The organism is Variovorax sp. GW821-FHT09D07, from assembly GCF_059416345.1.
Genome location: NZ_JBWKOY010000002.1, coordinates 335404 through 1093410, shown reverse-complemented (window position 1 = coordinate 1093410; position 758007 = coordinate 335404). Strand labels below are relative to the sequence as shown.

698 protein-coding genes, 4 tRNA genes, 1 other RNA gene and 4 pseudogenes (1 of these 707 only partly in view) are annotated in these 758007 nt (G+C 68.2%); 387 read left to right on the top strand and 320 right to left on the bottom strand.

The genetic code is table 11. The annotated features are described in order from the left end of the window. Window positions 1-99: 99 nt before the first annotated feature. A complete protein-coding gene (locus AC07OX_RS11395; RefSeq protein ID WP_492732408.1) occupies window positions 100-849 on the bottom strand; it encodes a sulfite exporter TauE/SafE family protein in 750 nt (249 codons plus the stop codon). Window positions 850-889: 40 nt separating this feature from the next. After that, complete coding sequence (locus AC07OX_RS11390) at window positions 890-2140, bottom strand: MFS transporter (RefSeq protein WP_495262856.1); 1251 nt, start codon at window positions 2138-2140, stop codon at window positions 890-892. 89 nt (window positions 2141-2229) lie between these two features. Here AC07OX_RS11390 and AC07OX_RS11385 point away from each other — a divergent pair, with 89 nt between their 5' ends. The 7 genes from AC07OX_RS11385 (at window position 2230) to AC07OX_RS11355 (ending at window position 8777) form a co-directional block, all read left to right on the top strand. Further along, window positions 2230-3123, top strand: coding sequence for an AraC family transcriptional regulator (locus tag AC07OX_RS11385; RefSeq protein ID WP_235926665.1), 894 nt, complete (start codon window positions 2230-2232; stop codon window positions 3121-3123). Window positions 3124-3188: 65 nt separating this feature from the next. After that, window positions 3189-3875: a phosphatase PAP2 family protein gene (locus AC07OX_RS11380; protein ID WP_070059576.1), complete on the top strand. Its 687-nt coding sequence runs from the start codon at window positions 3189-3191 to the stop codon at window positions 3873-3875. 165 nt (window positions 3876-4040) lie between these two features. Then, a complete protein-coding gene (locus tag AC07OX_RS11375; protein ID WP_062472943.1) occupies window positions 4041-4283 on the top strand; it encodes an acyl carrier protein in 243 nt (80 codons plus the stop codon). Further along, window positions 4280-5497 (top strand): beta-ketoacyl-[acyl-carrier-protein] synthase family protein, encoded by a 1218-nt coding sequence (locus AC07OX_RS11370; protein ID WP_495262855.1) that lies wholly within the window; start codon window positions 4280-4282, stop codon window positions 5495-5497. The genes AC07OX_RS11375 and AC07OX_RS11370 overlap by 4 nt, the downstream gene beginning before the upstream one ends. 122 nt (window positions 5498-5619) lie before the next feature. Then, window positions 5620-6069 carry a DUF2501 domain-containing protein gene (locus tag AC07OX_RS11365; RefSeq protein WP_495262854.1) on the top strand — a complete coding sequence of 150 codons (450 nt, stop codon included), beginning with the start codon at window positions 5620-5622 and terminating at the stop codon, window positions 6067-6069. A 61-nt stretch (window positions 6070-6130) separates the two neighbouring features. Continuing rightward, on the top strand, window positions 6131-7861 hold the full coding sequence (locus tag AC07OX_RS11360) for a SulP family inorganic anion transporter (protein ID WP_495262853.1): 1731 nt from the start codon (window positions 6131-6133) through the stop codon (window positions 7859-7861). A 31-nt stretch (window positions 7862-7892) separates the two neighbouring features. Next, window positions 7893-8777: a LysR family transcriptional regulator gene (locus AC07OX_RS11355; RefSeq protein ID WP_070059579.1), complete on the top strand. Its 885-nt coding sequence runs from the start codon at window positions 7893-7895 to the stop codon at window positions 8775-8777. Window positions 8778-8779: 2 nt separating this feature from the next. On the opposite strand, the gene AC07OX_RS11350 is transcribed toward AC07OX_RS11355, so the two are convergent. Continuing rightward, window positions 8780-9193, bottom strand: coding sequence for a GFA family protein (locus AC07OX_RS11350; protein ID WP_495262852.1), 414 nt, complete (start codon window positions 9191-9193; stop codon window positions 8780-8782). A gap of 134 nt (window positions 9194-9327) precedes the next feature. Here AC07OX_RS11350 and AC07OX_RS11345 point away from each other — a divergent pair, with 134 nt between their 5' ends. Further along, window positions 9328-9834 carry a GNAT family N-acetyltransferase gene (locus tag AC07OX_RS11345; protein ID WP_495262851.1) on the top strand — a complete coding sequence of 169 codons (507 nt, stop codon included), beginning with the start codon at window positions 9328-9330 and terminating at the stop codon, window positions 9832-9834. On the opposite strand, the gene AC07OX_RS11340 is transcribed toward AC07OX_RS11345, so the two are convergent. Next, a complete protein-coding gene (locus tag AC07OX_RS11340) occupies window positions 9818-10399 on the bottom strand; it encodes a DUF3299 domain-containing protein (RefSeq protein WP_307586138.1) in 582 nt (193 codons plus the stop codon). The two genes, AC07OX_RS11345 and AC07OX_RS11340, sit on opposite strands and share 17 nt — an antisense overlap. Window positions 10400-10535: 136 nt before the next feature. Here AC07OX_RS11340 and AC07OX_RS11335 point away from each other — a divergent pair, with 136 nt between their 5' ends. Continuing rightward, window positions 10536-11063, top strand: coding sequence for a DUF2306 domain-containing protein (locus AC07OX_RS11335; protein ID WP_493192840.1), 528 nt, complete (start codon window positions 10536-10538; stop codon window positions 11061-11063). On the opposite strand, the gene arfB is transcribed toward AC07OX_RS11335, so the two are convergent. The 4 genes from arfB to AC07OX_RS11315 are packed head-to-tail and all read right to left on the bottom strand — an operon-like array spanning window position 11032 to window position 14128. Then, window positions 11032-11439: an alternative ribosome rescue aminoacyl-tRNA hydrolase ArfB gene (arfB, locus tag AC07OX_RS11330; protein ID WP_062472954.1), complete on the bottom strand. Its 408-nt coding sequence runs from the start codon at window positions 11437-11439 to the stop codon at window positions 11032-11034. The genes AC07OX_RS11335 and arfB overlap by 32 nt on opposite strands. Before the next feature lie 16 nt (window positions 11440-11455). Continuing rightward, window positions 11456-12640 (bottom strand): acetyl-CoA C-acyltransferase family protein, encoded by a 1185-nt coding sequence (locus AC07OX_RS11325; RefSeq protein WP_495262850.1) that lies wholly within the window; start codon window positions 12638-12640, stop codon window positions 11456-11458. A 43-nt stretch (window positions 12641-12683) separates the two neighbouring features. Continuing rightward, on the bottom strand, window positions 12684-13475 hold the full coding sequence (locus tag AC07OX_RS11320) for an enoyl-CoA hydratase/isomerase family protein (protein ID WP_495262849.1): 792 nt from the start codon (window positions 13473-13475) through the stop codon (window positions 12684-12686). Next, entirely contained in the window at window positions 13472-14128 is a 657-nt protein-coding gene (locus tag AC07OX_RS11315; protein WP_390345086.1) for a TetR/AcrR family transcriptional regulator, read from the bottom strand. The genes AC07OX_RS11320 and AC07OX_RS11315 overlap by 4 nt, the downstream gene beginning before the upstream one ends. Before the next feature lie 168 nt (window positions 14129-14296). On the opposite strand from AC07OX_RS11315, the gene AC07OX_RS11310 reads away from it, so the two are divergent. The 6 genes from AC07OX_RS11310 to AC07OX_RS11285 are packed head-to-tail and all read left to right on the top strand — an operon-like array spanning window position 14297 to window position 20932. Continuing rightward, window positions 14297-15136: an ABC transporter ATP-binding protein gene (locus AC07OX_RS11310; RefSeq protein WP_487849221.1), complete on the top strand. Its 840-nt coding sequence runs from the start codon at window positions 14297-14299 to the stop codon at window positions 15134-15136. Then, window positions 15136-16014: a branched-chain amino acid ABC transporter permease gene (locus AC07OX_RS11305; protein WP_062472963.1), complete on the top strand. Its 879-nt coding sequence runs from the start codon at window positions 15136-15138 to the stop codon at window positions 16012-16014. Before AC07OX_RS11310 ends, AC07OX_RS11305 begins: the two co-directional genes overlap by 1 nt. A gap of 2 nt (window positions 16015-16016) precedes the next feature. Continuing rightward, window positions 16017-17054 carry a branched-chain amino acid ABC transporter permease gene (locus AC07OX_RS11300; RefSeq protein ID WP_354347122.1) on the top strand — a complete coding sequence of 346 codons (1038 nt, stop codon included), beginning with the start codon at window positions 16017-16019 and terminating at the stop codon, window positions 17052-17054. Between the two features lie 15 nt (window positions 17055-17069). Continuing rightward, complete coding sequence (locus AC07OX_RS11295) at window positions 17070-18257, top strand: ABC transporter substrate-binding protein (RefSeq protein ID WP_062472967.1); 1188 nt, start codon at window positions 17070-17072, stop codon at window positions 18255-18257. Window positions 18258-18269: 12 nt separating this feature from the next. Further along, a complete protein-coding gene (locus AC07OX_RS11290) occupies window positions 18270-19103 on the top strand; it encodes an ABC transporter ATP-binding protein (RefSeq protein ID WP_495262848.1) in 834 nt (277 codons plus the stop codon). Between the two features lie 11 nt (window positions 19104-19114). Next, on the top strand, window positions 19115-20932 hold the full coding sequence (locus AC07OX_RS11285) for an AMP-dependent synthetase/ligase (RefSeq protein WP_495262847.1): 1818 nt from the start codon (window positions 19115-19117) through the stop codon (window positions 20930-20932). Between the two features lie 16 nt (window positions 20933-20948). Here the strand turns inward: AC07OX_RS11285 and AC07OX_RS11280 are convergent, their stop codons facing one another. Both AC07OX_RS11280 and clpB read right to left on the bottom strand, forming a co-directional pair. Beyond that, the gene (locus tag AC07OX_RS11280) at window positions 20949-21278 is read right to left on the bottom strand and encodes a hypothetical protein (protein ID WP_223301262.1); all 330 of its coding nucleotides are present in this window, start codon (window positions 21276-21278) and stop codon (window positions 20949-20951) included. Between the two features lie 9 nt (window positions 21279-21287). After that, window positions 21288-23909, bottom strand: a complete 2622-nt coding sequence (gene clpB / locus AC07OX_RS11275) for an ATP-dependent chaperone ClpB (protein WP_139706121.1) — start codon at window positions 23907-23909, stop codon at window positions 21288-21290. A gap of 144 nt (window positions 23910-24053) precedes the next feature. Here clpB and AC07OX_RS11270 point away from each other — a divergent pair, with 144 nt between their 5' ends. Together AC07OX_RS11270 and AC07OX_RS11265 are read left to right on the top strand one after the other, a co-directional pair. After that, complete coding sequence (locus tag AC07OX_RS11270) at window positions 24054-25046, top strand: Bug family tripartite tricarboxylate transporter substrate binding protein (protein ID WP_495262846.1); 993 nt, start codon at window positions 24054-24056, stop codon at window positions 25044-25046. A 106-nt stretch (window positions 25047-25152) separates the two neighbouring features. Continuing rightward, a complete protein-coding gene (locus tag AC07OX_RS11265) occupies window positions 25153-25989 on the top strand; it encodes an acid phosphatase (protein WP_495262845.1) in 837 nt (278 codons plus the stop codon). 16 nt (window positions 25990-26005) lie between these two features. On the opposite strand, the gene AC07OX_RS11260 is transcribed toward AC07OX_RS11265, so the two are convergent. Then, window positions 26006-26491 (bottom strand): molybdenum cofactor biosynthesis protein MoaE, encoded by a 486-nt coding sequence (locus AC07OX_RS11260; RefSeq protein WP_447743081.1) that lies wholly within the window; start codon window positions 26489-26491, stop codon window positions 26006-26008. Between the two features lie 36 nt (window positions 26492-26527). Between AC07OX_RS11260 and AC07OX_RS11255 the strand changes: the two genes are divergently transcribed. Then, a complete protein-coding gene (locus AC07OX_RS11255) occupies window positions 26528-27553 on the top strand; it encodes a hypothetical protein (protein ID WP_495262844.1) in 1026 nt (341 codons plus the stop codon). Between the two features lie 238 nt (window positions 27554-27791). Continuing rightward, window positions 27792-28691 carry a 4-hydroxy-tetrahydrodipicolinate synthase gene (gene dapA, locus AC07OX_RS11250; protein ID WP_495262843.1) on the top strand — a complete coding sequence of 300 codons (900 nt, stop codon included), beginning with the start codon at window positions 27792-27794 and terminating at the stop codon, window positions 28689-28691. Here the strand turns inward: dapA and AC07OX_RS11245 are convergent. The 7 genes from AC07OX_RS11245 to AC07OX_RS11215 are packed head-to-tail and all read right to left on the bottom strand — an operon-like array spanning window position 28678 to window position 35797. Then, window positions 28678-28929, bottom strand: a complete 252-nt coding sequence (locus AC07OX_RS11245) for a MoaD/ThiS family protein (protein WP_492685186.1) — start codon at window positions 28927-28929, stop codon at window positions 28678-28680. The genes dapA and AC07OX_RS11245 overlap by 14 nt on opposite strands. Window positions 28930-28937: 8 nt before the next feature. After that, window positions 28938-30227: a molybdopterin molybdotransferase MoeA gene (locus tag AC07OX_RS11240; protein ID WP_495262842.1), complete on the bottom strand. Its 1290-nt coding sequence runs from the start codon at window positions 30225-30227 to the stop codon at window positions 28938-28940. After that, window positions 30220-30765, bottom strand: coding sequence for a molybdopterin-guanine dinucleotide biosynthesis protein B (gene mobB, locus AC07OX_RS11235; RefSeq protein WP_495262841.1), 546 nt, complete (start codon window positions 30763-30765; stop codon window positions 30220-30222). Before mobB ends, AC07OX_RS11240 begins: the two co-directional genes overlap by 8 nt. A 16-nt stretch (window positions 30766-30781) precedes the next feature. Further along, window positions 30782-32197: a threonine synthase gene (gene thrC, locus AC07OX_RS11230; protein WP_495262840.1), complete on the bottom strand. Its 1416-nt coding sequence runs from the start codon at window positions 32195-32197 to the stop codon at window positions 30782-30784. After that, a complete protein-coding gene (locus AC07OX_RS11225; RefSeq protein WP_095744704.1) occupies window positions 32194-33516 on the bottom strand; it encodes a homoserine dehydrogenase in 1323 nt (440 codons plus the stop codon). Before AC07OX_RS11225 ends, thrC begins: the two co-directional genes overlap by 4 nt. Before the next feature lie 14 nt (window positions 33517-33530). Further along, complete coding sequence (locus tag AC07OX_RS11220) at window positions 33531-34568, bottom strand: DUF1176 domain-containing protein (protein WP_159277544.1); 1038 nt, start codon at window positions 34566-34568, stop codon at window positions 33531-33533. After that, window positions 34565-35797, bottom strand: a complete 1233-nt coding sequence (locus AC07OX_RS11215) for a pyridoxal phosphate-dependent aminotransferase (RefSeq protein ID WP_070059597.1) — start codon at window positions 35795-35797, stop codon at window positions 34565-34567. The genes AC07OX_RS11220 and AC07OX_RS11215 overlap by 4 nt, the downstream gene beginning before the upstream one ends. A gap of 100 nt (window positions 35798-35897) precedes the next feature. On the opposite strand from AC07OX_RS11215, the gene AC07OX_RS11210 reads away from it, so the two are divergent. The 8 genes from AC07OX_RS11210 (at window position 35898) to AC07OX_RS11175 (ending at window position 41626) form a co-directional block, all read left to right on the top strand. Next, window positions 35898-36281: an Mth938-like domain-containing protein gene (locus tag AC07OX_RS11210; RefSeq protein WP_062472996.1), complete on the top strand. Its 384-nt coding sequence runs from the start codon at window positions 35898-35900 to the stop codon at window positions 36279-36281. A 144-nt stretch (window positions 36282-36425) separates the two neighbouring features. Continuing rightward, window positions 36426-36902: a peroxiredoxin gene (locus AC07OX_RS11205; RefSeq protein ID WP_062472998.1), complete on the top strand. Its 477-nt coding sequence runs from the start codon at window positions 36426-36428 to the stop codon at window positions 36900-36902. 217 nt (window positions 36903-37119) lie between these two features. Then, the gene (locus AC07OX_RS11200; RefSeq protein WP_495262839.1) at window positions 37120-38922 is read left to right on the top strand and encodes a PhoH family protein; all 1803 of its coding nucleotides are present in this window, start codon (window positions 37120-37122) and stop codon (window positions 38920-38922) included. A 155-nt stretch (window positions 38923-39077) separates the two neighbouring features. Further along, entirely contained in the window at window positions 39078-39452 is a 375-nt protein-coding gene (locus AC07OX_RS11195; protein WP_062473002.1) for a VOC family protein, read from the top strand. A gap of 6 nt (window positions 39453-39458) precedes the next feature. Further along, a complete protein-coding gene (locus AC07OX_RS11190; RefSeq protein ID WP_495262838.1) occupies window positions 39459-39908 on the top strand; it encodes an EVE domain-containing protein in 450 nt (149 codons plus the stop codon). Between the two features lie 43 nt (window positions 39909-39951). Further along, window positions 39952-40401: a GyrI-like domain-containing protein gene (locus AC07OX_RS11185; protein WP_495262837.1), complete on the top strand. Its 450-nt coding sequence runs from the start codon at window positions 39952-39954 to the stop codon at window positions 40399-40401. Then, the gene (locus AC07OX_RS11180; RefSeq protein ID WP_139706141.1) at window positions 40398-40877 is read left to right on the top strand and encodes an MGMT family protein; all 480 of its coding nucleotides are present in this window, start codon (window positions 40398-40400) and stop codon (window positions 40875-40877) included. Before AC07OX_RS11185 ends, AC07OX_RS11180 begins: the two co-directional genes overlap by 4 nt. Next, window positions 40877-41626 carry a helix-turn-helix transcriptional regulator gene (locus tag AC07OX_RS11175; RefSeq protein ID WP_447743055.1) on the top strand — a complete coding sequence of 250 codons (750 nt, stop codon included), beginning with the start codon at window positions 40877-40879 and terminating at the stop codon, window positions 41624-41626. Before AC07OX_RS11180 ends, AC07OX_RS11175 begins: the two co-directional genes overlap by 1 nt. 20 nt (window positions 41627-41646) lie before the next feature. On the opposite strand, the gene dnaB is transcribed toward AC07OX_RS11175, so the two are convergent. The 7 genes from dnaB to ppsA all read right to left on the bottom strand — a co-directional run bounded on the left by dnaB (window position 41647) and on the right by ppsA (window position 47875). Continuing rightward, complete coding sequence (dnaB, locus tag AC07OX_RS11170) at window positions 41647-43053, bottom strand: replicative DNA helicase (protein ID WP_062473012.1); 1407 nt, start codon at window positions 43051-43053, stop codon at window positions 41647-41649. Window positions 43054-43225: 172 nt separating this feature from the next. Beyond that, window positions 43226-43678 carry a 50S ribosomal protein L9 gene (gene rplI, locus AC07OX_RS11165; RefSeq protein WP_056583114.1) on the bottom strand — a complete coding sequence of 151 codons (453 nt, stop codon included), beginning with the start codon at window positions 43676-43678 and terminating at the stop codon, window positions 43226-43228. 15 nt (window positions 43679-43693) lie between these two features. Further along, the gene (gene rpsR / locus AC07OX_RS11160) at window positions 43694-43975 is read right to left on the bottom strand and encodes a 30S ribosomal protein S18 (protein ID WP_007830781.1); all 282 of its coding nucleotides are present in this window, start codon (window positions 43973-43975) and stop codon (window positions 43694-43696) included. A 21-nt stretch (window positions 43976-43996) separates the two neighbouring features. Beyond that, window positions 43997-44311, bottom strand: a complete 315-nt coding sequence (priB, locus tag AC07OX_RS11155; RefSeq protein ID WP_062473014.1) for a primosomal replication protein N — start codon at window positions 44309-44311, stop codon at window positions 43997-43999. 4 nt (window positions 44312-44315) lie between these two features. Then, a complete protein-coding gene (rpsF, locus tag AC07OX_RS11150; RefSeq protein ID WP_062473016.1) occupies window positions 44316-44690 on the bottom strand; it encodes a 30S ribosomal protein S6 in 375 nt (124 codons plus the stop codon). Window positions 44691-44806: 116 nt separating this feature from the next. Beyond that, complete coding sequence (locus AC07OX_RS11145; RefSeq protein WP_495262836.1) at window positions 44807-45265, bottom strand: hypothetical protein; 459 nt, start codon at window positions 45263-45265, stop codon at window positions 44807-44809. A gap of 213 nt (window positions 45266-45478) precedes the next feature. Further along, window positions 45479-47875 (bottom strand): phosphoenolpyruvate synthase, encoded by a 2397-nt coding sequence (gene ppsA / locus AC07OX_RS11140; protein ID WP_139706146.1) that lies wholly within the window; start codon window positions 47873-47875, stop codon window positions 45479-45481. Between the two features lie 193 nt (window positions 47876-48068). Between ppsA and ppsR the strand changes: the two genes are divergently transcribed. After that, entirely contained in the window at window positions 48069-48890 is an 822-nt protein-coding gene (ppsR, locus tag AC07OX_RS11135; RefSeq protein WP_062473023.1) for a posphoenolpyruvate synthetase regulatory kinase/phosphorylase PpsR, read from the top strand. A 41-nt stretch (window positions 48891-48931) separates the two neighbouring features. Here ppsR and AC07OX_RS11130 read toward each other — a convergent pair whose 3' ends face one another. The 8 genes from AC07OX_RS11130 to ahpC form a co-directional block, all read right to left on the bottom strand. Then, window positions 48932-49729 carry a heme ABC transporter ATP-binding protein gene (locus AC07OX_RS11130; protein ID WP_495262835.1) on the bottom strand — a complete coding sequence of 266 codons (798 nt, stop codon included), beginning with the start codon at window positions 49727-49729 and terminating at the stop codon, window positions 48932-48934. Next, window positions 49726-50763: a FecCD family ABC transporter permease gene (locus tag AC07OX_RS11125; protein WP_495262834.1), complete on the bottom strand. Its 1038-nt coding sequence runs from the start codon at window positions 50761-50763 to the stop codon at window positions 49726-49728. Before AC07OX_RS11125 ends, AC07OX_RS11130 begins: the two co-directional genes overlap by 4 nt. Then, window positions 50760-51668, bottom strand: a complete 909-nt coding sequence (locus AC07OX_RS11120; RefSeq protein ID WP_495262833.1) for a heme/hemin ABC transporter substrate-binding protein — start codon at window positions 51666-51668, stop codon at window positions 50760-50762. The genes AC07OX_RS11125 and AC07OX_RS11120 overlap by 4 nt, the downstream gene beginning before the upstream one ends. 31 nt (window positions 51669-51699) lie before the next feature. After that, window positions 51700-52086 carry a VOC family protein gene (locus AC07OX_RS11115; RefSeq protein ID WP_495262832.1) on the bottom strand — a complete coding sequence of 129 codons (387 nt, stop codon included), beginning with the start codon at window positions 52084-52086 and terminating at the stop codon, window positions 51700-51702. Continuing rightward, window positions 52083-53165: a hemin-degrading factor gene (locus tag AC07OX_RS11110; RefSeq protein WP_495262831.1), complete on the bottom strand. Its 1083-nt coding sequence runs from the start codon at window positions 53163-53165 to the stop codon at window positions 52083-52085. The genes AC07OX_RS11115 and AC07OX_RS11110 overlap by 4 nt, the downstream gene beginning before the upstream one ends. Window positions 53166-53202: 37 nt before the next feature. Beyond that, complete coding sequence (locus tag AC07OX_RS11105; RefSeq protein WP_495262830.1) at window positions 53203-55419, bottom strand: TonB-dependent hemoglobin/transferrin/lactoferrin family receptor; 2217 nt, start codon at window positions 55417-55419, stop codon at window positions 53203-53205. A 159-nt stretch (window positions 55420-55578) separates the two neighbouring features. Then, window positions 55579-57135 (bottom strand): alkyl hydroperoxide reductase subunit F, encoded by a 1557-nt coding sequence (gene ahpF / locus AC07OX_RS11100; protein WP_095950792.1) that lies wholly within the window; start codon window positions 57133-57135, stop codon window positions 55579-55581. An 88-nt stretch (window positions 57136-57223) separates the two neighbouring features. Then, complete coding sequence (gene ahpC, locus AC07OX_RS11095) at window positions 57224-57787, bottom strand: alkyl hydroperoxide reductase subunit C (RefSeq protein ID WP_062473036.1); 564 nt, start codon at window positions 57785-57787, stop codon at window positions 57224-57226. A gap of 259 nt (window positions 57788-58046) precedes the next feature. On the opposite strand from ahpC, the gene bfr reads away from it, so the two are divergent. From bfr to AC07OX_RS11065, 6 genes are all read left to right on the top strand, one after another. Continuing rightward, window positions 58047-58523 carry a bacterioferritin gene (gene bfr / locus AC07OX_RS11090; RefSeq protein WP_062473038.1) on the top strand — a complete coding sequence of 159 codons (477 nt, stop codon included), beginning with the start codon at window positions 58047-58049 and terminating at the stop codon, window positions 58521-58523. A gap of 131 nt (window positions 58524-58654) precedes the next feature. Continuing rightward, window positions 58655-59302, top strand: a complete 648-nt coding sequence (locus tag AC07OX_RS11085; RefSeq protein ID WP_495262829.1) for a PepSY-associated TM helix domain-containing protein — start codon at window positions 58655-58657, stop codon at window positions 59300-59302. 98 nt (window positions 59303-59400) lie between these two features. Continuing rightward, window positions 59401-59901 carry a DUF2271 domain-containing protein gene (locus AC07OX_RS11080; protein WP_174543631.1) on the top strand — a complete coding sequence of 167 codons (501 nt, stop codon included), beginning with the start codon at window positions 59401-59403 and terminating at the stop codon, window positions 59899-59901. A 47-nt stretch (window positions 59902-59948) separates the two neighbouring features. Then, window positions 59949-60758: a DUF4198 domain-containing protein gene (locus tag AC07OX_RS11075; protein WP_495262828.1), complete on the top strand. Its 810-nt coding sequence runs from the start codon at window positions 59949-59951 to the stop codon at window positions 60756-60758. A gap of 14 nt (window positions 60759-60772) precedes the next feature. Continuing rightward, the gene (locus tag AC07OX_RS11070) at window positions 60773-61783 is read left to right on the top strand and encodes an FAD:protein FMN transferase (protein ID WP_495262827.1); all 1011 of its coding nucleotides are present in this window, start codon (window positions 60773-60775) and stop codon (window positions 61781-61783) included. Then, window positions 61780-63144 carry a sulfite reductase subunit alpha gene (locus tag AC07OX_RS11065; protein WP_495262826.1) on the top strand — a complete coding sequence of 455 codons (1365 nt, stop codon included), beginning with the start codon at window positions 61780-61782 and terminating at the stop codon, window positions 63142-63144. Before AC07OX_RS11070 ends, AC07OX_RS11065 begins: the two co-directional genes overlap by 4 nt. 18 nt (window positions 63145-63162) lie before the next feature. On the opposite strand, the gene AC07OX_RS11060 is transcribed toward AC07OX_RS11065, so the two are convergent. Further along, the gene (locus AC07OX_RS11060) at window positions 63163-63384 is read right to left on the bottom strand and encodes a hypothetical protein (RefSeq protein WP_159272569.1); all 222 of its coding nucleotides are present in this window, start codon (window positions 63382-63384) and stop codon (window positions 63163-63165) included. Here AC07OX_RS11060 and AC07OX_RS11055 point away from each other — a divergent pair. The 7 genes from AC07OX_RS11055 (at window position 63383) to hemP (ending at window position 69205) form a co-directional block, all read left to right on the top strand. Beyond that, a complete protein-coding gene (locus AC07OX_RS11055; RefSeq protein WP_495262825.1) occupies window positions 63383-65764 on the top strand; it encodes a catecholate siderophore receptor Fiu in 2382 nt (793 codons plus the stop codon). The two genes, AC07OX_RS11060 and AC07OX_RS11055, sit on opposite strands and share 2 nt — an antisense overlap. A 103-nt stretch (window positions 65765-65867) precedes the next feature. After that, window positions 65868-66548, top strand: coding sequence for a Fe2+-dependent dioxygenase (locus AC07OX_RS11050; RefSeq protein ID WP_390345148.1), 681 nt, complete (start codon window positions 65868-65870; stop codon window positions 66546-66548). A 111-nt stretch (window positions 66549-66659) separates the two neighbouring features. After that, window positions 66660-66932: a (2Fe-2S)-binding protein gene (locus AC07OX_RS11045; RefSeq protein ID WP_062473051.1), complete on the top strand. Its 273-nt coding sequence runs from the start codon at window positions 66660-66662 to the stop codon at window positions 66930-66932. Between the two features lie 104 nt (window positions 66933-67036). Beyond that, complete coding sequence (locus AC07OX_RS11040; protein ID WP_070059744.1) at window positions 67037-67726, top strand: energy transducer TonB; 690 nt, start codon at window positions 67037-67039, stop codon at window positions 67724-67726. 22 nt (window positions 67727-67748) lie between these two features. After that, entirely contained in the window at window positions 67749-68465 is a 717-nt protein-coding gene (locus tag AC07OX_RS11035; RefSeq protein ID WP_062479023.1) for a MotA/TolQ/ExbB proton channel family protein, read from the top strand. A gap of 8 nt (window positions 68466-68473) precedes the next feature. Beyond that, window positions 68474-68887 carry an ExbD/TolR family protein gene (locus AC07OX_RS11030; protein WP_062479026.1) on the top strand — a complete coding sequence of 138 codons (414 nt, stop codon included), beginning with the start codon at window positions 68474-68476 and terminating at the stop codon, window positions 68885-68887. 105 nt (window positions 68888-68992) lie between these two features. Further along, window positions 68993-69205, top strand: coding sequence for a hemin uptake protein HemP (gene hemP / locus AC07OX_RS11025; RefSeq protein ID WP_062479029.1), 213 nt, complete (start codon window positions 68993-68995; stop codon window positions 69203-69205). A gap of 183 nt (window positions 69206-69388) precedes the next feature. On the opposite strand, the gene AC07OX_RS11020 is transcribed toward hemP, so the two are convergent. Then, the gene (locus tag AC07OX_RS11020; RefSeq protein WP_056583078.1) at window positions 69389-69796 is read right to left on the bottom strand and encodes a GlcG/HbpS family heme-binding protein; all 408 of its coding nucleotides are present in this window, start codon (window positions 69794-69796) and stop codon (window positions 69389-69391) included. A 171-nt stretch (window positions 69797-69967) separates the two neighbouring features. Between AC07OX_RS11020 and AC07OX_RS11015 the strand changes: the two genes are divergently transcribed. Beyond that, window positions 69968-70669 carry a Bax inhibitor-1/YccA family protein gene (locus tag AC07OX_RS11015; RefSeq protein ID WP_062479032.1) on the top strand — a complete coding sequence of 234 codons (702 nt, stop codon included), beginning with the start codon at window positions 69968-69970 and terminating at the stop codon, window positions 70667-70669. Window positions 70670-70715: 46 nt separating this feature from the next. Here AC07OX_RS11015 and rlmD read toward each other — a convergent pair whose 3' ends face one another. The 5 genes from rlmD to surE form a co-directional block, all read right to left on the bottom strand. Beyond that, on the bottom strand, window positions 70716-72152 hold the full coding sequence (rlmD, locus tag AC07OX_RS11010) for a 23S rRNA (uracil(1939)-C(5))-methyltransferase RlmD (protein ID WP_495262824.1): 1437 nt from the start codon (window positions 72150-72152) through the stop codon (window positions 70716-70718). A 67-nt stretch (window positions 72153-72219) separates the two neighbouring features. Beyond that, window positions 72220-73293, bottom strand: a complete 1074-nt coding sequence (locus AC07OX_RS11005) for a sigma-70 family RNA polymerase sigma factor (protein ID WP_095950962.1) — start codon at window positions 73291-73293, stop codon at window positions 72220-72222. Window positions 73294-73297: 4 nt separating this feature from the next. Next, window positions 73298-74209, bottom strand: a complete 912-nt coding sequence (locus tag AC07OX_RS11000; RefSeq protein ID WP_062479036.1) for a peptidoglycan DD-metalloendopeptidase family protein — start codon at window positions 74207-74209, stop codon at window positions 73298-73300. An 11-nt stretch (window positions 74210-74220) separates the two neighbouring features. Continuing rightward, the gene (locus AC07OX_RS10995) at window positions 74221-74997 is read right to left on the bottom strand and encodes a protein-L-isoaspartate(D-aspartate) O-methyltransferase (RefSeq protein WP_062479039.1); all 777 of its coding nucleotides are present in this window, start codon (window positions 74995-74997) and stop codon (window positions 74221-74223) included. A 4-nt stretch (window positions 74998-75001) separates the two neighbouring features. Next, window positions 75002-75760, bottom strand: coding sequence for a 5'/3'-nucleotidase SurE (gene surE / locus AC07OX_RS10990; RefSeq protein WP_070059620.1), 759 nt, complete (start codon window positions 75758-75760; stop codon window positions 75002-75004). Between the two features lie 128 nt (window positions 75761-75888). Between surE and AC07OX_RS10985 the strand changes: the two genes are divergently transcribed. Continuing rightward, complete coding sequence (locus AC07OX_RS10985) at window positions 75889-76875, top strand: NADPH:quinone oxidoreductase family protein (protein WP_095744683.1); 987 nt, start codon at window positions 75889-75891, stop codon at window positions 76873-76875. Window positions 76876-76972: 97 nt separating this feature from the next. On the opposite strand, the gene AC07OX_RS10980 is transcribed toward AC07OX_RS10985, so the two are convergent. Together AC07OX_RS10980 and AC07OX_RS10975 are read right to left on the bottom strand one after the other, a co-directional pair. Beyond that, entirely contained in the window at window positions 76973-77320 is a 348-nt protein-coding gene (locus AC07OX_RS10980; RefSeq protein ID WP_056583066.1) for an H-NS histone family protein, read from the bottom strand. A 285-nt stretch (window positions 77321-77605) separates the two neighbouring features. After that, window positions 77606-77681 (bottom strand) — tRNA-His (locus AC07OX_RS10975). Between the two features lie 277 nt (window positions 77682-77958). Here AC07OX_RS10975 and AC07OX_RS10970 point away from each other — a divergent pair. Together AC07OX_RS10970 and AC07OX_RS10965 are read left to right on the top strand one after the other, a co-directional pair. Next, window positions 77959-78207, top strand: coding sequence for a GlsB/YeaQ/YmgE family stress response membrane protein (locus AC07OX_RS10970; RefSeq protein WP_062479046.1), 249 nt, complete (start codon window positions 77959-77961; stop codon window positions 78205-78207). 96 nt (window positions 78208-78303) lie between these two features. Next, window positions 78304-78636 carry a hypothetical protein gene (locus AC07OX_RS10965; protein ID WP_095744681.1) on the top strand — a complete coding sequence of 111 codons (333 nt, stop codon included), beginning with the start codon at window positions 78304-78306 and terminating at the stop codon, window positions 78634-78636. A 6-nt stretch (window positions 78637-78642) separates the two neighbouring features. On the opposite strand, the gene AC07OX_RS10960 is transcribed toward AC07OX_RS10965, so the two are convergent. The 6 genes from AC07OX_RS10960 to AC07OX_RS10935 form a co-directional block, all read right to left on the bottom strand. Further along, complete coding sequence (locus AC07OX_RS10960; RefSeq protein ID WP_495262823.1) at window positions 78643-79317, bottom strand: histidine phosphatase family protein; 675 nt, start codon at window positions 79315-79317, stop codon at window positions 78643-78645. Between the two features lie 110 nt (window positions 79318-79427). Next, a complete protein-coding gene (locus tag AC07OX_RS10955) occupies window positions 79428-81347 on the bottom strand; it encodes a SurA N-terminal domain-containing protein (protein WP_495262822.1) in 1920 nt (639 codons plus the stop codon). A gap of 76 nt (window positions 81348-81423) precedes the next feature. Next, a tRNA-Val gene (locus AC07OX_RS10950) sits at window positions 81424-81499 on the bottom strand. A 29-nt stretch (window positions 81500-81528) separates the two neighbouring features. Next, window positions 81529-81801 (bottom strand): HU family DNA-binding protein, encoded by a 273-nt coding sequence (locus tag AC07OX_RS10945; protein ID WP_007830705.1) that lies wholly within the window; start codon window positions 81799-81801, stop codon window positions 81529-81531. Window positions 81802-82010: 209 nt separating this feature from the next. Further along, the gene (locus AC07OX_RS10940; protein ID WP_495262821.1) at window positions 82011-83096 is read right to left on the bottom strand and encodes a tartrate dehydrogenase; all 1086 of its coding nucleotides are present in this window, start codon (window positions 83094-83096) and stop codon (window positions 82011-82013) included. Then, on the bottom strand, window positions 83093-84004 hold the full coding sequence (locus AC07OX_RS10935) for an alpha/beta fold hydrolase (RefSeq protein ID WP_495262820.1): 912 nt from the start codon (window positions 84002-84004) through the stop codon (window positions 83093-83095). The genes AC07OX_RS10940 and AC07OX_RS10935 overlap by 4 nt, the downstream gene beginning before the upstream one ends. A gap of 70 nt (window positions 84005-84074) precedes the next feature. On the opposite strand from AC07OX_RS10935, the gene AC07OX_RS10930 reads away from it, so the two are divergent. Further along, window positions 84075-85037 carry a LysR substrate-binding domain-containing protein gene (locus tag AC07OX_RS10930; RefSeq protein ID WP_495263326.1) on the top strand — a complete coding sequence of 321 codons (963 nt, stop codon included), beginning with the start codon at window positions 84075-84077 and terminating at the stop codon, window positions 85035-85037. Between the two features lie 12 nt (window positions 85038-85049). On the opposite strand, the gene AC07OX_RS10925 is transcribed toward AC07OX_RS10930, so the two are convergent. From AC07OX_RS10925 to uvrC, 3 genes are read right to left on the bottom strand one after another with little or no spacing between them, the layout of a single operon-like run. Further along, window positions 85050-85937, bottom strand: a complete 888-nt coding sequence (locus tag AC07OX_RS10925) for a DMT family transporter (RefSeq protein ID WP_495262818.1) — start codon at window positions 85935-85937, stop codon at window positions 85050-85052. After that, window positions 85934-86500: a CDP-diacylglycerol--glycerol-3-phosphate 3-phosphatidyltransferase gene (pgsA, locus tag AC07OX_RS10920; protein WP_062479069.1), complete on the bottom strand. Its 567-nt coding sequence runs from the start codon at window positions 86498-86500 to the stop codon at window positions 85934-85936. Before pgsA ends, AC07OX_RS10925 begins: the two co-directional genes overlap by 4 nt. Window positions 86501-86557: 57 nt before the next feature. Continuing rightward, window positions 86558-88531: an excinuclease ABC subunit UvrC gene (uvrC, locus tag AC07OX_RS10915; protein WP_159272581.1), complete on the bottom strand. Its 1974-nt coding sequence runs from the start codon at window positions 88529-88531 to the stop codon at window positions 86558-86560. 146 nt (window positions 88532-88677) lie between these two features. On the opposite strand from uvrC, the gene ggt (AC07OX_RS10910) reads away from it, so the two are divergent. After that, on the top strand, window positions 88678-90726 hold the full coding sequence (ggt, locus tag AC07OX_RS10910) for a gamma-glutamyltransferase (protein WP_495262817.1): 2049 nt from the start codon (window positions 88678-88680) through the stop codon (window positions 90724-90726). A gap of 61 nt (window positions 90727-90787) precedes the next feature. Here the strand turns inward: ggt (AC07OX_RS10910) and AC07OX_RS10905 are convergent, their stop codons facing one another. Beyond that, a complete protein-coding gene (locus AC07OX_RS10905) occupies window positions 90788-92236 on the bottom strand; it encodes a M20/M25/M40 family metallo-hydrolase (RefSeq protein WP_095744620.1) in 1449 nt (482 codons plus the stop codon). Window positions 92237-92339: 103 nt separating this feature from the next. Here AC07OX_RS10905 and earP point away from each other — a divergent pair, with 103 nt between their 5' ends. From earP to AC07OX_RS10890, 3 genes are all read left to right on the top strand, one after another. Further along, window positions 92340-93425 (top strand): elongation factor P maturation arginine rhamnosyltransferase EarP, encoded by a 1086-nt coding sequence (earP, locus tag AC07OX_RS10900; RefSeq protein WP_495262816.1) that lies wholly within the window; start codon window positions 92340-92342, stop codon window positions 93423-93425. A 153-nt stretch (window positions 93426-93578) separates the two neighbouring features. Continuing rightward, complete coding sequence (efp, locus tag AC07OX_RS10895) at window positions 93579-94133, top strand: elongation factor P (RefSeq protein ID WP_062479082.1); 555 nt, start codon at window positions 93579-93581, stop codon at window positions 94131-94133. 122 nt (window positions 94134-94255) lie between these two features. Continuing rightward, the gene (locus tag AC07OX_RS10890) at window positions 94256-95119 is read left to right on the top strand and encodes an LOG family protein (RefSeq protein WP_070059745.1); all 864 of its coding nucleotides are present in this window, start codon (window positions 94256-94258) and stop codon (window positions 95117-95119) included. Between the two features lie 9 nt (window positions 95120-95128). Here the strand turns inward: AC07OX_RS10890 and AC07OX_RS10885 are convergent, their stop codons facing one another. From AC07OX_RS10885 to pncB, 8 genes are all read right to left on the bottom strand, one after another. Then, on the bottom strand, window positions 95129-95779 hold the full coding sequence (locus tag AC07OX_RS10885) for a TetR/AcrR family transcriptional regulator (RefSeq protein ID WP_495262815.1): 651 nt from the start codon (window positions 95777-95779) through the stop codon (window positions 95129-95131). A 2-nt stretch (window positions 95780-95781) separates the two neighbouring features. Beyond that, window positions 95782-96240, bottom strand: a complete 459-nt coding sequence (locus AC07OX_RS10880; protein WP_095950973.1) for a hypothetical protein — start codon at window positions 96238-96240, stop codon at window positions 95782-95784. A gap of 82 nt (window positions 96241-96322) precedes the next feature. Continuing rightward, on the bottom strand, window positions 96323-97861 hold the full coding sequence (locus AC07OX_RS10875; RefSeq protein WP_495262814.1) for an MFS transporter: 1539 nt from the start codon (window positions 97859-97861) through the stop codon (window positions 96323-96325). 109 nt (window positions 97862-97970) lie between these two features. After that, window positions 97971-99134, bottom strand: a complete 1164-nt coding sequence (locus AC07OX_RS10870) for an MFS transporter (protein ID WP_070059634.1) — start codon at window positions 99132-99134, stop codon at window positions 97971-97973. Next, a complete protein-coding gene (locus tag AC07OX_RS10865; protein ID WP_307694688.1) occupies window positions 99131-100501 on the bottom strand; it encodes a DNA recombination protein RmuC in 1371 nt (456 codons plus the stop codon). The genes AC07OX_RS10870 and AC07OX_RS10865 overlap by 4 nt, the downstream gene beginning before the upstream one ends. A gap of 42 nt (window positions 100502-100543) precedes the next feature. Further along, window positions 100544-101536, bottom strand: coding sequence for a 2-hydroxyacid dehydrogenase (locus tag AC07OX_RS10860; RefSeq protein WP_495262813.1), 993 nt, complete (start codon window positions 101534-101536; stop codon window positions 100544-100546). 34 nt (window positions 101537-101570) lie between these two features. Then, window positions 101571-102983 carry a sodium:proton antiporter gene (locus AC07OX_RS10855; protein WP_495262812.1) on the bottom strand — a complete coding sequence of 471 codons (1413 nt, stop codon included), beginning with the start codon at window positions 102981-102983 and terminating at the stop codon, window positions 101571-101573. Between the two features lie 36 nt (window positions 102984-103019). Continuing rightward, window positions 103020-104240: a nicotinate phosphoribosyltransferase gene (gene pncB, locus AC07OX_RS10850; RefSeq protein WP_070059637.1), complete on the bottom strand. Its 1221-nt coding sequence runs from the start codon at window positions 104238-104240 to the stop codon at window positions 103020-103022. 185 nt (window positions 104241-104425) lie between these two features. On the opposite strand from pncB, the gene AC07OX_RS10845 reads away from it, so the two are divergent. Both AC07OX_RS10845 and AC07OX_RS10840 read left to right on the top strand, forming a co-directional pair. Further along, window positions 104426-104659 carry a CsbD family protein gene (locus tag AC07OX_RS10845; RefSeq protein ID WP_095950977.1) on the top strand — a complete coding sequence of 78 codons (234 nt, stop codon included), beginning with the start codon at window positions 104426-104428 and terminating at the stop codon, window positions 104657-104659. Between the two features lie 72 nt (window positions 104660-104731). Next, window positions 104732-105142 carry a hypothetical protein gene (locus AC07OX_RS10840; RefSeq protein ID WP_495262811.1) on the top strand — a complete coding sequence of 137 codons (411 nt, stop codon included), beginning with the start codon at window positions 104732-104734 and terminating at the stop codon, window positions 105140-105142. 61 nt (window positions 105143-105203) lie between these two features. Here AC07OX_RS10840 and AC07OX_RS10835 read toward each other — a convergent pair whose 3' ends face one another. Together AC07OX_RS10835 and AC07OX_RS10830 are read right to left on the bottom strand one after the other, a co-directional pair. Beyond that, window positions 105204-105665, bottom strand: coding sequence for an acyl-CoA thioesterase (locus AC07OX_RS10835; RefSeq protein ID WP_495262810.1), 462 nt, complete (start codon window positions 105663-105665; stop codon window positions 105204-105206). Next, on the bottom strand, window positions 105662-106588 hold the full coding sequence (locus AC07OX_RS10830) for a histone deacetylase family protein (RefSeq protein ID WP_495262809.1): 927 nt from the start codon (window positions 106586-106588) through the stop codon (window positions 105662-105664). The genes AC07OX_RS10835 and AC07OX_RS10830 overlap by 4 nt, the downstream gene beginning before the upstream one ends. A gap of 184 nt (window positions 106589-106772) precedes the next feature. Here AC07OX_RS10830 and AC07OX_RS10825 point away from each other — a divergent pair, with 184 nt between their 5' ends. Beyond that, the gene (locus AC07OX_RS10825; RefSeq protein ID WP_492732543.1) at window positions 106773-107324 is read left to right on the top strand and encodes a phasin family protein; all 552 of its coding nucleotides are present in this window, start codon (window positions 106773-106775) and stop codon (window positions 107322-107324) included. Between the two features lie 128 nt (window positions 107325-107452). Beyond that, window positions 107453-108211, top strand: a complete 759-nt coding sequence (locus tag AC07OX_RS10820) for a 3-hydroxyacyl-CoA dehydrogenase (protein ID WP_095950672.1) — start codon at window positions 107453-107455, stop codon at window positions 108209-108211. On the opposite strand, the gene AC07OX_RS10815 is transcribed toward AC07OX_RS10820, so the two are convergent. Then, the gene (locus AC07OX_RS10815) at window positions 108159-109106 is read right to left on the bottom strand and encodes a YihY/virulence factor BrkB family protein (RefSeq protein WP_062470568.1); all 948 of its coding nucleotides are present in this window, start codon (window positions 109104-109106) and stop codon (window positions 108159-108161) included. The two genes, AC07OX_RS10820 and AC07OX_RS10815, sit on opposite strands and share 53 nt — an antisense overlap. Before the next feature lie 74 nt (window positions 109107-109180). On the opposite strand from AC07OX_RS10815, the gene dnaG reads away from it, so the two are divergent. Beyond that, a complete protein-coding gene (gene dnaG / locus AC07OX_RS10810; protein ID WP_495262808.1) occupies window positions 109181-111208 on the top strand; it encodes a DNA primase in 2028 nt (675 codons plus the stop codon). A gap of 181 nt (window positions 111209-111389) precedes the next feature. On the opposite strand, the gene AC07OX_RS10805 is transcribed toward dnaG, so the two are convergent. Further along, complete coding sequence (locus tag AC07OX_RS10805; protein WP_254668038.1) at window positions 111390-111671, bottom strand: hypothetical protein; 282 nt, start codon at window positions 111669-111671, stop codon at window positions 111390-111392. Here AC07OX_RS10805 and rpoD point away from each other — a divergent pair. From rpoD to AC07OX_RS10790, 3 genes are all read left to right on the top strand, one after another. After that, window positions 111664-113868, top strand: coding sequence for an RNA polymerase sigma factor RpoD (gene rpoD / locus AC07OX_RS10800; protein WP_254668039.1), 2205 nt, complete (start codon window positions 111664-111666; stop codon window positions 113866-113868). The genes AC07OX_RS10805 and rpoD overlap by 8 nt on opposite strands. Window positions 113869-113972: 104 nt before the next feature. After that, the gene (locus tag AC07OX_RS10795; protein WP_062470580.1) at window positions 113973-115211 is read left to right on the top strand and encodes a multidrug effflux MFS transporter; all 1239 of its coding nucleotides are present in this window, start codon (window positions 113973-113975) and stop codon (window positions 115209-115211) included. 12 nt (window positions 115212-115223) lie between these two features. Beyond that, window positions 115224-116351, top strand: coding sequence for an HPP family protein (locus AC07OX_RS10790; RefSeq protein ID WP_495262807.1), 1128 nt, complete (start codon window positions 115224-115226; stop codon window positions 116349-116351). Between the two features lie 48 nt (window positions 116352-116399). Here AC07OX_RS10790 and AC07OX_RS10785 read toward each other — a convergent pair whose 3' ends face one another. The 3 genes from AC07OX_RS10785 to AC07OX_RS10775 are packed head-to-tail and all read right to left on the bottom strand — an operon-like array spanning window position 116400 to window position 119581. Continuing rightward, window positions 116400-117398 carry a Bug family tripartite tricarboxylate transporter substrate binding protein gene (locus tag AC07OX_RS10785; RefSeq protein ID WP_095950667.1) on the bottom strand — a complete coding sequence of 333 codons (999 nt, stop codon included), beginning with the start codon at window positions 117396-117398 and terminating at the stop codon, window positions 116400-116402. Between the two features lie 39 nt (window positions 117399-117437). Continuing rightward, entirely contained in the window at window positions 117438-118637 is a 1200-nt protein-coding gene (locus tag AC07OX_RS10780) for a CaiB/BaiF CoA transferase family protein (RefSeq protein ID WP_159272594.1), read from the bottom strand. Further along, window positions 118634-119581 carry a hydroxymethylglutaryl-CoA lyase gene (locus tag AC07OX_RS10775; protein ID WP_369632156.1) on the bottom strand — a complete coding sequence of 316 codons (948 nt, stop codon included), beginning with the start codon at window positions 119579-119581 and terminating at the stop codon, window positions 118634-118636. The genes AC07OX_RS10780 and AC07OX_RS10775 overlap by 4 nt, the downstream gene beginning before the upstream one ends. Before the next feature lie 104 nt (window positions 119582-119685). Between AC07OX_RS10775 and AC07OX_RS10770 the strand changes: the two genes are divergently transcribed. From AC07OX_RS10770 to AC07OX_RS10750, 5 genes and pseudogenes are all read left to right on the top strand, one after another. Continuing rightward, window positions 119686-120603: a LysR family transcriptional regulator gene (locus tag AC07OX_RS10770; RefSeq protein WP_495262806.1), complete on the top strand. Its 918-nt coding sequence runs from the start codon at window positions 119686-119688 to the stop codon at window positions 120601-120603. A gap of 120 nt (window positions 120604-120723) precedes the next feature. Then, window positions 120724-121617: pseudogene (locus AC07OX_RS10765) on the top strand (MBL fold metallo-hydrolase); the annotation flags it as partial. Beyond that, window positions 121611-122336, top strand: coding sequence for a DsbA family protein (locus AC07OX_RS10760; protein WP_495262805.1), 726 nt, complete (start codon window positions 121611-121613; stop codon window positions 122334-122336). The pseudogene AC07OX_RS10765 and the gene AC07OX_RS10760, both read left to right, overlap by 7 nt. A gap of 130 nt (window positions 122337-122466) precedes the next feature. Then, complete coding sequence (locus tag AC07OX_RS10755; protein WP_495262804.1) at window positions 122467-123795, top strand: sigma-70 family RNA polymerase sigma factor; 1329 nt, start codon at window positions 122467-122469, stop codon at window positions 123793-123795. A 148-nt stretch (window positions 123796-123943) separates the two neighbouring features. Then, entirely contained in the window at window positions 123944-126316 is a 2373-nt protein-coding gene (locus AC07OX_RS10750) for a TonB-dependent siderophore receptor (protein ID WP_495262803.1), read from the top strand. A gap of 9 nt (window positions 126317-126325) precedes the next feature. Here the strand turns inward: AC07OX_RS10750 and AC07OX_RS10745 are convergent, their stop codons facing one another. The 10 genes from AC07OX_RS10745 to AC07OX_RS10700 form a co-directional block, all read right to left on the bottom strand. Beyond that, entirely contained in the window at window positions 126326-126625 is a 300-nt protein-coding gene (locus tag AC07OX_RS10745) for a putative quinol monooxygenase (protein ID WP_070059654.1), read from the bottom strand. Window positions 126626-126743: 118 nt separating this feature from the next. Then, entirely contained in the window at window positions 126744-128447 is a 1704-nt protein-coding gene (locus tag AC07OX_RS10740) for a tannase/feruloyl esterase family alpha/beta hydrolase (RefSeq protein WP_495262802.1), read from the bottom strand. A gap of 32 nt (window positions 128448-128479) precedes the next feature. Continuing rightward, window positions 128480-129187 (bottom strand): ABC transporter ATP-binding protein, encoded by a 708-nt coding sequence (locus AC07OX_RS10735; protein ID WP_495262801.1) that lies wholly within the window; start codon window positions 129185-129187, stop codon window positions 128480-128482. Beyond that, the gene (locus AC07OX_RS10730; RefSeq protein WP_062470612.1) at window positions 129180-129944 is read right to left on the bottom strand and encodes an ABC transporter ATP-binding protein; all 765 of its coding nucleotides are present in this window, start codon (window positions 129942-129944) and stop codon (window positions 129180-129182) included. Before AC07OX_RS10730 ends, AC07OX_RS10735 begins: the two co-directional genes overlap by 8 nt. Next, window positions 129941-130927 carry a branched-chain amino acid ABC transporter permease gene (locus tag AC07OX_RS10725; RefSeq protein WP_062470615.1) on the bottom strand — a complete coding sequence of 329 codons (987 nt, stop codon included), beginning with the start codon at window positions 130925-130927 and terminating at the stop codon, window positions 129941-129943. The genes AC07OX_RS10730 and AC07OX_RS10725 overlap by 4 nt, the downstream gene beginning before the upstream one ends. 1 nt (window position 130928) lies before the next feature. Further along, window positions 130929-131801, bottom strand: a complete 873-nt coding sequence (locus AC07OX_RS10720) for a branched-chain amino acid ABC transporter permease (protein ID WP_056582994.1) — start codon at window positions 131799-131801, stop codon at window positions 130929-130931. Window positions 131802-132128: 327 nt separating this feature from the next. Beyond that, a complete protein-coding gene (locus AC07OX_RS10715) occupies window positions 132129-133313 on the bottom strand; it encodes an ABC transporter substrate-binding protein (protein ID WP_070059658.1) in 1185 nt (394 codons plus the stop codon). 155 nt (window positions 133314-133468) lie between these two features. Next, window positions 133469-134458 (bottom strand): PDR/VanB family oxidoreductase, encoded by a 990-nt coding sequence (locus AC07OX_RS10710; protein WP_307694247.1) that lies wholly within the window; start codon window positions 134456-134458, stop codon window positions 133469-133471. A 43-nt stretch (window positions 134459-134501) separates the two neighbouring features. Beyond that, entirely contained in the window at window positions 134502-135275 is a 774-nt protein-coding gene (locus AC07OX_RS10705; protein ID WP_062470623.1) for a GntR family transcriptional regulator, read from the bottom strand. Further along, on the bottom strand, window positions 135275-136384 hold the full coding sequence (locus tag AC07OX_RS10700; protein WP_495262800.1) for an aromatic ring-hydroxylating dioxygenase subunit alpha: 1110 nt from the start codon (window positions 136382-136384) through the stop codon (window positions 135275-135277). Before AC07OX_RS10700 ends, AC07OX_RS10705 begins: the two co-directional genes overlap by 1 nt. A 145-nt stretch (window positions 136385-136529) precedes the next feature. Between AC07OX_RS10700 and AC07OX_RS10695 the strand changes: the two genes are divergently transcribed. The 4 genes from AC07OX_RS10695 (at window position 136530) to AC07OX_RS10680 (ending at window position 142054) form a co-directional block, all read left to right on the top strand. Then, on the top strand, window positions 136530-137651 hold the full coding sequence (locus AC07OX_RS10695) for a 5-methyltetrahydropteroyltriglutamate--homocysteine S-methyltransferase (RefSeq protein ID WP_062470629.1): 1122 nt from the start codon (window positions 136530-136532) through the stop codon (window positions 137649-137651). Between the two features lie 27 nt (window positions 137652-137678). Next, window positions 137679-138347 (top strand): glutathione S-transferase family protein, encoded by a 669-nt coding sequence (locus AC07OX_RS10690; protein ID WP_495262799.1) that lies wholly within the window; start codon window positions 137679-137681, stop codon window positions 138345-138347. A gap of 25 nt (window positions 138348-138372) precedes the next feature. Further along, a complete protein-coding gene (locus AC07OX_RS10685; protein WP_095744593.1) occupies window positions 138373-139752 on the top strand; it encodes a phospholipase D-like domain-containing protein in 1380 nt (459 codons plus the stop codon). A 538-nt stretch (window positions 139753-140290) separates the two neighbouring features. Next, window positions 140291-142054: an Ig-like domain-containing protein gene (locus tag AC07OX_RS10680; RefSeq protein ID WP_495262798.1), complete on the top strand. Its 1764-nt coding sequence runs from the start codon at window positions 140291-140293 to the stop codon at window positions 142052-142054. A gap of 8 nt (window positions 142055-142062) precedes the next feature. Here the strand turns inward: AC07OX_RS10680 and AC07OX_RS10675 are convergent, their stop codons facing one another. Then, the gene (locus AC07OX_RS10675; protein ID WP_495262797.1) at window positions 142063-143121 is read right to left on the bottom strand and encodes an ROK family protein; all 1059 of its coding nucleotides are present in this window, start codon (window positions 143119-143121) and stop codon (window positions 142063-142065) included. A 110-nt stretch (window positions 143122-143231) separates the two neighbouring features. Here AC07OX_RS10675 and AC07OX_RS10670 point away from each other — a divergent pair, with 110 nt between their 5' ends. Further along, window positions 143232-144773: a glycine betaine ABC transporter substrate-binding protein gene (locus AC07OX_RS10670; RefSeq protein WP_495262796.1), complete on the top strand. Its 1542-nt coding sequence runs from the start codon at window positions 143232-143234 to the stop codon at window positions 144771-144773. Between the two features lie 210 nt (window positions 144774-144983). On the opposite strand, the gene AC07OX_RS10665 is transcribed toward AC07OX_RS10670, so the two are convergent. The 8 genes from AC07OX_RS10665 to AC07OX_RS10630 form a co-directional block, all read right to left on the bottom strand. Beyond that, entirely contained in the window at window positions 144984-146420 is a 1437-nt protein-coding gene (locus tag AC07OX_RS10665; RefSeq protein WP_495262795.1) for an aldehyde dehydrogenase family protein, read from the bottom strand. 53 nt (window positions 146421-146473) lie between these two features. Further along, entirely contained in the window at window positions 146474-147571 is a 1098-nt protein-coding gene (locus AC07OX_RS10660) for an SMP-30/gluconolactonase/LRE family protein (RefSeq protein WP_495262794.1), read from the bottom strand. Between the two features lie 49 nt (window positions 147572-147620). Next, window positions 147621-148982 (bottom strand): glucarate dehydratase, encoded by a 1362-nt coding sequence (gene gudD / locus AC07OX_RS10655; protein WP_159272609.1) that lies wholly within the window; start codon window positions 148980-148982, stop codon window positions 147621-147623. Between the two features lie 16 nt (window positions 148983-148998). Beyond that, window positions 148999-149988, bottom strand: coding sequence for a Bug family tripartite tricarboxylate transporter substrate binding protein (locus AC07OX_RS10650; RefSeq protein ID WP_493192899.1), 990 nt, complete (start codon window positions 149986-149988; stop codon window positions 148999-149001). A 14-nt stretch (window positions 149989-150002) separates the two neighbouring features. Beyond that, window positions 150003-150461: a nuclear transport factor 2 family protein gene (locus tag AC07OX_RS10645; protein WP_495262793.1), complete on the bottom strand. Its 459-nt coding sequence runs from the start codon at window positions 150459-150461 to the stop codon at window positions 150003-150005. A 54-nt stretch (window positions 150462-150515) separates the two neighbouring features. Next, the gene (gene kdgD, locus AC07OX_RS10640; protein WP_062470656.1) at window positions 150516-151427 is read right to left on the bottom strand and encodes a 5-dehydro-4-deoxyglucarate dehydratase; all 912 of its coding nucleotides are present in this window, start codon (window positions 151425-151427) and stop codon (window positions 150516-150518) included. A 60-nt stretch (window positions 151428-151487) separates the two neighbouring features. Continuing rightward, a complete protein-coding gene (locus tag AC07OX_RS10635) occupies window positions 151488-152477 on the bottom strand; it encodes a Bug family tripartite tricarboxylate transporter substrate binding protein (RefSeq protein ID WP_062470659.1) in 990 nt (329 codons plus the stop codon). A 123-nt stretch (window positions 152478-152600) separates the two neighbouring features. After that, entirely contained in the window at window positions 152601-153461 is an 861-nt protein-coding gene (locus AC07OX_RS10630) for a FadR/GntR family transcriptional regulator (protein WP_495262792.1), read from the bottom strand. 108 nt (window positions 153462-153569) lie between these two features. On the opposite strand from AC07OX_RS10630, the gene AC07OX_RS10625 reads away from it, so the two are divergent. The 18 genes and pseudogenes from AC07OX_RS10625 to AC07OX_RS10540 all read left to right on the top strand — a co-directional run bounded on the left by AC07OX_RS10625 (window position 153570) and on the right by AC07OX_RS10540 (window position 174511). After that, on the top strand, window positions 153570-154394 hold the full coding sequence (locus AC07OX_RS10625) for an NAD-dependent epimerase/dehydratase family protein (protein WP_495262791.1): 825 nt from the start codon (window positions 153570-153572) through the stop codon (window positions 154392-154394). 14 nt (window positions 154395-154408) lie between these two features. Further along, window positions 154409-155299: an SMP-30/gluconolactonase/LRE family protein gene (locus AC07OX_RS10620; RefSeq protein ID WP_495262790.1), complete on the top strand. Its 891-nt coding sequence runs from the start codon at window positions 154409-154411 to the stop codon at window positions 155297-155299. A gap of 50 nt (window positions 155300-155349) precedes the next feature. After that, window positions 155350-156327: a TRAP transporter substrate-binding protein gene (locus AC07OX_RS10615; protein WP_070059672.1), complete on the top strand. Its 978-nt coding sequence runs from the start codon at window positions 155350-155352 to the stop codon at window positions 156325-156327. A 96-nt stretch (window positions 156328-156423) separates the two neighbouring features. After that, window positions 156424-156912 carry a TRAP transporter small permease gene (locus tag AC07OX_RS10610; RefSeq protein WP_062470671.1) on the top strand — a complete coding sequence of 163 codons (489 nt, stop codon included), beginning with the start codon at window positions 156424-156426 and terminating at the stop codon, window positions 156910-156912. Between the two features lie 8 nt (window positions 156913-156920). Next, complete coding sequence (locus AC07OX_RS10605) at window positions 156921-158216, top strand: TRAP transporter large permease (protein WP_070059673.1); 1296 nt, start codon at window positions 156921-156923, stop codon at window positions 158214-158216. Window positions 158217-158238: 22 nt separating this feature from the next. Further along, window positions 158239-159810: a galactarate dehydratase gene (gene garD / locus AC07OX_RS10600; RefSeq protein WP_495262789.1), complete on the top strand. Its 1572-nt coding sequence runs from the start codon at window positions 158239-158241 to the stop codon at window positions 159808-159810. 26 nt (window positions 159811-159836) lie between these two features. After that, entirely contained in the window at window positions 159837-160598 is a 762-nt protein-coding gene (locus AC07OX_RS10595) for an SDR family NAD(P)-dependent oxidoreductase (RefSeq protein ID WP_495262788.1), read from the top strand. Between the two features lie 53 nt (window positions 160599-160651). After that, window positions 160652-161632, top strand: a complete 981-nt coding sequence (locus AC07OX_RS10590; RefSeq protein ID WP_307694262.1) for a tripartite tricarboxylate transporter substrate binding protein — start codon at window positions 160652-160654, stop codon at window positions 161630-161632. 26 nt (window positions 161633-161658) lie between these two features. Beyond that, the gene (locus tag AC07OX_RS10585) at window positions 161659-162651 is read left to right on the top strand and encodes a Bug family tripartite tricarboxylate transporter substrate binding protein (RefSeq protein WP_495262787.1); all 993 of its coding nucleotides are present in this window, start codon (window positions 161659-161661) and stop codon (window positions 162649-162651) included. A 342-nt stretch (window positions 162652-162993) separates the two neighbouring features. Then, on the top strand, window positions 162994-163839 hold the full coding sequence (gene asd / locus AC07OX_RS10580) for an archaetidylserine decarboxylase (protein WP_139706451.1): 846 nt from the start codon (window positions 162994-162996) through the stop codon (window positions 163837-163839). Window positions 163840-164028: 189 nt separating this feature from the next. Further along, window positions 164029-164331: pseudogene (locus AC07OX_RS10575) on the top strand (winged helix-turn-helix transcriptional regulator); the annotation flags it as partial. Window positions 164332-164544: 213 nt separating this feature from the next. Then, window positions 164545-164895 carry an FKBP-type peptidyl-prolyl cis-trans isomerase gene (locus tag AC07OX_RS10570; protein ID WP_019655816.1) on the top strand — a complete coding sequence of 117 codons (351 nt, stop codon included), beginning with the start codon at window positions 164545-164547 and terminating at the stop codon, window positions 164893-164895. 224 nt (window positions 164896-165119) lie between these two features. Beyond that, entirely contained in the window at window positions 165120-165692 is a 573-nt protein-coding gene (gene grpE / locus AC07OX_RS10565) for a nucleotide exchange factor GrpE (RefSeq protein WP_082817966.1), read from the top strand. A 114-nt stretch (window positions 165693-165806) separates the two neighbouring features. Further along, on the top strand, window positions 165807-167747 hold the full coding sequence (gene dnaK, locus AC07OX_RS10560; protein WP_495262786.1) for a molecular chaperone DnaK: 1941 nt from the start codon (window positions 165807-165809) through the stop codon (window positions 167745-167747). Window positions 167748-167850: 103 nt separating this feature from the next. After that, window positions 167851-168987: a molecular chaperone DnaJ gene (gene dnaJ / locus AC07OX_RS10555; protein ID WP_062470698.1), complete on the top strand. Its 1137-nt coding sequence runs from the start codon at window positions 167851-167853 to the stop codon at window positions 168985-168987. A gap of 656 nt (window positions 168988-169643) precedes the next feature. Next, window positions 169644-171566, top strand: a complete 1923-nt coding sequence (locus AC07OX_RS10550) for a PrkA family serine protein kinase (protein WP_062470701.1) — start codon at window positions 169644-169646, stop codon at window positions 171564-171566. A gap of 81 nt (window positions 171567-171647) precedes the next feature. Continuing rightward, entirely contained in the window at window positions 171648-172940 is a 1293-nt protein-coding gene (locus AC07OX_RS10545; RefSeq protein WP_139706458.1) for a YeaH/YhbH family protein, read from the top strand. Then, a complete protein-coding gene (locus AC07OX_RS10540) occupies window positions 172937-174511 on the top strand; it encodes a SpoVR family protein (protein ID WP_223301264.1) in 1575 nt (524 codons plus the stop codon). The genes AC07OX_RS10545 and AC07OX_RS10540 overlap by 4 nt, the downstream gene beginning before the upstream one ends. Window positions 174512-174688: 177 nt before the next feature. On the opposite strand, the gene aroQ is transcribed toward AC07OX_RS10540, so the two are convergent. Beyond that, on the bottom strand, window positions 174689-175129 hold the full coding sequence (gene aroQ, locus AC07OX_RS10535) for a type II 3-dehydroquinate dehydratase (RefSeq protein WP_062470706.1): 441 nt from the start codon (window positions 175127-175129) through the stop codon (window positions 174689-174691). Between the two features lie 46 nt (window positions 175130-175175). After that, complete coding sequence (locus AC07OX_RS10530; protein WP_487849292.1) at window positions 175176-176171, bottom strand: LysR family transcriptional regulator; 996 nt, start codon at window positions 176169-176171, stop codon at window positions 175176-175178. 170 nt (window positions 176172-176341) lie between these two features. On the opposite strand from AC07OX_RS10530, the gene AC07OX_RS10525 reads away from it, so the two are divergent. Genes AC07OX_RS10525 through AC07OX_RS10480 form a run of 10 tightly spaced genes read left to right on the top strand, consistent with a single transcriptional unit; the run spans window position 176342 to window position 183486 of the window. Continuing rightward, on the top strand, window positions 176342-177025 hold the full coding sequence (locus tag AC07OX_RS10525; protein ID WP_487849293.1) for a Rieske 2Fe-2S domain-containing protein: 684 nt from the start codon (window positions 176342-176344) through the stop codon (window positions 177023-177025). 19 nt (window positions 177026-177044) lie between these two features. Further along, window positions 177045-177890, top strand: coding sequence for an aromatic ring-hydroxylating dioxygenase subunit alpha (locus AC07OX_RS10520; RefSeq protein WP_495262785.1), 846 nt, complete (start codon window positions 177045-177047; stop codon window positions 177888-177890). Further along, window positions 177887-178537: a glutathione S-transferase family protein gene (locus AC07OX_RS10515; RefSeq protein WP_487849295.1), complete on the top strand. Its 651-nt coding sequence runs from the start codon at window positions 177887-177889 to the stop codon at window positions 178535-178537. Before AC07OX_RS10520 ends, AC07OX_RS10515 begins: the two co-directional genes overlap by 4 nt. A gap of 52 nt (window positions 178538-178589) precedes the next feature. Next, window positions 178590-179696 (top strand): S-(hydroxymethyl)glutathione dehydrogenase/class III alcohol dehydrogenase, encoded by a 1107-nt coding sequence (locus AC07OX_RS10510; protein WP_070059685.1) that lies wholly within the window; start codon window positions 178590-178592, stop codon window positions 179694-179696. 19 nt (window positions 179697-179715) lie between these two features. After that, a complete protein-coding gene (locus AC07OX_RS10505) occupies window positions 179716-180645 on the top strand; it encodes an alpha/beta fold hydrolase (RefSeq protein ID WP_495262784.1) in 930 nt (309 codons plus the stop codon). Beyond that, complete coding sequence (gene fghA / locus AC07OX_RS10500; protein WP_495262783.1) at window positions 180642-181520, top strand: S-formylglutathione hydrolase; 879 nt, start codon at window positions 180642-180644, stop codon at window positions 181518-181520. The genes AC07OX_RS10505 and fghA overlap by 4 nt, the downstream gene beginning before the upstream one ends. A 46-nt stretch (window positions 181521-181566) precedes the next feature. Continuing rightward, window positions 181567-182061, top strand: a complete 495-nt coding sequence (locus tag AC07OX_RS10495) for a GNAT family N-acetyltransferase (protein ID WP_255221040.1) — start codon at window positions 181567-181569, stop codon at window positions 182059-182061. Between the two features lie 26 nt (window positions 182062-182087). Further along, window positions 182088-182483: a VOC family protein gene (locus tag AC07OX_RS10490; protein WP_495262782.1), complete on the top strand. Its 396-nt coding sequence runs from the start codon at window positions 182088-182090 to the stop codon at window positions 182481-182483. Further along, a complete protein-coding gene (locus AC07OX_RS10485; protein WP_495262781.1) occupies window positions 182480-182866 on the top strand; it encodes a TfoX/Sxy family protein in 387 nt (128 codons plus the stop codon). The genes AC07OX_RS10490 and AC07OX_RS10485 overlap by 4 nt, the downstream gene beginning before the upstream one ends. Further along, entirely contained in the window at window positions 182863-183486 is a 624-nt protein-coding gene (locus AC07OX_RS10480) for a 3'-5' exonuclease (RefSeq protein ID WP_489057505.1), read from the top strand. Before AC07OX_RS10485 ends, AC07OX_RS10480 begins: the two co-directional genes overlap by 4 nt. 10 nt (window positions 183487-183496) lie before the next feature. Here the strand turns inward: AC07OX_RS10480 and AC07OX_RS10475 are convergent, their stop codons facing one another. Further along, on the bottom strand, window positions 183497-184225 hold the full coding sequence (locus AC07OX_RS10475) for an alpha/beta fold hydrolase (protein WP_495262780.1): 729 nt from the start codon (window positions 184223-184225) through the stop codon (window positions 183497-183499). Window positions 184226-184393: 168 nt separating this feature from the next. On the opposite strand from AC07OX_RS10475, the gene AC07OX_RS10470 reads away from it, so the two are divergent. From AC07OX_RS10470 to AC07OX_RS10450, 5 genes are all read left to right on the top strand, one after another. Beyond that, window positions 184394-184711 (top strand): ArsR/SmtB family transcription factor, encoded by a 318-nt coding sequence (locus tag AC07OX_RS10470; protein ID WP_159277621.1) that lies wholly within the window; start codon window positions 184394-184396, stop codon window positions 184709-184711. Between the two features lie 303 nt (window positions 184712-185014). Continuing rightward, window positions 185015-186301 (top strand): arsenic transporter, encoded by a 1287-nt coding sequence (locus AC07OX_RS10465; RefSeq protein ID WP_495260411.1) that lies wholly within the window; start codon window positions 185015-185017, stop codon window positions 186299-186301. A 30-nt stretch (window positions 186302-186331) separates the two neighbouring features. After that, window positions 186332-186763, top strand: coding sequence for an arsenate reductase (glutaredoxin) (gene arsC / locus AC07OX_RS10460; protein ID WP_495260412.1), 432 nt, complete (start codon window positions 186332-186334; stop codon window positions 186761-186763). Continuing rightward, window positions 186747-187466 (top strand): arsenical resistance protein ArsH, encoded by a 720-nt coding sequence (gene arsH / locus AC07OX_RS10455; RefSeq protein WP_307637953.1) that lies wholly within the window; start codon window positions 186747-186749, stop codon window positions 187464-187466. Before arsC ends, arsH begins: the two co-directional genes overlap by 17 nt. A gap of 148 nt (window positions 187467-187614) precedes the next feature. Further along, window positions 187615-188640, top strand: coding sequence for an AraC family transcriptional regulator (locus tag AC07OX_RS10450; protein WP_495260413.1), 1026 nt, complete (start codon window positions 187615-187617; stop codon window positions 188638-188640). Between the two features lie 7 nt (window positions 188641-188647). Here the strand turns inward: AC07OX_RS10450 and AC07OX_RS10445 are convergent, their stop codons facing one another. Then, window positions 188648-189844, bottom strand: a complete 1197-nt coding sequence (locus AC07OX_RS10445) for an ABC transporter substrate-binding protein (RefSeq protein ID WP_495260414.1) — start codon at window positions 189842-189844, stop codon at window positions 188648-188650. Between the two features lie 186 nt (window positions 189845-190030). Here AC07OX_RS10445 and AC07OX_RS10440 point away from each other — a divergent pair, with 186 nt between their 5' ends. From AC07OX_RS10440 to AC07OX_RS10415, 6 genes are read left to right on the top strand one after another with little or no spacing between them, the layout of a single operon-like run. Beyond that, on the top strand, window positions 190031-191293 hold the full coding sequence (locus tag AC07OX_RS10440; RefSeq protein WP_495260415.1) for a dienelactone hydrolase family protein: 1263 nt from the start codon (window positions 190031-190033) through the stop codon (window positions 191291-191293). Then, window positions 191290-192255, top strand: a complete 966-nt coding sequence (locus tag AC07OX_RS10435) for a PDR/VanB family oxidoreductase (RefSeq protein ID WP_495260416.1) — start codon at window positions 191290-191292, stop codon at window positions 192253-192255. Before AC07OX_RS10440 ends, AC07OX_RS10435 begins: the two co-directional genes overlap by 4 nt. Before the next feature lie 23 nt (window positions 192256-192278). Beyond that, entirely contained in the window at window positions 192279-193646 is a 1368-nt protein-coding gene (locus AC07OX_RS10430) for an aromatic ring-hydroxylating dioxygenase subunit alpha (protein ID WP_495260417.1), read from the top strand. After that, a complete protein-coding gene (locus AC07OX_RS10425; protein ID WP_369644073.1) occupies window positions 193643-194131 on the top strand; it encodes an aromatic-ring-hydroxylating dioxygenase subunit beta in 489 nt (162 codons plus the stop codon). The genes AC07OX_RS10430 and AC07OX_RS10425 overlap by 4 nt, the downstream gene beginning before the upstream one ends. After that, window positions 194128-194721: a cysteine hydrolase family protein gene (locus tag AC07OX_RS10420; protein ID WP_495260418.1), complete on the top strand. Its 594-nt coding sequence runs from the start codon at window positions 194128-194130 to the stop codon at window positions 194719-194721. Before AC07OX_RS10425 ends, AC07OX_RS10420 begins: the two co-directional genes overlap by 4 nt. After that, entirely contained in the window at window positions 194718-195503 is a 786-nt protein-coding gene (locus AC07OX_RS10415) for an SDR family oxidoreductase (protein ID WP_495260419.1), read from the top strand. Before AC07OX_RS10420 ends, AC07OX_RS10415 begins: the two co-directional genes overlap by 4 nt. A gap of 7 nt (window positions 195504-195510) precedes the next feature. Here AC07OX_RS10415 and AC07OX_RS10410 read toward each other — a convergent pair whose 3' ends face one another. Further along, a complete protein-coding gene (locus AC07OX_RS10410; RefSeq protein ID WP_487863378.1) occupies window positions 195511-196509 on the bottom strand; it encodes an AraC-like ligand-binding domain-containing protein in 999 nt (332 codons plus the stop codon). A 128-nt stretch (window positions 196510-196637) separates the two neighbouring features. On the opposite strand from AC07OX_RS10410, the gene gnd reads away from it, so the two are divergent. Further along, window positions 196638-198059, top strand: coding sequence for a decarboxylating NADP(+)-dependent phosphogluconate dehydrogenase (gene gnd / locus AC07OX_RS10405; RefSeq protein WP_495260420.1), 1422 nt, complete (start codon window positions 196638-196640; stop codon window positions 198057-198059). A gap of 143 nt (window positions 198060-198202) precedes the next feature. Here the strand turns inward: gnd and AC07OX_RS10400 are convergent, their stop codons facing one another. Both AC07OX_RS10400 and AC07OX_RS10395 read right to left on the bottom strand, forming a co-directional pair. Then, window positions 198203-198712: a gluconokinase gene (locus tag AC07OX_RS10400; RefSeq protein WP_495260421.1), complete on the bottom strand. Its 510-nt coding sequence runs from the start codon at window positions 198710-198712 to the stop codon at window positions 198203-198205. A gap of 113 nt (window positions 198713-198825) precedes the next feature. Next, complete coding sequence (locus tag AC07OX_RS10395) at window positions 198826-199656, bottom strand: helix-turn-helix transcriptional regulator (RefSeq protein WP_495260422.1); 831 nt, start codon at window positions 199654-199656, stop codon at window positions 198826-198828. A gap of 286 nt (window positions 199657-199942) precedes the next feature. Between AC07OX_RS10395 and AC07OX_RS10390 the strand changes: the two genes are divergently transcribed. Next, a complete protein-coding gene (locus AC07OX_RS10390) occupies window positions 199943-205048 on the top strand; it encodes a DUF5801 repeats-in-toxin domain-containing protein (RefSeq protein ID WP_495260423.1) in 5106 nt (1701 codons plus the stop codon). Between the two features lie 92 nt (window positions 205049-205140). Here AC07OX_RS10390 and AC07OX_RS10385 read toward each other — a convergent pair whose 3' ends face one another. Further along, a complete protein-coding gene (locus AC07OX_RS10385) occupies window positions 205141-206235 on the bottom strand; it encodes a PA0069 family radical SAM protein (RefSeq protein ID WP_495260424.1) in 1095 nt (364 codons plus the stop codon). Between the two features lie 134 nt (window positions 206236-206369). Between AC07OX_RS10385 and AC07OX_RS10380 the strand changes: the two genes are divergently transcribed. The 6 genes from AC07OX_RS10380 to AC07OX_RS10355 all read left to right on the top strand — a co-directional run bounded on the left by AC07OX_RS10380 (window position 206370) and on the right by AC07OX_RS10355 (window position 210507). Continuing rightward, a complete protein-coding gene (locus AC07OX_RS10380) occupies window positions 206370-206972 on the top strand; it encodes a GbsR/MarR family transcriptional regulator (protein ID WP_159277636.1) in 603 nt (200 codons plus the stop codon). A 69-nt stretch (window positions 206973-207041) separates the two neighbouring features. Then, window positions 207042-207473: a thiol-disulfide oxidoreductase DCC family protein gene (locus AC07OX_RS10375; protein WP_495260425.1), complete on the top strand. Its 432-nt coding sequence runs from the start codon at window positions 207042-207044 to the stop codon at window positions 207471-207473. Window positions 207474-207524: 51 nt separating this feature from the next. After that, a complete protein-coding gene (locus AC07OX_RS10370; protein WP_495260426.1) occupies window positions 207525-208466 on the top strand; it encodes an SAM-dependent methyltransferase in 942 nt (313 codons plus the stop codon). A 31-nt stretch (window positions 208467-208497) separates the two neighbouring features. Beyond that, window positions 208498-209538 (top strand): SRPBCC family protein, encoded by a 1041-nt coding sequence (locus AC07OX_RS10365; RefSeq protein WP_495260427.1) that lies wholly within the window; start codon window positions 208498-208500, stop codon window positions 209536-209538. Then, window positions 209535-210152, top strand: a complete 618-nt coding sequence (locus tag AC07OX_RS10360; RefSeq protein ID WP_495260428.1) for a DUF4166 domain-containing protein — start codon at window positions 209535-209537, stop codon at window positions 210150-210152. Before AC07OX_RS10365 ends, AC07OX_RS10360 begins: the two co-directional genes overlap by 4 nt. 7 nt (window positions 210153-210159) lie before the next feature. Next, window positions 210160-210507: a DOPA 4,5-dioxygenase family protein gene (locus tag AC07OX_RS10355; protein ID WP_495260429.1), complete on the top strand. Its 348-nt coding sequence runs from the start codon at window positions 210160-210162 to the stop codon at window positions 210505-210507. Here AC07OX_RS10355 and AC07OX_RS10350 read toward each other — a convergent pair. The 3 genes from AC07OX_RS10350 to AC07OX_RS10340 all read right to left on the bottom strand — a co-directional run bounded on the left by AC07OX_RS10350 (window position 210504) and on the right by AC07OX_RS10340 (window position 213571). Continuing rightward, window positions 210504-211136 carry a phosphoribosyltransferase gene (locus AC07OX_RS10350; protein ID WP_495260430.1) on the bottom strand — a complete coding sequence of 211 codons (633 nt, stop codon included), beginning with the start codon at window positions 211134-211136 and terminating at the stop codon, window positions 210504-210506. The genes AC07OX_RS10355 and AC07OX_RS10350 overlap by 4 nt on opposite strands. A gap of 83 nt (window positions 211137-211219) precedes the next feature. Continuing rightward, complete coding sequence (locus AC07OX_RS10345) at window positions 211220-212554, bottom strand: Rieske 2Fe-2S domain-containing protein (RefSeq protein ID WP_495260431.1); 1335 nt, start codon at window positions 212552-212554, stop codon at window positions 211220-211222. Window positions 212555-212587: 33 nt separating this feature from the next. Next, the gene (locus AC07OX_RS10340) at window positions 212588-213571 is read right to left on the bottom strand and encodes a Bug family tripartite tricarboxylate transporter substrate binding protein (protein ID WP_495260432.1); all 984 of its coding nucleotides are present in this window, start codon (window positions 213569-213571) and stop codon (window positions 212588-212590) included. 115 nt (window positions 213572-213686) lie between these two features. Here AC07OX_RS10340 and AC07OX_RS10335 point away from each other — a divergent pair, with 115 nt between their 5' ends. Continuing rightward, window positions 213687-214514, top strand: coding sequence for a helix-turn-helix domain-containing protein (locus AC07OX_RS10335; RefSeq protein WP_495260433.1), 828 nt, complete (start codon window positions 213687-213689; stop codon window positions 214512-214514). 10 nt (window positions 214515-214524) lie between these two features. On the opposite strand, the gene AC07OX_RS10330 is transcribed toward AC07OX_RS10335, so the two are convergent. Continuing rightward, entirely contained in the window at window positions 214525-215181 is a 657-nt protein-coding gene (locus AC07OX_RS10330; RefSeq protein ID WP_062476661.1) for a glutathione S-transferase, read from the bottom strand. An 80-nt stretch (window positions 215182-215261) separates the two neighbouring features. Between AC07OX_RS10330 and AC07OX_RS10325 the strand changes: the two genes are divergently transcribed. Continuing rightward, window positions 215262-216482, top strand: a complete 1221-nt coding sequence (locus AC07OX_RS10325) for a polyhydroxyalkanoate depolymerase (protein ID WP_495260434.1) — start codon at window positions 215262-215264, stop codon at window positions 216480-216482. A gap of 406 nt (window positions 216483-216888) precedes the next feature. Beyond that, window positions 216889-217587, top strand: coding sequence for an N-acetyltransferase (locus AC07OX_RS10320; protein WP_495260435.1), 699 nt, complete (start codon window positions 216889-216891; stop codon window positions 217585-217587). Here AC07OX_RS10320 and AC07OX_RS10315 read toward each other — a convergent pair. Continuing rightward, on the bottom strand, window positions 217584-218486 hold the full coding sequence (locus AC07OX_RS10315) for a LysR family transcriptional regulator (protein WP_495260436.1): 903 nt from the start codon (window positions 218484-218486) through the stop codon (window positions 217584-217586). The two genes, AC07OX_RS10320 and AC07OX_RS10315, sit on opposite strands and share 4 nt — an antisense overlap. Window positions 218487-218571: 85 nt before the next feature. On the opposite strand from AC07OX_RS10315, the gene AC07OX_RS10310 reads away from it, so the two are divergent. Together AC07OX_RS10310 and AC07OX_RS10305 are read left to right on the top strand one after the other, a co-directional pair. After that, a complete protein-coding gene (locus AC07OX_RS10310) occupies window positions 218572-219696 on the top strand; it encodes an adenosine deaminase family protein (protein WP_495260437.1) in 1125 nt (374 codons plus the stop codon). Next, entirely contained in the window at window positions 219693-220676 is a 984-nt protein-coding gene (locus tag AC07OX_RS10305; protein WP_495260438.1) for a Bug family tripartite tricarboxylate transporter substrate binding protein, read from the top strand. The genes AC07OX_RS10310 and AC07OX_RS10305 overlap by 4 nt, the downstream gene beginning before the upstream one ends. A gap of 144 nt (window positions 220677-220820) precedes the next feature. On the opposite strand, the gene AC07OX_RS10300 is transcribed toward AC07OX_RS10305, so the two are convergent. Further along, on the bottom strand, window positions 220821-221279 hold the full coding sequence (locus AC07OX_RS10300) for a CBS domain-containing protein (RefSeq protein WP_062476634.1): 459 nt from the start codon (window positions 221277-221279) through the stop codon (window positions 220821-220823). A 148-nt stretch (window positions 221280-221427) separates the two neighbouring features. Between AC07OX_RS10300 and AC07OX_RS10295 the strand changes: the two genes are divergently transcribed. Both AC07OX_RS10295 and AC07OX_RS10290 read left to right on the top strand, forming a co-directional pair. Continuing rightward, window positions 221428-222738: an O-acetylhomoserine aminocarboxypropyltransferase gene (locus AC07OX_RS10295; protein ID WP_062476631.1), complete on the top strand. Its 1311-nt coding sequence runs from the start codon at window positions 221428-221430 to the stop codon at window positions 222736-222738. A gap of 1 nt (window position 222739) precedes the next feature. Beyond that, entirely contained in the window at window positions 222740-223546 is an 807-nt protein-coding gene (locus AC07OX_RS10290) for an alpha/beta fold hydrolase (protein ID WP_495260439.1), read from the top strand. A 24-nt stretch (window positions 223547-223570) separates the two neighbouring features. Here AC07OX_RS10290 and AC07OX_RS10285 read toward each other — a convergent pair whose 3' ends face one another. Then, entirely contained in the window at window positions 223571-224236 is a 666-nt protein-coding gene (locus tag AC07OX_RS10285) for an NAD-dependent epimerase/dehydratase family protein (RefSeq protein ID WP_369632093.1), read from the bottom strand. Window positions 224237-224257: 21 nt separating this feature from the next. Continuing rightward, window positions 224258-224641 (bottom strand): thioredoxin family protein, encoded by a 384-nt coding sequence (locus AC07OX_RS10280; RefSeq protein WP_139705773.1) that lies wholly within the window; start codon window positions 224639-224641, stop codon window positions 224258-224260. A gap of 98 nt (window positions 224642-224739) precedes the next feature. Between AC07OX_RS10280 and AC07OX_RS10275 the strand changes: the two genes are divergently transcribed. Then, entirely contained in the window at window positions 224740-225090 is a 351-nt protein-coding gene (locus tag AC07OX_RS10275; RefSeq protein ID WP_062476696.1) for an Mpo1-like protein, read from the top strand. A 22-nt stretch (window positions 225091-225112) separates the two neighbouring features. Here AC07OX_RS10275 and AC07OX_RS10270 read toward each other — a convergent pair whose 3' ends face one another. Beyond that, window positions 225113-226324: a YihY family inner membrane protein gene (locus AC07OX_RS10270; RefSeq protein WP_390345335.1), complete on the bottom strand. Its 1212-nt coding sequence runs from the start codon at window positions 226322-226324 to the stop codon at window positions 225113-225115. Between the two features lie 66 nt (window positions 226325-226390). Between AC07OX_RS10270 and AC07OX_RS10265 the strand changes: the two genes are divergently transcribed. Next, window positions 226391-226807, top strand: coding sequence for a DUF2069 domain-containing protein (locus tag AC07OX_RS10265; protein WP_062476618.1), 417 nt, complete (start codon window positions 226391-226393; stop codon window positions 226805-226807). Then, a complete protein-coding gene (locus AC07OX_RS10260; RefSeq protein WP_495260440.1) occupies window positions 226804-228231 on the top strand; it encodes an FAD-binding oxidoreductase in 1428 nt (475 codons plus the stop codon). The genes AC07OX_RS10265 and AC07OX_RS10260 overlap by 4 nt, the downstream gene beginning before the upstream one ends. 39 nt (window positions 228232-228270) lie before the next feature. Here the strand turns inward: AC07OX_RS10260 and AC07OX_RS10255 are convergent, their stop codons facing one another. Beyond that, window positions 228271-228801, bottom strand: coding sequence for a 2,4'-dihydroxyacetophenone dioxygenase family protein (locus tag AC07OX_RS10255; protein ID WP_495260441.1), 531 nt, complete (start codon window positions 228799-228801; stop codon window positions 228271-228273). 226 nt (window positions 228802-229027) lie between these two features. On the opposite strand from AC07OX_RS10255, the gene AC07OX_RS10250 reads away from it, so the two are divergent. Then, the gene (locus AC07OX_RS10250) at window positions 229028-229966 is read left to right on the top strand and encodes a helix-turn-helix domain-containing protein (protein ID WP_495260884.1); all 939 of its coding nucleotides are present in this window, start codon (window positions 229028-229030) and stop codon (window positions 229964-229966) included. Here AC07OX_RS10250 and AC07OX_RS10245 read toward each other — a convergent pair. From AC07OX_RS10245 to nthA, 3 genes are read right to left on the bottom strand one after another with little or no spacing between them, the layout of a single operon-like run. Next, window positions 229963-230340 carry a nitrile hydratase accessory protein gene (locus AC07OX_RS10245; RefSeq protein ID WP_495260442.1) on the bottom strand — a complete coding sequence of 126 codons (378 nt, stop codon included), beginning with the start codon at window positions 230338-230340 and terminating at the stop codon, window positions 229963-229965. The two genes, AC07OX_RS10250 and AC07OX_RS10245, sit on opposite strands and share 4 nt — an antisense overlap. After that, complete coding sequence (nthB, locus tag AC07OX_RS10240) at window positions 230337-231002, bottom strand: nitrile hydratase subunit beta (RefSeq protein ID WP_495260443.1); 666 nt, start codon at window positions 231000-231002, stop codon at window positions 230337-230339. Before nthB ends, AC07OX_RS10245 begins: the two co-directional genes overlap by 4 nt. Continuing rightward, window positions 230999-231637 carry a nitrile hydratase subunit alpha gene (gene nthA / locus AC07OX_RS10235; RefSeq protein WP_495260444.1) on the bottom strand — a complete coding sequence of 213 codons (639 nt, stop codon included), beginning with the start codon at window positions 231635-231637 and terminating at the stop codon, window positions 230999-231001. The genes nthB and nthA overlap by 4 nt, the downstream gene beginning before the upstream one ends. A gap of 36 nt (window positions 231638-231673) precedes the next feature. On the opposite strand from nthA, the gene AC07OX_RS10230 reads away from it, so the two are divergent. The 3 genes from AC07OX_RS10230 to AC07OX_RS10220 are packed head-to-tail and all read left to right on the top strand — an operon-like array spanning window position 231674 to window position 234161. Continuing rightward, window positions 231674-232513 (top strand): thymidylate synthase, encoded by an 840-nt coding sequence (locus AC07OX_RS10230; RefSeq protein WP_070059729.1) that lies wholly within the window; start codon window positions 231674-231676, stop codon window positions 232511-232513. A gap of 5 nt (window positions 232514-232518) precedes the next feature. Then, window positions 232519-233037 (top strand): dihydrofolate reductase, encoded by a 519-nt coding sequence (locus tag AC07OX_RS10225; RefSeq protein ID WP_095951073.1) that lies wholly within the window; start codon window positions 232519-232521, stop codon window positions 233035-233037. Continuing rightward, window positions 233034-234161: a phosphatidate phosphatase App1 family protein gene (locus AC07OX_RS10220; RefSeq protein WP_495260445.1), complete on the top strand. Its 1128-nt coding sequence runs from the start codon at window positions 233034-233036 to the stop codon at window positions 234159-234161. Before AC07OX_RS10225 ends, AC07OX_RS10220 begins: the two co-directional genes overlap by 4 nt. 16 nt (window positions 234162-234177) lie before the next feature. Here AC07OX_RS10220 and AC07OX_RS10215 read toward each other — a convergent pair whose 3' ends face one another. Continuing rightward, window positions 234178-235419, bottom strand: coding sequence for an NADH:flavin oxidoreductase/NADH oxidase family protein (locus AC07OX_RS10215; protein WP_495260446.1), 1242 nt, complete (start codon window positions 235417-235419; stop codon window positions 234178-234180). A gap of 69 nt (window positions 235420-235488) precedes the next feature. Between AC07OX_RS10215 and AC07OX_RS10210 the strand changes: the two genes are divergently transcribed. Next, the gene (locus AC07OX_RS10210) at window positions 235489-235983 is read left to right on the top strand and encodes a MerR family transcriptional regulator (RefSeq protein WP_495260447.1); all 495 of its coding nucleotides are present in this window, start codon (window positions 235489-235491) and stop codon (window positions 235981-235983) included. Window positions 235984-236038: 55 nt separating this feature from the next. Continuing rightward, window positions 236039-236278 (top strand): hypothetical protein, encoded by a 240-nt coding sequence (locus AC07OX_RS10205; RefSeq protein ID WP_095951069.1) that lies wholly within the window; start codon window positions 236039-236041, stop codon window positions 236276-236278. Window positions 236279-236291: 13 nt separating this feature from the next. Here the strand turns inward: AC07OX_RS10205 and gdhA are convergent, their stop codons facing one another. Further along, window positions 236292-237635, bottom strand: a complete 1344-nt coding sequence (gene gdhA / locus AC07OX_RS10200) for an NADP-specific glutamate dehydrogenase (protein ID WP_095744520.1) — start codon at window positions 237633-237635, stop codon at window positions 236292-236294. Window positions 237636-237869: 234 nt separating this feature from the next. Here gdhA and AC07OX_RS10195 point away from each other — a divergent pair, with 234 nt between their 5' ends. After that, complete coding sequence (locus AC07OX_RS10195) at window positions 237870-238361, top strand: hypothetical protein (RefSeq protein WP_495260448.1); 492 nt, start codon at window positions 237870-237872, stop codon at window positions 238359-238361. Window positions 238362-238417: 56 nt separating this feature from the next. Here the strand turns inward: AC07OX_RS10195 and AC07OX_RS10190 are convergent, their stop codons facing one another. After that, window positions 238418-239437, bottom strand: a complete 1020-nt coding sequence (locus tag AC07OX_RS10190) for a TRAP transporter substrate-binding protein (RefSeq protein WP_495260449.1) — start codon at window positions 239435-239437, stop codon at window positions 238418-238420. Between the two features lie 47 nt (window positions 239438-239484). Further along, window positions 239485-240267 carry an IclR family transcriptional regulator gene (locus AC07OX_RS10185; RefSeq protein WP_062476577.1) on the bottom strand — a complete coding sequence of 261 codons (783 nt, stop codon included), beginning with the start codon at window positions 240265-240267 and terminating at the stop codon, window positions 239485-239487. A 196-nt stretch (window positions 240268-240463) separates the two neighbouring features. On the opposite strand from AC07OX_RS10185, the gene AC07OX_RS10180 reads away from it, so the two are divergent. Genes AC07OX_RS10180 through AC07OX_RS10160 form a run of 5 tightly spaced genes read left to right on the top strand, consistent with a single transcriptional unit; the run spans window position 240464 to window position 245188 of the window. After that, a complete protein-coding gene (locus tag AC07OX_RS10180; protein WP_495260885.1) occupies window positions 240464-241447 on the top strand; it encodes a TRAP transporter substrate-binding protein in 984 nt (327 codons plus the stop codon). Window positions 241448-241475: 28 nt separating this feature from the next. Next, window positions 241476-241937 (top strand): type II 3-dehydroquinate dehydratase, encoded by a 462-nt coding sequence (locus tag AC07OX_RS10175; RefSeq protein ID WP_062476570.1) that lies wholly within the window; start codon window positions 241476-241478, stop codon window positions 241935-241937. Further along, window positions 241934-242500 (top strand): TRAP transporter small permease, encoded by a 567-nt coding sequence (locus tag AC07OX_RS10170; protein ID WP_062476567.1) that lies wholly within the window; start codon window positions 241934-241936, stop codon window positions 242498-242500. The genes AC07OX_RS10175 and AC07OX_RS10170 overlap by 4 nt, the downstream gene beginning before the upstream one ends. Next, window positions 242497-243777 carry a TRAP transporter large permease gene (locus tag AC07OX_RS10165; RefSeq protein ID WP_062476564.1) on the top strand — a complete coding sequence of 427 codons (1281 nt, stop codon included), beginning with the start codon at window positions 242497-242499 and terminating at the stop codon, window positions 243775-243777. Before AC07OX_RS10170 ends, AC07OX_RS10165 begins: the two co-directional genes overlap by 4 nt. Before the next feature lie 4 nt (window positions 243778-243781). Then, on the top strand, window positions 243782-245188 hold the full coding sequence (locus AC07OX_RS10160) for an ELWxxDGT repeat protein (protein WP_495260450.1): 1407 nt from the start codon (window positions 243782-243784) through the stop codon (window positions 245186-245188). On the opposite strand, the gene AC07OX_RS10155 is transcribed toward AC07OX_RS10160, so the two are convergent. The 9 genes from AC07OX_RS10155 to AC07OX_RS10115 all read right to left on the bottom strand — a co-directional run bounded on the left by AC07OX_RS10155 (window position 245169) and on the right by AC07OX_RS10115 (window position 253921). Beyond that, window positions 245169-246101 (bottom strand): alpha/beta fold hydrolase, encoded by a 933-nt coding sequence (locus tag AC07OX_RS10155; protein WP_495260451.1) that lies wholly within the window; start codon window positions 246099-246101, stop codon window positions 245169-245171. The two genes, AC07OX_RS10160 and AC07OX_RS10155, sit on opposite strands and share 20 nt — an antisense overlap. Window positions 246102-246113: 12 nt before the next feature. Continuing rightward, window positions 246114-247292, bottom strand: a complete 1179-nt coding sequence (gene pqqE, locus AC07OX_RS10150; protein WP_495260452.1) for a pyrroloquinoline quinone biosynthesis protein PqqE — start codon at window positions 247290-247292, stop codon at window positions 246114-246116. Continuing rightward, window positions 247270-247539: a pyrroloquinoline quinone biosynthesis peptide chaperone PqqD gene (gene pqqD, locus AC07OX_RS10145; protein ID WP_070059765.1), complete on the bottom strand. Its 270-nt coding sequence runs from the start codon at window positions 247537-247539 to the stop codon at window positions 247270-247272. The genes pqqE and pqqD overlap by 23 nt, the downstream gene beginning before the upstream one ends. Further along, window positions 247536-248282: a pyrroloquinoline-quinone synthase PqqC gene (gene pqqC, locus AC07OX_RS10140; protein WP_495260453.1), complete on the bottom strand. Its 747-nt coding sequence runs from the start codon at window positions 248280-248282 to the stop codon at window positions 247536-247538. Before pqqC ends, pqqD begins: the two co-directional genes overlap by 4 nt. A gap of 7 nt (window positions 248283-248289) precedes the next feature. Then, window positions 248290-249210: a pyrroloquinoline quinone biosynthesis protein PqqB gene (pqqB, locus tag AC07OX_RS10135; RefSeq protein WP_495260454.1), complete on the bottom strand. Its 921-nt coding sequence runs from the start codon at window positions 249208-249210 to the stop codon at window positions 248290-248292. A 57-nt stretch (window positions 249211-249267) separates the two neighbouring features. Next, window positions 249268-249342, bottom strand: coding sequence for a pyrroloquinoline quinone precursor peptide PqqA (pqqA, locus tag AC07OX_RS10130; protein WP_013539171.1), 75 nt, complete (start codon window positions 249340-249342; stop codon window positions 249268-249270). A 36-nt stretch (window positions 249343-249378) separates the two neighbouring features. Beyond that, the gene (locus tag AC07OX_RS10125; protein WP_159277666.1) at window positions 249379-251604 is read right to left on the bottom strand and encodes an outer membrane protein assembly factor BamB family protein; all 2226 of its coding nucleotides are present in this window, start codon (window positions 251602-251604) and stop codon (window positions 249379-249381) included. 89 nt (window positions 251605-251693) lie between these two features. After that, entirely contained in the window at window positions 251694-252758 is a 1065-nt protein-coding gene (locus AC07OX_RS10120) for a ThuA domain-containing protein (RefSeq protein WP_495260455.1), read from the bottom strand. A 155-nt stretch (window positions 252759-252913) separates the two neighbouring features. Further along, complete coding sequence (locus AC07OX_RS10115) at window positions 252914-253921, bottom strand: TRAP transporter substrate-binding protein (protein ID WP_495260456.1); 1008 nt, start codon at window positions 253919-253921, stop codon at window positions 252914-252916. 141 nt (window positions 253922-254062) lie between these two features. Between AC07OX_RS10115 and AC07OX_RS10110 the strand changes: the two genes are divergently transcribed. After that, the gene (locus AC07OX_RS10110) at window positions 254063-254845 is read left to right on the top strand and encodes an IclR family transcriptional regulator (protein WP_495260457.1); all 783 of its coding nucleotides are present in this window, start codon (window positions 254063-254065) and stop codon (window positions 254843-254845) included. 15 nt (window positions 254846-254860) lie between these two features. Here the strand turns inward: AC07OX_RS10110 and AC07OX_RS10105 are convergent, their stop codons facing one another. From AC07OX_RS10105 to AC07OX_RS10010, 20 genes are all read right to left on the bottom strand, one after another. Further along, the gene (locus tag AC07OX_RS10105; RefSeq protein ID WP_495260458.1) at window positions 254861-261604 is read right to left on the bottom strand and encodes a prealbumin-like fold domain-containing protein; all 6744 of its coding nucleotides are present in this window, start codon (window positions 261602-261604) and stop codon (window positions 254861-254863) included. A 473-nt stretch (window positions 261605-262077) separates the two neighbouring features. Then, window positions 262078-269628 carry an OmpA family protein gene (locus AC07OX_RS10100; RefSeq protein WP_495260459.1) on the bottom strand — a complete coding sequence of 2517 codons (7551 nt, stop codon included), beginning with the start codon at window positions 269626-269628 and terminating at the stop codon, window positions 262078-262080. A gap of 231 nt (window positions 269629-269859) precedes the next feature. Continuing rightward, window positions 269860-272853, bottom strand: coding sequence for a hypothetical protein (locus AC07OX_RS10095; RefSeq protein WP_495260460.1), 2994 nt, complete (start codon window positions 272851-272853; stop codon window positions 269860-269862). A 180-nt stretch (window positions 272854-273033) separates the two neighbouring features. Beyond that, window positions 273034-273624: a DUF11 domain-containing protein gene (locus AC07OX_RS10090; protein ID WP_159275150.1), complete on the bottom strand. Its 591-nt coding sequence runs from the start codon at window positions 273622-273624 to the stop codon at window positions 273034-273036. Between the two features lie 908 nt (window positions 273625-274532). After that, the gene (locus AC07OX_RS10085; RefSeq protein ID WP_095744502.1) at window positions 274533-275387 is read right to left on the bottom strand and encodes a response regulator transcription factor; all 855 of its coding nucleotides are present in this window, start codon (window positions 275385-275387) and stop codon (window positions 274533-274535) included. A gap of 98 nt (window positions 275388-275485) precedes the next feature. Then, on the bottom strand, window positions 275486-275716 hold the full coding sequence (locus AC07OX_RS10080) for a hypothetical protein (RefSeq protein ID WP_354347860.1): 231 nt from the start codon (window positions 275714-275716) through the stop codon (window positions 275486-275488). Between the two features lie 73 nt (window positions 275717-275789). Continuing rightward, window positions 275790-276653: an intradiol ring-cleavage dioxygenase gene (locus tag AC07OX_RS10075; protein WP_495260461.1), complete on the bottom strand. Its 864-nt coding sequence runs from the start codon at window positions 276651-276653 to the stop codon at window positions 275790-275792. Continuing rightward, window positions 276637-277674, bottom strand: a complete 1038-nt coding sequence (locus AC07OX_RS10070; protein WP_139703653.1) for a branched-chain amino acid ABC transporter permease — start codon at window positions 277672-277674, stop codon at window positions 276637-276639. Before AC07OX_RS10070 ends, AC07OX_RS10075 begins: the two co-directional genes overlap by 17 nt. A 5-nt stretch (window positions 277675-277679) precedes the next feature. Beyond that, window positions 277680-278654, bottom strand: a complete 975-nt coding sequence (locus AC07OX_RS10065) for a Bug family tripartite tricarboxylate transporter substrate binding protein (RefSeq protein ID WP_159275145.1) — start codon at window positions 278652-278654, stop codon at window positions 277680-277682. A 37-nt stretch (window positions 278655-278691) separates the two neighbouring features. Then, window positions 278692-280287, bottom strand: a complete 1596-nt coding sequence (locus AC07OX_RS10060) for a sulfatase-like hydrolase/transferase (protein ID WP_495260462.1) — start codon at window positions 280285-280287, stop codon at window positions 278692-278694. An 11-nt stretch (window positions 280288-280298) separates the two neighbouring features. Next, a complete protein-coding gene (locus tag AC07OX_RS10055; RefSeq protein WP_495260463.1) occupies window positions 280299-281159 on the bottom strand; it encodes a branched-chain amino acid ABC transporter permease in 861 nt (286 codons plus the stop codon). Then, on the bottom strand, window positions 281152-281868 hold the full coding sequence (locus AC07OX_RS10050) for an ABC transporter ATP-binding protein (RefSeq protein WP_495260464.1): 717 nt from the start codon (window positions 281866-281868) through the stop codon (window positions 281152-281154). Before AC07OX_RS10050 ends, AC07OX_RS10055 begins: the two co-directional genes overlap by 8 nt. Continuing rightward, window positions 281865-282584, bottom strand: coding sequence for an ABC transporter ATP-binding protein (locus AC07OX_RS10045; protein ID WP_495260465.1), 720 nt, complete (start codon window positions 282582-282584; stop codon window positions 281865-281867). The genes AC07OX_RS10050 and AC07OX_RS10045 overlap by 4 nt, the downstream gene beginning before the upstream one ends. A 12-nt stretch (window positions 282585-282596) precedes the next feature. After that, window positions 282597-283850, bottom strand: a complete 1254-nt coding sequence (locus tag AC07OX_RS10040) for an ABC transporter substrate-binding protein (protein WP_095744495.1) — start codon at window positions 283848-283850, stop codon at window positions 282597-282599. A 49-nt stretch (window positions 283851-283899) separates the two neighbouring features. Further along, window positions 283900-284967, bottom strand: a complete 1068-nt coding sequence (locus tag AC07OX_RS10035) for a maleylacetate reductase (RefSeq protein WP_495260466.1) — start codon at window positions 284965-284967, stop codon at window positions 283900-283902. A 22-nt stretch (window positions 284968-284989) separates the two neighbouring features. Further along, complete coding sequence (locus tag AC07OX_RS10030; RefSeq protein WP_495260467.1) at window positions 284990-285964, bottom strand: tripartite tricarboxylate transporter substrate binding protein; 975 nt, start codon at window positions 285962-285964, stop codon at window positions 284990-284992. Between the two features lie 39 nt (window positions 285965-286003). Further along, complete coding sequence (locus AC07OX_RS10025) at window positions 286004-287467, bottom strand: aldehyde dehydrogenase family protein (protein ID WP_495260886.1); 1464 nt, start codon at window positions 287465-287467, stop codon at window positions 286004-286006. Window positions 287468-287562: 95 nt separating this feature from the next. Beyond that, on the bottom strand, window positions 287563-288570 hold the full coding sequence (locus AC07OX_RS10020) for a hydroxyquinol 1,2-dioxygenase (protein ID WP_070059783.1): 1008 nt from the start codon (window positions 288568-288570) through the stop codon (window positions 287563-287565). 22 nt (window positions 288571-288592) lie between these two features. Continuing rightward, window positions 288593-289102 carry a cupin domain-containing protein gene (locus tag AC07OX_RS10015; protein ID WP_495260468.1) on the bottom strand — a complete coding sequence of 170 codons (510 nt, stop codon included), beginning with the start codon at window positions 289100-289102 and terminating at the stop codon, window positions 288593-288595. Between the two features lie 157 nt (window positions 289103-289259). After that, window positions 289260-290210, bottom strand: a complete 951-nt coding sequence (locus AC07OX_RS10010) for a LysR family transcriptional regulator (protein ID WP_062479604.1) — start codon at window positions 290208-290210, stop codon at window positions 289260-289262. Window positions 290211-290414: 204 nt separating this feature from the next. Here AC07OX_RS10010 and AC07OX_RS10005 point away from each other — a divergent pair, with 204 nt between their 5' ends. The 3 genes from AC07OX_RS10005 to AC07OX_RS09995 are packed head-to-tail and all read left to right on the top strand — an operon-like array spanning window position 290415 to window position 291095. Next, window positions 290415-290576, top strand: a complete 162-nt coding sequence (locus AC07OX_RS10005; protein WP_169805078.1) for a hypothetical protein — start codon at window positions 290415-290417, stop codon at window positions 290574-290576. A 9-nt stretch (window positions 290577-290585) separates the two neighbouring features. Next, window positions 290586-290831: a hypothetical protein gene (locus AC07OX_RS10000; protein ID WP_062479607.1), complete on the top strand. Its 246-nt coding sequence runs from the start codon at window positions 290586-290588 to the stop codon at window positions 290829-290831. Between the two features lie 12 nt (window positions 290832-290843). Continuing rightward, window positions 290844-291095 (top strand): hypothetical protein, encoded by a 252-nt coding sequence (locus AC07OX_RS09995; protein WP_062479609.1) that lies wholly within the window; start codon window positions 290844-290846, stop codon window positions 291093-291095. 12 nt (window positions 291096-291107) lie between these two features. On the opposite strand, the gene AC07OX_RS09990 is transcribed toward AC07OX_RS09995, so the two are convergent. The 3 genes from AC07OX_RS09990 to AC07OX_RS09980 are packed head-to-tail and all read right to left on the bottom strand — an operon-like array spanning window position 291108 to window position 294735. After that, window positions 291108-292871: a cytochrome c biogenesis protein DipZ gene (locus AC07OX_RS09990; RefSeq protein WP_495260469.1), complete on the bottom strand. Its 1764-nt coding sequence runs from the start codon at window positions 292869-292871 to the stop codon at window positions 291108-291110. Window positions 292872-292898: 27 nt separating this feature from the next. Next, complete coding sequence (locus tag AC07OX_RS09985; protein ID WP_495260470.1) at window positions 292899-294263, bottom strand: ATP-binding protein; 1365 nt, start codon at window positions 294261-294263, stop codon at window positions 292899-292901. A 52-nt stretch (window positions 294264-294315) separates the two neighbouring features. Continuing rightward, window positions 294316-294735, bottom strand: a complete 420-nt coding sequence (locus AC07OX_RS09980) for an organic hydroperoxide resistance protein (RefSeq protein WP_495260471.1) — start codon at window positions 294733-294735, stop codon at window positions 294316-294318. Between the two features lie 193 nt (window positions 294736-294928). On the opposite strand from AC07OX_RS09980, the gene AC07OX_RS09975 reads away from it, so the two are divergent. Together AC07OX_RS09975 and AC07OX_RS09970 are read left to right on the top strand one after the other, a co-directional pair. After that, entirely contained in the window at window positions 294929-295669 is a 741-nt protein-coding gene (locus tag AC07OX_RS09975; RefSeq protein WP_062470956.1) for a response regulator, read from the top strand. 369 nt (window positions 295670-296038) lie between these two features. Further along, window positions 296039-297061 (top strand): alpha/beta fold hydrolase, encoded by a 1023-nt coding sequence (locus tag AC07OX_RS09970; protein ID WP_495260472.1) that lies wholly within the window; start codon window positions 296039-296041, stop codon window positions 297059-297061. A 15-nt stretch (window positions 297062-297076) separates the two neighbouring features. On the opposite strand, the gene AC07OX_RS09965 is transcribed toward AC07OX_RS09970, so the two are convergent. Continuing rightward, window positions 297077-297988, bottom strand: coding sequence for a formate dehydrogenase accessory sulfurtransferase FdhD (locus AC07OX_RS09965; RefSeq protein ID WP_495260473.1), 912 nt, complete (start codon window positions 297986-297988; stop codon window positions 297077-297079). 82 nt (window positions 297989-298070) lie between these two features. Between AC07OX_RS09965 and AC07OX_RS09960 the strand changes: the two genes are divergently transcribed. The 17 genes and pseudogenes from AC07OX_RS09960 to AC07OX_RS09880 all read left to right on the top strand — a co-directional run bounded on the left by AC07OX_RS09960 (window position 298071) and on the right by AC07OX_RS09880 (window position 315106). Continuing rightward, window positions 298071-298661, top strand: a complete 591-nt coding sequence (locus AC07OX_RS09960) for a DUF3305 domain-containing protein (RefSeq protein ID WP_159275132.1) — start codon at window positions 298071-298073, stop codon at window positions 298659-298661. After that, window positions 298654-299277: a DUF3306 domain-containing protein gene (locus AC07OX_RS09955; RefSeq protein ID WP_495260474.1), complete on the top strand. Its 624-nt coding sequence runs from the start codon at window positions 298654-298656 to the stop codon at window positions 299275-299277. The genes AC07OX_RS09960 and AC07OX_RS09955 overlap by 8 nt, the downstream gene beginning before the upstream one ends. Beyond that, window positions 299237-301315 (top strand): 4Fe-4S dicluster domain-containing protein, encoded by a 2079-nt coding sequence (locus tag AC07OX_RS09950; protein WP_495260887.1) that lies wholly within the window; start codon window positions 299237-299239, stop codon window positions 301313-301315. Before AC07OX_RS09955 ends, AC07OX_RS09950 begins: the two co-directional genes overlap by 41 nt. Then, complete coding sequence (locus tag AC07OX_RS09945; RefSeq protein ID WP_495260475.1) at window positions 301312-301929, top strand: TorD/DmsD family molecular chaperone; 618 nt, start codon at window positions 301312-301314, stop codon at window positions 301927-301929. The genes AC07OX_RS09950 and AC07OX_RS09945 overlap by 4 nt, the downstream gene beginning before the upstream one ends. 119 nt (window positions 301930-302048) lie before the next feature. Then, window positions 302049-302273: a formate dehydrogenase gene (locus AC07OX_RS09940; protein ID WP_070059792.1), complete on the top strand. Its 225-nt coding sequence runs from the start codon at window positions 302049-302051 to the stop codon at window positions 302271-302273. 9 nt (window positions 302274-302282) lie between these two features. Continuing rightward, complete coding sequence (locus AC07OX_RS09935) at window positions 302283-305258, top strand: formate dehydrogenase subunit alpha (protein WP_495260476.1); 2976 nt, start codon at window positions 302283-302285, stop codon at window positions 305256-305258. A gap of 9 nt (window positions 305259-305267) precedes the next feature. Continuing rightward, window positions 305268-305888, top strand: coding sequence for a formate dehydrogenase FDH3 subunit beta (gene fdh3B, locus AC07OX_RS09930; RefSeq protein WP_062470938.1), 621 nt, complete (start codon window positions 305268-305270; stop codon window positions 305886-305888). Continuing rightward, window positions 305885-306136 (top strand): hypothetical protein, encoded by a 252-nt coding sequence (locus AC07OX_RS09925; RefSeq protein ID WP_082817975.1) that lies wholly within the window; start codon window positions 305885-305887, stop codon window positions 306134-306136. Before fdh3B ends, AC07OX_RS09925 begins: the two co-directional genes overlap by 4 nt. A 12-nt stretch (window positions 306137-306148) precedes the next feature. Next, a complete protein-coding gene (locus tag AC07OX_RS09920) occupies window positions 306149-307405 on the top strand; it encodes a formate dehydrogenase subunit gamma (RefSeq protein ID WP_495260477.1) in 1257 nt (418 codons plus the stop codon). Further along, window positions 307402-307791: a hypothetical protein gene (locus AC07OX_RS09915; protein WP_487850021.1), complete on the top strand. Its 390-nt coding sequence runs from the start codon at window positions 307402-307404 to the stop codon at window positions 307789-307791. The genes AC07OX_RS09920 and AC07OX_RS09915 overlap by 4 nt, the downstream gene beginning before the upstream one ends. Before the next feature lie 151 nt (window positions 307792-307942). Beyond that, a complete protein-coding gene (locus tag AC07OX_RS09910) occupies window positions 307943-309196 on the top strand; it encodes a molybdopterin molybdotransferase MoeA (protein WP_495260478.1) in 1254 nt (417 codons plus the stop codon). Continuing rightward, window positions 309193-311112, top strand: a complete 1920-nt coding sequence (locus AC07OX_RS09905) for a molybdopterin biosynthesis protein (RefSeq protein ID WP_495260479.1) — start codon at window positions 309193-309195, stop codon at window positions 311110-311112. Before AC07OX_RS09910 ends, AC07OX_RS09905 begins: the two co-directional genes overlap by 4 nt. Window positions 311113-311160: 48 nt before the next feature. Continuing rightward, window positions 311161-311991: an ABC transporter substrate-binding protein gene (locus tag AC07OX_RS09900; RefSeq protein WP_495260888.1), complete on the top strand. Its 831-nt coding sequence runs from the start codon at window positions 311161-311163 to the stop codon at window positions 311989-311991. A 76-nt stretch (window positions 311992-312067) separates the two neighbouring features. Then, window positions 312068-312745 (top strand): annotated as a pseudogene (locus tag AC07OX_RS09895) (ABC transporter permease); the annotation flags it as partial. A gap of 51 nt (window positions 312746-312796) precedes the next feature. After that, window positions 312797-313561 carry an ATP-binding cassette domain-containing protein gene (locus AC07OX_RS09890; RefSeq protein WP_495263327.1) on the top strand — a complete coding sequence of 255 codons (765 nt, stop codon included), beginning with the start codon at window positions 312797-312799 and terminating at the stop codon, window positions 313559-313561. 223 nt (window positions 313562-313784) lie between these two features. After that, complete coding sequence (gene xth / locus AC07OX_RS09885) at window positions 313785-314570, top strand: exodeoxyribonuclease III (protein ID WP_492694937.1); 786 nt, start codon at window positions 313785-313787, stop codon at window positions 314568-314570. A gap of 5 nt (window positions 314571-314575) precedes the next feature. After that, window positions 314576-315106: a hypothetical protein gene (locus AC07OX_RS09880; RefSeq protein ID WP_495260480.1), complete on the top strand. Its 531-nt coding sequence runs from the start codon at window positions 314576-314578 to the stop codon at window positions 315104-315106. A 27-nt stretch (window positions 315107-315133) separates the two neighbouring features. Here AC07OX_RS09880 and ntrC read toward each other — a convergent pair whose 3' ends face one another. The 12 genes from ntrC to AC07OX_RS09820 form a co-directional block, all read right to left on the bottom strand. After that, window positions 315134-316654, bottom strand: coding sequence for a nitrogen regulation protein NR(I) (gene ntrC / locus AC07OX_RS09875; protein ID WP_354347834.1), 1521 nt, complete (start codon window positions 316652-316654; stop codon window positions 315134-315136). A 26-nt stretch (window positions 316655-316680) separates the two neighbouring features. Beyond that, window positions 316681-317760, bottom strand: a complete 1080-nt coding sequence (gene glnL, locus AC07OX_RS09870; RefSeq protein ID WP_062470910.1) for a nitrogen regulation protein NR(II) — start codon at window positions 317758-317760, stop codon at window positions 316681-316683. Window positions 317761-317774: 14 nt separating this feature from the next. Continuing rightward, window positions 317775-318302, bottom strand: coding sequence for a hypothetical protein (locus AC07OX_RS09865; RefSeq protein WP_062470907.1), 528 nt, complete (start codon window positions 318300-318302; stop codon window positions 317775-317777). Window positions 318303-318535: 233 nt separating this feature from the next. Beyond that, window positions 318536-319951, bottom strand: coding sequence for a type I glutamate--ammonia ligase (gene glnA, locus AC07OX_RS09860; protein ID WP_062470904.1), 1416 nt, complete (start codon window positions 319949-319951; stop codon window positions 318536-318538). 147 nt (window positions 319952-320098) lie between these two features. Further along, a complete protein-coding gene (locus tag AC07OX_RS09855) occupies window positions 320099-320899 on the bottom strand; it encodes a competence/damage-inducible protein A (protein WP_167394999.1) in 801 nt (266 codons plus the stop codon). Then, complete coding sequence (locus AC07OX_RS09850; protein ID WP_139703609.1) at window positions 320896-321798, bottom strand: EI24 domain-containing protein; 903 nt, start codon at window positions 321796-321798, stop codon at window positions 320896-320898. Before AC07OX_RS09850 ends, AC07OX_RS09855 begins: the two co-directional genes overlap by 4 nt. Before the next feature lie 56 nt (window positions 321799-321854). After that, window positions 321855-322829, bottom strand: coding sequence for a sterol desaturase family protein (locus tag AC07OX_RS09845; protein WP_492685042.1), 975 nt, complete (start codon window positions 322827-322829; stop codon window positions 321855-321857). A 16-nt stretch (window positions 322830-322845) separates the two neighbouring features. Next, a complete protein-coding gene (locus AC07OX_RS09840; RefSeq protein ID WP_495260481.1) occupies window positions 322846-323676 on the bottom strand; it encodes a polysaccharide deacetylase family protein in 831 nt (276 codons plus the stop codon). Next, on the bottom strand, window positions 323660-324673 hold the full coding sequence (locus AC07OX_RS09835; RefSeq protein WP_062470897.1) for a YncE family protein: 1014 nt from the start codon (window positions 324671-324673) through the stop codon (window positions 323660-323662). The genes AC07OX_RS09840 and AC07OX_RS09835 overlap by 17 nt, the downstream gene beginning before the upstream one ends. Before the next feature lie 105 nt (window positions 324674-324778). Beyond that, window positions 324779-325519, bottom strand: a complete 741-nt coding sequence (locus AC07OX_RS09830; protein WP_495260482.1) for a pseudouridine synthase — start codon at window positions 325517-325519, stop codon at window positions 324779-324781. 61 nt (window positions 325520-325580) lie between these two features. Beyond that, a complete protein-coding gene (gene ggt / locus AC07OX_RS09825; protein ID WP_307694365.1) occupies window positions 325581-327317 on the bottom strand; it encodes a gamma-glutamyltransferase in 1737 nt (578 codons plus the stop codon). Window positions 327318-327378: 61 nt separating this feature from the next. After that, entirely contained in the window at window positions 327379-328974 is a 1596-nt protein-coding gene (locus AC07OX_RS09820; protein ID WP_495260483.1) for a methyltransferase regulatory domain-containing protein, read from the bottom strand. A 145-nt stretch (window positions 328975-329119) separates the two neighbouring features. Between AC07OX_RS09820 and AC07OX_RS09815 the strand changes: the two genes are divergently transcribed. Continuing rightward, the gene (locus AC07OX_RS09815) at window positions 329120-329326 is read left to right on the top strand and encodes a hypothetical protein (protein ID WP_062470893.1); all 207 of its coding nucleotides are present in this window, start codon (window positions 329120-329122) and stop codon (window positions 329324-329326) included. Window positions 329327-329488: 162 nt separating this feature from the next. Here AC07OX_RS09815 and AC07OX_RS09810 read toward each other — a convergent pair whose 3' ends face one another. Further along, window positions 329489-329851, bottom strand: coding sequence for a hypothetical protein (locus AC07OX_RS09810; RefSeq protein WP_495260484.1), 363 nt, complete (start codon window positions 329849-329851; stop codon window positions 329489-329491). 140 nt (window positions 329852-329991) lie between these two features. Further along, window positions 329992-330549, bottom strand: a complete 558-nt coding sequence (locus AC07OX_RS09805) for an ureidoglycolate lyase (RefSeq protein ID WP_495260890.1) — start codon at window positions 330547-330549, stop codon at window positions 329992-329994. 185 nt (window positions 330550-330734) lie between these two features. On the opposite strand from AC07OX_RS09805, the gene AC07OX_RS09800 reads away from it, so the two are divergent. Further along, window positions 330735-332060 (top strand): MFS transporter, encoded by a 1326-nt coding sequence (locus AC07OX_RS09800; protein WP_495260485.1) that lies wholly within the window; start codon window positions 330735-330737, stop codon window positions 332058-332060. 74 nt (window positions 332061-332134) lie between these two features. After that, entirely contained in the window at window positions 332135-332851 is a 717-nt protein-coding gene (locus tag AC07OX_RS09795; protein ID WP_495260486.1) for a FadR/GntR family transcriptional regulator, read from the top strand. A 4-nt stretch (window positions 332852-332855) separates the two neighbouring features. Here AC07OX_RS09795 and AC07OX_RS09790 read toward each other — a convergent pair whose 3' ends face one another. Both AC07OX_RS09790 and AC07OX_RS09785 read right to left on the bottom strand, forming a co-directional pair. Further along, window positions 332856-333173 (bottom strand): antibiotic biosynthesis monooxygenase family protein, encoded by a 318-nt coding sequence (locus AC07OX_RS09790; protein WP_492694916.1) that lies wholly within the window; start codon window positions 333171-333173, stop codon window positions 332856-332858. Further along, window positions 333170-334123, bottom strand: coding sequence for an alpha/beta fold hydrolase (locus AC07OX_RS09785; protein ID WP_495260487.1), 954 nt, complete (start codon window positions 334121-334123; stop codon window positions 333170-333172). Before AC07OX_RS09785 ends, AC07OX_RS09790 begins: the two co-directional genes overlap by 4 nt. Window positions 334124-334477: 354 nt before the next feature. On the opposite strand from AC07OX_RS09785, the gene AC07OX_RS09780 reads away from it, so the two are divergent. The 22 genes and pseudogenes from AC07OX_RS09780 to AC07OX_RS09675 all read left to right on the top strand — a co-directional run bounded on the left by AC07OX_RS09780 (window position 334478) and on the right by AC07OX_RS09675 (window position 372143). Then, window positions 334478-335311, top strand: coding sequence for a DUF6502 family protein (locus AC07OX_RS09780; RefSeq protein WP_095950009.1), 834 nt, complete (start codon window positions 334478-334480; stop codon window positions 335309-335311). Continuing rightward, window positions 335308-336654, top strand: coding sequence for a DUF5666 domain-containing protein (locus tag AC07OX_RS09775; protein ID WP_495260488.1), 1347 nt, complete (start codon window positions 335308-335310; stop codon window positions 336652-336654). Before AC07OX_RS09780 ends, AC07OX_RS09775 begins: the two co-directional genes overlap by 4 nt. Window positions 336655-337032: 378 nt before the next feature. Continuing rightward, entirely contained in the window at window positions 337033-337503 is a 471-nt protein-coding gene (locus tag AC07OX_RS09770) for a hypothetical protein (RefSeq protein ID WP_062470870.1), read from the top strand. A gap of 377 nt (window positions 337504-337880) precedes the next feature. Next, window positions 337881-339563, top strand: coding sequence for a sensor histidine kinase (locus AC07OX_RS09765; protein WP_487850006.1), 1683 nt, complete (start codon window positions 337881-337883; stop codon window positions 339561-339563). A gap of 37 nt (window positions 339564-339600) precedes the next feature. Then, window positions 339601-340287: a response regulator gene (locus tag AC07OX_RS09760; RefSeq protein WP_095950012.1), complete on the top strand. Its 687-nt coding sequence runs from the start codon at window positions 339601-339603 to the stop codon at window positions 340285-340287. A gap of 858 nt (window positions 340288-341145) precedes the next feature. Continuing rightward, a complete protein-coding gene (locus tag AC07OX_RS09755; RefSeq protein WP_095744458.1) occupies window positions 341146-341919 on the top strand; it encodes a LuxR C-terminal-related transcriptional regulator in 774 nt (257 codons plus the stop codon). Window positions 341920-341933: 14 nt separating this feature from the next. After that, entirely contained in the window at window positions 341934-342386 is a 453-nt protein-coding gene (locus tag AC07OX_RS09750) for a hypothetical protein (RefSeq protein ID WP_495260489.1), read from the top strand. Window positions 342387-342882: 496 nt separating this feature from the next. After that, complete coding sequence (locus AC07OX_RS09745; RefSeq protein WP_495260490.1) at window positions 342883-353877, top strand: peroxidase family protein; 10995 nt, start codon at window positions 342883-342885, stop codon at window positions 353875-353877. A gap of 41 nt (window positions 353878-353918) precedes the next feature. Next, entirely contained in the window at window positions 353919-354188 is a 270-nt protein-coding gene (locus tag AC07OX_RS09740; RefSeq protein WP_495260491.1) for a hypothetical protein, read from the top strand. 31 nt (window positions 354189-354219) lie between these two features. Then, window positions 354220-355902, top strand: coding sequence for a type I secretion system permease/ATPase (locus AC07OX_RS09735; RefSeq protein ID WP_495260492.1), 1683 nt, complete (start codon window positions 354220-354222; stop codon window positions 355900-355902). A gap of 36 nt (window positions 355903-355938) precedes the next feature. Further along, complete coding sequence (locus tag AC07OX_RS09730) at window positions 355939-357276, top strand: HlyD family type I secretion periplasmic adaptor subunit (RefSeq protein WP_070059823.1); 1338 nt, start codon at window positions 355939-355941, stop codon at window positions 357274-357276. Window positions 357277-357310: 34 nt separating this feature from the next. Further along, window positions 357311-359095, top strand: a complete 1785-nt coding sequence (locus AC07OX_RS09725; protein ID WP_369644154.1) for a multicopper oxidase domain-containing protein — start codon at window positions 357311-357313, stop codon at window positions 359093-359095. Window positions 359096-359124: 29 nt separating this feature from the next. Further along, entirely contained in the window at window positions 359125-359778 is a 654-nt protein-coding gene (locus AC07OX_RS09720; RefSeq protein ID WP_495260493.1) for an SCO family protein, read from the top strand. A gap of 86 nt (window positions 359779-359864) precedes the next feature. Then, window positions 359865-361226, top strand: a complete 1362-nt coding sequence (locus AC07OX_RS09715) for a TolC family outer membrane protein (protein WP_495260494.1) — start codon at window positions 359865-359867, stop codon at window positions 361224-361226. 78 nt (window positions 361227-361304) lie between these two features. Beyond that, window positions 361305-361961: a winged helix-turn-helix domain-containing protein gene (locus AC07OX_RS09710; RefSeq protein ID WP_495260495.1), complete on the top strand. Its 657-nt coding sequence runs from the start codon at window positions 361305-361307 to the stop codon at window positions 361959-361961. 177 nt (window positions 361962-362138) lie between these two features. Then, window positions 362139-364889 carry an FAD-dependent oxidoreductase gene (locus AC07OX_RS09705; protein ID WP_495263325.1) on the top strand — a complete coding sequence of 917 codons (2751 nt, stop codon included), beginning with the start codon at window positions 362139-362141 and terminating at the stop codon, window positions 364887-364889. A 9-nt stretch (window positions 364890-364898) separates the two neighbouring features. Next, a pseudogene (locus AC07OX_RS09700) lies at window positions 364899-365063 on the top strand (acyl-CoA dehydrogenase family protein); the annotation flags it as partial. 245 nt (window positions 365064-365308) lie between these two features. Then, a complete protein-coding gene (locus AC07OX_RS09695) occupies window positions 365309-366292 on the top strand; it encodes a Bug family tripartite tricarboxylate transporter substrate binding protein (RefSeq protein ID WP_495260497.1) in 984 nt (327 codons plus the stop codon). Between the two features lie 55 nt (window positions 366293-366347). After that, complete coding sequence (locus AC07OX_RS09690) at window positions 366348-368708, top strand: arylsulfatase (protein ID WP_495260498.1); 2361 nt, start codon at window positions 366348-366350, stop codon at window positions 368706-368708. Beyond that, window positions 368705-370036: a DUF1254 domain-containing protein gene (locus tag AC07OX_RS09685; RefSeq protein ID WP_495260499.1), complete on the top strand. Its 1332-nt coding sequence runs from the start codon at window positions 368705-368707 to the stop codon at window positions 370034-370036. Before AC07OX_RS09690 ends, AC07OX_RS09685 begins: the two co-directional genes overlap by 4 nt. A 43-nt stretch (window positions 370037-370079) precedes the next feature. After that, window positions 370080-371075, top strand: coding sequence for a Bug family tripartite tricarboxylate transporter substrate binding protein (locus tag AC07OX_RS09680; RefSeq protein WP_495260500.1), 996 nt, complete (start codon window positions 370080-370082; stop codon window positions 371073-371075). A gap of 21 nt (window positions 371076-371096) precedes the next feature. After that, the gene (locus AC07OX_RS09675) at window positions 371097-372143 is read left to right on the top strand and encodes an AraC family transcriptional regulator (protein ID WP_495260501.1); all 1047 of its coding nucleotides are present in this window, start codon (window positions 371097-371099) and stop codon (window positions 372141-372143) included. 9 nt (window positions 372144-372152) lie between these two features. On the opposite strand, the gene AC07OX_RS09670 is transcribed toward AC07OX_RS09675, so the two are convergent. After that, window positions 372153-372881: a Crp/Fnr family transcriptional regulator gene (locus AC07OX_RS09670; RefSeq protein WP_082817968.1), complete on the bottom strand. Its 729-nt coding sequence runs from the start codon at window positions 372879-372881 to the stop codon at window positions 372153-372155. Between the two features lie 423 nt (window positions 372882-373304). Here AC07OX_RS09670 and AC07OX_RS09665 point away from each other — a divergent pair, with 423 nt between their 5' ends. The 4 genes from AC07OX_RS09665 to AC07OX_RS09650 all read left to right on the top strand — a co-directional run bounded on the left by AC07OX_RS09665 (window position 373305) and on the right by AC07OX_RS09650 (window position 377414). Then, complete coding sequence (locus tag AC07OX_RS09665) at window positions 373305-374633, top strand: porin (RefSeq protein WP_495260502.1); 1329 nt, start codon at window positions 373305-373307, stop codon at window positions 374631-374633. 22 nt (window positions 374634-374655) lie between these two features. Continuing rightward, entirely contained in the window at window positions 374656-375504 is an 849-nt protein-coding gene (locus tag AC07OX_RS09660; RefSeq protein WP_495260503.1) for an acid phosphatase, read from the top strand. 118 nt (window positions 375505-375622) lie between these two features. Continuing rightward, window positions 375623-376306, top strand: a complete 684-nt coding sequence (locus tag AC07OX_RS09655) for a hypothetical protein (protein WP_492685022.1) — start codon at window positions 375623-375625, stop codon at window positions 376304-376306. Window positions 376307-376391: 85 nt separating this feature from the next. Then, window positions 376392-377414, top strand: a complete 1023-nt coding sequence (locus AC07OX_RS09650; protein WP_070059833.1) for a Bug family tripartite tricarboxylate transporter substrate binding protein — start codon at window positions 376392-376394, stop codon at window positions 377412-377414. A 21-nt stretch (window positions 377415-377435) separates the two neighbouring features. Here AC07OX_RS09650 and AC07OX_RS09645 read toward each other — a convergent pair whose 3' ends face one another. Next, complete coding sequence (locus AC07OX_RS09645) at window positions 377436-378311, bottom strand: LysR family transcriptional regulator (RefSeq protein WP_370869953.1); 876 nt, start codon at window positions 378309-378311, stop codon at window positions 377436-377438. Between the two features lie 217 nt (window positions 378312-378528). Here AC07OX_RS09645 and AC07OX_RS09640 point away from each other — a divergent pair, with 217 nt between their 5' ends. Further along, on the top strand, window positions 378529-379545 hold the full coding sequence (locus tag AC07OX_RS09640) for a Bug family tripartite tricarboxylate transporter substrate binding protein (RefSeq protein ID WP_495260504.1): 1017 nt from the start codon (window positions 378529-378531) through the stop codon (window positions 379543-379545). A 21-nt stretch (window positions 379546-379566) separates the two neighbouring features. Continuing rightward, window positions 379567-381114, top strand: coding sequence for an amidase (locus tag AC07OX_RS09635; protein WP_495260505.1), 1548 nt, complete (start codon window positions 379567-379569; stop codon window positions 381112-381114). A gap of 13 nt (window positions 381115-381127) precedes the next feature. On the opposite strand, the gene AC07OX_RS09630 is transcribed toward AC07OX_RS09635, so the two are convergent. Beyond that, entirely contained in the window at window positions 381128-382474 is a 1347-nt protein-coding gene (locus AC07OX_RS09630) for an aminotransferase-like domain-containing protein (protein WP_495260506.1), read from the bottom strand. Between the two features lie 127 nt (window positions 382475-382601). Here AC07OX_RS09630 and AC07OX_RS09625 point away from each other — a divergent pair, with 127 nt between their 5' ends. The 3 genes from AC07OX_RS09625 (at window position 382602) to AC07OX_RS09615 (ending at window position 385035) form a co-directional block, all read left to right on the top strand. Continuing rightward, window positions 382602-383231: a LysE family translocator gene (locus tag AC07OX_RS09625; protein WP_495260507.1), complete on the top strand. Its 630-nt coding sequence runs from the start codon at window positions 382602-382604 to the stop codon at window positions 383229-383231. A 31-nt stretch (window positions 383232-383262) separates the two neighbouring features. Then, entirely contained in the window at window positions 383263-384111 is an 849-nt protein-coding gene (locus tag AC07OX_RS09620; RefSeq protein ID WP_095744431.1) for a PhzF family phenazine biosynthesis protein, read from the top strand. 291 nt (window positions 384112-384402) lie between these two features. Further along, complete coding sequence (locus AC07OX_RS09615; protein WP_062470962.1) at window positions 384403-385035, top strand: TetR family transcriptional regulator C-terminal domain-containing protein; 633 nt, start codon at window positions 384403-384405, stop codon at window positions 385033-385035. 18 nt (window positions 385036-385053) lie between these two features. On the opposite strand, the gene AC07OX_RS09610 is transcribed toward AC07OX_RS09615, so the two are convergent. After that, window positions 385054-385992 (bottom strand): LysR family transcriptional regulator, encoded by a 939-nt coding sequence (locus AC07OX_RS09610; RefSeq protein WP_495260508.1) that lies wholly within the window; start codon window positions 385990-385992, stop codon window positions 385054-385056. Window positions 385993-386103: 111 nt separating this feature from the next. Here AC07OX_RS09610 and AC07OX_RS09605 point away from each other — a divergent pair, with 111 nt between their 5' ends. From AC07OX_RS09605 to AC07OX_RS09575, 7 genes are all read left to right on the top strand, one after another. Beyond that, window positions 386104-387321 carry an MFS transporter gene (locus tag AC07OX_RS09605; protein WP_495260509.1) on the top strand — a complete coding sequence of 406 codons (1218 nt, stop codon included), beginning with the start codon at window positions 386104-386106 and terminating at the stop codon, window positions 387319-387321. A 178-nt stretch (window positions 387322-387499) separates the two neighbouring features. Next, window positions 387500-388768, top strand: coding sequence for an amidohydrolase family protein (locus AC07OX_RS09600; protein ID WP_495260510.1), 1269 nt, complete (start codon window positions 387500-387502; stop codon window positions 388766-388768). A gap of 18 nt (window positions 388769-388786) precedes the next feature. Beyond that, window positions 388787-389650: a creatininase family protein gene (locus tag AC07OX_RS09595; RefSeq protein WP_495260511.1), complete on the top strand. Its 864-nt coding sequence runs from the start codon at window positions 388787-388789 to the stop codon at window positions 389648-389650. A gap of 61 nt (window positions 389651-389711) precedes the next feature. Continuing rightward, entirely contained in the window at window positions 389712-390698 is a 987-nt protein-coding gene (locus AC07OX_RS09590; RefSeq protein ID WP_062468632.1) for an ABC transporter substrate-binding protein, read from the top strand. A 19-nt stretch (window positions 390699-390717) separates the two neighbouring features. Then, window positions 390718-391551, top strand: a complete 834-nt coding sequence (locus tag AC07OX_RS09585) for an ABC transporter ATP-binding protein (RefSeq protein WP_495260512.1) — start codon at window positions 390718-390720, stop codon at window positions 391549-391551. Further along, on the top strand, window positions 391548-392366 hold the full coding sequence (locus AC07OX_RS09580; protein WP_495260513.1) for an ABC transporter permease: 819 nt from the start codon (window positions 391548-391550) through the stop codon (window positions 392364-392366). Before AC07OX_RS09585 ends, AC07OX_RS09580 begins: the two co-directional genes overlap by 4 nt. Before the next feature lie 8 nt (window positions 392367-392374). Further along, entirely contained in the window at window positions 392375-393745 is a 1371-nt protein-coding gene (locus AC07OX_RS09575; protein ID WP_495260514.1) for an FAD-binding oxidoreductase, read from the top strand. Between the two features lie 22 nt (window positions 393746-393767). Here AC07OX_RS09575 and AC07OX_RS09570 read toward each other — a convergent pair whose 3' ends face one another. After that, window positions 393768-394694 carry a LysR family transcriptional regulator gene (locus tag AC07OX_RS09570; protein ID WP_495260515.1) on the bottom strand — a complete coding sequence of 309 codons (927 nt, stop codon included), beginning with the start codon at window positions 394692-394694 and terminating at the stop codon, window positions 393768-393770. A gap of 82 nt (window positions 394695-394776) precedes the next feature. On the opposite strand from AC07OX_RS09570, the gene AC07OX_RS09565 reads away from it, so the two are divergent. Together AC07OX_RS09565 and AC07OX_RS09560 are read left to right on the top strand one after the other, a co-directional pair. Further along, window positions 394777-396096 (top strand): arylsulfatase, encoded by a 1320-nt coding sequence (locus AC07OX_RS09565; protein WP_495260516.1) that lies wholly within the window; start codon window positions 394777-394779, stop codon window positions 396094-396096. Between the two features lie 58 nt (window positions 396097-396154). After that, window positions 396155-397129: a Bug family tripartite tricarboxylate transporter substrate binding protein gene (locus AC07OX_RS09560; RefSeq protein ID WP_495260517.1), complete on the top strand. Its 975-nt coding sequence runs from the start codon at window positions 396155-396157 to the stop codon at window positions 397127-397129. 148 nt (window positions 397130-397277) lie between these two features. Here AC07OX_RS09560 and ssrA read toward each other — a convergent pair. The 4 genes from ssrA to ompA all read right to left on the bottom strand — a co-directional run bounded on the left by ssrA (window position 397278) and on the right by ompA (window position 399857). Next, window positions 397278-397662, bottom strand: a transfer-messenger RNA (tmRNA) gene (gene ssrA, locus AC07OX_RS09555). A gap of 12 nt (window positions 397663-397674) precedes the next feature. Next, window positions 397675-398352 (bottom strand): HAD family hydrolase, encoded by a 678-nt coding sequence (locus tag AC07OX_RS09550; RefSeq protein ID WP_495260518.1) that lies wholly within the window; start codon window positions 398350-398352, stop codon window positions 397675-397677. After that, on the bottom strand, window positions 398349-399077 hold the full coding sequence (gene ubiG, locus AC07OX_RS09545) for a bifunctional 2-polyprenyl-6-hydroxyphenol methylase/3-demethylubiquinol 3-O-methyltransferase UbiG (protein WP_070064006.1): 729 nt from the start codon (window positions 399075-399077) through the stop codon (window positions 398349-398351). Before ubiG ends, AC07OX_RS09550 begins: the two co-directional genes overlap by 4 nt. Before the next feature lie 129 nt (window positions 399078-399206). Further along, the gene (gene ompA, locus AC07OX_RS09540; RefSeq protein ID WP_495260519.1) at window positions 399207-399857 is read right to left on the bottom strand and encodes an outer membrane protein OmpA; all 651 of its coding nucleotides are present in this window, start codon (window positions 399855-399857) and stop codon (window positions 399207-399209) included. Window positions 399858-400081: 224 nt separating this feature from the next. Here ompA and gyrA point away from each other — a divergent pair, with 224 nt between their 5' ends. From gyrA to mnhG, 21 genes are all read left to right on the top strand, one after another. Next, window positions 400082-402727 carry a DNA gyrase subunit A gene (gyrA, locus tag AC07OX_RS09535; RefSeq protein WP_062468652.1) on the top strand — a complete coding sequence of 882 codons (2646 nt, stop codon included), beginning with the start codon at window positions 400082-400084 and terminating at the stop codon, window positions 402725-402727. Beyond that, window positions 402724-403311, top strand: coding sequence for a DUF2059 domain-containing protein (locus tag AC07OX_RS09530; RefSeq protein ID WP_235926701.1), 588 nt, complete (start codon window positions 402724-402726; stop codon window positions 403309-403311). Before gyrA ends, AC07OX_RS09530 begins: the two co-directional genes overlap by 4 nt. Window positions 403312-403317: 6 nt before the next feature. Further along, window positions 403318-404448 (top strand): 3-phosphoserine/phosphohydroxythreonine transaminase, encoded by a 1131-nt coding sequence (gene serC, locus AC07OX_RS09525; RefSeq protein WP_495260520.1) that lies wholly within the window; start codon window positions 403318-403320, stop codon window positions 404446-404448. Between the two features lie 24 nt (window positions 404449-404472). Beyond that, window positions 404473-405594, top strand: a complete 1122-nt coding sequence (gene pheA, locus AC07OX_RS09520) for a prephenate dehydratase (RefSeq protein WP_062468655.1) — start codon at window positions 404473-404475, stop codon at window positions 405592-405594. 18 nt (window positions 405595-405612) lie between these two features. Further along, entirely contained in the window at window positions 405613-406506 is an 894-nt protein-coding gene (locus tag AC07OX_RS09515) for a prephenate dehydrogenase (protein ID WP_070064003.1), read from the top strand. 1 nt (window position 406507) lies between these two features. Then, on the top strand, window positions 406508-408526 hold the full coding sequence (locus tag AC07OX_RS09510; protein ID WP_495260521.1) for a bifunctional 3-phosphoshikimate 1-carboxyvinyltransferase/cytidylate kinase: 2019 nt from the start codon (window positions 406508-406510) through the stop codon (window positions 408524-408526). A gap of 232 nt (window positions 408527-408758) precedes the next feature. After that, on the top strand, window positions 408759-410447 hold the full coding sequence (gene rpsA, locus AC07OX_RS09505) for a 30S ribosomal protein S1 (protein WP_062468664.1): 1689 nt from the start codon (window positions 408759-408761) through the stop codon (window positions 410445-410447). 80 nt (window positions 410448-410527) lie between these two features. Beyond that, a complete protein-coding gene (locus AC07OX_RS09500; protein ID WP_056582668.1) occupies window positions 410528-410854 on the top strand; it encodes an integration host factor subunit beta in 327 nt (108 codons plus the stop codon). Between the two features lie 57 nt (window positions 410855-410911). Further along, window positions 410912-411247 carry a LapA family protein gene (locus AC07OX_RS09495; RefSeq protein ID WP_495260522.1) on the top strand — a complete coding sequence of 112 codons (336 nt, stop codon included), beginning with the start codon at window positions 410912-410914 and terminating at the stop codon, window positions 411245-411247. Next, the gene (gene lapB / locus AC07OX_RS09490) at window positions 411237-412424 is read left to right on the top strand and encodes a lipopolysaccharide assembly protein LapB (protein ID WP_495260523.1); all 1188 of its coding nucleotides are present in this window, start codon (window positions 411237-411239) and stop codon (window positions 412422-412424) included. Before AC07OX_RS09495 ends, lapB begins: the two co-directional genes overlap by 11 nt. A 137-nt stretch (window positions 412425-412561) precedes the next feature. Next, window positions 412562-412894: a ComEA family DNA-binding protein gene (locus AC07OX_RS09485; RefSeq protein WP_062468671.1), complete on the top strand. Its 333-nt coding sequence runs from the start codon at window positions 412562-412564 to the stop codon at window positions 412892-412894. Between the two features lie 162 nt (window positions 412895-413056). Beyond that, complete coding sequence (locus AC07OX_RS09480) at window positions 413057-414025, top strand: TRAP transporter substrate-binding protein (protein ID WP_062468673.1); 969 nt, start codon at window positions 413057-413059, stop codon at window positions 414023-414025. 3 nt (window positions 414026-414028) lie between these two features. Next, a complete protein-coding gene (locus AC07OX_RS09475) occupies window positions 414029-414562 on the top strand; it encodes a TRAP transporter small permease (protein ID WP_095744336.1) in 534 nt (177 codons plus the stop codon). Between the two features lie 22 nt (window positions 414563-414584). Then, the gene (locus AC07OX_RS09470) at window positions 414585-415898 is read left to right on the top strand and encodes a TRAP transporter large permease (protein ID WP_495260524.1); all 1314 of its coding nucleotides are present in this window, start codon (window positions 414585-414587) and stop codon (window positions 415896-415898) included. 25 nt (window positions 415899-415923) lie between these two features. Beyond that, window positions 415924-416310 carry a fluoride efflux transporter CrcB gene (crcB, locus tag AC07OX_RS09465; RefSeq protein ID WP_062468679.1) on the top strand — a complete coding sequence of 129 codons (387 nt, stop codon included), beginning with the start codon at window positions 415924-415926 and terminating at the stop codon, window positions 416308-416310. Window positions 416311-416387: 77 nt separating this feature from the next. Further along, on the top strand, window positions 416388-419354 hold the full coding sequence (locus AC07OX_RS09460; protein ID WP_495260525.1) for a monovalent cation/H+ antiporter subunit A: 2967 nt from the start codon (window positions 416388-416390) through the stop codon (window positions 419352-419354). Then, entirely contained in the window at window positions 419354-419704 is a 351-nt protein-coding gene (locus AC07OX_RS09455) for a Na+/H+ antiporter subunit C (RefSeq protein WP_056582686.1), read from the top strand. Before AC07OX_RS09460 ends, AC07OX_RS09455 begins: the two co-directional genes overlap by 1 nt. Next, window positions 419701-421407, top strand: coding sequence for a monovalent cation/H+ antiporter subunit D (locus AC07OX_RS09450; RefSeq protein ID WP_159277842.1), 1707 nt, complete (start codon window positions 419701-419703; stop codon window positions 421405-421407). The genes AC07OX_RS09455 and AC07OX_RS09450 overlap by 4 nt, the downstream gene beginning before the upstream one ends. Further along, the gene (locus tag AC07OX_RS09445) at window positions 421404-421895 is read left to right on the top strand and encodes a Na+/H+ antiporter subunit E (protein WP_062468688.1); all 492 of its coding nucleotides are present in this window, start codon (window positions 421404-421406) and stop codon (window positions 421893-421895) included. Before AC07OX_RS09450 ends, AC07OX_RS09445 begins: the two co-directional genes overlap by 4 nt. After that, on the top strand, window positions 421892-422170 hold the full coding sequence (locus AC07OX_RS09440) for a K+/H+ antiporter subunit F (RefSeq protein WP_062468691.1): 279 nt from the start codon (window positions 421892-421894) through the stop codon (window positions 422168-422170). Before AC07OX_RS09445 ends, AC07OX_RS09440 begins: the two co-directional genes overlap by 4 nt. After that, on the top strand, window positions 422167-422517 hold the full coding sequence (gene mnhG / locus AC07OX_RS09435; RefSeq protein WP_062468694.1) for a monovalent cation/H(+) antiporter subunit G: 351 nt from the start codon (window positions 422167-422169) through the stop codon (window positions 422515-422517). The genes AC07OX_RS09440 and mnhG overlap by 4 nt, the downstream gene beginning before the upstream one ends. 24 nt (window positions 422518-422541) lie before the next feature. Here the strand turns inward: mnhG and AC07OX_RS09430 are convergent, their stop codons facing one another. Beyond that, entirely contained in the window at window positions 422542-423537 is a 996-nt protein-coding gene (locus tag AC07OX_RS09430) for an ABC transporter substrate-binding protein (protein ID WP_495260526.1), read from the bottom strand. A gap of 120 nt (window positions 423538-423657) precedes the next feature. On the opposite strand from AC07OX_RS09430, the gene AC07OX_RS09425 reads away from it, so the two are divergent. The 6 genes from AC07OX_RS09425 (at window position 423658) to AC07OX_RS09400 (ending at window position 428980) form a co-directional block, all read left to right on the top strand. Continuing rightward, window positions 423658-424329 carry a TetR family transcriptional regulator gene (locus AC07OX_RS09425; RefSeq protein ID WP_095946876.1) on the top strand — a complete coding sequence of 224 codons (672 nt, stop codon included), beginning with the start codon at window positions 423658-423660 and terminating at the stop codon, window positions 424327-424329. 83 nt (window positions 424330-424412) lie between these two features. After that, window positions 424413-425225: an ABC transporter permease gene (locus AC07OX_RS09420; RefSeq protein ID WP_095946875.1), complete on the top strand. Its 813-nt coding sequence runs from the start codon at window positions 424413-424415 to the stop codon at window positions 425223-425225. Continuing rightward, window positions 425222-426271: an NAD-dependent epimerase/dehydratase family protein gene (locus AC07OX_RS09415; RefSeq protein ID WP_495260527.1), complete on the top strand. Its 1050-nt coding sequence runs from the start codon at window positions 425222-425224 to the stop codon at window positions 426269-426271. Before AC07OX_RS09420 ends, AC07OX_RS09415 begins: the two co-directional genes overlap by 4 nt. Window positions 426272-426275: 4 nt before the next feature. After that, on the top strand, window positions 426276-427112 hold the full coding sequence (locus AC07OX_RS09410; RefSeq protein ID WP_495260528.1) for a GNAT family N-acetyltransferase: 837 nt from the start codon (window positions 426276-426278) through the stop codon (window positions 427110-427112). Between the two features lie 12 nt (window positions 427113-427124). Next, window positions 427125-428192 carry a dihydrodipicolinate synthase family protein gene (locus tag AC07OX_RS09405; RefSeq protein ID WP_495260529.1) on the top strand — a complete coding sequence of 356 codons (1068 nt, stop codon included), beginning with the start codon at window positions 427125-427127 and terminating at the stop codon, window positions 428190-428192. Beyond that, complete coding sequence (locus AC07OX_RS09400; protein WP_495260530.1) at window positions 428189-428980, top strand: ABC transporter ATP-binding protein; 792 nt, start codon at window positions 428189-428191, stop codon at window positions 428978-428980. Before AC07OX_RS09405 ends, AC07OX_RS09400 begins: the two co-directional genes overlap by 4 nt. Before the next feature lie 25 nt (window positions 428981-429005). Here the strand turns inward: AC07OX_RS09400 and AC07OX_RS09395 are convergent, their stop codons facing one another. From AC07OX_RS09395 to AC07OX_RS09365, 7 genes are all read right to left on the bottom strand, one after another. Further along, window positions 429006-430028 carry an XdhC family protein gene (locus AC07OX_RS09395; protein WP_495260531.1) on the bottom strand — a complete coding sequence of 341 codons (1023 nt, stop codon included), beginning with the start codon at window positions 430026-430028 and terminating at the stop codon, window positions 429006-429008. A gap of 16 nt (window positions 430029-430044) precedes the next feature. Then, a complete protein-coding gene (locus AC07OX_RS09390) occupies window positions 430045-430698 on the bottom strand; it encodes an SRPBCC family protein (protein ID WP_369644191.1) in 654 nt (217 codons plus the stop codon). A gap of 34 nt (window positions 430699-430732) precedes the next feature. Continuing rightward, the gene (locus tag AC07OX_RS09385; RefSeq protein WP_495260532.1) at window positions 430733-431947 is read right to left on the bottom strand and encodes a vWA domain-containing protein; all 1215 of its coding nucleotides are present in this window, start codon (window positions 431945-431947) and stop codon (window positions 430733-430735) included. 19 nt (window positions 431948-431966) lie between these two features. Then, a complete protein-coding gene (locus tag AC07OX_RS09380) occupies window positions 431967-432869 on the bottom strand; it encodes an AAA family ATPase (protein ID WP_495260533.1) in 903 nt (300 codons plus the stop codon). Window positions 432870-432933: 64 nt separating this feature from the next. After that, a complete protein-coding gene (locus AC07OX_RS09375) occupies window positions 432934-433725 on the bottom strand; it encodes an FAD binding domain-containing protein (protein WP_495260534.1) in 792 nt (263 codons plus the stop codon). A gap of 34 nt (window positions 433726-433759) precedes the next feature. Then, a complete protein-coding gene (locus AC07OX_RS09370; RefSeq protein ID WP_307584892.1) occupies window positions 433760-436144 on the bottom strand; it encodes a xanthine dehydrogenase family protein molybdopterin-binding subunit in 2385 nt (794 codons plus the stop codon). 10 nt (window positions 436145-436154) lie between these two features. Next, window positions 436155-436661 (bottom strand): (2Fe-2S)-binding protein, encoded by a 507-nt coding sequence (locus AC07OX_RS09365; RefSeq protein ID WP_062468730.1) that lies wholly within the window; start codon window positions 436659-436661, stop codon window positions 436155-436157. Between the two features lie 187 nt (window positions 436662-436848). On the opposite strand from AC07OX_RS09365, the gene AC07OX_RS09360 reads away from it, so the two are divergent. After that, window positions 436849-437988 (top strand): helix-turn-helix domain-containing protein, encoded by a 1140-nt coding sequence (locus AC07OX_RS09360; protein WP_495260891.1) that lies wholly within the window; start codon window positions 436849-436851, stop codon window positions 437986-437988. 10 nt (window positions 437989-437998) lie between these two features. Here the strand turns inward: AC07OX_RS09360 and AC07OX_RS09355 are convergent, their stop codons facing one another. From AC07OX_RS09355 to AC07OX_RS09315, 9 genes are all read right to left on the bottom strand, one after another. Further along, a complete protein-coding gene (locus AC07OX_RS09355; protein WP_495260535.1) occupies window positions 437999-438376 on the bottom strand; it encodes a nuclear transport factor 2 family protein in 378 nt (125 codons plus the stop codon). 91 nt (window positions 438377-438467) lie between these two features. Continuing rightward, a complete protein-coding gene (locus AC07OX_RS09350; RefSeq protein WP_495260536.1) occupies window positions 438468-439961 on the bottom strand; it encodes a M81 family metallopeptidase in 1494 nt (497 codons plus the stop codon). Beyond that, on the bottom strand, window positions 439958-441094 hold the full coding sequence (locus tag AC07OX_RS09345) for an ABC transporter substrate-binding protein (RefSeq protein ID WP_495260537.1): 1137 nt from the start codon (window positions 441092-441094) through the stop codon (window positions 439958-439960). The genes AC07OX_RS09350 and AC07OX_RS09345 overlap by 4 nt, the downstream gene beginning before the upstream one ends. Further along, window positions 441091-442371, bottom strand: a complete 1281-nt coding sequence (locus tag AC07OX_RS09340; protein ID WP_493194074.1) for a Zn-dependent hydrolase — start codon at window positions 442369-442371, stop codon at window positions 441091-441093. Before AC07OX_RS09340 ends, AC07OX_RS09345 begins: the two co-directional genes overlap by 4 nt. 27 nt (window positions 442372-442398) lie before the next feature. Continuing rightward, on the bottom strand, window positions 442399-443106 hold the full coding sequence (locus tag AC07OX_RS09335; protein ID WP_070063982.1) for an ABC transporter ATP-binding protein: 708 nt from the start codon (window positions 443104-443106) through the stop codon (window positions 442399-442401). Continuing rightward, entirely contained in the window at window positions 443103-443870 is a 768-nt protein-coding gene (locus tag AC07OX_RS09330) for an ABC transporter ATP-binding protein (protein ID WP_495260538.1), read from the bottom strand. The genes AC07OX_RS09335 and AC07OX_RS09330 overlap by 4 nt, the downstream gene beginning before the upstream one ends. Continuing rightward, complete coding sequence (locus AC07OX_RS09325; RefSeq protein ID WP_062468748.1) at window positions 443867-444826, bottom strand: branched-chain amino acid ABC transporter permease; 960 nt, start codon at window positions 444824-444826, stop codon at window positions 443867-443869. The genes AC07OX_RS09330 and AC07OX_RS09325 overlap by 4 nt, the downstream gene beginning before the upstream one ends. A gap of 8 nt (window positions 444827-444834) precedes the next feature. Next, the gene (locus tag AC07OX_RS09320) at window positions 444835-445695 is read right to left on the bottom strand and encodes a branched-chain amino acid ABC transporter permease (RefSeq protein ID WP_095744319.1); all 861 of its coding nucleotides are present in this window, start codon (window positions 445693-445695) and stop codon (window positions 444835-444837) included. 88 nt (window positions 445696-445783) lie between these two features. Continuing rightward, complete coding sequence (locus AC07OX_RS09315; protein ID WP_307584874.1) at window positions 445784-446989, bottom strand: ABC transporter substrate-binding protein; 1206 nt, start codon at window positions 446987-446989, stop codon at window positions 445784-445786. A gap of 214 nt (window positions 446990-447203) precedes the next feature. On the opposite strand from AC07OX_RS09315, the gene AC07OX_RS09310 reads away from it, so the two are divergent. Beyond that, window positions 447204-447968 carry a FadR/GntR family transcriptional regulator gene (locus AC07OX_RS09310; RefSeq protein ID WP_062468755.1) on the top strand — a complete coding sequence of 255 codons (765 nt, stop codon included), beginning with the start codon at window positions 447204-447206 and terminating at the stop codon, window positions 447966-447968. Between the two features lie 12 nt (window positions 447969-447980). On the opposite strand, the gene AC07OX_RS09305 is transcribed toward AC07OX_RS09310, so the two are convergent. Then, a complete protein-coding gene (locus AC07OX_RS09305; protein ID WP_495260539.1) occupies window positions 447981-448439 on the bottom strand; it encodes a GNAT family N-acetyltransferase in 459 nt (152 codons plus the stop codon). Between the two features lie 20 nt (window positions 448440-448459). Then, complete coding sequence (locus AC07OX_RS09300) at window positions 448460-449440, bottom strand: LysR family transcriptional regulator (RefSeq protein WP_062468761.1); 981 nt, start codon at window positions 449438-449440, stop codon at window positions 448460-448462. 106 nt (window positions 449441-449546) lie between these two features. Here AC07OX_RS09300 and aptA point away from each other — a divergent pair, with 106 nt between their 5' ends. After that, window positions 449547-450902 carry an omega-aminotransferase AptA gene (gene aptA, locus AC07OX_RS09295; protein ID WP_095744314.1) on the top strand — a complete coding sequence of 452 codons (1356 nt, stop codon included), beginning with the start codon at window positions 449547-449549 and terminating at the stop codon, window positions 450900-450902. A gap of 22 nt (window positions 450903-450924) precedes the next feature. Next, window positions 450925-452442: a CoA-acylating methylmalonate-semialdehyde dehydrogenase gene (locus AC07OX_RS09290; protein ID WP_495260540.1), complete on the top strand. Its 1518-nt coding sequence runs from the start codon at window positions 450925-450927 to the stop codon at window positions 452440-452442. An 18-nt stretch (window positions 452443-452460) separates the two neighbouring features. Here the strand turns inward: AC07OX_RS09290 and AC07OX_RS09285 are convergent, their stop codons facing one another. Genes AC07OX_RS09285 through AC07OX_RS09265 form a run of 5 tightly spaced genes read right to left on the bottom strand, consistent with a single transcriptional unit; the run spans window position 452461 to window position 457874 of the window. Further along, complete coding sequence (locus AC07OX_RS09285; protein WP_495260541.1) at window positions 452461-453849, bottom strand: FAD-dependent oxidoreductase; 1389 nt, start codon at window positions 453847-453849, stop codon at window positions 452461-452463. 9 nt (window positions 453850-453858) lie between these two features. After that, window positions 453859-454431, bottom strand: a complete 573-nt coding sequence (locus tag AC07OX_RS09280; RefSeq protein WP_495260542.1) for a phosphonate degradation HD-domain oxygenase — start codon at window positions 454429-454431, stop codon at window positions 453859-453861. Window positions 454432-454433: 2 nt separating this feature from the next. Then, window positions 454434-455882 carry a phosphonoacetaldehyde dehydrogenase gene (gene phnY / locus AC07OX_RS09275; RefSeq protein WP_495260543.1) on the bottom strand — a complete coding sequence of 483 codons (1449 nt, stop codon included), beginning with the start codon at window positions 455880-455882 and terminating at the stop codon, window positions 454434-454436. A gap of 17 nt (window positions 455883-455899) precedes the next feature. Next, on the bottom strand, window positions 455900-457126 hold the full coding sequence (gene phnA / locus AC07OX_RS09270; RefSeq protein WP_307694431.1) for a phosphonoacetate hydrolase: 1227 nt from the start codon (window positions 457124-457126) through the stop codon (window positions 455900-455902). 1 nt (window position 457127) lies between these two features. After that, window positions 457128-457874 carry a phosphonate utilization associated transcriptional regulator gene (locus AC07OX_RS09265; protein ID WP_495260544.1) on the bottom strand — a complete coding sequence of 249 codons (747 nt, stop codon included), beginning with the start codon at window positions 457872-457874 and terminating at the stop codon, window positions 457128-457130. Window positions 457875-458034: 160 nt separating this feature from the next. Here AC07OX_RS09265 and AC07OX_RS09260 point away from each other — a divergent pair, with 160 nt between their 5' ends. The 5 genes from AC07OX_RS09260 to AC07OX_RS09240 all read left to right on the top strand — a co-directional run bounded on the left by AC07OX_RS09260 (window position 458035) and on the right by AC07OX_RS09240 (window position 464715). Continuing rightward, window positions 458035-459072, top strand: a complete 1038-nt coding sequence (locus AC07OX_RS09260) for a putative 2-aminoethylphosphonate ABC transporter substrate-binding protein (protein WP_495260545.1) — start codon at window positions 458035-458037, stop codon at window positions 459070-459072. A gap of 77 nt (window positions 459073-459149) precedes the next feature. Further along, window positions 459150-460292 carry a putative 2-aminoethylphosphonate ABC transporter ATP-binding protein gene (locus AC07OX_RS09255; protein WP_070061828.1) on the top strand — a complete coding sequence of 381 codons (1143 nt, stop codon included), beginning with the start codon at window positions 459150-459152 and terminating at the stop codon, window positions 460290-460292. Next, window positions 460289-462013: a putative 2-aminoethylphosphonate ABC transporter permease subunit gene (locus AC07OX_RS09250; protein ID WP_495260546.1), complete on the top strand. Its 1725-nt coding sequence runs from the start codon at window positions 460289-460291 to the stop codon at window positions 462011-462013. Before AC07OX_RS09255 ends, AC07OX_RS09250 begins: the two co-directional genes overlap by 4 nt. Window positions 462014-462064: 51 nt before the next feature. Continuing rightward, window positions 462065-463195: a 2-aminoethylphosphonate--pyruvate transaminase gene (locus tag AC07OX_RS09245; RefSeq protein WP_495260547.1), complete on the top strand. Its 1131-nt coding sequence runs from the start codon at window positions 462065-462067 to the stop codon at window positions 463193-463195. Between the two features lie 77 nt (window positions 463196-463272). Beyond that, window positions 463273-464715 (top strand): MFS transporter, encoded by a 1443-nt coding sequence (locus AC07OX_RS09240; protein ID WP_495260548.1) that lies wholly within the window; start codon window positions 463273-463275, stop codon window positions 464713-464715. Window positions 464716-464721: 6 nt separating this feature from the next. Here the strand turns inward: AC07OX_RS09240 and AC07OX_RS09235 are convergent, their stop codons facing one another. After that, complete coding sequence (locus AC07OX_RS09235) at window positions 464722-466014, bottom strand: SUMF1/EgtB/PvdO family nonheme iron enzyme (RefSeq protein ID WP_070061824.1); 1293 nt, start codon at window positions 466012-466014, stop codon at window positions 464722-464724. Between the two features lie 167 nt (window positions 466015-466181). Between AC07OX_RS09235 and AC07OX_RS09230 the strand changes: the two genes are divergently transcribed. From AC07OX_RS09230 to AC07OX_RS09220, 3 genes are all read left to right on the top strand, one after another. Continuing rightward, window positions 466182-466721, top strand: a complete 540-nt coding sequence (locus AC07OX_RS09230; RefSeq protein ID WP_495260549.1) for a TRAP transporter small permease subunit — start codon at window positions 466182-466184, stop codon at window positions 466719-466721. 64 nt (window positions 466722-466785) lie between these two features. Further along, complete coding sequence (locus AC07OX_RS09225; RefSeq protein WP_070061822.1) at window positions 466786-468324, top strand: TRAP transporter large permease; 1539 nt, start codon at window positions 466786-466788, stop codon at window positions 468322-468324. Beyond that, window positions 468321-468836, top strand: coding sequence for a hypothetical protein (locus AC07OX_RS09220; protein ID WP_495260550.1), 516 nt, complete (start codon window positions 468321-468323; stop codon window positions 468834-468836). Before AC07OX_RS09225 ends, AC07OX_RS09220 begins: the two co-directional genes overlap by 4 nt. 74 nt (window positions 468837-468910) lie before the next feature. Here AC07OX_RS09220 and AC07OX_RS09215 read toward each other — a convergent pair whose 3' ends face one another. From AC07OX_RS09215 to xseB, 4 genes are all read right to left on the bottom strand, one after another. Further along, a complete protein-coding gene (locus tag AC07OX_RS09215) occupies window positions 468911-469990 on the bottom strand; it encodes a TRAP transporter substrate-binding protein (RefSeq protein ID WP_062468808.1) in 1080 nt (359 codons plus the stop codon). A 130-nt stretch (window positions 469991-470120) separates the two neighbouring features. Then, window positions 470121-471965, bottom strand: a complete 1845-nt coding sequence (dxs, locus tag AC07OX_RS09210; protein ID WP_159277877.1) for a 1-deoxy-D-xylulose-5-phosphate synthase — start codon at window positions 471963-471965, stop codon at window positions 470121-470123. Between the two features lie 22 nt (window positions 471966-471987). After that, window positions 471988-472926, bottom strand: a complete 939-nt coding sequence (locus tag AC07OX_RS09205; RefSeq protein WP_495260551.1) for a polyprenyl synthetase family protein — start codon at window positions 472924-472926, stop codon at window positions 471988-471990. Beyond that, a complete protein-coding gene (xseB, locus tag AC07OX_RS09200; protein ID WP_062468817.1) occupies window positions 472923-473189 on the bottom strand; it encodes an exodeoxyribonuclease VII small subunit in 267 nt (88 codons plus the stop codon). Before xseB ends, AC07OX_RS09205 begins: the two co-directional genes overlap by 4 nt. A gap of 272 nt (window positions 473190-473461) precedes the next feature. Between xseB and AC07OX_RS09195 the strand changes: the two genes are divergently transcribed. The 8 genes from AC07OX_RS09195 to AC07OX_RS09160 all read left to right on the top strand — a co-directional run bounded on the left by AC07OX_RS09195 (window position 473462) and on the right by AC07OX_RS09160 (window position 482008). Further along, window positions 473462-474607, top strand: a complete 1146-nt coding sequence (locus AC07OX_RS09195; RefSeq protein WP_070061819.1) for an aromatic ring-hydroxylating oxygenase subunit alpha — start codon at window positions 473462-473464, stop codon at window positions 474605-474607. 57 nt (window positions 474608-474664) lie between these two features. Further along, entirely contained in the window at window positions 474665-475597 is a 933-nt protein-coding gene (locus tag AC07OX_RS09190) for a DMT family transporter (RefSeq protein ID WP_062468822.1), read from the top strand. A 53-nt stretch (window positions 475598-475650) separates the two neighbouring features. Continuing rightward, a complete protein-coding gene (locus tag AC07OX_RS09185) occupies window positions 475651-476559 on the top strand; it encodes a sulfurtransferase (protein WP_062468825.1) in 909 nt (302 codons plus the stop codon). Further along, window positions 476556-477146 (top strand): DUF2796 domain-containing protein, encoded by a 591-nt coding sequence (locus AC07OX_RS09180; protein WP_495260552.1) that lies wholly within the window; start codon window positions 476556-476558, stop codon window positions 477144-477146. Before AC07OX_RS09185 ends, AC07OX_RS09180 begins: the two co-directional genes overlap by 4 nt. Before the next feature lie 4 nt (window positions 477147-477150). Continuing rightward, window positions 477151-477897: an ABC transporter ATP-binding protein gene (locus AC07OX_RS09175; RefSeq protein ID WP_095946849.1), complete on the top strand. Its 747-nt coding sequence runs from the start codon at window positions 477151-477153 to the stop codon at window positions 477895-477897. Beyond that, window positions 477894-479156, top strand: a complete 1263-nt coding sequence (locus AC07OX_RS09170; RefSeq protein WP_495260553.1) for an ABC transporter permease — start codon at window positions 477894-477896, stop codon at window positions 479154-479156. Before AC07OX_RS09175 ends, AC07OX_RS09170 begins: the two co-directional genes overlap by 4 nt. A 2-nt stretch (window positions 479157-479158) precedes the next feature. After that, complete coding sequence (locus tag AC07OX_RS09165; protein WP_495260554.1) at window positions 479159-479785, top strand: DUF3299 domain-containing protein; 627 nt, start codon at window positions 479159-479161, stop codon at window positions 479783-479785. A gap of 198 nt (window positions 479786-479983) precedes the next feature. After that, the gene (locus AC07OX_RS09160; protein WP_495260555.1) at window positions 479984-482008 is read left to right on the top strand and encodes a DUF3300 domain-containing protein; all 2025 of its coding nucleotides are present in this window, start codon (window positions 479984-479986) and stop codon (window positions 482006-482008) included. A gap of 40 nt (window positions 482009-482048) precedes the next feature. On the opposite strand, the gene AC07OX_RS09155 is transcribed toward AC07OX_RS09160, so the two are convergent. After that, complete coding sequence (locus tag AC07OX_RS09155) at window positions 482049-483320, bottom strand: M20/M25/M40 family metallo-hydrolase (protein WP_062468836.1); 1272 nt, start codon at window positions 483318-483320, stop codon at window positions 482049-482051. 136 nt (window positions 483321-483456) lie between these two features. On the opposite strand from AC07OX_RS09155, the gene AC07OX_RS09150 reads away from it, so the two are divergent. Further along, a complete protein-coding gene (locus AC07OX_RS09150) occupies window positions 483457-484095 on the top strand; it encodes a class I SAM-dependent methyltransferase (protein WP_495260556.1) in 639 nt (212 codons plus the stop codon). 176 nt (window positions 484096-484271) lie between these two features. Continuing rightward, the gene (locus AC07OX_RS09145; protein WP_495260557.1) at window positions 484272-485924 is read left to right on the top strand and encodes an ankyrin repeat domain-containing protein; all 1653 of its coding nucleotides are present in this window, start codon (window positions 484272-484274) and stop codon (window positions 485922-485924) included. 20 nt (window positions 485925-485944) lie between these two features. On the opposite strand, the gene AC07OX_RS09140 is transcribed toward AC07OX_RS09145, so the two are convergent. Continuing rightward, window positions 485945-486772 carry a sulfite exporter TauE/SafE family protein gene (locus AC07OX_RS09140; protein WP_495260892.1) on the bottom strand — a complete coding sequence of 276 codons (828 nt, stop codon included), beginning with the start codon at window positions 486770-486772 and terminating at the stop codon, window positions 485945-485947. A gap of 102 nt (window positions 486773-486874) precedes the next feature. Between AC07OX_RS09140 and AC07OX_RS09135 the strand changes: the two genes are divergently transcribed. The 9 genes from AC07OX_RS09135 to AC07OX_RS09095 all read left to right on the top strand — a co-directional run bounded on the left by AC07OX_RS09135 (window position 486875) and on the right by AC07OX_RS09095 (window position 493106). After that, window positions 486875-487639, top strand: a complete 765-nt coding sequence (locus AC07OX_RS09135; RefSeq protein ID WP_495260558.1) for an AraC family transcriptional regulator — start codon at window positions 486875-486877, stop codon at window positions 487637-487639. Window positions 487640-487714: 75 nt separating this feature from the next. Further along, window positions 487715-488155 (top strand): surface-adhesin E family protein, encoded by a 441-nt coding sequence (locus AC07OX_RS09130; RefSeq protein WP_495260559.1) that lies wholly within the window; start codon window positions 487715-487717, stop codon window positions 488153-488155. Between the two features lie 170 nt (window positions 488156-488325). Further along, window positions 488326-489699 carry a chromate efflux transporter gene (chrA, locus tag AC07OX_RS09125; protein ID WP_495260560.1) on the top strand — a complete coding sequence of 458 codons (1374 nt, stop codon included), beginning with the start codon at window positions 488326-488328 and terminating at the stop codon, window positions 489697-489699. Between the two features lie 10 nt (window positions 489700-489709). Then, window positions 489710-490636, top strand: coding sequence for a Fe-Mn family superoxide dismutase (locus tag AC07OX_RS09120; RefSeq protein ID WP_495260561.1), 927 nt, complete (start codon window positions 489710-489712; stop codon window positions 490634-490636). Further along, on the top strand, window positions 490633-491091 hold the full coding sequence (locus AC07OX_RS09115; protein WP_495260562.1) for a chromate resistance protein ChrB domain-containing protein: 459 nt from the start codon (window positions 490633-490635) through the stop codon (window positions 491089-491091). The genes AC07OX_RS09120 and AC07OX_RS09115 overlap by 4 nt, the downstream gene beginning before the upstream one ends. A 132-nt stretch (window positions 491092-491223) precedes the next feature. Next, entirely contained in the window at window positions 491224-491520 is a 297-nt protein-coding gene (locus tag AC07OX_RS09110) for a hypothetical protein (protein WP_495260563.1), read from the top strand. Window positions 491521-491568: 48 nt separating this feature from the next. Then, on the top strand, window positions 491569-491931 hold the full coding sequence (locus AC07OX_RS09105) for a DUF2845 domain-containing protein (protein WP_495260564.1): 363 nt from the start codon (window positions 491569-491571) through the stop codon (window positions 491929-491931). A 205-nt stretch (window positions 491932-492136) separates the two neighbouring features. Next, the gene (locus AC07OX_RS09100) at window positions 492137-492952 is read left to right on the top strand and encodes a class I SAM-dependent methyltransferase (protein ID WP_495260565.1); all 816 of its coding nucleotides are present in this window, start codon (window positions 492137-492139) and stop codon (window positions 492950-492952) included. A 19-nt stretch (window positions 492953-492971) separates the two neighbouring features. Beyond that, complete coding sequence (locus AC07OX_RS09095; protein ID WP_495260566.1) at window positions 492972-493106, top strand: hypothetical protein; 135 nt, start codon at window positions 492972-492974, stop codon at window positions 493104-493106. 282 nt (window positions 493107-493388) lie between these two features. Here AC07OX_RS09095 and AC07OX_RS09090 read toward each other — a convergent pair whose 3' ends face one another. After that, window positions 493389-496958: a class I SAM-dependent DNA methyltransferase gene (locus AC07OX_RS09090; protein ID WP_495260567.1), complete on the bottom strand. Its 3570-nt coding sequence runs from the start codon at window positions 496956-496958 to the stop codon at window positions 493389-493391. Window positions 496959-497580: 622 nt separating this feature from the next. Here AC07OX_RS09090 and AC07OX_RS09085 point away from each other — a divergent pair. After that, window positions 497581-497727, top strand: coding sequence for a hypothetical protein (locus AC07OX_RS09085; RefSeq protein ID WP_495260568.1), 147 nt, complete (start codon window positions 497581-497583; stop codon window positions 497725-497727). Window positions 497728-497809: 82 nt separating this feature from the next. On the opposite strand, the gene AC07OX_RS09080 is transcribed toward AC07OX_RS09085, so the two are convergent. Beyond that, entirely contained in the window at window positions 497810-498160 is a 351-nt protein-coding gene (locus AC07OX_RS09080; protein WP_495260569.1) for a DUF2200 domain-containing protein, read from the bottom strand. 43 nt (window positions 498161-498203) lie between these two features. After that, complete coding sequence (locus AC07OX_RS09075) at window positions 498204-498917, bottom strand: helix-turn-helix domain-containing protein (RefSeq protein WP_070061802.1); 714 nt, start codon at window positions 498915-498917, stop codon at window positions 498204-498206. 204 nt (window positions 498918-499121) lie between these two features. Between AC07OX_RS09075 and AC07OX_RS09070 the strand changes: the two genes are divergently transcribed. The 14 genes from AC07OX_RS09070 (at window position 499122) to AC07OX_RS09005 (ending at window position 516331) form a co-directional block, all read left to right on the top strand. Then, the gene (locus AC07OX_RS09070; protein ID WP_495260570.1) at window positions 499122-500276 is read left to right on the top strand and encodes an NAD(P)/FAD-dependent oxidoreductase; all 1155 of its coding nucleotides are present in this window, start codon (window positions 499122-499124) and stop codon (window positions 500274-500276) included. A 42-nt stretch (window positions 500277-500318) separates the two neighbouring features. Continuing rightward, complete coding sequence (locus AC07OX_RS09065) at window positions 500319-501770, top strand: M81 family metallopeptidase (protein WP_095946834.1); 1452 nt, start codon at window positions 500319-500321, stop codon at window positions 501768-501770. Between the two features lie 49 nt (window positions 501771-501819). Beyond that, window positions 501820-503397, top strand: a complete 1578-nt coding sequence (locus tag AC07OX_RS09060) for an ABC transporter substrate-binding protein (RefSeq protein ID WP_495260571.1) — start codon at window positions 501820-501822, stop codon at window positions 503395-503397. Window positions 503398-503413: 16 nt separating this feature from the next. Further along, the gene (locus AC07OX_RS09055) at window positions 503414-504349 is read left to right on the top strand and encodes an ABC transporter permease (protein WP_056574393.1); all 936 of its coding nucleotides are present in this window, start codon (window positions 503414-503416) and stop codon (window positions 504347-504349) included. Window positions 504350-504374: 25 nt separating this feature from the next. Next, window positions 504375-505292: an ABC transporter permease gene (locus AC07OX_RS09050; protein ID WP_307694459.1), complete on the top strand. Its 918-nt coding sequence runs from the start codon at window positions 504375-504377 to the stop codon at window positions 505290-505292. Window positions 505293-505305: 13 nt separating this feature from the next. Continuing rightward, a complete protein-coding gene (locus tag AC07OX_RS09045) occupies window positions 505306-506340 on the top strand; it encodes an ABC transporter ATP-binding protein (protein WP_495260572.1) in 1035 nt (344 codons plus the stop codon). After that, a complete protein-coding gene (locus AC07OX_RS09040; protein ID WP_495260573.1) occupies window positions 506337-507341 on the top strand; it encodes an ABC transporter ATP-binding protein in 1005 nt (334 codons plus the stop codon). The genes AC07OX_RS09045 and AC07OX_RS09040 overlap by 4 nt, the downstream gene beginning before the upstream one ends. A 14-nt stretch (window positions 507342-507355) precedes the next feature. Next, the gene (locus AC07OX_RS09035) at window positions 507356-508813 is read left to right on the top strand and encodes an N-acyl-D-amino-acid deacylase family protein (protein WP_062468888.1); all 1458 of its coding nucleotides are present in this window, start codon (window positions 507356-507358) and stop codon (window positions 508811-508813) included. Between the two features lie 234 nt (window positions 508814-509047). Next, complete coding sequence (locus AC07OX_RS09030) at window positions 509048-509587, top strand: MarR family winged helix-turn-helix transcriptional regulator (RefSeq protein WP_495260574.1); 540 nt, start codon at window positions 509048-509050, stop codon at window positions 509585-509587. A gap of 6 nt (window positions 509588-509593) precedes the next feature. Next, entirely contained in the window at window positions 509594-511192 is a 1599-nt protein-coding gene (locus tag AC07OX_RS09025; RefSeq protein WP_495260575.1) for an ABC transporter substrate-binding protein, read from the top strand. A gap of 142 nt (window positions 511193-511334) precedes the next feature. Continuing rightward, on the top strand, window positions 511335-512276 hold the full coding sequence (locus AC07OX_RS09020) for an ABC transporter permease (protein WP_062468895.1): 942 nt from the start codon (window positions 511335-511337) through the stop codon (window positions 512274-512276). A 21-nt stretch (window positions 512277-512297) separates the two neighbouring features. Beyond that, on the top strand, window positions 512298-513248 hold the full coding sequence (locus tag AC07OX_RS09015; RefSeq protein WP_070061793.1) for an ABC transporter permease: 951 nt from the start codon (window positions 512298-512300) through the stop codon (window positions 513246-513248). 2 nt (window positions 513249-513250) lie between these two features. Beyond that, entirely contained in the window at window positions 513251-514882 is a 1632-nt protein-coding gene (locus tag AC07OX_RS09010; protein WP_495260576.1) for a dipeptide ABC transporter ATP-binding protein, read from the top strand. 63 nt (window positions 514883-514945) lie between these two features. Continuing rightward, window positions 514946-516331: an amidase gene (locus AC07OX_RS09005; protein WP_495260577.1), complete on the top strand. Its 1386-nt coding sequence runs from the start codon at window positions 514946-514948 to the stop codon at window positions 516329-516331. Between the two features lie 19 nt (window positions 516332-516350). Here the strand turns inward: AC07OX_RS09005 and AC07OX_RS09000 are convergent, their stop codons facing one another. From AC07OX_RS09000 to AC07OX_RS08980, 5 genes are all read right to left on the bottom strand, one after another. Further along, window positions 516351-516569: a hypothetical protein gene (locus tag AC07OX_RS09000; RefSeq protein ID WP_062468907.1), complete on the bottom strand. Its 219-nt coding sequence runs from the start codon at window positions 516567-516569 to the stop codon at window positions 516351-516353. Between the two features lie 131 nt (window positions 516570-516700). Continuing rightward, entirely contained in the window at window positions 516701-517606 is a 906-nt protein-coding gene (locus AC07OX_RS08995; RefSeq protein WP_495260578.1) for a ZIP family metal transporter, read from the bottom strand. Between the two features lie 112 nt (window positions 517607-517718). After that, complete coding sequence (locus tag AC07OX_RS08990; RefSeq protein ID WP_495260579.1) at window positions 517719-518618, bottom strand: dienelactone hydrolase family protein; 900 nt, start codon at window positions 518616-518618, stop codon at window positions 517719-517721. A gap of 127 nt (window positions 518619-518745) precedes the next feature. Next, complete coding sequence (locus AC07OX_RS08985; RefSeq protein WP_307584776.1) at window positions 518746-519486, bottom strand: aspartate/glutamate racemase family protein; 741 nt, start codon at window positions 519484-519486, stop codon at window positions 518746-518748. A 20-nt stretch (window positions 519487-519506) separates the two neighbouring features. Beyond that, on the bottom strand, window positions 519507-520397 hold the full coding sequence (locus tag AC07OX_RS08980) for a transporter substrate-binding domain-containing protein (protein WP_062468917.1): 891 nt from the start codon (window positions 520395-520397) through the stop codon (window positions 519507-519509). 201 nt (window positions 520398-520598) lie between these two features. On the opposite strand from AC07OX_RS08980, the gene AC07OX_RS08975 reads away from it, so the two are divergent. Next, a complete protein-coding gene (locus AC07OX_RS08975; protein WP_495260580.1) occupies window positions 520599-521825 on the top strand; it encodes a D-amino acid dehydrogenase in 1227 nt (408 codons plus the stop codon). On the opposite strand, the gene AC07OX_RS08970 is transcribed toward AC07OX_RS08975, so the two are convergent. The 6 genes from AC07OX_RS08970 to polA form a co-directional block, all read right to left on the bottom strand. Next, the gene (locus AC07OX_RS08970; RefSeq protein WP_495260581.1) at window positions 521758-523332 is read right to left on the bottom strand and encodes a PepSY domain-containing protein; all 1575 of its coding nucleotides are present in this window, start codon (window positions 523330-523332) and stop codon (window positions 521758-521760) included. The genes AC07OX_RS08975 and AC07OX_RS08970 overlap by 68 nt on opposite strands. Before the next feature lie 17 nt (window positions 523333-523349). After that, the gene (locus tag AC07OX_RS08965; RefSeq protein ID WP_495260582.1) at window positions 523350-525515 is read right to left on the bottom strand and encodes a TonB-dependent receptor; all 2166 of its coding nucleotides are present in this window, start codon (window positions 525513-525515) and stop codon (window positions 523350-523352) included. A 118-nt stretch (window positions 525516-525633) separates the two neighbouring features. Further along, window positions 525634-525993 (bottom strand): hypothetical protein, encoded by a 360-nt coding sequence (locus tag AC07OX_RS08960; protein ID WP_495260583.1) that lies wholly within the window; start codon window positions 525991-525993, stop codon window positions 525634-525636. A 41-nt stretch (window positions 525994-526034) separates the two neighbouring features. Further along, a complete protein-coding gene (locus AC07OX_RS08955; RefSeq protein ID WP_062468929.1) occupies window positions 526035-526937 on the bottom strand; it encodes a LysR family transcriptional regulator in 903 nt (300 codons plus the stop codon). A gap of 22 nt (window positions 526938-526959) precedes the next feature. Further along, window positions 526960-528246, bottom strand: a complete 1287-nt coding sequence (locus AC07OX_RS08950) for a M20/M25/M40 family metallo-hydrolase (RefSeq protein WP_095744265.1) — start codon at window positions 528244-528246, stop codon at window positions 526960-526962. Window positions 528247-528298: 52 nt separating this feature from the next. Next, on the bottom strand, window positions 528299-531115 hold the full coding sequence (gene polA, locus AC07OX_RS08945) for a DNA polymerase I (protein ID WP_495260584.1): 2817 nt from the start codon (window positions 531113-531115) through the stop codon (window positions 528299-528301). A 97-nt stretch (window positions 531116-531212) separates the two neighbouring features. On the opposite strand from polA, the gene AC07OX_RS08940 reads away from it, so the two are divergent. From AC07OX_RS08940 to AC07OX_RS08930, 3 genes are all read left to right on the top strand, one after another. Beyond that, on the top strand, window positions 531213-531587 hold the full coding sequence (locus AC07OX_RS08940; RefSeq protein ID WP_062468938.1) for a hypothetical protein: 375 nt from the start codon (window positions 531213-531215) through the stop codon (window positions 531585-531587). A gap of 73 nt (window positions 531588-531660) precedes the next feature. Continuing rightward, window positions 531661-532710: a homoserine kinase gene (locus AC07OX_RS08935; protein WP_495260585.1), complete on the top strand. Its 1050-nt coding sequence runs from the start codon at window positions 531661-531663 to the stop codon at window positions 532708-532710. Between the two features lie 171 nt (window positions 532711-532881). Continuing rightward, window positions 532882-533712, top strand: coding sequence for a BPSS1780 family membrane protein (locus AC07OX_RS08930; RefSeq protein ID WP_062468943.1), 831 nt, complete (start codon window positions 532882-532884; stop codon window positions 533710-533712). Window positions 533713-533758: 46 nt separating this feature from the next. On the opposite strand, the gene AC07OX_RS08925 is transcribed toward AC07OX_RS08930, so the two are convergent. Next, window positions 533759-536218 carry a UvrD-helicase domain-containing protein gene (locus tag AC07OX_RS08925; RefSeq protein WP_495260586.1) on the bottom strand — a complete coding sequence of 820 codons (2460 nt, stop codon included), beginning with the start codon at window positions 536216-536218 and terminating at the stop codon, window positions 533759-533761. 199 nt (window positions 536219-536417) lie between these two features. Between AC07OX_RS08925 and AC07OX_RS08920 the strand changes: the two genes are divergently transcribed. Both AC07OX_RS08920 and AC07OX_RS08915 read left to right on the top strand, forming a co-directional pair. Continuing rightward, the gene (locus AC07OX_RS08920) at window positions 536418-537071 is read left to right on the top strand and encodes an OmpW/AlkL family protein (RefSeq protein WP_495260587.1); all 654 of its coding nucleotides are present in this window, start codon (window positions 536418-536420) and stop codon (window positions 537069-537071) included. A gap of 220 nt (window positions 537072-537291) precedes the next feature. After that, on the top strand, window positions 537292-538269 hold the full coding sequence (locus tag AC07OX_RS08915; RefSeq protein ID WP_095744259.1) for a GMP reductase: 978 nt from the start codon (window positions 537292-537294) through the stop codon (window positions 538267-538269). Between the two features lie 35 nt (window positions 538270-538304). On the opposite strand, the gene AC07OX_RS08910 is transcribed toward AC07OX_RS08915, so the two are convergent. Continuing rightward, window positions 538305-539171: an alpha/beta hydrolase gene (locus AC07OX_RS08910; protein WP_495260588.1), complete on the bottom strand. Its 867-nt coding sequence runs from the start codon at window positions 539169-539171 to the stop codon at window positions 538305-538307. A gap of 88 nt (window positions 539172-539259) precedes the next feature. On the opposite strand from AC07OX_RS08910, the gene AC07OX_RS08905 reads away from it, so the two are divergent. Then, window positions 539260-539335 (top strand) — tRNA-Ala (locus tag AC07OX_RS08905). Window positions 539336-539410: 75 nt separating this feature from the next. Here AC07OX_RS08905 and AC07OX_RS08900 read toward each other — a convergent pair. Beyond that, window positions 539411-540118 carry an SDR family NAD(P)-dependent oxidoreductase gene (locus AC07OX_RS08900; protein WP_095946812.1) on the bottom strand — a complete coding sequence of 236 codons (708 nt, stop codon included), beginning with the start codon at window positions 540116-540118 and terminating at the stop codon, window positions 539411-539413. A gap of 150 nt (window positions 540119-540268) precedes the next feature. Between AC07OX_RS08900 and AC07OX_RS08895 the strand changes: the two genes are divergently transcribed. Next, window positions 540269-540344: transfer RNA gene (locus tag AC07OX_RS08895), tRNA-Lys, on the top strand. A 124-nt stretch (window positions 540345-540468) separates the two neighbouring features. Next, window positions 540469-540753, top strand: a complete 285-nt coding sequence (locus AC07OX_RS08890; protein WP_062468955.1) for a hypothetical protein — start codon at window positions 540469-540471, stop codon at window positions 540751-540753. A gap of 5 nt (window positions 540754-540758) precedes the next feature. On the opposite strand, the gene AC07OX_RS08885 is transcribed toward AC07OX_RS08890, so the two are convergent. Continuing rightward, the gene (locus tag AC07OX_RS08885; protein WP_495260589.1) at window positions 540759-541760 is read right to left on the bottom strand and encodes an alpha/beta hydrolase; all 1002 of its coding nucleotides are present in this window, start codon (window positions 541758-541760) and stop codon (window positions 540759-540761) included. 90 nt (window positions 541761-541850) lie between these two features. Between AC07OX_RS08885 and AC07OX_RS08880 the strand changes: the two genes are divergently transcribed. After that, on the top strand, window positions 541851-542903 hold the full coding sequence (locus AC07OX_RS08880; RefSeq protein WP_495260590.1) for a DUF2272 domain-containing protein: 1053 nt from the start codon (window positions 541851-541853) through the stop codon (window positions 542901-542903). 39 nt (window positions 542904-542942) lie between these two features. Here AC07OX_RS08880 and AC07OX_RS08875 read toward each other — a convergent pair whose 3' ends face one another. From AC07OX_RS08875 to AC07OX_RS08860, 4 genes are all read right to left on the bottom strand, one after another. Further along, window positions 542943-543197 carry a DUF3297 family protein gene (locus AC07OX_RS08875; RefSeq protein ID WP_062468964.1) on the bottom strand — a complete coding sequence of 85 codons (255 nt, stop codon included), beginning with the start codon at window positions 543195-543197 and terminating at the stop codon, window positions 542943-542945. A 65-nt stretch (window positions 543198-543262) separates the two neighbouring features. Next, complete coding sequence (locus AC07OX_RS08870) at window positions 543263-543727, bottom strand: ribonuclease HI family protein (RefSeq protein WP_495260591.1); 465 nt, start codon at window positions 543725-543727, stop codon at window positions 543263-543265. A 37-nt stretch (window positions 543728-543764) separates the two neighbouring features. Beyond that, a complete protein-coding gene (locus AC07OX_RS08865) occupies window positions 543765-544235 on the bottom strand; it encodes a DUF4124 domain-containing protein (RefSeq protein ID WP_495260592.1) in 471 nt (156 codons plus the stop codon). A 106-nt stretch (window positions 544236-544341) separates the two neighbouring features. Beyond that, complete coding sequence (locus AC07OX_RS08860; RefSeq protein WP_139701919.1) at window positions 544342-545310, bottom strand: LysR family transcriptional regulator; 969 nt, start codon at window positions 545308-545310, stop codon at window positions 544342-544344. Window positions 545311-545418: 108 nt separating this feature from the next. Here AC07OX_RS08860 and AC07OX_RS08855 point away from each other — a divergent pair, with 108 nt between their 5' ends. The 5 genes from AC07OX_RS08855 to AC07OX_RS08835 all read left to right on the top strand — a co-directional run bounded on the left by AC07OX_RS08855 (window position 545419) and on the right by AC07OX_RS08835 (window position 550162). Beyond that, window positions 545419-546495, top strand: coding sequence for an aromatic ring-hydroxylating dioxygenase subunit alpha (locus tag AC07OX_RS08855; protein ID WP_495260593.1), 1077 nt, complete (start codon window positions 545419-545421; stop codon window positions 546493-546495). 3 nt (window positions 546496-546498) lie between these two features. After that, window positions 546499-547449 (top strand): PDR/VanB family oxidoreductase, encoded by a 951-nt coding sequence (locus tag AC07OX_RS08850; RefSeq protein ID WP_495260594.1) that lies wholly within the window; start codon window positions 546499-546501, stop codon window positions 547447-547449. A 47-nt stretch (window positions 547450-547496) separates the two neighbouring features. Next, window positions 547497-548468 carry a Bug family tripartite tricarboxylate transporter substrate binding protein gene (locus AC07OX_RS08845; protein WP_495260595.1) on the top strand — a complete coding sequence of 324 codons (972 nt, stop codon included), beginning with the start codon at window positions 547497-547499 and terminating at the stop codon, window positions 548466-548468. Between the two features lie 180 nt (window positions 548469-548648). Further along, window positions 548649-549599, top strand: coding sequence for a hypothetical protein (locus AC07OX_RS08840; protein ID WP_495260596.1), 951 nt, complete (start codon window positions 548649-548651; stop codon window positions 549597-549599). A gap of 74 nt (window positions 549600-549673) precedes the next feature. Next, a complete protein-coding gene (locus AC07OX_RS08835) occupies window positions 549674-550162 on the top strand; it encodes a GFA family protein (RefSeq protein ID WP_495260597.1) in 489 nt (162 codons plus the stop codon). A gap of 378 nt (window positions 550163-550540) precedes the next feature. Here the strand turns inward: AC07OX_RS08835 and AC07OX_RS08830 are convergent, their stop codons facing one another. The 8 genes from AC07OX_RS08830 to AC07OX_RS08795 form a co-directional block, all read right to left on the bottom strand. Continuing rightward, on the bottom strand, window positions 550541-550960 hold the full coding sequence (locus AC07OX_RS08830; RefSeq protein ID WP_495260598.1) for a hypothetical protein: 420 nt from the start codon (window positions 550958-550960) through the stop codon (window positions 550541-550543). Between the two features lie 42 nt (window positions 550961-551002). Then, window positions 551003-551896, bottom strand: coding sequence for a DMT family transporter (locus AC07OX_RS08825; protein WP_159274541.1), 894 nt, complete (start codon window positions 551894-551896; stop codon window positions 551003-551005). A gap of 111 nt (window positions 551897-552007) precedes the next feature. Next, window positions 552008-553168, bottom strand: coding sequence for an ABC transporter substrate-binding protein (locus tag AC07OX_RS08820; RefSeq protein WP_495260599.1), 1161 nt, complete (start codon window positions 553166-553168; stop codon window positions 552008-552010). A 57-nt stretch (window positions 553169-553225) separates the two neighbouring features. Continuing rightward, window positions 553226-553762, bottom strand: coding sequence for an HD domain-containing protein (locus tag AC07OX_RS08815; protein WP_495260600.1), 537 nt, complete (start codon window positions 553760-553762; stop codon window positions 553226-553228). Between the two features lie 69 nt (window positions 553763-553831). Next, a complete protein-coding gene (locus AC07OX_RS08810; protein ID WP_495260601.1) occupies window positions 553832-554410 on the bottom strand; it encodes a dihydrofolate reductase family protein in 579 nt (192 codons plus the stop codon). 31 nt (window positions 554411-554441) lie between these two features. After that, on the bottom strand, window positions 554442-554816 hold the full coding sequence (locus AC07OX_RS08805) for a tetratricopeptide repeat protein (protein WP_495260602.1): 375 nt from the start codon (window positions 554814-554816) through the stop codon (window positions 554442-554444). 61 nt (window positions 554817-554877) lie between these two features. Then, window positions 554878-555672: an ornithine carbamoyltransferase gene (locus AC07OX_RS08800; RefSeq protein ID WP_495260603.1), complete on the bottom strand. Its 795-nt coding sequence runs from the start codon at window positions 555670-555672 to the stop codon at window positions 554878-554880. Between the two features lie 140 nt (window positions 555673-555812). Next, window positions 555813-556091, bottom strand: a complete 279-nt coding sequence (locus AC07OX_RS08795) for a hypothetical protein (RefSeq protein ID WP_495260604.1) — start codon at window positions 556089-556091, stop codon at window positions 555813-555815. Window positions 556092-556291: 200 nt separating this feature from the next. Here AC07OX_RS08795 and AC07OX_RS08790 point away from each other — a divergent pair, with 200 nt between their 5' ends. Next, window positions 556292-556579 carry a helix-turn-helix domain-containing protein gene (locus tag AC07OX_RS08790; protein ID WP_495260605.1) on the top strand — a complete coding sequence of 96 codons (288 nt, stop codon included), beginning with the start codon at window positions 556292-556294 and terminating at the stop codon, window positions 556577-556579. A gap of 4 nt (window positions 556580-556583) precedes the next feature. Here AC07OX_RS08790 and AC07OX_RS08785 read toward each other — a convergent pair whose 3' ends face one another. Next, window positions 556584-556856, bottom strand: coding sequence for a hypothetical protein (locus AC07OX_RS08785; RefSeq protein WP_493194179.1), 273 nt, complete (start codon window positions 556854-556856; stop codon window positions 556584-556586). A 354-nt stretch (window positions 556857-557210) separates the two neighbouring features. Here AC07OX_RS08785 and AC07OX_RS08780 point away from each other — a divergent pair, with 354 nt between their 5' ends. Next, a complete protein-coding gene (locus tag AC07OX_RS08780) occupies window positions 557211-558209 on the top strand; it encodes a LysR family transcriptional regulator (protein ID WP_495260606.1) in 999 nt (332 codons plus the stop codon). 4 nt (window positions 558210-558213) lie between these two features. Then, a complete protein-coding gene (locus AC07OX_RS08775) occupies window positions 558214-558678 on the top strand; it encodes a GNAT family N-acetyltransferase (protein ID WP_495260607.1) in 465 nt (154 codons plus the stop codon). Here AC07OX_RS08775 and AC07OX_RS08770 read toward each other — a convergent pair whose 3' ends face one another. After that, entirely contained in the window at window positions 558679-559023 is a 345-nt protein-coding gene (locus tag AC07OX_RS08770; RefSeq protein ID WP_495260608.1) for a hypothetical protein, read from the bottom strand. A gap of 76 nt (window positions 559024-559099) precedes the next feature. Continuing rightward, window positions 559100-559585 carry a DUF2165 family protein gene (locus AC07OX_RS08765; RefSeq protein ID WP_495260609.1) on the bottom strand — a complete coding sequence of 162 codons (486 nt, stop codon included), beginning with the start codon at window positions 559583-559585 and terminating at the stop codon, window positions 559100-559102. 99 nt (window positions 559586-559684) lie between these two features. Between AC07OX_RS08765 and AC07OX_RS08760 the strand changes: the two genes are divergently transcribed. Then, on the top strand, window positions 559685-560038 hold the full coding sequence (locus tag AC07OX_RS08760) for a hypothetical protein (RefSeq protein ID WP_492694499.1): 354 nt from the start codon (window positions 559685-559687) through the stop codon (window positions 560036-560038). Between the two features lie 6 nt (window positions 560039-560044). Here the strand turns inward: AC07OX_RS08760 and AC07OX_RS08755 are convergent, their stop codons facing one another. The 6 genes from AC07OX_RS08755 to AC07OX_RS08730 all read right to left on the bottom strand — a co-directional run bounded on the left by AC07OX_RS08755 (window position 560045) and on the right by AC07OX_RS08730 (window position 565822). Continuing rightward, window positions 560045-560680, bottom strand: a complete 636-nt coding sequence (locus AC07OX_RS08755; RefSeq protein WP_495260610.1) for an FABP family protein — start codon at window positions 560678-560680, stop codon at window positions 560045-560047. Window positions 560681-560758: 78 nt separating this feature from the next. Beyond that, a complete protein-coding gene (locus AC07OX_RS08750) occupies window positions 560759-561184 on the bottom strand; it encodes a hypothetical protein (RefSeq protein ID WP_095946794.1) in 426 nt (141 codons plus the stop codon). 18 nt (window positions 561185-561202) lie between these two features. Beyond that, a complete protein-coding gene (locus AC07OX_RS08745) occupies window positions 561203-562531 on the bottom strand; it encodes an adenylosuccinate synthetase (protein ID WP_495260611.1) in 1329 nt (442 codons plus the stop codon). Between the two features lie 10 nt (window positions 562532-562541). After that, window positions 562542-563513: a VWA domain-containing protein gene (locus tag AC07OX_RS08740; protein WP_495260612.1), complete on the bottom strand. Its 972-nt coding sequence runs from the start codon at window positions 563511-563513 to the stop codon at window positions 562542-562544. A gap of 40 nt (window positions 563514-563553) precedes the next feature. Beyond that, a complete protein-coding gene (locus AC07OX_RS08735; RefSeq protein WP_495260613.1) occupies window positions 563554-564495 on the bottom strand; it encodes a protein kinase family protein in 942 nt (313 codons plus the stop codon). Between the two features lie 16 nt (window positions 564496-564511). Beyond that, on the bottom strand, window positions 564512-565822 hold the full coding sequence (locus AC07OX_RS08730; protein ID WP_495260614.1) for a hemolysin family protein: 1311 nt from the start codon (window positions 565820-565822) through the stop codon (window positions 564512-564514). Window positions 565823-565845: 23 nt separating this feature from the next. On the opposite strand from AC07OX_RS08730, the gene AC07OX_RS08725 reads away from it, so the two are divergent. Next, window positions 565846-566697, top strand: a complete 852-nt coding sequence (locus tag AC07OX_RS08725) for a symmetrical bis(5'-nucleosyl)-tetraphosphatase (RefSeq protein ID WP_495260615.1) — start codon at window positions 565846-565848, stop codon at window positions 566695-566697. A gap of 13 nt (window positions 566698-566710) precedes the next feature. On the opposite strand, the gene AC07OX_RS08720 is transcribed toward AC07OX_RS08725, so the two are convergent. After that, window positions 566711-568264 carry a M20/M25/M40 family metallo-hydrolase gene (locus tag AC07OX_RS08720; protein WP_495260616.1) on the bottom strand — a complete coding sequence of 518 codons (1554 nt, stop codon included), beginning with the start codon at window positions 568262-568264 and terminating at the stop codon, window positions 566711-566713. Window positions 568265-568392: 128 nt separating this feature from the next. Between AC07OX_RS08720 and AC07OX_RS08715 the strand changes: the two genes are divergently transcribed. Beyond that, a complete protein-coding gene (locus AC07OX_RS08715; RefSeq protein WP_495260617.1) occupies window positions 568393-569337 on the top strand; it encodes a LysR family transcriptional regulator in 945 nt (314 codons plus the stop codon). 2 nt (window positions 569338-569339) lie between these two features. Here the strand turns inward: AC07OX_RS08715 and AC07OX_RS08710 are convergent, their stop codons facing one another. Beyond that, entirely contained in the window at window positions 569340-569855 is a 516-nt protein-coding gene (locus AC07OX_RS08710; RefSeq protein ID WP_495260618.1) for a response regulator transcription factor, read from the bottom strand. A gap of 235 nt (window positions 569856-570090) precedes the next feature. Between AC07OX_RS08710 and AC07OX_RS08705 the strand changes: the two genes are divergently transcribed. Beyond that, entirely contained in the window at window positions 570091-571128 is a 1038-nt protein-coding gene (locus tag AC07OX_RS08705) for a helix-turn-helix domain-containing protein (RefSeq protein WP_495260619.1), read from the top strand. Here the strand turns inward: AC07OX_RS08705 and AC07OX_RS08700 are convergent. The 8 genes from AC07OX_RS08700 to AC07OX_RS08665 are packed head-to-tail and all read right to left on the bottom strand — an operon-like array spanning window position 571125 to window position 579115. Beyond that, a complete protein-coding gene (locus AC07OX_RS08700) occupies window positions 571125-572087 on the bottom strand; it encodes an ABC transporter substrate-binding protein (protein WP_495260620.1) in 963 nt (320 codons plus the stop codon). The genes AC07OX_RS08705 and AC07OX_RS08700 overlap by 4 nt on opposite strands. Window positions 572088-572121: 34 nt before the next feature. Next, on the bottom strand, window positions 572122-573264 hold the full coding sequence (locus AC07OX_RS08695; RefSeq protein ID WP_495260621.1) for a c-type cytochrome: 1143 nt from the start codon (window positions 573262-573264) through the stop codon (window positions 572122-572124). A gap of 1 nt (window position 573265) precedes the next feature. Beyond that, the gene (locus AC07OX_RS08690) at window positions 573266-574054 is read right to left on the bottom strand and encodes an ABC transporter ATP-binding protein (RefSeq protein ID WP_159274519.1); all 789 of its coding nucleotides are present in this window, start codon (window positions 574052-574054) and stop codon (window positions 573266-573268) included. Further along, window positions 574048-575115 (bottom strand): ABC transporter permease, encoded by a 1068-nt coding sequence (locus tag AC07OX_RS08685; protein ID WP_495260622.1) that lies wholly within the window; start codon window positions 575113-575115, stop codon window positions 574048-574050. Before AC07OX_RS08685 ends, AC07OX_RS08690 begins: the two co-directional genes overlap by 7 nt. Beyond that, window positions 575112-576113: an ABC transporter substrate-binding protein gene (locus AC07OX_RS08680; protein WP_070061730.1), complete on the bottom strand. Its 1002-nt coding sequence runs from the start codon at window positions 576111-576113 to the stop codon at window positions 575112-575114. The genes AC07OX_RS08685 and AC07OX_RS08680 overlap by 4 nt, the downstream gene beginning before the upstream one ends. Window positions 576114-576145: 32 nt before the next feature. Next, window positions 576146-576970: a class II aldolase/adducin family protein gene (locus AC07OX_RS08675; protein WP_495260623.1), complete on the bottom strand. Its 825-nt coding sequence runs from the start codon at window positions 576968-576970 to the stop codon at window positions 576146-576148. Window positions 576971-576973: 3 nt separating this feature from the next. Continuing rightward, complete coding sequence (locus AC07OX_RS08670) at window positions 576974-578083, bottom strand: LLM class flavin-dependent oxidoreductase (protein WP_062482534.1); 1110 nt, start codon at window positions 578081-578083, stop codon at window positions 576974-576976. 33 nt (window positions 578084-578116) lie between these two features. Continuing rightward, window positions 578117-579115, bottom strand: coding sequence for an ABC transporter substrate-binding protein (locus AC07OX_RS08665; RefSeq protein ID WP_369644273.1), 999 nt, complete (start codon window positions 579113-579115; stop codon window positions 578117-578119). A 147-nt stretch (window positions 579116-579262) separates the two neighbouring features. Here AC07OX_RS08665 and AC07OX_RS08660 point away from each other — a divergent pair, with 147 nt between their 5' ends. The 4 genes from AC07OX_RS08660 to AC07OX_RS08645 are packed head-to-tail and all read left to right on the top strand — an operon-like array spanning window position 579263 to window position 583693. Continuing rightward, entirely contained in the window at window positions 579263-580495 is a 1233-nt protein-coding gene (locus tag AC07OX_RS08660; RefSeq protein WP_495260624.1) for an acyl-CoA dehydrogenase family protein, read from the top strand. Then, entirely contained in the window at window positions 580492-581463 is a 972-nt protein-coding gene (locus AC07OX_RS08655; protein ID WP_495260625.1) for an ABC transporter substrate-binding protein, read from the top strand. Before AC07OX_RS08660 ends, AC07OX_RS08655 begins: the two co-directional genes overlap by 4 nt. Next, window positions 581460-582059, top strand: a complete 600-nt coding sequence (locus AC07OX_RS08650; RefSeq protein ID WP_495260626.1) for a cysteine dioxygenase family protein — start codon at window positions 581460-581462, stop codon at window positions 582057-582059. The genes AC07OX_RS08655 and AC07OX_RS08650 overlap by 4 nt, the downstream gene beginning before the upstream one ends. Beyond that, the gene (locus tag AC07OX_RS08645; protein WP_495260627.1) at window positions 582056-583693 is read left to right on the top strand and encodes a rhodanese-related sulfurtransferase; all 1638 of its coding nucleotides are present in this window, start codon (window positions 582056-582058) and stop codon (window positions 583691-583693) included. The genes AC07OX_RS08650 and AC07OX_RS08645 overlap by 4 nt, the downstream gene beginning before the upstream one ends. Before the next feature lie 70 nt (window positions 583694-583763). On the opposite strand, the gene AC07OX_RS08640 is transcribed toward AC07OX_RS08645, so the two are convergent. The 7 genes from AC07OX_RS08640 to AC07OX_RS08610 form a co-directional block, all read right to left on the bottom strand. Then, on the bottom strand, window positions 583764-585233 hold the full coding sequence (locus AC07OX_RS08640) for a DEAD/DEAH box helicase (protein ID WP_062477554.1): 1470 nt from the start codon (window positions 585231-585233) through the stop codon (window positions 583764-583766). A gap of 130 nt (window positions 585234-585363) precedes the next feature. Beyond that, window positions 585364-586260 (bottom strand): KPN_02809 family neutral zinc metallopeptidase, encoded by an 897-nt coding sequence (gene ypfJ / locus AC07OX_RS08635; RefSeq protein WP_495260628.1) that lies wholly within the window; start codon window positions 586258-586260, stop codon window positions 585364-585366. Window positions 586261-586372: 112 nt separating this feature from the next. Further along, entirely contained in the window at window positions 586373-586939 is a 567-nt protein-coding gene (dcd, locus tag AC07OX_RS08630; RefSeq protein WP_062477547.1) for a dCTP deaminase, read from the bottom strand. An 85-nt stretch (window positions 586940-587024) separates the two neighbouring features. Further along, on the bottom strand, window positions 587025-588311 hold the full coding sequence (guaD, locus tag AC07OX_RS08625; RefSeq protein ID WP_492734426.1) for a guanine deaminase: 1287 nt from the start codon (window positions 588309-588311) through the stop codon (window positions 587025-587027). Between the two features lie 102 nt (window positions 588312-588413). Then, window positions 588414-589529, bottom strand: coding sequence for a BMP family ABC transporter substrate-binding protein (locus AC07OX_RS08620; protein WP_495260629.1), 1116 nt, complete (start codon window positions 589527-589529; stop codon window positions 588414-588416). A 247-nt stretch (window positions 589530-589776) separates the two neighbouring features. Then, complete coding sequence (locus AC07OX_RS08615; protein WP_495260630.1) at window positions 589777-590136, bottom strand: hypothetical protein; 360 nt, start codon at window positions 590134-590136, stop codon at window positions 589777-589779. Continuing rightward, window positions 590111-590614 carry a hypothetical protein gene (locus AC07OX_RS08610; RefSeq protein ID WP_495260631.1) on the bottom strand — a complete coding sequence of 168 codons (504 nt, stop codon included), beginning with the start codon at window positions 590612-590614 and terminating at the stop codon, window positions 590111-590113. Before AC07OX_RS08610 ends, AC07OX_RS08615 begins: the two co-directional genes overlap by 26 nt. A 104-nt stretch (window positions 590615-590718) precedes the next feature. Between AC07OX_RS08610 and AC07OX_RS08605 the strand changes: the two genes are divergently transcribed. Then, window positions 590719-590859 carry a hypothetical protein gene (locus AC07OX_RS08605; protein ID WP_495260632.1) on the top strand — a complete coding sequence of 47 codons (141 nt, stop codon included), beginning with the start codon at window positions 590719-590721 and terminating at the stop codon, window positions 590857-590859. A 1-nt stretch (window position 590860) separates the two neighbouring features. On the opposite strand, the gene AC07OX_RS08600 is transcribed toward AC07OX_RS08605, so the two are convergent. From AC07OX_RS08600 to AC07OX_RS08590, 3 genes are all read right to left on the bottom strand, one after another. Beyond that, window positions 590861-593407, bottom strand: coding sequence for a penicillin acylase family protein (locus AC07OX_RS08600; protein WP_495260633.1), 2547 nt, complete (start codon window positions 593405-593407; stop codon window positions 590861-590863). Between the two features lie 119 nt (window positions 593408-593526). Further along, window positions 593527-594336 carry a helix-turn-helix domain-containing protein gene (locus tag AC07OX_RS08595; protein ID WP_495260634.1) on the bottom strand — a complete coding sequence of 270 codons (810 nt, stop codon included), beginning with the start codon at window positions 594334-594336 and terminating at the stop codon, window positions 593527-593529. Window positions 594337-594424: 88 nt separating this feature from the next. Next, on the bottom strand, window positions 594425-595378 hold the full coding sequence (locus AC07OX_RS08590; RefSeq protein WP_495260635.1) for a LysR substrate-binding domain-containing protein: 954 nt from the start codon (window positions 595376-595378) through the stop codon (window positions 594425-594427). Window positions 595379-595484: 106 nt separating this feature from the next. On the opposite strand from AC07OX_RS08590, the gene AC07OX_RS08585 reads away from it, so the two are divergent. Then, window positions 595485-596798, top strand: a complete 1314-nt coding sequence (locus tag AC07OX_RS08585; protein ID WP_495260636.1) for an MFS transporter — start codon at window positions 595485-595487, stop codon at window positions 596796-596798. On the opposite strand, the gene AC07OX_RS08580 is transcribed toward AC07OX_RS08585, so the two are convergent. Continuing rightward, entirely contained in the window at window positions 596759-597826 is a 1068-nt protein-coding gene (locus AC07OX_RS08580) for an adenosine deaminase (RefSeq protein WP_495260637.1), read from the bottom strand. The two genes, AC07OX_RS08585 and AC07OX_RS08580, sit on opposite strands and share 40 nt — an antisense overlap. A 233-nt stretch (window positions 597827-598059) precedes the next feature. Between AC07OX_RS08580 and fabA the strand changes: the two genes are divergently transcribed. From fabA to AC07OX_RS08565, 3 genes are all read left to right on the top strand, one after another. Further along, a complete protein-coding gene (gene fabA / locus AC07OX_RS08575; protein ID WP_056574156.1) occupies window positions 598060-598575 on the top strand; it encodes a 3-hydroxyacyl-[acyl-carrier-protein] dehydratase FabA in 516 nt (171 codons plus the stop codon). A 10-nt stretch (window positions 598576-598585) separates the two neighbouring features. Further along, the gene (gene fabB / locus AC07OX_RS08570; RefSeq protein ID WP_495260638.1) at window positions 598586-599806 is read left to right on the top strand and encodes a beta-ketoacyl-ACP synthase I; all 1221 of its coding nucleotides are present in this window, start codon (window positions 598586-598588) and stop codon (window positions 599804-599806) included. A 104-nt stretch (window positions 599807-599910) separates the two neighbouring features. After that, window positions 599911-600306, top strand: a complete 396-nt coding sequence (locus AC07OX_RS08565) for a nuclear transport factor 2 family protein (RefSeq protein WP_492729063.1) — start codon at window positions 599911-599913, stop codon at window positions 600304-600306. Between the two features lie 6 nt (window positions 600307-600312). Here AC07OX_RS08565 and AC07OX_RS08560 read toward each other — a convergent pair whose 3' ends face one another. The 11 genes from AC07OX_RS08560 to AC07OX_RS08510 all read right to left on the bottom strand — a co-directional run bounded on the left by AC07OX_RS08560 (window position 600313) and on the right by AC07OX_RS08510 (window position 614515). Further along, window positions 600313-600690 carry a hypothetical protein gene (locus tag AC07OX_RS08560; protein WP_495260639.1) on the bottom strand — a complete coding sequence of 126 codons (378 nt, stop codon included), beginning with the start codon at window positions 600688-600690 and terminating at the stop codon, window positions 600313-600315. Between the two features lie 84 nt (window positions 600691-600774). After that, window positions 600775-601944, bottom strand: coding sequence for a BMP family ABC transporter substrate-binding protein (locus tag AC07OX_RS08555; RefSeq protein ID WP_495260640.1), 1170 nt, complete (start codon window positions 601942-601944; stop codon window positions 600775-600777). A 52-nt stretch (window positions 601945-601996) separates the two neighbouring features. Beyond that, window positions 601997-602917 (bottom strand): ABC transporter permease, encoded by a 921-nt coding sequence (locus AC07OX_RS08550; protein WP_062477512.1) that lies wholly within the window; start codon window positions 602915-602917, stop codon window positions 601997-601999. Window positions 602918-602920: 3 nt separating this feature from the next. Beyond that, window positions 602921-604093 carry an ABC transporter permease gene (locus AC07OX_RS08545; RefSeq protein WP_095744202.1) on the bottom strand — a complete coding sequence of 391 codons (1173 nt, stop codon included), beginning with the start codon at window positions 604091-604093 and terminating at the stop codon, window positions 602921-602923. Continuing rightward, window positions 604080-605627: an ABC transporter ATP-binding protein gene (locus AC07OX_RS08540; protein ID WP_095744201.1), complete on the bottom strand. Its 1548-nt coding sequence runs from the start codon at window positions 605625-605627 to the stop codon at window positions 604080-604082. The genes AC07OX_RS08545 and AC07OX_RS08540 overlap by 14 nt, the downstream gene beginning before the upstream one ends. A 99-nt stretch (window positions 605628-605726) precedes the next feature. After that, the gene (locus AC07OX_RS08535; RefSeq protein WP_062477503.1) at window positions 605727-607124 is read right to left on the bottom strand and encodes an NCS2 family permease; all 1398 of its coding nucleotides are present in this window, start codon (window positions 607122-607124) and stop codon (window positions 605727-605729) included. A gap of 76 nt (window positions 607125-607200) precedes the next feature. Beyond that, the gene (locus tag AC07OX_RS08530) at window positions 607201-608196 is read right to left on the bottom strand and encodes a LysR family transcriptional regulator (protein WP_062477499.1); all 996 of its coding nucleotides are present in this window, start codon (window positions 608194-608196) and stop codon (window positions 607201-607203) included. A gap of 94 nt (window positions 608197-608290) precedes the next feature. Then, window positions 608291-610750: a xanthine dehydrogenase molybdopterin binding subunit gene (gene xdhB / locus AC07OX_RS08525; RefSeq protein WP_495260641.1), complete on the bottom strand. Its 2460-nt coding sequence runs from the start codon at window positions 610748-610750 to the stop codon at window positions 608291-608293. Between the two features lie 2 nt (window positions 610751-610752). Next, window positions 610753-612366 (bottom strand): xanthine dehydrogenase small subunit, encoded by a 1614-nt coding sequence (xdhA, locus tag AC07OX_RS08520; protein ID WP_495260642.1) that lies wholly within the window; start codon window positions 612364-612366, stop codon window positions 610753-610755. 175 nt (window positions 612367-612541) lie between these two features. Further along, window positions 612542-613321 (bottom strand): TSUP family transporter, encoded by a 780-nt coding sequence (locus tag AC07OX_RS08515; RefSeq protein WP_495260643.1) that lies wholly within the window; start codon window positions 613319-613321, stop codon window positions 612542-612544. A 279-nt stretch (window positions 613322-613600) separates the two neighbouring features. Further along, a complete protein-coding gene (locus AC07OX_RS08510) occupies window positions 613601-614515 on the bottom strand; it encodes a LysR family transcriptional regulator (protein WP_447742044.1) in 915 nt (304 codons plus the stop codon). A gap of 87 nt (window positions 614516-614602) precedes the next feature. Between AC07OX_RS08510 and AC07OX_RS08505 the strand changes: the two genes are divergently transcribed. From AC07OX_RS08505 to AC07OX_RS08490, 4 genes are read left to right on the top strand one after another with little or no spacing between them, the layout of a single operon-like run. Then, complete coding sequence (locus tag AC07OX_RS08505) at window positions 614603-616762, top strand: thiamine pyrophosphate-dependent enzyme (protein WP_489061935.1); 2160 nt, start codon at window positions 614603-614605, stop codon at window positions 616760-616762. 17 nt (window positions 616763-616779) lie between these two features. Next, window positions 616780-618402, top strand: coding sequence for an indolepyruvate oxidoreductase subunit beta family protein (locus tag AC07OX_RS08500; RefSeq protein WP_495260644.1), 1623 nt, complete (start codon window positions 616780-616782; stop codon window positions 618400-618402). A gap of 14 nt (window positions 618403-618416) precedes the next feature. Then, window positions 618417-619406, top strand: a complete 990-nt coding sequence (locus AC07OX_RS08495) for a Bug family tripartite tricarboxylate transporter substrate binding protein (protein ID WP_495260645.1) — start codon at window positions 618417-618419, stop codon at window positions 619404-619406. A 20-nt stretch (window positions 619407-619426) separates the two neighbouring features. Continuing rightward, the gene (locus AC07OX_RS08490; protein WP_495260646.1) at window positions 619427-619873 is read left to right on the top strand and encodes an acyl-CoA thioesterase; all 447 of its coding nucleotides are present in this window, start codon (window positions 619427-619429) and stop codon (window positions 619871-619873) included. A gap of 18 nt (window positions 619874-619891) precedes the next feature. On the opposite strand, the gene AC07OX_RS08485 is transcribed toward AC07OX_RS08490, so the two are convergent. Next, window positions 619892-620368: a low molecular weight protein-tyrosine-phosphatase gene (locus AC07OX_RS08485; RefSeq protein ID WP_495260647.1), complete on the bottom strand. Its 477-nt coding sequence runs from the start codon at window positions 620366-620368 to the stop codon at window positions 619892-619894. Window positions 620369-620567: 199 nt separating this feature from the next. On the opposite strand from AC07OX_RS08485, the gene AC07OX_RS08480 reads away from it, so the two are divergent. The 5 genes from AC07OX_RS08480 (at window position 620568) to AC07OX_RS08460 (ending at window position 625911) form a co-directional block, all read left to right on the top strand. Continuing rightward, window positions 620568-620846 carry a hypothetical protein gene (locus tag AC07OX_RS08480; protein WP_240531349.1) on the top strand — a complete coding sequence of 93 codons (279 nt, stop codon included), beginning with the start codon at window positions 620568-620570 and terminating at the stop codon, window positions 620844-620846. Between the two features lie 289 nt (window positions 620847-621135). Beyond that, complete coding sequence (locus tag AC07OX_RS08475) at window positions 621136-621351, top strand: hypothetical protein (RefSeq protein ID WP_495260648.1); 216 nt, start codon at window positions 621136-621138, stop codon at window positions 621349-621351. Window positions 621352-621572: 221 nt separating this feature from the next. Beyond that, window positions 621573-622316 carry a PA4824 family protein gene (locus AC07OX_RS08470; protein ID WP_495260649.1) on the top strand — a complete coding sequence of 248 codons (744 nt, stop codon included), beginning with the start codon at window positions 621573-621575 and terminating at the stop codon, window positions 622314-622316. 24 nt (window positions 622317-622340) lie between these two features. Beyond that, a complete protein-coding gene (gene mgtA / locus AC07OX_RS08465) occupies window positions 622341-625106 on the top strand; it encodes a magnesium-translocating P-type ATPase (RefSeq protein ID WP_495260650.1) in 2766 nt (921 codons plus the stop codon). Window positions 625107-625194: 88 nt separating this feature from the next. Further along, window positions 625195-625911: an MgtC/SapB family protein gene (locus AC07OX_RS08460; RefSeq protein WP_062480849.1), complete on the top strand. Its 717-nt coding sequence runs from the start codon at window positions 625195-625197 to the stop codon at window positions 625909-625911. On the opposite strand, the gene AC07OX_RS08455 is transcribed toward AC07OX_RS08460, so the two are convergent. From AC07OX_RS08455 to xdhC, 4 genes are all read right to left on the bottom strand, one after another. Then, a complete protein-coding gene (locus AC07OX_RS08455) occupies window positions 625912-627354 on the bottom strand; it encodes an NAD-dependent succinate-semialdehyde dehydrogenase (protein WP_095946746.1) in 1443 nt (480 codons plus the stop codon). A 175-nt stretch (window positions 627355-627529) separates the two neighbouring features. Continuing rightward, the gene (locus AC07OX_RS08450; protein ID WP_495260651.1) at window positions 627530-628870 is read right to left on the bottom strand and encodes a glycerate kinase type-2 family protein; all 1341 of its coding nucleotides are present in this window, start codon (window positions 628868-628870) and stop codon (window positions 627530-627532) included. 69 nt (window positions 628871-628939) lie between these two features. After that, window positions 628940-630151: a urate hydroxylase PuuD gene (locus AC07OX_RS08445; protein WP_495260652.1), complete on the bottom strand. Its 1212-nt coding sequence runs from the start codon at window positions 630149-630151 to the stop codon at window positions 628940-628942. A 215-nt stretch (window positions 630152-630366) separates the two neighbouring features. Beyond that, window positions 630367-631173 carry a xanthine dehydrogenase accessory protein XdhC gene (gene xdhC / locus AC07OX_RS08440; RefSeq protein WP_495260653.1) on the bottom strand — a complete coding sequence of 269 codons (807 nt, stop codon included), beginning with the start codon at window positions 631171-631173 and terminating at the stop codon, window positions 630367-630369. A 53-nt stretch (window positions 631174-631226) separates the two neighbouring features. Between xdhC and AC07OX_RS08435 the strand changes: the two genes are divergently transcribed. Beyond that, complete coding sequence (locus AC07OX_RS08435; protein ID WP_095946742.1) at window positions 631227-631730, top strand: hypothetical protein; 504 nt, start codon at window positions 631227-631229, stop codon at window positions 631728-631730. 2 nt (window positions 631731-631732) lie between these two features. Here AC07OX_RS08435 and uraH read toward each other — a convergent pair whose 3' ends face one another. Then, window positions 631733-632083, bottom strand: a complete 351-nt coding sequence (uraH, locus tag AC07OX_RS08430) for a hydroxyisourate hydrolase (RefSeq protein ID WP_070061690.1) — start codon at window positions 632081-632083, stop codon at window positions 631733-631735. A 95-nt stretch (window positions 632084-632178) separates the two neighbouring features. Here uraH and AC07OX_RS08425 point away from each other — a divergent pair, with 95 nt between their 5' ends. From AC07OX_RS08425 to AC07OX_RS08385, 9 genes are all read left to right on the top strand, one after another. Further along, window positions 632179-632853 (top strand): GntR family transcriptional regulator, encoded by a 675-nt coding sequence (locus tag AC07OX_RS08425; protein ID WP_056574067.1) that lies wholly within the window; start codon window positions 632179-632181, stop codon window positions 632851-632853. An 8-nt stretch (window positions 632854-632861) separates the two neighbouring features. Continuing rightward, the gene (gene puuE / locus AC07OX_RS08420; RefSeq protein WP_062480836.1) at window positions 632862-633824 is read left to right on the top strand and encodes an allantoinase PuuE; all 963 of its coding nucleotides are present in this window, start codon (window positions 632862-632864) and stop codon (window positions 633822-633824) included. Then, window positions 633821-635608 (top strand): 2-oxo-4-hydroxy-4-carboxy-5-ureidoimidazoline decarboxylase, encoded by a 1788-nt coding sequence (uraD, locus tag AC07OX_RS08415; protein WP_307637283.1) that lies wholly within the window; start codon window positions 633821-633823, stop codon window positions 635606-635608. Before puuE ends, uraD begins: the two co-directional genes overlap by 4 nt. A 23-nt stretch (window positions 635609-635631) precedes the next feature. After that, window positions 635632-636858 (top strand): M20 family metallopeptidase, encoded by a 1227-nt coding sequence (locus AC07OX_RS08410; protein ID WP_095744180.1) that lies wholly within the window; start codon window positions 635632-635634, stop codon window positions 636856-636858. Between the two features lie 185 nt (window positions 636859-637043). Beyond that, window positions 637044-638738 (top strand): CehA/McbA family metallohydrolase domain-containing protein, encoded by a 1695-nt coding sequence (locus AC07OX_RS08405; RefSeq protein ID WP_495260654.1) that lies wholly within the window; start codon window positions 637044-637046, stop codon window positions 638736-638738. Between the two features lie 221 nt (window positions 638739-638959). Continuing rightward, window positions 638960-640453 (top strand): NCS1 family nucleobase:cation symporter-1, encoded by a 1494-nt coding sequence (locus AC07OX_RS08400; RefSeq protein ID WP_495260655.1) that lies wholly within the window; start codon window positions 638960-638962, stop codon window positions 640451-640453. Between the two features lie 27 nt (window positions 640454-640480). Further along, window positions 640481-641218, top strand: a complete 738-nt coding sequence (locus tag AC07OX_RS08395) for an aspartate/glutamate racemase family protein (protein ID WP_495260656.1) — start codon at window positions 640481-640483, stop codon at window positions 641216-641218. Between the two features lie 14 nt (window positions 641219-641232). Continuing rightward, a complete protein-coding gene (locus tag AC07OX_RS08390; protein WP_495260657.1) occupies window positions 641233-641991 on the top strand; it encodes a GntR family transcriptional regulator in 759 nt (252 codons plus the stop codon). 222 nt (window positions 641992-642213) lie between these two features. Then, complete coding sequence (locus AC07OX_RS08385; RefSeq protein ID WP_062479381.1) at window positions 642214-643704, top strand: nucleobase:cation symporter-2 family protein; 1491 nt, start codon at window positions 642214-642216, stop codon at window positions 643702-643704. Between the two features lie 23 nt (window positions 643705-643727). Here the strand turns inward: AC07OX_RS08385 and AC07OX_RS08380 are convergent, their stop codons facing one another. Further along, complete coding sequence (locus AC07OX_RS08380; RefSeq protein ID WP_495260658.1) at window positions 643728-644585, bottom strand: aldo/keto reductase; 858 nt, start codon at window positions 644583-644585, stop codon at window positions 643728-643730. Between the two features lie 273 nt (window positions 644586-644858). On the opposite strand from AC07OX_RS08380, the gene AC07OX_RS08375 reads away from it, so the two are divergent. The 14 genes from AC07OX_RS08375 to AC07OX_RS08310 all read left to right on the top strand — a co-directional run bounded on the left by AC07OX_RS08375 (window position 644859) and on the right by AC07OX_RS08310 (window position 657762). Further along, entirely contained in the window at window positions 644859-645950 is a 1092-nt protein-coding gene (locus AC07OX_RS08375) for a tartrate dehydrogenase (protein ID WP_070061680.1), read from the top strand. Between the two features lie 197 nt (window positions 645951-646147). Beyond that, on the top strand, window positions 646148-647098 hold the full coding sequence (locus tag AC07OX_RS08370) for an ABC transporter permease (RefSeq protein WP_307584571.1): 951 nt from the start codon (window positions 646148-646150) through the stop codon (window positions 647096-647098). Then, entirely contained in the window at window positions 647095-647979 is an 885-nt protein-coding gene (locus AC07OX_RS08365; protein WP_495260659.1) for an ABC transporter permease, read from the top strand. The genes AC07OX_RS08370 and AC07OX_RS08365 overlap by 4 nt, the downstream gene beginning before the upstream one ends. 6 nt (window positions 647980-647985) lie before the next feature. Then, window positions 647986-648978 carry an ABC transporter ATP-binding protein gene (locus AC07OX_RS08360; protein WP_495260660.1) on the top strand — a complete coding sequence of 331 codons (993 nt, stop codon included), beginning with the start codon at window positions 647986-647988 and terminating at the stop codon, window positions 648976-648978. Between the two features lie 8 nt (window positions 648979-648986). Further along, window positions 648987-649802 (top strand): ATP-binding cassette domain-containing protein, encoded by an 816-nt coding sequence (locus AC07OX_RS08355; RefSeq protein ID WP_495260661.1) that lies wholly within the window; start codon window positions 648987-648989, stop codon window positions 649800-649802. A 52-nt stretch (window positions 649803-649854) separates the two neighbouring features. After that, the gene (locus AC07OX_RS08350; protein WP_495260662.1) at window positions 649855-651348 is read left to right on the top strand and encodes an ABC transporter substrate-binding protein; all 1494 of its coding nucleotides are present in this window, start codon (window positions 649855-649857) and stop codon (window positions 651346-651348) included. Between the two features lie 7 nt (window positions 651349-651355). Then, complete coding sequence (locus AC07OX_RS08345; protein WP_495260663.1) at window positions 651356-652756, top strand: amidase; 1401 nt, start codon at window positions 651356-651358, stop codon at window positions 652754-652756. 25 nt (window positions 652757-652781) lie between these two features. After that, entirely contained in the window at window positions 652782-654230 is a 1449-nt protein-coding gene (locus AC07OX_RS08340) for an aldehyde dehydrogenase family protein (protein ID WP_495260664.1), read from the top strand. 4 nt (window positions 654231-654234) lie between these two features. Next, window positions 654235-655131 carry an NAD(P)-dependent oxidoreductase gene (locus AC07OX_RS08335; protein ID WP_495260665.1) on the top strand — a complete coding sequence of 299 codons (897 nt, stop codon included), beginning with the start codon at window positions 654235-654237 and terminating at the stop codon, window positions 655129-655131. Window positions 655132-655580: 449 nt separating this feature from the next. Next, window positions 655581-656156: a uracil-DNA glycosylase gene (locus tag AC07OX_RS08330; protein ID WP_495260666.1), complete on the top strand. Its 576-nt coding sequence runs from the start codon at window positions 655581-655583 to the stop codon at window positions 656154-656156. 170 nt (window positions 656157-656326) lie between these two features. Continuing rightward, window positions 656327-656782: a hypothetical protein gene (locus AC07OX_RS08325; protein ID WP_495260667.1), complete on the top strand. Its 456-nt coding sequence runs from the start codon at window positions 656327-656329 to the stop codon at window positions 656780-656782. A 50-nt stretch (window positions 656783-656832) separates the two neighbouring features. Continuing rightward, complete coding sequence (locus AC07OX_RS08320; protein WP_492685972.1) at window positions 656833-657144, top strand: DUF8220 family protein; 312 nt, start codon at window positions 656833-656835, stop codon at window positions 657142-657144. A 92-nt stretch (window positions 657145-657236) separates the two neighbouring features. Next, window positions 657237-657422 carry a hypothetical protein gene (locus AC07OX_RS08315; RefSeq protein ID WP_492685971.1) on the top strand — a complete coding sequence of 62 codons (186 nt, stop codon included), beginning with the start codon at window positions 657237-657239 and terminating at the stop codon, window positions 657420-657422. A 127-nt stretch (window positions 657423-657549) separates the two neighbouring features. Then, window positions 657550-657762 (top strand): hypothetical protein, encoded by a 213-nt coding sequence (locus AC07OX_RS08310; protein ID WP_492685970.1) that lies wholly within the window; start codon window positions 657550-657552, stop codon window positions 657760-657762. Between the two features lie 352 nt (window positions 657763-658114). On the opposite strand, the gene pyrF is transcribed toward AC07OX_RS08310, so the two are convergent. The 3 genes from pyrF to AC07OX_RS08295 are packed head-to-tail and all read right to left on the bottom strand — an operon-like array spanning window position 658115 to window position 659773. Further along, window positions 658115-658825, bottom strand: a complete 711-nt coding sequence (pyrF, locus tag AC07OX_RS08305) for an orotidine-5'-phosphate decarboxylase (protein WP_495260668.1) — start codon at window positions 658823-658825, stop codon at window positions 658115-658117. 41 nt (window positions 658826-658866) lie between these two features. Further along, window positions 658867-659193, bottom strand: coding sequence for an EthD family reductase (locus AC07OX_RS08300; RefSeq protein WP_495260669.1), 327 nt, complete (start codon window positions 659191-659193; stop codon window positions 658867-658869). Window positions 659194-659230: 37 nt separating this feature from the next. Next, entirely contained in the window at window positions 659231-659773 is a 543-nt protein-coding gene (locus AC07OX_RS08295) for a carboxymuconolactone decarboxylase family protein (protein ID WP_495260670.1), read from the bottom strand. Between the two features lie 58 nt (window positions 659774-659831). On the opposite strand from AC07OX_RS08295, the gene AC07OX_RS08290 reads away from it, so the two are divergent. The 3 genes from AC07OX_RS08290 to AC07OX_RS08280 all read left to right on the top strand — a co-directional run bounded on the left by AC07OX_RS08290 (window position 659832) and on the right by AC07OX_RS08280 (window position 663016). Then, on the top strand, window positions 659832-660155 hold the full coding sequence (locus AC07OX_RS08290) for a winged helix-turn-helix transcriptional regulator (RefSeq protein ID WP_070061672.1): 324 nt from the start codon (window positions 659832-659834) through the stop codon (window positions 660153-660155). 140 nt (window positions 660156-660295) lie between these two features. Beyond that, window positions 660296-660742, top strand: a complete 447-nt coding sequence (locus AC07OX_RS08285) for a hypothetical protein (RefSeq protein WP_369631845.1) — start codon at window positions 660296-660298, stop codon at window positions 660740-660742. Between the two features lie 126 nt (window positions 660743-660868). Further along, window positions 660869-663016: a tripartite tricarboxylate transporter substrate-binding protein gene (locus tag AC07OX_RS08280; protein WP_495260671.1), complete on the top strand. Its 2148-nt coding sequence runs from the start codon at window positions 660869-660871 to the stop codon at window positions 663014-663016. A gap of 27 nt (window positions 663017-663043) precedes the next feature. Here the strand turns inward: AC07OX_RS08280 and AC07OX_RS08275 are convergent, their stop codons facing one another. The 4 genes from AC07OX_RS08275 to AC07OX_RS08260 all read right to left on the bottom strand — a co-directional run bounded on the left by AC07OX_RS08275 (window position 663044) and on the right by AC07OX_RS08260 (window position 672002). After that, window positions 663044-663439, bottom strand: coding sequence for a hypothetical protein (locus AC07OX_RS08275; protein WP_062479336.1), 396 nt, complete (start codon window positions 663437-663439; stop codon window positions 663044-663046). A gap of 458 nt (window positions 663440-663897) precedes the next feature. Continuing rightward, a complete protein-coding gene (locus tag AC07OX_RS08270) occupies window positions 663898-669525 on the bottom strand; it encodes an alkaline phosphatase D family protein (protein WP_495260672.1) in 5628 nt (1875 codons plus the stop codon). Between the two features lie 30 nt (window positions 669526-669555). Beyond that, entirely contained in the window at window positions 669556-671316 is a 1761-nt protein-coding gene (locus AC07OX_RS08265) for a hybrid sensor histidine kinase/response regulator (RefSeq protein ID WP_495260673.1), read from the bottom strand. A 2-nt stretch (window positions 671317-671318) separates the two neighbouring features. Beyond that, window positions 671319-672002: a response regulator gene (locus AC07OX_RS08260; RefSeq protein ID WP_159277998.1), complete on the bottom strand. Its 684-nt coding sequence runs from the start codon at window positions 672000-672002 to the stop codon at window positions 671319-671321. A gap of 208 nt (window positions 672003-672210) precedes the next feature. On the opposite strand from AC07OX_RS08260, the gene AC07OX_RS08255 reads away from it, so the two are divergent. Both AC07OX_RS08255 and AC07OX_RS08250 read left to right on the top strand, forming a co-directional pair. Beyond that, on the top strand, window positions 672211-673923 hold the full coding sequence (locus AC07OX_RS08255) for a phospholipase D-like domain-containing protein (RefSeq protein WP_495260674.1): 1713 nt from the start codon (window positions 672211-672213) through the stop codon (window positions 673921-673923). A gap of 168 nt (window positions 673924-674091) precedes the next feature. Beyond that, the gene (locus AC07OX_RS08250) at window positions 674092-674472 is read left to right on the top strand and encodes a cupin domain-containing protein (protein WP_495260675.1); all 381 of its coding nucleotides are present in this window, start codon (window positions 674092-674094) and stop codon (window positions 674470-674472) included. A 129-nt stretch (window positions 674473-674601) separates the two neighbouring features. Here AC07OX_RS08250 and AC07OX_RS08245 read toward each other — a convergent pair whose 3' ends face one another. Further along, on the bottom strand, window positions 674602-674835 hold the full coding sequence (locus AC07OX_RS08245) for an ATP-binding protein (RefSeq protein ID WP_082818010.1): 234 nt from the start codon (window positions 674833-674835) through the stop codon (window positions 674602-674604). 614 nt (window positions 674836-675449) lie between these two features. Here AC07OX_RS08245 and AC07OX_RS08240 point away from each other — a divergent pair. The 8 genes from AC07OX_RS08240 (at window position 675450) to AC07OX_RS08205 (ending at window position 680892) form a co-directional block, all read left to right on the top strand. Then, the gene (locus tag AC07OX_RS08240; protein WP_495260677.1) at window positions 675450-676391 is read left to right on the top strand and encodes a serine hydrolase domain-containing protein; all 942 of its coding nucleotides are present in this window, start codon (window positions 675450-675452) and stop codon (window positions 676389-676391) included. Between the two features lie 31 nt (window positions 676392-676422). Then, entirely contained in the window at window positions 676423-677370 is a 948-nt protein-coding gene (locus tag AC07OX_RS08235; RefSeq protein ID WP_495260678.1) for a hypothetical protein, read from the top strand. A 270-nt stretch (window positions 677371-677640) separates the two neighbouring features. Then, complete coding sequence (locus AC07OX_RS08230; protein ID WP_157754977.1) at window positions 677641-678243, top strand: hypothetical protein; 603 nt, start codon at window positions 677641-677643, stop codon at window positions 678241-678243. 124 nt (window positions 678244-678367) lie between these two features. Then, the gene (locus AC07OX_RS08225) at window positions 678368-678862 is read left to right on the top strand and encodes a hypothetical protein (RefSeq protein ID WP_495260679.1); all 495 of its coding nucleotides are present in this window, start codon (window positions 678368-678370) and stop codon (window positions 678860-678862) included. Window positions 678863-678962: 100 nt separating this feature from the next. Then, window positions 678963-679304 carry an SMI1/KNR4 family protein gene (locus AC07OX_RS08220; protein ID WP_495260680.1) on the top strand — a complete coding sequence of 114 codons (342 nt, stop codon included), beginning with the start codon at window positions 678963-678965 and terminating at the stop codon, window positions 679302-679304. Between the two features lie 32 nt (window positions 679305-679336). Further along, window positions 679337-679612, top strand: coding sequence for a hypothetical protein (locus AC07OX_RS08215; protein WP_495260681.1), 276 nt, complete (start codon window positions 679337-679339; stop codon window positions 679610-679612). Between the two features lie 119 nt (window positions 679613-679731). Next, complete coding sequence (locus AC07OX_RS08210) at window positions 679732-680133, top strand: hypothetical protein (RefSeq protein WP_495260682.1); 402 nt, start codon at window positions 679732-679734, stop codon at window positions 680131-680133. Between the two features lie 150 nt (window positions 680134-680283). Continuing rightward, entirely contained in the window at window positions 680284-680892 is a 609-nt protein-coding gene (locus tag AC07OX_RS08205; RefSeq protein WP_495260683.1) for a hypothetical protein, read from the top strand. 178 nt (window positions 680893-681070) lie between these two features. On the opposite strand, the gene AC07OX_RS08200 is transcribed toward AC07OX_RS08205, so the two are convergent. The 3 genes from AC07OX_RS08200 to AC07OX_RS08190 all read right to left on the bottom strand — a co-directional run bounded on the left by AC07OX_RS08200 (window position 681071) and on the right by AC07OX_RS08190 (window position 684583). Then, a complete protein-coding gene (locus AC07OX_RS08200; RefSeq protein WP_495260684.1) occupies window positions 681071-682843 on the bottom strand; it encodes a glycosyltransferase in 1773 nt (590 codons plus the stop codon). Between the two features lie 111 nt (window positions 682844-682954). Next, a complete protein-coding gene (locus tag AC07OX_RS08195; protein WP_495260685.1) occupies window positions 682955-683233 on the bottom strand; it encodes a hypothetical protein in 279 nt (92 codons plus the stop codon). Between the two features lie 462 nt (window positions 683234-683695). Beyond that, a complete protein-coding gene (locus AC07OX_RS08190) occupies window positions 683696-684583 on the bottom strand; it encodes a LysR family transcriptional regulator (RefSeq protein ID WP_062472076.1) in 888 nt (295 codons plus the stop codon). 263 nt (window positions 684584-684846) lie between these two features. Here AC07OX_RS08190 and AC07OX_RS08185 point away from each other — a divergent pair, with 263 nt between their 5' ends. Further along, window positions 684847-688392 carry an indolepyruvate ferredoxin oxidoreductase family protein gene (locus tag AC07OX_RS08185; RefSeq protein WP_495260686.1) on the top strand — a complete coding sequence of 1182 codons (3546 nt, stop codon included), beginning with the start codon at window positions 684847-684849 and terminating at the stop codon, window positions 688390-688392. 16 nt (window positions 688393-688408) lie between these two features. On the opposite strand, the gene AC07OX_RS08180 is transcribed toward AC07OX_RS08185, so the two are convergent. Continuing rightward, entirely contained in the window at window positions 688409-689878 is a 1470-nt protein-coding gene (locus AC07OX_RS08180; protein WP_495260687.1) for an HD domain-containing phosphohydrolase, read from the bottom strand. A gap of 151 nt (window positions 689879-690029) precedes the next feature. On the opposite strand from AC07OX_RS08180, the gene AC07OX_RS08175 reads away from it, so the two are divergent. Next, the gene (locus AC07OX_RS08175) at window positions 690030-690644 is read left to right on the top strand and encodes a DUF308 domain-containing protein (protein WP_495260688.1); all 615 of its coding nucleotides are present in this window, start codon (window positions 690030-690032) and stop codon (window positions 690642-690644) included. Here the strand turns inward: AC07OX_RS08175 and AC07OX_RS08170 are convergent. Further along, window positions 690613-691587: a metallophosphoesterase family protein gene (locus tag AC07OX_RS08170; protein WP_495260689.1), complete on the bottom strand. Its 975-nt coding sequence runs from the start codon at window positions 691585-691587 to the stop codon at window positions 690613-690615. The two genes, AC07OX_RS08175 and AC07OX_RS08170, sit on opposite strands and share 32 nt — an antisense overlap. Window positions 691588-691684: 97 nt before the next feature. After that, window positions 691685-693475, bottom strand: coding sequence for a SulP family inorganic anion transporter (locus tag AC07OX_RS08165; protein WP_495260690.1), 1791 nt, complete (start codon window positions 693473-693475; stop codon window positions 691685-691687). A 207-nt stretch (window positions 693476-693682) separates the two neighbouring features. Between AC07OX_RS08165 and AC07OX_RS08160 the strand changes: the two genes are divergently transcribed. From AC07OX_RS08160 to AC07OX_RS08125, 8 genes are all read left to right on the top strand, one after another. After that, window positions 693683-694924: a 3-methyl-2-oxobutanoate dehydrogenase (2-methylpropanoyl-transferring) subunit alpha gene (locus AC07OX_RS08160; protein ID WP_495260691.1), complete on the top strand. Its 1242-nt coding sequence runs from the start codon at window positions 693683-693685 to the stop codon at window positions 694922-694924. A gap of 5 nt (window positions 694925-694929) precedes the next feature. Beyond that, window positions 694930-695943 (top strand): alpha-ketoacid dehydrogenase subunit beta, encoded by a 1014-nt coding sequence (locus tag AC07OX_RS08155; protein WP_062472230.1) that lies wholly within the window; start codon window positions 694930-694932, stop codon window positions 695941-695943. Next, the gene (locus tag AC07OX_RS08150) at window positions 695944-697155 is read left to right on the top strand and encodes a dihydrolipoamide acetyltransferase family protein (protein ID WP_495260692.1); all 1212 of its coding nucleotides are present in this window, start codon (window positions 695944-695946) and stop codon (window positions 697153-697155) included. A gap of 172 nt (window positions 697156-697327) precedes the next feature. Further along, window positions 697328-698659, top strand: coding sequence for a C4-dicarboxylate transporter DctA (locus AC07OX_RS08145; protein ID WP_062472092.1), 1332 nt, complete (start codon window positions 697328-697330; stop codon window positions 698657-698659). A 5-nt stretch (window positions 698660-698664) separates the two neighbouring features. Further along, a complete protein-coding gene (locus AC07OX_RS08140) occupies window positions 698665-699372 on the top strand; it encodes a GntR family transcriptional regulator (RefSeq protein WP_062472095.1) in 708 nt (235 codons plus the stop codon). Window positions 699373-699533: 161 nt separating this feature from the next. Further along, window positions 699534-700643 carry an AI-2E family transporter gene (locus tag AC07OX_RS08135; protein WP_487850372.1) on the top strand — a complete coding sequence of 370 codons (1110 nt, stop codon included), beginning with the start codon at window positions 699534-699536 and terminating at the stop codon, window positions 700641-700643. A gap of 145 nt (window positions 700644-700788) precedes the next feature. After that, window positions 700789-701226, top strand: a complete 438-nt coding sequence (locus tag AC07OX_RS08130) for a DUF2141 domain-containing protein (protein ID WP_070061637.1) — start codon at window positions 700789-700791, stop codon at window positions 701224-701226. A gap of 12 nt (window positions 701227-701238) precedes the next feature. Then, window positions 701239-702744, top strand: a complete 1506-nt coding sequence (locus AC07OX_RS08125; RefSeq protein ID WP_495260693.1) for a carotenoid oxygenase family protein — start codon at window positions 701239-701241, stop codon at window positions 702742-702744. A 52-nt stretch (window positions 702745-702796) separates the two neighbouring features. On the opposite strand, the gene AC07OX_RS08120 is transcribed toward AC07OX_RS08125, so the two are convergent. Next, a complete protein-coding gene (locus AC07OX_RS08120) occupies window positions 702797-703870 on the bottom strand; it encodes an aromatic ring-hydroxylating dioxygenase subunit alpha (RefSeq protein WP_495260694.1) in 1074 nt (357 codons plus the stop codon). A gap of 350 nt (window positions 703871-704220) precedes the next feature. Here AC07OX_RS08120 and AC07OX_RS08115 point away from each other — a divergent pair, with 350 nt between their 5' ends. From AC07OX_RS08115 to AC07OX_RS08105, 3 genes are read left to right on the top strand one after another with little or no spacing between them, the layout of a single operon-like run. Beyond that, the gene (locus AC07OX_RS08115) at window positions 704221-705249 is read left to right on the top strand and encodes an ABC transporter substrate-binding protein (protein ID WP_369631821.1); all 1029 of its coding nucleotides are present in this window, start codon (window positions 704221-704223) and stop codon (window positions 705247-705249) included. Next, window positions 705246-705773 (top strand): nucleoside deaminase, encoded by a 528-nt coding sequence (locus AC07OX_RS08110; protein WP_095744142.1) that lies wholly within the window; start codon window positions 705246-705248, stop codon window positions 705771-705773. Before AC07OX_RS08115 ends, AC07OX_RS08110 begins: the two co-directional genes overlap by 4 nt. Before the next feature lie 9 nt (window positions 705774-705782). Continuing rightward, entirely contained in the window at window positions 705783-706613 is an 831-nt protein-coding gene (locus AC07OX_RS08105; protein WP_495260695.1) for an urease accessory protein UreD, read from the top strand. A gap of 20 nt (window positions 706614-706633) precedes the next feature. On the opposite strand, the gene AC07OX_RS08100 is transcribed toward AC07OX_RS08105, so the two are convergent. The 3 genes from AC07OX_RS08100 to AC07OX_RS08090 all read right to left on the bottom strand — a co-directional run bounded on the left by AC07OX_RS08100 (window position 706634) and on the right by AC07OX_RS08090 (window position 708758). Continuing rightward, window positions 706634-707098 carry a hypothetical protein gene (locus AC07OX_RS08100; protein ID WP_495260696.1) on the bottom strand — a complete coding sequence of 155 codons (465 nt, stop codon included), beginning with the start codon at window positions 707096-707098 and terminating at the stop codon, window positions 706634-706636. Window positions 707099-707180: 82 nt separating this feature from the next. Continuing rightward, window positions 707181-707600, bottom strand: a complete 420-nt coding sequence (locus AC07OX_RS08095; RefSeq protein WP_492728966.1) for a sel1 repeat family protein — start codon at window positions 707598-707600, stop codon at window positions 707181-707183. Between the two features lie 105 nt (window positions 707601-707705). After that, a complete protein-coding gene (locus tag AC07OX_RS08090; protein WP_495260697.1) occupies window positions 707706-708758 on the bottom strand; it encodes a YeiH family protein in 1053 nt (350 codons plus the stop codon). 70 nt (window positions 708759-708828) lie between these two features. Between AC07OX_RS08090 and AC07OX_RS08085 the strand changes: the two genes are divergently transcribed. Beyond that, on the top strand, window positions 708829-709713 hold the full coding sequence (locus AC07OX_RS08085) for a LysR substrate-binding domain-containing protein (RefSeq protein ID WP_070061628.1): 885 nt from the start codon (window positions 708829-708831) through the stop codon (window positions 709711-709713). A gap of 53 nt (window positions 709714-709766) precedes the next feature. Here AC07OX_RS08085 and AC07OX_RS08080 read toward each other — a convergent pair whose 3' ends face one another. Both AC07OX_RS08080 and AC07OX_RS08075 read right to left on the bottom strand, forming a co-directional pair. Continuing rightward, complete coding sequence (locus tag AC07OX_RS08080; protein WP_062472123.1) at window positions 709767-709973, bottom strand: YbdD/YjiX family protein; 207 nt, start codon at window positions 709971-709973, stop codon at window positions 709767-709769. Window positions 709974-709990: 17 nt separating this feature from the next. Next, window positions 709991-712063: a carbon starvation CstA family protein gene (locus AC07OX_RS08075; RefSeq protein WP_095744137.1), complete on the bottom strand. Its 2073-nt coding sequence runs from the start codon at window positions 712061-712063 to the stop codon at window positions 709991-709993. 219 nt (window positions 712064-712282) lie between these two features. Here AC07OX_RS08075 and AC07OX_RS08070 point away from each other — a divergent pair, with 219 nt between their 5' ends. From AC07OX_RS08070 to AC07OX_RS08030, 9 genes are all read left to right on the top strand, one after another. Next, window positions 712283-712714, top strand: coding sequence for a type IV pilin protein (locus tag AC07OX_RS08070; RefSeq protein ID WP_495260698.1), 432 nt, complete (start codon window positions 712283-712285; stop codon window positions 712712-712714). Next, window positions 712705-713172 (top strand): GspH/FimT family pseudopilin, encoded by a 468-nt coding sequence (locus AC07OX_RS08065; protein WP_495260699.1) that lies wholly within the window; start codon window positions 712705-712707, stop codon window positions 713170-713172. The genes AC07OX_RS08070 and AC07OX_RS08065 overlap by 10 nt, the downstream gene beginning before the upstream one ends. Continuing rightward, window positions 713173-713790, top strand: coding sequence for a type IV pilus modification protein PilV (gene pilV, locus AC07OX_RS08060; RefSeq protein WP_495260700.1), 618 nt, complete (start codon window positions 713173-713175; stop codon window positions 713788-713790). A gap of 11 nt (window positions 713791-713801) precedes the next feature. Continuing rightward, the gene (locus AC07OX_RS08055) at window positions 713802-714857 is read left to right on the top strand and encodes a PilW family protein (protein WP_495260701.1); all 1056 of its coding nucleotides are present in this window, start codon (window positions 713802-713804) and stop codon (window positions 714855-714857) included. After that, a complete protein-coding gene (locus AC07OX_RS08050; protein WP_492685937.1) occupies window positions 714854-715405 on the top strand; it encodes a pilus assembly PilX family protein in 552 nt (183 codons plus the stop codon). The genes AC07OX_RS08055 and AC07OX_RS08050 overlap by 4 nt, the downstream gene beginning before the upstream one ends. Next, window positions 715399-718728 (top strand): pilus assembly protein, encoded by a 3330-nt coding sequence (locus tag AC07OX_RS08045; protein WP_495260702.1) that lies wholly within the window; start codon window positions 715399-715401, stop codon window positions 718726-718728. Before AC07OX_RS08050 ends, AC07OX_RS08045 begins: the two co-directional genes overlap by 7 nt. Before the next feature lie 238 nt (window positions 718729-718966). After that, window positions 718967-719815 carry a DUF6502 family protein gene (locus AC07OX_RS08040; RefSeq protein ID WP_492741964.1) on the top strand — a complete coding sequence of 283 codons (849 nt, stop codon included), beginning with the start codon at window positions 718967-718969 and terminating at the stop codon, window positions 719813-719815. Further along, entirely contained in the window at window positions 719812-721182 is a 1371-nt protein-coding gene (locus AC07OX_RS08035) for a DUF5666 domain-containing protein (protein WP_495260703.1), read from the top strand. Before AC07OX_RS08040 ends, AC07OX_RS08035 begins: the two co-directional genes overlap by 4 nt. A 106-nt stretch (window positions 721183-721288) precedes the next feature. Then, window positions 721289-722578 (top strand): FAD-dependent oxidoreductase, encoded by a 1290-nt coding sequence (locus AC07OX_RS08030; RefSeq protein ID WP_495260704.1) that lies wholly within the window; start codon window positions 721289-721291, stop codon window positions 722576-722578. Between the two features lie 22 nt (window positions 722579-722600). Here AC07OX_RS08030 and AC07OX_RS08025 read toward each other — a convergent pair whose 3' ends face one another. Together AC07OX_RS08025 and AC07OX_RS08020 are read right to left on the bottom strand one after the other, a co-directional pair. Next, window positions 722601-723158, bottom strand: a complete 558-nt coding sequence (locus tag AC07OX_RS08025; RefSeq protein ID WP_495260705.1) for a C40 family peptidase — start codon at window positions 723156-723158, stop codon at window positions 722601-722603. A gap of 108 nt (window positions 723159-723266) precedes the next feature. Continuing rightward, window positions 723267-723914 (bottom strand): DUF938 domain-containing protein, encoded by a 648-nt coding sequence (locus AC07OX_RS08020; RefSeq protein ID WP_495260706.1) that lies wholly within the window; start codon window positions 723912-723914, stop codon window positions 723267-723269. Window positions 723915-724067: 153 nt separating this feature from the next. Here AC07OX_RS08020 and AC07OX_RS08015 point away from each other — a divergent pair, with 153 nt between their 5' ends. Continuing rightward, entirely contained in the window at window positions 724068-725417 is a 1350-nt protein-coding gene (locus AC07OX_RS08015) for an ImmA/IrrE family metallo-endopeptidase (RefSeq protein WP_495260707.1), read from the top strand. A gap of 788 nt (window positions 725418-726205) precedes the next feature. Here AC07OX_RS08015 and AC07OX_RS08010 read toward each other — a convergent pair. From AC07OX_RS08010 to AC07OX_RS07965, 10 genes are all read right to left on the bottom strand, one after another. Further along, the gene (locus AC07OX_RS08010) at window positions 726206-726883 is read right to left on the bottom strand and encodes a response regulator transcription factor (protein WP_495260708.1); all 678 of its coding nucleotides are present in this window, start codon (window positions 726881-726883) and stop codon (window positions 726206-726208) included. A gap of 5 nt (window positions 726884-726888) precedes the next feature. Continuing rightward, complete coding sequence (locus AC07OX_RS08005) at window positions 726889-728253, bottom strand: cache domain-containing protein (protein WP_495260709.1); 1365 nt, start codon at window positions 728251-728253, stop codon at window positions 726889-726891. Window positions 728254-728287: 34 nt separating this feature from the next. Continuing rightward, the gene (locus AC07OX_RS08000) at window positions 728288-729226 is read right to left on the bottom strand and encodes a VTT domain-containing protein (protein ID WP_307637233.1); all 939 of its coding nucleotides are present in this window, start codon (window positions 729224-729226) and stop codon (window positions 728288-728290) included. 147 nt (window positions 729227-729373) lie between these two features. Next, complete coding sequence (locus tag AC07OX_RS07995; RefSeq protein ID WP_095946666.1) at window positions 729374-730384, bottom strand: aldo/keto reductase; 1011 nt, start codon at window positions 730382-730384, stop codon at window positions 729374-729376. Window positions 730385-730473: 89 nt separating this feature from the next. After that, window positions 730474-732024: an alkaline phosphatase D family protein gene (locus AC07OX_RS07990; RefSeq protein WP_495260710.1), complete on the bottom strand. Its 1551-nt coding sequence runs from the start codon at window positions 732022-732024 to the stop codon at window positions 730474-730476. A 36-nt stretch (window positions 732025-732060) separates the two neighbouring features. Beyond that, complete coding sequence (locus AC07OX_RS07985; RefSeq protein WP_495260711.1) at window positions 732061-733317, bottom strand: MFS transporter; 1257 nt, start codon at window positions 733315-733317, stop codon at window positions 732061-732063. 116 nt (window positions 733318-733433) lie between these two features. After that, the gene (locus tag AC07OX_RS07980) at window positions 733434-734201 is read right to left on the bottom strand and encodes an enoyl-CoA hydratase/isomerase family protein (protein WP_495260712.1); all 768 of its coding nucleotides are present in this window, start codon (window positions 734199-734201) and stop codon (window positions 733434-733436) included. Continuing rightward, on the bottom strand, window positions 734198-735163 hold the full coding sequence (locus AC07OX_RS07975; RefSeq protein ID WP_070061604.1) for a Bug family tripartite tricarboxylate transporter substrate binding protein: 966 nt from the start codon (window positions 735161-735163) through the stop codon (window positions 734198-734200). The genes AC07OX_RS07980 and AC07OX_RS07975 overlap by 4 nt, the downstream gene beginning before the upstream one ends. 46 nt (window positions 735164-735209) lie before the next feature. Continuing rightward, entirely contained in the window at window positions 735210-736373 is a 1164-nt protein-coding gene (locus AC07OX_RS07970) for a CaiB/BaiF CoA transferase family protein (protein WP_495260713.1), read from the bottom strand. 2 nt (window positions 736374-736375) lie between these two features. Beyond that, the gene (locus AC07OX_RS07965; protein WP_495260714.1) at window positions 736376-737161 is read right to left on the bottom strand and encodes an enoyl-CoA hydratase-related protein; all 786 of its coding nucleotides are present in this window, start codon (window positions 737159-737161) and stop codon (window positions 736376-736378) included. Window positions 737162-737259: 98 nt separating this feature from the next. Here AC07OX_RS07965 and AC07OX_RS07960 point away from each other — a divergent pair, with 98 nt between their 5' ends. Further along, the gene (locus AC07OX_RS07960; protein WP_495260715.1) at window positions 737260-738072 is read left to right on the top strand and encodes an IclR family transcriptional regulator; all 813 of its coding nucleotides are present in this window, start codon (window positions 737260-737262) and stop codon (window positions 738070-738072) included. A 4-nt stretch (window positions 738073-738076) separates the two neighbouring features. Here AC07OX_RS07960 and urtE read toward each other — a convergent pair whose 3' ends face one another. From urtE to ppk2, 9 genes are all read right to left on the bottom strand, one after another. After that, on the bottom strand, window positions 738077-738769 hold the full coding sequence (gene urtE, locus AC07OX_RS07955) for an urea ABC transporter ATP-binding subunit UrtE (protein WP_495260716.1): 693 nt from the start codon (window positions 738767-738769) through the stop codon (window positions 738077-738079). A 263-nt stretch (window positions 738770-739032) separates the two neighbouring features. Continuing rightward, complete coding sequence (gene urtD, locus AC07OX_RS07950) at window positions 739033-739911, bottom strand: urea ABC transporter ATP-binding protein UrtD (protein ID WP_489059498.1); 879 nt, start codon at window positions 739909-739911, stop codon at window positions 739033-739035. Further along, on the bottom strand, window positions 739908-741131 hold the full coding sequence (gene urtC, locus AC07OX_RS07945; protein WP_495260717.1) for an urea ABC transporter permease subunit UrtC: 1224 nt from the start codon (window positions 741129-741131) through the stop codon (window positions 739908-739910). Before urtC ends, urtD begins: the two co-directional genes overlap by 4 nt. Further along, the gene (urtB, locus tag AC07OX_RS07940; protein ID WP_495260718.1) at window positions 741128-742675 is read right to left on the bottom strand and encodes an urea ABC transporter permease subunit UrtB; all 1548 of its coding nucleotides are present in this window, start codon (window positions 742673-742675) and stop codon (window positions 741128-741130) included. The genes urtC and urtB overlap by 4 nt, the downstream gene beginning before the upstream one ends. A gap of 184 nt (window positions 742676-742859) precedes the next feature. Continuing rightward, entirely contained in the window at window positions 742860-744128 is a 1269-nt protein-coding gene (urtA, locus tag AC07OX_RS07935; RefSeq protein ID WP_013543023.1) for an urea ABC transporter substrate-binding protein, read from the bottom strand. Window positions 744129-744245: 117 nt separating this feature from the next. Continuing rightward, window positions 744246-744569: a nucleotide pyrophosphohydrolase gene (locus tag AC07OX_RS07930; protein WP_492741750.1), complete on the bottom strand. Its 324-nt coding sequence runs from the start codon at window positions 744567-744569 to the stop codon at window positions 744246-744248. Window positions 744570-744613: 44 nt separating this feature from the next. After that, a complete protein-coding gene (locus AC07OX_RS07925; protein ID WP_495260719.1) occupies window positions 744614-746050 on the bottom strand; it encodes an MFS transporter in 1437 nt (478 codons plus the stop codon). A gap of 71 nt (window positions 746051-746121) precedes the next feature. Then, window positions 746122-747156, bottom strand: a complete 1035-nt coding sequence (locus AC07OX_RS07920) for an extracellular catalytic domain type 1 short-chain-length polyhydroxyalkanoate depolymerase (protein ID WP_495260720.1) — start codon at window positions 747154-747156, stop codon at window positions 746122-746124. A gap of 49 nt (window positions 747157-747205) precedes the next feature. Beyond that, complete coding sequence (gene ppk2, locus AC07OX_RS07915; protein ID WP_174254434.1) at window positions 747206-748132, bottom strand: polyphosphate kinase 2; 927 nt, start codon at window positions 748130-748132, stop codon at window positions 747206-747208. Between the two features lie 194 nt (window positions 748133-748326). On the opposite strand from ppk2, the gene AC07OX_RS07910 reads away from it, so the two are divergent. After that, complete coding sequence (locus AC07OX_RS07910; RefSeq protein ID WP_070061594.1) at window positions 748327-749361, top strand: transporter; 1035 nt, start codon at window positions 748327-748329, stop codon at window positions 749359-749361. 13 nt (window positions 749362-749374) lie between these two features. On the opposite strand, the gene AC07OX_RS07905 is transcribed toward AC07OX_RS07910, so the two are convergent. Continuing rightward, window positions 749375-750316, bottom strand: coding sequence for a LysR family transcriptional regulator (locus tag AC07OX_RS07905; protein WP_159278049.1), 942 nt, complete (start codon window positions 750314-750316; stop codon window positions 749375-749377). Window positions 750317-750423: 107 nt separating this feature from the next. Between AC07OX_RS07905 and AC07OX_RS07900 the strand changes: the two genes are divergently transcribed. The 8 genes from AC07OX_RS07900 to AC07OX_RS07865 all read left to right on the top strand — a co-directional run. Continuing rightward, the gene (locus AC07OX_RS07900) at window positions 750424-751410 is read left to right on the top strand and encodes a Bug family tripartite tricarboxylate transporter substrate binding protein (protein WP_495260721.1); all 987 of its coding nucleotides are present in this window, start codon (window positions 750424-750426) and stop codon (window positions 751408-751410) included. Between the two features lie 9 nt (window positions 751411-751419). Then, window positions 751420-752994 carry a GMC family oxidoreductase gene (locus AC07OX_RS07895; RefSeq protein ID WP_495260722.1) on the top strand — a complete coding sequence of 525 codons (1575 nt, stop codon included), beginning with the start codon at window positions 751420-751422 and terminating at the stop codon, window positions 752992-752994. A 120-nt stretch (window positions 752995-753114) separates the two neighbouring features. Beyond that, window positions 753115-753972 carry a 3',5'-nucleoside bisphosphate phosphatase gene (locus AC07OX_RS07890; RefSeq protein ID WP_495260723.1) on the top strand — a complete coding sequence of 286 codons (858 nt, stop codon included), beginning with the start codon at window positions 753115-753117 and terminating at the stop codon, window positions 753970-753972. Beyond that, window positions 753969-754946 (top strand): DMT family transporter, encoded by a 978-nt coding sequence (locus AC07OX_RS07885; protein ID WP_495260724.1) that lies wholly within the window; start codon window positions 753969-753971, stop codon window positions 754944-754946. Before AC07OX_RS07890 ends, AC07OX_RS07885 begins: the two co-directional genes overlap by 4 nt. Before the next feature lie 16 nt (window positions 754947-754962). Next, window positions 754963-755598, top strand: coding sequence for an L-threonylcarbamoyladenylate synthase (locus tag AC07OX_RS07880; RefSeq protein WP_062482128.1), 636 nt, complete (start codon window positions 754963-754965; stop codon window positions 755596-755598). Between the two features lie 43 nt (window positions 755599-755641). Further along, a complete protein-coding gene (locus AC07OX_RS07875) occupies window positions 755642-756313 on the top strand; it encodes a site-2 protease family protein (RefSeq protein ID WP_062482125.1) in 672 nt (223 codons plus the stop codon). Window positions 756314-756331: 18 nt separating this feature from the next. After that, window positions 756332-757663 carry a tryptophan--tRNA ligase gene (locus AC07OX_RS07870; protein WP_095744105.1) on the top strand — a complete coding sequence of 444 codons (1332 nt, stop codon included), beginning with the start codon at window positions 756332-756334 and terminating at the stop codon, window positions 757661-757663. Between the two features lie 76 nt (window positions 757664-757739). Beyond that, window positions 757740-758007, top strand: partial view of a LuxR C-terminal-related transcriptional regulator gene (locus AC07OX_RS07865; protein ID WP_495260725.1) — the beginning only. It continues 335 nt past the right edge of the window; the window shows 268 of its 603 coding nt (coding positions 1-268); its start codon is at window positions 757740-757742; its stop codon lies beyond the right edge, outside the window.

Below are 758007 nucleotides of genomic sequence, written 5' to 3'. Positions count from 1 at the left end.
CGCCTTTTCTTTGCTTACTTTCTTTTGGCGAAGCAAAAGAAAGTGAGTCCGCCGCCGGGCGGAACTCCCGGCCCCGGAAAGCAAACCCACGCGCCAAGTTCAACGAGCCAGCAAGGCAGGCAAAGCCGAAGCCAACATAGCAACCCCAGACAACGTCAACAAGCTCAACACGATCTTGCGAAACGCCGCTTCACTGATCCCGATATACAACCGAGCCCCCAACAACACCGGCACCGCAACAGCCGCAGCAACGAGCACCAGCAACGGCACAACTGAACGCCCAATGCTCCCGCTAGCCACATGCACCGCAAATGCCACAGCCAACATCGAGAGATTGAAGTTCTGGATCACAGCACGTTGCGTGTCGCGCTGAAAGCCGCGCAGCGTGCACCACAACGTGGGCACGACACCCGAGAAGCCCCCGATGCCCGCCATCACACCGCCGATGGCACCCGCCACGCCGTCCGCTGCGCGACCGCCAAAAGTGATCTTCGGCAAGTGCTGCGACATCAGCATGGCCGGGCACCACAGCACCAGCAGCGTGCCCAGGCACACCTTGAACAGCACGATGTCCAGGTGCGGCAACAGCCACACACCGAAGGGCACGCCGACCAGCCCACCAAGCACGAAGGGCCAGAGGATGCGTTTGTCGAAAGTCCGCCGCACCGTGAGCGCCGCAATCACCTGCCCCGTGAGGGCGCCGAACAGCGCGAGCACGGCAGCCAGTTGCGGCTCCAGCGTCCAGGCCCACACGGACATCGCGACCATGCCAAAGGCAAAGCCCGACAGGCCCTGCACGAACCCCGCCAGCACAGCGCCGACGATCACATAGACATACAAGGCTTGCATGCGGCCGATGATAGGGGCCGCTGCTTCGCCCTCCGGGGGCTCAGGCCGACGCAGGCACCAGCGCCGTGCGCCGCACGCGCCGCACATTGAAGGCGCTGGCGATCAGCACGCCCTGCACCAGCGCCAGTCCGACGATCACGCTCGTGTACTGACCGGCGTCCATCAGGCGGCCGAACACCAGCGGTGCCACGGCCTGGCCGATGTCCAGCCCCGCATACACCACGCCGTAGACGCGCCCCGTGGCGTTGGGCGGCGTCGACTTCTTCACCAGCAGGTCGCGCGACGGCCCGGCAACGCCCGAGACGAAACCCATCGCGCCGAACAGCACCGGCACCATCACCGGCGGAAACTGCGCAAAGGCCAGCACCAATGCCAGCGCCGCCGCCACGCCGAAGCCCGCGCCCACGATGCGCTCGCAGCGCGAGGGGTCGGAGGCCAGGAAGCCGCCCACCACCATGCCGGCCGCGCTCGCCACCATGTAGACCGTGAGGCACACCGCCACCAGCGCCACCGGCACCGCGTGCAGGTGGCCGGCCGCCACGGGCGCGAAGGTCTGCACCACGCTGATCACGGCGGCATAGAAAAAGAAGAAGCCGAAGCACATCCACACGGCCGGGATGCGCAAAAAGTCGAACTCGCCGCCGACCGGCGTGGGCTCGCCGTGCCCCGTGGCCTTGTGCACGGCCGCTGCGTCGAGCGCCAGCACGCCGCGGTAGATCCACAGGATCAGCAGCACCACGATGGCCACCACACTCGCCGAGGCCAGCGCCACGCGCCACGAGAAGGCGATGGCGATCGGCACCACGAAGGCCGGTGCCAGCGCCCAGCCCAGGCTACCGGTGATGCCGTGCACGCTGTAGGCATGGCCCAGCCGCGTGGGCGCGACCTTGCGGTTGAACAGCGTGTAGTCGACCGGGTGGAACACGCCGTTGCCGATGCCGCCGACCACCGCGCAGGCCAGCAGCATCCAGTAGCTCTGCGCCATGGCATAGCCGAAGGCCGCGAGCCCCAGCGCGCCCAGCCCGACGAACAGCACCGGGCGCGGGCCCAGCTTGTCGACGATGAAGCCCGAGGCCGCCTGCACGATGCACGAGACCACGAAGAACACCGTGAGCACCGCGCCCAGCTCGGTGTAGCTCACGTTGAACGCGTCCTTCAGCCAGGGAAACAGCGGCGCCAGGATCAGCTGGCTGAAATGGCTCACCGCATGCGCCAGGCCGACCAGCCCGATCAGTTGGGCGTCAGTGCGCAAAGTGGTGGCGGGAACGGCTGTCGAGGAAGTGGATGACATGGATTGCTACAAAAAACCGGTGCGGGCACCGATGCTATGCGGCACCGACGCGGCAGAATGGCGATACAGCGACAACATTTGTCGAAACCATGCCAAGCGCCGTTCCCCCTCACGCTCCGCCCGCTCCCGAGCCAGCCACTCCCGCCAAGGCGCGCGGCACGCCCACCGCGCCGACCAACAGCGTGGGCCCGCTCACGCCGCACCTGTACGCCCCCGACGCGGTGCGCCCGCTGCGCGCTAAGGAACACTTCCTGAGCGCCGACACGCTGGTCGAGCTGCACGAGCACCCGTGGCCGCAGCTCACGTTCTCGACGCGCGGCGTGATCCGTCTGAGCACACAGGATGGCAGCTACATCGTGCCGCCGTCGCGCGCGCTGTGGGTGCCGGCCAACATGCCGCACAGCATCACGCTGATCGAAGACGCCGAGCTGCGCACCGTCTACCTGCACGCCTGGATCGCACCCACCTGGGAGAAGTGCGAGGTGCTCGAGATCAGCCCGCTGCTGCGCGCCCTCATGCTCGCGCTCGACACCACGCCCGACGGCCTGCCCCCGGCCGACCCGCACGCGCCGCAGCGCGAACGCATGATCGCGCCACTGCTGGTCGACGAGGTCGAGCGCGCCACGCAGATCCGCATCGACGTGCCGCTGCCCTCCGACAAGCGCCTGCGCCAGCTGTGCGAGACGCTGCTGCGCAACCCGGCCGACCGCGCCACGCTGGCCGAGCGCGCCGCCGCCATCGGCGCCAGCGAGCGCACGGTGGCGCGGCTGTTCCGCGACCAGCTCGGCATGAGCTGGCAGCAATGGCGCCAGCAGGCCGTGATGGCGCACGCGCTCCCGCTGCTGGCACGCGGCATGGCCGTGAGCCAGGTGGCGTCGGCCAGCGGCTACGCCACCGACAGCGCCTTCTGCGCCATGTTCAAGGCGGCCACGGGGCGCTCGCCCACCTCGTTCCAGCACCGCAAGCGACCGGCCACCCTTTGATGCCGCAGGGCATGGACGGAGCACGCCATGGTGCTCTGGCAAGATCGGCGACCGACACCGACACCATGCACTCACCGATCCCCCTGCACATCGCGGCCGAGGCCAGGCCTGCAACGTGGACCGCCGACATCTGGCTGCGCATCCGCCGCCATTTCCTGCTGAAGGCGGTCGGCACCACGGCCTTCACCTGGCTGTTCTTCATCGGCTACTTCCACCTGCTGCGCAACCCGGCCTTCCCGGTCACGGTGATGCCCCTGACGGCGCTGGACCACCTGATTCCGTTCCAGCCCTACACGCTCGGCGCCTACCTGTCGCTGTGGGTGTACGTGGGCTTTGCGCCGGGGCTGCAGCTCACCTTTCGCGAGCTGGTGGTCTACGGGCTGTGGATCGGCGCGCTGTGCCTGAGCGGCCTGGGGCTCTTCTACTTCTGGCCGACGCAGATCCCGCCGCTGAACATCGACGTCTCGGGCTACCCCGGCTTCGCGATGCTGCAGGGCGTGGACGCGGCGGGCAACGCCTGCCCGTCGATGCACGTGGCGGTCGCCATCTTCACCGCCGTGCGCCTGGCCGACGTGCTGCGCGCGGCGCGCACGCCGTGGCTGTTGCAGGCGATCAACTGGGCCTGGTTTGCAGCCATTGCCTATTCCACGCTGGCGGTCAAGCAGCATGTGGTGCTCGACGCGGTGGCCGGCGCGCTGCTCGGGCTGGCCTTTGCGCTGCCCTCGTTGCGCTGGCGCCCCGGCCCCCGTTGATCCGGGGCCGCCCCGAGGATTTCCCTAAGGTCGAAGCGGATATCATCAATCACCATTGATCATCAACACAGGCCGAACGAGGAAGGGATCGACCCCGTGGCCCGCCACCCGCAAGGGACAGGCAGCCCATCGATCAACGGCGGCACAAGACGACAGGCATCGCAGATGAGTTCGCTGAAGGAATTGCAGGACCTGATCCACGAGAAGTACGGCATCGAACCGTCCAAGCTCGACCCCCACGCCTCGATGCGTGAAACCGGCGGACTCGATTCGCTGGCCCTGGCCGAATTCCTGTTCGCCATCGAAGACCATTTCGGCATCACCATGCCCGACGACGACGCGAGCATCGACACCCTGGCCGAGCTCGCGCAGCTGGTCGACAAGGTCCGGGCCGCCAAGACAGCGTGAGCACGCACGAAGTCGCCGTCACCGGGCTGGGCGTCATGGCGCCGCATGGCGACGCGCCCGACGCGCTGTTCGATGCGCTCTTGCAGGGCCGCTCGGCCATCGCACCGGTCTTTCCCGAACTCCCCAAACCCGCCGCCGCCGCCACGGTCGCCTTCGACGAGACGCGCTGGTTCACCAAGCTGCAGCTCGCGGGCGTCGACCGCGTGAGCCAGCTGGCCGTGGCCGCCGCCGACCTCGCCCTGCGCGATGCGGGGCTGACCCTGAGCGATGCCGGCATCGATGCCGAGCGCGTCGGCGTCTACGCCGGCTGCGGCATGGGCGGCGCCGCCGCGCTCGAGGCCGCCTACCGCGGCAACGGGCGCGTCTCGCCGCTCACCATTCCCGCCTTCATGCCCAACGCGCCGGCCGCCCATGTGGCGATGCGCAACGGCGTGCTGGGCCCGGTGCTCACCTACTCGGTCGCCTGCGCCTCGTCGTCAGTGGCGATCGCCGAGGCCGCCAAGGCGGTGCAGCGCGGCGAGGTCGACATCGCCATCGCGGGCGGCAGCGAAGCACTGATCGTCCCGGGCGTGGTGCTGGCCTGGCAGGCCATGCAGACGCTGGCCGGCTTCCAGCCCGGCGAAGCGGCCGGCGCGGTGCGCCCCTTTGCCACCGACCGCAGCGGCTTCGCACTGGGCGAAGGCTCGGCCTTCCTCGTTCTCGAATCGGCCGAGCGCGCCCGCGCGCGCGGCGCCCGCCGCTATGCCACGCTGGCCGGCTGGGGCCTGAGCAGCGACGCCACCCATCTCACCAAGCCCGATGCACCGGGCCAGGCCCGTGCCCTGCGCGCCGCGCTGCGCCAGGCCGGCCTGCAGCCACGCGACGTGGGCTACTGCAATGCCCACGGCACGGCCACGCGCATCGGCGACGTGGTCGAGCGCAACGCGCTGGCCGAGGTCTGGGGCGCCGACTTCGACGCCCTGCGCGTCAGCTCGACCAAGGCGCTGCATGGCCACATGCTGGGCGCGGCCGGGGCCATCGAGGCGCTCATCACCGTGCTGGCGCTGCACCGGCGCGAGCTGCCGCCCAACGCGAACTGTCGCGACATCGACCCCGACTGCCGGATGAACCTCGTCGCCCCCGGCGACAGCGCCGCACCCGCACTCGACGCCGCCATCAGCAACTCCTTCGCCTTCGGCGGCACGAACTCCGTGCTGCTGTTCCGCCGGGGCTGAACTGCGTGCTCTTGCGGGCCGTGCGCACCCCGTGGCGCTGTGCCCCGCGCGATAGAGACATTCCGGGCTCTCCGGTATGCTGGTGGGCGCTTCTCCCCCCATGTCCGTCCAAGGAGGCCACCATGCACGTTCGCTCCACATTCGTCGCCCTTGCCCTGCTCGCCGCAGGCGCTTCGGTGCAGGCCAACAACCTGCTCGACCAGCTGAAAGAACAGGCCGGCGCGGCGGTCAACTCGCAAGGCAGCAGCAGCGGTGGCGGCTCGGCGCTCAGCAACCTCAGCCTCGGCGGCTTCAAGATGCCCGCCATCGGCTCCAGCACCATCGGCAGCGCCGCCGGCGTGCTCGAGTACTGCGTCAAGAACAACTACCTCGGCGGCGATGCCGCCTCCGTCAAGGACAAGCTGCTCGCCAAGATCACCGGCCAGAAGAAACAGGAAAACGACTTCGCGAGCGGCGCCAAGGGCCTGCTCAAGGGCGGCGACGGCAAGTCGCTCAACCTCAAGGGGCTGTCGTCGAAGGTCAAGGAAAAGGCCTGCGACTACGTCCTGAAAAACGCGACCTCACTGATCTAGGCTCTTTCTCTCTCTCCCGCTCTCCGCGCGCGGCGTGCCCGCCGTGCGCGCGCCCCGCTTCATGAATCCGGCTTCTCCCTCCTCTTCCCCCGCACCGTCCCTTCGCCAGCGCCTCGCACGCTGGGTTCCCTGCCTCGGCTGGCCCCGACCTTCCGCCGCGCTGCTGCGCAACGAGGCCATGGCCGGCATCACCGTCGCGCTGATGGTGCTGCCGCAGGGCGTGGCCTATGCGGCGCTGGCCGGCATGCCGCTGGTCACGGGCGTGTATGCGGCGCTGTTCCCGGCGCTCATCGCCGTGATGTTCAGCTCGTCGCAGCGGCTGTCGGTGGGGCCGACCGCGCTCACCAGCCTGCTGGTGGGCGCGTCGCTCGCGCCGCTGGCGGTGGCGGGCAGCGACGAATGGGTGGCGATGGCGGTGTGGCTCACGCTGATGTCGGGCGCGATCCAGATCGTGCTCGGCGCGGGGCGCTTCGGCTGGCTGCTGCGGCTGGTCAACTCGCCGGTGCTGATCGGCTTCACGCAGGGTGCGGCGGTGCTGATCGCGATCTCGCAACTGCCCGCGCTGCTGGGCTTCACGGGCCGCACCATTCCGCAGGTGCTGCAGGGCGGTCCGCTGCCCGACCTCACGGCCATCGCCTTCGGCCTGGGCAGCATCGCCGTGCTGTGGCTGGGCAAGCGCTGGGTGCCGCGCTTCCCGACCACGATGGCGCTGGTGGCCGGCGCCGCGGCCATCAGCTGGAGCATCAACTACGCGCTGCGCGGCGGCGCCGTGGTGGGCGCCCTGCCCTCGGGCCTGCCCTCGTTCTACTGGCCCGGGCTGCTGCCGGCGCACACCTTCAGCGCGCTGGTGCTGCCCGCGCTGATGATCACGCTGGTGAGTTTTCTCGAAACCGCGTCGAGCGCCAAGGTCGACAACGGCCGCGCCGGCACGCTGTGGAACGAAAACCAGGACCTGATCGGCCAGGGCCTGGCCAAGCTGGCCTCGGGCTTCACGGGGTCGTTCCCCACCAGTTCGTCGTTCTCGCGCTCGGCCATCACGCTCTACGCGGGCGCGCAGACCGGCTGGGCGACGCTGTTCAGCGTGGCGGTGGTGGCCGGTGCGCTGCTGTGGCTCATGCCGCTGCTGTACCACGTGCCGCAGGCGGTGCTGGCGGCGGTGGTGGTCACGGCCATCCTCGGGCTGGTGAAGCCGTCGAGCTTCACGGCGCTGTGGCGCATCTCGAAGCTGGAGGCCGGCATCGCCTTCGGCACCTTCATGCTCACCATCGCCACCGCGCCGAGCATCTACTGGGGCGTGCTGGGCGGCCTGCTCGCCAGCCTGGCGCACTACATGTACCGCCACCTGCACCCGCGCATCATCGAAGTGGGCTTGCACCCCGACGGCAGCCTGCGCGACCGCCACCTCTGGAAGCTGCCGCCGCTCGCGCCGCAGCTGTATGCGGTGCGCATGGACGCCGAACTCGACTTCGCCTCCGCCTCCACGCTGGAGCGCGCGCTCACGGTCGCGCTGGCCGAGCGCCCCGACCTGACCGACGTGTGCCTGTTCGCGCAGCCCATCAACCGCATCGACATCACCGGCGCCGAGGTGTTCGGCTCGATCCGCCGGATGATGGAATCCAAGGGCGTGCGCCTGCACCTGAGCGGCATGAAGCTGCCGGCCATGCAGGTGCTGGAACGCGCGGGCCTGCTCGCACCGGGGCCGATGCTCTTCAGCTACCGCACCGACGCCGAGGCGCTGGCCGCGCTGATGCCGCGCATCGACATGCCCGAAGAGGCCGAAGCGGCGGCCTGACCGCGCGCGCCTCTTCCCCCACACGGGCGCCATGAAAACCACCATCGAAGAACTGGTCGCCTTCCGCGCCGTGGTGGACACCGGCTCGATCACCGCCGCGGCCGACCAGCTGGGCCAGACGGTGTCAGGCATCAGCCGCGCATTGAGCCGGCTCGAACAGAAGCTCGGCACCACGCTGATGCGCCGCACCACGCGGCGGCTCGAACTCACCGAGGAAGGCGCCGCCTTCCTGCAGCGCACGCGCGCCATCCTCGACGCGATCGACGATGCCGAGGAGCACATGGCCGCGCGCCGCCAGCAGCCGGCCGGCCGCCTGCGCGTGAACGCGGCCTCGCCCTTCATGCTGCACGCCATCGTGCCGCTGGTGCCGGAGTTCCGCCGGCTCTATCCGCAGATCAGCCTGGAGCTCGACACCGACGACCTGCCCATCGACCTGCTGGAGCGACGCACCGACGTGGCGATCCGCATCGGCCCGCTGCGCGATTCCACGCTGCATGCGCGCCCGCTCGGCACGCACCGGCTGCGCGTGCTCGCGAGCCCCGCCTACCTCGAGGCCCACGGCAAGCCGCGCAAGGTGGACGAGCTGGCCGGCCACGCGCTGCTGGGCTTCACGCAGCCCGAGTCGCTCAACCGCTGGCCGCTGCGCGGCGTGCACGGCGACGAATGGACCATCGCGCCCACCGTGGTCGCGTCCAGCGGCGAAACGCTGCGCCAACTGGCGCTGGCCGGCGTGGGCATCGTCTGCCTGTCGGACTTCATGACCGCCGCCGACCGCGCCAGCGGCGCGCTGGTGCAGGTGCTGCCCAAGGACACGGTCGACGTGCGCCAGCCCGTCAACGCCGTGTACTACCGCAACACGCAGCTGTCGGCGCGCATCACTTCGTTCCTCGATTTCCTGTCGCAGCGCATGGGCTGAGCTCAGCCCGGCGGCATTCGCTCGAACCTCGGCAGCGCCGGGTCGAGGAAGTCCCAGGCGTGCCCGCGCACCGCGTACGTGACCGCCTGTGGACGGTAGCGCCCCGGGTCGTCCAGGCTCGCGGCGTGCACGGTGAAGACACCGGGCATCGCGGCGAAGGTCATGTACACGGGCGAGCCGCAGGTCGGGCAGAACGCGCGCGTCTTGACGTTGCCGCTGTCGCCCTTGAGGCTCCACAGCGTGGCCGCGCCGGTCTGCTTCACCTCGGCGCCCGCGAAGCTGAGGTACGAGCCGTGGCCCGTGCCGCTCTTGTGCTGGCAGTCCAGGCACTGGCAGTCGTTCTGGAACACGGGTTCCCCTGAAATCTCGTAGCGGATGGCGCCGCATGCGCAACCGCCGGTGTAGGCCGGGTTCATGGTTCTTGTCCTTTTCGAAGTGGTGAAGGGCAATCTAGCCGCGCGAGGCTTGGAGCGGGGAGTAACAAGATCGTCGTGAATCCGGGACGCGCCAGAATCCGGCAGTCACGAAGACGCATCCCCAAGGAAATGCCATGCATGTCGATCTGGTGTCCGAAGCCCAACACGATTCGCTCATCGAGCTGCTGGCCGAACTGCACGCCTTCTACAACGAAGGCGCGCGCGTGCCGCGCGAGCTGGTGCGCGAACACCTGCTGGGCAATCTCCTGGCACCCGGCTCGCCGCACCAGCTCGTGGTGGCATCGACAGATGCGCACACCGTGGTCGGGCTGGCCGCGATCACCTGGGTCTTCTCGCTGGTCGACTTCGCACCGGAGCAACGCAGGCACTGCCAGCTCAAGGAGCTCTACGTGAAGTCGGGCCACCGCAGCGCCGGGGCGGGCCGCGCCCTCATGGCATGGGTGGCCGCGCAAGCCATCGCCAAGGGATGCCACCGCATCGACTGGCCCGTGAAGGCGACGAATGCGCGCGGCATCGCGTTCTATGAAGGGCTCGGCGCGTTCCAGGTGGCCGAGCGGCTGAGCTACCGGCTGCTGCAGCCGGCCCTGGGCGAGTTGGCAGCCTTCACGGCCCCTGCGTGACCGCCACCCGCTCCACCGCCGCCGACGCGATCTCGTAGCCGCTCACGCCCATGTCGGCCGACGCGTAGCGCGCCGCCTTCAGCGTGCCGCTCACGCGCACCGTGTCCATGGCGTGCAGCCCCTTCACGGGCGCGGGCGCGATCACGTGGACGATCTGGTTGGCGGGCGGCGGCGGGGTGTGGATGCAGGCGCCGAAGTACGGCACCAGCAGGAACTCGCGGATGCCGTCTTGCGTGGCATCGAGCGGCACGACGAAACCCGACAGCTTCGCGGGCTTGCCGTCGAGCGCGACGTTGACCGGCGCGTTGTCCCAGACGGCGCGCATCTCGTCGAGCATCTGGATCGCGCGCGGGTCGTTGTCGCGCAGCGCCTCGAGGCTGATGTTGCGGTAGCGCTGGGTCGGGTCCCACTCCTTGGGCACCAGCGCGTCCCAGGCCATCTCCTGCGCGGCCGGCGCGCCGGCCGTGCCCTGCCCCTGGGCCGCATCCGGGCTGCAGGCGGACAGCAGGCTGCCCGCGACCGCCATCAGCAGCACCATTCCCGTGCGACGAACAAAAACACTCATGGCCCCGATTGTGCTTGCCGAAGGTGACACGGCGCTCGGGGCGGGCCGGAAGACCCGTCCTGAAACGAATGGGCACACATGGCAAAAAGGCGGGCGCCGCGCCAGAATGCCGCACCACGACCACGAGGAGATCCGCATGGCACCCACAGGATGGCTTGGATTGACGTCACTCGGCACGGTTCACACCGCGATCAGCCTGATCGCCGTGTTCGCAGGCATCTGGGCCCTGCTGCGCTACAAGGAAATCACGCTGCGCACCGGCCTGGGCCAGGTCTTCGTCTGGACCACGGTGCTGACCTGCCTCACGGGCTTCGGCATCTTCCAGCACGGCGGCTTCGGCAAGCCCCATGCGCTGGGCATCATCACTTTGGTGGCGCTGGCCGTCGGCGCGCTGGCGGGGTACGGGCGGCTTGGGGCGAAGTCGCGCTACATCGAGGCGGTCGCCTATTCGGCGAGCTTTCTCTTCCACTGGATTCCGGCCTTCACCGAGACGCTGACACGCTTTCCGCTGGGCGCGCCGCTGCTGCCGACCGCCGAGGCGCCCGAACTGAAGGCGATCACCGCGGTGCTCGGCGCGCTGTACGTGGTCGGCGTGACGCTGCAGATCAAGCGGCTGCGCGGCGACAAGCCCGTCAGTCCTGCACCCGCCCGCGCAGGCTCTTGATCTGCGAGCGCTGGCTCTTGCCTTCGAGCCGGCGCTGCTTCGAACCGTAGGTGGGCTTGGTGGCGCGCCGCACGCGCGGCGGCGTGGCCACGCTGTCGATCACCGCCTGCAGCCGCGCGAGCGCGTCGGCGCGGTTCATCTCCTGCGTGCGGTGCTGCTGCGCCTTGAGCACGAACACGCCTTCCTGCGTGATGCGGCTGTCGCGCAAGGCGAGCAGCCGCTCCTTCACGTCCGCGGGCAGCGAGCTGGCATGGATGTCGTAGCGCAGGTGCACCGCGCTCGACACCTTGTTGACGTTCTGCCCGCCCGCCCCCTGCGCACGGATGGCGCTGATCTCGACCTCGTCGGGATCGATCAGGAGTGGGGGGCGGAGCATGCCCGCGAGTGTGCCCTCAAACGCGCTCGAACACGGCGGCAATGCCTTGCCCGCCGCCGATGCACATCGTGACGAGTGCATAGCGGCCACCCGTGCGGTGCAGCTCGGCGATGGCCTTCGTCGTGATGATCGCGCCGGTCGCGCCCACCGGGTGGCCCAGCGAAATGCCCGAGCCGTTCGGGTTCACCTTGGCGGGGTCGAAGCCCAGCTCCTTGATGACGGCGCAAGCCTGCGCCGCGAACGCTTCGTTCGACTCGATCACGTCGAAGTCGCCGACCTTCAGGCCCGTGCGCTCCAGCACCTTGCGCGTGGCCGGCACCGGGCCGATGCCCATGTACGCCGGCTCGACGCCCGCGTGCGCGTAACCCACGAGGCGCGCCAGCGGCTTCAGGCCCAGCGCCTTCACGCGGCCACCTTCGGCCAGCACCAAGGCGGCGGCGCCGTCGTTGATGCCCGAGGCGTTGCCGGCGGTCACGAGGCCGTCCTTCTTGAAGGCGGGCTTCATCTTCGACAGCGTATCGACGGTGGTGTCGGCGCGCACGTGCTCGTCGGTGTCGAACAGCACGACGCCCTTGCGCGTCTTCACCTCGACCGGAACGATCTGCTCCTTGAAGCGGCCCGCGGCAATGGCGGCGGCGGCGCGCTGCTGGCTGGTCACGGCCAGTTCGTCCATCTGCTCGCGCGTGATGCCGTAGCGCGCGGCGACGTTCTCGGCCGTGATGCCCATGTGGATCTTCTCCCACGGGTCGTGCAGGATGCCCAGCATGTAGTCGACCAGCACCGCGTCGCCCATGCGCGCGCCATAGCGGGCCGAGGTGTCGAAGTACGGGCCGCGGCTCATCGATTCGGAGCCGCCGCCGATGGCGATGTCGCAGTCGCCCAGCGCAATGGCCTGCGCCGCCGACACGATGGCCTGCAGGCCCGAGCCGCACAGGCGGTTCACGTTGAAGGCCGGCGTCTCGATCGGGCAGCCCGCGTCGATGGCGGCCACGCGGCTCAGGTAGGCGTCCTTCACGTCGGTGGGGATCACGTTGCCCATGACCACATGGCCGATGGCGTCGGCGGCCACGCCGCTGCGCTCGATGGCGGCCTTGACGGCGGTGGTGGCCAGTTGCGTGTTGGGCACGTCCTTGAGCGCACCGCCGAAGGTGCCGATGGCGGTGCGGGCGGTGCCGACCACGAAGATGTCGCGTTGGGTCATGGGATGGATCTCCTGGATTGAAAAAACGAAAACAGCGAATTCTTCAGCGGCCCGTGAAGGCCGCGGGCTTCTTGCCGAAAAAGGCATCGAGGCCGATGCGGAAATCGGCGGTGGCCGCGCACGACTGGAACGCGGTCGACTCGGCATCGAGCTGGCTCGCCAGGTCGCGGTCGAGCGAGCCGCGCATCAGCCGGCGCAGGTGGCCCAGCGCCACGGTCGGGCCCTTGGCCAGCCGCTGCGCGAAGGCCATGGCCTCGGCTTCGAGTTCGGCCGCGGACACTACGCGGTTGATGAGGCCCATGCGTTCGGCGGCGGCGGTGTCGTAGGTGTCGCCGAGCATCGCGATCTCCAGCGCGCGGCGCATGCCGACCAGGCGCGGCAGCGCCCACGAGGCGCCGACGTCGCAGCTGGTGCCGACGTTCACGTAGGCCAGGTTGAAGCGCGTGCCCTCGGCCGCGAGCACGAAGTCGGCCTGCAGCATCAGGCTCAGCCCTGCGCCGGCCGCCACGCCGTGCACCTGCGCGACCAGCGGCGCGTCCATGGCGTCGAGCACGGTCAGCGCTTCATGCAGCGGGCCGATGAGGTCGGCCGCGCCCTGCTTCGGGTCGGCACTCAGCACGCCGAGGTCGCCGCCGGCCATGAAGCCCTTGCCTGCGCCGCTCAGCAGCACGGCGCGCACGCTCTTGTCGGCAGCCAGGGTGCGCGCGGCGGCGAGGAAGGCGGTGGCCATCGGCACGTCGATGGCGTTGAGCGCGGCCGGCCGGTTGAAGCGCAGCGTGGCCACCGCGCCTTCGCGGCCCACCAGCAGGGGCGAAGAAGAAGTCTCTGAAGTCATGGGTTCGCTTTCGTCGGGGCGCGCTGCAGCACGCCGTTGAGCAGCAGCTCGATGCCCTGGTCGGCGATCTGGTCGGGCGTGAGGTCGCCGTCGGGGCGGTACCAGCGGCCGATCCAGCTCAGCGCGCCGGCCAGCATGAAGGCCGCCATCTTCGGGTCGCAGGGCGCGAGCGCGCCTTCGGCCACGCCCTCCTCGATGAGGCGGCGGAAATGCCCGTCGATGCCGGCCTTGAGGCGGCGCAGTTCCTTCTTGAGCGGATCGGGCAGCGGGTCTTCGCCGATGCGGATCACGCACATGCCGAAGTCCTGCGTGACCACGCCCGAGTAGATGCGCATGCAGGCCTTGAGCTGGTCGATGGCGCTGCCGCCCGCGGCGCGCACCTCGCCGATGCCGGACTGCATGAGGTCCAGCGCCATCTTCACGCACTCCAGCAGGATCTGGTCCTTGTTCTCGATGTAGTAGTACAGCGTGGGCTTGCTCACGTTGAGCCGCTCGGCAATGTCGTCGAGCGAGGTCGCGTGGAAGCCGCGTTCGTTGAAGAGCTGGGCGGCCGTGCGCAACACGGCCATGCGCTTGACCTCGCGCTGCTGCGCACGGCGGTCGGCAGGCGCCCACGGGGAGGCTGAAGCAGGAACGGCGGTGGAACGGGGCATGGGGTTTGTGCGGGCGGGGAAAGTCCCGATGCCGCGAACTGCGGCGAACACGGACATTACCGGCCAGTAGGAATTTTACGGGCCAGTAGCATTTCGCTGCTGGACACAAACCCTGACCTTGCGGCGCGCCCCTTAGCCATGCCTGACGAGACTCGACGGGATACCTCCATGTCCGCACCTTCCGCCACGGCCCCGGTGCTGCAGGCCGAGGCGTTGACGCTGGCATTCGGCGGCGTGAAGGCGCTCACCAACGTCGGCTTCAGCGTCGCGCCCGGCTCCATCACCGCGGTGATCGGGCCCAACGGCGCGGGCAAGACCTCGCTGTTCAACACCATCTCGGGCTTCTACAAGCCTTCGCAGGGCCGCGTGCTGTTCGAGGGCGCGGACATCACCCGCCTGCCCGCCCCCAAGCGCGCCGCACTCGGCCTGGCGCGCAGCTTCCAGAACATCGCGCTGTTCCGCGGCATGACCGTGCTCGACAACATCAAGCTCGGCCGCCATACCCACCTGAAGACCAACGTGTTCGACGCCCTCTTCTACCTGGGCCGCGCGCGCCGCGAAGAGGCCGAGCTGCGCCGCGACGTGGAAGAACGCATCATCGACTTCCTCGAGATCGACCACATCCGCCACGCCTCGGTGGCCGCCCTGCCCTACGGCCTGCAGAAGCGCGTGGAAATGGCGCGTGCGCTGGCCATGCAGCCCAAGGTGCTGATGCTCGACGAGCCCGTGGCCGGCATGAACCGCGAGGAGACCGAAGACATGGCGCGCTTCATCCTCGATGTGCGGCGCGAGTGGGGCATCACGGTGCTGATGGTGGAGCACGACATGGGCATGGTGATGGACCTGTCGGACCACGTCGTGGTGCTCAACTTCGGCCAGGTCATCGCGCAAGGCACGCCGGCGCAGGTGCAGGCCGACCCGGAAGTGATCCGCGCCTACCTCGGCGCGGGCGATGTCGGCGAGCTGCGTCGCCGGCTGCGCGGCGAAGCTGCCGTGGGAGCCGTCTGATGGATTGGGCCTACCTCTTCGAGATCGCGCTCACCGGCATTGCCGGCGGCGGCCTGTATGCGCTCGCGGCGCTGGCTTTCGTGCTGGTCTACAAGGCGACGCGCGTGGTCAACATCGCCATCGGCGAGATGCTGATGGTCGGCGCCTACCTGTTCTTCACCTTTGCGGCGAGCTTCTCGCTGCCGATCTGGATGGCGGTGCTGGGCTCGGTGATCGGCACCGGCCTGCTGGGCGCGGTGATCGAGCGCACCATGATCCGCCCGCTGCTGGGCGAGCCGCCGATCTCGGTGTTCATGGTGACGGTGGGGCTGGCGTCGATCCTCGTCGGGCTGGTCGAGATCATCTGGACCGCCGACCAACGCCGCCTGCCCGAGTTCCTGCCCAACACGCCCGTGATGATCGGCGAGGCCTTCCTGGCGCCGAAGATCGCCTACGGCGCGCTCATCGCGGTGGTGCTGATCGGGCTCGTGCTGCTGCTGTTCCGCTTCTGGCGCGGCGGCGTCGCGCTGCGGGCCACGGCTTCGGACCAGGCCGCTGCGTACTCGATGGGCATCCACGTGCCGCGCGTGTTCTCGCTGGCCTGGGTGGCCTCGGCCATGATCGCGGCGGTGGCCGGCATCATCGTCGGCGCCATCGGCGGCATCTCGTCGTCGATGGGCGTGTTCGGGTTGTCGGTGCTGGTGGTGGTGATCGTCGGCGGGCTCGACAGCGTGCTGGGTGCGCTGGTCGGCGGCGTGCTCATCGGGCTGATCGAAGCGCTCGCGGGCTCCTACCTCGGTGGCGAATACAAGCTGCTCGCCACCTTCATCGTGCTGGTGTTCGTGCTGATGGTGCGGCCGTACGGGCTCTTCGGCACGCACGAGATCGAGAGGCTCTAGCCATGCGCATCGGCACCCTCAAGCAAAGCTACACCGCCGACGCGGCGCTGTTCGACTCGCGCACGCAGAAGGTGTGGCTCGCGATCGGCGCGGCGCTGCTCGTGCTGTTTCCCTTCATGGCCAGCGACTACTGGCTGTACCTCGCGTGCCTCGTCGCCATCAACGTGGCGAGCGCCACGGGCCTGAACATTCTCACGGGCTACACGGGCCTCGTGAGCCTCGGGCAAGCCGCGTTCATGGGGCTGGGCGCCTACACCGTCGCGATCATGCAGACGCGGCTGGGCACGCCCTTCCTGCTGAACATCCTTGCGGGCGGCGTGGTCGCGATGCTCGGCGGGCTCGTCGTCGGCATCCCGTCGCTGCGCGTGAAGGGCCTGTACCTGGCGATCGCGACCATCGCCGCGTCATTCATCACGCACTTCCTGTTCGCCAACCTCAAGCTCACGGGCGGCACCACCGGCATCTCGCTGCCGCCCGCGCAGCTCTTCGGACTGCCGCTGGACACCTCATTTCGCCTGTACTGGGTGATCGTGCCGGTGATGGTGCTCATGGTGCTCGGCGCGGCCAACCTGTTTCGCACGCGCGTGGGGCGCGCCTTCATCGCCATCCGCGACCGTGACATCTCGGCCGAGGTGCTGGGCATTCCGCTGCTGCGCTACAAGCTGCTGTCGTTCGGGCTGTCGTCGTTCTACGCCGGCGTGGCGGGTGGCCTGTGGGCCTACTTCTTCCGCGTGGTCACGCCCGAGAGCTTTCCGCTCCTGATGTCGATCTTCTTCCTGGCGGCCATCATCGTCGGCGGCATGGGCACCATCCTGGGCGGCATCTTCGGCGCCGTGTTCATGACCATGGTGCCCGAGCTGCTCAAGCTGGTGGTCGACCTGCTGCCCGGCGGCGTCGAGATGACCGTGTTCCTCTCGCCGGTGCGCACCGTCGTCTTCGGCCTGCTCATCGTCGGATTTCTGGTGTTCGAGCCGCACGGGCTCGCAGAAGTGTGGCGGCGCCTGCGCCGCTTTTTCCATCTATGGCCGTTTCGTAACTAGAACCAGGAGACACACATGCCCAAGACAACGAAGAAGCTTTCCCCCCAGCGCCGCGCCCTGCTGATCGCCGCGGGCCTGGCCGCCACCGTGCCGTTCGCGGCGAATGCGCAAGGCAACGAGGACATCGTCATCGGCGGCTCGATCCCCATGACCGGCGTGTTCGCCTTCGCGGGCGTGGGCATCAATGCCGGCATTGCCGACTACGTGAAGATGGTCAACGACGCGGGCGGCATCAAGGGCCGCAAGCTGCGCTACGTGCCGGAAGACACGGGCTACAAGGTCGACGTCTCGGTGGCGGCCTTCAAGAAGATCACGAGCCAGAACAAGGTCAACCTCTACTACGGCGACTCCACCGGTTTCTCCAAGACCATCAACCCCGAGCTGGACCGCGGCGGCCAGATCTTGATGGCGGGCGCCTCGTTCGCGACCGAGCTGAACGACCCGGCCAAGTACCCGAACCAGTTCCTGGTCGGCCCCGACTACACCGAGCAGATCGGCATCCTGCTGCGCCACATCGCCAAGGAAAAGCCGGGCGCGAAGGTGGCCTTCGTGTACTCCGACTCCGAGTTCGGCCGCGACCCGATCGAGGCCAGCGAAGCCGCCGCGAAGAAGCTGGGCCTCAGCGTGCCCGTAAAGCTCATGACGCCCGCGGGCAGCGTCGACGTGTCGACCGAGGTCATCAAGCTGCGCCGCGCCGCGCCCGACTACACGATCTTCCACGGCTACATCCTGGCGCCCATTCCCGAGTTCGTGCAGCAGGGCAAGCAGATGGGCATGACCAGCAAGTGGATGGGCACCTTCTGGACCATGGACAGCTCCACCGTCATGAAGATGGGCGAAGGCGGCGACGGCTTCATGGGCGTGATGCCCTACCGCTACTACTACGACACCTCGGCCAAGGCGCCGATGCTCGACAAGATCCGCGCGCTGCGCCCCGAGTACCAGAGCACGGCCTACACGCAGGGCTTCCTCACGGCGATGCTGTTCACCGAGGCCGCCAAGCGCACGCTCGACGCCGGCAAGCCGCTGGACGGCAAGAACCTGAAGGCCGCGCTCAACACCATCAAGGACTTCGACACCGGCGGGATCATCGGCACGCCGATCACCATCAAGGGCAATTCGATTCCCGTGGGCCGCGTCTACAAGGCCGACATGAAGGCGCAGAAGATGGTGCCGGCGTCGGACTGGATCGCACTGAACTGACAGATCGACACGATGGACGCGCGCGCGGCACCGACTGACCTCGTCTTGGAGGTCAACAACATCGAGGTGGTCTACAACAAGGTCGTGCAGGTGCTGCGCGGCCTGTCGCTGGCCGTGCCGCGCGGACAGATCGTGGCGCTGCTGGGCAGCAACGGCGCGGGCAAGTCGACCACGCTGAAGGCGGTGTCGGGCCTGCTCGCGCTGGAAGACGGCGAGGTCGAGGCCGGGCGCATCGTGTTCGACGGCGCACCGACCGAGCGGCTCGCGCCGCAGCAGCTGGTGCGGCGCGGCCTGAGCCACGTGATGGAAGGTCGGCGCGTGTTCGAGGACCTCACGGTCGAAGAGAACCTGGTCGCCGCGACCTACGCGCTGACGGGCCGCACGGGCGTTGCGCCGGCATCGCGCAACTTCGATGACGTCTATGCCTACTTCCCTCGCCTGCACGAGCGCCGCAAGGGCCTCGCGGGCTATCTTTCGGGCGGCGAGCAGCAGATGCTCGCCATCGGGCGCGCGCTGGTGGCGCAGCCCCAGCTGATCCTGCTCGACGAGCCCTCGCTGGGCCTGTCGCCCAAGCTGGTCGAGGACATCTTCACGATCATCGCGCGCATCAACGCCGAGCGCGGCACCTCGATGCTGCTGGTGGAACAGAACGCCAGCGTGGCACTGGCCATCGCCCACACGGGCTACATCATGGAAAGCGGCAAGGTCGTGATCGACGGCAGTGCCGAGCGCCTCGCGGCCGACCCCGACGTGCGCGAGTTCTACCTGGGCGTGGGCGGCAGCGGCGAATCGCGCAGCTTCCGCGAGCTGAAGCACTACAAGCGCCGCAAGCGCTGGCTGTCATGACGACCCCGACGATGAACCCGCTCCCTTCGCTCACGCTGCCGCAGATGCTGCGCGAGCAGGCACGCCTGCAGCCGCAGCGCATCGCGATCCGCCAGAAGGACTTCGGCATCTGGCATCCGCTGGACTGGGCCGGCTACCTGCTGCGCGCCAGCCGCTTCGGCCTGGGCCTGCATGCGATGGGCCTCGCGCCCGGCGGGCACCTGGGCGTGATCTCGGAGAACCGCGTCGAGTGGCTGCTCGCGCAGATGGGCGCGGGGCTCATCGGCGCCGTGACCGTGGGCGTGTACCCCACCAGCCCGAGCAACGAGGTGGCCTACGTGGTCGGCCATGCGGACATCGAGGTGATCGTCTGCGAGGACCAGGAGCAGACCGACAAGGTGCTCGACGCCCTCGACCAGTTGCCGCGCCTGCGCAAGATCGTCGTGATCGAGACCAAGGGCCTCGCGAGCTACCCGCCCGAGGTGCGCGAGCGCATCGCGACCTTTGCCGAAGTGGAGCAGGCCGGCGCCGAGGTGCTGGCACGCGACGGCACCGCGCTCATCGACGCCGCGCTGCAACGCCAGACGCTGGCCGACATCGGTTTGATGATCTACACCTCGGGCTCCACCGGCAAGCCCAAGGGCGCGATGATTTCGTACCGCAACATCCGCGGCGTCGTGCCCGGCATCGTCGATCGGCTCGGGCTCGACGGCGGCACCACGCACCTGTCGTACCTGCCGCTGTGCCACGTGGCCGAGCAGATGCTCACGGCCTTCGTGCCGCTGTACCTGGGCTCGCAGGTCAACTTCGGCGAATCGATCCGCACCGTGCAGGAAGACCTGCGCGAGGTGGCGCCCACCATGTTCCTCGGCGTGCCGCGCATCTGGGAAAAGCTGCACGCGGGCATCAGCATCAAGATGCAGGAAACCGGGCGGCTGCAGCGCGCGCTGTTCCGCAAGGCCATCGAGGCCTGCGCGCCGCTGGCCGAGAAGCCACGCAGCGCCTGGACGCTGGCCGAGCGCGGCCGCTTCGCCCTCGCCTACTGGACCGTGCTGCGCGCGCTGCAGAACTTCATCGGCCTGCGCCGCGCGCGCATCGCGCTCACGGGCGCGGCGCCGATCCCGGCGGACGTGGTGCGCTTCTTTCGCACGCTGGGCGTGCCGCTGGTCGAGGTGTACGGGTTGACCGAATCGACCGGCATGGTCTCGGGCCACCGCGCCGACGCCGTGACCATCGGCACCGTCGGCCCGCCCACGCTGGGCACCGAGCACCGCGTGGGTGAAGCCGGCGAGCTGCTGGTGCGTGGCGACATGGTGTTCGAGGGCTACCACAAGAACCCCGAGGCCACGGCCTCATCGATCCGCGACGGCTGGCTGCACACGGGCGACGTGGTGCGCGAGGAAGCCGGTGGGCAACTGCGCATCGTCGACCGGCTGAAGGACATCATGATCACCGCCGGCGGCAAGAACCTCACGCCCTCGGAGATCGAGAACACCATGAAGGGCAGCCCCTTCATCAAGGAATGCATCGTGGTGGCGGACGGCCGCAAGTTCGTGGGCGCGCTGCTGCAGATCGACTACGAGACCGTCGGCAAATGGGCCGAGGCGCAGCGCCTGCCCTTCACGCATTTCCGCTCGCTGGTGGAAGAACCCAAGGTGCGCGCGCTGATCGAGGCCGAAGTGGCGCGCGGCAATGGGAAGCTGGCGCAGGTGTCGCAGATCAGACGTTTTCATCTGCTCACCAAAGAGTTGGACCATGACGACGGTGAAGTCACCGCGACCATGAAGGTGCGGCGCTCCAGCATCTACAAGGCCTACGCCAACGAGATCGAGGCGCTGTACAGCGCCTGATCGGGAAGCAAGAGGCTCAGTCGCCGCGCACGGGACGGGCCCGCACGTCGGTCACATCGTCGGCCGGACCCAGCACGACCGGGCTGCGCACCGACTCGCCGCGCGCACGGGCGCTGACCACGTCGGCCGCCGTGGGCTCGGCCGGTTGCTGTGCCGCATGGCGAAATCGGTCGAAGCCTGAGCGCGGGTTGAAACGCATGACCCAGGGCGTCACGGGCTTGCCCGTGAGGCGCCCCCAGGCGTAGCGCACACCCCAGACCGCCGCCAGCAGCAGGGCCGCCACGGCCAGGCTGGCCGCGAAGACCAGCCCCAGGAGCAGAAGAATGACGCGAAGAATGAAGTTCATCATCCGACTTTAGGCCGATGCAGCCGCCGTTGGTTCCCCGCCCTTGCGGAACGAGAACTGGCCCGGCGACTGGATCGGGTCGGTTTCGACTTCGATCGTGTCCTTCGGCCCGAAGCTGCCGTCCAGCAACAGCTTCGAGAGCGGGTTCTCGATGCGCTGCTGGATCGCACGCTTGAGCGGACGCGCACCGAACACCGGGTCGAAGCCGACCTTGGCGATCTCGGCCAGCGCCGCAGGCGACACCTGCAGGCCCAGGTCCATCTTCGCCAGGCGCGCCTGCAGCACCTTGAGCTGGATCGCGGCGATCGATTCGATGTTCTTCGCGTCGAGCGCGTGGAACACGACGGTCTCGTCGATGCGGTTCAGGAACTCGGGGCGGAAGTAGTTCTTCAGCTCGTCCCACACCGCCTCTTTGATCTCTTCGCTCGGCTGGCCCACCATCGACTGGATGATCGGCGAACCGATGTTGCTGGTCATCACGATCACGGTGTTCTTGAAGTCCACGGTGCGGCCCTGGCCGTCCGTGAGGCGACCGTCGTCGAGCACCTGCAGCAGCACGTTGAACACGTCGGGGTGGGCCTTCTCGACCTCGTCGAGCAGCACCACGCTGTAGGGCTTGCGGCGCACGGCTTCCGTGAGGTAGCCGCCCTCTTCATAGCCCACGTAGCCCGGCGGCGCGCCGATGAGGCGGGCGACCGAATGCTTCTCCATGAACTCGCTCATGTCGATGCGGATCAGGTGGTCTTCGCTGTCGAACAGGAAGCCCGCGAGCGCCTTGCACAGTTCGGTCTTGCCCACGCCCGTGGGGCCGAGGAACAGGAACGAACCCGTGGGGCGGTTCGGATCGCTCAGGCCCGAGCGCGAGCGACGGATCGCGTTGGCGACCGCACCGATGGCCTCGTCCTGGCCGACCACGCGCTCGTGCAGCTTGTCTTCCATGACGAGCAGCTTGTCGCGCTCGCCCTGCATGAGCTTGGCGACCGGGATGCCGGTGGCGCGCGCCACGACCTCGGCGATTTCTTCCGAACCGACCTGCGTGCGCAGCAGCGTGGGCGCGCTGGACTTGCCCTTGCTCGCCTCGCTCTCTTCGGCTTCCTTCAGGCGCTTCTCGAGCGCCGGCAGTTGGCCGTATTGCAGCTCGGCGACCTTGTTGAAGTCGCCCTTGCGCTTCCACTCCTCGATCTGGAACTTGATCTTGTCGATGTCTTCGCGCACGTGCGCGCTGCCCTGGGCCTGGGCCTTCTCGGCCTGCCAGATCTCGTCATAGTCGGCGATCTCTTTTTGCAGCTTGGTGATCTCGTCCTCGATGAGGCCGAAGCGCTTCTGCGAGGCTTCGTCCTTTTCGCGGCGCACGGCTTCGCGCTCGATCTGCAGCTGGATCAGGCGGCGGTCCAGGCGGTCCATGACCTCGGGCTTGGAGTCCATCTCGATCTTGATCTTGGCCGCGGCCTCGTCGATCAGGTCGATGGCCTTGTCGGGCAGGAAGCGGTCGGTGATGTAGCGATCACTCAGTTCGGCCGCGGCCACGATGGCCGGGTCGGTGATCTGCACGCCGTGGTGCACTTCGTACTTCTCCTGCAGGCCGCGCAGGATGGCGATGGTGGCCTCGACGCTGGGCTCGCCCACGATGATCTTCTGGAAGCGGCGCTCCAGCGCGGCGTCCTTCTCGATGTACTTGCGGTATTCGTCCAGCGTGGTGGCGCCCACGCAGTGCAGCTCGCCGCGCGCGAGCGCGGGCTTGAGCATGTTGCCCGCGTCCATGGCGCCTTCGGCCTTGCCGGCGCCGACCATGGTGTGCAGCTCGTCGATGAAGACGATGGTCTGGCCTTCGTCCTTCGCGAGTTCATTGAGCACGGTCTTCAGGCGCTCTTCGAATTCGCCGCGGAACTTGGCACCGGCCAGCAGCGCGGCCATGTCGAGCGACAGCACGCGTTTGCCCTTGAGCGACTCGGGCACTTCGCCCGCGACGATGCGCTGGGCCAGGCCTTCGACGATGGCGGTCTTGCCCACGCCGGGTTCGCCGATGAGCACGGGGTTGTTCTTGGTGCGGCGTTGCAGCACCTGGATGGCGCGGCGGATTTCCTCGTCGCGGCCGATGACCGGGTCGAGCTTGCCCAGGCGGGCGCGCTCGGTGAGGTCCAGGCAGTATTTCTTGAGGGCTTCGCGCTGGCCTTCGGCGTCGGCGCTGTTCACGCCCTGCCCGCCGCGCACGGCCTCGATGGCGGCCTCGAGCGACTTGCGGCTCAGGCCGTTGTCCTTGGCGATCTTGCCGATGTCGGCCTTGCTGTCGGCCACGGCGAGCAGAAAGAGTTCGCCCGCGATGAACTGGTCATTGCGCTTGATGGCTTCCTTCTCGGTCGCCTGTAGCAGCTTGCCCAGCTCGGGGCCGACCTGCACGATGTCGTGGCCCTGCACCTGGGGCAGTTTCTTGATGGCGCCTTCGGCGGCCTGCAGCAACCCGGGCACGTTGACGCCGGCACGCTCCAGCAGGGCGCGCGGGCCGTCGTCCTGGCGCAGCATCGCGACCAGCAGGTGGGCCGGTTCGATGTAGGCGTTGTCGCTGCCAAGGGCGAGCGACTGGGCGTCGCTCAGTGCTTCCTGAAATTTGGTGGTGAGTTTGTCTTGTCGCATGGTGGTATTCCTGCATCCAAAATAGGGCTGTTCGGGCACGATTCAAGGTTGCGAATCGGATTTGCACCCTGGGCACGGGTATTGCACCGGGCCCCGCACCGTCCCGCCGTAGGCATTTCTCTCTTTCTTCGAATGGAGTCGATCATGGTTTTTTCAATGCAGCGCGTCCAACCGATGCGCCGCGCGTTCAGCGTGGGTCTCCTGGCTGCGGCCATGGGCATGGCCGGCCTGGCGCAGGCCCAGAGCGGCACGCCGGTGCGCCTGCTGGTGGGCTTTCCCGCCGGCGCGGGCACCGACGCCATTGCGCGCACCCTGGGCGAAAAGCTCAAGGACGTGCTGGGCGTGCCCGTGGTGGTCGAGAACCGCGCGGGCGCGGGCGGCCAGATCGCGGCGCAGGCGCTGAAGGCCGCACCGGCCGACGGCCACACGCTGTTCCTGTCGCATGACCACTCCATCTCGATCCTGCCGCAGGTGGTGAAGAACCCGGGCTTCAACCCTGCGACCGACTTCGTGCCCGTGGCCGGCTTTGCCACCTTCGCCAACGTGCTGGCGGTGTCGGGCGGCACGCCGGCCAAGAGCATCGACGAGTACGTGAAGTGGATCCGCACGCAAAAGGGCGGCAAGGAGACCATCGGCGTGCCGGCGCCGGCGTCGATCCCCGAGTTCCTGGTGAAGATGATCTCGGACAAGTACAAGATCGACGTGCAGCCCGCGCCCTACCGCGGCAGCGCGCCCATGACGGCCGACATGCTGGGCAACCAGATCACGGCGGGCATCGCCTCGGTGCCAGACTTCATCGAGAACCACCGCGCGGGCAAGGTGCGCATCGTGGCCTCCATCGGCGCCAAGCGCCAGGCCCTGCTGCCGAACGTGCCGACCTTCACCGAGCTGGGCTTTGCGAACCTGGAAGACCTGCCCTACTACGGCATCTTCGCGCCGGTGGGCACGCCGCAGGCCGTCATCGACAAGTACGGCGACGCGCTGCAGAAGGTGCTGGCCATGCCCGACGTGAAGCAGAAGCTCACCACCATGGGCCTGACGGTCGGCTACGAGCCCCAGGGCCAGTTCGCGGGCCGCGTGCGCACCTACACGCAGACCTGGGAAAAGATCATCCAGGCGAGCGGCTTCAAGCCCTGAGCTGCACGGCCTGGCACGGTCGTCACATGAGTGATCTTCCGGCCCGGCGAGGCCCCTCTACGATGGGCCCTCGCCTTCCAACAACAAAGCCGGAGACACATCCCTCATGCGATTCACGACCCTCGCCGCCTCGCTGGCGGCCGCGCTGCTGCTCGGCGCCTGCGGCAGCACCGCGCCCGTTTCCCCCGCCGAAGTCGGCGAATTGCGCCCGGGTTCGGGCTACCTCAAGGGCTACCTGCCCGCCGCCGAGCTGCCCGACAGCCTCGCCCTGCTGCCCGCGCCCCCGGCCGAGGGCTCGGCCACGCTGGCGGCCGACGGCGCCACCTTCCGCGCGCTCACGGCCCTGCAGGACACGCCGCGCGGCGCACTCGCGGTACAGGACGCCAACCTCAAGTTCCCGAAGGCCGCCGAGGTGTTCTCGTGCGCGCTGGGCATGCCCATTTCCGAGCAAGCCACGCCGAACCTGAACATGCTGCTGCGCCGCACGCTCGCCGACGCCGGTACGGCCACCTACAAGGCCAAGAACACCTACAACCGCACGCGCCCCTTCGTGGCCTTCAAGACCGGCAGCTGCACGCCCGCCGAAGAAGCCTTTCTGGCCAAGGACGGCTCCTACCCCTCGGGCCACGCAGCCCTGGGCTGGGCCTGGGCGCTGGTGCTGACGGAACTCGCGCCCGAGCGCGCCGATGCGCTGCTGCAGCGCGGCCGGGCCTTCTCGCAGAGCCGCGCGATCTGCGGCGTGCATTGGCAAAGCGACATCGAGAACGGTCGGCTGGTCGGCGCGGCGACGGTGGCCAGGCTGCACACGAACCCGGTGTTCCAGGCGCAGATGGCGGGTGCCCGCTCGGAGATTGCGAAGGCCCGAGCAGCGGGTGCGGTGCCCGCTCAGGACTGCAGTGCGGAAGCCAAAGCACTGGCGGCCTCGGCGCTGATCGCGCCCTGAGTCTCGACCGCGCCGCTCAGGTGGCGCTGTTCGAGGCCGCGATGCCCCAGCGCGCCAGCGCCTCGTCGTCGGTCACGCGGGCATCGACCCAGCGCGCACCCTCGGGCGTCTGCTCCTTCTTCCAGAACGGGGCCTGCGTCTTCAGGTAGTCCATCAGGAACTCGCAGGCCTGGAAGCTCTGGCCGCGGTGGGCGGACACCACCGCCACCATCATGATCTGGTCCAGCGGCTGCAGCAGCCCCACGCGGTGGATCACGCGCGCGCCGAGGATGTCGAAGCGCTTGTGGGCCTCGTCGATCATGGCCTCGATAGCCTTCTCGGTCATGCCGGGGTAATGCTCCAGCTCCATCGAGGCGATGGTGCTGCCGTCGTTGCGGTCTCTGACCGTGCCGATGAAGCTGCAGACAGCGCCGACGCGCGCGTCGGCCGCGCGCAGGGCGGCGATCTCGGCACCGGCGTCGAAGTCGGCCGTCTGGATGGAAACGCGAGGGAGCGAGGACATGCCCAAATTGTGGCACTGCCGCCCTACACTGCGCCGATGCCGGCCCCCACGTCGCAGCCCCTGACACCCGACGATGTCGAGATGCTGCGTCGCGTCGACCTTGCCGCGCGCACCCCGGCCGTCGGCCTGACGGTGCTCGCCGTGCTGCTGGCGGGTTGCGCCCTCGTCTTCGTGGTGATCGGGCGGCTTCCCGGCGCCCCGCCGGGCCTGGCCCTGGCAATGAACGCGGCGGCACTGGTCACCTTGCTGCTGGGCGTGTGGCTGTTCACCCATCGGACGCGGATCGACCGGCGCCGGGCCCAGGCCACCCGCGAGGCCCTGGCGAAGAACAGCAAGTTCACCGTGGCCGGCACCGTGGACCACGTGGCCGCCCTGCCCGGCGGCGCGCTGCGCTACACGGTCGACGGCCAGTTCCACATCGACGTCGTGCCGGTGCTGGGCCTGGACGCACCTCGCAGCCACGCCACGGGCCGACCGCTGACGGCCGTGCGGCACCTGGCGCAGGCGCCCGTCGAGATCGAATGCGTGGCGCGCGACAACGCCGTGTATCTGCTGCTGCGCACGCGTTATCCGATGGCGCGCCAGGCTACGCGCACCGAGCGGCCGGCCACCTCGCGCGACCGTCGGCGCGCCGGGCGCTCGGACCGCCGCTTCATGGGCGTCGTGCTGGCGGGCGGCGCGGCCCTGGCGATCGGGACGGCGTGGGCCGACGGTTTTCGCCCGGGCTTCGGCCTGTTCATGGCGGGGTACGCAGCTGCCATCTGCGCGCTGGTGTTCGCGGTCGGCGTGCTGCCGCAGCTGCTGCGCGCACGCCGGTTCACGCACCTGCACACGGTGAGCGGGCCGGTCACCGAAATCCTCACGGCCCAGGTGCCGCAGGGCAAGCACACGGCCGAGGTGCGCTGGTTCCGGGTCGACGGCCAGCTGTTCGGCGCACTCGACCTCAAGACCGACGTGCAGCTGGGCAACCAGGTCACCGTCGAGTTCCTGGGCAATGCCCGCGCCGCCGATGGCGGCCGTGTCGTGAGCCTGCAACGCAGCGCCACCGCACCGCCGGCCTAGGCGCGACAATGCAGCCCATGCCTTCGCGCCGCACGCCCACCCGCCTCTCGCCTTCGTTCGAAGGTCAGGCACGCGCGCGCCAGGGCAACAAAGCCAAAAAACCAAAGCTCGTCTGACCGGAGCCGAGGTTCCGTCGTCGGATGAGCGACGGAACCTGCCAAGGCTTTGGCCCCTCTTGGGTTGCGCGCGCATCGGACGGTGGTTCTTTCCATCGGTCGATTCCTGAAAGGAAGCCTGCGTGCCACATCAACAACCAACCGCCGACACCGCGACCGATTTCTCGGGCCTGTGGGTCGCCCTCGTCACCCCGTTCCGCGACGGCGCGGTCGACCACTCCGCCCTGGCGGCGCTCGTGCGCCGGCTCGCCGACGACGGCGTGACCGGCTTCGTGCCCTGCGGCTCGACCGGCGAGGCCGCCGCGCTCGACGAGGCCGAACAGCTCGCTGTGCTCGACACCGTGCTCACCGCTGCCGGTGGCCTGCCGGTCGTGATGGGCGTGTCGGGCTACCACCTGGGCAAGGCCACGGCGTGGGCGCGCAAGCTCTCGGAACGCCCGTTGGCGGGCCTGCTGGTGGCCGCGCCGCACTACATCCGCCCGTCGCAGGCCGGCGTGCTCGAGTGGTTCCACGCCATCGCCGATGCCAGCGCGGTGCCCGTGCTGGTCTACGACATCCCCTACCGCACGGGCGTGACCATCGCGCGCGAGACGATGCTGGCGCTGGCAGAGCACCCGCGCATCCGCGGCATCAAGGACTGCGGCGGCGACATGGCCAAGACACGCGCCGTGATCGCCGACGGCCGGCTGCAGGTGCTCACGGGCGAAGACCACCAGATCTTCGCCACCATGGCCGAAGGCGGCGTGGGCGCCATCGCGGCCAGCGGCCATGTGCAGACGAAGCGCCTCGTGCGGCTGGTGCGCCTGCTGGCCGAGAACCGGCTGGCCGAGGCGCGCGCCGAATGGCAGCCGCTGCAACCGCTGCTGGAGATGCTGTTTGCCGAACCCAACCCGGGCCCGCTGAAGGCCTTGCTGGCGCATGCGGGCGAACTGCGTGATGAGCTGCGCTCGCCGATGACCCGCGCGTCGGACGGCCTGCGCGAGCGCCTCGTGGCGCTGGACGCGCGGCTCAGCCGCCCGTGACGGGCGGGAAGAACGCGACTTCGCAGTCGTCGCTCAGCGCGGCGGCTTCGTCGCTCATGGCCTGGTCGAGCGCCATGCGCACGGCCTTGCCGCGTGCGAGCGCGCTGGCGTAGGCCCCGCCGCGGGCGATGAGTTCGTCGCGCAGGGACGCGAGCGTGCCGGCCTGCGTGTCGACGGTTTCGCCGCTGTTGGACAGTGCCTCGCGCACTGAGGCGAAATAACGGATGCGGACCTTCATGGGGAGATTCAGCCGAGCAGCGATGCGAGGGGAATGAAGTTCACGGTGTCGCCGGCCTGGATGGTCCGGCCCGCCGGGTTGTCGACCAGCCCGTCACCCCAGACCATCGAGGTGAGCACGCCCGAACTCTGGTTGGCGAACAGGTCGAGCCCGCCCGCCGCGTTGCGCCGCACGCGCAAGAACTCGCGGCGCTTGTCGGCGCGCGGCCAGTCGAAATCGGCGCGCAGCGGCACGGCCGCGGGCGCCACGCGCGTGGCCCCCTGCAGCGCGAGCAGGAAGGGCCGCACCAGCATCAGGAAGGTCAGGAAGCTCGACACCGGGTTGCCGGGCAGCCCCGTGACATGGCAGGCGCCCTGCCCGTTCCTGCGCGCGATCGAGCCGTAGGCAAAGGGCTTGCCGGGCTTCATCGACAGCGACCACAGCTGCAGCTCGCCCAGCGATTGCAGCGCGGCGCGGATGTGGTCTTCTTCGCCGACCGAGACGCCGCCGGTGGTGATGATCAGGTCGTTCGCCTCGGCCGCCTCGCGCAGCGCGGCGATGGTGGCTTCGCGGTTGTCGGGCACGATGCCCAGGTCGTTCACCTCGCAGCCCAGGCGGCGCAGCAGCGCGCGCATGAAGAAGCGGTTCGAGTTGTAGATCGCGCCGGGCTTCATCGCGTCGGGCGCGACCTCGCCGGGCATCACCAGCTCGTCGCCGGTGGAGAGCATGGCCACGCGCGGCTTGCGCGCGACCTGCAGCTTGTCGAAGCCGACGCTGGCGGCCAGGCCGAGCGCGGCGGGCGTGAGGCGTTCGCCGCGCTGGAGGACCACGTCGCCCGAGGCCACGTCCTCGCCTGCGCGGCGCACCCACTGGCCGGCCACGGGCGCGATGGCGATGCGCACGGCACCCAGGCCACCTTCCTGCGGCGTGGCGGTCGTGTCTTCCTGCATGACGACCGCGTCGGCGCCTTCGGGGATCTGCGCCCCCGTGAAGATGCGCGCCGCCGTGCCGGCCGCAAGCGGCGTGCCGACGGTGCCGGCGGGAATGCGCTGCGTCACGGCCAGCTCGCTGCCAGGCGTGGCGCAATCGGCCGCGCGCACGGCGTAGCCGTCCATCGCGCTGTTGTCGCGCGGCGGCACGGTGAGGCCCGAGACGAGGTCCTGCGCCAGCACGCGCCCGTCGGCATCGAAGGTGCCGACGCTTTCGGCCGGCAGCAGCGGCCGGGCCTTGGCGAGCAGCACCGCGATCGCTTCATCGAGCGGCATCAACGGCGGGCGCGAGGACGAGGCGGCGAAGGGAACGGGAGAGGAATCAGCCATGGTGTCCGGGGTTGTAGTCGAAGCGCTCGCCGCTGTCGATCAACCACGTGGCAATGGCCTCGGCGTCGTTGAGGTCGAGCACCGGGCGCGCCGTGGCCTCGGGCAGGCCGGCCGGCGCATCGGTGGCGATGGCGGTGACAAAGGGGTCGTCGATGTAGAGCGCGGGGCGCGGCGCCTCGCCGTCGCCGCTCGGGCGCCAGACCTCGATCTTGAGCACGTCGCTGTGACGGAAGCCCTCGATCAGCGCCCAGTCGACCGCCGGATGCAGCTCGGCGAGCAGCTGGTGCACCGTGAGCTCGACCGGCACCTCGAACTCGCGCATCAGCGCGAGCCGCTGGTCGGACGCGACGACCACCTCGAAGGCCCCGGCCTGCCGATGGCGCCAGGTGTCCTTGCCGACGTGGTCGATGTCGAAGCGGTGGTGCGCATGCTTGACCACCGACACGCGCAGCCCGCGCTGCTTCAGCACGGGAATCAGGCGCTCCACCAGCGTGGTCTTGCCTGCGCCGGAATACCCGGCGAAGCCGACGACCTTCATGCCGCGGACGCCCCGGTCAGTCGCAGTGCTGGGCGATGTAGGCCTTGACGGCCTCGGCATCGGCCGGCAGCTGGACCACGCGCTTGGGCAAGGCTTCGATGCCTTCGAACTTCTTCGGGCGCGCGGGCTCCTCGCCCAGCGCCTCGACCACCGTGGCCGCGAACTTGATCGGCAGCGCGGTCTCGAGCACCACCATCGGCACGCCCGGCGTGAGCTGCTCGCGCGCGGCCTTGAGGCCGTCGGCGGTGTGCGGATCGATCAGCGTGGCGAAGCGCTTCTCGGTGTCGCGGATCATCGCGAGCCGGTCGGCGTGCGTGCTGCGGCCGCTGCGAAAGCCGAAGCGCTCGGCAGCCTGCTTGAACGCCGGATCGGCGCTCAGGTCGAAGCTGCCCGTCAGGCCCAGGTCGTCCACGAACAGCTGGCGCAGGCGGTCTGCATCGCGGCCGACCAGGTCGAACACGAAGCGCTCGAAGTTGCTGGCCTTGCTGATGTCCATCGACGGGCTGGAGGTTTCGTGCGTATCGACCGCCGCGCGCACGCGGTACACACCGGTGCGGAAGAACTCGTCGAGCACGTCGTTCTCGTTGGTGGCGACCACCAGCGTCTGGATCGGCAGGCCCATCATGCGCGCCACATGGCCCGCGCAGACGTTGCCGAAGTTGCCCGAGGGCACCGTGAAGCTCACCGGCTTGTCGTTGCTCGCGGTGGCCTGGAAGTAGCCCGCGAAGTAGTAGACGACCTGCGCCAGCAGGCGCGCCCAGTTGATCGAGTTGACCGTGCCGATGCGGTACTTGCGCTTGAAGGCCAGGTCGTTCGACACGGCCTTGACGATGTCCTGGCAGTCGTCGAACACGCCGGTGATGGCGATGTTGTGGATGTTGGCGTCCTGCAGGCTGAACATCTGCGCCTGCTGGAACGGGCTCATGCGCCCGTCTGGCGAGGTCATGAACACGCGCACGCCCTTCTTGCCGCGCATGGCGTACTCGGCCGCGCTGCCGGTGTCGCCGCTGGTGGCGCCCAGGATGTTGAGCTCGGCGCCGCGGCGGGCCAGTTCGTACTCGAACAGGTTGCCCAAGAGCTGCATCGCCATGTCCTTGAAGGCCAGCGTGGGGCCATTGGACAGGGCTTCGAGGTACACGCCATCTTCAAGCTCGCGCAGCGGCACGATCTCGTCGGTGCCGAACACCTCGGCCGTGTAGGTCTTCGCGCAGATCGCCTTCAGGTCGGCCGCGGGAATGTCGTCGATGTACAGCGAGAGGATTTCGAAGGCCAGCTCGTTGTACGGCAGCGTGCGCCACGCCGCGAGCGTGGCGGTGTCGACCTGCGGGTACGTCTCGGGCAGGTACAGGCCGCCATCGGGCGCCAGGCCTTCGAGGAGGATTTCGCAGAAGCGCTTGCGGTCGGCGTGGCCGCGGGTGCTCAGGTAGTTCACTTCAACTCTTCCTTGCGGATGCGCACGATGGGCTCGAGCACGGTCGGCAGTGCCTGCAGCTCGGCCATGACGTCGTTGACGGTGCCTTCGCGCGCGTCGTGCGTGAGGATGATGAGGTCGGTCTGCGTCGAGCCTTCGCCGCCCACTTCATCGGCTTCGCGCTGCAGCACGGCGTCGATGCTGATGCCGGCGGTGGCCAGCAGGCCCGTCACCTTGGCAAGCACGCCGGCCTGGTCGGCCACGCGCAGGCGCAGGTAGTAGCTGGTGACGACTTCCGACATCGGCAGCACCTTCAGGTCGCTCATGGCGTCGGGGTGGAAGGCCAGGTGCGGCACGCGGTGTGCGGCGTCGGCGGTGTGCAGGCGGGTGATGTCGACGAGGTCGGCGATCACGGCGCTGGCGGTCGGCTCGCTGCCGGCGCCCTTGCCGTAGTACAGCGTGGTGCCCACGGCGTCGCCGTGCACGACCACGGCGTTCATGGCGCCTTCGACGTTCGCCAGCAGGCGCTTGGACGGCACCAGCGACGGGTGCACGCGCAGCTCGATGCCCTGGGCAGTGCGCTTGGTCACGCCCAGCAGCTTGATGCGGTAGCCGAGCTGCTCGGCGTACTTGATGTCTTGTGCAGCGAGCTTGGTGATGCCTTCGACGTGGGCCTTGTCGAACTGCACGGGAATGCCGAAGGCGATGGCGCTCATCAGCGTGACCTTGTGCGCGGCGTCGACGCCTTCGATGTCGAAGGTGGGGTCGGCTTCGGCGTAGCCCAGGCGCTGGGCTTCCTTCAGCACGGTGGCGAAGTCCAGGCCCTTGTCGCGCATCTCGGACAGGATGAAGTTGGTGGTGCCGTTGATGATGCCGGCCAGCCACTGGATGCTGTTGGCCGTGAGGCCTTCGCGCAGCGCCTTGATGATCGGGATGCCGCCGGCCACCGCGGCCTCGAAGGCCACCATCACGCCCTTGGCATGCGCGGCCGCGAAGATTTCGGTGCCGTGCACGGCGAGCAGCGCCTTGTTGGCCGTGACCACGTGCTTGCCGGCCGCGATGGCTTCGAGCACCAGCTGCTTGGCGATGCCGTAGCCGCCGATGAGTTCGATGACGATGTCGATGTCGGGGTTGGCGATGACTTCGCGCGCATCGGCGACCACCTTCACGCCTTCGCCGGCCACTTCGCGGGCGCGGGCGGTGTCGAGGTCGGCCACCATGGTGATCTCGATGCCGCGGCCGGCGCGGCGCTTGATTTCTTCCTGGTTGCGCTGGAGCACCTTGAAGGTGCCGCTGCCGACCGTGCCTGCGCCGAGCAGGCCTACTTGGATGGATTTCATGGGAGGGGTCGCGTTCATGGTTTGGATGAGGTAAGAGACGGTGCTGCGGCGTCCACAAGGCGGCTGACGTAGCGCGGCAGGCTCCAGGCGCCACCCGCGAAACCGCGGCACATGCCGTCGCCGTTCGCACCGGTGCGCACGAAGGTCGTGCCGTTGAAGTGCCAGGTTTCGCTCGACCAGCAGTCGCCGATGCCGCGCCCCTTCATGGAAGAGGTGACGCTGGCGTCCTTGTCGTCGAACTCGCCGCTCGCCTCGAGCGACACGGGCGCATAGGGCGGCTTGTCGTTGGCGGTCCAGAGCAGCGTGGTGTAGTTGTACGCGCCCACGCCGCAGCCCAGCGCCAGGAGCACCTTGCGGTCGCTCAGGCGGTGAACCTCCACCGACTTGGCGTTGACCTGGTCCTGGTTGTTGCACCGCTCGCGCGCGTCTTTCAGGTCGAGCGACGGAAAGATGCGCGCGGCCAGCGCGTCGTCGCCAAGCCGCGCCTTCGGCGGCTTGACCACATGGACGACGGGCATGGGCACCGGCGGCAGCACGGAAGATTCGGGCTTGGCGCCCTTGCGCACCAGCGCACCCGGGGTGCCGACGCGGCCTTGCGTTTCGTCCATTTTCAGCAGCACGGCGTTGAGGCCGGCGAGCGACAGCGTCCACTTCTTGCCACCGTTGGCCGTGACGGTGGCGTCGTCGCTCTTGAGCAGTTCGGGCAGCACGGCGCGGATCTGGCCCTGGTCGAAGCTGGCGGTTCCCGCGTCGAGGCCGGACAAGGCGGCCTTGCCGACCTTGAAGCGCAGCGGCCCCTTGGCACTGCCGTCATCGCCGATCTGCAGCTGGATGTCGAGGGCCGTGTTCGGCCCGGCCGCGCGGGTGATCAGCATCGACACCTGCTGGTGCTCCCCGCCGTCCGCCTGGTAGCCGGCGGCGCGGCAGGTCAGCGTGTTGTCGCAGACCAGTTCCCAGTCGTTGTGCGAGAACGAAATGGGCTCTTTCTTCCCGGCCGCGCCGACAGACAGTGCGCCCAGCAACAGCGCGACAGCGACGCAGGCGGATTTCATGGTCCCGTCTTGCGACGCAACCGGTACTGCTCCAGGAACTTGGCGATGCGGTTGATGGCCTCGCGCAAGTCGTCTTCGTGGGGCAGGAACACGATGCGGAAGTGGTCCGGCGTGGCCCAGTTGAAGCCGGTGCCCTGCACCAGCATCACGCGGGTTTCCTTCAGCAGCTCGAGGAAGAACTGGCGGTCGTCCGCGATCGGATAGACCGCGGGGTCGAGCTTGGGAAACATGTAGAGCGCGGCGCTGGGCTTGACGCAGCTCACGCCCGGGATGGCGGTGATCAGCTCGTAGGCCAGGTCGCGCTGGCGGCGCAGGCGCCCGCCTTCGCACACGAGGTCGTTGATGCTCTGGTAGCCGCCGAGCGCCGTCTGGATGGCCCACTGGCCCGGCACGTTGGCGCACAGGCGCATGTTCGAGAGCATGTTCAGGCCCTCGATGTAGTCGCGTGCGCTGCGCTTGTCGCCCGACACCACGAGCCAGCCGGCGCGGTAGCCGCACGAGCGGTAGCTCTTGGAGAGCGAGTTGAAGGTCAGCGTGAGCACGTCGGTCGACAGGCTGGCGATGGCCGTGTGCTTGACGCCGTCGTACAGCACCTTGTCGTAGACCTCGTCGGCGAAGATCACGAGGCCGTGCTCGCGGGCGATCTCGACAAGGCTCTTGAGCAGGTCGTCGGAATAGAGCGCGCCGGTCGGGTTGTTCGGGTTGATGACCACGATGCCCTTGGTGCGCGGCGTGATCTTGGCGCGGATGTCGGCCAGGTTCGGCATCCAGCCGTTGTCCTCGTCGCACAGGTAGTGCACCGGCGTGCCGCCCGACAGGCTCGTGGAGGCGGTCCACAGCGGGTAGTCGGGGGCCGGCAGCAGCAGCTCGTCGCCGTCGTTGAGCAGCGCGTTGGTGGACATGGCGATCAGCTCGCTGGCGCCGTTGCCCAGGTAGATGTCGTCGAGCGTGACGCCCGCGATGCCCTGCTTCTGGGTCTCGTGCATCACGGCCTTGCGCGCCGCGAAAACGCCCTTGCTGTCCGAGTAGCCCGCCGAGGTCGGCAGGTTGCGGATCATGTCCTGCTGGATCTCCTCAGGCGCATCGAAGCCGAACACGGCCAGGTTGCCGATGTTGAGCTTGATGATCTTCTGGCCTTCTTCCTCCATCTGCTTGGCGGCGTCCATGATGGGGCCGCGGATGTCATAGAGGACGTTGGCCAGCTTGGCCGATTTCTTGAGCTGCTTCAAAGGGGCCCTCCCGGGCGGGTTTACTCGAAGGTCAAAGGCCCCTGCGGGCCTCGTGTCACTAGGGAAAACCTATAATTTGACCACAGTTCCCAGTGCCCCGATGAAGCTCCAGCCCGACAAATCCGACGTTCAGACCCTCACCGCACACGGCCCCGGCTGGGTCGCGATCAACAACGAAAAGGTGGAGGGCAGCGTCGTCGTGGGTTCGCGTGGCGAACGCTTTGCCTGGGATTGCACGCGTTTCGACCAGCTGGGCCCCGAACAATTCGCGCAATTGGCGTCGTTGGGCGCCGAATTGGTCATTTTCGGCAGCGGCAACCGCATCCGATTTCCCCAACCCGCATGGCTGCAGCCCCTGATGGCGCAACGCACCGGCGTGGAGACCATGGACACCCCGGCGGCCTGCCGCACCTACAACATCCTGGCCGGCGAAGGCCGGCACGTCATCGCCGCCCTGCTCGTCGAGAGCCCGGCGGGTGGCTGAGAGAGGGGTTTTCGAGGTAAAATACCGGGTTGCGAACCGGCCAGCTACCCCAAGTTAGCAACGACCAATCCTCCGTTCATCGAGCAAGCCCGAAAAAGGCCGAGAGGGCTCGGAGAACGGAATCTAACGGAGAAAACAAGTTTCATGGCGATCGTTGTCAACAAACCCATTCCTGAATTCGACGCCAACGCCACGGGCGGCATCAAGGTTTCGAACACCTCGCACCTCGGCCACGTCATGGTCATGTATTTTTACCCGAAAGATAACACTCCGGGTTGCACGACCGAAGCGATGCAGTTCCGCGACCACTACAAAGACTTCGAAAAAGCCGGTGCCACGGTCTTCGGCGTGTCGCGCGACAACATGAAGTCGCACGACGAATTCAAGGCCAAGCTCGAACTCCCCTTCGAACTGATTGCCGACACCGAAGAAAAAATGTGCCACATGTTCGGCGTGGTCAAGAACAAGATCATGTACGGCAAGAAGGTCAAGGGCATCGAGCGCAGCACTTTCCTGATCGGCGCCGACGGCATCCTGAAGGCCGAATGGCGTGGGCTCAAGGTTCCGGGCCATGTCGAAGACGTCCTCAAGGCCGTCAAGGCACTCAAGAAGGCCGCCTGATCGCGCCGCAAGGCACCGGGCGTGCGCTTTTGCATCAAGTCGTGGGAATTGCCCCACGCAGTGTGCAAAGAGCCTCTGGTGCGTCTTTTGCGGTGTGCATAATGGCCTCATGCCGTTGAGCTCCACGACCGCATCCTCCGAACGAAGCCGCCTGGGTCTACAGGCGGCTTTTTCGTTTTCCGGCCCTCCTCTTTCTTCCTTGCGAGCGACCTGACCCATGCCATTGCCTCCCGCCCCCACGAAACGCGCCGCATTGCTCTCGCCGGATGCCATCGACGCACCCGCCCGTCCCTCGCACAGAAACTCGCGCCGTTCCGGCGATTCGCGCGACGACGCCCCCGCCAAGAGCGGACCGCAGCCGTTGGAGCTGTTCGACAACCTCGGCACGGAAGGCGGCGGCGATGCGCCGGCCGCGCGCCCGGCACGTCGCTCGAAAACCAAGGCTGCACCCGCCCCGGCGCCCACGTCGGCACCGGTGAGCGCCCCGCAGCAGCAACAACCCGCGATGGTGCAGGTCGAGACGCGCGTGCCCACGCCTGCCCCGGCAGCCGCCCCGCCCGTCGCGGCGCCCCAGCAGGCCCCTGCACGCCCCAAGCGCAAGTCCACCGGCCCCGCCAAGCTGTTCGTGCTCGACACGAACGTGCTGCTGCACGACCCGATGTGCCTGTTCCGCTTTGAGGAGCACGACATCTTCCTGCCGATGATCGTGCTGGAAGAGCTCGACGGCCACAAGAAGGGCACGACCGAAGTCGCGCGCAACGGCCGCCAGACCAGCCGCACGCTCGACGCGCTGGCCGCCGCGCAGGACGCCGACATCGACAAGGGCCTGAAGCTGGACACCACCGGCCACCGTGAAGCCGGCGGGCGCCTCTTCTTCCAGACCGCCCCGCTCGACTACTCGCTGCCGATCAGCCTGCCCCAGGGCAAGGCCGACAACCAGATCCTGGGCGTCGTGCACGCACTGCGCGACGAGTACGCCAAGGACCGCCCGGGCAAGCCGAAGCAGGAAGTGGTGCTGGTGTCCAAGGACATCAACATGCGCGTCAAGGCGCGCGCGCTGGGCCTGGCGGCCGACGACTACCAGAACGACAAGACGCTGGAAGACGGCGACCTGCTCTACGCTGGCTCGCTCGCCCTCCCGCCCGACTTCTGGACCCGCCAGAGCAAGACGGTCGAAAGCTGGCAAAGCGGCAGCAACACCTTCTACCGGATCAGCGGCCCGCTGGTGCCCAACCTGTACATCAACCAGTTCGTCTTCTTCGAGGCGCCCGGCGAGCCGAGCATGTACGCGCGTGTCACCGAGATCCGCGACAAGACCGCGGTGCTCAAGACGCTCAAGGACTACAGCTCGGGCAAGAACGCGGTGTGGGGCGTGAACACGCGCAACCGCGAGCAGAACTTCGCGATGAACCTGCTGATGGACCCCGAGATCGACTTCGTCACGCTGACCGGCACGGCCGGCACCGGCAAAACGCTCATGGCACTGGCCTCCGGCCTCACGCAGGTGCTCGACGACCGCCGCTACACCGAGATCATCATGACCCGCGCCACGGTGAGCGTCGGTGAAGACATCGGCTTCCTGCCCGGCACCGAGGAAGAAAAGATGGGCCCCTGGATGGGCGCACTCGACGACAACCTCGAGTTCCTGGCCAAGGGCGACGGCGGCGGTGCCGGCGAGTGGGGCCGCGCGGCCACCAACGAGCTGATCCGCAGCCGCATCAAGGTCAAGAGCATGAACTTCATGCGCGGCCGGACCTTCCTGAACAAGTACGTGATCATCGACGAGGCGCAAAACCTCACGCCCAAGCAGATGAAGACGCTGATCACCCGCGCCGGCCCCGGCACGAAGATCATCTGCATGGGCAACCTCGCGCAGATCGACACGCCCTACCTCACCGAAGGCTCCTCGGGCCTGACCTTCGCGGTCGACAAGTTCAAGGGCTGGCCGCACGGCGGGCACATCACACTGGCGCGCGGCGAACGCTCGCGCCTGGCCGACTTCGCAAGCGACGTGCTCTAGATTCATCGGCTCCGGCCGACACAAGCCCGCGCATGCTCCCGGAGCATCGCGGGCTTTTTTTCGTCCGTCATGACAGGCTACTGACAAGACGTTGTCAGGAGGCGGCTCGCACCATCCAGGCTCCTTCCAACGCAACGAACGAAAGAGAGCACTTCATGACCACCCATGCCATCACCTGGTTCGAGATTCCGGTCGCCAACCTGGACCGCGCCCAGGCCTTCTACGAAACCGTGCTCGCGCGCAAGCTGCGCCGCGAAGACTTCGGCGGCAACCCCCTGGCCGTGTTTCCCTACGATGACCCCGCCACCGGCGGCGCGCTGAAGCCCGGCGCCAACACCAGTGCGCAGGCGGGCAGCGGCATCCGCGTGTACCTCGACTGCATGCCCAGCATCGATGCCGTGCTCTCGCGCGTCGAAGCGGCCGGCGGGCAGATCGTGGCCCCCAAGTCGGCGCTGCCGCCGGGCATGGGCTTCATCGCCCACCTGCGCGACACCGAAGGCAACGAAGTCGGCCTGCACGCCCCCGCCTGAGACACCATGGCACAACGCAACTGGATTGCGGTCGCCAGTGCCGAGCACGCCCGGCGCGGCCGGGACCACCGGCCGCTCGGGTTCATGCAGGTGGGCCACGGCAAGCTCGCGCCGCTCAAGCGCGTGGCGGCAGGCGACCGCGTGGCCTACTACGCACCGGCCACGGTGTTCGGCGGCACGGACAAGCTGCAAAGCTTCGTGGCGCTGGGCATCGTGCAGCCGGGCGATCCCTACGAGTTCGACATGGGCAACGGCTTCGTCCCGTGGCGTCGCGACGTGGCCTACGTCGCCGCGCACGAGGCGCGCATCGCCCCGCTGATCGAACGCCTCGCCTTCATCGAAACCCCGAAGCAATGGGGCTACAAGTTCCGCTTCGGCCTGTTCGACATCACCGACATCGACATGAAACTGATCGCGCAGACGATGAAGGCCGAACCGAAAGCGCTCCTGTTTTGAGCGCTTTCGCCCTCCTCATCCGCCACTTCCGGAGAAAAAACGCATGGACCCCATCCGCCAACACCACGACGCCTTCCGCGTCTCCGGCCTCACGGTACGCACCACCAACCGCGAAGAGATCGACCCCGCCACCGCACGCATCGGCGCGCTGTGGAACCGCTTCTTCGGCGAACAGACCTACGAGTCGACGCCGCACCGCACCAGCGACACGCGCATCTTCAGCGTCTACTCCGCCTACGAATCGGACGCGCACGGCGCCTTCGACATGACGGCCGGCGTCGCCGTCTCGGATGGCGCCAACAGCGTCGCCATCGAAGCCGGCGACTACCTCGTGTTCGCCGGCCGCGGCGAGATGCCGCAGATGGTGATCGCCACCTGGCAGCGCATCTGGCAGTATTTCGAGGCGCACCCGGAAATCGTGCGCCGCTACTGCAGCGATTTCGAAGCCTACGAGGGGCCGGACGCAGTGGCGATCCACATCGGAGTCTCATGAGCACACGCAAGGGCTGGCGCGACAGGCTGGCCGGCTACCCGAACCTGCCGAACGTGAAGGCCATTCCCCCGGCCATGCGCGCGCGGCACGGCGAGGGCACCATCGCCACGCCCTCGCCGGCCGAGGTCGAGGAGGCCATGCGTGGCGTGCCCGAAGGCCGGCTCGCGACCGTGCTCGGCATCGGCGAAGACATCGCGGCGCGCCACCAGGCCACCATCGGCTGCACCGTGACCACGGCCATCTTCGCCCACATGGTGGCCCACGCCACCGAGGAAGCCATGACGACGGGCGCCGGTCGCGCGCCGGGCACGCCGTACTGGCGCACGCTCAAGATCGGCGGCGAGCTCAACCCGAAGTACCCGGGCGGCATCGAGGCCCAGATGTCGCGGCTCGAGGCCGAAGGCCACACGGTGGTCCAGCGCGGCAAGCGCTACTTTGTCGAGGACTTCGCCAGGAAGCTCGTCGGAACGCGTTGATGCGCCGCGCCGACCGTCTCTTCCAGCTCGTGCAGCTCATCCGCGGCCGCCGGCTCACCACGGCCGCCTTCCTGGCACAGCGCCTGGAGGTGTCCGAGCGCACGGTGTACCGCGATGTCGCCGACCTGCAGCACCAGGGCGTGCCGATCGAGGGCGAAGCCGGCGTCGGCTACCGCCTCGGCGCGGGCTTCGAGCTGCCGCCGCTGATGTTCACGCAGGACGAGGCATCGGCGCTCGTGGCCGCCGCGCGCATGACCCAGAGCTGGGTCGACCCGGCGATGGCGCGCAACATCGAGACGGGCCTGGGCAAGATCCTGTCGGTGCTGCCGCCGGCGGCGCGCGTCTCGGCGGAGGCGCTGGCGCTCTATGCACCCGCGCTCGGCCTCGACGACGCCCTGCGCACCCGGCTGCAGACGCTGCGCGAGGCCGTGCAGGCGCACCAGAAGCTGCGGCTGCACTACCGCGACGTCTCGGGCGACGCCAGCGAGCGCACCGTGCGGCCGCTGGGCTGCTTCTATTGGGGCAAGGTCTGGACGCTCTCGACGTGGTGCGAGCTGCGCAACGATTTCCGCGGTTTCCGGGTCGACCGCATGGAGGCCGTGGAGGTGCTCACGACACGCTTCCAGGACGAACCCGGCAAGACGCTCGCCGACCTGCTGCGGCAGGTGAAGGCCGAGGCACAGCGCCACAAGGTGTGGGAGCAGAAACCGCCGGCCTCGACGTCCGAGCCCGGCAGCGACGCCAGCTGACGACCTGCCGCGCGGGCCGGTCAGTACTCGTCGTTGTTGCTGTAGCCGACGAGGTTTTCGAACTTGGTGATCGGCTTCAGGAAGGCCAGCTTCACCGTGCCGGTCGGGCCGTTCCGGTGCTTGCTGATGATCACCTCGGCCACGCCCGGCTCCTTCGACTCCTTGTTGTAGTAGTCGTCGCGGTAGATGAACATGATGATGTCCGCGTCCTGCTCGATGGCGCCGGATTCGCGCAAGTCGCTCATCATGGGGCGCTTGTCGGTACGGGCTTCCACGCCGCGGCTGAGCTGCGACAGCGCGATCACCGGGCACTTCAGTTCCTTGGCCAGCATCTTCAGGCCGCGCGAGATTTCGCCCACGGCCGTGGCGCGGTTCTCGTCGCCCGAGCTGCTGGTGGACATGAGCTGCAGGTAGTCGACCACGATCAGGCCGAGGCGCCCGTACTGGCGCGCCAGCCGGCGCGCATTGGCGCGTAGCTCGCTGGACGAGAGACCCGGCGTTTCGTCGATGTGCAGCGACACCGTGCGCAGCTTCTCGATCGCCTCGGTCAGGCGCGGCCACTCTTCGTCGCTGAGCTTGCCAGTGCGCAGGTGGCCCTGGTCGATGCGGCCGATGGAGCCCACGATACGCACCGCCAGCTGGGCGGCGCCCATTTCCATCGAGAACACCGCCACCGGCAGCCCCTCTTCGAGCGCCACGTGTTCGGCGATGTTGATCGCCAGCGAGGTCTTGCCCATCGAGGGACGCGCGGCCAGCACGATCATGTCGCCCGGCTGCAGGCCCGAGGTCATCTTGTCGAAGTCGTTGAAGCCGGTGCGCACGCCCGTGATGTCGTTCGGGTTCTCGGCCATCTCGGTCACGCGGTCGAGCAGCTCGACCACCAGGGAATCCATGCTCTGGAAGCCCTGCTTCATCCGCGTGCCTTCTTCGCCGATGTTGAAGATCTTCTGCTCGGCTTCGTCCAGGATCTTGTCGACAGGCTTGCCCTGCGGATTGAAGGCGTTGGTCGCGATCTCGTCGGCGGCGGTCACGAGCTTGCGCAGGATGGAGCGCTCGCGCACGATCTCGGCGTAGCGCCGGATGTTGCTCGCACTCGGCACGTACTGCGCAAGCGAGTTCAGGTAGACCAGTCCGCCGATGTCGTCGGCCTTGCCGAGGTTCTGCAGCTGCTCGAAGACCGTGATCACGTCGGCCGGCTTGCTGGCATTGATCAGTCCGCCGATGGCTGCGTAGATCAGCTTGTGCTCGTGGCGGTAGAAGTCGCCGTCGACCAGCAGGTCGCCCATGCGGTCCCAGGCGCCGTTGTCCAGCAGCAAGCCCCCCAGCACGCTGGATTCGGCCTCGATGGAATGAGGCGGAATGCGCAATTGCGCGATCTGGCGGTCGGCCGACGAATCATTGTCGGCATAGGAGAAAACGGCGGACATGGACTTCCCTTGCAACCCTGCATGCTAAGCCGCGCAGGGCGCGGCGTGTGTGGACAAGGTTGTTAATAAACAGTGAACTTCCGGTGCGGCGAGGTGGACAACTCGCGCGCAGAAAAGAAAAAGCCGCCCGAAGGCGGCTTTCTTGCGTCAGCGCACCGGGCGCTGCGAACGATCAGGCGGTTTCGCCGTAGACCGTGACGGTGATCTCGACGACCACGTCGGTGTGCAGCGAGACGCTCACGGTGTTGTCGCCAACAACCTTGATCGGGCCGTTGGGCAGACGCACTTGCGACTTGGCAACCTTGTAGCCTTGCTTGTTCAGCTCTTCGGCGATGTCGCCGTTGGTGACCGAACCGAACAGACGGCCGTCCACGCCAGCCTTTTGGGTCAGCTTGACGGTCGAGCCGGCGAGCTTCTCGCCCTGGGCTTGCGACTCGGCCAGCTTGGCGGCCGCAGCCTTTTCGAGTTCGACGCGCTTGGCTTCGAATTCGGCCTTGTTGGCAGCGGTGGCGCGACGGGCGCGGCCCGAGGGAATCAGGAAGTTGCGTGCGTAGCCGTCCTTGACCTTGACGATGTCGCCCAGGCCGCCGACGTTCAGAACCTTGTCCAGAAGAATGATTTGCATGGTGTGTGCTCCTTCTTAGACGCGGTGCTGGTCGCTGTACGGCACCATGGCCAGGAAGCGCGCGCGCTTGATGGCGGTGTTCAGCTGACGCTGGTAGATCGCGCGCGTGCCGGTCAGGCGTGCGGGGATGATCTTGCCGTTTTCGCTGATGAAGTCACGCAGCGTGTCGATGTCCTTGTAGTCGATTTCTTCGACGCCAGCGACGGTGAAACGGCAGAAGCGCTTGCGCTTGAACAGCAGCGACTGGGTGTTGCGCTTCGGGCGCTTGTCTTTGTTGAATTTCTTGAACGTGGCCATTGGGGGACCTCTTGTCGAAAATTAATCTTGCTGAAAATCCTGGATGTGCAGGACCGGATGCTTGCCGTTGCCCGGTGTCGCGAGAAACCCCTGGAATCGCCAGAGACTTCCCATCGACTGCGCTGCGAGCCGCTCGGCGATGGCGCCGAACGCAACGGCCTTGAGGGCCGTCTTCACCTGCCGGGGCTTTCCCGCCTCCTGAAGTGTCGACTCATGGTCGAGCTTCAGATCGAGGGCGGGCAGGCCGGCTGGCGTGTATCGCAGGGTTCCGAGTTCGGCGACAGAGGCGGTCAGCAGAAGCTGGTTGACCCCGGTCGCCGCAGCGGCAGCCGTCACGCCATCAGTTGTTGTTGGCGGCGTATTCGGCCTGCTGGGCCTTGCGGGCCTCTTCGCGCTCGACCGTCTTCATCATCGACGAAGGACCGGTGTCGGCCTTCTTCTTCTGAACGGTCAGGTGACGCAGCACGGCATCGTTGAACTTGAACGCGTGTTCCAGTTCACCCATCACGGCTTGTTCAGCTTCGATGTTGACGCACAGGTAGTGGGCCTTGTTGAGCTTGTTGATCTGGTAGGCCAGCTGACGGCGGCCCCAGTCTTCAACGCGGTGGACCTTGCCGCCGCCGGCCGTGATCAGGCCCTTGTAACGCTCCAGCATGGCCGGAACTTGTTCGCTCTGATCCGGGTGGATGAGCAAGATGATTTCGTAGTGACGCATGGCACTCCTTGTGGATTCTTCCGTAGAAGAGGAAAAGCCACCCGCAGCGTCGGGCGCGGTATGGCAAGGCAAAGCCGGCGATTATAGCCCTGTGTTGCGCAACCCGGCAAGGCACCTCAGTCGTTGAGGGCCTTGTCGAGGGCGGCGGCCTTCTCCGGGCCGACGGCGGCGCGGATCTTGGGCGCCAGTGCCAGGAGGTCTTCGTAGCTGGTCGTGCCTTCGACCTGGAGGTTGAGCCGGAAGCCCATCAGGCCCAGGCTGCCGGTCAGCTGGGTGGCGATGGGGTATGCGTCCTTGTAGCGCTGCTGGCGGCTGCGACCGGAAGACGCAGCCGGCGGCGGGGCTGCCGAAACTGCAGGTGCCACGGCTGGCGGCTGGCCGGCCAGAGGCGCCAGCAGGCCCAGCGCGACCATCTGATCGACCTCCTCGCGCCCGATGCCCAGGCCTGAGCCCAGCACGTCGTCGATCGAGCGCTTGCCGTCGAACTGGATGAAGGCCGAGCGCTGGCGCGGCGTCAACGGCACCGAGCGGTCCTTGAGGACCTGCTGTCCGGCTTCCGTCTTGACAAGAATCATGGGGGTCTCCGGCGAAGTGCTGACACAGGCCCTGACGGGCCCGCATCACCTCAGGCAGGCAGCCGGATTGCGCCGCCTGCGAATGTCACGAGTCTGACACCGGAAACGCACTTTGTTTCATTTGCACAGGCGGGCACGGGGGAATCCCCCATGGGGATTTCCGCCATTCGCCGCGTGGCATCACGTGGCGGTGCATGCCCGCCGCGCGCTGGCTCAGCCTCTTTGGGCCAGTTGCTGCCAGGTGTCGATCACGCTGTCCGGGTTCAGCGAGATCGATTCGATGCCCTGCTCCGCCAGCCACAGCGCGAAGTCCGGGTGGTCGCTGGGGCCCTGGCCGCAGATGCCGACGTACTTGCCTTCGGCCTTGCAGGCCTTGATGACGCGGCTCAGCAGCGCCTTGATGGCCGGGTCGCGCTCGTCGAAGTCGGCCGCCAGCAACTCCAGGCCGGAGTCGCGGTCCAGGCCCAGCGTGAGCTGGGTCAGGTCGTTCGAACCGATCGAGAAGCCGTCAAAGAACTTCAGGAACTCTTCCGGCAGCACCGCATTGCTCGGCACTTCACACATCATGATCAGCTTGAGCGCGTTCTCGCCGCGCTTGAGGCCATGCTCGCCCAGCAGCGTGGTCACGCGCTCGGCCTGGCCCAGCGTGCGCACGAAGGGCACCATGATCTGCACGTTGGTCAGGCCCATGTCGTTGCGCACGCGCTTGAGCGCCTCGCATTCCATGGCAAAGGCCTCGCCGAAGTCGGCGCTCAGGTAACGCGCCGCGCCGCGGAAGCCCAGCATCGGGTTTTCTTCTTCGGGCTCGTAGCGGCTGCCGCCGATCAGCTTGCGGTACTCGTTCGACTTGAAGTCCGAGAGGCGCACGATGACGGGCTTGGGCCAGAACGCGGCGGCGATGGTCGCGACGCCTTCGGTGACCTTGTCAACGTAGAACGCGCGCGGCGAGGCATGGCCACGGGCCACCGACTCGACGGCCTTCTTCAGGTCGTTGTCGACGTTCGGGTAGTCGAGGATCGCCTTCGGGTGCACGCCGATGTTGTTGTTGATGATGAACTCGAGGCGGGCCAGGCCCACGCCGTGGTTCGGCAGCTGCGCGAAATCGAAGGCAAGCTGTGGGTTGCCCACGTTCATCATGATCTTCAGATCGATTTCGGGCATCACGCCGCGCTGCACCTCGGTCACTTCGGTCTCGAGCAGGCCGTCGTAGATGAAGCCGGTGTCGCCCTCGGCGCAGCTCACGGTGACGAGCGTGCCGTCCTTGAGCAGGTCGGTGGCGTCGCCGCAGCCGACCACGGCCGGAATGCCGAGTTCGCGCGCGATGATGGCCGCGTGGCAGGTGCGACCGCCACGGTTGGTGACGATGGCGGCGGCGCGCTTCATCACCGGTTCCCAGTTGGGGTCGGTCATGTCGGTGACGAGCACGTCGCCGGCCTGCACCTGGTCCATCTCGCTGATGTTGTGCACGATGCGCACGGCACCGGTGCCGATCTTCTGGCCGATGGCACGGCCTTCGGCCAGCACGGCGCCCTTGCCCAGCAGCTTGTAGCGCTGCTCGGCCTTGCCCTGCTGCTGGCTCTTCACCGTTTCGGGACGTGCCTGCAGGATGTAGAGGTGGCCGTCGGTGCCGTCCTTGCCCCACTCGATGTCCATCGGGCGGCCGTAGTGCTCTTCGATCACCAGCGCGTAACGGGCCAGTTGCTCGACGTCGGCGTCGCTCAGCGAGTAGCGGTTGCGCTGCTCGGCCTTGACGTCGGTGGTCTTGACCAGCTTGCCGCTCGCCTTCTTCTCTTCGGGCGTGGCGAACTCCATCTGGATCAGCTTGGAGCCGAGGTTGCGGCGGATGACGGCCTTCTTGCCGGCCTTGAGGGTCGGCTTGTGGACGTAGAACTCGTCGGGATTCACCGAGCCCTGCACCACCGTCTCACCCAGGCCGTAGCTGGAGGTGATGAACACGACCTGGTCGAAGCCCGACTCGGTGTCGATGGTGAACATCACGCCGGCGGCGCCGAGGTCGGAGCGCACCATGCGCTGCACGCCGGCCGACAGCGCGACCACGTCGTGCTCGAAGCCCTTGTGCACGCGGTAGCTGATGGCGCGGTCGTTGTACAGGGAGGCGAACACCTCCTTCATCTTGTGCAGCACGTCGTCGATGCCGACCACGTTCAGGAAGGTTTCCTGCTGACCGGCGAACGAAGCGTCGGGCAGGTCTTCGGCGGTGGCCGAGGAGCGCACGGCGAACGAGGCGGCGGGGTTGCCGGCGCTCAGCGTGGCAAAGGCCTCGCCGATGGCTTTCTGCAGATCGGCCGGGAACGGCTGGGCCTCGACCATGGCACGGATTTCGGCGCCGGCCGTGGCCAGGGCGCGCACGTCTTCGGTGTCCAGCGCGGCCAAGCGCTTGCTGATCTTGTCGGCCAGGCCGTCGTGCGCCAGGAACTGGCGGAACGCGTGGGCCGTGGTCGCAAAACCGGTCGGCACGCGCACGCCCTGTGGCAGCTGCGAGATCATTTCGCCGAGGCTGGCGTTCTTGCCGCCAACCGACTCGACGTCGGTCATCCTCAGGTTTTCAAATGGCACGACCAGTGCGGTCGCCTCGAAAAGTGCAGACATGGGGAAGCTCCAGAAGTTGAAACCGGCGCTGCATGCAGACGGCGCAGCACGATCGTTGTCGTTGCTTTGGGTGCGGTCGCGGTGTGCATGGAAAGAATTCGAGGGGGTGGGGAAAGCGGATTCCCGATAATGGCCCGGATTGTAGGCGTGGCAGGTCGCGCGCGCCGCAGGACTCCGCCGCAAAAGCAACACCATGCATACACGCACCGTTTTCTTCGTCTCCGACGGCACCGGCATCACCGCCGAAACCTTCGGCAATGCCGTTCTGGCCCAGTTCGAGATGAAGCCGCGCCACGTGCGGCTGCCGTTCACCGACACGGTCGACAAGGCGCACCAGGCGGTGCGGCAGATCAACCACACGGCCGAAGTCGAGGGCGTTCGGCCCATCGTGTTCACCACGCTGGCCAACATGGACGTGCTGGGCGTGATCGAAACCGGCTGCAAGGGCATGCTGCTCGACATGTTCGGCACCTTCGTGCGGCCCCTCGAAATCGAGCTGGCCATGAAGTCGAACCACCGCATCGGCCGCTTCAGCGACGTCAGCAAGAGCAAGGCCTACAACGACCGCATCGCGGCCATCGACTTCAGCCTGCAGCACGACGACGGCCAGAGCCACCGAGACCTGGAAGGCGCCGATGTGATCCTGGTCGGCGTGAGCCGCAGCGGCAAGACGCCCACCTCGCTCTATCTGGCGATGCAGCACGGCCTGAAGGCGGCCAATTACCCGCTGATTCCCGAAGATTTCGACCGCCGCCAGCTCCCGCCCGCGCTGAGCCCGCACCGCAAGAAGATCTTCGGCCTGACGATCCAGCCCGAGCGGCTGAGCGAGATCCGCAACGAGCGCCGGCCCAACTCGCGCTACGCCAGCCTGGAGAACTGCCGCCACGAAATCAGCGAGGCCGAGGCCATGATGCGGCGCGCCGGCATCCGCTGGCTCTCGACGACCACCAAGTCGATCGAGGAAATCGCGACGACGATCCTGCAGGAGCTGCGGCCGGAGCGGTTGGTCTACTGATCTGCTAGCTTTTCAGTAGCAAGCACCGCCCGCCCGACGGACTATCCGAACAGATACTGCGTGACGCCGTCCGCGCCGGTCACCGGCTGGCAGGGCATGCGCCACACGGCCTCGATCAGCGCGGGCTGCAGCACGTCGGCGGTCGCCCCCTGGCGCAGGCCGCCGGGCGCCCCCAGCACCACGACCTCATCGGCATAGCGCCGCGCCAGATTCAGGTCGTGCAGCACGGCCACCACGCCCACGCCCCGCGCCGCCCAGGCGCGCAGCAGGCGCATCGCCGAATGCTGGTGCGCAAGGTCGAGCGCGGCGGTCGGCTCGTCGAGCAGCAGCCAACGGCTCGTGCCGTCGGGGCGTGGATGCCAGAGCTGGGCCAGCGCCCGCGCCAGGTGAACCCGCGCCTTCTCGCCGCCTGAGAGTGTGTTGAGAATGCGCGGCGCCAGCGCCGTGACGTCGGTCAGGGCCATCGCCTCGGCCATGATCGCATCCTCGTCGCGGGTCGGCGCGCGGCGGTGCGGGTAGCGGCCGAGCGCGACGATGTCCTGCGCCGTGAAGTCGAAGGCGACCGCGCTTTCCTGCGGCATCAGGGCCCGGCGCAATGCCAGCACGGGCATGCCGTGGCCTGACAGCGGCCGGCCGTCGAGCATCGCCCTGCCCTGCGTCGGCTCGCGCTGGCCGGCCAGCACCGACAGCAGCGTCGACTTGCCCGCGCCGTTCGGGCCGAGGATCGCGGTCACGCGGCCCGGCGCCAGTTCGACCGACGCATTCGCCAGCAAGGTCTTGGCGCCGATGCGCACCTCGACACTGGCACACGCCAGCGCCCCGTGTCCCCCCGCCGTCATACGCGCCCCCTGAAATGCCGCAGCATCAAAAGGAACATCGGCACGCCGATGAAAGCCGTGAGCACGCCCAGCGGCAGCTCGGCCGGCGCCATCACGGTGCGCGCCACCGTGTCGGCCGCGAGCACCAGCGCCGCGCCCAGCAGCGCCGAGGCCGGCAGCACGATGCGGTGGTCGGGCCCGGCCACCATGCGCACCCAATGCGGCGCGATCAGGCCGATGAAACCGATGATCCCGGTCGTGGCCGTCACCGCGCCCACCGCCACCGCGGTGATGACCACGGCGCGCCGCTTGGTGCGCTCCACATCCACACCCAGCAGCGCCGCCTGCGCCTCGCCGAGCGCGATGGCGTTCAGGGGCGAAGCGAGCGACGCCGCAGCCCAGCACGAGAGCAACACCGCCGCCCCCACCAGGATGACCGCGCTCCAGCGCGCCCCGCCCAGGCTGCCCAGCAGCCAGAACTGCAGGCTGCGCAGCTGCTCGTCGGTCGCCATCACGCTCAGCAGGCCGAGGCCGGCGCCGGCCAGCGCATTGATCGCGATGCCCGCCAGCAGCATCAACGCCATGCGCGTGCCGCCTTCGCTACGCGACAGGCCGTAGATCAGCAAGGTCACGACGAAGCCGCCGCCGAAGGCCATGAGCACCAGCGTCCAGCTGCCGAGCGTGCGCGGCAGCACCGGCCACAGCCAGGCGCCCAGCACGATGGTGATGCCGGCCGCCAGCGCCGCGCCGCTGCTGATGCCGATCAGCCCCGGGTCGGCCAGCGGATTGCGGAACAGCCCCTGCATCAGCGTGCCCGCCATGCCGAGCCCCGCGCCCGCCGCCACGCCGAGAACGAGGCGTGGCAAGCGGATGTTGAGGAACACGAGGTGTTCGGGCGACTGGCTGCTCGCGCCCTGCCCCAGCGAGGTCAGCACGTTCCACAGCTGCGAAAGACTGATGGCGTAGGCGCCCGACACGGCGCCCATAGCGAAGGCTGCGGCGAGCAGCACCGCGCTGCCGCCCAGCACGGCACGCGCCCCCAAGCGCTGGCTCATGCGAGCGCGGCCCGGAACTTGTCGTGCAGTTCACCGATGGCGGCCGGCAGGCGCGGGCCGAAGCCCAGCAGCAGCAAGGCGTCCTGCGTGATCAGCGCACGCTTCTTGTACGCCGGCGTGAGCGCCAGCTCAGGCCGCTGCCAGAAGCGCTCGATGCCGCCGTGCGCCTCGATGCTCTGCGTGCTCGTGAGGATGATGTCGGGCGCCGCACTGGCCATGGCCTCGGCCGTCATCGGCCGGTAGCCGTTGAAACCGCTCAGTGCATTCACGCCACCCGCGAAGCCGATCACCGCGTGCGCCGCGGTCTTCTCGCCGGACACCTGCGGGCTCGCACTGTGCGACAGCACGAACAGCACCTTCGGCTTGCGGCCCTTCACGCCGCCGATGCGCTGCAGGACCTGCGCCCATTCGGCATCGAGCCGGCCTTGCAACTCGCGCGCCTGTGCCTCCTTGGCGGCAGCGCGACCCACGGCCTGCACCTTGCGCTGCACCTCGCCCCAGCTGTGGTCGGCTTCGATGATCTCGACCTTCACGCCGGCCGTGCGAATCTGGTCGAGCACGACGGTCGGACCCGACTCGTTGGTGGCGATGATCGCGTCGGGCTTCAGCGAGAGCAGCCCTTCGGCCGACAACTGACGCATGTAGCCCACCTTGGGCGTGGCACGCGCCGCAGCGGGAAACAGGCTGGTCGTGTCGGTGCCGACCAGCTGGCCTTCGGCGCCGAGCGCATAGACCACCTCGGTGATCGCGCCGCTGACCGTGACCAGCCGCGGCAGGCGCTTGCTGTCCTGCGCGAACGCGGGCCACGCGCCCGCGCCGAGCGCTGCAGCAGACAGCAGGCGCAGCGCATCACGACGACGCGGCACGGAAGAAGAAAGAAAAGAGAGATCTCGTTGTTCAGTCATGGGGTCACGGACAGCGAAAGAAGGACGCGCGTCAGCCGCGCCGGGGAATGTTGTGTGCGATGCGCCAGAGCACGCCGGTCGGGTCGGTCAATGTGAAATCGACCATGCCCCACGGGCGTTCGGCAGGCGGTGTGGTCTGCACGGCGTAGCGTTCGGTCAGCCGCTGCGCCTGCACGCGGTCCCACCAGGCCAGCGCGTCATCGACGAGCAGATGCATCATGAAATTCTCTGCATGGGTCTGGACGTAGAAGTCCTGCAGCAGGAAGCTGCTCTCGCCACAGGAGAAGTAAGCAATGCCATCCTCGTTCGAGGCCAGCGTGAAGCCCAGGTCCTGGTAGAAGGCGATGGAGAGCGCGAAGTCCTTCGCCGGCACGAAGGCCTTGATCTCGACCACCCCCGGAAAGGTGTCGGCACTCATCGCGCTGGCGCTTCCGAGGTAGCCAGGCGCGAGAGCTTGGCCACGATCTGGCGCCACTCCGCGCGCTCGGGCACGCCGGGCTTGCGCGCGCCGAAGAACATCGCCATCAGTTCGCCCTCGCCATCGAAAGCCTCCACCGAAGTCACGATGCCGTCGCTGGTCGGCTTCTGGACGATCCACACGCTCGCGATGCGGTCTTCGCGCAGGTGCAGGTTGAAGCCGGGATCGAGCACGTTGAGCCACTGCATGCCATGCATCTCCATCGGCTCGATGCGCACGACCGGCCCCGAGTGGATCTGGATGCAGCCGGGGCTGCCGACGAACACCATGATCGGCGTGCCGTCGAACGAAGCCTCGACCAGCAGCTCGCGCACCGCGCCCGTTTCGGCCCGCTGCGTGAACTCGCCTTCGGTGAGGCGAAAGCTCTGCTGGCGCTCCACGTCGAACTTGTTGAGCAGGCCGAAGAATTCGTGCGTGTCCTGCATGCCGCGCCAGGCGTCGGCCAGCGCGACCGCATCGATGGCGCTGTCGTCGCGCGGCGCCGCCTTCTTCTCGGCGGGCACGAACTGCACCGGCGCATCGGGCGCGGTGTAGGTGTCGATGACCGACTGAAAGGCATCGCGATCCGTCGCGTCGCGCACGAAGATCTTGTGCACCGCCACGCCCTGCGGGTTGAAGAACTGCAGGCTCAGCGACGGCGGCACGCCGGCATTGGCCGCGGCCTCGCTGACCGCGAAGCCCGCATGCCAGCGGCTGAAGAACAGGCGCAGGTCGATGACCTCGCCCAGCGCGAGCCCCATCGCGTCGCTGCCGGACACCTTCTCGTAGACGCCGGTCTTCTCGTGCACCGTGGTCTCGTTGCGGGTGAGCGCCAGCACGGGGCCACACAGCTCCAAGGCTTGCAGCAGCTCGACCCACGGGCCCTTCAGCCGCGTGGCGCGCAGCGCCTTGTCGTGCGCGCCGGTGTGCGCCGCAATGGCAGCGCCTTCGCTCAGGCCCATGGCCGCGGCCGCGTCCTTGTGGCGCATGCCCTTGGCGCGCAGTTCGGCAAAACGGGTGCGGATGTCTTCGGCATTCATCGGGTGTCCTTTGTTTGGAGAGAAGTGGCGGCGCGCGTCAGAAGTCCGCCACGAGCGAGACGTTGAAGCTGCGGCCCGGCTGGGTGTAGGCGTCGCGGATGGCCGAGGTGGTCGTCACGCCGCGCACATCGCTCCACATCCAGTAGCGCTTGTTGGTGAGGTTGGTCACCGACGCGTTCAGGCGCAGGTCCTTGCGGATGCGCCACTGCGCGCTGATGTCCAGCGTGGTGGCCGCCGGCGTGCGGAACTGCAGGCCCGTGGTCACTTCGCTGCGATCGACGTCTTCCGACTCCTTGGCGCCATGATGAACCGCATCGAGGCGCACGCTCCAGGCCGGCGCCTGGTACTTGAGTCCGGCGCTGAACTTCTGCGGATCGATCGAGTTGAGCGGCCGGTTGTTGGTGCGGTCGCGGCCCTGCGTGCGGCCGTAGGCGAAGGGCACGGAGAAGCCGTTGCCGTTCTCGGTGAAATCGAGCTCGCCCTTGATCTCGAAGCCGCTGATGCGCGCGCGCCCGACGTTGACGGTCTGGTAGATCAGCGGGTCGATGCGCGGAATGCCCCGCCCGCCCACGAGCTTGTCGTTCTCGATGAGGTCCTTGTAGTCGCCGGTGAAGGCGGCCACGTCGAAGCTCAGGAGGCCGGTGCGCCCGCGCACGCCCAGCTCGATGTTCTGGCTCTTCTCGGGCTTGAGGTTGGGGTTCGGGATCGTCTTGTAGCCCGAAATCACGTTCTCGAAGAAGTTATTCACCTGGAACGCGTTGGGCGCCTTGAAACCCGAGGCGTAGTTGCCGTACACGCTGAACTGCGGCGTGGCGCGGAACAGCACGCCCAGCTTGGGCGACACGGCCGAGCCCGACAGCGACACGGCCTGCGCGTTGAAGCCCGCCTGCTTCGCATCGAGCGAGAAGCGGTCGAAGCGGATGCCGGGCGTGATGCTCCAGCGGTCGTGGATGAACTCGTCCTGCACGTAGAAGGCGGTCGAGGTTTCGCGCGTGTCGGGAAAGCGCTTGAGCGGGTAGCTCTCGCCGGCCGGCGGCACGAGGCCGGTCTGCAGGTTCTCGACGTTGGTGCGCGTGTAGTCCAGGCCGTAGGTGATCTTCTGGGCCCAGTTGCCCATGCGGATCGTCTTGTCGGCCTGCAGGCCGAACTGCCAGGTGTTCTCGTCGTAGGTGACGTCGCGCGTGCGGTCGGCCGCGGTGAAGCGGTCTTCGTAGATGTACTCGCGCGAGCCGGCCTTCTGGTAGCTCACGACAGCGAGCAGGTTGTCGGCCACCACGCTGTTCAGGCGCAATCGGCCTTCGTAGGTCAGGCGGTCGCGGTCGAGGTCGGTCTTGGCATTGAGGCCGATCACCGAGGTGGATGCATACGGCGGCTTGGCCACGCCCGACAGCAGGTTGTAGCGGCTGCTCTTCTCGACGTGCTCGAAGGTGAAGGCGTGGCGCTGGTCGGCGTTGGGCGTGAGGATGGCCTTGGCCAGCAGCGAGCGGGTCTGGTCGCGCTGCGGGTTGGGCGTGGTGCGGTCGAGGTTGGGCACGTTGAGCGAGCCCCGGTTCTCGAGTTCGCTGGCGCGCCCGAGGTTGGCGGACACGAGCCATTCGAGCACGTCGCTCGCCTTGCCCGCCAGCGTGACGCCGCCGCGCACGCCGTTGTCTTCGCCGCTGTAACCGATGTTCGCACTGCCGCCGAAGGTCTTGCCCTCGCGCAGGAAGGACGAGGGCTCGCGGGTGATGAAGTTGACCAGCCCGGCCAGGCCGTCCGAGCCGTACAGCGCCGAGGCCGGGCCCTTGATGATCTCGATGCGCTCGACGAGGCTGATGTCGAAGTAGTCACGCCCGAAAGCATTGGCGCTGAACACGTAGCTGCGCGGCGTGCGGATGCCGTCGGTCAGCAGCAGCACGCGGTTGCCGTCCAGGCCGCGGATGTTGAAGCCCGCGTTGCTGTCGCGGCCGGTGTTGCCCTGCGCCAACCCGAAGCGCGCCGGCGAACGCTTGACCGACACGTTGGGCAGGTCGCGCACGGCATCGCGGATGTCGTGGATCTGCTTGCTCTCGATGTCCTGGCGGTTGATGACCTCGATGCTCAGCGGCAGGTCGTCCCTGGCCTGCTCCGAGCGCGATCCGCTCACCACCACTTCGCCGAGCGCCGCGAGCTGCTGGGACCACGCAGGCGCGGCGGCCATGCCGAAGGCAGAGGCGATCAGCCAGGGCAGCAGCGCGGGTCGATGGGAAGACGGTCGAGGGAAATGAGCGGCCACGAAAAAGGTCCAGAAAACAGTTGAAGAACTGCTTGCTGGACCTTGAGGCGCAGAGTCTGCGCGAGTGACCTGGCTGGCAATGAGGGGCTGCGGTGTGCCCGTGTTTTTATTTTATGAGAATAATTCTCATCTTCACAACTTCAGGCACTTAAGACTTACTCACGCAGGGGCCGTCGTGCGGATCAGGTGGTCGAACGCACCGAGCGCCGCCTTCGCGCCGTCGCCGGCCGCGATGATGATCTGCTTGAACGGCACCGTGGTGACGTCACCCGCCGCGAACACGCCGGGCACCGAGGTCTGGCCGCGCGCGTCGACAACAATCTCGCCGTGCTTCGTCAGCTCGACCGTGCCCTTGAGCCAGTCGGTGTTGGGCACCAGGCCGATCTGGATGAACACGCCTTCGAGCTCGACCTTCTTCAGCTCGCCCGATGCGCGGTCCTTGTAGACCAGCCCGTTGACCTTCTGGTCGCCGGTGATCTCGGTGGTCTGCGCGTTGGTGAAGATGTCGACGTTCTTCAGGCTCTTGAGCTTGCGCTGCAGCACGGCGTCGGCGCGCAGTTGCGTGTCGAACTCGATCAGCGTCACGTGGCCGACGATGCCGGCCAGGTCGATGGCCGCCTCGACGCCCGAGTTGCCGCCGCCGATCACCGCCACGCGCTTGCCCTTGAACAGCGGGCCGTCGCAGTGCGGGCAGTAGGCCACGCCCTTGTTCTTGAACTCGTGCTCGCCCGGCACGTTGATGTTGCGCCAGCGGGCACCGGTCGAAATGATGACGGTCTTGCTCTTGAGCGACGCGCCGCTTTCGAGCTGCACCTCGATGAGGTCCTTGCCCGGCACCAGTGCCTTGGCGCGCTGCAGGTTCATGATGTCGACGTCGTAGTCGCGCACATGCTCTTCGAGTGCGTGGGCGAACTTCGGTCCTTCAGTTTCCTTGATCGAGATGAAGTTCTCGATGCCCAGCGTGTCGAGCACCTGGCCGCCGAAGCGCTCCGAGGCGACGCCCGTGCGGATGCCCTTGCGTGCGGCGTACACCGCGGCAGCGGCACCGGCGGGGCCACCGCCGACGATCAGCACGTCGAAGGCGTCCTTGGCGGCGATCTTCGCGGCTTCGCGCTCGACGCCGCTGGTGTCGATCTTGGCGAGGATTTCTTCCAGGCTCATGCGGCCCTGGCCGAACTCGGTGCCGTTCAGGAACACGGTCGGCACGGCCATGATCTGGCGTTCCTTCACTTCGTCCTGGAAGGTGCCGCCCTCGATCATCGTGGTGCGGATGCGCGGGTTCTGGATGGCCATCAGGTTCAGCGCCTGGACCACGTCGGGGCAGTTGTGGCAGGTGAGCGAGACGTAGATCTCGAACTCGAAATCGCCGTCGAGCGCCTTGATCTGATCGAGCACGGCCTGCTCGACCTTCGGGGGGTAGCCGCCGATCTGCAGCAGCGCAAGGATCAGCGACGTGAATTCATGACCCATCGGCAGGCCGGCAAAGCGCGGGCCGTGGTTTTCGCTCGGGCGGTTGACCGAGAACGAGGGCTTGCGGTGGCTGTCGTCGCGGCTTTCGGTCAGCGTGACCAGCGGCGAGACTTCGGCAACGTCCTTCAGCAGCGACAGCATTTCGCCCGAAGCCTTGCTGTCGTCGAGCGAGGCAACGATCTCGATCGGCTGCGTGGCGCGTTCGAGGTAACTCTTCAATTGGGCTTTGGTGCTGGCGTCAAGCATGGCGGACTCTCTTTCGATAACTGAAAACTATCAACTGGGGACAAAAAAGCCCGGGGCTTCGTGAGCGCCCGGGCTTTGCGCGGGGCGCTTAGATCTTGCCGACGAGGTCGAACGACGGAGCGATGGTCTTGTCGCCGTCATTCCACTTGGCCGGGCAGACTTCGTTCGGGTGCTCGGCGGTGTAGACCGCGGCCTTGAGCTTGCGCAGGGTTTCCTTCACGTCGCGGGCGATTTCGTTGGAGTGCACTTCGGCGGTCTTGATGATGCCGTCGGGGTTGATCACGAAGGTGCCGCGCAGTGCCAGGCCTTCTTCGGGGATGTGCACGCCGAACGCGTTGGTCAGCGTGTGGGTCGGGTCGCCCACCAGGGGGAACTTGGCCTTGCCGACGGCCGGCGACGTGTCGTGCCAGACCTTGTGCGAGAAGTGCGTGTCGGTGGTCACGATGTAGACCTCGGCACCCAGCTTCTGGAACTCAGGGTAGTGGTCGGCCGCGTCTTCGACTTCGGTCGGGCAGTTGAAGGTGAAGGCCGCCGGCATGAAGATCAGCACAGACCACTTGCCCTTGAGCGTCTCGTCGGACACATCGATGAACTTGCCGTTGAGGTAAGCCTGGGTCTTGAAAGGTTGGACTGCGGTGTTGATCAGGGACATGTGATTCCTTGGATGCTGCGGTTGGAAAAATAAGCGTGAGCCATGAGTATAACTACCAATATATCATTTTTGATAGATATCAACTATTGAAAGTATTGGAACCCGCTATGTTTGCCATCGCCTCGCGCGTCGCCTTGCGCCAGGTCAATACGAACGTGTATCACCATCACACGCATGCAGACCGGCGCAGCATGGGTTTGCTTGCAAGCGTGTGTTCGCCCCTCCGACAATCACCGCTTTCAGAACAAGGAAAATAATCATGAAGGGCGACCCCAAAGTCATCGAACACCTGCAGGCGCAGCTCAAGAACGAGCTGACGGCGATCAACCAGTACTTCCTCCACTACCGCATGCTCAAGCACTGGGGCCTGGACAAGCTGGCGAAGAAGGAATACGAGGAATCCATCGGCGAGATGAAGCACGCCGACAAGCTCATGGACCGCATCTTCATGCTCGACGGCCTGCCCAACCTGCAGGACCTGGGCAAGCTGAACATCGGCGAAGACGTGCCCGAGTTGCTGCGCTGCGACCTCGGCGCCGAAACCGGCGCGCAAGCGACCATCAAGGATGGCATCGCGCATTGCGAATCGGTGCGCGACTATGTCTCGCGCGACCTGCTGCAGGAGATCCTGGACGACACCGAAGAGCACATCGACTTCCTCGAGACGCAGATCGACCTGATCGACCGCGTCGGCCTGCAGAACTACCTGCAGTTGCAAGTGGGCGAGCTCGAGTAAGCACAACGCAACGCTGCCACGGCATTGCAAACAAACGGGGCTTCGGCCCCGTTTTTTATTGCTCTTTACTTAACTTCATAGCCACTGAATAGCAGTCATTCTCATTCGCGCGACTACAATTCGCGCTTTCGATGACTGCCCCCGCCCGTTCCGACAACCGCCGCCGCGCCTATTGGCTCAAGACCCTCCACGAGTGGCATTGGGTCAGTTCCGCCATCTGTCTCGTCGGGATGATCCTGTTCAGCGTCACGGGCTTCACGCTCAACCACGCGGGCCAGATCGAGGCCAAGCCGGTCGTCACCACGCGCAACGGCACGGTCGACGACGCGCTGCGCGCCCGCCTCGAACAGCAGCTGCCGGCCGCCAAGGCCCAGCAGGGCAAGGCGCCGCTGCCCGCCGAACTGCAAGCCTGGCTGCGCAAGCAATGGGACATCGACACCGCCGGCCGCGAGGCCGAGTGGTCCGACGACGAAATCTACCTCTCGCTCCCCCGCCCCGGCGGCGACGCCTGGCTGCGCCTGAGCCTGCCCGAGGGCGAGGTCGAATACGAGCGCACCGACCGCGGCTGGCTCTCCTACTTCAACGACCTGCACAAGGGCCGCAACACCGGCACCGCCTGGAGCTGGTTCATCGACATCTTCGCGGCCGCCACGCTGGTCTTCTCGGTCACCGGGCTGTTCATTCTCAAGATGCATGCGGGCAACCGCCCCTTCACCTGGCCCATGGTGGGCATGGGGCTGGTGGTGCCGGTGCTGCTCGCGTTGCTGTTCATTCACTGACCGGTCCGATCGACGGATCGGCCCGTGCGTCGTCTTTGCTGATTCAGGAAGAAAGAGGTTTTCCCGTGCACCTTCGCTACTCGCTCGCACCGATCGCCATGTCGGCGCTGTTCGCGGCCCCGGCCATTGCCGCCGGCCTGTCGGTCAACATCGAGATTCCCCGGCTCAACGTGTCGGAGTACCACCGCCCCTACGTGGCGACCTGGATCGAACGCGCCGACAGCACGATGGCCGGCACGCTGGCCGTCTGGTACGACGTGCGCACCAAGACCAACAACCCCGAGGGCGAAGGCACCAAGTGGCTCAAGGACATGCGCCAGTGGTGGCGCCGCGGCGGCCGTGAACTGGCGGTGCCGGTCGATGGCGTCACCGGCGCCTCCAAGCCCGCGGGCAAGCACCAGCTGAGCTTCACCGAAGGCTCGGGCGCCATGCCCAAGCTCGCTCCCGGCGCCTACAAGCTGGTGGTGGAAGCCGCCCGTGAAGTCGGCGGCCGCGAGGTCGTGACCATCCCGTTCCAGTGGCCCCCCACCGCCGCCGCGCAACCGGTCGCAGCCGGCAAGGAAGAGCTCGGCGAAATCAAGCTCGAACTCAAGCCCTGAACGCCGCCGCCACCCACTCCGCCCACCCGCTCATTCCAAGGACCACCATGACCCGCTTCACCCTGCGCGCCGCCGGCCTCGCCCTCGCCCTTTCGGCCGTTGCTTCCGTGACCCAGGCGCACAACGCTTGGCTGCTGCCCTCGACCACCGTGCTGTCGAAGGCCGACACCGTGAGCGTCGACGCCGCCGTGTCGAACGACCTGTTCGTTGCCAACCATGCGCCGCTGCGCCTGGACGGCCTGCAGATCACCGCCCCCGACGGCAGCTCGGTCAAGCCGGAATCCGAAGCCAAGCTCAAGCTGCGCAACGTGTTCGACGTGAGCGTCGCGCAGCCGGGCACCTACCGCATCGCGGTGGTCAACAACGGCGCGTTCGCCGCCTGGAAGGACAAGGCCACGGGCCAGAACAAGCGCGCCCGCGGCACGGCCGAAACCATCGGCAAGGAAATCCCGGCCGACGCGCAGGACGTGACCATCACCCAGTCGGCCGGCCGCATCGAGACCTTCGTGACCGTCGGCAAGCCCTCGGCGCTCAAGCCCATCGGCCAGGGCCTGGAACTGATCTCGGCCGGCAGCCCGACCGACCTGGCCAAGGGCGAGAAGGCCACCTTCACGCTGCACCTGGACGGCAAGCCCGCCAAGGACCTCGAAGTGACCGTGACCGCCGGCAACACCCAGTACCGCGACAAGCTCGACGAACTCAAGCTCAAGACCGACGACAAGGGCCAGTTCAGCGTGACCTGGCCGGCCGCCGGCATGTACTGGCTCGACGCCAGCACCAAGGACAGCAAGACCACCGTGCCGCAAGCCAAGGAACGCCGCCTGAGCTACGCGGCCACCTTGGAAGTGATGCCCTGACCCTGCGTTTTTCCTTGGGCCTTTCCTTCAGCACCTGGCGCGCGGGCGGCTACGCCAACGCGGCCGTCCCCCGTCCCGCCGATCCCGCCAGCCTCCAGCAGCTCGGCGGGCAGACGATGGGCACGACCTGGTCGCTGCGCTTCGACAACCCGCGGATGCTGCCGCTCGCGCAAGTGCGCGAGGCGGTCGAGGCCGCGCTCGCGCGTGTGATCGCGCAAATGAGCCACTGGGAGCCAGGCTCCCTCATCAGCCGCTTCAACACCGCACCCGCCGGTTCGCGCCATGCGCTGCCGGCGGAGTTCGCACAGGTGATGCAGTGCGCCCTCGCGTGGGCGCAGGCCAGCGGCGGCGCGATCGATCCGACGGTCGGTGCCTTGGTGGCGCGCTGGGGCTTCGGACCTGCGGCGGCGCAGGACAACGCCCTGCCGTCGCCCGACGCGCTGGCCGCGATCAATTCGAACGTCGGCTGGCAACGGCTGACCTTCGATGAGGCCAACCGCACGCTGCTGCAACCCGGCGGCGTGCAGCTCGACCTGTCGGGCATCGCCAAGGGCTTCGCGGTCGACCACGGCGTCGACGCGCTGCGCGCGCTCGGTTTCACCGACCTGCTGTTCGAAATCGGCGGCGAGTTGCGCGGCATCGGCCGGCGGCCCGGCGGCGCGCCGTGGCAGGTGCAGGTCGACGCCGAGCTGCCGACCCCGCAACGCATCGCCCTGGCCGACATGGCCGTGGCCACCTCGGGCGACCGCTGGCATCGGCGCGCCATCGAAGGCCGCAGCTGGTCGCACACCATCGATCCGCGTGACGGCGAGCCCGTAGCGCATGCACTGGCCAGCGTCACGGTGCTGCATCCGCAGTGCATGCAGGCGGATGCGCTCGCCACCGTGCTGACCGTGCTCGGCCCCGTCGAGGGCCTGGCCTTCGCACAGCAGCGCGACATCGCGGCCCTGTTCATCTCTCGCGCCGACGACGGATCGATCTCCGAGCGCCCCACGCGCGCCTGGCAGGCGCAGGCGGGCGCATGACCGAGACCCTGTGGCGAGCGCTGGGGGCCAGCGCGACGGTCGCGGCCTATGCCGCGCTGTGCCTGGGCATCTATGCACGCCAGCGGCGGCTGCACGCCACGGCCGCACGCGAAGCCGCGGCCCTGTCGGCCGGTGACGGCGCGCAGACCTCGCCCACCCTCGTGCTGTTCGCCAGCCAGACCGGCCAGGCGGAAACCATCGCGTGGCAGACCGCGCGGCGGCTGCGCGCAGCCGGCACGGCAGTGCGCGTGATGGCCCTCAACGCCCTCGACAGCGCCACGTTGGCCTCGGCCCGACGCGCCCTCTTCGTGGCCAGCACCTACGGCGAAGGCGATGCGCCCGACGGCGCCAGCGTGTTCGCCGAGCGCGTGATGGGCGCGCCGCTCACACTGCCATCGCTGCGCTACGCCGTGCTGGCGCTGGGAGACCGCCAGTACACCCACTTCTGCGGCTTCGGCCGCGCGCTCGATGCGTGGCTCCACACGGCCGGCGCCGTGCGCGACTTCGATCCCATCGAGGTCGACAACAGCGATCCCGCCGCGCTCGCCGATTGGCACGCCCGCTGGGGCGATGCGCCGGAGGGCGGCGACGACGCCCCGGCGAGCTTTGCGCCCTGGAAGCTCACGCGGCGCGAACTGCTCAACGCCGGCAGCACGGGCGGCCCGGTCTTCCATCTCGGCCTCACGCCGCAAGCCGGAGCACTGCCACACTGGGCTTCGGGCGACCTGGTGCAGGTCGCCGTCGCAAGCGATCCGGCGCGGCCACGCGACTACTCGATCGCCTCCCTGCCCGCCGACGGCGAACTGCAACTGCTCGTGCGGCAGGAGCAGCACCCCGACGGCTCGATGGGCGCCGCGTCGGGCCTGCTCACCTCGACGCTTTCGGTCGGCGACTCCGTCGCGCTGCGCCTGCGGCCGCACCGCGGCTTCCGGCTCGAGGGCAACGAGAACCGTCCGCTGATCCTGATCGGCAACGGCACCGGACTGGCCGGCCTGCGCGCTCACCTGCGCGCACGCGCCGCCGCTGGCCGAAAAGACAACTGGCTGGTGTTCGGCGAGCGCCAGTCCGCCCACGACTTCCTCTGCCGCGAAGAAATCGAAGCCTGGCAGGCCGACGGCACGCTCGCGCGGCTCGACATGGTGTTCTCGCGCGACCAGGCCGAGCGCTTCTACGTGCAGCACCGCCTGCTGCAGATGGCCGACACGCTGCAAGCCTGGCTGCGCGATGGCGCCGCCGTCTATGTCTGCGGCAGCCTCCAGGGCATGGCATCGGGCGTCGACGCGGCGCTGCGGCAGATCGCCGGCGACGACCTCTGGGCCGAGCTGTCGGCCAGCGGACGCTACCGCCGCGACGTCTATTGAACGGCCCGCGCGGCCTCGTCAGTTGCGCGCCGGCAACGGAGCGAGCGAAACTTTCTGGTTAAAAGCGGCCAGTTGAGCACCTTGGTATTGAGAAGCAATATCATTTGCATCGATTTGCAAAAACCCTTCGCAAATCAGCTCACCCAGCCAGTCTTGCCGCCCTTTTTCTCCCCGAGAGTGCGCCGCCCGGACCCAGCCAGTCGAGCTCTGCCCGCCCGCCCTTTCTGGAGAAAACAACATGGCCTATATCAAGAGCCGCAAACACGCCGTCGCACGCGCCGTTCCTCACCTTTCGGGTGCCGCCGCAGCCACGCTGCTGGCCATCGCAGCCCCCGCCGCCTTTGCCCAGACCGGGCGGGCCCTGCCTGAAGTCCGCGTGCAGGATTCGAGCGCCGCCGACTACAAGACCGACACCTCGGCCAACCCGAAGTTCACGGCCCCGCTGGTGAACACGCCGCAGACGATCCAGGTGATCAAGGAACAGATCATTCGCGAGCAGGGCGCGACCACGCTCACCGAAGCGCTGCGCAATACCGCCGGCGTCGGCACCTTCTTCCTGGGCGAGAACGGCAACACGAACACCGGCGACGCCGTGTTCATGCGCGGCTTCGACAGCTCCAGCAGCATCTTCGTGGACGGCATCCGCGACCTGGGCTCGGTCTCGCGCGACATGTTCAACATCGAGCAGGTCGAAGTCGTGAAGGGCCCGTCGGGCACCGACGTGGGCCGCACCTCGCCCACCGGCTACATCAACCTCGTCACCAAGAAGCCGAAGCTCGAAGACAGCTTCCTCGGCTCGCTCGGCTTCGGCAGCGCCGACTACAAGCGCGGCAGCATCGACTGGAACAAGTCGCTCAGCAGCGCCAATGGCATCGGCGCCGCCTTCCGCCTGAATGCGGCGATGGAAGACTCGGGCGTGCCCGGCCGCGACTTCGTCAAGAACAAGCGCACGGCCATTGCACCGTCGATCGCACTCGGCCTGAATTCGCCCACACGCTTCTACTTCGACTACCTGCACGTCGACCAGGACAACGTGCCTGACGGCGGCGTGCCGACCATCGGCCTGCCCAGCTATTCGAACCCCGATCCGGTCGCCCTCGGTGCACGTCGCCGCAGCTTCCTGAACTACGCGGCACCGGTCGATCCGAAGAACTTCTACGGCACCGCGTACGACTTCAACAAGGTGACAGCCGACATGTTCACCGCGCGCGTGGAGCACGACTTCACGCCCGACATCACGCTGCGCAACACGACCCGCTACGGCAAGACCAAGCAGGACTACATGCTGACGGCGTTCATGCTCGGCGGCCTGGGCACCAACGGCAACCCGCCGCCCTCGGGCAACACCGCGTTCCTCAGTACGCCGATCCCGGGCCTGCCGTCCACCTGGACGACCACGCGCAACCTGCCGACCAACAAGAACCAGGAAAACACGATCTTCGTCAACCAGACGAACGTGACCGCCAAGTTCAACACCGGCAGCCTGAGCCACTCGCTCAGCGCGGGCGTCGAGCTGATCCGTGAAGAGCAGTCGAGCCTGGGCTACTTCAGCCCCGGCGCCACGTTCAACGGCAAGGTCGTGCAGAACGGCGCATGGCCGGTGGCCAACCTGTACGCGCCGAACCCGTACGTGAACGGCTACAACCGCATGCTCAGCGGCGCCGACAGCAAGGGCGTGACCAACACGGTCGGCCTGTACGCCTTCGACACCATCAAGCTCAACGAGCAATGGCAGATCACCGGCGGCCTGCGCTTCGACCACTACAGCACCTCGTTCCAGAGCGCGACGCTGTCGACCGCAACGACCAACCCCGGCCTGCCGGTCGGCACGCTGGTGCCCTCGTCGCTCAAGCTCTCCGACAACCTGTTCACCGGCAAGATCGGCGTGGTCTACAAGCCCGCGAAGAACGGCAGCATCTACGCGGCCTACGGCACTTCGGCCCAGCCCCCGGGCGGCGCGAACTTCTCGCTGTCGGCCGCTGGCACAGGCAGCAGCGCGGCGCGCACCGACTTCCTGCCGCAAAAGGCCAAGACCTTCGAAGTGGGCACGAAGTGGGACGTGCTGGACGACAAGCTGTCGCTGACCGGCGCGATCTACCGCACCGACGTGAGCAACGAAGTCGTGCAAGACCCGACCAACACCGCGCTGTACTACCAGAGCGGCAAGAAGCGCGTGCAGGGCATCGAGCTGGGCGTGGCGGGCACCATCACCGAACGCTGGGGCATGAGCGCCGGCTTCACGACGATGGACACCAAGGTGCAAAGCGGCCCCAACGTCACCGCCGACGGCACCAACGTGCTGACCTACACCCCGAAGAACTCCTTCACGGCCTGGACCACCTACCAGTTCCCGTTCGGCCTGACGGTCGGCGGCGGCGCGCGCTACAACGGCAAGCTGCACCGCGGCACCGACGGCGCGGTGGGCACGCCGGCGTACATCGACTCCTACTGGGTGTTCGATGCCATGGCGTCGTACCGCATCAACAAGAACGTCGACATCCAGCTGAACATCGCCAATGTGTTCGACAAGCAGTACGCGGCTGCCATCAACAAGAGCGGCTACCGCTACACGCCGGGCATCCCTCGCTCGGCCAAGATCACCGCGAACTTCGCGTTCTGATCCCGACGACCGCGTCGCCTCCGTGCCGGCCCCTGCGGCAGGCGCGGTGCGACACTCGAGCCCCGGCCTGCGCCGGGGCTTTTTTCTTGTGGAGTTCACCGAAATGATGCTGCATGTGCCCGACGTGCTGAGCCCGGACCAGGTGCGCGAGATGCGCGCCGCACTCGATGCCACCCACTGGGTCGACGGCCGCGAAACCGTGGGAGACCAAGGCGCGCAGGTGAAGCGCAATCGCCAGTTGCCGGAGTCTTCGCCCGTCTCGCGCGAACTCGGCGCGACCATCCTGGCGGCGCTGTCGCGCCACGCGCTGTTCTTCTCAGCGGCGCTGCCCGCGCGTTTCGTGCCGCCGCTGTTCAACCGCTACGAGGGCGGCGAGCATTACGGCGTGCATGTCGACGGCTCGGTGCGCGCGGTGCCGGGCAGCAGCCAGCAGCTGCGCACCGACCTGTCGTGCACCCTCTTCCTGAGCGATCCGGAGGATTACGACGGCGGCGAGCTGGAAGTGATCGACACCTACGGCTCGCACGAGGTCAAGCTGCCGGCCGGCGACCTGATCCTTTACCCGGCGAGCAGCCTGCACCGCGTGCACCCGGTCACGCGCGGGGCGCGGGTGTGCTCGTTTTTCTGGCTGCAGAGCATGGTGCGCAGCGACGCCCAGCGCGGCATGCTGTTCGAACTCGACCAGACGGTCCAGAAACTGCGCGCCCGCCTGGGCGAATGCGAGGAAACCGTGGCGCTCACCGGCCACTATCACAACCTGCTGCGCCTCTGGGCCGAGGTGTAACACCGGCTTGCAAAGTCCGGCCGCATGTCAGTCATAGTGATTGCAAATGCGATGGATTCTTATTTATAATGAGTCACATCCAACAGCCAGCCAACTGCCGCTTTCACCGCCATGATCGTTTGCGTCTGCCGCCGAGTCTCTGACCGTGAAATCGCACGTCATGTGCGCGCGGGCATGACTTTCGACGAAGTCCAGTTCGAACTCGGCGTGGCCACCCAGTGTGGTCAGTGTGAAGGTTGTGCCCGCGACATCGTGGCGCAGTGCAGTGTCTCTCACCCGGTCGCCGCCCTGAACTGCGAATCGGCGCCGAGAGCGATCCAGCTTGCCAACTCCATCAAGGAAAGCAAAGCATGGAACTCGTCTCGGCTCTCGGCGGCAGCCTGATCCTCGTCGCCGGCTCTGTCTGGTGGATTTTTCGCAAGTAGCGTCTCTGTAGCGGTTTTGCTGCAATCGGGGCACGATTTGTAGTGCCCGCATTCGAATGGTTGATCGTGTCTGACCGCTTTGCCCCCCCTCCCTCCTTTCTTGGCCTGTCGCGCACTGTCGTCATTGCCGGCGGCGTGATCCTGTTCCACGGTGCCGCGCTGTGGGCGCTGCAAAGCGGCCTGCTGCGCAGGGCCGCCGAAGTGGTGATTCCCGTCGAGATCCTGAGCCAGTTCGTCGAACCGCCGAAACCCAAGGCCGATCCGCCGCCCCCACCGCCTCCGCCGCCGCAACCCAAGGTGAGCAAGGCGCCGCCGCCGCCGCGCCCGCAGGCCATCCGCGAACCCAAGCCGACGCCCGCGCCGAACGCGACCTCGGGCACCACCGAGCCGCCGCCCCCGCCTGCGCCACCGGCACCGCCCGCGCCGCCAGCCCCTCCCGCACCGCCGCCGTCGCCCCCGGCGCCGCCCGCCGTGCAGCTGCCGTCGAGCAATGCCGACTACCTGCAGAACCCGAAGGCGGTCTACCCCGCCATGAGCAAGCGGCTCGGCGAGCAGGGCAAGGTGATCGTGCGCGTGCTCGTGGGCGCCGACGGCCTGCCCAAGAGCGCCGAGGTCAAGAAGTCCAGCGGCTTCGACCGCCTCGACGAGGCCGCCGTCGAATACATCATGAAATGCCGGTTCGTGCCCGGCAAGGTCAACGGCGTGGTGCAGGCCATGTCTTACGACGCCCCCGTCAACTACGTCCTGAACTAATTTTTCTCTGGAGCAACTTCGTATGGATTCCCAATTTGGCTTGATGAACGTCTGGAATCAGGGCGACTTCGTCACCAAGGCTGTCGCGGTTCTGTTGATCGGCATGTCCCTCGCATCGTGGATCGTGATCATCGTGAAGGCGCTCGACGTCATCAAATACAAGCGCCTGGCCAAGCACTCGCAGGACTTCTGGCACAGCGAAGACTTCGCCACCGCCCTGAACAAACTGGGCACCGACGACAGCAACCCGTTCCGCGCCCTGGCGCTTGAGGGCCGCGAAGCCGCTGCCCACCACCGCAACACCAAGGCGCACCTGCATGACGCGCTCGACGTGAGCGACTGGATCACGCGCGCCCTGCGCAACGGCATCGACGCCTTCACCGCTCGCCTGCAGACCGGCTTGGCCATCCTCGCTTCGGTGGGTTCGACGGCGCCGTTCATCGGCCTGTTCGGCACGGTCTGGGGCATCTACCACGCGCTGATGAGCATCGGCTCGGCCGGCCAGGCGACCATCGACAAGGTGGCCGGCCCGATCGGCGAAGCACTGATCATGACGGCCCTGGGCCTGGCGGTCGCCATCCCCGCCGTGCTGGGCTACAACGCCCTGGTGCGCGGCAACAAGTTCGTGCTGACCAAGCTCAACAGCTTCGCCCACGACCTGCACGCCTACTTCGTGACCGGCGCCCGCGTGCAAAGCGGCAGCGGCGAAGCCGTCGTGGTTCCGCTCAAGAAGGGCTGAGCAGCATCATGGCTTTCGGAACGCAAGACGAACCCGATGAGGTGATGAACGAGATCAACATGACGCCGCTGGTCGACGTCATGCTGGTGTTGCTGATCATCTTCATCATCACCGTGCCGGTCATGAAGCACGCGGTCAACATCGACCTGCCCCGCGCCAGCAGCGAACCCGAGCAGCCCAAGCCGCAGAACATCCTGTTCAGCGTCACGGCCGACGGCGCCTACTACTGGAACGAACAGAAGATCGACGACAGCGAGCTGCCGAACCGCCTGGCCGCCGAAGCGGCCAAGGAACCGCAGCCCGAGCTGCACATCCGCGGCGACAAGGCCGTGCGCTACGAGCGCGTGGCCAAGGCCATGGCCGAGGCCCGCGAAGCCGGCGTGCGCAAGATCGGCTTCATCACCGAGCCCGACACGAAGTGATCTGAACGGGTGAATGACGGATCGAAAAAAAGTTGATCGCGACGATTGACTTTATATTGAGAATCATTATCATTCACTCATCGCTTCCATAAAAGGGAACTCCAGATGCCAGCCACCCCGAATGCCTTTTCTGTCCTGAACCACCCTTCGCTCGACCAATCGGGTGGCGGTCATGCATCGATCCAGGCAGCGCGTCCGGCGCCGATGGTCGAAAGCACGGAGCTTCTGAAGGGAAGCAAGACCGTGGGCATCATGCACAACGGCTCGCTCTACCGGCTTCAGGCCACCAAACTCGGCAAGCTGATCCTGACCAAGTAGGTCGTTCAGCCCGCCCCTCGCGCAAGTTTCATCGTGGGGCGACTCGAGGAGATTCATCTCCGAAGGGTCGTTTTTTGCTAGCCAACGGTTCGCCGACTAGCCAAGCTTTTTTTCACGCTGAAGCCCTGAAAAAGAAAACGCCGACCATCAGGTCGGCGTTTTGCTTTGGGCGAATGAAAAGGCTTACAGGCCGAGCGCGGCGATGCCGGCCTTGGCGATCTGAGCATCTTCGTTCGACTTCACGCCGCTCACGCCCACGGCGCCGATGACGTGGCCGTCCTTCACGATCGGCACGCCGCCTTCGAGCAGGCCTTCCACCAGGGGCGCCGTCAGGAACGCGGTGCGGCCGCCGTTGATGATGTCTTCATAGACCTTGCTCTCGCGGCGGCCCATGGCGGCGGTGTGCGCCTTGGCCGGAGCGATGTGCGAGGACAGCGCGGCGGCGCCATCCAGGCGCTGCAGCCAGAGCAGGTTGCCGGCGTCGTCGGAGATGGCGATGGTCACGGCCCAGTTGTTCTTCAGGGCCTCGGCTTCCGCTGCAGCGGCGATGGCCTTGACGTCGGCGAGTTCGAGGAATGATTTGGTCTTCATGGATAAGCTCAGGTTGCGTCGAAACCCGACAGCATAACGGCGGGGCGCCGCAGCGTCCCGCGGGGGCTTAAGAACAACGGGCATACGGTCTTTGCAAGGCCCCCTCTTGCAGCCCCCTAGAATGCGCCCAACTGCGTGTCATTGCATGCAGCAACCTCAGGAGCTTCGGCCATGAACGACCGTGTGACCACCCTCGACACTTCCACCGGCTACGGCCAGACACTGCCGCAGGCCGAACGCCAGCGCGTGCTGCGCAATACCTACTGGCTGCTGGCGCTGAGCCTGCTGCCCACCGTGCTGGGCGCCTGGATCGGCGTGAGCACCGGCATCACCCGCTCGCTCACCGGCGGACTCGGCCTGATCGTCTTCCTCGGCGGCGCATTCGGCTTCATGTTCGCGATCGAGAAGACCAAGAACTCTGCCGCCGGCGTGCCGGTGCTGCTGGGCTTCACCTTCTTCATGGGCCTGATGCTGTCGCGCCTGCTCGCGATGGTGCTGGGCTTCAAGAACGGCCCCGAACTGATCATGACGGCCTTCGGCGGCACCGCCGGCGTGTTCTTCGTGATGGCCTCGCTGGCCACGGTCATCAAGCGCGACCTGTCGGGCATGGGCAAGTTCCTGTTCGTCGGCGCGCTGGTGCTGATGCTCGGCGCGGTCATCAACGTCTTCGTGGGCTCGAGCACCGGCATGCTGGTGATCTCGGTGGCAGCCATCGGCATCTTCTCGGCCTACATGCTCTATGACCTGAAGCAGATCATGGACGGCGGCGAAACCAACTACATCAGCGCCACGCTGGCCCTGTACCTGGACATGTTCAACGTGTTCCAGAGCCTGCTGGCCCTGCTGGGCATCTTCGGCGGCGAGCGCGACTGAGCGGCTTGCTCCGACCCCAAGAAAAAAGGCCCCGAAGGGCCTTTTTTCATTCCAGCTCGAAGACCGCGATCGACTCGACGTGCGCGGTGTGCGGGAACATGTTCACCACGCCCGCGAAGGTGCAGCGGTAGCCCGCCTGGTGCACCAGCAGGCCGGCGTCGCGCGCCAGCGTCGACGGGTTGCAGCTCACGTACACGATGCGCTTGGGCGGCGTCCAGCCACCGGTGCGCAATTCAGGCTGCTGGTGCAGGTCGGCCATGGCCTTGGCCAGCGCGAAGGCACCTTCGCGCGGTGGGTCGACCAGCCACTTGTCGGCACTGCCGTCGGCCACCAGCATCTCGGGCGTCATGTCGAACAGGTTGCGCGCCACGAACCGGGTGGCCGACAGCGCACGCCGCTCGGGCGTTGCAGGCTGGTTTCTCTGGAAGTTGTCGGTGGCGCGTGCCACCAGCGTGTCGCTGCCCTCGATGCCGAGCACCTCGCGCGCCTGGCTCGCCAGCGGCAGCGTGAAGTTGCCCAGGCCGCAGAACCAGTCGATCACGCGCTCGTCGGGCTGCACATCGAGCAGGCGCAGCGCCTTGCCGACCAGCGCGCGGTTGATGTGCGGGTTGACCTGGGTGAAATCGGTGGGCTTGAACGGCATCGTCACGCCGAACGCGGGCAGGCGGTAGGCCAGTGGCGTGCCGCCCTCTTCCAGCAGCTTCACGGTGTCCGGGCCCTTGGCCTGCAGCCACCATTGAACGCCTTCGTTCTCGGCCGCGAACGCCTTGAGCCGCCCGATGTCGGCGCCCGACAGCGGCTCCAGGTGCCGCAGCACCAGGGCGATGGTGCCCAGCGCGGTCGAATCCGGCGCGTCGCCGCAGGCCAGCTCGATCTGCGGGCAGGTCTCGCGCGCGTCCATGGAGCCGATCAGCGCACGCAGCGGCATCAGCATGGCGCTGACCTGCTTGGGCAGCACGGGACAGACCTGCATGTCGGCCAGGTAACGGCTCTTGCGCTCGTGGAAGCCGATCAGCACCGTGCCTTTCTTGACCACGTGGCGCACCGACAGGCGCGCGCGGTAGCGGTAGTGCCAGGCCGGGCCTTCGAGCGGGCGCAGCAGGTTCTCGGGCTTGACCTTGCCCAGGTGCCAGAGGTTGTCTTCGAGCGCACGCTGCTTCACGGCCACCTGGGCGGCGGCGTCGAGGTGCTGCATCTTGCAGCCGCCGCACGCGCCCGTGTGCAGGCCGAAGTGCGGGCAGCCGGGGCGCACGCGCTGCGAGGACTCGCGGCGGATCTGCGTGACCGTGCCCTGCTCCCAGTTGTTCTTGCGGCGGTGGACGTTGAACTGCACTTCCTCGAAGGGCAATGCGCCTTCGATGAACACGACCATGCCGTCGGACTTGTGGGAGACGCCTTGCGCGTCCAGGTCGAGCGACTCGACCTGAAGCCATTCATCGGCGGGGTTCGCGGGGACTTTCTTTTCTTCGATGGATTCCGTCATCCCCCGATTGTCTCAGCGTGGCCGGGGTGGTCCCGGCGCGACGGGTTACCTTCTTTTCTTCACACCGCTAGAACAGCGCGTCGCGGCCGACGCCGGAGCGCGCCAGCTGCTTGCGCATCTTGGCCAGGGCCTCGTTCTGGATCTGCCGCACGCGCTCACGTGTCAGGCCCAGCCGCACGCTCAGCACCTCGAGCGTCTCGGGCTCCCGGTCGTGCAGGCCGTAGCGGCCTTCGAGCACCTCGCGCTCCCGCGCGTTGAGGGCCTGCACCCACTGGTCGAGCAGGCGTTCCACCTCGTGCGTGTGCGTCACGCCAGCAGGGTTGCCCTGCTCGTCGTCGGAGGCCACGGTGTCGGCCAGCGTGAAGCCTTCTTCGCCGCGCGCGTCGCCCGCATCGAGCGAACGTGGCGCCTCGGCCAGCGCCAGCAGGTCGGCCACCGCCTGCACCTCGCGACCGAGCAGCGCGGCCACGTCCTCGACGCGCACGCCATCCGGCCGGCTCGCGAGGAACTCCGCATCGCCCTCGAGCGTGCGGCGTGCCCGCAGAACCTGCTGCAGTTCGCGCACGACATGCACCGGCAGGCGGATCGCCCGCGACTGCGTGATGACGGCGCGCTCGACCGACTGGCGGATCCACCAGGTCGCATACGTGGAGAAGCGAAACCCGCGCTCAGGCTCGAACTTGGTGATGGCATGCATCAGCCCGAGGTTGCCTTCCTCGATGAGGTCGGACAGCGGCATGCCGCGCCCCAGGTAGTTCTTGGCGATGTTGACCACGAGCCGCAGGTTGTGCTCGATCATCGATTGCCGCGCCGCGAAGTCGCCGGCGCGTGCGGCGCAGGCGGTGGTGTATTCCTCGGCGGGAGTGAAGAGCCCGGTGCGCCGGACCTGGCGCAGGTAGATGGTCAGGGCATCGGCGCCCTCGCCGCCCATGACCTCAGCGGTGGTGCCGTGGGGCGGGGCCGATGCTGCTGAGGGAATCGACGGATCCGCTGTGGGATCGTCGGGAAGAGAGTCCGTGCTCAGCGGCTCGTCGCCGCTGTCCTGATGACCATTGCGGCCACCGTTGCTTCGAGGTGAAGGGCTGCCCTGCCCCGCCAGCCCACGCACGGGCAGTGTGCGAAGAGGGCGGGAGGCAGCCATGGCATCACCGGTTGGGCAGGTAACGCGACGGGTCGACGGGCTTGCCCTGGCGGCGGATCTCGAAATGCAGCTTCACGCGATCGGCGTCGCTGTTGCCCATCTCGGCGATCTTCTGGCCCTTCTGAACCGACTGGTCTTCCTTCACGAGCAGCGTCTGGTTGTGCGCATACGCCGTGAGGTAGGTGTTGTTGTGCTTCAGGATGATCAGGTTGCCGTAGCCGCGCAGGCCGGCACCGGCGTAGACCACACGGCCGTCGGCCGCGGCCAGCACGGGGTCGCCGGCCTTGCCGCTGATGTCGTAGCCCTTGTTCTTGGCTTCGTCGAAACCGGCGATCAGCGAACCGCTGGCAGGCCAGATCCAGCCCAGGTCGTCGTCACCCGAACTGCTCGGGCCCGAAGGCGAGGCCGTGACAGGCGGCTTGGTGGTGCCGCTCGCGCCGCTGGCCGGCACGGCCGGCGTGACGGACGCCTGCGGGGCCACCGGCTTGGTCGTCGCCTCGGTGGCCGCGGCAGGCGCAGAGGTGGACGGTGCCGTGGCAACCGCCGTGCTCCCACCGGTCGGCGGAATCACGCGCAACACCTGGCCGACTTCGATCAGGTCGGGGTTGTCGAGGTTGTTCCAGCGCACGATGTCCTGCCAGCGCTGGCCCGTTTCGCTGCCGATGCGACGGATGGAGTCACCGGGGCGCACGGCGTAGTAGCCGGGCTTGCCGTAGTTCTCGATACCGGGGAGCGGTTTGCCGGACGCGTCGGTCGTGATGGGAGGACCGCCGGGCGTCGTTGCCCCGGGTGCGCGCGTCATGGTGCCCCGGTCTTCGACCGGTGCGGGACCGCGCGGTGCGGAGCAGCCCGCGATCACGAGCACAACAGCCAACGTGATGCCTGCGAACAAACTCCGATTGCCAAAACCCTGCATTTGTTATTCCTTCAAGCGATGCCCGATTTTAGGGGGACAAAGTGAACCGCCTCAAGAATGCGCCGCTCGAGCCCACGGGGGGTCTTGTCGATCACGACGAGGGCCTGTCCACCAGTGGCGGAATGGGTCGGCGCGACGATGCGCCCGCCCACCGCGAGCTGCGCGATCCAGGCCTCGGGCACGGCCTCGCCGCCTGCCGCGGCGATGATGCCCGCGTACGGCGCGCCCTTCGCGTAGCCGATCATGCCGTCGCCCAACATCAGGTGGACGGTGGCCAGGCGGAAGTGCCGCAGATTGGTGCGCGCGCGCTCGTGCAGTCCGCGCAGGCGTTCGATGCTGTAGACCTCGGTCGCCACTTCGTTCAGCACCGCGGCCTGGTAGCCGCAGCCGGTGCCGATCTCGAGCACGCGGCCCAGCCGCTCCTGCGGCTTGCCGACCAGCGCCGGCGCACCCAGCAGCAGCTCGATCATGCGGGCCACCACATTGGGCTTGGAAATGGTCTGCCCCAGCCCGATCGGCAGGCTGGTGTCTTCGTACGCCTGGTTGACCAGCGCGCTGTCGACGAAGCGATGCCGCTCGACGGTGCCCATGGCGCGCAGCACGCGCGCGTCGGTGATGCCCTGCGCCGCGAGCTTTTGCACCATGCGCGCCCGCACGGCGTCGGACGCCATTGAGGGCGTGGACGGGACCATCGGCTTGACCGGCACGGCGGGCATGCGCCCGCGCGTGGCGGCCGAGGCGGTGGGGGTCAGTCGAACCGGGAAACTGGGCCGCGGAGGGGTCGCCATGTCGTCAATTGCCGAGACGGGCGACCGTCTCGCGCCATTGGCCCAGGTTGGCATGGTCGGTCAGGTCGATCTGCAAGGGCGTCAGCGCGATGTGGCCAGCCGCAGTCGCGTGGAAGTCGGTGCCCTCCCCGCTGTCCTTGGCGCTGCCTGCACCGGCGATCCAGTACATGGTTTCGCCGCGCGGACTGTCCTGCGTGATCACCTTTTCGGCGGCGTGGCGACGGCCGAGCCGGCACACCTTGACCGGCTTCAGTTCCTCGAACGGACGGTTCGGCACGTTCACGTTGAGCAGGAAGGCGGGGCCACCGAGCATCTTCTCGCGCTCGATCTGCTGCACCAGCCGGCGCGCCACCTGAGCCGCCGCATCCACGTGCGCCCAGCCTTTTTCGATCTGCGAGAAGGCGATGGCCGGAATGCCGAACAGGTAGGCCTCCATCGCAGCACCCACGGTGCCCGAATAGATGGTGTCGTCGCCCATGTTGGCGCCGTTGTTGATGCCCGAGACCACCAGGTCGGGCCGGTAGTCGAGCAGGCCCTTGAGCGCGATGTGCACGCAATCGGCCGGCGTGCCCGTCACGTAGCGGAAACCGTTGTGCGCCTTGTGCACGTACAGTGGCGCGGCCAGCGTGAGTGCGTTCGACTTGGCGCTGTTGTTGTGCTCGGGTGCCACCACCTCGACGTCGGCGATGTCCTTGAGTGCGTCGTGCAACGCGACGATGCCCGGCGCCTGAAAGCCATCGTCATTGGAAATAAGTATCTTCATGGTGCTTCTGGGTGCAGCGGATTGTAGGTGCGGGGTGCGTCGCAGCAGGGACAACGCCGCACCACAGCGCCGCCTATCATCGCCCCGAATTCATTGCCCACACGACTCATTCGAAGGAGACCCCGAGCATGCACGCATGGCTTTGCGAAAACCCCACCGGCGTCGACGCGCTGACCTGGAAAGAACTGCCCACTCCCACGCCGGGCCCGGGCCAGGTGCTGATCGAGATCAAGGCGGCCAGCCTGAATTTTCCCGACCTGCTGATCGTGCAGAACAAGTACCAGATGAAGCCGCCGCTGCCCTTCGTTCCCGGATCGGAATATGCGGGCGTGATCCAGGCGGTGGGCGAAGGCGTCACGCACCTCAAGGTCGGGCAGAACGTGGCCTGCCTGTCGGGCACGGGCGGCTTCGGCACCCACACGCTGGCACCCGCCGCGCTGTGCATGCCGCTGCCCGAAGGCTTTGGCCATGTCGACGCGGCCGCTTTCATCATGATCTACGCCACCTCGTGGCACGCACTGATGGACCGCGCGCAACTCAAGGCGGGCGAAACCGTGCTGGTGCTCGGCGCGGCCGGCGGCGTGGGCACCGCAGCCATCCAGATCGCCAAGGCGGCGGGCGCCAAGGTGATCGCCGCGGCATCGACCGACGAAAAGTGCGAACTGTGCCGCTCGATCGGCGCCGACGCGACGATCAATTACACGACGCACGCACTGCCCAATGGTTTCCGCGATGCCATCAAAGCCGCGACCGACGGCAAAGGCCCGGATGTCATTTACGACCCCGTGGGCGGCGATTTCGCAGAACCCGCATTCCGCTCGATTGGCTGGCGCGGTCGCTATTTGGTGGTCGGTTTTGCATCGGGCCCGATCCCGTCGCTGCCATTGAATCTGACGCTGCTCAAAGGCGCGTCGCTCGTGGGCGTGTTCTGGGGCGATTTCGCGAAGCGCGAACCCAAGGCCAATGCGCAGATGATGGCCGAATTGGCCCAGTGGTACGGCCAGGGAAAAATCAAGCCGGTGATCGACAGCACGATGCCGATGGCCGAATTGAAGGCCGCCTATGCGCACATGGGATCGCGCGGTGTCAAGGGAAAACTGGTGATGGTGAACTGATCGAACGCGCGCGCATCGCCGTGCGCGCCATCCAATAAAAAAGCCCGCCGAAGCGGGCTTTTTTATTGGGCGAATGCTCAACTGATTCTGCAGGCAATCACTTGATCTCGTAATCGGAGAGCGACTTGCCAGCTGCCAGGGCTTCCGTGACCCAGCGCGGCTTGCGGCCACGGCCACCGGACCAGGTTTCGCCCGTCGGGCCGCGGTATTTGGCGGCGGCCTTGGCGGCTGCAGGACCTGCGCTGCGCTTGGTTGCAGCAGCACGGCCACCACCCAGCTTCAGATCGGAAGCGGTCAAACCGTATTCCGCAATCTTCCTGCGCACTTCTTCGATCACGCCGGCCCGTTCCTGGTTACGCAGGTCTTCGGCCTGCTTGCGCAATTGCGCAATCTGCTCGTCGTGCTTCTGGATCTGGGAATTGATATCGGCGAGTGACGAAGCCATTGTTGGACTCCTGTTGTGAATTGAAAACGGCTGAATTCTAATTCAAACCACTTTTGCCACAAGCGCCTTTTCAGCAGAAAAATGCAGGCGCATTGGCGGAATGCAACAACCCGCAACACATGCGCACCATTTTGGGTACTTTCAAAATCGCGGGTAGCGGGGAAAGAATGCGGCGTGCAACCTGGCGCTTGAAGCGACGGCGAAGCCAGAAATGACAACGCCGGGCAAGCCCGGCGTTGGAATCCCTTGGGTGCTATTGAGAAATAGCGCTGGGACTGAATTTTTTGGGGTGGCTGATGGGACTCGAACCCACGACGACCAGAATCACAATCTGGGACTCTACCAACTGAGCTACAGCCACCGTAGAGCCTCTGATTGTAGCGTTAAAAATCGCGGCTTTCGCTTCCGCGATCATCAAAGACGCCGAAATGCCACACCGACATGCAACCCAGCGCCTTCGGAGGCCGTCCGCGATGGCCTGCCGCCACACATGCGCCCTGCCCCATGGGCATAACTTCGCAGTCGCCCATTCGATGTGGCTGGACGACGCTGAGCCGCGAATGGCTCCGCTATCATGAATGCGAGCGGCCCGACCGGGCCCGGCTTTCGCCACTTCACTTCATCAAAGGAACTTCTTCATGAGCATCGTCTGGACTATCCTGATCGGGTTCGTCGTGGGTCTCGTGGCGCGGGCCGTCAAGCCGGGCAACGATTCCGCCGGCTTCATCGTGACCACGCTGATCGGCATTGCAGGTTCGCTGGGCGTGACCTACCTCGGCCAGGCAATGGGCTGGTACACCGCCGGCCAGGGCGCCGGCTTCATCGCCTCCGTGCTGGGCGCGATCGTGCTGCTGATTCTCTACGGCCTCATCAAGCGCAAGAGCTGATGCCCCTGACGCCGTGCCGCGCAACGCGGCCGGCGGTTCTTCCGGCTGCCTGAGCCCCCCCACTTCTTCAGCCAGCCTCGCGAGGCCTTCACGCCGATGCCCCGCAAACCACGCGCCCGTCATCACGTCTATGTGGTCGAACTCGACGACCGCGTCTGGAACAACGGCCGCTTCCGGCGCGCCAACCCCGACTACCAGCTCGGCAAGCCCTTCGTCTATGTCGGCATGACCGGCCTGGACCCCGACATCCGTTTCGACAAGCACAAGGCCGGCATCCAGGCCAATCGCTTCGTGCAGGAATTCGGCCTGCGACTGTTGCCCGCGCTCTACGAACGCTACAACCCGATGCCGTACGACGATGCGCGGCTGATGGAGGTCGACCTGGGCATCGCCCTGCGCCGCGCCGGCTACGGCGTCTGGCAGGCCTGACGCGGTTCAGGAGTAGGTGACCCAGTCCGCATACGCCGGGCCGTCGAGGTGCGGCAAGGTGTTGTAGGTCACGAGCATGTGCCGCTTCGGCGTGAAGGCGAACTCGGTCACCGAGCTGTTGCGGATGCGCAGGTTGAGTTCGATGGTCGTCTCGGCGCTCGTGCCCAGCACATGGCCGACCGCGGTGCTGATCGGCCCGCCGCTCGACACCACCAGCACCTTTGCGCCGTGGTGTCGTTCGCGCACATGGTCGAGCGCCGTGGTCACACCGGCCAGGAAGTCGACATAGCTCGGCATGCCGACTGGCGCGGTGCGCCCCTGCATCCATGCGCCGAGCCCGTCGCGCAGCAGACGGAAGTGATGGCGGTACATCTCGGGCGAGTCGGGCTTTTCGAGCTTGCCCTCGTGCACCGTGGCAATGACAGCCTCGCTGTCGTATTCGTTGAGCCCCGGCCAGGGCAGCACGTCGTCGCGCGACAGCCCCAATCCTTGGGCGATGCCCTCCCAGGTCTGCTTGTGGCGCTTCAGCGTGCCGGTGATGACGGCATCGAAACGCATGCCGCGTTCGCGCCAGTATTCGCCCAGGCGCACGGCCTGCCGGTGGCCGAGTTCGCTCAGGTTGTCATAGTCGGCAGCACCGAAACTGGCCTGCCCGTGGCGCACGAGGTAAAGGGTTCCCATGCGCCGGATTCTGGCAAGAAGCGCGACACGCGCTTGTCCCTCGTGCGACCAAAAAAAAAGCCCGGGTCGTCGAACCCGGGCTTGTTGCGAGCAGCGGTTGCCCGTCTGTCTCAGCGCGCCGCCGCAGCGGTCGGCAGCGTGTCGGCCGGCTTCGGCACGAGGATCTCCACCTTGAAGCGTTGCTTCAGCAGCTCGTAGTACGCAGCGGCTTCGGCAGCAGTCACCGACTGGGCGATCTGCATGCTTTCCTGTTGCGCCTGTTCGGCCGTCGGTGGCGTGCGCGGCACGACCTTGGTCACGCGGACCACGGCGTAGCCTTGCGTGCCCAGATCCACACCGAGCAGCGCGGGCAGCTTGGCGCCGTCGGCACGCAGTGCGGCGTCGATCACCGGTGCGGGCTGCGACTGCGCGTCGATGCGCGACACCGTGACCGGCGCGCCGAAGGTGGCTCCGTCGGCCTTCACCTTCCAGGCGGCGAGCTTGGCTTCGCCCTCGGCCTTGGCGAGTGCAGCGGCACGCTCGGTGATGAGCTGTGCGCGGATCTTGTCCTTCACCTCGGCCAGCGGAATCGGATGTGCGGCCGTGTACTGCGTCACGCGGCCCGATGCGAGCTGGTTCGGACCGACTTCGATGGCTTCGGTGTTCTGCTTGCGCTCCAGCGCGTCGGAGGCATACAGCGCCTGCAGGAAGTTGCGGCTCGCAAGCGGGCCGGTGGCGCCCGGCGCGGGTGTGCGCGGCACGTTGGTCGCGGTCTGGATCGTGAGCTTGAGCTTCTCGGCGGCCGGCTTGAGGCTCTCGGGCTGCTGGTACACGGTGTCCGTGAAGATTTCCGCAGCCTTCGCGAATTCCTGCGTGGCCTGTTGCGCGCGCACTTCGCTCTCGATGGTGGCGCGCACCTTCTCGAAAGGCGGCACCACGGCCGGCTTGATGTCGGTCAGCTGGATGATGTGGTAGCCGAACTCGGTCTCGACGAGGTCGCTGATGTCGCCCTTCTTGAGCGCGAACATCGCGTCTTCGAACGGCTTGACCATCGCGCCGCGCGTGACGAAGTCGAGGTCGCCGCCCTTCTCGGCCGAGCCGGGATCCTGCGAGTTCTTGCGCGCCACGTCGGCGAAGGTGTTCGGCGCCTTCTTCACGTCGGCCAGCAGCTGCTCGGCCTTGGCCTTCGCCTTGGCGCGGTCGCCGCTGGACATGCTGGCCGGCGCGGTGATCAGGATGTGGCTTGCACGGCGCTCTTCCTTGGTACCGAAGCGCGCGGTGTTCTGTTCGTAGTAGGTCTTGAGGTCGGATTCGTTCGCGACGATGTTCTTCTTCGCGGCTTCGAGGTCGAGCACGAGGTACTCGATGCTGGCCTGCTCGGGCGCCTGGAACTGCGACGTGTGGTCCTTGTAATAGGCCTCGATGTCGGCATCGCTGACCGTCACCTTCGACGCGAAGCCTTCGGGAGCGAAACGCGCCACCTGGATTTCACGGCGGTCGTAGAACGCATTGACGGTGGCCGCGGTCAGTGCCGCCGGCGCGAAGCTCGTGCCCGTCACGCCCAGCAGCACCTGCTGCGAGGCCATGTCGGCGCGCACCGAAGCTTCGTACTGCTCGGGCGTGCGGCCGGTGGCGCGCAGGAAGGCTTCGCGGTCGAACTTGCCGTCGGCCGTGCGGAACGCGGCCAGGCCGGCGTCCTGCGCGAACATGCGCGAGAGGCGGTCTTCAGACACCGACACGTTGGACTTGACCGCCGCGGCCGCCAGCACGCGATCGCGCACCATGCGTTCCAGCGTGGCGTAGCGCAGCGCGTCGGAGTCGAGCAGCGTCGGATCGACGTTGGGCGACTGCTGGCGGATGCGGTCGGTCTCGACGCGGTGCTGCTGGTCCCACTCGGGCTTGGTGATGTCGTGACCCTGGATGCGGGCCACCTTCTCGTCGCCGCCCATGCCCTGGTAGCGCTCGACACCAAAGAAGACGAACGAGGGAATGATCAGCAAGAACAAGAAAATCATCACGACTTTGTTGTACTTGCGGAAGGTATCAAACATGCTTGAACACTCTTTTTCGACGGGCGCCGGACGGCAATAAAAAAGGCGAACCGGTGTTCGCCTTTGCATCGGGTGGTGGTGGGTGCTGAGGGGCTCGAACCCCCGACCTACGCCTTGTAAGGGCGCCGCTCTACCAACTGAGCTAAGCACCCCACCTGGAATACTCTCCGAGTCTACAGCCTCAGTTCAGCGCGTCTTTGAGCGCCTTGCCGGGACGGAACTTCGGGATCTTGGCTGCCTTGATTTTAATCGCGTCGCCGGTGCGGGGATTCCGGCCGGTGCGGGCTGCGCGCTTGCCGACTGCGAAAGTGCCGAAACCGACGAGCGACACGGAGCCGCCCTTCTTGAGCGTGGTACGAATGGCGCCAATGGTGGATTCGAGCGCACGGGTCGCTGCGGCTTTGGAAATATCGGCGTTCTTTGCGATGTGCTCAATCAGTTCGGTCTTGTTCACAAGGGCCCCTTGTCGAAAAAAAGTTGGTCGGCTTTCGTCAGCTGCGACCTGGCCGCGACGGGTGCGACTCAAGAACATGGCAGGCCTGACGCCTCGGCAGCGCACTGCCAGCGAGGATTACAACCACTGGTCTGCGGGGTGTCAATAAGACACAACGCACTGCAGCCCAGCGGAGCGCGCGATTTTAGGGGCGTTTCGCGACGTACTTTTCAAAGGGCCTCGGCAATTGCCTTTCCGAGGTCGGCGGTGCCCGCCCGACCGCCGATGTCCGGCGTGCGCGGTGCGCCGCTTTGGGGCGCGAGCACCTTCTCGATGGTCGCCAGGATCGCGTCGTGCGCGTCCTTGTGGCCGAGGAACTCCAGCATCATCGCGCCGCACCAGATCTGGCCGATCGGGTTGGCGATGCCCCGGCCGGCGATGTCCGGCGCCGAGCCGTGCACCGGCTCGAACAGCGAGGGCGTGGTGCGCTCGGGGTTGAGGTTGGCGCTGGGCGCGATGCCGATGGTGCCGGTGCAGGCCGGGCCGAGGTCGGACAGGATGTCGCCGAACAGGTTGCTCGCCACCACCACGTCGAAGAAGTCGGGCCGCTGCACGAAGTGCGCCGTGAGGATGTCGATGTGGAACTTGTCCAGCGTGATGCCCGGGTAGCCCTTGGCCATTTCCACCACGCGCTCGTCCCAGTACGGCATGGTGATCGAGATGCCGTTCGACTTGGTGGCGCTGGTCAGGTGCTTCTTCGGCCGCGATTGCGCGAGCTCGAAGGCGAACTTCAGCACGCGGTCGACGCCCACGCGCGACATCACGGTTTCCTGCACCACGATCTCACGCGGCGTGCCCTGGTACATGCGCCCGCCGATGCTCGAATACTCGCCCTCGGTGTTCTCGCGCACGATGTACATGTCGATCTCGCCGGGCGCGCGCGGCGAGCCGTCGCGGCGCACCACTGGCGCGATGATGCCGGGCATCAGGCGTGCGGGGCGCAGGTTGATGTACTGGTCGAACTCGCGGCGGAACATGAGCAGCGAGCCCCACAGCGACACGTGGTCGGGAATCTTCTCGGGCCAGCCGACCGCGCCGAAGAAGATGGCGTCGTGGCCGCCGATCTGGTCCTTCCAGTTGTCGGGCAGCATCTGGCCGTGCTTCTCGTAATAGTCCCAGCTCGAGAAGTCGAAGTGGTCGAACTTCAGGTCGATGCCGAATTTGCGCGCCGCCGCATCGAGCACGCGCAGCCCCTCGGGCATGACTTCCTTGCCGATGCCGTCGCCGGCGATGACTGCGATTCTGTGGGTGCTCATGGGTGGGCTCCTGGGTGTTCGGGGGAAACGAAAAAATTCAGCGCCTCGGCCAGCAAGGCATCGGGGGCTTCTTCCGGGATGTAGTGGCCGCAGGGCAGCGCGTGGCCCGACACGTCGTCGGCACGCTCGCGCCACAGCGAGAGCACATCGAACGCGCGCCCCACCGCTCCATGTTCGCCCCACAGCACGCGCAGCGGCTGCGCGAGGCGGCGGCCGGCGGCGATGTCGGCGCGGTCGTGCACGAGGTCGATGGTGGCGGAGGCGCGGTAGTCCTCGCAGATGGATTCGGCGGTGCCCGGGATGGCGATGCAACGCTCGTACTCGGCCAGCACCTCGGGTGCGAACGGCGCGAGCCCGGCGTGCCGCCCACCCATCACGCTGCGGATGTAACGCACCGGGTCGGAGGCGATCAGCGCCTCGGGCAACGGCGGCGGCTGGATCAGGAAGAACCAGTGCCAGTAGGCCTTGGCAAACGCTTCGGAGGTGCCTTCGTACATCGCCAGCGTCGGCGCGATGTCGAGCAGCAGCATGCGCTCGACCGCGCCGGGATGGTCGGTCGCGAGCCGGTGCGCCACGCGCGCGCCGCGGTCGTGCGCGAGCACGGCGAAGCGATCGAAGCCATGGTGATGCATGGCGGCCAGCGCGTCGTGCGCCATCTCCCGCTTGCTGTAGACCGCGTGTTCGGCGTCGACCGCCGGTCGGCCCGAGTCGCCGTAACCGCGCAGGTCCACCGCCACCACCGTGAAGCGCTCGGCCAGCGCGGGCGCCACGCGGTGCCAGATCGCATGCGTCTGCGGATGGCCGTGCAACAGCAGCAAGGGAGCGCCCTGCCCGCCGATGCGACCGTGGATGCGCACGCCATCGCGGGCGATGTCGAAGCGGGGGAAGTCGAGGAAAGAGGCCGTCACGCCGCGATTGTGCGTTGCACCTCGACGGCCATCAAGCAACAATCAGCCAATTCATACTTTCCACTTTGGCATGAATCCCCACGCGATGGAACGCGGCGATCTCGAACTGGTGCTGGCCATCCGCGACCAGGGCAGCCTGGCCGGGGCCGCCGCCACGCTCGACGTGGTGCCCTCGGTCATCACCAAGCGGCTCGGCACGCTGGAGGCCCGGCTCGGGCAGCGGCTGTTCGACCGCACGACGCGGCGGCTCAGCGTCACGGCCGAGGGCGAGGCCGTGTGCCTGCATGCGCGCACGCTGCTCGAAGGCTTCGCGGCGCTCGAAAGCGAACTCGGCGAACGGCAGAACGCGCTGATCGGCACGGTCCGCCTCGCGGCCACCTTCGGCTTTGGCCGGCACTGGCTCGGCCCGGCACTCGCGGACTTCCAGGCGCAGCACCCCGGCCTGCAGGTCGAGCTGCTGCTGACCGAGCAACTGCCCGACCTCGGCGCCGAAGGCTACGACGGCGCGGTCTGGCTGTGGGCGGTGCAGCAGCACCGCGCCGCCGACTGGACCACGCGCCGCATCGCGCGCAACCAGCGTGTGCTGGCCGCCTCGCCCGACTACCTGGCCCGCCGCGGCACGCCGGCCACGGTGGAAGCACTGGCCACGCACGACTGCCTGATCGCGCGCGAGAACGGCGACGCCGCGCAGTCGCGCCAGTTCGCGCTCTGGACGCTGTGCCACGCGCGCGACAGCAGCACGGCGCGCGTGCGGGTGCAGGGTCCGCTCACGAGCAATTCAGGAGAAATGGTGCGCGACTGGTGTCTCGCGGGCCATGGCGTCATGCTGCGCAGCCTCTGGGACATCGCGCCGCAGCTCGCAAGCGGCGAGCTGGTGCGCGTGCTGCCGCAGTACGGCATGCCCGATGCCGACATCCACTGGGTCGCGCCCTGGCGGCCGAAGACGCCGCGGCGCGTGCGCCTGCTGGTCGATCACCTCGTCGAGCAGTTCCGTTCGGAGCCCTGGAAGCCGACCAAGCCGGTCGGGCGCTGAAGGCAGAGTCGGTCAGCGCTCCGCGCGCACCACGAGGCTCACGCCGACGGCCGTCAGGCCGATGCCCAGCACCGTGGTCCAGGTGATCGGTTCGGCGAACAGCAGCCAGGCCATCAGCGCCGTGCATGGCGGCACGAGGTACAGCAGGCTGGTGACGGCGGTGGCCGTGCCGCGCTGGATCAGCATATAGAGCAGCGAGCTGCCGCCCAGCGACAGCGCCAGCACCGACCAGGCCATCGCGCCGATCGAATGCGTGTTCCATTCGATGGCCTGCGCCTCGAGCGCGGCGAAAGGCAGGGTCACGAGCAGCGCGGCGGCCATCTGCACCGCGCTGGCGCTGCGCACGTCGCAAGGCGCGACGAAGCGCTTCTGGTACAGCGTGCCCGCCGTGATCGACAGCAGCGCCATCACGGCCAGCCCCATCGTCAGCGCGTTGACCTCGGTGCCCTGCCCCAGTTTGCGCGACACCACCAAGACCAGCCCGGCGAAACCCAGGGCCAGCCCAGTCCACTGCCGTCCCGAAATGCGCCCACCGTTGAAAGAAAGCCAGACAGCCGTGAGCACCGGCTGGATGCCGACCAGCAGCGCCACCAGCCCCGCGCCCATGCCCGCATGCACCGCCGCCCAGACGCCACCCAGGTAGCCGGCCTGCATCAGCACGCCCGTGACCGCCAAATGCCCCCATTGCGCGCGCTTCGCCGGCCACGCCACGCGCGCGAGCACGACCCACACGCCGAAGCAGGCGAGCGACAGCGCATAGCGCACGGCGAGGAACTTGAGGGGCGGCGCATAGGGCATGCCATAGCGCGCAACGATGAAACCCGTGCTCCAGATCAGCACGAAGACCGCCGGCATCGCCCGCAGCCAGCCTGCGTTGCGGACCGAGACGGCCGTGGTCATTTGGAGTGGGCCCGGATCTCGGGAATGGCCTTTTGCAGGTAATAGACCATCGACCAGACAGTGAGCACCGCCGAGATCCAGATCAGCCACTGGCCCCACAGGCCGGTGTCGATCACCTTGAAGAGGTGCCCGTCATAGAGCAGGAAGGGAATCGCGACCATCTGCACGGTCGTCTTGACCTTGCCGATCATGTGGACCGCCACGCTCTTGCCGGCTCCGATGCGCGCCATCCATTCGCGCAGCGCCGAGATGGCGATCTCGCGGCCGATGATGATGAGCGCCACGAACACGTCGGCGCGCTGCAGATGCACCAGCACCAGCAGCGCGGCGCAGACGAGAAACTTGTCGGCCACCGGATCGAGAAAGGCGCCGAAGGAAGAGGTCTGGTTGAGCTTGCGCGCCAGGTAGCCGTCGAGCCAGTCGGTGGCGGCGAACACGATGAACATGACCGTGGCGATCAGGTTGCGCGTCGGTTCGCTGATCGGCAGGTAGAAAACGCCGACGATCAACGGAATCGCGACGATGCGCGTCCAGGTCATGATGGTCGGTAGGGTCCAGAACATGCGGGCGATTGTGTCATGCACGCGTGAAGCGCCGGAAGGACGGGGGCAATCCCGGCTTCAACGCAGCGCGCGATAGATTTCCTCGGCCAGTTCGGTGGCGATGCCCTCGACCGAGGCGAGGTCTTCGACGCTCGCCGCCGCCACGCCGCGGATGCCGCCGAAACGCTGCAGCAGGCGCGCCCGGCGCTTCGGGCCGATGCCCGGAATGTCTTCGAGCTGGCTGCCGCCCACGCGCACCTTGGCGCGCTTGGCCCGCATGCCGGTGATGGCGAAGCGGTGCGCCTCGTCGCGGATCTGGGCCACGAGCATCAGGGCGGCCGAATCCTTGCCGAGGTAGACCTTCTCGCGGCCATCGGCAAACACCAGTTCTTCGAGCCCGACCTTGCGGCCCTCGCCCTTCTCGACGCCGACGATCAGCGACAGCGGCAGGCCCAATTCGCTGAACACCTCGCGCGCCATCGACACCTGGCCCTTGCCGCCGTCGACCAGCACCAGGTCGGGCATGCGCGCGGCCGGCGTCCGGGGCGGCGGCGCCTCGACGCCCTCGGCCCCTTCGCTTTCCGCGTCGCCCGGGGCCAGGGCCTCGGTCTCGGCCGCCATCGCCTCGGCCAGCTTGCCGTAGCGGCGGTGCAGCACCTGGCGCATGGCGGCGTAGTCGTCGCCGGGCGTGATGCCGTCGATGTTGTAGCGTCGGTACTCGCGGTTCTGCATCGTGTGGTGCGCGAACACCACGCACGAGGCCTGCGTGGCCTCGCCCGCCGTGTGCGAGATGTCGAAGCACTCGACGCGGAAGTTCTCCAGGTCGTCCGATGCCAGCTCGAGCGCGTCGGCCAGCGCACGGGTGCGCGCCTGCTGCGAGCCTTCTTCGGCCAGCAGCCGCGCCAGCTGCAGGCCGGCGTTCGTCTCGGCCATCTCGAGCCAGTGGCGGCGCTGTTCGTGCGGCTGGAACACGGCCGTGACGCGCGCGCCGGCCTGCTGCGAAATGGCCTCGATGAGCGCGCGGCTCACCTGCCGGCCCAGCACCAGCGTGGCGGGCACCGGCACGTCGATGTAGTGCTGGGCGATGAAGGCCTCGAGCACCTGCACCTCGATCGGGTCGGCAACCACCGGGTCGGCGCCCTCTTCGGCGTCGAGCTCACCGTGGTGGATCTGCGCCGCGTCGTCCACGTGCACCGGAAAGTACGCGCGGTCGCCCAGGTGGCGCCCGCCGCGCACCATCGCGAGGTTGACGCAGGCCTTGCCGCCCTGCACCTTGACCGCGAGGATGTCGACGTCCTTGTCGGACACCACCTCGATCGACTGCTGGTGCAGCACGCGCGAGATCGCCGACATCTGGTTGCGCAGCTCGGCCGCCTGCTCGAACTCGAGCTTCTCGGCGTGCGCCGTCATGCGCTGTTCGAGCGTGGACAGCACGCCCTGCGTGTCGCCGAGCAGGAAGGCCTCGGCGCTGGCCACGTCCTGCGCGTACGCCTCAGGCGAAATGAGGCCCACGCAGGGGCCGCTGCAGCGCTTGATCTGGTACAGCAGGCAGGGCCGCGTGCGGTTGGCGTACACCGTGTCCTCGCAGGTGCGCAGGCGGAACACCTTCTGCAGCAGCTGGATCGATTCCTTCACCGCCCACGCGCTCGGGTACGGCCCGAAGTAGCGGTGCTTCTTGTCGACCGCGCCGCGGTAGTAGGCCAGCCGCGGAAACCCGTGCGAGGCGATCTTCAGGTAGGGATAGCTCTTGTCGTCGCGAAACAGGATGTTGTAGCGCGGCTTGAGCGTCTTGATCAGGTTGTTCTCGAGCAGCAGCGCCTCGGCCTCGGAGCGCACCACGGTGGTCTCCATGCGCACGATCTTCGAGATCATGTGGCCGATGCGGGTGCCCCCGTGGCTCTTCTGGAAGTAGTTGGCGACCCGCTTCTTGAGGTTGCGCGCCTTGCCCACATACAGCACGGCGCCGGCCGCGTCGAAATAGCGGTAGACGCCCGGCAACTGCGGCAGGGCCGCGACTTCGCTGAGCAATTGATCGGAATGCACGTCGGACATGACGGCTATTGTGGCGCGCGGCGCGGGCCCTTGCGGCGTCCCCGGCACGAACGCGACACGCACGGGAATGAAATGTGCTCATCATGGACGCGGGCGCGAGGAGCGCCCGTTGTCCTTCGAATAACACCACTCGGGAAGCACTCTCCATGAACAAGAATTCCACGCGCGCGTGGTGGGCCCTGACGCCCCTCGCGCTCTCCCTGGCCGTGGCCGGCTGCGGTGGCAACAGCAACAACAACGCGCAGAACAACGCCGCACTGGTCGCGGCCATCGCCGCGATCAACGCGGCCAACCAGCCCACGCCCACGGCCCCGCCCGCCGCCGACAACGGCTGCCAGATTCCGAGCAGCGGCACCTCCGTGGTCGTCGGCTCGGGCGACCCGGGCGATCCGGCCGCGCCGGAGCCGGCGTCGGGCTACGTGCCCGGCCACAAGCTGGTGTACGCCAAGAACTACATGGTGGTCGCGAACCACCCGCTGGCCACGCGGGCCGGCTGCGACGTGCTGAAAGCCGGCGGCAGCGCGGTCGATGCGGCGGTGGCGGTGCAGGCCGTGCTCGGCCTGGTCGAGCCGCAATCGAGCGGGCTCGGTGGCGGCGCCTTCATGCTCCATTACGACGCGGCGACGAAGAAGGTGCAGGCGTACGACGGGCGCGAGACGGCGCCTGCGGCTGCCACCGAGAACTACCTGCGCTATGTGGACGATGCCACCGACACCAGCGCGCCCGTGCCCAGCGCCCGCTGGAGCGGCCGTTCCATCGGTACGCCCGGTGCCGTACGCATGCTCGACATCGCTTATCAAGACCACGGCAAACTGCCCTGGAAAGACCTGTTCGGCTACGGCATCACGCTCGCGTCCGACGGCTTCCTGATCGGCGGACGCATGGCGACCGCCATCGCGGGCTCCGCGACACACCTGAAGCGCGACGCCGACGCCACGGCCTACTTCTTCAACGCCGACGGCACGCCGAAGGCGCTGGGCACCAGGCTCACGAACCCGGCCTACGCCAAGACGCTGAACGCCATCGCCACGCAAGGCGCCAACGTCTTCTACGCAGGCGACATCGCCAAGGGCATCGTCGACAAGATCGGGGTCAGCGCCGCCGTCGATGGCTCGGCCATCACGCCCGGCAAGACCACGCTGGCCGACCTGGCCAGCTACAAGGCCAAGCGCCGCGACCCGGTCTGCGGCACCTACCGCGATTACTACGTGTGCGGCATGTCGCCGCCGTCCTCGGGCGGCATTGCGGTGATGCAGACGCTCGGCATCCTCGAGACCTTCAATCTCGGCCTGCATAAGCCGACCGCCATCGACCTCGAAGGCGGCAAGCCGAGCGTGATGGGCGTGCACCTGGTGAGTGAGGCCGAACGCCTGGCGTACGCCGACCGCGAAAAGTACGTGGCCGACACCGACTTCGTCCCGCTGCCGTACGGCTCGATCGATTCCCTGATCAATAAGCCCTACCTGCAGGGCCGTGCCAGCCTCATCAGTCTGGCGAAGAGCATGGGCACCGCCCAGCCCGGCGATCTTGGCGACGTTCCGCTCGGCATCGACAAGACCGAAGAGCACGGCACCACGCATTTCACCATCGTCGACAAGCAGGGCAACGTGGTCGTGATGACCACCACGGTGGAAGGCGGCATGGGGTCGGCCCACATGACGCAGGGCTTCCTGCTGAACAATCAGCTGACCGATTTCTCGGACGAGCCGTACGGCAAGCCCACACAGACCTACAAGGTTGCCAACCGCGTCGCTCCGGGCAAGCGTCCGCGCAGCTCGATGGCGCCAACGCTGGTGTTCAAAAAGAACGCCGACGGCAGCATGGGTGAGTTCGTGATGGGCACCGGCTCGCCCGGCGGCAGCAACATCATCCAGTACGTGGTGAAGACGCTGGTCGGCGCGCTCGACTGGGGGCTGGATGCGCAACAAGCCACGTCGCTGGTCGACTTCGGGGCGCCCAACTCCGTGACCACCAACGTCGGCGGCGAGCACCCGAATGTCGACGAGACCAACTCGGGCCTCGACGACCCACTGGTCGCCGGACTGATCGGGCTGGGTCACAAGGTGTCGGTGACACCGCAGTCCAGCGGCGTGAGCACCATCATCCGCACGAACGTCGGCGGCAAGCCCGCGCTGACCGGCGGCGCAGACCCGCGCCGCGAAGGCATCGTGCTGGGCGACACCTTCACGCCCTGAACGACAAGGGGGCTGGCGCCGCCTTCGCTGCGCCAGCCCCCTTGCCCGATCACCTGTTTACTTACTTCGCGACTTCCGACACCAGCCGGTACAGGAACTCTCGCCCGTCGTACAGGCGCTGGATCTCGATGCGCTCGTCCAGCCCGTGCGCACGCGCATCGGCCGGCTCGAGGAACATGCCGGTCACGCCGTACATCGGGATGCCGGCGTTGCGCAGGAAGCGGCTGTCGGTGGCGCCGGTGCTCATGGCGGGCACCACGGGCACGCCGGGCCACATCTGCTGCGTGAGCGTCTCGACCGTCTTCACGAGGTCACCGTTGAGCGGCGAGGCCGGGCTGCGCAGCGGCTTGCCCATGTTGCGCACCACGATCTTGTCGTTGCCCACGGCCTGGGTCAGCAGGCGCTCGACTTCTTCAGGGTCATCGTGCGGCAGGATGCGGCAGTTGACCGTGGCCTTGGCCGATTGCGGCAGCGCGTTCTCGGCATGGCCGGCCTGCACCATCGTCGCCACGCAGGTGGTGCGCAGCTGCGCGTTGTAGGCCGGGTTGGCCGTCATGCGCTCGAGCACGCCGGCGTCGGGGTTGCCGCTGCCGATGGCGCGCATGTCGTCGGCCAGCTGGCCGGTGGCGAAGGGGGCGCTGCGCGCGAAGTAGGTCTTGGTGACGTCCGCGAGCTTGATCGGGAAGGCGTAGTTGCCCAGGCGCTCCAGGCCGGCCGAGAGCGCGTAGATCGGGTTGGTCTTGGTGGGCACCGAGCTGTGGCCGCCCACGTCGCGCGCCTCGAGCATGTAGGTGGTGTACATCTTCTCGGCCACCTGCATGCGGTGCAAGTTCGGCTTGCCGCCGCGCAGCTCGCCGCCGCCGCCCTCGTTGATGCCGAACTCGGCCTGCAGCAGCTCGGGCTTGTTGTTGATGAGCCAGAAGGCGCCGTTGCTCAGCGCGTCGCCGCGCTCCTCGTCGGCGGTGAGCGCCAGGATGATGTCGCGCTTGGGCTTGAAGCCTTCCTGCTTGAGCTGCCCGAGCACGGAGACCAGCGCCGCGGCCATGGCCTTGTCGTCGATGGCGCCGCGCGCCGTGAAGTAGCCGCCGGTTTCCTGCAGCTTGAAGGGGTCGGTCTTCCAGTCTTCGCGGCGGGCCTCGACCACGTCGATGTGGGCCAGCAGCAGCAGCGGCTTCTTGCTGCCGTCGCCCTTGAAGCGCAGCACCAGGTTCCCCTTCTTCGGGAAGGGCTCGAAGATCTGGATGTCGCCGGGCGCGAAGCCCGCGTCGACCAGCCGCTTTTCCATGGCCCGCGCCGCGACCGTGTTGTCGCCCACCGAGTGTGTGGTGTTGATCTCGATCAGTTCCTTGTAGATCTCGCGAAAGCGCTGCTGCTGCGCGGTGAGCGGCGCGGTCTGGGCCTGGGCGCCGGCGATGCCGGCCAGGGCCAGCGAGAGCGCGAGCACGCCGCGTTTGGCGCTGCTCAAGGGCGAAGAAGAAAACGACGAACGGCGGCGGGTCTGCATCCTCATGGTCTGGCTCTCTCCGATGGTTGTTGTGGCGAGGGCAGCATAGCAAGCGGGCCACGTTTTCGCCCGCGCCTGAGCGACCGCGAAGACAGGCACACTCGCGGCCATGGGCACGCGCATGCAATGGGACATCTTCTGCAAGGTCATCGACAACCACGGCGACCTGGGCGTCTGCTGGCGCCTGGCCTGCCAGCTGGCGGCGGCGGGCGAGCGCGCGCGGCTGTGGGTCGACGACCCGACGGCACTGCACTGGATGGCACCGGCCGGTTGCGACGGCGTGCAGGTGATCGACTGGTCCGACGCCGAAGCCGTGCGCCGCGCCATCGCCGACCCGGCGCCCGAGGTGCTGGTCGAGGCTTTCGGTTGCGACCCGGAGCCGGAACTCATCGCGCGTTTCGCGCAGGCCCCGGGCCCTGCGCAGGCCTGGATCAACCTCGAGTACCTGTCGGCCGAGCCCTATGTCGAGAAACTCCACCGGCTGCCCTCGCCCGTGTTCAAGGGCCCGGGGGCCGGGCTGACGAAACGTTTCTTCTACCCGGGCTTCACGCCCGCGACCGGCGGCCTGCTGCGCGAGCCCGACCTGATGGCGCGCCAGGCGCGCTTCGACCGGGCGCGCTGGCTGGAGGCGCAGCAGATTCCCTGGCAGGAAGGCGAGCGCCTGGTGTCGCTCTTCTGCTACGAGCCGCCCGCGTTGGCCGCCCTGCTCGCCAGGCTGGCCGCCGACCCGGTGCCCACGCGGCTGCTGGTCACCGCAGGCCGGGCCGCGCATGCGGTGCAGGCGTGCATGTCAGATCGCCCGTTGGACGTTCAAAGTTCGCTATCAATTTCATACCTCCTCTACCTCAGCCAGGCGGATTTCGACCACCTGCTGTGGGCCTGCGACCTCAACTTCGTGCGCGGCGAAGACTCGCTGGTGCGCGCCCTCTGGGCCGGCGCACCGCTGGTCTGGCAGATCTACCCGCAGGACGACGACGCGCACCACGTCAAGCTCAACGCCTGGCTCGACTGGCTCGGCGCCCCCCCGGAGCTGCGGCTTTTTCACCACGCCTGGAACGGCTTCGGCGACGCCCCCCTGCCCGCGCCCGGCCCGCTGGACGCCTGGCGCGAAACCGCCCGCGCGGCGCGCGGCAGGCTGCTCGCGCAGGACGATCTGCTGGCCCAGTTGCGGCAGCTGGTCGCCGGAAAAAGCTAAAATAGTGGGCTTTGCGGAATTCAGCCCTGCCCGCCACGGTCGGGGACGCCTTTCGCCAAACCTGCCGCGGGACATGTACGGCGGGGCCAGATACGACGGCATGCAGCGCCGAGGGCCCCGCGCACCGAGCGGCCAACATCCAGAGAACCTGATATGAAAATCGCTCAAGAAATCCGCGCCGGCAACGTCATCATGCACGGCAAGGACCCGATGGTCGTCCTCAAGACCGAATACAGCCGCGGCGGCCGCAACAGCGCCACCGTGCGCATGAAGATGAAGAGCCTGATCGCCAACTTCAACACCGAAGTGGTCTTCAAGGCCGACGACAAGATCGACCAGATCGTGCTGGACAAGAAGGAGTGCACCTACTCCTACTTCGCCGACCCGATGTACGTCTGCATGGACGCCGAGTACAACCAGTACGAAGTCGAAGCCGAGAACATGGGCGACGCCCTGAACTACCTCGAAGACGGCATGGCCGTCGAAGTGGTGTTCTACGACGGCAAGGCCATCTCGGTCGAACTGCCGACCAGCGTCGAGCGCGAAATCACCTGGACCGAGCCGGCCGTCAAGGGCGACACCTCGGGCAAGGTCATGAAGCCCGCCAAGATCGCCACCGGCTTCGAAGTCGGCGTGCCGCTGTTCGTGTCGCAAGGCGACAAGATCGAAATCGACACCCGCACCGGCGAATACCGCAAGCGCGTCTGAGCGCGTCTGCACCCGGCTGACCACCACCACGACGAAGGCTCCGCAAGGAGCCTTTTTCGTTGGCGGGCACGCGGGTTGCATCGGCGCACAATGCCAAGCCAATTCCGTTCGACGACCGTTTCATGAACAACACGCACAACATTCACGACAAGCGCCTGGCCGATGCCTGGGCCACGCTGCAGTCCCATTCCGACCGGGGCCTGCCCCTCGATCCCGATCCCTCGCGCCTGGCCTTCGCCGACCCCGAGTTCCTGCTGCGCCGCGAAACGCGCGGCATCCGCATGCAGCTCGAGCTGATGAAGCCCGACCTCGAGCAGCGCGCCCATGGCATCGAGAACACGGTGGTGGTCTTCGGCAGCGCGCGCTTCCGCAGCGAAGACGAAGCCGCCGCGCTGGTCGCGCAGGCCGAGGCGGCCGGCGACACGGCCCTGGCCGAGCGCTGGCGCCGGCTCTCGCGCAACTCGCACTACTACGAGAAGGCGCGCACCTTCGGCAAGCTGGTCGCGCAGTACAGCGAGAAGAAGGAGCCGCAGGACAAGCTCTTCGTGTGCACCGGCGGCGGCCCCGGCATCATGCAGGCGGCCAACCGCGGCGCGCACGAAGCCGGCGGCCTCTCGGTCGGCCTGGCCATCGCGCTGCCGATGGAAGAAGAAGCCAACCCCTACGTCACGCCGGCGCTGAGCTTCAAGTTCCACTACTTCGCGATCCGCAAGATGCATTTCATGATGCGTGCGAAGGCGCTGGTGGCGTTCCCGGGCGGCTTCGGCACGCTCGACGAGCTGTTCGAGGTGATCACGCTGGTGCAGACCAAGAAGTCGAAGCCGGTGCCGATCGTGCTCTTCGGCTCGGACTACTGGAAGAAGCTGATCGACTTCGACTTCCTGGTCGACGAAGGCGTGATCTCGCCCGGCGACGTGAAGCTCTTCGAATACGTCGACGCGCCGGAAGACGCGTGGGACGCCATCAAGCGCTTTTACAAACTCTGACCGCCCCGGTCAGGCGTCGTCGCTGTCGTCGGGCCGCAGGGCCTGCTCGAAGAAGCGCGTGAGCGCGCGGGCGCGGCGGCGGCGGTCGGCCACGGGGTTCGCGTGTGGCCCCATGGCCACGGCATCGTCGGCCACGCCGTGCAGCGCATTGAAGAGGATCACGGCCGTCAGCGTTGCGTCCTCGACTTCCCACACGCCCGCGGCGTCGCCCTGCTTCAGCAGGGTGACCAGCTGCGTGATGACGACGTTGTCGTTGCGCATGCGGCGGTCCTCGGGCCGGTACTCGTGGAACACCACGTCGTGCAGCGCGACGTTGTCCAGGTAGGTCTCCAGCCCCGCTTCCACCCAGGCCTTGAGCCGCGCGCGGTACTTGCCCGGCGCGTGGCGGTCCATCGCCTCCTGCAGGCGGGCGCAGAAGGTGTCGACGAAGCGTTGCTGCAGCGCGCCGAGCAGCGCCTCCTTCGACGGAAAGTACAGGTAGAAGGTGCCCTTGGCCACCTGCGCGCCGGCGGCGATGTCGTCGATGCTGGTGGCGGCAATGCCCTTGGCGATGAACAGCTGCTCGGCGGCGTCCATCAGCGCGACGGCGCGGGTCTGCGGCGCCTTGGTGCGACGGCGCGCAGCGGTGGCGGGAGCGTCGTCGGGGCTGCTGCTTGTCATGGTCAAGAACCGGCCATGGCACCGGCGCGTGCCGTGTCGATGGCGGCGTGCACGGCCGCGGCATCGAGACGCAGGCCGCGCGGGGCCAGCACGCGCTCGCGCAGCCAGGCCAGGGCCTCGTCGGTGCGGGCGAAGGTGCTCGCGGGAATGCCGAAGAGTTTTTCGACGTTCATCTTGCTGATCTTCTCGAACTGGTCGGCGGGCACCACGCTCGCCATGCCCATCATATGGCGGCGGATGTCGGCGCCGCGCGCCTGCAGCCACTGCTTCGCACTCTGGGCGCTGCCCTCGGGATGCACCAGCGCGTCGGCGTCCGCGAACACGCGCAGCGAGACAAAGGGCTCGCCGCGGTCGAGCCAGCGGTTCCAGTCCTCGGTGAAGGCCTGCAGGCTTTCCAGCGTCTGCAGGCCTGCGGACACGCTGATGACCAGCGGCCATTGACTGAGTTCGTGACGGATCATGAAAGACTCCTTGTAGACAACCGGAAGGCGCCGGGCACTGCGGCGCAGGAAGGGAATGCGGACGGCGGGCATGGCGAACGGCTCAGGCGCGCGTGGGGGCTGCAAGCGCGGCGGCCCGCGGCCTGACGCGCAGCAGCAGCCCCGCCGCCACCAGGCCGGCCACGCCGGCACAGGCCATCGCGGCGTGGAAGCCGCCCGCGAGCGCATCGCTCAGGAGCCGCTGCGCCATGCCGGCGTCGAGCGCGGCCAGCGCGCCGAGGTCGTGGCGGGACACCGCCGCCACCGCCGCCTGCGATGCATCGGGCACGCCGGCACGCGCAAGCGATTCGGCCATCAGCGCGGTGGCGCGCGTGCGCATCAGCGTGCCGAGCAGCGCGATGCCGATCAGCATGCCGCCCTGGCGCAGCGCGTTCATGGTGGCCGAGGCCATGCCCGAGCGCTGCGCGGGCACCGAGGCCATCACCGCCGTGCTCGTGGCCGGCACGGCCAGGCCCGCGCCCGCCCCCAGCGCCACGAAGAGCAGCGCCAGCGGCAGGTAGGGCGTGTCGGCCGAGAACAGCGTCAGCAGCAGCATCGCCACGCCGATCAGCCCGTAGCCCGCGACCATCAGCGTGTGCACCTCGAAGCGGCGCGCCAGCCGGCCGAACTGCGAGGCCACGAGGCCCGTCGCCACGAACTGCGGCACCAGCCGCCAGCCGGTCTCGCTGGCCGACCAGCCCTGCACCTGCTGCAGGAACAGCGAGAAGAAGAACAGGCTGGCGTAGGTCGAGAAGCCCAGCACGAACGAAGCGAAGTTGGTGACCGAAAAGCGCGCGTCGCGGAACAGCGCGAGCGGCAGCAGCGGCCGCTGCACGCGCGCCTCCACCGCCAGGAACAGCGCCAGCCCGACACCCGCCGCGACGAGCGCGACCACCGCGTGGCGCGAGCCCCAGCCGTGTTCGCCCGCGGCGATGAGCCCGTAGGTCAGCGCGCCCAGCCAGAGCACGCTGAGCACCTGCCCCGCCGGGTCGAGCGCCGCATGCTCGGGGTGCGAGGACTCGCGCAGGCCCCACATCCCGAGCGCCACGGTCAGCACGCCGATCGGCAGGTTGATGAGGAAGATGCTCTGCCAGCCCGCGTGGTCCACCAGCAGCCCGCCGAGCATCGGCCCGAGGATCAGCGACAGCGCCGTGAACGACGACCAACCGCCAATCACCCGTGCGCGGCTGGCCGGCTCGGGAAAGGCGTGCGCCAGCAGCGACAGCGCGCCCGGGATCATCAGCGCGCCAGCCACGCCCTGCACCGCGCGACCCGCGAGCAGCATGGGCAGGCCCGACGCCATCGCGCACATCGCCGAGCCCACGGTGAAGACCACCACGCCGGCCAGCCAGGCGCGCTTGCGGCCGTAACGGTCGCCGATCGGGCCGGCCGACAGCATGAAGGCCGACAGGCACAGCGCATAGATGTCGATCACCCACTGCAGCCCGGCCAGGTCGGTGGCGAGCGCGCGCTGCAGCGTGGGCAGCGCCACGTTGACGATGCTCACGTCGAGCGTGGCGATGAAGCTGCCGAGGTAGACCGCCGCCACCAGGGCCAGGCGGCGGCGCGGGTCGGTCGCGGCCGACGGGGAATGGGAGTCCATGGACGCCTTCGGGTCAGGAAGAAAGAAGGCGCCGATACTGACTTCGAGTCAGTATTTTGTCAATCAAATGAGAATTACTGTCATTTGCAACGTGGAATTCAAACCGCCGTCACAGCTTCAATCCCCAGGTCGCCTTGGCGCCCAGCGCCAGCACGCCGCCCACCACCCAGAACACGCCGGCAATGCCGATCAGCGCACCGAGCGAGCCGAACAGCATCGGCATCGCGACGCTCGATGCGTTGATGGTCATGAGCCGCAGCCCCAGCGCCTCGCCGTGCCGGGCATGCGGCGTGATCTGGTGCAGCATGCTCATCACCATCGGCTGCACCGCGCCGAGCGCGAAGCCCAGCACCACGGAGCAGATGCCCATGGTCCACGGTGAATTCAGCAGCGGGTAGATGGCGAACACGGCCGCCGTGACGACGGTCGAGCTCAGGATCACGCTGCGCTCCGACGCACGCGACGCGATCAGCGGCAGCACGATGCGGATGACTGCCGCGGCGATCGCGAAGGCGCCGAGGATGGAGCCGATCACCGAGGCGCTGATGCCCCGGTCGTGGCCCAGCACCGGCAGCACGAAGGCGTGCACGTCCCAGCTCGACGACTGCAGCCAGTTCACGAACAGCAGGCGGCGGAACATCGGCTCGCGCAGCAGGTCCCAGGCCCGCGTGGGCGCGGCGCCCGGCACCGGCGCCACCCGCGGCGGCTCGTGCGCGCCGCGCGCCAGCAGCCAGCACAGCAACGGCAAAAAGGCCATCACGGCGAAGCAGATGCGAAAGGCCAGCAGGTCGGCCGGCGCACGGCCGGCGTGGTCGATCAGCATCCCGGCCAGGAAAGGCCCGACGAAGTTCGCCGCCGCCGGCGCGATGGCGAGCCAGCTGAACACGCGCTTGAGCTGCGTCGGGTCGGTGGCCGAGCGCCCCACGTGCCGCTGCAGCGCGATGACGGTCGCGCCGGTGGCGCCGCCGGTCAGCAGCGCGGCGATGCACATGACGGGGAACACCGGAAAAATCAGCGCCAGCCCTGCCCCGCCCGAGGCCGCGATCACCGACAGCCACAGCGGACGCTTGAGCCCGTGCCGGTCGGCGAAGCGCCCGGCCGGCAATGCAAGAAACACCTGGGTCAGCGCGAACAGCGCGATCAGCAGGCCGACGGCCGCTGCGCTGTAGCCTTGCTGCAGTGCGAGCAGCGGTGTGGCGAGCCGCATGCCCGCCATCGTGGCGTGCAAACAGACCTGCGCCACGATGACGCGCAGCAGTTCAGAACCTTTCACGGGGTGTCGTCGGCCTCGCTGTCAGTGTCGGCCGTGGGCGGCAGCAGCGCCTGCGACTGCGCCTCGGGCAAGGCCTCGACCTTGCGCAGCGCCAGGCGCATCTGCTTGGCACGCGTGTCGGCCTTGTCGATGGTGTCGGAGGCCTTGGCCACCTGTTCCTTGATGCGCGCCACCCATTCGCCGTAGCGCTCGAACTCGGTCTTGACCGCGCCCAGCACCTTCCAGACCTCGGAGGCCTGGCGCTCCAGCGCCAGCGTGCGAAAGCCCATGTGCAGGCTGTTGAGCATGGCGAGCAAGGTGGTCGGGCCGGCCAGCGTCACGCGGTGCTGGCGCTGGATCGCGTCCATCAGGCCGGGGCGGCGCAACACCTCGGCGTAGAGGCTTTCGACCGGCAGGAACAGGATCGCGAAATCGGTGGTGTGCGGCGCCGCCAGGTAGTTCTCGGCGATCGACTTGGCCTCGACGCGGATGCGCGTCTCGAGCGCCTTGGCCGCGGCCTCGGCGCCGGCGGCATCGGCGCGCTCGTGGGCGTCGATGAGGCGTTCGTAGTCGTCGCGCGGGAACTTGGCGTCGATCGGCAGCCACACCGGCGCGCCGTCGTCGCCGCGCCCCGGAAAGCGGATCGCGAAGTCGACGCGCTGGCCGCTGCGCGGCTTGGTCTCGACCTGGCGCGCGTACTGCTCGGGCGTGAGCACCTGCTCGAGCAGCGCCTCCAGCTGCACCTCGCCGAACACGCCGCGCGTCTTCACGTTGGTCAGCACGCGCTGCAGGCTGCCGACGCCGACGGCCAGCGTCTGCATCTCGCCCAGGCCCTTGTGCACCTGCTCGAGCCGGTCGGCCACCTGCTTGAAGCTTTCGCCCAGGCGCGCCTCGAGCGTGCTCTGCAGTTTCTCGTCGACGGTCTTGCGCATCTCGTCGAGCTTGGCGGTGTTGCTCTGCTGCAGCTGGGCCAGCTGGGTTTCCATGGTCGTGCGCACCTCGGAAAGGCGGCGCGCGTTCGATTCGCTCAGCCCCTGCAGCTGGGTGTTCAGCGTGTCGGCCAAGGTCTTCTGCAGCGACGCGAGCTGCAGCGCGAAGGCGTCGAGCTGGGCGTTCTGCGTGCGCGTCGCCTCGGCGCCCTGCTGCACCAGCGACTGCTGGAAGGTGGCGAAGGCCTGCGCAGTTTCCTGGCGTGCGCCGCGCGAGCCTTCGCCGATCTCGTGGCGCAGCTCGCGCTCGGTGCGTTCGTTGGCGCGGCCCATGGCGGCGAGCACGCCCAGCATTTCGCTGTGGTCGGGTGGGGGTGGCCGGCGGGCCAGCAGCCAGATGACCAGCACCAGCTGCACCACGGCGAATGCGGCCAGTGCGAGAAGAATCAGATCCGTCAGTTCCAAGGTGGGGGCGTGTCGCGCTCGCGGTCAGGTTTCAGGTTACTTCGTGGCCGCTGGCACCGGCGTGACCGGCGTCAGAGGCCCCTTGCCGGTGCCCCAGGCGATGAGGTTGTCGGCCGCCAGGTCGGCCATGGCGCGGCGCGTGGGCACGGTGGCGCTGGCGATGTGCGGCGTGAGCACCACGTTGGGCACGGTGAGCAGGTCGGGGTGGACCTTGGGCTCGCCCTCGAACACGTCGAGGCCGGCGGCGGCGATGCGCTTTTCGCGCAGCGCCACGGCCAGTGCCGCGTCGTCGACGATGCCGCCGCGCGCGATGTTGACCAGCGTGGCGGTCGGCTTCATGAGCGCGATCTCGGCCGCGCCGATGGTGTGGTGCGAGGCCGGCGAGTACGGCACGACCAGCACGACGTGGTCGGCGGTCTTGAGCAGCTCTTCCTTGCCGACGTAGCGGGCCTTGCATTCGGTCTCGAGCGCGGCATCGAGGCGCGAGCGGTTGTGATAGATCACGTTCATGCCGAAGCCGTGCGCGCCGCGCCGGGCAATGCCCTGCCCGATGCGGCCCATGCCGATGATGCCCAGCGTCGAGCCGTGGATGTCGGAGCCGGCGAACATGTCGTAGCTCCACTTCTCCCACTTGCCCGCGCGCAGGAAGTGTTCGCTCTCGGTGATGCGGCGCGCTGTGGCCATGAGCAGTGCGAAGCCGAAGTCGGCCGTGGTTTCGGTCAGCACGTCGGGCGCGTTGGTGCCCAGCACGCCGCGCGCGGCCATGGCGTCGACGTCGAAGTTGTTGTAGCCCACGGCCATGTTGGCGCAGATCTTCAGCTCGGGGCAGGCGTCGAGCACCGCGGCATCGATGCGCTCGCTGCCGGTGGTGAAGGCGCCCTGCTTGCCTTGCAGCTTCGCGATCAGCTGGTCCTTGCTCCAGGTCTCGTCGGCCTGGTTCGACTCGACCTCGAAATGCTGCGCGAGGCGCGCGAGGGTCTCGGGGAACACCGCGCGCGCGACCAGGATCTTGGGCTTGCTGCTGCTCATGGAACGTGTCTCTTTCTTTGAAGGGCTGGAAGGATCAACGGAAGAAGATGAAGGTGCACAGGACGAACAGCGGGACCAGGATCGCCCCCGACCACGCCATGTAGCCGAAGAAGCTGGGCATGCGCACGCCGCGGCTTTCGGCGATGGCCTTGACCATCAGGTTCGGCGCGTTGCCGATGTAGGTGTTGGCGCCCATGAACACGGCGCCCGCCGAGATGGCGGCCAGCGTGCTGGCATAGGTGGTCATGAGCGCCGCCGGGTCGCCGCCCGCCGTGTTGAAGAACACGAGGTAGGTCGGCGCGTTGTCCAGGAACGAGCTCAGGATGCCGGTGGCCCAGAAGTACATGGCCGGGTCGGGTTGGCCGTCGGCGCGCGTCACGGCCGCCACGATGGCGCCGAACGGGCCCTGCGTGCCGGCCTTGAGCATGGCGATCACCGGGATGATGGTCAGGAAGATGCCGGCGAAGAGCTTGGCCACCTCGGCCATCGGACCCCACTCGAACTGGTTGCCGGCGTGCACCTTGGGCGCCGTGAGCTTGTACGAGACGACGGCGATCAGCGCCAGCCCCACGTCGCGCACCAGGCCCGGCAGGCCGACCTCGGTGCCGAACACGTCGAACACCACGGGCGATTTCCAGAAGCCGCTCAGCAGCACCAGCGCGACGATGCCGCCCAGCAGCCAGAAGTTGGCCGCGCCGTCGAAGCCCAGGCGCGGGGTGTCGGGCGTCGGGTCGACGGGCAGCACGCCGTCCTTGCGGTAGAAGTGGCGGTCGATGGCATAGAACAGCGCCAGCAGCACGGCCAGGATGAAGATCGTCTCGGGCAGGATGTGCTGCGCGGTCCAGAAGAAGCCCACACCCTTGAGGAAGCCGAGGAACAGCGGCGGGTCGCCCAGCGGCGTGAGCGAGCCGCCCGCGTTCGACACGATGAAGATGAAGAACACGATCACGTGCACCTTGCGCTGCCGGTTGTCGTTGGCCCGGATCAGCGGCCGGATCAGCAGCATCGAGGCGCCCGTGGTCCCCATGAAGCTCGCGAGCACCGCGCCGATGGCCAGGATCGCCGTGTTGAGCCCCGGCGTGCCGTGCAGGTTGCCGCGGATGTGGATGCCCCCCGCCACGGTGAACAGCGCCGTGAGCAGGATGATGAACGGGATGTACTCGGCCACCAGCGCATGCACGAGCTGCACGCCCGCCAGCCCCGCGCCGTAGGTCGCGGCAAAGGGCAGCAGGAAGGCCAGCGCCCAGGCGGCGGAAATCTTGCCGTAGTGGTGGTGCCAGAACGCGGGCGTGGCCAGCGGCAAGAGCGCGATGGACAGCAGGATGCCGGCGAACGGCACGCCCCACAGCGGCGAGAGCGCGGCACCGTCGAAATCGGCGGCGAAGGCCAGGGCGGGAAAGAGCATCGGCAGCGCCGCGGCTGCCGTCAGTCGGATCGTTTTCTTCATGGGGGCTGTACCGTACCAGACAGGTCAGTACAGCCTTCAAACGGGGGGTTGTTCGATCTCGAACACCTGGCGCAGGTAGGCCAGGTATTTCTCGTCCTCGCACATGTTCTTGGACGGCGTGTCCGACAGCTTGGCCACCGGCTGGTCGTTGCACTGGATCATCTTGATGACGATCTGCAGCGGCTCGTAGCCCAGGTCGTTGGTGAGGTTGGTGCCGATGCCGAAGGCCAGCAGGCAACGGCCGCGGAACTGCTGGTACAGCTCGATGGTGCGCGGCACCGTGAGGCCGTCGCTGAAGATCAGCGTCTTGGTGAGCGGATCGACCCGGTTCGCGTGGTAGTGCGCCAGCATGCGCTCGCCCCACTGGAACGGGTCGCCGCTGTCGTGGCGGGCGCCGTCGAAGAGCTTGCAGAAGTACAGGTCGAAGTCGCGCAGGAAGGCGCTCATGCCGTACACGTCGGACAGCGCGATGCCCAGGTCGCCGCGGTATTCGCGGGCCCAGCTCTCGAAGCCGAAGATCTGGCTGTCGCGCAGCCGCGGACCCAGCGCCTGGCAGGCCTGCAGGTACTCGTGCGCCATGGTGCCCAGCGGGATGAGCCCGAGCTTCATGGCGTACAGCACGTTGCTGGTGCCCGCCAGTTGCGGCAGCCGCTCGCCCGCGGGCGACTTGGCCGGCGGCGAGGCCACGGCGCCGAGCCGCTGGGTCAGCGTGCGCAGCACTTCCTCGTGCCAGTCCTTCGAGAAGCGGCGGCGCGTGCCGTAGTCGGCGATCTTGAGGTCGCCCAGGCCGGCCTCCTGCAGCTGGCTGATCTTGAGGTCGAGGCGGCGGCGGCCTTCCTCGAAATCGGGGTTCTTCTGCGTGTTGCGAAAGTAGACCTCGTTCACGATGGCCAGCACCGGGATCTCGAACAGGATGGTGTGCAGCCACGGCCCCTTGATGCGGATCTCGAGTTCGCCCGAGGGCTGGGGAATGACGTTGATGTACTTCTCGTTGAGCCTGAACAGGCCCAGGAAGTCGACGAAGTCGCTCTTGATGAAGCGCATCGAGCGCAGGTAGGCGAGCTCGGCGTCGCGGAACTGCAGCGAGCACAGGCTGCGGATCTCGTCGCGAATCTGTCCCGCGAACTGCGCGAGGTTGACGCCCGGGTTGCGGCACTTGAAGCGGTACTCGACCCGCGCCCCCGGAAAGTGGTGCAGGACCACCTGCATCATCGTGAACTTGTAGAGGTCGGTGTCGAGCAGGCTGTGAATGATCATGGTGCGGTGCGCGGTGTCTCGGGTCTCTGTCGTCGGCGTCCGTTCCATTATCACGGCCTGCGTCGGCCTGTGCCTACGAGGGCCGGCCTGCACGTCCTACCGGCAGGGGGAATCACTCACGCGACATTGGTTTCACGGCGGCGGCATGTTCCGCCGGGTCATCACTCTTTCTCAAGGAGATTCGCATGAACAAGGACACCATCGAAGGCAACTGGAAGCAGCTCAAGGGCAAGATCAAGGAGCAGTGGGGCAAGCTGACCGACGACGACTTCGACGTCATCGCCGGCAAGCGCGACCAGCTGCTGGGCCGCATCCAGGAACGCCACGGCATCAGCCGCGACGAGGCCGAGAAGCAGGTCAAGGACTGGGAATCTCGCGACGGCCGCTCGCCGGACGCACTCTGGTTCGAGAAGAACTGAGAAAGAAGCAAGCGCCCTGCGCCCTTCCCTTCTCTTCTCTTTCCCTGTCATTCACCGCAAAGGACACACACCATGAAAAAACAACACCTCGTCATGCTCGCCCTCGCCTCCACCTTCTTCGTCGCCGGCCAGGCCGGCGCGATGACCAAGGACGAATACAAGGTCGCCAAGGAAAAGGTCGAGGCCGACTACAAGGTCGCCAAGGCCCAGTGCGACATGATGAAGGACAACGCCAAGGACGTCTGCCAGAAGGAAGCCAAGGGCAAGGAAGAAGTGGCCAAGGCCGAGCTGGAGCAGCAGTACCAGCCGAGCGACAGCCATGCCCGCAAGGTGGCCGAAGAAAAGGTGAAGGCTGCCTATGAAGTCGCGAAGGAAAAGTGCGACGACCAGAATGGCGCGGCCAAGGACGCTTGCGTGAAGCAGGCCAAGGCTGATGAAGCCCAGGGCAAGGCCGACATCAAGGCCATGAAGAAGACGATGTAAGCGGGGCTGCGGCCCCTCTCACGGACGGCGCCTACGGGCGCCGTTTTTCATGGGCGAGCGCTCAGGTGCGCAGCGAATCGACCACCTGCTGCAGCGCCTCGGGCAACGGCACCGGCCTCTGCGTCGCGCGGTCGACGTACACATGCACGAAGTGCCCCTGCGCCGCGGCGGTGTCGGAACCCTCGGCGAACAGCGCGATCTCGTAGCGCACGCTCGAGCGGCCCGCCTGCGCCACGCGGATGCCGGCCTCCACCGTCTGCGGGAAGGCCACCGGCGCGAAGTAGTTGCACTGCGTCTCGACCACGAAGCCGATGGTCTGGCCGCCGTGGATGTCGAGCGCGCCGCGCTCGATGAGCAACGCGTTCACCGCGGTGTCGAACCAGCTGTAGTAGACGACGTTGTTGACGTGGCCGTATATGTCGTTGTCGGCCCAGCGCGTCGGGATGCTGCGAAACGCCCGGTAGGCGCTGCGGGTATGGGGCGTGGGCTTGGGGGTTGGTGCGGGTGTGGTGGGGGCGCTCATCGCGCGGCATTTTGCCAGCGGCGCCAGTAATCGAGCGCCAACCGGAAGGTGCCCAGCTGCACCTGCACCGTCTCGGCAATGTCGCTGGCGTAGCCGCCGGCCATCGCGAAGGCCGTGGGGATGCGGCGCTGCCAGGTCCAGTCGAAAACGCGGCGGTCGCGCGCCTCCAGCCCGTCGAAGCTCAGCTTGAGGCGACCGAGCCGGTCGCGCTCGAAGGGGTCGGCGCCGGCCAGGTAGATCACGAGGCCGGGTGAGAAGCGGCGGTCGAGCTCGTCGAGCGCGTGCTCCAGCGCCGCCAGGTAGTCGGTGTCGCCGCAGCCGTCGGGCAGCTCCACGTCGAGGTCGCTCGCCTCCTTGCGGAACGGGAAGTTCTTCTGGCCGTGCACCGACAGCGTGAACACGCTCGGGTCACCCTGGAAGATGCGGGCGGTGCCGTTGCCCTGGTGCACGTCGAGGTCGATCATGGCCACCCTGAGCAGCCGGCCGGCGCGGGCCTGTTCGACCTGCATCAGCCGGGCCGCCACCGCCGCGTCGTTGAAGACGCAGAAGCCGCTGCCCTTGTCGGCATAGGCGTGGTGCGTGCCGCCCGCCATGTTGGCCGCCACGCCGCCCGCGAAGGCAGCGCGGCAGGCGGCGATGGTGGCGCCGGTGGAGCGGCGCGAGCGCTCGACCATCGCCTCGCTCCACGGAAAGCCGATCTCGCGCATGACCTGCGGGCTCACGCGGCCTTCGCTGACGGCGGCGATCCATTCGGGGGTGTGGGCCAGCGCCAACTCGTCATCGGTGGCGCGCGGGGCCGGGTCCATCTCGACGGCCGGCAGCTGCTCCTGCAGGCGATCGCGCAGCATCGCGTAGCGCGACATGGGAAAGCGGTGGCCCGGCGGCAGGGGCAGGACGAACTGCCCGGAATAGAAAGCACGCATGGCCGCATTCTGGCCGCGCAGGCCGGATTTAGAAGGCCGCTTCTAAATTGCTGCAGAGCAGCAAAAACCACTTGATCGCTGCGTTCAGCTGCCTATACTTCAGGCCATGCTGCACCGCAACATGAACGACGAGGCGCAGCGCAACGTGAATCGACCACCCCATCATCCTTTCTGGAGATTTCAAATGGCCCTGACCGCTGACCAAATCCTCGCCGCTCAAAAAGCAAACCTCGAAACCCTGTTCGGCCTGACCACCAAGGCTTTCGAAGGCGTTGAAAAGCTGGTCGAACTGAACGTGACCGCTTCCAAGGCCGCCCTGACCGAAGCACAGAGCACCGCTCAAGCTGCCCTGAACGTCAAGGACGCCCAAGAGCTGCTGACGCTGCAAGCCAGCCTGTTCCAGCCCCTGGCCGAAAAGACCGCTGCCTACAGCCGTCACCTGTACGACATCGCCCAAGGCACCAGCGCCGAATTCTCGAAGGCTTTCGAAGCCAAGGCCGCTGAAGCCCAGCAAGCCTTCGTCGGCCTCGTCGACAGCGCTTCGAAGAACGCCCCCGCCGGTTCGGAAACCGCCGTCGCCGTGCTCAAGAGCGCCGTGGCCGCCGCCAACAACGCTTTCGAATCGGTCCAGAAGGCCGTCAAGCAAGCGTCGGACGTCGCCGAAGCCAACTTCAACGCCGTGTCGACCCAAGCCGTCGCCGCTGCCAAGACGGCCACCGCTTCGCGCAAGCGCTAAGCACCGACCACCACCAGTTGTCTCCTTGGGTCCTCACGGATCCAATTCAGGGCCTCGTCTCACGACGAGGCCTTTTTTTGTCCGGCGGCCGTCTTCGATAATGCGGGTCTCATTTCAGGAGACTCTCAATGCAGATCGACGGCAAAGTTTTTATCGTGACCGGTGGCGCTTCGGGCCTCGGCGAAGGCACGGCGCGCATGCTGGCCGCCAACGGCGCCAAGGTGGTGATCGCCGACATGCAGGCTGACAAGGGCGAAGCCGTCGCCCGCGAGATCGGTGGCGTGTTCGTCAAGTGCGACGTGAGCCAGGAAGCCGACGGCCAAGCCGTGGTGGCTGCCGCCGTCAAGCTCGGCAAGCTGATGGGCCTCGTCAACTGCGCCGGCATCGCACCGGCCGAGAAGACCGTGGGCAAGAACGGCCCGCACGCACTGGCCGTGTTCAGCAAGACCGTCACGGTCAACCTGATCGGCAGCTTCAACATGATCCGCCTGGCGGCCGACGCCATGGGCAAGAACGAGCCCGAAGCCACCGGCGAACGCGGCGTGCTGATCTCGACCGCCTCGGTCGCGGCCTACGACGGCCAGATCGGTCAGGCCGCCTACAGCGCCTCGAAGGGCGGCGTGGTCGGCATGACCCTGCCCATCGCCCGCGACCTCGCGCGCAGCGGCATCCGCAACATGACCATCGCCCCCGGCATCTTCGGCACGCCCATGCTGTTCGGCATGCCGCAGGAAGTGCAGGACGCGCTGGCCGCCAGCGTGCCCTTCCCCTCGCGCCTGGGCACGCCCGAGGACTACGCCAAGCTGGCCAAGCACATCATCGAGAACGACATGCTCAACGGCGAGGTGATTCGTCTGGACGGAGCGATTCGATTGGCCCCTCGCTGATCTCGGACGCTGGCGGCTTCGTGCTGCCGGTGCGGTCCAGGCGCTCGTAGTTCGCGATCACCTGGGCCCCGAGCAGCACCAGCATGGCGGCGATTTCCAGGCTCAGCAGCACCACGATCGCCGTGGTGAGCGAGCCGTAGACGATGTTCACCTGCGACAGCGTCGAGAAATACCAGATCAGCACGCGCCGCGTGGCCTCCCACAGCAGCGCGGCGGTCACGCCGCCCAGCAGCGCATGCCGCAGCGACATGCGCCCCGCCGGCATCACGAGGTAGAGCGAGGTCAGCATGAAGATCTCGCCGCCCAGCCCCAGCAGGTACAGCAGCAGGCCCGAAATGCCCGACAGCGACCAGCTGCGCCCCAGCAGGTCGACGCTTTCCTGCCCGACCAGCTGCAGCGCCCCCGACACCAGGGTGACCAGCAACAGCCCCGCGCACAGGCTCAGGATGTAGAGGTACGGCATCGCCACCGACACGAGAAAGTGGCGTTTGTGATCGTCCTTGCGGTGGTGAAAGATCACCGCCATCGCGCTTTCGAGCACGCTGAACGCCAGCGAACTGAAGAAGATCATCGTCACCAGCAGCACCGGCCCGAGCACCGAGCGGTGGTCCAGGAAACTCGACAGCTCGGCCACGATCGCTTTCGACTGCCCCGGCAGCAGCCATTCGAGGTAGCGCCCGATGGTGCGCAGCAGCTCGGCCTGGTCGATCACGTGCGACAGCGCCATCACGCTCACGATCAAGAGCGGCACGATCGACAGCAGCGCGTAGTACGCCACCGCCCCCGCCAGCAGCAGGCCCTGGTTGGCGCGAAAGTCCTTGAGCGCGCCCCAGACGAAGCGCAGCGGATGGCGCAGCAGCGGCGCGGCGTGTTGCAAAGGCAGTGGCGTCTTCATGCGTGATGTGGATTTGCGGCGGGGTTCAGTATGCCGCCCGTGCGCTTGCGTATGATTTGCCGCTCCCCGCAGCCATGACCATCCCCGCTTCATTCATCCAGGAACTCATCGCGCGCGCCGATGTGGTCGAAATCGTCGGCCGCTACGTCCAGCTCAAGAAGGCCGGCGCCAATTTCATGGGGCTGTGCCCCTTCCACGGCGAGAAGTCGCCCTCGTTCTCGGTCAGCCCGACCAAGCAGTTCTATCACTGCTTCGGTTGCGGCGTGCACGGCAACGCCATCGGCTTCCTCATGGAACATGCGGGCATGGGCTTCGTCGAGGCCGTGCACGACCTGGCCGGCCAGTACGGCCTGGTCGTGCCCGAGGACGACGTCTCGCCCGCCGAACGCGCCCGCGCCGCCAGCCAGCGCCAGAAGCAGGCCACGCTGACCGACGTGCTCGAGAAAGCCGGCGACGCCTACCGCAAGGCGCTGCGCCAGGCGCCCGGCGCCATCGACTACCTCAAGGGCCGCGGCGTGTCGGGCGAGATCGCCAAGCAGTTCGGCATCGGCTATGCGCCGGCCGGCTGGCGCGCGCTGGCCAGCGTGTTTCCCGACTACGACGACCCGCTGCTCGCCGAGAGCGGGCTGGTGATCGTCAACAACGAGGAAGGCAAGCTCAGCGACGAGGAAGCCAAGCGCTACGACCGTTTCCGCGACCGCGTGATGTTCCCGATCCGCAACGTCAAGGGCGAGTGCATCGGCTTCGGCGGGCGCGTGCTCGGCGACGAAAAACCCAAGTACCTGAACTCGCCCGAGACGCCCGTCTTCAGCAAGGGCCGCGAGCTCTACGGCCTGTACGAGGCGCGCGCCGCCTTCCGCGACCGCGGCTACGCGCTCGTCACCGAGGGCTACATGGACGTGGTGGCGCTGGCCCAGCTCGGCTTTCCGAACGCGGTGGCCACGCTGGGCACGGCCTGCACCACCGAGCATGTGCAAAAGCTCTTTCGCTTCACCGAATCGGTGGTGTTCAGCTTCGACGGCGACGCCGCCGGTCGCCGCGCCGCGCGCAAGGCACTCGACGGCGCCCTGCCCTACGCCACCGACACGCGCAGCATCAAGTTCCTGTTCCTGCCGGCCGAGCACGACCCCGACAGCTACATCCGCGCGCACGGCGCCGAGGCCTTCGCCGGCTTCGTGGCCGAGGCCACGCCGCTGTCGCGCTTCATGCTCGAAGCCGCGCGCGAAGGCTGCGACCTGAGCTCCGCCGAGGGCCGCGCCCACATGACGAGCAACGTGCGCCCGCTCTGGAGCGCCATGCCCGACGGCGCGCTCAAGCGACAGCTGCTCAGCGAGATCGCCGCGCTGGTCCAGCTCGACGCCGCCGCGCTGTCCGACCTGTGGGCCACAGCCGCGCCCGGCCCGCGCAAGGGCGCCGGCGCACCATCCCAGGCGCCGCAGCGCCACAGCGAACCCGACAGCTACGGCAACGACCCCGGCGACTACTACCCGGACATGCCGCCGACGCAGGACTACGAGCCGCCGCGCTACGAAAACGAGAGCAAACCCAAGTTCCAGCCGCGCAAGTTCACCAAGGGCAAGCGCTGGGGCGGCAAGTTCGAGGAACCCATCGAGCCGCTGCGCGGCCGCGGCAAGCCGCCGAGCCGGCCCGACGTGGCGGTGCGGCTGGTGCTGTCGAACATGGCGCAATGGGAGGCGCTGTCGCACGAGCTGCACGTGATGCTGTGCGACCTGCCGGGCGAGCACGGCGCCCTCTTCACCTGGCTGGACAGCCAGCTGCACGAGCACGGCGTGCAACCCTGGGCGGCGCTGCGCGAAGGCCTGCGCGGGCTCGATTTCGCGCCGCTGGCCGAGCGCCTCATGAGCGTTTCCGAGGCCGGGCCGGTGCCCGAGGGCGAGGAAGAACAGCACCTGGCCGAGGCCGCCAAGGAGCTGGGGAGCGTGCTCGACTTCATGCTCGACGACCGGCTCAAGGCCCAGCAGAGCGAGGCCATCGCTTCGGTTGGAAAAGACCCGAAAGCCCTGGAACGCTACAAGGCACTGGAAGCCCGCCGGCTCGAATTGCGTGACCGCATTCGCGCGTCGGGGACAGATACTGCTTGAAATTTGCGCAACAGGCTATAATGTAGGGCTTCGCAACTGGCGAAATTAGGCAAGAGCGACAGCAGCACCTCCGGGCCGACCCCTAGCGCAACGCACTCCAACGGTAAATTCCGGCGGAAAGGGTCAATAACCGCAAGGACTGCACACCAAATGTTCGCCCGACATCTTGCCTGGTGAGGAATTAATTCCTCGTTTCCCAATTGTTTTGTCCGTGCCTGTGCACGGGCATGGTGGTGCTGTCCGCGTGGCAGCGCGCCTGTGATCCCGCTTGTCTTTTCTTGTCGTAACGAGGTCGTATGCCCAGTTCAAAGAAGCCTGCTCCTTCACTTGCCAAAAGCGTCAAAAGCGTTGCCACCAAGCCCGCAGCAGAGAAACCGCTGAAAGCCGGTGCCAAACCGGCAACCAAGACGGCTGCCGCCGCGTCCAAAACGGCAGCCGCAACGAAAGTGAAAACCGTGCCCACGAAATCGACCTCTCTCGACGACCCCAAAAAAGCCGCGGCCACTGCCACGGCTGCCCCCGCCGCCAAGAAAGTTGGCCGTCCGCCCAAGGCCGCCGGCGCTGCAGCCGCGCCCGCCACCGGCGCCAAGCGCGGGCGCAAGCCCAAGGCCGCCAAGGAAGCCGGCGAGAGCGACATCGACCTGTCGGACATCGAGGAAGACCTGGCCGGTGACGAGCCCGCGGCCGTCGCGACCACCGAAGAGAAGGTCAAGCCGCTGCGCATGAAGATCAGCAAGGCGAAGGAACGCGCCTTGATGAAGGAGTTCGGCCTCGACGAGACCGTGCTCTCCGAAGAAGACCTGGCCAAGCGCCGCTCGCGCCTGAAGACCCTGATCACGCTGGGCAAGACCCGCGGCTACCTCACGCACGGCGAAATCTCCGACCACCTGCCCGACAAGCTGGTCGACGCCGAGACCATGGAAGTCGTGGTCACCATGCTCAACGACATGGGCGTGGCGGTGTACGAGCAGACGCCCGACGCCGAAACCCTGCTGCTGAACAACACCGCGCCCACCGCCACCACGGTGGAAGAAGCCGAGGAAGAAGCCGAAGCGGCCCTGTCCACGGTGGACAGCGAATTCGGCCGCACCACCGACCCGGTCCGCATGTACATGCGCGAAATGGGCACGGTCGAGCTGCTGACGCGCGAAGGCGAAATCGAAATCGCCAAGCGCATCGAAGGCGGCCTGATGGCCATGATGGAAGCCATTTCGGCCTCCCCCGCCACCATCGCCGCGATCCTCGAAATGGCCGCGACCATCCGTGAAGGCAAGGTCGTCATCTCGACCATCGTGGACGGCTTCTCGAACCCGAACGAGGCCGACGACTACGTGGCCGAAGAAGACTTCGACGAATTCGACGAAGAAGACGACGACGACGGCAAGGGCGGCTCCAAGGCCCTGACCAAGAAGCTCGAAGAACTCAAGAACGAAGCCCTCTCGCGCTTCGACCGCATCGCCGAGATGTTCGAGAAGATCCACAAGATCTACGAGAAGGAAGGCTACGGCACGCCCGCGTACACCAAGGCCCAGCAGGCCGTGTCCGACGAGCTGATGACCATCCGCTTCACGGCCAAGACCATCGAGAAGCTGTGCGACCTGGTGCGCACGCAGGTGGACGACGTGCGCAAGAAGGAACGCGAACTGCGCCGCATCATCGTGGACAAGTGCGGCTTCCCGCAGGACGAGTTCATCCGCGACTTCAGCGGCTTCGACAAGAACGGCAACCGCATCGCCTCCAACCTGCTGAACCTCAAGTGGGTCGAGAAGCAGGCCGCCGCCGGCAAGCCCTGGAGCGCCGTGCTCGCGCGCAACATCCCGCCGGTGCAGGAACTGCAGCAAAAGCTCACCGACATCCAGTCGCGCGTGGTGGTGCCGCTGACCGAGCTCAAGGACATCAACAAGCGCATGAACGAGGGCGAATCGTCCTCGCGCGATGCCAAGAAGGAAATGATCGAGGCCAACCTGCGCCTCGTGATCTCCATCGCCAAGAAGTACACCAACCGCGGCCTGCAGTTCCTGGACCTGATCCAGGAAGGCAACATCGGCCTGATGAAGGCGGTCGACAAGTTCGAATACCGCCGCGGCTACAAGTTCTCGACCTACGCCACGTGGTGGATCCGCCAGGCCATCACCCGCTCGATCGCCGACCAGGCGCGCACCATCCGCATCCCGGTGCACATGATCGAGACGATCAACAAGATGAACCGCATCTCGCGCCAGCACTTGCAGGAGTTCGGCTTCGAGCCCGACGCCGGCATCCTGGCCGCCAAGATGGAGATCCCGGAAGACAAGATCCGCAAGATCATGAAGATCGCGAAGGAGCCGATCTCGATGGAAACCCCCATCGGCGACGACGACGATTCGCACCTGGGCGACTTCATCGAGGACAGCAGCAACACGGCGCCCATCGAGGCCGCCATGCAAGCTGGCCTGCGCGACGTGGTCAAGGACATCCTCGACTCCCTCACGCCGCGCGAAGCCAAGGTGCTGCGCATGCGCTTCGGCATTGAAATGTCGACCGACCACACGCTGGAAGAAGTCGGCAAGCAGTTCGACGTGACCCGCGAACGCATCCGCCAGATCGAAGCCAAGGCACTGCGCAAGCTGAAGCACCCGTCGCGTTCCGACAAGCTGCGCAGCTTCATCGACACCCTGTAATCCAGGTTCGCTGAAGCCCAAGCGCCCGCCTTGCCCCTCACCCGGGCGGCGGGCGTTCTCGTTTTTCCACCGACACACTACAAGTACAACGGAGCCGCCTTTCCATGAATCCCGACGCAGACAAACTCTGGCAGGCCCCGCGCTGGGCGCTTGCCGTGCTGCTCGCCGTGCTGGGCATGCTCGGGCCCTTCTCCATCGACACCTATATCCCGGCTTTCTCGGGCATCGCGAAATCGATCGGCGCGACGCCGGCCGAGATGCAGCAGACGCTGTCGGCCTACCTGTTCGGCTTCGCCTTCATGAACCTGTTCCACGGCGCGCTGTCGGACAGCTTCGGCCGCCGGCCCGTGGTGCTGTGGGGGCTGGCCGTGTTCACGCTGGCCTCGCTGGGCTGCGCGCTGTCGCAGAACATCACGCAGCTGGTGCTGTTCCGCGGCCTGCAGGGCCTGTCGACCGGCGCCGGCATCGTGGTGTCGCGCGCCGTGATCCGCGACATGTTCCCGCCGGCCGAGGCGCAGCGGGTGATGAGCCAGGTCACGATCTACTTCGGCGTGGCGCCGGCCATCGCGCCCATCGTGGGCGGCTTCCTGTTCGTGCACGCGGGCTGGCACTCGATCTTCTGGTTCCTCGTGGCCGTGGGCGTGGTGCTGTTCGTGGCCAACTACAAGCTGCTGCCCGAGACGCTGCACAAGGACCACCGCCAGCCCTTCCAGGTGCGCCACCTGATGCGCGGCTACCGCGACCTGTGCTCCGACCCGCGCTTTCTCTTGCTGGCCTTCGCGAGCGGCGTGCCCTTCAACGGCATGTTTCTCTACGTGCTGGCCGCGCCGGCTTTCCTGGGCGACCACCTGGCGCTGCAGCCGCAGCAGTTCTTCTGGTTCTTCCTGCTGACCATCGGCGGCATCATGCTCGGCGCGCGCGCCAGCGGCCGCATGGCCGGCAAGGTGGCGCCCAAGCGGCAGATCCGTGACGGCTTCCTGATCATGATGGTCACCTCGGTGGTCAACGTGGTGGCCAACATCTTCTTCCAGGCGCATGTGGCCTGGGCCGTGTGGCCGCTGGCGGTGTTCGCCTTCGGCTGGGCGCTGATGGTGCCGGTGGTCACGCTGCTGGTGCTCGACCTGCACCCCGAGCGCCGCGGCATGGCCTCGTCGCTGCAGGCCGTGATCGGCTCCACCGCCAACGGCGTCGTGGCCGGAGCGGTGGCACCGCTGGTGATGCACTCCACGCTGGCACTGGCCCTCACCTCCGCGCTGATGCTCACGATCGGGCTGGTCGCCTGGGTCTGGCTGCACCACCGTTGGCCCGACATCGGGCGTCGGGTGGCGCACGAAGAAGCCTGAGGGGGACGGGGGATGCGATTCGCCGCACTGTGGACTTATCTGCGCGCCTGGCTCCCGGGCCCTTCCAACGTCAACGCGCGCGAGCGCCTGCGCGCCGTGGGCGGCGCAGGCCTCGGGCTGCTGATCACCGGCCTGCTGTGCCGCTGGCTGGCCGTGCCGCTGGAGCATGCGGTGTGGCTGGTCGCGCCGATGGGCGCCACCGCCGTGCTGGTGTTCGCCGTGCCCGCCAGTCCGCTGGCGCAGCCCTGGTCGGTGATCGGCGGCAACACGCTGTCGACGCTGGTGGGCATCGCCTGCGCCAGCTGGATTCCCGACACCGCCGTGGCCGCCGCCGTGGCCGTGGCGCTGGCCATCGGCCTCATGTTCTTCACGCGCTGCCTGCACCCGCCCGGCGGCGCGGCGGCGCTGCTCGCGGTGCTCACGCACACCACCGACTTCTCGGCGGCGCTGTTCCCGGTGCTCGTGAACTCGCTGCTGCTGGTGCTGGCCGGCGTGGCCTACAACACGCTCACGGGGCGGCGCTATCCGCACGTGCAGGTGGCGCGCCCGCCCTCGCCCGATGCGCGCTTCAGCCAGGCCGACATCGACGCCGTGCTGTCGCGCTACAACCAGGTGCTCGACATCAGCCGCGACGACCTCGAGTCGCTCATCCAGCAGACCGAGCTCGAGTCGTACAAGCGCCGCCTGGGCACGCTGCACTGCGCCGACATCATGTCGCGCACGCCGATCTCGGTAGAGTTCGGCACGCCGCTGCAGGAAGCCTGGACGCTGATGCACCAGCACCGCATCAAGGCATTGCCGGTGACCGACCGCACGCGCCGCGTGGTCGGCATCGTCACGCAGGCCGACTTCTTCCGCCAGCTCGACCTGCAGCACCACGACGGCATCGCCGGCCGGCTGCGCGACCTGATCCGCGCCACGCGCACGGTGATGTCGAACAAGCCCGAGGTGGTCGGCCAGATCATGACGCGCCAGGTGCGCGTGGCCAGCGCCGACCGGCCGGTGGTCGAGCTGGTGCCGCTGTTCTCCGAAGGCGGCCACCACCACATTCCGATCATCGATGAAGAGAAGCGGCTGACGGGGATGATCACGCAGTCGGATTTCGTGCGGGCGCTGTACCGCGCGGTGAGCCCGGCGTAGGGCCCGCACGTCGCCCTCCCCCTCTCCCGAAGGGGAAGGCCCAAGGCGTCACTCCAGCACCACGTTCGCCTTCTTCACCAGCGCCGCATAGCGCGCGGCCTCGCTGCGGAAGTAGCTCGCCGCCTGCTCGGGCGACGTGGGCTTGACGATGTTGCCCTGCTTGTCCATCGCCTCGCGCACCTCGGGCGCGGCGAAGGCGGCCACGATGGCCTCGTGCACGCGCTTCACGTCGGCCGGCTGCATCTTCGGCGGGCCGATCACCGCGAACCAGCCTTCGACCGCGTAGTTCGGCAGCCCCTGCTCCGCGATCGTCGCAATCTCGGGCGCGGCCGGCGAACGCGCCGGGCCGCACAGGCCGATGGCGCGCAGCGCGCCGCTCTTCAGATGCGGCTGCACCGCCGGCAGCGCGACCACGCCCATCTCGACCTGCCCCGCGATCATGTCGGTCACCATCGGCCCCGTGCCCTTGTACGGAATGTGCCGCGCCTTCACGCCGGCCTCGTCCATAAACATCTCGCCCGCGAGGTGGATGATGGTGCCGTTGCCCGACGAGGCGTAGTTGTAGCCCTCGGGTTTCGCGCGCAGCAGCGCCACCAGCTCCTTCACGTTCTTCGCCGGCAGCTTCGGGTTCACGGCCAGCACCAGCGGCGTGGCGCCCACCACGCTGATGGGCGTGATGTCGGCGATGGCGTCGAAAGGCATCTTCTTGAACACGCTCGGGTTGATCACGTGGTTGTTCGACACCATGCCGAGCGTGAACCCGTCGGGCGGGGCCTTGATCACGGCCGAGGTGCCGGTGATGCCGCCGGCGCCCGGCAGGTTCTCGATCACCACCGGCTGGCCCAGCGCCTTGCCGAGCGCGACCGAGGCGGCGCGCGCAATGGCGTCCACGCCCGAGCCCGCGCTGATCGGCAGGATGAAGCGCACGGGCTTGTCGCCGCCCTGCGCGAACACCGGGCGGGCGGCCGACAGCACGACCGCCGACGCCCCCAGGCCGAGCAACGCACGACGGTTGAATGAAGAAGAGGAAAACGGAATCGGGCTCATGGGTCTTGTCTCTCTTTGTCTTTGTCGGTGCTTGAAGGATCAGGCCACGGCCGCTTCGGCATGCAGCGCCTCGACCTGTTCGTGCGCGTAGCCCAGCTCGGCCAGCAGCGCGCGCGTGTGCTCGCCCAGCGTCGGCGGATGCAGGCGCACGCCCAGCCGCTCGCCGCCGAGCGTGATCGGGAACAGCGTGGTCTGCGCCATCTCGCCGGCCCGCTCGCCGTCGGGCAGGCGGATGTCGGCGAGGCCGCCGGTGGCCTGCAGGTGCGGATCGGCATACAGGTCTTCGGGCCGCGTGATCGGTGCGAACGGCAAGCCCCGCGCCTCGAAGATCGCCGACAGCTCGGCGGCCGAACGGTCGGCCAGACGCGTGCGCAACGCGGCCAGCAAGGTCGGGCGCAGGCGCACGCGGTCGTTGTTGGTCTGCAGCGTGGCGTCGGCCTTCAGGTCGTCGAAGCCCAGCGCATCGCAGAAGGTCTTCCACTGCGCGTCGCTCACGGCCGCCAGGAAGATCTGCTCGCCGTCCTTCACGGTGAACACGTCGTACAGCGCCCAGGCCGAGATGCGCTCGGGCATCGGCGCGGCCGCCTGCCCCGTGATCGCGTACTGCAGCATGTGCTGGCCGACCAGGAACACGTTGTTCTCGAACAGCGCCGACTGCACCTCCTGCCCCCGGCCGGTTTCGGCGCGCTGCATCAGCGCGGCGATGGCGCCGATGGCGCCGAACATGCCGCCCATGATGTCGTTCACGCTCGTGCCCGCGCGCAGCGGATCGCCGGGGCGCCCGGTCATGTACGCGAGCCCGCCCATCATCTGCACCACCTCGTCGAGCGCGGTGCGGTGCTCGTAGGGGCCGGGCAGGAAGCCCGTGTGGTTCACGTACACGAGGCGCGGATTGAGCTTGCCCAGCGCGGCATAGCCCAGGCCGTACTTGTCCATCGTGCCGGGGCGGAAGTTCTGCGCCACCACGTCGGCCGTGGCGCACAGGCGCAGCGCGGCCTCGAGCCCCTGCGGATGGCGCAGGTCGAGCGCGATGCTCTTCTTGTTGCGGTTGAACATCGGGAAGAAGCCCGCACCCGCGCCCAGCAGGTGCCGCGTGCGGTCGCCGTCGATGGGCTCGACCTTGATAACCTCGGCGCCCAGGTCGGCCAGCACCATGCCGCAGGTCGGCCCCATGACCATGTGCGTGAACTCGACCACGCGGATGCCCGCGAGCGGCAGGCGTTTGGCTTCGGTGCTCATGCGGCGACGCCTTCCGCCGGTGCAAAGGTCTTCGGAAAGCCCGCGCGCCACACCGTGCCCTGCAGCGTCTCGCCATCGAGCCAGCCGGCCACGCGCTTCCTCAGATCGAGCAGCTTCGACAGATCGACACCCGTCTGCACGCCCATGCTCTCGAGCATGAAGACGAGGTCTTCGGTGTCGACATTGCCGCTCGCGCCCGGCGCATGCGGACAGCCGCCGATGCCGGCCAGGCAGGCGTCGAAGCGCGTGATGCCGACCTCCAGCGCGGCGTAGACATTGGCCAGGCCCAGCCCGCGCGTGTCGTGGAAATGCCCGCACCACAGGCGGTCGCCCGCGATGCGCAGTGCGCGCTCGAACAGGCTGCGCACCATGGCCGGATCAGCGTAGCCCACCGTGTCGGCCAGGCTCACGCGGTCGGCGCCGGCATCGAGCAGCGCCTGCATCAGGCGCAGCACCTCGTCGGGGTCGACATGGCCCTGCAGCGTGCAACCGAAGGCCGTGCCCACGCCCCCGTCGATCAGCGTCTTCGAGCCCGCCGCGTCGCGCGCCGCACGGATGCGGCCGACCTCGGCCACCACCTCGTCGGGCGTCTTGCGCAGGTTGGCCAGGCTGTGCGCGTGGCTGGCCGACAGCGGCACCATCATCAGGTCGGCCTCGCCCGCGATGGCGCGCTCGGCGCCCTTCAGGTTGGGCACCAGCACCGAGGCAAAGAGCCCCGGCAGCGTCTTCGCAAAAGCCAGCAGCTCGGCCGTGTCGGCCAGCTGCGGCAGCAGGTGCGCCGGCACGAACGAGCCGACCTCGATCTCGCGCTGGCCGGCCGCGTGCGCGTCGCGGATCCATTCGAGCTTGCGTGCCGTGGGCAGCACGCGGGCGATGCTTTGCAGGCCATCGCGCAGGCCCACTTCGCGGACGACCGCGCGCGGCGGCAGGAAGGCGTGAATCAAGAGGGTGTCTCCGTCGTGAGGAACTGAATGACGCCGATCGTAGAAGTTCTGATTCGATCCTGAAGGTATATTTTGGAAGCCGTTTGCTTCCCGATTGGAACTTCATGAGAGACCTCGACCTGACCACCCTGCGCCTGTTCGTCGCCGTCTGCGACAGCCGCAGCATCGCGCGCGCGGGCGAGCAGGCGAACATCGTCGGCTCGGCGATCAGCAAGCGCCTGGCCCAGCTCGAAGACACGGTCGGCACGCCGCTGCTGCTGCGCAAGCGCCGCGGCGTGGTGCCCACGCCGGCCGGCGAAACGCTGCTCGAACACGCGCGCGCCATGCTCGGCAGCGCCACCCGCATCGAGCGCGACATGGCCGCCTACGCGGGCGGCGCGCGCGGGCACGTGCGCATCCTGGCCTCGGCCTCGGTCATGGCCGAATCGCTGGCCGAGGACGTGGCGGGCTTCCTGCAAGACCCGGCGCACCGCAACATCCGCGTCGACATGGAAGAGCGCGTGAGCCCCGAGATCGTGCGCGGCATCCGCGAGGGCATCGCGTCCATCGGCCTGTGCTGGGACGCGGCCGACCTCGACGGGCTGGAGCGGCGCGACTACCGCTCCGACCACCTGGCCATCGTGGCCCACCCGTCGCACCCCGTGGCCCGCCATGACGCGGTGCGCTTCGAGCAGGTGCTCGACCACGAATTCGTCGGCATGCCCGCGCTCAGCGCCGTGCAGCTGATGCTCGCGCGCGAGGCGGCCGTGGCCGGCAAGCCGCTCGTGTACCGCGTGCTGGTGTCCAACTTCGACGCCGCGCTGCGCGTGGTGCGCGCCGGGCTGGCCATCAGCGTCGTGCCGGCGGAGGTCGCCCGGCCCTTCACCGAGGCCTTCGGGCTGCGGTTGATGCCGCTCACGGACGACTGGGCGCGTCGGCGTTTCGCGATCTGTTTTCGCAGTGAGGCGACGCTGTCGCCCTCGGCGCAACTGCTGGTCGCGCACCTCGAGCGGTGCGCCACGGACCGTTCCGAAGACACCTGATTCATCCGATAACAGAAACGATCCATTGTGCTGGCGGTGGTTTTTGTTTCGTTTCGCGCAACCTAACATTCGGTCTGTTCACGCTGTCACCCTCAACCTCATCGACCGAAAGACACCGCCATGTTCCGCAGAACCCTCGTTGCCGCCGCCGCCCTGTCCGCCGCCTTCGCCCTCGCGCCGCTCGCCGCCCAGGCCGCCCAGCCGCTCAAGATCGACGTCTACAACCCCGGCACGAAGTCGATGTTCCCCGTGTCGTCGGTGTTGGTCGCCGGCGCCACCGACGCCGTGCTGGTCGACGCCCAGTTCCAGCGCAACGACGCGCAGGCGCTGGTGCAGAAGATCAAGGACAGCGGCAAGAAGCTGACCACGGTCTACATCAGCCACAGCGACCCCGACTACTACTTCGGCCTCGACGTGATCCGCGCCGCGTTCCCCGACGCCAAGATCGTCGCCACGCCGCAGACCGTGGCCGCCATCCAGGCCTCCAAGGACGGCAAGCTCGCGCACTGGGGCCCGATCCTCAAGGACAACGCGCCCCAGGCGCTGGTCGTGCCCGAGCCGCTGGCCGGCAACAGCCTCGTGCTCGAAGGCAAGAAGATCCAGGTCGTCGGCCTGGACGGCCCCTCGCCCGCGCGCACCTTCGCGTGGATTCCCTCGCTGAAGGCGGTGGTCGGTGGCATTCCGGTGTCGGCCAACATCCACGTCTGGGTGGCCGACACGCAGACGGTGCAGTCGCGCCGCGACTGGCTCAAGACCCTCGACCGCATCGCCGCGCTGCACCCCAAGACCGTGGTGCCCGGCCACTACCTGCCGAACGGCGACGGCTCGGCGCCCTACACCGTGGCTTCGGTGAAGTTCACGCGCGATTACCTCAAGGCCTTCGAGACCGAAGCCGCCAAGGCCAAGGACTCGGCCGCACTGATCGCCGCCATGAAGCAGCGCTATCCGAAGCTCGAAGACGCCTCGTCGCTCGAACTGGGCGCCAAGGTCATCAAGGGAGAAATGAAGTGGCCGCAATAACCGACAACAACGGCGATACCGCCACCCTGCACTGCATCTTCGATCCGCTGTGCGGCTGGTGCTACGCCGCCGCGCCGCTGGTCGAGGCCGCGCGCACCGTGCCGGGCCTGCGCGTCGAGCTGCACGCCGGCGGCATGATGACCGGCGCCAACCGCCGTCCCATCACGCCGCAATGGCGCGACTACGTGATCCCGCACGACAGGCGCATCGCCGAACTCACGGGCCAGCCGTTCGGCGAGGCCTACTTCGAAGGCCTGCTGCGCGACACCGGCGCGGTGATGGACTCCGAACCGCCGATCACCGCCATCCTCGCCGCCGAATCGCTGCGCGCGGGCGGCGGGCTGGACATGGCGCACCGCGTGCAGCAAGCGCACTACGTCGAAGGCCGGCGCATCGCAGAGGCTGGCGTGCTCGCCGAACTGGCGGCCGAGCTCGGCTTCGATGCCGAAGCCTTCGCTGCGGCCTTCGCGCAGCACACAGGCGACGCCACCGCGCGCCACATCGCCGCGAGTCGCGACCTGCTGCAGCGCGCGGGGGGCCAGGGCTTTCCGACCTTCGTGCTGGCGCAGGCCGACGGCAGCGCGGGGCGCATCGACATCGGGCCGTGGCTGGGGCGTGCCGACGACTGGAAGGCGCAGCTCGCCACCTTCGTCGCACCGGCGCCTTCTGCAGCTGCGCCGGAAGCCTGCGGCCCCGACGGCTGCGCGATCTAGCCGCATCGCCGGTCCGGGCCGGCGATGGCCCCGTTCACCACAGAACGGGGCCGATTCGGGTATGCCGCCATCAAATGAGAACTATTCTCGACAATAATTCTCCTGCGATTCGCGCGCCACACCCCAGCCCATGTCCGCCCAACTCTCCTCCAGCCCGCTGCTGAAAGCCTTCCAGGACAGCTACCAGGAACTGGTGCGCTTCATCGCGCGCCGCACCGGCAGCCCGCACGAGGCACGGGAGCTGGCGCATGACACGTGGGTCCGGCTGGCCAAACGTGCGCAAGCGCGGGACGACACCCCCGCCGACCCCGCCCCGCCCGAGGCCGCCGTGCGCGCCTATGTCTACACCGTGGCCGAGAACCTCGCCATCGACCACCTGCGCCGCCGCCAGCGCAGCGCGGAGCGCTTCACCCCCGTCCCCGTCGACCTCGACACCGGGCTGACGACGGGACACGACCACCACAGCACACGGGACGTGGCCGATGGCGTCGCCCACCGGCAGGCACTCGACGCGGTGGATGCCGCGTTGCGGGCCCTGCCGCCGCGCAGCCGCGACATCTTCCTGGCCGACCGGCTCGACGGCGCCTGCCATGCCGAACTGGCGCGCCGCCACGGCGTGTCGATCAAGACCGTGGAGCGCGAGGTGATGCGGGCGCTCGACAGCGTCGAGGCCGCGCTGCACCGCTGGCGCGGCGACGTGGCGCCGGCGCGCACCGGGCGGCGCCGCGCGCTGTCGGCCCTGCTCGGCGTGGGCGACCTCAGCGTCGGCAGCGCCGCGCTCTGGCAGGCCTGGCGCCAGTGGATGCCCGGCTACAGCGCCACCCTGGCGACCGCCATCGGACGCATCCAGGCGCAGGCGCTGCCCGACGGCAGCCGTCTCACGCTCGACGCCGCAAGCCGCGCCGAGGTCCAGTACTTCGCCACGCGCCGTACCGTGCGGCTGCTGGCCGGCAGCGCCTTCTTCGACGTGGCGCGCGACGAGGCGCGCCCCTTCATCGTCAGCGCGCTGGGCCACGAGATCACGGTGCTGGGCACGCGCTTCGAGGTCGCGCTGCAGGACGGCGGCGTGCGCGTCGCGGTGGAATCGGGCCAGGTGCGGGTGCGCAGCGCAAGCGGCGACGCGCGCGTGCTCGGCGCGGGCGACCGCGCCTTCATCGACACGGCGCTGCAGCTGTCCGCCGCCCAACCGGCCGCGAACGCCGCCGTGGCCCCGTGGCGCGACGGCTGGCTCGACTTTCATCACCAGCCGCTCGGCGAGGTGGTGGAGCGCCTGGCGCGCTACAGCCCGCGCCCCCTGCGCGTGGCGCCGGAGGCCGCGCAACTCTCGGTGTTCGGGCGCGTGCGCATTGCCGAAGCGGGCACCTGGCTGCGCCTGCTGCCCAACAGCCTGCCGGTGCGGGTGCGCGAAGACGACGGGGCGGAACGCGCCCTGGTCATCGAACGCAGCCCGATCTCCTGACGCCGGCATCCGCCCACTTGCCTTGTCTTTCTTGCGATCTGCATGAGGGATTGCGCTCGCTCGGTCGTATCAGTCCATGGAGCCCGGAACAACCGCCCCGCGGATGTCCCGGAATTTTCATGACCCCGACCTGAACCGAGAGAACCGCATGCCCTCCCGCCACCTTCTTCTCCACGCCGGCCGGCGCCACCTGATCGCGGCGGCCGTGCTGTGCCTGGTCGCTCAAGCCAGCCAGACCGCCTGGGCTCAGAGCGCGACACCGCCCGCCGCCGGCGCAGCCATCGCCTTCTCAATCCCCGCCCAGCCGCTGGACCAGGCGCTGAACCAGCTCGCGCGCCAGGCCGGCGTGCAGCTGCTGGCGGCGCCGGGCCTGCTGCAGGGCCTGCAGGGCCGCCCGGTGCAGGCCAGCCTCAGCGTGCAGGCCGCTGCCGCGCAACTGCTCCAGGGCAGCGGGCTGGCCGGCCGCGTAGCGGGCAGCACGCTGGTGATCGAGAAAGCGCCAAGTGCCGCCGGCGCCACCCTGCCGGCCGTGACCGTGAGCGCCACGGCCGAACTCGAAACCAGCCTGGGCCCGGTGCCGGGCTATGTCGCCCGGCGCAGCCAGAGCGCCACCAAGACCGACACGCCGATCCTCGAAGTGCCGCAGTCGATCTCCGTCATCGGCCGCGAAGAACTCGAAGCGCGCGGCGTGCAGACCGTGATGGAAGCCGTGCGCTACGCACCGGGCGTGGTCGCCGGCAACTGGGGCTACGACGCACGCGGCATCGACTGGCTGCTGCTGCGCGGCTTCGACGCCACCGCAGGCAACGCCATGTACCGCGACGGCCTGCTGCTGCCCGCCTACTCGCTGACCGAGCCCTACGGCGTCGAGCGCGTCGAGGTGCTGCGCGGCCCGTCGTCGGTGATGTTCGGGCTGGGCGATGCGGGCGGCATCGTCAACCGCGTCAGCAAGATGCCGAGCAGCACGCCCACGCGCGAGATCGAAGTGCAGTACGGCAGCTTCCAGCGCAAGCAGCTGGCCGTGGACCTGGGCGGCGCCCTGAGCGACACGCTGAGCTACCGCCTCGTGGGCGTCGAGCTGGACAGCAACAGCCAGCAGCGCTATCCCAACGGCGCCCCCGCCGAAGTGAAGCGCAGCTACCTCGCGCCTTCGCTGCGCTGGCAGCCGTCGGCCGCCACCTCGTTCACCCTGCTCGGCGAATTCCTGAAGAGCGATGCCAGCGACGACACCTTCAACGTGACCGACGCGAAGGGGCGCGACACCGGGCTCATCCAGGGCGAACCGAACTACAGCCGGATCAAGCAGCAGCAATCGTCGCTCGGCTACCTGTTCGAACACCACATCAACGACGACTGGACGGTGCGCCAGAACACGCGCTACTTCAGCTTCGACACCGACAAGCACCACGTGGTCGTCAACCTCGCACCCGACGGCTACACGTTGCGGCGCACCGCGCGCTTCGCCCCCGAATGGGTCAACCAATGGACCGCCGACACGCAGCTGCAGGGCCGCGTGCGCACCGGCGACGTCGAGCACACGCTGCTGTTCGGCGTCGACTGGTCGCGCGTCCGGTACACGGCCAAGCAGTTCTCCGGGCCGGCGCCGAGCCTGGATCTGCGCGTTCCCGTCAACGGCCTGCCGGTGGCGGAACCGTTCCGGCCCGACAGCAACTTCACGCAGACCACCGAGCAGCTCGGCGTGTACGCACAGGACCAGATCAAGTTCGGCCCCCACTGGCTACTCACGCTCGGCGGCCGGCAGGACCACGTCAAGTCCGCCACCTACGATCGGCTGAAGGGCGAGCGCACGACTCAGACCGACGACAAGTTCAGCGGCCGTGCGGCCCTGAGCTACCTCGTCGGCAACGGCTGGGCACCGTACCTCAGCTACGCCGAATCCTTCATGCCGACCAGCGGCGTCGACCTGAACAGCACGCCGTTCCGACCGAGCCGTGGCAAGCAGGTGGAGGCCGGCGTCAAGTTCCAGCCCGAGGGCACGCGCGCGCTGTTCACCGCGGCCGTGTTCGACCTGCGCAAATCCAACGTGGTGACCTACGACCAGAACACCTTCGAGGCGCGCCAGATCGGCCGCATCCGCTCGCGCGGGCTCGAACTCGAAGCCAAGGCCGAGCTGGCACGCGACCTGAACCTCACGGCCTCCTACACCTGGCTCGACACCCAGGTGCGCGAGAGCGCCAACGAGACCGAGCGCGGCAAGACACCGATCCAGGTGCCCCGCAACACGGCCTCGCTCTGGCTCGACTACACGATGGGCAACGGCTTCGGCTTCGGCGGCGGCGTGCGCTACATCGGCAAGCGCTGGAACGACGTGGGCAACACCTCGTCCGAAGGCGGCGTCGCGCTGCTCGACGCGACGGTGCACTACAAGCGCGGGCCCTGGCGCTTCGCCTTGAGCGCCACGAACCTGGCCAACCGCCAGTACGCCGCATCGCGCGCGTACAGCAAGTACTACCCCGGCAGCGAACGCGCGGTGGTCGCGAGCGCGAAGTACCAGTTCTGAGGCCGGCGCCTAGGCGACCTTCTCCAGGAACACCAGCCGGATCGGCGCGTCCAGCAGCGCGTCGAACCGCTTTTCGAAGGCCTGGAAATACGGCGTGGCGAAGTGCGCATCCAACGCGGCCTGGTCCTGGAACGACTCGCGCATGTAGAAGCTGCCGGGCTCGTCGCGCAGTTCGAACAAGGTGTAGTCGAGGCAGCCAGGCTCTTGCCGCGTGGGCGCCACCAGCGCGCTCAAGGCGTCGCGCAGCGCCTCGCGCTGGCCGGTCTTGGCCTTCAGGACGGCGATGCTGATGAGGGGCGTGGTGCTCATGGGTCGTTGTGAAGTTCGGATGCCTGCAGTCTGCGGCGACCCTCGCACATGAAAAAGCCCCCTCGCCCCGAAACTCCTTCAATCGCCCCTTGAAGATCGCGACCGCTTCAAGCGCGCGCTACCGGCTGCACTGGAAGCTCGCCGCCTGCGACGCATCGCCATTCACATAGCGCGGCCACAACGGCCACTCGCACAGCGGACGCGCACGCGTGGTCTTGAACGGCGGCTGCACCTCCTGTTCAAGCAGCTGCAGCCCGGCCGGTGCACGCCCGCGCTCGACCCAGTCGGCCAGCGCGCCGAGCATGTCGACGTTGGCCGGTGCGCCGCTGCCCACATGGTCGACACCGGGCGCGGTGTACAGGCGCATGAAGCGGTCCACGTTCTCGCGGCCCATGCGTGCCACCACCGACTCGTAATAGCGGATGCCCGCGAACGGGCTCTGCGCGTAGTCGGCCATGTGCTCCAGCATCAGCAGCTTGCCGCCGCGCGCATGGAAGGCGCTCAGGTCGGGGTTGGTCGAATCCATCAGCTGCGACACGGTGGCGATGCGCGCGGCGAAGTCTTCGGCGCGGTAGTTGCGCACGTCGAGCGACGGATTGCGCGCGTAGAAATACTGCAGCGCCCCGCTACCGTAGAACCACGCGATGCCGTTGCTCGGCTGCGGCGGCACGGTCGGCGCGGCGGTGCCGGTCCACCAGGCGTTCCAGCCGCCCATCGACGCAAAGGCCGGCGTGCCTTCGCCGCCGATGCCCCAGCCCGGGTACTCGGTGACGCCATGCGCCAGCGGCACGGGCGAGCGCCACGGCGAGCGCAGCGTGCGCACCGCCTGCACCTGCGCGTCGTTGAGGCAGTTGTCGCCGCTCGTGCCCGATGCGCAGCGCAAGGTGGCCGGGTCGAAGCGCTGCAGGCAGGCCACCGGGTCCGACACGATGCGGTCGGCCACGCCGTCCGTCGCGTCGCACGACGCGAGCACCGCGTTGTGCACCAGCTGCACCTGCGCGGGCCGCAGCCAGCCTTCGCCGAAGGTGGCGATGCCGTTGCGCGTGCCCGCATGCTGCAGCCCGGTCCAGTTGATCACCGGCACGCGGCTGAAGATGCCGTCGAAGTCCTGCGGATAGCGCTGCGCCATCGTGAGCGCTTCGCGCCCGCCTTCGGAGCTGCCCATGAAGTAGAGCTTCTGCGGCGCCTGACCGTAGGCGCGCTGCGTCAACGCCACCGCCACGTCGCGCACCTTCTTGTACGAGGCATGCGCGAAGTTCACGAGCGCCTCGTCGTTGAGCGCAAAGGCCTGCGGCGGCTGGCCCTGCACGTTCTGGTGGCCCGAGTCGGTGCCGTAGGTCACGTAGCCCTGCGCCAGCGGCGTGGGCAGGTCGAAGCGCGCGGCAGGCACCAGCGCCAGGCCGGTGATCAGCGTGCCGTTGAAGCCCCCGCCGCCGTACTGCACGCTGCGCCCGTTCCACGCAAGCGGCAGGTTGACCTGGAACAGGATCGGCGGCGCGCTCGCGTCGAGCGGTGCGATGCGCCCGAGCACCTTGCAGTACGCAGGCATCGCCGGCGTGATGCGCGACGCAGGGCTGGGGCCGCGCTCGGCCACGGCCAGTGCAGACGCCGGCACGAGCGCCGCCGAGTCGATCGTCGCCGCGCCGCTGGGCAGGCCGATGGCGCTGGCCGCCACCGGCGCGGTGAGCGCCGCGCAGGCCTGGGCCGGATCGGCGCCGAGGCCGAGGCGCGTGGGGCCGTTCGGGGCCGTGCCGCATGCGGCGAGCAAGGCGGCGGTCGCCAGCATGGCGCCCCCGCAAAACACTGTCTTCGGGGTCGCCATCTGTCTGTCTCCTTGGTTGTTCGCTGTGGCGGCTACCGCGCCACGCCCAGCAGCCGGTCGAGTACTTCCGGCTGCGCACGCAACGCCGCAGCCGTGTCGGTGTGCACGATGGTCCCGTGGTCGAGCACCACGGCCTGGTCGGAGATCGCGAGGATCGCCTGCGGGTGCTGCTCCACGATGATCGCGGCCAGCCCTTCGCCCTGCGTGATGCGGCGGATGGCGCGCAGCAGCTCTTCCACGATGATCGGCGCCAGGCCTTCGAGCGGCTCGTCGAGCAGCAGCAGCTTCGGGTTGAGCACCAGCGCGCGGCCCACGGCCAGCATCTGCTGCTCGCCGCCCGAGAGCTGCGTGCCGAGGTTGGTCTTGCGCTCGGCCAGGCGCGGGAACATCTCGTAGACGCGCTGCGGGTTCCACTGGCCGGGCCGCTCCACCGCCGTCAGGTTCTCGTGCACCGTGAGCGACTTGAAGATGTTGCGCTCCTGCGGCACCCAGCCGATGCCGGCCGCCGCGCGCTGGTGCGGCTGCAGCTTGTGCAGCGCCGCCTGCCCACCGAGCGCGATGGTGCCGCCGTGCTGGCGCGTGGCGCCGGCCAGCGTGTTGATGAGCGTGGTCTTGCCGGTGCCGTTGCGGCCCAGCAGCGCGAGCGTCTGGCCCTCGCCGAGCGTGAAGGCCACGTCGTGCAGCACCACGGCCTCGCCGTAGCCGGCGCTCAGGTTCTCGATGCGCAGCAGTTCAGACATGGGCATGTTCTCCGTGGCCCAGGTAGACCTCTTTGACCTTCGGGTCGTTGGCGATCGTCTCGGGGTCGCCCTCGGTCAGCAGCGCGCCGTTGACCAGCACGGTCATGCGGTCGGCGAAGCTGAACACCAGGTCCATGTCGTGCTCGATGAGCAGCACCGACACGTCGGCCGGCAGCGCGGCCACGGTCTGCAGCAGCTCTTCACGCTCGCCGGCAGGCACGCCCGCCACGGGCTCGTCGAGCAGCAGCACGCGTGGCTCGCAGGCCAGCGCAATGGCGATCTCCAGCAGGCGGCGCTTGCCGTAAGCCATGAATTTCGTCTGCTGCTGCGCGACGTCGGCGAGGTGGAACTGCTCCAGCAGTTGCCCGGCCCGCTCGGCGATGCGCTTGTCTGCACCCAGCGGGCGCCACCATTGCGCGCCGATGCCCTTGTGCTGCGACACCACGAGCGCCAGCGTTTCCAGCGGCGTCATCGAGTCGAAGAGCTGGTTGATCTGGAAGGTGCGCACCAGCCCGCGCGCCACGCGCTTGTGCGGCGCGAGCGTGGTGATGTCTTCGCCGAGCAGCGAGATGCGGCCTTCGGTCGGCGTGAGCACGCCGGTCAGCAGGTTGATCAGCGTGGTCTTGCCCGCGCCGTTCGGGCCGATGAGCGCATGGCGCGCGCCGCGCTTCAGTTCCATCGTGACGTTGTTCGTGGCGGTGATGCCGCCGAAGCGCATCACGAGGCCTTGCGTCGAGAGCACGGTGTCGGTGGTCATGCCGCACCGCCCTTCTTCTTTGCAGCGCCGAACCAGGTCCACGGCTTGAGCAGGCGGTCGCGCCCCACGAGCACCAGCAGCACGAGGATGAGGCCGATCCAGAACATCCAGTACTGCGGCGTCACCGACGACAGCCAGGTCTGCAGCAGCTTGAAGACGATGGCGCCGGCCACGCCGCCGTACAGCCAGCCCACGCCGCCGATGACCAGCATCAGCAGCACGTCGGCCGAGCGGTCGAAGGCCAGCACGTCGAGCGAAGCGAAGCCGGTGGTCTGCGCCAGCAGCGCGCCCGCGGCGCCCGCGATGCCGGCGGCCACGGTGTAGACCACGGCGAGCCGCGACACCACGGGAATGCCGATGGCCATGGCGCGCAGCCGGTTGTCGCGGATGGCCTTGAGCGTGGCACCGAAGGGCGAATGCACGATGCGGCGCATCACGAGGAACAGCACGAGCATCACGGCCAGCGAGTACCAGGCGGCCGTGCGGCCATACAGGTCGAATTCGAAGAGGCCGAGCACCGGCCCCATGACCACGCCCTGCAGGCCGTCGGCGCCGCCGGTGAGCCAGTCGAGCTTGTTGGCCAGTTCGAGCAGCAGCAGCGCGGTGCCCAGTGTGACCATGAGCCGCGTGAGGTCGCTGCCGCGCAGGATGGTCACGCTGGCCACGAGGCCGAGCACGGCCGACAGCACGGTGGCGAACACGAGGCCGACGGTCGGGTCGGGCATGACGAGCTTGGCGAACAGCGCGGCGGCGTATGCGCCGAAGCCGAAGAAGGCCGCGTGCCCGAGCGACACGATGCCGGTGTAGCCGAGGATGAGATCGAGCGACATCGCGAACAGCGCGACGATGGCGATCTCGTTGACCAGCAGCGAGTGCGAGGGCATGGCCAGCGGCAGCGCGAAGGCCACGGCCCAGACCACGAACTCCCAGGGGCGCCAGCGCGCGGTGCGCAGCAGGGCCGATTCATAGGCAGGCGCGCTCATGTCAGCGGCCCCCCTTGCGCGTGAACAGCCCTTGCGGCCGCCACATGAGGATCAGGATCATGAGCAGGTAGACGGTGAACGCGCCCATCTTCGGAATGAAGTACTTGCCGGCCACGTCGGCAATGCCGAGCAGCAGCGCGGCGGCGAGCGGCCCGGTGATCGACGAGGTGCCGCCGACCGAGACGACGATGAGGAAATAGATCATGTACTTGAGCGGAAACGTCGGGTCGAGCCCGAGGATTTCCGCGCCCAGCGCACCGCCCAGCCCGGCCAGGCCCGAGCCCACGGCGAAGGTCAGCAGGAACACGATGTTGACGTTGATGCCCAGGCCGGCGGCCACGCGCGGGTCGTCGACGGCGGCGCGCAGGCGGCTGCCGAAGCGCGTCTTCGAGAGGATGAGCTGCAGCACCACGGTGAGCACCGCACACACGGCGATGATGAAGATGCGGTAATGGCCCATGCCCAGCAGGAATGCGCCGTCGCCGAATTCGCTGCGCCCGCGCAGCCACTCGGGCAGTTGCAGGTTCTGCTGCGACGAGCCGACGAAGTAGTCGACGGCCGCGACGGCCATGAACGCCAGGCCAATGGAGAACAGCACCTGGTCCAGGTGCGGCTTGCCGTACATCGGCCGGTAGAGCGTGCGCTCCAGCAGCGCGCCGGCCAGCGCGACGACGATGAACGCGAGCGGCAGGCAGGCCAGGAACGGCACGCCGAACTTCTGCATCGCGAACACGGTGAGGTAGCCGCCCGCCATGGCGAAGGCGCCGTGCGCGAGGTTGATGAAGTTCATCAGCCCGAGCGTCACGGCCAGCCCCACGGCGAGGACGAAGAGCAGCATGCCGTAGGCGATGCCGTCGAAAAGAATGGTCAGCATGTCGGTTGTCTGGGTCTGGTGCGGTCGTTCAGGATGCTGCTATTCGGGGTGCGTGCACAGGCCACCGGGTACTTCCCTCCGCGAATGTCCCCCGGCCTTCGCCCTCCTCCTTGATTTCGCTGCGGGAAGCACCCTGTGCCCTGAGCACAAGGCACGCTGTCGGTTCGCAGCCGATCAGCCAGTGCTCTGAACACGCTCACGTCGATGGGGTGCCTTGCGCAGCGAAATCAAGGAGGAGGCCGAAGGCCGGGGGACATTCGCGGAGCAAGGCACCCCGTCGACGGGAGCGACGCCCTGAACGGCGGCGCTCCCACCGGCGAAGCGAAATTACTTGGCTTTACCCGGGTCCTTCACACCCTTCAACACGTCGAACTCGATGTTGTAGAGCTGCCCGTCCTTCTTTTCAACCTTGCGCAGGTACACGTCCTGCACGATGTCGCGCGTCTGCGCATCGATCAGCACCTGGCCGCGCGGGCTTTCGAAGACCTGGCCCTTCATCGCCGCCAGCAGCGCTTCGCCGCCGCCCTGGCCCTTGGTGGTCTTGAGCGCTTCGTAGATCACGCGCATGCCGTCATAGCCGCCCACGGCCATGAAGTTGGGGCGCATCTTGGGGTTGGCTTTCTGGAAGGCCTCGACGAACTTCTTGTTCAGCGCCGAGGGGTGCGCGGCCGAGTAGTGGTGCGAGGTGACCACGCCCAGCGCGCCGTCGCCCATGTCGTTCAGTTGATCGTCATCCGTCACGTCGCCGGTGGCGATCATCTTGATGCCGGCCTTGTCCATGCCGCGCTCCAGGAACTGCTTCATCACCGCCGCGCCCGCGCCCGAGGGCACGAAGACGAACAGCGCGTCGGGCTTGGCGTCGCGCACCTTCTGCAGGAACGGCGCGAAGTCGGGGTTGCGCAGCGGCACGCGCAGCTTCTCGAGCACTTTGCCGCCGTTGAGTTGGAAGCGGTCGCTGAAGAACTTCTCGGCGTCGTTGCCCGGGCCGTAGTCGGTGACCAGCGTGACCACCGACTTCACGCCGTTCTTGGGCGCCCAGTCGCCCATCACCACCGACACCTGCGGCAGCGTGAAGCTGCTGCGCACGATGTAGGGCGAGGCCTCGGTGATGCTCGAGGTGGCGGCGGCCATCACGACCTGCGGCGTCTTCGACTGCGTGGCCAGCGGCGCGGCGGCCAGCGCGGCCGGCGTGATGCCGAAGCCGGCGATCACGTTGACCTTGTCGTTGACGATGAGCTCCTGCGCCAGGCGCTTGGTCACGTCGGGCAGGCCGGTGTCGTCCTTCACGATCAGCTCGACCTTCTTGCCGGCCACGGTGTCGCCGTTCTGTGCCATGTACAGGCGCGCGGCGGCCTCGATCTGGCGGCCGGTGGAGGCCGACTGCCCCGTCATCGGCAGGATCAGGCCGATCTTGAACTTGTTGTCCTGGGCGCTGGCCACAGGCAGCGACAGCGCGGTGGCGAGCGCAATCGCCGAAAGGCCGGCGGTCTGGATGAGATGGCGTCTTTGCATGGAATTTTTCCTTTGAGGGACGGAACGCGAAACCGGGCGTATTTTGAACAATTCGCAACAATTGACGGAGCAGGCAACCACCTACCCACCCGCCGCACGGGTCTTTGTTGCGCGATCAGTCGAATGGTTGCGCGATGATCGCGCAACCGATGTTTTCAACGGTCCGGGCGGTACGCGGAATCGAGCGTGAGCGTACCCACGGCGCGTGACACGCAGGCGCAGATGCGCGTGGTCGCCTGCTTCTCGTGCGGGCTCAGGAACACGTCGCGATGATCGACCTCGCCGTCCACGGCCAGCACGTCCATGGCGCACAGGCCGCACTCGCCGCGCTTGCAGTCCGACAGGGTCTGCACGCCGGCCGCATCGAGCGCGTCGAGCAGGGTGCAGTCGGCCGGCACGGTGATCGACAGGTCGTGGCGAGGAATGCGCACGGTGAAGGCCTGCGTGGCGAGGCGGCCGCTGCTGCCGAAGGTTTCGAAGCGCAGGTCGGCGAGCGGCCGGCCGGCCGCGGCCCAGGCGCGCTTGACGGCCTCGAGCATCGGCACCGGGCCGCAGGTGTAGAGCTGGCCGCCGGGTGGCAGCGCGGCGATGGCGGCGTCGAAGTCGATGGGCGCGGCGCCTTCGTGCGCCTGCACGCCGGCCTCGCCCAGCGCGTCGCGCAGGGTGTCGAGGTAGCCGAACTCGCCCGCGTGGCGCGCGCCGTACAGCATGGCCACCGGCACGCCGCGGCGTTGCGCCAGCGCGCCCAGGCGCTGTGCCATCAGCACGAGCGGCGTGATGCCGATGCCGCCGGCCACCAGCAGGTAGCCGGGCGCCGCGAGGTCGAGCGGAAAGTGGTTCTGCGGCGCGCTCACCTGCAGCCGGTCGCCCTCGGCCAGCCGCCACATCGCGCGCGAGCCGCCCCGGCCGTCGTCCAGCCGCTTGACGGCGATGCGCCAGCAGCTGCCGTCGCCCTCGCCCACCAGCGAGTACGAGCGCGTCTGCACGCGGCCCTGCTCGGTCATCACCTGCACCTGCAGGTGGGCGCCGGGCTCATGCGCGGCGACGAAGTCGGTGTCGGGGCGCAGCGTGAACTCGCGCACGGTGGGCGTGACGTCGCGCAGCGCCACCACCTGCGCCTGCATCCATTGAAGATCGCTTTTCATCGGGGAACACCAGCAGGGAAAGAGAAGAAAAAGAAGTCGTCGATCAGCCGCGACGGCGGATCAGTTGCACGCCCGGCAGCGGACGCTGTTCGGCGCTCGGCGTGCCATGCAGCGCCTCGCGCAGGTTGCGCCGCGCGATGCGGCTGTGCTCGCGCATCAGCGCCTCGGCGCGCGAACCCTCGCCGGACTCGATGGCATCGAGCACCTGCAGGTGCTGGTCCTGCGCGATCACGAGCATGTCGCGCGCGGCCGGCGAATTGGCCTGCACGATGACGAAGCCCGAGGGCGAGGCGAACGGCAGGTTGACCACGCGCTCGAGCTGCTGCGCGATGACGGGGCTGCCCGCCATCTCGCACAGCAGCGCGTGGAATTTTTCGTTGTGCGTCACGTAGCGCGAGAAGGCCGCGTCGTCGAGCGCGGGCTCGCGCAGCAGCTCGTCGATGCGCGTGAGGCAGGCGCGCGCTTCGCGCAGCACCACGGGCGCCGCGCCGCGCTCGGCCGCCAGCCGCGCCACGAGGCCTTCGAGCGTGCCGCGCAGCTCGATGGCATCGGCCACGTCGCGTTCGGAAAAGGTGCGCACCGCATAGCCGCCGTTGGGCAGCGCTTCGAGCAGGCCTTCCTGTTCGAGCCGCATCAACGCGCTGCGCACCGGTGTGCGCGACACGCCGAGCTGTTCGGAAATGGCGACCTCGGCAATGCGCGCGCCGCCGGGCAGCTCGCCCGCCAGGATCATTTCGCGCAGCCGCAGCTGCGCCTTCACGGCCTGCGAGCTGCCGCTGTCGCCGGGCTCGGCGGGAGAGACGGTGGCGACCTTCATCACGCGGCCTGGCTCTCTGGAGCGGGACGGATCGGGATCGCGGCGCGCGCGGGCCGTTCCTTCTCGATCATGCGGTCGATGAGGCGGCGCGCCCACATCGAGCCGGCGTCGATGTTGAGGTTGTAGAACTGGTGGTCGGGGTGCTCGTCGATGGCTTTCTGCTGTGCCTCGAGCACGATCTCGTCCTCGCGGAAGATGCCCGAGACGCCTTCGCGCAGCTCGTGCGTGAGGCGCTGCTCGCCCAGGCAGTAGTTGCGCGAGAAGGCCCAGAAGTACAGGCAGGTCTTGTCGGTCTCGGGCGTGATGGTGTTGAGCACGTAGCCGTTGACGCCCTTGCTGCGGTCGCCGGGGTTGTCGTTCGACGGCACCGCGCCGCTGCCCGCCTCGGCCACGCCGACGTCGATGTTCACGGTGCACGGGCCTTCGAAACGAATGATCTGCCAGCGGTCGACCTTGCCCGTGTAGCCGCGCGCGTGGCGGATCTGGTTGCCCCAGAACGGCGGCGCGTCGATGTTCTCCATCCAGCGCGTGACGGTGGCCGAGCGGTCGCCGTGCGTGGCCACGAAGGGCGCCTCGGCCACCTCGCGGTTGCCGATGGACGAGCCGTGCACGAAGGTCTCGTGCGTGAGGTCCATGAGGTTGTCGACCACGAGGCGGTAGTCGCAGTTGACGCGGATCATCTTGCCGTCGCCGGCCCAGGCCGGGTCGTCGTTCCAGTGCATGTCGGGCACCAGCGCCGGGTCGGCCTTGGCCGGGTCGCCGGGCCAGATCCACACGAAGCGGTGCTTCTCGACCACCGGAAAGCTGCGCACGCAGGCCGAGGGGTTGAGCGTTTCCTGGCTCGGCATGTGGGTGCAGCGGCCCTGGCTGTTGTAGACCAGGCCGTGGTAGCCACAGACCAGCTCGTCGCCCTCGAGGCGGCCCAGCGACAGCGGCATCAGCCGGTGCCAGCAGGCGTCTTCGAGCGCGGCCACCTGGCCATCGGTGCGACGGAACAGCACCACTTTCTGGTTGCAGATGGTGCGTGGCAGCAGCGCGTGACGCACTTCGACGTCATAGGCGGCGGCATACCAGGCGTTGAGCGGAAAGGCGGTCGTGGGCGTCTTCATGAATACGCAATGTATACAGAACAGCGAAGAATTCCATCATGAAACCTCTTATTCAAGGGTAAACACTGACGTCTACGTATACAAACAGGCTTTTCTCGAAGGCGATAGGATTCCGCTCGTTCACAGTCACGACGGAGTTCATTCCATGTCCCAGCATGCCGCCCTGCCCGCCCGCTACGACCACGTGGGCAGCTTCCTGCGCCCGCAGTACCTGCTCGAAGCCCGCGAGCAGAAAGCCAAGGGCCAGATCACGCCCGAGCAACTGCGCGAGGTCGAAGACAAGGCCATCACCGAGATCGTCCGCTTCCAGGAAGACATCGGCCTCAAGAGCATCACCGACGGCGAGTTCCGCCGCACCTACTTCCACATCGACTTCCTCGACCAGCTCGGCGGCGTGAAGACCGACATTCCGGTCACCATCCGCCGCCCCGACGGCACCGAGGAACTGGCACCGCCCGCAATGCGCGTGATCGACAAGGTGCGCCACGTGAAGGACATCCAGCTCGCCGACTTCCAGTACCTCAAGAGCCAGGTGTCGGCCGGCCGCACGCCGAAGGTGACCATCCCCTCGCCGACCATGCTGCACTTCCGCGGCGGCCGCGCGGGCATCAGCAAGGACGCGTACCCCGAGCTCGACCCGGTGTTCTACGACGACGTGGCCAAGGCCTATGGCGACGAGCTGCGCTCGCTGGCCGCCGCCGGCTGCACCTACGTGCAGATGGACGACACCAACCTCGCCTACCTGTGCGACGAGCACATGCGCGAAGCCGCCCGCAAGCGCGGGGACGACCCGAACGAACTGCCGCACCGCTATGCAGCATTCATCAACAAGGTGGTGGCACAGAAGCCGCCGGGCATGCTGCTGGCCATGCACCTGTGCCGCGGCAACTTCAAGAGCACGCACGCCGCGGCCGGCAACTACGAGCCGGTGGCCGAGGCGCTGCTCAAGGAGATGGACCTCGACGCCTACTTCATGGAGTACGACGACGCCCGCTCGGGCGACTTCAAGCCGCTGCGCTACCTGCCCAAGGGCAAGACGGTGGTGCTCGGCCTCGTGACCACCAAGTTCGGCGAGATGGAAGACAAGGACGAACTCAAGCGCCGCATCGAGGACGCCAGCAAGTACGCCTCGCTCGACCAGCTCGCGCTGTCGCCGCAGTGCGGCTTCTCCAGCACGGTGCATGGCAACAACATCGCCGTCGAAGCACAGCGCAACAAGCTGCGCCTTGTCGTCGAAACGGCGCAGGAAGTCTGGGGCTCGACCTGACGCGCGGTTTCTGTTGAAGTCGGGGGCATGACGACGACGCAGATTTACTCCGGCCCCCTCAGCATGTTCGGCGCAAAGGTGCAGATCGCCGCGTACGAAAAAGGCATCACTTTCGAGCTCATCATGGTGCCGTTCACGAAGGACGATACCTACGAGCCCAAGCACCCCGAGGTGCTGCGCGTGAACCCGGTGAAGCAGCAGGTGCCGGTGCTGGTCGACGACGAGGTGGCGCTGTTCGACTCGACGCAGATCTTCGAGTACCTCGAAGACCGCTATCCGCAGCCGGCGCTGTGGCCCGAAGGCATTGCCGACCGGGCCCGCGCGCGGCAGCTGGAGCAGAAGTCGGACGAGGTGTTCTTCCCCAACGTCATCAAGCTCTTCGGCTTGCAGGACGCCATGCAGAGCGCGCCGGCCGTGGCCGCATGCGCCGGCTGCGCGCGCTTCTACGAAGAGATGGAGGGCCTGCTCGCCACGCGCGAATACCTGGCCGGCCCTTACTCCTTCGCCGACATCGCCTTCTACATGGCGCATGTGTTCGCCGACCGCAAAGGCGCCGGCATGACCGAGGGCACGCCGCGCCTCGTGGCCTGGCGCGAGCGCGTGGGCGCGCGGCCCGCGGTACGCGCGGTGGTCGCTCCGATGATGCGGTTCCTGGCTTCGCAAGGGCGCGGCGTGCCGGCCTTCCTGCAGCGCTGAGCGGGCACCGAGGCATCACCCGCCCATGCCGGACACCCTCTTCGACTGGCTGCCCTCCCCTTCGCAGCATTTTCTTGTCGTCACTTTCGCGTTGCTGGTCTATGTGCTGACCACGCGCACGCGCCGCGAGCAGCGCGCCCCCACCACCGCCATCGCGTGGGTCATGGGGCTGGTGCTCATGCCGTACGTGATCCTTCCGATGTACCTGCTGTTCGGCCAGCGCAAGCTGCGCCCGGCCGGCGCGCCCCGGCCGCCGCGTTCGCTGCCGCCGGGCCACTGGGCGGCCGACCTGATCGAGAGCTTCGGCCTGGCGCCGCCCGGGCGCTGCGCGATCCGCATGCACGCCGACGGCGAGGCCGCGCGCGAGGCGCTGTTCGAGGTGATCGACGGCGCGCGCCAGCGCCTGGACGTGTGCACCTTCATCATCGGCGACGACGCGCTCGGCCATGCCGTGCTGGCGCGGCTCGCGCAGCGCGCGCGCGAGGGCGTCAAGGTGCGCGTGCTGCTCGACGGCTTCGGCGCGCTCTCGCTGCCGCGCCATCACTTCGACCGGCTGCGCGCGGCCGGCGGCGAGGTGGCGGTGTTCCGCCCCTTCTTCAGCCTGCGCCGCATCGGGCCGCGCAACCTGCGCAACCACCGCAAGCTCACCATCGCCGACGACCGCTGGCTGTGGTCGGGCGGGCGCAACCTGGCGGGCGAGTACTTCTCCGGCAACGACAAGCACCCCGAAGCCTGGCACGACCTGTCCTTCGACCTGCAGGGCAGCGTGGCCGCCGCCGCCGCGCGCCAGTTCGACCACGACTGGAGCTCGGTGCGCGGGCGCAAGGCACGCGCAATCACCGCCGCCGACGTGCCCGCGGGCCCCGGCTGCGCGATGGCCCAGTTCCTGCCGAGCGGCCCCGACCAGACCGAGGACACGGCGCACGCGCTGCTCATCGACGCCTGCTTTCGCGCCGAGCACCGCATCCTCGCGATCACGCCCTACTTCGTGCCCGGCGACGGCCTGCGCGACGCGCTGCGCCTCGCCGCGCGGCGCGGCGTGCAGGTGACCATCGCGATGCCCGCGCAGTCGAACCACCGGCTGGCCGACTTCGTGCGCGCACGCGCCATGCGCGACCTGGCGCGCGCCGGCGTGAGCTTTCGCATGCTGCCCTTCATGGCCCACGCCAAGGCCGTGGTGGTCGACGACGAACTGGCGATGTGCGGCTCGATCAACCTCGACCTGCGCAGCCTGCTGCTGAACCACGAGGCGGCGGTGGTGTTCTACGGCCACGACGACATCGAATGGCTGGCCGAATGGATCGAGACCACCGCCTCGGCCGGCGAGCCCTACCGCGCGCGGCGCCCGGGGCTGCTGCGCGACGTGGCCGAAGGGCTGCTGCTGACCGTCGCCTTCCAGCTGTAGGCGAGCGGCGCATCGCCCAAGATGCACGAATGCAACACAATTGCAACCAATTGAACATTCACACTAGAATCGCCACCGGTTCCGGTGGATGACCGTTCTTCCGGAGCCCCCTGCATCGCGGGGCAGCCCGCTCCGGCCCGGCCTCATGGGGCCCACCGAAGCGCCATTCGTACCGCCGTTGTCGTGAGAAAGTGCCCAAATAACAGGCACCACTACAGCGACGCAAGCCCCCTTCCTACTAGCCCAGAAATTAAGATAAAGGTTCACTGATTGTTGCCACATCGTGTGGAGGAATGAGCGGTCCGCCCGCCCTCCGCGCTGAATGAGCAACCAGTAGTCCCCCGCACTTCAGAAGCACCGGCGCCCGTCAGGGCGTATCGCCTTCGGCGACCTCGATGCGATGCAGGAGCGTGACCGGCAAAGGCGGTCGCCGCGGGGTTTGAGCGCTGGGCGCCGGGCGACACCTTCGCACGGCCCCAAGCGATCCCCTTTGTTGTCGATCACTGCCGGATTCCCCTGAGCACGGGGAGAAAAATCGATGCCTTTCATTGATTCGCTGCTGGCGCTCGCGCGCCGGCTGGGCGCAGCCTTGCCTGTCGTTTTGGCCCTGCTGCTGCCGTTGTCCGCCGCCCCGACCTGGGCAGCCATGAACGAAGTCGGCCGCGCCACGCCGAGCGTGCACCGCCTGCGCTTCTTCATCGACCCGCAACTGGCGGCCGACATCGGCGCGCCCGAAGCCGGCCGCCGGCTCGCGCAGTACGTGGCCGACCTCAACACCGTGTTCCAGCGCGAGACGGTGCGCAGCTTCACCTTCGACCCCGCGAAAGACCTGCAGATCGTCGCGCCCGGCGCGGCGCCGCCCTGCGGCTTCAACGGCGTGGCCGGCGGCGAGATCGTGCTGTGCGTCGGCCCCTCGAAGCGCGGCTACAGCCACGGCGGCCTGACCACCAGCACCACCTTCCCGCCCACCGGCGTGACCTGGAACCTGAACTGGACCGCCGTCCACGACCCGCTGCGCCTGTCGCGCGCCATCACGCCGGCCGCGCCCGAATCCACCGAGAAGGACTACCTCGGCCGCCAGCTCAAGACCCTGCTGCACGAGCTGGAGCACGTGTTCGGCGCCGGCTCGGGCGAGTACTACAACGCCATCGCTGTCGCCGACACCACCGAGACCGCGCCCGCCAGCGACCTGGCCCTGGTGAAGCACACCGACCGCTACTGGTGGCCGCGCCAGCACTGGCGCCTCGACCCGCTGCTGGGCACCGTGTTCGAGCAGCGCTACGACCCGGCCGCCAACCGCGTCGCCACGCTCGGCCTGATCCGCTTCACCGAAGGCACCAAGGCACAGATCAACACCGACTGGCGCGACTGGCCCAAGCTCGGCAGCTCGAAGTTCATGGCCACGACCACCGCCACGCAGGTGCGCGTGACCGAGCGCGAGAGCGGCGCCGCGCTGGCCGGCGCACCGGTGTCGGTGTGGCGCGACCCGGGCGCCGGCAAGCCGCTGGAGCCGATCGCGCAGGGCACGACCAACGCCGAAGGCCGCTTCGTCTTCGACTGGCGCTGCGGCTTCAGCTGCTTCGCCGTCGGCAAGACCACGTTGCTCGTGAAGGCCCAGGCCCCGGGCCGCGCACCGGGCGCGACCTGGTTCACCATCTTCGACGCCTTCGAGCAGAAGGCGGTGCAGGGGCAGGCGGCCTTCACCATCGATCTGCCGCTGGGCGTGCCCGACAGCCAGAAGCCGGTCGTGTCCCTGGCCGCGCCCGCGATGGCGACCGTGGGCCAGCCCGTGGCGCTGGCGCCCGTGGCGGTCGACAACGTCGGCGTGTTCGGCGTGAAGGTGATCGGCACCGACAGCCTGCCGATCTGCACCTTCACCGCCCAGCCCTACACCTGCCACTGGACGCCGACCGCGCCGGGCGTGCAGATCGTCCGCGTGATCGCCATCGATGCCGCGGGCAATGCCGAGGTCGCGTCGGCGCAGGTGATCGTGCGCGCGCCCGCCGACGCCACGGCGCCGACCGTGACGCTGAACGTGCCGTCCATGGCGGCGTCGGCCGCCGGCCTGCCGGTGCGGCTGTCGGCCAGCGCGACCGACGACACCGGCGTGGCCGAGCTGGCCTTCATCGTCGACGGCAAGACCGTCTGCGCGCTGCGCGCCGCGCCCTACGCCTGCAGCTGGACGCCCGCGCGCGCCGGCCTGGCGAACATCGAGCTGCGCGCCACCGATGCGGCGGGCAACGTCGCCACCACCTCGACCACCGCGCGCGTCGGCGCGGAACTGCGGCCCGAGGATCTGTAAGACCGAACTCAACGCCGGTTCGTGAAGCTGGCGTTGCCCAGCCCGGTGCCGATGGTCAGCACGCCCCAGTGGCGCACGTCGCGCATGAAGGGCAGCTCGCTCAGGCCCTGCACCACCGCGTCGTTGTGCATGAGCACCAGCGTCGCGCCCGAGCCGATGATCGGCAGGCGCCGCCACAGCGCGGCCGGCAGGTGGAAGGCCCGGCTCTCCCAGTCGCCCGGCAGGTTCTGCGCGCCGCGCGCGATCGAGCCGTCGGAACGGATCAGCCCCGGGCAGCCGATGCCGATGAAGGGCGCGAGCCGGATCTTGCGGCGCTCGGCGTAGATCACCATGTCCTCGAGCATGTCGGCGATGCGCTCGACCATGTGGCTGCGGTTCGGGCCGTCGTCGGCGTGGCGCCACTTCTCGCGCTTGACCACTTTCGCGCGCGAGAAGTCGGCCGCCTTGCGGTGGCGCGTCTTCACGATGCCGCAGCGCACATTGGTGCCGCCGATGTCCACGGCCAGGATGGCGTCGTGCCCCTTCAGCAGTGGCGGCGGCGTCAGGTGCGCCCAGCCGATCAGCCCGCCGTCGTCCACGTTGTGCGACAGCCGGCCCAGCTGCACGTGCACGCCCAGGTCTTCGAGCATCGCGCCCGCCTCCAGGATCGCGCGCTCGCCCACGTCGCTCTCGGGAAAGCCGCCGCCGACCACGATGCGCTGCACCTTGCGCCACGAGGGCTGGCGCACGAAGCGCTGGACCACGAAGGCCAGTTCTTCCGCGAACTCCTCGATGGCGCCATGCATCACGTCGCCGGCGGCCGTGGCGGTCTTTCCCTGCAGCGCGCGGTCGAGCTGCTTCTTGCTCAGGTCGCGCGAATGGGCCGCGCCCAGCGGGTCGCGGCCGGTCTTGCGGCGCCGCTTGCGCCAGCGCTCGAGCAGTTCGCGAAACGCCGTCTGGCTGGCCTGGTCGCCGACGAAGCCGTCCTTGTCGCGCAGCTGCAGGCTGTAGCCGTCCACGCGCAGGCCGGGCAGCTCGCGCAGGCCGTGGATGTCGGGACCGGGGGGCGCGTGCCTGGTTTTTTTCATGACGGCCACTATGGGCCGCTGCGCGCCCGTGGCGCATCGGCTTCGCGCACCACGGCGTGTAGGAGACGGACGGGTACGGCTGGCGCGGCGATGCCGATACACTGATCCGGATGCACCTGCCTCGCCGCTTCTGGCTCGCCGCCCTGTGGCTTTTCGCGATGCTCTGGCTGGCCGCCGCCGCCCCCCGCGCGCAGGCCGCCGACGAGACGCTGCGCGTCGGCTCCAAGCGCTTCACCGAGTCGTACATCCTGGCCGAGGTGCTGGCGCAGACCGCCGCGCCGCACACCGCGTCGCCGCCCGTCGTGCGGCAGGGGCTGGGCAACACGGCCATCGTGTACGAGGCGCTGCGCTCGGGCGCCATCGACCTGTACGCCGAATACACCGGCACCATCGCACTCGAGATCCTCAAGGGCTCGCCCGCCGACACGCGCGAGGCGATGAACGCCGCGCTCGCGCCGCTCGGGCTGGGCGTGGCGATTCCGCTGGGCTTCAACGACGGCTACGCGCTGGCCGTGCGCGCCGCCGATGCCGACAAGCTCGGGCTGCGCACGCTGAGCGACCTGGCCCGGCACCCCGAGCTGCGCATCGGGCTGTCGAACGAATTCATCGGCCGCGCCGACGGCTGGAAAGGTTTGGCCGCGCGCTACGGTTTCACGCAGACGCCGACCGGGCTCGACCACGGCCTGGCCTACGAGGCGATGACGGCCAAGCAGATCGACGCCATCGACATCTACACCACCGACGCCAAGATCGACCACCTCGGCCTGCGCGTGCTCGTGGACGACAAGCAGTACTTTCCGCGCTACGACGCGGTGGTGCTCTACAAGCTCGACCTGCCTGCGCGGCTGCCGAAGGCCTGGGCCGCATTGCAGGCGCTCGAAGGCAAGATCGACGAGCACGCGATGATCGCGATGAACGCACGCGCCGAACTGCAGGGCGTGCGCTTCGACACCATCGCGCGCGACTTCCTCGCCGGCGCCACCAAAGACGGCAAGACCCCGCCGAGCGCCGCGCGCGGCTTCACGGCCAAGCTCTTCGGCCCCGACCTCTGGCCGCTGGCGCGCCAGCACCTGCTGCTGGTGGCGGTGTCGGTCGGCGTGGCCATCCTCATCGGCGTGCCGCTCGCGATCCTCGTGTTTCCGCACCTACGGCTGCGTGCCGTGGTGCTGGGCTTCGCGAGCGTGATGCAGACCGTGCCGTCGCTGGCGCTGCTCGCGGTGCTGATCTCGCTGCTCGGCGCCATCGGCGCCCTGCCCGCGCTCATCGCGCTCACGCTGTATTCGCTGCTGCCGATCATGCGCAACACCGTGACCGGGCTGGCCGAAGTGCCGAACGGGCTTCGACTGGCCGGCACCGCGCTGGGCATGACGCCGCCGCAGAGCCTTCAGTTGGTGCTGCTGCCTCTCGCTTTGCCCACGCTGCTGGCGGGCGTTCGCACCGCGACAGCCATTGCCATCGGCACGGCCACCATCGCGGCTTTCATCGGCGCGGGCGGCTTCGGTGAGCGCATCGTGACAGGACTCGCGCTCAACGATCGCGAGCTGTTGATGGCGGGAGCGCTGCCGGCTGCGGCCATGGCGCTGATCAGCGAAGGCATCTTCGAGCTGATCGAATTTCTGATGCGTCGCAGCCGCAGGGCGCCATTGGCCTGAGCTGTTCAGGGCGACACTCCCGCCGACGCGGTACCTTGCTCCGCGAATGTCCCCCGGCCTTCGGCCTCCTCCTTGATTTCGCTGCGCAAGGCACCGCATCGGCGTGAGCGTGTTCAGTGCGGTCGTTGATGGGCTGCGCACGCGCCCCGAACCAAGCGGACATAAAAAAGCCCCCAAACAGGGGGCCCTCCAACGAGACAAGAAGAAGCGTCAGGCCAACGTGTAAGCCGTCTTCACCGTCGTGAAGAACTCCTGCGCGTACTTGCCCTGCTCACGCGGCCCATAGCTCGACCCTTTGCGTCCACCGAACGGCACGTGATAGTCCACCCCCGCCGTCGGCAGGTTCACCATCACCATGCCCGCCTGGCTGTGGCGCTTGAAGTGCGTCGCGTACTTCAGCGAGGTCGTCGCGATGCCGGCCGACAAACCGAACTCCGTGTCGTTCGCCGTCGCCAGTGCCTCTTCGTAGTTCTTCACGCGGATCACGCTCGCCACCGGCCCGAACACCTCCTCGCGGTTGATGCGCATGTTCGCAGCGGACTCGCTGAACAGCGCCGGCGACATGTAGTAGCCGTCCGTCTCCAGCTTCAGCAGTTCACCGCCGGCCGCCAGCGTGGCGCCTTCGCCCTTGCCGATGGCGACGTATTCCATGTCCTGGTCGAGCTGCGACTTCGACGAGACCGGGCCCACGTCGGTGCCCTGCGCGAGCGCGTCGCCGACCTTGATCTTTGCCATGCGCGTCTTCATCGCCTCGATGAACTTCGGGTAGATGCCTTCGGTCACGATGAGGCGGCTCGACGCCGTGCAGCGCTGGCCGGTCGAGTAGAAGGCGCTCTGCACGCTGAGCTCCACGGCCTGCGCGAGGTCGGCGTCGTCGAGCACCACCTGCGGGTTCTTGCCGCCCATTTCGAGCTGCACCTTCTTGTGGTTGGTGACGCACTGGATCGCGATGTTGCGGCCCACGCCCACCGAGCCCGTGAAGCTGATCGCGTGGATGCCGGGGTGGTTGACCAGCGCATCGCCGATCACGCTGCCGCGCCCCATCACGAGGTTGAACACGCCGGCCGGAATGCCCGAGCGGCTGATGATCTCAGCCAGCGCCCACGCGCAGCCCGGCACGAGGTCGGCGGGCTTGAGCACCACGCAGTTGCCGAAAGCCAATGCGGGCGCGATCTTCCAGGCAGGAATCGCGATGGGAAAGTTCCACGGCGTGATGAGCCCGACCACGCCGACCGGCTCGCGCGTGATCTCCACGCCGATGTTCGGACGCACTGACGGCAGCACCTCGCCCGACAGGCGCAGGCACTCACCCGCGAAGAACTTGAAGATCTGCCCCGCGCGCGTGGCCTCGCCGATGCCTTCGGCCTTGGTCTTGCCCTCTTCGCGCGCCAGCAGCGTGCCGAGCTCTTCCCTGCGCGCGAGGATCTCGGTGCCGATCTTGTCGAGCGAGTCGGAGCGCGCCTGGATGCTGCCCGTCGCCCAGGCGGGGAAGGCGGCGGTGGCGGCGGCCACGGCAGCGTCGACCTGGCCCTTGTCGCCCTGCGTGTACTGGCCCAGCACGTCGGCCAGGTTGCTGGGGTTGATGTTGGGGCTGTAGCTTTGGCCAGCCAGCCATTCGCCATTGATGAGGTTGTTGAATTCAGTCATCGTCGATGTCCTTGTGTGCGTGTTGCGGTGAGGAGGCTGGAAAAGTCCCAAGGCTAGGTGGCGCCTTCGGACTCCACGTAGAGGGCGTACAGCGAATGGCTGGCCGCCATGTAGAGGCGATTGTTCTTGGGGCCGCCGAAGGTGAGGTTGGCACAGCGTTCGGGCAAGCGGATGAAACCGATGGGCTTGCCTTGCGCGTTGAAGATCTTGACGCCATCGAGGTCTTCGGACTTCGCCTGCGGCTGATAGACCTTCATGCCGTTGCCGGCATCGACGGGTTCGGGAGCGACGGCGCCGTTCCAGCCCCAGCCCATCCAGAGATTGCCGTCGCGGTCGACGCGAAAGCCATCGAGCGCCGCAGCGCCCGTGCCATCGATGAGCTTCGCCTTGTTCGACACACTGCCATCGGCCGCCACGTCATAACTCCAGAGGCTGCGGTTGGGCGTGCCCTTCCATTCGACGACGTAGAGCTTCTTCTCGTCCGGCGAGAAGGCCAGGCCGTTGGGATTCACGAGGTCGGTGATCACCGCCGAGAGCTGGCCGTCGGGCGTGAGGCGGTACACGTTGGTCGTCGCCTGCTCGGGCGCGGCCTTCTCGCCTTCCCACGTGCCCGAGATGCCGAAGAGCGGGTCGGTGAACCACACGGTGTCGTCCGACTTCACCACCACGTCGTTCGGCGAATTCAGCCGCTTGCCCTGGTAGCGGTCGGCCAGCACGGTCATGCGCCCGTCGGCCTCGGTGCGCACCACGCGCCGCGTCACCGAGTGCTCGCAGCTGATGAGGCGGCCCTGCCGGTCGCGCGTGTTGCCGTTGCAGTAGCCGGCGTTCGCCTTGTGGACCTTGAACTCGCCGGTCTTCTCCTCGTAGCGCATCAGCCTGTTGTTCGGGATGTCGCTGCACACGAGGTAGCCCTCGCGCGGCAGGTACACCGGGCCCTCGGCCCAGCGCATGCCGGTGCCGACCTGCTCGAGCGTGCTGCTGTAGATGCGGTACTTCGCAAAGCTGGGGTCGAGGATCAGCACCGACGGATCGGGATACCGCTGCTGCGGCTTGTAGGGAAACGACTGGGCGCCCGCGGCGGCGGCCACGGCGCCGAGTGCCGAGCCGGCAGCCGCTTGCAGCAGGCGACGGCGATCCATGTGCTTGTTCATTCAGTCTCCTTGGATGTTTCAGCCGTCAGCGCACGAAGGCACCGGGCGCTCAGCGGACCATGCAGGGGCGCTTGTTGTCGAAGGTCCAGTTCGGAATGAGGAACTGCATCGCCTGCGCATCGTTGCGCGCGCCCAGGCCATGCTTCAGGTACAGCTGGTGCGCCTTCTCGACCTCGGCCATGTCGAGCTCGATGCCCAGGCCGCCGCGCGTGGGCACCTGCACGAGGCCGCCTTCGATCTGCAGCGGTGCCTTCGTGAGGCGCTGGCCGTCCTGCCAGATCCAGTGCGTGTCGATGGCCGTGACCTTGCCGGGCGCCGCCGCCGCCACGTGCGTGAACATCGCGAGCGACACGTCGAAGTGGTTGTTCGAATGCGAGCCCCAGGTCAGGCCCCAGGCCTGGCACAGCTGCGCCACGCGCACCGAGCCCTGCATGGTCCAGAAGTGCGGGTCGGCCAGCGGGATGTCGACCGACTGCAGCGACAGGCTGTGCACCATCTCGCGCCAGTCGGTGGCGACCATGTTGGTGGCGGTGGGCAGGCCGGTGGCGCGGCGGAACTCGGCCATCACTTCGCGGCCCGAGAACACGCCCTCGGCGCCGCATGGGTCTTCGGCATAGGCCATCACGCCGTGCAGGTCGCGGCACAGGCGGATGGCGTCGGCCAGCAGCCAGCCGCCGTTGGGGTCGAGCGTGACGCGCGCCTGCGGAAAGCGTGCGTGCAGCGCGCGGATCGCCTCGACCTCTTCCTCGCCGCGCAGCACGCCGCCCTTGAGCTTGAAGTCGGTGAAACCGTAGCGCGCGTGCGTGGCCTCGGCCAGGCGCACGATGGCCTCAGGGGTCATGGCCTCTTCGTGGCGCAGGCGGAACCAGTCGTTGTCGGCGCCGGGGTCGGTCTCGTACGGCAGGTCGGTCTTGGTGCGGTCGCCCACGTAGAAGAGGTAGCCGAGCATCTGCACCGCATCGCGCTGCTGGCCTTCGCCGAGCAGCGCGGCCACGGGCACGCCCAGGTGCTGGCCCAGCAGGTCGAGCAGCGCGGCTTCGGCGGCGGTCACGGCGTGGATGGTCACGCGCAGGTCGAAGGTCTGCAGGCCGCGCCCGCCGCTGTCGCGTGCGGCGAAGGCGCTGCGCATGCGGTTGAGCACGGCGTTGTGGTTGCCGATGGGCTGGCCCACGATGAGGTCGCGCGCGTCTTCGAGCGTCTGGCGGATCTTCTCGCCGCCCGGCACCTCGCCCACGCCGGTGTGGCCGGCGCTGTCGGTGAGGATCAGCAGGTTGCGCGTGAAGAACGGGCCGTGCGCGCCGCTGAGGTTCATCAGCATGCTGTCGTGGCCCGCGACGGGCACGACGCGCATGGCGGTGACGACGGGCGCGCCCGACACGACGGAGGAAGCAGCGGATTCAGGAGAGGTCATCTTCGGGCTCGGTGGCTCAGTCTGCGGTGATGTGGCGGGTGTCGATCAATGTCTTCCATCGCGCCCACTCGCGCAACTGGAAGGCGGTGAAGTCCTCGGGCGTGCTGGCGACGATTTCCAGGCCCTGGTCGAGCATGCGCTTCTTCGTCTCGGGGTCCTGCATGGCGGCGATGACCGCGTCGCTCAGCTTCTTCTTCGTGGCGGGCGGCAGGCCCTTGGGTGCGGCCATGCCCTGCCACGAATAGACCTCGGCGCCCTTCACGCCGGCCTCGGCGAGCGTGGGCACGTCGGGCAGCACGGGCGAGCGCTTGTCGCCGGTGACGGCCAGCGCGCGCAGCTTGCCGGCGCGGATGTGCGGCAGCACGGCGTTCACGTTCTGGAACGAGAAGTCGACCTGGTTGCCCAGCAGGTCGTTCACCGCCGGCGCGCCGCCCTTGTAGGGCACGTGCACGCCTTCGGTCTTCGATTGCTGCCAGAAGAGTTCAGCCGACAGGTGATCGGACGAGCCGTTGCCCGAGCTCGCGAACGAGACCTTGCCGGGCGTCTTGCGCAACAGCGCGAGCACGTCGGCCACGCTGCGCTCGGGCCGCGCGACATTCGCCACGAGCACGTTGGGCGCCTGCACGGGCACGCTGATGTAGTCGAAGTCCTTGGTGGCGTCGTAGGGCACGCTCTTTTGCAGGTGCGGCGTGACGACGAAGGCGCCGAGCGACGACACCAGCAGCGTGTAGCCGTCGGGCAGTGCGCGCCGCACGAAGCCGGTGCCGATGGTGCCGGTGGCACCGGGCCGGTTGTCGACGACGAAGCTGCCGCCGAGCTTGCCCTGCAGTTGCTGCGCCAATGCGCGCGCCACCATGTCGGTGGAGCCACCGGCGGGGAACGGCACGATGATCGTCACGGGCTTCTGCTGCGGCCATGCATCGGCCTGGGCCGAAGCGTGCAGCGGCGTCAGCAGCGCGGTGGCGGCGAGCGCGAAGCCCGTCGCCAGGAATTGCGTTCTCTTCATGCGCGGTGGTCCGATCAGGAAGGAAGGCGCACAGCCTGGCGCGCGAGCAGCTTCCACTCGCCGCCCTGCTTCTGCCAGACGCCAAGGATCTTCAGCGCGACCTTGCCGGGCTTGCCCGAGTCGTTGGTGTCGGCCGTGAGCGTGTGGCGCACGATGGCGGTGTTTCCGTCGACCACCTTGATGGTCTGGTCGGTGATCGCGATGGTCACGAAGTCCGACTTGCGGTCGAGCAGGTCGGCGATGAAGCTGGCCTGCGTGTCGACCTTGCCGCCCGAATGGCCGTAGCTCAGGTCGTCGGCCACCAGCGCGCGCAGCGCGGCCGGCGTCGGGTCGACCATGGCGACGCGCAGCCGCTCGGCGGCCGCGGCCACTGCCGGTTCGGCCGATGCGCCGCTGTTGCTGCCTCCGCTGGCGGCGCAGCCCGCGAACACGGCGGTCGCTGCGGCGGCGAGCAAAAATTTCCTGATGAGCATGTCGTTGTCTCCTGTTGTTCTGTGGTGCTGGCGACTACTGCGATCAGCGCTGGCTTACTGCGGGCCGAGCGTGTCGATGAGCGCCTTCAGTGCGTCCATCTCGTCGGGCTTCAGGTCGGTCAGCGGCGCGCGCACGGGGCCGGCGTCGTGGCCGACGAGCTTGGCGCCCGCCTTCACGATGCTCACGGCGTAGCCGGGCACGCGGTTGCGCAGCTCCAGGTAAGGCATGAAGAAGTTCTTCAGCAGGCGGTGCTGCGTGGCCATGTCGTCGTTGGCGACCGCGTGATAGAAGTCCATCGCCGTCTTCGGAATGAAGTTGAAGACCGCCGACGAGTACACGGGCGTGCCCATCGCCTTGTAGGCGGCGGCATACACCTCGGCCGTCGGCAGGCCGCCCAGGTAGGCAAAGCGATCGCCCATCTTCTGGAAGATCGCGACCATCGCTTCGATGTCGCCCACGCCGTCCTTGAAGCCGACGAGGTTCGGGTTGCGCTCGGCCAGGCGGGCCAGCGTGTCGGGCTTGAGGCGGCTCGAGGCGCGGTTGTAGACGATCACGCCGAACTTCACGCTCTTGCACACGGCCTCGACGTGCGCGGCCAGGCCTTCCTGGCCGGCTTCGGTGAGGTAGTGCGGCAGCAGCAGGATGCCGTGCGCGCCGGCCTTCTCTGCGGCTTGTGCGCATTGGATGGCGAAGCGCGTCGGGCCACCGGCACCGGCAATGATCGGCACCACGCCGCGGCAGGTGTCGACCGCCGTCTGGATGATGCCGGGGTACTCGTCACCGGTCAGCGAGAAGAACTCGCCCGTGCCGCCCGCGGCGAACAGCGCGCTCGCGCCGTAGGGCGCCAGCCATTCGAGGCGCTCGATGTAGCCCTTCTTGTTGAAGTCGCCGTTGCTGTCGAAGTCGGTCAGCGGGAACGAGAGCAGGCCGGAGCCCATGATGGTCTTGAGTTCTTGCGGGTTCATCGGAAGTCGTCCAGTGAAAAAGAGAAATGAGGAAAAGAAGAGAGAAGAAGAAGGGGCCGCTCAGTCGAGCTTGAGATTGGCCTGCTGGATCACTTGCGCCCAGCGCGCGCGCTCCTTGGCGAAGAACTGGTCCTGCTCGGGCGCGGTCATGGTCACGACCTCGGCGCCCTGCCCCGCAAGGCGCGCCCGGATGTCGGGCGTGCGGATGATGCGGACCAGTTCCTTGTTGAGCCGGGCGATCACCGCGTCAGGGGTGCCGCGCGCCGCGACCACGCCCTGCCATGTGCCCGACTCGTAGCCGGGGACGCCCTGCTCCGCGATGGTCGGCACGCTGCCGATCAGCGGCATGCGCGTCGATTTCGACACGGCGATGAGCTTGAGCTTGCCGCTTTGCACATGCGGGTAGGTGGCCAGCATGCCGTTCATGAGCACCTGCGTCTGGCCGGCGACGGTGTCGAGCACGGCCTGCACGCCGCCCTTGTAGGGCACGTACTCCCACTTGGCGCCGCTCTTGCGCTGCAGCTCGACGCCGGCCAGGTGCGCGGTGCTGCCGCTGGCGGTGACGGCGAAGTTGAGGTCGCTCTTCTTCGACAGCTCGACCAGTTCCTTCAGCGTGTTGGCCTGCACCGACGGGTGCACCACCAGCAGGTGCGGCGAGTAGGCCAGCATGGCCACGCTGCGCAGGTCCTTCGACGGATCGAACGGCAGCTTGGGGTACAGCGACGGGCTGATGGCCAGCGCGCCGAGGTCGCACAGCATGAGCGTGTGGCCGTCGGCCGGCGCCTTGGCCAGCATGTCGGCGCCGAGGTTGCCGTTGGCGCCCGCACGGTTCTCGATGACCACGGGCTGGCCCAGCGCTTCGGACAGCGGCTGGCCGATGGCGCGCGCAATGATGTCCGACGAGCCGCCCGGCGGGTACGGCACGATGAGACGAATGGGCTTGGAAGGCCAGGTGCCGCCCGCCCCTTGCGCAAACGCGTGCAAGGGCAGGCTGGCGGCCAGTGTGGTGGCGAGGGCGGCGCCGAGCGCGCCGCGTCGGTTGACGGTCATGGGGGCTGTCTCCTGAAGTTCGATGCAGGCATGCGGGGCCGCGATGGCGCTGCATGTTATCAGTCATCGTACAACTAGAAAATCAGCTTGTCCAGACTTGAGCCCCGAAAACCCGGGGAGAACTCAGCGCGAAGGGGTGTTGTCGGACGAGGCGGCGCCGTGGCCGGCCGCCTCCGCCCTGGCTTTCTGTTGTTGCGCGGCTTCCTGCGCCATGCGCAGCCGCTCGCGGCTGTTGGTCAGGTGGATGCGCATCGCGGCGCGTGCCGACTCCGGGTCGCGGCGCGCGATGGCCGCGTAGATTTCCTCGTGCTCGCGGTTCACGCGGCTCAGGTAGCTGCCGTCCTGCACGCGGATCGCGCTGATGCGCGTGCGCGGGATGATCGTCGTGCCCAGGTGCCGCATGATGTCGGCGAAGTAGGGGTTGCCGGTCGACTGCGCAATCTCCAGGTGGAAGGCGAAATCGGGCGCCACGGTATCGCCGCCCACCTTGACGTTCTGCTCGAACGCGTCGAGCGCCTGGCGCATCGCGACCAGCTGCTCGTCGGTGCGCCGGCTCGCGGCCAGCCCGGCGGATTCGGTCTCCAGGCTGATGCGCAGCTCGAGCACGGCGAGCACGTCGACCGAGGTCGCGATCTCGCCGGGATCGAGGCGGAACACGCCGCCCATGCCACCCGGGCGCGGCTGCAGCACGAAGGTGCCCACGCCGTGCAGCGTCTCGACCAGCCCGCCCGCCTGCAGCTTGGACAGCGCCTCGCGCACCACGGTGCGGCTCACGCCGTAGGCCTGCATGATGGCCGACTCGGTCGGCAGCTTGTCGCCGGGGCGCAGCGACTGGCTGCGGATCTTCTCGCCCAGGTCTTCCACCAGCCCGTTCGCCAGGCCGCGCGCGCGCTGGCGCGGCCGCCCCACGAAAGCGGCGTTGCCCGCCGGGTTGTCAGCGGTCGTTGTCTGAACTTCGGGATTACCCGCAGTCGTTGAGGCCATGACGACGATCATAATCCCCTCATAGTTGTACGACAACAGATAACTTATCACCTAAAAAAGGTGACGACGTTGTCCACCTCCTCCGCTTCCCCTCACACATCCGAAGACATGTCGACGCCTGAAGCCCCCTCCCCCCAGCTTGGCCGCCTGCTGCTGACCGGCGCCGCCGGCGGCCTGGGCCGCGTGCTGCGCGAACGGCTCGCGCCTTTTGCGAACGTGATCCGCCTCTCCGACATCGCCGACATCGCGCCGGCCACGGGCGCGCATGAAGAAGTCGTGCCCTGCGACCTGTCCGACAAGGCCGCGGTCGATGCGCTGGTCGCCGGCTGCGACGCCATCGCCCATTTCGGCGGCGTGTCGGTCGAGCGCCCGTTTGAAGAAGTGCTCGAAGCCAACATCAAGGGCGTGTTCAACCTGTACGAAGCCGCGCGCCGCCACGGCGTGAAGCGCGTGGTGTTCGCCAGCTCGAACCACGTCATCGGCTTCTACAAGCAGGACGAGCACATCGACGCGCACGCCGCGCGCCGGCCCGACGGCTACTACGGCCTCTCGAAGTCCTTCGGCGAGGACATGGCGCAGTTCTACTTCGACCGCTGGGGCATCGAGACGGTGAGCATCCGCATCGGCTCGTCGTTCCCCGAGCCGCTCAACCGCCGCATGATGAGCACCTGGCTCAGCTACCGCGACCTCACGACGCTGATCGAGAAGTCGCTCTTCACGCCCGACGTGAAGCACACGGTGGTCTACGGCATGTCGGCCAACCGCGACCTGTGGTGGGACAACGCCGCCGCCGCGCACCTGGGCTTCGTGCCACAGGACAGCTCCGAGGTGTTCCGCGACAAGGTCGAGGCGCAGCCGCCGGTGGCGCCCACCGACCCGAACGCCATCTACCAGGGCGGCGCCTTCACCGCGCAAGGCCCGTTCGGCGACTGACCGCGCTGCACACCATGCAAGCCGAACTCGTTCTCGACGCGCGCAACGGCACGGGCGAAAGCCCGGTGTGGCTGGCCGCGCAGCAGGCGCTGTACTGGGTCGACATTCCCGCGCGCACACTCAACCGCTGGCACGCCAGCGAAGGCCATGCGCAGTGGCACGCCGACGAAATGATCGCCTGCATCGCACCGCGCGCCGACCGGCCCGGCGAATGGATCGCCGGCATGGAAAGCGGCCTGTTCGCACTGCGCGAGCGCACCGACGGCACGCTCGCGGCCACGCCGCTCGCCCCGGTGGCGCACGCCGCGCCGGGCATGCGCTTCAACGACGGCCGCTGCGACCGGCAAGGCCGCTTCTGGGCCGGCACGATGCTGCTCGACATGGCCGCCGGCGCACGCGTCGGCCGCCTGTACAGCTACGGCGCCGGCGACGAGAGCGCAGCCCTGAAGCTGGACGACCTGATCGTGCCCAACGGCCTGGCCTTCAGCCCCGACGGCCGCACGATGTACCTGTCGGACTCGCACCCGAGCGTGCAGGCCGTCTGGGCCTTCGACTACGACACCGACACCGGCACGCCGAGCAACCGGCGCCTGTTCGTCGACATGAATCCCCTGCCCGGCCGCCCCGACGGCGCGGCGATGGACGTCGACGGCTGCTACTGGATCTGCGGCAACGACGCCGGCCTGGTGCACCGCTTCACGCCCGACGGCCGGCTCGACCGCTCGCTCGCCGTGCCGGTGAAGAAGCCCGCCATGTGCGCCTTCGGCGGCGCGAACCTCGACACGCTGTTCGTCACCTCGATCCGCCCCGGCGGCATCGACCTGTCGGACCAGCCGCTGGCCGGCGGCGTGTTCGCGCTGCGCCCCGGCGTGGCGGGCGTGCCCGAGCCGGCCTTCGGCGGCTGACCCCTTTCTTTTTCCTTTCATTCACGACAACCACCAAGAGGACGAGACAAATGAAGCTCTACAAGACACTCATCGCACTTGCTGCCGGCGCGGCGGCCGCGTTGACCACGCTGGCCGCAGGCGCCACCGAGTTCCGCTCGGCCGACATCCACCCCGACGACTACCCCACCGTGACCGCCGTGAAGTTCATGAGCGAACGGCTCAAGGCGCTGTCCGGGGGCAAGCACAGCATCAAGGTCTTCAACAACAGCGCGCTCGGCAACGAGAAGGACACGATCGAGCAGACCAAGATCGGCGCGCTGCAGATGGTGCGCGTAAACATCGCGCCCATGAACAACATCTGCCCCGAGACGCAGGTGCCGACCATGCCCTTCCTGTTCCGTTCGGTGGAACACCTGCACAAAGTGCTCGACGGCCCGGTCGGCGAAGAAATCCTGAAGTCGTGCGAGAAGCAGGGCTTCGTGGGCCTGGCCTACTACGACAGCGGCGCGCGCTCGATGTTCACGGCCAAGAAGCCGGTGCGCAACTTCGCCGACATGAAGGGCCTGAAGGTGCGCGTGCAGCAGTCCGACCTGTGGGTGTCGATGCTCGAGGCCATGGGCGCCAACGCCACGCCGATGCCGATGGGCGAGGTCTACACGGGCCTGAAGACCGGCCTCATCGACGCCGCCGAAAACAACTACCCCACCTACGAAAGCGCGCGCGCCTTCGAGGTCGCCAAGTACTACAGCAAGACCGAGCACTCGATGGCGCCCGAGATGCTGCTGTTCTCCAAGCGCGCGTGGGACAAGCTCTCCGCCGAGGAGCAGGGCTGGCTGCGCCAGGCCGCCAAGGAATCGGTGCCCTACATGCGCAAGCAGTGGCAGGAGCGTGAAGTGAAGTCGCTGGCCACGGTGAAGGCTGGCGGCGCCGAGATCATCGACGTCGACAAGGCCCCGTTCCAGGCCGCGATGAAGCCGGTGTACGACAAGTTCATCACGGACGCGAAGCTCAAGGACCTCGTGAAGCGCGTCCAGGACACGAAGTAAACAGGGCTCGCCCCCAGGCTTCGCGCACTTCGTGACCCTGCGCCCCTGCCGGGGGCCACGAAGGGGCGGAGCCTCTCCATTTTTCGCGCTGGAAATATGTACACCAAACTTTGCCGCACGCTCGCCCGTGCCTGCATGTGGTTGGGCATCCTCGGTCTCGTCGCGGTGATCTGCGCCGTGAGCTGGCAGGTGTTCGGCCGCTACGTGCTCAACAACACCCCCACCTGGGCCGAGAGCCTCGCGCTGCTGCTGGTGCTCTACGTGACCATGCTGGGCGTGGCCGTGGGCGTGCGCGACGCGGGCCACATCGGACTCGAATCGTTCCTCGTGCTCGCGCCCGACTGGCTGCGCCTGAAGATGGAATACCTCATCCACGCGCTGATCCTGCTGTTCGGCCTGGCCATGGCCTGGAACTGCGCCTCGCTTGCCGAATCGGTGTGGGACTACCGCCTGCCCACGCTGTGGATTTCCGAAGGCTGGAAGTACGTGCCCGCCGCCGTGTCGGGCGTCCTCATCGTGATGTTCTCGATCGAACACATCATCGCGCTCGCTCAAGGCCGCGAAGTCGAACCCGCCTGGGGCTGAACCTCATCATGACGACCCCTCTTCTCATTCTCTGCCTCTCGTTCACGCTGTTCCTGCTGCTCGGCGTGCCGGTGGCGTTCTCGATCGGGCTGTCGGCCCTGGCCACGCTGCTGTACGAAGGCCTGCCGCTCGCGGTGGGCTTCCAGCAGATGACCTCGGGCATGGGCATCTTCTCGTTCCTGGCCATTCCCTTCTTCATCTTCGCCGGCGAGCTCATGCTCTACGGCGGCATCGCGGACCGCATCGTCAACTTCGCGCGCAACCTCGTGGGCCACGTGCGCGGCGGCCTGGGCATGTCGAACGTGGTGGCCTGCACCTTGTTCGGCGGCGTCTCGGGCTCGCCCGTGGCGGACGTCTCGGCCATGGGCGCCGTGATGATCCCAATGATGAAGAAGGAGGGCTACCACGCCGACTACGCGGTCAACGTGACGACCCACGCGGCACTGGTCGGCGCGCTGATGCCCACCAGCCACAACCTCATCATTTACTCGCTCGCAGCGGGCGGCAAGGTGTCGATCGCGGCGCTGATTTTGGCTGCGCTGCTGCCGGCGGCCGTGCTCACGCTGAGCAACCTCGCGGCCGCCTACCTCGTGGCCGTGAAGCGCGGCTACCCGGCCGGCAGCTTCCCGGGCTGGGCCATCGTGGCGCGTTCGTTCGCGGCAGCGTTGCCAGGCCTGTTCATCGTGGTGCTGATCCTCGGCGGCATTTTGTCGGGCATCTTCACGGCGACCGAATCGGCGGCGGTGGCAGTGCTCTATGCGCTGGCGCTCACGATCTTCGTGTACCGCACGCTGAAGTGGGAGCACTTCATCAAGGCCGCCTCGAAGGCCGTGCGCACCACGGGCGTGATCCTGCTGCTCATCGGCATCTCGAGCACCTTCGGCTACCTCATCAGCCTGTACGGCGTGGCCGAGCTCACGGGCCAGATGCTGTCGCAGGTGACGACCACGCCGTGGATGATCTTCCTGCTCATCAACATCATCCTGTTCGTGCTGGGCACCTTCCTGGACATGGCCGCGACCATCCTGCTGTGCACGCCGATCTTCCTGCCCATTGCACAGCAGTACGGCATGACCTCGGTGCAGTTCGGCGTGGTGATGCTCATCAACTGCGCGCTCGGCCTGAACACGCCGCCGGTGGGCACCACGCAGTTCGTCGGCTGTGCCATCGGCGGGGTGTCGGTGGGCACGGTGATGCGCACGATCTGGCCCTTCTACGGCGCACTGATCTTCGCGCTCGGGGTGGTCACCTTCGTGCCGGCGTTTTCCACCTGGCTGCCCAGCCTGTTCATGGTGGTGAAGTAAAGAAAAGAGAAAGGGCCTCCCGATGGCCGATGCGAACACCCGACCACCGCTGTACATCCGCATCCACGCGGCCGACAACGTGGCCATCGTCGCGAACGACGGTGGCCTCAAGGCCGGCACGGCCTTCGACAACGGCCTGGTGCTGGTCGACACCGTGCCCCAGGGCCACAAGGTGGCGCTCGTCGACCTGGCCGAGGGCGACGCCATCCGCCGCTACAACGTGGTGATCGGCTACACGCTCAAGGCGCTGCCGCGCGGCAGCTGGGTGCACGAGCGCGTGATGCGCATGCCGGTCGCACCCGAACTCGACGGCCTGCCCATCGCCACGGTCAAGCCCCCTGCCCTGCCACCGCTCGACGGCTACACCTTCGAGGGCTACCGCAACGCCGACGGCTCGGTGGGCACGCGCAACATCCTCGCGATCACGCAGACCGTGCAGTGCGTGGCCGGCGTGACCGAGTTCGCCGTGGCGCGCATCAAGGCCGAGCTGCTGCCGAAGTACCCTCATGTGGACGACGTGGTGGCGCTCGAACACAGCTACGGCTGCGGTGTCGCCATCGACGCGCCCGACGCCGTCGTGCCGATTCGCACCCTGCGCAACATCAGCCTCAACCCGAACTTCGGCGGCGAGGTGATGGTCGTGAGCCTGGGCTGCGAGAAGCTGCAGCCCGAGCGGCTGCTGCCGCCCGGCACCATTCCCATCGCCGACCAGCGCGGCGCGCCCGCCGACGACCTCGACGTGGTCTGCCTGCAGGACGACGCGCACGTCGGCTTCATGTCGATGATCGATTCGGTGATGCGCCAGGCCGACACGCACCTCGCGCGCCTCAACAAACGCCGGCGCGAGACCGTGCCCGCGAGCGAACTGGTCGTGGGCGTGCAGTGCGGCGGCAGCGACGCCTTCTCGGGCGTCACCGCCAACCCGGCCGTGGGCTTTTGCACCGACCTGCTGGTGCGCGCGGGCGCCACCGTGATGTTCTCGGAAGTCACCGAGGTGCGCGACGGCATCGACCAGCTCACCTCGCGCGCGTCCACGCCCGAGGTGGCCGACGCCATGATCCGCGAGATGGCCTGGTACGACGCCTACCTGCACCAGGGCCGCGTCGACCGCAGCGCCAACACCACGCCGGGCAACAAGAAGGGCGGGCTGTCGAACATCGTCGAGAAAGCGATGGGCTCGATCGTCAAGTCGGGCTCGGCGCCGATCACCGGCGTGCTCGCGCCCGGCGAGAAGGCGAAGCAGAAGGGCCTGATCTACGCCGCCACGCCGGCCAGCGATTTCATCTGCGGCACGCTGCAGCTGGCGGCCGGCATGAACCTGCACGTGTTCACCACCGGCCGCGGCACGCCCTACGGCCTGGCCGAGGTGCCGGTGATCAAGGTCGCCACGCGCAGCGACCTGGCGCGCCGCTGGCACGACCTGATGGACGTGAACGCGGGCCGCATCGCCGACGGCGAGGCCAGCATCGAGGACATCGGCTGGGAGATGTTCCGCCTGATGCTCGAGGTGGCCAGCGGCCGCAAGAAGACCTGGGCCGAGCACTGGAAGCTGCACAACGCGCTGGTGCTGTTCAACCCGGCACCGGTCACCTGATCGACTCACCCTCACGGAGCACAGCCATGGAAGACCTCAAGGACAAGACCGCCCTCGTCACCGGCGCCAGCACCGGCATCGGCGCCGCGGTGGCCATCGCGTTCGCCGCGCGCGGCATGCGCGTGGCCGTGCACTACAACAGCTCGGCCGAGGCGGCGACCCGCGTGGTCGGCACCATCCGCGCCGCCGGCGGCACGGCCTTCGCGCTGCAGGCCGACGTGCGCGACACGGCCGCGATCCGCGCCTGCGTGCAGGAAACCACGGCGCAGTTCGGCCGCATCGACGTGCTGGTGAACAACGCCGGCAGCCTGGTCAAGCGTATGCCCATCGCCGAGTTCGACGATGCGCTGTTCGACGAGGTGATGCACATCAACGCGCGCTCGGTGCTGGCCTTCTGCCGCGAGACGGTGCCGCAGATGCGCAAGCAAGGCAGCGGCGCCATCATCAACGTGACCTCGGTGGCCGCGCGCACCGGCGGCGGGCCCGGCGCCTACCTGTATGCGGGCGCCAAGGGCTTCGTGAGCACCGCGACACACGGCCTGGCCAGAGAACTCGTGGGCGACCGCATCCGCGTGAACGCGGTCGCGCCGGGCGTGATCCAGACGCCGTTCCAGGACCGCTTCTCGACGCCCGCGATGCTCGAGACCTTCAGGACCGGCATCCCGATGGGGCGCCTGGGCACGGCCGACGAATGCGTAGGCGCGTTCCTCTACCTCGCCTCCGAGCAGCTCTCGGGCTACGTGACCGGGCAGGTGCTCGAAGTGAACGGCGGGCAGTACATGCCCTGACGCACTCCCCCGCCTTCTCGGCACAACAGATCAACAACGGAGACAGAGACACCATGCAAAGAAGCCAGTTCGTCCGCGGCCTTGCCGCCCTTTCGGCCACCGCCGCCCTCTCGCTCGGCCTGGCCGCGCCCGCCGCGGCGCAAGCCAACGACTTCCCGAACCGCACCATCGAGCTGCTCGTGCCCTACCAGCCCGGCGGCGGCACCGACGGGCTGGCGCGCGCGTTTTCGGAAGCGAGCCGCAAGCACATCTCGCAGAGCATCGTGATCGTCAACCGCCCCGGCGCGGGTGGCGCCATCGGCTGGACCGAGGTGATCAACGCCAAGCCCGACGGCTACAAGCTCGCCGTGCTCACCGTGGAGCTGCTCACGCTGCCGCACCTGGGCCTGGCCAAGTTCAACTACGACGACTTCCAGCCCATTGCGCAGCTCAACGCCGACCCGGCTGCAATCACCGTGAAGGCCGATGCGCCGTGGAACACGATCGAAGAATTCCTCGCCGCCGCGAAGAAGTCGCCCGAGGGCATCCGCGTGGGCAACTCGGGCAACGGCTCGATCTGGCACCTGGCCGCCGCCGCGCTCGAAGACAAGACCGGCACCAAGTTCGGCCACATCCCGTTCCAGGGCGCCGCGCCCGCCGTGCTGGCGCTGCTGGGCGGCCACATCGAGGCCGTGGCCGTGAGCCCCGCCGAAGTCACGACGCACGTGCAGGGCGGCAAGCTCAAGGTGCTGATGGTGATGGCCGACAAGCGCGTGAAGGGCTTCGAGAAAATCCCGACCGCCAAGGAGCGCGGCATCGACCTGTCGATCGGCACGTGGCGCGGCCTCGGCGCGCCGAAGAACACGCCACCCGAAGTGATGGCCAAGCTGCGCGAGATCACCGCCAAGACCGCCGCCGAGCCACTCATGCACGAGGTGATGGACAAGCAGAACCTGGGCTACGTCTACACCGACGGCGCGGTGTTCAAGGAAACGCTGGCCAAGGACAACGCCTACTTCAAGGCGCTGATCACCAAGCTGAACATCAAGCCGTGAACGCGACACGACAAGGAGACACGGCCATGCAACGTCGCACACTGATCCAGTCCGCCCTCGCCGCCTCGCTGGCGGCAGCCCTGCCCGCCTTCGCGCAGGGCGGCAACACCTGGCCCACGGGCAAGGCCATCACCTACCTCGTGCCCTTTCCCGCGGGCGGCACCACCGACGTGCTGGGCCGGCTCATCGGCCAGAAGCTCGGCACCGTGTTGGGCACGAGCGTGATCATCGACAACAAGGGCGGCGCCGGCGGCAGCGTGGGTTCGGAGATCGGCGCGCGCGCCGCGCCCGACGGCTTCACGCTGGTGGGCGGCACGATCAGCTCGCACGCCATCAACGTGAGCCTGTACCCCAAGCTGGGCTACGACCCGCAGAAGTCGTTCGCGCCCGTGACGCTGATCGGCACCAACCCCGTGGTGCTGGTGGTGAACCAGGCCAGCCCCTACAAGACGCTGAAGGACGTGATCGCCGCGAGCAAGGCCAAGGCCGGCGGCCTCTCGTCGGCCTCGGCGGGCACCGGCACCTCGCAGCACCTGGCGCTGGAACTGCTGGGCTACAAGTCGGGCGTGAAGTTCACGCACATCCCGTACAAGGGCAGCGGCCCGGCGATCCAGGACGTGATCGGTGGGCAGGTCGACATGATGTTCGACACCACCGTGGTGGCCGGCCCGCACATCCAGAGCGGCAAGCTGCGCGCCATCGCCGTCACCTCGGCCAAGCGCCTGGCCTCGATGCCCGACGTGCCGACGGTCGCCGAATCGGGCATCGAGGGGCTCAAGGACTTCGAGGTGGTGTCATGGCAGGCGATCTTCGTGCCCGCGGGCACACCGGCCCCTGTCGTCGACCGCCTGCACACCGAGATCCGCAAGATCCTCGCAACGCCCGAGATGCAGGACAAGCTCAAGGGCTTCGGCATGGAGCCCGCCGACCTCACGACCGCGCAGATCGCCGCCTTCCAGAAGACGGAAGTGGAGAAGTGGGCGCAGGTGATCAAGGCCGCAGGCATCAAGGCCGACTGACCCGCCCCCCCCGAATCCGACTGCATCTACACCCCGACAAGCGCCCGGTGGGCGGTGCGGTGCGGGCGGCCCCTCTGTGCCGCCGAGGCGCGCAGCGTTTCGCGGATCAGGGCTCGCAGCTGTTTGAGCGAAGCGAGTTCTGCGAGACCCCGCGAAACGCGAGCACCGCAGGGCAGCCGCGAAGCGGCCGGCACAGTGGGGCCGCCCGCGCCGCGCCGCCCGCCGGGCGCGCACTCACACAGGCAAAGGACAAGCAAGGAACCAAGGGAAGCTTCCTACGTCCCCAAGGAGAAGCGCTTTATAGAATGCCCGTCCGATTCCGCATTCCAGGCCTTCCACAACGTGTCCGATCGCTCCGCAGTTCTGCCCCAATACCTGTTCCCCAAGCAGGCCCTGACCAATTTCGCCGGCTGGGTCGCAGGCAAGGAACGAGGCGCGGTCACCACCTGGATCATTCGCCGCTTCGTTGCCAAGTACAACGTCGACATGGGCGAGGCGCTCGAGTCCGACATCCATCACTACAAGAGCTTCAACCAGTTCTTCACGCGCGCCCTCAAGCCCGGCATGCGCCCCCTCGCACAGGCCGACCTCGTCTGCCCCGTGGACGGCGCCATCAGCCAGTTCGGTGCCATCGAGGGCGACCAGATCTTCCAGGCCAAGGGCCACAACTACACGACCACCGCGCTGGTCGGCGGCGACGCGGCGCTGGCCGCCAAGTTCGCGCACGGCAGCTTCGCCACGCTGTACCTGAGCCCCAAGGACTACCACCGCATCCACATGCCCTGCGACGGGCGGCTGGTGCGCATGATCCATGTGCCCGGCGACCTCTTCTCGGTCAACCCGACCACCGCGCGCGGCGTGCCCGGCCTGTTCGCGCGCAACGAGCGCGTGGTGTGCGTCTTCGAATCGGCCAACGGCCCCTTCGTGCTCGTGCTCGTGGGCGCCACCATCGTCGGCAGCATGGCCACCGTGTGGCACGGCGTGGTCAACCCGCCGCGCGTGGGCGAGCTGCGCGAGTGGCACTACAACGACCAGCAGATCGACATCAAGAAGGGCGACGAGATGGGCCGGTTCTTGCTGGGCTCGACCGTCGTCATGCTGTTTCCGGCGCCCGCGCTGGCCTTCAACCCGGACTGGTCGCCCACCCGCGCGATCCGCCTGGGCGAAGCCATGGCCAACTACGTCTGATTTGTGAAGCTTTGTCTCGAAACCCGCATGCTGCATGCCTGTACAGCTATAAAACCAGTAGCATCCTGATCCTTCGCGCTATAGTCGTCGGCCAGCCAGACGGTCCATGACGACCAATCACAAACAAGAGTGCGCCGCCCCGGCCTGCCCCCGGCCGACGGTCCGCCCAGCTTCGAGGAGATGATGTCGATGAGTACCAAGGAAAACGCAGCCATCAGCCAGTTGCTCGCCCTGCTCGAAGCCCGCTATGCGCTGCGTGTGCTGTGGGCCCTGCGCGACGGCCATGCCCAGACCTTCCGGCTGCTGCAGGACAGCGTCGGCGGCATCACTCCCAACACCCTCAACACCCGCATCAAGGAGCTGCGCGAAGCCGGCGTCGTGAGCCACGGCAGCGACGGCTACTGCCTCACGCTCAGCGGGCAGGACCTGCTCAAGCGCCTGTCCGACCTGCAGGCCTTCGCCGCCAAATGGCAGCTCGGGCAGAGCAAGAAGGCCGCGGGGCCGGCCGCCGCCCAGCCCGCATCGGCCGATGCCTCCGCGCCCGTGGCGCCTGCGGCGCCGGTGCCTTCCGCCCCCGACGCAGCACCTCCCGCAGCCACGCCGCCCGGCTCCGACAGCCAGGGCTGAAGCGGGGTCCTCGCGGGCCTCGGTAAACTCCGCGCCTCCGATTCCTCTCCCATTTCATCGACGCAAGGAGCGTTTCCCATGCCCACCACCCCCTCCGGCCTGCAATACGAAGACACCGAAGTCGGCACCGGCGCCGAAGCCAAGGCCGGCCACCACGTGCACGTGCACTACACGGGCTGGCTCTACAACGACGGCGTGCAAGGCGCCAAGTTCGACTCCAGCCGCGACCGCAACGACCCCTTCGCGTTCTCGCTGGGCGCCGGCCAGGTCATCAAGGGCTGGGACGAAGGCGTCGCCGGCATGAAGATCGGTGGCAAGCGCACGCTGATCATCCCCGCCTCGCTGGGCTACGGTGCCCGCGGCGCCGGCGGCGTGATCCCCCCGAACGCCACCCTGAAGTTCGACGTCGAGCTCCTCGACGCGCATTAAGGGCTCGCCCCCAGGCTGCGCGGCACTTCGTGTCCGCTTCGCCAACCCCCTACCGGGGGCGACACCTGCGGCCCGGCGAAGCCGGTTCCGCGGTGTCTCTCGCGAAAGCCACTTCGCACCCCTCTTGCGGCCGCTTTGGCCGCATTTTTACGCTTGAAAAGCCCTAGAGCAGCCCCAAGTGGCTGGCTGTGTTTGTTTTCCGGCGCACGCCGGTTCTTTGAAAAATGTCTGACCCGCAACAATCCGCACAGAATTCTCAAATGCTGCAAGGCGAGCCCAGTCCCGAAGAACTGGAGGCCGCGCAAGCCGCCAACGAAGCCGAGGCGCTCGACGCCCTGGCCGTGGCGCAAGGCGAACTGGCTGCCCTTCAGACCAAGAATGCCGAGCTGGCCGACCAGTACCTGCGCGCCCAGGCCGACGTGCAGAACGCCCGCCGCCGCGCCGACGACGAGATCACCAAGGCCCGCAAGTTCGCGGTCGAAGCCTTTGCCGAGAGCCTGCTGCCGGTGACCGACAGCCTCGAAGCCGGCCTGGCCGTCAAGGACGCCACGCCCGAGCAGATCCGCGAAGGCGCCGAAGCCACGCTGCGCCAGCTCAAGAGCGCGCTCGAACGCAACAAGGTGATCGAAGTGGCCCCCGCTGCCGGCGACAAGTTCGACCCGCACCTGCACCAGGCCATCTCGATGGTGCCCGCCGACCAGGACGCCAACACCGTGGTCGGCCTGCTGCAAAAGGGCTACACGATCAACGAGCGCGTGCTGCGCCCGGCGCTGGTCACCGTGGCCGCCCCGAAGTAAATCGGCACTGCCCCACAAGATTCCCACAGGAAATCCCCGCGTCGTCCCTTGAATCGCACCGGGTTATCCACAAGTTCATAACAACATATTTTTCCGAATTTCAGGAGTAAGAACATGGCAAAGATCATCGGCATCGACCTCGGCACCACCAACTCGTGCGTGTCGATCATGGAAGGCAACACCACGCGTGTGATCGAGAACTCGGAAGGTGCGCGCACCACGCCGTCGATCGTCGCGTACCAGGAAGACGGTGAAGTCTTGGTCGGCGCCTCAGCCAAGCGCCAGGCCGTCACCAACCCCAAGAACACGCTGTACGCGATCAAGCGCCTGATCGGCCGCAAGTTCGAGGAAAAGGAAGTCCAGAAGGACATCGACCTGATGCCCTACACCATCGCCAAGGCCGACAACGGCGACGCATGGGTGGAAGTGCGCGGCAAGAAGATGGCCCCGCAGCAGGTCAGCGCCGACATCCTGCGCAAGATGAAGAAGACCGCCGAAGACTACCTCGGCGAAGCCGTGACCGAAGCCGTGATCACGGTGCCGGCCTACTTCAACGACGCACAGCGCCAGGCCACGAAAGACGCCGGCCGCATCGCGGGCCTGGACGTCAAGCGCATCATCAACGAACCCACCGCTGCAGCCCTGGCCTTCGGCCTGGACAAGCAGGACAAGGCCGACCGCAAGATCGCCGTGTATGACCTGGGCGGCGGTACCTTCGACGTGTCGATCATCGAGATCGCGGACGTCGACGGCGAGAAGCAGTTCGAAGTGCTGTCGACCAACGGCGACACCTTCCTGGGCGGCGAAGACTTCGACCAGCGCATCATCGACTACATCATCGGCGAGTTCAAAAAGGAACAGGGCGTCGACCTGAGCAAGGACGTGCTGGCCCTGCAGCGCCTGAAGGAAGCCGCTGAAAAGGCCAAGATCGAGCTGTCGAACAGCGCGCAGACCGACATCAACCTGCCGTACATCACGGCCGATGCCACCGGTCCGAAGCACCTGAACATCAAGCTCACCCGCGCCAAGCTGGAAAGCCTGGTCGACGAGCTGGTCGAGCGCACCATCGCGCCCTGCCGCCTGGCCATCAAGGACGCCGGCATCAGCGTGAGCGACATCAACGACGTGATCCTGGTCGGCGGCATGACCCGCATGCCCAAGGTGCAGGAAAAGGTGAAGGCCTTCTTCGGCAAGGAACCGCGCAAGGACGTGAACCCCGACGAAGCCGTGGCTGTCGGCGCCGCCATCCAGGGCCAGGTGCTCTCGGGCGACCGCAAGGACGTGCTGCTGCTGGACGTGACCCCGCTGTCGCTGGGCATCGAGACCATGGGTGGCGTGATGACCAAGATGATCACGAAGAACACCACGATCCCGACGAAGTTCGCACAGACCTTCTCGACCGCCGAGGACAACCAGCCGGCCGTGACCATCAAGGTGTTCCAGGGCGAGCGCGAGATCGCCTCGGGCAACAAGCTGCTGGGCGAGTTCAACCTGGAAGGCATTCCGCCGGCATCGCGCGGCACGCCGCAGATCGAGGTGAGCTTCGACATCGACGCCAACGGCATCCTGCACGTGGGTGCCAAGGACAAGGGCACCGGCAAGGAAAACAAGATCACCATCAAGGCGAACTCGGGCTTGAGCGAAGACGAGATCCAGAAGATGGTCAAGGACGCCGAGCTCAACGCCGACGAAGACAAGAAGAAGCTCGAGATCGTGCAGGCGCGCAACCAGGGCGAAGCCATGGTGCACAGCGTGAAGAAGTCGCTCGGCGAGCATGGCGCCAGCCTCGAAGCCGCCGAGAAGGACGCGATCGAAGCCGCGATCAAGGACGTCGAAGAAGCCCTCAAGGGTGAAGACAAGGCCGTGATCGAGGAAAAGACCAACACGCTGATGACCGCGAGCCAGAAGCTCGGCGAAAAGATGTATGCCGAATCGCAGGCCGCCGCGGCCAGCGCCTCGGCCGCCAGCGGCCCGGCAGGCGCGGAAGCTGCGGCGCATGCCCAGGCTGACGACAACGTGGTCGACGCCGAAGTCAAGGAAGTGAAGAAGGGCTGATCCCCTGCCCTTCTAACAAGGCTGGAACACCTGAACAGGTGCTCCAGCCTTTCTCGCTTCCAGTTCCCCGACGAGTTCCCGCCGCCCGACCGAATCTGCTGCCATGGCCACCAAACGCGACTACTACGAAACCCTCGGCGTTCCCAAGAACGCGAGCGAGGAAGAAATCAAGAAGGCTTATCGCAAGCTTGCGATGAAGCACCACCCCGACCGCAACCACGGCGACACCAGCAAGGACGCCGAGGCCAAGTTCAAGGAGGTGAAGGAAGCGTACGAAATGCTGTCGGACGGCCAGAAGCGCGCGGCCTACGACCAGTACGGCCATGCCGGCGTCGACCCCAACATGCGCGGCGGCCCCGGCGCGGAAGGCTTCGGCGGTTTCGCGGAGGCCTTCGGCGACATCTTCGGCGACGTGTTCGGCGGCGGCCGCGGCCGCACCAGTGGCGGGCGCCAGGTGTTCCGCGGCAGCGACCTGAGCTACGCGATGGAAGTCACGCTCGAGGAAGCCGCCGACGGCAAGGACGCACAGATCCGCATCCCGAGCTGGGACGACTGCGGCACCTGCCACGGCTCCGGCGCCAAGCCCGGCACCAAGCCCATCACCTGCACCACCTGCCACGGCGCGGGCGCCGTGCAGATGCGCCAGGGCTTCTTCAGCGTGCAGCAGACCTGCCCGACCTGCCACGGCAGCGGCAAGATCGTTCCCGAGCCCTGCACCGTGTGCCACGGCCAGGGCAAGATCAAGAACAACAAGACGCTGGAAGTGAAGATTCCGGCCGGCATCGACGACGGCATGCGCATCCGCAGCACCGGCAACGGCGAGCCCGGCACCAACGGCGGGCCGCCCGGCGACCTGTACATCGAGATCCGCCTCAAGAAGCACGACCTGTTCGAGCGCGACGGCGACGACCTGCACTGCGTGGTGCCCGTGAGCGTCACCACCGCGGCGCTGGGCGGCGAGATCAACGTGCCGACGCTCAAGGGCGCGGCCGCCATCGACATTCCCGACGGCACCCAGAGCGGCAAGCAGTTCCGCCTGCGTGGCAAGGGCATCAAGGGCGTGCGTTCGAGCTACCCGGGCGACCTGTACTGCCACGTGCGCGTGGAAACGCCCGTGAAGCTCACCGAGCACCAGCGCAAGCTGCTCAAGGAACTCGACGAATCGCTCAAGAAGGGTGGCGAGAAGCACAGCCCGACCGACAAGGGCTGGTTCGACAAGGCCAAGGAATTCTTCAGCTGACGATGATGCTGACGCGCTGACGGCCTTCGTCAGCGCCGGGCCGACACCCTGTCGGCCCGAAGCGTGCCCTCTTTCGGCCGCTGCCGCCCTGTGGCGGCGCGCCAGGCACGCGAACGGTGCTCCCCGCACCGTTGCGGAACGCCGCCGACCGGCGCCCGCGTTGTCTTCCCACGTTGCCATGCGCCAGCCACTCGCCACAGGAGTGGCGCGGGGATTGCTTTAATGTTTTTTTGGATATGCAATAAACCAAACGACAGGTCGCGCGTTATTGCTGAAAGGCATCGGCTTTATTGAACCCGGGTTCAATTAGGAAAGGTGTTCGCCACAGAATTTCAATGAGGACGATAGCCATTCGGCATAGTCATTTCATCCGGGGACAATTACGCGAGCGCGAGCTTTTCAATTTAACAGAAACACGAATAGAAGTTCCTTGTTTTCCGAGGAACTTTACTCGGCAGAGGGGTTCAGAATAAATAAAACATTTGCCCGGTTCATTCTTTGCTTTATGCTGATTGAACCGATTGTGTAGATAGTGTGTAAGGGAGTTTTCCACGGCATACGGCCATGGGCGGGGCCCCTCTTCCAAGAGGAGCGACGCAGTCTCTGGCTGTAGGCATCGGGGTCAAAAGCCCCGCCGACCTGAAGGAGGCGCGACCATGGACGTGATCAGCAACTTTGCAGCCCGCTACGAACGCACCCGCGAGGAAGTTCTCTCGCTGCAGGAATATCTGGATATCTGCAAACGCGATCCGACGGCATATGCAACGGCCTCCGAACGAATGCTCCAGGCCATTGGCGAGCCGGAACTGGTAGATACCCGCAATGACCCCCGTCTTTCGCGGATCTTCGCGAACAAGGTCATCAAGATCTATCCGGCGTTCAAGGAGTTCTATGGCATGGAAGATGCCATCGAGCAGGTGGTGTCCTATTTCCGCCACGCCGCGCAGGGCCTGGAAGAAAAGAAGCAAATCCTTTACCTGCTGGGGCCCGTCGGCGGCGGCAAGAGCTCGATCGCGGAGCGCCTGAAGCAGCTCATGGAGCACGTGCCCTTCTATGCGATCCACGGCTCCCCGGTGAACGAATCGCCCCTCGGGCTCTTCGACACCCTCGAAGACGGCGAGATCCTCGAAAAAGAGTACGGCATCCCCGTGCGCTACCTGAACCGCATCCTGTCGCCCTGGGCCGTGAAGCGGCTCGAGGAGTACGGCGGCGACATTCGCCAGTTCAAGGTGGTCAAGCGCTACCCCTCGGTGCTGCGCCAGATCGCGGTCGCCAAGACCGAGCCGGGCGACGAGAACAACCAGGACATCTCTTCCCTGGTCGGCAAGGTCGACATCCGCAAGCTCGAAACCTACGCCCAGGACGACCCCGACGCGTACGCCTACTCCGGCGGCCTGTGCCTGGCGAACCAGGGCCTGCTCGAGTTCGTGGAAATGTTCAAGGCGCCCATCAAGGTGCTGCACCCGCTGCTCACGGCCACGCAGGAAAGCAACTTCAAGGGCACCGAAGGCTTCGGCGCCATTCCCTTCGACGGCATCGTGCTGGCCCACAGCAACGAGAGCGAGTGGAAGGCGTTCCGCAACAACAAGAACAACGAGGCTTTCCTCGACCGGATCTACATCGTCAAGGTGCCGTACTGCCTGCGCGCCTCCGAAGAGATCAAGATCTACGAGAAGCTGGTGCGCAACTCCTCGCTGGCCAAGGCCCCGTGCGCGCCCGGCACCTTGCGCATGATGGCGCAGCTGTCTGTGCTCACGCGCCTGAAGGAGCCCGAGAACTCCAGCACCTTCAGCAAGATGCAGGTGTACGACGGCGAGAACCTCAAGGACACCGACCCCAAGGCCAAGTCGATCCAGGAGTACCGCGACTACGCGGGCGTCGACGAAGGCATGAGCGGCGTCTCCACGCGCTTCGCCTTCAAGATCATCTCCAAGGTGTTCAACTTCGACAGCACCGAGGTGGCCGCCAACCCGGTGCACCTGATGTATGTGCTCGAGCAGCAGATCGAGCGCGAGCAGTTTCCGCCGGAAACCGAGCAGAAGTACATCAGCTACATCAAGGAGCTGCTGGCACCGCGCTATGCCGAGTTCATCGGCAAGGAAATCCAGACCGCCTACCTGGAAAGCTACAGCGAGTACGGCCAGAACATCTTCGACCGCTACGTGACCTACGCCGACTACTGGATTCAAGACCAGGAGTTCCGCGACGTGGACACCGGCGAAGTGTTCGACCGGGCCTCGCTCAACGGCGAGCTCGAGAAGATCGAGCGGCCCGCCGGCATCGGCAACCCGAAGGACTTCCGCAACGAGATCGTCAACTTCGTGCTGCGTGCGCGGGCTGGCAACGCGGGGCGCAACCCGGCGTGGACCAGCTACGAGAAGCTGCGCGCGGTGATCGAGAAGAAGATGTTCTCCAACACCGAAGAGCTGCTGCCGGTGATCAGTTTCAATACCAAGAGCAGCGCCGACGAACAGAAGAAGCACGAGGACTTCGTGACCCGCATGGTCGAGAAGGGCTACACCGCCAAGCAGGTCCGGCTTCTGTGCGAGTGGTACCTGCGGGTGCGCAAGAGTTCATAGCGGACAGCGGGAACAACGGGCGCGTGCGCAGGACCTAACCAGCGCACCACCCACCGTTTTGCAAGGAGCTTTGAAAACATCGTGGCCATCCTGCAGCAGATCATCGATCGCCGGCTCTCGGGCAAGAACAAGTCCATCGGCAACCGCGAGCGCTTCCTTCGGCGCTACAAGGGCCAGATCCAGGAGGCGGTGCGGCGCGCGGTCAGCGGGCGCAACATCCGCGAGCTGGAGCAAGGCGAAGACGTGACCCTGCCGCGCCACGATGTCTCCGAGCCGGTGTTCGGCCATGCGCGCGGCGGCGACCGCGAGTACGTGCACCCCGGCAACCAGGAATACCTCAAGGGCGACCGCATCGCGCGCCCCGAGGGCCAGGGCGGCGGTGGCTCGGGCAGCGGCGAGGCCAGCGACAGCGGCGAAGGCGAGGACGACTTCGTCTTCCGCCTCACGCGCGAGGAGTTCATGCGCGTCTTCTTCGACGACCTCGCGCTGCCCCACCTCGTGCGCACCCAGATCGCCGAAGTGCCCGAGTGGAAGAGCCACCGCGCCGGCTTCACCAGCGACGGCTCGCCCAACAACCTGCACGTGGTGCGCTCCATGCGCGGCGCGCTGGCGCGGCGCATTGCGCTGGGCGGCGAACCGCGCAAGGAGCTCAAGCGCCTGGAGGCGCACCTTCTGGTCCTGAAAGCGCATCCACAGGTCGAGACCGCACTGATCCAGAAGGAAATCCGCGAGACCGAGGACCTCATCGCCGAGCTGCGCCGCACCATGCGGCACGTGCCCTACATCGACCCGATCGACCTGCGCTACCGCAACCGCGTGAAGACGCCCGTGCCCAGCGCCAAGGCCGTGATGTTCTGCCTCATGGACGTGTCGGGCTCGATGGACGAGGCGCGCAAGGACATGGCCAAGCGCTTCTTCATGCTGCTGTACCTGTTTCTCACGCGGCACTACGAGCGCATCGACCTCGTGTTCCTGCGCCACCACACGCAGGCGCAGGAAGTGACCGAAGAAGAGTTCTTCCACGCCACCGAGACCGGCGGCACGGTGGTGTCGAGCGCGCTGGTGCTCATGGACGAGATCGTCAAGGCCCGCTACGCCAGCGGCGAATGGAACGTGTACGGGGCCCAGGCCAGCGACGGCGACAACTGGCACCAGGACAGCGGCCGCTGCCGCGAACTGCTGGTCGACAACATCCTGCCCGTGGTGCGCTACTACGCCTACGTGCAGGTGGCCGAGACCGAGCAGAACCTGTGGCAGGAATACCAGCAGCTCGAAGGCGTGGCGCCCAACTTCGCCATGCGCAAGGTATCGGACGCGCAGGACATCTACCCGGTGTTCCGCGACCTGTTCAAGAAGGAAGGGGTGCCCACATGATCACCACCGAACGCCCTCCCGGGGCCCCTGTCCTGCCGCGCAGCACCGACTTGCCCACCTCCCGCCTCGAGCGCCTGCCCAGCCCGTCCGACTGGACCTTCGAGCTCATCGAGACGTACCACACCGAGATCGCCAAGACGGCGAGGAGCTTCGGCCTGGACACCTACCCGAACCAGCTCGAGGTGATCACGGCCGAGCAGATGATGGACGCCTACGCCAGCGTGGGCATGCCCATGATCTACAGGCACTGGTCGTACGGCAAGCAGTTCATTTCCACCGAGAAGAACTACAAGCGCGGCCACATGGGGCTGGCCTACGAGATCGTCATCAACTCCGATCCGTGCATTGCCTACCTCATGGAAGAAAACACCATGGCCATGCAGGCCCTGGTGATCGCGCACGCGGCCTACGGCCACAACAGCTTCTTCAAGGGCAACTACCTGTTCCGCATGTGGACCGACGCGTCGTCGATCATCGACTACCTCGTCTATGCGCGGCACTACATCGCCGAGTGCGAGGAACGCCACGGCCTCGACGCGGTAGAAGACCTGCTCGACTCCTGCCACGCGCTCATGAACTACGGCGTCGACCGCTACCGCCGTCCGCAGAAGCGTTCGCTGGCGCAAGAGAGCGCGCAGCGCACCGACCGCGAGCGCCACATGCAGCAGCAGGTGAACGACCTGTGGCGCACGCTGCCGCGCAAGAGCGAACAGGCCGCCGAGTCCGAAGCCGCGCGCCGCTTTCCGCCCGAGCCGCAGGAGAACCTGCTCTATTTCATCGAGAAGAACGCCGCCCTGCTCGAGCCGTGGCAGCGCGAGGTGGTGCGCATCGTGCGCAAGATCGCGCAGTACTTCTACCCGCAGCGCCAAACCCAGGTCATGAACGAAGGCTGGGCCACCTTCTGGCACTACACGCTGCTCAACACCATGTACGACCGCGGCCAGCTGGACGACGGCTTTATGATGGAATGGCTCAGCTCGCACACCAGCGTGGTGTTCCAGCCACCCGTGGGCCACCGCGCCTACAGCGGCATCAACCCCTATGCGCTGGGCTTCAAGATGTTCACCGACCTGCGCCGCGTCTGCGAAAAGCCGACCGACGAAGACCGCCGCTGGTTCCCCGACTTCGCGGGCACCGACTGGGTCAAGACGCTCGACTACGCGATGCGCAACTTCAAGGACGAGAGCTTCGTCGGCCAGTTCCTCAGCCCGAAGACGATGCGCGATTTCCGCCTGTTCTCGATCCGCGACTACCAGAGCGAATCGGAACTCGAGGTGTCGGCCATCCACGACGACAGCGGCTACCAGGCGCTGCGCGAGTCGCTGTCACGCCAGTACGACATCGGCAACCGCGAGCCCGACATCCAGGTCTGGAGCGTGGCCACGCGCGGCGACCGCTCGCTCACGCTGCGCCATACGCAGCGCAACAACCTGCCGCTGAACGACAACGCCGAAGAGGTGCTGAAGCACGTCGCAAGGCTCTGGGGCTTCGACGTGCACCTGGAAAGCGTCGACAGCGCAGGCCGGGTCAGCCGCAGCTGGAAAGCTGCCGCACCCAAGCAGACCTACTGAGACGCTGCGATACAAAGAGAGCGGCTGCTGATCAGCAGCCGTTCACCCCAGCAGAGCGTGCCCTCGTGCGCAGGGCACCGGGTGCTTCCCGCAGCGAAATCAAGGAGGAGCCGAAGGCGGGGGACATTCGCGGAGGGAAGTACCCGGTGTCCTGCGCACGCGCCCCCAAAAGCAACCTCAAGGAACCAGCGCAGCAATCGCCAGCGTGTAGCCCTTCACCCCCAGCCCCACGATGATCCCGCGCGCCGCAGGCGAGATGTACGAGTGGTGGCGGAACTCCTCACGCGCATGCACGTTCGAGATGTGCAGCTCGATCAGCGGCACGCTCGCGCCCTTGATGGCGTCGTGCAGCGCGATCGACGTGTGGGTGTAGGCGCCCGGGTTCATCACCACGCCCAGCATGTTGCCGGCGGCCACTTCGCGGCCCGCCTCCTGGACCCAGTCGATCAGCACGCCTTCGTGATTCGACTGGCGGCATTCGATCTCCACGCCGAGTTTCGCGCCCGTTTCCTTGCACAGGCGTTCGACGTCGGCGAGCGTGTCGCGGCCGTACTGTTCGGGCTCGCGCGTGCCGAGCAGGTTGAGGTTGGGGCCGTTGAGGACGAGGATTTTCTTCATGATGGATCGGTGAAGGAAGCAACCGGATACCGGCAGATGGCCAAGATTATGGGCGCGCCGCCGACCGCGCCCGCCGTGCAGGTGACGACGCCGCCGTCGACCCCACGTAGTGGTTGTACGACCCGATGTCCGCCACGCAGCGCGCCATCAAGTCGACGAACGCGCGCAGCTTCTGCCCCATGTAGCGCTGCCGCTGGTAGGCGCAGTACAGCCGCCGCGCCTCCGGCGGCCACTGCGGCAGCACCGGCACCAGCACGCCCTGCGCCACCTCGGGCCCGGCGAAGAACACCGGCAGCGGCGCAATGCCCAGGCCGTCGATGCAGAAGGTCTTCATCACCCAGTGGTCGTTGGTCTCGAAGGCCGGCTCCGTGCGCACCACATGGCGCCCCGAGGCCTGCTGCGACACCAGCCGCAGCGGCGACGGCGGCCCCGACGGCTCACGCATCGCGATCATCCGGTGCTGCGCCAGCGCCTCGGGCGTGTGCGGCGTGCAGTGCCGCGCCAGGTACTGCGGGCTGGCGTACAGGCCGTAGGCCAGCCGGCCCAGCAGCTTGGCGACCAGGTCCGGCAGGTCGGGCGGCGCCGAGCCCACATAGCAGTCGACCTCGCCGATCCGCGGGGCCTGCGCGCCGTTCGCCACGTCGAGCTGGCAGCGCACGTTCGGGTGCGATTCGAGAAAGATCCGCACCACATGGCAGACGAAGGAGGTGCTGAACTGCGTGTCCGACAGCAGCGTGAGCCGCCCCGACACCCCGCCCGTGAGCTCCTGCACCTCGGTGCGTGCCGTTTCCAGCCGGCCGCTCACCTCGCCGAGCAGCCCCTCGCAGCGTGCGAAGAACGCACGCCCGGCCTCCGTGGGCGCAATGCGGCGCGAGCTGCGCAGCAACAGCTGGGCGCCCAGCAGTTCCTCCAGCCGCGTGAGCTGCCGGCTCAGCGTTGCCTTCGACACGCCCGACAGGCTCTCGGCCTTGGTGAGGCTGCCGCTCTTCATCACGAGCACGAAGGCCTCGACCAGTGCGAGATCGATGCGCCCGGCCGTCATGGGCACCACCGCCGCGCGGGCCGTCGTTGCAGGAATGAAAAGGAGCGTCTTGGCATGGGGCTTTCATCGGTGCGGCGGACACGCTACGGTAGGCGGCACCGCCGACAAGGGCATGGCCGATGCTATGCCGATTCGCGGCGCCCTTTCCCGCTGCCCCACGATCAAGACCCATGAATCCTTCCGCCGCATCACAGGCTTGGCACCCCGTCGCCCCCTCCGCCGAGGTGCGCGCCGGCGCCAACATCGTCGCCGGCTTTGCGCAAGGCCAGGAGCTCGCGCTGTGGCGCGCGGCCGATGGCTCGCCGCAGGCCTGGGAGAACCGCTGTCCGCACCGCAGCGTGCGCTTCACGCTCGGCCAGGTGACCGGCGGCGACCGCCTGGCCTGCGCCTACCACGGCTGGCAGTACGAGGCCGGCAGCGGCGCCTGCGTGCGCATCCCGGCGCACCCGGCCATGCCCGCGCCGCGCAACGTCTGCGCGAAGGTGTTCACCACGGCGGATGCCGCGGGCATGCTGTGGGTGCGCCTCGCGGCCGACGGCGCAGAGGCGCCGCCCGAACTGGCCGACGCCGTTCCCGCCGGCTGGCACCTCGCCCGCACGCTGACGCTGCGCGTGGCTGCGTCCGAGGTGCGCGCTGCGCTGGCGCCGCATGGCTTCGCATCGACGGGAACGCCCGATGCATGGCAAGGCACGCTGGGCGAGTCGCCCGTCGCCGCCCTGCTGCTCGACGCCCAACCGCAGCTGAGCTTCCTGCACCTGTGGACCGACGCTGCCCCCGGCTCCGACGCGATGGTCCGTGTGCACCGCGCGGCGCGCCAGCTGCGCGGCGACATCGAAGCCGCTGCATCGCCCTGAACAAGAAGAAAGAAGCAACATGCCCTTCGTCACCGACGATCCCAACATGCTCGACGACTGGCTCGTCGTCGGCCCCGCCAGCGGCTTGCCGCGCACGGCGCGGCTGCTCGGCGAAACCCTGCACCTGCACACCGACGCCGACGGCACACCGCACGCCCGGCTCGGCGCCGACACGCTGACCGTGCAGTCGCGCTACGGCTTCCTCTGGGTCTGCCCCAGCGGCCGCCCGGCGCGCCCGCTGTTCGCCTTCCCCGAATACGACGAACCCGGCCGCCGCATCGTCGATTGCGGCGGGCTCGGCGTGGCCGTGTCGGGCCTGCGCGTGATCGAGAACTTCCTGGACATGGCGCACTTTCCCTTCGTGCACCCCGACTACCTCGGCAAGGTGCCGCACACCGAAGTGGCGAAGTACAACGTCGAGGTCGACGCCGCCACCGACGAGATCTGGGCCACCGACTGCCGCTTCTGGCAACCGCGCGCCTCCGCCGCCCATGACACGGGCAGCGAGGTGTTCTACAAGTACCGCGTGATGCAGCCCTTCTCGGCCATGCTCTACAAGTCGAGCCACCGGCCCGACAGGCTCGACGCCATCGGCCTCTTCCTGCAGCCGGTGGACGACGAGCACGTCATCGCCCACACGCTGCTGGCCTACTTCGACGACGTGTCGAGCGACGCCGAGCTCATCGCCTTCCAGCACACCATCTTCGGGCAGGACAAGCCGATCCTGGAGAACCACGCCTTCAAGCGCATGCCGCTCGAAGGCCGCGCCGAGACGCCCACGCGCGGCGACACCACCTCCGTCACCTACCGCCGCTGGCTGCGCGAGCGCGGCATGCGCTTCGGCACCGCGAGGGCCGCCGCATGACCGTCAAACTCTACGACTACCCGCTCTCGGGCAACTGCTTCAAGGTGCGGCAGATGCTGCTGTGGCTCGGCGTGGACCACGCGAGCGTGCCGGTCGATTTCCATCCGGGGCGCGAGCACAAGTCCGCCATGTTCCTTGCCACCATCAACCCGCTCGGCCAGCTCCCGGTGATCGACGACGAAGGCTTCATGCTGCGCGACGCGCAGGCCATCCTCGTCTACCTCGCGAGCCGCTACGACGATGCGCAGTGCCGCTGGTACCCCGCCGACCCGAAGCTGCGCGGCCAGGTCGCGATGTGGCTCGCCATGGCCGACGAGATCACGCGCACCGCCTCGGCCGCCCGGCTGCACGACGCGCTGGGCTACACGCACCTGGACATCGGGGCCTGCCGGCGCGGTGCGCGCGCGGCCTTCCGTGTGCTCGACGACCATCTGGCCGAGCAGCACGCCGCCACCGGCCTGCGCTGGCTCGTGGCGGCGCCCGAGCCGACCATTGCCGACCTCGCCTGCTTCCCGTACGTGGCGCTGGCGGGTGAAGGCGGCATCTCGCTCGACGAGTTTCCCGCGCTGCGCCGCTGGGTCTGGGACTTTCGTCACCTGCCGGGCTTTGTGGGCATGTCGGGTATCTTCCCGGCTGGCCCCGCCTGAAGGCTCGCCTGAGTATCCTTGTCCCCTTCCGCTCTCTGAAGAACCGAATCCCATGAAAACCAAAGCCGCCGTCGCCTGGCAAGCAGGCCAACCCCTGACCATCGAAACCGTGGACCTCCAAGGTCCGAAATTCGGTGAAGTGCTGGTCGAGATCAAGGCCACCGGCATCTGCCACACCGACTACTACACGCTCTCGGGCGCCGACCCCGAAGGCATCTTCCCCGCCATCCTGGGCCATGAAGGCGCGGGCATCGTGGTCGACGTCGGCCCCGGCGTCACCACCCTGAAAAAGGGCGACCACGTCATTCCGCTGTACACGCCCGAATGCCGCCAGTGCAAGTTCTGCCTGAGCCGCAAGACCAACCTGTGCCAGCTGATCCGCGGCACGCAGGGCAAGGGCCTCATGCCCGACGCCACCAGCCGCTTCAGCCTCGACGGCAAGCCCATCTTCCACTACATGGGCACGAGCACCTTCAGCAACTACACGGTCGCACCCGAGATCTCGCTGGCCAAGATCCGCGAGGACGCGCCCTTCGACAAGGTCTGCTACATCGGCTGCGGCGTCACCACCGGCATCGGCGCGGTGATCTTCACGGCCAAGGTCGAAGCCGGCGCCAACGTCGTGGTGTTCGGCCTGGGCGGCATCGGCCTGAACGTGATCCAGGGCGCCAAGATGGTGGGCGCCGACAAGATCATCGGCGTCGACCTGAACCCCGAGCGCGAGGCCATGGCCCGCCAGTTCGGCATGACCCACTTCATCAACCCCAAGACCACCGAGAACGTGGTCGACGCCATCGTGCAGCTGACCGACGGCGGCGCCGACTACAGCTTCGAGTGCATCGGCAACACGCAGGTGATGCGCCAGGCGCTCGAATGCACGCACAAGGGCTGGGGCCGCAGCATCATCATCGGCGTGGCCGAGGCCGGCGCCGAGATCAGCACGCGCCCGTTCCAGCTGGTCACGGGCCGCAAGTGGGAAGGCTCGGCCTTCGGCGGCGCGCGCGGGCGCACCGACGTGCCGAAGATCGTCGACTGGTACATGGAAGGCAAGATCAACATCGACGACCTGATCACGCACACCATGCCACTCGAAGACATCAACAAGGGCTTCGACCTCATGAAGCGCGGCGAATCGATCCGCGGCGTGGTCCTGTACTGAGCCCGAGGAGGCGCCCGCCATGAACCGCATGGAACCCCTGCGCAAGATAGAAGCGGGCGTCCTCGAGATCGCCTATTACGAGGCCGGCCCGGCCGATGGCCCGCCCGTGCTGCTGATGCACGGCTTTCCATACGACATTCACACTTACGCCGAAGTCGCGCCGATGCTGGCCGCGCAAGGCTGCCGCGTGATCGTGCCGTACATGCGCGGCTACGGCGCCACGCGCTTCCTGAGCGAGGCCACGCCGCGCTCGGGCGAACAGGCGGCCTTCGGCGCCGACCTGCTCGCGCTGCTCGACGCGCTGAAGATCGAGCGTGCCGTGCTCGCCGGCTACGACTGGGGCGGCCGCGCCGCCTGCGTCGTGGCGGCGCTGTGGCCCGAACGCTGCGCGGGGCTGGTCTCGCTCAACAGCTACAACATCCAGAACATCGCCAAGGCGATGGAGCCGGACACGGCCGCCAACGAGCACAGCCTCTGGTACCAGTACTACTTCCACAGCGAACGCGGCCGCGCCGGTCTTGCGAAGGACCGCAAGGCCCTCACGAAGCTGCTGTGGCAGTTGTGGTCGCCGACCTGGCGCTTCGACGACGCCACCTTCGATCGCAGCGCCGCCGCCTTCGACCACCCCGACTTCGTGGACGTGGTGATCCATTCGTACCGCCACCGCTTCGGCCTCGTGCCCGGCGACCCGGCCTGTGCCGACATCGAACGCCGCCTTGCCGCGCAGCCGACGATCACCGTGCCCGCCATCACCTTCGACGGCATCGACGACGGCGTGCGACCGCCCGCCGATGCCTCGGCCCATGCGCACCGCTTCAGCGGACCGCGTTCGCACCGCCTCGTGCCCGGCGCAGGCCACAACCTGCCGCAGGAAGCACCGCGCACCTTCGCCGACGCCGTGCTTGAACTCGTGCCCGCGCTGCGCGACCAGACGACTTCTTCTTCATGACCGACACCGCCCCCACCCTTCTTTCCGAACACCACGCCTTCGGCGGCGTGCAGCGCTTCGTCGAGCACCGCTCGCACGAGATCGGCCTGCCGATGCGCTTCTCGGTCTACCTGCCGCCGCAGGCCGCGCACACGCGCGTGCCCGCCCTGCTCTACCTTGCGGGCCTGACCTGCAACGAAGAGACCTTCGCGGTGAAGGCCGGCGCACAGCGCATGGCCGCGAGCCTGGGCGTTGCGCTCATCGCGCCCGACACCAGCCCGCGCGGCGCCGAACCCGAAAGCCTGCCGGGCGCGAAAGACAGCTGGGACTTCGGCATCGGTGCCGGCTTCTACCTCGACGCCACCGCCGAGCCCTGGGCCACGCACTGGCGCATGGAAAGCTGGATCGTCCACGAGCTGCTGCCGCTGGTGGCCCGCCACTTTCCGGTTGACGGCGAGCGCATCGGCATCTTCGGCCACTCGATGGGCGGCCACGGCGCGCTCACGTTGGCGCTGCGGCATCCCGGGCGCTTCAAGTCGCTCTCGGCCTTCGCGCCGATCTGCGCGCCCACCCAGTGCCCGTGGGGCCAGAAGGCCTTCGCCGGCTACCTGGGCGAGCCCGGCGACGACCGCGCGCAGTGGCTCGCGCACGACGCCAGCGCGCTGATGCAATCGCAGACCGTGGCGCCCTATCCGCAGGGCATCCTCATCGACCAGGGCCTGGCCGACAAATTCCTGGCCGAGCAGCTGCACCCCGAAGTCTTCGAGGCCGCCTGCTTCGCCGCCGGCCAGCCGCTCACGCTGCGCCGCCACGCGGGCTACGACCACGGCTACTACTTCATCCAGAGCTTCATGGCCGACCACATCGCGCACCATGCGCAGACGCTGAACGCCTGACTACAAAGGGGTGCGGTTCGCACCCGGCGTGGCTATCATGGTCCGCATGTCCGCCGCCCAGATTCCTGCCTTCCAGTTGCGCTCGCGCGATGGCGGCGCCGAGGAGAACATGGTGCTCGCGGGCATCTGGCGCCGCGCCTGGGTGTCGGCCAACCGCAGCGCCGTCCACGTCGAGCCCATCGGCCACTGGCTGCGGCGCGTGCAGACCGAATTCATCCCGCCCGCCGACGTGGTGCTGGCCGAGCGCGACGGCCAGGTGCTGGCCTTCATGGTGCTGCTCACGGCGCGCGAGTACGTGGCCCAGCTGTTCGTCGAGCCGCACCTGCGCAGCCAGGGCCTGGGCAAGGCGCTGCTCGACGAGGCCTGCGTGCGCATGCCGCACGGCTGGCGGCTGCACGTGGCCGTCACCAACACCGAGGCGCAGCGCTTCTACGAACGCTACGGCCTCGTGCGCGGCGTGGTCGACCGCCACCCCGGCAGCGGGCGCGAACGCATCGCCTACCATTGGTCGCCCAGCCGCGCGCCCTGGCGCACGGGCTGACACCCTCCGCACTTCCTTCCTGCCCCATGCGCATCCGCATCGATCACATCGCCCTCTGGACCACCGACCTCGAATGCTGCAAGCGCTTCTACGTCGACTACTTCGGCGCCACCGCCGGCGCCGGCTACGTCAACCCGGCCAAGGGCTTCGCCTCGTGCTTCCTGAGCCTGGGCGATGGCGCGCGCATCGAGGCCATGACCACGAGCACCCTCTCGCCCGTGGTCGCCGAGGCCGGCGCGCAGCGCATGGGCTGGACGCACCTGGCGATCTCGGTCGGCTCCGACGCCGAGGTCGATGCGCTCACGCAGCGGCTGAAGGCCGACGGCTATCCATTGCTCGACGGCCCGCGCCGCACCGGCGACGGCTACTACGAGAGCGTGGTGCTCGACCCGGACGGCAACCGCATCGAGATCACGTCATGAGCGTCTTTGTTCAAAGCCTGCACGAGACCTTCGAACGCCTCGGCCGCATCGAGACCCGCCGCATGTTCGGCGGCCACGGCGTGTGGCACGAGGGCCGCATGATCGCGCTCGTCGCCAAGGACACGCTGTACCTCAAGTCCGATGCCGGCAGCGCCGCGCACTTCGACGCACTCCACCTGCCGCCCTTCACCTACGTGCGCGAAGGCAAGGAAATGCCGATGTCGTACCGCCTGGCGCCGGCCGACCTGTTCGAAGACCGCGAGGAAGCCGCGCGCTGGGGCCGCCTGGCCTACGAAGCCGCGCTGCGCTCGGGCCAGCCGCCGAAGCCGAAGAAACCCAAACCCAAGACAACCCCCAAGGCCGCGAAAGCGAAGACCCGGTGAACGACCAGAACAACAACCACGGCCACCGGCTCCCCCCGCTTCCCGAGCGCGAACAGATCGCGCTGCTCGACCCCTTCGACAGCCTCGACCTGAAAGACATCGTGGTCGTCAGCTCGCTCGCCGAAGCCGAGCGCGCCGCCGACGAATTGCTCGACGCCGGCGTGGCGGGCTTCGACACCGAGTCGCGCCCCACCTTCGCGAAGAACGAAGTGTCGACCGGCCCGCACGTCGTGCAGTTCGCCACGCGCGACACGGCCTGGCTGTTCCAGCTGCACCGCGACGAATGCAACCCCGTGGTCGCGGGCCTGCTCGCGTCCACCGAACTGCGCAAGGTCGGCTTCGGCCTTTCGAGCGACCTGTCGCTGATTCGCCTGCGGCTGGCGATTGCGCCACAGGCCGTGTTCGACATCGACGACGAGTTCCGCCGGCGCGGCTACCGCCGCTCGGTGGGCGTGAAGACGGCGGTGGCGCTGATGTTCAACCGCCGCTTCGCCAAGTCGCGCAAGGCGACCACGTCGAACTGGGCGCACAAGCAGCTCACCGAGTCGCAGATCCGCTACGCGGCCAACGACGCCTATGCGTCGCTGCGCGTGTTCGACGCGCTCTTTCCGAACGACTGAACCTCCGCCCTCAGTCGCGCCCCGCTTCGAGAATCGCCTGCGCCAGCCGCTGCGGGTTCGAGAAGAACATCTCGTGACTGCCCGGGCACTCCACGAGCCGGAACAACCCCAGCCGCTCCGACAGTCGCGGATGCCACGGCAGGCTGTGCGGCAGCGCCGTGTCCTGCTGGCAGTTGACGTAAGACTTGCCCAGCACCAGCGCCGCCAGCGGCTGCTTCAGCTGGATCTTGTCGGTGAAGGTGCGGTACGGGTGCGGGTTGAGCTTGTCGTAGGCGGACTGCGCCAGCGCGAGGTCGGCGTCGTTGATGAAGGCCTCGCGCCAGATCTCGAAGGGCAGCATCACCGCGTTGTGGTTGGCCGCAGCCACCGCGTCGAACATGGTCACGTAATGCGGCGGCACCATGTCGTTGAGCGCTTCGCCGTGGAGCGGCACGAAGGCGTTGATGTAGACCAGCCGCCGCAGCCGCGCCGCGATGCGGTCGGCCACGCCCGAGATCACCATGCCGCCGTAGCTGTGGCCCACGAGCCGCACCTGCGTGAGGTCCTTGCCCTCGATGAAGCGGACCACCGAGGCGATGGCGTCGGCCAGGCCGGTGCCCGCGCGGTCGTCGCCGGGGTTGTTGCCTGCCACGGTGGGGCAATGCACGGTGTGGCCGGCCGCGCGCAGGCCGTCGGCCACGGCCTCCATTTCAGCGCCGGTGTGCCAGGCGCCGTGAACCAGAACATAGGTATCGGACATGAGTGTCTCCTTCGTTGGATGCGTCATTGGGGAATGGACCGAGGGCGACTGTAGAAAAAGCGCTGCATCGCGGATGGCCGTTGCCTGCCAGGGCGATGGCCGATTCGTGCCACCGGTCTTTCTGTGCCGTGGGTTGCCTCAATTCAATAATTCAAAGATACTTGAATAATGGAAGAAAACGATGTGGTCCGCGCCTTGGGCGCACTCGCGCAACCCGTGCGCCTGCGGGTGTTCCGCGCCTTGGTGGTGGCGGGGCCCGACGGGCTGACGCCGGGTGCGCTGACCGAAGCGCTGGCAGTACCGGCGACGGGGCTGTCCTTTCACCTCAAGGAGCTGGTGAACGCGAGCCTGGTCTCGCAGGAGCGCCAGGGGCGCAACCTCATCTACCGCGCGTCGTTCGAGCGGATGAACGGCCTGCTCGGCTACCTCACCGAGAACTGCTGCCAGGGGGAAGCCTGCCTTCCCGCGACCACCTGCGACTGCTGACCATGAAAGCTTGTGCTGTTGCACGCAGCGTGCGTGCGCTCTGGCGTGCTCCCGCCGACGGGGCACCTTGCTCCGCGAATGTCCTCCGGCCTGCGGCCTCCCCCTTGATTTCGCTGCGCAAGGCACCCCATCGACGTGAGCATGGGGCAGTGCAGTCGTTGATCGGCGAACACCAACAGCGCGTCCCCGTGCGCAGGACACTGGGTGCTTCCCGCAGCGAAATCAAGGAGGAGGCCGCAGGCCGGGGGACATTCGCGGAGGGAAGTACCCGGTGGCCTGTGCACACGCCCTGAACAGAAGAACATGATCCCCGCCCTTCTCATCTTCATCTTCACGCTCGTGCTGGTCATCTGGCAACCACGCGGCCTGGGCATCGGCTGGAGCGCCTCTCTGGGCGCCGTCATCGCCCTGCTCTTCGGCGTGGTGCAGCTCACCGACATCCCCGTCGTCTGGGCCATCGTCTGGAACGCCACCGCGACCTTCATCGCGGTCATCCTCATCAGCCTGCTGCTCGACGAAGCCGGCTTCTTCGAGTGGGCCGCGCTGCACGTGGCGCGCTGGGGACGCGGCAACGGCCGGCGGCTGTTCGCCTTCATCGTGCTGCTGGGCGCCGCGGTCTCGGCCCTCTTTGCCAACGACGGCGCGGCGCTGATCCTCACGCCCATCGTGATGGCGATGCTCGTGGCGCTCGGCTTCACGCCGGCCACCACCCTGGCCTTCGTCATGGCGGCGGGTTTCATCGCCGACACGGCCAGCCTGCCGCTGATCGTGTCGAACCTCGTGAACATCGTGTCGGCCGATTTCTTCGGCATCGGCTTCAACGCGTACGCCTCGGTGATGGTGCCGGTCAACGTCGCGGCCGTGCTCGCGAGCCTGGGCGTGCTGCTGTGGTGCTTCCGGCGCGACATTCCCGCGCACTACGACATGGCCCGCCTCAAGAATCCCGCCGATGCGATCCGCGACCGCGACACCTTCCGCGCCGGCTGGGTGGTGCTCGCGCTGCTGCTCGTGGGCTTCTTCGGCCTGGAGCCGCTGGGCGTGCCGGTGAGCGCCGTGGCCGCCTTCGGCGCGGTGATCCTGCTCGCGGTGGCGGCGCGCGGCCCGGTGATCGGCACGCGCCAGGTGTTGCGCGGCGCGCCCTGGCAGATCGTCGTCTTCTCGCTGGGCATGTACCTCGTGGTCTACGGGCTGCGCAACGCGGGGCTCACCGGCCAGATCGCCACGCTGCTGAACCTGTTCGCGCAAGGCGGCGTCTGGGGCGCGGCCATGGGCACCGGCTTTCTCGCGGCGGTGCTCTCCTCGGTCATGAACAACATGCCGACCGTGCTGGTCGGCGCGCTGTCGATCGAGGCCTCGGGCGCGGTGGGCCTCGTGAAAGAGGCCATGGTCTATGCCAACGTGATCGGCTGCGACCTCGGCCCGAAGATCACGCCCATCGGCAGCCTCGCCACGCTGCTGTGGCTGCACGTGCTCTCGAAGAAGGGCATGACCATCACCTGGGGCCACTACTTCCGCATCGGCATCGTGCTGACCCTGCCCGTGCTGGCCGCGACGCTCGCCGCGCTGGCGCTGCGGCTCAGCCTGGGCTGACCCATTTTTTCTTCTCTCAACGAGCTTGCCATGAGCGACATCACGATCTATCACAACCCCGCCTGCGGCACCTCGCGCAACGTGCTCGCGCTGATCCGCAACACGGGCGACGAGCCCACCGTCATCGAGTACCTGAAGACCCCGCCCGACCGCGCCATGCTCACGCAGCTGATCGCGGCGATGGGCGTGCCCGTGCGCGAGGTGCTGCGCCAGAAGGGCACGCCGTACGACGAGCTGGGCCTGGGCGATCCCAAGTGGAACGACGACCAGCTCATCGACTTCATGCTGCAGCACCCGATCCTCATCAACCGCCCCATCGTCGTCACGCCGCTCGGCACGCGCCTGTGCCGGCCTTCGGAGGCCGTACTCCACATCCTGCCGAAGCCGCAGCAAGGCGCGTTCGCCAAGGAAGACGGCGAAGCCGTGATCGACGCGAAAGGCCAGCGTGTCGCCAAGCCCTGATCTGCCACACGTCGACGCCGATGCGTTCCATGTTCCCCGCCTGCAGGAGCTTCTGCCCGCCGAACGCGCCACGCATGCACCACGCATCCTGCTGCTGTACGGATCGCTGCGCGAGCGCTCCTACAGCCGCCTGCTGACCGAAGAGGCCGCGCGCCTGCTGCGCGCGATGGGCGCCGAGCCCCGCATCTACGACCCGCGCGGCCTGCCGCTGCCCGACGGCGAACCCGAAGACCATCCGAAGGTGCAGGAGCTGCGCGATCTCGCGCAGTGGGCCGAGGGCATGGTGTGGACCTCGCCCGAACGCCACGGCGCGATGACCGGGATCATGAAGGCGCAGATCGACTGGATTCCGCTGGCCGTCGGCTCGGTGCGGCCCACGCAGGGCAAGACGCTCGCGGTGATGGAAGTGTCGGGCGGCTCGCAGTCGTTCAACGCGGTGAACCAGCTGCGCGTGCTGGGCCGGTGGATGCGCATGATCACCATCCCCAACCAGTCGTCGGTGGCCAAGGCCTTTCTCGAGTTCGACGACGCGGGCCGCATGAAGCCCTCGCCCTACTACGAGCGCGTGGTCGACGTGATGGAAGAGCTGGTGAAGTTCACGCTGCTCACGCGCGACTGCGCGGACCACCTGGTCGATCGCTACAGCGAGCGGCGCGAGAGCGCGGAGGCCCTGTCCAAGCGGGTCAACCTGCGCAGCATTTAGACACAGGGCCGGCAAGCTTCTTGCAACGGGGACGCCCGTTGCCCGGGCAACTCCCATGGCGGCGCGCGGCGCACCCACGTAGATTCCAGCGTAGAAAAAAGCGTCCGTTTCCGTCGCTTTCCCCCACTTTGGCCCCGCAGGAGTGTCCATGGACGCATGGTCGAGTCAGCAACTGTCCCCGCTGTACAGGCGCGAGGTCTTCCGCTCGCGCGAGGCCGAAGAGACAGACGCGCGCGTGGCGCGCGAACTGAAGCCGCACCGCAGCGCGTGGGGCGCGGGCGATGTCGATGCCATCTTCTGCCGCGCCGAGATGAGCGCACTGTCGCTGTGCATCCTGCGCTACGGCTGCGACGTCGACATCGAGCCCGACGCGCTCGGCAACTTCGTGCTGGTGCAGATGCCGCTGCGCGGCCGCGCCGACATCCACACCGGCGGACAGACGCTGCAGATCCACCCCGGCCAGGGCGCCATCATTTCCGCCCACAAGCCGGTGCGCCTGCGCTGGCATGCCGACTGCGAACAGCTGATGCTGAAGATCGAGCTCAGCCGCCTGCAGGAGGTCGCGCGCCATGCCTTCGCGCTGCGCGGCAGTGACACCGTGGGCGAGATCGATTTCGACATGCCCCTGCGCCTGGACGACGCGGCGGGCACGCAGTGGTGCCGCATGGTGGCAAGCCTGGCTTCGCTGCTGCCGCCCACGGAGTTCGAGCGTCACGACCCGCGTTGGCTCGCGCACTGCGAAGACAACCTCATGCTCTACCTGCTGTGCCACCGGCCGAACTCGGTGCTGCAGCGGCATGCCGACGCGCAGCGCGGCACCGAGGAAACCAGCCTGCGGCAACTGCGCCGGGCCGAAGAATTCATGCGCGAGCGGCTCGACTCGCTGCTCTCGCTCGAAGACGTGGCACAGGCCGCGGGCGTCACGCGCCGCGGGCTCGCCCTGCTCTTCAAGCGCCACCGCGACCTGTCGCCCGGCGAGGTGCTGCGCAACATGCGGCTCGATGCCGCGCACGCACTGCTGACACGGCACGACGGCGCCAGCGTCACCGAGGTGGCGCTGAACTGCGGCTTCTCGCACCTGAGCCGCTTTGCCGCCTGCTACCGCGAGCGCTTCGGGCAACTGCCGCGCGACACCTCGCGCGACCCCGCGCGGCTGCCCGCCGCGCGGCACTGACAACGCCTCAGGACTTCATCGCGCACTGCACAGCGGTGCGGTCCTGGTAGCGCTCCAGCACGGTGCCGATCACCTTGTTGGCGATGCGCCCACTGCCGTCCTTGGCGACCACGCGCAGGTAGTAGTTCTGGATCGGGAAGTTGTTCGGCCCGTAGCGGAAATCGCCGCGCACCGACTTGTAGTTGGCCGCCTTGATCGCCTTGAGCAGCGCGGGCTTGTCGGCCACCTTGCCGCCGACGTCGCGCACGGCCGCATCCATCGCCATGAGCACGTCGTAGGCCTGGCCGGCATAGAACGACGGGTTGCGCCCGTTGTTCTGCTGGCGGAACGCGGCCACGAAGCGCTGGTTGGCCGGGTTGTCGAGGTCGAACGACCAGTGCGCGGTGTTGAAGAGGCCGAGCATCGGCTCGCCGACGGCAGGGATCATGTCCTCGTCGGCCGAGAAGGCGGTGGAGATCAGCGCCACGTCTTTCGACAGCCCCGCGCCGACGAACTGCTTGATGAAGCTCACGCCCATCGCGCCGGGCAGGAAGAAGTACAGCGCATCGGGCTTCGAGGCGCGGATCTGCGCCAGCTCGGCCGAGTAGTCGAGCTGCCCGAGCTTGGTGTACAGCTCGTCGCCCACGGCGCCCTTGAAGGTGTGCTTGAAGCCGTTGATGGCGTCCTTGCCGCCGGGGTAGCTGGGCGCGATCATCGCGACCTTCTTGAAGCCCTTGTCGCTCGCGAACTTGCCGGCCGACTCGTAGTACGCGTCGTTCGGGTACGAGGCGCCGAAGAAGTACGGGTTGCAGCGCGCGCCCGAATAGTCGCTCGGGCCGGTGTTGCTCGACAGGTAGGGCACCTTGGCAGCGAAGAGCGACGGGCCGACGGCCAACGCGACCGACGAGCCGACGGGCCCGGTGAACAGGTCGATCTTGTCGCGCAGCAGCATGCGCTCGACCACCTGGCGCGCCATCTCGGGGTTGCCTGCCGTGTCAGCCTCGACGAACTCCACCGGCACGCCGCCGAGCTTGCCGCCCAGCTGCTTCATGGCCACGGCGAAGCCGGCCTTGGCCTCGGCGCCGCCGACGGCGAAGGGGCCGGACAGGTCCATCGCCAGACCGACCTTCACGGTCTGCGCGGTCTGCGCCTGCGCGGGTAAAGCCAGCGCGCCCACCAGGACGGTGAGCGCGCACAAGACGGATCGGGGCGTGGCCTGCGACATGAAAGGTCTCCTCGGGGTGAGTTCGTTGAACGTGGGGGGCAGCAAATGCAGGGCGCAGTCTCTGTGCCGCGGCGGCGCCCCGCTATCCGTTTCGTGCGACCGAAACCGCTGCACGAAATGGACAGACAACGCCCCGATGCGCTCCACAGAATCGCCGCCGACCCCACCACTTCGAGAGACGAACCGATGAGCGACACCATCGACATCCCGGCCGGCGACGGCACCCAGACCTTTCGCGGCTACCTGGCCTTGCCGGCCTCGGGGCGCGGCCCCGGCATCGTGCTGTGCCAGGAGATCTTCGGCGTCAATGCCTACGTGCGCGAGGTGGCCGACCTCTATGCGCAGGAAGGCTACGTGGTGCTCGCGCCCGACCTGTTCTGGCGCATGGAGCCCGGCGTCGATCTGGGCTACTCGCCCGAAGACTGGCAGCGCGCCTTCGGCTTCTTCCAGAAGTTCGACATCGACGCCGGCGTGGCCGACGTCACGGCGAGCGTGAAGGCGCTGCGCGCGCACCCGGCCTGCACCGGCAAGGTCGGCGCGCTGGGCTTCTGCCTCGGCGGCAAGCTGGCCTACCTGGCCGCCGCGCACTCGGGCGTGGACGCGGCCGTGGGCTACTACGGCGTGGGCATCGAAGGCGCGCTCGACCTCGTGCCGCAAATCAAATGCCCGATCGCCCTGCACTTTGCGGAGCTCGACCAGTTCTGCCCGCCCGAGGCCCGCGCCCAGGTGCTCAAAGCCTTCGCCGGCAAGCCCGAGGCGCAGATGTACGTGTACCCCGGCGTCGACCATGCGTTTGCGCGCACCGGCGGCGACCATTTCGACAAGCCCTCCACGCTCATGGCGCACCAGCGCTCGATGGCGCTGTTCAAGGACGCGATCGGCCCGGTGTACGACCTCTCGGCCCTGTGGGACAAGCACTGCGAGTACGAGTTCGCCACGCGCGACGTGGTCGCCACCATGGCCACGATGGTGAGCGAGCCCTACGTGAACCACATCCCGACCATGACCGGCGGCGTGGGCGCCAAGGAGCTGTCGCGCTTCTACAAGCACCACTTCATTCCGAGCACGCCGCCCGACACGCGGCTCACGCCCATCTCGCGCACCGTGGGCGCCACGCAGATCGTGGACGAGATGCTGTTCAGCTTCACCCACACGGTCGAGATCGACTGGCTGCTCCCGGGCATCGCGCCCACCGGCAAGCCGGTGGAGATTCCGCTCGTGGCCATCGTGAAGTTCCGCGGCGACAAGCTGTACCACGAGCACATCTACTGGGACCAGGCCAGCGTGCTGGTGCAGATCGGCCTGCTCGATCCGAAGGGCCTGCCGGTGGCCGGCGCCGAGACGGCGCGCAAGCTGGTCGACGAAAAACAGCCGTCGAACACGCTGATGCCGCGCTGGGAAAAATCGACCGGCCTCACCATCGCCGATCCGGCGCTGCCCCTGGGATGAGCCACACCGCCGACATGCTGGCGCTGGTCGTGGACGCGGTCACGCCGCTCACGCCGGCCATCAAGGCCTTCGTGCTGCGCTCTGCGAACGGCGAGCCCCTGCCGCCGTTCACGCCGGGTGCGCACCTGGGCGTGCAGGTGGTGCAGGCCAACGGCCACCCGGGTCAGCGTGCCTACTCGCTCGCCAAGCCGCACGACGGCTCCGACCGCTGCGAGATCGCGGTGCTGTGCGAGCCCCAGGGCGCGGGCGGCTCGGCCTGGATGCACGCGCTGCAACCGGGCACCGCGCTGGCCGCGCACGCACCGCGCAACGACTTCGCCTTGCACGCGGGCAGCGCGCCGCCGCTGCTCATTGCCGGCGGCATCGGCATCACGCCGCTGCTGTGCATGGCGCGCTCGCTCGCGGTCGAAGCGCGCCCCTTCGAGTTCGTCTACGCCACGCGCAGCGAAGAAGCCACGGCCTACCTGCACGAGGTTCGCGCGCTCGGTGGCACCGTGGTGCACGACGGCGGCGACCCGGCACGCGGCCTCGACCTGCGCGCGCTGCTGGCCGCGCCCGTGCCCGGTCGCCACCTGCATGTGTGCGGCCCGCGCGGCATGGTGCAGGCCGTGGTCGACACCGCCCGCGCACTCGGCTGGCCCGACGACCACGTGCACTTCGAACTCTTCGCCGGCGCCATCGAGCAGGCAGGCGACGCGCCCTTCGAGGTGCGCACGCTGCGCTCGGGCAAGACGCTGACCGTGGCGCCCGACCAGAGCCTGCTCGACGTGCTCATCGCCGCCGGCCTGGACCCGCTGTACGACTGCCGCCAGGGCGACTGCGGCGTGTGCGTGGTGGACGTGGTCGATGGCGTGCCCGACCACCGCGACCACAACCTCAGTCCGCGCGAGAAGGCGGACGGCAAGACCTTGTGCACCTGCGTGTCGCGCGCCAAGACGCCGCACCTGGTGCTCGACATCTGATGACGTTTCAGGAGACCCACCCGATGAATTCCGTGATCCCCATCATCCCCATGGCGGCGACAAACCCGATCGACATCCAGTCGCTCGTGCAGCCCGACCGCGTGCACAAGCGCGTCTACACCGACCCCGCCATCTTCGAGCTGGAAATGGACCGCGTGTTCGGCCAGGCCTGGATCTACATCGGCCACGAAAGCCAGGTGCCCAAGCCCGGCGACTACTTCACCACCCGCCTGGGCCGCGAGCCCGTGGTGATGGTGCGGCACACCGACGGCCAGGTGCACGTGATGTTCAACCGCTGCCCGCACAAGGGCGCCAAGCTCGTGCCCGACGGCAGCGGCAGCGCCGGCAAGTTCCTGCGCTGCCTGTACCACGGCTGGACCTTCAAGTGCGACGGCAGCCTGCTGTCGGTGCCGCTGCGCAGCGGCTACGAATGCACCGCGCTCGACCTGAAAGACCCGCAGTACGGCGTGCGCAAGGTGGCGCGCGTGGCCACGCACCGCGGCTTCGTGTTCGCCAGCCTGTCGGAAGACGGGCCCGAGCTGAAGGAGTTCCTGGGCGGCGTGGCCACGTCGCTCGACAACTTCTGCGACCGCGCCCCCGAAGGCGAAGTGGAAGTGGCCGGTGGCGTTCAGCGTGTGATCCAGCGCAACAACTGGAAGATCTTCTTCGAGAACCTGCACGACACCATCCACGCCGTGGCCACGCACGAGTCGTCGTGGCGCGCGGCCAAGGAAGAGCACGAGGCCATGCCCGCCGGCACGCCCAAGCCCTTCGAGGTGGTGATCGTCGACGGCAACGGCGAGCCGCTGGAGTTCTGGGAGAAGCTGGAGCTCAAGGGCTACGACCACGGCCACGGCTTCATGGAAGGCATCTTCGTGCCGCCCACCGACCCGGTGAGCCTGGCCTACGTGGCCTCGCTCGAAGCCGCGAAGGGCGCCGAAGAGGCCGACGCGATCCTGCGCGTGAACCGGCACAACACCATCGTGTACCCGAGCTGCTCGCCGCACACCTCCTTCCAGCAGATCCGCGTGATCCGACCGCTGTCGGTGGACCGCACGCTGGTCGAGATCTTCAGCTTCCGGCTCAAGGGTGCGCCGGAGGCCACCTTCCAGCGCACGCTCAAGTACACCAACATCGTCAACTCGCCCTCGTCGAACGTGATGCCCGACGACCTGGAAGCCTACAACCGCGTGCAGGAAGGCCTGGGCTCGGACGGCGGCGACTGGGTCAGCATGCACCGCGCCGCCGGGCGCGACCAGCCGCTGCCGGGCGGGCGCGCGTCCAACGGCAACAGCGAGATGCCCTCGCGCAACATGTTCGCGGCGTGGGCCGGGTACATGGGCGTCGACACGGGTGCAAAGACGAACGAACACACCGGGAGCGCCGAATGAACTTCCGCGACTGGAACGAACAGCAGGACCTCGCGCAGTTCCTGCACCACGAGGCCCGCCTGCTCGACGAGCACCGCTGGGACGAATGGCAGAAGCTCTTCACGCCCGACGGCCTGTACTGGGTGCCGCTGGTGCACGGCCAGGCCGACCACCTGAACCACGCCTCGCTGTTCTGCGAAGACGCCCTGCTGCGCTCGATGCGCGCGCGGCGGCTCGAGCAAGCCCGCGCCTACTCGCAGCAGCCGCCCACGCGCACCGTGCACGTGCTGGGCAACATCGCGCTCGAGTCTCGGGACGACGATGCGGGCTGCACCGTGCGCTCGACCTTCCTGCTGCTGGAGTGGCGCAAGACCGAACAGCGCACCTTCGGCGGCAGCGTGCTGCACACGCTGCGCCGCGCCGACGACGGCTGGCGCATCCAGACCAAGCGCGTCGACCTCGTCAACTGCGACGCGCCCCACGAAGCCCTGCAGGTGTTCCTGTGAAGGCCGCGCTGCTGGCGATGCACTACCAGAACGACGTGCTGCACGTCGACGGCAAGGTGCGCGTGGGCGTGGCCGCCGGCGACCCGGCGCGCCCACGCCTCATCGCCTCGGCCGCGCGGCTCATCGCCGGGGCGCGCGCGAACGGCGTGCCGGTGATCTTCGTGCGCATCGCCTTCGCGCCGGACTACGCAGACTGCCTGCGCAACTGCACGCTGTTCCGCCGCGTGGCCGAGAGCGGCGCGGTGCAGGAAGGCAGCTGGGGCGCGGGCTTCTACGACGAGCTCGCGCCGCGGCCGGGCGAGGCCGTCGTCACCCACAAGCGCAACAACCCCTTCTGGGCCAGCGGGCTCGAAGAGGCGGTGCGCGCCACCGGCGCCAGCCGCCTCTATGTGGCCGGGATCGCGACCAACCACGTCGTCGAGCACGGCGCGCGCCATGCGAGCGACCTGGGCTACGACGTGGCGGTGGTCGCCGACGCCTGTAGCACCGCGCAGGCGCACCTGCAGGCGGCCAGCCTCGAAACCCTGGCGATGCTCGCGGACGTGGTGCGCGTGGACGATGCCGTCGCGCAGATGGGAGGCCGCGCATGACCCCGCTGCAAGGCAAGGTCGCGATCGTGACCGGCGCCGCCGCGCTGCTGGGCAGCGCCATCGTGCGCGCCTTCGTGCAGGCCGGTGCGCGCGTGGTGGCGGTCGACATCGACACGGCGCGCGGCGCCGCACTGGCGGCCGATGTGGGCGCGGGCTGCCGTTTCGTCGCCTGCGACATCGCCTCGGACGACGCGCTCGATGCGCTCGTGGCCGGCACGCTGCGCACCGAAGGCCGCATCGACTTTCTCATCAACAACGCCGTGGTCTACGGCGATGCAGGCTTGGATGCCGCGCGCGCCGACTGGCTGGGCGCGCTGAACGTCAACCTCGTCTCCGGCGCGATGCTCGTGCAAAAGACCGCCGACGCGCTGGCCGCACACGGCGGCGCCATCGTGAACATGGGCAGCGTCGGCGGCAAGTTCGGCGCGGCGGGCCGGGCGCTGTACCCGGCGGCCAAGGCCGCCATCCTGCAGCTCACGCGCAACCAGGCCGCCACGCTGGCGCCGCGGGGCGTGCGGGTGAACTCGGTGTCGCCGGGCTGGACCTGGTCGGACGCGCTGTCGCGCATGACGGACGGCGACCGCGCACGCGCCGACCGCGTCGGCGCGCCGATGCACCCGCTGGGCCGCGTGGGCGACGGCGACGACGTGGCACAGGTGGTGCTGTTCCTGTGCTCGGACGCAGCGCGCTTCGTCACCGGCGCGGACATCCCGGTCGACGGCGGCTTCTCGATGCTGGGGCCCGACCAGGGCCGCTCGGCGCGCGACTGGTTCGGGGCGTAGCCGCCGTTCAGCCGCGCGACTGCCGCAGCGCGCCCGGCGTGCCGCCCAGGTGGCGGCGGCACAGGCGCACGAAATGCGAGGCGTCGGCCAGCCCGACGCGCAGGCCGATCTGCGCCACGCTCAGGCGGTCGAAGCGCGCATCGGCCAGCATGCGCTGTGCCACCTGCATGCGGCAGGCGGCCAGTGCGTTGGCGAAGGTGGTGGCGCTGTGCCCTGCCCCGCCGCCTTCGGCCAGGCAGCGGTGCAGGCTGCGCTCCGAGATGCCGAGCCCCTGCGCCACGGCCGCGGCCGTGAGGCCCGGCTCGGCATGGCGCTCGCGCGTGGCATCGAGCACGCGCTGGCGCAAGGCGGCGCGGCCGCACGGGTCGGGCATGGCCGCGCCGCCGGTCGGGCCAAGCGCCAGGGCCAGCAGACCGCCGAGCTGGTCGGCCAGCAGCGCCGCCGGCAGCGGCGGCCGCAGGGCCACCTCGGGCGACAGCGCCTGCGCGAAGCCGCTGAGCGCCGCGCCCCAGCCGCTGTGGCCGTCGATGCGGCGCGCCACGTGGTCGCCGGCGTCGGGCAGCCACGACTCGACCCACGCCGTCGGCAGCTCGATCGACACCGTGTCGGCCGACTGCTGCAGGTGGAAGGCGTAGCAGCGCCGCGAATCGACCAGCACCGCGTCGCCGGGCAGCAGGCGCGCCGAGCGCTCTTCCTGCACCGCGACCCAGGGCGAGTCGGCCTTGCACAGCAGGTAGTAGAAGTTGTGGCGGCTGTGGGCGATGGCGCGGCGCGTGCGGTACACGTCCTGCGCGCTGCCGCGCACCCGGTTCACGTGCAGCGGCCCGAGCGGCGCGGATTCGAGCGAAGCGCCGAAGCGGCCGGCCAGCGGGCTGGTCACGTCCATCTCGAGAAAGCCTTCGCAGACCGCGCCGATCCAGTAGTCCAGCCGCTGCGGCGGCGGCACGGTGTCGGTCGACCAGGTGTGGATCGCAGCAGGGGCTGCGGGCATGGCGGCGGAAGTCATCCCGCCAACATAGCCAGCCCGGGCCCGTTTGCCAAGCGGGTATAGACGCCCTCCGACGCCGCGGCGCGCGGGTGCCCGGCACAATGGCCCGCTTCATCCACCGCACACGCACGAAGGGCCCGGCACACATGAGCAAGCAAAGCGATTTCGGATTGATCGGCCTGGCCGTGATGGGACAGAACCTGGTGCTGAACGTGGAAAGCCGCGGCTTCCAGGTCAGCGTCTACAACCGCACCGAGGCCACCACCGAGGCCTTCCTCGCCGCCAACCCCGACAAGCAGCTGGTGGGCGCGAAGACGCTCGAGGAGTTCGTCCAGAGCCTGGCCAAGCCCCGCAAGATCCAGATCATGGTGAAGGCCGGTGCGCCGGTCGACCAGGTGATCGAGCAGCTCATTCCGCTGCTCGACAAAGATGACATCGTCATCGACGGCGGCAACAGCCTGTACACCGACACGGAACGGCGCGACGCCTACCTTGGAGCCAAGGGCCTGCGCTTCATCGGCGCGGGCGTGTCGGGCGGCGAGGAAGGCGCGCGCAAGGGGCCGTCGATCATGCCGGGCGGCCCGGCGTCGACCTGGGAGGTGATGAAGCCGATCTTCGAGAGCATCGCGGCCAAGGTGGACGGCGAGCCCTGCGTGATCCACATCGGCCCGGGCGGCGCGGGGCACTACGTGAAGATGGTGCACAACGGCATCGAGTACGGCGACATGCAGCTGATCTGCGAGGCCTACAGCCTGTTCAAGGCGGCCGGCTTCACGACCGACGAGATGGCCGCGATCTTCAACGAATGGAACGAGGGCGAGCTGCAGAGCTACCTGATCCAGATCACCGCCAAGGCGCTCGAACAGAAAGACCCCGAAACCGGCCAGCCGGTGGTCGACCTCATCCTGGACAAGGCCGGCCAGAAAGGCACGGGCCAGTGGACGCTGCTGAACGCGGCCGAGAACGCGGTGGTCATCAGCACCATCAACGCCGCCGTCGAGGCGCGCGTGCTGTCGTCGCAGAAGAAGCAGCGCGTGGCGGCCAGCCAGCTGCTGCAGGGGCCGAAGATCGCACTGTCGCTGGAAAAAAAGGCGTTGGTGGCCAAGGTGCACGACGCGCTCTACGCCTCGAAGGTCATCAGCTACACGCAGGGCTTCGACCTGATCCAGACCATGGGCGAGAAGAAAGGCTGGCCGCTCGACCTGGGTGGCATCGCCTCGATCTGGCGCGGCGGCTGCATCATCCGCGCGCGCTTTTTGAACCGCATCACCGACGCCTTCCGCCGCGACCCGGCGCTGGGCAACCTGATGCTCGATCCGTTCTTTCAAAACCTGCTGAACCGCACGCAGCAGAACTGGCGCGAGGTGGTGGCGCTGGCCGTGAGCAACGGCATTCCGGTGCCGGCCTTCAGCGCCTCGCTGGCCTACTACGACAGCTACCGCACGGCGCGCCTGAGCGCGAACCTGCTGCAGGCGCAGCGCGATTTCTTCGGGGCCCATACGTACGAGCGGATCGACAAACCCGAAGGCCAGTTCTTCCACACCGACTGGCCCGAAGTCATCGAATAAATAAATTGGGCTCGCCCCCAGGCTTCGCGCACTTCGTGTCGCTTCGCCAACCCCCTACCGGGGGCAACACCAGCGGCCCGGCAAAGCCGGTTCCGCGGTGTTTCTGGTGAATGCCCGCTCGCCGCCTCTTCAGGTGATGCGACTCAGCCGGCGTCGGCCAGCCAGTCGCGCACCACGCCGACCGACTGCGCCAGCGGCGCCGTCGCATCCACCGCCAGCACGCCGGCCTCGCCCACCGGCGATTCGAGCGTGGCGAACTGGTTGGCCACGAGGCTGGCCGGGAACATGTGCAAGCCAGCGCCCGCGCGCGCGGCCACGCGGCGCTCGGCCTCGGCGCGGTCGATCTGCATGAACACGAAGCGCAGGCCCGGCGCGGCGGCGCGCAACTGGTCGCGGTAGCTGCGCTTGAGCGCGGAGCAGGTCATCACGGCGCCCTGCGGCGCGTCGGCCAGGGCGCGGCCCAGCGTGGCCAGCCAGCCGGCGCGGTCGGCGTCGGTGAGCGCGATGCCGCGGCTCATCTTGTCAACGTTGGCGGGCGGATGGTGGTCGTCGCCCTCGATCAGCGGCAGCCCGAGCGCCGTGGCCAGCGCCGCGCCCACGCTGGACTTGCCGCAGCCCGAAACCCCCATCACCACGAGCCAGACCCTGTTCATGCGCACCCTTGACCTTTGTTGAAGCGGACAGGCACGTGCCGGAGCCGGCACGCGCGGTCACGAATCTACCGCGTCGGCGCCCGGGTGGGCGCAAAGCCGGTGCCTGCCACGGATCAGGCCAAGTGCCAGCGCCGGCTGTGCGGCCCCTGCTTCGCGAACACGTGCGCGAGGTGCTTCTTGACCGTGTTGACACTGATGCCGAGCCGCTCGGCGATCTGCTTGTTGGTCATGTCCCGGTGCATGAGCGACAGCACCTCGTCTTCTCGTGCAGTCAGCCGGAGGGCCGGCGTGGTGCCGCCGGACGCCGACCGCCCGCCGCTGGCCTTCGCGCGCAGCACGCACAGGTACAGCGCCTGCACCACCGGCCCCGGAAAGCCCAGGGTACCCGCCAGCACGGCGTCCAGCGATTGCGCAAGCTGCTCGGCGCTCGCGGCCCACTCGACGCTGCCGCGCGCCTGGCTGCGGAGCGCGGCATCCAGGCCCTGCGGGGACGGCGCCTCCCAGCCGAGGAGCCAGTCGGTGGCGGGAAAGCGGCGGCGCAGACCGTCCAGGCTGGAGACGCTCTCCGGCGCCATCAGCGCGATGTCCACCAGCAGCAGGCGAGGCGCCTGCTGCCGGCAGCGGGCTTCCAGCTCGAAGAGGCTGTTCACCTGCACGCACGCGACCTCGTACATCCGCCCGGCCCGCTGCCGCGAGGCCAGCAGGCCTTGCCCGAACCGCGGTGATGCACGGCTGGGGCCGGTGGCGACAAGCACCGGCACGCGGAGATCGGCCGCAGGGCAAGGGAGGTCGGGGAACGCCGGCTGAAATGCCAACAGCGCAGCTGGCGCGGCTGGTGCGGAGGGCGTGAATGGCGACAGGGGACGCAAGCCCTGCATGAACGGCAGCGGGTCTGCGTTCCACGCAGGTTCCAGCCCAGCAGACGGCAGTGGGACTTGTTCCATGGTTTCCCTCCGAGGTGCCTATTGGGAGGCAGCCGGAGCTTAATGATAAAGATCACAAATTTGCACCAACAGGTCTGCCGACCTCGCAAGGTATCAAAGGGTAAGGGCGCGCGATCGGCGCGGCACATCACCCAGTGGGTGACAACTTTTATCCTATGGACAGGGCGCAGCCCGGCGGTTCAGCATCCCTTTCTGCTGATATGTGAACGTGGTTGATCGCCAGTGCATGCAGGTCAATCGGGAGCACTGATTCCAGTCGGCGCATCTTTTCAACCAAGGAGTTCCCATGGCTGCGCTCAACCTGACGGCCGGCTCGACCGTCACCCTGGATGAATCCGCCAATTTGCAGAACCTTGCCGCTACTCCCGCTGCTGCCGGCGACAGTAACGACAATGACATCTCCGCAAGTTCGCTGCCCACCGCCTTCAGCACCCGCCTGGCGGCCCAAGGCGTCGGCACCGCCATCAACGCGGCGCTGAGTGGCTACAACGGGAGCAACACCGGCACCAACGCCTTCACGTTCAGCGTGACGGGCACGGTCACCGACATGTCCTTCACGGACGCGAACGGCGCGCCGCTCAATGGCCTGGACAGCGGCCTCAATACGGCCGACGGCGAAGACATCTTCCTGTACACCGACGCGACCAACAACAACGTCGTCTACGGAAAGACCGCCCTCAATGTCGTCGTGTTCGCCGCCTACCTGGAAGAGACGGGCAGCCCGGTGAACGGCGCCAAGATCTGGACCGTCCAGTACGAAGCGATGTCGAACCCCGACGCGGCCAACGCCGACGATCCGATCGACCTGACGGACAAGGTCTTCGTCAGCGTCAGCCAGGACACGGAGTTCAACCTCGCCGACGCGCCCTCCGGCCAGAACCTGTTCCTGATGTTCACGACCGGCAGTCCGACCATCGTCGATGGCCGGATCTCCAACGTGTCGATCATCGCGACCGGCAAGGACCCGGCCAACCAGTCCGGGGCCAATCCCAACAGCACCGCCGACGACATCAACATCTCGACCGGCGACACGATCAACACCAGCAAGGCGGGCGGGCCGACCACGTTCGGCACCAACAGCCAGATGATCACCGAGCAGGAAGGCATCCGCTTCACGTTCGTGACGGGCGCCCGGGCGGACGTCACCATTCCGAACCAGGACCAGAACGAGGCCGACCTGGAGTCGAACATCGACTTCACCGGCATGTTCGGCGCGAGGACCGCCGACTTCGACGTGGTGCAGCTGCAAAGCGGCAAGAGTGCCCAGGTCAAGATCTCGGCCTTCAGCACGGCGGCGGAGTCCGGCAACAGTTTCATCGACGGCTATGCAGGCGACGCGACGGTGGCGATCACCAGCGTGCGCGTGCTCAATTCCGTCACCGGGGCCGTGCTCGAAACCTTCTCGGCCGGTGCCGAAGGCGGACTGAGTTCGAGCCTTGCCATCAGCATCACCGGCGGCGTCGCGACCATCACCGGCGTCGTGGCCGGCCAATCGATCGAGTACACGACGTCGGCGGACCACAACCGCGTGCTCATCGAGAACGGGGCGGCCCTCAATGCCTCGGGCAACACGCACGCGGACTTCGACATCGGCGGCTTCCGGCTGCTGAGGTCGTCCACCGCCACGGCGCAGATCGGCTCGCAGATGATCTTCGAGGACGACGGCCCGAGCATCGCGGTGGCCGATACGGCGCCCCCTGACGCATTGACGGTGGACGAGAGTGCCCTGGCCACCAACGCATCGGCCAGCTTCGCCGACAACTTCTCCAGCACGCCGAGCTACGGTGCGGACGGCGCAGGCACGGTCACCAGCGCCTACGCGCTGAGCCTGAAGACCAGCGGCGCGGACTCCGGGCTGGACGACGTGGCCACCGGCAACAGCGTGTTCCTGTTCCTCAATGCTTCGGGCGTCGTCGAGGGACGCCAGGGCACGGACGCCGCGGCGGCCGCCACGGGCGACATCGTCTTCACGGTGAGCGTCAACGCCGCCGGCACGGTCACGCTCGACCAGGTACGTGCCGTCGTGCACCCGAACGCCGCCAACCCGGACGATTCGAAGACGCTGGCCGCGGCCGACCTGATCGTGCTGACGCGCACCGACACCATCACCGACAGGGACGGCGACCCGAACACGGGTTCGGACTTCCTCAACATCGGCCAGGCCCTGAACTTCGAGGACGACGGCCCGAGCATCGCGGTCGCCGACACGGCGCCGCCCGACGCATTGACGGTGGACGAGACCGCCCTGGCCACCAACGCATCGGCCAGCTTCGCCGACAACTTCTCCAGCACGCCGACCTATGGCGCGGACGGCGCAGGCACGACCAGCAGCGCCTACGCGCTCAGCGTCAAGAGCGCGGGCGTTGCCTCGGGCCTCGTCGACACCCTGACGAATCAGAGCGTGGTGCTGACCGTCAACGCCGGCGTGGTCGAAGGGCGTACCGCCATCAGCGGCGCACTGGTCTTCACCGTCAGCGTGGACGCTGCGGGCCTCGTCACGCTCGACCAGCTGCGTGCCGTCGTGCATCCGGACACCACCAACCCGGACGACTCGAAGACGCTGGCCGCGGCCGACCTGGTCGTGCTGACACGCACCGACACCATCACCGACAAGGACGGTGACCAGAACACGGGCTCGGACTTCCTCAACATCGGCCAGGCCCTGAACTTCGAGGACGATGGCCCGAGCATCGTGGTCACCGACACGGCGCCGCCCGACACGTTGACGGTGGACGAAACCGCCCTGGCCACCAACGCGTCGGCCAGCTTCGCCGACAACTTCTCCAGCACGCCGACCTATGGCGCGGACGGCGCAGGCACGACCAGCAGCGCCTACGCGCTCAGCGTCAAGAGCGCGGGCGTTGCCTCGGGCCTCGTCGACACCCTGACGAATCAGAGCGTGGTGCTGACCGTCAACGCCGGCGTGGTCGAAGGGCGTACCGCCATCAGCGGCGCACTGGTCTTCACCGTCAGCGTGGACGCTGCGGGCCTCGTCACGCTCGACCAGCTGCGCGCCGTCGTGCACCCGGACGCCACCAACCCGGACGATTCGAAGACGCTCGCCGCAGCCGACTTGATCGTGCTGACGCGCACCGACACCGTCACCGACAAGGACGGCGACCAGAACACCGGCGCGGACTTCCTGAACATCGGCCAGGCCTTGAACTTCGAGGATGACGGGCCGAGCATCACGGTGGCCGACACGGCGGCCGCCGATCCACTGACGGTGGACGAAACCATCCTGGCCACCAACGCGTCGGCCAGCTTCGCCGACAACTTCACCAGCACGCCGACCTACGGCGCGGACGGCGCAGGCACGGTCACCAGCGCCTACGCGCTGAGCGTCAAGAGCGCGGGCGTCGCCTCGGGCCTGGTCGACACGCTCAGCAACCAGAGCGTGGTGTTGACCCTCACCGCCGGCGGCGTGGTCGAAGGGCGCACGGCCGGCAGCGGATTGCTGGTCTTCACCGTCAGCGTGAACGCCGCGGGCCTCGTCACGCTCGACCAGCAGCGCGCCGTCGTGCATCCGGACGCCACCAACCCGGACGATTCGAAGACGCTTTCTGCGGCCGACCTGGTCGTGCTGACCCGCACCGACACCATCACCGACAAGGACGGCGACCAGAACACGGGCTCGGACTTCCTCAACATCGGCCAGGCCCTGAACTTCGAGGACGACGGCCCGACCATCCTGGCCCGCACCGACCTCATCTACGCGAACACCAGCAACCCGTCGCCCGGTGGCACCGGCACCTTCGACTACGAGATCGGCGCCGACGCGCGGTCGAGCTACAGCGTCTCCAACTCCGACTTTTCAGCGATCACGCTGACCGGCACGGTGGGCAATGCGGCGATCACCAGCCCGACGGTGACCTGGTCTGCCGAGACGGCGACGGGCGCCTCCTTCGCCGTGAGTTTCAGCTACAAGCCGGACCCGGGCTCGGCCACCACCACCAACGCGACCGGCACGCTGAGCTTCGACAAGGTGAACGGCACCTACTCGCTCACGCTGAATGCGCCCATCGCGGGCTTCAACACCGTCTCGACCGGCCAGGCGCTGGGCTTCACCGGCTACACGGTGGGCACATCGACGGTCGACCAGACGCAGCCCGACGTGTCGGTGGCCCAGTTGAGCAGCAACTTCTTCGTGCAGTTCACCGGCTACAGCGAGCCGGGCGGCGGCACCGGTGCCAACAACATCCAGGCGATCGCTCCGGCAGCCCCATTGGGCACGGCCAACGGAACCGCCTTCGTGAACGGCGAGCTGTTCAAGCAGGCAGGGACGTGGGTGAGTGTGTCCAACCTGGCCAACGGCGTGGCGGGCGACACCATCCAGCAGGGCGAGGTGCTGGACCTCGACTTCTTCGCCGCGAACCCGTTCGGCTTCACGACTGCGACGCCGACCACGCAGGCCGCCGGCATGTTCCTCAAGTTCGACGGCATCGGCAGCGAGGACCTGGTGCTCGTGCTCAAGCTGGTGGACCCGGACGACGGCAGCCGCACGACGAAGGCCATCATCATCGACAACGCCGACATCATCAAATCCGGCGGCACCATTCCGGCCCCATACAGCATCTCGCTGGACAACAACGACGGCGCGGTCATCATCGAGTCGAACGACTTCAACACCGGCACCGAGAACTACGTCATCGAAGGGGCACAGCTGCTGGTGTCGACTGAAGGCGTGACGGGCACGGCCATCAACCTCAATGCGCTGACCGGGGCCGGCGGCAACAGCACCACGCTGCAGGAATTCTCGGGAACACCCGGCACGGCCAACCCCGAAGCGGCCACGTCCGACAACGACGTCATCAAGATCTCGGACATCGGCTTCGTCACCCTCAACAGCGGCCAGCTCGACGCCAACCTGCAGTTCTCGCTGGCGGTCAAGGACGCCGACGGCGACGCCACCGCGACGCAGGTGCTGGACGTCGGCATCGTCGGCGGCACCGCCTTCACCGGCGGTGCGGACAACGAAGCGATCCAGGGCAGCGCGGGCAACGACACGCTCAACGGCGGCGGCGGCAACGACACGCTGACCGGCGGACTGGGCAAGGACACGCTCATCGGGGGCGATGGCAACGATATCTACGACTTCAATGCCGTGGCCGAGAGTGCGGCCGGTGCGAACCGGGACGTGGTCTCCGGATTCATGAGCGGTGCGGACACGCTCGACCTGTCGGGCATCGACGCCATTTCGGGCAACGCGAACGCGGACGATGCCTTCAGCTACCTCGGCGATGCAGCGTTCACCAACGTGGCCGGACAGCTGAGGTTCGATGTCGCCACCCAGACGCTGCAGGCCGATATCGACGGCAACGGCACCGCCGACTTCGAGGTGCAACTGGCGGGTGTCGTGGCGCCGCCACCGCTGGACGACTTCTTCATGTAGGCCCAGGCATTGCGTGGAAGCGAGGGCGGCCCTACCGACCGCCCTCGTCAGCCGCAGCGGTCCGGGCCGGGGCGCGTCAGCGTTGCTCGCACTCAGAACAGGCTGCCCTGCCCTTGCGCGCCGGGCGGGCGGAACGCGCTGGTGTCCAGCGCGATCCGCTCGCGGTTGAAGCCCAGCCGGTGCGTCGCCTTCTGGAAGCGCTGGTGGATCAGGTCGGCCCACAGGCCGGCGCCCTTCATGCGCGTGGCGAAGTCGGCGTCGTAGTCCTTGCCGCCGCGCATCTCGTGGATGCGCGCCATCACGCGATCGGCGCGCTGTGGGTAGTGCAGCTCGAGCCATTCCTTGAAGAGCGGCGCCACCTCCCACGGCAGCCGCACCACCGTGTAGAAGGCGCTGCGCGCGCCGGCCTCCCAGGCGGCTTCGAGCACCTGCTCCATGTCTTCGGTGATGAACGGAATCTGCGGCGCCACGCTCACGCCCACCGGCACGCCGGCCTCGGCCAGGGTGCGGATGGTGCGCAGCCGCCGGTGCGGTGCGGCAGCGCGCGGCTCGAGCTTGCGCGCCAGTTCGCCGTCGAGCGTGGTGATCGTGACGTACACGGCCGCGAGCCGGTCGGCGGCCATGGGCGCGATCAGGTCGAGGTCGCGCTCGACCGCGCTCGACTTGGTGACCAGCGCGAATGGATGCCGCACCTCGCTCAGCAGCTCGATCACGCCGCGCGTGAGCCGCAGCTCGCGCTCGATCGGCTGGTAGCAGTCGGTGGCGGTGCCGATCGCAAGGTTGCTGGGGCGGTAGCCCTTGCGCCCGAGTTCGGCGCGCAGCACCTCGACGAGGTTGCGCTTGGCGATGAGCTTGGTCTCGAAGTCGAGGCCGGGCGACAGGTTCAGGTAGCTGTGCGTGGGCCGCGCAAAGCAGTAGATGCAGCCGTGCTCGCAGCCGCGGTACGGGTTGAGCGAGCGATCGAAGGGGATGTCGGGCGACTCGTTGCTGCTGAGCACCGACTTCACGTCCTCGAAGCGCACCTCGGTGGCCAGCGGCAGCAGCCCGGCGGCCTCGGCTTCGCCGTCTTCCAGCGTGCCCCAGCCGTCGTCGAAGGCGTCGCGTTCGTCTTTGGAGAACCGGTGCGCGAGCCGCGTGGCCGCGCCTCGGCCCTTGATGATGTGGATGGGAACCTGGGCGGCGGGCATGGCGAGTCCTTGGGAGGAAACAGGAAACAAGTCGAATAACTGTTTATTCATACAGTATTTCACTTTTGATCTCGACATGCACAGTTTTTTATTTCTGTCTTGACAGAAATTCAGGAATTCCTAAACTCGACGCCATGGAACTCACCGACATTCAACGCAAGTTCGTCCTGCACTGGGGCGAGATGGGCTCCATGTGGGGCGTGAACCGCACGGTCTCGCAGATCCACGCCCTGCTCTTCGCGCACGGCAAGCCGATGCACGCCGAAGAGCTGTCGGAAACGCTGGGCGTGGCCCGCTCCAACGTCAGCAACAGCCTGAAGGAACTGCAGGCCTGGAACCTCGTGCGCGTCACCCACACGCTGGGCGACCGGCGCGACTACTTCGAGACCAGCGTCGACGTGTGGGAGCTGTTTCGCACCGTGGTGCGCGAGCGCAAGGAGCGCGAGTTCGACCCCACCATCCGCGTGCTGCGCGAGATCGTTTCCAGCCCCGATTTCCAGAAGGAGCCGCCCGATGCGCAGGATCGCATCCGCTCCACCATGGACCTCATGACCAAGCTCGCCACCTGGGCCGACGAAATGCTGCGGCTGTCGCCCGGCACGCTCGACAAGGTGCTCACGCTCGGCGCCAGCGTGCAGAAGTTCGTGCGCGGCGACAGCCCACCGCCACCCGCCCCTCCTGGCGCGGGCAAGGGCGACGACCCCGACGCGCACCACGCCAGCCTGCCCATGATCTGAGAAAGGCCGCGGCCTTTTTTTTGCCTTTTTATTTCTGTTTTGACTGAAATATCGAGAACCAAGAGCACCATGACCCGCTTCGCCCCCGCCACCTACCCGCTCACGGTCTATTTCGACGCCACCTGCCCGCTGTGCACGGCCGAGATGGGCGCCATGCAGGCGCGCGACAGCGCAAAGCGACTGCGCCTGGTCGACTGCTCGCCCATCGGTTTCGCAAACGGCCCGGCGCCGCGCGAGGCGCTGATGCGTTCGCTGCACGCGGTCGATGCCGCAGGCCAACTGCGCGTGGGCGTGGATGCGATCCGCGCCTGCCGCGCCGCGGTGGGCCTGCCGGCCGGCGGCGCGGTGCTCGACCTGCCGGTGGTCGGCCGGCTGGCCGATCGCGCCTACGCGGTGCTGGCCCGCAACCGCTACCGGCTGCCGCGCTGGCTGGTCCTGCGGCTCGCGGGGCACGGTGCGATCGCGCCAGCGACATGCGCCGACGACCACTGCAAGCTCTAGAAAAAACCCACGCTGTCACACCCCACCCGCCCACGTCCGAAGGAGTTTTCGATGCCCGACGTCTTCCAGCCCGACTTCCGCCTGCCCGGCACCGCGCGGCCCGCGCCGCCTGCCGTCGAAGGCCACGTGAGCCGTGAGGACACGCAGGACTATTTCACCGAGGTCGCCGACGACTACCGCGCCTGGAGCCCCAGCTACAACATGCACTTCGGCTTCTGGCGCCTGGGCCTGAACCCGCTGCGGCGCGAGGGCATGCTGATCGAGATGAACCGCACCGTCGGCCGAGCACTGCAACTCGACACCGCCACCCATGCCCCGCGCTGCGTGCTCGACCTGGGCTGCGGCGCCGGCGCCACCTCGCGCACGCTGGTCGGCGACGACCCCGCGCTGCATGCGGTCACGGTGACCAACGTGCCGGTGCAGAACGGCATCGCCGCGCGGCTCGACGCCCGGGCCGGCGTGGCCGACCGCGTCGCGCACGTCGAGGCCGACTACACCCGCACCGGCCTGCCCGCCGCCCAGGCCGACGGCGCCTGGGCGCTCGAAAGCGCCTGCTACGCCGAGGGCACCGCCAAGGCCGACTTCGTGCGCGAGGCCGCGCGGCTGCTCAAGCCCGGCGCGCGGCTGGTGGTGGTCGACGGCTTCCTGCTGCGCCGCCGGCCGGGCCGCCTCGCGGGCTGGCTGCACCGCCTGTGGGCCGACAGCTGGGCCGTGCCCACGCTGGCTGTGCGCGACGACTTCACGGCCGCGCTGCGCGCGCACGGCTTCGAGGACATCGCGTTCACCTCGCTGCGCTGGCGCGTGGCACCGAGCGCGCTGCACATCCCCGTGCTGGCCACCCGCTTCACGCTGGCCGAACTCTGGAAGGCGCGCGGCAGGCTCAGCCCCTGGCGCCGCAAGCACATCGTGGCCAGCTACTGCGCGCTCGCGCTGGGCATGTTCTGGCGCGACTTCGACTACGCCATGGTGACGGCCCGGCGCAGCGCCAGCTGAGACTGCACAAAAAAGAGGAGAAGAGATTTCCATGCGCACCGAGCCCGAAGAAAGCAAACTCGCCGACCTGCCGGCCAACGACGACGTGCCGGCCCCCAAGCCCGTGCGCGGCATGCCCTTCGGCTGGTTCTGGCCCATGTTCGCCGGCGCGGCGCTGGCGCTAGTGCTGCGCCTCGTCTTCAGCGGCGGCCCCGGCGAGCCCTTCTCGGCCATGCTGGGCTCCTTCGTCTACTTCGCGCCCGCGGCGTGCGGCGCGGTCACGGTGTACCTGGCCGAGCGCATCGAGCGGCGCAGCTGGGGCTACTACCTCTGGGCGCCGTGGGTGGCCACCGCGCTGTTCGTGGGCGGCACGCTGATGGTGTTCATCGAAGGCATCATCTGCGCCGCCTTCATCGTGCCGCTGTTCGCGGTGATGGGCAGCGTCGGCGGGCTGGCCATGGGCATCGTGTGCCGCATCACCAACTGGCCCAGGCCCGCGCTGTACAGCGTCGCCCTGGTGCCGCTGCTGCTCGGCGGCATCGAGCCGCAATGGCCCAACCCCGACCAGTTCTCGAACACCTCGCGCACGCTCTTCATCGCGGCGCCGGCCGAGCGTGTGTGGCACGAGCTCAACGCCGCGCGCGACATCCGCCCCAGCGAAGTCGGCGACGCGTGGGCCTACCGCGTCGGCGTGCCGATGCCGGTGTCGGGCGTGACCGTCGACACGCCCGAGGGCCGCGTGCGCCAGGTGCAGTGGCAGAAGAACGTGCACTTCGAAGAGGTCGTCACCGAGTGGCAGCCCGATCGCCTGCTGAAGTGGCGCTTCCGCTTCACGCCCGACTCCTTTCCCGCCGGCGCGCTCGACGACCACGTGATGATCGGCGGCCAGTATTTCGACCTGCGCGACGCCACCTACACCCTGACCCCGCGCGACGGCGGCACCGAGCTGCGCGTCGCGGTGTCGTGGCGGCTGAGCACGCGCTTCAACTGGTATGCGGACCCGGTCATGCAGTTCCTGCTTGGCGACGCCTCCGAGAACATCCTGCGCTTCTACAAGGCGCGCAGCGAAGCCACCCAGGCGGTGGCGGGATGAGCGCGCCACCCGTCTTCCAGCAGGCGCTCGGCCCTGCGTGGGACCGGCTCGGCGACGTGATCCGCCGCCACTACACGATGGCGCCGTTCTCCGACGACTACGTCTGCGTGCGCGGCACGATGAGCGAGGTCTGGCACGCCCCGTGGGCCGCGCTGCTGATGCCCTTCGGCCGGCTGTTCGGCGCGCTCGTTCCCCACCAGGGTACCCAGGTGCCGATCGAGGTGCACTACCGCTGCCACCCCGAGAACGCCCACCTCTACTGGGACCGCGTCTTCCACTTCCCGGGCAGGCCGCCTTTTCATTTCCGTTCGCACATGGAACATGACGCGGCGCAAGGCAGCGAGGTGATCGAATACGTGCGCTTCGGCATCGGCATGCGCCTGGCGGTGAGCGCGGAAGACGGTGCGCTCGTGTTCCGCGACCGGGGCTACATCTGGCGCCTCGCGGGGCTGCGCATTCCGCTGCCGCTGGGCCTTTTTCTCGGCACCGCCTACGTCGAGGAGCGGCCCGACCCGTCCGACCCCGACCACTTCACGATGAAGATGCTGCTGCGCCACCGCTGGTTCGGCGACGTGTTTCGCTACAGCGGACGCTTCCGCCTCGGTTCACAATGAGCCCACCATGCCGCGCCGCCCTGAAAACCTCTACGCCCAGTACCACGCTCACATCTACTTCGCCCCCGCCACGCTGGCGCAGGCGCGCGAGCTCAGCGAGCGCGCCGGCCGTGAGCTGATGGTGGTGGTGGGCCGGGTGCACGAACGCCTGGTCGGCCCGCACCCGCACTGGAGCTGCCAGCTGGCCTTCGACGCCGCCGAGTTCGACGAAGTCATCGGCTGGCTCGAAGCCAACCGCAACGGCCTGGACGTGTTCGTGCACGGCGTGACCGGCGACGACTTCGCGGACCACACGGCGCATGCGATGTGGCTGGGCGAAGAGAGCGCGCTCGATCTGCGGATGTTCCGGCGCTAGGCCTGCGCCAGCAGGGCGCAGACCTCCTCATCTGTCGTCTGCGAGAAGTCCTCATACCAGGCGCCGACCGCGCGAAACACCGTCGGGCATCGCACGCACAGCACGTCGTCGGCTTCGCGCTGCAAGGCCTCGCAGGCCTCGGGCGACGCCACGGGCACGGCGGCGATGACGGTGCCGGCGCCCTGTCGCCGCAGTCCGCGAACCGCAGCACGCATGGTGGCTCCGGTGGCAAGTCCGTCGTCGATCACGAGCACCGTGCGGCCTTGCACCTCGCACGCCGGGCGATCACCGCGATAGACCTGCGTGCGGCGCGCCAACTCGGCGAGTTCAGCACGGACCACGGCATCGATCTCCGAAGGACGCAGGTCCAGCGTGCGCACCAGGTGTTCGTCGATCTCGGGCACGCCGTCGCCCGCGAGCGCGCCGAAGGCGTACTCGGGTTGTTCGGGCAGGCCCAGCTTGCGTACCACCAGCACGTCGAGCGGCAAGCGCAGCGCGCGGGCCACCTCGAAGGCCACCGGCACGCCGCCGCGCGGCAGCGCCAGCACCACGGCGTCCGCAAAACCACCGCGCCGCTGCAACAAGGCAGCGAGCTGGCGGCCGGCCTGTGCGCGATCACGAAACTTCACGGCGTGTGCTCCCGACACGGGATGTTCACACGCGGTTCGCGTCGAGGCGAGCCCCGGCGCAAAGACCCGGATCGCGGCGTGCGTTACGCAGCCTCTTGCGTTTCCGCCTCGGCGTCCGATGTGCCGCCGTGGACCTTGAAGAACTGCGCCCCTTCGACCTTCTGCCCGATGGCCTGCTCATACGCCGCGCGCACATCGTCGGGCTGCCCGGCCTGCCCGAAGAAGTCCTTCAGGTACGGTCCCAGCAGCGGATGCGCAGCCAGTTCCTCGCGCGGCAGGCCGTGCAGCATCTCGTCGCGGCAGGCCGAGGGCAGGAACACGTCGCGGTTCTTCTCGGGGTCGCGGATCAGGCCCTTGGGCTCGTGCGACGGGTCGGACTGCATCGACTCGAGTTCTTCGAAGAAACGCCGGCGCATCATCACGATGCCCTTGTCGCTCTGGCCCAGCTTCTCGCGCGTGCGGTCGGTGACGGTGCCCTGCCCGACCCAGACCACGAAGTCCTGGTTGGCGACGTGGCTGGTGATCCAGCGGCCCGTGGCCGGGTCCTTGATGGGGCCATACCACGAGGGAATGCGTTCCTGCACATAGGGCTCCTGCTCGGTGGGCACGCGGCTGAGCACCCACAGCACGCTCAGCGTGTGGTGGTCGTCGATGGGCACGCGCCATTCGAAGTGGTGGCCCAGGAAGAAGCCGTTGGGCCACAGCGTGACACGGCCGGTGGTCCACATCACGTTGTCTTCGCGCTCACCGCCACGCAGGCGCTTGTAGACGAAGCCGTGCTCGAACTCCTCGAAGGCCAGCTTCAGGTGCGTGGGCACGTAGGGGCCTTCGTCGCCCTGCAGGCGCGTGGTCCAGTTGTTGTGCGTCCACTCGAAGTGCACGGGGTCGATGGAGTTCTCCTGGCACTGGAACCAGTTGCAGGGAATCTCGGCGAACACGGCCTGCGCGAAACCGTTCTTGCAATTGAAGAGTTCCCAGCCGGGCAGCAGCGGCGCGGGCTGCGGGCCCATGTAGGCCCACAGCAGGCCGGCCTTTTCCTGCACGGGGTAGGCCTTGATCTTCGTGTTCTTGCGCATGCGCGCGTCGGGGTCCAGCGTTTCTTCAAAGGGCTGGTGGATGCACTGGCCGCTCGTGTCGTACTGCCAGCCGTGGTAGCTGCAGCGCAGGCCGCACTTCTCCACGTAGCCGTACGACATGTCGGCATTGCGGTGCGGGCAGCGGCGGTCGACGAGGCCGTAGTTGCCGCTCAGGTCCTTGTAGAGCACGAGGTCCTCGCCGAGGATGCGCAGCGGCTTCACGGCCTTGTCGTCGAACTCGCTGGCGCCGGCGATCGGGTGCCAGTAGCGGCGCAGGTAATCGCCCATGGGCTTGCCCGGCCCCACTTCGGTCAGCAGGCGGTTCTTTTCTTCGCTCAACATACATCGTCTCCTTGTCTGCGGGTGTCTGTGTCGTCAGTCGGCGCGGATGCCGAACTCGCGCACCAGCTTGCCGAAGCGCTGGTCGTCGTCGGCGATCTGGCGGGCCAGCACGGCCGGCTCGCCGCCCACGGGCTCGATGCCGAGCGCGGCCATGCGGGCCTGCACGTCGGGCATCTTCAAAATCTCGTTGACGTGGCGGTTGAGCGTCTGCACCACCTCGGCCGGCATCGCCTTCGGGCCGAGCAGGCCCATCCAGGCGCTCACGTCCATGTCGCGGTAGCCCAGCTCCAGGAAGGTGGGCACGTTGGGCATGAGCTTCGTGCGCTGGCGCTCGGCCACGGCCAGCGGCACCAGCTTGCCGGCGGCGATGTGGCCCGCCACCGCGCCGGGCGTGATCCAGCCCACGCTCACGTGGCCGCCCAGCGTGTCGTTGACCACCGGCGCCACGCCGCGGTACGGCGCGTGTGCAATGGCCACGCCGGCGTCCTTGTTGAAGAGCTCGCCCGCAATGTGCATCGGCGAGCCCGCGCCCGGCGTGCCGTAGGTGAAGGCCTTGCCGGCCTTGGCGCCGGCCACGAGCTGCGCCACGGTCTGGATGCCGCTCGTGGGCGCCGTGACCATCAGCACCGGGATGTTGCCAGTCTTGACGATGGGGGTGAAGTCTTTCACCACGTCGTGCGCCACGCCGGGGCCGGCCTTGAGCACGTGTTGCGCGATGGGGAAGGTGCTGGGCGTGAAGAGCAGCGTGTAGCCGTCGGCCGGCGCCTTCGCGACCCAGGCGTTGCCGATCATGCCGCTCGCGCCGGGGCGGTTGTCGACCAGCACCGGCTGGCCCAGGCGCTGCGCGAGCTTCTCGGCGTAGGTGCGCGCGATGGCGTCGGTGTCGCCGCCGGCCGGGTAGGCGACGACGAGGGTGACCGGCTTCGCGGGCCACGATTGCGCCAGCGCCGCTGTCGCGGCGCACAGCAAAAGAATGGCTCCTGCAGCGGCACAGACCATGTTTCGTTGGTGGAACATCTTGCGTTTTCCTTCTTGGTGGGACGACGTGGGGGTGTCGTCGGACTGTAGGAATGGCGCCGCGCGGCCAGAAGATATAGTTTCACTGAGTGAACCTTTTTTCTTCGGAGGCGGCATGTCGGACACCACCGGCGCGCACAGCGTGAAGTCGATCGACGCCCTGCGCCGCGGGCTCGACGTGATGCTGGCGATCCAGCGTTCGTCGGCCGTCACGCTGCAGGAGCTGCACCGGCAGACCGGCCTGTCGAAGGCCACGCTGCTGCGCATCCTGAAGACGCTGCAGCAGGCCGGCTGGGTGGAGCGCAACGAGCTGGAGAAGCGCTACGTGCCCACCTCGGCCACTGGCCAGTCAGGGGCTGCTGCAGCGTGGCGCACGCGGCTCACGGCCCTGGCGGCGTCGCCGCGCGCCACGCTGCAGCGGCTGGTGCCGTGGCCGATCGACCTGGGCGTGCGCGACGGCACGGCGATGCTCATCCTCGACACCGACCGGCCGCGCAACGGCCTGGCGGTGAACTACCGCGCGCTGGGCTTTCGTCCGCCGATGCTGCTGTCGTCGCTCGGGCGTTGCTACCTCGCGTTCTGCCCCGAAGACGAGCGGCGCGAAATCGTTGCCGCACTGGCGCGCTCACCCAACGACTTCGACCGCGGCGCGCGGCGCCCCGACAGCATTCGCCGCATGGTGGCGCATGCGCGCGACCAGGGCTACGCGGCGCGCGACCCCACGTCCACCAGCCTCGATTCGCCCGACCGCTTCGGCGCGGTGTCGGTGCCGGTGCGGCTGGGCGAGCAGGTGGTGGGTTGCCTCAGCTGCGCGTGGCTGCCGTCGGTGAAGAGCGAGCGCGAGATCGTGTCAGCGCACCTGGGCGACCTGCAACAGGCCGCGCAAAGCATCGAACGCCGGCTGCGGCAGGACGGCCTCGGCCTGCCGCCCGCGAGCGCCTGAAGAAGCAGCGTCAGAACTCCGCGTCGAGTTCGTCGATCTCGTCGGGCTCCTGCAGCGCGGCGGCCACCCATTCCTTCATGGCGGGCAGCTCCATCACGCGCTTGCAGTACGCGGCGCACACGCTGTCGAGCGCCACGTCGTAGCTCAGGAAGCGCGTGACCACGGGCGCATACATCGCGTCGGCCATGCCGGGCTGCTTGCCGAAGAGGAACGGGCCGCCGTAGGCCTTCAGGCACTCGCGCCAGATGGCGACGATGCGGTCGATGTCGCCCTGCGCGCGCGACCACACCTTGAAGTTCTTGAAGCGGGCCTTGATGTTCATCGGCAGCGCGCCGCGCATCGAGGCGAAGCCCGAGTGCATCTCGCCGCAGATGGCGCGGCAGTGCGCACGCGCCGCGGCGTCGGCGGGCAGCAGGCCGGCCTTGGGCTTGATCTCGTTCAGGTACTCGCCGATGGCCAGCGTGTCCCACACCTTGATGCCGCCATGCTGCAGCGAAGGCACCAGCATCGACGACGACAGCAGCAGCATCTCGGCCTTCATGGCCGGGTCGTCGGGCGGAATGACCTTCTCGCTGAAGTCCAGCCCCGCGAGCCTGCACATCAGCCAGCCGCGCAGCGCCCAGGCGCCGTAGTTCTTGCTGCTGATCGTGAGAACGGGTTTGGCCATCGCGACACTCCTTGGACGATGCGGGCTGTGTGCAAGCGCCGTGCCACACGGTTGGCCCGCAACTTGCCTGCAGCGGGGGCATGCTGTACCGCGCTTACCAGAACCAGGCCGACCTGCTCTCGCCATGGCGGCTCACCGCGCAGTACCTGGGCCGCGCCCTCTGGCAGGACGGCACCGAACGCACCGCGCTGCGGCGCATGGCCGCGCGCTGCGAGGTCTTCTCGCGCATGCGGCTCACCCACACGCGGCCGGCCTACGGCATCGACAGCGTGGTGGTCGACGGCGCCGAGGTGCCCGTGCACGAAGAGGCCGCGCTGGTCTCGCCTTTCGGGACGCTGTTGCACTTTCGCAAGGCACACACCGAAGCGGTGCACCCGCGCGTGCTGCTGGTCGCACCACTGTCGGGCCATTTCGCGACCTTGCTGCGCGAAACCGTGCGCACGCTGCTGCGCGACCACGACGTGTACCTGACCGACTGGCACAACGCGCGCGACGTGCCGCTGTGGCAGGGCCGCTTCGGGCTGGACGACTACACGCTGCAGCTGATGCGCTTCGTCGAGGCCGTGGGCCCGGGCGCGCACATGGTGGCCGTGTGCCAGCCCTGCGTGGCCGCGCTGGCCGCGACCGCGCTCATGGCGGAAGACGACCACCCGGCCACGCCGCGCAGCCTCACGCTGATGGCGGGGCCGGTCGATTGCCGCATCAACCCGACCGGCGTGAACGTGCTCGCGACCAGCAAGCCCATCGAGTGGTTCCGCCGCAACCTCATCAGCCACGTGCCGTGGCCGCATGCAGGCGCGATGCGGCGCGTGTACCCGGGCTTCCTGCAGCTCACGGCCTTCATGAGCATGAACCCCGAGCGCCACAAGAAGCAGTTCGAGGACATGGAGCGCCTGCTGGTCGAGGGCGAACTCGAGAAGGCCCGCACCATCGCCGACTTCTACGACGAGTACCTGGCGGTGAACGACCTGCCGGCCGAGTTCTACCTGGAGACCGTCGAGCGCGTGTTCCAGACCTATGACCTGCCGCGCGGCGTGCTCACCGTGGCCGGGCGCACCGTGAACCCCGCGGCGATCCGGCGCACCGCGCTGCTCACGGTGGAAGGCGAGCGCGACGACATCTGCGCGGTCGGCCAGACCGTGGCCGCGCAAGACCTGTGCAGCGGCATCCGCCCGTACCTCAAGACGCACCACCTGCAGGCCGGCGTGGGGCACTACGGCGTGTTCAGCGGCAGCAAATGGAACACGCAGATCTACCCGCGCGTGCGCGAGACGATCCACGCGGCCGACGAACTGCACTGAGCGCAACCCGCGTTCAATCTGGCAGAGACCGCGGGGGCTTTGGTTGCCCGAACACCCCCGGCTTCCTACAATCGACCCTATGAACGTCATGGTTTTCATCCCCGGTTTCGATCGCGCGGCGGCCTCTGCGGCCCCGGGCGACGCGCGCGTGCGCGCACCCGCGGCGATGACGGCGAGGTCGCAGCAGACCCTCGCACATCCCTGAGCCCGGCGGTCAGCCTCCTTTTCTCTTCAGCGCACATCGACCGTCGGGCACCCGCCCCGCGCGGTCGCGCGTCCTGGCTTTGATCCGCCCGGGCGACGCACCACTTCCCCCAGCGTCCGACCTTCTTCCCGCCTCCGGCCCCGTGTCGCGCGGAAGGACCTCGCCCGCTTCGCCGTCGTGTTTCGTCGTGAGGATTTCCCCGTGGTGGCTCTTGCCTGCTCCCCTTCCGTCTCTTTTTCGCCTTCGCCTACCCTGCCGCCCTGGCCCGCCTGGCTGTCGTTCGACGCGCTGCGCCGCCGCCTGCTGCGGCCGGCCGAGCTGCGCATCGACGTCGATCCGAAGAAGGGCCGCCCGAGCGAGCCGCTGACGCCCGTGTACGAGCGCATGCGCGCCATGGGCGAGCGCGTGCAGGACCTGCCCGCGCTGCGCCTGGACGACCCCGACCTGCGCGCGCGCTTTCGCGAGGCCGACGGCGAGACCTACGTGTACATCGAGGACGTGCGCCACCAGCGGCTGGTCGGCTACACCGTGTTCAACCGCCTCATCGAACTCGACCGCCGCGCCGACCGCCACATCCGCGCGCCGCATTCGCAGTACGACCCCGCCTACCAGCGGCGCGGGCTGGCCACGGCCGTGTACCGCTGGGCACTGGGCAGCGGCATGTGCCTGATGAGCGGCGCGCGCCAGTCGCCGGGCGCGCACGCGCTGTGGCTGCGCCTGGGGCGCGACTACACGACGGGCTTTGTCGACCTGCGCGAGAAACGGCTGAGCTACCTGGGCGACGAAGTGGATGGCGATACGCTGTCGCAGCTGCACACGCGCATGTTCATGCTCGGCGAAGGCTGGACGCTGGAGCGTTTCGGTAGCGAAACGCGCATGGCAATGCTCGAAGCCGCCTAAGCCTGCGGCAATCGCTCGCGCAGGAACCCGATGAGCTCCTGCGCCGCCACGTTGCGCATCGGCCCCGGCAGGTAGGCCAGCACCACGCGCCGCTCGATGCGCGGCGCCGACAGCGGCACCACGGCCAGCTCGGGGTCGCGCAGCGACGAGGTGTACAGCTGCGGCATCAGCCCCAGCGCCTGCCCGCTGCGCACCAATGCATAGAGCGTTTCGGAATAGCTCACGCGGTACGGCTGCGAGCCCTGCGCGAACTGTGCGCGCGCCGGGTCGCCCAGCGCCGGCATGCTGCCGCTTTCGAACAGCACGAGGCGCTCGCTGCCGATGGCCTCCCAGCGCGCCTCGCCGGCCGCCGCCAGCGCGTGGTCGCTGCGCACCACGAGCACCAGCGGGTCACGGAACAGGTCGATGCAGGCCAAGCCACCCGGCGGCTCGGTGATCGCGGCCACGGCCATGTCGAGCTGGCCGCTGCGCAGCTCGGCCAGCAGCACCGTGGAGGGCGCGTCGCGCCAGGCCAGTTCCACCTCGCCGCGCTGCTGCAGGAAGCCGGCCGCCGCCGCCGCGACGCGCGCGCTGGCCGAGGGAATCACGCCCACGCGCACGTAGGCCCGGCCGCGCTGCACCGTGCTTTCGATGTCGCGCAGCGCCACCTCGAAGGTGTGAACCAGGAAATCGGTGCGCGCCAGCACCTCGGCGCCGACGGGCGTGAGTTCGAGCCGGTGGGTGGAGCGGGTCAGCAGCTCGGCGCCGAGCAGCTTTTCCATCTGCTTGATCGCGTTGCTCAGCGCGGGCTGCGTGATGGCGAGCCGGCGCGCCGCGCGGCCGAAGTGCCCTTCCTCGACCAGCACCGAGAAACACTGCAGCTGGCGCAGCGTGAGCGCACGCAGGGGCAAGGCGGCCATGGGCATCCTGGTTATCGATTCAATGAATCAAATTATAGAAATTCAAAATTTTCCTTATGAGCACGCACTGCCTAGACTGCGCCGCATGACCCTTGCCGCGCCTGCGCCCGCCGCCGCTCCTTTCACGCTCGAAGCGATGCTGCGCGCCATTCCCAAGGTGGAACTGCACTGCCACCTTTTCGGCACCGTGCGCCACGACACCTTCCGCCAGCTCAATCAGCGCGCCGGCGCGCCGCTGGCCGACGCGGAAATCGACGGCTTCTACACGCGCGGCGAAAAGCCCGTGGGCGTGCTGCGCGTGCTGCGCGCACTCGACGCCCAGCTGGTGCGCAGCGCCGACGACCTGTACCAGCTCACGCTCGAATACCTGCAGGACGCGGCCTCGCACCAGGTGCGCTACGCCGAGTTCTTCTGGAACCCGACCGGCACGGTGCACGGCTCGGGCATTGCGTACCCGCTCGCGCAGGGCGCCATCGTCCGCGCGATCCACGATGCGCAGCAGGCCTTCGGCATCACCGGCCGGCTCATTGCCGCCATCGACCGCGAGGCCAGCGCCGAGGCGGCCGTGGAGATGGTCGAGTGGGTCCAGGCCCACCGCTGCGACGAGGTGATCGGCATCGGCATCGACTACCGCGAGAACGACCGGCCGCCCGAGCTCTTCGCCCGCGCGTACGCCGAGGCGAAGAAGGCCGGCCTCAAGACCACCGCGCACGCCGGCGAGTTCGGCATGCCCTGGACCAACGTGCGCACCGCGCTCGAGCTGCTGCAGGTCGACCGCATCGACCACGGCTACACGGTGGTCGACCAGCCCGACTTCGCGCGCCAGTGCGCCGAGCGCGGCGTGATCTTCACCGTGGTGCCGACCAACTCCTACTACCTGCGCACGCTGCCGCCCGAGCGCTGGGCGCAGGACCACCCGATCCGCCGCATGCCCGGCCTGGGCCTGCGCATCCACCCGAACACCGACGACCCGACGCTGCACCAGGTCACGCCCACGGGCGCCTGGCTGATGATGGTGCGCGACTTCGGCTTCGGCCTGGACGACCTGCGCGGCTTCATGCACAACGGCCTGGACGGCGCGTGGATCGACGACACGCAGCGCCGCCAGTGGCGCGCCGAATGGAGCGCCGACTTCGACGCGCTGCGCGCCCGCCTGCCCTCCGAACCCACGCCTTCCGCCACCCCCCTTCCCCGGATGACCCTGCCATGACCATGAACCGCCGCCTGATCCTCGCTGCCGCCGCACTCTGCGCCGCCCTGCCCACGGGCGCCCTCGCCCAGCCAGCCTGGCCTGCTGCCAAGCCCCTCACGCTGATCGTGCCCTTCACGGCCGGCGGCAGCGTGGACGTCAACGCCCGCCTCGTGGCGCAGCGCCTGGGCGAGCGGCTCAAGCAGTCGGTCGTGATCGAGAACGTGAGCGGCGCGGGCGGCGCCATCGGCGTGGCCAAGGCCGTGAGCGCGGCGCCCGACGGCTACACGCTGGTGGTCGGTCCCGACAGCGCCATCGCCATCGGCCGGCTGGTCAACCCCTCGGCCTTCCGCTTCGATCCGCTGAAAGACCTGGCGCCCGTCGGCCTGCTCAACACCGCGCCGATGGTGCTGGTGGCGCGCCCCGGCCTGGACGTGCGCAGCTACGCCGACTTCGTGAAGCTCGCCAAGGCCCAGCCCGGCCACTACAACTACGCCACCTCGGGCGTGGGCACCGTGCTGCAGCTGGCGATGGAACTGCTCAAGGAACGCAGCGGCATCTTCGTGACCCACGTGCCCTACCGCGGCGGTGCGCAGATCGCCACCGACGTGATCGGCGACCAGGTCGACCTCGCGATGCTGGTGAGCACCAGCGCCATCCCGCACGTGAACGGCAAGCGCCTGAAGGCCCTGGGCATCACCGGCAGCCAGCGCCTGCCGGCGCTCGCGCAGGTGCCCACCTTCAACGAGATGCCCGGCCTCAAGGGCTACGACATGGTGAGCTGGACCGGCATCTTCGCGCCCGCGAAGACGCCGCCGGCCGTGGTGGCGCGGCTCAACCAGGAACTGAATGCGGTGCTGCAGGAGGAAGGCGTGCGCGCCAAGCTGGCGGAGCAAGGCGCATTGCCGGGCAGCGGAACGCCGGAGGCGTTCGGGAAGTTCGTGCAGTCGGAGTACGCACGCAACAAGAAGATCGTCGAAACCGCCAACATCAAAGAGTAAAAAGCTCGCCCCCAGGCTGCGCGCACTTCGTGTCGCTTCGCCAACCCCCTACCGGGGGCAACACCTGAGGCCCGGCAAAGCCGGTTCCTCGGTGTTCGCTTGAAGGGGCCGACGGCGAGTCGGTCAGTGGCTGGCTGAAAAGGCTCAGCCGGCCTTTTCGTTGCTCTCGTCTTCCGGCCAGTCGCGGATGTAGGCCTTGAGCATCTTGTTCTCGAAGTTCTGCGCGTCGACCACGGCCTTGGCCACGTCGTAGAAGCTGATCACGCCCATGAGCATGCGCTTGTCCATCACGGGCATGTAGCGCGCGTGGCGCTCCAGCATGATGCGGCGGATTTCGTCGAGGTCGGTTTCGAGCGTGCAGGTGACGGGCGCGTCGTCCATGGCCTTGCGCACCAGCGTGGTCCCGACCTGGCCGCCGTTGTTGACGACGGCCACGATCACTTCACGGAACGTGAGCATGCCGACCAGGTCGCCGTGCTCCATGACCACCAGCGAACCGATGTCCTTGTCCGCCATGGTCTTGGCGGCTTCCGCCAGCGGGTCGTCGGGCGTGGTGGTGAAGAGCGTGTTGCCCTTGACGCGAAGAATGTCGCTGACTTTCATGGTGGTGCTCCTCTCGGGGATTCGTCGTTCTCGGCGTCGTGCCGATTTGAATATAGCCCACAATCGACGCCGACCCGAACGCCCCTGTCGCCTGTGCAAGCATTGCCGGCGTCACGGGGCATTGCGAAGAGACAACAGAAAGGCCTTCATGCCCGGTTATTCCGACCCCGGTTTCGACACCCTCGCGCTGCACGCCGGCGCCGCCCCCGACCCCACCACCGGCGCGCGGGCCGTTCCCATCCACCTGACGACCTCCTTCGTCTTCGAATCCAGCGACCACGCGGCCGCGCTGTTCAACCTGGAACGCGCCGGCCACGTCTACTCGCGCATCAGCAACCCGACCAACGCGGTGCTGGAGCAGCGCGTGTCGGCGCTCGAAGGCGGCATCGGCGCCATCGCCACGGCCAGCGGCCAGGCGGCGCTGCACCTTTCGGTGGCCACGCTGATGGGCGCGGGCTCGCACATCGTCGCGAGCACCGCGCTGTACGGCGGCTCGCAGAACCTGCTGCATTACACGATGCGCCGCTTCGGCATCGAGACCACCTTCGTGAAGCCCGGCGATCTCGACGCCTGGCGCGCCGCGGTACGCCCCGAGACCAAGCTCTTCTTCGGCGAGACCGTGGGCAACCCGGGCCTGGACGTGCTCGACATCCCCGCCGTGAGCGACATCGCCCACGAAGCCGGCGTGCCGCTGCTGGTCGACTCCACGCTCACCTCGCCCTACCTCATCAAGCCCTTCGACTGGGGCGCCGACCTGGTCTACCACTCGGCCACCAAGTTCCTCTCGGGCCACGGCACCGTCATTGGCGGCGTGGTGGTCGACGGCGGCAGCTTCGACTGGGAGAAGTCGGGCAAGTTCGCCGAGCTCACGCAGGCCTACGACGGCTTCCACAACATGGTGTTCAGCGAGGAAAGCACCGTCGGCGCCTTCCTGCTGCGCGCGCGCCGCGAAGGCCTGCGCGACTTCGGCGCCTCGATGAGCCCGCACACGGCGTGGCTGATCCTGCAGGGCATCGAGACGCTGCCGCTGCGCATGGAGCGCCACATCGACAACACGCAGAAGGTGGTCGAGTTCCTGGCCAGCCATCCGTTCGTGTCGCGCGTGGGACATCCGCTGATCGAGTCGCACCCGAGCCATGCGCTCGCGCAGAAGCTGCTGCGCCACGGTGCGCGCGGTGCCGGCGCGGTGTTCAGCTTCGACATCAAGGGCAGCCGCGCGCAGGGCAAGGCCTTCATCGAGGCGCTCAAGCTGTTCAGCCACCTGGCCAACGTGGGCGACTGCCGCAGCCTGGTGATCCACCCGGCCAGCACCACGCACTTCCGCATGACCGACGAGGCGCTGGCGGGCGCGGGCATTTCGCAGGGCACGATCCGCCTGTCGATCGGCCTGGAAGACCCGGCCGACCTGATCGACGACCTCAAGCGCGCGCTGAAGGCCGCGGAAAAGGCGGGTGCCTGAGATGAACTACACCGTCAACGGCCACGACACCTACTGCTACACCGCAGGCAAGCCCTTCGATGCGGCCAAGCCCACGGTGGTGTTCATCCACGGCGTGCTCAACGACCACAGCGTGTGGATTCTGCAAAGCCGCTGGTTCGCCAACCACGGCTGGAACGTGCTGGCGGTCGACCTGCCGGGCCACTGCAAGAGCGCCGGCGCGCCGCCGGCCAGCGTGGAAGAGGCGGCGCAGTTCGTCATCGCGCTGCTCGACGCGGCGGGCGTGCAGAAGGCCGCGCTGGTCGGCCACAGCTTCGGCTCGCTGATCGCGCTCGAAACCACGGCGCGCGCGCCGGAGCGCATCACGCAGCTCGCGATGGTCGGCACGGCCTACCCGATGGTGGTGTCGCCCGCGTTGCTCGAAAGCTCGGTGAGCGATCCGCAGCGCGCCATCGCGATGGTCAACACCTTCTCGCACTCGCTGCTGGCACCGCCGCCCTCGTCGCTCGGCCCGGGCACGTGGCTGTACGGCAGCTCGCGCGCGCTGATGCGCCGCGTGCTCGCGAGCAACCGCGAGGCCAATGTGTTCCACATCGGCTTCAAGGCCTGCAACGACTACGCCAACGGCGAAGCCGCGATGGAGAAGGTGCAGTGCCCCGTGCTGTTCCTCCTGGGCGACGCCGACCAGATGACGCCGCCGCGCGCCACCAAGGCGCTGGTGGGCAAGGCGCGCAACGCCAAGGTGGTGACGGTGCATGCCGGCCACGCGCTGATGAGCGAGGCGCCGGACGAGGTGCTGTTCGCGCTGCGCGACTTCGTCGCGGGCTGAAAACTGCGAAGAGCGCCGGGCGGCCTAGCTGCCCAGCGCGTTGATGTCCGCCGGATCGAGCAGCACCTTGCGTGCCCCCCGGCGCGCCACCGCGAGCATCGCGCGGCCCACCTTCTCGGTGGTGGTCACGCGGTCGGGCCACCAGCGGTGGGCCAGCCCGAGCACGGGCTTGAGCACCACGATCGCGGCGTCGTACAGCGGCGTCTTCGAGCGCACGCCGTGCAGCGGCTGGATCATCCCGGGCCGGAACATGTAGGACGCGCGAAACGGCAGGCGCATCAGCGCGTTCTCGGTCGCGCCCTTCACGCGCGCCCACATGCGTTCGCCGCGCTCGCTGCTGTCGGTGCCCGCGCCCGTCACGTAGGTGAAGGTCATGCCCGGGTTGAGCCGCGCCAGCACGGTGGCGGCTGCGATCGTCAGGTCGTAGGTGATGCGCTTGTACTCGGGCTCCTTCATGCCGACCGACGACACGCCCAGGCAGAAGAAGCAGGCATCGAAGCCCGTCAGCTGCGACTCGATGGCGCGGTAGTCGAACATGTCGGTGTGCACCAGGTCCTGCAGCTTGGGATGCTGCTGCCCGGTGGCGCTGCGTCCCACGGCCACCACGCGTTCCACGTCGGGCGCCAGCAGGCACTCGCGCAGCACGCCCTGCCCCACCATGCCGGTGGCGCCAAAGATCAGGATGTTCATGGGAAGGAAGCTCCGAAGAGGTCAGACCGCGAAGGCCGCGGGCTTTTTCTCGAGCACGGCCAGCAGCAGGTCGACGTCGAGGCTGGAAGGCTGCGGCGGCTGCAGCGCGCCGAGCAGCCGCGACAGCGTTTCGATGTGCGGCAGCAGCGGACCGAGAAAGCGCGTGCCGTCGGCGCCGGCCACCAGCAAGGTCGGGAAGGTCTCGACGTCGAAGGCGTCGGCGATCTCGGCGTGGTCCTCGATGTCGACCCAGGCGAAGCGGAACTGCGGGTGCGCCTTTGCCAACTCGACCAGCAGCGGCCGGTAGTCGCGGCAGGTGCCGCACCATTCGGCGCACAGGCAGACGACCCACAGCGCGTTGGCATCGGCGGAAGAATCGACGGGGACGACGGGAACAGCGCTCAAGGTGGATACGGCGAAGGTGGGATGGCGAACCCGGGTGGTGCGGCCGCGGGGTCGTGGCTATTATCAACAAAGCCCCTGCGGGGCGCAGGAGACCCACGATGAACACCTCCACCCCTGCCGCACCGGACACGCCGGCCACGGTCGATCCGCGCCGCTTCACCAGCTTTGCCGAGTTCTATCCCTTCTACCTGACCGAGCACGCCAACGTCACCTGCCGGCGGCTGCATTTCGCGGGCTCGACGATTTCGCTGCTGTGCCTCGTGGCCCTGGTGGTCACGCTCAATCCGTGGTGGCTGCTGGCCGGGCTGGTGGCGGGCTACGGCTTCGCCTGGGTCGGGCACTTCGGTTTCGAGAAGAACAAGCCCGCCTCGTTCAAGCGTCCGCTGTACTCCTTCATGGGCGACTGGACGATGTACCGGGACATCTGGGCCGGCCGGGTCAAGATCTGACGCCCCCAACGCCAGGGCGCTCCTAGATCAATAGCACGTCGCCTAGCCGCAGCGTACGCAGCGGGCCCTTCTGCCACAGGTCTTCCAGCGGCTCGGCGCGCGGCATCAGCAGCTCGCGCAGCAGCGGCTCGATGGGCGTCGACGGGTCGGCCAGCAGCACGTAGCGCGGGTCCTGGTTGGCGGGCTCCTCGGCCAGCGGCGCGATCCAGTCGAGCCGCACCAGCGTGTCGATCACCGGCACCAGCTGCAGCCCGTCGACCCGCATGCGCGTCAACAGTTCGCTCGCGCCCATGCCCTTGGCCGGCGTGGCCTGCGCGCGCGCCAGGTGCTGCAGCACTTCCATCGCGAGCTGCATCGGCCAGCCCGCCGCGCCGCCCCGGCGCGCCACGCCCGTCAGCAGGCTCGGCAGGTAGGCCGCGATGACGGCGCCCAGCAGCACGATCACCCAGGCCACGTAGATCCACACCAGCAGGATCGGGAAGGTGGCGAAGGCGCCGTACAGCACCGAGTAGGTCGGCACCAGGCTCAGGTAGTAGCCCAGCACGCGCTTGGCGATCTCGATGGCGGCCGCCACGAAGAGGCCGCCGGCCCAGGCATGCGACCAGCGCACCGTGGTGTTCGGCACGTAGTGGTACAGCCCGGCCATGCCGGCCGCGAGCAGCAGGAACTCCAGGGTGTCGAAGGCCAGCTTGACGATGCCTCCGCCCACCACGTCGCGCGAAGCGGCGAACACGTACGAGGTGGTCGACAGGCTCACCGCGAGGATCAGCGGCCCCAGCGTGATGGTGGCCCAGTAGATCAGCACCCGCTGCGCGAGCGGCCGCGGCGTTCGCACGCGCCAGATGTTGTTGAGCGTCTTGTCGATGGTGAGGATCAGCGCGATGGCGGTGATCAGCAGCACCACCAGGCCCGCGATGCCCAGCCCGCTGGCCTTGCTCGCGAACTGGTTCAGGTAGCCCAGCACCTGGCGCGCGATGTTGTCGGGAATCAGGCTCTCGATCAGCCAGCGCTGCAGGCGGCCCTGCATGGTGGCGAACATCGGGAACACGGTGAAGAGGGCAAGCGCCACCGTGAAGAACGGCACCATGGCGATGGTCGTGGTGAAGGTCAGGCTGCTGGCCGTGAGGCCGAGGCGGTCTTCGCGAAAACGCTCCCCCAAGACCGCTGCGGTGTTGCGCCAAGGAAAGCGCGAAAGATCCCTCCAAAGCTGCCTGCGATTCATGGCCGGTATCATGCCATCCGCTCTTTCCCGAGACGCGCCACACCCGGTGCGCCTCCCCCTCTCTCTTTCGCCGCCACCGTGTCCGACACCCCACTCCCGCCCTCTTCCGTCCGCGCCACCCGATGGGCCGCCGTGGGCAGCCTCGTCGGCCTGATCGTGCTGGGCCTGGCCTGGGAGCTGTGGCTGGCGCCGCTGCGCCCGGGCGGCTCGCTGCTCGCGCTCAAGGTGCTGCCGCTGGTCATTCCGCTCGCGGGGCTCTACAAGAACCGCATGTACACCTACCGCTGGGTCAGCCTGATGATCTGGCTCTACTTCACCGAAGGCGTGGTGCGCGCCTGGAGCGACACCAACGGCGTGGGGCAGGTCCTCGCGCTCGTCGAGGTGCTGCTGTGCCTCGTGCTCTTCGCGGCCTGCGCGTGGCATGTGCGCCTTCGCCTGCGCCACGCCAAGGCCGCCGCTGCTGCTGCCCGTCCCCTGGAGGCTTCCGCCCAATGACCACCTCTTCTTCCCTCATCGACCAACTGCGCGCCATCGTCGGCGCCACGCACGTGCTGACCGAGGGCGACCTCGCGGCCTACGAGCAGGACTGGCGCAAGCGCGCGCGCGGCAAGTCGCTCGCCGTGGTGCGCCCGGCCAATGCGCAGCAGGTGGCCGACGTGGTCAAGGCCTGCGCCGCGGCCGGCACGGCCGTCATTCCGCAGGGCGGCAACACCGGCCTGGCGGTCGGCTCCATTCCCGACGACAGCGGCACGCAGGTGGTGCTGAGCCTGCAGCGACTGAACGCCATCCGCAACATCGACGCCGCCAACCTCACGATGACCGTCGAGGCGGGCTGCATCCTGCAGACGCTGCAGGAGACGGCCGAGAAGGCCGGCTACCTGTTCCCGCTGAGCCTCGCGGCCGAGGGCAGCTGCACCATCGGCGGCAACCTGGCGACCAACGCGGGCGGCACGCAGGTCGTGCGCTACGGCAACACGCGCGACCTGTGCCTGGGCCTGGAAGTGGTCACGCCGCAGGGCGAGATCTGGGAAGGCACGAGCGGCCTGCGCAAGGACAACACGGGCTACGACCTGCGCGACCTGATCGTCGGCAGCGAAGGCACGCTGGGCGTCATCACCGCCGCGACCATGAAGCTGTACCCGCTGCCCGCCGCGCAGCTCACGGCCTGGGCGGCCGTGCCTTCGCTCGACCATGCGGTCACGCTGCTGGGCCTGGCGCACAAGCACCTGGGCTCGGGCCTCACGGGCTTCGAGGTGATGGGCAAGTTCGCGCTGAGCCTGGTCGACAAGCACATGCCGCAGCTGCGCGTGCCCTTCATCAATGACGAGGCCGTGCCGTATTGCGTGCTGCTCGAGAACTCCGACAGCGAGTCCGAGGACCACGCCCGCGCGCGCTTCGAGGCGCTGCTCGAAACCGCCTTCGAAGACGGCTGCGTGAGCGACGCGGTGGTGGCCGAGAACCTCACGCAGGCGCACCAGCTCTGGCACATCCGCGAGAGCATTCCGCTCGCGCAGGCCGAAGAGGGGCTGAACATCAAGCACGACATCTCGATCCCCGTGTCGCGCATTCCCGCCTTCGTGGAAGCCACCGACGCCCTGCTGAAACGCGAGATCGCCGGCGTGCGGCTGGTGAACTTCGGCCACCTGGGCGACGGCAACCTGCACTACAACGTGCAGGCGCCCGAGAACATCGACACCAAGGCGTTTTTGAAGAACGAGGAAGAGCGCATCAACACGCTGGTCTACGACGCGGTCGAGCAGTTCGGCGGCTCGTTCTCGGCCGAGCATGGCGTGGGCTCGCTCAAGGTCGACAAGCTCGAGAAGCACAAGTCGCCGGTGGCGCTGGAGATGATGCGGGCGATCAAGCGCGGGCTCGATCCGAAGAACATCCTGAATCCGGGGCGCGTGATCCGGGTCTAGCCGTACGCATCGAACCACGGCCATCCGATCGACCTCGTCTTACCTGAACAGCGTATCGACGTAGGCGGCGCCAAGCCCCACCTTCTGGTAATGCGCCCGGGCCAACTCGATGTAGTCGTGCACGTCAAAGTGCCCGACCGACTCGCCTTTCTCGTCCAGCCAGATGAGGGGGCCCTTCACGATGAAGAAGACCTTCATCGGTTCTGGATGGTGATGCGCCACCAGCGTGTGACTCTCGCCGGGCGTCTCGTAGACGAAGTCGCCAGCCTCGGCAGTCCATTCGTGCTCCAGGTAGCCCCACTTGCCAGACAGGGTGAAGGCGAACACCTCGTGCGGATGGTAGTGGCGATTGATCAGCCCTGGACCGTCGGCGCGCAGAACGTCGGCCCATTTGTTCTCACTGGGAGAGATCCACAAGGGACGCGATGAAACTGTCTCACTGATGGGGATGTAGTAGCGGCTGTCGTCGGTGGCCGCATTGGCGATATGCACCTCAGGCTTGGCGTCGGGCTTGAAAACGTTCGCGATCGGCGCGATGTTCCGCCAAAACTCCTCGGGGAGGGAATGCATCGTTGTCTCCGTTTGTGATGTGATGCTGGCAGTCTAGAAAGGCCGGCCAAGGCACGTTATCTCCGGATGGACGACTTCCTTCCTCCATTTGGACATTCGGTCTGGTGTATACCCGACCGTCGTCCGTGCCCACCGTGCGTAGCATCAGCGCCTTCAGACGAACGAGACCCCAGCGATGAGTTGCGCGCCCATCACAGTACCCCAATGCAGAGTTTCTACCGACTTGGTGCCGCCGCATGAGCGGATCGGTTTCTGGGAAGCCTACAACGCGTCCGAGCTGATCGGACTGCGGTGCACCAGCTATGCCGGCGAGGGCCTGGAGGCGACGGAGCGGAACTTCGATCTGGGATCGTTGCGGGTGGCCGACGTGGCCGGCAACGAGCACGTCATCGAAAGAACCCCCGCATTGTTGCGGCGCCATCCGAAGAACTCCGTCTTCGTTGCGATGGTGGTCGAGGGCGAGGTGTTTTTTTACCAGAAGGGACGCTGCATCACGGCGCAGCCCGGCGATGTGCTCGTGTACCGGACATCCGATCCTTACCTGTGCGGTTTTTCTCGCAGGACCCAACAGTTCCTGGTTGACCTGCCGACGGCGCTGCTGCTGGACGAAGACAGATCGATTCTGCCGACGGGGCCGACCAAGATCGATTTCGGGCAAGGCGGTCGGAGCCTTCGCGCTGAATTGGATCGAACGCTGCACAACTTCATCGAACGGCCGCTTGCCTGTGATGCTGTCAAAGCAGCCGAACGGGTCAGCGCGCTATGTCGGGCGCTTCTCGCGCTGCCTTGCGAGGCGCGCAGAGCCCGCGCTTCGTCCGAGGTCGCGCGTCTGTGTGCCGAAACCTACATCGCGGAACATCTTGCCGAGGCTGGACTCGATACGGCGGCCGTTGCCAGACACGTCTGCCTGTCGCCGCGCCATTTGAACCGCCTGTTTGCAAGCAAAGGCTGCACCGTGACCGGATGGATCTGGCAGTGCCGCCTCGAGATGGCTCAGCGAATACTGGCCGACCCGGCGCGGCAACGTCTCACAGTGGGCGACGTCGCATTCCAATGCGGATTTGCCTCACCAGCGCACTTCGCCAGCGCCTTCAAGGCGCGCTTCGGCCAGCCCCCTTCGCAACACCGCCGGGCCATGGTCGATAGCTTGGCGCTTCACATCTAGCCTGGAAAATCCTCGCCGCGCAGCTCGATCGGCTGCCCATGCGGCGTGCGCTCCGCCGCGTGGTCCCAAGCGTGGCGGTAGCGGGCCAGCTCGTCGCCGGAACTCGCGCCCTTGCGGGCCACGAGGCCTTCGAGCGCGGCAAGCCAGTGGCGGTAGTAGGTGTCGCCCGTGTCCGGGTCGCCCGCGGCCTGCGCGGCCGTGATCTGGGTGGCCAGCGCCTCGGCCCACTCGACCCAGCTGAACAGCCCGCGCTCGTGCAGCGCGAGCGTCATCGCGAAGGCCTGCGCCTCCCACGGTTCCCTGAACACCGGCCCGTCGGCGTCGCGCGGCATGCCCGGGGCGAGTGCGAGCGCCGGCATGTCGTTCGCCTTCATGCCGCGGGCTCCAGGTAGCGTTCCCACGCATCGACCGATACCGCGAGGTTCTGGCGCGGCGTGCCCTCGCCCCACAGCTCGGCCTCGTCGAAGACCACGGTGTAGAGCCACTGCGGCTGCTCTCCCAGGCCCTGCGCATTCGCATCGGCGAACACGTGCGCGCCGTGGATGTGCTCGATCGTGCCGCGCTTGCCCTGCACATAGGCCGGCAGGCGCGTGTGGTGGTCGACGCGCCCGAGGTGCATGCGCACGGCCTGCCCGACCGCAAAGCGCGCGGGCGCCGATGCGGGGCGCTCGGTGCCGGAGCCCCTGGCGAGCACGGCGGGCACGTTCGCGGCCTGCAGCACGCGGGCGACCGGTGCGGCCGGATGGTGCATCTGCCCGGATTCGATCTCGTCCGCGAAGACCTGGCCACGCTGCAGCATCAGCTGCTCCAGCGCGCCGAGCCAGATCTGGTAGTAGCTCAGGTCGCGGTAGTCAGGCAGCGTCTCACGCGCGGCGCGGCTGGTGTCGATGTTCCAGGAGCCGGTGGCACCCATGGCCAGCGTGAGCGCCAGCGCGCGCGGCTCCCAGGCGCCATGGAACAGCTCGCCTTCGGGCTCGGGCGTGACGGGGCCGAAGCCGGGTTGTCCGCCGAGGTCGGCATGCGTCGTGTAGGTCATGTCGTGCTCCTTGCCGACGGCGCCTCGACCACGCGCGTGCCGATCATCGAATCGCGCGAGACCCGCGCGGCGAGTTCGTCTTCGCTCCAGCTCTCGGTGCCCGCCGGGCGCTGCGGGATCACGAGGTAGCGCACCTCGGCGGTCGAGTCCCAGACGCGGATGCGCGTGGTCTCGGCCAAGGTGGTGCCGAAATCGGCCAGCACGCCGCGCGGATCTTTCACGGCGCGCGAGCGGTAGGGCGCGCTCTTGTACCAGGTGGGCGGCAGGCCGAGCACGGGCCAGGGGTAGCAGCTGCACAGGGTGCAGACGACCATGTGGTGCTGGTCGTCGGTGTTGGCCACGGCCACCATGTGCTCGCCCTGGCGGCCCGTATAGCCCAGCGAGGCGATGGCCGCCGTGGCATCGGCCATCAGCCATTCATGGAACTTGCGATCGACCCAGGCCCGCGCCACCACCCGCGCGCCGTTGCGCGGGCCGATGCGGGTCTGGTAGGTGTCGATCAGCGCGTCGAGCGCGGCGGGGTCGATGTAGCCTTTTTGCGTGAGCACGCTTTCGAGGGCGCGCACCCGCAGGTCCATCTCGCCGAGTTCGCTGTGGTCGTGGGAATGGTCGTGGGAGTGGTCATGGCCGGTCATCGGCCGATGCTAGCGCCGCCCCGTAAAATTCCCAACATGACCCTCCCTGCCCGCCCCGTCCGCTCCCAGTACGAAGATTTCATGCGCCACGTCGACACGCACGGCGTGTTCAAGAGCGACCGCACGGGCACGGGCACCAAGAGCGTGTTCGGCCACCAGATGCGCTTCGACCTGAACGAGGGCTTTCCGCTGGTGACCACGAAGAAGGTGCACCTGAAGTCCATCATCCAGGAACTGCTGTGGTTCCTGACCGGCTCCAGCAACAACAACTGGCTCAAGGAACGCGGCGTCACCATCTGGGACGAATGGGCGCGCGAAGACGGCGACCTGGGCCCGGTGTACGGCGTGCAGTGGCGCAGCTGGCCCACGCCCGACGGCGGCCACATCGACCAGATTTCCGACGTCATCAAGACGCTGAAGACCAACCCCGACTCGCGCCGCATCATCGTGAGCGCCTGGAACGTGGCCGAGCTGTCGAAGATGGCGCTCATGCCCTGCCATGCCTTCTTCCAGTTCTACGTGGCGCCGCCGCAGGCCGAAGGCGAGCGCGGCAAGCTCAGCTGCCAGCTCTACCAGCGCAGCGCCGACATCTTCCTGGGCGTGCCCTTCAACATCGCAAGCTATGCGCTGCTCACGCACATGGTGGCGCAGCAGTGCGACCTCGACGTGGGCGATTTCATCTGGACCGGCGGCGACTGCCACATCTACAGCAACCACGCCGAGCAGGTGAAGCTGCAGCTCAGCCGCACGCCCTTCCCCTACCCCACGCTGAACATCAAGCGCAAGCCCGACTCGATCTTCGACTACCAGTACGAAGACTTCGAAGTGCTGGACTACAAGCACGGCGACCCGATCAAGGCGCCGGTGGCGGTGTGAACGCGATGAGCGCCGCCACGCCCCGCATCAACCTGATCTTCGCGCGCGCCGCCAACGGCGTGATCGGCGTGAACAACACCATTCCCTGGCACCTGCCGGAGGACATGGCGCACTTCAAGCAGCAGACCGCGGGCGCGCCCGTGGTGATGGGCCGCAAGACCTGGGATTCGCTGCCCCCGCGCTTTCGTCCGCTGCCGGGCCGCCGGAACATCGTGGTCACCAGGCAAACCGACTGGCAGGCCGAAGGCGCGCAAGCGGTCGGCAGCCTGCCCGATGCGCTGTCGCTGTGCACGCCGTCGGACTCGCCCGAAGTCTGGGTGATCGGCGGCGCACAGATCTACGCCGAAGCCGAGCCGCTGGCCCAGCGCGCCGTGGTCACCGAGATCGCGCGCGACTACGAAGGCGACGCGCACGCCCCCGTGCTCGACGCCGCCGTGTGGCGCGAGACGCAGCGCGAGTCGCACGTCTCGGCCAAGGACGGCCTGCCCTTCAGCTTCGTGACCTACGAACGCGTCACTGCATGACGATCAAGCACCGCACGCCCGGCACTTCGCCGATGCTGTCGCGGCGCACGATGCTGGCCGGTGCCGCCCTGCTCGCCGGCCTCGCGCCGCTGCAGGCCCTGCATGCTGCCGGGCCGCTGGAGTCGGACGAAGAGGCGCTGTTCATGCCCGGCACCGCGCGCCCCACGGCCGATGGCCGGCTCGAGGTCGACGTGCATGCCTGGGTGTTCGAGCGCGAGCACCGCTGGGGCCTGGACGCCGCGCTCGCGCGCTACCTCGGCATGAACCTGAAGAAGCTCACGCCGGCCGCGCGGCTGCGCTTCAGCCAGCGCACGGCGCTGTTCCATGCCGAGTCGGAAGAAGACAAGGTGATCGACGTCGTCTTCGACGGCTCGGCCACGCGCCTCACGATGCCGCCCACGGGCGCCGACGGCCGCAGCAACCTGCGCGCGGTCGTCGAGGCCTCGCACATCCCGGCGTCGCAGGAGTGGCTGCCCTTCCATGGCGTGACCGGTCCGGGCGAGCTGCTGCCGCGCTTTCGCGGCCGTGCGCAGATCGTGCCGGCGCAGGGCGTGTCGGTCATCTCGGACATCGACGACACCATCAAGCGCACGCAGGTGCGCGACCGGCGCGAGATGCTGCTGAACACCTTCGCGCGCCGCTTCGAGGCCGCGCCGGGCATGGCGGCGCACTACCGCGCGCTGGCGCAGGCGCCCGGCACGCGCTTTCACTACCTCTCGGGCAGCCCGATCCAGCTGTACCCCGCGCTCACCGATTTCATTCGCGACGCCGACTTTCCCGCCGGCAGCATGCACCTGCGCGAAAGCACGACATGGCGCACGCTGATCCCCAGCGCCGAAGACTCGCGCGCGCACAAACTCGGCGTGATCGAGCGGCTGCTGGCCGAATTTCCGCAGCGCCGCTTCCTGCTCGTGGGCGATTCGGGCGAGGCCGATCCCGAGATCTATGCGCAGGTGTTTCGTGCGCATCCGCAGCGCATCGACGGCATCGTGATCCGCGACGTGACCGACGAGAACCGGCTGTCCGATCGCTACCGCGCCACCTTCGAAGGCATCGAGCCCGTGGTCTGGCACCTGCTGCGGCCCGACACCACCGCCTGGCCCATTCAACCGGCCAATCGATAGCGGCACCGACGACGGTTCACACCGCGCGCGCGCCCAGCCAGCGCCGATAGCGCTTCGTCAGCCGCTTCGTGCGCAGCTGGTCGAGCACCAGGGTCAGGAACGGCGAATGCGCAGGCGCGCTGTTGCGGCCCGGGCGCAGCGTGCGCAGCCGGCGCTTCACCAGCGCCATGCGCGCCAGCGCGGCCATGACCTGGTCCTTCCAGTCGACCTGCGGGCTCTGCGCCGCCGCGTCTTCGCCCGCGCGCCAGCGTGCGGGCAGGTCGGGCGCCACGGCCAGCGCGGTGGCCATGCCCACCACGGCGACGCCTTCTCCCAGCACCCGTTCGGCGACAGCGCGGCGCACGATGCCGCCCGTGGTCATGACCGGCATGCGCGCCTCGGCGGCCAGCTCCCGGGCGAACTCCAGGAAGTAGGCCTCGCGCGCCAGCGTGCGGCCGTCGGCGGTGCGGCCCTGCATCGCCGGGCTCTCGTAGCTGCCGCCCGACAGTTCGACCAGGTCCACGGCCTCGTCGTTGAGCCAGCGGATGACCTGCTTCGCATCGTTCTCCGAGAAGCCGCCGCGCTGGAAGTCGGCGGAGTTGAGCTTCACGGCCACGGCGAAGCCGCGCGCCACGCGGGCCCGCACGGCACGCACCACGTCGAGCAGAAAGCGCGCGCGGTTCTCCAGGCTGCCGCCCCAGGCATCGGTGCGCTGGTTGGTCAGCGGCGACAAAAACTGCGAGAGCAGGTAGCCGTGCGCCGCATGGACCTGCACGCCGGTGAAGCCCGCGCGCTCGGCGGCCTGCGCCGTGGCGGCGAAGCGGTCGACGGTCTCGGCGATCTCCGCCTCGCTCATGGCCTTGGGCTGCACGAAAAGCTTGCTGTGCTTGCCCAGATCGAGCGCCACCGACGACGGCGCCCAGGCCGTGCCGCCCATGCTGATCTGCACCTGTCGGCCCGGATGGTTGATCTGCATCCACACCTGCGCGCCGCCGCTGCGCGCGGCCGCGGCCCATTCGCTGAAGCGCTCCAGCGGCGTGCCGGCTTCGAGCACGACGCCGCCCGGGCCGGTGAGCGCGCGGCCGTCGATCATCACGTTGCCCGTGAGGATCAGGCCCGCCCCGCCCTGCGCCCAGACGCGGTAGAGGTCGTGCAGCGCCGCGCCCGGCAACTGCCCGGCATCGGCCATGTTTTCCTCCATGGCGGCCTTGGCCAGGCGGTTGGGCAGGACGCTCCCGTTGGGCAGGGTCAGCGGCAGGAAAAGCGGCGAGGAGTTCACGATGAGGACCGGGGGGTGGAGTGGAAAAACCCGATGCTAAGATTCAAGCCAACTTGAAGGTCAAGCGATATGAAGATCGGTGAATTGGCAGACAAGACCGGCATGGCGCCCTCGGCCATCCGCTTCTACGAGCAAAGCGGCCTGCTGCCCGCGCCCGAGCGCGGCGCCAATGGGTACCGCGTCTACACCGAGGCCGCGCTCAAACGGCTGCAGCTGATCCAGATCGCGCAGAACCTCGGCTTCTCGCTGGACAGCCTGCGCAGCGCCTTCGCGGGCTGCGAGGTCTTTTCGGGGGACGACCTGCTCGAGCGGCTCGACGGCCGCGTGCGCGAAATCGACCAGCTCATGGCCGGCCTGCGCGCGCAGCGGCGCGACCTGACCGACCTGCGCGCCACCTTGCGCCAGACCTGGGCCGCTGGCGAATGCATGGACCCCGCCACGCTGGCCGAAAGCATGGCTACGACCAGAAACAAAGTGGCACGTCCCTCGCGCCCGCAGAAAGAACTGGAAACTTCGGTACACGCCTCGAAAGGCATGCGCGGCGCAGGGTTTAGACAGCGCTAATTGTTTGTGCGCACAATGTCCGAACCGCCCTCCCCTCAACACAAGGAGACGACCCATGTCCATGGAATTTCTTCGGACCCTCGCCGAGCAGAAATTGCCATACGTCCTCCACACGCCCGCAGACATCGACAGGCTGCGCGTGCTGCGTGCCGCCGACCTCGTGACTGCCTTCATTCCGCCGTCGGAGCACGCGCCCGACGAGCGCGCGATCCATCAGCTGGCCCAGGTGGAATCGATCACCGCGAAGGGCCGCCTGGCCCTGAACAAGGCGACCTCTTCGTTCATCGAACTCTGACGAACCCGAATCGTCAGACCACGCCCTGCGCCAGCATCGCATCGGCCACGCGCACGAAGCCGGCGATGTTCGCGCCATCCACGTAGCTCACGCTGCCGTCGGCGCGCGAACCGTAGTGCAGGCACGACTCGTGGATGCCCTGCATGATCTGCAGCAGGCGCGCATCGACCTCGTCGCGCGTCCATGACAGGCGCGCTGCGTTCTGGCTCATCTCCAGGCCCGACGTGGCCACACCGCCCGCGTTGCTGGCCTTGCCCGGCGCGTACAGCACGCCGTGGCCTTCGAGCACCTTCACGGCCTCCATGGTCGAGGGCATGTTGGCGCCTTCGGCCACGCACACCACGCCGTTCTTCACCAGCGTGCGCGCGTCTTCCTCGTTGAGCTCGTTCTGCGTGGCGCTGGGCAGTGCCACGTCGACCGGCACATGCCACGGCGTGGCGCCGGCCACGAAGCGGGTGCCGGTGCGCTCGGCGTAGTCGCTCACGCGGCCGTAGAGGTGGTTCTTCACGTCCATCAGCACGGCCAGCTTCTCGGGCGTGAAGCCTTCCTCGTCGACGACGGTGCCGCTCGAATCGGACACCGTGACCACCTTGGCGCCCAGCGCCATGGCCTTCTCGATGGTGTATTGCGCCACGTTGCCCGCGCCCGAGACGCTCACGCGCAGGCCGTCGAAGCTGCGGCCCTTGCGCTTGAGCATTTCCTGCGCGAAGTAGACGTTGCCGTAGCCGGTGGCTTCAGGGCGGATCAGCGAGCCGCCGAAGCTCAGGCCCTTGCCGGTGAACACGCAGTCGGCGCGGTTGGTGAGCTTCTTGACCATGCCGGCCATGAAGCCGACCTCGCGCCCGCCCACGCCCACGTCGCCGGCCGGCACGTCCGTGTCGGAGCCCACGTGGCGGAACAGCTCGGTCACCAGGGCCTGGCAGAAGCGCATCACCTCGCCCTGGCTCTTGCCCTTGGGGTCGAAGTCGGCGCCGCCCTTGCCGCCGCCCATGGGCAGCGTGGTCAGCGCGTTCTTGAAGGTCTGCTCGAAAGCCAGGAACTTGAGGATCGACAGGTTCACCGAGGGGTGGAAGCGCATGCCGCCCTTGTAGGGGCCGATGGCCAGGCTGTGCTGGATGCGGAAACCGCGGTTGACCTGCACCTCGCCGTGATCGTCCACCCAGGACACGCGGAACATGATCACGCGCTCGGGCTCCACCAGCCGCTCCAGCAGGCTGTGGCTCGTGTACTTGGGGTGCTTCTCGATGTAGGGCCACAGGCTCTCCATCACTTCGGTCACGGCCTGCAGGTACTCGGGCTGTCCGGGGTTGCGTTGTGCGACGTGTGCGAGGAACCCCCCGACGGATGCGTGCTTCATTCCAATCAATCCTCTGTTTTCCAAAACGGTGCATAACCTTATGCGAATCCTGCATTTTGCCGGATCGGAGAACCAGATTGAGGCGCAAAGCCCTAACAAGGTGCGTTGTTTGGAGCGCGTAGCGTGGCAAGGCCCCAACTTGGAACATCGCCGAGGGCGCACCACGGCGCCCGGAAAAGCGGTCAGAATCCCGCCCCGCGCGCCTTCCCGCACGGCCCGTCTCGGAATTCAAAGATGCAGATCAGCTACCGCTTCCAGTTCTCGCAGGCGCATGTGCTCACCGGCTTCCTGCGCAACCTGCAGCAGGTCTGGTGGGTCCGGTTCAAGTGGCCGTTGGCGCTGCTGTTCGCCCTGGCCCTGGCCGTGTGTGTCTACGAAGGGCTTCCCGTCCTGGCGGCCGTTTTCGCGGTCGGCATCGCGCTGCTGCTGAGCGCGCCGGCCATCGCCCGGCTGGCCCTCCATCGCTTCAGGCAAAGCCCCTTCTACAACGACGAGATCGACTTCTCGCTGTCGGAAAGCGGCTCCCACGCACGGGGCCGCCACAGCGAGGTGCGCCACGGCTGGGAGGCCTACACCAAGGCCCGCCGCTTCAAGGACGGCCTGCTGCTGTGCCACGGCCCGGACGCCTTCCACTGGCTGCCCGATGCGGCCGCGGCCGATCCGGCGGCCATTGCAGCGGCGCAGCAGCTCGCACGCGCGCGCATCCGGGACTACCGCGAGCTCTGACCGGGAAGCGGGGACGATGAAGGCAAGGCGCCCCGGATCAAGGGCACGCCCGCCTGCTACTTGCGCGCCTTCTCGATCTCGGCCATCAGTTCCTTGACGGTGGCCTCGCCGACCGAGGCCGTGTACTTGTCGATCACCGGCTTCACCTTGGCGCGCAGCTTCGCCATCTCTTCGGGCGGCAGTTCGGAGACCGTCATGCCGGCCTTCTTGAGCGCATCGAGCGCGCTGTCGGCGGCGCCGCGCGAGGCCTGGCGCTGGAACGTGGTCGCCTCCGCGGCGGCCTCGTTGACGATCTTCTTTTCGTCGGCACTCATGCCGTCCCAGGTCTTGCGGCTGATCAGCAGCGCCTGCGGGTTGTAGATGTGGCGGGTCTGGGTGATGTACTTCTGCACTTCCGCGAACTTGGACGACAGGATGGTCGTGTTCGGGTTCTCCTGGCCGTCGACCGCCTTCTGGTCGAGCGCGGGGTACAGCTCGGGGAACGGCAGCGGCGTGGCGTTGGCGCCCAGCGCGCTGAACATGTCGATGTAGATCGGCGACTGGATCACGCGGATCTTCAGCCCCGCGATGTCATCGGCCTTGACGATCGGGCGCTTGCTGTTCGTCAGGTTGCGAAAGCCCAGGTCCCAGTAGCCCAGGCCGTGCAGCGCCTTGTCCTCCAGCTTGGCCATCAGCTTCTGGCCGAAGGGGCCGTCGGTGACGACGTCGGCTTCCTTGCCGCTGTTGAAGAGGAACGGGAAGTCGTAGGCCGCGAACTCCTTCACCTGCGCCGACAGGATGCCGGCGTTGAGCACGGTCATCTCCACCGTGCCGCCCTGCAGTGCCGACACGGTCTGCAGGTCGCCGCCCAGCGTGCCGCCGGGGAACAGCTTCACGGTGATCTTGCCGCCCGACTTCGCGGCCACGAGGTCGGCGAACTTCTGCGCGCCCTGCGCCTGCGGATGGCCGGCCTGGTTCTGGAACGCGAACTTGATGGTGCGCTCCTTGAGCTGCGCGAACGCGCCGGGGGCGGCGAACGCGAGGGTCGCCGCCACGGCGGCCAGCAGCAAGGTGCGCTTCGAATGCTTCGTCTTCATGGTGATGTCTCCTTCTCTTTTCTGGGGGGTGGTGAAACCGGCAGGGCCTACGCCCTCTTCTTGAACAACGCCGAGGCCCCGCTGGCGCGAGCCACCTCCTCGGCGGCCTGACACAGCGCCGGTCCCAGCGCCTCCATCCGCTGCGGCGTGAGCCGCACCGACGGGCCCGCGATGGTGACGACCCCGATCGCCGTGCCGTCAGCGCCGAACACGGGCGCGGCCATGGCGGTCATCGCGGGGGCGAACACTTCGTTGATCATGCTGAAGCCGCGTTGGCGCGCCGCCTTCACGAAAGCCATCACGGCCTTGAGCGACGTGGGGGCCTTGGGACCGTAGTCCTCGGGCTTGCCCAGCCCCTTCTTGGCGACGAGCGCCATCGCGTCGTCCTCGCCCATGGTGGACAGCCACGCATGCCCGGCGGCGCTGCACGAGAGCGCGACCGACAAGCCCATGTCGGGGTCGTAGCGCAGGCCATGCGTGGCGCCTTGGGCCTTCGCGACAAAGGTCAGGTCTTCGCCGTCGACCACCGCCAGGCGCACGAGCTCGCCCGAGGTCGAGGCCAGCTGGTCGAGCAGCGGCTGCGCGATGTCGACGATGCCCGAGCGGCTGAGGAACGACAGGCTGATCGAGACCAGCTTGATGGTCAGCACGTAGTGGCCGTCGCGTGCCTCCTGCCGCACGTAGCCGCAGCGGATGAGCTCCGCGAGCAATCGGTGCGATGCACTCAATGGAATCTGCAATTCGCTGGCCAACGCCGACAGCGCGCACCCCTCGGGATGCTCCGCCAGATGTTCCAGCACCTTGAAGCTGCGTTCCAGTATTCCGCTCATTTCGTCCTCCAGATGTCGTCTCGTCAACGCGGGCGATGCGGCCCGCCACTCAGGGTCCGCCAGCGTAGCAGAACTCGGGGAAGGGATTTCCATTATGGAAATTCTTTCCAACAAAAATACGATCGCCTCCGTCCGGCATTTTTTCCTTCCCTCTTTCTTCCTTCCCGCCCGAGGACCCTTCGTGAAACTTCTTCGTATGCTTGCCGTGGCCGGCCTGTGCGCCGGCCTCACCGCCCCGTCGTGGGCGCAGCAGGAGCGCGTGATCCGCTTCGGCCACCTGAACAACGCCGACCATCCCGTGAGCTTCGGCGTCAAGCGCTTTGCCGAACTGCTGTCGGCCAAGAGCGGCGGCAAGATGAAGGTCCAGGAGTTCCCCGCCTCCCAGCTGGGCAACGAGATGCAGCAGCAGTCGGCCCTGCAGGGCGGCGTGCAGCAGATGTCGGCACCGGCCACCACGTCCCTCGCAGGCATCGTCAAGGAGTTCGGCCTCGTCGACTTCCCCTTCTCGGTGAACAACTTCGCACAGGCGGATGCGCTGCTCGACGGGCCGTTGGGTCAGGCTCTGATCGCCAAGCTCCCCGAGAAGGGCCTTGTCGCCCTGGGCTACTGGGACCTGGGCTTTCGCAACGTGACGAACAGCAAGCGCCCCATCGCCAAGCCTGAAGACCTCGAAGGTCTGAAGATCCGCGTGATCCCCAACCCTGTGTTCCTCGAGACCTTCAAGGCCTTCAAGGCCAACCCCGTGCCGATGCCTTTCGCCGAGCTGTACGGTGCGCTCGAAGCCAAGGCGGTCGACGGGCAAGAGAACCCGTATGCGGTGATCCTGTCGAACAAGTTCTACGAAGTGCAGAAGTTCGTCAGCGCCACCAACCACGTGTACGCCGCCAACATCGTGCTGGTGAGCAAGAAGTTCTGGGACTCGCTCACGCCCGCCGAGCAGAAGATGATGAACGACGCGGCCAACGAGGCACGCGGCTACCAGCGCCAGGTGAGCCGCGCTGCCGCGCAGAAGGCCGTGGGCGACCTGCAGGCCAAGGGCGCGCAGTTCAACGAACTCAGTGCTCCCGAACAGAAGCGCATGCGCGACATCGCCAAGCCCGTCGTCGACAAGTTCGCCGCCCAGTACGACCCCGCCATCGTCAAGCTCTACAACGACGAGCTCGTGCGCATCCGCAAGTAAGCCAGCCCGTCCCTCACCGAAGCTCCCCATGAAGATCCTCGTTCTCCACGGCCCCAACCTCAACCTGTTCGGTCGCCGCGAACCGCACATCTACGGCAAGACCACGCTCGCCGAGATCAACGCGCAGCTGCAGGCCCTCGCCGGCGAACTCGGCGTGACGCTGGACACCATCCAGTCGAACCACGAAGGCGACCTGATCGACTTCCTGCACACCCACATCGACGATGCGCAGGGCGCGCTGGTGAACCCCGCCGGCCTCACGCAGCACGGCGTGCCGCTGCACGACGCGATCAAGGCCATGCCGTTCCCGACCATCGAGGTCCACATGTCCAACATCGCCGCGCGCGAGGCATGGCGCGCGCATTCGATCATCTCGCCGGCGGTGAAGGGCACGGTCCAGGGCCTGGGCCCGCTGTCTTACCTGGCGGCGTTGCGCGCGCTGGTCGACATGCAGCGCCAGGCGCAAGCGCAAGCACAGGCCTCCGCATGACCCGCTGGCTCGACCGGTGCTGCACCGGCATCGAGGCGCTGATCGCGGCCGCGCTCGCGGTCATGGTCGTGCTCGTGTTCGGCAACGTGGTGCTGCGCTACGGTTTCAACTCGGGCATCACCGTGTCCGAGGAAATCTCGCGCTGGCTCTTCATCTGGATGACCTTCCTGGGCGCCGTGGTGGCGCTGAAGGAGCACGGCCACCTGGGTGTGGACATGGTGGTGCAGAAGCTGCCCCCCATCGGCAAGAAGATCTGCCTGGCCGTCGGCCATGCAGTCATGCTCTACATCGTCTGGCTGCTGCTGCAAGGCAGCATCGCGCAGGCGCGCATCAACTGGGACGTGACGGCGCCCGTCACCGGTGCGTCGATGGCCATCGTCTACGCCGCGGGCATCGTGTTCTCGGTGCTGGCCGGGCTCATCCTGGCACTCGACCTGCTGCGCCTGCTCACGGGCCGCATCGCCGACCATGAACTGGTGATGGTGCAGGAGTCGGAAGAAGCGGTGCAGCTGCAGCAGATCCTGGGTTCGCAAGACGCCAAGGAACCGGGGGCACGGCCATGACCATCGCTGTTTTCGTCGGCTCGCTGCTGCTCGCCATGGCGATGGGCATTCCCATCGCCTTCTCGCTGCTGGCCAGCGGCGTGGCGCTGATGTGGCACCTCGACCTGTTCGACGCGCAGATCCTCACGCAGAACGTGATCGGCGGCGCCGACAGCTTTCCGCTGCTGGCCGTGCCCTTCTTCATGCTCGCGGGCGAGATCATGAACGTGGGCGGGCTGTCCAAGCGCATCGTCGACTTCGCGCTCGCGCTGGTCGGCCACGTGAAGGGCGGCCTGGGCTACGTGACTATCATGGCCGGCTGCCTGCTGTCGGCGCTCTCGGGATCGGCCGTGGCCGACGCCGCCGCGCTCACCGCGCTGCTGCTGCCGATGATGGTGCGCGCGGGCCACGACAAGCCGCGCGCGGCCGGCCTCATTGCGGCCACCGGCGTGATCGGCCCCGTGATTCCGCCGAGCATCGGCCTGGTGATCTTCGGCGTGGCGGCCAACGTGTCGATCTCCAAGCTGTTTCTCGCGGCCATCGTGCCCGGGCTGCTGATCGGCGGCGCGCTGTGGATCACCTGGGCCTGGCTGGTGCGGCGCGAAAAGATCGTGCCGCCGCCGCGCAAGTCGTCGGCCGAGATTGCCGCCGCCTTCCGCAACGCGCTGTGGGCGCTGATGCTGCCGGTGATCATCCTCGTGGGCCTGCGCATGGGCGTGTTCACGCCCACCGAGGCCGCGGTGGTGGCCGCCGTGTACGCGCTGTTCGTGTCGACGGTGGTGTACCGCGAGATCACCTGGAAGGACCTGTACGCCATCTTCGTGAGCGCGGCCAAGACCAGCGCCATCGTGATGTTCCTGATCGCCGCGGCGATGGTGAGCGCCTGGCTCATCACGGTGGCCGACCTGCCCTCGAAGATCGTGGGCATGCTGCAGCCGTTCATGGGCAACCAGATGCTGCTCATGATCGCGATCATGGTGCTCGTGATGGTGGTGGGTACGGCGATGGACATGACGCCCACCATCCTCATCCTCACGCCGGTGCTCATGCCCGTGGTGAAGGCGGCCGGCATCGACCCCGTGTACTTCGGCGTGCTGTTCATCATCAACAACTCGATCGGCCTCGTCACGCCGCCGGTGGGCACGGTGCTCAACGTGGTAGCCGGCGTCGGCAAGATCTCGATGGACGACGTCACGCGCGGCGTGGTGCCGTTCATGCTGGCCGAGTTCGCGATCCTGTTCGTGATGGTGGCATTTCCGCAGCTGGTGATCGTGCCGGCGCGGTGGTTCGGGGGCTGAGCCGATGCGCGCCGTTTTCCTCACCGCGCTCGCCCTTCTCACCGCCCTGCCCGCCGCTGCACAAGACCCCGAACGCGAAGTGCTGCCCGAGCAGCGCCAGCGGCTGGCCTTCATCGCGCCCTCCGGCCTCGCGCCGCTGGGCAGCGGCAAGATGGTCTTCAGCGCCTTCCATGTCACGACGGGCCAGGAGCTGTGGGTCACCGACGGCAGCGACGCCGGCACCACCCTGTTGAAAGACATCCGGCCGGGCTTCCGGGGGTCGTTCCCTGCGGGGCAGGTCGCGTTCAAGGGCCACGTGTACACCACGGCCACCGACGGCGCGAGCGGGCTCGAACTGTGGCGCACCGACGGCACCGCCGCCGGCACGACGCAAGTGATCGACCTGCGCCCCGGCGAAGAAGGCGCGATGCCCAACGAGCTGACCGTGTTCCGCGACGCGCTCTACTTCGTGGCCGACGACGGCCAGACCGGCTTCCAGGTGTGGAAGACCACGGGCGATGCGAAGGGCACCACGCGCGTGTCCGCCGTCGACGCCGGGCCGCGCGCCCTCACCCGCCAGCTCACCGTGGCCGGCCCGCGCCTGTTCTTCACCGCGACCACGCGCACGCACGGCCACGAACTCTGGGTGACCGACGGCACGCCCGAGCACACGCGCCTGGTGAAGGACATCCGCCCGGGCATCGAGGACGCGGGCATCCAGAACCTCACGGCCGTGGGCAACGACATTTACTTCACCGCGCACGACGGCGAACACGGCGCCGAGCTGTGGAAGAGCGACGGCACCGCACACGGCACGCAGCTGGTGAAAGACCTGCGCCCGGGCGCCGCGCCCTCGCGGCCGACGCACCTGGCGGTGCTGGGCCGCACGCTGTACTTCTCGGCCGACGACGGCGTGCACGGCATCGAGCTGTGGAAGACCGACGGCACCGCGAAGGGCACGACGCTGGTGAAGGACATCCGCCCCGGCCCGGGCGGCTCCATGTCGAGCGCGATCGCCGTGATGGGCGGCAAGCTCTACTTCGCCGCGACCGATGGCGTGTCGGGCGCGGAGCTGTGGCGCAGCGACGGCACGGCGGCGGGCACGGTGCGGGTGAAGGACATCGCACCGGGCGCGGAGAACGGCTCACCGGCACGCTTCGCCGTCATCGGGGCGCGCCTGTGGTTCGCGGCGAACGGCGGCGGTGGCCGGGGCGTCGAGCCGTGGATCAGCGACGGCACGCCCGCCGGCACGCGCGCTGTGGCCGACCTGGCCGCGGGCGAACGTCACGCGATGCCGCTGGGCTTTCGCGCGCTCGGCGACGCCGTGCTCTTCGTGGCCGACGACGGCCATGGCAACGACCGCCTGTGGTCCTATCGCAAGGACGGCAAGGTGACATTGATCGGCGATCCGCTCAAGGAGCGGCTGCGCTGACACCGAAGGCCTGCGTGGCCGCGTAGTCGCGCAAGGCCTGCTGCATGGCCGCGGCAATGGCGGGGTGCGTCGGGTCGTGGCCTGCGCCCTGCGCCCACTGCAGCGGCGCACCCAACACCTGCGCCAGTGCCTGCGCGCCCTCGGGCGGACACAGCGCGTCCTGCGTGCCATGCACGATCAACGTGGGCACGGCAGGCAACGCGGCGCAGCGCTGCAACAACGAGGGCGCATCGAGCCAGCAGCCGTGCCGCAGATAGTGGCTCTGCACGCGGTAGCGCGCCACGAGCCGCGGCAGCATCGCTTCGTCGATCGGCGACGCTGTGCTTCCGGTGGCGAGGCGCTGCTCCCAGTCGAACCAGTGGCGCGTCAGCTCGCACTGTTGCTCCCAGGTGCCGTGCGCGAAGACCTCGGCGATCGGCACCGTCACCGGGCATCTCCGGCGCCCGGCCTCGTCCCACAGTGCGCGCCATGCGGGGCCGTCGTGCTGCAGGGCCCCGGCGAAGAGCGCGTGGATGTCGCCCGGGCGCGCGAGGAACACGTTGCGCAGCAGCAGGCCCGCCACAGCCTCCGGTGCATCGAGCGCATGCATCAGCGCCAGCGTGGCGCCCCACGAGCCGCCCACCACCAGCCATCGATCGATGCGCAGGTGCGCGCGCAGCAGACGCAGATCGGCCAGCAGATCGGCGAGCGTGTTGTGCTCAATCGATCCTGTGGGGGTGCTGAGGCCCGAGCCGCGCTGGTCGGGGCAGACGATGCGGTAATGCGCCGGATCAAAGTCCCGGCGCAACAGCGGCGAGCTGCCCGAGCCTGGCCCGCCATGCAGCACCACCACGGGCAGGCCCGCCGGATTGCCGTGCTCCTCGACGTGCATCACATGCCCGCCGTCCAGAGGCAGGCGATGGGTGATCGTCATTGGCGCGTGTTCTCAGCTCAGCGCGTTCGCGTCGGTGCGAAAGACGAGGTCACCCGCACGCCGCGCGCCCGGCACGAAGCGGATCGGCGTGCCATGGTCGCGCGGATCACCCGCCGCCTTGACCATCGCCTCCACCTCCTCATGCCGCGGACTCTTCGGACACACCGGGTCCGTGGCCGCCGCGTCGCCGGTCAGCAGGAAGGCCTGGCAGCGACAGCCGCCATGGTCCTTCTCCTTGTCGTCGCAGCTCTGGCAGGTGCTGCTCATCCAGCCCGTGCCACGGTAGGCGCCGAAGGCCGGGCTCTCCTGCCAGATGCTGCGGATGCTGTGCTCGCGCACATTGGGAAAGTCGAGCCCGGGCAGCATGCGCGCGCTATGGCACGGCAGCGCCACGCCGTCGGGTGCGACCACGAGGAACACGCTGCCCCACCCCGCCATGCAGGGCTTGGGCTTGCCTTCTGCGTAGTCGGGCACCACCCAGAGGATCTTCATGCGGCCGTCCAGGCGCGGGCGGTGGGTTTCTACCACCGCTTCGGCCGTGGCCAGCATGTCGCGCGAGGGCATCAACATCTCGCGGTTGCGCCAGGCCCAGCCGTAGTACTGCACGTTCGCGAGTTCGAGAAAGTCGGCTTCCATCGCCTCGGCCATCTCGATGATCCGGCCCACGTGCGGCAGGTTGTAGCGGTGCATCACGCAGTTCAGCACCATCGGGTAGCCGAGGTCCTTGATGGTGCGGGCCACGCGCTGCTTGAGGTCGAAGGTCTTCGTGGAGCTGAGGAAATCGTTGAGCTCGCGGCTCGAGTCCTGGAACGACAGCTGGATGTGGTCCAGCCCTGCCCGCTTCAACGTCTCGGCGCGCTGCGGCGTGAGGCCCACGCCCGAGGTGATCAGGTTGGTATAGAAGCCGAGCTCGTGCGCCGCCGCGACCAGCTCCGGCAGGTCGTCGCGCAGCAGTGGCTCGCCGCCCGAGAAACCCAGCTGCACCGCACCCATCGCGCGCGCCTCGCGGAACACGCGAATCCATTCGGCCGTGTCCAGCTCCTCGCGGTAGCGCGTGTAGTCGACCGGGTTGGAGCAGAAGGCGCAGTGCAGCGGGCAGCGGTACGTCAGCTCGGCCAGCAGCCACAGCGGCGGCTTGGCGACCGCGCGGGGTGCGCGGGCTTGCACCTCAGCGGATCCAGTGGCGTCCATGGGCCTGCTCCAGGAATTCGAGCACGTCGGCATGCAGGTCGCTCTCGCCGAAGGTGCGCTCCAGGTCCGCCACGAGTGCGGCCACCGAGGTCTTGCCGTCGCAACGCTGGAGGATCTCGGCCGCCGGCCCGTTGAGCTTGATCATGCCCTCGGGGAACAGCAGCACGTGGCACTGCTGCGCCTCTTCCCACTGCATGCGGTAGATCGAGGTGAGCGCCGGCTGGGCATCGTCGGTCCATGCGGTCATGGCTGCTGTTCTTTCGGAAGGTCGTCGGGATAGGCCTTCTCGATCGCGTCGAGCATGGCCCAGAGGATGTCGAGCTTGAAGCCCAGGATGTGCAGCGCGCGCTGCTGCCGCTCGCGCGTGGTGCACCACTGCATCGCCACTTCGAGGCCGTGCTCGACGTCGCGGTCGGCCAGTGGAATGCGGCTGCGAAAGTAGTCCAGGCCCGAGGTGTCGATCCACGGGTAGTGCGTGGGCCAGCCCGCGAGCCGGTCCTTGTGGATGCGCGGCGCGAACATCTCGGTGAGCGATGAAATCACCGCCTCCTGCCACGGCGCCGTGCGCGCGAAGTTGACGTAGGCATCGACCGCGAAGCGCACGCCGGGCACGACGAGCGCGTGCGACTCGAGCACCTCGCGCGCCAGGCCGGTGGCGATGCCCAGGCGGGTCCAGATCTCGATGCCGCCCGCGTTGGCGCCTTCATGGTCGCCGTGCCCGTCGTGGTCAAGCATGCGCACCACCCAGCGCCGGCGCGTGGCGCGGTCGTCGCAGTTGGACAGAACGGCGGCGTCCTTCACCGGGATGCGGCACTGGTAGTAGAAGCGGTTCGCCACCCAGCCGCGCACCTGGAAGGGCTGCAGCTCGCCCGCGTTGAGCCGGCGATTGAACGGGTGGTGGCTGTGGTAGCGCGACTCCATGGCGCGCAACCTCGCTTCGAACTCCTGCGGGGACCATGGGTCTTGTGTCTCTTGCCGTTGCTGTTGCATCACGTGTTCAGATCTCCAGGGCCATGCCGTCGAACGCGACCTCGATGCCGCGGCGCACGAGCTGCGCGCGCTCCGGGCCGTCTTCGTCCAGGATGGGGTTGCTGTTGTTGATGTGGATGAGCACCTTGCGCCGCGCCGCGCAGGCGTCGAGCGCCTGCAGCATGCCGGGGCCGTGCGGCCCGTCGCATTGCGGCAGGTGCCCCATGTCGGCTGCGTGCTTCTTGCCCAGGCCGGCCGCGACCATTTCGTCCTCGGTCCAGAAGGTGCCGTCGACGAGCACGCAGTCGCAGGCGTCGAGGCTGCGGCGCTCGGCCTCGCCGACCTGCGCCAGGCCCGGCGCGTAGAGCACGCGCTTGCCGGTGGTGGGGTCTTCGATGAGCACCGCGGCGTTCTCGCTGCGCGCCTCGGTCTGGCGGCGCGGCGAATACGGCGGCGCCTTGCCGGGCACCGGCACGGCCTGCAGCCGCAGCCCGGCGATGTCGTGCCAGGCACCGCCGCCGGGCTCGAGCGACAACGGGTGCCAGGTCACGCCGCAGTAGCTGTCGAGCGTGCGCAACAGCGGCAGGCTGCCGCTCAGGTCGTCATGGGCCTCGGGCGTGCAGTACAGCTGCAGCCGCTGCCCTTCGCGCAGGCTCAGCAGGCCTGCGACGTGGTCGATTTGAGAGTCCATCAGCACCACCGCCTCGATCGGCGAATGGCGCAGGCCGTGGCGCGGCCACAGGGCCGGCGAGGCGCGCAATTGCGCACCGAGGTCGGGGGAGGCATTCAGCAGAATCCAGCGTTCACCATCGGCCGACACGGCGATCGAACTCTGCGTGCGGGGCGTGGCCCGCACCTGCCCGCTTCGCTGGCCGGCGCACAGGCGGCAATTGCAATTCCATTGAGGGAAGCCACCGCCCGCTCCCGAACCCAGCACCAGAATCTTCATGGGGGCCCAACAAAAAACACGGCACCGGCGCAAGGCCGGTGCCGTGGGTCTGCGCGCTCAGCGAGCGGAGATGTACATCGTGATTTCGAAACCGAAACGCATTTCTTCAAACTCAGGCTTGCACCATTTCATCGCATTGCTCCTTCAGTGGTTGGGGTTGAGGACATATCAATAGACGACGATCTTTCCCGTCGGGCGCGGGCTATGGCAGTCGTTGTAAAAGTATTCGCCCGGCGTGTCAAAGGTGTGGGTCTGCGACTGGCCCGGGGTCAGCCTGAAATTGAACCGCCCTTCGAAGAACTGCGTGGCGCAGTGGGTGTTGGCGTTGGCTGCGGGGTTGGTGAAGGTCACGGCGGTGTTGACGGGCACGCGCATGAAGGTCGGCGTCATGGCATTGACGGCCGTCGATTCGGTCGCGCCCGGCTCGTTCGCCGCCGTCTGCACGCGCGCCAGGAACACGGTGTTCGGCGTCGGCAGTGCCGCGCCCTCCACCGCCGCGCCCGACACGGGCCGACGTACCACGGGCGGTGTCGGCGTGGCGGCCGCGGTCACCGCGCCGCCGACCTTGAAGGCCCACAGCCGGTCGCCGCGCGGGGCCGAGTCGCCGTACGGAATGCTGGTGCCGCCCGAGAACACCGCGATGTACTGCTCGCCGTCGATCTCGTAGGAGACCGGGCTCGCGCTGATCGCCGCGCCGGTCTGGAAGCGCCACAGCTCGGTGCCGTCCTGCGCGTCGAGCGCCAGCAGGTTGCCGTCGGGCTGCCCGATGAACAGCAGGTCGGAGGCCGTGCTCAGGATGCCGTTGCCGTGCGCCACCGAGTACGGCAGCGGCTTCTTCCACTTGACGAGGTTGGTGCTCGGGTCGACCGCCACGACCGCGCCGGTCATGTAGGTGCCCGGCGGGCGCAGGCCGTTGCTCGACTCGCTGAGCGAGTGCGCCGCCGACACGTAGCCCATGCCCGTGTAGACCAGGCCCGTGCGCTGGCTGAAGGACTGGTGGTTCCAGTTGGCACCGCCGCCATGACCCGGAATGGACAGGATCGGCACGTCCCAGTGCGCGTCGTACAGGCAGCCCTTCGTGTAGTTGGGCACCGCGCGGTTGGGGTCGCCTGGAATGGCCGTGCCCAGCGGCTGGTCGACGATGCAGGTCTCGGTCCAGGCGCCCTGGCGCGGCAGGGGCTGCGTGGGCCAACTGGCCTGGCGGGCGTCCTGCTTCACGGGCACTTCGTCGATGCCCAGCGGCGCGCTGCCGTCCTTGCGATCGAGGATGTAGTACATGCCCGTCTTGCTGCCGTAGATGACGACCTTGCGGTCCTTGCCGTCGATCTTCACATCGGCGAGCACGGGCGACATCACGTTGTCCATGTCCCAGATGTCGTGGTGCACCGACTGGAAGTGCCACTTGTATTCGCCGCTCTTCAGGTCGAGCGCGACGATGGAATTGGCGAACAGGTTCTGGCCCGGGCGCGAGGAGCCGTCTTGCGACGAGCCGCCGCGCACGTTGCCGAAGGTCCAGTACACCAGGCCCAGCTCGGGATCGACCGCGGGATGGATCCACGGCGTGGCGCCGGTGCGTGCCGTGTCGGGGGCGCCGCCCCAGGTGTCGTAGCCCAGCTCGCCCGCGCGGGGCACGCCCCAGAAGGTGGTCAGCACCTTGCCGGTGAGTGCGTCGGCCGAGAACGCGGCGCCGCGGTTGCCGTCGTTGGTGCCCAGGTACAGGCGCTTGTCGTGGTAGACCAGCGCGACCTTCTGCAGCGCGCCCTTGTAGTCGGGATCGGTGCTGCTGGTCGGGTACTGCTTGATCCACTCGACAGCGCCGGTGTCGGTACGCAGTGCCACGAGGCGGTTGCCGGTGGCCACGGTGAACACCAGGCCCAGGTCTTTGGCGACGGCCACGCCGCGGCGGGTGATGCTGCCGTAGGGCGTGGTCCACTTCCACTTCGTCACACCGGTCTTGCCGTCCACCGCGACCACGTTGCCCAGTGCGGACTCGATGTAGAGCACGCCGTCGACGACGACGGTGGTGCTCTGGTTGTTGCCGGTGGTCATGCCGCCTTCGATCTGGTTGACCCAGGCGCCGCCCAGTTGCGTGACCAGGCCCTTGTTGATCTTGCGCAGGCTCGAATAGTTCTGGTTGCCCAGATTGCCGCCAACCTTCGGAAAGTCCTTGTCGCCGGCGGTGCAGCAGTCCGACAGGTCGGCCGCGGGTGCGGCGGCGGCCGGTGGCGATGCGGGCGGCGGTGTGCCGGCAGACGGCGACGGCGCAGGGGCCGGCACGACGGGCAGCACGGGCGTGCCGCCACCGCCGCTGGAGCCGCCGCAGGCGGTGATCAGCAACGGCGATGCAAGCACGCCGCACGAGATCAGCAGCGTGACCAATGATTTTTTCTTCATGGATGTCTCTACTCGGTGAACGTTGGAACAGGGATGTTCGAAACGACCGGTGGCGCGCACGGCGCCGCACCGGCCCCGGGAGGTCGTGGTTATTCAGTGGTGCAGAAAGGTGTCAGCCCCATCGCCGACTTCACGCCTTGCACGACGAGCTTCTGGAACTCGATCGCGCCCACGCCCGACAGGTCGGCGGTGAACGAGTGCGCGTTGTGCCCGAGGGTCGTGAGCCATGCGCGACCGCCGTCGTAGTACTGGCACCAGGCGACCGGATGGAAGTCGGCGTGACCGGGATGCGGCGCGGAGGTGAGCGGCTTCAGCGTCGAGGTGTCGACCTTGGCCAGGAACTTCACCTTCGTCGGGAAGGGCATCAGGTTGTACCACTCGTCCTGGAAGGAGAAGCGCTTGGGCACGTCCTTCGTCGAAGGGTCGTCCGAGACGATCTCGACGTCGCCCGCGCGGTTCGGTCCGTGGTTGTAGAAGTTCGCGTTGCCCAGCAGGCCTTCGTAGTAGGGCCAGTTGTATTCCGCGCCGAAGGCGTTGTGCAGGCCGACGAAGCCGCCGCCGCGGCGCATGTAGTTGCGCAGTGCGGTGCGGGCGGCATCCTGGCTGGTGCTCACGGCGCCGTTCCACAAGGTGTCGCGGTTCGAGCTCGCGAAGATGATCGCCTTGTAGTTGTTGATGCGGCTGCCCAGCACGGCCACGTCCTCGGTCCAGTCGACCGTGATGCCCTCGGCGGACAGCATGCGCACGAGGCCTGCCTGCATCACGTTGTCGGTGTTCATCGTCGGGTTCAGGCCGGCCGCCATCGGCGTGCCGAGCACGGCATGGCGCGGGCCGGCGGTGCGCGAGTAGATCAGCACGCGGTCGGGCGTGCTGGCGAAGGCGCCCCAGTCGTTGTAGCACTTGGGGTTGGTGCCGCGGCAGACGTTGTAGTACTCGTCGAAGCTGTCGTCGACCTCGGCCACCGGTTCGGTGGGCGTGGCCGGCACCTCGTCGGTCGGTGCGGGCGGCGGCGCCGATGCAGCAGGCGCAGGCGCCACGGGCAGGAACGGCAAGGCCGCGCCGCCGCCGCCGTCGCCTCCACCGCAGGCAGTCAATGCCAGCGCGAGCGCGGCGGCCGATGCAAGTCCGAAGGGAATGGATCTGGGATGTGTCAACGGAGTCTCCTCTTGGTGGTCAATGGCGGAATCGGACGGGCGCACGCGCCCAGCACGTGTCGCTGCGCCGCGGGTGGCGGCAGGCGCAGACGTGGGAGTGACGGAAATTGCCGGCGGGAACGAAGAAAGAACTCGTCGTCCGCCGTGGGGGCGCGCTACTTGCGGATGCGTGCGAGCTCGTCGTTGTAGAGCTTGACGATGGCGGGGTCGTACTGTGCGGCGAACTTGTCGACGACGGGCTTGGCGATGTCGCGCATGCGCTTCTGTTCGGCGGCGCCGAGTTCGTTGAACTGCGCGCCCTTGGCCTGCAGGTCGCCCACGGCCTTCTGCGCGGCGGCGCGACTCACTTGCCGCTGATAGCCGCGCGCCTCGTTGGCCGCGTCGTTCATCATCTTCTGCTCGGCCGGCGTGAGCGAGTCCCAGAACTTCTTGCTCACCAGCACGATGTTGGCGGCGTACACATGGTTGGTGGCGCTGACGAACTTCTGCACTTCGTAGAACTTGTTCGACAGGATCACCGCATACGGGTTCTCCTGCCCATCGACCGCCTTGGCTTCGAGCGCACCGTACAGCTCGGCGAAAGGCATCGGCACGGGGTTGGCCTTGAAGGCCTTGAAGGTTTCGAGAAACACAGGGTTGGGGATCACGCGGATCTTCAGACCTTCGAGGTCTTCAGGCTTGGCGATGGGGCGCTTGCTGTTCGTCACGTTGCGAAAGCCCAGGTCCCAGTAGCCCAGGGCGACAAGGCCCTTCTCGGGGAGCTTGGCGATGAGCGCCTGGCCCAACGGGCCGTCGAGCAGTGCATCGGCCTGCGCGAAGTTGTTCACCGAGAAGGGAAAGTCGACGAGGCCGAACTCCTTCACGATGCCTGCAAGAGACGTGGTGGCCGGTGCCGACATCTGCTGCACGCCGCCCTGTAGCGCCGACTGCTGCTGCATCTCGTTGCCCAGCTGCGAGGCGGGGAACTCCTGCACCTTCATCTTGCCGCCGCTCTTGGCCGAGAGAAGCTCGGCAAAGCGCTTGACGCCGAAGCTCACGGGATGGTCGGCGTTGTTCAGGTGGCCGAAGCGGATCACGCGCTCCTGCTGCGCTTGCGCAACAGCAGGAACGACCAGGGCGAGGGCGAGGCCGGCGGTGGCCAGCGAGCGGTAAAGCGTTCTCAAAGTTGTTCTCCAGCTTGCGATGTGAGCGATCCATGCCGGGGCGCCAAGAAGCGCCTCCGACCCCAGACGGCGCGATCTTATCGATTTAGTGGAAAATCTTTCTACTAGTGAAAACACTTGGCAAAATGCTAGAGTCGTCTCATGACAGCCATACTCGAACGCAGCTTCAAGGTGCTCGAACACCTCTCCGGCCACCCCGAGGGCCGCGCGCTTTCCGCGTTGTCTGCCGAGCTGGAAATGCCCTTGAGCGCCACCCATCGCCTGCTGAGTGAACTGGTGCGCTGCGGCTATGTGCGGCAAGACCAGAGCCATGGCGACTACATGCTGACCATCAAGCTGGTGTCGCTGGGCCTGAGCTTTTTGAGCAACAGCGGCATCGTCGACGTGGCACAGCCGCTGCTCGACCGGCTCGCGGTCGCGTCGGGCGAGCTGGTGCGGCTGGCGGTGGTCGACGGCGACGAGCTCACCTTCGTCGCGAAGGCGCAAGGCGCCACGCGCGGGCTGCGTTACGACCCGGACATGGGCCTGTCGGTGAACCTCTCGTGCAGCTCCGCAGGCCACGCGTGGCTCTCGACCATGACGGACGAACAGGCGCTGCAGCTCGTCGCGAAGCAGGGCTTCGGCCAGCCGGAAGACTTCGGCCCGAAAGCACCGACCACCGTGAAGGCGCTGCTGGTGTTCCTGCGCGCCACGCGCAAGCGCGGTTTCTCGATGATCAACGAGGTGTTCGCCCCCGCGATGACCGCCATGGCCGCGCCGGTGCGCGGTGCGCACGGCGGCGTGATCGGCGTCATCACCATCGCGGGGCCGCTGGTGCGGCTCACGGAAGAACGCATGCTCGCGCTGGGCCCGCAGCTGCTGGCCGCGGCGGACGACGTGGCGCGGGCCAGCGGCGCGTCCGCGCTGTTCAAGCGCCGGGCCTGAAGGCCCTGCAGGTCTTCAGTCCACCTTCACCTGGAACAGCACGAAGCCCGTGCCGCCCGGCTCGACCGTGCCCGTGAAGCGCCAGTCGATCGCGCCCGTGCCCCCGGCGGGCTGAGCCGTGGTGCAGGCCACGGCACCCGCAGGCGGCGCGTTCGCCGGCGTGGTCTTGACGCAGCCCGTGAGCGATGCCGGCGTGGTGCCCGTGGTCGCGCTCACGAAGGTGGTGTAGCCCGGCGTCATGTCGTTCACGACCATGCTGCGGATCGGCGCGTCGCCGTTGTTCGTGTAGGTGATGCGGTACTCGAGCGTCTCGCCCGACTTGGCCTGGTTGTTGACGCCGAAGGTGCCGCTTTGCGTGATGTTGCGCACTTCCTTCTTCAGCTCCAGCGCCACGCCCGACACCGTCGTGAGGTCGTCCAGCGTGAAGCTGCCGCTGAGCGACGGGCTCGCGTTGGTGTAGGTGAAGTCGGCGCGGATCGTCGCCTTGTTGTTCGAGCCCAGCGGGGCCGTGGCGGGAATGAACTCCTGCACGATCACGCAGACCTTGCCCGCGAAAGCCACGGGCGTGGCCGCCGCGCTCGGCGGGTACAGCTGCGCCGCGCCGGGCTGCAGGCTGCCGGTGCAACCCACATCCGCGAAGACCTTCGTCGTCCAGCCGGTGATGGCCGGCGTGGCCGTCTCGCTCGCCACGCTGAAGCGCACCTGCCCTGCCGTGCCGGCCGTGAAGGTGTGGGCGTAGGTTACGGTGCTGCCCGGCAGGCCTGTCTTGGCGCCGTCGGTCGCGAAGGCGCTGTTGTCGACGTCGCCGAAGTTCAGGTTGGCATGGCCCGTGCCGTTCCAGCTGAAGGCGATGCGGTCGGGCGTGCCGGTGCGCGTGTAGGTGTAGGTGCCACCGGCCGCGGCCACCGCCGAGCCCGAGGGCAGCGCGACGTTGCCCACCGAGGCGCCGGTCGACACGCGCGTGCCGGGGTTGGTTTCTTCCACGCACATCGCCGAGCCCGTGGCCGTGCCGGCCGGCACGCTCAGGCTGTAGGCACCCGATGCGTCCGTGAGCGCGCTCGCGTACACGGCGGCGCCGCAGTTGGTCAGCCGCACGCTCACGCCCGACAACGGGCCCTCGCCGCCGTTGACGAGGCCGTCGTTGGCCGTGCCGCCACCCACGCCGTTGTCCAGGAACACGCGGCCGCTCACGATGGCTGCGAGCGTGTTGGTGAAGGTACAGACCACGGCCGTGCCGTTCGTCAGCCCGGCCGCCGGCAGCGTGACGGTGCCCGCCACCACGTCGACCGCCGCCGTCGCCCCGCCCGCCAGGCCCGTGCAGGTCGCGCCCGAGAACGCGAAGCCGCCGGGCATCGAGGCCGCGACTTCGGTCAGCACCGTCTGGGTATTGGCCGTGGTCAGCGTCTTGATGGTGCCGACCACCGTCGAGCCCGACACCGAGACGTTGATGCTGTCCGAGCCGAAGCCGTTGGTGCCGCTGAACGCGAAGGTGCCCGTGCCGCCCAGCGCCTGCTTGCGGATCTGCACCGTCGGCAGGCGGTTGTTGCTGTAGGTGCAGACGATGGCCTTGCCGGCGTCGCCCGCGCCGATCACCAGCGTGTTGCTGGCCTGGCCGTTGGTGCCGCTCAGGGCGTTGGCCGTGGCGCCGCCGTCGGCGGTACACGACAGCACGGTCGTGTAGTTGGCCAGCGTGCCGGTGGGCATCGTTTCCGCCGGGAGGGTGATCGTGTTGCCCACGGCCGCCACGACCGCCGCACCGCTGTTGCCGGCCGTGGGTGCGGTCGCGGTGAACGCGGCCGTGTTGTTGGTCGCGCCCGTGGTCGCGCCGATGCTGGCGACGTTGCCCGTTTCGCTGTTCGCGCCCCAGGCCTTGCGCACCTGCAGGGTGACCGTCTTCTTCGCGTTGGTGTAGGTACAGACGATGGCCTTGCCGGCGTCGGCCGCGGCAATCGCCAGCGTGTTGCTCGCCTGGCCGTTGGTGCCGCTCAGCGGGTTGGTCGTCGCACCGCCGTCGGCGGTACACGCGAGCACGGTGCTGTAGTTCGCGAGCGAGCCGGTGGTCATCGTCTCGGCCGGCAGCGTGAGCGTGCCGCCGACGACCATCGACACCGCCGCGCCGCTGTTGCCGGCGGTGGGCGCGGTCGCGGTGAACGCCGCCGTGTTGCTGCTGCCGCCCGAGGTCGCGCCGATGCTGGCCACGTCGCCGTTCGTGCTGTCCGCGCTCCAGGCCTTGCGCAGCTGCACGGTGACGGTCTTGGGCGTGTTGGTGTAGGTACAGACGATGGCCTTGCCGGAGTCGCCCGCGCCGACCAGCAGCGTGTTGCTGTTCTGCCCGTTGGTGCCGCTGAGCGCGTTGGCCGTGGCACCGCCGCCGGCCGTACAGGCCAGCACCGTGGTGTAGTTGGCGAGCGTGCCCGGCGCCATCGTCTCGGCCGGCAGCGTGATCGTGTTGCCGGCCTGCACGGTCACGGCCGTGCCGCTGTTGGCGCCCGTGGGCGCCGTCGCCGTGAAGGCCGTGGTGTTGCTCGATCCGCCCGCGCTCGCGCCGATGCTCGCCACGTTGCCGGCGATGCTGTTCGCACCCCAGGCCTTGGCGATCTGCAGCGTGGCCGTCTTCGGCGTGTTGGTATAGGTACAGACGATGGCCTTGCCCGCGTCGCCCGCGCCGACCACCAGCGTGTTGCTGGCCTGGCCGTTGGTGCCGCTCAGCGTGTTGGCCGTGGCGCCGGCGTCGGCGGTACACGACAGCACGGTGGTGTAGTTCGCCAGCGTGCCCGTGGTCATCGTCTCGGCCGGGAAGGTGAGCGTGTCGCCCGCGGCCACCGACACCGCGGTGCCGCTGGTGCCCGCCGTCGGCGCCGTCGCCGTGAACGCGGCGGTGTTGTTCGCGCCGCCGGTGGTCGCGCCGATGCTCGCCACGTTGCCCGTGGTGCTGCCGGCGCTCCAGGCCTTGGACAGTTGCAGCGTCGCGGTCCTGCGCGTGTTGGTGTAGGCGCAGTTCACCGCGCTGTCCGACGGCATGGTGAAGGTGCGGCTCAGGCCGCTGCCGCTCACCGTCACCGCGCTGCCGTCCGACACCTTGGTACAGGCCAGCGTGGTGGTGTAGTTGGCGGCGTTGCCGGTGGTGAAGGCCTCGGCCAGCGTCACGGTGGCGCCGCTGGCCGCGGTGGCCGTGGCGTTGGTGGTGGTGGCCGGCGCGGTGGACGTGCCGGCGGTCGCGCCCGTCACCTCGGCGGCGCTGCCGCTGACCGTCAGGTTGACCTTGTCGCCGGCGATGGCGCCGCTCCAGCTCTTGGACAGCGTCACCGCCGCCGTCTTGCGCGTGTTGGCGTAGGTACAGACGATGGCCGTGTCGGCCGCGCCCACCGTCAGCGTGTTGCCCGACAGCCCGCTGGTGCCGGTGCAGCTCAGCGCGCTGGTGTAGTTGGCGGCGCTGCCGGTGGTGAAGCTCTCGGCCAGCGTGATGACGCTGCCCACGGGCACGGCCTGCGCAGCGCCGGTGTCGGTCTCGGCCGCCGTGTTGGCCACCGAGGCCAGCGTGGTCAGGCCCGTGCCGGTGACGCTCACCGCATCGTTGACGATCGCGCCCGACCAGGTCTTGGCCAGCGTGACGGTCGCCGTCTTGGCGGTGTTGGTGATCTCGCAAATGATCGGCAGGCCCGCATCGGCGTTGCCCAGGGTCAGCAGGTTGCCGCTGAGCGAGCCGCCGCCGGTGCAGCTCCAGGCACTGGCGGTGTACGAGCCGGCGTTGGTGCCGAACGGCGTCTCCGACAGGGTCACGGTGTCGCCCACCGCCACGCGCTGCGCGCCGCCGGTGTCGGTCTCGTTGGGCGTGTTGGCCGTGGCCTGCAGGTTGAAGGCGTAGCCGATGTTGTGGTTCGGGTGCACCGTGCCCGAGGCGGTCAGCGTGAAGGCGTCGTTGACGAGCGCGTTGACCCACTTCTTGCGCAGCTGCACCGTCGGCGCCTTGGCGTTGGTGACGGTACAGACGATGTTCGAGCCCGCCACCGTCGCAGCTGCGTTCAGCGTGAACTGGTTCGTGTTCTGCGCAGTGCCGCGCGTCACCGTGCCGCCGCTGCCCATGCCGGTGCAGCTGACGTCGGTGATCACGTAGTCGGGCACGCCCGCGGCCGGCGTGTAGGTTTCGGTGAAGGTGGTCGCCGTGCCCGTCGCGGTCAGCGTCTGCAGCGGCCCGTTGACGGCCGTGCCGGCCACGGTGGTGGTGATGGTGTGCGCGGCCACGCCGTTGGTGCCCGTGAAGTCGAAGCCGGCCACGCCGCCGAGCGAACGCTTGGCGAGGGTCAGGGTCGCGGGCTTGCCGGTGTTGGTGTAGGTACAGACGATGGCCTTGCCCGCGTCGGTCGCACCGATCAGCAGCGTGTTGCTGTTCTGCCCGTTGGTGCCACTCAGCGCGTTGGCCGTGGCGCCGCCCCCTGCCGTACACGACAGCACCGTGTTGTAGCTCGCGAGCGAGCCCGTGGGCATCGTCTCGGCCGGCAGCGTGATGGTGTTGCCCGCCACCACGTTCACCGTGCTGCTGTTGCCCACCGTGGGCGCGGTCGCCGTGAACGCCGTGGTGTTGCTCGCGCCGCCCGTGCTCGCGCCGATGCTCGCCACGTTGCCGCTGATGGCGCCGGTGCCCCAGGACTTGGCGATCTGCAGCGTGGCCGTCTTCGGCGTGTTGGTGTAGGTACACAGGATCGCCTTGCCCGCATCGGCCGGGCCGATCAGCAAGGTGTTGGTGACCTGCCCGTTGGTGCCGCTCAGCGTGTTGGCCGTGGCGCCGCCGCCGGCCGTACAGGCCAGCACCGTGTTGTAGTTCGCCAGCGTCCCCGTCGGCATCGTTTCCGCGGGGAAGGTGATGGTGTTGCCGGCGACCACGGTCACGGCCGCGCCGCTGTTGGCACCCGTCGGCGCCGTCGCCGTGAAGGCGGCGGTGTTGTTCGCGCCGCCCGTGCTCGCGCCCAGGCTCGCCACGTTGCCGCTGATGCTGTTCGCGCCCCATGCCTTGGCGATCTGCAGCGTGGCCGTCTTCGGCGTGTTGGTGTAGGTACAGACGATGGCCTTGCCCGCGTCGCCCGCGCCGACCACCAGCGTGTTGCTGTTCTGTCCGTTGGTGCCACTGAGCGCATTGGCCGTGGCACCGCCGCCGGCCGTACACGCCAGCACCGTGTTGTAGTTCGCCAGCGTGCCCGGCGACATCGTCTCGGCCGGCAGCGTGATCGTGTTGCCCGTGGCGACGGTCACGGCGGCGCCGCTGTTCGCGCCCGCGGGGGCCGTGGCCGTGAAGGCCGTGGTGTTGTTGGTGCCGCCCGTGGAGGCGGGAATGCTCGCCACGTTGCCCGTGAGGCTGTTGGCGCCCCACGACTTGACCAGCTGCAGCGTGGAAGTCTTCGGCGTGTTGGTGTAGGTACAGACGATGGCCTTGCCCGCGTCGCCCGCGCCGATCGTCAGCGTGTTGGTCGCCTGGCCGTTGGTGCCGCTCAGGCTGTTGGCCGTCGCGCCGCCACCGGCGGTACACGACAGCACGGTCGTGTAGTTCGGCAGCACGCCGCCGTTCATGGTTTCCGCGGGGAAGGTGATCGTGTTGCCGGCCGCGACGGTCACGGTCGCGCTGGTGTTGGCCGTCGGTGCCGTCGACGAGAACGCCGCGGTGTTCGCCGCGCCGCCCGTGGTGGCGCCGATGTTCGCCACGTTGCCCGTCACGCTGATGGGGTTCCACGACTTGGCCAGCTGCAGGGTCGCGGTCTTGCGCGTGTTGGTGTAGGTACAGACGATGGCCTTGCCGATGTCGCCGAGAGCGATGGTCAGCGTGTTCGGCACCTGTCCGTTGGTACCGCTGAGCGTGCTGGCCATGGCGCCGCCATTCGCGGTACACGACAGCACGGTGTTGTAGTTCGCCAGCGTGCCGGTGGTCAGCGTTTCGGCGGGCAGCGTGATGACGTTGCCAATGCCCACACCCACGGGCGTGCCGCTGTCGCCGGCCGTCGGTGCCGTCGCGTTGAAGGTCGCGGTGTTGCTGGCGGCGCCGAAGATGCCGGTGCCACCCGTGGTGGCCACGATGAGGGCCACGTCGCCAGTGTTGCTGCCGGCCGACCAGGCCTTGGCAAGCTGGAGCGTGACCACGTTGAACTGGATGACAACGAAGCCGTTGCCGCCGGTCGTGCCGGCAACCCCCGTGGAGACGGTAACGGCGTTCGCCCCGCCCCTGCCGATGCTGCTCTGGTAGTGAGGGCTGCCGCCTGGGTTGGGCGCCGCAACGCTCCCTGAGAAGTTTCCGTTGGGCCCCGCAGCGAGCACGCCACCGGTGACTGCCCCCGAAGCGAAGTAGCCCGAACCACCACCGCCTGGTCCGTTGTAGGAACAGGTGGACGTGATCGGATTCGGCGTGCTGCTGCACTGCGCCATCCCGCCACCGCCGCCGTACCAGCCACCGCCACCGCCGCCACCACCTTCGTACTGAACGGAAATGCCGCCAACGGCCGAGCAACCGTTGCCTCCTTGCAAGGCACTGCCAGCCGAGCCGCCAACGCAGGTGCTCGCGACGCTGCCGGAGGTCGGTGTGCCGATCGCTCCGCCAGCGGACTGCGTACCGCCCTGCCCGCCAGTGCCGCTGGAAGACCCACCATTCGTGCCGCCACCACCGCCGGGAACAGGCGTGCCGTTGTCGGTCCAGTAGGCGCTGCCGCCACCGCCGCCTGCGATGAGCCTTGCGTCCGATGTAGAAAACTGGCCGTCGTTGACCCACAGCGCGCTCATGCCCCCGCCCGAGGAGCCGCCAGCGCCCACGCCGACATTGGACCCCTTCCCACCACCCACACCACCTCTGCCATAGGGTCCGACCGTATCCTCACTCCGCCCCCCTTGCCCCACAGTCACCGCCAAGAGGTTGCCGGGCGTGACCGTCACGGTCCCGTCGGCATAGCCGCCAGCGCCACCGCCGCTTGAAAAGCCACCTGCCGCTATGGAGCCACCGCCACCGGCGCCCCACATCGTGGCACGCACCGAGGTCACACCGGCAGGCACCGTGAAGTTTTGCTTCCCCCCCGAATAGGTGAAGGTCACGCAGCTGTTGTAGCCCGACTGCGGCGTGCACGTGCCGACTGCCGCCTGCGCACCCGGCATGGCAATGAGCCACAAGGCCGTCGCGGCAAGCACGCCCTTCAACACCCCGCCGAGCCGCGCCATCCCGCCCGCTTCGTTTCTCGTTCTGCTTTGCATCATGGTCTCGTTCAGCGGGTTTCTTGCGCGGCCGCGGCGATCACGACCCAGCGGCTCTTGGCGCTGCTGTCATCGCCCGCGACAGGCTGCGTGTCTTCTTTGGTGTCGGTGCGCAGGCGCAGCACGTCCACGCCGCGCCCGATCAGGTAGCTGCGCACCGCGTTGGTCCGCTGCGCGACCAGCTGCATGCGGTCGTCGGCGCTGCCTTGCTGCGCGTCCGTGTGGCTGATGTGGATCACCACCTGCGCCTCGGTCGCCTTGATCTGCGCGGCCAGCGTGTTCAGCGTGTCGTGCGCCTGCGGCTTGATGAAGGACTTGGCGGGCTCGAACAGCGCCTCGGCCTGCAGCACCGTGCGCATCGGCAGCGGCGCCACGTCCGGCGCATCCGCAGCCACCTTCTCTGCCTTGGCAGCCTTGGCCACGTTCGTCTCCCCGGTCGAAGCAAACCCCAGATGCGTCTCGTCGAACTTGAAGCGCAACCGCACGTACGCGCCCTTGCTCGTGTACTCGTTGGCCGTCAGGTCGCGGTCGCTCAGGCCCACGAAGTTGTAGCCCGCCGACACCCACATGTTCTTCTGCACCTGGTAGCCCACCTCGACGCCGAAGGTCTTCTGCAGCGCGCCGCCCTTGCCGTACAGCAGGCCGGCCTGCACGCCGAAGTCCCAGTCCTGGTTGATGTCCTGCGTGTAGCGCGCCTGCACCAGGTGCGCCCAGTACTTGCTGGCCAGCGTGCCGTCGTCGGCGCGGCTGAGCTTGAAGGCGTAGCGCGCCATCACCGCCTTGCCCGGCTCGGGGTTGTAGTTGACGTGCGCCGAGACAATGTCTGCGCTGGTCTTGCCCGGCAGGCTGGCGCCGTTGTCGGCGCCGAAGACGCTGCTGCCCTGCAGCGCGCCGGCCGCATTGCCCGCGCCCACCACGCGCTCCGAACGGCGCTCGTAGCGCGCCAGCGCGTTCCAGGTGTCGTCGTCCACCGGCCGGTAGGCAATGCCGATCTGGTGGCGCTGCAGGTGGCGCTCGTTGCCCGCGTTGGCGCCCTGGCCTTCGCTGTCGCTCACGATGCTGCGCGCCAGCAGGCTCCAGGACGGATCGAGCTTGAAGCCGAAGCCGGCGCTGAACAGGCGCGTATTGGCGTCGTCGCCGCGGCGCGCTTCGTACACGCCGCTGGCCTTGATCCGGTCGGTGATGTATTCGATGCCGCTGGTGATCGCGGTCGATTCGCCCAGCCCACCGGCATAACCCGTGCCGGTGTTCTTGCTGTTGCTGTAGCCGCTCATGTCGCGCGTGTGCTCGATGCCCCCGGTCACGCGGATCTGCTCGTTGACCTTGAAGGTGTTGCGCACCCCGATGGCCGCCTGCACGCCGCGCCCTTCGGCGCCGTCGGCGATGCGGTACTCGTTGTACACGCGACCGCCTTCCATGTAGTTGCTCTCGATGCCGACGATGCCGGTGTTGTTGCGCTGCGTGCTGTCCAGCTCGTAGGGGCCGTTGAGCGTGGAGATCAGCTCGTAGCGGCCGTACACGCGCGTCTTGTCGGTGATGGCGTAGTTGCCGCCCACGGCCAGCACGTGGCGCTTGCCGTCCTTCAGGTCCTGCTCGCCTTCCACGAACACCTGCGCGCCGGCCACGCCGGGCACCTCGGTCGACAGGCGCCCGCGCACGGTCGTCTGGCTTTGCGTGTCCACGCCGGCTGCAGCGGCGGCCGCGCCCAGCGTGGTCACGCTGTTGGCGCCGATGCTGCTGCCCATCTGGCCGTTGTAGGTGGAGATCTGGCCGTAGTCGAAGCCCGAGCTGGAGCCCAGCGCGTTGTTGCTCTGGCCGTGGCGCAGGCCCACCTCGGCGACGGTCTTGTCGCTGAGCTTCTTCTGCACGCTCACCGTGGCGCCCTTGCGCTCGTCGACCTGGGTTGCGTCCTTGCTGTAGAGCACCTCGCCGCGCACGGCCAGGGTCGGGTCGACGCGGTACTCGGCGCGCGCCGAGGCTTCGGTGTGGCCGGCCGAGAAGCTCGCGCCGGGGTTGTCGAAGCCCTTGCTGGTCTTGGCCGCCAGTGCCACCACGGCCAGCTTCTCGTCCTGGTAGCGCGCTTCCACGCGCGCGCCGTGGCCGTTGCCCTTGTCGTCGGAGTCGGTCTTGACCAGCTCGGCCGCCACGCTGGTGTTCTGGCCGATGCGCGCCACGCCCGTGAGCGCCTGCAGGTTGCGCTTGTTCTGCGGGTTCTGGTCGGTGGAAGCCACCACGCCCAGCTGCAGGTTCTCGCTGACCTTGACCTGCACGTCGGTGCCGGCCACGGTGAACTTGGGGCCGCCGCTGTCCACTTCGTAGGTGACGCGGATCGACTGCGGGTTCAGGTTCGCGTCGATGGAAGCGATGGCATGCGTGAACAGGATGCGGCGCGTGAGCGGCTCCACCGTGTAGTCCACGAAGCGCGCCACGGCCGTGCGCTGCAGCACGATGTTGGGCTGGTTGCGGTCGCGCACCACGATCTCGATCTGTTCGCTGTTGTCCACGAACTCGCCGTTGCTGGCGCTCAGGTAGTACGGGCCCGAGGTGCCCAGCGCGCGGAACTCCTCCACCTGCTGGGTCTGGGCGGTGCGCGAGACATAGCTGGTGGCGCGCACGTTCTCGTCCTCGTACACGTGCTTCAGGCCCGTGAGCGAACGGTTGCTCTGGCTGAGGTTGCGCACCTCGGTGCTGCTGGCGGTGGTGAAGTCGCCGTACAGCAGGTAGGAGCGGTTCTTGTCGATGCGCACGTAGAGCTTCTGCGTGCTCTGGGCGTCGAAGCCCTTGACCGCGGAGTCGCCGTAGATCGGATAGAACTCGTCGGGACGGATGTCGCGGAACAGGCGGTCCTTGCGCGTCTTGTCGGAGTCGTAGGCGGCCGTGAGCAGGTACTCGCCCTTGACGGTGCCCTTGAAGAAGAAGGCGGCGCGCCCGCTGGCGCGGCTGTTGGTGCCCTCGTCCTTCAGGCCCGAGAGTTCCGCCTCGAAGGCGGCGCCGGCGGGCATCGCGCCGATGGGCAGCTTGCCGCGCTTGGTGAAGTCGAGCACGCCTTCGACGATGCCCACGCCGATCATGGGGCGCATCTCGGGCAGCAGCGCCAGGCGCACTTCCTTGACGAAGGTGCCGGCGCTCACGCGCAGGCGCGCATCGCCCGGCTCGCCCGGGGGCATCAGCTGGAACTCTGCAGCGCCGCCGTCCATGAAGACCTGCGTGCCGGGTTCGGTCGGGTTCAGGTCTTCGGCCAGCCAGCGGCCACGGTCGGTCTCCAGCGTGAGCTGCGTGCGGGCGGTGACGGGCACGCCGGCCGCGTCGATCAGGCGCACCTTGACGACCACGGGCGTGCGCAGGTCGGCGCGCGCCACCTCGGGCAGGTCGACCTCGATGGCGCCGAGCTTGTCGGGGGCGACGACGGTGATCTCGTCGGCGCTGCCGCGCACGTTGCCGAAGCCGTCCACGGCTTCGAGCTTGAGGGTGTTGGTGCCGGGGCGCAGGGCCACGCCGATGTATTCCCAGGCGGCGATGTTCTTCGATGCCAGCTGGGTCTTCTTGCCGACGCGGCGTTCCTCCAGCGCGGCGCCGTTCACGCTCAGGCGCAACGAGGCGCCGGCCGTGCCCTTGACGCGCACGTTGATCGACTGGCCGGCGACGGTGTCGCGGTCCTTCAGGCCGATGAAGGCCAGGGTGTTGTTCTCGAGTTGGGGCAGCAGGGTCTCGAGTTCGATGGGACTCGGAACGGCCTGGGGCAGCAGCGGGTTGGCGCGCGGCTCGAGCATCGCGCCGCCGGTGCCGATGGGGCGCATGGCCTGCGCGCCGACGCCGGTGGCCGAACCGCTGGTGGTCGAGGACGGCAGGCCCGAGGTGGGCACGCCGTTCAGCGGCGAGAACAGGCTACCGGTCGGGATCGCGGGCTGCACGCCCAGCGTGCCGCCCATGCTGCCGCCACCGCCGCCGACGAAGCTGCTGGCGTTGGCCGGTGCCACGGGCAGCGCGATCAGCGGCGCCGAGGTGGGCTGCACGGCGCCGGTGCTGCCGCTGGCCAGTGCCTGGCCGGTGGCCGGCAGGCCGCGCACGTCGCCCACGGGCACGACCTTGCCTTCGGGGTCCAGGCGCAGACGCACCTGCGCTTCGGCCTCGGTGTCGGGGCGCGCGGCGATGGCGGCGCGGCGTGCGGCCACGTCGGCAATGACGCTCTTCTCGTCGCAGTTCGTGATGATGAAGTTGGCCTTGTGGAACTCGCCCTTCTTCAGGTCGACGAAGCGGCTCTCGGGGGTGCCCGAGTTGCGGTTGTCGAGCACTTCGAGCTTGGCGCCCAGCGGCAGCGTGGTCTGGTCCAGGCGCAGCACGTGCGTGACGGGCTTGAGGCCGTACAGGCTCCACTTGCCTTCGATGTCGGTGACGACGTGAGTGCCGTCTTCCATGTACAGGCGCACGCCGGGCACGCCGATCTCGTCGGCGCCCTCTTGCCTGCCGTCGCGTTGACCGTCTCGCTTGCAATCGAGGTACACCTTGCCGAAGGCGAAGGCGTCGTCGGAGAACACGCCGCCCGTCACGCGCACGGTCCAGTTCGCCAGGTTCGACTGGATGGGGCCCGAGGTGGCGCGCGCGCGGTTGATGGCGTCGCCGTTGGTGGGCGCGCCCACGCCGATGCGCACGCGGTAGCGCACCATGGCCGACTGGTCGGGGGCCACCACTAGCGTGGGGTAGTGGAAGATCAGGCCCGGGCCGGCGCCGCCGGCCGGGTTGGGCACGACCTGGCCGTTCAGGCGCACGCTGTTGGCCACGTACGCGAAGCCCGGGGGCAGCGTGTCGTTGAAGGTGACGCCGGTGACGGGGAAGCCGGTCTTGTTGGTGACGGTGAGCGCGTAGTCGATGAAGTCGCCGAACTCGACCTGGCGCTTGCTGCCGTCCTTGCGCAGCACCAGGCCCAGGATGTTGCCCGGATCGAGCGGGATGTGGTTGTGCACGGCGTCGCACGGCGTGCCGTCGGGCTTGGCGCCGGCCTGCACCTGGAAGTAGTAGCTGGTCGGGTCCGCATCCTTCGGGGGCACGGCGCTGGGCACGACGGCGCCGCAACTCGTGAACGAGCCACCGGTCACGGGGATGAGCTGCGAGGGGTACACGTAGCCGCTGCCTGCCGGCGGCGTGACCGAGAGTGCGTACGTGCACAGGCCCGTCACGGGCGGCGTCTGCAGGTAGAACTGGTAGGCGCCATCGGCGCCGGTGGTCATGGAGACGCTGCCGTTGGGGTTGAGCGTGTAGGTGCCTGAGTCGGCGCCGTAGATCTCGGCCGCGGTGATGGGGCCGGCCGTGCCGCTGCTGCACGACTGGCGCGTGTAGGTGACCAGCGCGCCGGCCACAGGTTGACGGGTCAATGCGTTGTAGACCGTGCCCTGCGGATCGACCAGCAGCGCCTGCACCGAGGTGGCGGTGGCCGCCAGCAGCATGGTGGGCGTGACGTTGACGGTGTTCTGCTCGAAGGCAGCGGCCCAGGCCTTGTTGGTGAGCGACACGCGCCCGCCGATGGCCGATGCCTTCTCGGTGATGCGCACGCTCAGGCGGATCTGCTCGCTCTGGCCCGGGGCCAATGCACGGCTTCCATCCGTCAGGCTCAGCGCCACTTCGGTGGGCAGCTGGAACGGGTCGGCGCTGTCCTGCGTGGTGCGGTTGCAGGTGGCGCGGCCGGTGAAGCCGGTGGCGGCGTTGAGGTTGCCGTTGGCGGCCTTGGGCGGGCCCAGCAGTTCCCACGAGGCGACCTGACCGCTCGACTTGTCCATGTCGAAGGTGCAGTTCAGGTTGTCGATCACGCGCACGTTGGGCGCGGCGACGGCGCCGGTGTTGGTGACCTTGAAGGTGTAGTCCAGCTCGTAGACGCCGGGCGACACGCGCCGCGCCATGGAGGCCTGCTTGGTCAGCGTGAGCGTGGGCAGCTGGGTCGACACCGGCGTGGGCGAGGTGTCGTTGTTGGGGTTGCCGTCGCCGTCGGCGTCGGGGTTGTCGCCGTTGACCGAATCGTCCAGGGCCACCGCCGGGCCGCCGGCATTGAGGGCGCCCGAGGCCTTGACGGTGTTCAGCAAGGTGCCGGTGCGGCCGGTGAAGTTGATGCGCGCATCGAACTGCACGGTGAACTGCCCGCCCACGGGCAGCACGGCGCCGTCGGCCAGCAGGTTCGAGGCGGCGGCGGTGCCCTTGAAGGCGGGGTTGGGCGCGGCAACGGTGCCGCCGCTGGGTGCGGGCGCGATCACGATCGAGCCGGGCACGATGGTGTACTGGTTCGCGCCGGGCACGGCGGCTGCCGCGTAGCTGCCGAACTGCGTGGCGCCTGCGCCTTCCATCACGTCGGCGGCCTGCACGCCGTACAGCCATGACGTGCCGTAGTTGCGCACGTTGACGCTGAAGCGCACGGTGGCGGTGCCGTCGGTCTTGCCGTCGGCGTTGCGGTTCACACGCGGGGTGGACGCGGCCTTGGCCACGCCGATGCGCGCCTGGGTGGAGCTGATGACGATGGTGTTCGAGGGCACGGTGGCCGGACCCGTGCCGTCGTTGTACTGGCTGTGCGCGGTGTTGCGGATCTCGCCCATCTGTTCGGCGTTGACCTTGACGGCGAACTGCATCGCGATGGACACGTTGCGCGCCACGGGCGTGGAGATGCCGATGGCCACTTCGACGGCCGAGGCGTCTTCGGCGGTGCGGTAGCTGAACGCCGGATCGTTGGCCAGGCGGTACAGCTTGACGGCGTTGGCGGCGGTGGTGCGCAAGGTGCCGGGCACGTACTGGGTGCCGGCGGGCACGGGGTCGCGCACGAGGACCAAGGCAGAAGGCGCGCCGTTCACGAGCAGCGGCGTGTTGGTGGGCGCGATGACGTTGGCCGGCTGCGCGTCCTGCGCGCCGATGTTGGTGCCCGAGACCGAGAAGTCGATGCGCGTCTGACCGGGGATGACGTTGCCGGGGTAGCTGGCCGACTTGACCAGCTGCAGCGCGGCGGCGTTGCCGACGGTGACGGTGTCGCGGTTGATCGCGGTGAGGCCCTGCAGCGCGGTGGTGGCGGTGAGGCCGACGCAGGCCACGCCGGTCGCAGCGGTGGGGATGGTGCCCTGCACCAGCAGTGCGGCGGTCTCGCCGGGCTTGAGCGCGAGGGCGCCCGCGGCGTTGAGTTGCACCACCGGATCGGCCGGATCGACCACGCCGTTGTTGTTGCTGTCGCGCACGACGCGCAAGGCGGACAGATCGAGCGTGTCGGCCGCGCAGCCGCCGGCGTTGTTGGCCAGCGCCAGCGTGTAGGTGGAGGCGACGTTGCCGGTGTTGGTGAGCAAGTGGCTCAGCGTGACGATGCTCGCCGGCGGGCGCGACAGCGACTGGTCCTGCGTGAGCACCAAGGCCTCAACAGGCAGCACCGTGGCGATCACTTCGTTGGACGAGATGGTCTCGGTCTGCGCCAGGCCGTTGGGCACGTAGGTGCCCGTGGCGATGCTGCGGATCACGATGCCGGCGGGGGCCGGCGCGGCGTTCGCTTCCTGCACGGCACCACCCAGCAGCAGCAGCGCCGCGCCCGCCACGAATGCACCCATCCAGCCGCGCCATGAGCGCGGGCGTGTGCCTCCGGGATTGAAAGTGAACTGCATGCCGCGAAACCCTTGATCGATCACCGCTTGGGGATCAGAAGAAACGAAAGAACTTTTTCGTTTGCGCCCTCGCCTCGGAAACGAGAGAAGGCGCAAAGGAAAACGCACGGGCGCTAGCGCCCTGTGCGAGGGGCCGACAGGCTGTCGCCCATCGGTCCCTCTTCACTCAGATGAACCTCAGTTGTTGACCTTCACGGAGAACATCAGCGTGGCGGTGCCGCCAGGCGCAACGGTGTTGCTCGTGCTGCCGCAGGCCATCGTGGTCGCGCTCGGCGTCGTGTAGTTCGCGTTGGTGAGAAGAGGGTCCACACCGCTCGAAGACGTGCACCGAATCGTGGGCTGAGTCGCCCCGGTCAGGCTGGTGTAGGCCGGCACGGCATCCCGGATCGACATGTTGGTGACCGGCGCCACACCTTCGTTGGTTGCAACGACGCGGTACACGATGCACTCACCAGGCTTGGCGACGAGCAGGTCCGACGCGCTCGGCACCACCGTGCCTGCGCAGGTCGGGTCGAGCGCTTGCGTCTTCACGAGGCGCATCTGACCCGTGATGACCGTGGTCACGTCGTTGGCCGAAGGCGTGCCGCAAGCAGGGACGTCAGGGAAGGTCACCGTCACCGTGGCGGTGTCGGTGGCACCTGCCGCTGCGCCGCCCGGTGCGAACACCTTGATGAGCAGCTTGTGCGTCGTGCCACTGTCCAGAGCCTTGGCCGGTGCGGTCGGTGCGGTCGGCGTAACCGTGCCGTTCGTCACCAACGGGTCGGTGTCGTCGATCTGGCCATTGCCGTTCGCGTCGATGTACACGGCGGTGGTCCAGCCTGCTGCTGCACCCGTTGCCGTGGCCGTCACGTTGTACTTCGTGCCGCAGCTTTGCGCGCCGGTGATGGTCACCGTGTGGGCATACACCACAGAACCGCCGGGAGCGACCTGGCCGTTGTTGTTCGGCGTGAGCGTCGCGCCGAAGGTGTTGGCCTTGCTCACAGTCACAGCGTCCAGCTTCGTATCGATGGCCACGGCCTTGGTCGAGGTCGTGGTGATCGAGCGCACCTGGAAGTAGATTGCTTGACCGGGAGCAACGATCACCGCTTGCGAAGCAGGCGGCGTCACGCAGGCACTGACTGGCGCCTGAGCGCCGGCATTCACGTCCACCTGAGTGATCCCAGTCGCAGCAGCGCAACCGGTGGGGGCGACAATTCCAAGCACGAACTTCACGGTCCAGCCTGCGGGCAGGCTGCCCGGGAAGCTGTTGGCCTGACTCGCGGCAAGGCTGTAGGTGGTGGCCACCGAGTCGTTGTTCTTGACGTACAGGGGGAAGACTGCCGCAGTTCCAGCCGGGGTGTCCGTCGTCGTCGTCGGCTTCGAGCTGGGACCGGTGCCCAAGTCTTCAGTCCCCGGGGTCGCGTTGGAGTTGCCGTTCACGCTGTTGGTCAGGTCAACGAGTACGGTCACGATCTTGGCCAACGTATCGCGCGTGGTGTCGGTCTTCGTGCTGTCGCCGGTCGAGGTACCGATCACGACAACAGAATAGGGCGAACCCGGAGGAACGGTCGCCAGTGCTGGCAACGTCGCCACCGTGACGAACTTGAAGGTGCCACCGCTGCCGATAGGCCCCGTGTCCGGAATGCCGTCGCTGTTGCTGTCAATCAGTGGCGTCAAACCGTCCTCAGCGAAGAACTTGAAAGTCGTCCCGCTCGGGAAGTTGTCCGTGCCCTTCACGAGGTTCACCGTATCGGTCGCATTGCCCGTGTTGAAGACCGTCTGGGCGAACTTCACCATGGCGCCGCCGACCGCAGTGGGCTGCACCGAGTGGTCTACACCCGCGGCATCGGTCGCTACGGCGTTCGGCTGGCCCGCCGTCGTATCGCGCGAGCCTGGAACGGCAACGGTACCCGTCGCGGAACCGAGCACGATGTCGAAGGTGCCGATGACGTTGTAGCTGGCCGGGTTGGTCGGCGAGTTCGTCGCGCCAGGCGAATTGGAATCGTCAGCCAGAGCCGCCGAGATCGGGTTGTACCTGGCCGTGTTGGTCGTGGTCGACGTGCCGATGGCCGCCGTGTCATTGACCATCACGACGAAGCTCACCGTCTGCGTGACGTTTGGCTGCAGGTCGCTCACGACGAACGTCAGCGTATTGCCTGCCGCCTTGAAGTCGATGCCCGTGGTGTCGCCGCCCGCCGGATCCGTCAGCGCGGTGCCCGACGGCGAGTTGCTCCAGACGGCCGAACCCGGCACGTAGGTGAAACCGCTAGGCAAGGTGTCCGTCAACGCGAACCGGCCTGTCGCACCACCCGTGTTGTTGAACTTCAACGTGTAGGTGGTGTAGACGCAGCCTGTCGCCGGAGCGCCCGCACCCGCGAGGGTGGCAGCGCAACCTGCGACCGAGCGCGGACCCGCCACCGAAGCAGCGGGCCAGGCGGCACCGCTCACCCAGCTGACAGCCGGAACGCTCAGGCTCTTGGTGGCATTGAAGGCCGCTTTGTCCGTGAGGTTCACGTGGTCGACGTCGGCCGCGGACTGGTTGGAAGCCGCGTAAAGCGCCGGCGTGCCTGCGGTGGCCGTGATGGTCGCGGCTACCGGCGAAGTGAAGGTACCCCCTGTTCCACCGGTGGCTGTGCTCGGGATCGAGTACGCCACGACGAACGGGAACGTACCGTTGCCGCCCGCCACGGTCTGGGCCGGAACATTACAAACAGTCCCCGGGGTCACCGTGCACAGCGCGGTCGTGCTGTCGGGCACGCCGTCGGCATTCGCGTCGGCGAACACTTCGACCTTGGTGAAGCCGTTCGGGCTGGCCGGTGCGGCCACGCTCAGCGTGAACGTGTCGGTGCCGTTGCCGGTGTTGGTCAGCACGTGCGGTGCGTACACGGTCGTGCCTGCAGCGCCGGTCTTCGTGTTGACCACGTTGGTCGTCACGGTGGTGTAGGTGTCCAGGTTGAACGAGCCGACCTGCTGCACCGTCGTCTGCACGAGGTTGGAGGTGGCCAGTTGGCTGGCGCCGTTCGGGTCCAGGTAGGTGGCCGAAGCCTGGTTACCGATGATGGTGTTGGCGGGTGGAGCCGCAGCGAGTGCGCCGGAACTTCCAAAAAGGAAGCTCAGCGTCAGGGCTGCTGCGCCCGCCCAGAGCGCGCGCGGCGCGGGGCCGGTGCGACGGGCAGACAAGGTAGGGATCACTTGGGTTTCTCCTCGGGGGTTGGGGTCAAAAAAGGTCAAAAAAAGGACGAACTCACCCCGGCCGGGGATTTCCGCGAACGGAAACCGGCAATGGAAAAACCAGCGGGGTTTTGAAGAAAAGAGAGAACCGGCCGTCAGCGCGGCTCAGTGCCGCCGGCGGTCGTCGTCAGCGCGGGAAGCTCAGGGCGTGCTGCGCGCAACCTTCTGCGCGTCGGCGGCAGCGGCCACCGGCGCGGGCGGCACCACCACTTCAACCTTGGCGCGCGCGGTCACCGCGGCCGAGCCGTTGGCGGGCAGCTGGCCCAGCGTCCAACGCAGCGAGCGGTACTCGTTGTAGGGAACCGGCTCCGACTTGCCGTTGACGACGCGCGCCAGCGGCTCGGCGGCAAAGGCGCCGTCCTTGGTCGCGGCCTTGACCAGCGTCGCGCCGGGCTTGGCGGTCTTGGGCAGGTATTCCAGGCCTTCGGGGATCGGCAGGTTGGCCACCAGGCCGGTGACGGCCTTGCCCGTGTGGTTGGTGTAGGTGGCCGTGTACTCGAGCACGTCGCCCGGCTTGACCGAATCGGCCGCCAGCAGCTGCTCCTTGCCTTGCGCGTCCTTGACCACCTTGGCCTGCGTCAGCACGACCGCGACGGTCTTCTTCTGCGCGGCCTCGGTGGGCGCGGGCGCGGCCTTCGTGCCCTGCGCGGCGGCCAGGCCGCCCAGCCCCAGGGTCATGGCCACGCCGAGCCCCAGGCCGAGGCGAACGGTCAGCCGGACCACCGGCGACATGAATGAATTCACTTGAGACGAACTTCCGATAGACATAGACAACTCCTAAAAAACAACTTCAAAGCCAGACCGAGGCAACACGAAGATCAAACCGACTTGACCTGTGGCCTCGCGAATTGGCGTCGAAGCCATTTCCCAGCCACTTGCAGCACACCACTGACACACCGGCATCGGCGGCGACCGCCTCCGATACCCACTCTCGGCCTCACGCAAGCACGCCCTTTTCGAGCCGCTTCCATGAGCCATTTACCACGTTCATATTATTTTCTGAATGTTTACAAAAACAATCGAACGTCCGCGATCCGCCACTTGCAATGGCCGAGGGTTCCGTGAAAATGTCACGGGAGGCCCTCCAAAGTTAACAACTGTGAATACATATGTAATCTGTACGTCTGCTTAGATTGTGAATAAACCTGCAATTGGAGTGTGATCAATTTCACAAGCGGATCGCCTCCAAGTTGTTGATGCGTTTGAATAATTTCACCTCCACATCAACCCGCCGCCTCACGATCACCCAGTGTTTCAAGGGAGAAACGAGGCCCTTCGAGCGGCCTCGGACTGGCCCCCTGGGGCCACTTCGAAACCAAATTTACAAATTCACAGACTGTGTAATCAGGCGCCGTGAATTTCAGGGACGGCATGCGCGACCTGTCCCCCAATGGTTTCAATCACGGGCAGCGTGAAATACGGATTGATGGATTTTTCAAAATCCAATTCCATTCAAACAGGCACGGCTTCGCCATTGACCTGAATTCAATTCAAGCCAATCCCGGCCGGCTCACCTCGCCGGAATTCATTCGTTGGTCTGCCGACGCCCGGCCTCAATTCGGAGGCGAATGGGCGAACGTCTTTTTTCAAGGTGACCTTGCGTCACCCCTTCGGATGCCGCGGGCGCTGCCCGCGAAAACTCACTTGCCGTGCCGGTTGTGCGCGCGCTCCAGCGTGTAGCCCACGCCGTAGAGCGAGCGCACGCGGAATTCGCCCGCCACGATCGATGCCAGCTTCTTGCGCACGCGCGACACCAGCGCATCGAGCGACCGGCTGGCGCCCAGCTCGCCGTTGCATCGGGGCCCCTGGGGCAGTTGCTGCCGCGACACGGGCGTGTCGAGGTGGCGCACCAGCACCCGGGCGATCTCGAATTCGCTCGGCGTCATGATGGCTTCGCGGCTTGCGTACTCGACCGCGAGGCGGCTGCGCACGAGCTGGAAACCGTACAGGCCGTGCGGCTTCGCGTTCCGGCGCAGCGATTTCCTGCCACACAGGGTCGACACGCGCGCCACGACCTCTTCCGCGTTCCAGGGGCTCACCAGGAAATCATCGACGTCGAACACCGACACGCGGGGCGTTTCCAGCACGCCGCGCGACCGGGTCAGCACGACCACCGGCGCCGTGGCCGCACGGCTGGCGCCGATGCCGAACAGGATTTCCGGCAGCGCGCCCTCCATCGCCTCGCCCATCAGCAGGAAGAGCCCGACGCCGGGCATCGAGGCGGCCTCCAGCAGGTCTTCCTCGTTGACCACGCACAAGGGGCTGAAGCCGGCGTCCTTCAACCGGCCTCGCAGCCAGTCGATCTCTTCGCCGGAATCCGTCAGCACCACCACCCGACCGTTTTTCTGTTCCACCCTGTCCACCATCGCTTCCCTTTTCATCGCTCCCCGCATGCCTCTCACAATGGAGTGGAATGTATTAACGTTTATGTACAGTCGATAGGGAAAAGTGCCGATATTGACCAACGGAAACAGGTAGCCCTGTTCTTTTGTCATCGTGTGCAAACAAACTCACACTAATGGGGCGTCACCCCCTCGACACGGGCGGATGGAATCCCGGATCAGCCTTCCATTCCGCGAAGGCCGATCGCTCATCAACCCCTCTGGGAAGTGGCCTCGGACGCAGGGGCCGCCTTGCGCGCGGACAGCCTTTCGAGCAGCCCGACGAGCCAGCACATCGGGCAGCCGCGCAGCAGCAGCAAAGCGCCGATGACGGCGGGCGGCGCGATCCAGGGATGGGCGGACGACAGCAGCACCGCCAGCGCGATGAGCGCCAGGGCGCCCGCGCCGCGAAGCAGATGCCAGGTGATGGAAACAGAACACATGGTGCAGGGCTCCTTGGGAATGGACACCTGCAAGAGAGGCGGCGAAACGCCGAAACGGTTCGCGGCCTCCTCCTCACGCCCCAGTCGGCTCGAGCACGAACGCGAAGTCCAGCGTGTGGAACGGCCCGGCCTGCACGCTGCCGTCGGGCGCGCGGCCCGGGGCATGCGCGGCGAAGTCGCCGATGAGCGAGCTGCGCACGCCGAACACCGCGTCGCTGTCGAGGTACGGATCGCCCTCGCGGAAGACGTGCGTGATCAGCGTCTCGTAGCCCGGCGCCTGCACCATGAAGTGCACATGCGCGGGCCGCCACGGATGACGCCGGGTCGCGCGCAGCATCGCGCCCACCGGTCCGTCGGTGGGAATCGGATAGGCCACCGGCGCCACGCCGCGAAACCACAGCCGGCCTTGCGCGTCCGTGCGCAGCACCGCCCGCCCCTGCATGGGGCCACCGGGCCGCTGCACGTCGTAGAAGCCTTCGGCATCGGCCTCCCACACGTCGACCACCGCGTCGGCCACGGGCTCGCCGTCGCGCCCGCGCACGGTGGCCTGCACGAACAGCGGCTCGCCCACCGCGCCGGCGGCGATGTCGCTGCCCAGCGGCAGCTGCGGCGCGCCGGCCACGTGGAAGGGGCCGAACACGGTGGCCTCGGTGGCCTGCGGGCTCTTGGCGTGGTTCATCGCCACGGTGAGCATCGACAGGCCCAGGGTGTCCGACAGCAGGATGAACTCCTGGCGCTGCGCATCGCACTTCTGGCCCGTGGCGGTGAGGAAGTCGATGCCCGCGGCCCACTCGGCCTCGGTGAGCCTCACTTCGCGCGCGAAGTCGTGCAGGTGGCGCACCAGCGCCGACAGCACCTCCTTCAGCCGCGCGTCCTCGCAGCCGGCCATGCGCTCGAGCACGGCGGCGGTGATGGTGTGTTCATCGATGTTGCGCATGGGCGTCGGGCTCCAGGGGGGAAGAAGGCGCGTGCGCCGCCGCCAGGCGCCGCTGCGTCGGGAACAGGGACCAGGCCCAGCGCTGCTGCGCCCAGCCCCACAGCCCCTGCTTGAAGAAGATCGTGGCCACGATGGCCAGCAGCCCGAGGCCGAGCAGGTACCAGGTGCCGTAGTCGCTCAGGAACTTGTTCAGCGCCCAGAACACCAGCGCGCCCACCAGCGGCCCCTCGATGCGGCCGATGCCGCCGATCACGACCATGAAGATCGCGAAGGCGGTCCAGTTCGGCGCGAAGGCCGCGTCGGGGCTGATGCGCAGGTTGCCCACGAAGTACAGCGCGCCCGCCAGCCCGGCGCCGAAGGCCGCCACCACGTACACCGCGAGCTTCATGCGCGCCACCGGGATGCCCTGCGATTCGGCGGCCATCTCGTTGTCGCGGATCGCCAGCAGCGCCAGCCCGAAGCGGCTGCGCAAGAACAGGTAGACCAGCGACACCGCCGCCACCACGCAGCCCAGCGCCATCCAGTAGGTGACGCTCTCGCGCGTGGCACGCTCGATGCCGCGCAGCGCCGTGAGCGTGGTGCCCGAGCCGCCGCCCACCGCCGACACGTTGGCGAAGCTGAGCCGGAACACCTCGGCGATCACCCAGGTGCCGATGGCGAAGTAGCCGCCCGACAGCCGGAACGCCACGAAGGACACCGGCACCGCGATCAGCGCGGCGGCCAGCGCCCCGAGCGGAATCGCCACGAACGGATTCACGCCCGCGAAGTTGCCCAGCATCAGCATCACGTAGCCGCCGAAGCCGAAGAAGGCCTGCTGCCCGATGCTGACCATGCCGCCGTAGCCGGCCAGCAGGTTCCACATCATCGCGAAGATGAAGTAGCAGGCGATCTCGACGAACTCGCGCATCCAGCTGGGCTCGCCCCAGAAGGGCAGCGTGGCGGCTACCGCCACCAGCGCGGCGGCGGTCCAACCCGCGCGGCGGCTGCTGCCGGTGTCGATGGTGACGACGACGGAGGCCATGGCGCTCAGTCCAGCTGCAGTTGCACGCGCGCGGCCACCTGGCCCCAGCGCTGGTGCTCGGCGCGCAGGCGGCGCGCGGCTTCTTCGGGCGTGTTGGCCACCACCTCGAGGTCCATGGTGGCCAGCCGCTCACGCAGCTCGGGCGCGGCCAGCGCCTTCGCCACCTCGGCCTGCAGGCGCGCCACCACGGCCGGCGGCGTGGCGCGCGGCATGGCCATCATCTCGGCGAAGCTGGCGTCGTAGCCCTGGATGCCCGCCTGCGCCACGGTCGGCACCGTGGGCTGGCTGCCCAGGCGCTTGCTGCCCGACACGGCGATGGCCACCAGCTTGCCGTCGCGGATGATCGGGCCGACCGTCGGCGAGGCCAGGAAGCCGCAGGGCACCATGCCGCCCATCACGTCCTGCATGGCCGGGCTCGGGCCGCGGTAGGGCACGTGCTGCATCTGCACACCGGCGTCGGCCAACAGCATCTCCATGGCCATGTGGCCGGGCACGCCGGGGCCGCCCGAGGCGTAGCTCATGGGCTTGGCCCGGGCCGCGGCCAGCAGCTCGGGCAGGGTCTTGATGCCGGCGCCGGGAAAGCACACCAGCTCCTGGCTGAACGCGGCCAGCTGGGTCACGGGCACCAGGTCTTCCATCGGGCGGATGGCGAGCTTGCGGTACAGGTGCGAGTTGATGGTCAGCATGGTGTCGGGCCCGACCAGCACCGTGTGGCCGTCGGTGGCGCGCGCCACCTCCTGCATGCCGATGTTGCCGCCCGCCCCCGGCTTGTTGTCGACCACCACCGGCTGGCCCAGCGCCTTCTGCAGGGCCGGCTGCATCAGCCGCGACACGATGTCCCCCGGCGCACCGGCCGGGAAGGCCACCACCAGCCGCACGGGCTTGCTGGGCCAGGCGTCGGCGGCGTGGCCCGGCGCGATGGTGGCGAGCACGGCGACTGCCGCAATGCAGGCCGCGAGAGGTCGGCGGAAAGCGTTCATGGGATGTCTCCTTTTTTGAAATGGGGTGCGCGCTCGCCTACCAGGCGCCGATGAGGATGCCGGCCGCCAGCTCGCGTTCGTTCCAGCGCGCGATGTCCTCGGGCGCCACCGTGGGAAAGCGCCGCCGCTGGCGCAGCCAGTCGAACAGCAGGCCCAGCATCTGCTCGCGCACCGCGGCCAAGGCCGGGTCGCGGCCCAGGTCGACCAGCTCGTCCGGGTCGGCCTGCATGTCGAACAGCTGCGGCGGCAGGTCTTCGAAGTGCACGAACTTCCAGCGGCGCGTGCGCAGCATCGTCATGTGGCAGCGCTCGACGGGTTGGGCCAGCGGCAGGCGCACCTCGTCGCGGAAGGCGAAGCTGTTCTCGCACACCACCAGGTCCTTGCCGGCGGCGCCGGCGTGGCCGTGCAGCAGCGGGCGCAGCGACCGCCCTTCGAGCCATTCGGACGGCTGCGGCAGGCCCAGCGCATCGAGCATGGTCGGCACGAGGTCGATGCACTCGACCAGCGCATCGCTCACCGTGCCGCGGCGCGCGTCGGCCTCGGCGCGCGGATCGACCACGATCAGCGGCACCTTCACGATCGGGTCGTGGAACAGCTCTTTCTCGCCCAGCCAGTGGTCGCCCAGGTAGTCGCCGTGGTCGCTGGTGAAGACCACCAGCGTGTCGCGGTCCAGCCCCTGTTCGGCCATGAAGGCGAAGAGCCGGCCGAGCTCGTCGTCGACCTGCTTCACGAGCCCCATGTAGGTCGGCACCACGGTATTGCGCACCTCGTCGCGGCTGAAGTTGCGGCTCACGGTCTCGCGCCGGAAGCCTTCGACGACCGGGTGGGCGTCGACGCGCTCGGCCTCGCTGCGCACCACGGGCAACATGTCGTCGGGCCCGTACATCGCGTGGTACGGCGCGGGCGCCACGTAGGGCCAGTGCGGCTTGATGTACGACAGGTGCAGCACCCAGGGCGCGTCGCCGGCCTCGCGCATGAAGTCGATCGCGCGCTCGGTCGTGTAGGGCGTCTCGCTGTGCGCGCCGGCAATGTGCGCGGGCCGGTCGGCCCAGCGCATCTGCCAGCCGCTCAGGATCTCGCCGTCGGGGCCGCGCCCCGAATTGGCGAAGTCGTGCCAGGGGTTGTCGGAGTCGTAGCCCTGCGCGCGCAGCCAGTCGCAGTACGCATTGCCCGTGACCTTGAAGCCCGGCGGCCAGATGCCGTCGTCGCGCGCATAGGGCTCGAAGCCGCCTTCCATCGCGAGCCGGCCCGCGCCCTGCGTCGGGTCGATGCCCAGGCGCCGCGCGCCCTCGGTGTCGGCCTCGACGTGCGTCTTGCCGACCAGCGCGCAGCGCACGCCGTGCGGGCGCAGGTGATCGCCCAGCGTCTTCTGCCCCACCGACAGCGGCACGAAGTTCCACATCGTCCCGTGGCTGCTGACATAGCGCCCGGTGTAGGTCGACATGCGCGAGGCGCCGCAGACCGCGCCCTGCGCATAGGCATGGCTGAAGCGCACGCCGCGCGCGGCCAGCGCATCGATGTGCGGGGTCTGCAGGCGCGGGTGGCCGTAGCACGAGAGGTGGTCGGCGCGCAGCTGGTCGCACATGATGAACAGCACGTGCCTGAGCGGCGCGGGGGAGGTCTTGTCGGTCATGTCAGGGGTCGTCAGCGTGTCTTGGGGAACAGTCCCTGCGGCCGCAGCACCAGCACCGCGAGGAACACGAGATGGCCGAACCAGATGCCCCAGCCCGGATCGATGCGAAAGCCGATCTGCTGCGCGATGCCCAGGATCATGGCGCCGGCCAGCGTGCCCCAGAACGAGCCCATGCCGCCGATGATCACGGCCTCAAAGGCAAACAGCAGCAGCAGCGGGCCGTCCGACGGCGACACCGTGGTGCGCATGCCCTGCAGCGCGCCGGCGATGGCGATCAGCACGAAGGCGATGCCCGTGGCCAGCGCATACACCTGCTTGGCCTTCAGCCCCATCAGCTCGGCGATCTCGCGGTCGTCGGACACCGCGCGGAAGGTGCGGCCCAGCGGCGTGCGCGTGAACATCCACTGCATCGCGCCCGTGGCCGCCACCGCGACCGCCAGGATCACCAGCGGCAGCGCCCCCAGCGCCAGCGTGTCGCCCAGCGACACCGACGCGGTGGCCAGCGCGCCGACCTCGATGGCGCGCGGGTCGGCCGAGAACAGCTCCAGCAGCAGGTTCTGGATCACGATCGACAGGCCGAAGGTCACGACCAGCGAAGGCAGCGGGTCCTTGCCCAGCGTGCCGTTGAGCACGTGGCGCTGCAGCAGGTAGCCGAAGCCGAAGGCCAGCGGCAGCACCGCGAGCACCACCCCCCACGGCACAGATGCGCCGGTCATCGAGACGCCGGCGATCACCGCGAAGGCGCCCAGGATGATGAAGTCGCCCTGCGCCGTGTTGGTCAGCCGCATGACGCCGAACATCAGCGACTGGCCGAGCGCGAACAGCGTGTAGAGGCCGCCGAGCAGCACGCCCTGGAGCAGGGTTTCAAGCATGGGATTCCTCGATGCCGAAATAGGCCTGCGAGATCTGCTCGGGCGTGAGTTCGTCCGAGCGCCCCGTGAGCGACACGCGCCCGTCCTGGAAGCAGTACACGCGCTGCGACACCTGCCGCGCCATGCGCACGTCCTGCTCCACGATCACGACCGTCATGCCCTCCCCCGTGATGGCCGGCATGGCCGCATAGATCTCGCGGATGACGACAGGCGCCAGGCCGAGCGAGAGCTCGTCGCACAGCAGCAGCTCGGGGTTGCTCATGAGCGCGCGGCCCAGCGCCACCATCTGCTGCTGCCCGCCCGACAGCGAGGTGGCGGGCTGGCGCCGCTTCTCGGCCAGGATGGGGAACAGGCCGTACAGGCGCTGCAGGTTCCACGGCCCCGCGCGGCGCGGCGTGGCGCCCATCAGCAGGTTCTCTTCCACACTCAGGCTCGGGAACAGGCGCCGGCCTTCCGGCACCATCGCCAGGCCGCGCCGCACGATCTCGCCGGGCGGCAGGCCGCCGATGGGTTCGCCCTTGAAGCTGATTGCTTCGGACGGCGCGCGCACCAGCCCCGTGAGGCTTTTCAGAAAGGTCGACTTGCCCGCGCCGTTGGCGCCGATGACCGCCACCAGCTCGCCCGCCGACAGCGTGAAGTCGATGCCGAACAGCGCCTGCGCGTCGCCGTAGAAGGCCTGCAGGCCGTGGGTGTCGAGCAGCGCGTTCATGCCTCGATCCCCATGTACACGCGCCGCACCTCGGGGTCGTTCATCACCGCGCGCGGCGCGCCTTCCGCCAGCTGCTGCCCGAAGTTGATGACGAACAGCCGGTCGGCCATCGACAGCAGCGCATGCACGACGTGCTCGATCCAGATCATGGTCACGCCGCGCGCCTTGATGCGTTTCAGTTCCGCCACCAGCACCGCCGCCTCGGGTTCGGTGAGCCCGCCCGCGATCTCGTCGAGCAGCAGCAGGCGCGGCTTGGTCGCCAGCGCGCGCGCCAGCTCCAGCCGCTTGCGGTCGAGCAGCGTGAGCCCGCCGGCCGGCTTGTTGGCGTGCGGCGCCAGGCCGGTCTGGGCCAGCACCTCGTGCGCCGTCTCCCAGGCCTCGCGCTCGGCCTGCTGGCCGCCGAAGCAGGCGGCAGTGACGAGGTTCTCGAACACGCTCATGTGGCCGAAGGGCTGCGGCACCTGGTAGCTGCGGCCGATGCCGGCGCGGCAGCGCTGGTGCGGGCGCAGCCGCGTCACGTCGCGGCCCGCGTACTCCACGCGGCCGGCGTCGACGCGCGCGTCGCCCGAGATCAGGTTGAACAGCGTGGTCTTGCCCGCGCCGTTGGGCCCGAGGATGCCCAGCGTCTCGCCCTCGGCCACCGCCAGCGTGATGCCGTCGGTGACCTTGAGCGCCCCGTAGGACTTGCTCACGCCGTGCAAGGCCAGCAGCGTCATGGCAGCCGTCACTCAGAGCAGGCGCAGCGCGCCGCCGGTGGGAATCGCTTTCGCGGCCTCGTTGTTCACCAGCGTCAGCTCCACCTTGCGCTGCTTGCCCTTGCCCCACTGGCCGAGCACCAGCGGCGTCTTGCTGACGTTCTTGAACGGGCCCTGCCCGCTCCACTTCACGGGACCGACCACGGAGTTGATCGAGGTCGCGGCCACGGCGTCGCGCACGTCGCCGGCCTTGAGCGACTTCGATCGCGACAGCGCGTTCGCCGCCACCTCGAACAGCGCATGCGCGAAGCCGATGGGCTGCGTCCACTGCTTCTTCGTGCCAGCTTCGTAGGCCTCGGCCAGCGCCTTGGCGCTTTGCTGCGTGAGGCTGGAGCTGAACGGGTGCGACGGGCTCCACCACACCTCGGTCGAGAGGCCCTCGCCCAGCTCGCCCAGCGCCTCGATGGCGCCCGGGAACAGCAGCGCCTTGCCGAGCGTGATCACCTTGGGCTTGAAGCCCTGCTGGCGCGCCTGCGTGAGGAAGGTCTTGGCGTCGGGCGGGATGACCACGCCGGTGACGATCTCGACGTTGTCGCGCTTGAAGGCCGCGATCTGCGCGCTGAAGTCCTGCGTGCCGTTCTGGAAGCGGCCGGGGTCGGTGAGCGTGAAGCCCATCTGCGCGAGCGGCTTGGGAAAGCCCAGTTCCTTGTCGCCCCAGGCGTTGCCGTCGCCGTCGTTGGGAAACAGGCCACCGACCTTCTTGTTGGTGGCCACGGTCTTCCATCCGTTGGTGAAGGTGGCGATGACATCTTCGAGGCCCCAGAACAGGTGGTAGGTCCAGTTGAAGCCCTTGGCCGGATCGCCCTTGCGGCCGAAGAACCAGGGCTGCCACGGCACCACGCTGGAGATGCAGGGCACCTCGTTGAGTTCGCAGGCGTCGCTCACCGGGTTGGCGGTCTCGGGCGTGCCGGCCGTGAGCACCAGCGCGACCTTGTCCTTCAGGATCAGGTCGTTCGCCACCTCGCCCGCGCGGTTGGGGTTCGACTGGCTGTCCTTGAGCACGATCTGCACGGCGTACTTCTTGCCGCCCACGCTGATGCCGTCCTTGAAGGCGGCCTTCATCTGCTCGATCACCCACTTGTCGGCCTCGCCGAAGGGCGCGAGCGGCCCGGTCTGCGGCGACACGTAGCCGATCTTGAGCGTGTCGGCGGCGAACACCAGCGGCGCGGCGCCCGTGGCGGCGAGCGCGGCGGCGGCCTGCGTGAACTGTCTGCGGTTGAATGTCATGGCTGTCTCCTTCGTTGTTCGTGTGTGTCTTCGATGCCCGCGCCGTGGCCTAGCCCGGCGGCTCGCCGTCGAAGGCGCGTTGCAGCAGCGCGCGGATCGCGTCGCGCTCGGCCGGGCCGAAGGGCCGCGGGTTCCAGTACGGGTTGGCGACTGCGATGTCGGCCGCGCGGTCGAGGTCGGCGGCGCGCATGCCGATGTCCTTCAGTGCCACCGGCGCGCCGTTGTCGCGCGCCAGCGCAAAGACCGCCGCCGGTGCCGACACGCCGCCGAGCGCGCGTGCGATGCGCGCCATGGCACGCGGCGCGGCCTGTGCGTTGAACGCGAGCGCATGCGGCAGCACGACCGTGTGCACCTCGGCGTGCGGCAGGTTGAAGCTGCCGCCCAGCGTGTGGCACAGCTTGTGGTGCAGGGCCATGCCCACCGCGCCGAGCACGCCGCCGCAGAGCCAGGCGCCGTACAGCGCGTCGGAACGGGCGGCCAGGTCGTCGGGCTGCAGGCGGATGGCCGGCAGCGCGCGGGCGAGCGCGGCGATGCCCTCCTCGGCCATCAGGTCCATCACCGGGTTGCTGTCCTGCGCGTACAGGCCTTCGGCCGCGTGCGCGATGGCGTTGATGCCGCTGGTCACGCTCAGGCCCACGGGCAGCGTGCGCGACAGCTCGGGGTCGTAGATCACAGTGCGCGGCAGCACGCGCGGGTCCTTGCCGGTCTTCTTCAGCCCGTTCTCGGTGAGGCCGTAGATCGGCGTCATCTCGCTGCCCGCGTAGGTGGTGGGAATGGCGACGATCGGCAACCCGGATTCCAGCGCGATGGCCTTGCCCAGCCCCGTGGTGGAGCCGCCGCCCAGCGCCACGGCACAGTCGGCACCGAGCTGGCGCGCCAGGTCGCGGGCCTCGCGCGCCGTCTCGACGGGCACGTGCATCACGGCGCGGTCGAACAGGCCGGCCGCCTGCGCGCCCAGCGAGGCCGCCACGCGCTCGGCCTGCGGGCGCTGCTCGGGCGTGCACAGCACCAGCGCTTTCTTCGCGCCCAGCGCATCGATCTCGCGCGCCAGGTGGCGCAGCGAACCGGCGCCGAACACCACGCGCTGCGGATGGGTGGTGTGGATGAAGTCGTGCATGGCGCGCTCCTTTTCTTTCCGGTCATTCGAGGCTCAGGCGGCGCTCGCGCACCAGCCGGGCCCACTTGTCCTGCTCGGTGCGCAGCACGGCGGCGAACTGCTCGGGCGTGTTGGCGATGCCGGTCAGGCCCTGTTCGCGCAGCCGCTGCTGGAACGCGGGCTCGGTCACGACCTTGCGCACCTCGGCCTGCAGCCGGTCGACCACGGCGCGCGGCGTGCCGGCCGGGGCCAGCAGGCCGACCCAGGAGTTCACCTCGAAGCCGGGGTAGCCGCTCTCGGCCACGGTCGGCACGTCGGCATAGGCGGCCACGCGCTGCGCGCCGGTCTGGGCCAGGGCGCGCAGCCGGCCCGCGTTGACATGCGGCTGGGCCAGCACGGCCGAGAGGAACATCATCTCGACCTGCCCGCCCAGCAGGTCCTGCTGGGCCGGACCGCCGCCGCGATAAGGGATGTGCGTGACGAAGGTGCCGCTCACGGCCTTGAAGTACTCGGCCGTGAGGTGGTTGCTCGAGCCCGGCCCGACGCTGGCGTAGTTGAGGCGCCCAGGCTGCGCCTTGAGCAGGCCGACGAAGCGCACGAAGTCCTTCGCCTCGACCTTCGGGTTGACTACCAGCACCAGCGGGTTGCTCGCCACCTGTGTCACGGGCTGCAGGTCTTTCGCGATGTCGAAGCTCAGCTTCGGGTAGACCAGCGGGTAGGTCGCGTAGCTGTCGAACACCATCAGCAGCGTGTGGCCGTCGGGCGCCGCGCGGGCCACCTCGGCCCCCGCCAGCGTGCCGCCGGCGCCGCTGCGGTTGTCCACGATCACGGTCTGGCCGAGCGCGGCCTGCAGGCGCGGCTGCAACTGGCGCGCGACGGTGTCGACGATGCCGCCCGGCGGAAAGCCGACGACCAGCCGCACCGGCTTGGTCGGCCAGGCCGGCGCCTGGGCCTGCGCGGCCATGCCGCACATCAACGTGCAGGCGACCAGGGCCCGAAAAAGGATCGAGAAAGACATCGTGTGCGTCCGTCGGGTTGGGAAGAAAAAAGGAAAACGTCAGCGCACGAAGTGCGGCGGAATCTGCGCGTCGACGTTGACCCACACGCTTTTCACCTGCGTGTACTCGCGCATCGCGTCGAAGCCCATCTCGCGGCCGTAGCCGCTCTGGCCCACGCCGCCGAAGGGCGAGCCGGGGTTCACGCGCTTGTAGCTGTTGATCCAGACCATGCCGGCGTGCAGGTCGCGCGCCACCTTGTGGGCGCGCTGCAGGTCGCGGGTCCACAGGCCGCTGCCCAGGCCGTAGTCGGTGCCGTTGGCAATCTGCATCGCCTCTTCGTCGCTCTTGAAGGTGAGCACGGTGACGAAGGGGCCGAACACTTCTTCCTGCGCCACGCGGTCCTGGTACGAGCGGGCGCGCACCACGGTCGGCTGCACATAGCAGCCCTGCGCCAGGTCGCCGCCGGGCGCGCCGCCGCCCGCCAGCACCTCGCCGCCCTGCGCCTGCGCGACCTCGACATAGCTCAGCACGCGGTCGCGGTGCTGGGCGCTGGTGAGCGGGCCCATCTCGGTGGCCTCGTCGAGCGGGTTGCCCAGGCGGATCGACTGCGCGAGCGGAATGAACTGCTCGAGGAAGGCGTCGGCGATCTTCTCGTGCAGCATCAGCCGCGAGCCCGCGATGCAGGCCTGCCCCTGGTTGTGGAAGATGGCCCAGGCGCTGCCGTTCACGGCGGCCTGCAGGTTGGCGTCCTCGAACACGATGTTGGGGCCCTTGCCGCCCAGCTCGAGCTGCACCTTCTTCAGGTTGCCCGCGCTGGCCTGCACGATGCGCCGGCCGGTGGCGGTGCTGCCGGTGAAGGCGATCTTGGCGATCTCGGGATGCTCGGCGATGTACTGGCCCGCCACGCTGCCCAGGCCCGGCAGCATGTTGACCACGCCGGGCGGCAGGCCCGCCTCGGCCATCAGCTCGGCGATGCGCAGCGAACTCAGCGGCGTGATCTCGGCCGGCTTCATCACGATGCAGTTGCCGGCCGCGAGCGCGGGCGCCATCTTCCAGCTCGTGAACATCAGCGGGAAGTTCCACGGCACCACCTGGCCGACGATGCCGACCGGCTCGCGCAGCGTGTAGTTGAGAAAACCCTCCTCCACCGGAATGGTCTCGCCCTGGAACTTGTCGGCCATGCCGCCGAAGTAGCGGAAGCACGCGGCGGTGCGCGGCACGTCGAGGCGGCGCGAGTCGCGGATCGGGTGGCCGGTGTCCAGCGATTCCAGGCGGGCGAGTTCCTCGGCGTTGGCTTCGATGAGGTCCGCGAGTTTCAGCAGGATGCGACCGCGGTCGGCGGCGGCCATGCGGCTCCATTTCGGGAACGCGCGCTTGGCGGCGGCCACGGCCTTGTCGACGTCGGCCTTGCCGGCCAGCGCGACCTGGGCGATGGGCGTGTTGTCGTGCGGGTTCAGCGTGGCGAGCGTCTCGCCGGATTCGGCGTCGACGAAACGGCCGTCGATGAAAAGCTGGTGGCGGATGGAAAGAGCAGGCATGGGTTCTCCTCGCCCTCCCCGCGCGGGGAGGGCTGGATGGATGAATGGCGGGAAGAAGGAGGCGGCGGCGGGCCGGCCGGTCAGAACTCGACCGGGATCTCGGGCGACTCGCCCTTCTGGATCTCGTAGACCAGGCTGGGCGAGCCGTTCTCCCACACCAGCAGCATCGAGCGCTTGGGGCTGAAGCCCTGGTGGCGGCAGTAGGCGGGCATGGCGGCCATGTCGCCGGCCTTCATGATCACGCGGGCCATGGGCTTGCCGGTGTTCTTGTCGCCGCAGTCCCAGTGGATCTCGTCGGTCATCTGGAAGAACCACTCGACGCGGTCGTTGCCGTGGATGATCGGCAGGATGTGCTCCTCGGTCGTCGGGCACATGTAGCTGTGCTTCACCACCGAGGTGAAGCTCGGGTTCCACGTGACCTGCGAACGGCTCAAAAAGCCGAAGAGGTTGAAGGCATGCACCTCGTTCTCGAAGCCGGGCTCGGGGTGCAGCTCGGGCTGGCCCTGCGGCACGTCGGCGAAGGCGCGGTTGACGGGCGCGCCGCGCGCGTCGCTGCGCAGGTCGAGGTCGCCCTTCAGGCCCACGCAGCGCTTGGCCAACTCGCGCGCCCGGGTGATCTTGGCCGTGTTGTTGCCGCTCTTGCGGCCGTAGGGCGAGCCGGTTTCCTGCGGCGCGGCGAAGGGGTCGAAGGCCTCGTTGGTCCAGTCGTCGAGCATGGCCTCGAAGGTGGCGCGGATCTGCGCCGTGGGGAAGTTCTCGAGCAGGTCGATGCCCGCGTCCTTCATGGTGCCGTTGAAGCTGCCGGCGTACAGGTCGACCGAGTCGTAGTGGTTGATGGTGCCGAACACGTTGTCGAAATTGACCCAGCCGTAGAAGAAGCCCCAGGCCACGTCGCGCATCAGCGCACGCAGGTAGTTGCCGGCGTCCATGGTGTGGCTCATGGGACGCCCGTCGCGGGTCTTCCAGGTGATGTGGGCGAAGTACTCGTCCCGGCGGAAGCCGAAGCTGCCGAGCGAAAAATCCTTGTAGCCGAGCGTGGCATCGGGCTGCGATGCGATGACCTTGGCGAGTTCTGCGGGTGCGTTCATGGTGTGGCTCCTGGATGCGGGTTCAGTGCGTCTGGCAGATGTCGGCCCATTTCTCGATCGACAGATCGCCCTTGCAGGTCTGCAGAACGATCACGCCCGGGTCGCCGGCGACCCTGAACTGATAGGCGGTGTTCTTCGGCAGCAGGCCCTGATGGCCTCGCGAGAGCTTCATCCAGCCCATCTTCTTGCCCTGCGGCTCGCCCTTCACGCGCACAGCGCCGTTCTTCTCGGTGTCGGCCACGGTCTGGGCCGCATCGAGCTGCACGAGGTGCACTTCGACGTCGCCGTCCATCACCAGCGCGAACTCGTCATGGGCGCAGGTGAACCAGGGCGAGGTGCCTTCGGCGCGCAGCGTTTCCAGCACGTAGATCTGGTTCTGGCCGAACACGACCTTCTCGTACGGTGCGCTGATGCTGGCGATCTCGAAGCAGTTGGAGAACGCGTAGTGGCGCACGTCGTCGTCGATGGGCTCGACGTGGCCTTTCTCGAAGTGCTTGAGGGACCCGAAGCGGGTCTGGTATGCGACGGTCATGGGTGTCTCCTGAGGTGCCGGACGATGCAGCGTGGTGGCTGCGATGTGTGCACTGTAGGAAACGGGGGGCGCGAGCGGTAGGCCCGAAACGCGGGCCGCATTGTTCGGCAAATCCGTTCAATGCACAGGGTTTACCCCGGAACGGACGGCGCTCGCGTCAGGCGTCCCAGATCAGGCCCGGCGGCAGCAGGCCGCGTTCGATCATGGCGGCGTCCCACGGCGGCACCTTCGAGAACGCCTGGGTCAGGTGCTCGATGAACAGGCGCAGCTTGAAGGCATTGCGCGAGGTGCCCGCGTACACCGCGCTGAGCGAGAACGACGACAGCTGGTGCGCCGGCAGCACCACCTCCAGGTCGCCGCGCAGGATCGCCTCGCCGGCCACCAGCGTCGGCAGGCAGACGATGCCAGCGTGCTCCATGGCGTACTCGCGCAGCAGGTGGACGCTGTTGGTGAGCAGCGCCGCGCTCATGTACAGCGTGACCTGTTCACCGGCGTGATGAAAGGTCCAGCGGTCGCGCGTGGGGTAGCCCGAGTACAGGCCGAGCGTGTGCTTGTGCAGCTCGCGCGGGCTCGCGGGCCGGCCGTGTGCGCGCAGGTACTCGGGCGTGGCGCAGAACACGCGGCGCACCGGGAACAGCGGGCGCGACACCAGCTCGGTCGACGCCGCCGGAAAGATCTGCAGCGCGCAATCGACGCCCGCCTTCACCGGGTCGACCACCGCGTCGCTCACGATGAGCTCCAGGTGGATGTCCGGAAAGCTCACCTGGAAGGCGCGCAGCAGCGTCGCGAAATGCCCCAGCACGAACCCCGTGAGCGCATGCACGCGCAGCGTGCCGGTGGGCCCGTCCTTGGCGTCGCGCATCTGGTCCATGATGTCGTTGGCCCGCCCGACCAGCTCGACGCAGTCGCGCAGGAAGGCCTGCCCCACGTCGCTGAGCCGGACCACGCGCGTGCTGCGGTGGAACAGCGGCGCGCCGACGTGGTCCTCGAGCTGCTTCACGCGGCTGGTCACCACCGATTTCGACACCCGCAGCTGGCGCGCGGCCTCGGCAAAGCTCTGGGTCTGTGCGACCCGCACGAAGGTCTCTATGTTCTCGAGGCGGTCCATGGGGCATGCAATGTAGCGCTTGCGCGGCGGCGGCCGGTCGGCCGCACGGGTGTGAAGTACTGCGCAATCCCGCACGGAGATTGACCGCACCCTTCTCAATTCGCCCACAAATGTGAGCATTTCCCTGTGAGATTGTTAATACGGCAACTATTGTCCTGCCCCGAAGCACCCCGGGTGCACAAGAAATCGAAGCAGGGAGTTCCCATGACCAAATCCACGATCACCGTGATGCTCGCGCTGGCGGCATCCGTTCTCATGAGCGCCTGCGTGCACCACCACGCGCCGCCGCCGCGTGCGGAGCCCGGGCCGGCGCACAAGGGCGGCAACTTCTGCCCGCCGGGCCAGGCCAAGAAGGGCAACTGCTGATCGCCCGCCATGCTGAACCCGTTCCTGCGTGACATGACGCCCGACGAACTGCCGACCGGCACCGCGCGGCCGGCCTACATCGCCCTGCTGCCCGTGCTGGCCTATGTGCTCGTCGCCATCGCCTTCCTGAGCATGTCGGTGGTCGTGCCGAGCCTGCTCGTGGCCTGCCTGTTCGCGACCGCGGCGGCCATGTCGCTGGGCGCGGGCGTGGTGCTCGGCATGAGCATCTGGATCTTTCCGCAGCTGTCGAGCTGAGGGCCGCACGCGATGAGTACTTCCAACGCCTCCGTCTTCCGCGTCCAGAGCTGGCGCACGACCCTGCTCGCGGCCTCCGTGGTGCTGCTGATCGTGATGGCGCTGCTCATGAAGTGGCTGGTCGAGCTGCAGGTGGAAACCGCGCAGGAACGCCAGCTGCGCGAAGCCGTCGCCCGCGAGGCCGACGCCCGCTGCTTCGTGCTGCCCACGCGCCAGGAGGTCGACACCTGCCGGGCCGTCAACGCCGCGGGCCTGACGCCCTGACCGGGGCGCCGCTCACCCGAAGGTGAACGCGTAGGCCTGCGCGCCGGGGTCGAGAAACTCGATCTCGAACAGCCGCTCCTTGCCGCCGCCCGTCGACTGCCGCACCAGCTGGTACAGCTTCTGCGCATCGACCACGCCGTGGCCCTGGGCATCGGTGTCGGCGCCGTGGTCCGCCAGCGGCGGCTGGCCGTCGATCCGCACCGTGAAACGCACCGGCTTGCCGTCGGCCATCGGGCCGAGCACGAGGTGCAGGTCGCGCGCCTTGAAGCGGTAGGCGATGCGGCCATTGGCCTGGTTCAGTACGGCCCGCTCGCCCTCCACCGTCCAGTCGCCGCCCAGCGACCACTGGTTGGTGCGCAGCGATGAAATCACGGGCTCGTAGGCCTTCGCACGGTCGCGCGCGATGCCGCCGGGCGACGCAAAGCCGTGCGCGCGCGCATGGCCCAGGTAGGTTTCGCCGGACTGCGCCGGCTCGGCGCCGGGTGCGGCCTGGGTGCCCTGCCCCTGCGGCGCGACCAGCCCGTCGGCGACCCGGGCCTGCCCGGCTTCGGCCAGCAGTTGCTGGATCACCTGCTCGGCCTTGTCGTAGCGGTTCTCGCCGAACTGGTGATGGCGGATGCGCCCCTGCGCGTCGACGAAATAGAACGCGGGCCAGGCCTGGTTGTCGAAGCCGCGCCAGATCGCAAAGTCGTTGTCCAGCGCCACCGGGAACCCGATGCCCAGGTCTTTCACGGCCTTGCGCACGTTGGCCGGGTTCTTCTCGAACGCGAACTCCGGCGCGTGCACGCCGAGGACGACCAGGCCCGCATCCCTGTACTTGTCGGCCCAGGCGCGCACATAGGGCAGCGTGCGCAGGCAGTTGATGCACGAGTAGGTCCAGAAGTCGACCAGCACCACCTTGCCGCGCAAGGCCTCGGGCGTGAGCGGCGCCGAGTTGATCCAATCGGTCGCACCGGCCAGCGACGGCAGCCGGCCTTCGACGCGGAGCTCGCGCGCGGGCACCGGGGCCGGGCGGGTGTCCGCGACGCGCACGAAGCCGGTGTCTGCGCGCTGCGCCTGCGGCGCGTCTTGGCGCAGCGTGTCCACCAGCGCCTGTTCGAGCGCCGACGTGGTGCCCAGCGACAGGCGCGCGAGCCAGCCGGTGTCCAGCCCCAGCGCGATGGCGCCCACGCCCGCCAGCACCGCGGCACCGGCGAGGCGCCGCATCCCGTCGCCGGTCGGCAGCGTGCGCTTCAACGCCGACAGCAGCCGGCCACCCGACAGCAGCGCCACCGCGAGCGAGGTGCACGCGCCAGCCGCATAGGCGAGCAGCAGCAGCGAGGTGCCGACGCTGGCGCCGTTGAGCGCCGCGCCCGTCAGGATCAGCCCGAGGATCGGCCCCGCGCACGGCGCCCAGAGCAGGCCCGTGCCCACGCCCAGCCACAGCGGAGAAAACACCGAAGCCTGCCGTCCGTCGGACAAACGCAGGCCCAGCGCCACCAGCGGCCGGCTCAGGCGCTCGGCCACGCGCGGGAACAGCAGCGTCGCACCGAACAGCGCGAGCAAGGCCATGGCCGCGTAGCGCCCGTATTCGTTGAGCGTCACGATCCAGCCGCCGCCCACCGCGGCCAGCGTGGCGACCACGGCGAAGGCCAGCGCCATGCCCACGAGCATCGGCAGGCCGTGCGAGCGGAAGGGCCGGTCGGCGCGCGCGAACACGAAGGGCAGCACCGGCAGGATGCAGGGGCTCAGGATCGTGAGCACCCCGCCCAGGTAGGCGATGAAGAGGATGAGCATGGGGATGTGAAAGATGGGGGGTCGGGTTCAGCGAGCGGGCGCGGTGGCCAACGCCAGCCGCGCCTCGAGCCCGCCTTCGGGGCGGTTGTGCAGCGTGAGCTCGGCGCCCATCGCCATGGCCAGCTGGTGCGCGATGGCCAGGCCCAAGCCGGTGCCGCCGGTGCTGCGGTTGCGCGAGCTTTCGACGCGGTAGAAGGGCTTGAGCACCGCATCGAGCTCGTCGGGGGGAATGCCCGGGCCGTTGTCGAGCACGCTCACCACGAGGCGGCCGCCCTCGCCATCGGCCTGCACGCGCAGCGTCACGTCGGAGCCGAACTTGAGCGCGTTGTCGATCAGGTTCATCAGGATGCGGCGCAGCGCGTTCGGGCGGCTCACGATCGGCGCGCCGGCCCGGCCGTCGAGCCGCACCTGCTGGCCCACGTCTTCGTAGTCGGCCACCATGCTCTCGAACAGCGCGTCGGCGTCGATGCGCAGCGGCGGCTCGGTGGCGCCGTGCAGCGTGCGCGCATAGGTCACGCCTTCGCGCACCAGCGCGTTCATGGCGTCCAGGTCCTGGCGGAATTTCTCGCGGTCGTGCGTGTCGTCCATCAGGTCGGTGCGCAGGCGCATCCGCGTGATGGGCGTCTGCAGGTCGTGCGAGATGGCCGCCAGGATTTCGACGCGCTCCGCCATGTAGCCCGCGATGCGATGCTGCATGGCGTTGAAGGCGCGCGCCGCATGCGCCACTTCGGTCGGCCCCTCTTCCACCAGCGTGCGGCCCTTCAAATCAGGCCCGAGCTGGTCGGCCGCCGCGGACAGCTGCGCGAGCGGCCGCGTTACCAGCCGCACCGCGACCCAGGCGCACACGGCCAGCACCAGCAACTGGCCCGCCAGCAGCCACATCACCCAGCCCGACACCGGCATGCCCACGCGCATGGCGTGCACGACCACCGACGAGCCGTCGCCCAGCCGCACCTCGATCTGCAGGCCCTCGGGCGGCCAGGCCACCTCGCCGACCTTGACGACCGGGAACGGGCGCATCGCATCGACGATGGCCGCGGCAAACTGCTGCGAAGCCTCCGAGCCCGGCGCGCCACCCTGCGCACTGCCGCCCAGCACGAAGCGGTAGTTGCGCCGTTCCAGCCGGTCGAGCCAGCCGGCGCGCTCCGCCGCGGGGAGCCGGTCGAGGATGGCGACCGAGCTCGCGATATCACGCTCGATGCCGATCATCATCAGCTCGCGAAGCGCCATGTTCCGCTCGTAGCGGATCGCCGCGAAGGTGAGCAGCTGCGCGATCGCCAGGCCCACCACGATGATCAGCGTCACGCGGGAGAACAGCGAGCCGGGCAGCAGCCGGCGCCAGCGCGGCGCGGTACCGGTCGGATTCGCAACGGGATTCGCGGAACTGGACATGGACAGCTTCTTCGGTCAGGCGGCGTGGCGATGCGTCATCGGCGCAGCGGGCTCACACCAGGTGGATGGCAACGTCGATATTGCCTCGGGTCGCCTTGGAATAGGGGCAGGTCTGGTGCGCGGCCTCGGTGAGGGCCTGCGCCACCTCGCGGTCCAGGCCCGGCAGGCTCACGTTCAGGCGCGCCTGCAGGAAGTATTCGCCGCCCGCGGTGCCCAGGTCGACCTCGGCATCGACGGCCAGGTCGGGCGGCAGCGCGACCTTCATCTTGCCGGTCGCCTTGCCCATCGCGCCGATGAAGCAGGCCGACCAGCCGGCCGCGAACAGCTGCTCGGGGTTGGTGCCGGTGCCGGCGCTGCCGGGCGACGAGAGCTTGATGTCCAGGCGGCCATCGGAGCTGCGCGCCTCGCCGTCGCGGCCTCCCGAGGAGGTGCGGGTCTTGCCGGTGTAGAGGACTTTATCGATGCGGGTCATGAGGGCTCCTTGGTTGCAGGGTGGTTGGAAAACGCACGGATTGTTGGGCCGCCCGCCCCCTGCCGGATCGCCTTCTGTATGCCTGTGTATCTGGCCCGCACATCCACACACTACGTTTCCACGGCCACCCCCGGCGCGCCGCCGGAACGCTACATTGCGGCTGCGGCGCCGTGCCGCCAATGCCTCCCCTGCCATGACGCCCAAGACCTCCGACCACATCCTCATCGTCGACGACGACCGGGACATCCGCGAACTGCTCACCACCTACCTGGTGAAGAACGGCTTGCGCGTGGTCGCGGTGCCCACGGGGCGCCACATGCGCGCCGCGCTCGAGGCGTCGGGGCCCTTCGACCTGATCATCCTGGACCTGATGCTGCCCGGCGAGGACGGGCTCACGCTGTGCCGCGACCTGCGCACCGGCAAGTACAAGGCCACGCCCATCCTCATGCTGACCGCGCGCAGCGAGGAAGCCGACCGCATCCTGGGCCTGGAGATGGGCGCCGACGACTACCTGGCCAAGCCCTTTTCCGCGCGCGAGCTGCTGGCGCGCATCCGCGCCGTGATGCGGCGCACGCGCATGCTGCCGCCCAACATGGGCACCGTCGAGCCCTCGCAGAAGCTGGGGTTCGGCGAGTGGCAGGTCGACACGGTGGCGCGCCACCTGATCGACGACGCCGGCGTGATGGTGGCGCTGAGCGGCGCCGAGTACCGGCTGCTGCGCGTGTTCCTGGACCACCCGCAGAAGGTGCTCAGCCGCGACCAGCTGCTGAGCCTGACGCAGGGGCGCGAGGCCGAGCTTTTCGAGCGCTCCATCGACCTGCTCGTGAGCCGGCTGCGCCAGCGCCTGCGCGACGATGCGCGCGAGCCGCGCTACATCAAGACCGTGCGCAGCGAAGGCTACGTGCTCGCTTCGGCGGTCGAAGCGAGAGACTGACCGACGCCACGCTCTGGCACTGGGTCGGGTGGCGCACCTCGTGCGCCAGCCCGCCTGCGAAAAACAGCAGCGCGAACCAGAGCTTCTTGAATCCGCGAGGACGCGTCATGGGGATTTCCTTCGGGCGATGAGTGGATGACGGGCGGATTGTTGGCCGCCTTCTCACCGCGCAACGGGCATTGCGTATGCCTGTGTATCCCGGCCCGACATCGACACACCACGTTTCGTCGAAGTGCCTTCGCGCGCCTGCGTTTGAAATTTAGTGTGGCCGGAACCGGCGCGGATACAGAGGCATACACAAGCCGATCAGCAGGTGGGTTCCTCACCGAACAATCGCGCCGTCACCCCTTCGCATCCCAGGAGATTTCCATGACCGCCTCCCCCTCGCTGCCACGCCGCGCGTTCCTCGGCAAGGCCGCACTCGGCCTCGCCGCCACGCAGCTGACGTCGATCGTTCCCGCGTTTGCCCAATCCGCCGCCACGGGCAGCACCCGGCGCCTCGAACCCCTCAAGAACATCGACGCCGGCAGCCTGCGCATCGGGTATTACGAGGCCGGCCCGGCCGACGGCGCGCCGGTGATTCTTCTGCACGGCTGGCCCTACGACATCCACATGTTCGTCGACGTCGCGCCGCAGCTGGCCGCCGCGGGCTTTCGCGTGATCGTGCCGTACCTGCGCGGCTACGGCACCACCCGCTTCCTGTCGGCCGACACGCCGCGCAACGGGCAGCAGTCGGCGGTGGCCGTCGACATCATTGCGCTGATGGATGCGCTGAAGATCCCCGTCGCCACCGTGGCCGGCTGCGACTGGGGCGCGCGCACCGCGTGCATCATGGCCGCGCTGTGGCCCGAGCGCGTGAAGGCGCTGGTGTCGGTCAGCGGCTACCTCATCGGCAGCCAGGAGGCCGGCAAGGCGCCGCTGCCGCCGCAGGCCGAGCTGCAGTGGTGGTACCAGTACTACTTCGCGACCGAGCGCGGCCGCGCGGGCTACGAGAAGAACCGCCACGACTTCGCCAGACTCATCTGGCAGCTCGCCTCGCCGAAGTGGAACTTCGATGCCGCCACCTTCGAGCGCAGCGCCGTCGCCTTCGAGAACCCCGACCACGTGGCGATCACGGTGCACAACTACCGCTGGCGCCTCGGCCTGGCCGAGGGCGAGGCGAAGTACCAGGCGCTGGAGAACCGGCTCGCCCAGGCGCCGGTGATCGGCGTGCCGACCATCACGCTCGAAGGCGACGCCAACGGCGCGCCGCACCCGGAGCCCAGTGCGTATGCGAAGAAGTTCTCGGGGCGCTACGAGCACCGGCTGGTCAGCGGCGGCATCGGCCATAACCTGCCGCAGGAAGCGCCCGAGGCGTTCGCGAAGGCGGTGATCGACGTGGCGCGCGGGTAAGCCGCGCAGGCCTGCTCAGTCGGCGGTGAGCGCCTGCGCCAGCGGCTCGGCGTCGAAGCGCTCGAACCCGCAGTAGCACAGGAAGTGGCGGTTGGCCGCGCGGCCGAACAAGGTCATGCCGAGCTGGGTGGCCAGCTCGTGCCCCATCGCGGTGACGCCGTTGCGCGAGACGACGATCGGCACGCCCATGTGGGCCGACTTCATCACCATCTCGCTCGTCAGGCGACCCGTGGTGTAGAAGACCTTGTCGCCGCCGTCGACGCCATGCACCGCCATCCAGCCAGCGATGGTGTCGATGGCGTTGTGCCGTCCGACGTCTTCCGCGAACACCAGCATCTCGGTGCCGCAAAACAGCGCGCACCCGTGCACCGACCCGGCATGCCGGTGCACGCTGTTGCGCGATTTCATCTGTTCGAGGATGCGCGCCAGCGTGCCCTGCGCGATGCGCGCCGATTGCGCCGCCGGCAGCCGCACGGCGCCGATCTGCGCCATGGCGTCGCCGAAGACGGTGCCTTGTCCGCAGCCCGTGGTCACGACCCGGTGCGCGGTTTTTTCGGCGAGGTTCGCGATGCCGCGGTGGGTCTTCACGGCGGCCGCCTCCACGCTCCAGTCGACGTCGATGCTCTCGACCTCGTCGGCGCGCCGCACGAGATCCTGGTTGAGCAGGTAGCCCAGCACCAGCAGCTCGGGCGCGGCGCCCAGGGTCATCAGCGTCACGAGTTCGCGCTTGTCGACGAAGACGGTCAACGGCCGCTCCGCCGGGATGTCGATGTCGCGGCGCTCGCCGTGCTGGTCGACGATCTCGATGCGGCGCAGCAGCGGGCCGCGCGCCGGGTTCAGGCGCGGCGCACCCGCGCGCCGGGGCAGCGGGACCGCATCGAAAGCCAGCGGTGTGTCGTCTTCTGCGTCGTCTTCACGTGGGGCCATGCGGAATCCTACGCCACCGCTGCGAGCGGAGCTCGAAGGGGTACTGCTCGCGAACGGGCGCGCCATCGGCTATGGTTCGTTCATGCCTTCTTCGGACACTCCCGCGACCGCGCCCACGGGCCGCCCGACGCTCGACGTAGCGGTGGTCATGCGCCGCGAGCGCCTGCACGGCCCCTCGAGCCACTGGCAGCCTTGGCGCTGGACGCTCGACAGCGTGCTGCCCGACGAGCCCGGCTTCGGCACCGAGCCGCGCCTCCTGCGCGACGACGACGGCGAGCAGCACTGGCTGCACCCCGGCTTCCAGGTCGAGCTGTACCGCGACGAGGCCGAGGGCTACCACCTCAACGCAATCACGCCGACCCCGTGCTGGTTCGTGCTGTGGCGCATGGACGAGGAACCGACGCTTTCCACGGAACCCATTCCGCGCCCGGTCGTGGTCACGCTCAGCTACTACGAGGCCGGCCGCTGGCTCGATGCGCAGGAAACCGTGGAGCAGGTGCCGGCGCCCGCGGAGGTGGTCGACTGGGTGCGCGCCTTCGTCGACGAGCACTACGTGGTCGAGCCCAAGCGCCGCCGCCGGCCCGAAAGCTTCCGCTCGCTGGTCGACCGCTTCGGCAACGCCGCGAGCGTGACGACCGAGAAGAAACGCGGACGGGGCGCGGGCGATGTCTGAGGGTTTCCTGGGACGCTGGTCGCGCCGCAAGCAGGAGGTGCGCGCGGCCGAGGCCGCCGTGGAAGAAAAGACCCTGCCGGCCGTGGAACCCGTTGCGGCGCCGGTGCCGGTGCCAGCCCCCGCCGCGCTCGCCGAGCCCCCCGTCGCCGACGGCGAGCAGGACACCGCGCCGCCGCTGACGCTCGCGGACGTGGATGCACTGGACATCGGGTCCGACTTCAAGCCCTTCCTCACGAAGGAGGTCGCGCCCGAGGTCAAGAACGCGGCCTTCCGCAAGCTCTTTGCCGATCCGCATTTCAACGTGATGGACGGCCTGGACACCTACGTCGACGACTACTCCCAGTCCACCCCGGTGCCCGAGAGCGTGCTGCGCCAGATGGCCAGTGCCAAGTTCCTCAAGCTCTTCGACGAAGCCCCCGAAGACATTCCCCCGGAAACCCCCGACGACGCCGAGACGGCGGACGTGGCACAGTCCCAGGGTTCCGAAACGCTTCCCAGCCCGCCGGTTGCCGCGATGCAACCCGCCAGCCAAGAAACCGATGACCACCACGCTGATTTGCGACTGCAACCAGACGATGCCGCTCGAGCCGAAGACGCTCGGCGCGGCACTGGCTGAAACCCTCCCGCTGCATTCGTCGCTGTGCCGCCGCGAGGCGACCTCCTTCCAGCGCGCCATCCAGTCCGGCGACGACGTCGTGGTCGCCTGCACCCAGGAAAAACGGCTGTTCGGCGAACTCGCCACGCAGACGCCCAACGCCACCTCGCCGATCCGCTTCATCAACATCCGCGAGACGGGCGGCTGGAGCCGCGACGCGAAAAGCGCGATGCCGAAGATCGCCGCGCTGCTGGCCGCCGCCAGCCTGCCCGAGCCCGACCCCGTCTCGACCGTGAGCTACACCAGCCAGGGCCGGCTGCTGATCATCGGCGCGCTCGACGCGGCCGAGCGCGCCGCGGCGCTGGTCGGCGACACGCTCGACGTCACCCTGCTCGCGCAGGGCCCCGGTGCAGACGGTGGCGCCCAGGCGCGCCGCTGGCCGGTGATCGCCGGGCGCATCGATTCGCTCACCGGCTGGCTCGGCGCCTTCACGCTGCGCTGGACGCGCGACAACGCGATCGACCTCGACCTGTGCACCCGCTGCAACGCCTGCGTGGTCGCCTGCCCCGAGCAGGCCATCGGGCTGGACTACCAGATCGACAACGCGCGCTGCACCTCGCACCGCGACTGCGAGCGCGCCTGCAGCGTGGCCGGTGCCATCAATTTCAGCCGCGAGCCGCAGGCGTTCGACGCGGCCTTCGACCTCGTGCTCGACCTCGGCGTCGCGCCGCAGATCGACTGGCACGCGCCGCCGCAGGGCTACTTCCACCTGCCCGGCGGCGTCGCGCAGGCCGAGGGCCTGCAGACGCTGCTGCGCCTGCGCGAGCTGGTGGGCGAATTCGAGAAGCCCAAGTTCTTCGACTACAAGCAGAAGCTGTGCGCGCACAGCCGCAACGAGGTGGTCGGCTGCAACGCCTGCGTCGAGGTGTGCTCGGCCCATGCCGTGAGCAGCGATCCGCAGCGCCAGCGCATCGTGGTCAACCCGAACCTGTGCGTCGGCTGCGGCGCCTGCACCACGGTGTGCCCGACGGGCGCGCTGGGCTACACCTACCCGCGCGCGCCCGACCAGGGCCTGAAGCTGCGCAAGCTGCTCTCCACCTATGCCGCGGCGGGCGGGCGCGATGCCGCGCTGCTGCTGCACAGCCAGGAAGGCGGCCAGGCGCTGCTCGAACAGCTCGGCCGGCAGGCGCAACTGGGCAAGGCACAGGGCGTGCCGGCGCGCGTGATACCGGTCGACCTCTTTCATGCGGCCAGCACCGGCATCGACCTGTGGCTGAGCGCCGTCGCCTTCGGCGCCTCGCAGGTCGCGGTGCTGTGCACCGGCGAAGAGGCGCCGCAGTACCTCGCGGCGCTCAAGCAACAGAGGGACGTCGCGCAGGCGCTGCTGCTGGGCCTGGGCTACACCGGCACGCACTTCCACGTGATCGAGGCCGATTCGCCCGCCGCGCTGGACGCCGCGCTGGCCGGCCTGCGCACGACCACGCAGCGCGTGCCGGCCACGGCGGCGCGCTTCGCCGTCGGCGCCGACAAGCGCGACCGGCTCGAGATGGCGCTGGACCACCTGATGGGAGCGGCCCCGGCCCTGCTGGCCCCGGCCGAGGCCCCGCTGGCCTTCGCGCTGCCGGCCGGATCGCCGCTGGGCGCCGTCGCGGTCGACAAGGACAAGTGCACGCTGTGCCTGGCCTGCGTCAGCGCCTGCCCGTCGGGCGCGCTGCTGGACAGCCAGAGCGCGCCGCAGCTGCGCTTCATCGAGAAGAACTGCGTGCAATGCGGCCTGTGCGAAACCACCTGCCCCGAGGACGCCGTCTCGCTCGTGCCGCGCCTGCTGGCCGCGCCCGAGCGCAAGCAGCAGGTGCTGCTGAACGAGGCCAAGCCCTGGGCCTGCATCCGCTGCAGCAAGCCCTTCGGCACGCAAAAAGCCATCGAGGCCATGCTCGGCAAGCTGGCCGGGCATGCCATGTTCCAGGGCGAAGCGCTGGAGCGCCTCAAGATGTGCAGCGACTGCCGCGTCATCGACCTGTACAGCGCCACCAACGAAGTGAAGATCGCCCCGCTATGAGCCAGACCTTTCCCGCCACGTCCGCGCTCGACGAGGAGGTGGCCCGGGCCGAGCTCTACGGCCTGCTCGCGCGCCTGTGGTACGCCGCGCCCGATGCCGAGCTGCTGGAAGCCTTCCAGGTCGCGCCCACCGAGGCGCCGGCCGCGGGCGCTTTCCTGGAAGAACCGTGGCGCCAGCTGGTCGGCATCGCGCGCGACACCGACGCGGCCGCCGCGCACGAGGAATACGACGCGCTCTTCGGCGGCATCGGCAAGCCCGAGGTCTTCCTGTTCGGTTCGCACTACCTGAGCGGCTTTCTCAACGACAAGCCGCTCGTGCAGCTGCGCCACGACCTCGACAAGCTGGGCCTGGCGCGCACCGAGACCACCTACGAAACCGAGGACCACATCGCCTGCCTGTTCGAGGTCATGCGCTACCTGATCGCCGGCGAGGACGTGGCGGTGGCCAACCTCACGCAGCAGCAGGCGATGTTCTCCAGACACGTCCAGCCGTGGCTGCCCGCCTTGTGCGATGCTGTGTTGCAGCATCCGCAGGCACGGTTCTACGCGGCGCTCGCCGCCTTCACGCGCGCTTTCGGCGACGTCGAGGCGCAGGCCTTCGACATGCTGGACTGAGAAGGTGTGAACGAATGCGAGGGGTATTCAGGTTGCTCACACCTTGTTGCTGGTCTAGTATCCACAAGGCCGACCGGGTTTCCCCTCTCTCGTCGCGCCCAGCCACTCCTGGAGTCAATATGCAGGACAGCCAAAACACCGGCATCAAGCCGGCCTCCCGCCGCGGATTCTTCATCGGTGCCGCTACCGCCGGCGCCGCCGCGGTGGCCGTCACGTCGCTGCCAAACATGGCCGAGACACCCGTCGCCGCCGTCGCACCCTCTTTGCCGCCCCCGCCCGAAAACGGCGGCGGCTATTCCCTGAGCGAACACGTCAAGCGTTACTACGCCACCACGTCAGCCTGAGGAGACCCCGTGCTTCTGACCAGAAAATCCCCAGGCACCGCGAGCCCGCGGACCTCCGACGCATCGCCCTTCGTTCACAGTTTGCGGCGCGGTCTCGCGAACGCCTTGCCGACCATGGACCGGCGCGCCTTCCTGCGGCGCTCCGGCCTCGGTGTCGGCGTGGGCCTGGCGGCCAGCCAGCTCACGCTGATCCAGAAGGCCAAGGCCGCCGACGGCCGGCCCACGGCCATCGGCGCCGGCAAGATCGAAGTGAAGCGCACCGTGTGCTCGCACTGCTCGGTCGGCTGCGCGTCCGACGCAGTGGTCGAGAACGGCGTGTGGGTGCGCCAGGAGCCGGTGTTCGACTCGCCCATCAACCTGGGCGCCCACTGCGCCAAGGGTGCGGCGCTGCGCGAGCACGGTCACGGCGAGTACCGCCTGCGCTACCCGATGAAGCTCGTGAACGGCAAGTACGAGCGCATCAGCTGGGACACCGCGCTCGACGAGATCACCGCCAAGCTGAAGGAACTCACCAAGGCCAGCGGCCCCGACGCGATCTACTGGATCGGCTCGAGCAAGCACAGCAACGAGCAGGCCTACCTGCTGCGCAAGTTCGTGAGCTTCTTCGGCAGCAACAACTGCGACCACCAGGCGCGCATCTGCCACTCGACCACGGTCGCGGGCGTGGCGAACACATGGGGCTACGGCGCCATGACCAATTCGTACAACGACATGCGCAACGCGAAGATCGCGATGTACATCGGCTCGAACGCGGCCGAGGCGCACCCCGTGAGCATGCTGCACATGCTGCATGCCAAGGAAAACGGCTGCAAGATGATCGTGGTCGACCCGCGCTTCACGCGCACGGCAGCCAAGGCCCACGAGTACGTGCGCATCCGCTCGGGCTCGGACATCGCGTTCCTGTTCGGCATCCTGCACCACATCTTCAAGAACGGCTGGGAAGACAAGCGCTACCTCAACGACCGCGTCTACGGCATGGAAGAAGTGCGCGCGGAAGTGATGAGCAAGTGGACGCCGGACAAGGTCGAGGAGGCCTGCGGCGTGAGCGAGGCGCAGGTGCTGAAGGTCGCGACCATGCTGCACGAGCACCGCCCCGGCACCGTGGTGTGGTGCATGGGCCAGACGCAGCACAGCATCGGCAACGCCATCGTGCGGGCCTCGTGCATCCTGCAGCTGGCGCTGGGCAACGTGGGCACCTCGGGCGGCGGCACCAACATCTTCCGCGGCCACGACAACGTGCAGGGCGCGACCGACGTCGGCCCCAACCCCGATTCGCTGCCAGGCTACTACGGCCTGGTCGAAGGCTCGTGGAAGCACTTCGCCGCCACCTGGGGCGTGGACTTCGAATGGATCAAGGGCCGCTTCGCCTCGCCCGCGATGATGAGCAAGCCCGGTATCACGGTGTCGCGCTGGATCGACGGCGTGCTCGAGAAGAACGAGCTCATCGACCAGGACTCGAACCTGCGCGGCGTCTTCTACTGGGGCCATGCGCCCAACTCGCAGACGCGCGGCCTGGAGATGAAGCGGGCCATGGACAAGCTCGACCTGCTGGTCGTGGTCGACCCGTACCCCTCGGCCACGGCCGCCATGGCCGCGATGCCGGGCCGGCCCGAGGACGCCAACGCGAACCGCGCGGTGTACCTGCTGCCCGCGTGCACGCAGTTCGAGACCAGCGGCTCGGTGACGGCGTCGAACCGTTCGATCCAGTGGCGCGAGAAGGTCATCGAGCCGCTGTGGGAAAGCCGCACCGACCACATGATCATGCAGCAGTTCGCCGACCGCCTGGGCTTCGGCAAGGAGCTCAGCAAGAACTACAAGATGCAGAAGGTCAAGGGCATGGACGAGCCCGTGCCCGACGACATCCTGCGCGAGATCAACAAGTGCTGCTGGGCCGTCGGCTACTCGGGCCAGAGCCCCGAGCGGCTGCAGGCGCACATGCGCAACATGGCCGCCTTCGACGTGCGCACGCTGCGGGCCAAGGGGGCGGTCAAGGACAAGGTCAACGGCTACGACATCTCGGGCGACTACTTCGGCCTGCCCTGGCCCTGCTACGGCACGCCCGAGCTCAAGCACCCCGGCTCACCGAACCTGTACGACCCGTCCAAGCACGTGATGGACGGCGGCGGCAACTTCCGCGCGAACTTCGGCGTGGAGCGCAACGGCAAGAACCTGCTGGCCGAGGACGGCTCCCACTCGCTGGGCGCCGACATCACCACCGGCTACCCCGAGCTCGACCACCTGCTGCTCAAGAAGCTCGGCTGGTGGGACGAACTCACGGAGGCCGAGAAGCCCAAGGCCGAAGGCAAGAACTGGAAGACCGACAGCTCGGGCGGCATGATCCGCGTGTTCATGAAGAACCACGGCTGCCACCCCTTCGGCAACGCCAAGGCGCGCGCGGTGGTGTGGAACTTCCCCGATGCGATCCCGCAGCACCGCGAGCCGATCTACGGCACGCGCCCCGACCTGGTCGCCAAGTACCCGACGCACGACGACAAGATGGCCTTCTGGCGCATGCCCACGCTCTACAAGACGGTGCAGCAGAAGAACATCGCCGACAAGATCGCCGAGAAGTTCCCCTACATCATGACCTCGGGCCGGCTCGTGGAGTACGAGGGCGGCGGCGAGGAAACCCGCTCCAACCCCTGGCTGGCCGAGCTGCAGCAGGAGATGTTCATCGAGATCAACCCGAAGGTGGCGGCCGAGAAGAACATCCGCAACGGCGAGCGCGCCTGGGTGCACACGCCCACGGGCGCCAAGCTCAACGTGCAGGCCCTCGTGACCGAGCGCGTGGGGCCCGACACGGTGTTCATGCCCTTCCACTTCTCGGGCCGCTGGCAGGGCGAAGACCTGCTCGCCTATTACCCGAAGGGCGCGGCGCCCATCGTGCGCGGCGAGGCCATCAACACGGCCACCACCTACGGCTATGACAGCGTCACCATGATGCAAGAGACCAAGACCACGGTCTGCAACATCGAGAAAGCATAAGGAATCACCATGGCAAGAATGAAGTTCGTCTGCGATTCCGAGCGCTGCATCGAATGCAACGGCTGCGTCACGGCCTGCAAGAACGAGAACGAGGTGCCCTGGGGCGTGAACCGCCGCCGCGTGGTCACGCTCAATGACGGCCTGCCGGGCGAGAAGTCGATCTCGGTGGCCTGCATGCACTGCTCCGACGCGCCCTGCATGGCGGTGTGCCCCGTGCAGTGCTTCTACCGCACCGACGAAGGCGTGGTGCTGCACGACAAGGACGTGTGCATCGGCTGCGGCTACTGCTCGTACGCCTGCCCCTTCGGCGCGCCGCAGTTCCCGTCGCAAGGCACCTTCGGCGCGCGCGGCAAGATGGACAAGTGCACCTTCTGCGCCGGCGGCCCCGAAGCCAACGGTTCCGAAGCCGAGTTCGAGAAGTACGGCCGCAACCGCCTGGCCGAAGGCAAGCTGCCGGCCTGCGCCGAGATGTGCTCGACCAAGGCCCTGCTGGCCGGCGACGGCGACGTGGTGGCCGACATCTTCCGCACCCGCGTCGTGCACCGCGGCACGGGCGCCGAGGTCTGGGGCTGGGGCACGGCCTACGGCTCGCAACAGGCTGGCACGCCGCCCACCGGAGGCACCAAGTGAAGCGCGCGGTCGTGATGCTCGTCGCGCTCGCCTCGGGCGCGATGCTGCTGGCGGCCTGCAGCGAGAAGCCGCAGACGAACGCCGAAGGCGTCAAGCACGACGCGGTGCCCTGGAGCGGCACGGGCACGCAGGCCAACACCGGCACCGCCTTCACCGCGCCCGGCTGGAAGGTGGGCGACAAGACGGCATGGGAGCAGCAGATCAAGACGCGCTCCAACGGCCAGAACGAGTACACCCGAGAAAACTGAACCGGAGGCCGCATGAGCGTCACCATTCGCACCAGGCACGCGTTCCACGCGCTGCTGGCGACCGCGCTCCTGGGCTGGGCGGCGGTGACGCCGGCCCAGGAGGCCACCCCGGCCGCGAGCGGCGCCGTGACCGCGGCGCCCGCGCCCGCTTCGCCTGCCGCAGCCGCGGCTGCAGCACCGAAGGCCGAGGGCGGCATCCGCAGCCAGAACATCTTCGACGTCAAGCCCGAGGCCAGCGCCGACCCCAACTACCTCAACCAGACCAACGGCGAGCGCAACAAGGTGCAGCCCGGCAACAACGCGCCGATGTGGCGCCAGGTGAGCGGCGGCGTCACCGGCTACAGCAGCCTGCCGGTGAGCCAGGCGCCCGAGGCCGGCAACCTGATCCAGCGCTTCGTGCAATACCCGGGCTCGCGCTTCACCAACGCGGGCGAGGCCTGGCGGCAGGTGCGCAACGACTGGATCATTCCGTACGGCGCGGCGCTGCTCTTCGTGACGCTGCTGGCGCTGGCCATCTTCTATTTCACGCGCGGGCCGATCCGCCTGCACGGCACCGAAACCGGCCGCAAGATCGAGCGCTTCACGCCCTTCGAGCGCGCCACGCACTGGTCGAACGCGCTGGCCTTCGTCACGCTCGCGATCTCGGGCATCGTGATGGCCTTCGGCAAGTTCTTCCTGCTGCCGGTGCTGGGCAGCACGCTGTTCGGCTGGCTCGCCTACGTGCTCAAGACGGTGCACAACTTCGTGGGGCCGCTGTTCGTGGTGACCACGCTGTTCATGATCTTCACCTTCATCCGCAGCAACTGGCCGAGCAAGGACGACTTCACCTGGCTGCGGCACGGCGGCGGCCTGTTCGGCGGCAAGGAGCCCGCGTCGCACCGCTTCAACGCCGGCGAGAAGGCGGTGTTCTGGGGCGGCGTGCTGTTCCTGGGCAGCATCGTCATCGCCTCGGGCCTGTTCCTGGACAAGCTGCTGCCCGGCTTCGTCTACACGCGCGGCGAGATGCAGGTCGCGCACATGGTGCATGCGGTGGCCACGCTGCTCATGATGGCGATGATCATGGGCCACATCTACATCGGCACGCTGGGCATGGACGGCGCCTACAAGGCGATGCGCGAAGGCTATGTCGACGAGGCCTGGGCGCGCGAGCACCACAAGCTCTGGTACGACGACATCCAGGCCGGCAAGATCCCCGCGCAGCGCTCGCAACCCTCTGGCGCACCCGAGCCCGCACGGCCGGCGACGGCGCAGCAAGGAACCTCCGCATGAAGCACACGCTGACCCTTCTTCTGTGCGCACTCGCTGCGACCTCCGCTGTCGCCAAACTCCCCCCGCCCACGCCGGAAGCGCAGGCCAAGGCCGCTGAGACCGCGGCCCGCACCGCGTGGAGCGCCAAGACCGACGGCTACCTGCTGTGCAAGTCACAGGACCAGGTCGCCGCCAAGTACCGCGCCAGCGCGCAGGCCGCCGGCAAGCCGGCACCGGCCGCGGTGGCCACGCCGCCCTGCGTGGACCCGGGGCCTTACGCCGCCGCCCCCAAGGTTGAAACCAAGCCCATCGAGGCATCGGGCGCCCACTCCCCGGCCCCCACGGCCGCGTCGCCGCCGAGTTCGAACCAGACCTCGGCACAGACGAATCCCGCACCCAAGAAGTAAGCCGGCGACGCACCGCGCGTGCGCGGACGCGGCTGAAGAAAAAGCGACCGCAAATGGCCCGCCGGCAAGGTCCGGCACGGCCGCCTTGTGCATGGCTGTCGGGTGCCATGCCCGACTACGCCAGCGACCTCCAACTTCTATACTGGCCCCGATGCCCACACCCGAACGAACCGCCTCGACCGATGTGCGTATGCGCGGCTTCACGCAGCGCGCCGAGGTGCCCACCGCCCTCGCCTGGATCGACGCCCACACGCCCTTGCTGCCCGGTGAATCCGTGGCTGTCGACGAGGCCACGGGGCGGGTGCTGCTGCAGGAGGTGATCGCGCCCATCGCGGTGCCCGAGTTCGACCGCGCGGCCATGGACGGCTATGCGCTGCGCGGCGGCGAGACCACGGGCGCCGGCGAATACAACCCGCTCGAGTTTCCGATCGCCGGCCACGCCTGGCCCGGCCGCCCCTTCGAAAGCGAGGTGCCCGCGGGCGCCGCCATCCGCATCATGACCGGCGCCCCGGTGCCGCGCGGGCTCGATGCCGTGGTGCCCGCCGAATACGCGAGCGAGCAGGACGGGCGCCTGGCCATCACGCGCGCCGTCGCGCCGGGCCAGCACGTGGGCCACGTCGGCGAGGACATCGCGCGCGGCAGCACCGCGCTGGCCGCGGGCCGCCGCCTGCGCCCGCAGGACGCGGGGCTGGCGGCTTCGCTCGGCCTGGCGCAGTTGCAGGTGGTGCGCCGCCCGCGCGTGCGGCTGCTCGTCACCGGCAACGAGGTGCGCGCACCCGGCACGCCCAAGGGCCCGAGCGAGATCTACGACGCCAACTCCGTGACCTTGCGCGGCCTCGTGGCGCGCGACGGTGGCCTGCTCGAGTCGCACCAACGCCTGGGCGACGACCCGCAAATCATCGCGCAGGCACTGGCCGCGACCGGCGCCGACGTGGTGCTCATCTCCGGCGGCTCCAGCGTGGGCGCCGAGGACCACGCGCCGCGCCTGCTGGCCGAACTCGGCGAACTGGCGATCCACGGCATCGCGATGCGGCCCTCCAGCCCGGCCGGCATGGGACGCATCGGCGACACGCTGGTGTTCCTGCTGCCGGGCAACCCGGTCTCCTGCCTGTGCGCCTACGACTTCTTTGCCGGGCGTGCGATCCGACTGCTCGGCGGCCGGCCCGCCGACTGGCCCTACCCGCGCACGCGCGCCACCGTGGCGCGCAAGATCGTCTCGCAGGTGGGGCGCGTCGACTACGTGCGCGTGAAGATCGGCGCCGACGGCGTGGAGCCGCTCGCGCTCTCGGGCGCCTCGGTGCTGAGCTCGACCACGCGCGCCGACGGCTTCGTGATCGCCCCCGCCGAAAGCGAAGGCTTCGGGCCCGGGACCGACGTCACTGTTCATCTGTACGAGTGCCTGTGAAAGCCCAATCGCAATTTCTCGATGTCGTCACGCGGGACGAGGCCGAGCGCCGCTTCCGCGAACACCTGAGCCTCGCGCCGCTGGGCCGCGAGACCGTTCCCCTGCACGCGGCGCTGGGCCGGGTGCTTGCCGACGACGCGGTCGCCGCCATCGACGTGCCCGGCTTCGACCGCTCCAACGTCGACGGCTTTGCCGTGCAGGCCGCCGACACCTGGGGCGCGATGGAAGAACAGGTCCGCGCGCTGGCCCTCGTGGGCGAAACGCTGGCACCCGGCATCGTGCCGCAGCGCGAAGTGACGCCCGGCCACGCCACGGCGATCGCCACCGGCGGCATGCTGCCGCGCGGCGCCGACGCGGTGGTGATGGTGGAACACACCGACCTCGACGGCGGCAACGTGCAGGTGCGCCGCGCCGCCACGGCCGGCGAGAACGTCAGCTACGCCGGCACCGACATCGCGCGCGGCGAGACCGTGCTGCGCGCCGGCCAGGTGCTGAGCTCGCGCGAGATCGGCGTGCTCGCGGCGCTGGGCCTGGCCGAGGTCGGCGTGTGGCGCAAGCCGCGCGTGGCCATCTTCTCCACCGGCAACGAGATCGTCGCGCCCGGTGCGCCGCTGCCCACGGGCGCGGTGTACGACTCCAACGCCGCCATCATCGGCGCCGCGGTCGAGGAACTGGGCGGCGAGCCCGTGCGCCTGGGCGTGATCCCCGACGACGAGGCCCTGCTGTCGGCCGCGCTCGCGCGGGGCCTCGCATGCGACGCCGTGGTCTTCTCGGGCGGCACGTCCAAGGGCGAGGGCGACCTGTCGTACCGCGTGGTGGCCGCCCTCGGCGACCCGGGCGTGGTGGCGCACGGCGTGGCGCTCAAGCCCGGCAAGCCGGTGTGCCTGGCGGTCACGGGCGGCAAGCCGGTCGTGATCCTGCCGGGCTTTCCGACCTCGGCGGTCTTCACCTTCCATGAGTTCCTGGCGCCCGTGATCCGCGCCTTCGCGGGCCGGCCGCCGCAGCGGCATGCACACGTGGCGGCCACGCTGCCGATGCGCGTGAACTCCGAGCGCGGCCGCACCGAGTACCTGCTGGTGGGCCTGGTGCCCACCGACGACGGCGTGGCCGCCTACCCGATGGGCAAGGGCTCGGGCTCGGTCACCACCTTCAGCAGCGCCGACGGCTTCATCACCATCGGCCAGCACACCGAAATCGTCGATGCTGGCGCCCCCGTGCAGGTGCAGCTGCTGGGCCAGGGGCTGGACGCCGCCGACCTGATCTTCATCGGCAGCCATTGCGTGGGCCTGGATTGGCTGGCCGGCGAGCTGATGCGCCAGGGCATCCGCATCAAGGCCATGAACGTGGGCAGCACCGGCGGGCTGATGGCCGCCAAGCGCGGCGAATGCGACGTGGCCGGCATCCACCTGATGGACCCGGCGACGGGCGTCTACAACCGGCCGCTGCTCACGCCGGGTCTCGAACTGGTGACGGGCTACGGCCGCATGCAGGGCGTGGTCCATCGCCCCGGCGACGCGCGCTTCGAGGGCCTGGACGCCGCCGCGGCCATTGCCGCCGCGACCGCGCAGCCCGGCTGCACCATGGTCAACCGCAACGCCGGCAGCGGCACGCGCATCCTCATCGACCGCCTGCTCGGCGGCGCGCAACCGCCCGGCTACGGCGTGCAGACCAAGTCGCACAACGCGGTGGCGGTGGCCGTGGCGCAGCAGCGCGCCGACTGGGGCCTGGCCATCGACACGGTCGCGCGGCAGTACGGGCTGGGCTTCATTCCCGTGCAGGAGGAACGCTACGACTTCGTGGTGCCCCAGGCACGGCTTGCGCGCGCGCCGGTGCAGGCCTTCATTGCGCTGCTGCAATCGGCCGCGGCGCGCGAGGCGCTGGGCCGGCTGGGCTTTCGCGTCGACGCCGCAGCCTGATGGCAGGACCGCTTCTTTCTTTCACTCTCGAGGACTGACACGATGACGATGGCTTCGCGCAGACGCTTCACCCTTCTCGCCCTCGCCGGTGCACTTGCTGGTGCGCTGCTCGCGCCGATGGCGCACGCACAGGACAAGTTCATCGTGCTGGCATCGACCACCTCGACGGAACAGTCGGGCCTGTTCAAGCACCTGCTGCCGCAGTTCACCAAGGCATCGGGCACCGAGGTGCGCGTGGTGGCGGTGGGCACGGGCCAGGCGCTGGACATGGCGCGCCGCGGCGACGCCGACGCGCTGTTCGTGCACGACCAGCCCGCCGAAGAGAAGTTCGTCGCCGAAGGCTTCGGCCTGCCGCGCCGCGCGGTCATGTACAACGACTTCGTGCTGATCGGGCCCAAGTCCGACCCGGCCGGCGTGCGCGGCAACGACATCGCGGCGGCGCTCAAGCGGCTGGGCACCACGGGCGGCGCCTTCGTCTCGCGCGGCGACAAGAGCGGCACGCATGCGGCCGAACTGCGCCAGTGGAAACTCGCCGGCATCGACCTGGCCGCTGCCAAGCCGGCCGGCTACAAGGAATGTGGCTGCGGCATGGGCCAGGCGCTCAACATCGCGGCGTCGACCAACGCCTACGTGCTGTCCGACCGCGGCACCTGGCTCAACTTCAAGAACCGCGCCGACCTGGGCATCGTGGTCGAGGGCGACAAGCAGCTGTTCAACCAGTACGGCGTGATCGTCGTGAACCCGGCCAGACACCCGCACGTGAAGAAGGACCTGGCGCAAGGCTTCTCCGACTGGGTCGTGTCGCGCGACGGGCAGGCCGCCATCGCCGCCTACAAGATCGGCGGCGAACAGCTCTTCTTCCCGAACGCGGGCCAGTGAACGGCGCGCCGGTCGATGACGGGGCCAGGTTGCGCAATGCGCACGGCCTCGCGCTGGCGATGAAAGCCGTCTCCCGATGAACACCGTGACCGAAGGCTGGGCGCTGGCCTGGCGCCTCATCACCGGCGCCGACCCCGAACTCGTGCGCATCACGGCGCTCTCGCTGCAGGTGAGCGCCACGGCCTGCCTGATCGGCGCGCTGTTCGGCCTGCTGCTGGGCGCATGGCTCGCGGTGGCGCGGTTCCCGGGGCATGCGCTGGCCGTGTGGCTGGTGAACACGCTGCTCGCCCTGCCCGCCGTGGTGGTGGGCCTGCTGGTGTACCTGCTGCTCTCGCGCTCGGGGCCGCTGGGCGAACTGGGCATTCTTTTCACGCCGTCGGCGATGGTGGTGGCGCAGAGCGTGCTCGTCACGCCGCTGATCGCCGCGCTGTCGCGCCGGCTCGTGATGGCGGCGCTGGCCGACGGCGGCGACCAGCTGCGCTCGCTGGGCGCCGGGCCGCTCGCCACCGCCCTGCTGATGCTGGTGCACGACCGGATGGGCGTGGCCACCGTGCTGCTCACGGCCTTCGCGCGGGCCATCGCCGAGGTGGGGGCCGTGATGATCGTCGGCGGCAACATCGCCGGCGTGACGCGCGTGATGACCACCACCATCGCGCTGGAGACCAGCAAGGGCGACCTCGCGCTGGCCCTGGCGCTGGGCATTGTGCTGCTGGCGGTGGTCGGCGCGGTCAACGGCGCCATCGGGTTGCTGCAATGGCTGGCCACGCGTCCGCTGAGCACTGCCCCGCCGGCGAAGCCGCGCGCGGTGCGCCGCACGCTCGCCCCGCACACGCCGGCCGTGGCCGGCACGGTGCCGCTGATCCGGCTCGAGCTCGCCACGGTGCGCTTCGGTGCGCTGATCGCGCTGGACGAGGCCTCGCTGACCCTGCACCGGGGCGACCGGCTCGTGCTCGTGGGCGCCAACGGTTCGGGCAAGACCACGCTGCTGCGGCTGCTGCACGGCCTGCTGCCCTGCGAAGGGCGCTGCGATCGCCTGCCGCTGCGGCCCGAAGGCCGCCTGCCGCGCGCGGCCATGCTGTTCCAGCGTCCCTTTTTGCTGAGCCTCTCGGTGTGGCGCAATGTGTGGGTGGGCCTGTGGCTGGCGGGCGTGCCGGCCGCCGAGCGCAGCGAGCGCTGCGGCCTGGCGCTGGCGCGCGTGGGCCTGCTCGAACATGCCGAGCGCTCGGCGCGTTCGCTGTCGGGCGGCCAGCAGCAGCGCCTGGGCCTGGCGCGCGCCTGGGCACTGCAGCCCGACATCCTGTTCCTGGACGAGCCCACGGCCAGCCTGGACCCCGGCGCCAAGAACGAGATCGAGGCCCTCATCGAAGAGGTCGCCCACAGCGGCGTGACGATCGTGATGAGCACGCACAACCTCGGGCAGGCCAAGCGCCTGGCCACGCGCGTGGCGTACCTGCACGCCGGGCACATCGTGGTCGAGCGGCCCGTGGCGAGCTTCTTCGACTCGGACGACCTGCCGCCCGAGGCCGCCCAGTTCCTGCAGGGCGAGCTGGGCTGGTACCTTCAGCCCTAGCGCCGGCGGGCGGGTCGGCGGTTCCGCGCCCCTCGCCTTCGCTTACACGGCATCCCGATCCAGCGAGGCAAAATACCGCGATGGAAACCACTGTCGCGGTCTCGCTGCCGACACGCCTTCCTTCCGGGTCTGGGCGCGGCCACTTCTTTCGCCTGCACAGAGACCTCACCGACCGGCTGCGAACGCACGGCCGCCCCCCCATAACCGAATACGCAGAGCCCTCATGAAAATAGCCACCTGGAACGTCAACTCCCTCACCGCGCGCCTGCAGCATGTGCTCGACTGGCTCATCGCCAACCCGGTCGATGTGCTGTGCCTGCAGGAGCTCAAGATGACCGACGACAAGTTTCCGCTCGAGGTGCTGAAGTCGGCCGGCTACGAAGCGGCGGTGTTCGGGCAGAAGACCTACAACGGCGTCGCCATCCTCAGCCTGGCGCCGATGCGCGACGTGGTGAAGAACATCGAGAACTTCGCCGACGAGCAGTCGCGCGTGATCGCCGCCACCATCGAGACGCCCTCGGGCCCGCTGCGCGTGGTGAACGGCTACTTCGTGAACGGCCAGGAACCGGGCAGCGAGAAATTCGCCTACAAGATGAAGTGGCTCGACGCGCTGCACGACTACATCGCGCGTGAACTCGCGGCGCACCCGAACCTCGTGCTGCTGGGCGACTTCAACGTCACGCCCGAAGACCGCGACAGCTTCGACCCCGTGGGCCTGAAGGAAACGATCCACCACACGACCGAAGAGCGCGACCACTTCAAGGCACTGCTCGGCCTGGGCCTGACCGACAGCTTCCGCATGTTCGAGCAACCCGAAAAAAGCTTCTCGTGGTGGGACTACCGCATGCTGGGCTACCAGAAGAACCGCGGCCTGCGCATCGACCACATCCTCGTGAGCGAGCCGCTGCGGCCGCTGGTGAAAGGCTGCGTCATCGACCGCGTGCCGCGCAAGTGGGAAAAGCCGAGCGACCACGCCCCGGTGGTGCTCGAACTCGGCGCGGGCGCCTGACGGCCATGACGACGCCGATCGCCGCACGCCTTGCCCGTTCCGCCGCGATCGCCGCCGCGGCGCTCGCACTGGCCGCCTGCTCGGTGCTCAAGCCGGGCGGTGGATCGGAAAGCGGCACGGGCAGCACATCGCCCGGCGGCGCAACCACCACCGAAGGCAGCCGCGACGTGCCGACCGTGCGGCTCATCACCGCGCAGACGCCCGCCATCCGCACCTACCGCAAGACCGGCGCGCGCCACATCTACAAGGCGTATGCCAGCCGCATCTACAAGGGCAAGATCCCGCCGCTGGTGTACGCCGTGGTGGTGGTCGAGACGGAGATCGATGCGAACGGCAAGGTCACCAACGTCACTTTCAGCCGCGTGCCCAGCCATGCGCCCGAGGTGCCGCCGATGATCGCGGAGCTGGTCAAGGCGACCTCGCCCTTGCCGAGCCCCGGCAAGCTGGGCGGCCACACGTACGTCGACACCTGGCTCTGGGACAAGAGCGGTAATTTCCAGCTCGATTCCCTCACGCTCGGCCAGCGCAGCCGGTAATAAAAAAAAGGCCCTGGGAGGGCCTTTTCATTCGATACCGAGTTCCTGGATTTTCCGGGTGATGGTGTTGCGCCCGATGCCCAGCTTCTGGGCCGCCTCGATGCGCCGGCCGCGCGTGTTGGCCAGGGCGGTGAGGATGAGCCGCGATTCGAAGCGGCGCGTGAGCACGTCCCACACGTCGGTGCGGCCTGCGGCCAGCAGCGCCTGAGCCTCGGCTTCGAGGCCGCTTTCCCAGGCGCTGGGGCCGGCGGGTGCGCCTGGCACCGCCTCGGGAGCCGCGACCACCGGCGCGGACGCGTCGCGCTCGACGGCCAACGGCGCTGCAGCCTGCACGGGCGCCGCCACCTCGGCCACCGCCACATGCACGTCCGCCCCGCTGCCCGCCATCACTTCGGGCGGCAGGTCTTTCGACTCGATCAGCTGCGCGGGCGCCATCACCGTGAGCCAGTGGCAGATGTTCTCGAGTTGGCGCACGTTGCCCGGGAAGTTGAAGGCCGCGAGCCTGGCCAGCGCCGCGTCGGAGATGCGCTTGGGCTCGACGCCCAGCTGGCGCGCGCTCTGCTGCAGGAAGTGGCGCGTGAGCGCAGGCACGTCTTCGCCGCGTTCGCGCAGCGCGGGCAGGCGCAGGCGGATCACGTTGAGGCGGTGGAACAGGTCTTCGCGGAAGCCCCCGAGCTTCACGCGCTGCTCGAGGTCCTGGTGCGTGGCGGCGATGACGCGCACGTTGGCCTTGACCGAGTTGTGGCCGCCCACGCGATAGAAGTGGCCGTCGCTGAGCACGCGCAAGAGGCGCGTCTGCAGGTCGAAGGGCATGTCGCCGATTTCGTCGAGGAACAGCGTGCCGCCCTCGGCCTGCTCGAAACGGCCGCGGCGCATGGTCTGCGCACCGGTGAAGGCGCCGCGCTCGTGGCCGAAGAGTTCGCTCTCGAGCAGGTCCTTGGGAATGGCGGCGGTGTTGATCGCCACGAAGGGGCCGTTGGCGCGCGGCGAGTGCTTGTGCAGCGCGCGCGCCACGAGTTCCTTGCCCGAGCCCGATTCGCCGGTGATGAGCACCGTGACATTGCTCTGCGACAGCCGGCCGATGGCACGGAACACGTCCTGCATCGCGGGCGCCTGCCCGAGCATTTCGGGCGCGGCGACCATGCGCTCTTCAGAAACTTCCTCGCGCTGGCTTTCGTCGACGGCGCGGCGGATGAGTTCCACGGCGCGCGGCAGGTCGAAGGGCTTGGGCAGGTACTCGAAGGCGCCACCCTGGAAGGCCGAGACCGCGCTGTCCAGGTCGGAGAAGGCGGTCATGATGATGACCGGCAGGCCGGGGTGCTTGGCCTTGATCTTGTCGAGCAGGTCGAGCCCCGAGCCGCCCGGCATGCGGATGTCGCTCACCAGGACCTGCGGGCCCTGCTGCTCGTCGCCTTCGGCCTGTTCGAGCGCGGCCAGCACTTCGCGTGTGTTCGTGAAGCTGCGCGTGGGCAGGTCTTCGCGCAGCAGTGCCTTCTCGAGCACGAAGCGTATCGATTGGTCGTCATCAACTATCCAGATCGGCTTCATGCATCTCCTCTGTTGCCGGGGCTGCGCTAGGGCAGCGGAATCAATATCTTGAAATCGGTTCGGCCCGGGACGCTGTCGCACTCGATCACGCCGTGATGCTGTTGCACAAAAGTTTGCGCAAGCGTCAGTCCCAGCCCGGTCCCGCCTTCCCTGCCCGAAACGAGCGGATAGAAGATGCGGTCCTTGATCGTGTCCGGCACACCCGGTCCATTGTCGATGACATGCAATTCCAGTGCCAATCGATACCACTGCTTGTTGAAGATCACCTGGCGGGCCACGCGGGTCTTGAAAGTGATCTGCGCGTCGCCCGCCGCGCGGCGCTCGGCCAGGGCCTGCGCCGCGTTGTGCGCGATGTTGAGGGTGGCCTGGATGAGCTGCTCACGGTCGCCGCGGAACTCGGGAATGGAGACGTCGAAGTCGCGCTCGATGTGCAGGTCGCGCGGAAACTCTGCCAGGATGACCGAGCGCACGCGCTCGCACACCTCGTGGATGTTCACGTCGCCCACCACGTGCGGCCGGCGGTGCGGCGCCAGCAGCCGGTCGACCAGCGTCTGCAGCCGGTCGGCCTCGTGGATGATGACCTGGGTGTATTCGATGAGGTCGCGCGACTCGACCTCCATCTGCAGTAGCTGCGCCGCGCCGCGGATGCCGCCCAGCGGGTTCTTGATCTCGTGCGCGAGGTTGCGGATGAGCTCCTTGTTGGCCTGCGCCTGGTCGATCAGGCGCTCCTCGCGGTCCTGGCGCACCTGCTGCTCCAGCGGCGACATCTCGATGATGAGCTCGCCCTTCTTGTCGCCGTGCGCGAGCGTGACCTGCACGGGCATCAGCTCGTGGTTCACGCGCCGCAAAAAGGCCTCGTAGCGCAGCGTGGCGAAGTCGTTGCTGCTGGCGCCGTCGAGCGCGGTGCGCAGCACCTGCGGCTCATGGAAACAGGCGCCGAACTGCGAGCCCTCGAGCGTGCGCCGCGAGGTACCCAGCGCGTCTTCGAGGCCTGCGTTGGCGAACAGCACCGAGCCGTCGCTGTTGACCACCGCGATCAGCGTGGACAAGAGGTCGAAGGCGCGAAAGCGCGGATTGGCGCCAGTCGCCTTCTTGCCGAACACCATGGACTGCGCGCCGCTTACTGCGCTTGCGGCTTGCCGGGCAGGCGGCCGATTTCGCGGCGGATGCCGGCGATGTCGCTCTCGTTGCGCGCGAGTTCGGCCTTCATCTCGGCCACGCGGTCCAGGTACTTCTGGTAGTTGCGGCCTTCGCTGCCCTGCTTCTCGGGCTCGCCGTTGTTGTATTCCTTCTTGAGCTCGGTCTGGCGGGCCTCGGCCTTGCGCAGCTCGGCCTCGAGCACCGAGCGCGCCTCGCCGTCGCGGGCGCGCTGGTCGACGCCTTCGACGCGCGGGCTGCCCGCCGGGGCGCGCGCGGCCGAACCGCCCGAGCCCGACGACGACGCACTGCCACCACCGCCGCCCGAAGGCTTCGTGCCCTGCACGACGGTGACGTTGCCGCCTTCCATGATCTTGCAGCCCTTTTGCTGGGCCACGGTCGCGTTGTTGGTGTACTCGTTGCCGCAGCGCCAGACGCGCTCTTGCGCGAGCGCCGCCGTGGCGGTGGCGAACGAGGCGGCGGCCAGGAAAATCAGGGAAGCAGTCTTCATTTGGATCCGGAGAGGGCGCGACAAACGCGCATTTTGATGCAATTCGGGCCCGCTCACGACAGGGTGTTCCGCACCAAGGAAAAAGGACGGCCGGGGCCGTCCTTTTGTCTTACTCATCAGGCTCGCGCCCTTCGCGAAACACCGCGGAACCGGCTTTGCCGGGCCGCAGGTGTTGCCCCCGGTAGGGGGTTGGCGAAGCGACACGAAGTGCGCGCAGCCTGGGGGCGAGCCGCTTACAGCGAGTAGTACATGTCGAATTCGACCGGGTGCGTCGCCATGCGGAAGCGCGTGACTTCTTGCATCTTGAGGTCGATGTACGCGTCGATGTACGAGTCGGTGAACACGCCGCCCTTGGTCAGGAACGCACGGTCCTTGTCCAGGTGCTCCAGGGCCTGGTCCAGGCTGTGGCAGACGGTCGGGATCAGCGCGTCTTCTTCCGGCGGCAGGTGGTACAGGTCCTTGCTGGCGGCTTCGCCCGGATGGATCTTGTTTTCCACGCCGTCCAGGCCGGCCATCAGCAGCGCGGCAAAGCCCAGGTACGGATTCATCAGCGGATCGGGGAAGCGCGCTTCGACGCGGCGGCCCTTCGGGTTGGCCACGAACGGGATGCGGATCGAGGCCGAACGGTTCTTGGCCGAGTAGGCCAGCTTCACCGGGGCTTCGAAGCCGGGCACCAGGCGCTTGTAGCTGTTGGTGCCGGGGTTCGTGATGGCGTTCAGGGCACGGGCGTGCTTGATGATGCCGCCGATGTAGTGCAGCGCGAAGTCCGAGAGGCCCGCGTAGCCGTCGCCGGCGAACAGGTTCTTGCCGTCCTTCCAGACCGACTGGTGCACGTGCATGCCCGAGCCGTTGTCGCCGACGATGGGCTTGGGCATGAAGGTGGCGGTCTTGCCATAGGCGTGGGCCACGTTGTGGATCACGTACTTCTGCAGCTGGACCCAGTCCGCGCGCTGCACCAGCGTGCTGAAGCGGGTGCCGATTTCGAGCTGGCCGGCGTTGGCCACTTCATGGTGATGCACTTCGACCGGGATGCCCAGCGATTCGAGCACCAGGCTCATTTCCGAGCGCATGTCCTGGAAGCTGTCGACCGGGGGCACCGGGAAGTAGCCGCCCTTGACTGCGGGACGGTGGCCGCTGTTGCCGTGCTCGAACTCCTTGTCGGTGTTCCACGAGGCTTCTTCGGACTCGATCTTCACGAAGCAGCCCGACATGTCGTTCTTCCAGCGCACGCCGTCGAACACGAAGAATTCGGGTTCCGGTCCGAAGTAGGCGGTGTCGCCCAGGCCGGAAGCCTTCATGTACGCCTCGGCGCGCTTGGCGAGCGAACGCGGGTCGCGCTCGTAGGCCTTGCCGTCGGCCGGGTCGATCACGTCGCAGGTCAGGATCAGCGTCGTTTCTTCGAAGAAGGGGTCGATGTTGGCGGTGTTCGGGTCGGGCATGAGCTGCATGTCCGAGGCTTCGATGCCCTTCCAACCGGCGATGGACGAACCGTCGAACGCGTGGCCCGAGGTGAATTTGTCTTCATCGAAGTGCGACACGGGCACGGTCACGTGCTGCTCTTTGCCGCGGGTGTCGGTGAAGCGCAAGTCGACGAACTTGACCTCGTTTTCCTTGACGAGCTTGAGTACATCGGCGACGGTCTTTGCCATCAGTTTCTCCTGAGTTGGATGGTGGTTAGGAATACAGGGACGGGAGGATGCAGTTTCTGTGCCATTGTCACCCCGCCGGATGAGGCCCGGGTGACGGCCCAGGGGCTGCCGGAAAAGGAAAAAATCACCAAATTGGTGCAATGCAGATTAACGCACCAATTCGGGGCCGAGCTTCGCATCGAAAGTGTGCAGGCCTTCGATGAGCTGGCCATAGGCGGCATCGAGCTTCGCGGGGTCGCCCTTGACGCCCAGCTCGATGTGGCGCCCGTACTGGGGGTGATCCACGCTGGGCAGGCTGAACACCTTGATGCCGGCGTGGGCCTGCTCGATGGCCTGCATCAGCGGCGTGAGGGTGGCTTCCATCGCACCGAAAACGATCACGGACTTCTCGGCGATGGCGTTGCGGGTGAACAGATCGGCATAGCGGCTGTCGAGCACCGACTCGATCATCGGCCAGGCCATGACCGGAAAGCCCGGCACGAAATGCACGTGCTCGACGCTGAAGCCCGGGATCTTGTTGTACGGGTTGCGGATGATCGACGCGCCCTGCGGAAACACGCCCATGTTCAGGCGGTGGATGTTGTCGGGCCGGTCGGGTTCGTAGGGCACGCCCTGCTCCAGGGCCGTGTCCTGCATCCGCTCGCGGATCAGCGCCTCGGCCTCGGGGTGCAGCGCCAGCGGCACGCGCAGGGCCTGGGCGGCGCACTGGCGGGTGTGGTCGTCGGGCGTGGCGCCGATGCCGCCGGTCGAGAACACGATGTCGCCCGAGGCGAAGGCGCGCATCAGGGCCGCGGTGATCCGCGTGGGCTCGTCGCCCACGTACTCGGCCCAGCCCAGCTGGAGGCCGCGCGCGGCCAGCAGCTCGATGACCTTGGCCATGTGCTTGTCGGCCCGCTTGCCGGAAAGGATCTCGTCGCCGACGACGATGAGACCGAATGCGCGTGTCATGGAGAACTCCATTGAGAAAGAGCGGCCTTGTTGGCCTCGGTGGCTTCGGCCGCCTCGAGCGTCTGCTGCGCGTCGCCGCTGCCGGCCGCGGGCTGCTGCGCCGCGCGCTGGGCGCGCAGCTGGGTCAGGGCGTCGAGGCAGTAGTGCGCGAACCAGAGCGCGGAGAAAGCGAAGACCAGCGTGTAGATCCAGATGGCGATCGGCACCAGCACGAAGAAGGCGGCGGCGAACAGCAGGCCCGAGGCCCAGACGATGCTCGGCGCAGCGCCCAGGTATCCGCACAGCACGCCGATGCACAGCAGCGGCAGGCGGTGGGCGCGCAGCAGCGCGGCGCGCTCTTCGGGGCTGGCGTGCTCGGCCAGCGCGTCGAAGCTCATCACGCGGTAGGTGAGCCAGCCCCAGATCAGCGGCGGCAGGATCAGCACCAGCGGCGGAATGAGCCACAGCGGCATCGACACCACCAGCGCGATCAGCGCCAGCACGGTGGCGCCGAGCGAGCGCAGCACGCTGCCGAAGAAGGAGGCGCCCTTCTTCTGCTCCAGCGTGGGAAAGCGCCGTTCGGCCACGAGCTTGGTGAGCGCCGGCGCCATGAAGCCGGCCACGATGAGCAGCGACAGCACGACGATCAGCGGCGTGACGCCGAACACCACCACCAGCGGCGCCAGCGCGGCCGTGACGTCACTGGAGAACAGGCGCCCGATCCAGGCCCAGAAGCTGGACAGCAGCGGCCAGGCGTCGAGGGCCTCGCGCGTCCAGGCGACAGCCGCGTCCCAGTAGAAGTAGCCGAGCCCTGCGGCCAGCAGCACCATGAGCGCCAATGGCAGGAGCGACAGCACGATCACGCGCGGGAGCATGCAATAGGCCACCGCGCGCCAGAAGGAGTCGAGGAGCAGGCGCATGAGGTTCGAGGATAGCGCAAGGCCCCGGCCCGCCAGCCGCCGGGCCTGCGGGTGGATCAGGCGCGGCCGAACAGCCGCTTCAGCCCCAGCCACTGCTGCGACCAGAAGCCCTGGCCGTAGTCGCGCGGCCGACCGTCGGCGCCGGGCTCGACCTGGTCGCGGATGCCGGTCGGGTCGTAGCGGTTCTCGAAGTTGGCGGTGCGAAAGAGCATGTCCCACCAGGGCAGCAGCACGCCGAAGTTGTGGCCGCCGAGCGTGCTCCGGCCGTGCGACTCGTGGCCCAGCCCGATGCTGTGGTGCAGCCGGTGAAAGCGCGGGCTGACCCACAGCCGCTCGCCGATGGCCCCGAAGCTCAGCCGCAGGTTGGCGTGCTGCAGGCTCTCGCTGAGCTGGGTGAAGGCCACGACGGCGATGAACTGGCCCGGCGCCACGCCGATCAGCTGCGCCACGATGACGATGAGCGTGTCGTGGATGACATCGTCCAGCAGGTGGTTGCGGTCGTCGCTCCACATCGTCATCTGGCGTTGCGAGTGGTGCAGCGAATGCAGGCTCCACCACCAGTTGAACTGGTGCTGGCCGCGGTGGATCCAGTAGCCGACGAAGTCGAGCACCACGAGGTAGATGGCAAAAGCCACCCACGGCACGTCGGTCACGCCGGGCCAGGCCTCGTCCAGGTGGAAGGTGCCCCACCCCGCCATGCGCAGGCTGCCGAGCAGGTCGTCGAACAGGGGCTGCAGCGTGAAGAACAGCGCCAGCCGGAACAGGCCCAGCCGGTGGATCAGCGTGTAGAGCACGTCGGTGCGGATGGCGCGGCGGTCGGTCATGGGCTCGACCGCGCGCCAGCGCTGCAGCGGGCCGATGACGGCCAGCAGCACGAGGATCTGGATCACGCCGACCAGCAGCCAGCCGGTGGCGTCGAAGGCGTCCTCGGCCCAGCCGCCCAGGCCGATGGCGTACACCAGCGGCTGCACGGCGGTCTCGAAGAGCCAGCCCTGCATGGCGGAAAAAACGTCGGTCAACCAGTCGATCACGGCGAAAACTCAGGAATCAAGGATGGGAGGCGATCCAGGCGCGGTAGTCCGGATGCTGGCGCAGGGTGCGAAAGCAGAAGCCCTTGGCCTTCAGGCCGACGATCAGCGGCTCGAGGTTGGCGGGCGCCCACGGGTCCTTGCGCGACCAGATGCCCAGGTGCGCCAGCAGGATGTCGCCGGGGCGGATGCCTGCCAGCGCCTGGGCCAGCAGCTTCTGATTGCTGAAGGCCTCGCTGGGCAGCTCGTCGCCCAGGAAGCCGGCGGGCGACCAGCCCACGTGCGCGTAGCCGCAGTCCCTGGCGGCCGCCAATAAAGCGGGCGAGGTCTTGCCGCCCGGCGCGCGGTACAGCGGCAGCAGCTTCTTGCCGGTGATGGCGGCCAGCCGGTCGGACGACTTGCGGATGTCGGCGCAGTACTGGGCCGCGCTCCAGACCGACTCCTTGCCGGTCTGCGGGCCGGCCGACGGCTTGATGCGAAAGCTGGGCGGCGTGCCCTTGACGTCGCCGCGCCAGTAGGCGTGGTCGTAGGTGTGCGAGCCGAACTCGTGGCCTTCGGCCGCCCTCGCCTTCCACCACGGCGCCCAGTGGTCGTCCAGGCTGTCGCCGTCGGTCTGGGTGCGCTCGGCGGCGGCGAAGAAGGTGACGCGCACGTCCTGGCGCTTGAGCACGTCGGCCACCAGCGGGGCGATGCCCATGTGGCCGGTGTCCAGCGTCAGGTAGACCGGCTTGTCGCAGGCGGCGGCTTCCTGGGCCCCGGCCGCCGGCACGGTGGCGCAGGCCAGCGCCGCGACGGCGAAGGCCACCCCGGCGGTGCGCAAGCCGCGCACGCGCTCAGATGCGCTTGGCATGGTCGAGGGTCCAGACGCCGTGCGGCGAGCGGCCGACGTTGATCTGCCGCACGACCTTCTGGCTCGCGAGATCGACCACCGTGAGCTTCTTGGCCCAGCGCGAGGTCACGTACAGCGTCTTGCCGTCGGCCGACACGTCCATGCAGTCGGGGCCGCCGGGCACGTTGTAGGTGGCAACGACCTTCAGCGTGGTCAGGTCGATGCGGCTGATGGTGTTGGCGACCCGGTTGCTCACGAACACGGTCTTGCCGTCGCCGGCCGAGCGGAAGGCGTGGGCGCCCTTGCCGGTGGGGATCTTCCCGACCAGCTTGGGCTGGGCGCCGGCCACGTCGAACACCTGCACACCGTCGCTGCCGGTGAGGCCCACGAGCAGCGTCTTGTCGTTGTGGGCGCCGAAGATGTCGGCCGGCATGGCGCCGGTGGCCATGCGCCAGCGGATGGTCTGCGTCGGCAGGTCGACCGCGATCAGCTCGTCGCTGTCCTGCATGGTGACGTAGGCCACGGTGCTGGTGTTGTCGATCCAGATGTGGCTGGGCGTCTTGCCGGTGGCGATGCGCTTGACCAGCTTCAGGTCCTTGCCGTCCCAGCGGTACACGTCGACGTGGTTCAGGCGGTTGGCCGCCGTGACGAACCACTTCATGTCGCGCGAGAACTGCAGCTGGTACGGATCGATGATGCCGTACACCACGCGCTGCACCTCGGCCGTGCGCGGGTCCAGGAAGGTGAGCGAATCGCCCGCCGAATTGGCCACGATGACCGACTTCTCGTCGGGCGTCATGTAGATGTGGTGCGGCTCCTTGCCGGTGGGAATGCGCTGCTTCTCGGTCCAGTCGACCGGGTTGATCACGCTCACGCTGGCGTCCAGCGAATTGAGCACGAAAACCGGTGGAGGAGCCGGCGGCGCCGCCGCGGCGGGGAGGGTCACCAGGGCTGTCAGGCACAGGCAGGACAGCAAGAAGGCCGCGATGCGGCCGTTCGGGCGGGCAGGGAGTCGCAAGGGAAGGTTCCGGGAGAGGGTTAACAATCTTAACGGTCGAACCCGACAAACAGCTGACCGCCGGCGCCCCCTCACCCGCTGTTGCGCCCGGCGCCTTGACCTATGTCAAGCGGCGCGGGGCACGGGCGCCCGCAACTGGGCCACCTGCTCGGCCGTGAGCCAGCGCCATTGCCCCGGCGCCAGGTCGTCCGGCAGCGCCAGGCCGCCGATGCGCGAGCGGTGCAGCCCCTCGACCCGGTTGCCGACCGCGGCCAGCATGCGTTTGACCTGGTGGTACTTGCCCTCGGTGAGCGTGAGCCGCAGGTGCAGCGGGCTGTCGGACTCGCAGGCGGCCGCGCGCACGGGCTTCGGGTCGTCGTCGAGCACCACGCCGGCCAGCAGCTTGGCGATCTGCGCCTCGTCGATCGGGTGCTTGGCCGTCACCTCGTAGACCTTGGGCACATGGTGCTTGGGCGAACCCATCTTGTGGATGAACTGGCCGTCGTCGGTCAGGAGCAGCAGGCCGGTCGTGTCTTGGTCGAGCCGGCCGATGGCCTGCACGCCCTGCACCGCGCCCTTGTTGGGGCGCAGGCGCAGCGGCGACGGCAGCAGCGTGTAGATGCTCGGGTAGGTCGAGGGCTTTTGCGAGCACTCGGTGCCGGCCGGCTTGTGCAGCATCAGGTAGGCCTTCTCGTGGCAGGCCCACTCGGTGCCCTGCACGGTGAACCGCAGGCCTTCGGGGTCGAGGTCGGCAAAGGGGTCGGTCACGGCCACGCCGGCGATGCTCACGTGGCCTTGCTGGACCAGGCCCGCGCACACGCGGCGGGTGCCGAAGCCCTGGGTATAGAGGATGTCTTGCAGGTGCATGAAAAATGAAAAAAGCGGCCGTGCCGACAGGGGCACGACCGCCTTCGAGTGTGCCGCAGGTTCAGTAGCCTGCTGCCAGGCCCGTGTTGCGACGGGGGTCGTTGGCGCCGTAGAAGCGGTTCGCGCCCACCGGCTTGCCGCCCAGCGAGGGCGCGCCGACGATGATCGCCGCCAAGTGGTTGGCCGGCTGCGGCACGCCCAGGTTGTGGCCCATGTCGGTCAGGATCTTGCGGGTGTCGGGGCTGATCGCGAAGGTCTCGACGTTGGTGACATCAGGCAGCCACTGCTGGTGGAAGCGCGGCGCATCGACGGCTTCCTGCACGTTCATGCCGTAGTCGACCACGTTCAGGATGGTGTGCAGCACGGCCGTGATGATGCGGCTGCCGCCGGGCGTGCCGACCACGAACACCGGCTTGCCATCCTTGGAGACGATGGTCGGGCTCATCGAGCTCAGCGGACGCTTGCCGGGGGCGATGGCGTTGGCCTCGCCCTGCACCAGGCCGTACATGTTGGGCACGCCGATCTTGGAGGTGAAGTCGTCCATCTCGTTGTTCAGCAGCACGCCGGTCTTGTCGGCCGTGACCTTGGCGCCGAACCAGTCGTTCAGCGTGTAGGTGACCGAGACCGCGTTGCCCCACTTGTCGGTGATCGAGTAGTGGGTGGTGTTGCTGCCTTCATGCGGCGCCACGCCGGGCTTGATGTCCTTGGACACACCGGCCTTCTTGGGGTCGATGGCGGCGCGGATCTTGGCGGCGTAGCCCTTGTCGAGCAGGCGGTCGAGCGGGTTCTTCACGAAGTCGGGGTCGCCCAGGTAGCTGTTGCGGTCCACGTAGGCGTGGCGCATGGCTTCGATCTGGTAGTGCACCGACTCCGCCGACCGAAAGCCCAGGTCCTTGAGCGGGTAGCCCTCCAGGATGTTGAGCATCTCGCAGATGATCACGCCGCCCGAGCTCGGCGGGGGCGCCGACACCACACGGTAGCCGCGGTAGTCGCACTCGACCGGCGCGAGTTCGCGCGTCTTGTACTGGTCGAGGTCGGCCTGCGTGATGATGCCCTTGCCGGCCTGGCTCGACGCCACGATCGCCTTGCCGACCCAGCCCTTGTAGAAGCCGTCGGTGCCCTTGGCGCTGATTTCGCGCAGCGTCTTGGCCAGGTCTTTCTGCACCAGCTTCTGGCCGACCGCGAAGGGCTCGCCCTTGTTCAGGAAGATGGCGCCGGAGACCGGGTCCTTCTTGAAGTCGTTGGTGGCGGTGAGCAGCATGTCGATGTCGCCCTGCTCCAGCGCGAAGCCCTTGTCGGCCAGCTGGACCGAGGGGGCGATGAGGTCGGCGCGCTTCATGGTGCCGTACTTCTCGCGCGCGTACTCCATGCCCGACACCGAGCCCGGCACGCCCACGGCGAGGTGGCCGTGGGTGCTCAGGCCCTTGACGACGTTGCCATCTTTGTCGAGGTACATGTTGGCCGTGGCGGCCAGCGGGGCCTTCTCGCGGAAGTCGAGGAAGGTCTTGCGGCCGTCGGCCAGCTGCACGGTCATGAAGCCGCCGCCGCCCAGGTTGCCCGCCGCCGGGTACACCACCGCCAGCGCATAGCCCACGGCCACGGCCGCATCGACCGCGTTGCCGCCGCGCTTGAGCACGTCGACGCCGACCTTGCTGGCCAGGTGCTGCGCGCTCACGACCATGCCGTGTTCGGCCGCCACCGGCGCCTGCGACGCGGCCTGCGAGCCGCCGGCCGCCGCCAGGGTGAGCGCGGCCGCGACGGCGGCGCGCAGGGTGGGGGTCCACTTGAAGTGCTGCATGGAAAAGTCTCCTCTGTGCGTTGGATGAAGAATGAGGGAGGGGTGAATGGAAAGTGGGACGTCAGGCCGTGAGCAGCGCCTTGCGCCGCAGACTCTGCAGCGCCTGCGCCACCTGCTCCTGCGCGAAGGCGTGCAGCGCCGACGGGTCGGTCAGCGGCTGGTCGTCCTTCAGGAAGCGCAGGCGTTCGGCGCGCACCTCGTCGAGCAGGAAGGCGGCCAGCGCCTCGTGCGTGTGCGCCCCGTCGAGCAGCGGCAGCAGGCTGCGTTCGAGCACCGTGAGCGACACCGGCTCGTGCCACTGGTTGCAGAGCACGGCCGCCGCCTGCGACGCGGGCACGCCGGCCAGCGCGCGGCGCACCGGGGCGAGCACCTGCGGCAGCGCCGACACCGAAGCAGCCGCCGACACCGGCGTGCGCCGGATGCGCAGCGCGCCGAGGATCAGCAGCTCCTCGAGCATGGCCAGCACGATGGGCTCGACGGCCGCGCGCGGCTCGCCGGTGAGCGTCACCACGGCCGCGAGCAAAGCCTCGGTCGACATCGAGCACGGATAGCTCGCGTCGAGCGCCTGCGCCACCGCCTTGTGCGCCGGCAGCCGCAACGTGACCTTCAGGTCGCGCAGCGCGGTGCAGGGCTGCTCGCGGGTGTCGATGGTGAGCGCCTCGCCGCCATCGACGCGGAAGACGCCGGCGAATTCCAGCGCGCGCAGGCGGGGCACTTCGAGGCGGTAACGGATGTTCGCGGCGTTGCCCTGCTTCACCAGCAGCGTCTGGCGGAAGGTGCGGTTGACGAGGAAGTCGAGGTACTGCTCCATCATCACCTGGCTGCCGCCGCACTCGCGCAGCAGCGGGTCGCGCACCTTCTCGCCGTAGTTCTGCACGAACATGGTCGAGGGCTCGGCGTCGCACAGGTAGGCCAGCCCGCGCGCCTCGGCACGCGCGACGAACTCCTTGAAGTAGCAGGGCTCGTTGCAGGGCTCGAGGAACTCGTGCAGCAGGTAGTAGTTGCCGGAGTTGCGCACGATCGGCATCGTCTCTTCGAGCGTCTTGCGCAGCACGCTGTCGGGCCGGGCCGACTGTTCGAGGAACTCGAGCATGCCGCGCGCGTACGACAGCTTTTCTTCGGGCGTGTCACGCGGGCCGCCGCGCAGGATCATCGCGTCGCGCACGATCTCGCGCGCCTTCCAGCCCGGGTACACGTTGTAGCTCACGTACACCACGCCGCCCGGCGCCAGGTTCTCGGCGCACACGCGCAGGATGGCGTCCTGCACCGGCCCCGGCACCCAGCTGTAGACGCCGTGGCAGACGATGTAGTCGAAGAGGCCGAACGAGGCGTCGATGTCGGCGATGTTGAAGGCCTTGAGCTCGATGTTCGACAGCCCCGCGTGGTCGAGCGCCGCAGCGCCCTGGGCCACCTGCACGCGCGACAGGTCCACGCCCACCGCGCGCGCCTGCGGATGGCGCGTCGCGAAGGGAATCAGGTTGCCGCCGGCGGCGCAGCCCAGCTCGAGCACGCGCGCCTTGTGCGGCGGCGGCGCCTCGAGCCCGAACAGGAAGGCCAGGGCTTCCAGGTGCTCCACGGCGGACTGGGGAAACGGGTGCGAGTCGTAGGGCACCGCATCGTAGTAACTGGTGAGCGTGGAAGTCAGAGAGTCCGGCACGAACGTCCTTTGGGGATCGGAAGGGGCTGCAGCAGTGCTCGCAGACTATAGCCCCGTGCCCTCGCAAAAAGAAGCAGGCGCAGGCCGACCCGCCCTGCCCTGGCCACGGACTTCGGCGCTTGCACGACCTCTTTAGAATGGCCCGATGAACTGGCGCATCACACTGTTTCCCCTGGCTTTGGTCATTGCCGGCTGCTCGACGCCGCCCAACCAGATCGTTCCCTTCCGCGACGGTGTGCTGCGTGCCATGACCTACACCCAGGCCTCGGACTACTGCAGCGCCAAGAGCCAGGAGCCGAAGTGGCTCGGCAAGGCACCGGCCGAATCCGGCGTGCTGTTCCAGTGCCAGTGAGTCACTGCACCACCCACCTCATCACGCAGGGCTGACGCCCGGCCGCACCGCTCAGGCGTCGACGTCGATGAGCGCCAACCCGCTCTCGCGGTCGCAGGTCTTGCGCAGGTAGCCCGGCGACTCGACCATTTCATGGCGAGGCGTGTTCTTCCGTTCAAGGCGTCAGCGCGGGGAGTTCTGCCTGCAGTCCTCAGCGGTGCCCCGGCAGTCGTCCTGGCGCGAGGGCGCTCCGGGGTCGTCCACGCGGGGCTTGTCCTCGCCGGCCGGCTTGGCGTCCACTGGCGGCTTTTTCACCATGCCGGGGTCGCGGTCGGGCGGCGCGGGCTTCACCAGCCGCGGATGGCCATGGGGCGGCGGCTTCACTAGGAATTCGGGATCGGGCCCAGGTTGCGCTTGCGGCTTGACCGGCGGTGGCGGCGGCTTGTCGGCCGACTGCGCGGCAGCCGGCCCGGCAACGAGCGCCGCGACGCCCAAGACCCCGATGGCAAGGCTTCCGGCAAACATCGATTTCGTTGGATTGCGCATGGCGTTCACCCATGGCCCGAAGGTTTCACCGGGGCGTTCCCGGTGGTGTAGGCCTCTTTCGCCAATGGCCGCAAGTCGGCGTCGCGGTGCCTGCGACGCTGGCGCAGCCGCCGGGCGATGGCCGCAGGGATGGCGCGCGCTCAGCCCGCCAGGCTGACGCGCACCACGCACGCCGGCGGCACCAGAATCTCGTCGCAGTTCGGCCCGGCCCCGCCGCGGTCGATCACCACGAAGCTGGCCGGCTGCTGCGTGACCACCAGCGGGTGGTGCCAGACCCCGCGCGCGTAGTTCACGCCCTGCCGCCCGTCGGTGACGAAGGCGCGGATGTCTTCCACGCGCACCGTGTCGCCCGCCGGCGCCACCACCACGAGAAAGCGGCTGCCGTCCATCGGCACGAAGGCCTGGCTGCCCAGCGGGTGGCGCTCCAGCATGCCCACCTGCAGCGGCAGCGCGTAGGGCTGCGTCTCGAAGATGTTCACCAGCACGCGGCTGTCGCCGGGGCCCGGGTCCACGCGCGCCAGGTCGTGAAAGCGCGTGGTCATGCCCGCGTTGATCGGCATCGCCCGGGCGTGCGCGCTCTCGATGACGTCGCCGAACGCGGCGAAGGCCTCGCGCGTCAGCGGCTGCGCAACGAGCGCAAGCGTCGCGGGCGTGCCCGGCGCCGGGGGCAGGAAAGTGGGGCTGGCAATCGTCAACAGAAACTCCTCGGCTTTTGGTCCAACTGGTATTACCAGTATCCTTGCGATACATCCACTCAGTCAATCTCCCGGCGTCAGGGAAATCGCTAGTGTCCAATGGCGCATGAGGCCTTAAGGTCTCGGTCGCGTTAAATCATACCGGTAATACCAGTTAATCCACCCCATCGACGCCTTCGAGGACCGCCATGTCAACCACCACCCTTCATGCGCCGCTGCAGCCGGCCACCACCTCTGCTGCAGCGGAGAACGCGCTTTACAAGAAAGTGGCATGGCGACTCATGCCGTTCCTGATGCTCTGCTACGTGGCCGCCTACCTGGACCGCGTGAACGTCGGCTTCGCCAAGCTGAACATGCTCAGCGACCTGCAGTTCAGCGAAGCCATGTACGGGCTGGGCGCGGGGCTGTTCTTCATCGGCTACTTCTTCTTCGAGGTGCCGAGCAACCTGCTGATGCACCGCATCGGCGCCAAGGCCACCATCTCGCGCATCATGATCACGTGGAGCCTGATCTCGGCCGCGATGATGTTCGTGACCACGCCCACGCAGTTCTACGTGCTGCGCTTCCTGCTCGGGGCGGCCGAGGCCGGCTTCTACCCGGGAATGATCCTGTACCTCACCTACTGGTTTCCCTCGCATCGGCGCGCCAAGATGGTGGCGGTGTTCATGTGCGCGATCCCGGTGTCGGGCGTGCTGGGCGGACCGCTGTCGGGCCTGATCATGGACGCCATGCACGGCATGGGCGGGCTGCGCGGCTGGCAGTGGCTGTTCCTCATCGAGGCGCTGCCTTCGCTGGTGATCGGCCTGCTGGTCATCGTGTACCTCGACAACAGCATCCAGGCCGCACGCTGGCTCACCGCCGAAGAAAAGGCCGTGCTCGCACGCAACATCGCCGCCGAGAACGCCACCAAGGGCGGCACCAGCCACATGACCCTGCGCGCGCTGTTTGCCGACCGCCGCATCGTGAAGATGGCGCTGATCTGCTTTTGCACGGTGATGGGCCAGTACGGCCTGACCTTCTGGCTGCCCACGCTGGTGCGCCAGTCGGGCGTGTCGGGCGCGTTCAACATCGGGCTGCTCACCGCCATTCCCTTCGCCGTGGCGATCGTCTCGATGCTGCTGGTGAGCCGCAGCTCCGACCGCATGCGCGAACGCCGCTGGCACCTGATCGTGCCCTTCTGCTGCGGCGCGCTGGGCCTGACGCTGAGCGCCATCTTCAGCAACAACGTGTACCTCTCGCTGGCCGCATTGGCCCTGGCCGCGGGCGGCAGCCTGGCGACCTCGCCGCTGTTCTGGAGCCTGCCGACGGCCATCCTGTCGAGCGCGGGCGCGGCGGCGGGCATTGCGCTCATCAACTCCTTCGCCAACCTGGCAGGCTTCGTGAGCCCGTACATGATCGGCCTGATCAAGGACGCCACGAAGAGCACCGACATCGCGTTGTTCGTGCTGGCCGGCGTGCTGCTGTTCGGCGCCTTCCTCACCTGGACGGTACCGGCCAAGCTGGTCAACAAGTAGGGAAGGCCCCGGGGTGCGGCCACAGTAAGATTTCCAGCTCCCGCCACTGCCGCACTTCGCACCGAAAACCACCCATGCTCGCCTCCCCCGCCGTCGCCGCCACCGCCGCCCGCCTGATCCAGCAGCGGATCGCGGACGGCACCTATGCGGCCGGCGGGCTGCTGCCTTCGCAGCGCGACCTGGCCGAGCAGCTCGGCATCAGCCGCACCTCGCTGCGCGAGGCGCTGTCGACGCTGCAGGGCACGGGCCTGGTCATTCCGCGCCCCGGCAAGGGCATGTACGTGGCCGAGGACGGCGGACAACAGCCGCCGGCCGCCTCCCCGGCCTGGAAGTTCGCCACCTCGCATTCGCTGCAGGACGTGTACCAACTGCGCTTCGCGGTCGAGAACTTCACCGCGCGGCTGGCCTGCCTGGTCATCGAGGCGGACGACCTGGCGGCGCTGCGTGCCAATGCACAGGCCATGCGCGCATGCATCGACGCCGGCGACTTCACGCAGGCCACGCAGCTCGATTTCGACTTCCACATGCAGATCATCGGCATCGCAGGCAACCAGGCCATCGCCGAGATCCTGCGCAACAGCGCCGAGGTGATGCAGGAGAGCCAGCGCCTGCCCTTCTACAAGCGCGGTGCGCGCCATGCCACCTACGACGAGCACATGGCGATCATCGAGGCGCTCGCGCAAGGCAACCCGGCGCTGGCGCAGCAGGCGATGACGCAGCACATCGTGCAGGCCGCGCAGCGCGCGGGCGTGCACTTTCCGACGGGGCTCGAGGCAGGTTCGGCGGCCTGACGCTTCAGGTCCACGTGTCGACGACGATGCGCAGCACCTCGACGCGCTCGGGCAGCTCGATCAGGAACTCCGCATCGCGCGGCAGGTGATGCACCCCATTCGGGTCGCCGCCGGTGAACGCGCTCATCGCGGCCACGTCGGGCCAGTAGGAGGTCGTGACGAACTCGGTCTCGGTGGCGCGGTCTTCCCGGAACAGCTGCACCGCGACCGCCGTCTTGCGCAACGGCGGAATGCCTTCAGCCAGCAGGTAGCGTTCGTAGGCATCGGCGCGATCGGGCGTGACGCGGCCGCGCCAGATGCGCGCGATGGTGGCGACGCTCATACCGGCACGCCTTCGATCGTCCGGGTGGATGCAGACGCCGGCACCGGCAGGTGCCGCCCCAGGAAATCGCGCAGCGGCGGCAGCACCTCGGCCAGGTGCGTCTCGAGCAGCCAGTGGCCCCCGTCGTCGAACGCGTGGAACTGGGCGTCGGGCAGGTCCCGCAGGTAGGCACGGCCGGCCTCGATCGGCATGTAGCCGTCCTGCGGCCCCCACAGGATCAGCGTGGGCGGGCGGTACGTGCGCAGGTAGTCCTGGTAGCGCGGGAACCACCGCAGGTTCTCCTTCAGCCCCTTCATGAGGCCCAGCGCAATGCCACGCCGCACGGGCGTGTCCATCAGCGGCCAGTGAAGGCGCCAGAGATCGGGCGCGAGCCGCGGGGCCACGCGCGACGACACCTCGCCGATGAACTCGTCGCGAAAGCCTTCTTCGCTCACGGCGCGCTCCAGCACCGCGAGATGGGCCTCGCTCGGGTCGTTCCAGTACGCCCGGATCGCCGCGTACTTCGGCCCCAGCGTGTCTTCGTAGATGTCGCCGTTCTGGACGATCAGCGCCGTCACCCGTCCGGCCCGCCGCATCGCATGGCGCAGGCCGATCTGCGAACCGTAGTCGTGCAGGTACAGCGCGTAACGACGCAGCGCGAGCGCGGCGGTGAAGCGGTCGAGGAAGTACGCGTAGCCATCGAAGTCGAACACGAAGTTCTCCTCGGGCGTGCCGCTGTAGCCGAAGCCCGGGAAATCGGGCGCCACCACGCGCCAGCGGTCCGCCAGCGCCGGCATCAACGCGCGGTACTGGAACGAAGAACACGGATAGCCGTGCAGCAACAACAGCACCGGGGCACCCACCGGACCGGCCGCGCGATAGAAGACCTCGACGCCGTCGATCTGCACCGTGCGGTGCGTGACGGCGGTCGTGCCGGCCGCGTCGTTCTTTCGGGGGTTCGCATTGGCCATCTCGGCTCCTTGAGACATGCAAAGAAACAGAGGTGTCTTTGTCGCCTCCGGCGCGGGGCCCGCATGTGGGAAAGGGCCGACCCTGGGTGTCGTCCAGGCCGCGCGCGCCCTGCGGCGGGCACGCTGCAGGGCGACATAGGCAACCTGGCCATCCCGTCGGCCGATCGGCCTTGGCAGCACCGGCCGGACGGTCGCCCCGCGCCCGAACATGAAACTTTGGCTCACTGGCCGTCAAACCGCAGTCCAAAGCTTTCACTGCAGCGCGGTGCGCAGGACAATGGGGCGTTGATGGTGGTCGGGGCGCCGCCTCCGATCCTGTCGGCATCGCACTTTCAGGACTACACACGTCGCGTCATGGAACAACGGCTGGAATGGGCCCTCGCGGCCTGCTCACGCATCCTTCGACCCGTGGTGAAGCTCGCCCTCGCGATGGGGGTCAAGCACCCCCACCTGGAGGAGTTGCTGCGCGACCTGCTGATCGAGGAGGCGCAGCACTCCTGGCGCAGCCAGGGCGTTCCCAAACCCAACCTGAGCCAGTTGTCCGTCACCACCGGCCTGAACCGCAAGGCCGTGACCGCCAAGGTCCGCTCCACCGTCGACCCCCTGCCCCACACCGAACTGTCGGCCGCAGCCAAGACGTTCACGCTGTGGCTGCAGATGCTGACCGAAGACGCTTCGTTCCGGCGCCTGCCCGTCACATCGGGCCACACGGCGCCCTCGTTCGAGGCGGTCGCGCGCCTGAGCAGCCGTGGCAACGTGCACCACCGCACCATCCTCGACGAGCTGATCCGGCTGAACATGGTGACCGAAAACGAAGGCATGGCCGAGCTCACCGCAGACGGTTTCGTGCCCGTGCAGGACCTGCAATCGATGCTGGCCTTCCTGGGCGACAACGGCCGGGACCACCTGCTGGCGGCCGTCGCCAACACGCTGGGCGAACAGCCCCGCATGCTCGAGCGCGCGGTGTACGCGCGCGGGCTGTCGCTGAACGATTGCGAACAAATCCACCGCCTGGTGCGCGACCGCTGGTCCGCCCTGCACCACGAGCTCGCGCAGGAAATGGCACAGGCGGTCAGCCGCGCGCCGGCCCGCGCCGAAGGACGAATCCGTGTCGGCATCTACACGTACTACGAGGACGAGGGCACGCCGCCCCCGCCCGCGTCCTCTGAAAGCGAGCGCCCCTCATGAGCACGATCCAAACACCCCGCCGCCTCCTGCTGGGCCTGTTCTGCGCCGGCCTCATGGCCCTGTTGATGTCCTGCGGAGGCGGCGGTGGTGCCTCGACCGGGAACCTGGGCCTGGGCACCGGCACCGCGATCGGCGGTGACAGCCCGGGCGGCGCGGGCACGGGCACAGGCGGGGATGGGACCGGGTCCGGCTCGGGCAACGCCGGCACGGGCGGCTCCGGCGACACCGCCAGCAACGGCAACACCGACGGCTCCGGTGTCGGCTCGGGCGGCACCGGCGTGACCGCGGACGCCGCCGGCATCGGTGCCGCGGACGGCCTGGGCAGCATCATCCTGAACGGCCTGCGCTACACCACGGACACGGCCACCATCACCGTCGAGGACGCCACCGAACTCCAGATCGGCATGAGTGCGCGGGTCGCCGGCAAGGTCGACCCCGACTTCACCCGCGGCATCGCGACGCAGGTCGTGTCGGGGGCCGAACTGCGCGGCGCCGTCTCGCGCATCGACGTGGGCGCCGGCAGCTTCGTCGTCATGGGCATCAACGTGACCATCGATGCGGCCACGGTCTGGGCCGACGCGAACGGGCTTGCCAACGTGGCCGACGGCAGCCTCGTCCAGGTGTGGGGCCTGCCCGGCGCGCCGGGCACGCTGCGCGCCACCCGCGTGCAGACCGCGCCCACGCTGACCGCCCCGCTGGTGACGGGCGCCATCCAGGGCCTCAACACGACAAACCAGACCTTCATGCTCGGCCAGCTGACGGTCAGCTATGGCGGCGCCAGCTTCGCGGGCATCGACGCCTCGTCGCTGGCCAACGGGGTCATCGTGCGCGCCCGCGGCACGACCGCGCCGGTCGGCAACGCGTTCACGGCGACCCAGGTGCAGGGCTGGTACGCGATACCGACGAGCAACGGCATCGCACTGCAGCTGGCGGGGGACATCACCGACTTCGTCTCGCGCGGCGCCTTCAAGGTGCTGGGCACGCCGGTGGACGCCACCAATGCGCAGATCACGGGCGGCCCCGTCGGTTCGCTCGGCAACGGCGTGAAGGTCGAGGTCGACGGCTTCATGTCCGGCGGGGTGCTGGTCGTCAAGAAGCTGCGCATCCGCCATGTGCCGGGCACGGGCGGGCCGGCCTCGTTCACGCTCATCGGGGCCATCGGCGGCTACCAGTCTTCGGCCAATTTCAGGGTGCAGGGCCAGCCGGTGGACGCCAGCGGACCGGGTACCACCTTCGAGAACGGTACCGCCGCGAACCTGGCCAACGGCCAGCGCGTGACCGTCGTGGGAGACCGGGTGGTCGACGGCGTTCTCATCGCCCAACGGGTGACATTCAACCCCTGACCTGAAGCGGCGGCGCAGCGCCCCGCCGCCCGGTCGCATCGCCCGCCCCTTCTGGCGGCAGGCGAAACCGGGCTTTCGCACACATCCAGCTCGATATCGCCGCATCGCGGCGGGCCTGCGCGCACGCGGGCCGGATAGCACCTTCGGCCATCTATCTCCAAACTCGTGGCGAAAGTACGAAAAAGGGACTAAAGTGAAAAAATCACATTTCTTACATTGGTGGCTTCCGTGTCTGTTCCCGCGAGTTCAGTGCGACCGTTGCTCCCCGTTGGCATCGCAGGCCCACGCCTGACGGATGCCTCCCTGTGCGGGGCTGCGCATCGGGTGCCTGTTCGTCGTCGGGCCAGCCGGCACCGCTGACATTGCGAGGAGTACCGCATGCCGCTCGTCCTTCTTCTTCGGCTCATGAACAAGCGTTTTCCGGTCATGCTCACGGCGGACGCGGACATCCGGCATGCCTCGGTGCTGGTCGCCACCGGACTCATCGAAGCCGAGTTCCATGTCGACAACTTCGGCTACCAGCGGTACGAAAGCGCCCAGGTCTTTGCCATCACGGACGAGGGGCACGCGGAGATCGCCACGCTCTGCGGCAACGGCGCCTCGGTGCATGAAGAACGCCCCCAATGGAGCGTCATGCCGCTCGATTACCTGCGCAGGATCGGCAACTCGACCTTTCCCCTGCACACCGAGGACCCGTCGGAGATCAACTCCGTGGCGGTCCTGGAAGCCGCCGGCATGGTGGAGGCCACCCTCCCCCCGATCTGCCGCGCCCGGCAGAAGCTGCGCCAGGCCACCGTCCTGCGGGTCACGCCCCTGGGACGGACGGCGCTGGTGCCACGGCGGGGCTGAATCCGGGTTCGGGTCGAACGCCCGGCGTGCCAGCCCTGGCGCGCCGGGATCGGTGCGTCCGGCGCGCACGAACACCGCCCCTCGCGTTCCCCTCGCCCCACACCTCCATGAATCGGGTACCCGTTTGCCCTGCGACTGCCCCCGGCCGAGGGAAAGCGCCTCGTACAGCGATGAAAAAAGCCTGCCTACGACACAATTGAAACCAAACGCAACAGACGTCACAGATCGCCCATGAGGTTCCTTTCGAGTACCAAAGAAGTAATGTGAAACCTTCACATACACCGCGTTATTGGCACGAAGAAATGAACGCCAGGCTGTTACCACCGAACGTCGGCCCCTGCCGTGCATGAAACAGTTCATGCGAAGGATGTCTTGCCATGCGCGCCCCCGTCTCCGCCCCGAGCCTCGACAGCAGCCTGTCGACGGATGCGCTCATGGCCGCCCGCATGCGGCTGGTGCTGTCGATCTCGGCGGTGCTGGCCATGGCGGTCGATGCGGGGCCCACGCGGCAACCGGTGGCCAGCGCGGTCTGGCTGGCCTTTTGCGGATACCTCCTGCACAGCGTGCTGGTGCACGCCTGCACGCAGGGCGGCTGGCGCCATGTCCAGGGCAAGGCGGTCCACTGGTCCGACGTGATGTGGTTCACGCTGATCGTCTTCGTGACGGGCGGCGTGCACAGCCTGTTCTTCCTGTTCTATTTCTTCGCCATCCTGACCTCCTCGTTCCGCTGGGGCTTCGAGGAAGGCGCCCGCGTGACGATCGTCTCGGTCGCGTCGTTCGCCGCCTGCGGGCTCGGCACGAGCACGGGCGACGACGCGCCGCAGCTGCTGATGCGCACGACCTTCCTGCTGGCGCTGGGGCACATGATCGTGCACTGGGGCGGCTCCAAGCTCATCCTGCAGCGGCGCCTGGCCCTGCTGGGTGACATCAGCCAGCTGTCGAACCCGCGCTTCGGCGCGGGCCGCACCATCGCCCGCACGATGGAAAAGACGCTGGCCTTCTTCAAGGCCAGCCACTGCATCCTCATGACGCGGGACACCGCCACCGGCAACTGGACCCTGCGCACGCTGCGCAAGGACGACACCTGCGAGCACGTCGGCGTCGAGACGCTCGGGGGCATCGCCGAGTCGCCGCTGATGGCGCTGGAGCATCCGCACACCGTGCTGAGCAACCGCCTGCCCTGGCCCCTGAACCACTTCTTTGCGCGCAGCCACATGCACGGCCCCGGCGCGATCGGCTGGCGCCCCGAGGGCCGCGACGGCGCCAAGCGCAGTGCCGCCGTGGCCGCCATGCTCGAGGCCCGCGCGTTCATCAGCGCCGCGCTGCCGCTGCGCCTGGGCGAGGGGCGCGTGTTCATCTCCTCGCGCAACGGCCACTTCAGCAAGTCCGACGCGCTGTTCCTCGCGCATCTCATGGAACAGATCTTCCCGGTCATCGAGACCATCGAGGTGCTCGACCGCATGGCCTCGGAAGCGGCCGCGACCGAGCGCCTGAAGATCTCGCTGGACCTGCACGACACGGCCGTGCAACCCTACATCGGGCTGCGCATGGGCCTGTGCGCCCTGCGCAAGAAGGCCGCCGCGGACAACCCGCTGCTCGAGGACCTGGACAAGCTCGCCGAGGTGGCGAGCGGCGTGATCGCCGACCTGCGGCGCTTCGCGGGCGCGGTCAAGGCCGGCCCGGAAAGTTCGTGCGGCCTCGTGCTGCACCAGCTGTACAGCCAGGCCGCCCGCATCCAGGGGCTCTACGGCATCGAGATTTCGGTGAACGTCGAAGGCCACGTGCGTCTTGACGACCGCATGACCGCGGAGGTTCTGCAGATGGTGGGCGAAGGCCTGAACAACATCTGCAAGCACACGCAGGCCCGCCGCGGCAGCGTGCGCATCGGCTGCCGCAATGGCTGCCTGCACCTGCGCATCGAGAACGAAGGCGACGAAGAGAACTTCGCGCCCTTCCGGCCACGCTCCCTCAGCGACCGCGCAGCGGCGCTCGGAGGCCGCGCGCAGGTCAGCCGGTGCCGGGGCGGCGGCACCGAGGTGCTGATCGAAATCCCCATCTGAGCCCCCAAAAGCACGACAACAGTCCGAGGAGCCCCTCATGCAAACCGAAGCCCATCCCATCGGCGTCCTGCTGGTGGACGATCACCAGACCATGCTGTGGGGCCTGTCCCGGCTGATCGACGGCGAACAGCCGCGCATGAAGGTCGTCGCCACCGCCAGCTGCTGCGAAGAGGCCGTGGCGCACACGCAGAGCCTGGCCCCCGACGTCATCGTGCTCGACCTCGACCTGGACGGCCATTGCGCCCTGGACATCCTGCCGCAGCTGCTGTCCAACGAGGTCTCGCGCGTGGTCGTGCTGACCGGCGAACGCGAGCAGCGCACCCTGGACCTCGCGGTGCTGCGCGGCGCACGCGGCGTGATGCGCAAGGACGCCTCGGCCGAGCAGGTGCTCGATGCGATCGAACGCGTGCACCACGGCGAGCTCTGCGTCGACGCCCCGACCATGGGCCGCGTGCTCTCGGAACTCACCTCGGTGAAGAAGCCGCCGAAAGCCGACCCCGAGTCCGTCAGGCAGGCCAGCCTGACCCAGAAGGAGCGCGACATCGTCCGCACCGTGGTGCACGGCAGCGGCGCCTCCAACAAGACCCTGGCCGGGCAGGCCTTCGTCACCGAGCACACGCTGCGCAACCACCTCACGTCGATCTACCAGAAGCTCGGCGTGACGAACCGGCTCGAGCTCTACATCTACGCCGTCAAGCACCACCTCGACGCCATGGCGCACTGACAGCGCCCTGCCCGCCCCGTCCTTCGGGGCGCCCACTGCGGGCCGCTCAGCGTGGGCATGCCCCTCCGGGACCCGCCATTTCCCCGCTTTTCCGATCACCGCCTGCTGCGATCAGCTGGCGTGCGGGAGCGCACCGGAGTGGCAGAGGAGGAAAAGATCCGGCACCGTATTTCGTGCCACCTCAAAGAAATTGAATTTCAATTGAATTGAAAAAATCATGATCAAGCGAGAGAATAAGCTCACAAAATAAAAACCTAATAAAAGACAATTTGGTTAATAGAAGATTTCATTCAATTCAAATATCATCGGAATTTCAATAATCAAATTATTTCCACGGTTTCAATTGGTTTTTTGAATATTTTATTTCGTCAAACACCAAATACCCAATCAGAAATGAATTTCATATTTGATTAATTTCATTATTTTCAAAATTTCCTCGCATAAATAAACCCATTCCACTTTTCAACCAGCATTGCTCACCTGGCGAACAATGCGTCGTTTTTCACGATCAGCCTCAAAAACATAGAAATTAGGTATATCGAACGTCATGGTTCAGGTAGTTCCATTTTGAAACACTCATGTCTTTCCACAAACAGGAGCAAAAGACCCGCGCAACCGTCCCGTCAAGTTCATAGGATTGCGCAAGCCTCGGCCGAATTGAATTTCAATTAAAACTCATAGAAAACATTCAATTCGGCACTTGCCTTTCATTTTTCTATTGAAAATGTATGAAACCCCAACCTGCTTTGCCGCCGATGGGGAAAGTGGCCCCGGAGCGCTCGATGGACGACCTTTGCGTCTCCCCGCCCACGCTCGCAACGACCGGCCTGCGTCGCTCACACCAACCGGGGCAGGCACATGCTTGATCACCGGCTCATCAGCTCTGGCGAAAAGGCCTCCGTCGGCGTCTGCGCGCCCGCCGCGAGGCTGTGGCCGGACTTCCTGATCGGCCAGGAGAAATCGCCGGTGCGCGTGCTGCTCGTCGACGACGACGAGTACATGCGCCGGGTGATCGCCCAGGAGTTGCTGTCGGACCTGCGCATCCAGCTCGAAGGCCAGGCCGACAGCGTTCGCGAGGGACGCCGGCTGCTGACCACGCACACCTTCGACGTGCTGATGCTCGAGCTGCAGCTGGGCGACGAGATGGGCTTCGAGCTGATCACCGAGGCACGCCGACTGCACCGCAGCAGCGAGGTCATCGTGATCTCTTCGCTCGAGGACGATGCCCACGTGCTGCGCGCCTTCGAACTGGGTGCCATGGGGTACCTCCTGAAGAACGCCTGGTTGCAAAGCTTTGCCGATGCCGTGCTGCACGTGGTGAACGGCGGGGCCGCGATCACGCCCCGACTCACGCGGCGCCTGCTGCACCGCCTGGACTACCACCCCCGCGAGCCGGTCGCCGACAAGGCGCCGTCGCCGCCGAGACCGCCGTCGCGCGACATGACACTGACGCCGCGAGAGAGCGAGGTCCTGCGTTGCGTGGCCTCGGGTTACGTTTCCGCGGAGATCGGCGCCAAGCTCGGCATCACGGGCCAGACCGTCAATGTGCACATCAAGAGCATCTACAAGAAGCTGCATGTGCATTCGCGCGCCCAGGCGGTGAACTTCGCCGTTCACACGGGCCTGATCTGAAGGGCAACGACCCCATGACTTCGATCGATTGCCCCTTCGCCGCCGGATCGCGCCCTCGTCGCGCGCTCGACAAGCGGCCCTTCGTCCAGGCCATGCTTGTCGCGGCCTGGGCCACGCAGGTCATGTGCGCCGACCTGGCGATCGCGACGGAAGCGACGTCGGCCGCCGTTGCGGCGCACGAGAACCCGGATGGCGGCGTTGCGGACGGCGAAGTCGCAAGCGACGCGGCCGCGGTGACGGCCTCTCCCGACAATCCGGCGGCCACCACAGGAAGCGGTGACCCGGAGCGCCCCGGCTCCGCCGTCTACAGCCCCTTCGCGAGCCCGCCACACGGCAATGAACGCCCTCCCGCTTTCGCTGCGGCGTCCCAAAAAAGCAATGGCGGCCATGCGGAAATGGCGCTGATCGCCCTGATTTCGGGCGGTGTCGCCGCGGTCGCTGTTTTTTTTTGGCTCTGGCGCGCGTAGTCAGGTTCTCGTCAGTTAATTTGTATGTGAGAAAGTTGCATTCCTGAAGATGGCCTCTCATAATTAGCACCTTCGTTTTCGAAGACAACCAATCGACCACCGGTTGCCGTCCGCTTACAAGCGGCAACGACTTTCGGCGCGCCGACCTAGATTCTTTTTGACAGGATCCATGGTGGGGGTATCGCATGAACAAGTGTCGAATCAAGGTCCGCATGAAATGCGGGCTTCATCTCCATGCCGGCATCGCGCCTGACCGGCATCGCGCAATGGATATTTGCGGCACCGCCCCGCTGCGGTGCCTGAGCGGCCGACGACGACCCTAGCCGCTCCCCAGGCGTGACCGCCACCGGGTCACGCGCTGCATCACTTCCTCGAAAAACCCGCGGCTGGCAATTCCAGGCGCGCGGTCACTCCTGAGCCACGCTACATGAGCCTTTTCGCCATGTAGGCGGGACCGGGGCTGCATTGAAAGTCGTTCGTCTTGAGGAGAATAGAAATGGCCACGCTGATCAGGTCCGATCTCGAATTCATTCTTCAACAAATTCTCATTGCGGAAGCACAAGCAGCGGGAGCGGACCCCGCCAGCCTGGTCCCGAACGCCTTTGCGCCCTTCGGCCTCAGGACGGTCGACGGGTCGTACAACAACCTGATGCCGGGCCAGAGCGAGTTCGGTGCCGCAGACAACCCGTTTCCGCAGCTGGTGCCTCAGACCTACAGCAACGAGCAGGACGACGCCTTCGCAGGGATCACCAACACGGACTACGGCAGCGCCGGGAACGTGGTCGATGCCGACCCGCGGCTGATCAGCAACCTGGTCGCCGACATGACCAGCAACAACCCCGCGGCGGTGAGCGCCTTCGTGGCCGCGGGCCTCGGAACGCTCGACGCAGCCGGCGTCCTGTACGACCTCCAGGGCGTCGTCATTCCCCCCGGCACGCTGCTGGAGATTCCGAACACCAGCCCCGACGAAGGCCTGTCGGCGCCCTTCAATTCATGGTTCACCTTCTTCGGCCAGTTCTTCGACCACGGCCTCGACCTGGTCAACAAGAGCAGCACCGAGATGATCTTCATGCCGCTGCAGCCGGACGATCCGCTGTTCAGTACGACCCCCGGCGCCCCCAATTTCATGATCCTGTCGCGCGCCACGCGCGATGCGAACGGCGACCAGACCAACCAGACCACGCCCTTCGTCGACCAGAACCAGACCTACACCTCGCATCCCTCGCACCAGGTGTTCCTGCGCGAGTACGTGCTCGACGCCAACGGCCGTCCGGTGGCCACGGGCAGCCTGCTCGATGGCGCCGACGGCGGCCTTGCCAACTGGGCCCAGGTCAAGGCGCAGGCGCTGATGCTCGGCATCCAGCTCGACGACGCCGACGTGCTGGACCTGCCGCTCCTGGCGACGGACCAGTTCGGCAAGTTCATCCCCGATCCCGTGACCGGCTTCGCGCAGATCGTGCTGCGAGCCGCCGACGTCGGCGGGCCGCTGGACCCGGACGGCAACGGGCTCGCCTCGGGCACGCCCGGCGCGCCCCTCGACGCCAGCGTGGGCGTTCGCACCGGCCATGCCTTCCTGAACGACATCGCGCATGCCGCGGCCCCCGTGTTCGTGGGCGGCGTGCTGGCGCCCGACAGCGACTCGGCCGTCGGCCTCTCGGAACCCGGTACCTATGACAACGAGCTGCTGGACCGTCACTTCATCACCGGCGACGGCCGCGGCAACGAGAACATCGCCCTGACCTCCGTCCACCACGTCTTCCACTCCGAGCACAACCGGCAGGCCGAAGAGATCAAGGCCACCGTCCTGGCCACCGGCGACGCTGCGTTCATCGCCTCATGGCAGCTGCCCGACGGCTCATGGAACGGCGAGCGCATCTTCCAGGCCGCGCGCTTCGCGACGGAGATGCAGTACCAGCACCTGGTGTTCGAAGAGTTCGCGCGCAAGATGCAGCCGGCCGTCGACGAGTTCCTGGCCGAAACCAACTACCAGACGACGATCAATCCGGCGATCGTCGCCGAGTTCGCACACGCGGTCTTCCGCGTCGGCCACACGATGCTGACCGAGACCGTGGACCGGCTGGACCCCAATTTCCTGTCGAGTGATCTCGCGCTGGTCGATGCCTTCCTCAACCCGATCGGGTTCAACAACGACGGCGCCCTGACGCCGGAGCAGGCGGCCGGCGCCATCGTGCGCGGCATGACCCGGCAGGTGGGCAACGAGATCGACGAGTTCGTCACCGACGCGGTGCGCAACCAGCTCCTGGGCCTGCCGCTGGACCTCGCCGCCATCAACATCGCACGCGGCCGGGACACCGGCATTCCCACGCTCAACGAAGCGCGGCGGGAGTTCTACACCTCGACCGCGGACCCGCAGCTCAAGCCCTATACGAGCTGGGTCGACCTCACGCAGCACCTCAAGCATGAAGCCTCCGTCATCAACTTCATTGCGGCGTACGGCACGCATGGCGCGCTGACCGCCACGGACGTCGACACGATGGCCGAGAAGCGGGCCGTGGCGGCCGCACTCGTCTTCGGCGGCACCGTGGTTCTCAACGCCGGCACGGCCGCGGAGCGCAGCTTCGTTGCAGACGAAGCAGACAGGCTCGCCTTCCTGAACAGCACGGGCATCTACGCGATGGTCGGCGGTGTCACCACCACGGGCGTGGACGACATCGACCTGTGGATCGGCGGCCTGGCCGAAGAGCAGATGCCCTTCGGCGGCCTGCTGGGCTCGACCTTCAACTTCGTCTTCGAGTCGCAGATGGAGGCGCTGCAGAACGGCGACCGCTTCTACTACCTCTCGCGTCTGGCCGGCCTCAACTTCCTCACCGAACTGGAGAACAACACCTTCGCCAAGCTGGTGATGCTCAACACCGACGCCACGCACCTGCCGGCCGACATCTTCTCGACCCCGGGCCTGATCCTCGAAGTCGACCCGCTGCGCCAGTTCACCGGCATCGGCGTGGACGGCCACGGCGACCCGACCGAGGGCGGCACCGAACTCACACCGCTGGTGATCCGTGACGATCCCACGACCGCGGCCGTGGAGACCACCTACCTGCGCTACACGGGCGACGAACACGTCGTGCTCGGCGGCACCGCCGGCAACGACACCCTGATCGCCAGCATCGGCGACGACACCATCTACGGCGACGGCGGCAACGACCGCATCGAGTCCGGCGACGGCAACGACCAGGTCGAGGGCGGCGCGGGCGACGACATCATCACGGACCGCGGCGGCGACGACGTGCTCAAGGGCAACGAGGGCAACGACGTCATCCACGGCGGCAACGGCGCGAACCTCATCATCGGCGGGGACGGCAGCGACTTCATCATCACCGGCGAGGACGTTTCCGAAGTCTTTGCCGGCCAGGGCAACGACTTTGTCCTGGGCAGCAAGGGCAACCTGCCGACATTCGGCAACGAGGGCCACGACTGGATCGAGCTGGGAACCCAGGACGGCACCACGGGCGACAGCTTCGACCCGCTCGTGCAAGACAGCGTCATCGGCAATGACGTCCTGATCTCCGGCGGCGGCTTCGACGAGCTGATCGGCGAAGGCGGCGACGACATCTTCACCGGCTCCGACGGCGAAGACCACTTCGACGGCGGCTCCGGCTTCGACTGGGCCAGCTACAAGTTCGACAAGTACGGCGTGACCGCCGACATGATCGTCAACGACTTCGTGGTGCCCCCGGTGGTCAACTCGAACGCCGCGATGATGGACCGCTTCGCCTTCACCGAAGGCCTCTCGGGATCGGCTTTCGCCGACTTCCTGCGCGGCGACGACGCCGACGCCGTCGAGATCCTGCAGGCCGGCTGGACCGGCAGCGTGCTCACCAACATCGCGCTGATCGACGGCCTGCAAGGCCTGCTGCCCGCGGGCATGACCTCGTTCGGCGAGGGCAACATCATCCTGGGCGGCGACGGCAGCGACCTCATCGAGGGCCGCGGCGGCAACGACATCATCGACGGCGACGCCTGGCTCAACGTGCGCATCGCCGTCTCGGGCGTGCCCGGCCTCACCAGCGTCGACAGCCTGAAGGAGCTGGTGCCGCGCATGCTCTCGGGCGAGATCAACCCGGGCCAGCTCAGCATCGTGCGCGAGATCCTGATGTCCGACAGTGCCGACTACGACACCGCGATGTTCTCCGGGCTGCGCGCCAACTACACCGTCACCACCGGCGCCGACGGCCGCACCACCGTCACCGACAACGTCGGCACCGACGGCACCGACATCCTGCGCAACATCGAGCGGCTGCAGTTCTCCGACACCGTCCAGCTGCTGTCCGGCAGCAACAACGCACCGGGCGGCTCGGTCACGATCAGCGACGACACGCCGCAGATCAACCAGCTCCTGAGCGTGTCGGCCGCCCTCACCGATGCGGACAATCCTGGCGGCACGGTCACCGGGCCGATCAGCTACACGTGGCAGTACGAGGCCGACCCGACGCGCGCGCCGGGCGTGTTCCGCGACATCATCGACCTGGGCGGCGGCCAGCCCGCCACGGTGAACGGCACGACCTTCCGGGTCACCGCGCCCTTCGACGGCCTGGCCATCCGGGTGCGGGCCGTCTACCGCGATGCCGACGGCGTGCTGGAAACCGTGTACTCCACGCCCACCGCGGCGGTCACCGGCGTGGCGGCCGTCGTGCCGCCGGCGCCGGCGCCCTCCTCCGCGCTGGTCGACAGCGCGGGCGTGCGCTTCCTCCAGTCCGACCTGCAGTTCATCCTGGAGCAGATCAAGATCTCGGAGCGACACGCGAACGGCGAGGCGCTGACCGACATCCTGGACAACGCGCGCGCGCCGCTCGGCCTGCGCACGGTGGACGGCTCCTACAACAACCTGGTGCAGGGCCAGTCCGGCTTCGGCGCCGCGGACCAGGTGTTCCCGCGCCTGGTCGATCCGGTGTTCCGCAACGACCAGGACGGTGACAGCATCAACCTCGGCCCGGGGGGCACGCTCACCAACACCGACTACGGCCCCAGCGGCAATGTGGTGGACGCCGACCCGCGCATCATCAGCAACCTGATCGTCGACATGACGAGCAACAACCCGGCGGCGGTGAGCGCATTCGTCGACGCGGGCCTGGGCACGCTGGTGGACGGTGTCCTGTACGACCTGGACGGCGTGGCGATTCCCGTCGGCACCCTGCTGGTCATTCCGAACACCGCGCCGGACGAAGGCCTGTCGGCGCCGTTCAACGCCTTCATGACCTTCTTCGGCCAGTTCTTCGACCACGGCCTGGACCTCGTGGCCAAGGGCGGCAACGGCACCATCTTCGTCCCGCTGCAGCCCGACGATCCGCTCTATGTGTCGGGCAGCAACAGCAACTTCCTGGTGCTGACGCGCGCCACCCAGGTTGCCGGACCCGGCGCCGACGGCGTCATGGGCACCGCGGACGACACCACGCACGAGGCCACGAACCTCACGACGCCGTTCATCGACCAGAACCAGACCTACACGTCGCACCCGTCGCACCAGGTCTTCCTGCGCGCCTATGAGCTCAACGCCGAAGGCAAGCCGGTCGCCACCGGGCGGCTGATCACCAACCGCGACCTCGGTGCCGACGGCCTCTTCGGCACGGCCGACGACATCGAGCTGGGCGGCATGGCCACCTGGGCGGTGGTCAAGGCGCAGGCGCGCGACCTGCTGGGCATCGCGCTGGACAATGCCGACGCGCTCAACCTGCCGCTGCTGGCGGCCGACGAGTACGGCAACTTCATTCCCGACCCGGTGACCGGCTTCGCGCAGATCGTGCTGCAGGCCGGCGGCACGCTGGCCTCGGGCTCGCCGGGCGCGCCGATCGATGCCAGCCTGGCCGTGCGCACGGGCCACGTGTTCCTGGCCGACATCGCCCACACCGCCAACCCGGTGAACAGCCAGGGCGTCGCGCTGACGGCCGATGCCGACGACCAGATCGGCGGCACGCCGGCCGCGGGCTTCTACGACGACGAACTGCTCGATGCGCACTACATCGCCGGCGACGGCCGGGTCAACGAAAACATCGCGCTGACCAGCATTCACCATGTGTTCCACGCCGAGCACAACCGGCTGGTCGAACACACCAAGGCGGTGATCATGGCGTCGGGCGACGCGGCCTTCATTGCCGAATGGCACCTGCCCGATGGCTCGTGGGACGGCGAGCGCCTGTTCCAGGCGGCCCGCTTCGGCACCGAGATGCAGTACCAGCACCTGGTGTTCGAGGAGTTCGCGCGCAAGGTGCAGCCGCAGATCGACATCTTCTTTGCCGCCACCCAGGTCTACGACACCGAGATCGATCCATCGATCGTCGCCGAGTTCGCCCACACCGTGTACCGCTTCGGCCACTCGATGCTGACGGAGACGGTGGACCGCTTCGACGTCGACTTCAACGTGATCGGCGGCACGGCCGACCCCACCCAACAGCTCGGGCTGATCGAGGCCTTCCTCAATCCGCTCGCGTTCGCCGCCAGCGGCATCACGGCGGATGAAGCGGCCGGCGCGCTCGCGCGCGGCCTCACGCGGCAACAGGGCAACGAGATCGACGAGTTCGTGACCGAGGCCCTGCGCAACAACCTGCTCGGCCTGCCGCTCGACCTGGCGACGATCAACATCGTGCGCGGGCGCGACACCGGCGTGCCGACACTCAACGCCGCGCGGCGCGACTTCTACAGCGTGACCGGTGACAGCCAGCTCAAGCCCTACGCGAACTGGGTCGACTTCATGCAGCACATCAAGCATGAGGCCTCGGTGGTCAACTTCATTGCGGCCTACGGCGTGCACGCCAGCCTGGCCGCCGCCGACACCCTGATCGAGAAGCGCGCGGCGGCGGTGGCACTGGTCTACGGCGGCATCGGTGCGCCGGAGGACCGGCTCGACTTCCTGTACGGACGCAATGCCTACGCCGACGAGGCCGGCATCACGACCACCGGCGTCGACGACATCGACCTGTGGATCGGCGGCCTGGCCGAAAAGCAGATGCCGTTCGGCGGCCTGCTGGGCTCGACCTTCAATTTCGTCTTCGAGGAGCAGATGGAGAAGCTGCAGGACGGCGACCGCTTCTACTACCTGGAGCGCACGCAGGGCCTGAACTTCCTCACCGAGCTGGAGAACAACTCCTTCGCCCGGCTGGTGATGGCCAACACCGATGTCGAGCACCTGCCTGGCGACATCTTCACGACGCCGGGGTTCACGCTGGAGGTGGACCCGTCCCGGCAGTTCACGGGCCTGGGGCTCGACGGGCGCGACGATCCGACGGCCGAGGGGAGCCTGACGCCACTGGTGCTGCGCAACAACCCCGGCACCGAAGCGGCCGATCCGAACTACCTGCAGTACAGCGGTGAGGACCACGTCGTTCTGGGCGGTACCGCAGGCAACGACACCATCATTTCCAGCATCGGCGACGACACGCTCTGGGGCGACGCCGGCAATGACCGGCTCGAAGGCGGGGACGGCAACGACTTCGTCTTCGGCGGGGCCGGCGACGACATCATGACGGACCTGGGTGGCGACGACAACATGCAGGGCGGCGACGGCAACGACGCCATCCACGGCGGCAACGGCATCAACCTGATCCTGGGCGGCCACGGCAACGACTTCATCGTCACCGGTGAAGACCCGTCCGAGGCGTTCGGCGGCACGGGCAACGACTTCATCCTCGGCGCCCGCGGCAACGAGTTCGTGTTCGGCAACGAAGGCGACGACTGGATCGAGAAAGGCATGGCCGACGGCAGCGCCGGCGAGAACTTCGACGCCTTCGCCCGCGACCAGGTGGTGGGCCACGACGTCTTCATCGGCAATTCGATCTCCGACCGGATGGACGGCGAAGGCGGCGACGACATCATGTTCGGCAACGGCGGGCAGGTGGACCGCTACGAAGGCGGCTCCGGCTTCGACTGGGCCGGGTTCAAGGACGACGCCTTCGGCGTCACGGCCGACCTGTTCCTTCGCGCCTTCGACGAAACGCCCGTGCCGATCTCGAACGCGACCGTGCTGGCGCGGTTCACGTCGGTCGAGGGCATGTCGGGCTCTGCGCACGCCGACGTCCTGCGCGGCGACGACAACGATGCGGCCGCGATGGCGCTGTCGGGCACCACCGGCAGCGTGCTGACCCACATCGAACTCATCGACGGCCTGCAGGGCCTCCTGGACCAGGTGCTCGGTGTCGGCATGGAGATGGACGGGCCGGTGACTTCGTTCGCCGGCAACATCATCCTGGGCGGCGGCGGCAGCGACCTGCTGGAGGGCCGCGGCGGCAACGACATCATCGACGGCGATGCCTGGCTGAACGTGCGCATCAGCGTGCGGGAGAACGCCGACGGAACGGGCGCCGAGATCGCGAGCTATGACACCATGACCGACCTCGAGCTGCAGGGGCGCGTCTTCGACGGCACCTACAACCCGGGTCAACTCACCATTGCCCGCGAGATCCTGATGTCGGATGCGCCGGACTTCGACACGGCCGTCTTCTCGGACGTCTTCGGCAACTACGAGATCACCTTCCTCGAAAACGATGTCTGGCGCATCAGCCATGTCGTGGACGGCGTGGCCGGCGCCGACGGCATCGACGTGGTGCGCAACATCGAGCGCCTGCAGTTCTCCGATGGCGCGGCGTTCATTGCGGAAGAAGGCTTCAACCTCGATCCCGAAGGCCAGCTGACCCTCAGCGACACCACGCCCACCCTGGGCGCGACCCTCACCGTGTCGGCCCTGGGCGTGACCGATCCGGACAACGTCAGCGCGACCAACCCCGACGGTGCGATCACCGGCCCCATCGCCTACTTCTGGCAGGCCGAGGTCCGCCCCGGCATCTTCGAGGACATCCTGATCGAGAACGCCGGCGGCGAAGTGGCCCGGGCCACGGGCACGAGCTTCACGCCGCGGACCTTCGAGCTCGGCCTGGCGCTGCGCGTGCGGGCGGTCTACAAGGACGCCAACGACGTGCTGGAGAACGTGTACTCCGCCACGACCGCGCCGCTGGCTCTCAACACCGCGGCCACCGGGCAGCCGACGATCAGCGACACCACGCCGACCGAAGGCCAGCTGCTGACGGCATCGACCCTCGGCATCAGCGACGTGGACGGGCTGACGGGCGCCGTCTTCAGCTACCAGTGGGAACAGGCCGTCAACACGGGTGTCGGCGGCGGCGCCGCCGGGTTCACGCCCATCGCGGGCGCCACCCTGGCGACCTTCACGCCGGGCGCCGGCCAGGTCAACCGCGAACTGCGCCTGACGGTGAGCTTCACGGACGATGCGGGCGCGCTCGAGACGGTGCGCTCCGCGGCCACCGTGGTCACGGGCGACTTCATCGCGGCCAACAACGCCGCCCAGGTCCTCACGGGCACTGAAGGCCAGGACGTGATCTTCGGCGGCGGCGGCGCAGACGCCATCAACGGCCTTGGCCAGGACGACCTCATCGACGGCGGCGCGGGCAGCGACAGCATCGCCGGCGGCGCCGGCAACGACACCATCAACTACACGATGGGCGAAGGCACGGACACCGTCGACGGCGGCGCGGGGCTGGACACCCTGAACGTCATCGGAACGGCGGCGGCCGACGCGCTCGCGGTGAGCTACAACGGCACCGCGCTCACGGTGGTGGCCGGCGGCACGGTGAGCAATGTCGAGTCGGTCACGGCCGACCTGCAGGCCGGCGTCGACACGCTGACCTACACCAGCGCCGCGGCCATCTCGGTGAACCTCACGGCCGGAACGGCCTCGGGCTTCACCTCGATCGCCGGCATCGAGAACGTGACGACAGGCGGCGGCGCCGACGTGCTCGTGGGCAATGCGCTGGCCAACGTGCTCAACGGCGGCGGCGGCGACGACCGCTTCGTCGCGACGGTGAACGACGGCAACGACAGCTACACCGGCGGCGGCGGCACCGATACGCTGGACCTGTCCGCGGTTTCCGCGGGCGTGACGATCACCCCGACGACCGCCACGGGTGCGCAGACGGGCACCGATGCGCTCTCTGCCATCGAGAACTTCATCGGCAGCCAGGGCGCTGACAGCATCGTCGTCAATGGCGGTGCGAACGTGATCGACGGCCAGGGCGGCAACGACGTCATCGACGCCGGCGGCGGCAACGACACCGTGACCGGTGGCGAGGGCAACGACACGCTCACCGGCGGCGCCGGCAACGACACGGTCAGCGGCGGCGCGGGAGACGACCTCTTCCACTACCTCGTCGGCGACGGCTCGGACACGATCAACGGCGGCGCGGGTGCCAACGACCGGCTGACCATCGCCGGCACGGCGCTGGGCCAGACGCTCGCGGTGGTGCTGACGGGAACGGCGATCGCGTCCCTGGCGGGCGGCACCGTCACCGACGTCGAGGCGGTCACGGCCGACCTCCAGGGCGGCGTCGATACCCTGAGCTACGGTGCCACGACCACGGCCGTCACCGTGAACCTGGCCACCGGCACGGCCACGGGCTTCGAATCGGTGGCGAACATCGAGAACGTGACCGGTGGTGCCGGCAACGACACGCTGACCGGCAACACCGGTGCCAACGCACTGAACGGCGGCGGCGGCGACGACCGCTTCGTCGCGTCGATCGGCGACGGCAACGACAGCTATGTCGGCGGGGCCGGCGTGGACACCTACGACCTGTCGGCCACCACGGCCGGCGCGACGGTGACGGTCAACCTCGCGACCAGCGCGCAGATCGGCTCCGACACGCTCAACACGATGGAGAACATCATCGGCAGCCAGGGCAACGACATCATCGTCGTCAACGGCGGCGCGAACTTCATCGACGGCCAGGGCGGCAACGACACCATCAGCGCCGGCGCCGGCGACGACATCGTGCTGGGTGGCTCGGGCAACGACACCATCAACGGCCAGGCGGGCGACGACAGGCTCACCGGCGGGCTGGACAGCGACACGGTGGACGGCGATGCGGGCGCAGACACCTTCATCGCCACGGTGGGCGACGGCAACGACAGCTACGCCGGCGGCATCGGCAACGACACCTACGACCTGTCCGCCACCTCGGCCGGTGCGACGGTCACGCCGACCTCCGCCACCAGCGCCGAAACCGGCACCGACACGCTGAGCTCGGTGGAGAACGTGATCGGCAGCCAGGGCAACGACAACATCAGCTTCGCGCCCGTGGCCCTCCTGAATGCCGCGAACGTGGTGGATGGCGGTGGCGGCAACGACACCCTCAGCACCGGGGCGGGCGCGGACCGGCTGACCGGCGGCACGGGCAACGACACCATGGACGGCGGAACGGGAGACGACGTCTTCGTGTTCGCGCCGGGGTTCGGCAACGACACGATCCTCGGCTTCGATGCCAGCGGGAACCTGCTCAACGGGCAGGACCGGCTGAACATCTCCGCGATGGGGATCAACGCCGGCAACTTTGCCGCCAACGTGTCCATCACCGACCTGGGCGCCGACACGCTGGTCGAGTTCGACGGCCTGGAAAGCATCCTGCTGATGGGTGTGAACGGGGTCGGAACGAACACCATCACGCAGGCCGATTTCGTGCTGTCGGCATGAGCACCGCCAACGTTTCAACGACCTTGACCACGGAGAACGACATGGACGAGAAAAACAACGCAAGCCCGCAGCAGGCCCCTCGTTCCATCTCCGACCCGCGCGAGGTGGCGACGTTGATCATGTCGCGCATCGGCATGGTCAACGCGAAGAAGGACGAGCTGAGCGTCGCCATCCAGGGCCTGTGCGACGCGACCCAGCAGCTGTCGCGCGCCTACTCGGCGCAGATGGTGACCATCGACCGGCTGGTGCGGCGGGTGAAGTCGCTGGAAGCCGCGGCGCAGGCCGCGGCCCAGGTCCCGCAGGTCAACTGAGCAACGCCCCACAGAACCACAGGAGACGCACATGAAAACCCTGTGGATGGAACTGCGACCGCTGCTGCTGTACATCGCGGCGTTCTCCTTCTTCATCAACCTGCTGTTCCTGGTGCCCGCGTTCTTCACCCTGCAGGTGTTCGACCGGGTCATCTCGACCAGCAGCCATGAGACGCTGCTGGTGCTGCTCGCCGGGACCGGCGTGGCGCTGTTCATCCTGCTGCTGCTGGACTACCTGCGAACCCGGCTGCAGAACGTGGTGGGCATCATGGTGGACGAGCGACTCTCCCCACCGGTGGTGAACGCCATCGTGGAGCGCGCCGCACGCGCCCCGAGCGGCGTGAGGACAGAAGGAATCCGCGACGTGGCCGCGCTTCGCGCCGTGTTCTCCGCCAATGGCCTGATCGCGGTGTTCGATGCGCCCTGGGTGTTCGTGTACGTGTTCGTGATCTGGATGTTCCACCCCGCGCTCGGCCTGGGCGCGGCGTTCTCCGCGGTCCTCATGCTGGGCCTGGCCTGGCTCAACGACCGCATCAGCCGCCGGTCGCTCGAAACCCTGCAGAACGAAGGACGCCGCGCCGCGCAATACGTCGAGAGTTCCTTGCGCAACGCCGAAGTGCTGCAGGCCCTGGGAATGACACAGCGCCTGCTGGTGCGCTGGCGGGCGCTGCAGGACCAGATCGCGACCATGCAGACCAGCGCCAGCCGCAGCACCGTGGCGTTCACCGCCGGGACCAAGGCCGCGCGCCAGGCCATCCAGATTCTCATGCTGGCCCTGGGCGCGTACCTGGTGCTGAGCCAGCAGGCTTCCGCCGGCGTGATGATCGCCACCAGCATCCTGCTGGGCCGCGCGGTGCAGCCGGTGGAGCAGCTCGTGGGCAGCTGGCGCACGCTGATCGAGGCGCGGGCGGCCTACGGGCGCCTGCAGGAACTGTCGAAGGACTTCGAGCGCACCGAGCCGCATGTCGCCATGCCGCGCCCCGAAGGACGCCTGAGCGCGGAGAACATCTCGTACCGCGCGGCCGGCTCGGACACCCTGGTGCTCTCGAACATCGTCTTCGCGCTGGCGCCGGGCGAGGCCCTGGCCATCGTCGGCCCGAGCGCAGCCGGCAAGTCGACCCTCGCGCGCGTACTCACGGGCGTGTGGCGCCCCAGCAGCGGCAAGGTCCGCCTGGACGGTGCCGACGTGTCGTACTGGCCGCGCGAAGAACTGGGCCCCTACATCGGCTACGTGCCCCAGGACGTCGAGCTCTTCGACGGCAGCGTGGCGGACAACATCGCGCGCCTGGACAAGGTGGACTCCGAAGCGGTGGTTGCCGCCGCCGTGCGCGCCAATGCGCACGACATGATCCTGACCCTCCCGAAGGGCTACGACACGCCGGTGGGCGAACACGGCTCGCGGTTGTCTCCGGGCCAGCGCCAGCGCATCGCGCTCGCCCGCGCGCTGTACGGCAACCCGCAGCTGGTGATCCTGGACGAGCCGAATTCCAACCTGGACGGCGCGGGAGAAGTCGCACTCGCCCAGGCGATGAGCGGCCTGCGCCAGGCGGGCGTGACCTCGGTCGTCGTCACCCACCGCCCGTCGCTGATCGCCCACGTGGACAAGATCCTGGTGCTCGCCGCGGGCCGCATCCAGCAGTTCGGCCCGGCGAGCGAGGTGATGCGCGACATGCAGCGCCAGGCCCAGGCCATCGTGGACCAGAAGGCCGCCTGAGCGCCGCGCCGCCGCTGCGAACAAGGACCCCGCACCATGAGCACCGCCACACTCCCGATGCCTCCCGTTGCAGCCCCACGCAGCAGCCGGGAGCACGCACGACGCCTCGCGCGAAGCGGATGCTGGGTCATCCTCGGCGCGATCCTGCCCCTGGGCCTGTGGATGGGCCTCGCCCCGCTCTCGATGGCGGTGGTGGCTCCCGCATTCGTCAAGGTGGACCTCAACCGCCGTCCGGTGCAGCACCTGGAAGGCGGCACCGTGCGGGAAGTCATGGTGCGCGACGGCCAGCATGTGAACGCCGGCGATCCGATCCTGGTCCTGGGCGACGTGCGCGTGGACGCCGACCGCAACCGCCTGAGCTATCGCGTCCATCTGGAGCGCGCCATGCTGGTGCGCCTGGAGGCCGAGCAGTCCGTCGCCAAGACGCTCGCCTTCCCCGAAGACCTGCTGCGCGCGGCCCGGCAGGACGATCGCATCGGCCAGGCCCTGCTCAAGGAGACGGCGCTGTTCCAGGCCCAGCGCCATTCGCTGGACAGCGCGGCCTCGCTCATGAGAACGCAGCGCGATCGCGTGCAGCAGGAAATCGTCGCCGTGCACGCGCAGATCGCGCAGGCGCAGAACTCGCTCGTCCTGCAGCGCCAGGACCTGGAAGCCAACCGCGGCCTGATCCAGGAAGGCTTCATTTCGTCGAGCCGGATCTCCCAGCTCGAGTCGGTGGTGATGGAGTACGCGGCCAAGCTCGAAGAGCGGCGCACGGAACTGGCACGTGCCGCCCAGCGCCTGGTGGAGATCGACCTGAAGATCCAGTCGATCCGCAACGACTACGTGAAGGCCGCGAGCGACCAGCTCAAGGCCACCACGCAGCGCCTGGGCGAGATCGAGCAGGAGCAGCGCAAGTCGAACGACGCGGCGCAGCGGCAGGTCGTCGTGGCCCCGGCCAGCGGCGAAGTGATCGACCTGAAGTTCACCTCGCCCGGCGCGGTGGTCGGGCCCGGAGAAGCGATCGCGGACATCGTGCCCAGCGACGCCCAGCTGATGATCGAGGCGCGCATCCGTCCGGAAGACATCAGCAACGTGCACCTCAACCAGCGCGCGCGGGTGAAGTTCACCGCCTTCAAGTACCGCAACACCTCGATGGTCACGGGCAAGGTGACCTATGTCGCCGGCGACCGGTTGATCGAGCGCCAGACCAACCTGCCCTACTACAGCGTGATGATCCTGGCCGACGCCGAGTCGCTCAGGGCCATCGGCGACTTCAAGCTCCAGGCGGGCATGCCCGCCGAGGTCTACATCGCGGGCGTCTCGCAGACCGCGCTGCAGTACGTCATCGAGCCCATCACCTCCACCATCCGCCGATCGGGACGGCAGATGTAGCGGGGCTGTTCTCTGTCAACGAGGGGAATACATCATGCGCAAGGATTCCAACCACCACGACCCCGTGACGCCTGTCGCCCACAGCAAGAGACGCACGTTCCTGAAGGCCTCGCTGGCAGCCACGGCCGCCCCCCTGGTCCTGACACCGGGCAAGACCCGCGCACAACCCACGCCCCTGCCGCCCAGCCCGCCGACGACACCGTGGGTCGAGGACCTGCCCAACCAGGTCACGCCGCTCACACCGCTGGCCACGCTGACCCCGGCCCCGACCCTCAACGCGAACATCGCAGGCGGCGAGTGCGGGCGTGCGCCGCACCAGCGCTACGCGGAACTGACCGTGCCCGGCAAGGCCGGCACGCCGCTGCTGTACCAGCTGACGGCCAAGGAGAACCCGGCCTGGCTGTTCAACGGCAACAACCCCTACTACCCCCCGCAGCCCATCTGGGGCTACGAAGGCAACACGCCGGGGGTGACCACGCCGGGCCCCACGATCCACGCGCGCTACGGGCAGTCGGTCATCTGCCGCATCCGCAACCAGCTGCCGCAGAACCACACGGGATTCGGCTCGCCCGAGATCAGCACGCACCTGCACAACATGCACACGCCGTCGGAGAGCGACGGCTTCGCGAGCGACTTCTACAGCGCCGTCCAGGGCGGCGTGACGCTGACCGCGCCGGGGACCTTCAACGATCACTTCTACCCCAACCTCTACGCCGGCTTCGACGAATTCGGCGGCCTCGGCGATTCGCGCGAAGCCCTGGGCTCGCTCTTCTATCACGACCACACGGAAGGCGTGACGGCACCGAACGTGCTCAAGGGCATGTTCGGGCGCTACATGGTCTTCGACGCACTCGACACCGGCGACGAGACCACGGGGCTGCGGTTGCCCAGCGGCGCGTACGACTACCCCCTGAGCTTCTCGGACAAGCGGTTCGACTCGGGCGGCCGGCTGACCTTCGACGAGCTCAACCCCGAGGGCGTGCTGGGCGACAAGATCGTGGTCAACGGCAAGATCGAGCCGGTGCTGCGCGTGGCACGCCGCAAGTACCGGCTGCGGCTGCTGAACGTCGGGCCGTCGCGCTTCTACGAGTTCGTGCTGCAGAACACGGGCGGCACCATCGTGTACCCGTACACCCAGATCGCCAGCGACGGCAACCTGCTGCCGGCACCGATCCTGAACCAGCTGAGGGTGCGGATCGCCCCGGCCGAGCGCGCGGACATCGTGGTGGACTTCTCGCGATTCCCGCTGAACACCACGCTGTACCTCGTCAACCAGCTCACGCAGGTCGACACCCGCAAACCCGGCGTGGTGCAGTCGCCGGGCACGCGCGTGCTCAAGTTCATCGTCGATCGCCAGCCCCCGACGCCCGACCTGAGCGTGGTGCCGAGCGTGCTGCGCCCGCTGCGCGACCTGCCCAGTGCCAGCGAACTCGCGGCCCTGCCGGTTCGCACCTGGGTGTTCCAGCGCAACAGCGGCATGTGGAACGTCAACGGGCTGTTCTTCGATTCGCTCACGGCCAGAGCCAGGGTCACCAGGGGCACCGCCGAGATCTGGGAGTTCATCAATCCCGACAACGGCTGGCAGCACCCGATCCACGTGCACTTCGAAGAAGGACGGATTCTCAGCAAGAGCGTCAACGGCGTGAGCCTGCCCATTCCCGTGAACGAGCGCGGACGCAAGGACGTCTTCGTCGTCGGCGAACTCATGACCGTGAGGGTGTTCGTGCGCTTCCGCGATTTCTCGGGCAAGTACCTGATGCACTGCCACAACCTCACCCACGAGGACCACTCGATGATGGTTCGCTTCGACATCGTGTGAAGAACGCCGATGACTTCCAGGAGATTCTCATGAACCACCGCAGACACTTGATCGCCGGCCTGGGCGTCGCGTCCTTGTACGCGTTCGGCCTGCCCGCCTCCGCCGAGGCGCCGGCAACGGCTGCACGCCCGGGGCGTCGCATGCCGAACGTCGAACTGAAGACCCACACCGGGGCGAAGGTGAACTTCTACGACGACCTGGTCCGTGGAAAGATCGTCGCCATCAACATGATGTATGCGGACTGCGAAGGCATCTGTCCGCTCATGACCAACAACCTCCTGCGCGTGCAGGAGCGCCTGGCCTCTCGGGTGGGCCGGGACATCTTCATGTACTCGATCACCATCCGCCCGGAGATCGACACCGTGGAGCACCTGGCCGATTACGCCGAGATGCACAGCGTGAACCCGGGCTGGCTTTTCCTGACCGGGAGCCGGGGCAACATCGACCTCGTGCGCTTCGCCCTGGGCTTCTACGACCCGGACCCGAAGGTCGACAAGGAGATCAATCGCCACACCGGCATGGTGCGCATCGGCAACGACGTCTATGACCGCTGGTCGATGGCGCCGGCGCTGGCGGCGCCCGAGCAGATCGTCAGCGCCATCCTACATGTCGATCGCAGCCCGGCCACGGTTCGCCGCGCGGGCGGTGCCATCTTGCAGGCCGCCCCTCGGAGCACGGTCTGAACCAGCGCCTGCGCCGACCCCCACCCGGTGGACAGGGCTCACGGGCCCCCGCCACCGGGAAGCGTCTCGCCCCGGCATGGGGCGCCGTGCTCGCAGCGAGCCTCGCGTGGCCCGTCCATGGCCAGAGCCTGGTCGAGATCTACACGTCGGCGCGCGGCTACGACGCCACCTACCAGGGCGCGCGGGCCCAGTACGAGGCCACGCTGGCGCGGGCGGCGCAGTCCAGGGCCGGCATCCTGCCCACCGTCGGCCTGTCGGCCGGCGCCTCGCACACCCGGCAGGACCTCTCGACGGAAGGCAGTGCGACGACGCGCGGGTTCAACACCCAAAGTGTCGGCATCAACGCCACGCAGCCGCTGTACCGCCCCGCCAACTGGGCCGCCTACGAGCAGGGCCAGCGGCAGGCCGAGGTGGCGCAGGCGGTGCTCACCATCGCCGAGCAGGACCTCATCGTGCGCGTGAGCCAGGCCTACTTCGACGTGCTCGCCAGCCAGGACAGCCTGGCCCTGGTGCGCGCGCAGAAGGTGGCCGTGGCCGAGCAGCTGGCCTCGGCCAAGCGCAACTTCGAAGTCGGCACCACCACCATCACCGACGCGCGCGAAGCGCAGGCCCGCTACGACCTGGTGATCGCGCAGGAGATCGCCGCCGAGAACGACCTGCAGGTGAAGAAGATCGTGCTCGACCAGCTCGTCGGCAGCACCGGCAGCGTGCCCGTGCCGCTGGCGGCGCCCGTGATGCTGCCTCCGCTCGCGCCCGCCGACATCGAGGTCTGGACCTCGCACGCGGATGCCGGGCACCCTGCGATCCAGCAGGCCCGCCTGGGCCTGGATGTGGCCGGGCTCGAGGTGCAGAAAGCGCAGGCCGGCCACCTGCCCACGCTCGATGCGACCCTGGGCTACAACGTCACGAACAACCCCCAGGGCACCAACACCACGCCGGGCCGCTCGCGGGTCAAGGCCCTCACCGTGGGCGTCTCCCTCAACCTGCCCTTGTTTGCCGGCTACGCGATCGAGAACCGCGTCAGGGAAACGCTGGCGCTCGAAGACCAGTCGCGCTCGCTGCTCGAGGCCACGCGCCGCGGCGTCGCGCAGGCCACCCGCGCCACCTACCTGGGGCTGGTGTCGGCCGCCGGCCAGGTGAAGGCGCTCGAAGCCGCCGAGGTCTCCAGCCAGATCGCGCTGGAGGCCAATCGCATGGGCTACCAGGTGGGCGTGCGCATCAACATCGACGTGCTCAACGCGCAGAGCCAGCTCTTCCAGACCAAGCGCGACCTGGCGGTGGCGCGCTATTCGGTGCTGCTCGGCAATCTCAAGCTGCGGCAGGCCAACGGCACGCTGGTGCCCGAGGACCTGAACGCCATCGATGCCGCGCTTGCAACCCACGGCCGCACCCCGGTCGACAGCGCGGCGCCCGTCTCCGTGTCCAGGAGAACGCCGGCCCGCCAATGACGAGGCATGCCATGGCACGTACCGACAGCACCAGCGACTGCTCGCGGCCATGACGGCGCTGAACATGCAGGTGACGCCATGCGACTGCTTCTGCTTCAGGATCGCGCGCGGGTCGACGACGGCCTGTTCACGCACTTGCGCAAGAACGGGTTCCTGATCGACAGCGTCGAGCGGCTCGGCGACATCGACGTGCTGGAGAACGAGTCCTACGACGTGCTGCTCGTCAGCTCGCAGTTGCCCGACGGATCGGGACTCGACTGGGTCCGGTTGTTGCGGGTGCAGCACATCACCACGCCGGTCCTGATGCTGATGGTGGGAGCGCCTGGCCCGGCCGCGCAGGCCGAGGTCCTCGACGCGGGCGCGGACGACTTCGTGATGATGCCGTGCCGCCCCGAGCAAGTGGCCGAGCGGGTGCGGGCACTGCGTTGCCGGGCCGCGGGCCTGGCAACGCCGCGCGTGCGGTGCGGCGACGTCGAGTTCGACCTGGGCAGCCGGACGACGGTCCGCTGCGGCATGCCTGTCGCGCTGACCGAGCGGGAATGGAACCTGGTGGAGGCGCTCGCGCTGCGCTTCGATCACACGGTCCCCAAGGCCCAGGTGGAACTGCTGGTGCAGGGGATTCACGGCGCACCGACGAGCAACGCCCTGGAAGTGCACCTGTCCAACGTGCGGCGCAAGCTCGGGCGGCAGATCATCCGCACGATTCGCGGGGTCGGCTACCGCCTGAACACCTGAGCCCGTCGTCTTCAGACTCGTAAGCGTGCCGCACACAAGATAGCAACCTTAAGACGTGCGACTGGCCAGAATCGCACCACTCGCAGAGCCCCATCACTCACCGATGGCGCCACCACTGTCGCAGCGTCCCCCCGGGGCATGAATGGCGACACCTTCTCACGCAGGTACCACCGAACCATGTTCAAGCCCTCTCCCGCTCTCGTTTTCGCCAATTTCATGCAGCTGCCGACCATCGTGCCGAAAGCGGTGTGGCGCGCGCTGCGCGTGGTGAGCATCGCCTCGGCCCTGGCCCTGGCCGTCATGCTGGCGCTGCGGCCCGCCACCGCGATGCCCTTGTTCTGGGGGCTGATCGTGCCGTCGCTCCCGCTCGTGTTCATGCTGGCCCCCGGGCTGTGGCGCAACGTCTGCCCGCTGGCCGCCATCAACCAGATCCCCCGCAGGCTCGGCATCACGCGCGCACTCACGAGCCGCCGCCTGTCGCAGGGCGCGGCATTTCCGATCGGCATCGGCCTGCTGATCTGCGCGGTCGTCGCGCGCAAGCTGCTGTTCAACGGCAACGGCATGGCCACCGCCGGCCTGCTGGCGGCAGCCATGGGGGCGGCGCTCATCGGCGGCCTGCTGTTCAAGGGCAAGAGCGGCTGGTGCAGCAGCATCTGCCCCCTGCTGCCGGTGCAGCGGCTGTACGGCCAGACGCCGTTCATCCGCATCGCCAACACGCACTGCGAACCGTGCGTGGGCTGCGCCAAGAACTGCTACGACCTCAACCCCGGCGCCGCGTACCTGGCCGACCAGTACGACCCGAACCCGGCCTACCGCAACTTCCGCAGCTTCTTCGCGGGCGTCTTTCCGGGCCTGATCCTCGGCTACTACCTCGTGCCCTCGCCCGCCGAGATCGGCCCGGTCTCCACGGTCATGCAGATGCTGGTCTACATGGCCGCCAGCCTGACGCTCTTCAACCTGATCGAACTGCTGGGCAGCAAGACGCGCAACCTGTCGCCGGTGCTCTTCGCGGCGGCCGCGTTCTCGCTGTACTACTGGTTCACCGCCCCGCTGGTCGTCAGCACCTTGAGCAGCCTGAGCGGCATGGCCATCGCTCCCGAAGTCGTCGCCACGCTGCGTGGCCTGACGATCATCGCGAGCCTGACGTGGATCGCGCGGTCGCTGCATGTCGAGCGCCTGTTCCTTCGCCGTGAACTGCGCAAGGGTGTCCGGGACGGTTCCCGGCTGGCGCCGATCGTCATCGAGACGATGCGGCTGCACCGCGGCCCGAACGACGCCGCGCGCAAGGCGCCGGTTGCGGCCCCGCCGGAGAACGAGGCCGCTGCGGCCGCGCCGGCGGATGCGTCCACGCAGCCTGCCGAACTCTGCATCGACCCCACCGGCATGAAGACCCCCATCCGCAAGGGCCAGACCCTGCTCGAAGCGCTCGAGGACTGCGGCGCCCCCATCAACGCCGGCTGTCGTTCCGGCGTGTGCGGCGCCGACCCGATCGCCGTCGTGGCGGGCGGCGAGCGGCTCGCCCCCATCGGCAGCGACGAACGGGCGACACTGGCCCGGCTCGGCTGCGCCGACGGCACGCGCCTGGCCTGCATGGCGCGCATCCGCAATGCCGGGCCCATCCGCATCGACCTGAAGCGGGAGGCGACCCCAGCGGCGCGCGAGACACGCAAGCCCGAGGTCGTGCCCTTCGATGCGTCGATCCGCCGCGTCGTGATCGTGGGCAACGGCGTGGCCGGCCTGACCGCGGCCGACCATGTGCGGCGTCGCCACCCCGACTGCGAGATCCATCTCATCGGCCGCGAGAACCACAACGCCTACAACCGGATGGCCATTGCCAAGCTGATCAGCATGCCGACGGGTGTCCAGGGCCTGCACCTGCTGCCCGAGCAGTGGTATGCCGAACACCGTGTCACCGCGTGGCTCAACACGCATGTGTCGGGCGTCGACACGCAGCGTCGCGAGCTCACGCTGGCGACCCGGGAGACGCTGGGCTACGACAGGCTCATCCTGTGCTCGGGCAGTTCGGCGTGGGTCCCGCCGCTCGACGGCTACGGCATCGAAGGCAGCTTTGTGCTGCGCGATGCCGACGATGCGATGGCGATCCGCGACTACATGCAGCGCTTCCACGGCACCTGCGCGGTCGTGCTGGGCGCCGGCTTGCTCGGCCTGGAAGCGGCGCAGGCGCTGGCGCAGCTCGGGGCGCAGGTCCAGGTGCTGTCGAACAGCGGCCAGATCCTGGACCGGCAGATCGACACCCCGGCCAGCGCCTTGCTGGAAGCGCACCTGGCAACCCAGGGCATCCATGTCATGACCGGTGCCGACGCCGCGCGGCTGGAGCCGGGCAGCGAGGGCCGCGTGGCGCGGCTCGTGCTGAAGGACGGACGCCAGCTCCCCGCCGACGTGGTCGTGGTGTGCACCGGCGTGCGCGCCAACGTCGACATCGCGCAGTCGGCCGGCCTGGCGCTCGGCCGCGGCATCATCGTCGACGCACAGATGCGCACCAGTGCCCCCCATGTCTATGCCGCGGGCGATGTGGCCGAGTTCGAGGGCCACTCGATCCCCCTCTGGGCCGTGGCGGCCGAGCAGGGAGAGATCGCGGCCGTCAATGCGCTGGGCGGCAAGCGCGTCTATCGCGGCCATGTGCCGGTGACCGCGCTGAAGGTCTCGGGCATCGACGTCCGCTCCGCAGGCTCGGTGCACGCCGCGCGGCCCGGCGAATTCGAGTTGACGCAGTCCGAGCCTGCGCAAGGCATCTATCGCAAGCTGGTGGTCGCCGAGGGCCGGCTTGTCGGCGCGGTGCTGGTTGGATCGCCGGACGAGGCGGACGAGGTCATTCCCGCCGTGCGCGAGCACGCGCCGGTCTCCGCGATGACCGCCTTGCTGGAGCGTGGGGACTGGCAGCAGCATTCGGTGGCATTGGCGGCCTAGCCCTACACGCAGCAGGGCAAGGCCCTGGACGAATGCCTGCAGCGGTTCGGCGACTGCGGCTACATGGTCGAGTACCCGATCGCACGCATGCATGCCGACGCGCGCGTGCAGCGCATCTACGGCGGCACGAGCGAGATCATGAAGGACCTGATCGCGCGCAAGCTCGGCGCATGAAAGCACCCCGTCGAGGGCGCGCGCGACCACGGAACGGCAACGCGCCCTCCCCGGTCGACATACGGCCCGCATCCGGCTGAGCCAGAGGGTATTCCCCGAGCCGGTGTCAACGAATCTGTCGGCTGGTTGACGGAATCGATGGCCGCTGTTTCCTAGCATGGAGACGCAGTCCCACCCCCCATGGCAATGGGGGACGCGCCCTGAGGCGCGGGGCCTGCGCGACCCATTCCCAAGGAGACATTCCCGTGAACAGGACATTGCTGCGGCCGGCACTCACCGCGCTGGCCCTTCTCGCCCTCGCCGGCGCGGCCACGGCGCAAGACGGCGCCGGCTACCCGGGCAAGACGGTGACCATCGTCGTGCCCACGCCGCCCGCCGGCGGCACCGACCTCATCGCGCGGCTGTTCGCCGACGTGCTGGGCAAGGCCTTCAAGCAGAGCGTGATCGTCGACAACCGCGCCGGCGCCAACGGCATCCTGGGCGTCGACTTCGTCGCCAAGGGGCCGGCCGACGGCACGCGCGTGCTGTTCACCTACGCCGCCACGATGGTGATCAACCCGGCGCTCTACAAGAAGCTGCCCTACGAGCCGCTCAAGGACTTCGCGCCCGTCGCGCAGGTGGGCCGCGGCGGCAACCTGCTGCTGGTGCGCAAGGACCTGCCGCCGAACACGCTCAAGGACTTCGTCGCCCACGCCAAGGCCCACCCCGACAAGCTGAACTACTGCTCGTGGGGCAACGGCTCGGGCGGCCACCTCACGATGGAAAGCCTGAAGAAGCAGGCCGGCATCTCGCTGCTGCACGTGCCCTACAAGGGCAGCAGCCCCTGCGTGCAGGACCTCATGGGCGGACAGGTGGACGCCGGCTTCGCCGACATCTCCTCCACCATCGAGGTGGTGAAGGCCGGCCGGGTCAAGGCCCTGGCCTACAGCGGCCCCGACCGCCTGCCGATGCTGCCCGACGTGCCCACGATGACGCAGGCCGGGTTCCCGTTCAAGAACTACACCTGGTACGGCTTCTTCGTGCCGGCCAAGACACCGCCCGCCGTCGTCAAGCGCCTGAACGAAGAGATCTACCGCGCCCTGCAGGACCCGGCCGTGACCCAGCGCCTGCGCGAACTCAATTTCACCGACCTGCCGCGCCCCACGCCCGAGCAGTTCAAGGAGGTCCTGCGCCAGGACCTGCAGGACTGGAGCGCCCTGGTCAAGTCCATCGGCGTCACGCTGGACTGACGCCCGATCCACCACGACGCCGGGGCCCTGCCCTCGCGCGTCCAACAGAACACCCATGACACAAGAAAAATCCAACCCCTCCGCCACGCTCGGCGGCTTCAACACCCTGCCCGGCCAGGGCAGCCACCTGCCCTTCGATGCACCGCCCAGCGCCAGCATCGCGGGGCGCAAGCTGTCGGAGTCCACGCACGAGCGGCGCAAGGCGGTGCCGCACCTGCGCGACGACGCACCGAACGTGCTGATCGTGATGCTCGACGACGCCGGCTTCGCGCACCCCGACACCTTCGGCGGCGAGATCCACACGCCCACCTTGACGCGGCTGGCCGGCAGCGGCATCACCTACAACGCCTTCCACAACTGCGGCGTGTGCTCGCCCACGCGCGCGTCGCTGCTGACGGGGCGCAACGCGCACCGCGTGGGCTACGGCCACATCTCCGAATACGCCACCGACTGGGACGGTTACGTGGGCGTCATTCCCAAGAGCGCCGGCACGATGGCCGAGGTGCTCGGGGCCTGGGGCTACAACACGGCCGCGTTCGGCAAGTGGCACAACACGCCGGCCAACCTGACCACGCAGATTGGCCCCTTCGACCGCTGGCCCACAGGCCATGGCTTCAACCACTTCTACGGCTTCCTGGGCGGCGAGAGCTCGCAGTACGAGCCGCGCCTGGTCGAGAACACCACGCTCATCGAGCCGCCGCGCGACGAGGGCTACCACCTGAGCGAGGACATGGCCGACAAGGCCTGCGGCTGGCTGCGCCGCCACCGCGCCATCACGCCCGACAAGCCCTTCCTGATGTACTGGGCGCCCGGTGCGGTGCATGGCCCGCACCACGTCTTCAAGGAATGGACCGACAAGTACAAGGGCAAGTTCGACGACGGCTGGGACGCCTACCGCGAACGCGCCTTCGCGCGCCAGAAGGAGATGGGCTGGATCCCCGAGACCGCCGAGCTCACGCCCCGGCCCGAGACGCTCGCCAGCTGGGACAGCATCCCCGAGGCCGAGCGCCCGTTCCAGCGCCGGCTGATGGAGGTCTACGCCGGCTTCCTGGAGCACACCGATGCGCAGATCGGCAAGGTCGTCGACGAGCTGGAGCAGCTCGGGCTGCGCGACAACACGCTGGTGTTCTTCGTGTTCAGCGACAACGGCGGCAGCGCCGAAGGACAGAACGGCACCGTGGTCGAGCTGCTGGCGCAGAACCGCATCTCCACAAAAATCTCGCAGCACCTCGAACTACTGGAAGGCTTGGGCGGCCTCGACGCACTGGGTGGACGCAAGACCGACAACATGTACCACGCCGGCTGGGCCTGGGCCGGCTCCACGCCGTTCCAGAGCACCAAGCTGATCGCCGCGCACTTCGGCGGCACGCGCACGCCGCTGGTCGTGTCGTGGCCGCGCGGCATCCGGCCCGACACCACGCCGCGCTCGCAGTTCCACCACGTCAACGACATCGCGCCCACGCTCTACGACATCTTGGGCATCACGCCGCCGGTCGAGCTCAACGGCGTGCGGCAGGATTCGCTGGACGGCATCTCGATGGCCTACACCTTCGCCCATCCGCAGGCCGAGGGCCGCAAGGGCGTGCAGTACTTCGAGGTGGCGGGCAGCCGCATGGTGCACCACGACGGCTGGACCGCGGGCGTGTTCGGCCCGCGCATTCCCTGGGTCGCGGGCGCCGCGCCCGGGCTGGCCACCTGGGACCCGGACAACGACGTCTGGGAGCTGTACCACGTCGCGAAGGACTACGCCCAGGCGCACGACCTGGCGCAGGCGCAGCCCGCCAGGCTGGCGCAGATGAAGGAGATGTTCGCCGTGCAGGCGGGCATCAACCACGTCTATCCGCTGGGCGCGATCTACCACCTGACGCTGAAGCCGCAGCACCGCATCGCGCCCCGGCACACCTCGTGGCACTTCAGCGGCGACATCACGCGCATCCCGGAGAACTGCGCGCCCAACATCAAGACGCGCAGCCACACGGCCACCGTCGACGCCACGCTGGGCGAGCGCGCGAGCGGCGTGCTGTTCGCGCTGGGCGGCTTCAACGGCGGCATCTGCCTGTACCTGGACGACGGCCACCTGGCCTACGAATACAACATGCTCGGCATGTACCGCTTCAAGGCGCGCTCGCCCGCGCGCATTGCCGCCGGACGCCATGCGATCGACGTCGAGTTCACGATGAGCGACGGCACGGCGCCCCAGCGCCCCGCGCACGCCGTGCTGCGCGTCGATGGCGAGCAGGTGGCGGCGTGCGACATCGGTGTCACGGTGACGGCCATCTTCTCGGCCTGCGAGACCTTCGACGTCGGCTGCGACCTGGGCTCGCCGGTGGCGGCCGAGTACTTCGACCGTGCGCCGTTCGGCTTCGACGGGCACATCCACGACGTCTGGCTGCGCTATGCGGAGACGCAGTCGTGAGCACGTTGATCACTGAAGCAGACGCCTACGCCATCGGCATCGAGGCCTACACCTATGCCTATCCGATGGTGGTGATGGAGCTGACGCGCCGCGTCGCCACCAACGTCGCGCAGCCCGACGGCGCGCGCGTGCGCGGGCCGATGAACCGCTTCGTGCACGTGCCCACCTACCCCGACGCCGGCTTCAAGGACGTGGTGCGTCCCAACGCCGACACGCTGTACTCCAACATCTGGTACGACGTCGGCGACGAGCCGCTGGTGCTGACGCTGCCGGACATGGGCGATCGCTACCACGTCATTCCGTTCTACGACCTGTGGACCGACGTGTTCGCCACGCTGGGCACGCGCACCAACGGCAACGGCGGCGGCCACTTCGCGCTCGTCGGCCCGCGCTGGAAAGGCACGCTGCCCGAGGGCGTGCGCGCCATCGTGAGCCCCACGGACGTGGGCTGGATCGTCGGGCGCATCCAGACCAACGGCGCGGCCGACTACGCCCACGTGCACACGCTGCAGGCCGGCTTCGAGGCCGTGCCGCTGTCCGCCTGGGGCCAGCCCCATGACCCACTCGCCGGCCACGTCGACGCAGCGATGGACATGCGCCCGCCCGTCGAGCAGGTGGCCGCACTCGGCGCCGGCGCCTTCTTCGCGCTCTTCGCCGAACTGCTCCGACGCAACCCGCCGCATGCCACCGACGGTGCATTGCTGCTGCGCATGGAGCGCATCGGCCTGGTCCCCGGCCGCGGCTTCGCACTGGCCGACGCCCCCGAGGCCGTGCAACGCGCCCTCGCGCGCGCCGCGCCCGATGCCTACCGGCGCATGCTCGAGCGCGCGCCGGCGATGCGCATGGTGCGCAACGGCTGGAGCCTCGGCAGCAACGTGGGCGTCTACGGCAACGACTACCTGGCGCGCGCCTTCGTCGCCTACGCAGGCCTGGGCGCCCTGCCGCGCGAAGAGGCGATGTACCCGCGCTCGGTCTGCGACAGCGAGGGCCAGCCGCTGTCGGGCACTGCGCGCTATGTGCTGCACTTCGACGCGCACGAGTTGCCGCCGGCCGATGCGTTCTGGTCGCTGACGCTGTACGGCCCCGACCAGTTCTTCGTCGACAACGCGCTGAACCGCTACGCCATCGGCGACCGCGACGCGCTCGCCTTCAACGCCGACGGTTCGCTGGACCTGTACATCCAGCACGCGTCGCCGGGCGCCGACAAGGCCCCGAACTGGCTGCCCGCGCCCGCCGGCCCCTTCAGCATGAACCTGCGCCTGTACGTGCCGCAGGCGCCGGTGCTCGACGGGCGCTGGGCACCGCCCGCGCTGAAGCGCCTGCCCTGACCGAACCGACCGCATCGTCTCCCATTCGAAAGGCACTCACTTCATGAACCGTTCCCGCTTCCGCGCGCTGCGCGCGCCCGGCCTGTGCATCGTCGTGCTCCAGCTCGCGGCCGGTGCCGCCCTGGCGCAGGCCGACTACCCGAGCAAGCCGATCCGCATCATCGTCCAGTATCAGGCGGGCGGCTCGGCCGACGCGCTCGCACGGCTGGTGGGCGACGGGCTCGCCAAGCGGCTGAAGCAGCCCGTGCTGGTGGAGAACCGCAGCGGCGCGGGCGGCATCATCGGCACCGACTACGTGGCCAAGAGCCCGCCCGACGGCTACACCGTGCTGCTGTCGGTGCCGGGCCCGATCGCCGCGAACCTGGCGCTGTACAAAAAGCTGCCCTACGACCCGCGCACCGACCTGCGCCACGTGTCGGACATCGCGAGCACGCGCACGATCATGGTCGTGCACCCCTCGGTGCCGGCGCAGGATTTCAAGGGCCTCGTCGAGGCCGTGCGCAAGGCGCCCGGCAAGTACGCAATGGGCTCCTGGGGCCCCGGCGTGCAGCCGCACCAGATGCAGGTCTTCATGGACAAGACCTACGGCACCCAGACGCTGCACGCGGCCTACAAGGGCGAAAGCCCGATGGCGGTCGACCTGCTCAGCGGCGTGATCCAGATGACCGTGGGCTCCATCAGCACCTTCCAGCCCTACGTCGCGGCCGGCAAGCTGCGCGCCATCGCCGTGCCGGGCGCGCAGCGCGCCAAGGCCGCCCCCACGGTGCCGACCTTCGCCGAGCAAGGCTACAAGGACGACATGTTCATGCTCATGGCGCCGACCTCGCTGCTGGTGCCGGCCAAGACGCCCGACGCCATCGTCGAGAAGCTCGCTCGCGAAGTCGCCGCGGTGGTGAAGCAACCCGAGGTGCAGCGCCGCATCGAAGACATGGGCGCCGAGCCCATCGGCAACACGCCGGCCGAAGCCTCGGCGGCCTACAAGGCGTTCCTGCCCGTGTCGCTGAAACTCACGCGGGCCACGGGCGTCACGCTGGACTGATTGCGCCGCTTCTCGAGAACCGTGCATCACCCGCCTCCCGATTTCGAACCCCGGGTGTACACCCCGCAGCGCATCGCCGCGGTCGTCGCCACGCTGGCCTCGGACGGCATCCCCGCCGCACAGGCCCTGGCCGGCAGCGACCTCAACGAGGCCGCGCTGCGCGCGCCGGGCACGCGCGTGTCGTATGCGCAGACGGTCACCGTGCTGCGCAATGCGCTCACGCTGGCACGCAACCCCACGGTGGCGCTGCGTGCCGGCGCGCGCATGCACCTCACGGCCTACGGCATGTGGGGCTATGCGCTGCAGAGCAGTCCCACCTTCAGCGCGTTGATCGAGTTCGCCATCACCTACCGCCGCGCCATCGGGCCGCTGGCCGACATGCACCACGACCCCGCGCGCGCGCCCGGCACCTGCAACTTCGAGGTGCTGGTGTCGCCCGACCCGCGCGACCCGCTCTACCGCTTTGCGCTGGCCTTCACCTTCGCGGCCCACCTGACGCTGGCGCGCGACCTGTACGGCGATGGCTTCGGCTTCACGGGCCTGCGCCTGGCCTGCCCCGCGCCCGAGCACGGCGCGGGCGTCTGGGAGGCGTGGTTCGAGTGCCCCGTGCAGTTCGGCCAGCCTGACAACGCACTGCAGTTCGACGAGGCCTGGTGCACGCGCGCGCCGCGCCTGCACGACCCGCTCACGCACGCCATGGCCAGCGAGAGCTGCCAGCAGTTCGTGGCCGGGCTGGCGCATGCGGGCGGCATCGCCGCGGCGGTGCGCCGCACGCTGGTGGAGCAGATGCCGTGGCGTTTTCCGAGCATCGAGTCGATGGCCCGCACGCTCGCGCTGGAGCCGCGCACGCTGCGGCGACGGCTCGCGACGCGCGGCACCACGTACCGGTCGATCCTCAACGAGGTGCGCCTGCGGCTGGCCATCGAGTACCTGCGCAAGACCCGCATGACCACCGAGGAGATCGCGGAGCGCCTGGGCTACAGCGAGGCCGCGAACTTCCGGCACGCCTTCGTGCGCTGGACCGGCACCAGCCCGCACGCCTACCGCGTGGCCTGCGCGCCGTGCTGAGGCCTCGGCTCAGTCTTCCGCGGCGATGCGGTGCAGCCGGGGCAGGTCGACCACAGTGACCAGGCGGTAGCCCTCGTTGCAGCCGAGCACGCCCTCGTCCTTGAACTGCGCCAACTCCTTGCCGACGGTCTGGCGCGACACACCGAGCATGTTCGCCAGGTCGGTCTGCGACACGCGCAGCTCGGTGTCGCACGGCGCGCCGCTCGCGTCCCCGTAGCGATACACCATGTTGAGCAGCGTGATCGCCGTGCGCCGGCGCACCGAGCCCAGCACCTGGTCCTGCAGGATCTCGGCGCTCATGCGATAGCGCCGCAGCATGGTCTGGGCGATGCTGCGCCACAGCACCGGCTCCGCATCGAGGATGCGCCGCATGGCGGCACCGGGGATGTGGATGATGTGCGAATCGGCGCGCGCATCGAAGGCGAAGATGGGCTGCATGTCGTCGATGAGATGCACCATGCGCGTGATCTGGCCGGCCCCGAGCACCGAGAGGATGTACTTGTCGCCGGCCGCGTTGGTGGCCGCGATCTCGATCGAGCCCGACACGATCACGAACACCTCCCGCTGGTGGTTGCCGCGACTCACGAGCGGCGTGCGGCGCCGGTAGTGCCTGGCGCGCGCGGCGTTCGCCAACTCGCGCAGCCGGTCTTTCGGCCAATCGAGAAACACCGCGCACGTGCTCAGCCCGTGCTCGATCTCTTCCCTTGTGCTCTGCGATACGGGTTGCGGGTATTCCATGGGATGACTCAGCAAAAACTGTTGCCTGGTTGACGGATTCGAAGAGCAGCGATTCCTATCATAGGACTGGCCAATCAAAGAACAACGAGGAACTCCCTAAGTGAGACATGCACGTTCCCTGCCTGCACGCCTGCCGCTGTTTTGCAGCACCGCGACGCGTTCGTTGATCCGGCTTCTTGCGTCGCCCATGCGACGCGATGCGCGAACGACGAGACCCCTGCGCAGCATGCGCGGCTCGCGCGACGCGATGCGAATGCCGTGACGCGCGGCCACACGCCCTGCGTGCGCGGCTAGAGGCCGCACCCCTTTTTCCCGAAGTCCCCGAAGGGCACCCGCCCTTCGGAACACCCGAGCCCTGGAACGCAGCGATGCGCACCAGCGGACTCGTTCATCCCTGAAGAAGCAAGCAAAGCAAGACCTGCCATGAAACATCACTCCCTCGCCGCACTGGCCCTTCTCGCGACTGCCGGTACTGCATCGGCGCAATCGTCCGTCACGGTGTTCGGCATCGTCGACGTCGGCATCAGCCGCTACACGTCCAAGAGCACGTACCACAGCCCCAACCCCTTCGCGCTGCCACCGGTGAACGCCGCGGGCGGCAGTGCCAAGACGAGCCAGACCGCGCTGTCGAACTCGGGCTATGCGGGCAGCCGCGTCGGCTTTCGCGGCACGGAAGACCTCGGTGGCGGCCTGGCGGCGAGCTTCTGGCTGGAGTCGGGCATCACCAACGACGACGGCGCCAAGGGCATCACCAACTTCAACCGCCGCTCGACGATGAGCCTGTCGGGTCCGTTCGGCGAACTGCGCCTGGGCCGCGACTACGCCGCGACCTTCTGGAACGACACCGTCTTCGATCCCTTCGGCACCAACGGCGTGGGCACCAACCTCATCGCCAACATCAACAGCCGCATCGCCGCCATCGCCGGCCCCGGCTCCGTCGTGGCCGCGACCGACAACTACATCCGCACCGGCAACTCGATCGGCTACTTCCTGCCGCCGAACCTGGGCGGCGTCTACGGCCAGCTGCAGTACACGCTGCACGAGAACACCAAGCGCAGCGACCAGCCCGGCACGCCATCGGCCAAGGGCCGCTACGTGGGCGGCCGCCTGGGCTATGCCAGCGGGCCGTTCGACATGGCCATCGCCTACGGCCAGAGCACGGCCGCCGACAGCACCACGCTCAACGCGCTGGGCATCGCGACCGCCACGCAGGAGCGCAAGATCAACGCGCTGAACCTGGGCGCGTCGTACAACTTCGGCCCCGCCAAGCTGTTCGCCGAGGTCTCGCGCGTGCAGGACAAGAACGAGACGGGCACGCTGCAGAACCTGCCGGGCCTGGCGGTCCCGTTCATGAACACCGCGACGCGCAAGGACAAGTACAACGGCTACATGCTGGGCGTGACCGTGCCCGTGGGCCCGGGCCTCATCCGCGCGTCGTACGCGTCGGTGAAGTACAAGAACGGCGCGCCGGCCGCGACCGACCTGAACAGCCTGCTGTGGGGCCTGAACGGCAACCGCGACACCACGGCCAACCAGATCTCGCTGGGCTACGTGCACAACCTGTCCAAGCGCACCGCGCTGTATGCCTCGGTGTCGCGCATCCGCATCAAGGACGGCTGGAACAACCCCGGCGTGATGGGCGCCATCACCGGCGGTTCGGCCGCCTACCTCACGGGCGGCACCGCGCAGGCCGCGGGCTGGGCGCCGCGCTCGTCGATGGGCTACGACTTCGGCATCCGCCACGCGTTCTGAGCGCATGCGAAAGGAGGTACCCATGGCTTTGAAACACCTGTCGCCGCTGCTCGTGGCGGCCCTGCTCGCGGGCGGCTGCGCCACGCCGCCCGCGCCGACCACCTCGCCGGCCGACGTCGGCGAAACACGCCCGGGCTCGGGCTATCTCAAGGGCTACCTGGCCTCGGCCGAGATGCCCGACAGCCTGGCGCTGCTGCCACCGCCGCCCGAGGCGAACTCGGCCGCGCTGGCGGCCGACGTCGCCGCGTTCCGCAGCCTCACCGCGCTGCAGGGTTCGCCGCGCGGCGCGCTCGCGGTGCGCGATGCCAACCTGCGCTTTCCGGAGGCGGCCGCCACCTTCTCCTGCGCGCTGGGCGTGCGCATCTCCGAGCAGCAGACGCCGCACCTGAACATGCTGCTGCGGCGCACGCTGGCCGATGCCGGCGGCGCCACCTACAAGGCCAAGGAGAAGTACCAGCGCACGCGGCCCTTCGTGGCACTGAAGGCCGCCAGCTGCACGCCGAAGGAAGAAGCGCACCTGGCCAAGGACGGCTCCTACCCCTCCGGGCACTCGGCGCTGGGCTGGGCCTGGGCCCTGGTGCTGACGGAGCTCGCGCCGGAGCGTGCGGACGCGCTGCTGCAGCGTGGCCGCGCCTTCGCGCAAAGCCGCGGCATCTGCGGCGTGCACTGGCGCAGCGACATCGAGGCGGGACGCCTGATCGGCGCGGCCGCCGTGGGCCGGCTGCATGCCAACCCGGTGTTCACGGCGCAGATGAGCGCGGCGAAGAACGAGATCGCGCAGGCACGCAGCCGCCCGGACAGCGCCCCGCCCGCAGCCGACTGCGCGGCCGAGGCGAACGCGATCGCGGGCTCCGCGGTGCTGACGCCCTGAGCACGCGCCCCCTCGACCACCTCGCCCACGGCCAGCGTGTGTGCGGGTTGTCGAGGGGAACGCTGCGTGTGCGAAGCGGGTAGCCTCGCCAACTCCAACCACTCCAAGGAGACCTCGCATGCGCCATCGTTCCGTTCTGTCATGGGGTGCCGCGGCCTCGGCGGTCGCGCTCCTCGCTGCATGCGGCGCCATGTCTTCGGGCAAGGACGCCAACCCGATGAGCTTCTTCATCACGAGTGCCAATCCCGGCAAGGGCGGCGACCTCGGCGGCCTGGCCGGCGCCGACCGCCAGTGCCAGGCGCTGGCCGCGAGCGCCGGTGCGGGCGGCAAGACCTGGCGTGCCTACCTGAGCGCCGCCGAAGCGGGCGGCCAGCCCGCCGTCAACGCACGCGACCGCATCGGCACCGGGCCGTGGCGCAACGCCAAGGGCGTGGTCGTGGCCACCAGCGTGGCCGACCTGCACAGCGCGAACGCCAAGCTCGGCAAGGACACCTCGCTGACGGAAAAGGGCGAGGTGGTCTCCGGCTTCGGCGACCCGGTCAACCGGCACGACATCCTCACCGGCTCGCGCCCCGACGGCACGCTCGCGCCGGCCGCCGCCGGCAAGGACACCACCTGCGGCAACTGGACGCGCAGCGTCGACGGCTCGGCCATCGTCGGCCACCACGACAAGAAGGGCACCAACCCCGACCCGGTCGCCAACGCCTCGTGGAACGCGTCGCACGGCACGCGAGGCTGCAGCGTCGACCAGCTCAAGCAAAGCGGCAGTGCCGGCCTGATGTACTGCTTCGCCGTGAACTGAGCCCGCAGGGCGGCGCCCCGGCCCGTGCGTCGATCCACGGGCGGGCGCGCTGCGATGTGCCACAGACGACCCATCGGAGGACTTCATGATCCAAGCCACCCAGCCCCTTCGTGCAGCGCCGCGCCGCCTGCTTCTTTGCCTGGGTGCCGCGGCACTCGGCCTGGGCGCCTTCGGGGCAAGCCCCGCGTGGGCGCAGACGGCCTGGCCCAGCAAATCGATCACGCTGCTCATCGGCTTCCCGCCCGGCGGGCAGACCGACTTCGCCGGCCGCGTGCTGACGAACGGCATGCAAGGCGCGCTCGGCCAGCCCGTGGTCATCGACAACAAGGCCGGCGTGAACGGCAACATCGCGTCCGTCGAACTGATGAAGGCACCGCCGGACGGCCACAAGCTGCTGGTGGGCAACGGCTCGATGACGATCATGCCGCACGTGTACACCAAGCTCGGCATCGTCGATCCGCAAAAGATGACCCCCATCGGCATCATGCTGCAGTCGCCGCTGGTGCTGGTGGTGCCCGCCACGTCGCCGATCAAGACCTACGCGCAGTTCGCCGAAGAGGTGAAGTCGCGTGCCAAGAGCGGCAAGGGCATCGACTACGGAACGGGGGGCGCAGGCTCGCTGATCCACGTCACCATGGAACTGCTGCGCGAGCGCCTGGGCAACCCGGCGATGAACCATGTGCCCTACAAGGGCAGCAGCCCGGCGATGGTCGACCTGATGGCCGGCCGCCTCGACGCCATGTTCGACGCCACCTCCGTCGTCGCGCCCTTCGTGAAGTCGGGTCAGCTGCGGCCCCTGCTGGTGACCAGCGACAAGCGTTCGCCGATGCTGCCGAACGTGCCCACCGCCGCGGAAAGCGGCATCAAGGACTTCAGCATCATCTCCTTCATCGGCCTGTACGGACCGCCCGGGTTGAGCCCCGAGGTCGTGAAGAAGGCCAATAGCGCGATGAACGCGGCACTGAAGGAGCCGACCGTGGTCAAGAGCATCGTCGATCGCGGGGACGAGCCCGGTGGCGGCTCGCCCGAGCAGCTCGGCGCGATGACCCGCGACCAGTACAAGATGTGGGGCGCCGTCGTGAAGGCGAACAACATCACGGCCGACTGAGCTTCGGCCCCGCGCCTCGCATCAGGCGCTGAGCACTTCGCGCAGGTGCTCGACGAACGCGCGCGCCGCATCGGGCAGGCGCCGCCCCGCCATGCTCTGCACCTCGAAATGCCGCTCGTTCATCTCGCGGTCGCGCAAGGCACGCGCCACGATCGTGCCGTTCTCGAGCTGCTGGCGCAGCGCGAGCTCGCCGCAGAAGGTCACGGCCTGGCCGTGCGCCGCGTAGTGCACCAGCGGGTAGAGGTGGTCGCTGGTCAATGCCGCCTCCAGCGGCAGGCGCTGGCGGGCGCAGCTGATGTTAAGCAGCTGGCGCAGCGTCGACGTGGGGGCCGGCAGCGCGAGCGGGTAATGGACCACCTGCGCCAGCGACACCTGCCGCCGCTCGGCCAGCGGATGCGAAGGCGCCATCACGGCGCACACGGGCGAGGGGTGCCGGATCTCGACGTCCAGGCCGTGCTCCGAGCCCAGGCTCACCGTCACGCCGAGGTCGACCAGGCCTTCGCGCACACGGCGCGCCACCTCGCGCTGCACGCACATGTCGAGCGAGAAGCGGATGCCGGGACAGCGCGCCTGGAACGCCGCCACCAGGGCCGGCAGGAACTCGTAGGCGAAGCCTTCGGTCGCGGCCACGCGCACCTCGCCCTTGCGCAGGCCGCGCAGCGCGAGGATGTCGTCGGTCACGCGCTCGATGTCGAGCCAGGCCCGGCGCGCGTGCGCCGCCAGCAGCTCGCCGGCTGAGTTGAGCGCCATGCCGCGGGCGCGGCGCTCGAACAGCAGGGTGTCGAGTTCGCGCTCGATGCGGCCGATCTGGCGGCTCACGGCCGACGGCGCCACGTTCAGCCGCACGGCCGCCTCGGTGACCGAGCCGACGCGCGCCACCTCCAGGAAGTAGCGCATCGACTCCTCCTGGAGCACGCGCTGGTTGATCGGGCGTTCGGTGCGCGCCCCGGTGCGGGCGGAGGCGGGAGGCTTGGAAGTGGGAGATTTCATCGGCGTGGTCTGCGTTGCGCCAGCAGCAACGCAACCTTCCAATCATTGTGCTTGCTACACCGCAGGGCGTGCCCCAGCATTTCCCCTCCCCTCTCTCCTCTTCGCTCTACTGAAGGACCTGTCAATGAACGCTCCCCGTTCGCAAGCGCCGCAGCGGCGCTGGTGCTGTGCCGTCCTCGCGGGCCTGGCCGCCTGCCTCGGCATGGCCCTGCCCGCGCAGGCACAGGCGCAGGCTCAACCGGCCTACCCGACGCGCCCCGTCACCCTGGTGGTGCCGTACCCGCCCGGCGGCAGTGCGGACACGGTGGGGCGCCTGGTCGGCCAGCGCCTGTCGGAGGAACTGGGGCAGCCGGTGCTCATCGACAACCGCCCCGGTGCCGGCACGGCGGTCGGCGCCGCGTTCGTGGCCAAGGCATCGCCCGACGGCTACACGCTGCTGCTCGGCTCGGGCTCGACCCTCACGATGAACCCGGCCATCCGCCCGAACCTGCCCTACGACGCCCTGGGCAGCTTCGAGCCGGTCGCGATCGTCGCGCGCATTCCGCTGATCCTGCTGGCCAACAAGAACGTGCCCATCGGCAACGTCAAGGAGTTCGCCAGCGCGGTGCGCGCGGCGCCCGACAAGTACTCGTACGCGTCCTTCGGCACGGGCACGTCCTCGCACTTCACCGGCGAGATCATCCTGCAGGCGGTGGGCGCGAAGATCATGCACGTGCCCTACCGGGGCAGCGCACCGGCCATGACGGACCTGATCGGCGGCCAGGTGCCGTTCTCGGTGGACACCGTCACCGCCGCCATTCCGCAGCTCAAGGGCGGCAAGGTCAAGGCGATCGCCGTGACCACCCGGCAGCGCTCCTCGCAGTTGCCGCAGGTCCCGACCTTCGCCGAGGCGGGCTACCCCGAGGTCGATGCCGACACCTGGATCATGGTCGTGGCGCCCAAGGGCACTCCCGCGCCGGTGCGCGAGCGGCTGGAGAAGACGCTCGCCAAGATCGTCGCCACGCCCCAGGCCCAGGCGGCCCTGCAGGCCCAGGGCGCGGAGCCGGCCTTCGCCGGCGCCGCCGCCTCGCTCGCGCAGATCGAACGCGAACTTCCGCTCATGCGCGCCGTCGCCCGACGCGCCAACATCCAGGCCGACTGAGTGCGGCACATTCCGAAAGCCATGACCCAACCTTTCTCTTCTTCCTCCTCCGATCTCGTCGAACTCTCCGCCGTCGAGCTGCGGCGGCTGATCGGCACGCGCGCCCTTTCGCCGGTCGAGCTGCTCGAGGCCTGCATCGCGCGCATCGAGCAGCTCAACCCCTTCGTCAACGCCGTGACCGCCACCTGCTACGAGCGCGCCCGCGCCGAAGCCCGCGCCGCGGAGCGGGCCGTGAAGAGCGGCGAGCCCCTGGGCCTGCTGCACGGCCTGCCGCTGGGCGTGAAGGACCTCGAGCCGACGGCGGGACTGCTGTCCACCATGGGAACCCCCGCCCTGCGCAACCATGTGCCGTCGAACGACATCGAGCTGGTGCGCCGCCTGCGCGCCGCCGGCGCGATCGTGGTGGGCAAGACCAACGTGCCCGAGATGGGCGCCGGCGCCAACAGCCGCAATCCGGTCTGGGGGGCCACGGGCAATCCCTTCGACCCCAACCTCAACGCCGGCGGTTCGTCGGGCGGTTCGGCCGCGGCGCTGGCGCTGGACATGCTGCCGGTGTGCACCGGCTCCGACACCGGCGGCTCGCTGCGCATCCCGGCCGCCAAGTGCGGCGTGGTGGGCCTGCGGCCGTCGCCGGGCATCGTGCCCAGCGTGCGCAAGAGCCTGGGCTGGTCGCCGATCTCGGTGGTCGGTCCGATGGGTCGCGATGTGGCCGACGCCTGCCTCCAGCTCGCGGCCACGGCGGGCCCGCATCCGGGCGACCCCTTGAGCTATCCGCTGGATGCGGCGGCCTTTGCGCGGCCGGCGCCGCTGGACCTGTCGCGCCTGCGCGTGGCCTGGACCACCGACTTCGGACTGTGCGATGTCGACCCGTCGATCCGCCGGACGATGCACGACCGCATGGCCGCCATGCGCGGGCTCTTTGCGGCCTGCGACGAGGTGCGCTTCGACCTCGGCGAGGTGCACCGTTGCTTCGACGTGCTGCGCGCGGAGGCCTTCGTCGCCGGCATGCGCGAGGCCTACGAACGCGCCCCCGAGAGCCTGGGCCCGAACCCGCGCAGCAACTACGAGATGGGCGCGCGCATGAGCCTGCCCGACGCGGCCTGGGCGCAGACGGAACAGACGCGCATCCTCCAGCGCTTCCAGAAGGTGTTCGAAAACTACGACCTCGTGCTCTCGCCCACGACACCGGTTTCGCCCTTTGCCTGGACGCAGTCGCATGCGCTGCAGATCGACGGCCGCCCGCAGGAGAACTACTACCGCTGGCTCGCACTGACCTACGTCGTGACGCTGACCACCCACCCCGCGATCAGCCTGCCGTGCGGCACCGACGAGCGCGGCATGCCCTTCGGCCTGCAGGTGGTGGGGCGCTTTCGCGGCGACCTCGCGCTGCTGTCGGCCGCGCAGGCGATGGAGCAGGCCTTCGCGCCCGACCCGCGGCTGCGCCGGCCGCGGCCCGATCTCGCACGCCTTCGCAAGGCCGAGCCCGCCCTCGACTCGATCGTGACCGCGCCGCCCGACGACCGGCACGCCAGCGCGCCCACCGACGGCGCCCCGGCACCGGTGGTCTGAGGTCCGCGCCGCGTCAGGCGCTTCGCTTCAGCAAGGTGGCCAGCAGGGCCAGGGCCCCGGTCAGCTCGTCGAAGCTGGGGCCGCCCAGGCAGATTCGCAGGCCGCTCGCCTTGTCCTTCGGGTTCGCCATCAGGGTCTGCGGCGGGGTGAGCTTCACGCCGGCTTGCGCCGCCGCGGCCACGACGCCCTCGGCAACATCGCGTCGCATCGGCAGCCAGACGTTGTAGGCATCGGGATGCCAGACCAGTTCGCCCGCAGCGAGCAGCGAGACGGCCAGCCTGGAACGCCGCCGGGCCTCGTGGCGCAGATCGTGCTGGACCGAGGCGACCACGCCGGTGGCCAGCCATTCATCGACCACCGCGCAGGAGAACGCCGACGGCGCCATGGGCACATCCTGCAGCAGCTCCTGCGCCGGGCCGCACAGGTCGGGCGGCAGTGCCAGCACGCCGACCTGCAATCCCGGGCCGAGCGACTTGGAGAGCCCGTTCACATGCAACGTGATGTCGGGCGCCAATGTGGCCAGCTGGGGCAAACCGTCGGCGGCCGCCGCGTACACGCCGTCTTCGATGATCCAGGCGCCCGCGCGGCGGCACACCGCCACGATGGCCCGTCGTCGCTTCGCGCTCATCGTGGCCGTCGTCGGGTTGTGCAGCGTCGGGGTGAGGTAGACCGCCGTGCTGCCGGCGGGCGCCGCGCCGTCGAGCGCCTGTGCGAGCGCCTGCGGCACCATCCCTTCCGCGTCCATCTCGACGCCCTGGATGCGACACCCCTTGCGCCGGGCCAGCGCGAGGGCGCCGGGATAGGTGATCCGTTCGGTGAGCAGCATGCCTTGCCTCCCGCACACCAGGTCGAAGGCCAGCGACAGCGCCTGGCGTGCGCTGCTGGTCAGCACCAGCTGCGACGGATCGACGGCCAGGCCGATCGTCTCGAGCCAGCGAGCGAGAACGCGGCGATGCTCCAGGTGCCCGCCGGGCGGCGCGTACAGGTTGAAGTGATCCGCGTCGATCTTGCGCGCGATGCCCGTCAGCGTGCGCGCCAGCACGCGCGCACCGAGCGCGGCCGGCGGCGCGTTCGACGACAGATCGACCTGCCGGTCGCCGTGCGCCTGGTGGATCGCCACGAAGGTTCCGCGGCCCTTGACGCTGCGCGTGAGGCCCCTGCGCTCCAGGATGGCATAGGCCTTCGTCACGGTGCCCAGGCCGATCTGCAGCGTCTTCGCCAGGTCCCGATGGGCAGGCAGCCGATCGCCGCCCGCGAGCCGCCCCTCGACGATGTCGTCGGCCAGGGCCAGCACCACCCGCTCGGTGGCATTCGTGCCGTTGCTTGCCAGACGGGGCGTCCAGGAGGATCGAAGGAGCACGTGCGCGGCCTCGCAAATAAAAGTGTCATGTGACACTTTTTGAATATCTCAATAGTGTAACTTTCACCGCACGGCCTCCATCGCGCTGAAGGCCGCTGAAGACACCCCTTGGTTTTGGAGCACCCGCATGGCCGTCAGCCAGATCGCACTCGTCTACGGGACGTACCTCATCGCCACCGCCAGTCCAGGGCCGAGCAACATGGCCATCATGGGCACTGCCATGCGTGACGGCCGCCGCCCCGCGCTCGCGCTTGCGGCCGGTGTGGTCACGGGTTCGCTCTTCTGGGCGCTCCTGGCGGCGACCGGCGTTTCCGCCGTCCTGACCGCGTATGCGCAGGCGCTCGTCGTGCTCAAGATCGCCGGCGGCCTCTACCTGCTGTACCTGGCTTTTCGCGCGGGCCGGTCCGCCATGCGACCCGGCGCCGACGCGGTGAAGAACAGCGCGGAACGCGGCGCATTGCGCTACCGCACCCTCTACCGCCAGGGCGTGCTCATGCACATCGGCAACCCGAAGGCGATCATGTCGTGGATCGCGATCATCTCGCTCGGCGTGCGCCAGGACGCACCCGCCGGCGGGTTGCCGGCCATCGTAGGCGGTTGCGTGTGCCTCGGCATCATGGTGTTCGGCGGCTACGCGATCGTCTTCTCCACCGCCTCGATGATTGCGCTGTATGCGCGGCTGCGGCGCTGGATCGAAGGCGTGCTCTCGGCGGTGTTCGCGGCCGCGGGGCTCAAGCTGCTGGTCTCGCAGAACTGAATTCAATGATCCCTAGCGAAAGACCGAACGCATGAGCATCACCGTCCACATGGTCGACGTCTTCGGCGCCGGCCCGCTCTCGGGCAATCCGCTGGCGGTCGTCACCGGCGCCGACGCGCTCGCCACGCACGACATGCAGCAGCTGACGCGCTGGTTCAACCTCTCGGAAACCGCGTTTGTCTTCGCACCCACGCATCCAGAAGCGGACTACCGCGTGAGGATCTTCACCCTCGACCGGGAGATGCCTTTTGCAGGGCACCCCACGCTCGGCAGCTGCCACGCCTGGCTGTCGGGCCAAGGCGCGCCCAGGCAGCAAGCCACGGTGATCACGCAGGAGTGCGGCGCAGGGCTGGTCCAGATCCGGCGCGACCAGGGACGGCTCGCGTTCGCCGCGCCGCCGCTGATCCGCTCGGGCGCGCCGACCGCGGCCGAACTCGACGATGCACGGCGGCTGCTGGGCATCGAAGCCGACGACATCGAGGACGCGGCCTGGATCGACAACGGTCCCGGATGGTTGGGAATCCGGCTGGCGTCGGCAGACAAGGTGCTGTCCCTGGAGCCGGCCCGGCGCTGGCCCACGCGCATCGACGTCGGCGTGGTCGGCCCTCATGCCGAGGGCGGTGACGCGGCCTTCGAAGTGCGCGCCTTCTTCACCGACCATCTGGGCGCCATCGTTGAAGACCCCGTCACGGGCAGCCTCAATGCCTCGCTCGCGCAGTGGCTCTTCGCCACGGGCGTGGCACAAGACGACTATGTCGCCGCGCAGGGCACGCGCCTGGGCCGGCAGGGCCGCATCCACCTGACCCGCGACGACGCCGGGCAGGTCTGGGTCGGCGGCGAAACGCGCACGCACGTCAAGGGCGAACTGGACGGCCTCTGATCCGTTCACGCAAGGCCTGCACAGACTTCACTCTGACTTCACCTGCGTTGCGCACACTACGTTTCGACAGCGGTTCGGCGCTGGTAGAGGCAAGGGGAAGAAAAAAGTAGCTCAGGGAAACGCCTCGATGCCGACCGCTGTCACCTTTCATCGCCCATCGAGAAAGGCGCAGGCGCACTCATCGCAAGAAAGGGCCACGGGCCAAGGATTACCATCGGCCGGGCGCACGCCGCGCCTCCCACGCCCATGACCGTCGTCACCGCCCCTGTGCCTCCCGCCATCGCCCAAGAAATGCCCGCCCCCGACGGCCCGCTGTCGCGCGCGAGGCCGGGGCGCGAACGCATCATGGCGGCCATCCGCACGGCGGCGGTGACCGAGTTCAGCCTGCACGGCCTGAAGGGCACCTCCACCCAGGCCATCGCCGCGCGCGCCGGCCTCACCAAGCCCCAGCTGCACTACTACATCGCCGGCAAGGAAGAGCTCTACGAAGAGCTGCTGATGCAGGTGCTGCATGCCTGGAAGGTGGTGTTCTCGTTCGAGGACGCCAGCGACCCGGCCACGGTGCTGGGCGACTACATCCGCAAGAAGCTCGACCACGCGTTCGACAACCCGGAGATCTCGCGCATCTTCACGCGCGAGGTGCTCGACGGCGGACGCAACCTCGACCGCTACTGGCCCAACGCGCAGGCGTGGACGCAGAAGAAGGTCGACATCATCAACGGCTGGATCGCGCGCGGGCAGATGCGCCCGCTCGATGCGCGCCTGCTGCTGATGCACATCTGGGCCATGACCCAGAGCTACGCCGACTACGCGATCCAGACGCGCGTGATGCTCGGCCTGCCGCCCGAAGCGCCGATCGACCGCGAACCGATCGCGCGGGAACTGGTGGCGTTCGTCCTGGGCGGCTGCGGCATCAAGGCCTGAGCCCCGCGCCGTCCTCGCTCAGTCCACGCGCGCCTCCCAGACCTGGCCCGTCGGGTCGGCCAATGCAAGCCGCATCATCTCGATGAAGCGGCGCAGGCGCGCCGGCTGGAAGCGCGCGTGCGGGTAGGTCAGGTAGACCGGCAGCGGCGCCACATGCCATTGCGGCACGAGCTGCACCAGCCGTCCGGCGGCGATGTCTTCGTTCAGCAGCCAGGCCGAGCCCAGGCAGGCGCCCAAGCCCATGCGCGCCGCGCTCTGCAGCGCATAGAGGCTGTCGGTGCTCATGCGCGGACGGATCGGCACGCGCGCGATCTCGCCGGTCGGCCGGTGCGTGAGCAGCACCTCGTTGCGATAGAAGGTGCGCAGCGCAAGCCACGGCAACTCGGCCAGTTCCGCCGCGTGCGCGGGCGGTGAGCGGCCCTCCAGCAGCGAGGGCGCGGCGACCACCACGCGCGGGACCTCCGAGACCTTGACCGCCACGGCCATCGCGTCGGTCATCTCGCCGACCTGGATCGCGCAGTCGACGCCTTCGGCGATGAAGTCGGGTCGGCGGTCGTTCAGCAGCCATTCGACGGACACGCGCGGATAGGCGCGCAGGTACTCGGCCAGCGGACCGACCAGCAGCAGTTGGCCCAGCGCATGCGGCGCCACCACGCGCAGCGTGCCCTCGGGCTCGTCGCCGACGCCGCGCAGGTCGGCTTCGAAGGCGTGCCAGTCGGCGATCAGCTCCCGGGCCCGCTCGTAGCAACGCTCGCCGTCTTCCGTGAGCTTCATGGCATGCGTGGAGCGGCGCAGCAGCCGCACACCCAGCGAGCGCTCCAGCGTCTGCAGGCGACGGCTCACGGTGGGCTGGGTCGCGCCCATCTGGAGCGCGGCGGCCGACAGGCTGCCGGCCTCGACGATGTGAAGAAAGGTCTGCATCAGCTCGATGCGGTCGACGGCAGGTGAAGTTGACATGGCCTCATTTATACGTTTGGCGTATGGGCATTGTGCGATCCGCGGGACTACCAAGCCAAGCCCCCAACGGGCACATTCCAACCCTTGCTTCGATAATCGAGGGTTAACACCATGTCTTCCATTCAAACCACGCATGCACCGGCTGCCGCGCCGGGGCACGGCCTGCCGGCCTCGCTGATCCTGCTGCTGGCCGCCGGCGCGGGCCTGTCGGTGGCGTCGCTCTACTACGCCCAGCCGATGCTCGGGGTGCTGGGCGCCGACATCGGCGCCTCCACCCGTGCGGTGGGCTTCATTCCCACGCTCACGCAACTGGGCTATGCGCTGGGCATCCTGCTGCTGGCGCCGCTGGGCGACCGCTTCGACCGGCGCCGCATCGTGCTGGTCAAGGCAGGGGCGCTGTGCGCCGCACTGCTGGTGGCCGGCGCGGCACCGTCGATCGGCGTGCTGCTCGCGGCCAGCCTCGCGATCGGACTGGCGGCCACGATGGCGCAGGACCTCGTGCCCGCCGCCGCCACGCTGGCGCCCGACGCCACGCGCGGCAAGACGGTCGGCACGGTGATGACGGGGCTGCTGCTGGGCATCCTGCTGTCGCGCGTGGTGAGTGGCTTCGTGGCCGAGCACTTCGGCTGGCGCGCGATGTTCATCGCGGCCGCGGCCAGCATCGCGCTCATCGGCGCCGCGGCCTGGCGCGGGCTGCCGCGCTTTCGGCCGACCACGCACCTGGCCTACGGCGCCCTGCTCGGCTCGCTGGGCACGCTGTGGTCACGCCACGGCACGCTGCGCCGCGCGGCGCTGGCCCAGGCGCTGCTGGCCGTGGGATTCAGCGCCTTCTGGTCGACCCTGGCCGTGATGCTGCACGGCGCGCCCTTCCACCTGGGCAGCGCGGCCGCAGGCGCCTTCGGCCTGGCCGGCGCGGCGGGCGCGCTGGCGGCGCCGCTGGCCGGGCGGCTCGCCGACCGGCGCGGACCGGAGCTGGTGACGCGCCTGGGCGCAGGGCTGGCGCTGGTGTCGTTCGCGGCCATGGGGCTGGCACCGCTGATGACGCCGCATGCGCAGCTGTGGCTGCTGGCAGTGGCCGCGATCGGCTTCGACCTGGGCATGCAGGCGGCGCTGATCGCCCACCAGACGATCGTCTACGGCATCGAGCCCGGTGCGCGCAGCCGACTCAACGCCGTGCTGTTCACCAGCATGTTCATCGGCATGGCGACCGGCTCGGCGCTGGGCGCGCTGGTGCTCGCCGCGTGGGGCTGGGCCGGCGTGACGGCGCTGGCGACCGCCACGGCCACCGCCGCGCTGGCGGTGCGGCTCTGGCCGCGCCAGGCAACGTAGCCGCATCAGCCGCGGGCTGACGCCCGCCTCCCCAGTCCGGTGCACCCGGACTGGCACGTCGCTTGCATAACCTGACCAGTTGCTCTGATTGATTGGTCAAATTCATGCACGTCCGCGTTGCCTGCCGTCTGTCGATGGAAACCGGCGCCCCCGTACGCCCGGCGGGAGCGCGTTTCGCATGAACGCGCCCGCGCTGCTGGACAACGCACGACTGCCGCGCTGGCTGCTGCCCGCCGACTGGCCGCAGCGCCACGGGGTGCCCGAACTCGCACGCATCGGCATCGAAGCCGGCCGCGTCCGCTCGGTGCAGCCCGCGAGGGACATCACGCCGGGCGCCGGCTGGGACCTCGCCGGCACGCTCGCCCTCCCCGCCTTCGTCGACGCGCACACGCACCTGGACAAGGCGTTCACGCTGGCGCGCATGCAAAAGGTGCAGCCCGGCCTGCTCGGCGCGATCGACGCGATGCTGGCCGACCGCGTGCACTGGACGCCCGCCGACGTGCGCGAGCGTGCGTCGCGCGGCCTGCAATGGGCCTGGGCATGCGGCACCGCCCATGTGCGCACGCACGTCGACTGGTGGGAGCCCGACACGCTGCCCACGGCCTGGCCCGTCATGGCCGAGCTGGCGCAGGAATGGGCCGGCCGGGTGCGGCTGGAGCAGGTCGCCCTCATCAAGCTGCCCCTGTTCGAAGACGCGTCGCAGGCACTGCGCCTGGCGCAGCAGGTGAAGGCCACCGGACCGCACGCGCTGCTCGGCGGCTTCGTGCACTCCACCAATTGGAGCGAGAACGCGCTGCGCAACCTGCTGCTGGCGGCGCAGGCCTGCGAGCTCGACATCGACCTGCACGTGGACGAGGAACTCGACGCCTCGGCCGTGGGCCTGCAGACCACCGCGCGCCTCCTGCGCGAGATCGGCTACGAAGGCCGCGTGGTCTGCGGCCACCTCTGCGCGCTGGCGGCCCAGCCCGAGGCGCAGGCCTTCGCCACGCTGGACGCCGTGGCACGCGCGCCCATCACCGTGGTGTCGCTGCCCGCCACCAACCTGCTGCTGCAGGACGCCGTCACCGGGCGCACGCCGCGCCAGCGCGGCATCACGCTGGTCAAGGAAGCGCATGCGCGCGGCATTCCATTGCTGTTCGCCAGCGACAACGTGCAAGACCCGTTCTGCCGCCTCGGCAGCTTCGACCCCGTCGAGGCGCTGGGCACGGCCGCGCTGGTGGCACAGCTCGACGAGCCCTTCGACACCTGGTCGCAGGCGCTGTGCCGCAGCGACTGGCTGGAACGCACGCCCGCCACGACGACGCCCACGCTGGTCGGCGCGAAAGCCGACCTGGTGCTGTTCACGCAGGCCGACCGCCACGGCTGGCCCTCGCGCAGCGCCGCCCGCGTGGTGCTGCGCGACGGCCGCGTGACGCACGGCGACGCATCGCCTTTCTTCCCTGAATAAAGAACAAGCAAGGACCCCATGCTCCACGGCTACATCCCGCCCCACCGCTTCCTGCCCTACCTGAGCTGGACCGAAATCGCGGCGCTGCCCGACCGCGAGAACACCGTCATCGTGTTGCCGTGCGGCGCGATCGAGCAGCACGGCCCGCACCTGCCGTGCTCGGTCGACAGCGTGATCGCCTCGGGCGTGATGGGCAAGGCGCTGGAGAAGCTGCCGGCCGAGGTGCGCGCCTTTGCCCTGCCGCCGATCACCTACGGCAAGTCGGAAGAGCACCTGCACTTTCCCGGCACGGTGACGCTCACGGGCACCACGCTGCTGTCGACCGTGATCGAGATCGGCGAGTCGGTGTACCGCTCGGGCTTTCGCAAGCTGCTGTTCGCCAACGGGCACGGCGGCCAGCCGCAGGTGCTGGAGATGGCGGCGCGCGAACTGCGCCTGCGCCACGGCGACTTCGTGATCGTGCCGCACGGCGTGTCGCGCCTGCCCAGCGCGGCGAGCCGGCAGGTGAGCGAGCAGGAGAAGAAGCTCGCGATGCACGCAGGCCATTCCGAAACCGCGCTGATGCTCGCGCTGGCGCCCGACACCGTGCACATGGAACGCGCGGCGGCCAACTTTCCGCCGCCCTTCCCGATCAAGCTGCTGTCGGCCGACGGCCGCCCCGCCTGCGCCTGGACCGCGCGCGACTTCGGCCCCAGCGGCGTGATCGGCGACCCGACCAGCGCCACGCGCGAACAGGGCCTGGAAATCCTGGACACGCTCGCAGGCAGCTGGGCGCAGGCGCTGACCGAGCTTCATGCGCTGCGCTGGGTCGTGCGCGAGGAAGCCACCTGGGAGCGCGGCCACCAGCAGGGCTTCATCCAGCAGTCGTTCGAGCCGGCCTGAGGCGCGCTCCTTGCAACGGCTTCATTCTTCTTTTTCATCCCGCCTTCGAGAGGTCCCCACCATGCGTTCCTTCGCTCTTTCCCTGGCCGGCGCCGCCGCGCTCTCGCTCCTCACGGCCGTCGCACCCGCCCAGGCCCAGGACAAGTTCACCTACATGACCAACTGGTACGCGCAGGCCGAGCACGGCGGCTTCTACCAGGCGGTGGCGCAGGGCATCTACAAGAAGCACGGCCTGGACGTGACGATCCGCATGGGCGGCCCGCAGGTCAACATCACGCAGATGATGGCCGCGGGCCAGGCCGACTGCATCATGGGATCGAGCGACATCCAGATGATGCAGGTGCGCGAAGGCGGCGTGCCCGTGGTCAACGTGGCGGCCTTCTTCCAGAAGGACCCGCAGGTGCTGATCGCGCACGACGACGTCAAGAAGTTCGAGGACCTCAAGGGCAAGACGCTCCTGATCGGCGCGCAGGCCAACCGCGGCTACTGGCCATGGCTCAAGGCCCGCTTCGGCCTGAAGGACGAACAGACGCGTCCCTACACCTTCAACATCCAGCCCTTCGTGGCCGACCCGAACACCGCGCAGCAGGGCTACCTGACCTCCGAGCCCTACGCCATCCAGAAGGCCGGCGTGAAGAGCACGGTGCTGATGTTCAGCGACCACGGCTATCCCTCCTACGCGGTCACCGTGTCGTGCATGGACAAGACGGTGAAGGAGCGCAGCAAGCAGGTCGCGGCCTTCGTGAAGGCCTCGGCCGAAGGCTGGAAGAGCTACCTGGCCGACCCGGCACCGGCCAACGCGCTGATCAAGAAGGACAACCCCAACATGACCGACGACCAGCTCGCCTACAGCGTGGCCAAGCTCAAGGAGATGGGCATGGTCACGGGCGGCGACGCGGCCAAGCTGGGCATCGGCGTGATGACCGACGCGCGCGCCAAGGCGAGCTACGACTTCCTGGTGAACGCGAAGCTGCTCGACCCGGCGAAGGTGGATCTCGCCAAGACCTACACGACCGAGTTCGTGAAGGACGCCAAGGTGCTGCCCTGAACTTCGTCGCTTCTTCTTCATGAACCGCATCGACCCCCACACCCTCGCACCGCCGACCACCCCTGCCGTGCCCGCGGTGGAAGTGCTCTCGGCCGAGAAGACCTACCCCAACGGCACGCAGGCGCTGCTGCCGGTGGACCTGTCGATCGCCGAAGGCGAGTTCGTCACGCTGCTGGGCCCCTCGGGCTGCGGCAAGAGCACGCTGCTGAAGATGGTGGCGGGCATGCTGGAGCCCAGCGATGGGCGCCTGCTGGTGTGGCGCAAGCCCGTGGCGCAGTTGCACGACTGCCCGCACAAGATGTCGTTCGTGTTCCAGTCGCCCACGCTGATGCCGTGGGCCAGCGTGCAGACCAATGTGCGGCTGCCGCTGGACCTGGCCGGCGTGCCCCGCAAGGAGGCCGATGCGCGGGTGACGGAATCGCTCGCGCTCGTGGGGCTGGAGAAGTTCGCCAATGCGCTGCCGCGTGCGCTGTCGGGCGGCATGCAGATGCGCGTGTCGATCGCGCGCGGCCTGGTCACGCAGCCCGACCTGCTGCTGATGGACGAGCCCTTCGGCGCGCTCGACGAGATCACGCGCCACAAGCTCGACGCCGACCTGCTCGAGCTGTGGCGCAAGAAGAAGCTCACGGTGATCTTCGTGACGCACTCGATCCACGAGGCGGTGTTCCTGTCGAGCCGCGTGGTGATGATGGCCGCGCGGCCCGGTCGCGTGGTCGAGCAGTTCCAGATCGACGAGCCCTACCCGCGCCAGGCCGACTTCATGGTCACGCCCGAGTTCGCGCGCTACGCGAAGCAATTGCAGGACAGCCTGCTGCGCGCCAGCACCACAGAAGAAGAGGAGGCCGCGCCATGAAGACGACGACGAAACCCGCGACGCCCCTGCTGGGCCAGCCGCGCGTGCAGCGCGTGCTCTACCCGGTGCTCATCGGCGTGGTGCTGGTCACGCTGTGGCAATGGATGGTGGTGGCCATGGAGCTGCCGCCCTACCTCGTGCCCTCGCCCTGGCTGATGATGCAGACGCTGGTGACCGACTGGTCACCGCTGGGCAGCGCGCTCCTGGTCACGCTGAAGATCACGGTGCTGTCGTTCGCGCTGGCCACGGTGGCGGGCGTGCTGATCTCGTTCCTGTTCGTGCAGAGCAAGCGCATCGAGACCGCGCTCTTTCCGTACGCGGTGCTGCTGCAGGTGACGCCCATCGTGGCGGTGGCGCCGCTGATCATCATCTGGGTGAAGAACCCGGTCGCGGCCATGACGGTGTGCGCGGCGCTGGTGGCGCTGTTTCCCATCATCAGCAACACCACGCTGGGCCTGCGCAGCATCGACCCCGACCTGCAGAGCTACTTCAAGCTGAACCGCGCCACGCGCTGGCAGCAGCTGGTGCGCCTGCGCATCCCGAGCGCGCTGCCGTACTTCTTCGGCGGTCTGCGCATCTCCAGCGGCCTAGCGCTGATCGGCGCGGTGGTGGCGGAGTTCGTGGCCGGCACGGGCGGCTCCGGCGCGGGGCTGGCCTACCAGATCCTGCAGGCGGGCTTTCAGCTGAACATTCCGCGCATGTTCGCGGCCCTGCTGCTCATCTCCCTCACCGGTGTCGCGCTCTTCGTGCTGATGGCCTGGCTCACCAAGGTGGCGCTGGGCTCGTGGCACGCGAGTGAACTTTCCCAGGATTGAAATCGACCATGAACGCTCCCGCTTCCGCCATCGAGCAACTGCTGCTCGAACTCCCCGACCTCGACTGGATCACCGACGAAGGCCGCGTCACGCGCCTCTCGCAGGACTTCTCCTGGTTCAGCCCGGTGCTCACCCGCCAGCTGAAGGACAAGCGCGCCGACGTGGTGGTGCGCCCACGCACCGAAGAAGACATCCGCGCGGTGGTCGGCGCCTGCGCGCGCCGCGGCGTGCCCATCACCATTCGTGGCAGCGGCACCGGCAACTACGGCCAGACCACCCCGCTCGCCGGCGGCGTGGTGCTCGACATGACGGGCTACAACGCCTGCCTGTGGGTGCAGCCCGGCGTGGCGCGCGCGCAGGCCGGCATCCGCCTGGGCGAACTCGAGAAGCAGACGAAACCCACCGGCCAGGAGATGCGCTGCGTGCCCTCGACCTACCGCAGCGCGACGCTGGGCGGCCTGTTCGGCGGCGGCTTCGGCGGCGTGGGCTCGATCAACTACGGGCCGCTGGGCGCCCCCGGCAATGTGCTGGGCATTCGCGCGATGACCATCGAGGCCGAGCCGCAGGTGGTCGAGCTGCGCGGCGCCGAAGCGATGCGCATGCACCACCTGTGGGGCACCAACGGTCTCGTGCTGGAGCTGGAGATCGCACTGGCGCCCGCGCATCCGTGGCTCGAGACGCTGGTGACCTTCGACGACTTCGAGAACGCGCTGAACTTCGCGGACAAGCTCGCGCATGCGCCGGGCATCGTGAAGCGCGGCGTCACCTTCTTCGCGGCGCCCATCGCCGACCACCTCGCGCAGCTGGCGACGCACCTGCCCAAGGGCTGCCACACCGTGCTGTCGCTGGTGGCCGAGCAGAGCGAGCCGGCCATGATGCTGCTGGTGCAGGCGCACGGTGGCACCGTGAGCTACCGCAAGACGGCGGCCGAGGTGCAGAAGAGCAACCGCACGCTGATGGAGTTCACCTGGAACCACACGACGCTGCACGCGCTGAAGATCGACCCGACGCTGACCTACCTGCAAAGCGGGTTCATTCCCGGCAAGCATGTCGAGCAGGTCATCGAGATGGAGAAACTGCTGGGCGGCGAGGTCATGATGCACGTCGAGTTCCTGCGCAACGCGGCAGGGCTCCTGACCTGCAGCGGGCTGCAGCTGGTGCGCTTCAGCACCGAGGATCGCCTGAACGAGATCATCGACATCCACCGTGCGCACAACGTGCACATCAACAACCCGCACGTGAACATCGTGGAAGACGGCAAGGCCGGCGGGCCGCTGCCGCCGGAAGTCATCGAGGTGAAGCAGCGCTTCGATCCGATGGGCTTGCTGAACCCGGGCAAGCTGCGCGACTGGCCGGTGAAGGCGACGACCGCGAACTGAAGACGGCCTCAGCGAGCGCCCGTCAGCCCTTGCGCGCCGCGCTGCTTCGCTGCGCCGGCGCCAGTGCCTTGAGCTCCTGCACGAACTCCTCGAGGAGTGGGGAGCGATAAGTATTCGGACGTGAGAAAAGCGAGATCCGCCTCGGAATCGACAGCGCGTCGACGGGAATCACCTTGACGCCACGGGCATGGGGCAGTGCGAGCACGGAGACCGGGACGATGCCCATCAGATCGGTCGCTGCAAGCACCGGCAGCGACCAGGACGCATTGAAGTGCACCTCGATCGCGCCTTGCGGCGGCGTCGCGCCCGCAGAGCGAAACACCTCGTCCAGCTTCGCGCGCGCAGCCGAATGAACGGACGGCAACACCCAGGAAAACTTCGACAGATCGCCCATCGCGAGACGGCGGCGCGCAAAGACCGGATGCCCCACGCGCGCCACGGCGACGAGCGCATCGGTCAGGAGGTCCTCGTGCACCAGGCCGTGCGGCATGGATTCATAGGTCGGAATCACGGCGACATCGAGCAGGCCCTGGCGCGTCCAGTCGATCAACTCGTCCGAAGACGCCACTTCCAGGCGCACATGCATGCCCGGACGACGGGGCTGCAGCGCCGCAAGCGCCGGTGAAAGCACGGCATCCAGGACGGCCAGCGTCGCGCCCACACGGATGAGCCCGGCACGTCCCGCGCGGACGTCGCCCGCATGACGAAGCGCCTCGTCGTGCTCGGACTTCATGCGTTGCGCACGTTCGCGGAACGCGACGCCGAACGGCGTGAGCGTCATGCCGTGGCCCGAGCGCTCGAAGAGACCGAGCCCCATCTCGTCCTCCAGCCTGCGGATCGCCTTGGAAAGCGCCGCGGCCGTCACCGTCAGGCTGGTTGCTGCACGGGCCAGCTGCCCATGGCGCGCCACTTCCAGGAAGTAGTCGAGGTCGCGTGCCGAGAAGGACATGAATAAAAGTTAACGAAAACTTCCTAAATGGAAACACCCAAATCCTAGCCGTTCCTAGACTGCAGTCGCAATGAGTCCTTCCATGAACCCACCCAACATCGTTCTCATCCTTGCCGACAACCTCGGCTGGGGCGAGCTCGGCTGCTACGGCGGCGGGGCGCTGCGGGGCGCGCCCACGCCACGCATCGACGCGCTCGCCAGCCAAGGCCTTCTGCTGCAGAACTTCAATGTCGAGAGCGATTGCGTGCCGACGCGCTCCGCGCTGATGAGCGGGCGGCACCCGATCCGTACGGGCTGCCTGCAGTCGGTGCCGCCCGGCCTGCCTCAGGGCCTGGCACGCCGCGAGATCACGCTGGCGCAGTTGCTCTCGGCACAGGGTTACGCGACGGCGCACTACGGCAAATGGCACCTGGGCGATGTGGAAGGCCGCTTCCCGAGCGACCGGGGATTCGACGAGTGGTACGGCATTCCGCGCACCACGGACGAGAGCCAGTTCACGGCCAGTGTCGGCTACGACCCGAGCGTGGCGGACATCCCGTACATCATGCAGGGCCGTGCCGGTGCGCCTTCGCAGAACGTCGAGGAATACAACCTGGATTCGCGCCGGCGCATCGACGAGACGCTGACGAACCGGTCTCTGGAATTCATCCAGCGCAACCACGCGGCACAGAAGCCGTTCTTCCTTTATCTGCCGCTCACGCACCTGCATTTCCCCACCCTGCCTCACCGCGATTTCGCGGGCCGCACCGGCCATGGCGACTTCGCCGATTCCATGGTCGAGATGGACCACCGCGTGGGCCAGGTCATCGACGAGATCGAGCGCCTCGGCATGTCAGAAGACACCCTCTTCATCTTCGCGAGCGACAACGGCCCCGAGTTCCGCGCTCCGTACCGCGGCACGGCCGGCCCCTGGCGCGGCACCTATCACACGGCCATGGAAGGCAGCCTGCGCGTGCCGTGCATCGTGCGCTGGCCGGGCAAGATCGCCGCAGGCCGGGTGAGCAACGAGATCGTGCACGTCACCGACCTCTTCTCCACGCTGGCACGCGCGGGTGGCGCCCGCATTCCCGAGGACAGGCCGATCGATGGCATGGACCAGATGCCCTTCTTCCTCGGCGAACAGAAATCCTTGCGCGAGGGCTTTCTCTTCCATATCAAGAACGAACTGCGCGCAGTGAAATGGCGCGACTGGAAGCTGCATTTCTACTGGGAGCCCGAGGTGAACGAAGGCAAGGGCAAGCTCGAGTCGCCCTATCTCTTCAACATCACGCGCGACCCCAAGGAGGAGTCGGATGTGCTCGTCTACAACACGTGGGTCCTGGGGCCGATCCAGCGGATGGTCCGCGCCTTCCATCAGAGTGCGACAGCACATCCTCACACGGCGCCGGGCGCGCCGGACTGAGGCCGCGGAATCCCCGACGCGCTCGCGCATTTCTCCACCGTCCCAGAAGGCTCACCCCATGTCCAAGCATCCAGGCGGCCGCCGAGGCCTCTTTCTGATCTTCTGCGCACTCACGGCGCTGGCGTCTTCTGCGACGCTCGCGCAAGAGAAGTACCCCTCGCGAGCGATCACCTGGGTCGTCGGCTACCCACCCGGGGGCAGCGTCGATGTTGTCACGCGCCTTGTCGCCCGCAAGCTGGAAGCGACGCTCGGCCAGCCCATCGTGGTCGACAACAAGCCCGGTGCCACGGGCTCGCTCGCGCTGCGGTATGTGGCAACCCAGCCGGCCGATGGCTACACCCTGGTGACGGTTCCCGGCCCGGTGCTCACAAGCATCCCGATGCCGCAGATCGGCAAGGAGATGAGCGCCATCGCCATGCTCGCCAAAGGCTCCACGGTCCTCGTGGGACCGGCACGGCCCGATGCACCCAAGGACCTCAAGGCCTTGCTCGCAGACGCATCCGCCCACCCGGACAAGTACAGCTACGGCTCCTCCGGCAACGGCACCGGCCAGCACCTGACCGGGGAACTCATCCAGGCACTGACAGGCGTGACGATGACGCATGTGCCCTACAAAGGCGGCAACCAGGCTGTGACCGACGTGATCGGTGGACAGATCCCCCTGGCCGTACTGGGCATCACGCCCGTTCTGCCGCACGTCAAGTCCGGCAAGCTCAAGGCGTATGGGGTCTCCACGGCGACCCGTTCTGCCTCCTTGCCCGAGGTGCCGACACTCAGGGAAGCCGGCATCGCCAACTTCGAGGCCAGCCAGTGGTTCGTTCTCGCTGCGCGCACGGGCCTCCCGGCAGACCGAAGCGATCGCCTCAACGAAGCGGTGGCACAAGCCCTGAAGGACCCGGAGGTCATGAAAGGCTTCGAGAACGTCGGCATGTTTCCCGAAGCCAGCAGCGCGAAGCAGACCGCCGACTACATCCACACCGACATGCGGCGCTGGGCAGACCTCGTGAAGAAGAACAAGATCGCGATCGACTAGGGATGTGGGGCGCACCCCATCGATGAGACCGCGGGGGTCGTCCGAACGAAGCCGCCTGCTGAGTGAGGCGGCGAAGCACAACCGACAGCCGCCTCGCCAATGAAAAAGGGCGTTCACTGAATTTCAGTGAACGCCCTAGGTCGTTGTGTGGTGGAGCTGGGGGGATTTGAACCCCCGTCCGCAAGCCTTCATCGCGCAGTTCTACATGTGTAGTGATCTGATTTGAGTCTCGCTTCCGGAGTCGCGCAGTCACACGCTAAACCGGACGCCAGCACCCTATTTTCTCGCTCCGACCCAAGGTACCCGGATCGGAGCCAGCCCATGTAATTATCCTTGCAGCCGGGAGGTCAGGATTGCTCCAGACCCCCTTGCCCAGCCCATCGGCCAACTGTTGCAAGGCTCACTGGCAATTAAGCAGCGAGTGCGAAACGTTCGTCGTTTGCAGTTAGTTTGTTTGAATCTGTTTTACGAGCGCATTCAGCTCGACATGCCCCGCTGCGACTCCGAACCCACGTCGAAACCAGTGCAGCCCCAAGCGACTCATTTTAGGCGCTATTGAGTAACTTCAAGAGCTCCAGGGGCGAAGAGATTGAGGCATCGGCTTTCCACAGCGCCGCATCGGCCTGCGAACCCATGTAACCGTAGGTGGCCGCCACGGTTCCCATGCCCGCGGCGCGGCCCGCGATGATGTCGCGCTCGTCGTCTCCCACGTAGATGCAGGCCTCGGGCACCACGCCGAGACGGCGCGCCGCCTCGTGCAGCGGTTCGGGGTGCGGCTTGGCGAAAGGCGTGGTGTCGCCGCTCACGATCGCGCCCGCGCTCGCGAAGAGCGGCATCGCGGCGGTCAGCGGTTCGGTGAAGCGGGCCGACTTGTTGGTGACCACGCCCCAGCGCAGGCCGCGCTCGCGGATCGCCTCGATCAGCGGCGCCACGCCGTCGAACACCAGGGTGTTGAGCAGCATGCGGCGCTCGTAGCCGACGTAGAACTCCTCGCGCAGCGCGTCGAACTCCGGCGCCTCGGGCGTGATGCCGAAGGCGATGCCGAGCATGCCGCGCGCGCCGGCGCCGGCCATCGGGCGGTAGCGCTCCAGCGGGTAAGGCGCCAGGCCGCGGTCGGTGCGCATCTTGTCGGCCGCCGCGCCCAGGTCGGGCGCGCTGTCGATCAGCGTGCCGTCGAGGTCGAACAGGATGGCCTGTGTGGTCGTGCTCCCGATCTTCATCATCCCTGCGCCTCCGGCAGCGCCGGCTTCTGGGTCGCGAACAGGTAGTTGACGCTGGTGTCGGCGCTGAGCCAGTAGCGGCGGGTCAGCGGGTTGTATTCCATGCCCCGGGTGTGGCGCAGGTCCAGGCTGGCAGCGCGGCAGTAGCCGGCCAGCTCGCTGGGGCGGATCAGCTTCGGATACTCGTGCGTGCCGCGCGGCAGCATGCCCAGGACGTATTCGGCGCCCACGATCGCCAGCATGAAGGACTTCAGGTTGCGGTTGATGGTCGAGAAGAACACCCAGCCGCCCGGCTTCACCAGCGTGGCGCAGGCCTGGATCACCGACGCCGGATCAGGCACGTGCTCCAGCATTTCCATGCAGGTGACCACATCGAAGCTGCCGGGCTGCTCGGCCGCGAGCGCCTCGGCACTGATTTCGCGGTACTTGACGCCGCGCGTCCCGGCTTCGAGGGCGTGCAGTTGGGCGACCTTGAGCGCCTTGGTCGCGAGGTCGACGCCCAGCACGTCGGCGCCCTTGCGCGCCATCGAATCGGCCAGGATGCCGCCGCCGCAGCCGATATCGACCACGCGCTGGCCCGAAATAGGCGCAATACCGTCAATCCATTCCAGCCGCAATGGATTGATTTCGTGCAGCGGGCGGAATTCGCTCTCCAAATCCCACCACCGGTGTGCGAGTTCCGAAAACTTGGCCAGTTCGGCCGGGTCTGCATTCACGTTTTCTGTCATGGGGCAATTATGAAGCGAGCAAAGCCCGGCTCGAACGCAATGGGCTTGCCTCAGGCACGGCCGCAAATACGGCAGGCATAAAAAAACCCCGCCGAGGCGGGGTTTTCATTCGTCGATGGAATCGATCGATCAGTTGGCGCGGGTGCCAACCACTTCGATTTCCACGCGACGGTTCTTGGCGCGGCCTTCCTTGGTGCGGTTGTCAGCCACAGGCTGCTTCTCGCCCTTGCCTTCGGTGTAGACGCGGTTGCGTTCGATGCCCTTCGAGACCAGGAAGGCCTTGACGGCTTCGGCGCGACGCACCGACAGACGCTGGTTGTAGGTGTCGGTACCGATGGAGTCGGTGTGACCCACAGCGATGATGACTTCGAGGTTCACGCCACGGATCTTCTCGACCAGGTCGGTCAGCTTGGCGCGACCTTCGGGCTTCAGCACCGACTTGTCGAAGTCGAAGAAGGCGTCAGCAGCGAAGGTGACCTTCGAAGCAGCGACTTGAGCCGGGGGAGCCACGGGAGCCACGCCAGGAGCGGTGGGCACAGCAGCCGGAGCAGCCGGAACCAGGGCGCCGTCGCAACCGGCGGCAGCCGTTGCGGGCGTCCAGTTGGCATCGCGCCAGCACAGTTCGTTCGTGCCGTTCTTCCAGACCAGTTCGCCGGTGCCGTTTTGCCAGTTGTCGATCGTAGGACCGCCGTTCGCAGCGGTGACACGGGTCTGCGCGCCGGCGGCAGTGGCGAGCGCAGCGACTGCAAACATCATCGCCACTTTATTCAGTTTCTTCATGGTTCTCCTCTTGGGGAAAAAGCCGCAGCCGCGCTGCGAATCAAGGACGCTTTAAGTGACCACCACCCAAAACGTTGAGACGATTGTGCCATAGGGTCTTTGGCAAACAGGCCGCTGGACGCCCCTGAAGCGTAGGACGGAGGCGGAATAGAGCCCTTGTGTTGCGGCGGTGCGACACCCCTCACAGCGTAAAATTTCGCCTTCCTGCCGCCAGCCTCTTGCTCATGACCTCCTTCGCCAAAGAAACCCTGCCCATCAGTCTCGAAGAGGAAATGCGCAGCAGCTACCTCGATTACGCCATGAGCGTGATCGTCGGCCGGGCGCTTCCCGACGCCCGCGACGGCCTCAAGCCGGTGCACCGGCGCGTGCTGTACGCGATGCACGAGCTCAACAACGACTGGAACCGGCCGTACAAGAAGTCGGCCCGTATCGTCGGTGACGTGATCGGTAAGTACCACCCGCACGGCGACCAGTCGGTCTACGACACCATCGTCCGGCTGGCCCAGGACTTCTCGATGCGCCACATGCTGGTCGACGGCCAGGGCAACTTCGGGTCGGTCGACGGCGACAACGCCGCCGCAATGCGTTATACGGAAATCCGGCTGGCCAAAATTGCGCACGAAATGCTGGCCGATATCGACAAGGAAACTGTCGACTTTCAGGACAATTACGACGGCTCCGAAAAAGAACCGAAAGTTTTGCCCAGCCAGCTGCCGAATTTGCTGGTCAATGGCTCCGGCGGTATTGCGGTCGGCATGGCCACCAATATCCCGCCGCACAACCTGAATGAAGTGGTGGATGCCTGCCTGTATCTGCTGCGCAATCCGCAGGCGAGCATCGACGAACTGATGGAAATCGTGCCGGCGCCCGACTTCCCCACCGCCGGCATCATCTACGGCATCAACGGCGTGAAGGACGGCTACCGCACCGGCCGCGGCAAAGTGGTGATGCGCGCCAAGTGCCACTTCGAGGACATCGACCGCGGCCAGCGCCAGGCGATCATCGTCGACGAGCTCCCCTACCAGGTCAACAAGAAGACGCTGCAGGAGCGCATGGCCGAGCTGGTGCACGAGAAGAAGATCGAGGGCATCAGCCACATCCAGGACGAGTCCGACAAGTCGGGCATGCGCCTGGTGATCGAGCTCAAGCGCGGCGAAGTGCCCGAGGTGGTGCTCAACAACCTCTACAAGCAGACGCAGCTGCAGGACACCTTCGGTATCAACATGGTGGCGCTGGTCGACGGCCAGCCCAAGCTGTGCAACCTGAAGGACCTGATCGAGGTCTTCCTGCAGCACCGCCGCGAAGTGGTCACGCGCCGCACCGTCTTCACGCTGCGCAAGGCCCGCGAACGCGGCCACGTGCTCGAAGGCCTGGCGGTGGCGCTGGCCAACATCGACGAGTTCATCCGCATCATCCGCGAGTCGCCCACCCCGCCGGTCGCCAAGGCCGAGCTCATGACCCGCAGTTGGGACAGCAAGCTGGTGCGCGAAATGCTCACGCGCTCGCGCGCCGACGGCGGCGTGATCAACGCCGACGACTACCGCCCCGAGGGCCTGGAGCGCGAGTACGGCATGGGCGGCGACGGCCTGTACCGCCTGTCGGAAACGCAAGCGCAGGAAATCCTGCAGATGCGTCTGCAGCGCCTGACCGGCCTCGAGCAGGACAAGATCGTCGCCGAATACAAGGACGTCATGGCCGAGATCGACGACCTGCTCGACATCCTGGCCAAGCCCGAGCGCGTCTCGATCATCATTGGCGACGAGCTGGGCGAGATCAAGCAGGAGTTCGGCCAGTCGAAGATCGGCGCGCGCCGCAGCCTGGTCGAGCACAGTGCCTACGACCTCTCGACCGAAGACCTGATCACGCCGACCGACATGGTCGTCACGCTCTCGCACAGCGGCTACATCAAGAGCCAGCCGCTGGGCGAGTACCGCGCGCAAAAGCGCGGCGGGCGCGGCAAGCAGGCCACGTCCACCAAGGACGACGACTGGATCGATCAGCTCTTCATCGCCAACACGCACGACTACATCCTGTGCTTCTCCAACCGCGGCCGGCTGTACTGGCTCAAGGTGTGGGAAGTGCCGGCGGGTTCGCGCGGTTCGCGCGGGCGCCCCATCGTCAACATGTTCCCGCTGCAGGAAGGCGAGAAGATCAACGTCGCCCTCGCCCTCACCGGCGAGAAGCGCAACTTCCCGGCCGACCAGTACGTGTTCATGGCGACCTCGATGGGCACGGTCAAGAAGACGGCGCTCGACGAATTCAGCAACCCGCGCAAGGGCGGCATCATTGCCGTGAACCTCGATGAAGGCGACTACCTCATCGGCGCGGCGCTCACCGACGGCAAGCACGACGTGATGCTCTTCAGCGACAACGGCAAGGCCGTGCGCTTCGACGAGGAAGACGTCCGCCCGCTGGGCCGCAACGCCCGCGGCGTGCGCGGCATGTCGCTGGAGCCGGGCCAGGGCGTGATCGCCATGCTGGTGGCCGAGGACGAGCAGCAGAGCGTGCTCACCGCCACCGAAAATGGTTACGGAAAACGCACAAGCATTACCGAATACACGCGTCATGGCCGCGGAACCAAAGGCATGATCGCGATTCAACAGAGTGAGCGCAACGGCAAGGTCGTTGCCGCCACGCTCGTTCATGCGGACGATGAGATCATGCTCATCACCGACAAGGGTGTGCTCGTGCGCACCCGTGTGGCCGAGATTCGCGAACTGGGTCGGGCGACGCAAGGCGTCACGCTGATCGGGCTCGACGAAGGCGCCAAACTCAGCGGGCTTCAACGCATCGTCGAAAACGACGCGAACGGCGAAGGTGAGCCGGACGCAGACGACACTTCCACATCTTCAACGGAGAATCCTCAGTGAAAAAACAACTCAAGCTCGCACTCCTGACCGCTGCCCTCGCCGGCTCGTCCATGGCCGCCATGGCCCAGGACAAGGCCACGCTGATCAAGCAGTTCATCGAGATCCAGCGCCCCGGCATCGAGTCGCTGGCACGCGGCCTGATCGAGCAGTCGAGCGCCCCCATCGCGCAAGCCGGTTCGCAGTACCTGCAGACCCAGGTGCCCGAAGCCAAGCGCGAATCCGCCGCCAAGGCCGCCGACGCCGAGCTGAAGAAGTACTTCGACGACGCCTACCCGCTGGTGCGCGACAAGGCCGTGCAGATCGCCCCTGGCGCCCTCACGCCCATCCTCGAGCAGAACTTCAGCGAAGACGAACTCAAGCAGCTGCTGGCCTGGATCAACTCGCCCCTGAGCAAGAAGTACCAGGAACTGAACCCGAAGATGCAGACCGCTCTGACGGAAAAGCTGGTGACCGAAACCCGCGCCACCATCGAACCCAAGATGCGCGCACTCGACACCAACGTCGCCAAGGCCCTCGGTGCTCCGACCGACGGTGCAGCAGCTCCCGCCAAGGCGCCCGCCGCCAAGGCTCCCGCCAAGAAGTAAAGCAACGTGACCCAGCAGCAGACGCCGGCCGGCAAGCGCCCCTACAACTTTTCGGCCGGTCCGGCTGCCATGCCGGAGGCGGTGCTGCAACGCGCCGCTTCCGAGATGCTCGATTGGCAGGGCAGCGGCATGAGCGTGATGGAGATGAGCCATCGCGGCAAGGAATTCGGTGCCATCTGCACCCAGGCCGAAGCCGACATCCGCACGCTGCTGGCCATCCCCTCGCACTTTCACATCCTGTTCATGCAGGGTGGCGGCCTCGGCGAGAACGCCATCGTGCCGCTGAACCTGTCGCGCGGCGGCGTTGCCGACTTCGTCGTCACCGGCAGCTGGAGCGCCAAGTCGCACAAGGAAGCGCAGCGCTACTGCACCGCCCGCGTGGCGGCCAGCAACGCCGACAACCAGCACACGCAGTTGCCCGCCCCCGCGAGCTGGCAGCTGTCCGCCGACGCCTCGTACGTGCACGTGTGCAGCAACGAGACCATCAACGGCATCGAGTTCCAGCAACTGCCCGACCTGGCCGCGCTCGGCAGCAAGGCGCCGCTGGTCATCGATTTTTCTTCCCACGTCGCCTCGCGCAGCGTCGACTGGAGCCGCGTCGGCCTGGCCTTCGGCGGCGCCCAGAAGAACCTCGGCCCCGCCGGCCTGACCATCGTGGTCGTGCGCGACGACCTGCTGGGGCACGCGCTCGAGATCTGCCCGAGCGCGTTCAACTACAAGACCGTGGCCGACAACCACTCCATGTACAACACCCCGCCGACCTGGGGCATCTACATGGCGGGGCTCACGTTCCAGTGGCTGCTGCAGCAGACCGAGGGCGCGCTCACCGGCGTTGCCGCCATGGAGCAGCGCAATGTCGAGAAGGCGAAGCTGCTGTACGACTTCATCGACGGCTCCGACTTCTACGCCAACCGCATCGACGCCAACTGCCGTTCGCGCATGAACGTGCCGTTCTTCCTGGCCGACGAGGGGCGCAACGAAGCCTTCCTGGCCGGCGCGCGCGAAGCCGGGCTGCTGCAGCTCAAGGGGCACAAGTCGGTCGGCGGCATGCGTGCGAGCATCTACAACGCCATGCCGCTGGCAGGGGTGCAGGCCCTGGTGGCCTACATGAGAGAATTCGAGCGATCGCATGCGTAGGCGCATGCCCTGTTGCTCGCACCGATGACCGCCTCTGCCCCCACACCACCCACCACCCCCGACAATTCCGAAAGCCTGGCCGGTCTGCGCGTGCAGATCGACTCCCTCGACCAACGGCTGCTGAGCCTGCTCAATGAGCGCGCCCATGTGGCCGAGCTGGTCGGCGAGGTCAAGAAGCGCGAAGGCACGCCCTTCTTCCGCCCCGACCGCGTCGCCGCGGTCATCGACAAGATGCAGAAAAGCAATGGCGGTCCACTCAAGGACCTCCATGTCGCGGCCATCTGGCGCGAGATCATGTCGGCCTGCCTGGCCCTCGAGTCGCCTCAGCGCGTGGCCGTGCTCGGCCCCGAGGGCACCTTCTGCGAACAGGCCGCCATCGAGTACTTCGGCGGCGCCGCGGACCTGATCTACTGCGCCAGCTTCGACGAGGTGTTCCACGCCACCGCCGCGGGCAGCGCCCAGTACGGCGTGGTCGGCGTCGAGAACTCCACCGAAGGCGTGGTCACGCGCTCGCTCGACCTGTTCCTGCACTCGCCCACCCACGTCGTCGGCGAAGTCAGCCTGCTGGTGCGCCATCACCTGATGCGCAGCAGCAATTCGCTCGAAGGCGTCGAGGCCGTGCTGGCCCACCCGCAGGCGCTGGCGCAGTGCCAGACCTGGCTGTCCAAGCACCTGCCCAACGCCGAGCGGCGCGCCGTGTCGAGCAACGCCGAAGGCGCCCGGCTCGCCGCCACCAACCCGGCCTGGGCCGCGCTGGCCGGCGAACGCGCCGCCACGCGCTTCGGCCTGCACATCGTGGCGCACGCCATCCAGGACGATTCGTACAACCGCACCCGCTTCTCGGTGATCTGCCTGCCGCAGACGCTGGCCATGCCGCCGGCCTCGGGCAAGGACTGCACGAGCCTGATCGTCTCGGTGCCCAACCGCCCCGGCGCGGTGCACGACCTGCTGGTGCCTCTCAAGGCCAACAACGTGTCGATGACGCGCTTCGAGTCGCGCCCCGCACGTACCGGCCAGTGGGAGTACTACTTCTACATCGACCTCGACGGCCACCCCTCGCAGCCCAACGTGGCGGCGGCGCTGGCCGAACTGCGCGGCCTGTGCGCCTTCTACAAGGTGCTCGGCGCCTACCCGATCAAAGCCTGAGCCGAACGGACCGACGCGATGTTCGAGCAACTGGGATTGATCGGCTGCGGCCTCATGGGCGGCTCCTTTGCGCTCGCGCTCAAGCGCGCGAAGCTGGTGAAACGCGTGGTGGGCTACAGCAAGTCGCCCTCCACCACCGAACGGGCGCGCCAGCTCGGCGTGATCGACGTGGCGGCGCCCTCGGCGCTGCTGGCGGTGTCGGGTGCCGACATCGTGCTGCTGGCCGTGCCGGTGGCCGCCTCTGAAGCCACCTTCAAGGCGATCCGCCATGGCATCTCGGCCGACACGCTGGTGATGGACGTGGGCTCGACCAAGGGCGACGTGATCGAAGCCGCGCGCAACGGCCTGCAAAAGCAATTCGCGAACTTCGTGCCGGCGCATCCGATCGCCGGCAAGGAAGTCTCCGGCATCGAGCACGCCGAAGCCTCGCTGTTCACCGGCCGCCAGGTTGTGCTGACCCCGGTCAAGACCACGCTGCGCTCGAACGTGCAGCGCGCCTCGCAGGTATGGAGTGGCATCGGCGCCAACGTCGTCACCATGACGCACGAAGAGCACGACGCCGCCTTCGCCGCCGTGAGCCACCTGCCGCACCTGCTGGCCTTTGCCTACACCAACGCCCTCATCGGCCAGCCGCAGGGCGACCGCTTCCTGAGCCTCGCGGGACCGGGCTTTCGCGACTTCTCGCGCATCGCCGCCAGCGACCCCGTCATGTGGCGCGACGTGCTGCTCGCCAACCGCGAGCAGGTGCTGCAGCAGTCGCAGGCCTTCCGCAAGGCGCTGGAAGACCTCGAAGCCCTGATGACCGCCGGCGACCTGCAGGGGCTGGAGCAATCCATCGCCGCCGCCAGCAAGGCGCGCGCCGCCTGGCGGCCGAATTCGAGCACGGACGCTCTGGCCCAGCAGGACAGCTGACATGTTCTCGACCGCCTTCCTCGACCTCCCGCCCCTCGCGGGCGCTGCCGGCACGGTACGGCTGCCGGGCTCCAAGAGCATCTCCAACCGCGTGCTGCTGCTGGCGGCGCTGGCCAGCGGCACCACCACGATCCACGACCTGCTCGATTCCGACGACACGCGCGTGATGCTCGACGCCCTGCGCGCGCTGGGCTGCGGCATCGAGCCGGCGGGCAGTTCGCTGCGCATCACCGGCCTCGGCGGCCAGCTGCCGCCGTCGCTGGGCGCAACGCTGCTGCCGCTGTTCCTGGGCAACGCCGGCACCGCCATGCGTCCGCTGACGGCGGCGCTGTCGCTGCTCGGCGGCGAGTTCGAGCTCAGCGGCGTGCCGCGCATGCACGAGCGACCGATCGGCGACCTGGTCGACGCGCTCACGCAGCTGGGCTGCCGCATCGACTACCTCGGCAACCCCGGCTACCCGCCGCTGCGCATCCACCCGGTGTCGCACGACGAACTGGCGCTCGGCGCACCGATCCGCGTGCGCGGCGACGTGTCGAGCCAGTTCCTGACCGCCCTGCTGCTGGCGCTGCCGCTGGCGGCGGCCGACGACATCGTGATCGAGGTCGTCGGCGAGCTGATCTCCAAGCCCTACATCGAGATCACGCTGAACCTGCTGGCGCGCTTCGGCATCACGGTGCAGCGTGACGGCTGGGAGCGTTTCACCATCCCCGCCGGCAGCCGCTACAGCTCGCCGGGCGAAATCCACGTCGAGGCGGACGCCTCGTCTGCTAGCTATTTCATAGCGCTCGGCGCCATTGCGACGGGCGTTTCGGGGCAGAACGGAATCCGCATCGAAGGTGTCGGCGCGGCCTCGATCCAGGGCGACATCCGCTTCATCGACGCTGCCCAGCAGATGGGCGCGCGGGTCGACAGCGGCCCGAACTGGCTCGAAATCCGCCGCGGCGCCTGGCCCCTGAAGGCCATCGACCTCGACGCGAACCACATCCCCGACGCCGCCATGACGCTGGCCGTCATGGCGTTGTACGCCGACGGCCCCACCACGCTGCGCAACATCGCGAGCTGGCGCGTGAAGGAAACCGACCGCATCGACGCCATGGCGAACGAGCTGCAAAAGCTCGGCGCGACGGTCGAGGCCGGGCCCGATTTCATCCGCGTCCACCCGCTGCCCGCCGCCGGCTGGCGGCCCGCCAGCATCCGCACCTACGACGACCACCGGGTCGCCATGTGCTTCTCGCTCGCGGCCTTCAACCCGGCCGGCGTGCCGGTGCGCATCCTCGAGCCGCACTGCGTCGCCAAGACCTTCCCCGACTACTTCGAGACCCTGTTCTCGGTGGCCGAGGCCGCCGAAGTGCCCGTGATCTGCATCGACGGCCCGACCGCCTCGGGCAAGGGCACGCTGGCGGCTGAAGTCGCGCGCCTGCTGGGCTACCGCTACCTCGACTCGGGCTCGCTCTACCGCGTGACCGGGCTTGCCGCCCGCCGCGCCGGCCTGGAGGCCACGGCCGCGAACGAAGCGCAGATTGCCGCCCTCGCCGCTGCCCTGCCCCTGCAGTTCACCGAGGGCAAGGTGCTGCTGGCCGGCGAAGACGTGAGCGACGACATCCGCACCGAAGCCGCCGGCATGGACGCCTCGCGCGTCTCCGCGCTGCCCGCCGTGCGCGAGGCGCTGCAAGACCTGCAGCACCGCTTTCGCCGCCTGCCCGGCCTGGTGGCCGACGGGCGCGACATGGGCACCGTGATCTTCCCCGACGCAGCGCTCAAGGTGTTCCTCACGGCGGGAGCCGCCCAGCGCGCCGAACGGCGGCATAAGCAGTTGATTTCAAAGGGTATTTCGACTACACTCGACAGTCTTCGCTCCGACTTGGAAGCACGTGACGCCCGGGACTCTTCCCGCAGCGTTGCACCTCTGAAGCCGGCGCAAGACGCTCGCCACCTCGACAACTCCCAGCTGTCCATCGAACACTCGATCGACACGGTGTTGAACTGGTGGCAAGAAATTCAACCGTTCAAGTCCGCTTGAGCGGATTGAAGTGCAGCCTTTCAAGCCCGCTTGAAAGGCTTGCGTCTCCCGGGTGTTCCGGGTGGCGCCTACCGCTCCAGCAGGCTCCTTCCGCGCGACAGCGCACCGGCCTGCTGGTTGTTCAACCAACCGGGCTCACGCCCACAACCTAACCGCCGTCTACAGACCCACAGCAGCCGCACGCAATTTCGCAAGAGCGCCTGCCAACCCTGCCTGACGGAAGGAACCATAAATGTCTGAATCTTTTGCCGACCTATTCGAAGAGTCCCTGAAGCGTTCCGAAATGCGCAGCGGCGAGGTCATCACCGCCGAAGTCGTGCGTGTCGAACACAACCACGTCGTCGTCAACGCCGGTCTGAAGTCCGAAGCGTATGTGCCGATCGAAGAGTTCAAGAACGACAAGGGCGAACTCGAAGTCCAGGCCGGCGATTTCGTTTCCGTTGCCATCGGCAGCGTTGAAAACGGCTACGGCGACACCATCCTCTCGCGCGACACCGCCAAGCGTCTGGCTTCGTGGCTCGCCCTCGAGAAGGCCCTGGAATCGGGCGACTTCGTCACCGGCACCACCAGCGGCAAGGTCAAGGGCGGCCTGACCGTCCTGGTCAACGGCATCCGCGCGTTCCTGCCGGGTTCGCTGATCGACACGCGTCCGATCAAGGACCTGACCCCGTACGAAAACAAGACCCTCGAATTCAAGGTCATCAAGCTCGATCGCAAGCGCAACAACGTCGTGCTGTCGCGTCGTGCCGTGGTCGAAGCCAGCATGGGCGAAGAACGCGCCAAGCTGATGGAAACCCTGAAGGAAGGCGCTGTGGTCCGTGGCGTGGTCAAGAACATCACCGAATACGGTGCGTTCGTGGACCTCGGCGGCATCGACGGCCTGCTGCACATCACCGACATGGCATGGCGCCGTGTCCGCCACCCGAGCGAAGTCGTTCAGGCCGGCCAGGAAATCACCGCCAAGATCCTCAAGTTCGACACCGAAAAGAACCGTGTCTCGCTGGGTCTCAAGCAAATGGGTGACGACCCGTGGATGGGCGTTTCGCGCCGCTACCCGCAATCGACCCGCCTGTTCGGCAAGGTCACGAACATTGCCGACTACGGCGCGTTCGTCGAACTCGAACCCGGCATCGAAGGCCTGGTGCACGTCTCCGAAATGGACTGGACCAACAAGAACATCGCTCCGAACAAGATCGTCTCGCTGGGCGATGAAGTCGAAGTCATGGTCCTCGAAATCGACGAAGACAAGCGCCGCATCAGCCTGGGCATGAAGCAGTGCAAGGCCAACCCGTGGCAAGAGTTCGCGCAAAACACCAAGCGTGGCGACCGCGTCAAGGGCCCGATCAAGTCGATCACCGACTTCGGCGTGTTCGTGGGTCTGGCTGCCGGCATCGACGGTCTGGTTCACCTGTCGGACCTCTCGTGGAACGAAACCGGCGAAACCGCCGTTCGCAACTACAAGAAGGGCCAGGAAGTCGAAGCGATCGTGCTGGCTGTCGACGTCGACCGCGAACGCATCTCGCTGGGCATCAAGCAGCTCGACAGCGATCCGTTCACCACGTTCACCACCGTGAACGACAAGGGCCAGATCGTGACCGGCAAGGTCAAGACCGTGGACGCCCGCGGCGCTGAAATCGACCTCGGCGAAGACATCATCGGCTACCTGCGTGCTTCGGAAATTTCGCGCGACCGCGTCGAAGATGCCCGCAACGTGCTCAAGGAAGGCGACGAAGTCACGGCCATCGTGGTGAATGTGGATCGCAAGACCCGCAACATCCAGCTGTCGATCAAGCAGAAGGACATGGTCGACGAACAAGGCGCCATGGCCAGCCTGAGCCAGCAGTCGGCACGCGAAAACGCGGGCACGACCAGCCTGGGCGCCCTGCTGCGCGCCAAGCTCGACAACAGCGACAACAAGTAAGCTGAGTCCGAAGACAGAGGCAGGCCCCCGGGGCCGCTCTGTCTTTTTTTTCGTCCACGTTTTTCGTTTATGTTTGGCCTATGACCCGCTCAGACCTCGTCGAAGAACTCGCAGCCCGTTTCGCGCAGCTCACGCACCGCGATGCCGAATACGCCGTCAAGACCATCCTGGACGCCATGAGCGACGCGCTGGTGCGCGGCCATCGCATCGAGATCCGTGGCTTCGGCAGCTTCTCGGTCAACCGCCGTCCGCCGCGCATCGGCCGCAACCCGCGTTCGGGCGAGAGCGTGCAGATCCCCGAGAAGCGCGTGCCGCACTTCAAGCCGGGCAAGGCGCTGCGCGAAGCCGTCGACGCGAAGACCGCCGAGCTCGATGCAGGCAAGGAAGCTGCCGGCCGCAAGGCCTGATGGCAGGGCTGTCCCGATGGCTCCAAACGTAGAATCGTCCCGCCAACGGGAACGCGCATGAAATACCTCCTGTGGCTGCTCAAGGCAGCCATTTTTTTTACGCTCTTCGCCTTCGCGCTGAACAACCAGCACGACGCGACCGTCTACTTCTTCTTCGGAACCCACTGGCGCGCGCCGCTGGTGCTCGTCGTGCTCGCGGCCTTTGCCGGCGGGCTCGTGGTCGGCGCGCTGGGCATGCTGCCCGGCTGGTGGAAACACCGCGCCGCCGCGGCCCAGGTGCCTGCGGTTTCCGAAACCCCCTCGCCCGCACCGCTGGCCACTGCGACCGCCTCCGCGGCAACGCCGTCCATCTCCGCCACCGACCTTCCCGCCGTACGTCAACATGGACTTTGATCCCAGCTGGCTGCTGATCGGCCTGCCCGTCGCCTTCGTGCTGGGCTGGCTCGCATCGCGCTTCGACATCCGCCAGCTCAAGCTCGAGAACCGGCAGGCGCCCAAGGCCTACTTTCGCGGCCTGAACTTCCTGCTCAACGAGCAGCAGGACCAGGCCATCGACGCCTTCATCGAGGCCGTGCAGAACGACCCCGACACGCAAGAGCTGCACTTCGCGCTCGGCAACCTGTTCCGCCGCCGCGGCGAGTACCAGCGCGCTGTGCGCGTGCACGAGCACCTGCTGGGTCGCGGCGACCTGAGCCGTGCCGACCGCGAGCGCGCACAGCATGCGCTGGCGCAAGACTTCCTGCGCGCCGGGCTGCTCGACCGCGCCGAAGCGGCGCTGCAGAAGCTCGAAGGTACGCGCTACGAGAACGAGGCCCGCCTCGCGCTGCTGGCGATCTACGAGCGCTCGCGCGAATGGGCGCAGGCCGCCGATGTGGCGCAGAAGCTCGACGAGTCCGACCAGGCCAGCTACAGCACGCGCCGCGCCCACCACCTGTGCGAGCAGGCCAACGAATGCGTCGCGGCCGGCGACCTGCAGGGCGCCAGCGACCTGCTCACGCAGGCCCGCGCCCTGGCGCCGCAGGCACCGCGCCCGGCCATCGACACCGCCACCTTGCAGCTGCGCAACGGCGAAGCCGCCGCGGCCTTCGACACGCTCGAAGGGCTCAGCGACACGGCACCGCTGGCGCTGCCGCTGTATGCCGCGTCGCTGCAGAAGGCCGCCGTGGCCGCGCAGCGCGAAGGCGAGGCGCTCGCGCTGCTGCAGCGGCGCTATGCCGAGTCGCCGTCGATCGACGTGCTCGAGGCGCTGATCGCGCTCGGCGGCACGCCGGCCCGCACGGCATCGGACACGCCCGCCGACGAAGCACCCGCCCCCACGCCGCGCGACAGCTACATCGCCCACCTCGCGCACCAGCCCTCGCTCGTCGCGGCATCGCGCTGGCTGGCCGGCGAGCGTTTCGAGCACGAGCAGTTCCATCCGCAGGTGCAACGCGCGCTCGACCAGGCCACCCGTCCGCTCATGCGCTACCGCTGCGCGGCCTGCGGCTTCGAGGCGCACCAGTACTTCTGGCACTGCCCCGGCTGCCAGGCCTGGGACAGCTACCCGCCGCGGCGCGTGGAAGAACTCTGACCACGGTTCAGAACAATCGTCACACGGGGCCTTGGGCCCCGTTTTCACGTCAACTGGTGCGTTCGCCCTCTCGTTGAGCCGAAGCCGATATTCCTGTCGGCATAGCCATACCAACGATTGAAGAGGGAGTTTTCACCATGTTCAAGAAAGTCATCGCCACGCTCGCCATGTGCTTCGCGGCCGTCTCGTTCGCTGCCGTCGACGCCAACAAGGGCAGCGCCGCCGACCTCGACGGCCTCAAGGGCGTCGGCCCCTCGCTGTCCAAGCGCATCCTCGACGCCCGCAAGGAAGGCGAGTTCAAGGACTGGCCCGACCTCATGCAGCGCGTGAAGGGCGTGAAGGAGAAGAGCGCGGCCAAGCTGTCGGCCGAGGGCCTGACGGTCAACGGCCAGAGCTTCAACGGCGCGGCGGCCCCGGCCAAGGCAAGCAAGGCCGCCAAGGTGGCCGAGGCGAAACCCGCCAAGCAGTGACCTCGCCCTGAACCGAAGAAACCGCCCTCGAGGCGGTTTTTTCATGCCCGCAGCTGGTGCCGCATCGACACCACATGGCAGGGAAATGCCTCAGCGAATGGCCCGGAATTTGCACGTATGCTTTTCTTTCATTCAGCTTTGACTACATTCCGGAGCGCGTCCATGAATCACAAGTTCGGCATTGCCCTGGCGGGCCTCACCCTTGGCGCCGCCGCCTTCGCGCAAACCAAGTGGGACCTGCCCACCGCCTACCCCGCGACCAACTACCACACCGAGAACATCACGCAGTTCGCGAAAGACGTGGACGCGGCCACCGGCGGCAAGCTGAAGATCACGGTGCATGCCAACGCGTCGCTGTTCAAGGCACCCGAGATCAAGCGCGCCGTGCAAAGCGGCCAGGCCCAGGCCGGCGAGATCCTGCTGGCCAACTACGCCAACGAGAACCCGATCTACGCGCTGGACGGCGTGCCCTTCCTGGCCACCACGTATCCCGAAGCCCGCAAGCTCTACGACGCCTCCAAGCCCGCGATGGACAAGCTGCTCGCCGCGCAAGGCATCAAGGTGCTGTTCGTGGTGCCCTGGGCGCCGCAGGGCATCTACACCAAGAAGGAGATCGGCTCGGTGGCCGACCTGCGCGGCATCAAGTGGCGCGCCTACAGCCCGGCCACGGCCAAGATCGCTGAACTCATCGGCGCGCAGCCCGTGCAGATCCAGCAGGCCGAACTCAGCGCCGCCATGGCCACCGGCGTGATCGAGAGCTACATGAGCTCCGGCTCCACCGGCTACGACACCAAGACCTTCGAGCACATCAAGAACTTCTACGACACGCAGGCCTGGATTCCGAAGAACGCAATCCTCGTGAACGCCAAGGCCTTCGATGCACTCGACGCCGCCGGCAAGGCCGCCGTGACCAAGGCCGCAGCCGACGCCGAGGCACGTGGCTGGAAGGTCGCGCAGGAGAAGAACGACGAATACAAGCGCCTCCTGGCCGAGCGCGGCATGAAGATCCACAAGCCCTCGCCCAAGCTGGACACCGACATGCGCCAGGTCGGCGGCATCATGCAGGCCGACTGGCTCAAGGCCGCCGGTGCCGATGGCGCCGCCATCGTCGACGCCTACAAGAAGAAGTAAGCCGTGAGGCGATTCCTCGACCGCCTGTACAACGGTGCCGGCGCGCTCGGTGCGTTCTGCGTCTTCCTGATCTTCGTGCTGATGATCGTGGCCGGCGTGGGCCGGCAGATGAACTGGCACGTGAGCGGGCTCAACGACGCGGTGGCCTGGCTGTGCGCGGCGGCGGCCTTCTTCGCGATGGCGCATGCGTTCCGGCACGGCGACTTCGTGCGCGTCACGCTGCTGCTCGATGCCGTGCCGCCGAAGGTGCGCCGCGTGCTCGACGTGGCCTGCCTGCTGATCGCCGCCGTCTCCGTCGCCTACCTGACCTACTGGGCCACCAGCTTCACCTACGAGAGCTACGAGTTCAAGGAGATGGCCACGGGCCTGCTCGTGATCCCGATCTGGATTCCGCAGTCGAGCTTCGTGATCGGCTGCTGGCTGCTCTTGATCGCCATGGTCGATGAACTCGTCGGCGTGGTGCGCGGCGAGAAGCCCAGCTACCAGCGCGCCGTCGAAGAGCGCCATGCTGCGGGCGACTTCTCTTCCGACGTCTGAACGACAACAACAAAAGACACCGATGCTCGAAACCCTTCTGACGGGCGCGCTGCTGCTCGGCATCATGCTTCTCTTGCTCGCCGGCGGCGTGTGGATCGCCATGACCCTGGCCATCGTCGGCTGGGTCGGCCAGGCCTTCTTCACCAACACCCTGCCCGGCAAGAATCTGTTCTCGGCCTTCTGGGAAAGCAATGCGAGCTGGGAGCTGGCGGCGCTGCCGCTGTTCATCTGGATGGGCGAGATCCTGTTCCGCACCAAGCTCAGCGAAGAGATGTTCGAAGGCTTGAGGCCGTGGCTCAACCGCGTGCCCGGCCGGCTCATGCACACCACCATCCTCGGCTGCGGCGTGTTCGGCTCGGTCTCGGGCTCCTCGGCCGCGACCTGCGCCACCATCGCCAAGGTGGCGCTGCCCGAGCTCAAGCGCCGCGGCTACAACGAGAAGCTGGCCATCGGCTCGCTGGCCACCGCCGGCACGCTGGGCATCCTGATCCCGCCGTCGATCACCATGGTGGTGTACGCGGTGGCGGCCGACGCCTCGATCATCCGCATCTTCCTGGCCGGCTTCCTGCCGGGCTTCCTGCTGATGCTGCTGTTCTCGGGCTACATCGGCTGGTGGAGCCTGCGCCACCCCGACCAGGTGCCGCCGGCCGATCCGCCGACCACCTTCAGGGAAAAGATCCGGCTCTCAGGCAACCTCATTCCCTGCGCGCTGCTGATCGTGTTCATCGTCTGGGTGCTGGTCGCCGGCTGGGCCACGGCCACCGAGTGCGCGGCCTTCGGGGTGCTGGGCTCACTGGCCATCGCGGCCTACGGCAAGAGCCTGACCTGGCAGAACTTCAAGGACGGGATCATGGGCGCCACGCGCACCAGCTGCATGATCATGTTCATCCTGGCCGGCGCCGCCTTCCTGACCAAGACCATGGCCTTCACCGGCATCCCGCGCGAGCTGGCCGAGTGGGTCGACAGCATGCATCTGTCGCCCTATGCGCTCATCGGCGCGCTGGTGGTGGTCTACCTGGTGCTGGGCACGGCGCTGGACGGCATCTCGATGATCGTGCTGACCAGCGCGGTGGTGCTGCCGATGATCCAGAAGGCGGGCTTCGACCTCGTGTGGTTCGGCATCTTCGTGGTGCTGCTGGTCGAGATCGCGGAGGTCACGCCGCCGGTGGGCTTCAACCTGTTCGTGCTGCAGAACATGACCGGAAAAGACAGCAACGTGATCGCCAAGGCAGCGATTCCGTTCTTCTTCTGCCTCGTGCTGTGCATCGCGCTGATCACGCTGTTCCCGGGTATCGTCACGATCCTGCCCGACCTGGTGATGGGCAAGGAGAAATGACAGTGCGACGACGACAAGGGAACGGATGCCTCCTCTGCTGCCGGTTCTAGCGATCTGCGTGGGCGCCTCGTGCGGCGCCCTCGCCCGCTGGGGCCTGGGCCTGTGGCTCAACACCGGCGGCCCCGTGCCCTACGGCACGCTGGCCGCCAACCTCGTCGGCGGCTACCTCGTCGGCGTGGCGGTGGCCGTCTTCCAGGCGCTGCCGCAGCTCGACCCGGTGTGGCGGCTGCTGCTCATCACCGGCTTCCTCGGCGGGCTCACGACCTTCTCGAGCTTCTCGGCCGAAGTGGTCGCACTGCTGCTCGGCGGACGGCCGCTGCTGGCGCTGGGCACCGGCCTGCTGCACCTGTGCGGCTCGCTGGTGCTGACCTGGCTGGGCATTCGCAGCGTGCAACTCGTGCTGGCTTCGTGACAGCGAAAAAACTGCCCGTGCTCCTGCGGTTATAGACAGGGGCTCTCCAGAGGGTCGGTCGATAGAATCGACCCCCGATGCCCCTCGCCCTTCTCGTCGCACTCCCCTTTCTTGCCAGCGTGCTGGCCGCGTTGATGCCGTCCAACGCGCGCAACCGGGAGTCGACCCTTGCAGGGCTCGTCGCATTGGGCTGCGCGATCCAGGTCGCATGGCTCTTTCCGCAGATCGCGCACGGCAACGTGCTGCGCCAGGAGATCGAGTGGCTGCCGGCCCTCGGCCTGAATCTCGTGTTCCGCCTCGACGGCTTCGCGTGGCTGTTCTGCATGCTGGTGCTGGGCATCGGCGCGCTGGTGGTGCTCTATGCGCGCTACTACATGTCGGCCTCCGACCCGGTGCCGCGCTTCTTCTCGTTCTTCCTCGCGTTCATGGGCGCGATGATGGGCGTGGTGCTCTCGGGCAACCTCATTCAGATGGTGCTGTTCTGGGAACTCACCAGCCTGTTCTCCTTCCTGCTCATCGGCTATTGGCACCACCGGCGCGACGCGCGGCGCGGTGCGCGCATGGCGCTCACCGTCACCGGCGCGGGCGGGCTGTGCCTCTTGGCCGGCGTGCTCGTGCTGGGCCGCATCGTCGGCAGCTACGAGCTCGACATCGTGCTGGCCTCGGGCGACATCATCCGCGCGCACGCGCTGTACCCGGTGGCGCTGGTGCTGATCCTGCTCGGCGCGTTCACCAAGAGCGCTCAGTTCCCGTTCCACTTCTGGCTGCCGCGCGCCATGGCCGCGCCCACGCCGGTGTCGGCCTACCTGCACTCGGCCACCATGGTGAAGCTGGGCGTGTTCCTGATGGCGCGCCTGTGGCCCGTGCTCTCGGGCACCGAGCAGTGGTTCTGGATGGTCGGCGGCGCGGGTGCCATCACGCTGCTGCTGGGCGGCTTCGCGGCCATGTTCCAGCGCGACCTGAAGGCGCTGCTGGCCTACTCGACCATCTCGCACCTGGGCCTCATCACGCTGCTGCTGGGCCTGAACAGCCCGCTGGCGGCCGTCGCGGCGGTGTTCCATGTGATGAACCACGCGACCTTCAAGGCCTCGCTGTTCATGGCGGCCGGCATCATCGACCACGAGACCGGTACGCGCGACATCCGCAAGCTCAGCGGCCTGATGCGCCTCATGCCCATCACGGGCACGCTGGCCATCATCGCCAGCGCCTCGATGGCCGGCGTGCCGCTGCTCAACGGCTTCCTCTCGAAGGAAATGTTCTTCGCCGAGACGGTCTTCATCCAGGCCACGCCCTGGATCGACTTCAGCCTGCCGGTCATCGCCACGCTCGCGGGCATCTTCAGCGTGGCGTATTCGGCGCGCTTCGTGTTCGACGTGTTCTTCGGCCCGCCCTGTGGCCCCGACGTGCCCAAGCCCCCGCACGAGCCGCCGCACTGGATGCGCGTGCCGGTCGAGCTGCTGGTGCTGGTGTGCCTGGTGGTGGGCGTGGCGCCGGCCTGGTCGGTCGGCCCGATGCTCGCGGCGGCGGCCACGCCGGTGGTCGGCGGCACGCTGCCCGTCTACAGCCTGGCCGTGTGGCACGGCTTCAACCTGCCGCTGATGATGAGCTTCGTCGCGCTCGCGGGCGGCGCCGTGCTCTACCTGCTGCTGCGCCGTCCGCTGGGCAGCGGGCGCCTGGAGCACACCCCGCTGCTGCACCGCTTCGACGGGCAGCTCATCTTCGAACACCTGATCGCGCTGCTGAGCGAAGCCGGCCGGCGCAGCCGCCGCCTCTTCGGCACGCGCCGCCTGCAATGGCAGCTGCTGTGGCTGGTGGTGGTGGCCGTGGCCGGCGCCGCAGCCTCGTTGTGGACCACGCCGGCCGAGCGCGGCACGCGCGAGCTGCTGCCGTTCTCGCCGATGTTCGCGATGACCTGGCTCATCGGCTGCACCTGCGCCGTGGCCGCCGCCTGGCAGGCCAAGTTCCACCGGCTCGCCGCGCTGATGCTGGCCGCGGGCGCCGGGCTGGTCTCGTGCGTCACCTACATCTGGTTCTCGGCCCCCGACCTGGCGCTCACGCAGCTGGTGGTCGAGGCCGTGACCACCGTGCTCATCCTGCTGGGCCTGCGCTGGCTGCCGATGCGCAGCAAGGACGTGGTGCAGCCCGCGCGCATGCGACTGCGGCCCTGGGGTCGGCGCGGGCGCGACCTGTTGGTGGCCACCATCGCCGGCTGCGGCATGGCGGCGCTGGCCTGGGCGATGATGACGCGCACCTTCCCGCAGAGCATCTCGCCCTTCTTCCTCGAACGCGCGCTCACCGAAGGCGGCGGCACCAACGTGGTCAACGTGATGCTGGTCGACTTCCGCGGCTTCGACACCTTCGGCGAGATCACGGTGCTGGGCATCGTGGCGCTCACCGTGTATGCGCTGCTGCGGCGCTTCCGCCCGGCCATCGAATCGATGGCGTTGCCGATCCAGCAACGGCTGCAGGTCGACGACGGCAGCAGCGACCTGCTGAATCCGCGCCGCGCCACCGACTCCGCCATCGGCTACCTGATGGTGCCGGCCGTGCTGGTGCGCCTCGTGCTGCCGGTGGCCGTGCTGGTGTCGGTGTACTTCTTCATGCGCGGCCACAACGCGCCCGGCGGCGGCTTCGTCGCGGGGCTGGTGATGTCGGTGGCACTGGTGCTGCAGTTCATCGTCTCGGGCACCGAGTGGGTGGAAGAACACCTGCGCATCTACCCGCGCCGCTGGATCGCCATCGGCCTGCTGTTCGCGCTGGCCACCGGCGGCGGCGCGATCGTGTTCGGCTACCCGTTCCTCACCACGCACACCGCGCACGTGCACGTGCCACTGCTGGGCGACATGCACGTGCCCAGTGCCCTCTTCTTCGACATCGGCGTGTTCGCGCTGGTGCTCGGCGCCACCATGCTGATCCTGACCGCGCTGGCTCACCAGTCCATCCGAAGCCACCGCTGGGCCGACGAACAAGAAGAGAAAGAAGCGCAAGCCCGCGCCGCCGCCGAAGCCGAAGAAGCGGCTGCTGCCACCGGAGGGGCCCGCTGATGGAAATCGTGCTGGCCATCGCCATCGGCGTGCTCACCGGCTCGGGCGTGTACCTGCTGCTGCGCCCACGGACCTTCCAGGTCATCATGGGCCTGACGCTCATCTCGTACGCGGTCAACCTGTTCATCTTCAGCATGGGCCGCCTCAAGGTCGACAGCGAGCCGGTGCTGGTCGAAGGCTTCAAGGCCACGCTGGCCAACACGGCCGACCCGATGCCGCAGGCTCTCGTGCTCACGGCCATCGTGATCGGCTTCGCGATGACGGCGCTGTTCCTCGTCGTGATGCTCGCCTCGCGTGGCCTGTCGGGCACCGACCACGTGGACGGTGAAGAGCGGGAGGCCGTGGAATGAACGACGTGCTTCATCTGCTCGACCGCTTCCTCGAGTTCAGCATGCCGCACCTGGTGGCGGTACCCATCCTCGTGCCCATGCTCACGGCGGCGCTGATGCTGCTGATGAACGAGAACCACCGGCGCACCAAGTCGTTCCTCAGCGTGGTCTCGGGCCTGGTCGGCCTGCTGGCCGCGCTCGCGCTGCTGCGCTGGGTGAACGCGGCCGACACCGGCGGCGGCCCGGGCTCCATCGGCGTGTACCTGCCGGGCAACTGGCGCGCGCCCTTCGGCATCACGCTGGTGGCCGACCGGCTCTCGACCATGATGGTCGCGCTCACGGGCGTGGTGGCCTTCGCGGCCTCGATCTATTCCACCTCGCGCTGGGACCGCGCGGGCGTGCACTTTCATCCGCTGCTGCAGCTGCAGCTCATGGGCCTGAACGGCGCCTTCCTCACGGGCGACCTGTTCAACCTGTTCGTGTTCTTCGAGGTGATGCTCGCCGCCTCGTACGGCCTGCTGCTGCACGGCTCGGGCCGGCTGCGCGTGCGCGCCGGGCTGCACTACATCGCGATCAACCTCGCAGCCTCGTCGCTGTTCCTGATCGGTGCGGCCATCCTGTACGGCGTGACCGGCACGCTCAACATGGCCGACCTGGGCGCGCGCATCGCCGAGCTGGCGCCGGGCGACCGCGGCCTGGTGCACGCGGCCGCGGCCATCCTGGCCACCGCGTTCTTCGCCAAGGCGGGCGCGTGGCCGCTGAATTTCTGGCTGGTGCCGGCCTACAGCGCGGCCGTGTCGCCGGTGGGCGCGGTGTTTGCGCTGCTCACCAAGCTCGGCGTGTACACCGTGCTGCGCCTGTGGACCGTGCTGTTCGCGCCCGACACCGGCGCCTCGGCCGCCTTCGGGCAGGCCGCGCTGGTGGGCGTGGGGCTGGCGACGCTGTTCGTGGGCGCCATCGGCATCGTCGGCACGCAGCGGCTGTCGAACCTCGCGGGCTTCAGCGTGCTGGTGTCGGCGGGCACGCTGCTGGCCGCCGTCGGGCTGGGCGACCCCGCCGTGTGGGCGGGCGCGCTGTACTACATGCTGAGCTCCACGCTCGCGGTGGCGGCCTTCTTCCTGCTGATCGACATGATCGAGCGCTGGCGCAACGCGGGCATGAGCGTCGCGCCGCACGAGGCGGCGGGCAACGCGCCCTTCCTGGCCGAAGACCTGCGCGCGCTCGACGACGTGAACCTCGACGACGATGCCCAGGCGCTCTACGGCCGCGCCATTCCGGCGGGCGTGGCCTTCCTGGGCCTGAGCTTCATGCTGTGCACGCTGCTGCTGGCGGGCCTGCCGCCGCTGTCGGGCTTTGTCGGCAAGTTCGCGATGCTCTCGGGCCTGCTCGACGGCAGGGCCGTCACCACCGCCGGCTGGACCTTCCTCGGCCTGCTGATCGTTGCGGGCTTTCTCTCGCTGATCGCCCTGAGCCGCACCGGCATCCGCCACTTCTGGACCCAGCACCACCCCACCATGCCCTCGCTGCCCGCGCTCGAGGTGCTGCCGGTGGCCGCCCTGCTCGCAGCCTGCGTCGCGCTGACGGTCTGGGCCGAGCCCGTGATGCAGCACGCACAGGCCACCGCCGGCGGCCTGCGCACGCCCACTGCGTACCGCGAGGCCGTGCTCGGTGCCAAGCAGAAGCCCAACCCGGTGCCCGCGAAGAAAGAGGAGGCCAAGCCATGAAGCGCTTGATGCCTTCCCCGCCGCTGTCGTTCGCGCTGTTCGTCATCTGGCTGCTGCTCAACCAATCGCTCGAAGCGGCCACGCTGCTGTCGGCCGCGCTGCTCGCCATCGCCGTGCCGCTGATCACCAAGGGCCTGCGCCCCGCCACCGTGCGCATGCGCCGGCCCGGCGTGGCGCTGCGGCTGTCGTTCCTCGTCACCTTCGACATGCTGAAGTCGGCGTACGACGTGGCGCGGCTGCTGCTCACGCGCCGCACCGCCGACATCTCGGCGCGCTTCGTGCAGATTCCGCTGGACATGCGCGACCCCAACGGCCTCGCCGTGCTCGCGATGATCATGTGCCTCACGCCCGGCACGGCCTGGGGCGAGGTGTCGTTCGACCGCACCACGCTGCTGATCCACGTGTTCGACCTCGAGGACGAGGCGGCCTTCATCGCCCTGATCAAGACCCGCTATGAACGTCCGCTGATGGAGATTTTCGAATCATGACGCCTGTTCTCTTCTGGGCCCTGAAGGCCGCGCTCTTCCTGCTGGCCGTGGCGATGCTGTGCGCGCTCTTTCGCCTGCTGGCCGGCCCGTCCGCGCAGGACCGCGTGATGGCGCTCGACTGCCTCTACATCAACGGCATGCTGATGATGCTGGTGCTTGGCATCAACTACGCGAGCAGCGTGTACTTCGAGGCGGCGATGCTGGTGGCGCTGTTCGGCTTCGTGGGGTCGACCTCGATCGCCAAGTTCTTGCTGCGCGGGGAGGTCATCGAATGAGCGCCACTGCACTTCCTCTTTGGGCCGAGATCATCACCGCCGTGTTCGCGGTGCTCGGCGCGGCCTTCGCGGCCATCGGCTCCTTCGGCCTGGTGCGCATGCCCACGTTTTTCCGGCGCATCCATGCGCCCACGCTGGGCGCCACGGTGGGCGCCTGGTGCCTGACGGTGGCCACCATCGCCTACTTCTCGGTGCAGGGCTTCAGCCTGTTCCTGCACGCGGTGCTGATCGTGCTGTTCATCGTGCTGACGGCGCCGATCACCACCATCTTCCTGATGCGTGCCGCCCTCTTCCGCGAACGGCAGAAGGGCAACACGAAGGTGCCGCCTTCCTCCGAGTCGCGCTGAAGCGGCTCCCTCCTTCTCCTTGCCTCAGTTGGGCGCCATGCGCACGCCCTTGTCGAGGAACTCGTTGGTGAAGAGCGTCGCGGGGTCGTAGGCCTTGTCGATGCCGATCAGCGAAGACACGAGCTCGTAGTCGGCCTTCACACGCGCACCGTCGAAGGCACCGAGCGCCACCTTGTTGGTGGTGTCGTCGCGCATCAGCTGCTTGATGCGATTCCACTGGTCGCGCTGGTTGTCGGGCGTGAGGCCGCTCACGCTGGCCTGCAGCGCCTGCAGGCAGGGCTCGAAGCTCTTCACGCAGGCGTCGTAGGCACGCTGCGTCACGGCCACGAACTTCTTCACCTGGCCGGGGTTCTTCGCGAGGTACGGGCCGTTCACGATCAGCGAGTTGCCGTACACGTTCACACCCGCGTCGCGCCACGGCTGGAAGCCCAGGTCGGCGCCGAACTCGCGCGCCTTCAGGTCGTGCTCGTTGTAGAAGTCGCTGATGATGTCGACCGACTTGCTCTTCAGCGCCGCCACCTTGGCCTGCGGGCTCACGTTGACGAAGGTCACGCTGGCCGGGTCGAGCCCCACCTTCTTGGCGAAGGCCGGCCACATGAGGCGCGCGGCGTCGCCCGGCGGGTTGCCGATCTTGCGGCCCGCGAAATCTTTCGGCCCGTTGATGCCCGACGACTTGAGCCAGTAGAAGCCCTGCGGGCTGTTGGCGTAGATGACCATCACGGCCTTCACGTCGGCGCCCTTGCCCTTGGCCTGGATCGTGGTGGGCAGGTCGGAAATCCCCAGGTCGCTACCGCCGGTGCCCACGCGCTGCGCCGACACGGCCGAGCCCTTGCCGGCCTCGATGTTCAGGTCGATGCCCGCCTCGGTGTACCAGCCCTTGGCCTTCGCGAAATAGATCGGCGCATGATCGGCCGTGGGTGTCCAGTTGAGCATCAGGCTCATGGCATCGGCCGCGAACGCGGCGGGGGCCGAGGCCATGAGCAAGGCGGTGGCGCCGGCGGCCGACAACAGCTTTTTCATGCGGAACACTCCAAAAGAAGGTAAAAACAGGTCCTGAAATTCATATTACCAACTGTTTGGTTGACAGGCAATCCAGATCATCCAGACTGCGTTGCCCCTGCCGGGAGAATCAAAAACACCATGACCGCCACCAAGCCCGCCCGCACCGCCGTCGCCACGAAACGCGAGCGCGACCCCGTCGCCGCCAAGCAGGCGCTCATATCTGCCGCAGTGGCCGAGTTCGCCACCAAGGGCTTCGCGGGCGCGCGCGTCGACGAGATCGCCGCCAACGCCGGCGTCAACAAGCAGCTCGTGTACCACTACTTCGACAGCAAGCAGGGGCTGTACCTGGTCGCGCTCGAATCGGTCTATGCCGAGATCCGCGAGAAGGAACAGAAGCTCACGCTCGACGCGCTGGAGCCGCTCGAGGCCATGAAGCAGCTGGTGGCCTTCTCGTTCGACTACCTGGCCGAGCACCCCGAGTTCATCGCGCTGCTGGCCGACGAGAACCGCAACCACGGCGCGCACCTGCGCGAGTCGGAGCGGCTGCAGAAGATGCACTCGCCCTTCATCGAGATGCTCGAAGCCACGCTCGAGCGCGGCGTGGCGGCCGGTGTGTTCCGGCCCGACTTCGATGCGATCAACCTCTACATCTCGATCGCCGGCATCTCGTATTTCTTCTTCTCCAACAACCACACGCTGTCGGCCATCTTCGGCAAACCGCTGGACGCGCGCGGCGCGCTGCTGCAGCGCCGGCGGCACGTGATCGAGTTCGCGCTCAACGCCTTGCGGCCTGACAAAGCCGCCGCATGAAAATTATCAACTAGTTGGTTGACTCGGGTCCTAGCGACTCCTATGATTCGCCGCATTGCTTCTTCCCTGACCCAGGAACAGACATGACGGCACCCGACGGCGCGCTGGCGCCCCTCGCTTCCACGCCCTTGTCGGGCGAGCGCCCCGAATGGCAGCGCTGGGCCCTCGTGGTCGCGGTGCACCTGGCGGGCATCGCGCTGTGGGAGCTCGCGGTGCGGGTCTTCGCGATCCAGCCCTTCATCCTGCCGGCGCCCTCGAAGGTGCTGGCCACGCTGGCCAACCCGAACTACAGCTGGCTCAAGAACACCGGCGTCACTGCGCTCGAAGTGTTCGGCGGCTACGCACTGGGGCTGGTGCTCGGCATTCTTTGCGCGCTGCTCTTCATCACCAGCAAGCGGCTGATGCTGCTGGTGTTCCCGCTGCTGGTCACGCTCAACATGATTCCGAAGGTGGCGATGGGGCCGCTGGTGATCGTGTGGTTCAGCTACGGCATCGGGCCGAACATCCTCATCACGTTCAGCCTGTGCTTCTTCCCCATCCTGCTGACCACCATCCGCGGCCTGAACGAGACCGAGCCCGAGCTGCTCGACCTCGTTCGCGCGCTCAAGGGTTCGCGCTGGCAGCTGTTTCGCTACATCCAGCTGCCGGGCTCGCTGCCGTACGTGTTCTCGGGCATGAAGGTCGCCACCATCCTCGCCGTGGCGGGCGCGGTGGTGGGCGAGTTCATCGCCTCGGAACGCGGCCTGGGCTATCTGATGATCCAGGTCCAGGCCTCGCTGGACACGCCCGCGGTCTTCATGGCCGTGCTGCTCATCACGGGCCTGGGCGTGCTGCTCTATCTGCTGGTGCTTCTGCTGGAGCGCCTCTTCATCACCCAGGACGCAAGAATCCAATGACCTCCACGCCTGTCCTCGACGACCTGCCCTTTCCCGAGCGCTTCGAGAGCGAAGCCGCGCTTGAAGACTACCTGGCCACGCCCTCGCGCGACCTCGTGCGCGACATGGCCTGCCTCGATGGCGACCTGATGATCCTCGGCGTGGGCGGCAAGATGGGCCCCACGCTGGCCCGCCTCGCGAAGAACGCCATGCCCGGTCGCCGCGTGATCGCCGTCGCCCGCTTCAGCGAAGCCGGCGTGCGCGAGGCACTCGAAGCGCACGGCATCGAGACCATCGCCTGCGACCTGCTCGACCGCGCCGCCATCGCCGCGCTGCCGCCGTGCGCCAACGTGGTCTTCATGGCCGGGCGCAAGTTCGGCGCCGACGCCGACAACCCGCTGACCTGGGCCATGAACGCGCACGTGCCGGCGCTGGTGGCCGAGCACTTCCACGCCTCGCGCATCGTCGCCTTCTCGACCGCCTGCGTGTACCCCTTCGTGCCCGTGACCAGCCAGGGTGCGAGCGAGAGCGACGCGCCCAATCCGCCCGGCGAATACGCCAACTCGTGCGTGGGCCGCGAGCGCATGTTCGAGTACTTCTCGCAGCGCCACGGCACGCCGGGGCGCCTGTTCCGCCTGAGCTACGCCATCGACCTGCGCTACGGCGTGCTGGCCGACGTGGCGCTCAAGGTGTGGCGCGGCGAACCGGTCGACGTGACCATGGGCCACGTCAACGTGATCTGGCAGGGCGACGCGAACGCGCAGGCGCTGCGCTGCCTCGCGGCGGCCACCGTGCCGACCTCGCCGCTCAACGTGAGCGGGCCAGAGACCACGTCGATCCGCTGGCTCGCGGAAGAGTTCGCGCGCCAGTTCGGCAAGCCCGTGACGATCGCCGGTCAAGAAGCACCCACCGCGTGGCTCATGAACACCGGCGAGGCCGAGCGCCTCTTCGGTTACCCGCGCGTACCGCTGGCCCAGCAGATCCGATGGGTTGCTGACTGGATCTCACGCGAGCAACGCCAGTACGGCAAGCCCACCAAGTTCGAATCGCGCGACGGCAAGTACTGAGCCCATGACCATGCCCGCCGTCGAAGCCCTCACGTCGATCACGCCCGGCATCGCCCCGATGCTCGACGCGCTGGTCGCCGCGAGCGGCTGGAACCAGACCGCGCACGACTGGCGGCTGTTCGAGCGGCTCGGCACGGTGCATGGCGTGCGCGATGGCGAGGGCCAGCTCGTCGCCAGCGGCGCGGTGCTGCCGATGGAAGGCGTGGCCTGGATCAGCATGATCCTCGTGATGCCTGCCGCGCGGGGGCAAGGCCTGGGCCGCGCGGTGTTCGCGCGCTGCCTCGAGCAAGTGAAGGCTGCCAGCCTCGTCGCCATGCTCGACGCCACGCCGCAGGGCGAGCCGCTCTATGCGAGCTTCGGCTTCACGCCACTGTGGCGCCTTACGCGCTGGCAGCGCGAGGCCGCACCCGCCACGGCATCGCTCGCCACTGACAAGCCGGCACTCGACAGCCTCGCCGCACTCGACGCACAGGCGCTGGGCTTCGCGCGCCCCGCCGTGCTCGCCGACCTGCTCGGGCGCGACGACAGCCGCTGCGTGCGTAACGGCCTGGGCTTCGGTCTCGTGCGCGCGGGCCGCACCGCACACCACATCGGGCCGCTGCTGTCGTCCGACGAAGCCGTCGCCGCCGCGCTGCTGACACAGACGGCACGCGGCCTCGACGGCCGCATCTACGTCGACGTGCCCGACGACCGCAAGACCATGACCGCCGCGCTACGCGCCACCGGCTTCACACCGCAGCGCAGCTTCGCACGCATGGCGCTGGCCACGCGCGAGGGCACGCAGCCGCCCACCGGACACCCCGCCTTCATTCACGCCATCGCCGGCCCCGAGTTCGCCTGAGGACCTTCGCCCATGCCACTGAACCGCTCCGACCTTCCCGCCGACGTGCTTGCGCTGCTGTCGCAAGGCACCGTCATCCCGGCGCACCCGCTCGCGCTCGACGCCAACCGCCAGTTCGACCGCCAGCGCCAGCGCGCGCTCACGCGCTACTACGTCGATGCCGGCGTGGGCGGCCTTGCGGTGGGCGTGCACACCACGCAGTTCGCGATCCGTGAGCGCGGCCTGTACGCCACCGTGCTCGAGGCTGCGATGCAGGACCGCCTGGCCTGGAACGACCGCCCGATGGCGATGATCGCCGGGCTGTGCGGCCCGACCGCGCAGGCGCAGGCCGAGGCGCGCACCGCCGTCTCGCTTGGCTACCACGCAGGGCTGCTGAGCCTCGCAGCGCTGGCCGGTTCGTCGGAAGACGCGCTCATCGCCCATTGCGAGGCGGTGGCGCAGGAGATTCCGCTGATCGGCTTCTACCTGCAGACGGTGGTCGGCGGCCCGATCCTGTCGAGCGACTTCTGGCGCCGCTTCGCGCTCATTCCCAACGCGCTCGCCATCAAGGTCGCGCCCTTCAACCGCTACCGCAGCATCGACGTGGTGCGCGGGCTGGTCGATGCGCGCGCCGAGGAGCGCGTGTTCCTCTACACCGGCAACGACGACCACATCGTGCTCGACCTGGCGCTGCCCTTTGCCGCGATGCGCGACGGCGCGCCCGTGCAGGTGCGCTTTCGCGGCGGCCTGCTGGGCCACTGGTCGGTGTGGACGTCGAGCGCGGTGCACCAGCTGCAGCAGATCAAGGCCGAGCTGGCCGCCAGCGGCGGCGCGTTGAGCCCCGCCCTGCTCGCGCTCGACTCGCGCGTGACCGACTGCAACGCCGCCTTCTTCGACGTGGCGAACAACTTCCACGGCTGCATCGCGGGCTGCCACGAGGTGTTGCGGCGCCAGGGCCTGCTCGAAGGCATCTGGTGCCTCGATCCCGAAGAAGGCCTGGGCCAGGGCCAATCGGCGGAGATCGACCGCGTCTACCGCCAGCACGGCGACCTGGCCGACGACGCCTTCGTGCGCGACAACCTGGCACGGTGGCTGGCATGAGCGCCGTACTCGCGCCCGCGCAGGAGGCGCCGCTGATCCGCATGCGGCAGCTGCGCAAGGTCTACCGCAAGCGCAACGAAGAATTCCTCGCCGTCTCCGACGTCACGATGGACGTGCATGCGGGCGACATGATCTCGCTGGTCGGTCCCTCGGGCTGCGGCAAGTCGACGCTGCTGAAGATTCTGTCGGGCCTGCACGGCCACGACGGCGGCACGCTCGAGATCGGCGGCCCCGGTGGCACAGGCTTCAACCCGGGCCGCGACGTCGGCATGGTGTTCCAGCAGCCGCTGCTGCTGAAGTGGCGCACCATCCTGGAGAACGTGCTGCTGCCCGCCGACATCCTCGGGCTGGACCGCAAGGCCGCCAATGCACGCGCGCACGAACTGCTCGACATGGTCGGCCTCACGGGTTTCGCCGACAAGCTGCCCTACGAACTCTCAGGCGGCATGCAGCAGCGCGCGGCCATCGCGCGTGCGCTCATCCACGACCCGAAGCTGGTGCTCATGGACGAGCCTTTCGGCGCGCTCGATGCGCTTACGCGCGAGAAGATGAACCTGGAGATGCTGCGCATCTGGGAGCGCAGCCGCAAGACCTTCATCGTGGTCACACACAGCATCCAGGAGGCGGTGTTCCTGGGCTCGCACTGCGCGGTGCTCACGGCCGGGCCGGCGCGCATGGCCGACTTCTTTCGCATCAATCTGCCCGAGCCGCGCAAGCTGCACGTGAAGACCAGTCCGGAGTTCGGCGAGTACGTGCGCCGCATCTACGACCTGCTGGGCGTGGACTGAGCCCCGCGCAGCAGTTCGGTTCGGCTCAGCTGGGTTGCAGCTGCTGGATTTCCTTGGCGCGCGCCACTTCCACTTCGCGCGGCAAGGTCACCGCGTTCTTCACCGCCAGAATTTCCGCCATCACGCTCACCGCGATCTCGGGCGGCGTCTTGCTGCCGATGAAGATGCCGATGGGCCCGCGCAGGCGCGCGAGCGACTCGGCCGTCTGGTCGAAGTGCTCGATCATGCGGTCGCGCCGCGCGTCGGCGTTGCGGCGCGAACCGATGGCGCCCACGTAGAAGGCCTCGCTCTGCAACGCCTCGAGCAGCGCGAGGTCGTCCAGCTTGGGGTCGTGCGTGAGCGCGACCACGCAGCTGCGGCGGTCGGGCTTGAAGGCCAGCACGGCGTCGTCGGGCATCTCGGTGGTGATCGTCACGCCGGACAGCGTCCACGCGGTGCGGTACTCGGCGCGCGGGTCGCACAGCGTCACGGCGAAGCCGCTGAACTTGGCCATGGTCGCCAGGTACTCGGCGAGCTGGCCGGCGCCGATCAGCAGCATGCGGTACTCGGGGCCGAAGGTGTTGGTGAGCTCGGTGTCGTTCACCGTGAGCTCGTCGGGCGCGGTCGCCTCGGCCAGCTGCACCGCGCCGGTGGCCAGCGTCACCGTGCGGCGCATGAGCTTGCCGCGCTCGAGTTCGGCGACCAGCGTGTCGAGCGCGTCGGCGTCGGGCGCGTATTCGAGCAGCAGTTCGAGCGTGCCGCCGCAGGGCAGCCCGAAGCGGTGCGCCTCGTCGGCCGTGATGCCGTACTTGACCAGCGCGGGCGGCGCGCCCAGCGGCACGTCTTCGCCCTTGCCGTGGGCATGGCTGTAGCGCGCGATCAGGTCGTCCTCGATGCAGCCGCCCGAGACCGAGCCGACCACGGCGCCGTCCTCGGCCAGCGCCATGATCGAGCCCACGGGCCGCGGCGACGAGCCCCAGGTGCGCACCACGGTGGTCAGCAGCGCGCGCTTGCCGGCACGCCGCCAGTCGCGCAGCGTGCGCAGCACCATGACGTCGAGGTTTTCCATGGCAGGACCTTGTGCGTCAGGCGGCGTCGCCCGGGGTGGCGGCGTCTTCGCCGTCCTTCTTGCCGAAGCCCATCTTCTTCATGAGGCCCGACATCACGCCGGCCTTCTCGGCGGGCGCCTCGGCCGCTGCTTCCGCGGGCGGTGCGGGCGGCGGGCCGTAGCGGCTTTGCATCTCGGCCTCGAAGCGCTTGAAGAAATCGTCGGCGGTGGACTTGGCAGCGCCGTCGATCAGGCGCTGGCCGAGCTGGGCGATCTTGCCGCCGACCTGGGCCTGCACGGTGTAATCGAGTTCGCAGCCGGCAGGAGTCGGAGCCACGGGGGCGGCTTCGGCAGCAGGTGCGCCCTCTGCGGTGGGTGCGCTGTCGGCCACGGCCACCGGCTTGAGCGACACGCTCGACGAGCCCTTGGCAAACCCCGCCACGCCGCCCTGCCCCTCGAAAGTGAGCTTGTAGCCGTCGGGCGCGACGATGTCCGACAGCATCACCTTGCCGCTGAACTTGGCCGACACCGGGCCGATCTTCACGGCCAGCGCCACGCTGTAGGTGTTGTCGCCCGTGAGCTCGAACTTGTCGCAGCCGGGGATGCACTTCTTGAGCGTCTCGGGATCGTTGAGCGCGTCCCAGGCCTGTTGTTGGGTGACGCCGAGGCGGCGGTTTCCGAGCATTTCCATGGTGGGTTTCCTTTGTTCCTTCCTGAGTCCAGTCCTAGCGACTGGCGCGCATCAGCGCGGCCAGGCTGGCGGCCAGCTGTTCGAGTGCATTCAGATTGTGGACCGCCAGCATCGCGTCCGCATGGCGGTGCAGCACGGCAGCCCCACGCGCCAGAGGGGCGTAGCCCTCGAAGCGCAGCAGCGGGTTGAGCCACAGCAGCCGACGCGAATGGCGCTGGAGCCACTGCAGTTCGGTCTCGAGCTGCGCGGGCTCGCCCGTGTCGAGGCCGTCGCTGATTACCAGCACCAGCGTGCGGCGGCCGATGAGCCGGCGCGCGTGCGACTGGCGCAGCTCGGCCAGCGAGCCGCCCAGCCGCGTGCCGCCCGCGAAGTCGTCGATGGCCAGGCTCGCGGCGCCCAGCATGGCGTCGGTGTCGGCCAGCCGGAAGGCGGGCGTGAGGTCGGTCAGCCGCGTGCCGAAAGCGAACACGTCGCGCCGCCCGGCCCGTCGCGTGGCGGCATGCAGAAAGGCCAGCAGCAGGCGCGCGTAACGCTCCATCGAGCCCGACACATCGACCAGCACCAGCAGCGGCAGAGGCTGCTCGCGCCGCGCCAGCCGGGGCAGGCGCAGGATCTCGCCGCCGGTGCGGGCCGCCTCGTGCAGCACGCCGGGCCAGTGCATGCGGGCGTGCGCACGGCCGGCGTCGCCCGCCGGACGCAGGCGACGCGCGGGCAGTTCGGGCACCGGCAAGCGGATGTCGCGCGCCAGTCGCTCGACCAGCCGGTACTCGGCCGCGCCGAGCGCATTGAAGTCCGCATGCTGCAGCCGCTGGCGGTCGCTGGCCGTCATGGCGGCGTCGAACTTGATTTCCTCGTCGGGCTTGGTCGGTGCCGCGGGCTTCACGGCGTCGCGCGGCGGGCTCAGCGCCTCGCGCACGCGCGGCCGACGCTTGGAGGGCTCGGCCTTGCCCTCGGCGCTGGGCAGCATCTGGGCGAGCAGCTTGTTGGCGAACTCGGGATCGCGGAACCAGGCATCGAAGAGTTCACGGAACACCAGCCGGTCCTGCTCGCGGCTGACCATCACGGCTTCCATGGCGGCGCCCAGGTCGAGCTTGTCTTCGACGCCGACCAACGTGGCCGCCTCGGTGGCGAGCGCGATGCGCATGGCGTCGGTGCGCACGCCGGCGCGGCGCAGTGCGCGGCCGAAGGCGGCGATGTTGCCCGCCAGCTTGCCGCTGCGCACGTCGCCGAGTTGCTGGATGCCGGCCATGTAGATGCCTCGGCCGCGCTCAGCTCGCGAGCGGTTCCTCGGGTCTCAGCAGGTCGGAGGCCAGCTCGTGCGTCAGCGCCGCCACGTCGTCGCGCTGCTTGAAGAGGATGCCGGCGGTGTCGACGACCACCTCGGGGTCGAGTTCGACGGTGTCGAGCGCGATGAGCGCCCGCGCCCACTCCACGCTTTCGGCGATGCCGGGCGCGCGCTGGAAGGCGTTGACGAACGGCGCCGAGCGCAGCCGCGCGACAAAGGCCGCCACCTGCGCCGACAGCACCTCGCCGGCCTGCGGCACCTGCGCGCGCACGATGGCGAGTTCGCGCTCGCGCTCGGGGTAGTCGAGCCAGTGGTAGAGGCAGCGCCGCTTCACGGCGTCGTTGAGTTCGCGCGTGCGGTTGCTGGTGAGCAAGGTGACCGGCGGCACCACGGCGCGCACGGTGCCCAGCTCGGGAATGCTGACCTGGTACTCGCCCAGGTACTCGAGCAGGAAGGCTTCGAAGGGCTCGTCGGCGCGGTCGACCTCGTCGATCAACAGCACCGAGCCGGGCGCCGGCGTCTGCAGTGCCTGCAGCAGCGGGCGGCGGATCAGGTAGTGCGGCTGGTAGACCTCGGCCTCGACGTCGCGCGCCGCCCCGGTGGCCTCGGCCGCGCGCATGTGCAGCAGCTGCGCGGCATAGTTCCATTCATAGAGCGCCTCGCGCTGCTCCATGCCGTCGTAGCACTGCAGGCGCAGCAGCTCGCGGTTCAGGGCCGTCGACAGTGCCTTGGCCAGCTCGGTCTTGCCGACACCGGGTTCGCCTTCGAGCAGCAGCGGGCGCTGCAGCTTGAGGGCGAGGAACACCGCGGTGGCCAGGCGACGGTCGGCAAAGTAGCCGGCCTGCATCAAACCGTCGGAAAGGGCGTCGATGGTCGGAAAAGTCATGGCGAAGCGTAGCGGAAGACGCGAGGGTCTCGCGCCTTCCGGTGGGCGGCGGCGCTGGGCTGCTTCAGCCGAGTGCTCTGGTCACGGCGCGCTGCGTCAGCACGCTGATCAGGTTCGCGCGGTAGGCGGCCGAGGCGTGCAGGTCGCTGTTGAGGTCGCTCGCGTCGATCTTCACGGCAGCAGCAGCCGCTGCGGTGAAGCTCTTGTTGAGCGCGTCCTCGAGCCCGGCATGGCGGAACACGCCGTTGCCCGCGCCGGTGACGGCCACGCGCACGCCGCTGTCGTACTGCGCCAGGAAGATGCCGACCAGCGGGAAGTTCGAGGCCTTCTGGCGCAGCTTCTCGTACACCGCGCGCTTCGGAATCGGGAAGCGGATCGCGACGATCAGCTCGTCTTCTTCGAGCGCCGTGGTGAACAGGCCCTGGAAGAAGTCGTCGGCCGCGATTTCGCGCTTCGAGGTAACGATGGTCGCGCCCGAGGCCAGCACCGCGCTCGGGTAGCACGCCGCCGGGTCGTTGTTGGCCACCGAGCCGCCGACGGTGCCCATCGCGCGCACCTGCCGGTCGCCGATGCGCGACGCGAGATCGGCCAGCGCGGGGTACGCGGCCTTCACGTCGGCGTTGTTCGCCACGTCGAGGTGGCGCGACATGGCGCCGAGCGTGATCGCGCCGCCGTCCTTCTTGATGCCGGTCAGTTCCTTGATGCCGCCGAGGTCGACGAGCTGCTCGGGCGCCGACAGCCGCAGCTTCATCGAGGCCAGCAGGGTCTGTCCGCCGGCCAGTGGCTTGCCGCCCGCGGCGATGAGCCGGGCCGCGTCCGCCACGCTGGCGGGCCGTTCGAGTGTGAAGGCATACATGGGGTGATTCCTTCTCTGTTATTTCTTGTGTCGTTCAGGGCTTGGCGGCGGCTTGCATCGCTTCCCAGACGCGGCTGGACGAAGCGGGCATGTCGAAATCCTTGACGCCCAGCGGCGCCAGCGCGTCGAGCACGGCGTTGATGACGGCCGGCGGCGACCCGATGGCGCCCGCCTCGCCGCAGCCCTTGGTGCCCAGCGGGTTGTGGGTGCAGGGGGTGCAGACGGTGTCGAGCTTGAACTGCGGGAAGTCGCCGGCGCGCGGCATGGCGTAGTCCATGAAGCTGCCGGTGAGCAGCTGGCCGGTTTCGTTGTCGTACACGCAGTTCTCGAGCAGCGCCTGGCCGATGCCCTGCACCAGCCCGCCGTGCACCTGGCCCTCGACGATCATCGGGTTGATGATGGTGCCGAAGTCGTCCACCGCGGTGAAGCGGTCGACCTTGACTTCGCCGGTCTCTTTGTCGATCTCGACCTCGCAGATGTAGGTGCCGCCCGGGAACGTGAAGTTGGTCGGGTCGTAGAAGGCGGTTTCGTTCAGGCCGGGCTCGAGCTTGTCGAGCGGGTAGTTGTGCGGCACGTAGGCCGTGAGCGCCACCTGGCCGAACGGGATCTTCTTGTCGGTACCCTTGACCGTGAACTCGCCGTTGGCGAACTCGATGTCGGCGTCGCTCGCCTCCATGAGGTGCGCGGCGATCTTCTTGGCCTTGGTCTCGATCTTGTCGAGCGCCTTCATGATGGCCGCGCCGCCCACCGAGATGGAGCGCGAGCCGTAGGTGCCCATGCCGAAGGGCACGCGGCCGGTGTCGCCGTGCACCACGTCGACGTTCTCGACCGGAATGCCCAGGCGCGCGGCCACGACCTGCGCGAAGGTGGTTTCATGGCCCTGGCCGTGGCTGTGCGAGCCGGTGAACACCGTCACGCTGCCGGTCGGGTGCACGCGGATCTCGCCGCATTCGAACAGGCCCGCGCGTGCGCCGAGCGCCCCCGCGATGTTCGACGGCGCGATGCCGCAGGCCTCGATGTAGCTCGAATAGCCCATGCCGCGCAGCTTGCCCTTGGCCTCGGTCGCCGCCTTGCGCGCGGCGTAGCCGTCGACCTCGGCCAGCACCCGCGCCTTGTCCATGCAGGCATGGAAGTCGCCGGTGTCGTACTGCAGCGCCACGGGCGTCTGGTACGGGAAGCTGGTGATGAAGTTGCGCTTGCGGATCTCGTCCTGGCCCAGGTTCATTTCCCAGGCGCAGCGCGAAACCAGGCGCTCCAGCAGGTAGGTGGCCTCGGGCCGCCCGGCCCCGCGGTACGCATCGACCGGCGAGGTGTTGGTGAACCAGGCATCGACCTCGACGTAGATCTGCGGCGTGGTGTACTGGCCCGCCAGCAGCGTGGCGTACAGGATGGTCGGCACCGCGGTCGAGAAGGTCGACAGGTAGGCGCCCAGGTTGGCGTCGGTGTGCACGCGCATGGCCAGGAACTTGCCGTCCTTGTCCATGGCCATCTCGGCGTGGCTCACGTGGTCGCGGCCGTGCGCGTCGGACAGGAAGCACTCCGAGCGCTCCGCCGTCCACTTGATGTTGCGGTTGAGCTGCTTGGCGGCCCAGGTCAGGCACACGTCTTCGGCGTACAGGAAGATCTTGGAGCCGAAGCCGCCGCCCACGTCGGGCGCGATCACGCGCACCTTGTGCTCGGGCAGGCCCAGCACGAAGGCCGTCATCAGCAGGCGCTCGACGTGCGGGTTCTGGTTCGACACGTAGAGCGTGTAGTCGTCGGTGCCGCGGGCGTAGCTGCCGATGGCCACGCGCGGCTCGATCGGGTTGGGCACGAGCCGGTTGTTGACGAGGTCGAGTTGGGTGACGTGCGCGGCGGTGGCAAACACCGCATCGACCGCCGCCTTGTCGCCCAGCGCCCACTTGTAGCACTGGTTGTCGGGCGCCTCGTCGTGCAGGGTGACGCCGCTGGCCTTCTTGGCGGCGTCGGCCACGCTCACCAGGGCGGGCAGCACGTCGTAGTCGACCACCACGGCCTCGGCCGCGTTCTTGGCCTGCTCGACCGTCTCGGCCACCACCATGGCGACGTGGTCGCCCACGTAGCGCACCTTGTTGATCGCCAGGATCGGGTGCATCGGCTCCTTCATGGGGGTGCCGTCGGGGTTGTTGATGAGCCAGCCGCAGGGCAGCCCGCCCATCTTGCCTTCGATGTCCTTGCCGCTGAAGATGCCGACCACGCCGGGCATCTTCGAGGCCTCGGCGATGTCGATGGACTTGATGACGGCATGCGCGTGCGGCGAGCGCACGAAGACCGCATGGCTCTGGTTGGCCAGCGTGATGTCGTCGGTGTAGTTGCCCGCGCCGGTCAGGAAGCGGTAGTCTTCCTTGCGCCGCAATGCCTCGCCGATGTGCGGCAGGTTGGAGAAGTCGGAAGCGCCCATGTCGCTCTCCTCAGGCCGTGACCGTGGTTTGCTGGGTCGGCACCGGATTGCCCGATGCCATGGCCTCGCCGCCCATCTTCACGGCCTTGACGATGTTCTGGTAGCCCGTGCACCGGCACAGGTTGCCCTCGAGCAGCTCGCGGATTTCCGATTCGCTCGACTTGGGGTGGTGGGTGCACAGGTCGATGGCGCTCATGACCATGCCCGGGGTGCAGAAACCGCACTGCAGGCCGTGGCATTCCTTGAAGGCCGCCTGCATGGGGTGCATGGTGCCGTCGGCGGCGGCCACGCCCTCGATGGTGGTGACGTCGGCGCCGGCCGCCTGCGCGACCAGGATGTTGCACGACTTGACCGCGCGGCCGTTCAGGTGGACCGTGCAGGCGCCGCACTGGGCGGTGTCGCAGCCGACGTGGGTGCCGGTGAGGTGGAGGTGCTCGCGGATCGCGTGCACAAGGAAGGTGTTGGGTGGGGCGTCGACCGTGACCGGCCGGCCGTTGACCTTGAAAGCGACCTGCATGTGGCTGTCTCCGTGAAAGGTGATGGCTGGTTCAGCGAGGCATCTTGGATGCCGCCCTTTCGCACTATCCTAGGCAAAAACCCTTGACACTTGCACAGAGCGCGGGAAATTCTCAAAATGAAACAGCTTGCCAACCGGCCGGCCCGCAAAAGCAGCCCTCCCCGCGCGAAGAAGAACTTTCACGATGATGTCCGCTTCCGCCGTCCCCCCTCCTGCTGAGCGCTCGCTGGCCATTGCGCAGGCGCGCCGCGAGCTGATCGACGGCGACGGCCCCCGCCCGCGCGGCAGCGTGCGGGTCGAGCCGGGCATCACGCGCTCCTGGCAGCGCTGCCTGGAGGCCGGCCGCCGGCCCCAGCAGCGCGTGAGCTTCGAGCCCGTGAGCCGCACCGCCAGCCGCGAGGTCACGGAATGCAACCGGGCCCTGGTCACGGCGGCGCGTCCGGTGATCGAACGGCTCTCGCGCGCCATTGCCGACACCCGCTATTTCGCCATCCTGACCGACGCCCGGGGCATCGTGGTCGACGTGGGTACCTTGCCCGACGGCACCGACCCGGCCGCCCGCTATGCGCGCGACATCGGGCGCATCGGCGTCGACCTGTCCGAAAGCGCCATCGGCACCAGCGCCATCGGCACGGCGCTGGCCGAGCAGGAATCGGTGTGGCTGCACCGGGGTGAACACTTCTTTGACGACACCAGTGTGTACAGCTGCGCCGGCGCCCCGCTCTTCGGGCCCCGGGGCGACTGCATCGGCATGCTCGACCTCACGGGCGTGCAGGTGGTCGAGCGGCCCGAGCTGCGCCACCTGGCCACGCTGTCGGCGCGCAGCATCGAGAACCTGCTGGTGCAGCGCGAACCCTGCGAGCTGCTGCTGCGCCTGCTCTGGCCCGGCTGCCCGAGCAGCGAGACCACCGAGGGCCTGCTGTGCATCGACGCCGCCGGCCATGTCACCGGCGCCAACGCGGCCGCCCGACAGATGCTGCACCAGCCGCTGGCCTGCCATCCGGGCGGCCTGCATTTCAACGACCTGTTCGCGCTGCCGCTGCACATGATGTTCGATGCCGCCCGGCGCGGCGACGCCATGCTCGAGGTGCCGCTGTGGTCGGGCCTGCGGGTGCAGGTGCGGGCCCAGCGCGGCGGCAGCGAGCACGGCGACGTACCCGGCGCCGCGACCGACGGCCGCCCTCGCCTGCGCGACGTGGAAACCGCCCTGATCCGCAAGGCGGTGAGCGACGCGCGCGGCAACGTGGCCGAGGCGGCGCGCACGCTGGGCATCAGCCGCGCCACGGTCTACCGCAAGCTCTGGCGCGGCCGGCCGGCGGGCGACTGACCCCACCCCTTCAGGCGCCCACGGGCACCTTGTCGAGAAAACCCGTCACCGCGCGCAGCTTGCCCGCGTCGAGCTGCGCGAAGTCGGTGCCCTGGATCAGGTCGTCGGCACCGCTCGGACCCAGGGTCCACGAGAAGCGCAGGTTGTCGCCGTGCGCCTCGGCCTTGCCCAGCAGGTGGAAGCGGAAGCCCGGATAGCGCTGGTGCACCGCGCCGACCAGCGCGCTGATCTGCTCGTGGCCGCTGGCCTGCGCCATCGGGTCGACATAGCGGGCGTCGGCGGTCCAGCCGGCGTCGATGAGCGCGGCGCGGCGCGCGGCGTCGGTCTCGTTCCAGACGGCGATGTAGCCCGTGGCGATGGCATGGGCGTCGTGGGCGGCGGTGTTCATGGCGACTGTTCCTTTCGAGGGTTCGACCCGCAACAGCGCGGGGTGAAGGAATGGTCGCGGGGCACGCGCCGCGCGTCGATGACGTGGCAGGTTATGCCGGCGCGTCCATCGCCGCGTTCGCGTCGAGCGGAAACACCGGCCGGCGCACCTGGCTGAACGGGAACAGGCTGTAGTCCGAGCTGGTCACGCCCGGGCTGTCGCACTCCACCAGCGCCGCCGACAGCGGCTCGAACACCGGCCGGCAGTACATGCGCGACTTCAGCAGCAGGAAGCGCTCTTGGCGCGGGTCGAGCCCGGCGCACTCGAACACGCCGATGTCCCACGGCTCCTGCGTGCGCTCGGTGACGACGATGCGCGCCGCGCCGATGTCGAACAGCACGGTGCGCCCCATGCTGCTGCGCTGGCCGGTGTAGGTGGGTCCGGTGATCACGTACTCGCCGTCGCTGATGGTTCGCACGACGCCCGTCAATTGCACGGGCGTCTTCGTGAGGCCGATGCCCTCCAGTGACACCTTGTTGCCCAGCGCCACCGTCACTTCGGCCCCCTCGCCCGCCGCGACCAGCGCGGCCACCGCCTCGGGGTCGCACAGCGGCCCGACGCCGATGCCGTCCAGGCCCTGCGCCAGCGCTTCCTGCAGCACGTCCATGGTGTCGCAGCTGCCGCCCGACATGCAGTTGTCGCCGTGGTCGAGCAGCAGCACCGGGCGCGTGGCGCCGCCCGCGATGAGCTTCGCGCGCGCGACCGACGCGGCCAGCGGCTCGCTGCGGTAGATGAAGGCCTCGCGCTCGGCCCACATCTGCGCCGCGATGCGGTCGGCCGTGGCCTGCGCGCGCGCGGGCGATTGCGCATCGACCACGATCACGCTCATGCACGGCGCCGTGATGTCCGAGAGCGAGAAGCCCGCCAGGATCGACACCGCCAGCGATTCGGATTCCTCCGCCGCGCGCGCCGCCTCGATGGCCCGCTGCATCGCGCCGGTGAACGAGGCGCTGCGCAGCGTGTGCGCCATGAGCGGCAGCTGGCGCCAGCGCATGTGCGGCTGGCTGCGCCCGGCCAGCAGGTCGAACAGCAGGCGGCCGGCGTGCTCGCCGGTCTCGTACATGTCGACGTGCGGGTAGGTCTTGAAGCCGACGATCACGTCGGCGTTGTCCACCATCGCGGGCGTCACGTTGGCATGCAGGTCCAGCGCCACGCCGATCGGCACGCCGGGCGCCGCGGCGCGCAGGCGCACCAGCAGGTCGCCTTCGCCGTCGGTGCTGTTCTGCGCCACCATCGCGCCGTGCAGGTCGAGCAGGATCGCGTCGCAGCCCGGCGCCGCATCGACGATGCATTGCGTGAGCGTGGTGTAGGCCTGCGCATCGACCGGCCCGCTCGGGTTGGCCGACGCCGACACCGGCGTGACGAGCTGCGCGCCTGCCGCTTCGGCCAGGTCGATGAAGGCCGACATCGCGGTGCGCATGCCCTTGTTGTCGGTGTAGGCCTGTTCGCCGAAGGTTGGGCCGTCGGGCCCGAAGGCCGCGAGCGGCGTGGGCACGGGCGAGAAGGTGTTGGTCTCGTGGTTGAGACGCGCGATCAGGACTTTCATTGGGCAAACTTTCCGGCGCTGCCCAGCATGGTGATGTCGCCAAAGCTGGAGCCGTTGCGGTTGTCGGGACGGAACGCGACCGTGAAGCCGTTCAGGTTCATGGGCGGCGAGTTCTCGATGCTGCGGCGCAGCGATTCGGTGGTGATCGGCCCCTTCACGCGCTGCAGCGATTCCGCAAAGGCCTTGGCCGTGATGTAGCCCTCCAGCCCCAGGTAGGAGCCTTCGCCTTCGCTGCCCGCGGCCTTCCTCGCGCGCTGGTATTCGTCGACGATGGGAAAGCGTGTCTTCCAGAACGGCGGCACCACCTGCGACAGCACGATGCCGCGGCTCTTGTCGCCGAGTTCCTTGTACAGAAGGAACGAGCTCGCCACCGAGTTCGTGTAGATCTGCGGATGGATGGGCGCGGCCACCAGCGAGCGGATGATGTTGATGGCCGGCGTGCCGGCCGCGATGACGTACACCGCCTGCGCCCCGCTCGCGATGACCTGCTGCGCGATGGCGGGATGGTCCTTTTCCTTCGGATCGAAGCGCAGCGACAGCAGGGCGGGTTGCTTGTTCTTCTCGAGCGCGGCCAGCGCGTCCTTCTCGATGCCCTTGCCGTACGCGTCGTCGCTGGAGACGATGGCGATGCGCGTCACGCCGATGGTCGTCAGGTGGTTCATCACGCGCGAGACCTCGTCGGCATACGACTCGCGCACGTGATAGATCGGCACCTTCGGCCCGCGCAGCACCGCCGCGCCGGTCAGCCCGCCGAAGATGAAGCTGTCGTACTTCGCCGCCACCGGCACCATGGCCGCGCCGATGCCCGTGCCCATGGTTCCGAACAGGCAGACGACGCGGTCCGTGCCGAGCAGCTTCTCGGCATTGGCCGCGGCCTTCTCGGGGATGTAGGCGTCGTCGTAGGTGATCATCTTGACGGGCCGGCCACCGACGCCGCCCGCCTTGTTCAACTGGTCGAGGAACAGCGTCTGGCCTTCCATGAACGCAAGGCTGTTCGGCGTGAACGGGCCGGTGAGCACCGCGGACTGGCCGACCAGGATCGGTTCTCCAGCCGCCAGGGCCGCCGTCGACGCCGCGACCAGGCCCATCGCCAGCACGCAGTGCAGGCCGATGCGGCGAAACGCCGCCTTCACGCGGCCACTCCCGCGCTCTGCAGCATCGCCTGCAGCAGCACGTTGCAGCCGGCTTCGAGGTGGTCGGGCTGCGCGTCCTCGATCTCGTTGTGGCTGATGCCGTCCAGGCAGGGCACGAAGATCATCGCCGCGGGGCACACGCGCGCGAGGTACACGGCGTCGTGGCCGGCGCCGCTGATCACGTTCATCCACGTCATGCCCTGGTCCTGCGCGGCCTCGCGCACGGCCGACACCAGCGCGGGCGTGAACGGCTGCGGCGGGAAGTACACGACCTGCTCGGCCGTCGCCTCGACCTTGCCTTTGGTGGCGATGCGCTGCACGGCTTCCTTCAGTGCCGCGTCCATGGCCGACAGCACCACGTCGTCGGCCGCACGCAGGTCGACGCTGAGCTTCACGCGGCCCGGGATCACGTTGCGCGAGTTCGGGTAGTTGTCGATCCAGCCGACCGTGCCGCGCCCGTGCGGCGCGTGTGCGAGCGCGATGCGGTTCACCTCGACCACGAGTTCGGCGGCGGCCAGCAGCGCATCTTTTCGCAGCTCCATCGGCGTGGGGCCGGCATGGGCTTCCATGCCCTGCACCACCACGTCGTACCAGCGCTGGCCCAGCGCGCCCTCGACCACGCCGATGACGCGCTCGTTGGCTTCGAGCACCGGGCCCTGTTCGATGTGCGCCTCGAAGTAGGCGCCGACCGGCGACGCCGCCGCCGAGGCGGGCACGGCGCCGGCATAGCCGATGGCTGAGAGCGCATCGGCCACGCTCACGCCCTCGGTGTCGCGCTGCGCAAGCGCATGTTCCAGCGTGAAGGCGCCGGCGAACACGCCCGAGCCCATCATCACGGGCACGAAGCGCGAGCCTTCCTCGTTGGTCCACACCGCCACCTCGACCGGTGCTTCGGTTTCGATGCCGGCGTCGTTCAGGCTGCGGATCACTTCAAGCCCCGCGAGCACGCCGTAGTTGCCGTCGAACTTGCCGCCCGTGGGCTGCGTGTCGATGTGGCTGCCGGTGGTGATGGGTGGCAGCGCGTTGTTGCGGCCCGCACGGCGCGCAAAGATGTTTCCGATGGCGTCCACGCGCACCTCGCAGCCGGCCTCGCGGGCCCAGCGCGTGAAGAGGTCGCGGCCCTGTCGATCGAGGTCGGTGAGCGCGATGCGGCACACGCCGCCCTTCTCGGTGGCGCCGAGCTGCGCGAGCTGCATCAGCGAGTCCCAGAGGCGCTGGCCGTTCACGCGCAGGGCGCGCACGTCCGTTGCGGCAGAAAGTTCGTTCGTTGTGTTCATGATTTTTTGCGACGAATGAATGGCGGTTCAGGCGAGACCGACGCCAAGGTATCTGTCTTTCACGTCGTGGTCGGCCATGAAGGCGGCGTTGCCGGCCTCGTGCACGATCACGCCCTGCTCCACGATGTAGTGGCGGTCGGCCAGCTGCACGCAGACCTCGAGGTTCTGCTCGACCAGCAGGATGGCCACGCCCGCGGCCTTGATGGTCTTGAGCTGCGCGACGATCTCTTCCACGATCACCGGCGCCAGGCCTTCCACGGGCTCGTCCAGGATCAGCAGGCGCGGGTGGTTCATGAGCGCGCGGCCGATGGCCAGCATCTGCTGCTCGCCGCCCGACAGCTGCCCGCCGCCGTTGCGCCGGCGCTCCTTCAGGCGCGGAAAGATGCGGTAGATGTCGGCCAGCTGCCAGGGCGAATCGCGCCGCAGGCCGAGCAGCAGGTTCTCTTCCACCGTGAGCAGCTTGAAGATGCCGCGGTGCTCGGGCACCAGGCACACGCCGCGCGTGGCGATGCGGTGCGGCGGCTGGCCCGCGATGTCCGCGCCCTGGAAGCGCACGCGCCCTTTCGTGGGCGTGACGGCGCCGGCAATGCTCTTGAGCGTGGTCGACTTGCCCGCGCCGTTGCGGCCCAGCAGCGTGACCAGTTCGGCCTCGCCCACCGTGAGCGACACGCCCTGCAGCACATGGCTCTTGCCGTAGTGCGCGTGCAGGCCTTCGACTTCGAGGATGTTGCTCATGCCTTGCCTCCGGTGATCATGTTGCCCAGGTACGCGGTGCGCACGCGCGCGTCGGACCGGATGTCGCCCGGCAGCCCCTCGGCCAGCACGCGGCCCAGCTGCATGACGGTCACGGTGTCGGAGATGTCCATCACGATGTTCATGTTGTGCTCGATCAGCACCACGGTGTGCGCGTCGCGCAGGCCACGGATGAGATGCTTCATGTCGTCGAGGTCGTCGATGCCCATGCCCGAGGTCGGCTCGTCCAGGAAGATGGCCTTGGGCTTCGCAGCCAACGCCATGCCCACTTCGAGGCGGCGCTGCTGGCCGTGCGAGAGCACGCTGGCGGGCGTGTCGGCCAGCCGTTCGAGGCCGACGCGCGCGAGCACCTCGGCCACCGTGTCGGCACAGGCGCGCTCGCCGATGGGTGCGCGCCAGCAGTTCATGGCCTGGCGCGGCGCGATGCCCTGCGCCGCCACGCGCAGGTTCTCGCGCACCGACAGGCTGGGGAACAGGCTCGTGACCTGGAACGAGCGCGCCATGCCGCGCTGAACGCGTTGATGGTCGGGCTCGCGCGTCACGTCGTGGCCGTCGAACAGGATGCGCCCGCCCGTGGTGGTGCCGGTGCCCGTGAGCATGTGGAACAGCGTGGTCTTGCCCGCGCCGTTGGGCCCGATCACCGAGTGCACGGTGTTGCGCTTGATCTTCAGGTCGACCCCGCCGAGCGCGGCGAACTTGCCGTAGTGTTTGGTGACGCCGATGGCTTCGATGAGGATGTCGCTCATGCCTGTTCTCCTTGCACGGCCGGCGCCTTGGCCTCGGCCGCCGTCTTGCGGAACACCCGGCGCCAGGCGCTTTCGCCCAGGCCCCAGAGGCCGCGTTGCATGCCGATGCTCACGCCGATCAGCAGCAGGCCCAGCAGCAGCAGCCAGCGCGGCCACAGCGTGGAGAGCCAGTCGGCCAGCAGCACGTAGAAGGCCGAGCCCAGCACCGAGGCGAAGAGATTGCCGGTGCCGCCGATCACGGTGATGACCAGGATCATCTCGCTCGTGTGGTACTCGGCGTTCGACAGCGGTGCGATGCCGGTCATCATCGCGTGCAGGCCGCCGGCCAGGCCCGTGACGGCGCCCGAGATCACGAAGGCCAGCAGCTTGAAGCGCTTCAGGTCGTAGCCCACGGCGGCGGCGCGGTCCTCGTTGTCGCGGATGGCGAGCAGCGTGCGGCCGAAGACCGAGTCGGTCACCTTGAGCAGCAGCGCGAACGCGGCCAGGAAGATCACCGCCACGAAGGCGTAGTACTTCCACGGCGTGTCCATGAAGGCCGGGCGTGGCACGTCGAGCAGGCCGTTGTCGCCGCCCGTGAGCCCCGAGGCCGTGTAGGCGATGAAATAGAACATCTGCGCGAAGGCCAGCGTGAGCATCACGAAGTAGGTGCCGCGCTGGCGGATGGCGACCCAGCCGACCACCGCCGCGCCCAGCGCGCCCATGCCGATGGCGGCGAGCAGCGCGAGCGGCATCGGCAGCTGCAGCCGCGTGAGCAGGATCGCGATGGTGTAGCTGCCCAGCCCGAAGAAGATGCCCTGGCCGAACGAGAGCAGCCCCGTGTAGCCCAGCAGCAGGTTGCAGCCCAGGGCCGCGAGCGCGTAGATGAGCACTTCGCTCGCAAGCGAACCCGAGCGCATGAACAGCGGCAGCGCGAGCGCGACGATCAGCGCCAGCAGGAAGGTGTATTTCTTTGGCATGGCGGCGTTCATCCTCTGCGGCCGAGCAGGCCATGCGGGCGCAGCAGCAGCACGGCGCCCATCGCGATGTAGATCATCAGGCTCGCCCCCGGCGGCCAGATGGTGCTCATGAGGCTTTGCACGATGCCGATCAGCACGCCGCCGACCAGCGCCCCGCTGAAGCTGCCGAGCCCGCCGATCACCACGACCACGAAGGCCACGCCCAGCGCCTCGACGCCCATGAAGGGCTCGGCCCCGCGGATGGGTGCGGCCAGCACGCCGGCCAGCGCCGCCGTGGCCGCGCCGAGCGCGAACACCAGGCTGAACACGCGGAACACGTTGATGCCCAGCAGCGAGACCATCTCGGTCGATTCGCTGCCCGCGCGCACCGCGCTGCCCAGGCGCGTGCCCTCGAGCACCCACCACAGCCCCACCGCGAGCACGGCGGTGAAGCCGATCACGAAGAGCCGGTACTTCGGGTAGATGAAGCTGCCCCACATCACCACGCCCTGCAGCAGGTCGGGCGTGGGCACGCTGTTGCCCAGCGGGCCCCAGAACACGATGACGATCTCCTGCACCGCGAGCGCCAGCCCCACGGTGACGAGGATGTGGAACTCGTGCGCCTTGGCGTACACGCGGCGCAGCAGCAGCTTCTCGGCCAGCCAGCCGAGCGCGCCGACGAACAGCGGCACCAGCACGAGCGCGGCCCAGAAATTGAGCCCCCACTGCATGGCCTGGAAGCACAGGTAGGCGCCCAGCAGATAGAAAGCGCCGTGCGCGAAGTTCACGAAGCGCAGCAGGCCGAACACGATGGACAAGCCAACGGCCAGCAGGAAATACAGCATGCCGATGCCGATTCCGTTGATGGTCTGGAGCAGGTAGACGGACATAGGTGTCGAGGGGGTGGCAAACGTGCAGGCGGCACGCGCCCTGCCCGCGCCCAAAAACGGCGCGGGCGCGGCGCGAAGCCGGGCGGCGTCAGGCCAGCTTGCAGCCGGTCTTGTCGATCGGCAGGAACGACTTGCCGGAACTGACCACGTCCACGTAGTCGGCCGGATTCGCCATCTTCGATTTCGCCTTGCCCTTGAGCAGGTAGTAGTCCTTGATGACCTGGTGGTCGGCCTTGCGGATTTCTTCCACGCCCGTGAGGCCATCGAACTTCATGCCTTCGAGCGCCGCGACCACCGCCTTCGGGTCGACCGTGCCGGCCTTCACGATGCCGTCGATGAGGATCTTGGTGCAGATGTACGAGCCGGCCAGGCTGTAGTTGGGCACGATCTTGAGCTTGTCGGCGGTGCGCTTCACCAGGTCCTTATTGAGCGGCGTGTCGACCGTGTGCCAGTACTGCGCACCGAAGTAGACGCCGTCGCACAGGTCGGCGCCCAGCTCGTCGAACTGCTCCAGGCCCGAAGCCCAGGCCATGAGGATCGTCATGTTCTTGTGCATGCCGAAGCTCACCGCCTGGCGCAGCGCGGCCGACGACTGCGCGCCGAAGTTCAGCAGCAGCAGCACGTCGGGCTTGGCGGCCATCGCGTTGGTGAGGTAGCCGCTGAACTCCTTGTCGTTGAGCGAGTGGTAGCTGTTGCCCACGTGCTCGATGCCCTTCTCCTGGAAGATGGTCTTGGCCGCGCTCAGCAGGCCGTCGCCGAACACGTACTGCGGCGTGATCGTGTACCAGCGCTTGGCCTTGGGCATGGCCGCGATCAGCGGGCGCACCGTCTGCTCGATGGCACCGAAGGTGGGCACCGACCAGCGGAAGGTGGCGGGGTTGCAGTCCTTGCCGGTGATTTCGTCGGCGCCCGCGGTGGTGATGAACAGGCCGCCGGCCTTCTCGGCCTCCTTGCCCATGGCCAGCGCCTCGGACGACAGGATGCCGCCGACGAAGAACTTCGCGCCCTGCTGCTGCGAGGCTTCCTGCACCTTGCGCACGGCCGTGGCCGGCTTGCCCTCGGTGTCGAGCACCGTGTAGGCCAGCGGCCGGTTCAGCACCTTGCCGTACTGCTCGATCGCCAGCTTGGTGCCCAGGTCGGCGAACTTGCCGTTGGCCGCGAAGGCACCCGACATGGGCACCGGCGCACCGAATCGGATCGCGTCGGTGGCCTGGGCGAAGACCGAGCGGCTCATCAGGAGCGAAGCCGGGGCGGCCGACAGGGCGGCCAGCTGAAGGAGTTGTCTGCGTTGCATGGGGTTCTCCGGTCGTGGTGTGGGAAGTGGGGAAGAAGACACAGTGCCTGCGATCGCCGGCAATTTAAGCGGATAAATAGGATTAATATGTTGGTAAAAACCCGTTAGCAAGCCCCGTGCCCAAACCCAACCCGACCCTGCCGATGACGCCGTTAAGATCGCGCGCTGTTGCGCATCCCGCGCATCTCCCGATGTGCATGGATGGAGCGTTTTGATGAGAGTGGGGCACAACCCTCCGAAGCGGCAAAAGCTCTCGGACGTCATCGTCGAAGACGTCAAGCGATGGATCGTTGCTGAGCGCAAACAACCCGGCGACCGGCTACCGAACGAGAAGGAACTGATCGAGCTCTTCGGCTATTCGAAGAGCACGGTGCGCGAGGCGCTGAAGGCGCTCGAGGTGCGTGGGCTGATCTCGATCCGCACCGGCCCGGGCGGCGGCGCGTACCTTCAACAGGTGTCGGTCGACCATGCGTCGGAGCCGCTGCGCAACTTCCTGCACTTTCACCATCTGGACGGCCACCACATCTACCAGCTGCGCAAGGCGCTGGAGCCCGAACTGGCCGTGAGCGTGGTCGGGCGGCTCACGCCCGAGCAGTTCGCGCGGCTTGAAGACAACGTGCGCCTGTGCACCGTCGAGCCCACGAACGAGGACGAGCTGCGCACCCAGCGCGAGGCCGAGTTGGCCTTCCACACGATGCTGGCCGAGGCCTGCCCCAATCCGGTACTGTCCTTCATGTGCCGCTTTCTCAACGACCTGCTGCGCGACCTCGTCGTCTACAAGAAGGCGCTGGACCACCACCACTTCGGCGAGACCAACGTGGACTACCACACGCAGCTGCTGGCGGCCTACCGCAAGGAAGATGCGGACGAGGTGCGGCGGTTGATGGTGGAGCACATGGTGGATGCGGAGCACCACATGCATGAGATGGAAGCGCACATCGGGGCGAAGCACTTGTTGCTGCCCAGCGGACAGCGATAGCACCACAAAGGTCTAGAAGACCTTGCGGAACCGCTCGGCCCTGCCGAAGCGCACGGCGACAGTGCCGTTCGCCTCGAATCCGCATCGAAAGTAGAACGACCCGGCGTGTGGATTGCCGGTGACGTGGAGTGCCGACGCACCCTGGCGCCGGGAAAGCTCGACACAGTGCGCGACCAATGCCTTGCCGATGCCGCGACGCCATGCCTCGGGCTCGACGAACAATCCATCGAGTTCGGCGCTGCCGTCATCGTTAGGCAGCACGACAGCGAATCCTGCCGTCACGCCATGGGTCTCTGCCACGAACACCCGGCCATCGACGATCTGGACTAGAGGCAGTTCGATGGCGTCCGGGTCGGACTGAATCGCCTCGCGATCGCCAGGGTTCGCGAGCGATGCGCGCCGCTGCAAGTCTTCGAGTGCCCGGTGTTCCGACGCAAGTGCAGGACGAATACGCAGTGGTGTTTCGGTCATCTGGGGTGGTTTCAGTGCCTTCAGATCTTCGCACCGCCGTGCGCCTGCTCCAGACACGCCTGAAACGCCAGCACCGCCCGTGAAGGCTTCGGCGACCGCCGCAGCAGGCTCACGAACCGGCACGCATAGTTGAAGCGCGCCGGCAGCACCGCCTTCATCAGCCCGCGCTGCTCGAACACCTGCGCGTAGTGGTCGGGCAGGAACCCAAGAAAGCGCCCCGACAGGATCAGCGTCGCAATCGCCTCCTGGTCGAACCCCGTCGCCTTGCGCGACAGCCTCGCCCGGTGGCTCAGCTCCATGTTCGGCGAGTGATACCCCAGCCCCGCGAAATGGTGTTCGCCCAGCTTCGACCAGGTGAGCTTGCCGTGCGGGCTGTCGAACAGCGGATGCCCCTGGCCGCAGTACAGCAGCATGGTTTCGTCGAACAGGTCGGCATACACCAGGCTCTTCGAGCTGCGGTGCGCCGGGATGATGCCGATCTGGAAGTTGCCCTCCAGCACGCCCTGCTCGATGGCGTTGATGGAGCCCACGTGCACCGCCAGGTTCACCTCGGGCGCGATTTCGGTGAAACGCGCAATGGCCTCGCCGATGCGCGCCTTCGGGTTGGTCGCGGTCTTGTCGAACAGCGCCACGTCGAGCTGCCCGCCCATGCGGTTGTGGATGTCGTCGATGCTGCCGCGAAAGGCGTCGACCGAGGCCAGCAGCCGCAGCGTCTCGTCGTACACGCGCTGGCCCTCGGCCGTGAGCGCAAAGCCCGCCCGGCCGCGCCGGCACAGCACGAGGCCCAGGCGCGTTTCCAGGTCTTTCACGTGGCGGCTCACGGTCGAGGTGCCGATGTTCAGCTCCAGCTCGGCCGCCGCCATGCCGCCGCAGTCGACCACGCTCTTGAACACCTTGAGAAGGCGCAGGTCCATGTCGCTGAGCTGCCCCAGCACGGCGCGGTTGCGGGTGCCCTGGGCAGCGGTTTCGTCGGCGGGCGAGGCCTTGGCCTTTACTTGCATGAATCGTCAAGTGAACATTGATATTGCGCCATTCTCCACACTGAAGGCGTTGCGAACAATCGGCGCATCCCTTCACCCCCGGAGCCCGCCTTGCGCGGGATGCGCCATGACCCTCGCCACACCCGCCATCGAACCCACGCCCACCGCGCGCACCGACGCCGCCTGGCTCGAGGCGCACTGGATGCCCTACACCGGCAACCGCAACTTCAAGGCCGATCCGCGGATCATCGTGGAGGCCAAGGGCGCCTACTTCACCGACAACGACGGCCGCAAGATCTTCGACGGCCTGTCGGGCCTGTGGTGCTCGGGCCTGGGCCACGGCCGCCCCGAGATCACCGAGGCGGTGAGCCGCCAGATCGCCAAGCTCGACTACTCGCCCGCCTTCCAGTTCGGCCACCCGCTGTCGTTCGAGCTGGCCAACAAGATCAAGGAACTGACGCCCGCCGGCCTGGACTACGTGTTCTTCACCGGCTCGGGCTCCGAAGCGGCCGACACCTCGCTGAAGATGGCGCGCGCCTACTGGCGCACCAAGGGCCAGGCGGGCAAGACGCGCCTGATCGGCCGCGAGAAGGGCTACCACGGCGTGAACTACGGCGGCATTTCGGTGGGCGGCATCGCGGCCAACCGCAAGCTGTTCGGCCAGGGCGTCGAGGCTGACCACCTGCCGCACACGCAGCTGGCCAGCAATGCCTTCTCGCGCGGCATGCCCGAAAGCGGCGCCGAGCTGGCCGACCGCCTGCTCGACCTGATCGCGCTGCACGACGCCTCGACCATCGCGGCCGTGATCGTCGAGCCCTTCGCCGGTTCGGCCGGCGTGGTGATTCCGCCCAAGGGCTACCTGAAGCGCCTGCGCGACATCTGCACGGCGAACAACATCCTGCTGATCTTCGACGAAGTGATCACCGGATTCGGCCGCTGCGGCGCGCTCACGGGCGCCGATGCCTTCGGCGTCACGCCCGACATCATGAACATCGCCAAGCAGGTCACCAACGGCGCGCAGCCGCTGGGCGCCGTGGTGGCCAGCAAGGACATCTACGACACCTTCATGGCCGCCGGCGGCCCCGAGTACATGCTCGAGTTCCCGCACGGCTACACCTACGGCGCGCACCCCGTGGCCTGCGCCGCCGGCATCGCTGCGCTCGACGTGCTCCAGAAGGAAGACATGATCGGCCGCGTGCAGACGCTGGCCCCGCACTTCGAGAACGCCGTGCACAGCCTCAAGGGCAGCAAGCACGTGGCCGACATCCGCAACTACGGCCTCGCCGCCGGCATCACCATCGCCGCGCTGCCGGGCGAGCCCGCACGCCGTCCCTACGAGATCGCGATGAACTGCTGGAAGAAGGGCTTCTACGTGCGCTACGGCGGCGACACGATCCAGCTCGCCCCGCCCTTCATCGCCGAGAAGGCCGAGATCGACCGCATGGTCAACGCCCTCGCCGACGCGCTCGCCGAAACCAACTGATCCCCTTTCGAGATACCAAGACATGCAACACGACAAGAACGTCACCGCCACCATCGGCCACTTCATCGACGGCAAGCACGTCGGCGGCGGCAGCCGCGTGCAGCCGGTGTTCGACCCCGCCACCGGCCTGTCGGCCAAGAGCGTCGCGCTCGCCGACAAGCTCACGGTCGAGCAGGCCATCGCCTCGGCGCAGGCCGCCTTCCCGGCCTGGCGCAACACGCCGCCGCTCAAGCGCGCCCGCGTGATGAGCCGCCTGAAGACGCTGCTCGAGGAAAACGCCGACACCATCGCCGCGCTGATCACCGCCGAGCACGGCAAGGTGCTGGCCGACGCGCACGGCGAGCTGCAGCGCGGCATCGAGAACGTCGAGTACGCCAGCTACATGCCCGAGCTGCTCAAGGGCGAGCACAGCAAGAACGTCGGCCCGTCGATCGACTCGTGGAGCGAGTTCCAGGCGATGGGTGTGGCGGCCGGCATCACGCCGTTCAACTTCCCCGTCATGGTGCCGCTGTGGATGTGGCCGATGGCCGTGGCCTGCGGCAACACCTTCGTGCTCAAGCCCTCGGAGCGCACGCCCTCCTCCACGCTGTTCATGGCCGAACTCGCGCTGCAGGCCGGCCTGCCGCCGGGCGTGCTGAACGTGGTCAACGGCGACAAGGAAGCCGTCGACACGCTGCTGACCGACCGCCGCGTGAAGGCCGTGAGCTTCGTGGGCTCCACGCCCATCGCCGAATACATCTACACCACGGGCACGGCCCACGGCAAGCGCGTGCAGGCGCTGGGCGGCGCCAAGAACCACGCGGTGGTGATGCCCGACGCCGACATCGGCAACGCCGTGAGCGCGCTCATGGGCGCGGCCTACGGCTCGTGCGGCGAGCGCTGCATGGCGATCCCGCTGGTGGTGGCCGTGGGCGACGCCACGGCCGACGCGGTGGTCGAAGGCCTGAAGGTCGAGATCGCCAAGATGAAGGTCGGCCCCGGCACCGACAACGGCAACGACATGGGCCCGCTGGTGACCCAGCCGCACTTCGAGAAGGTCAAGGCCTTCGTCGACGCGGGCGTGGCCGCCGGCGCCAAGCTGGTGGTCGACGGCCGCGGCATCCAGGTCGAGGGCCACGAAGGCGGCTACTACCTCGGCGCCTGCCTGTTCGACCACGTCAAGCCCGGCATGACGATCTACCAGGAAGAAATCTTCGGCCCGGTGCTCGGCGTGGTGCGCGTGAAGACGCTGCAAGAGGCGATGGACCTGATCGACGCGCACGAGTACGGCAACGGCACCTGCATCTTCACGCGCGACGGTGAGGCCGCGCGCTGGTTCAGCGACAACATCCAGGTCGGCATGGTCGGCATCAACGTGCCGCTGCCGGTGCCCGTGGCGTACCACTCGTTCGGCGGCTGGAAGCGCTCGCTGTTCGGCGACCTGCACGCCTACGGCCCCGACGCCGTGCGCTTCTACACCAAGCGCAAGACCGTCACGCAGCGCTGGCCCTCGGCCGGCGTGCGTGAAGGGACGATGTTCTCGTTTCCGTCGAACCGCTGATATCGCAGCACCCGCAGGTCAGGCTTTATCAGCCTTGCCTGCGGCGTTTGCCAGCTTGCTGAGCATGCGGTCCACCAGCCACGGCTGGCGGTCCTCATCCTCAGCGCGTTCCTTGCGGCGGATCGCGTTGCGCACGACGATCGAGCCCACATAGCGCATCGGCTCCGGCGGAAAGTAGCCCAGCGGCCCGTTCGTGATCGGGCTGCGTGTCCATGCGTTGTCCTGGTCCAGCACCAGCGACGACAGGATCTGCCCGCCCATGTAGGTCGGCCCCACCCCGTTGCCCGAGTAGCCGAAGCCGTAGTAGATGTGCGGCGCGCCGTCGAGCTTGCCGAAGAACGGAAAGCCCGTCACCGAGCGGTCGGACGGGCCGTTCCAGCTGGCGGTGATCGGCGTGTTGCTCAATGCCGGGAAGAACGAATGCAGGGCCTGCGTGAGCTCGCCCTCGTACGGCGAGCGCTCGTCGAACACCTTGGCCATGCGGCCGCCCCACGCGAAGGTGTTGCCGCCCTTGCCCAGCATGATGCGGCCGTCGACCGTGCTGCGGTAGTAGTACACGAAGGTGCGCGAGTCGAGCACCGACACGCCGTCGGTCAGCCCGATCTGCTGCAGCAGATCGGGGCAGCGCTCGGTGATGATCATGTCGCTCGACACGATGGCGATGGTCCGCTCGAACTGCGGGAAGCGGCTGGCCATCCACGCGTTCATCGCGAGCACCAGTTTCTTCGCACGCACGCGCCCGGTCGGTGTGCGGACCAGCACAGGCTGGTCGGTGCTGAAGTCGAGCATCGGCGTGCGCTCGTGGATGCGGATGCCCATGGCCAGCGCCACGCGCCGCAGCCCGCGCACCAGCTTGCCCGGGTGCACGGTGGCGGCGATCGGCGAGTACACGCCGGCCAGGTTGCGCGCCGAGCCCGAGCGCCGCGCCACCTCGTCGGGCGGCAGTGCGTGGTACGAGTGGATGCCGCGCGCCTCCAGCGCCTGCATCATCGGATCGAGCGTGCCGATCTGCGCCTGCGAGGTCGCGGTGTAGAGCGTGCCGTCGCGCCGCAGTTCGGCGTCGATGCCGTGCGCGGCGCAGAAGTCGGCGATGTGCCCCACCGCCGCTTCCGACGCCTTCACGAGGCGCACCGCCTCGTCTTCGCCGAACAAGCGTCGCAGGGTCAGGAACTTGGCCGACCAGGTGAGCAGGCAACCGCCGTTGCGTCCGCTCGCGCCGGCGCCGCACAGGTCGCTTTCGAGAATGACGATGTCGAGCGCGGGCGCCTGCAGCTTGGCCTGGATGGCCGTCCACAGGCCGGTGAAGCCGCCACCGACGATGCAGACGTCGGCGGTGGTTTCACCTTGCAGCGCCGGGGCCAGATCGCCATCGTTGAAGAGCGCTTGTTCGATCCAGAAGGGGCGCATCCGTGTGCCTTAAGCAGTGGTGAGGGCTTGCCGGTGTTCGGCGGAACTGATCTCGAGGTGGCGCACGAAGTGCGCGAGGCCGGGCATGTCGGCATCGGCCAGCTTGGCCGTGTCGTCCCACTGCCGCAGGCGCACCGCGTCCATCGCATACGGCAGCGCCTCGAAGGCCTTGGCCTGCGCCTCGTCGAAGACGCCGCCCTGCAATTGCAGGCTGCGCTTCGAATCGGGCGACAGCGCCTCCAGGTAGCCGGGCACGCGCGCGCACAGGAAGCGCTTGGCGTCCACGTGCAGCCGGATCGGCTCCAGCGTGGCCAGACCGAACAGCGCGCGCAGGAACGGCAGGCAGCGGTACTGGTGCAGGTCGTCCAGCCCCTGCTGCGTCGGCGTGCCGCCGAAGTCGTGCAGCAGGTGGCCCAGGTCGTGCAGCAGGGCGGCGGCGATCAGCGCGCTGTCCGCCCCCTCCTGCTCGGCCAGGTGCGCCGACTGCAGCGCGTGCTCCAGCTGCGTGACCGGCTCGCCGTCGTACTGCGCGTGGCCCTTGGTCTCGAAGAGGCCGACGATGTCGGGAATGCTGAGGCTCATGGTTACCAGGGCAGCGAGTAGGTCTTGGTGTTGGTGAAGCTCTTCATCGCTTCGAGCACGCCTTCCTTGTAGCCCAGGCCCGAGTCCTTGATGCCGCCGAAGGGCGTGAGCTCCAGCCGGTAGCCCGGCACTTCGCGCACATTCACGCTGCCCACGTTCAGCTCGCGGATGAAGCGCGTGATGTAGTCCAGCCGGTTCGTGCAGATCGAGGACGACAGGCCGTAGGCCGTGCCGTTGGAGATGCGGATCGCCTCGTCGATGTTCTTGAAGCGGATCACGGGCGACACGGGGCCGAAGGTCTCGTGCTTGGCGACGGTCATCTCGGGGTCGACGTGGTCGAGCACCGTCGGCGAATAGAGCGCGCCGCGGCGCTCGTTACCGTACAGGAGCTTGGCGCCTGCTGCGATGGCTTCGTTGACGACAGCCTCGAACTGCTTCGCAGCTGCTTCGTCGATCACGGTGCCCATGTCGGTGTCGGGGTCCATCGGGTCGCCGTACTTCAAGGCCTTGGTCTTCTGCACCAGCAGCTCGACGAAGCGATCGGCCACGGCCTCGTGCACCAGCATGCGTTTCACCGCCGTGCAGCGCTGCCCCGAGTTCTTGTAAGAACCATTGGCAGCCAGCGTCGCCGCCTCCTCGATGTCCGCGTCTTGCATCACGATGATCGGATCATTGCCGCCCAGCTCCAAAATCTGACGCTTGTAGGTGGCCTTGCCCGCGATGTACTTGCCGATGGGCACGCCGCCCGTGAAGGTGACGAGGTCGACATCGGCATTGGTCAGCAGTTCGTCGGCGATCTCCTTCGGATCGCCCGTGAGCACCGACAGCATCTGCGGCGGCAGCCCTGCCTCGTACAGGATGTCGGCCAGCAGGAAGGCCGTGAGCGGCGTCTTCTCGCTGGGCTTGAGCACGATGCGGTTGTTGGTCGCAATGGCCGGCGCCACCTTGTGGATCACCTGGTTCAGCGGATGGTTGAACGGCGTGATGGCGGTGATGGCGCCCAGGAGCGGCTCGCGCATCGTGTAGACCTTGCGGCTCTTGCCGTGGTGCGTGAGGTCGCAGGAAAAGACCTGGCCGTCGTCCACCAGCGCCTGGTTGGCGGCGAACAGCAGCACGTCGGAGGCGCGGCCCACTTCGTACAGCGAGTCCTTGCGCGACAGGCCCGACTCGAGCGTGATGGTGCGCGACATCTCGTCCAGGCGCGAAGCGATGATCTCGCCGGCGCGCATGAGGATCTTGTAGCGCTCGTAGCGCGTGAGCGTGGGCTTGTAGTCGCGGGCGATGCGCAGGGCATGGCGCACGTCGTCCAGCGTGGCCTTGGGCACGGTGGCGATCACCTCGCCGGTATACGGGTAGGTGACCTCGATGGTGCGGTCGCGGTGGACTTTCTCGCCCGCGATGCGCAGGGCTTCGCGGTGGACGGTGCCTGGCTTCAGGATGGCTTGGCTCATGAGTGCTCCGTGCGGTGTCAGCGTGCGTGGTTCAGGGCGAGGTCGAGCGCATCGAAGTTGCGCAGCCGGCGGCCGGGGGCGATGCCTTCGACCGGGCGGTTGCAGATCAGCGGCACCTTCTGCTCCGACACACCCCCGTGCGAGCGCAGCGGCACTTCGAGGGCCGACAGGTCGTGGCGGCTGGCGGCCGTGCCGATGACGGTGCTCTGCTCGCTCACCACCACGATGTCGCCGATGCGGTCGGGCGGCAGCTCGAAGCGCTTGGCAGCTTCGGCGCGCGAGAGCACGAGCTCCATGCCCGGGATGCCCTTGATGCGTTCGATCCAGCCCGGCACGCTGGCTTCGTCCGGTGCGTACACGGTGGCGAAGGAACCGAGCGCACCGTGGTGCACCACGTAGGGGTCGGTGATCGGCAGGATCACGCGGGCCTTTTCAGCGCCGTACCAGCCGTCGAGCACGTCCTGCAGGTAGATCACGTTCGGCGAGCCGTCCGCGCCATGCTTGTCGTTCATGCCGTGGTCGGCCGTGAGCACGATGGTCGCGCCCAGCGCGTCGAGCTGCGCGAGGTAGCCATCCATCATTTGGTAGAAGGCATTCGCGGCGGGGCTTCCCGGCGCGGCCTTGTGCTGCACGTAGTCGGTGGTCGACAGGTACATCAGGTCGGGGCGCTGCGACTCCATCAGCTTCACGCCGGCGGCGAACACGAACTCCGAGAGTTCGGCGCTGTAGACCGAAGGCACCGGCATGCCGACCATATCGAGCACGTTGTCGATGCCGTTCTCTTCCATCGTCACCTGGTCCGACTTCTCGGACGAGAAGCAGATGCCCTTCATCTTGTGGCCCAGCAGCTTGCGCAGCTTGTCCTTGGCAGTGACCACGGCCAGCTTGGCGCCCGCGTCGGCAAAGGCCGCGAGCACGGTGCCGGCACGCAGGTACTTGGGGTCGTTCATCATCACTTCCTGGCCCAGCTCGCGGTCGAAGAAGTAGTTGCCGCAGATGCCGTGCACCGCGGGCGGTGCGCCGGTCACGATCGACAGGTTGTTGGGGTTGGTGAACGAGGGCACGACGCAATCGGCGAGCAGGTCGGCACCGTCCTTGCGCATGCGGGCGATGTAGGGCGCCACGCCGGCCGCAATGGCCGCGTCGAGGTACGCCGGCTCGCAGCCGTCCACGCACACGACCACGATCGGACGCGCCATCCAGCGATAGCTCCTGGCATTGACTTCAAGTGTCTCCGGTGTCATTTCAGACTTCCTTTTGGGGTGGGTGGTTCGGGGTAGCGGTGGTGTTGCTGAAGGTGGCCGCATCGCCGTCGATGCGGCCGAAGGCCTTGTGCATGCGCGCGCGGCTGCCGGCCACGTGTTCGCGCAGCGCGCGCCCTGCCGTGTCGGGGTTGCCGCTGGCGATGGCGTCGACGATGTGGCTGTGCTCGTCGGCCGAGACCCGCAGGCCGCCGCCGCTGTCGAGCGCGCGCATTCTGAAAAGGTGCAGCTCCTTGACGAGCCGCTTGTAGGTCTCGGTGAGCTTCTTGCTGCCGGCGGTGTCGAGCAGGATCTCGTGGAACTGCAGGTTGAGTTGCGCGTACTGCTCCACGTCCTGCGCCTGGGCCGCCGAGCGCATGGCGTCGACCATGGCGCGCAGGCGCTCCACGGCGTCGGGCTGGATCGCCAGCGCCACGCGCCGGCCGATGATTTCTTCCAGCGCCTCGCGCAGTTCGTAGATCTCGTCGGCTTCCTCGAACGCGATCTCGCGCACGAAGACGCCGCGGTTCTTCTCGTTGCGCACGAGGCCCGCTTCTTCCAGGGCACGCAACGCCTCGCGGATCGGGCCGCGGCTGGTGTTGAAGCGCTGCGAGAGCTCGCTCTCGTTGATGCGGCTGCCCACGGGGAGCTCGCCCGTCATGATCAAACGCTCGATTTCTTCCTGCATCAGCATCGGCAGCGAGCTGGATTGGAGGAACGCGAGGGCGGCGGAGTGATTGCTGGTGACCATGGGGCGTATTTTCCCGAAGGATCGTCAACTGTCAACAATTTTTTATTGACAGTCATCAATCAGCAACCTACATTGCAAACACCGGATGGCGTTGCCCACCCTCGCGCCGGCGCCAGCCCTCACCCTTCTTCAGTGACAGCCAGCCTTTCAGGAGAAACAGATGACGATGAAACAAAGCACGCGCCGTCTCACGGCCGCCCTGTGTGTTGCGGCCCTCGGCCTCGTGTCCGGCAGTGCGTGGGCGCAAAAGACGCCGCTCCTGGTCTACACGGCGCTCGAGACCGACGCCATGAAGCTCTACAAGGACGCGTTCGAGAAGGCCAACCCCGACATCGAGGTGAAGTGGGTGCGCGACTCCACCGGCATCGTCACCGCCAAGCTGCTGGCCGAAAAAGCCAACCCGCAGGCCGACGTGGTGGCCGGCCTGGCCGCCAGCAGCCTGGCGCTGCTGCAGCAGGAAGGCATGCTGCTTCCTTATGAGCCCAAGGGCTTCAAGGAGCTGAACCCCGCGTACTCCGACGCCACGCGCCCGCCCGCCTGGGTCGGCATGGACGTGTGGGCCGCGACCATCTGCTTCAACACGGTCGAGGCCAAGAAGCTCGGCCTGCCCAAGCCCGAGAGCTGGAAGGACCTGACCAAGCCCGTCTACAAGGGCACGATCTCGATGCCGCACCCCGCCTCCAGCGGCACCGGCTACCTCGACGTGTCGTACTGGCTGCAGAACATGGGCGACGCCGAAGGCTGGAAGTACATGGACGCGCTGCACCAGAACATCGCGCAGTACGTGCACTCGGGCTCCAAGCCCTGCAAGCAGGCGGGCGCGGGCGAGTTCCCCATCGGCATCTCGTTCGAGTTTCGCGCGCACCAGGTGAAGAAGTCGGGCGCGCCGGTCGACCTGATCTTCCCGAAGGAAGGCCTGGGCTGGGACATCGAGGCCACCAGCCTCATGAAGACCAGCACGAAGCTGGCGCAGGGCAAGCGCTTTGCCGACTGGATGGCGAGCAAGGAGGCCAACCAGATCAGCGCGCGCTGGTGGGCCGTGGTGGCCTACCCGGGCGTGGTCTCCAAGCTGGAAGGCATTCCGGACAACTACGAGAAGCTGCTGGCCAAGAACGACCTGAACTGGGCCGCCAAGAACCGCGAACGCATCCTGGCCGAGTGGAGCAAGCGCTACGAAGGCAAGGCTGAGCCCAAATAAGCCCGACGGCATCCCCCGGTTTTCAATTCAAGGGTGCCGCCGCAGCTGGTGACGCCCTCCAACGACGAGTGCGAAAAATGGACATGACCGACACCCGCTTCATCGCCAGCCAGTTGACTCCCACCTCGGCCCCGCCCGCCGCCCTCGAGATCGTCGGCGTTCGCAAGGACTTCGAGACTTTCAGCGCGCTGCGCGACGTGCACCTGCGCGTGAACCCCGGCGAGATGCTGTGCTTTCTCGGCCCCTCGGGCTGCGGCAAGACCACGCTGCTGCGCATCATCGCGGGCCTGGAGACGCAGACCGCCGGGCAGATCCTGCAGAACGGCAAGGACGTCTCGTGGCTCTCGCCGGACAAGCGCGACTACGGCATCGTGTTTCAGTCGTATGCGCTCTTTCCCAACCTGTCGATCGCCGAGAACGTGGGCTACGGCCTCGTCAACAGCCGTGCGAAGCGGGGCGAGATCAAGGCACGCGTCGACGAGCTGCTGAAGCTGGTCGGCCTGCCGACCTCGGGCGCCAAGTACCCGAGCCAGCTCTCCGGTGGCCAGCAACAGCGCGTGGCCCTGGCCCGCGCGCTGGCCACGCGGCCCGGCCTGCTGCTGCTGGACGAGCCGCTGTCGGCGCTCGACGCGCTGGAGCGCATCCGCCTGCGCGGCGAGATCCGCCGGCTGCAGAAGCAGGTCGGCATCACGACCATCATGGTCACGCACGACCAGGAAGAAGCGCTCTCGATGGCCGACCGCATCGTGGTGATGAACCACGGCGTGATCGAGCAGGTCGGCACGCCGATGGAAATCTACGAGCAGCCGGCCACGCCCTTCGTGGCCGACTTCGTGGGCAAGGTCAACGTGCTGCGCGCGATGGCGCTGGGCAACCAGCGCTTCCAGGTCGGCGACATGGAACTGCAGTGCGACGCCTGCGACGGTGCCTTCGAGCCCGGCGACGCGGTCAACCTGTACCTGCGGCCCGAAGACCGCGCGGTGGAACACCTGCGCGAGGACACGCCCAACCGCCTGCAGGCCAAGGTCACGAAGGTCGAGTTCCTGGGCGGCCTGTGCATTGCCGAAGTGACGGCCGACGCGCTGCACGGCCAGACGCTGGGCCTGCACTTCTCGCTGAACCAGCTGCACGACCTGGACATCCGCGAGGGCAACACGATCGACATCGCCCTGCGCGCCAACCGCATCCGCGCCTTTGCCGCGCGCACCGCCAAGCCATGAACACGCTGGCACACCCCCGCCCTGTGCTCGCCGCACGCCCCGCCCTGCGCTGGAGCCGCGACGAGACCATCGCGCGCGCCATCCTGTTCGTGGTGATGGCGATGCTGTTCGTGTTCCTCATCGCGCCGCTGCTGACCATCCTGGCCCACGCGGTGCAGGACAAGAACGGCCGCTTCGTCGGCCTGGCCCACTTCATCACCTACTTCCAGACGCCGAGCCTGCTGCGCGCGGCCTGGAACTCGGTGTGGGTGTCGGCCGCGGTGGTGATGATCTCGGTGCCCACGGCCTTCGTGTTCGCCTACGCGCTCACGCGCAGCCGCATGCCGGCGCCGCTGAAGGCCGTGTTCCGCCTCATCGCGCTGATTCCGCTGCTCGCGCCCTCGCTGCTGTCGGCCATCTCGTTCGTGCAGTGGTTCGGCAACCAGGGCGCGCTCAAGTTCCTGCTGGGCGGCGCCTCGATCTACGGCGCGCCCGGGATCATCCTGGCCGAGGTCTACAACACCTTTCCGCACGCGCTGATGATCCTGGTCACCGCGCTGTCGCTGGCCGACGGCCGGCTGTACGAGGCGGCCACCGCGCTGCGCACGCGGCCCTTGCGCCAGTTCATGACGATCACCCTGCCCTCGTGCAAGTACGGCCTGATCAGCGCGGCCACCGTGGTCTTCACCTACGTGGTGAGCGACTTCGGCGCGCCCAAGGTGATCGGCGGCAACTTCAACGTGCTGTCGGTCGACGTGTTCAAGCAGGTGGTGGGCCAGCACAATTTCTCCATCGGCGCGGTGGTGGGCATGCTGCTGCTCGTTCCGTCGATCATCTCCTTCGTGATCGACTACGTGGTGCGGCGCAAGCTGAAGGCGCAGCTCACGGCGCGCTCGGTGCCCTACACGCCCAAGCCCCGCAAGCTGGCCGATGCGCTGCTCACGCTGTTCTGCACCGTGGTCTGCAGCCTGCTGCTGGCCACCATCGGCATGGCGATCTACACCTCGGCGATCTCGCTGTGGCCGTATGACCTGTCGTTCACGCTCAAGCACTACCACTTCGTGCTGGTGGAGAGCGACATGGCCGCCGCCTACGGCAACAGCCTGCTCGTGGCCATGGTCACCGCGGTGGCCGGCTCGCTCATCGTGTTCGTGGGCGCCTACCTGATCGAGAAGACACGCAATCTGGGCCTCATGCGCAAGGGCATGCACCTGATGGCGGTGCTGTCGATGGCGGTGCCGGGCCTGGTGCTGGGCCTGGGCTACGTGATGTTCTTCAACCATCCGTCCAACCCGCTGAACTTTTTGTACCAGACGATGGCGATCCTGGTCATCTCGATGGTGGTGCACTACTACACCTCGAGCCACCTCACGGCGGTGACGGCGCTCAAGCAGATCGACAACGAGTTCGAGGCCGTGTCGGCCTCGCTCAAGGTGCCGTTCTTCAAGACCTTCCTGCGCGTGACGGTGCCGGTGTGCCTGCCGGCCATCCTGGACATCGGGCGCTACTTCTTCGTGGTGTCGATGGCCAGCCTCTCGTGCGCCATCTTCCTGTACACGCCGGAGACCATCCTCGCGTCGGTCGCGATCATGCACCTGGACGACGCCGGCGACATCGGCCCGGCCGCCGCGCTGGCCAGCCTGATCGTCGTCACCTCGACGCTGGTGTGCATCGCCTACGCACTGCTCACCCGCGTGCTGCTCGCACGCACGCAGGCCTGGCGCAACCTCGGCCGTGGCTGAACGAACACCCCACCTCTCGCCCCTCATTTCCTTTCCCTGCCTGGAGACACCATGAGTCAAGCCGCCCACCCCATCCTGCTCACGCCCGGCCCCCTGACCACCTCGGACCGCACCCGCCAAGCGATGCTGCGCGACTGGGGTTCATGGGACGCCGACTTCAACCAGATCACGGCGCGCATCCGCAAGGAGGTGCTGAACATCGTGCACGGCACGGGCACGCACGAATGCGTTCCGTTGCAAGGCAGCGGCACCTTCTCGGTCGAAGCGGCCATCGGCACGATCGTGCCGCGCAACGGCCATGTGCTGGTGCCGAGCAACGGCGCCTACTGCCAGCGCCTGGCCAAGATCTGCAAGGTGCTCGGCCGCAAGCTCACCACCATCGACTACACCGAAGAGAAACAGGTCTCGCCCGCCGACGTCGACCGCGCGCTCGCGGCCGACCCGAGCATCACGCACGTCGCCGTGGTGCACTGCGAAACCGGCGCCGGCGTGCTCAACCCGCTGCACGAGATCGCGCTGGTGGTCGCCAAGCACGGGCGCGGCCTGATCATCGATGCGATGAGCTCCTTCGGCGCCCTGGAGATCGACGCGCGCAAGACGCCCTTCGACGCCTTGGTCGCCGCCTCGGGCAAGTGCCTCGAAGGCGTGCCGGGCATGGGTTTCGTGGTCATCAAGCGCAGCACGCTCGAAAAGTGCGAAGGCAACTGCCACTCGCTGAGCATGGACCTGTACGACCAGTGGGTCTACATGGAGAAGACCACGCAATGGCGCTTCACGCCGCCCACGCACGTGGTGGCCGCGCTCGACACCGCCATCGCGCAGTACATCGAAGAAGGCGGCCTTCCTGCGCGCGGCGGGCGCTACACGCGCAACTGCAAGGCGCTGGTCGACGGCCTCGCCACGCTGGGCTTCCGGCCCTTTCTCGACCCGGCCATCCAGGCGCCGATCATCGTCACCTTCCATGCGCCCGACGATGCCAACTACAACTTCAAGACCTTCTACCAGGAAGTGAAGAAGCGCGGCTACATCCTCTACCCCGGCAAGCTGACGCAGGTCGAGACCTTCCGCGTGGGTTGCATGGGGCACTTCGGCGACGCGGGCATCCCGGGCGCGGTGGCGGCCATTGCCGACACGCTGAAAGCCATGGGCATCCGGCAGGTGACGGCGGCCGTCGCGGCCTGAAGAAGCTCTGAGCAGACCGGCGCATTGCAGCGCCGGTCCTACAACGCGGGGGTGATGCGCTTCGCATAATGCCCCGCATGACGGTTCTGCGCAGCGACATCCCTGCCCGCCTGGACCGCCTGCCGTGGTCGCGCTGGCATTGGCGCGTGGTGATCGCGCTGGGCGTGGCCTGGATCCTCGACGGCCTCGAGGTCACGCTGGTGGGCTCCATCGGCGCGGTACTGGAGCGGCCCGACACGCTCGGGCTCACGGCCGCAGAAATCGGCTGGTCGGGCTCGATCTACATCGCGGGCGCGGTGATCGGCGCGCTGGTGTTCGGCCGGCTCACCGACCGGCTCGGGCGCAAGAAGCTCTTCCTGCTCACGCTCGTGGTCTACACGCTCGGCACGCTGGCCACGGCCTTCTCCCCCAACTTCGCCTTCTTTGCGCTGTGCCGCTTCGTCACCGGGCTGGGCATCGGCGGCGAGTACGCGGCCATCAACTCGGCCATCGACGAACTCATTCCAGCGCGCGTGCGCGGGCGCGTCAACCTGGCGATCAACGGCAGCTTCTGGATCGGTGCGGCGCTCGGCGCGGCGCTGAGCCTGGTGCTGCTCGATGCGCGCGTGATCGGCCCCGTGTGGGGCTGGCGCGCGGGCTTCGCGCTGGGCGCGGTGCTGGCGGTGGCCATCCTGCTGGTGCGTCGGCACGTGCCCGAGAGCCCGCGCTGGCTCATCGCGCACGGGCGCGCGGATGAAGCCGAGCGCATCGTCGCGGGCATCGAGGCCGAGGTGGCGGCGCAGCACGGGCCACTGCCCGCCGCGCACGGCCACGTGATGTACACCGCCGCGCGCCCCAACAGCCCGTCGATGCGCGAGGTGGCGCGCGTGCTGCTGCGGCGCTACCCGGCGCGCAGCGTGGTGGCGACGGCGCTCATGGTGTCGCAGGCCTTTTTCTACAACGCGATCTTCTTCACCTACGCGCTGGTGCTCACGCGCTTCTACGGCGTGGCCGAAGGCCGCGTGGCGCTGTACATCTTTCCGTTCGCGCTGGGCAATGTGCTCGGGCCGCTGCTGCTGGGCCCGCTGTTCGACAGCGTGGGCCGGCGCAAGATGATTGCGCTGACCTATGTGCTGGCCGGCGTGGGCCTGGCGCTCACGGGCTGGGCCTTCATGCAGGGCTGGCTCGACGCGCGCAGCCAGGCGCTGTGCTGGTCGGCGGTGTTCTTCCTGGCCTCGGCGGCGGCCAGCTCGGCCTACCTGACGGTGAGCGAGGTGTTCCCGCTGGAGATGCGCGCCATGGCCATCGCGATCTTCTACGCCATCGGCATGGGCGCGGGCGGCTTCGCGGCGCCGGTGCTGTTCGGGATGCTGATCGAGACCGGCAGCCGCGGCGCGGTGATGGTGGGCTACCTGATCGGCGCCGTGCTGGTCATCGTCGCGGGACTGCTGGCGTTGCGCTACGCAGCCGATGCGGAGCGCAAGCCGCTGGAGGAAGTGGCGCCGCCGCTGTCGTCGGAAGCGGGCGGCGAACGGCCCTGAAGGCGGCTACAGCGCGCAGGTGCGGAAGCCGAAGAAGCCGTCGTCGGAATCTGGAAGCGCAAAGCCACGACGGCGCGGCGAGCGCAGGCGCGCACGCGTCGCGAACGAGGCGCCGCGCAGCACGCGCGCGCGGCCGAAGGCGGCCACCGGATCGAACTCGCCACCGGCGCTCCAGGGATCGGCCCGGAAGCCCGGCCAGGGTTGCAGCGTGCCTGCCGTCCACTCGTGCACATCGGCCCAGCGAAAGCCGCGCCGCGCGGCCGTGTGGGCGGCGATTTCCCATTCGACCTCGGTCGCGATGCGCCGGCCGGCCCAGCGCGCCCAGGCGTCGGCCTCCCACCAGCTCAGGTGCACGGCGCTGTGGTGCCCGGCCGCGCGCACGGTGACGCCGAAGCGCTGCTGCAGCACCGAGCCGCCCGTGCCGTTGCGCGACACGCCGATCTGCTCCACATGGCGCGGTCCGCGCCGGCCTTCGGTCTGCGCGGCGAGCCAGCGCCAGCCGTCGCTGTGCCACAGTTCCTCGCGGTCGTAGCCGCCGTCGTCGACGAACTCGATGTACTGGTCCCAGGTGACGGGCTGGGCGTCGATCTCGAACTCGGGCACGTCGACGCGGTGCGCCGCGCCCTCTTGCGCGAACAGGAAGCCGCTGTGCTCGGGCAGGCCGAGCTCCCAGCGCGTGGCCGGCAGCAGCAGCGGCTCGCGCGTGACGGCGGTGGGCGGCTGCTCGATGTTCAGCGGCAGGCCCAGCGTCTGCGCCAGCACCACGAGCTGTTCGCCGCGCAGGTCTTCATGGAACAGCGCCAGCCGATAGAAGTACAGGCCGGCATCGGTCTCGGCGGCGTTCTCGAGCAGCTCGAGCGTGCTTTCGAGGGTTTCGAGCAGGTAGGCCTTGGTCTGGCCCAGGCCGGGCAGGTCGGGCGACCAGCAGCGATCGGCCGCGCCCTGGGCCGGGTTCCACCAGTCGTCGGCGTCGGGGTCGATGGCGGCCAGCCGCGTGGGGCGCACGGGGCAGTCGATGCCGAAGGCGCGCTGGGTGTTGCGCCCGATCCACCATTCGGCGAACCAGCCGATGTGGCCCGCCAGCCAGACCGGCGGCACCACGCCCGGCTGCGGCGGCACGCGCATGGCTTCGCCCAGCGCCTGCTCGAACAGGGACAGCAGGTGCAGCGTGTGGTTGCGCGCGTCGATGAGGGCCAGCGAGAGCAGGTCGCGGCCGGCGCGGCGCATGTCGGGGGAGTCGATCGACAGGGGCGGGCTCGCCGCACCGAAGGGCGTCGAAGGCGGCGGGCTCGAAGACATGGGCCATTATGGCGACCGCCCGACAGGCCCTCTGGCGACGCGGATTCCGGGTAAACCCGAGTTTGTGTCAAGGCAATACTAAGGTTCACCGAGATACCATTGCGGGCTTTGCGCGCAGCCCCCACCAGGGGCCGGCGCTTCACCTTGGGCTTCGCGGGAGACACCCCTTGTCTGTATTCCTCAAATTCGCGGCCGTCATGGACTGGGTCAGCGAAAAATTCGGCAAATTTGCCGGCTATGCGGTCTTGGCCGCATCGCTCATCTCGGCCGCCAATGCCTTCGTCCGGTACGGCTTCGACTTCAGCAACAACGCCTTCCTCGAGATCCAGTGGTATCTGTTCGCCGCCACCGTGATGCTCGGTGCGCCGGTCGTGCTGCGCTTCAACGAGCACGTGCGCGTGGACATCATCTACGGCAAGCTCAAGGGCCACGGGCCGGTGTATGTCGACCTGTTCGGCCTGACCTTCTTCCTGCTGCCGGTGATGGGCCTGCTGACCTACCTCACCTGGCCGTTCTTCTGGAACACCTGGGTGTCGGGCGAGATGTCGGGCAACATCGGCGGGCTGATCCGCTGGCCCGCCGCGCTGCTGATGCCCGTGGGTTTCTGCACGATGTTCCTGCAAGGTGTCGCCGAGATCATCAAGCGCATCGCCTACCTGCGCGGACTGATCGAGATGAACACGCACTACGAGAAGCCGGTGCAGTGATGGCGTTCGTCGCGCTTCGCCAGACCGCCCCGACACCGCCCGCACCGCAGGACAAGTAGACATCATGCACATGGAAAATTTCGCCCCGATCATGTTCGCGGGGCTCGTGGTGATCATGCTGATCGGGTTTCCGGTCGCGTTTTCGCTCTCGGCCCTCGGCCTGATCTGCGGCTTCTTCGCCATCGAGATGGGCTGGTTCCCGGCCGGCTTCATGGCCAACCTGCCGCTCAATGTGTTCGGCATCCTGTCGAACGAGACGCTGCTGGCCATTCCGTTCTTCACGCTCATGGGAGCGGTGTTAGAGAAGTGCGGGCTCGCCGAGGACATGCTCGACTCGATGGGCCAGCTCTTCGGCCCGATCCGCGGCGGCCTGGGCTACTCGGTGATCATCGTGGGCTTCATCCTCGGCGCCATCACCGGCACGGTGGCCGGCCAGGTGATCGCGATGGCGATGATCTCGCTGCCGGTCATGATGCGCTACGGCTACAACATGCGCTACTCGACCGGCGTGCTCGCCGCCTCGGGAACCATCACGCAGCTGGTGCCGCCCTCGCTGGTGCTGATCGTCATGGCCGACCAGCTCGGCACCGACGTCGGCCAGATGTACAAGGGCGCCTGGGGCCCGTCGATCCTGCAGGTGGTGATCTTCGCGATCTACACCTTCCTGGTCTCGCGCATCCGCCCGCACTACGTGCCCGGCCTGCCCGCCACGGCGCGCACGCTGCACGGCTGGGCGCTGTGGGGCAAGTGCCTGCGCGGCATCATCCCCTCGGCCATCCTGATCTTCGCGGTGCTCGGCTCGATGGGCGGCCTGCCCTTCATGGACAAGGCCATCGCCACGCCGACCGAGGCCGGCGCCATGGGCGCGGTGGGCGCGCTGGTGCTGGCGCTCATTCACCGGCGCCTGAACTGGGCGCTGATGAAGGACGCGATGGAAGGCACCATGCGCCTCACGGCGATGGTGGTGTTCATCCTGATCGGCTCGCGCGTGTTCTCGCTGGTGTTCCAGGGCGTGGACGGTGCCAAGTGGATCGAGCACATGCTCTCGGGCCTGCCGGGCGGCCAGATCGGCTTCCTGATCGCGGTCAACATCTTCGTGTTCTTCCTGGCGTTCTTCCTCGACTTCTTCGAGATCGCCTTCATCATCCTGCCGCTGCTGGGCCCCGTGGCCCACAAGCTGGGCATCGACATGGTGTGGTTCGGCGTGCTGCTGTGCGTGAACATGCAGACCTCGTTCATGCACCCGCCGTTCGGCTTCGCGCTGTTCTATTTACGGGGCATCGCCGACACCCTGTTCAAGAACGGGGCGTTGCCCAAGAAGGTGGAGTCGCGCGACATCTATCTGGGCGCCGTGCCCTGGGTCGTGATGCAGCTGCTGCTGGTGGCCATCGTGATCTTCTTCCCGCAGACGGTGACCGTGTTCCTCGAGAAGGAAAAGGTCGTCGACATCGAGAAGGTCAACCTCGACATGCCGGTCGACCCGAACGCGCCGCCCGCCACCGACAACGGCGTGAACATGGAAGACCCGTTCGGCAACCAGAAGACGCCCGAGGAAACGCCGGCGCCGGCGGCCCCGGCGGCGGGCGAAGCCTCCAAACCGTGAGCGACGCCCGCCCCGGCGACGCCCCGAACGACCACCCCGCGACGACAGAAGGCGGCCCGCTCGAAAGCGCCGCCTTCCCGCCGCTGCTGCGCACGCTGGCAGTGGTGCTGGTGGTCGATCTCTTCGCCTTCGCGCTGTGGAGCCTGCCGTCGCTGCGCACCACCAGCTGGTCGGCCACCAGCCTGTTCGTCTTCGGCGTGGCGGGCCTGTGCGTGATCTGGGTCGGCTACTGGATCGTCTACAGCCGCACCCGCCTCGAAGGCGACGTGCTGACGCAGACCTGGCTGTGGAACAAGCGCGTGAGCGCGCAGGACGTGGCGCAGCTCAAGCTGGTGCACATCCGCATGCTCGAGCGCGTGATCGCGCCGCGCCTGCTGGTGCGCCGGCGCTTCGGCGGCATCACCTGGTTCCATGCCTACGATCCGCAGGTGCTGATCGCGTTCGGCGAGCAGGTGGCGATGCGCACGCTGCCGTCCGCGCCACCGCCCTCTCCCGACCCCGCGTCCAAATGAAAAAAGCCCCGCCGAAACCGGCGGGGCTTTTTTTCTTGTGAGGTGCGAAGCGCCGGGTTGCGGCGCCGCGTGCCTTACAGCTTCTGCTGTTGCATGAAGCGGTCGAAGGTGCCTTCGGTGTAGCGGAACCAGGCGTTCTGGTCGGCCAGGAACTTGGACCAGTCGCTGTAGATCTTCTTCCACTCGGGGTTGCTGTTGTTCAGGTCCGAGTAGATCTGCTGGGCCGACTTGAAGGCAGCGTTCATCACGTCCTGCGAGAACGGGCGCAGCTTGGTGCCCGAGCCCACGAGCTGCTTGAGCGCGATCGGGTTCTTGGCGTCGTACTTGGCCGTCATCGTGATGTTGGCGTGCGCGGCGGCCGCTTCGACCACGGCCTTGAAATCGGCCGACAGGCTTTCCCATGCCTTGGTGTTGATGTAGAAGTCGAGCTCGGGGCCGCCTTCCCACCAGCCGGGGTAGTAGTAGAACGGGGCGATCTTGTTGAAGCCCAGCTTCTGGTCGTCGTACGGGCCGACCCACTCCAGGCCGTCGAGCGTGCCCTTTTCGAGCGCGGGGTACAGGTCAGCGCCGGGGATCGATTGCGGGATCACGCCGAAGGGCTCGAGCACCTTGCCGGCGAACGGGTTGGTGCGGAACTTCAGGCCCTTCAGGTCGGCGACCGACTTGATTTCCTTGCGGAACCAGCCGCCCATCTGCGCGCCCGTGTTGCCGCCCGGCAGGTTGATGATGTTGTACTTGGCGTAGAAGGCGCGCATCAGCTTCAGGCCGTTGCCTTCGTACATCCAGGCGTTCTGCTGGCGGGTGTTCATGCCGAAAGGCACGGCGCAACCCAGGCAGAAGGTCGGGTCCTTGCCGTAGAAGTAGTAAGGCGCCGTGTGCGCCATTTCGACCGCGCCGCTCTGGATGCCGTCGACCACGCCGAAGGCGGGCATCAGCTCGCCGCCCGCGTGCACGGAGATCTGGAACTTGCCGCCCGTCATGTCGCTCACGCTCTTCGAGAACACCTCGGCGGTGCCGAAGATGGTGTCCAGCGACTTGGGAAAGCTCGATGCGAGACGCCAGCGAACGGTGGCTTGCGCGTGAACCGCGGGCGCGATGCCGGCAGCCAGAACGCCCGCGATGCCGGCGTTTTTGATGAGGGAACGACGATCCATTGAATTCACTCCGAGTGCTTTGGAAAAAACAAAACGCGGCTTGTGACCGCGTCAGGGACTTTTGTGAGTCCTTTTGATTGTAAAAACGCGCTTACAGGTGGCCGGCGGGGGTTTACCCTGCGACCTCTTGTCAAACGAAGCGTTTCTTGATCGCGGCGGCGATGCCGTCGGCATCGAGGCCGATCGATGCGAGCAGCTTGGCCGGATCGCCGTGCTCGATGAAGCGGTCGGGCAGGCCCAGTTGCAGCACCGGCTTCTGCACGCCCGCGGCCTGCAGGGCCTCGACCACCGCACTGCCCGCGCCGCCCATGATGGCGCCCTCTTCGAGCGTGACGAGCGCGTCGTGCGTGCCCGCGACCTGCAGCAGCAACTCGACGTCGAGCGGCTTGGCCCAGCGCATGTTGACCACGGTGGCATCGAGCGACTCGGCCGCGGTGAGCGCCGGGTACAGCAGAGTGCCGAAGGCAAGGATGGCGATGCGCTGGCCTTCGCGGCGGACCTCACCCTTGCCGAAGGGCAGCGCGTCGAGCGTGAGGTGCGGCGTGGTGCCAGCGCCCGCGCCGCGCGGGTAGCGCACGGCCACCGGGTGGTTCTGTTCGTAAGCGCTCGTCAGCAGCTGGCGGCACTCACGCTCGTCGGCCGGGCAGGCGATGCTCATGTTGGGAATGCAGCGCAGGAACGGGATGTCGTACGCGCCCGCGTGCGTCGCGCCGTCGGCGCCCACGAGGCCCGCGCGGTCGAGCGCGAACACCACGGGCAGGTTCTGGATCGCCACGTCGTGGATCAGCTGGTCGTAGGCGCGCTGCAGGAAGGTCGAGTAGATCGCCACCACGGGCTTCAGGCCCTCGCAAGCCAGGCCGGCCGCGAAGGTGACGGCGTGCTGCTCGGCAATGCCGACGTCGTAGTAGCGGTCGGGAAAGCGCTTTTCGAACTCCACGAGCCCCGAGCCTTCGCGCATCGCGGGCGTGATGCCCACGAGGCGGCCGTCGTGCGCGGCCGTGTCGCACAGCCACTGACCGAACACCTGCGTGAAGGTCTGCTTGGCGGCCGTGGTCGACTTGACCAGGCCCACCTGCGGATCGAACTTGCCCGGGCCGTGGTAGGCCACCGGGTCGGCTTCGGCCAGCTTGTAGCCCTGCCCTTTTTTCGTGACCACGTGCAGGAACTGCGGGCCGTCCAGATGCTTGAGGTTCTCGAGCGTGGGCACCAGCGAGTCGATGTCGTGGCCGTCGATGGGGCCGACGTAGTTGAAGCCGAACTGCTCGAACAGCGTGGCCGGCACGACCATGCCCTTGGCATGCTGCTCCAGGCGCTTGGCCAGCTCGAACAGCGGCGGTGCGTTGCGCAGCACGCTCTTGCCGACGCTCTTGGCGGCGGCGTAGAAATTGCCGCTCATGAGCTGCGCGAGGTAGCGGTTGAGCGCGCCCACCGGCGGGCTGATCGACATGTCGTTGTCGTTCAGGATGACCAGCAGCTTGCAGTCGCACACGCCCGCGTTGTTGAGCGCCTCGAAGGCCATGCCGGCCGTGAGCGCGCCGTCGCCGATGATGGCCACGGCATGGCGCTTCTCGCCCTTCTGCTTGGCCGCCATGGCCATGCCGAGCGCGGCCGAGATGCTGGTCGACGAGTGGGCGGTGCCGAAGGTGTCGTACTCGCTCTCGGTGCGTTGCGGAAAGCCCGAGATGCCGCCGAGCTGGCGCAGCGTGGGCATGCGCTCGCGCCGGCCCGTGAGGATCTTGTGCGGGTAGGTCTGGTGACCCACGTCCCACACCAGCCGGTCGTGCGGCGTGTTGAACACATGGTGCAGCGCCACCGTCAGCTCGACCGTGCCGAGGTTGGAGCTCAGATGGCCGCCGGTGCGCGAGACGTTGTCGAGCACGCAGGCGCGCACCTCGTCGGACAGCTGCTTGAGCTGGGCCCGGTCGTACTGGCGGATCGGCGAAGGGTCGTGGAGAGTGGGAAGCAGCGGAGCCATGGAGGTGGGTTCTTTTTTCTTCTCAGCGGTCGCGGTCGACCACCATGTGGGCCAGGGCGCGCAATGCGGCGGTGTCGGCCAGGCCGCTCTTGTTCAGTGCGGCGATGGCATCGGCAAGAAGCTGGCTCGCCTGCGCGCGCGCGCCGTCCAGGCCGAGCAGCGACACGTAGGTGGGCTTGTCGGCCGCGGCGTCCTTGCCGGCGGTCTTGCCCAGGGTTTGCGAGTCGGCGGTGACGTCGAGGATGTCGTCGACCACCTGGAACGCCAGGCCGATGGCGGCGCCGTAGTCGCGCAGCGCCGCCAGCGCGGCCGGCGACACGGAGCCACAGGCGGCGCCCATCTCGACGCTGCCCTGCAGCAGCGCGCCGGTCTTCAGGCGGTGCATTTCGCGCAGCTGGGTTTCGTTCAGTGCGATGCCGACGCTGGCCAAGTCGATGGCCTGGCCGCCGGCCATGCCCTGGCTGCCGGCCGCACGCGCCAGCAGACGGCACAGCAGGGCCTGCATGGCCGCGGGCACCTCGTCGCCCTCGGGCGCGAGCAGCTCGAAGGCCAGCGCCTGCAGCGCGTCGCCCGCGAGCAGCGCGTCGGCTTCGCCGAACTTCACGTGCACGGTGGGCTTGCCGCGGCGCAGCACGTCGTTGTCCATGCAGGGCAGGTCGTCGTGCACCAGCGAATAGGCGTGGATGAGTTCGGTGGCGCAGGCGGCACGCAGCGCGGCGTGGGCGTTGCCGCCGACCGCTTCATTGGCCGCGAGCACCAGCAGCGGCCGCAGCCGCTTGCCGCCGTCGAGCACGGCATAGCGCATGGCGTCACCCAGCAGCACCGGCGCATCGACGCCGACCCAGCGCGACAGCGCCGCTTCGACCGTGGCCAGGTGGGGCTCAGCCCAGCCGGCCAGCGTCTTCGCGTCCCAGGGGGTGGCGGTGGTGGAGGCAGCGGAGGTCATCGGGACGGCGCTCATTCGGCCGTCCAGGGCTTGAGGCTGCCGGCGTCGAGCACCTTGATCTGGTCCTCGACCGCCTGCAGCTTGTCGCGGCAGAAGCCGAGCAGTGCGGCGCCGCGCTGGTAGCTGCCCAGCAGCTGGTCCAGCGGCAACTGGCCCGATTCGAGTTCTGCAACCAGTTGTTCCAGTTCCTGGAGCCCGGCTTCGTAGCTGGCGGGCAGCGGCCCGGTGTCGGGCGTCGCCGCCGGGCTGGTCGTGGAAGGAGAAGGCACCTTGGGCATGCAACGAATCGTGGATGAAACGGAACATTTTAGGGCGGGGGCGCAACGAACCGCCGGGCAGCCCGCGCACGCGCGCGCGACCCTTTGCAACACCCTGTATGACGCCCGGCCATGCGAGGCAAAAACCCGGCGGGCGCAAAAATGCCCCCCGGGTACAATCCCCGCTTCCCCCGCCGGTCGCACCGGCACACCTCTTCGGGCCGTCACCCTTGCAGACGGCGCCTTCCGTTTTTTCTTTTTTTCTCCCTGTGGGGAGCTTGGTCAGGTCCTCCATGTCTGATTTAAGTCTTCAACTGCAGCAGGCCGCGAGCCAACTTCCAGTTACCGCGTATTTCGACGAGGCCTTGTACGCCCGCGAAATGCAGAACCTTTTCGCGCGAGGGCCCCGCTACGTCGGGCACCGACTGGCCGTGCCCGAGCCGGGTGACTTCCACACCCTGCCGCAGGAACACCAGGGCCGCGCGCTGGTCCACACGCCCAAGGGCGTGGAGCTCATCTCGAACGTCTGCCGCCACCGTCAGGCCCTGATCCTGCAGGGCCGGGGCCAGCTCGACGCCCAGACCGGCGGCAACATCGTCTGCCCGCTGCACCGCTGGACCTACGCCGCGAAAGACGCGCGCACCACCGGCACGCTGATCGGCGCCCCGCATTTCGACCAGGACCCGTGCCTCAACCTGCACAACTACCCGCTCACCGAATGGAACGGTCTTCTGTTCGAGAAGAACGCCGACGGCAGCGGCCGTGACGTGGCGGCCGACATGGCGGGCCTGGGCCCGCAGGCCGACCTCGACTTCTCGGGCTACGCGCTCGACCGCGTCGAACTGCACGAGTGCAACTACAACTGGAAGACCTTCATCGAGGTCTACCTCGAGGACTACCACGTCGGCCCGTTCCACCCCGGCCTGGGCAGCTTCGTCACCTGCGACGACCTGCGCTGGGAGTTCAAGCCCGAGTTCTCGGTGCAGACGGTGGGCGTGGCCAACCGCCTGGGCCGCGCGGGCAGCCCGGTCTATCAGAAGTGGCAGGAACAGCTGCTCAAGTACCGCGACGGCAAGCCACCGAAGTACGGCGCGATCTGGCTCACCTACTACCCGCACGTGATGATCGAGTGGTACCCGCACGTGCTCACCGTGTCGACCCTGCACCCGGTGAGCCCGACCAGGACGCTCAACATGGTCGAGTTCTTCTACCCCGAGGAAATCGTCGCCTTCGAGCGCGAGTTCGTCGAGGCCCAGCAGGCCGCCTACATGGAAACCTGCGTGGAAGACGACGAGATCGCCGAGCGCATGGACGCCGGCCGCCGCGCGCTCATGCTGCGCGGCGACAACGAGACCGGCCCCTACCAGAGCCCCATGGAAGACGGCATGCAGCAGTTCCACGAGTGGTACCGCAACGCGATGCAGCAACCACGCGCCTGAACGCCACCCCGCCCCGCACCCGCCGGGGCTTTCTTTTTTCTGATCTGGATTCAATCGATGCAAGCACTGTGGATGGTGCTCGGGGCCTTTCTGTTCGCCACCATGAGCGTGGTCGTGAAGGTGGCCTCCGAATGGTTCAACAGCGGTGAGATGGTCCTGGGGCGCGGCCTCATCGGCATCGTGTTTCTCTGGCTGCTGGCGCGCAACCGCGGCACCTCGCTGGCCACCAAATACCCCGGCATGCACGCCTGGCGCAGCACCATCGGCGTGGTGTCGCTGGGCGCGTGGTTCTACGCCATCGCCCACATGCCGCTGGCCACCGCCGTCACGCTCAACTACATGAGCAGCGTGTGGGTCGCGGCCTTCCTGGTCGGCGGCGCGCTGCTGGCCTGGGTGCCGGTGCCCGGGCGCGACGGCCGCATCGAGCGCCCGCCGCTGCAGGGCCCGCTGGTGATGACCGTGCTCGCGGGCTTTGCCGGCGTGGTGCTCATGCTCAAGCCCACGGTGGGCGGCGGCGACGGTTTCGCGGGCATGCTGGGCCTGCTGTCGGGCGTCACGGCCGCCTTTGCCTACATGCAGGTGGTGGCGCTGTCGCGCATCGGCGAGCCCGAGCTGCGCACGGTCTTCTACTTCGCGGTCGGCTCGGCCGTGGCCGGCGCCTTCGCCACGGCCGCGACCGGGTTTTCGGGCGGCAGTTCGTGGACGTGGCAGCATGCGCTGTGGCTGTTGCCGATCGGCCTCTTGGCCGCCCTCGGACAGCTGTGCATGACCCGCGCCTACGCCACCGCCAAGACCCAGGCCGGCACACTGGTGGTGGCGAACCTGCAATATTCGGGCATCGTGTTCGCGGCCTTCTACAGCGTGGTGCTGTTCGACGACCGCATCGACGCCGCCGGCTGGGCCGGCATGGCGCTGATCATCGCCAGCGGCATCGCGGCCACCGTGCTGCGCCAGCGGGCCGTGCCGAAGGCGCCGGCCGAGGAACACTGAACGCAGCAGCCACGGCACCCATCGCCGAACCATTCTTCGAAGGAGCTTCCGCCATGTACACCACCCTCATCTCCGTCGAACAACTCAGGCAGCTGCGCGAGGGCGACTCGCCCCTCATGGTGTTCGACTGCAGCTTCGACCTCATGAAGCCCGAGGCCGGCGCGCAGCTGTATGCCGCCGCGCACATCCCGGGCGCGCAGTACGCCAACCTCGACACCGACCTCAGCGCCAAGCATGGCCTGCCCGGCGCGCGCGGCGACGTGGTGGTGGCGCAGGACGACGGCGTGCCCGCCTCGGGCGGGCGCCATCCGCTGCCCAGCCGCGAGAAGTTCGCGGCCTGGCTCTCGTCGGTGGGTTTCTCCAACACGATGCAGGCCGTGGTGTACGACCGCAACGGCGCCAACTACTGCGGGCGCCTGTGGTGGATGCTCAAGTGGATGGGCCACGACGCCGTGGCCGTGCTCGACGGCGGCCTGCAGGCCTGGCAGGCCGCGGGCGGCGAAGTGACCGACCGCGAAGAGCCCGCGCGCTTCCAGTCGAATTTCGTACAGGGCGAGCCGATCGCCAGGCTCGTGACCACCGACACCGTGGTGCGCCGGCTCGGCCAGCCTGACCAGAACCTGATCGACGCGCGTGCCGGTGCACGTTACCGCGGCGAGGTGGAACCTCTGGACCCGATCGCGGGTCACATCCCCGGGGCCCTGAACCGGCCCTTCGCCGACAACATCGGTCCCGACGGCAAGTTCAAGCCCGCCGCGCAACTGCGCGCCGAGTTCGAAGCACTGCTCGCGGGGCGCGATGCGGCGACCGTCGTCCACCAGTGCGGCAGCGGCGTGAGCGCCGTGCCCAACCTGCTCGCGATGCAGATCGCGGGGTTCGGGACGACCGCGCTCTATGCCGGCAGCTGGAGCGAATGGAGCAACACGCCGGGGCTGCCGACCCGGCAAGGCGCAGAACCATGATGCACACCCTGCACACCCGACTTCGACGCACGTCCTCCGGCTTCGCACTGACCGCCGCCGCGCTGTTCGCGGCCGTCGCCCTTCCCGCACAGGCCCAGCAACAGCACGCGCATGTGCACGGCCAGCTCAAGCTCGACGTGGCCATTGACGGGCCCACCATCGTGATCGCCATGGAATCGCCGCTGGACAACATCGTCGGCTTCGAGCGCGCGCCCAAGACCGACGCCGAGAAGAAGACCGTCGAAGCCGCCATCGCCCAGCTGCGCGCGGCCGACAAGCTCTTCACCATCGATCCCGCCGCCAACTGCAAGCTCGGCCCCGTCGACCTGCGCTCCGGCGCGTTCGGCCTGGGCAACCCCGACCCCGCCGAATCGAGTGGGCACGCGGACCTCGACGCCTCTTTCTCCTTCAACTGCACCCAGGCCGCCGCCGCGAAGTTCATCGACCTGAACCTGTTCGCGGCCTTCAAAGGCGCACGCCAGATCGACGTGCAGATCGCCACCGCGCAAGGCCAGTTCAAGCGCCAGCTGAAGCGCCCGAGCGGTGCGCAGGCGGCGCAGCCTTCCCGCCTGACGCTGGGCAAGTGACAGCGTGAGCACCCTCCCGCAGGCCGAGACCACGCACTTGCGCGTCGTGCTCGCCGCCGAAGCCCTGCGCTTCACCTGGCCCGGCGTGAAGACACCCTGCATCGACATCGAGGCCCTGCGCATTACGGCGGGTGAATCCGTGTTCCTGCACGGCCCGAGCGGCTGCGGCAAGAGCACGCTGCTGTCGCTGCTGGCCGGCGTGCTGGTGGCCGACGAAGGCCGCGTCACGCTGCTGGGCCACGACTGGGCCAAGCTCTCGGGCACGCAGCGCGACCGCGCCCGCGTGGCGCACGTGGGCTACATCTTCCAGCAGTTCAACCTGTTGCCTTACCTGAGCGTGCTCGACAACGTGTTGCTGCCCTGCCGCTTCTCGGCACGGCGCGAGGCGCAGGCCGCACGCAACGGCAGCTCGCGCGATGAAGCCGAGCACCTGCTCGACCAGATGGGCCTGGACCGTGCGCTGTGGAAGCGCCAGGCGCTGCAGCTCTCGGTCGGCCAGCAGCAGCGCGTGGCCGCGGCGCGCGCGCTCATCGGCCAGCCCGAGGTCGTCATCGCCGACGAGCCCACCTCCGCGCTCGACGAAGACCGGCGCGAAGCCTTTCTCGACGTGCTGCTCACGGCCTGCGCCGTGAACCACAGCGCGCTCGTGTTCGTGAGCCACGACCAGCGCATCGCACCACGCTTCGCGCGGCATGTGCTGCTGCCGGAGATCAACCGTGCGGCGTCGAGCGCGATGGCGGTGGACGCATGAGAGCCTTGTTTTCCATCGCATGGCGCAGCGCCTGGAACCGCCGCTTCACGCTCGCGCTCACCGTGTTCTCGATCGCGCTGTCGACCTTCCTTTTGCTGGGCGTCGAGCGCATCCGCACCGAGCTGCGCGAGAACTTCGCGTCGTCGGTCTCGGGCACCGACCTCATCGTGGGCGCGCGCACCGGCTCCACGCAGCTCCTGCTGTACTCGGTGTTCCGCATCGGCGCGGCCACCAACAACATCTCGTGGAAGAGCGTGCAGGCCTTGCAGGCGCATCCCGGCGTCGACTGGGTGGTGCCGCTGTCGCTGGGCGATTCGCACCGCGGCTTCTCGGTGCTGGCGACCACGCCCGAGTACTTCTCGCACTTCCGCTACGGCGACCGGCAGACGTTGAAGCTGCGCGAAGGCAAGCCCTTCGACGCGCTGTTCGACGCCGTGGTCGGCGCCGAGGTGGCCGACAAGCTGGGCTACCACGTGGGCCAGAAGATCACGCTGGCGCACGGCAGCGGCGAACTCAACGTGGCCGAGCATGCCGACAAGCCCTTCACCGTGGTGGGCGTGCTCGCGCGCAGCGGCACGCCGGTCGACCGCACGGTGCACATCGGCCTGGCGGCCATGGAAGCCATCCACCTCGAATGGGTGGGCGGCGCGCCGATGCCGGGCGTGAAGATTCCGGCCGAGCAGGTGCGCAAGTTCGACCTCACGCCCAAGAACGTGACGGCCGCACTCGTGGGCCTGAAGAACCGCGCCGCCGTGTTCGGCGTGCAGCGCTGGATCTCCACCTACACCGGCGAGCCGCTGATGGCCATCCTGCCCGGCGTGGCACTCGACGAGCTGTGGAGCGTGATCGGCATCGGCGAGAACGCGTTGCTGCTGATGTCGGCACTGGTCGCGCTCGTGAGCCTGGCGGGGCTGGTGTCGGTGGTGATGGCGGGCCTGAACGAACGCCGCCGCGAGCTCGCCGTGCTGCGCGCCGTGGGCGCGGGCCTGCGCCACGTGCTGGCGCTGCTGGCGCTCGAAGGCGCGCTGGTCACCGTGCTGGGCGTGCTGCTGGGCGTGACGATGGCGGTGCTCGGCATCGCCCTGCTCTCGCCATGGCTGCAGGCGCAGTTCGGGCTGACGCTGAGCCTGTCCGAACCTACACTGAACGAATGGCTGCTGACGGCGAGCCTGCTGGTCGCCGGCTGGCTCGCGAGCCTGCTGCCCGGCATCCGGGCCTACCGCCTGTCGCTGGCCGACGGCCTTTCTCCGAGAATCTGACCATGACGAAGACCTCCACACCCCGCGTGCTCACCGCCCTGTCGATGCTGCTGGCTGGCGCCGGCCTCGCAGCCGCTGCCTGGGCCGCCGAGCCCGCACCTAAGGACACGACCGCGACCAACCCGCTGGGCGGCAAGCCGGCCGCCACCACGCCGCAGGCCGCGTCGGGCCAGCCGCGCCAGATCAGCTGGGAAGAACTGGTGCCCAAGGACTGGGACCCGGCCAAGGCCTTCAAGGGCATCGACCTGAGCACGCTCGACGACGGCGACCCGCGCGCCAACGAACTGCTGATGAAGATGCAGGAGGTGTCGAACAACGCGCCCACCAACCCCGCGCTCAACGGCGTGGAAGTGAAGATCCCCGGCTTCATCGTGCCGCTCGAAGAGGCCAAGGGCGAGGTCACCGAGTTCCTGCTCGTGCCCTACTTCGGCGCCTGCATCCACACGCCGCCGCCGCCGGCCAACCAGATCCTGCACGTCATTCCGCAAAAGGGCGCCAAGTTCCGCGCCATGGACACCGTGTGGGTCACCGGCAAGCTGCAGACGCTGCGCAACGACTCGATGATGGGCGTGAGCGGCTACCACGTGAAGGCCAGCAGCGTCACCAAGTATTCGGGCGGCGCCAAGTAGCACGTTCCCCGGGTCTCGTGGTCCTGCGCCGACAGGACGGGCGGCGCACCGCCGACACAGACCGTTGCATCCGGGGCGCAGGCTGTGTCATCGCCTGCTCTGGCCCGCCGTTGAAGGAGTTCCGGGCACCCTGCCGGCGTCTTCAGGACATGCCAGATGACACCCTCTCCCCATCGCCCCCTCCTTCAGCGGCGCCTCATGGCTTCGCTGTGCGTCGCAGCGTTGTTCGTTGCAGGCTGCGACAAGCCCGCACCGCCGCCTCCCGCCGCTGAAGCACCGGCCACCCAGGCCCCCGCGCCCGTCGCCGCGCCGGTGCCGGCCGCCTACACGCCGCCCTCGGCCGAGCAGCTCTACCAGTTGGTCGCGCCCATCGCGCTGTACCCCGACAAGCTCGTCGCGCAGATCCTGGCCGGCGCCACCTACCCCGATCAGATCACCGCGGCCCACGGCTGGTTGCAGCAGAACCCCACGCTCAAGGCCGGCCCGCTCGCCGACGCCGCCAACCAGCAGCCGTGGGACCCGAGCGTGAAGTCGCTCACCGCGTTCCGGCCCGTGATGGACCAGATGGCCGGCAACATCGCGTGGACCACCTCGCTGGGCAAGGCCTACTACAACGACCCGGCCGACGTGATGAACGCGATCCAGGTGATGCGCCAGCGCGCCTCGAAGGCCGGTCGCCTCAAGAACAACGACAAGCTGCGCGTGGCGCGCGCCGCAACGCCGCCCAACTACACGCCCGCGCCCGACATGCAGCCGATGTACGCGGGCCCCCTGGTGATCGAACCACCCGAGGAGCTCATCACCATCGAGCCCGTGCAGCCCGACGTGGTGTACGTGCCGCGCTACGACCCGCAGGTGGTGTACGACATGCCCGTGGCCGTCTACCCCGGCTATGCCTATGCACCGCCGCCGGTGGTGGTCGAGCCCGGCTACAGCCGTGGCCAGGTGGCCGCGGTGGGCGCGCTGGCCTTCGGCAGCGGCGTGATCGTCGGCTCGGCACTGGAGCGCCACGGCTGGGGCTGGAACGCCTGGAACATGAACTGGGGCGCACCGCGCTGGCGCGACCGCGCGGCGCCGCCGCCACCCGCCTACCGGCCCGCGGTGGTCTACAACAACAGCACGTATGTGTCGCGCTCGACCACGGTGGTCAACAACGTGCGCAACGTCTACAACAACAACTACGCAGGCGATCGCAGCGGCGCGCCGGCATGGCAGGCGGCGCAGCAGCAAGAGCAGCTGCAGCAACAGGCGCGTGCCCAGCAACAGCAGCAGCAACAACAAGCGCTGATGCAGCAGCAGGCAGCCCAGAACCAGGTGCGCGAGCAACAGCAGGCGCAACAGGAACAGGCTCGGCGCCAGCAACAGGTGCAGCAGGAACAGGCCTTGCGCCAGCGCCAGGACCAGCAGGAGCAAGCCCGTCGACAGCAGATGCAGCAGCAACAAGCGGCACAGAACCAGCAACGTCAACAACAGGCGCAGCAGGAGCAGGCACGGCGTCAACAGCAGATGCAACAGGACCAGGCTCTGCGCCAACGCCAGGATCAGCAGGAACAAGCCCGTCGCCAGCAGATGCAGCAGCAACAACAGCAGCAGGCCCAGCAAGAGCAGGCGCGTCGCCAGCAGCAAGCGCAGCAACAGGAACAGGCATTGCGCCAACAACGCCAGGACCAGCAGGAGCAGGGCCGCCGCCAACAGATGCAGCAGCAACAGGCGCAACAGGAACAGCTACGTCGCCAGCAGGAACAGCAGCAGGCCCAGGCCGCCCAGCAACAGCAACGGCAGGCGCAGCAGGAACAGGCCCGGCGCGCGCAGCAGATGCAGCAGCAGGCTCAACAGGAACAGGCCCAGCGAGCGCAGCAGATGCAGCAACAGGTTCAACAGGAGCAGGCCCGTCGCCAGCAGCAGCTGCAACAGCAACAACAGGCACAGGCGCAAGCCGCGCAACAGCAACGCCAGGCCCAGATGGAACAGGCGCGCCAGATGCAGATGCAACAGCAGCAGGCCGCCCAGGCCCAGCAACGCCAGCAACAGGAGCAGATGCAGCGCCAGCAGATGCAGCAACAACAGCAGGCCGCGCAGAACCAGGCCCGCCAGCAGCAGCAGCACCAGCAGGAACAGATGCAACGCCAGCAGGCGCAACAGCAGCAAGCCCAGGCTCAGGCCGCCGCGGCGGCTGCCGCCGCCCATCGCCGCCGCCCGGGCGATCCCAACGCACCGCAGTGAACCCGCGGCCCCTGCCGCGGGCGCACTGCGCGCTACAAACTCAGTTCTTGCCGATCTCCGTCAGCAGCCGCGTCACGAGGTACAGGCGCGGCACGATCGAGTCGACCTCGATGTACTCGTCGCGCGCGTGGTAGCCGAAGCCCGCGAGGCCGAAGCTCTCGACCACGGTGGCCTTGCCCGAGCGGCCCGCGAAGCCCGCGTCGGTGCCGCCGCCGGTCATCGGCGTCAGCGCCAGTTCGCGGTCGAGCTCCTTGTAGATCGCCTGTGCCTTCTCGGCCAGCGCGCGGCCCTTGGCGCCCGCGACGAAGGCCGGGCGGCCCACCTCGACCTTCACCGTGGTCTCGGTATCGGGAATCAGCTTGCCGCTGGCGATCTTGGCCTGCAGCGCCTCGGTGAGTTTCTTCTCGGCGCCGGGCTGCGTGATGCGGATGTCGCCCAGCGCCTGCGCCTTCTCGGTGATCTGGTTGATCGGGCCGGTGGCGCGCGCCACGGTCCAGTTCAGCGTCACGCCGGGGATGTCCTTGGCGAGGTCCTTGGTCTGCAGCATCTGGTACGACAGCTCGTACAGCGCGTTGCGGCCCAGCTCGGGCGCAGCGCCGGCGTGCGCCGCGCGGCCCTTCACCTCGAGCGTGGCCTGCGCGATGCCGGCCGCGCCGAGCAGCAGCGACTCGCCCTTGGCCACCGCCTTGGCGGCCGTCGGCTCGAAGGACAGCACCGTGTCGTGCAGGTCGGCCGTGGTGGCGATGAGTTCGCCCGAGCCCACCGAGCCCACCTCTTCGTCGGGGTTCACGAGCACGGTGAGCGTGTCGTAGTCGCGCCAGCCCGCGTCGGCCAGGATCTTCAGCGACGCCATCATCACCGCGAGGCCGCCCTTGTCGTCGGCGATGCCGGGGCCATAGATGCGGTTGCCGTCCACTTTGTAGGGCTGGCTGTTCAGGATGCCCGGCGCGTACACCGTGTCCATGTGGCCCTGCAGCATGATCTTGCGCTTGCCCGTGCCCTTGATCGTGCCGATGACGATGTCGGCGCCCGCGCCGGCCGAGGCCTTGCGGCGCTCCGTCTTGAAGCCGGCCGCCTTCAGGCGCCCTTCGATCACGTCGGCCATCTTCATCAGGCCCTCGACGTTCAGGCTGCCCGACTCGATGGACACCATCTCCTTCAGGTTGTCGATGACGGCGGGCTGCGCCTTCTCGGCAGCAGCGAGCAGCTTCGCATCGGGCGCCGCCTGCGCGGTGGCCACGGCGCCGAGCGCCAGGCCGCAGGCCAGGGCGACGGAGCGCAGGGAGAAGAAAGACGAGGTACGCATGGTCATGAGAGTCTCTTTTCCTGGAGTGATTGGCGGGCGCCAGCATAGCGACATGGCGGGCGAAGCGGCGCAAATCGGCGACAGCGCCCGGGCGGCGGTTTACAGTGCGCCGCATCCTTCCACACGCCGCCTGTCCAAGACCATGAGCCTCGCGAACGACGCCAGATTCTGGGACCGCAGCTCGCGCCGCTACGCGAAGAGCGCCATCGCGGACGAGGCCGGCTACGCGCGCACGCTCGAGCGGACCCGCGCTCTCTTCAAGCCGGACGCGCGCGTGCTCGAGCTGGGCTGCGGCACCGGCACGACGGCCCTGCGCCTCGCGAGCCACGCCCGCGCGTACCTGGCGACGGACATCGCCGAAGGCATGATCGCCATCGCCGAAGAGAAGCACGCCGCCGCCCCTGTGCCCGGCCTGGCGTTCCGCGTGGCGACCGCCGAGACGCTGGCACCGGGCGAGGGCCCCTTCGACGCCGTGCTGGGCTTCAACTACCTCCACCTGGTGCGCGACCTGCCCGGCACGCTGCACCACATCCACGCCCTGCTCGCACCGCAGGGCCTGTTCGTCTCCAAGACGCCCTGCCTCGGCGACCTGACCCCGCTGCTGCGGCTGGCCTTGCTGCCCGCGATGCGCGCGATCGGTCTGGCGCCGCATGCCGGCGTGTTCCGGGCGGCGCAGCTCGGGGCGCATCTGCAGGCGGCCGGCTTCGAGGTGCTTGCCAGCGAGAACCACGCGACGAAGGGTGGCGAGAACCGCCCCTTCATCGTGGCGCGCAAGCGGTGACCTGCACTTCGGCGCAGGGCGTCGCCCCGCCCCGATCCGCTACCATCCGACCCGCGGTGCAAGCCGCGCCCGGGCCCGCGGGAAGGGTTGAACCCACTTGCCTTCTTCATGACGATCCACAGCCTTTTGTGCAGCCGGATTTGCGGGTCATCGGCGCCTGATGCACGGAGGTTTCCATGAAGCGCATTCCCGCCCGGCCCGACATCGGCCACCTGAAGAAGCAAGCCAAGGAACTGCTGGCGCTCTACCGCAGCAACGACCCCGCGGCCTTTCACCGATTTCGCAGCGCCTTGCCGGCTGCGTCGGGCAAGACCGATGCCGCCCTCGCAGCCCAAGGCTTGCGCCTGCACGATGCGCAGTCGTGCGTGGCGCGCGAGTACGGCTTCGCGTCGTGGGCAGACCTGCAGGGCTTTGTCCTCGCCCGCAGGGCGCAGGCCGATGACCCGGCCCAAGCAGTGCTCCATTGGCTGCGCCTCGTGTACGCGGGCGACATCGCCGGCGGCACGAACCGCGCACGGCCCGCGGTGGCCTTGCGTATGCGCGACGAGAACCCTGCCCTCGCGGCGGGTGGCGACCCTTGGGTGGCCTGCGCCATCGGCGACGAAGCCGCGCTGCGCCACGCCACCGCGCAAGACCCGGCATGGGTCCATCGCGCGGGTGGCCCGCTGCACCTGCCGCCGCTCGTGGCCGTCACGCATTCCGGCCTGATGCGACTGCCGGACTATCGCGAACGCCTGCACGCGTGTGCGAAGTTCCTGCTCGACGCCGGTGCGTCCCCCAATCAATCGGCAGGCAACCGCTGGCCTCCCGCATCGCTCGAAACGCCCGCCGACACCGAGCGGCTTTCCGCGCTGTACGGCGCGGCCGGCCAGAACCACGACCCTGAACTGACGAAGCTGCTGCTCGACGCCGGGGCCGACCCGAACGACGGCGAATCGCTCTATCACTCGCTGGACCAGCCTGCCTGCACGAAGCTGCTGCTGGAAGCCGGCGCACGCGTGACGGGTTCGAACGCGCTGTACCGGGTGCTCGACCTGGACGACGTCCAGACGTTGCGCCTCCTGCTCGCACACGGCGGCGACGCGAACGAACCGCCGCAGGGCTCGCCCATCTCGGACTGGGGTTCGCCGCTGCTGTGGGCCCTTCGCCGCCGCCGTTCACCGGCGCACATCGAGGCCTTGCTGGTCGCTGGCGCGCACCCCAACGTGTTCACGCAAGACGGCACGCCCGCGCACACCGTCGCCCTGCGCTTCGGACTGACCGAGGTCGCACAGCTGCTGCAGGCCGCGAGCGGCGACCCGGCGCCACTCCCCACCAGCGAGGCCTTCATCGCCGCATGCGCGCGCGGCGACGCAGCCGCGGCGCGCGACCTGCAGGCACGGCACCCTGAGCTCATCGGCTCGCTCAACCCCACGCAGCTTCGCCTGCTGCCCGAGCTCGCAGCGCAGGGCTGCAGCGATGCGGTGAAGGCGATGGTCACGCTCGGCTGGCCCCTCGAAGTCCGTGGCGGCGACTGGGACGCCTCGGCGCTCAACCACGCCGTGTTCTGCGGCGATGCGGCGCTCACCCGGTTCCTGCTCGCACACGGTGCCGACTGGCAGGCGCCGCATGGCTTCGGCGACAACGCCTGCGGCTCCTTGTCGTGGGCCTCGCTGAACGAGCCCGTCGAAGGCGGCGACTGGGTCGGCTGCGCCCAGGCCCTGGTGGCGCACGGCATGCCTCCCGCGCGGCCCGACCCGGAGAGTGCGGATGGTGTGCTCATCGGTGCGCGGCGCAGCGTGTTCTCGGACGAGGTCACGGACTTCCTGCTGGGCGCATCGATGGCGTGAAGCGGGACGGTGCCGCGCGCTCAGCGCACCACCATCGCCCCGAACACCACGATCAGCAAGGCCAGGTAGACCTTGGCGTGGATGCGGTCCGGAATGCGCCCGATCCACAGCGCGGCGACGCGGATGCCGATCCACGAGCCCGCCACGAGCGCCGCCGCCGCGCGCACGTCGACATACCCCACATGCCACGGCCCGAACGCCGGCGTCGAGGTGGCGGACAGGGCCACGTAGGTGGCCGTGCCCGCCAGCGCCACCGGCAGGGACAGCGGGTTGGCCATGGCCGTCGCGCGGCTCATCTCGATGCCGCGACGGCGCATGAGCGGCACCGTCATCACGCTGCCGCCGACGCCAAGGAAGGCAGCAATCCAGCCGATCGCCAGGCCCGACAGCGCCGTGGCCGTGAGAGAGGGCGCAGCCTTGCCCGCCACGGCCGGCGAAAGAAAGCCGGGGCGCAGCCAGCAGTCCACGATGGTCAGCGCGAGGTACGCCGCAAACGCCCAGCGCAGCCATTCCCCGTGGACCGCGGTGGCGGCCAGCGCACCCAGCACCGCACCGGCACCGATGACGCCCAGCAGCGGCCGGATGTGCGACCAGTCCAGCGTCCCTGCGCGCTGATGGCGCCACGTGGCCAGCAGCGCGCCGAAGACCATCACGCAGGTGGACGTGGCCACCGCGATCTGCATGGCCGACTGCCCGACGGCGCTGTCGGCCGCATTCAGCTGGGACAGCAGCTGGTAGAGCAACGGGACCACGACGAATCCACCGCCGAAACCGAACAGCACGGTGGTGACGCCCGTCAGGCATCCGCACACCCCCAACATCACATACAACGACACAAGGCACTCCATCGACACGGAAAGAAGCCTCGAGGCTAGAGTCCGGGGGTCTGGCGCGCTTGCGATGTTCGGTCAACAATATTTGCGTTCCGGCCAACCCATGAATCCGCTGCCGTGCGCAACCAGTCCCTCGACACCCTCGACCCCACACCCCGCGCCGTGCTGGCCATCGGCACCGACTACGCGCCCGGCACCCTGCTCGAAATGCACAGCCACCGCCGCGCCCAGTTTCTCTACGGCGCGACCGGGCTGATGGAGGTGGGCACGGACGACGGCGCCTGGGTCGTGCCGCCCCACAGCGGTGTCTGGATTCCGGCCGGCAAGCCGCACCGGGTGCGGATGGTGGGCGTCAGCACGCGCAGCCTCTACATCGAGCCGGCCGCCGCGCCGCGCGGCGGTCCGCAGTGCGAAGTGCTGGCCGTGTCGCCGCTGCTGCGGCAGCTGCTGATCGAGGCCATCGACGTGCCGGCGCTGTACGACGAACGCGGCCGCGACGGCCTGTTGATGTCGCTGGTGCTGAAAGAAGTCGGCCGCGCGGCGGCCCTGCCCTTCTTTGCGCCGCTGCCGGGCGAGCCGCGGCTGGCGGCGCTGTGCATCGCCTTCCTGCACGCGCCCGACGTGCGCACGTCGCCCCTGGCCTGGGCACGGCAGCTGCACCAGAGCGAACGCACCTTCAGCCGGTTCTTCCGCCAGCACACCGGAATGGCGTTCGCCGAATGGCGCAGCCAGGCCTGCCTGCTCTCGGCCATGGCCCAGCTGGCGATGGGCCGGCCGGTGACCGCGGTGGCGCTTCAGCTGGGCTACGACAGCCCGGGCGCCTTCTCCACCATGTTCCGCAAGCGGCTCGGGCAGAAGCCTTCGGCGTTCATCGCGGCCTGAGGCACAGGTTCTCGCCCGCGGCGATGCATGGCATCCTTCGCCTGCTTGCCCGCCGATTCACAGGGAGTGAAACCAATGAAGCCTCGCCCGCCCAAGCACCGCACCGTGCTGGCATGCCACCTTGTCGCATCCGCCTGTGCAGCAGCGACCTTGCTGGCTGCAGTCCCCACACACGCCGCCGACACCTGGACCGAGATCGCCACCACCCCGCGCAAGCAGGTGCTGCTGCAGCGCGACTCGGTCAAGCCGCATGGCGATGCCGTGGAAGCGTGGACGCTCTACCGCTACGACGAGCTGCAGACCGACGTGGGCAAGACCCCGTTTCGCACCTCGCGCTATCTCTACGACTACGACTGCAAGGGCCGGCGCGAAAAGATGCGCCGCGTCGTGAGCCACAACGGGCCGCTGGAAGTGCACGACATCGACCTCGCCCGGCGCAGCGAATGGAAGGCCGTGGGCGGCCCCACCACGGTGAGCGGGATCGTGTTCAAGCACGTGTGCGCGCAGGCGCGCTGACCGAAAGGACGCACGGGCGCTTTCCAGCAACGTGAAGAGGGCCTGAGGGCCCTGCGTTGCCAGCAGGAACGGCCACTGCTACGATGCCCTTCCGCGGGAAAACAGCCTCCCGCGCTGCAAAGCAAGACGGTGTCCCGTCCAAGCGCTGGTGACCCTCAACGGAGTTTTCCGTGGACACCGCCTTGCCTGACGCCTCCTCCGCGCTTCCTGCGCCCCCCACGCCCATTTCCTTTGCCGAAGCGTTTCGCTTCTGGCTCAAGCTCGGCTTCATCAGTTTCGGCGGGCCCGCCGGGCAGATCGCGATCATGCATGCGGAGCTGGTCGAGCGGCGGCGCTGGATCAGCGAGAAGCGCTTCCTGCATGCGCTGAACTTCTGCATGCTGCTGCCCGGCCCCGAGGCGCAGCAACTGGCCACCTACATCGGCTGGCTCATGCACCGCACGCGCGGCGGCATCGTGGCCGGCGCCCTGTTCGTGCTGCCCTCTTTGTTCATCCTCATCGCGCTGTCGTGGGTCTACCTGCGCTTCGGCAACGTGCCGGTGGTGGCCGGCATCTTCTACGGCATCAAGCCCGCGGTCACCGCGCTGGTGCTGCATGCGGCGCACCGCATCGGCAGCCGCGCGTTGAAGAACCGGTGGATGTGGGGCATCGCCGCCGCGGCCTTCGTCGCCATCTTCGCGTTCGACGCGCCGTTTCCGGCGATCGTGCTGGCCGCCGGCCTGATCGGCCACGTCGGCGCGCGATGGGCGCCCGAGGTGTTCGCACTCGGCGGCGGCCACGGCAGCGCGCAGCAGCACCACGGCCCGGCGCTGATCGACGACGACACGCCCACGCCGGCGCACGCGCGCTTTTCCCGCGCGCACCTGCTCAAAATTCTGGGCATCGGCCTGGGCCTGTGGCTGCTGGCCATGGGCGTGCTCGTGGCGACCCAGGGCCTGCACGGCACGCTCACGCAGATGGGCGGGTTCTTCACCAAGGCTGCGCTCCTGACCTTCGGCGGCGCCTATGCCGTGCTGCCTTACGTGTACCAGGGGGCCGTCGAGCAGTACCACTGGCTCTCCGGCGCGCAGATGATCGACGGGCTGGCGCTGGGAGAAACCACGCCGGGGCCGCTCATCATGGTCGTGGCCTTCGTCGGCTTCGTCGGCGGCTGGCTGACGCAGGTGCTGGGGCCCGACTCGCTGTTCCTCGCCGGCGCGCTGGCCGCGACGGTCGTCACCTTCTTCACCTTCCTGCCCTCGTTCATCTTCATCCTGGCCGGCGGGCCCGCCATCGAGGCCACGCACGGCCGGCTGGGCTTCACGGCACCGCTGTCGGCGATCACCGCGGCGGTGGTGGGCGTGATCCTGAACCTGGCGCTGTTCTTCGCGTACCACGTGCTCTGGCCGCATGGCTTCGCAGGCCGCTTCGATGCGATCTCGGCGGTGATGGCCGTGGCCGCGGCCATCGCCCTGTTCCGCTTCAAGGTCGGCGTGATGACGTTGCTCGGTGCCTGCGCGGCCGTCGGGTTAGCGCTCACGTGGCTGTCTTCCTTGCCGCGCTGAAGGAGTTCCCATGGACGCCCGACCCCAACCATTGCCCTTCGACCCCGCCACGCTGCGCGGGCTGTCGCAGAAGCTTCTGAACAGCCACCACCAGAACAACTATGGCGGCGCCATCAAGCGCCTCAACGCCATCCGCGCGCAACTCGCCACGGCATCGTTCACCGCCATGCCCGGCTTCGCGCTCAACGGCCTCAAGCGCGAAGAGCTCATCGCCAGCAACTCGATGCTGCTGCACGAGCTGTACTTCGCTTCGCTCGGCGGCGACGGCCAGACGATGGAGCCCGCCATGGCGCTCGCATTGGCGGCCAGCTTCGGCAGCGTCGACCGATGGCGCGAAGAGTTCGCCGCCATGGGCCGGGCGCTCGGCGGCGGTTCGGGCTGGGTGCTGCTCAGCTTCCAGCCGCGCGAGGGCACGCTGGTCAACCAATGGGCTGCTGACCACACCCACGCGCTGGCGGGCGGCATGCCGCTGCTGGCGCTGGACATGTACGAGCACGCCTACCACCTGGACCACGGCGCCGCCGCCGGCGCGTACGTCGAAGCGTTCATGGCCAACATCGACTGGGCCCCGGTGTACGCGCGCTACCAGCAGGCGGTGCACGCCGCCAGCGAACCCTTCGGCGCGACAGCAGACGACGTGGCCGGATCGATGCTGCTCGACGTGCGCCGTGCCGGCGTGTTCGCGCAGGCCACGTCGATGCTCCCCGGTGCCCGCTGGCGCGACCCGGCGGCGGTCGATCGCTGGGCCGCCGAACTGCCGGCCGACCGCGCGCTCGTCGTCTACTGCGTGTACGGCCACGAGGTGGGGCGCAGCACGGCCCTGCGGCTGCGCGCCGCGGGCCTGGATGCACGTTATCTGCGCGGTGGCATCGACGGCTGGCAGGCCGCCGGCCGTCCGCTCCAGCCCAAGCCTGCCGCCCCAGGAGCCACGCCATGAAATGGATCACCCGCGAACGCCCGAAGATCGACCGCATCGCCTGCCCGTGGCTGATCCTGCGCTTCATCGACCGCGAGGCCGAGTTTCTCTACGTGCCGCCGGCCGACGTGCTGGCCATGGCGCAAAGCACCGGCGCCACGCCCTACGACATTCCGGGCGTGGAGATGAGCCACGTCGGCGAGCGCTGCAGCTTCGACGCCTTCCTCGCGAAGTACCGGCTCACCGAGCCTGCGCTGCACCAGATGGCCGACATCGTGCGCGGTGCGGACACCTCGCGGCTCGACCTCACGCCGCAGTCGGCAGGGCTCTACGCGATCTCGCTGGGCCTGTCGCGCGTGTTCGCCGACGACCACGTCATGCTGCAGCACGGGCTGGTGATGTACGACGCGCTCCATGCCTGGTGCAGCGAGGGCCGCGGCGAGACGCACCACTGGCCACCGAAGATGCCGGGGTGAAGCGGGTCGGAGGACGATGGCCTGCCTTGCCGGAAGCGCGCTAACATTTCGCCCGGCTCCGCCGCACCACCCGGGTCGGCCCCTTGAGCGCACAGCGACAACCCAGGGTGTCACCGCAAATGGAGCGTCCCGATGTGGAGCATCCTGGCCGACCTTGTCGTCGGCATCTTCGATTTCGTTCTCGATGTCCTGCTGTTCCGCGGCCTGCGCCGCAAGCATGGCCAGCGCAACCGCAGCGTGGCGCAAGACACCGTCGAGGTCGCGCGCTTCGATGTCGTCACGCTGACGTTCATCGCGCTGGTCAGCGTCGGCTTGATGCTGGTCCTGGCCCTCGGATTCGATGTGCCGGCGGGCTGGAGCGTGGGCATCGGCGTCACCGTCGGCGCGGTCTGGGGCCTCTGGCGGTACGCCCAGCTGGTTCGTGAATGAGTGAGTGATGAACGCATGAAGCATTCAAGAGGGTCAACGATGCCGGGCGTGACTCGTTTCGCGTGCCTGGCCACGGGGCTGTCGATCGCAGCCGCCCTGCTCGCTGCTGGCTCCGCCGCGGCCCAGTCCCTCGCCTGCAACGGCTACCTCGTCGGAAAAGGGGCGTCGCCCGCGACCTTGCTCCAGACCTGCGGCGAGCCGGTCTACCGGCAAGCGGTCTGCGTGCCGATGGTGCAGCTGGGCTGGGTCCTCACGCCCTATCGGCCGGGCAGCCCCGAGGCCGTGCTCGCCAACCAATGCGTGCCGATGGAAGAGTGGACCTACGACCGGGGTCCGGGCACCTTCTTCGGCATCGTGCGCATCTACAACGGCACCATCGAATCGGTGCGCGACGGGGACCGCGGCCGTTAGGGGGTCGACCGATCAGTGCGCCCGAAACGCCCGGCAACATCTCCGGTACCCACTACAGGGGAAGACGCCCGCGCAACGGCGTTGACGACGATGCCTGGCAGGGCCACCATGGCCCATCGTCCCCGTCACGCATGCCCAAACAGGCAACGGACTCGTTGGAGCAAGGGAGCAGGCCCGCTCTGTTCAGAGCTTTCAAGGAGTTCCCATGGCCGACGAAAGCGACAAGGTGTTCGCGGGCTCGATCCCGAAGTTCTACGACACGCTGATGGTCCCCCTGATCTTCGAGGGCTACGCCGTCGACGCGGCCGCCCTGGTCGCTGCGTTCTCGCCCGGCGCGGTGCTGGAAACGGCGGCCGGCAGCGGCGCGGTCACGCGGATGCTGGCACCCCAGCTCGGTGCCGGTGCACGCTACGTGGTGACCGACCTCAACCCCGCCATGCTCGACTACGCCGTCACCCGCCAGGCGAGTGACAACCGCATCGAATGGCGGCAGGCCGACGCGCTCGCTTTGCCGTTCGAGAACGCCTCCTTCGATGTGGTCCTGTGCCAGTTCGGCGCCATGTTCTTCCCGGACCGGGTCGCCGGCTACAGCGAGGCGCGCCGCGTGCTCAAGCCCGGCGGGCGCTTCGTGTTCAGCGTCTGGGACCGCATCGAAGAGAACGCCTTCGCCGACGACGTCACCCGCGCCGTCGCCACCGTGTTCCCGGACGACCCGCCGCGCTTTCTCGCGCGCACGCCGCATGGCTACCACGACGTCGCACAGATCCGCGACGACCTGCGCCGCGCGGGGTTCACCGACATCGAGGTCCAGACGCACGAAAAGCTGAGCCGCTCACCCTCGGCACGCGAGGTGGCGGTGGCCTACTGCCAGGGCACGCCGCTGCGCAACGAGATCGAGGCGCGCGACGCGAGCCTGCTCCAGCTCGCGACCGACCGCGCGGAGGAGGCGATTGCCAGCCGGCATGGCGCGGGGCCGGTGGCGGGCAAGATCCAGGCGCATGTGATCGTGGCGACGGGGTAGGCCCGTCGTCCGCGAAGTCATGGCGGGCGACCGTACCACGCTCGCTCAGATCGCCGATGCACTGCACGAGCGGCGCATCCCGACCTCACGCGGCGGCACGTGGTCACCCACGCAAGCGGCTCACGTCATAGATCGGCTGTCGCTGCGGCCCTGACACCCTGCGCTGCGACCAGGGAGTACGGCGTGCCAGTGGTCAACTAGCGCCTGGGCACCGATGCAACCAGCCGCACCGCCGACGCATTCGCCGCGACCCTGGCACCCAGCGTGTGCCCAATATGGCAGGAGGGTATGAGCCGACGCGCCACTGCCGAGGCGCTTCAGGCCAAGGACACTAAGACCGCGTACGATGGCGATGCATGAGCGTCGACCGCAATGCGCAGCGTGTTGGCGCGGCGTCCACCCCTCTAGACTCCCGCCCCACATCGTCCGTACTCCACTACGCCGCGCGCCAACGCGGCAATTCGTGCTCTACACCATGATCCGCTCGCGCGCGACCGACAGCCTCCAACGTCTGAAGTATGCGCGGCAATCCTTTCTTCCACGCACCACGACTCTTGAAGGCTGCTTCAACGTCCGCCAACGAGAGCGCCGTGGTCGCGCCGCTCAGCAAATCGGCGACAGCCCGCATCTGCTCTGGCAGCGTGGCGGGCCAGGGACGCGCGGTCGCGACGGCGGCTGGCAGATGCGGAATTCCCACTCGTTCATCAAGTGATGAATCGAATGGGTTCTTGATGGAATCTGGCTGCACCGCCCGTCCAGTCTGCGCCGACTGGACCTCTCCTTGAAACGACGGATTCTGGAATTCGGGACGCAGCCAGCGCACGAGCCCCGCCATTTCCTCCGCTGCGCGCCGTGCATTGAGCGCCGCCAGCCGCTCCAGTAGCGTGGACGTGTTGCCGACAGCCAGCGCAGGCGCAAGGTCTTGCCACCCGTAGGCTTCGAGCACCGCATCGTCGAGCTCGTCATGCAGCTCTTTGAGCACGCCAACCAGTCCTTGTTCGTGGATAGTCTTTTCCTTCGCAGTCATGACGCGCGGCTCAACCGCACGCAGCACTTCGAGCACGTTGTACATGCCGGTGAGTGTGAGATTAGGATGCGCCACCTGCTGGCGTCTGCGATGCGCGTCGATTTGCTCAGCCAGTGCGCCGATACGGTCGCGCAGGGCAGACTTGAGGCCAGTATCGTCATCGGGAAACGGGAATGTTTCGAAGCAGCGAGATTTGTTATAGCGCGGCCGATCCTCAAGCGTTCCTCCTGTCGCACCAGCCCACGCGCAATGCGAATAGCTTGAAAGCACGCCGAAAACCCAGTCGCTTTGGATCGCGAACATCACTGTAGTGCTATCACAGATGGTTTGCGCGTCGACGTAAGCAAACACACGGTGTTTCGCTGTCAGCGACGTCACGATCATCTTCTTGAGGCCAAGCAATGCTGGGCGAAACGTGCTGCGTGCTTCGCCGAATATCCACCAGCGGTCTCTGACCGCCGGTCGCGCGTTTTGGTCTCGTTCGGGCTTCACATGATCGTGAACATACTGATAGAGCGCAGGTTGTTTGATGCGCAAATCGGACGCAGAAAATCCAAAGAGGTCGATGGCAAATAGTCCGCGAGGTGCTTGGGTAATGTCGCTGCCGGTCATCGCCGGTCGAATCAAAGCTTCCGAGCTACCGAAGGCCGCATCTAGAGCGCGCGCTTGCTCGGCCCCGACGATGAAACCTTGCCCGCTTAGTTGGTAACCAACACTGCTTATGGCGCCGTTGGCACGAAGGGTTTCGGCGGCACCGGCGTCTGTTCCAACTGTCAAACCGGCCGAGATATGACCAGTCGCAGGGTGAAGCAGCACGGCGAATTCACCTTGACCAGTACTGTGTTCACTTTCAAGCGTAAGCAGGGTTCCTGCACTTGGTCCATGTGCCCCAACTGTCATGGCAACACGGACCGCCGCTCCGTCCGAATTGTCAACCCAGGGATGATCAGGCACAGCAAAAACAATAGCTAGACCTGCCGCGGAGTGCTTTTCCAGCAGTGCCCTATTGAAGCTTTGCCGCAAACTATTCGTCGTGATCAGGCCAAATCGCGTTGTTTGACCGCCTGTCACCAAGCTTGCCGCCCGGTCCCACCAGTACATGACGAAGTCTGCATTCTGCGGAACACCGGGGTTAACCGCTCGAAGCGACTGCAAATAGCCGTCACCCAAATGTTCACGAATGGTGCGTGCGCCCAGGTACGGAGGGTTACCAACGATGAAATCGGCTTGCGGCCACTCGGCCTTGCGTGCTCCGATGTATCTCCATTGCGGCACCTGCGCTGCGTCGTCCGGCACCTTCTTCCCGGTAGCTGGATGTAGCTTCTTCGTACGCCCGTCCCAACGCGTGAGGAGCAGCCCGTCGGGGTCATACGCCGGTTCGAGGTCATCCCACGCCAACACGGCGTCGCGGCATTCGATGTTCCCATAGTCGTGCACCACCGGCTCGGCGATGGCGGAATTACCGCGAGTACGAATCTGCCATTGCAAATAGCCGATCCAGAGCACCAGCTCAGCCAGCCCGGCGGCGCGTGAATTGAGTTCAATGCCGCGCAACTGTTGCAGGGTGACTGTTTCTCCTTCGAGGCCCAGCGCTTCCTGACTGTCGCCGAAGTCGTGCAGCTGATTGAGTACTTCGCCTTCGAGGCGCTTCAAGTGCTCCAACGTCACGTACAGGAAGTTGCCGCTACCGCAGGCGGGATCGAGGACACGCAGCGTGCAAAGGCGATGGTGAAAGCGCCGCACCTCGGCGCGCGCTTCGGCCAGTTTGTCGGCGGATTTTTTCTTGTCATTCAGCTGCTCGGCCTCTTGCGCGAGCAGAACCGCAGCGGACTGAGCGTCGGCCCATTCAGCGCGCAATGGCTCAATGACGGTCGGCATCACGAGGCGCTCGACATACGCGCGCGGCGTGTAGTGTGCGCCGAGTGCGTGACGCTCGGCTGGGTCGAGTGCGCGTTCGAGCAAGGTGCCGAAAATCGCGGGCTCGACTTCGTTCCAACGCGCCCCAGCCGCGTCGATGAGCAAATCAATCTGCGGCGGCGTGAGTAGCAGGCTGTAGCCGTCTTCGCTGCTCCCCTTGAAGAGCTTGCCGTTGAAATGCAGCACATCATGTCGCAAGGCGGCGCTGAAGCCGCCATGGTCCATGTCGGCCCACAGGCTGCGCAACAGTTGCATTAGCGTGGGCGGCGAATGCCGATGTTCTTTGAGCAATGCGAGGAAAGAGCCTTTGACGAGCAATTCCACATCCTCAGCGAACATTGAGAATAGGCTGCGCGTGAGGAATGCCGCCACGTGGTCTGGTCGATGCCCGGACGCCTCCATCGACTTGGCCAGTCCAGCCAACTTCGCGGCCACCTCAAGAGTGGCGACGGCGCTGATGCGGCTCGGGTCGAGCGCGTCAGGATCGGTCCAGACCAGACGCAACCGTTCGAGGATTTCGGGTTTGGCGAGGTCGGCCAGGGCGATCCGGTGGCTGCGCGGATCGGGGAAGGGGGTGTAAGTGGCGCCGCTGCGCGTGAAGTCGGCGTAGAGTTCGATGACGTTGCCTACATCGACCACACACAAGAACGGCACTCGGCCCTCGGCAGCAGGCAGGGCACGCGCATAAGCCTGTGCCTGCGCATGCGCGCCGAGCATGGCGGTGTTGAAGCGGTCGGTGCCGGACTTGACCTGGCGCAGTTTCTTGCTCTCCCAGACGAAGTGGCCTTGCCGATAGCAGTCGATGCGCCTGGCGGCTTGGCCGCCATCGGCGAAGTGTTCTTTGAGCGGGCGCTCGAACATATAGTCGGCCGAATGCGTCGGACGAGGAACGCCGAGCACATCGCACAGATCGAGCACAAAACTCTGTGAAGTTGCCAGCTCGGATGCATCCGTTAGCTGAACAGTGCGCCAGCGCCCGATGAAGGTGCTGACTTGAGATTCTGTTTGGTGCTGATCCGGAGACAAAGGCGGCGATACGGCGGTTTGGCAAGATGCGGTCATGTGTCACGAATTGTGATCGAAATGCTTCGTCTAGGTATCAGAGAAAAAGGCGCATGAAAGGCGCAAATATCGGGCGCGCATCAGGTGTCGTGACGCCTAAATGGGGGCATTTTTTCAAACGGCTCTCCTTCCTCAATCCCCTCGACCGCAGTTGCAGCCGAAGCCCTCCCACTCGTAGAGCAAGCGCTCGAAGAAGCCTTGGCCATCGGCAACGACACCAGCAAGGCACGCGCAGCGGTCCAGATGGCTCGCGACGCCCTCGCTGCAGTGATCTCGTCAGAGTAGCGGGCCGTCCCTAGCTACAGCTGCCGAGCGCGACGCGGCGATACAGGAAGCCGTTGATGCTATCCATGCGGTCGCCGTGGTGAGTGGCACCATCGATGCCGCACCCTGATGCCGAGCTGCTGCCAGCGCCCATCGTGCCCGGTGTGGTGCTGCAGGCGAGGCGGGGCAGCAGCTGCAGCCTGCCCAGCGCGTGCTGGCCGCCGCGAAGGGCCCCTATGCGGCCGCCTCGAAAGAAACCTCTTCAGTCCGTGCGCACCTCGCCGCGAAGAAAACCACCCTCGCCGTGATCCGCACGCGCCGGACCGGTGGCGACGAGTAGCCCAGCGACGCCGCCGCGATGGCCGCCTTGTCGATGGATGCCAAAGACCTGCGCCGCATCGTTCCCGGCTTGCAGGCCAAGGTCGACGCGGACGCGCCGTCGATGCAGGCGGCCCAACAGGCCGTAGTGACCGCGGAGGCTCGCGCTGAACTCGACGCGCGATGACCGCCCCCGTGCGCGCGGGGGAGGCGCACTTCGTGGCGCAGGTGCGCGCTCTCCGCCTAGCTGGGAAGACCCCGCATGCGCGCTACGTCCGCAGGATCTTCTCGATCGCCTTGCCCTTGGCCAGCTCGTCGACCAGCTTGTCCATGTAGCGGATCTTCTGCATCAGCGGGTCTTCGACTTCTTCGACGCGCACGCCGCACACCACGCCCTTGATCAGCGCGCGGTTCGGGTGCAGCGCCGGGGCCTGCGCGAAGAAGGTCCTGAAATCGTTCTGCTGGTCGATCTGCTGCTGCAGCCCCGCGGCGTCGTAACCGGTGAGCCAGCAGATGACCTCGTTGACTTCTTCCTTCGTGCGCTGCTTGCGCTGCGCTTTCTGGACGTACATGGGGTACACCTTGGCGAACGGCATCGCGAAAATCTTGTGCTCGGACATCGTCATGTCTCCTTCAAGTCGGGCCGCAGGCTGACGCGGGCGCTCAGCCCTTGCGACCACCCACGGTTTTCTTCGCCACCACAGTCTTGCGCGCCGGCTTCATCGCAGGCGCCTCGCGCGCCGACTTCATGTGCCCGCTCTCCCCCGAGGTCATGCCCACGATCTTCGCGAGCTGGCGGCTCACGCTCACGTAGGCGTGGCCGAGGCGGCTGTCGAAGTACAGCGAGTCGCCTCGCGCCAGGCGCACCACTTCGCCGTTGTCGAAGTACACGTCGATCTCGCCCGACAGCACGTAGGCGAACTCTTCGCCCGTGTGGCGCACGAAGTCCTCGGGGCCGTTGATGCGGCGCGCGTGCACGGTGCCGACGATGGGGCTCATCTGCTTGCCGGCGGCGGTGGTGCCCAGGAACTCGTAGGCGATGGCCAGCCCCTTGTAGACCACGCCCTTGCCCGCGCGCGTGACGACCGGGCCGTCGAGCTGCTCGGGCTTGACGCCCGCGCCCGCGAACATGGCGTTCATGTCCATCTCGAGCGCGCGGCCCAGCGCGGTGAAGTTCTCGTAGCCGAGCGCGAGCTGGCCGCGCTCGGCGCGCGAAATGGTGGTGATCGACACGCCGGAGCGCTCGGCCAGTTGCGCCAGCGTCCAGCCGAAACGCTTGCGCGCGGTGCGCAGGCGATGGCCGAAAGTGGTGCGGTCCAGCGTGGGCGGCTCTTCCTTCGGCTTCGCCCCGCCCCGGTTCCCTGTGTGTGGAGTCACGCTTGGCTTTCTCTAGGTATGCCGGGTGATTCTGCCAGCCCCGCGCCCGCCCGGCCACGCACGGCGCGACAGCCCCGGCATGCGTTTTGCGTATGCGCAAATTGCGTGTACGCAAATTTCACCTCGGTGGTGCACCCATGGTTTCCCCTTGGTTGGCGCAAATCAATTTGCGTATCCGCAAATTTCTACCTACACTTTTCGGCGATGACAACAAGCACAACCACTCCCGTCGTGGCCGACTACCTCGTGATCGGCGGCGGCATTGCCGGGGCCTCGGTGGCCCACTGGCTCGCCCCGCATGCGCGCGTGATCCTGCTCGAACGCGAAGCCCAGCCGGGCTACCACTCCACCGGCCGTTCGGCCGCGCTCTTCATGGAGAGCTACGGCACGCCGCAGGTGCGCGCCCTCACCATGGCCAGCCGCGCCTTCCTCGAACACCCGCCCGAAGGCTTTGCCGAGCACCCGCTGCTCACACCGCGCGGCGCGATGATGGTCGCGGGCACCGAGCACCTGCACGAGCTCGAAGCGCACTGGGAGCTGCTGCGCGCCATGGACGTCGGCGCCCAGCGCCTCGATGGCGAGCAGGCGCGCGAGATGGTGCCGGCGCTGCGCCCCGAGCAGGTGGCCGGCGCGGTGTACGAACCCGACGCCTCCGACATGGACGTGCACGCCATCCACCAGGGCTACCTGCGCGGCATGCGCCAGGCCGGCGGCAAGCTGGTGTGCGACGCCGAGGTCACGGCCATGGAACGCGTGGGCGAGCGCTGGCGCGTGACGGCCGGCGACGCGGTGTACGAAGCGCCCGTGGTGCTCAACGCAGCCGGCGCGTGGGTCGACACGATCGCGCAGCTGGCCGGCGTGCGCCCGCTGGGCATCGAGCCGCGCCGCCGCTCGGCCTTCATCTTCGCGCCGCCCGAGGGCCAGAGCGTGGCGCACTGGCCGATGGTGTTCGCCGCCGACGAGGGCTGGTACATCAAGCCCGACGCCGGCATGTTGCTCGGCTCGCCGGCCAACGCCGACCCGGTCGAGCCGCAGGACGTGCAGCCCGAAGAGATGGACATCGCCATCGCCATGCACCGCATCGAGGAAGCGACCACGCTCGCCATCCGCCGCCCCACGCGCACCTGGGCCGGCCTGCGCTCCTTCGTGGCCGACGGCGACCTGGTGGGCGGCTTCGCGCCCGACGCGCCCGGCTTCTTCTGGGTCGCGGCGCAAGGCGGCTACGGCATCCAGACCTCGGCCGCCATGGGCGAGGCCTGCGCCGCGCTGGCACGCGGCCTGCCGCTGCCCGAGCGCATCGCGGGCTTCGGGCTCACGGTCGAGATGCTCGGCCCGCAGCGGCTGCGCACGGCCGGCTGATCCGTTCCTTCCCCCACAACAACCTCCCCACGAGAAATCACCATGCGTGTCTTCAGTGCCTCCCTCGCGACCGAAACCAACACCTTCGGCCCGATGCCGACCGGCATCGCGTCCTTCAAGGACCGCGGCTACTTTCCCGCCGGCCAGCACCCCGATGCGCTGACGATCTACTCGGGCCCGCTGTGGGCCGCGCGCATCCGCGGCAAGGAAAAGGGCTGGACGCTGCTCGAAGGCATGGTGGCGGGCGCGCAGCCCAGCGGCATCACCACGCGCCACGCCTACGAAACCCTGCGCGACGAAATGCTGAACGACCTGCGCGCCGCGCTGCCGGTCGACATGGTGCTGCTCGGCCTGCACGGCGCGATGGTGGCCGACGGCTACGACGACTGCGAAGGTGACATGCTGGCGCGCGTGCGCCAGATCGTGGGCCCTGATGTGGTGATCGGCGCGGAGCTCGACCCGCACAACCACCTCACGCCCGCCATGGTGGACAACGCCAACGTGATGGTCTCCTTCAAGGAGTACCCGCACACCGACGTGCTCGAACGCGGGCTGGAGCTGGTCGACATCTGCGCCGCGGCCGTGGAAGGCAAGGTCAAGCCGGTGGTCGCGATGGTCGACTGCGACATCATCGTCACCGTCCACACCTCGCGCGAACCGGCGCGCAGCTTCGTGCAGCGCATGCAAGCGCTCGAAGGCAAGGACGGCGTGCTCTCGGTCTCGCTCACGCACGGCTTCTCGTGGGGCGACGTGCCCGAGATGGGCACCAAGGTGCTGGTCTACACCGACGGCGACCAAGCGAAGGCGAATGCGCTGGCACGCCAGCTGGCCGACGAAGTCATCGCCATGCGCGACGGCCTCACGGTCAACTACCCGAGCATCGACGACTCGCTCGACGAGGCCCTGGCCTTCGATGGCGGCCCCGTGGTGCTGGCGGACGGCGCCGACAACCCCGGCGGCGGCGCGGCGAGCGATTCCACCTTCATCCTGCGCCGCATGCTGGAGCGCGGCATCACCAATGCGGCCCTGGGCCCGATGTGGGACCCGATCGCCGTGCGCATCGCCTTCGACGCCGGCGTGGGCGCCAGGCTGCAGATGCGCATCGGCGGCAAGATCAGCCCGCTGTCGGGCGATCCGCTGGACCTTGAATGCACCGTGAAGGCGCTGCAGGAAGACCTGGTGATGACGGGCCTGTCGAACACGCCCACCGCCATGGGCGACTGCGCGCTGGTCGAGGTGAACGGCATCGACATCGTGCTGATCACGCGGCGCAACCAGGCCATGGGCACCGACCTGTTCACGCAGCTGGGTTGCGACCTGGCGGCCAAGAAGATCGTCGTGGTCAAGTCGTCGCAGCACTTCTACGCGTCGTACTCCCAGGTGGCCAAGCACGTGATCTACGCCGGCGCACCGGGCGCCGTGACGCTCGACCTCACCACCCTGCCGTACCGCAAGGCTCGCCTGCCGAAGTGGCCCATCGGCGTCGCCGCCTGAACTCCCTCTTCTTCTTTTTTGTTTCGCCCCACCGACCGGAGAACCGACGATGACCCGACGAACGCTTGCTGCCCTCGCTGCCCTGGCCCTTTCGGCCGCCAGCCTTCCCGCGCTCGCCCAGACGCCGCCCAAGACACTCAAGGTGGTGGCGCATGCCGACCTGAAGATCCTCGACCCGACCTTCACCACGGCCTACATCTCGCGCAACTTCGGCCACATGGTGTATGACACGCTGTTCGCGCAGGACGCCACCGGCAAGCCGCAGCCGCAGATGGTCGAGAAGTACACGACCTCCAAGGACGGCAAGCAGTGGAGCTTCACGCTGCGCCCCGGCCTGAAGTTCTCCGACGGCGCCGCCGTGACCTCGGCCGACGCCGTGGCCTCGCTGCAGCGCTGGGCGGCACGCGACAGCCTGGGCCGCGCCATGACGGCCGTCGGCGCCGAGTGGAAGGCGACCGACGCGCGCACCCTCACGCTCACGCTCAACGAGCCCTTCGGCATGGTGCTCGACGCGCTGGCCAAGCCCTCGGGCTTTCCGCCGGTGATCCTGCCCGAGCGCATCGCCAAGCTGCCAGCCACCGCGCCTCTCACCGAGGTCGTCGGCTCGGGGCCCTTCATCTTCAAGCGTGACGAATGGGTGCCGGGCAACAAGACGGTGTTCGTGCGCAACCCGAACTACGTGGCGCGCAGCGAGCCGCCGAGCGGCCTGGCCGGCAGCAAGAAGACCAGCCTCGACCGCGTCGAATGGCTCTACCTGCCCGACGCCAACAGCGCGATCTCGGCGCTCAAGCGCGGCGAGGTCGACTACATCGAGCAACTGCCGCCCGACTACATCGCGCCGCTGCGCACCGACAGCAACATCAAGATCGGCTCCGGCGGCGCCTACCAGGGCTTCCTGGTGATGAACCAGCTGCACCCGCCCTTCGACAACCCGAAGGTCCGCCAGGCGCTGCTGCAGGCCGTGAACCAGGAACGCTTCGTCGCGGCCATGGGCTTCCCGCTGGACATGCGCATGGCCTACTGCGCCACCTGGTTCATCTGCGGCAGCCCCAACGACACTTCGGCCGGTGCGGAGCCCTACCGCAAGGCCGACGTCGCCAAGGCGAAGAAGATGCTCGCCGACGCCGGCTACAAGGGCGAGAAGGTGGTGCTGATGGTGCCCAGCGACGTGCCCTACCTCAACGCCGAGGCGCTGATGGCCGCACAGACCATGAAGAGCATCGGCCTGAACGTCGACGCGCAGACCATGGACTGGGCCTCGATCGGTGCGCGCCGCGCCAAGCGCGATGCGTCCGACGCCGGCGGCTGGAACATGTACGTCACCGTGGCCGGCGAGTTCGACGTGAACTCGCCCATCAGCAACGCCTACCTGGGCGCGGCCTGCGGCAACACACTGCCCGGCTGGCCCTGCGACAAGAAACTCGACGAGCTGCGCACCGCCTGGCTGAAGGAAACCGTGCCGGCCAAGCGCAAGGAACTGCTCGACGCCTTCCAGTCGCGCGCCTACGAGGCCGTGCCGTACATCAATGCCGGCCAGTACTCGGCCGCGTTCGCGGCGCGCGCCAGCATCAAGGGGCTGGACAAGATGTGGGCCGGCCTGCCGACCGTCTGGATGCTCGACAAGTAAGCCGCCGCGCACCGCCATGGGCTACATCGTTCGACGCTTTCTTTCCACGCTGCCGGTGATGGCGGTGGTGGCCGTGGTGGTGTTCCTGCTGATCCACCTCTCGCCCGGCGACCCGGCCGCGCTCATCGCGGGCGACCTCGCCACCACCGAGGACATCGACAAGCTGCGCGCCGCGCTCGGCCTGAACCTGCCGCTGTGGCAGCAGTTCGGGCTGTGGATCGGCAAGATCTTCACGGGCGACCTGGGCACCTCGATCTTCACGCAGGTGCCGGTGACGCAGCTGCTCGGCCAGCGGCTGGAGCCCACGGTGTCGATCGCGGCGCTGACCATGCTCATCACGCTGGTGACGGCCGTGCCGCTGGGCACGCTCGCGGCCTACTGCGCGGGCACCTGGATCGACCGCCTCGTGATGCTGTTCGCGGTGCTGGCCTTCTCGGTGCCGGTGTTCCTCGTGGGCTACCTGCTGGTCTACACCTTCGCGGTGCAGCTGCCGTGGTTTCCGGTGCAGGGCTACGTGAACTTCTCCGAAGGCCCCGGCGCCTGGCTGCGCGCGCTGGTGCTGCCCTGCGTGAACCTGGCGCTGGTGTACATCGCGCTGGTGACGCGCATGACGCGCGCCACCGTGCTCGAGGTTCTGCACGAGGACTACATCCGCACCGCGCGCGCCAAGGGCCTGGGCGTGCTGCCGGTGCTGGGCCACGCGCTGCGCAACGCGGCCATTCCCATCGCCACCACCATCGGCGCGGGCATTGCGCTCCTGATCGGCGGCGTGGTGGTCACCGAGACGGTGTTCGCCATTCCGGGCGTGGGCCGGCTGGTGATCGATTCGGTGCAGCGTCATGACTACCCGGTGATCCAGAGCGTGCTGCTGCTGTCGGCGGGCGTGTACGTGCTGATCAACCTCCTGATCGATTTGAGCTACCGCCTGTTCGATCCGCGCATCCAGTACTAGAACAACGAACGAGCCCCACGACGCCATGTCCACTGCCCTGCCCTTGCGCGAGGTCGATGCGCCGGTGCCCAGCACCGCCGTTGCCGACGCCGCCGAAGACCCTCCTTTCGTACCGCCGCGCTGGCGCTGGGTGCGCAAGCACCCGACGCTGATCGTCGGCGCGCTGCTCCTCATCGCGGTGGCCGCGCTGTCCATCGCCGCGCCCTGGATCGCCACCCACGACCCGCAGGACATCGACCCGCTGGCGCGCATGCAGCCGGCTTCGGCCGAGCACTGGTTCGGCACCGATGCGCTGGGCCGCGACGTGTTCAGCCGCGCGGTGTGGGGCGGTCGCGTGTCGATGATCGTGGGCGCTTCGGTGGCCGTGCTCGCCACCTTCTTCGGCATCGCGCTGGGCCTGGTGTCGGGCTTCGTGCGCTGGGCCGACGGCCCGATCATGCGGGTGATGGACGGGCTCATGGCCATCCCCGGCATCCTGCTGGCCATTGCGCTCATGGCCGTGACGCGCGCCAGCCTCACCACGGTGATCATCGCCATCACCGTGCCCGAGATTCCGCGCGTGGTGCGGCTGGTGCGCTCGCTGGCGCTCACGCTGCGCGAGCAGCTGTTCGTGGAGGCCGCGCACGCAGTGGGCACGCGGCTGCCGGTGATCCTCGTGCGGCACGTGCTGCCGAACATCGTGGCGCCGCTGGTGGTGCAGGCCACCTTCGTGGCCGCCGCCGCCGTGCTCACCGAGGCCGCGCTGTCCTTCCTCGGCGTGGGCGTGCCTTCGCAGACGCCGAGCTGGGGCAACATGATGGCCGAGGGCCGCAACTTCGTGACCGTGGCGTTCCACATCATCCTGTACCCGGGCCTGCTGCTGGCGGCCACGGTGCTGGCCATCAACCTGCTCGGCGACGGCCTGCGCGATGCGCTCGACCCGCGCCTGGCGCGGCAGCTGTGAAGAGGAACGCGCCATGACCATCCCCATGTCCCAGGCCACCCTCGCCCCCGGCGAGCCCTTGCTCGAGGTCGACAACCTGCGCACCTACTTCAGCACGCTCGCGGGCACGGTGCGCTCGGTCGACGGCGTGTCGTACACCGTGCGCGCGGGCCGCACGCTCGGCGTGGTCGGCGAATCGGGCTGCGGCAAGAGCGTGACGGCGCTGTCGATCCTGCGGCTGGTGCCCACGCCGCCCGGGCGCCACATGGGTTCCGTGCGCCTGCGCGGCACCGACCTGATGCAGCTCAGCGAACGCGAGATGCGGCAGATCCGCGGCAACCGCATCTCGATGATCTTCCAGGAGCCGATGACCTCGCTGAACCCGGTGCTCACCGTGGGCCGGCAGATCGCCGAGACGGTGCAGCTGCACCAGAAGGCCAGCCGCGCCGAGGCGCTGCAGCGCGCGGTCGAGATGCTGCGGCTGGTGCAGATCCCCGAGCCCGAGCGGCGCGTGAACGAGTACCCGCACCAGCTCTCGGGCGGCATGCGCCAGCGCGTGATGATCGCGCTGGCCCTGGCCTGCAATCCCGAGGTGCTGATCGCCGACGAGCCCACCACCGCGCTCGACGTGACGATCCAGGCGCAGATCCTCGACCTCATCAAGCGGCTGCAGAAAGAGCTGGGCATGGGCGTGGTGATGATCACGCACGACCTGGGTGTGGTGGCCGAGAGCTGCGACCGCGTGGTCGTCATGTACGCCGGCAAGAAGGTGGAAGAGGCCGACGTGATCGACCTGTTCGACCGCCCGCTGCACCCCTACACCCGCGCGCTGATGGCTTCCATGCCCGCCATGAGCACCTCGAGCGCGCGGCTGCACGAGATTCCGGGCATGGTGCCCGCCGCGCACGAGCTGGGGCGCGGCTGCGCCTTTGCCGCGCGCTGTTCGCAGGCACGCGAACGCTGCCGCCGCGAGACACCGCCGCTCTCGACGCAGGGCGACGGCCACGTGGTCGCCTGCTTCGCGGTGCAGGAACAATGGACCGACGAGGCTGCCGAGGTGAGCGCATGACGACGACAACGACAACAACATCCGCGAAGGCGCCGCTGCTGCAGGTGCGCGAGCTGCGCAAGCACTACACCTCGCCGCGGCGCTGGCTGCGCCCGGCCAAGCCGGCCATCCAGGCGGTCGACGGCGTGTCGTTCACCGTGGGGCATGGCGAGACGCTGTCGCTGGTCGGCGAGTCGGGCTGCGGCAAGACCACCACCGCCAAGTCGGTGATGCGGCTGGTCGAGCCCACCTCGGGTTCGGTGCGGCTGAACGGCGAAGAGCTGCTGACCCTGCCCGCGAACGCGATGCGCCAGCGCCGGCGCGACCTGCAGATCATCTTCCAGGACCCCTACGCCTCGCTGAACCCGCGCCTCACGGCCGGCGACATCGTGGCCGAGCCGCTGCGCAACTTCGGCGACGTGTCGGTGGCCGAGCGGCGCGAGCGCGTGCAGTGGCTGTTCTCGCGCGTGGGCCTGCGGCCCGAGGCGGCGAAGAAGTTTCCGCACGAGTTCTCGGGCGGCCAGCGCCAGCGCCTGGGCATTGCGCGCGCGCTGGCGCTCAACCCCAAGCTGATCGTCTGCGACGAGCCCGTGTCGGCACTCGACGTGTCGGTGCAGGCGCAGGTGGTCAACCTGCTGATGGACCTGCAGGCCGAGTTCGGCATCGCCTACCTGTTCGTGGCGCACGACCTGGCCGTGGTGCGCCACATCAGCCACCGCGTGGCCGTGATGTACCTCGGCCACATCGTGGAGATCGCCGACCGCGACACGCTGTTCTCGGCGCCGCGCCATCCGTACACCGAGATCCTGCTGTCGGCCGTGCCCGTGCCCAACCCACGCACGCCGGCGCGCCGCCTGCTGCTGCAGGGCGATCCGCCGAGCCCGGCCAACCCGCCCTCGGGCTGCCGCTTTCACACGCGCTGCCCGATGGCGCAGGCCGTGTGCAAGGAGCAGACGCCCGAACTGAGCGAGCGCCCCTCGACTTCCCAGGGCGGCCACTGGGTCGCCTGCCACTTCCGTTGAAAGCACTGCCCCCAATGACCGACAAGACACCCCACTACGACCTCTTGATCCACGGCGGCACCGTGATCGACGGCACCAAGGCCCCGCGCTTCGACGCCGACGTGGGCATCGTCAATGGCCGCATCGCCGCCATCGGCAAGCTCGCGGGCCACACGGCCGACCAGACGCTCGACGCCACCGGTCGCATCGTCGCGCCGGGCTTCATCGACTCGCACACGCACGACGACCAGGCCGTGCTGTCGCATGCGCAGATGCCGTTCAAGGTGTCGCAGGGCGTGACCACGGTGGTGGCGGGCAACTGCGGCATCAGCGCCGCGCCGCTGCGCGCCGACATGGACCTGCCGATGCCGCTGAGCCTGCTCGAAACGCCGCCGGAAGACCGCTTCACGACGTTTGCGGCCTACCTCGACGCGCTGCGCGCCACGCCCTCGTCGGTCAACGTGGCGGCGATGGTCGGCCACTCGACCCTGCGCGCCGTGACCATGTCCGACCTCGACCGCCCCGCCACCGCGCAGGAGATCGCCGCCATGCAGGCGCTGGTCGAAGAAGCGATGCAGGCCGGCGCCATCGGCCTGTCGACCGGCACCTTCTACCCGCCGGCCGTGAAGGCGACGACCGAGGAAATCATCGAGGTCGGCCGTCCGCTCACGGCGCGCAAGGCGCTGTACGTGACGCACATGCGCGACGAGAGCGACCGCGTGATGGAGTCGCTCGAAGAAACCTTCCACATCGGTCGCGCGCTCGACATCCCGGTGGTGGTGTCGCACCACAAGGTGCAGAACACGCAGAACTTCGGCAAGACCAAGGTCACGCTGCCCTTCATCCAGGAAGCGATGAAGCACCAGTGCATCGGCCTCGATTGCTACCCGTACACGGCCGGCTCCACCATGATCCGCACCGACCGCGGAATGATGGACGGGCGCGTGCTCATCGCCTCCAGCGTGCCGCACCCCGAATGCGCGGGCCGCGACCTGAAGGACATCGCCGCCGAATGGGGCGTGTCGGGCGAAGAGGCCGCGCTGCGCCTGTCGCCCGGCAGCGCCATCTATTTCATGATGGACGAGGACGACGTGCAGCGCGTGCTCGCCTTCGACGAAACCATGATCGGCTCCGACGGCATTCCGCTGGGCGACAAGCCGCACCCGCGCCTGTGGGGCACCTTCCCGCGCGTGCTGGGGCACTACAGCCGCGACGTGGGGCTGTTCCCGCTGGAGACGGCGGTGTGGAAGATGACCGGGCTCACGGCGCGCAACTTCGGCCTGCACGAGCGCGGCGCGCTCAAGGTCGGGCACCACGCCGACGTGGTGGTCTTCAACGCCGCCACCGTGCGCGACACCGCGAACTACGAAACGCCGACCGAGCCGGCCGAAGGCATCGATGCGGTGATCGTGAACGGCGCCGTCACCTGGCGTCACGGCGTGCACAGCGGCGCGCGCAACGGGCAGGTGATCGTGCGCCAGGACGCGGCCTGACAGCGCGCACCCCGGCGGCGCCTGCACGGTGCCCGCCTTCGCATCCTGGTGCATGCGCAGCACCGGATCGGTGAACACGCCGGGCCTCAGGGGCCCGGCTTTTCTTTCTCCCTGGCGTCTTTCCCCTCTGGCGGCGCACCCCTAGGGGATTTCCCTCGACAGCTGGCCCGGAGCTTGCGTAGTTCGTCCACATAGTTGAACATTTCAACTATTGAAGACTTCTACCAACCCGCCATGCACGCCCCGCTTCGCCTGAAAGACGACTACCTCAACGTCCTGCTCGACCTGGCCTCGCAGCGCACGCGCGACCGCGGCTCGCGCATCTACGAGATCGAGCTCGGCCTGTCGATCCGCGACGTGCGGCTGCTGCGCATGATCGGCGCCGCGCCCGGCATCACCATGGGGCAACTGGTGCAGACCTGCGCCATCGAGAAGACGCTGGTCTCCAAGCTGGTGAGCTCGCTGGTGCAGCGCGAGCTGGTCGAGCGCCAGATCGGCGCCGAGGACGCGCGGCAGATCCGCCTGTGCCTGAGCCCGGCCGGCATCGACATGGTGCTGCGCGCCGAGCCCATCGGGCATGAGATGGAAGCGCGCTTTCTCGACTGCCTGAGCGTCGCCGACATCGAGAACCTGCGCCGCATCATGCACAAGCTCATCGACGCCGAAGAAGGCTCGCGCGACATCTTCGAATTCCTGCTGGTGCAGCTGCGCGAAAGCAAGGAATCGGCCCCGTCTTCCTCTCCCTCGTCTTCCGCTCCCTCCCGAAAGAAGTAAGGCTCCATGGCAATCCACCTTTCACCGCGCCGCGTCGCGGCGGCTTCCCTGTCGGCGCTCGCTTTGTGCTTCGCCGCCACCGCGTCCGCCCAGACCGTGCTTCGCACCGTGCCCTCGTCGGACCTGAAGATCGTCGACCCGATCTGGACCACCGCCAACATCACGCGCAATCACGGCCTGATGATCTACGACACCCTCTTCGCGATGGACGAGAAGGGCGTCATCAAGCCGCAGATGGTCGACAAGTACAGCGCGAGCGCCGACAACAAGGTGTGGAGCTTCACGCTGCGCCCGGGCCTGAAGTTCCACGACGGCGCCCCGGTCACCTCGCAGGACGTGATCGCCTCGCTGGCGCGCTGGGCCAAGCGCGACACGCTGGGCCAGAAGATGTACGAGGCGATGGACAGCATCGCCGCCGACGGCCCGAGCGGCTTTCGCATGACGTTCAAGCAGCCCTTCGGCGTGGTGCTCGACGCGCTCGGCAAGCCCAACCCGCTGGTGCCTTTCATCATGCCCAAGCGCGTGGCCGACACGCCCGCCGACAAGCAGATCGACGAGATGGTGGGCTCCGGCCCCTTCACGCTCGCCAAGGAAGACTTCCGCCCCGGCGACCGCGTCATCTACCGCAAGAACACCGCCTACGTGCCGCGCAAGGAACCCGCCTCGGGCCTGGCCGGCGGCAAGGTGGTGCACGTCGACCGCGTCGAGTGGGTGATGCTGCGCGATCCGCAGACGCAGACCAATGCGCTGCTCAACGGCGAGGTCGACATGCTCGAGACCGTGCCCTCGTCGGGCTACACCGGCATGCGCACCAACGACAAGATCGAGCTGGTCGACGTGATGCCGGCGGGCCCCTTCACGGTGCTCTACAACCACAAGGTGCCGCCGTTCAACAACCCCAAGGCGCTGAAGGCCGCGATGCTGGCCATCAACCAGGAGGCGATGCTGCGCGCGCAGGTCACCTTCCGCGACTTCTACAAGCCCTGCGCCTCGATCTACCTGTGCGGCTCGCTCTATGCGAGCGACAAGACGGGCTTCTACACCGGCAAGCCGCAGTTCGAAGAGGCGCGCAAGCTGCTCAAGGAATCGGGCTACGACGGCAAGCCCGTGGTGATCCTGCTGCCGGGCGACGCGCCCGCGCTGAACAAGCTGCCCGCGGTGTACGGCCAGCTGCTCAAGCAGGTGGGCTTCAACGTCGACGTGCAGACCACCGACTGGGCCACGCTCGTGACCCGGCGCGCCAAGAAGGACCTGCCCGAGAACGGCGGCTGGAACGCCTTCATCACCTTCTGGGGCGGCGTGGACGCGAGCAGCCCCATCGGCTACAGCCCGCTGACCGGCAACGGCGACCAGGGCTACTTCGGCTGGCCGGTGGTGCCCGAACTCGAGGCGCTGAAGACCAAGTTCATCGCCACCGCCGACCTCGCGCAGCGCAAGGAGATCGCCACGCAGATCCAGCAGGTCGTGCTCGAACACGGCGTGCTCGCCCCGCTCGGCGAAGGCAAGGCGCCCACGGCCGTGCGCCGCGGCACCATCACCGGCCTGCTGCCGTCGCCGGCGGTGCTGTACTGGAACGTGCGCAAGACGTCCGCGCCATCGCCATGACCGCGACATAGGCCGGCCCGCGCGCCCGCCCCTCTCCCCTTTCTGATCGCCACCCCTGACCGGCTGCGCCTCGCGCGGCAGCCGGGCGGGACTTCCTTTGCCCGCGCCACACGCCCGGCCCCTCGTCAAGGACCTGATTCACATGCTCCACTTCCTGTTGCGCCGCGGACTGGCCACCGCGCCCGTGCTCCTGATCGTGGCCGTCATCGTCTTCCTGCTGCTGCGCATGACGCCCGGCGACCCCGCGGCGGCCATTGCCGGCGACGCGGCCAGTGCGCAGGACATCGCACGCATCCGCGCCCAGCTGGGCCTGGACGCATCGATCGTGACGCAGTTCGTGCACTGGCTCGGCCAGGTGCTGCGCGGCGACCTCGGCTACTCGTTCTTCTACCGGATGCGCGTGACCGACCTGATCGGCCAGCGCCTGGAACCCACGCTCTCGGTGGCGGCGGTGACGGTGGTGCTCACGGTGCTGATCGCCGTGCCGCTGGGCGTGCTCGCGGCCTCGCGGCGCGGCGGCCGGCTCGACCGCTTCATCATGGGCGCCTCGGTGCTCGGCTTCTCGGTGCCGGTGTTCGTGGCCGGCTACGTGATGATCTGGCTGTTCTCGATGCAGCTCGGCTGGCTGCCCTCGCAGGGCTACCAGCGCATCGGCGACGGCGTGGGCCCGTGGCTGCGCCACCTCGCACTGCCCTGCGTCACGCTGGCCGTGATGTACGCGGCGCTCATCGCGCGGGTCACGCGCGCGGCGGTGTCGGAGGCGCTCACCGAAGACTACGTGCGCACCGCGCGCGCCAAGGGCATCGCCGAGTGGCGCATGCTGCTGCGCCACGCGCTGGCCAACGCGGCCGTACCGATCGCCACCGTCATCGGCCTGAGCGTGGCGGGCCTGATCGGCGGCGTGGTGGTCACCGAGACGATCTACGCGATCCCCGGCCTGGGCCAGCTCACGGTGGACGCCGTGCTCTCGCGCGACTACCCGCTGATCCAGGCGATCACCCTCTTCTTCTCGCTCGTGTACGTGGTGGTCAACCTGCTGGTGGACCTGAGCTACCTGCTGCTCGATCCGCGCATCCGGTACTGACCTTCCTTCGAAAGCCCCGCCATGACTTCGATCTCCCTGCGCGACGACGCGCCTGCCTCTGCCGCGGTTCCTCCCGCCGCACCCCGGGCCCCGGCCCGCTCGCTGCTGCGCCGCCTGCTCGCCAACGGCGGCGTGCGCATCGGCGGCGTCCTGCTGGCCGCGATGCTGCTGCTGGCAGTGGCCGCGCCCTGGCTCGGCACCATCGACCCGAACGCGATGGACCCCGCGAACTCGCACCTGCCGCCCGGCGCGCGTGCCGAGTTCACCACGCTGGCGGGCGACAGCTTCGATCGCTTCTTCCCGCTGGGCACCGACAGCATGGGCCGCGACCTGTGGAGCCGCACGGCCTACGGCGCGCGCATCTCGCTGTCGGTGGGCGTGGCGGTGGCGCTGGGCTCGGTCGCGTTCGGCCTCGTGGTGGGCATGGTGGCGGGCTACTTCCGGCGCCTGGACGGCGTGATCATGCGGGTGATGGACGGGATGATGGCCATCCCCGGCATCCTGTTCGCGATCGTGCTGGTGGCCGTGTGGCGGCCCAGCCTGCTCACGGTGATCCTGGCCATCGTGGTGCCCGAGACGCCGCGCGTGGCGCGGCTGGTGCGCTCGGTGGTGCTGTCGGTGCGCGAAGAGCCGTATGTGGAAGCGGCCGTTGCGCTCGACACGCCGACCTGGAAGCTGATGCTGCGCCACATCCTGCCCAACACGGTGGCGCCGCTGATCGTGCAGGGCACCTTCATCTGCGCGGCGGCGATGCTGGTGGAGGCCGTGATGTCGTTCCTGGGCATCGGCCTGCCGTCCGAGGTGCCGACCTGGGGGAACATCATGTCCGAAGGCCGCACGCACTTCACCTCGCACCCCTCGACCGTGCTGCTGCCCGGCCTCTTCCTGGCGCTCACGGTGCTGGCCGTGAACATGCTCGGCGACGGCCTGCGCGACGCACTCGATCCCAAGTTCAAGGCACGCGGAGGCTGAGCATGACATCCACCCCTTCCACAACGTCCGCCGCGCCCTGCCTCGTGGTGCGCGACCTCGCCATCGACCTGCCCGCCGGCGCCGACCGCGCGCACGCGGTGCACGGCATCTCGTTCGACGTCATGCCCGGCCAGGTCGTGTGCCTGCTGGGCGAATCGGGCTCCGGCAAGTCGGTCATCGCGCAGGCCGCGATGGGCCTGCTGCCCACATCGCTGCGACCCTCGTCCGGGCGCATCGAGGTGCAGGGCGAGGACGTGCTCGCGGCCAGCCCGGCGCGGCTGCGCGCCCTGCGCGGCGCGCGCATGGCGATGGTGTTCCAGGAGCCGATGACCGCGCTCAACCCGGTGATGCGCTGCGGCGCGCAGGTCGACGAGATCCTGGCCGAGCACACGACGCTGGGCGCCGCCGCGCGCCGCGCGCGCGTGCTGGCCATCTTCGAGCGCGTGCGGCTGCCCGAGCCCCAGCGCATCTACGACGCCTACCCGCACCAGCTCTCGGGCGGGCAGCGCCAGCGCATCGTGATCGCCATCGCGCTGATCCTGCGCCCGGCCCTGCTGATCTGCGACGAGCCCACCACCGCGCTCGACGTGACCACGCAGGCCGAGATCCTCGCGCTCATCCGCGAGATGCAGCAGGAGAACGGCACGGCCGTGCTGTTCATCACGCACGACTTCGGCGTGGTGGCGGACATCGCCGACCAGGTGGTGGTGCTGCAGCTGGGCCGGCAGGTCGAGAGCGGCCCGAAGGACGACGTGCTGCGCCGCCCGAAGGAGGCCTACACGCGCATGCTGCTCGACGCCGTGCCGCGGCTGGCGCCCGTGCTGCGCGCGCCCATCGACGCCCAGGCGCCGCTGCTCGATGCGCGCGGCGTGGGCAAGGTCTACCGCACGGGCAGCTGGCCCGGCAAGCGCCGCACGGTGCATGCGGCGGCCGACGTGTCGCTGAAGCTGCATGCGGGCGAGACCGTCGGCATCGTGGGCGAATCGGGCTCGGGCAAGTCGACCGTGGCGCGCTGCATCGCGCGGCTGATCGAGCCGACCGACGGCGACATCCGCGTGCCGGGCATCGAGGGCTCGCGCGGCGCGCAGCGCTCGGCGTTCCGGCGCATGGTGCAGGTCGTGTTCCAGGACCCGAACCGCTCGCTCAACCCGCGCCGCACGGTGGGCCAGTCGATCGTCGAGGGGCCGGTGAATTTCGGCGTGCCGCACGCCCGGGCCTGGCAGCGCGCCGAGGAGCTGATGGCGCTGGTGCGGCTGCAGCCCGAGGTGCTGCACCGCTACCCGAGCGAGTTCTCGGGCGGCCAGCGCCAGCGGCTGTGCATTGCACGCGCGCTGGCCTGCGAGCCGCGCGTGCTGATCGCCGACGAAGCCGTGTCGGCGCTCGACGTGTCGGTGCAGGACCAGATATTGAAGCTGCTCGCGGAGATCCAGCAGCGGCTGTCGATCGGCATCCTGTTCATCACCCACGACCTGCGCGTGGCCAGCCAGATCTGCGACCGCCTGATCGTGATGCACAAGGGCCGCATCGTCGAGCAAGGCAGCGCGCACGACGTGCTGCTGTCGCCGCGCGAGGCCTACACGCGCACGCTGCTGGCCGCGGCGCCGGGCCAGGGCTATGCGTTCGGGGGCGGCTGAACGGCGCCCTCTTCCCCTCTTTCAACCCACCTTCATCCCACCACCCCAAGAAGAAACGAAGACATGACCACACCCCTGTACGAACTCAGTGCCCTCCAGTTGCTCGAACGCTACCGTGACCGCGCCTTGTCGCCGGTCGAGGTGACGCAGGCCGTGCTTGCGCGCATCGAGCGCTGGGAGCCACACATCCACGCCACCTACGGGCTGGACGCCGAGGCCGCACTCGCATCGGCGCGCGCCTCCGAGGCACGCTGGGCCCAGGGCAAGCCGCAAGGCGATCTCGACGGCGTGCCGGTCACGCTGAAGGAGAACATCGCCACGCGCGGCACGCCCACGCCGATCGGCAGCGCGGCCACCGTGCTGGCGCCCGCCGCGGCCGACGCCCCCGCCGCTGCACGCCTGCGCGAAGCCGGCGCGGTGATCGTGACCAAGACGACGATGCCCGACTTCGGCTTCCTCGGCGCAGCGCCGTCGAGCTTCCACGCGCTCACGCGCAACCCGTGGGACCTGGGCCGCAACACCGGCGGCTCGAGCTCGGGCGCCGGCGCCGCCGCCGCCGCGGGCTACGGCCCGCTGCACCTGGGCACCGACATCGGCGGCTCGGTGCGCATTCCGGCCAGCTTCTGCGGCGTGTTCGGCCTCAAGCCCAGCCAGGGCCGCATCCCGGTCGACCCGCCCGCTGCGGCGCGCGTGATCGGCCCCATGACGCGCACCGTGGCCGACGCCGCGCTCTTGATGCAGGTGGTGACGCGCCCCGACGCGCGCGACTACATGAGCCTGCCGCCGAACGACTTCGCGTGGCAGCGGCTCGAACGCAATGTGAAGGGCCTGCGCATCGGCCTGTGGACCGAGACCATGGGCGGCTGGCCCATCGATGCGGAAGTGAAAGAGGCGGTGCTGGCCGCGGCGCGCCTGTTCGAGCAGGCCGGCGCCATCGTCGAGCCGCTGGCCGACTGGACCACGCTCGACATGCGCATGGGCATGGCCCACTTCTTCACCATGCGCTGCCGCGTCGACCTGGCCGCGATGGCGCCGGAGCGCGCCAAGCTCGCGGCCGGCTACATCCACCAGGCGGCCGAGTTCGCCGCCTCGCTCACGCCCGAAGACACCTTCCGCGCCTTCACGCGCATGCAGGCGCTGCGCGCGGCCACCGTGGCGGCCACGCAGCCCTTCGACTACGTGCTGTCGCCGGTGTCGCCGGTGCTGCCCTTCGCGGCGGACGCGATCAACAGCGGCTCGGAAAACCTGCTGAAGGACTCGCACTTCACGTCGGTGTTCAACCAGTCGGAACAACCGGCCGCCTCGATCAACTGCGGCCACGCGAAAAATGGCCTGCCGATCGGCCTACAGATCGCGGGGCGCCGCTTCGACGACCTGGGTGTGCTGCAGATGGCGCGCTTCTACGAATCGGTGCGTCCGGCACAGGCGCGCTGGCCTGAACCGGCCTGACCGGGCTGGGTCAGGCGAATCAGTCCGGCGCGTTCATCACGCGGTCGAACTCTTCGTCGGCCGGCACGTTGTCGGCATCGAGCTCGCTGGCATCGGTGAGGTCGATGCCCGTTTCGTCCGACAGGTCGTCGGACGCATCGGCTTCGAGTTCGTCGAAGTCGTCGGCAGGCGTGCTGTCGTCATCGTCGTCTTCGGACGACGAGGCGGAGCGCGCGGTGGCATCGGCTTGGGGCGTCATGATCGAATTCCTCGGCAGATGAGTAAACGGCCCTCTATGGTGCGCCTGTTTTGCCCCTTGCGGTGGATCGCCGGGCTGACGTCGGTGTCGGAAAGTTTCCCGTCTCCCGAGGCCGCTCACACGCGTCGTCGTCAGTCCTTGTGGACGTGGCCGTGCTCGCCGTGTCCTTCATCGTGGCCGTGTTCGTGGCCATGCTCGCCGTGCGCCAACCGGCTCACGAGCGTGACCAGCAGGATGCCCGCCGCCAGCCACGCGATCTGCGCCGCGGTCTGGCGCGCGGGCAGGCGCTTCTGCAGCTGCGGAATCAGGTCGGCCAGCGCCACGTAGACGAAGCTGCTGCCCGCCAGCACCAGGAAGTACGGCAGCCAGCCATGCAGCTGGTCGACCAGCCACCAGCCCGCAATGCCGCCGAGCATGGTCATCGTGCCCGCGAGCGACACCTTCACCAGCGCGGCGCGCGAATTGGCCGAGCTCTGGCGCAGCACGACGAGGTCGCCGATGTGGTGCGGCACTTCGTGCGCGAGCACGGCCAGCGCGGCCACGAGGCCCAGGCGGATGTCGGCCACGAAGGCCGAGGCGATCAGGATGCCGTCGCCGAAGCAGTGCACGCTGTCGCCGGTGAGCACAGCCCAGCCGCCGCCGCCCGTGGGGGGTGCGTGGTGGTGATGAGCGTGCGAATGGTCGTGATGCTCATGGCCGTGGTGGTCGTGCGCGCCCTCTTTCGCCGGCGCGGCATCGCCATGGTGATGCTCGTGCCCGTGGTGCCACAGCTCGGCCTTGTCGAGCAAAAAGAAGAACACCAGCCCGAACAGCAGCACCGCGAACAGCAGCGCGGGTTCGATGCGGCTTTCGAAGGCCTCGGGCAGCAGGTGCATGAAGGCGGTGGCCAGCAGCGCGCCGGCCGCCAGGCTCAGCAGGTGCTGCGGGTTCACGCCGCCACCGCCGCTGCGCACGCCCACGCGCAGCAGCAGGGCCGCGAGCCAGACGCTTCCGATGCCGGCGACCAGGGTCGCCACGAGAATTACTATCAAATTCATAGCTGCTTGCGCAAGAGGGACGGCCGTTATGACCTTGTTCCGTTCATAAAAAGAGAAAGGCCGTCACTTCGGACGGCCTTCGGCGGCGGGTGGCTACGGGCGCCGTCTTCGGTCAGGCGACACCATTGGCTTTGAACCAGGCCGTGGCACGCTGCCAGCCGTCTTCCGCGGCGCTCTTGAGGTAGCTGGGGCGGTAGTCGGCGTGGAACGCGTGGCCTGCTTCGGGGTACACGACGAAGCTCGATGCCTTGGCCGCTGCAGTTCCAGTGGCCAGAGCAGCTTTCATCTTATCAACCGTGTCAAGGGGGATGCCCTGGTCTTTTCCGCCGTACAGGCCGAGCACCGGCGCCTGCAGGTTGGCGGCGATGTCGACGGGGTGTTTCGGCTGCAATTCGCTGGCCTGCCCGACCAGCCGGCCGTACCAGGCCACGCCGGCCTTGACCTTGCCGGTGGCCGCATACAGCCACACGATGCGCCCGCCCCAGCAGAAGCCGGTGATGCCGGCCTTGCTCGTGTCGCCGCCGTTGGCCTTGGCCCAGGCCAGCGCGCCGTCGAGGTCGGCCATGACCTGCGCGTCGGGCACCTTGGTGACGACCTCGGCCTGCAGCTTGGGAATGTCGGTGTAGCCGCGCGGATCGCCCTGGCGCGCATACAGCTCGGGCGCAATGGCCAGGTAGCCCAGCTCGGCGAAGCGGCGGCAGGTGTCGGCGATGTACTCGTGCACGCCGAAGATCTCCTGGATCACCAGCACCACGGGCAGCCCCGTCTTGCCGGCCGGCGCCGCGGCATAGGCGGGCACCCCGAAACCGTTGACGGTGTACTTGATGGGGCCGGCCTTCAGGCCATCGGCCGGGGTGGTGATGGCCGTCTGCGCGGCCACCGGCAGCACGGCGGCGGCGTAGCCGACACCGAGGGCGGCCTTGAGCGCGGTGCGGCGCGTGGCCCCCTGCTCGGTGCTGTCGCCGGGGCGCAGCGAATCGAATTCGGAACGGTTGTCGTCGAAGGAGGTCATGCAAGGGCTCCGGTTGAATCGTCTGACAAGGGGGTGTGGCGTAGAAAAACGCACGCCGCAATGTAGGCGAAATCGGGCCGGGCCGTGTGACCCGGCGGTAAAGCAGCCGGGCTGTGCTGGGCTCGCGCTAGGTGCCGTAAGCCCGCCGTGCCAGCGCCTCGGCCAGCACCTGGGCCGGATCGACGAGGCGCAGCCCCGCCACCGCGGCCGAGCCCTGCAGGCCCAGCGGCACCTCGGTGCAGCCCATGATGATCGTGACCGGGCCGTGCCGTTCGGCCAGCCGCAGCGCGACCTCGGAGAAACAGCGTTCGGCCAGCGGCAGGTTGCCGGCCTTCACGCCGTCGAAGATGCCGCGCATGATGGTCTGGCGCTCGTCGGCCGACGGCACATGGCAGCCCAGGCCGGCCTCGGCCAGTGCCTGCTCGTACAGCCGCACGCGGTAGGTGCCTTCGGTGGCCATCAGCGCCACCTCGCTCGCGCCCTGCGCGGCCAGGTGCTGCGCGGTCTCGCGCGCCATGTGCAGCAGCTCGACCTGCGGAAAGCGCTCCTGCAGGTTGGCATGCCACGCATGCGCGGTGTTGCAGGCGATGGCCACGGCGCGGCTGCCCAGCGCGGCCAGCCGGCCCAGCGCCTGCAGCATCGGTTCGAGCGGCTGGTGCGCGCCCTGCGCGTCGGAGGCCAGCGCACCGGTGCGGTCGGGCACCGGCACCTGCGCCAGCCAGTGCTCGGGAAAGGACTGGTCGCGCACCGGCTCGCCACGCGCACGCATCTGCTGCGCGCAGGCCTGCACGAAGAGCCGGACGAAGTCGGCGCCCGCCGCGGGGCCCATGCCCCCGAGGATGCCGACGACCTGTGTGGCTGCGACCATGTCTTTTCTCTTGCCTTCGATCAGGTGGCCGGCTTGTCGCTGAAGGCCTTGAGGTTCTCTTTCAGCTGGTCGCTCATCGGCAGGTTCAGCGGCACGTTCTTCGGCGGGATCGGCTGCATGAACCACTTGGTGTAGAGCTTCTCGAACTCGCCGCTCTTCATCATCGCGGTGAAGGTGTCGTCCACCAGCTTCTTGAAGGCCGGGTCGTCCTTGGGCAGCATGCAGGCGTAGGGCTCGACCTGCAGCGACTCGCCCACCACTTCGTAGTCGGCCGGGTTCTTCGAGTTGGCGATGAGGCCGAACAGCAGGATGTCGTCCATGGCGAAGGCCACGGCGCGGTCGCTCTCGACCAGCAGGAACGCGTCGGCGTGGTCCTTGCCGAGCACGATGTTCATGTCGAGGTTCTTCTCGGTGTTGTACTTGCGCATGACCAGCGCGTTGGTGGTGCCGGTGGTGCTGGCCACGGTCTTCTTGGCGAGGTCGGCGTAGTCCTTGATCTTGGAAGACTTCTTCGTCAAGAGGCGCGTGCCCGTGTAGAAGTGGTTCACCGCAAAGGCCACGTCCTTGCCGCGCGCGGTGTTGTTGGTGGTGGAGCCGCACTCCAGGTCGATGGTGCCGTTGGTAATCAGCGGGATGCGGTTCTGCGAGGTGACCGCCATCAGCGAGACCTGCAGATTGGGCTTGTTCAACTTCTTCTTCACCGCCTCGACCACGGCGTTGGAGAGTTCCACCGAGAACCCGATCGGCTTGTTGGGGCCGTCCAGGTAGCTGAAGGGCACCGACGACTCGCGGTAGGCGAGCGAGATCTTGCCGGACTCGGCGATCTTGGCGAGCGTGTCGGCAGCCTGCGCGGCCGGTGCAGTGAAGAGGACCGCGGCAGCCAGGGACGCCATCAAAACGGAGAGTTTCATTCGAGCCTTCATCGGTTGGATTGAACAGACAGCCAGTGTAAGAAGGAGTGACACATCGGGACAATTCCAATTAACCCCGGGGTCATGCCCAAAGGTTATGGGCTGGGTTCTTTTGGCATTTCCGGGCACGGCGAGGGGCCTCTACAGTCGCACGCTGTCTCTTCTGTTCCCTTTCTTCTTCACTTCCGGAAAGTTGCCTCCATGCATGTGTGCGTGCTCGGCGCCGGCATCGTGGGCCTGGCGACCGCCTGGCAACTCGAGCGCCAGGGCCACCAGGTCACGGTGATCGACCGCGCGGCGCCCGGCGCGGGCGCCAGCGGCGGCAACGGCGCGCAGCTGAGCTACTCGTACGTGCAGCCGCTGGCCGATCCGTCGATCTGGACGCAGCTGCCCAAGCTGCTGTTCTCCCCCACCTCGCCGCTGAAGCTGCGCCCGCAACTCGATCCGCTGCAATGGCGCTGGGGCCTGGCCTTCCTGGCCGCGTGCAACGCCGCGACCTCGCGCGACACCACCGCGCAGTTGCTCGCACTGGCGGCCGCGAGCCGCACCGGCTTCGAGGCCATGCAGGCCGACATCGCGCCCGACTGCGATTTCTCCGCCACCGGCAAGCTGGTGATCTATGCCAGCGCCGCCTCGCTGGCCGGTGCGCGCGCGCAGGTCGAACTGCAGCGCACCCTGGGCAGCGAGCAGCGCATCGTCACGCCCGACGAGTGCGTGGCCATCGAGCCCGCGCTCGCGGACTACCGCGGCCAGATGGCGGGTGCGGTCCACACGCCGAGCGAGTGCGCGGCCGACTGCCTCAAGGTGTGCGCCGAGCTGATGCGCGCACTGAGCACGCGCGGCGTGCGCTTCCTGCTTGGTACCGACGTGCACGGCTTCGCGCGCAGCGAAGGTCGCGTGGTGGCGGTGCAGACCAATGAAGGCGACATCGAAGCCGATGCCTTCGTGATGGCGCTGGGCTCGGCCTCGCACAAGTTGGGTCGCGCGCTCGGTGCCTACCTGCCGGTGTACCCGCTCAAGGGCTACAGCATCACGGTCGACGTCGACCCCGCCCCCGGTGCGGCACCCCGCGTGAACGTGACCGACAGCGCGCGCAAGGTCGTCTTCGCGCGCATCGGCTCGCGCCTGCGCGTGGCGGGCATGGCCGAGCTCGTGGGGCACGACGCGAGCATTCCGGCCACGCGCATCGAGACGCTGGCCGACGCCACGCGCACCGTGTTCCCGCGCGCCAGCCGCCTGGCCGAACTGCACCCCTGGACCGGCATGCGCCCGGCCACGCCGAAGGGCCTGCCGATCATCGGGCGGCTGCCGCACGCGCCGTCGAACATGCTCTTCAACACCGGCCACGGCGCGCTGGGTTTCACGCTGGCCTTCGGCTCGGCGCAGCGGATCGCGCAGGCGCTGGACGCGGCCCCGTCGCGCTTCTGAGCTTGCGGCCCAGGCGCCGCCAGCCGATCACCACGCCGGTCAGGCTCAGCAGCGCACCGCCCGCACTGAGCGCGACCAGCAGCACGTCCCACAGCGGACGGTGCGCGAGCAGCGGAAGCCAGTCCCAACTGTGCAGCATCGCGAACAGCCAGCGGCTCCACCGGCGCGTGCTGTCGCTGCGGCCGAGCATGGCGCCGGTCTGCGGATCGACATGGACCCAGGTGGCGTGCGTGTCGGCGAACACCACGCGCCAGACGGGCAACGGCTTCTCGCTGCCGCCAGTCATGGTGTGCGCTTCGCGCGTGTAGTAGTGGCTGTCGTAGGCGGTGAGCACGTCGATGCGCGCGACCGGGTCGGGCAGCAGTTGCGCGACGGCGGTGCGCAGCGCCGCGGGTTCGATCTGCCGAGGCTGCGCGCTGGCCGCATCGCGCACCAGCGGCCGGCCGCCGGCGGTGCTGGCCAGCACCAGCGTCTGCCCCGCCGCGCGCACCCAGCGCAGTTCGCGGATGTCGCCACGCGTGGAAGCCAGCAATGCAGCGGGCGTCGCCTCGCCCATGCCTACAACGAGCGGCCCGCCCTGCATCGCCGCCATGCGCAATGCCGGCGCGCCGCTGTCGAACACGCGCCAAGGGTTCATCGACATCAGCCCGCTGAAGATCCACGTCAGCGTGACGAGCGCGAACAGCAGCCCGCTGATGTGATGCCAACGCATCATGAAGCCCTGGTATGGCGAGTGCGAGCCGCTCTTGTAGGTGCGCCGGAAGCGCCAGCGCATCACGCCCACCACGGTGCCGGTGAGCGTGACGGCGATGCCGACGATCGACAACCAGTTGACGATGTCGGCCCAGTAGCGGTCCAGGCCCGTGCCGCGCAGCGGGTACAGCCAATGAATCCATGCGCCGGCGTAGTTCCACAGCCGCTCGGTGCGCGGTGCGTCGCGCACCACTTCGCCGGTGCGGCCCGAGATGTACAGCCGCGTGGCCTGCGCATCGGCCAGGTCGACCACATGCAGCGGGCGGTGCGCGTCGAGCCCGCGCGAATGGGTGAAGGCGTCTTCGTCGATGGTGCCCCGGTACTGGAGCACCATGCCCTCGCCCCCATAGGCCTGCGCACTCACGAGCGCGCGGGCGCGGTCGACCTGGCGCAGCACGGCGCCGGTCTGGGCATCGACGACGACCACGCCGCGCCCCGGCGGTGATCGGCGCGCACCGGGTTCGGCCGCGCTCGCCGGCACCGCGAGGTAAACCACCTGCCCTCCGCTGGCCACGGCCAGCCGCAAGTCTTGCAGCGGCCCCGCGATACCGGCCGCATCGAGCGCCTGCCGCGGCCCCAGCAAGGGTGCCTTCGCATCGAGCGGCGGCAGGTGCTGCAAACGCTCGACCTCGGTGAGCTTGGGGTAGCCCACGTACATCATCACCACGCCCGAGACGAACCACATCGCGAAGAAGGCGCAGACGACCACGCCCAGCCAGCGGTGGATCAGGAACAACCAGCGTTTGGCATGCATGGCGGAGCTCCCTGGGTTCAGAAGCTCACGCGCACCGACACGTCGGCCGTGCGCGGCGCGCCGAGGTAGGCGAAGCCGGCACCGACGTTCGCGGCGTACACGCGGTCGGTCGCGTTGCGCACGCGGCCCACCAGCGTGACGTTGCGGTTCACCTGCCAGCTCAGCCCGAGGTCGAGCAGCGTGTAGCCGGGCCAGTGCATCGTGTTGGCCGCATCGGCGTACACCTTGCCCACATGCCGCACGCCCGCCGTGGCCTGCAGGCGCGGCGTGATGGCGTACGACACCCAGAGGTTCGCGACCACCGCCGGCGTGTTGGTCGGCGTGCGGCCCGCGAGCGACACGCCGCCCTGGCGGAACTGCTCGTAGCGCGCATCGACGTAGGTGAGGTTGCCCTGCAGCGACCACTGCGGCGTGGGCTGCAGCCCGAGCGCCAGCTCCACGCCCTTGGACGACTGCTCGCCCACGAGCACCGTGAGCGCGCTGTTGCTCGGATCTTGCGTCGCGATGTTCTTGCGGCGGATGCTGTAGGCCGCGAGCGTGGCCGTGCCCTTGCCCTGCCAGAAGTCGAGCTTGGTGCCGACCTCGACCTGCCGGCCGGTGGTGAGCTCGCTGTTGTTGCGCACGTCGGCGAACGAGGCGGTCGAGAGCACGCCCGAGGGTGGATCGGCCGCCGTGGCGTACTGCGCGTACAGGTTGGCGCCGGGCGCGAAGTCCCACACCAGGCCGATGCGGCCGGTGGTGGGCCGATAGCCGCGATGGAAGGTGGCCGGGTTCGCCGCGTCCACGGTGCGACGGTTGACCAGGTCGAGGTCGATGCGCTCGTGGCGCAGCGCCGTCACGAGGTGCAGCGACGGCTGCAGCGCGGTGCGGTTCTCCAGGTACAGCGCGGTGGTCCGCACCTTGTTGTCGCGGTCGGGACGGAAGCCCGGCGTCATGCCCGGCACTTCGAAGAAGCGCTCGGTGGCAAAGACGTACGGGTTCACCGTGCTCACGGTGCCGGGCAGGCTATTGGGGAAGCGCGTCTGCCGGTTCACGCTGAAGTCCAGCCCGAAGGACCAGTCGCTCTTGAGCCCGCCGAGCTGCCCCTTGTAGAGACCTTCGACACGGTTGCCCCACACGTCCTGGTCGTGCCGCTGCAGCAAGGCGCCCGAGCGGATGACGGCCGTGTTGCGTGCGTTGTAGCGGTAGTTCTCGACGTTGCGGTAGTCGCGCAGCGCGTCGTAGGCGTAGAAGGTGTTCTTGAACTGCAGCGCGTCGCTGGCCTGCCACTCGGTGACCGAGCGCAGCCACTGCACGCGCTGCGCATAGAGGCCGTCGGCGCTGTTGTAGTTCTTGAAGCGCGTGCCGCGGTCGATGCGCATCTCGCCGCCCGCCGGGTTCAGCACCGGCGTGCCCCAGTAGGGTCGCGTCACGTCTTCGTCCTGGTATTCGTAGGCCAGCGTGTGCTTCAGGCCGCCGCCGAAGTCCGACAGCAGCGAGGCCGCGAGCTGCGTCGATTGGCTCTTGGTGCCGTCGGTCCAGCCGTGGGCGTCGCGGTGGTTCACGTCGATGCGCGCGTAGTGGCTGCCCGCGCCGCCGTCGCCGGCGATGCGGCGGTTCAATCCGAACGAAGCCTCTTTCAGGTTCTGCGTGCCCAGGCGCAGCTGCGCCTCGGCGAAGTCGCTGCGCTCGGGCGCCTTGGTGATGTAGTTGATCGACCCGCCCAGCGCGCCCGAGCCGAACAGGAAGCTCGACGGACCGCCGATGGCCTCGACGCGGTCGTAGATCCAGCTGTCGACCGGGCGCGCCGCGATCGAGTACTGCAGGTTGATGCCGTTGAACAGCTGCGCGATCGAGCCGCTGCCGAAGCCCCGGTAGCTCACGCCGACGTTGCCGGGCGCGTCGTGCGCAGTCACGCCGGGCACGGCGCGCAGCGCCTCCTGCGTGTTCTGCGCGCCGCGCGCGTCGAGCACCGCGCGGTTCACCACCGTGACGGAAGCCGGCGTCTCGCGCGGCGTGAGGCCCAGGCGGCTCGCGGTGTCGGCGGGCGTGTCGAGGTCGAGCCGGCCGTTGGGGCGCGGGGCGTCGTCGGCGACTTCGATCAAAGGCAGCGAAGACACGGTGGTCTGGGCTTGGACAGGCGCGCTGACTGCGCCGAACAAGGCGAGCAGCCCCAAAGCGGGGGCATGGGAAAGGGTGGGCATGGCATCTCTCTTGCGACGACGCTGGCGAAAACAAATGGAGCGCAGCGCCGGCCGCACAACGACCGGGAACGCACCGCGCGGCCCGTTCAGGCGGCGTCAGGTGCAGGAACGACGAAGCTCAGGAGAGATGCGTGGGCGGCCCGCGCGCCGGCAGCGGCGAGGCCGTGGCTGCCGCGAGGCGGGCAGCGGGAATCGGTTGCAGCGCGCGGCCCAGCGGCAGCGGCGTGGGCAGCGTCACCTGCACGGTGGCGGGCGGCGGGCCGGAGACCATGCACAGCGGGCAGTCCATGGCCGCCATGCCGACTTCGGTGGCGCCGTCGTCGCCCTGCACGATGAGCTTGACGGTGCCGGCGGCGGAACACACCAGCTCCATCGCCTGCGGGTTCACGAGCGGCGACGCGCCCGCGACCAGCAGCGACGCCATGAACCACGCCAGCACCAGGCGGTGCATTGCGCAGAAGGTTCGAAGGGCGTGCATGGGCGCGGATTATGGCGCGAGGCGAATGCCCCGCATCTTTCTCAGGCGGTCTGCTCGATCGCTTCGCGCATGCAGCGCGTGATGCCGCGCACGGCCACCGAGTCGGGCCGGCCTGCGAAGCGCAGCGCGCGCACCGGCACCGGAATGTGCGGCTCCAGCGTCAGCACGTCGACCTTGGCACGGTCGGCCGAGCGCGCCGTGCAGCCGTCGACCAGCGCCACGCCCAGCCCGTGGTGCGCCATGGCCAGCGCCGCGTGGTAGGTCTGCACCGTGACCACGGCCTGCTGGAAGCCCACGCCCGCCTGCCGGCAGGCCTGGCTCAGGCTGGTGCCGACCGGGTCGCGGCCGTCCAGGCCGATCACCGGGCGGTCGATGAGGTCGTGCAGCGCCACCGAGCCGTTGCGCACCAGCGCGCGCGGCAGCATGCCCTTGGGCGCGACGCACACCATGCGGCTGTCGGCGAGCGTCTCCTGCGTGAGCGAGGGATGCACCGCGGGGCTGAAGGCGAAGCCAACATCGGCCTCCTGCAGCAGCAGCGCCGACATGATCTGCGGCGAGTGCAGCGACTCGACCGTGATCGCATAGCCCGGGTGCATCTCGCGGAAGGCCTTGAGCGCGCGCGGCAGGATTTCGTAGCTCAGCGCGAGCACGCTGAGGATGCGCAGCTCGCCGGTGTCGTTGCCCGCGCGCAGGTTCGCCGCCAGCCGCTGCACCTCGTCGAGCTGCGCGAACAGCCGCTCGATGTGCGGGTACAGCGTGAGCGCCTCGGTGGTCGGCGTGAGCCGCCCCTTGGCGCGCTGGAACAGCGGAAAGCCCAGCTGCAGCTCGGCATGCTGCAGCGTGCGGCTCACGGCCGGCTGCGTGATGTTGATGAGCCGCGCGGCCGCGCTCACGCTGCCCGCGAGCATGATCGCGTTGAAGACCTCGATGTGGCGCAGCCGCATGGCCGACAGCGGTCGGTGGCGGTCAGCGAACGGTGGTCTTGCCCGTCGCGATGTCCATCACCATGCGCACGCCCAGATAAAGGCGCGGTTCGATCGAATCGATCAGCACGTACTCCGCGTCGGCCGTGTGTGCGCCGAAGCCCTGCAGGCCGAAGCGCTCGATGACCGGCGCCTTGGTCTTGAGCGAGGCGAACGCCGCGTCGGTGCCGCCACCGGCGGCCTTGTCGTCGGCGCCCAGCGGGCGGCCCAGCTCGTCCTTGTAGATGGCCTGCGCATGCTTGGCCAGCGCGCGCGACGCGTCGGTGGCCTCAAGCGGCGGACGGCGGCGTTCGAACTTCAGCTCGACCTTGGCCTCGGGCACCAGCTGCTTCTTCACGCGCTCGTTCACCTGCTGCTCGATGCGGTCGTAGTCGGCCACCTTGAGCACGCGCACGTCGGCGCCCGCGGTGGCGCTGGCGGGGATCACGTTGCGGTTGGTGCCCGACTTGGAGATGGTCCAGTTCATCTTCAGGCCCGTGGACGGGTCGGACAGATCGCGCATCTGCAGGATCTGATGCGACAGCTCGTACAGCGCGTTCACGCCCAGTTCGGGCGCGGAGCCCGCGTGCGAGGCCTTGCCCGCCACGTTCAGCGTGACCGAGGCAATGCCCGCGGTGGCCAGCGAGAGCTTGTCGTCCTTGATCGATGCACCCTCGAACGACAGCACCGCATCGTGCTCACCGCCGAGCTTGGTGAGCAGCGCGCGCGAACCGGGCGAGCTGATTTCCTCGTCGCCGTTGATCAGCACGGTGAGTGTGCCGTAGTCCTTGAACTTCAGCGCCTGCAGCATCGACACCAGGTGCGTGATGACGGCCACGCCCTGCTTGTCGTCGGCAATGCCCAGGCCGTAGGCCTTGTCGCCGTCGACGCGGAACGGCTGCTTGTTGAGCATGCCCACGGTGTAGACCGTGTCCATGTGTGCGATGAGCATGATCTTCTTGGTGCCCGTGCCCTTGAAGGTGGCGCGCACCACGCGGCCGATTTTTTCGGGCGTGTCTTCCATGCGGTAGGCGTCGGCGCTCGGGTCGATGAGCTCGACCTCGCCGCCCAGTGCCTTGAACTTGGCGGCGATGAGGTCGGAGATTTTCTCGAGGCCTTCGATGTCGCGGCTGCCCGACTCGATGGAGACCAGCTCCTTCAGCGTCTCGAGCAGGGCGGGCTTTTCCTTGGCGGCCAGCGCGGCGATGCGGGCATCAGGGGCAGCGGAAGCGGTGCCGAGGAAGGCCGCGCAGACGGCGGCGAGCAGGAAGGTGCGGGGCTGGAGTTTCATGGAGGTGCTTCTTCTTTCTTCGGGATGTCTCGTTGGGTCGTGCGAACGTGGATCAGTGGGCCTTGTCCCAGTTGGGACCGACGCCGATCTCGGCGAGCAGCGGCACCTTGAGCGCCGCCACGCCGGCCATCAGGCGCGGGATTTCGGTGCGCACCCATTCGACCTCGGCCTCGGGCACTTCGAACACCAGTTCGTCGTGCACCTGCATGATCATTCGGGTGGCGCGCTTTTCTTCGTCAAGCACGTTCTGTACCTTGACCATGCTGAGCTTGATGAGGTCGGCCGCCGTGCCCTGCATCGGCGCGTTGATGGCCTGGCGCTCGGCCGCCTTCTTGCGGGGGCCGTTGCCGCCGTTGATCTCGCTCAGGTAGAGGCGCCGGCCGAACACGGTCTCGACATAGCCCTTGTCGCGCGCGAACTCCACGATCTGGTCCATGTAGGTCTTCACGCCCGGGTAGCGCGCAAAGTAGCGATCGATGTACGAGGCCGCGGCCTTGGTCTCGATGCCCAGGTTCTTCGCCAGGCCGAAGCTGCTCATGCCGTAGATGAGCCCGAAGTTGATGACCTTGGCATAGCGGCGCTGCTCGCTCGACACCTGGTCGGGCGTGGTGCCGAACACCTCGGCAGCCGTGGCGCGGTGCACGTCGACACCGTCGGTGAAGGCACGCAGCAGCGATTCGTCGCCGCTGATGTGGGCCATGATGCGCAGCTCGATCTGCGAGTAGTCGGCGCTGGCGATCACGCTGCCCGCCGGTGCCACGAAGGCCTCGCGCACGCGGCGGCCTTCGGGCGTGCGGATCGGGATGTTCTGCAGGTTGGGGTCGTTGCTGCTCAGGCGACCCGTGACGGCCACCGCCTGCGCGTAGTGCGTGTGCACGCGGCCGGTGCGCGGGTTGGCCAGCTGGCCGAGCTTGTCGGTGTAGGTGCCCTTGAGCTTCGAGAGGCCGCGGTGCTCGAGGATCTTGGCGGGCAGCGGATAGTCTTCCGCCAGCTTCTCGAGCACTTCTTCGTCGGTGCTGGGCGCGCCGCTCGGCGTCTTCTTGACCACGGGCAGGCCCAGCTTGGTGAAGAAGATTTCGCCGATCTGCTTGGGCGAACCGAGGTTGAAGGGCTGCCCCGCGATGTCGTAGGCCTCCTGCTCCAGCGCCATGATGCGCGTGCCCAGGTCGTGGCTCTGCGCGGCCAGCGTGGGCGCGTCGATCAGCACGCCGTTGCGCTCGATGCGGTACAGCGCCTCGCTCGAATCCATTTCGAGCTGGTAGATGTATGCCAGCTTCTCTTCCTTCTGCAGCAGGGGCCACAGCGCGTGGTGCACGTCGAGCGTCTGGTCGCTGTCCTCGCACGAGTATTCGGCGGCCTTGGCGATGTCGACCTGGCTGAAGGAGATCTGGTGCGCGCCCTTGCCGCACAGGTCTTCGTACGAGATGCCGCTGCGCCCCAGGTGGCGCTCGGCCAGGGACGAGAGGCCGTGCGGCTTGTTCACTTCGAGCACGTAGCTTTGCAGCATGGTGTCGTGCGCGTAGCCCTGCACCTCGATGCCGTGGTTGGCGAACACGTGGCGGTCGTACTTGATGTGCTGGCCGAGCTTTTTCTTGTCGGCGTTCTCGAGCCAGGGCTTGAGTTTGGCGAGCACCTCGTCAATGGGCAGCTGCGCGGGCGCGTCGGGGTAGTTGTGCGTGAGCGGAATGTAGGCCGCTTCGCCCGGCGTGACGCTGAAGCTGATGCCCACGATCTGCGCGACCATTTCGTCCAGCGAGGTGGTCTCGGTGTCGATGGCGGTGAGTTCGGCGGCCTCGAGTTTGGCGAGCCAGGCGTCGAACTGCGCCCATTCCATGATGGTGTCGTACTTGAGGTTGCTCGCGGGCGCGGCGGCCTCTTGCGCGTCCAGCTCGGAAGGCTCATCGAACAGGCCGCCCTGGTCGCGGTCGGCCTTGGCGGCGGCCTTTTTCTTCGCGTTCTCTTCGATCAGCTCGGGCGGTACTTCCTGCGCTTCGAGCGACTTGACCAGGCTCTTGAAACCGAACTTCTCGTAGAAGGGCTTCAGCTCGGCCGTCTGCGGCGCGCCGACGGGCAGGCCTTCGAGCGAGGGCAGGCCCTCGACAAAACCGTTCAGGTCGCAGTCGGTGCGGATGGTGACGAGGCGTTTGCTCAGCGGCAGCTTGTCGAGCGCCTGGCGCAGGTTTTCGCCGGCGGCGCCCTTCACTTCGGCGGCGCGTTCGACCAGTGCATCGAGCGAGCCGTATTCGAGCAGCCATTTGGCCGCTGTCTTGGGGCCGACCTTGGGCACGCCGGGCACGTTGTCGACCGTGTCGCCGATGAGCGTCTGGTAGTCGACCATGAGGCTGGGCGGCACGCCGAACTCGGCCGTCACGCCGGCGATGTCGCGCTTCTTGCCGTTCATCGTGTCGATGATGGTGATGTGCTCGTCGACCAGCTGGCTCAGGTCCTTGTCACCGCTGGAGACGATCACCTCGACGCCCTGCGCGGCCGCCACCTTGGCGAGCGTGCCGATCACGTCGTCAGCCTCGACCTCGGGCACGGTAATCACCGGCCAACCGAGCAGCCTGACCACTTCGTGGATGGGGTCGATCTGGCTGCGCAGGTCGTCGGGCATCGGCGAGCGGTTGGCCTTGTACTCGGGGTACCAGTCGTCGCGGAAGGTCTTGCCGGGGGCGTCGAAGATGCAGGCCGCGTAGTCGGCGCGCACCTCGCGGCGCAGCGCGGTCATCATGTTGATCATGCCCCGGATCGCCCCGGTGGCCGGGCTCTTGGGGTCGCCGGGCACGGCGCGCAGATCGGGCATCGCGTGGAAGGCCCGGTACAGGTAGCTCGAGCCATCGACGAGCAGCAGCGTTTTCTTGTCGGTCATCGGGGCATTTTGCCGTGCCCGGACCGGCGTCCGGAACGACACCAGGGTCGGCTGGCGGCCGACACGCCGCCAGCGGGTGCACGCCTACAATCCGTGCATGCCTAGCTCCCCACTCCTGGTCGCCCGCCGCATCCTGCTGGCGCTGGCTTTCGCCACCCCCGTTGCCGCCCTCGCGCAGGCGCCGGCCGCGCCCGCCGCCAAGCCGGCCCCGGCGGAACCGCTACAAAATCAGGAGCAGGCCGACGGCCGGCGCAACCAGAAGGTCGAGCACATCCACACGGAAGACAGCGGCGCCTCGGTCGACGAGGTGCGCTACGGCGGCCGCACGCAGAGCATCAACGTCAAGCCCAAGTCGAACATGCCCGGTTACGAAGTGCTGCCCAACGACGGCGGCAGCGCCCGCCCCGGCACGACCGGCGACGCGAACAGCGGCGGCAACGGCCCGCGTGTCTGGAACGTGCTGAAGTTCTGACCGTGACGTCGTCGTTCTCCTTCCCGGCAACCCTCTTTTCTCCCGCAGCCGCCGTCCGGCGCTGAGCATCGCCATGGCAGTTTTTACCGAAGTCCAGTTCGGCGAGGCAGACGCGCTCGTCCAGCGCCTTGGCATGGGCGCCCTGCGCGAGCTGCGCGGCATCGAGGGCGGCATCGAGAACACCAACTACTTCGCCACCACCGAGTCGGGCGAATTCGTGCTGACGCTGTTCGAGCGCCTGAGCGCCGAGCAGCTGCCGTACTACCTTTGCCTCATGAAGCACCTGGCCGGTGCTGGCCTGCCGGTGCCCGCGCCCGTGGCCGACCCGGCCGTGGCGCCGCCGACCGGCCATGCGCTGTCGATCCCCGCACAGGCGCCCTGCGAGCTGCTGCACCGCGTGGCCGGCAAGCCCGCGGCGCTGGTACAGAAGCTGTCGGGCCGCAGCGAGCTGGCCCCCACGGCCGCCCACTGCGCCGAACTGGGCGCCATGCTGGCCCGCATGCACCTGGCCGGGCGCGACTACCCGCGCATCCAGCCGAACCTGCGCGGCCTGCCCTGGTGGAACGAGACCGCCCCGGTGGTGCTGCCCCACATGGACGAGGCGCAGGCTGCGCTGCTGCGCGCCGAGCTGGCCTACCAGAACCATGTCGCCGAATCGTCGGCCTACGCGGCGCTGCCGCGCGGTCCGGTGCATGCCGACATGTTCCGCGACAACGTGATGTTCGCGACCGGCGGCGAGCCCGATGCGTCGCCGCGCCTCACCGGCGTGTTCGACTTCTACTTCGCCGGCACCGACACCTGGCTGTTCGACCTGGCCGTGTGCCTGAACGACTGGGCCATCGACCTGGCCAGCGGCCGGCACGACGCCGCCCGCGCCGACGCCCTGCTCGCCGCGTATGAGAGCGTGCGCAGGCTGAACGCCTCCGAGCGCGCCCTGCTGCCCGCGATGCTGCGCGCCGCCGCGCTGCGCTTCTGGATCTCGCGCCTGTGGGACTTCCACCTGCCGCGCGAGGCCAGCATGCTCAAGCCCCACGACCCGACGCACTTCGAGCGCGTGCTGCGCGAGCGCGCCACCCACCCGCACGCCATCGCCCACGTCTTAGAGCCGGCGCTGGCAGCCTAAAGAAGGTGTGACCGAACCCGCCATGCCCGCTCATCCCGCCCAGACACACCCACTCTGCGTTGCAAATGCTCGCCATAGCCCAAGCTATGGCTGCGCTTTGCGCCTTGATTGGGCGCGTCTGGGCGGCCTGCTCGGCCACGCCGGATTCATTCACACCTTCTGACCCCCCACATGAAACTCCACCTCGTGCCGGCGCGCACCGGCTTCGACTGGGTCCGCCTCGGACTCAAGACCTTCTGGCGCCAGCCGCTGGCCTTCATCTCGCTGTTCTTCCTGCTGATGGCGATGATCTCGACGGTGTCGATGCTGCCGCTGCTCGGCAGCGTGCTCGCGCCGATCCTGCTGCCCTTCATGACGCTGGGCCTGATGGTCGCGACCTCGGTGGCCGCGACCGACAACGCCGACGGCCTGGGCAATGCGGGCGACCTGGGCCGCCCCACGGGCTCGGCCATGTTCATCGCGGTGTTCGACGCCATGCGCACCGAATGGCGCTCGCTGGTGGTGCTGGGCGTGATCTCGGCCGTGTACTTCGTGCTGGCCGTCACGCTGACGGCACTGGTCGACGGCGGCCAGCTCATGCGCGCCTACCTGTTCGACGAGGCGGTGACGCCCGAGGTCATGAAGAGCAGCGAGTTCCTCACGGCGCGCACGCTGCTGATGTGCCTGAACCTGCCGCTGTCGCTGGCCATGTGGCATGCGCCCGCGCTGGTGCACTGGCACCGCGTGGAGCCGGTGAAGAGCGTCTTCTTCAGCATCGTCGCGCTGTTCCGCAACTTCGGCGCCTACGCGCTGTTCGGCCTGGCGTGGTTCGGCGTGTTCATGCTCGCGGGCATCGCCATCGGCCTGCTCGCCACCGTGCTGATCGGCGTCGGCGCCATGGGCTCCGACGGCGCAGCGCTGGCGATCGGCAACATCCTGATGATCGGCACCGCGCTGGTGCTGGCGGCCATGTCGCTGGCCTCGACCTGGTTCACCTTCCGGGACAGCTTCGACGCGAACTGAAGTCGGCATCGCCCGCTGCCCTTTCGGGCAAGCGGGACCGCCGGACTCAGACCGGCGTGAGCTTCGCCACCGACAGCGCCAGCCACTTCACGCCGTGGCGCGCGAACTTCACCTGCGCCCGCGCATCGTCGCCGGTGCCTTCCAGCGCGGTCACCGTGCCCTCGCCGAACTTGTTGTGGAACACCTGCATGCCTGAGCGCAGGCCGTGCGACGGCGCGGTCTTCTGCGGCGGCACGGGCGGGCTGGCGAAGGTGTCCTTGCTCGCGCTGCCACCGCCTCCACCGTAGCGGTTGCCACCGCCGCCGCCGCCGCCGCCACCGTAGCCACCGGCACCGCCGCGCGTGCTGCCGTAGCCGCCGCCATAGCCGAAGGCCGAGGGCGCAAAGCCCTGGTTCTTCGGCGTGAGCCACTTGAGCGCGCCCTCCGGCAGCTCGTCGAAGAAGCGGCTCTTGACGTTGTAGCGGGTCTGGCCGTGCAGCATGCGCGTCTGCGAATGGCTCAGGTACAGGCGCTTGCGGGCGCGCGTGATCGCCACGTACATCAGGCGGCGTTCTTCCTCGAGGCTCTCGAAATCGCTCATCGAGTTCTCGTGCGGGAACAGGCCCTCTTCCATGCCGGTGATGAACACGCAGTCGAACTCCAGGCCCTTGGCGGCATGCACGGTCATGAGCTGCACCGCGTCCTGCCCGGCCTGCGCCTGGTTGTCGCCCGACTCGAGGGCCGCGTGCGTCAGGAAGGCCGCGAGCGGGCTGAGGGTTTCGCCCGTTTCTGCATCGGGCGCCAGCGGCTCGTCGAGCACCGGCCGGCTGGGGTCGAGCCCCTGGCTGGCGGGCGACTGGCGCAGTTCGTCGACCGGCAGCGCCACGGCGTCGCGGCCGAAGCCTTCCTGCGTGACGAAGCTTTCGGCCGCGTTGACGAGTTCGTCCAAGTTCTCGATGCGGTCGGCGCCTTCGCGGTCGGCCTTGTAGTGTTCGACGAGGCCGCTGTGGTCGAGCACCAGCTCGATGATCTCGCGCAGGCTCACACCCTGGGTCTGCTCGCGCAGCACGTCGATCTTGGCGACGAAGGCCGTGAGGTTCGAGCCGGCCTTGCCGCCGACCGCGCTCACCGCGTCGTGCAGCGAGCGCCCGGCGGCGCGCGCCGCGTCCTGCAGGCTTTCGAGCGTGCGTGCGCCGATGCCGCGCGGCGGGAAGTTGACGACGCGCAGGAAGCTGGTGTCGTCGTCCTTGTTCTCGAGCAGGCGCAGGTAGGCCAGCGCATGCTTGATTTCGGCGCGCTCGAAGAAGCGCAAGCCGCCGTACACGCGGTACGGCACCGAGGCATTGAACAGCGCCGTTTCGATCACCCGGCTCTGCGCATTGCTGCGGTAGAGCACGGCCATTTCCTTGCGGTCGAAGCCGTCGCGCGCCAGCTGGCGCATTTCCTCGACCATCCACTGCGCCTCGGCGAGGTCGGTGGGCGACTCGTACACGCGCACGGGCTCGCCTGGCCCCTGATCGGTGCGCAGGTTCTTGCCCAGGCGCTTCTTGTTGTGGCTGATGAGCTCGTTGGCCGAATCGAGGATGTTGCTGTAGCTGCGGTAGTTCTGCTCCAGGACGATCTGGCGGCGCACGTCGAACTCGCGCACGAAGTCGGTCATGTTGCCCACGCGCGCGCCGCGGAAGGCGTAGATGCTCTGGTCGTCGTCGCCCACGGCGATCACGCTGTTGTGCTCGCCCGGCGTGAAGTGGCCGCCGATCGCCGTGTGGCCCGCGAGCATCTTCAGCCACGCGTATTGCAGGCGGTTGGTGTCCTGGAACTCGTCGACCAGGATGTGGCGGAAGCGCCGCTGGTAATGCTCGCGCACGGGCTCGTTGTCGCGCAGCAGCTCGTAGCTGCGCAGCATCAGCTCGCCGAAGTCGACCACGCCTTCGCGCTGGCACTGCTCTTCGTACAGCTGGTAGAGCTCGACCTTCTTGCGGTCGTCGTCGCTGCGGGCCTCGATGTCGCCGGGGCGCAGGCCGTCTTCCTTGGCGCCGGCGATGAACCACTGCGTCTGCTTGGCCGGAAAGCGCTCGTCGTCGACGTTGAACTGCTTCATCAGGCGCTTGATGGCCGAGAGCTGGTCCTGCGTGTCGAGGATCTGGAAGGTCGAGGGCAGGTTGGCCAGCTTCCAATGCGCACGCAGCAGGCGGTTGCACAGGCCGTGGAAGGTGCCGATCCACATGCCGCGCACGTTCACCGGCAGCATCGCGGTCAGCCGCGTCATCATTTCCTTGGCGGCCTTGTTGGTGAAGGTGACGGCCAGGATGCCGCCGGCGGACACCTGCCCCGTCTGCAGCAGCCAGGCGATGCGGGTGGTGAGCACCCGCGTCTTGCCAGAGCCGGCACCGGCAAGGATGAGGGCATTGCCCGCGGGCAGCGTGACGGCAGCAAGCTGCTCGGCGTTGAGGTTGTTCAGCAACGGCGAGGCAGGGCCGCCCGTATCGGCTGCGGACGCGCCGGAAAACAGGTCGTGAGGGAGCATGGGTGCCATTGTAGAAAGCTGCCCCGCCCCGGGCCCCGCCGGACGCGCTTGCCCCTGCGGGCATGACCTGGATCAAGGCCGGGCCTGCTGGCGTGCACAGTCCTGCCCCTCTTGCGGCAGATCAAGTGATACGGCCGTGCCCGGCGGGAGACTGCCTCTCAGTTGCCGGCCCTGCGCGCCGGCCGTCACTGGAGAACCCATGCCCAAGAAACTCGCCCCCGCCTGCCTCGCCGCCCTGCTCGGCGCCATGGCCGCCCTGCCGGCCGCCGCGCAGGACGCACAAGGCAACTGGCTGGTGCGCGCCCGCGCCGTGTACCTGAAGCCGGCGAACCACTCGGCCCCGGTGGCCGACCTGTCGATTCCGGCCGATGCCATCACGGTCAACAGCAAGACCATTCCCGAGCTCGACGTCACCTACTTCTTCACGCCGAACATCGCCGCCGAGCTGGTACTGACGGTGCCGCAGAAACAGACGGTCACCGTGCAACGCAGCGCGCTGGGCGGGCCGGTGGACATCGGCAGCTTCAAGCACCTGCCGCCCTCGCTGATGCTGCAGTACCACTTCATGCCCACCGCGAAGATCCGCCCCTACATCGGCGCGGGCCTGAACTACACGCGACTGAGCAGCGTCAACCTGCAGGTGCCGACAGTGGGCCGCCTTCAGCTGCAGAACGAAAGCTTCGGCCTCGCGCTGGGCGCCGGCGTCGACATCGAGGTAGCGAAGAACACCTACCTCAACATCGACGTGAAGAAGCTGCGCATCCGCAGCGCCGTGAACATGGACGGCGTGCAGCTGTCGACCGTGAAGGTCGACCCGTGGCTGTTCGGTGTGGGCATCGGCTACCGGTTCTGACAAAGAAGCGCACTGCGGTCGTCGGGTATACGCAGCAACCCATAGGGTCAATACGCTCCGGCGACTTGCGCATCATCGCCATGGCCGTAAAATCAATCACCGGGCCCAAGTTTCTTGCGTCCGGTTTTTTTTGGCCGTCATTTTCATGACGCGACCACGAGAACCGGCCGGACCAAGCGCTCATTCGTTCCACTCAACGATTCCTTTCAGGAGCCTGGTCATGCAAATCTTCGATTACGACAACATCCTTCTGCTGCCGCGCAAATGCCGCGTGGAAAGCCGCTCGGAATGCGACGCCAGCGTCACGCTGGGCGAGCGCACCTTCCGCCTGCCGGTGGTGCCTGCCAACATGAAAACGGTGGTCGACGAGTCGATCTGCCTGTGGCTCGCGCAGAACGGCTATTTCTACGTGATGCACCGCTTCGACCTGGACAACATCCAGTTCGTGAAGGACATGCAGGGCAAGGGCGTGTTCGCCTCGATCTCGCTGGGCGTGAAGAAGCCCGACTACGACACCGTCGACCAGATGGTGGCCCAAGGCCTCGTGCCCGAATACATCACGATCGACATCGCGCACGGCCATGCCGACAGCGTGAAGAACATGATCGGCTACCTCAAGGCCAAGCTGCCGAAGTCGTTCGTGATCGCCGGCAACGTCGGCACGCCCGAAGCCGTGATCGACCTGGAGAACTGGGGCGCCGACGCGACCAAGGTCGGCATCGGCCCAGGCAAGGTCTGCATCACCAAGCTCAAGACCGGCTTCGGCACGGGCGGCTGGCAGCTGTCGGCGCTCAAGTGGTGCGCGCGCGTGGCCACCAAGCCGATCATTGCCGACGGCGGCATCCGCGACCACGGCGACATCGCCAAGAGCATCCGCTTCGGCGCGTCGATGGTCATGATCGGCTCGCTGTTCGCGGGCCACGAAGAGTCGCCGGGCAAGACGGTCGACGTCGACGGCACGCTCTTCAAGGAGTACTACGGCTCGGCCAGCGACTTCAACAAGGGCGAGTACAAGCACGTCGAAGGCAAGCGCATCCTCGAGCCCATCAAGGGCAAGCTGGCCGACACGCTGGTCGAGATGGAGCAGGACGTGCAAAGCTCGATCAGCTACGCGGGCGGCCGCACGCTGATGGACATCCGCAAGGTCAACTACGTCACGCTGGGCGGCGACAACGCCGGCGAACACCTGCTGATGTGAGCGCGACGGGCGGCCCTCCGCCCGTCTCTTTTCTTTCAGGCCTCGAGCAGTTGCACCGCGTAGCGGTGCAGCGCGTGCGCCGGATCGGCCAGCGCATCGACCACGCCGAAGTGGTCGAGCCCCGGCAGCACCTCGCACACCGGCACGGTGTGGCGGCCCCAGGCCTCGCGGATCATCGCGTTGTGGCGCAGGAATTCAGCGCTCTCGTTGCCCCCCACCGCCGCATAGAGCTGGCCGCGCGCCGGCGCAGGCCACAGCGCCGGGCTCGCACGCCGCGCGTCGGCATCGGTGAGCTTCAGCGTGTGCTCGAGGAAGGGCGTGCGCTGCAACGGCCGCAGGTCGAACAGGCCCGAGACCGACAGCGCATTGCGCACCAGCTGCGCGGGCAGATCGGGCGCCACCGCCTTCCAGTCGCAGGCCAGCAACGCCGCCGCCATGTGGCCGCCCGCGGAATGCCCGGCGACGGTGATGCGCGAAGGGTCGCCGCCATGCGCCGCGACGTGGCGCCAGGTCCATTTGAGCGCCCGCACCATCTGCAGCAGGATGCCCGGCACCGTCACCGGCTGGTCGACCGGGCCCGGGCACAGCGCGTAGTTGGGCTGCACCACGCAGATGCCGCGGTCGTGGAAGGCGGGGCTGATGAACGAGTGGTCCTTCTTGTCCATCGCGCGCCAGTAGCCGCCGTGGATGAAGACCAGCACCGGCGCATCGGGCACGGGCGCCGGAAAGACGTCGAGCGTTTCGTTCGGGCCGGTGCCGTAGGGCACATCGATACGGCACGGCAGCATGTCGCGCGCCGCGGCGGAATCGCGCCCCCAGCGCGCGAAGTACGCGGGGTGGTCCTTCACCCGCGCCAGGTTGTTGTACATGCCTTCCAGCCAGGCGGGGTCGTGCGCTTCCATGCGGTGCTTGCTCCTTGTTTTTCCGGGGCGCATCTTGGCACGGCCGCGTGCATGGAAATGCGCGGCTGGATAAAATGTGGGGTGTGTTGGGGGGGTAGCTCAGCTGGGAGAGCGCCGCGTTCGCAATGCGGAGGTCGGGAGTTCGATCCTCCTCCTCTCCACCAACCGACCCAGCAAAAAGGCCTTGGCAATCGCCAAGGCCTTTTTCATTTGCAGCTGTGCGCTGCGGCCGGGAAATATCAGGCGTCGAGCGTCAGGTGCTGGCCGTGCAGCGCCGCGGCGCCGGGCGATGCCAGGAAGCCGATGGTCTGCGCCGCGACCGAGGTCGACACCCACTCGGCCGGGTTCGCGTCGGGCATCGCCTGGCGGTTGGCCGGCGTGTCGAGCACGCTGGGCGCCACGCTGTTGATGTTCACGCCGTGCGGCGCGGCCTCGGCCGCCATCGATTCCACCAGCCGCTGCAGCGCGCTCTTCGACGCGATGTACGCCGCCATGGCCGGCAGGCCGCGCGCCGCCACCTTCGCCGTCACCGCGACGATGCGGCCCGCGCGGCGCTCGATCATCGAGGGCAGCACGGCCTGCGTCACGGCGACGAACGACCAGGCGTTGAGGTTCATCATCCGGTCCCAGCTCGCGCGCGTGAGTGCGTGCGTCGCCTCGCCCATCTCGAAGCCGCCGGCAATGTGCACCAGCGCATCGACGCGGCCGAAGGCCTGCAGCACCTGGCCGGTGAGCGCGGCCATGTCGGGCGCCGAGGTCACGTCGCCGGCCAGCAGCAGGTGCTGTGAGTTGTCCAGGCCCGGGAAGACTTCGGCCAGGCGACCGGCGTGGTGATCGACCAGCGCGAGCCGCGCGCCCTGGTCAAGAAAGTGCTGGGCCACGGCCCGGCCCAGCGCGCCCGCGGCGCCGGTGATCAGTACATGGGGCGTGTTGCTTGCATCGCTCATCGAAAACTCCTCGGATAGGGGGTGGGGCGGGGCCCCGACGGTCGCGCATCCTAACGCTCTCGTACAAATGTGCAGAAAATTTTTGAAGTCCCAAAAAAATTGGTATATACTCGTGGTCTTGCCAGAAAACACTAACGGTTTTCAAAGCAAGGGCTCTTAGCTCAGTTGGTAGAGCAGCGGACTCTTAATCCGTAGGTCGAGTGTTCGAGTCACTCAGGGCCCACCAACCAACATCGCGGCAACGCTGGAAAGCCTGCTACCCACAAGGTAGCAGGCTTTTTTCATGGTGCGTTCACTTGTATGTTTGATCGCGCCGACGCGACCCTTCGCAAGCCCCTCCCCGACATCCCGTGAAGAAATCCAAACCCGCGCCATCGCCGAAATCCTTCGACCTCAAGCAGCACTGGCATTGGGGCCGCGGCATGCGCCAGTTGCGTATTGCCGACTTCCTGAAGGACGGCCGCCTGCTGGTCCCCGGTGACCTCACGGGCGAAGGCCCGGCCACCGATGACGGCACCGGCGCGCTGCGCACCGTGGGCGGCGTGCAGGTCGGCAGCGCCGACTATGAAACCGGCCTGATGTGGGTCGGCCGCAAGCTGCGCGAAGGCGACCTGCCGAGCAAGCCCCAGGGCTGACCTAGCTACGGCGCCGTGACGCGCCGCAAGAACTGCAGCGAGCGCTCCAGCGCCAGCCGCCCCGGCGCATCGTCGAGGTTGAACTGGTACTCGTGCGGCAACGCCGGCGTTTGATCGGCGGGGAAGAACAGGCTGTCGACCTGCACGCCCTTCGCCATCAGCGTTTCAGCCATCGACCGCGACTGCCCTTCGAGCGGATCGCCGTTGCCCGCGGTGATGAACGACGGCGGAAAAGCCCCGGTCACATAGCGGCGCACCGACGCAGTCTCGAAGGCCGGCGCGTTCTGGAAATCCTTGCTGCCGCTGTACGACCAGAACACGGTCCGCAGGAAACCGCCGAAGGCACCGTCGAGCTTGGCCTGCGCCGCGTCGTAGGCGCCGCAGTGCAGCAGCATGCCGCGCAGCTGCTCGCGCGCGATGACGGGCGTGAGGCCCACGGCTTTCGCGTACCCCGGCACGGCCACCGCGTTCGCGACCTGCGCGACGATATGCGCACCCGCCGAGTCGCCGGCCAGCACGAGCCGCGCGGGGTCCACGCCCAGCCGCGCCGCCTCGCGTACCAGATAACCCAGCGCCGTGTTCACCTGCCGCACCGGCACCGGATAGCCCTGGCCCGGCGCGATCGAATAACCGACGGCCACCACGGTGAAGCCCTGCCCCGCCAGCACGCGCGCGTAGTTCGCCACGTCGCGCCGGTGGCCCGAGACCCAGGCGCCGCCGTGCACCCACACGATGGTGGGTAAGGGCTGCGCGCCCGCCGAGGCCGGACGGAACACGTCGAGGTAGGCGTCCGCGTCGGCCTCGTCGTAGTGCTGATCGAGCACCGCCGCGATACCGGGCGGCACGTGCTTCTGCAGCGACTGCGACGCGGCGTCCGAGCCCTTGCCGAAGGCGTAGCGGATCATCAGCACCGAAGGCCACGGGCTCCACTGGAACGCGGCATAGCCCACGATCACGAGGCCGGCGATGACACCGAGGATCCGCAGCAGGATGGTCTTGAGCTTCACGGTGGAGCGCCTGCGCCGGACGGCCCGGCGCTTCAGGGAGCGCCCCGCATTCTGCTTGCCACGGGCAGTGCCCCGCTATGCTCGCCTCACATGTCGCCACCGCCCGTCATCGCGCCCTCCTCCGCGCTCACACAACCGCTGCGCCACGCAGCACACACGCTGTGCGCAGCCCTGGTGTTCGCGGCGGCGCCCACCTTCGCATCGGCCGCGTCCGGCTGCCTTGCCACGGCCTCCTACATTCCGCCGCCGCCCCGCGCCCTCGCGATGGCCGCGCTGGCCCGACAAGAGCACATTGCCTTCGGCAGCCAGACCATGGACGCCGAAGGCCGACTCACCGAGTCTGGCTATTCAGAAGCAGAAGACACGCGCTATCCGATCGGCGCGCAGCCCGCATGGCAACGCGTGCTGCGCTACTGGCGTGCGGTCGATCCGTCGAGCGAGCGGTTGCCTTCTCTCGTTCGCTTCGGCGCCCCGCAGGCGGCCGACCGCACGCGGTTGACCGACGCGCTGAACCAGGCGAGCGCGGCGCGCCTGCAAGGCCTGGGCGTCGGCCCCGGCCAGGGGCTGGACGCGTCGGACCAGCGCGCCCTCGAAGTGGCCCTGCAGCGTGTCGCAGTGATCGACACGCCCTGGTCCGCCGCGTTCATCAGCTGGGTGGCGCGCGAGGCCGGGCTCGGTGCCGACGAGTTCGTCTTTTCCGAGGCGCACGTCGACTACGCCGGTGCCGCCTTGCAGGCCGGCATCGATGAAGCAGCGGGCCGCGCGACACCGCAGGCCCTGCGCGCCTGCGACCTGATGCGCACGCCACCGCGCCCGGGCGATCTGGTCTGCCATGCACGCGGCGCGCGCGGTGCCGCGCTCGACGGCTTCGGCAAGATCGGCGAGTGGCTCACTGGGCGCCCGACGGGCGGCGCACCGTTGCCGATGCACTGCGATGTGGTGGTGGGCGTGGACGGTGCGGGCTTCGATGCCGTGGGTGGCAACGTGCTGCAGTCGGTCACCTTGCGGCGCCTGGCCTTTGCGCCCGGCACGCGGCTGCTGGACCCGAGCTACCTGCCCGAAGGCTGCACGGCGGGCGGCAGCGCATGCATCGATCGCCACATGAGCCGGCAGCCGTGGTCGCTGCTGCTGCAGTGGCGTTGAAAGAAAAAACAGGAACGGTGGGGCGCGTGCCCCGGTCCGTCAGTCGCGGTAGTACACCTCGACAGCGCCCTTGAGCTTGATCAGCAGCGGATAGCCCTTGCGGTCCAGCGTGCGGCCGGCGGGCACCTTGATCCAGCCTTCGCTGATGCAGTATTCCTCGACGTCCAGGCGGTCCTTGCCGTTGAAGCGGATGCCGATCGGGTGCTCGAACACGGCGGGAATGTGGTGCGGGCTGCGCGGATCGGTCGAGAGATGGTCGGGCAGCGTGGGCTTGGAGGTGGCTTCTTCGGTCATGGGGAAACGGGTGTCTGAATCGACCCGAATGATAGAACCTGCCGCATGCCCCTTCGCGGGCGCCGCTAGCGCCGCTTCTTCCAGGCCTTGGGCGGCGGCTTCGGCCCGAAGCCCAGCGCGGCGCGCGCGAGCGCGTCGGCCTCGCCGTTGCGGTGGCGCGGAATCCATTGCACGCGCGCCTCGTCGAAGCCCTGCAGCAGCGTGCGCGCCTCCTCGAAGAGCGGCGCCATGCGCACGATCGGCCGCACGTCGGCAGCGCCACTCAACTGTTCGACCAGCGTGCTGTTGTCGCTGAAGGCCTGCACGCTCGTGGCGCCGCGCGCCTGCAGCTCGCGCAGCGCGAGCGTCAGTGCCCGCAGCTCGGCCTCGTTGTTGCAGCCCGTGGTGTGCGTGGCCTGCGAGAAGGTGTGGCGGGTGCCGTCGGGCTGGGTGATGACGACGCCGACGCCCATGCGCCCGGGGTTCGGCATGGCGCTGCCGTCGCAATGGACGACCCACGGGGGAAGGCGCTCGGGCGCGGCAACGGTCATGAAGAAGCAGGAAGCAGAGGAAAGAGGACGAACGCGCTCAGCAGTTGTTGCGCTTGATGCCCGCGAGATTGCACGGCCGCTGGCCGGGCGGTGGCCCGGGGTCGCGCGGCGGACGCGGCGGCCGGGGGTGATACCCCGGTCGCGGCGGGCCGTAGTACGGATCGCCGCCCCAGATGTAGGTCGGCCCCGGGTCGGCCGCGGGCGCCTCGCCCACCGGGTAACGCGGAATGATGGCCGGCCCGGAGGGCGTGGGTTGCGGCGGGGGTGCGGACGGCGCCGCGTAGTCCGGCCGGCGCGGCGTGTCTTCCTCGCTGGAGGCGCGCGGTGGTGCAGGCGGCGGCTCGTCGATGCGCAACTGCCGCGACTGCCTGGTCCCCGGCGGGCAGGCGCCGTCGGTGTAGACGATGCGGCCGTCGGCATCTGTGCAGCGCACCACCTCCGCCTGCGCGGCCGGAGCGGCCACGACAAGCCAGAGCAGCGAAACGAAAAGAATGGTGGGCGAGCGCATGGAGACGCCCTTTGTAACAGTGCGCGGCCGCTCGAACAAGCAGGCACGCAGAAACGGGTGGGGGATGAGGTTCGCAGCAGAGGAAAAGTCGATGCTGGCCGGCGCGTCAACGCGACTTGGCTCGCGCCCCTTTCCTGGCCGGAGGACTGGCCTGCGTGGTGATGCGCGGGTAGTGCTCGAAGGTGTGTTTCATCACGTCGCGCAGCCAGACCACGGCCGGGTCGTGGTGAAAGCGCGGATGCCAGTGCTGGTTGAGTTGAAACTGGGGCACGGGCACCGGCGGCTCGAACATGCGCACCGTGCCCATGCGGGCGAAGACCTCCGCCAGTTCGCGCGGCACCGTCGCGAGCAGATCGGCGTGCCGGTCCATCAGGAGCGGAACCATCAGGAAGTGGGGCGTCATCACGGCCACGGTGCGGCGGATGCCCTGGTCTTCCAGCACCTTGTCGTAGCTCTCCGCCGAGTGGCCGGTGAGCGAGACCACGATGTGCCGCATCGCCTCGAAGCGCTCGCGCGTGAGGGTGGCGCCGATGTCCTTGTTCCGCGCGCTGGCGATGGTCACGAAGGAGTGCAGGAACAGGCGCTGATGAAACAGCCCCTCGGGCGCCGCACGGATGGACCCCACCGCCAGGTCGGCCTCGCCTGACGCAAGCAGCCCTTCGACCTGCTCGAGCGGCACCTGCAGCGTGCGCAGCGAACACCCGGGCGCCTCCTTCTTGAAGCGCTCGAGCAGCGGCGGCAGGAACACCAGTTCTCCCATGTCGGTCATGCACAAGGTGAAGGTGCGTCGCGCCAGTGCGGGCTCGAACCGTGCGCCCGCCAGGATCTGCTGGCGCACGGTGGTCATCACCTCCACCACCGCAGCGCGCATGCCCTCGGCCTTGCGCGTGGGCTCCATGCGGCTGCCGACCTTGACGAACAAGGGGTCGTCGAAGAAAGCACGCAGCCGGTTGAGCGCATGGCTCATCGCGCTCTGCGTCAGCCCGAGGCCCTGCGCGGCCTTCGTGACACTGGCCTCGCGAAACATCGCGTCGAAGACCGCCAGCAAATTCAGGTCGAGGTTTTCCGCATGCATGCCGCGCATTCTAGGAATGACTGAAATGACATTGATACATGAGAACCCTCGTCCTACGCTCTGCCCATGCCGTGACCCGAACGCGGCGGACAACAAAGGAGACGCCCCATGTTCATCAAAAACACCTGGTACGTGGCTGCCTGGGACAACGAGCTCACGCCGCAGGGCCTGTTCGCCCGCACCATCATCGGCGTGCCCGTTCTCATGTACCGCAAGGACGACGGCGAGATCGTCGCCATGGAAGACCGCTGCTGCCACCGCGGCGCGCCCCTGTCGGTGGGACGGCGAGAAGGCGACTGCGTGCGCTGCATGTACCACGGCCTGAAGTTCGACGCCTCGGGCCAGTGCATCGAGGCACCGGCTCAGAAGCGCATTCCCATCCAGGCCAGGGTGCGCAGCTTCCCGGTGGTGCAACGCCACCGCTGGGTCTGGATCTGGATGGGCGCCCCCGACAAGGCCGACCCTGCGCTGATCCCCGACACGCCCTGGCTGGACGACCCGCACTGGCGCAGCCTGGACGGCTACATCCACTACGACGTCAACTACCTGCTGATCTGCGACAACCTGCTGGACTTTTCCCACCTGCCCTTCGTGCACCCGACCACGCTGGGAGGCAGTGCGGACTACGCCGCCGCCCAGCCCAAGGTCGAACGCATCGACCACGGCGTGCGCATCACCCGGTGGGCCCTCGACACCGAGCCGCCGCCTTTCGCCCAGGCGGTCAAGGACTGGGGCAGCAGGGTCGATCGATGGAACATCTACAACTTCACCATCCCGGCCATCCTGCTGATGGACTCCGGCATGGCGCCCACCGGCCAGGGCGCAGCCGAAGGCAACCGCGACGGCGCGATCGAATTTCGCGGCTGCCAGGCCATCACGCCCGAGACGGAAAACTCCACCCACTACTTCTTCGCGCATCCCCACAACTTCGCCATCGACCAACCCGAAGTCACGCACTCGATCCACCAGGCCGTGGTGGATGCCTTCGATGAAGACCGCGACATCATCACCGCGCAGCAAAGGAGCCTGGCGCTGGCGCCCGACTTCAAGATGATGGCCTTCGGCATCGACGCCGCGCTGAACCAGTTCCGCTGGATGGTCTCGCGCCGGCTGGAAGAAGAAGCGCTCGAGGAAGCCGCGGCCCGCCCTGCCGCCACAGCAGCGCCCGAACCCGCCCGGGCCTGAGCCATGAAGCTCCTCGTCACCCGCCTCACGCAAGAGGCGCAGGATGTGCTCGGCTTGGAGTTGCGTGCGCAGGACGGCACCGCGCTGCCGCCCTTCACCTCGGGCGCCCATGTGGACCTGCTGCTGCCCGGCGACATCCGCCGCCAGTACTCGCTGGCCAACTCGCCGCTGGAGCGCCACCGCTACGTGCTCGGTGTGGGCCTGGCGCCAGCCTCGCGCGGCGGCTCGGCCTTCGTTCACCAGCGCCTTGCCGTGGGCGATGTGCTCGAGGTGGGCGCACCGCGCGCCCTGTTCGGCATCGACCCGGCCGCCACCGAGCACGTGTTCGTGGCCGGGGGCATCGGCATCACGCCCATCCTGAGCATGATCCTCTGGTGCGAGGCCAACGCCAGGCCCTGGAAGCTGCTGTACTGCGTGCGCACGCGGGCCCGTGCCGCCTATGCGTGGACATTGGCGCGCCACCATGACCGCGTGCAGCTGCACGTGGACCAGGAAGCGGCGGGCACGCCACCCGACCTGGCGGGCTGGCTGGCCGGTGCGGCCCCAGGCGCCCACCTCTACTGCTGCGGCCCCGAAGGGCTGATGAACGCGGTCGGTGCAGCCGCAGGCGTTGTCGGCATCGACAAGGCGGCCACCCATTTCGAACGCTTCGCACCGCCGGAACCCGCCACGCCCGCAGCGCCGGCCGGCACCTTCACCGTGGTGCTGCATCGCAGCGGCCAGAGGATCGAGGTCGCACCGCGGCAGAGCCTGCTCGATGCCCTGGAAGGCGCCAACGTCAGCGTTCCCTTCTCGTGCCGCGAAGGCATGTGCCGCAGCTGCGAGGTGCCGCTGCTCGAGGGCGAGGCGGATCACCGCGACTTCGTGCTCAGCGACGAGGAGCGCGACAGCCACACCTGCATCCTGCCCTGCGTGTCTCGCGCGCGCAGCGCCGTGCTCGTCCTCGATCTCTGACGCCCCAACAACAAGCAGACCACCCAACCCCACCACTGGAGACAACCATGTTCAAGAAAATGACTGCCGCATGCGCAGCGATCACCCTGGCGCTGCCCATCGCCGCACAGGAGAGCTACCCCTCGCGGCCGATCCGCCTCGTCGTGCCCTACGCCGCCGGCGGTGCGACCGACTTCGTGGCACGCACCCTGGGCGATCGCCTGTCGAAATCGATGGGGCAGCCGGTGGTGGTGGACAACAAGGCGGGTGCGGCGGGCGCCATCGGCGCCGGCGAAGTCGGCCGCGCCAAGCCCGACGGCTACACGCTGCTGATGACCATCACCGATTCGCAGATCAACAACACCGCGCTGTTCAAGACCCTGGCCTACGACCCGCAAAAGGACTTCGTCGGCGTCACGCAGGTGGTGCGCAGCCCGGCGCTGATTTCCACGCACCCCGGCACCGGCATCAGGAGCATCGAAGACCTGAAGGCCAAGGTGGCCAAGGGCGGCGCGAAACTGAGCTACGGGTCCTGGGGCGTCGGCGGGCTGGGCCACCTGGCCGGCGAGAGCCTCAACCGCGGACTGAGTGCCGGCATGGTGCATGTGCCGCAACGCGGCGAAGGGCCGGTGGTGACCGACCTGCTGTCGGGCACCATCGACGTCGGACTGTCGTCGGTGCCCAGCGCGATGCAGCATGTGCCGACGGGCAAGGTCGTGCCACTGGCCGTGCTGGGACGACAGCGCTCCACCACGCTCCCGCAGGTTCCGACCATGAACGAGCTGGGCTTCAAGGACCCGCTCTACGACACCAACGTCTGGATCGGACTGCTGGCGCCGGCCCGGACGCCACAGCCCATCGTCGACAAGCTGGCCCGCGAAGTGCGCGCCATCGTCGGCTCGCCCGACGTCAGCCAGCTGTTCGTAAACCGTGGCTTCGAGGTGATGAACAGCACGCCCGAGCAGTTCGCGGCGTCGTACAAGGAGGAGTTCAACGTGATCACCAGGCGGATGCGCGAGCTGGGCGTCGAGGCGCAATGAGGCAGGCGACCACCCGGACCGTCATGCAAGGACGACCGATGCATCTTCCGTGCGCCGACCGCCAGTGACTGCGTGGCCGGCCGCATCAGGCGTTCCCTAGGCGACAGGCGCGGCGCGGAGACTTTGCCATCATCGCGAACTCGACTGGCGCCCGCCGCTGGCTACACGGAGCCCTCCCCCATGACCTCGCCTTTCACCACCACCGCCCTGGGCCTGTGCGGCCCGCTGCGCCAGCCGCGCCAGATGCTGGCCGACCAGACCTACGACGACCACAAGTCGATCCACGACGACGCGACGGCCGAAACCCTGGGCCTGCGCGCCGGGCCGATCGAAGGGCCGACGCACTTCAGCCAGTTCGACCCGCTGCTGTTCCATGTGTTCGGACAGGCCTGGTTCGAAACCGGCTGCATCAGCGCCCACTACCAGAACATGGTGGTCGAGGGCGAGTCGGTGCGCGCCTTTGTCGACCTTCCCGCGCCCGGTGCCACCTTCGTGCGCCTGCGCGCCGAGAAGGCCGACGGCACGCCGGTGCTGACCGGCACTGCGTCGGTGGGCGATGCCGCTCAACACCCGCACGAGCTGCCGCAGCGCATCGCCAAGCTGCGCCCGCCGCAGGGCCTGGTCATCAACCGCGACCTGCGCGTGGGCCAGCGCGGCGCGGTCGTCGAGAAGATCCGCATGGGCTTCGACCAGCACATGGGCGACCACTACCCCTTCACGCTCGCCGACAAGCTCAAGGTCATCACCGAGCCCTGCGACTGGTACACGGCCGAAGGCGGCCAACGCTCGCCGTGGGGCCGGGCCATCATCCCGACCGAGATGATCAGCGTGCTGCTCGGTTCCACCAGCGCCGAGGCGCAGCTGAGTGGCCGCAAGCCGGCCGTGGGCCTGTTCGCCGGGCAGGAGATTCGCCTGATCAAGGGCCCGCTCTTCGTCGACCAGGACTACGAACTGGAGCGCGAGATCGTTGCGCTGAGCGAGAGCGCGCGCACCGAGTCCGTGTGGGTGCGCACCCAGGTCTACGAGATGCCGTCGCGCACCCTCGTGGCCGAGATGATCCTCAACGGCGCAACGATGAAGGCGTCGTACCCCCACTACGAAGCCGAGGCCAAGGAGCTGGGGCTGGCCTGAGCGCGCGGTTCGCGCAGCTGCATCGAACGCCGTCGGTCGAGGGGGCAGAATCCCCTCTTTTTTCCGGGTGCCGTATGCCAGCTGTACTTGAAGGGGGTTGCCTCTGCGGCAAGGTCCGATTCAGCACGAGCCAGCCGCCGCTGCGCACGCTCGCGTGCCATTGCACGTTCTGCCAGCGCATGACCGGCACGTCCTTCTACGCCGAGTCGCTCTTTCCGATGGACGCCGTGCAGTTCAACGAAGGCGAACTGCGGCAGTACGCGCACCGATCGGACGGCAGCCACAAGCAGGTCTTCGTTCATTTCTGCCCCTCGTGCGGCACGACGATGGGCCTGACCTTCGAGCGTTGGCCCGATGTGCGCGCCATCTCGCGCGGGTGCTATGACGACCCCAATGCCGTTGAACTCACGAGTCACATCTGGACCCGCTCCGCCCAAAGCGGCGTGGCCTTGCCGGCCGACGTGGATTGCTTTGCCAGGGCGCGGGCCACGCTCGACGGCCAGCCGGAGCCGGCCTCGCGGCATGAGACGCCTGTCATGGCTCGGCAAGACGGCGGGGCCTGAACTTTCGCTTCAGCCGGCCATCAGCGTCGATTCGCCCGCCGACGGCGAAGCACGACCCCCAGGTAGTAGACCGAGGCGCACGTGAAGAGGCCTGCGACCACGGACCAGACGGCGCCCCCGCCGATCAGATTCGCTCCGTCGGGCGCGATGCAGCTGGAGGCGGATGCTTCGATGCAGTCCCTGTGCCTGTAGTACCGCTCATGGAACGCCCACCAGAAGAACCCCGCCGCAGCGGCGCATGCGACGCAGAGGATGGCGGGGCGGGTGATTGGAAGAGGGTCTGTGGTCATGGGCTTGGATCGCTAAGCCGCGCAGCCTAGGAGCATCGCGGCGCACGATGCGAATGAGCGCTTCGGAAGAAATCCTCGCGGCGGACGTTCAGCGCGGTCGCGACGCCACACGGAGCGCCTCTTCCCTGATGTACGAAGAGGCCGCCGTGTTCGCCAGATCGTGCAGCGTCTGCAGCAATGAAACGCCGCCGATCTCCGTCGTGCCGGCATTCAGGATGCGCCCGATCATCGTGATGCCGAGTTCGCTGGGCTGCCGCGCGAGGGAGCGAAGAAGCTCAGGCTGGTAGTTCGGCAAGCTCTCCAATCCGTGAACGATGGTCCACATGACCCCGTAGCCGTCTTCCTCGGGGTAGCGCTCGAAGACGCTCAGCATTTCGGGTATGGCTTGCTCCGGATTGCCCGCCCGCCAGAGTTCATCCAGAAGCGAGTCCAGGTGGCGCCAGCTGCCGTCCTCCGGAGGTTCGAAGTTGGCGATGTCGTGAGCGATCTCGGAAGTGGTTCGAGGCATTGGAAGTCTTGCACGTGGCTGCTTCTGGCCGACTCTAGCGGCTCAGGCGGCCTTCTGCTTTTTCTGTACGGACCTCGGCGCCTCGCTGCGCGCCAGCCACAGTCCGCTCGCAACGATCAACGCCCCGCCGCCCAGCGTCCATGCATCGGGCGCGGCCTGCCAGAACACCCAGTCCATCACGAGCGCCCATGCGAGCGCGCTGTATTCGAAGGGCGCGATGGCCGCGGCCTGGCCGTGACGGAAGGCCTCGGCGATAGCCAGCTGACCCAGGAAGCCGCTGAGGGCCAGACCCGCCAGCGCCCACGCGTGCCCGGCCTGCAGCGGCACCCATTGCGGCGCCGCGAACAGGCTGCCGCCGACGGCCATGCCCGCCGTGGTCCAGAAGACCAGCGCGGCGCTCGGCTCGGTGCGGCTGATGAGCCGGCCCAGCATGTTCGACAGCGCATAGCAGACGGCCGCCACCAGGATCGCCAGCGCACCCGTCGAGAGGAAGGCCCCCTGCTCGGGCCGCAGCGCGACCACCACGCCGACGAAGCCCAGCCCGATGGCGATCCAGTGCCGCGGCTGCACCGATTCGCCCAGCATCGGCACGGCGATGAGCACCATCAGCAACGGCGCGATGAACGTGAGCGTGTAGGCCTCGGCCAGGCCCAGGGTCTTCAGGCCGTGGACGAAGAGCACCAGCATCGTCATGTTCAGCGCGGTGCGCAGCAGATGCAGGCGCCAGCGCAGCCGGCGGTTGAAAACACCGGCCGCCTCGCGCCGCCAGGCGATGTACAGGCACACCAGGGGCAGCGCCGTGAGACCGCGCAGCGCCATCACCTGCACCGGCGGGTAGTGCCCGGCCAGGGTCTTGAGCAGCGCGTCCATGCAGGCGAAGAAGGCGCAGGCCAACAGCATCGCGGCGATGCCGCGCAGGGTTCCGGTCGGGTGCATGGTCAGGCTGTGGTCTCGCGGCAGTGGCCGGGAGGGACGGGGTTTGTTCTTGAACGCCGAGCATAGGCGCTGCGAACGTCGGGGTCTTGGCCTGAAGCCGCCGGCCCTTTTCTACCGGCACTCGTTCCAGTACCCATCCGGGTTCGCCTCCAGCGGCGTGGCGACCCGCTTGAGCGACACGCGCCCCTGCGCGTCCTTCGCGACCACGAAGACGTGCCCGTCCTGCACCGGGAAACCGTTGCGCAGAAACTTGAAGCCGCTGCGCACCGACGAGAAGTCGGCCTCGTTGAGTGCGTTGCGCAAGGCACCACGATCGGCGACGGAGCCCTTCGTCTCCTTCAGCGCGCTGTCGATCAGGAGCGCCGCATCGAAACCTTGCGCCGCGTACTGCGAGGGAATGCGCCCGTGCTTCTTTTCGAAGGCGGCAACGAAAGCCCTGCTCGTCGGGCTCGGCAGGTCGGGGCCCCAGACCGCGCCGGCCACCACACCAAGCGCTGCATCCTTGAGCAGCGGCAGCCTCGTGCCGTCGACCGTGCCCACCGTCAGCAAGGGCACCTTGTTCAGCAGGCCCGATCGGTTCATCTGCTGGATGAAGTTCACGCCCATGTCGCCCGGCAGGAACGCCACCACCGCATCGGGCGCCACGCGCTGGATCTGCGCCAGCGCCGCCGCGTAGTCGGTCTGGTCGGGCTTGACGTTGATTTCGCTCACCACCTCACCCGAGTAGTAGCGCTTGAAGCCGCGCAGCTGGTCCTTGCCCGACGCGTTGTCGGGCGCAATGAACAGCGTCTTCCAGTAGCCCTTGTCGACGGCGTAGCGTCCGACGATCCCGGCCTGGTACTCGTCCTGGTACGAGGCGAAGACGAACCGGGTGTTGCACTGCTTGCCGGCGATCGGCGCGGGGCCGGCGTTCGAGCCGACGAACAGCATGCCCGCTCGGGCCATCGGCTTGGCCATGGCCATCATCACGTCGGAGAAGGTCACGCCGGTGACGAAGCTGACCTTGTCCTTCTCGATCAGGCTCTGCACCAGCTGCGCCCCGCGCTCGGGGTTGTGCTGGTCGTCTTCCTTGAGGACCGTCACGGGCACGCCGCCGAGCATGCCTTGGCGCTGCTCGACCGCCAGCATGAAGCCGTCGTACTGCTCCTGCCCGAGCGCGGCCCCGGGGCCGGAGAGCGTGCCGATGAAGCCGATTTTGACCTGCGCGGAAACGGCCAGTGCCGCGGCGCCCAAGGTGCAGGCCACGAGGGCCGTGCGGATGCGGTGGATCAATGTGTTCTCTGTGAATGAGTGGGGTAAGTGGTCAGAAGCAACAGGGTTCGACCCTGGTCAGCTTTCGGCCTTGCTCGCGTTCCGTGGCTGCTTCTCATCGCTCATCAGCTCGTCGAGTTCAGACCAGAGCGCATCGCAGAGGCCTGCCCGAAATGCAGCGGCCTTGAACACTACATGCTCACCACGATAGACGTTCCACAGGTCGCGATGGGCATCGGCCACACAGGCTCGAACGTTCGAGAGGCGGTCAGCCACTTTCACGACCAGCGCCAGTTCCTCCGCCCCTGTCACTCTGGCCAGCTTCGCGTAGGTCTTCGACTTGCGCTCCTTCCTGTTCGCGCCAGGTTCATCCGTGAGGAGTGCGACGCACGCAGCAACCTGATCGCCGAAGCGCAGGCGCACTTCAGCAAGTGTCGCGTCGGTGTCTTCAACCACATCGTGCAGATACCCGATGACCTGAGCCTCCTGACCGTACGGCAGAAGGGTCAGCGCAACAGCATCCAGATGGTGCGAGTACGGGTGCGCCCCGTACATTTGCGCGCCGTGCATGCTGAGTGCATAGGCGCGGGCGGCGGAAAGGCTGGAGGTTTTCATGAGGCGTTTGGACGGGGCAGATGGGTCTGGCGTGACGCCGAATTTCGTTTGTGATGTCGGACTGTTCGACTACCCGGCTTTCAAAGGACCGGCGACCTTGTAGGCACTGAGGAGGATGCCTGATGGCATTGCTTTCGTGGTGACGAATTCGAAGGCGCGGGGTGGCGTTCCCTGCGCGAAAAAGCGCTTTCCAGCCCCCAGCAGCACCGGATAGACGACCAGCAGCACTTCATCGGCAAGGCCATGCTCCAGCAGCGTCGATGTCAGCGAGGAACTGCCCCAGAGGATCAGGTTCGGGCCCGCCTGCGACTTGATGCGGCGAACGCCCTCGACGACGTCCGGCCCCACGCTTTCGAACGGGCCCCACGAAAGGCTTTCGGGGCGGTGGGTCACTACATGCTTGGTCGCCGCATTCAAGCCGTCCGCCATCGCGCTGCTCGGTGCCTTGGGCCAGTAGTCCGACCACATGTCGTAGGTGCGACGCCCGAGCAGCAGATCGAAGCGCTCGCCATGCGCGGCGAGCACTTCATCTCGACCGGCGGGGCTGCGGTAGGGCGTGGTCCAGTCCGCGTAGGGAAAGCCGTCTTCGCCCGAGGTCTGGATCACGCCATCCAGCGAGATGTGCTCCATGATTTTCAGCGTTCTCATGCGGGTCTCCTTGCTTGGGGTGGGAGGGCGCTCAATGAGCCTGCGCATCAAAGTATGCCGGCCACGACAGCGGCGAAGCCTGGAGCCCTTCGGCCCCACGGAATGCAGACATGGCTTTCGCGCGTGAGCCGAAGTTCATCGTTGCCACGCCAAGGTTGAAGAACGTGTTCCGATCGGTGGAGCCGAGTTCGACTGCACGCTGCAGGGCGGATGCAGCCTCTTTGTGCTTGCCTTGATCGGAAAGCACGGCGCCCAAGCACGTCAGGGCAAGGACATTGCCGGGGGATTCAACGAGCGCCTTCGAGAGCAACGCTTGCGCAGAGGCAAAGTTCGCTTCCCATTTTTCGGGGTTGTTCCATGCGTCGTCGACAAGCGATCGACTGATGGAGATGAAGTCCTCGCTCATAGGCTGTTCAGTTTTTTTGACTCTATTCCGTCCAGCACTCGACTGACCGGCCCCGGTCGATTCAGGTTGCAAGCAGATGTTGAAGCACCGCTCTTTGCACCGGCAAGAGGAGCTTCTTCTGCTCGTAGCCGGCGAAGTGCGGATAGCGACGAGGGTCCACCGAAAGTTCACCACCGACAGTGAACGGTGGCGTCGGCAACAGCATGGGGTTGCCCATCCGAGCCAGATCTTCGACGGACAGCGGACGGCTCAACTGCTCCGTGCCCCGAGGCCAGCCATCGGTGATGACCACGTCCGCTGCTTCTGGGGAAGACGATGAAAAGGCTACGTTGGGGATGGTTTCGTGGAAGCTCTCATGGCAGACATGAACCAGCGTAAAGCCCATCACGCTGGCCACCTCGTGCCACGAACGAAACACGTTTGTCGGCGGTCCCCAAAGGCAGATGCGCACCTTCTGGATCGGGCCCATGGTTGTTTCGATGAAGTAGGCGTCGGTAAGAACTTCGCATGGATGGCCGGTGTTCGACATCGCGTTGACTACGGGTCTGCGAGACGAGGCAGCAAACTCCGCGAGGCGTTCGTGGTTCGATTCCCGGACGACGTAGATGTCATAGAACGGGTCCAGATAACCTGCGAGATCACACACGCGTTCGCTTGTCTTCAGAAGATTCGGCAGCTCGATGACGGACAGGTCCAGTTCCTGGAATGCCTTCAGGAACGTCGTGCGCGTGCGAATGCCATTTCCTTCGAACGACCAGGCGGCGGTGCCTTGGATGCCCACACCGGGTGATGCAGCCAGACGCCAGATCGTGTGAACATCCTCGGGGGTAAGTGACGACAGGCTGACTAGGTTCATGGCTGGGGATGTGTCGGAGATCAGAGATTGGAGGATGCGGTTGAACGTCCGCTTCTGGCCGTGGAGTGCCACCTCAAGCTGGTGACCAGAGGTGAAGATTTGGAGGGTGGTGGCTCCTGACCATCAACAGCCGACTTCAATCAATTGACTGGCGCTTTCGTAAATCTCTTGAACTCTGAATAGTTGTAGAAACCAACAAGTACCCCGACAGCGAGCGCCGACATGAAGTACGCGGCAAGCATCCAAAAAGGCGCTGCAACCAAGAGTCCTCCGATCGAGCTGAAACTCATGGCAGGGAACACCACCACGAGGGGGATCACGATGGACATGATCAGCACGGGAATTGCATAGAGCACAGCAAACAGCAATCCGCGAAATTTCAGTGGAACCTTCTCATCCCAAAGGTTGGGCTGAATCATCAGCGGGATGGAAAAGAAGTGGTACGGCTTCCCGGGAACGTGAGTTGGTGGAGGGTTCATCTCAAATCAAGAAACTGGGGCAACTGACAAGGCTCACTCGTTCCCGATAGTACCTACCCACCTCAGCCGCACACCCCCTCAGCGCCACGAAGACAGAGGCGCGCGTTCCACTCGCATCAGCAACCGGGGACAATGAAAGCATGGCCAAAGGAAAACGAATCTCTTCCGACATTGGGGACGACGCGATCGCAGCGATCAAGGCGTTCGGTGCTGCCGCCAAGCTGGCGCGCACAACGGCTGGCGAGGGCCAGGCCGCTGCTGCCACGCGCCTGGGCGTTCATGTCCAGACGATCGCGCGGATCGAATCGGGGGAGCCGGGCGTTGCCATCGGGCACGTGCTCGGCATGCTGGCGCTCTACGGCATCTCGACGACGCTACAGCAGCGACAGCCGCGACCGCCGGCGGAGAACGGCGAGCGCCCCGCCTGAACCGTCAGCCCCGCTGGGCATCGCCCACGGCAGCACGCAGCGACTGCAGCGTGGCCTCGGCGGCTTCGATGCGCCGCTGCAGTTCTTCGTTGACCAGCCGCACGAGCGCGCCGAGCTCGGTGCGCGTCGGGTACACATCGTCGGTGTCGTTCACGTGTTGCGGCACGATGAGTTTCTCGATGCACGCATACGCGCGGCGCACCATGTGAAAGCTGTCGAGGTCATCGCAGGCCTGCAAGGCGAGCGATTCGGCTGTGACGGAAGGGGCGAGAGCCATGCGTGGCCTCCAGGCAGTTCGGTTTGCAACAACCGTCGCACCCAACGCCAATTGAGGGCGGCAGCTCGAACAGGTTGGCGTACCGGGAACTGCTTGCGCAAACCGGCGAGCCTCGCGGCTCCCTGCTCGAGCCGCCAAAAAAATGGAGGCACGAACGACAAAGCCACAGAGTCTCTGCGGAGAAATCTGCGGCTTTCGTCGCAGCAGTTACACGGGACGCCAATCCCGGTCACGCCTGTTTTTGACGCAACGGCCGCAGTATAGCCACGCACCCCCACCCCCTTCGCAGCGCAAAACCGGGATGCCCCTACGACCCGTGCCCCCTCCCCCGATGCTGGAACAATGCGCCGATCTATGGATGGTCTCGATCTCATCAAAACGTTCCGCGAAGTCGCGTTTCGGCGCAGCTTCTCCCGCGCGGCCCTCTCGCTGGGCATGTCCAAGGCCACGGTCAGCCGCTATGTGGCCGAGCTGGAAGCGCGCAGCGGCGTGCGCCTGCTCAACCGCTCGACCCGCTCCCTGAGCCTCACCGACGCGGGCGAGGTGCTGCTGGAGCGCAGCACCGAGCTGGTGACGATGGCCGAGAACACGCTCAACGACCTGCAGGCGCACGGCTCGCACCCGCGCGGGCGCCTGCGCATGAGTGCGCCGCACGGGCTCATCGCGGGCTGGCTTTCGGACGTGATCGCGGAGTTCATCAAGCTCTACCCCGACGTGTACGTGAGCCTGAATTTCACCAACCACGACATCGACCTGATCGAGGAAGGCATCGACATCCACCTGACGGGCGGGCGCATCGACGACATGAACCTGATCGTGCGCCGGCTGGTGCGCTTCGACATGGTGGTGTGCGCGTCGCCCGCCTACTGGGCGCAGCGCGGCATTCCGCAGGTGCCCGAGGACATGGCGCGGCACGACGTGCTGAGCTATTCGCCGATGCCCACCACGCACCTGCCGTTCGAGACCGACGGCCAGCCGCACGACGTGGCGGTGCACAGCCGCATGGAGGCCAACGATGCGGTGGCGCTGATCGAGCTGGCGCTGCGCGGCGTGGGCGTGGCCTACGTGCCCGAGCCGCTGGCGCAGTCGCACCTGGAGCGCGGCGCGCTGGTGCCGGTGCTGCGCGACCACATGCCGCACGAGCACTGGCTGTATGCCGCGTACTCGCAGCGCCGCCACAACAGCGCGGCGATGCGTGCGATGCTCGACTTTCTCGAAAAATCGATGGGGCCGGTGCCCGAACCCATGCCCGCGGCGGTGCCGGTGGCGCTGCCGGCCTGTCCCGTCAACACCGCTGCTGCCGCCGCCATCGCGGCGCGCGACACGCTCGCTCCCAACGGAAAGGCCTCCTGACCCCATGACCACGCCCGCGCTCCTGATCCGCCCGCCCACGTCCGACGACTTCGCCGCCTGGAAACCGCTCTGGGACGGCTACAACGCCTTCTACGGCCGCGAGGGCCCCACGGCCCTGCCCGAGGCGATCACGCAGGTCACGTGGCAGCGCTTCTTCGATCCGTACGAGCCGGTGCATGCGCTGGTGGCCGAGCGCGAGGGGCAGCTGGTGGGGCTGGTGCACTACCTGTTCCACCGCAGCACGACGCGCATCGAGCCCAACTGCTACCTGCAGGATCTGTTCACGCAATCGTCCGAACGCGGCCAGGGCGTGGGCCGGCAGTTGACCGAGGGCGTGTACGAACAGGTGCGACGCGCGGGTGCACACCGGGTGTACTGGCAGACGCACACGACCAATGCGGCGGGGCGGATGCTCTACGACAAGATGGCAAAGCACGAGGGCTTCATCGTCTACGCGACGATGGTCTGATCAATATTTGATGGTGACGCCGGCCTTCACGCCGGTGTTGGCCTTGCCGTCCGAATGCGCGCCGCCCGAGAAGGAAACGTCGCCGCCGGTCTTGGCACCCACCGAGTAGGTGGGACGCTTGCCCGAGGTGTCGGTGCCGGCCTCCAGGGCGCTGCCGTCGGGGCGCTGCACGCCGACCGTGGCGCCGTTCGTGCGGGCCGAGGTTTCGGTGGAGTTGACGTTGGGCGCGATGTAGGCCGTGCCCTTGTCGTCGCTGTCGACGGGCACTCTCACGGGCTCCGCGATGGCCACCACGGCGGCAGCGCAGGCAACCCCACCCAGGAACGCAAGAATCACTCTGTTCATGGGGACCGATGGTGGATGCAGCGCGTCGCGCGGGCTGTGGGCGTGGCCTCACCGCGCGCGTAGGACGAAGGCGGCATCAGTGCCATGACAGGTTGAACAGGAAGAACGCCGCCAGCACCCACAGGAGCAGCACGAGGTGCGTGAGCTGCAGGCCCTCTTGCCGTATCCAGTAGCCGAACCACAGGCCGCCCAGGTGCATGGCGAACAGGAATGCGGCAAAGCCGGCCAGCCCCAGGTTGAGCCACGGCCGCGCGGCCGTCAGGTCGCCGCCGACCACCAGCATCGCGCCGCCGGCCCAGAACGCCAGCGCCGCGCCGAACTGCAACGCCAGCACCACGCACAGCGCCGCGCGGTGCAGCGCCACCGAGCGGATGGCGCGCGTGAGCAAGGGCGTGTCGATGGCGGGATCGACGCGCAACGGCGCCATCGACATCGTGCCGCCGACCGCGAACACCGAGCCCGCAAAGCCGCGCCAGTTGTTGCGCACGGCAATCGACAGCCACAGCGCCATGCCCAGCGCGTGGAGGGACTGGAACAACCAGACGGAGGTAGGGAGATTCATCGGAGCGCCTGCGTTTTTAAATATCAAAGATTATTCTTTGATATTGACGTACCCGCCGGCCGGCGCTCAAAGTCCCTCAAGGAAGGTCGAACGAATGCCATGAACAACGCCACCACCCCACCCGGCCCCTCACCGGAAGCGCTCGAACGCCTGCTGGCCGCCGGCCGCGACGGCGCCCTGCTGCGCATGAGCCTCGCACTGGCGCACCACCGGCGCGACGACGCGCCCACGGCGCTGATGCATGTGGAGAAGGCGCTCGCCTTCGACCCCGAATTCACGGCCGCGTGGCGGCTGCAGGGTCTGCTCGCGCTGGCGCTCGGCGATGCCGCGAAGGCCGAGGCCTCGTTCGCGCAGGCGCTGGAGGTGGCGCAGCGGCGCGGGGAGCTTCAGCTGGTGAAGGAACTCACCGTGCGGCTGCGGCGCCTGCGCACGCCGAAGCCGCCCGCCGACTGAACGGCCTCAGGCCGCCGCCGTCTTCGCCAGTGGATTGAGCCCCGGCTCGCCGACGCGCGTGAGCGTATTGCGGTCGGTGTGATGAAAGGGCTCGGCCTGGCCCAGGATCTGCATCACGGTGTCCTGGTCGTACGACCAGGTGCCGTCGGCGTTGATCTTCACCGTGATGTTCCACGCCAGCGTGGTGAAGGCGCGCTCCAGGAACGGGTTCGACACGATGCCGTTCACCAGGCTGCCGTGCTCGGCGCTGAGCGTGAACTCGGTGTCGCCGGGCTTCACGTGGCCGCTGGCCATGGCCACCTGTCCGCGCGGAATGGCCAGCGTGAGAAACACGGTGCTGGTGGCCGGCTCCCACAGCCAGTAGCCGACCTGGTCGTGGTACATCTTGGTGAGGCCGGGCTTGTGGATGTAGGTGTGGTAGCGCAGGCCGTACAGCAGCTGCGGGCCGTTGGTCTGCGCGTCGATGGGCTGCAGCTCGTAGTGCTCGACGTAGACCTGCGTCTTCGGGCCCTCTTTCTTCGGCTTGACGTCGACGCCCTTCGTGCCCTCCCAGATGCCGGCCAGCGGCCGCAGCGGGCCCAGGTTGGCAAGCGTGTCAGGGTCGGCGGGGGGTTCGGTGTAGATGTCTTCGGGAGTGGTCATGGTGTCGATCGTGGGAGGGAAAACAGGACGAGGATGCTTCGATTCGGATTCTGCTTGAGTGCCGCGGCGGTGAGGTCATCAGAGGGTGTCCCAGACCTGCACGAGCCCGACGAGGTGCACCACGCCGTACACGAAGCACACGAGCGAGCTCCACACCCAGAAAGCACTGAGGCGGCGCCGGTCGAACAGCCACATCGCGACGGCGACAAGGCCGCGCAGCAGGTACACGGCGGTGATGGCAGGCAGCACCAGCGCCTGCAGCGGCAGCGGCTGCAACACGCCGGCACCTGCCAGCGCGTAGGCGGCCCACACGCCCAGCATGCCGGCGATGACCAGCGTGACGGCCACGGGGTACAGGTGGCCGGCCTCGGCGCTCGCGGCCATCCGCTCGCCCGCGCCGAAGAAGCGGTACCAGGCCGGGCCGCCAAAGATGACGCAGATGTGCAAGAGCGCGGCAATGGCACTCAGCACGGCACCGGCGATCAGGAAGAGGTTGGGGGTCACGAAGGCTTTCTCATGAGATCAGAGCAGCAGGTCGCGCGCGCGAACGGCCTCGCGCACCGGGCCGAACGCGCCGAAGCGCACGGGCAGGCCGCTGAGGGCTTCCACGCGCCGCACCCACTCGGGTGGGTCGGCGACGGGTTGCGATTCGTACAAAGGTTGGGCGCCTTCCAGCAGGCGGGTGAGCGCGTGCTGGTGGTCGAGGTCGGTCGCATCGCCGAGCGGCAGCGACGACAGCGTGTGGCCGTCGGCGCTGCGGTAGCCGGTGCACCAGCGCAGGTCCGCATGCGCGACGGCATCGAGGTGGCTGGCGAGCAGCCCGTCGAGCGGCCCGGCGGCGGCGAGCGCGTAGCGCAGCAGCACCGCGTCGGGGTGGCCACGGCGGAACGCGCCCTGCCAGCCGTCGTCGGCGTTGTGCGGCTCGGCCAGCCGCGCATCGAGCGCGCGGTCGTGCGTGGGCAGCGGACCGGCGCCGTGCCGCGTGAGGTGGCTGCGCAGCACGCCCAGGTGCTGCACGGGCGACGCGATGCCCGCGTCGCGCAGCACCGCCTCGACGGCGGCGGTGGAGACGGTGCTCCAGGTCGTGTGCGGATGAAAGCCGCGCCACTCGTCGAGCAGCACGCCCTGCGCGCCTTCGAACAGCACGGTGCCGGCGCGCGCGAGCCGTTCGCCGATGGTGTCGGCGCTCGCGGGCGGCGACTGGCGCAGGCAGGGCTGCACGGCGTCGAGCCAGCGTTGTGCGAGTGAGGCGTCGGCGAGCACGGAAAGTTCTTGGGCGGCGTCGGCCGACGAAGGCAGCGCGTTCGCGAACTCGCGGTGCAGCGCGAGGCGCAAGGCCTCGAGCTTGTCGAGCGTGCGCGCGGGGTGCGTAAGGTCGCCGTAGTGCAGCGTCGTTTCAGGTGCAGCGAGCGCCTGCCGCACGGTCTCGCCCACCCCGACGCCGCAGCTGCCATGTGCGGCCGCGCCCCGCGCCCACTCGCGCAAACGGCCGGCGGCCTGGTGGAACGGCGTGGTCACGCGGCAGCGCGCATCGACGAACAGGCGCGCGAAGGCGTCGGGCACGCCCGCGCGCTGAAGCACCTCGGCCTCGACGCGCAACGCCGTCGGGTGCACCACCACCGGGCTGGCGAGCACCGTCGCCACGCCGGCATGGAAGCTGCCCGAGCCGAACTGCGAGAAGGTGTGGTGGCGGCCGTCAGCCAGCACCACGTTGTGGCCGGCCTGCGCGCCGCCGTTGAAGCGCACCACGCTGTGCGCGCTCCAGGCGCCGCACAGGAAGTCGGTGAAGCGGCCCTTGCCGCAGTCGCCGAAGCCGAGGCCGAGCAGCGAAACGTAGCGCGTGGAAGTCAACGGCAGGCCGTCAGCCGAAGAGTCGCTTCCACCACGAGCTGCGCGCCCCGTGGCCGGCGGCCGGCGTGGCGCGGCGCGGTGCGGTCGGATCGAGCAGCGCGGCGTAGCCGTCGAGTGCGTGCAGCACGCCGCCCACGCGCTCCTTGGCCATGCCGGTGGCGGCCATCACGCCGGCCAGCGCGTCGAGGCTGGGCACGGCCTTCTCGGTGAGCGCGACGATGCCGGCCGCCACGGCGCAGGCGTCGTCGGGCGAGTCCATGCAGATCACGTGATCGCCGAGCAGCTCGCGCCAGCGCGGCTCGCAGCGGCGGCGGCGTTGCGCGTCGGGGATCAAAAAGAACAGGTGCGTGGTCTCGGCCGCGGCGGCGATGACTTCTTCGATGGGAATGTCCTCGTCGAGCTTCTCGCCGATGAGGCCTTCGACCTGGTGGCGCGACACGGCCGGGTACGGCAGTTCGTCGCCCGTGACGAACAGGTAGCCGCGCTTCTTGCGCTTGACCCAGCAGTCCATGTCGGTGTGCTGCGCCATGACGTAGAAGGCCAGCTCGTAGCTTTCTTCGCCGCTGCCCCCGCCGCCGCCTTCGAGGTAGCTCCAGGTGAGCCACTGGTCCATGAGGTTGGCGGTCGATTCGAACTGGCCCACCTGCAGCGGCGCCTGGTCGGAGGTGGCGTCGCCGATGGCCATGAACATGAGCTGGGGGTCGGCCACGCCGCAGTCCGTCAGCAGCTTCATGAAGGTGGGCAGCTCGCGGCGTGCGAGGGTCTGCGGGATGTCGCCCATCGAGCCGGTGACGTCGAGCGCGAAGGCGATGCCCAGCGAGTTCAGATGGTCTGCGTTGTCGCGCGACTCGCGCACCTTGAGCCCCTGCGGGTTCATGAGCACATGCGTGGCGGTCTGCGTGAAGACTTCGCTGCCGGACTTGGCAGCGCGGTCGGCCACGATGGCCGCGTGGGCGGCGTGCGAATAGTTTCCGTAACCCATGGACGTGCTCCTTCGTGAGGAAAAAGTGAAAGGCTGGCGGCTAGCCGGCCGGTGCGGGGTCGAAGTGAACGAAGCGCGGCGGCCCGAAAGCCTCGCGCGAGGCGACCGACAGCGCCTGCTCGATGCCCTGCGCGCCCAGCCGCTCGCAGGCCACGGCGTCGTCGCTGCACTCGCGCAGCAAGGCGGCCAGCGGCGCGGAGGTAGCGCTGTCGGCCAGCAGCGCGCGCACGCTGCGCGCCGACGCCATCAGGTCGCGCCCGATGGCGCCGCCCGACACGTCCTGCCTGGCCTGCGACCAGCCGATGAGCAGCACGCCGTGGTCGCGCGGATGCACGAGCGCGTGCGCGGGCGCAAGCGCGCGGTGCGTCCAGCCGACGCCGTGCACGAAGGCCAGCACCTCGAGCATGCGCCGCCAGAGCCAGACGGCATGGCGCGCATCGATGCCTTGCGGATTGGCCTGCTGCACCTCCTGCAGGCTGCCCCAGAAACCGGTCGGGTGGCGCAGCACGAGCGCCTGCCGTTCGCCGTCGCCCAGGCCTTGCGCCACGCCCAGGCCCAGCGGCTGCGGCAGCCGCCGCGTGAAGTAGGCCGCGCCGGGCACCGACAGGGCTTGCAGCGCCTGCAGCACGGCGGCCTCGCGCGCCAGCACGGCGTCGCCCGCCGCGTCGCGCGCGAGCTTGATCGTCACGCGCTCGGGCACGGCGCCCAGCCGTTCGGCCAGCAGCACCTCGCTGTGCTCGCCCTGGCCCAGCGGCGCGAGCACGCGGTAGTGCGCGCCGCGCCATTGCAGCAGCCGACCGGTGTCCGACAGCTGCGCCGCGTTGGCGCGGCGCCAGGCGGCGCGAAAGCTCTCGCGCTCGACGGTCTCGGTGCCGCGCGTGATGGTGGCGCCGCAGTAGCCGCAGTTGACGGTGCGCCAGCGCGCCGCACGCGGCAGCGGGGCCGAGCATTGGGGGCAACTCAGTGCAAGCAGCGACAGCATGGCCGCGCCCTCCTCTTCAGTCTTCTTGCGGCGTGGCCGGGTCGGGCGACGCCAGCACACGGTCGATGCGGCGCCCTTCGAGCGCCACGACCTCGAAGCACCAGCCCGCGCAGTCGATGTGCTCGCCCACGGCGGGCAGGTGGCCCGACACGGACATGAGCAGGCCCGCCACGGTGTTGTAGCGCCCACGCTCTTCGTCGGGCAGCTCGCGGATGCCCAGGCGCGCGCGCAGCTCCGACACGGGCATGAGGCCGTCGAGCTCCCACATGCCGTCGGCGCGCTGGTGGGCCCAGGCGTCGGCCTGCATGCCGGGCTGCAGCTCGCCGGTGATGGCCTCGAGCAGGTCGCGCGGGGTCATGAGGCCCTGCACCACGCCGTACTCGTCGACCACGAACACCAGCCGGCCGGCGCGCGTGCGGAACTGCTCGAGCAGCTCCATGCCGGTGAGCGTCTCGGGCACGAACACGGCGGGCGTGGCCTCCTGGCCGAGCACGCCCTTGTGGGTGGAGCCCAGGCGCAGCAGGTGCGCCACGCTGATCACGCCGACCACGTCGTCCAGCGAGTTGCGGCACACGGGGTACCACGAATGCACGAGATTGAGCGCCGCGGCGTCCGCCACCTTCTGCAGCGCCTGCGCCACGGTGTTGGAGGCGTCGAGCCATTCAATGTCGGCGCGCGGGATCATGAGCGACGACAGGCGGCGGTCGTCCAGGTGGAACACGTTGCGCACCATCTGGTGTTCGTGCTGCTCGATCACGCCGGCGTCCACGCCTTCTTCGAGGCTGGCCGAGATTTCTTCTTCGGTCACCGAGCGCGCGGCGTTGGCGTCGATGCGCAGCAGCTTCAGCGTGGTGGCGGTGGCGCCGGCCAGCAGCCACACGAAGGGCTTGGCCGCCTTGGCCAGCCCGCGCATGGGGCGCGACACGAAGCGCGCCACCGGCTCGGGGTACAGCTGGCCGATGCGCTTGGGCACCAGCTCGCCGAAGATGATGGTGAAGAAGGTGATGCAGGTCACCACCACCGCGGTCGACACGATGCTGGAGGTGCCGGCGCCCATGCCCAGGCCTTCCATCCACACGGCGAGCGGCGCCGCGAAGGCGGCCTCGCCCACGATGCCGCTGAGCATGCCGATCGAGGTGATGCCGATCTGCACGGTCGAGAGGAATTGCGTGGGCGATTCCATCAGCTTCAGCGCAGCCTCCGCCCCGGTGTCCCCCGTTTCGGCCAAGGCCGCGAGGCGTGCGCGGCGGCTGGTGGAAAGGGCCATTTCGGACATTGCGAACACCGCATTGAGGGTGGTCAGCAAGGCCAGCAGGAAGACATCCATGAACGGGGGGAGAGAATGAGGGAATGTCACTTTACTGTATCGGCGACGTCCAGGGCTGCGATGCCCCCCTGGGCCGGCTGCTCGACAAGATCGATTTCTCTCCCAGCCGCGACACGCTCGTGGTGCTCGGCGACCTGGTCAACCGGGGCCCCGATTCGGCCGCGGTGCTGCGCCGCCTGCAGGGCTACGGCGCCTCGGCGCGTAGCCTGCTGGGCAACCACGACCTGCACCTGCTGGGCGTGGCGCACGGCGTGCGCAAGGGCGGCCGCAAGGACACGGTGGCCGGCCTGCTGGCCGCACCCGACAGCGCGGCGATGCTCGACTGGCTGCGCCAGCAGCACATGGCGCTGCACATGCAGATCGGCGGCGGCGACCTGCTGATGGTGCATGCCGGCGTTCTGCCGCAGTGGACGGTGGGCGACACGCTGGCACTGGCGTCGGAGGTCGAGTCGGTGCTGCGCGGACCCGCGCTGGGCGACTTCCTGCACGAGATGTACGGCAACACACCCGACCACTGGGACGACGCGCTCACGGGCCACGCACGGCTGCGCGTGATCGTCAACGCGCTCACGCGCCTGCGCTATTGCACGCCCGAAGGCGTGATGGAGTTCGAGAGCAAGGACGGCGCCATTCCCGGCCCCGAGGGCTTCCTGCCGTGGTTCGACGTGCCGGGCCGCAAGACCGCCGCGGCCACGGTCGCCTTCGGCCACTGGTCGACGCTGGGCTGGCTCTCGCGGCCCGACCTGCTGTCGACCGACACGGGCTGCGTGTGGGGCGGCTGCCTCAGTGCGGTGCGCTTCGGCGCGACGCTGGACCAGCGCGAGCTGGTCCAGGTGGAATGCGAACAGGCGCAGAAGCCCGGCAAGGGGGCCTGACGAGCGTCCGGGTTCAGAACCCGTGCGTCATCAACGCGTAGACCGTCTGCACGCCGGTCACGTAGTTGCCCATGCGCAGGTTCTCGTTCGCCGCGTGCTGGTTGTTGTCGGCGTTCACCAGCGGAATGATCGCAAACGGCACCTGCAGCACGCGCACGATTTCCGCCGTCGGCACGGTGCCGCCCATCATGCGGATGCGCACCGGCTCGGGCGTGGTGCCGAAGGTGTCGGTCAGGGCCTTGTAGGCCCACTGGCCGATCGGTGAGTTGATCGGCGAGCCTGCCGCATCGGCGCCCTCGCTGCGGTAGCTGAAGCTCGCGAGCTTGTCGTAGCGGGCGCGCTCTTCGTCGGTCGGCGCGCCCTTCACGAGGTGGTAGCCCTGCTTGACGATGTGCGCCTCGATCAGCTTGCCGAGGTACGGCGCATCGGAGTCGGGCGTGGTGCGCAGGTCCATCTCGGCCTCGGCCTTGTCGGGGACGATGTTCGCCACCTTGTCGCCCACGGCCGCCGAGGCCATGCCGCGCACGTTCAGCGAGGGGTACTGCATCGCCTCCTGGTAGTTGGCGCCGACCCGGTCGGTGCGGGCGATGCCCAGGCGGCGCTTGAGCGCGGCCTCGTCGTCGGGCACGGCGGCCATGATCTTGCGCTCGGCCTCGCCGATCTTCACGCGGTCGTAGTAGCCCGGCACGGTCACGCGGCCGGTGTCGTCCTTCATCGTGGCCAGCAGGCTGGCCAGGCGCTGGGCCGGGTTGGGCGCGTAGTTGCCGTAGTGCCCGCTGTGCAGCGGCACCTTGGCGCCGTACACGGTGAGCCGTGCATCGGCCGCGCCGCGGTTGCCGAACACCAGCGTGGGCCGGTTGGTGGCGTGCATGGGGCCGTCGTGGATCACGATGGCGTCGCTGCGCAGCAGCTCGCGGTGCGCCTGCATGACCTGGCTGATCGACGGCGAGCCTTTTTCCTCCTCGCTGTCGAGGATCACCTTCACGTTGACCGCCGGCTGGCCGCCGCCGGCCTTCAGCGCGTCGATGGCCGCCAGCAGCATCATGATCGGGCCCTTGTCGTCCGCCGAGGCCCGGCCGAACACGCGCCACTCGGGGTCCAGCGGGCCGCTGAAGAGCGGGGCCGCGTCGATCTCTTCCCACTCGCCCTTGTCCGTCTTGCGCTTGAGCACAGGCGTCCACGGGCTCTTTTGCGCCCACTGCGCGGGGATCACCGGCTGCCCATCGAGGTGCATGTAGAAGAGCACCGTCTTGCGCGCCGGGTCGCCGCCCGGGAACTCGGCGTAGAGCATCGGCTTGCCGTTGTTGGGCAGCTGCTTCGTCGTGAAGCCGCGCTTGCGGAAGGCCTGCTCCAGCCAGTCGACGTTCTTGCGGATGTCTTCCGGCACGGTGGCGTCGTTGGGCAGGGCCAGCAGCTCGAAGTACTCGCGGTAGGTGCCCTGCGCATGGCGCTCGGCCAGGGCCGGCGAGAGTTCGGCCGACTGCGCGAGGCCGTGGCCCATGAGCAGGAAGGCCGTGGGCACCAGTGCCATCAGGCGGCGGGGAAAGCGGGGGGAACGAGTGGGCATGGATGGCAGCGCAGAAGGGAGCAGAACGAGGAACGGGGTGTCTGCGCAGCATAAAAAGCGGGCAGCTTTTCAACAATTGCTATTTTCTTGAGCTACCTTTGCATTCCTTGCAAACCTCACCTCACCCCATGCCCAGCCGCCGCCTGCAGGAAACCTCGCTGCGCTACTTCCTCGAAGTGGCCCGCACGGGCTCGCTCACCGAGGCCGCCGCGCGGCTGAACGTCAGCATCTCGGCCATCAGCCGCCAGGTGGCCGCGCTCGAAACGCTGGTGGGCGCACCGCTGTTCGAGCGCCGTCCGCGCGGCATGGTGCCCAGCGCCGCGGGCGAGCTGCTGGCGGCGCACGCGCTGCGCGGCGCGCTGGAGGCCGAGCGCGTGCTGTCGGACATCCAGGCGCTGCAGGGGCCGCTGAGCGGGCGGGTGCGCATCGCCTGTTCCTCGGGCTTCGCCAACGAGTTCCTGCCGCGCACCATCGCTGCGTTCCGCGAACAGTACCCGGGCGTGCGCTTCCGGCTCGATGCCACCGGGCCGACGCAGGTGAGCGATGCCGTGCTGCTCGGCGAGGCGGACATCGGCCTGACCTACAGCCGCGCGGCGGTGCGCGGCATCCGGGTCGAGCACCGCCAGCCGGCGTCGGTGTTCGTGGTGATGCGGCCCGACCATGCGCTGGCCACCTCGCGCAGCGTGACGCTGGCGCAGATGCATCCGTTTCCCATCGCACTCAGCAGCCCCGAGAACACGGTGCGCCAGCTGTTCGACGTGGCCTGCAGCAACCGCGGCCTCGTGTTCGAACCCGTGCTGGTGAGCAACCGTTTCGAGGCCATCGCCAATTTCGTGCTGCAGGGCGGCGGCCTGGGCATCACGGGAGAGATCACGGTGCGCGACCGCGTGCAGCGCGGCGAGCTGGTGGCGGCCGAGATCCGCGAGCCCGGCATGCGTGGGCGTTCGGTCGAGTTGCAGACGCTGGCCGATCGCACGCTGCCGGAGGTGGTGCGCACCTTCCTGGCCTACCTGCGCGAACAGCTGCCGGCGCCCGGCGGCACGCCCAGGCCACGCACGCGCAAGGCCGCCTGAACTCAGCCGCGCGCGGGCCCGGCCCCCGGGAACCTGATCACCCGGCGCTGCGTCGCGCCCGAGGGGTGCAGCAGCCCGCGCCGCATGGCCTCGTGCACGGCCTGCGTGCGCGAGTGGACCGACAGCTTGCGGTAGATGCTCTTGATCTGGCTGGCGACCGTGCTGTCGGAGCGGTGCAGCGCCTCGGCCACGCGCCGGTTGCTCCAACCCTGGGCCACGAGTTCGAGCACCTTGAGTTCACGCGGCGAGAGCAGGCCCTCGTCGCAGGCCGCTTCGCGCGATCTGTCGAGCCCGTGTGCCTCCAGCGCGGCTTCCTCGATGTCGCAAAGAATCTGCCGCGCCGTGCGCGCAGCAGCCCACACGTCGCCGCGCTCGACCGCCGCCATCAGATTGGCCAGCTCCAGCTGGTTGGCCTGGGCAAAGAGCCGCGCCGCGGCATTCGCGGCCACGGCGGGGCTCAAGGGCGGTGCGTCGTCCAGTTCCGAAATGGCACGCAGCTCGGCGCTTCCTTTGGACATGTCAATGCTCGCTCGGTCGATCAACGCTGGGGGAAAAAGTAAACCCGGTGTCCCTGTGCAATGAAATTGCCATGCGGGACGCCTGCTGCGAGCCTGAGGGCGCTTTGTAAACAGCCTTGACCATCCGTCTCAGTTCTTGGGAGAATTCCGCGAAATCTGTGATTTTTTAACGCTTAGTTAGTACTATTTGGCGGAACAGCCCGCCACACGCCCTGGCGCTGTTCCGACCTCGCCCATGACATCCAGCGCCGCCGCGGCCCCCGAACGCCCCCTCTCTCCCCCGGGCGTGGCGCACAGCCACTTCGACGTGCATACAGAGCCGCCCGACCGGCAGTTCCTGGCCTGGCGCGCACGCGTCGGCCATGTGATGGACGCGCTGCCCACGCGCGATGCGCTCGAGCGCCCGTTCAACGCCGCGATCGACCGCTACGACGTGGGAGGCCTCGTCTTCACCGAGTGCCGTTCCGACACGCTGGTGCTGGAGCGCTCGCTGGCCCGCGTGTCGACCGACAGCGTACGCGACTTCGTGTTCCATGTGTTCGAGGAAGGCGGTGTGGACGACCTGCGGGTGCGCGCCACACCCGGTGCACGCCGCAAGGGAGAACCGCCACCCGCCCCCGCCGGCACGCCCACCATCCTTGCGCTGGACATGAACCAGCCGGTGCGCATGCGGCGCCACGAGTGCCGGGTCCACACCTTCTTCGTGCCCGGCACGCTGGTGCAGGAAAGCTTCCCCGACCCCGAGGCCATCCATGGGCGCATGCTCACCTGCACCACGCCGCTGGCGCGGCTGGCGGCGGGGCACGCGATCTCGCTGGCGCGCGACATCGGCGGCATGACGCCGGCGGCGGCCCAGAGCGCGGTGCGCACGGGCGCGCAGCTCGTGGTGTCGGCCTTCGGCAAGCAGGCCGGCTTCGACGGCAACGCGCGCTCGGCGGCACGTGCCGCCATGTTCGACCAGGTGCGCCGCCATGTGCAGACGCACCTGCACCGCGCCGACCTCACGCCCGAGAGCGTGCTGGCCGCGCTGCAGCTGCCGCGCCCCACGCTGTACCGCATGTTCCAGCACGAGGGCGGGCTGGGCAGCTACATCCGCAGCCTGCGGCTGCGCCAGGCGGCAAGCGACCTGGCGCGCTACCCGCATGTGATGGTGACCGACATCGCCTACAGCGCGGGCTTTCGCAGCGCCTCGGATTTCAGCCGCGCCTTTCGCCGCGCCTACGGCATTGCGCCGCAGGACTTCCGCGTGCAGGCCCTCGAGCGACAGCCCTAGGCCGTGGCACCGAAGCCCGTGTCGAACGTGCCCTTCACGTCGAGCGGCTGCTTGATGAGCCCCACCTGCCGGTAGAAATCGGCCGTGCCCTGCTGGTCGGCGATGACCTGCGCATCGATGGCCACCCACTGCTGCTGGCGGCGTTCGAACTGCAGCTTCGCCGCCTCGGGCGGAATGCCGATGATGCGTGCCAGCGTGGCCGAGAACGCATCGACGTTGCGGTACGACCAGCGCTGCGCCTTCACCACGCGCTGCAGAAAGTCCTGCAGCACCGGCCGCTTGGCGGCAATGGCGGCGTCGGTCGCGGCGAGGTAGCTCAGCCCCGGCAGCAGGCCGCGCCCGCTGACCAGCACGCGCGCATGGCGGCTGATTTCGGCGAGCGCGGTGTAGGGCTCCCACGTCGCCCAGGCATCGACCGAGCCCTGCGTGAGCGCGAGCTTGGCATCGGCCGGCGCGAGGAAGCGCAGGTTCACGTCCTCGGGCTTCAGGCCCGCGGCCGTGATCGCCTTGAGCGTGACGTAGTGGCCGATGGAGCCGCGGTTGGTGGCGACGCTCTTGCCCTTGAGCTCGGCAGCGCTCTTGAGCGGCGAATCGGGCCGCACCAGCACCGCCGTGCCGTAGGCGTCCGAGCGGTTCGCACCGATGGCCTTGACGCGCGTGCCGGCCGCGAGCGCGAAGATCAGCGGCGCATCGCCGATCGGGCCCGAATCGACCGCGCCCGCGTTGAGCGCCTCGGCCAGCGGCGCGGCGGCCGGGAACTCCGACCACTGGATGTCGTAGCCCAGGCCTTCGAGCCCGCCCGCCGCTTCGAGCAGCGCGCGCAGCCCGCCCTTCTGGTCGCCGGCCTTGAGTACCGGACGACCTTGTGCACGCACGAAGGCGGGCAAGGTGGCGGTCGTGGCAGCGGCAAGGCCGCCGGCAAGCAGCTGGCGGCGCGATCGGTCGAGGCGTGAGGTCATGGGTTCGTTCTCCGTAAAGGCAGTGAAAAGGAAATCAGTGGATGAAGCCGCCCTTGACGAAGCGCACCGGCTCGGCGTCCATGCGGGCGATGAGTGCGCCCAGGCCGTCGGGTGGCAACACGGCGCCTTTCGCCGAGGCGGCCGGCGGGCTGTCGCTGCGGCACAGCAGGTCGTCGTCGGACCAACCGGCCTGCCCCGGCAGGCCGCGCACGCGCAGCCAGCCGTCGCGGTCGGCGATGAGCTGCATGCCCGCGAGCTGGTCAGTGCCCGCGATGAGCGCCAGCGCCTCCCACGCGGCCGGTGAATCGGCCACGCAATCGGCGGTAACGCCCGCCGCCTTCGCCCCGGGCGGCAGCAGCTGCACCGTCACCAGGCGCGGGTCTTCGCTGGGCGCGACCGCGCCCGCCACGACGCGCACGCGCTGCCCGCGCCACTGCGCGAGCGACCGGGGCGCCTGCGCGCCGCAACGCACCGCCATGTCGGGCAGGCCGACGGGCTGCGGCCAGTGGCCCAGCGCACGCAGGCTCTGGCCCGCGCCCTGCGCCTTCATGTAGTCGATGAGCGCCCAGGCATCGGCCGCGTCGAGCGGGCCGCCGAAGCCGGGCATGGCGGCCGTGCCGTGAAGCACGCGCCAGAGCAGGTCGCCATCGGCGCGGCGCCACAGCAGCGGGCCCGTGAGGTTCGGCGGCCACACGGCGAGCGACGCGGCCAGCGGCCCTTCGCCCTTGCCGTCGGTGCCGTGGCAGCTCACGCAGTGCTGCGCGTAGAGCACGCGGCCTTGCGCGATGGACGTGGCCGTGAAGCCGGTCGGTGATGCATGGAAGCTCGCCGGCGTCGCGGGCACCAGCACCACGTTCGCGTGGGGCCAGGGCGCGGCGATCAGCAGCATCGGCACCAGCGCGAGCAGGTACCAGCGCGGGCGCCGCCAGAGCAACGCGATCAACAGCAGCAGCACCGCCACGCCGACGCACACCAGCGTCCACGCGAGGCTGCGCGCCTGCCCCAGGTCGATCAGCAGGTTCTCGCCCGACAGCCGGTGCGCCCACGGCCACGCCGGCTGGCCGTGCACATGGCGCACGAGGCCCAGCGCATCGAGCATGCGCAGCAGCTGGAGTTGAGCGCCCTGGAGCAGGCCGATCAGCAGGTTGAGCCAATCGGCCTCGGGCGTTGCGTTCATGTCACCAGGTGGCGTCAAGCCCCAGGTGGCGCAGCGCTTCGTGGCGAAGCTCCGCCAGCCGCGCGTGGCCGCGGTGGCGCGGGTACGGCAGGTCGACCACGAGCTCCGCCGCGATGCGTGCCGGCCGGTCGCTCAGCACGATCACGCGGTTGGCGAGGAACAGCGCCTCTTCCACGTCGTGCGTCACCAGCAGCGCCGAGAAGCCCGCGCGCTGCCACAGGTTGACCAGCTCGCTCTGCATCGCGATGCGCGTGAGCGAATCGAGCTTGCCCAGCGGCTCGTCGAGCACGAGCAGTTGCGGGTCGTTGACCAGCGCGCGCGCCAGCGCCACGCGCTGCGCCATGCCGCCCGAGAGCTGGTGCGGAAAGGCTTTGGCGAAATCGGTGAGGCCGACGAGCTTCAGCGCTTCGTCGACGCGCCCGCGCTGCGCCTTGAGCACGCCGCGCGCCTGCAGGCCGAGCGCCACGTTGTCCCACACGCTGCGCCAGGGGTAGAGCGTCGGGTCCTGGAAAACGACGATGCGCGACGGGTCGGGCCGCGTGATGGGTGCGCCGTCCTGCGTGATGCGCCCGGCCGTGGCGGGCTCGAGCCCGGCCACGAGGCGCAGCAGCGTCGACTTGCCGCAACCGCTCGGCCCGAGCAGCGCGACGAACTCGCCGGGCTTCACCGTGAGGTCGATGTCGTCGAGCACCTGCAGCGGCCCGGCCGGCACGTCGAACCAGTGGCTCACGCCCTGGATGTCGATCTGCGCGCCAGCCTGGCGCACGTTGGCTTCAACGGTGGCTACCATTTCACGGTCCCCTTCTGCCACGACAGCACACGGTCGCGCACCTTGAACAGCAGCGTGATCAGGCCCGAGCACAGCAGCGCCATCACGATCAGCGCGGCGTACATGTTCGCGTACGAAGCCCAGCCCTGCGCCCACGACAGGTAGAAGCCCAGCCCGGCCTTCACGCCCATCATCTCGGCCGTCACCAGCACCGAGAAGGCGGCGCCCAGCCCCATGAACAGGCCCACGAACACCTGCGGCAGCGCGGCGGGAATCGCCACGCGCAGCACCAGGAAGCGCTCGCTCGCGCCCATGGTGCGCGCCACGTCGTAGTAGTTGCGGTTGACGCCCGCCACGCCCGACCACGTCAGCACGGCCACCGGAAAGCCCGTGGCCAGCGCGATGAGGAACACGGCCGCCGCATAGCTCGACGGAAAGAAGAAGAACGCCAGCGGCAGCAGCGCCGAGGCCGGCACCGGCCCCACGAAGCGCAGCACCGGATGCACCCAGTAGCCCGCGATGCGCGACCAGCCGATGGTCACGCCCGTGAGAAAGCCCGCGAGCGCGCCCAGCACGAAGCCGTGGGCGAGCAGCCGCGCCGAATGCGCCAGGCTTTCGCCGAGGCGCCGCCAGTCGTCGATGTAGGTTTCGATGAGGCTCTGCGGCGGCGCGAAGAACGGCGTGGGCAGCAGCGCGAGTTTGGCGGTGGCGATTTCCCAGAGGGCGAACAGCACCGGCAGCGCGACCAGCCATGGCCCGGCCGGGCGCAACGTGCGCGCCACGCGGCCGGCGCGCGTGCCGAGCAGCGCCACGAGCAGCAGCACCGCACCGATGGCGATGGCGGCGATGCCGAATTCGTCGGTGTAGGCCCAGTCGCTGAAGCCCACGGCCTTGTTGGGCCAGTAGACGGTGAGCAGGCCCAGCGCGACCCAGCCCGCGCTCGCGAGCGCGCCGGTGCGCCAGAAGCCTTCGGCGGGGCGCGCGAACACGGCGGCCGGCGCGGCCTTTTCGATGCCAGGGCGGCGCCAGCTCCCTGGCGCTTGCGGTGGTGCTTCCAGCACCCGGTCGATGACGGCGCTCATGCCAGCGGATCGAAGGAGACATGCTCCGCGAAGCGCACCGGGTCGGTGGTCTTCTTGAGCACGCCGACGCCGCGGAAATCGCGCGCGTAGAACTCCACCTCGTCGCGCAGCTTGCGACCCAGCGGGTGGTGGTTGTGCGTGAGCGTGCCCAGCAGCGCGCGCAGGTCTTCGACCGGCACCTTGGGCGAGTACTTGGCGAAGAGCTTGGCCGACTCGTTCGGGTTCTCGGCCACGTAGTCGGAGGCTTGCGCGATGGCGCGCACCAGCGAGGCGACGGTCGCCTTGTCCTTGCGCACCAGCTCGCCGCGCGCGCCGACGATGCAGCAGACCTTGTCCTTGTACTCGCCCGAGAGGTTGCTCGCGAGCTCGACGAAGGTGCCCTGGTTGCGCTTCTCGATCAGGTACACGTTCGGGTCGCCGTCGGCAATGGCGTGGATCTCGCCCTTCTTCACCGCGATGTCGAGCAGGTCGGCCGGGTACTGGCGCCAGGTCACGTCGCGGTCGGCGTCGATGCCGTTCTTGGCCAGCAGGATCGAGAAGAAGTTCTTGCCCGGGCTCGCGATGTCCGACACGCCGATGATCTTGCCCTTGAGGCTGGCCAGGCTGGTGGCGCCCGCGTCCTTGGCGCCCACGAGGCGCACGCAGCCGCCGTGCGAGCTGCCGACGATCTTCACGTCGAAGCCCGATTCGAGCGGCTTGAGCCAGCGGTGGATCATGCCCACGGCCGCGTCGGCCTTGGCGGTGGCGAGCGATTCGAGCAGCTGGTCGGTCGAGCCCGTGTAGTTGACGAGGTCCACCTGCAGGCCGTTGCGCTCGAAATAGCCGCGCTCCTGCGCCACCACCACGGGCGAGAGGCAGAAGGCCGCAGCGTTCCAGGCGAAGGTGAGCTTGCGCGCCTGCTGCGAGAAGGCCTGCGAGGCAATGAGGCCGCCCGAGGCGACCACGGCGGCGGCGGCGCCGGTGCGCAGCACGCTGCGGCGGGAAAGGGATGCGTTCATCGGGGAAAGGCTCCGGGGGTTCGTCGTCATCGTCAAAGCAGGAGTTCGGGTTCGGCCTCGACCAGGCCTTCGTACAGGCTGTCGAAGGAATGGATCGCGCCTTCGGGCCCGCCGATCTGGCCGTGCGTGTGGCGCGCGGTGGCCTCGTCGATCGGCTGCGGCGTGCCTGCCGCCTCGGCCAGCAGCTGCGTGTGGCAGGCGTTGTCCAGCGCGATGTACCACCACGCGGCGGCCTCCACGGTGGGGCCGGCCGTCAGGATGCCGTGGTTCTTGAGGATGGCGCCCTTTTTGTCGCCCAGCGCGCGGGCGATGCGATCGCCCTCGCTGGTGTCGACCACCATGCCGGTGAAGTCGTCGAACAGCGCCACGTCGTCGTGGAACACGCAGGCGTCCTGCGTGAGCGTGTCGAGCTTGCGGCCCAGCGTGGACCAGGCCTTGCCGTAGGTCGAATGCGTGTGGGCGGCGGCCACGATGTTCGGGTTGTGCTCGTGGATCGCGGCGTGGATGGCGAAGGCGGCCTTGTTGAGCGGCCGGTCGCCGACGACCGCTTCACCCTTCGCGTTGACGAGCAGCAGGTCGGACACCTTGATGCGCCAGAAGTGCACGCCCAGCGGGTTGACCCAGAAATGGTCGGTCAGCTCGGGGTCGCGCGCCGTGATGTGGCCGGCCAGGCCCTGCGCGAAGCCGAAGCGCGCGAACAGGCGGAAGGCGCCCGCCAGGCGCTCCTGCCGGTGGCGGCGCTCGGCCTGCACGGTGGGGCGCGGCGGGATGGGGTCGAACCAGTGCTTCTGCTGCGGGTTCGCGTGGAGCTTCAGCGGCTGGGCCGCGCTGCGGTCGATCGACAGGACGGCGCTCATGGCTCAGGCCGCCTTGCGCTGCGACTGCAGGCGCTGCGCGACGAGCTCGCGCGTGCGTGGAATCAGCGCGCGCCCATAGTCCGTCGCGTCTTCGAGCGGATCGAAGCCGCGGATCAGGAAGGTGGTCACGCCCAGGTCGTAGTAGTCGAGCAGCGCATCGGCCACCTGCTCGGGCGTGCCGACCAGCGCGGTGCTGTTGGAGCGCCCGCCGATCTCCTGCGCGACCGCGGTCCACAGCCGCTTGTCCAGGCGCGAGCCCTTCTCGGCCGCAGCCAGCAGGCGCTTGGCGCCTTCGCTTTGCTGCGGGCCGCCGCGGTTGTAGCCCTGCACCACGCGCAGGCGTTTCGTCTCGGCCAGGATGTTCTCGGCGCGCGCCCATGCGGCCTCTTCGGTGTCCGCCAGGATCGGGCGGAACGACACCGAGAAACGCACGCTGCGCCCGTGCTTTGCCGCCTCGGCGCGCACGCGGGTCGTGAGTTCGCGCGCCTGATCGAGCGATTCGCCCCACAGCGCGTACACGTCGGCGTACTTGCCCGCGACCGGAATCGCCGCCTCCGACGCGCCGCCGAAGTACACGGGCACGTGCGGCTTGCCATGGCGCGTCTGCACCGGCTTCACTTCGGAGAATGCGTTCTGGAAGCGGTAGTGCGCGCCTTCGTGGTCGAAGGGCTTCTCGGCGGTCCACACCTTGTGCAGCACCTCGAGGTATTCGTCGGTGCGGGCGTAGCGCTGGTCGTGGTCGAGCCAGTCGCCGTCGCGCTTCTGCTCCTCGTCGGAGCCGCCCGAGATGTAGTGCACGCCGAGCCGCCCGCCGCTGAACTGGTCGAGCGAGGCGAACTGGCGCGCCGCGAGCGTGGGCGCCACGAAGCCCGGGCGGTGCGCGAGCATGAAGTGGATGCGCTCGGTCACCGAGGCCGCGTAGGCCACGGTGAGCGTGGCGTCGGGGCTGGTGGAATGGTGCGGCACCAGCACGCGGTCGAAGCCGGCGTTCTCGTGCGCCTGCGCGAAGGCGCGCACGTAGTCGCGGTCGATGGCCGGGCCCTTGGCGGCGTGGATCTCCGAGACCTTCTGGCCCTGGATCATGCCGATGAATTCAACGTCGTTCTGGCTCATGGTGTCCTCGTGGATGCGGATGGAATGAAGGGGTCAGGCAGCGGGCAACCGCAGCAGGTTCTCGAAGCGGCGGTCCCACAGCGGCTTCACGTCGGCGGGGCCGTCGAGCACGCCGATCTTCTGGAAGGTGTCGGCCACGTCCTGGTGGCTGCGCACCACGGCGTCGGTGACGGGGCCGAGGCTGTAGTCGCCGCTGCGGCCGTTGAACAGCTCGACCAGGTCGCCCACGGGCACGCGCGTCTCGGCCGACTGCGCGCGGGCGTAGGCCAGGAAGTTGCCATTGATCCAGGCGAACGCGCGCTGCAGGCGCTGCAGCAGGTCGCCCAGCGCCGCGCGGCGCAGCGTGTCGTCGAGCGCGCGCGGGTTGGCGTAGATGGGGAAGTTGCCCGACAGGTAGCCCACGCCGGTCTTGAGCGTGCGCGCGCCGTACTGGGTGCGCGCGAGCTGGCCGTTGTAGCCGTAGATGGCCCAGGCATCGAGGTCGCCGCGCGCAAAGGCCGAGAGGCCGTCGGCCGGCGTGAGGCTCACGGGTTGGATGTCGGCGAACGACAGGCCCGCCTCGGCCAGCTGCTTGGCCAGGTAGTAGTGCGAGGTGGTGGCGCGCACGTAGCCCACGCGCTTGCCCTTGAGGTCGGCGATGCTGCGGATCGGCGCGTCCTTGCGCGCCAGCGTGGCCTGGTTGTTGAGGTCTTCGTGCGTCACGGCCACGAGCCGCACGCTCGACTTCTGCCGCGCCGCGAACACCGGCGGAATCTCGCTGCCCGAGCCCAGGTCGAGCGCGTCGCCGTTGATGGCCTCGATGTGCAGCACGCCGTTGTTGAGCTCTCGCCAGTCGATCTTGTAGGGCGTGTCGGCCTGGCCCGAGGCCGTGAGCAGCGGCCGCCACAGGCCCTTGTAGGTGCCCACGCGCAGGGTCACGCCCGACAGGTCGCGCGAGGGCGCGGCGGCCTGCGCCACGCCCGAAGCCGCCACGCCCCATGCGGCGGCGGCCTGCAGCAGGCGGCGTCGGTCCAGCGGGAAATCGGGTGTCATGCCTTGTGTTCTTTCTTCTTCACTCACTCACGAGGAGAAGCGAGACCGTACCGAGACGGCCCCCGAAAACGAACGCAGAAAAACGAATTTGGATATGCGCGATGCATCCTTCGCGCACTGGCAGCGGGCCTTTACCGTGCGGGCACCATGAGTGCACTCCCCTTGCGCCGCGCGCCGGCCATTCCCGACACAGACACCCCGCCCTTCGTCGACCCCGCCGTGCTGGCCCGCCTGTCGGACCAGTTCGCGTCCACGGCGGCCGACCACGACCGCAGCGGCGCCTTTCCGCGCCAGAACTTCGAGGCGCTGCAGGCGCACGGCCTGGTCGGCCTCGTCGCGCCCGCCGCATACGGCGGCGGCGGTGCCACGCTGGCCACGGCACGCCGCGTGATCGCAGCGGTGGCGCGCGGCGAGCCCGCCACCGCGCTGATCCTCACCATGACCTACCTGCAGCACCAGGCGCTCGCACGCCGTGAGAGCCGCTGGCCCGCGCACCTGCGCGAGCGCGTGGCGCGCGACGCGGTGGCGCACGGCGCGCTCATCAACGCGCTGCGCGTGGAGCCCGCGCTGGGCTCGCCGGCACGCGGCGGCCTGCCCGGCACCGTGGCCCGGCGCACGCCCGAGGGCTGGCGCATCGACGGCCACAAGCTCTACACGACCGGCATCGAGGGCCTGTCGTGGCTCGCGGTCTGGGCGCGCACCGACGAGGCCGCGCCGCGCACCGGCGTGTTCCTGGTGCCGCGCGACGCGCCCGGCATCCGCGTGATCGCGAGCTGGGACCACCTGGGCCTGCGCGCCTCGGGCAGCCACGAGGTGGTGTTCGAGGACGTCGCCATTGCCGCCGACCACGCCGTCGACCTGCGCGCGCCCGCCGACTGGGCGCCCGGCGCCGGCAGCCAGACCGACATCGACGCCCATGCGGCGCAGCAGGCCTGGATGGTCGTGCTGCTGGGCAGCCTCTACGACGCCGTGGCGCGTGCCGCGCGCGACTGGCTCGTCGACTTCCTGAACCGGCGCGCGCCCGGCAGCCTGGGCGCGCCGCTGGCCAGTCTGCCGCGCGTGCAGGAGCAGGTGGGCGAGATCGAGGCGCTGCTGCGCACCAACCGCGTGCTGCTCGACGACGCCGCCGCCGCGGTCGACAGCGGCCACACGCCGCCCGCCGCCGACAGCGGCCTGCTCAAGCACACCGTGACCACGCACGCCATCCGCGTGGTCGAACTGGCGCTGCAGCTGAGCGGCAACCACGGCCTCACGCGCCAGAACCCGCTTGAGCGCCACTACCGCGACGTGCTGTGCAGCCGCATCCACACGCCGCAGAACGACGCGATCCTGGTCGCGGCGGGCCAGCGTGCGCTGCAGGCATCGGGAGGTGCGGCATGAGCGCGCTGCCAATTTCTCGCCGCGCCTGGCTCGCGCAAAGCGCCGCGCTGTCGCTGGCCACGGCCGGCCCGCTGCGCGCGATGGCGCAACCCCAGGCCACGCTGGTGCTCGGCGACCAGGCCGGCGGCCTGCGCTCGCTGTTCGAGGCCTCCAAGGCCCTCGACGACGCGCCCTTCGCCTACCGCTGGGCCAACTTCCAGGGCGCCGCGCCGCTGTTCGAGGCGCAGCGCAGCGCCGCCGTCGACACCGCGATGGCCGGCGACCTGCCGGTGCTCGCGGCGGCCGTCGGCAAGACGCCGCTGAAGATCGTCGCCACGCGCGTGGGCAAGGCCGAGTCGCTGGGCATCGTGGTGCAGCCCGACTCGCCGCTGCGCCGCGTGGCCGACCTGCGCGGCCAGACGGTGGTCGTCTCGTCGGCGCGCGGCAGCATCTCGCAGTACCAGCTCTACGGCGCGCTCGAAGAGGCCGGCGTGCGGTGCGACGAGGTCACGGTGAAGTTCGTGCTGCCCACCGACGCCGCCGCCGCATTCGCGTCGAAGCAGATCGACGCCTGGGCCATCTTCGACCCCTACTACGCCATCGCGCTGCAGCAGGGCGGGCGCATCCTTCGCGACGGGCGCGGCATCAACACGGCGCTGGGCTTCATCACCGCGAGCGAGCATTCGCTAGCCGATGCGGCCAAGCGCGCGGCCATCGTGCAGTTCCTCGAGCGGCTCGCCCGCGCGGGCGACTGGGCGCTGGCCAACCCCGAGGCCTACGCGCAGGCCTACAGCCAGCTCACGCGGCTGCCGATCACGTCGGCGCGCCTCATCACGGCGCGCGCCTCGGTGGCGGGGCGGCCCGTGAGCGAGGCCGACATCGCCGCGCTGCAAACTGTGGCTGACCGCTCGGCGCGTGACGGTATCCTTCCCACACGCGTGGATGTGCGCGCGATCACCGACACCCAACTCTGGAAACGCCCCGCATGATTGCTCCGCTGCGCGATTTCGTCGGCGCCTTCGGCCGGCTGCTCGACAGCCAGCCCGACGAGCCGCGCATCCTGTCCGAAGGCGGCGCGCTGCTGCGCACGCTGGTGGCGCGCGACGACTGGCTGCCCGACGCCTTCGCCGTGGCCGACCCGACCTACTACCAGCAGTTCCTGCTGCACGCCGACAGCACCGAGCGCTTCTCGGTCGTGAGCTTCGTCTGGGGGCCGGGCCAGGCCACACCGATCCACGACCACACGGTGTGGGGCCTCATCGGCATGCTGCGCGGCGCCGAGTACAGCCAGCCCTACGCGCTCGACGCCGACGGCACCGCGCGACCCCAGGGCGCGCCGGTGCGGCTCGATGCGGGCCATGTCGAGGCCGTGTCCCCCACCGTGGGCGACCTGCACCGCGTGCACAACGCGCACGCCGACCGCGTGTCGATCAGCATCCACGTGTACGGCGCCAACATCGGCGCCGTGCGCCGCCACACCTACCCGGCCGAAGGCGGGCGCAAGCCCTTCGTCTCCGGCTACTCCAACACGCTGCTGCCCAACCTGTGGGACCGCTCCGCCGAACTCCGAAACACTGCCGCATGACGACGACAACGACCGCCTCCTTTCCCCTGCTGCCCTTCGCCGCGCTGCGCGAACGGCTGATCGCGCGCGAGGAGACCGCGCTGCTCGACCTGCGCGAGGAAGACCCGTTCGCGCAGGAGCATCCGCTGTGGGCCGCCAACTTGCCGCTGTCGCGCATCGAGATCGAAGCGTGGCGACGCATTCCGCGGCGCGACACCTTCATCGTGCTGTACGGCGCGCACGACGGTGTCGACCTCGCGCCGCTGGCGGCACGCACCTTCGCCGCACTCGGCTACACCAATGTGCACCTGCTCGACGGCGGCCTCGAAGGCTGGCGCGCGGCAGGCGGTGAGCTGTTCCGCGACGTCAACGTGCCGAGCAAGTCCTTCGGCGAGCTGGTCGAGCACGAGCGGCACACGCCGTCGCTGTCGGCGCCCGAGGTGAAGGCGCTCATCGACAGCCGCGCCGACGTGGTCGTGCTCGACGCGCGCCGCTTCGACGAATACCAGACCATGAGCATCCCCTCGGCCACCAGCGTGCCGGGCGCGGAACTGGTGCTGCGCGTGCGCGAGCTCGCACCCGACCCGGCCACGCGCGTGATCGTGAACTGCGCAGGCCGCACGCGCAGCATCATCGGCACGCAGTCACTCGTGAACGCGGGCATCCCGAACCCGGTCGCGGCGCTGCGCAACGGCACCATCGGCTGGAAGCTCGCGGGCCAGGTGCTCGACCACGGCGCGGGCCGGCAGGCACCGGCTGCAGTGTCGGAAGCGAACCGCGCGCAGGCACAGGCCGACGCACGCCGCGTGGCCGACGCCGCGGGCGTGCACCGCATCGCCGTCGACGCGCTCCACACGCTCGAGGCCCCGGGCCGCACCGTGTACCGCTTCGACGTGCGCACGCCCGAGGAATACACCGCCGGCCACCTGCCCGGCTTCGCGAGCGCGCCCGGCGGGCAGCTGGTGCAGGAAACCGATCACCAGGTGCCGGTGCGCGGCGCACGCATCGTGCTGGCCGACGACGACGGCGTGCGCGCGTCGATGAGCGCCTCATGGCTCGCGCAAATGGGCTGGGAGGTGTACGTGCCCGATGCGGTGCCGCCAGCCGCTGCGCTCAGCGAAACCGGCACGCCGACGTCGGCCTACCCGCCCGTCGCGGCCACGGTCGCCGAGATCGCGCCCCAAGCCTTGGCCGAGTTGCTGAAGCAGCAGCCCGCCACCGCCGTGATCGACGTGACCACGAGCGCCAACTACGTGAAGCGCCACATTCCCGGCGCCTGGTACGCGATCCGCGCGCAGCTGGCGCAGGCGATCGACCGCCAGGCCCTTCCGTCCGCCCCGCGCTACGTGCTCACCTGCGGCAGCAGCCTGCTCGCACGCTACGCCGCCGCAGACCTGCGCGCCCTGCTCGACGCGCGCGGCCAGCGCGATGTGGAGGTGCAGGTGCTCACGGGCGGCAACACCGCCTGGTTCGCCGCCGGGCTGCCGGCCGAGACCGGCGAGACCCGCCTGGCCACCGCCCGCACCGACCGCTACCGCCGGCCCTACGAAGGCACCGACGCGCCCGCCGAAGCCATGCAGGGCTACCTGGACTGGGAGTACGGGCTGGTGGCGCAGCTGGGGCGCGACGGCACGCATCACTTTCGCGTGGCCTGAGCGCGCGGAGCGCAGACGAAAAAAACCGGGCATGCCCGGTTTTTTGCTTTCACTGTCGCGCCACCCCGGCTCAGCCCGGCTCGGCCGCCTTGAACAGTGCCGCGACCTTGCGCTTGCTCTTGATGTTGCTCGAGATGCCGCGTGCGGGCGCGGCCTTGGCCGACGCTTCCCAGGCCGGCGCGGCTTCGCGCTCGCCGGACTCGTAGGGCTTGTCGAAGAACGGATCGCGCGGCGCGGACGGCGCGCGGTGCGGGCGGCCGCCACCGCTCATGCTGCGGCGGGTGTCGGCTTCGCGGCGTTCGCGCGGCTGGTCGAGCACGTCGCGTGCGTCGCCGGCTTCGCCTTCTTCACGCCAGTGGCGGCGTCCGTCGTTGATGCGGCCGCGCGGGCGGTCTTCCTCGAACTCGACGGGTTCGAGCTCGATCTTCTTCTTGATCAGCTTCTCGATGTCGGCCACCAGGCGCGCATCGTTGCCGCCGCTGGCGAAGCTCACGGCCAGGCCCGAGGCGCCGGCACGGCCCGTGCGACCGATGCGGTGCACGTAGTCTTCGGCGTTGAACGGGATGTCGAAGTTGAAGACGGCGGGCACGTCCTTGATGTCCAGGCCACGGGCCGCGACGTCGGTGCACACCAGCAGGTCGACTTCGCCGGCCTTGAACGAGGCGAGCGCCTTCAGGCGTTCGTCCTGGCTCTTGTCGCCGTGCAGTGCGGTGGTACGCAGACCGTCGCGCTCCAGCGAGCGTGCGAGGCGCGCGCAGCCGAGCTTGCTGTTGACGAACACGAAGGCCTGCGTAATGCCGCGCTGCTTGACGATCTGCTTGAGCGCACGGCGCTTGTCGTCGTCGGAGACGCTGTAGAAATGCTGTTCGACGGTGGAGGCCGTTTCGTTCGGCCGCGCCACTTCGATGGTGACCGGGTTCTGCAGGTAGCTGCTGGCCAGCCGCTTGATCTCGGGCGAGAAGGTGGCCGAGAACAGCAGCGTGGTGCGCTGCTTGGGCAGATAGCTCAGGATGCGCTGCAGGTCGGGCAGGAAGCCGATGTCGAGCATGCGGTCGGCCTCGTCGAGCACGACGTATTCGACCTGGTTGAGCACCGCGTTCTTGGCTTCGATGTGGTCGAGCAGCCGGCCCGGCGTGGCCACGAGCACTTCGACGCCCTTCTTCAGCTCCAGCGTCTGGGGCTTCATGTCGATGCCGCCGAACACGACCGTGCTGCGCAGGTTGGTGTACTTGGCGTACAGCTTGACCTGTTGTGCGACCTGGTCGGCCAGCTCGCGCGTGGGCAGCAGCACCAGCGCACGCACCGGATGCCGCGCGGGCGAGGTGGAGGCGTTTTCGTGCTTGAGCATGCGCTGCAGCAAGGGCAGCGAAAACGCTGCCGTCTTGCCGGTGCCGGTCTGCGCGGCGCCCATCACGTCCTGGCCTGAAAGCACGACCGGAATGGCCTGTGCCTGGATGGGCGTCATGGTCTCGTAGCCCATTTCGGCCACGGCGCGGGCCAGCGGTTCTGCCAGCGATAGATTGGAGAAGGACATTGTCATTGAGCCTTCTATTGTCGCATTGCCGCAAAAAACGGCAGTGACAACGAAACGACAACATCCGCGCAGGCCGAATTGCTATTTATTCAGTAGCAAAGACCCCAATGAATCCGGGGCTCTCGGGAGACAGTCTTTACAGATTGCGCGCGTTGAAGGTGTCGCAGGACTTCATTTCACCCGTCTGGTAGCCCGTGCCGAACCAGCGTTGGCGCTGTGCGCTGGAGCCGTGGGTGAAGCTGTCGGGCACCACGGCGCGGCCCGCCGAGCGCTGCAGGGCGTCGTCGCCGATCTTCTGCGCGGCGTTCATGGCGGCCTCGATGTCGCCCGGGTCGAGCCACTTCTTCGACTCCTGCGAGTGGTGCGCCCACACGCCCGCGAAGCAGTCGGCCTGCAGCTCGACGCGCACGCTGATGGCGTTGTTCTGCGACTGGCTCAGGCGCCCGCGCATGCCGTCGACCTTGGCGGTGATGCCCAGTTCGTCCTGCACATGGTGACCGACCTCGTGCGCGATGACGTACGCCTGCGCGAACTCGCCCGGTGCGCCGAGCTGGTTCTTCAGGGTGTCGTAGAACGCCAGGTCGATGTAGACCTTCTTGTCGCCCGGGCAGTAGAACGGCCCCATGGCCGATTGGCCGGTGCCGCAGGCCGTGGGCGTGGCACCGCGGAACAGCACGAGCCGGGGTGCCTGGTAGTTGCCGCCGCTCTTGCGGAAGAGATCGGTCCAGACCACCTCGGTGTTCTTCAGCACGGTGGAGACGAAGGCCGCCTCGCGGTCGCCAGTGGGCGGCTTGGGCGCGGGGCCTTGCTGCTGTTGCTGCACCTGGACCGGGTCACCGCCGCCGCTGAGCAGGCTCAGCACGGTGAGCGGGTTGATGCCGAAGATCCAGCCAGCGATGAGCGCGACCGCAATAGTGCCGATGCCGATGCCGCGCCCGCCGATGAAGCCACCGCCTCCGCCGCCACCCCCGCCACCCCCGCCGTCACGGCGGTCTTCGACGTTGTCGGATTGTTCGTTGCCTTCCCATCTCATCGCAGTCTCCTTGCCGGCTTGCTGAACGGCGTATTTGCCGGAACGTCGCAGGATGGTACTTGGCCCGGCCGCCCGGAACGTAACCGGCGGTCAGGATGCCTGTATCAGGCTGTCAGGTCTTGGGCAGCGTGACGCCGCGCTGGCCCTGGTACTTGCCGCCGCGGTCCTTGTAGCTGGTCTCGCAGACCTCGTCGCTCTCGAAGAACAGCACCTGCGCGCAGCCTTCGCCCGCGTAGATCTTGGCGGGCAGCGGCGTGGTGTTGCTGAACTCCAGCGTCACGTAGCCTTCCCACTCGGGCTCGAACGGGGTCACGTTGACGATGATGCCGCAGCGCGCGTAAGTGCTCTTGCCCAGGCAAATGGTCAGCACGTTGCGCGGGATGCGGAAGTACTCCACCGTGCGCGCCAGCGCGAAGCTGTTGGGCGGAATGATGCAGTAGTCGCCGTGCATGTCGACGAAGCTCTTCTCGTCGAAGTTCTTCGGGTCGACCACCGTGCTGTGGATGTTGGTGAAGACCTTGAACTCGGGCGCGCACCGGATGTCGTAGCCGTAGCTCGAGGTGCCGTAGCTGATGATCTTGTGGCCGTCGTTCTCGCGCACCTGGCCCGGTTCGAAGGGATCGATCATTCCTTCGTTCTCGGCCATGCGCCGGATCCATTTGTCGCTCTTGATGCTCATATGCGCTCGCTGATGCTGCTGCGGGGGAAATCGGGGCCGAATTGTGGCATGGGCGCCCTGCGCGCCCTCCCCCCGCAGGCGCCGCTCAGCCCGCCTGCGAAATCACCGTGCGCTCGACCAGCCGGTCGTCGCCCAGCACGATCATCGCGAACAGCAGCTCTTCGAGGTTGTTGGCCAGCGAGGTCTTGCGCGCCAGGAGCGGCGTGGCGGACGGGTTCAGCACCAGGAAGTCGGCCTCGCAGCCCGGCTGCAGGTTGCCGACCACGCCGTCGAGCCCCAGCGAACGCGCGGCGCCGCCGGTGTGATGCCACCACAGCCGCGAGGGCGCGATGCTCAGGCCGGTCTTGGTCTGGCCCTCGCGGCCCACGTAGTACGCGGCCAGCATGGTGTGGAAGGGGCTGAAGCTGGTGCCGCCGCCCACGTCGCTGGCCAGGCCGTACGGTTGCTCGAGGCGGTCGGCCGCGCCGAAGTCGAAGAAGCCGCTGCCCAGGAACAGGTTGCTCGTGGGGCTCACGGCGGCGGCCGTCTTGGTCTCGTGCATGAGCGCACGGTCGGTGTCGTCCAGGTAGATGCAGTGGGCGTACACGGCGCGCTCGCGCAGCAGGCCGAAGTCGGCGTACACGTCGAGGTACGAGCGCGACTTGGGGTACAGCTCGCGCGCCCACTTCACCTCGTCGCGGTTCTCGGCCACGTGCGACTGGATCCAGGTGTCGCCGTATTTGGCGGCCAGCTCGCCGGCGCCGCGCATCTGCGCGTCGGTGCTGGTGGGCGCAAAGCGCGGCGTGATGGCGTAGCCCAGACGATCGACGTTGTGCCACTTGCGGATCAGCGCCTCGGTGTCGACCAGGCTCTGCTCGGTGTCGTCGCGCACGCCGTCGGGCGAGTTGCGGTCCTGCAGCACCTTGCCGGTGATCATGCGCAGCTGGCGGCGCTGCGCGCTCTCGAAGAAGGCGTCGACCGAGGCGACGTGCGAGGTCGCGAAGGTCAGCGAGGTGGTCACGCCGTTGCGCAGCAGCTCGTCGAAGAACACGTCGGCCACCACGCGCGAGTGCGCGGGGTCGGCGAACTTGGCTTCCGCCGGGAAGGTGTAGTTCTCGAGCCAGGGCAGCAGGCCGGCGGCGGGCGCGCCGATGATGTCGGTCTGCGGGTAATGCACGTGCATGTCCACGAAACCCGGCGCCAGGATGCGGCCCGGCAGGTGGGTGGTGTGGGCACCGGCATGGCGCTGCGACACGTCGGCATGGCTGCCGGCGTCGAGCACGCGCTGGCGGCCGGTGCTGTCGGGGGCGACGACCAGCAGGCCGTCTTCATCGAAGACAGGCAGGCCGGCGGCGTCGAATCGCAGGAGGGAGGCGCGGTAGGCTTTTTTCATCGTGGATGCGGAGGGTAATCCAGCCCCGGACGGCGGGAATTGCCCTGCGCGTATGAGTGCTATACGCGCAACGCTCTCTTCAGGCGGGGCAAAAGGCCGCGCTCAGCGCGTCACCCGCCCCTGCACGCCCTCGGCCAGCCAGTTCATCTGCAGGACCTGTTCGTCGCTCAGCTGCGCGCCCTTGGCGATCGCGACGCGGCCTTCGTTGTCGCGCACATCGGCCGCCGCCGCGCGGAACGGCTGCAGCTTGCCCGCCGCGATGTCCTTCTGCCGCGCCAGCACCTCGTCCTGCACGGCCTTGGGCACCTTGGTGCCGAAGTCGCCAACGCGGATCATTCCTTCCTTCACGCCGCCCCAGAGGTTGCCGCTCTTCCAGGTGCCGTCGAGCACGGCCTTCGCGCGTTGCGTGTAGTAGCCGCCCCACTGGTGCGTGACCGCGACGATCTGCGCGTCGGGCGCGATCTTGCGCATGTCGGAGTGGTAGGCCACGGCCATCTTGCCGCGCTCCTGCGCAGCGGCCATCACGGCGGTGGAGCCGGTGTGGAAGGCGAGCACGTCGGCGTTCTGGTTGAACAGCGCCATCGCCGCGTCGCGCTCCTTCGGCGGATCGAACCACTCGTTGAGCCACACCACGATCACCTTGGCCTTCGGGTTCACCGAGCGCATGCCGAGCGTGAAGGCGTTGATGCCCTGCAGCACCTCGGGAATCGGAAAGCCCGCGACGTAGCCGGCCACGTTCGTCTTCGTCATGCGCCCGGCCGCGATGCCCGCGAGGTAGCGGCCTTCGTAGTAGCGGGCGTTGGCGGTGGCGACGTTGGGCGCGGTCTTGTAGCCGGTGATCGATTCGAACTTCACGCCGGGAAAGTCCTTCGCGACCTTCAGCGTCGGCTCCATGTAGCCGAAGCTGGGCGTGAAGATCAGCTGGCTGCCCTGCTGCGCAAGATCGCGGATCACGCGCTCGGCGTCGGCGCCCTCGGGCACGTTCTCGACGAAGACGGTGTTCACGCGGGGGCCCAGCGCGGCCTCGACGGCCTTGCGGCCTTCTTCATGCTGGCGCACCCAGCCGGCATCGGTGACCGGCGTGACGTAGACAAAGCCGATCTTCAGCGCGTCCTTGGCCAGGGGCGGCTTCGGCGGTGCGGTCTGTGAAAAGGCGGGGGATAAAAAACAGGCGGTCACCCACGCCAGAACGGCGCGGCCCGCGAGGTTTTTGTACATGGTGGTCCTCTACATGGCCCCGGAAAAGCAAAACCCCGCAGCAGGCCGGGACGCCCTGCTGCGGGGGCGCATTCTAGTGGAGGGCTGTGCCCGATTCCAACGAACTCAACTCTGCCGTCGACAAGGGGTAGACCTATCGACTAGGGGAGCAACGGGAGCAGCTCCGCAAGCACCAACATATTCAAAACCTAGATCACTCGTCAATTCGACACTCTTACGCCCTCATCAAGCACGCGTGCGGTTGGAGCTAGCCTTTCGGCGCTCCAATAACGCTTGACTTCTTCAATAGCTCTTGAAGCTGCTTGAGGCGCTGAGGTACACCTAGAGCTTGTCGTTTTGCGGCTTGGAAAAGTCGATTGACCAACTCATAGTCCACATCTCCCAAGTCTACAAACCAAGTGTCCAACTGGTTCCCATGCGCATCAGCGAGACCAAAGGACACAAAGGGCTCCTCAGTGTGTTCGTCTGTACCAGCCCAGAGGTTGAACTTCGAGCCGTCGATTGGTACTTCAACTCCAAATTTGGTGGTTTGCCAATTCACCTCAGCCATCTCAGTTCTGTCCAGCAGTGTTTTAACGATGTCACGGTAGTCGCTGGGGATAGGCATCATTTACTCCGACGGTTTCAGTAGTTGAGGTCATGGAAGAGAAGACTGAATGAATCCTGCCAATCTCGTGAATTAGAGCTTCTCTCTCTTCTTTTCCCAAACGATTAGTCACTGCAGCAGATTCAAGTCTCTCATGGAGAGAGACAACATTGCCCACGGCCGTCATCCATTCCTCGCTGTTTTGCATGGCAAGCCGTGTTGCATGGCTACGAAACCTTGAAACCACGTCTCGCAATTCAAATGCAGCGTTTGCAGCGGCCGCGAAATCTCGAGTTCGAGCGAGGTGCATAAGATCCCGCGATCTCCCTCGAATTTCTTGCATGCTCGAAACTGACTCAATGTTGCGAATAGTTTGAACCACCTCTTTGGCTGCTTCTCGCGCAGCATCCATCGCCTTCTGGGTCCGACGCAACTGCCAAACAGCGATCCCCAGCCCGACGAGTGAGAGGGTCAGCCCAATTGCATCCGTAAGGCCCATAAATTGATTCCTCGCACTCAGGGATGAGAGTCGAAAGAGTTGGTTGTACCTCGCATGTTACCCACCTCCTTCGAGCTGGAGATTCGACTCGAAATGGCGCGCCCTTGCATCGAGGGTTTCCCATTTACCCGAACATCGCGGCCTACGACGATCCGAACCGCGTGGGCGGGCACATCGGCATGCGCGCCGGGTGGAACTGGCTCGCGCAGCGCGCCGCGTCCACCACGGCGCCCGTTACTCGCTGATCTACTCGCTGACGACCGCGCTGCGGTAGGCCGCGTCGCCCTTGATCTCCGCTTCGGAGAACGGCACCTTCAGCCACTGCCCCGCGCTGTAGGCCCGGGTGTAGTCGGCGTTGTGCGCCGAAGCCGGGTCGTCCGACAGCGAGAACGTCAGGAAGGTGTGGGCCTCCACGCCGCCTTCAGGGAACCGCACGATCTGCATGTAGCTGTTGCCGTTCGGGTTGCCGTCCATGGTGTAGCCGCCCTTGTCCAGACGGTTCTCCGAGCACGCGATGGTGAAATAGCCCGGGCCGTGGCAGCCGCCGTACAGCGGGATCTTCTGGCCGCCGCGCGTGGCGAACAGGTAGTCACCGCGCTGTGCATCGAGTGCGAAGCCGCTGGCCTCCACGCGCGCGACGGCTGCGCCAAAGGCCTGCTGCAGGGCACTCGCGGCGCCTGCCTTCAGGTCGCGCGGCGTGTGGATCGGATCGCTCGCGCTGAACGGCACGTTGTAGAGCGTGGCCGCGGATTGCAGCGACGCGCGGTTCCAGAACTCGTCCCAGATGTGTGCGCCGCGCGCACCGAGCGTGCCCGTGTTGTTCCAGGCCCTGAGCACCGCGCAGGCCGGGCCGGTGTCCACGTCGCGCCCGATGGCGGCGCCGCCTTGCGGATCGGTCGCCACGTTGATCGTCGGCGTCGCGCACACCATGGCCAGCGCCTGGTCCTTGAACAGCTCGGCCGTCAGCACGCGGCTGTTGAGCACCATCTGCTTGACGGTCTCCGGCGTGGCCGCCTTGCCGGCGTAGCTGTCGGTGCCGTCGATGCGTGCCTGCGCCATCAGGTTGCCCAGGCGCGTGCGGAAGCTCACTGGCGCCGTGCCCGCGGGCCCCATGATGGCCGGGTGGCCGGTCATCGGCGCCTTCGGGTTCGCGAGCCAGTAGCTGTCGTTCGAGTTCTCGACATAGTCGTCGCGCAACAGGCTCGGCAAGCGGGCCGCGCCGATGGCGCCCTTCTGCGCCGAGTCGGCATCGGTCTGCCAGTCGCATTCGCTCTTCGAGCCGTCGAAGAACGGCGCGAGCGGGAACGAGGAGGCGGCCGCCGCACCCAGCGGCGTCGTGCAGCTGGCCACCTGGGTGGGCGACACGTTGGGAACCGCGCCGATGTCGGCATACCAGGCCTTGGCCGCGCCGCGGCCCACGGCCACGGTGTTGACCCACGGAATGGCCGCTTCCTCGCGCTGGATGGCGATGAACTCGTCCAGCGACTTGGCCTGGTTCCAGCGCAGCCAGTTCTTGAAGGTGCGGTAGTTCTCGCCGTTGATGTCGCGGATCGCGAAGGCCGTGGTCTGGCTCCAGGCATAGGGCGCACCCGCCGCGGCCAGGTTGACCATCGGACCGTACTCCGACTTGTAGAGCGTGCGCGTCACCGGCGCCACGCTGCCGTCGGCCTGCTTCACGTTGACGGTGATGTTGAGCGCCTGCATCTTCACGGGCTTGCCGTCGCGCATGTAGCTGGTCGGGTCGCCCGCCGCGAGCTTCAGTTCGTAGAAGCCGAAGCGCCGCGCGGTCGACACCGTGTGGCTCCACGCGATGTTGTCGTTGAAGCCGATGAGGATCACCGGGATGCCGAGGAACGAGGTGCCGCTGATGTTGAGCTGGCCCGGAATCGTGAGCTGTGCCTGGTAGAAGCGGTCCGGCCCGCGCCAGTACCAGTGCGGGTTGCCGAAGAGCAGCGGGCTGCTGTCGCCTGTGGCGGCCGTGCCGAAGCCGATCATGTTGCTGCCCACGCCCTCCTTGCCGCCCACCTGCAGCAGCTTGGGCACGGGCACGCTGGCCGCCGCCAGCTGCAGCGCGGGCTTCTTCGCGCCGCTGCGCGCAGCCATCTTGGTGGGCGCGGCCGGTGCCGGTGCGATCGCATTGGCGATGTTCGGCAGGAAGACGCTGTAGCCGCCCGCGAGGTTGGCCGCGTACATGCGGCGGTAGATGTCCTCGGCCGTGATGGGCTTCACCCAGGCTTCGTTGCGGCAGGCCTGGTGCGCCGTGCCGCCGGCCTTCACGTCGCGCACGTAGCGGTTGTAGCCGGCGGCGAAGCCCTCGACCAGCTGCTTCAGGTTGTCGGGCTGGGCGGCGGTCATCTTCGCGAGCACGTCGGCCGAGATCACCTGCTTGTGGAAGAAGTCGGAGTCGATGTTCTTCGGCCGCGCGATGGTGCTGCTGGCCACGAGCTGCGCATCGCCGCCGAGGTACTGCGAACGCTCGCCGCGGTAGGTGAGGAAGGAGTCGGCCATCGTGCACAGGTCGTCTTCCGCCTGCGCAAAACCGTAGCCGTAGCCCACGCCGGGCCAGTTGTCGGCCTTGATGTGCGGCACGCCCAGGGCGGTGCGGCGGATCTCGGCCTTGTAGCTGCCTTCGGCCGGTGGGTTGGTGGGCGGATTGCCGCCGATGGGAAAGAACGGGAACCCGTTGCCGCCTCCACCACCGCCACCGCAGGCGGTGAGCAGGGCCGCCGTGGCGAGCGCGATCGGGGCGAGCAGGGACCGCGGCATGGCGCCGCGCGAGGATGTCTGTCTCATTGTCGATGTCTCCGGTTGATGCTCTCTTGATGGAGCATCGCCAGCTTAGGCAGGCAGGCCGGCTGCGGCTTGAACGCAGCCGCTGTCCTGCACCGCGCCTGGAGACCTTCGAAGGCGCCTCAGTGCGCGAGCCCGCGCCCCCACGCGTGCGAGGCCTGCTCGTCGGCCGTCACGCGCACCTGGTTCGACAGGAAGGACGGCGACAGGCCGAAGTAGCGCTGGAAGGTGCGGCTCATGTGCGCCGCGTCGGTGAAGCCGCTGGCCAGCGCCACGTCGGTCAGCGGGCGGCGCGCGGTGAACTGCTGCACCGTGCGGCGCACCTTGGTCCACAGCGCATAGCGCTTGATCGACACGCCCACCTGCTGCGCGAACAGGTGCGTGAGCCGGTCGGGCGAGAGAAAGGCCAGCGCCGACAGCTCGCGCAGCGGGATCTGCCCCGCATGCGTGCGGATGGCCTGCAGCACGCGGTCGATGCGCGGGTCGATGGCGGCCTGCAGCTCGGGGCTCTCGGTGATCGACGTGACCAGCTTCGCGCTCAGCATCTGCAGGCGCCGGTCGGACAGCGCGCCGTGCTGCGCCGGTTCGAAGTCGTCGCGCGTGCGGCCGAAGCGGCGCGCGTCGATCGGCTGGATGCCGTGGCCGCCCATGTGCCGCGAGAGCATGCGGTAGGCGCTGGAGGCCGGGTCGAGGTTGAGCGACAGCAGCCCGCAGCCGTCGACGTCGAGCCGGCGCGACACGTGCGGCCCCACCAGCGCGGCGGTGCAGCGCACGCGCGTGCCGTCGACCGCCTCCAGCGTGAAGGGATGGCCGCTGACCGACGCCAGCAGCGTGGCCGACGAACGGGCCGTGAGCCCCGACTGGATCGCCGGCGTGATGTAGAGGAACCTGTCGTCCCACAGGTGCAGGGAGTTGTGCCGCGTGGTGGTCATGCCGTCTCGCTTGGGTCTTGTCTCTTGTACTTGTCTCCAGCGGCGGATTCTCACGCATCCCGGCGGCGGCCCGCGCAAGGGCCTGCGCTCAGCGGGGTTGCACGGTCTCGACCTGCAGATGCTGGCGCACGGCCTCGAGCAGCAGCGTGGCCAGCCGGCTCGCCGGCGCCTCGGCGCGGGCCTGCGCGCGATACAGCACGAGCGAGATCTGCGGCAGCGCCGGCAGCGAGAGCACCGCGCGGTCGAGCGCGCGCACATGCGCAGGCAAGCCGAACGGCGTGCGCACGGTCAGGCCCAGGCCGGCCGAGGTCGCGGCCCACAGCGCCGCCAGGCTGGCGCTGCCGAAGGCGCGGCGCCACGGCAGGCCGGCGCGGTCGAGCGCGGTGATGACGATCTCGCGCAGCGGGCACGGGGCGTCCAGCATGATGAGCGGCAGCGGCTCCTTGCTCTTCACGGTGCGAACGCCCGCGCGGTGCTCGCGCTCGGTCCACCAGGGCGCATCGACGCGCTCGGGCGCCGTGGGGCCGATCCACAGCAGCGGCATCCGCGCCACGCGCTCGGCATGCGGCGACAGCGGCTGGTCGCCCGCGTCCCAGGCCAGTGCCAGGTCGAGCTGGCCCAGCTCGAGCCGCTCGCGCAGCTCGCCGCTGCGCGCCACGCAGGCCTCGATGCGCACCTTGGGGTGGGCGCGCGCGAAGCGGCCGAGCACGGCCGGCAGCAGGGTCTCGCCGAAGTCTTCCTGCAGGCCCAGCCGCACCCAGCCCTGCAGGTCGGCGCCACGCAGGGCGGCGCTGGCCTCGTCGTTGAGCTCGAGCATGCGGTGCGCGTAGGCCAGCAGCGTCTCGCCCGCGTCGGTGAGCGCGAGGCCGCGGCCCTCCTTGCGGAACAGCACGGTGCCGGCCTGCGACTCCAGCTTCTTGAGCTGCGCGCTCACGGCCGAGGTCGAGCGGCCCAGCTTGTCGGCCGCACGCGCGTAGCTGCCGAGGGCCATGCCGGTGGAAAAGGTGCGCAGCACGTCGAGGTCGAACATCACCTGGGTCATCGCGGGTCCTTGCATGAGGCTTTTCGATCATCCTGAATTTCAGGACGATCCACTCATTATTTTCTGATTTTCAAAACCTTTGCAGCGGCAGACACTGCGCTGCAACATGACCCAATCGCCCTCCTCCACCCCGCTGTCGCCCCGCCACCGCTGGAAGGTGCTCGCCGCCGGCGTGGCCGCCAACGCGGCCTTCTCGGTCGCATTCAGCGGCATTCCCATGACCGCCGTGCTCATGCGCACCGGCTACCAGCTGGACAACGCCGCGCTCGGCCTGGTGCTCGGCCTCATGGGCCTGGGCATCGCCGTGAGCGAGCTGCCCTGGGGCCTGCTGACCGACCGCTGGGGCGACCGCCCTGTGCTGCTGGCCGGGCTGGGCAGCACGGCGATCGCGCTGATGGCGATGGCGCTGTGGGCCGCGCCGGGCGCCGGCCATGTGCCGGGCCTCGGCGTGCTGGGCGCGGGGCTGCTGCTGGTGGGCCTGCTCGGCGGCAGCGTGAACGGCGCCAGCGGGCGCGCGGTGATGACCTGGTTCGACGCCGGCGAACGCGGCCTGGCCATGAGCATCCGCCAGACCGCCGTGCCGATGGGCGGCGGCATCGGTGCGCTGGTGCTGCCCTTCGTGGCGCTGCACTTCGGCTTTGCCGCGCTGTACGGCCTGCTGGCGCTGCTGTGCGCGCTGAGCGCGGCGATGAGCTGGGCCTGGGTGCACGAGCCGCCTATCACGCCGCACCCAAAGACCACCGAGGCCGCCGCACCGAAGACCGGCCCGCTGCGCGACGTGCGCGTGTGGCGCATCGTGGCCGGCATCGGCATCCTGTGCGCGCCGCAGTTCGCGGTGCTGTCCTTCGGCACGGTGTTCCTGCACGACTTCGGCCACGTGGGCCTGGGCACGATCACCGCCGCCATGGTCTTCGTGCAGGTCGGCGCGATGGCGATGCGCGTGTGGAGCGGCCGCTGGACCGACCGCCGGCGCAACCGTCCGGCTTACCTGCGGGCCTGCAGCGCGCTCAGCGTGCTGCTGTTCGCGGGCCTGGCCGCGCTGGTGATGGCAGCGGGCACCGAGGCGCCGTCCGCGCCTCTGCGGCTGGCGCTGATCGCGCTGCTGGCCGTCAGCGGCGTGTGCGTGTCGGCCTGGCACGGCGTGGCCTACACCGAGCTGGCCACGCTGGCCGGCGCGGCGCGCGCCGGCACCGCATTGGGCATGGCGAACACCAGCGTGTTCCTCGTGTGCTTCGTCACGCCCTTCTCGATTCCACACCTGCTGGCGCTGCAGGGCTGGCCGGTCGTGTGGCTGGCGGCCAGCGCCTGTGCGCTGGTGGCGATGCCGCTGCTCGTGCCGCGCCGCGACGCCGGTCCCGGCGCCTGCACGGCCGAGCTCGCTCAGAAGGCCGCGAAGACGGCGTTGAGCCGGTCGACGTAGGCGCGCTTGGCGGCCGCGTCGATGAAGCTGCCCTCGAAGCTGTTGGCCGCGAGCTGCCAGGCCTGCTGCACGCCCAGGCCGGTCGCGGCGAAGGTCTGCGTGAAGTTCTGGTTCATGTAGCCGCCGAAGTAGGCCGGGTCGTCCGAGTTGACGGTGGCGACCAGCCCCGCGTCGAGCAGCGCGCCCAGGTTGTGCTGCGACAGGTCGGGGAACACGCACAGCTTGAGGTTCGACAGCGGGCACACGGTGAGCGGAATGCGGTCCTGCGCCAGCCGCTTCATCAGCGCCGGGTCCTTCGCGCTTTGCACGCCGTGGTCGACGCGCTCGACCTTCAGCACGTCGAGCGCGCTCCACACGTAGGCCGGCGGGCCCTCTTCGCCCGCGTGCGCGACGAGGTGGAAGCCCAGCTCGCGGCAGCGCGCGAACACGCGCGCGAACTTCTCGGGCGGGTGGCCGACCTCGCTCGAGTCGAGCCCCACGCCGATGAATTTGTCGCGGTACGGCAGCGCCTGCTCCAGCGTCTCGAAGGCCTCTTCCTCACTCAGGTGGCGCAGGAAGCACAGGATGAGCGAGGCGCTCACGCCCAGCTTGGGCAGCGCATCGACGCAGGCGCGGTGCAGGCCGTTGACCACCGTCTCCATCGACACGCCGCGCGCCGTGTGCGTCTGCGGGTCGAAGAACATCTCGGTGTGCACCACCTGGTCGGCGGCGGCGCGCTCCAGGTAGGCCCAGGCCATGTCGTAGAAGTCCTGCTCTTTCAGCAGCACGCTGGCGCCGGCGTAGTAGATGTCGAGAAAGGTCTGCAGGTTGGTGAAGGCGTAGGCCTTGCGCAGGTCTTCCACGCTGGCATACGGGATCGAGACACCGTTTCGCTGCGCGAGCGCGAAGATCAGCTCGGGCTCGAGCGAGCCTTCGATGTGCATGTGCAGCTCGGCCTTGGGCATGGCGCGCAGCAGCTCGGGCAGGCGTTCGGCGGGGATGCGCTGCGCGAAGCTGGGGTCGAAGAGGGGGCGGCTGGAATCGGTCATGGGGCGTGGGAAATCGACGTTGTGATCGCGCACAGCATAAGGGCAGACACCCTGCGCGGCATCCCCGAAAACGTATACGCTGCCAGCCCCATTTCCCCCAAACTGATCTGGGTCAAATCAGGCCATGGCGGATGCGCTAGGCTTGGACCCCGGCAGGCCCGGCATCGGGCGTGTTCCCTCCAATCCGCGCCCAGCGTGCATTCGTGCCCTGGCGCCGTCCTTGATCGACTCGCATGACCCTACAAAACGCCTTCACCCGCGAAGACCTGCTGCGCTGCAGCCGCGGCGAACTGTTCGGCCCCGGCAACGCACAGCTGCCCGCCCCGAACATGCTGATGGTGGACCGCATCACCCACATCAGCGCCGAAGGCGGTACCTACGGCAAGGGCGAACTCACGGCCGAACTCGACATCACGCCCGACCTGTGGTTTTTCGCCTGCCACTTCGAAGGCGACCCGGTGATGCCGGGCTGCCTGGGCCTGGACGCCATGTGGCAGCTGGTGGGCTTCTTCCTCGGCTGGCAGGGCCTGCCGGGCCGCGGCCGCGCCCTGGGCTCGGGCGAAGTGAAGTTCACGGGCCAGGTCCTGCCGACCGCCAAGCTCGTCACCTACAGCATCCAGATCAAGCGCGTGCTCAAGGGCAAGCTGAACCTGGCCATCGCCGACGGCTCGGTGAGCGTCGACGGCCGCCAGATCTACACCGCCGAGGGCCTGCGGGTCGGCGTGTTCACTTCCACCGACAACTTCTGAGGGTTTCGCCATGCGCCGCGTCGTCATCACCGGTCTGGGCATCGTTTCGTGCCTGGGCAACGACAAGGAGACCGTCTCCGCCAACCTGCGCGCCAGCCGCCCCGGCATCCGGTTCCAGCCGGCCTACGCCGAAATGGGCCTGCGCAGCCAGGTGGCCGGCTCCATCGACCTTCCCCTCGAAGACCTCATCGACCGCAAGCTCTATCGCTTCGTCGGCCATGCGGCGGCCTACGCCTACCTGGCCATGAAGGACGCCATTGCCGATGCCGGCCTGACCGAGGAGCAGGTGTCGAACCCGCGCACCGGCCTCATCGCCGGCTCGGGCGGCGCCTCCACGCTGAACCAGATGGAAGCGCTCGACCTGCTGCGCGAAAAGGGCGTCAAGCGCGTGGGCCCCTACCGCGTGACGCGCACCATGAGCAGCACCGTGTCGGCCTGCCTGGCCACGCCCTTCAAGATCAAGGGCCTGAACTACTCCATCGCCTCGGCCTGCGCCACCAGCGCGCACTGCATCGGCAACGCCATGGAGCAGATCCAGATGGGCAAGCAGGACATCGTGTTCGCCGGCGGCGGCGAGGAAGAACACTGGACCCAGTCGTTCCTGTTCGACGCCATGGGCGCGCTGTCCACCAAGTACAACGAGACCCCTGAAAAGGCCTCGCGCGCCTACGACGCCGAGCGCGACGGCTTCGTCATCGCCGGCGGCGGCGGCATGGTCGTGGTCGAGTCGCTCGACCATGCACTGGCGCGTGGCGCCAAGATCTACGCCGAGATCGTCGGCTACGGCGCCACCTCCGACGGCTACGACATGGTCGCGCCCAGCGGCGAAGGCGCCGTGCGCTGCATGCAGATGGCGCTGTCGACCGTCGACACGCCCATCGACTACCTGAACACCCACGGCACCTCGACGCCCGTCGGCGACGTCATGGAAATGAAGGGCGTGCGCGAAGTCTTCGGCGACAAGGCGCCGGCCATCAGCTCCACCAAGAGCCTGTCGGGCCACTCGCTGGGCGCCGCCGGCGTGCACGAGGCGATCTACTGCCTGCTGATGATGGAAGGCCACTTCATGGCCGGCTCGGCCAACATCGAGGCCCTCGACCCCGAAGTGGCCGACATGCCCATCCTCACCGCCACGCGCGAGAACGCCACGGTCGACACCGTGATGAGCAACAGCTTCGGCTTCGGCGGCACCAACGCCACGCTGGTGCTCAAGCGCTGGCAGGGCGCGTAGCCCGGCCGCCTGCCGGCCCCGTCGCGCCCGCGACGACGGGCCCGCAGGCGCTTCGCTAGACTGGGTTTTCCGTTCTTCCATCCATCCACCGCGCGAGGAGACCCATGGCGATCGACACCCTTTCCACCTGGCACCGGCTCGTCAAGACACGCGACGTGGCGGGCCTCGACGCCCTGCTGGCCGACGACGCCGTCTTCCTCTCGCCCGTGGTGCACCGGCCGCAGGTCGGCAAGGCGATCACCAAGCAGTACCTCGCCGCGGCCTTCCAGGTCTTCTTCAACGAGAGCTTCCGCTACGTGCGCGAGCTCCAGGGCCCGACCGACGCCGTGCTCGAGTTCGAACTCGAACTGGACGGCATCGCCATCAACGGCGTGGACATGATGAAGTGGAACGCCGAAGGCCGGATCACCGAGTTCAAGGTGATGCTGCGGCCGCTGAAGGCCGTGAACCTGATCCACCAGAAGATGGCGGCGCAGCTGCAGGCGGCGGCGCAGCAGTAAACGCGCTCAGGGGCAGGCCAGTTCCGTCCTGGCCACGGCGCACAGCCGGGCCTTCTCGGCCGCAGGCAACGTGAGCCCCGGCATCAACCCGTCCAGCCGCAGCACCGCCGGGTAGAGGCGCGCATCCTGCGGGTTCTTGCGGTAGGCGCGCAGCACCAGCTGCTGGCCTTCCTTGCCGCAATGCTGGCGCTGCTGACGCGCCACTTCCTTGTCGTGCGCCGACCCGTCGCCGTTGAATTCGCCGGCGAAGTGAAAGCACATTTCCGCATCGTCCACGGCCTTGCGCAGGCGCTGCTCTTCCTTCGAGAACGTCGACGGTGCGGCGAACGACATCGACACGGCCAGCAGTGCCGCGCCTGCCGCCATGACCCCTTGCAGCTTCATGGTGTGAATCCTTTTCCTGAATGAAAAAAGGGCCGTCCGCAGACGACCCTTCTCGTGGCAATCGCCGAAGCGATCGATCAATGATTACTTCTTGTCGCCGCCCGGCACCTTGCCTTCCACGCCCTTGACGTAGAAGTTCACGCCCGACAGGAACTTGTCGTCGGCGACCGCGTCCTTGGCGATCAGCTCCTTGCCGTCCTGGCCGACGATCGGGCCCTTCCAGATCGAGAAGCTGCCGTCCTTCAGGCCCTTCTTGATTTCCTCGACCTTGGCCTTGGCTTCGGCAGGCACGTCTTCGGCGATCGAGACGATGTCGATCGCGCCTTCCTTCACGCCCCACCAGGTCTGGCCGGTGGCCCACTTGCCGTCCAGCGCGTCTTGGGTGGTCTTGATGTAGTACGGCGCCCAGTTGATGATGGCCGAGCCCAGGTGGGCCTTCGGGCCGTAGGCGGTCATGTCGGAGTCCCAGCCGAAGGCGCGCTTGCCCTTTTCTTGCGCGGTCTTGAGCACGGCCGGCGAGTCGGTGTTCTGGAACAGCACGTCGGCCCCGCCGTTGATGAGGGCGGTGGCGGCTTCGGTTTCCTTGGGCGGGCTGAACCACTCGTTCACCCACACGACCTTGGTCGTGATCTTCGGGTTGACCGACTGCGCGCCCAGCGTGAAGCTGTTGATGTTGCGCAGCACTTCAGGAATCGGCACCGAGCCGACCACGCCCAGCGTGTTGCTCTTGGTCATCGAACCGGCGATCACGCCGGCCATGTACGCGCCTTCGTAGGTGCGGCTGTCGTAGGTGCGCATGTTCTCGGCGGTCTTGTAGCCGGTGGCATGCTCGAACTTCACGTCCTTGCTGTCGTTGGCGACCTTGAGCATGGGCTCCATGTAGCCGAAGGTGGTGCCGAAGATCAGCTTGTTGCCCTGGCCCACGAAGTCGCGGAACACGCGCTCGGCGTCGGCCGACTCGGGCACGCTTTCGACAAAAGTGGTCTTGATCTTGTCGCCGAATTCCTTCTCGAGCGCCTTGCGGGCGTTGTCGTGCGCGAAGGACCAGCCGCCGTCGCCCACGGGACCGACATAGGCGAATGCGATGTTCAGCGGGGCTGCTGGCGCGGGGGCCGGTGCGGCTGCAGGGGCCGGGGCCGGCGGTGCAGCGGGGGCGGCCGCCTCTTCCTTCTTGCCGCAGCCGATGAGGGCCGCCGAAGCCACTGCGGTGAGTGCCGCGAGCTTGAGCAGGGAACGCTTGTTCAGATCATTCATTGTCGAAATCCTCAGAAGAAAAGGACGGGTTGGCAAAAAAACGAGAACGCGATTATGAGCCGGGGTAGAACGGTTTCCCCATCGATGCCGGCATGTTGATGCGGATGAAGGCGGGGTTGCGCGAGATCAGCGCCAGCACCACGATCGGCGCGATGTACTGGGCCATGCTGAGGAACTGCGAGGGCACGTCGACGCCGCTGCTCTGCAGGTGGAAACCCAGCATCGAGACGCCGCCGAACAGGTAGGCGCCGAGCAGCACGCGGACCGGGCGCCAGGTGGCGAAGGTGGTCAGCGCCAGCGCGATCCAGCCGCGCCCGGCGACCATGCCCTCGACCCACAGCGGCGTGTACACGGTCGACAGGTACGCACCCGCCAGCCCGCACAGCGCGCCGCCCGCGATCACCGCCAGGAAGCGGATGCGCCGCACCGGGTAGCCCAGCGCATGCGCCGACTCGGGCGACTCGCCCACCGAGCGCAGCACGAGGCCGGCGCGGGTGCGGTACAAAAACCAGATGAGCCCGATGGTCAACAGCACGGCCACGTACACCATCGGGTGGTGCCGGAACAGCGCCGGGCCGGCCAGCGGAATGTCGGCCAGCACGGGAATGGCGAAGGGCGTGCTCTCGGGCAGCTTGGCCTGCACGAAGCTGATGCCCGCGAAGGCCGAGAAGCCGACGCCGAACAGGCTCAGCGCCAGCCCCGTCGCGTACTGGTTGGTGTTGAGCCAGATCACGAGCACGCCGAAGAAGGCCGCGAGCAAGGCACCGGCCGCCATGCCGGCCAGGAAGCCGAGCCAGGGGTTGTGCGTGATGACCACCGTCGCGAAGCCCGCGATGGCGGCGCACAGCATCATGCCCTCGGCGCCGAGGTTGACGACGCCGGCCTTCTCGTTGATCAACAGGCCCAGCGCCGCGATGGCGAGCACGGTGCCCGCGCTCAGGGTCGAGCCCAAGAGGAGTGCGTAGCTTTCCATGGTTCAGAGACCCCCTTCGGTGGCACGCGTGGTGGGTGCGATTGGCGCAACGGGCGCGGTCGGCGCCGTGATCGGCGTGCTGACCTGCAGCGAGCTCGTGGTCAGCGTCGCGGCCTTGGCGCCGGCCTTGCGGCGGATGCGGTAGGCGATGAGCGTGTCGCAGGCCAGGAGCGTGAACAGCAGCAGGCCCTGGAACACGCCGGTGAGCGACTTGGGCAGGCCCAGGCGCGACTGCGCGAGCTCGCCGCCGATGTAGAACATGCTCATCAGGATCGCCGAGAAGATCATGCCCACCGGATGCAGCCGCCCGACGAAGGCCACGATGATGGCCGCGAAGCCGTAGCCCGCGGGCACGTACGGCGTGAGCTGGCCGATGGGACCCGCCACTTCGAGCGCGCCCGCCAGGCCGGCCGCACCGCCCGAGGTGAGCAGCGCGATCCACACGGCGCGGCGTGCCGAGAAGCCGGCATAGCGCGCCGCCGCCGGCGCCAGCCCGCCGACCTGCTGCGCGAAGCCCGCGCGCGTGCGGAACAGGAACACCCACAGCGCGCCCGCGCCGACGAGCGCGATGATCAGCCCGATCGACACGCGCGAACCCTTCATGAGCCGCGGGATCTGCGTCACCGCCTCGAAGGTCTTGGTCTGCGGAAAGTTGTAGCCCTGCGGGTCTTTCCAGGGGCCGAAGACCAGGTAGCTCAGCATCAGCGTGGCCACGTAGACCAGCATCAGGCTCACGAGGATTTCGTTGGCGTTGAACTTGTCGCGCAGGAACGCGACGATGCCCGCCCACACCATGCCCCCCAGGATGCCCGCCAGCAGGATGGCCACGACGATCCAGCTGCCGGTGCTCTTGTCGGCCAGGAGCGCCACGCCGCCCGCCGCGATGGCGCCGCACACGAACTGCCCTTCGGCGCCGATGTTCCAGACGTTGGAGCGAAAGCACACGGCCAGGCCGAGCGCAATGATGAGCAGCGGCGTGGCCTTGACCATCAGCTCGCCGATGGCGTAGCCGCTCTTGATCGGCTCGTAGAAGAACACCTGCAGGCCCTTGACCGGGTCCTTGCCCAGCGCGGCGAACAGCGCCACGCCGATGAGCACGGTGATCAGCAGCGCCAGGATCGGCGAGCCATAGCTCCAGAAGCGCGACAGCTCCGGACGGGGTTCAAGCTTGAGCATGCGCGCCCTCCTTCTTGTTGTTCTGGTGGGGCTGCGCCTGCGGCCACAGGCCGCTCATCCACTCGCCGATCTGCGGCAGCGTGGCCGCCGCGCGGTCGATCGAGGGCGACAGCCGCCCCTTGGCGATCACGTGCAGCCGGTCGCAGATGTTGAACAGCTCGTCGAGCTCCTCGCTGATCACGAGCACGGCGCAGCCGGCGTCGCGCAGCGCCAGGATCTCGGCGTGGATGAGCGCGGCCGCGCCCACGTCCACGCCCCAGGTGGGTTGCGAGACGATGAAGAGTTTGGGGTTGGCGTCGATCTCGCGACCGACGATGAACTTCTGCAGGTTGCCGCCCGACAGCGAGCGCGCCGCCGCGCCCGGGCCGCCGGCCTTCACCTTGAAGCGATCGATGATGGAACGCGCCTGCTTGTCGAGCTCGGCGGTGCGGATCCAGCCGCCCTTGCCCACCGCGTTGCTGCGCGTGAGCAGCAGGTTGTGCGCCAGGCCCAGCGTGGGCACGGCGCCGCGCCCCAGCCGCTCCTCGGGCACGAAATGCAGGCCCAGCGCACGCCGCGCACGCGGGCGCAGCCGGCCGGCCGGCTGGTCGAACACGCGCACCATGGCGGGCTCGGCGCGCACGTCTTCGCCCGAGAGCGTGTACAGCAGTTCCTTCTGGCCGTTGCCCGAGACGCCGGCGATGCCGACGACCTCGCCCGCGCGCACGTCGAACGAGATGCCGTCCAGGTCGACGCCGAACTGGTCCTCGCGCGCCAGCTTCAGGCCCTGCACGCGCAGCGCCACTGCGCCGGCATGCAGCGGGCGGTGCTGCAGCGGCGGCGGCTCGCTGCCGATCATCAGGCGCGAGAGCGATTCGGTGCTCTCGTTGCGCGGGTTGCACACGCCCGTGACCTTGCCGCCGCGCAGCACGGTGCAGGCGGTGCACAGCTCCTGGATCTCGTGCAGCTTGTGGCTGATGTACAGGATGCTGCAGCCTTCCGAGGCCAACTTGTTCAGCACGCCGAACAGGCGGATCACGGCCTGCGGCGTGAGCACCGAGGTCGGCTCGTCCAGGATCAGCAGCTTGGGGTTGGTGAGCAGCGCGCGGATGATCTCCACCCGCTGCATCTCGCCCACCGACAGCGTGTGCACGGGGCGCGAGGGGTCGATGTCCAGGCCGTACTCGCTGGCCTTGGCAGTGATGCTGCGGGCCACCTCGGCCAGCGCGAGCGACTTGTCCAGGCCCAGCCAGACGTTCTCGGCCACGGTGAGCGTGTCGAACAGGCTGAAGTGCTGGAACACCATGCTGATGCCCAGCGCGCGCGCCTGCTGCGGGTTGCGCAGGTTCACCGCCTGGCCGTCGAAGGTGACGGTGCCTTCGTCGGGCTTGACCGAGCCGTAGATGATCTTCATCAGGGTCGATTTGCCCGCGCCGTTCTCTCCGAGCACGGCATGGATTTCGCCGGGCTGCACGGCCAGGGAGATGTCGCTGTTGGCCACCACCGCGGGGTACCGCTTGGTGATGTGCGCCAACTGGAGTCTGGGGGTTGTCATGCCGGGTTTCGTGGGTTTGTCTCGTTCAACATCAACAAGCGGGGACAGCTATAAGTTTAATAGCGTCCCCGCGACCATCGGCGCCCGACGGCGCGTCCTTCAGTGTCCGCCGATGTAGGCGAACTTGAACAGGAAGATCGCCGCGATCACCCACACCATCGCATGCACTTCCCGTGCCCGGCCGGTGCACAGCTTGAGCACGGCGTAGGTGATGAAGCCGAAGGCCAGGCCGTTGGCGATCGAGTAGGTGAAAGGCATGGCCAGCGCCGTGACGGCCGCCGGGATCACCTCGGTGGTGTCTTCCCAGTCGAGCTCGACCAGGTCGCGCAGCATCAGGCAGCCCACGAAGAGCAGCGCCGGTGCGGTGGCGTAGGCCGGCACCGAGCCCGCCAGCGGCGAGATCATCAGGCAGGCCAGGAACAGCACTGCCACCACCACGGCCGTGAGGCCGGTGCGACCGCCCGCTTGCACGCCGGCCGCGCTTTCCACGTAGGCCGTGGTGCTCGAGGTGCCCAGCAGCGAGCCCGCGAAGATCGCGCCGCTGTCGGCCAACAGCGCCTTGTTCATGCGTTCCATCTTGCCCGGCACCAGCAGGCCGGCGCGCTTGGCCACGCCCATCAGCGTGCCGGTGGCGTCGAACATCTCGACCAGGAAGAACACCAGCACCACGTTCAGGATGCCGCCCTTGAGCGCGCTCAGGATGTCCAGCTGCATGAAGGTGGGCGCGATGGACGGCGGTGCGTCGAACACGCCGTGGAACTTGTTGCCGCCGAAGAAGAACGACAGCACCGTCACCGTGAGGATGCCGATCAGGATGGCGCCGCGCACCTTGAGCCGGTCGAGCGCCACGATCATGAGGAAGCCGATGGTCGCCAGGATCACGGGGGCCGAGTGCAGGTCGCCCAGCGTGACGAAGGTGGCCGGCGAGGCCGCGACCACGCCCGCGCTCTTGAGTGCGATGAGCGCCAGGAACATGCCGATGCCCACGGTGATCGCCGTTCGCAAGGACTGCGGTATGCCCGCGATGAACAGCTCCCGCAACCCGGTGACCGTCACGATCAGGAACAGACAGCCCGAGATGAACACTGCGCCCAGCGCGGTCTGCCACGTGTAGCCCATGCCGAGCACGACCACGTAGGCAAAGTAGGCGTTCAGGCCCATGCCCGGCGCCATGGCGATCGGGTAGTTGGCGTACAGGCCCATGATCAGCGTGCCGATGGCCGCGATCAGGCAGGTGGCGACGAAGACCGCGCCCTTGGGCATGCCCGCGTCCCCGAGGATCGACGGGTTCACGAAGATGATGTAGGCCATCGTCAGGAAGGTGGTCAGCCCTGCGATGACTTCGGTGCGCACGGTGGTGTTGTGCTCGGTCAGCTTGAAAAAGCGTTCCAGCAGACCGGCGTTGGCCGGTGCGGTGGCCGCACGCAACGGCGCCGCCTCGGTGGCCCCGGCGGCCCGGGGAGTGGTGGCCTTGGGCACCTCTTCATACCTGTTCATTTCGCTTGTCTCCAGCTGTTGTATGTGGCGGTTCGTTCATCGTTGCCTCGGTCGCGACGCCGGCGCGACGGAGGGCTCAGGGAGGATCGGAAAGCGGCTCAGCCGGCAGGGTTCGGGCAGTGGCGGCAGGCGCGGCATCGAAGCCGGGCCGCAGCGACGCCGCCACGCCCTTGATGCATTCGCGCAGCCAGCGCGCGGAGCTCGACGAATGCGTGCGTTCGTGCCAGAGCTGGTAGTACATGAGGCGCGGCAAGGCAGCCGGGCACTCGAGGATCTTCACGGGCAGCCGTGCGGCAAAACGCTCGCAGTACTGGCGCCCGGTGGTGAGCACCAGCAGGCTCGAGGCCACCATGTCCGGGATGAGGCTGAAGTGCGCGCAGCGCGCCGTGATGTTGCGCTGCCGCCCCAGCTCGTCGAGCATCTGGTCGATGATGCCGCGCCCGCCCGGGTGCATGGGCGTGGGCGCGATGTGCTCGGCCGCCAGCCAGGTTTCCAGGTCCCACCCGCGCCGCACGGCCGGATGGTCCTGGTTGACCAGCGACACCACCTCGTCGCCGAACAGGCGCGCCATGTGCAGGTCTTCCGGCGGCTTGAGCCAGTTGCCGATCACCAGGTCGACCTGTCCGAGCGCCAGGTGCCCGTGGTAGTCCGAGTCGGGCGAGAGCGCATGGATCTCGATCTGGCACAGCGGCGCCTCGCGCTTGACCTGCGCCACCAGCATCGGCAGGAACAGCGGGTCCATGTAGTCGCTGGCCGCGATGCGGAACGTGGTGGCCGCCGACTGCGGCTCGAAACCCCGCGCATCCGAGAACAGCATCTCGGCCGCCCGCAGGATGCTGGCCGCGGGCTCGATCATGCGCAGCCCCGCGTCGGTGGGCACCATGCCCGAGCCCGAGCGCACCAGCAGCGGGTCGCCCGACAGCTCGCGCAGGCGCTTCAGCGCGGCCGAGACGGCCGGCTGGTACATGCCCAGGCGGATGGCGGCGCGCGAGACGCTGCGGTCGGTCAGCACGGTATGAAGCACCCGAATCAGATGAAGGTCGATCTTGTCGAAAAGCGCCTGGTCTCTCATGGCTGTTCACACCTTTCTTGTCTGTGCGAACAGTTATACAGCGCAGCATTTGGAGAACGGAAGGACGCTCGGACCGTGCGAGCACGGCCGGTGCTCATTCGCCAGAGGCTGCCTGCACCGCGGTCAGGGCGCGGAGGATGGATTCGCTCGTGGCCGGCGCCTTCAGCGGCGGATCGACCCGGTGCCCGCCCGCGGCCGACACGGCATCGCGGATCGCGAAGAACACCGAGAACGGCAGCAACAGCGGCGGTTCACCGACGGCCTTGCTGCGGTGGATCGAGTCTTCGAAGTTCTGGCCCTCGAACAGGCACACGTTGAACACCGGCGGGCAGTCGTTGGCCGTCGGGATCTTGTAGGTACTCGGCGCGTGCGTGGTGAGCTTGCCGCTCGCCGGGTGCCACACCAGTTCTTCGGTCGTGAGCCAGCCCATGCCCTGGATGAAGGCGCCCTCGACCTGGCCGATGTCCACGGCCGGGTTCAGCGACTTGCCCGCGTCGTGCAGGATGTCGGCGCGCAAGAGCTTCCATTCGCCGGTGAGCGTGTCGACCACCACCTCGCTCACCGCCGCGCCGTAGGCGTAGTAGTAGAACGGGCGGCCCTGCATCTTGTCCTTGTCCCAGCTCAGGCCGGGCGTGGCGTAGAAGCCGTCGGACCACAGCTGCTTGCGGTCGAGGTACGCCTCGCCCACCACGGTGCTGAAGGCCAGCGTGCGGCCGTTCACTTCGACCTGGTCGTTGGCAAAGCGCACGTCGGCGGCGTTGCCGCCATGGCGCTCGGCGGCGCAGGCAGCCAGGCGTTCGCGGATCTGGCGGGCGGCGTCCTGCGCGGCCTTGCCGTTCAGGTCGGCACCGGTCGAGGCGGCCGTGGCCGAGGTGTTGGCCACCTTGGTCGTGTCGGTCGCGGTGACGCGCACGCGCTCGAAGCTCACGCCCAGCTCGTGCGCCACCACCTGCGCCACCTTGGTGTTCAGGCCCTGGCCCATTTCGGTGCCGCCGTGGTTCACGAGGATCGAGCCGTCGGTGTACACGTGCACGAGCGCGCCGGCCTGGTTGAAGTGCTTCACGTTGAACGAGATGCCGAACTTCAGCGGCGCCAGCGCCAGCCCGCGCTTGAGCACCGGGCTCTTCGCATTGAAGGCGGCGATCTCCTCGCGGCGCAGGCGGTAGTCGCTGGTTTCTTCCAGCTCGGCCACGAGTTCGTGGACGATGTTGTCGGTCACGGTCTGGCGGTACGGCGTGACGTTGTTTTCGCCCTTGCCGTAGAAGTTGACGCGCCGCACGTCGAGCGGGTCGCGCTTCAGCTCGCGCGCCACCGAGTCCATGATGTTCTCGATGGCGATGGCGCCCTGCGGGCCGCCGAAGCCGCGGAAGGCGGTGTTGCTCTGCGTGTTGGTCCTGCCCGAGAAGCCGTGCATGCTCACGTTGGGCAGCCAGTAGGCGTTGTCGAAGTGGCACAGCGCGCGCGTCATCACCGGGCCCGACAGGTCGGCCGAGTGGCCGGCGCGCGACACCATGGTGATCTCGGCGCCGAGGATGCGGCCCTCGTCGTCGTAGCCCACGTCGTACTCGTACCAGAAGCAGTGGCGCCGGCCGGTGATCATGAAGTCGTCGTCGCGGTCCAGGCGCAGCTTCACGGGGCGCTGGAGCTGGCGCGCCGCGATGGCCGCCACGCAGGCGAACAGCGCCGACTGCGATTCCTTGCCGCCGAAGCCGCCGCCCATGCGCCGGCATTCCACGTGCACCTCGTTCGAGGACAGGTGCAGCGCGTGCGCCACCAGGTGCTGCATCTCGCTGGGGTGCTGCGTCGAGCAGTGGATGTGCAGCGTGCCGCCCTCCTTCGGGATGGCGTAGCTGATCTGGCCTTCGAGGTAGAACTGCTCCTGCCCGCCGACGTCGAGCGTGGCGGTGTGGCGGTGCGGCGCCTTCGCGATGGCGGCGCGCACGGCGGCCTCGTCGCCTCCATTGGCGGCCCCGCCGCTGCGCACGATGTGCATCGGCGGCACCACGTACTGGCCGCGCGCATGCGCGTCCTGCGGCGTGAGCACGGGCGGCTGCGCCTCGATGGTCAGCGCGTCCTTGGCCTTGGCGGCAGCGCGGCGCGCGGCATCGCGCGTCTCGGCGATCACGGCGAACACGGGCTGGCCGAGGTAGCGGATCTCGCCGCCGTCGTTCACGGGCAGCAGGATCGGGTCGTCGTGAATGATCGAGCCGCAGTCGTTGGTGCCGGGAATGTCGTCGGCGGTGAGCACCGTGACCACGCCGGGCATGGCGCGGATGGCGTCGAGCGACAGCGCCGTCACGCGGCCGTTGGCGGCCGGCGACAGGCCCAGCGCGCAGTGCAGCGTGCCGGCGAGCTCGGGAATGTCGTCGATGTAGGTGGCCTCGCCAGCCACGTGCAGGTGCGCCGACTCGTGCGGGCGGCTGATGCCCACGCGCATGCCGCGGCCGTGCGCCAGCGCTTCGGCGCCCACGTCGATGCGGGCGGCGGTGTTCTTCAGGTAGTCGGCAAAGGCCTCCGCGGGCTGCAGCAGGCGGGCGTCGATGGGTTTGTTCATGGTCAGAGTCCTTCCGCCGCAACCTTGGCAACGACATGGGGCATCACGCTCCAGACGCTGGTTTCTTCGATGGACAGCGCGTCCTGCGTGCGGGTTTCGAGCCACAGGCGCTGGATCAGGTTCTGCGCCACCTGCAGGCGGTAGTCGGCCGAGGCCCGCATGTCGGAGAGCGGCTTGAAGTCTTGCGCCAGCGCCAGCTTGGCGGTGGCCACGCTGGCCTGCGTCCAGGGCTTGCCCACGAGCGCGGCTTCGGCGTTGGCGGCGCGCTTGACGGTGGCGGCCATGCCGCCGAAGGCCAGGCGCACGGCCTTCACCGTGTCGCTGCCGGCTTCCAGTTCGATGGCGAAGCCCGCGCACAGCGCCGAGATGTCGCAGTCGAAACGCTTGCTGATCTTGTAGGCGCGCACCTGACGGCGCATGGCGGCCAGCGGCACGGCCAGGCCCTGCACGAACTCGCCGGGCTGCAGCTCGTTCTTCATGTAGTCGAGATAGAACGCGGGCAGCGGCATGCGGCGCACGACGTCGCCGCGGCGCAGTTCGATCTGTGCGTCGAGCGACATCAGCACCGGCGGCGAGTCGCCGATGGGCGAGCCGTTGGCGACGTTGCCGCCCATGGTGCCGGCGTGGCGGATCGGCGGCGAGGCAAAGCGCAGCCACACGTCGGCGAGGCTGGGCACGCGCTCGACCAGCGCGCCGAAGGCGGCTTCGAGCGAGGCGCCGGCGCCGATGTAGAGCTCGTCGGCGCGCTCTTCGACCGTCTTCATCTCGGCCACGTCGCCGACATAGATGATGTCGCCGAGGTCGCGGAACTGCTTGTTGACCCACAGGCCGACGTCGGTCGAGCCGGCCAGCAGTTGGGCGCGCGGCTTCTGCACGCGCAGCGCGGCGAGCTGGGCGATGGTTTTAGGGGCGTGGAAATGGTCGATGCGGGCGCCCAGCGGGGCCGCGTAGTCCAGGCCGTCGTTCTTCAGCGCGGTGAGCGCGGCCACCACGGGCGCGGTGTCCAGGCGCACGGCCGGCAGGTCGAACATGCGCTGGCCGGCGTCGAGGATCGGGCGGTAGCCGGTGCAGCGGCACAGGTTGCCCGACAGGTCGTCGGCCAGCTGCTGGCGCGTGGGCTGCGTGCCCTCGGCCTGGTGGTGTTCGTAGGTGGCCCACAGCGACATCACGAAGCCCGGCGTGCAGAAGCCGCACTGCGAGCCGTGGCAGTCGACCATGGCCTGCTGCACGGGGTGCAGCGGATGGACGGCGTGCTTGGCCGGGGCGTCGGCCTTGGGCTTGCACTGCGACGCGCACTGTCCCTTGAGGTCTTCGACCGTGAACAGCGCCTTGCCGTGCAGCGTGGGCAAAAACTGGATGCAGGCGTTGACGGTCTGCAGCTGCAGGCCGTCGACCGCGCCGGGCGCGTGGGCGTCGGTGGCCAGCTCGCCGATGACGACGGTGCAGGCGCCGCAGTCGCCTTCGTTGCAGCCTTCCTTGGTGCCGGTGCAGCGCGCGTCTTCGCGCAGCCAGTCGAGCACCGAGCGGGTCGGATGGACCCCGCTGACGTCGACGATCTTTCCGCGATGGAAGAAGCGGATCGGTTGAATCGGTGTACTGCTGCTCTCGGTGCTCATGCTTTTTCAGGCTCGTGGGCGGCCCGTCGTGGGCCAGTCATGGACGTTAGCGGCTTGCGTGGGGTCTTGCATACGGGCACGCCCATAACGCGTATGTGAGGGTCGGTATGCCACGTCCGGGGAAACCCTTGGATTGACGCTGCAATTCCCGGGCCATGCCGGAAACCGGGGGTTTTCAGCCGTGCGCGATCGCGGTCCAGGCGGTGGCCAGCAGCGTCACGCCGGCCGCAAAAAGCAGGCCGGCGACCAGCCATTGCAAGGTGCGCGGCTGCAGCTTGTTCGGCAGACGGTGGTGCAGCCGCGTCGCGGCGTAGACCACGGGCATGGCGCAACCGGCCAGCAGCGCCGAGTGCCACGAGAAGTGGCCGGTGGGCACCACGATGACGAGCCGCACGAGCGAGTTGAAGGCGAACATCAGCAGCAGCGCGCGGCGCACGAGTTCGCGGTCCAGCGGCTGGCGGTACATGTGGAAGACGATGGGCGGGCCGGAGGCGGAAAACAGCCCGCCCAGCACGCCCGAGAGCCCGCCGATGAGGGCGAAGCTGGTGCGGCCCGACACGGCCGACAGCGGCTTGCCCTGCAGCAACAGCAGCACGGCGCAGATCAGGATCGACACGCCCAGCAAGCCCCGCAGCCACGACACGGCGCTGCCGCTGAGCCACACGAGCAGCATGAGCCCGACGATGACGCCGACGGTGCTGCCGTTGAGCGCGGGCTTCATGAGCTGCCAGGGCACGGGGCCGGGGCGCGCTCGGAAGTAGGTCCAGGCGTTGATGAGGCTCAGCACGGTCGCGGCATTGGCCGCGTCGTTCACGCTGGCGATGTCGAACACCGACACGAGGCCCAGCAGGATGAGGCTGAACGCAAAGCCCGTGAGGTTCTGCGCGTAGGTGGCCAGGCCCACGCAGGCCATGAAGATCAGGACCGGGACGGCCCCGGAAAGAATCGCTTGCACCGGCGGTGTCGTCAGCGCGCGCCGAAGCCTGCGGGACGGTGGAGGGAGACGGGGGAAAGGGGATGCGGGACGGACATTCGGACGGGGATCGGGGGACGGGGGCGCGAGGCGGGGAACGCTTGAGAATAACGCGACCTGCGCATGAGCGTTCGGGGCGCGCGCCCAGGCCACCGGGTACTTCCCTCCGCGAATGTCCCCCGGCCTGCGGCCTCCTCCTTGATTTCGCTGCGGGAAGCACCCAGTGCCCTGGTCACGAGGGGCGCTGCGGGTGTTCGCAGGTCAGCCGCGCTCCGAGAACAACGCCACGATCACCTGCCGCAACCAGCGGTTGCCCGGGTCGGCCTCGAAGCGCTTGCTCCAGTGCAGCGACACGGTGAAGTCGCGCAGCGGAAACGGCGGCTCGACGATGGCATAGCCGCCCTCGGCCGCGAAGCCGCGCGCGATGTTGCGCGGCATCACCACCGCCAGGTCGGTGGCGCGCACGATGGCCGGCAGCACCATGAAGTGCTCGGTCGTCAGGCGCAGGCGGTCCTCGAGGTTCAGCAGCTGCAGGATGCGCAGCGTGTCGGCGTGGGTGCGCACGGCCACGTAGTCGAGTTCGTGCAGCGCGGCGAGCAGCGCCTGGCCGCTGCGCCGGCGCTTCACGAAGGGGTGGTCGTGGCGCAGCAGCACGATGTAGCGGTCTTTCAGCAACTGGGTGCGCTGGGTGTCCTCCACGTGCGGCAGGAAGCCGAAGGCGAAGTCGACCCTGCCGCTGTCCAGCGCGGTGGCGATGTCCCCCGGCGCGAGCGGCATGGTCTCCACGCGCACGCCCGGCGCCAGCTCGCGCAGCCGCGCCATCAGCGCGGGCAGGAAGCGGCCCTCGCCGATGTCGCTCATGTGGATGCGAAAAAGCTTGCGCGACGCGGCCGGGTCGAAGCGCTCGGGCTCGGCCAGCGCCTGCTGCAGCATCGCCAGCGCCGACTGCACGGGCACCGCCAGCCGCTCGGCGCGCGGCGTGGGCGCGACGCCGCCGAGGCTGCGCGTGAACAGCGCGTCGCCCAGCAGCAGGCGCAGCCGCGTGAGGCCGTGGCTGGCCGCCGGCTGCGTGAGGCCCAGGGCCTCGGCGGCGCGGCTCACGTTGCGGGTGCGGTAGACGGCGTCGAACAACCGGAGCAGGTTGAGGTCGACCGAATCAATATGCACCCCATTCATATTCGATAGCTGGCTCATTGCATTGAAGTATGACGCAGGCCCGCCCACACTCCCGCGTTCTCCCCACGACAAGAAGCACGAGACACGATGGAAGTTTCATTCAGCAAGGAAGTGGAAATGCTGCGCCTGGGCGCGGGCGACACCTTCCACGGCGAGGGCATCCTCGCGATCACCAAGGGCCTGCTGCAGTCAGGCGTGGCCTACGTCGGCGGCTACCAGGGCGCGCCGGTGTCGCACCTGCTCGACGTGATGGTGCAAGGCAAGGCCTACATGGACGAACTGGGCGTGCACGTCGAGGCCTGCTCCAACGAGGCCTCGGCGGCGGCGATGCTCGGCGCCTCCATCCACTACCCGCTGCGCGGCGCCGTGACCTGGAAGTCGATCGTCGGCACCAACGTGGCGGCCGATGCGCTGTCCAACCTGTCGTCGCCCGGCGTGACCGGCGGCGTGCTGATCGTGGTCGGCGAAGACTACGGCGAAGGCGCCAGCGTGATCCAGGAGCGCACGCACGCCTACGCGCTCAAGTCGAGCATGTGCCTGCTCGATCCGCGGCCCGACCTGGGCGTGATGGTGCGCATGGTCGAGCAGGGCTTCCAGCTGTCGGAGGCCTCGAACATGCCCTGCCTGATGGAGTTGCGCATCCGCACCTGCCACGTGCGCGGCAGCTTCGACTGCAAGGACAACATCGCGCCCGCCGTGTCCACGCGCGCGCTGATGGACGAGCCCGCGGGCTTCGACTACATGCGCCTGGCGCACCCGCCCGTCACCTTCCGCCACGAGAAGCTCAAGGGCGACGAGCGCATGCCCGCCGCGCGCCGCCACATCGTGGCGAACGGCCTCAACGAGCTGATGCCCGGCCGGCGCCACCCCGACCTGGGCATCGTGGTGCAGGGCGGCCTGTACAACGCGCTGATCCGCAGCCTGCAACAGCAGGGCCTGGCCGATGCCTTCGGCGACACCGACATCCCGATCCTGGTGCTCAACGTGACTTACCCGTTGGTGCCCGAGCAGGTGGCCGACTTCTGCGTGGGCAAGCGTGCGGTGCTGGTGGTGGAAGAAGGCCAGCCCGAGTACATCGAGCAGGACATCGCCACCTTGCTGCGCCGGCGCGACATCCAGACGCCGCTGCACGGCAAGGACCTGCTGCCGCAGGCCGGCGAGTACGGCGTGGAGGTGCTGTCGGGCGGCCTCGCAGCCTTTGCCGAGCGCTACCTCGGCGCGAGCGAGGCGGCAGCCTCGGCGCAGGCCTGGCTGGCCGGCAACCGCGAACGCCGCGAGGCGGTGGCACGCCGGCTCGACGCACCGCTGCCTAACCGCCCGCCGAGTTTTTGCGTCGGCTGCCCCGAGCGGCCGGTGTTCTCGGCCCTCAAGCTCGCGCAGCAGGAGACGGGGCCGGTGCACATCGCGGCCGACATCGGCTGCCATGCCTTCGGCACCTTCGAGCCCTTCTCGATGGGCCACTCGATCCTCGGCTACGGCATGAGCCTGGCCAGCCGCGCGGGCGTGGCGCCGATGATGAACCGACGCACGCTGTCGATCATGGGCGACGGCGGCTTCTGGCACAACGGCCTGCTCACGGGCGTGCAGAGCGCGCTGTTCAACGACGACGACGCGGTGCTGCTGATCTTCAAGAACGGCTACACCTCGGCCACCGGCACACAGGACATCATCTCCACGCCCGACGACGAGATCAAGGAACGCGCCGTCGACAAGCAGCAGAGCCTGGTCGACAAGAACCAGACCATCGAGGCCACGCTGAAGGGCCTGGGCGTGCAGTGGATGCGCACCGTCACCACCTACGACGTGGAGCGCATGCGCAAGACGCTCACCGAGGCGCTCACCAGCGACTTCAACGGCCTGAAGGTGGTGATCGCCGAGGGCGAGTGCCAGCTCGAGCGGCAGCGCCGCATCAAGCCGTGGATCGCCGGCCTCCTCAAGAAGGGCCAGCGCGTGGTGCGCGTGAAGTACGGCGTCGACGAGGACGTGTGCAACGGCGACCACGCCTGCATCCGCCTGTCGGGCTGCCCCACCCTCACGCTCAAGGACAACCCCGATCCGCTGAAGGTCGACCCCGTGGCCGTCGTCATCGACGGCTGCGTGGGCTGCGGCCTGTGCGGCGCCAACGCGCACGCGGCCACGCTGTGCCCGAGCTTCTACCGCGCCGAGGTGGTGCAGAACCCGAAATGGCACGAACGCCTGCTGCACGGCCTGCGCAGCGCGATCGTCGGCGCCCTGCGCCCGGCATGAGAAGAAAGAACAACGACATGGAACAGAACCGTCCCACCACCCTGCTCGTGTGCGCCCTCGGCGGCGAAGGCGGCGGCGTGCTCACCGAATGGCTGGTCGACGCCGCGCGGCACGCGGGCTACGCGGCGCAGAGCACGTCGATCCCCGGCGTGGCGCAGCGCACCGGCGCCACCACCTACTACCTCGAAGTGTTCCCGGTGCCGATGGCGCAGCTGGGCGGCCGGCGCCCGGTGTTCAGCCTGGGCCCGGTGCCGGGCGCGCTCGACGCGATCGTCTCGTCGGAGCTGCTGGAGACCACGCGCCAGATCGGCAACGGCATGAGCGCGCCGCTGCGCACGCTGGTCATCAGCTCGTCGGCGCGCGTGCTCACCACGGCCGAGCGCATGGTGCCCGGCGACGGCCGCGCCGACGCGCAGCGCCTGCTCGACGTGGTCAAGGCCTTCAGCCGCGAGCACCACGTGCTCGACATGGGCGCCATGGCGCGCGAGGCCGGCACGGTGGTCAGCGCCGTGATGCTGGGCGCGATCGCGGGCAGCGGCCTCTTCCCGTTCCCGCGCGAATCCTACGAGCGCGCGGTGCGCGGCGGCGACGAAGCCGCGCCCGACAAGCTCGGCAAGATGGCCGCCGCCAGCCTGCGCGGCTTTGCCGCCGCCTTCGAGGCCGTGCGCGCGCCCCGCGCCCAGGCCGCCTTCGTGCAGGGCGTGCTGGCTGGCGACGACACGCGCGACGCGCCCCCGCCGCCGCAGGCCCTGCCTGACGACGTGGCGCGCCGCTTTCCGCCGGCCGTGCACGACATGCTCACGCTCGGTCATGCGCGGGTGCGCGACTACCAGGACAGCGCCTACGCCGCGCTGTACGCCGAGCGCCTCGCGCGGGTGCTCGAGGCCGAGCGCGCCGCCGATCCGTCGGGCGCGCAGGGCTTCGCGGTCACGCGCGAAATGGCGCGCTGGCTGGCGCTGTGGATGGCCTTCGACGACATCGTGCGCGTGGCCGCGCTGAAGGGCCGCGCCAGCCGCGCGCAGCGCGTGCGCCAGGAAGTGCGCGCCGGCGACGACGACCTCGTGAAGGTCTTCGACCACTTCAAGCCCGGCGCGCCCGAGTTCGCCGCGCTGCTGCCGCCGTCGCTCGCGCGCCGCGTGACCGCCTGGGACCGCGCCCGCCAGTCGCGCGGACTCTCGCCCTGGGCCTTGCCGCTGCAGGTGGGCAGCCATTCGGTGCTGGGCATGGCCTCGCTGCGCGTGCTGGCCTCGCTCACCTGGCTGCGCCGGCGCGGCAGCCGCTTTGCCGAAGAGCAGGCGCTGATCGAGCGCTGGCTGGCCGCCGTCGAGACCGGCACGCGCGCGCACTGGGCGCTGGGCCGCGAGCTGGCGCTGTGCGGTCGGCTCATCAAGGGCTACGGCAGCACCAACGAGCGCGGCAAGCACAACCTGCTGCACGTGATCGACGAGCTCGCGGGCCGCGCCACGCTGCAACCCGCCGCGCGCGCCGAAGCCATCGCCGCGGCCCGCGAGGCCGCGCTCGCCGACGAAGGCGGCAAGGCGCTGGACGCCGCGCTCACGCGCCACGGCGCCGCGCCGCGCCCGGTGCAGGCGCAACCCATCCGCTGGATGAAGCGGCCCAAGACAACGACCACGATCTGAGGAGACAAAGAACCATGACCCCATCCACCCCCGCTTCATCGCGCCGCCTGCTGCTGGCGCTCGCCCTGGCCAGCACCGCCCTGTGCGCGCCCGCCGTGCACGCCGACACCTGGCCCTCCAAGCCCATCAAGGTGATCGTCAACTTCCCGGCCGGCGGCGCGGCCGACCAGCTCGCGCGCGCCGTCTCGCAGCCGCTGCAGGAGGCGCTGAAGCAGCCCGTGGTGATCGAGAACCGCGGCGGCGCCAACGGCAACGTCGGCGGCGAGGCCGTGGCGCGTGCGGCGGCCGACGGCTACACGCTGCTCATGAGCTCGGGCGGCATGGTGTCGGTGAACCCGCACCTGTATGCGCGCATGAGCTTCGACCCCGCCAAGGACCTGGTGCCCGTGGCCGCGGCCGCGCGCGTGCTGGTGTTTTTGGTCACGCGCCCTTCCCTGCCGCCGACCGACGTGAAGTCGTTCATGGCCTACCTCAAGGCCAACCCCGGCAAGCTGTCGTACGGCTCGCCGGGCAACGGCAGCTCGCCGCATCTGGCGGGCGAGATGTTCAAGAGCCAGGCCGGCCTGTTCGCGCTGCACGTGCCGTACCGCGGTGCGGCGCCCGCGTTGCAGGACCTGCTGGCCGGCCAGATCGACTACGCCTTCGACCCCGGCATTGCCCTGAACCAGGTGCGCGCCGGCAAGCTCAAGCTGCTGGCCGTGGGCAGCCCGCACCGCTCCTCGCAGTTCCCCGACGTGCCCACGCTCGACGAGGCCGGCCTGCGCGGCTTCGACGCCGACACGGTGTTCGGCTTCTACGCACCGGCCGGCACGCCGCCCGAGGTGGTGACGCAGCTCAACACGCAGGTCAACCGCGCGCTCGCGCTGCCGGCAGTGAAGGAGCGCATCGCGGCCATCGGCGGCGAGCCGGCACCGGGCACGCCGGCCGACTTCCAGCGCCGTGCGGCAGCCGATTCGCAACGCTTCGGCGCGCTCATCCGCGAGCGCGGCATCAAGGCGGATTGAGCAGCCGGGACAATCGACGGATGAGCAGCACTCCAACTCCCAACGAGGCTTCCGGCAAGGAAGTCGTCTACACCGCACGCGTCGAGTTCGGCGACTGCGACCCGGCCGGCATCGTCTGGTTTCCCAACTTCTTCCGCTGGATCGACGCGGCCTCGCGGCACTTCTTCGCCGAGTGCGGCGTGCCGCGCTGGGAGGAAACGGCCCAGACCCTGGGCGTGATCGGCACGCCGCTGGTCGACACGCACACGCGCTTCGTCAAGGCGGCCAGCTACGGCGACACGCTGCACATCGCGGTGCGCATCACCGAATGGCGCGACAAGAGCTTTGTGCAGACCTACCGCGTGACGCGCGGCGACGACCTGATCCTCGAATGCGAAGAGGTGCGGATCTTTGCGGCGAAGCGCGAAGGCGGTGGCATCCGCGCGGTGCCGATTCCGCCGACGATCCGCGCGCTCTGCACGGACTGAACCACACCGCCTGCAGGCTCAAGCCGCGTCGCGACGCAGCTGCGCGAGCAGGCCTTCCACACCGAGGTCGATCAGGTCGAAGGCCTCGATGAAGGCCTGGTGGCCGCCGTACCACGGGTCGGGCACGTCGCCGCCGATGGCCTCGGCAAACTCCGAGAGCAGGCGCACCTTGCGCGCCGCCTCGGCGGGCGCACGCCGGCGCAATGCGGCGCAGTGCTGCTGCGTCATGCCGATGAGCCAGTCGAAGCGATCGAAGTCGGCCGCATGCACCTGGCGTGCACGGTGCGCGGGCATCGCGATGCCGCGCCGCAGCGCCTCGGCCACCGAGCGCGGATCGGGCGGGTTGCCGCGCTCCTCGTCGGAGATGGCGGCGCTGTCGACCTCCACCGCGAAGCCTGCGCGCTGCGCCTTGTGGAGCAGCAATGCGTGCGCGGTCGGCGAACGGCAGATGTTCCCTGTGCACACGAACAGGATGGCGGGGGTGCTTGGTTTCATGCGCGTCGACTATAGGCACAGGGACAGGCATTCGGCATAGGCCGCCCTACCCCTGGCATCCCCCGGTCAGGGGATGCCACGAGGGAGCGAGGGCGAATCGCACCCCTCTGTCCAATGGACAGCTCCCATATCTTCGGTATCGCCTGACACAACTCCTTGCGCTTCACTACGGCCCATGGTCAGTGCAAAGGAGGTCACGATGCCCCGACCCAGTCTTCACAGCGCGAGCATCACGCTGAAACTTCCCTTCGACATGAGCGCCGCGCAAGAGGTCGAGGCCCTGCGCGCCGCGGGCATTCCGGTGGACGACCTGGGCAATGCGATGTCGGGCTTCCTGTTCGTGCGCTTCAGCAACGGCTGGCGCAGCGACTCGAACATCTTCCGCTGGTTTCCGGCCCCTATCGAACGCAGCGCGAACGAGGCCCGGCTCCACGCCACGCAGCCCCGGCGCAGCCTGTTGCTTCATGCCAAGGGTTGACGCTGGCAATGATGCGGTGCAACAATCCGGAAATCATCATTTCGGAGCCCCGTGCGTGGACAGTGCCAGTTGGATCAGTGACAAGACGCGTGCCTCGGCAGGCGTGACACCCCCGGCCCTCTAGCGCAGGCAGCTCCCGCGCTTGCGGCCGCCGTGTCCGCAGCGCGAACCCCTTGCCCCTCGGGCAAGCGGCTCCCCCTACCGATTCCCGTTGTTCTTCGTCGCTGACTTTGTCAGTCAGCTTGCGTGCGTCCGTGCGCGAGGCCCTTCAGCGTGAAGGAGCCTTGTCATGCGCCAGTTTCAAATTCGTCCGTTGCATCCGCAGGTGCGACCGTCGCACGGTCGCCCGTCGGCGCACGCCGCTGCGCCCTCGCGGGTGAGCCCGGCACTGCACGTCGACGACGAACAGGCCCTGGACCGCGCCGCCGCGCTGTGGACCACGCGCCGCATCCGCAGCTTCTTCCTGCTGCTCGACCCACCCGGCCACGGCACCACGCGCCGCTGAAGCCCGCCCCTGCCACCCCACAGAACAGGAGGCCCTCATGGACCCGGACCCTTGCTTGCGCCGCTGTGCGCCGCCTTCACTGCCCGATCGATCCCCCATTCACCTCGCAGCCTGCCGCGCTGCGGAGGAGCGCCGCCGGCTGACTGCTGCTGAGTAAGTAAGCAAGTCGTCACGGGCGTTTCCCTCCTTCGCGGCGCGCCGCACCCGAAGGAGAAACACCCATGACCCGCGAACGCCTGCGGCGTGTCGTGCGGACGGCCACGGCCGCCCGTTCCACCGCCCGCCCCTTTGCCTCCCGCCGCCCCGCGCCAAGCCGCGCCTGGCTGGCCACCCTCTGCGGCCTGGCCGCCACGCAGACCCACGCCGCCGGCGGACACCATTCGGTGGACGACGCCGCCATCCTCGATCCGGGCCAGTGCCAGATCGAGACCTGGGGCGGCCAGCGCCTCGTGCACTTCGGCCCGGCCTGCCGTGTCGGCCCCATCGAGCTGGGCCTGAACCTCGAGCGCGAGCGCGGTGCCGACGGCCGCACCGTGCGCGCCGGCCCGCAGATCAAGTGGGCCTTTGCGCTCACCGACACGCTGAGCACCGGCGTGCTGGCCTCGGCCACGTGGCAGCGCAGTGATGCCGGCCACGCCTCGCTGCGCCTGGCCGACAGCAGCGTGGTGATCCCCGTCACCTGGCAGTTCGACGACGCCTGGCGCGCTCACCTGAACCTGGGCCGCGACTTCCATCGCGCGCAGCCGAGCACCAGCCACTCGGGCGCGGCGCTCGAATGGGCCGCCCTGCCCGCGCTGTCGTTCGTGGCCGAGCGCTTCCGCGAAGGCGGGCGCAATGCCTGGCGCGCCGGCCTGCGCTGGACGGCCACGCCGGCCCTGAACGTCGACCTCAGCCACGCACGCGACCTGCGCCACGACGGCCCGCGCGGCTGGACGCTGGGCCTCACCTGGGCGTTCGCTCGCTGAGCGACCTCACACAGGAGAAGAACAATGAAGAACGTCCTGAAGTCCTTTTTCGAAAGCTTCCTGCGCAGCCGCCACATGCGGCATCACTTCGAGCGCTGGCAGACGCTGCTGAGCGCCAAGCCCAGCAGCCTCGGCTCGGCCGCGATGCCACCCGAGATCGCCAAGGCGCTGGCCGCCGCCTCGCACACCGACGCGGGCGAAGTGCTGGTGCGCATGAACAGCTCGTCGCAAGGCCTCACCGAAGCCCACGCGCTGGCGCTGCGCAAGCGGCTGGGCAGCAACGAGGTGCGCCACGAGCAGCCGCTGCCGTGGTGGAACCACCTGTGGCAGTGCTACCGCAACCCTTTCAACCTGCTGCTGACGGTGCTCGCGCTGGTCTCTTACGTCACCGAGGACACGAAGGCCACGGTGGTGATCGGCAGCATGGTGCTGCTGTCGACCGTGCTGCGCTTCCTGCAGGAGTCGCGCTCCAACAAGGCCGCCGACCGGCTCAAGGCGATGGTGAGCAACACCTCGACGGTGCTGCGCCCCGCGCCCGGCGAGAAGGCCGGCCGCGCCGGTGACGACGGTTTCGACCTCGCGCACGCCGGCACGCAACGCATCGAAGTGCCGATGCGCGACCTCGTGCCCGGCGACGTGATCGCGCTGTCGGCCGGCGACATGATCCCGGCCGACGCGCGCCTGCTCTCGGCCAAAGACCTGTTCATCAGCCAGTCGGCACTCACCGGCGAATCGATGCCGGTGGAGAAGTTCGCCGCCACCGCGGCCGACCACCAGGCCGGCGTGCTGGAGCGCGACAACCTGCTGTTCATGGGCACCAACGTGATCAGCGGCACCGCCACCGCGGTGATCGTGCACACGGGCGAGCGCACCTTCTTCGGCGCGCTGGCCCAGCGCGTGAGCGCCACCGACCGCGGCACCACCGCCTTCCAGGCCGGCATCAACCGCGTGAGCTGGCTGCTGATCCGCTTCATGCTGGTGATGGCGCCGCTGGTGCTGGTGATCAACGGCGTGACCAAGGGCGACTGGTGGGAGGCGGCGCTGTTCGCGCTGTCGATCGCGGTCGGCCTCACGCCCGAGATGCTGCCGATGATCGTGACGGCCACGCTGGCCAAGGGCGCCGTCGTGATGTCGCGCCAGAAGGTGATCGTGAAGCGGCTCGAAGCCATCCACAACTTCGGCGCGATGGACGTGCTGTGCACCGACAAGACCGGCACGCTCACGCAGGACCGCATCGTGCTCGAACGCCACACCAACGCCTGGGGCGAAGACTCCGACCACGTGCTGCAGCAGGCCTACCTCAACAGCTTTCACCAGACGGGGCTGAAGAACCTGCTCGACAAGGCCGTGCTCAGCCACGCCGAGGTGCAGCTCGATGCGCAGCTGCAGACAAGCTGGCGCAAGGTCGACGAAGTGCCCTTCGACTTCTCGCGCCGCCGCATGTCGGTGGTGGTGGCGCACGGCGAGGACGAGCACCTGCTGATCTGCAAGGGCGCGCTCGAAGAGATCCTGTCGGTGTGCAGCTCGGTCGAACGCGGCGCCGAAGTGCTCGCGCTCGACGCCGACGTGATGGCGCGCATCCACCGCGTGGCCTCGGAGCTCAATGCCCAGGGCCTGCGCGTGGTGGCCGTGGCCAGCCGCACCCTGCACGCCGACGCGCGCAAGCCGGCCTACGGCGTGGCCGACGAGGCGGGACTCACGCTGCTGGGCTACGTGGCCTTTCTCGATCCGCCGAAGGAATCGACCGCGCCCGCACTGCAGGCGCTGGCCGCGCACGGCGTGGCGGTGAAGGTGCTGACCGGCGACAACGAACTGGTCACGCGCAAGGTCTGCGGCGACGTCGGCATCGACGCCGGGCGCATGGTGCTGGGCCACGAGGTCGAGCGCATGAACGAGGCCGAGCTGCGGCAGGTGGTCGAAATGCGCCAGGTGTTCGCCAAGCTCACGCCCGCGCACAAGGAGCGCATCGTGCAGGCGCTGCATGCCAACGGCCACGTGGTCGGCTTCATGGGCGACGGCATCAACGACGCGCCCGCGCTGCGCGCCGCCGACATCGGCATCTCGGTGGACGGCGCGGTGGACGTGGCCAAGGAGTCGGCCGACATCATCCTGCTGGAGAAGAGCCTGATGGTGCTGGAGCAAGGCGTGGTCGAAGGCCGCCGCACCTTCGCCAACATGCTCAAGTACATCAAGATCACGGCCAGCTCGAACTTCGGCAACGTGTTCTCGGTGCTGGTGGCCAGTGCCTTCCTGCCCTTCCTGCCGATGCTGCCGCTGCACCTGCTGGTGCAGAACCTGCTGTACGACGTGTCGCAGATCGCGATCCCGTTCGACAACGTGGACGAGGAGTTCCTGAAGACGCCGCAGCGCTGGAACCCGGCCGACCTGGGCCGCTTCATGGTGTTCTTCGGGCCGCTGAGCTCGGTGTTCGACATCCTGACCTACACCGTGATGTGGTTCGTGTTCGCGGCCAACTCGGTGGAGCACCAGACGCTGTTCCAGTCGGGCTGGTTCATCGAGGGCCTGCTGTCGCAGACGCTGATCGTGCACCTGATCCGCACGCGCAAGATTCCGTTCCTGCAAAGCCGCGCGGCCTGGCCGCTGCTGGCCATGGGCGCGGCCATTGCGGCCGTGGGCATCTGGCTGCCGATGGGGCCGCTGGCGCACTACTTCAAGCTGCAGGCACTGCCGCTCGCGTACTTCCCGTGGCTGGTGCTGATGCTGGTCGGCTACGCGACGCTGACGCAGGCCGTGAAGGGCTGGTACGCGCGCAAGTACGGCTGGCAGTAAGACAAGAACCACCCGGCGGACGCAGGGTCGCGGCTGTCACACAAGGCCGCTACCCTGCTTCGCACACAGAGGATCAGGAGGATCACGCATGGAAGCCATTCGCCACATCAACCTGCCTTCGCTGCTGGACACGCTGGTCAGCGTGGGCGCGGCCTTTCTGCTGGGCTCGCTGATCGGCTTCGAGCGCCAGGTGCGCCAGCGCACCGCGGGGCTGCGCACCAACACGCTGGTGGCCGTGGGCGCCGCCGTGTTCGTCGACATGGCGGCCCGCCTGGGCGGCCCCGACGGCGCGGTGCGCGTGGTCGCCTACGTGGTCTCGGGCATCGGCTTTCTCGGCGCCGGCGCGATCATGAAGGAAGGCGCCAACATCACCGGCCTGAACACGGCCGCCACGCTGTGGGGATCGGCCGCGGTGGGCGCCTGCGCGGGCGCCGACCTGCTGGGCGAAGCGTTGATCGCCGCGCTCTTCGTGCTGGCGAGCAACACGCTGCTGCGGCCGGTGGTGAACCGCATCAACCGCCGTCCGGTGCACGAGGAATCGAGCGAAGCGACCTACACGGTGCGCGTGATCTGTTCGCGCGCGGCGCGGCCCGAGGTGATGGACCAGCTGCTGGTGCAGCTGGAAGCCGCGAACTACCCGGTGCGCGACATCGACCAGCACGCCTTCGGGCAGGCCGACACGGAGATTGCGGCGACGCTGTACGCCACCGCGGTCGAGCCCGAAGAGCTCGACCAGGTGATCGCGGAGCTGGAAACCCTGGAAGGCGTCCAGCAGGCGTTCTGGAACGCCTCCGCCGAAGACTAGTTAAACACCCAGGATCGAAACGGCCTTGGTGTTCAGGTACGCCTCGATCGCCTCGGGGCCACCTTCCGAACCGTAGCCCGAATCCTTCACGCCGCCGAACGGCATTTCCGGCGAGGGCGTGGCGGGCTGGTTGATCCACAGCATGCCCAGCTCGAGCTTTTGGCTCAGCAGGTGCGCGCTCTTGATCGACTTGGTGAAGGCATAACCGGCCAGGCCGAACGGCAGGCGGTTGGCTTCGGTGATGGCTTCTTCGAGCGTGTCGAAGCCGCGGATGGCGGCGATGGGGCCGAAGGGTTCGTTGTTGAACACGTCGGCGTCCAGCGGCACGTCGGTGATGACGGTGGGTGCGAAGAAGTTGCCGGTGTCGCCGACACGTTCGCCGCCGGTCGCGACCGTGGCGCCCTTCTTGCGCGCGTCTTCCAGTACATGGGCCATGGCCGTGAGGCGGCGGGCGTTGGCCAGCGGGCCGAGGTTGGTGCCTTCGACCAGGCCGTCGCCGAGCTTGAGGCCTTCGGCGTGCTTGACCAGCAGGCTCGCGAACTCATGGCGCAGGCTGTTGTGCACCAGGAAGCGGGTCGGCGAGATGCAGACCTGGCCCGCGTTGCGGAACTTGGCCGCACCGGCGGCCTTGACGGCCAGCGCCACGTCGGCGTCTTCGGCCACGATCACCGGGGCGTGGCCGCCCAGTTCCATCGTGACGCGCTTCATGTGCGAACCGGCCAGCGCGGCCAGCTGCTTGCCGACCGGGGTCGAGCCGGTGAAGGTGACCTTGCGGATGATCGGGTGCGCGATCAGGTAGCTCGAGATCTCGCCCGGGTTGCCGAACACCAGGCCCACCACGCCGCCCGGAATGCCGGCGTCGACAAAGGCCTTGAGCAGCGCAGCCGGCGAGGCCGGGGTTTCCTCGGGCGCCTTCACCAGGAAGGAGCAGCCGGTGGCCAGCGCGGCGCCGAGCTTGCGCACGATCTGGTTGACGGGGAAGTTCCACGGCGTGAAGGCCGCGACCGGGCCGACCGGCTCCTTGATGACCAACTGCTGCGCGGCCAGGTTGCGCGAGGGCACGATGCGGCCGTACACGCGGCGGCCTTCGTCGGCAAACCACTCGATGATGTCGGCGGCGGCCATCATTTCGACCTTGGCCTCGCCCAGCGGCTTGCCTTGTTCCTGCGTCAGCAGCTTGGCGATGTCCAGGGCGCGTTCGCGGATCAGGCCGGCGGCGCGGCGCATCACGGCGGCGCGCTCGTTGGCGGGCGTGTCGCGCCAGGCCTCGAAGCCACGCTGGGCGGCGGCCAAGGCACGGTCGAGGTCGACGATGCTGGCGTGCGCCACCTTGCCGATGGCCTTGCCGGTGGCGGGGTTCAGCACGTCGAGCGTCTTGCCGTCGGCGGCGTCGACCCATTGGCCGTCGATCAGCAGGCGGGTGTCGGTGTAGGTGGCGGTCATGGCGAACTCTTTCCTTCGAGGACTGGATGGTGAAAACGAAACGGGAAATCGGGCGCGCGGCGCGGCACCCCGTGGGGGTGCGCATGCGACAACGGCGGCCAAGTGCCGCCGGGGCCGTAGATTAACCTGAGTTCACAAAGCTTGCCGGCGGCCCCCGCCAGGGGCCGGGGCGCGCCTACAGCACGAGGATCGCGCGGAAGTCGTTGACGTTGGTGTTTGTCGGACCGGTCACGAACAGGTCGCCGATGGCGTCGAAATAGCCGTAGGCGTCGTTGCGGTCGAGGTGATCGGACAGCTTTTTGCCCTGCGCCGTGGCGCGCGCCAGGGTGTCGGGCGTGACGAAGGCGCCGGCGTTGTCTTCCACGCCGTCGATGCCGTCGGTGTCGGCCGCCAGCGCCCACACCTGCGGCTGGCCCATGAGCGCGCCGGCCAGGCCCAGGCAGAACTCGCCGGCCCGCCCGCCGCGGCCCTTGGCCTGGCCGGGTTGGCGCGGACGGATGGTGACGGTGGTTTCGCCGCCCGACAGGATGACGCAGGGCCGGGCGAAGGGCTCGCCGCGCAGGGCCACGGCGCGGGCGAGCGCCGCATGCACCTTGCCCACTTCGCGCGATTCGCCTTCCATTTCGTCGCTCAGCACGTGCACGCCGATGCCGGCGGCGCGCGCAGCGGCGGCAGCCGCTTCGAGCGACTGCTGCGGCGTGGCGATGAGGTGGGTGCTGTGGCCGGCGAACACGGCGTCGTCGGGCTTGGGGGTTTCGAGCGCGCCGCTTTCGAGCTGCGCGCGCACGGGCGCCGGCACCTCGATGCCGTAGCGGTCGAGGATGGTCAGCGCGTCGGCGCAGGTGGTGGCGTCGGGCACGGTGGGGCCGCTGGCGATCACGGCCGGGTCGTCGCCCGGCACGTCGCTGATGGTGAGCGTGACCACGCGCGCCGGCGCGCAGGCCGCCGCGAGCCGGCCGCCCTTGATGCGCGACAGGTGCTTGCGCACGCAGTTCATCTCGCCGATGTGGGCGCCGCTGTCGAGCAGCTGCTTGTTGATGCGCTGCTTGTCGGCCAGCGTGAGGCCCTCGGCCGGCAGCACCAGCAGCGACGAGCCGCCGCCGGAGATGAGGCACAGCACGAGATCGTCGGCCGTGAGGCCCTGCGTGAGCGCCAGGATGCGCTCGGCCGCCTGCTGGCCGGCCGCGTCGGGCACGGGGTGCGCGGCCTCGACGATCTCGATGCGCTGCGGCACGCCTGCGGGGCGCGGCGGAATGTGGTCATAGCGCGTGACGACCAGGCCCGACAGCGGGGCGTCGGCCGGCCACAGCGCCTCGAGCGCCTGCACCATCGAGCCGCCGGCCTTGCCGGCGCCCAGCACCACGGTGCGGCCCTTGGGCGGCTGGGGCAGGTGCGCGCCCAGCGTGGACAGCGGCAGCGCGCGGTCCACCGCCACGCGGTACAGGTGTTCGAGGAAGGCGCGCGGGGCTTCGCGCGGATCGGGAGCTGTTGCTGAGGGCGAGGTCGATGCGGTCATGGCTTGCGTGTTGTCTCCATTCGGCGATTGTGCGACGACCGGTGGCCCGCCCTCGCAGGCCACGGTCTTCTAGTTCGTCTTGGCGCCGGCCTGGAACCAGCGGCTGATCAACGCCCGCTCTTCGTCGGTGATGTTGGTCGCGTTGTTCATCGGCATGATCTTGGTCACCACGACCTGCTGGTAGATCGCCTGCGCATGCGCCGTCACCTGGTCGGGCGTGTCGACGCGCACGTTCTTCATCTGCACGGCCGCGCCGTGGCACATGAAGCAGCGCTGCTCCAGCACCTTCTGCACGTCCTGGTAGGCCACGGCGGGCGCGGCCTGGGCAGCGGCGGCCGCGACGGGGGCGGCCGGCTCGGGCTTCATCCACACGATGGTCAGGCCCAGCACCGCGATGCCGACCATGGCGTAGGGCAGCGGGTTGCCCGCGTTGCCCAGCTTGAAGCGGTGGCGCACCACGAAGAACTGCCGGATGGCCGCGCCGCCGAGCATGATCAGCAGCAGCACGATCCAGTTGTACTTGTGCGTGTAGGTGAAGCTGTAGTGGTTGCTCAGCATCGCGAACAGCACCGGCAGCGTGAAGTAGGTGTTGTGCACGCTGCGCTGCTTGCCGCGCTGGCCGTGCACCGGGTCGACCGGCCGGCCTTCGCGCAGCGCCTTCACGTTCTTGCGCTGGCCCGGGATGATCCAGAAGAACACGTTGCCGCTCATGGTGGTGGCCATCATGGCGCCCACCAGCAGGAAGGCCGCGCGGCCCGCGAACCACTGGCAGGCCAGCCAGGTCGCGAAGACGATGAAGACCGCGATCAGCACGCCGACGATGGTGTCGCCGTTCTTGCGGCGCCCGAAGATCTGGCAGATGCCGTCGTAGACCATCCAGAACACGACGAAGAAGGCCAGCGCCACGGCAATGGCGGCGCCGGGCTGCCAGTCCATCTTGCTCTTGTCGATGAGGTACGTGCTCGCGTTCCACAGGTACGACATCGTGAAGAGCGCAAAGCCCGTGAGCCAGGTCGAATAGCTCTCCCAGTACGACCAGTGCAGGTGGTCGGGCAGCTTCTTGGGCGCCAGCGCGTACTTCTGGCTGTTGTAGAAGCCGCCGCCGTGCACGGCCCATTGCTCGCCGCCCACGCCCTTGTCGAGCGATTCCTGGTCCTGCGGCTTCTCGAGGCTGTTGTCCAGCATCACGAAGTAGAAGGAGGCGCCGATCCAGGCGATGGCGGTGATGACGTGGACCCAGCGCAGCAGCAGGTTGGCCCAGTCGAGGTAGTAGCTTTCCATGTGCTCTCTCTCAACCCTGTTGGCGCGTGGGGGCGCCAAGGAGGGGTTTCAGCCTGCTCACCACCGCGGGCGCTGTAAGCAGAGAAAGTGCCGCGAACGCAGGTCCGTTGAAAACGACCTCGCTCCGCTGCGGCTTGTTGTGGACCGAAAGTGTATACAGTTTTGGCACGAGGCGGGATGCTATTTGCGGCGTCGCCGCCAAGGGAAAACCCTGTTCAGCCCAGTGACTGCAACAACTGTGCCGCCACGGCCACCGCGATCACCTCGGGTTCCTTGCCCGTGATGCCGGGCACACCGATCGGGCAGGTGACGCGCGCCAGCTCGTCGGCCGTGAAGCCGCGTGCCTCCAGCCGGTGGCGGAAGGTGGCCCATTTGGTCTTGCTGCCGATGAGGCCGATGTAGGGCAGGTCGTTGCGCGCGCGCAGGCGCTTCAGGCAGGCGATGACGATGTCCAGGTCTTCGGCGTGGCTGAAGCTCATGATCAGCACGCGGCTGCCGGGCGCGAGCGCGGCCACCGCGTCCTGCACGGGCTCGGAGTGCTCGGTGTCGATCTGCGCGGGCAGTGCGTCGGGGAACACGCCGTCGCGGCTGTCGATCCAGCGCACCGAGAACGGCAGCACGGCCAGCAGGCGCGCCAGCGCGGCGCCCACGTGGCCGCCGCCGAACAGGGCCACGGGTTCGAGCTGCGCCACCAGTTCTTTTTGCAGCGCGGGCGTGTCGGCGGCGCCGATGTGCCGGTAGGTGAGGAACATCACGCCGCCGCAGCACTGGCCCAGGCTCGGGCCCAGCGGGTAGCGCTGCACGCCCTCGAGGCTGCGCGTGCCGGCCAGTATCTCGCGTGCTTCCTGCGTGGCCTGGAACTCGAGCTGTCCGCCGCCGATGGTGGCCGTGAGCCCGTCGGCCCAGACGGCCATCCAGGTGCCGGCCTCGCGCGGGGCCGAGCCCTGCGTCGATTCGACGCGCACCAGAACCGCGTCTTCCTGTTGAAGACGCGCCAGCAATTGATCGACCGCACCGTTCATGCCCGAAACCTTCGGTTGCCGAGGCGGCAACAACTCACGGTATAACCCCGGCGATGATGACGAACCGCCAGCTTACGCCGCGCCGCCTCGCCTGGGCCGCCACTGTTCTTTCCGCCTTGTGGCTCGCCGGCTGCGGCTCGACGGGCTCGGTGCCCGGCCAGCTGAGCGGCGCCAGCAACGCACAGGGCAGCGGCCCCGCGCCGCGCGCCTCGAGCGCAGCCACCGCGCGCGAGTACCGCCGCGACGCCGCACGCCACATCTACAACGCCAACCCCTCGCGCATCTACAAGGGCCAGATGCCGCCGCTGCTGTACGCGGTCGGCACCCTGCAGGTGAACCTGGACGCCGGCGGCAAGGTGGTCTCGATGCACTGGCTGCGCGCGCCCAAGCACGCGCCCGAGGTGATCGCCGAGATCGAGCGCGCCGTGCTGCAGGCCGCGCCCTTCCCGCCCGCCCAGCGCCTGGGCGCGGTCACCTGGACCGACACCTGGCTGTGGGACAAGAGCGGACGCTTCCAGCTCGACACCCTGACCGAAGGGCAGCAACAAGGCGACTGACCTCAGGAGCCGCGGTACGTGGAGTAGCTCCACGGGCTCACGAGCAAGGGCACGTGGTAGTGCTGGTCGGTGTGCGCCACGCCGAAGTCCAGCGCCACCTTGTTCAGGAAGTTCGGCTCCGGCAGCGTCACGCCGCGGGCCTTGAAATAACCCGCCACGTCGAACACCAGCCGGTAGGTGCCGACCTTGATCGAGTTGTTGTCGTAGAGCGGACCGTCGCTGCGGCCGTCCGAATTCAGCGTGAAGCGCTTCACCAGCGTCGCGGCGTCGCCGTCGGTGGTGTACAGCGCCACCTCCATGCCGGCCGCGGGGCCGCCGTGCATCGTGTCCAGTACGTGAGTGCTCAAGCCCATGGGGCGCTCCTTCAAAGGGGGTCGGATCGACAAGATCCGGGTGCGGGAAATTCCGGTGGACAAAAGTGTATACAGTTACCGGCTTTGGGTCTATCATGAAAAACATGGAGTCCTCCACCACCCGTTCGATCGTCGATGCCCTCACGAAGGCCATCGTCGAGCACCGCCTTCAGCCCGGCACCAAGCTCGCCGAGCAGAAGCTGGCCGATCACTTCGGCGTGTCGCGCACCTTGGTGCGCCAGGCGCTGTTCCAGCTCTCGCAGAACAAGCTGATCCGGCTCGAGCCGGCACGCGGCGCCTTCGTGGCCGCGCCCGCCGTCGACGAGGCCAAGCAGGTGTTCGCCGTGCGCCGCATGCTCGAGGCCGAAATGACCCGCGCCTTCGTGCGCAGCGTCACGCCCGCCAAGATCAAGGCACTCAAGGAGCACGTGGCGCTCGAGAAATCGGCTGTCGGCGGCGAAGACGTGTCGGGCCGCACCGAGCTCTTGGGCGACTTCCACGTGCGCATGGCCGAGCTCATGGGCAACCAGGTGCTGGCGCAAATATTGGGCGAGCTGATCTCGCGCTGCGCCCTCATCACGCTCATGTACCAGAGCACCAGCGCGGCCGAGCACTCCAACGACGAGCACGCCGACATCGTGAAGGCGCTGGCCGCGCGCGACGAGGAGCTCGCCGTGCGCCTCATGACCGAGCATCTGGAACACGTCGAGGCCAACCTCACCTTCGACCGCAAGGTCCCGACCAACGACATCTCCCTCGCGCTGTCCTGATCCACACCATGACCGTCTACGACACCACCCTGCCCTACCCGCGCGACCTGATCGGCTACGGCCGCAACCCGCCCCATGCCCGCTGGCCCGGCGGTGCGCGCGTGGCGGTGCAGTTCGTCCTCAACTACGAAGAAGGCGGCGAGAACGCCACGCTGCACGGCGACGCGGGCTCGGAGCAGTTCCTGTCCGAGATGTTCAACCCGGCGAGCTTCCCCGACCGGCACATCAGCATGGAAGGCATCTACGAGTACGGCTCTCGCGCCGGCGTGTGGCGCATCCTGCGCGAGTTCGAAAAGCGCGGCCTGCCACTCACCGTGTTCGGCGTGGGCATGGCGCTGCAGCGCTACCCCGAGCTCACGGCCGCCTTCAAGGAACTCGGCCACGAGATCGCCTGCCACGGCTGGCGCTGGATCCATTACCAGAACCTCGATGAAGCCACCGAGCGCGAGCACATGCGCCTGGGCATGGAAGCGATCGAAAAGCTCACCGGCGAGCGCGCGCTCGGCTGGTACACCGGCCGCGACAGCCCGCGCACGCGCCGCCTCGTGGCCGACTACGGCGGCTTCGAGTACGACAGCGACTACTACGGCGACGACCTGCCCTTCTGGATGAAGGTGCAAAAGACCGACGGCAGCGTCGTGCCCCAGCTCATCGTGCCCTACACGCTGGACTGCAACGACATGCGCTTTGCGCTGCCGCAGGGCTACTCGCACGCCGACCCGTTCTTCCAGTACATGAAGGACACCTTCGACGCGCTGTACGCCGAAGGCGACCCGAACGGCGACGACAGCCCCAAGATGATGAGCATCGGCATGCACTGCCGCCTGCTCGGCCGCCCCGGCCGCATCACGGCGCTGCAGCGCTTTCTCGATCACATCGCCACGCACGACAAGGTCTGGGTCTGCCGCCGCGTCGACATCGCACGCCACTGGAAGCAGGCACATCCCTTCGAAGCCGGAGCCGCATCATGAGCACCCCCCTCCTCACCCTTGCCCAACTCAACGCCGCAGGGCCGGCCGCCGCCGTCGCCATGCTCGACGGCGTGTACGAGCACTCGCCCTGGATCGCGCAGCGCGCGCTGGTGCAACGCCCCTTCCGCTCGCTCGCGCACCTGAAGCACGCGCTGGTGCAGGCGTTGGCCGCGTCGTCGGCCGACGAGCAGATCGGCCTGATCCGCGCCCACCCCGAGCTCGCCGGCAAGGCCATGGTCAGCAAGACGCTCACCGCCGAGTCGACCAACGAGCAGAACAAGGCCGGCCTGACCGACTGCACGCCCGAAGAGTTCGCGCAGATCCAGAAGCTCAACGCCGACTACAACGCGAAGTTCGGCTTCCCGTTCATCCTGGCCGTGCGCGGCCCGCGCGGCACGGGCCTGGCCAAGCGCGAGATCATCGAAACCTTCGCGCGCCGGCTGCACAACCACCCGAGCTTCGAGCTCGGCGAGGCGCTGCGCAACATCCACCGCATCGCCGAGATCCGCCTGAACGATAAGTTCGGCGCCGACATCACGCTCGGCAACGACGTGTGGGACTGGCAGGAGCAGCTGTCGGTGCACACCGACCCCGGCTATGCCGAGAAGGGCCAGCTCACCGTTACGTACCTGACCGACGCGCACCGCGCCTGCGCCGCGAACATCTCGGGCTGGATGCGCGACTGCGGCTTCGACTCCGTGCACATCGATGCCGTGGGCAACGTGGTCGGCCGCTACGAAGGCGCCACGCCCGACGCCAAGACCCTGCTCACCGGCTCGCACTACGACACCGTGCGCAACGGCGGCAAGTACGACGGCCGCCTGGGCATCTTCGTGCCCATGGCCTGCGTGCGCGAACTCAAGCGCCAGAACCGCCGCCTGCCCTTCGCCTTCGAAGTCGTCGGCTTCGCCGAAGAAGAGGGCCAGCGCTACAAGGCCACCTTCCTCGGCTCGGGCGCGCTCATCGGCCACTTCGACCCGCGCTGGCTCGACCAGAAGGACGCCGACGGCATCACCATGCGCGAGGCCATGCAGCACGCCGGCCTGAAGGAAGAAGACATTCCGAAGATCCAGCGCGACCCCGCGCGCTACCTCGGCTTCGTCGAGGTGCACATCGAGCAGGGCCCCGTGCTCACCGAGCTCGACCTGCCGCTGGGCATCGTCACCTCCATCAACGGCAGCGTGCGCTACGTGGGCGAAGTCATCGGCATGGCCAGCCACGCCGGCACCACGCCCATGGACCGCCGCCGCGACGCTGCCGCCGCCGTGGCCGAACTCATCCTCTACACCGAGCAGCGCGCCGCCAAAGACGGCGACTCGGTCGGCACCGTGGGCATGCTCGAAGTGCCCAGCGGCTCGATCAACGTCGTTCCCGGCCGCTGCAAGTTCAGCCTCGACCTGCGCGCGCCCAACAACGCGCAGCGCGACGCGCTGGCGAACGACGTGGTCGCCGCGCTGAAGGACATCTGCGAACGCCGCGGCGTGCGCTACGAGCTCGAGGAAACCATGCGCGCCGCCGCCGCGCCGAGCGAACCCGCCTGGCAGCAGCGCTGGGAACAGGCCGTCGACGCGCTGGGCATTCCGCTTTTCCGCATGCCCAGCGGCGCCGGCCACGACGCCATGAAGCTGCACGAGGTGATGCCGCAGGCCATGCTCTTCGTGCGCGGCATCAACTCGGGCATCAGCCACAACCCGCTCGAGTCGAGCACCAACGACGACATTCAATTGGCCGTGCAGGCGTTCCAGCTGCTGCTGGACAACCTCGCCACCGAACAAGCCCACTGACCGACCCCACAAGAACAACCACCATGACCGACTACGCCAAACTCGACGCCTGGATCGACGCCCACTTCGACGAGGAAGTGCAATTCCTGCAGCAACTGGTGCAGGTGCCCACCGACACGCCGCCCGGCAACAACGCGCCGCACGCCGAGCGCACCGCCGAGCTGCTGAAGGACTTCGGCCTCGACGCCGAGAAGCACGCCGTGCCCGCGCAAGAGGTGAAGGACTACGGCCTCGAATCGATCACCAACCTGATCGTGCGCCGCAAGTACGGCAACGGCGGACGCACCGTGGCGCTCAACGCCCACGGCGACGTGGTGCCGCCCGGTGAAGGCTGGACGCACGACCCGTACGGCGGCGAGATCGTCGATGGCAGCCTGTACGGCCGCGCCGCCGCCGTCAGCAAGAGCGACTTCGCCAGCTTCACCTTCGCGCTGCGCGCCCTCGAGGCCGTGGCCAAGCCCACCCAGGGCAGCATCGAACTGCACTTCACCTACGACGAAGAGTTCGGCGGCATCCTCGGCCCGGGCTGGCTGCTCGAGAAGGGCCTGACCAAGCCCGACCTCATGATCGCGGCCGGCTTCAGCTACGAAGTGGTCACCGCGCACAACGGCTGCCTGCAGATGGAAGTCACCGTGCACGGCAAGATGGCCCACGCCGCCGTGCCCACCACCGGCATCGACGCGCTGCAGGGCGCCACCAAGATCCTGAATGCGCTGTATGCGCAGAACACGCTCTACCAGAAGGTCACGTCGAAGGTCGAGGGCATCACGCACCCCTACCTGAACGTGGGCCGCATCGAGGGCGGCACCAACACCAACGTCGTGCCCGGCAAGGTCGTGTTCAAGCTCGACCGCCGCATGATCCCCGAAGAGAACCCGGTCGAGGTCGAGGCCAACATCCGCCAGGTGATCGCCGATGCCGCCGCCGAAAGCGCGGGCATCACGGTCGAGATCAAGCGCATGCTGCTCGCCAACTCGATGAAGCCGCTGGCCGGCAACAAGCCGCTGGTCGACGCGATCCAGAAGCACGGCGGCGAGCTGTTCGGCGAACCCATCAAGGCCATGGGCACGCCGCTGTACACCGATGTGCGCCTGTACGTCGAGGCCGGCATTCCGGGCGTGATCTACGGCGCCGGCCCGCGCACGGTGCTCGAGTCGCACGCCAAACGCAGCGACGAGCGCGTGGTGCTCGAAGACCTGCGCCGCGCGACCAAGGTGGTGGCGCGCACGCTCAGCGACCTGCTGGCCTGAACGCCCTGAACTGCGACTGAAAGCGCATGCCTTCGGGCGTGAACTTTCATCTCGGTTTCATCGAAGCGTCACGACAGGATTTCAGACTCCGGGGTTCTCCGGCGGATCCGCTTTCACGCCGTCCGCCTCGTTGAAATCCCGATGCGACGGCCAGCCATGCGCTGGCCGTTGCTGTTTGTGTCGCCATGAAAACCCTGTCTCCCGCACCCCGCTTTGGCACCACGCTTTTCTCTTCCCTCGCGCTCGGCGCGGCCCTGCTGACCGCGTGCGGCGGCGGCTCCGGCGGCGGTGCGCCGTTCGCCGGCCTGCCCATCGCACCGCCGGCCCCTGCACCGGCGCCCTCGCCCGCCACGCCACCACCGGCCGCGCCGGCCGGCCGCTGGACCGTGGGCGACCTGCATGTCCACACCATCCAGTCGGAAGACACGCAGCAGATTTCCACGCTCGACCAGGTGCTCGCCAAAGCCTTCGACACCTTCGGCCTCGACTGGGTCGCGCTGTCGGACCACCTGCGCATGTCTTCCTATGACAACGACGGCCGCAAGCTGGACCCAGCGATTCCGTTCTCGCGAGGCATGGCCCTCTATCAGGTGCCGCGCATCAAGGCACTGCAGGCCGGCGGCAAGTACACCGACAAGACGATCTTCGCGTCCTTCGAGTGGGACATGGCCACGCACGACCACGGCAACGTCGGCATCCTGACCGACAGCCCCATGTCCGACGCGGCGCTCAAGGCCGTGAGCCAGTTCGAATACCTGTTCACCAACCGCGACCCCGCGCTGTTCCCGGCCGCCGACGTGGCCGCGTGGAGCGCCAAGGACGCACGCGCCTTCACCACGCACGAAGACGTGCTCAAGGCCATCGCCTGGCTCAAGAAGAACTACCCCGACTCCAGCTACCTGCAGATCAACCACCCCTCGCGCAGCCCCGGCAAATACACCGCCACCCAGCTGCGCGAGATGAACGACGCCGCGCCCGACATCGTGTTCTCTCTCGAGGGCATGGTCGGCAACCAGATGGAGCCCGACCGCGGCGGCTACGAGAGCGCCTACACGCCGGCCAACCTGCCCTCGCGCACCTACGGCGGCGTCGACTACCTCGTCGCCAAGCTCGGCGGCACCTGGGACGCCCTGCTGTCCGAAGGACGCCGCATCTGGAACACGGCCGATTCCGACTACCACTTCACGACCTCCAAGGGCCTGTACAGCAGCGGCTACGCGCCCGGCGAGTACGCCAGGAACCACCTCTGGGGCGACATCAAGGACCCGAAGTCGCTGCTCACCGCGATGCGTTCGGGCAAGCTCTTCGCGGTCAACGGCAGCCTCATCAACGCGCTCGACTTCAAGGTGCAAAGCGCCAAGGGCGCGGGCGAGATGGGCACCGAAGTGAGCGCCAAACCCGGCGAAGACCTGAAGATCACCATTCGCTTCAAGAGCCCCGAGCGCAACAACTTCGAGTACCAGCTCGGCAGCGGCGTGTACGCCAACGTGAAGCCGGTGGTCGACCACATCGACCTCATCGCAGGCGACGTGACCGGCCGCGAGCTCCCGGGCACGCCCGGCTACGCGCGCGACACCAACCCGACGACCCGCGTGGTCAAGCGCTTCACCCGCGCCGACTGGACGCTCGATGCCGAAGGCTACTTCGCGGTGAGCTACACCGTGAAGGCCGGCAACAACCAGTACTTCCGCCTGCGAGGCACCAACCTGGGCACCGACGTGCCGAACGAAACGGCGGGCGGCGAACCGCTGTTCGATGCACGCACACCCACGCCGGCCGGCGACGACCCGGTCACGCGCTTCAATGCGATCAATGCGCGCAACTACAACGACCTGTGGTTCTACTCGAATCCGGTGTTCGTGAAGGTGGCGACGCAGTAGGCGGCGCCCCCTCGCCCCAGCCTCCAAGGCGCCATGTCCCTCGCGGGGCATGGCGCTTTTTCTTTGCCCCGGCCCGCCCCGCATCAGGGAATCTACGGATATATGATTCCCCGCATGGTCTTGATTGGGTTCAATTTTTGTATACAAATAACGCACCCATAAAGACGGCGCGAAATTTGCGTCAAAAAGTCCCTCATCCCAACCAAGTACGAGGAAAGACCATGAGCACAGTCGCCAGCCATGCCCCCGCGGGGGCCAGCGAAGCCGGCATCGCGCCGCACGCGGAATCGAATGCCCTCATCAAGCCGGGCTACGACCCGCGCCTGACCAACGAGGACCTCGCCCCGCTCAAGAAGCAGACCTGGGGCCAATACAACATCTTTGCGTTCTGGATGTCCGACGTGCACAGCGTGGGCGGCTACATCACGGCCGGCAGCCTGTTCGCGCTGGGCCTGTCGAGCTGGCAGGTGCTGGTGGCGCTGCTGGTGGGCATCGTGATCGTGCAGATCTTCTGCAACCTGGTGGCCAAGCCCAGCCAGGTGACGGGCGTGCCCTACCCCGTGGTCTGCCGCGCGTCCTTCGGCGTGCTGGGCGCCAACATCCCGGCCATCATCCGCGGGCTGATCGCGGTGGCCTGGTACGGCGTGCAGACCTACCTGGCCTCGGCCGCCTTCATGGTGCTGGCGCTGCACATGGCGCCTGGCCTGGCGCCGTATGCCGATGTGGCGCAGTACGGCTTCGTCGGCCTCTCGGCCCTGGGCTGGGTGGCGTTCATGGTCATGTGGGTGCTGCAGGCCTTCGTGTTCTGGCACGGCATGGAAGCCATCCGCAAGTTCATCGACTGGGCCGGCCCGGCGGTGTACGTGGTGATGGCCGTGCTGTGCGGCTGGCTGGTGTGGAAGGCCGGCTGGAGCAACATCGACCTGAACCTGGGCGGCATCAAGTTCCAGGGCTGGGACGCGCTGCCGGTGATGCTCTCGGCCATCGCGCTGGTGGTGAGCTACTTCAGCGGCCCGATGCTGAACTTCGGCGACTTCTCGCGCTACGGCAAGAGCTTCGACGCGGTGAAGAAGGGCAACTTCTGGGGCCTGCCGGTCAACTTCGTGTTCTTCTCGCTGCTCACCGTGATCACCACGGCCGCCACGCTGCCCGTTTTTGGTGAACTGATCACCGACCCGGTGCACACCGTGGGCAAGATCGACAGCACCACGGCCGTGGTGCTGGGCGCGCTGACCTTCATGATCGCCACCATCGGCATCAACATCGTCGCCAACTTCGTGTCGCCGGCCTTCGACTTCTCGAACGTGGCGCCGCAGCACATCAGCTGGCGCACGGGCGGCATGATCGCCGCGGTGGGCTCGGTGTTTCTCACGCCCTGGAACCTTTACAACAGCCCCGAGGTCATCCACTACACGCTGGACGTGCTGGGCTCGTTCATCGGGCCGCTGTTCGGCATTTTGATTGCCGACTACTACATCGTGCGCAAGCAGCAGATCGACGTCGACTCGCTCTACACCATGAGCAAGCAGGGCAAGTACTGGTACAGCGGCGGCTACAACCCGAAGGCGATCCAGGCGCTGGTGCCGTCGGCCCTCGTGCCCATCCTGTGCGTGATGGTGCCGACGCTGCGCGGCGCCGCCAACTATGCGTGGTTCATCGGCTTGGGCCTGGGCTTCGTGCTCTACGTGCTCTTGAACCGCAACAACAAGACTTGAAAAACTGACCGAAGAAGGGACCGCGCCGTGCGCATCAAGATCATCAACCCCAACACCACCTGGAGCATGACCGAGAAGATCGGTGCCTGCGCCCGCGCGGTGGCGCACGCCGGCACCGAGATCGTGGCCGTGAGCCCGGCCATGGGGCCGGTCTCCATCGAGAGCCACTACGACGAGGCGCTGGCCGTGCCGGGGTTGCTGCAGGAGATCGCGGCGGGCGAGCGCGACGGCATCGACGGCTACGTGATCGCCTGCTTCGGCGACCCGGGCCTCAAAGCTGCACGCGAGCTGGCGCGCGGCCCTGTGGTCGGCATCGCCGAGGCCGCGATGCACCTGGCCAGCATGATCGGCAGCCGCTTCAGCGTGGTGACCACGCTGGGGCGCACCATAGGCCAGGCCTGGCACCTGGCCGAGATCTACGGCATGGAACGCTTCTGTGCCAACGTGCGCGCCTGCGAGCTGCCGGTGCTCGAGCTGGAAGAGCCGGGCTCCAACGCCCGCGAGCGCATCGTCGACGAATGCCGGCGCGCGCTGGAAGAAGACGGCGCCGACTGCATCGTGCTCGGCTGCGCCGGCATGACCGACCTGTGCGCGCACATCGAGCAGGTGCTGGGCGTGCCGGTGATCGACGGCGTGGCCGCGGGCACCAAGCTCATCGAATCGCTGGTGGCGCTGAAGCTGCGCACCAGCAAGCGCGGCGAGCTGGCAAGGCCCTTGCCCAAGCCCATGATCGGCGCGCTCGAGGCCTTCACGCTCACGCGCTGAGCCACAATCGACGGATGCCCCGCGCCAGTTCCAAAACCTCCGTCCCTTCCGCCGCCCCCGTCGCCGCACCGGCCGAGAACGGCGCGGCGCCGGCCGACAAGAACAGTTCCATCGAGAGCATCGCCAACGACATCGCCACTGCGATCGTCGAGAAGCGCCTGCCGCCCGGCACCTGGCTGCGCGAAGAGGCGCTGGGCCGCGTCTATTCGGTGAGCCGCACCAAGGTGCGCGCGGCGCTCCTGATGCTGTCGAAGGACAAGCTCATCGAGATGATTCCCGACAAGGGCGCCTTCGTCTGCCAGCCCACGGTGACCGAGGCGCGCGAGGTGTTCGCGGTGCGCCGCATCCTGGAGCGCGAGGTGGTGCGCCTGTTCATCGCCAATGCACGGCCGCGCGATTACCAGACGCTCGAGCAGCACATCAAGTTCGAGCGAACTGCACTGCGCCAAAGCACCATGGGCACGGTGCGCGAGAAGCTGCTGGGCGACTTCCATGTGGCGCTGGCCGAAGCCACCGGCAACCACACGCTGGCCGAGATGGTGCGCGAGCTGGTGGCGCGCAGCTCGCTGATCGCAATGCTCTACCACTCGTCGAACGACCCGCACTGCTCGTCCGACGAGCATTCCGACTTCCTGCGCCTGTGCCGCAAGGGCGACGTGGAAGCGGCCGTGACCTGCATGATCGAGCACCTCGAACGCATCGAGGCCAGTCTCGAACTGGGCACCGAGAAGCCCGACCGCCAGCTCGATCTGGTGAAGGCGCTGCTGGCCTGAACCTGCGTCGCTGACGCACCCCACTCCCAACACCTGAGAGCCGGCCGAAACGCCGGATGCCTCGGCGCGCGCCTCCCACAGCGCTTCTTCGCCGGATTCGGGTTTACCTGAATCCGGATTGCCGCATAAATTGTATACAGTTTCGCGTACACAACTGGTGTGCGCGACGGCTCTGCGACGCGCATCACTGCTCCGTTCCCCTCGCCGCGCCAGGAGACAACGATGACGGCAGATTCCCTTTCCAGCAATGTCCATCCCGTGGACCAGCGCCTGCCTTCGGGCAAGCTCGCGGCCCTCGGCCTGCAGCACGTGCTCGTGATGTATGCGGGCGCCGTCGCGGTGCCGCTCATCGTGGGCCGTGCGCTCAAGCTCTCGCCCGACGAGGTCGCGCTGCTGATCTCGGCCGACCTGTTCTGCTGCGGCATCGCCACGCTGATCCAGGCGCTGGGCGCCACGCAATGGTTCGGCATCAAGCTGCCCGTGATGATGGGTGTGACCTTCGCCTCGGTGGCGCCCATGGTCGCCATCGCCAACGCCAACCCCGGGCAGAACGGAGCACAGCTGCTGTTCGGCGCCATCATCGGCGCGGGGGTGATATCGATACTGATCGCGCCGCTGGTGAGCCGCATGCTGCGGTTCTTTCCGCCGGTGGTGACGGGCACGATCATCGCGGTCATCGGCATCAGCCTGATGCGCGTGGGCATCAACTGGATCTTCGGCAACCCCGTGGGCCCGACGGCGCCCGCGCTGGTCGACCCGGTGTACGCCAAATGGCTGGCCGAGGTCACCTCGCCGGGCAGCTCGATTCCTGCGGTGCCCAAGGGCTTCGCGATCATGCCCACCGTGCCCAACCCCAAGTACGCCGACCTGTCGGGCTTCGGCGTGGCCGCGCTGGTGCTGGTGTCGATCCTCTTGATCGTGAAGTACGCCAAGGGCTTCATCGCCAACATCTCGGTGCTGCTGGGCATCGTGATCGGCGCGGTGGTGGCCTCGATCACCGGCCTCATGACCTACGAGAAGGTCGGCAAGGCCGCCTGGGTCGACATCGTGCTGCCCTTCCACTTCGGCATGCCGCTGTTCGACCCCATCCTGATCCTCACGATGACGCTCATCATGATCGTGGTGATGATCGAATCGACCGGCATGTTCCTCGCGCTGGGCGAAATGACCGACCGCAAGATCAGCCAGCAAGACCTGGCCAAGGGCCTGCGCACCGATGGCCTGGGCACGCTCATCGGCGGCATCTTCAACACCTTCCCGTACACCAGCTTCTCGCAGAACGTGGGCCTGGTGGCCGTCACCGGCATCAAGAGCCGTTATGTCTGCGTGGCCGGCGGCGTGATCCTGATCGTGCTGGGCCTGCTGCCGAAGATGGCCGCGCTGGTCGAGTCGCTGCCCACCGTGGTGCTCGGCGGCGCGGGCCTCGTGATGTTCGGCATGGTGGCCGCCACCGGCATCCGCATCCTGTCGGGCGTGGACTTCAAGACCAACCGCCACAACGCCATGATCGTCGCCGTGGCCATCGGCGTCGGCATGATTCCGCTCATCGCCCCCAACTTCAAGCAGTGGATGCCGCACTCGATCCACTCGCTGATCGAGTCGGGCATCCTGCTGGCGTCGATCACCGCCGTGCTGCTGAACCTGTTCCTCAACGGTGCGAAGCACGACGAAGAGGCGGTGATCGCGGCGGCCAAGCACGCCGACGCGCACTGAGCCGAAGCCAGAACGTGCTCTGACTAGATCATCGCCAACGGCGTCTTGCGCTTGGGCACCGGATAGATCCGGTCCAGCGCCGCCAGGGTCGTCGCATCGAGCTGCAGCTCGGCGGCGGCCCTGTTTTCTTTCAGGTGCGCGCTGCGCACCGCCTTCGGAATCGCCGCCACGCCCGGGCGCGCGATGACCGCGGCCAGCGCCAGTTGCGCGGCGCTCACGCCGAGGTCGGCCGCCAGGCGGCCCAGTGCCTCGTCGCCCGCCAGCGCGCCCTGGTCGATCGGGCTGTAAGCCATCAGCGGCATGCCGCGTTCGCGCTGCCAGGGCAGCAGGTCGAACTCGGGGCCGCGCTCGCCGAGCGACAGGTACACCTGGTTGGCCGCGCAGGCCGGGCCGGTGCCCACGACCTGCGCCAGCTCCTGCATGTCGTCGGTGTCGAAGTTGCTCACGCCCCAGTGGGCGATACGGCCGGCCGCGACCAGTTCGTGCATCGCCTCGACCGTGTGCGCCAGCGGGTGGTTGCCGCGCCAGTGCAGCAGGTACAGGTCGATGCGCTCCAGCCCCAGCCGCGCCAGGCTGCGCTCGCAGGCCTGGCCCGTGCCGCGGCGGCTGGCGTTGTGCGGGTAGACCTTGCTGACGATGAAGAGGTCTTCGCGCTGCACATCGCCCGCGCGCAGCGCCTCGGCCACGGCCTGGCCGACCACGGTCTCGGCGCCGCCCTCGCCGTACATCTCGGCCGTGTCGATCAGGCGGTAGCCCAGGCCGATGGCCTCGCGCACCGCGGCCACCTCGGCCGCGCGACGGGTGGCGTCTTCGCCCATGCGCCAGGTGCCGAGACCGAGAACCGGCATCTCGCCGCCGGTGGGGAGTGGAAGTGTTCGCATGGGCACGATGGTACGCAGGCCCTTTCGGCGGGTGCCCGGGTGCGGGTTTTCCGCCCCCGGTGCCTTCTAATTTTTCGAAGCTCAAGTCAGTTCGATGACCATCAATTGCTTATCTTCCGCCGTGTTCTGGCGTTTTGGCCTTCGCTTTTTGTCAATGCCTGGTGGGTGCCAACCCCCATCGCGCGCGCCCCACCCGCTCCTAGAATTTTTTGACGGCCCGGTGTCACAAGCGTCGGCGCTCTTATCGAAACGGTTCAGGAACAGGTTGAGTCAATGCAGCAGAAGCAAAAGCACAGGATTGCCGTCATTCCCGGAGACGGCATCGGCGTCGAAGTCATGCCCGAGGGCCTTCGCGTGCTCGACGCGGTCAGTCGGCGCTTCGGCATCGATTTCGCGTACGACCATTTCGACTGGGGCTCCGACCACTACGTGCGCACCGGCCTGATGATGCCGGCCGACTGGGCCGACAAGATCCAGGGCCACGACGCCATCTACTTCGGCGCGGTGGGCGATCCCGCCAAGGTGCCCGACCACATCGCCGTGTGGGGCCTGCTCATCAAGATCCGCCGCGACTTCGACCAGTACGTCAACCTGCGCCCCGTGCGCCTGATGCCCGGCGTGCCCGGCCCGCTGGCGCACCGCAAGCCCGGCGACATCGACTTCCTCGTCGTGCGCGAAAACACCGAAGGCGAATACACCTCGGTCGGCGGTCGCCTGTTCGAAGGCACGCCGCGCGAGATGGCCATCCAGGAAGCCGTGTTCACCCGTGTGGGCGTGGACCGCATCATCGACTACGCGTTCCAGCTCGCCAACCGCCGCAAGCGCAAGAACCTGGTGGCCGCCACCAAGTCGAACGGCATCTCCATCACCATGCCCTACTGGGACGAGCGCCTGGCCGAGATCGCCACGCGCTACCCCGACGTGGCCACGAGCAAGTACCACATCGACATCCTGTGCGCGCACTTCGTGCAGCACCCCGACTGGTTCGACGTGGTCGTGGCCTCCAACCTGTTCGGCGACATCCTCTCCGACCTGGGCCCGGCCTGCACCGGCACCATCGGCATCGCGCCCTCGGCCAACCTGAACCCCGAACGCAAGTTCCCGTCGCTCTTCGAGCCCGTGCACGGCTCGGCGCCCGACATCGCGGGCAAGGGCATTGCCAACCCCATCGGCCAGATCTGGTCGGCCGCGCTCATGCTCGACCACCTGGGCGACAACGACCCCGTGTACGCACAGGCCTCGGCGGCCGTGCTCTCGGCGATCGAGACCGTGCTCAGCGAAGGCCCGCGCACGCGCGACATGGGCGGCACCGCCAACACGGTGGACGTGGGCCGCGCGATTGCCGAGTGCATCGCTTCGGCATGACGCCTCCCGACCCTCTTTTTCGCAGGAAGCGAAACGCGCTGCGCACACCCGCAGCGTGCCCCCGTGCTCAGGGCACTGGGTGCTTCCCGCAGCGAAATCAAGGAGGAAGCCGCAGGCCGGGGGACATTCGCGGAGGGAAGTACCCGGTGGCCTGTGCACGCGCCCCGAACCGCAACGCCAACCGGAGCCACTGAACCATGGGACTCTTCCTGCTCAAGCGAACCCTGACTCTGTTGGGCACCCTGATCGGCGCCTCGGTCATCGTGTTCCTGGTGCTCGAAATTCTCCCGGGCAACGCAGCGCAGATGCTCATGGGCCCCGACGCCTCGCCCGACGCCGTCGCCGCCCTGGCCACCAAGCTCGGCCTGGACCAACCCGCGTGGACGCGCTACTGGCACTGGATCGGCGGCCTGCTCACCGGCAACCTGGGCGACAGCTATGCCTACAGCTCGCCCGTCATCGACCTGATCCTCGAGCGCCTGGCCCTCACCGTGCCACTGGCCGTGATGGCGATGGCCCTCACCGTCGTCATCGCATTGCTCGTGGGCGTGACCGCCGCCGCGCGCCACAACAAGCTCGGCGACGTCGGCCTCATGGGCATGGCCCAGGTCGGCATCGCCATTCCCAACTTCTGGTTCGCGATCCTGCTGATCCTCGTGTTCTCGGTGCAGCTGCAGTGGTTCTCCGCGGGCGGCTTCGAGGGCTGGGGTGAAGGCATCTTCGCGGGACTCAAGTCTCTGCTGCTGCCCGCGCTGTCGCTTGCGGTGGTGCAGGCCGCGATCCTCGCGCGCATCACGCGCTCGGCCGTGCTCGAGGTGATGCGCGAAGACTTCGTGCGCACGGCGCGCGCCAAGGGCGTGTCGCAGCGCATGGTGCTGTGGACCCACGTGCTGCGCAACGCGATGATCCCCGTCATCACCGTCATGGGCATGCAGTTCTCCGAACTGCTGGCCGGCACCATCGTGGTGGAGAACGTGTTCTACCTGCCGGGGCTGGGCCGGCTGATCTTCCAGGCCATCAGCAACCGCGACCTGATCGTGGTGCGCAACTGCGTGATGCTGCTCGCGGCCATGGTCGTCATCGTGAACTTCGTGGTCGACGTGCTCTATGCCGTGATCGACCCGCGCATCAAGGCGAGCGACATATGAGCGCCATCCTCTCCTCTTCCGTGCCCGCATCCGCCGCGCCCCTCGCGCCCGGCTTCTGGCGCCGCGCGGTCAAGCACCGCAGCTTCGTCATCGGCGGCGTGTTCGCGCTGCTGCTGTTGCTGGCGGCTCTGATCTCCTTCGTCTGGACGCCGTGGTCGCCCTACGCGATGGACATGGCGAACAAGATGCAGGGCCCTTCGGCGACGCACTGGCTCGGCACCGATGCCTTCGGGCGCGACGTGGCCTCGCTGCTGCTGGTGGGTGCGCGTGCGTCCATCCTCGTGGGCGTGATCGCCGTGGGCATCGGCCTCGTGGTCGGCACCGCGCTGGGCCTGCTCGCTGCGGCGAGACGCGGCTGGGTCGAGGAAGCGGTGATGCGCCTGTCGGACTTCACGCTCGCCTTCCCCGCCATCCTCTCGGCCATCATGATGACGGCCGTGTTCGGCGCCGGCATCGTCAACGCGATCATCGCGATCGGCATCTACAACATTCCGACCTTCGCGCGCATCACGCGCGCTTCGGCCAACGCGATCTGGTCGCGCGAGTACGTGGCTGCCGCACGCGCCTGCGGCAAGGGCAGCTTCGCGATCACGATGCAGCACGTGCTGCCGAACATCTCGGCCGTGCTCATCGTGCAGATCACCATCCGCTTCGCCATCGCGATCCTGGCCGAAGCTGCGCTGTCGTACCTCGGCCTCGGCACGCAGCCGCCCCAGCCCTCATGGGGCCGCATGCTCAGCGAAGCCCAGACCCTCATGTTCCAGCAGCCGCTGCTGGCCGTCTTCCCCGGCATGGCCATCGCCTTCGCGGTGCTCGGCCTCAACCTGCTGGGCGACGGCCTGCGCGACCTGCTCGATCCGCGCCTGGCGCGCGCAAGGTAGACCGCCATGCCCCTCCTCGAAGTCAACGACCTCCACATCGGCCTGCAGACGCAACGCGGCCCGGCCGAAGCCGTGCGCGGCATTTCCTTCTCGCTGGAGCGCGGCGAAACGCTGGGCATCGTCGGCGAGTCGGGCTGCGGAAAATCGATCACCGTCATGTCGCTGATGGGCCTGCTGCCCTCCACCGCCAAGGTCACGGGCAGCATCAAGCTCGACGGCCAGGAACTCGTCGGCCTGCCCGAAAAGCAGATGTGCCAGCTGCGCGGCAACCGCATCGGCATGATCTTCCAGGAGCCGATGACGGCGCTGAACCCCGTGCACACCATCGCGCGCCAGGTCGGCGAACCGCTGATGCTGCACCGCGGCCTCACCAAGGCGCAGGCGCGCAAGGAAGCCCTCGACCTGCTCGACCGCGTCGGCATTCCCGACGCCGCCTCGCGCCTCGACGCCTACCCGCACCAGTTCTCGGGCGGCCAACGCCAGCGCATCGGCATCGCGATGGCACTGGCCTGCGGACCCGACCTGCTGATTGCCGACGAGCCCACCACCGCGCTCGACGTGACGATCCAGAAGCAGGTGCTCGACCTGATCCAGGGCCTGGTCGCCGAAATGGGCATGGCGCTGATCCTCATCTCGCACGACCTCGGCGTGATCGCCAGCAGCGTGCAGCGCATGCTCGTGATGTACGGCGGCAGCGCGGTGGAAAGCGGCCCGACCGAGACGGTCTTTGCCGACCGCGCCCACCCCTACACGCGCGGCCTGTTCGCCGCGCGCCCCGCGCTCGGCGCCGTGCGCGCGGGCCGGCTGCCCACCATCCGCGGCAGCGTGCCCGAGCTGGTCGACATTCCGCGCGGCTGCGGCTTCGCGGGCCGCTGCGACTTCACGACCGACGCCTGCCACACCACGAAACCGCCGGTGACCCGCCAACCCAACGGCCACGCGGTGAGCTGCCTGCACCTCGACGCCGTCGCCGCGCACGCCACGCTGGCCGCCGCATGAGCACCCCGATGACTTCGACGTCTTCTGCCTCCCCCCCGCTGCTGCAGGTGACCGACCTCGTGCGGCACTACGCCCTGCCGCGCGAAAAACTCTTCGACCCACCGCCCACTGTGAAGGCGCTCAACGGCGTGAGCTTCGAGGTGCAGGCCGGCAAGAGCGTGGGCATCGTCGGCGAATCGGGCTCGGGCAAGTCGACCATCGCGCGCCTCGTGATGGCGCTGGACACGCCCACCTCGGGCAGCGTCGCGCTCGAAGGCCGCAACCTTCACACGCTCTCGAAGCCCGATCTGCGCACCGCACGGCGCGACTTCCAGATGGTCTTTCAAGACCCGTACGGCTCGCTCGATCCGCGCCAGACCGTCGCGCGCATCGTCGCCGAGCCGCTCGAAGCGCTGGCCCAAACCAGCCGCGCCGAGCAGCGCGAACGCGCCGCCGAAGCGCTCGCGGCCGTGGGCCTGCGCACCACCGACCTCGACAAGTACCCGCACGAGTTCTCCGGCGGCCAGCGCCAGCGCATCGCCATCGCGCGCGCGCTCATCACGCGCCCCAAGCTCATCGTGGCCGACGAGCCCGTGAGCGCGCTCGATGTGTCCGTGCAGGCCCAGGTGCTCAACCTCATGCAGGACCTGCAACAGCAGTTCGGCATCAGCTACCTGCTCATCAGCCACGACCTCGCGGTGGTCAACCACCTGTGCGACGAGGTGTGCGTGGTGTTCAAGGGCCAGATCGTGGAACGCGGCCAGCCCGCCGAACTTTTTGCCCACGCGCAACACCCATATACACGCACCTTGCTGTCGGCCGTGCTGCACACGCCATCGCGGTAGGCCCGAACGGGTCGAACCGGCAGCCCCTTTTTTCTTCCAGGAGAACCCCCGAATGTTGAAGCGACGCACCCTCATGGGCACCGCCATCGCCGCCGCGATCCCCGGCGCCTTCCCGCTGTTCGCGCAGGCCCAGACCGGCAAGAACATGCTGACCATCGGCATGCCGCTGGAACCGCCGGGCCTGGACCCGACCACCGCCGCCGCCTCGGCCATTGCCGAGATCGCGCACTACAACATCTTCGAGACGCTGACCAAGATCAACGCCGACGGCAGCGTGACGCCGCTGCTGGCCGAGAGCTGGACCGTGTCGCCCGACCTGAAGACCCACACCTTCAAGCTGCGCAAGGGCGTGAAGTTCGAGAACGGCGAGGCCTTCGACGCCGCCGCCGTCAAGTTCAGCTTCGAGCGCGCGGCCGGCGAGAAGAGCACCAACAAGGACAAGCGCTTCTTCAGCGAGATCAGCCTGAAGACGCCCGACGCCGACACGGTGGTCATCTCCACCGCGCAGCCCAACCCCGACCTGCTGTTCATGCTCGGCCAGGCCACCGCCTGCATCGTCGAGCCCAAGAGCGCCGACACCAACGCCACCAAGCCCGTGGGCACCGGCCCCTACAAGCTCGACAGCTGGCAGCGCGGCTCGGCCTGTTCGCTGGTGAAGTCGCCGACGTACCGCAACCCGGCGCTGGCCAAGGTCAACAAGTTCGTCTTCAAGTTCATGTCCGACTCGGCCGCGCAGACCGCGGCGCTGATGGCCGGCGACATCGACATCTTCCCGCGCGCCGGCACGCGCAGCGTGGGCCAGTTCCGCGCCAACCCGCGCTTCCGCGTGCTCGAAGTGGGCACGCGCAGCAAGGTGATCCTGGCCATCAACAACAAGCGCAAGCCGCTGGACGACGTGCGCGTGCGCCGCGCCATCCTGGCCGCGGTGGACCGCAACGTGGTGATCCAGGGCGCGGCCGATGGCTTCGGCAAGGCCATCGGCAGCCACTACCCGATCGGTGCGCCGGGCTATGTCGACACCACCGGCATCAACCCCTTCGACATCGCCAAGGCGAAGAAGCTGCTGGCCGATGCGGGCGTGAAGACGCCGCTGGAACTGCGCATGACGCTGCCGCCGCCTTCGTACGCGCGCCAGGGCGGCGAGGTGATCGCGGCCCAGCTCGCGGCCATCGGCATCCACGTGAAGATCCAGAACGTCGAATGGGCCCAGTGGCTCAGCGGCACCTTCGGCGGCGGGCACGACTTCGACCTGAGCATCGTCGCGCACGTGGAGCCCTTCGACCTCGTGAAGTACACCGAGCCCGACTACTACTGGGGCTACGACTCGAAGAAGTTCCGCGACCTGTACGCCTCGGTCCAGAGCGAACCCGACGAGAAAAAGCGCAACGCGCTGCTCGGCGAGGCGCAGAAGATGCTCGCCAACGACGCCGTCAACGGCTTCCTGTTCCAGGCCGTGTTCCCCACGGTCGCGCGCAAGGAAGTGAAGGGCCTGTGGCCGAACATGCCGATCGTCGCGAACGACCTGGCTGCCATCTCGTGGGGTTGATGCGGCCATGACGAAACCTCTTTACGCCCTGGGCGTGCAGGAACTGCACGCCGCCTACGCCGCCAAGGAACTCTCGCCGGTCGAGGTGACGCGCGCGGTCAATGAACGCATCGCGGCCTGCGAGCCGCAGCTGCGCGCCACCTGGCTGTTCCGCCCCGAAGCCGCGCTCGAACAGGCGCGCGCTTCCGAGGCGCGCTGGCTCGCCGGCACGCCGCGTGGCGCGCTCGACGGCGTGCCCGTGACCATCAAGGAAAACCTCGCGACCGAGGGCGACCCGATGCCGCTGGGCACCGCCGCCTACGAGCTCGTGCCAGTGACGTACGACTCGCCCCCCGCCGCGCGCCTGAAGGCCGACGGCACGGTGATGGTGGCCAAGACCACGATGCCCGACCTGGGCATGCTGTCGTCGGGCCTGTCGAGCTTTCACGACCTCTCGCGCAATCCGTGGGACACCTCGCGCACGCCGGGCGGTTCCAGCGCAGGCGCCGGTGCGGCTGCTGCGGCTGGCTACGGCCCGCTGCATGTGGGCACCGACATCGGCGGCTCGCTGCGCCTGCCGGCCAGCTGGTGCGGCATCTTCACGCTCAAGCCCAGCTTCGGCCGCATTCCGCTGAGCTCGCCCTACATGGGCCGCTGCGCCGGCCCGATGACGCGCACCGTGGCCGACGCGGCGCTGATGATGGCCTCGGTCGCGCAGCCCGACGACCGCGACTATTCCGAGCTGCCGCCGCCCGTGATCGACTGGAACGCCTTCGAAGTCGATCCGTCGTTCCTCAAGGGCAAGCGCGTGGCGCTGCACATGGACGCCGGCTGCGGCCTGCCGCTCGATCCGCAGATCGCGCAGGCCGTGCGCGATGCCGCCAGGCGCATCGAGGCGGCCGGCGCGCACGTCGAGGAAATCCCGGCCTTCATGACGCCGCAGATGCTGCAGGGCATGGACCACTTCTGGCGCATGCGCTCGTGCCTGGACATGCAGGCCATGAGCGCCGAACAGCGCGCGAAGATCCTGCCGTACATCCGCGAATGGGCCGAGAGCGCGGCCGGCTTCTCGGGTGCGCACGTCTTCGACGGCTACAGCCAGTTCGTCGCCACGCGCGCGGCCACGGTCGCCGCCACCAAGGCCTACGACTTCGTGATCTCGCCGGTGTCGCCGAACATGCCCGCGCCCGCGGACCATGCCTCGCCCACCAACGACCCGATGCGACCGCTGGAGCACATCGGCTTCACGGTGCCCTACAACATGTCGGAGCAGCCGGCCGCGTCGGTCAACTGCGGCTACTCGGCCGAAGGCCTGCCCATCGGCCTGCAGGTGGCCGGCCGCCGCTTCGACGACCTGGGCGTGCTGCAGTTCAGCCGCGCCTTCGAACAGATTCGCGACGCCCAGAAGCCCTGGCCTGAGCCAATCTGAACCGCCATACGGAGACACACCTTCCATGAACGCCACCCACTACATCGACGGCCGCCGCGTGGCGTCCGAAGGCAACGCCACCATCGACGTGATCGACCCGAGCGACGGCCAGAAATTCGGCGAGATCGCACGCGGCACCGCCACCGACATCGACGCCGCCGTGCGCGCCGCGCGCCAGGCCATGGGCGAGCATTTCGACGGCCCCTGGGGCGCCACCACCGCGCTCGAGCGCGGCCGGCTGCTCGCCAAGCTCGGCGCCGCCGTGATGCAGCACCACGAAGAGCTGGCCCAGCTCGAGGCGCGCGACACCGGCAAGGCGCTGCGCGTGGCGCGCAACGACGCGACCGCGCTGGCGCGCTACTTCGAGTACTACGCCGGCGCCTGCGACAAGCTGCACGGCGACACCCTGCCCTACGAGCGCGGCTACACCGTGCTCACGGTGCGCATCCCGCACGGCGTGACGGGTCACATCATTCCCTGGAACTACCCGATGCAGATCGCGGGCCGCAGCGTGGGCGCCTCGCTCGCCGCGGGCAACGCCTGCGTGGTGAAGCCGGCGGAAGACGCGAGCCTGTCGCTGCTGCGCCTGGCCGAGATCGCGACCGAGGTGGGCTTGCCGGCCGGCGCGCTCAACGTGGTCACGGGCTACGGCAAGGAAGCCGGCGCCGCGCTGTGCGCGCACCCGGGCATCGACCACATCTCGTTCACCGGCTCGACCATGACCGGCCGCAGCGTGGGCCTGGCCGCGGCCGAGCGCCACTGCCCCGTGACGCTGGAGCTGGGCGGCAAGTCGCCGCAGATCGTGTTCGCCGATGCGGACCTCGACGCGGCCGAGCCCGTGCTGCTCAACGCCATCATCCAGAACGCCGGCCAGACCTGCTCGGCGGGCAGCCGCGTGCTGGTCGAGCAGTCGATCTATGAAGAGGTCGTGCAGCGCCTCGCCAAGCGCTTCACGGCCGTGCGCGCGGGCACGCCCGCCGAAGACCTGGACATGGGCCCGCTCATCAACGAGAAGCAGTTCCGCCAGGTGCGCGACATGGTCGCGACCGCCGAGGCGAGCGGCATGAAGGTGGCGGCGCGCGGCACGGTGTCGCCGCAGGCACCGTCCACCGGCTACTACCAGGAGGCCGTGCTGTTCCGCGACGTGCCGCATGACAGCGACCTGGCCCAGCGCGAGGTCTTCGGCCCGGTGCTGGCCGTGATGCCCTTCGCCGACGAGGCCGAGGCCGTGCGCCTGGCCAACGGCACCGACTTCGGCCTGGTGGCCGGCGTGTGGACGCGCGACGGCGCGCGCCAGCTGCGCATGGCGCACAAGCTGCATTGCGGCCAGGTGTTCGTGAACAATTACGGGGCGGCGGGTGGTGTAGAACTGCCTTTCGGCGGCGTGAAATCGAGTGGCTTCGGCCGCGAGAAGGGCTTCGAGGCCCTGCTCGGCTTCACGACCCTCAAGACCATCGCCATCAAGCACGGATGAATTCATGACCACCACTGAACAGCAACCACAAACCTCGTGCAAGGTCGGCCTCGTCGGCGTCGGCCTCATGGGCCACGGCATCGCCAGCAACATCGTCAAGCACGGCCACCAGCTCACCGTGCTGGAGCACGCGGGCAACCAGCCGATCGACGACCTGCTGAAGGCCGGCGCCACCTCGGTGAAAGACGTGGCCACGCTGGCCGCGCAGGTCGACGTGCTGATCCTGTGCGTCACCGGCACGCCGCAGGTCGAGGCCGTGATGCTGGGCGACAACGGCGCGCTGACCACGCTGCGCCCCGGCACCGTGGTGATCGACTGCTCCACCGCCGTGCCCGCCTCCACCGCCAAGGTCGCGCAGGCTGTGCACGCCAAGGGCGGCCGCTTCCTCGACACGCCGATGACCCGCACCGCCAAGGAGGCCGCCGAAGGCCGCCTGAACCTGCTGGTGGGCGGCGACGCCGAGGTGCTGGCCTCGTGCCTGCCACTGCTGCGCTGCTTTGCCGAGAACGTCACGCACGTCGGCGATGTGGGCGCGGGCCATGCGATGAAGCTGCTGCACAACTTCGTGTCGCTGGGCACCGTGGCACTGCTGTGCGAGGCCGCGGCCTGCGCGCAACGCGCCGGCGTGAAGCCCGAGGTGTTCGTGGACGTGCTCGCCAAGGGCGGCGGCAACGGCGTGGCGCTGGAACGCCTCAAGCCCAAGCTGCTGACGGGCAGCACCGATTCGCTGAAGTTCTCGATGGCGAATGCGAAGAAGGACCTGGGGTACTACAACGACATGGCGGAGCAATCGTCTTCGAGCCATGGCATTGCGCAGGCTGTGGATGCCTTGCTGGCGCACGGGGTCGAGGTCTTCGGGCCGGATCGCATGGTGCTGGATCTGGTCGAAGCGCTGCGCTGAAACTCTTCAGGGCGCGTGCCCAGGCCACCGGGTACTTCCCTCCGCGAATGTCCCCCGGGCTTCGCCCTCCTCCTTGATTTCGCTGCGGGAGGCACCCGGTGTCCTGCGCACGATAGGCGTGGCTGCGGCAATGGCCGTTCAAGCGCCGCGGCGGATTGCAGATTGAGATGCGTGAGCGCACCGCTGAACTTTCGCGAGAGGCGGGCACAGGACGAGCAGAATCTTGAAGGGCCGATGTCGGGCAGAACCGGACCTTCCGTGCCGACTCTGGCATCCTCAAAGGGAGCTCGAATGCTGCCCTCGCAGAGGCTGATTCCTCAGTGCACCGGATGAGCGGCGCACCTGATGCATATCGACCAACGCTAGGTCTTCGCAAGCAGGTTAGATTCACGCCCTATGACTTCGCCACGAACACCTCTCGATCTCCCGCGACAGGCAGGAAATCAAGCGTGAATGCGCTCGATCCGTTTGTTGAACGCCTGCGTGCTCAGTGGCCCGACAGGAAGGTGCCTGCCTTTGATCCGAAGGACGGTGGTTCGGCGGCCAGGGTTCTCTTCCTGCTCGAAGCGCCCGGGCCGCGCGCCGTTGAATCGGACTTGATCTCTCGCCACAACCCTGATCAGACGGCCAGAGCATTCAACGAATTGCTTGCGGAAGCGAGCATCACCCCCGCTGAGACTCTCCTCTGGAACGTTGTGCCTTGGTATATCGGCAACGCCGAACTCACCAAGATCCGGCCCGCGCGCGTAGCCGATCTCAAGCAAGCTGCGTCTCATCTGGCTGAACTGCTCAGCCTGCTGCGAGCGTTGAGCGCCGTCGTGCTCGTGGGCCGTAAGGCCCGGCACAAGAGCGTGAGGGATCTGATCGAACGCGAAGCCGGCCACAGGATTAAGGTGTTCGAGTGCTATCACCCGTCACCGCTGGTGCTCAACGGCAGGCCGCACAACCGGCAGAAGATTCTCGACGAATTGATGGCCGTGCGCCATGCTCTGGACAACCACGATCATCGACGTTCCTTCGGATAGAAGAATATGGGTCTTCCGTTCGGGGGCCAAAGCTTCGAGGCAACGACGGCTTCGGTCGGCCAGAGCCTGAAGTTACGTGCGCCTCACCAACGTTTTGGGCAGCCCGTGAGATATCCTCGTTTATGGAACTAGCGCAATTGGGCGCGCGAAAGTAGTTTCCAGAAAAATCGATGGAGAAGGGCATGTTCAACTGTCGGCGGTTGTTCCGGTTGATGGCCTTGGCCAGCCTGTCAGGTTTGGGTTCTATTGCCTGTGCGCAAACGACTGCGCTTTTGCTTTTTGGAGGCACCGACCATAAGACGTTTCTTGGCTGCTTGAACTGCGGAAGCTACGACAGCGGCTCTGTTTGCAATGCCTACGGCCAATTCGGCTCACGATATCAATCGGACAGCATCTGGAACCCTTACGGCACATATGGTTCGAAATACAACAGTGCATCGCCTTGGAACAAGTACAGCACTGATGCGCCCGCCGTCGTCGACAAGGAAGGGAACTTCTACGGCTACCTATCCGCCAACCCGTATATCTCCAAGCGAACGTCCATCAAAGGACTCGTCGCGCTGACGGATGCTGCCGAGGAGTTCGATGACCTCGAAAAGCTTTCCGATGCTTTTTGTCGACGGTAGTGGTGGACTCGTCCACGAAGTGCCGAGGTCGCCCTCTCCACGAACTCTCCATGAAGAACATTCAAGTCATCGACGGTGCAGTGAACTGCGCGTACGACATCTTCGCGGCTACTGACGAGGAATTCGCGCTCATTTTTCCCGACGGCCAGGACATCGCATTCATTGATGAGGTCTACGGACGTGAGAGCAATGAAGCAGCTCTCAACAGTGCGTTCGAAGCGCTCTGGACGCGTCGAGTAATCAAAGCGCAGGCGATGGGAATTCATGGCCTGCTGTTTTACGAGCTCAACGAGAAAAAGCCGTTCTATCCGAGCAGGCGCGACGAGGAGGCGGAGAACACAGGCGGTTACCGCCTTCGATAGAGTCACTCAACGGGAAACGCTCCAGTCGCGCTTCATCGGCATCGGCATCGTGGCCTATGGGAGGATGCGGCCATGATCAAAGCCTCAAGGGAGTGCGGTGGCCGACGCTGGGCGCGAGCGCGCCCCTGGCTGGCTACACGGCCGACGACCACTTCAGCCTCTGGGCGCTCGCGAATTCGGAGACCGCGTCTAATCGCACATTGCAGGAAGCCGCGCCCCAGGTGCTTGCCAAGCCCGAGCTGCAGAAGCAGCTGCAAGACCTTCGCACTGTCGGCTGAGACGGCTCGCCGGAGAGCCTGCTGATGCTGGAAGACGAACAGCGCGAACGCTGGACGCGCGCGCTTTCACCACCGGCGCGTTGAGGGCGCTGCCTACAGGTGTGTCCCGGGCAAATGCCAGGACAGCATGGCGCTGTTGCGCTGCTTCGTCGAGAACATCACGCGCGTCGGCGATGTGCGCGCAGGCCGGGCGAAGCGTTTGCCGGACTTCGTCCATCCCAGATTGAACCACTCCATCTCGCGTCATCACTCGAACCGTATCTCGGCCACGGTCGGCGCATTCGGCTCCCTGATCCTGGCATTCGCAATCGCACCGTCTTTTTCGTTTCTGAACCAGTAGCGGCACCCGGTTCGAGAAATCATCGTCACGCACATCACGCCGTCGGCGTTGAAAACCACTTGCCCGACGCCTTGCCAGGCCTGCTCCGATGGTCCCTCGGCAAGGTGGCCGAAGAGCGTTGTGGGGTGGCCTGCGCCAACGTCGTGGCAACGGCGCCGGCGACGGCGGCAAAGCACTGTGAAGGCAACGGTGCAGTGGCTTGTATGGCGCTGTGTCGTGCATACGGTGCCTGTAAACGGCCTGTCGATTTCCGCGCAGACGTGGCCCGCGTCAACGGTCGCATCGGCAGGGTCGGCGCCGGGCAACCGTTGATCGCCTTGCTCGATCGCCAGTCCAACCCAGCGTGGCCGCCTCAGCGCTGCTGGATGGCGGTAGCCAGTTCTGCGCGCACGGCGGCGAACACGGCCGCAGGATCTGGGGCACGCGATATCGGGCGGCCGATGACCACGTGCGTCGCGCCAGCCCCGATGGCCTGCGAGGGCGTCGCAGCCCGCGCGTGGTCATTCTTTTCATCGCCTGGGAGCTGCGTGCCTGGCGTCACGATCAGGGCATCGGGCGGCAGGATCTCGCGAAGCAGCCTCACCTCCAACGGCGACGAAACAACGCCATGGCAACCGGCCGCGGCGGCCAGGCGGCCCAGCCGTGCGACCTGCTCTGGAACCGTCGAGGCGACGCCCACCTCTTCCAGGTCCTGGTCGCTCATGCTGGTGATGACCGCGAGCGCAAGCACCTTCAATTGAGGGAATTGGCTCGCGGCCTCGACGGCCGAGCGAAGCACGGCGGAACCGCCTGAGGCGTGCACCGTCACCATCGAAGCCCCCAGGTGCCCGGCTGCGGTGACCGCACCCGCCACCGAGCTGGGGATTTCCAGCAGCTTGAGATCCAGGAAAACGCTCTTCCCGGCATCAACGAGCTCGCGGACGACCGAAGGTCCCGCCGCGGTCAGCAGCTGCAGGCCTACCTTGTAGTGCGTGGTCGCTGCGCCCAGTTGCTTCACGAGGTCCGCCGCCAATGCGGCGGCGGGGAAGTCGAGCGAAACGATGATGCGGCTGTCCGTACTCATTGGCTTGTCCTCCATGCCGACGCCCCGTGCTCGGAGGAAACTCAGGCCTCCGAACGCTCCACGACCACCTCGCTGATCTGCACCATGGGTTGAATGTCCGTGTAATTGGCGATGTCGCCCCGGATCTCCTCCTGGTGCTGGGCAGAAGCTGCCCGGTACGCGTCGACGGAAGTGCAGACGAAGTCGCACTTGGCGATGTACGCAGGGTCGGTGCCCACACCACGCCCCGAGATGCCCTTGTCCACCATGTAGTACAGGCACGCAGCGCCGAGCAGTCCCTTCATCATGGGCATGTGCCTCTCGCGGTAGTACGCGTGATCGAAGCGCGCGCCTGCGGCGTAGGGGTACATGACACTGACCTTGATCATCGAGGTTTCTCCTGGGGTTGCACGCTGGTTGATCGCCTCAAGCGGGGAATCGCGCGCCCGACGCTTCCAGGGGCAGGCGCAGCCCGTTCGTGAGGTAGCTGACGGTGCGATAGAAGCCCGCCAGCATCAGCAGTTCGATGATGGCTTCTTCGCTGAAGTACGTTCGCAACGCGTCCCACAGTCCATCGTCGATGTCGGCGTGCGCGTGCAAGGAGTCGCACAGGCGCAGAAGCACCTGGTCTTCGGCCGACCAGCAGGCGTCGTTCGCTGAAGCCGTGACGCTCGCCTGAACCTGCTCTGGCGTCAGGCCAGCGAGCTTTGAGAAGACCGTGACGTGGATGCCCCATTCGTATTCGGATTTGCACAATGCCGTGGTGCGGTGAATCACGATCTCGCGCTGCCGGATACTCAAGTGGCCTTTGTCCAGCAACCCGCCGGCAAAGAACTTCTGAAACAGACGAGGGTCGCGTGCCAAGGTCGTGAACAGCCGCAAGGGGGGCTGTCCCTTCATCACCCTGTCGAGTGACCTGGAAATGTCTTCACCAAATGGTGGCGTTGCTGGCTCGATGCGTGCGGGCATGCAGACTCCTGATTCAAGGGCCACGCCATCGTAGGTCCGTTGCTGTATAAAGTAAAGCATGACGACACCTCGCATCGGCCACCCAGTTCGCGGTTCCACCACCGGCCGCCCCCTCATGGTCGCGCTGGACCTGCTGGGCCGGCGCACGGCGCTGCGCGTGCTCTGGGAACTTCGGGAGGGCTCGCTGACCTTCAGGGCCCTGCAGGACGCGTGCGAGACGAACACCCGATTGCTCAACACGCGGCTCACTGAACTGAGGGAAGTCGATCTGGTCGAACATGCCGAAGGTGGCTATCGGCTGACGGACGAAGGGCGGCGGCTTTCGAAGGCGCTGAAGCCGTTGTCAGCCTGGGCGGACCAGTGGGGGCGCGGAAAGCGATGAGAAGCGGAGCATCCGCGGCGAATGGCTCCGCCTATGATCAGAAACGTTTTTGTGGAGGAGCCCGTGACCGGCATGTTCGCGCTGCCCAGCCTGTCTCGCAGGTCGTGCGGGACACATCGCGTCAGTGCCTTGGAAAACCTATGAGAAAAATCTTTCCTCTCTGCACCCTCGTGTTGCTGTCCGCCCTCTCGGGTCAGGCCCTCGCAGGTGCCAATACGGCGCGACTGAACTGCACGGGCAGTCACGCGGGGCAGGCACTCACCTTGGTGGGTGATGTTCCCGCCTCCATCGTGGAAGTCGATCTGAAGCTCTCCTATGGCGGGAAAACCATGCGCCTGGTTTCACCCCAGGCGGAAACCTCCGAGTCCACCGATTTCCGCCATGGCGTCTTCAGGTTGGAGGCTGCGCTGTCCGGCTCGAACAAGCTCCAGCTTCAAGCCAAGCCCAAGAGCATCAAGTACAAAGGCAGCATGGGTGCCGGCAAACTCAACGCCAGCTTTGGCGCCATCCTCAAGAATGCGCCTGAGCCCTTTCAATCCGCGCTGAAAGGGGCTGAGCTCACTTGCATCTATGCATACGAAGTTTGAGCGAGGGCCAGCAGATCGTTCAAGCAGGCAGACAGCCGCCGCGCGTTCAACCGCGAGCGCCTCGGCGAACCGCGATGCCTGCGATGGAATGGCATCCATCTACGGCCACGACCCGAGGCTGAACCCTTGTTTCTTGCTCGCCCGATGAAGCGGCTGCGTCTCTTTGCCGCCCTGCTGTGGCTCGGCATCGCCCTCGGTCCGGCCCGCGCAGCGCCACCGACCTACCAGGCGCTGTACGCCAACCCGGAACGCGCGTTGCCGATGCAGCCGACCTGGCAACTGCAGCCAGTGGATGCACAGGCGCCACCGTGGGAAGACATCTTCACCTTCACCATCGGCATCGCCCCCAACCTGATCGAACGGGCGCGTTGGCTGAGCCTGAATCCGGGCAAGCACAGCGAGCGCGCCCCCGCGTTGTTCGACGGCCTCGACGGGCGCGTGCTTTTCCTGTCGCCGGCGGCGCGCAGCTTCTGCGACGGACGCTGGCAGGTCGTGCGGCAGGAATACATCTCCCTCAATCCCGCACTGCAGCCGCTGCACCGGGTGTGGCTGGTGGAGCGAAAGCCCGGCGGCGGGCTGCGCACCACCACGGCCAACGGGCGCATCGATGCGCAAGGCCAGTGGGCCGTTCCGCCCGTGAGTTGCGATGGCAAGGACACGATCTCCGCCGACTCCCCCGCGGCCCTCTCCTACCTGATGCCCGACGGATCCAGGCCCGTGCCTTCCGAACTGCAGGTGGATACGGTGTTCGCACAGCCCGGCCTGCGCGATGCACGGGGACAGTGGCGCCCCCCCGCCCCGCCGCGGGACATCACCACTGCACGGTGGATGGACTACAAGCGGCAGATGGTGACGCCCGGCTCCACCGGCTCGGGCCTGATCGACGCGCGAGGACGAATGGTCATTCCGTTCATCTTCGGCGAGCGGCCCGACGCCACAGCCCAGCGGCGCATCCAGCTGTGCACCGCCGCCGGGCTGGATCTGCAGCGCAACGCCGGCACGCCGCAGGTGTGCCGCTGGCAACGACTGCATGGCAGCAGCAATGCCGGCGCCGCGCTGCGGCCGGTCAAGGACGCGGCCACCGGCCGATGGGGCTACCAGAACGCGCGGGGCCAATGGGCGATCGCGCCGCAGTTCGAATCGGCGCGCCGGTTCCGTCATGGCTACGCCGTCGTCTCGGGTGCGTTCCCAGAGGACTGGCGGCCGCCCGGGTGGCAGGACGAACGGCCGATCATCCGGCAGTTCCACCGCGTGGGCCGTCATTGGGTGGTCGACGCCCTGGTGCGCAACGCGTCCACGGGCGGTGCGTGGGAATTACGCTATGGCCTGATGAACGATGCAGGGCAATGGCTTGCCGCCGTGCCGCAACCCGCGCTGCACGTCACCATGCTGGTTCCGCCCGGTGGCCGCAGCGGCCACTATGCCGAGATGCTGGCCAGCCACTTGCCCACCCTGCTGGGACGCAGCGTGCAGGTCGATCACGTGCCGAAAGCCACCGAGGCCGACTATCGCCGGCTGATGACGGAGGGCGGCAACGAGAAGGTCCTGCTCGCGGCACTGCGGCTGCCGCGCGGAGGCATTGAGGGCGTGCACCAGGCCGCGCCGATCGATGCGCTGATGCATTCCCTTCGCCCCGTCACGCTGCTGGCATCGGAGCCTCTGGTGCTGGCCATCGACAGCACGAAGGCCGACACGCTGGGCATCCGCAGCACGGACGACCTGCTGGCCTACGCACGGGCCCACCCGGGCAGCCTGCGCATCGGCACGGGCGACGACGGCTGGACGGGCCACCTCGCCTTCGGCCAGTTCCGAGCAGCGAGCGGCGTCGACGTGCAGCGCGTGGTCTTCAAGGGCATGTACCCCGACTCGGACGTCATTACCAAGGCGCATGCGGTGGACCTGCTGTTCGCGCCCGTGAACGGCGTGGCGGTCGCCGTGCGGCGCGGCCAGTTGCGTGTGCTGGGCACTACCGCCGACCCGGCGCACCCGCAAAGCTTCGAGGGCGTGCCGTGGCCGACGCTGGGCTCGAGCGCGCCCTTGGCCGGCTACACGACCTACGATCACTTCAGCCTCTGGGCGCCCGCGAATTCGGAGGCCGAACCCAATCGCACCCTGCAGGAAGCCGTGGCCCAGGTGCTTGCCAAGCCCGAGGTGCGCAAGCAGCTGCAAGACCTTCGCGTCGTCGGTGGCGGCGGTTCGCCAGAAAGCCTGCTGGCGCTGGAAGGCGAAGAGCGCGAACGCTGGATGCGTGCGCTTTCATCACCGGCGCGTTGAGGGCGTTGAGGGCGCTGTCCCGCGCCATCACTCGAACCGTATCTCGGCCACGGTCGGCGCATTCGGCTCCCTGGTCCTGGCATTCGCAATGGCACCGTCTTTTTCGTTCCTGAACCAATAGCGGCACCCGGTTCGAGAAATCATCGTCACGCACATCGAGCCGTCGGCGTTGAGAACCCATTTGCCCGACGCCTTGCCCGGTCCGCTCTGGTTGACGAAGTCGACGCGGCCATCCGTATAGAACTGCCAGCGCGAGACCATGCCGGTCGACAGATTGCTCGAGACGATGGGTTTGCCGATCAAGGTGCTCTCGACCTCGGCTTTGCTCAGGAACACGCGGCCATGGATGGGTGCGGGCTCCTCGGAGATGGCCGGCACGACGGCGATGCACAGCAGCGCGCGGATGGCGTAACGGGTGAACATGACATGCCCCTCTGACGTCGCGCAGTCGGCATGCGTTCAGCCGAGCGCGTGCGTCCAAGCGCCTGGTTGGCCTGTCGGTAACGCCCGATGGCGTTACATGGCATTAACTAAAAAGCGCTACTTTTCTGCGCGCCAGATCCAGCCGGCGTACGCGAACGAGGCCTGCTTCTTCCTGCACGCCACAGCCGCGCCAGGAGGCGCTGGCCCGAGGTCGAGACGAGGAAGGCGGCGTTCTTTTTCTGCGACGACACGGCTTGTGCTCCGATGGCCCCTCGGCAAGGTGGCCGAAGGGCGTTGTGGGTGGCCTACGCAAACTCCGTGGCAACGGCGCCGGCGACGGCGGAAGAGCACTGTGAAGGCAACTGTGCAATGGCTTGTATGGCACTGTGTCGTGCGTACGGTGCCTGTAAACGGCCTGTCGATTTCGCGGGCCCGTTTCTTCTGCCTGCTGTCGCGGATCACAGGCGCTGCTTGCGTGCGAAGCGCGCCGGCCCCTGCACCGTCCAGCCACCGCCGGCCGGATCGAGCTCGCGAAGGCACTGCGTGAGCCCGTCGTCCAGGTCGAGGGTGACGCCGATCCGCCAATGCCCGGTGGCGCCGCGCTCCACCTGCAGCACGGCGAAGCCGTTGCCGGTGCCCACGGCCGCCGTGACCATGGTGGCGCCGAAGGCACCCGGCACGGCGCCGAGTTCGACCTGGCCGTCGAGCCAGAACGCGTCGGGCCGCGCATTGACGAAGGTCCAGGGCGCATACAGGCCCGAGGACACGACCGAGATCACCTCCACCGGCCCACCCGCCGCCTGCAGCCAGAGGCTCGACACGCTCGACATGTGGCGGTCACCCGACAGCACCACCACGTGGCGCGCGGTGGTGTCGCGCAGCAGTTCGAGCAGCGCGCGCTGCGAGGCCGGGTAGCCGCTCCAGTCGTCCATCCCCAGGCGTTGCGCCGGGTCGCCGAAGACCGCCGCGCGCGGCATCGGGAACAGCGCCACCGGCGACACGATGAACTTGGGCAGTTCGGCGGGCGCAGCCTCGAGCCACTTCTTCAGGTCGCCCATGCCGGCCCCGGCACGGATCGCCGCCTGGTCCAGCGGCGTGGCTTGCGCGTCGGTGCGCAGCGCCCGCCGCTGTCGCGTGCTGCGCGTGTCGAGCATGTAGAACGGAAAACCGGCCGGCGCGATGCGGTAGTCGAAGGGACGCGGGTCGCGCTGCGGGCCGATGCCCCGCACCAGCTTGTGCTGCTGCGCGACGTAGCCGTCGAGCGCGGCGCGCACGGCCGGCGTTCCACAGGGGTCGGGGCCCGGCTCCCAGTCGTCCATCACCTCGTGGTCGTCGAGCAGCGGACAGGTCGGCAGCGAGGCCATCACCTGGCGCAGCGCCTCCAGCCTGAAGGTGAGCGCATAGGCCTGGCCGACGTCGTCGCCGCCGGCCGGAACGAAGAGCCCTGCGGTCTGGTCGACATACACCTGGTCGCCGGCCAGCACCAGCAGCTGCGGCTTGTGCGACGGCGCGAGCACCTCGAGCCGCTGCGCGAGCCGCCGGTACGACGCCTGCGCGGGCACCCGGTCGACCAGGCCCGGCACGTACTGGCAACTGGCGAGCACGAAGCACAGCGAGGCCTGTGCGGGCTCGCCCTCGCGCTGCACGGCGCCGGTCCATGCGGGGTCGAGGCGCACCACGGCGCGCTCGCGCTGCGCGTCGGTGGCGGCATCCAGCGTCTTCATCACCTGGTTGCGGATGGGCTCGATCGGTTCGTCCTGCGGCTGCGCGAACAGCCCGGCCGACAGCCTCCGGCCCAGCACCTCGAGGGGGCCGCGCGCCATGGGCAGGTCGTCGTGCGCTGTCAGCACCGCGAAGCCCTGGTAGTCGGCGAGCCGGTCGTCGAAGAGGTCGATTTCCACCGCCTCCTGCAGGAGCTTGTCGCGCGTGGTCTCCAGGCCCACCATCCATGCGAAGTCGAAGCACCAGCGCCCGTCGCGGCGCCACGCGGGCACGAAGACCACGGCGCGCGCCGACACATGCGCGGGCGGCGGACGCAGCGCCAGCCGGCAATGCAGCCGGCCCGCGTTGTCCGCCGACCGGCTCGCAAGGCCGAGCCACGGGCCGGTCCACGGCAGGCTGGCCCGCCAGTCGGGCGGCACTGGGTTGCCGCGGCCGGGCTTGTGGTCGAAGGCCTCGAGGAAGCGCACGATGTGCGGGAACACGTCGGTGCAGGCTTTCTCGCCGATCAGCGTGTCCTGGTGGCCGTAGTCACCGAGCACCAGCAGCTGGTGCGGGGTACCTTCGCCGAGGAACAGGTCGCCCCCGGAAGGCTTCGAAGCGTCCGATGGGTCCGGCAATTCCGGGGGCTCCCGCGGCAGGCCTTCGTCCTTGCCGAACACGCGCTTGAGCAGCCAGAAGCTGTCGTACGAGCCGCGCCAGTCGAACACCGCGTTGCGCTGCCCGTGCAGCATGAACACCGGAAAGCCGAAGCGCTGGCCGACCTGCTCGAAGCCGACCGCGTGCCCCTGCCCGCCGGCATCGGTCAGCACCTCTTCGCGGGCGTAGTTGCCGACCTGGGCGAGGCCGCGCACCTTCACGAAGCCGTAGATCGAATCGAGCGCATCGAGCGTGTCCTTGCCGATGTTGTGCAGCCGCATGGTCTGGCCGAAGATGGCGTCGGCCCGGTGCCGCACGGCCGCGAAGCCCGGCGCCTCGCGCAAGCGCTGCGCCTCCCCGTCGTCGTCGGGGTAGGGAAAGGTCGCCAGCAGGCCGTCGACGAGCAGGCGCTTCATGCGCGTGAGCGTGGGTCGCGTGTCGAACTCGTCGATGCCGATGAACTGCTGCAGGTAGCCCGCCACATAGCCCCGGAAGCGGTTGAAGGCCGTGGCACGCAGCAGCGGCCCCACCTGCGACAGCACCACCGCGCCGATGGACGCATGCAAGCCCGGCAGGCGCAGCACCGCCACGCTGAACATGGCGGCGCCGATGCAATGCGCCACCACGTCGACCTGGATGGGCGCCGCTTCGTCGGGCGTTGCATGCGCCGCCTGCACGGTGCGCAAGGCGTCCGGAATGTCGGTCTCGGCCACCTCGTCGAACGACCAATAGCGCCGCGGCCGGTTCGGGAAGCCGATGCTGGTGCGCAGGTCGAGCACCCAGACCTCGCGCCCGGCCGCGAGCAGGCTGTGCACCAGGTTGCCGGGAATGCTCCTGTGCGCGAAGGTGGAGCCGCTCGCGCCGTAGCCGTGGATCAGCATCACGGGCCGCGTGCCCGCGCGGCGCACCGGCGGGTGGTAGCGCGACAGCAGCCGCGGCGGCGCGCTGCCGGGGCCGGCCGCGGTGACGAGCTCGACCGGCTCGGGCCGCACGCCGTACACCTCTCCGGGCAGGCGCTCCCAGTCGCGCTGCGGCGAGTCGGGCGGCGGCACGAAGTTCAGCAGATGAACCTGCAGCACGATGCGCAGCACCCACAGCGCCAGTTCGGCCAGGTCCGCCAGCTGGTTGGGCATGTCCTGCTGGTGCTCGATGCGCAGCAGGGGTTGCAACGTCTCGACGAAGTACGAAGGGTCCAGCACCAGCCGGCCCAGCGGCTTCGGTGCATCGGGGCCGAGCAGCTGCAGCTCGCCCTCGCTCAGCTGCCGCCACGGGTTGCCGCCTTCGACGAACGCGATGCGCTTGGTGAGCCGCAGCCGGTCGCCCTCCTTCAGCGGCGCGCCGTGCGCGATGCGCGCCACCGTCCAGTCGTACTCGATGAGGCGCACCTGCCCCAGGTGCGAGCACAGCGCCAGCAGGTCGGCCATGGCGGGGCCCTCGAAGACGGCATCGTCCTCATCGATTGCGCCGCCGGCCGATGCGGCGCGCGCGTCCAGCAGGCTTTGCACCAGTGCCAGCAGCTTCTTGCGTACCAACCCGTGGCTGCGCAGGATGCGCGCGATGCTGTCGCTCTTCTCGCGCACCAGCATCGATGCGGTGCCGGTGCAATGCGCGACGGGCGCGTGGTCGCCCTTGCCGAAGCGCAGGACCACCACCGGCTGGGACAGCACGCGCGGCGTCGCGCGCAGGGACGGCACGTCGAACGGCTCGAATTCCACTTCGGCGCTCAGCGCAAAGGCCTGGCCGTCGATGTGCACACGGCCCGTCATGCGCTCGCGCAGCGAGGCGCGCGTGGGCGCGGGCGCGCGGGGACGGGTCAGGTCGCGGCGCAACGGGCGCTGCGACGGCGGCGGCTGCGGCGAACCGGCCAGCGCCAGGCCCCAGTCCTCGGCCAGCACGGGCACCGCGCGCTCGGCCAGCGCGGCGATGGTGAGCGAGGGGTTGATGCCGAGCGACACCGGCACGATCGAGCCATCGAGCACCGCCAGGCCCGGCAGCAGCGACGGCGCAGCTGAAGCACCCGCAGCGCCGTCGTAGACGCGGCCCCAGCTGTCGACCACGCCGCCCTCGCACCGGTCGGCCATGCGGCAACCGCCCAGCGGGTGCACGGTCAGCACCGAGCCCACGTCCTCCAGCTGGCCGACCAGGTCGGCGAGGCTGCCGAACGGCGGTATCGGTTTCCACAGCGGGTTGGCCAGCACGCGCCCGCCGAGTCCGCCCGCGCCATCGTGGGCCGCATGCAGTGCGCGCATCTGCGCCTCGAACACGGGCAGCGCGGCCACCTTCGGCCATGCCACGCGCACCTGCGCGTCGGCCAGCACGGCGCCGTCGCCGCCATGACCGACGAAGCCGATCTGGCCGGCCGCCCCGTCGTCGCCCATCATTCCGTAGACCGGCGTGCGGCGCAGCATGTCGTCGTCCACGGCCAGCGGATCGCGCCCCTCGTCGGGCGCATGAAGGTCGAGGTCCATGTGCGCGAGCGCCTGCAGGGCGTCGGTAGTGGTCACCACTTCGGCCAGCAGGCGGCGCAGCGGCGCGGGAATGGCGAACTCCTCGATCACCAGCGGGCGCTCGCCCTGCGTCGCGCAGGTGCGCAGCAGCCCGGTGATGGTCGGCCCGATGCCGCGCTGTGCCGGCGCCTCGCCTTCGGGCGCGCTGGACAGCGCTTCGTCGTTCTGCGCGGCCGCCACCGCGATCATGTCGCCGTTGACCGAGAAGCCGCGGCCCACGGCCTGCGATATGGGCAGGCCCGGGCCCCTGGAGCGCAGCAGCAGCTCGGTGGAGCCCAGCGTGCCGGCGGCCACCACCACCCGCCGCGCACGCACCACGTAGGGCCGGGCGTTGTCGGTGCGTGCCTTGCGCCGGTCGGTGAAGAAGAATTCGACGGCATAGCCGCCGCCTCCCGGCAGGGCCGCGATGCGGTGCGCGGTGCCGCCGGTGAACAGGCGTGCGCCCCGTGCATGGGCCAGCGCCAGGTAGTTGGTGTCCAGCGATTTCTTGGCGCGGTGGTTGCAGCCGCTCACGCAGTCGCCGCAGCGCAGGCAGCGGTGCATCGCCACCTGGGCCGGCGTGCGCGTGCCGTCGTTGAAGGCGATGGCGACATGGGCCTTGCCGCCCGCCGCATGCAGCCGCGCGCCGGCCTTCAGCAAGGAGTCGAGCTTCGACACGCTCTCGGGGATCTGCTCCAGGCCCAGCATGGCCTCGGCCTTGCCGTAGCCCTGCGCGAGCGCGGCAAGGTTGAGGCCCGCGGGCCAGGCGCCGCCCTCGAAGGCATCGGGCGTGGCGCGCTCCATCACCGCCGCATTGATGAGCGACCCGCCGCCCAGCCCGTTGCCGAGCAGCGCGTTCACCTCGCCGCCCAGGCGCAGATCGAACAGCCCCGAGGCATTGCCGCGCGCAGGCTTGCCGTCCTGCATGCTGAAGCGCACTTGCCCCGGCAGCTCGGCGAAGGTGGCCGGGAATTCGCCCGGCAGGTATTCGCTGCCGCGCTCCAGCACGTAGACCTTGATCGGCACGGCGCCCGGTGCGATGCCGGGCGCCGTGTCCAGCGACAGCGCGCCCGCCAGCCGTGCCGCCGCCACCGCGCCGCCGTAGCCGCTGCCGATGACCAGCACATCGCAGTGCAGCGCGTCGGGCGGCGCCGCGGCGATCTCGCGCACCAGCACCTCGGCGCCCTGCGAGAGCAGGCGGTCGCCGGGGGCATCGTCATCGTCGCGGCCACCGTCGTTCATGTTCGGCTCCTCGCGGAATGGATCGCGGATTCAGGAATGCTCGATGGCTGCGGCCAGCGCGCGGCCGAGCGTCTGGTCGTCGACAGGTTTGCGCAGCAGCGGCAGCGCCTGACGCCGCGCCGCCTCGACCACCGCCGGGTCGGTGTCGGCCGTGACCATGACGATGGGCAGCGCAGGCTGTGCGCCGCGCTGCGCGCGCAGGCGCCCGGCGGCATCGAAGCCCGAGACGCCGCCGCCGAGCCGGCAGTCGAGCACCACCGCGTCGGGCTCCTCGACCTGCGCCAGCGCCTCGTCGAGCGTGGCGGCGGACAGCACGCGGCAGCCCATCGCGCCCAGCGCGTTGAGGTAGGCGCCGCGCACCATCGGATCGTCCTCCAGCACCAGCACGCAGCGCCCGGCCAGGCTCCACGGCGCGTCGGCGCCGTCACCCTCGCAGCCGTCGGCGCCGACGGGCGCGGCGCGCGGCAGCCGCAGGCGAAAGCACGCGCCCGCGCCGAGGCGGGACTCGAGCTCGACCGGCACGCCCAGCAGCTCGGACATCCGCCGCACGATGCCGAGGCCCAGGCCATGCCCTGCGGCAGGCGCGGTGCCGGAGCCCGTTGCCTGGAGTTGCACCAGGTCCTCGAACACGAGCCGGTGGTTCTCGGGTGCGATGCCGGGGCCGCTGTCCTGCACGGTCAGCTCGACATCGGCGTCCGATGCGTCCTGCGTGCAGACCCGCACCTCGACCTGCCCGCCCGCGGGCGAGAACTTGATCGCGTTGTCCACGAGGTTGGCCAGCATGCGGCGCAGCAGGTCGGGGTCGGTGCGCACCGCCAGGCCGGGCGGGCAGTCGGTGTGCAGCGCGACCCGGCGCGCCGCCGCCGCGGCGCCGAAGCTGGCCATCACGGCGGTCAGCAGCCGGTCGATCTGCACGCGCTGCGGCTGGGCCACCACCACGCCGGCGTCGAGTTTCGAGACGTCGAGCAACGCATCGAGCATGGCGCGCAGCTGCTCCAGGCTGCTGTCGACCACCTCGACGATCGCGCGCGCATCGGGCGCCATCGCCACGTGGCGCAACGCCCCCACGTTGAGCGCCATCGCCTGCAGCGGCTGGCGCAGGTCGTGGCTGGCGCCGGCCAGGAAGCGGCTCTTGTCGTTGTTGGCGCGCACCGCCTGGTCGCGCGCGATGGCCAGCTGCGCGCGCTCGAACTCCAGCGAGGTGGCCAGCGCCTGGTTCTCGGCGCGGATGCCGAACGACTCCTCGAAGGTCTGCAGGTTGCGCCGGGCAAAGCGCGTCTGCACGCCGAAGAACATCAGCACCAGCGCGGCCACGCCCCCGCCGAGCCAGCCGCCGGCCACCAGCCACATGGCGGCCGTGGGCACGAAGAGCAGCCCTGCGTAGGCCAGGAAGGCGGGCATCACGGTCGCGCTGGTGGACACGGCGCCCGCGCCCCAGGACACCAGGATCATCGTGAGGACCGCGTCCAGCGTCGGGTCGAGCCGGGCCATGAACAGCGCCGCGGAGCCGTTGCAGGCGCCGATCAGCACGTTCCAGTGCACGGTGGCGCGCAGCCGCGCGGCGATGGGGCGGGCGCGGTCGGCGGCCATGCGCGCGAGCGCGGCGGCGCGCCACTCGCGGCTGGCGATCACCGCCGCGAACCAGCCGAGCACCCAGGGCGTCGGCACATCGCGCCAGACGATGGCCGCGACAACGACGGCGGTGAGCAGGATCTGCCAGCGCAAGCCCACGGCCTGCTCGGCGACCACCTGCAGGCGCCGTTCGTCCAATTCGTCCAGTGCGGCCGGCATGCTCACGCCGCCTCGAGCGCCCATGCCGCCTGCGCGTCGAAGACGCGGCACATGGCATCGGTGCGGTTGCGCGCGCCCAGCGCCCGGTAGACCATCGACAGGTGCACCTTCACGGTGCCCTCGGCAATCAGCAGCTGGCGCGCGATCAGCTTGACCGGCATGCCCCGCATCGCCAGCGCCAGCACCTCGCGCTGGCGCGGCGACAGCTCGACGCGCAGGAAGCCCGCGAGGTCTTCGCGCGGCAGTTCGTCGGGGTCGCGCGCGCGGGTCACGTCGTCGGCCAGCACGAACTCGGCCGGCAGGTAGATCTTGTGGCGCAGCACCACGCGCAGGGCGGCCTCCATGTCCTCGAGCCGGTACGACTTGGGAATGAAGCCGGCCGCGCCGGCCTCGATGACCTCGCGCACGCGCTGCGGCGAGCTTTCCGCCGACTGCATGCACACGGGCGTGGCCTCGAAATGCGCCTTCACGGCCTTGAGCGCCGCCAACCCGGACAGCTGGGGCAGGTGGTAGTCGAGCAGCAGCAGGTCGATGCCGACGGGGTCGCGCTGGCAGGCCTGTTCGGCGTCGCGCACGGCGTCGAAATGGAAGGGACGGCCGGGTTCGATCTCGGCGGCCATGCGCTCCAGCAGGAGGCGCGTGCCGTTCCAGACGATCTCGTGGTCATCGACCAGCAGAACCTTCATACAGGCCTCTCGTCTACGGTGACCCTCCCCGTCCTGAATGCAGATTAGCGCAAAGCCCCCCAAGAAGCGAGCGTGCGCACCTACACCAAAGGCTTAGTCGGATGGCCACGCCGGGGACTAGGCGCTGCGCGCAATGGTTGCGGCGGGCGCCGCGCGGAAAACTGCCTGCATCGATCGCCACTTCGCATCCGATGCACCGAGGTCCGCCATGAACACCCCTCAATCTCTTGCCGCGCTGCATGCCGCATGGGAGCCCCTTGCGTGCCGCTTGTACATCCTGGCGCTGCAGCATGCGGCGCTCGCCCGCTGGCTCTGCGCCGCGGCCATGCTCGCCGCCTCGCTGCTCGCGGGCTGCGCTGCATTGCCCAACGAGGTACCCCGTGTCGCGTCGCACGCGCGCACCGACCTCGGGGACAGCCCCCTGGCGCGCATCGCCGCCGCGTCGCTGCCGGCTGCGGACAGCGCGATGTCCGCGATGCCCGATGCATCCGGCGTGCGCCTGCTGCCGGGCGGCGACCAGGCCTTCGACGCACGCATCGCACTCGCGCAGGCCGCACAACACACCCTCGACGCGCAGTACTACGTGGTGGCCCCAGACAGCGCGGGGCGGCAGTTCCTGCGCGAGCTGCGCGACGCGGCGCAGCGCGGCGTGCGCGTGCGCCTGCTGGTCGACGACCTGTACGCGGGCGGAGACGACGAGATGCTGGCCGGGCTGGCCGCGCACGCCAACGTCGAGGTGCGCGTCTTCAACCCGCTGCCGGTGCGCAGCGGCGGCCTGCGCACGCGCGTGCTGCTGTCGCTGCACGAGATCGGCCGCGTGAACCGGCGCATGCACAACAAGCTCTTCATTGCCGACAACAGCTTCGCCATCACCGGCGGACGCAACATCGCCGACGAGTACTTCGGGCGCAGCAAGCCGGCGAACTTCATCGACATGGACGCGCTGCTGGCCGGGCCGGCGGTGCACGCGCTGTCGGCGAGCTTCGATGCTTTCTGGAACGGACCGCTGTCGTACCCCTTCGAGGCCATCGCGGCCGACAGCGCCCCGGCACCAGCCCCTGCGCGCGAACGCTTCGCCGCGCTGGTGCGCGACCTCGCGCGCTTCATGCCTCCTGCCGACGAACCCGATGCGCTGGGACGCGGCCCGGTCGGCGCGCAGCTGGTGCAGGGACGCGTCGCGCTGGTGCCTGCGCAGGTGCGCGTGGTTGCGGACGCGGCGGTGCAAGGCCGCTTCGCTGATGATGCCGGCGGCAACGTCGACGAGATCGCTGAGCCGCAAGGCCGCGAGGGCGCGGTCATGGCCGCGAACCTCGACCTGTTCCGGACCGCGCGCTCGGAGGTGCTCGTCGTCTCGCCCTACTTCGTGCCCATGCCCCGGATGATCGAGGCGCTGAGCCATGCGAGCCGCGAGGGCGCGCGCGTGTCGGTGATGACCAATTCGCTCGCCACCACCGACGAACCGCTGGTGCACTATGGCTACGCGCGCTACCGCAGCGCCCTCTTGCAGATGGGCGCCATCCTGTATGAGCTGATGCCGGCCAGCGAAGCGCATCCCGCCTGGAGCGACACCGAAAGCGGCCGCGGCTCGCTCGGGCGCCTGCACGCCAAGCTCGCGGTGGTCGACCGGCGCTGGTTCTACGTGGGGTCGATGAACATGGACCGGCGCTCTGCGCACTGCAACACCGAACTGGGCCTGATCGTCGACAGCCCCGCGCTGGCCGGCGAGCTGGCCGACCTGATCCAGCGCGTGCGCATGCCCGCGAGCTTCACCGTGAGCGAGGTACCTCTGCGAGGCGGCTTGCAATGGAGCTTCCTGCGCGACGGACGTCGCTGGGTGCTTCACCGGGAGCCCGAATCGAACTGGGCCCAACGACTGCGCTGGTCCGTGCTGTCGCTGGTGGTGGACGAAGATTTTCTGTAACCCGGCTTACGCAAACTGCCACATGACGCTCTTCGAAAGAGCGGCGCTTTCGTGCAAGAAATAGATCACTGCACGCGTGGCCCAGGACTACCATTCCATCGTTCACGTGCGGTTCGGCACGAGACTGCCGCGGACTGTTTGCTCACTCGTGTCGCAAGGAGAGTCGCGATGGCAAGCCCGATGAACGTCAGCAAGCTTCAGACGAAATCCCATGACGAACCGGACGAGGTTCGACAGCCCGAAAAGACCCGCGTCGAAGTGGTCCGCCTCGAGGGCTACACGCTCGGACGCTTCAAGTTCGAGCCCGGGTGGCGCTGGTCGAAGTGCATCAAGCCGGTCGTGGGCACGGACAGTTGCCAGGTGGCTCACGTCGGGTATGCAGTGTCCGGCCGGATCACCGTGCAAATGAATGACGGCTCGCAGACCGTCATCGAGGAAGGCATGTCGTACACCATTCCGCCGGGTCACGACGCATGGGTCGAAGGCAACGCGCCGTTCGTCGGCCTGGAGATGATGAGCGCGGAGGAATTCGCAAAGCCCCAAAGCTGAGTCGAGGTGAGAGGCCTCGGGAAGAGACTTCTTCGGGATGGTCGACCGGGGCGTGACACTCGCGACCGTCCGGCTCACGCGCCCGGGTCTGCGGATTGCCTGGGCGGCGAGCCGGACGCCGGGGGCGTTTCAGCCCTTTCGCATGGTGATCGCATGAAAAGGGCAAGTCACTGCGCAATCGCTGCAGCCCGTGCACCGATCCGCGTCTTGAAGCGTCGACAACTTCTTCCATTGCTCGACTTCGAGGCTGAGAAGGTGAAGGTCGCACGCGGCGACGCACCAGCCGCAGCCCGTGCAACGCGCGGCGTCGACAACGGGCAGCCAACCGGGTCGGTGCGGGCGGCGAGGCTGATGTACGTCCATCTGTGATTCCAACGAGCCGTATCGGTCCGGAAGGTAGCATGCTGCTGGCTCCAGTCGGCCAGGAGCGGTCCCTCGCCCACGGAGCCTAGTTCCGCCAGAGAGCGGACGCTCGCATCTCATGATGAACGGCGAACAACGTCCCTTCGGCCAACGATGAACTGTTCGACGAACCTCTGACCTCGACCGGCCGCAAGGTTCGGATGCGCCGCATCGATGATCGGTGTACCTGCTTGATACGGACCACTGATGCCCGTGCCGGGTGATCCCCGGAAATGCCTGGTTTTCCACCAAGTATTGATCGCGGACCGATGCAACAATTCTGCCTTCAAAGAAGAAGAAGGAGGAGATCCATGAGAGCTAAAACTATCGAGGTGATCAGATGCGGTTTTTCCAAGAGGCCGGTTCGGAATTCCACTAGGCGCGGGGCCCTTGTCGCCGCACTTGCCTTCCATTGCGCAATTTCGGCGCACGCGCAAATGCCCGAGCAGGGCGGGCATCTCGCAGCCCCAGACAACTGGCTAGTAAATTCTGGACAGCCATGGCACCACACAGTACGTGGAGCATCGACGGTTTCCCGCCTCGGCAACAGAGAGCCGACTGCAGAGGAGAAGGTCGTGGTTGAAAAGGCCAAGGCGTTGTTCGCGAGGTCCAGTGCAAAGGCAATGGCACTTGTGGACGATGGAGCCGTCGTTTGGAGTGAAACGAAAACCCCGATCACGCAGGAAGCACTGGTGTTTGGTTTCAGCATCGGCAAGACGGTGACCGGCCTGGCAGTCGGGCAAGCCATATGTGCCGGAAAGCTGGCCCTCTCCTCGAGGTTGGAGGACCATGTCACTGAATTGGCCTCAACGGACCTGGGGCGCGCCACAGTCCAGGATCTGCTCACCATGCGCTCTGGAACCTGGGAAGGGAATAAAGATACCAGTGTGTGGAGCCCCGAGCAGGCTCAGGCCATCGCGATGGGGCGTATGAACTGGCTCGACCTTCTCAAGACCGACAAGGTTAGCGCAGCTGCGAGTTCTACTTTCGGAGGCAAACGAAAGCCAGGTGAAGTATTCAGCTACAAGAGCACAGACCCGATTGCATTGGGAGTAGCCCTCGCCCGAGCCACAGGCACACGCTACGCGGAGTGGGTAGAGCAGACCGTTCTGCTTCCCGCCGGGATTGAGGGCCCTGCCGCCATTGCCCAGGATCGGGCGACGGGATATGGTCAAGGCGACGGTGCGCTCCGAATGCGCTTCGACGACTGGGTCCGCCTGGCAGTCTGGGTCAGAAAGAGCGAGAGCCAGCCTGGTTGCCTTGGCGACTATGTTCGCGATTCGATGAAGCCAATGACGCCAACCGGCAAGATTGGCAGCATGCCGGACTCCTATGGATACCTCACATGGGTTCGAGGCGAAAGTAGCTGGGCGATCGGCCACGGAGGCCAGCGGATCGCCTGGAACCGGCGAAACGGTCGAACGTTGGTTACCTTCTCGTCGGTCGAAGACTACATGCGGGATCTCAATCAGCTGTACGCTGAATGGTCTTCGCTTCCATCACTCAACATCCCTTGAGCAACTAGCCGCACGGCACGCAGTTGCGAGCATGACTGCGGAACGACGCCGATCTTTCGTCAACGCGCCGTTGAAATTTCGTCTGCCGGCGTCGCGGAGCGACCGCTCTGAAAGCATGCGTGCGGGCGAACAGTCCATGGCTGATGCGACGTCGCAACTCCAATGCCCGGTGTCGGCGCAGAGCTTCGATTTCTATGATGATCCAAATGGCTTTGCATCAGGGACCGCTTCATTCATGACGCACCAGCGCTTCGTCTTTTTATTGCTGAGCGTCGTCTTGTCCGCCCCGGCCGCCTGTCTGGCTCAACTGAAGCTCGTGCGACCCGTCGCTAGCACGCCACCGCCTGCCACGGCGCTGGATTCGTCTGCGCCCCTGGGCTCTAGAGCGAATCCCGTGCGGTCGGCCGGACCGATAGGAGAGCGTGACTACCTGCTTCGGCTGCGTTGCCCAGAAGGTGATGCGCCGACTTTCGAGCGCCGGGGCAGCATCGGACCCGGGCCGTACGGCAACACTCTAGATGAGTACACCGTTTCATGCGCGTCAGGGCGCAGGACCAGCGTGATCCTGGATATGTACCACCGACACCGTGAGCTAGGTGCCGCGCCAGGTTTCACCGTGCTGCCGGAGCATCCGGCTCGCCTGGCTAAGGGGTGCCCCCCGGAAGTACCGGGTGTTGCACCCGGCCAGTACGTCTTCAACACACTCGAGGTCGAACGCTCGGCCCGTGCCATCAGCTTGAGCACAAATCTGAACGGCATCGGTGTCCGAGACAGTGCCTTGACCCGATTCGTTGTCGGCACTGACGGGCAGATTGATCCGGGCACGATCCAGTTTCCCTATCCACCGGTCGCCCCCGTGCTGGACGCAGCCATCAGAGAGCAGTTGGCGGGTGCGCGCTTTGAGCCGGCGGTGCATGCGGGCGACTGCGCCGTCCCGCAGAGTGTTGAGTTGCGGTTCACGTCTACCGCGTCAAAGTAATCCCTAGGGGCGACGATGATGTGGTCTAGCAATTCACGGGCCCCGAAGGCGCTCTGCTATGTAAGGGCCAAGACCCGCTCGGGGGGGCGCAGTGTTGGGCTCAGAGCGGCGTGGGCTCCATTGCGTCAACAGCCCGTGCGGCGAAAGCATCTCGCGCACCGCACTAGATGATCGAGGTGGGAGAGTACATTCACCTGGAAGGGGAAGCCGCTGCCACGCTTGATTGGCGAAGCGCCGCATTTGAGAACGAACTTGAGGACGGAGGAAGCAATGAGAAAAGGGGTCTACTTTGTATTCGCTGCATTGGTGATGTCTGGATGTGCAGCTCGCGATCCCAATCTACGGACAGTTCAAGGCGAATCAATTCAACTTGCCCAGAAGCTAATGTTCTCAGCGATCGCTGGCGGCGGGCCCGACGCAGTGAACTATCACGCGTTGCTTCCGGGAAAATATACAGTTAAATACGAAGACCTCCGCTACAGGTACTTCCTCGCTTCCGGTCCGCTGATGGTCCTGGGGGCCTCGAAGCTCCCAAATGGATCAATCGAAGAACCTCTTGCATATGGCGGGTTCTGCGTCGCGATGGCTGCAGAGACTTCGCCGCAAACGCAACTCTTCTACTTGCCAAACCAGAGAATCAATAGGGTTGTGATCGATGGCGTTGTGCAAGATAGTGTGCTCAACAGGCCTGCTGGCATCGGACTTCCTCAGGCCGTAGTTGGCGCAGCTATTGGAGGGGCGATTGCTGAAGCGTTGATTGCAAATGGTGCAGTTGGTTCTGGTGGCAAGAATGGACAGCCGATCTTCGTGCCCAAACGTGAAGTGGCTGCTGAGACAGAGGCGATCTTGAGCGCCGTTAAGTCGCAGAGATAGTCGTGCGACATGCGACCAGGACATGGCGTACTCTCACAAACCACCGCGCGCGGCCTTAAGCGGACCTTCGTGGCTGGCCCACAACAAGGCAGCGGTGAGCGAGTGCGCACTGGCTGAGGTGGCAATGACAATCGTGCCCAGGACCGGCTACCGTCCGGGATACCAAAGGGTTGGCCTGATGCTGGTATTGCGGACGATGTTCTTGGTGTGGCTGCTCTCAAACTGCGGGCTGGCAAGTGCTCAGGCCGAATGGCCTGTTCTTCATTCGATGAGGTCGGTTTCGTTCACTCAGGCCCTGGTGGTTCAATGCAATGGAACAGCGCCCAGCGAAGCGGACGCGCGGCTGTCGGCGTTCAGGGCGTGGAAGATGCGTAATGTCGGCCAAGCTTCTGCCCTGCGAGAGTTCAACTTCAAGCGGGTGCATGGAGACGCGCCCGCCCTGACCCCTGCTGAAATGGAAGTTGAACTCGACAACCTTCAGGTCGCCGCACTTGCGACGGCGTCAAAAGACGCGGCGCTGTGCCGCAATCTGAGGCAGTGGCTGGACAGCGCTGAGAGCGAGCCACGACATCAAGTCCCCGACTTCATGCAGCCGCCCGGCTTCCTCACTACGCAATGATGACTGATGCCCTCAAATCGCCGTCGACTTAGCCTTCTTCTATGCGCATGCATGCCCACCCGCTACTAGGGCAGGACGCGGCCATAACCAGACATTCCCAATGACCATCCAGCTGCCCGCTGTCTACCGCGTTTTCATCGAAACGAACGGTCTGTTTGAGGGCTTCGCTGACTTGTCGGGTGAGGAACACTACGTGATCCTCTGGGGCGAAGATGTGGTCGCCACCGCTAATTCAGAGATGGGCGTGGATGTGTACGCGCCAGGTTTCGTGACCATCGCTGGGAACGGCGGTGGTGAAATCTATGCCTTCGACACGGTTGGCGCTGTCTTCATGCTTCCGATGATCGGCATGGAGCCAGAAGCAGCAATCAAGGTGGCTGACGACTTTCTCGAGTTTGCGCGGGGTTTCAGCGGGCAGTGTCGTCGGGAAAGTGACCCGTGAACGCTGCATGCGGCCAGAACCAGACATTCGATATGACACCTCGTTTCTCCGTTGATTTCAACGAACTCCTTGAGCGCGATCTCATCATGCTGTCCCAGACCGATCTCCGGAAGGACATCAGCGGCGCGTTCGTTCAACTCGTTGAAGGCCTACCCATTGAGGTCCAAGAAGAAAGCCTCTATGACGACGGCACGCACGAAGTGCTGTTTGCTCGGGGAGTCGTTGAGGCCAACTCAACAGGCACCTGGTCTCACGTCAAGTGGTGCTGCCGATTTGACACCAATGGCGTCTCCGACATCGCGGGCTAATGATGCTGACTACAGGTCCGTTCGGCCTGTTGTATGGCGGCAGAGTCCGGCCATGACCAGACGTCCGCGGGGCAAGCAGAGTCTGGCTAAAGCGGTCCTAGCCCTCAATCGAGTCATTCATGACACACAACGAATTGCGCAAGTACCTCGTAGATCACTACCCTGAATCGACGCTTCAGTTGATCACGGACGAGCGAAAAGCGGCCCTCCTTGCTGAATATCCGAAGCTGCCCAGTGACTACGTTCAGTTCCTCTGTGAGGTTGGTTTCGGTGCGATCGGAGACGCTCGATACTCGATCTATGGAGGGCCAGTGGAACCCTCTTTCGTCTTTGATCAATTCACCGCAGACGGCTTGTTAGATGTGGTTCTGATCGGCGATGACTTTGCCGGCGGACAAGAGGCTTTTCAGTTCCGGAACGAGGGCGCAATTTTCGGCAGCGTCGACAGCTTGAGCGGGTGCTTCGAGCCAGATGACGATGGCACGTTCTCAAAATTCATCGAGCGCTGGTTTGTTGAGTGACCCGAGTCTGAGCCCAGCTTGAAGTTAGTTTCACAGCGACGGTGAAGACCGTTGCAGGCCTGGAATTGATCGCTATTGCTTCGGCTACAGTCGGCCGCTCGGCTATCGCCAGAATCTAGTTTCCCGGCGCATCAAATTCCGCACAGCTTCATGCTCTTCAAAACAGTTCTCGTCTCCATCGCACTCGCTCTCGCGGGTTGCGCGGTTCAACCAACGAACCTGCAACCCGCGTCAGGCGTGGCGGCGCGCGTTCCGTCGGAGGACTTCGTACACGAGGGTGTCGCGGGTCTCGCGAAGGTTCAATACGCGCTCGCGATAAAAGCGGGCCGATACGTTCCTGTCGGCCAGAGTGAAGCGGGTACATTCTTTTTGAGTGAGCAGCCGGACAACTTTCGAATCTTCTATCTAGAGCGCAAGAGATTCGATGGGAAGCGACTCATTGCGGTGTACACCGGTGGGATGTTTATTCCACACAGCGCATCTGTATCACCGAGGTTCTTCATCCTGTTAGGAGCTGAAAAGCTGGTGGTCGTGAGCGATGCTGCCATCTCTAAGTTCGCACATGGAACCGGAAAGCCGGCGGCCGACATTACTTCGGAGGAGATGATGGCGAATCTCGAACGCCCCGTTGTTCCGTTTGACGGTGCTGCAGCCTATTTGATTAGAGAATTCGAAGGAAAGGGCTTCACATTCTGGGGGCCACAAGGGGAAGCAGAACAGGCCGCGAAATCCTGGCTGCTTGACATTCGAAAGCTGTAGACAGGCGCCCGTTCCGCTCCTGGAGGGACTGCTTTGGACCGACAGGAAAGTCGCCTTCGGGCCCACAAGAGACACTCCAGCATCTCCAAAGCAGGCACTCATCAGCGCGGCTCAAGCCCGCTGCTTGACAGCGTCATGAGTCGATCGCATCAAGACTTGATTGCTGCGCCTCGACTGCTCAGAAACTCGCGTCTGTGAGTGTGTTCGCTTCACGATGACGTGCGATCTCACGGACATCGGCCCACCATTTTGACCATCGCTGCGCCACCTTGTCCGCAGTGAAGCGCTCCGCGGACGTCAAAGCGCCGAAGCGAAGGTCATACGCTTTCTCGGGGTCTTCCAGCAGCGCGACGATCGCATCGGCCATCGCGTCGACGTGCCCGGGGGGAATCAGGATGCCGGCATTCCTGCCTTCCAGCAAATCCTTCGGGCCGTACTTCACGGAAAAGGCGACCAACGGACGTGCGTGGGCCAGGCATTCCAACCCGAACAGCGAGAACCCCTCCTCGTTGGACGCCATCACGCCGAGACTCGACTCCTGGAAGAGGGTTGCAACATCATTTGCATAGCCGTGGATGTGGATGCTCCCCGCCAGACCGGAGGCGTCGACGCGGGCCTGGAGCGTCGCTTGCAAAGGGCCCACGCCGTGGGTGTGCAACTGTGCGTCCGGAACCCTTTTGAGGACGCGCTCGAACACCTGGAAAAGCAGTTCATGCTGCTTCTCCGGCGTGTAGCGTGCCAGATAGATCACCCGCTTCTCCTGCAAGGAAGCAGATTCGACGATCTCGGGCACACCAGGCAACGCGTGCGGAATCACGTTCAGCTTCGTCGCCGGCATACCGGACTCGAGCAAGTCCCGATGTTGCTCCTCCGTGGCAACGATCAGGCTGTCGCAGGAGTCCGCATCTTCGAACAGGTGCCGATAGCTGGTTTTCAGTTGCCCATTGGGAAGCCGATGGGTGCTGTGCAAGAAGGCGCTCACAGTGTGGCGAAACCGGCGGCTCGCCGTACTTTGCCGGAGCTTGCGATACATCTTGTTCTTGTCCACGAGGAAATGCCAGGTGACGTCTTCCTCCAGATTGGCGGCCATCATTGCGCAGACAAAATCGCTCTCGGTCGCGTGGGTGACCGCAGTGCCCTGCGCATCGCGCAACTCGATGGCCTGAAGATCCGCGCCGCTTCGGCCCGACTTGAACGTCTTTCGCATCAAGATCTGACCGTTCGCCAGCCCGAACTCTTCACACCCGACCTGTGTCGGATCCCAGGCTGCGGGGTGGCTGACCTTTCGCAGCGAAGGCTTGGCAGCGCTGGCAGAAGATGAACTGCCTGGTGAACGTGATGGCCGTGATGAAGCGAGCGGGGTCAGCAAGCCCTGAGAGCTCATGTCCACCAGCCATTCGTAGACATTGAGCACCTTCGTTTCCGAAGGCAGCATCCCTTTGTCCTTCAAGCTCGCTTCGTTCTCACGCAGGCGAGGAGAGAAATTGCTGGTCAGTATCCACGGCGTGATGCCGAGCTGGCCGTGGAAGAGATGGGCGCGGCGGATACCTGCGACCTCAATGCCGTTGCCGATCTGACGCAAGTTTTCCTGCAGGAACAACACGCGCTCTGTCGGGGAGGACTTCTGACTTCCTGCAGCCCCATCTGCAGGGGGCGTCGATGTCTTGAGTGTGGGCCGGACCTGCTGGAACAGATCGTCCCCTTGAGTTTTTCCTTGCTTGCCTGTGGATGCAGTTGGAGCGACCGAAATATCGACATATTTCATCTCTGCAGCGCTTTCTTCTTCGTTGGCAAGGCGCTGAAGATAGCTGACCAGAACCTGACTTACAACAGAATTAGGAATCGGCCATGGCTTTGGGTAATAACAAAGTACTGGATTTGAAGCCGGCCGATCTGGCATTTCCACGCAGAGTTCTGCTGCCAGTGCGCCCATGAACGGCTGCGACTGCATGCCGCATTCAACGTTGAAAACGCAAGCGGATGCTGGCTGGCGAGTGGAGCGACACGCGTCTAGCCGAACTTGATGACGCCCGACTCGCAGGGAATCTCGACGGTGTTGAGGTCAGCGTCGATGGCCATCCTCAAGCGCTCCGCGCCGCGCCCTCTCACTCGCCTGAAACAACTCCCCCGCCTTGCGCGCCAGTTCCGCCGCAAGCCAAAGCAGGTTGTCCAATTGCCGGGGGCCTTCGCCACTGCACCAGTCGATGTCTTCCCCGTCGCAGACCCACAGCAGGGCTTCGAGTTGGGCGAGTGTGTTTTCGAGGAGGTTCGCCGGGTCCTGATGGGCGCTTCCGGCGGGGGATACCGGCGTGCGAGGCCGGGCTATAGTCTTGGTAGCCATTTTTGTGCGCTCCTTTAGAGGTGGTTGCACGTCTTTGGTTAGACGGCCGGGGTGCTCGTAACACCCTGGCCGTCGCCTTTTGATACCTCGCATTTGCATCGCTGCTTTCGCACCGACAACCTGCCGCGAGGCAAGCAGCCTTTCAACATTTCAACGGCTGTGTATGTAGCGCCTTCCGAGTCCCCTTGTTGGGGTTTTGAGTGACAGGGGCAGCTACTTTAGAGAAGAGCGCAGCGCAGTGGCGCTTTCGTGCGGCACGAAGTCCCGACGAGCGCCAACAAATGCAGCTTCCGCAATGCGCCGCACGCGGGCCTTACGAGCGCCGTGCCAATCCGCAGCAGCGCTGAACACGCTCACGTCGATGGGGTGCCTTGCGCAGCGAAATCAAGGAGGAGGCCGAAGGCCGGGGGACATTCGCAGAGCAAGGTGCCCCATCGGCGGGAGCGTCGCCCCGAATGACGCTTAGGGCATCCCTCGCGCCAGCAGATGGTCCACCAACCGACGCTGCGGAAAGCTCAGCGCCTCCTGCCGCGTGCACAGGTACATCCGGCGTGACGCCCACGCATCGGTGAGGTTGATGAAGCGCAGCTTCATCTCCTTGCGGTAGGTCACCGCCGCCCCCTCGGGCAGGATGCCCACGCCCATCCCCGCTTCGATCATCCGGCACACGGCCTCGAAGCTCTTCACGCGCACACGCAGGCGCAGCACCTTGCGTGCGCTCATCGCGGCGTCTTCCATGGTGCGGGAGATGGCCGAGTCGTCTTCGAGACCCACGAAATCGAAATCGAGCAGTTCTTCGAACGACACCTCGCGCCCGCGCCACGGATGCTTCTGGCGCACGATGGCCACGAGCCGGTCGGTGCGGTACGGAATGAAGTGCAGCGCCGGGTCGACCGCCTCGCTGGTGATCACGCCCACGTCGGCCTGGCGATCGCGAATCGCTTGCACGATGTAGACGCTGCGGTGCTCTTCCACGCTCACGCGGATCTCGGGGTAGCGCAGCCGAAAGCTCGCCACGTCGTCGGGCAGGAACTGGCCCATGGCCGACGCGTTGGCGTGCAGCCGCACGCGGCCGGTGGCGCCCTGCGCGTAGTCCGACAGGTCGGCGCGCATGCGGTCCACGTCGCGCAGGATCTGGCGCGCATGCATGGCCAGCGACTCGCCCGCACCCGTGGGCGTGACGCCCTTCGAGGTGCGGTTGAGCAGCCCCACGCCGAGCTGGCTCTCGAGGATGGCCAGGCGCCGGCTCGCGGCCGACAGCACCATGTGGCTCTCGGCGGCCGCCTTGGACAGGCTGCCGTGCTCAATGGCGCGCAGGAACAGTGCCAGCGAATCCAGGTCGGGTCTCATCGGGTCCTCGGTCGATCGGGCGGACATTGTCGGGCCTGCGCGGTTGTAGGCGCGTGGCCGAAGGCCTTTCGGCGAATCGACGACGGCGGCGACGGTTCTTCCGAAATGCGGTTTTCCCCGTCGAAACGAAGAAGCACTTTCGGGCCGAGGTGCGAAAGAATCGTCGCTGTCTCGGCGGCAACCCCGGCGAGGCGTTTCGCGGGCCGGCCCTCTACCGGGGCCACGCCCGCATTCCACGAGTCCTACCCGGAGTCTTTTCTCTCATGGCAACCCACGAACTCGCCAGCGTTGCGCTGGACGACAAATACACGGCCACCGAAGGCCGGATCTACCTGAGCGGCATCCAGGCGCTGGTGCGCCTCATGCTCGTGCAGAAATGGCGCGACCAGCAGGCCGGCCTGAACACCGCGGGCTTTGTCTCGGGCTACCGCGGCTCGCCGCTCGGCGGCCTGGACGAAGCGCTGTGGAAAGCCCAGCCCCAGCTCGAAGCCAACGCCGTCAAGTTCCTGCCCGGCGTGAACGAAGAGCTGGCCGCCACCGCCGTGTGGGGCACGCAGCAGGTGCACCTGACCGGCGAGAGCGCGGTCGATGGCGTGTTCGCCATGTGGTACGGCAAGGCGCCCGGCGTGGACCGCTGCGGCGACGTGTTCAAGCACATGAGCCACGCGGGCACCTCGCCCAAGGGCGGCATCCTGCTGGTGGCGGGCGACGACCACGGCGCGTCGTCCTCTACCCTGCCCAACCAGAGCGACCATCTGTTCGCCGCCTCGATGATCCCCATGCTCTACCCGCAGAGCGTGGAGGAATACATCGAGCTGGGCCTGCACGGCTTTGCGATGTCGCGCTTTGCCGGCCTGCCGGTGGGCTTCAAGGCGCTGGCGGACACGGTGGAGTCGTCGGGCTCCATTGCCGCCGGCGCGCTCGACGTGCACACGCGCCTGCCGAAGGACTTCGCGTTCCCGCCCGGCGGCGTGCATGCGCGGCTGTCGACCGACACGCTCGGCGTACAGGCGCGCAAGCAGGAGGCGCTGATGCAGGACTACAAGATCTACGCCGCCATCGCCTACGCGCGCGAGAACCGCCTGAACCGCGTGACCATCGATTCGCCCCAGGCGCGGCTGGGCATCGTGGCCTCGGGCAAGTCGTACCGCGACGTGCTCGAAGCGCTCGAAGAACTGGGCATCGACGCCGACGAGGCCGCGCGCATCGGCATCCGCCTGTTCAAGGTGTCGATGCCCTGGCCGCTGGAGCCCGACTCGATCCGCGAGTTTGCCGACGGGCTCGAAGAAATCCTGGTGGTCGAAGAGAAGCGCCAGATCGTCGAGTACCAGCTCAAGGAGCACCTGTACAACTGGCGCGAGAACGTGCGCCCGCGCGTCATCGGCAAGTTCGACGAAGAGGGCGAATGGGGCGCGCACCCGCGCGGCCAGTGGCTGCTGCCGGCCACGGCCGACTTCTCGGTGGCGCAGATCGCGCGCGTCATCGCCGGGCGCGTGGCGCGCTTTCACACCAGCGACCGCATCCGCATGCGGCTGGCGATCCTCGACGCGAAGGACGTGGTGCTCGGCAAGGCCGTGGCCACGCCCTCGCGCCCGGCCTGGTACTGCGCGGGCTGCCCGCACAACACCTCGACCAAGGTGCCCGAAGGCAGCCTGGCGCTCGCGGGCATCGGCTGCCACGTGATGGCCACCGCCATCTACCCCGAGCACAACCGCACCACCACGCACATGGGCGGCGAAGGCGCGCCGTGGCTGGGGCAGGCGTGGTTCTCCAAGCGCAAGCACGTGTTCGCGAACCTCGGCGACGGCACCTACTACCACTCGGGTTCGCTGGCGATTCGCGCGGCCGTGGCGGCGGGCGTGAACATCACCTACAAGATCCTCTACAACGACGCGGTCGCGATGACGGGCGGCCAGCCGGTCGACGGGCCGATCACCGTGCCGCGCATCGCGCACCAGGTGGCGGCCGAAGGCGTGAAGCGCATCGCGCTGGTGGCCGAAGACCCGACGCGCTGGGCCGACCGCAGCCTGCTGCCGCCCGACCGCGACGGCCTCTTTGCGCTGAGCGTGCACCACCGCGACGACATGGACGCGGTGCAGCGCGAGCTGCGCGGCTTCGAGGGCGTGTCGGTGCTGATCTACGACCAGGTGTGCGCGGCCGAGAAGCGCCGCCGCCGCAAGAAGGGCGAGTTTCCGCAAGCCGCACGGCGCGTGTTCATCAACGACGCGGTGTGCGAAGGCTGCGGCGACTGCGGCGAGCAATCGAACTGCACCGCCCTGCTACCGAAGCCAACCGACCTGGGACTGAAGCGCAGCGTGGACCAGAGCGCGTGCAACGCCGACGAGTCGTGCATCAAGGGCTTCTGCCCGAGCTTCGTGACGGTCGAAGGCGTGAAGCCGCGCAAGCACGCACCCGTGGCCGTGAAGGCCGCCGAGGAGCCCGCCCTGCCCGCGCCGGTGCCGCTCGCGCTCGAAGGCATGCACAACATCCTCATCACCGGCATCGGCGGCACGGGCGTGATCACCATCGGCGCGCTGATCGGCATGGCGGCGCACCTCGAAGGCAAGGGCGTGAGCGTGCTCGACATGACGGGCATGTCGCAGAAGAACGGCTCGGTCACGTCGCACGTGCGCATCGCGCGCGATGCGGCGCAGCTGAAGGCGCAGCGCATTCCCACCGGCGAGGCCGACCTGATCCTGGGCTGCGACATGCTCACGGCCGGTGCGCCCGACGCCATCGCGCGCATGCGGCCGGGCCGCACCTATGCGCTGGTCAACACCTTCGAGCAGCCGACGGGGCACTTCGCGCAGCAGCCCGACTGGCAGTTCCCGGCCGCGCAGGTGCGTGCGCTCATCGAGGAATCGGTGGAAGGCCGCGCCGACTTCATCGACGCCACGCAACTGGCCACGCGCCTCATGGGCGACGCCATCGCGGCCAACCTGTTCCTGCTGGGCTTCGCGTTCCAGAAGGGGTTCGTGCCGCTGTCGGCGCAGGCGCTCGACAAGGCCATCGAGATCAACGGCGTGGCCGTGAAGGCCAACCAGGCCGCGTTCCGCTGGGGCCGCAAGGCGGCGCTCGACCTCGCGGCCGTCACGCGCCAGGCTGCGCCGGCGCAGGTGGTGTCACTGCAGAAGCCCCAGAGCTTCGAAGCGCTGGTGGCGGACCGCACCGCGTTCCTGACCGCGTACCAAAACGCGGCCTACGCACGCGGCTACGCAGACCTCGTCGAACGCGTGCGCGACGCGGAGCAACGCACGCGCGGCAGCACGGTGCTGGCCAAGGCCGTGGCCTCGGGTCTCTTCAAGCTCATGGCCTACAAGGACGAGTACGAGGTGGCGCGCCTGTATGCCGATCCGCGCTTCATGGAGAAGCTCGGCGAGCAATTCGAAGGCAAGCCGGTGCTGCGCTTTCATCTCGCACCGCCCGTGCTGGGCCGGCGCGACGCCGAAGGCCGCGCGATGAAGACCAGCTTCGGCCCGTGGATGCTCGGCGCCTTCCGCGTGCTCGCCAAGCTGCGCGGCCTGCGCGGCACGGCGCTCGATCCGTTCGGCCGCACCGCCGAGCGCCGCATGGAGCGCCAGCTGGTTGCCGACTACCGCGCGATGGTCGAAGACCTGCTCGCGCGCTTCGAGCGCATCGACTTCAACACCGCCCTGTCGCTGGCGCGCCTGCCGGAGCAGATCCGCGGCTTCGGGCATGTGAAGGAAGAAAGCATCGTGTCGGCGCGCGTGCGGTGGGAGATGCTGCGCGGGCAGCTCGATGCTGGAGCGCCTGCACGGGCCGCCCGAGCAGAACCAGTGGCGGCTTGAACGATAGCGCGGCCCGCTACAGCAGGCCTCTGGCAGAGGCCTTCAGCGTGGCGGCCGCGCGGGTCGAGCAACCGAGCTTGCGGAACACGCGTTCGACGTGCGTGCGCACCGTGCTCGCACTGATGCCCAGCGCACGCGCGACCTGCTTCGTGTTGTCGCCCTGGCTGATGCAGCGCAGGACGTCCAGCTCGCGCTGGGACAGCGACGCGTCGTCCTGCGCGGGCACCACGGGCTTCGCAGGCGTGCCCGAGAGCGCGCAGGCGAGCAGTGCACCGACGACCTCCGCGTCGAAGCGGCCGGCCTCGACGTCCGCCTGCAGGCGATCGCGTGCCTGCGCATCGGTCAGTTCGGGTCGCCACGGGCGGCGGGTGCGGTGCGACACCCACTGCTCGGCCGCCGCGACGACCTGCCCTTCGAGCGGCATCGACGCGCCGGAGCGGCCACGAAAGTAGCCGGAGCCATCGCGCCGCTCGAAGGCGAAGGAGGCGATCTCGGCTTCTGCCGCAAGACCGTCGATCTGCCCCGCCGCGCGGGACGTCCAGTACGGCACGAGCCGCAGGCGCTCCATCGACGCGGCCGGCAGCGGCTCGGGCGCATTCCAGATGGCGTTGGGCACCGCGGCCCGCCCGATGCCGTGGATCAGGCCGGCCCGGTGGATGCGATGGCACATCGCTTCGCTCAGGCCCAGCTGGGCGCCGCAATCGCGCGCCAGCCGGGCCACGCGCCGCGTGTAGCCCGTCATCCACGGCAGCTTGAGGTCGCTCACGTCGCCGACGAGCTCCAGCCCGACGCGCCGGCGCATCGACACCGGCGGATCGGCAGCATCGGTCCACGGCGCGGGCGACGCATCCAGCCGCGTCATCCACGCCGCAGCGTGCGGTGCGCAGGCGTCGACCAGGAAGCCGGGGTAGAGGCTGTCGGCGCGCCCCCGCGCGAGCGTGAGGGCTTCGTCGAGCCCGTAGAGGCGGCTGAAGATTTCGAGGTCGCTCGCCAGGGCCACGACGTAGGTGGCCAGCGGCACGCCCTCGCCCTGCAGCAGGCCGGGGACGCCGCTGCCGTCGAAAGCTTCGAAGACGGCGCGCAGTGCGGCTTCGGCCTCGAGCCCCAGGCCGAGCATGTTCGCGATGTCGCCGGCAATCTCGCAGTGGATCTGGGCCATCGCCACGACGGCCCCGGGAATGGACGCCTGGTGGGGCTGGCGCAGGCGCGGTTGCGCGGAGGCCAGAAGGGCGCGCCGGCCCAGAACGTCGTCTTCCAGGAAGTCCGCGAACTCCTGCGCGTTCGCTGTGCAGCCCGACCAGCGCAGCAGCGCCACGTGCTGCGCGACCTCGACCTGCGCCGCGTGGCAGCCGGCCTGCGTCGCGATCATGCCGGCCAGCCAGGCGGTGCGCAGCGAATGGTCGATGGGCTGGCCCATGCTCAGGTCGCCGATGAAGGCGAGCGCGCGGGCCGCGTCGAAAGCGGTGAGGGTGGTGTCTTCGGGCATGGGATCGCGGGGGCGAGCGCACAGCATCGCACAGCCGCCGGTTCAGCGCGTGTCAGTCATTCGACCGATACCGGGGTCCGGGGGAACGCAGAAGAATCGTTGCACCCGCCTCGTGCGAGGCGCGCCCCCTCCTCCTACCCACACCCCTTCCATGCCCGACATCATCCAACCCGCTTTGCAGCCGGCCGCCTGGCTGCGCAAGCTCTACCTCACCCGCGCGGCTTTTTCCTTCGTGTGGGTCGCGCTGGCCTTCAGCGTCGCCAGGCAGTCGCCGGTGCTGACGACGATCCTGCTGGTCGTCTATCCGGCGTGGGACGCGCTGGCGAACCTGGTGGACGCCCGGATGACGGGCGGCCCCCGGGCCAACCCCAGCCAGATGCTGAACGCGTGGATCAGCGCACTGGTCACCGCGGCCGTGGTGGCCTCGCTGGTGCTCGGGCTCCAGATCGGCCTGGCGATCTTCGGCGCCTGGGCCATCGTGTCGGGCCTTCTGCAGCTGGCGACGGCCGTTCGCCGCCGAAAGAGCCATCGGGGGCAGTGGGTGATGATGCTGAGCGGCGCGCAGTCTGCGCTGGCCGGCGGCCTCTTCGTCGCACGGCAAGGCACCGACGCCCCGGTGCTGCAGACGCTCGCAGGCTATGCGATGGTGGGCGCCGTGTACTTCCTGATCTCCGGTCTCGTGATCCTGCTTCGCAAGCCGCAGGAGCGGCCCGTGAACTCGCTCACCGCCACGCCTACAGCATCTTCCACTTCTTGCGGTCGATGACGCGGCGGCGCGTGTCCATGTTCAGCTGCGACAGCTCGATGTTCACCTGGTCCTTCGTGATGTCGACCAGCCCCCAGTTGCATTGCAGCGCGCCGACGGTGACGGCCGTGCGCAGCGCGGCGCCGGAGGACGTGGCTTCGAACAGGCTCCAGGGGCCGGCCGGCCACGGCACGGCGAAGCGGTTCTCGTGCACGTCGCCGCTGAGGATGAGGATGCGGCGCTTCTCCGCCAGCTTGAGGATCGCGGCGTGCTCGGCCGCGCAATCCATCCAGGTCTCGCCGTGGCGGGCTTCGAAGGTGAGGCCGCTGGCGATCAGGTGCACGGTCTTCTCGTCCGAGTCTTCGATGGCCTTCTTCAGTTTGCTCATCTGCTTCTTGCCGAGCACGGCGTCCTCGCCGCCCTTGGTCTTGTAGCTGCGGCCGTCGGTGAGGTGCAGCATCACGGCGCCGTCCGGGTCGCCGACATTGCTCAGCATGAGGGGCCGGTAGCCGGGTTCGGGAACGCCCGAGGCCCAGGGATCGCCGGCCTTGGGAAAGGTCTTCGGATCGTTCGAATCCAGCGCCTTGCGGTATTCCTGGAACGCGGCGCGGGTCGGGTCCAGCAGATGCCGGTAGGAAGGCTGTCCCTCGATCTGCGCACCGCAAGCGCCGTTCCACAGGAAGTCGTGGTCGTCCCAGATCGGATGGATCTGCAGGTCGGTCTTGCGCACGAGCTTGGCGAACTCCTTCTGGTTCAGCTGGTCGCGCAGCCGGCCGAAGGCGTGGACCGCGAAGTCGTTGGCGCCCATGGCCTTGACCGCGCCCATGCTGGAGCCGTCCGCGTCGTAGTAGGCCGAGTCGCCCAGCAGCACCAGGTGCGTGGCGCCGGACGCGCCCACCTGGGTCCAGACAGGTTGTTCCTTGAAGGTCTGGGCGCTGAAGCAGGAAGTAAAGGCGATCTTCATCGGGAGGCTCCTCGTTGTGGGTGCGCGGATGCTAGGAGCCGCCCCGAAACGTCGCCTCCCCCATCCATGGGAGGCGCATGCCGCGGGCCGCAAGGGCTCAGCGCCCCTCGTCTTCCCAGTCGACCCACTCCACCGGATGGGTCTTGAGGTACCCGCTGACGGCGGCACCGACGGTCGGAAAGAACGCGGCTTCGCCCAGCCGCGCGAAGAGCCCGAAGCGCTTCAGCTTGTCCTTGACGGGGTCCTTCATCTCGGCAAAGCACAACTGGATGCCGGCGTCGCGCAAGCTGTCGACCAGCTCGGCCAGCATGTCGGCGGAGGTCACGTCCACGCTGGTGACGGGCTCCGCCGCAACGACCAGCCAGCGCACCGGCGCGGGCGACGACGCGATGGCGTCGCCCACCCGGTCGCGGAACAGCTCGGCATTGGCGAAGAACAGCGGCGCATCCCAGCGAAACAAAACCAGGCCCGGGATGAGGCGCGCATCGGGATAGCGCGTGATGTCGTGGTAGCCCTTGACGCCATCGGCGCGCCCCAGCACCGCGGAATAGGGGCGCCAGGCATCCCACAGGAATTCGATGACCGCGATCACGATGGCCAGGCCGATGCCCTCGACGGCGCCCAGCACGACCACGCCGACCGTGCAGGCGATCGACAGCCAGAACTCCCAGCGCTGGATGCGGTAGATCCGCCGCAGGTCGGCAACCTCGATCAAGCCGATGGCCGATGCGATCACGACCGCGGCCAGTGCGCTGGTGGGCAGGTTCTTCAGCAGGTCCGGCGCCGCCACCAGCAGCAGGGCAACGGCCAGCGCGCCGACGACGCCGGTCAGCTGGGTCCTGGCGCCCGCGGCCTCGGCCACGGGGGTGCGCGACGAACTGCTGCTGACGGCAAAGCCCTGGAAAAATCCGGCCGCCAGGTTGGCGGCGCCCAGCGCCACCATCTCCTGGTTCGGGTCGACGTGGGTGCGGGTGCGCGCCGCATAGACACGGGAGAGCACGCTGGTGTCGGCGAACGAGACGAGCGCGACGGCGCAACCGCCGATCAGCACGGGGCCGATGTCGGCGGCCGTGACCCACGGGATGCCGAATGCCGGCAGGCCCTGCGGGAGGGCGCCGAGCACCGGTACTCCCTCGCGCGTCGCCAGGCCCAGCACGCCGACGACCACGGTCGCGCCCACCACGGCGATCAGGATGCCCGGCACGCGCCGGCGGCCCTTGAGCAGCAGGATGACCCCCAGGGTGCCCGCGCCGACCGTGAGCGTGGTCGCGTGGGTCTTGCCCTCCATCACCGACACGGCGATGGCCTTCAGGGTCGCCAGCGGTGCGTCGCCCTCGACCGAAAAACCCAGCAGCCTGGGCAGCTGGCTGATCAGCACGGTCAACGCGATGCCGTTCATGTAGCCGTAGCGGATCGGCTTGGAAAGAAGTTCGGTGACGAAGCCCAGGCGCGCGACCCCGGCGAGGATGCACACCGTGCCCGACACGATCGCCATCAGGCCCGCCAGGGCGATGGCGCGCTGCGGGTCGCCGCCCGACAGCGGAAGGACGACGGCCAGGATGAGGGCCGCCAACGAGGAATCCGGGCCCAGCACCAGGATCCGGCTGGGGCCGAACACGGCGTACGCGAGCAACGCGACGATGGTCGCGTAGAGGCCGTGGATGCCGGGGACGCCCGACGCCTGCGCGTAGGCAATGCCAACGGGCACCAGCATCGTGGTCAGCACCAGCCCGGCCACGATGTCGTGCCGCAGCCAGGCCAGTTCGTACCCGCGCAGCGTGCGCAGTCCCGGCAGCCAGCGGCGCCATCCGGCCGCATCGGCGGCCTTCGCCCGCGGCGCACTGCGGCCGGGTTCGGAAAGAGGAGGTGGAGGTTCCAGGTCGTTCATGCGCCGCGGGCCACAGGGTGGACGGACAGTGCAGAGGCACGCCGGGAAAGGCAAGGGGGAAGACACGGGTGCCGGCATGGGCCACGCGCCCCTCCCCGCCCCTGCGCCCCGGGTGCCTGCGAAACACGCACTTGACCGGCTGCGCCCGCGCCCGAAATTCGCTAGGCTGTGGTGGCGCGCGATGCCATCGAGCGCGGAGACAACGCGATGAGCCAAGGCACATCTCTTCGTCTGCATGTACCGGAGCCCACCGGGCGGCCGGGGCACGAGACCGATTTCTCCTACCTGCACCTGTCGCGTGCCGGCGAGGTGCGAAAACCCCCGGTCGACGCATCGCCGGCCGACACCAGCGACCTGGCCTACACGCTGGTGCGCGTGCTCGACGACGAAGGCCGCGCCGTCGGCCCGTGGGCGCCGCCGGCCGACCCCGAGCTGCTGCGCCGCGGCCTGCGCGCGATGATGAAGACACGCGCCTTCGATGCCCGCATGCTGATCGCGCAGCGGCAGAAGAAGATCTCCTTCTACATGCAGTGCCTGGGCGAAGAGGCCATCGCCACCGGCCACGCGCTGGTGCTGCAGCAGGGCGACATGTGCTTTCCCACCTACCGCCAGCAGGGCCTGCTGCTGGCGCGCGACGACGTGACGCTGCTGGAGCTGACCTGCGAGCTGATGTCCAACGAGCGCGACCCGCTCAAGGGGCGGCAGCTGCCGGTGTGCTATTCGATGAAGCGGGCTGGCTTCTTCTCGATCTCGGGCAACCTGGCCACGCAGTTCATCCAGGCGGTGGGCTGGGGCATGGCCTCGGCGATCAAGGGCGACACGCGCATCGCCTCGGGCTGGATCGGCGACGGCGCCACCGCCGAGTCCGACTTCCACACGGCGCTGACCTTCGCGCACGTCTACCGCGCGCCGGTGATCCTGAACGTGGTCAACAACCAGTGGGCGATCTCCACCTTCCAGGCCATCGCCGGCGGCGAGGCCACCACCTTCGCGGCGCGCGGCGTGGGCTGCGGCATCGCGTCGCTGCGCGTCGACGGCAACGACTTCCTCGCGGTGCTGGCGGCCTCGCGCTGGGCGGCCGAGCGCGCCCGCAGCAACCTGGGGCCGACGCTGATCGAGTGGGTCACCTACCGCGCCGGCGCGCATTCGACCTCGGACGATCCGTCGCGCTACCGGCCAGCCGACGACTGGGCGCATTTCCCGCTGGGCGATCCGGTCGCGCGCCTGGCGCAGCACCTGACGGCGATCGGCGCCTGGTCGCAGCAGGAGCACGCGCAGACGCAGGCCGACATGCAGGCGCAGGTGAACACCGCGGTGAAGGAGGCCGAGCGCTTCGGCTCCATGGCCGACGGGCACGTCGCGGGCGACGCCGCCCTGTTCGAGGATGTCTACAAGGACATGCCCGAGCACCTGAAGCGCCAGCGCGAACAGCTGGCATCCGAGGGGTGACGGCCATGGCCTCGATGACGATGATCCAGGCCCTGCGCTCCGCCATGGACGTGATGCTGGAGCGCGACGACAACGTGATCGTCTACGGCCAGGACGTGGGCTACTTCGGCGGCGTGTTCCGCTGCACCGAAGGCCTGCAGGCCAAGTACGGCCGCTCGCGCGTGTTCGATGCGCCGATCAACGAGGGCGGCATCGTCGGCTCGGCCATCGGCATGGGCGCCTACGGCCTGCGCCCGGTGGTGGAGGTGCAGTTCGCCGACTACGTCTATCCGGCCTACGACCAGATCGTGTCCGAGGCGGCGCGCCTGCGCTACCGCTCGGCGGGCGATTTCACCGCGCCGATCACCATCCGCATGCCATGCGGCGGCGGCATCTACGGCGGCCAGACGCACAGCCAGAGCCCGGAGGCGCTGTTCACGCACGTGTGCGGGCTGCGCACGGTGATGCCCTCCAATCCGCGCGATGCCAAGGGCCTGCTGATCGCCTCGATCGAGAACGACGACCCGGTCATCTTCCTGGAGCCCAAGCGGCTGTACAACGGCCCCTTCGACGGCCACCACGACCGGCCGCTGGTGCCCTGGTCGGCGCATCCGCTGGGCGAGGTGCCCGAGGGCTACTACACGGTGCCGCTGGAGTCGGCCACCGTGTTCCGCCCCGGCGCCGACCTGACGGTGATCAGCTACGGCACCATGGTCTTCGTCTGCGAAGCGGCCGCGCGCGAGACCGGCATCGACGCCGAGATCATCGACCTGCGCAGCCTGTGGCCGCTGGACCTGCAGACGCTGGTCGCCTCGGTGAAGAAGACCGGCCGCTGCGTGATCGTGCACGAGGCCACGCGCACCAGCGGCTTCGGCGCCGAGCTGACGGCGCTGGTGCAGGAGCATTGCTTCCACCACCTGGAAGCACCGATCGGGCGCGTGGCCGGCTGGGACACGCCCTACCCGCATGCGCAGGAGTGGGCCTACTTCCCCGGTCCGGCGCGCGTCGGCGCGGCCTTGCGCCGCGCCATGGAGAACTGAATGGGCACGCTCACGATCAAGGTGCCGGACCTGGGCGAAGGCATTGCCGAGGTGGAGCTGGTGGCGTGGCGCGTGCAGCCCGGCGACACGGTGGCCGAAGACCAGGTGCTGGCCGACGTGATGACCGACAAGGCCACCGTCGAGATTCCCTCGCCGGTCGCGGGCCGGGTGGTCGCGCTCGGCGGCGAGGTGGGACAGCAGATCGCGGTGGGCGCGGAGCTGATCCGGATTGACGTGACGGGCGGCGGTGAGGCACGGGAGGAGGCGCCGGTCGTATCGGCGGCGGCGCCTGCAGCGGTGCCTGCACCGGCACCGGCCGAACACGCGCGCCCCTCGGCCGGCAAGCCGCTCGCCGCGCCCGCGGTGCGCCATCGGGCGGCGGTCCTCGGCATCGATCTGCGGCAAGTGCCGGGCAGCAGCGCGGACGGCCGCATCCTGCACGAGGCCCTCGACGCCTGGCTGCTGCGCCGGCCCGGTCCGCCGGCGCCGGATGCCGCGCGCTACGCCGAGCGCCACGACGAGGAGGCCGTGCCCGTGACCGGCGTGCGCCGCCGCATCGCGCAGCGCATGCAGGACGCGATGCGCCGCATTCCGCACTTCACCTACGTCGAGGAGGTCGACGTGACCGAGCTGGAGTTGCTGCGCGCCCGCATCAACGAACGCTGGGGCGGCGAGCGGGCGCACCTGACGCTGCTGCCGCTGCTGGTGCGCGCGGTGGTGCTGGCGGTGCCGCGCTTCCCGCAGATCAATGCCCGCTTCGACGACGAGGCGGGCGTGCTCACGCGCCACGGCGCGGTGCATGTCGGCATCGCGACCCAGACCGCGGCCGGCCTCATGGTGCCGGTGCTGCGCCATGCGGAGGCGCGCGACCTCTGGTCGAGCGCGACCGAGATCGCCCGCCTGGCCGACGCCGCACGCGCGGGCCGGGCCACGCGCGACGAGCTGAGCGGCTCGACCCTCACCGTCACCAGCCTGGGCGCGCTGGGCGGCATTGCCTCCACGCCGATCATCAACGCGCCCGAGGTGGCGATCGTCGGCGTCAACCGCATCGTGCAGCGCCCGGTGATGCTGGGAGGCGCGGTGGTCGCGCGCCGCATGATGAACCTGTCCTCCTCCTTCGACCACCGCGTGGTCGACGGCCAGCTGGCGGCCGAATTCGTGCAGGCCGTGCGGGCTTCGCTCGAGTGCCCGGCGCTGCTTTTCATCGAGTAGCCGCCCCGCACAGGCCTCACCGCCCCGGCGCGCGGCGGGGGTACCCCGTCGACCGGAACGCCCCGGGAATACCCTCTGAACCCCCTGCAATCTTCTTGCCTACAGTTCTTGTATGCAAGAAAAAGCGATCCTTGCATGCAAAACCTCGACACGACAACGACAGGAGATTTCCATGCCTCGCTTTGCCAAATCGCTCTTCGGACAGGTGGTCATCGCACTGGTGATCGGCGTGCTCGTCGGCCTCTTTGCGCCCGAGTTCGCCGCCAAGCTCAAGCCACTGGGTGACGGCTTCATCAAGCTGATCAAGATGATCATTCCCGTGCTGGTGTTCTGCGTGGTGGTGCACGGCATCGCCGGCGCGGGCGACCTCAAGCGCGTGGGCCGGGTCGGCGTGAAGGCGCTGATCTACTTCGAGGTGCTGACCACCATCGCGCTGGCGATGGGCCTGGTGCTGGCCTTCGTGTTCGAGCCGGGCGTGGGCATGAACGTCGACCCCAAGGCGCTCGACGCCAGCGCGATGAGCGCGTACGCCTCGAACGCCGACAAGCTCACCAGCGGCGGCACGGTCGAGTTCCTGATGAAGCTCATCCCCACCACGGTGGTGGCCGCCTTCGCCACGGGCGACGTGCTGCAGGTGCTGCTGTTCGCGGTGCTGTTCGGCTGCGCGCTGTCGCTGCTGGGCGATCGCGGCGCGCCGGTGGCGGCGGTGGTGGACGCGCTCTCGCTGGTGCTGTTCAAGATCATGGGCATCATCATCAAGCTGGCGCCGCTGGGCGTGCTGGGCGCCATTGCCTTCACGGTCGGCAAGTACGGCATCGGCTCGCTCAAGCAGCTGGGCATGCTGGTCGCCCTCTTCTACGGCGCGGTGCTGGTCTTCGTGTTCGTGGTGCTCGGGCTGGTGATGCGCATGTCGGGCTTCAGCCTCTGGAAGCTGCTGCGCTACCTGCGCGAAGAGCTGGCCATCGTCTTCGCCACCACCTCGTCGGACAGCGTGCTGCCGCAGATCATGGCCAAGCTGCGCCGCATGGGCATCCGCGATTCGACGGTGGGCCTGGTGATTCCCACGGGCTACTCGTTCAACCTCGACGCGTTCTCGATCTACATCACGCTGGCGGCGGTGTTCATCGCGCAGGCCACCAACACGCCGATCTCGATGGCCGACCTGCTGACCATCCTGGCGATTGCGCTGGTCACCTCCAAGGGCGCGCACGGCGTGCCGGGCTCGGCGATCGTGGTGCTGGCCGCCACGCTGCATGCGATTCCGGCGATTCCCGCCATCGGCCTGGTGCTGGTGCTGTCGGTCGACTGGTTCATGGGCATCGCCCGCGCGCTGGGCAACCTGATCGGCAACTGCGTGGCCACCGTGGCGATCGCCGCGTGGGAAGGCGACATCGACCGCGAACGTGCCCATGCCGTGCTCGACGGCACCTATTCGCCCGACGACGAGCCGCTGGCCGAGGCGCCCGTGGTAAACACCGGCACCGCCGCTTCCACCGCCCACTGAAAAAAATGCCCGCCGACGTCAGCCCCACCGCCATCGCCGAACGCGTCGTCGAGGCCATCCTCGCGCAGAAGCTCGCGCCCGGCGACCGGCTCGGCGAGCAGGCGCTGGCCGAGAACTTCTCGGTCAGCCGCACCATGGTGCGCGAGGCGCTGATGCAGCTGCAGGCGCGCGGTTTCGTCGAGGTGCAGTCGCGCCGCGGCTGGTACGTGGTGGAGCCCTCGGCCGAAGAAGCGCGCGACGCCTTCTCGGCACGCCGCATCGTCGAGGCCGGCATCCTGGCCGCCAGCGAAGGCCGGCCGCTGGGCCAGGTGATCCGCAAGCTGCGCGATCACATCGCCGACGAGCAGCGCGCCATCGAAGGCGCCGACGCCGCCACGCGCGCCTTCCTGCTGGCCGACTTCCATGTCTGCCTGGCCGAGCAGATGGGCCACCAGTTATTGGTCGACGTGCTGCGCGACCTCACGGCGCGCACCACGCTGGCCGCCACGCTCTACCAATCGAAGCACGAGGCCGGACAGTCGTGCGCGGAGCACGGCGCCATCGTCGCGGCGCTCGAGGCCGGCAACATCGAGCAGGCGCGCCAGCTCATGCTCGACCACATCGGCAATGTCGAACGGGCGCTGGAAGTCGACGCCACCGCCGAGCCCGACGCGCCGAGCCGGCTGCGCGCCACGCTCGCGCCGGTGGCGCTGCCGCGTGCCGCCAGGCGTTGAAGCTGTGCATTTGTGCCGCCATCAGCTATCGATTGCATAGCTGACACCCGCCGCCGGCCCTGCGCCTGCGGCGTTTTTCTTGGGCAACCCTGTTGCGCCGCACAAGGGCGCGCCGACTGACACAGCGGCGGGTTCCGGCTCGGCTACAGTCCGAGACACTTATGAACTCTCCCCAACTCCAGCGCGGCGTCTTCCTCGCCCTGCTTGCCGCCGTCACCGTCGCCTTTCTGTGGGTGCTGATGCCGTTCTTCGGCGCGGTGCTCTGGGGGGTGGCGCTGGCGATTCTGTTCACGCCGCTGTTCAAGTGGCTGCTCAAGAAGATGCCCGGCCGGCGCAACGTGGCCGCGATGTCCACGCTGGCGATCTGCCTGTTCATCGTGATCCTGCCGCTGGCGATGGTGGGCGTGTCGCTGGTGCAGGAGATCGCGCTGATCACGCAGAGCATCCGCTCGGGCCAGATCAACTTCGCGGCCTACTTCCAGCAGATCCTGAATGCCACGCCGCAGTGGCTGCTGAACATCGTGGAGCGCTTCAACCTCGGCGACATGGCGGCCTGGCAGGCGCGCGTCTCGGCCATCGCGGGCCAGGCCAGCCAGCTCATCGCCAGCCAGGCGCTGGCCATCGGGCAGAACACCTTCGACTTCGTGGTGAGCTTCTTCGTGATGCTGTACCTGCTGTACTTCCTGGTGCGCGACGGCACGTCGCTCTCGAAAACCATGCGCGACGCGCTGCCGCTGGCCAAGCCGCACACGCACTACCTGCTGAACAAGTTCACCACCGTGATCCGTGCCACCGTGAAGGGCAACGTGGCCGTGGCCATTGCGCAGGGCACCATCGGCGGGCTGGCCTTCTGGTTCCTGGGCGTGCAAGGCGCGCTGCTGTGGGCGGTGCTGATGGCCTTCCTGTCGCTGCTGCCGGCCGTGGGCGCGGCGCTGATCTGGGGCCCCGTGGCCATCTACTACCTGGCCACCGGGCACTTCTGGCAGGGCGGCGTGCTGATCTTCATCGGCGTGTTCGTGATCGGCCTGGTCGACAACATCCTGCGCCCCGTGCTGGTGGGCAAGGACACGCAGATGCCCGACTACATCGTGCTGATGTCGACCATCGGCGGCATGGCGATCTTCGGCATCAACGGCTTCGTGATCGGGCCGGTGATCGCGGCGCTGTTCATGGCGGCCTGGAGCCTCTTTGCGGACTCGGGCCATGTGGGCACGGGGCACGCAACCGAAGAAGCCGTAGAAGCCCCGAAGAACGGGCAGGACAAGGCCTGACACCGGTCGCGGCCCTTCCCGGGCCGCGGCGTTCGCTCCTTCTGCGCGCATTTCGCGCGCGCAATCACGCATTCCGTCGCATGACGCTGGGCACCGCCCGGCGACTGCGGGATCGTCGGGCCCTCCACCCACCACGAGGCCTGCCATGCACCTTCCCGCTTTCCTCTCCCGCCCCGCCGCGCGCGGCCTGATCGCCGCTGCCGCGCTCGCCCCGCTCGGCGCCCTGGCCGCCGACCTGAACCTGCGCATCGCCGACGGCCCGGCCGCCGGCGCCACGCTCTACGTCGCGCTGTACAACGACGCCGCCAGCTACGCCGAGAGCAAGGCCGTCGCCTCGCAGACCGCGCCCCTGCGCGAAGGCAAGGCCCGCTTCGTCTTCACCGACCTGGCGCCGGGCCGCTACGCGCTGCGCGTGTTCGCCGACGAGAACGGCAACGGCAAGCTCGACACCAACCTGGTGGGCATGCCGATCGAACGCTACGGCTTCTCGAACGACGCCAAGGGCAACCGCGGCGCGCCCGACTTCGAGGCCGCGGCATTGCGCATCGACGCCGACGCGCAGGCCGTCATCCACCTGCGCTGAGGAGACACGGCCATGGAACGACGCGAACTCCTGCGCCTGCTGGCCACGGCCGGCGCCCTGCCCCTGCCCCTGCTCGCCCCGCTCGCACGCGCGGCCGGCACCACCGATGACTGGCAAGCCCAGTTCGAAGCCGCCGACGCGCCCTGGAAGATCGGCTTCGCCACACCGCCGGGCGACCTGCCGCTGACCCGCGCCACCGTGCGCGGGCGCTTCCCCGACGCCGTCGCCGGCACGCTGTTTCGCATCGGACCGGCCGGCCACGACCTGGGCGGCGAGCGCTACCACCACTGGTTCGACGGCGACGGCATGGTGCATCGCTTCGTCATCGAAGGGGCCGACGTGCGCCACCAGGGTCGCTACGTCGCCACGCCCAAGCGCGTGGCCGAGGTGAAGGCCGGCCGCCACCTCACCGAAGCCTTCGGCACCATGCCGCCGGGCGTGGAGCCGCCCACCTCGGCCGACGCCATCAACGTCGCCAACACCAGCGTGCTGCCGATGCAGGGCGAGGTGCTGGCGCTGTGGGAAGGCGGTTCGGCCACGCGCATCGACGCGCGCACGCTCGACACGCTGGGCGTGAAGACCTGGCGCGCCGACCTTGCGGGCATGCCCTTCTCGGCGCACCCCAAGGTCGACCCGGACGGCACGGTGTGGAACTTCGGCGTGAGCTCTGGCCAGAGCCTGCTGGCGCTGTACGAGATCGCGCCCGGCGGCGCGTTGCGCCGCGCGGCCGTGGTGCCGGTGCCCGAGCTGCCCATGGTCCACGACTTCGCCGTGACCGCGCGGCACCTCGTGTTCCTCATGCCGCCGCTGGTGTACGACAGCAAGCGCAAGGAGGCCGGCGCGAGCTTTCTCGACGCCCACGTATGGCGGCCCGAACTCGGCATGCGCGCGCTGGTGGTCGACAAGCAGGACTGGGAGAAGCGCCAGCTGCTCGAGCTGCCGGCCGGCTTCCTGTTCCACGTCGGCAATGCATGGGAAGAAGACACGCCGCGCGGTGCGCGCATCCACATCGACTACGTGCGCACGCAGAACGCCGAGTCGGTGTTCACCAGCAACCGCGAGGTGATGCGCGCGCGCCGCGTGCGCCGCAACGAACCGCGCCTGACCGTCGCCACGCTCGACCTGGGAACGGGCAAGGCCACGCAGCGGGAACTGCCGCTGGAAGCCGAGTTCCCCCGCATCGACCCGCGCCGCGTCGGCCTGCGCCACCGCCAGGTCGTGCACGCCACACAGACGCGCGCCGACGTGCCCGGCTTCGGCGCCGTTGCGCGCACCGACATCGAGAGCGGACGCAGCCAGCGCTTCAGCTACGGCGCGCAGGCCATCGTGGAAGAGCACGTCTTCGTGCCAGACGGCGCCAAGGCCGGCTGGGTGCTGGGCACGGCGCTCGACTTCGGCCGGCAGCGCACAGTGCTGTCGTGCTTCGCCGCCGACCACCTGGCCGCCGGGCCGGTGGCGCAGGCGACGCTGCCTTACGCGCTGCCGCTGGGGTTGCACGGCGCCTTCGTGAAGGCCTGAACCCCCGACCGCTGCGGGCCACGCGCACGCGGGGCCTGCAGCGGTCACGCGTTCAGGCGGCCTTTGCGATCGGGATCGTCATGCCCCGGTGCACCTCCGCCTCGCCGTGCCTGGCCAGCAGCTGCATCAGGTGCTTGCGGATCAGCATGCCCGGGCGGTCGGACTCCATCGAGTACTCCACGCCGCGCCGGCGCGTGTCGACCAGCGCGTCGGGGTCGGTCGACTCGAGGATGTCCTTGTCCTCGCGCGTGATCTCCTCGTCGAAGTCGATCAGCATCTGCGCCGCGCAATCGGCCTCGGTGTCGTTGCGGAACAGCCATTGGCACAGCTGCATGCGCCCGTCGTCGATGGGCGTGAAGCAGTTGATGATGATGTGGCGGATGCCGCTCGGGTACTCGATGTCGAGGCGGCGCGAAAACGGCAGGAAGTAGGCGTTGCGCATGTGGCGCGTGGTGATCGCGTCGGTCACGCCGCTGATGGCGTGGAACTTCGCCGGGTTGGTCGCTTCGATCACCGTCTCGGCATGGAAGCCCGACTCGCTTTCCACCAGCTCGTACTTGCTCGGCTTCGGGCTTGCGGCCACACCGAAGGTGGCGCGGTGCACGAAGCTGAAGTGCGAGTTGTCGAAGGAGTTTTCGAGCGCGCGCATCGGGCTGGTCTGCCACTCTTCGTAGAACTGGAAGATGGTGCGGTAGCCCGGGTCGTCGAACTCGGGAATGGCCGGGATGTCGGCGATGGGGTCCTCCAGTGCCACCCAGGCGTAGCCGTAGCGCGCGGTGCAGGGGTAGGCCGTGGTCTTGTACTCGGGCGAGATCTTGCGGTCGGGCTCGTACTGCGGAATGCGCACCACCTGGCCGCTGCGGTCGTAGGTCCAGCCGTGGTAGCCGCACTGGATCGCGCCCTGCCCGCAGGCCTTGCCTTCGCCGTCCACGCACCAGCCCTTCGAAAGCTTCGCGGTGCGGTGGCAGCAGCGGTCGCGCAGGGCAGCCGGCTGGCCGTCGGCGTCGAGAAAGAGAACGATGTCTTCGCCCAGCAGCCGGAAAGGCTTGGGGCCGTGGGCCAGTTCGGTGAGCGGCATGACGGCATGCCAGAACTTGCGGAAGACGGGTTGTCGGGTGACGAGCATGGGCGAACTCCTTCGTTGTTGCGTGGGGGGACGAACGTGAAAGAGCAATTTCCTGCTTCGTCGGCATGCCTGATGAACGGCATGCGCGAGGCTGAACGCTTCTACTCTGCGCCGATCGACTTGCAATTAGCGCGCCCGGATTGTGGCGCGCCCTTGTCGCGCCTCCAAGCCCCGCGCCGCCATGCCCGAGCGCCGCACCCTGGCATGCCTCATGCAAGACAGCGAGCAAGAGTAGAAGCGTTCAGCAGCGCACGCACCAACCCCGTGCGCCCGCCCGGAAATTGCTCTTGAGGCGCCTCCCGCCCGCGGTGGGAGGCATCCGTCAAGACCACCGACTCCGAGGCCCCACCATGCAACGCCGATCCTTTCTTGCCGCCGCTGCCGCCACCCTCGCCGCCCCTGCCGTGTTCGCGCAGGGCGGCAAGCTCACACCGCTCAAGTTCACGCTCGACTTCCGCATCAACGGCCAGACCGCGCCCTTCTTCCTGGCGCAGGCCAGGGGCTACTACCGCGACGAGGGGCTGGACGTGACGATCGACACCGGCGCCGGCTCGGTCGCATCGATCACCCGCATCGCGAGCGGCGTCTACCAACTGGGCCTGGGCGACATCAGCTCGCTGGTCGAGTTCAATGCACAGAACCCGGGCACGCCGGTGGTGCAGGCCGTGTACCAGTACTACAACCGTGCACCGTTCGTGATCATCGGGCGCAAGGACCGCGGCGTGACCGGCGACTTCAAGAGCCTCACGGGCAAGAAGGTGGCAGCCGCAGCCGTCGAGTCCACGCGCCGCGCCTGGCCGATGGTGGCGCGCAAACAGGGCATGCGCGGCGACGCCTTCCAGTGGCAGACCACCGACTTCAGCGCGCGCGACAACGTGATGGTGCGCGGCGACGTCGATGCCGCCACCTACTTCCACGACTCGGCCGTCTCGCTCTTCGCGCGCATGAAGGCCGAGGAACTCTCAGTGCTCAAGTATTCGGACGCGGGCGTCAACCTGTACGGCAACGCGATCCTGGCGAGCAGCAACCTCATCGCGCAGAACCCGAAGGTGGTGGCGGCTTTCTTGCGCGCCACCAACCGCGCGATCGTCGAGACCTTTGCCAACCCGGTGCCCAGCATCGCGGCCATGCGCCAGCGCGAACCGATCCTGGACGAGAAGGTCGAACTCGAACGCTGGGGCCTCACGGCGCAGTACGTGGGCGCGGCGGACACGCGCGGCCACGGGCTGGGCGACATCCGCAAGCTCACGCTCGAACAGCAGGTCGACGAGGTGGCCGACACCTTCGGCCTGAAGACGCGGCCCTCGGCCGATGCCCTCTTCAACGGCGCGATGCTGCCTGCGCGCAGCGAGCGCCTTCTTCCCGCACCCAAGGCATGACCCCTCCTGAAAACCCCACTCCTTCCCTCCCCGAAGAAACCACGCTCGACGAGCGCGACGGCCGCTACCTGCGCAAGGCCATCGTGTGGTCGCACGCCGCGCGCCGGCGCGGCAACCGGCCCTTCGGCTCGGTCATCGTTTCGGCCGCCGGCGAAGTGCTGGCCGAGGCTGCGAACAGCAACGCCGAAACCGGCGACTGCACCGCGCACGCCGAGGTGAACGCGCTGCGCGCGCTGGCCGGTCGCGGCCTCACGCGCGAAGAACTGGCGGGCGCCACGCTCTATGCCTCGGGCGAACCCTGCGTGATGTGCGCGGGTGCGATCTTCTGGTCGAACATCGGCCGCGTGGTGTTCGGCATCGACGCGCAGCGGCTGCGTGTGTTCCGTGGCGAGCGGCAGGACCAGCGCGATGCGGAGCTGTCGTGCCGCGACGTGTTCCGCGCGTCGCCGCATGCCATCGAATGCATCGGGCCGGCATTGATCGACGAAGCCGCCGCCGCGCATGACGGCGCCTGGAAGACCTAGACTCCCCGCATGCCCTGGCACGCCCGTCTCCACCTCGCCTACCAAAAAGAAGCCGACCGCAGCGTCGCCCGTTTCCGCCACGACGGCCCGCTGCGCATCCTGCAGAGCCTCTACCCCGAGGGCGACGCCGTGTGCCACAACGTGCTGGTGCACCCGCCGGGCGGCCTCGTGGGCGGCGACACGCTCGACATCGACATCGAAGCCGCCGACGGCAGCCACGGCCTGATCACCACGCCCGGCGCTTCGCGCTTCTACCGATCCGAAGGCGAGACCGCGCTGCAGCGAACGCGCATCCGGCTCGCACCGGGCGCGCGGCTCGAATGGTTGCCGCTCGAAGCCATCTGCTACAGCGGCTGCCAGGCCGAGAACCGGCTCACGCTCGAGGTCGCACCGGGTGCCGAGATGATCGGCTGGGACGTGTGCGCACTCGGCCTGCCCAACGCCAACCAGCCCTTCGAACGCGGCACCTACCTGCAGCACATCGAGGCGCCCGGCGTGTGGCTGGAGCGTGGGCGCATCGATGCGAGTGATCACCGCCTGCTGCAAAGCCCGCTGGGCCTGGGCGGCCACCGCTGCCTCGCCTCGCTGTTCGTCGTGGCCGGCTCGCCGATGGCCAAGGCACGGCGCGAGGCCCTGCTGGCGCAGGCGCGCGGGCTGCTCGAAGTGCACGAACTGCACGAGAGCGCGGGCGCGACCAGCCCACATGCGGAGGTGGTGGTGCTGCGCGTGCTCGCGCCGGTGGTCGAGCCCGCGATGCAGCTGCTGCGGCAGGTCTGGCAGGCGTGGCGCGGCGAGCTGTGGCAACTGCCGGCGGCCACGCCGCGCATCTGGGCGACCTGAGGAGCAGGCGGCCGTCGCCGCTACTGTCGTGTCTTCAGGCGGTAGGTGCCGTTGAACGGGTATGGGGACGAACTGCTTTGCCCCACCGCCTGCACGTCGACCGTCAGCGTGTGGCCCGAGAAAACGAGCGCGCCCGTGAGACGCGGCCTGCGCTCCTTCTCGTAGTGCTCCCGCAGCCGGAGGTCGACAGGGTGCGTGGAAGGCGCCTTCTTTTCGGCCGCCTTGTCGAACTCGCTCACCTCGTACACCGAGGCGTCGGCTGCGTCGACGCGCCCTTCGATCGACGGCACCCGGATGCGGGATTCGAGTTCGTAGCTGCGGTGGAAGATCAGTGACACAGGGTCATGCACCATCAAGCCCCGGGTGGCGTAGAGCGTGACCTCGTAGCCGTCGGCGGTCCGGGTGACGGTCGCGTCGGGCTTGTTGCCTGTTGCCGTGCACCCGGCGAGCGCGAGCGCGGACAGCATCCAGGACACGGTGCGCATGCGTCGGTTCGCAGAAGAAGGAGTGGGCATGCAACGGCGCGCTCGTGAAGGAGCGCCGAGTATGGCCGCACCGCACCCACCATCAACCGCAGGCGATCTTTCCGGACGGCGCGCTGCGCAACCTGTTGAGAAACGCCAGCTGCACCCTGGCCGTTTCGCTGCCCTGCCCGGCGGCGCGCAGCATCCACGTGCGCGCTTCGCAGCGGTCGGCCTTCACGGCCGATCCGTACAGCGTGGGCCCCGTCAGCAGCACCATGCCGAGCATCTCCTGCGCCTCGGGATGGCCTTCGGTGGCGGCCTGGCGCAGCTGCTCGAGCATCGTGCGGTAGTCGCGTGCGGCCTGCGCTTCGAGGGCGAGCTGGTAGCGCTGCTCGGTCTGCAGATCGGTGTTCACATCGAAAGGCTTGGCCGCAGCGATGGCGGCGACGAGGCACAGCGCGCCTGACAGGACAATGCGCCAGCGCAGCGACCAACTGGCGATCTGGTTGAGTTCGGATGACATCGGTTTTTTCTCCACGGGTTGCGTGGCACCGATGGTCCCGCGAAGGCGCGCGCAGGAGAAACTGGAATTCACGCAGGACGCCTCAGGCGGCGCCTGAGCCCCCGTTCAGAACATCGCCAGCACCGCCGCATTCACCGCATAACCGCCGACCGTCAGGAACACGAACAGCAGTGCCCCCAGCTTGAGCGGTTGCGCCCCGGCCTTGCGCAGGCTGACAGCGCTGGTGCGCAGGCCCATCGCGGCCATGGCGGTGGCCAGCAGCAGCGTGTCGAGCTGCACCAGCGCGGCGACGAGTGCATGCGGCAGCACGTCGAGCGAATGCACCGCGCTCACGGCGATGAACAGCACCGCGAACCATGGCACGCGCACCTGGCGCCAGCACGCGCCCAGGCTCGCCGCGCCCGGCGTCGAGGCCGCCACGCGGAACGACAGGCCCATGAGGAACGGCGCCAGCATCATCACGCGCAGCATCTTCTCGACCACGGCCGCGTTGGCCGCGCCCGGACTGACCGCTTCGCCCACCGCGACCACCTGCGCCACCTCGTGGATGGTGGAGCCCGCGAAGAGACCGAAGGCATGTTCCGTTAGCCCGAGGTACGGATAGAGCAGCGGATACGCCACCATCGACAGCGTGCCGAACACCACCACCGTGGCGACGGCGATCGACACCTTGTGCTCTTCGCCGCGCACCACAGGCTGCGTGGCCATCACGGCGGCGGCGCCACAGATGGCGCTGCCCGCGCCGATGAGCGCGGCGGTCTCGCGGTCGAGCCCCAGCCAGCGCGTGCCGATGCGCACGGCGAGGCCGAAGGTCAGCGCCACCATCGCCATCGCGATCAGCACGCCAGGCCAGCCGATGGCGCCGATGTCGCTCAGCGAAATGCGAAAGCCGTAGAGCACGATGCCCGCGCGCAGCAAGGCGCTGCGCGCGAAGTCCACGCCGGCGCCGGTGCGCTGCGACACCGCAGAGAACACCGTGTTGCCCGCCACCATGCCCAGCGCGATGGCCAGCGTGAGCGCGCTCAGGCCCAGGTGCACCATCGGCGGCCATTCGGCCAGCAGCGCGGCGGCGGCCGCCAGCAGTGCAGACAGCAACACGCCGGGGCCGCAGCGGCGAACGAAGGAGAAACCGGGCAAGGAGGCGGCAAGGGAGGACATGGACCCGAGCTTAGGAATCGACACCCCATGAGTCAAAGACATAAACTTCACCGATGCATGAAGTTAAGTTATGACCCTGAACCTGCACCTGGTGCGTCTGTTCGTCGCCGTGGCCGAGGCGGGCAGCTTCTCGCGCGCGGCCGAGGGCCTGTGGATCAGCCAGCCGGCGGTGTCCAAGGGCATCCGCGAGCTGGAGCACCAGCTCGACCTGACGCTCATCGAGCGCGGCGCGGGCAAGGGCTTTCGGCTCACCGAGGCCGGCGCGTCGCTGCTCACGCATGCGCGCGGCATCTTCGCGATGGAGCGCGCGGCGCTGGACGACGTGCGTGCCCGCGTCGGCGTGCAGCGCGGCAGCCTCACGCTGGGCGCCAGCACCACGGTGGCGAGCTACTGGCTGCCGCCGCAGATCGCGGCCTTCTGCGCCGCTTATCCGGCGGTGGTGCCGCGCGTCACGGTCGGCAACACGCAGTGGGTGTGCGAGCAGCTGCTCGAATGCCGCATCGACCTCGCGCTGGTCGAGGGCCGCGTGGACGAAGAGCGCGTGGACGTGCGCGAATGGACCACCGACCCGCTCGCCATCGTCGCGCCGCCCGATGCCGCCCTGCCCCGGCGCGGCGTGACGGCCGCGCTGCTCGGCCGGCAGAACTGGATCCTGCGCGAGCCGGGCTCTGGCACGCGCCAGGCCACCGAGGCGCTGTGCGCGGCGCACGGCATCGACGCGCCGCCGTGGATGGAAATGGCGAGCAACGAAGCCATTGCGCGCACCGTGGCCAGCGGCGTCGGCATCTCGATGCTGCCGCGCGTGGTGGTGGCCGACATGCTCGCGCTGGGCACGCTGCGCGAGCTGAAGCTGCCGGGCGCGGTGCTGTCGCGGCCGCTGTACCGGCTGGCGCTCAAGAACCGGCCGCTCTCGCCGGCGGCGCTGCGGATGGCGCAGATCCTCGACGCCTCGTGATATGGAAAAAGGGCGCACCGTGTGCGCCCTTTTTCGTTGTCAGCCGGCTGCCGCTAGCAGCAGCGGCCCTTGCCCGCGCCGTAGCGCGCCTCGAGCCGCTCGCGAAAGAATTCCTCGTAGCTCATCGGCGCCCGGTCCGGGTGGGTGGCCGCCATGTGCGTCAGGTAGACGTCGTAGTCGGGCAGCCCGACCATGAGCCGCAGCGACTGCTTGATCGAGCGGGCGATGTAGCGCCCGGCTTCCGGCATGGCGAGGCCCATGGCGTGCTTGCGCCCGGTCAGTGGGCGGCGGACGAGGCCGCGCCCATCGCCTCGAACGGCGTCTCCTGCGTGGTCGGCCGGTTGGCCGCACGGGCTGCGAGGCAAGCCTTGATGCTGTAGACCAGCACGCTCAGCACCACGAAGATGAACAGCGCGCACAGCGCCGCGTCGAGCCGGTCGTTGAAGACGATGCGCGACATGGCTTCGGGCGTCTTGGCCGGCGCGATCAGCACGCCGTTGGCCAGGCCGTCGGCGTACTTGGCCGCGTGCGACAGGAAGCCGATCTTCGGATCGCTCGAGAAGATCTTCTGCCAGCCCGCCGTCAGCGTGCAGGCCAGCAGCCACACGGCCGGCGCCGCCGCCACCCAGGCGTAGCGCTCGCGCTTCATGCGGAACAGCACGACCACGCCCAGCATCAGCGCCACCGCGGCCAGCATCTGGTTGGAGATGCCGAACAGCGGCCACAGCGTGTTGATGCCGCCCAGCGGATCGACCACGCCCTGGTACAGGAAGTAGCCCCAGGCCGCCACGCACAGCGCGGTGGCGATCAGATTGGCCGGCAGCGAGTCGGTGCGCTTGAGCGCGGGCACGAAGCTGCCCAGCAGGTCCTGCAGCATGAAGCGGCCGGCGCGCGTGCCGGCGTCCACCGCCGTGAGGATGAAGAGCGCCTCGAACAGGATCGCGAAGTGGTACCAGAAGGCCATCATGGCCTGCCCGCCGATCACCTGGTGAAGGATGTGGGCCATGCCCACGGCCAGCGTCGGCGCGCCGCCGGTGCGCCCGAGGATGGTGGTCTCGCCCACGTCCTTGGCCGTCTGCAGCAGCATCTCGGGCGTGACCACGAAGCCCCAGCCGGAGATCGTTGCGGCGGCCTGTTGCACCGTGGTGCCGACCAGCGCGCCCGGGCTGTTCATCGCGAAGTAGATGCCCGGCTCGATGCACGAGGCCGCCACCAGCGCCATCACGGCGACGAAGGATTCGGCCAGCATGCCGCCGTAGCCGATGAAGCGCGCGTGGCGCTCGTTGTCGAGCATCTTGGGCGTGGTGCCCGAAGAGATCAGCGCGTGGAAGCCCGAGACGGCGCCGCAGGCGATGGTGATGAACAGGAACGGGAACAGGCTGCCCGACCACACTGGGCCGTTGCCTTGCGCGAACTGCGTGATGGCGGGCATCTGCAGCGTGGGCATCACGACCACGATGCCGATGGCCAGCGCGATGATCGTGCCGATCTTCAGGAAGGTCGACAGGTAGTCGCGCGGCGCCAGCAGCAGCCACACCGGCAGGCTGGCGGCCACGAAGCCGTAGCCCACGAGCATCCAGGTGAGCGCCTTGCCGTCGAAGGTGAAGGCCGGGCCCCACACCGGGTGCTGGCTGACCCACTGGCCGCCGAAGATGGCCGCCATGAGCAGCACGAAGCCGATCACCGACACCTCGCCGATGCGGCCCGGGCGGATGTAGCGCAGGTACACGCCCATGAACAGCGCCACCGGAATCGTCGCGGCCACCGTGAAGCTGCCCCACGGCGATTCGGCCAGTGCCTTCACCACGATCAGGGCCAGCACCGCCAGGATGATGATCATGATCATGAAGGTGCCGAACAGCGCGATCATGCCGGGCACCACGCCCATCTCCTGCTTGACCAGGTCGCCCAGCGAGCGGCCGTCGCGGCGCGTGGAGATGAACAGGATGATGAAGTCCTGCACCGCCCCCGCGAACACCACGCCCGCCAGCACCCACAGCAAACCGGGCAGGTAGCCCATCTGCGCGGCGAGCACCGGGCCCACCAGCGGGCCGGCGCCCGCAATGGCCGCGAAGTGGTGGCCGAACAGCACGTTCTTGTCGGTCGGCACGTAGTCCAGGCCGTCGTTGTGGCGGTGCGCGGGCGTCTTGCGGTTGGCGTCCAGCCCCAGCACCTTGTCGGCGATGAACAGGCTGTAGTAGCGGTAGGCGATCAGGTAGGTGCAGAGCGCGGCGGTCACGACCCACAGGGCGTTGATGCTCTCTCCCCGGCTCAGGGCGACGGTGCCCAGCGCAAAAGCGCCGAGCACGGCCACGGCCAGCCACACCAGATGGCGGCGAATGTTGGGCATGCGGATGTCTCCTCGATATGAACCGGGCGAGTGTTCCCCGCCCGCCGCCGGGCCGCATCCGTCGGACTGCGCGGGCCGGGCGGGTGGAATTGCCTAATGGATAACCCCTATCCACGCCCGGATCGCCTCCGCCGGAAGCGCCGCAAATCCGTTGCGCTCACATTAGATGTGATAAATTCACATTCAATAACAATGTGAAACATCTCTGACGAGTCCACGATGACCCAGCATTCGCAGGCACGCGCCCCCCGCGGCTTCACATTGATCGAGGTCATGATCACGGTGGCCATCGTGGCCATCCTGGCGTCGATCGCCTACCCGTCCTACCTGCGCTACATCATTCGGTCCAACCGGTCGGCGGCCCAGGGCTACATGCTGGAGGTCACCAACCTGCAGCAGCGCTATCTGCTGGATGCGCGGGCCTACGCCGCCAACCTTGCAGCGCTGAATTCGAGCGCCCCTTCCCATGTGTCGTCCAACTACACGGTCGCGACGGCTCCAAAGACCGGAACGACGCTGCCGGGCTTCACGGTCACGGCCACGCCGATCGGCAGTCAACTCGCCAGGGATACCGACTGCGCAACGCTGACGATCGACGAAACGGGGACAAAGACCGCGTCGGGCACCAACGGAGTCGCAGGATGCTGGTAGGGCGCCGCTCGCGCGGCTTCACGCTGATCGAATTGGTCACGGTCATCACGGTCATGGCAATCCTGGCTGCCATCGCGACGCCTTCTTTCAGCGCATTCATTGCCAACCAGCGCATTCGCAACGTCTCCTTCGACCTGATGGCAGCCATCACGCTGGCCCGAAGCCAGGCCGTGACCCGCAACGGCAATGTTTCCCTGCGCAAGGTCGGTACCGACTGGGACGGCGGGTGGAGGGTGAGCGACGGCACCCTCACGTTCCAGAACCAGGAGGCCTACAAGAACCTCTCCATCACCGACTCGGCGGGCCTGAGCGCCATCACCTACGGCAAGGACGGCCGCACCGTGACAGCGAGCACGAAATTCACCATCGCACCCTCAGCCGCGGTGAGCGGCGTGAGTTCGCGCTGCATCTCCATCGGCCTGAGCGGCGTGCCGAGCAGCAACGCAGGAGCCTGCTAGATGTCGTCCCGTCCTTCTTCCAACCGTCGCCTCCAGGTGGCCGCGCCCCAGCATGGGATCGCGCTGATCGAAGTGCTGGTCTCGCTCGTCATCCTGTTGTTCGGCCTGCTCGGCCTGGTGGGGGTAAGCAGCCGCTCGAGCCTGGCCGAGATGGAGTCCTACCAGCGGATCCAGGCCCTGCAACTCGTACAGGACATGTCGGACCGTCTCAACGCCAACCGGCAAGTCGCGAGCTGCTACTCCAACGGGGCGACCGGTGTGCAACTGGGCACGGGCACCGGCAACACGGGGGCCGCGAACTGCACCGTCGGCAATGCACAGCAACAGGCGCGAGCCACGGCCGATCTTGCGGCCTGGGACAACATGCTCAAAGGACAGGCCGAGATCCAGTCGGGTGCCAAGCTCGGCGCCATGATCGGCGCCATCGGCTGCGTGACCCTCGACGATGCCGCCAACAACATCTACATGATCGCCGTGTCCTGGCAAGGCCTCGCCAAGACGGCCGCGCCGACCCTGGCCGATGGCAGCACAGCGTTTCCCTGCGGCAACGGCAGCTATGGCGATGAAAAACTGCACCGGGTCGTCACCACAAAGGTTCGGATGGGGACACTGTCGTGAGGGCACAAACCATGGTTCACCGTCGGCGGATCAGCCGCGGGTTCACGCTCGTCGAGTTGATGGTGGCCATCACCCTGGGCCTGTTTCTTCTGATCGGCCTGAGCAGCCTGCTCGTGTCGACCGTGAGTTCGCGCTCGGAGCTCGACAAGTCATCGCGGCAGATCGACAACGGGCGCTACGCATTGCAGGTGCTCAGCGAAGACATACAGCTCGCCGGTTTTGTCGGCGCATCCTCGAGCACGGCTTTCGCCAACATGACGCCCGTGGCTTGCCCCACGGGCACTACGGACCTGGGCTACGCGGCGACGACGAGTCCAGGCACCTCCAGCGTCCCCCTGCCGGTCTACGCGCTGGGCAGCGTGCCGAGTTGCCTCGACCACGTCATGCCTGGCACTGCCATGCTGGTCGTCACGCGCGTCAGCACCAACGCAGTGAACGTGGCGTCGGTGGCCAGCGGCGAGCGCTACCTGCAGATATCCACCTGCACGAATGACTCGCTGCCCTTCGTGGCGGCAACCGGGTCCTCGGCGGCGAGCTTCACGCTGAGGCAGAAGGACTGCCTTGCGGCCAACCTCGCGCCGCTGCGCAAGATCGTGCAGCACGTGTACTTCGTGAGCACCTGCAACGCGTGCGGCTCCGACACCACGCCCACGCTCAAGATGGCCGAGTACCTCAACGGCGCAATGACCATCACGCCGCTGGTGGAAGGCATCGAGAACATTCAGTTCGACTACGGCATCGACATGGATGCCAACGGTTCGCCGGATTGCTATACCAGCAATCCGGACAGCCCTCCCACGACGGAAGTCGCGGCTGCCGTGTGCCCACAAACAACGCCCGCCTATGACTGGACGGCCGCCGCGACCAATTGGGCCAACGTGATGGCAATCCGCATTCACGTGCTGGCGCGCAACACGGAAGCCAGCAGCGGCTGGATCGACGGGAGAACCTACGACCTTGGCCTGGCGACGCCAACGGCGGGCCCATTCAACGACCACGTCAAGCGGCACGTCTACAGCACGGTTGCCCGCCTCTACAACAACTCAGGCCAGAGAGAAGTGCCATGAACCGTTTGAAAAATGGCTGTGCCCGCCGAGGCCAATCGGGTGCGACCTTGCTGGTCTCGATGATCTTCCTGGTGGTACTGACGCTCATGGTCGTTTCGGCCGTCAAAGTCACCACCGTCAACACAAAGCTGGTCGGCAACATGCAGACAGAGAACGAAGCCAATGCGGCCGCGATGCAGGCGATCGAAGCGACGATCAGCACCGACTTCACCTCGATGCCGGTGGCCAGCACCACCACAGTGGACATCAACAACAGCGGCCAGGCCGGCTCAGCGTACACCGTCGCCGTGCCGGCGCCCGTTTGTACCGGCATCAAGCCCATCAAGCTCAGCGAGCTGGACGCCAGCCAGGCCAGCGACCAGCCCTGCTATGTGAGCGGCGCCTCGCAGAACACGGGCATCGCCGGCGGGGGCACGGGCGGCGATTCGCTGTGCTCGAACTCGAACTGGGAAGTCAACGCAACTGCCACGCCGCCCGCAGGTGGCGCAGCCGCGGCAACCACGCACCAGGGCATCGCGGTGCGCGTCGTGGTAGGTGCGGCATGTTGATCGAATGGGAGCAGGACATGAAGAGGCCTTCGAATTTCTGGCGGCTTGGTGCCTTGGCACTGCTTGCCCTGGCAAGCGCCGGGGCGCGAGCCGACGACATCGACATCTATCAGGGCACGACCAGCGGCAGCGCGCCGAACCTGTTGATGATCCTCGACAACGCGGCGGCGGCGAGTGCGAGTTCGACCTTCACCTGTTCCGACCCCGACCTGGTGGTGAACGACCCGACGAAGAACCTGGGCTTTGAGCAGTGCGGGCTGTACAGCGCCATCAAGGCCGTTGGCACCGATGCGGCCCTCAAAGGCAACATCAACCTGGGCCTGATGTACTTTCCTTCCGGACAGACCGATGGCGGCACTTTTGTCTTGCCCAAACCGTCGCCGGTGCCGAGCTCGCTGCAGCTGATGGATGACACGGGCCTCGACAAGATGCTCAAGCGGGTCGCGGCGCTGAGCCTTGCCGATGACAAGAGCAACAACAACCAGATTTCTCAGGCCATGCAGGAAGCCTGGGCCTTCTACCAGGGTAAGACTGGCCTGTCGGGCACCACCTACCCGGGGCTGGCGAACCAGCAAGCCTGTGGCAGGAATTTCGTCCTCTACATCACGCTGGCCACCAACAACCAGAAGATGCAGGACAGCGGGAACCTGGGCGGCAATGCACTGCAGGCGGCGCAAGGCCTGACGAGCCTGCCGGCGCAGCTGCCGATGCTGGCATGGAAGTCTCCGATTGCGCCGAACAGGATCCCCAAGAGCGGACCTCCCTACGCAACCGACTACTCCGACGAGTGGGCGTACTTCATGTCCACGGGGGCCTCGCCCAACCTGACGACGCCCTACCCGGGCATCACCACCTACACCATCATCCTGAGCGACGGGACCAATCCCGAGTACGAGCAGCTCATGGCCAGCATGGCCACCCATGGAGGGGGGCAGTATTTCGTGGTGCAGATCGGCGACGTCAAGGGACTGGCCGCCGCCATCAGTCGGGTGTTCAGTGACGTGCAGGCCGTCAACAGCGTGTTCGCGGCGCCGGTGTTGCCGGTGAGCGCCAACATGCAGGGGACCTACGTCAATCAGATCTACATGGGCATGTTCCGCCCCGACGGCAGCGAGAACCCGCGCTGGATGGGCAATCTCAAGCAGTACCAGTTCGGCGTGGATACCACCGACCCGACGGCGCCGCAGCTGTTTCTCGCCGACGCCTCGTGGGGAAACTACTCCGCCGGCACCAACGCCAACCGGGCGCTGAGCGCGGCGGGCACAGGTTTCATTTCACCCACGGCGGTCAGCTTCTGGAGCGCCAAGGACATCAGTTCCCTGCCCGACTCCAAGGGCGGTTTCTGGCTCAACGCGTTCAAGGCGCAAGGCGCCAGCGATGGCCATGACTGGGCAGACGGGCAGATCGTCGAGAAGGGCGGGGTCGGGCAGCAGATCCGCCTCAAATACCTGACTGACTCCTACCCCTCGACCTCGACGGCGAGCGCGACAACGTCGCGCAATGTGTACACCTGCGTTGGCAGCAGCTGCATTGCCAACACGGCACTGAGTGCGATGCCATTCAAGGTCAGCAACGCAAACCTCACGGCAACGGCGCTGGGCATCACGTCCAGTTCGGTGACCGCCGCCAACCTGATCAACTGGGCGCGCGGCGACGACACCTACGCGAGCGGCGACTCCGCCGCCGGCCCGGAGGCCAGCCGCCCCCCCGATACCAGCATCACGGTTCGCGGCTCAGTACATGGCGACGTGCTGCACTCGCGGCCCGCCGTGATCGACTACGGCGGCACGACTGGCGTGGTGGTGTTCTACGGCGCCAACGACGGCATGTTCCGCGCCGTCAACGGCAACCAGCCCAACAACCCCACCGACCGCAGCAAGCCGAAGGGCAACTGCACGTTGTCGCCTACCTGCGCGATCTCCGTGAAAGACGCCACCGGCGCCACGGCCAGCGTTCCCCCGGGCGGCGAACTGTGGAGCTTCGTGCCTGCGGAGTTCTACCCCGGTCTGCAGCGGCTCTACCAGAACAGCCCGGCGCTGAAGCTGGGCAGTTCCACCACCGGTGTCGCAAAGACCTATTTCTTCGATGGTGCGCCAGGCGTCTACCAGAACAGCGCCACGGGCACGGCCTATCTCTTCCTGTCGGCGCGTCGCGGTGGGCGGTTGCTCTACGCGCTGGATGTGAGCGACCCGGTCAATCCGAAGTTCATGTGGAAGCGCAGCAACGCCGACACCGGCTTCGGGGAGCTCGGGCAGACCTGGTCGCAGCCGAAGGTGGCGATGATCAAGGGCAACGCGAACCCGGTACTGATCTTCGGTGCCGGCTACGACACCAACGAAGATGCCGAGCCGCCCGCAGCCGATACCATGGGCCGGGGGATCTTCATCCTCGACGCGGTCACCGGCAACCTGCTGTGGCAGGCCGGGCCGGGCGGAAGCGGCACGACCTGCACCGGCAACCCCTGCAAACTGGCGGGCATGAACTACGCGATTCCGGCCGACATCACGCTGGTTGACCGCGACTTCGACGGCTACATCGATCGGCTCTACGCAGCCGACACCGGCGGCAACATCTGGCGCGTGGATCTCCAGCCGACCGGCAGCGGCAACGCGAGCACCTGGCAGGCCACCCAGCTCGCCGCGCTGGGCGGAACCGGCGCAACCAAGCGCAAGTTCTTCTTCTCGCCCGATGTGGTGCTGACGAAGACCTATGACGTGGTGCTGGACATCACAGGCGACCGGGAGCATCCGCTGCTGACCCAGAAAGCCAGCGGCATCGTGAACCGCTTCTACATGATCAAGGACACCAACGTGGGAGGGGACGGAGCCGGCTGGACACCCGTGCGCGACGACACCAGCAGCACAGCGGACGTCGCACCGGCCGCACTGTTCCACGCCACCGCCTCCGCCCCTTACAACGGCACCCTGGGCGGTTTCTACGTGACCCTGGGCGGCGCGGGGGAAAAGGGCGTGAACGCGCCCACCACCGTCGGCGGCATCGTCTACTTCGGCACCAATCAGCCCATCGTCCCAAGCAGCACCAGCTGCCAGGCCAACCTGGGCACGGCGCGCAGCTACGGCGTCAATTTCCTGACAGGCGCCACGACCTCCAAACTGCTTCACGGCGGTGGGCTGGCGCCGTCGCCGGTGTTCGGCGTCGTCACGGTCACCGTCGACGGCAAGGATCGGCGGCTGCCGTTTCTGATCGGCGGCGGCGGCGGCTCCGGCGCGGACGGAAGTTCAGGGCTCGGCGCGCAAAAGCCGATCATTCCTCTCAACGCAACGAGAAAGAGAACCTATTGGTATCGGGAAACCGACCGCTGAGAGGCATCACCCTCTGCCGCGCCACGCCCAGCGCCGACCAGTCGCGCGCCGTGAGCATCAGCGCCACCGGGCGCACCACCGTCACCCGGGCGAGCGGCGGCACCTGCGCCGCGACCTGACCCGGGCCGGCCGAGGGGGTCCGCCGGACGAACGACAATAGGGCCCTGTGGCAAGCCCGGGCGCCGGTCCCGCCTCTCTTGCCTTGACGACCTTCACCAGGAACAACGCTCCCGCATTCATGGAACACCGGCTGGACTGGGCCCTTGCCGCCTGCGCTCGCATCCTCAGGCCCGTGGTCCGGCTGGCGCTGGGCATGGGCGTCAAGCACCCGCACCTCGAAGCCCTGCTGCGCGACCTGCTCATCGAGGAAGCCCAGCGCACCTGGCGCGCCCAGGGCGTGACCAAACCCAACCTCAGCCAGATTTCGGTCACCACCGGACTGAACCGCAAGGTCGTCACCGCCAAGGTCCGCGCCACCGTCGACCCGCTGCCCCACACCGAGCTGTCAGCGGCCGCCAAGACTTTTACGTTGTGGTTACAGATGACCACCGACGACGACACCCTGCGCCGCCTGCCCGTCGTCACCGAGGGTGACGGGCCGTCGTTCGAGCGCGTGGCCCGCCTGGCCAGCCGGGGCAACGTGCACCACCGCACCATCCTCGACGAACTGGTGCGCCTGCAGATGGTGGCAGAGAGCGACGGCAGCGCCGAACTCACGGCCGACGGCTTCGTGCCGGTCGAAGACCTGCAGTCGATGCTCGCCTTCCTGGGCGACAACGGCCGCGACCACCTGCTGGCCGCCGTCTCCAACACCCTGGGCGAACAGCCCCGCATGCTCGAGCGCGCCGTGTACGCGCGCGGGCTCACGCTGGCCGACTGCACGGCCATCGAACGCCTCGTGCGCGAACGCTGGGCCGGCCTGCACCACGAGCTGGCCCGCGAGATGACCGAAGCCGTCGACCGCGTGCCCCCCGAGGCCAAGGCCTCCGCGAAGGCGCGCATCCGCGTCGGCATCTACACGTATTACGAAGACGAAGAAGGCGCGCCCGCCCCCGGAGCGCCCCAGCACAACGAGTCCCCCCGATGAACACGCCTCCCCTCTCCTTGCGACTCGTGCGCGGCCTGCTGATGGCCGGCGCCATGGCCCTGCTTCTGTCCTGCGGGGGAGGCGGCGGTGGCAGTGGAGGCGGCGGCACATTGGGTTTCGGCACCGCCGGCACCACGGCCACCGGTAACGGCGGTGGGGGCGGCGACGGCGGCTCGGGTGACGCCGGCTCCGGCAGCGGCACGGGCAATGGCAGCACCGGAAGCACCGGCGGCGGCGACAGCACCGCCAGCAACACCAACGGCGACGGCTCGGGCGTGGGCTCCGGCGGCACCGGCGTGACCGCGGACGCCGCCGGCATCGGCGCGGCCGACGGCCTGGGCAGCGTGATCCTCAACGGCCTGCGCTACAACACCGACAGCGCCACCTTCAGCCTCGAGGACACCACCGAGCTGCAGATCGGCATGAGCGCGCGCATCGCCGGCAAGGTCGACGCCAACTTCACCAGCGGCATCGCCGCCACCGTCGTCTCGGCCGCCGAGCTGCGCGGCGCCGTGTCGGCCATCGACCTGAAGGACGGCAGCTTCACCGTGATGGGCGCCCGCGTGACCACCGACAACGCCACCGTCTGGGGCGACGCCAAGGGCGCCACCGACCTGGTCGACACCGCCGTGGTGCAGGTGTGGGGCCTGCCCGCCGCGCCGGGCACGCTGCGCGCCACGCGCGTGCAGGTGGCGCCCACCACCACCGCCCCGCTGGTGACCGGCACCGTGCAAAACCTCGACCGCGGCGGCCAGCAGTTCACGCTCGGCCTGCTGACCATCGACTTCGCCAGCGCCGCCTTCGGCCCCGGCATCGACGCCGCCAGCCTGGCCAACGGCGCCATCGTCCGCGTGCGCGGCACGGCGGCACCGGCCGCCGGCCGCTTCACCGCCACCCAGGTGCAGGGCTGGTACGCCATTCCCTCGGCCGACGGCATCGCGCTGCAGCTGGCCGGCGTGGTCACCGACTTCGCCGCGCTGGGCGACTTCCGCGTGCTGGGCAACAAGATCGACGCGCGCAACGCCCAGATCACCGGCGGGCCCAGCGGCTCCATCGGCAACGGCGTGAAGGTCGAGGTCGACGGTTTCCTCTCGGGCCAGGTGCTCGTGGTCAAGAAACTGCGCATCCGCCACGTGCCCGGCACCGGCGGGCCCGTGTCGTTCACCGTGATCGGCCCCATCGCCAACTACATGTCGGCCGCCGACTTCATCGTGCGCGGCCAGCGCGTGAATGCCAGCGGCTCCGGTACCATCTTCGAAAACGGCACCGCCGCGGACCTGGGCAACGGCAAGCGCGTGACCGTCGTCGGCGACCGCGTGGTCGATGGCGTGCTCATCGCCCAACGCGTGAGCTTCACGCAGCCCTGAGGTCCGGGCCCCGGCGGTCCGGCCGCGCAGTGCGTGCACCCAGGGTGCGCGCACCGCGCACCCCACAGGCCACGCCACCCATGGCGCGACCGGATCGATCGGAGCCATGGACACCCACACCACCTCTGCGCCCGCTCCCACGTCGCCCCGCTGCTGCATCGCCGGCGGCGGCCCGGCCGGCATGGTGCTGGGCCTGCTGCTTGCGCGCGCGGGCGTGCCCGTCGTCGTGCTCGAGAAACACCTCGACTTCCTGCGCGACTTCCGGGGCGACACCGTGCACCCCTCGACCCTCGAAGTGCTGCACGAACTCGGCCTGCTCGACGCCTTCCTGCAACGCCCGCACAACCGCATCGAAGAGCTGCGCGGCACCTACGAAGGCCGCGGCGTGACCATTGCCGACTTCAGGCGGCTGCCCACGCACGCCCGCTTCCTGGTGCTCATGCCGCAGTGGGAGTTCCTGGACTTCATGTGCGACGAGGCGCGGCGCTACCCCGGCTTCGAGCTGTGGACCGACGCCGAGGCCGTCGGCCTGCTGCAGGACAAGGGCCGCGTCAACGGCGTGAAGGTGCGCGTCGGCGCCCGCAGCCCCGACAGCGGCGGCCCGAAGGACATCGAGCTGCACGCCTCCCTCATCGTGGCCGCCGACGGCCGCCACTCCACCCTGCGCGACGCGGCGGCGCTGCCGCACATCAGCTACGGCGCGCCCATCGACGTGCTGTGGATGCGCATTCCCAAGCTGCCCGGTGACCCCGAAGCCACCGGCGGCCACATCGCGGCGGGCCACCTCCTGGTGACGCTCAACCGCGGTGACTACTGGCAGTGCGCCTTCGTCATCCGCAAGGGCGGCAGCGCCGAACTGCAGTCGCGCGGCATTGCCGCCTTCCATGCCGAGATCGCGCGCATCGCGCCCTTCTTTGCCACCCGCCTGCCCGAGGCCCTGCCCGACTGGGAGGCCGTGAAGCTGCTCGAAGTGAGCGTCGACCGGCTCGAATCGTGGTCGTGCCCCGGCCTGCTGTGCATCGGCGACGCCGCGCACGCCATGTCGCCCGTGGGCGGCGTCGGCATCAACCTCGCCGTGCAGGACGCCGTGGCCGCCGCCAACCTGCTCGCTGCGTCGCTGGTCGGCAGCGCCACCGACAAGGAAATCGACAACCTGCTGCCCCAGCTGCAGCGCCGCCGCGAATGGCCCGTGCGCGTTACCCAGGCCGCGCAGCGCCTCGTGCAAGACCGCGTGCTGATGCCCGTGCTCAGCCGCAAGGCAGCTGCATCGACCGCGCCCCGCCCCATGCCCTGGCCCCTGCGCCTGCTGGGGCGCTGGCCGTGGCTGCGCACCCTGCCGGCGCGCGCCGTGGGCATCGGCGTGCGGGCCGAGCACGTGCAATCGCCGCGCGCGTAACGCGCGAATCGGACTCGTCGGATCAGCCGGGCCGGCGCGCCTGCGTCGGCTGGCGCGACCAGTACACGCCATCGAGCCGGTCGAGCCGCACCTCGCCGCCCGTGGACGGCGCGTGCACGAAACGCCCGTCGCCCACATAGATGCCCGCATGCGTGGGCGACGCCGAGCCGAACAGCACCAGGTCGCCCGATCGAAGCTCCGACATCGGCACCGGCCGACCGAAGCCCGCCATGCGCGACACCGTGCGCGGCGGCACCTGCCCCACGCTGTGGCGGTACACGTAGCCGATGAGCCCGCTGCAATCGAACCCGCCCTCGGGCGAGTTGCCGCCATAGCGGTACGGCGTGCCGACCAGCCCCAGCGCATGGATCGTGATGCTGTTCGACTGCTCCGACGTCAGCGGCGGGATGTTGCTGCTGGGCACCGCCCCGCCGGGCGCGCGCGCAGGCGGCGGGCTCGCGCAGCCGATGGCCAGAAGGCAGGCGGTGACGGCGGGGATCAGTCGGAACAGGAGTCGCTGCTGCAGCAGCGACAGCGATGCGGGGAAATGAGGAGGCGTCAGCAATGGTGTGTCGAGCATGGGCGCAGGCCGGTCTTGTGGACGTGGCCCGACTCTAGCGCGAGTGGGCCGGATCGCAATGCAGAGCCCCTTGGTGGGCGACAACGCCCTCGCCCTTCCTCCTCATCATCAGCTGAAGCCGAAGACCAGCAGCAGGTTGTTCGCAGGCATCGCGTGCCGCTCGCGCAATGCGAGGCCGACACGGCGCGCCTCTGCCACCACGTCGTCGAGCCGGCGAATGCCCCAGGCGGGATTGCGTGCGCGCAGGTCTTCGTCGAACGCCAGATTGCTCGGTGCCGTGGGGCCGTGCTGTGCTTCGTCTTCGAAGTAAGGCCCGTAGGTGACCAGCACGCCGGTGCCGGCACGCAGATGCCGCGCGGCACCGGCCATCAGCGCGGCGCAGGTGGGCCAGGGCGCGATGTGCAGCATGTTGGCGCAGTAGATGGCGTCGAACTTTTGTTCTTCTTTACCTTCCTGAGCGAACGCAGGGCCTTGCGAGGGCCACTGCGGCGCCATCACGTCGAGCAGCAGCGGCGGGCGCAGGTTGGGCAGCGCGGCTTGCTCAACGCGACTGGCGATCGCGGGGAGCGAGCGGGTGTCTGCGTCTGTGGGCTGCCAGGTCCATGAGGGCATGGCGGCGGCGAACCAGGCGGCGTGTTGGCCTGTGCCGGAGGCGATTTCCAAGGCGGAGCCGCGCTCATCGAGGATGCGGGTCAGGGCATCGAGGATGGGTTGTTTGTTGCGGTCGGCGGCTGGGCTGGAAGGAAGATTGAGCATCAAAGAAATCTCGGGTTAATACACCTTGGGTTGCAAGGCAGATGTTGCAGAATGCCTCGAGAAAGGATCCCCCGTGGATGAAGCACTCCATGTTGATACTTCTGGTGAGATAGGCTCGGACTCCTCATATCAATTAGACATTCAGAGGGTCTGATGAAGCACCGGTCAACAACCAAAAAGGGGGATGCGCTAGAGCTCATCATTCGAGATCTACTTCAAACTGAGATCGAGGCAGACCGTTTCTACTTGAAGAAGGAGCAATGCAAGTTCTACTGGAAGAAGGGCTACTTCTCGAAGGATCGCGGCTCAGAGATAATTTTTGACGTGGCGATCGAGGTGTACCTTCCCGGAGCCGAGAAATACTCACACCTCGTTCTCATCGAGTGCAAGAACTACAAAGATCACGTGCCCGTCAGTGATGCAGAGGAGTTCTTCTCGAAAGTCCAGCAGGTCGCCGCCGCGAACTGCAAAATGATCATCGCTTCAACGGCGCCCTTCCAGCACGGAGCAGTCGAATACGCGAGATCCAAAGGCATAGGCCTACTTCGCTACTTCGAACCGGGCAGTCACAAGTGGGAGTTGCACCGCTCATCTTCCGCCACGGCACACAGTTCCGCAGCCGAACAAGCGGAAACGATCGCATCTGCCCTTACGCGAGAGGATTTCGCGAGCCAAGCGTTCGACATGTATATGCAGTCTCCCTCTCGAGCGACAAATTCGCTTTGGGACTTCTTCGAAGACGTGCTTTTCGGTGACACGTTGCCCCCGGCGCTGATACGGCGCATTACAAATCCGCGAAGCAAGCTCAAGAGTCAAGTTCCCTTTCTTACCATGGAAAACCTTGAGAGAACTGCCATGAAAGCTCTCTCAACCATCGGCTATTCGGGGGGCGAGGTGAACCTGGATGTGCTCTGTAGCCACGAGGCGCTGCGCACAGGGTTGGTCGTCGAAACGGGAGTCCTCTCGTCACCCAATGCCATTGCATTTCCGGTTCTTGGTCGAATCCAGTTCGAGCCACCTACCATTCAGGTGTACGCGATTGAGCCGATGCATCGCGGACGTGATCGCTTCACGCTCGCACATGAACTCGCGCACCATCTCTTGGATCACGGCCGATTTCTGATCCGAGAAAGTTGCGATGACGGTGACTTCGACTTACGGCGCTCGATAGGTTCCACAGGCAACGACGTTGCCCGGTTGGAGCTGCAAGCCAATCTACTCGCAGCTAGTCTTCTGATGCCAAGAGCTTTCGTTACCAGCGATTTCCATCAGATGCTGCGTACATTGGAAATTTCGGACAGAGGCTATGGTCCTTTGTATGTTGATGATCAGCCATGCAATTTGCAGAACTTCGACGCCGTCGTGGGCCATCTCATGCAGCGCTATGGAGTGTCACGTTCCGCAGCGCAGATCAGACTTGAGTCGATGGGCCTGCTTCACGACGCTCGCAGGCGTTCCGGCCCGCAATCCATTCAAAGCATCCTGGCTGCAACGGCTCACTGAGAGCCCTAAAAGAGTATGGATGTCACGCAGACCTTGCGGCTTCTCTTCGATCCGCCGCACACAACTTCTGCTTCGTTCCATAAACAGGCCTCCCGCCACAGGCTGAAGAACGACAGCGCTCAGTTCGAGGCCGACGCCCTAACATCCACGCAGGGGCCCGCCCCTCACCCTCCCCCACTCTCCTGAAACAACGCCGCCGCATCCCGCGCCAAATCCGACGCGATCCAAAGCAGGTTGTCCCGATGCCCTGCCCCCGCATCTTCGAACCATCCATCGCCGGCGCCGTGGCAGCACCAGAGCAGTGAGTTCAGTTGTTCCAGCTTGCATTCCAGCAGGTCTGCTGCGCTCGGGGTGGTTGCTTGGAGAGGGGTCGACCCGGTAGGCCGGGCCATAATTCGTTTAGCCATTTGTTGTGCTCCTTGTCAAAGTAATGCACGTCACTTGGTTAGACGGTCATGGTGTTCGCGCACCGTGGCCGTCGCCTTTTGTGCCTCACGTTCGCATCGATCGATCTGCATCGATGGCCCGCCGTGAGGCGAAGCGGTTCATTCATTCACTCAATCAGTCAGTGGTCCGTGGTGCGGTGTGTGCTGCCCTCCTCGCCCACATGGCGGGTCGTTTCATCACAGGGGCATTCACTGTAGAGAAGTCCCGCCCGGCGCAGAGAGATATTTCGCCGAGGAATGCGCGGTTCGCGCAAGTAATCGCGCTGCGGCAGCGGCGATTCACAAAGCCCTGACAGTCAGGCCCTGAAAGCGGGGCCCGAGCCCCGCATCGACAGCAGCGCCTCAGCCCTGCCCGCCGAACTCCCGCGCGTGTTCCACCGCGTACTTGATGAGCTCCGCCTGCCCTTCGATGCCCAGGCGCCGCTTGATGCTCTGGCGGTGCGCCTCCACGGTGCGCACGCTCAGGCCGAGGTCGCGCGCGATCTGCTTGCTCGATTCGCCGCGGCCGAGCGCACTCAATATCTCGCTCTCGCGCGGCGTGAGCAGCGGGCGCGGGGTCTGGTTGCGAAAGAGTTTCTTCGACACGGCCGGGCTCAGGAAGGTGCCGCCCGCCGACACGGCCTCGATGGCCGCCACGATCTCCGCGGCCGGCGCATCTTTCAGCACGTAGCCACGCGCGCCGACCTGCAGGGCCTTCTGCACGTACTCGGGGTTGTCGTACATGCTGAGCATCACGATGTGCGGCGCGGGCTTCTGGTGCTGCGGCTGTTGTTGCAGCAGCAGCGCCGCCAGCTCGATGCCGTTCATGTCCTTCATGCCCACGTCCATGAGCACGAGGTGCGGCTGCGCGGGGCCGATGAGTGCCAGCGCCTCGGCCGCGCTGCCGGCCTCGCCCACGATCTCCAGGCCGGGCATGGCGCCCAGGCGCGCGCGCAGGCCGTCGCGCACCAGCGGGTGGTCGTCGACCAGGAACAGGCGCACGACAACGGGAGCAGCAGCGGCGGCGGGGTCTTCTTTCATGGCCGCTATTCTGGCTTTGCGCGCCGCACGGGCACTTCGGCCACGATGGAGGTGTGGCCCCGGCCCGAGCGCATGCGCAGCCGGCCTTCGATGGACTCCATGCGCTCGCGCATGTTGCGCAGGCCGATGCCGCGCTGCGGGTCGAGCTGCATGGCCTCGACATTGAAGCCGACGCCGTCGTCGCTGATCTCCAGGCGCACGGCCTCTTCGTCGAAGCTCAGTGCAATGTGCACCTGTTGCGCACGCGCGTGTTTATGCACATTGGTCAACGCTTCCTGCGTGACGCGAAAGAGCGCGGTCTTGGCTTCTTGCGACAGCTCGAAGGGTTCGCCCTCGACCATGATGGATGCGTCCACGCCGCCTTCCTCACCGAACTCGGCGCCCAGGCGCTCCAGCGCGGCGGGCAGGCCCAGGGTGTCGAGCAGCGCGGGGCGCAGCCGGTGCGAGATGCGGCGCACCTCGGTGAGCGAATCGTTCAGCCGCTGCAGCGCCTTGCCGAGCGCGGGCGGCGGCGACTGGTGCGCGCGGTCGAGCTGCTCCACAGCCGATTCGATGAGCAGCTTGGCCGACACCAGCGTCTGGCTGGTGCCGTCGTGCAGTTCGCGCGCGAGGTGGCCGCGCTCTTCTTCCTGCGACTGCACCACACGGTGCGCGAGCAGGCGCAGCTTGGCTTCGGCGGTGCGGTGCTCGCTGAGGTTGAGCAGCAACCCGGCCGCGCTCACCACGCCCAGGCACAGCGCGGCGATGCCGGCGATCCACAGCAGCGTGGCGGTGACGTTGGCGTTCATCTGCCGGTCGAGGGTGTCCATGGTCGACTGGATGTCGTCCAGGTACAGGCCGGTGCCGACCATCCAGTTCCAGCGCGGCAGCGCGGTGACGTAGCCGAGCTTGGGCGCCATCTGCGCGCTGGAGGGCTTGCGCCATTCGTATTCGACGTAGGCGCCGCCCTTGTCGCGCGCGCCCTTGATCAGCTCCTGGATGGTGAAGCGGCCATGCGAATCGCGCAGGCTCCACAGGTTCTGGCCCACCAGCTCGGGCTGGCGCGAATGCATGAGCGAGTTGCCGTCCATGTCGTAGACGAAGAAGTAGCCGTCGTCGCCGTAGTTGAGCGTGGCCAGGCGGCGCAGGGCCTCGGTGCGCGTGGCCTCGTCGTCCAGGCCCGACTCGTACAGCGGCAGCAGGTTGCTCACGGCCAGGTCGACATAGCTGCGCAGCTCGCTGCGGCGCTGGGCCATGTAGCTGCGCTCGATGAGCGCCCGCTCGCGCTGGGCCAGGTCGTGCTCCTGGTGACGCACGGCCAGGGCCACGAGCACCAGCGCGACCAGCAGGGGCGCAACGGCCAAGGCGACGATCTTGGTGCGGAGGTTCATCGTCGGGGTGGGTGCCTCGTTCGTCCTGGTGCGTTCAATGCACGCTGGTCGGCCGCCCCGCTGCCACCCACGCATCCAGCCCACCCGTCAGCGGCAACGCCCGCCGCGCCCCGCGCGCCAGCAGCACGCGCGCGGCCTGCGCGGCCGAGACTTCGTTGGGGCAGTTGCAGTACAGCACCACGTCGCGGTCGGGGTCGATGGTGAGGTCGAGGTTGCGCTGCTGCAGCGCCTTGAGGGTGTACGACAGCGCGCCCGGAATGCGGCGCGGGTCGACCTGCACGCCGGCTTCGCCGCGAACGTCGATCACCAACGGCGGCACGTCGCCGCTCATCAGGTCGAACAGTTCGTCGACGCTGATGCGCGGCATGCCGGTGAGCCGCGCGAAGGCGCGGCGGCGCCAGTAGCGCACGGCGAGCATCACGAGCAGCACCACGCCCAGCGCGGCGGTGGCAATGCCGCCGGCCTGGGCCAGCACGGCGAGCACCTGCTGGATCTGGTCGCGAAAGAGCCAGCCCAGGCCGAGGAACAGGCCCGTCCAGACCAGCGCGGCCACGATGTCGAAGCCGACAAAACGCCGCACCGACATGCCCAGCGCGCCGGCCATGGGCGGCGCCACCACGGAGACGCCGGGCACGAACTTGGCGGCCACCAGCGACATGCCGCCCCAGTCGGAAATGAGCGATTCGCCGCGCCGCACGCAGGAGTCCTGCGACAGCGAGATGCGGCACAGCAGCCGCATGAAGCGGTAGCCGAAGCGGCGCCCGGCATAGAACCACGCACCGTCGCCCAGCAGGTTGGCGACCACGGCGGCCAGCACCACGCCGACCACCGACACGTCGCCCGCCGCCAGCAGCGCGCCGGTGACGACCAGCACGGCCGCGGCAGGCACGGGCAGGCCCAGGCGCGCGGCAAAGCTGGCGGCAAACACCACCAGGATCGCGTTCTGCACCAGCAGCGACATCAGCTGCGCCATGCGGGCCGCCGCTCGGTCGTTGCCGGGGGCCGCAGGGCGGCGCGCCGGGAGGAGGTGTGGGATGTGGTCATGCCGGGCGCGATTCTCCCGCATGGCCCAAGCACGTACTGCGCGCAGGCCATCCGGGGCGCCCGCACGCCCGTTCGCTCAGCGGGGCGCGTCGCCCTTGCGGTACTCGGCGGTGAGCGCGTCGAGCTTCTGCTTGAGCGCCGGGTCGAGCACGTAGCTGGCGGCGGCCACGGTGGCGTCGAGCTGTTCGGGGCGGCTGGCGCCCAGCAGTGGTGCGGTGATCAGCGGGTTGGCCATGACCCACGCCACAGCCAGCGTGGCCAGCGGCACGCCGGCTTCGTCGGCCAGCGCGTGCAGCTGGGTCACGGTGTCGAAGCTGCGGTCGTTCCAGTAGCGGTCCTGGTACATGCCGCCGGCGGTGCCGAGGGTGAAGCGGGTGTTCTCCTCGGGCTTGGCGCCGGGCTTGTACTTGCCGGTGAGCAGGCCGCCGGCCAGCGGGTTGTAGGGAATCACGCCCAGGCCCTCTTCGGCCGCGAGCGGCAGCAGCTCGCGCTCGATCTCACGGAACAGCAGGCTGTAGCGCGGCTGCACCGACACGAAGCGCGTGAAGCGGTGCAGCTCGGCCTTGCCCAGCGCGCGGGCCAGGCGGTAGGCCAGGAAGTTCGACACGCCGATGTAGCGCGCGCGGCCCGACTTGACGATGACGTCGAGCGCCTCGAGGCTTTCTTCGAGCGGCGTCTCGCGGTCGTCCATGTGCAGCTGGTACAGGTCGACGTGGTCGGTCTTCAGGCGCTTGAGCGACAGGTCGATGGCGTCGAGCAGGTGCTTGCGTGAGGCGCCCTGGTCCCAGGGGTTGGGGCCGACCTTGTTGACGGCCTTGGTGGCGACCACGAAGCGGCGGCGGCCGGCGGGGCCCTGCTTGTCGAGCCAGTTGCCGATGATCTCTTCGGTGCGGCCGGTGGTCTCGATGGTGCCGCCCAGCGGGTACACATCGGCGGTGTCGAGGAAGTTGATGCCGGCGTCGGCGGCCTTGTCCAGGATCTGGTGCGACACGGCCTCGTCGGTCTGCAGGCCGAAGGTCATGGTGCCCAGGGCCAGGCGGGACACGGTGAGGCCGGTACGGCCCAGGCGGGTGGTGGGGATGCTCATGCAGGCTCGCTCCGAGAAGGTGAGAGAGGGAGGGAAAGAGGCGGCGGCCATCATAGGCACGGCCGCGCATTCCTGCAGGCGCTGGAGATTCAGGTGGATTCGAGGTGCACGCCGGGCGCGCCGCGTTCGACGGAAAAGCGGGCCATGGCCGCGACGGCGGAGTCGGCGTTCTTCTCGTCGTCCACCGCGCGGAACTCGACGGCGCAGCCGCGCGCGTCGAGCGTCATGAGGCCGTAGCCGCGCTTGTCGGCGCGGCCGTAGCGCAGGTGTTCGTTCTTCGCGCGCATGTGGGCCACGCTGGCGGCGCTGGGCCCTTCGGAGGTGATGGCGCCGCCGACGAACTCGGTCGCGACGACGGGGCCCTGCGGCTCGCGGCGCAGGTCGGCGGCCCAGAAGGCGTGCACGTCGCCGCCGAGCACCAGCGCGTCGCCGCCGCGCGACGGGTTCGCGGCCAGCGCGTCGAGCAGGCGCGTGCGCGCGGCGGCGTAGCCGTCCCAGCCGTCCATCCAGTAGCCGTGCCCGGGGCCGCGCTGGCGGTCGGCTTCGGCGAGCAAGGTGGGTTGGGCGATGACGGTCCAGCGCGCCGGCGGCGTGGCGAGTTCGTTCGCGAGCCAGGCTTCCTGCTGCATGCCGAGCAGGCTGCGCTCCGGGGCCAACCGGTCGGCGCAGTCGACCAGCGGCTTGGTGCTGCGGCCCGGGAGGCAGGCGTGGTGCGAGCGGTACTGGCGGCCGTCGAGCAGCATCACGTCGAGCATGCGGCCAAAGCGATGGCGGCCGTAGATGGTCGCGCTGGCGCCGCGCGGGCGCATGGAGGCGGGCACGGGCATGTGCTCGTACCAGGCCTGGTAGGCGGCGGCGCGGATGGCGAGGAACTGCGCCGGGCCGGGCGTGCGTGGCGAGACGTCATCGGTGTAGTCGTTGGCGACCTCGTGATCGTCCCAGGTCACGAGCCAGGGAAAGGCGGCGTGCGCGGCCTGCAGGTGCGGGTCGGTCTTGTAGAGCGCGTAGCGGTTGCGAAACCCGGCCAGGTCGGTGGGAATGCCGCTCTCGTGGCGGCGCACGTTGTGCGAGCCGCGCGAGCTTTCGTAGATGTAGTCGCCCAGGTGGACGACGAAGTCGAGCGGCTGCGCGGCCATGTCGCGGTAGGCGGCGTAGTAGCCCTCCTCGTACTGCTGGCACGAGGCGAAGGCGAAGCGCAGCGGCTGCACGGTGGCGTCATCGTCGGCCGGCGCGGTGCGCGTGCGGCCGACGGGGCTGCGCACGCCGGCGGCGGTGAAGCGGTACCAGTAGGGGCGGCCCGGGCGCAGGCCCTGCACGTCGACGTGCACTGAGTGCGCGAGGTCGGCTTCCGCGCTGGCCATGCCCTTGGTCACGATGCGGCGAAAGTGCTCGTCCTCGGCCACCTCCCACTGCACCGCCACGGGCGCCTCGCCCATGCCGCCGCCCAGCAGCGGCTCGGGCGCGAGCCGCGTCCACAGCACCATGCCGTCCGGCCGCGGCGCGCCCGAGGCGACGCCGAGCGTGAACGGGTCACGCGTGGCCGAGGGCTGGGCGCGCAGGTGCAGAAAGGGATGGCCGAGCGCGGCGGCGGCGAGGCCGGTGTGCAGCAGGCGTCGGCGGGTGAAGGATGGGGATGTCATCGGCATGCAGCGCGATGATGCCCCGTTCGGCGAGCCTCAGCCCACCGACCCTTCGCAAGCCACAGCCACCGGCCGCCGCGCATCCGCACGCGCGCTCGCGACCGCCCAAGCAAAGATGCCCACGCCCGCCAGCGCCAGCAGCGCGCCGACCCAGCCGGTCGAGGTCCAGCCCAGGCCGGCCGCAATGGCCACGCCGCCGAGCCAGGCGCCGAGGGCGTTGGCCATGTTGAAGGCCGAGTGGTTGAGCGCGGCGGCGAGCGTTTGTGCGTCGCCGGCCACGTCCATCAGGCGGATCTGCAGGGCCGGGCCGATGGCGACGGTGGTGCCGATCAGGAACACGGTGAAGGCCGCCGTCACGACGTGGTGCGCCGCGAAGGTGAAGCTGGCAAGCACGAGCGCCGCGTAGACCAGCACGCCGCCGATGGTGCGCATGAGCGACTTGTCGGCCAGCCGCGAGCCCACGAGGTTGCCGGTGACCATGCCCAGGCCGAACAGCGCGAGCACGAAAGGCACGCCGCCCAGCGGCAGGCCAGCCACTTCGATCAGCGTGGGCTTGATGTAACTGAACACGGCGAACATGCCACCGAAGCCGATGGCGCCGATGCCCAGCGTGAACCACACCTGCTTGCGCTTGAGCGCGCCGAGTTCGCGCCAGGGGCTGGCGCCGGCGGCGGGTGCGATATCGGGCACGTCGCGGCGCAGCAGCACCACGGCAACCAGCGCGATGACGCCCACGAACACGAAGGCCGCGCGCCAGCCGAACAGCTGGCCCAGCCACGCCGCGATGGGCACGCCGACCAGCGTGGCGCCGGTGAGCCCCAGCATCACGAGACCGACGGCGCGCGCGCGCCGCCCCGGCGGCGCGAGCGTGGCGGCCACGAGCGCGGCCACGCCGAAGTAGGTGCCGTGCGGCAGGCCGGTGGCAAAGCGCAGCAGGTTGAGCGACAGGTAGCCGGGCGCCATCGCGCTGGCAAAGTTGCCGGCCGCGAACACGGCCATCAGCGCGATCAGCAGCGCGCGGCGGCCCCAGCCGGCGGCCAGCACCGCGAGCACGGGCGCGCCGATGACCACGCCCAGCGCATAGGCGCTGATGACGTGGCCGGCCTGCGGAATGGTGACGGCGATGTCCTTCGCGACCTCGGGCAGCAGGCCCATGATGACGAACTCGCCGGTGCCGATGGCAAAGCCGCCGACGCCGAGCGCGAGCACCGCGCGCAGGAACTGGGCGGACGAAACGGACGGTGCAATGGCGGTGGTTTCCGCGCCTTCGCGGGCGGACGGTGAGGCGTTCAAGGCCGGGCTCCTGGGGGGTGCCCGGCGGACGCGGGCAAGGCCCGATTCTAGGGTAAACCCTTAAATTGTGAAAATGCTCTCGTGCGGCGCGTCGGTACCGTCTTGCAGACGAAGCCTCAGCGCCGCTGGAACTGCGGCGCCCGGCGCTCGGCCATGGCGCGCACGCCTTCCTTGAAGTCGTCGGTCGCGAACTGCACGCACTGCACCTCGCGCTCGTGGCGGTTGGCCTCGGCCACGGCGTCGGCCAGGCCGCGCCGCAGGGTGGCGCGGGTGGCTTCGACGGCGAGCGGGGCCGACAGCGCGATCTCGCCCGCCAGCGCCAGCGCGCTCGCGCGCACCTCGTCGGCCGGCACCAGCTGGTCGACGAGGCCGATGCGCAGCGCTTCCTCGCCGCCGATGCGCCGCCCCGTGAAGAACAGCAACCCGGCCTGCTGCGCCCCGACGAGGCGCGGCAGCGTGGCGCTCAGGCCGAAGCCCGGGTGAAAGCCCAGGCGGTTGAAGTTGGCGCTGAAGCGCGCTTCGGCGCAGCTCACGCGAAAGTCGGCCGCCACCGCGAGGCCGAGGCCCGCACCCACCGCAGCGCCATGCACCGCGGCGACCAGGGGCTTGGCGCTGCGAAAGAGCCGCATCGCCTGCGCGTACAGCGGGCCGGGGTCGCGCGAGGTGCCGTCGTCGTCCCCGCTGTTGAAGTCGGCGCCTGCGCTGAAGGCGCGCCCCTCGGCGGCCAGCACGATGGCGCGGCAGCCGGGCTCGGCGTCGAGCCGGTCGAGGTGGTCGGCCAGTTCGCGCAGCAGCGCCTCGTTCACGTAGTTGAAAGGACCGCGGCGGATTTCGAGCAGCGCAACGTGCGCGTGGCCCGACTCGAGGGATGCGATGTGGCTCATTGGACCTCCAGCTTGGCGATGTCGACGTAGCCCTTCCACTTCTCGCGCTCCTGACGCTCGAAGGTGGCAAGGTCGGCGAGGCTGACCTTGGCCGGAGCGAAGGCAAAGCCCTCGAGCCGCGAGCGGATCGGGTCGGTGGTCACGGCCTCGTTGATCCAGGTGTTGAGTTTCTGCTGGATCTCCACCGGCGTCGCGGCCGGCACGGCAATGCCGAGGAAGCCGCCGCGGATGGTGAACTTCGGGTACGTCTCGGCGATCAGCGGCAACGCGGGGTAGCGCTTGAGCCGCGCGTCGCTGTGCACGGCCAGCGCACGCAGCTGGCCCGAGGCCACGAAGGCGTCGCCGGCCACGGTGTCGGTGAACACCACCTGGATCTGCCCGGCGATGAGCTCCGACATCGCCTGGCTCACCTGCTTGTACGGAATGGGCGCAAGCTCGATGCCGGCCTCGTGCGCGAACAGCGCGCCCGTGACTTTCGAGGTCGCGTTGAAGTGGCCGTAGTTGATGCTGCCCGGCGCCTTCTTCGCGGCGGCCACGAACTCCTGCAACGTCTTGTAGGGCGCGTCGGGCCGCACCAGCATGTAGGTGGAGCCGGGGCCGAAGGAGCCGACCAGCCGGAAGTCCTTGCCCGGGTCGTAGGGCAGCTTGCGGAACAGGCTGGGGTTGGCCAGGTGCGTGGAGGTGGTGGCCAGCAGCAGCACTGAGCCGTCGGCCGGCGCGTTGCGTACGGCCTCCACGCCGATGATGCCGTTGCCGCCGGGGCGATTGTCGACCACCACCGCGCGACCGGTCTTGCGCGTGAGGAACTCGGCCAGCATGCGCGCCGAGATGTCGCCCGAGCCGCCGGGGCCGAAGGGCACGATGATCTGGATCGGCTTGTCCTTGTCCTGAGCAAGCGCGATGCCGGCGGTGGCCGCGAACGGCAGGCCCGCCAGCCAGGCGAGGCAGTGTCTTCTGTGCATGGGATGTGTCTCCTGTCTGTTTTTGAATGTCGTGGCCGGTAGGCGCTCAGCCGAGCGCGCCGGCGCCCAGCGCCTCGTTGTGCTCGCCCACGTCGGGCGCGCGGGCCCGCACCTGCGGGCGTTCGCCGTCGAAGGACAGCGGCAGCCCGACGATGCGCAGTTCTTCGTCGGGCACGGTCTGAAAGATGCCGATGGCCTCGGTCTGCGGCTGCGCCAGCACCTGCGCGAAGTCCTGGATCGGCGCGCACGGAATGCCCAGCGGCTCCAGCGCGTCGAGCCACTGCTGCGTCGAGCGCGTGCGGAACACGGCCTCCAGCGCGGGGATGAGCAGCGCCTTGTGCTGCACGCGCAGTGCGTTGCTGGCAAAGCGCTCGTCGCGCGTCCATTCCTCGTGGCCCGTGGCGCGCGCGAGCTTGGCGAACAGGCGGTCGTTGGCGGCGGCCACGACGATCTCGCCGTCTTCGGTGGGCAGCGCCTGGAACACCACCACGTTGGGGTTGCCGCTGCGGTGGCGCTCGGGCTGGCGGCCAGTGGCGTGGAAGCCGGCCATCATCACCTGCAGCCAGCCCAATGCGGTCTCGAAGAGCGAGGTGTCGACCACGCAGCCCTGCCCCGTGGTCGCACGCCGCAGCAGCGCGGCAATGCAGCCCAGCGCCGCCCAGATGCCGGTGCCCAGGTCGAGCACCTGCATGCCGACGCGCGCCGACGGGCCGCTCTCGGCGCCGTTGATGCTGAAGATGCCTGCGAAGGCCTGCACCATCGGCTCGTAGCCCGGCGCCAGGCGCATCGGGCCCTTGTGCCCGAAGGCCCAGAGCGAGCAGTACACCAGCCGGGGGTTGAGCGCGCGCAGCACGTCGGGGCCGAGCTCCAGTTCTTCGAGCGAGCCGGGGCGCATGTTCTGGATGAACACGTCGGCCTCGGTGGCGTGTTCGCGCAGCCACTGCACGTGCGCCGGGTTCTTCAGGTCGAGCGCGATGCTCTTCTTGCCGTGGTTCATGGCCTGGAAGGTGGTCGCGGTGCCGCGCCAGAACGGCGGGCCCCAGCCGCGCGCGTCGTCGCCCGCGCCGGGCCGCTCGATCTTCACCACCTCGGCGCCGAGCGAGGACAGGATCTCTCCCGCGTAGGGCCCGGCGATGTTCTGGCCGACCTCGATGACCTTGATGCCGGCCAGCGGCTGCGCGGCGGCGATGTGGTGCAAAGGGTTCGTCATGTTCAATGTCCTGTGAATCGGGGGGCGCGTTTGTCGAGGAAGTGCTGCACGCCCTCGCGGAAGTCGTCGGTGTCGCGGCAGGCAGCAATCTCACGGTCGGCCTCGCGCGTGGCCTGGCCCAGCGTCTGGTAGCGGGCGGCGCGCAGCTGCTGCTTGATGACGCGGGTGGCGCGCGGCGAGGCGGCGTTCGCGATCTCGCCGGCGCGCGCGAGCACCGCGTCGAGAAAGCCCTCGGCCGGCAGCAGGCAGGCCAGCCCCATGCGATCGGCCTCTTGCGCCATCACGGTGCGGCCGGTCAGCAGCAGGTCGGCCGCATGCATCGGGCCGATGAGGCGCGGCAGCAGCCAGGCCGTGCCGTGCTCGGCCACGAGGCCGCGGCGCGCATAGGGAAAGCTGAGCTTGGCGCCGGCCGCCACGTAGCGCAGGTCGGCGTGCAGCGTGAGGCACAGCCCGACGCCGGCCGCCGCGCCGTTGATCGCGGCGATCAGCGGCTTGTCGAAGCCGCCGAGGTAGCCGTAGCGCTGCGCGAGGTCGTCGTCCGAGGGCGCCTGCGGCACGGGCGGCCGGGCGGCTGCGCCCAGCACCGCCATGTCCATACCGGCGCAGAAGCCCCGCCCGGCGCCGGTCAGCACGGCGCAGCGCACGTCGTCGTCGGCCTGCGCCAGGTGGATGGCCTCGCGCAGCTCGGCCTCCAGCGTGGGCGTCCAGGCGTTGAGCCGGTCGGGGCGGTCGAAGGTGATCGAGGCGACGCGGTCGGTCACCGCGTACCTGAGTTCCGTGAATTCCAAGCGTGTCTCCGGTTCGTTGCTCGCCCTGTGTCGGGCATGGGCTCAGTATTCCGGCGCACCCTGGCGGTGACAATGCTGCAATTTCGCTCACCGAAATCATGCCCACGCCCCGCTCCACCTCCACCCGGGCCGAAACGCAGTCGACCGGCACCTTCGTGCGCAGCACGCCGGGCAGCCATTCGCTCGAGCGCGGGCTGGCGTTGCTGCGCGCCTTCCGTCATGGAGTGGACGTGCTGACCAACGCCGAGCTGGCCGACCGCACGCAGCTGCCGCGGCCCACGGTGAGCCGCCTGACACGCTCGCTGGTGGATGCGGGCTTTCTCGCCTACGACCTGGAGCAGCGCGGCTACCGGCTGACGGCCGCGTGCCTGAGCCTGGCCCTGTCGTTCCGCACCTCGGAGCAGACGCTGGCGCAGGCCCTGCCGCTGATGCGTGCGCTGGCCGAGGGCCGGCGCGTGAACGTGGGCCTGGCGGTGACCGACCAGCTGGAGATGGTGTACCTGGACTCGGTGCGCTTCAGCCGGCTGGGCATCTTCCGGCGCATCCTGCCGGGCTCGCGCCTGCCGATCGCGAGCACGTCGCTGGGCTGCGCTTTCCTCGCGGGCATGCAGGCAACGGAACGCAAGGCCTTGCTGGGCCGGCTGCGCAAGGCGCATGGCAGCGACTGGCCCGCGCTGCAGCGGCAGGTGGATGCGGCGCTGCGTGCGGTGGACGCGCAAGGCTATTGCCACGCGAACTGGGCGCCGGGCATGACGGCGGTGGCGCTGCCGCTGCGTGAGCCGTCAGGCAGTCTCTATGCGATGAACGTGAGTTTTCCGACGACGGGTGAGGTGTCGACGGACGCACTGCAGGCGCACGCAGACTTGCTGCTGCGCCTTGCGGCAGACCTGCGCAAGACGTGGGCGCGGTAGCGCGTCAGATCGCAACCAACTGCCGCACGCCCTGCGCTTCCATGTCCTTGCCCAGGCCGCGCGCAATGACTTCGCCGCGCTCCATCACGAGGTAGTCGTCGGCCAGCTCCTGCGCGAAGTCGTAGTACTGCTCGCACAGCACGATGGCCATGTCGCCGCGGTCGGCGAGCATGCGGATGACGCGGCCGATGTCCTTGATGATGCTGGGCTGGATGCCCTCGGTGGGCTCGTCGAGGATCAGCAGCTTGGGCTTGGGCGCGAGGGCGCGCGCAATCGCCAGTTGCTGTTGCTGCCCGCCCGAAAGGTCGCCGCCTCTTCGGTTGATCATCTGCTTGAGCACGGGGAACAGCTCGAACAGCTCCGCAGGAATCGGCGTGCTGCCGCTCTTGTAGGCCAGGCCCATGCGCAGGTTCTCCTCGACCGTGAGCCGCGCGAAGATCTCGCGGCCCTGCGGCACGAAGCCGATGCCGGCCCTGGCCCTGTCGTACGGCGTGGCCTTGTGGATCGGCTTGCCTTCGAGTTCGATGCTGCCGCTCTTGATGGGCACGAGGCCCATGAGCGACTTCAGCAGCGTGGTCTTGCCGACGCCGTTGCGGCCGAGCAATACCGTGACCTTGCCGAGCGTGGCCTGGAAGCTCACGTCTCTGAGGATGTGGGAGCCGCCGTAGTACTGGTGGATGTTCTTGACTGTCAGCATGGTGGGACGCCTTCCTTGATCTTTATCGGGGGCACCCGGTGTGCGGCACGGCGCGGTCGGCCCCACTGTGCCGGCCCTTCGGGCTGCCCTGCGGTGCTCGCGTTTCGCGGGGTCTCGCAGAACTCGCTGCGCTCAAACAGCTGCGAGCCCTGATCCGCGAAACGCTGCGCTCCTCGGCGGCACAGAGGGGCCGCCCACGCCGCACCGCACACCGGGCGCTGGTCGTGGCGTTGATGCCGCCGGCTCTGGCTGCGACGACAAGTTCACCGCCCAAGGTAGACCTCGATCACGCGTTCGTCGGCCTGCACTTCGTCGAGCGTGCCTTGCGCGAGCACGGAGCCATCGCACAGCACGGTCACGATCTCGGAGATGGTGCGGATGAAGCTCATGTCGTGCTCCACCACCATCAGCGAATGCTTGCCCTTGAGCGTGAGGAACAGCTCGGCGGTGCGGGCGGTTTCCTCGTCGGTCATGCCGGCCACGGGCTCGTCGAGCAGCAGCAACTTCGGGTCCTGCATGAGCAGCATGCCGATTTCGAGCCACTGCTTCTGGCCGTGGCTCAGGTTGCCGGCCAGGCGCGACACGCTGTCGGCCAGATGGATGGTTTCCAGCACCTCGGCCAGGCGGTCGCTCTGGGCCGAGTCGAGCCTGAACAGCATCGAGGCGCGCACGCCCTTGTCGGTCTTCAGTGCGAGCTCGAGATTCTCGAACACCGTGAGGTGCTCGAACACCGTCGGCTTCTGGAACTTGCGGCCGATGCCCAGCTGCGCGATGTCGGCTTCGCGGTGGCGCAGCAGGTCGATGGTGCTGCCGAAGAACACGGTGCCCGAGTCGGGGCGGGTCTTGCCGGTGATGATGTCCATCATCGTCGTCTTGCCAGCACCGTTGGGGCCGATGATGCAGCGCAGCTCGCCCGGCGCGATGTCGAGCGAGAGCTTGTTGATGGCCTTGAAGCCGTCGAAGCTCACGCTCACGTCTTCGAGGTACAGGATGCGGCCATGGGTGATGTCGACCTCGCCCGGCGTGACATGGCGACCGAAGTCGGCGGTGCGGCCTCCCGATTCGGTCTGGCCCGTGGCCGCGTGCAGACCGGCCGCGCGTGCGGCGCGCTCGGCGCCGGCTTCCATCAGGTCGGGCGTCATGCGCGGGCTCCCTTCACATCGGCGACCAGGGGCGCCTGCACGGTCGCTTCGGGCTCGGCGTGCGAGGCGGTGGGCTCGCGCCGCGCTTCCTTCGCGGCCGGTGCTGCGGCCTTCTGCGTCTTCTCGCGCGACAACCACTGGCGCACCAACCCCACGATGCCGTTCGGCAGGAACAGCGTGACAGCAATGAACAAGGCGCCCAGGAAGTACAGCCAGTACTCGGGGTAGGCCACGGTGAGCCAGCTCTTGGCGCCGTTGACGATGAAGGCGCCGATGATTGGCCCAATCAGCGTGGCGCGCCCGCCGACTGCGGCCCACACCGCGATCTCGATGGAGTTGGCCGCGCTCATCTCACCCGGGTTGATGATGCCGACCTGCGGCACGTACAGCGCGCCGGCCACGCCGCACATGATGGCGGAGATGACCCAGATCGTGAGCTTGTACGGCAGCGGGTTGTAGCCCGAGAACATCACGCGCGTTTCGGCGTCTCGGATGGCCTGCAGCACGCGGCCGAACTTGCTGCCGATGAGCCACTTGGCGAAGAGGAAGAAGCCCAGCAGCGTGAGGCCGGTGAGCGCGAAGAGCGTCATGCGCATCTCTTGCGTGGCGATCGGGATGTTCAGGATGCGCTTGAAGTCGGTGAAGCCGTTGTTGCCGCCGAAGCCCGTCTCGTTGCGGAAGAACAGCAGCATGGCCGCGAAGGTCATGGCCTGCGTGATGATCGAGAAGTACACGCCCTTGATGCGCGAGCGGAAAGCGAAGAAGCCGAACACGAAGGCGATGAGGCCGGGCACCGCCACGATGAGCAGCAGCGTCATGCCGAAGCTGCCGCTGAAGGTCCAGTGCCAGGGCAGCTCCTTCCAGTCGAGGAACACCATGAAGTCGGGCAGGTCGCTCTTGTAGTTGCCGTCGCGGCCGATCTGGCGCATGAGGTACATGCCCATCATGTAGCCGCCCAGCGCGAAGAACAGGCCGTGGCCCAGCGACAGGATGCCGGTGTAGCCCCAGATCAGGTCCATGGCCAGTGCGCAGATCGCGTAGCACATGATCTTGCCGACCAGCGCCACGGCGTAGTCGCTCATGTGCAGCGGGCTGTCGGCCGGCACCCACATGTTGAGCACGGGCGCCACGGCGCACACGACGATGAGCGCGACGAAGAAGGCCGTCCAGCCCTTGCCGCTCAGCAGCGGCCCCTTGGTTGGTAATGTGACCTTGCTCATGCCTCTGCGCTCCGGCCCTTCATCGCGAAGATGCCTTGCGGGCGCTTCTGGATGAAGATGATGATGAAGACAAGCACCGCGATCTTCGCGAGCACCGCGCCCGCCCAGCCTTCGATGAACTTGTTGAGAATGCCCAGCCCCAGCGCCGCATACACGGTGCCCGCGAGCTGGCCGACGCCGCCCATCACGACCACCATGAAGCTGTCGACGATGTAGCTCTGGCCCAGGTCGGGGCCGACGTTGCCGATCTGGCTCAGGGCGCAGCCCGCCAGGCCCGCGATGCCGGAGCCGAGCGCGAAGGCGTAAGTGTCGATGCGCGCGGTGTTCACGCCCATGCACGAGGCGATCGGGCGGTTCTGCGTGACGCCGCGCACGAACAGGCCCAGGCGCGTCTTGCCGATGAGCCAGCCCATCGCGAGCAGCACCAGCGCCGCGAAGACGATGATGCAGATGCGGTTCCACGGCAGCGTGACGTTGCTCAGCATGGTGAAGCCGCCGCTCATCCAGCCGGGGTTCTCCACACCGACGTTCTGCGCGCCGAACAGCGAGCGCACCAGCTGCTGCAGCATCAGGCTGATGCCCCAGGTGGCGAGCAGCGTCTCGAGCGGACGGCCGTAGAGGAAGCGGATCACGCCACGCTCGAGCACCGCGCCCACGAGCGCCGAGGCGAGGAAGGACACGGGAATGGCGGCCACCAGGTACCAGCCGAAGGCCGCCTCGGGCATGTACTTCTGGAAGATGCCTTGCATCACGTAGGTGGCGTAGGCGCCGATCATCATCAGCTCGCCGTGCGCCATGTTGATGACGCCCATCAGCCCGTAGGTGATGGCCAGGCCGAGCGCGGCGAGCAGCAGCACCGAGCCCAGGCTGATGCCGCTGAACACGGCGTTGATGCGGTCGCCCCAGACCAGCGCGCCGTCGATGTTGGCGATCGATGCGGTGATGGCCGCCTTCACGTCGGCTTCGGTCTCGTCGGCCAGGCGCTGGTTCAGCAGCAGCTTGGTGTCGGGGCTGCGGTTGTTGCCCAGCTCCTTGGCCGCGGCCAGGCGCTTGGCCTTGTCGGCGCTGGTGAGCATGCTGGCGGCACGCACGAGTTCGAGCTGCGCCTTGATCTTCGGATTCGTCTCGGCGGCCAGCGCCTTCTCGACCATCGGAATGCGCGATTCGTCGGGCTCCTTGAAGAGCGCCTGCGCGGCTTCGGCGCGCACCGCGTCGTCGGTGCTCGTGAGCTTGAGTGCGGCCTGTGCGGCATCGAGTGCGCCGCGCATGAGGTTGTTGTTGACGACGTCCTCGGCGGTGTCGGGCACCTTCAGCTCGGAGCCGGTGACGGGGTCGAAGCCCTTGTCGTCCTTCATCACGAAGACCTTGTCTTCGGTGTACTTCACGGCGTCGTCGGACATCGCCTGGATGAACGCGGCGGTCTTGTCGTCGGCGGTGAGGACGGCCTTATTGAGCGCGGCGATGCGGGCTTCGGATTCGCCGGAGGCGATGGCCTTCGCTTCGTCGGCGGTCAGCGCGTGGGCGGCCGACGCTGCGAGGAGCATGGCGGCGAATGCGCAGTGAAGGGTTCGTCGAAGCATCATGAAACTGGAAGTTGGGGTTGGCCCCTTCCCCTTCCGGGGGAAGGTTGGGATGGGGGCACGCGGCGCTCATTCAGGCGCTGCGACCTGATCGACCGCCGTCAGCCCCCACCCCTGCCCTCCCCCAGCGGGGGAGGGAGAAACACACTTACATCGACTTGCCGGCCGGGTAATCGGGCTTCTTGTCGTTGCCTTCGATGTACGGGCTCCACGGCTTGGCCTTGACCGGGCCCGGCGTCTTCCACACCACGCTGAACTGGCCGTCGGCCTTGATCTCGCCGATGAACACGCTCTTGTGCAGGTGGTGGTTCTTCTCGTCCATCTTCGAGACGATGCCCGACGGTGCCGTGAAGGTCTGGCCGGCCATCGCCGCGATCACCTTGTCGGTGTCGGTCGACTTGGCCTTCTCGACCGCCTGCTTCCACATGTGGATGCCGATCCAGGTGGCTTCCATCGGGTCGTTCGTGAGCGGCTTGTCCTTGTGGCCGGCGATGTTCTTGGCCTTGGCGTAGTCGCTCCACTGCTTGATGAACGCCGTGTTGGTCGGGTTCTTGATCGACATGAAGTAGTTCCATGCCGCGAGGTGGCCCACGAGCGGCTTGGTGTCCACGCCGCGCAGTTCTTCCTCGCCGACCGAGAAGGCGACGACCGGCACGTCCTTGGCCTTCAGGCCCGCGTTGCCCAGTTCCTTGTAGAAGGGCACGTTGGAGTCGCCGTTGATGGTCGACACCACCGCCGTCTTGCCGCCGGCCGAGAACTTCTTGATGTCGGCGACGATGGTCTGGTAGTCGCTGTGGCCGAAGGGGGTGTACTTCTCGTCGATGTCCTTATCGGCCACGCCCTTGCTCTTGAGGTAGGCGCGCAGGATCTTGTTGGTGGTGCGCGGGTACACATAGTCGGTGCCCAGCAGCACCCAGCGCTTGGCGCCGCCGCCTTCCTTGCTCATGAGGTAGTCGACGGCCGGAATGGCTTGCTGGTTGGGCGCGGCGCCCGTGTAGAACACGTTCTTCGAGAGCTCTTCACCCTCGTACTGCACGGGGTAGAACAAGAGGCCGTTCATTTCCTCGACCACCGGCAGCACCGACTTGCGCGACACCGAGGTCCAGCAGCCGAAGATCACCGAGACCTTGTCCTGGCCGAGCAGCTGCTTGGTCTTTTCAGCGAACAGCGGCCAGTTGGAGGCCGGGTCGACCACCACGGGCTCCAGCTGCTTGCCCAGCACGCCGCCCTTCTTGTTGATGTCGTCGATGGCCATCAGCACCGTGTCTTTCAACACGGTTTCCGAGATGGCCATCGTGCCCGACAGCGAGTGCAGCACGCCGACCTTGATGGTGTCGGCAGCAAATGCGGGCGCAGCAGAAATGCTGGCCAGCGCGACGGCGGCGGTGAGCGCCTTGAGTGTGAAACGACGTTGCATGTGGACTCCTGCTCCGGGTGGGTTGAACCTTGTCGACAGCACGGGGCTGGCGATGGAGAGGAGTCTGCGGAACGCACCACAAAGGGGAAATACGCCGGGTGGCGTACACGGAGGTACTCAGGCGGGTGGCGGGGCCGGGTACTTCACGGCGTTGGCGAGCATCTTGTGCTTGGCCGCCTCGACCGGGTCGATGCCGAGCTTGTCGGCCAGCTGCAGCAGGTAGAGCAGGACATCCGCGATCTCGGTGCCGATCTGCGCGCGCTGGTCTGCGGGCAGCGCCCGGCTTTGCGCTTCGGTGAGCCACTGGAAATGTTCGAGCAGCTCGGCCGCCTCGACCGACAGCGCGGCGGCGAGGTTCTTGGGGGAGTGGAATTGCTCCCAGTCGCGGGCTTGTGCGAAGTCGCGCAAGGCCTGGGTCAGTGCTTGAAGTTCGGTGGCCATGTCAATCCTGCGGGGTCTGCCGCGAGTTTGGCATGGCCGCCCGGCTACGCCATGCGACTGCCCCGCCCATGCAGCACCGCCACCAGCAACGCCGACACCATCAGATAGACCAGCGCCACACCGAACGCGGCCGTGTAGTCCCCCTCGCCCCCCAACTGCCCATAGAACAAGATCCCGACCAACGCCACCCCCAGCGCATTGCCCGCCTGCTGCACCATCGACAGCACGCCCGACGCCACGCCCGCATGCTGCGGCGGCAGGCCGGCCAGCACGGTGGACACCAGCGGCGCCATCACCATGCCGAGCCCCGCGCCCTGCACGAACAGCAGCGGCACCATCCACGCCACGACATGCGCGTGCCCCGGCCAGCCGGCCACGTTGGCGCACTGCAGCGCATGCCCCGCCGCGAGCACGAGGGCGCCGAGCGCGATCGGTGGCGTGCCGCCGAAGCGGCGGGCGATGCGGGCGCCGGCCATCGAGGTCGCGAAGAAGCCCACGGCCAGCGCGGTGAAGACGATGCCCGAGTGGAGCGCGCCCAGCCCCATCCCCTGCTGCAGATAGAGCGCGAGCACGAAATAGAACGAGGCGTTGCCCGCATAGAAGGCCAGCGTGGTGAGCAGCCCGGTCACGAAGCGGCGGTTGGCGAGCAGCGCCGGCGCCACCAGCGGCGCACCGCCGCGTGCCGCAAGGCGGCGCTGCTGCCCGGCGAAGAGGCCCCACAGCGGCACGGCGGCGGCCAGGCACAGCCAGCTCCACAGCGGCCAGCCCTGCTGGCGCCCTTCGACCAGCGGCAGCACCACGGACACCGACCCGGCGGCGACCAGCGCCATGCCGGCGAGGTCGAGCCGGCTGCCGCCGCGACCCTGCGCCAGCGGTGGCACCACGCGCGGCGCGAGCACGAGCGCCAGCAGGCCGATGGGCACGTTGATGAGAAAGCAGCTGCGCCAGCCGAGCCCCGCGAGGTCGGCATGGATCAGCGCGCCGCCCACCAGCTGCCCCAGCGTGGCCGCCAGGCCCAGCGTGAGGCCGTAGGCTGCGAAGGCGCGCGCCCGGTCTTCGCCCGTGTAGGCGAGGCCGATCATCGCGAGCACCTGCGGCTGCAGCAGCGCGCCGGCCAGGCCCTGCAGCAGGCGCGCGGCCACGAGCAGCCCGGCGTTCGGCGCCACGCCGCAGGCGGCCGAGGCGAGCGTGAACAACAACAGGCCGAGCATGAACATGCGGCGCCGGCCGAACAGGTCGCCCAGCCGCCCGCCCGTGACCAGGCCCGCGGCGGTGGCCAGACCGTAGCCCGCCACCACCAGCTGCAGCGTGCCCGCGCTGGCCTGCAGGTCGTGCTGCATCGATGGCAGCGCGACGTTGACGATGAAGAAATCGAGCACCACCAGGAAGGTGCCGCTGAGCATGACCCACAGGCCCAGCGGACCCGGTGTGGCGGACGCGATCGATGGGGCAGAAGAAACGGCAGGGTTCGACGAGGTCATGGCCCCCACTGTCGGCACCGGCCGGCATCGCGGCAATGACCTGCGAGGTCATGCGCGCAGGGCGCGGGCGTTCAGCGCTTGTCGAACTGCGCGGACGCAAAGGCCCACGTCATGCGCGTGGCATCCGGCCCGAGCGGGTCGCTGAACAGCTGCCCCCGCGACCCGCCGCTCCACGAGTGGCCGAGCCCCGCGATCTCGCACAGCGTGACCAGGGTGCGGCCCTGGCGCTTGAAGTCGGTCACGCGCATGGCGCGGCGCTGGCCGCGTTGCAGGTCGCGCGCGATGCCGGCGTGCGCGCCCACGGCGGTGGCCCAGACGGCCGCGCTGCTCATGGCGTTGCTGGGCGCCACCACGGCGTCGGCGTCGCCGTGCAGCACCAGCATCGGCGGCAGCGTCGTGAAGACGGCCGCCGCGCCCATGGCCTTGCCGACCGCGGTGACGGGCATCGGGGGCACGTGCTGTCCGCGCATGGCGCCGAGCGCGGTGGCCGACGACTTCGCGGCGCCGGGCGCCACGCCCGAGTGCATGACCACCGCGCGAAAGCGGTTCGGGTAGCGCGTGGCCAGCAGCGCCGCCATGCTCGCGCCCGCCGACAGGCCGGCCACGGCCACGCGGTCGCGGTCGACGGGGTACAGCATGCAGGCCTGGTCGACGGCGGCCATCAGCGTGGCGGCCTCGGCATCGGCCTTGCCGGAGCGGCGCTCGTACCAGTTCCAGCAGCCCTGCGGATGGGCGATGCGGTCCTGCTCGGGGTAGAGCACGAGAAAACGCTGGCGCACCGCGAGCGCGTTCATGCGCGTGCTGGCCGCGAAGTCGCAACCGGTCTGGCCACAGCCGTGCAGCATGACCATGAGCGGGAGTTTCTCGCCGGGCTGCAGCACCAGGTCGGCCGGACGAAACAGGTGATAGCCGCGCGCCCCACCCGCGCCCATCGCCATGCCACTGATCCAGTCGCCCTTGCCGGGCGGCGGCTTGAGCCGCTTGGCGGTCGCGCGTTGCACCTGGCCGGCCACGCGCTTGCCGTTGCTCAGCGTGAGCTTGGTGAGCGCCTTCAGGTTGCGCTCATAGGCGCGGGCGAAGAAAGAAGCGGTGGAGCGACGGGCCATGGCGCAGTGTGCAGGCAAAGCGCCGGGCGGCCAAACGGCCGCGAAGCCTTCAGTAGATTTCCGGGACGATCATGCTGGCAGGGACGGGTTGGCGCAGGTAGTCGTCATGCCGCTCGCGCGCCGGCAGCTCGACCGGCGCGTGCGCCACTTCCTGGTAGGGCAGCTGGCCCAGCAGGTGGCTGATGCAGTTCAGGCGCGCCTTCTTCTTGTCGACGGCCTGCACCACCCACCACGGCGCCTCGGGGATGTGGGTGCGCTCCAGCATGATCTCTTTCGCCTTGGTGTATTCCTCCCAGCGGCGGCGGCTCTCGAGGTCCATGGGGCTGAGCTTCCACTGCTTGAGCGGGTCGTGGATGCGGCCCAGGAAGCGCATGTGCTGCTCGTCGTCGGTGATGGAGAACCAGTACTTGATGACCTTGATGCCCGAGCGCACGAGCATCTTCTCGAACTCGGGCACGGTGCGGAAGAACTCCTCGTACTCGTCGTCGCTGCAAAATCCCATCACGCGCTCGACACCGGCGCGGTTGTACCAGCTGCGGTCGAACAGCACCATCTCGCCGGCCGCCGGCAGGTGCGCCACGTAGCGCTGGAAATACCACTGGGTGCGCTCGCGGTCGTTGGGCGCGGGCAGCGCGGCCACGCGGGCCACACGCGGGTTCAAGCGCTGGGTGATGCGCTTGATGACACCGCCCTTGCCCGCCGCGTCGCGGCCTTCGAAAAGAATGACCACCTTCTGCTTGCTGTGCTGCACCCAGTCCTGCAGCTTGACCAGCTCGCCCTGCAGGCGAAAGAGTTCCTTGAAGTAGGCCTGGCGCGCCGCCTTGTCGGACACGGAAGACGCGGCCGATGCGGGGTCGAGCCCGTCGAGGTTGCGGTCTTCGATCTCCAGTTCGAGCTCTTCGTCGTAGCTGTCGATCAGGTCGCGGGCGATGCGTTGCATCAGGTCTTCGTGGTCGGGAAGTGCGCTCGTCAGCATGATGAAAAGGGGCAAGAGTGGCGGGTAGACAAAAAGCATGCTGCACCCGCCGCATGACCGCGGCGTGACGGTTTTGCGGCTGTTTTCTGTAAGCCGACACGCCGTTGTCACATGGCACGAACACCATCCGGGGCATGCTGGCAGCCCGCCAAACGGGCGTCTGCCTGTTCACATGTCTTTTCTGACCACGCACCTTGTCGGTATTTCATGACCTCGCCGCGCAGTCCTATGGCGGCGACGAAGCCGGGCTGATCTGCGGCTACCTGTTCGACGCCGCGGCGCCGGAACCCGCGCGGGCGATCGATTCGGCGCAGGCTGCCGCGTGGCTGGCGGATGCCGGCCAGCTCGGCGACAGCAACGCCTACGTGTGGCTGCACTTCAACCTGAGCCATGCGCACGCCGAGCGCTGGCTGGTGCGGCACGCGGCGCTGTCGGACACCTTCTACGAGACACTGCACGAAGGCCTGCCCTCCACGCGCATCGAGCGCGCCGACGACTCGCTGATCGCGGTCATCAACGACGTGCACTTCGAGTTCAGCTTCGAGCCCTCGGACATTTCGACGCTGTGGATCAGCGTCGGCCCGCGCCTGGTGGTCACGGCGCGCACCAAGCCGCTGCGTTCGGTCGACGCGCTGCGCACGGCCGTGAAGGCGGGCGAGGCGCCGCGCTCGAGCACCGAACTGCTCGAGCACCTGCTGCGCGCGCAGGCCGACGTGCTGGTGAAGATCGTGCGCGGCGTCACCTCGCGCATCGACCGCATCGAGGACGAGCTGCTGGCCGGGCGCCTGGACCACAAGCGCGCACGGCTGGGCGTGCTGCGCCGGCTGCTGGTGCGGCTGCAGCGGCTGCTGGCGCCCGAGCCGGCCGCGCTGTTCCGCCTGCTGCAGGGCCCGCCGGCCTGGATGGCCGAGCCCGACGTTCAGGAGCTGCGCGGCTCGACCGAGGAGTTCTCGGTGGTGCTGCGCGACATGCAGGCGCTGCAGGAGCGCATCAAGCTGCTGCAGGAAGAAATCGCCGCCAACGTCAACGAGGACAACAACCGCAGCCTGTTCGTGCTGACGGTGGTCACGGTGCTGGCGCTGCCGATCAACATCCTGGCCGGCCTGTTCGGCATGAACGTGGGCGGCATTCCGCTGGCGGAGCACAGGCACGGGTTCTGGATCGTGGTGGCGATCGTCGCCACCTTCACCGCCGTGGCCGCCTGGACGGCGTTTCGCAAGAAGCGCTGAGGCGCGGTCGCACTCAATCCGACGGCAGCGGCGCGGCGGCCGCGTCCTGCATGCATTGCAGGAAGACGCGCGTGGGCGTGTTCATCGCCTCGCTGCGCAGGCGGAAGGCGCACATGGGGCCGCGCAGCAGTTCGCCCGGCATGGCGATGCGGCGCACGAGCCCGCGCCGCTCGAAGTCTTCGGCGTAGTGGTTGGCGGTGGCCCACAGCAGGCCCGAGCTGCGCACGAGGTGCAGCGCGAGCGGGGCCGAGTCGGCCTGGATGTCGGCCGGGTGAGGACCGCCCGGGCGGCGGTGCACCGACAGCATGCGGTCCAGCTTGGGCCGCAGCGGCGTGCGGTGCGGCGGCAGCACCCAGCGCTCGTTGGCGGCCTCGGCCCAGGTCGGCGCGCGTTTGAGCGCCAGCCGGTGCCGCGGCGCCGCCACGATGCTGCTGAACTCCTCGTACAGCGGCGTGACCTCGACGCGGTTGAGGTCGACCGTCCACTCCGCGTGCGCGAGCATGAGGTCGATGCGCCCGTCCTGCAGCGCGCCGTGCAGGTCCTCGATCTCCAGCGTCTGCACCATCGGGCGCACGTGGGGCAGCATCTGCGAGGCCTGCAGCAGCGCGGCCGCGAGCCGCTGCGCCGAGAACACGGGCAGCACGCCCAGGCGCAGCTCGCCGCTCACGCCCACGCGCAGGTCGCGCAGCGACTCCTCGGCCAGCATCAGCTCGCCCAGCACGCGGTCGGCGTGCCGGACCATGCTCAGCCCCGCCGCCGTGGGCGCGATGCGCTTGGTGGTGCGCTCGAACAGGCGCACCTGCAGCGTGGCCTCGAGCTGGGCCAGCGTACGGGACAGCGCGGGCTGGGTGGTGTTGAGCAGTTCGGCCGACTTGCTCAGGCTGAGCGTGCGGCCCAGCTGGCTGAGCAGCCGCAGCTGGCGCAGCGTGAGGTTTCGTTCCAGGAAGGAGGCCATGGCCATTTATATCGGCAACGGTATGAGTACGCTCGGATTTCTCATTTGTCGCCCTCCCCCGGCCTGCCCAGAATCCGCCCACCGCCCTGGCACCCCGGAGACCCGCGATGACCGAACCGACGAAGCGATCCCTTTGCGCCGCCCTCATGGCCGCCACCCTGCTGGCCGGCCTGCTGCCCGTCGGCGCCGCGGCCCAGGCGTACCCGTCCAGGCCCGTGCGCCTGATCGTGCCGTGGGCGCCCGGCACGCCGGCAGACGTGGCGGGCCGCGTGGTGGCCGAGCGCATGGCGGGCGGGCTGGGCCAGACCGTGTTCGTCGAGAACCGGCCGGGCGCGGCCGGCACCGTGGGCCTGGGCGAGGTGCTGCGCCAGCCGGCCGACGGCTACACGGTCTACATGCTGTCGTCGGCCTCGCTGGTGGCGCCGCTGCTGTTCCCGGGCCAGTCGCTGGACCTTCTCAAGAGCCTGGAGCCGGTCGGCATGACGGCCTGGAGCTACAACGTGCTGGTGGCGCCCGCCGCCTCGGCGCTGGGCTCGCCGCGCGAACTGGAGGCCGCGGCCAAGGCCCGGCCGGGCACGCTGAGCTTCGGCTCCGGCGGCAACGGCACGCCGGCGCACCTGGCCGGCGCGCTGTTCGCCCAGCAGACCGGCAGCCAGCTCACGCACGTGCCATACAACCAGTTCCCGATGGCGGTGGGCGACCTGCTGGCCGGGCGCCTGGACACCATGTTCCTGACCGCGTCGGCGGCACTGCCCCACATCCAGGCCGGCAAGCTGCGCGCGCTCGCGGTGACCGGCGCGCAACGCCTGCCGGCCCTGCCCGCCGTGCCCACGATGATCGAGCAGGGCTACGCCGGCTTCGAGCTGCGCTCCTTCGACGGCATGACGGTGCGCAGCGGCACGCCGCGCGAGATCGTCGAGCGGCTCGGCGACGCGCTCGCCAAGGCGCTGGCCGCGCCCGAGGTGCGCGAACGCCTGGCCACGCTGGCGCTTGAGCCGGAGCCGATGACGCCAGCGCGCTTTCGCACCGTGCTGGCGGCCGAGTCGGACAAGTGGCTGCGCCTGGGCCGCGGCGCCGGCATCAAGGCCGACTGAGCACGCACGATGCAGGCGGACATCGTGATCGTCGGGGGCGGCTCGGCGGGCTGTGTGCTGGCCGCCCGCCTGAGCGAAGACCCCGCGCTGCAGGTGGTGCTGGTCGAGGCGGGACAGCCCTCGCGCAACCCGTGGCTGCGCATTCCCATCGGCTACTTCAAGACGGTCGGCCACCCCCGGCACGACTGGCGCTTCGAGACCGACCCCGAGCCGGACATGGCGCAGCGCCGCCTGCCCTGGCCGCGCGGCCGGGGGCCGGGCGGCTCCAGCCTCATCAACGGCATGCTGTACCTGCGCGGCCACCGCGCCGACTACGACCAGTGGGCCGCCCTGGGCAACCCGGGCTGGGACTGGGACAGCGTGCGCCCCTACTTCGACCGGTCGCAGCCCGCGGCCGACGGACCGCTGTGGGTGTCCGCGCTGCCGCGCGATGCGCTGTCGGATGCCTTCATCGCCGCGGCGGCGCATGCCGGCATCGCGCCCACGGCCGACTTCAACGGCGGCGACAACAGCGGCGCCGGCTACTTCCGGATGACGACGCGCCACGGCCGGCGCATGGACACCGGGCGGGCCTTCCTGGCGCCGGCGCGGGGCCGGCCCAACCTGCGCGTGCTGTCGGGCGCGCAGGCGACCCGCGTGTGCTTCGAGGGGCGGCGTGCCGTCGGCGTGGAATGCGTGCGTGACGGCAAGGTCGAACGCGTCTCGGCGCGGCACGAGGTGATCCTCAGCGCCGGCGCCATCCAGTCGCCGCAACTGCTGCAGCTCTCGGGCGTGGGGCCGGCCGGGCTGCTGGGGCGCCTCGGCCTGCCGGTGGCGGCGCCGCTCGAGGGCGTGGGGCGCAACCTGCAAGACCACCTGCAGGTGCGGCCCAGCTACCGCTGCCAGGGCATCGAAACGCTCAACGACATCGCCCACAGCCGCTGGCGCAGCGCGCGCGAGTTCATGCGCTACCTGCTGACGCGCGGCGGCGCGCTGAACGGCGGCGTCTACCGCGCCGGCGCCTTCTTTGGGGCGGGCGACGACGCCGCGGGATGGCCCGATGCGCAGATCCACTTCGGGCTGGTGAGCTTCGAGCGGCCGCACCAGCCGCCGCACCCGTTCCCGGGCGTGACGCTGTCGGCCTGCCTGCTGCGCCCGCACAGCCGCGGCGAGATCATGCTGCGCTCGGCCGATCCGCTGGCGGCGCCGTCGATCCAGCCGCGCTACCTGTCGCACGAGGCAGACCGCACGCTGGCCGTGCGGCTGGTGCGCAAGATGCGCGAGATCGCCGCCGCGCCGCCGCTGGCGCGCTACCTGGCGCAGGAGCACGAGCCCGGGCCCGCGCTGGCCAGCGACGCGCAGCTGCTGGACTGGGTGCGCCGCCGCGCCGGCAGCATCTTCCACCCGGTGGGCACCTGCGCCATGGGCCCCGCCGACGACGGCGCCGCGGTGGTGGATGCCCGCCTGCGGGTCCACGGGCTGCAGGGGCTGCGCGTGGTGGACGGCTCGGTGATGCCGCGGCTGGTGTCGGGCAACACGAACGCGCCGATCATCATGATCGCCGAGCGCGCCGCCGACCTCGTCAGGCACGACCTGCGCGCCTGAGCGCCCACGGGACGGCACGCGCCAAGCCGCTTGGGCGATGAGGTTAATGCTATTTATCTAGTAGCACCGCAAAGCATCCACACGCCGGTGTCGGCGGACGAGAGCGCCTAGAATCGGCCGGTGTCTTCTACTCTCAATGCCGATCTTCACTGCCACTCCGTGGTCTCCGACGGCACATTGACGCCCGAAGCGCTGGCCGCCCGCGCTGCCGCCAACGGGGTCGAGCTCTGGGCCCTCACCGACCACGACGAGGTCGGCGGCCAGCACCGCGCCGCCGCGGCCGCGCGCGAAAACGGCATGCGCTACCTCACGGGCACCGAGATCTCGGTGACCTTCGCGAACGAAACCGTGCACATCGTCGGCCTGGGCTTTGACCCCGACGACGCCGCCATGTCGCAGGGCCTGTACGACACGCGCGGCGGCCGCGGCAAGCGCGCGCAGGAAATGTCCGAGGGGCTGGCCAAGGTCGGCATCCACGGTGCCTACGAAGGCGCGCTCAAGTTCGTCGGCAACCCCGAACTCATTTCGCGCACGCACTTCGCGCGCTTCCTGGTCGAGCAGGGCCACTGCCGCGACACCCCCGAGGTGTTTCGCAAGTTCCTCACCGAAGGCAAACCGGGCTACGTGCCGCACCGCTGGGCCTCGCTGAAGGACGCCGTGCGCTGGATCACCGCCGCCAAGGGCATGGCCGTGATCGCGCACCCGGGCCGCTACAAGTTCACGGCCAACGAGGAGTACGCGCTGTTCCTCGAATTCAAGGCGCACGGCGGCCAGGCGATCGAGGTCGTCACGGGCAGCCACACGCCGGCCGAGTTCGTCGAGTACGCCGACAAGGCGCTCGAGTTCGATTTCGCCGCCTCGCGCGGCAGCGATTTCCACAGCCCCGACGAGAGCCATTGCGATCTCGGCAAGCTGCCACCGTTGCCCGGCAGCCTCACGCCGGTGTGGGAACTGCTCGGCCACCGCATCCAGCAGTGAGCCAGAGCCCCGGGCCCGGCATCGACAGCGCGGCCACCGCCGCGCTGGCCCAGGCACGCGCCGCAGCGCACACCCGCCGCCGCACCGAATCCGAACGCATCCTGGCGGGCATCGGGCTGGTCATCCTGGCGGTGGCCTGCTTCGCCACGCTGGACACCGCCACCAAGTACTCGACGCTGGCCGTGCCGATCCTCATGGGCGTGTGGTTCCGCTATGCCTTCCAGGCCGTGGCCACCACGCTGGTGCTGTTGCCGCTGCGCGGCACGGCCCTGCTGCGCACGCAGCACCCGCGCTACCAGGCGCTGCGCGGGGCGCTGCTGCTGGGCTCGAGCCTCTTTGCCTTTTTGAGCCTGCGCTACATGCCGCTGGCCGAGTTCACGTCGATCGTGCTGATCGCGCCGCTGGTGATCACGCTGCTGGCCGCCACCACGCTCAAGGAGCAGGTGTCGCCGCTGCGCTGGACGCTGGTGGCCGGCGGCTTCATCGGCACGCTGGTCATCCTGCGCCCGGGCGGCGGCAGCTTCAGCTGGGCCGTGCTGCTGCCGCTGGGGCTGGTGCTGACCAACGCCTGGTTCCAGGTGCTCACCAGCAAGCTCGCTCAGACCGAGAACCCGCTGACCATGCACTTCTACACCGGCTGGGTCGGCACGCTGCTGGCCTCGGTGGCCGTGCCCTTCGCCTGGACCGCCCTGCCCTCGTGGGAATGGTGGGCGCTGCTGTGCCTCATGGGTTTCATGGGCACGGTGGGCCACTTCATGCTGATCCTGGCTTACCAGCGCGCGCCGGCGTCCACCCTCACCCCGTACCTGTACGCGCAGATCGCCTTCGCGATGCTGGGCGGCTGGCTCATCTTTTCCCACGTGCCCGACCGCTTCTCGCTGATCGGCATGGCGATGATCGCCGTGTGCGGCGCCGCCGGCGCGTGGCTCACCGTGCGCGAGCGGCGCGTGCCGATCGAACCGACGGAATCCTGATCAGGAGCAATTCACCATGGCCCAGTACTTCGAAGTCCATCCCGAGAACCCCCAGCAGCGCCTGCTGAAGCAGGCCGTGGCGCTGCTCGCGCGCGGCGAAGTCGTGGCGGTGCCCACCGACTCCAGCTACGCGCTGGCCTGCCACCTGGACGACAAGGACGCGGTCGACCAGCTGCGCCGCATCCGCCAGGTCGACGACAAGCACCACCTCACGCTGCTGTGCCGCGACCTGAGCGAGCTGGCCAACTACGCGCGCGTCGACAACAAGCAGTACCGCCTGCTGAAGGCCGCCACGCCCGGCCCCTACACCTTCCTGCTCGAAGCCACCAAGGAAGTGCCGCGCCGCGTGAGCCATCCGCAGCGCAAGACCATCGGCCTGCGCGTGCCCGACCACAAGGTGCTGCTGGAGCTGCTGGAACTGCACGGCGCGCCGCTCCTGGCCACCACCCTCATCGCCCCCGGCGAGACCGAGGCGCTGAACGACGCGCAGGAAATCCGCGAGCGCTTCGAGAAGCAGATCGGCGCCGTCATCGACGCCGGCGCCTGCCCGTCGCAGCCGACCACCGTGGTCGACCTCACGCCCATGGGCGCGGGCGACGACCCGGTCGTGGTGCGCCAGGGCCGCGGTGCACTCGCGGTGCTTGGCCTCTGACGAACGGCTCGGCCGCCCCATTCCTCTCTGACACAATCGCGCAGTGGATATTTCCAATCTGATACAGACGGTTCTGATTTACGCACTGCCGGTGATCTTCGCGATCACCGTGCACGAAGCGGCGCATGGCTACGTGGCGCGCCACTTCGGCGACAACACCGCCGCCATGATGGGCCGCGTGACGCTCAACCCCATGAAGCACATCGACCCCATCGGGACCATCCTGATGCCGCTGATGCTGTACTTCGCGACCTCGGGCGCCTTCCTGTTCGGCTATGCCAAGCCGGTGCCGGTCAACTTCAACCGCCTGCGCCATCCCAAGCGCGACATGGTGTGGGTCGCGCTCGCGGGCCCGGCCTCCAACTTCATCCAGGCCATCCTGTGGGCCGTGCTGCTGATCGTGATCGTCGCGGCCGGCGTCAGTGAAACCTTTTTCATCAAGATGTGCCAGGGCGGCGTGCTGGTCAACCTCGTGATGTGGGCCTTCAACCTGTTCCCGCTGCCCCCGCTCGACGGCGGCCGCGTGCTGGCCGGCCTGCTGCCCAGCGGCCCGGCGCAGAATTTCCTGGCGCGCATCGAGCCCTACGGCTTCTTCATCGTGATGGCGCTGGTGCTTGCCGGCATCGTCAGCAACTACTGGCTGCGCCCGCTGATGGATGCCGGCTACTTCGTGGTCAATCTGCTCATCACGCCGCTCAAGGCAATGCTGCTCTAAGTTTCTCCTTCCCGTCCCATGGCTTCGTCTTCTCCAGCTCCCCTGCGCGTCCTGACCGGCATCACGCCGTCGGGCACGCCCCACCTCGGCAACTACGTCGGCTCCATCCGCCACTCGGTGCGCCAGAGCGTCGCGGCCGGCGTCGAGAGCTACTTCTTCCTGGCCGACTACCACGCACTCATCAAGGTGCAGGAGCCCGCGCTCATCCAGCGCTCCACGCTCGAAATTGCGGCCAGCTGGCTGGCCTGCGGCCTCGACCCCGAACGCGTCACTTTCTATCGCCAGTCGGACATCGCCGAGATCACCGAGCTCACCTGGTTCCTGACCTGCGTCACCGGCAAGGGCGTGCTCAACCGCGCCCACGCCTACAAGGCCCAGCTCGACAAGAACATCGCCAAGGGCGAAGAGCCCGACGCCGACGTGACGGCGGGCCTGTTCATGTACCCCGTGCTGATGGGCGCCGACATCCTGATGTTCAACGCCCACAAGGTGCCCGTGGGACGCGACCAGGTGCAGCACATCGAGATGGCGCGCGACATGGCGCAGCGCTTCAACCACCAGTACGGCGAGCACTTCACGCTGCCCGACGCCGAGATCGACGATGCGGTCGCCACCTTGCCCGGCCTCGACGGCCGCAAGATGAGCAAGAGCTACAACAACACGATCCCGTTGTTCGCGCCGCGCGCGCAGCTGCAAAAGCAGATCGCCAGCATCGTCACCGACTCGCGCGCGCCCGGCGAGCCCAAGGACACCGAGGGCTCGGCCCTGTTCCAGATCTACCAGGCCTTCGCCAGCGCCGAGGAAACCGAAGCGCTGCGCAAGGCGTACGCCGACGGCATCGCCTGGGGCGACGCCAAGCAGGTGCTGTTCGAGCGCATCGACCGCGAAGTGGCGCCGCTGCGCGCGCGCTACGAGGCGCTCATGAACGACCCGGCCGAGATCGAGCGCATCCTGCTACTGGGCGCCGAGAAGGCGCGCAAGCTGTCGCGCCCCTTCATGACCTCGCTGCGCCATGCGGTCGGCCTGCGCAACCTCGCGGCGGGCCGCGACGGCGCCGGTGCCAAGGCCGCCAAGGTGGCAAAGCCCAGCTTCAAGCAATACCGCGAGAAGGCCGACGGCCTGTTCTATTTCAAGCTGCTCGATGCGCGCGGCGAAACCCTTTTGCAAAGCCGTGGATTCGCGTCGCCGCAGGAAGCCGGCCGTACCATCGCCGACTTGCAGGCGCAACGCGGCGCGGCGCTCACGGCACTGGCCGCGCAGCTCGAACCGGTCGACGCGCAACAGGCTCGCGCCGCCACCGAGGCGCTGGAGGCACTGGCGGAGGCAACGTCCACCACCCAGGGACATTGATCCGGCAACAACCCGCGGGCCATCCGCCGGCGGGTGTGACAAGAGAGAAGACGGTGCGATCACAAAGGAAGAAAACATGAGCATTTATGTCATCGACGACCACCCCCTGATGCGCGACGCGATCGTGATGGTCCTGCGTCGCCTGCGCCCCGCCGAGAACATCGTCGAGCTCGAGCGGCTCGACAAGCTCGCCAGTTCGGTCCAGCAGCGTGGCGCGCCCACTCTTTTCTGCCTGGACCTGAAGCTGCCGGACACCAATGGCGTCTCGGGCGTGATCGCGGTCAAGCAGGTCTATCCGAACGTGCCGATCGCCGTGTACTCGGCAGCCCCGGCCGCCGACATGG

Bases quoted from the DNA above. Each gene is read 5' to 3' on its own strand.
- AC07OX_RS08250 (WP_495260675.1), top strand. From the start codon at position 674,092: ATGGCAAGCCCGATGAACGTCAGCAAGCTTCAGACGAAATCCCATGAC.
- pncB (WP_070059637.1), bottom strand. From the start codon at position 104,240: ATGATCATTCACAGCCTGCTCGACACCGACCTCTACAAGTTCACGATG.
- AC07OX_RS08845 (WP_495260595.1), top strand. From the start codon at position 547,497: ATGTTCAAGAAAATGACTGCCGCATGCGCAGCGATCACCCTGGCGCTG.
- aroQ (WP_062470706.1), bottom strand. From the start codon at position 175,129: ATGAAGAAAATCCTCGTCCTCAACGGCCCCAACCTCAACCTGCTCGGC.
- AC07OX_RS10985 (WP_095744683.1), top strand. From the start codon at position 75,889: ATGCACGCATGGCTTTGCGAAAACCCCACCGGCGTCGACGCGCTGACC.
- AC07OX_RS09425 (WP_095946876.1), top strand. From the start codon at position 423,658: ATGACCGCCACCAAGCCCGCCCGCACCGCCGTCGCCACGAAACGCGAG.
- AC07OX_RS08400 (WP_495260655.1), top strand. From the start codon at position 638,960: ATGAGCACAGTCGCCAGCCATGCCCCCGCGGGGGCCAGCGAAGCCGGC.
- AC07OX_RS08105 (WP_495260695.1), top strand. From the start codon at position 705,783: ATGCCCTGGCACGCCCGTCTCCACCTCGCCTACCAAAAAGAAGCCGAC.
- AC07OX_RS08590 (WP_495260635.1), bottom strand. From the start codon at position 595,378: ATGACCCAGGTGATGTTCGACCTCGACGTGCTGCGCACCTTTTCCACC.
- AC07OX_RS09510 (WP_495260521.1), top strand. From the start codon at position 406,508: ATGTTCTCGACCGCCTTCCTCGACCTCCCGCCCCTCGCGGGCGCTGCC.
- AC07OX_RS09280 (WP_495260542.1), bottom strand. From the start codon at position 454,431: ATGAGCCTCAGCATTCCCGACATCGTCGGCCTCTTCGAGACCAAGGGC.
- pqqD (WP_070059765.1), bottom strand. From the start codon at position 247,539: ATGACCGCATGGACCGACGATGCCCAGCCGGCGCTCACCTCGATCTAC.
- AC07OX_RS10065 (WP_159275145.1), bottom strand. From the start codon at position 278,654: ATGAACGCTTTCCGCCGACCTCTCGCGGCCTGCATTGCGGCAGTCGCC.
- grpE (WP_082817966.1), top strand. From the start codon at position 165,120: ATGTCTGACCCGCAACAATCCGCACAGAATTCTCAAATGCTGCAAGGC.
- AC07OX_RS08015 (WP_495260707.1), top strand. From the start codon at position 724,068: ATGAAGCACCGGTCAACAACCAAAAAGGGGGATGCGCTAGAGCTCATC.
- AC07OX_RS08665 (WP_369644273.1), bottom strand. From the start codon at position 579,115: ATGACACCCGATTTCCCGCTGGACCGACGCCGCCTGCTGCAGGCCGCC.
- AC07OX_RS10360 (WP_495260428.1), top strand. From the start codon at position 209,535: ATGAGCGCGCCACCCGTCTTCCAGCAGGCGCTCGGCCCTGCGTGGGAC.
- AC07OX_RS08030 (WP_495260704.1), top strand. From the start codon at position 721,289: ATGGACACCCACACCACCTCTGCGCCCGCTCCCACGTCGCCCCGCTGC.
- AC07OX_RS09945 (WP_495260475.1), top strand. From the start codon at position 301,312: ATGAGCCAGACCTTTCCCGCCACGTCCGCGCTCGACGAGGAGGTGGCC.
- AC07OX_RS11035 (WP_062479023.1), top strand. From the start codon at position 67,749: ATGGATTCCCAATTTGGCTTGATGAACGTCTGGAATCAGGGCGACTTC.
- AC07OX_RS11200 (WP_495262839.1), top strand. From the start codon at position 37,120: ATGCCATTGCCTCCCGCCCCCACGAAACGCGCCGCATTGCTCTCGCCG.
- AC07OX_RS09250 (WP_495260546.1), top strand. From the start codon at position 460,289: ATGAACACGCTGGCACACCCCCGCCCTGTGCTCGCCGCACGCCCCGCC.
- AC07OX_RS08500 (WP_495260644.1), top strand. From the start codon at position 616,780: ATGGAACAGAACCGTCCCACCACCCTGCTCGTGTGCGCCCTCGGCGGC.
- glnL (WP_062470910.1), bottom strand. From the start codon at position 317,760: ATGGTGTTCGGCAAGAAGGCGACTGGCGCCAATCCGCGCTTTCGCGCC.
- AC07OX_RS08130 (WP_070061637.1), top strand. From the start codon at position 700,789: ATGCACCTTCCCGCTTTCCTCTCCCGCCCCGCCGCGCGCGGCCTGATC.
- AC07OX_RS09980 (WP_495260471.1), bottom strand. From the start codon at position 294,735: ATGACCCGCATCGATAAAGTCCTCTACACCGGCAAGACCCGCACCTCC.
- fabA (WP_056574156.1), top strand. From the start codon at position 598,060: ATGACCCTACAAAACGCCTTCACCCGCGAAGACCTGCTGCGCTGCAGC.
- AC07OX_RS08645 (WP_495260627.1), top strand. From the start codon at position 582,056: ATGACGACGACAACGACCGCCTCCTTTCCCCTGCTGCCCTTCGCCGCG.
- AC07OX_RS09115 (WP_495260562.1), top strand. From the start codon at position 490,633: ATGAAATGGATCACCCGCGAACGCCCGAAGATCGACCGCATCGCCTGC.
- AC07OX_RS11380 (WP_070059576.1), top strand. From the start codon at position 3,189: ATGCACTCACCGATCCCCCTGCACATCGCGGCCGAGGCCAGGCCTGCA.
- AC07OX_RS08065 (WP_495260699.1), top strand. From the start codon at position 712,705: ATGCTGGTAGGGCGCCGCTCGCGCGGCTTCACGCTGATCGAATTGGTC.
- AC07OX_RS08025 (WP_495260705.1), bottom strand. From the start codon at position 723,158: ATGCTCGACACACCATTGCTGACGCCTCCTCATTTCCCCGCATCGCTG.
- AC07OX_RS11270 (WP_495262846.1), top strand. From the start codon at position 24,054: ATGGTTTTTTCAATGCAGCGCGTCCAACCGATGCGCCGCGCGTTCAGC.
- AC07OX_RS10815 (WP_062470568.1), bottom strand. From the start codon at position 109,106: ATGAAGACGCCACTGCCTTTGCAACACGCCGCGCCGCTGCTGCGCCAT.
- AC07OX_RS08120 (WP_495260694.1), bottom strand. From the start codon at position 703,870: ATGCTCGTCACCCGACAACCCGTCTTCCGCAAGTTCTGGCATGCCGTC.
- AC07OX_RS09865 (WP_062470907.1), bottom strand. From the start codon at position 318,302: ATGAAGACTGCTTCCCTGATTTTCCTGGCCGCCGCCTCGTTCGCCACC.
- AC07OX_RS09665 (WP_495260502.1), top strand. From the start codon at position 373,305: ATGAAACATCACTCCCTCGCCGCACTGGCCCTTCTCGCGACTGCCGGT.
- AC07OX_RS08435 (WP_095946742.1), top strand. From the start codon at position 631,227: ATGATGACGAACCGCCAGCTTACGCCGCGCCGCCTCGCCTGGGCCGCC.
- AC07OX_RS10270 (WP_390345335.1), bottom strand. From the start codon at position 226,324: ATGATACCGGCCATGAATCGCAGGCAGCTTTGGAGGGATCTTTCGCGC.
- AC07OX_RS11115 (WP_495262832.1), bottom strand. From the start codon at position 52,086: ATGAGTGCCGACACCTTTCCGGGGGTGGTCGAGATCAAGGCCTTCGTG.
- AC07OX_RS09300 (WP_062468761.1), bottom strand. From the start codon at position 449,440: ATGCAAGTAAAGGCCAAGGCCTCGCCCGCCGACGAAACCGCTGCCCAG.
- AC07OX_RS08000 (WP_307637233.1), bottom strand. From the start codon at position 729,226: ATGGCGCAGCTGATGTCGCTGCTGGTGCAGAACGCGATCCTGGTGGTG.
- AC07OX_RS10310 (WP_495260437.1), top strand. From the start codon at position 218,572: ATGACCCTTGCCGCGCCTGCGCCCGCCGCCGCTCCTTTCACGCTCGAA.
- AC07OX_RS09350 (WP_495260536.1), bottom strand. From the start codon at position 439,961: ATGAAAGTCCTGATCGCGCGTCTCAACCACGAGACCAACACCTTCTCG.
- urtA (WP_013543023.1), bottom strand. From the start codon at position 744,128: ATGCAACGTCGTTTCACACTCAAGGCGCTCACCGCCGCCGTCGCGCTG.
- AC07OX_RS11065 (WP_495262826.1), top strand. From the start codon at position 61,780: ATGACCGAGACCCTGTGGCGAGCGCTGGGGGCCAGCGCGACGGTCGCG.
- AC07OX_RS10490 (WP_495262782.1), top strand. From the start codon at position 182,088: ATGCGCATCCGCATCGATCACATCGCCCTCTGGACCACCGACCTCGAA.
- AC07OX_RS08580 (WP_495260637.1), bottom strand. From the start codon at position 597,826: ATGACCGATTCCAGCCGCCCCCTCTTCGACCCCAGCTTCGCGCAGCGC.
- AC07OX_RS09615 (WP_062470962.1), top strand. From the start codon at position 384,403: ATGCCCGCCCCCGACGGCCCGCTGTCGCGCGCGAGGCCGGGGCGCGAA.
- bfr (WP_062473038.1), top strand. From the start codon at position 58,047: ATGAAGGGCGACCCCAAAGTCATCGAACACCTGCAGGCGCAGCTCAAG.
- AC07OX_RS10875 (WP_495262814.1), bottom strand. From the start codon at position 97,861: ATGGACTCCCATTCCCCGTCGGCCGCGACCGACCCGCGCCGCCGCCTG.
- AC07OX_RS08970 (WP_495260581.1), bottom strand. From the start codon at position 523,332: ATGCATGCCAAACGCTGGTTGTTCCTGATCCACCGCTGGCTGGGCGTG.
- AC07OX_RS10540 (WP_223301264.1), top strand. From the start codon at position 172,937: ATGATCACCACCGAACGCCCTCCCGGGGCCCCTGTCCTGCCGCGCAGC.
- AC07OX_RS10230 (WP_070059729.1), top strand. From the start codon at position 231,674: ATGACCCTCCCTGCCCGCCCCGTCCGCTCCCAGTACGAAGATTTCATG.
- AC07OX_RS10435 (WP_495260416.1), top strand. From the start codon at position 191,290: ATGAGCCACACCGCCGACATGCTGGCGCTGGTCGTGGACGCGGTCACG.
- AC07OX_RS08595 (WP_495260634.1), bottom strand. From the start codon at position 594,336: ATGACCACCACGCGGCACAACTCCCTGCACCTGTGGGACGACAGGTTC.
- AC07OX_RS09815 (WP_062470893.1), top strand. From the start codon at position 329,120: ATGAACTGGCGCATCACACTGTTTCCCCTGGCTTTGGTCATTGCCGGC.
- AC07OX_RS09770 (WP_062470870.1), top strand. From the start codon at position 337,033: ATGCCGCTCGTCCTTCTTCTTCGGCTCATGAACAAGCGTTTTCCGGTC.
- AC07OX_RS09680 (WP_495260500.1), top strand. From the start codon at position 370,080: ATGAACCGTTCCCGCTTCCGCGCGCTGCGCGCGCCCGGCCTGTGCATC.
- AC07OX_RS08780 (WP_495260606.1), top strand. From the start codon at position 557,211: ATGGATGGTCTCGATCTCATCAAAACGTTCCGCGAAGTCGCGTTTCGG.
- AC07OX_RS10470 (WP_159277621.1), top strand. From the start codon at position 184,394: ATGGAAGAAAACGATGTGGTCCGCGCCTTGGGCGCACTCGCGCAACCC.
- AC07OX_RS08100 (WP_495260696.1), bottom strand. From the start codon at position 707,098: ATGCGCACCGTGTCCTGGATGCTGTCCGCGCTCGCGCTCGCCGGGTGC.
- AC07OX_RS09215 (WP_062468808.1), bottom strand. From the start codon at position 469,990: ATGGATCGTCGTTCCCTCATCAAAAACGCCGGCATCGCGGGCGTTCTG.
- pqqC (WP_495260453.1), bottom strand. From the start codon at position 248,282: ATGCAACAGCAACGGCAAGAGACACAAGACCCATGGTCCCCGCAGGAG.
- AC07OX_RS08075 (WP_095744137.1), bottom strand. From the start codon at position 712,063: ATGCCCAACATTCGCCGCCATCTGGTGTGGCTGGCCGTGGCCGTGCTC.
- AC07OX_RS09110 (WP_495260563.1), top strand. From the start codon at position 491,224: ATGTGGAGCATCCTGGCCGACCTTGTCGTCGGCATCTTCGATTTCGTT.
- AC07OX_RS08865 (WP_495260592.1), bottom strand. From the start codon at position 544,235: ATGCGCTCGCCCACCATTCTTTTCGTTTCGCTGCTCTGGCTTGTCGTG.
- xdhA (WP_495260642.1), bottom strand. From the start codon at position 612,366: ATGAGCACCGAGAGCAGCAGTACACCGATTCAACCGATCCGCTTCTTC.
- AC07OX_RS09955 (WP_495260474.1), top strand. From the start codon at position 298,654: ATGTCTGAGGGTTTCCTGGGACGCTGGTCGCGCCGCAAGCAGGAGGTG.
- AC07OX_RS10185 (WP_062476577.1), bottom strand. From the start codon at position 240,267: ATGAGCGGAATACTGGAACGCAGCTTCAAGGTGCTGGAACATCTGGCG.
- AC07OX_RS09030 (WP_495260574.1), top strand. From the start codon at position 509,048: ATGCACGCCCCGCTTCGCCTGAAAGACGACTACCTCAACGTCCTGCTC.
- AC07OX_RS10155 (WP_495260451.1), bottom strand. From the start codon at position 246,101: ATGACGATCACCCATCGCCTGCCTCTGGACGGCGGGCATGTGATGCAC.
- ppk2 (WP_174254434.1), bottom strand. From the start codon at position 748,132: ATGCTGACGAGCGCACTTCCCGACCACGAAGACCTGATGCAACGCATC.
- AC07OX_RS09480 (WP_062468673.1), top strand. From the start codon at position 413,057: ATGAATCACAAGTTCGGCATTGCCCTGGCGGGCCTCACCCTTGGCGCC.
- xseB (WP_062468817.1), bottom strand. From the start codon at position 473,189: ATGCCCAAGGTGCCTTCTCCTTCCACGACCAGCCCGGCGGCGACGCCC.
- efp (WP_062479082.1), top strand. From the start codon at position 93,579: ATGAAAATCGCTCAAGAAATCCGCGCCGGCAACGTCATCATGCACGGC.
- AC07OX_RS10410 (WP_487863378.1), bottom strand. From the start codon at position 196,509: ATGACTTCCGCCGCCATGCCCGCAGCCCCTGCTGCGATCCACACCTGG.
- AC07OX_RS07995 (WP_095946666.1), bottom strand. From the start codon at position 730,384: ATGAGCATCCCCACCACCCGCCTGGGCCGTACCGGCCTCACCGTGTCC.
- AC07OX_RS09670 (WP_082817968.1), bottom strand. From the start codon at position 372,881: ATGGAATACCCGCAACCCGTATCGCAGAGCACAAGGGAAGAGATCGAG.
- xdhC (WP_495260653.1), bottom strand. From the start codon at position 631,173: ATGAACGGTGCGGTCGATCAATTGCTGGCGCGTCTTCAACAGGAAGAC.
- AC07OX_RS08460 (WP_062480849.1), top strand. From the start codon at position 625,195: ATGGAAGCCATTCGCCACATCAACCTGCCTTCGCTGCTGGACACGCTG.
- AC07OX_RS10485 (WP_495262781.1), top strand. From the start codon at position 182,480: ATGAGCGTCTTTGTTCAAAGCCTGCACGAGACCTTCGAACGCCTCGGC.
- AC07OX_RS08985 (WP_307584776.1), bottom strand. From the start codon at position 519,486: ATGGTCGCAGCCACACAGGTCGTCGGCATCCTCGGGGGCATGGGCCCC.
- urtC (WP_495260717.1), bottom strand. From the start codon at position 741,131: ATGAGCAAGGTCACATTACCAACCAAGGGGCCGCTGCTGAGCGGCAAG.
- AC07OX_RS08740 (WP_495260612.1), bottom strand. From the start codon at position 563,513: ATGGGTTACGGAAACTATTCGCACGCCGCCCACGCGGCCATCGTGGCC.
- AC07OX_RS08700 (WP_495260620.1), bottom strand. From the start codon at position 572,087: ATGACCTCACGCCTCGACCGATCGCGCCGCCAGCTGCTTGCCGGCGGC.
- AC07OX_RS09035 (WP_062468888.1), top strand. From the start codon at position 507,356: ATGACCGACAAGACACCCCACTACGACCTCTTGATCCACGGCGGCACC.
- AC07OX_RS09160 (WP_495260555.1), top strand. From the start codon at position 479,984: ATGGCTTCGCTGTGCGTCGCAGCGTTGTTCGTTGCAGGCTGCGACAAG.
- ubiG (WP_070064006.1), bottom strand. From the start codon at position 399,077: ATGACAGAAAACGTGAATGCAGACCCGGCCGAACTGGCCAAGTTTTCG.
- AC07OX_RS08290 (WP_070061672.1), top strand. From the start codon at position 659,832: ATGACGACACCTCGCATCGGCCACCCAGTTCGCGGTTCCACCACCGGC.
- AC07OX_RS09415 (WP_495260527.1), top strand. From the start codon at position 425,222: ATGACCTCCACGCCTGTCCTCGACGACCTGCCCTTTCCCGAGCGCTTC.
- AC07OX_RS08995 (WP_495260578.1), bottom strand. From the start codon at position 517,606: ATGAATTTGATAGTAATTCTCGTGGCGACCCTGGTCGCCGGCATCGGA.
- AC07OX_RS08960 (WP_495260583.1), bottom strand. From the start codon at position 525,993: ATGCACGCCCTTCGAACCTTCTGCGCAATGCACCGCCTGGTGCTGGCG.
- AC07OX_RS10605 (WP_070059673.1), top strand. From the start codon at position 156,921: ATGACGACCCCTCTTCTCATTCTCTGCCTCTCGTTCACGCTGTTCCTG.
- urtB (WP_495260718.1), bottom strand. From the start codon at position 742,675: ATGCTCCTCGCAGCGTCGGCCGCCCACGCGCTGACCGCCGACGAAGCG.
- AC07OX_RS11255 (WP_495262844.1), top strand. From the start codon at position 26,528: ATGCCGGCCCCCACGTCGCAGCCCCTGACACCCGACGATGTCGAGATG.
- AC07OX_RS10525 (WP_487849293.1), top strand. From the start codon at position 176,342: ATGAATCCTTCCGCCGCATCACAGGCTTGGCACCCCGTCGCCCCCTCC.
- AC07OX_RS09600 (WP_495260510.1), top strand. From the start codon at position 387,500: ATGAACGCGCCCGCGCTGCTGGACAACGCACGACTGCCGCGCTGGCTG.
- aptA (WP_095744314.1), top strand. From the start codon at position 449,547: ATGACCCTCGCCACACCCGCCATCGAACCCACGCCCACCGCGCGCACC.
- AC07OX_RS09445 (WP_062468688.1), top strand. From the start codon at position 421,404: ATGAAGCGCTTGATGCCTTCCCCGCCGCTGTCGTTCGCGCTGTTCGTC.
- AC07OX_RS10890 (WP_070059745.1), top strand. From the start codon at position 94,256: ATGAACAACACGCACAACATTCACGACAAGCGCCTGGCCGATGCCTGG.
- AC07OX_RS10355 (WP_495260429.1), top strand. From the start codon at position 210,160: ATGCCGCGCCGCCCTGAAAACCTCTACGCCCAGTACCACGCTCACATC.
- AC07OX_RS09635 (WP_495260505.1), top strand. From the start codon at position 379,567: ATGACCCAACCTTTCTCTTCTTCCTCCTCCGATCTCGTCGAACTCTCC.
- AC07OX_RS08990 (WP_495260579.1), bottom strand. From the start codon at position 518,618: ATGACCTCCTTCGACGACAACCGTTCCGAATTCGATTCGCTGCGCCCC.
- AC07OX_RS09260 (WP_495260545.1), top strand. From the start codon at position 458,035: ATGACGATGAAACAAAGCACGCGCCGTCTCACGGCCGCCCTGTGTGTT.
- arfB (WP_062472954.1), bottom strand. From the start codon at position 11,439: ATGCTCCGCCCCCCACTCCTGATCGATCCCGACGAGGTCGAGATCAGC.
- AC07OX_RS10830 (WP_495262809.1), bottom strand. From the start codon at position 106,588: ATGCGTGCTTTCTATTCCGGGCAGTTCGTCCTGCCCCTGCCGCCGGGC.
- AC07OX_RS10425 (WP_369644073.1), top strand. From the start codon at position 193,643: ATGAACTTCCGCGACTGGAACGAACAGCAGGACCTCGCGCAGTTCCTG.
- AC07OX_RS09625 (WP_495260507.1), top strand. From the start codon at position 382,602: ATGGCCGTCAGCCAGATCGCACTCGTCTACGGGACGTACCTCATCGCC.
- AC07OX_RS09920 (WP_495260477.1), top strand. From the start codon at position 306,149: ATGAGCGTCACCATTCGCACCAGGCACGCGTTCCACGCGCTGCTGGCG.
- AC07OX_RS08785 (WP_493194179.1), bottom strand. From the start codon at position 556,856: ATGGCTCTCGCCCCTTCCGTCACAGCCGAATCGCTCGCCTTGCAGGCC.
- AC07OX_RS10080 (WP_354347860.1), bottom strand. From the start codon at position 275,716: ATGTGTTCTGTTTCCATCACCTGGCATCTGCTTCGCGGCGCGGGCGCC.
- AC07OX_RS10710 (WP_307694247.1), bottom strand. From the start codon at position 134,458: ATGAAAAGCGATCTTCAATGGATGCAGGCGCAGGTGGTGGCGCTGCGC.
- AC07OX_RS10000 (WP_062479607.1), top strand. From the start codon at position 290,586: ATGCTGAACCCGTTCCTGCGTGACATGACGCCCGACGAACTGCCGACC.
- AC07OX_RS10730 (WP_062470612.1), bottom strand. From the start codon at position 129,944: ATGACCACCGACACCGTGCTCTCGACGCAAGGCCTCGTGATGCGCTTC.
- AC07OX_RS08450 (WP_495260651.1), bottom strand. From the start codon at position 628,870: ATGACCGCATCGACCTCGCCCTCAGCAACAGCTCCCGATCCGCGCGAA.
- AC07OX_RS08710 (WP_495260618.1), bottom strand. From the start codon at position 569,855: ATGTCCAAAGGAAGCGCCGAGCTGCGTGCCATTTCGGAACTGGACGAC.
- AC07OX_RS11395 (WP_492732408.1), bottom strand. From the start codon at position 849: ATGCAAGCCTTGTATGTCTATGTGATCGTCGGCGCTGTGCTGGCGGGG.
- xdhB (WP_495260641.1), bottom strand. From the start codon at position 610,750: ATGAACAAACCCATCGACGCCCGCCTGCTGCAGCCCGCGGAGGCCTTT.
- AC07OX_RS08660 (WP_495260624.1), top strand. From the start codon at position 579,263: ATGAGTGCACTCCCCTTGCGCCGCGCGCCGGCCATTCCCGACACAGAC.
- AC07OX_RS10650 (WP_493192899.1), bottom strand. From the start codon at position 149,988: ATGAAGAGAACGCAATTCCTGGCGACGGGCTTCGCGCTCGCCGCCACC.
- AC07OX_RS10075 (WP_495260461.1), bottom strand. From the start codon at position 276,653: ATGCGCAACATCGATGAACACACCATCACCGCCGCCGTGCTCGAGCGC.
- AC07OX_RS10015 (WP_495260468.1), bottom strand. From the start codon at position 289,102: ATGACCGTCGCATACCAGACCCGCTTCGGGTCCCTCAAGCACTTCGAG.
- AC07OX_RS09515 (WP_070064003.1), top strand. From the start codon at position 405,613: ATGTTCGAGCAACTGGGATTGATCGGCTGCGGCCTCATGGGCGGCTCC.
- AC07OX_RS10085 (WP_095744502.1), bottom strand. From the start codon at position 275,387: ATGACAAAAGAACAGGGCTACCTGTTTCCGTTGGTCAATATCGGCACT.
- AC07OX_RS08610 (WP_495260631.1), bottom strand. From the start codon at position 590,614: ATGGGCCTTACGGATGCAATTGGGCTGACCCTCTCACTCGTCGGGCTG.
- AC07OX_RS09470 (WP_495260524.1), top strand. From the start codon at position 414,585: ATGCTCGAAACCCTTCTGACGGGCGCGCTGCTGCTCGGCATCATGCTT.
- AC07OX_RS10210 (WP_495260447.1), top strand. From the start codon at position 235,489: ATGAAGATCGGTGAATTGGCAGACAAGACCGGCATGGCGCCCTCGGCC.
- AC07OX_RS08425 (WP_056574067.1), top strand. From the start codon at position 632,179: ATGAAAAACATGGAGTCCTCCACCACCCGTTCGATCGTCGATGCCCTC.
- AC07OX_RS10400 (WP_495260421.1), bottom strand. From the start codon at position 198,712: ATGAACAGGGTCTGGCTCGTGGTGATGGGGGTTTCGGGCTGCGGCAAG.
- AC07OX_RS11085 (WP_495262829.1), top strand. From the start codon at position 58,655: ATGACTGCCCCCGCCCGTTCCGACAACCGCCGCCGCGCCTATTGGCTC.
- AC07OX_RS08070 (WP_495260698.1), top strand. From the start codon at position 712,283: ATGACCCAGCATTCGCAGGCACGCGCCCCCCGCGGCTTCACATTGATC.
- AC07OX_RS08365 (WP_495260659.1), top strand. From the start codon at position 647,095: ATGAGCGCCATCCTCTCCTCTTCCGTGCCCGCATCCGCCGCGCCCCTC.
- AC07OX_RS10610 (WP_062470671.1), top strand. From the start codon at position 156,424: ATGTACACCAAACTTTGCCGCACGCTCGCCCGTGCCTGCATGTGGTTG.
- AC07OX_RS10070 (WP_139703653.1), bottom strand. From the start codon at position 277,674: ATGGCCTCCGTCGTCGTCACCATCGACACCGGCAGCAGCCGCCGCGCG.
- AC07OX_RS10505 (WP_495262784.1), top strand. From the start codon at position 179,716: ATGAACCGCATGGAACCCCTGCGCAAGATAGAAGCGGGCGTCCTCGAG.
- pqqE (WP_495260452.1), bottom strand. From the start codon at position 247,292: ATGGACGCCACTGGATCCGCTGAGGTGCAAGCCCGCGCACCCCGCGCG.
- AC07OX_RS08775 (WP_495260607.1), top strand. From the start codon at position 558,214: ATGACCACGCCCGCGCTCCTGATCCGCCCGCCCACGTCCGACGACTTC.
- AC07OX_RS09155 (WP_062468836.1), bottom strand. From the start codon at position 483,320: ATGACCATGCGTACCTCGTCTTTCTTCTCCCTGCGCTCCGTCGCCCTG.
- AC07OX_RS10195 (WP_495260448.1), top strand. From the start codon at position 237,870: ATGCAGATCAGCTACCGCTTCCAGTTCTCGCAGGCGCATGTGCTCACC.
- AC07OX_RS10930 (WP_495263326.1), top strand. From the start codon at position 84,075: ATGAATCCCCACGCGATGGAACGCGGCGATCTCGAACTGGTGCTGGCC.
- gudD (WP_159272609.1), bottom strand. From the start codon at position 148,982: ATGACCTCTCCTGAATCCGCTGCTTCCTCCGTCGTGTCGGGCGCGCCC.
- rplI (WP_056583114.1), bottom strand. From the start codon at position 43,678: ATGCAAATCATTCTTCTGGACAAGGTTCTGAACGTCGGCGGCCTGGGC.
- AC07OX_RS08135 (WP_487850372.1), top strand. From the start codon at position 699,534: ATGAACTCTCCCCAACTCCAGCGCGGCGTCTTCCTCGCCCTGCTTGCC.
- AC07OX_RS09455 (WP_056582686.1), top strand. From the start codon at position 419,354: ATGGAAATCGTGCTGGCCATCGCCATCGGCGTGCTCACCGGCTCGGGC.
- AC07OX_RS09290 (WP_495260540.1), top strand. From the start codon at position 450,925: ATGCAACACGACAAGAACGTCACCGCCACCATCGGCCACTTCATCGAC.
- AC07OX_RS10925 (WP_495262818.1), bottom strand. From the start codon at position 85,937: ATGACCACGGCCGTCTCGGTCCGCAACGCAGGCTGGCTGCGGGCGATG.
- AC07OX_RS09005 (WP_495260577.1), top strand. From the start codon at position 514,946: ATGACCACACCCCTGTACGAACTCAGTGCCCTCCAGTTGCTCGAACGC.
- dnaJ (WP_062470698.1), top strand. From the start codon at position 167,851: ATGGCCACCAAACGCGACTACTACGAAACCCTCGGCGTTCCCAAGAAC.
- AC07OX_RS10705 (WP_062470623.1), bottom strand. From the start codon at position 135,275: ATGAAGGTCGCCACCGTCTCTCCCGCCGAGCCCGGCGACAGCGGCAGC.
- AC07OX_RS09240 (WP_495260548.1), top strand. From the start codon at position 463,273: ATGACGGTTCTGCGCAGCGACATCCCTGCCCGCCTGGACCGCCTGCCG.
- AC07OX_RS10860 (WP_495262813.1), bottom strand. From the start codon at position 101,536: ATGAGCAGCAGCAAGCCCAAGATCCTGGTCGCGCGCGCGGTGTTCCCC.
- AC07OX_RS08375 (WP_070061680.1), top strand. From the start codon at position 644,859: ATGCAGCAGAAGCAAAAGCACAGGATTGCCGTCATTCCCGGAGACGGC.
- AC07OX_RS08370 (WP_307584571.1), top strand. From the start codon at position 646,148: ATGGGACTCTTCCTGCTCAAGCGAACCCTGACTCTGTTGGGCACCCTG.
- AC07OX_RS09750 (WP_495260489.1), top strand. From the start codon at position 341,934: ATGACTTCGATCGATTGCCCCTTCGCCGCCGGATCGCGCCCTCGTCGC.
- AC07OX_RS10735 (WP_495262801.1), bottom strand. From the start codon at position 129,187: ATGTCTGAACTGCTGCGCATCGAGAACCTGAGCGCCGGCTACGGCGAG.
- AC07OX_RS10440 (WP_495260415.1), top strand. From the start codon at position 190,031: ATGAGCGACACCATCGACATCCCGGCCGGCGACGGCACCCAGACCTTT.
- ahpF (WP_095950792.1), bottom strand. From the start codon at position 57,135: ATGCTTGACGCCAGCACCAAAGCCCAATTGAAGAGTTACCTCGAACGC.
- AC07OX_RS10045 (WP_495260465.1), bottom strand. From the start codon at position 282,584: ATGACGCTGCTGGCCTTGCACGGCGTGAGCAAGTCCTACGGGGCGCTC.
- AC07OX_RS10295 (WP_062476631.1), top strand. From the start codon at position 221,428: ATGCCCGGTTATTCCGACCCCGGTTTCGACACCCTCGCGCTGCACGCC.
- AC07OX_RS10695 (WP_062470629.1), top strand. From the start codon at position 136,530: ATGTCCCAGCATGCCGCCCTGCCCGCCCGCTACGACCACGTGGGCAGC.
- AC07OX_RS10725 (WP_062470615.1), bottom strand. From the start codon at position 130,927: ATGAGCGCGCCTGCCTATGAATCGGCCCTGCTGCGCACCGCGCGCTGG.
- AC07OX_RS08245 (WP_082818010.1), bottom strand. From the start codon at position 674,835: ATGGACGTACATCAGCCTCGCCGCCCGCACCGACCCGGTTGGCTGCCC.
- AC07OX_RS10105 (WP_495260458.1), bottom strand. From the start codon at position 261,604: ATGAGCGCGCTGTGGGTCAACGACGGCCAGTTTTCTACATCGGACGCA.
- AC07OX_RS10510 (WP_070059685.1), top strand. From the start codon at position 178,590: ATGAAAACCAAAGCCGCCGTCGCCTGGCAAGCAGGCCAACCCCTGACC.
- AC07OX_RS10275 (WP_062476696.1), top strand. From the start codon at position 224,740: ATGAACACCTCCACCCCTGCCGCACCGGACACGCCGGCCACGGTCGAT.
- AC07OX_RS11130 (WP_495262835.1), bottom strand. From the start codon at position 49,729: ATGACGGCGGGGGGACACGGGGCGCTGGCGTGTGCCAGTGTCGAGGTG.
- AC07OX_RS11265 (WP_495262845.1), top strand. From the start codon at position 25,153: ATGCGATTCACGACCCTCGCCGCCTCGCTGGCGGCCGCGCTGCTGCTC.
- AC07OX_RS10595 (WP_495262788.1), top strand. From the start codon at position 159,837: ATGGAAGACCTCAAGGACAAGACCGCCCTCGTCACCGGCGCCAGCACC.
- surE (WP_070059620.1), bottom strand. From the start codon at position 75,760: ATGAAGATACTTATTTCCAATGACGATGGCTTTCAGGCGCCGGGCATC.
- AC07OX_RS09225 (WP_070061822.1), top strand. From the start codon at position 466,786: ATGCACATGGAAAATTTCGCCCCGATCATGTTCGCGGGGCTCGTGGTG.
- urtD (WP_489059498.1), bottom strand. From the start codon at position 739,911: ATGACGCCCGACCTGATGGAAGCCGGCGCCGAGCGCGCCGCACGCGCG.
- AC07OX_RS11075 (WP_495262828.1), top strand. From the start codon at position 59,949: ATGACCCGCTTCACCCTGCGCGCCGCCGGCCTCGCCCTCGCCCTTTCG.
- AC07OX_RS09310 (WP_062468755.1), top strand. From the start codon at position 447,204: ATGAGAGTGGGGCACAACCCTCCGAAGCGGCAAAAGCTCTCGGACGTC.
- AC07OX_RS09365 (WP_062468730.1), bottom strand. From the start codon at position 436,661: ATGCAGGTCGCTTTCAAGGTCAACGGCCGGCCGGTCACGGTCGACGCC.
- AC07OX_RS09060 (WP_495260571.1), top strand. From the start codon at position 501,820: ATGACCCGACGAACGCTTGCTGCCCTCGCTGCCCTGGCCCTTTCGGCC.
- AC07OX_RS10365 (WP_495260427.1), top strand. From the start codon at position 208,498: ATGCGCACCGAGCCCGAAGAAAGCAAACTCGCCGACCTGCCGGCCAAC.
- AC07OX_RS09995 (WP_062479609.1), top strand. From the start codon at position 290,844: ATGAGTACTTCCAACGCCTCCGTCTTCCGCGTCCAGAGCTGGCGCACG.
- AC07OX_RS09650 (WP_070059833.1), top strand. From the start codon at position 376,392: ATGATCCAAGCCACCCAGCCCCTTCGTGCAGCGCCGCGCCGCCTGCTT.
- AC07OX_RS10905 (WP_095744620.1), bottom strand. From the start codon at position 92,236: ATGAGGATGCAGACCCGCCGCCGTTCGTCGTTTTCTTCTTCGCCCTTG.
- AC07OX_RS09320 (WP_095744319.1), bottom strand. From the start codon at position 445,695: ATGTCCGTCTACCTGCTCCAGACCATCAACGGAATCGGCATCGGCATG.
- AC07OX_RS08555 (WP_495260640.1), bottom strand. From the start codon at position 601,944: ATGAATGATCTGAACAAGCGTTCCCTGCTCAAGCTCGCGGCACTCACC.
- AC07OX_RS09810 (WP_495260484.1), bottom strand. From the start codon at position 329,851: ATGCGCAATCCAACGAAATCGATGTTTGCCGGAAGCCTTGCCATCGGG.
- AC07OX_RS08805 (WP_495260602.1), bottom strand. From the start codon at position 554,816: ATGAGCGAGGACTTCATCTCCATCAGTCGATCGCTTGTCGACGACGCA.
- AC07OX_RS11045 (WP_062473051.1), top strand. From the start codon at position 66,660: ATGATCGTTTGCGTCTGCCGCCGAGTCTCTGACCGTGAAATCGCACGT.
- AC07OX_RS09015 (WP_070061793.1), top strand. From the start codon at position 512,298: ATGACTTCGATCTCCCTGCGCGACGACGCGCCTGCCTCTGCCGCGGTT.
- AC07OX_RS10980 (WP_056583066.1), bottom strand. From the start codon at position 77,320: ATGGCTTCGTCACTCGCCGATATCAATTCCCAGATCCAGAAGCACGAC.
- AC07OX_RS09090 (WP_495260567.1), bottom strand. From the start codon at position 496,958: ATGACCGCATCTTGCCAAACCGCCGTATCGCCGCCTTTGTCTCCGGAT.
- dcd (WP_062477547.1), bottom strand. From the start codon at position 586,939: ATGAGCATCAAGAGCGACAAATGGATCCGGCGCATGGCCGAGAACGAA.
- AC07OX_RS09315 (WP_307584874.1), bottom strand. From the start codon at position 446,989: ATGCAACGCAGACAACTCCTTCAGCTGGCCGCCCTGTCGGCCGCCCCG.
- AC07OX_RS08840 (WP_495260596.1), top strand. From the start codon at position 548,649: ATGACCTCGCCTTTCACCACCACCGCCCTGGGCCTGTGCGGCCCGCTG.
- AC07OX_RS10175 (WP_062476570.1), top strand. From the start codon at position 241,476: ATGAAGATCCTCGTTCTCCACGGCCCCAACCTCAACCTGTTCGGTCGC.
- hemP (WP_062479029.1), top strand. From the start codon at position 68,993: ATGCCAGCCACCCCGAATGCCTTTTCTGTCCTGAACCACCCTTCGCTC.
- AC07OX_RS10220 (WP_495260445.1), top strand. From the start codon at position 233,034: ATGACGATCAAGCACCGCACGCCCGGCACTTCGCCGATGCTGTCGCGG.
- AC07OX_RS08175 (WP_495260688.1), top strand. From the start codon at position 690,030: ATGCCCGACATCATCCAACCCGCTTTGCAGCCGGCCGCCTGGCTGCGC.
- AC07OX_RS09080 (WP_495260569.1), bottom strand. From the start codon at position 498,160: ATGTCCGAGCACAAGATTTTCGCGATGCCGTTCGCCAAGGTGTACCCC.
- AC07OX_RS10570 (WP_019655816.1), top strand. From the start codon at position 164,545: ATGCCCACCACCCCCTCCGGCCTGCAATACGAAGACACCGAAGTCGGC.
- AC07OX_RS08545 (WP_095744202.1), bottom strand. From the start codon at position 604,093: ATGCTCAAGCTTGAACCCCGTCCGGAGCTGTCGCGCTTCTGGAGCTAT.
- AC07OX_RS08150 (WP_495260692.1), top strand. From the start codon at position 695,944: ATGGGCACGCTCACGATCAAGGTGCCGGACCTGGGCGAAGGCATTGCC.
- AC07OX_RS10430 (WP_495260417.1), top strand. From the start codon at position 192,279: ATGAATTCCGTGATCCCCATCATCCCCATGGCGGCGACAAACCCGATC.
- AC07OX_RS09055 (WP_056574393.1), top strand. From the start codon at position 503,414: ATGGGCTACATCGTTCGACGCTTTCTTTCCACGCTGCCGGTGATGGCG.
- AC07OX_RS08825 (WP_159274541.1), bottom strand. From the start codon at position 551,896: ATGCACCCGACCGGAACCCTGCGCGGCATCGCCGCGATGCTGTTGGCC.
- AC07OX_RS09585 (WP_495260512.1), top strand. From the start codon at position 390,718: ATGAACCGCATCGACCCCCACACCCTCGCACCGCCGACCACCCCTGCC.
- AC07OX_RS10825 (WP_492732543.1), top strand. From the start codon at position 106,773: ATGGCCCTGACCGCTGACCAAATCCTCGCCGCTCAAAAAGCAAACCTC.
- AC07OX_RS11290 (WP_495262848.1), top strand. From the start codon at position 18,270: ATGGACGCGCGCGCGGCACCGACTGACCTCGTCTTGGAGGTCAACAAC.
- pheA (WP_062468655.1), top strand. From the start codon at position 404,473: ATGACCGCCTCTGCCCCCACACCACCCACCACCCCCGACAATTCCGAA.
- AC07OX_RS08050 (WP_492685937.1), top strand. From the start codon at position 714,854: ATGAACCGTTTGAAAAATGGCTGTGCCCGCCGAGGCCAATCGGGTGCG.
- AC07OX_RS10415 (WP_495260419.1), top strand. From the start codon at position 194,718: ATGACCCCGCTGCAAGGCAAGGTCGCGATCGTGACCGGCGCCGCCGCG.
- AC07OX_RS10680 (WP_495262798.1), top strand. From the start codon at position 140,291: ATGCCTTTCATTGATTCGCTGCTGGCGCTCGCGCGCCGGCTGGGCGCA.
- AC07OX_RS10550 (WP_062470701.1), top strand. From the start codon at position 169,644: ATGGACGTGATCAGCAACTTTGCAGCCCGCTACGAACGCACCCGCGAG.
- AC07OX_RS08675 (WP_495260623.1), bottom strand. From the start codon at position 576,970: ATGAGCGCCGTCCTGTCGATCGACCGCAGCGCGGCCCAGCCGCTGAAG.
- AC07OX_RS10020 (WP_070059783.1), bottom strand. From the start codon at position 288,570: ATGAACGCACCCGCAGAACTCGCCAAGGTCATCGCATCGCAGCCCGAT.
- AC07OX_RS09145 (WP_495260557.1), top strand. From the start codon at position 484,272: ATGAAGCGCATTCCCGCCCGGCCCGACATCGGCCACCTGAAGAAGCAA.
- AC07OX_RS09010 (WP_495260576.1), top strand. From the start codon at position 513,251: ATGACATCCACCCCTTCCACAACGTCCGCCGCGCCCTGCCTCGTGGTG.
- earP (WP_495262816.1), top strand. From the start codon at position 92,340: ATGGGCACGCGCATGCAATGGGACATCTTCTGCAAGGTCATCGACAAC.
- AC07OX_RS08490 (WP_495260646.1), top strand. From the start codon at position 619,427: ATGAGCAGCACTCCAACTCCCAACGAGGCTTCCGGCAAGGAAGTCGTC.
- AC07OX_RS11240 (WP_495262842.1), bottom strand. From the start codon at position 30,227: ATGGCTGATTCCTCTCCCGTTCCCTTCGCCGCCTCGTCCTCGCGCCCG.
- AC07OX_RS10035 (WP_495260466.1), bottom strand. From the start codon at position 284,967: ATGCACGACTTCATCCACACCACCCATCCGCAGCGCGTGGTGTTCGGC.
- AC07OX_RS09000 (WP_062468907.1), bottom strand. From the start codon at position 516,569: ATGACGCCCCAAGCCGATGCCACCGCGCGCTCCGCCTCGTCGTCCGAA.
- AC07OX_RS09880 (WP_495260480.1), top strand. From the start codon at position 314,576: ATGACGACGCCGATCGCCGCACGCCTTGCCCGTTCCGCCGCGATCGCC.
- AC07OX_RS10390 (WP_495260423.1), top strand. From the start codon at position 199,943: ATGGCTGCGCTCAACCTGACGGCCGGCTCGACCGTCACCCTGGATGAA.
- AC07OX_RS08765 (WP_495260609.1), bottom strand. From the start codon at position 559,585: ATGAATCTCCCTACCTCCGTCTGGTTGTTCCAGTCCCTCCACGCGCTG.
- AC07OX_RS09065 (WP_095946834.1), top strand. From the start codon at position 500,319: ATGCGTGTCTTCAGTGCCTCCCTCGCGACCGAAACCAACACCTTCGGC.
- lapB (WP_495260523.1), top strand. From the start codon at position 411,237: ATGGACTTTGATCCCAGCTGGCTGCTGATCGGCCTGCCCGTCGCCTTC.
- AC07OX_RS09130 (WP_495260559.1), top strand. From the start codon at position 487,715: ATGAAGCCTCGCCCGCCCAAGCACCGCACCGTGCTGGCATGCCACCTT.
- AC07OX_RS10880 (WP_095950973.1), bottom strand. From the start codon at position 96,240: ATGATCCGTCACGAACTCAGTCAATGGCCGCTGGTCATCAGCGTGTCC.
- gyrA (WP_062468652.1), top strand. From the start codon at position 400,082: ATGACCTCCTTCGCCAAAGAAACCCTGCCCATCAGTCTCGAAGAGGAA.
- AC07OX_RS10165 (WP_062476564.1), top strand. From the start codon at position 242,497: ATGACCATCGCTGTTTTCGTCGGCTCGCTGCTGCTCGCCATGGCGATG.
- AC07OX_RS09655 (WP_492685022.1), top strand. From the start codon at position 375,623: ATGCGCCATCGTTCCGTTCTGTCATGGGGTGCCGCGGCCTCGGCGGTC.
- AC07OX_RS09120 (WP_495260561.1), top strand. From the start codon at position 489,710: ATGGACGCCCGACCCCAACCATTGCCCTTCGACCCCGCCACGCTGCGC.
- AC07OX_RS08965 (WP_495260582.1), bottom strand. From the start codon at position 525,515: ATGCCCACCCTTTCCCATGCCCCCGCTTTGGGGCTGCTCGCCTTGTTC.
- AC07OX_RS09830 (WP_495260482.1), bottom strand. From the start codon at position 325,519: ATGCACCTGCAAGACATCCTCTATACCCAGGGCTTCGGCACCCGCCGC.
- crcB (WP_062468679.1), top strand. From the start codon at position 415,924: ATGCCTCCTCTGCTGCCGGTTCTAGCGATCTGCGTGGGCGCCTCGTGC.
- AC07OX_RS08225 (WP_495260679.1), top strand. From the start codon at position 678,368: ATGACAATCGTGCCCAGGACCGGCTACCGTCCGGGATACCAAAGGGTT.
- AC07OX_RS08090 (WP_495260697.1), bottom strand. From the start codon at position 708,758: ATGTCCTCCCTTGCCGCCTCCTTGCCCGGTTTCTCCTTCGTTCGCCGC.
- AC07OX_RS08035 (WP_495260703.1), top strand. From the start codon at position 719,812: ATGAACACGCCTCCCCTCTCCTTGCGACTCGTGCGCGGCCTGCTGATG.
- AC07OX_RS09375 (WP_495260534.1), bottom strand. From the start codon at position 433,725: ATGTATGCCTTCACACTCGAACGGCCCGCCAGCGTGGCGGACGCGGCC.
- AC07OX_RS09570 (WP_495260515.1), bottom strand. From the start codon at position 394,694: ATGTCCTTCTCGGCACGCGACCTCGACTACTTCCTGGAAGTGGCGCGC.
- AC07OX_RS08730 (WP_495260614.1), bottom strand. From the start codon at position 565,822: ATGGATGTCTTCCTGCTGGCCTTGCTGACCACCCTCAATGCGGTGTTC.
- rpsR (WP_007830781.1), bottom strand. From the start codon at position 43,975: ATGGCCACGTTCAAGAAATTCAACAAAGACAAGCGCCCGAAGCGCAAC.
- dnaG (WP_495262808.1), top strand. From the start codon at position 109,181: ATGACCATCCCCGCTTCATTCATCCAGGAACTCATCGCGCGCGCCGAT.
- AC07OX_RS10745 (WP_070059654.1), bottom strand. From the start codon at position 126,625: ATGAGCACCACGCCCCTCATCAGCATCGCCGTCCTGAAGGCCAAGACC.
- AC07OX_RS09965 (WP_495260473.1), bottom strand. From the start codon at position 297,988: ATGGCCCCACGTGAAGACGACGCAGAAGACGACACACCGCTGGCTTTC.
- ompA (WP_495260519.1), bottom strand. From the start codon at position 399,857: ATGAAGAAACTGAATAAAGTGGCGATGATGTTTGCAGTCGCTGCGCTC.
- ypfJ (WP_495260628.1), bottom strand. From the start codon at position 586,260: ATGAGATGGGAAGGCAACGAACAATCCGACAACGTCGAAGACCGCCGT.
- AC07OX_RS10305 (WP_495260438.1), top strand. From the start codon at position 219,693: ATGACCATGAACCGCCGCCTGATCCTCGCTGCCGCCGCACTCTGCGCC.
- AC07OX_RS09645 (WP_370869953.1), bottom strand. From the start codon at position 378,311: ATGCGCTACTTCCTGGAGGTGGCGCGCGTCGGCTCGGTCACCGAGGCG.
- AC07OX_RS07930 (WP_492741750.1), bottom strand. From the start codon at position 744,569: ATGGCCACCGAACTTCAAGCACTGACCCAGGCCTTGCGCGACTTCGCA.
- AC07OX_RS09705 (WP_495263325.1), top strand. From the start codon at position 362,139: ATGTTCAAGCCCTCTCCCGCTCTCGTTTTCGCCAATTTCATGCAGCTG.
- AC07OX_RS09910 (WP_495260478.1), top strand. From the start codon at position 307,943: ATGCCCACACCCGAACGAACCGCCTCGACCGATGTGCGTATGCGCGGC.
- AC07OX_RS09755 (WP_095744458.1), top strand. From the start codon at position 341,146: ATGCTTGATCACCGGCTCATCAGCTCTGGCGAAAAGGCCTCCGTCGGC.
- AC07OX_RS09735 (WP_495260492.1), top strand. From the start codon at position 354,220: ATGAAAACCCTGTGGATGGAACTGCGACCGCTGCTGCTGTACATCGCG.
- AC07OX_RS08600 (WP_495260633.1), bottom strand. From the start codon at position 593,407: ATGAGACAGACATCCTCGCGCGGCGCCATGCCGCGGTCCCTGCTCGCC.
- AC07OX_RS11345 (WP_495262851.1), top strand. From the start codon at position 9,328: ATGCATGTCGATCTGGTGTCCGAAGCCCAACACGATTCGCTCATCGAG.
- AC07OX_RS10370 (WP_495260426.1), top strand. From the start codon at position 207,525: ATGCCCGACGTCTTCCAGCCCGACTTCCGCCTGCCCGGCACCGCGCGG.
- AC07OX_RS08640 (WP_062477554.1), bottom strand. From the start codon at position 585,233: ATGACAATGTCCTTCTCCAATCTATCGCTGGCAGAACCGCTGGCCCGC.
- AC07OX_RS08955 (WP_062468929.1), bottom strand. From the start codon at position 526,937: ATGCGGCTGCGCCACATCGAGGTCTTCAACGCGATCATGCTCGCGGGC.
- polA (WP_495260584.1), bottom strand. From the start codon at position 531,115: ATGACCGACAAGAAAACGCTGCTGCTCGTCGATGGCTCGAGCTACCTG.
- AC07OX_RS11390 (WP_495262856.1), bottom strand. From the start codon at position 2,140: ATGTCATCCACTTCCTCGACAGCCGTTCCCGCCACCACTTTGCGCACT.
- AC07OX_RS10675 (WP_495262797.1), bottom strand. From the start codon at position 143,121: ATGAAAAAAACCAGGCACGCGCCCCCCGGTCCCGACATCCACGGCCTG.
- AC07OX_RS08195 (WP_495260685.1), bottom strand. From the start codon at position 683,233: ATGGCTACCAAGACTATAGCCCGGCCTCGCACGCCGGTATCCCCCGCC.
- AC07OX_RS08615 (WP_495260630.1), bottom strand. From the start codon at position 590,136: ATGCCTATCCCCAGCGACTACCGTGACATCGTTAAAACACTGCTGGAC.
- AC07OX_RS11355 (WP_070059579.1), top strand. From the start codon at position 7,893: ATGAAAACCACCATCGAAGAACTGGTCGCCTTCCGCGCCGTGGTGGAC.
- nthA (WP_495260444.1), bottom strand. From the start codon at position 231,637: ATGACCGGCCATGACCACTCCCACGACCATTCCCACGACCACAGCGAA.
- AC07OX_RS11180 (WP_139706141.1), top strand. From the start codon at position 40,398: ATGAGCACACGCAAGGGCTGGCGCGACAGGCTGGCCGGCTACCCGAAC.
- AC07OX_RS08410 (WP_095744180.1), top strand. From the start codon at position 635,632: ATGACCGACTACGCCAAACTCGACGCCTGGATCGACGCCCACTTCGAC.
- AC07OX_RS09440 (WP_062468691.1), top strand. From the start codon at position 421,892: ATGACGCCTGTTCTCTTCTGGGCCCTGAAGGCCGCGCTCTTCCTGCTG.
- AC07OX_RS08935 (WP_495260585.1), top strand. From the start codon at position 531,661: ATGGCAGTTTTTACCGAAGTCCAGTTCGGCGAGGCAGACGCGCTCGTC.
- AC07OX_RS11325 (WP_495262850.1), bottom strand. From the start codon at position 12,640: ATGACCCAACGCGACATCTTCGTGGTCGGCACCGCCCGCACCGCCATC.
- AC07OX_RS08275 (WP_062479336.1), bottom strand. From the start codon at position 663,439: ATGTTCACCCGTTACGCCATCCGCGCGCTGCTGTGCATCGCCGTCGTG.
- AC07OX_RS10970 (WP_062479046.1), top strand. From the start codon at position 77,959: ATGAGCATCGTCTGGACTATCCTGATCGGGTTCGTCGTGGGTCTCGTG.
- AC07OX_RS08340 (WP_495260664.1), top strand. From the start codon at position 652,782: ATGAACGCCACCCACTACATCGACGGCCGCCGCGTGGCGTCCGAAGGC.
- AC07OX_RS08495 (WP_495260645.1), top strand. From the start codon at position 618,417: ATGACCCCATCCACCCCCGCTTCATCGCGCCGCCTGCTGCTGGCGCTC.
- garD (WP_495262789.1), top strand. From the start codon at position 158,239: ATGGCCGATGCGAACACCCGACCACCGCTGTACATCCGCATCCACGCG.
- AC07OX_RS09095 (WP_495260566.1), top strand. From the start codon at position 492,972: ATGGCGGGCGACCGTACCACGCTCGCTCAGATCGCCGATGCACTGCAC.
- AC07OX_RS08200 (WP_495260684.1), bottom strand. From the start codon at position 682,843: ATGCAGTCGCAGCCGTTCATGGGCGCACTGGCAGCAGAACTCTGCGTG.
- AC07OX_RS09085 (WP_495260568.1), top strand. From the start codon at position 497,581: ATGGCCGCCTTGTCGATGGATGCCAAAGACCTGCGCCGCATCGTTCCC.
- AC07OX_RS08920 (WP_495260587.1), top strand. From the start codon at position 536,418: ATGCCCAAGAAACTCGCCCCCGCCTGCCTCGCCGCCCTGCTCGGCGCC.
- AC07OX_RS08930 (WP_062468943.1), top strand. From the start codon at position 532,882: ATGAAACTCCACCTCGTGCCGGCGCGCACCGGCTTCGACTGGGTCCGC.
- AC07OX_RS09150 (WP_495260556.1), top strand. From the start codon at position 483,457: ATGAGCCTCGCGAACGACGCCAGATTCTGGGACCGCAGCTCGCGCCGC.
- AC07OX_RS08800 (WP_495260603.1), bottom strand. From the start codon at position 555,672: ATGAACCTAGTCAGCCTGTCGTCACTTACCCCCGAGGATGTTCACACG.
- AC07OX_RS08255 (WP_495260674.1), top strand. From the start codon at position 672,211: ATGAACACCCCTCAATCTCTTGCCGCGCTGCATGCCGCATGGGAGCCC.
- AC07OX_RS09855 (WP_167394999.1), bottom strand. From the start codon at position 320,899: ATGACACGCGCATTCGGTCTCATCGTCGTCGGCGACGAGATCCTTTCC.
- AC07OX_RS10375 (WP_495260425.1), top strand. From the start codon at position 207,042: ATGACCCGCTTCGCCCCCGCCACCTACCCGCTCACGGTCTATTTCGAC.
- AC07OX_RS10720 (WP_056582994.1), bottom strand. From the start codon at position 131,801: ATGCTGACCATTCTTTTCGACGGCATCGCCTACGGCATGCTGCTCTTC.
- AC07OX_RS11000 (WP_062479036.1), bottom strand. From the start codon at position 74,209: ATGCAGGGTTTTGGCAATCGGAGTTTGTTCGCAGGCATCACGTTGGCT.
- AC07OX_RS09265 (WP_495260544.1), bottom strand. From the start codon at position 457,874: ATGGTCACCAGCAATCACTCCGCCGCCCTCGCGTTCCTCCAATCCAGC.
- AC07OX_RS08795 (WP_495260604.1), bottom strand. From the start codon at position 556,091: ATGATTCAGCCCAACCTTTGGGATGAGAAGGTTCCACTGAAATTTCGC.
- AC07OX_RS11005 (WP_095950962.1), bottom strand. From the start codon at position 73,293: ATGGCTGCCTCCCGCCCTCTTCGCACACTGCCCGTGCGTGGGCTGGCG.
- AC07OX_RS11120 (WP_495262833.1), bottom strand. From the start codon at position 51,668: ATGACTGAACAACGAGATCTCTCTTTTCTTTCTTCTTCCGTGCCGCGT.
- AC07OX_RS10520 (WP_495262785.1), top strand. From the start codon at position 177,045: ATGCCCTTCGTCACCGACGATCCCAACATGCTCGACGACTGGCTCGTC.
- AC07OX_RS10110 (WP_495260457.1), top strand. From the start codon at position 254,063: ATGACAGCCATACTCGAACGCAGCTTCAAGGTGCTCGAACACCTCTCC.
- AC07OX_RS08830 (WP_495260598.1), bottom strand. From the start codon at position 550,960: ATGCCTCGAACCACTTCCGAGATCGCTCACGACATCGCCAACTTCGAA.
- AC07OX_RS10585 (WP_495262787.1), top strand. From the start codon at position 161,659: ATGCAACGTCGCACACTGATCCAGTCCGCCCTCGCCGCCTCGCTGGCG.
- AC07OX_RS08085 (WP_070061628.1), top strand. From the start codon at position 708,829: ATGACCCTGAACCTGCACCTGGTGCGTCTGTTCGTCGCCGTGGCCGAG.
- AC07OX_RS08080 (WP_062472123.1), bottom strand. From the start codon at position 709,973: ATGGGCCTCGCCATGCCGGAAGCCGGGCGCTACATCGCCCGCTCGATC.
- AC07OX_RS08505 (WP_489061935.1), top strand. From the start codon at position 614,603: ATGGAAGTTTCATTCAGCAAGGAAGTGGAAATGCTGCGCCTGGGCGCG.
- AC07OX_RS08325 (WP_495260667.1), top strand. From the start codon at position 656,327: ATGGAGAAGGGCATGTTCAACTGTCGGCGGTTGTTCCGGTTGATGGCC.
- AC07OX_RS09100 (WP_495260565.1), top strand. From the start codon at position 492,137: ATGGCCGACGAAAGCGACAAGGTGTTCGCGGGCTCGATCCCGAAGTTC.
- ppsA (WP_139706146.1), bottom strand. From the start codon at position 47,875: ATGTCTGCACTTTTCGAGGCGACCGCACTGGTCGTGCCATTTGAAAAC.
- AC07OX_RS09040 (WP_495260573.1), top strand. From the start codon at position 506,337: ATGACGACGACAACGACAACAACATCCGCGAAGGCGCCGCTGCTGCAG.
- AC07OX_RS07990 (WP_495260710.1), bottom strand. From the start codon at position 732,024: ATGACATCCCCATCCTTCACCCGCCGACGCCTGCTGCACACCGGCCTC.
- AC07OX_RS10385 (WP_495260424.1), bottom strand. From the start codon at position 206,235: ATGCCCGCCGCCCAGGTTCCCATCCACATCATCAAGGGCCGAGGCGCG.
- AC07OX_RS08980 (WP_062468917.1), bottom strand. From the start codon at position 520,397: ATGAAACTCTCCGTTTTGATGGCGTCCCTGGCTGCCGCGGTCCTCTTC.
- AC07OX_RS10190 (WP_495260449.1), bottom strand. From the start codon at position 239,437: ATGAAGACGAAGCATTCGAAGCGCACCTTGCTGCTGGCCGCCGTGGCG.
- AC07OX_RS09795 (WP_495260486.1), top strand. From the start codon at position 332,135: ATGCTCGCCTCCCCCGCCGTCGCCGCCACCGCCGCCCGCCTGATCCAG.
- AC07OX_RS09800 (WP_495260485.1), top strand. From the start codon at position 330,735: ATGTCAACCACCACCCTTCATGCGCCGCTGCAGCCGGCCACCACCTCT.
- ahpC (WP_062473036.1), bottom strand. From the start codon at position 57,787: ATGTCCCTGATCAACACCGCAGTCCAACCTTTCAAGACCCAGGCTTAC.
- mnhG (WP_062468694.1), top strand. From the start codon at position 422,167: ATGAGCGCCACTGCACTTCCTCTTTGGGCCGAGATCATCACCGCCGTG.
- AC07OX_RS09595 (WP_495260511.1), top strand. From the start codon at position 388,787: ATGCTCCACGGCTACATCCCGCCCCACCGCTTCCTGCCCTACCTGAGC.
- AC07OX_RS11185 (WP_495262837.1), top strand. From the start codon at position 39,952: ATGGACCCCATCCGCCAACACCACGACGCCTTCCGCGTCTCCGGCCTC.
- AC07OX_RS09180 (WP_495260552.1), top strand. From the start codon at position 476,556: ATGATGCACACCCTGCACACCCGACTTCGACGCACGTCCTCCGGCTTC.
- gdhA (WP_095744520.1), bottom strand. From the start codon at position 237,635: ATGAAGCACGCATCCGTCGGGGGGTTCCTCGCACACGTCGCACAACGC.
- pgsA (WP_062479069.1), bottom strand. From the start codon at position 86,500: ATGTTCTGGACCCTACCGACCATCATGACCTGGACGCGCATCGTCGCG.
- AC07OX_RS08165 (WP_495260690.1), bottom strand. From the start codon at position 693,475: ATGAACGACCTGGAACCTCCACCTCCTCTTTCCGAACCCGGCCGCAGT.
- AC07OX_RS10590 (WP_307694262.1), top strand. From the start codon at position 160,652: ATGCAAAGAAGCCAGTTCGTCCGCGGCCTTGCCGCCCTTTCGGCCACC.
- AC07OX_RS08550 (WP_062477512.1), bottom strand. From the start codon at position 602,917: ATGGAAAGCTACGCACTCCTCTTGGGCTCGACCCTGAGCGCGGGCACC.
- AC07OX_RS08565 (WP_492729063.1), top strand. From the start codon at position 599,911: ATGGCGATCGACACCCTTTCCACCTGGCACCGGCTCGTCAAGACACGC.
- AC07OX_RS09850 (WP_139703609.1), bottom strand. From the start codon at position 321,798: ATGCGCCTGCTCCTCGACTCCTTCTGGCGCGCGGTGGCCTATTGCATG.
- AC07OX_RS10855 (WP_495262812.1), bottom strand. From the start codon at position 102,983: ATGAAGAAAACGATCCGACTGACGGCAGCCGCGGCGCTGCCGATGCTC.
- AC07OX_RS10345 (WP_495260431.1), bottom strand. From the start codon at position 212,554: ATGTTGAGCGAAGAAAAGAACCGCCTGCTGACCGAAGTGGGGCCGGGC.
- AC07OX_RS08205 (WP_495260683.1), top strand. From the start codon at position 680,284: ATGCTCTTCAAAACAGTTCTCGTCTCCATCGCACTCGCTCTCGCGGGT.
- ggt (WP_495262817.1), top strand. From the start codon at position 88,678: ATGAACAAGAATTCCACGCGCGCGTGGTGGGCCCTGACGCCCCTCGCG.
- AC07OX_RS09385 (WP_495260532.1), bottom strand. From the start codon at position 431,947: ATGGCCGGCATCCAGCAACTCGGCGACGTGCGCAGCGGCAAGCTGGCG.
- AC07OX_RS08855 (WP_495260593.1), top strand. From the start codon at position 545,419: ATGTTCATCAAAAACACCTGGTACGTGGCTGCCTGGGACAACGAGCTC.
- AC07OX_RS08180 (WP_495260687.1), bottom strand. From the start codon at position 689,878: ATGCCCGAAGACACCACCCTCACCGCTTTCGACGCGGCCCGCGCGCTC.
- rlmD (WP_495262824.1), bottom strand. From the start codon at position 72,152: ATGACGGAATCCATCGAAGAAAAGAAAGTCCCCGCGAACCCCGCCGAT.
- fdh3B (WP_062470938.1), top strand. From the start codon at position 305,268: ATGGCAAGAATGAAGTTCGTCTGCGATTCCGAGCGCTGCATCGAATGC.
- AC07OX_RS10700 (WP_495262800.1), bottom strand. From the start codon at position 136,384: ATGAAGACGCCCACGACCGCCTTTCCGCTCAACGCCTGGTATGCCGCC.
- rpsA (WP_062468664.1), top strand. From the start codon at position 408,759: ATGTCTGAATCTTTTGCCGACCTATTCGAAGAGTCCCTGAAGCGTTCC.
- AC07OX_RS11145 (WP_495262836.1), bottom strand. From the start codon at position 45,265: ATGATTCTTGTCAAGACGGAAGCCGGACAGCAGGTCCTCAAGGACCGC.
- AC07OX_RS08455 (WP_095946746.1), bottom strand. From the start codon at position 627,354: ATGACCGCCACCTACACCGACACCCGCCTGCTGATCGACGGCCAATGG.
- AC07OX_RS10690 (WP_495262799.1), top strand. From the start codon at position 137,679: ATGACGACGACGCAGATTTACTCCGGCCCCCTCAGCATGTTCGGCGCA.
- AC07OX_RS07870 (WP_095744105.1), top strand. From the start codon at position 756,332: ATGGCTTCGTCTTCTCCAGCTCCCCTGCGCGTCCTGACCGGCATCACG.
- AC07OX_RS08190 (WP_062472076.1), bottom strand. From the start codon at position 684,583: ATGAGACCCGACCTGGATTCGCTGGCACTGTTCCTGCGCGCCATTGAG.
- AC07OX_RS08155 (WP_062472230.1), top strand. From the start codon at position 694,930: ATGGCCTCGATGACGATGATCCAGGCCCTGCGCTCCGCCATGGACGTG.
- mgtA (WP_495260650.1), top strand. From the start codon at position 622,341: ATGAAGAACGTCCTGAAGTCCTTTTTCGAAAGCTTCCTGCGCAGCCGC.
- AC07OX_RS10475 (WP_495262780.1), bottom strand. From the start codon at position 184,225: ATGTCCGATACCTATGTTCTGGTTCACGGCGCCTGGCACACCGGCGCT.
- AC07OX_RS08670 (WP_062482534.1), bottom strand. From the start codon at position 578,083: ATGAGCCAGAACGACGTTGAATTCATCGGCATGATCCAGGGCCAGAAG.
- AC07OX_RS08620 (WP_495260629.1), bottom strand. From the start codon at position 589,529: ATGTACAAAAACCTCGCGGGCCGCGCCGTTCTGGCGTGGGTGACCGCC.
- kdgD (WP_062470656.1), bottom strand. From the start codon at position 151,427: ATGAACCCGCAAGAACTCAAGACCATCATGGGCTCCGGCCTGCTCTCG.
- AC07OX_RS10785 (WP_095950667.1), bottom strand. From the start codon at position 117,398: ATGAGCCCGATTCCGTTTTCCTCTTCTTCATTCAACCGTCGTGCGTTG.
- AC07OX_RS10055 (WP_495260463.1), bottom strand. From the start codon at position 281,159: ATGCTTGAAACCCTGCTCCAGGGCGTGCTGCTCGGCGGCCTCTACACG.
- pilV (WP_495260700.1), top strand. From the start codon at position 713,173: ATGTCGTCCCGTCCTTCTTCCAACCGTCGCCTCCAGGTGGCCGCGCCC.
- AC07OX_RS09740 (WP_495260491.1), top strand. From the start codon at position 353,919: ATGGACGAGAAAAACAACGCAAGCCCGCAGCAGGCCCCTCGTTCCATC.
- AC07OX_RS10615 (WP_070059672.1), top strand. From the start codon at position 155,350: ATGAAGCTCTACAAGACACTCATCGCACTTGCTGCCGGCGCGGCGGCC.
- phnY (WP_495260543.1), bottom strand. From the start codon at position 455,882: ATGAGCCAAGCCATCCTGAAGCCAGGCACCGTCCACCGCGAAGCCCTG.
- AC07OX_RS10290 (WP_495260439.1), top strand. From the start codon at position 222,740: ATGAACTACACCGTCAACGGCCACGACACCTACTGCTACACCGCAGGC.
- AC07OX_RS09970 (WP_495260472.1), top strand. From the start codon at position 296,039: ATGACCGCCTCCCCCTCGCTGCCACGCCGCGCGTTCCTCGGCAAGGCC.
- AC07OX_RS11080 (WP_174543631.1), top strand. From the start codon at position 59,401: ATGTCGGCGCTGTTCGCGGCCCCGGCCATTGCCGCCGGCCTGTCGGTC.
- AC07OX_RS08760 (WP_492694499.1), top strand. From the start codon at position 559,685: ATGAACAACGCCACCACCCCACCCGGCCCCTCACCGGAAGCGCTCGAA.
- AC07OX_RS08790 (WP_495260605.1), top strand. From the start codon at position 556,292: ATGGCCAAAGGAAAACGAATCTCTTCCGACATTGGGGACGACGCGATC.
- AC07OX_RS10665 (WP_495262795.1), bottom strand. From the start codon at position 146,420: ATGACTGAATTCAACAACCTCATCAATGGCGAATGGCTGGCTGGCCAA.
- AC07OX_RS08005 (WP_495260709.1), bottom strand. From the start codon at position 728,253: ATGAACCTCCGCACCAAGATCGTCGCCTTGGCCGTTGCGCCCCTGCTG.
- AC07OX_RS09785 (WP_495260487.1), bottom strand. From the start codon at position 334,123: ATGGCCAATGCGAACCCCCGAAAGAACGACGCGGCCGGCACGACCGCC.
- AC07OX_RS07975 (WP_070061604.1), bottom strand. From the start codon at position 735,163: ATGCACAGAAGACACTGCCTCGCCTGGCTGGCGGGCCTGCCGTTCGCG.
- AC07OX_RS11020 (WP_056583078.1), bottom strand. From the start codon at position 69,796: ATGAAGACCAAATCATTCCTCGAACTCGCCGACGTCAAGGCCATCGCC.
- AC07OX_RS10940 (WP_495262821.1), bottom strand. From the start codon at position 83,096: ATGAGCACCCACAGAATCGCAGTCATCGCCGGCGACGGCATCGGCAAG.
- AC07OX_RS08680 (WP_070061730.1), bottom strand. From the start codon at position 576,113: ATGAACGCATCCCTTTCCCGCCGCAGCGTGCTGCGCACCGGCGCCGCC.
- AC07OX_RS08055 (WP_495260701.1), top strand. From the start codon at position 713,802: ATGGTTCACCGTCGGCGGATCAGCCGCGGGTTCACGCTCGTCGAGTTG.
- AC07OX_RS08690 (WP_159274519.1), bottom strand. From the start codon at position 574,054: ATGGTAGCCACCGTTGAAGCCAACGTGCGCCAGGCTGGCGCGCAGATC.
- AC07OX_RS08875 (WP_062468964.1), bottom strand. From the start codon at position 543,197: ATGACCGAAGAAGCCACCTCCAAGCCCACGCTGCCCGACCATCTCTCG.
- AC07OX_RS10635 (WP_062470659.1), bottom strand. From the start codon at position 152,477: ATGACCGTCAACCGACGCGGCGCGCTCGGCGCCGCCCTCGCCACCACA.
- AC07OX_RS09235 (WP_070061824.1), bottom strand. From the start codon at position 466,014: ATGTCTTCGAGCCCGCCGCCTTCGACGCCCTTCGGTGCGGCGAGCCCG.
- AC07OX_RS10835 (WP_495262810.1), bottom strand. From the start codon at position 105,665: ATGAGCGCCCCCACCACACCCGCACCAACCCCCAAGCCCACGCCCCAT.
- AC07OX_RS10040 (WP_095744495.1), bottom strand. From the start codon at position 283,850: ATGACATTCAACCGCAGACAGTTCACGCAGGCCGCCGCCGCGCTCGCC.
- AC07OX_RS09550 (WP_495260518.1), bottom strand. From the start codon at position 398,352: ATGATGAAGATCGGGAGCACGACCACACAGGCCATCCTGTTCGACCTC.
- AC07OX_RS09760 (WP_095950012.1), top strand. From the start codon at position 339,601: ATGCAAACCGAAGCCCATCCCATCGGCGTCCTGCTGGTGGACGATCAC.
- AC07OX_RS10050 (WP_495260464.1), bottom strand. From the start codon at position 281,868: ATGAACGCGCTGCTCGACACCCACGGCCTGCAGGCCTTCTACGGCGAC.
- AC07OX_RS11315 (WP_390345086.1), bottom strand. From the start codon at position 14,128: ATGCCCCGTTCCACCGCCGTTCCTGCTTCAGCCTCCCCGTGGGCGCCT.
- AC07OX_RS08390 (WP_495260657.1), top strand. From the start codon at position 641,233: ATGCCCCGCGCCAGTTCCAAAACCTCCGTCCCTTCCGCCGCCCCCGTC.
- AC07OX_RS10670 (WP_495262796.1), top strand. From the start codon at position 143,232: ATGCACCTGCCTCGCCGCTTCTGGCTCGCCGCCCTGTGGCTTTTCGCG.
- AC07OX_RS08950 (WP_095744265.1), bottom strand. From the start codon at position 528,246: ATGAAACTCCAGCCCCGCACCTTCCTGCTCGCCGCCGTCTGCGCGGCC.
- AC07OX_RS08020 (WP_495260706.1), bottom strand. From the start codon at position 723,914: ATGCTCAATCTTCCTTCCAGCCCAGCCGCCGACCGCAACAAACAACCC.
- AC07OX_RS08320 (WP_492685972.1), top strand. From the start codon at position 656,833: ATGAAGAACATTCAAGTCATCGACGGTGCAGTGAACTGCGCGTACGAC.
- AC07OX_RS11260 (WP_447743081.1), bottom strand. From the start codon at position 26,491: ATGTCCTCGCTCCCTCGCGTTTCCATCCAGACGGCCGACTTCGACGCC.
- AC07OX_RS08445 (WP_495260652.1), bottom strand. From the start codon at position 630,151: ATGGAAAGCTACTACCTCGACTGGGCCAACCTGCTGCTGCGCTGGGTC.
- AC07OX_RS10340 (WP_495260432.1), bottom strand. From the start codon at position 213,571: ATGTTCCACCAACGAAACATGGTCTGTGCCGCTGCAGGAGCCATTCTT.
- AC07OX_RS11360 (WP_495262853.1), top strand. From the start codon at position 6,131: ATGAATCCGGCTTCTCCCTCCTCTTCCCCCGCACCGTCCCTTCGCCAG.
- fabB (WP_495260638.1), top strand. From the start codon at position 598,586: ATGCGCCGCGTCGTCATCACCGGTCTGGGCATCGTTTCGTGCCTGGGC.
- xth (WP_492694937.1), top strand. From the start codon at position 313,785: ATGAAAATAGCCACCTGGAACGTCAACTCCCTCACCGCGCGCCTGCAG.
- AC07OX_RS08815 (WP_495260600.1), bottom strand. From the start codon at position 553,762: ATGAAAACCTCCAGCCTTTCCGCCGCCCGCGCCTATGCACTCAGCATG.
- AC07OX_RS08530 (WP_062477499.1), bottom strand. From the start codon at position 608,196: ATGAGAGACCAGGCGCTTTTCGACAAGATCGACCTTCATCTGATTCGG.
- AC07OX_RS09915 (WP_487850021.1), top strand. From the start codon at position 307,402: ATGAAGCACACGCTGACCCTTCTTCTGTGCGCACTCGCTGCGACCTCC.
- AC07OX_RS09620 (WP_095744431.1), top strand. From the start codon at position 383,263: ATGAGCATCACCGTCCACATGGTCGACGTCTTCGGCGCCGGCCCGCTC.
- AC07OX_RS08880 (WP_495260590.1), top strand. From the start codon at position 541,851: ATGTCGCCACCGCCCGTCATCGCGCCCTCCTCCGCGCTCACACAACCG.
- AC07OX_RS08220 (WP_495260680.1), top strand. From the start codon at position 678,963: ATGACCATCCAGCTGCCCGCTGTCTACCGCGTTTTCATCGAAACGAAC.
- AC07OX_RS10645 (WP_495262793.1), bottom strand. From the start codon at position 150,461: ATGCTCATCAGGAAATTTTTGCTCGCCGCCGCAGCGACCGCCGTGTTC.
- AC07OX_RS11015 (WP_062479032.1), top strand. From the start codon at position 69,968: ATGAACGACCGTGTGACCACCCTCGACACTTCCACCGGCTACGGCCAG.
- AC07OX_RS10445 (WP_495260414.1), bottom strand. From the start codon at position 189,844: ATGTCGCAGGCCACGCCCCGATCCGTCTTGTGCGCGCTCACCGTCCTG.
- AC07OX_RS09195 (WP_070061819.1), top strand. From the start codon at position 473,462: ATGTCTGATTTAAGTCTTCAACTGCAGCAGGCCGCGAGCCAACTTCCA.
- AC07OX_RS08010 (WP_495260708.1), bottom strand. From the start codon at position 726,883: ATGAAAGAAGACCCCGCCGCCGCTGCTGCTCCCGTTGTCGTGCGCCTG.
- AC07OX_RS10300 (WP_062476634.1), bottom strand. From the start codon at position 221,279: ATGAAAGTCAGCGACATTCTTCGCGTCAAGGGCAACACGCTCTTCACC.
- AC07OX_RS09400 (WP_495260530.1), top strand. From the start codon at position 428,189: ATGAGCGCCGTACTCGCGCCCGCGCAGGAGGCGCCGCTGATCCGCATG.
- AC07OX_RS11055 (WP_495262825.1), top strand. From the start codon at position 63,383: ATGGCCTATATCAAGAGCCGCAAACACGCCGTCGCACGCGCCGTTCCT.
- AC07OX_RS10090 (WP_159275150.1), bottom strand. From the start codon at position 273,624: ATGTCGCCGGTGGTCCGGCTGACCGTTCGCCTCGGCCTGGGGCTCGGC.
- AC07OX_RS07895 (WP_495260722.1), top strand. From the start codon at position 751,420: ATGCAGGCGGACATCGTGATCGTCGGGGGCGGCTCGGCGGGCTGTGTG.
- AC07OX_RS11205 (WP_062472998.1), top strand. From the start codon at position 36,426: ATGGCGATCGTTGTCAACAAACCCATTCCTGAATTCGACGCCAACGCC.
- AC07OX_RS10160 (WP_495260450.1), top strand. From the start codon at position 243,782: ATGCGCGCCGTTTTCCTCACCGCGCTCGCCCTTCTCACCGCCCTGCCC.
- phnA (WP_307694431.1), bottom strand. From the start codon at position 457,126: ATGACACCGGAGACACTTGAAGTCAATGCCAGGAGCTATCGCTGGATG.
- AC07OX_RS11110 (WP_495262831.1), bottom strand. From the start codon at position 53,165: ATGAATGCCGAAGACATCCGCACCCGTTTTGCCGAACTGCGCGCCAAG.
- AC07OX_RS09430 (WP_495260526.1), bottom strand. From the start codon at position 423,537: ATGAAAAAGCTGTTGTCGGCCGCCGGCGCCACCGCCTTGCTCATGGCC.
- puuE (WP_062480836.1), top strand. From the start codon at position 632,862: ATGACCGTCTACGACACCACCCTGCCCTACCCGCGCGACCTGATCGGC.
- AC07OX_RS10465 (WP_495260411.1), top strand. From the start codon at position 185,015: ATGATCCCCGCCCTTCTCATCTTCATCTTCACGCTCGTGCTGGTCATC.
- AC07OX_RS10330 (WP_062476661.1), bottom strand. From the start codon at position 215,181: ATGGCCAAACCCGTTCTCACGATCAGCAGCAAGAACTACGGCGCCTGG.
- rpsF (WP_062473016.1), bottom strand. From the start codon at position 44,690: ATGCGTCACTACGAAATCATCTTGCTCATCCACCCGGATCAGAGCGAA.
- AC07OX_RS08860 (WP_139701919.1), bottom strand. From the start codon at position 545,310: ATGCATGCGGAAAACCTCGACCTGAATTTGCTGGCGGTCTTCGACGCG.
- AC07OX_RS08145 (WP_062472092.1), top strand. From the start codon at position 697,328: ATGCCTCGCTTTGCCAAATCGCTCTTCGGACAGGTGGTCATCGCACTG.
- AC07OX_RS10170 (WP_062476567.1), top strand. From the start codon at position 241,934: ATGACCCGCTGGCTCGACCGGTGCTGCACCGGCATCGAGGCGCTGATC.
- AC07OX_RS11365 (WP_495262854.1), top strand. From the start codon at position 5,620: ATGCACGTTCGCTCCACATTCGTCGCCCTTGCCCTGCTCGCCGCAGGC.
- AC07OX_RS08285 (WP_369631845.1), top strand. From the start codon at position 660,296: ATGAGAAAAATCTTTCCTCTCTGCACCCTCGTGTTGCTGTCCGCCCTC.
- AC07OX_RS08360 (WP_495260660.1), top strand. From the start codon at position 647,986: ATGCCCCTCCTCGAAGTCAACGACCTCCACATCGGCCTGCAGACGCAA.
- AC07OX_RS09070 (WP_495260570.1), top strand. From the start codon at position 499,122: ATGACAACAAGCACAACCACTCCCGTCGTGGCCGACTACCTCGTGATC.
- AC07OX_RS08260 (WP_159277998.1), bottom strand. From the start codon at position 672,002: ATGAAGGTTCTGCTGGTCGATGACCACGAGATCGTCTGGAACGGCACG.
- AC07OX_RS09690 (WP_495260498.1), top strand. From the start codon at position 366,348: ATGACACAAGAAAAATCCAACCCCTCCGCCACGCTCGGCGGCTTCAAC.
- AC07OX_RS07925 (WP_495260719.1), bottom strand. From the start codon at position 746,050: ATGACCTCGTCGAACCCTGCCGTTTCTTCTGCCCCATCGATCGCGTCC.
- AC07OX_RS08755 (WP_495260610.1), bottom strand. From the start codon at position 560,680: ATGACCACTCCCGAAGACATCTACACCGAACCCCCCGCCGACCCTGAC.
- AC07OX_RS08295 (WP_495260670.1), bottom strand. From the start codon at position 659,773: ATGCCCGCACGCATCGAGCCAGCAACGCCACCATTTGGTGAAGACATT.
- guaD (WP_492734426.1), bottom strand. From the start codon at position 588,311: ATGAAAAAAGCCTACCGCGCCTCCCTCCTGCGATTCGACGCCGCCGGC.
- AC07OX_RS09395 (WP_495260531.1), bottom strand. From the start codon at position 430,028: ATGGAAAACCTCGACGTCATGGTGCTGCGCACGCTGCGCGACTGGCGG.
- AC07OX_RS08540 (WP_095744201.1), bottom strand. From the start codon at position 605,627: ATGACAACCCCCAGACTCCAGTTGGCGCACATCACCAAGCGGTACCCC.
- AC07OX_RS08650 (WP_495260626.1), top strand. From the start codon at position 581,460: ATGATTGCTCCGCTGCGCGATTTCGTCGGCGCCTTCGGCCGGCTGCTC.
- AC07OX_RS10820 (WP_095950672.1), top strand. From the start codon at position 107,453: ATGCAGATCGACGGCAAAGTTTTTATCGTGACCGGTGGCGCTTCGGGC.
- AC07OX_RS08115 (WP_369631821.1), top strand. From the start codon at position 704,221: ATGCAACGCCGATCCTTTCTTGCCGCCGCTGCCGCCACCCTCGCCGCC.
- AC07OX_RS08335 (WP_495260665.1), top strand. From the start codon at position 654,235: ATGACCACCACTGAACAGCAACCACAAACCTCGTGCAAGGTCGGCCTC.
- AC07OX_RS08535 (WP_062477503.1), bottom strand. From the start codon at position 607,124: ATGAACAGGTATGAAGAGGTGCCCAAGGCCACCACTCCCCGGGCCGCC.
- AC07OX_RS09420 (WP_095946875.1), top strand. From the start codon at position 424,413: ATGACGGCACCCGACGGCGCGCTGGCGCCCCTCGCTTCCACGCCCTTG.
- AC07OX_RS08870 (WP_495260591.1), bottom strand. From the start codon at position 543,727: ATGACCGTTGCCGCGCCCGAGCGCCTTCCCCCGTGGGTCGTCCATTGC.
- AC07OX_RS09390 (WP_369644191.1), bottom strand. From the start codon at position 430,698: ATGGAAATGCTCGGAAACCGCCGCCTCGGCGTCACCCAACAACAGGCC.
- AC07OX_RS10315 (WP_495260436.1), bottom strand. From the start codon at position 218,486: ATGGCCGCCTTGCCCCTGCGTGCGCTCACGCTGCGCCAGCTGCAGTGT.
- AC07OX_RS09660 (WP_495260503.1), top strand. From the start codon at position 374,656: ATGGCTTTGAAACACCTGTCGCCGCTGCTCGTGGCGGCCCTGCTCGCG.
- AC07OX_RS08715 (WP_495260617.1), top strand. From the start codon at position 568,393: ATGCCCAGCCGCCGCCTGCAGGAAACCTCGCTGCGCTACTTCCTCGAA.
- AC07OX_RS09305 (WP_495260539.1), bottom strand. From the start codon at position 448,439: ATGACCGAAACACCACTGCGTATTCGTCCTGCACTTGCGTCGGAACAC.
- AC07OX_RS11300 (WP_354347122.1), top strand. From the start codon at position 16,017: ATGCGCATCGGCACCCTCAAGCAAAGCTACACCGCCGACGCGGCGCTG.
- AC07OX_RS11225 (WP_095744704.1), bottom strand. From the start codon at position 33,516: ATGAAATCCATCCAAGTAGGCCTGCTCGGCGCAGGCACGGTCGGCAGC.
- AC07OX_RS10125 (WP_159277666.1), bottom strand. From the start codon at position 251,604: ATGAAGAAAAAATCATTGGTCACGCTGCTGATCTCGTGCGGCGTGCTT.
- AC07OX_RS09730 (WP_070059823.1), top strand. From the start codon at position 355,939: ATGAGCACCGCCACACTCCCGATGCCTCCCGTTGCAGCCCCACGCAGC.
- AC07OX_RS10750 (WP_495262803.1), top strand. From the start codon at position 123,944: ATGCCCTCCCGCCACCTTCTTCTCCACGCCGGCCGGCGCCACCTGATC.
- ggt (WP_307694365.1), bottom strand. From the start codon at position 327,317: ATGCAGCACTTCAAGTGGACCCCCACCCTGCGCGCCGCCGTCGCGGCC.
- AC07OX_RS08900 (WP_095946812.1), bottom strand. From the start codon at position 540,118: ATGAGCGATGCAAGCAACACGCCCCATGTACTGATCACCGGCGCCGCG.
- AC07OX_RS10225 (WP_095951073.1), top strand. From the start codon at position 232,519: ATGAGCGCCGCCACGCCCCGCATCAACCTGATCTTCGCGCGCGCCGCC.
- AC07OX_RS08265 (WP_495260673.1), bottom strand. From the start codon at position 671,316: ATGCCGGCCGCACTGGACGAATTGGACGAACGGCGCCTGCAGGTGGTC.
- AC07OX_RS10395 (WP_495260422.1), bottom strand. From the start codon at position 199,656: ATGGAACAAGTCCCACTGCCGTCTGCTGGGCTGGAACCTGCGTGGAAC.
- AC07OX_RS09255 (WP_070061828.1), top strand. From the start codon at position 459,150: ATGGACATGACCGACACCCGCTTCATCGCCAGCCAGTTGACTCCCACC.
- AC07OX_RS08475 (WP_495260648.1), top strand. From the start codon at position 621,136: ATGCGCCAGTTTCAAATTCGTCCGTTGCATCCGCAGGTGCGACCGTCG.
- AC07OX_RS10285 (WP_369632093.1), bottom strand. From the start codon at position 224,236: ATGAACATCCTGATCTTTGGCGCCACCGGCATGGTGGGGCAGGGCGTG.
- AC07OX_RS09140 (WP_495260892.1), bottom strand. From the start codon at position 486,772: ATGGAGTGCCTTGTGTCGTTGTATGTGATGTTGGGGGTGTGCGGATGC.
- AC07OX_RS10965 (WP_095744681.1), top strand. From the start codon at position 78,304: ATGCCCCGCAAACCACGCGCCCGTCATCACGTCTATGTGGTCGAACTC.
- AC07OX_RS09025 (WP_495260575.1), top strand. From the start codon at position 509,594: ATGGCAATCCACCTTTCACCGCGCCGCGTCGCGGCGGCTTCCCTGTCG.
- AC07OX_RS07960 (WP_495260715.1), top strand. From the start codon at position 737,260: ATGCCCACGCCCCGCTCCACCTCCACCCGGGCCGAAACGCAGTCGACC.
- fghA (WP_495262783.1), top strand. From the start codon at position 180,642: ATGACCGACACCGCCCCCACCCTTCTTTCCGAACACCACGCCTTCGGC.
- AC07OX_RS10255 (WP_495260441.1), bottom strand. From the start codon at position 228,801: ATGCATTCCCTCCCCGAGGAGTTTTGGCGGAACATCGCGCCGATCGCG.
- AC07OX_RS08350 (WP_495260662.1), top strand. From the start codon at position 649,855: ATGTTGAAGCGACGCACCCTCATGGGCACCGCCATCGCCGCCGCGATC.
- glnA (WP_062470904.1), bottom strand. From the start codon at position 319,951: ATGGCAAAGACCGTCGCCGATGTACTCAAGCTCGTCAAGGAAAACGAG.
- AC07OX_RS08705 (WP_495260619.1), top strand. From the start codon at position 570,091: ATGACATCCAGCGCCGCCGCGGCCCCCGAACGCCCCCTCTCTCCCCCG.
- uvrC (WP_159272581.1), bottom strand. From the start codon at position 88,531: ATGTCCGACGTGCATTCCGATCAATTGCTCAGCGAAGTCGCGGCCCTG.
- AC07OX_RS09710 (WP_495260495.1), top strand. From the start codon at position 361,305: ATGCGACTGCTTCTGCTTCAGGATCGCGCGCGGGTCGACGACGGCCTG.
- AC07OX_RS09020 (WP_062468895.1), top strand. From the start codon at position 511,335: ATGCTCCACTTCCTGTTGCGCCGCGGACTGGCCACCGCGCCCGTGCTC.
- AC07OX_RS09325 (WP_062468748.1), bottom strand. From the start codon at position 444,826: ATGCCAAAGAAATACACCTTCCTGCTGGCGCTGATCGTCGCGCTCGCG.
- AC07OX_RS07920 (WP_495260720.1), bottom strand. From the start codon at position 747,156: ATGGCCCGTCGCTCCACCGCTTCTTTCTTCGCCCGCGCCTATGAGCGC.
- AC07OX_RS10630 (WP_495262792.1), bottom strand. From the start codon at position 153,461: ATGGCCTCAACGACTGCGGGTAATCCCGAAGTTCAGACAACGACCGCT.
- AC07OX_RS11280 (WP_223301262.1), bottom strand. From the start codon at position 21,278: ATGAACTTCATTCTTCGCGTCATTCTTCTGCTCCTGGGGCTGGTCTTC.
- AC07OX_RS11050 (WP_390345148.1), top strand. From the start codon at position 65,868: ATGATGCTGCATGTGCCCGACGTGCTGAGCCCGGACCAGGTGCGCGAG.
- AC07OX_RS08835 (WP_495260597.1), top strand. From the start codon at position 549,674: ATGCCAGCTGTACTTGAAGGGGGTTGCCTCTGCGGCAAGGTCCGATTC.
- AC07OX_RS09410 (WP_495260528.1), top strand. From the start codon at position 426,276: ATGACCATGCCCGCCGTCGAAGCCCTCACGTCGATCACGCCCGGCATC.
- AC07OX_RS08485 (WP_495260647.1), bottom strand. From the start codon at position 620,368: ATGAAACCAAGCACCCCCGCCATCCTGTTCGTGTGCACAGGGAACATC.
- AC07OX_RS07880 (WP_062482128.1), top strand. From the start codon at position 754,963: ATGGCCCAGTACTTCGAAGTCCATCCCGAGAACCCCCAGCAGCGCCTG.
- AC07OX_RS09335 (WP_070063982.1), bottom strand. From the start codon at position 443,106: ATGAGCAACATCCTCGAAGTCGAAGGCCTGCACGCGCACTACGGCAAG.
- AC07OX_RS08185 (WP_495260686.1), top strand. From the start codon at position 684,847: ATGGCAACCCACGAACTCGCCAGCGTTGCGCTGGACGACAAATACACG.
- AC07OX_RS11190 (WP_495262838.1), top strand. From the start codon at position 39,459: ATGGCACAACGCAACTGGATTGCGGTCGCCAGTGCCGAGCACGCCCGG.
- dnaB (WP_062473012.1), bottom strand. From the start codon at position 43,053: ATGTCCGCCGTTTTCTCCTATGCCGACAATGATTCGTCGGCCGACCGC.
- AC07OX_RS07970 (WP_495260713.1), bottom strand. From the start codon at position 736,373: ATGACGAACCCTTTGCACCACATCGCCGCCGCGCAGCCGCTGGCCGGC.
- AC07OX_RS11175 (WP_447743055.1), top strand. From the start codon at position 40,877: ATGCGCCGCGCCGACCGTCTCTTCCAGCTCGTGCAGCTCATCCGCGGC.
- AC07OX_RS08140 (WP_062472095.1), top strand. From the start codon at position 698,665: ATGCCCGCCGACGTCAGCCCCACCGCCATCGCCGAACGCGTCGTCGAG.
- AC07OX_RS08850 (WP_495260594.1), top strand. From the start codon at position 546,499: ATGAAGCTCCTCGTCACCCGCCTCACGCAAGAGGCGCAGGATGTGCTC.
- mobB (WP_495262841.1), bottom strand. From the start codon at position 30,765: ATGAAGGTCGTCGGCTTCGCCGGGTATTCCGGCGCAGGCAAGACCACG.
- AC07OX_RS10515 (WP_487849295.1), top strand. From the start codon at position 177,887: ATGACCGTCAAACTCTACGACTACCCGCTCTCGGGCAACTGCTTCAAG.
- AC07OX_RS08910 (WP_495260588.1), bottom strand. From the start codon at position 539,171: ATGGAAGCGCACGACCCCGCCTGGCTGGAAGGCATGTACAACAACCTG.
- AC07OX_RS09975 (WP_062470956.1), top strand. From the start codon at position 294,929: ATGACGCCCAAGACCTCCGACCACATCCTCATCGTCGACGACGACCGG.
- AC07OX_RS08510 (WP_447742044.1), bottom strand. From the start codon at position 614,515: ATGAATGGGGTGCATATTGATTCGGTCGACCTCAACCTGCTCCGGTTG.
- AC07OX_RS09990 (WP_495260469.1), bottom strand. From the start codon at position 292,871: ATGCTCATCCTCTTCATCGCCTACCTGGGCGGGGTGCTCACGATCCTG.
- AC07OX_RS08770 (WP_495260608.1), bottom strand. From the start codon at position 559,023: ATGAACAGAGTGATTCTTGCGTTCCTGGGTGGGGTTGCCTGCGCTGCC.
- arsC (WP_495260412.1), top strand. From the start codon at position 186,332: ATGAGCGACATCACGATCTATCACAACCCCGCCTGCGGCACCTCGCGC.
- urtE (WP_495260716.1), bottom strand. From the start codon at position 738,769: ATGCTGACAGTCAAGAACATCCACCAGTACTACGGCGGCTCCCACATC.
- AC07OX_RS08310 (WP_492685970.1), top strand. From the start codon at position 657,550: ATGGCGCTGTTGCGCTGCTTCGTCGAGAACATCACGCGCGTCGGCGAT.
- pyrF (WP_495260668.1), bottom strand. From the start codon at position 658,825: ATGAGTACGGACAGCCGCATCATCGTTTCGCTCGACTTCCCCGCCGCC.
- AC07OX_RS10955 (WP_495262822.1), bottom strand. From the start codon at position 81,347: ATGTTTGATACCTTCCGCAAGTACAACAAAGTCGTGATGATTTTCTTG.
- AC07OX_RS09190 (WP_062468822.1), top strand. From the start codon at position 474,665: ATGCAAGCACTGTGGATGGTGCTCGGGGCCTTTCTGTTCGCCACCATG.
- AC07OX_RS11340 (WP_307586138.1), bottom strand. From the start codon at position 10,399: ATGAGTGTTTTTGTTCGTCGCACGGGAATGGTGCTGCTGATGGCGGTC.
- AC07OX_RS09940 (WP_070059792.1), top strand. From the start codon at position 302,049: ATGCAGGACAGCCAAAACACCGGCATCAAGCCGGCCTCCCGCCGCGGA.
- AC07OX_RS10960 (WP_495262823.1), bottom strand. From the start codon at position 79,317: ATGGGAACCCTTTACCTCGTGCGCCACGGGCAGGCCAGTTTCGGTGCT.
- AC07OX_RS08385 (WP_062479381.1), top strand. From the start codon at position 642,214: ATGACGGCAGATTCCCTTTCCAGCAATGTCCATCCCGTGGACCAGCGC.
- gnd (WP_495260420.1), top strand. From the start codon at position 196,638: ATGAGCAAGCAAAGCGATTTCGGATTGATCGGCCTGGCCGTGATGGGA.
- AC07OX_RS08170 (WP_495260689.1), bottom strand. From the start codon at position 691,587: ATGAAGATCGCCTTTACTTCCTGCTTCAGCGCCCAGACCTTCAAGGAA.
- AC07OX_RS08095 (WP_492728966.1), bottom strand. From the start codon at position 707,600: ATGTCATCCGAACTCAACCAGATCGCCAGTTGGTCGCTGCGCTGGCGC.
- AC07OX_RS10740 (WP_495262802.1), bottom strand. From the start codon at position 128,447: ATGGCGACCCCGAAGACAGTGTTTTGCGGGGGCGCCATGCTGGCGACC.
- AC07OX_RS10380 (WP_159277636.1), top strand. From the start codon at position 206,370: ATGGAACTCACCGACATTCAACGCAAGTTCGTCCTGCACTGGGGCGAG.
- AC07OX_RS10885 (WP_495262815.1), bottom strand. From the start codon at position 95,779: ATGACAAGCAGCAGCCCCGACGACGCTCCCGCCACCGCTGCGCGCCGT.
- AC07OX_RS08125 (WP_495260693.1), top strand. From the start codon at position 701,239: ATGGAACGACGCGAACTCCTGCGCCTGCTGGCCACGGCCGGCGCCCTG.
- AC07OX_RS11335 (WP_493192840.1), top strand. From the start codon at position 10,536: ATGGCACCCACAGGATGGCTTGGATTGACGTCACTCGGCACGGTTCAC.
- AC07OX_RS09045 (WP_495260572.1), top strand. From the start codon at position 505,306: ATGACCATCCCCATGTCCCAGGCCACCCTCGCCCCCGGCGAGCCCTTG.
- AC07OX_RS10995 (WP_062479039.1), bottom strand. From the start codon at position 74,997: ATGGCGACCCCTCCGCGGCCCAGTTTCCCGGTTCGACTGACCCCCACC.
- AC07OX_RS09560 (WP_495260517.1), top strand. From the start codon at position 396,155: ATGTCCAAGCATCCAGGCGGCCGCCGAGGCCTCTTTCTGATCTTCTGC.
- AC07OX_RS10790 (WP_495262807.1), top strand. From the start codon at position 115,224: ATGCGATTCGCCGCACTGTGGACTTATCTGCGCGCCTGGCTCCCGGGC.
- AC07OX_RS08405 (WP_495260654.1), top strand. From the start codon at position 637,044: ATGAAAACCCTGTCTCCCGCACCCCGCTTTGGCACCACGCTTTTCTCT.
- AC07OX_RS08355 (WP_495260661.1), top strand. From the start codon at position 648,987: ATGACTTCGACGTCTTCTGCCTCCCCCCCGCTGCTGCAGGTGACCGAC.
- AC07OX_RS09205 (WP_495260551.1), bottom strand. From the start codon at position 472,926: ATGAGCGCCGTCCCGATGACCTCCGCTGCCTCCACCACCGCCACCCCC.
- AC07OX_RS11350 (WP_495262852.1), bottom strand. From the start codon at position 9,193: ATGAACCCGGCCTACACCGGCGGTTGCGCATGCGGCGCCATCCGCTAC.
- AC07OX_RS09500 (WP_056582668.1), top strand. From the start codon at position 410,528: ATGACCCGCTCAGACCTCGTCGAAGAACTCGCAGCCCGTTTCGCGCAG.
- AC07OX_RS09580 (WP_495260513.1), top strand. From the start codon at position 391,548: ATGAAGACGACGACGAAACCCGCGACGCCCCTGCTGGGCCAGCCGCGC.
- AC07OX_RS09360 (WP_495260891.1), top strand. From the start codon at position 436,849: ATGTCCGCTTCCGCCGTCCCCCCTCCTGCTGAGCGCTCGCTGGCCATT.
- AC07OX_RS10660 (WP_495262794.1), bottom strand. From the start codon at position 147,571: ATGAACAAGCACATGGATCGCCGTCGCCTGCTGCAAGCGGCTGCCGGC.
- AC07OX_RS10030 (WP_495260467.1), bottom strand. From the start codon at position 285,964: ATGTCTTTCTCGATCCTTTTTCGGGCCCTGGTCGCCTGCACGTTGATG.
- AC07OX_RS10845 (WP_095950977.1), top strand. From the start codon at position 104,426: ATGAACAAGGACACCATCGAAGGCAACTGGAAGCAGCTCAAGGGCAAG.
- AC07OX_RS08470 (WP_495260649.1), top strand. From the start codon at position 621,573: ATGACCCGCGAACGCCTGCGGCGTGTCGTGCGGACGGCCACGGCCGCC.
- AC07OX_RS08345 (WP_495260663.1), top strand. From the start codon at position 651,356: ATGACGAAACCTCTTTACGCCCTGGGCGTGCAGGAACTGCACGCCGCC.
- AC07OX_RS10770 (WP_495262806.1), top strand. From the start codon at position 119,686: ATGAGAGACCTCGACCTGACCACCCTGCGCCTGTTCGTCGCCGTCTGC.
- AC07OX_RS10530 (WP_487849292.1), bottom strand. From the start codon at position 176,171: ATGACGGCCGGGCGCATCGATCTCGCACTGGTCGAGGCCTTCGTGCTC.
- AC07OX_RS11310 (WP_487849221.1), top strand. From the start codon at position 14,297: ATGTCCGCACCTTCCGCCACGGCCCCGGTGCTGCAGGCCGAGGCGTTG.
- AC07OX_RS11385 (WP_235926665.1), top strand. From the start codon at position 2,230: ATGCCAAGCGCCGTTCCCCCTCACGCTCCGCCCGCTCCCGAGCCAGCC.
- AC07OX_RS09765 (WP_487850006.1), top strand. From the start codon at position 337,881: ATGCGCGCCCCCGTCTCCGCCCCGAGCCTCGACAGCAGCCTGTCGACG.
- AC07OX_RS09330 (WP_495260538.1), bottom strand. From the start codon at position 443,870: ATGAGCGACATCCTCATCGAAGCCATCGGCGTCACCAAACACTACGGC.
- AC07OX_RS10715 (WP_070059658.1), bottom strand. From the start codon at position 133,313: ATGCAAAGACGCCATCTCATCCAGACCGCCGGCCTTTCGGCGATTGCG.
- AC07OX_RS09775 (WP_495260488.1), top strand. From the start codon at position 335,308: ATGAGCACGATCCAAACACCCCGCCGCCTCCTGCTGGGCCTGTTCTGC.
- AC07OX_RS08915 (WP_095744259.1), top strand. From the start codon at position 537,292: ATGCAAATCTTCGATTACGACAACATCCTTCTGCTGCCGCGCAAATGC.
- AC07OX_RS08270 (WP_495260672.1), bottom strand. From the start codon at position 669,525: ATGAACGACGGTGGCCGCGACGATGACGATGCCCCCGGCGACCGCCTG.
- AC07OX_RS08380 (WP_495260658.1), bottom strand. From the start codon at position 644,585: ATGCGAACACTTCCACTCCCCACCGGCGGCGAGATGCCGGTTCTCGGT.
- AC07OX_RS11210 (WP_062472996.1), top strand. From the start codon at position 35,898: ATGAAGCTCCAGCCCGACAAATCCGACGTTCAGACCCTCACCGCACAC.
- AC07OX_RS07980 (WP_495260712.1), bottom strand. From the start codon at position 734,201: ATGAGCCACATCGCATCCCTCGAGTCGGGCCACGCGCACGTTGCGCTG.
- AC07OX_RS08230 (WP_157754977.1), top strand. From the start codon at position 677,641: ATGAGAAAAGGGGTCTACTTTGTATTCGCTGCATTGGTGATGTCTGGA.
- AC07OX_RS09165 (WP_495260554.1), top strand. From the start codon at position 479,159: ATGACGAAGACCTCCACACCCCGCGTGCTCACCGCCCTGTCGATGCTG.
- AC07OX_RS08720 (WP_495260616.1), bottom strand. From the start codon at position 568,264: ATGCCCACTCGTTCCCCCCGCTTTCCCCGCCGCCTGATGGCACTGGTG.
- AC07OX_RS11305 (WP_062472963.1), top strand. From the start codon at position 15,136: ATGGATTGGGCCTACCTCTTCGAGATCGCGCTCACCGGCATTGCCGGC.
- AC07OX_RS11030 (WP_062479026.1), top strand. From the start codon at position 68,474: ATGGCTTTCGGAACGCAAGACGAACCCGATGAGGTGATGAACGAGATC.
- AC07OX_RS08695 (WP_495260621.1), bottom strand. From the start codon at position 573,264: ATGAACGCAACGCCCGAGGCCGATTGGCTCAACCTGCTGATCGGCCTG.
- AC07OX_RS08040 (WP_492741964.1), top strand. From the start codon at position 718,967: ATGGAACACCGGCTGGACTGGGCCCTTGCCGCCTGCGCTCGCATCCTC.
- AC07OX_RS08480 (WP_240531349.1), top strand. From the start codon at position 620,568: ATGCCCCGACCCAGTCTTCACAGCGCGAGCATCACGCTGAAACTTCCC.
- AC07OX_RS11220 (WP_159277544.1), bottom strand. From the start codon at position 34,568: ATGAAATCCGCCTGCGTCGCTGTCGCGCTGTTGCTGGGCGCACTGTCT.
- AC07OX_RS09460 (WP_495260525.1), top strand. From the start codon at position 416,388: ATGCCCCTCGCCCTTCTCGTCGCACTCCCCTTTCTTGCCAGCGTGCTG.
- AC07OX_RS09790 (WP_492694916.1), bottom strand. From the start codon at position 333,173: ATGAGCGTCGCCACCATCGCGCGCATCTGGCGCGGCCGCGTCACGCCC.
- AC07OX_RS11285 (WP_495262847.1), top strand. From the start codon at position 19,115: ATGAACCCGCTCCCTTCGCTCACGCTGCCGCAGATGCTGCGCGAGCAG.
- AC07OX_RS10260 (WP_495260440.1), top strand. From the start codon at position 226,804: ATGACCACCTCTTCTTCCCTCATCGACCAACTGCGCGCCATCGTCGGC.
- uraD (WP_307637283.1), top strand. From the start codon at position 633,821: ATGAGCACCCCCCTCCTCACCCTTGCCCAACTCAACGCCGCAGGGCCG.
- AC07OX_RS09745 (WP_495260490.1), top strand. From the start codon at position 342,883: ATGGCCACGCTGATCAGGTCCGATCTCGAATTCATTCTTCAACAAATT.
- AC07OX_RS09380 (WP_495260533.1), bottom strand. From the start codon at position 432,869: ATGACTTTTCCGACCATCGACGCCCTTTCCGACGGTTTGATGCAGGCC.
- AC07OX_RS10180 (WP_495260885.1), top strand. From the start codon at position 240,464: ATGCTTGCCGTGGCCGGCCTGTGCGCCGGCCTCACCGCCCCGTCGTGG.
- AC07OX_RS10325 (WP_495260434.1), top strand. From the start codon at position 215,262: ATGCTGTACCGCGCTTACCAGAACCAGGCCGACCTGCTCTCGCCATGG.
- AC07OX_RS08725 (WP_495260615.1), top strand. From the start codon at position 565,846: ATGTCACTTTACTGTATCGGCGACGTCCAGGGCTGCGATGCCCCCCTG.
- AC07OX_RS08655 (WP_495260625.1), top strand. From the start codon at position 580,492: ATGAGCGCGCTGCCAATTTCTCGCCGCGCCTGGCTCGCGCAAAGCGCC.
- AC07OX_RS09840 (WP_495260481.1), bottom strand. From the start codon at position 323,676: ATGCCAAGCGCATCTGAGCGCGTGCGCGGCTTGCGCACCGCCGGGGTG.
- AC07OX_RS11375 (WP_062472943.1), top strand. From the start codon at position 4,041: ATGAGTTCGCTGAAGGAATTGCAGGACCTGATCCACGAGAAGTACGGC.
- AC07OX_RS08810 (WP_495260601.1), bottom strand. From the start codon at position 554,410: ATGAGAACGCTGAAAATCATGGAGCACATCTCGCTGGATGGCGTGATC.
- AC07OX_RS09985 (WP_495260470.1), bottom strand. From the start codon at position 294,263: ATGTCCAGTTCCGCGAATCCCGTTGCGAATCCGACCGGTACCGCGCCG.
- AC07OX_RS10010 (WP_062479604.1), bottom strand. From the start codon at position 290,210: ATGGACCGCCTCGAGAACATAGAGACCTTCGTGCGGGTCGCACAGACC.
- AC07OX_RS09170 (WP_495260553.1), top strand. From the start codon at position 477,894: ATGAGAGCCTTGTTTTCCATCGCATGGCGCAGCGCCTGGAACCGCCGC.
- AC07OX_RS09565 (WP_495260516.1), top strand. From the start codon at position 394,777: ATGAACCCACCCAACATCGTTCTCATCCTTGCCGACAACCTCGGCTGG.
- AC07OX_RS09605 (WP_495260509.1), top strand. From the start codon at position 386,104: ATGTCTTCCATTCAAACCACGCATGCACCGGCTGCCGCGCCGGGGCAC.
- AC07OX_RS08300 (WP_495260669.1), bottom strand. From the start codon at position 659,193: ATGATCAAGGTCAGTGTCATGTACCCCTACGCCGCAGGCGCGCGCTTC.
- AC07OX_RS10620 (WP_495262790.1), top strand. From the start codon at position 154,409: ATGCAAGCCGAACTCGTTCTCGACGCGCGCAACGGCACGGGCGAAAGC.
- AC07OX_RS08110 (WP_095744142.1), top strand. From the start codon at position 705,246: ATGACCCCTCCTGAAAACCCCACTCCTTCCCTCCCCGAAGAAACCACG.
- AC07OX_RS09245 (WP_495260547.1), top strand. From the start codon at position 462,065: ATGAGTCAAGCCGCCCACCCCATCCTGCTCACGCCCGGCCCCCTGACC.
- AC07OX_RS09340 (WP_493194074.1), bottom strand. From the start codon at position 442,371: ATGAACACAACGAACGAACTTTCTGCCGCAACGGACGTGCGCGCCCTG.
- AC07OX_RS11320 (WP_495262849.1), bottom strand. From the start codon at position 13,475: ATGACTTCAGAGACTTCTTCTTCGCCCCTGCTGGTGGGCCGCGAAGGC.
- AC07OX_RS09950 (WP_495260887.1), top strand. From the start codon at position 299,237: ATGCCGCTCGAGCCGAAGACGCTCGGCGCGGCACTGGCTGAAACCCTC.
- AC07OX_RS10060 (WP_495260462.1), bottom strand. From the start codon at position 280,287: ATGACCGACAAGACCTCCCCCGCGCCGCTCAGGCACGTGCTGTTCATC.
- AC07OX_RS10795 (WP_062470580.1), top strand. From the start codon at position 113,973: ATGAATCCCGACGCAGACAAACTCTGGCAGGCCCCGCGCTGGGCGCTT.
- AC07OX_RS09050 (WP_307694459.1), top strand. From the start codon at position 504,375: ATGTCCACTGCCCTGCCCTTGCGCGAGGTCGATGCGCCGGTGCCCAGC.
- AC07OX_RS11295 (WP_062472967.1), top strand. From the start codon at position 17,070: ATGCCCAAGACAACGAAGAAGCTTTCCCCCCAGCGCCGCGCCCTGCTG.
- AC07OX_RS08585 (WP_495260636.1), top strand. From the start codon at position 595,485: ATGACCCAATCGCCCTCCTCCACCCCGCTGTCGCCCCGCCACCGCTGG.
- AC07OX_RS09185 (WP_062468825.1), top strand. From the start codon at position 475,651: ATGTACACCACCCTCATCTCCGTCGAACAACTCAGGCAGCTGCGCGAG.
- AC07OX_RS09720 (WP_495260493.1), top strand. From the start codon at position 359,125: ATGAACCACCGCAGACACTTGATCGCCGGCCTGGGCGTCGCGTCCTTG.
- AC07OX_RS08160 (WP_495260691.1), top strand. From the start codon at position 693,683: ATGAGCCAAGGCACATCTCTTCGTCTGCATGTACCGGAGCCCACCGGG.
- AC07OX_RS08045 (WP_495260702.1), top strand. From the start codon at position 715,399: ATGTTGATCGAATGGGAGCAGGACATGAAGAGGCCTTCGAATTTCTGG.
- AC07OX_RS08940 (WP_062468938.1), top strand. From the start codon at position 531,213: ATGCCTAGCTCCCCACTCCTGGTCGCCCGCCGCATCCTGCTGGCGCTG.
- AC07OX_RS08210 (WP_495260682.1), top strand. From the start codon at position 679,732: ATGACACACAACGAATTGCGCAAGTACCTCGTAGATCACTACCCTGAA.
- AC07OX_RS09900 (WP_495260888.1), top strand. From the start codon at position 311,161: ATGGCTTCGCGCAGACGCTTCACCCTTCTCGCCCTCGCCGGTGCACTT.
- AC07OX_RS11195 (WP_062473002.1), top strand. From the start codon at position 39,078: ATGACCACCCATGCCATCACCTGGTTCGAGATTCCGGTCGCCAACCTG.
- AC07OX_RS09485 (WP_062468671.1), top strand. From the start codon at position 412,562: ATGTTCAAGAAAGTCATCGCCACGCTCGCCATGTGCTTCGCGGCCGTC.
- AC07OX_RS09575 (WP_495260514.1), top strand. From the start codon at position 392,375: ATGAACGCTCCCGCTTCCGCCATCGAGCAACTGCTGCTCGAACTCCCC.
- ppsR (WP_062473023.1), top strand. From the start codon at position 48,069: ATGCATACACGCACCGTTTTCTTCGTCTCCGACGGCACCGGCATCACC.
- AC07OX_RS09610 (WP_495260508.1), bottom strand. From the start codon at position 385,992: ATGTCAACTTCACCTGCCGTCGACCGCATCGAGCTGATGCAGACCTTT.
- uraH (WP_070061690.1), bottom strand. From the start codon at position 632,083: ATGGGCTTGAGCACTCACGTACTGGACACGATGCACGGCGGCCCCGCG.
- AC07OX_RS08735 (WP_495260613.1), bottom strand. From the start codon at position 564,495: ATGCTGTCGCTGCTTGCACTGAGTTGCCCCCAATGCTCGGCCCCGCTG.
- AC07OX_RS10005 (WP_169805078.1), top strand. From the start codon at position 290,415: ATGACCAAATCCACGATCACCGTGATGCTCGCGCTGGCGGCATCCGTT.
- AC07OX_RS09450 (WP_159277842.1), top strand. From the start codon at position 419,701: ATGAACGACGTGCTTCATCTGCTCGACCGCTTCCTCGAGTTCAGCATG.
- AC07OX_RS09960 (WP_159275132.1), top strand. From the start codon at position 298,071: ATGCCTTCTTCGGACACTCCCGCGACCGCGCCCACGGGCCGCCCGACG.
- dnaK (WP_495262786.1), top strand. From the start codon at position 165,807: ATGGCAAAGATCATCGGCATCGACCTCGGCACCACCAACTCGTGCGTG.
- AC07OX_RS10625 (WP_495262791.1), top strand. From the start codon at position 153,570: ATGTCGACGCCTGAAGCCCCCTCCCCCCAGCTTGGCCGCCTGCTGCTG.
- AC07OX_RS09405 (WP_495260529.1), top strand. From the start codon at position 427,125: ATGCCACTGAACCGCTCCGACCTTCCCGCCGACGTGCTTGCGCTGCTG.
- AC07OX_RS09725 (WP_369644154.1), top strand. From the start codon at position 357,311: ATGCGCAAGGATTCCAACCACCACGACCCCGTGACGCCTGTCGCCCAC.
- AC07OX_RS11245 (WP_492685186.1), bottom strand. From the start codon at position 28,929: ATGAAGGTCCGCATCCGTTATTTCGCCTCAGTGCGCGAGGCACTGTCC.
- AC07OX_RS09495 (WP_495260522.1), top strand. From the start codon at position 410,912: ATGAAATACCTCCTGTGGCTGCTCAAGGCAGCCATTTTTTTTACGCTC.
- pqqB (WP_495260454.1), bottom strand. From the start codon at position 249,210: ATGAAGATTCTGGTGCTGGGTTCGGGAGCGGGCGGTGGCTTCCCTCAA.
- AC07OX_RS10335 (WP_495260433.1), top strand. From the start codon at position 213,687: ATGTCGGACACCACCGGCGCGCACAGCGTGAAGTCGATCGACGCCCTG.
- dxs (WP_159277877.1), bottom strand. From the start codon at position 471,965: ATGGCTCCGCTGCTTCCCACTCTCCACGACCCTTCGCCGATCCGCCAG.
- AC07OX_RS10205 (WP_095951069.1), top strand. From the start codon at position 236,039: ATGTCCATGGAATTTCTTCGGACCCTCGCCGAGCAGAAATTGCCATAC.
- AC07OX_RS08235 (WP_495260678.1), top strand. From the start codon at position 676,423: ATGACTGCGGAACGACGCCGATCTTTCGTCAACGCGCCGTTGAAATTT.
- AC07OX_RS09355 (WP_495260535.1), bottom strand. From the start codon at position 438,376: ATGAACACCGCCGCCCACGACGCCCATGCCATCGCCACGGGCTACATC.
- ntrC (WP_354347834.1), bottom strand. From the start codon at position 316,654: ATGAAGCCGATCTGGATAGTTGATGACGACCAATCGATACGCTTCGTG.
- AC07OX_RS10450 (WP_495260413.1), top strand. From the start codon at position 187,615: ATGGACGCATGGTCGAGTCAGCAACTGTCCCCGCTGTACAGGCGCGAG.
- nthB (WP_495260443.1), bottom strand. From the start codon at position 231,002: ATGACCTACACGACGCATGCCGACCTCGGCGGACAACCCGGCTTCGGC.
- AC07OX_RS11060 (WP_159272569.1), bottom strand. From the start codon at position 63,384: ATGTTGTTTTCTCCAGAAAGGGCGGGCGGGCAGAGCTCGACTGGCTGG.
- AC07OX_RS09640 (WP_495260504.1), top strand. From the start codon at position 378,529: ATGAACGCTCCCCGTTCGCAAGCGCCGCAGCGGCGCTGGTGCTGTGCC.
- AC07OX_RS10685 (WP_095744593.1), top strand. From the start codon at position 138,373: ATGCCGGACACCCTCTTCGACTGGCTGCCCTCCCCTTCGCAGCATTTT.
- AC07OX_RS08215 (WP_495260681.1), top strand. From the start codon at position 679,337: ATGACACCTCGTTTCTCCGTTGATTTCAACGAACTCCTTGAGCGCGAT.
- AC07OX_RS11125 (WP_495262834.1), bottom strand. From the start codon at position 50,763: ATGAGCCAGCGCTTGGGGGCGCGTGCCGTGCTGGGCGGCAGCGCGGTG.
- AC07OX_RS10780 (WP_159272594.1), bottom strand. From the start codon at position 118,637: ATGAGCACCGAAGCCAAACGCCTGCCGCTCGCGGGCATCCGCGTGGTC.
- AC07OX_RS07900 (WP_495260721.1), top strand. From the start codon at position 750,424: ATGACCGAACCGACGAAGCGATCCCTTTGCGCCGCCCTCATGGCCGCC.
- AC07OX_RS10495 (WP_255221040.1), top strand. From the start codon at position 181,567: ATGTCCGCCGCCCAGATTCCTGCCTTCCAGTTGCGCTCGCGCGATGGC.
- clpB (WP_139706121.1), bottom strand. From the start codon at position 23,909: ATGCGACAAGACAAACTCACCACCAAATTTCAGGAAGCACTGAGCGAC.
- AC07OX_RS09590 (WP_062468632.1), top strand. From the start codon at position 389,712: ATGCGTTCCTTCGCTCTTTCCCTGGCCGGCGCCGCCGCGCTCTCGCTC.
- AC07OX_RS08975 (WP_495260580.1), top strand. From the start codon at position 520,599: ATGCATGTGTGCGTGCTCGGCGCCGGCATCGTGGGCCTGGCGACCGCC.
- AC07OX_RS08685 (WP_495260622.1), bottom strand. From the start codon at position 575,115: ATGAGCGCCGTCATCGACCGGGTGCTGGAAGCACCACCGCAAGCGCCA.
- AC07OX_RS09285 (WP_495260541.1), bottom strand. From the start codon at position 453,849: ATGCGCCCCTTCTGGATCGAACAAGCGCTCTTCAACGATGGCGATCTG.
- AC07OX_RS10755 (WP_495262804.1), top strand. From the start codon at position 122,467: ATGTCCGCCCAACTCTCCTCCAGCCCGCTGCTGAAAGCCTTCCAGGAC.
- AC07OX_RS08925 (WP_495260586.1), bottom strand. From the start codon at position 536,218: ATGCTCCCTCACGACCTGTTTTCCGGCGCGTCCGCAGCCGATACGGGC.
- AC07OX_RS08560 (WP_495260639.1), bottom strand. From the start codon at position 600,690: ATGAAGCTGCAAGGGGTCATGGCGGCAGGCGCGGCACTGCTGGCCGTG.
- AC07OX_RS10245 (WP_495260442.1), bottom strand. From the start codon at position 230,340: ATGAAGGCGAACGACATGCCGGCGCTCGCACTCGCCCCGGGCATGCCG.
- AC07OX_RS10100 (WP_495260459.1), bottom strand. From the start codon at position 269,628: ATGGGTGCATTCGTGGCGGGCGCGGCGCTGCTGCTGCTGGGTGGTGCC.
- AC07OX_RS10840 (WP_495262811.1), top strand. From the start codon at position 104,732: ATGAAAAAACAACACCTCGTCATGCTCGCCCTCGCCTCCACCTTCTTC.
- AC07OX_RS07905 (WP_159278049.1), bottom strand. From the start codon at position 750,316: ATGGCCTCCTTCCTGGAACGAAACCTCACGCTGCGCCAGCTGCGGCTG.
- AC07OX_RS09780 (WP_095950009.1), top strand. From the start codon at position 334,478: ATGGAACAACGGCTGGAATGGGCCCTCGCGGCCTGCTCACGCATCCTT.
- AC07OX_RS09370 (WP_307584892.1), bottom strand. From the start codon at position 436,144: ATGGGCGCTTCCGACTTCTCCAACCTGCCGCACATCGGCGAGGCATTG.